The sequence below is a fragment of the Paraburkholderia phytofirmans PsJN genome (genome assembly GCF_000020125.1).
GTDB classification, from domain to species: domain Bacteria; phylum Pseudomonadota; class Gammaproteobacteria; order Burkholderiales; family Burkholderiaceae; genus Paraburkholderia; species Paraburkholderia phytofirmans.
The window spans coordinates 1,320,635-2,229,269 of record NC_010676.1 but is presented as its reverse complement, the minus strand read 5'-3'; the positions used below and the strand labels follow the sequence as shown (position 1 = coordinate 2,229,269).

The following is a 908,635-nucleotide window of genomic DNA, read 5'->3' as shown; positions in this document are numbered from 1 at the left end:
TGGCGAATCGATATTAAGCGTTAAGGTTTTCTGTAAATAAAAGCAGATATAAAAACCTCAACATCGCCACAATCGCCTGATGACTAAAACGAACGGATACGCCGTCCATCGAAGCGTGGTCATGGGGTTGCGTCATGATTCCACAAAACGCCAATAAAATCCAAGTGGTTTATCGCATTGGCGGGTTGCAAAAAACGACACATTTTTCCACTTATCCGCAAATGGAAAAAGCCGCCGTCACGCAAAAGACGAATAAATAAAAATTCCGCTATAGTCGCCATTTTCCAGACGCCAGTCGGGCATTAGAAGAGCATCAATAAGCCCGCCACCAGGAGTACATAAAATGAACGCCCGCGAACCCGCTTTCGTCTCCGCTTCCCGTAGCGCGCGCCTGCGCCAGATGCTCGTCAGCAACGAACTCGAATTCATGATGGAGGCCCATAACGGCCTGTCCGCCCGCATCGTCCGCGAAGCCGGCTTCAAGGCCATCTGGGGTTCGGGCCTTGCAATCTCCGCGCAATACGGCGTGCGCGACAACAATGAAGCAAGCTGGACGCAAGTGGTCGACACGCTCGAATTCATGGCCGACGCCAGCGATCTGCCGATCCTGCTTGACGGCGATACCGGCTACGGCAACTTCAACAATGTGCGCCGCCTCGTGCGCAAACTCGAACAGCGCGGCATTGCCGGCGTGTGTATCGAAGACAAGCAGTTCCCCAAGACCAACAGCTTCATCAACGGCGAAGCGCAACCGCTCGCCGATATGGACGAGTTCTGCGGCAAGATCAAGGCCGGCAAAGACTCGCAGTCCGACGAGAACTTTTCGATCGTCGCGCGGGTTGAAGCGTTGATCGCCGGCTGGGGCATGGACGAAGCGCTGCGTCGCGCGGAAGCGTATCGCCAGGCGGGCGCGGACGCGATCCTGATTCACAGCAAGCTGTCGCGTCCCGACGAAATTCTCGAGTTCGCGCGCGAATGGGCCGGCCGCGGCCCGCTCGTGATCGTGCCGACCAAGTACTACAGCACGCCGACCGAAGTGTTCCGCGAGGCCGGCATCAGCACGGTGATCTGGGCGAACCATCTGATCCGCGCGGCGACTTCGGCGATGCAAGCCGTCGCCAAGGAAATCCACACGAGCGAAACGCTCGTCAATGTGGAAGACAGCATTGCCGCCGTCAACGAAATTTTCCGCCTGCAAGACGCCGACGAATACTCGGAAGCGGAAGACCGTTATCTGTCGAGCGGTCGTGCAGCCGGTGCCGCGGTCGTGCTCGCGGCAAGTCGCGGCAAGGGCCTCGAAGCCGTCACAGAAGACCGTCCGAAAGTGATGCTGCCGATCGCCGGCAAGCCGCTGCTGCGCTGGCTCGTCGATGCGTTCAAGAAGCAGGGCGTGAACGACATTACCGTGGTCGGCGGCTATCGCGCGGATGCGATCGACACGGCCGGCATCAAGCTCGTCGTCAACGAACAGCATGCGCAAACCGGTGAACTCGCGTCGCTCGCCTGCGCGATCGACAAGCTGGCCGGCGACACGGTGGTGTCGTATGGCGACCTGCTGTTCCGCAGCTACATCCTGCGCGATCTGGTGGAGAGCGAAGCGGCGTTCAGCGTGGTGGTCGATTCGTCGTTGACCGACGCGGAAAACGCCAGCGTGCGTGACTTCGCCTGGTGTTCGGCCGCCGACGACCGTGGTTTGTTCGGCAATAAGGTCCTGCTGCGTCATGTGTCGAGCGGGCAGGATGCATCCTCGGCAATCGCGTCGCAAACACCGCATGGCCGCTGGGTCGGTTTGCTGAACGTGCGCGGTGAAGGCCGTGGACGTTTGCAGGCTGTGATGAAGCAGTTGCAGGCGCGCGCGGATTTCGCGTCGCTCGATATGCCCGCGTTGCTGAATGCGCTGATCGAAGCAGGCGAATCGATCGAAGTGCAGTACGTGCACGGCCACTGGCGCGGCGTGAACGACCTGGAAGACTTCCGTCGCGCGGGTGACTTCGCGCATGCCCAAGCGCCGTTCGCGGCCGCTGTGGGTGCGGCGGAGAAAGGGACGGCAAACGGCGCGACGAACGCAGCCAGCGGAGCCGCGCAATGATAGAGGCAGCACAGTTCGTCGAGGCGGCGCGCGAGCGCGGCTTCGACTGGTATGCGGGCGTGCCGTGCTCGTATTTGACGCCGTTCATCAACTACGTGTTGCAGGACGAATCGCTGCATTACGTGTCGGCGGCCAATGAAGGCGACGCCGTTGCGTTGATCGCGGGCGTCACACTCGGCGCGCAAAACGGCCGGCGCGGCATCACCATGATGCAGAACTCCGGGCTCGGCAACGCCGTCAGCCCGTTAACCTCGCTCACGTGGACCTTCCGTTTGCCGCAATTGCTGATCGTCACGTGGCGCGGCCAGCCCGGCGTCGCCGACGAACCGCAGCACGCGCTGATGGGCCCGGTCACGCCCGCGATGCTCGACACCATGGAAATTCCGTGGGAAACCTTCCCGACCGAAGCCGACGCCATTGGCCCGGCGCTCGATCGCGCCATCGCGCATATGGATGAAACCGGCCGCCCGTATGCGCTCGTGATGCAGAAGGGCAGCGTGGCGCCTTACGAGCTGAAGGACAGCGGCGCCAACGAACGCCGCGCGCCCGTCGCGCCGCAATCGCAATTCACGAATGTGGCGGCGAGCGAATTGGCTTCGCGTCACGATGCGCTGAACAAGGTGATCGCGCACACGCCGCTCGAATCGACGGTGGTGCTCGCGTCGACCGGCTTTTGCGGGCGCGAACTCTACGCGATCGACGATCGTCCGAACCAGTTGTACATGGTCGGCTCGATGGGTTGCGTGACGCCGTTCGCGCTGGGTCTTGCGTTGTCGCGTCCCGACCTGCATGTGGTCGCGCTCGACGGCGACGGCGCCGCGCTGATGCGCATGGGCGCGTTCGCCACCCTCGGCGCGTACGGTCCGTCGAATCTCACGCACGTGCTGCTCGATAACGGCGCGCACGATTCGACCGGCGGTCAGGCGACGGTGTCGTCGCAGGTTTCGTTTGCGGGCGTGGCCGCGGCGTGCGGTTATGCGTCGGCGCTCGAAAGCGACGACGTGAACGCGATCGACGCCCTGTTCGAAGCGGCGCCGCTCGACGGCCCGCGCTTCCTGCGTCTGGCCATTCGGCGCGGCACGCCCGACGGGCTGCCGCGCCCCACCATCACGCCGCCCGATGTGAAGACGCGTTTGATGCGCCACATCGGCGCCGCTTAAACTCAAGGAACGCTCATGCTGCTGCTCAATCCCGGTCCGGTGACGCTCACCGAGCGCGTTCGCAACAGCCTGTTGCAGACGGATCTGTGCCACCGCGAAAGCGAGTTTTTCGATCTGCAGGAAGAGGCGCGCACGCGCCTCGTCGATCTGTACGGCCTCGACGCCGGCGAATGGCAGGCCGTGTTGATGACCGGCTCCGGCACGGCGGCTGTCGAAAGCATGACCGCCGCGCTGGTGCCGCAGAACGGCAAGCTGCTCGTGGTGGAAAACGGCGTGTACGGCGAGCGTATTTCGCAGATCGCCGCGCAGTACGGCATTGCGCATGAATCGCTGAAGCACGACTGGATGCAGGCGCCCGATCTCGCGAAGATCGCCGAACGCCTCGACGCGGACAAAGCGTTCACGCACGTCGCCGTGATTCATCACGAAACCACCACCGGCCGTCTAAATGATCTGGCGGCGCTCGGCGCATTGTGCCGCGCGCGCGGACTGCGTCTGCTGGTGGACGGCGTGAGCAGCTTCGGCGCGGAAACGATCGATTTCGCCGATACTTCGCTCGACGCGGTGGCCGCCACGGCGAACAAATGTCTGCATGGCGTGCCGGGCGCGTCGTTCGTGCTGGTGCGCCGCGCGGCGCTCGCGCAGGCGGCGAGCCGCACGTATTACCTGGATCTCGGCCGTCTCGCGAAGTTGCAGGACCAGCGCAACACGCCGTTTACGCCGTCGGTGCATGCGTATTACGCACTCGTCGAAGCACTGCGAGAACTCGCCGACGAAGGCGGCTGGCGCGCGCGTCACGCACGCTACGCGGCGCTCGCCGAACAGGCGCGGGCGGGCCTTGCCGAGCGCGGCATCGGCAGCGTGTTGGCGCCGGAAGAGTCGTCGGTGGTGTTGCGCGCGTACCGCTTGCCGCAAGGCATTGCGTATCCGCAACTGCACGACGCGCTGAAAGCGCGCGGCTTCGTCATCTATGCAGGGCAAGGCGGTTTGTCGGCCGAACTTTTCCGCATTTCGACGATGGGCAACATTCACGCCGCCGACATCGACCGTCTGTTGCAAGGCTTTACCGAACTGATGCGCTGATCCGCGCTTCCGGTGGCTGGCCGCGCAAAGCGGTCACACTGGGTCTTTATCCGGCGGCCCATCGGGGCGCTGCGGTTCCTCGGTGTGATGGCCGGGCGACGGCGGCACTAGCGGATCGGCTTCCGGGTCGCGATTCGGATCGGCGTTGGGGTCGGGAATCGGACTGGTATGCATGTCGTAGCTCATGGCAGCACCTTTGAGTGGAGAAGAGGCCGGTACGGCGACGGGGTCGAACTCACGCCGGCCGTTCTCTCCAAGCGTAGGCCTTTCCGGCACACCGCGTCTCCTACTTTTTCACGCGACGACCCACGCTGAGCTGCCAGTAACGCTCGGTCGCGAAGACGTCGTCGTAATTGCCCGCGCCGAATGCGCGCAACTGGCTCTCATAAGCATAGACCGCCTCGCGCTTGAGTTGCGCGCGGCGCTGCGCGTCGATGGTGTGGCCGGCGCTCGGACTCGCCGGCGTCGCGACGATGCCGCGCTGCGCGAGATCGGCGAGCCGCGCCTGCACCACGCCGGGCGTGCGCCGGTGAATTGCCTCCTCGTAGCCGAACCAGGTGAGATGCGATAGCCGCGGCAGGATTTCACAACAGGCTTCGAATACTCGCACGTGATCGTCGTGATGCAGGCCGAGCGGCATGAGCAACGTGTTGGCGGTGGTGCGGTAGATGGTTTCTTCAAGCGCCGCCGCCATTTTGCTGATCGAAGGCGAGTCCAGGTATTGACTGTCGCGAAACGGCATGCGCAGCGGAATCGCGTCGAGCAGTTCGAGTGCGCGGCTGTCTTCGAGCGTGCGTTCGTGCATGGCCTGATGGGCGTCCGTGAAGCCCGACTTTTTATCCCATTCGGTATGCATCGAGTGCTCGGGCGGCGCGGCGAATACCGTGCAGACCGCAGCGTCAGGATGGGCGGCGAGCAATGCGCCGCAACTGAAGACGGCGTCGTCGAAATGGGGCGAGACAATGAAAAGGCGTGGGCTGGTTTCGCTCATGGGGCGTGTGTTGGTTCGCGACGCGCGAGCCGTGGACGAAGCAGGTGGAGGCTAGAGCGTCACGCCGATGCTTGGAAAAATGCGGCGTCACATCAGCTTAGGCGGAATCGTCGCGGCTTGCGCGGCGGGTTTTTGGGGCGCAAGCCGCGTGCCTGAGGGGCTCGGCGGGTAGTGGGTCCCGTAGAGGCTCACCGTGGTGCAACGAAGGCTTCCTGAATTGGCTCACCTTTGCCGAGGCTGAAGGCACATGGTTGTCTCGGTCCCACGGTTGTGGGGCGCAAAAATGGCACCGAGTCTCACCTGCGTCGGGGCGCTCGAGCCGGCCTTAAAGCGCTTGTAATTCGGAGCGGGTCTGCTCAGGCTAAGCGCTCACGTATAAGCGATAAAACCTCATAGCCGCTCACATGTGAGCGGCTATCGGTATTTCTCGGTTAGTGAGCGTCGAGCCCTTCGGGGTAAAAAAGCTACGCCCCTTCCGCCGCCAACCCTGCCGCGTGCCTGAACGCTGCCACCATGCCCGCGACGATATCCTCGCGCAACCGTCCATCGGCCATTTTCAGCGCATACGATGGATGCCACGTCGGCACGATCAGCCGGCCGCCGTGATCGATGGTCTGCCCCAGATACTCCGACAGATTGACGTGCGCGCCCGTCAACGCCTTCAGCGCCGTTGCGCCGAGCGTGACGACCACGCGCGGCGCGACCTGCGCGAGCTCGTGGTCCAGCCAGTACTGGCAAGCCTCGACCTCGCGCCGCGCGGGTGTGCGATGGACGCGCCGCTGTTCCAGCGTTTCCCACTTGTAATGCTTGACGGCATAGGTCAGATAGAGCGCCGAGCGTTCGAGGCCGGCGCGCACGAGCACCGTGTCGAGCAGTTGACCGGCGGGGCCCGTGAAGGGCACACCGTGCTGGTTCTCATGCTCGCCGGGTTGTTCGCCGACCACCATGAGCGCGGCCCGAGCCGGACCGGCGCCCGCGACGGCCTGCTTCGCGTTGCGCCACAACGCGCAGCGTCGGCAGGTGGGCAGCGGGCCGGTGGGCTCGCGCAAGGGTGGCGTCACCGCCGAATATTCGAGCGGCGGTGTCTCAGGAATGGTGACAGTGCCACTCTGCGCGCCGAGACGGCTCCGTTCGCGCGCGAGTCGCGCGGGGAGCGGCGGACCAGCGGGGGGTGTTTTCCAGTAACGCAGCGGCATGGGCGTCGGCGCGCCATTGAATACGCTGGCGTAGTAGGCGAGCCAGAGGGCCTCGGTGGGTTCACTGGTCGTGGCTTCGCCAGCCATGGCGGCGCGGGGCAATGTCGGAGTGGTCGGCTCGCTCCGCTGGCTCGGCGGTAATGTCGGCGTGGTTGGGCCGTTCCGCTGGCTCGGCGGCAATGTCGGAGCAGTCGGCCCGTTCGGCTGGCTCTTCGGCAATGTCGGAGTAGTCGGGCCTTTCCGCTGGCCCGGCGGCAATGCTGGCGTGGCTGGCCCGTTCAACTGACCGGCCGGCAAAACGTGCGTGACGTGCCCGTTTTCTTCCGTCGCCGGCCGGCTGATTTGCAGCAGCATGCCGTTCCAGAACGCCGCGCCTTGCGGCGTCGCCAGCATCCACGTGGAATCGCCCATGCGCTCGGCAAAACGCTCGGCGGCCTGCGCCAGCAGATCATGATGCGGCTCGTACCAGCCGACGAATTCCGGCGCTCCCATGGACGGATCGCGTCGCCTGAACAGGGTGAGCGCCACCAGATCACTGATTTCATGCTCGACCGACTGAATGCGCTGATCGAGCAACGCGCCGTCCACGTCTTGCAGATCGAGGACGTGGCGTTCGCCGTGTGTCCAACGCCACAGGATGCGATAGAGCAGCGGCCAACGGTCCGGCGCGTAATAGCAGGCCGCCGTTTTCAGCCAGGCGAGCAGCTCACGAGGAATCGCGGGCGTGGGAGTTGCCTGAGCGGTGGCGGAACCTTGTTGAGCGCTTGCGTTGCCGCTATCCGAGCCGGCCGAATCGCACGGATCGCATTCAACCCACTCGATCCGCTCCGGCTCGACGCCTTGCCGCAGAAGTTCCCGCGCCGCATGGCGCCAGGCGGCAAAAGACGGTTCGATAGCAATGCGTTTCATGCGGACGCGCCGCGGCTCTGCGTAGCTGAACGCATCAAACCGTGCGGACTGAGATGCTGTATGGATATACAGTATGCGCCTGAATGCCAGCTCAGATCAAGCGTGTCACTGCAGGAAACGGAATCCGCGACCGTAGCGCGCTTCTATCGAGACTGAGTTACGGCCAATGGCGCTTCATGATCGAACCAAGCCCGATAGCGGCCATTGGCCGATCGACTTTCTGCAAACCAAACCTTCCAACATTCGCCAAAGCGGCGCCCACAGCCTTACGCCCGATAAAGCAAGCAGCAGCCGTCGCCGATTGATGATGTAATTGGCGCCCTCACTCTCTTTTCATTCACCGGGGACACCTGCATTGGCTAACAAAGAACAAACCCTTGAACGCTGGATTGCAGAAGAACGGGACGTGCTTGTCAAAATCAATGCTGGGCCGGGACCTGGTCTGGCGAGTCCGGAGCAGATCGCGGGCAAGTCGGGACTGGAAATATTGCAAGCGATTGTCGCGGGCGAATTGCCCTACGCCGCGATCGCAAAGACGCTCGACTTCACCCTCATGGAAGTCGCTGCGGGACGCGCGGTGTTCCAGGGCACGCCACTCGCCCAGCATCTGAATCCGTTGGGCACGATTCACGGCGGCTGGATGGCGACGCTGCTCGACTCTGCGCTTGGCTGCTCCGTGCACACGATGATGCCGCCTGGGCGCGGCTATACGACCGCCGAACTGAGCGTGAACTACGTGAAAGCGGTGACACCGCGCCTGCAGCGTGTCCGCGCCGAGGGCAAAGTCATCCACTGCGGCCGTCAACTGGCGACCGCGGAAGCGCGTCTGGTCGGCCCCGACGGCACGCTTTACGCCCATGCCACGACAACCTGCCTTGTGTTCGAGCTACCACCTAACCGATAGGCCGAGATTTCACGCGGCCCGCTACCCGCCGGATAGTCGGCCGCATAGCTCACTTCATCACCACGCTGTACTTCGACCTTCGCGCAATCGACCGGCCTACAGCTTGCGCAAATCCTCAGGCGTATCGACGTCGCGCAAAATCCCCGGATCGTCGACGTCGAGCCGCGTCACCTGCTGCGACATGAACAAGGATTTAGCGCCCGTATCGCCGTCGAGCGCCAGCAGCGCGTCGCGGTGCTCGATGCCGAAGCCCACCGGATGCCCGCGCTGTCCCTGGTAAAACGGCGCGACCAGCGAAGCGCCACCGTCCAGTGCGCGCGCCACGCCTTCGATCGTGGTCGTGGCGATGCGCGGCATGTCGGCGAGCGCGACGATCCAGCCCTCGGCCTCCGCGCTGGCCTCGACGCCGGCGGCGAGGCTCGCACCCATGCCGCGTTCGGCGTCCGCCGCGAACACCACGTCGCAGCCGGCGTCGTTAAGCAGTCGCGCGAGCGCGTCCGAACCCGGCCGCACCACGGCGACAACCCGCGTCACGACCCGCAGCAGCCGATGCGCGGCTTCATGCGCCACCGGCGTGCCGTCGGGCATCCGTGCCAGCAGTTTATTGTGCAGGCCGTCCGGATCGAAGCGCGACCCGAACCCGGCGGCAAGCAACACGCCAGTGGCAAGCGAGGCGTAGGCCATGGGCGGGCACCGGTAGAAGGGATGAGGTCGATTGTGCGATGCAACGCGGCCACAGGCAAGCGCCAATATTAATGCACCGCGCTTGCCGCCTCGATTCGCGCGGCGGCCCGCAAAAGCGCCTCCATCAAACCTGCATCGCGCCCATTACTTTATCGAGCGTGACGGGCAAATCGCGCACGCGCACGCCGGTGGCGTGATAGACAGCGTTGGCGATCGCCGCCGGCACGCCGGTAATGCCGATTTCGCCGATACCTCGCACCCCGAGCGAGTTGATATACGGATCCGGCCGGTCGATAAAGGTAATGTCGAGCGAGCCGATATCGGCATTCACCGGCACGTGATACTCGGCGAGATTCGCGTTGGTGAAGCGGCCATAGCGCGTATCGAGCGAGGTCTCTTCCTGTAGTGCCGCCCCGATGCCCCACACGATGCCGCCCATCAACTGGCTGCGCGCCGTCTTCTGGTTGAGCACGCGCCCCACGTCGTACACGCCGACCACGCGCGCCACGCGAATCGTGCCGAGATCGGCATCGACATGCACCTCCGCGAACACCGCGCCGAACGAGTGAAACGAGTACTTCTGCTTTTCGTCGCCGGGCTTGACGGTTGCACTCGCCTCGATCGGCTTGCCGCCCGAGCGCGCGATGATCGCCGCCGCCGGATCGCGCTTGCCCGGTTCCGAGCGGCTCATCACCCAGCCGTTTTCCACGGTGATGTCGTCGAGCGCGATGCCGTGCACGGGCGATGCCTGATCGGCGAGTGCCAGCGCGATCAACTGGCTGCGCGCCTGGCTCGCCGCGTCGCGCACGGCCGGCGAGACGCTCGCCGCCGATTGCGATCCGCCCGACACGGGCGCTCTGGGCAGCGATGAATCGCCGAGCGCGAAGTGAATGTTTTCGGGCGCGAAGCCGAGCGCGTCGGCGGCCACCTGGGTCATGACGGTGTAAGTGCCGGTGCCGATATCCTGCGTGCCGGACGCGACCATCGCGGTGCCGTCCGGCAAGATTCGCGCAATCGCGCTGGCTTCGCTGCGATTGGCCGGATAGGTCGCGGTCGCCATGCCCATGCCGATCAGCGTGCCGCCCTCACGCATCGAACGAGGCGCGGGCGTGCGCCGCGACCAGCCGAATTTCTCGGCGCCGATCTGATAACACTCGCGCAGGGACTTGCCCGACCACGGCTTGTTTTCCTGTGGATCGGCCTCGGCGTAATTCCTGATGCGCAGCGCGAGCGGGTCCATCTTCAAGGCCGCGGCAAGTTCGTCCATGGCCGATTCGAGCGCGAACGAGCCGGTCGTTTCGCCCGGCGCGCGCATGAAGGTGGGCGTGCCGAGGTTGAGCGGCACGATGCGGTGCGTGGTCACCTGGTTCGGCACCGCGTACAGCATGCGCGTGACCATGCAGCACGTCTCCGTCCAATCTTCGATCACCGAGCTGTTCGAGACGCTGTCGTGGCGCATCGCGGTCAGCGTACCGTCGTGGCGGGCGGCAAGCACGAAGTGCTGTTCGGTGCGCGGCCGCGCGCCGACCGGCCCGAACATCTGCGGCCGTTCGAGGACGAGCCGCACGGGGCGGCCGGTTTGCTTCGCCGCCATCGCGCACAACGACACATGCGACCACGACGAGCCCTTGCAACCGAAACCGCCGCCCACGAACGGCGAAATCACCCGCACGTCCGACGGTGACATGCCGAACGTCTTCGCGATAGCCTGTGCCGCGCTGCTGACGCCTTGCGTCGAATCGTAGAGCGTGAGTTGCGGACCGTCCCAGCGCGCCATCGTCGCGTGCGGCTCCATCGGATTGTGATGTTCGATCGGCGTGGTGTACGTCGCGTCCACGTGCACCGCGCCGCTGTGCAAGCCGTCGTCGAAGCTGCCGCGTTGCGTGTCGGTCTGCCGGCCTTGCGGTCTGTCAGGCGCATGCGCGTTCGGCTTGGCTCGCGTGAAGTCCACGGTCGCGGCGCCGCTCTGATACGTGATGCGCAATTGACGCGCGGCGTCGGTGGCGTGTTCGAGCGTGTCGGCCACCACCACGGCGACCGGTTCGTTGCTGTAGTGAATCCGGTTATCTTGCAGCAGCGACAGGCGGCGTCCGGCCGGCGGCGCCAACGCGGGCTTGCCGCCGTTCGGCAGACGCGGCGCGTTCTGATACGTCATCACGAGCAGCACGCCAGGCAGCGACTGCGAGCGGCTCGCATCGATCGAGGCGATGGTGCCGCTCGCAATCGTGCTGGTGACGAGCACCGCATGCGCGAGACGCGCTTCGGGAAATTCGGCGGCGTAGCGGGCTTCGCCGGTGACTTTGAGCAGACCGTCGGTGCGGTCCACGGGTTGACCGATCAGATTCATGCGACACCTCCCGCGCGGCCAGCGGCCTGGTTGACGGCGCGCACGATCGCGCGTTGCGCGAGCTGCACCTTGAAACGATTGTCGTGTTGCGGCCGCGCTTCGCGTAATGCCGCCGCGGCGGCATTGTTCAGTGTCGCTTGCGTGAGCGGCTGACCGTTGAGCATCTGTTCCGCGACGCTCGCGCGCCACGGTTTATGCGCGACGCCGCCCAACGCGATGCGCGCGGTCTTCACGCGGCCGCCGTCCATCTGCAAGGCGGCGGCAACCGAGACCAGCGCGAATGCGTAACTGGCGCGGTCACGCACTTTCAGATAATGGGAGTTCGCGCTGAAGAGCGGCGGCGGCAGATCGACGGCGGTGATCAGTTCGCCGGGTTGCAGAGTGGTATCGACATCGGGCCGGTCGCCGGGAAGCCGGTGAAAGTCGGCGAACGCAATGGTCCGCTCGCCGGCGGGGCCGCTTACGCGCACCACGGCATCGAGTGCGGCAAGCGCCACGCTCATATCCGACGGATTCACGGCGATGCATTGCGGACTCGCGCCGAGAATCGCATGCGTGCGATTGTGGCCGTCAAGCGCAGCGCAACCGCTGCCCGGCATGCGCTTGTTGCACTGCGTAAAGGCGGTGTCGTAGAAATAGCCGCAACGCGTGCGTTGCAGCAGATTGCCGCCGACCGTCGCCATATTGCGCAGTTGCGACGACGCGCCCGCCAGAAATGCTTGCGAGAGCAACGGGTATTGCTCGCGCACCAGTGCGTGGTTGGCCGCATCGCTATTGCGCACCAGTGCGCCGAGCCGGATGCCGCCATCAGGCAACGTCGTGACCATATCGAGTCCGCTGATGTGCGTGATATCGATCAGCCGCATCGGCCGCGCTACGCCGCCCTTCATCAGATCGAGCAGATTGGTGCCGCCGCCGATGAACACCGCCCCCGGCTGCTGCGCCGCTCGCACTGCGCCGGCGACATCGCCGGCGCGTTCATAAGAAATCGCATCCATGCGTTCGCTCCGTCAGGCGTTGGGGTTGTCGTTGCCGCTGACTGGTCCGCCGCCTTCGTGCACCGCGCGTACAGCGGCCACGATATTCGCGTAGGCGCCGCAGCGGCAAATGTTGCCGCTCATGCGCTCGCGGATTTCTTCGTCGGAAAGTTGGGCGGGGCGAATGCGGACATCGGCCGTGACGGTGCTGGCGGTGCCGTTGCGGAATTCGTTCAGAAGGGCAGTCGCGGAGCACAACTGCCCGGGCGTACAGTAACCGCATTGAAAGGCATCGTGTTCGATGAAGGCGCGCTGTATCGGACTCAATACGCCGTTGGCGGCAAGCCCTTCGACCGTCGTGATGTTCTCGCCTTCATGCATCACGGCGAGCGTCAGGCATGAGTTGATGCGGCGGCCGTCGGCGAGCACCGTGCATGCGCCGCATTGACCGCGATCGCAGCCTTTCTTCGTGCCCATCAGGCCCGCGTATTCCCTTAATGCATCGAGCAAGGTCACGCGCGGTTCGAGTTGCAGCGTGTATGCGCGGCCATTCACGGTCAGCGTGACCGGACGCGGCGGCACGGCTTGCTGAACCTGAGCCGGCGGCGCGGTTGGGGTTTGGGTTTGCGCGCGCAGATGCGGTGCCGCCCCGACCGTGGCGGCAGCGGCAGCAGATTGAAGAAAGCGGCGGCGTGAAGGTTTGGTTGGGATGGCGGCTGGGACGTCGCCCGGATCCTGACTTTCGTTATGCGAGGACATGACGTTCTATTGACTCCATTGAAAGGTCAATGCAGGCTAGCGATGCGTCGGTATCCGAAGCGTCGCGATCCATTGGACAGCACGCAGCAATTTGGGTGCCGTTGCATTCACAACGGTATTAGCAAATATCGGAGACGAAAAACGTGAAGTCCACTCTCAGAGTCGAGCCCGCGCAACAACCAGTGCCGGTGGTGCGAACCCTGGCGATCATGTTGGCCATGTCAGTCGTACTGGCTGCCTGCCACGGCGGCAATGACGATAATTCGCCGCCGCAAGCGAACACGCTACCGGGTTTCATTACCGCCTCCTCGGTAAAAATGCAGGCCTACGACGACAATACCGACGACTTGCTTACCGCGGGCCTCGGCAAAACCGGCCTCGGGTCGGCCACGGCGCCGGCCATTGCCAACGCCGCGCAACCTACCGCCGCCGAACTGCGCCGACTCGCCATCTGGTCGAACTATCGCGCGCTCGTCGACATGACGGCGAACGGCGGCTATGGACGCTTCTGGGGGCCGAACGTCGATCTGAACGGCAACGACACGCTCGGCGAAGGCAAGATCGCCGGCAAGGAATATCTGGCTTACGCCGACGACGGCAGCGGCACGCAGAACGTCACCATGCTGGTGCAGATACCGGCCAGCTTCAATCCGGATCAGCCGTGCATTGTCACGGCGACGTCATCCGGTTCGCGCGGCGTGTACGGCGCGATTTCGGCGGCCGGCGAGTGGGGGCTCAAGCGCGGTTGCGCGGTGGCGTACACCGACAAAGGCAGTGGCAACGGCGCGCATGAACTGTCGACCAATCGGGTCACGCTGATCGACGGCACCTTGCAGGATGCCGCCGCCGCGGGCAAGGCCAGCCTCTTCACGGCCAACCTGGCCAACACCGATCTCGCGACTTACAACAGCCAGTTTCCGAATCGCTACGCGTTCAAGCATGCACACTCGCAGCAGAATCCCGAGAAGGATTGGGGCAACGATACGTTGGAGGCGATCCAGTTCGCGTATTGGGCGCTCAACGATTCGTATGGCGCGCTCAACGGTTCGACCCGCACGGTGCGTTACGCGGGCGGCAGCATCACCACGATCGCGGCATCGGTGAGTAATGGCGGCGGCGCGTCGCTCGCGGCGGCGGAACAGGACACGTCCGGTTGGATCACCGCGGTCGTCGTCGGCGAGCCGCAGATCAATTTGCGTTTGCCCGCGCAGGTGTCGGTGGCTCAGGGCGGCGTGCCCGTCGGTGCATTCGGCAAGCCGCTCGCCGACTACATGACGCTCGCCAACCAGCTGCAACCGTGCGCGGCGCTCGCGCCCGCCGCGGCCGGCGCGCCATATCTGACGGCACTGCCACTCGCCACGACCACGGCGATTCGCACCGCACGGTGCGCGTCGCTGGCAAGCGCTGGCGTGATCGCGGGCGGGAACGTGACGACCCAGGCGATCAACGCGCTCGCGCTGCTGCATCAGAACGGCTACCAGACCGACTCCGATCTGCTGCAAGCGCCGATGTGGGACTCGCAAGCGGTGCCGGCCGTTGCCGTGACTTACGCGAACGCGTATGCGAAGGCGAGCGTTACCGCCAACCTTTGCGACTTCAGCTTCGGCACGACGAGCGCAACCGGAACAGCGGGCGTCACACCGGCCGTGTCGCCGATGCTCACGGTGTTCGGCAATGGCAACGGGGTGCCGCCGACCAACGGCATCAACCTCGTCTTCAACTCGGGCGGCGGAGCGGCGGACCACCGGCTGGCGACCCCCGACGGCAGTTACGCGGGCGCCTCCTGCCTGCGTACGCTGTGGACGAACGGCGCGCTGACCAACAGCGTCGAGGCCATTCGCGTGAACGCGAATCTGCATGGCAAGCCGGCGATTATCGTGCAGGGCCGCGCCGATGCGCTGGTACCGATCAACCATGCATCGCGGCCGTATCTCGGCCTGAATCAGCTGAGTGAAGGTGGCGCGAGCAAGCTGTCGTTCTACGAAGTGACGAACGCCCAGCATTTCGATGCGTTCCTCGGCGTGGCGGGCTTCGATACGCGCTTCGTGCCGCTGCATTACTACAATATCCAGGCGCTCAATCTGATGTGGAGTCATCTGAAGAGCGGTACGCCGCTGCCGCCGTCGCAGGTGATTCACACGGTGCCGCGTGGCGGCACGGCCGGCGCCGCGCCCGCGCTGACCACCGCCAATCTGCCCGCGATCGCGGCAAGTCCGGGCATCAACGCGATCACCGTGACCAACGGCGCCGTGAACGTGCCGAACTAAGTCGCGCGGACTGCACGCGCCGCGCTTACAACGGCGGCCTTCACGCACATCACGCACGCCAGCCGGCGTGCGTGATGGCCACCGTGCAGTGAGCGCAGTCGTCCGGGTATAAGCGATGCTACCGCTGTTGTGTTGAAGTGAAGCGCGTTCAAAGGAGAGCGAATGCAGTTCGACTACCGGCATTTTCATATCGATTGCCGCGCCCGCCATGACGATGACGGCCTCTACTACGCGAGAGCGAAGATCACTCGCGTGCCGCGCAAAAACGAGCACGTGCAGTCGCACGATTCCGGCGACATCGACGCCTTTTCCGACCAGGCCGATGCGATTGCATGCGCGAAGTCCTGGGCGATGGAGTGGTGCGACGCGGCGGCGCAATAGCACGCACTGCAGGAGAACATGCCGTGGCCAGGCTTCGAATCGCGACCTTCAACATCAACGGAATCCGCTCGCGCCTGCCGGCGCTGCTGCAATGGCTCGAACGCGAAGCGCCCGACATCGTCTGTTTGCAGGAACTCAAGGCGGTGGACAGCGCGTTTCCGGTCGAGCAACTGCGCGACGCGGGCTATGGCGCGATCTGGCAAGGGCAGAGTGCATGGAACGGCGTGGCGATCCTGTCGAAGGGCGAAGCACCGCTGGAGAGCCGCCGTGGCCTGCCCGGTTTCGAGGACGACACGCACAGCCGCTACATCGAAGCAGCGGTCGGCGGCGTGCTGGTGGCGTGCCTTTATCTGCCTAACGGCAATCCGCAACCGGGCCCCAAGTTCGACTACAAACTGGCGTGGTTCGACCATTTCATCGAGCACGCGGCGAAGCTATACAAGAGCGCTCATCCGGTCGTGCTGGCCGGCGACTTCAACGTGGTGCCGACCGACGAAGACATCTACAACCCGCGCTCGTGGCTAAAGGATGCGCTGTTGCAACCGGAGAGCCGCGAGCGCTACCAGCGGCTGCTCGCGCAAGGCTGGACCGACGCGCTGCGAACGCATTTCGGCGACGAACGCGTCTACACCTTCTGGGACTATTTCCGCCGGCATTGGGAGACGAACTCAGGCTTGCGCATCGACCATCTGCTGCTGAGCGCCGACCTCGCGCCGCGCTTGCGCGATGCGGGCGTCGACCGCTGGGTGCGGGGCGAGCCGCATGCGAGCGATCATGCGCCGACGTGGGTCGAGTTGGAGATGGGCGCGACGCGCCGCAAGAAAAGCGGCGCATGAGGGGATGGATAAGCGGATGGATAAGCGATAGCGCGCAAACGGGGGTGCATAAACGCTGGCGCAAAAACGGTGGCGCAAAAACGCGAAACGGGCGATCGCCTGAAGCAGATCGCCCGGTGCTCAACCGCGTCGAAAATTAACGGCGATAGTCGCGTCCCGCCGCGCCGTGCGCCCACAGCGCGCCAGCCACGAAACCGGCGAGCGCGACCACCGCGATCGCGGTGAACGGGCTTTCCGCCGTGGTCTCACGCACGAGACTCGTCGTGCTCGCGGCCAGTTGCTGCGCTTTGCCGCTGAGCTCTTTTGCCTTGCCGGCGATTTGCGTGCCGGTGTCGCCCAGCACGTCGCCGACGGCGCCCTGAACCTTGCCCGCGACTTCCTTGACCGCGCCTTCCGCCGTGTTAGCTGCCGAATTGGTGTCCATACGTTTTTGCTCCCATTGTCAAATTTACGTGTGAGCCATTGCGATCGCAACGCTGCCACACCAAGGTATCGCGCACGCCGCGCTGAAAAGCGCGACTTACGTCCACCAGACTGCGCGCAAGAAGCGCGCCCGAGGGACCGGGAAAAACAGGGACGCCAGGCCGGCGTTGCTTCAGTGCCGCCGCCGGGAATTGATCCCCACGAATAGGGCCATCAACATAAGGAAGCCGCCGAACAGCAGCGCGGAATTCACCATGGCGTGCGTGAAGCCGAGCCTTTCGACATTGATGAACGGATAGGGATAGAAATCCGACAAACGCCCGCGCCAGAACGTCACGCCAAGGTAGGTCAGCGGATACACCAGCCACCACAGACAATGCCGCAGCTTGAGATGAAAGCGCGGCACAAACAGCACCCAGTAGAGCGCGGAGAGCATGGGCAAGACACTGTGGAGCGATTCGTTGAGCAGCATCCGGAACGCCGTGGGCGTCCAGTAACCTCGCAACAGCAGGTTATAGGCGATCCCCACGAACGCCATGTACACCACCACGGCGGTCACGACGGTAGGCTGCCGGAAAAAGCGCGCGGGCGTCGATCTGTGTCTGCGCAAGGCCACGCAGGTGAAACAGATCGCGCAGGCGAGCGCCGTGAGATTGGTGAGGTAACTGCTCATGCGGGCGAGGCCGTCGAGCACGCTGAGCCCGCGGGCGAGCGTGCGATCGATCGTCACCTCGGCTTGCGCGACGATCGAAATCCACGCAATGACCGCGATGATCGCGGCGAGTGTCACCGACGATACACTGGGCGTATGCAGCGGAAGTTCGGGCTCCCGTTGCTCGGAAAGGGCAGGGCGCATGGGTTCGATTTTATACACGCAGGTGCCTTGCAATGTGCGTTATCGAGCGCACCCGCCAAATCTATCGAACACGCGGCCGAAAAATGCTACGGCGTGCTATGCGAACCGGTCACCGGCTGCAAGCGCCCGATCACGGTGGGAATGGCCGAACTTGCCGGCGTGGCTTCGTCGATCGCAGTGCGTCCGCCATCGTGAAAGAAGGCGAGTTCCGCGGCCTTGTTCAATACGAGAATGCTGATGCGCCGATTGGTCGGCTCGTCGGCGACTTGGCTGTTCAGCGGCAATACGTCGGCCAGTCCACGCACCTGTAGCAGTTTTTCGCCATGCATGCCGCCCGCGACCAGCGAGCGGCGCGCGGCGTTCGCGCGTTCCGACGACAGTTCCCAGTTCGAATAACCTTCCGGGCCCGCGGTGTACGGCACGGCATCCGTATGGCCGGCAATCGAAACGCGGTTGTCGACATCGTTCAGGGCCGCGCCGATCTGCGTGAGGATCGTCACCGCATACGGCTGAAGCTTCGAACTGCCGGAAGGGAACATCGGCCGGTTTTGCGAATCGACGATCTCGATACGCAGCCCTTCGTTCGTGATCGAGATGCGGATCTGATCCTTGAACGCCTTCAATATGGGGCTTTGCTCGATCAAGGCGGTGAGCTTCGCCTTCAGTTGTTCGAGACGCGTGGCATCGGACGGCGCCACCGACGGTGTGGTCACGGCGGGCGGTGTCGGTTCGCTCTGGCTTTTCTTGCCGACCGCGGGCCGCGTATCGGAGATGTCGCGTCCGCCGCCTTGCACCACGCTCGGACGCGCGGCGGTCGTGCCTTCGTTGCCGCCGAGCAGGCTCGACAGCGGCGTGTTGAAATAATCTTCGATACCCTGCTTGTCGAACTTCGACGTGGAGCCGAGCAGCCACATCAGCAGGAAGAACGCCATCATCGCGGTGACGAAATCGGCGTAGGCGATCTTCCATGCGCCGCCGTGATGGGCGCCGTGGTCGCCGCCTTTTCTCGACCGGCGCACGATCACCGGCGCGGGTGCCTGCTCCTCCCGCGAGGCGCGCGATCTTCTTTCGCTCATCATGGCGCTCCGCGTCAGGCCGACTTCGGCATCTTGGTGGCGCGCACAGCGTCGTCGAGTTCCTGGAAGCTCGGACGGTCGGCGGTGAACAGTACCTTGCGGCCGAACTCGACAGCGATCGGCGGCGCATAGCCGGAGAGCGACGCGAGCAGCACCGCTTTCACGCACTGGTACGGCTTGGCCTCGGCGCGGCCCTTCGCATTGAGCAGGTCGGCGACCGGGCCGATGAAGCCATACGCGAGCAGAATGCCGAGGAACGTGCCCACCAGCGCGCCGGCGATCATCTCGCCGAGCACGGCGGGCGGTGCGCCGACCGAACCCATGGTATGCACGACGCCCATGACCGCGGCGACAATACCGAAGGCTGGCAGGCCGTCGGCCATTTTCTGAATCGCATTGGCCGCGACCGACGCTTCCGCGTGATGCGTGGCCAGCTCCTCATCCATCAGGTCCTGCACTTCGAGTACGTTCACATTGCCGCCGGACATCATGCGCAAATAGTCGACGATGAAGTCGAGCAGATGATGATCCTCCAGCACGTGCGAATACTTCTGGAAGATCACGCTTTCTTCCGGCGCGCCGACGTCGGCTTCGAGCGACATCATGCCTTCCTTGCGCGCCTTCTGAAGCAGTTCATAAAGCAGCGCGATCAGCTCCAGGTATTTTTCCTTGGTGTAGCCGCCGCCTTTAAAGCATGACGGAATCGCCTTGATGGTTTTCTTCAGCGTGGAAGTCGGATTACTCACGACGAATGCGCCGATTGCCGCACCAAAAATACAGAGTAGTTCGAACGGCTGAAGGAGCGCCGGCAGATGCCCACCCACGCCGACAAAACTACCGATCACGGAACCGATCACCAGAAGCCACCCGATTGCAACAAACATGCTCTCTCCGATTATCTTGCGCGGCGCACGGTCGATCAGAACAGGCCCTGTTTCAAGGGCTTTTCTGGTGCGTCACAAAATTCTTTGCATGTATGGGTAAACGGCTGAAATCGCTGTTGCTGAAGTGCCAGCCCGGATGAAACGCCAAAAAATTCACTAATCGGTTAGTTTTTGAATTGGTGCCGGTAAATTTGCCCGCGTTTCACGATTCGTTGCAATTGCAACTTGTATTCACGGAGCGCGTAAAAACCTGAGCCAATACGCCGCTGACGCAAAACCGATGCGTAACCTTTTTACCGATTCGGTCTGCTAGCATGACGGACAGACTGGACCGGCGGCATCCCGTGTGACGCCTTGCCGCGTCACGAATCTCCGTCGATCATGAACACTGGCAGCGCTAGCGACTCAACCGGAGAAGAATCCCGCATGCGGACTCTGATATCTGCTGCCCGACGCCGTCTGGTGCCCAAGGCGGCAGCCTGCGTTACGGGACTCGGCCTGCTGTTCATTTCCACCCTCGGTCACGCTCAGGAATTTTCGCTATTCGGCGGCGCCTCGCGCGCGAGCAGTATTAACACCTATACGTGGGCCTTCAACTATCAGGAAGGCCTCGGGCAATATTTCGCCGCGAGCTTCACGTGGCTCAACGAAGGGCACATTCCCGATCATCATCGCGACGGCCAGATGGTCCAGTTGTGGGCGCGCATTCCCGTCGGCAGCCCGCAGTTCGTCGTGCAAGCAGGCGTCGGCCCATATCGCTACTTCGATACGACCACCTCGGAGCAAGGCGGCAGTTATTCCGACACCCACGGCTGGGGCGTGGTGTACAGCGTGCGCGGGGCGTACTACGCATCGAACCGGTGGATCACGCAGCTTCAGTTGAATCGCGTGCACGTTCAGCGCGGGCCGGATGCGACCAGCGTGATGTTCGGCGTCGGCTACCAGCTCGACTTGCCCGGTTCGCCGGGCCCGCGCGATTGGGCGAGCGGCAGTGCCCATAAGGTCACCAATAACGAAGTGGCGGTGTATCTGGGCAAGACCATCGTTAACTCGACCAGTTCGCCGAGTGCGCTCGGCGGCGCAGTCGAGTACCGGCGAGGCCTTGCAAAGTATCTCGACGTGACGATCGGCTATCTTCACGAAGGCAGCAGCAAGGTGGCGCGCCGCGACGGTTTCACGAGCCAGTTGTGGGCTACCCGCGCGTTCCTAAACGACAAGGTCGCGCTGGCGCTCGGCGTGGGTGCCTACTATGCGATCAACGAGAACGAAAACAGTGCGACGCCGGGGCCGGGCGCCGGCAAGTTCTCCGGCCTCGTCACGATTGCGGGCTCCTATCGGCTGACCGGGCACTGGAACGCGCGGCTCGCATGGAACCGCGTCGTGACCCGTTATGATCGTGACTCGGATGTGATTTTCGGCGGCGTGGGCTATCGGTGGTGAGGGCTCATGCGTCGGTTGCCGGATGTCGTAGTGCCAGAACAAGCAGTTTCTCGAACCGCTATTCAAGATCTGGAAAACGGAGAAGAGCATGAAAGCCAGCACCATCGCCGAACGGGAGGCCCGCGGCCGTGCCGCTCGCGAGCATTCGAAACGTTCGAGCCACAAGGCGGTAGGCGAACTGCATCGCAACCCGATCGAGTTGCTCAAGCAGAGCAGCGAGGATCGGGTGCACAACCTCGTGCCGCTGCGCTATGGGCGCATGGCCGTCTCGCCGTTCACGTTTTTTCGCGGCACCGCCATCCTGCAGGCGCACGATCTCAGCCAGGTGCGTGACTCCGGCCTGACCATGCCGATCTGCGGCGACGGCCATCTGATGAATTTCGGTGGTTTCGCCACGCCCGAGCGGCAACTCGTCTTCGATCTGAACGATTTCGACGAGGTGTCGGTCGGGCCGTTCGAGTGGGATCTGAAGCGTTTGACCGCGAGCCTCGTCGTCGCCGCGCGCCATATGCGCCTGAGCCGGGGCGCGGCGGAAAATCTCGTGATGACGGCGGTCACCGAATACCGCGATCGCATGTCGCAGTATGCGCAATGCGGCGCGCTCGAACTCTGGTACGACCGCATCACCTTCGACCGCATGGCGGAAACCGCGCTGACGCCCGAAGGCCGCCGCGCCGTGCGGCGCGGCATGGAAAAGGCCGCGAGCCGGACGCACGAAAACCTGCTCGAGAAAATGGCGGAGCGCCACGGCGAACACTGGACGATTCGCGACGCGCCGCCGGCGCTATTCCATGTGCTCGGTGCCAACACGCTGTTCACCAAGGAAGAGACCGAAGCGTTCAGAACCGGCAGCTCGCGCAAGATGCTCGAGCGCATGTGGGGCGAGTATCTGAAGACGATGTCGCATGACCGGCGGGAACTGCTCAGTCATTTCACCGTGCAGGATACCGTTTTCAAGGTGGTGGGTGTGGGCAGCGTCGGCACGCGCTGCATGGTGGTGCTGATGGTCGATCACATGGGTAAGCCGCTGTTCCTGCAAATGAAGGAAGCGCGGCCTTCGGTGATCGCGCGGTTCTACAAGTCGCAGGGCAACAAGCACGAGGGGGAACGGGTCGTGCAGGGACAGCGCATGCTGCAGGCCGCGAGCGATATCTTCCTCGGCTGGGCGACGGGGCCGCTCGGGCGGCATTTCTATTTCCGTCAGCTGCGCGACATGAAGCTCTCGGCGAACATCGAGTTGTTCGACGTCGATCTGCTGGAAGGCTATGCGCGGCTATGCGGCTGGATCATGGCGCGCGCGCATGCCAAGGCGAGCGGGCAGGCCATCGAAGTCAGCGCGTATATCGGCCGTGGCGACCAGTTCGCGGAAGCGCTCACCGGTTATGCGGCGGCCTACGCGGATCAGGTGGAGCGCGATTACGACGTGTTCCTGAAGGCGTGCCGCAGTGGCGAACTCGAAGCGCGCACCGACGAAGACATGGCGGCGGATTTCCGCATGTAGTAGTGGTGCTCGCATTCTTTGCTCCGCGATGAACTGCGCGCGAACCGCGTGGCCTGTGTACGTACGCGGCTATGCGCGTCAGTTGTCCACGCGCGCTTCGCGCAGCGTCACGAAACGCAGATGCCGTTGCCGCGCCGCGTCGATCACGCGCGGCAGCACCGCGAGGATCAAGGGCGTGCCTTCGGCCGTAAGGGCGGCGTTGCCGTCGTGCAGCAGCAGAATGTCGCGTGGCGCGAGGCCGTCCAGCAGTCGCCGCGCGACCACCTGAGGATCGCGCTCACGCGTGTCGTAACCGCGCCTAGTCCATGCCGCGAGCCGCAGATCGAGCTTGCGCAAGACTGGTTCGAGAAAGATATTGCGCAGCCCGGCCGGCGCGCGGAAGAACATTGGCCGTTCGCCGCTCAGGGCTTCGAGCGTGCATTGCGCCGCGTCGATTTCGCGCGTGAGGGCGCCCGGCAACGTCACGGAAAACGTGTGGACGTGAACCTGCGAATGGTTTTCGAGCGCATGCCCGCGCGCGACGATGTCGCGAGCGAGTTCCGGATAACGCTGCGCCATCGCGCCGATGCAGAAGAACGTGGCGCGCACGCCGAAGGTGTCGAGCAGGTCCAGCACTTGCGGCGTGACGGCCGGATCGGGACCGTCGTCGATGGTCAGCGCGATCGCGTCGGCATTGCGCGCGTGGGCCGGCAGGCGGGTCCAGTTCGGACCGAGCAGCGAAGTGCGCGGCAACAGGCCGGCCACGGTGAAAATGGCGTGATTCACAAAAATCGCGGCAACCCACCAGGGCCATGCGGCGGGCGCGATCAGCCATCCTGCCAGCACGATGACATGCCATGCAGCGGTGGCGGTGAGCATCGCGGGATAGCCGGTTTGCGGCCAGCGGCGTGACGGCGCGCCGTGGACGCCATGCGGCGGCGTGGAAAGTTGTTTCATAAAGCGTGCTTCCTGTCTTCCTTCCTCCTTCCTGGGAAGGGCTTGAATCGCGCGCGCGGCGCGCAACGGCAAACGATACCATTGATGCGCGCCGCGACGCTTGCGCGGGCAGGAATGGCAAATAATGAAAGCGCGCCGAAAGACGTTGCGGTCGCGACGGCGTGCTTCGCGTGCAGACTCTTTGCACCGTGCATCAACTGAACTATGAGGGGACGTGACGTGACGGATACGGGAATCAAGAAGGTGGCGCTGGTAACGGGCGCGGGTAGCGGGATCGGCCGCGCGTGTGCGCTCAAGCTGCTGGAACACGGTTATAGCGTCGTGCTGGCCGGCCGTCGTCAGGCGCCGCTCGACGACGTCGTTCGAGAAGCGCAGCAACTCGGCGGCGACGCGCTCGCGGTGGCGTGCGACGTCACGAACGCCGATAGCGTCAGCGCGTTGTTCGAGACGATCCGCGCGCGCCGCGGCCGGCTCGACGTGCTGTTCAACAACGCGGGCCGCAACGGTTCGCCCGTCGATATCGACGAACTCGATATCGACGAATGGCGCTCGGTGGTCGACACCAATCTCACTGGCGTCTTTCTATGCACGCGCGCGGCCTTCGGTCTGATGAAAACGCAGAATCCGCGCGGCGGGCGCATCATCAATAACGGTTCCATCTCGGCGCATGCGCCGCGGCCGAACAGCATTGCCTATACCGCCACCAAGCACGCTATCACCGGACTCACGAAAGCCGTGTCGCTGGATGGTCGCAAATACGACATCGTGTGCGGGCAGATCGACATCGGCAATGCCGCGACGGAAATGGCCGAACGCATGGCGCGCGGCGTACCGCAGGCGAACGGCGAGATCGCGGTCGAGCCGCTGATGGACGTTCAGCACGTGGCGGACGCCGTGCTGCACATGGCCGAACTGCCGCTGTCGGTGAACGTGCAGTTCATGACGATCATGGCGAGCAAGATGCCGTTCGTCGGCCGGGGCTGACGGTCTCGCGCGAACAGCAGGCGGCGCGGGATCAACTTATACTGTTCGCTTCCCGCCTTGATGGAACGCGATTCGCCGTGCCCCGAGCCACACCGAAGGACGACCCGCAGCCGGTGCCGCCCGTGCAGCCCGATCTCGACGACTGTTGTCATAGCGGCTGCAGTCCGTGTGTATTCGATCTCTACGACGAAGCGCTCGAACGCTATCGAGCCGCGCTGACCGAGTGGCAAGTACGGCAGGCGCAGCATAAGGCGGCAGCGCAGACGGCAACGCGGCAGACCAAGCCGCGTTCGCACCGCTGAACGCGTTCCCGATGTTGCCTCGCGACCGCCGCAGCCTTTCACCATGCCCGTCATGACCGACCTTCAGCCCGCGCCTCTCGAACCCCTGACCGACTCACACACGCTGGACGACCTGCATCGCTTCGTGCAGCGTTATCCGCGGCTGTTCGTGCTGACCGGCGCGGGCATCAGCACCGACTCCGGCATTCCCGGCTATCGCGACGACAACGGCGAATGGAAGCGCTCGCCGCCCATCACGGTGCAGGAGTTTCTCGGCACGCTCGCCATGCGCCAGCGCTACTGGGCGCGCAGCATGGTCGGCTGGCCGGTGGTGGCGCACGCGCAGCCCAACGCCGCGCATACCGCGCTGGCGCGGCTCGAAGCGGCCGGCCACGTGCCGACGCTGGTGACGCAGAACGTGGATGGCCTGCATCAGCGCGCGGGCAGCCGAGAGGTGATCGAACTGCATGGCGGCATAGACGGTGTGACGTGTCTGGATTGCGGCATGCAGCACTCGCGCGCGTCGATCCAGCAGACGCTTGAAGCGGACAATCCCGCGCTTGTCGACGTGACCGCCGAAACCGCCGCCGATGGCGACGCGCATCTCGAGTGGCACGATCTCGGCGGCTTCCGCATCCCGTCGTGCTCGAACTGCGGCGGCTTGTTGAAACCCGCGGTGGTGTTCTTCGGCGAAAGCGTGCCGAAGGAGCGTGTGGAGGCGGCCTCGCACGCGCTCGACGTGGCTGACGCCGTGCTGGTGGTCGGCTCGTCGCTGATGGTTTATTCCGGCTATCGTTTTTGCGTGTGGGCGCAGAAGCAGGGCAAGCCGGTCGTCGCGATCAATCTCGGGCGCACGCGCGCCGATCCGCTGTTGTCGCTGAAAGTCACGGCGCCTTGCGCGGAGACGCTGACCGCGCTGGCCGGCCGGCTGGCGCTGGATTGAACGGCCACACCGAAAAAAGGAACGCCCGATGTTGACGACGATCGCCCAGCTCGAAGCCCTCTACGGTCAACCGCATGAGCGCGCCGTGCGCAAAGAGATTGCCTATATCAACGAGGACTACCGTGCGTTCATCGAAGTCGCGCCCATTCGCCGTGCTCGCCACGTCCGGCCCGGAAGGCCTCGACTGTTCGCCGCGCGGCGACGCGCCGGGCTTCGTGCGCATCGTCGACGATCGCACACTCGCGCTGCCGGACCGGCTCGGCAACAATCGGCTCGACAGTTTGCGCAATATCATCGTCGAGCCGAGGCTGGCGCTGCTATTCATCATTCCCGGCGTGGGCGAAAGTTTGCGCGTGAACGGCCGCGGCCGTATTACCGACGACCCGCAATGGCTGGACAGTTTCGCCGTCGAAGGTAAACTGCCGCGCACCGTGCTGCTGATCGACGTGGATAGCGTCTACTTTCACTGGTCGAAAGCGTTGGTGCGCTCGAAACTGTGGGACCCGGCGCATCACGTCGAACGTTCGCGGCTGCCGAGCGCGGGCGAGATTCATCGGCGTATCAATGGCGCGCAGTTCGACGCGGCGACCTATGATCGCGAACTCGCCGAACGCGTGCGCACGACCCTGTACTGAAACCGAAGCAGAACCAAAGCCGACCATGACCGATTCCCAACTGGCGCTGCGGCAACGTTCGCCATCCGCCGAACGCAACCGCGAACCGATCCTCGCGGTGTTGCGCGCGGCGCTGCCGGCAAACGGCCGCGTGCTCGAAATCGCGAGCGGCACCGGCCAGCACGCGATCTGGTTCGCCCGCGCGATGCCCGGACTCGACTGGCAACCGAGCGACGCCGATGCCGGCGCGCGCGATTCGATTGCCGCGTGGGTCGCGCACGAAGGTCTCACGAACGTGCGCACGCCGCTCGCGCTCGACGTGCATCAGCCGGACTGGGGCGTTGACACGCTCGACGCCGTGGTGTGCATCAACATGATCCACATCTCGCCGTGGAGCGCGGCGCAGGCGCTGTTCGCGGGCGCGGGGCGCCGTCTCGTCGACGGCGGTGTCCTGTACCTGTACGGCCCATACAAACGCGGCGGAGCGCATACTTCTCCGAGCAACGATGCCTTCGATCAGCAGTTGCGCGGCCGCGATCCGGAATGGGGTGTGCGCGACATGGAGGAGGTGGTGGCGTTGGGCGCGTCGGTCGGACTGGTATGCGAGGAGCCCATCGCGATGCCCGCCAACAATTTCAGTCTGGTGTTCAGGAAACGCGCGGACGCGACGCGAGTCTGACGCCCGCTAAATGCGGTTAACCGCCGGTTAACGGCCGGTTCGCCGCGATGTAAAACGCCGCCCGTTGCCCGCTAACGAGCGGCAAGCTGGCATTTCTTTTATTCTTTCACCCTCGACGTTGCGCCGACGTTCTTTCCGGCGCGGCGCTACGACATTTTTTGGACTCTGGAGAATTCACATGGGCAAACAGGCAATCGGCGTGGTGGGGCTGGCGGTCATGGGCCGCAATCTGGCGCTCAACATCGAGAGCCGCGGCCACGCGGTGTCGGTGTACAACCGTAGCCGCGAGAAAACCGACGAACTCATCGCCGAATATCCGGACAAGAAGCTGGTGCCGGCTTTCACGCTGGAAGAATTCGTGGAGTCGCTGGAAAAGCCGCGCCGCATTCTGCTGATGGTGAAAGCAGGCGAAGGCACCGACGCCACCATCAACCAGTTGAAACCACTGCTGGACAAGGGCGACATTCTGATCGACGGCGGCAACACGCATTTCACCGACACCATCCGCCGCAATCAGGATCTCGCGAAGTCCGGACTGCACTTTATCGGCACGGGCGTGTCGGGCGGTGAGGAAGGCGCGCTGAAAGGTCCGTCGATCATGCCGGGCGGCCAGCGCGACGCGTACGACCTCGTGGCCCCGATCCTCACTGAAATCGCCGCGAAGGCGCCGGACGGCGAGCCGTGCGTCGCCTACATGGGACCGGACGGCGCGGGCCACTTCGTGAAGATGGTGCACAACGGCATCGAGTACGGCGACATGCAGTTGATCGCGGAAAGCTACGCGGTGCTCAAGCAGGTGGTCGGGTTGTCGAACGAAGAACTCGGCAAGGTCTATACCGAGTGGAATCAGGGCGAGCTGGACAGCTACCTGATCGAAATCACCTCGAAGATTTTCGGCAAGAAAGATGACGAGACCGGCAAGGATCTGGTCGACGTGATTCTCGATCGCGCCGCGCAAAAGGGCACCGGCAAGTGGACCAGCCAGAACGCGCTCGACCTCGGCGCGCCGCTGCCGCTGATCACCGAGGCTGTGTTCGCGCGCGTGCTGTCGTCGCTGAAAACCCAGCGCGTGGCCGCGAGCAAAGTGCTGGAAGGCCCGGCGGCCAAGCCGCTCGGCGTCGAGCGCGACGCCTTCATCGAATCGGTGCGCCGTGCGCTCTATTTCAGCAAGGTGATCTCGTACGCGCAGGGCTTCGCGCAACTGCGCGCGGCGTCGGAAGAGTACAAGTGGGATCTGGATTACGGCACGATCGCGAAGATTTTCCGCGCCGGCTGTATCATCCGCGCCCGCTTCCTGCAAAAGATTACGGACGCTTATACGAAGGACAAGGCGATCGCCAATCTGCTGCTCGATCCGTATTTCCGCGACATCGCCAAGAATTATCAGGCGGCGTTGCGCGAAGTCGTGGTGGCCGCGGTCAATGCGGGCGTGCCGGTGCCGGCTTTCGCATCGGCGATCGCGTACTTCGACGCGTATCGTTCGGAGCGTCTGCCGGCAAACCTGGTGCAGGCGCAGCGCGATTTCTTCGGCGCGCATACGTTCGAGCGCATCGACAAGCCGGGCAGCTTCCACGCGAACTGGAGCTGAGCGTTTGAATCGCGGCCCGGCGCGCCCTTGTAGCGAGGCGCGCCGGGCCGCAAAAGCGCTTCAAATTCACGACGGTCAATTATTGCTGAAAGCCGGCAGCCAGATACGGCTTCGAGACAACCCGTCTGCTACTGTTGCGAAATTCGAAATAGAGTTTCGTCGTTTTAGGGGTTTCCCCTAGGTGTCGACCCTCCTAAACTTCTACTTAAGCGCTACGGAACAACTACTCCGCAGCGAATTACAAAACAAGTTCTGGAGGTTTACATCATGAAGGCTCTTATCTCTGCAGTCGTAGTCGCCGCCGCTCTGGCCGCTCCTGTCGCTTCGTTTGCTCAATCGAATCAGCCGGTTACGCGCGCTCAAGTTCGCGCTGAACTGGTTCAACTGGAAAAGGCCGGCTACAACCCGATCGGCGATCAGGTCAACTACCCGGCTAACATCCAGGCCGCGCAAGCACGCGTCGATGCGCAAAACGGCACCGCTCAAGCTGTGAACAGCGGTTACGGCGCACCGATCGCCGGCAGCTCGCAAGCTGGCCGTCCGGTGACCGGCAACGACCGCAACTCGGTCTACTTCGGCAACTAATTTGCGCCGAAGCTGAGGGAAACGCCGCCTGACTGTGGGACGGCAAGCAAATCGAAACGCCGTCCGGGTTGCCGGGCGGCGTTTGTCGTTTACGGCGCGGTTGGCGAATCGGTATCCGAGCTGGTGCCGGCGCGTGCTCGTCAACGCGCAGTTTTGACTGGACGAACCGGCATTGGCGACGCGAAACCGGCGGGCCGAGTGGTGAGTAAGAACGTGGCGCACCGAAGGCGCTGCGGGGCGGCCGCCGAAAAAGGCGCGGAGGATATTGCCCGGATCCAATCCGCCAGTGCAGCCCTAATGCAACGAGCGATGCCGGCGGCCTATTTCATCGAACAGTGCGCGGCTGGGTTCGAGGGCAAGCAGCCAGGATTCATCGTAGCCGCTCAGATTGTCGAGTGCCTCGCGCAGCCGCTCGATCGCCAGCGCGGGAATCTCGACGCTCGCCTCCACGCCGCTCGACAATCCTGCAATGCTGGCCAGTTGGATGAGGGCGTCCGCGGCTTCGGCCACGTCGGCGGCGAATACGAGATGCGTGTTCAGCAACTCGACCAGACCGGGCGATGCCGCGACATCGTCGACGTTGAGTTGTACGGCCAGAAATGTGGCTTTGTTCATTCTCAACTCCCTCGCAGAATTCAGACGTTTTACTTTCGGCGCGTCGGGGCGGCAAGAACGAGTATAGGCGAGTGCCTCGTGTATTCAATGCTCACACAAATTGCCGCGCGTTCCGCCGGCGGCAAGCATGCCGTCCCAGCGCACCTATAATGGGGCCAGCCGGAAACCGGTTCGCGCGAGTTCTGGCCACCCGCCGCGCCCGACGGATCGTCCGCCATGCCGGCGCCGTCTTTCTCAACTGCCTCGTGACGATGAAGATCATTCGCAGCAAGAATTTCACCGCGACGCGCGCCTGGGGCGCGCTCGATATCGCCAACATGGGCGGCATCACGACGCGCCTGCATTGGACCGATCAGCCTTATAAGTGGCATGTCAACGACGGCGAGGAAGTGTTCGCCGTGCTCGATGGCCGCGTCGAGATGCGTTATCGCGAAGGCGGCGTCGAGCAGTCGGCCATTCTGGAGACGGGTGATGTGTTCTACGCTTCGGTCGGCACCGAGCATGTGGCTCATCCGATCGGCGCGGCGCGCATTCTGGTGGTCGAGGCGGAAGGGAGCGTCTGAATTCTGGCGGACGGCTGGTGCCATGCCGGCGCGGTTCCCACCACGCACGACGGCATAATGGATAACCGCTGCCACGCCCTCGAGACGAGCGGCACGGCAAATGCTACCGCATCGGTTGAATCCGATTGATCGAACAAAGTGTCGAGGAAAATCAAATGACAAGACCATGGCAATTGACGGGGACCCGGTTGCTGGCAGTGGCCGCGCTCAGCGTGATATTCGGCGGTTGTACGAGCATGCCGTGGGAGAGCACGCCGTTTTACAGCAGCACACCTTCCCGACCGACCACGCTCAGCACGGTGCCGGTTCCCGCCGGTTTTTACCGGGTCAATCCGGGCGATACGATCGGCGGGATTGCATCGGCATATGGCCGCAAGCCGCAGGAGATCGCCGCGTGGAACGGACTTGCGGCCAACGCCGCCGTCACGCCGGGACAAGTGCTGCGAGTCTCTCCGCCGATGGCCTCGGGCAGCGTCGTGACGCCGCCGGTCGCCGTCGGGCCGAACGGTTCCGCCACGCCCGGGGTGCCCGGCGTGCCCGGCGCGCCCACGGCAGCGGCCGGACCGCAGCAGGGCGTATTGCAATGGCCGCTGCGTGGGCCGGTGCTGAAAGCCTTCGCGCCGGGTAGATCGAACGGCATCGTGATCGGCGGCCGGGCGGGCGATCCGGTCAAGGCGGCCGCCACCGGCCGCGTGGTGTACGCCGGTACGGGTATCGAGGCGTACGGCCCGCTCATCATCATCAAGCACGACGACTCGCTGATCACCGCCTACGGGCAGAACAGCACGCTGCTCGTCAAGGAAGGCGACGCGGTCGCGCAGGGGCAAACCATCGGCGAAGTCGGAGTGGATAGCCGCGGGGTAGCGTCGATCCAGTTCGAGGTCCGCCAGAACGGTCAGCCGGTCGATCCGCTCGCGTGGCTGCCCAAGTCGGGTGGGTGAGCTTCTTTTGATCGCGATTTCAGCGCCCCGTTAATTGAATATACTGTGTGGCTAAAATGCCGGCGCCGTTGCCGCCCGTCGATACCGGCGGTGCGGTGCGTCGACCGGCTGGCATAGGCTGTCATTCACAGACGCACAGGGACACACAATGATCGATTTGCGCAGCGATACCGTAACCCGTCCGACTCCGGCGATGCTCGCGGCCATGTCGGCCGCCCAAGTCGGCGACGACGTCTGGGGCGACGACCCCACCGTGTTGCGTCTGCAGGCCACCTTGGCCGAACGCACCGGCAAGGAAGCAGGCCTGTTCTTCCCGAGCGGCACGCAAAGCAATCTGGCGGCGTTGATGGCCCATTGCGCGCGCGGCGACGAATACATCGTCGGCCAGTTGGCGCACACGTATAAATATGAAGGCGGTGGCGCGGCGGTGCTAGGCAGCATCCAGCCGCAGCCGCTCGAAAATGCCGCGGACGGCTCGATCCCGCTGGAGAAGATCGCCGCGGCGATCAAGCCCATCGACAACCATTTCGCGCGCACGCGGCTGCTGGCGCTGGAAAACACCATCGGCGGCAAGGTGCTGCCGGCGGGGTATGTCGCCGAGGCGGTGCAGCTTGCGCGTCAGCACGGCCTGTCGGCTCACCTCGACGGCGCACGGGTTTATAACGCTGCAGTGGCATCCGGCAAGCCGGTTGCGGCATTGTGCGAGCCGTTCGATTCGGTCTCGGTCTGTTTTTCGAAGGGACTGGGCGCGCCGGTCGGTTCGGTGCTGGTCGGCAGCCGGGCGCTCATCGACGTGGCGCACCGCTGGCGCAAGGTGCTGGGCGGCGGCATGCGCCAGGCCGGCGTGCTGGCGGCGGCTTGCCTGTATGCGCTGGATCACAACGTCGAGCGCCTCGCCGACGACCACGCGCACGCCGCGCATCTGGCGGCGGGTCTGGAAGCTATCGATCAGGTCAAGGTGCAGTCGGTCGCTACCAACATGGTGTTCGCGCAGTTTCCGCAGCAACATTGCGCGCCGCTCGAAGCATGGCTCAAGGAGCGCGGCATTCTCACGCAGATGCTGTACGCGTCGCGATTCGTGACGCATAAGGACGTGTCGCGTGGGGATATCGACACGTTTATCGCAACAGTGAAGGGGTATTTCGCGGCGCGGTAAAGCGGAACGCCGAACGCACAACGCCAAGCGGCTGCGACCAACGCCGCAAAGCAAGGCACCAGCAAAAATCGGCAACCTGGCAGCAAACCAAAGCGGACGCACTGTCACCCCAGCGCGCCCGCTTTTTTCATTTCACCGATGCCTTCGCATGCACGCCTGACCGATGCGACGGCGCCAGCAACCTGAGCCCGCTCGCGAGGCTCGCCGCGCCCGCAAAGAAGGCGCCGGTGCTCAGCGCCAGCGTCGGCCCATGCCGGCCCGCAATCCCGAAACTCAGTGCGACCAGCGCCGCGCCGGTGGTTTGCCCAAGCAGTCGCGCAGTCGCGACGATGCCGCTTGCGCCACCGCTGCGCTCCGGCGGCGCGCTTGCCATCAACGCCTTCAGATTCGGCGACTGGAAAAACCCGAAGCCCGCGCCGCAAACCGCCATGCGAATGCCGATGTCGACCACGTGCGGATGCACCGGCAGGAGCGCCAGCGAAGCCATTCCCGCCGACATCACCGCGAGACCGATCGCGCCAAGCAGTCCGGGCGGATAGCGGTCGGACAAGCTGCCCGCCAGCGGCGCGGCCAGCGCGACCACCACGGGCCACGGCGTCATCAGAAAGCCGGTCTCGACCTGGCTGCGATGCAGTACATCCTCGAAGTAGAACGGCAGCGAGACGAACGCCAGCCCTTGCGCGGCGAACGAGCACACGACCGTGACCGCCGACAACGCGAACACCGGCCGCTTGAACAGATCGACGGGCAGCATCGGCGCAGGATGGCCCGCTTCGCGCCGAATCAACAGGAAACCGAAGACCAGCGCAATCGCCGCCGCGCTCAGTACCAGTTGTGTCGACGCGCGCTGGGCCGCCTCGCCGAGTGCGAAGATCAACGCGGCGAAGGTGATGACGTTCAGGAGCGCCGCGACCGGATCGAAGTTGTGCTTGCCGCGTTCGGTGTACGGCAACGCCGGCCAGGCGAAGCCCAAGGCCAGCAGACCGAGCGGCACATTGACCGCGAACAGCCACGGCCACGCGGCCACCGACAGAATCAGCGACGCCACCGTCGGTCCGACCGCGAACGACACACCGACTATCAGCGCGTTGGTGCCGAGGCCGCGTCCGAGCCGGTGCGGCGGATACAGATAGCGGATCAGCGCGGTATTCACGCTCATGATCGCGCTCGCGCCGAGGCCTTGCAGCACGCGCGCGGCGGCCAGCAGCGGCAGCGTCGAGGCCAGCGAGCACGCCAGCGACGCCAGCGTGAAGAGCGCAATCCCGCCGATATAGATCCGCCGATGCCCAACGATATCGCCGAGCGCGGCGAGCGGCAGTAGCGTCGCGACCATCGCGAGCTGATACGCATTGATGATCCACACCGATGCCGCCGGCGCCGCATGCAGGTCGGCGGCGATGGCGGGCAGCGCGGTATTGGCGATGGCGGTGTCGAGCGTGGCGAGCGCGACGGCGAGCATGATCGCGGCCATCGCGCGGCGGTTGGCGGCGGACATTGGGACGTCCGCGGGAAAAGGGTGGGCGGCGGGGTGGGCGGCGCTGGGTTTGTCGGACAAGGCGGTGGCTCGTCGGGTTGAGCATGCCCGCGCGCAGCCGGGCGAGTCGAGGCACGCGGCGCGCGAGTGGCAGAAGTTGCGGGACGTGAGACGCGCATGGCCTGAATCCAGCGTTCGAAGCATTTCGGGCGGCTGCGCGGCGAATGTAGCGATTGTTACAGAGACGCGGAAAACGTGCTGGGACCCGGGCGGGGAAGGGCGCCAACTAAGCTGTCTATAATGCAACTAACGGTCAAGCCCGCCCGCGCTCCGCGAACTGACCCGCGCTCGTGTTGTCACACGCCATTCCGGCATAACCGCTTGGCAGACGAGGCCCTCTGATTTGACCACGCATCAAGCCACCCGCTCATTCATCCGCGCGTCACGCGGCGAAAAAATAATGGCGTTGCCTTCCATCCAGCGGGCATTGGGTATTTCGCAATCGTTTGCCTGTTTTGCGCAGCCGATGCACGCGCGCAGTGCCGCGCACACATGGCTTGCACCTCGCGTGGGCGAAAACGTGCGAAAAAACGCCGCCCCTGCTGATGTCGGCGGGCATGGCATGTGCGTAACCAGGCGTTCGCGCCCGCCGATGTCCGGTGGCCTTAAAATGTCCTACTCTGTTTCTTAACCCGCCTGACCGGCTCGCGCCTCCCGCCCGTCATCTGTGCGGTCCGCGTATGTCGCGTCTTTTTTCCCGGAGGCTTCGATGACAGCCGTCGATCTGGAATTCGACCAGCTCAACAGTACCGTCGACGCGCTACGGCGCTCAATTTCCAATCGCATGATGTACGGTGTCGGCAAGGACGCCGTCACCGCGCATCCGCATGACTGGCTGCACGCCGCGGCGCTCGCCGTGCGCGACCGGCTGGTCGCGCGCTGGATGAAGACCACGCGCCTGCAATACGAACAGGACGTGAAACGCGTCTACTACCTGTCGATGGAGTTCCTGATCGGCCGGACCTTTACGAACGCCTTGCTCGCGCTGGGCATCCACGATCAGATGAAGGAAGCGCTGGCGAGCCTGGGCGTGGATATGGATGCGCTGACCGATATCGAGCCGGACGCCGCGCTCGGCAACGGCGGCCTCGGCCGGCTCGCGGCCTGCTTTCTCGATTCGATGGCGACGCTCGGCATTCCGGGCTTCGGCTACGGCATCCGCTATGAATACGGCATGTTCCGTCAGCAGATCGTCAATGGCGAGCAGGTCGAAGCGCCGGACTACTGGCTGCGCGCGGGCAATCCATGGGAGTTTCCGCGGCCCGAAGTCACTTACATGGTTCACTTCGGCGGCCGCACGGTGCAGCGCGGCGAACATGTGGAATGGATCGACACTCAGCACGTGAACGCCACCGCGTACGACACCGTCATTCCGGGTTACGCGACCGACGCGACCAACACGCTGCGCCTATGGTCGGCGCGTGCCGCCGAGGAGCTCGACCTCGGCGCGTTCAATCGTGGTGACTACCGCAATGCGGTCGACACCAAGAACATGTCGGAGAACGTCTCACGTCTGCTGTATCCGGACGACTCGACGCCGGCCGGCCGCGAACTGCGCTTGCGCCAGGAGTACTTTTTCGTCTCGGCGACCATGCAGGATCTGATTCGCCGCTATCAGCGCACGCACAGCACGTTCGGGCGCTTCTCCGAAAAAGTGGCGGTGCATCTGAACGATACGCACCCCGTGCTGGCGATTCCCGAACTGATGCGTTTGCTGGTGGACGTCCACCATCTGCAGTGGGACAAGGCGTGGAAGCATGTGACGCAGATCTTCTCGTACACGAACCACACGCTGATGCCCGAGGCGCTCGAAACGTGGGACGTCGAGTTGCTTGCGCGGCTGTTGCCGCGCCATCTCGAGATCATCTTCGAGATCAATGCGCAGTTTCTCAAGCACGTGAGCGAGCAATCAGGGCACGACGCCGAGATGATCCGCCGCATTTCGCTCGTCGACGAATACGGGCAGCGGCGCGTGCGGATGGCGTATCTGGCGATCGTTGCGAGCCACAAGGTGAACGGCGTGTCGAAGCTGCACTCGCAGTTGATGACACGCGATATCTTCGCGGACTTCGCGCGCGTCTTTCCGGACCGCTTCACCAATGTCACCAATGGCATTACCCCGCGCCGCTGGCTCGCGCAGGCAAGCCCGTCGCTGTCCTCGCTGATCGATCAGCAGATTGGCAAACATTGGCGCAGCAATCTGTTCGAACTGGAACAGCTGCGCAACCTGCGCACGGACAGCGGCTTTATCGAGGCCTTCCGTGAAGCAAAGCGGCAGAACAAACTGCGGCTCGTGCACCGTCTCGCGCATCACACCAAACTGCATTTCGATCCGGACGCGCTGTTCGATCTGCAGGTCAAGCGCATTCACGAATACAAGCGGCAACTGCTCAACGTGCTGCATGTGATCGTGCGCTACAACCAGATTCGCGCAAATCCCGAACGCGACTGGGTGCCGCGCGTGGTGATGTTCGCCGGCAAGGCCGCGTCCGCGTATCGGATGGCGAAGACCATCATCAAACTGATCGGCGACGTGAGCGAGAAGGTCAATCACGATCCGCTGGTGGGCGACCGTCTGAAAGTGGTGTTCGTGCCGAACTACGGCGTGAGCGTGGCGGAGTTGATCATTCCGGCCGCGGATCTGTCGGAGCAGATTTCGATGGCCGGCACGGAAGCATCGGGCACCGGCAACATGAAACTCGCGCTCAACGGCGCGTTGACGATCGGCACGATGGACGGCGCGAATATCGAAATCTGCGACGCGGTGGGCCGCGAGAACATCTTCATCTTCGGCCATACCGCCGACGAAGTGGACAACCTGCGCGCCACCGGCTACCGGCCGCGGCAAATCTACGAAGAGAATGCGGAACTGCGCACGGCGCTCGACCAGATTCGCACGGGCTTCTTCTCGCCGGACGATCCGCTGCGCTTCTCGGATATTTTCCACACGCTGGTCGACTGGGGCGATCACTACATGGTGCTCGCCGATTTCGCCGCGTTCGCCAAGGCGCAAGACGAAGTGGACGCGCGCTTCGTCGACAAGCGTGCATGGACGGAAAGCGCGATCGAGAATGTGGCGGGCATGGGGCAGTTTTCGTCGGATCGCACGATCGGCGAATATGCACGCAACATCTGGCATGTGAATCCGCTGAATATCGAATAGCGGAACGGTTGCTCCGTTTCAGCTTCACGTAGAAGTAGACGTGCAAAGGCCGTGCGATGGCTGGTGAATCGCACGGCCTTTTCATTGACTGATGCCGCAACGGTTATTGCGCGAACTTCTCGACCTCGTTCGCGGCGCGCAGGCCAAGCTGGCCGTGCGGGAAGTCGAACAGCACGTCGATATTCTGCATGCCCATCAGGCCGATCACGATGCGGTCTGCGCCCGGCTTCGCCTTGACGATCGTCACTTGCGCGCCTTCATAGCGATGCACCCATTTGCCGGTGCCGAGCGCCGCGTTGTAGTTGCCTTGATTGAGCACCTTGCCGACTTCGTCGTCGCCGGTCCAGTTCGGCGCCTTGTCCATTTCAATGCGAATCATGTCGGTGCTGGCCGTGGCGAACACCAGCGGCGCGCAAAAAGTCATCTTGTCGCCGACGTTGACGCAACCTCTCGGCCACTGAGCCGTGCCGTCTTGCAAGACGGTCATCGGCGCCATCGTGTAGTCCTTCGTAAGCGCGCTCGACGGACTCAGCACGAAGTAAGGTTTCGCAAAGTTCGCGTGCACCAGATAGCGCTGGCCGATATTGCCGGGCAACGCACGCAGCGGTTGCGTGCAGCAGGTGTCGTCCGGTTGCGCCGCGCCGATGCCGAGCAGACCCGAGAAGGCCCAGCCGAATTCGCCGGTGTAGCCGTCCATGCCTACGCAGCGCCGGGCGTTGGGTTGGCAGTTCACCAATTCGACGGCTTGCGCGTCGACCTGCGCCGGCTTTGTGCCCGCGAGACTCATCGGCAGTTTGACGGCCGGGCCGGCGACTTGTGCACCATTTGCCAACGGTAGCGAACTCACCGGACCGGCGTTCGGATAATTCGTAGCCGGCAGCACCGACTTCAGCACGCGCACGCCCTGCGTGCCCGTGTCCAATGCGACATACACCGCCTTGCCGTCAAGCTGGATCGGCAGGCCGAGGCGCGCATGACCCGCGTCGACGTGCTCCAGTTGCAACGGAATCAGCAGGCCGTCCTGGCCGCCGTTGATCAGTGAGGCAGCCGGCGCGGGCGGCGTGGGCGTGGGAAAGGTCACGGCGCAGCCGCTGAGCGCGGCGAGCGCACCGGTCACGACAAGCGTGGCCGCGCTGGAACGACGCCGGCTGATGCGCAAATGCCGGCGTGCGGCATCGAGGAACGACAGGAACATAGATCACACGCTTTGCAAAGGGCGCGTCCCTGACGAAGGCGAGGCATTGCAAGCGGCGAGGCGGACAGCGCGAGCGGCAATCGCGCTGGATTGGCCGCCGCGTAATCGATAAAACCGGGTCGCTTGCGAACCTGCGGGAGGGAACACGCGATAACTGGAGCGGCGACTCTACATGGCCGCTCGAGTGCATCTGCAAAGATGTGTAAAGACACGGGCGCGGCCGGCAACCGGCTCGTGCAAGTGTCGATCTGCATCAATAGTCGCGCGGACGCCGGATCACAGTAGATTGCGCGCGGCCGAGCGTGGCGCGATCGAGTTTGACGGTCAGCAGGCCGATCACGTCTTCGAGCGTGCGCGAGGTGACTTCGACGCGGAATGTCACGCGCTCGCGTTGCTGGTCGATGGTGACGACATAAAGACGCAGGTCGTCGCCGAGCGCGGCATGCAACGCGCGCCGTCCGTTGGCCGACGACGTGCCGGGCACGGTGACGTCGATAATGACGAGCGGCACGACGACATGCGTGCGGCGCGGCAGCCGCGGCGCTTGTGGCGTGCGCTGGGTGCGCGAGGTGCGCGAAGTGCGAGTGAGGGGAAGATCGGGCGTAGCGGCGGACGTGTGCATAGGGTTGCGCCGACCCGGTGGGCAGCGCGCGTTGTTGACACCCATTCACTCTAGCGACGCGCGTCTCAAGGACGCGCAAAAGCTGCCGCGCGGCGAATCAAAATGGTGTTAACGCGCCCCGTGCGTGTGGCGTGCTATCGCGGCAACTAGCACCTGAAAGTTGCGAACCGCGTTGTCAAACCTTCGGCGCCGCGGCTGTGGCCTTCGCCTCATTCACGGCGACGGCCACGCGTTCGACGAACTCGCGATCGACGCTCATCAGCGCTTCGCGATCGCCGTTCGCCGTCTGCACCATCAGACGATGCGTGATGTCCTGGGTCAGCCAGGTGAGCCAGCCGACCACGGCCAGCATCGTGCCGCACACGATGCCTACCGGCGAGCGCCATATCGCGCCGACAATAACGCCGGCGATGCCGAGCAGCGAAAGCGTGACCGGCAAGACCTTGTTTTTCGGCACGGTGACGACACGCACGTCCACGATCTCGCGCAGCGGAAAGACCTGGCCGGCGGACGAGAGTGCGTTGCGCGTGACCGACACGCCGCGATCATTGAAGGGTGTTTCCATCGAGTCGAATGCAAGCGGTGGCAAAGGGCGCAGCGTACCAGACTTCGAATGCCTGAAGTGACGGGACCTTTCGCCGGCTGACAGGCTGCGCGCGATCACCATCCATGCCGTGCGGACGAACAGCGCGCGGAGCTTGCTCGAGAAATCACGGCACAATGCGAAGAAGCTCCTGATGAACATGAGTTCGCCAGGCACCTGGACCCGCCGGATGTTCGGCCGTGAAGCACGATGCGCGAGCCCTCGCCACACTCAGCCGGGATATCGTCGGCGGGATCGGCCCGCCGCCGGTCTCAATCAAACGCCCTGTCGTTCGGCGTTGCGTACAACTTCTCCAGTGCCTCGCTCATGGGGAAATCGAAGTTGATGCCTTTGGGCGGCACCGGCTTCAGGAACCACTTGTCGTACAGGGTTTTGATCTCACTGCCTTTCATGACCCGAACCATTGCATCGTCAACCAGCCTCTTGAACTCCGGGTCATCCTTGCGAAGCATGAAGCCATACGCTTCGGACGACTGAGGCGCTCCCACAATGACCCAGTCGGCGGGCTTGGCCGTCAGCGAGCGCGCGCCCGCAAGCAGCACGTCGTCCATCATGTACGCGACCGCTCGGCCGGTTTCGAGCGTGACACGGCCTTCGCCGTAATCCTTAGCGCTGATGATCTGCATGTTCATCTTTTTCTCCTCGTTCATTTTCCTGAGGAGACGCTCCGACGTGGTTCCCTGGTTGGTCACCACGGTCTTGCCGGCCAAGTCAGTGAAGTCCTTGATGCCTGAGTCCTTGCGCGTCAGAAGACGCGTCGTGGCAACGAAGAACGTGTCGGAAAACGCGACCTGATTTTGCCGGGAGGTCAGATTCGTCGTCACCCCGCATTCCAGGTCGACGGTGCCGTTCTGAACCAGCGGGATGCGGTTCTGCGAAGTAACCGGTATGAAGCGGACGTGCAGATCGGGGTGGCCGGTTTTCGCCTTCACCGCATCGATGATCCTGTTGCAAATGTCCTGGGAAAATCCGATCACCTGGTTATTCGTATCAACGTACGAAAACGGTACAGACGTTTCGCGATGACCGATCGAAATCGAATTGCCGCTGCGGATTTTTGCCAGGGTCGACTGTGTCTCCTGGGCCGAAGCGCTGGTCGAAACAACGGCAAAAGTCGCGAGGGCCATCAGCAGCCTGTGTTTCATAGCAATTACCCCATCGTGGTGAGAACCAGTCTCTGCGCACCTGCGCGGCTGGCCTGATACATATGTTGCCAGAAAAATATTAAATGCAACATATGTTAACCACCGATGTGTAAAACGTTCAGCGCCTTTGTGGGCGCAAGCCGCCGGTACGCGTATCGGCGGGGGGAACGTTAAATGCTACCCACTCGACAGAGTTGCCTGGCGGCATCCATACAGCCGCACGACCTGCATATCGAACCAAGGAGACAGTACAATGACCACTCGGCCCACCAATCCTCCGGACCTTGCACGCCGGAAAATTCTCGCTGCGCTGGCAAGTTCCGTTGCATTGTCGGCATGTGGTGGAGGTGGGGGCGGGGGCGGAAGCGGCGGGTCAGGCGGGTCGACGAATCCTGTGATCGGTGCGATCCCACCTGATCGCGCAAACCTTCCGCGTCCCCCATTGCCCGACCCGTCGACTTCCGGCATCGACCATATCGTGCTCGTCACGATGGAAAACCGTTCCTTCGACCATTTGCTGGGGTGGGTGCCGAATGCCGAAAGCGCACAGGCAGGCCGCACGTTCACCGATGCATTCGGCACGGCGCGCGGGTCATTCGCGCTCACCGCCAATGCGGCCTATGGCTTTCAGGGCTGCGCCTATGCGGACCCGAATCACGCGTACGAGGCCGGGCGCGTTCACCTGGCAAACGGCGCGATGAACGGCTTTCTGCTGACGCCTGGCACCAGCCTCACGCCCGGCGACTTGCTGCCGATCGGCTATTTCCAGGCCGCGGATCTGCAGTTCTACCAGGGGGCGGTCGCGCAGTACACCGTGTGCGACTATTACATGAGCGGCATTCTCGCCGACACGTACCCGAACCGGGTCTACCTGCATAGCGGTGAGACGGACCGTCTCAGCGACACGCTCGACATATCGTCGCTGCCGACCATCTGGGACCGCCTGGATGCAAAGAACATCTCGTCGACGTACTACTTCCACGACGTGCCGTTCACGGCGCTCTACGGAACCCGCTATGTCGGGCGTTCCAAGCTGTTTGCCGATTTTCTCACCGATGCCGCCGCGGGCACGCTCCCGTCGTTCTGCATGGTCGATCCGAGTTTCGGCGGCGAAGCACAGGGGACCTCGAACGACGACCATCCGCATGCGGACGTGCGCAACGGCCAGGTGCTGCTGGGACAGATCTACGACGCGCTGCGCACGGGTCCGAACTGGAGCAAGACGCTCGTGATCATTGTCTACGACGAGTGGGGCGGTTTCATGGAACATGTCGCGCCGCCGGTGAGAACCGTGTCCGCCGCTGAAAGCGCGTTGGGCAACGACGGGCGGCTCGGGTTTCGCGTACCGTGCGTGCTGCTCGGACCGCGGGTGCGTGCGAACAGCGTGTCGCGTTATCCGTTCGATCCCAGTTCGATCCACCAGTTGCTCGCGTGGCGCTTCGGGCTCGACCCGCTCGGCGCGCGAGGCAGCGACCCGGCAACGGTCAACCTCGCGTATGCGTTGGATCTGGCGGACGCGCCACGCACCGATGCGCCGGCCATCGCGGTCACACAAGGTGTCTTCGGCGCGGAGTGCTCGGCGTCGGCGGCCACTGGCGCTTCGGGCGCAACAGGCATCGGACAGCTCGACAAGAGTCAGGTCACAGCGCAAAGCGCCGTTCCCAATACGGCAGTCAGCGCGGTGGGCGGCCGCTTTGCGGAGCTGAGAACGCAGGCCGACGCGCTCGGCTTCCCGCGTCCGCAGTAAGCAGGCGTCGAAGGCGAGCCGCTGCGCTGTCTTAGCCCGCCTTCGGCACGCCCGCGTCCCGATGATGGTCGGCGGCGAGAAACATATACATGGCGGGCACCACGAACAACGTGAAGAGCGTGCCGATCGACAGCCCCGTGAAGATCACGAGGCCCATCGCGTTGCGGCCCGCGGCGCCCGCGCCCGAGGCGACCACGAGCGGCAGGACGCCGAGCGCCATCGCCGCCGTCGTCATCAGAATCGGGCGCAGCCGCACGCCCGCCGCTTCTTCCAGCGCTTCGCGCTTCGACCGGCCGGCGTGTTGCAGTTCGTTGGCGAACTGGACGATCAGGATGCCGTGCTTGCTGACGAGCCCCATCAGCGTGACGAGCCCGACCTGCGTGTAGATGTTCAGCGTCGTCAAACCGATGTTGATGAAGATCAGCGCGCCGAACAGCGCCATGGGTACCGAAACCAGAATCACGATCGGGTCGCGGAAACTCTCGAATTGCGCCGCAAGCGCAAGGAACACGATGATCGTCGCGAACAGCAGTGTGATGACGAACCCGCCGGACTCCTGCACGAATTGCCGCGATTGCCCCGAGTAATCCGCCGAATAGCCTGCGGGCGCGGCCTGCGCGGTCGCCTTACGCAGAAAATCGAGCACCTCGCCCTGTGACACGCCAGGCACGATCACGCCGGAGATCGTCGCCGAGTTCAGTTGCTGGAAATGGTTGATCGATTCCGGCACGACGTTGTGTTCGAGATGCGCGATCGTCGATGCCGGAATGACGCTGCCGTCCGGCGTGCGCAAATAATAATCGAGCACCTGCGAAGGATTCAGACGGTCGGTCTGCAACACCTGCGGAATCACCTTGTAAGAGCGCCCGGCGATCGAGAAGTAGTTGACATAGCCGCCGCCGAGCGCGGACCCGAGCGCCTGCCCGACGTCGCTCTGCGAGAGCCCGAGCGAAGCGACCTTGTCGCGGTCGACAACGAGCGTGGCTTCCGGCTTGTCGAGCTTGAGATCGCTGTCGACGAAGAAAAACATCCCGCTCGCGCGGGCTTGTTGCAGAACTGCCTGCGAGACCTCGTTGAGGTTCTCGAACGGCTCGGTCGTGCTGATCACGAACTGCACCGGCAAGCCCTGCGAGCCCGGCAGCGGTGGAAACTGAAACGCCGCGACGCGCGCGCCGGCAATCTGATTCCATTTCTGCTGCAATTCCTGCTGCAACGCGCCCGCGCCTTTGCTGCGCTGATCCCATGTCTTGAACAGCACGCCGCCGATCCCCTGGTTCAGTGTCGGTGCGCCGGTGAGTTGGAACATCTGCGAATATTCGGGCAGCGCCTTGGAGATATTGAAGACCTGGTCCGCGTAGGTCTGCATCTGCTGAATGGTCGCGTTCGGCGGCCCCTGGATTTGCGACAGCACGATTCCCTGATCTTCTTCGGGCGCGAGTTCCGATTTCGACGTCATGAACAGATAGATCGTGCCGGCGAGCAGCAGCGCGCCCATCACGATGAACACGGGCCAGGTGTCGAGCGTGGCGTGCAGCAGACGACCATAGCCGCGATGAACGCGTTCGAACTGGCGGTCGACGAAACGCGCGAAGCGCCCCGACTCCTGTTCCGCGCGGAAAAAGCGCGAGCACATCATCGGCGACAGCGTGAGCGCGATCACGCCGGATACGGTCACCGCGCCGGCCAGCGAGAAGGCGAACTCGGTGAAGAGGGCGCCCGTCAGGCCGCCCTGAAAACCGATCGGCGCATACACGGCGATCAGCACGACGGTCATCGCGAGAATCGGTCCGCCGAGCTCGCGCGCGGCGATCAGCGCGGCATCGAATGGCGCCTTGCCTTCCTCCTTCATGTGGCGATCCACGTTCTCCACGACGATGATCGCGTCGTCCACCACGAGCCCGATTGCAAGCACGAGCGCGAGCAGCGTCAGCAGATTGATCGAATAGCCGAGCAACTGCATGACGAAGAACGTGCCGATCAGCGACAACGGCATGGCGATCAGCGGCACGACGACCGCGCGGAAGCTGCCGAGGAACAGGAAAATCACCGCGGTGACGATCAGCAGAGCTTCGACCAGCGTCTTGATGACTTCGACGATCGCCGTGTTGACGAAATCGGTTGCGTCGTACACGATCTCGCCCGTCATGCCGGTCGGAAACTGCTTCTGCAGGCCGGGAAAGATGGCCTTCACACGCTTGGCGACATCGAGAATATTGGCGTCCGGCGCGACCTTGATACCGATGAACACCGAACGCTTGCCGCTGAACGCGACGTTGAAGTCGTAGCTGTCGGCGCCGAGTACGACGTTGGCGACGTCTTCGAGGCGCACGATCGCGCCGTTCTTCTGCTTGATGACAAGTTGCTTGAAGTCGTCGACGGTATGAAGGTCCGTGCCCGCGTTCAGGTCGACACTGACCATTTGGCCTTTGGTCGTGCCGAGCGTCGCGAGATAGTTGTTGTTGCCGAGCGCTGTGAATACGTCCGCCGCCGTCACGCCGTGCGCGGCGAGCCGTGTCGCATCGAGCCACGCGCGCAGCGCGAACTGCCGCCCGCCGAGAATTTCGGCGATCTGCACGCCTTCGATCGAATCGAGCTTGGGCTTGACCACACGCAACAGGTAATCCGTGACGTTGTTGCTCGGCAGCACGTCGCTATAAAAGCCCATGTACATCGCGTCGGTGGTCTGCCCGGTCTGTACCGTCAGCACCGGCTGCTGCGCTTGCGGCGGCAACTGGTTGCGCACCGAGCCAATCTGCGTATTGATCTCGGTCAGCGCGCGGTTCGCGTCGTAGTTCAGGCGCAGCGTGGCGATAATGGTCGACACGCCGGTGCTGCTCGTCGACGACATGTAGTCGATGCCTTGCGCCTGGGCAATTGCCGCCTCCAGCGGCTGCGTGATGAAGCCCGCAATGGTGTCGGCATTCGCGCCGTAATAGGCCGTGGTGATCGTCACGACGGCGTTTTCGGTCTGCGGATACTGGCTAACTTTCAGGGCGGCCAGCGAGCGCAATCCGAGCACGAGGATCAGCAGACTGACCACCGAGGCCAGCACGGGCCGCCGGATAAAGAGATCGGTGAAGGTCATCGCGCGGTCTCTCTATTGTTCCTGAGGCGTCGGGTTCGGATCGTCCGCCGGCTGCACGCTGTTATTGATGACGAGCGGCGTGCCGTTTTTCAGCTTGAGTTGCCCGCTCGTCACGACTTGCGCGCCGTCGTCGACCCCTTTGAGGATCGCGACCTGATCGCCGCGCGTCGGGCCGGGTGTGACGAACACCTGCTGCGCGACGGGCAGCGCCTTACCCTGCGCATTGGGTTGCGTGCCCGGCTTGACGATGAATACGGTCGCGCCATAGGGGTTGTACGTGATGGCGGTTTGCGGCAGCGTCAGGTAGCGCTGGCCCGCGCCCGCGTCGATCTTCACGTTCGCGTACATGCCCGGCAGCAGCTTGCGCTCCCGGTTGTCCACGCTCGCTTCGATCTGCACGTTGCGCGTGGTGCTGTCGACCTTCGGGCTGACCGACTGGATCTTGCCCACGAACGTTTGGCCGCTGTATGCGTTGGTATCGACCACGATGGTCTGGCCGATCGCGAGCTGGCCGAGTTGCTGCTGCGGCAGGTAGAAATCGGCGTAGATCGGATCGATGGCCTGGAGCGTGACGATCGCGTCGCCCGGATTGATGTATTGCCCGGGATTGATCGTGGTAATGCCCAGGCGCCCGGCGAACGGCGCGCGAATCGTCTTCTTGTCGACGAGCGCGGCCTGTTGCGCGACTTGCGCCTTCTTGACCTTCAGGTCGGCGGCGTCGGCGTCGAGCTGCGCCTTGGCGATCGCCTTGATGTCGTACTGCGCTTTGTCGCGCGTGTAGACGGTCTGCGCGAGCTCGGCGGATGCCTCTAGCGACCGGAGCAGCGCCACGTCGCTATCGGCGTTGAGTCGGATGAGAACCTGCCCGGCTCTCGCTTCCTGTCCCGAGCTGAAGGCGACTTCGCGTACGAGGCCCGCGACTTCGGTGGTGACATCCACGCCGCGCACGGCGCGCAGGCTGCCGACCGCCGCAAGCTGCGGTTGCCATTGCTGATAACGGGCGACGACCGCCGAGACCGTGGCGGGCGGCGCTGCGTTACCCGACATGAATTTCGCGATCATGTGCGCGCGGAACACGTTGAAGCCGACGAGCGCGGCCAGCAGCAGGCCCACGCAGATCAGCATGATCACCATCCGTTTTGTCATCGGTTTTCGTTCGGTCATCGTGATGTCCTTGCACGGCATTGGGCGAAGCGTGTTGCAACGAGCGGTGCGGCGAGCGTCCTGCCGGGCTGTGTCAATGCGCGGCTGCGGCTGCGGATGCTGCGGCGGCGGCCGGCACGGCGGCGTTCCACCAGCCGCCGCCGAGCGCCTGGAAGAGCGCTGCGGTGTCGGCGTAGCGGGCGGCTTGCGCCTGCGCGAGGCTCACTACCGTTTGCTGGTACTGGCGTTGCGCATCGAGAAGCGACAGGTAGCTCACCCCGCCGACGCGATATTGCCCACGCGTCAGTTCCAGCGAGTCGTTCGCGGCGTGCCACGCCTGCGTCTGCGCTTGCAGGCCGGTCGCGTCGTGATCGAGCGCGCGCAGCGAATCCGCGACGTTCTGGAACGCCAGCAGCACCGTTTCGCGGTATTGCGCGTCGGCCTGCTCGTACGCCGCCTCCGCCGCGCGCTTCTGCGCGCTCAACTGTCCGCCGTGGAAGACCGGTTGCAGCAGGCCCGCGCCGAGGCTCCAGATCGTGCTGCCCGCCTTGAACACCTGCGCCGGCGTGAGCGCCTCGGCGCCGTAGCTGGCCGACAGCGTAATCTGCGGATACATCGCGGCGGTGGCCACGCCGATTTGCGCGCTGGCCTGATGCAGCACGGCATCGGCGGCGAGAATGTCGGGCCGCTGTTGCACTAGCGCGGATGGCAGGCTGACAGGCAGCGCCTCGGGTAACGAAAACATCTCGAGCCTGAATTCGGGCAAGGCGGTATCGCTGGGCAGTTTGCCGGCCAGCACGGCGAGCTGGTGGCGCACCTGGTCGAGTTGCTGTTGCAGAGGCGGCAGCGTTGCGCGGGTCTGCGCCAATAGGGTCTGCTGTGCGAGCACCGCCGTGCGGCCCACGCCGCCTAGTTCGAACTGCTTGCCAAGTACGGTGAATTGCTCGTCTTCTTGTGCGGCGATCTGTTCGGTCGCCTCGATCTGCGCGCGCAACGACGCCTCCTTCACGGCAGCGGTCACGATGTTCGCCGACATCGCGAGATAGGCGGCCTGCAACTGGAAGCGCTGGTAATCGACTTGCGCGTGCAACGCTTCGAGTTCGCGCCGTGTGCCGCCGAACACGTCGAGTTTGTACGACACGTTCACCGACGCGTTATAGAGATTGAATTCCTCCACGACTCCGGGCTCGCCGAACGTGATGCCGTTAAATTTCTGGCGCGTGGCGCCGAGTTGCGCATCGACGCTGGGCAGAAGGGTGCCGCCGGCTTGCGCCGAGAAGTTTTCGCGCGCCTGCCGCAATGCCGCTTGCGCCGCGGCAATGTTCGGACTGTTGACGAGCGCCTGACGGATCAGCGTATCGAGCGGTTCGCAATGAAAGAGCACCCACCAGGCGGCGGGAATGTCCTGTCCCGGCACGAAGCGTTGCGGCAAGCCGGCCGCCCCTGGCGAAGAGGCCGTTTGCTCGGGCAGTGGCGAGGCGGTGTAGGTGTCGGTAGCCGGCGCGGGGGGAGTGCGGTAGTCAGGACCGACCATGCAGCCGGCCACCGCGGCGCAGCCGCATAGCACGACGCACAGGCGCCGCTGCCGGAGAATACGCTGGTTGACGTCGATCATCGATCCACCTTATATCGCCCGCGTTTTGATTAAACGAGCGAGCGGACTCGGATATTCGGGCAACGTGAACTTTCGGTGTTTCCTTTCCTGCCTGACGCCGGAATTGACCATCTGGGACGAGCGCTACGCGTAGCCTAGCATGGTCGATTGCTGCGTTCGCACACGAGATCACGTAGGCGGTGCGCTCGACGATCTTTCAAACGGTCGCCGTGAGCGTGCCCGTGCCTTGCCGCACGCAACGTCCATTCACACGCGTCGAACCTGATCAGGCGTTTCGGTCATATCTTACGGCGACCTGATCATAGAACGCCGCGCTTCCCAATCGTACATTTGAACCACCGGAATGCCAGGTCAGCCGCCTGGTTTTGGGCTGGTAGTGACGGTGACATCACGCAGACCAGACATGCGCATCCAGACCGCGCTCGCCACTCTGCAATGAGATTTTCCGAAGCTGAACAATCCACGTTTTGTCGAGGAGTTGGAACATGAATGCCAATGCACAGACCCAAGAATCCCATATCGTCAACGGCCTCAATGTCGACGACCTGTTCTCCCTGATCGAAGGCGTCAAGGGTGATGCATCGAAAGCCACCACCAGTTGGCGCGTGGCGACGACCTGGCAAGGCCAGGCCCATAGTCACTCCGAGATCAAGGGATTCGCGATCGGAGGACGGGACGTGTCGCGCAGATTCACGATCGATATCGACGAGCCTCGCGAACTCGGCGGCTCGAACCAGTTCGCCAATCCTCAGGAGCATCTGATCGCGGCGCTGAACGCCTGCATGACGGTGGGATACGTGGCGCAGTGCGCTGTGCGCGGAATTACGCTCGAGTCTCTCGAGATCGAAACGGAAGGCGACATCGACCTGCGAGGATTTCTTGGGCTCGATCCAAACGTGGCCAACGGCTACGAGAGCCTGCGTTACACCGTTCGTATCAAGGGCAGTGGCACCAGGGAACAGTTCGCTGAAATCCACAGCGCTGTAATGGCCACTTCTCCCAATTTCTACAATCTGGCGAAAGCCGTTCCTTTGAAATCGACTCTTCTGGTCGGGTGAACTGGGCGATGCAGGGCGGCGCGAAGGTGACGACGACGCCGTTTGATAGATCAGTCATGCGAACTTAATTCGAACCGTGTCGTCTCCATGCGCGCTGAGCGCAAGGCAACGACACGGGAAATCAGGCTAGGCGCGGTAATCGGATTTCGGGTCGTCGATCAAACGGAGCGCGGCTTGCCACGCCAGTTCCGCGATTTCCGCCGAATCCTCGCGATCGAACTGACTCGCGGTCAATTCGCAGACTTCGCGCGGCGGGATGCGCAACGCACTCCCGCCGGCCAGCGCCTGAATCTGCGCCTGGCACGCACGTTCGAGGAAGTAAATCTCTTCGAATGCTTCGGCGGCCGTGGCGCCCGCCGCGAGCAAACCATGATTGCGCAGGATCATCGCCTTGCAGGTGCCGAGATCGCGAACCAGGCGTTCGCGCTCGCCGAGTTCCAGCGCGATGCCTTCGTAATCGTGATAGCCGAGCTTGCCGTAGAACTTCAACGCATGCTGACTGATCGGCAGCAGGCCTTGTTCCTGCGCGGATACAGCGGTTCCGGCGGCCGTGTGCGTGTGAATCACGAAATGCAGATCGTCCCGCGCGGCATGAATGGCCGAGTGGATCGTGAATCCCGCGGCGTTCACGCGAAACAGTGCGGGCTCGGTGCGCGCGCGCTCGTCGACGACCTTGCCCTGATGATCGATCTTCACCAGATCCGAAGCGCGCATCTCGTGGAACAGGACGCCATAGCGATTGATCAGGAACGCGGCCGGCTCACCCGGCGCGCTCGGCAGACGCGCGGTGATGTGCGTGTCGATCATGTCCGTCATGCGGAAATGCGCGGCGAGCCGGTACAGCGCGGCCAGTTCTTCGCGCACGTGCTGCTCGCTAGCGGACCGTGCGCTGCGTGCGGCACGCGCTTCGAGCGCGGCGTCGGATATTTGCATCGTTTGCATTTGAAGGGCTCCGGGGTTCGCACGCTGTCGTGTGCGTGGTGTTCGCGGGCGGCGAGGCGAGCAAGCGTCGCGGCTTCGGTAAACGATACGCCGTTATCGTTCGGCGAATGATCCGTTATGTAAAAGCATTCGCCCAAAAAGAAAAAACGCCCCGCAGGGCGTTTTTTCGGAACCTCGATCCAGCAGGGAACTCGCATTCCCCACTGCGCGAGTCTCGCTTTAGAACTTGTGACGGATACCGACGCGGAACGCCAGCTGGTTGTCCGAACCCGTGCCCGACGTGCTGAAGTAGCTCGTGCTCGAACCGATCTGCGCCTGCACGTCGCCCGTTGCCGCGTTGTGGCCCGAAGCGATCTGGTAGATACCCAGTGCATACACGTCCGTGCGCTTGCTCAGCGCGTAATCGACGCTCAGGTCCGCCTGGTTCCAGTGACCGCGATTCGCGTTGCTCAGGTGCATGTACGTATAGCCCGCGCCCGCCGTCAGCGCCGGCGTGAACGCGTACTTCGCGCCCGCTTCATAGGCGGCGAACGTCGTCGTGCCGCCCGTAATCGGCTCGAAACGCGTGTTCGTGTACAACGCCCACAGCGTGGCTGCCGCGATCGTGTAACGGCCGCCGACACCGAACGTGCGCAGATCGCGCACGGTGCCCGTCGTCACGTTGGCCATGGCCGTCGAGAACGCCGGGGTCGATTGCGCCGGGAAGCGGATGTCCGTGTAAGCCGCGCCGACGCCGAACGGGCCGTTTGCGTAGTTCACGCCGAAGCTATAAGCGCGCGACGAACCCGCGGTCGTACCGACCGTCGGCGAGCCGGCGAATGCGCCAGCCTGGTTCGAGAAGCCATACATCGCGCCGAAGGTCAGGCCCGCGAAATTCGCGCTGCTGAACTTGACTGCGTTGTTGATACGGCTCGACGTCAACTGGTCGACGTCGTTGATGTGGTAAGCGTAGTTACCCGCGACGGTCTGGCCGCCGGTCGAGTAGTTGCCGCCCAGGTAGTCCGTCGAAAACGAGTACTGGCGACCGAACGTCAGCGAGCCGATGCCGTCCTTCGACAGACCGACATAAGCCTGGCGGCCGAACAGTGCGCCGCCTTGGCCGAGCGTGCCGTTGCCGCTGTTAAAGCCGCTTTCCAGAACGAACAGTGCCTTCAGGCCGCCACCCAGATCTTCCGTGCCGCGCAGGCCCCAACGGCTGCCTTGGGCCACGCCGTCGTCGTACTTGAAGAGGTTGTCGTGACCCGTTGCGGTCTTCGAGTTGTTCACGTAGCTGATACCGGCGTCGATCACACCATACAGCGTGACGCTGCTTTGCGCGTGGGCGGCGGTGGCGAAGACGGCGAGAGTAGCGGCGGCAAATACTTTATTGTTCAAGACTTTCTCCGATTAAAAATTAAGCGATCGCACGCCGGACTCTTTGGCAAGGTCGTGCGATGGCCCGCAATTTAAGGGAACGCTGAGTAAGGTATGTGACAGCATTGGTTATTTTTGAAATCTGTCGCGGCCACGCGACACTCACATGGCGCCGCCGGCGCAAATCGCGCAGGGCACGTGCGTATAAGCTTTTTCCTGAGCGTGGATATGAGTGAGTGGAAAACCGGTGGTTATCGGGCGCCGCGGCGGAGCTCGATGCGAATCCCGGTGCGCGTGCAGGGTATCCGCGTTGGATGACGAGGCGAATAGCGGCGCATAAAAGCAAATCGCCCGCTGCGATAGCGGGCGATTTGTGTTTCGGTTCAAGCGTTTACGGGCGCACCGCGCAAACGCTTTAACTGGTCCTGGTGGCCTTCAGTTGCTCAACAGCGACCCGCTGCGGAACGCCTTCGCGCCGGCGATGCGCGCGAACTCCAGCCCGGCCGTCGCGAAGCGCGTCAGATGCCGTGCGTACAGCACGCCGGCCACGCTGCTTTTCAGCGTGACGACTTGCTCCGTCAACGGGTCGACGATATCGGCGATCTCATGACCGACATCGACCCAGGTGCCCACTTCGCAGCGATACACCAGCACGCCGCTCATCGGCGCGACGATCGGCTCGGCGCCCGCGAGCGGCGTGGCGGCGAATTCAAGCGGCGGCAGCGGCGCGGCCGTGCCGTCGATCACGCCACGCGAGGTCAGATATTCGATGATCGCCTGCGCATCGTGCTCGGCGTACTCGTACGACACTTCGCGCTGGCCGCGCAGTTCGATCGTGACCGAGATCGAGCCGTTCGGAATCGGGAAACGGTCGCCGTAGCGGCCACGCAGATCCGACCAGCAGAAGCTGTGAATTTCGTCGAACGGGTTGCCCACCGAATTGAGCGCGAGCAGCGACGCTTTGGCGTCCAGATAGCAGGCGAGCGGCTCGACTTCCGGCCACAGATCGGGGTTGGTGTAGAGGTGCATCGCGGCTTCCCAGTCGCAGTGCAGGTCGAGCACGACGTCGGCGTCGTACGAGAGCTTTTGCAGTGCGAGGCGCTGCGATTCGAGCTCGGTTGCCGGCTGCTGCGCTTCGAGCGCTTCGCGCATGGCGGTGCGGATGGCGGTGCGGTTGGCGTCGAGATCGTCGCTCAGGCGCGACTCGATCACCGGCTGCACCAGCGCCGACAGATCATGGAAATTGCGGTTGAAATTCTGCGCGGTGTTGGTTTCGAAGCGTCCGGTCAGATGGCCGAGAAAGTGCTGATTCAGGCCGATCGGATTGGCTACCGGCACGATCACGACTTCGCCGCGAATCTTGCCGGCCGCCTCCAGCGCGGCCAATTTGCGGCGCAGCGCCCACGACACCAGCATGCCGGGCAACTCGTCGGCATGCAGCGACGACTGGATATAGATCTTCTGCCCGCCGCCGGGACCGTAGTGGAAACTCGTGAGGTTGCGGGCGGTGCCGAGCGTCGGAGCAATCAGCGGATGGGTTTGGGTTTGCATGGTTTTCAATCCGCGGCCGGGTGGGGCGCGCCGCGCTATCTCGTTGATAACAGTGGGGAAACTTGCTTGACGGCCGGTCACTCTTGGGCCGTTGGGCGGCGCCTCTTGGGCGCCTCGATCGCACGATCTTAGCCGATATGACGCAGTGTGTGGTTTTATGCGGCGCTGCAAATGAAACGGGCTCCGCCTGTGGCGGAGCCCGTCTCTGCAAACCGGCAGGGCGCGCCGTCAGACGCGCCTGGCTGGCTGAGTTGCCAATTAGCCGCCGTACACGTCGAAGTCGAAGTACTTCTTCTCGAGCTTCTTGTACGTGCCGTCCTTGATGATGTCGGCGATTGCCTTGTCGACCTTCGCCTTCAGATCCGTGTCTTCCTTGCGCATGCCGATGCCTGCGCCGTTGCCGAGGATCTTCGGATCGTCGAGGTTCTTGCCGACGAAGTCGAAGCCGGCGCCGCGCGGCGTCTTCAGGAAGCCGATTTCAGCTTGCACCGCGTCTTGCAGCGCTGCGTCCAGACGGCCCGACAGCAAGTCGGCATAGACCTGATCCTGGTTCTGATACGGCACGACCTTCGTGCCCTTCGGTTCCCAGTAGGTCTTCGCGTAGGTTTCCTGGATCGTGCCTTGTTCCACGCCAACCGTCTTGCCCTTGAGCGAGTCGGCCGTCGGCAGAATGCCCGAACCCTTCTTCGCCACGAGACGCGTCGGCGTGTTGAACAGCTTGTTCGAGAAGGCGATCTGCTCGGCGCGTTGCGGCGTCATGGACATCGACGACAGCACGCCGTCGAACTTCTTCGCCTTCAGAGCCGGGATCATGCCGTCGAAGTCGTTTTCCACCCACACGCACTTGGCCTTCATGCGCGCGCAGATTTCATTGCCGAGGTCGATGTCGAAGCCAACGAGCTTGCCGTCCGAGCCCTTCGACTCGAACGGGGGATAGCTGGCGTCAACGCCGAAACGGACGGTCGACCAATCTTTAGCGTGTGCGCCAATCGAGACGGTTGCAAGCAGAGCAACCGTCAAAGCCGCTAGCAGTTTTTTCACTGTTTAACTCCTCGGTGTAGTTCAAATTCGCCCGCATGCGATTGTGCCGCTGCGGGTCACCCGGCGCGACTCACGACCGGGCTTGGGTTGAAGCTGCCAGCCGGGGCGGCCAGCAGCGCGCGCCAAGCTTATCAGTTCAAAAAGATTGGGTAGCTAGTGAAACACCGGATGGCGCGAGAGGATAGCTTCTAATGCCTGATTGTGGTGGGAATTCAAAAGCGGCTGTACGGCGTATTTCCTGGGATAGGCTGCTCGTCCCGCATCTGTAATCGAGCGGTAATGAAGTTGGCTAATTGTGTCTGCATTGCCGCACTTGCCCGAATCACGCGCGATTCAAGCCACCCGAGCGTGGGCGGATGGCAGGCGGGCCACTTACTCTATTTACTCCGTTGACTCTTTGCCTCTCGATTCCGCGCGCCCGCCGTCGACCTCGCCGCACCATAGCGCGCCTTTGTCCATCATCCGCGCGTCTTGCGCTGACATGCCCGCGCAGGTGCCGCGCATGTCGGGTGTCTCGCGTTCGACGCGCATGAGCGCGGCGCGCTTCATTTCGCCCTGCAGCCAACTGCCGAAGCACGCAATCGATCCGGCCGCGACGGCCACCCATATCCACTCTGTTTTGCTCAAGCGCATTGTCTATTTCTTGTCCGGCTCTTCGTTTGCCCGAAGACAGGCCGCGTTGCATCCGGCGACGCTGCCCTCGACCGCCGGCGGCGGCTTGGGCAAGAGATCGTTTATCGGCATCGGCGCGAGTGTTCTTTAGAAACGGCGCCGCCCGTTGCGGATGACGTTTATTCAGGGCGGGTTGTCGCGCGGCATTACAGCACGCGATTGTCGAATTCGCGCGTTTCGATCGATCAATGGCGAGTTAAAGTTTCCGCATAACGTGCCGTTAAATGCAGATGAGCAGGTTTGCTGTATTGCAGGCGACTGGTAATTTTTTCGACTCTGGCTAAGCCAAAAACCAAAAATGGTTTTCTTAGCGCTATCATCAATGCTCCTCGCGCTCCACCACATGCAGCATCGAGCGCATCTGTCTGAAGAAAGTCACCGGGCAACCTGTCCGCGGATCGGGTCCGCGTGTTTGCGCTCGTCAGAAAGGCCTTCTGCTAAACGGTGTTGGTTATGCACATGATGTTGACGGCAGATGCAAAGCGCTTTTGTAAACGATTCTTCCATTCGCGAATCGCTGCCGCCGTGGCGCGCCCACGTTTGTCGTTGTGCGGCGTTTGTCCGGGATTTTTAACGTTTCTGATCGGCACGCTTATCTGCCTGGGCCTTTTCCCGGCGTCGCCGGTTAATGCCGAAGAGAAGATTCTGCGCGTGCTGGCCTGGCCCGGCTACGCGGATGCCGATGTCGTCAAGAATTTCGAGGCGCGCTACAAAGCCAAAGTGGAAGTGACGCTGGTCGATTCTGACGAGGCGCTGTGGACTCAGATGCACGCCAAAGACACGCCGCCTTTCGACGTGCTCGCCGCCAATACCGCGGAAATCCAGCGCTATACGCAGGCGAATCTGCTGGCGCCGCTCGATCTCGCCAGCGTGCCGAATACCAAACGGCAATTACCGCGCTTTCAGGCGCTCGCCTCGATCGGCGGCCTCACGTCGGGCGGCAAGGCGTACGCCATTCCGTTTACGTATTCGTCGATGGGTCTGATCTACGACCGCAAGCAGGTCGCGGTGGCGCCGCGCTCCATGCGCGAATTGTGGAATCCGCGCTACCGCGGCAAGGTGCTCGACTTCAATAGCGCGCAGCACAATTTCTCGTTCACGGCGCTGGCGCTCGGCTATCCACATCCTTTTCAACTCGATGCCGCGCAAATGCGCGCGATCTCTCACAAGCTCGTCGATCTGCGCCGCAATCTGTTGACCTATTACACGTTGCCCGAAGAAGCGACCGCGTTTTTCATCCAGCATAAAGTCGCGCTGATGTTCGGCAACTACGGCACCCAGCAGGTCGAATTGCTGCGCCGCGCGGGCGCCGATGTCGGCTACGTGATTCCCGACGAAGGTGCGCTCGCGTGGCTGGATTGCTGGTCGATGACGCGCGCGGCGGCCGATCCGCCGCTGGCGCTCGCGTGGATCAACTACATGCTCGAACCGGACGTCAGCGCGTTGCTGACGCAACGCCAGGGACTCGCCAATACGTTGACGGCGCCCGCGGAAAACAGCGATAACGGGCGCATCGTGTGGATCGGCCCGGTGGAAGATATTCAGCGGCGCGAGGACCTGTGGGCCAGAATCGTGTCCGGGGACCGGTCGGAGCGCTTTTGATGATACGGCCAGGGCTGACCTTCAAACTATCCGTGCTACTTGCGTGCATCGGCGTGCTGGCGTCCGGCGCGACCGGCTATTACGCGTATCGCGCCAACCGCACGATGCTCGTGAACGAAGCCGAGCGCAGTCTGCTCATGTCGACGGAACTGCTCGGCCAGCGCTTTTCCACCTCGATCGACGATGTCGGCGCCGACGCGCTCGTGCTCGCGAGCATGCCGTCCACGGCGGAGGTCGCGCAGACCGACGACGGCGCCGGCCCGAACGCGGCACGCGAACGGCTGGCGCAGGTGTATTCCAGTTTCATGGTGCATCACCCGGAGTACCTGCAAGTGCGGCTGATTTCGCGTCAGCACTATGGACTCGAACTGGTTCGCTTCGACCGCGACGCCGACGGCCTCGTGCGCGTCGAAGGGGACAAGCTGCAGGAGAAAGGCCAGTTCGCGTACGTGTTCGACACGTTGACGTTTTCGCCCGGCCGCATCTACACCTCCCCGATCACGGTCAACCACGAATACGGCTCGCATGCCGCGCAAGGCAAGCCGACCTTGCGGCTCGGCACGCCGGTGTCGAACGGCAACGGCGCGGTGGTGGGCGTGATCGTGATCGACATCGATCTGGCGGGTTTGTTCAGGCGCGTGCAAAGCGATTTGCCGAGCGACTATGAGGTCTATCTGGCCAACGAGTGGGGCGATTTCCTCGTCAATCCGGATGCGTCGAAAACCTTCGGCTTCGATCGCGGCAGGCGCGTGCTGATGCAGGACAGTTTCTCCGTCACCAAGCCGCTTTTCGAACAGACGCAAAGCGAGGTGCTGGTCAACGGCCTGGCGCGGCCGCACCAGGCCGCCGGCCAGGTACTCGCTTTCGTGCGCCGGCCGTTCGGCGATCTGGAAGGCAACCGCTTCATCGTGCTCGGTCTCGCCAAACCGCTCGACGACGTGTTGTCCGGCGCGAATCTGCTGGGCGACCGAATCGTGCGCATGGTGCTGATTTTCAGCGTGCTGGCGCTGTTCCTCGCGGTTCTGTTCGCGCGCGCGCTGACCAAGCCGCTGCATAGTCTCGCGTATGCGGCGACGCATCTGTTCGCCGAGCACGCCATGGAGACGCTGCCGCTCAAACGCACCGACGAAATCGGCGTGCTGGCGCGCTGCTTCGACCGGCTGCGCCGTGAAATCAAAGCGCAGATGGACGCGCTGCACGCCAAACAACGCGAGCTCGTGCATCTCGCCACGCACGACGTGCTGACCGGACTGCCGAACCGCGTACTGTTCATGGAGAAGCTCGAAAATTCGATCGACGAAGCGACGCGGCGCGAGGAAGGCCTGGCCGTACTGTTCGTCGACCTGGATCGCTTCAAGCAGATCAACGATCAGTTCGGCCATGCCGTCGGCGACAAGGTGCTGGTCGCGGTGGCGCGCCGCCTGAAACAGGTGCTCTGTTCCGCCGATGTGGTGGCGCGTCTGGGCGGCGACGAATTCATCGTGTTGATCGAGGGGCCGCGCTCCGCGGAGGCAGCGCCCGCGATTGCCTCGCGCATCATGGCGGCGTTGAACGAGGAACTCCAGGTGGACGGACAAGGCATGACGGTGGGCGCGAGCATCGGCATCAGCCAGTTCCCGGACGACAGCGGCACCGCCGAGGAACTGCTGCTCAACGCGGATGCCGCAATGTATGCGGCCAAATCCGGCGGACGCTGCGCCTATATGCGATACCACGATGTGCTCGACATGCGCCGCCGCGAACAGTTCGAGCAGGCGCATGCAGCGGCGGGCATCGGCGCGACAGAAGGACACGAGGCCGAGCCGACGGCGTGATCCGGCCGCGCGCCGCGCGCACAGCTTGCCTGGACCGGCGGCGATTCTGACCGATATCGCGGTGGCCTGCTGCATCGCTTCTCGAAGGCAACGGACTTTGCTCGCAGCTTTCCGTGTTCTTTCTAGCTGCTTTCCATCTCGTTCGCCCGCTTCTATCTTGCCGCCAAAACCGCGAGGCAAGTTTGCCTCGATCCCCGCTTCGCCGAGCGTCGAAGCAATCGTTTGCGCCGATCTTGAGGCAAGTCTTTTTGATTTTCAGCGAAGCGTTTTCGCCGTATCAACTTTGCCGCGAGCCTGCCGAAAACTCCGATATAGCAACGAATTTGACGGGAGACTTCCGTGAAGCGACAGGTAGGGTTATTGGCTGCCGTTTTCGCGTTCGCCGGATGCGCGCAGATGCCTCCGCCGACTGCGGCTCAGCCGGTCAAGGCGCCGAACGAGGTGATCAGCTTCGACATTCCGCCCGATGCGCTCGGTGCGCGCGATCCGCAACTCGCCGCCGTGCTTGCCAAGGCGGGCGCGCTGGCGGCGGCGCAGCCGCAGTCCACGGTCGTGCTCGTGACCGCGCTGGGGCAGGACTTCGCGTATCTGAATCAGGCGGTGTGGAAGGGTGTGCCCGCACAGCGCACTGCGCGCGTGAACTTCGAGAATCGCACGGCCGGGTTGGGTCAGCCGTATAGCGTGTCCATCCGGACGGTCCAGTGAAGGAGGGCAGCGTGACGGTTCGCATCGTTTTTCTGACGCTGGCCGTGCTTGTGAGCGCGCCGGCCCTCGCCGGTCAGCCGGGCGCGGACTTGCAATCCGCCGGCGCAATCCCGGCCGCGTTTCCCGCCGCGGCGGACAAGGTGTATCCGCCGTTGCCGTCGCTCGCGATGCTCCCGCCGCAAGGCGCGGGCGACGACGACTTGCCGCTCAAACCGGTTACGCATCGCAAGAAGCAACATGTGGCGGCGCAAGTGCAAGAGCGCAGAAGCCCGCCGGCGCCGGTCGTGCGCATCGTCGTATCCGACGCCTCGCATGCCTATCTCGACTCCGTGCAACGCCAGATCGAACAGGCGTTGGCGAAGTAATCCGGCGGCGCTGCGGCGCTCGCCTCTTTATCGCTGACAAGCGGAAGGATGCAGCATGTCCTTGAAGATCTTCCTGAGCGCGCTCGCCTGCCTGTCGGTGTGCGGCGTCGCGCAAGCGGCCGACGACTGCTTCAACGAAGCCGCGGCTTATCAAGGCGTCAACCCGTGGGTGCTGCGAGCGCTGGCGTGGTACGAATCGAAGGGCGACGCGAGCGCGATACGGCAAACGTCAACGGTTCGATCGACGTGGGCCAGTTGCAGATCAACTCGATTCACTTCGGCGATCTCGCGCGCGAAGGCGTGCCGCATCGCGCGCTGATCGATCCGTGCGTGAACGTGTACGTGGCAGCGTGGCTGCTGAAGCAGAAGATGGTCAAGCACGGCAATACATGGCGCGCGATCGGCGCTTACCACTCGGAAACGCCGAAGCAGCGCGATGCCTATGCGCGTGGAATTCAGAAGGTGCTGGTGGCGTGGGGGCAGTTGCCGTCCACGCCCTGAGGCTGTTCGCGAGGCGTGAGGTACACGTCGGGCACACGCCGATCACGCGCCCCGCGCACAGAGAAAGACCCTTGAAACAAGGTCTTTTCTGCGCACTTCAAACTTCAAACGATCCGTGCCCCGCCGCGATATGTCGCGCGCGGCACCGGCAACTTGTCGAGCATCGTCACGCGCACGAAGTCCGCGCGCAAGCCGCTCTCGATCGCGCCGCGGTCGTGCAAACCAGCAGTGCGCGCCGGTTCGGCGGAGACCGTCGACATTGCGCGCGGCAAGGTCCAGCCGGCTTTGTCGACCAGTTCGAACACGGCGGTCATCAGGCTAGACGGCACGTAATCCGACGACAGGATATCGAGCAAGCCGGCCTGCGCCAGTTCGAGCGCCGACACGTTGCCCGAATGCGACCCGCCGCGCACGATGTTCGGCGCGCCCATGATGGTCGAAATGCCGTGCTCGCGCGCGGCCTCGGCGGCGATGCGGGTGGTCGGGAATTCGGCGAGCACAATGCCTTCCTGCTTGGCCTGTTCGACGTGTTCGATCAGCGTGTCGTCGTGGCTCGCCACCGGAATGCCGAGCCGGTTGCAACGCGCGACGATCTCGCGGCGGTGCGCATCGGCGTAACGCGCCTGTTCCACCGACAGTTCGGCCAGCGCGGTCTCGACATGTTCGTCGCTCAGCTTGCCGTTGCGTTCCTGGAAACGACGCCATTGCTCGCGGTCGTGCCACTGGCGCTGACCCGGCGTGTGATCCATCACCGAGGCGAGCCGCAGCAGCGGATGGCCGCACAATGAATCGAACACTTCCACCACGTCGGCGGTGGCGATTTCGCAGCGCAGATGCAGGAAGTGCTCGGCGCGCAGCAGCTTGCGCTCGGAAAACCGTGTGAGCGATGCAGCACATTGCGTCTGCAGATCGCGGCCCCGCAATCCCACGTTCGTGCGCGAGCCGATGGCGAGCGCGTCGAACACGGTGGTGATGCCGGCCGCGGCCACTTGCGCGTCGTGGATCACGAAGGCGGCGTCGGTATTCCATTGCACGCCCGGACGCGGCGCGAGATGCTTCTCCAGATTGTCCGTGTGCAGTTCGATCAGGCCGGGCAACAGATAGTCGCCGTCCCAATCTTCGGCCTCTCGCGCGCTGGTTATGCCGCGCTCGACGTCGCGAATCACGCCGTCTTCGACGCGTAGCACGCCGGTGAATACTTCGTCTCGCGTCACGATGCGAGCGTTCCTGATCAACATCGACTTGCTCCGTAGTCAGTCAGACTTGAGTGTGGCTGTATGGGTGTTTGTGCATCGACGCCGTACGCGTCAGTGTAGTGCGGTTTCGCGCGGCGCTCGCGCCGCTTCGTATGATTCGTTCAGTGACGCAGCGGCGGCTGCAGTTCCAGGCGGCGCGTGGCCACCTTGCCGCGCGTATCTTCATCATGAAAGATGCCGACGATCGCCGCGCCGCGCTCGCGTGCCTCCACGATCAGATCGGCGACCACGTCGCGGTTTTCCGCATCGAGCGAGGCCGTCGGTTCGTCGAGCAGCAGCAGCGGATGCTCCGCGATCAGACCGCGCGCAATATTCACGCGCTGCTGTTCGCCGCCGGAGAACGTGGCGGGCGCGAGCGACCAGAGCCGCTCGGGCACGTTCAACCTCGCCAGCAACGCGGCGGCGCGCGAGCGCGCTTCGCCTTCCGGCACGCCGCGCGAGAGCAGCGGTTCGGCGACGAGCGTGTGTGTCGGCACGCGCGGAATCACGCGCAAGAACTGGCTTACGTAACCGACAACGCCGCGGCGCAGACGCAACACATCATGAGGTTCGGCGCCGGTGATCGACACAGGCTGGCCGTGGTTCGCCGCATCGCGAATGGCAATCGAGCCGCTGCTCGCCAGGTAGTTACCGTATAGACAGCGCAGCAGCGTGCTCTTGCCCGCGCCCGACGGCCCGACCAGCACCAGGCACTCGCCGCGCTCGACTTCGAGCGAGACGCCCGCGAGCGCTTCGATCTGCACGCCGCCCTGGCCATGCAACGTGAACGTCTTGCCGATGCCGACCGCGCGCAGCATCAGCGCGGCGTTGTCGTTGAACGCGCGCTCGCCGGCGCGCGCTTCACTGCTTGTTTCAATGGATCGCATTGTGAGCCTCAAACCGGCAGAACCGAGGAAACCAGCGTTTGCGTGTACGGGTGCTGCGGATCGTCGAGCACCTGATCGGTCAGTCCCGCCTCGACGACTTCGCCGCCCTGCATCACCATCAACCGATGCGCGAGCAAACGCGCCACGCCGATATCGTGCGTGACGATCAGCACCGACAGATGCAGCGTGGAAGTCAGCGTCCGCAGCAGATCGAGTAGACGCGCCTGCACCGAGACGTCGAGGCCGGCGGTGGGTTCGTCCATGAAGACGAGCCGTGGACTGGTGACGAGATTGCGCGCGATCTGCAAGCGCTGCTGCATGCCGCCTGAAAACGCCGCCGGAAATTCGTCGATGCGCGAGGAATCGAGTTCGACGCGCTCCATCCACTGCGTGGCCGCGTAGCGGATATCGCCATAGTGTCGCGCGCCGACGGCCATCAACGGCTCGCCGATGTTTGCGCCGGCCGAGACGCCGCTGCGCAGTCCATCGCGCGGATTCTGCTGGACGAAACCCCACTCAGTGCGCATCAGCAAACGGCGGCGCGGTTCGGATAACGCGAGCAGATCGAGCTGGTCGCCATGTGTGGCCGTGTAGTGAAGCGAGCCGCTATCGGCGGCGGTTTTCAGTGCGAGCGTATCGAGCAGCGTGGTCTTGCCCGAGCCGGATTCGCCGACGATGCACAACACCTCGCCAGGATACAAATCAAAGCTGACGTTTCTGCAGCCGTTGCGGCCGCCGTATTGTTTAGTGAGCGAGCGGGCGCTCAGAAGCGGCGTCATGCGGGCTCTCCCTTGCGTGCTTCGCGCGACGGCAGGTCGAGATCGACGTCGCCGCGGCGTTCGTGACAGTAGTCGCTATCGGAGCAAACGAACATGCGTTTGCCGGCGTCGTCGACGATCATTTCGTCGAGAAAGCTTTCCGTCGATCCGCACAGCGCGCAGGCGTGTTGCCACTTCTGCACCTCGAAGGGATGATCGTCGAAGTCGAGGCTGCGCACCGGCGTGTACGGCGGAATTGCATGAATGCGCCGTTCGCGGCCGGCGCCGAACAATTGCAGCGCGGGGTTCATATGCATCTTCGGATTGTCGAACTTCGGAATCGGCGAGGGCGAGGCAAGGTAGCGATGGTTGACGATCACCGGGTAGTCGTACGTGGTCGCGATGCTGCCGTGATGCACGATATCCTCGTAGAGCTTTACGCTGATCAGGCCGTAATCGGCGAGCGCATGCAGCTTCTTGCATTCGGCGACACGCGGTTCGAGGCGAAACAGCGGCTCGGGCATCGGCACCTGATAGACGAGGATTTGCTTCTCGGTGAGCGGCGCTTCGGGAATGCGGTGACGCGTCTGGATGATCGTCGCGTCGACGGTGCGGCGCGTGGTCGGCACGCCGGTCGTGCGCGCGAAGAAGCGGCGGATGTTGACCGCGTTGGTGGTTTCGTCGGAGCCCTGATCGATCACCTTCAGCGTGTCCTGTTTGCCGATGATCGCCGCGGTGACCTGAATGCCGCCGGTGCCCCAGCCGAACGGCAGCGGCATTTCACGCGAGGCGAACGGCACCTGATAACCCGGCACGGCCACGGCCTTGAGCAAGGCGCGGCGCAGCATGCGTTTGGTCTGTTCGTCGAGGTACGCGAAGTTGTAGCCGTCGGCGGCGCTGTCGTATGACGCCGTGGGCGCGGTTGCGAAAGATGTTTCGGGCGCGTTCATGCTGCCTGCTCCTGCTGACCGCTGGGTTGATCCGTGCCTTCTTCCTGGCTCTGCATGGAATAATGCTTCGCGCGCAAACGGCGCACGAGTTCCAGCTCCGATTGAAAGTCGACATAATGCGGCAGCTTCAGATGCTGCACGAAACCGGACGCCTCGACGTTATCGCTATGCGAGAGCATGAATTCGATATCCTGCGTCGGCGAGGCAAGCGTTTCGCCGAGTTCTTCGGCGCGCAGCGCGCGGTCGACGAGCGCCATCGCCATGGCCTTACGCTCTGAGTGGCCGAACGCGAGACCGTAGCCTTGTGTGAACGTGGGCGGCACCTCGCCGCTGCCGGCAAACTGGTTGATCATCTGGCATTCGGTGATGTCGATGTCGCCGATTTCGACCGTTTCGCCGAGTTCGTCGAGTTCCATTTCCACGGCGATCGTGCCGAAGCGGATCTCGCCCGCGAACGGATGCGAATTCGCGTAGCCGCGCTGTGTCGCGTAACCCATCGCAAGCAGAAAGCCTTCGTCGCCGCGCGCGAGATTTTGCAGGCGCGTGGCGCGGCTCGCCGGAAAGGCGAGCGGCTCGCGCGTGAGGTCGCCGGGTTCCGCTGCATTCGGCGTGGGGCGTTCCTGTTCGATCAACCCTTCCTTGTCGAGCAGGCTCACGACGCGCGGCATCGTTTCTGTTTCCACTGCGGCGGCTTGACTCGAAGGCGGCGGCGCTACGCTAGCAGCCGCATCGCCTTCGGCCAGCAACGCAAAATCCAGCAGACGCTGCGTGTAATCGTAAGTTGCGCCCAGCAACTGCCCGCCGGGCACGTCTTTGAAGGTCGCCGAAATGCGACGCTCTGTTTGCATCGCTTCGGTATCGATCGGCTGCGTGTAGCCGAAGCGCGGCAACGTGGTGCGATACGCGCGCAGCAGAAAGATCGCTTCGACCAGATCGCCGGCAGCCTGCTTGATGGCCAGCGCGGCGAGTTCTTCATCGTAGACCGAGCCTTCGGTCATCACGCGCGCCACCGCGAGGCGCAGTTGTTCGCGAATCTGCGCGACGCTGAGTTCGGCCAGCCGCGTGTCGCCGCGGCGTGCCTTGTCGAGCAGACGCCACGACGCTTCGATCGCGCGTTCTCCACCCTTGACGGCAACGTACATCAGTTCACCTTCGCTTGAGTTGTGCGCGGCAGGCCGATCAGGCGCGCGCCGCAGACGAGATAGCAATCGACGCCGCAAGGAAACAGCGGCGCGAGCGCGGCGCGTTCGCGCCAGAAATGTTCGGGCAAGCCGACCGGCGCAATCGTGGCCGTGTGCTGGATGCCGGGGCCGCTCAGCACGACCGGGGCGCCACCCGTCAGCGCCTCGACACGGATCAGCAACGTGACCGATTGCTCGGGCGATTCCGCCGCGCCGAGTGCGAAGCTTTCCAGCGGCGGCATCGCGCCCGCGTCGTGGATATAGGCAAACGCGGCTTGTCCCGGTTCGTCGACGAGCGGTGCGCCGGTATGAAAGCGCAGTGCCGAGGCGAAGGCCATATCGGGTTGTGCGAGCCACACGGGCGTCGCGTAGTCGCAGAGCGCGAGCAGCGCGGCGAAAGCGGCGAGTTCTGCGCTCGTGTCACGCACATCGGGCAGCACGTTCTCGACCATGCCGACCGTGCTCGGACGTGACAGCACATCGAGCAGGGTGCGAAACACCGCCTGGGTGTCATGCACTGGGTCTGCAAAACCCGGCGCTAAAGTGGACAACGCGGTAGACAGCGCAATCTGTGAGTTTTCCATCAGTCGCCCCGGACCATCGTGAAGAATTCGACGCGCGTGGCCGCGGCGTCCTGTTGCCGCTTGGCGCGTTTCGCGGCCAGTTGCGCGGCGAACGGCTCGATCAATTGCTGATGCAAGACGGCGTGATGCTCCGGCATTTGCAGGAGCGCGTCTGCTAGCGCGGCCAGTTCGGCGCGGCGGCGGTCGCGGCCGAGATGGCATGCCACGCCGACAGCGGCGGCCGCGTCGCCTGGCGCGCGCAGACGCAAGGTGGCGCGCGTGACCGTGGCTTCGCCGAGATTGAACGGATCCCCGCTGCCGCCGATGCGCCCGCGCACCATCGCGAGCCCGATCTCGGGCGGACGCAGCCAGTCATACTTGGGAGTGGGGATGTCGTGCAGCGCGCGTTCGAGCGCGGCTTCAAGCTCAGCGCGTGGCGTGCGGGCCAGCACGGCCATCCATGCGCGCCGGACAGCCGATGACGGAGCGGAGGAAGGCGAGGCGGAAGTGGCACTCATCGAATTTCCCGGTTGATCCAACGAGTAGACATTTGACCATCTATTCATCTAAACGTCTAGACGTTTAGGAGTATGCTTGTCGAGCCGTATAGCGCATATCGGCCGTTTCATATTTTCATCACGGCTTGCGCACTACAATGCACGTCATAGCGAATATTTGAACCCAAGGGAATGACAGCACCATGACATCGAACGACAACGCGACGCCGGGCACGATGCTCGAACGCGGCGCGGGCGTTGCCGTGTGGCGGCAGATCGAGCAGATCCTGGCGGCGGAAATCGCCGCCAGCGGTTTCGGCGAAGAAGGGCGCCTGCCGAGCGAGGGCGAGCTGGCCAAACGCTTCGACGTGAACCGGCATACCGTGCGCCGTGCCATGCTGGGTCTCGCGGCGTTGGGCCTCGTCAGCGTCGAGCAGGGGCGCGGCACCTTCGTGCAACCCGGCGCCATCGACTATACGATTGGCCGCCGCACGCGGTTTACGGAAAACTTGCGCCAGCAGCATCACGCGGCGGCGGGCACGATGTTGTCGGCCGCGCGCGTGAAGGCCGAGCCGAGCGTCGCGAAGGCGTTGAGTCTGCGGGCCGGCGCATCGGTGTATCGGATCGAATCGCTCCACGAGTCCGACGGCGTGCCGCTCACGTTCGCGCGCAACTGGTATCCGGCGGCGCGTTTCGTGGACCTGCCGGAAGTGCTGGAGCGCACCGGCGGCATCACCAAGGCCATGGCGGAATTCGGTGTCAACGACTATCTGCGCAAGTGGAGCCGTATCGGCAGCGTGCTGCCCGAGCCGGAGGTGGCGCGGCGTTTGAATATCAATCGTCAGCAACCGGTGCTGTGGGTCGAAAACGTCGATGTCGATCTGCAAGGCACGCCGGTCAAATACGGCTTCACGCACTTCGCCGCAGACCGCGTGCAACTGCTGGTGGAGCACGACCTATGAGCGGCGGGCAATGGAACGCCGAGGCTCGTTTTGCCGTGTATTACGCCCCGTCGCGTGAATCGGCGTGGTGGCAGGCCGGTTCGGCATGGCTCGCGCGCGACGCGGAAAGCGGCGAGCGCTGCGAGGCGCCGCAACCTTCGGAACTCAAACGTCCACTTGTCGAGTTGACCGAAGCACCGCGCCGATACGGCTGGCACGGCACACTGGTCGCGCCGTTTCGACTCGCCGATGGCGTGACGCAGGCACACGTATTGCAAACCACGCGTGAATGGGCGCAAACGCAAAGCGCATTTGCGTTGCCGGTGGAAGCCGCGACGCTCGGCGATTTCGTTGCACTGAGACCGGCCGACCCGGAGGGCGAAAGCAGCATTCGTCGTGTGGCGGCCAGCGCGTTGCAAACGCTCGATGCCTTGCGCGCGCGCCAGTCCGCCGCCGAGTTGGCGCGTCGTTTGGCAGCTCCGCTCAGCGAACGGCAGCGCGCGTTGCTGATGGAATGGGATTACCCATACGTGTTCGACGAATTCCGTTTTCACATGACGCTCTCCAGTTCGCTCGCCGATACGCAGGAACGCGCCGCGCTGGTCGCATGGTGGCAGGCGCGTACGCCCGCGCTCGGGCCGCTGCTTGTCGACCACGCTGCGCTCTTCGTCGAGCCGGCGCCCGGCGAGCCGTTCGTGTTGTGGCAGCGTATGCCGTTCCGGAACGACGAGGTGAAATAACGATGACAGGTCGTTTGATTTATGTAATGGGGCCGTCCGGCGCGGGCAAGGACTCGTTGCTGGAATTCGCGCGCAAGCATTTGATGGGCGAGCCGATTCTGTTCGCGCATCGCTATATCACGCGGCCGAGCGGCAATGGCGAGGCGCATGTGGCATTGAGCGTCGAAGAGTTCGCGGCGCGTTCCGTGCTCGGCCTGTTCGCGCTCGAGTGGTCGAGTCACTCGCTGCGCTATGGCATTGGTATCGAACTCGACGCGTGGCTTGCGCGCGGCTGCACGGTGGTCGTCAACGGCTCACGGCAGCATCTGCAGCACGTGCTGGCGCGTTATCCGCACACGGAAGTCGTGCACGTGGACGCCGCGCCGCATATTCTCGAAGCGCGGCTCGGTGCGCGGGCTCGTGAGTCGGCGGAACAGGTGGCGGCGCGGCTCGCGCGCCGCGCGCCGTTCTCGTTGCCGGATGGCGTGCGCTGCACCACGATCGACAATTCCGGCGCGCTCGACGAAGCGGGACATGAGTTGATCGCGTTTTTAAAAGCGGAAGCCGACGTTCAGTAAGCCGTACTATCCGGCCGTCGCCATACTCTCCCGTGTCGCATCCTGCAGGCACGACGCGAACTGCAGCACGGCCGGCGTCGGCAGCAGGCCGCGCCGCGAAATGATGCTGAGATCGTAGCTCGGCAGCACCTCTTCGATCTGCGCGATGCGAATGCCGAGCGGCGCGACCATCTGCGCAAGCGGCCGCGTGAAGCAGCCGATCACATCGGTTTGCGACACGAGGCCGAGCGTCACCGCGAACGACGACGGCGCACGTACCAAACGCTTCGGCACCGGCAAGCCGTGCGCGGCGAACATTGCCATCATCACGCTGTGCGGGAAGTGATCGGCGCCCACGGTCACGATCCACTCCGCGTCGAGCAGTTCATGCAGGCGCGTCACGTTGGCAAGCGGATGCCCGGCGCGCATGGCGACGACGAACTGCGTCGAGTAGAGCGGCGCCTGCACCAGATCGCTGTCGAGCGCCTGCACGTGATGGATCGCCGCGATATCCAGCGCGCCGTTGCGCAAACGCGCGACGGCGTCCGGAATCGTCACTTCTTCCAGATGCAGATTGACCAGCGGCATCGCGCGGCGAAACTTGGAGACCGCGTGCGGCAACGCCGTGAGCGCGATCGACGGCATGGTGCCCACGCTCACCTTGCCGGCGAGTTCTCCCTTTACCTGTTCGACGGCTTCGACAGTGCGCCGCATGTCGCCCAGCAACTGCTCTGCGCGCGGCAGCAGCGCGAGCCCGCATGCCGTCAATTCGATGCCACGCACGCTGCGCACCATCAATTCTGCATTCAACGCGCTTTCGAGTTCGCGGATCGTGTGCGTCACGGCTGGCTGCGTCACCCCGAGCTCGCGCGCGGCGGCGCGCAGGCTGCGGTGATGGGCGGCGGCGACGAACGCTTGCAACTGCTGCGGTTTCATTGGGGTAATCCCGTATATAACGCTTGTTAATCGGGGTGAAAAAAACAGCATCTTATTCGAACAAAACGGCGTGGCTATAGTGCTCGCCTGTTTGCCGCGTTTTCACGCGGCCTGAATCCATGGAGCCATAGAGATGAGCGAAGCCGCGCGTTTTACCGAAGTGTCCGATCTGGCGCCCGCCGCCGAGAGCCTGCGCGAAATTCGCCATCACATTCACCACCACCCGGAACTCGCCTACGAGGAACACCAGACGAGCGCGCTGGTCGCGCAGAAGCTCGAAGAATGGGGCTGGCAGGTCACGCGCGGCGTCGGCAAGACGGGCGTGGTGGGCACGTTGAAGGTGGGCGACGGCAAGCGCAGTATCGGCATTCGCGCCGACATGGACGCGCTGCCGATCATCGAGCAAACCGGCCTGCCGTACGCGAGCGGCACGCACGGCAAGATGCACGCATGCGGCCACGACGGCCACACCACGATGCTGCTCGGCGCCGCGCAACGTCTCGCGGCCACGCGCAATTTTTCGGGCACGGTGCATCTGTATTTTCAGCCGGCCGAGGAGAGCGGCATCGACAGCGGGGCGCTGAAGATGATCAACGACGGCCTGTTCGAGCGCTTTCCGTGCGACGCCGTGTTCGGCGTGCACAACCATCCGGGCGAAGAACCGGGCGTGCTGTTGTTCCGCAAAGGGCCGTTCATGTCGGCGGGCGACAAGGCGATCGTCACGATCGAAGGCGTCGGCGGCCACGCGGCGCGTCCGCATCTGACCGTCGATCCGGTCGTGGTGGCGGCGAGCATCGTGATGGCGTTGCAAACCATCGTCGCGCGTAACGTCGATCCGTCGCAACCGGCGGTGGTGACCGTCGGATCCATGCATGCGGGCACCGCGAACAACGTCATTTCGAGCAGCGCGAAACTGGAGTTGAGCGTGCGTTCATTCAGCCCCGAAGTGCGCGCGCTGCTGAAAAAACGCATTACCGAACTCGCCGAAAGTCAGGCCGCGAGCTATGGCGGCAAGGCGGTGGTGGAATACATCGAGGGCTATCCGGTGGTGGTCAATTCGGATGCCGAAACGGATTTCGCGGTGGAGGTGGCGCGCGAACTGGTCGGCGACGACAAGGTGGTCGCGCAGACCGACATCCTGATGGGCAGCGAAGACTTCGCCTTCATGCTGCAAAAACGGCCGGGCACGTTCCTGCGCATCGGCAACGGCGCGGGCGAGGACGGCTGCATGGTGCACAACCCGCACTACGACTTCAACGACCGCAATCTGCCGGTCGGCGCGGCGTTCTGGACGCGGCTGGTGGAGCGCTATCTGGGGCAGTGATCGGTTCGGCAATGAAAGCCGCAGTCAGCCGGCGCCCACAAGCATAACGACGAGGAAGACCACGCGATGAGCACCACGACCCATCCGAGCCACGCCGTCGACGCGAACCAGCCCGCCAGCCGCGGCGCGATTGCCGCCGCGGTGATCGGCAACTGGCTCGAGTTCTTCGACTTCACCGTGTACGGCTTTTTTGCCGTGATCATCGGCAAGCTGTATTTCCCGTCGGCGGATCCGACTACTTCGTTGCTGCTGTCGGTGGCGACCTTCGCGGCGGGCTTCATCACGCGGCCGCTTGGCAGCGTGATGCTCGGCGTGTACGCGGACCGCAAGGGCCGCAAAGCCGCGCTCAATCTGACCATCATGCTGATGGCGGTGAGCACCGGCCTGATCGCGATTGCGCCGACTTATGCGCAGATCGGTCTCGCCGCGCCTTTGCTAATCGTCTTCGCGCGGCTCGTGCAAGGCTTCTCGCAAGGCGGAGAGTTCGGCGCGGCCACGTCCACGCTGCTCGAACAGGGCGGCGGCACGCGGCGCGGTTTTCGCGCGAGCTGGCAACTCGCCACGCAAGGCGGCGCGGCGCTGATGGGCTCGGGTATCGCGGCGGCGCTGTCCGGCGCGTTGCCGAAAGACTCGCTGGAAAGCTGGGGCTGGCGCATTCCGTTTTTGCTCGGCGTGCTGATCGCGCCGGTCGGCATGTACCTGCGCCGCCGTCTGGCCGACGACGCGGCCAGCGCGCACAGCCACGCGATCGAGCGCGGCGTGCTGCATGAACTCTTCACGCAGCACGTGCGCACGCTCGTCCTGATCACGCTGACGGTGATGGGCGGCACGGTCTCGACCTACATCCTGACCTTCTATATGCCGACCTACGCAATCCATACGCTCGGCCTGCCGATGTCGCTGTCGATGCTGGTGGGTGTCGCCGCGGGCTTCGTGATGCTGATCACGTGCCCGCTGTTCGGCATGCTGTCGGATCGCATCGGCAGCCGCAAGCGGCCGATCCTGTTCGGACGCGGCGTGCTGGTGCTGCTGCTGTTCCCGGCCTTCATGCTGATCAATCGCTTTCCGCAGTTGCCCGTCATCATGTCGCTGACCGCGCTGATGCTGCTGTTTTATTCGATGGGTTCGGCGTCGGAATTCGCCTTGATGTGCGAGTCGTTTCCGCGGCGCGTGCGCGCCACCGGCATTTCGATCGCGTATGCGTTGAGCGTGTGCGTGTTCGGCGGGACGGCGCAACTCGTCGCCACGTGGCTGATCAAGCTGACCGGCAGCAAGCTGGCGCCGGCCGGTTATGTGGCGGCGTGCGTCGTGGTGTCGTTGATCGCGGTCTCGATGCTGAAGGAAACCGCGGACAAGCCGATCGATTGATGGCTTGCCGGAGCGGGGCGCTGTCGCGACACGGCGCCCGCAGTCACTGCGCTTACCCGCGCCGTGCCACCATCTCCGATACGGTTTGCGCGGCGTGCTGCAGCGGCTCCAGAAACGCCTTCACCATCTGCTTGCCCGAATTGCGCTGTGCGTTGCCGCTGATATTCATCGCGGCGATCACGCGTCCCTGGCGATTGCGGATCGGCGCGGACAGCGAAATCAAACCGCCTTCCAGTTCCTGATCGACGATCGCCCAGCCCTGGCGGCGCACCTGCGCGATCAGCTTCTTCAACTCTTCCTTGTCGGTGACCGTGCGCGGCGTGTGTGCGTAGAGCTGCGTCGAACCCAGCGTCGCGTCGAGCGCTTCGTCGTCGAGCGACGCCAGCAGCACGCGGCCCATCGACGTGCAATAGGCCGGCAAGCGGCTGCCGATCGACAGGTTGATCGTCATGATCTTATGGGTCGGCACGCGCAGCACGTAGACGATCTCGGTGCGATCGAGCACGGCTGCCGAGACGCTCTCGTGAACCTGCGCGGAGAGTTGTTCCATCACCGGCTCGGCAAGGTTCCAGAACGGCATGGAAGTCAGATACGCGAAGCCGAGATCGAGGATCTTCGGCGTGAGGCGGAACAGGCGTCCTTCGGCCTCCACATAGCCGAGCGTGTGCAGGGTCAGCAAAATGCGGCGTGCTCCGGCGCGCGTGAGGCCGGTGGCGGCGGCGACGTCGGTCAGCGTCTGTTCCGGGCGCGTGGCGTCGAACGCACGGATCACCGCGAGGCCGCGCGCGAACGACTGCACATAGGAGTCGCCCGGTTTGTCCGGGGCCGGTTCGGCGCTGACGGGAACGGCGGAAGACGGCGGCAGGGCTTTGCTCATGGACCTTGACGATGCGTTCGAGGAACTGCGGACCCGCGCCGCGCTTGAATCCCTGCGCGACGCGCTAAAGGCGTGACGATAGCTTAAGCCTTCTGAATCGCCAACTTTGCCGCCTGACGTACAAAAATCCCAGGGTTTGCATGGATGCAGTCGGCATCTAAAATTTGTATGATGACCCGATGACATGATCAATCGAGGCATCGATGTTCGATAAGATTCCTGCGCGAGCGCTGAGCGACACGGTCGCGCAGCAGCTTCTCAAGCAGATCGACAAAGGCACGTTCGAGCGCGGCGGCAAGCTGCCGACCGAGGCCGTGCTGGCGCAGCAGTTCGGCGTGAGCCGCACGGTGATCCGCGAGGCGATCTCGCGGCTGAAGAACGAAGGCGTGGTCGAACCGCGTCAGGGCAGCGGCGTGTTCGTCGCGGCGCACGGCACGGTGCGGCCGCTGCGGATCGACTATGCGGAAGCGGTCGAACCCGGCTCGGTGGTGCAGATTCTCGCGCTGCGACGCGCCATCGAGGCGGAAGTCGCGTCGGAAGCCGCGATGCGCCGCAGCGACGCCGACATGGTGTCGATCGACGCGGCGCTCGCGAAGATCGACGAGGCGGTGGCCGAAGGCGAGGACGGCGTGGCTGAAGACGTCGCGTTCCATCGCGCGATCGCGGCGGCCACCGGCAATCCGTATTTCCTCAAAACGCTCACGTTCCTGAATCAGTACCTCGAAGCCGGCACGGTCGTCACGCGCCGCAACGAAGCGTTGCGCGAGGACTTTTCGCGTCAGGTGCGCGAAGAGCATGCGGCGATCGCCGCCGCGATTCGCGCTGGCGATCCGATGGCGGCGCGCAACGCGGCGCGAACGCATATGTACAACGCGGCACGGCGTCTCGCGGAAGCGGGGATCTGCTGAGCTTCACCGCTGAGCTTGAACGGCCAGGTTACGCGCGAGCGTCCAACGAATTCATAGAGGTCAAGCATGTCCAGAAATGTCGGTGTCATCGGTCTTGGTGCAATGGGCCTGGGTGTCGCGCGCTCGCTGCTGCGCGCGGGTCTGAAGGTCCATGCATGCGATCTGCGCAGCGAGGTATTGAATGCGTTCGTCGCGGAAGGCGGCGTGGGTTGCGCGACGCCCGCCGAACTCGGCGCGCAATGCGAGGTGGTCGTTACGCTGGTCGTGAATGCCGCGCAAACCGAAGCCGTGCTGTTCGGCGAGCAGGGCGCGGTCGCGGCGATGAAACCGGGCCGCGTGGTGATCGCCAGCGCGACCGTGGCGCCGGACTTCGCCATCCAACTCGGCAAGCGGATCGAGGCGGCCGGTTTGCAGATGCTCGACGCACCCGTCTCAGGCGGCGCAGCACGCGCGGCCTCCGGTGAGATGACCATGATGACGTCCGGTCCGGCGGCGGCCTACGCTGCGTGCGAGGACGTGCTGGCCGCGATGGCGGGCAAGGTGTATCGCCTCGGCTCGGAACACGGCGCAGGCTCGAAGGTGAAGATCATCAATCAGTTGCTGGCGGGCGTGCATATCGCCGTGGCCGCCGAAGCCATGGCGCTCGGCTTGCGCGAAGGCGTCGATCCGGATGCGCTGTACGAAGTCATCACGCACAGCGCGGGCAATTCGTGGATGTTCGAGAACCGCGTGCCGCACATTCTGAACGGCGACTACACACCGCTTTCGGCCGTCGATATTTTCGTCAAGGACCTCGGCCTCGTGCTCGATACCGCGCGCCGCTCGAAATTCCCGCTACCGTTGTCGGCGGCGGCGCATCAGATGTTCATGATGGCGTCCACGGCCGGTCACGGCGGTGAGGACGATTCCGCGGTGATCAAGATTTTCCCCGGCATCGACGTGCCGGCGGCGAAGTGAGGAGGTCGGCGTCATGACAGCTACAACGAAACGCGCGCTGCTCGGCTGCATCGCTGACGACTTCACCGGCGCCACCGATCTCGCCAACATGCTGGTGCGCGGCGGCATGCGTACGGTGCAAACCATCGGCGTGCCCGCATCGAATGAAACGGTGGAGGCCGACGCGCTGGTGGTTGCGCTGAAATCGCGCACCATTCCCGCCGCCGACGCGGTCGCGCAATCGCTCGCCGCGCTCGACTGGTTGCGCGCGCAAGGCTGCCGGCAGTTCTTTTTCAAATACTGCTCGACCTTCGATTCGACCGACGCGGGCAATATCGGCCCGGTCACGGATGCGCTACTCGACGCATTGTCCGCCGAAGGCAAAGCCGGCGCGTTCACGATCGCCTGTCCCGCATTTCCTGAGAACGGCCGCACGATCTTTCGCGGGCATCTGTTCGTCGGCGACACGTTGCTCAATGCGTCGGGCATGGAGAACCATCCGCTCACGCCGATGCGCGACGCGAACCTCGTGAGCGTGCTGCAGCGGCAGACCGAATCGAAAGTCGGGCTCGTGCGTTATGACGCCGTGGCGCAGGGCGTGTCCGCTGTGCGCGACGCGTTCGATACGTTGCGCAACGAAGGCGTGCGCATGGCGATCGCCGATGCGGTGTCCGATGCCGACCTCTACGTGCTCGGCGAAGCGTGCGCCGATCTCACGTTGATCACAGGCGGCTCAGGTATCGCGCTGGGTTTGCCGGCCAACTTCCGCCGCGCGGGTTTGCTCAAGGAGCAGGCCGATGCCGCGCAATTGCCTCAGGTGAAGGGATTGTCGGCGGTGCTGGCCGGCAGCGCATCCAAAGCGACCAACGAACAGGTCGCGCAATGGCGCTCTGCACGGCCCGCTTTCCGCGTCGATCCGCTTGCGGCTGCGCGTGGCGAGAACGTCGTCGAGCAGGCGCTGGCTTTTGCCCAACCGTACCTCGACAAAGCCGAGCCCATGTTGATCTATGCCACGGCCACGCCCGACGAAGTCAAGGCGGTACAACGCCAACTCGGCGTGAACGAAGCAGGGCATCTGGTTGAAAACACGTTGGCGTCGATCGCGCGAGGTCTGCACGAACGCGGCGTGCGCAAGTTCGTGGTGGCGGGTGGCGAGACCTCGGGCGCCGTGGTGCAGGCGCTCGACGTGCACACGCTGCGCATCGGCGCGCAGATCGATCCCGGCGTGCCGGCCACCGCCACGACCGGCGCCGAACCGCTCGCGCTCGCATTGAAATCCGGCAACTTCGGCACGGCCGACTTCTTCGAAAAAGCGCTGCGGCATCTGAACGGAGCCGCGCAATGACCGGCGCGCCCGCCCTCCATACCACGGACGAAGCGCGCGTTCGCGAGGAAATCTGCATAACCGGCGCGAGTCTCTATCGACGCGGCTACACGGTCGGCACCGCCGGCAACATCAGCGCGCGGCTCGACGACGGTTGGCTGATCACCCCGACCGATGCGTGCCTCGGCCGGCTCGATCCCGCCGATATCGCCAAGGTCGATCTCGACGGCAACGCGGTGTCAGGCGGCCGGCCGTCGAAAACGCTGGCCTTGCATCGCGGCATCTACGCGCGCAACGGCGCGGCGCGTGGCATCGTCCACACGCATTCGACGCATCTGGTCGCGCTGACGCTCGCGGGCGTCTGGCGGGAGACCGACGTGCTGCCGCCGATCACGCCGTACTACGTGATGAAAGTGGGCCACGTCCCCCTGATTCGTTATAAGCGGCCCGGCGATCCGCAAGTCGCCGACCAGATCGCCGCGCTCGCCGACAGCGTTCGCGCGGTGCTGCTCGAACGTCTTGGTCCGGTCGTCTGGGAGCGTTCCGTGGCGCAAGCCGCCTATGCGCTCGAAGAACTCGAAGAGACCGCGCGTTTATGGCTGATGACGAACCCGCGGCCCGCACCGCTCGACGAAGCTGCACTCGAAGAACTGCGCACCGTATTCGGCGCGCGCTGGTAGCAAACCGACATAAAAACCGACATAACAAAGCCCGGCCGCGCTCGATGCGATGCGCTGCGCCGCGCCATCCATTCAAGGAGACAATGCATGAGTTCGTATCAGCCCGCATCCAGCCGCCCAACCGCGGCGACCGCCATAGGACAACCCGGCGCAGAGGAAGTCGAGCGCACCTATAAAAAAGTATTCTGGCGCATCGTGCCGTTTCTGATGCTCTGCTATGTGGTCGCCTATCTGGACCGCGTGAATGTCGGCTTTGCCAAACTGCAAATGTCGCAAGACCTGGCATTCAGCGAAACGGTGTTCGGGCTCGGCGCGGGCGTGTTCTTCATCGGCTATTTTCTGTTCGAGTTGCCGAGCAATATTCTGATGCACAAGCTCGGCGCCCGTATCTGGATCGCGCGGATCATGATTACCTGGGGCCTGCTCTCGGCCGTGTTCGTCTTCGTGAAGACGCCGATGCAGTTCTACATCTTGCGCTTTCTTCTCGGCCTCGCCGAAGCCGGTTTCTATCCCGGCGTGATTCTATACCTGACCTACTGGTTCCCGTCGCATCGGCGCGCGAAGATCATTGCGGTGTTCATGTCGGCGATTCCTGTGTCGGGCATCTTCGGCAATCCGCTGTCCGGCTGGATCATGCAGACGTTCCACAACAGCTCGGGTTTTGCGGGCTGGCAATGGATGTTTCTGATCGAAGCGATCCCCGCCATCGCGATCGGCATCGCCACGATCCTGTATCTCGACAACGGCATCTCCGCCGCGAAGTGGCTGAACGAACGCGAAAAGCGCCTGCTCACGGATGAAATCGCCGCCGCGCAACCGCAGGAGAAAACCCAGAAGCATTCGCTCGGCGCGGTGTTCCGCGATCCGCGCACGTGGTGGATGTCGCTGATCTATTTCGCGTTCGTTACCGGGCAATACGGCCTGACGTTCTGGATGCCGACGCTCGTCAAATCGACCGGCGTGACGGGCGCATTCAATATCGGCCTGCTGAGCGCGATTCCGTTTCTGTGCGCGATCGTCGTGATGAACCTGATGGGGCACAGTGCCGACAAGCGCCGTGAGCGCCGCTGGCATCTGATCGTGCCGGCGTTGTTCGGCGCGATTGGCTTCACGGTGGCGGCTTCGTTCGCGGACAACACGGTGGTGTCGATCGCGTTTCTCTCGCTCGCCGCCGCCGGCGTGCTGACCTGCGCGCCGCTGTTCTGGTCGCTGCCCACCGCGTTCATGTCGGGCGCGACCGCCGCGGCCGGTATCGCGATCATCAATTCGATCGGCAATCTCGCGGGTTTCGCGAGCCCGTACATGATCGGCTATCTGAAGGATCTCACGCATAGCACGCAAACCGGCATGTATGTGCTGGCCGGCATGCTCGTGATCGGCGCGGTCGCCACGTGGCTCACGCCGGCCAGACTGGTCAACCGGTAAACCGACACTCACGCGCGGCATGCATCGCTGCCGCGCGCCGCATCACACCGTTTTCAAGGAGTCGCTGCCATGCCTCGCTTCGCCGCCAATCTCTCGATGATGTACAACGAGCACGCTTTCCTCGACCGTTTCGCCGCCGCAGCGCAAGACGGCTTCGAGGCGGTCGAGTTTCTGTTCCCCTACGATTTCCCCGCCGACGAGATCAAGGCGCGCCTCGACGCAAGCGGTCTGACGCAAGCGCTTTTCAATGCGCCGCCCGGCGACTGGGCCGGTGGTGAACGCGGGATTGCCTCGCTGCCGGGCCGCGAAGACGAATTCCGCCGCGGCATCGATACCGCGCTCGACTATGCTCGCGTGCTCGGCAATCGCAAGCTGCATGTGATGGCCGGCCTGATCGGCGCGGATCAGCCGCGCGCGAAACATCGCGAGGTCTATCTGAGCAATCTCGCGCATGCCGCGAAGGCGGCGCAGGCCGAGGGCATCACGGTCGTGATCGAGCCGATCAATACGCGCGACATGCCGGGCTTCTTTCTGACCCGTCAGGACGAAGCACAAGCGATCTGCGCGGAAGTCGGCGCAGAAAATCTCAAGGTGCAGTTCGACTGCTACCACTGCCAGATCGTCGAAGGCGACCTCGCGGTGAAACTCAAACGCGATATGGCCGGCATCGGGCACATTCAGATCGCCGGCGTGCCGGAGCGCCATGAACCCGACACGGGCGAACTGAACTACCCGTACCTGCTCGAATTGATCGACTCGCTCGGCTACGACGGCTATATCGGCTGCGAATACCGGCCGCGCGCGGGCACGTCGGCTGGTCTCGGCTGGCTCAAACCGTATCTGAACGCGACCCGCTAACAAGGACGAACACATCATGAAAGTACTGATTACCGGCGGTGCGGGTTTTCTCGGCCAGCGTCTCGCGCGTGAACTGCTCGCGCGGGGTTCGCTGAAGGACTCGCAAGGCACGCCGCAGCCGGTCACCGAACTGGTGCTGCTCGACGTCGTGCAAGCCAATGATTTCGGCGATCGACGCGTGCGCACCGAAGTCGGCGACATCGCCGAGCGCAGCGTGCTCGAACGCGTGATCGACGACCAGACTTCGGCGATCTTCCATCTGGCCGCGATCGTGAGCGGGCAGGCCGAAGCGGATTTCGATCTCGGCATGCGCATCAATCTGGATGCATCGCGGCTGCTGCTGGAAACGTGCCGGCAGCGCGGGCATCGGCCGCGCGTGCTGTTCACGAGTTCGGTCGCGGTGTATGGCGGCGAGTTGCCCGAGGTCGTGCAGGACGACACCGCGCTGAATCCGCAGTCTTCGTATGGCGCGCAGAAGGCGATCGCGGAGTTGCTGCTCAACGATTACGCGCGGCGCGGTTTCGTCGACGGCCGCGTGCTCCGGCTGCCTACCATCAGTGTGCGGCCGGGCAAGCCGAACGCGGCGGCGTCGTCGTTCGCGAGCGGCATCATTCGCGAACCGCTGAACGGCGAAGCGGCGGTGTGCCCGGTCGCGGGCGCGACGCGACTGTGGCTGTTGTCGCCGCGCAAGGCGATCGAGAGCCTGATAGCCGGGCTGGAACTCGACTCCGCCGCGCTCGGTAACCAGCGCGTGCTGAATTTGCCGGGCATATCGGTCAGCGTCGACGAGATGGTCGCCGCGCTGCGCGAAGTGGCGGGCGACGCGGCCGCCGCGCGGATCGTGTTCGAGCCGGATGCGCGCGTCGAGAAGATCGTGGGCAGCTGGCCGGGACGGTGGGATACGTCGCGTGCCGAAGGGCTGGGGTTGAGCGGCGAACGGAATTTTGCCGACGTAATCCGCAGCTATATCGAAGACGAGCATATCCAGCTCCGCTAGAAACACGCTTCATACAGTCCCCAGCCCCGTGCCGGCGCCATGACAACAGGGCCGCCGGCACGGGCGCATCATTCGTCTGATCCTTTGCAAAAACGCTCGCGGCCTGCACGTATTCCCTGGTGCGGGCCTGGCCGTGCTTGACATGGTTTCAGCCACGCCCCTATCATCGTGCCTAGTTGTTCGATATATGACCGTATGTTCGTATCAAGAACAAATCGCGACATTCTCGAGCCCACCGTTCATCATCCTGCGCTAAGCTGAATTGACGCGGCGGCCGCCCGTTAGCCGCTTTCCGTCGCGCTTGCCGGTGCGTCCGGTTTGCGCCCGCCGAAGTTACGGCCCGGGCGCAGCGCATGCAGCACATCAACTGGAGACATCACATGACCGAAGCATTCCTGTGCGACGCGATTCGCACCCCCATCGGCCGCTATGCGGGTTCGCTCTCGTCGGTACGCGCCGACGATCTGGGCGCCGTCCCGCTCAAGGCGCTGATGGAGCGCAATAAGGACGTCGACTGGAACGCCATCGACGACGTGATCTACGGCTGTGCGAACCAGGCCGGCGAAGACAACCGCAATGTCGCGCGCATGTCGCTGTTGCTCGCCGGCTTGCCGCAGGGCGTGCCGGGCACGACGGTGAACCGCCTGTGCGGTTCGGGTATGGACGCGGTCGGCATCGCGGCGCGCGCGATCAAATCGGGCGAGGCCGCGCTGATGGTGGCAGGCGGCGTGGAAAGCATGAGCCGCGCGCCGTTCGTGATGGGCAAGGCGCCCACCGCGTTTTCGCGCCAGGCCGAGATTTATGACACGACCATCGGCTGGCGTTTCGTCAATCCGCTGATGAAGAAACTGTACGGCGTCGATTCCATGCCGGAAACGGGCGAGAACGTCGCCACGGATTACAACATCAGCCGCGCGGATCAGGACGCTTTCGCGGTGCGCAGCCAGCAGAAAGCGGCGCGCGCGCAACGCGACGGCACGCTCGCGCAGGAAATCGTCGGCGTGACGATCGCACAGAAGAAGGGCGATCCGATCACGGTGCTGCAAGACGAGCATCCGCGTGAGACCAGCCTCGAAACGCTCGCCAAGCTCAAAGGCGTGGTGCGTCCGGACGGCACGGTTACGGCAGGCAACGCGTCGGGCGTGAACGACGGCGCGGCGGCCCTGCTGCTCGCAAATGAAGAGACTGCCAGGCGCTTCGGCCTGACGCCGCGCGCCCGCGTGCTGGGTATCGCCACGGCCGGCGTCGCGCCGCGCGTGATGGGCATTGGCCCGGCACCCGCCACGCAAAAACTGCTGGCGCGCCTGAACATGACCATCGATCAATTCGACGTGATCGAACTGAACGAGGCGTTCGCTTCGCAAGGCATCGCGGTGCTGCGCGCACTCGGCGTGGCCGACGACGACGCCCGCGTCAATCCGAACGGCGGCGCGATCGCATTGGGCCATCCGCTCGGCATGAGCGGCGCGCGTCTCGTGACCACCGCGATGTATCAACTGCATCGCACGCAAGGCCGTTTTGCGCTGTGCACGATGTGTATCGGCGTCGGTCAGGGCATTGCGATCGCGATCGAGCGGGTGTGATATTTGGGCGGCTTAGTCCGCGCCACGGTTGAAGTTGCTGGATAAAACAGCCTCGTCGCTCACGTGACGAGGCTGTTTCTTTTTGTGCCTAACGCGCATTGAGCGTATATCGAATCTGCATCTGATACGATTTGAAATCGCCTTCGATTACGGTGGAATACCCAAAAAATATTGATTGCCGATTCGATCGACATACAGTATGCGCTTAATGCTGTGCGCATTTTGAAACTAGCCGGTCATTCTGAATCGCGATGAAATTGTCACGTCGTGACCATGCGGCAGGATGCCGCTGTGACGCCGCACCGCGGCACATTACGCAATTGCGCGTACTTATCTGAAAATCACACTTTAATCAATTTCAGGCTGTTGTAAGGCATGTAAAATCATTTGCGCCGTCGCTTTTTAAATCTATCATCCTGAAGGCAGACAGGCATTCATAGATTTATAAATCGGCATCCCGCAGTTTCAGAGCGTCGTCACGCTGGATCAAACAATTTCTCAAGGAGCATGCATATGCAGGCAAAGACAATTGCAGCAGCGTTGATGTTCGCGGCGTTCGCCGCAGCACAACCGGCCTCGGCGCAAGATGCCATGGCCAGTGCCGCGCAAGGCATCGTCAGCGCGGTGGAGCCGGTGCATGTGAGGGCGCAGATCGTCGGTATCGATCCGGGCACGCGTACGCTTACGCTCAAGGGGCCAGGCGGCAACGTGGTGGTCGTGCTCGTGAGCCAGCAGGTGGAGGGTTTCGACAACCTGAAAGTGGGTGATCAGGTGGACGTGCTCTACAAGAACGCGCTGCTCGTGAAGGCCGAGAAAGTCACCGGCAAGGACAAGGGCATACGCGCGCGTGTCGACACGCAGGTGTATGCCCCGGCCTCGGGTGGATTCGAATCGGCGCGCCAGATCGAGGTGCTCGCCACCGTGCAGAAGATCGATCGCAAGAAGCGGCTGGTCACGCTGCGCGGCGCGTATCAGACGCAAACGCTTCAAGCGGGTCCGGACGTCGATCTCAAGGACGTCAAGGTCGGCGATACGATCCATGCGGTATTCGTTTCGGCGGCGGCCGTGCAGGTGACGCCGAAGTGAAGGTCACGAGCGGGCTCGCGTGATTGCATGTTGATTGCAGGTTCATTGCCAGCCGGCATGCGAAGCAAACACCCCTCATTGCAGGGGTGTTTGTTTTTTTCCGCCGCGTGCGATGTCTCGCTAAACCGCGCCGCGCTAACACGTGGGCCGGTTAACGCGGCCCGGGCGGTCCCAAACTCAACCACGCGAGCCGTCCCAGCCAGCGCTTGAGCAGGCCGCCTCGCGCCGTTAGCGCGTAGCTCAACGACACGCGCGCGACGCATTCACCATCGGTACTCAGCCACACGCGCTCGCCGCGTTGCAACTGGAATGTGTGGCCCGGATCGAGCCAATGATCGTAAGGTGAACTGACGCGTGTGAGCCAGAGGCGCGCGCCCTGCACGGCGAGCGTGCTATCGGCTTCGACACGCCAGGTCAGCGTCGCGCCTGGCATCACTGAAAAATGCAGCACCAGCTTCGGCAGACGCTCGTCCTGCCGATACGCCACCAGACTCAAGTCATCATCCATGCACTGCGGGCTTGCCTGATCCATCTCGTTCTCCGTCATCAAGCCGGCTGACGGAGGCGCCCACAAAACAAAAGGCCCCTTCCGTTACCGGCGGGGCCTTGGGGATGTGTTACGCAGATTCAGACTGCTAACGCGCACGCACTCCCAATGGCCAGCCGATGATGGCTCGCTTCGGGTGTGTAATCGCATTTGCGATGGAGATGTGCGTCAACATGAGATTGAGTGTGCCGTTTTGCGGCAGGTCTTGTCAATCGAAAAGATCGCGATCCATCCGAACTGGTACGCGAGATCGAATACGAAAACGCGTAGTGCTACTGGCGACCGGCGCTACTTTTGCATATGGGCAGCGCATCACATTGACAAGCAGCGCTTCACCGTCGATGCGGCGCGACGATGCCCAACGACGCAATGCGCCGATACAAAGTGGCGCGCGACATACCGAGCGCTTGCGCCGCTGCGTTGGGTCGCCATTGGTGGCGTGTGAGCGCGTCGATAATGCGTGCACGCTCTTCGCGCGGGTCCTGCCGCGGGGCCTGCAGCGCATCCCGCTGCCGGCCGTCATGCGGATCGATCCGCAATAACGCTGGTTTATGCACGGCCTCGGGTGCGAGCAACGCCGCCATATCCGGCGCGACATGGCGCAATTCCACGCGCGCGCTGTCGCAGATCGCACACGCGTAACGCAGCACGTTGCGCAACTGGCGAATGTTGCCCGGCCATGCGAATCCTGCGAGACGTTCGGCGAGTTGCGGGTCCAGCGTGAGCACGTGGCCGGCCATTTGCGCTTCTTCGTCGAAGACCGCTTCGATCACGTCGCGGATATCCGCGCGCTCGCGCAGCGGCGGTATTGGCAAGGACGCGCCGCTTAGCCGGTAATAGAGGTCTTCGCGGAACGTGCCGGCCGCGACCATCTGCGTGAGATCGCGGTGTGTGGCGCAAATCACGTCGATATCCACGCGCACGGGTGCATCGGCGCCGAGCGGCGTGACTTCGCCTTCGGCCAGCACGCGCAGCAGCCGCGTTTGCAGATCGAGCGGCATGTCGCCGATCTCATCGAGAAACAGCGTACCTGTATGCGCCTGCGCAATCTTGCCGCGCGCGCCGCGGCTGCGTGCACCGGTGAAGGCGCCGGGCGCGTAGCCGAACAATTCGCTTTCGATCAGCGATTCGGGAATCGCGCCGCAATTCACCGCGATAAACGGCCTCGCGCGCCGCGCGCCCGAATCGTGCACCGCGTGCGCGAACACCTCCTTGCCGACGCCGGTCTCGCCGAGAATCAGAATCGGCAGACGCTTGCCCATCACGCGCAACGCGACGGCCGCGTTGTGCGCGATCCGCGGCTCCGCGCTGTGCAGAAAACGGCCGAGTGCGCCGAGGTGCAGATCGTTTTGCGACGCGCTTTGCGACGACCGTGCGGCGCCTTCGTTCAGCGTGGACGCCGCGCGCGAGATGCGCCTGAGCGGCGCACGAATCCGCGCATACAGCGTCGTGCCGGTTGCGCGCAGGCGCAAGCCGACAATCGCATCCGTGCGCGCGATGTCGTGCAGATGCGAGCCCGATGTGTCGAATACATCGTCGATGTGGCGCGGACCGTTGAGCGCCGGAATGCACTCGCGCGCCTTGCGATTGGCCGCGACGAGATTGCCGCATTCGTCGAAGGCGATCAGCACTTCGGGCTGCGCCTCGACAAAGTTGCGGCTCGAATGACCGAACAGAACCCAATGCTGGCTAGTTTGATTGAGGAAGTACCCGTCTTCGATCAGACCGGCGCTTTGCCGCACCAGTTGAAACACGAGCCGCTGACTGTCGCGGTTATCCGGCGACTGCACGGCGGATGCATCGAGTACGCCGATCATCTCTCCCGTCGGCGCGAAGATCGGCGCCGCGCTGCAGGTGAGCGTGGTGAACGCCGCGCGGAAATGATCGGTCTTGTGCACGATGATCGGCGCAAGATCGGTCAGCACGTTCGCCACGCCGCAGGTGCCTTCCTCGCGCTCGGACCAGCACGAACCGATATACAGGCCCGCATGCTTGAAATCGCTGCGGCGATCGCGGTCGATGCGGTAGTCGATGGTGACGCCGTGCGCGTCGGTGAGCATCACGCAATAGTCGGCAACGCGAATCATGTCGTGCAGACGTGACAGACATTGCCCGGACGCACGCAGAAAGGCTTCTTCCTTGCCCTGCACTTCGCGCAATTCGGCCGAGCTCAGCACGCGCGGTCCGATCACGGCGCCGGGGTCGAGCCGGTACTGTTCGAACGAACGCTGCCACGACGAGACGAGCCGCGGAGAATCGGCGGGCGCGGGCAGGCGTCCTTCGATGGCGCCACGCACGCGGTCGATGTGCTGGGTCTGCGAGACGTAAGGCATGGTCGGCTCCAGGCGAGCGACACACAGTGAGATCAGGGCTTCTTGTATCACATCCCGCTTGATGAATCACACTGCAATGCAGCACGCGAGACGCGTGAGACGTTTGTCTCAGTCTCAGGGTGAGACGGGGCGCCTTTGCGGTGCGGAGCGAGGCGCATCAACGGTTTGCGCAGTCTCTTCGATACGATCGTCCGGGCTGCGAACGTCGCGCACGCGAGGTATGAGACGCCTCGAACGCTGCGTCAAGCGACGGCGGCTCGCCGCCACATCTTCCGTTTCGACACGTAAAGCCCTTTAAATAAGGCACTTTCGTGCGGCGGCGCGATTTTTCAGAAAATTGGCACATCCTTTGCAGTGTCCTGCGCATGACAAAGCGCTGCCGTTCGACGACGGCGCAGAAAGGAGACAAGCACAGTGCCATCGCCCATCACCGTCGGCGTGATCGCGAACCCGGCGTCGGGTCGCGATATTCGTCGCCTTACTTCCTACGCGTCGGTGTTTCCGACTTCTGAAAAAGCCAACATGGTGGTGCGTCTGCTGGCCGGGCTCGGCGTGCTCGGCGTGACCCGCGTGCTGTGTTTGCGCGACCGGACCGGCGTGGCGGCGCTGCTGCTGCGCGCGCTCGACACGCACGACGCCGTCGCCGCGCAGCAGCGCTGGCCCCAGGTCGAGTTCATCGAACAGCCGATCACCGACAGCGTCGCCGATACCCACGCCGGAGTCGCCGCGATGCTGAAAGCGGGTGTCGAACTGATCGCCGTACTGGGCGGCGACGGCACGCATCGGGCAGTGGCCGCGCATTGCGCACGCGTGCCGCTGCTGACCTTATCCACCGGCACCAACAACGCCTTTCCGGATTTGCGCGAAGCCACTGTGGCCGGTCTTGCCGGCGCGCTCGTCGCCACGGGCGCGGTGCCGCCGGATGTCGCGCTGATGCGCAACAAGCGGCTCGTGGTGCGCTGCACGGCCGGGCCCAATCGCGGCCGCGAGGAGATCGCGCTGGTCGATGTCTGCGTGAGCCGTCAGCGCTTCGTCGGCGCGCGGGCCGTGTCCGATCCGGCCGATATCGAAGAACTCTTTCTCACGTTTGCTGCGCCGGACGGCATCGGCCTCTCGTCGATCGGCGGAGCGTGGGCGCCCGTGGAGCGCACCGCGTCGCACGGCTTGCATCTGCGCTTTGCCGCGCCCGGTGAATCCGGCGTGCCGCTGGTGGCGCCGATTGCGCCGGGCCGCGTCGAGCGCGTGCTGATGCGCACGTGCGAGCGCTTCGAAGTCGGCGTGTGGCGGCCGCTGGAAACCGAGCACGGCACGCTCGCTTTCGACGGCGAGCGCGAAATCGAACTGGAGCGCGGCGACCGTTATGAGATCGCGCTGGATTGGGAAGGGCCGTTGACCGTCGACGTCGAACGCACGCTGCGTTTCGCGGCATCGCGCCAACTGGTGCGGGAAGTGGCGAACGTGGTTGCGCATCAAAAGTAGGTTGTGAGCAGGCAGTGCATTCATTCAAAGGAGACACACCATGTCGGTTTCAACTGAGTTGAGCAAGGAAGATCTACTGAAGGCGTATCGCATGATGCGCACGATCCGCGAGTTCGAGGAGCGTCTGCACGTGGAATTCGCGACCGGCGAGATTCCCGGCTTCGTGCATCTGTACGCGGGCGAAGAGGCGTCGGCGGTCGGCACGATGCTGCATCTGAACGACGCCGACTATGTGGCGACCACGCACCGCGGTCACGGCCATTGCATCGCCAAGGGCGTGGACGTGCGCGGCATGATGGCCGAGATCTACGGACGCAAGACCGGCGTGTGCCATGGCAAAGGCGGCTCGATGCATATCGCCGACCTGTCGAAAGGCATGTTGGGCGCGAACGGCATCGTCGGCGCGGGCGGTCCGTTGATTTGCGGCGCGGCGCTGGCGGCGAAGTACAAGAAATCGGGCGGCGTGGGCGTGTGCTTTTTCGGCGACGGCGCGTCGAATCAGGGCGTGATTTTCGAATCGTTGAACTTGGCTTCGGTATGGCGGCTGCCGGCTATTTTTGTGGCGGAGAACAACGGCTACGCGGAAGCGACGTCGTCGACGTGGTCGGTGGCGACCGACAACATCGCGGATCGCGCGAGCGGCTTCGGCATGCCGGGCGTGATCGTGGACGGTTTCGATTTCTTCGCGGTGCATGAAGCGCTCGGCGAAGCGATCGAACGCGCGCGCCAGGGCGGTGGGCCGACGCTCGTCGAAGTGAAATTCTCGCGTTATTTCGGCCATTTCGAAGGCGATGCGCAAACCTATCGCGCGCCCGGCGAAGTGCAGAAACTGCGCGACGAGAAGGATTGCCTGAAGCGTTTCGAAGAGCGCGTGGTGCGCGCCGAAATGCTGAGCGTGGATCAGTTGCGTGGTGTGGATGCCGAGGTCAAGAGTCTGATCGACAGTGCGGTGACGGAGGCCAAGGCTGCGCCGCTGCCGACTGCTGAAGACTTATTGAGCGACGTCTACGTGTCTTATCCGTAACGCGCGGCATTGCACATCTAAACGATTCTGGAGACAGACATGGCACGCAAGATCACATTCTCTCAGGCGATCAACGAAGCACTGAGTCAGGAAATGGCCCGCGACGAAACCGTCATCGTGATGGGCGAAGATAACGCGGGCGGCGCCGGGTCGCCCGGTGAACAGGACGCGTGGGGCGGCGTTCTCGGCGTCACGAAGGGACTATTCCATAAGTATCCGGGGCGCGTGCTCGACACGCCGCTCTCGGAAGGCGGCTATATCGGCGCGGCAGTCGGCGCGGCGGCCTGCGGCATGCGGCCGGTCGCGGAGTTGATGTTCATCGACTTCATGGGCGTGTGTTTCGACCAGATATTCAACCAGGCCGCCAAATTCCGCTACATGTTCGGTGGCAAGGCGGTCACGCCCGTCGTGATCCGCGCGATGCAAGGCGCCGGCCTGCGCGCGGCGGCCCAGCATTCGCAGATGCTGACCTCGTTGTTCACGCACATTCCCGGATTGAAAGTGGTTTGTCCGTCGACACCGTATGACGCGAAGGGTCTGCTGATCCAGGCGATCCGCGACAACGACCCAGTGATTTTCTGCGAGCACAAGCTGCTATATAGCCGCGAAGGCGACGTGCCCGAAGAGTCGTATGCGATTCCGTTCGGCGAAGCGAACGTGGTGCGCGACGGCGACGACGCCACCATCATCACCTACGGACGCATGGTGCACTACGCCACCGAAGCCGCAGAAAAACTCGCCAAGGACGGCATCCAGGTAGAAGTGATCGACTTGCGGACAACCTCGCCGCTCGACGAGGAAACGATCCTGGAGAGCGCGAACCGGACCGGACGCGTGGTCGTGGTCGACGAAGCGAATCCGCGCTGCTCGATTGCCACCGACATTTCCGCGCTGATCGCGCAGCGCGCGTTCCACTCGCTCAAGGCGCCGATCGAAATGGTCACCGCCCCGCATACGCCCGCGCCGTTTGCTGGCGTGCTCGAAGACATGTATATCCCGTCGGCCGCGCAAATCGCCGAGGCCGTGCTGAAAGTGAGGGCTTGAACGATGCCGATCCATATGATCACGATGCCCAAATGGGGCTTGTCGATGGAGCAGGGACAAGTCAATGGGTGGCTTAAGGCCATCGGCGACAAGGTAGTGAAGGGCGACGAGATTCTGGACGTGGAAACGGACAAGATCTCGTCAGGCGTCGAATGTGCGTTCGAGGGCATCTTGCGCCGGCAGATCGCGCAGGAGGGCGACACGCTGCCGATCGGCGCGTTGCTGGCCGTAGTCGCCGACGCGGAAACGCCGGACGCGCAGATCGACGCCGAGGTCGAAGCATTTCAGCGCGACTTCGTGCCGGCCACGTCGGCGGATGGCGACAGTGGGCCGCAACCGGAGAAAGCGCAGATCGGCGGGCGCACGGTGCGTTATCTGAAACTCGGCGAAGGCGGCACGCCCGCACTGCTGATTCACGGCTTCGGCGGCGATCTGAACAACTGGCTGTTCAATCACGCCGACCTCGCCGCGCATCGGGCCGTGTGGGCGCTGGATCTGCCGGGTCACGGCGAATCCGGCAAGGCGCTCGAGACGGGCAGCGCCGACGAACTCGCGGACAGCGTGATCGCCTTCATGGACGATCGCGGCATCGACAAGGTGCAGTTGATCGGGCACTCCATGGGCGCGCTGATCGCGATGACCGTCGCCGCGAAAGCGCCGGGGCGCGTGGCGTCGCTCGCGTTGATTTCGAGTGCGGGTCTGGGCAAGGAGATCAACGGCGACTACATCCACGGTTTTACTGAAGGCAGCAATCGCAATGCGCTCAAGCCGCAGTTGGCGAAACTCTTCGCCGACCCGGGTCTCGTGACGCGTCAACTGGTGGAGGACATCGTCAAGTACAAGCGGCTCGAAGGCGTGCCCGAGGCGCTGCGCAAGATATCGGCGTCGGCCTTCGACGGCAACGCGCAACGGGCGAGCTATCGGGACCGGCTGGCGGAACTCGCGCCGCGCGCGCTGGTGATCTGGGGCGCCGGCGATCAGATCATCCCGGCCGCGCATGCGCAGGGTCTGCCGGGCGACATCCGCGTTCATGTGCTCGAAGGCAAGGGGCATATGGTGCAGATGGAGGCTGCGTCCGAAGTGAATCGTCTGCTCGACGATTTTCTGGGGCGCTGACATGGACGCCGCATTGCATGGCGACAGCGTCACCGCGCTCGGTCAGCACGGCAAGCGCAGCGCTGACAAACTCGCGCGGATTCCGGTGAAGATCGTGCCGGCCACGGACGGCGAGGTCTTGCCGAAGCCGCCGTGGCTGCGCGCGAAGCCGATGATGAGCGAGACGGTCGTCGGCATTGCGGCGATCCTGCGCGAGCACCGTTTGCATTCGGTCTGCGAGGAGGCAATGTGTCCGAACATCGGCGAATGTTTTGCGCGGCGCACCGCGACGTTCATGATCATGGGCGGCATCTGTACCCGGCGCTGTGCATTTTGCGACGTCGCGCACGGCCGCCCTGCGCCGCTCGACGAAGCGGAGCCCGAGCGGCTCGCCGATGCCGTGGCGGCGCTTGGCCTGCGCTATGTCGTGGTGACGTCGGTGGATCGCGATGATCTGCGCGACGGCGGCGCGGCGCATTTTGCCCGCTGCGTCGCGTTGCTGCGCGAGCGCGTGCCGGGCATTCGGGTCGAAGTGCTGACACCGGATTTTCGTGGACGTGTCGAGCGGGCGTTGCAGGCGTTTTCGGGTGCGTGGCCGGATGTGTTCAATCACAACCTCGAGACGGTGCCTGCCTTGTATCGTGCCGCGCGTGCGGGCTCGGATTATCAGGGCTCGCTGCAACTACTCGCGCGTGTCAAGGAAGCGAACGCGACGGTGCTGACCAAGTCAGGATTGATGGCCGGATTGGGGGAATCCGACGAAGCGCTGCTCGACACGATGCGTGATCTGCGCGCACATCACGTAGACATCCTGACGATCGGGCAGTATCTCGCGCCGTCGCGTTTTCACATGCCGGTGCGGCGGTATGTGACGCCGCGGCAGTTCGACGCCTGGCGCGCGGCGGGATTGGCGATGGGGTTTCGCGAAGTCGTGGCGGGGCCGCTGGTGCGCTCGTCGTATCAGGCCGACCAGATTGCCGATATCGCCTTGGCGCGCGTGGCGCAATGATATGAAGAACGGCCGGCGCCCTTGCTTGTCGTTGCGCGCGACAGGCGAGGAGCGGTAATCGCGCCGGCTACAAAAGCACGCGCGACCCGCGATTTCGCCTGCAACACTTTATGTCGGAATATGTCACGCCGCCTGAAAATGGCCCGCAAACCCTTGTCGCGCGGGCCTTCTTCGTGGTGAAACAGGGTGACATATCTTCCGTGTCGATTATGTCGGCGTGTCCTTCTATAGTCCGTTTCGTCGCCACGCAGCAGTGACACAGTGGCCCGAATCCCAGAAGGACATATCGTGAAAAATCATTCGTTCATCGTCCCGGCCACCGCCGCTGCATCTTTCCCTGTTTCCGTGACGACCGCGTCAGCCGCTCGCGGCGCGTTGCGCAAGCTCGTGCTCTCCGCCACGGTCGCCGTGCTCGCGCTCGGTAGCGCATCGGCATTCGCCTGGTCGCAACACGGCACGGCCTACACCTCGCGAGGCACCTATAACGGCGCGCGGTACGGCTCGTGCGGCGGCAACAGCTGCTCGCATGCGGGCGGTGTCGCCGGCCCCTACGGCGGTCTGGCGACCAACACCGGCACCGTGACGCGCAATGCGCCGGGTCAGTTCTCGAATTCGGGCACCGCGACGGGACGTTACGGCAACTCCGTCCAGCATGCAGGCGACACCAATTGCGCCGGCGGCACGTGCTCGCATACCGGCACGCTCACAGGACCCGACGGCAAGACGGCGACCACGTCGGGCGATGTCACAAAAAACGGCGCGGGCCAGTATTCGTCGTCGGGGTCGGTAACGGGCTCGAACGGCAACACGGTCAACCACTCGGCGTCGACGAATTGCGCCGGCTCGACCTGCTCGCGTTCGGGCACCGTGACCGGTTCGGATGGCGGCACCGTCAATCATTCCGGCTCCGCCACGCGTGTCGCGCCAGGCGTCGTGACGACCTCGACGAGCGTGACGGGTACGCACGGCAACACGGTGACGTCGAGCGGGACGGTGGTGGCGACCACGGGCGTCGTCGCCACGGGCGGCACGACGGTGGTCGTCGCGCCGAAGCCGGTTGTGGTCGCGCCGCCGGTTGTGTATGTGCCGCCGCCTCCGGTCGTGGTGACGCCGGCGCCGGTGGTAGTCGCGCCGCCGCCGGTTGTGGTGACGCCTGCACCGGTCGTGGTTGCGCCGAAACCCGTGGTCGTCACGCCGCCGGTTGCTTATGTACGGCCGCCGGTCGTGTACGCACCGCCGCCCCCGCCGCATGCCGTGTATGTCGCTCCGCGCGTCGTCTACGTCGCGCCGGCTCCGCGTCCGGTCGTGTGGGTGCCGGGCCACTGGATCGGGCGTGTCTGGGTGCCGGCGCACTGGTCCTGATAGGTGCTGCCATGCGAGTCAAATCCCGGCTTGCAGTCGAGGCGTGCCGAGCGTCGTTCAATGATTCATCGACGCGGCGAATCTATAAAGCAGGCGCGTTGGCAGCGGTTGTCGTTGCCGCGGGAGTGGCGATTGCGATCAGCCGCGTCGTCGTGCCAACCGATACACGTGAAGCGAGTGAATCGTCGCAGGAATGCTCTGCTCGCTACGCCGCGTTGCTCGATCTTGCGGAATTGGCGAGACGCGATGGCAAATCCTCGGAGGTGGTCGTGCGCGGGTTGAGCGACAGAGGCGGCGCGATGAGCGGATGTTTGTCGACGGGCGGCGTGAGGGCGCGGTAGCGTTGTGGCTGGCAATCGCGGCGCTCACGCCGCGCACAGCACGCACGCTGCCAAAAAAATTTGCTAGACGTACCAAATAATCACTGTGGCACTGGCTAATCAGCCCGGTCGATTTTCCGGGCGAATCAGATTGCGTTCCAGATATACCGCGCCGGAAATCGGATTAAAGACGTAAGCCGGAATCGGTGCAAAACCCAGCGATGCGTAAAGATCGAGCGCCGCCAGCATGGTCGGCAGCGAGTCGAGACGAATGCGGTGATATCCCGCTTCTCTCGCGATATCGCAAATGCGCGTTGCCAATTGCCTGCCTGCCCGCAGACCGCGTCCCGACGGACGGACATAAAGCCGCTTCATCTCGCACGTGGTGTCGTCGAGAGGCCGCATGGCGACGCAGCCAATCAGTTCTTCCCCGTTGTACGCGAGAAGCACCCGGCCGCGCGGCGCGGCGAATTTGCCGGGCAAGCCGGCAAGTTCGGATTCGAAGTTCTGGAAGCAAAGATCGACGTCCAGACTCCCGGCATATTCGCGGAAGATGGCCCTGACCGTTTCCAGTTGCCGCGGGAAATCGGCGGTGGTGATCTGGATCATGGGTGTTCGTTGACCGATCGGTCCTATTGCGGTTGCGCCAGCTCTAACGGGAAGCGTATTTCGAACCTGGTGCCCACGCCTTCGCGCGAAACGAAATCGATGTGCCCGTTCAACACGCGGCACAATTCCTTGACGATGGCGAGACCGAGGCCCGTGCCGGGAATATCCTCGCCGGCGGCGCGCTCGAATTCGTCGAACACGCGGTCCGCATCCGATGGTGCGATGCCCACGCCGGTATCCGCGACGCACATCGACCAATGCTCCGCGCCGGCCATCGCGAAGTTCAGTTCGATTTGCCCCGACTTCGTGTACTTGGTCGCATTGGAGAGCAGGTTGACCGCTATCTGTTTGAGCTTGAGACGATTGGACGTGACGGCGGTCAACGCAGGATCGAACACCGCGCGCAACGTGAGTCCTTTTGCTTCGATCGACGGACGCGACGAGGTGACGAGTTCCTCGAACAGCTCGCGCGGGTCGACCTGTTCGAGTGTGAGCGGGGCGCCGTCGCCGAGCACCACGGAATACTCGACCATCTGCTCGACGAGTTGTTTCATGTCGGTGGCCTGGCGGTTTGCCAGTGTCAGCGCCGTATCGGCTTTTGCCGGCACGCGCGCGATCAATTGCAACGCGATGGAAAAGGCGTTCAGAAAGTTGCGCAGATCGTGGACCACGCTGCGTGTGATCTGCATGCGCGACTCGTACAGGTCGCCCACCAGCCGCTGCTTCAGCACCAGTTCGTGATTGGCGCGCTCGAGCCGGCCGGTGTACTCGTCGATCTTGCGGTCTCGTTCACTCACCACCTGCTTGATCGACGTGAGCGTAACCATGCTGAACGTTTCGGCGATCAGATGCCGTGCCCGGCTCTCATGGCGGCGCGTGAACGTGCTGTCGAGAGCGGCGAATTCCTCGAGCGCCCCGGCGAGTACCTGATGAAAGAGATCGAGTTCGCGCACGAGTTCCTCGATGCGATAGCCTTGGCGCCAGCGCACCTCGCCATGCTTTTTCGCATTGCGCTCGATGGTTGTCTCGACCCGTTCGAGATCTTCGACATCGAGCGCCACGCACAGTCCGTCGAGAATTTCCGGCAAATGATCCGCGAGTTGCTGGTAAGTGAGTTTGTCCGCTTCGACGAGATCGGTGTCGCCGAATACGGCATTCATCCATTGCTCGGTCAGTCGAGTCCGCTCCGCGCGGACGAAGTCGGCAAAATTGCGCAGCGGGCTAACACGTGTTTCGGTCATGATGGCGCAGTGGGATGAAGTTTCTACAACAATACAAGTGGCTCGCAGCACTCGGGCGCGCCGGACCCGACTCGCATCGCGGTCTGACAGGCAGGTACTCCGGGCTGACGTCACTTGAAGGCCGGTCCGGCAAGCGTTTCCGCCTTCATGTGCTCCGGAAGGTCGTGGCAGCCGATTATTCGCGATCATTATCGCCGGAACCGCGGAGAGTGGAACATCTTTTGCGTAGCTGTCGAAAGGGTAGACAATACCGTCTACCGCGGACGTTCGGCGGCCCTGATGCACTCAATCTTGCTAGTGGACGACGAGCCGGAAATCCTTGCGGCGTGGCGCCTGATACTCGAAAACGAAGGTTATGAAGTCGGTTGCGCGAGCAACGGCGTGGAAGCGGTCGCGCGAGCCGTGGCCCGTGCACCCGCCTTGATCATCACCGACTGGATGATGCCGCTCATGGACGGCGCCGAGTTGTGCCGTCGGCTGAAAGCGATACCGGCGCTCGCTAACGTGCCGATTCTCGTCCATACCTCCGTTCCGCCAAACGAGGCGGCGGGCAAGAATTGGGATGTCTGCCTGAGGAAGCCTGTGGGCGCGACACTTTTTCTAACGACGGTCGCGCAGTTGTGCACGCAACGGCGTTAGCTGATGACTCGCAGAGCAACGGGCAATTTATACCGAGCCGCGCGTGTGGTTTGGCTCGGCAAACGGACAAATCGCCCTGCGCGTTTCACGTCCCCGCATCAATCGGAATCGATCGCCTTCAAAAAATCGACGAACGCGCGCAGCGGCGCCGGCAAATGACGACGCCCCGGATAGTACAGAAATGGACCCGAAAAACGCTGCCACCACGGCTCCAGAATCGGCTCCAACGCGCCGCTGTCGAGGTGCGGGCGCAGCAGGTCTTCGAACAGGTGAATGACGCCCACGCCCGCGACGGCCGCGCTCACCGCGAGATCGATCGCTGCGCCCGGTCGCACCAGCAGCGGCCCCGATGGATTCAACTGCAAGACTTCGCCGTCGCGCTCGAAATACCAGATCGGCGTGGCGCCGCCGGCGAATTGACCGCGCAGGCACGCGTGCGAAAGCAGCTCGCTGGGATGATCGGGACGTCCGTGCGTGTCGAGATAGCCCGGCGCCGCCGCCGTGGCGAAGCGTTGCACGCGCGGCCCGATCGGAATGGCGATCATGTCCTGCTCGAGCCGGTCGTCGTAGCGAATGCCGGCGTCGCAACCGATCGACAGCACGTCGACGAACCCGTCTTCGACCACGACTTCGACGCGGATGTCGGGATACGTCTTCAGGAACGCGGCGATGATGCCCGGCAAAACGATGCGCGCGGCGCTCGACGGCACGTTGAGTTTGAGCGTGCCAGCCGGCTTGTCGCGGAACACGTTCAGCACGTCCAGCGCCGCTTCCATTTCGCTGAAGAGCGGCGTCAGCTTCTCGATGAGCCGCAAGCCGGCCTCGGTCGGCGCCACGCTGCGCGTGGTGCGGTTGAGCAGGCGCAGCCCGAGCCTGGCTTCGAGGCGGCGCACGGCAATACTCAGACTCGACGCCGACACGCCGCCGATGCGCGCCGCGTCGCGAAAGCCGCCCGCGCGGGTGACTGAGACAAAGGCAGCGAGATCATTCAGTTCCATGCGATTGTGCAGAATGTTGAACAACCCGTACACGTTAGACGGCTTTATTCAACAGCGCAACCCGGTCCATACTTGCATTCAACCACTCACCAAGGAGCGCGTCATGTCGAATCTCAGCACTACGGATACCTTTCCGCTCGCCGGCCACCCCGTGCGCCGCATGGGTTACGGCGCCATGCAACTGGCCGGCCCCGGCGTATTCGGTCCGCCGAAGGATCGCGGCGCGGCGCTCGCGGTGCTGCGCGAAGCGGTGGCGTCGGGCGTCAATCACATCGATACGAGCGATTTTTACGGGCCGCACATTACCAACCAGTTGATCCGCGAAGCGCTGCATCCTTATCCCGGCGACCTCGTGATCGTCACCAAGGTGGGCGCGGTGCGCGGCAGCGACGGCGCGTGGCTGCCGGCGTTCGAACCGGCCGATATCGAGCGCGGCGTGCACGACAATCTGCGCAATCTCGGTCTCGACGCGCTCGAAGTCGTGAACATGCGGGCCATGGGCGATATTCACGCGCCTGCCGAAGGGTCGATCGAAAAGCAGGTCACGGCGCTGGCCGAACTGCAACAACGCGGACTCGTGCGCCATATCGGCTTGAGCAACGTGACGGCGACGCAGATCGAGGAGGCGCGGCGCATCGCGGAGATCGTCTGCGTGCAGAACCACTACAACCTGGTTCATCGGCACGACGATGCATTGATCGGCCAACTTGCGGAGGCGGGCATCGCGTACGTGCCGTTTTTCCCGCTAGGCGGGTTCACGCCGATTCAGTCGTCGGCGCTGTCGGAGATTGCACAAACACTCGGCGCGACGCCGATGCAAGTGGCGCTCGCCTGGCTGTTGCAGCGGTCACCTAACATTCTGCTGATCCCCGGCACGTCGAGCGTCGGGCATCTGCGTGAAAACCTGCAGGCGTCGCAATTGAAATTGTCCGCCCAGGTGTGCGCGGAACTGGATGCGATCGGCGGCGCCGCACAGTTCTAGTTGCCGATCACATAAGCAATCCTGTGCATGCGGCGTCATGCTCGGCCTGTTATCCCTGGCGCGACAGAACAGATGTTCCACCACGATCAATCGGGACATCATTTCCGCCAGGGCGCTGGATCGAAGGCTTGTTTCGCGGCTTCCAGGAACACGCGCTGACGGATCGTCAGCCCCTGCCGCGTGGGCGTGAGGGCGATGACCGGCGCGGGTTCGAGGCGCCACGCCGGCAGCACGCGCTTGAGCTTTCCCTCCGCGACCAGCCGGGCGCAGTCCCATTCGGATCGCGCGACGACGCCCAGACCGTCCAGCGCCCAATCCCTCACAACGGTGCCGTCGTTCGAAGACAGTGCGCTGCTCAACCGAACCGCGACGGCTTTGCTCGTCCGTTTGCCCGCTGCATCGTGTTGAGTGAAACGCAGACGTGTCACGTCTTCGTCGTTCTCTCGCAAGGTCAGGTAGGCGTGCTGGGTCAGCTCGGACGGGTGCTTGAGCTTCGACAGGCCGCGCGCCAAGGCGGGGCTCGCACACAGGAAGCGGTCGTTCGGCGCCAAAAAATGTCCTACCCAGGACGAACGTTTGATGTGGCCGATGGAAATGACGACGTCCGCACCCGACGCGGCGGCGAGGGGACTTTCAACCAGGATGAGCGAAATCGCGAGGTTGGGATGTGAGCGATGCAGATCGCGAACGAGCGGCGCGACATATTCGCGACCGAACCCAAACGGCGCCACGACGCGCAGATGGCCGCTCACGCCAGCCGCCTCTCCGGAAATGCGCGAAGGAATCGACTCGATCCTCTCGAGAATGTCGATGGCCTCCTGAGTAAGCCGCTGCCCCTCGTCAGTGAGGGAAATCCCCCTGGCCGCGCGCGTGGCAAGACGCACCCCCATGCGCTCCTCGATACGCTGAAGCCGCACCGTGACCGCGGGCGGCGTAAGATCCAGCAGCCTTGCGGCCGCGGCAAGCGATTGCGACGCGCCGAGCGCGCGGAGCAGTTGCATGTCTTCTAATCGGAGCATTAAGCGCCTGTTAATGAGGAGTTCATTGGATATTAAACACGGGAAATATTATTTTTCCTATAGTGGCTCACGTAATGAGGCTTTGTGAAACCCGCAAACGCCACCGCAAACGCCACCGCAAACGCCACCGCAAACGCCACCGCTATCCGGCTTTGTCCCGGCAGCGGCAGGCAGACTTCCCACCCCTATGAGCGCTTCCCATGGATAAACGTGAACGTAGTGAGCAGTGCCCGAGGACGATCAACCCCGAGGGACTGGCGCCGCCTGGCGGCCACTACAGCCACGTCTCGATAGCGAACGGGATGGTTTTCGTCTCCGGGCAGTTGCCGATCGATCCGACAGGACGAAAACTCACCGACCAGCCGTTCGAAGCGCAGGCCGAGCAGGTGTTGGCCAATCTGGCTACGGCGCTGGCCGGCGCGGGCAGCGACGTCACGAAACTGGTCCAGGTTCGTGTGTATATCGTCGATATCGAATATTGGGCGACGTTCAACGAGATCTATGCGCGTTGGACTGGAGCGGCGAAACCCGCTCGCGCGGTGGTCCCGGTTCCCGCGCTGCATTTCGGTCTGAAGATCGAAGTCGAAGCGGTGGCTTGCGTCTAGTCGCTCAGATCGAATTGGTGCGCCAGCGTTGGAGAGTGCAATGCGGTTTAGTTCTTACTGGCTGGATACGTCCGAGCCATTTGTCGGCAATGCGCCTGATCTGCATGGCGAACGCTGCGACGTAATCGTGGTGGGCGCCGGGATCACCGGCTCTGCGGCTGCATTGGCGCTCGCCAGGAAGGGCGCGCGCGTCGTTGTCTGCGAGGCGGGCACCGTGGGGCAGGCGGCGTCGGGCCGCAACGGCGGCATGTGCAACAACGGCTTCGCGCAGGATTACGCTTCGCTCTCGCAGCGGATCGGCGTGGAATTGGCCAACCGGCTCTATCTCGCGTTCGACGCAGGGGTCGACACGGTCGAGCGGCTGGTCAGGGAAGAGTCGATCGATTGCGATTTCGTTCGTAGAGGCAAGCTCAAGCTCGCGGCGAAGCCGGAGCATTTCGACAAGCTCGCGCGAAGTCAGGCGTTGCTTGCCGCGGGCGTGGACCCCGATACGCGTCTCGTGACAAAGGCGGAGCTACGCGACGAGATCGGCTCGGACCGCTATCACGGCGGGTTGATCTTCGAGAAGAGCGCCGGTATGCATGTGGGCCGCTATGTCCGTGGTCTCGCGACGGCTGCGCAGGCGCGTGGCGCGCAGATTCTGGAGCATGCGCCGGTTCTGGATTTACGAAGAGAATCCGGCGGCGCCTATGTGGCGCGAACGCCGCGCGGAGAGATCCGCGCACCGCAAGTGCTGTTGGCGAGCGGCATCTCGCAACTGGGACCGTTCGGCTGGGTCCGGCGCAGAATCGTGCCGGTGGGAGCTTTCATCATCGTCACCGAGCCTTTGCCGACGCAACGGCTCGATCGGCTGCTGCCGACGCGCCGAATGGCCACCGACACGAAAAACTTCGTCAACTTCTTTCGCGTCACGCCCGACAACCGGATATTGTTCGGCGGTCGCGCGCGCTTCGCGACGTCGAACCCCCGCTCGGACGAAAAAAGCGGAATGATCTTGCGACAGCAGATGATCGCCGTGTTTCCCGAATTGGCCGACGTGCGCATCGACTATTGCTGGGGCGGCATGGTCGACATGACCGCCAATCGTCTGCCGCGCGCGGGTGAGCGAGACGGCATGTACTACTCGATGGGCTATAGCGGACACGGCACGCACATGGCCACGCTGATGGGTACGCTGATGGCGGAGATCATGGACGGACGCGCCGATCTCAATCCGTGGAAGGACTTCGACTGGCCCGCTATTCCGGGGCACTTCGGCAAGCCGTGGTTTTTGCCTTTCGTGGGGGCATGGTACCGACTCAAGGACACACTGCAATGACTTCACTCCTGACGTGATAACGCTGCAGACTCGATGCTATTCGTTTGGTAAAGCGGCTCGGATTGAAAACCTACGGAATCCGAATCGTTGTTGAGAGCGCATCATTTGCGCTGCCGTGCTCACCCTTCAGGTGGCACGGCGTTTGTTGCACTAACCGCGCCTCCCGCCCGTTTAAAAGTCAGCGACCTTGCCCCATGCCGAGTCGGCGAATCGGGCAGGCCGATACGGGATAGGGTCGACGATCGGCGCCGCACCGGTGGCCAGATCCGCGATCAGATGTCCAGCGCCGGGCCCGATCCCGAACCCGTGACCGGAAAAGCCCGCGGCCAGGATCAATCCCGGTACGCCCGGCACTTCCCCGATACCCGGCACGCCGTCGGGTGTGCTGTCGACGAAACCTGCCCACGCGTGTGTGATTTTCGCTTTGCCAAGTTCGGGCAGCAGTTCGATGGCGCGGCGATGCGTTTCCCTCACGGTAGGCATATCGGGTTTCGGATCCAGGATGCGTACCCGCTCCATGGGCGTGGGCGCGTCGAGTTGCCACCGCTTGAGCGTTTCATGACCGCCGCGCACGCCTTCCAGTCCGCCCGGCAGAAGGTTACGCCAACGCTTGGCGAACATGGGCACGAATTGCGGGGCGAATCGCAGGAACTGCGGCGTCACGTCCACGCGCGCGCGTCCGCTGATTGCCAGTGCGTAGCGTCCGTCGGTTCGGCGGGTGATCGATACGCCGGAAGTGAACAACGCATCCGGCAAGGGAGTCTCGACAGGTGAAACGCTAAGGATGGATTGGCGGATCGATGCTTGGGGAAAGCGGATGCCGAGCTGGCGGCAGAATGCGGACGCCCACGCGCCGCCGGCAAGCACGACTGTGCGGGTTTTGATGACTCCGGCTTCCGTGACGACGCCGCAGACTCGGCCGCCCTCCAGTTCGATGCCGCGCGCCGCGCACTGCTGCGTAACGCTGCCTCCCAGCTTCATGAGTGCGGTTGCCACGGCGGGCGCGGCTTTCGCGGGGTCCGCCGTGCCGTCGCTGGGCGAGAAGACGCCGCCTTTCCAGGCCCTCCCTGTCGCCTTCCCGCGCTCGGCGGCTTGCTTGCTATCGAGCAGGTAGGTCGTCACCCCCGCCGTCTTCGCAAAGTCGCCCCAACTTGCCCAACGGGCCAGCTCCGCGTCGTCATTGCTCAGATACAACAGCCCGCAGCGATGAAACCCCGTGTCCTCACCGGATTCGACGGCAAATCGTTCCCACAGATCGAGGCTCTTGCTTGCGATCGGCAATTCACGCTCGTCGCGGTTTTGCTGTCGGCACCAGCCCCAGTTGCGGCTCGACTGCTCGGCGCCAATCCTGCCCTTCTCGACCAGTGCGACTGAAACGCCGCGCTGGGCCATGTAATAGGCAGCAAAGACACCGATGATGCCGCCTCCGATCACGACCACGTCGGCGGCGGCAGGCAGCGTGGGTGAAGTTTGAATGTGAGTCAGCGGAGGGGACATGATCAATTTCGTTCGACTGGAGCCTGGACGGTTTGCGTAACGTAGAACTTCGCCACGCGTTCGCTGCTTTCCCATCCGATCGACGCACCCTGCGGCACGAAGAGCGCGTCGCCGGCGCCGAGCGACAGCACGCTGCCGTCAGGCTCGGCGAATCGCACGCCGCCGGCCAGGAGGTGCATGAACTCGTTGACGCGATGCGGGCGGATGATCCGATGGTAAGGCGTCGAATCCCACGTACCCGCTTTGTACTGCGCATCGTCGTCGGTGAATACGTTGTCGCTGCGACATTCGGGAGCCGGGCCCAGTAGTACCTCTGCTGGAAGCGTTGCGGATGGCTTGAAGTCGGCTTCCGCGCGCAACGGGACCAAGCCTGTTTTGGTCGGCATGTTGGAAGCCGCGCAGCAGAATACGAAAAGCGCGCGCGATTCCGCCCTGAAGCGAAGCGCAGTACCCTTGCCGATCACCGCGCCCTCTTGCGGGCCCAGCACCAGCGGCGCCATGCCGGCCGCTTCGAGCGTGAGCGAGCCTTCCATGACGACGATGGTTTCGATGTGGGGAAAACTCGCCACGTCGAGCTCGCCGATGAAGCTGACACGACCCGCGGCCATCGAGTCCGGTCCTTCCCAGGCGATCTCGCGATGGCGTACGAAGGGATCGTTCTGACCGAAACCTGCCCTGCGGAAGGAGGTCGAAACAGGCGCACCTTCGATGCGGTGCAATAAGAATGCTGTGGTCACTTCTGCTCCTATGAATTGCGCGGATGATGATTCGTGCATGCAATTATGCGGCGCGATCTTCTCCGGATGATTAACCCTCCAACAAGCGGACGTTAAAGACCGGTTAATGCAAATACGCTTGTCGGGGGGCTGGTGGACTGCCGGGACTTATGCGCGGGCAACGTGCTCGCGTCAGACCGTTCGCTAGCGATCACAGTGCGGCAAGCACCGTATCCAACTCCGTCAACAGGCGGTCGGCATCGTTAGCGCCAAAGACCAGCGGCGGGCGTATCTTCAGCACACTCGCGTCCGGCCCGGTCGCGGAAATCAGCACGCGCCGCTGGCGCAAGCCGTTGACGATCTTGAGCGCCGTCGCGATGTCCGTGTCCTTCTTCGCGCGGTCACGCACGATCTCGACGCCGAAATACAGGCCCGTGCCGCGCACGTCGCCGATGCATTCGTATTTCCTTGCCAATGCGTTCAAGCCCTCGGCCAGGATCGCGCCGACCCGCTGCGCGTTGTCGAGCACGTGCTCGTCGCGCAACACGTCGAGCGTGGCCTGCGCGGCCGCGATCGCGACCGAATTGCCGCCGAAGGTGTTGAAGTAGCGCATGTCCTGCCCGAAGCCCGCGACGACCTCGGGACGCACGACCAGGCCCGCCACCGGATAGCCGTTGCCCATCGGTTTGCCGAGCGTGACGATGTCGGGCACGACGCCATGGCGCTCATGCCCCCACATATGCGTGCCGCTGCGCCCGAAGCCGGACTGCACCTCGTCCGCGATGAACAGCCCGCCGGCGCGGCGCACCACCTCGGCTACCGGTGCGAGTACATCGGTCGGGTGGGCGAATACGCCATCCGACGAGAAGAACGAATCGGCGATGAACGCCGCCAGACCGCCGCCATGACGGCGGATGTCCTCGATCTGCAACGCAACCTGTGCGGCCATGCGCTGACCGATCTCCGACGGCGTCATTCTGTACGAGTCGGGAGCCGGCACCGTGCGCACATAGGGGCCCAGCAAAGCCCTGCGGCCCAGCGAGGGCGAAAAGCTCGAGGTGAGATGCGAGTTGCCGTGATAGGCCTCACTGGTCACGATCACGCCGGTCTTGCCGGCGTACTGCATCGCGATGCGCGTGGCCAGGTCGTTGGCCTCGGAGCCGGTGCAGGTGAACATCATCTGGCCCGCGCGGATCGACGTGTTGAACGTCGAGAGCAGGTCCTCGGCGTAGTCGAGGATCGGCTCCTGCATGTAACGGGTATGCGTGCAGAGCGTCGAGAGCTGGCGGGTGACGGCATCGACGATGCGCGGATTGGCATGTCCGACGCAGACGACGTTGTTGTAGGCATCGAGATAGTCGTTGCCCTGGTCGTCGTACAGATAGACCTTCTCGCCGCGCACGATCTTGACGGGCTCGGCGTAGAACAATCGATACGACGGACTGAGCAGCCGTAAGCGGCGCGCAATGTGCCGTTGCGTGCCGGCGTCGAGGTGATCGAGCGACGCCGGATCGAAGCCGTTCGGCATGTCGCCGCGCAGTGCGTCGTGGGATTTGCTGCTACCGGCGGCCTCGATTTGTGCAGCCGGCTGCGACGTGGTGGTATTCATAGGGCGGTCAGGATCGGTGAGGTGAGCGGTGCGATGGAAGAACTAGAGCAAGGCGTTGGAAACAGTCTCAGGGTCGCGCTGCATGAACCAGCGCAAATGCTCCCATCCCGGCCGTGTGAAACGCAGGATGTAGCCTTCGTTTTCCGGGAACAGCATGGCGCGCCATGAAGTCAGCAACGCTCGCGCCGCGACGCGCGCCATGGCCAGGTGCGGAATCAGCAGCACTTCGTCGCGGCTGAGTTCGGCATGTGCGAGATAGCCGCGCAGCAGGTCGCGCGCGTCGGCGAACAGGTCGTGCGGGCCGTCGGCATCGAAGTCGAGCGGAAACTGGTTCATTACCGCCGTGGCGACGTCGATCGCTACCGCCGTGTGCACGGTGTCGCCGAAGTCGATGATTCCGCTGACGAAGTCCCGGCCGCTCGGATTGGCGACGATATTCGAGCGGTTGAAGTCGTTGTGTACGACCTGAGCGGGACAGTGCCGCAGGGCCGGCTCGATCGCGGCGAAGCGTGCGAACGCCTCCGCGATAAAGGCGCGATGCGAGGGATCGGCGATATGTGTTTGCAGCCCCGTTAGACTCGCCAGATGCTTGACGTCCCACGCGAGTACGCGGTGCTCGTGCGGATGGCGGAAACTGGCCATGGCCGCCTGCAGTCGCGCCAGCATCTCACCGATCGCGTAATGATCGACCGCGCGCCCGCGCAGCGCGTCCAGCGGCATGCCTTCGAGGTAGCTATAGAGCCTCGCCGTACGATACGGCTGCGCGGGCGACGTCACGGGTACGACGAATTGCCCGTCGATACCCGGCAGCACGCGCGGCACCGGCAAGTCCGGCGCGACGGCGGCAACATGGCGCATCGCGGCGACCTGCAAGTCGAGTTCTTCGGGCGTCTCGCCGGGGTTCGAGATTTTCAGTACGTAGCGCGCGCCGTCGCTTGCGTCGATGCGGAACGTGTCGTCCTTCTCGGTTGCAAACCGTGTAGCCGCGCCGTCGATGCCGTAAACACGGCGGGTGATCGCGAGCGCATCGAATGTATTCAGGCGTGAAAAGCCGACCGACAGGCTGCTCCCCAACAGGGTATCGAGCGCAACGGCGGACGTTGTGCATAAGCTTGCAGAAGTGCTGGGCGTGAACATGGGCAATACGGCGCGAGAAGAGTGGACTGCAGTAGGGCAGGACGTTTCCGACGCGCTGTCGAGCTGGGGACAGACGTCGGATCGGTCGCGCGATGCGAATCCCCTGCCGCCGTCGAACACGGCGGCGGTCAAGGAGGCGCACATCGCTTACAGGCCAAGCTGCTCGGCCAATTCGACGATGCTCCGGACCGCCGTATAACCGTATTCCGGCGCTTCCGGTTCATGGCCGCGCAGCACGTGCGCCTTGTGCACGATGCCGAGATCGTGCGCGGTCATCAGGTCATAGCGCGGGCTCGACGAGACGTGCAGGATTTCGTGAGGCTGCACGTCGAGCTTCTTGAACATGTATTCGAAGCCTTGCATGCGCGGCTTGTAGGCCTGGGCATCTTCGGCCGTGATGACGGCGTGAAACGGAGCCCCGAGCTTTTCGATGTTGCTCGCGATCTGCGCGTTGTCCGCGTTGGTCAGGCCAACCAGCTTGTATTTCTTCGCGAGGCGCGAGAGACCTTCCGGGACGTCCGGATGCGGGCCCCATGTCGGCACTGCCAGGTAGAACTTTTCGGCCTCGCTTTCGGCGAACGGCACGCCCGTGCGTTCGCAGGTGCGGCGCACGGCGTTCAGGACGACCTGGCGGTAGGGTTTCCAGGCGCCGAGCACTTCGTCGCGGCGATAGGCGGCGAACAGCTTGACGAAGTTTTCCAGCGCGTCGCCGTGGAGGCGGTTCCCGTAGATTTCGCGCGCCATGTCGGCCATGCGAAAGTTGACGAGGGTGCCGTAGCAGTCGAACGTGATGAATTTCGGCTCGAAGTCGATCATGTCTTCAGTCTCGATGAGTGACGAATCCCAAGGGACTCTTGAATGAAGGGCTTGCCGCACACCGGTTCGGGCAAGCACCGATGGAAATGTCGGTAGATGAAATTTAAACGGGAATGACTTCGCTACTACACCGAATTGAAGACGGAAAAAAACAGGTTTTTACCCGTTGTGGAGGGGGTTCACGGCAGTTCCTGCGGCGAGGCGGGACGCGATGCAAAATCGGGAACAAATAGCAGGATCGTCTTATCGTCGGGCGTACATGTCGGGCTACTATTGCGATCGTGGACTACGCCGAGGCGCTCGTATGGAGGCGCCTGACGGAAAGGAGGCAGGGCGGGGATGAAAACGGATTGCACGCTCGACCGGCTGGACTTGCGCATTCTCGCCGAACTGCAAATGCGCGGCCGCATGACCAACGTGGAACTGTCCGACGCTGTTGGACTGTCGCCCAGCCCGTGCCTCACGCGCGTCAAACGGCTCGAGACGGCCGGCTTCATCGCGGGTTACGGCGCGTTGTTGAAGATCGAGAAGCTCGGCGATGTCCAGATCGTGTTCGCCAAGATCACACTCGCGGATCACCGCCGCGAAGACTTCGTGCGTTTTATCGACGCCATTCGCGACATCGACGAGATCATGGAGTGCCATCACGCAACGGGCGGCTACGACTATCTGCTCAAGTTCGTGACGCGCGACATCGCCCACTACCACAGCGTGATTGAGGGGCTGGTCGAGCGCGACATCGGGATCCAGACGTACTTCAGCTACGTGATTGTGGAATCGCCTATCGTCAGGAAGCGCTGGCGTCTCGACGCGCTCTTTACCGCGAAGTGAGGCTCGCAATCTTTATTTTCTGAGCGACCAGTTCCGTGCAGAACGCTAGAACCTTTTCAAGCACGGGCGACTGGGTCCGTCCGGCCAGCGTGACGAAGGCATAAGGGTGCGCAACGATCATGCGGCGGTCGTGCGCGAGGGAATTCGACACAAGTTCTAATTGACTGTTGTGCGTGACGCCTGAAAGCACCGGGTTGCCGTCTGGTAGAAACCGGGATGTTTGCCATTGGCTGGATGATGAGAGCCGGATGAATCGAGAGGTTCACGTCCGATTCCGCGAGGGGCCGCGGGTGCAATTCCTGCGGTCTACTCACCCGTAGCTGACGACAGCGGAAGGCTGGGTCTACCTCGCGGCCATCATTGACGGCGCGCGCGTAGCAGATCTTTCATACAGAAAGGCGCGCCTCCTGCCGCCACGCCAAGCTAATGAGATCGTATGTTTCGCTGAAATTTGGTTGTAAGTCGCCATTGCTAGAGTCGTCGACAGAATTTTGCCGCCGTATGCCGGACAGTTTTCTTCGGACTTCTGGAAAGGGAAGCGCGACAAACCATGAATAAAGCTCGTACGTTCTGGCTCATTCTGACGCTGCTTTTTACGGCGCCCGCCTGGGCGTTTCAATCGCGGGTCGTCGTCATTCCGAGCGCGGCCATGCATAAGTCGCTCGAAGCGACCGTCGTGCTGCCCGATCAATATGCGCGCGGCAAGGCGGCTGACCGCTTTCCGGTCGTCTATCTGCTGCACGGCTCGGGCGGCGACTACACCGACTGGACCACGAATTCGCAGATCGGCAAGTTAGCCGACCGCTATCACGTGATACTCGTGATGCCCGACGGCGGCCACGAAAGCTGGTACATCGACAGTCCGGTCGATCCGCACAGCCGTTACGAAACGTATGTCGGCACCGAGGTGGTGAGTTACGTGGACGCGCATTTCCGCACGATCGCGACACGTCAGGGGCGCGCGATTACCGGCTTGAGCATGGGCGGTTTCGGCGCCTTGCATATCGCGCTGGACCGGCCGGATGAGTTCGGCGCTGCCGGCAGCATCAGCGGCGCGGTGGATCCGCGTGGCTGCGAGGATGAGCCCGGCATCGACCAGGTATTCGGCGATCCGATGCGGCACGCCGACTTCTGGAACAACGAGGCGATCGTCGAGAATGCGCGCAGTTTCGGCAATGCGCATATCGCGCTCACGATCGACTGCGGGGTGAACGACTCGCTGGTGCAATCGAACCGTACTCTGCACGAGCGGCTCGTCGAACTCGGCGTGCCGCACGACTACGCGGAGCGGCCCGGCGGTCACACCTGGCAGTACTGGGCCAACGCGGTGCAGTACCAGGTGCTGTTTTTCGCCGGGGCGTTCAAGCGCAACGGGGCCGCGGCGCCAACCGCCGCGGCTTGATGAGGCTGTGCTCTGTGCAGTGGGGCGGTTTCAAAAGCCGCCCGATGATCCATCAATCGATGCCGTGAAACACCGCATCGTCCGGACCGAGATAGGCGGGCGGGCGCCATGCCGCATCGCGCATGGAATGCTGGACCAGTTTCTCGACACCCAGCAGCACCGCGAAAATCGCCATCCGCACCGGAATGCCGTTGTCGGTTTGCCGGAAGATCGCCAGCCGTGAGTCGTGATTCAGGTCCACGCTCAGATCGTTCGCGCCTGGCCGGCTGTCGCGCGGCAGCGGGTGCATGATCAGCGTGTCGGCGCCGCATACGCTATCCACCAGTGCCTGGTTGATCTGGAAATCGGGCGTGTAGCCTTCGAACGATTCGTCGGTGAAGCGCTCTTTCTGGATGCGCGTGGCATACACCACGTCGGCGCCGCGCAGCCCAGTGGTCAGGTCGGTGGTCTGCTCGATCACGTGATCGTTACGCGAGATCTGCTCGATGATATAGCTCGGCATTTCGAGCATGGGCGGCGAGATCAGCGTGAACTTGATGCCGCGGTGCAGCGCCAGCAGCTTGACAAGCGAGTGCACGGTGCGCCCGTATTTGAGGTCGCCGACCAGCGCGATATGTGCGCCGTCGACGATCTTGCCCAGGCGCGAGAACTCGCGCTGAATCGTGTACAGGTCGAGCAGCGCCTGGCTCGGGTGCTCGCCGGGGCCGTCGCCGCCGTTGATCACCGGCACGTTGGTGGCGCGCGCGAATTCGGCCACCGAGCCTTGCTCCGGATGGCGGATCACCAGCGCGTCCACGTAGCCGCTCATGACGCGGCTGGTGTCGTAGATCGACTCGCCCTTGGCCATCGACGAAAACGTGAAGCCGGTGGTGTCGCAAACAGAGCCGCCCAACCGGCAGAACGCCGCGCCGAAGCTCACGCGGGTGCGCGTGCTGGCCTCGAAGAACAGGTTGCCGAGCACCGCGCCTTCCAGCACGCGGGAGATTTTGCGGCGCCGGGCGATCGGCTGCATGATGTCGGCCACGCGAAACAGCGCTTCCACCGAGTCGCGCGAGAATTGATCCACCGAGAGCAACTGCGGCTTCCCCTCGAACAGCATCTGGCTGGCGAGCGACTGTGAGTCTACGCTTTGCGTATATTTTTCGCCCGGCTCGCCATGCACCACGATTTCCGACACGAAGCGCTCGACAATCTCCGGCATGGCCCGCGATTCCTGCGAGTCGTCCGGCAGCAGCCATGTGTCGAGCGCCCGGCGTGACACGCCGATGCGGCTCGCGAACGTGTCGCGCGTCATGTTCAGGCGACGCATCGCATCGCGTAGGAAGGCTTGTTGCGGGACGCTCATGGGGCACCTGGCGGAAGAGGGGATGGCGGGCTGATGTACGCGGTGCGTATATTAGTTTTCCTGCGGCAGAAGTCAAGCAATTTCGCGATGGACTTTGCCAAGCCGCGCCGGCCGCGGTTACACTGCGTCTCATGCATTCCGGCCCTACGCTCAGACTCCGCCCGTCGACCTCCGCACGTCTCGCTCACGCGAGCGTGGTTGCCGCACGCGCGCGGGGTTCGAACGCCGGCGCCAAAGCCAAAAAACAGCCGCTCATCTGACCGGAGCTCGCTGTTCCGTCAGATGTGCGACGGAACAGCCGGTCAACGCCCGCCTGGGCAATTTCCTGTCTTTCCTCCCTCGCACCGCCTGACGGAATCGATACGGTCGTCATCGAGGTAAAGACATGTCTATTTTTTCGGGTATCTGGGTTCCGCTCATCACGCCGTTCGCCGACGGCGCCGTCGATCACGCCGCCCTGCGCGCGCTGGTGCGCCGCTATACCGGCGCAGGCATCGCCGGGCTGGTGGCGCTCGGCACGACCGGCGAACCCGCCGCGCTCGACGCCGCCGAACAGGACGCCGTGCTGGCGACGATTCTCGACGAAGCGCAGTCCGCCGCCCATCTCGCGCGGGATGGGCAAGCGCTGCCGGTGGTGGCCGGCGTGTCGGGCAATCACACGGCGAGCATGCGCGTGCGCATCGGGCAACTAAACGCGCTGCCGCTTGCCGGCGTGCTGATGGCCGCGCCGTATTACATCCGGCCTTCGCAGGCGGGCATCGTCGCGCACTTCATGGCGCTGGCCGATGCCAGCGAGAAGCCGGTCGTGCTGTACGACATTCCGTATCGAACGGGAGTGCGGCTTGAACTCGACACGCTGCTCGCGCTCGCGACGCATCCGCGGATTCAGGCGGTGAAGGATTGCGCCGGTTCGCTCGACACCACGCTCGCGCTGATCCGCGACGCTCGCTTGCAGGTGCTTGCCGGCGAGGACATCAATATTTTCAACACTTTGTGCCTGGGCGGCAGTGGGGCGATCGCGGCGTCCGCGCATGTGCGGCCCGAGCGCTTTGTCGAGATGTATCGCGCGCTCGCGGCAGGGCGGCTCGCCGACGGTCGGCGCATTTTCCACGCGCTCGCGCCGTTGATCGAGGCGCTGTTCGTCGAACCGAATCCCGCTCCGGTCAAGGCCTTACTGGCCGCGCAGGGCCTGATACGCGACGAGTTGCGCATGCCGATGACGCGCGCCAGCGGTGCGCTGATCGAGCGGCTCGAAGGGCTGGCCGAACGCGAACGGAGCGAGCCGCAGGAGACCGAAGTAATGGTCTGAGCGGGCGCTCATGGCGAAACGGGGGCGTACGGTGGCCGGCATTCGCGCCGTGCGTGGCACATCGTCCTATCGTCCCGTATTTGAGATGATGCTTCGTGATGCCAGGGGATAATCGGCGCCCTCTGTCCTTATCGCGACCGGCGCGTATCCGGTCGATGGCGTATGCAGTTAGCCCCTTTTGCTGATCTTCTGTCGTGTTTGCAAGCGCCCGGTCCGTGTCGCACGGCCGGCGAGTTGCCGGCTTCTTGCGTGCGTCGCGCTGCGCGCGGGCGGCCGCGCGACGCTGGCTTGGCAATCGAGTGGAGCCGGGTGCAATCGCCTGGCACGTGTCGCACGACCAGCGCGCCTTGCGCGTTGCCGGCTTCTTGCATGCGTCGTGCCGCGCGCGGCCGGGTGCTCGCTGCGAACCCGGCACGCGCGAGGAGCCGCTGATGGCTTCCGCGTTTCGCGCCGGCAGTCAGCTGGCCAGCGGCTCGGTCAGTTTCGTCACGCGCCGTACCGCATTGACGCTCGCCTTGGGCGCGGCCGGCGGCACGGCCGTGCTGGCGCTCGCCGTGGGCGCCGCGATCGGTGCGCACTGGTCCGCGCGCCACGGGTCCGGCGATCAAGCGGCGGTCCGCGTCGAGCACGACTATGCAATCGACCAACTCGGCAAGCTGAACGCGTCGATGGCGCAGATCGAACCGCGCATCGCGCGACTCACGGCGCAGGTTGGCGACTTGCGCGATTTCGAGGCGCGCCTGAACACGCCGCGGCCCGCGCCGCGCGCATCGGCGGCGCGCGCCGCATGGGGTGCGGCGTCTGCAGCTTCCGAACCGGACACCTCCGCCACTGACGGCGAAGGCGAAGACGAAGGCGAGGGCGGCCCAGCTTTGCCGCCGCGCCGCTGTAGCGACCTCGCGCCCTTGCTGGGCCGCCATGCCGATGCCGAACGCACCGGCCAGCAACTCGATTGCCTGGCCGCGACCCTCTCGGCGCTCGAACGGCAGACCGCCGAGCACGCCGTCGCGTACGCCGCCTTTCCGGGCCGCATGCCGGCCGACGGCGCGCGCTTCGGGTCGCCGTTCGGCAATCGGACCGATCCGTTCACACATCGGTTGAGCTTTCATCCGGGGCTCGATCTGGTCGCTAAAACCGGCACGGCGATTCTGGCGGCCGCGGGCGGGCGCGTGGTCTACGCTGGCGAGAAATCGGGCTATGGCAACGCGGTTGAAATCGATCACGGCAACGGGCTCATGACTCGCTACGGCCATGCGTCGCGGATCGTCGTGCATGTCGGTGATCTGGTGCTGCCGCGGCAGTACATCGCCGATGTCGGCTCGACCGGCCGTTCCACTGGCCCGCATCTGCATTTCGAAGTTCTCGTCGACGGCGCGCCGGTCAACCCGGCGGCCTACCTCGCGCTCTTTGCGCCGACGGCTCATGGCTGAGCGGCGCTTTCCACGCGACGCGGCCAGTCTGACTCACCGCGCCTACACGCTTCGGCCCGCGCGCTCGCTGGTGTTTCGCGTGACAGTGTGGGCCGTGGTGTGCGTCCTGTGCGCCTGTGCGGGCGCGGCGGCGCTCACGGCCTGGCACGCGAGGCGCGCCGGTATGCCGCCGGCGCGGTGCAGTCCAGCGCCCGTCGACGAAGCAACGAAGCAGAGCGAGTTGACCCGCGCGCGGCTCGCGCTGGCGCAAGAGACGGCGGCGCGCGCCGCGGTGCAGAAAGCGGCGGACAGCGCCGCGGCCGAGGTGGCGCGGCTCAACGCGGAATTGCAGTTTCTGCGAGGTCAGAGCAAAGGCCGGACGTCGGCATCCGCTGCGGCGTTGCGCCGGTAACCGGGCGAAATAGGCTAACCGCAAACCGCAAACCGCAAACCGCAAACCGCAAACGGCAAACGGCAAACGGCAAACGGCAAAGCAATCAAAGCAACCCAACCGCACCAACCGCTCCCCGCCTCATCGCCACGCCCAGCATCACGCGACGAACCTTTTCATTTCCAGGAAAACCAGAATGTTCAACAAGAAGAAAACCGCGGGCATCCAGCAGACCAAGCTCGCCACCCTGATCGCGCACGACGTGCGAATCACCGGCGACCTGCAGTTCAGCGACGGCCTGCGCATGGACGGCCACGTGACGGGCAACGTCAGCGGCGAGCCGGGCGGCCAGACGCTTCTGGTCCTGAGCGACCGTGGCTCGATCGAAGGCAGCGTGCACGGCTACGACGTCGTGATCAACGGCCGGATCGTCGGCGACGTGATTGCGGATCACTTCGTCGAGTTGCAAAGCAATGCGCACGTGACCGGCAACATCTACTACCAGCAGTTGCGGATGGATTGCGGCGCCTCGGTGGACGGCAAGCTCACCAAGCGCGACGCGGCGCAGGCGGCGACGCCGCTTCTGGTGTCGGTGGCCGACAGCGCCTTCGACGAGCGCAAGGCCGGTTAGGCGCCGCCGCGCCCCGCCGGCGAATCAGACCGTTCCCGGCAGCGACTGGCGCGGTGTCGGCGTGTCGTGGCCAAGCGGGTCACCGGGCACGGGGCGCCCATCGCGTTGCGCGCGCAATTCGCGGTTCGCGGCGAGACGTTCCAGAGCACCGCGTTCGAGCGTGGCGAGCATGTCCCGCTCGACGATCTGCAGTTTGAAAGCCAGCACGATCAGGCCGCTCGCCAGCAGCAGGTCGCCCGCGAAAACCACGGCGTACAGCGCCGACGTGGTCCGCGGATTGCCGAGCAGCAGCGACAGATTGGCGCGGTCGAGCAGCACGAGCACGAGCGGCACGATAGTGTTGAGCGTAACGATCGTGCCGCCGATCATCGCGATCAGACGCGCGGGCCCCAAGTGCGGACGGCGCCGGCGGCATACTTCATACAGCGTGGCGGCGCGGACCGGCAGAAAAAACAGCGCGAGCAGGACCGCGCGCAACACGGTCGGCACTTTGAAGATCAGCGCGCCGGCATAGAGCGTGCAGAACACGGCGGTGACGGCCAGACCGGCGCGCCACGGTGCCGTCGCGCCGAACAGTTCGCGTGTGCCGGCCCAGATCAGCGTGCGGCTTTGCAGCGCGAGCGTCGCGGTGGCGATCAGCAGCGCGTCGTGACGCCAGGTGAGATGCAGGGTGAAGCAGGCCGACGACGCGGCGAGCAGATAGAAACCGACCGCCCAGAAGCGGAACGCGCTCACGCGCGTGAACATGCGCGAGAGCGCGGTCGTGAGCAAGGCGCAGCACAGAAACGTGATCAACCACAACGAAGTAAACGTCGCTACATCGAATTTCATGAACTCTCCAGCACCTGACCTGCCTGTTATTGTTCGCTCGTAAAACGGGATTCAGTGCCGGCGCCGGTGGCGGCGCGGCCAGCCGCATGACCGTGGCGCGGGGCGCGTTTCAGACGATCGTCGGCTTTACGCGGCCACCATTCTCTCGCGCAGCAGGTTGGCGAAGTCGTCGGCGCCGAGCGGCTTGCCGAGCAGGAAACCCTGCATCTCGTCGCACCGCATCGTCTTGAGCATGCCGAGTTGCGATTCGGTTTCGACGCCCTCGGCCACCACATCCATTTCCAGCGAATGCGCAAGGGCGATGATCGCGGACACGATCGCGCTGCCTTCCGGGCCGTGCGCGTCGAGGCCGTTGGTGAAGAAGCGGTCGATCTTCAGTTGTTTGACGCGAAAACGCTGCAGATAGGCGAGGCTCGAATAGCCGGTGCCGAAGTCGTCGATCGCGATCTCGAAGCCGCTTGCCTGGAATTCGCGGATCATTTCGATGGTCTTGGGCGCGTCCTGCATGGCCACGGTTTCGGTGATCTCGAACATGATCTGCTCGCAGGCCACGCCTTCGGCCTCGACGATCGCGAGCATGCTCGCGACGAGGTTCGGCTGCAGCAACTGGCGCGGCGACAGATTGATCGCCACTTTCATCGCCGGCAGCCCCTGCGAGACCCATCGGCGAATCTGCCGGCAGGTTTCGCGCACGACCCAGTAGCCGATCTGCACGATCTGCCCCGAGCGCTCGGCGATCGGAATGAACTCGAGCGGCGTCAGCGCGCCGAGTTGCGGGTGATGCAAACGGATCAGCGCTTCGGCGCCCGCCAGCGAGTTGCCGTTGCCGTGAAACTTGGGCTGGAAGTGCAGCGAGAAATGGCCGGCGGCGAGCGCGTCGTGCAACGCGTTCTGGATCTGCAGCGTGCGCGTGGCGGCCTCGTTCATGCTGCGCTCGAAGAAGCGATAAGTGCTGCGGCCCGCGCGTTTGGCCTCGTACATGGCCGCGTCGGCGTGCTTGAGCAGCGTCTCGACGGAGTCGCCGTCGTGCGGATAGAGGGCGATGCCGATGCTCGGCATGACCTGCAGCGGCTGCGAGTCGGTCCACACGCCGAGGCGCATGCGCTCGAGCACGCCTTCCGCGAGCGCGCTGGCGTCTTCGCGCGAACCGAGGTTTTCGGCCAGCACCACGAATTCGTCGCCGCCCAGCCGCGCGACGGTGTCGGTCTCGCGTACACATTGCAGCAGGCGCTGCGCGAACGCCGTCAGAACCTGATCGCCGACCGAGTGACCGAGCGAATCGTTGATGGTCTTGAAGCCGTCGAGGTCCATGAAGAGGATCGCGAACAGCGTGCGCTGCCGCCGCGCGCTGAGGATCGCGCGCTCGATGCGGTCGGTCAGCGTGCTGCGGTTCGGCAGGCCGGTCAGTGTGTCGAGCGTGGCGAGCCGCACGATCTGGCCGTTCAGCCTGGACACCGCGCCGATCAGCAAGGCGTTGCGCGCGTCGAAGCGCGACAGCATCAGCGTGACCGTCAGAATGGCAAAGGTGAGCAGGATCACGGAGGTCGCGAGCCACGTGGCGTTCACGCCTTTGGCCGCGCCGCAGATGGCGCCCGGCACAAAGTCGGCGGCGGCCATGGCCGTGTAATGCATGCCGCTGATCGCCACGCCCATCACGAGCGCCGCCCCCAGACGCTTACGCACGACGTGGCGCGCGCCGTCGTTGCTGAGCGCGCGGGCCATCCACAACGCGGCGGTCGATGCGCCGATGGCGATCGCGAGCGAGGCCGCGAACCACCCCGGCTGATAGCGGATGCCTGGCGCCATCTGCAAGGCCGCCATGCCGGTGTAGTGCATGCCGGCAATGCCGAAGCCCATCAGCACGCCACCCGCCAGCAGGCGGCCCGGCGTGAGCCGCTGCAGAGTCGTGACGTACAGGGCCAGATAGGAGGCGCCGATCGCGAGCCCGAGCGACGCGGCGGTCGTCGCAAAGTCGTAGCCGAGCGGAATCGGCAGCGAAAAGGCGAGCATCGCGATGAAGTGCATCGACCAGATGCCGACGCCGAGCGCGGCGGCGCCGCCCAGCCGCCAGGCGTGTCGCAGCCGCGCCGACGCCAGCAGGAAAATGCGGCCGGTCAGGTCGAGCGCCGTGTACGACGCCAACGTCGCGACGACGAGTGAGATGGTGACCAGCCAAAAATTGTATGAGCTCTGCATGTATAGTCCAACCGCAAAAGGGAAGCGGCTGAACTTGTTATCGACAGTTCGAGGTTTTTATTTAATTGATTCTCAATATGTTGCCGATTGGCTTCGGCCGGCTCGCCGGCGCGCCGGCGACCAGACGGCCGGCGCTGTCACATTTCACACCTACAATTTGTTCTGGCCTACTCGGGAGACGATGTGATGGCGCAAAACGAATATGTGCTTTTCAAGGGCAAGTTGAAACTTGGTGTCCCGTTCCTCGACGGTTACAAGGGCGATCCGCACTATGTGATCGTCAGCGAGGATTCGAGCGGCAAAGAGTTCCGCATCGTCACGAACGTCAAATCGGACAGCTCCCTGACCGGCGCAGCGGGATATCTGGTGCTCTACGCATGGAATCAGTATTTCGATCACCCCTTGATCGCCGACCTTCAGAAGTTGTCAGCCGGAGTAAGCACCTCGGGCTTCCCGAAGCTGGACTACGTCCACGACCCGAGGCTCGTCGATCTGAGCACCATGCGTCCAATCCCGCTGGACACGAAGACGGAACACAACGACATCAACGCTCTGCTCAACGAGATGCTCAAGCTGGATATGTCCGCGGCGCCCGTCGAATTCGTCTATCCGACGCCAGGCTATAGCGACAATCGCCGGGGATGGAAGCCGACCACCAATGTGACGATTTATGGATTCGGCTTTCTCTTCGAACCGCAGAAGGACGGTCTGCACGAGACGCACATGAATCAGGGGAATCCGAAACCGCAGCCAGGCAGCAAGATGAAAGACCATTCCTCCGAAAACGGCACGTTTCAGGACGGCGCGGTCATCGTGGAGGTTGATGGCAAGTTTCAGGCGCTGTTCGTCGCGTTTCAGACGCAACTCGTCCCGACCGATAACCGTGGCCGCCCTATACCGGGCACTTCGCATCCGATACTCGGCTAGGTTCGCTTTTGCCGGCCCCTGGCCGTTGTGTGGCGGCACGACCCGCCGCGCAGGCGGGGGTCGTCAAAAAACCGCGCAAAAGGTATCTAGAAACGGGTGCGCAAACCGACGGTGGCGACAACCTGATTGGAAGTCCCAGAGGCGCCGCCCGCAGTGTTAATAAACGCCACATAGTTGTGGCCGATCACGTGCTGATACATGCCTTCGACATAAACGTCCGTGCGTTTCGACAGCAAATATACGGCTTGCAGGTTAACCTGGTTCCATTTCGGATCCGAGCCGTATGCGGTGTTGCTGCCATTGCCCACGTGGCCGTCGGTATAGGTGTCGGCAATGCCGAGATTGATAGCAGGCGTAAGCGCGTACTTGGCGTTCAATTCATAGTTATCGAAGCGCATCGTGCCGCTGTTGCCGACGTTCGTCTGGCCGAACGACGTGGTCCCTTGAAACTGGCTGTGAGTGTAGACAAAGCCGACTGCAGCCGGGCCGAATTTGTAGTTGAGCGCAGCGCCCACGGTACGCTGAACGTCCGCACCCAGGTTAAATCCGCCACTGCCATTCGCAGCCGATTCGCCGATATCGACCGCCCCCGAACTGCTCGAAGTGGTGTTCGTCGAGCCGTTGATCTGCAAATAACCGGCAGCGGCCGTCAAAGGCCCGAAGGCATAACTGACGCCGGCACTGTAGGCACGATTCACAGCAAAGCTGGTGTTGTTCGAAAAGGCATACATGCCACCGAATGTCAGACCCGCATAGTTGACGCTCGTGTATTTGACCGCGTTATTGATCCGTACCGAGTGGTTCAGGTTGTCGTTGTCGAACGGATGCGCGAAACCGGTGTCGCCGAAAGTCCCGGCAGTGGCGGACAAAGGCGCAACGAAATCGACCAGCGAGTCGTATTGCCGCCCGAGAGTCACGGCGCCGAATTGCGTGGCGCTGAGGCCCACATACGCCTGCCGTCCGAACATCCGGCCGTCTTGCCCCAATTTGCCGTTTTGAACGTTAAAACCGTTCTCCAGCACGAAAATTGCCTTCAGCCCGCCGCCGAGGTCTTCCGCGCCGCGCATGCCGAAGCGGCTCCCGTTGATGTTGCCGCTCGTGGCCTGTACGAGCGCTCCGTGCGAGCCGCTCTTCGATACATTGTTGGTGTACATCAGACCTGCGTCGATCAGGCCGTAAAGCGTCACCGAGCTCTGCGCATGAACGCTGCCCGATGTCGCAAGTACTCCAGAAATAGCACAGATAGTGGCAATTCTTTTCACGAGCGCCTCCGGTGAACGACAACGTAATCGGTCCTTCATCGCAGTGTATTAATTTGCGCTCGAAAGCAATATTCGTTTCCAGCATGGTACGGCGTCCTGCATATTTTTCGCGCTTGTCATATCGCAGTCAAAATCGCCGTGCGATAAGGCCTGTCGGATGATTCCGGCTTGTGCGCGGCCGATAAAAACGCTGTGCGGCGTTGCTTGAATGAGACGGAGACGCGGTGCTGTTAATCCGCTAGCCGTGGCATCGCCGCCGGAGCGGCCGGTTGGGGAGATCGGAAACGTGCCAGCCCTCGAGTTCGACATGCGGACACTCGGTATGACTGCTGCGCACGAGCACGCTGTGATGAGCTTTAAAGCGGATGGCGCCGTGGCGCGATGTTACCGGAATATGTCATTCGCGCCACTGGCTGACTGTGCATGAGACCGGGACAATGCATTGCAATGATCCACGCACAAGGAGATACATATGTCCCCTGTCTCATCCGTACCGCCCGCCGACAGCGCCTCGGCGCTCGCCCACTTCAGCGCGTCGCTGTCGTTCGAAACCGATTGTGCCGACGTCCACGCGGCGCTCACGAGCGACGACCCGCGTTCAGTCGATTTCATCCTGCTCGACGTGCGCGGTCCGCAGCATTTCTCGCGCGGCCATGTGCCAGGCGCAGTGAATCTCATGCACGGCAAGATCGTGGCGTCGAAGCTCGCCGCCTATTCGCCCGATACGCTTTTCGTCACCTATTGCGCGGGCCCTCATTGCAACGGAGCGACACGCGCCGCAATCAGGCTCGCCCAGCTCGGCCGACCCGTCAAGGTAATGATCGGCGGCATTACGGGTTGGCTCGACGAGGGGTTCCAGCTGGCTATGGTCGATGAGACGTTGCCTCGGCGCGATCCGCTCGCTCTCGATTGACTTCGTTTTCGTCGTCTTTGCCTTCGGTCGTGCAGGCACATCAGGCGGCTTGATCGTGGCATTGCGCGCCACGCCGGATGAGTGTGGCGGGATCATCGATCTCCGGTAACATCACGCCATGCACAATCATCTCGTCGTCGCGCTGGCTTACGACCGGCTCTGCACCTTCGAATTCGGCTGCGTGACCGAACTGTTCGCGCTCGAGCGCCCTGAACTTGGCGTGGACTGGTATCGCTTTGCGGTCTGCGCAAGCGAGCCGGGGCCGATCCGGGCGGCGGGCGGCATCACGCTTGCCGCGCCTTATACGCTCAAGCTGCTGGAGCGCGCCGACACGATCGTCATTCCCGGCTGGCGCGATGCCGACGAAATGCCGCCCGAACCGCTCCTGAAGAAAATCCGCGCCGCCTACGCGCGCGGCGCGCGTCTCTGTTCGATCTGCTCCGGCGTGTTCGTGCTCGCGGCGGCGGGCGTGCTCGACGGCAAGGCCGTGACGACCCACTGGCGCTATGCCGACAAATTGCAGCAGCGCTACCCGCAATTGCACGTGCAACCGGACGCGCTGTATGTCGACGAAGGGCAGATCATCACCTCGGCGGGTTCGGCGGCGGGGCTCGACATGCTGCTGCATCTGGTGCGGCGCGACCACGGCAGCGCGGTGGCGAACCGGGTCGCGCAGCGGCTCGTGGTGCCGCCGCATCGCGAGGGCGGCCACGCGCAGTTTGTGCAGCGTCCCATGCCGCAGGACGACAGCGGGCGTCTGTCCAGCCTGATGGACTGGGTGCGCAGCCATCCCGCTTTGCCGCATACGTTGCGCTCGCTCGCCGAGCGGGCGGCGATGAGCCCGCGCACCCTGCAGCGGCAGTTTCACGATGCCACCGGCATGGCGCCTTATGAATGGCTCGTACGCGAACGCGTGGCCATTGCGCGCGATCTGCTCGAAGCGCCCGCGCCGCTGCCGATGGCGCGCGTCGCGGAACTGGCGGGCTTCGGTTCCGAGGAATCGTTGCGGCGGCACTTCCGGCGCATTGCGTTGACGAGTCCGGGTGCGTACCGCAAGAGGTTCGGCGCGCGCGAATCGGCCTAGCGTCACGACGCGCACGACGCGCAAGCACTGTCGAAGGTCGATACCATGAGCGGGCGTCGACATGTCGCGCTGTGGTCTACTGTCGAACAGTGGGGCGCCGCGCCGCGCGGCCTGCGCCCTCGGTCGCGGCAATGCGCAACTTGCCCGCATTCAAAGGAAACTCATGCTCGATATCGTCAGCACGATCGCCAGCTTTAACGCCGGTCGCGATCCCGAACGGCTCGCGATGAAATACAAAGCCATGCGCACGTCGCCGTTCGTGTTTTTGCGCGGCACGTGTCACCTGTTTTACGAGCGCCTGCCGCGCGACAAGGTGTTCGACGACGCGCCGCCGGTGTGGATCTGCGGCGACATGCATCTGGAAAATTTCGGCAGCTACAAGGGCGACAACCGGCTCATCTACTTCGACAACAACGACTTCGACGAAGCCTGCCTCGCGCCGAATCTCTACGAACTGGTGCGTCTGTTGACGAGCGTGCTGGTCGGCGCGAGCGATCTCAAGCTGAGCCGCGCGCAGGCGCTGGGGCTGTGCCACACCGCGCTGGAAAAATATGGCGCGGCGCTGGCGCATGGCAAGGCGCGCTGGATCGAAGCGGAAACTGCAACCGGCATGGTGCGCGATCTGTTCGTCGCGCTTGCAAGCCGCACGCGGGCGGCGCATCTGGACCGGCGCACGGTGCTCAAAGGCAAGACCCGCATGCTGAAAGTGGACGGCAAAAAAGCGCTGGCGGTCAGCGACGCGCAGCGTGCCGCCGTCACGCAGTTCATGCAGAAGTTTGCCGCGGGCGAGCCCAATCCTGATTTCTTCCGCATTCTCGACGTGGCGCGGCGCATTGCCGGCACGGGGAGCCTCGGCGTGGATCGTTACGTGATTCTCGTCGAAGGCAAAGGCTCGCCTGACGGCAACTATCTGATCGATCTGAAAGAGGCGCTGCCTTCTTCCGTGACACCGCACGTGAGCACGCCACAACCGGCGTGGCAGACAGAAGCGCAACGCGTCGTCGAAATTCAGCGGCGCAATCAGGCGGTCTCGCAGGCGTTCCTGCATGCGGTCGAATTCAATCAGCGTTCGTATGTGCTGCGCAGCCTGCAACCTTCGGAAGATCGCGTGGCCTTGAGCGACTGGGACGGCAAGCTGCCGCGTCTCGAAGCGGTGGTCAGCAGCATGGCCGAGTTGAGTGCGTGGGCGCATCTGCGCAGCGGCGGGCGGCAGAAGTCGTCGATCGCCGACGATCTGATCGCGTTCGGCAATCGCCAGGACTGGCAAGTGCCGTTGTTGGGAATCGCGACGCAGTGCGAGGCGCAGGTGGCGGCGGACTGGAAAACCTACTGCGACGCCTACGACAACGGTGCGTTCAACCTGAGCGCGAAGCCGTGAGATCGCATCGCGCCTGCGGCGCGTGAGATTGCGCCCGCCACGCTTGCAACACCACGCTTGCAACACATTCGCACCGCCTCTCGCCAAGGCTGTCGCAATGCCCGGTGCATCGCCGCGCCGGGCGTGCCAGGCATCGCTCCAGACAAACCCTGATTGCTGTGTCGAATCCGCCGCTGCTATCGTTCGCAGGTCTTGTGGAAGCGCTTCCACCCAGCTCTCAGGCGTGAGCGTTCTGGCTTCCGCCGTACCCGGTTCAACGACCTCAGCGAGGAATCCGTGGCAAACGACGCATCCGCTGTATCCGACGCTCTGTCTCCCCGTTCCCCATCACTCGCCGATCCTTTCACGCCGCCCGCAGACTCGTCGCTGTGGCGCAAGAGCTTTCTGCTCGGCGCGGCTACCGCTTCTTATCAGATCGAAGGCGCGGTGAACGAAGACGGCCGCCTGCCGTCCATCTGGGACACGTTCTCGGCGAAGCCCGGCAAGGTGCTGGCCGGCGACACCGGCGCGGTGGCCTGCGATCACTATCATCGCTGGCAAGCCGACGTCGATCTGCTGGCCGGCCTCGGCCTCGAAGCCTACCGGCTCTCGATCGCCTGGCCACGCGTGATGGACGCGGCCGGCGCGCCGAACCGCAAAGGGCTCGACTTCTACAAGCGCCTGCTGGCGCGGCTGAAAGAGAAGGGCATCACGACCTTCGTCACGCTGTATCACTGGGACTTGCCGCAGCATCTTGAAGATTGCGGCGGCTGGCTCAATCGCGATACCGCCTACCGTTTCGCCGATTACGCCGACCTGATGAGCCGCGAACTGGCCGGCAGCGTTGACGCATGGATGACGCTCAACGAGCCGTGGTGTTCGGCGTATCTCGGCTACGGTAACGGCCACCACGCGCCGGGACTCGCCGACGCCCGTTACGCCACGCAGGCCATGCATCATCTGCTGCTGGCGCATGGTCTTGCGGTGCCGGTGTTGCGCGCCAACGATCCGGCGTCGCAAGTCGGCATCGTCGCCAATATCGGACGCGGCACGGCCAACAGCGAGAGCGCCGCCGATCAACGCGCGGCGCATCTGTTCGAGGTGCAGCACAACGCTTGGATTCTCGATCCGCTCCTCAAGGGCAGCTACCCGCAGGATCTGTTTGAGTTGTGGCCGGGCACGGAGCCGCTGGTGCTCGACGGCGACATGCAAACCATTGCCGCGCCGCTGGACTTCCTCGGCATCAACTATTATTTCCGCACGAATGTCGCGAGCGACGGCGCGCATGGTTTCAGGGACGTGCCGCTAGAAGGTGTCGAGCGCACGCAGATGGGTTGGGAGGTGTATCCGGACGGCCTGCGCGATCTGCTGACCGGTTTCAAGGCCACGTATGCGAACCTGCCGCCAATCTACATCACCGAAAACGGCATGGCCTCGGACGACAAGGTGATCGACGGCCAGGTGGAGGACAGCCAGCGCATCTCGTTCCTCAAACGCCATCTCTCCGCGGTCGATCAGGCGATCAAGGCAGGCGTTGAGATTCGCGGCTATTTTCTCTGGTCGCTGATGGACAACTTCGAGTGGGCCTTCGGATACGAACGGCGCTTTGGTATCGTGCATGTCGATTACGCGACCCAGAAACGCACGATCAAGCGCAGCGCGAATCTGGTGTCGAAATTCCTGAAGGAGCGCAAGGCACGCACTGAATAGCAGGTGAAAGCTGGTTTGTATGTCGACTTGAAACACGGGCGCCTGGGCTTGGCGCAAGTTGGTTGCATGATCGAGAGGAGACGGAATGAACAGCAAAAAACTGGTCTTGCGAGGCGTGGTTGCGGCGCTGGCGTTGTATGGCGTCGTCGCGCAGGCGGAGCCGTTGAAGGCCAACGTGATTCACTGGTGGACCTCGGGCGGCGAGTCGGCCGCGATTCGCCAGTTTGCCGATGCGTATAACAAGGCCGGCGGGCAGTGGGTCGACAACGCGGTGGCGGGAGCCGATCAGGCGCGCTCCACGGCGATCAACCGGATCGTGGGCGGAGATCCACCCACGGCTGCGCAGTTCAATACGTCCAAGCAGTTTCACGACCTGATCGATCAGGGCCTGCTCAACAATGTCGACGACGTCGCCGCGAAAGAGAACTGGAACGGCGTGTTCCCGCAGTCGATTATCGACAGCATCAAGGTGAAGGGACATTACTACGCCGCGCCTGTCGATATCCATATGCCGGCGTGGTTCTTCTACTCGAAGCCGGTGTTCCAGAAAGCGGGCATCGCTGGCGAGCCGAAGAGCTATGACGAGTTCATCGCCGATCTCGGCAAGCTGAAAACCGCGGGCGTGATTCCGCTCGCGCTCGGCGGCCAGCCCTGGCAGGAGAAAATCACCTTCGACGCGGTGCTGGCGGACGTGGGAGGCCCCGATCTCTACATGAAGGTGTATCGCGATCGCGACATGAACGCCGTGAAGTCGGACGCGTTCAAGAAAGTGCTGGCCTCGTTCAAACGCCTGCACGATTTCGTCGACCCCGGTTCGCCCGGCCGCAACTGGAACGACGCCACGGCGCTCGTGATTTCCGGCAAGGCGGGCGTGCAGATCATGGGCGACTGGGCCAAGGGTGAATTCTCGGCGGCCAATCAGAGCGCGGGCAAGGACTTCGGCTGCTTCCCGGGTTTCGGTCCGCATTCGCCGTATCTGGTCGCGGGCGACGTATTCGTGTTCCCGAAAACGGACAATCCCACCACGATCAAGGCGCAGAATCTGCTTGCCACGGTGATGACCTCGCCGGCCGCGCAAGTGGCATTCAGCGCGAAGAAAGGCTCGATTCCGATTCGTCCCGACGTGGACGGCAGCAGTCTCGACATCTGCGCGAAGGAGGGCATTGCGATCATGAAGGACAAGTCGCGTCAGCTGCCGAATCCGGAAATGCTGCTCTCGCCTGACACGCAGGGCGCCTTGATCGACGTCGTCACTAACTTCTGGAACAAGAACCAGTCGGTCGACGACGCGCAGAAAGCGTTCGCCAGTGCGTTGAAGAGCTAGGTGCGCGGCATGCACGCGCTCAAGTTGCCGGCCGGAGGGTCGTCCAAGGCCCATCGGATGCGGCTGAAAAAGCCGCTCAAAAAGCGCTTTCCGATTGCGGCGTGGCTCGCGCTGCTGCCAATGGTCATGACCGTCGTCTTCGCCTATCTCGGCACGATGGTCTGGACCGCGCGCGTGTCGCTCAGCAATTCGCGCACATTTCCGTCCGGCGACTTCGCGGGTTTCACGCAATACGCGCGGCTCTTCAATAACGACCGCTGGCTGCTGTCGTTGCAGAACATCGTGATCTACGGCGCGTGCTTTATCGTGGCGTGCATGGTGATCGGTTTGCTGCTGGCGATTTTCATCGATCAGCGCGTGGTCGCCGAAGGCGCGTTGCGCACGGTGTTTCTCTATCCGTATGCAATGTCGTTCGTGGCGACGGGGCTCGTGTGGCAGTGGATCCTGAACCCGGAACTGGGCGCGCAGGCCGTGCTGCACAAGCTCGGATTCGCACACGCGCGTTTCGACTGGATCGTCGATCAGGACTGGGTGATTTACACCATCGTGATCGCGACCGTGTGGCAGGCCTCGGGTCTGGTGATGGCGTTGTTGCTGGCGGGCCTGCGCGGCATCGACGACGAGTTGTGGAAAGCCGCGCGCATCGACGGCATTCCGCGTTGGCGGGTCTACGTCAGCATCGTCGTGCCGATGCTGGGGCCATCCATCTCCACTGCTTTCGTGCTGCTGTTCGTGATGGTCGTGAAGCTCTACGACGCGGTGGTCGCGATGACGCAAGGCGGCCCCGGCACGGCGAGCGAAGTGCCGGCGAAGTTCATCATGGACTATCTGTTCGGCCGCGCCAATATCGGGCTCGCTTCGGCGGCGTCGATCGTGTTGCTGGCCACCGTGCTGGCGATTCTCGCGCCGTTCTTCTATGCCCGCAGCCGTGCGGCCCTGCGTAAGGAGGTGTGATGAACACGCTCAGCCCGCCGCTCAAAGGCGGCACGCCGCCGAGCCGCGCGCGGCCGCGTCGCCGCCGTACGGCGTTCACTCCGGCGCGCCTCGGCGTCTACGCGTTCCTGCTCACGGCCGCGCTGTTCTTCCTGCTGCCGCTCTACGTGATGCTCGTCACCTCGGTTAAGCCGATGAACGAGATCCGCCTCGGCAATCTGCTGGCATTTCCCACGCATTTCACGCTCAGCGCGTGGAGCGCCGCGTGGCAGTCCGCCTGCACGGGGCTCGATTGCAACGGCATTCAGGTCGGTTTCTGGAACTCGGTGCGTATTGTCGTGCCGAGCACGATTCTGTCGATCGCGATCGGCGCGGTGAACGGCTACGCCTTGTCGTTCTGGCGGCCGCGCGGCGCCGGCCTGCTGTTCGGCGTGCTGCTGATGGGCGCGTTCATTCCCGTGCAGGTGATGGTCTATCCGCTCGTGCGCGTGCTGGCGAGCGTGCATCTGTTCAGCTCGCTGCCGGGCATCGTGGTGATTCACACCATCTTCGGCATGCCGGTGATGACACTGCTGTTCCGCAACTACTACGTGTCGATTCCGCAGGAGCTGTTCAAGGCGGCGCGCATCGACGGCGGCGGCTTCTGGCGCATCTTCGTGCAACTGATGCTGCCCATGTCCACGCCGATCATCGTGGTGGCGGTCATCATGCAGGTCACGGGCATCTGGAACGACTTCATTCTCGGCCTCGTGTTCGCCGGCACCAAAAATCTGCCGATGACGGTGCAGTTGAACAACATCATCAATACGACGACCGGCGAGCGCCTCTATAACGTCAATATGGCGGCGACCATTCTGACCTCCATGGTGCCGCTCGCGGTGTACTTCGTTTCGGGCCGCTGGTTCGTGCGCGGCATTGCATCCGGCGCTGTCAAGGGATAGGGCGATGACAAACGTGGCTAATATGGCGAACGCGGCGGATATGGCGGGTGGGGTGGGCGTGGCGGATGTGGCGAGCAGTCCCGATGCGGCGGACGCCGCGGGCCTCACGAATCCGGCCAACGTCGCCGTGCGCAATCTGACGATTCAACTCGGCGCGAATACGGTGATCGAGAATCTCGATCTCGACGTGCAAGCCGGCGAATTCGTCGTGCTGCTCGGGCCGTCCGGCTGCGGCAAATCGACCTTGCTGCACAGCATTGCCGGCTTGATCGACGTGACCGACGGCAGCATCGAGATTGCCGGCGAAGACATGACCTGGGCCGATCCGAAAGACCGGCGCATCGCGCTGGTGTTCCAGTCGTACGCGCTGTATCCGACCATGAGCGTGGAGCGCAATCTGTCGTTTGCCTTGCGCATCAACGGTACGCCGAAAGCGGAAATCGCGCGGCGCGTGGCGCGTGCCTCCGAGATGCTGCAACTCGGGCCGCTGCTCAAGCGCAAACCGGCGCAGCTCTCGGGCGGACAACGGCAGCGGGTGGCGATCGGCCGGGCAATCGTGCGCGAGGCCGACGTGTTCCTGTTCGACGAACCGCTCTCGAATCTCGACGCCAAATTGCGCACCGAACTGCGCCGCGAACTCAAGCAACTGCACCAGCGCCTGGGCGCGACGATGATCTACGTCACGCACGATCAGGTCGAGGCCATGACGCTTGCTACCCGCATGGCGGTGATGCGCGGCGGCGTGATCCAGCAGTTCGGCACGCCCGCCGAAGTCTACGCGCGCCCCGACAACCTGTTCGTCGCGACGTTCCTCGGCACGCCCGCGATGAATCTGATCAAGGGCAGACTCGAAACACGCGACGGCGCGCTCCACTTCTGTACGGAGCATTGGCGGCTCGACGTGTCGAGGTACCCGTTCAGGACCACGCCGGCGAACGGCTTGCCGTGCGTGCTCGGCGTGCGGGCCGAAGACGTGCGGCTGGCCGAAGGAGCGAGCGAACACGCAAAAGTTTCGCTAGTGGAGCCGATGGGCAACCACCGGGTCATCTGGCTCGACTATCATGGAGTGCAGGTCGCATCGATCGACCAGACGAAGACACCGTTGGCGATAGGGGACGCCGCGGCGTTTTCGTTCGACAGTACCCATGTCTCTCTGTTCGACGAAGCGGGCGGCGCGCGTTTATAGCGCCGGCACGCGGCGTCACTGACAATACAACATGCTTGACGGAGATCCGCGTGGCAACACTCAAAGATGTCGCGGCACTGGCCGGCGTGGGCATGTCGACCGCGTCGCGCGCCATTTCCGGTAAAGGACCCATCTCAGCCGATGCCGCCGCCCGCGTGAAGGCGGCCATCGAACAGTTGAACTTTCGTCCGTCTTCCATCGGCCGGGCCATGGCCACGCAGTCGCTCGGCATGGTCGGCATTTTCGTGCCGACGTTTTTCGGCTCCTACTACGGCACGATTCTCAAGCAGACCGACGAAGAACTGCGCGCGGTGCGCCGTCACGTGGTGGTGGCGACCGGCTGCGGAGAAGTCTCGCCGCGCGAGCAGGCGATCGAGGCGGTGCGCTTTCTGATCGGCCGCGATTGCGACGGCGTAGTGGTGATCAGCCACGATCTGCACGACGAAGACCTGATCATGCTTCACAAGATGCACCCGAAAATGGTGTTTCTGAACCGCGCGTTCGATCAGTTGCCGGAAGCGTCGTTTTGCGCCGACCACCATCGTGGCGGCGAACTGGCGGCGCGCACGCTGCTCGATCACGGGCATCGCGAGATCGCGGTGATTTCGGGGCCTTTCACTTCTTCGGACAACCAGATGCGCCTGGACGGCTTCTTCGCCGAATTGGCGCGCGAGGGCATTGCGCGCGACGACGTCACGCTGATCGAGTCGGACTTCTCACCGGAAGGCGGCTATGTGGCCGCGCAAAAACTGCTCGGCGCGAAGCGCCGTTTCACTGGGCTGTTCTGCGCGAACGATACGATGGCGGTGAGTGCGCTGGCCTGTTTTCACCAGGCGGGCATCTCGGTGCCCGGCGAAGTCTCGGTGATCGGTTACGACGACGATTATTCGGCCCCGTATGCCGCGCCCGGACTCACCTCGGTCCATATTCCGACTGCGGAATTGACGCAGAATGCCGTGCGCTGGCTGATCAATCAGTGCTACCGGACCACATGGGAGATTTTCCGCGAGTTTCCGGTGAGCGTGACGATGCGTGAGTCGGTGGGACCGGCGCCGGGTGCGATAAAGGCGGGGCGGTTGAGCAGCACGTCGTAGCTGGTTTTTGTGCGCGAAGGCGGCGCGGCGCTAGCGGCCCCTGCCGCTTGCGCGCGAACGTTTAGGTGCCGCTGCGCAGCGACTGCTCATAGCGCAGGCGCGCTTCTTCGTCGAGACGCGTATCTTCGAGTTCCTGAAGCACGGCTTCGAGATCGATCGGCGTGGTATCCAAGGCGACGCGGCCGGTCAACGCGGCGTCGACATGCAATGCGCCCGCTTCGTACAGCGACCAGATTTCCTTGCCGTAACTGGTCTCCAGTAACGTTGGCGCGAAGCGGCCGAAATACGTGGCGAGGTTGTTGACGTCGCGCTCGAGCATGGCGGGCGCTTCGAGATTGCCGGCGGCATCCACGGCCTGCGGCAGGTCGATGATGACCGGGCCGTCCGCGGCAAGCAGGATGTTGTATTCGGACAGGTCGCCGTGAATCATGCCGGCGCACAGCATGCGCACCACCTCGTTCACCAGCCGCGCATGCAGTTCGAGCGCGCGTTCTTCCGTCATCTCGACATCGTTCAGACGCGGCGCGACATTGCCGTCGGCGTCGGTCACCAACTCCATCAGCAATACGCCGTCGGTGCAGATGAAAGGCTGCGGCACGCGTACGCCCGCGTTCGCGAGCTGGAAGAGCGCGTCGACTTCGGCGTTCTGCCAGGCCTGTTCCTGCACTTCACGGCCATAGCGGCTGCCTTTTTCCATCGCGCGTTGCTGGCGGCTGTTCTTGACCTTGCGGCCTTCGCGGTACGAAGCGGCCTGGCGGAAGCTGCGCTGCTTGGCGTCCTTGTAGACCTTCGCGCAGCGCGTGGCGTCGCCGCTGCGCACCACGTAGACGGTGGCTTCCTTGCCGCTCATCAATTGGCTGATGACTTCGTCGATCAAGCCTTCTTCGACCAGCGGGAGCAGACGTTTCGGAGTTTTCATGCGACCGCCGAAGAGCGGTGGGCGGCGCGGCGGCGATAAGCGGCCGGCTGAGAGGGCAGGTGATGCGAGATTCGGGTCATGCGGGATTATACGGGAGAGCGCCGTGAGCATAAAAACAGCCGTGATCGGGGTCCTGAACTCGAACGCTGCTTGCCCGATGATTTCAACGCGCTCTCGAATCGCTAGAACCGTCCTTCTAAATGCCGGGCGGCGAAAAAGGGAGCCGATGTGTCGGTCGGAATGGAGGCTGAACTCGCAACCGTTTGCGCAATGCGTTGGCCGTTGAACATATCGCTCGCCACGATTAACGCCGCATTTTCTGCTTATTTCTCGACGCAACCGCCGGTGGACTCACGCGAGATTGTTGTAGCTGCCACTACAGTCCTTTGCTGTTTTCCCTCATTCAATTCGCATGCCGATCGCGTAAACTTGCCGGTAACAAGATGTTACGGGGTGCGAGATGTTGGCCGTGTTCTTCATTGCCTGCCCGATCTGCATTGCCGCGTTGTTTGGTTTCGCGCGGCACGTGGATCCGGTGACCGGACAGTTCAAGCGTTGAGTCAGTCAGCCGGGCGTGGTCCGCGGCGCCAACCGAGCGTGCGTGCTGCGCTGTTCGCTTTTCTTGAGCCGATCTCGCTACAGGTCTTGCCTTTAAGTGCCGAGTCGCGGCACGATGCGCGATAAACCTGGATTAGGGCAGCATCGCCTATGCGAGATTTTCTGGCGGCTATCACGGCACGTGTCAGCGTGCTGAAGGGCGTCCTTCCTCTGAACCGCGCCGCGGCGGCGCGCGATGCGCTGGCCGGTGTGCAGCTTGCGTCGATGGATATTCCGCAAGTGCTCGGCTACGCGCGTATTGCCGGCATGCCGGCTGTGACTGGCCTGTACACGGTCTTTCTTCCGCTGATCGCCTTTGCGTTTTTCGGTGCCTCGCGGCATCTGGTCGTGGCCGCCGACTCCGCGACCGCCACCATCTTCGCAAGCCGGCTTGCCACCATGGCGCCGGCCTCAAGCGCTGAATATGCCGCGCTCGCCGCGATAGTCGCCTTGCAGACCGCTGCCTTGCTGTTCATCGCGCGGATTTTCAAGCTGGGCTTTCTCGCCGATTTTCTGTCGCGTACCGTGCTGGTCGGATTTCTCGCCGGCGTCGGCGTGCAGGTCGGCATTGCGATGCTCGGCGACATGTTCGGCTTGCCCGGACACGCCGCGCGCAGCGTCGATCAGCTCGTGCTGGTGGTGCGCGAAGCCGCGCAGATCAATCGGCCGACGCTCGCCATTTCGCTGCTGGTGGTCGTCGCCATTCTGACGTGCAAACGCTTTCTGCCACGCGTGCCGGTGCCGTTGATCGCGGTCGTGGCGGGCATTGCCGCGAGCGATCTCTGTCGCTTCCCGGCCCACGGCATCGCCGTGCTCGGCCCGGTCGCGGGTGGGTTGCCGCCACTGCGCGTGCCGTCGGTGACATGGCAGCAGATGCTCGATCTGCTGCCCGTGGCGGCGTCCTGCTTTGTGATGATCGTCGCGCAGAGCGCCGCCGCGAGCCGCGTGTTCGCCGAGCGTCATCACGAGCCCGTTGATACCAACGCCGACTTGCTGGGCATCGCCGCGGCCAATGCGGCGGCGGCGTTTTCAGGCGCCTTCGTGGTGAACGGCAGCCCGACGCAAACCGCCATGGCCGATCTCGCCGGCACGCGCAGCCAGTTCGCGCAGTTGGTCTTCGCGGCGGTGGTGGTGGCGGTGCTGCTGTTTTTCAGCCGCTTTTTGCAGTATCTGCCGCACTGCATTCTGGCCAGCATCGTGTTTACGATCGCCATCGGCCTGATCAATCTGAAGACCTTGTTTGCGATCCGCCGCGAGAGTCCCGGCGAATTCTCACTGGCCGTGTTCACCGCGGCGGCCGTGGTGCTGATCGGCGTCGAGCACGGCATTCTGGTGGCGGTGGCGCTCTCGCTGCTGCGTCACGTGCGCCACAGCTACCGTCCGCATACGATGATTCTCGCTCCCGGCGACGATGGCGTCTGGGTGCCGGTGCCCGCCGTGCCCGGCATTCAGACCGCGCCGGGTATGATCGTCTACCGCTTCGGCGCCGATCTGTTTTACGCGAACGACCACTTTTTCGTCGACGATACGCGGCGCCTGATCGACCTCGCCCCGAGCAAGGTGCGCTGTTTCGTGATCGACGCAAGCGCGATCACCGACATCGACTATTCGGCCTCACGCTCGATCGGCGAGTTGTGCCAGACGTTGAAGAGCGAAGGCATCGAGGTCCTGTTCGCGCGCGTGAACCGCTATTTGCGTTCGGACATGGACCGGCACGGCATCACGCCGATCGTCGGGGAAGGTTGCATCTTCAACACGTTGCACGAAGCGCTGCGCACGGCCGGTGTGGAGAAGCCGGACCGGCATGTGAAAGAGGCTACGTAAGCGTGGGTTGGCGCACGGGCAGCGCGATGCGCGGCTTCTGGGTGGCGCTTATTCGTCAGCGAAGAAATAGCCGATGAAGAAACACACGCCCGCGATAACAGCGCCCAACACCGCCACCGTATAAGCGAGCGCCGTGCCGTGCCAGAGCCCGTCGAACCACTGATGCAACTGCGCCATCAGCACGGCAGCATTGCCGCCGATACGCTGCAATTCGATCTGATAGCGCGGATCGGCCACGCTGTACATGGAGACGGCGCTGTCGGGCGGCGGCGTGGTCGCATAGATGATCACGGCCAGAATCACGCCGGTCACGAACGCCGTGACGCCCGCGAGGTAGAGCCGCTTCTGCCATGGCGAGTGCCGCGCTGCCGGATTCACTTCGTTGCCGCCGTTCATCGTATTCGTCTGTCCGCTTCGATTGTCACGGCGACAGTATCGCAGAGCGGCGGGCGTCTCCCGGCGCGCTCAGTTCTTCGAAGTCAGCAGCTTGATGCCGGCAATGCCGAACATGATCGCGAGCGACCCGTCCAGCCAGCGCCGGATCGACGCGTAGATGCGCCGTGCGGAAGCGGTCGAAAACAGCACCGCATAGCTGCTGAACACCGATACGCCGATGCACATGCAGCCGAGCACCACCGGCGCGGTATGCGAGGTGCCACCGGCCGGCGACATGGCCAGCGAGACGATCGACAGCCACACCAGAATCGCTTTCGGATTGGTGAGATGCAGCAGCAGGCCGCGCAAATAGAGACGCTTGAGTGGTTCGTTATCACGCGCCGTGCCCGTGGGCAATGCCTTGGGTCGGAACGCGGAGCGCGCGGACTTGAAGCCGAGCCACAACAGATACAAGCCGCCGGCAATCTTGATCGCCACCAGACATTCCGAGTAAGTGGCGAGTACCGCCGACAAACCCAGCGACGCCAGCAGCGCCCAGAAGAACGAACCCGACACCACGCCGAGCGCGAAGGTCAACGCGGAACGGCGGCCCGAGCTCATCGCCAGTGACATGATCGCGAGATTGCTCGGCCCGGGGCTCGCCGTACCGACGAAGTAGGCGCTGTAGGCGATCAGGACATCGGCGGTGAGGAAGGTGCTGGCGATCATGGACTGGGCCTTGGTGGCGGGCAGGGCGTGCAACTCGGAGCGCACGCGGGTAAGGGGCGCGAGACATTGCGCGAACGCAGATTTTGCACGTGGGCCGGAGAATCCCACAGATACAGTTCGTTGCCCCAACAACAGCACAATCGCTTACACGCGGCGGCTTAGGCTCACGCACCGGCTGCCATGCCGATGCAATCCGCGAGCGCGCCCGCCACCGCCTGGCGGCTATGCCGCGGACGCTGCACGAGCCCGATCTCCCGCAGAAACGTCGCTTCACCAAGTTCAAGCGCGACGATGCCGGCGGGCCATTTGCCGAGCCCGGCGCTATTCGGAAGCAGCGCCACGCCGATGCCACGCGCGACCAATTGCACGATGCCCTGCAGTTCGTCCAACTCGATCACGTCGCGCACATTGACCCGCGAGCGCCGCAGAAACCGGTCGACCAGCCTGCCGCCGAACGAGGTGCGGTCGTAGCGGATAAACGGCTCGCTGCGCAGCAGTTCGCGCCAGGACCGCGCCGCGCCCTTGCCGCGCACGAGCGCCTTGGGTACGAGCAGCACGAACGGCTCGGTGACGAGCGTGCGCCATTCGAGTTCGGACGGCAGCGCGAAGGGCGGTTTGATGATGACGGCCAGATCCAGTTCGCCGGAATCCACTTGCCCCAGCAGGCCCAGCGACACGCCGGGCACGACGCGAATGCGCCAGCCGGGACGGTCGTCGCGAAAGCGCGCGAGTGCGTCGGCGAGAAACGACACTTGCGCGGATGCAATCGCGCCCACCCGCAGCATGCCGCTTTCCGCCGCGACCGCGCCACGTTCGGAGAGCCGCGCGTAGAGCGTCATCATTTCCTCGGCGAGCGCGAGCGTTTCGCGGCCGGCGTCGTTGAGCGTGGCGGAACGGCCGGTGCGGTCGAATAGCGCAAAGCCCAGTTCTTCTTCGAGCCGTTGCATCTGCGCGCTCACCGCGGATTGCGTCAGGCCGATGCGCGCACCGGCGCCCGAAAACGTGCCGTACTGGCTCACAGCGATGAAAGTCTTGAGTTCGCTCAACATGTTCGATTGATCGAATTTGGTGATAGTGAGGTCAAATATATATCGTTTTTCACCATTTTTAGTCATGGTTAAACTTTGCCTCACGCGTGCGGCCTTTTAAGCGCCGGCACGTTCAACCCAATTTCGATCAGCGAGTTTCCCCATCATGAGCGTTGCCGATACCGTCTTGCCGCCGTTCCATCTGGCGTTCCCCGTTCACAGCCTTGCCGCCGCGCGCGAGTTTTACGGCGAACTGCTGGGCTGCCCGGAAGGGCGCAGCTCGGACGCGTGGGTCGATTTCAATTTCTACGGCCATCAGATCGTCGCGCACCTCGCGCCGGAGGAAATCGGCCACCGTCACACCAGCAAGGTCGACGGCGACGCCGTGCCGGTCCGCCACTTCGGCGCGGTGCTCTCCATGGCGCAATGGCAGGCCGCAGCGGACAAGCTGCAGGCGGCCGGCATCGACTTCATCATCGAGCCGCACGTGCGTTTCAAGGGCGAAGTGGGCGAACAGGCGACCATGTTCTTTCTCGACCCATCAGGCAACGCGCTGGAATTCAAGGCGTTTGCGGATATGTCGGCATTGTTTGCGAAGTAACGCCAGTAGCGGCACGGTAGAGAGTCGATGATCGAATAAGCTTTGAATGCGCGTGAAGTATTTGCTTCGCGCAAAACAATCCATGCGATGTTTCGCGACGCGCTCGCGTGACATCGCGTGGAAGCAGCACCTCAATTTCGGCTATCTTCTCTCATCAAACGTTTGCTTCCCGGCAAACTCTCTCGCGGTTCGAACGTCGTTTTTCCTTGCAATAACCTTCCTGACAATTCCGCCATTTTGGCGCCATGCAGGTGTTGGTGCTAGCGATCTAGCATAAGCGCTGATTCACCCATCCCTTACCTGCATTCATTCGGGCGCGTTTCATGTGGATCGTCAACGTTGCGCTTAAACGGCCATACACGTTCATCGTGATGGCCATTCTGATCGTGCTGGCGACGCCATTCGTGCTGTTCACCACGCCGGTCGACGTGCTGCCGGAAATCAATATTCCGGTGGTCAGCATCATCTGGACCTACACGGGCTTGTCGGCCGAAGACATGGCCAACCGCATCACCTCGGTCAACGAGCGCAGTCTGACCACCACGGTCAACGACATCGAGCACATCGAATCGCAATCGCTCGCGGGCATCACGATCCTGAAGGTATTCCTGCAGCCGAATGCGAACATCCAGACCGCGATCGCGCAGACGGTGGCCGTCGAACAGGCGCAGCTCAAGCAGATGCCGCCGGGCGCCACGCCGCCGCTGGTGATCAGCTATTCGGCGTCCAGTATTCCGGTGATCCAACTCGGCCTGTCGAGCCCGAAGCTCTCCGAGCAGGCGCTCAACGATACGGCGCTGAACTTCCTGCGCCCGCAACTCGTGACGATTCCCGGCGCGGCCGTGCCGTATCCGTATGGCGGCAAGTCGCGGCTGATCTCAGTCGACCTGAACACGCGCGCGTTGCTGGCCAAAGGCCTCACGCCCTCCGATGTCGTCAGCGCGTTCAACGCGCAAAACCTGATCTTGCCGACCGGCACGGCAAAGATCGGCGCGAAGGAATACACGATCGACATGAACGGCTCGCCCACCACGCTGGAAGGGCTCAACGATATTCCGGTGCGCACGCTCAACGGCGCGACCACGTATCTGCGTGAAGTCGCGCACGTGCGCGACGGCTTCTCGCCGCAGACCAATATCGTGCGGCAGGACGGCCATCGCGGCGTGCTGATGTCGGTGCTCAAGAACGGCAGCGCGTCGACGCTCTCCATCGTCAATACGCTGAAGGGGCTGATGCCGAACGCGCAGGCCGCACTGCCGCCAGATCTGAAAATCACCGCGTTGTTCGATCAGTCGGTGTTCGTGAAAGCGGCAGTGCAGGGCGTGGTGCGAGAGGCGCTGGTGGCCGCCGCGCTGACCGCCGCGATGATCTTGCTGTTCCTCGGCAACTGGCGCAGCACCTGCATCATCGCGATTTCGATTCCGCTGTCGATCCTGTCCTCGCTGATCGCGCTGCACGCGCTCGGACAGACCATCAACATCATGACGCTCGGTGGTCTCGCGCTGGCGGTCGGGATTCTGGTGGACGACGCAACGGTGACGATCGAGAACATCGAACGGCATCTGCATATGGGCACGAATCTGCACGATGCGATTCTCGACGGCGCGGGTGAAATCGCGATTCCCGCGCTGGTGTCGACGCTCTGTATCTGTATCGTGTTCGTGCCGATGTTTTTCCTGACCGGCGTGGCGCGTTACCTGTTCGTGCCGCTCGCCGAAGCCGTGGTGTTCGCGATGCTGGCTTCGTACATCCTGTCGCGTACGTTGGTGCCCACCCTCGCGATGCTGCTGATGGGTCACGCGCACAAGCCGAAGCCGGGCGCGAAGCCGAATCTGTTCATGCGCCTCTATCATCGCTTCGATCGTGGTTTCGAGCGCATGCGTGCCGGCTACATCATGATTCTGAGCAGCTTGCTGGTGCGTCGCGGCAGATTCGGCAGCGTGTTCCTCGGCTTTTGCGTCGTTTCGATGGGCCTGATTTTCGTGCTCGGCGAAGACTTCTTCCCGAGCGTGGACGCCGGCGACATCCGCCTGCATATGCGTGCGCCGACCGGTACCCGCATCGAGGAAACCGCGCGTCTTGCGGACCAGGTCGAAAACGTGATTCGCGAGGTCGTGCCGCACAAAGAACTCGGCACGATTCTCGACAACCTCGGTTTGCCGTATAGCGGCATCAATCTTTCGTACAGCAACGCGGGCACGATCGGCACGCTCGACGGCGAGATCCAGGTGGCGCTCAACGAAGACCACAAGCCGACGCAAATCTACATGGACAAACTGCGCGCGCTTCTGCCACAGCGCTTTCCGGGCGTCGAGTTTTTCTTTCAGCCGGCCGACATCGTCACGCAGATTCTCAACTTTGGCCTGCCTGCCGCCGTGGACGTGCAGATTTCCGGCGCGAATCAGGAAGGCAACTTCGACGTTGCGCGCAAGCTGCTGAAACAGGTGCGCATGATTCCCGGCACGGTGGACACGCACATCCAGCAGAAACTGGACGAGCCGGCGATCAATCTTCAAATGGACCGCACGCGGCTTCAGCAACTCAATCTGAGCGCGAGCAACGTGGCGCAAAACGTGCTCATTTCGTTGTCGGGCAGTTCGCAAACCTCGCCGGGTTTCTGGTTCAACAACCGCAACGGCGTGGAATACAGCGTGGCGGTGCAAACGCCGCAGTATCAGGTGTCGTCGATCGATGAACTGTTGCGCACGCCGGTCTCCGGCGCGGCCAACGGCCCGACGCAATTGCTCGGCAACCTGGTGCGGGTTTCACCGAAGAGCCAGTTCGCGGAAGTAACGCACTACAACATCAGGCCGGTGATCGATCTGTATGTGAGCGTCGAGAAGCGCGATCTGGGCAGTGTGGCGAATCAGGTCGACAAGCTGGTGGACAACGTGCGTGCGTCGTTGCCGCGCGGCAGCCAGATTACCGTGCGCGGCCAGGTGCAGACCATGCGCAGTTCGTTCTTCGGTCTGGGGCTCGGCGTGGCGATGGCGATCGTGCTGGTGTACCTGTTGATCGTGGTGAATTTTCAGTCGTGGGTCGATCCGCTGATCATCGTCAGCGCGTTGCCCGCGGCGCTGGCGGGGATTGTGTGGATGCTGTTCCTGACCGGCACGCACCTGAGCGTGCCCGCCTTGACCGGCGCGATCATGACGATGGGCGTGGCCACCGCCAACAGTATTCTGATGGTGTCGTTCGCACGTCAGCGTCTGTCCGCCGGCGCGCCGCCGCTGACCGCTGCGCTCGAAGCCGGTGCGAGCCGGATCAGGCCGGTGCTGATGACGGCCTTCGCGATGATCATCGGCATGATTCCGATGGCGCTTGGTCTCGGCGAAGGCGCCGAGCAAAATGCGCCGCTCGGCCGCGCGGTGATAGGCGGCCTGCTGTTCGCCACCGTGTCCACATTGTTTTTCGTGCCGCTGGTGTTCGCGGCGATTCACTCCCGCCTCGCGCGCCGCCACCGCGGCGATGGTGACGATGGTGACGATGGTGACGATGGCGGCGCGAATCACACGGATTCTCGCGGTGACGGCCCCGCGCCCGAGCACGGCGGCGCGGGCAAGCCCGCGTAAAGATTAATGACGGCTGACCGAGATGGCTCACTGAGATGACCGAAAAAACCCATGCATCGCTAGCGATTCCCGCGCGAGAGACGGAAGGCGGCCACGCCTTGCCGCCGCGCCATCAGGAATGGAAACGCGCCAAAATCGCCATGTGGATCGTGCTGGCGCTGTTAGCCGTCGGGGCCTTGCGCACCGTGATCGCCAACATCATGCAGAACCGTTCGGTGGCGCAGACCACGAAGCAGAACGCCACGCAGTATGTGAACGTGGTGAGTCCGACTCAAACCGAAGGCGGCGGCAACACCTTGCTGCCGGGTACGCTGCGCGGCTTCGTCGAATCGCCGATCTACGCGCGCTCCACCGGTTATCTGCTGCACTGGTACGCCGATATCGGCACGCGCGTGAAGCAGGGCCAGCTGCTCGCCGATCTCGACACGCCGGAGATCGACCAGGAACTCGCGCAGGCTTTGGCGCAGCGCCAGCAAACCAGTTCGAGCCTCGGCCTCGCGAAAAGCTCGCTGGACCGTTGGCAGCAACTGCGTCAGCGCGATGCGGTTTCGCAGCAGGAACTCGACGAACGGCAAAGCACCTACTCGCAGGACGTGGCCAACCTCGCCGCCGCCGATGCCAACGTCAAGCGCCTGCAGCAGCTCGAATCGTTCAAGCGCATCGTCGCGCCGTTCGCGGGCGTGGTCACGCAACGCAACGTGGATGTCGGCGACCTGATCGATGCGGGCAGCGGCACCAGCCGCGCGCTGTTCGCCCTCGCGCAGTCGGACCCGTTGCGCGTCTATGTGCAATTGCCGCAGGCGTACGCGCAAAACGTGTCGGTGGGACAGAAGGTGGTGGTGACGCAGGCCGAACTGCCGGGCCAGCAATTCCACGGCACGATCACGCACATTTCCGGCGCGATCGACGTGCCGACCCGTTCGCTTCAGGTCGAAGTGACACTGCCGAATCCTGACGACAAACTGCGACCAGGGGCGTACGTCCAGGTCGCGGTGCCGGCCGCGGCACACGCGCAATTGACGGTGCCGGGCAACGCACTGCTGTTTCGCGCCGAAGGCCCGCGCGTCGCGGTGGTCGATGCGCGGGGCAACGTGCAGTTGCACAAGATCGTGATCGCGCAGGACCTCGGCCAGTCGCTTGAAATCGAAAGCGGCATCGAGCCGAACGACAAGATCATCATCAACCCGAGCGATTCGATCGCAGACGGCGATCACGTGCAGATCCAGCAGCCGCAGGCCAACGGCAAGGGGGCGCCGTGAAGCGCGTGGCCGCATGCCGTGCGTTGACGACGCTCGCAAGCGCGGCGCTGCTCGCCGCGTGCACGGTCGGGCCGAATTACGAAAGGCCGCAGGCCGAGGTGCCGCCCACCTGGCAAACCGATTCGTACTGGCGCGTGGCCGTGCCGTCGCATGCGCCGATTTCGCCGGACTGGTGGAACGCTTTCAGCGATCCGACGCTCGCCACGCTGGAAACGCAGGCGCTCGCGCAGAATCAGACGCTGGTAGCGGCCAGCGCGCACTACGAGCAGGCGCGGGCGACGCTCGCAAACGACCGCGCGCAGCAGATTCCCGAAGTCGATCTCGCGGCGCAGGGATCGCGCTTCCGGATTTCGCAGAACCGTCCGCGGACGAACTACGGCACGCCTACGACGTCGACGGTGCAAAACAATGTGCAACTCGGCCCCACCATCAGCTACGACACCGATCTATTCGGCCGGATACGTCGCGAGGTGGAGGGCGCGGCGGCTTCCGCGCAGCAATCGGCGGACGATCTTGCCAACGCGCGGCTTGTGCTCACCACCGATCTCGCCAGCGACTATTTCTCGCTGCGTGAACTCGACGCCGAGATCGACGTGCTGAATCAGTCGGTCAAACTGCAGCAGAAAGCGCTCGACTACGTCACCACGGAACACGATCTCGGCTCGGTGTCCGGCCTCGATGTGCTGCAGCAGAAGTCGCTGCTCGACTCGACGCGCGTGCAGGCGCAACTGCTGCTGAATCAGCGCGCGCAGTTCGAACATGCGATCGCCGCTTTGGTCGGTGTGCCCGCGCCGCAGTTTTCGATCGAGCCCAAGGTGCTTGCGGTGCAGGTTCCGGCGATTGCGCTCGGCGTGCCCAGCGACGTGTTGCAACGGCGGCCGGATGTCGCTTCGGCGGAGCGCGCGATGGCCGCGGCGAATGCGCAGATCGGCGTCGCCAAGGCGGCGTTTTTTCCAAGTCTCACGCTGGCGCCGAGCATCGGCTGGGAAAGCACGCAGTTCGCCAGTCTGCTGAGCGCGCCGACGCTGATGTGGACGCTCGGCGCGGCAGTCGGTCAGGTGTTGTTCGACGGCGGCCGCCGCGCGGCCAACGTGAAGTTTGCAAGCGAAGGCTACAAGGCCACCGAGGCGAACTATCGCCAGACCGTGCTCACCGCGTTTCAGCAGGTGCAGGACGGGATCACCGGACTCTCCGTGCTGGACGGCGCGGCGAAGCAGTCGAGCGAGGCCGTCACGGATGCGCGGCATCTGCTGGCGCTCGCCAACGACCGCTACTCGGGCGGCCTCGTCGCTTACCTCGACGTGATCACCGCGCAGCAGTCGCTGCTCACCAGCGAGCGCCAGGACGTGCAGATTCACGGCCAGCAGATGACGCTGTCGGTCTCGCTCGTGAAGGCGCTCGGCGGCGGCTGGGACGTCGGTGCGGACATGTCGAACACGCCTGCGGGCGCGCAGCCCAACGATACGAAGGAGGCGATGGCTCCCGCGCGGTGAGCTGGCAGATCATGAAGCAGCAGGGGGCAGCAGGAGCACGCGGCGGTGCGCAAGACGATTGCAAGGCCTTTCGTATAATGCACACACAAGGGGACGCGCATGAAATTGCTGATTGTTGAAGACGAGCACAAGGTGGTGGACTACCTGCGCTCCGGTTTGACAGAGCAGGGGTGGGTCGTCGACGTCGCGCTCGACGGCGAGGAGGGCATGCATCTGGCCACCGAATTCGATTACGACGTGATCGTCCTCGACGTGATGCTACCCAAGCGCGACGGCTTCAGCGTGCTCAAGGCGCTGCGCATGCGTAAGTCCACGCCGGTCATCATGCTCACCGCGCGCGACCACGTGAACGATCGCGTCCGCGGCCTGCGCGAAGGCGCGGACGACTACCTAACCAAACCCTTTTCGTTTCTCGAACTGGTCGAGCGCTTGCATGCGTTGGCGCGCCGCACGCGCTCGCAGGAGTCGACGCTGATTTCCGTCGGCGATCTGTTCGTCGATCTGATCGGGCGGCGCGCGACCCGCGACGGCGTGCGCCTCGATCTCACCGCCAAAGAATTCCAGCTGCTCAGCGTGTTGGCGCGCCGGCAAGGCGACATTCTGTCGAAGACCGCGATCACCGAACTCGTCTGGGACGTCAACTTCGACAGCCATACCAACGTGGTCGAGACCGCGATCAAACGACTGCGCGCCAAGCTCGACGGCCCGTTCCCCTCGAAACTGCTGCATACCGTGCGCGGCATGGGGTATGTGCTCGAAGTGCGCGAAGAGGCGGAGCAGTCATGAATCGCTCGATTGCCCGGCGCCTCGCATTGATGTTCGCGCTCGTCGCGCTGTTCGTGTTCACGCTGGTCGGCACGGGGCTCTTTCTGGTGCTGCGCACGCAGCTCGAACACCATCTGCGCGAGTCGCTGGACGATCGCACGCAGATCGCCCGCATCATCGTGTATCACGCCGTGACGCCGGAGAAGTGGCGCATGGCGCGCGAAAAGCTCACCGACATGACACCGCACGACGGCAGCACGGTGTATGCGGTGTCGAGCGCCGATCCGTATTTCCATTACGGCACACCGGTCGGCGGCTCGGTGGTCACGAACTGGGCGGGCGGTTATTCGCGCGTGATGCCGTCCGGCGGCGGCCAGGACATGCTGACCTCCACGGCGACGCTCCCGGCTTACGGCGCGCGTCCGGCGGTGCAATTGCAAGTGGCCGTGAGCTATTCGCCCAATGTGCGCACCATGCGCGTGTTCGGCCTGGCGCTGGCCGCGTTGTCGGCGCTCGGCAGTCTTGCGGTGCTGTTGCTCAGCTATTCGGTCACGCGGCTCGGCCTCGCGCCGCTCACGCGCCTCACGCGCGACGCTTCCGCCGTGAGTCCGAATAACCGCTCGCAGCGTCTGAATACGGCCTCGCTGCCGCTCGAGCTGAACGATCTGGCCAACTCCTTCAATGGTGCATTGGAGCGCCTCGACGGCGCGTATGGCCGCCTCGAATCGTTCAATGCGGACGTCGCCCACGAACTGCGCACGCCGGTGACTATTCTCATCGGCCAGACAGAGGTGGCGTTGACACGCAATCGCTCGGTCGACGATCTGCGCCATACGTTGCAATCGAATCTCGAAGAATACGAGCGCATGCGGGCGATCATCAACGACATGCTGTTCCTCGCGCGCGCCGATCAGGGCGAACGCGCGACGGGCCTCGTCGACGTTTCGCTGGCAGCGGAAGTCGCGCATACGCTGGAGTTTCTAGAGATACCGCTCGAAGAAGCGCGGGTGCGTGCGCAATTGCGCGGCGACGCCATGGCGCGCGTGAACCGTTCGCTGTTCGGCCGCGCCTGCACGAATCTGCTGATGAACGCTATCCAGCATTGCGAGCCCGACGCCGAGATCAGCGTGACGATCGTGAGCGACGAGGATCAGGTACGCGTCGCGGTGGCCAATCCGGGTGAGCCGATCTCGCCGGATGTGCTCGAACATCTGTTCGACCGGTTCTATCGCGCGGAAGTCTCGCGCACGAATAGCCGCGAAAACCACGGCCTGGGTCTTGCGATCGTGAAGGCGATCGCGGAGATGCATCGCGGCAGCGTGTCGGCGCAAAGCGCGCACGGCATCAACACCTTTGTGTTTTCGGTCGCGGCGCTTTCGCCGATGGAAGCCGGCGTGCCGGCGGCGCGCTCGAACCCGAGTGCGGCTGCTGACGGAAGCGGTTATTCGTCGCTGGCGAAGAGCAAGTCGGCCTGAACCGGCAGACGCCGCAGCAGCCGGCACGTGCACTAAAAGTCCAGCGTGAACTGAGCCGGCGCGTCGCTCTCAGTCGCTCCCGGACGTTGAAGGCCACCCGCCTTGACGCCCAGCAGCCTGATGGATTTAACCAGGTCGACCCGTTTCAGACATTGGGTGGCCGCATGACGCAACGCCTTGGCGTCCGCAACGGGCTCCGGGAGCGTGACGTCACGCGTTACCGTCTGAAAGTCGTTGAAGCGGAGCTTGATCCCGATCCTGCGCGCGAGATAGCCTTTACGCTGCAAATCCAGCGCCACCTGTTCGCACAAACGGGTGAAGGCGGTACCGAGTTCCTGCCTGTGTCGCACGGCGTGCAGGTCTTGCTCGAAGGTGGTCTCCCGGCTCATCGAAACGGGCTCGCTGTGAGTCACCACGGGCCTGTCATCGAGCCCATGGGAAACTCTGTGAAGCCATGCCCCGTAGCTGCGTCCGAACTGTTCAATCAGCCACTGCTCGCTGCATGCGGCAATTTCACCGATGGTCGTTATGCCAAGGGACGTCAGTTTGGCGTTGGCCTTCGGCCCAATACCGTTGATTTTTTTGGCCGCCATCGGCCAGATCCTGGCTTGTAAATCTTCAAGCCGCAAAATCGTGATTCCGTCTGGCTTTTGTATGTCCGAACACAGTTTTGCCAGCAGCTTATTGGGTGCGATGCCAACCGAACAGGTGAGATTGGTGGCCTCGAAGACGGCCGATTTCAGCTTCCGTGCGATTTGCTCCGATTCGTCATTCAGGAGCGACAGGTCGGCGTAGACCTCGTCGATTCCCACGTCCTCGATTGTCGGACTGACGGAGCGGATTGCGTCTTTGAACAGGCGCGAGTACGTTCGATAGAGATCGAAGTTCACCGGAAGCAGAATGGCATCCGGCGCCAGCCGGGCCGCCTGCATCGTGGGCATGCCGGAATGAACGCCAAAGGCCCGTGCTTCGTAGGTTGCGGTCGTCAGGACGCCTCTGCCCGCATAGTCGCGTAACCGCGCGAATTCACGCGTACCGTCCGCGTTGACTCGGGGCGCGTCCGAACGCCGGCCGGCAACCACCATAGCTTGGCCCCGCAGTTCTGGATACTGCGAAAGTTCACAGGACGCAAAGAATGCGTCCATGTCGATGTGGGCTATGCGCCTGTCATCTGGCATGCCTTGATACTCAAAAATAGCGCTTATCGAAGCCCGGAGTGATGAACGTCGATATAGCGAGAAGTCGCGTTCTACCGCGCAAATAGCTAGACTGTACATTCATACAGTGTTTTTGTCAGGTCGTGGACCCTCGGAAACGGGTTTGCGCTGCGATCCGAATGCAAAATGCTTTTTACCTCGGCCACAGGTTGCTTTCGTTAGAATCTGTTTTCGATCCTTATACTCGTCTAAAACCGGAGACAAACGTGCCAGGCTTACTTCCCGATGTCGACCGCGAGGGACTCCTCGAATATTCAGTCGTTTACACCGACCGATCCATCAATCATATGTCGCAGCTCTTCCAGGGCGTCATGCGCGATATTTCAGGTTCTCTGAAGAAGGTCTACAACGCGAAGTCGGCCGTGGTCGTCCCGGGCAGCGGGACTTTCGGCATGGAAGCCGTGGCCCGGCAGTTCGCGACGAACAGGAAGTGTCTGGTCATCCGCAATGGCTGGTTCAGCTTTCGCTGGTCGCAGATTTTCGACATGGGCGGCATTCCGTCTGAATCGATCGTGCTGAAGGCGCGCCCGGTCGAACAAGGGAGACAGGCTGCGTATGCGCCGCCGCCGATCGAAGAGGTGGTGGCCGCGATCAGGGAAAACAAGCCGGATCTGGTGTTTGCGCCGCATGTCGAAACCGCATCCGGGATCATGCTGCCGGACGCTTATCTACGCGCGGTGGCCGACGCGGTGCATGCCGTCGGCGGCATGTTCGTACTGGATTGCATTGCCTCCGGCACGGTCTGGGTCGACATGCAGGCGAGCGGCGTCGACGTGCTGATCAGCGCGCCGCAAAAGGGATGGAGCGCGTCACCGTGCTGCGGGCTGGTCATGCTGAGCCCGCTTGCCCGCGAACGAATCGACGCGACCACGAGCACCAGCTTCGCCTGCGATCTTCGCAAATGGCTGCAGATCATGGAAGCGTACGAGAACGGCGGGTTCGCGTACCACGCAACGATGCCCACGGACGGTCTCGCTACATTGCGTGACGTCATGAAGGAGACCGAGGCATACGGTTTCGATAAAGTGAGAGCGGAGCAACTTGAACTCGGCAAGCGCGTTCGCTCACTTCTTGCGGACAAGGGTTTCAGAAGCGTGGCGGCTCAAGGTTTCGAGGCTCCGGGCGTCGTCGTCAGCTACACGGACGATGACGGGATTCGATCCGGCAAGAAGTTCGCCGATGCCGGGTTGCAGGTCGCGGCTGGCGTTCCGCTTCAATGCGACGAGCCTGAGGATTTCAAGACCTTCCGGATTGGCTTATTTGGCCTCGACAAACTGCATGACGTTGAGGGCGCGGTGGCGAGGCTCGCGAAGGCGGTGGGCAGTATTGTTTAGTCCATCTGGATAGTTTCAGGGGTAGGGGCTCGCGTCCCTCCCCGAGGCTCGAGCCAGTGCTTGCGTGTCGATATATTCGCGGATATTCGTCAGTTTGCCATTTCGAACGGTAATGGCGAATACCCAGTCGTCCTTGAACGTCCTGTTCGTGGCTTTGATTTTCCCATTAGCGACGCCGACGACCAGAACCCGATCTCCCTGCGCCACGAATTCGGGGGGCTCTGGGTATGTCATTTCCACCTCGTCGGAGGCTTTCTGCAGCACTTTCGCCAATCCCGCGTGCCCGCGGTGCGTGCCGGCCAGCGGCCAGTCTTCGCCCGGAATGATCCACTCAATATCTTCGGCAACCAGCGCCAGCACGCCTTGCTTGTCGCCGCTGCCTATCGCTGCAAAGAAATCCTTTACGATCTGAATATTCTCTTCGATGCTCATTGAAGCTCTCCATTTTCCTTTTATCGGATCGTGTCCGTTCTGGTCGGCTACCTTGTGGACTTGCCGGCGAGGACGTGGCGCCAGATGAGCGGAGCGCGACTTGCCGCCGGCGCCGCGCTCGCTTCAATCAAACTGTGGTTGGCTCTTCGTTTACGAAGCAGAATCGCGTCGAAACTTGCGACCACGACTCATCAGTCGAACTTGACCAGGTCCTTAAAGATCAGTTGACCCCAGCTATTTCCCCGCGCCTGCACAAGCAGTCCGCCTTCCGAAAGGCCGCCGAGTTTGGTCGGCGCGAAACCGAGATTTTCCGCAAGCGCACCAATTTCTTCTGCGGCGCCCTCATCGTCACTCGCGAGGAACACGACTCTCCTGCCACCATGTACGGCCGGATCCTGTCCGAGGACGGCGGCGCCCAAATGATTGAAGCCCTTGACCAGCCGGCCACCACTGAACGCCTGCGCGACGACCCTTGAAGAAGGTTGTCCCCCCAGTTCCTCAGGGGGCACGCCGTAGGCATTGGTCACGTCGACGATAGTCTTCCCTTGCCAGGTGGGCAGCGCCTTCGCGACATCCTGATGCGACTTGAAACCGACAGCCAGAAAGACGATGTCCGCCTTGACCGCTTCCGCCAGGTTTTTGGGAATGATCTCAGGTCCGATCGCGGCCGCAGCGGAGGCGAAGCTTTCGGGGTCGCGAGTGGTCGCAACGGACACTTCGATGCCTTTTCGGGCAAACGCCCTGGCAAGCGCCTGGCCGATCTTGCCGAAGCCAATAATTGCGTAGCTCATACATTTTCCTTTGCTGTGCGACGCCCGACGGGCTCCGACTATCGAATGGAGTGACCGGCGGGCGTAGCGTGTCAGAGTTGCGCCAGGCCGCCGTCGACGGCAACCTCGCTGGCGGTCATGAAGCTGCTGTCCGGCGACGCGAGAAAGGCGGCCGCTGCTGCGATCTCTGCCGGATCGGCCATGCGCTGGAGCGGAGTCATCGAGGCGAAGACCTTCTGGCCTTCTTCGCCTAGCGCTTCCTTAGCGAGTTCGGTCGCCGTCGCCCCGGGTGACAGCACGTTGACCCGGATGCCGGTGCCCTTCAATTCCTCCGCCCAGGTCCGTGCGAGGTTGCGCACTGCCGCCTTGCTCGCGCTGTAGGCGCTCATTGCCGGGGCGCCCGTGGTGCCGGCGCTCGATCCGGTCAGGATGATCGAACCACCCTTGCCCATCAGCGGCAGCGCCTGCTGTACGGTGAAGATCGCCCCCTTTACGTTGGTGTCGAAAGTTTCGTCGATGTGCTCGGCGGTGATCTTGCCCAGCGCAAGCAGGCCTCCCGTCCCGGCGTTGGCGAAAACGATGTCGAGGGTTCCGCGCTCGGCCTTCACCGCCGAGTAAAGTCGGTCGAGGTCGGCGGGATCGGAGACCGAGCCCTTCACCGCGCGGGCATTGGGCCCGAGCTCGGCTACTGCGGCGTCGAGTGCTTCCTGCCGCCGGCCGAAGATGAAGACGAAGGCGCCTTCCTCGATAAAACGCTTTGCTGCTGCCCGGCCGATGCCGGTAGCGCCACCGGTGATCACGGCGGTCTTTCCATTCAGTCTGTTCATGTCATGCGTCCTTCGAAACAAAAGCGAGAAATACGATTCTGGACCTCTTGATCCATGAAGCCAATTGACTGAATATCTATAGTTACCATCTACTTTTTAGATACCTATGCTCGATAACGTCACCATCAATCAACTTCGGGCCTTCGTTGCTGTGTGTGACGAGGGAAGCTTTTCCGGGGCGGCACGGGAGCTAAGGCGTGCACAGTCGGCGATCAGTCACGCGATCAACGCGCTCGAGAGCGCCTTCGATGTGTTGCTGTTCGAACGCAACGCCCGCAAAGCCACGCTTACCGCAGCGGGCCGCAGTCTCCTGCCTGATGCTCGCGGGGTGATCTCGCGCACCGAGGAAATGAAGATGCGCGCGGTTACGATTGCCGAAGCCGGGGTGCCACAGGTCTCGATTGCAGTGGATACCTATTTTCCGCGCGCGCACCTGATTGAATGTCTGCGCAGGCTGCAAGCGGACTCTCCGACCGTTGCGATCAATCTGCGCATGACGACCATGCAAGGCGGCGAGCGCCTGGTTCTCGAAGGAACGTGCGCATTGGCGGTGACGATCACCGACGTGCCGGAGCTGAGCCCAGCTACCATAGAAAGGCAGCATTTATGTGAAGCGCAAATGGTGACCGTCTGTGCGCCATCGCATCCGCTGGCTGCAATCGCGGGGCCGATCCCGCGGGAGGAATTTGGCCGGCACATCCAGCTCGTCGTAACCGACAATCAGCCCGATGCGGAAAAGACCCAACTTGGGGTCGCCGGTGAACGGCAGTGGCTGGTGAACGACCTCGGCGCGAAGCACGATTTGCTCAAGGGCGGCTTATGCTGGGGGCACATGCCGCACCATGTGGTTGCGCAAGATCTCGCGAATGGAACCCTTGTCGAACTCCAACGGCGCGCATGGCACATGCCGGCCCTCACGTTCATGATCTCGCAGCGGCGCGGCTACGCGTTTTCCGAATGCGAGACGCGGCTGGTTGCGCTTCTTGGCAATCGTCAACGTTTTTCGAAGGGGGCCGGCAAGCGCTCGGTCTCACGCGCAGGCAAAACTGCGTGAAGGGCTGCTACGCGTGCCGCCTTCGTGATCTGCGACGCGTTCGATGACGTAGTGCAGCTATGCAAAACATTGACGCAGGTTCTTCTCGCCGTTAGCGAGTCCCCGCTACACAACGTAAAGCCAGGCAAGCAATGTGAAGACTGAAAAGAGCGTGGTCATCGAGATCACGGCACCCACCACGTTCTTTTCCACGTCGTATTCGACCGCCAGCACGTACGCACTCTTGGCCGTGGGCACGGCAGCACACACGACGGCGGCAACGGTTGCAGTCCGGTCGAGGCCGGCCGCGAGGCAAAGCCCATAGACCACGAGCGGCATGATGGCCAGCTTGAGCGATGTGAGCAACGCATAGAGGCCAAGCCGCTCGCGCAGTTCGGCGATTGTCAGATCGAGTCCAATGGCGAACAGCGCGCATGGCGTCAACGCTTCGCCGAGAATGGTGAGAAACGACACGAGCGGTCCGTACAGCTCCAAACCGAGGATCGACCAAAGCAGCCCGAAAATCGTCGCGACGATGACGGGATTGGTGGCGATCTGCCGCAGCAGCGTAGCCGTCCGTATGTTGCGCGATGTATCGTAGCGCCCGATTTCGAGCAGCAGAACCAGTATCGGAAACATGACGGCGCCGACAAATACGGTCGCAATCGCCGCCGCGAGCACGCCCGCCTGGCCAAAAAGCGTCTTCAATATAGGCAGCGCGACGAACCCGGTGTTCGTCATCGACACCGCGGCCGCCAGTATTCCGCTCTTCCCGATGCCTGCGCCCCACGCGATTCGCGCGAACAGCATGACCGCCACGAAGCAGATCATGGCGCCGCCGCCGAACGCGGCAAGGAAACGCCAGTCAAGGAGCGAGTGAAGCGACTCGTCGGCGATCGTCAGGAAGACCAGGGAAGGCATTGCCACGTAGTAGGCAAAGCGCATCAGCGGTGCGGCCAGCGCGCGCGGCATGTAGCCGGAAGCGCCGGCAACCCACCCCGTCAGAATGATGGCGAAAATCGGAAGTATGGTGCCGGCGAGATGCATCGTGACCTCCCGTAGCGATGGGACTCGGGCGCTTGACGCTCGTCCCTGACTGGCCGTCATTATCGGAGAAAACGCGGCGCAACGCGCGCATCGATCGACACACTTCGGCGCGGCACGAGCGCGCGCCGCCTCCGCAGTTTTTCTATTGCGCCGTCTGCTGGCGCTGGTATTCGTTCTTTTTCATCTGCAGATACTCTTGCCGGCTCACCTCATGCAATTGGCGCGGGTACTGCTCTGTCGCATCGAACCATGTCGCGAAGCGTTGATCGACGCGTTTGTCGGCAGGCAGGGAAAGCGAACCCAGGTACGCGTCGATGGCGAGGTAATAACGCATCGTATTGCGCTCGACGAGACCGCGCACACCGCCCACGTAATCGCCATTTGACGCCTGCGTAAAGCCCACTTTTGCGCTGCCGACGGTCGCGAGATAGGTCTTCATTGCGATGCGTCCCGCCATGCCGAATCCGTACGAATACGTGAGATGCAGGAACGTGCGTCCTTTGCCGATGTCGACGGCTTCCAGCACGATGCGGTAATCCTTCGTGCTGAGCGGTCCTTCCGCGGCGCTTAGGTCGACCTGGAAGTAGTCGGGGCTCGTTGCAACCGAACGGTAGTCGAGCTGCACACGCGACGTGTCACCGAGTTCCTGTTCCGTCTTCTTGCCGACGTTCATGCTGATGGTCGCGCCATTGCTGCCAGAACTGGCATGACAGTACTTCGTATTCAGATGCAGGATCAGCACATCGCACCAGGTCGCGGGGCCTCGCTGCGGATCGTTGAATGCGCTGTTGACGGTCGCGAACGGATAATCGACAACGGCGTAGATATCGCCCTTCAACGCGCTCTGCGTTTCCTGCGAGTCGAGATGGATCGGGCGATGAAACACATTCGACTTCAGCTGTGGCGCTAGCGTGTCGTACTCGCCTTTGAGCGCGGCGGCATTGTCGTCGGCCCATGTGAGCCCGCCGGGCCAGAGACCCGACAGCGTGAGCGCTACGAGTGCGAGCCGTTTGATGATTCGCGTGATCCGTTGGGTGTTCATAAAAACACGCTCCTGCTGGTTGGATAAATTTCGCGCTCCGGGCAGCGTAGCCGCTCGTTGTCGGAGTGCGGCCTCTCCTAGGAATGTTACAACCGAAGCGGAATCGACAGTCGCTTCGGTCCGTGATCTGCCGGGCAAGCTAGGGCCATCTACTGCATTATCCAATCGGCGCGACCAGGGCGATCAGAACTTCCTGCTGGTCGAGCGTCATCCGTCGCCGTGGCCGTCGCGTGACTGGGTCATCACGGCTGGCGAGGGCGAGCAACTGTGCCTATTCAGGGACTGGCATCCGGCGGTGACGCAGATGATCACAGCGGTGCCGATCAGCAAGCGCTGGGGACTTTTCCATCGCCCTCCGCTCGGCCGATGGAGCAAGGGCCGCGTGACCCTGATCGGCGACGCCGCGCATGCGCTCGTGCCACACCACGGTCAAGGCGCCAACCAGTCGATCGAGGATGCCGTCGTGCTGGCCGAGCAACTCGTCAGGGCTGGTCCAGGCAATTGGCGTGAGGCGCAGGAAGCCTGCGAGCGCTTGCGCCTGAGCCGCACGCGCAAGGTGCAGTACGCGTCGATTGCCACTGCGGACGTGCTGCATCTGCCCGACGGGCCGGCCGCGCACGCGCGCAACACGCGCCTCGGCGCACGCGGCAGTGTGCTGAATCATCTGGACTGGATTCACGGTTTCGACGCCCTTACAGAAGAGCCGAACGAACGTCAGGGTGGTACCTGGCTTTAAAGCCACGATGCTTGCTTGCTAGCTGAGGCGGCGCGAAGACTTTCTGCGCGGCGCGCGTAAGCGCAGGGTAAAAACGTGAACGCCGAAAAGCCCACAACCGTGCCGTGAAGGTTGCGGGCTAACCAATTGCAGTTTGCAAACAGGCACTCAGAACCGGTAACTCAGCCCGATCTGCAACACCGGATAGAGCTTGTAGCGCTCCACCTTGTCGCTGATCTTGCGTTCCTGCTCGTCGATGTTCGACTGCGGGGTGAACATCGAATAGATCGCCGGCACGTTGTAGCTGGCGCGCGGACGCCCGTACGCCACGCCGAGATCGAACGTCATGCCGAAGCCCTTCGAGACCGGCTTGTGACCGTAACCGATGCCCAGGTAAGGCATCACGCGCGGCAGCGTGACCGTCGCCGAAGGCGCGGCGCCGACGGCAGGCACGAAGTCGTCGCCGATCTTGTAGTTGCCTTGCGCGTTCGGCACGGCATGCGCGCTCAGTTCGTCGTCGTTGACGAGCGCGCCGGCTGTCACGCGAAAGCCGCTGGAGCTGAACGGGAACAGATCGAGATACAGGCCGCCTTGCAGGAGTTTCAGATGGCCGTCGTACTGGTTGTCGTTGGCGTGGACCGAATGCGACAGGCCGAAACCCTCGATTTCCGCGTGCACGCCCGCCCATGAATTCAGCGGCAGCGCCGCTCCGACACCGGCGCCGAGCGTACCGCCATGCACATACACCTCCTGCGCCTGTGCTGCACCTGCCATCACCGTCGCTGCCATCGCGACCACAGCCGCATTTTTTACCCGTTTCACCGCACCGTCTCCCGACAAGGATTATTTCCGTGTGGCGACTGTACGGTTTAACCATGCAGTTCAAATGAACGAATAGCGGGCAGTTATGGCAGTTCCTCGCGCTCAAGTTTTATGGTTGGAAGAAAACGGAATTTATGACCTGTAATTCCTGCCGAACTGGCGATTCAATCGCAAGTGGTGCGCAGAATAGCCCTGTTTTAAAGGGCTATTCGGTGAATCGAACAGAATGCCGCGCTTAGATAATGACGCTCGCAGAAGACCCGTCCGCCACGCACACGGCATTCGAGAAATGGGTCATTCATCTGATAAAAGGAGCGCGTCGCGCTTCATTTTGCGTGTGTCGTGATGTGTGCGCGACCGGCTTTATGGATCTGGAGCAGTCATGGTTTTGTCTCAGGCGTCGCGATCGTTCGGCATCGCGGTCGTTGCAGCCGCAACGGCTTTATTGAGCGCGTGCGGTGGTTCGGGCGGCAGTAGCGCCAGTACCGGCAGCAACGTGCTGAAGTTGTCTTCGGCGGTGCAAAGCGAGCATGTCGCGCGCTATGCCGGCGCGTTCGGCATGTTGTCGGGGCCGGGCGTCGCGGTGATCTATACCTCGGTGGTGCAGTCCCTGGTGACGGGTGTCACGGCCGGCACGCCCAATAGCACGACCGCTTGCCCGGTCGGCGGTTCGATCAGCGTGGCGACACAGAGTGCGGGCGCGAGCGGCCTGCAAAGCGGCGAGACCGCGGCCGTCAGCTTCAATCAGTGCGTCGGCCAGGTGAAGGCGCCCGGCGTATCCGACAGCGCCTCGATTACCGGCACGGTGAGCGTGCAGATTCTGAGCTCGCAGGGCGTGGTCGGCAAGGCGTCGAACGACTGGTCTTATACCGCCGTTGAAACGGCCAACGCGTTGACGCTCGTTTCCGCGAACAGTACGACGGTGGTGAACGGCACGGTCAGCTTCACCATGAGCTACGACGCGAAGACGGGCGTCACCACCACCACCGCGAGCGCGCCGACCGTGACGCTCAGCCGCGCGCAGCCGGCGGGTTCGGGCAACATCAGCGGCACCATCACGATCACGTCGCTGAATTACTCGCGCGTGCACGGCACGAATCCGGTCACGGACACGCTCACCACCAGCGGCAGCATTAGCGTGAACGTGGCCGACGCGGTGATCGCCTTCAACGTCGCGACGCCGGCGCCGGTCACGATCAGCGGCGGCAATGTGCAGGCCGGGGTGATCCAGCTGTCGACGAGCGATACCGTCGAGACCATCACGCCGAAAGACGCGTCGACGGTCGGCATCACGGTGACATCGAATGGGCTGACGGGGACTTACACGGAAAGCGTGGACACGTTCCGCTCGCTGGTGAGCGGCTGAGCGAAGAAGCGCACTGACGTGGAAAGCGGGGGGCGGGTTGCGGCAACGTGACGGTCGAAAGACCGGTTGCCGCAACCTTGAGACGCATGCGCGAAAAACATGCGCGAAAAGCGCTTACTGCTTGATGCCTTCGGCCTGAATGTGCAGCGTGGTCTGCATCTTGAAGCCGTAGGTCTTGCCGAAGTCGACGCCGAAGTCGTCGCGATTGAACGTCGCGGTCGATTCCGTGCCGCACACTTCACGCTTGAGCATCGGGTTCACGAAGCACTTGAACGATTCGATCTTCAGATTGACCGGCTTGGTGATGCCGTGCATTGTCAGCGTGCCGATCACTTCCACCGGCTTGTCGCCGTCGAAGCGGATCTGCGTGCCCTTGTAGGTCGCGGTGGGGTACTTGGCGGCGTCGAAGAACTTGTCCGTGACCAGTTCTGCGTCGAGCTTGTCGTTGCCGATATCCACCGAGCTCATGTCGATCGTCACGTCGACCGTGCCGGTCTTCGCCGCGCGATCCAGCACCACGGTGCCGCTGCTCTTCTTGAACTTGCCGCGCCAGATCGACAGGCCGCCGAAGTGGTCGGTTTCAAAGCTCGGGTAGGTGTGGGTCGGGTCGAGCTGATAGGTATCGGCTGCCATGGCGTTGAACGACAATGCGGCGGCCAGCGCGCCTGCGGCGAGCAAAAGTTGTTTCTTCAAGGTGTTCTCCAGGTTTCAGATAGTGCTGCGACGCTTCGTGTAGAGTTATTTCTTCGAAGCGACGAGGTGAAATTTGATGACGACTTCGTCGGCGACCACCGACGTGTCTTTCCATTCGCCGGTGCCGACGTCGAATTGCGAGCGCTTGATCGGCAACGTGCCGTCGAAGGTCTGCGTGGCGCCCTGGCTGGCGATGGTGACGGGCACCACGACGGTTTGCGACTTGCCCTTGATGGTGAGCTTGCCGGTGATCTTGTACTGGTTGCCGCCCGCCGGCGCGATCGCGCTGGAGACGAAGGTCGCGGCGGGGAAGGTGGCGCTGTCGAACCACTCCTTGCCTTGAGCCTGCTTGTTGTAGTCTTCGGCGCCGAGATCGTAGCTGCCGGTGTCGATCGACACATTGGCGCTGCCGGCGGTCGGCTTGGCCGGATCGAAATTGAGTTGCGCCGAGAACTTCCTGAACTTGCCGTCGACGGGCACGTTCATCTGTTTCGTGGTGGCGATCACGCTGCTTTTGCTCGTGTCGATATCGGCATGCGCGAGACTTGCGCCGAACAGCGAGAAGGCCGCGATGCCGGCGAGCGTCATGCGTTGAACGGAGTGGTAAAGGTTTGTTTTCATGGTGGTACGCATCCTATCGAACCCGCGTGCGTTGATTGCGCACCGCTGGGAATTAGATTGCCAACAAGCCGTAGCCAATCGCCGGCTATTACTTGAGGAATGGAATCATCCGGGCCAGCAATCCGTCGCGGTCGACGAATTGATGCTTGAGCGCCGCCGCCACGTGCATCGCCACCAGCGCGAGCAGCGTGTAATTGAGCAGGATGTGGACGGTGCGCAGGCTCGCCTTGAGCGCCTGATCCGGGCCGATGATGGTCGGCAGCGGCACGATGCCGAGATACACGACCTGAATGCCGGCGGCGGAACTATAGAAGTAGCCGGACAGCGGAATTGCCAGCATCAGCACGTACAGCACGCCGTGCACCAGGTGGGCGGCGGCCTTCTGCCACGCGGGCGTGGCGCTGTCGAGCGCCGGCGCGCGGTGGGTGGCGCGCCACAGCACGCGGGCCACGGCGAGTGCGAACACGGTCACGCCGATCCACTTGTGCCAGGAGAAATACTTCAGCTTGGTGGGCGTGAAGCCGGGAATATCGGTCATGATCCAGCCGATATAGAAGCCGCAGATAATCAACGCCGCGATCAGCCAATGCAAGGCAATGGCGGCGCCGTGATAGCGGTCTGAACGGACAGGGCTGGAATTCATACTTTGACGTTTTAGGGTTATCGGGTATCGGGGTATGGCAGGTGAAGGCGAATGGTAGGGATGCCAATGAAAACTGAATAGCCGGGGAGAAGGGAACAGATTGTTGTAGCCGTGACGCTAATGTCGCTGGAATAAAACGGTGCGGCGGCTGTAATGGGCCGGTTGGTCGTCCGCTGTGTTAATTTGCCGGCTGAACCGCGAGGAGAGTTGAGACCGATGAACAGGCTTGAGAACAACAATATCGCGCTGGGCGCGGATTTTCTGCGGCACGAGATGACACCCGCGGCATCTGCCGCGGCCGGGGTGGAAGGTTACATGGAGCACGATGCGGCTGTCTACCGCACGCTGCTCGAATCGACCAAGGCGATTCCATGGAAGATCGACTGGGCGACCATGGAGTTCGCCTATATCGGCCCGCAGATCGAAGCCTTGCTGGGCTGGGCGCCGTCGAGCTGGAAGACCGTGCAGGACTGGGCCGCGCGCATGCATCCCGAGGACCGCGAGAAGGTGGTCGAATTCTGTGTCGCGCAATCGCAGGCGGGCACCGATCACGAAGCGGACTACCGCGCGTTGACGAGCCGGGGTGAATACGTGTGGCTGCGCGACGTGGTGCATGTGGTGCGCGACGCGCGCGGCGACGTGGAGTCGCTGGTCGGCTTCATGTTCGATATCAGCGAGCGCAAGAAGACCGAGGAGAAGCTGGCCGCGTTGCAACGGGAACTCGAGGCGCTGTCGTTCAAGGACAGCCTGACGGGTGTCGGTAATCGCCGCGCGTTCGACGCCAGCCTGGAGCGCGAATGGAGTGCGGCTTTGCGTCACGCGGCGCCGCTTTCGCTGGTGATGGTCGATATCGACTTCTTCAAGTCGTACAACGACTACTACGGCCACGTGCAGGGCGACGAGTGCCTGAGGCGGGTGGCGGGCGTGCTGAGCAGCGCGGTGCGGCCGGGCGACTTTGTCGGCCGCTTCGGCGGGGAAGAGTTCGTGCTGCTCCTGCCGAACACCGGCGCCGACGCCGCTCGCCAGGTGGCCGAGCGTTGCCGCAACCGCATTGCGGCTGAAGAGATCGCGCATGAGCGCTCGCCGTTCCGGCAGACGGTGACCGCCAGCTTCGGCGTCGGCACCACGATTCCGGCCGGCGCAGCCGATCCGGTGGCTTTCGTCAATCTGGTCGATACGCAGCTGTACCACGCGAAGGACAACGGCCGCGATTGCATTGCGGCGGTGAACCGCGTGGGATGAAGCGCGCGCACCAGCACGGCCACAGGCGCGCAACTTGCTTTTTCGGCGCCTGCGGCCGCCGCCTCATCGGCACGCTCGCCCGGCCAGACCGGACATCGCGCTCGCGCGTCATCAACCATTCAGAGTTCGCCAAGTGAATTCCGTTTTCCTCTCCTGGGGTATCGCCGCCGCCGCCACGGCCGGCGTCATCACCCGGCCGTTCAAATGGCCCGAAGCCGTGTGGGCAGTGGCCGGTGCGCTGCTGCTGGTCTTGCTCGGGCTGTTGCCGGTTCATCTGGCGCTCGAGGCGATCGGTAAGGGCACCGACGTCTATCTGTTCCTCTTCGGCATGATGCTGCTGTCGGAAGTGGGGCGCCGTGAAGGTCTGTTCGACTGGGTTGCCGTGCTCGCGGTCAATCACGCGCAAGGTTCGCCGCGCAAACTCTTCCTGCTGGTCTACCTGGTCGGCGTGGTGATCACCGCGTTTCTTTCGAACGACGCCACCGCCGTCGTCCTCACGCCGGCCGTGTTCGCCGCCGCAAAGAAGGCGAAGACGCATCCGCTGCCCTTGCTGTTCGTCTGCGCGTTCATCGCCAATGCGGCGAGCTTCGTGCTGCCGATCTCGAATCCCGCCAACATCGTGCTGTACGGCAATCACACGCCCGCGCTCGGCGCCTGGCTGACGCGCTTCACGCTGCCGTCGCTGCTGTCGATCGTCGCGACCTACGTGATGCTGCGCTGGACCCAGCGCGACGCGCTCGCCGGTACCTGCGAGGCGAATCTCGATCCGGTCGAACTGTCGGCGAGCGGCCGCGTGGCGCTCGCGGGCATCGCGGTGACGGCCGCCGTGCTGCTGACAGTCTCCGCGTTCGACGTTCCGCTCGGCATGCCGACCGCGATACTCGGGGCGCTGACCGCGCTGATCGTGCTCATTCTGGAGCGCAAATCGCCGCTGCCGATGATCCGCGAAATCTCGTGGAGCGTGCTGCCGCTGGTCGCCGCGCTGTTCGTGCTCGTCGAAATGCTCGATCACACCGGTGTGATCACGGCGGCGGCGCAACTCACGCGGCGCGCCGCGCAGCAGCACGAACTGGCCACGGCGGGCTGGGCGGGCGCTGTCATCGCGTTCGGCAGCAACCTGATGAACAACCTGCCGGCGGGTCTGATCGCCAGTTCGACGGTGATGCAGGCGCACAGTCCGGAGCGTGTGATCGACGCGCTGCTGATCGGCGTCGACCTCGGCCCGAACCTGTCCATCACCGGTTCGCTGGCGACGATCCTCTGGCTCAACGCGATTCGCCGCGAAGGCGAAGACGTGAGCTTCATGAAGTTTCTGAAAGTGGGCGCGCTGGTGATGGTGCCGGCGCTCGTGCTCGCGCTCGGCGCGCGGATTCTGACGGGTTGAGGGAGCGAATCTCGCTGCGAGGGCGGCGGCGGGTCTGGGCCGCCGCGTTATCACTGCTTTAACTCCGCGTTACCACCGCGTGCCGGTGGGACGCAACCGCGGCTCGGCTAACGACGCATCGTCCGCTTCCGTCAGCGAGCGCAGCGTCGCCTCCAGCCGTGCGATGCGCGCGCGCTGTATCGGCATCAACGTCGGTCTGGGTAAATTTCGCAGGCGACTGTGCCAGTACGACAGCGGAATGCGATCGTTGGTGGAGATCATCCCGAACACCCGTTCGAGGTGGGCGATCTCCTTGTCGAGTTCCTGATAGTTCATCTGATGTTTCCACAAAGGCTGGTGGCCTGACCGAAATCCACCCGGCAGGCCGCTCGCGATTCCTGATTCCTCTGGTTGGACGGACATGTCCAACGAACGGACGTGCGCCAGGCCATCAACAGCATTGAGCATGCGATGTTCCACATCCGCTGGGACGGAATCGCGCTGCGTTCGGCCTTTCTCTATAACCGCGATACCCACCGCTTTATTCCAGGGGCTCATTCAGAGTTTGCAGCGCGATTCGCGCTCCACATCGCGCCACCGTAGTGGTCAGGACAGGGGGAATCCACCAGGCGTTGCTGGCGGCCGCATGTCCTATGCTGGTTCCACGGCCTGGGCCGTACCTGGCACATTCGCCGGCGACACGCCGGGCGCGCCTAACGCGGCATCATCATGACGGGCTGGGCGTAGGTCACCGCGGGGGCGGGTACGACCGCGTAGTTGGTCGGCGCGGGGACGACGACGGTGGTGTACAAGGGAACGGGCTTCGGCGCCGTCACGGTGGCCGCGACCGGAACCGCCACCGGCAGCGGCACCGGCGGAGGCGCCACCACGTACACGGGGTTGACCGGCACGGAGTAGTAGACCGGGCGCGGCGGCGGGGCGTAGACCACGGCAGCGGGCAGATAGACGACTACGCGGGCGGACGCCGTCGACGAACAGGCGAGGCCGATGGCGGTGACAGTTGAGGCGCAGACAAGACGGATGGTCAATTGGTACTCCTGATGCGTTGAGCAGTGCGAGACGTCTTCAGCTGAAGACGCGGGCCGGCTGATACGGGTCACGTGGTAACTCAGCCGTTGCGGCGAGGCGCTGTTGGCGCCGGCAGACGAAAGATACGCAAAGCGCCGTCAAAACGGCATTGCAAACTCATTTCATTCCATGTCACGCGGCGGCGGGGCTTGGGCATGACTGCGGGTGCAGGGCGTGCCTGCTGCATTGCGGCATCGCGCTGTGGCGGTATTCGTGGTCGCTCACGGCGACGCCTCAAAAGCCATGACATAAATCGACATGATTCTGAAGTTGCCTTGCGACGGCGCTTCCCCAAGAATTCGGCCTGTCATCGAAACGGATCGCGGCAAACGGCAGGCGACGCTCGGTGGCTCAATCGAAGGAGTCAGTCATGAAGAAGTTGATCGCTATCGTGTTGCTGTGCTGCGCATCCACTGTGACGTTCGCACAGGCCGCGCCGCAAGGCGGCAACCCGCAGCGCATGGAGCGCATGGCGCAGCAGCTGCAATCGCGCTTTGCGAATGCCAATACCACGCACGACGGCAAGCTCACCAAAGACCAGGCCGCCGCCGGCATGCCGATGGTCGCCAAGCACTTCGACGAAATCGATACGCAGAAAGCGGGCTACATCACCCTGCCGCAGATCGAGGCATTCATGCAGGAACGCGGGGCAGCGCACTGAGCCGCGCGGGCATCGGTGGGACCATGGGGCCGTGGCGCGGCGCGGTGTGCCGCCTGCGCGCGAGCCGTCCTGCCGAATCCTCAGCCGTCCTCCGAAACCAATAAAAACGCGCGATGAAACCTGCCACGTCCCGCCATCTGCGTATCGCCGGCGCGTCGATCGTCGTATCGATCAGCGCGGCGCTCAGCGGTTGCGTGAGCGTCGGCCCGGATTTCAAACAGCCAGAAGCGACGCTTGAAAACCAGTGGCTCGAAAGTCTGCCCCGCGCGGCGCAGGCGACGCCTGCCGCGCAAGCGGCCTGGTGGACCGCATTCAACGATCCCGTGCTCACCGCGCTGGAGCAGCGCGCGTATGAGCGCAACCTGTCGCTGCAAGTGGCCGGCCTGCATATCTTCAAGGCGCGCGCGCAGCTCGCCACCAGCGCCGAGAATCTGCTGCCGCAGTCGGGCAGCGTGTCGGTGGGCGCCGACCATATCAACACGAGCGGCGTCGGGCCGATTCCGCCGGCGCATTTGTGGGCCGAGCATTTGCGCGCGAACGTGGGCTGGGAGATCGACTTCTGGGGCAAATACCGCCGGCAGATCGAATCGGACCGCGCGCAATTGCGCGTCTCGGAAGCCGCCTATGACAACTCGCTGGTGTCGCTGTTCGGCGACGTCGCCAATGCCTACATCGATCTGCGTGCGCTCGAACAACGCATCGTCGTCGCGCAGCAGAATCTGAAGTCGGTCCAGCAGAGCCTCACGCTGACCCAGGCGCGCTACAAACACGGTGCGTCGAGCCAGCTCGATGTCGAACAGGCCGCCACGCTGGTGGCGGAAACCGAGGCGCAGATTCCGCCTCTCATCAAGGCGCGCGCGCAGGATCGCGACACGCTCGCCGTGCTGCTCGCCGATCCGCCCGACGCCGTCGACGCGCAGCTCAAAGGCAGCAGTGCGATTCCCGTGCCGCCCACGCAGATCGATGTCGGCATTCCCGCCGATCTGCTGCGGCGCCGGCCCGACGTGCGCCAGGCCGCGCTCAACGCGGCGGCGCAATCGGCGCTGATCGGCGCGGCCAAGGCGAAGCTGTATCCGTCCTTGTCGTTGACGGGCCTGTTTGGGCTGTCGTCGGGTGAACAGCATGGCATTGGCTTGACGCAATGGGGCAGCAAGACCATTGGCCTGTTTTCCGCGGGCATCACGCTGCCGATCCTCGATCGCGGCCAACTGAAAAACGCCGTGCGGATTCAGGATGCGACCTTTCAGGAGGCCGTGCTCGATTATCAGAACACGGTGCTGCAGGCGCAAAAAGATGTGGAAGACGCGATTGCCGGGCTGCGCACCTCGCTCGACGCGCTGGCTGCGTCGGCGCGCGCGTCGGATGCCTCGCAGCGCGCGCTGCGGCTCGCCAACGCGCAGTATCGCTCGGGCTCGGTTACTTACGACACGGTACTCGACGCGTCGCGCTCCGCCTTGCGTGACGGCGATTCGCTCGCGCAGAACCAGGGGCTCGCCGCGCTCGCTGCGGTAGCGTTGTATCGCGCGCTCGGCGGTGGCTGGGAAGTGGCGCAAGGGCAGCAGGTGGTGAGCGAACAGATTGCCGAACAGATGGCGCGGCGCACGGATTGGGGACGCCTGTTGAACCCGCCCGCGAACTCCGCATTGGCGCGCGCGAGCGGAGGCGAGCCCGAGAATGGGAAATAACAGAATGGCGGAAAAGAGTCTGATAAGCAGACGTGTCGCGGCGGGGATGTGCATCGTGCTTGGCATGGCGCTGGCCGCTTGCCGCGACGGCAACGCGCCTGCCGCCCAGAATGCGCCCTTGCCGCAAGTGAGCGTGATGCGTCCGCAGCCGCGCGAGGTGCGTGAGCAACTCGACCTGAGCGGCACGGTCGCGCCTTCGGCCACCGTCACGCTGGTGGCGCGCGTGCAGGGCGTGCTGAAGGAAATCGGTTTCAGTGACGGCGCCAACGTCAAGCAGGGGCAGTTGCTGTTTCGCATCGAGCCGGACACGTACCGCGCGCAGCTCACTTACGACCAGGCCGAACTCGTCAACGCCGAACAGGAATTGACACGCCAGAAGCAGCTCACGGCCGATAACGCGACCTCGGAGTCATCGTTGCAGAAAGCGCAGACCACGCGCGACCAGGCGCTCGCCAAACGCGACATGTCGCGCATCAATCTCGGCTATACGGAGATACGTGCGCCGTTCTCCGGACGCATCGGCGCGCGGTCGTTCGACGTCGGCAATCTGGTGGGCGCGTCCGATTCCACCAAGCTCGCCACACTGGACCGCATCCAGCCGGTGTACGTGAATTTCACGCTGAACGAACGCGACGCGAACCGCATCGGCCTGTTCACCAAGCCGCCGCGCACGGTGCGGGTGAACGTGCTCGGCGCGCCGGCCGGCAAGGGCGAGGACGCCGCGCTGGAATTCGTCGATACACGGGTCGACTCCAGCAGCGGCGCGATCAGACTGCGCGCGGACATCGCCAACAAGGATGCGCATCTGATTCCGGGCATGTCGGTCGAGGTGCATATTCCCGCCGGCGCGCCGCAAAACGTCTTGCTGGTGCCCGACACCGCGTTGCTGCGCGAGCAGGCCGGCGCTTTCGTGCTGGTCGTGAACAGCGCGAGTGTGATCGAGAAACGCGCGGTGGTGACGGGCGGACTGTTCGGCTCGCTGCGTGCAATCACCTCCGGCCTGAACGCCGGCGATCAGGTCGTGACGGGCGGCGCGCTGGCGGTGGCACCGGGCACCAAGGTGCAGGTGGCGGCCGCCGGGATGCAGGGCCAGTCATGATCCGCTTCTTCGTCGAGCGGCCGGTTTTCGCCAATGTGATCGCACTGATCGTGATGCTGCTCGGCGCCGTTGCGCTGATCAATCTGCCGATCGCGCAATATCCGCCCATTACGCCGCCCACCGTGCAAGTGGTGGCGCGCTTTCCCGGCGCCAGCGCCGCGACGCTGATCGACCGCGTGGCGCTGCCGATCGAAACCCAGGTCAACGGCGTGGAAAACGCGCTGTACATGCAGTCGACCAGCACCAACGACGGCACCTACACGCTCACGGTCACGTTCGCCGTCGGCACGGATGTCGACAAGGCGCAGGTGCTGGTGCAGAACCGCGTCTCGGCGGCGACCGCGCAATTGCCGCAGGCAGTGCAGCAGCAGGGCGTGACCGTGCGCAAGCGTTCGACCGCGATTCTGCAGCTCTACACGCTGCAATCGCCGGATCCAAAATACGATTCGCTGTTTCTGAGCAACTACGCGGTGATCTATCTGCGCGACACGCTCGCGCGTTTGCCGGGCGTGGGCGACGTGACCGTATTCGGCACGGGGCAATACAGCATGCGCGTCTGGCTTGATCCGCAGAAGCTGAGCGAGCGCAATCTGACCGCCGCCGACGTGATGAACGCGATCCAGAGCCAAAGCAAGGACGTGAGCGCGGGCCAGCTCGGTTCCGAGCCGAACTCGGGCGGCCAGGCTTTCCAGCTCACGGTGACGATGCGCGGCGCGCTTTCCGACCCGCACGAATTCGACGACATCATCGTCAAGGCCGATCCGGATAACGGCGGCCATTTCGTGCGGATTCGTGATGTAGGGCGTACCGAACTCGGCTCGTCGAGTTACGGGCAGTTCTTCAATCTCGACGGCAAGCCGGCGGCGGGCATCGCCATTTATCAGTTGCCCGAAGCGAATGCACTGGAAGTGGGCAACGCGGTGAAGGCAACCATGGCGCGTCTGGCGAAAGACATGCCGAAAGGCGTCAGTTATCAGTTGCCGTTCGACACGACCACCTTCGTGCGGCAATCGGTGATCGACGTGTACAAGACGCTGTTCGAAGCCGCCTTGCTCGTGCTCGCGGTGATCCTGCTGTTTTTGCAGAACTGGCGCGCGATGCTGGTGCCGGCCACGACGATTCCGGTGACTATCATCGGCACGTTCGGCGCAATCTATATGCTTGGCTTCTCGATCAACCTGTTGACCTTGTTCGCGATCGTGCTGGCCATCGGTATCGTGGTGGATGATGCGATCGTGGTGGTGGAAGGCATCACGCAACATATCGAGCAGGGCAAGACGCCGAAGCAGGCCGCCATCGACGCGATGCATGAACTGCTCGGGCCCATCATCGGCATTACGCTGGTGCTGATTTCGGTGTTTTTACCGTCGGCGTTTCTCGGCGGCGTGACCGGACAGATGTACCGTCAATTTGCGCTGGTGGTCGTGGCCACCACGGTGATCAGCGCGATCAATGCGGTGACGCTCAAGCCGGTGCAAAGCGTGCGCTGGCTGCGGCATGCGCGGCCCGGCAAGCCGAATATCGTGTATCGCGTGTTCGACAAGGGTTATGTTCGAGTCGAAAAGGGCTACGTGCGCGTGGTGTCGTGGTTCGTCGCGCGCTGCGGGCTTGCGCTGGTGATCGCGCTGGTACTCGGCGCGGGCTCCGCGTTTCTGCTCACGCGCATTCCAACCAGCTTCATTCCGCTCGAAGATCAGGGCTACGTACTGATCGCCGCACAACTCGCCGACGCCGCTTCGCTCGGACGCACGCGCGAGGCGAGCACGCAGATCGAGAAACGCATTGGTGCGATTCCTGGCGTGAGTCACGTGGTGTCGATCGGCGGCATCTCGCCGTTGGACAACAACGCCTCGCTGCCGAATTCCGCGCTGATCTACGTCACGCTCGACGACTGGAGCAAACGCGGCAAAGGGCAAGACCTGCGCTCGTTATATTTGCGAATGAACAGCGAACTGGCGAAGCTGCCCGATATCCGCTCCGTGGTGATCGTGCCGCCGCCGATCCAGGGACTCGGCAACAGCGGCGGCGTGCAGATGCAGGTCATGCTGACCGACGGCTCGCAAAACTATCAGCGCCTGCAGGACGCCACCGATGCCTTGATCGCCGGCGTATCGAAACGCCCCGAATTGCAGCGCGTATTCAGCCCGTTCCGCGCGTCCGTGCCGACTGTCGAACTCACGCTCGATCGCGCCAAGGCGGAGTCGCTGCAAGTGCCGGTCGGCAATGTGTTCGATCTGCTGCAGGACTATGTCGGGTCGAGCTACGTGAATCAGTTCACGACCTTCAATCATACGTTCCCGGTGTTCGTGCAGGCGGACGGCGCATTCCGCCGCGAAACCGACGACATTCGCCGCTTGCAGATCCGCAGCAACAGCGGCCACATGGTCGAGCTAGGCACCTTCACCGACGCGCATACGAGCGTCGGCCCGGCGGTGGCGACGCTGTATAACCTCGCGCCGGCCGCGGCTATCAACGGCAATCCGGCGGCGGGCTACAGCACGGGCGACGCGATCAAGGCGTTCGAGCAGGAAGCCGCGCGCATTCTGCCCACGGGCATCGGCTATGAATGGACCGCGATGTCGTATCAGGAGAAACTGGTCGGCAATTCGGCGTACTGGGTGTTCGCCGTGGGCGTATTGCTGGTGTTCTGCGTGCTGGCCGCGCAATACGAAAGCTGGCTGCTGCCGGTCGCCGTGGTGCTGGCGGTGCCGCTCGCCTTGCTCGGCACGGCGGGCACGCTCGCCGCGCTCGGCGCCGCCAACAACCTGTACACGCAGATCGGTCTCGTGCTGCTGATCGCGCTGTCGGCGAAGAACGCGATCCTGATCGTCGAATTCGCGCGGCATCTGCGCGCGCAGGGTGTCGGCATAACCGAGGCGGCGATCGAAGCCGCGCGCCTGCGGTTCCGGCCGATCATGATGACCTCGTTCGCGTTCATTCTCGGCGTGGTGCCGCTCGTGATCGCCACCGGCGCGAGCGCCAGCGCGCGACGCTCGCTCGGGATTGCGGTATTTTCGGGGATGCTCGCTTCCACCTGCATCGCCGTGCTGTTCATTCCGTCGTTCTACGTGCTGTTGCAGCGCCTGGGCGAACGGCACGCGGCACGGAAAACGCCGCCCGACGCCTAGCCTGAATCGAGGAGCATTCGCATGGATCGCCCCGCCAAAATCATCGTGCTCGACGACGAAGTCGAATTGCGCAACATGCTGCAGCGCTTTCTGCGCGGGCACGGCTTCGACGTGCGCGTCGCCGAGGATGGCAAGCGCCTCGACCGCTATCTGGAGCGCGAGCCCTTCGATCTGCTGGTGCTCGATCTGATGATCGGCGAAGAAGACGGCCTCGCCATTTGCGCCCGCCTGCGCGAGCAGGGCCAGACCTTGCCGATCCTGATGCTGACCGCGAAGGGCGACCCGCTCGACAGAGTGGTCGGCCTCGAAACCGGCGCCGACGACTACCTCGCCAAACCGTTTCTGCCGCGTGAACTGGTGGCGCGCATCAACGCGCTGCTGCGCCGCCAGAAGCTCGCCTCGGGCGATGTCACCGTCACCTCGCAAAGCGTGAGCTTCGGCGATTTCTCGCTCGATATCGTCAAGCAGCAGCTGTCGCGCGCGGGCGAGTTGCTGGAGATTCACTCCGCGCAGATGCTGCTGCTGATCGCGCTGGCGTCGTCGCCGAACCGGCCGGTGAGCCGCGACAATCTGCTGGCGCGCGCGCGGGGCCGCGATCACGATGCGCTCGATCGCAGCATCGACGTGCAGGTGCTGCGGCTGCGGCAGATCGTCGAGGACGATCCGTCCAAGCCGCGCTTCATCAAGACTGTGTGGGGCGTGGGCTACATGCTGGTCGCGGACGTGGACTCATGACGCGCCCGCTATTGCACCGGTTGCTGCCGAGAACGCTGCTCGCGCGCAATATCGCGCTGCTGATCGCGCTCGTGATGTTGAGCCAGGTGTGCGCGCTCGGTGTGTTGCTGCACTATGTGCAGCGGCCGCGCGTCGAGCGCGCGGCTGCCGTGTTCGCCACGTATGTGACGACGCTCGACAATCTGCTCGCGGCCACGCCGCCCGCGGCGCGCCAAGGCTTGACCGCGCGCCTCGACGCCCGCGCCCAGGCGCCGGACGAAGCCGCTGCCGCGCCGCCGCCGAATCTCATGCGCGCGTACCGCACCTATCAGCGCAACGTGTTTCTCGAGAGCTTGCGCGCGCATTTGCCCGCCGACATGCCGGCGCGCTGGCAAACGCTGGGCGGCCAACGCCTGTGGATCCGTATGCACGCGCCGGCCGATGCGCCGCAAACGCCGTACTGGATCGCGCTGCCGATTCCCGAAGACGCGCAGGGCAACGGACTCGACGCCGCCATCCTGCTGTCGCTCGGACTGGGCGCGCTGGCGGCGTTGACCGGCTACCTGATTCAGCGCCACCTCAACCGGCCGCTTCAGGAGTTGACGCGCGCGGCGCGCCGCGTGAGCGCCGGCGAAACGCCCGCGCCATTGCCGACCGACGGCCCCACGGAAATCGCCGCGGTGAGCGGCGCCTTCAATCAGATGACGCAGGCGTTGCAGCAAGCCGAGGCGACGCGCGCGCTGATGCTCGCGGGCATCTCGCACGACATCCGCACGCCGTTGACCAAGCTGCGTCTCTCGATGGCGATGGCGATGCCCAACGACAGCGACAGCAGCTTCGTGGTCGCCGCCGAATCGTATCTGGACCAGATCGAAACGATCTTGCAGCAGTTCATGGACTACGCCGGCAGCGGTGAGCGCGAGCAGCCGGAGCCCGGCGATCTGAATGCGTTGATCGAACGGCTGGCGGGGGATTTCGCGGGGCTGGGGCACGAGTTCGAGCTGTCGCTCGCAACGTTGCCCGCCGTGCCGTACCGGCCGATCAGCATGATGCGGCTGCTGATGAACCTGATGCAGAACGCGATCGTCTACGGCGGAAGCGGACTGGCGGTGCGAAGCTGGGCTACGCGCGAGGCAGTGTACGTTGCGGTCGGCGATCGCGGCAAAGGTCTTTCAGCTCAGGAGCTGGAACAACTGAAGGCGCCGTTCCAGCGCGGCCGCAATGCGCGTACGCACAGCGGCGGCACCGGGTTGGGGCTGGCGATCGTCGAGCGGATCGCGCGCTTGCATGGCGGCAGTCTGGAGTTTCATACGCGCGAAGGCGGTGGGCTCGAGGTGTGGGTGGTGCTGCCGCTTGGCGCCTCGACACGCTAGACGTGGCGGCGTTCACACGGCGTGCTGTCGAGGCGGGCGCCGTTCACTTCCGGTCGAACCATGCATCCAGCCCGACGCGGAACGCCACGCCCGCGATCACCGGCACGGTCAGCATGAGGATGATGCCGAAGTTCGGAATCTGGTCGCCGTACGTAATCGGACCGTAAAGCACGATGGTCGCGACGATCGCGAAGACCACGACGCCTGCGGCCACCATCAGAAGATTGCGCGCGGCGATCGGCATGACCTTGCGCGGGCCCTTGTGCGGTGCGGCGCTGGCAGCGGGGACTTTGTCGGGTTGGACGGGCATGATGGTTCTCGTGACGAAAAGACAGGCTGCGTGAGGAGCAACCGGGAACCGGACTCCACGAAAGGCGTGCCATCGGCATCATACCAGGGCGCGTGCGTGGCGCGCATTTCATGCCATGCCGGCACGAGGGCGGCGATCGCGCTGAACTGGTAATCCCGTTGATGCGGGGACGCGCCTAACATCAATATAAGCCGGATTACCGGCGGCAGGATAAAGAGCGCGCTGCGGATGATCACGATAGACATCTGCGGCGGCGCCGCACAAACGGGTGATCGCCGGGACGATCGCGACGATCGCGATGTGGTATCGACATGGCCGAACATGCGTCAGAACCTTCGTTCCGGCATAGGTTCAATGGTGATCGTCCGGGAGCGGGCGCTACCCGTGACGGCCACCAGCGGCCAACCCATAAAAGGCGTAGAAGTCTTCAATAGGCGCTTCCACCGCGAGCGCCTGAAGTGGAAAGCAACTCGCCAGATCGCGAACATGCTTCACGTTCGACAACCGCCGGACGAAATCCTCAGCAGCATCAATTCTGACTAGCCCGTTGCGATCCAGAAATTGCCCCCACAAAGGCATGTTGCGAAATCGCGCTTCAGCGACCACGGCGCTCGCGACGTAAGCTTGCGGAAAGCACCGTCGATAAGCCCGCAGGTTATAAAGCCATGAAGTCCCGGCGACGCGTGTCGCTTCCTGCTGGTTATGTGCTACGTGGTCGAAAAGCGCGCGGAGTTCGGCGAGCCGTTCGGGCAAACGGTCGATGCTCAAAGGAGAGATCGCGGCCGGTTCGATATTCCGAAAGTGAACGCGCACGCATGCCGGACCTTGCCTCGCATACGAGAAGCAACCAGACGTCTTGACTATCTGCGCTCGGGGAGCTTCGGTTTTCTGTTCGAGGTAGAAGCGATATGTCCAGTCGGATATGTCGGCCGTTTGGCTCAAGCCATCCGCGTAACGCCGCCACGTTGGATCATCTCGATCAAAGGCCCGACCTAGTCCGAAGCGGACGTAGATATTCGTATAGTCGAGCAACACCTCGTCGATCGGCCTGTCGGTCAGCGCGACTACGACCCGCGCAAAGCGGATTTGCAAAGCAAAGAATTCCTTGCTGTATCGCATCCGGGCATCCTTCATATACACAAAGTGTGTCAGCGCGAGGAGGCGGCATCACCGGCCAAAGCCCACGCCGCTCTCGTCTGTGGCCGCATCAGCAAGTAGAACGCGACTGCGTGCGTCAGCATCAGCAGCGGCACGTAGATGATCGGGATTGCGTAGGTGGCGCCGAACTGCCCAGCCATGGCGGGAAGGTCGAGGCGGGTCGCATGATAATAGTCGACGACGATGTCGGCCGCGCCCACGACATTGAAGGCGAACACAAAGAAATAGAAGATCGGACGCATCCTGAAGGTGAGCAACGCCAGCATGGCCAGCACGCCGGTTGCGAAGTCGGCATAAGCGGCGAACTGGGAGAAGCCGGCCGGCAGATTGGGGCCGACCACGCCCGGAAGGATGAACACAAGCCCGAAGAACCGGAAGCTGTGCAGCGTAGCAATGGCGCGCAGCGCGCCGGCGCGGTCCATCGACTTGAGCCGGGGCAGGACGTACACGACGAGGCAAGGCAACCATGCGACATAGCCGAGAACGAGCTGTGTCTGGAAAAGGATTTCGGGTGACATTGCTGAACTCCTAACAGGTGTTGATCGGCGCGGTATCGAACACTGCGGTCGAGAGGCCGAGCCGGCCCTGCGGAAGATTTCGTCCCGGATGGGCCGGAAGGTTGCACGAGAGTGGGGGGCCATCGCCACGCCGGGAGTCGGCATGCCAGCGCTCCTGATCCGCAAGCAGAGTCTAAGTCCGCTTTCGGCGAGCGACTATCCGCGATAATATTCACGGGTCATGAAGCAGAACTTCACAGTCCGGCAAGGCGCGCTCGACGGTGTCGAGGCGTTTCTTAGCGTGGCCGAGCACCGCAGCTTTCGTCGGGCTGCCGCGCAGCTTGGCGTGACGCCTTCGGCCATCAGCCAGACAATACGCATGCTCGAGGCACGCGTGGGCGCTGCGCTTTTTGTGCGCACCACACGCAGCGTCGGCCTGACGGAAGCAGGCGAACGCTTCCTTTCACGGGCGAAGCCCGCCTTCGAAGAACTCATCGGTGCAAGCGAACTCGCGCGTGAACTCGGACAGAAACCGGCGGGGCTGTTGCGCCTCTCGGTGCCGAGCGCGGCAGTGCCGATCGTGTTGGAGCCGTTGATCGCATCATTTTGCCGGGCTTATCCCGAGGTGGAGGTCGAGGTGGTCGCCAGCGCGGAGTTGGTCGATCTGGCGGCCGAGGGATTCGACGCCGGCGTCCGCATGGGCCAGTTCATCGAAGCGGACATGGTCGCGGTGCGACTGACTCCGCCGTTTCCTTTCATGGTCGTTGGCAACCCTGATTATTTTCGCCGATGCGGCCGGCCGGAGCGCATCGACGATCTGCGAAGCCATCATTGCCTGCGCATGCGTCGCTCGAACGGGGCCATCGCGCCGTGGCCTTTTGTCGACGGCCACAAGGCAGTCGAGGCAATCGTCTCCGGGCCGCTTATCGCGCAAGACTATCCCACACTCCTCGGAGCAGCGATTCGAGGAGTGGGGCTGGCGCACGTGCCGGGGCCAATTGCCGCGGCGCCGATTGCCGATGGCCGAGTGGAAACGGTATTGATGCCGTTCGCCGTCACGACGCCGGGCGTCTTTCTATACCACTCGGGCAGACATCAGGCGTTGCCCAAACTGCGCGCGTTCATCGAGCACGTTAAATTCAATCACTGAGCCTTGTCGCCGCGCGGTGTTATTAGGCGACCATCAGGGTATGCAACCAGCCGGGGTATCGAAAGCGCACAATGAGTAGTGCCGGTTCGCCGCCATTTCGAGCGACGCTCGCACTAACTCATCTTGCGATTGAAGCGTTTGCGCTTATTCGCGGCTGGTTGTCATCTCTCTAGCAACTACTGTAGAGAACTACTGCTGGCCGGCGGCCGGCGAAACGACGCTCGGAGTCGCCAGCGTGTTGTTGGTCTTGGGAGCGCTGGTGCCGGCCGAAGTGCTGTTCCCGCTCGGCAGGCCCGAGTTCGGCGCCGGCCGGCCGGACATGCCGCTATCCGAGTTGGTGCCGCTTGGCGTGCCGTAGCCGCCGTTTGCGCCGTTCATTTGGTTCATCTGGTTTGCCGGGCTAGCGGTGCTGCCCGACGAACCGGCGCCGCTCGAACCTCCGGCCGCCTGTGCGAAAGCGCCGCCTGACAGAGCGAGTGCGGCGACGGCCGCGATTAAGCTTCTGGTTGCCTTGTTCATGATCTGTCTCTCCTTGTAGAACTGGAATAAAGACGCAGACGATTGCCGCCTGCTTGATCACGAATGGAGCACTTACCGTGCCGCGTACTTTGATTTGCAGCTAGCGGATTTTTTTGGGCATCCACCAAGGTCATTACTCCGCTCGGCCGTGCGACTGCAACGGCGGCTAGGCGTGGCATACACCGGATGCCCGCAATCCATGCACGGTTGAAATTACGAAAAGCGCGATAACTCACGCCTATGGCGAGGTGGCTGCGTTAAAGCAAAGGCAATGGAAAAAATCCTAATGGACCTATTTTTTAAACCGCCATCAAAACGGCTCAAGGCGCGTCCTTAATTCCCTCCAGAACGCTCATCAAAGTTCTCGCATTCCGCTGCCCCTGATCCTCGAAGCAATTGTTGAAAATGACATGCGTGCGTCCGGCCCGTCGCGCGATCGCGCGGATCGGGACGGCCAGATCCGTCAGTTCCGCCTCGCTATAGTCATAGTCAAAGCGATCCGCGGCACTCGCCGCGCCAGTCGCGCCCCACGTCTGTGTGTTGCGTCCATGCAGACGCACCATCGCCAGGGCGGGATTCGTCACTTCCCAGACCGTATGCACGCGATTGCTCACGTCCGGCGGTGCGTCGACGATCACATGCACAATGCCGCGCTCGCGCAAAAATTCGAGCGACCATGCCGCATGCTCGTCATCGAACCACGATTGATTGCGAAACTCGGCCGCCATCATGTAGCCCGCCATCCGCGCCCGGCACTCTTCGACCAGCGCGAGGCCGTCCGGCGCGCGCGTGATCCACGGCGCGAACTGAAACAGCACGGCGCCGAGCCGCCGGCTCGCGCGCAGCGGTTCGAGCGCTTCCCGATAGCGCTGCCACAGTTCGTCGCGGATATCGCCCGGCATGTCGCGGTAGTACACGTTCTTCTTGCGCGCGCTGATGATGCCGTCAGGCAGCGCCATCGCAATGTCTCGCGGCAACGCGTCGGGCGATGTCTGATGCCCGGTGAAAAGACGGAACGCCTTGAAGTTGAACGTGAAGCCTTCGGGCGTGCGCTCGAACCACAATTGCGCGTTGCTCGCCGAAGGCATCGCGTAGTAGGCCGAATCTACTTCGACCAGCGGGAACTGCGAGGCATAAAAACGCAGACGTGCCTCGGCGCTGCTGCTGCCGCGCGGATAAAACCGCTTGCAGGCAATCAGCGTCTTGTCGGTCCAGCCTGCGGTGCCGCAGCGAATGTCCATCGGCGGAGTGGGTTGAATGGGCGGCGTGCGTCGCTTAGGATGCTTCTTCGGTGTGATCGATCCAGCCCGCGAGTTCGCGCCGCAGTTCCGCGATATCGAGCGGTTTGCCGAGCAGCCGCGCGCCTGGAATCGCGTCGCCGATCTGCGCACTCTTGCCGTAGCCCGACACCAGCAACACGCGAATGCCCGGCTGCTGCCGCAACATGGCGCGCGCGAGGCAGTCGCCGGACATGCCGGGCAATGTGAGATCGGTGAAGAGGATGTCGAAGTGTTGCGCGGGTACGAGCGGCAGCGCTTCTTCCGCGCTTCCAACCGCAGTGCAATCGAGTCCCAGCGCGTTCAGCAGGTCGTTGAATGCTTCGCGTGAGTTCATGTCGTCTTCGACCAGCAGCACACGAGCCGGCGTGCCGGGCGAGCGCGCCCTCGCCAAAGAAGACTTTGTTTGCGGAATGGCCTCGACCTCGGGCGGCCGGCTTTCCTGACTGGATTCCCCGACGCGGTCGTAAGCGGCGGGCGGCACGCAGGCGGCGATCTGTCCTTCGGCCACGGACGCGGGCAGCGCCATGCCGGCCGCCGCGGCCGCACCGGCGCGCAACACGCCGCGCACCTTGCGGGCGAGATCGTCGCGCCGGTAGGGTTTCGAGAGCAACGTAATACCGGCGTCGAGTTTGCCGTGGTGGACGATTTCATCGCGCGCATAGCCGGAAGTGAAGAGCGTCGGCACCGCGGGCGAGCGAGTCGCGGCTCGCTGCGCGAGTTCCACGCTTTTGATCTTGCCGGGCATCACCACATCCGTGAACAGCAGATCGATCGGCACGTCGCTTTCGATGAATTCGATCGCCGCGTCGCCGCTCGACGCGGTCAGCACCTTGTAGCCGAGTTGCGCGAGCATTTCGACGGCGGTCAGGCGCACGTCGGCATCGTCTTCGACGACCAGAATCGTTTCGCCGCCGCCGCTGGGCGCCTCGGTGTCGTCGACCGCTTCCGAGGTTTCGGCTTCGCAGCAGCGCGGGAAAAACAGCGAGACCGTAGTGCCGCGTCCCACTTCGCTCTCGATCAACGTATGGCCACCGCTTTGCCTGAGAAAGCCGAACACCATGCTCAGGCCGAGGCCGGTGCCGTGGCCGTCGGGCTTGGTCGTGAAAAACGGTTCGAACACGCGTTGCAGGATCTCGGGCGGCATGCCGGCGCCGCTGTCGGCGACGGAAAACACCACGTATTCACCCGGCGACAGTTCGGGTTTGTCCTGGCAGAACGTGGTGTCCAGCACGCGGTTGGCCGCTCGCACGGTGAGCGTGCCGTCTCCTTGCATGGCGTCGCGCGCGTTGATCGCGAGATTGAGCAGCGCGTTTTCCAGTTGATTGCGATCGGCCTGCACGTTCCACAGATCGTCGTTCAGGACCGTGTCGATGCGCACGGTTTCGCCGAGTGCGCGATGCAGCATCTCGCTCATGCCGCTCAGCAGGCGGCGCGGATTCAGCACAGTGGGAGAGAGCGGCTGGCGCCGCGCGAAGGCGAGCAGATGCGCGGCCAGTTTCGCGCCGCGCTTGACCGCGTCCGTTGCGGCGGACAGGCGGCGTAGGGTGGCCGGGTGGCCGCCGGCATCGGCGGCGAGCATTTGCAGGTTGCCGTTGATCACCTGCAGCACGTTGTTGAAGTCGTGCGCGACGCCGCCCGTGAGGCTGCCGATCGCTTCCATCTTCTGCGCCTGGCGCAATTGTTCCTCGGCCAAAGCGCGCGCCGCGAGCGCGTCGGCGACGCGCTGTTCGAGCGTCTCGGTCAACTGGCGCAGCGACTGTTCGGCGATCTTGCGTTCGTGAATATCGATCAGCACGCCGGGAAAACGCGTCGGTTCGCCATGCTCGTCGAACTCGCACTGGCCGTTTGCCTGCACCCAGATGTAGTCGCCGTCGGGCCGCCGGATTCGAAACTCGGCGCGAAACGGCTGCCGTGTGCGGATCGCCTCGGCGGTCAGTTGGTCGTTGAGCGCCTGGTCGTCCGGATGAATCATGTGGACGGCGGCGTGGCGCTCGACTCCTTTCGCGGCTTCTTCCTGCCGAAAGGAAAAAGTGCGCGCGAAACGTTCGTCGCCGCTGACCTTGCCCGTGCGCACGTCCAGCACCCAGGTGCCGAGCACCGTGCCGGTATTGAGCGCGAGCTGCAGCCGTTCGTTGGTCTCGTGCAGTTCGGCTTCGGCGCGCTGCCGCCAGCGTTCGGTGAGCACGCGCGTGGTGGTTTCGACGACTACCGCCAGCACACCGGCCGGCGCGCCGCTGTCGTCGGCGACGGGGCTGTAGTAGAGATCCATCCACACGTCTTCGGGTTTGCCGTCGCGCAGCAGCACCAACTCCTTGTCGCGATACGACAGCGTGCCGCCCGCGAGACACGTGGCCATGACATGCCGGTTAAAATCGGCGACTTCCGGCCAGCCGTGTTCGACCGGGCAGCCGAGCAGATAGGGATGCCTGCCGCCTGCGAAGACCGCGTAGGCGTCGTTGTAGATCATGTAGCCGGGCTTGCCCCACAGCAGCACCAGAGGCACGGGCGAGGCGAGCAGCAACTGGACGGTCGCGGTCAGACTGCGCGGCCAGTTTTCGATGGCGCCGAGGCCGGTGGCGGCCCAGTCGAATGCGCTGATGCGCTGCGCCATCTCCCCGCGCCAGCCGGAGCAGCCGTGGTCGTGTGCCGGAAAAGGCATGCTGCGCTCCACAGAGGTCACGTCGATGAAAGTGTCCCCACTCTGCCGGCGCGCGTGACGCGTTTGCACTCGCAGCAGGAGGCGGGATGAAGCTTCTGCCGTGCGCCGCATGCCGACGGATGGCTGACATGCGGTTGCGCTAATTGTAGGCCACAACGGCGGCCCGGCGGCTTGTCTCGCATGCGTGGTGGGATTTAGGCGAACCTTTGTCTGCGAACGATTCGCAAGATTGTCCAGTTGATGCGAGCGACACTTCGGCGCGCGCAATGAGGTGCACAGGTGGGCGTTTTATGCGAAAAAGGCTAGTGCGCGTGCAGATGCTTTGTTCCGCTTACAGATTGCATTCAGACGCAGGCGCGAATCCTGCTGCCCGCATGCGTTCGCGCGCGCCGACAGGCGCACCGTGGAGCTGACCACCACGCGCAATTCGAACGTAGATCAAAGCGGACCCTGCGAATGACAAAGAAAAACATCACACGAAACAAGCTGTCTAACAAGCTACCCAAACCGGATGCGCGCCAGGCGCTGTTGACCACACGCCGCAATGCCAAAATGGCGCGCTCGGCGCACGCCTATGTTCGCGGCAACACCAGCAAGTTCTATGAATGGCTCGACGGCATCGAAGGCCATGCCTTGCCGGAGGGACCCGCCATCTGGATTTGCGGCGATTGCCATACGGGCAATCTCGGACCCGTCGCCGATGCGCAGGGACGCGTCGAAATCCAGATTCGCGATCTCGATCAGACCGTGATCGGCAATCCGGCGCACGACCTGATTCGCCTTGGTCTGTCATTGGCGACCGCCGCGCGCGGTTCGGACCTGCCGGGCGTGACGACGGTACGCATGATGGAAGCGATCGCGGACGGTTACGAGCGCGCCTTCGACGAAGCCGCGGGGATCGCCGACATCCACGCGGAAAAGCCCGAAGCGGTGCGCGTGGTCATGCGGGAAGCCGTGCGCCGTTCATGGCGTCATCTGGCGGAGGAGCGCATCGAGGATCTCGAGCCGACCATTCCGCTCGGCCCGCGTTTCTGGCCGCTCGCCAAAAGCGAGCGGCGCGAGATCGAGACTTTGTTCGAGAAAGGCTCATTGGCGCGGCTCGCCACCGTCCTGCGCGGCACCGGCGACGAGGCCGACGTGGAAGTCCTCGACGCCGCCTACTGGGTGAAAGGCTGCAGTTCGCTCGGCAGGTTGCGCTATGCGGTGCTGCTCGACATCGACGGTGCGGCGGTGGAGGGCGACGACCTGTGCCTGATCGATATCAAGGAAGCGGCGCAAGCGGCCGCGCCGCGCTATCCCGGCGTGCGCATGCCGCGCGATAACGCGGAGCGCGTGGTGGAGGGCGCGCGGCATCTGTCGCCCTCGCTCGGCGAGCGGATGCGTGCGGCGCGTCTGGCGGAGCGTGCCGTCGTGATTCGTGAACTGCTGCCGCAAGACATGAAACTGACCATCGAGCAGTTCACCCGCGACGAAGCGATGAAGGTAGCGCGCTTTCTGGCGATGGTGGTCGGCAAGGCGCACGCGCGGCAAATGGATAGCGCTGAGCGCAAGGCGTGGCTCACCGAGCTACGCAGAAATCGTTCGAAGACGCTCGATGCACCGGGCTGGCTGTGGACGGGTATCGTTGAATTGGTGAGCAGTCATGCCGCCGGGTATCTGGAGCATTGCCGGCGGTATGCGACCGGACGCGACGATTGACGCGTCGTGCTCGCGGCGGCGGCAGTCCAAACCGGACCGCGCCGCCGTGAGACACATAAAGGTCAATTCGACAACGACAGATAAGGCGAAACAAGCGGCGTGGGCGGGAACGGCTGCGAGCCGGTCTGCTTGCTGAAGCTATACCGCACATAAACCGCCGCGAGATACTCGCGATATTCATAAGCATTGCCTAGCGAAGCGGTCGCCCCGAAGGCCAGTTGCGGCGCGAGTTGATATTCGCCCACTGCGCTGAGCGAATACGACACGCCGGTCTTGCTTTGGCCTGGATACTGCGCGCCGCTCTGCACGCTCGTACCGACATTCGCCGCGTTCTGCTCAGCCGCACCTTGCCGGCCTGAACCATCGTTGAGCGGGAAGTAGTTCGACGCATCCTGACGATAATGCTGCACGCCGATCGAACCCTTCACGTCGTACGTGAACGCGCCGTTGCGCCCGGACCACTCCACCGGCAAGTTCAGGATCACGTACTGTTGGGGGCTGAAATAGCCGCCCTGCCCATAGGTGAAGTACGACTGGTTCTTGTCGTAACGCATCAGCGTCGTATTCACGCCGATCGTGAGTGTCTGATCAGCGTCTTTCAGCAGACGCGTATAGATGCCGCCGCCGCCTTTGACGGCAGTATTGCTCAGTACGTTGTTGCCGTCGTAATACTGGAACGCCGCGTTCACATACAGGCCGCTCGTGCCGTCGTCCCATGCGAGGCTGCCGAGGCCGCCGGTTGAAGTGACGCCGCCCCATTCGAGACCGGAACCGGAATCCCGCGCGCCGGCATAGGACAACAGGCTGTCGCTCACCGCGCGGCGCGCGACGGCCAGCGAATACGAGACCTTGTCGGTGACGCCGCCGTTGTATTGCGCGCCGCCCACGATGTTGGTCTCGCGGAACCCGAGCGGCGTCACGCCGATGTCGCCGCTGAGGCTGCGGCCTTCGTAGCCGACCGACAAGCCCACGCCGCTCGCCGTCTGGCTGCCGACATTGGCTGCCGAGACCGATGTGCCGTTCGATAGGCCGGCACCGAAACGCGCGAGCGTCGAGACATTGTTGGCGGGAGTGCCGGCGTCTAGCGTGACAGGCGTCGCCGTGACGACAACGTGTCCATTGCCCGCCCTGATGCGCCCCTGGATCGGCGCTTCGATATCGGTGAGGTTGGACAGGCCGTCCTCGCCGGTGCGGTTACGGAACACGATGCCGCCCGAGATGCTGCTCGACTGCTCGCGATTGACCTGCGCCAGTTCTTCCGCGACGCCGAGCGTTTGCGCGTTCGCCACGTTCGGCTGCGCGTAGGTGTTGCCGTTGCCGTTCGCGCCGGGTTGCGCCGGGTAGTACGGTTGGGCGTAGCCGGTGGGCGGCTGCGGAATGTACGGCTGCTGCTGCGCGTAGTAGCCCTGATTCGCGTAAGCCTGCTGCTGCGGCGGTTGCGGTTGATATGGCTGTTGCGCGTAGCCCTGCTGTTGTTGCGGATACGCCTGTTGACCGTAGTAAGGCTGCTGTGGATAGCCTTGCTGTTGCCCATACGGCTGCTGCGCATAAGCGGCCGCGTTGCCGCCATGTTTCGACGCACTTTGCTTCTTGCCGGCCGCGCGCTTCGTGCTCGGCGCGCCATACGGTTGCGCTTGCATCGAACCGGCACTGGCCTGCGCCTGGCGCGCAGCCGGCGACATCGGCCAGGGCGTCGCCGCATAGCCATCCTGCGCGCCGTATGGCTGCTGCTGCGGGTATTGCTGCTGCGAGTAAGGCGCCTGCTGCTGATAAGCCGGGTTGTATTGCGGAGCCTGCTGCATCGGCGGCATCTGCGCTTGCTGCTGCATCGGCGGCTGCCCTTGCCCCGGATAAGGCTGCAACGGCGCGCCCGACTGGCTCGACCCGTAGGTCTCCTGGCCGTAGCCACCGGCCTCGGCGCCTGGACGCGGCGCGTTATACGGCAGGGCGGCAGGCCCACGGTTCGGCGCATAAGGCTGCGCGGGCGCTGTATAAGGCGCGACGTAAGGCGCGGGCTGCGTAGGCGGCGGATAGTTCGGCACGGTCTGTGTCGGCAAGGAAGACTGCGAATACGGAAGCGCTGAACGCGCGGCGTTATAACTGCCGCCGGCGAGTGCGGCGTTGTCGGCGTCGGTCGGTGTGACCGTGGCGGTTTTGCCTTCAAAGGGATTGGTGCCCGGCAGCGGCGTCGCGCCGATCCGGCGCATCGCCACTTCCCATCCGCGCGGCACGTTGCTCGCCGGACTGCGCGGCGCATTGGCCATCAGCGGCGTGTTGGCGGCGACCAGCGAGCGCTGCAGATAAGTCGAGGCGAGCGACAGCTTGCCTTCCGCGCGATACATGCGGCCGACGGTGGCGAGCACGCCAGGATCGGCAGGCGCCGCGGTCAAGGCCTGTTTCGCGAGTGTTTCGGCGTAGCTGAACTGCTTCGCGCCGGCCGCGGCGGAGATGGTCGCTTGCAGCAGGTTCAGATCGTCGGGCTTGCGTTGCAGCGCGACGCGATAGCTGGCGAGCGCGTTGCGATCGTCGCCGGCAGTCGAATAGAGGCGGCCGAGCGCGGCTTGCAGATCGGGATTGTCGGGCATGGCTGCGAGCCACGGCGCGATCACGTCGTAGGCGCTGGCGAGGTCGCCGCGCTGGCGCACCGCATCGCACTGCTTGATGACGATGCCGAGATTCAGATTGCCGAAGTCGGTGCGTTGCTGCGGCGTCAACTGCATCGACGCGAGCCGGCGCATCACCATGCCGAGTTCGGCTTCCTGCTGCGTGGCCGACAGAATGCCCGCGTATTGCAGCAGCAGATCGGTGTTGCCGGGCGCCGCGTTCATGGCGGCGCGCACGAGTCCGAGCGCGCGGTTCGGGTCGCCGGCCTGGCTGTAAGCGGCGGCGATCACGCCGATCAGTTCGGGACTATTGCCCGCGACCGGCTCGGCGGCTTGCAACGTGGCGAGCGCCTGTTGCGTCTGCCCGTTGCGCGCCATCCGCGTGGCGAGGTCGGCTTGCTGATGCACCCACAAGCGGTGTTGCAAGGTCGTCATCGCGTCGGTGCGCTGCGCGACCGGAATGCGTTCGAGTTGCGCGAGACCCGCCGACCAGTCCTGCGTTTCCGCCGACAACAACGCGCTCGCGTACAGCGCGTCGGTCATGTCGGGATGCGCGGCGAGCAGACCGTCCATCATGCTGCGCGCGTTGGCGACCGCGCCTTGGCGCACGTAAATGCGCGCGAGGTCGAGACGCAGCCACGGGTCGTCGGGCGTGTTCAGCAGTGCGTCTTCGAAGAGACTGCGCGCGCTGCCGAGATCGCCGCGCGCTTCGGCGGCACGCGCTTGCGCGGCCTGCGCTTCGCCACGCAGACGGTTGATGCCGCCGGCCTTCGATTGCTGTTCGGTGTTGAGCTGATTGGCGAACTGCAGCGCCTCGTCGCCGCGGCCTTGCGCGGCGAGTGCGCCGACCAGGCCGCGCACCGCGTCGGGATTGTCGGCCTGACGGCGCAGCGCCATCCGGTACGCCTGTTCCGCGCCGCTCGGGTCGCCGTTCGCGAGCAGCATTTCGCCGAGCAGCACCTGCGCGGTGACGTCGGACGGATTCAGCGCGATCGCGCGTTCGAACAGCGACTTCGCCTTGGCGAATTCGCCGTTGCTGCGCGCGCCGATCGCGTCGCTCGTGTAGGTCCAATAGCTCGCGCTGTCGAGCGCGGTTTTCCAGCGCGCGGGATTGCCGTTGCGCGACGCGCGTTCCAGATAGTTGCGCGCTTCCGCGAAGTGCTCCTGCTTCAACGCGGCGATGCCCATGCCGCCGAGCGCGTCGGTGTCGTTCGGGCTGGTGGCCAGCACCGAGGAAAACTTCGCGCGCGCCGTGGCCACGTCGTTGCGGTCGAGCGCGCTGAAACCCTCGGCGATGGTGCGGCCGCGTGCGTCGGTCGCGGCATTTTCCTGCGAGCGTGCGCGCGCCGCGCTGTCCTGCTGCACCATCGAATCGAAGCGCGCCTTGACCGCGGCGTCATCGGTCGCGGTTTGCAGATAGGCCTGATAGAGCGGGGCGTCGGAGGGCCGCGCGTCGAGCCACAACAGCGCCTGACGCCAGCTCTTTTTCGCCGACGCGCCGACCGTGCTGTCGCCCGCCAGTTTCTGCAGACGCGCAATGCCGTCGCGGCGCGTCACGTCGCGATAGGTCAGATGCTGCGCATAGGCGAGGGCGTAACGCGGATCGTCGGGATTGTCGCGCGCGAGCTGTTCGAGACCGCGCCGCGCCTGATCCCAGCCTTGCGGCGTGGCCGAGAGCGCCTGGTAGTACTCGAGCTGCAATTCGGGCGTGGCCGGTTTGCCAGTCAGCGCGCGCTGGTATTCCTGCACCGCGCTCGCGCTTTGACCGCTTTGCGCAAGCCGCCGCGCGTCGTTCACGGTCTGGTCGCGCAGGCTCGATTCGCCGAGACGGCGGCCGAGCTCATCCAGATTCGGATAGTTCGGCGCGGCTGCCTTCAGACGGGCCAGATATTGCTGCGCGCCGGCGCCGTCCTTGCGGTCGGCGAGCACCATGCCCATGCCGAACAGCGCATCGGGCTGCTTGGGATCGATGCGCAGCACCTTCTGCCATGCCTGCTCGGCGAGGTCGCCGCGCTGATGCGATTGCCAGTACTTGCCCTGATCGATCAGCACGTTCAAGGGATCTTTCGACGCCTGCGCCAGCGCATCCGGCGAAACCGTCGCCACGCAGCAGACGGCCGTGAGGCTCAGCGCGAGGCGCAAGGACAACGCGAGGGCGCTCAGTCGCATTCCTTTCTCCAGCTCGGCACGAGACGTCCGGCTTCGTCGAAACGATAGCGGCCGTCGATGAAACCCGTGCCGAACAACCCCAGCACACGATCGTAATAAACCGGTTCGCGACCCGGCACGTTGGTGTCGAGCGCCGCGAGATGCGTGCGCGCGAGGCCGAGGCCGCGCTCGTCGCCGAGCGCCTTGAAGTATGGCGCGAGTGCAGCCCAGTAACTGAGCGGTCCTTCGCCGCTGGCCGTGCCGCTGGTCGATGAAACCTTCTCCGGCGGGAAGCCGGTTTGCGCGACGCGGGCGCGCATGCCGCCGAGCGCCGCGAGCCAGGGTTTGGCGAGCGGATCGGCGGGCGAGGCGAGGCCCGCCCACAGATAGACGCGGATCGCGTCGTAGCTGCCGGTGTCGCCGTTTTTCGGATCGACCACGAACTGGCCGTTTTGCCAGGCGGCCCAGTCGGGCGCGAAGCCTTGCGGCGCGGTGGTCTTGATAAGCTTGTAGGCGCTGTCGGCGAGCTTGCCCCACGGGCCGTTCGGCATGTCGTGCGCTAGCGAGCGCAGCACCGGCAGCGGCAGATAGCTCGGATTCAGGCGCGTCACGCCGCCGCTTTTGAAGCCTTGCGGTCCAGGCAACAGCATCGGCCCGACGCCCGGCAAGGTGGTCATTTCCTGACGCGCGATCTGCGCGGCCAGCGCCTCGCCCAACTGCGTGTAAGCCGCCTCATGCCACAGGCGGCCCGCTTGCAGCAGATCGTAAGCGATCCACAAGTCGGAGTCCGAAGCGGAATTCGGATCGAGCACGCCATACGAGCCGTCGGCTTTTCTGCCCCATTGCCACGACGGCAACCGCATGTTCTGCGCGTCGAACTGATTGCCCGCGAGATTGGTGCGGGTCCAGCCGAGCAGCCGGTCGAAAGTCGCGCGGTCGTTCGCGACCAGCGCGAAGAAGAGCGCGTACGACTGACCTTCGGAAGTGGTTTGCTGCGCCGGCGTGGAGTAGTCGATCACGCGGCCGTCGGCCTGCACGAAGCGTTCGACGAACGCGCGATAGCCGCTCCAGTCGCCACAGGCGCCCGGCGCGGCGGTGGTCTGGGCCACCTTGACGAGATTGGCGAAACTCACGGACGCCGCTAGCCCAAGCGCCAGCGCCACGCCGATTTTCTTGTTGATTCGAACCCGCATATCAGTCCTATTAGTCCCTCAGGCGGCGCGCGGCGATCGAGCGCAGCGTCCGGTAGAACAGGCCCGCGATGATCAGCGCGGCGAGCACGCCGCCCAGCATCAACAGCAGCGGATGCGACGACAGCGCCCAGCGCAGATATTCCTGCGGCGACAGATGGCCGACGTAATACGCCTCGCCGTTCGAGGTGATGGTGACGGTGCGGCCGTGGATCACGGCCATCGCGCCTTGAATCTGCGGCAGCACGTCCGAGTCGAGCAGCGCCGCGGACAGGTCGGCGTCCGACTGGCCGGCCGCGCTCACCAGCGCGACGGCGCTGCGGTTCTTTTGCAGCGGCGATTCGAAACCGGTCAGCAACGCGTCGCCGTTCGAACTCACGAGCGTCAGATCGGCACGCGCCGGCGTGCGCTCCACGCCGCGTTCGCCGTGCCACCAGTCTTCGAGCTTGAAGACGATGTCGGTGAGCTGGAAGGTGCGCGAGTCGCCGTCGCTGGAGAACGGCATCGACTTGGCCCAGCGCTGCAACAACGGCTGCTTGCCCGGCGCGCCGAAAATCAGCAGGTCCTTGTTGGCGAACTTGTCGGCGTCGTCGGCGGTGCCGACTGTGACGCCCGTCACCGGATAGCCGGTCGAGGTCCCCATGCGGCCCATGGTCAGCAGAAACAGGCTGTAGTCGCTCGAATCGGCGTCGTTCGGCAGGATCGCGGCGGTTTCGGAGAGGTCCGCCATGCGCGTGAACGGAAAGCCGCTATTGGCGAACGCGGCCAGATCCGGCAGCGCCATGTAGTGCGGGAACGACGAGAGGTCGATGGTCGAGTTCGGATCGATCGCGCCGACCACGTTGTCGAGCAGCCGCCCATGACATTCGCCGGTATTCGGAATGTCGTAGTAGAAGTGCAGGCGCACCTGGGCGCGCGGCGTGAGCAGCAGCGGCGGAATGTGCAGGGTGCGGCGCGCTTCGGCGGTCTTGTCGGGCAGCACGGTGGCGAAGTAATGGCTCAGCTCGAACACGGAAGCGGATTCGGCGGGAATCGGCAGCGCCTGCACGAAGCCGTTGTTCACGCTCACGTTCAGCGACGAGCGGTCGCGCAGCGGGCGCACCGTGTAGCGGTAGCGCAGATCGATCGGCGCACCCTTGGTGTGCCACATGAACAGGTCGGGCGGCACGCGCAGATTCACGCGCACGGCGTCGGCGTCGTAACCGGACACGGTCAGATCGCGCGGATCGGTGAGTTCACCGAAGCGCACCGGACGATTGGTGGGCAGCCAGTTCGGCGCGTCGTACGGCGCGCGCAGCGCGAGTTCGTTCAGTTGCGTGATGGTCGCGCTCTGGCCCGTCAAGGTGTTCTGGCCGATGCCGAGCGACTTCGCGGCGGTTTTCAGTTCGGCTTCGGTGCGTCCGAGCACGAGCAGCAGCTTGCCGCGCGCCGGCGCTTCGCGATCGACCACTGCGATGGTCGGGCCGGAGATCGCCGGAATGTTGACGCCGGCCGGGCGTTGATCGGAAGTCGCGAACACGACGGCATTGCCCGACAGCGGTGCGTTGTCCAGTTGCGCCGGAAACACCGCGCCGCGATAACCGGCGAGCGCGCCGAACCACGACGCCACGATGCCGCCCGCTTCAAGCGTGGCGTTGCCCGGCTTCTGCGGGAACACGAACGGCAGCTCGAGACGGCGCACATCGCGGCGGTCGAAGAACGGCTGCGGCAGCGCGGCCAGATCCGGCTTGCTGACGAGCGACGCGTAAGTCAGATCGAGTGAACTCGCATTGCTGACCGTGGCCCACAGCGACGAGTTGGCCGGGTCTTCGCAACTCGTCGTGTAATGGCCGATCAGCTGCACGTTCAAATGGTTGAACTCGGTGATGAAGCGCGGATCGATCGTGACGTCGCGCGCTACCAGCATGCCGGCCTGTTCATGCGGCACGGGCAGGGTGGCGGCGACTTCGCCGTTCACCAGCACTTTGAGCTGCGAGATATTCGGCAGCAGCGCGGGCGAGTAGCTATACACCAGATGCAAGACCGCGCCCGTCACCACTTCGTCGCCGCGCACGGAGAACGCCACGCCGTTCTGGCCGTCCGTGCCACGCAATTGCAGCGGGTCGAGCGCGCCGAGATCGGCGAAGGTCAGCGTCTGACGGCGGCCGCCCGGCACCAGCGTGCCCGGCTCGGCGGTGGTCGGCGTCTTCACGCCCAACGCTTTCACCGACGACGCGGCGAGCGCCGGCGTCGGCGTCGCCAATTGAGGTTGCGCCAGCGCGTTCGGATCGTAGGGCACGGCCGGACCCGGCGCGCTCGCAGTGCCGGCGCCCGTCGCGGTCGTCACATTCAGCACATTCGGCGCAAGCGGCTTGCTCTGAACGGAGCCCGCGGCGTTCTGCGCGGCGTCCGTCCCGTTTGCAGCGACGCTCGCCGCCACGACTTCAGCCGCCGTGGCGAGCGGCGCGGCCAGCGCCGTCTGCAATGCCAGCCAGCACGCGAGGCCGCGCATCAACCTTTGCGAGCCGGGACGTGCCACGCGATGCAGGTTTAATCCGGTCCCACTGCGCTCGTGATTCGAGCGTTCGATGTTGCCCTTCGCCATCCGGTTGCGCATAGATCAGTCTTTCGTTTTTAGCTTCTTGACGTCCATTGGACGGCTTTTCATCGAACTGCGAAGGTCGGCATAAAGATGCTCGAACAGCCCCGCGATACCGCGCGCGCCTACCGTCAGCACATGCGACAGGCCGCGCAAGGGGGTGTCCTGCTGCCGTCCTTCCGCCCAGCCGGTCCAGGCGTCGGCGCGTGCAAAGGTGGTTTTGACGAACTCGTATTCTTGCTCGCGCGTCATTGCCGAGAAGCGCAGACCCACGCGGCCCGGCGCGGTGAAGCCGACGGTCGCGGGGAACGCGTATTCCTCGTCGCCGCGAAAGAGGGAGACGGTCACGCGCTCGTGCATCGGCACCTGAATCGCGGCGGGCAGCGCCACGCCGACGCCGCCTTCCGAGTAGTCGATGGTTTCGCAGGCGAGTGTGCGGCCGGTCGAGAACTTCAGCATGACGGGCATCTGCATCGCCACGCGGTGCACCGCGCGAATCTGCCGGCGCTCGCTCGCGGCGGCCACGCTCGCGCCGAGAATCAGCATGTTGTAGGTAGTCCAGCCGAGGTTGAGGATGGTGGTCTGCACAACGCTGCGCACATGCCAGTTCAAGTAAATATGCACGACGCCCACGCAAAAGCCGATCAGGTTCAGCAACAGCAGAAACAGATACGGCCGCGAGATCGCCCAGTCGAAATAGTTCTTCTCGATCTGGCCGCCCTTGGCCGTCACGTTGAACTTGCCGAGCTTCGGGTTGATCAGCGCAAGCAGGGTCGGCGCGGTGATGTACGAGGCCAGCACCGACTCATAGACTTCCGCCCAGAACGAATGGCGGAACGAGCGCTGCATGCGCGAGTTGGTGATGCTCGCGTGCATCATGTGCGGCAGCGCGTAGATCGCGATCGTGCTGGCGGCGGCTTCGATCACGTGCGCGCCGAAGAACAGATACGACAGCGGCGCGGTGAGAAACACCAGACGCGGGATGCCGTAGAAAAAGTGCATCATCGCGTTCAGATAGCACAGGCGCTGGCCGATTTTGAGGCCCTTGCCGGTGAGCGGATTGTCGATGCGGAAAATCTGCGTCATGCCGCGCGCCCAGCGAATCCGCTGGCCGATGTGGCCGGAGAGAGATTCCGTGGCGAGCCCCGCGGCTTGCGGAATCGCCAGATAGGCGGTGGTGTAGCCGAGACGGTGCAGCTTCAAGGCAGTGTGCGCGTCTTCGGTCACGGTCTCGACCGCGATGCCGCCGATCTCCTCGACCATGGTCCGGCGCAACAGCGCGCACGATCCGCAGAAGAAGGTGGCGTTCCACAGATCGTTGCCGTCCTGCACGAGGCCGTAGAACAGTTCGCCTTCGTTCGGCACTTTGCGGAAAGTGCCGAGGTTGCGTTCGAACGGGTCGGCGGAAAAGAAGTGGTGCGGCGTTTGCAGCATGGACAGCAGCTTGTCGCGCAGGAACCAGCCGAGGCCGATCTGCAGGAACGAGCGGGTCGGAATGTGATCGCAGTCGAAGATCGCCAGGTATTCGCCGCTGGTGATCTTCAATGCCTCGTTGATGTTGCCGGCTTTCGCGTGGCGGTTGTGCGTGCGGATCGTCCAGTTGACGCCGACCTCTTCGCAGAACGCCTTGAACTCGGGGCGACGGCCGTCGTCGAGTACGTGGATCGAAATCTTCTCGGCCGGATAGTCGAGCGCGAGCGCGGCGTAGATGGTCGGCTTCACCACCGAGAGCGGCTCGTTGTAGGTCGGAATGAACACGTCGACGGTCGGCCATTGGTCGCGCGAGGCCGGCAGCGGCATCGGCGTGCGCTTGAGCGGCCAGGCAGTCTGGAAGTAGCCGAGCAGCAGCACGATGGTCGAATAGACTTCGGCGGAGACCAGCAGCAGACCCCAGCCGGCGTCGAGCGGATGCTCCCAGTAGGTGGTCGCGGTCAGCCGCCAGTACATATAGCGGCCCGACGTGACCACCGACAGCATGATCATCACCATCGTCGCGTAACGGCCTTGCAGGCGGCGGAACATCAGCGCGGTGACGAAGCAACAGGTCGCGAACGTCAACTGTTCATAGAAGGCAAGCGGCACGGTGAACACGAAGTACAGCATCACCAGCGCGAACAGCGTGACAAGTCCGGTGACGATGCGGCTGTTCCAGAAGCGCGCGTCGATGAAACGTTCGATCCGCGACGGCTCGGCGGGCTCGAGGCCCGGCGATGGAGACGTACTCATGCGACGTTCCTCGGCGAGACGGCGATCGCGTCGAGCGCCGCCAGCAGCCATGCGCCGCACGATCTGAAATCCGCGGCGGCCTGGCTGAGTGGATCGTAGTGAATCAGCGTGGTGTCGCACGCGAGCGCCTCGCTCACGCCTTCGTCCAGATGAATCACGCCCGGGAACAGCTTCGTGCCGAGCATCTGGCGCAGCACCTTGAGCACGTCTTTGGTCAGCTGGCGCGACTGGTCGATCTGGTTGATCACGTAGCCTTCGCCGCCGAACTCGGCGCGCGGCGCCGCGTAGGCTGCGATCAGCCGCTCCATCTGCGGAATCGCGGCGTACGAGGCTGCATCGGCGAGCACCACGTTCAGTGTGAAGGTGGCGGCAGTCAGGGCGGTTCGCACATAGGTGGACGAACCTGGCGGCGTGTCGATGATCACGATGTCGGAGGCGTCGAGTCGCAGGTTCTGCAACGACTGCGCGAGCCAGCGCGGATCCTGGTCGATGTGCGCTTCGAAGCGGCGGCGGTCGTCTTCGAGCAACGCGCCGTAGGGCAGCACGGTCACGCCGTCGACGCCGTCGAACATCACGGATTGCCACGGGTCGCCCGTCAGCGTGGCGCGCGACAGACCGTCGATGCTGTCGAGCGGCACGCCGAAGTGCAGACGCAGGGCGTTTTGCGGGTCGAGGTCGAGCGCGATCACACGCCGGCCGCCGGCGGCCAGCACGGAAGCGAGATTGGCGGCGAGGGTGGTCTTGCCGACCCCGCCTTTGGCGGACACCACCGCAATGACTTTCATGAGCGACGAGGGCCGTTGATCAGCCACGAGTTGGAAGGGGCGGGCGTGGCGGCGGCCGGTGCCGCGGCTTGAGCGCGGCTGCCGCGCAAACGGTCGAAGACCGATTGCAATGGCGCGGATGTGTCGCTGGCTTTGGCCGGTTGCGGCGGCGCGGATGCGAATGCGGGTTCCGGCGCGAAGAGCTTGCCGAGGATCGAAGCGGGTTGCGACGGCGCGGTCGAATTCGCGTAAGCGCGCGCCGGCGCCGGCGACTGCGCCCAGCTGGGTGCGGCGGCGGACGCGACCGTTTGCATCACCGGCGGCCGCAACGGAATCGCCGGCGGCACGGATGCCGGTTGCGCGGCATGAGGCACGGGGGCGAGCGGCGCGGTCTGCGCCGCAATCGCAGCGGAAACGAACGGGGTCGCGGCCGGCGCGCTTTGAACGGGAGCCGGAGCCGCAGGTCGCGCGGCTTGTGCAGATACCGGCGCGACAGCTTCCACTCGAACAGCACCAACTGCCGCCGGCGGCGTCACATCGTTTTTCGTTTCGAGTTCGCCGAAACGCGACGCGCCTTTCGGCACGTTCACCGGCGCTGCCACGGCAACCGGCGGAATGTCGCGCCGATGCGAACGCGTGAACAGCGGCGCCTTTGCACGCGTGACAGAGGCGGCGTCTTTTGGCGTGGTGTCCTGACGATCGACGGCCACCGGCGCCTCGACCGCCTGCGCCTGAGGCCTGGGCTCACGATGCTGCCCGATGGCGGGAATCGTCGGCTGGGTCAGATCGAGCGTCACTAATAGCGGCCAACGGGTGCGCGCCGAACGCGCTTCGTTTTCGCGGCCGATTTCCTGGTACGCGTTGGCGTCACCGCCAAAGTGATCGAAAAGTTTTTCGATGTCGCTCGATGAGCTCATAGTGCCGCCGTCTTGTTCATGACTTGCCTTGTGCCGATCCTAACTTGTGTTCGCGGCGCTGAAACGCTGGTCCTGCCTGTCGCTTTACTGTTGCTTCACTGCTGCTTCACGCGCACCGGTCTTGCGCGTTCCTCTACTGCGGGTTGCTGCCTTGCCTCTTCACAACGCGTCCGACGCACGGCGTTCAAGCCGGATGACGGCCCAGACGAAATTCGATCGCGGTGTCCTCGCTGTACCCACTCGTTTGCGCGACCGACAAACCCTGCGCGCCCAACGCGCTCAACCAGGTCTGATACACGCCTTCGAGAAACGCCGGCGTCCACGCGAGCGCCGCGCCGCCGAACGCCTGCAATGGTGCGCAGTAGTGAACGATGCGTAGTGACTCGGGTTCGTCCGCCAACTCGACGTAGCCCCAATCCATTTCATGCCAGTACACATTCAAGGTCCGTGCGAGTTCGGCGGTCGAGTCGCAGGCGGGCAAAGGATGCGCCGCCGCAAAGCGGCAGCCGACGCGGTGCATCAGTTGACGCAGTTCGTCGCGACCGATCTGCGCTTCGAACTCGGTGGCCAATGCGGTGAGCATGCCGCGCCACTGCGGCGAGATTTGGCGTTCCAGCAGGTAATCGAGAATTGGGACCATGTTTTCCGGGAAATGGCCGTCGCTTCAGCCGCTTAAAAAAATTAGATGCCACGACCGGGTGTAGAGAAAAAGTCTTGCGGGAAATCGCGTATTGCACGCCGCCTAGGTTAGTTTTACCGGGCTGTCTAGTCTGTCCACCACACTTCGAAGCAGTCTACTTAAGACATTAACTTTTAGCCACTTCCTATGGTCTGTTTATACGCGCAGCTGATTGCACCCGATGCATTTTTGGTTGAGTAATTTTTGCTGCTTGAATCGCGTGTTCGCGCAGGCGTCATGGATGGCCGGTAAGAATTTGTCCTTCATGACTCCATTAACGGCTGATTTCGCCAAGTGATTTAGCGTTCTCGTTTCGTGATAAACACAACGTTTCGCGATTGCCGGGGCGGCCGTGATCTTCCCCTTACGGCCAATCCTTGCCGAATCTTTCGCAGCCCTTGCACGCCCAATTGTTGTCCGAGCCGCTAAGCTTGCGAATTTGCATCAAGATGCGCACGGAAAAGAACGGGCGTACGCGGCGAATGCCGACGATGCCGTTTGATTCAATCACTGCAATGCTCAATCCACTCAGTATTCTTCTGGTCACCGTGTTGTCGAGCGCCATGGCGATGGCCGTGCTTGGCTCGTTGTGGCGCGCGGCGATTCCAGGCGTCGGTTACTGGATCTCGGCCAACGCGATCGCGATCGTCGCGTTGCTGGCTTTTGCTTTGCAAGGCCATGGGTCGCGCTGGCTGACCTTCGTGGCGTCCAACGTGTTGCTGGCCGCTTCGCTGCTTATGGTGGTCGAAGGCTGTTTGCGCTTTCTGGGCCGACGCGTGCGGCCGTGGCCGGCGTACATCGGCCTTGTCGTCGTGCTGTTCGGCATCTCGTACTGGACCTTCGCCGCGCCGGATTTCAACGCGCGCGTCGCGCTGGTGTCGGCGTTTCACGCGGCACTTTATGCCGCGCTCGCCGCGCTCCTGCTGCGCGGCCGTCCCGCGAACCGGCCGCGCTATAGCTACTATTTCCTCGCGGTGGCAGCGCTGCTGCTATGCGCCGGGCATACGTCGCGCGGGCTTATGTACGGCTTCGGTCTGCTGACGCAAAGCAGCCTGATGCAAGTGTCGCCGTCCAACATCATTTTTCTCGCGCTCGGCATTCTTGCGCCGCCCTGTCTTTCGATCGGCGTGGTGATGCTCGCGCACGACCGCCTCGCCGAACGGCTCGAACGGCTGGCCAATGTCGACGACCTGACCGGCGCGCTGTCGCGCCGCGCGTTTCTGGCGATCGGCGACGCGCTGCTGAAAGCCTCGCTGCGCACCCGCTCGCCGGTGGCGCTGGCGATCATCGACATCGACTCGTTCAAGGCCGTCAACGACAACTACGGCCACGCCGCGGGCGACCAGGTGCTCAGCCACTTCGCGACCTTCGTCGCCCGCAACCTGCGGGTCGGCGATGTATTCGGCCGGCTGGGCGGCGAAGAATTCGGCGTGCTGTGCCCGGCCACCACCACCGCCGAAGCGGTGAGCCTGCTCGACCGTCTGCGGGGCCGGCTGGCCGGGGCCGCGGCGGACGAGTTGCCGCGTGGGCTGCGGTACACCTTCAGCGTCGGCGTGGACCAGTTGCGGCGCGACGAATCGCTCGCCCAGTTGATGGCGCGCGCGGACGGCGCGCTGTATGCGGCCAAGGCGTCGGGCCGTAATCGCGTAATGGCGGCATAGAGCGAAGGGCCGCGGAGGGCCGCGAGGGGCCGCGGAAGAGAAAACTTCGCTCGATTTGTACGGAAGGCATAAATATTTGTCAGATCTTTGCCGATATCCATTGGCAGAGTGACCGGAACCAGGCTGATATCTATCAATATGCTTTCCACCGCAACGCAGCAACCGTTCGACGCCGGTTTGCGCGATCGCTTCCACCGGCGCTCGCTCGAGCATCAGCGTCCGCTGTCCACCGTGACCATGGCGTTCACCGTGGTCGCGTTCCTGTGCTTCGTCGGGGCGCGCAATCTGGTCGACGGCCCGGCCGCGCCGCTCGGCTACCGGCTCACGTGCGCGCTGCTGCTCGCGTTGCTGGTGCTGGCGATTCCTCGCGTCAGGTCGACGTGGAGCTTCGGCCTGATCGGCGTCGCTTACTCGCAGGTGCTGGTGGCGGGCCTCGCGATGAACATCGTGGGCGTCACGCAACCGTTGCTGTGGACGCTGCCCGCGATGGTCGTAATACCGATCTGCGCCGCGCCGCTCTGGCTCACGCCGACGCACTTCGTCACCGGCAGCGTGCTTTTCTATGCGACGGCGTTCGCGCTGCTGTTCGGCCAGCCGCTGACGCACGACGTCGAGACGGTGGTGTGGATGTGGATCGTGGCGATCGGCGTGCCGACTTCCGTCGTGTTTCACTTCGGTTTCTACCGGTTTCGCCGCAACCACTTTCTGCTGGAGAGCCAGCTCGCGCAACTTGCCGCGACCGACCCGCTGACCGGCCTGCAAAACCGCCGTGCGTTCGTCAAACAGGCCGAGCGCCGCCTCGACACAGTCACGCCGGATACGCGGACGAGCGCGATCTTTCTCGACATCGACAACTTTAAATCCCTGAACGACCGCTTCGGCCATGCGATCGGCGACCACGCGCTCTATCAGGTCGCCCAGGTGCTGATGGAAGAGATCTCCGCGGACGACAGCGTGAGCCGGATCGGCGGCGAAGAATTCGCGCTGCTGCTAGGCGACGGTCTCACCGGCGCGCTTCATGTGGCCGAGCGGCTGCGCCATGCGATTGCCGCGATCGAGCGGCCGGACGGCCGCCTGACCGCGAGCTTCGGCGTGGCCGAGCACCGCAGCGGCGAAAGCATCATGGTGCTGCTCGATCGCGCCGACGAAGCCTTGCTGCGCGCCAAGCATTCCGGCAGAAACCGGGTGCGCGCCGAGCGTGCGCTGCCGCGCGAGGCGCTGCAACTGCTGGCCGACGACGGATCCGACGAGAACGGGGCGCCCGTGCGGCGGCACCGTTGGGAGGAGTACTACCTCACCTCGTATTTCCAGCCGCTCTACAGTTTGTCGCATCAGAAGCAGGTGGGTTTCGAGGCCTTGCTGCGCGGCGAGCAGGACGACGGCACTTTGGTGCCTCCCGCGGTGCTGTTCGCGCCCAGGCCTTCGAGCGACGAAGGCGGGCTCGATCGCGCGAGTCACGTCGTGCATCTGGCCAACGCACGCAAGTCGCTGCCGGACGACGCGTGGCTCTTCCTCAACATTCTGCCGGCCACGTTCATTGCCGAAGGCTACGCGGACCAGTTGGCGAAAATCGTGCGGTCCGTCGGACTCGAACCCGAACGCGTGATTCTGGAGATTCTCGAATCGCACGGCGGCAGCGTCGACGACATGTCGCGGGCGGCGGCGCTCTATCGCGAGCACGGCTTCCTGATCGCCGTCGACGATTTCGGCGCCGGCCAGTCGAATCTCGACCGGCTGCTCAGGATTCGCCCGGATCTGGTCAAGCTCGACGGCGAACTGATTCGCGCGACAGGTCACGGCACGGAGCAGCCGATTCTGCCGAAGCTCGTTTCGCTGCTGCACCTGGCGGGGATGCTGGTGGTCGTCGAAGGCGTGGAAACCGCGGAAGAACTGATTCTCGCGGTGGAATCGAATGTGGATTTCGCACAGGGCTTTCTGCTGGGGAGGCCGGCCAAAGAGATCGCGCCGCCGGAGTCGGTACACCGGCGCATCGACGAGGCTTTCGATGTAATCGCGCAAGGGCGGGCGCATCAGCACGCATTGTTCGAAACCGAAGTAGAGCCTTACCGGGTCGCCTTGCGGCTCGCTGCCGATGCGTTGCTGGCCGGTGTGGCCATGGAAGAAGCGTTCGCCCGGCTCGCGAGGTTCGAGCGCTGCATCAGCTGTTTCATTCTCGACGACGCGGGCAGGCAGATCGGTCAGGAGGTGCAGGGACCGGCCTGGACCACTGACGGAGCTTCGCTGCAACCCGTGGCGAATCCGCGCGATGCGCGCTGGGATCATCGGCCGTATTTCCGCAACGCGGTGTTGCTGCCGGGCGTGGCGGTGTCGAGTAATCCTTATCTTTCGCTGGCGAGCGGCAGGCCGTGTATCGCTGTGACGCTGGCGTTGCAATTTGCCGCCGAGCGATCCGTGATCGGCGTGGAACTGGACTGGTCGGCGTTGGGCCTGCCCTGGCCCGCCGCGGAGTAGATTTTTTTCTTCCCTCAGAGCGGGCCCCACTGTTCGCGCCGAACAGGCCGCGTCAGTATCCGCCTTTGGGCGATGCCGCCATCGTCGCAGTCTTTTTATACGACGCCGCCAGGTCCGCCGCCGCGCGGCTCAGCAAACCCGTGTCCGTGCCGACTGCCACAAAAGTCGCGCCCGCTTCGAGGTAGTCGGCGGCAATCGCCGGGTCGGGCGCGAGCACGCCGGCCGCTTTACCCGCGCGCAGCACGGTCTGGATGCCGTTGCGAATCGCTTCGCGCACGCTGGCGTCGCCGGGTTTGCCGAGCAAACCCATCGACGCGCTGAGGTCCGATGGACCGAAAAACACACCGTCGACGCCGTCCACTGCCGCGATCGCAGACAGATTCTCCATGCCCTGCACGCTTTCCACCTGCACCAGCACGCACAACTCGTCGGCGGCCGTGTTCAGGTAATCCGGTATCCGGTTCCAGCGCGATGCGCGCGCCAAGGCACTGCCCACGCCGCGAATGCCTTGCGGCGGATAGCGCGTGGCCGCGACCGCGTCGGCGGCCTGTTCGGCGGTGTCGATCATCGGCAGCAACAGAGTCTGCGCGCCGATGTCGAGTAATTGCTTGATCAGCGCGCTGTCGCTGCGCACCGGACGCACCACCGGATGCGACGCATACGCGGCCACCGCCTGCAATTGCGCGAGCGTGCTGCGCACGTCGTTGGGAGCGTGCTCGTTATCGATCAGCAGCCAGTCGAAGCCGGCGGTGGCCAGCAACTCGGTCACGTAGGCGTCGGCGAGTGCGGCCCACAGGCCGAATTGCGGTTTGCCTTCGGCAAGCGCGCGCTTGAAGTTGTTAAGCGGCAGGGACATGTCGTGTCGACTCGTATAAGCTCAGATGAAATTCAAACCGATGCCGCCCAGCGGACCGTAGTCGACATGGAACGTGTCGCCCGCGCGCGCGACGATCGGGCTGGTGAACGAGCCGCTCAGGATTACGTCGTTTGCGTTGAGCGATTCATCGTATGCAGCTATCTTGTTGGCAAGCCAGGCCACACCGGTGGCCGGATGATTCAGCACGGCGGCCGCCAGGCCGCTTTCTTCGACCGCGCCGTTCTTGTAGAGCAACGCGCCGACCCAGCGCAGGTCGACATCCAGCGGACGCACCGGACGACCGCCCAGCACGATGCCCGCGTTCGCCGCGAAGTCGGAAATCGTGTCATAGACCTTGCGCGGGGCTTTGGTTTCGCGGTCGAACTGTTCGATGCGCGCGTCGATGATTTCCACCGCCGGCGTCACGTAAGCGGTTGCGTCCAGCACATCGAACAGTGTGACGCCGGGACCCTTCAGTGGCTTGCTCAACACGAAGGCCAGTTCGACTTCCACACGCGGCGCGATGAAGCGGTCCGCGCGAATGTCCTGGCCGTTTTCGATAAACATGCTGTCTAGCAGCGGCGCGTAGTCGGGCTCGTCGATCTGCGACGAGCGCTGCATCGCGCGCGAGGTGAGGCCGATTTTGCGGCCCTTGATCACGTGGCCCTCGGCGAGTTTGAGCTTGACCCACTCGCGTTGAATCGCATAGCCGTCCTGCACGGTCATCTGCGGATACGCGGCGGAGAAGTGGCGCAGTTGCGTGCGTGTTTTCTCGGCGTGGTCGAGTTGTGCCGCGAGGTCGCGGATCGTCTGTTCGTCTAGCATGATGAGTTCTCTCAGTGCCGCTATTCAGCCTTCAGGCGTGCGTGCAGGTTGTTGTGTTTCCACGTACCGGCTTCGCTGAATTCATTGATCTCCAGCGATAAAGCCAGTCCGTGCCGTTCGAATTCAGCGGCAAAGTGTTGCTTGATCAGCGCGAATAGCGCCTCGCCGGTGGCTTTTTTTGCGGCCTCGGAGCGGCCCGCGCCGATCTTCAGGTTCGCATGCAAGAAAGCGGCGTCGGCGCGGCCGTCGGCGATGCAGTACTGTTCGCAGCGCAACGCGCGCACGCGGATTCCGCCCAACGGATAGATGCGCTGTTCGTCCTCGCGTTGCGCTTCGAGGCACTGCGCGAGCGCCTGGCACAGTTGGCCGATGCTTTCTGCGCCGGCGAGATTGGCGCTGTATTCGAGTGTCAGATGCGGCACGGTGGACTCCTTGCCTGGTGTTCAGGCGGGTAGCGGCGTAACGGGGAAGATCGCGTTGATCTGGCCGGTGCCCGAACTGCCGAAATACGGCGTGACGACTTCCGCCTTGCCGTCGTATCGGTCCCAGCCAAGCGCGCCGAGCAGCATCGCGGTGTCGTGCATGCCGCCTTCGCCCCAGCATTTTTCGTTGTAGAGCGGCAGCATCTCGCAGAAGGTTTTCCAGTCGCCGGCTTCCCACAATTCGACCACCTTGCGGTCCATCTGTTCGAGAAACGGACTCCACACCTTGTGCATGAACTGCTCGGCCGTGCCGTTGTTGGCGAAGTGGTGGCTGAGCGATCCGCTCGCCAGAATCGCCACGGTGCCGTCATAACGCTCTTCGATGGCCTTGCGCACCGCGAGGCCGAAGCGCGCACTGGTGTCGAGGTCGTGCCACATGCACCAGCCCGCTACCGAGACGGTCTTGAAATGCTGATCGCCATTCATATAACGCATCGGCACCAGCGTGCCGTATTCGAGTTCGAGAGTGGTCTCGCTGTGCGCGCGGCTTTTCACGCCCATTTCGTTGGCGACTTCCGCGATCAGATTGCCGAGTTCCACATTGCCCGGATACGCGTACGGCATGTTCTTGATGAAATGCGGCAGCTCGTTGCTCGTGTAGACGCCTTCGAATTTCGGCGCGCAATTGATGTGGTATTCGCTGTTCACGAGCCAATGCACGTCGAACACGACGATCGTATCCACGCCGAGTTCGCGGCAACGCCGGCCGATTTCATGATGGCCGTCGATAGCCGGCTGACGGCAGCCTTTATGCGGACCGTCGAGTTCGGACAGATATAACGACGGGACGTGAGTCACTTTTGCTGCCAGCGCGAGTTTGCCCATCGCGGTCTCCTATTCGTTGTGACTGGCTCCGCGCCAGGCACTCATGTCCTGACGCACGAAGCGTATTAGTGGCTCAAGCGCCCCAGCGCGGAATGTGATGCGAGCCCAGCGACACGCAAACATTCTTCGGTTCGAGAAACACTTCATAGCTCCACGTGCCGCCTTCGCGGCCCACGCCCGATGCCTTGGTGCCGCCGAACGGCTGGCGCAAGTCGCGCACGTTCTGGCTGTTGACGAAGCACATGCCGGCTTCGACGGCGGCGGCGACACGTAACGCACGACCCGTGTTCTCGGTCCAGATATAGCTCGACAGTCCGTAAGAGATGTCGTTGGCGAGTTTGATCGCGTCGGCTTCGTCGTCGAAGGGAATCAGGCAGGCGACCGGGCCGAAGATCTCTTCCTGCGCGATGCGCATGCGGTTGTCCACATCGACGAATACAGTTGGTTGAACGAAGTTGCCTTTGCGCATGGCGTCGGGCAACTCCGGCATGTCGAGGCCGCCGCACGCGAGCGTCGCTCCTTCTTTCGGGCCGAGTTCGATATAGCTGCGCACCTTCGCCAGATGGCCCTGACTGATCATGGGGCCGACAATGGTGCTGTCGGCCAGCGGATCGCCCACTGTCAAACGCTTTGCGCGCTCAATGAAACGTTCGGCAAAGCGTGCGTAAATAGAGCGCTGCACGAGAATGCGCGAGCCCGCCGTGCAGCGTTCGCCGTTGTTCGAGAAGATCATGAATACGGCGGCGTCGAGTGCGCGTTCGAAATCGGCGTCGTCGAAAATCACGAAGGGCGACTTGCCGCCGAGTTCCATCGAAAACTTCTTCAATCCCGCGGTTTGCACGATGCGGTTGCCGGTTGCGGTCGAGCCCGTGAACGATACGGCATGCACGTCCGGATGCGCGACCAGCGGCTCGCCGGTGTCCTTGCCGAAACCGTGCACCACGTTCAGCACGCCGGCCGGGATGCCGGCTTCGAGCGCGAGGTTGCCGAGCATCGAGGCGGTGAGCGGCGAGAGCTCGCTCATCTTCAGGACAGCGGTATTGCCGAACGCGAGACAGGGCGCGACTTTCCAGGTGGCCGTCATGAACGGCACGTTCCATGGCGAGATCAGCGCGCACACGCCGACCGGATGGAACAGCGTGTAGTTCAGATGCGTATCGGTCGGATACGTATGGCCGTCGACGCGCGTGCACATCTCGGCGAAGTAGCTGAAGTTGTCGGCGGCGCGCGGCACGAGTTGCTTGCGCGTTTGCGAGATCGTCTGGCCGGTGTCTTTCGTTTCGGTCTCGGAGATATCGGGCACGTTCTTCGCGATCAGTTCGCCGAGCTTGCGCACCAGCTTCGCGCGTTCCGCGGCGGGCTTGGCGGCCCACGCGGGAAAGGCGTCTTTGGCGGCGCGCACGGCGGCGTCGACTTCTTCCGCACCGCCGCGCGCGACTTCGGCGAGGACTTCTTGCGTGGCCGGATTGACTGTTTCGAAGTAGTCTTTCGCCGCGCTCGCTTTGCCGTTGATCAGATGTTCGATTCGCATTGCTGTGTCCTTTTTTGCTGTCGATCAGGCGCGGTTGAAGTCCGCGTCACACGCAATCGTATTGACGAGACGGCCCAGGCCGTCGATTTCGCAGACCACTTCGTCGCCCGCATTGACGTTGACGATGCCTTCCGGCGTGCCGGTCAGGATCACGTCGCCGGGCGCGAGGGTCATGAAGCTGCTCAGGTATTCGATCAGCGCCGGGATGCCGGTGACGAGATCGCGCGTGTTGCCGTGTTGCTGACGCGTGCCGTTCACGAACGTGCGTAATTCGAGTTGCGTCACGTCTTCGACGTCGGCGGCGTCGACGAACCAGGGGCCGAGCACTGTGCCGCCGTCGCGATTCTTCACGCGCAGGTTGGGGCGGTAATAGTTTTCCAGGTAGTCGCGGATCGCGTAGTCGTTGGCGATCATGTAGCCCGCCACATGCTGCATGGCGTTGTCGCGTTTCACGTTCTTCGCGGTTTGCCCGATCACCACCGCCAGTTCGCACTCGTAGTGCATGAAGGTGACGTCGGCGGGGCGGCGCGTCACGCCGCGATGACCGATCACCGTGCCCGGTCCCTTGAGAAACACGAGCGGCTCTTCCTGCTTGTTGAACTGCAATTCCTTCGCATGCTCGGCGTAGTTCAGGCCGAGCGCGAAGATCGTGCCGACTTCGATTGGCGCCAGCCACACGACTTCGTCCTCGCGACGCACGCGGCCATCGGCGAGACGCACGCCATTGGCGTCGGGATAGGCTTCGTGAATCGCGCCTGCATATGCAACGCGGCCGCGCATCATGGCTGTTCCCCTTCGTGTTCTTCGGGGCCGACGAACGACACCGTGAGCGGCGGCATGGCGCCGATCGAGAGCGTGGCTGTGTCGCCGATATGCGCGACAGGCGAACCATGCGGCACGCCGAGCGTGATGACGTCGCCCGCGCTGAGCGTCATGAAATCGGTGACGTCCGCGACCAATTGCGCGACGTTGCGTACCGACGACGCGGTGCTCGCCGTGAACGCGTCTCGTGACCCGAGCTGAACCCGGATCGCCAGGTTGTCCGGCGTCGCAACATGATGCGACGCAACCACGACCGGCCCGACGACGCAGAAACCATCGCGCGCCCGGAATCGCACCGACGGCCGGTAGACGCTCGCATGCGGCACGCTGAGATCGGCGACCAGCGTGTAACCGGCGATATAGTCGAACGCCTGTGCCACGCCGACCCTTGTTGCAGTGCGGCCGACCACGATGCCAAGCGACGCGCCGACTTCCACGCCCAACGCATCGTCCGGCACGCCGACCCGCGCGCGATGCCCGGCGAGCGTATTGCGCGGCTTCAGATAGAGCACCGGCGCTTGTGGCGGCGCTTTATACGGGGCCGCGTGCACCGCATCGCCCAGCGCCGCAAGCGCGGCGCGGTCGTTCAGCAAGGTTCCATAGACAGCGCCGCGAACCGGCGCGCGGCAGGCCATGCCGCGTGCTAGCAGCGCGGCCGCGGCGCGCGCGTCCACGTCGCGCGGCAGCGCTTCGCCCTCGGGATGCAGCAGATGATCGGCAAGTGCAAACATAAATTAGCTGTCTCTCGGCAAAAACACTAACATGTTAGTAGTATTGCGCTTGATATCATCCATGGTCAATAGCCTGTCGGCTGATCGCGGGTTTTCCCTTAAGTTTCGACGGCTGCTTTTACCTCATCTTCCAACATGTCCGCTTCCGCCTCGACCCGAGTTTTGCATCGCAACCTGCCCATGCTGTTGCTGCGCGCCAGAGAAAAAATGATGGAGCGGTTTCGTCCGCTGATTACCGCGCATGGATTGACCGAACAGCAGTGGCGCGTGATTCGCGCGCTCAATGAGCACGGCCCGATGGAACCGCGCCATATCTCCGATATCTGCACGATTTCGAGCCCGAGCATGGCCGGCGTGCTCGCGCGCATGGAGAGCATGGAACTGGTGACCAAAGAGCGTTTCGCCGAAGACCAGCGGCGTGTGCTGGTGTCGCTCACGGACACGAGCGCGGAATTAGTGCGCGTGATTTCAAAGGATCTCGAAGCGCATTACCGCGAGCTGGAGCGCAAGGTGGGACCGGAGATCGTCGAGCGCGTGTATCGCGCGGTGGACGATCTCCTGGCGGGTCTGGAGGAAGAGGAGGAGTGAGGTAGGGGCTTAGCAGCTTAGCGGCGCGGGTCGGGGCCGCGCAACAGAAACGTGTTGCGCTGGCGCCCCCGCTTCACCAGCCGTGAAAGCGCCGCCACTCCACGCTGTTGCCGTCCGGCGCCACCGCGTAATACTCGGGAAACTGCGCGCCGGTAGCGCACGCGTGATTGGGCAGAATGCGCAGTTTCATGCCGATCGGAAAGCGCTGTGTGACATCGTCGTGGGCGTCCGCGTTGTCCGCGGTCGGCGAGAGAATGCCGTGCTCCTGGTTGGCGCCGCTGACTACGTAGCCGCGCAGCGCCGTGCCGTTCAGCAGGCACGGCTGGCCATAGGCGAAATCGTGCGACTGCTTCGACGTGCCGCGATCGCGGCTCATCGCCATCCAGCCCGCGTCGAGAATCGCCCAGCCCTTGTCCGCCTGATGGCCGATCACGGTGGCGAGCACGCTGAGCGCGATGTCGTCGAGCGCGCACACGCCGACGTTGTGCATGACGAGGTCGAACAGCACGTACACGCCGGCGCGCACTTCCGTGACGCCCTCTAACTGCGTGGCAGCGAGGGCAGTCGGCGTCGAGCCGACGCTGACCGCCGGGCAGGCAATGCCGGCTTCGCGCAGCCGCTGTGCGGCCCGCACGCAGCCGGCGCGTTCCTGCTCGGCAAGCGCGGCGAGTGCTTCGGGCGTATCGAGCTCGTAGCTCGAACCGGCATGGGTCATCACACCGCCCACCTCGACACCGTTGTCGTGCAGAATCCGGCCGACTTCGAGCAGTGTGTCCTGTTCCGGTGTGATGCCTGAACGGTGCCCGTCCGTATCCACTTCGATCCACACCTCGAAGGTTTCTCCGTGCTGATCGCCGAATGCGGCGATGGCCGAGGCGGCGGTCGGATTGTCGACCACCAGCTTCAGATTGCAGCCCTGGCGGCGCAGCGCGAGCGCTCGTGGCAGCTTCGACGGGACCATGCTGACGGCGTAAAGAATATCGTCGACACCGGCGGCGAAGAACGCCTCGGCTTCTTTCAATGTGGACACCGTGATGCCACGCGCGCCGGCGGCGATCTGCGCGCGGACCACGTCGATGCATTTGGTGGTCTTCACGTGCGGACGAAACGCAACGCCGAGCGTGTTCATACGCCCTTGCATTCGCGCGATGTTCCTTTGCATTCGTGCGATGTCGATCAACGCGGCTGGAGTTTCAATCTGGTCGAGTTTCATGCTTTCACCGGGAAATGGGGTTATGCGTGGTCATGCTGGTTTGCGCCGAAGCGAGCGACCCACGGGACAAGTTTGTCGAGCGTCGGCGACTCGAGTTCGGGTGCCTGCGCGCCGTCTACGAGCGGCAGGCCGACGCGGTTGTGCCAATACGTCCGCAAGCCGACGGCGGCGGTGCCGAACATGTCGTAGCTGGAGCCGGCCACGAACGCCGCTTCGTGAGCTTGCACGCCGAGTTTTTCGAGCGCGAGGCGGTAGGGCAGCGGGTCCGGCTTGTACACGCCGGCCTCTTCGGCGGTGACGATCGTGTCCCAGCGTACCGGCAGCAGATGAGCCGCCTGTTCGCCGAGACGCGTGGAGCAGTTGGTGACGACCGCCAGCTTGCAATGCGGGGCGAGCGTTTGCAGCGCGTCGAGGGCGCCGCTCCACGGCGTAAGCGTCAGCCAGTCCGCTTCGAGCGCGAGCGCGGCTGATTCGGGCAGGCCGACTTGTGCGGCCGCTTCGCGCACCAGTTGTTCATACGCAATGTACGAGCCGCAGCCGTAGGTCAGCCGCAGATAGGCGGCGCGCCATGCCCGGCCCGCCTGTTCGGAACCGGCCGCGCGATTCCATGAGGTCCACGAGTCGAGCAGGGCGGTCAGAAGATCGAACAGGACCGCTTTGGGATAGGCGGCAGGCACGGGGGCAAGAGTCATGATTGGATTGAGCGGCCACGGACGGTAAGCTGATTATAAAGTTGCATCAGCGGCGCGGCGTTCAGATAGGCTAACTCATAGATTCAGACAGATTGAATAGTTCGTTTTGAGACTGCGCACAAGCGGGTTTTGAACGATCATCGCCGCCAGGGCGGCTGCGGCCTGAACCTGCTTTGCAGATACTGCATGAAATGACGCGTACGCGCCGGCAGGCCCGCGCGCTGGTGCGTTAGCGCCATGACGTCGGCATCCGGCGCTTTCCATCCGGGCAGCAGACGGACGAGCTTGCCCTTCGCGATGTCTTCGGCCACGTCCCATTCGGAGCGCAGGATCACGCCGCGTCCTTCGCATGCCCACTGGCGGATCACGTCGCCGTCGTTGCAGCTTAAATGAGCGGATACGCGCACGCTCCGGCGCGTGCGGCCCTTGCTGAACTGCCACAGCGAAACATCTTCGTTGTTCTCACGCAGTACGATGCAGGGCAGTTTGCTCAACTCTTCCGGAGAATCCGGCGTACCGATTCGCCTGATCAGCGCGGGCGCCGCGCAGACGAAGCGTGAATTCGGTGCAATCGTGTAGCCGATCAGATTCGACACCGGCAACTCGCCGATATGCACGACGATATCGAAGCGATCCATGGTCTCGGTCAGCGGTTTGTCGGAGAGCGTAAGGGCGACGTCGATATCGGGGTTGCGCTGCTGGAAGTCCGCAATCACGGGTGCGAGATGCCGCCGCCCGAAGCCCAGCGGCGCATTAATTTTCAGCGTGCCGACGAGTCCGCCGCGGCGCATCTGCAGGTCTTCGAACAGCGTGTCGAACTGCTGGACGAGGTCGGCGCCCCGTTCGCACAGCAGCGTGCCTTCTTCCGTGAATTGCAGGCGGCGTGCCGTGCGGTTCACCAGTTGCGCGCTCAGCTTCTTTTCCAGTTGCTGAAGGCGCTGCGTAACCGCCGAGGGCGACAAGCCCAGCTTGCGCGCCGCGGCGACGAGGCTGCCGCTTTCGCGCAGCGTCAGCAGGAAACGGATATCGGCCGAATCGTTCATATGAGCGGCGTTTGAGTTCGGAAGTCTGGCAGCTTAAAGTGTTTGGACTCGCGGTTCCAGTTCAGTCTGGCACACGCGCCGGCGAATGCGGTGCGGCTTGCAAGGTAAAGTGATGCCTGCCTTCATGCAGTCGGCGGCGCGAGCCGCTAAAGTATGTGTTTGCGCCGATTACCTGTTGCTTTCATTTGAAGAGAAGTCTACATGCCGTTGTCCACTGGTCCGTCGAATGGTCCGTCGAATGGTTCATCAAGCGATGCCGCGCGGAACAGCGCCCTGAAACAGGCGGTGTTTCTGCATACAGGCTGGCGTAGTGCGGGAACGTGGGTCTGGTCGCGACTGCGCGAACTCGATAGCGTGACCGCCTTTTATGAACCGCTCAGCAACGTGCTCGCGGATCTGAGCCTTGCCGATGTGTCCGCGTCGCGCCCCACGCTGACATCGGGCCACCCGCCGCTCGACGCGCCGTATTTCGACGAATATCGCCCGTTTTTGCGCGAAGGCGCTCGCGGTGTGGATGGGTACCGCCGGGCTTTCAGTCTCGATCGCTTTGCCGGCATACCGGACGCGGAATTTCCCGCGCTGCAGGCCTATTTGGGCAATCTGTGCGAGCGCACCAGCGAACAAGGGAGCGTGCCGGTCTTCAAGTTTTGCCGTTCGTCCGGCCGGCTGCCGTGGCTGAAACAGGCTTTCCCGCAGGCCATGCATGTGGGCGTGCTGCGCAATCCCGCGTCGCAGTTCGCTTCGGGGTGGCTGCTCAGCCGGCAATGGAGCAATCCATTTTTCGTGGCCGCGCCGTTTCGGGTGCTGGGGCTGAATCAGGCGGACCCGCTAGTCAGGCAGGCTATCGAGATCTGCGGCGTGAGCTTGCCGCCCGCCGCTCCCACTTCGGACGACGCTTATGCAATGGCTTGCGAGCAGTATGCGCGCACGGCGGAGGGCAATAACGCGTATCGGGCGTTCGTCGCGCTGTGGATTCTGTGTGCGTTGCGCATGGCGGGGGGCGTCGATCTGCTGATCGACATGGACCGGCTTGGAACATCGCGCGACTATGCGGCGAGTTTGCGCGCCGGGTTCGAAACGCAGAGCGGTTTGTCGCCCGACTTCGGCAGCGCACGCGATCTGGTGGAGGAGACGCGGCGTGGTGCGGCGCGCATGAGCGGCATCGACGGAAGGGCGATGCGTGCCGTGCATTCGGCCGCGCTCAAATTCCTCAAGGCACAAGGTAGCGTGGATGCCGCCTTTGTCGAAGTGATTCGCGAGAAGATGGTGCTGGCCAATGAACTGACCGACGCATGGCGCTGATGGCGCATTCGCCGCGCGACGGTAAATGGCTCCGAACGCGGCGACGCATACTCGCCGTCATTCAAGCGGCCGCCGCCGACACAGCCGCCCGCAGCCCTAGCAAATAACTGTCCACGCCAAAGCCGCAAATCTGCCCTTTGACGATTTCCGCGAACACGGACACATGCCGGAATGCCTCGCGCGCGTGGATGTTCGACATATGGATTTCGACCACCGGCACTGTCAGGATCGCCAGCGCATCGCGAATACCGTAGCTGTAGTGCGTCCATGCGCCGGCGTTGATCATGACGCCGTCTGCGTTGTCGGTGAAAGCCTGGTGGATGCGTTCGCACATGGCGGCTTCGCTGTTGGTCTGAAAGCTCTCGACCTGCACACCCAGTTCCTTGCCCAATGCCTGCAGACTGCTGTCGATTTCGGCCAGCGTCACGGTGCCGTATTGCGCCGGATCGCGCTTGCCGAACATATTGTGGTTGATGCCGTGAAGCATCACGAACGTTTTCATGGGGTGTCCCTGGAGCAATGAGTTAAGTAAGGGCGATGCGATATCAGTGCGCCGCCGCGGCCGCGGACGTCGTGTCGACCACGGCACAGGTATTGGCCGCTTCGACGATCGCCTCGGTAATGCGCAGATTCTGCAAACCGTCGCGGGCGCTCACGAGCGGTTCGACTTCTTTGCGGATCACGCGCACGAAATGTTCGAGCTGGAGCTTGAGCGGATCGTCGCGCGTCATCTCGGCGACGCCGACCTGAAACGGCTTCCACCACGAACGATCCTCGGCCTTGCCATAGGTTTTCAGGCGCATGCTGGGCACGGCAAGCGAGCCGAAGGTGCCCGCAATGACGTAACAGTCTTCGTCCGGATACGTCGGATAAGCCTTGTTTTCCTGCGAGGTCTGTTCCCAGCTGCGCGCACTCGCGGCCGTGTCCGACAGCATGAAGCTGCCGAGCGCGCCGTTCGCGAAACGCAGGTTGATCGCCACCGTGTCTTCGACCGGAAAACCGCGTGTGGCGCGCGACGAAAACGCCTGCACGGCCACGATGTCGCCGCACAGCATGCGCAGGTTGTGCACCTCGTGAATCATATTCAGCAGGATCGGACCGCCGCCCGGCTCGCGCCGCCAAGGGGCGTCGGCGTAATACTCATCCGGTTTGAAGAAGACCGCGCTGCCCATCACGGCGACCAGTTTGCCGAGCCGGCCTTCGTCGATCAGTTGCTTCGCACGGGCCATGATCGGACTATGCGCGCGATGATGCCCGATCAGCAACGGCACGCCGCGGCGTTCGACCTGGCCGACCAGCATTTCGGCCTCATCGACCGTGGACGCGATCGGCTTTTCGAGCAGCGTGGGCACGCCGGCCGCGAGACAGGTCAGCGCTTGCTCCACATGCAACTGGTTCGGCGTGGCCAGGATTACGCCGTCCGGGCGATCGCGTTCGAGCAATTCATCGAGCGCCCGGTAAAGCGGCACGCCGGCCTGAGCAGCGAGCGCCTGTGCCGCTGGCGACGGGTCGACGATCGCCGACAGCATGCACATACCGCTCTGCTGCGCGACAGCCATATGAGCGCGGCCGATATAGCCCGCGCCGGCCACGGCGATGCGGATCCCGGTCATGGATCGATTCCTTTGCAGTTCGATAAAAATGGCTTACGCAAGGGCTTTTTTGGTTTCGGCCATGGTCTCGGCCCGCATCCGGTCGTAGCTGAGCTTATCGATCGGCACCGCATTCGGTTCGCCCAGATCGCTCAGCCTGACGCGGTAGTTCTCGCGGGCGGTCCATGCGGTCACCGCGGCAACGATGGTGATGGCGAACGTGATCGTGCCGATGATGAGCGGCACATTGGTCGATCCGGGCGGCGCGACATAGGCGAACAGCGCGGGCAGCAGGGCGGTGATCGTCGTGCCGATGTTCTGGCCGATGGCCATGGCGGAGACGCGTGAGCGGGTCGGGAACAGCTCCGGATAGAAGCTCGGGAAGATCGCGTTGTAGCCTTGATAGATGATGCCCCACATGAGGATCGACATCACGATGGCGAGCGGCACGTTGCGGATGCTGATCGCGTACAGATAGCCGAACGACAGCAGACCCGCGCCGAGCGCGCCTACGACGATGGGCAGGCGGCGGCCGACCCGGTCGGAAAGGTTGCCGACATAGGGAATCACCAGCACGGCGACGATGTTGCCGATCACCGGAATCCACAAATAGACGCTCTTGGAAAAACCGATGCCGTACGACGCCTGCACCGCATAGGCCGCGCCGAAAATGGTGGCGACGACCGGGATCACGTTCATCAACGAGCAGAGAATCACGCGCACCATATCGGGCCAGTTGTAGCGGAAAGCTTCGACAATCGGCGACTTGGGCACGCTGCCGCTGGCGTCTTCCTTGGCGAATGCAGGTGTTTCATGGACTTCGCGGCGAATGTAGTAGCCGGCGATCAGCACCACGGCGCTCAACAGGAACGGGATGCGCCAGCCCCACGAATTGAACGAGCTCTCTTCCATGAAGTAGGCGAGCGGCAGGAACACGGCGGCCGCGAGAATCTGGCCCGCCTGCACGCCTTGCAGGGTAAAGCTGGCGTAGTAACCGCGCCGCCCGAATGGTGCGTGTTCGAGAATCATCGAACTGGCGCCCGAGATTTCACCGGCCACGGCGAAGCCTTGAATCAGACGCAACACCACCAGCAGGGCGGGCGCGAGCAGCCCGGCGCTGTGATAGGTAGGCAGAAAGGCGACTGCCATCGTCGAGAAGCCCATCAGGAACATGCAGACGAGCAAAACGTTCTTGCGGCCGTGAGTGTCCCCCCAGTGGCCCAGCACCACCGCGCCGATCGGCCGCGCGACGTAACCGACACCGTAAGTGGCGAGCGAAGCCACGATGGCGATCTTCGGATTGCCCGAGGGAAAGAACAATTGCGGAAAGATCAGGGCCGCCGCCTGGGCATAGATAAAGAAGTCGTAGTACTCGAGTGCCGAGCCGATCCAGCCGCTGGCGGTTGCTTTGCGAGCCTGCGAGCGGCGTTCGTGGCCGCCTGCCGATGTATTCGTTTCCATGGTGTCTCCAGAACAGAAATGTTTTTTGATCAGCTTCTACGGCTGATTCATTGGCGTACTGAAAGCAAAACTATGCAAGCCAGGATTTACCTGGCCCCGGCCGCGCGGCCTGTTTTCTCTGACGCCAGGGATGTTGCTGTGCAGCGAAGCGATCTTTCGATAAATGCAGGGTTAACGAGTACCTGGTTGTACCGAGTATTTCATCCGGCCCGCATGGCTTGCCCGATCGGCTCGTTAAGGCTAGGGTAATGTGCTTCTGCACGGACACAATGCGGCCGAATGGAAAATCAGAATGCGCTCACAGCCAGCAATGAGTCTTTCCTGCGCGATCTGCAGTTGTTCTGCAACATCGCGCGCCGGGGCAGCTTCGTGGCGGCATCGACGGAAATGGGTTTGTCGCCCTCGCATGTCAGCAAACGCATCGCCATGCTGGAAGTCAGTCTCGGCGTGAAGCTCTTTCAGCGCACCACGCGGCGGGTCAGGGTGACGAGCGACGGCGAAGCCGCTTTGCAGTGGGCGCAAAAAATACTCGACGACGTGCAGGGCATGGCCGATGCGTTCGCCGATCGCCGCACCGAATTGCGCGGCTTGCTGCGCATCAGCACCAGCCTGAGGCTCGGACGCAAGCACGTGTCGCCGATTCTGGCCTTGCTGCGCCAGCGTCATCCGAATCTCGAGATCTGGCTGGAATTGCTGGACCGGCGCGCCGATCTGGTCGGCGAGAACTTCGATATCGACGTTCGCGTGGGCGAGGTGCATGAGCCGCACCTGATCGCGCACAAGATGGTGGAGAGCGCGCGGATACTCTGCGCGTCGCCGGAGTATCTGGAGCGGCGCGGCCTGCCGCGCGAACTGGCGGAGCTGGCCCAGCACGACTGCCTGCTGTTTCGCGGACGCGACGACCGCTTCGGCGTCTGGCGCCTGAGCGGTCCGGACGGCGAAAAAAGCGTGAAGGTGACGGGCACCGTCGCGTCCAACCTCAGCGATATCGTCGTGCAGTGGGCGAGAGACGGCTACGGCGTGGTGATGGTTTCGATCTGGGACGTAGCCGAGAGCCTGCGCGCCGGCGAACTGGTGCGCGTGCTGCCTGAATACATGCAGTCCGCCGACGTGTGGGCGGTGACTGCGGAGCGTCTCTCGTCGTCGGCGAAGATCCAGGTGTGCATTGAATTTCTTCGGGAACAGTTGACGAGCGGCCCGTATGCGCTGGTGACGCGTGGCGTGGGCGGCTTTTGACCGAGCCGCGCAGCGACGTGCGCTAACGCCTGAACGGGGTTCGCGTCCCAATACAGTTGCCACGCAGAAAACAATACAGTGAGGCGCGGTTTTAATTGGCTGTATCGGGAATATGACCGGCGCGGTCGATACAGTTGGCGGGTCTCGATGGAGCCTGCCGACGAGCGGATCGCCGCTCTGGCGCCGGGCGACGCAGCCTGATTTTTGCCTATGGCCCGGTGCCGATGCGCCGCGGTTTATCCCGAACACGAGGTGAGTACATGAATGCAGCGAACGAACAAGCGAAGCTGTCGGTGCAGCAGTTGGGCCACTACATCGGCGGCGCGCCGGCCGCGCCGACCAGCGGCCGCTTCAAGGACGTGTTCAATCCAGCCACCGGCAAGGTGACCGGCTCGGTCGCGCTGGCGTCGGTCGAGGAAGTGGATGCGGCGGTGCAGGCCGCCCGTGCCGCCTTTCCCGCCTGGAGCGAAACGGCACCGCTCAAGCGTGCCCGCATTCTGTTCAGGTTCAAAGAGTTGCTGAACCAGCATCACGACGAACTGGCGATGCTGATTACGCGCGAACACGGCAAGGTGTTCACGGACGCGCAAGGCGAAGTGGTGCGCGGCATCGAAGTGGTCGAGTTCGCGTGCGGCATTCCGAACCTGCTGAAGACCGATTTCACCGACCAGATCGGCGGCGGTATCGACAACTGGAATCTGCGGCAGGCGCTGGGCGTCGTCGCGGGCATCACGCCGTTCAACTTCCCGGTCATGGTGCCGATGTGGATGTTTCCGGTCGCGCTCGCCTGCGGCAACACGTTCGTGCTGAAGCCGTCGGAACGTGACCCGTCGGCGTCGCTGCGTCTCGCCGAATTGCTGAAGGAAGCCGGTCTGCCGGACGGCGTGTTCAACGTGGTCAACGGCGACAAGGTGGCCGTCGATGCGCTGATCGATCATCCGGATGTCGCGGCGCTGTCGTTCGTTGGCTCGACGCCCATCGCGGAATACATTCACACCGAAGCGTCGAAGCGCGGCAAGCGCGTGCAGGCGCTCGGCGGCGCGAAGAATCATCTGGTGGTGATGCCGGATGCCGATCTGGATCAAGCCGTCGACGCACTGATCGGCGCGGCCTATGGTTCGGCGGGCGAGCGTTGCATGGCGATTTCGGTTGCGGTGGCGGTCGGCAACGTGGCCGACAAGCTGATCGAAAAGCTGGTGCCGCGCGTCAAATCGCTCGTCATCAAGAATGGCGAACATCTCGACGCCGAAATGGGTCCGTTGGTTACCGCTGAACATAAGGCCAAGGTGACGGGTTATATCGCGTCGGGCGAGGCGGAAGGCGCGAAGCTGATCGTCGATGGCCGCGCTCATCCGGTGACGAACGAGGAAGGCTTCTTTGTCGGCGGCACGCTGTTCGACCATGTCGGCACGGAAATGAAGATCTACAAGGAAGAGATTTTCGGCCCGGTGCTGGCAGTGGTGCGGGTGCCCGATTTCGCGAGCGCCGTGGATCTGATCAACGCGCACGAGTTCGGCAACGGCGTGTCGCTCTTCACCTCGGACGGCGGTGTGGCGCGCGCGTTCGGCCGGCAGATTCAGGTGGGCATGGTCGGCATCAACGTGCCGATTCCGGTGCCGATGGCGTGGCATTCGTTCGGCGGCTGGAAGCGTTCGCTGTTCGGCGATCATCACGCTTACGGCGAAGAGGGCGTGCGCTTCTATACGCGCTACAAGAGCATCATGCAGCGCTGGCCGGATAGCATTGCCAAGGGTGCCGAATTTACGATGCCGGTGGCGAAGTAATTCGTCCGGTGAATCGTTGTAATGAAAAAGCCGCGCCTGACAATTCAGGCGCGGCTTTTTCATATCTGCACGCTGCAGCGGCCACCTTAAACGCCCGCAGACGAATCTTCTTCCGCTTCGCTCAACACGGCGTTTTGCACTGCGGCGGCTGGGCTGACATAAGCAGGCGCCTGCCGCGGATCGTCGACGCTGTAGCGCAGACGCCCCGCTTCGATATACACGCGCAATTGGCGGTACTTCACGAAATAAAGCAAGCCGACGAGCGCCGCCGCGAATCCCGAAGCCGCGCCGACCCCGAGCGCCCAGCGTGGGCCGAAACGGTCCGCGACCCAGCCGACGACCGGCGCGCCGAGCGGCGTGCCGCCCATCAAAATAGCCAGCAGAATCGCGATCACCCGGCCGCGCATGGCAGGCTCGGTAGTGACTTGCACGAGACTGTTGGTGGAGGTCGAGAAGGTCTGCGTCGAGACGCCGATCGCGATGAGCATCAGGCCGAACAACAGGGTGCTCGGCATCAGCGAAGCCAGCGTACAGCCCACCCCGAACATGGCCGCTGCGCCGAGCAGCAGCACCATGCGCGGTTTCGCACGGCGCGCGGCGAGCAGCGCGCCGGTCACGGAGCCGATCGCCATGGTCGAACTCAGCACGCCGTATTCGCTGGCGCCCGCATGAAACTCCGTGACCGACATCGTCGAAATGAAGATCGGGAAGTTCAGGCCGAACGTGCCGATCAGGAACAGCATCAACAACGCGGTCACCAGATCGGGGCGCTTCCAGACATATTTGAAGCCTTCCACGAAACTGCCGCGCGAGCGCGCCGCAGCCGGCCTCAGATGCAGTTCGTTCAGCCGCAGCATGCGCAGCGACCCGAGCACGGCGACGAAAGACAGCGCATTGATCAGAAACACCCAACCGGTGCCGACCGATGCGATCAGCAAACCGGCGACCGCGGGCCCGACCATGCGCGCCATGTTGAACGAAGTGGAATTCAGGCCGACGGCGTTCGACAGATCTTCTTCGCCGACCAGATCGGACACGAAGGTCTGGCGCACCGGCGAGTCGAACGCGGTGACGCAGCCGAGCAGCCCCGCGAACACATAGACGTGCCACAACTGCACGAGCCCGGTCACGGTGAGAATGCCGAGGCCCAGTGCGCAGGTGCCCATGGCCGCCTGGGTGGCGAACAGCAGCTTGCGGCGGTCGAAGTGATCGGCCGCATAACCGGTGAGCGGCAACAGCAGCAATTGCGGGCCGAACTGCAGCGACATGACGATCCCCACGGCGGTCGCATTGTGACGCGTGAGTTCCGTGAGGACGAGCCAGTCCTGCGCCGTGCGCTGCATCCACGTGCCGATGTTGGAGACGATCGCGCCGCCCGCCCAGACCCGGTAATTGAAATTGCGCAGCGAACGGAAAGTGCCTGTCACCGGACTGTTTCCATGTACGCGGTTAGCCCGGCGCCCGGGCTTCGTAGTGCGGTCGAACCAGGCATCATGCGCGCGAACGCTCGAGCAACTCGAGGAGCTCCTGTGTCGTGCCGGTCTCGCCGAGACGCGGGAAGATGCGTGTGATGCTGTTGGTGTGAGCATCCGCATGGAGGTCGGTCATGGCGTCGACGACGAGCGTGACATTGAAGCCGAGTTCGTTGGCGAAGCGCGCGGTGGATTCCACGCCAATGCTGGTCGCCACGCCCACCAGCACCACTTGCGTGACGCCTTGCTCGCGCAGATAGGCTTCGAGATCCGTGTTCGTGAATGCGCCCCAGGTGCGCTTGGTGACCCGATGATCCGACGGCTGCGCGTTGATTTCGGGCACGAGGTCCGCGAAGCCGGCGGGGAAGTCGCCGGAAGGGCGTGCCTGTTCCGCGCGGCCCGGCGCGCCGCCGGTCACATTGACGAGCACCACGGGCAGGCCGTGGCGGCGAAACGCGTCGGCGACGAGCGCCGAGCGCTTGACCACTTCGCCGGTGGGATGCGCGGTGGGGAGCGCGACAATGCCCTGCTGCAAATCGATGACGATCAATGCGGTTTTTGCGTCGAGCGTGGTGAATGCCATGAGGTGCTCCGTGAGAGTTACGAGTCGATGAGGCGTTTGAACAAGTCGACGCCGGTCGCGAGTTGCCGTTGCTCGGCCGCCGAGAAGCGCGTCTGGATGGTGCGGAACAACCAGTCTTCGCGCGCCGCGCGGCTTGCCTTGATTTTCTTTCGAAAGGCGGGGGTGAGCGAGAGGACCGTTTGCCGTCCGTCGTTCGGATCGGGCGCGCCGCTGACAAGCCCGGCTGCTTTCAGAACCGAAAGCGTCTCGCCCATGGATTGCGGACGCATGCCGTGAGCTCGCGCGAGCGCGGTGACCGTTGCCGGACCTTCACGCTCCAGCAAGCCGAGGACCTGCACCTGTGAAGGGGTGAAGTCGCCCAGATGCGATTCTTCACGCAAGCGGCGGCGCAGTTTGCCGACCAGCACGCGCAGGTTTTCCGCCATGGCGTGCAGGGCTTCGGTGTCGGGCGGGAGATCGCTCTTGTTCATGCCATGACAGATGTGAAGGTTACCTGCTAAGGTTACCTTCATATCTGGCTGAGGTCAAGGTGAGGGGCGTCCTGCCACGCTAGGTGGAAAACAAACGCCGCCCGGCAGCGCAACGGCGGAGGTTGTTCACATCCTCCTTGCTTTTTCGATTTGTTTAACTATAATGTTAAATATTAATCACAACGTTTACAAATGGAGGCAGTCATGAGCGAGCCGCTTCATCGTCCTTCGTTGGGATCCGCGGTGTACTACAAGGACCCGTTTGCCGCGCTCGACTGGCTTGAGCGTGCATTCGGCTTCGAGCGCCAGTTGGTCGTCACGGACAACGACGGCCAGTTGGGCCACTCGGAAATGCGTTTCGGCGACAGCTACGTGATGATCTGCCGCGAATGGTCGGAAAACGCGGCCAGCCCGGCGTCGATCGGCGGCAAGAACACGCAGTCGGTGCACGTGCAATTGCGTGACGGCATCGACGAACATTGCGCCCGCGCGCGTGCCGCGGGCGCGGTGGTGACGCGCGAACCGGAAGATCAGTTTTACGGCGACCGCGTCTACGCCGTCCGCGATCCGGAAGGGCACGTGTGGAGTTTCGGCCAGACGGTGCGCACCGTGTCGCGCGAGGAAGCCGAGCGCGTCAGCGGCCTGAAGATCGAAGGACGGGTGTAACGCATGGCCCTGCCTGCCAGCGCCTCGCTCGACCGCACATTGGCCGCGCTAGCCGATCCGAACCGCCGTCAGGTGGTCGATCTGCTCAGCCGTCAGCCAATGCGCGCCGGCGAACTCGCGCAAGCCACAGGTCTCTCGCCTCAAGCAATGAGCCGGCACTTGCGTGTGCTGCGCTCGAGCCAGCTGATCGAGGAATCGCATGACGGCGTCGACGCGCGCGTTCGGCTTTACGTGTTGCGCTCGACGCCGATGAGCGAATTGAAAGCGTGGCTTGAACAGACCGAGGCCATGTGGGCCGGGCAATTGCTGTCGTTCAAAGCGCATCTGGAGGCCGAAAGATGAGTTCGCGCGTGCAGGTGTCGTTGCGCGTGGCCGCCTCGCCGCAACGCGCGTTTGACGTTTTTACGCGCGAGATCGGCGCATGGTGGCGGCCCAATCAGCTGTTTCAGTTCACGCCGCAAAGCGCCGGCGTGTTGTCGTTCGAGCCAGCTGAGCAAGCGGGCGGGCAGGGGCGCCTGATCGAGACGCAGGCGGACGGCAGCGTCTTCGAGATCGGTCGCGTCACGGCGTGGGAGCCGGGCGAGCGTCTTGCCTTCGGCTGGCGCCAGGCCAGTTTTAGCGACGTGCAGCACACGCATGTCGAAGTGCGGTTCGAAGCGGTGGGCGAAGAAACGCGCGTGACCGTCGAGCATCGTGGCTGGGATACCGTGCCGCAGGAGCATGTAGCGCGTCACCATTTCCCCGATCGCGTGTTTCTCCTGCGGCACGGCGAATGGTGGCAGGCGTTGCTGGCTTCGCTGCGAGCCGCGGTGCAGAGGTCCGGATCGAGCGGCTGAGGAGCGCTAAGACGTCCAGACGAGGGAGGCTTCAGCGCGTGGCGATTGCGGCCGCAACGCCAGCCATCATCGTTGCGCTCGCGCGGTTGGCGATTTTCACGGCGCGCCGCGTGGTGAGCAGCTTGCGCGCACGCGAGCGTCATGCCGATTTCCGCGAACTTCAGCGCGCGCGCAAACGCCGGTTGACGAAGCGCCACACGGCGCTCATGAGCAGCGAGCCGACGCCGAGCGCGACGCCTAACAGCACGATCGAACTCATGTGATCGCGCACCAGCGGCACGTTGCCGAACAGATAGCCGGCCGCCACCAGCGACACGATCCATAACGCCGCGCCCGCGGTGACGAACGACACAAAACGCGCGAACGTCATGCGCGAAACGCCGGCGACGAACGGCGCGAAGGTGCGCACCACGGCGATGAACGGCGACAGCAGAAAGGTCAGCCCGCCGCGCGCTTCGTAAAACGCGTGCGCCTTGCGCAGCGCGTTCTTGTCGAGCCAGCGATAGTCGGCGGTATAGACTTTCTCGCCGATCGCCCGTCCGATCGCGTAGTCGACGATACTGCCCGCCACCGTTGCGGCGAACAGCACCGGAATCACGAGCCAGACATTCAGCGCGCCGGTGGCCGCGAGACCGCCGCAAATGAAAATCAGCGGATCGCCGGGCAGGAAGAACAGCGGCAAAAAACCGATCTCGACGAACACGACGAGAAACAGCATCGCGTAGACGGCGGTGCCGTATTGCACGATCAGGCCGCTCAGGTGCTGGTCGAAGTGCAGGGCGACCTGCAGTACATGCATCAGATCCATCTTGGGTCGAAGGGGAATTCGGATTTTCAGGAGTTTAGTCCCACGGCGGCGCGCTGACTTGTGTATTTCTCGGAGGCGGTGTCAATATCGGGGCGTGTCGTCGAGAATAACCCTATGCACGAACCTGCCAGAATGCCCATGCAACACGCTACCGGTATGACCTTCCGCTTTGCCGAACAACACGATGCCCACGCGATCCGCGCGATCGAATTCGAGGCGGGACAGCGGTTCCTCAGCGTCGATATGGCGGGTATCGCGGATGCGCCGCCGATGGATCTGGAAGTCGTCGAACGCAAGATCGCGGCGCGGGAGATCATCGTGGCCGTGGCTGCCGATGCGACGTGCGCCGGTTTCGTGATGTTCGAGCCGCAACCCACGCGCATCTATGTGCAGGAGCTCGACGTGCTCACCTCGCACGCGGGCCAGCGTATCGGGGCAGCGCTGATCGAGCAGGTCGCGCACATTGCGCGCGCTCAACGGCTTACGCAACTGATTCTGTCGACGTTTCGCGAGGTGCCGTGGAACGCACCGTATTATCGCCGGCTCGGGTTTCGCGATATCGAAGAGGCCGAACTCGACGCGGCGTTGATCGCGCGGCGCGACGCGCACATCGCGCGCGGACTCGACGAATCGAAGCGCGTGTTCATGCGGCGTGATCTTGCATGACGTGTGGTGTGTGATGCATGGGCTCGGGTGTCGAGCCATAAAAAAAACGCGGCGGGTAGGACTGGAACATATCGTTCGAGTCATACCCGCCGCGCGTTTTTCGGCGCACTGCCATGCAACTGGCTGCTTTCAATCAGCAGCTTAACCTCCGCCATCGCTTCGCATAGCTTCGCCTTTTCCCGCCTGTTGCAAGTCTTACTCCACGGCTTCCAGCGTCGGATAGTCGACGTAGCCGGTTTCACCGCGTGCGTAGTACGTCGCCGGGTTCGGCTTGTTGAACGGCGCATTCGTGGCGAAGCGGCGCACCAGATCCGGATTCGCGATAAACAGCTGACCCCACGCCACCGCATCCGCTTCGCCCGCGTCGAGCACCTGCTGCGCGGTTTCCTTGGTGAACTTTTCGTTCGCGATGTACGGGCCGCCGAAGGCTTTCTTCAGTTGCGGGCCGAGACGGTCGTCGCCGAGCGCTTCACGTGCGGCAATGAACGCGATCTTGCGCTTGCCGAGTTCGCGGGCCACATAGCCAAACGTGCCGGCCGGATCGGAATCGCCCATGGCGTGCGCATCGCGGCGCGGTGCGAGGTGCACGCCGACACGGTTCGCGCCCCACACGCCGATACACGCGTCGGTGATTTCAAGCAGCAGACGCGCGCGGTTTTCGATCGGGCCGCCGTAGGCGTCGGTGCGCTGGTTGGTGCTGTCCTGCAGGAACTGGTCGAGCAGATAGCCGTTCGCGCCGTGCACTTCGACGCCGTCGAAGCCGGCTGCCTTGGCGTTTTCGGCGCCTTTGCGGAAGGCTTCGACCACGCCGGCGATTTCATCGAGCTCCAGCGCGCGCGGCGTCACATACGGACGCTCCGGACGCACCAGGCTCACGTTGCCGCGTGCGGCGATCGCGCTCGGCGCGACCGGCAGTTCGCCGTTCAGGAACAGCGGGTCCGAAATACGGCCCACGTGCCACAGTTGCAGAAAGATCTTGCCGCCCGCCGCGTGCACGGCGCTCGTGACGAGTTTCCAGCCTTCGACCTGCTCCTGTGACCAGATGCCCGGCGTCTCGGCATAACCCACGCCTTGCGGCGTGACCGAAGTCGCTTCGCTGATGATCAGACCGGCGCTCGCGCGTTCAGCGTAGTACTTCGCCATCAGCGCATTCGGTACGCGGATTTCTTCGGCGCGCTGGCGCGTGAGCGGCGCCATGATGATGCGGTTCGACAGCGTGATGTCACCAATTTGCAGCGGATCGAAAAGAGTCGGCATATGAGTTCACCTTTGGCCGAGGGCGCGCGGCCCGAGCCTGAAAAAAACTGCTTGATGAAAGAAGCGCGGCAATGCGAATCACGGCGCTAGAGCTTCGTGTTGATGTGCTCCAGGAATGCCTGAATAGCGGCTTCGTTGCGTTTGAAGAACACCCATTGACCCACCCGCTTCGACGTGACCAGCCCCGCGCGCTGCAAAGCCGCCAGGTGGGCCGACACGGTGGACTGCGACAAGCCGCACTGTCCCTCGATCTTGCCGGCGCACACGCCGTAGTCGAGCGGCAGTTGCTGGTCGCCGAAATGCGCGTACGGCTCGCGCAGCCTGCCGAGAATCTCCCGGCGGACCGGATTGGCAAGCGCTTTGTGAATCGCGTCGATATCGAGCGTCATTGGGTAGTTTCAGGGTCGACAACAACAACGGGAAGGCCAGGGCGCGGGTCAGCGCCTTTGTGACTGCATCGCTACAACACGAATCATATATCGTAATTTAACGATATGTTCGAAGTCACTACTGGCAATGGGGGTGATAGGTGTGGCGTGCAAAGAAGCCGGCACCTCTGCCGAGCAATTCCCGAGCGTCGATGGGTCGCGGTGGACGACCAGCCAGCGCTATATGACGCGAGCGGTTAAGACCGAGGCGAAGTCCTGTACTTCAATCCGCAGACCCGGTTGTTAGCGGAGCGCGACGCCGGTGTCGAATTGTTGATGGAAGAACTCACTGCGATGTGTAGGGCTTTCACAAGCCGATGTCGACATATCGATCAACGGACCTTCAACGTGGCCATCCACTCGGCAAACTGCTGCCGTCGAACATTTTCTCGATGGAACTGTTTGTGTGCGCGTGCCAACTGTCGGGTACTCGGCCGACGGCTGGCAGGTGCCGTTCACGTCGGCCGTGCAGTCGTGTGAAATGCAGGAGAACTCGAGCTGCTCATACGATGCTGCCGGTTCTCGCTCGCTATTTCATCGTTTGCTCACACGTTTCCCGGAGCGACGTATGCAGTTTTCACGATCGTATAGAACTCGCGCGCATAGGTGCCCTGTTCACGGGGACCCAAGCTCGAACCTTTGCGCCCACCGAACGGAACGTGGTAATCGACACCCGCGGTCGCCGTATTGATCATTACCATACCGGCCTGTACATGACGCTTGAAATGGCTCGCATGAGCCAGCGACATGGTACAGATGCCGGCAGAGAGGCCGAATGGCGAGTCGTTGGCTACGGCAAGCGCTTCCTCGTAATTCGCGACCTTGATGACGGAAGCGACAGGACCGAACACTTCTTCCCTGTTGATCGTCATCGCCGGGGTGGTGTTGGTCACGAGAGCGGGTGCCAGGAAAAAACCTTCGGTTGCCGACGTGACACGTTCACCGCCAAACACCGAACCGCCTTCGTTGCGTGCGAGTTCGATATAACGCTCATCCTGTTCCAATTGTTTGGCATCGACAACGGGGCCGATCTGCGTCGACGCGTCGAGCGCGTTTCCGATCTTCAGGCTACGCATGCGCGCCAGCATGGCCTCGACAAAGCGGTCGTGGATGCCGCTCGTCACGATCAGGCGGCTGGACGCGGTACAACGCTGGCCGGTGGAGTAGAACGCACCGTTGATGCATGCTTCGACGGCGACGTCGAGATCCGCGTCATCGAGCACGACCATCGGGTTCTTGCCGCCCATCTCGAGCTGGAACTTCTTTCCGGTCGCGACGCATTTCGCGGCGATCGCCTGGCCGGTCCCAACCGAACCGGTGAAGCTGACTGCATCCACGTCGGCTGACATGACGAGTATTTCGCCAACGATCGAACCCATGCCCATGACCAGATTGATGACCCCCGCCGGGGCGCCGGCTTCGGCGATGATCTTGACGAGTTCCCATACGCTGCCGGGCACAAGTTCCGCCGGCTTGATGACCACGCAGTTTCCATAGGCGAGCGCGGGCGCGATCTTCCAGGCGGGAATAGCGATCGGGAAGTTCCACGGCGTAATCAGACCGATGACGCCCACCGGTTCGCGCGTGACCTCGACTGTCAGTCCCGGGCGAACGGACGGCAAAATCTCGCCGCCGACCCGCAATGCCTCGCCCGCGAAAAATTTGAAAATCTGTCCGGCGCGTCCCACTTCGCCGACTGCTTCGGCGAGCGTTTTCCCTTCCTCGCGTGCCAGCAGCTTACCGAGTTCGTTTTTGCGCGCAAGGATAGTGCTGCCGGCCTGGTCGAGCAGGTCAAAGCGCTGTTGTGGGGTACTGAGCGACCACGTGCGAAAAGCTGAGCGTGCAGACGCGATTGCTTTCTGTGTCTGATCTGCGCTGGCCCGCGCGAAATGGCCGATCACGTCGCTCGTGTCCGAAGGGTTCACATTAGGAGCGAAGTCGTTGCCATCGACCCATTCGCCGCCAACGAAGTTCTTGAATTGCGTCATCGTAAATCCGTCAGTGAGTAAATGTCTGCCTGATCAACCGAGGTTCAGAAGCGAGCGCTCGGCGAGATTGGCGTACAGCGCACGCACGCCGAATGTCCACGGAGCGATCTCGGTCGACAGTCGCACGGTGTTGACGAGCGCGCCAAGCGGAGGGGCGCTGATCGTCACGCGGTCGCCGAGGTGATGCGTAAAGCCACCACCCGGCGCATCGCGATCCTTGATCGGAGAGAACATCGTGCCGAGGAACAACATGAAGCCATCGGGATATTGATGGTGCTTGCCCCAGGTCTGACTCACCAGGTCAATAGGGTCACGGCTGATCTCTTGCATATGGCTGACGCCTTCGAGCACGAAGCCGTCGTCGGTACCTTCCACGCGCAACGAAACACTTGTTGCTCGGATCGTGTCCAGCGTGAACCGTCCGTCGAACAGGCGGATAAACGGACCGATCGCGCACGAGCCGTTGTTGTCCTTGCACTTGCCCAGCAGCAGCGCGGAACGGCCTTCGATGTCGCGCAGATTGACGTCGTTACCGAGTGTGGCACCCACCACCTCGCCTTTGCTGTTGACTGCGAGGACGATCTCCGGCTCAGGGTTATTCCACTTTGAAGCAGGCAGCAAGCCGATATCGGCACCGAGTCCGACCGAAGACATAGGCTGCGCCTTTGAAAATACCTCTGCATCGGGGCCGATTCCGACTTCCATGTACTGCGACCATGCACCGCGTCGCTGCAGTTCTTCCTTGAGCTTGACGGCAGCTTCTGAGCCGGGCTTGATCTTCGACAGATCGGTGCCGATCAGACGCGTGATCGCAGCGCGTACTTCCTCAGCCTTCGCAGGGTCGCCGCCTGCCTGCTCTTCAATGACGCGTTCGAGAAGGCTCACCGCAAACGTCACGCCACAGGCTTTGATGGCTTGCAGATCGCAGGGAGCCAGCAGGTAGGGCTGATCCTCTTTCCGTTGCGCAGCGACGGTGGTTTCGATCAGATCGTCGACATAACCCAGAGATTCGCCGGCAGCCTGCCTGACGAGTTCGACCAGATCCTGGCGATCGAAAAGATCGGACACAGTTGGTGCGAGGCGAGAGATATCGAATACTTCGCCGCCACGAACAGCGACGACACACGGTCCCGCGCCGCTGTTCGTTTGACGCCACACGCGGCCAACGAGCAGGGCACCGTCGAGATCGTCAGGCAGATAGCTGGAATATGAGGTCATGAACGAATCCAATGTGCATTGAAAGTGTTGGCGATCGTAGCCGCAATAAGTGGCCGCAATAAGGATAAAACTTTGGTGATGCTAGAAGCGGTGGACGATACCCACGCCTGCTGCAAACATGCTACGCGACGACGACGGAGCCGACTGGAAGCCATCGCCGATGGATGCCGTTGCATCGATCTGCCGGTTCGTCGCGCCTGCCGTCGTAAACGTCGGCGTGCCGAGCGTCCGGCCGTTCGCGCGCTGGAATGCTTCCAGTGCGTAGAAGCCGGTGCGCTTGGACAGCGCGTAGTACTGGGACAGACTGAACTGGTGGTACGACGCTGCGTCGTCGACACCGTTCGCCTTGCTCGCCCACGTATAGCTATAGCCGGCAGCGAAGTCCCATGCCGTCACGGGCTTCCAGTGCAGCACGGTGCCGGCGGTGTTGAAAACCTGCTCGTCGGTGAACTTCGACAGCACGCCCGGGATGTACTGAACGTTGGTGTACGTCGCCGAGAGATCCCAGGCGCTATTGAATACGTAGCCGAGGCCGACCGCGAAGCGATTCTGCGCCTGCGCACCCTGATAGCCGTTCGTCACTGCCGACACGCCCGACTGGCCAGCCGTGTTCATTGTCGAATCCGCACCGTAGACGCCGCCGCCGACGGTTGAGTTGTTGATGCGCGAGAACGCAACCGTACCGCCGATCGGGCCCTGCTGATACTGGATTGCCGCCGACCACGTTGAGCCGCGATAGACGCTGTCCGGCACGCCTGCGAGCGAGTACGAGCCGCTCACCGTCACGCCGTAGAGCTTCGGCGACGTATAGACGATCGAGTTGTTTGCGCGGTAGATCGTGTCCAAAGCGTCCACATCGCCCGGGTGCGCGCCGAAGTAGCCCGTGAGCCAGTTGGTCGGACTGTACGGTGCCATCAGTGTGTAGTAAGACGTGTACTGGCGACCCAATGTCAGCGTACCGAAGGTCTCGTTCGTCAGACCGATCCAGGCTTGACGGCCGAACATCGCGTTGGCGTACTGCTGCGCGCCGTTGTTGAGGTTGAAGCCCGACTCCAACTGGAAGATGGCCTTGGTGCCGCCACCCAAATCTTCTGCGCCCTTCAGGCCGAAGCGGCTACCCGCCCAGATGCCCGATGCCATCTTGACGTTCGAACGACCACCGTTCGTCGAACCGAGCGAGGTCTGGCTGCTTTGATAAACGATCGAATCATCGACGATGCCGTACAGCGTGACGCTGCTTTGTGCGAACGCCGGCGCTGCGGCCGCGAATGCCGTTGTCGCGACGACGGCGGCCTTGGTCACGTCAAAAGTCCTCATTGTGTCTCCTATTGTGGATAAAGCGAGTTACGTCTGCGAGTTAGGTCTTTTTAACGAGGTCGGCACCGATGCCTCAAGTGCGCTGCTACTAGTCGCCGGTTACGTCTCGATTTCTCGATTACATGGAAGCCGGTTTCGCCAGCCTGCACGTCTCTGGATATATGTGAACTTGCGAATTAACTCGGGCGCGAGATAAATCAGTAGACCGACATACCTGAGTTGGCGTGAATGCGCGCGTGACCCAAGCTGCGCCGACCGAAGGCGATCCGTCGGCGCACGACGACGCGAGGAACTCGTGCACATTCGAGCCGGCGTCCGGCGCCTGCTTAAGACCGCACGTTGTGGACAAACCCGGATTCCGCGGCATTCGTGCTCGTCGCGACCATCGATTCACTGCGCAGGCGTTCGTATTCGGCCGTGGGTACGGGAATAGCGTTGCGGTCGCCGAGCTCGTCAAGACGGATACGGTATGTTTCCCGAGTGGTGAACGCGGCGAACGCGGCGATCAGACAAATGCCGAATGTGAGAAAACCGATCTTCAATGGGATGTGGGTGGACCCAGGGGGCGCGACTGCGACGAAAAGTGCCGGGATCAAGGCCGATAAGGTCGTCCCGACATTCTGTCCGATGGCCATTCCCGTCACGCGTACTCGCGGTCGGAAGAGTTCTGGGAACAGGCTTGGGAACACACCGTTGAAGCCTTGGTAGGCGATGCCCCACATGAGCGTGGAAAAAATCAGTGAGAGCCAGAGGCTGTGAATGCTGATCGCGTAGAGGAAGCCGAAGGAAAGCAGGCCGGCGCTCAAGACACCGACAAGTACTGGCGGCCTGCGGCCAATCCTGTCTGAGAGACTGCCGACGAAGGGAATCAGGATGACCGAACAGACGTTACCGAGGACCGGAATCCAGAGATAGACGCCGGCAGGAAAGCCGATACCGTACGCCGGCTGCACTGCGTACGCAGTGCCGAACACCGTAGCGAGAAACACGACGACGGCGGTGAGCGCCATGCAGACGACGCGCAAAACATCGCCCCAATTCTGCCGAAGGACTTCGGCGACCGGTGAGGCGGGAACCTGACCCTGAGCTCGCTCCTTGGCAAAGGTGGGGGTCTCGTGAACCTGACGGCGGATGATGTAACCGACAATGATAACGACAACACTGAACAGGAACGGAATCCGCCATCCCCAGGAAGCGAACTGATCCTTCGGCATGAAATGCGCGAGGGGCAGGAAGACCCCGAACGCCAGAAGCTGCCCGGCCTGAGACCCCTGAATGGTGAAGCTTGCAAAGTAGCCGCGCCGACCAAACGGTGCATGTTCAAGAATCATGGAACTGGCACCGGAGAGCTCTCCGGCAACAGCGAACCCTTGAACGAGCCGGAGAATGACGAGCAGCACCGGAGCCCAGATGCCGACCTGCCGATACGTGGGTAAAAGTCCCACGCACATCGTCGAAATGCCCATCAGGAACATGCAGAAAATCAACACTGTCTTCCGACCGTGCCGATCGCCGACGTGGCCGAGCACCATAGCGCCTAGCGGACGGGCGACATAGCCGACACCGAAAGTCGCCAGTGAAGCGATGATCGCGACCGTCGGATTACCAGAGGGGAAGAAAAGTTGCGGAAAGACCAATGACGCTGCGGTCGCGTAAATGAGGAAGTCGTAGTACTCGAGTGCTGATCCAATCCAGCCGCTGGCCGCCGCTGTTTTCGATTGGCGCAGGCGATTCGGCTCGGCCGGGGTGCTTCGATTCATAACTTGTCTCCGTCTTCGATTGACTTTTCTGTACGTATTCTCTATTGTTGTAACAACGTTCCATTAAGAACAATGTTATCAACACTATGAGAGTTGTCAAGGGCGCAGTTGACCGTTCACTGCAAGTCATCGAGTTGTTCGCACGTGAAGCACGTGGGATAGGCATGTCCAACGTCGGCGCTGAACGCGAACTGGAGAACGGCCCAACCCATCGAGTGCTTGCGCTGCTGTGCGAGCAGGGCTGGGCGGAACAGGGCAAAGACACGTCGCAATATCGTCTGACCTTGGAGCTTTCCGAGCTCGGTCAGCGGTACTTGCGTGGGCTCGGCTTGCCGGGGCTGGCGCAGCCGATCCTAGACGCGGTGGCAGCGCAGTGCCGGGAGCGGGTTCATTCTGTCAGGCACTGTCGAAACAGCACTGACAAAGGTAGGGCGGCATGAACGCGCCAGCTGCAACACAGGCCGCCAAGGCTATCGCCAGTCCGCGCGCAGAGGCAGCACGCATTCTTGTGACAGCGCGCCAAAAAAGCGAGCTCGTCGAGCGGCTACCTGTCGAACTGTTGCCTGCGGATGTGGACGACGGTTTTGCCATCCAGCAAGAGGTCAGCTACCAGCTGGGTCAGAGGATCGGCGCATGGAAATGCGCGCTTCCTCAGCCGGGCAAAGTCATTGCCGCGCCGATCTATGACGCTGATATCCGTCGAGGTGACGTTTGTCGCACGACGGGGCCTTCGCGTGCCTTTATGAGGGCAGAGCCCGAACTGGCCTGTCTGCTGAACCGCGACCTGCCCCCACGACGCGAAGCCTATAGCGAAGCCGAAGTGCTCGACGCTCTTGGGCACACGCACCTCGCGCTTGAATTGCTAGGCAGTCGGTATTCGCACCCCGAAACGCTGACGTTCCCTGAATTATTGGCAGACGGCCTGTTCAATGCGGGCCTTGTCATTGGACCCCGCGTTAATTCGATCGAAGGCGCGACGCTGGCCGATCTCCCCGTCGAATTGGACATCAGTCTGGCCAGTGTCGGGGCAGAAGCAGTCACGTTCGCTGGCCGCCATCCTGATCGCAGCTTGCTGGCGCCGATCGTGTGGCTCAGCAATTTCCTTCGTGTCCGCGGCCTCGGACTGCTTGCGGGCCAGGCTGTTATCACCGGCTCTTACGCCGGTGTGCTGCAATTGCCAATCGGCTGTGAACTGCGTGTTGGCTTCGGCAACCTCGGCACATTTCCGATTACTTTTTTGTCCTGATAGGAGCATTTATATGCGTCTCGTCCGTTTCGGCCTGCCTGGCCAGGAGCACCCCGGTATCATCGATTCGAGCGGCGCGATCCGCGATCTGAGCGGCATCGTGAGCGACATCGATGGAACGACTGTCTCGCCGGTCGCCCTTGCAAAGCTGGGCGAACTCGATTTAGATCGTCTACCCCTCGTTGAGGCGGGCACGCGTCTCGGCGCCTGCGTCGGCAACGTCCGTAATCTAGTGTGCATTGGTCTGAACTACTCCGATCATGCTGCTGAAACCGACACGCCGATACCACGCGAACCTGTGGTGTTCAACAAGCATACGGGCTCGATTAGCGGTCCGAACGACCCGGTCATCTTGCCCGCAGATGCGCAAAAGCTGGATTGGGAGGTCGAACTCGGCGTGGTGATCGGTAAACCCGCCTGGCAGATCGACGAAGCAGACGCGCTAGAACATGTGGCGGGCTACTGCCTTGCGAATGATGTTTCCGAACGCGCGTATCAGCTCGAACGCGAAGGCCAGTGGACCAAGGGTAAAAGCGGATTCTCGTTCGCTCCGCTTGGACCGTGGCTTGTCACGCGTGATGAAATTCCCGACCCGCAGGTTCTGGACCTGTGGCTCGACGTCAACGGCACGCGTCGTCAGACCGGCAACACACGGACCATGATCTTCAATATTGCGCATATCGTGGCGTATCTCAGCCGCTTCATGCCTTTGATGGCGGGCGACGTGATTATTACGGGCACGCCTCCTGGCGTAGGCCTCGGTCAGAAACCGCCAGTTTTCCTTAAAGCAGGCGACACGATGACGCTCGGGGGCAGCGGACTCGGCGAGCAGTCACAAAAGGTTGTGCAGTACGTAGATACACTCGGCGCGGCCTGGGGCCGTGGCGAGTATCCCTCGGCATAAGACTATTCGATTTGTTAAAGGGAGGAGATATGAGCCTTGCTGGAACTGGCGTCGTTGCAATCTGGCATGACCTGCTGCCGGAAGCGAAGGATGAATTCTACGAGTGGCACAACCGTGAGCACATGCCCGAACGCGCCGGGATCCCCGGGTTCAGGCGCGGTCGGCGTTTCATAGCACTGGATGCGGGTCCTGAGTACTTCAATCTTTACGAGGCCGACACGGTCGAGGTTCTTGGCGCGCAAGACTACCTTTCTCGACTCAATACGCCGACGCCGTGGACCCGGCAGGTGGTCGCCTCGTTTCGCAGCGTCGCGCGCTCGATCTGTCACGTCGCCTATTCGGACGGTGTAGGGCAGGGTAGCTATCTCATGACTGTGCGCTTCGACGTGCCCTCGGATGCAAGGGCAGACGTCGTGAAGGGTTTGCGTCAGGGCGTGCTGCCTTCCCTCGTGGATCTGCGGGGTATCACGGGCGTGCATCTGTGCCTTGCCGACGAAGCGATCAGCAAGGTGGAAACGGCGGAGAAGAAGGCGCGTTCAGAAGGCACGCAGGTACCTACATGGATCGTGTTAGTCGAAGGGTGCCGGGCAGACTATGTCCGTTCAGCGGTGGACCGTTTAGTTTCGGGACTCGCGTCATTGCCCCAACCCGGCGCAACGACACCGGACACGACGCTCTATCAACTTGAGTACACGCGCTGCAAAACGCCCTGGAGCGCTGGCTAAGCGGTCAAGCGTCGTCGATCACCGCTTCACTGCCCGTCGCGCGAATGCCACGTGGCCAAGCGCGACCGGCCTCCACCCTGAGAAACGTAGGAGTAGTGCCATGTCGTTGAATATCGCCGACACGTCCGCCCCATCCACCCCGTCGACGTCGGCTCGTGTCATACGGCTCAATCCTGCCGACGATGTTGTCATCGCGCTCGAACAGCTTATGTCCGGCACGGTGATCGACAAAGAAGCGGTGACGGTGTCAGGACTGATTCCGCCCGGTCACAAAGTGGCGACACGTGACATCCGACAGGGTGAGGCGGTGCACCGCTACGGCCAGGTAATCGGCTTTGCAAGCCAGCCAATTCGCGCCGGGCAGCATGTACACACCCACAACCTCGCGATGGGCGACTTTGCGCGCGACTACGCGTTCGGGCAGGCAGCGCGTCCGACTCTACCCTCGAACCGGCCCGCAACGTTCCAGGGCATCGTCCGCGCAGACGGCCGTGTGGCCACGCGCAACTACATCGGAATTCTCACCTCGGTGAATTGCTCAGCCACGGTTGCGCGGGCCATTGCTGATCATTTTCGCCGCGATATCCATCCCGAAGAACTGGCTGAGTTTCCGAACGTCGATGGCGTGATTGCACTTACACATGGTTCCGGCTGCGCCATCGACTCCGAGGGCGATGGTCTCGCAATCCTGCAGCGCACAATTGGCGGCTATGCATGCCATCCGAACTTTGCGAGCGTGCTGGTCGTCGGTCTGGGATGTGAAACAAATCAGATCCCGCGATTACTTGAGACGCAGGGACTTCGGGAGCACGACCGCTTGCGAACGTTCACGATCCAGGACAGCGGCGGTACTACATCGACGATTGCAAAGGGTATCGAACTGGTTCGGCGCATGTTGCCCGAAGCAAACGACGTGCGGCGGGAGGCGGTCAGCGCAAGTCATCTCACGGTCGGTCTTCAATGCGGAGGCTCGGACGGGTATTCGGGTATTACGGCGAATCCGGTGCTAGGCGCAGCCGTTGACTTGCTCGTGCGGCACGGCGGCACTGCCATTCTCTCTGAGACGCCCGAAATCTATGGCGCGGAGCACTTGCTAACGCGCCGCGCCGCAACGCCTGAGGTGGGCCGAAAGCTGCTTGATCGCATCAGGTGGTGGGAAGCCTACGCGAATCGACATGGGGCGCAAATGAACAACAATCCGTCGGCGGGCAACAAGGCAGGTGGCTTGACGACCGTCCTTGAAAAATCGCTGGGAGGCATTGCGAAAGCCGGCTCGACCAATCTGACCGAGGTGTACGAATATGCTCAGCCGGTCACGGCGCGCGGCCTCGTTTTTATGGACACGCCGGGCTACGACCCGGTGTCGGCTACGGGCCAGGTGGCCGGCGGTGCCAACCTGATCTGCTTCACGACGGGACGTGGTTCCGCTTACGGCTGCGCGCCCACGCCATCCGTCAAGCTTGCGACGAACACGGCACTTTGGCAACGACAGTCCGACGATATGGATCTGAACTGCGGAGAAGTGTTGGAAGGGAGAACGACGATCGAGCAACTGGGCGGAGTGCTTTTCGAATTGCTGCTAGAGGTGGCTTCAGGGAATCGTACTCGCAGTGAGCAGCATGGTTACGGACAGAACGAATTCGTACCTTGGCAAATTAGCGCAATCATGTAAGCGCACAGAGTGGCCAGCGCAAAAAAGGCGTTATAAAAGTGCAAGGAACTGGGCTGGCTGACGTAATGACCGTCCCGGTACGCCGGGTCGTTTCGGACCATCTCGATGAGCATCCGGCGCAGCATCAAGTTGCGGCTGGACATCTCCGTCGGTTGCGACGCCATTGGCACGAGCGCATCCATGAAGTCCGGATACCGCACACTTCAGATCCATGTGTGCATACCACCCATCGAGTTACCGATCAGCAGGTGCAGGTGCCAAATTCGAAGGTGCTCGGTCAGTAGCCTGTGCTGCGCGAGCACCGGGTCGCCGTAGTTGTAAGCCGGAAGTCGCGCGCGATCCAGTCCTCTTCCTTCGGCGATGGGTAGTTGCCCGCATTGCAATAACTTGTTTGCAGCATGAGTTTGCGATCCGGGCAATCCGTCACTTGGGAATCGGCTCGAGAGTTTGAAGCGCACCCCCTTGCCTGGCCGATGCGTAGGCCGCATCCATGACCTGCATCATCAACTCTGCATCGCGCAATGACGCGATTGGCCTTGCGCCAGTACGGCACTCGGCGAGTACCCGCTTGACGAACAAGGGGTAGTAGATGTCAGTTTCAAGCTGGAGGCGGCGGCTTCGCGTGCCTGCGGAAAGATTGTTTCTATCGCGTATCTCGATCCGGTCCGGGCCGGATTTCGCGTACATACGATCGGATGCCACAGTGAACGAGAATTCGCGCTGCTCGTCGGCGGTACTGGGAAAGCTGTATCCCGTTTCCACCAGGCCGATCACGCCGTCTTCGGTCTGCATGGTCAGCAGGGAATAGTCCTCAACCGCGCCCCGATGCGTTCTTGAGTTCATCGTCGCGGAGACTCGGGCGATCTCCTTGCCCGTGAGCAATCTGAACAAGTCGATGAAATGAGTAGCGACGTTGATCGTCGATCCGCCTCCGGAATACTCGGGGTCGAGCGCCCAGCCGGCGCCTGCTGCTGCGTACCGACTCGGTGGTCCCACGATGAAACGGAAGGACATGTAATTGAAATCCGACGGTATGCGCCCCTCGGCATCTTCGAGTGAGCTCAGTAATTCGCTCATTCGAAAGATCAACGGTACTGCGCAATAAAGATTGGCTTCCTCGGTCAGTGCACGAAGCCGGGTGACCTGCGACATGTTGATACCGCACGGTTTCTCCAGCGCGAACGGAATCTTTTTTGCGATCACGGCCTCCGCGAGCGCCGGCATTTCGGAATGCCGCCCGAACACAAATGCGAAATCGACTTCCTCGCGCTCCAGCAGTTCATAGGCCGACGAATACAACTTGCTGCCGAAGCGTGCGGCAATAGCCTCTCCCTTGACATGCTCTGCATCCGACACGGCGACCACTTCAATCCCCGGCGCCTCCAGCGCATCAAGATAGAGCGGGACATGCCAATGGCTGACCTCCAGCAAGGCGACTCTCATACGCATTCTCCTTTAAAAATTTTCAATCACTTCATGCTTCGAAATCGAATGGGTGACGACTGCCGGCTTCGGGCGCTTGCCTTTTATGTCTTGACTCTGCCGTCAGGCATTCCTGCTCAGCGCTTATCGCGGGCCGTCGTCGGGTGTTGATCGTCCATCGGGGCGGTAATCGAAGCCCAGAAACCTGAGGGCATAGACGGCCTGCCCCCGATGCATCGGGCCGCCGTCCTGGGTGCGGCAACCGCGCGCTTGCGCGGCTCGGCGAAGCGGCGTCGGCTCGGCCGCATTGATGATGTCGACGACAATGGCGCCGTGCGCCAGCCGCTCCGGATCGACCGGCATGGCATCGTTTGCTTTCATGCCGAGCGGCGTGGCATTGATCACGATCTCGAATCCTTGCGGGTCGGGTGGCCCCGAACGAGCGTCGCATCCTGTTTCGGCAGCGACGGATGCCGCAAGGCCGCCAGCCCGGGCCTCATCGACATCAGATATGGTTAGGTTGCTAGCGCCAGCAGCCGCGACGGCAAATGCGATGGCGCTACCGGCGCCTCCGGCGCCAACGAGAAGCACGGACTTATTCGCCGGATGGTTGCCTTCCCACTGCATCCCAAGAACGCAGCCAACGCCGTCGAATATCGCGCCAATCCAGCGTCCATCCGGTTCGCAGCGAATGACGTTGAGCGCCCCGACCTGACGGGCAGTCGGATCAAGTTCGTCGACAAGCGCGAGCATCCGTTGTTTATGAGGCATGGTGACCAGCATGCCGGACAGATTGCCCATCGCTCGCGCACCGCTGACGAAGGCCGGCAGATTTGCGGCGTTGACCCAGAACGGAACGCAAACTGCGTCCACGCGCTGTTCAGTAAAAAGCTGGTTCAACAGCTGCGGCGACTTGGCGGCCGTCAGTGGATCGCCCACCAACCCATAAAGTCGCGTTGTTCCTGTGATATGTGGATCCATTGCTGCGTGGCCTTCGATGTTGACTGTTGGGCGCAGTCTTATCTGACTGCTCGGAAATTGGACTTACTGAGGGCGGGATGGATCATGCGTTTTCAGATCAGGCTACTTCGATTACGAATTGGTGTAATGGCCGTCACTTCCATGGCGCTGGCGGCACGTCAAGATCCCAGGTCCCGTAGTGGGCGGGCTCGTTGATCTCGATGACCTCCAGGTCGTCGGAGCGTCCCATGACGTTGTGCGGCACGCCGGCGGGCTGGGACAGGCCTTCTCCGGCCTTGAGCGTCACGTCGCCTTCTACGCCGGCGAAACGGAACGTCACAGATCCGCGGAGCACATACAGGTAGTGCCCGGTCATATCGTGCCAGTGCCAGCCAGTAGGATCGGTGAACGGCTTCAGCGCGCGAATGTGCTTGGCGCCAATGCGACCGTTCGTTACCGCGGCGAGTCCGAGGTCGCGGTACTCAGAATCGGCACGCAGGCCTTCCTGGTTCCAGGGCGCCTCGGCCGCGCTGATGCGCGCAAATGCGCTCAGAGATTGCGCGAGCTCGCGTGGGCCGTCGTAACGGGGAGTGTCTTCGTTGTGCATGTGCATACCCTCTGTATAGCGTCAATGTGTTCGCGCCGGCGCGTCGCGTCGCTTCGGCTTGGCTCCTGCTGTTGCGCCAACACGGTGGTCGCAACGATTACAGCCGTCGTAAAAGCCTACGAGCGAAGCTGTTTTGCGAGATCCTGCGCATCGGCAGTTCTGGTCCTTCCGGCCATCGCTTCGCCGCGCAAGCGCTCGTACTCCGCTTTAGGGACGGGCACCGCACCACGGTCGCCGAGATCGTTAAGGCGGATCCGGTATGTCTCTCGCGTAGTGAATGCAGCGAACGCGGCGATAAGACAGATGCCGAACGTTAGAAAGCCGATCTTCAGCGGAATGTTGGCGGTGCCGGGGGGCGCGACGGCTACAAAGAGTGTGGGCGTCAGTGCCGCAAGCGTCGTCCCAACGTTTTGTCCGATGGCCATTCCCGTCACGCGCACCCGCGTGCGGAATAGTTCGGGGAAAAGGCTCGGAAACACCCCGTTGAAGCCTTGGTAGGCAATGCCCCACATCAGCACCGAGAGAATTATAGTGAGCCAGAGATTGTGGATGCTGATGGCGTACAGGTAGCCGAAAGAGAGCAGCCCGGCGCTGAGCACGCCGGCAAGAACTGGCGGCCTGCGGCCGATTTTGTCGGAGAGATTGCCGACGATGGGAATCAGTATGACCGAGCAGATGTTTCCGAGAACCGGAATCCAGAGAAAGACGCCAACAGGAAAGCCGATACCGTAGGCCGGCTGGACTGCATACGCCGCGCCAAACACCGTAGCAAGAAGCGCGATGACCGCAACGAGCGCCATGCAGACGACGCGCAAGACATCGTCCCAACTTTGTCGCAGGACCTCGACAACCGGTGAGGAAGGCACCTCGCCATGAGCCTGCTCCTCGCGAAACGCGGGAGTTTCCTCAACCTGGCGGCGAATGATGTACCCCATGATGATGACGACAAAGCTGAGGAGAAACGGAATGCGCCATCCCCAGGAAGCAAATTGATCTTTCGGTAAGAAATGCGCCAATGGCAAGAAGACCGCTGCCGCCAGGAGCTGCCCGGCTTGCACCCCTTGCAGGGTAAAGCTCGCGAAGTAACCACGTCGGCCGAACGGTGCATGCTCGAGGATCATGGAGCTGGCGCCGGAGACCTCTCCCGCGACCGCGAATCCCTGAATGAGCCGGAGGATGACGAGCAGCAACGGAGCCCAGATGCCGACCTGATGATACGTTGGCAGGAGTCCCACGCCCATCGTAGACATGCCCATTAAAAACATGCAAAAGATCAGCACCGTCTTCCGGCCGTGCCGGTCGCCGACATGACCGAGCACCATCGCGCCGATGGGTCTGGCAACATAGCCGACACCGAAAGTCGCCAGGGATGCGATGATGGCCACCGTAGGATTCTGAGAAGGAAAGAAGAGCTGCGGGAAAAGCAACGACGCCGCGGTCGCATAAATGAAGAAGTCGTAGTATTCAAGTGCAGAGCCAATCCAGCCGCTGGCCGCGGCTATCTTCGACTGGCGTTGACGATGGGCCTCAATCTGGGTGCTTCCACTCATGACTTGTCTCCGGCTTGGATTGACTTTTCGGTGCCCGTTCTTTATTGTTGTAACACCGTTCCATTAAGAACCATATTACCTACATTATGAGAGTTGTCAAGGGAGCAGTTGATCGTTCGCTTCAAGCGATCGAGTTGCTGGCGCGCGAAGCGCGCTGGATGCGAATGTCCGACATCGCCGCTCAACTCGAACTGGAAAAAGGTCCAGCCCATCGCGTGCTTGCACAGTTGTGCGAGCAGGGGTGGGCTGAACAGGACGAACAGACATCCCAATACCGCTTGACCTTGAAGCTTTCTTTGCTCGGTCAGCGGTACCTGCATGGGCTTGGTCTGCCGGGCCTGGTGCAGCCGATTCTCGACGAGGTCGCCGCCCAGTGCCACGAGCTAGTCCGGCTGACTGTGGTCAATGAAGGGACACTTGCGTGGCTCGCTGCGTCGCAGGGCGCGGCGCCTGGTCTCATGTATTCGCCGTCCATGCATGGTCCCATCGCATTGCATGCCACATCGGTCGGAAAGGCGTGGCTGGCGGCAATGTCAAACGACGAAGCAATTGGGCACGCACTGCGCGGCGGGCTTGGCAAGCCCAACGGCGCAGGGACATCGAAAGCGATCGCTAGTGTCGATCAATTGATACCGGAGCTCGAACTGACGAGGCGGCGCGGCTATGGTCTCGTCGTCGAGGAGGCGGAGCCAGGCGTCGTCGCTATGGCCGTGACCGTGCGTTCGCTGATTGGCGGGGCGGTAGTGGGGACAATCAGCATTGCTGGACCGGTCTTACGGATCCCGCCGGAGCGTTACGACGCCTTCTACACGCTTTTGCAGGAAGCATCCGCGCAGTTGGGAGCGGTCTGGCCGCGCGAAAGCGTCGATAGGCATGTCAATGACGCGGCCTGAGCATGTCAGAAGCCGCCGGCTTTTCTGAAAGCGGCGGGCACGATGACCCCCAGCAGTTTCGAGCGCGGGATGCATGTCACCTAAAGCATCGAGCCTCGGCTTGGTTGTATTCGTACCTTTGAGGCAGCGGCTCGCGTTTCACATAACAGGCCAGGTCGGCTCTGCCTTCAGGGAAGACTGCACCGAGCTGACGCTGAAGCTGCATTCGCCGCTGCGGCATGTCAGATCCGCGTAGATCGGCGCGGATTTGACCTTACCCACCGCCGTCAGCGCGCATTTCCATACACCGGCGCCGCGCTCAAGGACATCGCCCGCGTTTCGCTGAATTGCGAAGCCCTCGTCAATCGTTGAAGGCCGCAGTTTGACGGGAGGGCGCTCACCCTGCGTGCCTTGACGACCCGCCGCGACGAGAATGCTTGCTGCCTTTTCATGCCCCAAGGCCGTTCGCTGAGAAGATTCAATTGGATTGGCATTTCAGGCCGCCTCGTCGACGCGCTCATCGGCGCTCTATCGCGGTCAGATGGCTCCCAACTTCGCGGATGCCTGGCGCAGTGGCGCGCGAAAGGCGTTGCACGAGCCTCACGATTCATTGGCCGGCGTGCCAGGTTGAGATCGGCGCCCGTGTCATCCCGGCTGAACCGGACCGGCCAGCGTGGCGCCGCAACGCGATTCATCGGTGCACAGGGCACCCAGTGTCGCGACCGCTTTATCGAGTCGGGCCGACCACGGGTATCCATAGTTCAGACGCACACAGTGTCGAAAGCCGCCGTTCGCAGAGAAGATAGGTCCGGGCGCGATACTAATGCCACTGCTGAGCGCAGCCTGGAAGAGTTGTATCGAGTCTACGTGATCCGGTAGCGCGACCCACGTGAAATAGCCGCCGTCAGACTTTGTCGCCGTCGTGTTGGCCGGGAAATACCGGCTAATCGCGTCGAGCATTTGCGATTGTTGAAGGGCCAACTCGCGACGTAGTTTGTGCAGGAATCGTTCATAGCCGCCGTGCTCCAGATAGTCGGCGATCGCGCGCTGCGCCGGCATGCTGGCCGACAACGTGGTCATCCACTTCGCGCGTTCAAGCCGACCCGCGAACGTTCCGGCCGCAGCCCAGCCGATGCGATATCCGGGTGCAAGACACTTCGCGAACGATCCACAATGGATGACAAGACCTTTCCGGTCAAAGAATTTGGCCGGACGCACGGGGTCCGGGCCGAAATGCAACTCGTTATAGACGTCATCTTCGATGAGCGGCACGTCGTATCTGGCGAGCAGATCAACTAGCGCCTGCTTCCTGGAGTTGTCCAGCGTCACGCCGATCGGATTGTGGAACGAGGTCATGAACCAGCATGCGCGAACCGGATGTTGCTGCAGCGCTTGAGCGAGCGCATTCAGATCATGCCCTTCCATCGGGTCAACCGGAACCTCCACTACGTTCAGCCTCAGCCGCTCGATAGCCTGCAGCGTTGCATAAAACGTCGGCTTTTCGATCACGATCACATCGCCTGGCGCGGCGAGCAACTGGGCGCTTAGCGTCAAGGCTTCAAGTGCACCGCTTGTAATGATTATCTCGTCGACGGACACCGTCATCCCCGCCATCAGGTAACGCAACGAAATCTGCTGGCGCAATCCTTCATAGCCCGGCGGCAGGCCGTCAACCATGCTGGCCAGGTGCGTAGAGCGATTGACCGTCGCGCATGACTTTCCAACGCGCGCCATCGGAAACAGCGCAGGACTCAAAAACGCTGACCCAAGTGGGACGGTCTCGGTCTGCCTGATCGTCTTGAGGACCTCGAAAACAAGGTCGCTGACATTGACGGTCTTCGGGTCGATCGCCAGCGGGGTCCTGGGGCTCGCTGGCGGTAATTCTATGGCGCCCGGAGACACGAAATAGCCTGAACGCGGGCGCGCCGTGATCAAGCCCCGATTTTCCAGCAGGTAGTAGGCGTGAAATACCGTCGTGGGGCTTACGCCCCACGCCTTGCACGCCGCGCGAACCGAAGGAATACGCGCGCCGGACGGCAGATCACCGCGCCTGATGAGCTCGCTGAGCTGGTCGGCTAACCGCTCGTACCGTTTCAACGCGTACTCCTCGCAGGACAACCCATTGCAGTCGTCGGGACAGCGCCGCCAGCATGCCTACCCCACCTCTAAAAGATAGCCACTTTTCAAACTGATACGGCGTTTCTTTTGCCATCTGCTTCTATTGCGGAGGCGCACACGCTGGCAAAGTGCGGCGCAGACCAGTTCCACTTCTGTCGATGTTTCGTCAACGTATAGCGGTCCGACCGATAACGCTCTTCAAGCTGAATTCCTTTAGCGATAGATCAATGGCATTCGCGTTTCCGGTATCAACAATCAGTCGCAGTGCCTTCAGCGCGCTTCGTCGTGCCTCAGAAAGAGGGTTGGCAGTCGTTCTGGTCATCTGCACATGCACCTCGCTTGCTCTTGCCGGTCCGGCCGATACGAGTTCTGGTCCAATCCTTACGATTGAGCGCAACGTCTGGCAACAATTGACGGACTGGCTTGCCGGTCCACCAGCGCCCCCGATTCGCTTCGGCTCAGCCTGCGCGCCCATTGCGCAGTTGCCCGTTGCTCCCGCCGCCCTCGCCGGACCGGATGCGGGCCCGATGCCTGTATTGACGGATAGCTGCGATTTGCTAAAGGACGAGCGTGATGTTGCCTCGGGAACCGAGGCTGCAAGCGTCAGTCCGAAGCCGAACGTTGTGACGCTTCTCAGGGAAGTGCCGTGGCAAATCGGCGACCAGGCGGCGGCAGAACGAAACGGCTTTCCAGCTTCTGACACAGTGGCCGGTCTCACGTCACGGGCCGACGGGGCAGAGCAATCGCCAGAACAACCAGCGATGTCGGTCCTCGACTGCTCGGTGGGTAGGAGTTGTGAAACGCAGCCGATCTCGCCGCGGATAGGCGACGACAAGCTCGCCCCGGCGCGGGCCCCGGCGACCACTGCTACGCAGCGCACCTCGGCATGGGACCTACTGGGCTTTGTATTGTGGCCGATGCTTGGGGCGATTCTGGTCGTTGTTGTCGGCTGGGCGCTCAAGAGATGGTTTCGCTACGACAAGTCGCTCCTGCGAGCTGCGCGTGCAGGGCTGCGTCGCAGCGAATTCCATCTTGAGTACCAACCCGTCGTTGGCGTGAGGCGGGCCAGATGCGTCGGCGTCGAAGCGTTGTTGCGATGGGACAACCAGAAGTACGGCGCACTGGGCCCGGCTCACTACATGGAGTTCATTGAGAACAGTAGTTTGATCGGTCCGATGACGCGATTCGTCATGTCGCGTGCGGCACAGGAGTTGCGCGAAATCGGTGCTCCGAAATCGCTCTATCTGGGCGTTACCGCGCCCGCTTCTTACCTGGTAAGTTCGGCGTTCATCGCGCACCTTAACGAAGTTGGCTCCGTCGGTCTTCCACCGCTAATCCTGAAGATCGAGGCGGGCAGCGCGAGGAAGTTCAAAAAACGTCTCGTCCCGATGATGGCGCAAGCGCGTGATCGAGGAGTGCGATTTGCCCTGTCGGCCGTGCGTCCCACTGACGCCGCAATTGAACTGCCGGAAGAGATGACCTTTGAGATGGTGAAGATCGACCGGAACGTGCTCGGAATGGATCCCGATGAGCGATCCAGACAGATCGGTGCGTTGACGCACATGGGCCATGAGATGGGCGCAGTGGTCGTGGTCGAAGGCATTGAGAACTCGGCGCATCACAACGTCGCGCGGGCGAGCCGTGCCGAGTTTGGTCAAGGGTTCTTCTATAGCCGCGCGCTCGGCGCCAGCCGACTGAAGGTATTTCTCGAGGCCGCCAACGCCCCTTCCTCAAAGCCGGGGGGAACCGCAAACCTGCTCGGCTGGCGGGTTCGAAATTTCTGAATGAAGCGTTCCACTCGCGACCGGCGCAGGGCGGGACAGCTCCATTTAATTAGCATGGCATATCAATGAAGCGCTATATGCAACTGGCGGCGGAGTTCGAAAGCCTTATTTTGAACGGTACGCTTGAACCCGGCGCGCGGCTCCCGTCGGTGCGTCAGGCGAGCAGTTCGTACCGCGTGAGCTCTTCAACCGTTTTCCATGCTTACTACACCCTCGAACGACGTGCCCTGATCGTCGCAAGACCTCGCTCCGGTTATTTCGTCGCAAGTCGGCCAGCGCCAACGAAATCGCTGGCGATTGTTTCAAAGCGCAGTATTGACGAGGCTGACGGCGACAGCCTGACGATCCGCTTCATGAAGGCTCAACGTCGATGTGCGTATCCGGGGCTTGGCTCGTCGGAGCCAAGTGCTCTGCTGTTCCCGTTTGGCCGGATTTCGCGCTCTTTGACTGCGGCCACCCGGAGGATGGCGAGTTCCCGGAACACGTTGTCGGCGGGAAAGGCGGAGACAGAGCTGCGTCGCCAGATCGCCCTGCGCTACATTGTCACGGGAGTGACGGTCCCTATCGACGAGGTTGTCGTGACGTGTGGGGCGCTCGATGCACTGACTCTCTGCCTGCAGGTTCTGACGCGGCCTGGCGACACCATCGCAATAGAACGGCCCGCTTTCCATGCTGTGCAAGATGCGGTTAAGCGACTGCATCTGAAGGTCGTGGAAATTCCTGTCGATCCACACCATGGGCTCGATCTCGGTGTATTGGCGGAGGCGTTGCGGCAGCATCCGGTACGGGCTTGCTGGTTTATGACGACGCTGCACCAGCCGACAGGCGCGACGCTCTCTGATGAACGGAAGGAGGCGCTCGTCAGGTTGCTGGCAAAACATGGCGTGCCGCTAATCGAGGACGACGTATTTCGCGAACTGCATTTTGGTTTAACGCCGGCCTATCCGGCAAAGCGCTTCGATTCCAACGGTCTCGTGCTGCACTGCGGTTCGTTTTCGAAGAGCCTTACGCCGGGTCTGCGCCTCGGTTGGGTAGCGGCCGGGCGGTACGCCGCGAGAATTGAGCAGGCACGTTGGCTGACGATGGGTCCGGCGTCTGTGCCGGTGCAATGTGCCATTGCTGACTACCTCGAGCATGGGGACTACGACCAACTTCTACGTAAACTGCGCCGCGAACTCGCGTCCCTTCAGACCCGGATGGTGGCTGCGATCGTCAGGTACTTTCCCAAAGGAACACTGGTGGTCCGTCCGCCGGGCGGATTCTTTCTATGGGTGCAGCTTCCAGAGGGAGTAGAGGCAGTGCGATTGTTCGAAATGGCGGAAGCGCACGAGATCGCGATAGCACCCGGTGCAATCTTTTCATGCGGTCGTGAATTTCGCCGTCATATCCGGCTTAACTATGGCCGCCCGTGGACCGCGGACGTGGAAAAGGAGATGCGCACGTTGGGCACGCTGGCGAGGCGAGCAATGGCGGAGCATCGTACTGCCCGGCATACGGTGCGCAAGGCAGCGGAATAACCGGCAGATGAGGGGCAGTGATCTGCACGGACTGACTGGCCACGCGATGTACGCGTTCGGCAATAGTGGCACGGGGAACGGCAGCAAGCAGTATTCCGTGCAGGCGTCCTATCGGAGCGGGCCTTTTGCCGCCGGGGCCGTCTATCAATACGCGAACTTCAACTCAACGGCAGGCGACCTGAACTCCTTACTCGCGGGTTTCCACAGCCAGAGCGCGAGCCAGCTTGCGGCTTCTTATGAATTTTCGTTTGCGAAGCTTTACGGCGAATACACCTATACGAACAACGACGTACTCAACAGGGGATTCCACGTCAACATGTTCGAGGGCGGCCTAAGCATACCGATCGGAACAAGCAGAATTCTCGCGTCTTACGCGTATTCACGCGATTCCGGCGGACTCAATCAGAGCCGCCAGACTGCAACGCTGGGATACGACTACCCGCTGTCCAAGCGCACGGATCTCTACGCCGTGTACCTGTACGACCATTTCGCCGGCCTGTCGTCCGGCGAGAACGCGGGAATAGGAATTCGCACGCGATTCTAGGTGCGAAATGTAAAGCACAGCGACATCTAACGGACGAGGCGGCCGACGCTTGATTAAGCGCCTGGCCCAAGATGACGAGCGCGCGCCGAGGGCGCGCGCAGCGCCGCCGGAAGCACTCGCCTACCTGGAATAGCAGACAAAGACGAGGTCATATGAATCGAACAAATCGGGATTGATCCCGGCTGCCTTGCTCGCCTGCATCATCGCCCGGTCAAGCGAGCCGTTATCGAGCGACTCCACGAGAAATAGTCCTGCGAATTCACCTTCTGAACTTTGCCGCATCGATTTTTCCTGCGTGACAATGGCTGTCGCCTCGCTTTTCACGACCATGATCTGCGCGTTCACAACCCAATCGCCTTTCGCAAGCGCATCGACGATTGCCTGCCCTTGTTGGGCCCTCAGGCATTCCGGCAATGCGTCCTCAAATCGTGCAATGGCGAGATGACCGCCGTGTCCGGCCGAGTTCGCCCCCTGAGCGAGAATAGTGCCGCCGCCTCGGCGAAAATGCTGCAGCGTCGGCATTATCCGGCGCGTCCACGCGGTTGGATTATTCAACCGTTCCAGATAGCCGGAGCTCGCCATCACGTCCGCGTCGTCCAGTTCATACAGCATCATGTACTCCGAGGGTCGGCTGTTGCGTCGCCTGAAGACCCGCCCTGATCGAAAGCCGGGCACGCCTACCCGTTCAAAAATGTGCTCCCGGGTGAGCCAGTGCATGTAGTCAGTTTCCGGCTCGGCCGCGATCGTGCTCCAGATCGCGAGAAGGCCAGTGTTTGTGTTGTCCATTTATGTTTGCTCCATCTGCTTTCGAGTGCTAAAAGGCAGTTGCTCTTTACAGTGCAAAGCGAACGCGAAGCGCGAGATCAATATGTTGCTTGCCTGGAGACACGTCGATGCTCACCGGTGATTTCGGCCGCCGAGTCGAGGCGGTTCATGTCGATGCCCGCAGTCTCCGGTCCGATGGCAATCATGCAGAACGAAAGGATATTGAGTGCTCCAACCAATGCGACGAGCGGCCACGGGGACCCGTTGCCAAGGTGTATCAGCCACGCGGCGACCACCGGAATCGGCCCACCGGCGAACAGGCTTGCACCGGTAAAAGCGAGGGCCGAACCGGAATAGCGAACATTGGTTGGAAACGCCTCAGCGAATGCGACCGGCTGAATCCCTGTCTGGACTTGCGTGAACGCCATGAAAAGCCCCATGGCTATCGCCATCGGTACGAAGCTTCGAGTAGCCAGCACCTGAAAATAGAAAAGCATGATCACGAAGGTCGCGGCGGACGCGAACAGCAAGGCGCGCTTACGGCCAATCCGGTCACTCAGCAAACCACCAAAGATCGAACCTGCGATGGCGCACGCATTGGCGATCATCAGCAACGTGAAGCCGGTCTGCTTAGGCACGCCAAGCGTATTCGTCAGATAGCTCAAGGTAAACACGACCGCCAGGTAGAAAAGCGCAGTCGGTCCGCAGAAGAACAGCATCATGCGGATGATCGTCTTGTAGTGAAGGCGGAACGCATCCCTTAGAGGACTTCCGACCTTGGCAACAGCGGACTGCTGCATCTTGACGAAAGCCGGAGTCTCCGCAACGCGCAGCCGGATGTAAATGCCGACGAACACCAGCACGAAGCTCAGTACAAACGGAATTCGCCAGCCATAGCTGATGAAGGCCCCCGCGCTCATCGTCGAAGAAAGCAGCAGAAGCACCGCGTTGGCAACTATCTGGCTCAGCGGAGCGCACATGCCGATCAGACCGGAGTATTTGCCTCGCCGGTCTGCCGGAGCATGCTCTAGCGCCATCAGTTGGCCACCGGTAGATTCGCCGCCAAGTGCGAAACCCTGAACAATGCGAAGAATGACCAGCAGCAGAGGCGCATAAACGCCAATCTGTGCGTACGTGGGCAGCAAACCCATCAGTACCGACGTGAGACCCATCACCGACACCGTGCCGAGCATGAGATTGCGACGTCCAATCTTGTCGCCAAAGTATCCGCAGATGATCGCACCGAGTGGGCGCGCGGCCAGTCCGACACTGAAAGTTGCCAACGAGGCAAGCATGGCAGAACTCGAATCCATCGCCGGGAAGAACAACTTTGGCAATACCGTGGCTGCGACTGATCCGTAGAGCGTAAAGTCAAACCATTCAAGCGCGGTGCCAAACGTGGCGGCGCTCACGGCCCTATTCGCCATGGAATGTGAGGTGGGTTGCTCTGAAACATGGTTCATGCGTGTCTCCTGCTGTCTTTAAAAGAGTCCGTGCGGCTCTTGCGTCAATCGATAATTTTGATTTCTACTACTAAATATCAGGTCTGAAGCATGGGCGAATTTCAATTCGCCATGTCACTACATCAAGTCACCAACGGATAACGTCCGGCAATGGACGCCCTGGCCTAATGCTCAGCGCTTGCCGTGCGGCTGGCGCCTTGCAGCGCCTGCTTAAGCATGGGCGACACTCCGCTTGCATCGGACAATTCTGTTGCGGTCGCGATGAGCGCCGGAGCTAGCTCTTGCATTCTCTCTTCGGTCAACCGTGACATCGGTCCCGCGATGATCAGAATTGCGCGCACTTCGCCATTGCTCAGATGCACAGGCGCAGCCATAGAACTCATCGCCGGTAGAAACATGTCTTGAGTCGTTGCGTAGCCATTTTTGCGCGCAAGCTCGATCATTGGCAGTAGAGCTTTGAACGTGGTCGGCGCAAGCGGACCAAAGTCTGACGGCATGCCAAAGCCCTGATTAGACACAAGCCGAATCGCGTCTTCATCGCTTTTGCCAGCGAGCCAGATCATTCCTGCCGCACTGCATGAAAGAGTCACCGCACGACCCATCTCCGGGTCGTAGCGGATACCTTGTCGCGCGCCTTGCGCCTTGGCAACGTAAATCAACTGCTCGCCATCGACGATCGCAAGCCGAACCAACTCGCCTGAGGTAGCCGCAAGTCGTTCCAGGATGGGTTGGGCGACGTCAACGACCCCGCCTGCGCTGAGAAATCGCAGTCCCAGCGAAGGAAGTTTCATGGTCAGCGAAAATTCGCCGCGCCGTTCGTCCTTGCGCACGTAACCTTGCTCAACCAGATCGGCAAGAAGACGATGCGTAGCGCTCACCGGCAAATCGAGCTTGGCGGAGAGTTCTGAAAGCGTTTTGCCTTCTGGCGTACTGGCGAGCTCTTCCAGTACACGGAGGATGCGTTCAGCTACAGCGCTCATGATGATTACCCGAGTTGAGTCTTTTGACGTCCGAGCCATGATAGTGGAAAGTCTTTCCAAAAATCAAATGTTTTTCAAAATTGCTCAGGAGGGGCTTTGATTCTTCAGAGGGATGATGGATAAGACGGCACCGTCGAGCGTCGAATTGTTCGTAGCTGACGACGACGCCACGGTCGAAATGGCAACAAGGGATTTGAAGTTCTGCATCGCCAGTGCTATCGGCGTACTCGGCAATGGACAATGCCGCGCACGCACCATCGACTGACCCGAACCGCGCAAGACCAGCATGCGCGGCGCCTTACATAAATAGTCCTGCGTTTTCTGAATCGCGACACCCGCGCTTTTGCCGTGCTCTCAACAATAGCCGCCTCGCGGACGGACGCTGACACCCTGCGCTATTCGTTGCCGGCCAGTGCGGAACATGGTTTCGCTTTCCAGTAAAACGTTTGCGTTGACCGGCAGCGTATTAAGAGTAGGGCGCCGCCGGTTGTCCATTACGAAGCGGACGACCTGAGGCGATAGCAACGTACGTGATTTGCGTTGCGCGAAGCTCCCCGTTGGAGAAAGTCTCACTGCGGCGGATCGGCAGAAATCATAAAGGAATTATCTTTTGACCTGCTGCAATCGGCCGTTATTACGGCAATAGACATCAACCGCGAACGATGCGGTGGCATTTTTTACTGATGCATATACAACCAATCGGGAACACGCATCAATTGGAAAGTGCTCATTGTATGATGACGCACTTGTTGCAACCGCTTAAACCCATACAGGAGCGAAGATTGAGCGATCAGACAAATTTGGCGGCTATTCTCGGGAAAGACGAGACGAGCATTCTTAAGGTCTGGGTCAATGAGCAATTGACCGGCAGCGCCAGGCAGGGCGTGATTACGGAAGGCGAATTAAAGGAGACGTCGCGAGTATTTCTCTCGCTGTTTGCTCGCGCCGTTAAAAGCGACTACGACGAAGCAATGAGCAGCGAAGTGTGGGAGCCCATCAAGGCGCACCTCGCTGCTTTGTCGCGCGAGCGTGTCATTCAGGGTTTCTCGCCCGCGGAAACCGCTACCTTCGTGTTCTCGCTCAAGAAGCCGTTGTTCGACGCGCTGCGTAAAGAACTCGGTAAGGACGCGGCGGGTCTTGCCAATGAAGTGTGGAAGCTGACAGTCGTGCTCGACAAACTGGGGTTGCTGACTGTCGAGTCGTATCAGCAAACGCGCCAGGAAATCATCGAGCGTCAACAGCAGGAACTTCTCGATCTCACCACGCCCGTGGTAAGGCTTTGGGATTCGATCGTGGCGCTGCCATTGATCGGCACACTCGACAGCGAGCGCACGCAGGTCGTGATGGAAAGCCTGCTCGATTCGATCGTGGAGAACGAAGCCGCCATTGCCATTATCGACATTACCGGTGTGCCTACCGTCGACACGCTCGTCGCGCAGCATCTGTTGAAGACCGTTGCTGCTGCGCGTCTGATGGGTGCCGAATGCATTATCAGCGGTATTCGTCCGCAGATTGCACAGACCATCGTTCACCTCGGTGTCGATCTTGGCGACGTGGTCACAAAAGCCACTTTGGCAGAGGCACTCAAGGTCGCGTTGCGGCGCGTCGGCATGACAGTGGCCGCGATCACGGCGAAGCAGGATAACTGATATGGAGCAGATTCCAGTTCTCAAGCTCGGTGAATTCCTTCTGGTGTCGATTCAGGTCGAGCTTCATGACGAATTGGTGCTCAGTCTGCAGGACGATCTGACATCGCGCATTGAGCGCACGCGTGCGAAAGGCGTCCTGATCGACATTTCGGCACTGGAAATCGTAGATTCTTTCATTGGCCGTACGCTCGGCCATATCGCCGCGATGGCCCGTATCATGGACGCCGCCACGGTTCTGGTAGGCATGCGGCCTGCTGTGGCAATTACGCTGGTCGAATTGGGCATGTCGCTTCAAGGTATCCGAACTGCGCTCGATGTCGATAAGGGCATGGCGTTACTCCGCGCATCGCAGGCGACGCAGGAGAGCCGCCATCGTTAAGTTAAGCGAAGTCGTCCTGGATATTCGCTCAGGCGAACAGGTCAATATCGCTCGCAAGGCGGTCCAGGAATGGGCTACGCGATTGGCATTTAGCACGCTCGAGCGAACCAAGTTCGTTACTGCTGCGAGTGAATTAGCTCGCAATACACTGGTTCACGGCAAGGGCGGCACGTTGACTATCGAAGAGGTGAGTCAGAACGGCCGCACCGGTCTCAAGCTCGTTTTTGAAGACACGGGTCCCGGCATTCCCGACATTAGCCGCGCATTGGAAGACGGCTTCAGTACGGCTAAAAGTATGGGTCTCGGATTGGGCGGAGCGCGCCGGTTGGTCAGCGAGTTTGAAATTACCTCTACTGCGGGGCAGGGAACCAGAGTGAGCATTACCCAATGGAAGCGACGCTGAGTCTGACGGATAAAAGTGGTGTCGCGGATATCCGCCGGCGTGCCATTCACATGGCGCATGTGCTCGGTCTGTCCGACAAGCGTCAGGCAGACGTCGCGTTGATTCTCACGGAAGCCGCGACCAATATACTGAAGTATGCCGGCCATGGTGAAATCACGCTCAGGAGCTACGAAGAAGGCAATACACAAGCTCTGGAAATCATTGCACTCGACCGCGGGCCTGGCATTGCCAATGTCGCCACCGCAATGACCGACGGCTTTTCCACCGGCGGCAGTCTTGGAGCCGGCCTCGGCACGATCGAGCGGCACTCTACGCTTTTCGATATCTATTCCGTCGCAGGGGCTGGCACGGCGTTGCTCGCGCGCATTGCCAACGCTGCGGAGAATCGGCCCGACCGTTATCAGATAGGCTTCAAATCCACGCCGAAGGCGGGACAGGAAGTTTGCGGCGACGCCTGGGGTGTACGCCGCGTGGGCGGCAGCCTGTGGATGACATTGCTGGACGGATTGGGTCACGGGCCTATGGCGTTCGAGGCGTCCAATCGTGCGGTTAGCGTGTTTCTCGAAGCGGATCCGGGCGATCTTCCCGCCGACGTTTTGCGGCGCGCCCATCAGGGCATCAAGGCCACGCGCGGTGCGGTGATGGCCGTTGCGATGTTCGATGCGGGCAGGCGCGAGATGAGCTTCGCCGGCGTCGGTAATATCGTCGGGATCGTGGCTCGCGAAGACCGCGCGCAGCATCTGCTTTCAACCGACGGAACCGTCGGCTACAACATGCGCACGGTCCGTCCGAGCGAAGGGCCGTGGACAGCCGGCAATGTGTTCATTGCCACGACCGACGGCCTTTCCACGCGCTGGAGCCTGAGCCGTCATCCCGGTCTGATATCGCGGCACCCCAGTCTCATCGCCAGTGTCTTGCACCGTGATTTCGCTCGGGACGCCGATGACGCTACGATCATCGTCTTAAAGGCAATCTGACATGCGCCATCGCATTCTGTCCACGCCTATTAGTTCGAACCTGAGCCTGGTGGCCATTCGTGACCGCTCGCGTCAGGTCGGCGAGTTGTTCGGGCTTGATAATGTTCAGCGAACGCGCTTTATTACCGCTATTTCGGAGATCGCGCGCAATGCTATCCGTTTTGCAGGCGGCGGGACGCTGACCTTTCTCGTCGGCGACGCTACCGACGCCGAAGGCCTGCAATGCGTGGTCGCGCAGATTAGCGACAACGGTCCCGGCATCGTCAACCTCGACGAACTGCTCAGGGAGTCGCGCGAACGCGAAGCGGGCGTCGGGCTCGGTATTCCAGGTAGCCGGCGCATGACGGATTGCTTTTTCATTCACACGGAGCCGGGCAAGGGCACGACGGTGACGCTGGAAATGTTTCTTCCGCGCGCCACTGTGCGGATGTCCGGCCGCGAGGTGAGCGCGCGCGCGGAGCAACTGACGCGGCGCAAGCCGCAGACGCCGGTGGATGAACTCGAACAGCAGAATCGGGAAATGATGCAGACGCTCGAAGAGCTTCGCCGGAAGAGTGTTGAACTCGAAGACGCCGATGCGCGAAAAAACGAGTTCCTTGCCATGCTCGCGCACGAGTTGCGCAATCCGCTCGCGGCCATCTCGCTCTCGCTGCAGTTGGCGCAGCAGAGCGGCAAAGAAGCGCATGAGAAAACGTACGCGGTGATCGGACGGCAGACCGCGCAATTGTCGCGAATGGTCAACGATCTGCTGGACGTGTCGCGGATTACGCGCGGCAAGGTGGAATTGCAAACCGAGGTTGTGTCGATCTCCGCGCTGATCGATGGTGGAATCGAAATGTCATTGCCGGAACTGAACCGGCGGGGCCACAAAGTCGCGGTTGAGCGTGCGTTGGAACCCATCTTCGTCAGAGTGGACGCGGCGCGGCTCAAGCAGGTCTTCAACAATATCATTCACAACGCCGCACGCTACACGCTGCAACCCGACACGATCAAGATACTCGTGATGCGGGAAGGCAACGAAGTACAGATTGCCATTACCGATCGGGGCGTCGGCATCGATTCGAACTTGCTGCCGCGCGTGTTCGATCTGTTTGCCCAGGCGCCGACTTCGATTGGCCGGCAGGACGCCGGCCTGGGTATTGGGCTAACCGTGGTGGAGCGGCTCGTGCGCGATCATGGCGGCTCTGTCGCCGCGTTCAGCGAAGGTGCGGGAGCGGGGACCCGGATCGTGGTGACGCTGCCCATAGTCGATGAGCAGGCGCCGGAGGGCGATACGTCGTCGCAGCACGTGGTGCTGACCGCCGAGCACAAGGTGCTCGTCGTGGACGACAACAAGGATTCGGCCGACGCACTGGCAGCGCTGCTCGAACTGCAGGGTTTCGAATGCGCGGTCGCCTACGACGGCGCCAGCGCACTCACGTTGACGGATACGTTCGTCCCCACGGTCGGCGTGATCGATCTGGGGCTGCCGGACATGTCGGGGTTCGACGTTGCGGTTGCGTTGCGCAAGAAGCACGGCGACGCAGCGTTGACGCTCGTCGCGCTGAGCGGTTATTCGAGCGACGACTATCGTAGCGACGCCGTCGAAGCCGGCTTCAACGATTACTTCGCCAAGCCGCTTGTCATGGACGACTTTCTGAATTTCCTGACGACGGTCGGCCCCTGAGAACAGTTCGCGGTGGTTTCGCTTCGTGCAGTTCTTCTTTGCGACGGTAGGTTCGGCACTTGGTCGACAGATGCGGCTCTGGACAGATGACTCGATATCCATCGGCAGCGAGGATATTGGCCACCGCGTCGAAGTCGCGAACGGACGGCCCACGCGATGGCAACACGACAATCGTCGGGCGACGCCCCTGGTCGAGATATTCAATCTGTGTGGCGCCCCGGCGAACGGTTTTGTCGGCGACGTGCGTCGCTGTCGCAGCATACGCAGTCGGCGTGGCAAATGCTGAAAAGATGAGTGTGAAAAGCTTTGCGACGTACCAGTAAAAGATCTCCAGATCTATAGTTGGTAAATTAATTCCGGCCAGGTCCTGACGTGATTGGATCGAGCCCGCTCTGGATCAGGGCTTGCGCGCTTTCGGGCGACGAGAGAAACGCCAGAAAGGCTTTAGCGGAGATTTCTGCCGGTGAGTCGTCGCGATTGCTGCGGAGATCAGGCTGTTCTTCTGCGGATTTGCAGGCAGAGGCCCGACATAGTCTACCCCAGGGACGGCACGCAACTCGCTGATTTGCCGCAGTCCAACCTCGACATCGCCACGGGCGACTGCTTCACCGACCAGCTCCTTTCCTTTGCTGAGGACGGTTTTGCCACTTACCCGATCCGCAACGCCGAGCTTTTGAAGCAATAATGCTGTACCCGAGGTCCCGAATCGAAAAGCAAAAGGCGCAAGGACAACGCCGACTTCAGGACCCTGCAATTTATTGGAGACTGTTCGATGCCGGACCGAAAGGCACCTAAAAAGCAATCACGCGGAACAGTGTCGAACCGGTCACTCGAACGTGGTCTTGAGATACTCAGCGCGTTCGGCCCGGGTGCCGCCTTGCTCGGCAACGGGGACCTCGTCGAACGCACAGGTCTGGCCAAAGCGACGGTGAGTCGCCTCACCCGCACGCTCGCTGAGGCTGGTTATCTCGAACATGACGTGGGCCGTAAGGCATATCGGCTTGGTGTTCCCGTGTTGAGCGTCGCGCAAGCGATGCGTAGCGGCTCGACAATCCTTCTTGCCGCCGGCCCGTTGATGCGCGCTGCTGCCCAGGAGCGTCGCATCAACGTAGGGCTCGCTGCCGCGGACCGTGAAGACATGGTCTATCTGGAATCTATCCGTTACAACCAACGCGCGTCGTTGCGAACGATCGTGTCTGGACAACGTATTCCGATGGACCTGACTGCACTCGGGCGCGCCCATCTGTCGACGCTTTCGAAAGAAGAGTTCGTCAGGATGATGGCCAGGTTTGAGAAGCGGGAGCGTGGTCAATGGGCACGCGTCCACGCCGAAATCCGGGACGCAGTGGACAGCGTCCACGCCAATGGATACTGCGGAGCAAGCTGGCAGCCAGAGGTGGTGGCTATCGCGGCACCTTTGGCAATCCCCGGTCATCGCACGGTCGTCGTCAATTTCAGCGTGCGTTCCGTGGAGCCCATGCAGACCATTGTCACTGAGCTCTCCAAGCCTCTGCTTGAATTGCGCGATCAGATCCTGGCCGAAGTCGCCAGGATAGAAAGCTGACTGCCGGGCACGTCTACCGTTCATTAATGGCGCGAGCGGGAATGCAGAGCACGACCGCCAGGCCACCCAGCACGGAAACGATCGCTACAGCGTAAAGACCTATGGCGTTGCTTCCAAAGTGTGTGGATGCGAAGCCGATTGCCGTCGGCGCCGAAATGCCGCCGAACTGGCCGAGACTACTGATAAGACCGATACCGCTGGCCGCGACCGTGCTGGACAGATACGCTGGCGGGATGGTCCAGAACAGCGACAGCATGCCCAGATAGCCCGCAGTCGCGACGCATAACAACACCATTAGCAAAACCAGGTTGTTCGCGGCGTACGGGAGAAAAACCACGCCCAGTGCTGCGAGGAGTGCGCTCACCATGAAGTGCCATCTACGCTCAAGCATGCGATCCGAGCTTCTGCCGAAAAGGTACATCGCGATGGCGCCGGTAATGTACGGAATGGCGGACAACAAGCCGATGTGCCAGAAGTTTGTAACGCCGCTCTTCTGGATCACACTCGGGGCCCAGATATGCACGACGATGCTGGCCCACGGCACGCTGAAGTAGGCGAAGGTCAACGCCCAGAATTTCGGCTCTCTGAGCGCTACCCAGATGGATGCCTGTGCCCGTTCCGTTTTGGCGAGTGCCTCGCGCTTCAGTTCGCCAATCAAAAACTCTTTCTCGGCTGAACTCAGCCATGTGGCGTCTTCAGGTCTATCGGTCAGGTAGACATACGCAAAGAGCCCGGCGACAGCAGACGGCAGGCCTTCGATGATGAACATCCACTGCCATCCCTTCAGATCGCCCACACCGGACAGGCTATGCAGGATCAGTCCGGACAACGGGCCGCTGATAATCCCGGACACGCAGATTGCCGTCATGAAAATCGACGTGATGCGCGCGCGGCGAGCCGACGGAAACCAATAGGTGAAGTAGAGAATGACACCCGGGAAGAAGCCCGCTTCAGCGGCACCCAAAAGAACTCTTGCGATATAAAACTGCGTAGGAGTCTGTACGAATGCCGTGCCCGTCGACACCAGGCCCCACAACACCATGATGCGCAGCAAGGTGCGCCGTACGCCGACCCGCTGAAGCCACAGATTGCTCGGCACCTCGAAGAGCATATAGCCGGCGTAGAACAGTCCGACACCTAGCCCGAAAGCAGCCTCCGACATGCCGATGTCGCGCGAAAACTGCAGGTGTGCAAAGCCGATGTTGGCCCGGTCAAGGTACGCGAACACGTAGCAGACAAACAGGAACGGCAGCAGCCGCCACGTGACTTTGCGGTAGATCGCACGTGCCTGCGCATGTGGCTCGATCGTTATTGGCTCAATCAATGTGGTCCGGCTTGCTTGCATGATGTCTCCGTCTTTATATCGTATTGCGACGCCTCTCGATTGTGCGGCGCCGCGTTTGCCTGTGAGCTAATTATCGGTGCGATGCGCGCTGTGCCAAGAGGCTCGTTTCACAGAGTGAAACAGTGTGGTTCGACGAAATCGTTTCGGTAGGCAACGCGGTTTCACTAGATGGAACCGAAGGGGTGTCTTTCGAGCCGACGAGGGCTACTCTTCCTGGCATCGGTCAGCGGACGGGCAAGCCTGCAGATGCCGCCGCTCACATAAACGTTCCTGAAAGGTAGAGTCATGGGCACCTCGAATATTGAAGTGACAATCACGTCGCGCATCGCGACGATCACGCTGAATCGTCCCGAGAAGCGCAATGCAATCTCCGACGATATGCGCACGGAACTCATTGAAGCGTTGAACCGGGTGTCGACCGACCCGGAGGTTCGAGCCGTCGTACTGACCGGTAGCGGAAAAGGCTTCTGCGCGGGTGGCGACGTGGGTGGCATGGCGAAGCGAATGGAGGCACCTGCTGGTGAGGTGGCCTTTAACGGCTGGTCGCGTCAGCAACGCGTGCATCACACCGTGAACCTGCTGTTCTCCATGCCGAAGCCAACGATTGCCGCTGTGAACGGCGCGGCCGCGGGTCTCGGTGCCGATATGGCGCTCAGTTGCGACTTTGTCGTAGCGTCGGAGGAGGCCAGCTTTGCGTGGAGTTATATCAAGCGCGGCTTGATTCCCGACGGCGGCGGCATGTATTTCCTTCCGCGCCGTGTGGGTCTTTCGCGGGCCAAGGAACTGATCTTTAGCGGCCGCAAGGTTGAGGCACCGGAAGCACTCGCGCTCGGGATTGCGGATCGCGTCAGCCGGTCCGACGCGCTCCTCGCCGACGCGCAGGCGTGGGCGGAAGAACTCGCTCAAGGCTCGCCGACCGCGCTCGCGCTTGGCAAGTCGATCCTGAATCAGAGTTATGAGCTGTCGGCCCATCAAGTCTTTGCACAGGGCAGCCAAGCGCAGGCGGTCTGCTATACGAGCCACGAGCATCGGGAATCCGTCCTCGCCTTTTTGAACAAGAGCCGGTGAATGTCATGAGGGGAGCGGTCAAGATGAATGCAATTTCACGCCTTATCAGCCCACGCAGCGTGGCCATCATCGGCGCATCGGCCGATGCCGCTAAGACGTCTGGTCGCCCCGTGGCCTATTTGAAGAAGCACGGGTTTCAGGGGCGGATTTATCCCGTCAATCCGCGAAGCGAGACGATCGACGGGCTGCGTTGTTATCCGGACGTTGCGTCGCTGCCGGAAGCGCCGGACGTGGGCATTGTGTTGCTCGGCGCGGAGCGCGCCCACGCGGCGGTCAGGGAACTGGCGCGCCTTGGTACCCGCGCGGCTATCGTTCTGGCCAGCGGCTACGCGGAGACAGGCGAAGAGGGCGCACGGCGGCAGGCGGAATTGATTGAAGCCGCCGGTTCGATGCGTCTGCTCGGTCCCAATACCATCGGACTGGTGAACCTGACCGAGGGCATCATGCTGTCGGCAAGCGGCGCGCTCGAGACTTCTTCATTCACCGCCGGCGGCATTGGCGTTGTTTCCCAGAGCGGCGGCATTCTCGGCTCGCTTCTCTCGAGAGCCGCCTCTCGTGGTATTGGCCTGTCCAAGCTGGTGTCGACAAGCAACGAAGCTGACCTCGATGTGGCCGATTTCGTCGACTATCTAGTCGATGACGACGCGACGTCGGTGATCGCGCTGTACATGGAAGGTCTGCGCCATCCTGAGCGTTTCCGACTGGCCGCAATGCGCGCGGCGGCGGCAGGCAAGCCGATCGTCGTATTCAAGATCGGCCGCTCGGAATCGGGAGCGCGGTCCGCCGTTTCTCACACGGGTGCGCTCGCGGGGGCTGACCGGATGTATGACGCCCTGTTCCAGCAACTCGGCGTGAATCGCGCGGAGAAGTTTTCGGATCTGCTGGACATTCCCGCCGCGCTAGCTGTACGCCGACCACTATCGGGCAAGCGGGTCGCTATCCTCACCTCTACAGGGGGCGCCGGCACATTGGTCACCGACAGCCTCGGCATGGGCGGCTTCGATACACCCGCGCCCGACCAGGCGACCGCAACTGCGTTGCGTGCGCTGCAGACCGGGGACCACGCCGTGCTCGATCGCAATCCCATCGACGTCACGCTGGCCGGACTTCAGCCGGACCTTCTGCGCGGAGCCATCCGGACTTTGCTGGCGAGTGCGGGCTACGACGCGGTGGTCGTGATCGTCGGGTCGTCCGGTCTGGCGATGCCGGATCTGATGGCCGGCGCAATTCGCGATGCACTGCCTGGCAGCGACAAGCCCCTTGTTGCATTCGTCAGTCCACACGCGCCGGAAGTGACCGCGTTGCTCAATCGTCAGGGCGTGCCCGCTTTCGTCGATCCGGAGAGTGTCACGGCGGCACTGGGCGCCATGTGGCGGCACACCCGGAATCGGCGCGATGTCCCGCAGCAGGTTAACTCGGCGGCTCTCGAACAGGTCGCACTGGATGACCTTCCGGTTGGCTCCCTCAATGAAGCGCAGGCCAAGACTCTGTTCAGCCGGTTCGGCATCACGCCGGTGCGAGAACGGATCGTGAGCGATGCAAGCGAGGCGAAGGCAGCCGCCCAAGAGTTTGGCGGCAAGGTCGTGCTCAAGCTTCTGTCCAACGAAATCACCCACAAGAGTGAGGTGGGTGGTGTCGCGGTCGGCTTGAGCGTCGAAACGATCGAAGCGCGACTCGAACGGATGCGCGATGACGTCCACACGGCGACCGGTACTGTACCGAACGCGTTCCTCGTTCAGGAGATGGTGACTGGCGGCGTCGAATTGATCTTCGGCCTGCACCGCGATTCGCTTGGGACGGCGATGCTGCTCGGCATGGGCGGTGTCACAGCTGAACTGTTCAAGGATACGACGATGCGGTTGCTCCCTGACGGCACCGCGCTGACGCAGGACGATGCGCTGCAGATGCTGCATGAACTGAAAACGTGGCCACTGCTGGACGGATATCGAGGCCGCGTGCGTGCGGACGTCGACGCGCTCGCGGAGGCGATCGTCGCGTTTTCAGGCATGGCCGCGCAACTCGGAGACCGCATCGTCGAGGCGGAAATCAATCCGGTTTTCGTGCTCCCTGTAGGGCAGGGTGTGAAGGCCGCCGATGGAGTAGCCGTGTTGGCTGAGCGGAATAGTCGGGAGGGCTGATCAAAAGAACACAACCCGAGTCGACACTGGACTCGCGCCTCCTAAGCGGAGACGAGAGTCAGCTCAGCATTCCAGTCAATCCATCTATTGTTGCGTACAGTTACATTGGCACGGCAAGCGCCTCGTGCGCGAACGTCGTGCCGTTGACGAAGACCGTGAAGCCCGGCGTCATGGAACGACTTGCCGTCAGATGCGTGCGTAGATCGAACTGCCGATCGTCAGCGAAGTTGCGGTGGGCGACGCGAAACGGATCTCATAGAGGTCGCGTCCAAAATTGCCCGGTACCTTGATCGACATGCCGCCGAGCGTGTCACTCACCGGTACAAACAGTTGATAGCGAAGATCTTCGTTGCCGTACAGCACGTAGCCCGGGAGTTCGGCGAGTGTCGCGAAGAACGCCGGCGGATTGCCAAGAACGACAATCGGCACGGCGCTCGGCGAATCGTTGGTCAACGTCCATTGTGTGCCGACGCGTTGCTGCCACGCGCTGTCGAGCGCCGCCAGCGGGGCGAGTTGCTGACCGACCGGCAGCGTCAGATACGCGTAGCCCGCTCCCGGCACGACCCGCTTCATCAGATAGCGATAGTTGAACGCGTTTCCTTCGGTGTCCTTGCCTGACACGACTGCAAAGCGATACGACGCCGTATCGGTATCGCTCCACCACCAGCCGTCGCTGCGGTACTGGTATCCGCCGATCGTCGTCCACCCTCGCGTAGCGGCGTCCCACTGGTTGATCTGCAGGCTGCCATCCGCATTGGCGAGCACCTGATACGGCAAATCCGAACTGCCGTAGATGCCCGCGCCGCTCGCAATGCCCGGCCCCGATGCGACCGGCGGCGCCGAGGTGCCAAGCTTCGCCGGCAGCGACGAAATCGTGCCGTCTTCCTTCAACGCCGACAGCACCAGCGTCTCGGCAATCGCCCGGGCGTTGTAGCCCGCATTGCCGGTCACCAGCAGCGCGAACTGCGAGTTGGGCACGACGAAAAATTCGGTTGAGTAGAAAGCGGTGCCGCCGTCCTTTTCCCAGCCGAGCACGCCCGCGGCGTTGAGCGCCGGCTGTACCACCGTGTCCCAGCCGAGACCCCAGCGCCATTCCGGCGACGGGTTGATGGTCAGGCTTTTGGTCTGATCCATGCCCATCTGCGCAATGCCCGCCGCGGACACGATGCGCTGTCCCTGGAACACACCACCGCCGTAGATCATTTGCGCGAGATTCATCATGTCGCCGGGCGTCGAACTCAGTCCGCCAGTCGCGTATGCATTGACGAATTCCTGATGCTGCGTGCCGTTCACGTACGGCAGTGAAAACGATCCGCCGGACGGCACGCTCGTCAGATAGCTGGACTGGGTCATCTTCAGCGGTGCAAGAATAGCCGACTGGACGAAGTCCGCGAAGCTCTGGCGCGTCATGGCGAGCACGATCTGCTCGACCATCGTGAAGCCGTCGTTGCAATAGACCGCCAGCTCACCTGGCAAATGCTTCAGGTGCGAGTTGGCGAGTTCGGCTTGCGTGTCGGCGGCGTATCCGGCGACCGGCTCGAACGTGAAGAGATTGCGCCCATTCGTGCCGGGCAGACCGGATGCATGCGATAGCAGATGACGCGTGGTGATCTGCGCGTATTCCGGCGACAGCATCGTGAAGGTCGGTAGATATTTGACGATCGGCGTGTCGAGCGTGATCAGACCGCGATCGACGAGGATCGTCGCCGCCAGTGCTGGGAACAATTTACTGACCGAGCCGATGTTAAAGCGCGTCTGCGGCGTTGCCTTGATTTGCCCCGGCACCGACGCCAGCCCGAACGCCTGCTGCCAGACCACAGTGTCGCCCTTGACCATCGCGATCGAGATCGCCGCGACGGGATTCGACGGATCGCTGACGGCCTGCTGGATCATCTGTTGACCGAGGGCAATGGTCTGCTGATAGGGCGTCGACTGGATGTCGCCGTTGCCGCAGCCGGGCAATACCGCCGCGAGCATCCCGGCGCCGGTGTAGCCGAGAAACTGCCGCCGGCCTACGCTGAAAGAAATCTCGTGATTGCGATCGCACTTGGCCACAGTATTCCCTTTGCTCCGGTTATTAGGACCTGCAAAAAAGCGCTTTTCTTCAGCTACGGCGCCGCCAACATGGCAATGGCGGCCTTCGCAATTTCGACGCAGCGGGGCAGCGTCTTTTGAACGGGCCTCCGTGCCCCAAATCATAGGCGTGCGGGCGAACTTGAGTAGCAACGTGTCGAGATGCTACGAAGCTTTGGCTTAACAGCGCGCCCCTAAGGTACCAAATTCTGCTCGGCGCAGCACGTGATATTGTCTGGCGCAATCGCCGCCATACGATCTCTTTTGGATCGATTCGCGGTAGTTGGAAGCGGTCGATGCGCCGTTCGTCACGCTCGATGACGCGTCGCGTGATTGCTCACGCGAAGTGCTTCCTCATACGCACGGCGGTAGATGCGCAGCGCCCATTTCGCGGTGCTCTCGCCTGGCTTCCGAGCCGAAGCGGGGGCGCCATGCGTCAGATACTGGCCTGATTGACGCGCTTCATCAGGTCCTCGGCGTTCTCCTTGCGTTCGCTATACCGGTCTACGAGGTACGGACCGATGTCGCGCGTCAGCAGCGTGAACTTCACCAGCTCCTCCATTACGTCGACCACGCGGTCGAAATACGCTGAAGGCTTCATGCGACCGGCTTCGTCGAACTCCATGAAGGCCTTGGCCACCGACGACTGGTTGGGGATGGTCAGCATGCGCATCCATCGTCCAAGCACGCGCATCTGGTTAACGGCGTTAAACGACTGTGAGCCGCCGCTGACCTGCATCACGGCGAGTGTCTTGCCTTGGGTCGGCCGCACCGCGCCAAGCGAAAGCGGAATCCAGTCGATCTGCGCCTTCATGATGCCGGTCATCGCGCCGTGCCGCTCGGGCGAGCACCAGACCATGCCCTCCGACCACAACACCATCTCGCGCAGTTCGGCCACCTTGAGATGGCTGTCCGGCGCGTCGTCCGGCAACGGCAGGCCGCTCGGATTGAACGTGCGCACTTCGGCGCCCATCGCCGTGAGCAGGCGTGCGGCTTCCTCGCTCAGCAGGCGGCTGAACGAGCGCTCGCGCAGCGAACCATAGAGCAGCAGAAAGCGCGGTGGATGCGGCGAGGCTTTCGCAGGCTGAAGGCGATTGATATCGGGCACGCGAAACAGCGTCGCGTCAACTTGGGGGAGGTCAGTGATGAGATCAGACACGTTTGCCTTCTGTAATCGTTTACGGATTGCTCAGGCGCACTCGTACCAGTCCGTCGAGCGGTTGACGATGCGCACCACGAGCAGCATGATTGGCACCTCTATGAGCACACCCACGACAGTCGCGTGCGCCGCACCTGAGTTGAAACCGAACAGACCGATCGCGATTGCGCGACCCAGACGCTCAGGTATCGCTCAAAGGAGCCGATGGTCGGATTTGCGGCTGACCGCCCTGAGGCGGCCACATTGGGGGTGTTCATGAGCGACTCGATGGAAAGGGCTTAGCTCCGACCGATGCCGTCCAGCGCCTGCTGCAGTTGGGCGTTGTCCAGTCTTTCGAGCGGGAGCGCGAGCAGTTGCAGCAAGCGGTAGCCGATCGCTTCGCGCGTGAGTTCGAATGCTTGCCGCTTGCCTTCATCGCCGCCCGGCGCGTTCGACGGATCGGCGTAGCCCCAATGGACCTTGACAGGGCTGCCCGGCCAGAACGGGCAATGTTCCGCCGCGGCGCTGTCGCAGACCGTGATGACAATGCGCATCTCGGGGGCACCGTCCTGCGCGAATTCATCCCAGCTTTTGCTGCGATAACCCTCCATATCAATACCGGCGTTCGTCAGCGCTTCGAGCGCGAACGGATTGATGCGTCCGCTCGGTGCGCTGCCCGCGCTGTATGCGCGGACGTCCTTGCCGAGCTTCTTTGCCCAGTGGTTCAGCATGCCTTCGCAAAGCACACTGCGCGCGGAATTGTGCGTGCAGAGGATGAGTACGTTTGTGGTCATGGTGTTGTCTGTGCGCAGCGTGATCAGCAGCAGGCCGGACCGGCAGGTTTAACAGGGATGCAAACGGGTTCGCCGTTCGGGGCACAGCAGGACGTTGTCCCTGCCGACGACGATGTTTGCCCGCTCGCTCCATATACTGAAGCGCCGTCCAGCGTATGGAAGTGCTCCCAGGCAATCCCCTGCGGATCGAGAACCCAGTGCTTGTCGCTGCGCGCATAGCAGCAGGTGGTTTCGCCCTGATCGAGCAGGACCATGTCCGCAGCCTCCGCCCGCGTTGCGAGTTCGGCAAGCTCGGCCGGGTCGTCCACCTGGAAGCCGAGATGGTCCACACCCGCTTTCGTGCCGCGCGTCGAAATCGCAAAGTTCACGCGAGGATCGTCCAGCATCCATTTCGCGTAGTCCATCTCGACGCGCGCCGGTTCCGCATCGAACAGCTTTGAATAGAACGCGATACTGGCTGTCAGGTCGTCAACGTGGACATGGATGTGAAACCGCTTCATGGTGGTTCTCCGTCAGCATTCGCTTGAGGCCGCGCCAGGTTCAAGGCAAGGCTGCCCCTGACAGCAGTTTTCGGTCAGGAAACCCAGGACCGCGTTCATCTGGTCGTAGGCGGCCCGATAGATCAGGCTGCGCCCGTCGCGTTCCTGTGTGACGAGCCCCGCGTGCATTAGCTCCTTCAGGTGAAATGAGAGCGTCGCATTGGGAACGTCGAGGTGTTCCGCGATGGCGCCCGGCGTCAAGCCGGCCGGACCAGCGACCACCAGCATGCGGAACACGCGCAGGCGTAGCGCGTGGGCGAGCGCCGCAAGAGCACGGATAATGTCTTTGTCTTCCATATTTCCAATATATTGGAAATATGGATTGAAAGCAAGCCACTGCCGCAGTCCACCGGGGGCATACGCTCTCCGACTTCCATGGGCGGCCGAACCGCCGCATTAGCTAGAAACAACGTGTGGTAATGCCGACGCAGTGAAGTCAATGGTGGCTATTGTTTTTGACTTGCTCTCAACGGTGTCCTGCACCTGCTGATGAGACCGTGACCGGCGATTCAGCCGAGATCGACGTTCAAGGCGAAGTCCCATGTGCCGGCGCCGTTTTGGGCCAGGCCGATCATCATCAAGCCGAGCGCCTCTAACGTCTGGGCCATCTGCAAGCCGCCGACATCAAGCGGACGCAGCCCGAGACTTTCGAGGAAGGTCGAGACGCGGGCCTTCGCGTCCGCATCGTCGGCTGCGATGAACGCGTCGAGGCGTCCACCCTTGGCGAGTACGTGACCGAAGATCGTATTGAAGGCCTTCACCACATGCGCGCCGGCGGGGACGCCCCTAGCGGTCTCCTGCGCGCCGGAACTGCCGGGAGGGGTCAAGAGGCCCGAAAGGTCGGGGGCAACCGGGTTGGTGATGTCGATGATCACCTTGCCGTCGAGCGCTTTCCCGAAGTCGGCCACCACCGACGCCGCGCTGGCGTACGGCACGGCGAGGATAACGATGTCGCCCGCCGGCGCGGCGCCGTACTTCCCTGTGATCGCTCCGGGCGCCAGTTGGTCGGCCAGTGCCTGCGCTTTTACGTTATCGCGGCTGATCACCTCGACAGTCTGTCCAGCCTTGGCGACACGGCCGGCGATCGCAGTGGCCATCCCTCCTGATCCGATAATGCTGATAGTGCTCATGTGCAGTTTCCTCGTGAGTTGGAGTATTGGCGTCTGCCGGGCTCGTTCCGGCCCGGCTCCCCGTTGTTAGCCCAGTTCAGCCGGCGGGGAAATAATGACCGTTATCCATGTCCTCGAGCAGGCCTGGCTGAGCAGGCTCCCAGCCGAGAGATTTTCGCGTGATGGCGTTGGACGCCGGGAAGTCGCCCGTGACTACAGCCGAGAGGAATCCGAAGTAGCCCGGCACCATCAGTTCGTCCGCGGGAATGCTCACAGCGGGTACGCCAAGGCGAGCGGCGATGGCCTCAGCAATCTCGCGGAACCGGATACCCTCGTCGGCAACTGCGTGCCAGGTCTTGCCGGCAGGGCCTTTCTCCAACGCCAGTCGGAACAAAGAGGCAAGATCGCGGATGTGCACGGCGGGCCACCGGTTCTCGCCGTCTCCAGGGTAGCCGATGACGCCCTTCTCCTTGGCAAGCCCGATCAGGATCTGGAGGAAGCCGACGCGATCGGCTGTGCTGTGTGCGATGAGGGGAATCCGCACGACCGAAGACCGCACGCCTTGCTCGGCAAGGCCGACGACAGCGGTCTCCACGACATTGCGAGCTCGCAGGGTGCCTGCGTCGAGGGGCCTGCCAGGAAGGGCGGGGTCATCCTCGGTGGCGGGTCGGCCCAGGCTGACCGGTGCGACAAGAGGGGCCCCCCGACCCACATTCGTGGGTGCGCCGATGCTGCCTGCAACGACCAGCGGTTTCCCGGTTCCCGCCAGCGCCTCGCCGAAAGCGAGCACGATCGAGAGCTCCGAATCGCCCAAGGCGGCGATCCCACCAGCCTGGAGCAGGTCAGCGCGATATCCGACGTGAATGACGCCGTCGGACTCGGCCGCTGCCGCCTTGAGCCCAGCCAGGTCGCTAAGATCACCGCGACGCGCCTTGGCGCCGAGAGCGGACACCGTAGCCGCCGACTCGTCCGTTCGGGCCAACGCGGTAACCTCGTGGCCGGCCGCGACGAGGTCGGGGATGATGTGCGAACCGGCGTGGCCGGTCCCGCCAGTGACAAATACGTGCATGTAGCTGCTCCTTGTGAGTGATGTGAGAAGTGGTGATACCCGTGCGTTCAGCCATGAGTGATCGGTGCTCGCAATCTCTAAAGGCCATGCTAACCATGTTACTTGCAAAAAACAAGTAAACACGAAAATATACTTGCGGTATGCAAGCGATGTTAGGATCTAGCTATGAAGACGACATCTAAAGAAGACGTTCGGTCCCATTGCGCAGTGAACTACGGCGTGGAGATCTTCGGCGACCGGTGGTCGCTTCTGATCATTCGCGACATCGTTTTTGTCGGCAAAAAGACGTATGGCGAGTTCCTGAAATCGGAAGAGGGCATCGCGACCAATGTCCTTGCTTCCCGCCTTGCCTTTCTTGAGGAGCAGGGAATTCTCTCGAAGGCCCCCAATCCCGGCGACAAGCGCAAGGACTTCTACACTCTGACCGAGAAGGGCCTGGACCTCATTCCCATCGTGCTTAACATAGTCCTTTGGAGTGCAAAGTACGATTCGAAGTCCTACGTGCGGCGCAGCAAGGAGTTTTTTGCCCGATTGAGTCGAAGCCCAATGCAGGTGAGTGAAGAGGTGAAGGCGCTGGTTCGCAACGGCGAATGCATCTTTCCTGAGAGTTAGTCTGAGAACGCTGCGGACTCTCCACGCTTCACCAATCGGAAAACCGGTATCGACTTCAACCTCCCACTCAGCCCAGTCTCGTGAAGCCCCCCAGGTTTTTGACCGCAGTTGACAAGTAAAAATTTGGCGTTTTAGACTCAAGTCACTCCTTCGAGGCCCGACAAAGATGTCCGCCCGAGGACCCGGCACAGAAGCCCCCTGACGAACTCGCCGTTCGTCAGGGGGCTTTTTTTGTCCACATTTTTTTCCCTTGTTCTAGCGCTCTGTCTGGCGCCCATCTCTGGAGAACCCGCATGTCGCTGAAGCTGTCGGGCTGGATGCGTCTCGCCCTTACCGCAGGACTCGCACTGACTTCGCTCGCTTCGAGCGCCGCTGATCCCGTGAAGATCGGCTTGCTCGAAGACGCCTCGGGGAATTTCGCGCTGGCCACGATTCCCAAGATTCATGCCACGGAACTCGCCGTCGACGAGATCAACGCGAAGGGCGGCATTCTCGGCCGCCCGGTGCAACTGATCGCCTACGACACACAGTCGGACAACACCAAGTTTCAGGAATTGGCCCGGCGGCTCGTGCAGACCGACAAGCCCGATGTGATTTTCGGCGCGTTCTCCAGCGCATCGCGCGAAGCGATCCGCCCGATCATGGACCGCGCGCATCAGCTCTACTGGTACGACAATCAGTATGAGGGCGGTGTCTGCGACACGAACACCTTTGTTACCGGCGCGGTGCCCGAGCAGCAATTCTCGACGCTCATTCCGTGGATGATGCAGAAGTACGGCAAGAAGGTGTACACCATCGCGGCCGACTACAACTTTGGGCAGATTTCGGCGGAGTGGGTACGCAACATCGTCAAGGAAAACGGCGGCACGATGGTCGGCGAGGAGTTCATTCCGCTGTCGGTGTCGCAGTTCGGCCAGACCATCCAGAACATCCAGAAGGCGAAGCCCGACTTTGTCGTGACGCTGCTGGTCGGCGCAAATCAGTCTTCGTACTACGAGCAGCAGGCGTCGGCGCATCTGAATCTGCCGATGGCGAGTTCGGTGAACGTCGGTCAGGCCTATGAGCACAAGCGCTTCAAACCGCCTGCGCTGAAGGACATGTACGTGACGGCGAATTACGTCGAAGAGGTCGATACGCCTGCGAGCAACGACTTCAAGAAGCGCTTCCACGCGAAGTTCCCGAATGAGCCCTACATCAATCAGGAAGCCGCGAACGCGTACGACGCGATCTATCTGTACAAGGCTGCTGTCGAAAAGGCGAAGTCGACGAATCAGGATCAGGTGCGCAAAGCACTCGAAAGCGGCGACATCTGCACGACCGGCGAGCAGGGCAAGGTCTGTATCGATCCGAAGAGCCATCACGCGAGTCACACCATCTTTCTGGTGCACGTGAAGGAGGACCACTCGGTCGAGATTCCGAAGGTGTGGGACGACGTACAGCCGTACTGGCTCGGCAAGGTTGGCTGCGATCTGCCGAACAAGCCGGATCATCGTCAATACACGCCGTCGAACCTGCCCAAGAAGTCCTGATCCGAAGTCGGCGCGCGAGACATGCAGCAGGCTCGCGCGTCGCCCTCCTGAACGTGGAGCACGTATGGCCACTTTGTCGGCTCTCTATTCGCTGATCTATCAGTTCGGCGACAACTTCGCTTACCTGGTGCTCGCGGCGCTCGGTCTCGCGGTGATCTTCGGCATGATGGGTGTCATCAATCTCGCGCATGGCGAGTTCATCATGTGCGGCGCGTACGTGACCATCATCACGGCCAAGCACGGTGCGCCGCTGCCGCTCGCGATGCTGGCCGGCGCACTCGCGGCGGCGCTCGCGGGCGTCATCGTCGAACGGCTGGTGATTCGTCATCTCTACGACCGTCTGTTCGATTCCGTCGTCGCAACGTGGGCAATCAGCCTCATCGTGCAGCAGACCATGCTTCTTGTCGCCGGTCCGTCGATCGAAGGGATCGGCACGCCGTTCGGCTCGTTTTCGCTCGGCGAGTATTCGTTCTCGACGTATCGCGCCGTGCTGCCCGGTATCGCGCTCGCAATCCTGTTCGGCCTCTACCTGCTGTTCTTCAAGACCAATTACGGCGTCTGCGCGCGCGCCACGATCCAGAACGCGAACATCGCGCAGTGCCTCGGTTTGCGCACGGACCGGCTCTACACGCTGACCTTCGCGCTGGGCGCGGGACTCGCGGGTCTCACCGGCGCACTCTACGCGCCGACCATGACGGCGGTCCCGACGATGGGCAGCAACTTCATCGTGCAGGCCTTCGTGTCGGTAGTGGTCGGCGGTGCCAACGTGATCGCGGGCACGACACCGGCGGCCGGCGTGCTCGCGATCATCCAGACCGCGCTGACGGCGTCTTATGGGCAGCTGTTCGGACAGATCGGTCTGCTGGTGACCGTCATCGTCGTGATCCGGTTAATGCCGCAAGGTCTCGGCAATCTCTTCACCCGCTTGCGCTAGGAGGCAGAAGTGACGCAAATGAAACAGCCTTCGACCAGTGCCGTAACGCGCGCGTTGCATACGGTGCCGTGGCTCGTGGCGCTTTGTCTGCCGCTGGTAGTCGATGCGAACACCAGCGGCAATCTCGCCTACTGTCTGCTGTGGGCGTTCAGTGCGCTCGGGCTCGCTGCGATGTGGGGCTACGGCGGCATCCTGTCGTTCGGGCAGACCGCATTCTTCGGATTGTCGGGCTACACTTACGGCATCTTCACGCTCAACTATGGCGACACGTGGTTCGAGTCGTGGCTCGGGCTCGGCGCGGGCATCGTGGTGAGCATCGTCGCCGCGGGGCTGATCGGCTACATGGTTTTCTATGGTCGCATTAAAGGCGTGTTCATCGGCATCGTCACATTGTCGGTGACGCTCGTGCTCGAAACCTTCATGTCGCAGACGGCAGGGCCGCAATGGGCGATCGGCGAGGCGCGGCTGAATGGTTACAACGGTATGGGCGGCATGCCGCAATTGACCATTCCGTGGCCGGGCGGGCCGCTCACGCTGGAGAACGTGAGCTTCTACTACCTCGTGCTGCTTCTGTTGATCGCGGTCTACGCGATCATGCGCAAGCTGCTGGACGGCACCTTCGGTTTGACCCTCATCGCTATTCGGGAGAATCCGCAGCGTGCGGAGATGCTCGGCGTCGACATCCGCCGTCATCAATTAATGGTGTTCGTACTCGGTTGCACGCTGGGCGGACTGTCGGGTGCGCTGTACACAATCTGGGGCTCTTACATCACGCCGTCGACAATGGGCCTTACCGCTGCCGCGATGCCAGTGATCTGGGTCGCGACGTCGGGAAGAAAGAGCATTGGCGGAACGATCATCGGCACTGCCTTTCTCGTGTGGCTCTCGCAGAATCTCGCGGTGTACGGCAGCCAGTACGCGCTAATCCTGCTCGGTGCGATTCTGCTGATCGTCGTACTGGCCGCGCCCGAAGGTCTGCTGCCGTTCGTCGCGCGGCATCTGCGGCGTCTGTCGAGCCGCACGAGCGGCGCTTCACGCCACGCCGGCGGATGTCTCAAGCGAGAGGAGGGCAAGTCATGACCACGCTGCTCGAAACGCGCGGGCTCAAGAAGCATTTTGGCGGCGCGCAAGTGATCAACGGAATCGACTTCAGTATCGAGGCGAAGGAGATTCGCTGCGTGATCGGGCCGAACGGCGCGGGCAAAAGCACGTTCTTCAAGCTCATCACGGGCGAGCATCGTCCTTCTGAAGGCAGCGTGCTGTTTCTCGGCAAGGACATGAGCCATGTGCTTCCGCACGAGCGCATCCGTATGGGCATGAGTATCAAGTTCCAGATTCCCGGCGTGTTTCCCGATCTGAGCGTGCGTCAGCATTTGCAACTGTCGCTGCATCGCGCGAAGGACGACCGGCCCGAGAGTCTCGACGAACTGCTGCAACGCTTCATGCTGGAGAACGAAGCGCACGTGCTCGCGCGCAACCTGTCGCACGGCAAGAAGCAATGGCTTGAAATCGCGATGGCCGTGTCGTTGCGCCCGAAGCTGCTGTTTCTCGATGAACCGGTGGCGGGCATGTCGGTGGAGGAGACGCATGCGACTGGCGAACTCATCAAGCGATTGTCGGCAGACGGCCTCACGATGATGGTGGTCGAGCACGACATGACCTTTGTCAAGCAGATCGCCTCGCGCGTCACGGTACTGCACGGCGGGAGCCTGCTCGCCGACGGGCCGCTCGATGAGATCCTCGCGCGCGACGATGTCGCGGAAGTGTATCTGGGGAAGAAGAAATGAACGCGTTGCTGGAGGTGTCGAACGTTGAAGCGGGATATGGCGGCGGACGCGTGCTCAACGGCGTGTCGTTCGGCGTCGGACGCGGCGAGGTGCTGGCGTTCATCGGGCGCAACGGGGTAGGCAAGACGACGCTGATGCGCGCGCTGATCGGTCTTGTCAGACTCGATGCCGGCGAAATCAGACTCGCAGGCAATGCGATCGGCCAGGACAAGCCGTATGCACGGGCGCAGAGCGGCATGGGCTATGTGCCGCAGGGGCGCGAGATCTTCGGCGCGCTGACCGTTGCCGAGAATCTGCAGGTTGGCGCGCAGGCGAATCGGGCGCGCGCCGCGGACATGAAAGAGAAAGTCGTCGGCTATTTTCCGATTCTGAAGAAACGCTATACGCAGAAGGCCGGCACCATGAGCGGGGGCGAACAGCAGCAGTTGGCGATTGCCCGCGCACTGATCAGCGCACCGAAGGTGCTGCTGCTCGACGAGCCTTCCGAAGGCATTCAACCCTCTATCGTCGATCTGATCGGCGACACGCTGCAGCATATCGCGCACGACACGGGTATCGGCGTGGTGCTGGTCGAGCAGGATATGGGCATGGTCGAGCGCATCGCGAGTCGCTGCTGTGTGATGGACAAGGGCCGTATCGTCGAGACATTGAGCCCTGAGCAACTCGGCGACGAACAATTGATTCGCCAGTATCTGGCACTGTGACGGAGAGCGGAACATGAAATGGCTTGAAGAATCGATCATGATGAAGCGCGGTGTCGGCGCCGATCGCGAGCCGGTGGAGCATCATCTCACCGAGGAGATGCAAAAGACCTATCACTACACGATCGGCCCTTATTCGCAGCCTGTTCTGCACGTCAAGCCTGGGGACCGCGTGGTGGTGGAAACCCGCGACGCCTTCGAAGGCAAGATCAAGGAAGAGACCGACAAGCCGTCGCAGGTGCTGCAGGTGCCTTTTCTCAATCCGCAGAATGGGCCGATCATGATCGAAGGCGCGGAAAAGGGCGACGTGGTCGCGGTATATATCGAGAAGATGGCGCCGCGCGGCGACGATCCGCACGGCTTCTGCTGCATGATTCCGAACTTCGGCGGGCTGACCGGAACGGACTACACCGCGCTGCTCAACGAGCCGTTGCCGGAAATCGTACGCAAGATAAAGATCGACGAAGAGAACGTGTACTGGAGCAAACGCAACACGCTGCCGTACAAACCGCATATCGGCACGCTGAGTCTTTCTCCCGAAATCGATTCGATCAATTCGCTCACGCCCGACAATCACGGTGGCAATATGGACGTGCCTGACATGGGGCCGGGCAGCATCACGTATCTGCCGGTGCGCTCTCCTGGCGGGCGGCTTTTCATCGGCGATGCGCACGCCTGTCAGGGCGACGGCGAGGTGTGCGGCACGGCGGTGGAGTATCAGAGCACGACAACGGTGCGCGTCGATCTCATCAAGAAGTGGCAGATCGGCTGGCCGCGTCTGGAGAACGAGGACGCGCTGATGAGCATCGGCAGCGCACGGCCGCTGGAGGACGCGACGCGCATTGCCTATCGCGAACTCGTGTTGTGGATGGCGGCGGACTATGGCTTTGACAAGTGGGATGCGTACATGATGCTGAGTCAGGTCGGCAAGGTACGGCTCGGTAATTTTGTCGACCCAAAATACACGGTGGGCGCGATGGTCGCCAAGCACTACCTGAAGTAAGCGCATCAGCGGGAAGAATCGAAGTAAGACGACAAAAGTGCGGAGCCTATGCTCCGCGCGCATACGAGAGCACGTCAAGAAATGGCATTATCCGATCCCATCCGTGTGGGCCTGCTTAGCTCGACGACCGGTTCGACCGCGTTGCTCGAACAGTCTCAATGGCGCGGCGCATGCCTCGCCGTCGAGGAGATCAACGCGCGCGGCGGCATAGGCGGACGCGAACTCGTCGCGCTTCACTACGATCCCGGCTCCGATCCGGCCGCGTTTCGCGAGCTTGCGGAGCGGCTTATCGTGAAGGACGGCGTCAATACCATTTTCGGCGGCTATACGTCGACCAGCCGCAAGGCGATGCTGCCGGTCGTCGAGAAGCACAACCGGCTGCTGATCTACGCGCAGATGTACGAGGGCTTCGAGTATTCGGACAACATCATCTACAGCGGCGCGTCGCCGAACCAGAACGGTGTGCAACTCGCGGACTTCATGACGGAGACGTTCGGTGCACGCGTGTACTTCGTCGGTTCCAGCTATGTCTATCCGTACGAATGCAACCGGACGATGCAGGAGCTGCTGCTTCAACATCCCGAAGGCGCGATCCTCGGCGAGCGCTATCTGTCGCTCGACGCCACGCGCGACCAGTTCGACCAGGTCGTCGCGGATATCGGGCGCAAGTCGCCGGACTGGATCTTTTGCACGGTCATCGGAGAGACGGTGCCTTATCTCTATGAGGCCTATGCGCGCGCGGGCCTCGATCCGGCCAGCATGCCGATCGGCAGCCTCAACACGTCCGAGACGGAGATTCAGGCGATGCAACGCGGCATCGCGACAGGGCATTTCACGGCTGCGCCTTATTTTCAGAGCGTCGATACGCCGGAGAATCATCGCGCCGTGCGACATCATCAGGTGCGCTTCGGCGCGCACACGCCAACCGACATGAACTGGGAAGCCGCCTATTATCAGATGCATATGTTCGCGGAAGCGTTCGCGCGTGCCGGCTCGGACGAACTCGGCACCATCATGCCGCATCTCCTCGGCTCGGAATTCACCGCGCCGCAAGGCCGGGTGCGCATCGATCCGGTCAATCATCACATGGCCCTCTATCCGCGCATTGGCCGCGTCAATGCCGACGGCCAGTTCACTATTCTGCGCGAATCGAAGTTCGCCGTCGGGCCAGATCCCTATATGACGCGTCAGACGCTCGGGGACTGGGTCACGAAATTGAGCACGCGGGACTACTGACGTGAGCGCGCGCCCGGACAGAGGCCAACGGAGCCTCACCAGTTCGATCCTCGAGCGCAATGCGCGCGTGGTCGTTTTTCATCCCGACGATGACGACGGGGTGACGCTCACGAACCACCTTCGGCGCATGGGCTTTCAGGTCGAACGATGCTGGCCGCCCGTGGACACGCTGACGGAGCGCGTCGACCTGGTATTCCGTGCATTGCGGCCTGACGAGCGCGCGCCCAAGGGCGAATGGTCGGGACCGGACGCGCCGCCCGTCATCTGCGTGGTGGCCTACGAGAATCCGACCTTCATCGATCAGGCGATCAAGCTCGGCGCGGACGGCATCGTAACGACACCGGTGCGCGCATCGGGCTTGCTGTCGACGGTGGTGATGGCGCTGTATCACGCAAAGCGTTCGCGCCAGCACGCGCAGCGTATCGCCAAGTTGGAACAGAAGCTGCTCGACAGCCGGCATTTGCAGGAAGCGAAAAAAATTCTGATGACCATGCATAGCGTGAGCGAACGCGAGGCCTACGACATGCTGCGCGCGCAGGCGATGGAAAAGCGCGTGACTATCGACGACCTCTGTCACTCCGTCATTCAGGCAAGCGAAGTGCTGCAGATTTCTCGCGGCATGACCTCAGGCGAGGGGCACGATAAAGAGTGAGCGCGCAGTCGCTCTATCGGGTAACGGACATGCAAACACCTGCACAGGAGCTTCGAACATGGATCTGCAACTGAAGGGTTTGAAGGCGGTCGTGACCGGCGGCACCAAGGGCATTGGGCTCGCCATTGCGCGGACGCTCGCAGCGGAAGGTGCCGAGGTCGCCATTTGCGCACGCGATCCGGCTGCCGTCGAGGCGACCGTTAGCGCGCTCACCGAACTGAGCGGCGCGCGCGCATCGGGCGCGGCAGTGGATGTATCGGATGGCGCCGCGCTCAAAGCTTGGGTCGAGCGTATCGGCTCGGAGTGGGGCGGCCTCGACATAGTCGTGGCGAATGTAAGCGCGCTCGCGATCGGCAACGACATTGAATCGTGGCGCAAGGAATTCGAAACCGATCTGCTCGGCACCGTCCATCTCGTCGATGCGGCGATGCCGTATCTCGAAGCGAGCCGGGCCGCGTCGATCGTCGCGATATCGAGCGTGTCGGGACGCGAGATCGATTTCGCGGCGGGTCCTTATGGCGTGTTCAAGGCCGCGATCGTTCACTACATACAGGGGCTCGCAAATCAGCTTGCGTCGAAGGGCATTCGCGCGAACACGGTGTCGCCCGGGAATGTGTATTTCGAGGGCGGCGTGTGGGACTGGATCGAGCATAACGATGCGGCGCTATTCGAACGCGCGCTCGCATTGAATCCGACTGGGCGCATGGGACGCCCGCAGGAAATCGCTAACGCGGTGGCGTTCATCGCGAGTCCGGCGGCGAGTTTTGTGAGCGGAACAAACTTCGTCGTCGATGGAGCACTCACACGCGGCGTGCAGCTCTGACATACGGTCAAATCAACAGGAGCATGGAATGGAACGAGGCAGTGCGATGGATATCGATCTGGACGCCCTGACGGTTGAGGCCGTGCAGGCTGGTTTCAAGGCCGGCACATTCACGGCCGAGCAGCTGGCGCGCGCCTGTTTCGATAGGATCGAGCGCGACAACGGGAAGTACAACGCAGTGATTTTCCTGAACCCGGCGGCCGTCGACGACGCGCGCCGGATCGACGAACGGCGCGCTGCCGGCGAACCGCTGGGTCCGCTTGCCGGCGTGCCGGTCGTCATCAAGGATCCTATGGACATGGTCGGCTTTCCGACCACCGCGGGATGGGCGAAGTTGTACAGCAAGAAAGGCGGCGTCGACCTGATGCCCGAGCGTGATGCGCCGGTCGTCGCGCGGATGCGCCGCGCGGGTGCGATTCTGCTCGGCAAGACGAACGTGCCGATCCTGAGCCACACCGGCTCGCATGCGAACGATAGCTGGGCGGGCCCCACGATCAATGTCGTGATGCCCGATCGGGTGCCGGGCGGCAGCAGTGCGGGCACGGCATCGGCGGTGGCGTCGTGCATGGCCGTACTCGGCCTCGCGGAAGAGACCGGCGGATCGATTCAGAACCCCGCGTCGGCGCAGAACCTGGTCGGAATCAAACCGACTATCGGGCTGGTGCCGAATGCGGGCGTGGTGCCGCTGTCGGGTAATCGCGACGTGGTGGGGCCCATTGCACGAAACGTGAGGGATGCCGCGCTGTGCCTCGACGTGCTCGCGGGCTATTCGAGCGAAGATCCGAAGACACTCGCGAGCGTCGGCCGGCAACCGGAAGGAGGGTATACCGCGGCGCTGGACCCGAACGCGCTGCGCGGCAAGCGCATCGGGCTATATGGCCCGGGCTGGCGCAATCAGCCTTTGTCCGATGAAGCTGCCGTGCTGTATGAGCGGGTCAAGGGCGAACTGGCCGGTCTGGGTGCGATTCTCGTCGACGACCCGTTCGCGGGCTCCGGGTTCGCCGAACTGAGGAAGCCGACTCCGCCGCTGGCGCATTTCGATGCGCGCGGTCTCGAGTCGATTCCGTACGATCTGGAGAAGTATCTCCAGCGGCTCGGCAAGCATGCGCCGTTGAAGACCTTCGCGGAATTCGCCGCGGCGACGAAGGATGACGATGCTTTTGGAGCGCAAGGGATACTGCGATATCTGCATAGTCTCGCGGATTTCACGGCCGCAATGGCCGATCCGTCGGTGCCGCCCGAGATGCCTGAATTCGTCGACGTGAAGGCGCGTTATCTGCGGATCTTCAATGCGGTGATGGATGCGCAACGGCTCGATGGACTGGTGTTCCCGCAGATGCGCGGTGAGCTTCCCGCACTTCATGGCCAGGATGTCATTCAGGAGACGACGGTGGGCGAAATCAATATTGCAGGCTTGCCGGGGATTGCGGTGCCTGCGGGGTTTTATGCGTCGGGTGCGCCGTTTGGGTTGATTTTTGTGGGGCGGCAATGGGATGAGGGGAGATTGTTAGGGTTTGCGTATGCTTACGAGGTGGGGGCGGGGAGATGATGCCAGGCAACGTCGTCTCCGACAACGGCGCCTTCCAGGAGCAACTCCGCCATCTCGCTCGAAGAGTAGCCAATCTCCGCGAGAACGGCGACAGTTAGCGCTTCAACGGGTATCCGCTCGCAAAATCAACGATCTATGACTGGGCACGCCTCTGCCCAGCAAAGCTTTTCAGTTCACAAACACCGTCCATCCTCCTACGATACGCAATGTTGGCGATTCAGACATAGTGGGACCGCGGCATCGGTCCCTCGAGGGGGAGCAAAGGCATGGAAGATTTTCAGGTGCTCGATCACATCACGGACGGGGTGATGTCGCTCGACCGGGAGTGGAAGTTTCGAAACATCAACCGCACCGCTGCGCGACTGCTGAAGCGCCGGCCGGCGGATCTGCTGGGCCAGGAGATCTGGGCCGAATACCCGGACCTCATTGGGTCGAGCTACGAGACGGCCTATCGGCAGGCGGCCGAGACCGGTCTGCCCAGCAGTGCAACCGCCTTCTACGCGCCGCTCGATACATGGTTCGAAGTGCGGGCGTTTCCATGCGAGGACGGCCTCATCGTGCTGGTTCGCGACGTGACCGAAGCGCGTGCGATCTCCGAACTTTTGTCCCGCCAGGCCACGCACGATGAATTGACCGGACTCATCAACCGGCGCGAACTGCTGCTGCGCCTGAACCGTCTCATCGACGAAGGCGCGGCCGATTCTGTCGATCTGCTCTTCATCGACCTCGACCGCTTCAAGGACATCAACGATTCGTTCGGTCACGCGGCGGGGGATGAAGTGCTGCGCGTCGTCGGCGAGCGTCTTTCGGACTTGCTCACCGAACGCATCCATGCATCGCGTATTGGCGGCGACGAATTCGTGATTTTCCTCGTCGACGCGCCCGAGGGCGAGGCTGTGCGAGTCGCGCGCGAGGTCATAGTGCGCATGCGCGAACCTGTCCAGACGCCTTCAGTGCGCGCGCCGGTGGGCGCGAGCATCGGCGTGGCGCGCTACCCCGTGTCGGCGTCGGACGCAGGCGAGTTGCTACGCAACGCTGACACTGCGATGTATCACGCGAAGCGCGCAGGCGGCTCGCAGGTGTGGTCGTTCGGTAAGGAGGATGCGCAGCGCCTCGCTCATCGCCTGCGGCTGCGCGCGGATCTGGAAAGCGCGAGCGCCTCGCATCAGTTCGAACTGCACTACCAGCCACAACTGGATCTGGGCACGGGCCGTGTCTACGGCGCCGAAGCGCTTTTGCGCTGGAACCATCCCAAGCTGGGCCTGCTCACGCCGGGCGACTTCCTCGACGTGCTGCTTGAATCGCCCGCCTATGAGGCGACGGGTGAATGGCTAATTCGTCGCGCGTTCCGCCAGGCGGCGCAATGGCAGGCACCGGACCACGCGCCGTTCAAGATCGCCGTCAATCTCTCGGCCACGACGATCCAGAATTGCGATCTCGCCGCACTGGTTTCGGAGGCGGCCGAGGCGTCGGGCGTGAGCGCTTCCGTACTCGAGATCGAAGTGACGGAGACCGTGGTCATGAGCGACTTCGTCGCGGCGTCGCGCTCCCTTTCAGCCGTGCGAAGGCTAGGCGTAACCGTCTCGCTCGACGACTTCGGCACCGGCTACTCGAGCCTCGCGTACCTCACACAACTGCCCGTCGATCGCATCAAGATCGACAAGTCGTTCGTGCAGCGACTCACCGTTGAGGAGACCTGTCATCAGGCTCGAGCGATGGTCGAAGCGATGGTGACGCTCGCGCACGCGCTGGGCATGGGAACGGTGGCGGAAGGCGTTGAGACCGAAACGCAACTCGCTCTCGTCAGGGAACTCGGGTGCGATGCCGCGCAGGGTTACTTCATCGGCCAGCCGATGCCGGCGGCGCGCATGGAGCCGTATCTGGACGCACGGTTTGGCCCGGCGCGGACTGCTGCGCTTACGTCGTCGCGGGGCGCACGAAGCGGGCCGCGCTAGCGGCAACGCGCGGTTGCCGGCTCGTATCGCTTCCGGCTACGGCCCCGCCGAGCCGGCGCCTGCATCCGCGCGTCTTCATGCGTGAGAAAGCCAGTAATCCGCTTTCTAACGGCGATGCGCCGCAACCCAAGCAGCCCAATTTGGTCCTCGCAAAGGTGTTTTGCGCAGCAGGAGGGCGGCACTTCTGCGGTTATTGGTATTCCATAATCGTATAGATGAATCGCTATTTTTCATTATAAAGGCATGTCGAACGTCGCTAGTATGCAGACTTCCCACTGTGCGCCATGCGTGCATTCGCCAGGCGTATGGCGTCCGGACTCCGCCTTGCCGGGCTGGCTGATGCGCAAGGGCTGGACCGACCATTTATCGATGCGCTGTCTACGTCGAAGGCGAGACGAGCATGCGAAGAGGAGGCTAGAACGTGAAAATGACTTTTCGTTGGTACGGCGACACGGACCCCGTGCCGCTCGCCTATATCCGCCAGATTCCGGGCATGGTCGGGGTCGTCTCGGCGATCTATGACGTGCCTGTGGGCGAAGTGTGGCCGATCGACAGGATCCGGTCGCTGAAGGAGAAGATAGAGGCTCACGGCCTGACGCTGGAAGTGATCGAAAGCGTGCCGGTGCACGAGGACATCAAGCTCGGCAAACCGACGCGCGACACGCTCATCGTCAATTACGGCCAGACGCTGCGTAACCTCGGCGCTTGCGGCGTGAAGGTGGTCTGCTACAACTTCATGCCCGTTTTCGACTGGACCCGCACCTCGCTGGAAATGCCCCTGCCCGATGGATCGACGACGCTCGCGTTCGACACGCAAGCGATCCGCGAGCTCGACGTCAGCGAGGGTATCCAGTTGCCCGGCTGGGACGCGAGCTATCGGCCCGAGCAGTTGAAAGCCCTGCTGCGCGACTACGAAGCGCTTGACGAAGCCGGACTCTGGGCCAATCTCGACTACTTCCTGCGCGCGATCATTCCGGTGGCCAAAGAAGCCGGCATCAAGATGGCGATCCACCCCGACGATCCGCCACGGCCGATTTTCGGGTTGCCGCGCATCGTGAAGAATCGTGCGGACCTGCAGCGCGTGCTGGATATCGTCGACGATCCCGCCAACGGCCTGACGCTGTGTTCGGGGTCCTTGGGCGCGGACCTGCAGAACGATATTCCGGCATTGGTGCGGGAGTTCGGTGCACGTGGCCGGATTCATTTTGCCCACCTGCGTAACGTGCAAACCAATGCCGCGGGCGACTTTCATGAAACTTCGCATCGCTCAGCCGATGGCTCACTCGACATGGCGGAAATCGTCAAAGCCTATTTCGAAACCGGCTTTGAAGGCTATGCAAGGCCGGACCATGGGCGAATGATCTGGGGCGAAACAGGCCGCGCCGGCTATGGGCTGTTCGACCGCGCGCTGGGTGCGGTCTACCTGAACGGCATCTGGGAAGGTCTCGCCAAACATCCGGCCGATCATGCGGCTGAGTAATGCCGCCCTGGCTTCGCTCGCGGCGCGCGCTGCCGGCAAAGTCGTCGTTCCCGCCTACGATCGCGCGAGCCTTGCACCTGGCATCGTCCATCTGGGCCTTGGGGCGTTTCATCGTGCGCACCAGGCCCTCTACACCGAGCACGCATTGCGCGCTGGCGATCACCGCTGGGGTATCGTCGGCGTGTCGTTGCGGCGTGCGGACACGTCGGAGGCGCTCACCGCGCAAGATCATCTGTATGCCGTGGATGTGCGCGACGGCACCGCGGATTCGTTACAGGTCATCGGTGCGCTGATCGCTTCGCTCGTCGCGCCGCAATCGCCCGCCGCCGTGCTCGATGCGATGACCGATCCGCGCTGCCATATCGTCAGCCTGACGATCACCGAGAAAGGCTATTGCCGCAATCCGGCCAGCGGCGCATTGCAGTTCGATCATCCCGACATCGCCCATGATTTGCGCGCGGCCGCCGCGCCCCGAAGCGCAATCGGCTTCGTCGTGCGCGCGCTCGCGCTGCGCCGCGCGGCCGGTTTGGGCCCGTTTACCGTGCTGTCATGCGACAACCTGCCGTCCAACGGCGATACGATGCGCGCGTTGACGCTGGCGTTCGCGCGCGAAACGGATCCTGCGCTGGCCGACTGGATCGAGCTAGAGGCCGCGTTTCCCAACACGATGGTGGATCGGATCGTGCCACTCACCACCGACGCCGATCGCCTGCGCGTCGCGAAGCAGCTCGGTGCCGACGATGCGTGGCCGGTGATAACCGAGCCGTTTTCGCAATGGGTGATCGAGGACCGCTTCGCGGGGCCGCGGCCGGCGTGGGAGCGCGCAGGCGCGACGCTCGTGGGTGACGCGCGTCCCTATGAGCAGGCCAAATTGCGCATGTTGAACGGCGCGCATTCGGCGCTCGCGTACCTCGGGTCGCTGATCGGTTATGACACCGTCGATCAGGCGATCGGCGCGCCGGCGGTGCTGAACTTTGTCGAAAGCATGTTGCGCGACGAGGTAGAGCCGACGCTGTCGCGTCCCGCTTTGGCCACCTATCGCGCTGAACTGTTCGCGCGTTTTCGCAACACTGCGTTAGATCACCGCTTGCAGCAGATCGCCACCGACGGCTCGCAGAAACTGCCGCAGCGCTGGCTCGAAAGCGTGCGTGCCAACTTGAAAAGCGGCGCGCCGACCGAACGTCTTGCCTTCGCGCTGGCCGGCTGGATCGCGTACCTCGGCGGTCACGATGAGACGGGGCGCACTTACGCGATCGCGGATCCTCTTGCCGACAGACTGACCGAAGCGGTCCGCGCGACCTTGCACGCGGATGCCGCCGATGCGGTACGAACACTGTTCGAAATCGAGCCGATTTTCGGACGCGATCTGTGCGCGCACCCGCGCTTCGTCGCGCAAGTTGCACGCCATCTGGCGGCGATTCGTGCACAAGGCGTCGTCAAAGCGATGGACGCATTTGCCGTTTGAGGTCATGCACGTGGCTGCAGCGATGGACACGTTCTGCCTAGTAGTATTCCTGAATAATTGGAGGAAGACATGAGCGACCTGCTCGTCAAACCGTCGAAGCATGCTAAAGACGGCCAGATCATCCATATCACGCCGGCGAGCGCCGGCTGGAAATACGTCGGCTTCGATGTTTTCGACCTGGTGCCCGGCGCGACAGTGACTCGGGATACGGGCGATCGCGAAGTCGTGGTCGTGCTCGTCAAGGGGCACGCAACAGTCGGTTGCGAGGGACTTGCGAGCCGCGAGATCGGCACACGGATGTCGCCGTTCGATGGCGCGCCGTGGTCCGTGTACGTGCCGCCGCATACGCGCTACACGATCGTGGCGACGGACGACGTCGAACTCGGAGTTTGCTCCGCGCCCGCGAAGGGCGGTCTGCCGCCGCGCTTCATTGCACCTGACGAGGTCAAGCAGGAAACCCGCGGCGCTGGTGCCAACCTGCGTCACGTACGGCACATCCTGCCGGAAACCGAGCCGGCCGAGAGCTTGCTGGTGGTGGAGTCGGTGACACCCGCGGGCAACTGGTCGAGCTATCCGCCGCACCGGCACGATACGGACGATGGCGAGCAGCAGACCTATCTCGAGGAAACCTATTACCATCGCGTCTCGCCGCCGCAGGGCTTCGCGATTCAGCGCGTCTATACCGACGACCGCAGTCTCGACGAAACGCTTGCGGCGTACGACAAACACGTCGTGCTGGTGCCGCGCGGCTATCACCCGGTTGCCGCCGCGCACGGCTATGACCTCTACTACCTGAATGTGATGGCCGGTCCGCGTCGCACCTGGCACGTACACAACGAGCCGGCGCATGAATGGTTACTGCAGTCCGGCGCAAGCGTCGCGGCGGACGGCGCGCGCTGAGCCCCGTCGCGGTAAGTCAGTCGCTTTCGGCGTCGGGGCCCTGGGTATCGAATCCGGCGGCCTCGCGCAGCGCTTGCAGCATCGCCCGCGCACCCGGCGAGAGCCTGTCGCCGCGCCGTGTCACGATGCCCGCTGGTCCGAGCTTCAGATCGAGTTCGAACGGTAGCGGTTCGAGCGCGCCGGCAATGCAATACGGCCGCACCGGCTCGCGCGCCAGCGGCGCAATCATATCGCTCATCTGCAGAAGGCTCGTGATGACAGGCAGCGACGAGCTCTCGACCACATCCGTCGGCAACGCGAGATGCCGTTCGAGAAAAAGTTGCGTGAACTGATTGCGCATCACGTTGCCTTTCGGCGGCAAGATCCACGTTTGCGGCGCCAGTTCGTCCCAGCTCAGAGTCTTGCGCTTGACGAGCGGGTGGCCAGCGCGAGCGAACAGCGCGTGCTGCGCTTCCGCTAGTGGGGCGTAATGCAGTGCCGCCAGATCGTCCGGATTGCGGATTCGTGCGACGATCATATCCAGCTTGCCCTCCTGCAGACGCTGCACCAGCACCTCGCTGAACTCCATCTCGATGTTGACGCGAATCTGCGGGAAGCGCTTCTTGAGCAGCGCCACGGCTTGCGGCACGAGATTGGTGGCCGCTGTGACCTCGGTGCCGATCATTGCCTGCCCGGTCAGGCCGGCTTTGAGCGCGGACACTTCGTCGTACGCATGCCGCAACTCCGCCAGCACGCTGCGCGCATGGCGGATCAGCACCTCGCCGTACCAGGTGGGCTCGACACCACGCGGATGCCGTTCGAACAATGGCACACCCATCGTCTCTTCCAGTTCCCGCAGCAACTTGGTCGCCCCGGGCTGCGTCATGTGCGCGGCGTCCGCCGCGCGCAACACCGAGCGATGGGTGTCGAGCTGAACGATAAGGGCCAATTGGCGCGTCTTCAGACGCGTGGGGTCGAAGTGGCCCGTCGCGATGTTCCCCGCGCCGGTGTCGGGATGAATTGCCGAGGTCACGATGTCGTCTCCGTGTATTCCATATCGATATAGGTTTTGCGTTATTTTTCATTATAAAAGCATATCGATCGATTCTACTATGCAGCACACGCCCTGCATTCCAAGGCGGGCGGTTTCCCATCATGGGCATCGAGAACGGCTGCATCCAGCATGCGCGTAGGCAGCCGCACAGGAGACGAAGAAGCAATGAACATCCGTACCGCAGATATCCCGCCGGAAGGCATCACTACCGACGAGTTCCTCGGCCGCGTCGCCAAGGTCCGCAGCGCACTCGACAAGGCGGGCCTGGTCGGCCTGCTCGCCTTCAGCGATTGCTGGCGTGGCGCGAACATCGGCTACTTCACCGAGTTCCGTCCGCTCGACGGCGTATCGGACATTGCCAACGCGATTCTGCTGCTGCCGGTAGACGGCGACCCCGTGCTGTTCGTGTCGGATCAATGCTTCGACTACGCGACGAGCGTGACCGCCTTCGAGGTGCGTAGCCTGCGAGAAGTCACGCAACAGGTGCAGGCGTTTTCGGCGCGGCACCGCAGCGGCACGGTCGGCCTTGCCGGCGCCGCCTATATCCCCGCGGACCTGCTGCAGCGCCTGAACGCCGGCCTCGGCGAACTGAAGCTCGAACCGACGATGGTGCTGGCCGAAATCAAGGCGATCAAGAGTGACGCCGAGGTCGCGCTGATGCGCAAAGCCGCCGCCCTGACCGATTCGGCAATGGCCGCGATTCGCGACGCGCTCGCCGACGGCCGTCCTTACACCGAGCGTGAGCTCGCTCTGATCGCTGACCGCGCGATGCTCGCGGGAGGAGCGGAGCGGACCGGGTTCGATTCGATGGTGCAATCCGGTCCGCGCTCGGCGTATAACCTGGCGCGTCCCACCGACCGGATCCTGCAACCGGGCGACCTCATCATGACCGACATCGGTGCGCGTTATCGTGGGTACGTTGCCGATGGCGGACGCGGTTTCACCTACGGTCCGGCGAATTCCGAGAAGATGGCGATCGTCGCGGCAGCGGCGCGCGCGGTCGAAGCGGGGTTGGCCGCCGCGCGTCCCGGCATGGCGGCCATGGAACTGAACGCGGTGATCCAGCAGGCGCTGGTGAAATCGAACTACGAGCAATACTCGAGCGAAGCGCGCGGCCATGGCACCGGTCACGGCACCGGCATGGACCCGGAAGAAGAAGCGCCGTGGATCGGGCCGGGCAACAAGACCGTGCTGCAGGAAAACATGGTCTTCACCTTGAAGGCGACGATCACGGTGCCGAACGTCGGCGGTTTGCGCACGGAACGTATCGTGCGGTTGACCTCGGGAGGCGTCGAAACGCTCGACCAGTTCCCGATGGAACTGCACTGGTGAATGGAGCGAATTCAACGTAACGTGCCGTCGAATTCGCGCCGCCGACACGCAGCAGTTCAAGACATAAATTCCCAGAGAAGGGAGGAGACATGAATACATCGCCTGTTTCATCCGGCAACGCGCCGGTTATCAGCCGGTCGGCCGTCAACCGTGTGCTGGCCGCTTCGGTGGTCGGGACCGCCATCGAGTGGTACGACTTTTTTCTCTACGCCACCGCTTCGGCGCTGGTCTTCGCCAAGCTGTTCTTCCCCTCGTTCGATCCGGTGGTCGGCACCATCGCGGCGTTCGGCAGCTTTGCGGTCGGCTATGTCGCACGGCCTTTCGGCGCCGTGTTTTTCGGGCACTTTGGCGATCGTATCGGACGTAAGGCGACGCTCGTCGCGACGCTGACGATCATGGGCGTCAGCACCTTCGTGATCGGCCTGCTGCCGACTTATGCCTCGATCGGCGTCTGGGCGCCGATCCTGCTGGTGGCGATGCGCTTCATGCAAGGGCTCGGCGTCGGTGGCGAATGGGGCGGCGCGGTGCTGATGGTGGTCGAAACGGCGCCGGCCAGGAAGCGAGGCTTTTTCGGCGCGTTCCCGCAACTGGGCGTGCCGCTCGGGCTGATGCTCTCGACGGCGGTGTTCAAAGCCGTGTCGAGTATGCCGTCGGACGCGTTCTATTCCTGGGGATGGCGCCTGCCGTTCCTGTTGAGCGTCGCGCTGATCGCGATCGGCCTGTTCATCCGCCTGCGTGTCATGGAGTCGCCGGTATTCGAACAGATCAAGGCAAGCAAGCAGGTCGTGAAGGCGCCGCTGGTTGAATTGCTGCGCCGGCATCCGAAAGACCTCGTGCTGACGATCGGCACGCGCTTCGCGGTCGACATTACCTTCAACGTGATCAACGTGTTCGTGCTGGTCTACGGAACGACGCGGCTCGGCTTGTCGCGTGGGCTGCTGCTGAACGCGATCATCGTGGGCTGCGCGTTTGCGCTGATCACGCTGCCGCTGTTCGGCAAACTGTCGGACGTGATCGGACGCCGGACCGTGTTCATGCTCGGCGCGGTGTTCGTCGCGATCTATGGATTCGCGTTCTTTCCGTTGCTCGAGACACGCAATCCGACCTTGATTTTCGTGGCGTACGTCTGCGGTATCGCGTTGAGCCAGGCGTCGGTGTACGGCGTGCAATCGACGTGGTTCGCGGAACTGTTCGGTACGCGGGTGCGCTATACGGGGGCGTCGCTGCCGTATCAGATCGCCGGCATCATCACGTCGGGGCCGACGCCATTGATCGCCACCTATCTGTTCGCGACCTACGGCCAGACGCTGCCCATTTCGATCTATATCGCGGCGACGGGGTTGCTGAGCCTGGTGTGCGCGTTTTTCCTCGCCGAGACGTTCAGGCGGGACCTGTCCGCGGAGCCGGAAGATGAGGCGGCCGCAGCGCCGGGCGCGCGTGCGTCCGCGCATTCGCCGCATCCTCTGACGCGCTGAGCGCATGTTGATCTGGCTGCCATGCCGTGCATGACCTGGCTGTTTGCAGCGCGTGAGCGGCGGCCGTCGAGCCGCTCACGCCGGTTTAAATGGACGCGTCGTTTGCCAAGTCAGCCGTGGAACAGAGACTGGGGCGCCGGTTAGGGGCGGCGGCTCGGCCGGTCCAGCGGGGTGCGCACAGTCTGCGCCTGCGGCGCAGCGCTGAAGAGCATGTTATGCGTGGTTCGCAAGCGGGGAATCAGGCCATCGGTTGACACTGCATGAGTAATTCGCTATTGTCTGACAACCTGATCAAAACGAGATGCTGTTGATGCTTGAGCTTGAACGTCCCGATTCGCTTGTGCAGCGTGTGGTGAGCGCACTTCGCGCGGAAATCGATGCTGGTCATTTTCCTGCCGAGTCGCGCCTGCCAACGGAGCAGCAACTGTCGGAACGGCTCAACGTGAGCCGCTCAGTCGTGCGCGAGGCAATCGCGCAACTGAAGTCGGACGGCGTACTGGTTGCCCGGCGCGGCGCAGGGTCGTTCATTTCGCAGACGCCGTCGGGTACGGTTTTCCGGCTGCCGGGCGGTGGCAACCATAAGCTGGATCTCGCGCAGCTGTTCGAAATGCGTCTGTGGATCGAAACCCAGGCGGCGATGACCGCGGCGCGCCGACGTACCCCGGAAGATCTGAAGCGTATGAGCGATGCGATCCGCGAGATGGAAAAGAAACGCCTTGATTTCGACGCGGCTTCCGCGGCCGATGTCGCGTTTCACCGGGCTATCGCCGCAGCCACCAAGAACGACTATTTCGTCTCGTTCCACGATTTTTTGCGCGGCCAACTGGTTGCGGTGCGTCGCGCGCAGTGGGCCAACACGGCGAGCCACGCGGGCGACTTCGCCCGCCAGGAGCACGGCGAGCTCTACGAGGCTATCGAGCGCGGCGATCATCGCGGCGCCGCCGAATCGGCTGAGCGGCATCTGCGCGCCGCGGCCAAACGCCAGAAGATCGAGCTACCCCCAAACGATTGACGTAGCGGGCAGGTGGCACGGACCGTCGCGGTTTCGCGCTCACACCCGTGAAGCGACCTCTCTTTTTTGGCCAGTTAGTCTGACAACCTGATAAGCGGACGAGAAAGCATTTAGCCAGTTGAATCCGCAAGAAGAAGTGAAGAAGAAAACCATGACTTACGATTTTTGCATCATCGGTGGCGGCATTGTCGGTCTCGCCACGGCGATGGAGTTATTGCAACGGGAACCGACGGCTTCACTGCTGCTGCTCGAAAAAGAGACCACGCTCGCCAAGCATCAAACCGGGCACAACAGCGGCGTGATCCACGCGGGTATCTACTACCAGCCGGGCAGTCTGAAGGCAGAGTTGTGCAAGCGCGGCGCCGAGGCCACCAAGCAGTTTTGCACGGAGCATGCGATTCCGTTCGACGTGTGCGGCAAGCTGCTGGTCGCGTCAAATCCGCTCGAACTGTCGCGCATGGAAGCGCTGTATGCGCGCTCGCAACAGAACGGTTTGCGCGTCGAGCGGCTCGACGCCGCCGAGTTGCAGCGCCGCGAGCCGAATATTGTCGGTCTGGGCGGCCTGTTCCTCGATGCGACCGGGATCGTCGATTACCGTCAGGTATGCGAAGCGATGGCGCGCGTCATCGAGAAAGCAGGCGGAGAAATTCGCCTCGGCACGCAGGTCACGTCGATTGCCGAGGTCGGCGATTACGTCACCGTCGGCGCTTCGGACGAACAGCAATGGCGGGCAAAGAAGCTGGTGGTCTGCGGCGGCCTGCAATCGGACCGCCTAGCCAGGCTGGCGGGCGTGAAAATCGATCACCAGATCGTGCCGTTTCGCGGCGAGTACTACCGCTTGCCGGCCTCGAAGAACGACGTGGTGCGCCATCTGATCTACCCGATTCCCGACCCGGATCTGCCGTTTCTCGGCGTGCATCTGACGCGGATGATCGACGGTAGCGTGACAGTCGGACCGAATGCGGTGCTCGGGTTCGGCCGCGAAAACTATCCGAAGTTTTCCGTGAATCTGCGCGACGTCGCCGAATACGCCGCTTTCCCCGGTTTCTGGAAAACCATCTGGCGCAACCTGGGCTCCGGCATGGGCGAGATGAAGAACTCGCTGTTCAAGCGCGGTTATCTCGAGCAGTGCCGCAAATACTGCCCGTCGCTGACCGTCGACGATCTGCTGCCTTATGAAGCCGGCATTCGCGCGCAAGCCGTGATGCGCGACGGCACGCTGGTGCACGACTTTCTGTTCGCCGACACGCCACGGATGGTGCACGTGTGCAACGCGCCTTCGCCGGCCGCGACCTCCGCCATGCCGATCGGCTCGATGATCGCCGATCGCATTCTGAAGGCCGCATAACCGACTGGCATTCATCGGCACGCTCCTTGAGCAACACCGTTTCCGCCGACGAGCACGGTCATCGTCTCGTTGGATTTTCTGTTGTGTCCGCCGTGCATCGGCATAGCGCAACGCTTCTCTGCATTGAAAAAAGTGACTGGAGACCTCGCAGTGCATAAGTCCCTCGCAACCTCCTCGAAACCTCTCGCCGCACACGTGGCATTCGCATTCGCCGCGCTTGCCGCTGCGGGAGCGCCGGCAGCAGTTCACGCGCAAAGCAGCGTGACGCTATACGGCATCATCGACGAGGGCATCAACTACACGAGCAACGTACAAACGGGCCCGGGCCAGGGCCACAGCCAGTACAACCTGTCGAGCGGCATTCTGAGCGGCAGCCGTTGGGGCCTGCGTGGCAATGAAGATCTGGGCGGCGGCATCAAGGCGATCTTCGTGCTCGAAAGTGGTTTCGACGTGAACAGCGGCAAGATGGGTCAAGGTTCGCTGCTGTTCGGCCGCCAGGCGTATGTAGGGGTCTCGAGCCCGTACGGCACGGTCACGCTCGGCCGTCAGTACGATCCGGTGGTCGACTACATCCATCCGCTGATGCCGAGCGCGATGTTCTCGGGCAGCATCGGCGCGCATCCGGGCGACCTCGATAACCTCAACAACACCAATCGCGTGAACAACGCGGTCAAGTACCGCACGGCCAGCTATGGAGGCTTGACCGCGGAAGGCATGTATAGCTTCGGTGGCGTGCCGGGCAGCATGGCCGGCAACCAGATCTACTCGCTCGGCGCCGGTTACGCTCGCGGGCCGCTCACGGTCGGCGTCGGCTACCTGAATGCGCGCAATCCGAATGCCTCTTTCTTCGGTACGGCAGTCGGCGCGACGGCGGCCACCAACAACTTCGGCAGCTCGCCGGTGATCAACGGCTATGCCTCGGCGCACAGCGAAGAGATCATCAGCGCCGGCGCCACCTACGTGATCGGCGCGGCGACTCTCGGCGGGATCTATTCGAACACGAAATTCAAGCATCTGAGCGGCGCGGTGTCACCGCTCAATCCGGCCGGCGTAGGCGGCACTGCGAGCTTCAACAGCGCTGAAGTCAACTTGCAGTATCAGTTGACGCCGGCGCTCTCGTTCGGCGCAGCCTACAACTACACCGACGGCGGCGATGCGAATCACGCGAAATATCAACAGGGCTCGCTGAGTGCCGACTACATCGTCTCCAAGCGCACCGATTTCTATCTGATCGGCGTTTTGCAGCACGCGTCGGGCACCGATTCGACCGGGCGCGCAGCGCGTGCCTCGCTCAATGGTCTGACGCCTGCGTCGGGTAACCAGCAGGCGACGGTCCGTTTCGCGATCCGCCACAAGTTCTGATGCCCGGCCGACCACCACTTCACCGAAACCAGGAGTAAATCTGTGACCTCAGCGACCGCAGCAACTGTCCCGAGCCCGCTCACTGAAGAGAACCGCGCCCGCTTGCGCAACGTCAGCACAGCCACCCTGACCACTGCACTTTTCAAGCGGGGCCTTCACAACGTTTGCGTGCAGGGCGTGCAGCCGGTCAACCCGGCGGCCGCGCGCATGGTTGGCGAAGCCTATACGCTGCGCTATATTCCGGCCCGCGAGGACCTCGATCACATCGGCGTGTTCTCGGACCGCGGCCATCCGCAACGCCGCGGCGTAGAAGAGATTCCACCAGGTCACGTGATGGTGGTCGACTCGCGCAAGGACGCGCGCGCTGCCTCGGCAGGCGGCATTCTGATCACGCGGATGATGATGCGCGGCGTGGCCGGCGTCGTCACCGACGGCGGCTTTCGCGATACACCAGATCTGCGCAAGCTCGACTTTCCATGCTATCAGGCGCGGCCGTCGGCGCCGACCAACCTGATTCATCACCATGCGGTCGATCTGAACGTGCCGGTCGCGTGTGGCGACGTGGCGGTGTATCCGGGCGACATCATCGTCGGCGATGCGGAAGCAGTGGTGGTGATTCCGGCGCATCTGGCCAACGAGATCGCTGAAGAGGCCGCGGCGATGACGGTATTCGAAGACTGGGTCGACGCCCAGGTGCGTGATGGCCGCTCGACCTTCGGACTGTACCCGCCGGACGAGTCGACGCGCGCCGACTTCGAACTATGGAAAAAGAGCCCCTCTGCAAACGGGGCTGGACTATAAGCAGCAAAACGGTTACCTGCGCCGCGCAATGATGCAATCGCGCGAGCGCGGGTGGCCGCCCCAACAAATGATTCCGTGCGGCGAGGCCGCACGGAACCACCCGCATCAGAATTTACGACGGACCGCGCAAAAGGCGGTCCGGCATGGAGACGACAGTGACCGACCGAAGCATTGAAGACCCACTTTTTACGCGCATTGCGTGGCGGCTCGTGCCGCTGCTGATTGCGATTTTCCTGGTCGCGTATATTGACCGCGCCAATATCGGCTTCGCCAAGCTGCAGATGCTCAGCAGCCTGAAGATGAGCGAGGCGTCGTACGGCTTTGCATCGTCGCTGTTCTTCATCGGCTATCTGGTGTGCGAGGTGCCCAGCAATCTGCTCATGCATCGCTTTGGCGCGCGCCGCTGGATCTCGCGGATCATGTTCACGTGGGGCGTCGCGACGCTGCTGCTCGCGTGGACGCCTTCGGCATTGGCCTTCCAGATCCTGCGCTTCCTGCTCGGCGCCGCGGAAGCCGGCCTTTATCCAGGGATCATCCTCTATCTCGGCATGTGGTTTCCTGAACGGCAGCGCACCGGCATCATCGGTTTGCTGACGCTCGGCAGCAGCATGGGCAACATGCTCGGCTCGCTGATCGGCGGCTTCTCGCTGGAACTGCACGGCGTAGCCGGCCTCGCCGGCTGGCAGTGGGTCTTCCTGACCACCGGCGCGCCTGCCGTGCTGCTTACCTTCGTTACGCTGTACTGCCTGCCGGATGGCCCGTCGTCCGCCAGCTTTCTGACGGCCCGCGAGAAAGATGTCGTCGAAAACCGGCTGCGCGCGGATCCACCCGCCGCCCGCCTTGCCGGCGGCAGTGGCTGGTCGTTGGCTGCGCTTGTCACGGTGGCGCTCTTTAGCACTGGGTACGGCACCATCTCCATCGCGATCTACGGCATCGCCTACTGGCTGCCGACCCTGGTCAAAGGCTTCGGCGTGACGAGCAGCGTCAACGGCATGCTCAACATGATTCCCTGGTTCATCACATCGCTGATGCTGCTGTGGTTGCCGCGCCGTCTGAAAACGCCGCGCCGCGTGCTGATCGCCGCATTCTGCGCAGCGTTGCTCGGCATTTTGTGCTTCGTCGCCAGCGTGGGGCCGTTCAGCAACGCGGTGCGCTTCGCAGCGCTCTCGCTCGGGGCACCGTGTCTGTATCTGATGATCCCATGCTTCTGGGCATTGCCGCCGCGCTTGCTGCCGGCCTCGTTCATGAAGGGCGCGGGCGGCGCTGCGGCGCTCGCGGTGATCGCGGCGGGCTCCAGCGTCGGCGGTTTCCTTGCACAAAACATCATGCCTTGGGTCGGCAAGGTAACGGGCAGCACGTCCGCGCCGATGCTCGTGCCCGCCGTCAGCCTGCTGTTGCTCGGCACCGGCGCACTGGTCGTCTGGTTGCGGCTTGATCTCGCGGGTCGTGGTGGACCGGAGTCCATGTCCACCGCGCAATAAGTTTTAACGCTTAGCTTAACGCGACGCGTCGGCCATTTTTCTCAATTCAATTTTTTCGTTTAGCAGGTCAGTCATGGCAGACACTATGCCCCGCGTCGGGGCCGCAATTGCACGGCAGCAAATCGAGGTCATTCTTGAAGCTTGGGGCATGTCGCCCGGGCAGGTCGCGGCTTCGGCCGACATCCTGATCGATTCCGATCTGAAGGGCATCGACTCGCACGGCATCTCGATGCTGATGTTCTACGACCAGTTGTATCGCGCCGGTCAGATCGACATGAAGGCGAGCGCGCGCATTGTACGCGAGACCGCGACCACCGCGCTGATCGACGGCAATGCGGCGATGGGACACCCCACGTCGCGCATGGCGATGGAACTGGCCATCGAGAAAGCGCTGGCGTGCGATATGGGCGCTGTCTCCGTGTTCAACTCGCAACATTTCGGCGCGGCCGGCTACTACGCGGAAATGGCGGCCGAACGCGGACTGATCGCGCTGGTGTCGTGCTCGACCCGGCTGGCGACGGTGGTGCCCACTTTCGGTGCTGAACCGATGCTCGGCACCAACCCGTTCGCCTTCGCCACACCGGCGGGCAGGCACCCGCCCGTGATTCTCGACATGTCGACCAGCGTGGTCGCGTCGAATAAGGTCAAGGTGTACGCGTTGCAGGGCAAGCCGTTGCCGCCGGGCTGGGCGCTCGACGCGAACGGCAACCCGCTGACCGATTCGGCCGAAGCCTATCGGCTGCTGTTCGAGCGCCTCGGCGGCGGCCTCGCGCCGTTGGGCGGTGACGGCAAGACTCTCGGCGGTCACAAGGGCTACGGCCTCGGTTTGTTCGCGCAGATTCTCGGCAGCACGCTGGGCGGCGGTTCGTTCTCGCCCGTGCGTAACCGCACGCAAAAGAGCGATGAGCCGGACAACATCGGCCATTTCTTCCTTGCGATGAATCCCGCGGCGTTCCGTCCCATCGAGGAATACCACGCAGACCTCGACGCGGTCATCGATGCGCTTCGCGAAAGCCAGCCCGCCGACCCGGCGCAGCCCGTATTGATCCCAGGTGATCCTGAGCGTCTTACGCGTGCCGCGCGCAGCGCGGAGGGCATTCCGATGCCCGATTCGTTGCGCGAGAAGATCCGCGAAGTTGCAAAGGCCGCGGGCGCGCCTTTCCTGCTGGCTGTTTGAGTTTGAGCCCAAAGCGCCGGCCGAGCCTTGCGACCCGGACCATAGCGGCGCCCGCAGCGCAAAGCTCTGCGAGCGCTGCTCACCACGACAATTACAACGAGCACAATACCAAGTGACAGCAACCATTTTCGGCCACAACTACATTGGCGGCCAGCGCAGCGCGTGTGGCGATATCTCGCTGCACAGCCTCTCGGCATCGACCAGCGAAGTGTATCCGGTGGCTTTTTCCCAGGCGACCGATGCTGAAGTCGACGCGGCCGTGGAGGCCGCGGCGGCAGCATTTCCACTCTATCGGGCGCTGCCCTCAAGCGTACGCGCCGATTTCCTCGAGGCAATTGCAGCGGAGATCGATGCTCTCGGTGACGATTTCATCGCCGACGTGATGCGCGAAACCGCGTTGCCGAATGCGCGTATCGCCGGCGAGCGGGCGCGCACCAGCAACCAGATGCGACTCTTCGCGAAGGTCTTGCGCCGGGGTGATTTCTACGGTGCGCGCATCGATCGGGCGTTGCCTGAGCGGCAACCATTGCCGCGTCCGGATCTGCGGCAATACCGGATCGGCGTCGGCCCGGTCGCGGTGTTCGGCGCGAGCAATTTTCCGTTGGCGTTCTCCGTTGCCGGCGGCGATACTGCGTCCGCGCTGGCAGCCGGCTGCCCGGTTGTGGTCAAGGCGCACTCCGGCCATCTGGTGACGTCGGAGCGCATGGCGGATGCGATCGAGCGCGCGATTCGACGCACAGGCATGCCGGCAGGGACCTTCAACATGATCTATGGCGAGCGCGTCGGTGCGCGCCTCGTGCAGGCGCCTGGCATTCAGGCGGTTGGCTTCACCGGTTCACTGAGCGGCGGCCGGGCGCTATGCGATCTTGCGGCAGCGCGTGAACAACCGATTCCGGTGTTCGCGGAGATGTCGAGCGTGAATCCGGTCTTCGTGCTGGAGGGCGCCTTGCAGGAGCGCGGCGCGGCGCTGGCCAACGAGCTCGCGGCCTCGGTCGCAACGGGTTGCGGCCAGCTGTGCACCAGCCCCGGCCTCGTGCTCGGCGTGCGTTCGCCGCGCTTCGGCGCATTCATCGACAGCCTCGGCAAGGCGATCGAGCGGCAGCCGCCGCAGACCATGTTGAATACGGGCATCTTCGCCAACTTCCGGGCAGGCCTCGAACGAGCGTCGAATCACGCAGGCATCGCCTTAAGCGCAGCCGCGCAAGGTGAAACCGAGCAAGCCGCCGCACAGCTGTTCGTCGCCGATGCCGCGTTGCTGTTCGATCCGGGCCGGCCGCTCGAAGAAGAAATCTTCGGACCGGCCACGGTCGTGGTCGAACTCGATAGCGCGGAACACCTGTTGCGTTTCGCGTCCGCGATGCGCGGCCAGTTGACGGCCACGCTGCTCGCGTCGCACGGCGATCTGCGGTCGCACCGCAAGCTGATCGAACGGCTCGAGGAAAAGGCCGGCCGTCTGCTTGTGAACGGGTATCCGACCGGCGTCGAAGTGTCGGACGCGATTGTCCATGGTGGCCCGTGGCCCGCCACCTCCGATGCGCGGGGCACCTCGGTCGGCACGCTCGCGATCGACCGCTTCCTGCGGCCCGTGTGCTACCAGAACTATCCGGACGAGCTGCTACCCGACGCGCTGAAGAATGCCAATCCGCTCAATTTGATGAGGCTCGTCGATGGAGAGATGACCCAGCGTTCTCTTGATTGTGCACCTGGTCGCTAAGGACGTTCGTGTGATGTCAAAACTGTCGATACGCGCGCGTCTAGGCGCCGCGATACTTTTCCTATGTGTGCTGCTGACGGCGATCGGCGCGCTTGGCGTAACGGGTATGGCGCGCAGCAACGACGCCAACCGCGAGACCTACACGAACCGGCTCGCGAGCACGCGTCTGATCGGCGACGCGGAACTCGCGATCAGCCGCGAGCGCACGACCGTCGACCGGATCGCTTTCGATCCGGCCGCCCCTACGGTCGAGAAAGACATTGCCACTTATCGCATGCTCAAAGGGCAGGGTATGGATGCGTGGGCGCAGTATCTGGCCTTGCCTGCCACGTCGGATGAAAACCGTCTTTCCGCCTCGGTCAGCGCCAGGCGAAGCCAGGTACAAAACCAGCTGGATGCTTTTGCGGATTCGGTCAAAGGCATGGACAACGCGGCGGTCAAAGTCGCGTTGAAGAAAATCGCGCTGGCCAATACCGACTATGTCACGGTGAGCGCGGATCTCAAGCAGTTTCAACGCGATCAGGCAAAAGCACAATACGATGCCTCGGAAGCGGGTTTCGAACGCTTTCGTGCAATGACAATCGCTTCCATCGTATTTGGGCTGCTCGCCGGGGTCTTCACCTTCGTGTCGCTGCGCCGTGCGATCGGCCGTCCGCTCGCTGAGGCGCTGGAACACTTCCACCGGATCGCAACAGGCGATCTGTCGCAGCGGATCGAATCGCGTTCGCACGATGAGATGGGCATGCTGCTGCACGGTCTTTCGCAAATGCGCGACGGCCTCGTTAGCACCGTCACAACGGTACGTCACGCAAGCGAGGCCATCGCCACAGCGGCCCAGCAGATCACCTCAGGTAATCTCCATCTGTCCGCACGTACGGAACAGCAGGCTGCGTCGTTACAGGAAACTGCTGCCAGCATGGAAGAGCTGACCGGCACGGTGAGGCACAACGCCGAGAATGCACGTCAGGCGCAGGCTCTCGCTGCCAATGCGGCCAACATGGCCGATCATGGCAACTCCGTGGTGGGCGACGTGGTGACGACGATGAAAGAAATCGATCAAAGCTCGAGCCGTATCGGCGACATCATCGCGATTATCGATGCCATCGCGTTTCAGACCAATATTCTGGCGCTCAATGCAGCGGTCGAAGCTGCGCGCGCCGGAGAACAGGGACGCGGTTTCGCGGTAGTGGCGGCCGAGGTGCGCATGCTGGCGCAGCGCTCGTCGGCTGCCGCGAAAGAGATCAAGGAACTGATCGAGACGTCGAGCGGAAAAGTGCAGGTGGGCGGCACGTTGGTCAACGAGGCGGGCGGCCGCATGCAGGCGATCCTCACCGGCGTGCGACGCGTGGCGGACATTATGGACGAGATATCGGCCGCTTCGTCAGAGCAAAGCACGGGTATCGAGCAAGTCACTCGGGCCGTCGCGGAAATGGACTCGGTCACGCAGCACAACGCCGCGTTGGTCGAAGAGGCTGCAGCAGCGGCCCAATCGCTCGAGCAACAGGCGCGAATGTTGAAAGAGACGGTGGCCGTGTTCAGGATTTAGGCCCCGGGCCGGCTGACTTCCTGACGCTCTGCGCATAAGAGAATGCCTGCCATCGAGTCCGAAACAGAAGGTCGCGAGTGACCGATGTGCTCCCCCGCGGACTGAGCGCCGGGCAGGCTTCGCCAAGAGTCGGAAGGACCGCCTTTGCTGCCTCTCTCAACGTGGTTGCACACGTGCGGCTAGTCGATTCGCTCGCGCTCGCCTGGGTGCGGCGTCTCACGCTCGATAGGCGGCAACCCGGCAATTTTTTCCGCCAGCATTCTTTCGTAGACGCCAAAATGCAGATCGACTTCCTCCTGCGTAACCACCGTCACGAAGATGCGCACCTGCCCGGGCAGCAACCCGAGCACGACAGCGATCGCCGCTTCGAGTTGCGGCACGCACAGCCGGTCGTCCGCGAAGGTCGTGCCGACCGAAAGTTCGTAAGCTTTTTCTTCACGCACCGCCACGTCCACGAGGCGGGCGCGGGCACTCATATTGTTTTCGATGGCAAGGCGCATGACGTCTATCGCCGTGCGCATGCGCTCGGTCGGAAAACCTCTCGACGAACGCAGACGCACGCGATGCCTGCCGAGCGTCAACCAGTCTGAATCGAAGTCCATGACTACCCTCCAGCGGAACAGTTCTGCGCGGAGAGTAGGGTCCGGGATCGTATTTTCAAGAGGCAAAAAAATTCTTCACGGCACCCTTGAAATCCGCGCGGCAACGTCTATTTTTCATTTCGCTCAGGCAGCCGCGCGAACCGAGCGTCGCGCGCTGCGTGTTTCGATTTGTTTGCCCGCAGTGGGGCAGACGGACTGGAGCGCGTAGGCCCGTCCGTCTCCTCCGCCGCATTTTTCCGAGGAAACGACCATGAGTGATCTCTACTTCACGACCGACCTGTTCAGCCAGTTCGATCGTCTGCATCAGCAGATGGCGGCGCTGTTCGGCGGCAACCCTTCAAGTATCCGGACCGATCGCCTGTCGGCCTTCCCGCAGGTCAACGTCGGCACGACCGATGACACCATCGAGATCGTCGCCTTCGCGCCGGGTATCGACCCGAAGCAACTGGAAGTATCCATCGACAAGGGGCTGCTTACCATTGCCGGCGAGCGGCCCTCGGCGGCGCGCGCGGACGGCGAGGCAACGCGTCTATATGCGCGGGAACGGTTCAGCGGGCAGTTCCGCCGGGTGATCGAGCTTCCCCAGCATGCCGATCCCGACCGCGTGGAGGCGCGCTATCTCAACGGCTGTCTGAGCATCAGTGTCGGCAAGCGCGAGTCCTCGAAACCTCGTGCGATTACCGTTCAGTAACAGAGACCCACGTACAGGAGCTGATCATGAGCGATACCACCCAACTTACGCGCCCTGATGCGAGAACGGCAAGCACCGCAGAGGCAAGCCGCGCGGAAAAACGTTTGACGTTGAATCCGGCCGTCGATGTCATCGAGGACGTACATGGCGTGACGTTATGGGCCGATTTGCCTGGCGTGGAGCGGGATAAACTAGAGATCAGGGTCAGGACGGCAATCTGCGTATCGAGGCGTCCGCTAATGTGCCGACCCCGGAAGCGCTACGGCTACAGCACGCGGAAGTTAGAGTGCCGGATTTTGCACGTTCATTTACTCTTGGGCCGGAGTTCGATACGTCGAAGATCGAAGCGAATCTCAAAGACGGTGTATTGAAGCTGATCATTCCACGCCGTGAAGAGGCCCGGCCGCGACGCATTGAGGTTGCCGTAGGTTAGGCGCCCGGCAGGCCGGAAATTCGCAGCGCGTGGAGACCGGTTCTGATTGTCGGCTTCGATATGGGGAGAATCAATGCTGCGAACAGAACGGTTCCGTCTGGGTGCAAGCAAGTCCCTCGAAGATATCGAAGCAAGCCTGCTTGCCGCCAAGCCCGAGTGATCGGTTGCAAAGAAACGCCGCGAGTCTTGTGAACTCGCGGCGTTTTCTTTGACCATCGTCAGTGCGATCTATACGACGATAGTTGATAGTCGATCGTCCATCAGTAGTCCCACTGAACCGGCACGAAACGGAAGCTTTCGCCGTTCTTTGCAATGTGACCAATAGACGGGAACGCGACATGCGCTGCGGCCAGTAGAGCGCCGGTTTCGGCGGCTTCGTTGAGCAGCGCGATACGCACATCCGCAGCGATCTCAGGCTCGTGTTCGAAGCCGTTTTGCCAGCGGGGATTGTCGAAGTTGACTTCGAAAATCGCGTCGCCTACGAACGTCAGCTTCTCGCCCTTTGACGCGACGTCCACGACGCAGTGTCCCGGCGTGTGTCCACCCGTCACGCGGGCCGATACGCCCGCTGCGACTTCCACGGTCTGATCGAATCGCACGATGTTTTCGCCATAGAGTTCCACGAATTTTGCGGCAGCCTTGCGAAGTGCGGGAGGAACTGTTTCCGGCATCACAGTCTTGCTGAAGTCGGGATTTTTCCAGAACTCCACTTCCGCAGCCGACACGTGAATGCGCACGTCCGGACGCAGCCTGGCCTTGACGCCGTCAACGTTCAGCCCGCCGACGTGATCCATGTGCATATGCGTAATGACGATGTCGGTGATCGCAGCCAGATCGATACCAGCCGATTCCAGTCGCATCACCGACCGGCCGGCGCGCGCGAAGTACTCGAAACCGTCACCCACGCCCGAGTCGATAAGAATCAGGCGTTCGCCGCTGCGCACAAGCGCGACATTCAGCGCCCAGTCGAACATGTCGCGTTGCAGGAAACGCCCATCGAACCATGCGTTGCGGTCCGCTTCGCTCACATTAGTGGACATGGTAGAGGTCGGCAGCGGCAGAACGCCATCGCTGATCAATACGACATCGACGTCCCCCACGCGTACGGCGTAGCGGGAAGGCACGAGTTCGCCAGAACCTTCTTTGCCAAGATTGGCGGTGACAGGCTGCACGTTACGGGTTGTTTCGCTCATGGCAATAGTCCTCTTAATCGGTGGGGTAAGCAGCACTGGGCGGTGCGGTTCACGAACGCGAGCGCGAATTTCGCGTGCTTCGTGTCGCTTGCGTTTCGACTCGGCTGTGAGAGTGATTCTAGCCAGCGGGGGTGAACGCCAGTAGCGCCGTGAGTGTGCTTAGCGTGTTGTTCGAACGACAACAATCGACGAGTGTGAGGAGAGGGTGCCGTGAATGTCAGCAAGGCCTCGACAGCATTGAGCGATGTGCGCCAACGCCGCTCGGAGTCCTTCGCGCGGACACCGACGCAATTCATGATTTGAATGCAGACGTTTGCCGATCTGGAGTGGACGTTGGCGTCAGATTGCAAATCTGACGCGTATCCTTTGTATGCGGTGTGTTGAGATATCTCAGGCCGCCCTGGGTCAATCTACGACCATCGCAATGACAGTTAGCTTCCGCCCGAAGCAGGGTTCGTCGCCGACGCTGGCGTGGCAACGCTGGGCTTCTTGTGCATCGGCTTCTTGTGCATTGCTGTTCCCGATGTCCCCATGCTGTTTGTTCCGGACGCACCCGAAACCGTATCCGTTGAACCGTTTGCGTTGGGCTTACTCATGCCGGTTCCGCCTTGGCCCCCGGCAGCGCCTCCGCCCGCGCCCTGTGCATAGGCACCTCCGGAGAGAGCTACAAAGAGAGCCGAAATAAGAATGCCTTTTATAACTTTCATGAGAGTCCCCTCAAAGATATTGCGATTGCTAGGTCGGAACGTGCGTCCGCGTCTGAATCAGCGCAATTCCCATGCCTTCGCATCGCCGTGCCTGAATGTCGTGCCTCCGAATTCATGCGCAACACTGCTTGGTAAGTGGGCGCGCACGGCATTAGCAGGGCGCTCAATGTTGGTAAACAGATGGCTTGTTTGTAGACCCGTCGAGTTATCGCAGCTTCAGACGATCAATTTTGACGTCACGGGTTGCCAGCGCGAGGCCGCCCGGTCGGTTGGAATGTGTCGAGCCGTTTTTAACCGGTCGCGCGCCAGTAATAGCAAGCCTACCGTCAACTCGAGATCGTCCAGGTCGACAGGCTTCCGCCGGAATTGGGCCCAAACGGGCTGTATCTGGACAGGTAAGAGTTCTGCGGAAAGCAGGACCACGGGGATCTGGGCAAGCGCCGGATAGGATTTGAGGCGTTGACATAGCTCGACACCATTCATCCGGGGCATATTCCAGTCAGTAACGATCAGATCAGGTATCTGTCGCGCCGCCGTCAGCAAGGCGGCCTGTCCATTTCCCGTCAGCAATACGCGGTATCCGCGCCACTCAAGCGCGAACTGGAACAATTCCAGAAGCCCGGGTTCGTCGTCGACGACAAGAATAGTTGGCATGGCGCGCTAAGTGGTTGCTTGACATTACCGCGCAACGACCGTGCCGCGAACAGATTCTTGCGAGTGGGGCTCAGCACAGGAATGGGTTTGAATGAATTGCCGTGTTGATCCGCCGTTGGTCGACGGCGACCCGTTTGCGGCAGCGCGATGCTCGGCGACATGAATCGTCCGCAGATACGGCATTTTCTGTGCCGCCGGGCTCTCGCGGCAGAGAGTGGCCGTCGGGAACAGTCGTTGCGCGCAAAGGTTCTCAGCCTGGGCCGCTACGCGAGAATCGGATCATCCCGTCGACGCGACATCAAAAAACTGGGCATCGAGCGAGGGCAGCGTGGCACGTCGATGCTGCCCTCGCGTTAAATCAATCAGGGAGGCAATCATGAGAGCAACAAGTAAAGCGGCAGTCTGTTCGGCAATTCTTTTCGCTGTCTGCGGCACCGCGGTCGCACAGGGCGCAGGCGGGGCTGGAGCCGGTGGCGGCGGTGGTGGAGGCGGCGGCACTGCCGGCCAAGGTGGCACCGGCATGAGCACGCCTAACGCCGGCGGTACGACCGGCACGAGTTCCTCGTCGAAAGGCACGACGAAAAAATCGCCCACCCGCATGCCGCAGAACGACCCGCACGCCAAGGGCGCATCGGACACGGCCGCGTCAGGCGCGCAGTGAGTTGTCAGGGACGCAGCCCGGTGGGCCACGCAAAGCGGCCTTAAATCCGCTTGATCAGGACTGGCCTGCCGGGCGTTCGGCCGATGTGGACATTTCTCCGGGGCGGCGCAGCATCTTGTCGACTTCGCCTGCGTGCATTTCTTCCACATGAATCATCTGCCGGGCAAACTCCTCGAGCGCAACGGAGCGGTCCTCGACCCGCGCAAGCAGTTCGCGATAAAGCGCCAACGCGAGGTTCTCCGCTTGCAGCGATTCGCGCAGGATCGACGCGATATCGAAGGTGTGCGAGTCGAGGAGGGGACCGATCGCAAGCGACGGATAGGCGCCGAGTGTGGTGATCCACTCTCCGACCTGCTGTGCGTGCAACAGCGATTCGTCGGCCTGCTCACGCAGCCACGACTGGATTGGAATGCGTCCGAATCCGAAAACAAGAAACGAGTAGTGGGTATATCGGACGACGCCGGCCAACTCGGATTCGAGAATCCGGTTCAGCACCGCAACGACGTCTTCCTTGTCTATCTCTGCCATCGGAATCTCCTTTTATGGCATCGCAGCAGACACGTTCCGCGATTCGCCGCCTTTTCCGCTTCAGATCGTCCGACGGATACTGATTAAATGTAGTCGCCGCAGGCGATCTTGCAAAGCGTTAGTTCGAAACGCACGCGTTTGCGTCGTCCGGCGGCGAGGGGACGTACGTTCCATGCAGAACCTGGCGAACGCGGAGTGCGGAACCCTGAACGTGGAGCGGGTCACATCAGGTCGGCACCTGTCCCGGCGCACCGTCAAGAATACGGCGCTTGTCGACGATGTCAGGAATCTTGCGGTCGCCCGAGCGCGATTTGCCTCTAGCCGATGAACGGTTGCACGACAATGCCTTGCTCAAGTCAGGTGATAAAGGCGAATCGGAGCGACCGCTTCCGGCAGCGGTCGCCCACACAGTTCGAGAATGGAGCGTTCGATATTGCGCGACATGGCATCGAGGGCAAGCGCGTTGGGCGCTGTGGTAAAGGGTTCCGCCACTTCACTAGCGATCGCTTCGAGCGCGAGCAGCGTGTAGGAAATGAAAACACACAGCAGAGGCGTAAAGAATTCGGTCGAATCGACCAGTCCGAACGGCAACATGACGCAGTAGGCATAGACTGTTCGGTGCAGCAGAACACTATAGGAAAAGGGGATTGGCGTGGAGGCGATGCGCTCGCATCCTCCAACGGCTGCACCTAGTTCGTTGATCTGTGCATCCAGCATCCAGAGCTTTGTCTCACCTACTTGTGGGTGTCGTTCCGTTTGCGCGAGTTCCCGGCGAATGTCGTTGAGAAGTGCCGTGGGTTTGTACTGTTTCGCGCGTAACAACTCGGCCTGATCTCGTCCGAGTAAGCGCACGAGATCCGGCATCGGATCCGTGTTCCGTAGTTGATGTTTAAGGGCATAGATGAAGGCAATCGTCGTTTGGGCGAGTTGAAACTTGTTCGCTTGCTCCGGAACGTAGCAGAGTACCTGTGACGTCAGCGCTCGCGTAGAGATGAGCAGGCTGCCCCATAAATGACGTGCCTCGTTGAAACGCCCATAGCTCGCGTTGTTGCGGAATGCCAGAAAGATAGCGAGGGCAAGGCCGAACAATGTGAAGGGGGCGGTATTGAGCGGAATTTTTTCCCCAAAAATTCTCCCCTGTGTAAAGACCGCCAGGGTGCTGACGGCCGCCATGAAGAGAAGCTGCGGGATGATCGATTGAAGAACAGAACCGTTCCACACAAACAGCAGGCGGAACCAGTTTTCACTTGGCCTTACGATCATGATGTGCTCTTGTTATGGACAGAATGACGCTATCCGTATAGCAGACGAGCGCCTGTTCGCGCGATACGAGTCAATGGTAGCCGGGGTCTCCTTCACGTACCTTCCCACGGAATACACGATATTGCATGGCGTTATAGACGAGAATGACCGGCAGCACGATGACGGTGCCGACGAGTGCAAACAGCTGGCTCGAATGACTCGACGAAGCATCCCAGATCGTCAATGAGGGTGGAATGATATACGGCCAGATACTGATGACGAGACCGGTGTAACCGAGAAAACAGATACCTAGTGTGAGAAGGAATGGCATTGCTTCGTGTTGTAGTCGCACCGAGCGGAGAATGCCCCAGACGCAGAGAACGACAAGTATCGGCACGGGTAGAAACCATCCGAGTTGCCCGCTGCCAAACCAGCGCTTCTCCACCGCGGGCAGTCCGATCACGGTCCACAGGCTGACGATTCCAATTGTCGCCAGCAGAGCGATCACGAGTGGCCGCATCAGCTCTCGCATCTTGCGCTGCAATTCGCCGTCCGTCTTGAGGATAAGCCAGCCACACCCTAGCGTCGCATAGGTCATCAGTACGCCGATGCCGCAGAACAGACTGAACGGCGAGAGCCAGTCGAACGGTTCGCCGACAAAGCGGGAGTCGGCAATCTTGATGCCCTGTAGCAGCGAGCCTAACGTAATGCCTTGACAGAGAGCCGCGAGTGCCGAGCCGCCGATAAATGCGAGATCCCATGCGTGCTGCGTCCGCTTCGCCTTCGCCCGCAGTTCGAACGCCGCGCCGCGAAAAATCAGACCCACCACCATCAGGATCAGCGGCATGTAGTTGGCCGGCAGGAGCGTCGAATAGACAACGGGAAAGGCGCCGTAGAGGCCGGCGCCGCCAAGGACCAGAAACGTTTCGTTGCCGTCCCAAACGGGGGCGACGGTATTGAGCATGACGTGACGATCACCCTTTTCTTCAAAGAATGGAAACAGCAGGCCGATACCCAGATCGAAGCCGTCGAGCATCACATAGATAAAGACGCCAAGTCCGATAATGAACGCCCAGACAACGGGAAGATCGATTTGCATGTCCTCATTCTCCTTCCAGCACGTCCAGGGCACGATTGTGCAATTCGGGGTACTTCAGCGACTCGCGTGTCTCCAACCCCGCGGAAGGACCTGCCTTCATCATCTTCAGCATGTAATAGACGCCCGTGCCAAACACAAGGAAGTAGACGATGACCAACATCAACAAAGTAACGCCCGCTTGCTGGCTACCAATCGGCGACACGGAGTCCACCGTGCGCACCACGCCATAAACTGTCCAGGGCTGTCGGCCGACCTCCGTCGTGATCCATCCGGCTAACAGGGCCACGATGCCGGACGGCCCCATGCACAACACAAACCATTGATACCAGTCAGCTTCGTAGAGTCTGCCGTTCCGTCTCAGCAGGAGGCCGACGACCGCGGTCAATAGCATTAGCATGCCGAGACCGGCCATGATGCGGAACGTCCAGAACACGATTGGTGAATACGGGCGATCCTCCGGCGGAAACTCTTTCATTCCGCGAATCTCTCCGTCCCAACTATGTGTCAAGATCAGACTGCCGAGGTGAGGCACCTGGATCGCGTATCGAGTGACCTCCGCGTCCATATCGGGCAATCCGAACAGGTTCAGTGCGGTGCCGCCATGCTCGGTTTCCCACAAACCTTCGATGGCTGCGATCTTCACTGGCTGATACTCGCGCGTGTTCAGGCCGTGTGCGTCACCGACGAATATCTGTATTGGTGTGAGCACCAGCAGCATCCACAACGCCATTGAAAAGCTACGCTTAACCGGCACGTCGCGCCGTCCATGGAGCAGGTGCCACGCACCGCAAGCGGCAACGATGAAGGCTGCGACGATGAACGCAGCAATGGTCATGTGCGCAAGCCGGAAGGGAAACGATGGATTGAAAATCACCTTGAACCAATCTACAGGGACAATGCGGCCATTTTCCATGGCGAATCCCTGCGGCGTTTGCATGAAGCTGTTCGAAGCCAGAATCCAGAACGTCGAAATCAGCGTCCCCACTGCGACCATGAACGTAGCAAAGAAATGTGCACGAGGACTTACGCGATGCCAGCCGAACAGCATGATCCCGAGAAAACCGGCCTCCAGAAAGAAAGCAGTGAGAACTTCATAAGTCAGTAGCGGTCCGGTGATGTTGCCAGCAACCAGGGAGAATCCGCTCCAGTTCGTGCCGAATTCATAGGCCATCACGACCCCGGAGACGACGCCCATTCCGAAGCCGACGGCGAAAATCCGCGACCAGAACAGGTACATGTCCTTGTAGGCTTTGTCGCCCGTCAGCAAGAAGCGCCATTCCAGCACGGCGAGGAAGCTGGCCATGCCTATACTGATCGCCGGGAAGACGATATGAAATGAAACTGTGAACGCAAACTGCAACCTGGCGAGATGAAACGCGTCGAAGATTTCCATGATCGGTCAAAAGCTCCAGCTGATGACAGCAAGCGTATAAAGACAAACGACATGCGGCGGTGCTACGACGCGCGGTTAATTCGAAACTCCCCGACAAGGTATTTCCTGGAGACAGCAAAACCAGAAGGGTGGGCTGGCGAGACACCTCATTGCTCGCGCGGTCTTTGTCTTTCGCTGCGCGAAGTCGCGCTCGTCATCGGGCGGCCCGATTGCCGATAGACCGGCGCAGCGCACCGGCATACCGGATAAGCGGGACTGTATCAACTTAGTTCGTCGCCACGCGTTCTACCCGCACCGGCACCGATTTGTAAGAAGGCGTACCGCTCTCTTTGTCGATATAGTCGAGTGGAACCAGAACATTGGCTTCTGGGTAGTACGCGGCGACCGAACCTTTCGCGATGTTGTAGATGATCGCGGTGATGTTCTTCAGCTTGAGCGGTCTGCCGGAAGTGAGCGTTTCGATGTCCACCAGGTCGCCATGTTCGATGCCTTGTTCGGCCATGTCGTCCTGGTTCATAAAAAGGACGTCGCGTCTGCCGAATACGCCCCGATAACGGTCGTCCATCGCATAGATGGTTGTGTTGTACTGGTCGTGGCTGCGGATCGTTATCAGGCGCAGCACGTTTTCAGCACCCAGGACGTCGGCATCCTCTTTCACGCCGCTGTATACCGAGAACATCGCCTTTCCGGTCGGTGTGTGCTACTGGCGCTCGGCGGCAGGCAGCGGCAGCCGGAATCCACCCGGAACCCTGATGCGTGCGTTGAAGTCCTCGAAGCCAGGCACGGTCTGTTCAATCAGATCCCGGATCTTGTCGTAGTCGGAGATGAGCTCCATCCACGGCAATTTGGTATTGGGTAGCGTGGCACGCGCGATACCGGCGACGATTGCGGGCTCCGAGCGTAAGTGCTCCGATGCGGGCGCCAGCTTTCCCGACGACGCGTGGACCATCGACATCGAGTCCTCGACGGTGATCGATTGCCGCCCTCCAGTCTGGACATCGAGCTCTGTGCGCCCAAGACACGGGAACAGATAGGTTTCCTTCGAGACCAGCAGGTGCGTACGATTGAGCTTGGTGCCGATATGCACGGCCAGATCGAGTTTGGCCATCGCCGGGAAGGACTGTTCGGGGTCCGGCAACGCAACGGCAAAATTTCCACCAAGGCAAAGGAGCGCCTTCGCCTTGCCGTCGATCATGGCCTGCATGGCCTGAACCGCATCGTGTCCGTGCTCGGAAGGCGGGGTGAAGCCGCATGCTGTTTCTATCAGTTTGAGGAACGCCTGTGAAGGCTTCTCGGTAATGCCGACGGTGCGGTTCCCCTGGACATTGGAGTGTCCGCGCAGCGGGCAGATGCCCGCGCCGGGTTTCCCGAAGTTGCCACGCAGAAGTAACAGGTCGGCAATCAGACGGACAGTCGCTGTTCCCTTGTTATGCTGCGTGACGCCCATGCCGTAGGTCACGATTGTCGCATTGGATTTTGCATAGGCGATGGCCACGTGCTCAAGGTCCGCGCGGGTGAGGCCGCTTGCCTTTTCGATATCGTCCCACGAAGTCGCCTCAAGATCTGCGGCGAAGGCATCGAACCCTTCTGTATGGGTCGCGATAAATTCCTGATCAAGGACGTTTCCCTGCTCGGCTTCCATCTGGAGCAACGCTTTCATGATGCCTTTTAACGCCGCTGCGTCGCCGCCGGCGTCGACCTGGAAATAGGTCGACGCAATCCGCGTCGATCCAAAGGTCGCCATCTCCAACATGCTCTGCGGGTCGGCAAAACGCTCCAGCGCGCGCTCCCGCAACGGATTGAACACGATGATCGGGACATTTCTCCGCGCGGCTTCATGAAGTGTGCCCATCATGCGCGGATGATTCGTGCCGGGATTGTGGCCGATCGAAATGATGAGTTCCGCCGAATCGAAATCGTCCAGCGATACCGTACCCTTGCCGATTCCGATCGACTGCGGCAATCCCACGCTGGTCGGCTCGTGGCACATGTTCGAGCAATCGGGGAAATTGTTCGTGCCGTATTCGCGCGCGAACAGCTGGTAAAGGTATGCAGCTTCGTTCGAAGCGCGGCCTGACGTATAAAACTCGACTTGATCCGGTGATAGCGCACGCAAGATCTCACCGATGCGCGCGAACGCATCTTCCCATTCGACGGCGCGATACGTATCAGTCGCGCGGTCGTAGACGAGCGGATGCGTGAGCCGTCCCTTGTCCTCGAGTTCGTAGTCGGTCATTTTCAGAAGCGAGCTGACGGTATTACTTGCGAAAAATTCCGGTGGCACTCGTTTAGTGGTCGCTTCCCAGGTGACGGCTTTTGCACCGTTCTCGCAGAACTGAAACGTGGAGCGGTGTTCCTTGTCGGGCCAGGCGCAGCCCGGGCAGTCGAATCCGGTAGGCTGATTCGTTCGGAGCAGCGTGATCGGTGCCTCTATGCTCTCCATTTGATCGTGAATCGCCTGAGCGGTCGCCTTGAGTGCGCCCCAGCCGCCGGCGGGACCTTCGTACGGCCTGATGCCTGGCACGTCGCGTAGCTTGGCCACATGAACCTCCAATGAACGAGCGTAGTCCTGCTAGGGACGGGATAGCCTGGGTAGCTTTAGGATTGCGCCGCTTTGCGGCTTACGACATGGCTGCTTCTGCGATTCAGTTTAGTTAATCCAAACACATGCGCAAGATGAAAAATAACCTCGCATCCGGGTTAATAACAGTGTCGATAGGTTTGCTCGTATATAGCGACGGTTGAATAAATTCATTGCATTTCTTATAAAGAATGCCGCTGTGTTAACCGTGACGCCTTTTTCAAGGTAGTCCACACGCGCTGAAAATCGCAGGCATCGAGGCGCATGGACGAGGGTGACCACGCGGCCGGTCTTTGATTTGATTCTATTGGCAAGTCGAACCATTGTTAACGTCTGTCGGCCCGATAACATCTATTGGAACAACCGGGCGCAGGGATGGGCGTTGCCGACAAACCCTGAGGAATGTCGTCGCCGCAACTTGCCGACGCCACACCTCGATGGCGAGGGCGTGTCTTGCGGCCTGCGAGTACCTGAGCAAAATGGGGCGGCAAGATTATTTCCGCATCATCGCCGCTATTAATAGGCGAATTGGTAATACGAGGAGTGCGGTGGCTCCGACCCCCAGGCACCAGAGGATCAACATCCACTTCAGGTCGCTTAGGAAACCTGTACGCCGACTCGATGGTTCTCGCTTCATGGCTGCTTTTCCCGGTTCTGATGCCGCTTACGCGACCGCGACCATCGACGCTCATTCGATTCCGACAATTACGCTGGAGGCCTTGAAGATGGCAGTCGCAGGCTTTCCGACGGCGAGACCAAGGCGATCCACACTGTCGTTGGTTATGATTGAAACGATTTTCGCGCCTTCCGGCACGCTGATCTCAACCTCCGCATTCACGGCGCCTTTGACGACTGCCGAAACCGTTCCTGCAATGCAATTCCTCGCAGATATCTTGTGGCTGTCGAAGTCGACCAGCACGAGCACTGACGACGCCTTGACGAGAGCGAATGCCGTCGAGTTCCGCTCGAGTCCTAACGAGGCGGCGCCACCTTGCGTAATGATGGCCACGATATCCAGGCCGTCGTCTGTACGGAGGATGACTTCATCATTGACGGCTCCGGATTTCACGTCGGCGATATGGCCTGCGAAATGATTACGTGCGCTGGTACGCATACTTGTCTCCGGATCGGGTTTGAAAGTGAAATCGCGGATGCCATTCGAGCGGACTTCATTGCGTATAGCATAGGCGGAAATTGAGAAGCTCAGACCGGCGCTAATCACAAAATTTTGCCTCGGTCCGCCCTATCAAAAGAGCGCGCGGTGGCTCGTCTGCTCGGTTGGCTTGGTGTTTGCGCTTCGCACCTGCGCAGAACGTAGTGGGACGGATTGCAAAATCAGCATCAGGGCGTTTTTTTCGTGCTAGTCTTTTTGGACAGCTAGCAACGGAGGCGACGATGGCCGATACCATAGAGGGCATCTGGGTCGTACATTTGGACGGACACGAAGCGGTGAAATTCGGCATCAAGGTTGACAGCGTCCATCACTTTTGCGTTGTGAGCAAAAAAGTACTGCACGAGCTATCTCCGTCGGGCGGCCATAAATCCGATCTGGTACAGGAATTCGAGCAGCATCGTGAGCTGATATACGAGAAGGCCGCAGCTGCGATTCGAGGCGGCTTGAGGGGCGAGCCATTGCAGCTGAACGCTGAGGTCTTCGCGTCCTGACGCAACTTGCGCTACCGGCGCGACCCACGTTGCGCGATATCGCGGCATGGCTGTACAGCGGCTGTTGGCGTGTCGCTGGCGCGATGCATTTGTCCCATCTCCTTGCGCGGCCACACTTAACCGTCAATCTGGCCGATTGTTATGGAGACCTTCGCGTCGCGTCCGTAAGGCATCCGCGGTCGAGCAGCTTGTTCTGATCCGCACCGTTGGCAAAAAAATACCCGCCGGGAGGAGGGGCCAGGCGGGCCGGAGATCGAACGAGGGTTGTGGCTGGCCGAGGTAGCCGAGACACATCTCCGATGTTGGACAAAAGTAGACTGAAGGTCAATCCTTGCCTCCCGATTCGTAATATCGGACTGTTCGTAATCACGGTCAGTTGTTCTCTGTATCACCGGGACGCACATCGATGGGGTAGAAGACGATAGTAAATATTGGAAAACCGATGTGCATCTCAGTGCTTGAATACCCTATCGAATGCCGTCCGCGTGACTATAATCAACTAACCCATTTTCACGTCGGGATCCGGTTCCCAAGTCAGCTGTCTTAACAATTTATCTTTGTCGACACTCCTAGTTTCCAGACCCACCATAGCACTGCGCTGAACCATTCGCTAAATCGTACGGTCACGTCGGCGCTGACCTCAGTCGACGTGATTTTTTTTGTTATAGAGGCTGGCCACTTTGGGCCTGACGATCAGAAGGTGCTCGACCTGATTCCACGCGGCCGAGGCTGCCCTGGACAGCAAACTGACAAAATCCATTTCCGATGAACTCCTGCCGGGCAGCGTCGCGTTGATCCTCGAAGTAAAAGAGCTGCCGCTATTCGAGGTCGAGAACGTCGTACGTGGCTACGGTGGCAAGCTGTTTCACCAGTCGCTTCCCTGGTGACGCGCGTATCTCGTTGGTGACGAATCCGATTTTGTTGTGCAGGATGACATTCGGCTCTCTGACGATGGGCACGGCAATTGACGCTTGCGGTATTCGACCGGTGATCCTCTCCTCATTTCGCTTGGACGGAAAAATGCTGCGTCACAAAAGATCGCGATCTGATAACAGAGCTTCCTCCGCGCTCAACGGCACCCCACAAACGGACGAACCCCCGACTCCTTTAACACATGTATCTCTCGACGAGGCGCTCGAAGAGACATTCCCGGCAAGTGATCCAATTGCGGTGGGTGGGGTGAGCTGGATTGAAGCTACCGACGATTCCGATCTTAGACACGACTGAAGATTACGAGCCATACATTTGGTGCGCATACTTGACAGACGTGCACCAATGGCCTTTGATGAAAGGTCAGCCAGTGTTGCGCTGATCGAACAGGCATGGAGCCGACCCGTGACTTTCACTCGCCATACAATCATGTGGGAAGCCGCCGTCGACGCGATTGAGCGTGCAGAGCGGTTGCACAGGCAATTCTTCCGGCTGGCGGGTCAGCGCGCTCGGGTACCCATCTGGGAACCGCCCATTGAGGTGTTCGAACAGGATGGACGGCTTGTGATCGTGGTGGCGCTGCCGGGCGTGCCTCCCGACGTGGTAGGTCTACATCTCGATGGCGGTACGCTGATCGTCGAGGCCGAAAGAAAATTGCCCCGCGCCTTCGCTGCGGGCAAGGTCCATTGCCTGGAAATTCCCTATGGCCGTTTCGAGCGGCGCATCCAGCTTCCAACCGGTCGCTATCGACTGGCGCAGCGCGACGCTGAACACGGATGCCTGGTGCTGAGCTTCGAAAGGCTGGATTGAGTCCGGCAAGCGCCGGCAAATCGAGGAACGAGGATGAGCGCGGACAGCGAAAACGAGACTTCCGAGTCCAGCCCGGCGGGCGAGGCAACGGCTTCGACATCCGCATTGCCCGATGAGCCCCTGATTCTGCTGCCGGTGCGCAATGCCGTGCTGTTTCCAGGTATGGTGCTGCCGTTTACCGCGGGACGTGGCCAGGTCAAGGAGGACGTGCAGGCCGCCGTCAAACGCCAGCAGCCGCTGGGCGTTGTGTTGCAACGCGATCCGCGGGTACAGGATCCGACATTCGATGACCTGAACACGATTGGCACCGTGGCGAACGTGGTGCGTTACGTCACTAGTCCAGAAGACGGTGCGCATCACCTAATCTGTCAGGGTGTCGAGCGCTTTCGCCTGATCGCGCCAGTGGAAGGTCTCGGCTTTCGGGCAGCGCGAGTCGAGTTCCTGCCCGAGACTACCGCGAGAAATCCCGCCGTCGACGCACGGGCGCTTGTTTTAAGGCAGCGCGCGGGGGAAATGATCGGACTACTGCCCAACGCGGGTGGCGAACTCGTAAGGGCGTTGGATGCCATCGAACTGCCTGGCCTGCTCGCCGACACCATCGCCGGTTTGCTCGACATCCCGCCGGAGCGCAAGCAGGAGATTCTGGAAACGCTCGACGTCTGCAAGCGGCTCGACAAAGTATTGGATGCCGTTGCGGGACGCATCGAAGTGCTTCGTCTGTCGCAGGAAATCGGCGAGCAGACGCGTGGCCGGATCGACCAGCGTCAACGAGAAATGATGCTGCGCGAGCAACTCAGGACCATCCAGAACGAACTCGGCGAGAACATCGAAAGCCGCGAGGAAGTCCGCAAGCTGACGGAGGCAATCGAAGCCGCTCATATGCCACCGGAAGTCGAGTCTCATGCGCGCAAAGAACTCGGCCGGCTGGAGCGGATGCCTGAGGCGTCGTCGGAGTACTCCATAAGCGTGAGCTACCTTGAATGGCTGACCGAACTCCCATGGCCGCTTCCCGCAGAAGCGCCGATCGATATCGCTCGTGCGCGTCAGATACTCGATGAAGCGCATTTCGGCCTGGATAAGGTGAAGCGCCGCATCCTCGAATATCTCGGTGTCAGAAAGCTCAATCCACACGGCAAGGCGCCCATTCTTTGCTTTCTCGGACCGCCGGGAGTCGGCAAGACATCACTGGGCCAGAGCATCGCACGCGCGCTGGAGCGGCCGTTCGTGCGCGTCAGCCTGGGTGGCGTGCATGACGAAGCCGAAATACGTGGCCATCGGCGTACGTATATCGGCGCGATGCCGGGCAACATCATCCAGGCCATCCGCAAAGCGGGGGCGCGCAACTGCGTGATGCTGCTCGACGAACTCGACAAGCTCGGGCAGGGCGTGCACGGCGATCCGGCTGCGGCGATGCTCGAAGTTCTGGACCCGGAGCAGAACGCGTCTTTCCGCGACAATTACCTGGGCGTGCCGTTCGACCTGTCTGCAATCGTGTTCGTGGCCACTGCCAACCAGATCGAAGGTATTGCGGGTCCCTTGCGCGATCGCATGGAGATTCTGGATCTGCCCGGTTACACCGAGGCCGAAAAATTCCAGATCGCGCAGCGCTTTCTCGTTCCGCGTCAACTGGAGGCGTGCGGGCTGACTGCTGCACAGTGCGAACTGCCCGATGAGACGCTGAGGGCCATCATCCGCGACTACACGCGCGAAGCCGGCGTGCGAAGCCTGGAGCGGCAGATCGGCGCAGTGTTTCGCTATGTCGCGTTGCGTGTGGCCGAAGACCCGTCCACACATGAACGGATCGAGCCTGATCGCCTGTCGTCGATTCTGGGCCACCGCCGCTTCGAAAGTGAGGTGGCGATGCGTACGAGCTTGCCGGGCGTAGTCACTGGACTCGCGTGGACGCCGGTTGGCGGCGATCTGCTTTTCATCGAAGCAAGCAGCACGCCGGGCGGCGGCAGGCTCGTGCTGACGGGTCAGTTAGGCGACGTGATGAAGGAAAGTGTCCAGGCCGCGTTGACGCTGGTGAAGTCGCGCTGCGAGTCGCTGCATATCGACTGTTCGAATTTCGACAAGCGCGACATTCACGTTCATGTGCCGGCGGGCGCGGTCCCCAAGGACGGCCCCAGCGCCGGCGTCGCCATGTTCATTGCGATTGCGTCGCTTTTAATGGGGCGAGCGGTGCGCAGCGACTGCGCCGTGACCGGCGAAATCAGCCTGCGGGGCATTGTCTTGCCGGTAGGCGGCATCAAGGAAAAAGTGCTTGCGGCACTGCGTGGCGGCATCAAAACAGTCTTGCTGCCCGCGCGCAATGCCCCCGACCTGGAGGACATTCCTGTCGACGCACGCAACCAGATGCGATTCGTGCTGTTGGAGACCGTGGACGACGCGGTGCGCGAAATTATCGAGGACGAATCGGTGACGTCCAGTCGAAACGTCGATATATGAGTCCGCAAGAAAGGGTGGTGCTCAGGCGGGACCGTTTTGCGTGGCAGTTTTACTCGATCGGATTAGCGGTGTCACCCGCGAGTAGCAATTGAGGAAGTTGCGAGAATGACCATTTATCCGCCGCGTGATCGAGTATCCACACCATGTCGAACCGATCTTCCGGCCACGACGAAGGAACGGTTGGAGCATCAGGTACGAGTCCGATTAACGACGGGATTACTTTGTGCTCCCAGGCAATCAGCACGATGCCGGATTGAGCCAACACGTCGTTCATCAGCGCTGGCCCGTCGTCCTTCAAATGCGAGGTGACGTAGTTCACTCGAGATGCTGCCTGTAGCTGCAGCAGGGCGACCAGCGGGGTGACGGTCTGCATGGCCCGTTTGCTTTTGCTGGACGGACCGGTTCCCGGCGCGTACACGGTGGCCGGCTTCAGTCGTGTGGCGTGCGTCTCCTCGATCGGACAAAAGAATCGTGCCAACGCCCCGGCTCGCTGCCAGCCGCGAACGCTGAGACTTTCAGGGTCGGCCTTTCCGTCCGTTTCAATGCCGATCCCTTCGTTGGGGCCCGGTTTCTCAGCGTGCCGGATAAACATGATTCGATGGGGTGACATGTTGCCTCCGCGATGGGGTTGAAGAACCGTCAATGCCGGGTGTCTGTCCTTCGCACTGAATTTGTTACCTGATCGGATTGTAAGTTCATGGCTTCCCAAATTTTCAAATAGTTTCGAGAAGAGAACAATGAGTGCGCATTATCTCGATTCCGATACTAAGAATCGGAGCGACAGAGCTTCGGGATCGGGATCTTCATTGATAATGGGAAAAGAATGCACAGGCCGTCTCATGTCCACTGAGGTTACGATAGAGTTTCCTGATCGGCGGTCGCGAAGGGGCTCCTTGGCGCAGTATTCGCGAGTGAGGCACTGCCGCCGACCATTCCGTCGTGGATAGCTTGCAAAAGATTTGGAACGTGCAATTACCGTCGGTTCATTCTCACCCTGCAACAGGAGAAATCTTGAGTCCCATATCTTCGATCTCCGCCGCTCAACGCGCACTCGACACGGAACCGCAGTCTATCGACGCTCCATTGTCGGCGGCAGCCGCGTTCCTGGTCCTCATTGTGAAAGACGACGACGCCTCGATCGCAGCCGCGCGCTCCGTGGTGGCAAGCACTGATGACCTCGTCAAGGATGTCAGGATCCGAACTGACGGCGGTGTGTTCACCTGCAACGTCGGTATTTCGCATCGCGCCTGGGGACCGCTTACGGGGAAACCTGCACCCAGTGAGCTCGCGCCGTTCAAGGAGGTGCGAGGTGCCACGCATACCGCGGTGTCCACAGCGGGCGACTTGCTGTACCACATCCGTGCAGAGTCGATGGGTGTGATCATCGAGTTCGAGAGGCTTCTGCTCGAGGCCTTTGGGAACTCCGTCACCGCAATCGACGACGTTGCCGGGTTCCGTTACTTCGATGGACGTGATCTGCTCGAGTTCGTTGACGGCACGGCGAATCCCGATGGCCTGGACCTGCCTGCCGCGACCATCGTTGGCGATGAGGATCCGGAATATGCGGGCGGCAGCTATGTCGTGATCCAGAAGTATCTGCACGACATGGCAGCCTGGCGCTCGCAAAGTGTGGAGACGCAGGAGGCGATTATCGGCCGCACGAAGTTCAGCAACAGCGAGTTGCCGGACGCGACGCAGGGCCAGAAATCCCACAAGACGCTTTGCACAATCGAGGACGCGGACGGGGAGCACGACATTCTGCGCGACAACATGCCATTCGCTGTTCCCGGTCGCGGCGAATACGGCACCTACTTTATCGGCTATTCTCGCCACCTGTGGGTGATCGACAAGATGCTGGAACGTATGTTCATAGGTGATCCGCCGCCGCTTCATGACCGAATTCTTGACTTCTCCAAGGCCGTCACGGGTGTCACGTTCTTTGCTCCGGCCCGCAAGTTTCTGAGCAACCTGGCTGACTGAGGGGTTTCTCTCGCGCCACTAGAGTGTTTCCTTCATCCTGGGCCTACGAGATACTGGTCATCCGTGACCGGTTCCATCCACTCGACGTTCTTACCGTCCAGTGCTTCCTGAATCGCGATGTGGGTCATGGAGGTTGTGGGCGACGCGCCGTGCCAATGTTTATGGCCGGGAGGACACCAGATGACATCGCCTGCGCAAATTTTGACGATGGCCTCACCTTCGCATTGGGTCCAGCCGCAACCCGCAGTCACCAGCAGAGTCTGACCGAGCGGATGCGTGTGCCAGTTCGAGCGTGCACCTGGCTCGAAGGTCACGCTCGCGCACGATACGCGAGCGGGCGGAGGTGGGGCATTGAGTGGGTCGATACGCACGGTGCCAGTAAACCATTCGGCTGGACCTTTCATCGACGGCTGCGAACCGGGTTTCTTCAAATGCATGGGTTCCTCATTCGGTTAATCGGTAGTGGGAAAGAGCTCCTTGAGCTTCGTTACCGCTGACATCGCACTCGGCCATCCGGCGTAGAAGGCCAGATGCGTAGTCATCTCGACGAGTTCGTCGTGAGTCACTCCATTCTGGATTGCAAGCGGCATGTGGAAGTTCATCTGCTCGACCTTGCATAGAGCGATGAGGGTCGCGCAAGTAATAAGGCTTCTGTCGCGCTTCGATAATTGCGGACGCTCCCAGATATCGCCAAAGAGAACTTCATCGCTGATTTCAGCGAGTTTCGGCGCGATGGCGCCAAATGCCTGCCGCGCCACAGTAGGTTTGCTTGTCATGTATTATCTTCCCGGACATTGAGAGGGCTTGCGATACCGGAGATTCTCGCTTTCAGCGCGCGCCATGACTAGCCAGTAGAATCGGCAAAGACTCATGAACGAGGCACATAAATGCTGCGCGAGAACGCAACCGACCTTTTGGCTTTCGTCGCTGTAGCGCGTGAAGGCAGTTTTACACGCGCTGCGGCCAGATTAGGCATGTCGCAAAGTGCGTTGAGCCACGCCATGCGTGCGCTGGAAGAGCGCATGGGTGTCAAACTGCTCAACCGCACCACCCGTAGCGTGGCGGCGACAGAAGCAGGCGAGCGGTTATTGAGGTCGATTGCTCCTCGCTTCGAGGAGATCGAAAACGAACTCGTCGCCGCAGTCGAATCCCGGGACCGGCCCGTCGGCACAATTCGCATAACTGCCACTGACTACGCAATAGATACCGTTATCTGGCCACGCCTGTCGAAAATGCTGCCCGCGTATCCGGACATCAAAGTGGAACTCGTCGTTGACTATGGCCTCGCGGATATCGTCGCGGACCGCTTCGATATCGGCGTACGGTGGGGAGACCAGGTGGCGAAAGACATGATTGCTGTTCGCATCGGCCCCGACGCACGCCTCGCCATCGTGGGCTCTCCGGAATATCTGGAAAAGCATCCCGCTCCAAAGCATCCCAAGGACCTCGTAAATCACAACTGCATCCGGTTGCGCCTGCCGACACTTGGTGGAATTTACGCGTGGGAACTAACGAAGGGCTCACGCAAAATTCAGGTGCGCGTCGATGGACAGTTCACGTTCAACGGCGCATATCAGATGCTGAACGCGGCAATCGATGGCGTTGGACTGGCGTTTATTCCCGAAGACCTGGCCCAGCCACACGTGGCTGCTGGGCGCTTGCGCTGGGCATTGCCAGATTGGTATCCCACGTTCCCGGGCCTGCATATTTTCTATCCCAGCAGACGCGAATATTCGAAGGCGCTTTCGATCGTCGTAGAGGCGCTCAGGTCATCGCCAGGCCTGATGTAGACGAAGTAACGAGGCTAATGAGGATCAACAACCCGTTCCGTATGAAGACTTCGCAGATACACGTTTAGCTTGCGAATTCGCGTTCAGCTGGAGCGAATAGGTGAGCTTTATGGCGCGTCCCATTGCGGACAACTACCATGAATTTTACCCCCGACCTGCCTGCTATTTGCCTGCAAAACTGAGGGAAGCAGGCGGATTTCGTTGGAAGTATTCGGGCCCGACGTTCGCCACCGGATGTACAACTGTCGCGAATGCATAGCTCATCAACCACTCGCCATAACCCGTGACCAGAAACCCTCCAGAGCGCTCGATGTATTGCTGGCGTGACCTCTCATAGACAGCACGAAGCGCAAACCACGGCACATGCGGCAAGTCGTGATGAACCAGATGATAGTTATTGTTCAGAAACAGCAATCGCCAGAACCACGCCGCTTCGTTGATAACGCTGCGATGCTCATGCGCTTGCGCCTCACGATGTTCCTGAAACGAACGGATCGAACTCAACGACAGCGCACCATAACCCGCGCCGACAATAAAAACCCACGCCGGGATCCCGCACGCAAGTTGCATCCAGACCGCTAGCCCCGCAACGGCGGCTAAATGCGCAAGCCACAGCGGAACATCTTGCCAATCGCCGCTTTTGATCTTACGCAGCGCATCCACGCTTGTCGCGGCGATGGAGAACGCCGGCCCAACCAGCAGGCGCCCGATAAACGTATTACGGAAGGTCAACAGCGCGCGAATCGCCCAACCCGTGCGCCGCCATACGAGCGCGCTGACGAAGTAGCTCTCTGGGTCCCGCTCGGAATGCGTCAGATGCGGATCGTCGTGATGCTGAAGATGTGAATCGCGATAGATGCCATACGGAAACCACACGGCGAGCGGCGCGAAACCGAACACGGCGTTGACGAACGGCGAACGCGTAGGGTGACCGTGCAGCAGCTCGTGTTGCAACGACATGTACCACGTGCCGAGCACGGCGAGCAGCAGCGTGGTGAACGGCAGTCCGAGCACGCGCGCATGCGTCGCCACGCCGAACCATCCCCCATAGATCGTTACGATCAACACCCAGGTCGGCCATTGCGTGCGCCATGTCCAGCTTGTCGCCATGCGGGCGAGGGCGTTGCGCTGCGTGTCGTCGAGATAAATCGCCATGAACAGGATCGGTCGGAATGCAGATTCAGACCGATCCTACGGACCCTCGCGCGTTGCCAGAACCAATTTGTTCAGCAATGCATCTGCGAAAACGTGGAAAGGCGGCCGGCGCTCTAGCGCCGGCGCGTTTTAAGGCCTTGCTGGTCAGGCGCTCAGGGCGCGTTCGCCACGCGGCAGGCGTGATCCTGAAGACCTTCGGCCGAGCCGCTGCCGTTGTCCACGTCGATCCCGCTGTTGACTATCAGCCAGCCGTCCTTGTCAGCGGACGGCCCCGCGCCCGTCACGAGAATGGTTTGCATGGCCATCGCCGCCGCGCCCTGGTTGTCTCGCGCGACGATGCGAAACGGGTTGTCGGCGCCCGCGAGCGAGCTCACGCGCATGATGCGGTAGCGATTGCCGTCGAGGGTCTCCCAGCGCCATTCATCCGGTGAATCTTTGGCGTGACGCGCAAGCGCTTCGCTGATATCCGCGCGCATGCAATCGATATGAATATGCAACTGGTTCTGCGAGCGGCGATATTGCGAATTGATTTCCAGGCTCAGTTGATTGTCGGGCAGCGAGCGCTTGACCGTTTTCTCGACGTACGTGCGCGAGTCCCAGGCGTCCACCCAGTAATCCTGCGCATGCGGCGCAAGCACGAGCGGGCTTTCGATACCGGTGATGCGGTCGGTCGGAATCAACAGGTGCTGCGAGCGTCCGACGATATCCTTCAGGATAGCGTAGCGTTTGTTCAGGTCGACAAACGTGCATTGACCTGGCGTGCCAGTTGCCTGCTGAGACGGCACGCAACGCAGATCGACGATTTTCCACAGCGCGTTCGAGTCGACCGCGGCAAGGCGGGCGCATGCGCTGGCGGCCAAAGCGAGGGCCAAAGCCGCGGCGATTCGCGCGCCGTGGCGCAAAAGAGCCCGCTGCGGGAGAGCGGGCATTAGAGTTTTCATCGGCGTTGTAGTTGAGTTTTTTAGAGGTTGTGTGAAGGCGATTGCGCTATCAAAGCACCGGCGCCGGCAACGCGCCAAGCAATTGTTCGAACGCAATGCCGATCGCAAGAAGACGCCGGTCCTCGCCGAGCGGGCCGTCCAGTTCGAGTCCGACCGGCAAGCCGCTCGCTGTCATGCCCGCAGGCAGCGAGAGCCCCGGAATGCCCGAGGTGCTGGCCGGATCGGTATTGTGCAGGAACGCGTCCATGGTGTCGATTGCCGCCGAACCGTCGACCGACACGACCGACGAGCCGTTCACCTCGTCGATCGGCACGGCGGCGAGGCGCGTGGTCGGAAACAGCAGCGCGTCGAGCCGCTCGTCGGCGAAGGTCGCGGCCATGTACTGCTGCAAACGCGGCCGCCAATGATTCAGCGCGGCCTCGTAGCGGTCGCCGAGCACATCGCTTAGCACGCCATCGTAAATCGCGCGCACGTCCGGGCTGGCAATGCGGGCCGCCATTTCGACGACGGTCTTGACGGGCGCGTCGTTGGCGACGAGCCACGCGAGCACGTCGTCGCGCGCCTCGTGGATCGCGATCGGGCCGCCCACCATACCGTTCAGATCGTCCAGTTCGCTCATCGCCACCGGCACGAACACCACGCCCGCCGCTTCGAGCTGCCGCAACGCGGCTCGCGCGACGTCCTCCACCTGCCGCTCGAGTCCTTCCCAGAGCGGCGCGGGCAAGCCGATGCGCAAGCCGTTCAACGCGACGACCGGCAATGCGCCGGCGCCGGTGATTACGCCGTCGAGCAGCGCAATATCGGCGACGGTGCGCGCCATCGGCCCAACCGTGTCGCGCGTATGGCTGATCGGCACGACGGCGTCCGGGTCGTGATAGCGCCGTTCGGCGCCGCCGTTGCCGACCGATGGACGAAACCCCACCGTACCCGTCAACGCGGCCGGAATGCGGGTCGAGCCGCCGGTGTCGGTGCCCAGACCGGCGGGTACGATGCGCGCGGCAATCGCCGCCGCGGTGCCGCCCGACGAACCGCCTGGAATCAGCGAGGGGTCGTAGGGATTGCGCACCGGGCCCGCATGCGTGGCGAGGTTCGTACTCGTGATGCCGAACGCCAGTTCATGCATATTCGCCTTGCCGAGCACGATCGCGCCGGCGTCGATCAGGCGCTGCACCGAGGGGGCATTGGTCTTCGGTATGAAGCCCGCCAGCGCCGGCGTGCCCGCCGAGGTCTGCATGCCCGCCGTGTTTATGTTGTCCTTAACGACGATAGGCAAACCCGCGAGCGGCAAGCGGGCCTTTTCGGCGGCGGGCAAGGCGTCGATGCGCCGCGCGGCGGCGAGCGCGCCGTCGAGCTCGAGCGTGGTGAGCGCATTGAGGCTCGAAAGCGCCGCCGCGCGCGCGAGCAAGGTGGCCACGTAGTCGGCGGCGTTCAGGCGGCCGGACTGGATCGCGGCGACGGCTTCGGTAGCGCTCAGCGCGAGTTGTTCATCGACGGTCCATGTCATGGCCGGCGTCTCCTTGTCCTGATGGGGTGTCCCGGCGCGAGGATTTCATGAAGCGCAGGGCGAAGCGCGCCAGCGTGGGCACGAGCTTCGGCCGCAGCAGTCTCGCATCGTAACCGCTCATGCGGCGGTCGTTCTCCGCGAGGCAGAGCGCGAACAGGTCGGGCGCGTTCATGGCCTCGCCAATCACACCGCTGCTCGCGGGCAGAAAATTCGAATCGTGCGCCATGCCCTTTGTGTCGATGCCGCGCGCGATCGCGAGGCGCTGCCAGACCAGCACCACCCAGATCGCGGCCACGCGCAGCGAATGCCACGGTCTGCGCCACAGCGGCATGGTGCGCCGATACCACGCGACCCAGTTGATGAAAAACAGAATGTGGCGCGCTTCTTCCTGAATCACGGGCTCGAAAGTCTCGACCAGCGCCTCGGGAAAAAAGCCCGACTGCTGCGCCGAGCGGAATAGCCCGAACGCAAAAAAACTGTCGATGCACTCGCTATAGCCCGTGCGCATCCATTCCCATTCGGCGTCGCGCGGCGGCAAATAGTCGGGCTCGGGCGCGATCTCGATGCCGTAGGCTGCGATCAGCCTGGAGAGCACGTGTTTGTGACGCGCTTCTTCGTCGCCGTCCATGGTGATGGCTTCACGCAGCAAGGGGTCGCGCAATTGCGCTGCATAGGTATGGACGGCAATCGACGCACGGCCTTCGGTTTGCACCGCGATGTCCCAGATGGGCAGCGAACAGAGCCGCCCGAGTGCATCGGGCGGCAAGGGCGGCCAATCGAGCACGGCCGGCTTATAGGGGTTGTGGGTTTCGAGCAGCATGCTGCAAAACATCTGCTTGTGCGCCTCGGAACCGATCTTCACGCGAGCGGGGTCGTGGAATGTCCAGTGGCGCAGGGCACGGTCTTCGGCAACATCTGTCAGTGTATCGGACATGGCAGGCGTACAGAGGAGGGCGAACTCGATGTGTCGCCCATTCTGGCACAACCGTTCAAAATCCGATGCCGAGCGGTGCAAGCCGGCTGGCGCCGCTCGCAACTCACAGGATGCGAATGACGCGAGCGGTGACTTTACTGGTGGTTATCGATCCACATGCGTCCCCAACGAAATGCGTAGGCCAGCGCGTGCTCCTCGTCGAAGAAATAATCGAGCGCATCGAATGAATAATGCTGGTCGTGATTCGCGGAAGTTTTCTCGATGGTCAAATTGGCGGCGAAAAGGCCATTGGGGAGTTGTTGAGCGGCCGGTGCAACTTCGTAGCCCTTGTAGCGAATATGTGCGTTCATGATTTTTGGCAGTCGTTATGCCCCGCTTGCGTCGAAAAGGCCGGCACCTCGGACGCAACCCGTAGCGTCACGCGGCCGGTAAATCAGCGGACAAGGTCAAGCCTAGGCCGCGCTGCGCAGCGGGTGAACCAATCTTTAGTCGTAAGCAAATCAGAAGGGATGTGTGCAGGAGCCCCGATCGGATCATATTCGCTGTGTTCAAACACACTATCCGGGGTTGCGGAATACGGGTCTGTTATGTGCCGCACGGTTCGCGCGAACGACCGCGCCGTGGGCCGCCCAGGCGGGTCCACGGCGTCGTGAAACGACCGGCGAAGAGGGGATTAAACCGCGTGCAGCAGGCGCGCGGGTTGTGCTTCCTTGTGCGCGTTGCCGAGCGGTGCGGCGTCCGGCACGCGGTGCGCGTTGAACGCCAGCGCGAATTGCGCGGCCTGCTGGCCGACGGTGGCGAGTTGCTCGACAACCTTCGCGTCCGAACAGGTGTCGACGGTGTCGAAGCGCGTTTCCAGCGTGTTGATGCCGGCGCCGAACGGCGTGGGCCAGCCGCGCAACGCGTGGACGATCGAACGCAACGACGTCAACACCGAACCCGCGGCCTGCCAGCCATACGCCGTGACGATACAGCCGACCGCGCGGCCGTCCAGATACGGGCGCTCGTCGGCGCGCAGTTCTTCGAGCGTGTCGAGCGCGTTCTTGACGAGACCGGATACGCCGCCGTGATAGCCGGGCGTGGCGATGATCAGCGCGTCCGCATGGCGCACCGCCTCGATCAGTTCAAGCTGCTCGTCCGTGCGGTGCGACTGTTCCGGCGCGTAGTGGGGCAGGCTGTGCAGAAACGTGCCGCCGAACAGACGGGTATTCGCTCCAGCGTCCTGCGCGCCGCGCAACGCGAAGCCGAGCGCGCGCTCGGTCGACGAAGCGGCGCGTGTCGTGCCGCCAATGCCGATAACGAGCGGCCGGCGATGATGATCGAAACTGGTCAACGAAATGCTCCTTCGGTAGCGGCTCACGGTGCGCCGGCACGGGGCTGCGCGCGGCGGACCGGGGCGAACCGGACTTTGAAGCGTTATCTTAATCAGCGCCGGGCGCCGCACGAAGCGACTTTTTGTTCTAACGATATAACCGCGCGGCGTTTGCCGGAGCGGCGGCGCGGCCGCCTTCGGTGTCGCGCGGCCTATGCCGCGTGCGCTGCAATGCACTGGAAGCCGCGCCGGATAAGCATATGGCGAACCATTGTTTGGGGGCGCGATGACACACGGCTATGATCGAATCGTCTCCTCCATGACACCTCCTTGACATGGGACTCGGCCCCGCCACGCAAATGGCGGGGCCTTTTTTTATCCGCTCGCCGTGAGTCTTGCGGCCTGGCCACTTCACGATAAAGCCGTTTTCCGCATGTTACGATCGTCCGCAAAGCCAATCACGGCGAGGTCGAACAGGTAATGGCAACTCTTTATGACACCCTCGGCGTGCCCACGCACGCCACCGACGAAGAAATCAAGCGGGCCTATCGCAAGGCCGCGATGAAGTGGCATCCCGACCGCAACAGCGGCGCCGAAGACGTCGCGCGCGCCACCTTCCAGGAAATCAAGGACGCGTACGCGATCCTCTCCGACGCCGCGCAGCGCAAAGTGTACGACGCGGTCTACGCCGAGCAGATGCGCAGTTGGGAAGCGCAGCACGCGCGCCAGCAGAAGGCGCAAGCCGAGCGCGAAGCGACGGTGCGCGCTGCCGACGAAGCCGCGTACGCCGAGATGGTCTCGCTCGCCATGCGTTTCGCGGACGAAGGCCACAACCGCGACGTGCTGTTCGGTGTGTTGCTCGGGCGTCGATGCGAGGCGGGGCGAGCCGCGCAGATCGCTGACAGCGTGTCGGCGTTGCAGGCCGCGCGGCGCGAAACGGCCAAGGCCGAGGCCGAACCAGTTGCGGCGGCTGCGCCTGAGAGTGTCGATGCTTCGGTCGGGACTAGAGCGGCTTCAGCGAAAGATGATGCCGCCGCGCAGAGCTCGCCAGGGCAGCGCGCGAATCAGGACAAGCGCGAAGAACCCGTCGGCGACACGCATCCAGCCGGTGCATTGAGCGGCCTCTGGTTCCAGTTTCTCAACGGCTTGCGGCTCTGACGCATCACGCCGGTTGTCCGGCGATCCGTGCAAGTTCGGCGGTGAGTTCGGCGACGAGTTCGTCGATATAGGCATCTTTCAGGCCGCAGTCCGCGAGCGCGCGTTGCAGCTTGAACACGTACTCCGCGTTCGTACCGAACAGACCGCTCGCCACGGCCATCAATGGTGCGATCAGCGGCGCTCGCGCGTCGCCTTCGTATTGCGGATTCCCGTGATCCGCCACGAAGGCGATCGCGGATAATTCGGTGCCGTCCTCCAGCGTGACCGGCGCCCACGTCGGACGATACGCACCCGTCACCATCTCGCGAATCCAGAGAATGCGCAGTTCCTCTTCGAGCGTCTCGCCGCACAGGCGCAACGCGACGCCTTGCGTGCAGCCGCCTTGCTCGAGCGAGAGCATGCGGCCCGGCTGCTGCGGCGTGCCGCGTCCGGCGATCATGCGGATGCAGAAGCTGCGATGCCAGCCGTGCAGGGTCGCGATGCGGCGGCTGTCGAAGTCCGAGATCGGATTCCACATCAGCGAGCCGTAGGCGAAGACCCAGACCTCGCCATTGTCCGGACGCTGCTGCATGGTGTGTGCGAGCGACGCGTCGATCTGCGCCTGCGTCCACAGCATGTCTTTGGGCAGCGATTCAAAACTTTCGAGGTAGGCGCCCGAGCTTATGGCGTTTCTGTTCAGCATCCCTTCATTCCGTGGTGGGGTGGCGCTTCGCGCTCGCCGTCGACACGGCGTGCGCATACAAAGTCAGTACCAGTATGCAGGCCGGAACGGTCCGAATAAATCCGTTTGGGGGAAATAGTGCATCGCCGGCAGCAGCACAATCGGCTGGCGCACAACGCGCCATGTCCTTGTTGCGAGCCGCGCTGCGAAACCACCGAACCCGCAGCCGTGTGACGAATGACACTCTGGCCGGTAGACCATAGAGGTAGACCGAATTGATATAGAGAGCGAGCTTTAGCGTTCCATTTTGCACTTCTAGAATCAATGACAACATCCGCAGCATGGGTTGCCGGGGTCGCCCGAACGCCGCCTAGAAGAGCGACGCCTGCTCATTGCCATGCGGTCCTGCTTCGTTTGACTTCCACGCAGTCAATCCAGAGAGGCACGACGGCCATGTTCACTTTCATCGTAGTAGTTGCGGTGGCGGCGTTTGTTCCCTACGTCGCGGCACCCGGCATTGCCAATGGCGTCAAGGCGATCAGCACACCGCCCGCAGCCATGAGGTTCGACGCTGCGCCCGCGGCGGCATCGGACGGAAGCGACGCGGCCAACCGCATCGTGTCCGGCCGAAGCGGGAGCGACGCCTCAGTGTGACGTGCCCGATCCCGGCTCGGACTCGATCGAAGGCTAAATGAAAGCTCGACGCTTGCGCTGGTACACTTCGGCGCATGCGCGATGCGCGGTGCCCGCGAGTGAGCAAGCCCTGGTGCAAATTCTCGTGGCGCAACAAATTTGAACATCGTAGTGTCACGAGGGCGCAAGACTGAGCCGGCAGAATTGCACACAGAAACAAACAAAAAAACACGGGTACGGGGTAAGCGTGACCAGAAAATACAAGGTGCTGTTTCTCTGCCGCGAGAATTCAGCACGCAGCATCATTGCCGAAGCTTTGTTGCGGGAACTGGCGGGCCACCGGTTCGACGCGTTCAGCGCGGGACCGGAACCGGCCGCGCGGGTTCATCCGTGCGCGGTCGCGCAATTGCGGCCAGGCATCTCGGACCTCGGCATTCTCAGTCCGAAAAGCTGGCTGGAATTCACCGGTGAATGGGCGCCGCGTATGGACCTCGTCGTCGCGCTGGACGAATCCGTCGACACCCGCCACGCACCCGTATTTCCAGGCGAGCCCGCCTCATGCACCTGGACCTTCGCCGATCCGCTCGCACACGACATTGCCGAGTCCGAACGCGCGCGCGTGTTCGAGAAAGTGTTCTGGCAAATCGTGCGGCAGATGAGCGCGTTTATCGAACTGCCGCAATATGCAACGCCGGCTGGCGCTGTGGCAACGGCCGTGATTCCCGCATTGAGTGCATCTTCGCAGCGCGTCACGACATGTGACGCGTGAACGCATTGTGCGAGCGGTCGCCATGCAAGGCGCCATAGTGCCTGGTGCTGCTCCGTCCGGATATAAGGCGGCCACGCGCGGCCGGATGCGAATGGTCACAGCGGAACACAGCGGGGACAAAGCGGGACAAACGCATGCGACTACGCATCACATGAGTGCATGGCACAGGTGCATACGTGCTCGCGGACGCGCCGAACGGCGGTTTCCCACGGAGGAAGTGCGGGGTGATCTCTCTACGCTAGCGGCGGAATAATACGGTGGTCTATCGATTGTTCGAACGCGCGAGCGGACTGCCGGCGAACGGGTCGTTTTGCCAGTCCACGCGTTTCTTCGGTTGCGGGGCAGGCGCCGGTGCGGCCGACAATTCAAAGTGGTCGATGGATTGCCCCGCGCTGATTGCCTGTTTGAGCCATTGAGGCATTTCGCCCTGGCCGTCCCAGCTATCTCCAGTTGCGCTACGGTAGCGTCCGGCCTTTTGCGCGGCCGGTTCGGATGCCAGCACTGCCGCAAGGTCTTCGGGTTTGATGCCAAACTCTTCCATGCGATGGCGGAGATACGCAATCATGCTATCTCGCTTCCTTTCGTCCATAAGATATTCGTCCTTCTAAAACGTCCGGTGTTCTGTCAATTACAGACTGCAAGGGAAATCCGCGAAAGCATCGATCCATATAAATGGGGACGGCCCGCGGTGTGGTTATCGATTGAAGAAATCTCTAAAGGCAGCGTTAGAAAACGTCGCTCCATATATCGCGGCGCAGCAATTAGCCGACACGGCCGCCGATCAATTTCATGGGTGTCATCATGGGTGTCAATCAGTGAATATTCAAACGCTTCGCCGCGCGGCGAGGAAGGCTGCGGGTATCTCGCGCCAAGCCTCATGCCCTTAAGGGAAAAAACGGTATTGACGATGCACTGATTGCGGCAGGCCGGTTTCATCTCCACGCTCCGTCTCTCGCCGGTACTTCGCGCGCGGGGCCGATTATTGACGTTATGTCAGCATCATAACGCACTGTGCGGCCAAAGCACGTACCGGTTTGGGTGATTTTGTACAAATCTCTTCTTACCCACTACTTCGGCTGCGGCAGCCGGAGCGGGTGTTCAGCGATTGAATTCCTGGGTGGCCGAGCTATAAAAGAAAACAGCGGAGCCAAAATCCGTGTTTCCAGCCTGCGGCGACTGATTCCGGTCAGCCGCGAGAACGCGTCCGACATCGGTAGCAGGTCTGGCAAATCATTACTCGTTTAGTTCGATGACTTGCCGCGGCAGTTCGCATCGACATCGACTCGTCCGTCAGCCCGTTCGGCAACCTCGCTTTTTTTTGCGGATCAATTCTTTGGAGGACGAGAACTGCTGCGCCGGATTCAAGGAGTCTGGACATGAAACTACGATTATGGATGGCGCTGGCCAGCGCCGTGTTCCTGCTGGCGCCGAAAACGGCGGGCGCGCTGGGCCTCGAAGATCAGCAGGGCGTCGGCATGTCGGGCCGGGCGCTGATGCAACAGAATGCGAACGAATCGGCGCAAGCGACGACCGATATGTCGTTCAGTGAGTCGGGACAGGGCATGCCCGGCGCCCAGCCGGTGCAGAACGTGTCCTATGGCGGCGTAGCCGCGGGGCAATCGGAGGCGGGAGGTCCGCGGAGTCAGCCCTGCACGTCTTCCGCGCCGCAATGCAGAATCTATTTTGGCCGATGACCGGTCTGTCTCTGGGAATGCGGTGCGCATGTGCAAGCACCGCTTCCCGTCAACTGCCGTTATGCGAATGCCATCGTGTCCAGCGGACGATCGACGCGCTCGCTGAAGCGGCCCACCATTGTGTTAAAACTTTGTCCTTCCACTGCGGGGCCTTCAGTGAATCCGCGCAATTCGTCCAGCAATGCGCGCCACGACGCATGCCAGCGCGTTTCCTTGATGCAGGCTCCCAACGAGTCCGCGATGCGCAACACGCCGTTGTCCGGATAGAAGGTGACGGTGAGCGGCATGCCGTCGATCACGCAAGTGGCGGTGCAAGGGCGGGTAGTAAGCACGGGCGATGTCCTTTTATTGTGAGTGGTGAGCGCAAGTTAAAAACGCTGACGTGCGCTCCAGCAAACGCTGTGCCCAACCGACGTTCGCGCTTTGCAGGGCCTACCGCGTCGTTCCCACGCTGGGAACCGAGCACGAATCCGCACCAATAACCCCACATTCGACAGCAATTTTCCGGAGTCGTCAGCGAGCGATTTAATACGATGTTATGGTGTGGCCTATTCGGGTTTTCACTCGCTGATTCTCCAGGCTGCAATCGCGTCACTTCCGGCAAGCAGGCCCATATGGCCTGCTTTTTCAATCGTGCCGGCCGGTCTGCGAATGGATTAGCGCGGTGTGGCCGCTCCAATCCCACCCGTTGTTAATAGACTCGCAAACAATACTATGTTGATTGAAGACAATCTGCCCGCGAGCACGGCCTCGCTGGACGATGGCGCCTCGTCGTCCCTGCGTTCATGGCTGGCTGTCATGGCTGTCGCCATCGGCGCTTTCGCTTTCGTGACGACGGAGTTCCTGCCGGTCGGACTGCTGCCGCGCGTCGCCGCGGATCTGGGCGTGTTGCCCGGCACCGCCGGCCTGATGGTCACCGTGCCCGGCGTCATCGCGGCCATTTCCGCACCGGGGCTGATGCTGGTGGCGGGGCGCATGGATCGCCGGCGAGTGTTTCTCTTGCTCACGGCTTTGCTGCTGGCGTCGAATCTGATCTCTGCTTTCGCGCCGAATTTTCTCTGCATGTTGCTCGGGCGTGCATTGCTCGGCGCCGCGCTGGGTGGATTCTGGACGCTGGCCACGGCGGCTTCGGGGCGTCTCGTGAAACCGAAGGATTCGGCGCGGGCCATGGCGACGATTCTCACCGGCGTGACGTGCGCCACGGTGATCGGCGTGCCGCTCGGCACGTTCATCGCGAGCTTCGCATCATGGCGCGTGTCGTTCATGGCGACCGGCGTGCTGGTCGCGGTCGCGCTGGTCGCACAGTTCTTCTTCGTGCCGTCCTTGCCGTCCACCGCCGCGCTGCGTCTGCGCGATCTGGTGGCGCTGCTGCGCCGGCCGCATCCACGCCGCAGCATGCTGATGGTGGCGCTCGTTTTCGGCGCGCATTTTTCCTCGTACACGTACATCACGCCTTTCCTGCTGCACAACGCGAATCTCGACATGTCGACCATCACGTGGCTGTTGCTGGGGTTCGGCATCATCGGCTTCTTCTCGAACTTCGCCGTTTCGTCGACGGTCACGCGCAATCTGAAAGTGTCGGTCGGCGCAATGGTGTCGCTGTTGATGTTCGCACTGGTCTTGCTGCCGCTACTGCAGCATTCGACAATCGGCGTCGTGGCGCTGGTGCTTGCATGGGGCATTTCCTTCGGCGCGTTGCCGCTGTGTTTCAGCATCTGGATTCAGCGCGCCACGCCGGATTCGCCCGAGGCCGGCTCGGCATTGTTCGTGAGCATCATTCAGGTGGCGATTGCGCTGGGGTCGCTGGTGGGCGGCGTGGTGGTCGACCATGTGGGAATTTCCGCCGACTTTCTGCTGGGTAGCGGCCTCGCGTTGCTGGGGCTCGCCGCGCTCGCGAGCTTCGGCCGCGGCGAGCAGAAGGTCGCCGCCGAAGCGGTGGCTTGCCCCGCGTGCACGGAGTAATTGCCGGGCATCGGTTCGGCCGTTCAGACCATGCTTGCGGAACTTCAACCGGAATGCAAAAGAGTGATGAATCGACAACGCAATCCAGCTATCAAACGTCGCTTGCGGTGCGCGCTGTTCGCAATGGTCACGCTCAGTTCCGCGACTGCATTTGCTGCCAGCTTCGACTGCGGCCGGGCGCGATTGGCGGATGAAAAGGCCATATGCGCGTCACGGCAGCTGAGCGAGATGGACGTCGAAATGGCCGTGCGCTACCAGATGCTAACCGGCCTGGTCGCGATGGGCGCGAGAGGCGATATGCAGGACGAGCAGCAGGTGTGGCTGAAATCCAGAAAAGCATGCGGCGGTAATCGGTCATGTCTGCTCAACGCATACCGGCGACGCATCGGCACGCTCAAGGACGAATACGCCAATCTCGCGAGCCGCGGGCCGTTCTGAGTGCGCTGCTTGTCTTCCCGAAGCGGATGCGGCATGAAGAACCGCGAAGGCAAGCCGAATTCAATCCGTCTGTGAGGAGCGGAAGCGCCGGCCGCGTCGCTTCCGCACGCGACCGAACGTATCGCTCACGTCGCAGCCTCAACGCGTTACCATGAAAATCTTCCGCTGCTTCCCCTCCGATTCAGGCCCCGATGCGCTCAACTTTCACCAAATGGCTTTTTATCGTCTACCTCTTCGGTAGCGGCACGCTGTATTCGATCATCATCCTGCTCCTGTTCCCGTTTGTCGGACGTGCGGGGCGATACTGGCTCGCGAGGCAATGGTGTCGCGCACTGGTTTTCGTCATGCGTTGGATACCCGGCGTTTCATGTTCGATAGACGGGCTCGACAACCTTCCGGACGGTCCGGCGATTATCCTGTCACGTCATGAGTCGACGTGGGAAACCCTCGCGTTTCTCGCACTTTTTCCGCGTCGCGTGAGTTTCGTGTTCAAGGAGGAACTGCTGCGCATTCCGTTTTTCGGCTGGGTGTTGCGTGGCCTCGATATGGTCAGCCTGAACCGCGGCTCCGCTCGACAGGCTCACCAGGCTGTGACGAAGGAAAGCGCGGAGCGGCTGGCCAAGGGCGATGTCGTCGTCATTTTCCCGGAGGGCACCCGGGTCGCGCACGACGCGCCGTTGCGCATGACGTCCGGCGGCGTGCGGCTGGCGTGCGCGACCGGCGTGCCGGCCGTGCCCGTGGTCCTGAACGCGGGCAAGGTCTGGCCGACCAAAGGCTGGCCGGACGGCCGCGGACATATTCGCGTGGTGGTCGGGCCGCCGCTGTCTCCGCAAGACATGACGCAGCAGGAATTGAGTCACGCGGTCCACGAGTGGATGAAAAACGAACTGCTGCGGCTTTGATGATTGCCGAGCGCGCATGTCCACATGCGACGCAGCGTACCGTTTGCCGACGCCACAGCCTGGCGTACCGCTCGATTGAACTGGAACCAAATTGAGCATATGGTGATTGCTCCCTAGTCCAATCGGAGTTCGGTATGCGACGTCTTGCAATGACTGCGGCCGCATTGATGGCCGCTGGTTTCACCCTGTCCGCGAGTGCCCAGGTCGTAGTCACCATCGGTCATTCGGCGCCGCTCACCGGTCCGCAGGCGCCGAACGGCAAGGACAACGAGAACGGCGCACGGCTCGCCATCGACGAGCTGAACAAGTCGGGCGTCACCGTCGCGGGTCAGAAGGTCACCTTCAAACTGGACTCGGAAGACGACCAGGCGGACCCGAAAATCGGGGTGCAAGTCGCGCAGAAACTGGTCGACAGCGGCGTGGTCGCCGTGGTCGGACCGTATAACTCGGGCGTGGCGATTCCGGCATCGCGCGTCTACAACACCGGCAATGTCCCGATGCTGCCGGTCGCATCGAACCCCGCGCTAACGAGGCAGGGCTTCAAGAACATCTTCCGGATCGGCGCGAGCGACGAGCAACTCGGCGGCACGATGGGCCAGTTCGCCGCGAAGACCTTGAAGGCCAAAACGGCCGCCGTTATCGACGACCGCACGGCGTATGGTCAGGGTGTCGCCGAGCAGTTCGTGAAGGTCGCCAAGGCGAACGGCATCCAGATTGTCGAGCAGGAGTTCACCAACTCGTCGGCGACGGATTTCCTCAGCATTCTGACGACCATCAAGGCCAAGAATCCCGACGTGATTTTCTTCGGCGGCTATGCGGCGCAGGGCGCGCCGATGGCCAAACAGATGCGTCAGCGCGGACTCAGGGCGAAGCTGCTCGGCGGCGACGGCATCTGCTCGGCCGACATGGGCAAGGTGGCGGGCGAGGCGGCCTCGATCGTCTATTGCGCGCAGGGCGGCATTGCGCTGGAGAAGACAGCAGCCGGCCGCGAGTTCCTGCAAAAGTACAAGGCGGCCTACAACATCGATACGCAGGTCTACGCCGTGAGTTACTACGACGGCGTCAAGTTGCTGGCCGACGCCATGGTGAAAGCGGGCACGACAACGGACAAGGCCAAGCTGACCGCGCAGCTCGCCAAGGAAAACTATAAGGGCGTCGCCGGCACCTATTCGTTCGACGAGTACGGCGACCTGAAGGGCGCGCCGACCACCGTGTACGTCATCAAGAACGGTTTGCCGACGCCCTACGGCCAGTAACGGCAGTTGGCCCATCCACTTCACGAAGCAGACATGAAAATTTCACGCACCATCCAGACCGTTGAAGTTCACACCGGCGGCGAGGCATTCCGCATTGTCACCAGCGGCTTGCCGCGTCTGCCCGGCGACACGATCGTCAAACGACGCGCATGGCTGAAGGAAAACGCCGACGATATCCGCCGTGCGCTGATGTTCGAACCGCGTGGACATGCCGATATGTACGGCGGGTATCTGACGGAACCGGTCAGCCCCAATGCCGACTTCGGCATCATCTTCCTTCACAACGAGGGGTATAGCGACCATTGCGGCCACGGTGTTATCGCGCTCTCGACGGCGGCGGTCGAACTGGGTTGGGTTCAGCGTGAGATACCCGAAACGCGCATCGGTATCGACGCGCCGTGCGGGTTCATCGAAGCATTCGTGGAGTGGGATGGCGAGCACGCCGGCAACGTTCGCTTCGTCAATGTGCCGTCGTTTATCTGGAAGCGGGACGTGACCGTCGAGACACCGTCGTTCGGTTCGGTGACGGGCGATATAGCGTTCGGCGGCGCGTTCTATTTTTACACCGACGGCGAGCCGCATGGTCTCGCGGTGCGGGAGTCGTCGGTGGAAGAACTCATCCGCTTCGGCGCCGAGGTGAAGCAGGCGGCCAATCAGGCGTTTCCTGTCGAGCATCCCTACATTCCCGAGATCAACCACATCTACGGCACCATCATCGCGAATGCGCCGCGGCACGCTGGGTCGACGCAAGCCAACTGCTGTGTGTTCGCCGACCGCGAGGTGGACCGTTCGCCGACCGGCTCCGGAACGGGCGGCCGCGTCGCGCAGCTCTATTTGCGTGGAAAACTGGGCAAGGACGACACCTTGGTGAACGAGTCCATTATCGGCACCGTGTTCAAAGGGCGTGTCCTGAGCGAAACGACCGTGGGCGATTTCAAGGCCGTCGTTCCGGAAGTCGAAGGCAATGCTTTTGTCTGCGGCTTCGCGACCTGGATCATCGACGAGCGGGATCCGCTCGCCTACGGATTCCTCGTTCGGTAGGTCGGACGACAACCGCCGCCTAGAACCGCTCGACCCATGGGCGGAGTTCGACTTCCCACGTCCATGCGCTGCGGTGTTGACGATGAATGTGGAGGTACTCCCTGGCAATCGCGTCGGGGTCCAGCCATTTGTCGTCGGCGTCGCCGTCTTCCGAGCCTCGCGCGCTGCTGGCAATACCGCCGTCGATCACGAAATGCGCAACGTGAATATTCTTCGGCGCCAACTCGCGCGCCATGCATTGGGCCATGCCCCGTAACGCGAATTTGCCCATGGCGAACGGGGTTGAGCCGGGCAGCCCTTTGACGCTGGCCGTTGCCCCTGTCAGCAGGACAGTGCCATGGCCGCGCGCCAACATGCGCACTGCCGCGGCCTGGGCGACGAGAAAGCCGCCGATGGCGGTGATTTTGAAGGCGTCTTCGAGCTTCTGCGGTTCGATGGCTTCGAGCGGCGCGCGATAGCGGCCGCTCGCGTTGTAGACCACGAGATCGGGAGCGCCGAATGCTTTCTCCACGCGCTCGAAGAGGGCGGTAACCTGGTCCGGTTGACTGGCGTCGCAAGCTACGGGCAGGGCGCCCGTCTCGTTGACGAGTTCCGTGAGCTTGCTGGTGTCGCGGGCGGCGAGCGCGACCTGCATGCCCTCCGCCGCGAACAGGCGCGCGAGCGAGGCGCTCAAGCCCTTGCCCGCGCCGACAATCAATGCAGTCTCGGTTCGACTCATGGTTCCTCCGGAATCAACAGGGAAGCATCGCGGCGTGGGTGTGCCGCGTCATGCCTTGCTGATTGTAGGCGTTCACCGTGAAATGCACTGACGTCGACGGATGGCCGGACCGACTGCGGCTCAATGAGCCGTTTCGATGACGCTCCAGATCCGTTCGCCGGCGTCGCCCGTGAATTGTCTTGCGAGCACGGCCCGGCATTTGTCGCAGCGATAATGCTCCAGCACGAGCGTGCCATTGCACTCCGCGACACCGATTAGCGTGAGGTTTTCCTGCCGTTGCACATCGACCGGCAGGCGGTCGATATCGGAGCATCCATCGCAGACTTCCATGGCGCCTCCTGACGTTCGCATCCATCGTTCAAAAGAGCCCGCGTGGGACGGGCGAAGACTGATGCACCCGCAGCAGAGAAAGTGGGCCAAGCCAGTATCGGACGCGATGGAGCGATTGTGCAAGTGCAAAAAAATAAAACTTAACGGGGTTGGATAGGATGCCTCTGAGGGGTTGGAGCACGAATGCGCTGCACCAACATGGCTTTGCAGGTGAGGCATTCGCGTCTATCTCGATCGAGCACGTGCGACAGGGGCGAGGCGAAACGAGCGCGTTGCCAGGAGCTGATGACATCGGTGCCAGTCTTCTTCTGGCTTGCCCATTCGATCCACTTTTGTTATCGCCCCCTCCAATACTCGAATTGTTGGCGAATCGCACCGCTCGTATATTGGCTGAACCGTCAGCGCAGGCCCACCCGCGGCACTGACACACAACCAGCCGGCATACAACAACACGATGGCGCGCCGTTCAGGCCTGCCACAGGAGCACAGCGATGAATCGAATCGATCTGGAGGGGCGCGTCGTCGCCATTACCGGCGGCGCGCGTGGCATCGGCTACGCGGTGGCGCAACGGGCGCTGAACTCGGGCTCGTCGGTCGCGCTATGGGACGTGGACGCCGAACGCCTCGCGCGCAGCCAGCGTGAGCTCAGCGAACTGGGCAAAGTCACCGCGGTCTGCGTCGAACTCACGCAGGAAGCCGCCGTCGCGCAGGCCGTGGCGCAAACAGTCGCTGATCACGGCGCGATCGACGTGCTGATCAACTGCGCCGGCATCACCGGCGGCAACGGCACCACGTGGGAACTGGAACCCGACGTCTGGCGCCGCGTGATCGACGTCAACCTGATCGGCCCGTATCTCACTTGCCGCGCGGTCGTGCCGCAAATGCTCAAGCAGGGCTATGGCAGGATCGTCAATATCGCGTCGGTGGCCGGCAAGGAAGGCAACCCGAACGCCTCGCACTACAGCGCCTCCAAGGCAGGCCTTATCGGCCTGACCAAATCGCTCGGCAAAGAACTGGCAACGAAGAACATTCTCGTCAATGCCGTCACGCCCGCCGCGGCCAAAACCGAAATCTTCGACTCGATGTCGCAACAGCACATCGACTACATGCTCTCGAAGATTCCGATGAACCGCTTTCTGATGCCCGAAGAAGCGGCGTCGCTGATTCTGTGGCTCTCGTCGGAGGACTGCGCGTTCAGCACCGGCTCGGTATTCGATCTGTCCGGCGGCCGCGCAACATACTGAGGCGCTGTGGTATGAAGCGCGCCTGAGTTCGGCAGCGGTCCACAAGATAAGAAAAACGCGGAGCCGCCGAGCGGGCGCGCTCTGCGAAGGAGACGACATGGAAGCGCATGCGCCCGTTTCACTCGAGGCCATCAACAGCAAGGTCATGCGACGGCTGCTGCCGTTTCTGCTGCTGATGTACGTGCTGGCGTTTCTCGATCGCGCCAATATCGGTTTCGCGCAGAAGGCCTTGCAGCACGATACCGGTCTGTCGAATGCGGCGTTTGCGTTCGGTGCGGGCGTGTTCTTCATCGGCTATGCATTGTTCGAAGTCCCGAGCAATCTGCTGCTGCATCGGGTCGGCGCGCGTGTATGGATGTGCCGGATCATGGTGACATGGGGGCTCGTGTCGGCAGCGATGTGCCTCGCTCATACGCCCACGGCTTTCTATACGCTGCGGTTTCTGCTCGGCGTCGCCGAGGCGGGTTTCTTTCCCGGCGTGATCTATTACCTCACGCACTGGTTTCCGCAATCGGCCCGAGCGCGCGCGGTGGGCGTGTTTTATTTCGGCGCGCCGCTGGCGTTTATTTTCGGCAGCCCATTGTCAGGCTCGCTGCTCGAATTGCACGGTGCACTCGGCCTGACCGGCTGGCAATGGCTCTTTCTGGTGGAGGGCGCGCTGGCTTCGGCGGTGGGCGTGTGGGCCTTCTGGTATCTAGACAATCGTCCCGAAGACGCGCGTTGGCTCGAACCGCAAGAGCGCGCCAGCTTGCGCGCGGCTCTCGACGAAGACGCGCTGCTCGCGTCCGCGCACGGTCCGCATCGCATTCTCGCAGCGCTGGTGGACCGTCGCGTGTTGCTGCTGTCGGCAATCTATCTGCTGATCCAGATGAGCGTGTACGGCGTGATCTTTTATCTGCCCCAACAGGTGGCGGCATTCCTGGGCACGACGGTCGGCTTGCGCGTGGGACTCGTCGCCGCGTTGCCGTGGCTGTGCGCGTTGGCCGTGACCTGGTATGTGCCGCGCCGTGCGGATCGCACGGGTGAGCATCGGCGTTGGGCGGTGGTGTTGCTGATCGTCGCCGGACTTGGCATTGGCGTGTCGGGACTTGTGCATAGCCCGCTGTTCGGCTTGCTGGCGCTGTGTTGCGCGGCAAGCGGTTTCATTGCCGCGCAGCCGCTCTTCTGGACCTTCCCCACGCGTTATCTCACAGGCGCCGCCGCGGCGGGCGGCATTGCATTGATCAATTCGCTCGGCGGACTCGGCGGCTTCATTGCGCCGAGCCTGCGCACCGCGGCGGAACACGCGTTTGCGTCGACCTCGGCGGGACTGGTCGTGCTGGGCGTGTCGAGTCTGCTCGCCGCGCTGCTGATAGGCACGCTCTTGCGCCGCGATCCGGCCCAGTCGCGCACAACTTTCGAAACCTTACTGCATCGCGCCCGCTAGGCGCTCGCTCGACGCACTCATAACGGAGCCCCATTCATGGCCATGCCTACCATCCGGCACGTGCGTGCCTTCATCGTCCGCGGAGGCGGTGCGGATTATCACGACCAACCCGGCGGACACTGGATCGACGATCACATCTCAACACCGATGGCGCGTTATCCGGAGTATCGCCAGAGCCGCCAGTCGTTCGGTATCAATGTGCTGGGTACGCTGGTGGTGGAGATCGAAGCGAGCGACGGCACCGTCGGTTTTGCGGTAACGACGGGCGGCGAGATCGGCGCGTTCATCGTCGAGAAACATCTCGCGCGGTTTCTCGAAGGCCAACTCGTGACCGACATCGAGAAGATGTGGGATCAGATGTATTTCTCGACTTTGTACTACGGTCGCAAAGGCGTGGTGCTGAATACGATCTCGGGCGTCGATCTCGCGTTGTGGGATCTGCTCGCGAAAGTGCGCAAGGAGCCGGTGTACCAGCTATTGGGAGGTCCGGTGCGCGACGAACTCGTGTTCTATGCGACCGGTGCGCGGCCCGATCTGGCGAAGGAGATGGGTTTCATCGGCGGCAAGCTGCCGTTGCAGCATGGTCCGGCCGAAGGCGAAGCAGGCCTCAAGCAGAATCTGGAGAAACTCGCGGACATGCGCAGCCGCGTCGGCGACGACTTCTGGCTGATGTACGACTGCTGGATGAGCCTCGACGTGCCGTACGCAACGCGGCTTGCGCAAGCCGCGCACGAATACGGCCTGAAATGGATCGAAGAATGCCTGCCGCCCGACGACTACTGGGGTTACGCCGAACTGCGCCGCAACGTGCCACGCGGCATGATGGTGTCGACCGGTGAACACGAAGCGACGCGCTGGGGCTTTCGCATGCTGCTCGAAATGCAATGCTGCGATCTGATTCAACCGGATGTCGGCTGGTGCGGCGGCATTACCGAATTGATCAAGATCTCCGCGCTCGCCGATGCGCACAATGTGATGGTGGTGCCGCACGGTTCATCGGTGTATAGCTATCACTTCGTGGTCACCCGGCACAACTCGCCGTTCGCCGAGTTTCTGATGATGGCGCCCAAGGCCGACGAAGTCGTGCCGATGTTCACACCGCTGCTGCTCGACGAACCAGTACCGGTGAATGGACGCATGAAGGTGCCGGACACGCCGGGTTTCGGCGTGAGGCTGAATCCGGAATGCGCGTTGGTGCGGCCTTATCCACGGTGATTGCGCGCAATTCGTCGCAAGGTAGAGACATAAAAGGAGAATGACGTGCTGCTCAAGGACAAGGTCGTGATCGTCACCGGCGGCTCGCGTGGCATTGGCCGCGCGATAGCGGTTGCGTGCGCCGCCGAAGGCGCGGACGTGGCGATCAACTACTGGGGCGATAACGACGTATCGTATGGACGCCGCTCCGCGGTCGCGGAAGTGGTCGCCGAAATCGAGGCGCTCGGGCGGCGCGTGATTGCGATCGAGGGCAACGTCGCCGCGCGCGAAACCGGTCAGCAGTTGGTGCGCCATACGGTCGAAGCTTTTGGCAAAGTCGACGTGCTCGCCAGCAACGCCGGTATTTGTCCGTTCCACGCGTTTCTCGACATGCCGCCGGAAGTGCTGGAGTCGACGGTGGCGGTCAATCTGAACGGCGCGTTCTACGTCACGCAAGCCGCCGCGCAACAGATGAAATTGCAGGGCACAGGCGGCGCGATCGTGGCGACGAGTTCGATCAGCGCGCTAGTGGGCGGTGGCATGCAAACGCATTACACGCCGACCAAGGCCGGCGTGCATTCGCTGATGCAATCCTGCGCGGTGGCGTTGGGACCGTATGGCATTCGCTGCAACTCGGTGATGCCGGGCACCATCGCCACCGACCTGAATGCGCAAGACCTCGCCGACGAAGCGAAAAAAGCCTACTTCGAAAAGCGTATTCCGCTCGGCAGACTGGGCCGCCCGGAAGATGTCGCCGATTGCGTGACGTTCCTCGCTTCCGACCGCGCGCGCTATGTGACGGGCGCGGCGTTGCTGGTGGACGGTGGTCTCTTCGTCAACTTGCAGTAACGCGCCGATGCGGATGTCAATTCAGCGAAGCCGAAGCCGAAGACACGATCACGGAGTCGGCGGCGGCCGCGGTGGTGTCGTCGCGCTTGAGCTTGCGCGAGAAACCGCGCAACAGGTCGATGAAACGCAACGCCGGTTCGGCGAGCGGTTCTTCCTTGCGCGTGAGAATACCGAAACCGGAGAGAGACTTGCCGATTTCGAGCGGCAATGCGACCAGCAGTTTGCCACGCAAATGATCGCGTACCACCGACTCGGGCAGCATCGCCACCGCATCGTAATTCTCGAGCAATTGCAGCGTGGCGAAGATCGACGCGCATTCGGTCAGATTCACCGGCGTGGCGAGTCCCGCACGCGCGAGTTCCTCTTCGAACAGCACGCGCGCCGGACTGGTGACGGGTTGGGCCACCCACGGCCAGTCGATCAGTTCACGCAAGCCAAGGCGCGCGCGCTGCGCGAGCGGATGCACCGAGCGCACCACCAGCAACAAGGTCTCGCGCGCGAGCGGCTCGAAACTAAAATCGTTGTGTTGCAGCGGACTTGTCAGTCGCCCGAGCGCCAGGTCGACTTCGCGGCGATGCAGCAATTGCACGACCTGGTCGCTGGTTTCGCCGAGAATGCGCACGTTCAGCAGCGGGCTCTCGGTCTTCAGCGCGGCGACCGCCATGGCCAGCAGATCGGGCGCGGCGCCCATAATCGCGCCGACCGTCAATTGCCCGTGACCGCCGCGGCGTTTCACGTCGAGGTCTTCGGCGAAACGGGTCAGCTCGGCGAGCGCACGCCTTGCGTAAGCCAGCGTGACCACGCCGAGCGGCGTGGGCGTCATGCCGCGCGCGTTGCGCTCGAACAGCAGGAAGCCGAACGCTTCTTCGATATCGCCGAGCATGCGGCTCGCGCTCGGCTGGGCCACGTTGACGGCCTCGGCGGCCTGATGGAGATTGCGCGCGTCGTCGAGCGCGACGAGCAGCGCGAGGTGCTTGAACTTGAGCCGATTGACGAGTGCGACGGTGGCTGAATGTTGGCTCATGGGTCGGGTGCGATTCGGTTTGTGGATCGCCCAATCCCAACTTCGGATTGAGATGCTATCGACGCAGGAATTATAGTCGTATCAGACGCTTCCACGTTTCGCTGGAAAAGCGCCCGGATACGACGGGAGACAGGCCGCAATGGAGACAATCGCTTTCCGGATGGTGCTCAACCCCGGCATGCGCGAGGAATACGAACGACGTCATGCGCAAATCTGGCCTGAGCTGGTTGACGCGTTGCACAACGCCGGCGTGCGCGACTACCGGATTTTCTTCGATCCCGATTCGAATCATCTGTTCGCCATCCTCACGCGCAACAGCCATCACACCATGGACGAATTGCCGCAACTCGATGTAATGCGCAAATGGTGGGACTACATGGCCGACATCATGCACACGGGCCCAGATCACACGCCTGTACAGCAGCCGCTCGAACCGGTCTTCCATTTGAACTCGCTGAGTTGAATTGAGCTGATCCGATCCGACTGGACCTCAAACCTCGAAACGATTTTCACCCGACGGAGGATGTCGCATGCAGGTGGTCGATTCGCATATTCACTTGTGGGATCTGAAAACGCATCGCTATCCGTGGCTGGAAAACCCGGGCGTGTCGTTCGTTGGCGACGCGCGCGATCTGAAACACGACTACCTGCTCGACGATCTGTTGGGCGAAGCGGGCGATATCGACGTGCTGAAACTCGTGCACGTGGAAGCGAATCACGATCCCGCCGCTCCGGTCGAAGAAACGCGCTGGCTGCAGGCGATTGCTGATCGCAAGGAATCGTGCGGTATGCCGAACGCGATCGTCGCCGCGGTGGATCTGTCCGCGCCGAATGCGCCGGCCGTGCTCGAAGCGCATGCGTCGTTCGCCAACACGCGTGGAGTACGGCAGATTCTGAACGTGCACGAGAACAAGCTGTTTGATTATGTCGGCCGTCATCTCATGCGCGAGCGGCAGTGGCGCGAGCATTTTGCGTTGTTGCGCCGTTACGGCATGTCGTTCGATCTGCAACTGTATCCGTCACAGATGGAAGAGGCGGCAGCGCTTGCGCGCGCGCATGGCGACACGCAGTTCGTGATCAATCACGCGGGCATGTTCGTCGACCGCGGCAGCGTGGCCGGCTATCGCGCGTGGCGCGAAGGCATGCGTTTGCTCGCGGACTGCCCGAATATCGCCGTAAAAATCAGCGGACTCGCGATGTTCGATCATCGGTGGACTGTGGAAAGCCTGCGCCCTTACGTGCTCGAAACGATCGATACGTTCGGCGTCGAGCGAGCGATGTTCGCCTCGAACTTTCCGGTCGACCGGCTGTTCGGTTCTTACGCGGATTTGTGGCATGCGTATGCGTCGATCGTTGAGGTCGCGAGCGTCGCCGAAAAAGAAGCATTGTTTTGCCGCAACGCGGAACGTTGCTACCGCATCTAGAAAGAAGGAGACACGCAGTGCAGCAACCCACATCCGCTGTGCCGAGGCTCGAATTACGGCATGCGAGTAAATCATTCGGACGGGTTCGCGCGCTATCCGACGGCGATCTCGCGCTCTGGCCCGGCGAAGTGCATGCCTTGCTAGGCGAAAACGGCGCCGGCAAATCGACGGTCGTGAAGATTCTGGCGGGCGTGCATCAGCCGGACACCGGCGAACTGGTGGTGGACGGCGAGGCGCGCCGCTTCGCGACGCCCGCCGAGGCACGCGACGCCGGGCTCGCGGTCATCTATCAGGAACCGACGCTGTTCTTCGATCTGTCGATCGCGGAGAACATCTTCATGGGACGGCAGCCTGTGGACCGCATCGGCCGGATTCAGTACGACGCGATGCGCCGCGAGGTGGACGGCTTGCTGGCGTCGCTCGGTGTCGATCTGCGGGCCGATCAACTGGTGCGCGGTTTGTCGATTGCCGATCAGCAGGTGATCGAAATTGCCAAGGCATTGTCGCTAAACGCGAACGTGCTGATCATGGACGAACCGACCGCAGCGCTATCGCTGCCGGAAGTGGAGCGGCTCTTCACCATCGTGCGCAAACTGCGCGAGCGTGATGTGGCGATCCTGTTCATCACGCACCGGCTTGACGAAGTATTCGCGCTGACACAACGCGTCACGATCATGCGCGACGGCGCGAAAGTATTCGATGGTTTGACCACTGATCTCAACACGGAAGCGATCGTTGCCAAAATGGTCGGCCGGGATCTGGAGACGTTCTATCCCAAGGCCGAACGGCCGCCTGGCGAAGTGCGTCTGTCGGTGCGCGGCCTCACGCGCGTCGGTGTCTTCAAGGACATTTCCTTCGACGTCCGCGCGGGCGAGATCGTCGCGCTAGCCGGACTGGTCGGCGCGGGGCGTAGTGAAGTCGCGCGAGCGATCTTCGGCATCGATCCGCTCGACTCGGGCGAAATCTGGATCGCCGGCAAACGTCTCACCGCGGGGCGGCCCGCTGCCGCCGTGCGCGCCGGGCTCGCACTGGTGCCGGAGGATCGTAGGCAGCAGGGGCTCGCACTGGAATTGAGCATTGCGCGCAATGCGTCGATGACGGTGCTCGGCCGGCTCGTCAAACACGGGCTCATCTCCGCGCGCAGCGAGACGCAACTCGCCAATCAATGGGGCACGCGCTTGCGTCTGAAGGCGGGAGATCCCAACGCGCCGGTCGGCACGTTGTCGGGCGGGAATCAGCAGAAGGTCGTGCTCGGCAAATGGCTGGCCACCGGACCGAAAGTATTGATCATCGACGAACCTACGCGCGGTATCGATGTCGGCGCGAAGGCCGAGGTGTATAGCGCGCTCGCCGAACTGGTGCGCGACGGCATGGCGGTGCTGATGATTTCGAGCGAATTGCCGGAAGTGCTCGGCATGGCCGACCGCGTGCTGGTGATGCACGAGGGGCGTATCAGCGCGGATATAGCGCGCGCCGACGCCGACGAAGAACGCATCATGGGCGCCGCGCTCGGCCAACCCATGCCACCGCTGGGGCACGCCGCATGATGCGCCACTCTTCCACTCATGCCGCGCCGGTGCAGGCGCCGGTCCCGAAGCGCGCGGCGAGTTCGCCGGGCGGTTTCGCGGCGAGCATCGCGAAGAGCCGCGAGACGACGCTCTTCGTTGTGCTGGTTCTGCTGATCGTGGGCACCGGGCTCGCCAAGCCGCAGTTCCTGAACCTGCAGAATCTGCGCGACGTGCTGCTGAATGTGTCGATTATCAGCTTGCTGACGGCCGGCATGACGGTGGTGATCCTGATGCGCCACATCGATCTCTCCGTCGGCTCGACGGTCGGCATCAGCGCGTATGCGGTCGGCAGTCTGTATGTCGCGTTTCCGCATATGCCGGTGATCGTCGCGTTGGCGGCGGGGCTCGCTATCGGTCTTGTGGCGGGCACCATCAACGCGCTGCTTGTGGGCGTAGGGCGCGTTCCATCACTCGTTGCCACGCTGTCCACGCTGTACATTTTTCGCGGCGCGGACTACGCGTGGGTGCATGGCGGACAGATCAACGCGACCAGTTTGCCCGATGCGTTTTCGCGTCTTGCCACCGGCACTTTGCTCGGCATCCCGACACTTGCGCTGATCGCGGTCGTCGTGCTGATCGGTCTCGCCGTCTATCTCAAGCAGTTTCGCGGCGGCCGCGAACACTACGCGATCGGCTCGAATCCGGAGGCGGCGCGTCTGGCCGGCGTGAACGTCGAACGTCGCGTGATGGCGGGTTTCCTGTTGTCCGGTGCGATTGCCGGTTTTGCCGGCGCGTTGTGGCTGGCCCGCTTCGGCACCGTGGATGCGAGCACCGCGAAGGGCATCGAGTTGCAGGTCGTAGCTGCCGCCGTGGTGGGCAGCGTGGCGATCACCGGTGGTGTCGGCACGATACTCGGCGCCACGCTCGGCGCACTCGTGCTCGGCGTGATCAGCATCGCGCTGGTGGTGCTGCACGTGTCGCCGTTCTGGGAACAGGCTATCGAAGGCGCGCTGATCGTCGCCGCGATTACCGCGGATACCTTGCTGGCCCGCTCCGTCGCCAAACGCATGATGAGGAAACGCGATCATGGCTAAACCCGATTCCGCGCTGCTCACGCGCAAACGCGAAACGCCGCTGCAATGGGAAGTGCTGCTGGTGATCGTGCTGATTCTCTCGCTGGCGCTTGGACGCTTGCTGTCGCCGGTGTTTCTGACCGGCGCGAATCTGAGCAACGTATTGGCCGATCTGACCGAAATCGCGTTGATGGCGCTGCCGATGACGCTGATCATCGTCGCCGCGGAAATCGATCTGTCGGTGGCGTCGGTGCTCGGCGCATCCAGTGCGCTGATGGGCGTGCTGTGGCATATGGGCTTGCCGATGCCGCTCGTGATCGTGCTGGTGCTGGTTGCCGGCGCGTTGGCCGGCTTGCTGAACGGCCTCGTGATCGTCAAGCTCAATCTGCCTTCGCTCGCGGTCACGATCGGTACGTTGGCGCTGTTTCGCGGACTCGCCTATGTATTGCTCGGCGACCAGGCCGTCGCGGATTTTCCGCCTGCTTATACGGCGTTCGGCATGGACACGCTGGGCGGGAGTTTTATTCCATTGCCGTTTGTCATCGTGATAGTCGGTGCGATTGTGTTCACCGTGCTGCTGCAATCCACGGCGTTCGGCCGCAGTCTCTACGCGATCGGCGCGAATCCGACCGCCGCGGCATTCTCCGGTATCGAAGTAGCGAAGATCCGCTTGCGTCTCTTCGTGCTGTCCGGCGCGATGAGCGCGCTGGCGGGCGTCGTCTATACGCTGCGCTTCACCAGCGCGCGTGGCGACAACGGCGAAGGTTTCGAATTGTCGGTGATCGCGGCGGTGCTGTTCGGCGGCGTGAGCATTTTCGGCGGACGCGGTTCGATGATCGGCGTGCTGCTGTCGCTGCTGATTATCGGCGTGCTGAAAAATGCGCTCACGCTCGACGACGTGTCCAGCGAAACGCTCACCATCGTCACGGGCGTGCTGTTGCTGGCGTCGGTGCTGATACCGAATCTGGTGGCGCGCTGGCGCGCGGCGCGCGACCGGCGTTTCATCGCGAAGTCCGCTTCTTCTCTCTAGTGTTTTTACAAGGCCCGCGTCTCTCGAACAGAAAGTCCAACAACCGATAACCCGGACAACACCACGTCCAACAACAAGGCAGGAGACACTCTATGTTCAAACCTCTACGTCACACCGGCACCGCGGCGCTGTGCGTCGCGTTGCTCGCGATCAGTTGCGCCGCATCCGCCGCGGACCTGAAAAGCGGGCTGAAAATTGCATTCGTGCCCAAGCAGATCAACAATCCCTACGAAGTGATCGCCGACGACGGCGGCATGACCGCGATCAAGGAGTTCAAGGGTGTGGGCAAAGCGGTGGGACCGTCGGACGCGGGCGCATCGTCGCAGGTTCAATACATCAACACGCTGATCACGCAGCGGCAGGACGCGATCGTGATCGCCGCCAACGACGCCAATGCAGTCGTGCCGTATCTCAAGAAGGCGATGTCGCAAGGCATCAAGGTGGTGACGTTCGACTCGGACACGGCGCCCGAGGGCCGTCAACTGTTCGTCAACCAGGCGAACGCGGAAGGCATCGGCCGTGGTCAGGTGCAACTGGTGTCCAAACTGATGGGCGGCGAGGGCGAGTTCGCGGTGCTGTCGGCCACGCCCAACGCAACCAATCAGAACACCTGGATCAAGTGGATGCAGGAGGAACTGAAAAAGCCCGAGTATTCGAAGATCAAACTCGTGAAGATCGCCTACGGTAACGACGACGATCAGAAGTCGTTCACGGAAACGCAGGGCCTGTTGCAGGCGTACCCGAATCTGAAGGCGATCGTCGCGCCGACCACGGTGGGTATTGCGGCTGCCGCGCGTTATATCTCGACTTCGTCGAGCAAAGGCAAGGTGGCGGTGACCGGTCTCGGCACACCGAACCAGATGCGCGCGTTCGTGAAGAACGGCACCGTGAAGGCGTTCCAGTTGTGGGATCCGGGTCAACTCGGTTACCTGGCCGCGTATGCCGCGGCGGCGTTGGCGTCGGGCACGATCAGCGGCAAGGAAGGCGAGTCGTTCGACGCCGGCAAGCTCGGCAAACGCACCATCGGGCCGCAAGGCGAAATCATTCTCGGACCGCCGACCACGTTCGACTCCAGCAATATCGACAACTTCAATTTCTGAGCGGCGATGCTCGCCGCGCGGAGGTCGCGCGGCTGACGTGATCGCCAGGGCATGAAGCACGAGACGCGCGGCCGATGCATGGCGCACGCGCCTCGTGCTTTTTATTTGCAATGCGCCCTGAACGGCGTCATGCCTGCTGCACACACACTCACGTTTTTCGCGTGAAGCGTGATGGTCTTTGCGGTGCTTTTGTATTTGCAGACGAGATAGGGGTCGATCTGGTCGATGTCCCAGCGAGCCACGCGGCCAGCGCGTACGGGTACAAGACTCGTCATCTGGTCCGGCGGACCATCGTACAAAGCCGCGTTGTTCAGGACATGCCGCACGCCGGAATCGAGCACGCTAATCGGACAAGCGACCGGCGCCGCCACCGCGGCGCCGCTTGCCAATGCGTAGAAGAGCGCACAAAGCGTTTTACTCGACCACATGGAATTGATCTCCGTCGTTTGCTTTCGCTCTTGCCAAGCGAACGGTCGCTGCGTGTGCGGTGAACAGATCAAACGTAGCATCACGTTAGCCGTATCTGATTGAGGAAAATTCCGCTTTGCAGAAGGCAGATGTCCGAAAGTGGCGTCAGGCGTGTTGCATCATTAACGTAGCCGACAGCTTGCCGACCATACACGGCGCGCGCGGGACATTAGCGCGGTTCAAATTCCGGCGACCAAAAAACCTCAGAACCGCTGCTGAACACCCACGGTGACACCCACCTGCGTATCCGACGCGCCTGCCAGGTCACGCGACACGCTGACCAGCTTTCCGTGCCCGGTCATCGCATAGGCGCCCGACAGATACAGCACGGTGTGTTTCGACAGGGCATACTGCCCGCGCACCGAGAACAGCGTCGGATCGCCGCCGTCGCTATTCTTGACGTCCTGATAGTAGACCGCGCCGGACAGCGTCACGACGGGTGTCACCTCGTATTGAGCACCGATCCAGTACGTGCTGCTGCGCTGCGTTTGCTGTTGGGTGCGGAACGTGCGCTGATAGGTGCGATAGCCCGCCATCGCCTTCACAGCGCCGAAGTCATAGCTCACCCCCGCATGAATGCCCTGGATGTAATCGGTGATGTCGGCGGGTATGACGCTGTCGCTCGCGCCATTTTGCCGGTCGAATGTCGCGACCGCGGCGAACGGACCCCGCTCGTAGCCGAGACCGACGTTGTACTTCGAGCTTGTCTTCATGTTTCCGGGCACATTGCCGAAGCCGTACAGCGCGCCGAACTTCAAGCCGGAGTACGTGCCGTCGTAACGCACGGCGTTGGCCGAACGCACGAAGATCAGATCGCGCCGGCCGGCTGCTGCTGTCGAGGAGACGCCCCACGAGTAGTTCGGCGCATAACCCATCGGATCGAACGGCAGCATGTAGTCGAAGGTGGTCGTGAAATTGCGGCCGAGCGTGAGTTGCCCGTAGCGGCTTTTCAGACCGATAAAGGCGCGGCGGGCGAAGATCGAGTCGGGTCCGTCGTCGAACTGTCCGTTGGCGATGTTGATGCCGCTTTCCAGTTGAAACACCGCCTTCATGCCGCCACCGAGATCTTCGACGCCCCGCAAACCCCAGCGCGAGGTGTTCCTGCCGCCGGACACCAGACGGACAGCGCTGCCTTCGCCGCCCGCGCCGCTCGCATGGTTCACGTACTCGACCCCCGCATCCATAATGCCGTACATGGTCACGCTCGATTGCGCCTGCACGCCGGCTGCAAGTCCGGAAAGTCCGGCGCAGGTGAAGCTCAAAGTCGCCTTCTTCATGTTCGATTTCATGACCCGTCTCCCATAATTGGTCTTTTTTGCCTGTAAGGGCGCTGTCGCTGTCAACTCGCCTGAGCGAAGGCCCAGCAATCGTTGGCGGGGAATTCGATCCAGTGCCGGCCGGCTGCGCGCGGCACGTGCCCGAAGGCGCGCAGCCGCAACTCGCCGCAATGGAACAGGTATTCCCAGCGATCGCCCAGGTACATCGACGTGACGAGTTCGGCTTCGAGCCGGTTCGCGCCGGGACCGTCGGCGACCTGCACGCGTTCGAGACGAATCACGGCATGCGCGTGTTGACCGGCCGTGAGCGCTTCGCGCGCTTGCGCCTGGAGTTGCCAGCCGTCGCCAGCCAGCGTCACGCGTTCGCCGTCGACGGCGGCCACGCGCGCGTCGATGCGGTTGTTGCTGCCCATGAATTCGGCGGTATAAAGCGAGCGCGGCGCGCCATACAGATCGGCAGGCGTGCCTTCCTGTTCGATGCGGCCGTTGCGCAGCAACAGGATGCGGTCGGACATCGCCATCGCTTCGGTCTGGTCGTGCGTCACGCACAACGCCGAGAGGCCCAATGACACGATCAGCTCGCGCAGCCACGCGCGTGCCTCTTCGCGCAGCTTGGCGTCGAGATTGGAGAGCGGTTCGTCGAGCAGAATGACCGGCGGGTTGTAGACGAGCGCCCGCGCAATCGCAACACGCTGCTGCTGGCCGCCGGAGAGCTGATACGGATAACGCGCGGCAAGGTGGCCGAGGCCGAGCTGATCGAGCGCGGCTTGCACGCGCTTTTTCTGCTCGACGGTTGAGACGCGCCGCAGCTTCAATCCATAGCCGACGTTCTCGGCCACCGTGCGATGCGGCCACAGCGCATACGACTGGAACACGAGTCCGAGCGAGCGCTGCTCGACCGGCAGATCGACACGCGTGGCGCCGTCGAAAAACGCCTTGCCGTCCAGTTCGATGCGCCCCGCCGACGGTTGTTCGAGACCGGCCACCGCGCGCAGCAGCGTGGTCTTGCCGCTGCCCGACGCGCCCAGCAGGCACACCACTTCGCCCGGATTCAGTTCGAACGACACGCCTTTGAGTATCGGGTTGTCGCCGTAGCTGAGAAAGAGGTTGTCGACCTTGAGCTTATCCATGCAATTTCACTCCGAAGCGCAGCGCGACGCCGAGTCCGGCGCCGACCATCGCGATGTTGATGACAGAAAGCGCCGCGACCTGATCGACCGCGCCGGTCGCCCACAGCGACACCAGCAGCGCGCCGATCACTTCGGTGCCGGGCGAGAGCAGATAGACGCCGGTCGAGTACTCGCGCTCGAAGATCATGAAGATCAGCAGCCACGCCGCGAGCAAGCCGAAGCGCACGAGCGGCAGCGTCACGTCGAGACTCACGCGTGCGCGTGTGCCGCCGACGCTGCGTCCCGCTTCTTCGAGTTCGGGGCCGACCTGCAGCAGCGCGCTCTGAATCAGACGCATGCCGTACGCGAGCCACACGACCGTGTACGCGATCCAGATGCTCCACATGGAGTTCTTCAGTTCCTTCAGTCCCGGCACGAAGAGAAAGATCCACAGGAACGCGAGACCGGCGAGCAACCCCGGCACCGCGCGCGGCAGCAGCACGAGGTAATCGAGCAGACGCGTGGCCCAGTCGTTGCGGCGATGACCGGCAAACGCAACGAGCGAATAGAAGCCCACCGCCAGCGCCCCACCGATCACGCCGATGCCGAGCGTGTTCAGAATCGCGCGCACCAGGTTGTCCTGCTCGAACAGTTCGGTGAAGTTGGCTAGCGTGAGCACTTCGGCGAGAGGCGCGCCTTGCCCCCAGTGGGTGACGAACGCGCGCAACGTGATGCCGGAGATCGGCACGAAGACCGTCAGCAGCAGCCACAGCGCGACGATCGCGAGCGCAACCCAGCGCCACGCGCCGAGCGGCAGCACGGTCTGACGTCCCGCCTTGCCCTTCACCGTGACGAAGCGGTTCGCGCTCTTCAGGAGCCGCCGTTGCAGCAGCACGAGCGGGAAGGTGATCGCGACGATGCACATCGCGACCGCGGCCATCAGGTGATACGAAGGCACGCCGAGCTTGTTGGTGAGCTTGTAGAGATACGTGGCCAGCACGAGGTGCCCTTCCGGATCGCCGAGCACGAGCGGCAGGCCGAACACTTCGAAGCCGAGGAAGAACACCAGCACCCCGGCGAACAGCAGCGCGGGCAGCGTCATCGGCAGGCTGACGTCGAGCGCCACGCGAAACGGCCGCGCGCCGGCGACACGCGCCGCTTCCTCGACGTCGGAGCTGAGATTGCGCAGCGCCGCCGACGAATACAGGTACACGTGCGGCACATGCGTGAGGCCGACGATCACCGTGATGGCGAACACCGAGTAGACGGTCCACGGCACTTGCGCGGTGCCGAACAGCTCCATCCACCAGACCGAATAGAAGCCGACCGGACCGGCCGCGACGACGTAGCCGAAGGCGAGCACCATCGGCGAGACGAACACCGGCGTGAGCAGCAGCGGTTCGAGCCAGCGGCGGCCGGGCAGGTCGGTGCGCACCATCAGGAACGCGAGAATGCCGCCGAGCGGAATCGAGATGAAGAGCATTCCGGCGGCAATGACAAACGAGTTTTTCAGTGCGGACCCGAAGTCCGGGTCGCTGAAAATGAATTCGAAACCGGTGAGGCCGAAGCTGCGCTTCGCGTCGAAGAACGGCGCGTTCAGCACGCTCTGCAACAGGATGAAGCCGAGCGGCAGCGCCACCGCCACCGTTAAAACCGCGATGACGAGCCAGCGCAGCAGCCCCATGAACGGCTGAAGTGCGCCGCGCGGGATCGCTTCGCTGGAGCGGCCGTTTGCCGCGCGCGATAGCGCGGCGCGGTGTCCGGTTGCGCTAGTGGAAGGCATGAGGGTCCCCCTGCGGCACGCTGGCCGCATATCGACAGGTCTGGAAAGAATGGCTACCGCGCGTGTCGGTGCGGCCGCCTGGGTGTCAAACGCGAACGGCTAGCGCCTGATCGACTTTTGCCACTGTTTGAGGAATTCGAGGCGCTTGGACTGATCGAGATAGACCAGCAGGTCCGCGCCGATAGGGACTGGTTTAAGCGAGTTGCCGAGTTGCTTCGTGAGGGCCGTCATCGACGTTTCGCCTTCCACGTCGGCGCGAATCGAGAACAGGTTCGCCTGATTCACCAGCAACGTCTGGCCGCGTCGCGAGAGCAGGTAGTCGACCCACAGCTTCGCGGCGTTCGGGCTTCGCGCTTTCTTCGAAATCGTCACGAGCCGGCTCGCCACCAGCGTGTAATCCTTCGGGTAGACATAGCCGATCGACGGATCTTTCTTCGCCTTGATCAGCGCATACGAGCCGAGAATGTTGTAGCCGATCAGGTTCTCGCCCGAGGAGATGCGCTCCATCATCGCGCCCGTGCTCGATTGCAGCTTCGGGCCGGTGGCGCCCATGGCCTTGATCAGATCCCACGTGACCTGCGGATTGACGCGTGCGTCCTGGGTCAGATAGTTGAAGCCGACGCCGGACTTTTCGATGTCGTAGGTGGTGACGCGGCCTTTGAACCTGTCGGGTTTGGTTTGCAGCAGTTTGATCAGATCGGCGCGCGTTTGCGGCACCTCGTTAGCCGGCATGAGGCGTTTGTTGTAGACGATCGCGAGCGGCTCGTAGGTGGTGCCGTACGCCTGCTTCTGGTACTGCGCCCACTGCGGCAGCTGCTTCGCTTCGGGGGATTCGTATGGGGTCATCAGGCCGTCGTGGACGAGCTTGATCTGCAGGTCCATGGCCGAGCTCCACAGCACATCGGCGCTCATGCTGCCGGCCGCGTTTTCGCTGATGTAGCGGTTGTACAGCTCGGTGGTGTTCATGTCGTTGTATTCGACTTCGACGCCGTAGAGGCTTTCGAAATCTTTGATGAGTGGACGTACCAGGGCGGTGTCCGTGACCGAATAGACGATCAGCTTGCCTTCCTTTTTCGCGCCGTCGATCGTAGCCTGGTAGTCGCCGGGGTAGCCGGATGGAATGGCCGCCCACGCCGAATTTGCTGCGAATGCGACAGCGACAGCCAGGGCCTTGAAGATAGTTTGCACGTCGTCCTCCAGATAAGTTGGTGTTGGTTTTGTGTAGGCGAATGAAGACAGTCCGATCGCGTCCGCTCGCTCATCGGCGCGTTGGCCGGCGAGACACTCGCCAATGACTGCATGTACGAACGCGGATCCTTCGGCCGCGGGTTGCGCACTCAGGGCTATGCGCTGGCGATTTTCGGCATCGGGTTGTCCCGGCTTAATCTGGCTTGACGGGACTGGAAGTGCTGGGCCGTTTTCAGGTGCGTCGCAATGCAGTGCAATGCAATGCGATTTGCCGATACTCAACGCGCACGTCTTCGGTAGAGCGCGTGTGCGGTCTCGGTCCCGGTGCCTGCCACTGTTTTCGCCAAGCCATTCTCGCTCACGGAACCCGATGCGCGCGCGCGTGCGCTGCTACGCCGCAGCCACGGCGATATCGGGTTTCGCAAAAGATAGGGTGACTAACGATCGCCAGAGAGGGGACATTTAAGGCGGCTGAATCGCGCTTTGCAGCAGGCGGGGCGTAGCGTGCGGGGGTGGTTCTTGCTGTCGCGACTCGGTGCGGACTGAGGCAATACACACAAGCATGCGGCGGCGCCGCTTCATAAGGTCACGCGCGGCATGGCGCTCGACTGATTGCGGGTGGCACGCTTGTTTAGTATCGATCCCGCCTTTGAGCAGGACGTGCGTGTGGCAGTGACAGGCTCGATTGATCTACTAGCGGAACGGGGCGGCGATCCGATCGATAACGCCATGCGGCGTTAATCAATCATTCAACCACTCAGCCACTCAGCGGCGAATCGAAAAGCGCTGTGCGTAATCTGTGGGTGACGTACCATCGCCCCACGGCTCGCCGTCGATCAAAACCCGAGAAACGCCTTGTTCCGTTACAGCCACGTTCACAGCGATGGCCGCCTCGCGATACAACTGCGTCTGATTGATCCGCGCGGCAACGTCCGCATAATCCGCACGCGCATCGATCATGCCCCAGCGTTCGAACTGCGTGAGAAACCACGCGCCTTCGAACGCATGCGGGTAGTTCACCGTGCCGTTGTCGAAGAAGCGCATGGGCAGACCGCCCGGCGCGGAAGCGGCAATCTGGTTGCCCAGACGCGCCGCAATCAACGATTCATCGATGCCGACATACTCGGGCCGCGCAAGCCAGCGTGCGATTTCCTCGCGATGTCCCGCGCCGTCGAGCCAGCGGCACGCTTCGAGCATGGTCTGCACGAGGGCGCGCGCGGCATTCGGATTCTCGCTGACAAAATCCCGCCGGCATGCCAGCACTTTGTCGGGATGATCTGGCCACACGTCGCTCGTATAAGCGATCGTTCTGCCGACGCCGAGCGCTTCGGCCTGCGCGTTCCAGGGCTCGCCGACACACAGGCCGTCGAGTCTGTCTTCGGCGAGTGCCGCGACCATTTGCGGCGGCGGAATCGCCACGCTCTCGATCTCGCGCAACGGATCCACGCCTTGCGACGCGAGCCAGTAGTACAGCCACATCGCGTGCGTGCCGGTCGGGAAGGTTTGCGCGAAAACCGGTTTGCGGCCGAGCGTCGCGAGCGCCTTGGGTAGCGTGCCGTGTTCGGCGAGCGCGTCCGCGAGACGGTTCGACAGTGTGATGGCCTGGCCGTTGCGGTTGAGCACCATCAGCACGGCCATCTCCGTTTGCGGTCCGCCAAGGCCGAGTTGCACACCGTAGACGAGTCCGTAGAGTGTATGAGCCGCATCCAGATCGCCCGACAACAGCTTGTCGCGCACGGCGGCCCACGACGGCTGACGCGACAACTCCAGCGTGAGGCCGTGCGCATGGCCGAATTCGAGCAGCTTGGCGGCGACGAGCGGCGCGGCGTCCGAAAGCGCCACGAAACCGAGCCGTAGGTGAGTCTTCTCGAGTTGCCCCGATGCGGACGTGGCGGCGAGTGAAGTAGGAGAGTTCATGGACGGCGCTTCATTTGAGCGAGTCAGCCGCTGCGACGATAGCGCGCGCGACCTCGGCGAGTTTGACGCCCTGGTTCATCGCGCGTTTGCGCAGGTTGGCGTAGGCGGCGTGTTCGGTGATTTTCTGCTGATCCATCAGGATGCGTTTGGCCCGGTCGATCAGCTTGCGCTCGGCGAGTTCGTTCTCGACTTGCGCGAGACGTTCGCGCAACTGCGATTCCTGCGCGAAACGCGCGAGCGCGACTTCGAGGATCGGCGCGAGACGCTCGGTCGCGAGGCCTTCGACGAGATACGCCGTGACGCCGGCGCCGACGGCGTCGCGAATCAATTGCTGGTTGGCGTCGTGGCTGAACATCAGCACCGGACGCGGCGCGGTGGCGTTCATCACGGCAAGCTGTTCGAGCGTGTCGCGCGAAGGCGATTCCGTATCGATGATGATGACGTCCGGCCGCTCGCTCTGCACCACGCGATGCAGCGCTTGCGGCGTGGCGGTGCTCGCCAGCATCTCGTAGCCGAGGCGGGCAAGGGCGTCGCGGAGGTCGCCGATGGGCTTGTCGGTGTCGGTTACGAGGAGAACGCGCAGCATGGAGTGGGGTTTTATCGACGGCTGGCTAACCTTAAAGCAACGGTTATGCCAGTCCACGCATGCGACGGCGAAGCGTAAGCAATCACGGACTTAGCGGCTGCACGGACAGCCGCGGCTGCACCTGCGCGGGGCACGCCGGGCCGGTGCACCGAAGCGGCGCATGACGGCGCCGCTCACCTCATCGGCGCCATTCGCCGTAACTGCGGGGCGAGAACAGAAAACCGACCGCGATCATCGCGACGACGCAGCCGGCCAGCATGATCCACGCGACGCTGAAGCTCCCGCTCCAACCCCGCACGACGCCGGCCACGACCGGCGCAATAGCCGCGACGATGAAGCCGACGCCTTGGGTGAACGCGACCAGCTTACCGGCCATACGATGATCGGCCGAATGATCCATGGCGGTCACGAGCGTCACCGAGAAAGTCCCGCCCAGTCCTGCGCCTGCCAAGCCGACCCACAGCAGGGCAGCGGTGTCGGGCCAGACGATCAAGCCGAGCAGACCGGCCAGTTGCGCGGTGAGGCCGAGCGCGAGCCACGGCCGGCGATCGCGGAACGACGCCGCGGCGAGCGGCAGCAACAGCGCCGCGGCGGCCTGGAAAACCGTCATGCCTGCGAGCAGCGAACCGCTGGCCGCGACGCTCATGCCGCGCTGCTGATAGAACGCCGGCAGCCACGCGACAAGACTCGTATAACCGCCGTTGACGACGCCGAAGTAGAGGCCGAGTGTCCATGCACGCCGCGTGCGCCACAGCGAAACGGTGTCTGCATTCGTGGACGCAGCGTGATCGGCGGCGCTATTCGAAGATGGCCGGCGGTTCAACGCCCACCAGCAGAGCAGCGCGATGCAAGCCGGAATCGCCCACACCGCGAGCCCCGCTTGCCATGACTGCGCCGCGCGACTCACCCACGGACTCAAACTCGCGCCCAGGCCGCCGCCGCCCATCATGGACGCGGAGAACACGCCCATCGCGAGCGGCACGCGCGCATGAAAGCGCTGTTTCATCACGACGGGCAGCAGCGCCTGGATTGCCGCGACGCCCACGCCCGCGAGCAACGCCGTGGCGAGCAGTGCCGCGCCGCTCGACGCCGTCCAACGTGCCGCGCAGGCCAGCGCGATGGCCAGCAAGCCAAGCGCGACACCGCGTGTTTCGCCGATCGTGCGAGTCAGCGCACCCGCGCCGAACGCTCCGACTCCCATCGCGACGACCGGCAGGCTGGTCAGCAACGACGCGCCGTAGAAGCTGAGGCCGGTTGCGGTGCGGATCGTCGTCATCAAAGGGCTGATCGAGGTGAGCAGCGGGCGCAGATTGATGCCGATCACGACGATCGCCGCCAGCCAGACGATGTCCTGCCAGCCTAGCGCCGCAGTGGCGTGGCGAGCGGGAGTGCGGGCCGGGTTGGCGCTGGAGGGCGAATTCACAATGGTCCTGGTGAGAGCGATAGCAGCTTGAAAAACCATGCGAGGCGCGGTTTTTGGTCAACCATAATAACAAAAATGGTTAACCATTTTTGTGATGTCCGGTATAACGGCAAGCGCTTTGCGAGCGCGAGCTTCACGGCGGCGGATCGAGCCTTGCAGCTAAATATGGATTTGTTCCTGCAGCGCAAGACTGTTTGTCGGACGAGGGTGTTCGAAATCCGAATCAATGCGCCTACATTGGGGTCTATCGGAGCGGTCGGCGCGATCGGCATTGCGGCCGGACAACCCATGTTCGAAGACACGAGGATACGCGGCGCTAATAGCGCCCGCATCCCGCCATAGGAGCAGACATGAGCGAAGGAAATCAGGCCGCTGTGCGCGAGCTGAGTCATTTTATCGACGGCCGACGCGCCGCTGGCGCAAGCGGGCGGTTCGGCGATGTATTCGATCCGGCGCAAGGCCGGGTGGCGGCTCGTGTGCCGGTCGCGAACGCAACCGAAGTCGACGCGGCCGTCGCCGCCGCGAAGGCCGCGTTCCCGGCCTGGAGCGAAACCGCGCCGCTCAAGCGCGCCCGTTTGATGTTCAGGTTCAAGGAACTGCTCGAAGCGCATTCGGATGAACTCGCCGAACTCATTACGCGCGATCACGGCAAGCTGCTCTCGGACGCGAAAGGCGAGGTGGTGCGCGGCATCGAGATCGTCGAATTCGCGTGTGGTATTCCGAACCTGCTCAAGACCGATTTCACCGATCAGATCAGCGGCGGCATCGACAACTGGAATCTGCGTCAGCCGCTTGGCGTGGCAGCCGGCGTCACGCCCTTCAATTTCCCGATGGTGGTGCCGTGCTGGATGTTCGTGATGGCAGCGGCATGCGGCAACACGTTCGTGCTCAAGCCCTCGGAGCGCACGCCGTCGGCATCGATCCGGCTGGCCGAGCTGTTCATCGAGGCGGGCTTTCCCAAAGGCGTCTTCAATGTCGTGCATGGCGGCAAGGCCGTCGTCGATGCGTTAATCGAGCATCCCGACGTGGCCGCGATATCCGTTGTCGGCTCGACGCCGGTCGCGGAATACATCTACAGCGAAAGCGCAAAGCGCGGCAAGCGCGTGCAGGCGTTGGGCAGCGCGAAAAACCATCTGGTCGTCATGCCCGACGCCGATCTCGATCAGGCAGTCGATGCGCTGATCGCGTCGTCGTATGGCTCGGCCGGCGAGCGCTGCATGGCGACCTCGGTCGCGGTGGCGGTGGGGCGTATCGGCGACGAACTGATCGAGCGTCTCGCGCCGCGCGTGCGCTCGCTCAGAATCGGCGGCGGCATGGAGCCGGATCTGGACATGGGGCCGCTCATCAGTGCCGCGCATCGCGCCAAGGTGTTGGGCTATATCGATGCGGGCGTCGCGGCGGGCGCGAGACTTGTTGTCGACGGTCGCGGCCATAGCGTGCCCGGCCACGAAGCGGGCTTTTTTCTCGGCGGTTCGCTGTTCGACGACGTGAAGCCTGATATGAGCATCTATCGGGAAGAGATTTTCGGGCCGGTCCTGTCGGTTGTCCGCGTGCCGGATCTCGCGAGCGCGATTGCGCTCGTCAATGCGCACGAACTCGGGAACTGCGTATCGCTCTTTACATCCGACGGCGGCGCGGCGCGCGCATTTTCCCGGCAGATTCAGATCGGCATGGTAGGCATCAACGTACCGAGCCCGGTGCCGCCGGCGTGGCATTCGTTCGGAGGCTGGAAGCGCTCGTTGTTCGGCGATCATCACGCGTACGGCGAGGAAGCCGTGCGTTTTTATACGCACTACAAGAGTGTCATGCAGCGCTGGCCCGACAGCATCGCCAAAGGTGCGGAATTCGCGATGCCTGTCGCGCACTGAAGCCGGTTCGGGCGGCGCGACGCCTCTTACTACCGCATTGGCAACCCACGCGGGCGACGGGCTACGTCGCCCGCGACGAGCGGCGCCCGCAGAGGGAGGTTGCCGAGCTTCAATCCTGCCAATCGTCATGCCGTAAAAATTTTCAGCGTAAAATGCCGCTGCCGCCGCGATATGCCGGCGTAAAGCTCTCAAGTCAGCGATGCATGTCGATCTTCTTACCCTCTATCTCCTTATCGTCGGAACGCTCCTCGCCAGTTGCGCGATGACCCTCTGGGAGCATCGGACTCATCCCCGCCGCAGCAGGGAATTAAGGATACTGGCAGCCGGCTACGCCACCCTCGCCGTCGGCTGTGCCGCCGCTTTGTTTCGTCGTGACCTGCCCGGCGCGATGGGCTCGGGCTTGAGCAACTTCGTGATTGTCGGCGGCTATCTGTTGATCCTGCGCGGCGTTGCGATCCTGAATGGCCGGAAATACGATGCGGGTTCGATCGCCATGCTCGTTCTGGTCGCGCTGACATGGGCCGTGTGCGGCGCGCGCTGGCAGAACGTCTTATGGAACTACGTGAGTGCGATTCCAATCGCCGTGGCTTCCTGCCTGACGTCGCGCGAGCTGCTGCGAAGCGACGGAATGAAATCGCTGAAGTCGCGGCACATCGCCGTGATGGTGTCGGGCGGCCATGGGCTCTTCTATGCCGCCAGGGCATTCGTCTTGCCCTGGTTGGGGACGCTGTATGGGCAAGGTCTGCTGTCCGTCGCCAGCAAAATCACGATGTACGAAGGCGTGCTGTATTCGGTGATTCTGCCGATGACCCTGCTGACGCTGATTCGCGAAGAAACGCATGGCCGGCTGCTGCAGGAATCGCAAACGGATTATCTGACCGGTCTTGGCAATCGCAGATGGTTTTTCGAAGAGGGCGCACGCGTCATGCGCGAAGCCGGTGTATCGCGGCCCGTTTCACTGCTTGCCTTCGATCTCGATCACTTCAAGCGGATCAATGATCGATACGGTCACGAGACGGGTGACGCGGTTCTCAAGTCGTTCGCGGCAATTACGCGCAGCTTGACGGGGCCCGAAGCGATGCTTGCGCGCATCGGCGGAGAAGAATTCGCTGCCTTGCTGCCTGGCCATGACAGCCTGCGTGCCGAAGAAGTGGGCGATGCCATTGTTCGACGTTTCGCGGGAACTGTCTTGCACAGGATTAACGACGTCGACATACGAGCGACGGTCAGCGTAGGCCTCGCGCAGCAGTCCGCAAGCGAAGCGCCCACGCTCGCCGACCTGCTGGCTTCCGCCGACCAGGCGTTATACCGCGCGAAGTCGCTTGGCGGTAATCGGCTTGAACTGGCGCGGACCGGCGTGCGCGGCACGGCCACCTGCTGACGGCATTGCCTGAATTCGTCGTGCTTCCCGACTTAAGCGTCTTTGAGTATGCCAATCATGAAAAGTAGTTCGAAGGGCGGCCTTGTCTATTCCACCGATGGCGGGCGAATGTGTCCCGAATGCAGCCGGGCGCTCGCGCAATGTGTCTGCAAGACGGTCGCCAAGACACGCGCGGCAGGTGATGGTGTGGTGCGAGTGTCCCGGGAGACCAAGGGCCGAGGCGGGAAAAGCGTGACGCTCGTGAAGGGGCTCGCGCTCGATCCTCTTGCCTTGGCCTCGCTAGGCAAGCAGTTGCGCACGGCCTGCGGTTCTGGCGGGACGGTCAAGGATGGCGTGATCGAAGTGCAGGGCGATCATTGCGAGCGAGTGATCGAGGCGCTAAAGAAGGCGGGCCATGATGCGAAGCGGGCTGGGGGTTGAACCCAGCGCTTGAACGACCTCAGCCGCTTGCTGATCGATTTCCGAATTAAATGCTCGCGCCCGCAGCCACAGCGACAGCGACAGGCTAGAACCCAACGCGGTTCGCAGACCTGAAAGCGGCTTTCTTCAATGCCGTCACATCGTATTCTCCCAACCCGCTCCCGCTCATAGACCTGTTCCAAACAGAATCAACACGGCTCGTGAGATCGGCGAGGCCGGGTCGCGCCGCCAAAATTTTGGCGTAAGCTGAGCGCTTGGCCGGAGGGTGACGTCGAAGGCAAATCTGCGAACCGGGCTCGGTCAACTCGCGTTCGTCTCTTGCATAAGGAGGAAAGCGATGCGGACGATGAAGGCAGTGCAGGTGGCAAAGGCTGGCGGACCCCTGGAACTCGTCGAACGGGACGTGCCGGAACCGGGCGCCGGACAGGTGCTCATCAAGATCCAGGCGTGCGGTATTTGTCACAGCGACGTGTTGACAAAAGAAGGGCAGTGGCCGGGCCTCGAATATCCGCGGGTGCCGGGGCACGAGATTGCAGGCGTCATCGATACGGTCGGCGCGGGCGTTGAAGGATGGGCGGCGGGGCAGCGCGTCGGCGTCGGCTGGCACGGCGGGCATTGCGGCCGGTGCGAGCATTGCCGTCGAGGCGACTTCGTTCTATGTCAGCGCGCACTCGTGCCGGGCATCAGCTACGACGGCGGCTATGCCGAATTCATGGTGGCCCCGGTCGAAGCGCTGGCGCGCATTCCAGACGATCTTTCCGACGTCGATGCCGCACCGCTTCTGTGCGCGGGCATCACGACCTTCAACGCGCTGCGCAACAGCGGCGCACGCGCCGGGGATGTAGTCGCCGTGCTGGGCATCGGCGGACTCGGTCACCTCGGCGTGCAGTTCGCGCGAAAGATGGGCTTCGTCACGGTCGCCATTGCGCGCGGGCAGGACAAGGCAAGTCTCGCGAAAGAGCTGGGCGCTCATCACTACATCGACAGCACGACGGCGAATGTCGCGCAAGCGCTGCAGGCGTTGGGCGGCGCTCGCGTCATTCTTGCAACCGTCACCAGCGGCAAGGCAATGAGTGCCGTGGTGGGCGGTCTGGGGTTGAACGGCAAGCTGATCATGGTCGGACTCTCCGAAGAGCCCGTCGAGGTGCCGATTGCGCAGTTCATCATGGGGCGCAACTCGGTGCAGGGCTGGCCGTCGGGCACATCGGCGGATTCTCAGGACACGCTCGCCTTCAGCGCGCTATCAGGCATCAAGCCGATGATCGAAGAATTCCCGCTGACCAAAGCCGCCGAGGCCTACGACCGGATGATGAGCGGCGCTGCGCGATTCAGGGTTGTGCTGAACACGGGCCAATAAACGCGCGACTGACGGCCGGAGCCGATGCCGCTAGAATGCCTGCCGATATTGCTCCGTTCCCGACTACTGAATTCATGGCTCCACGTCCCCGCCGTTCGTCGCCCGCCGACACCGAAGCGCCCACGCAAGCCGCACGCGACGACGATGCGGTCAGCGTCGAAGAGCGCATTTATGCGTCCATTACCGCGGCGTTGTTGCAAGGGCGGCTGCGGCCGGGCGCGCAACTCGTCGAACGCGATCTCGCGGCCGCGTTCGGCTGCACGCGCGGCGCGCTGCGCAAGGTGCTCGCGCGGCTGGGCTTCGAGGGCAAGCTCGTGCTGGAGGCGAATCGCGGGGCGTTCGTGCCGTCGCCGTCGGAAGAGGACATTCGCCAGGTGTATCGGGCGCGGCAGATCGTCGAGGCGGGCATCGTCGCGGCGCTGTGCGGGGCTTTGAGCGCGACGCATAAGCGGCGCCTGCGCGCGCATGTGCGCAGCGAGGCGAAGGCAACGAGCGCGGGCGCCGTGGAAGAGTCCGTGCGTCTTGCCGGCCAGTTTCATGTGCTGCTGACGGAGCTGGCGGGCGGCACGGAATTGCTCGGCCTGGTCGGCCAGCTAGTCGCCAAAACCGAGCTGTATAAGGCGCTGTTCGACCCGTCAAAGGGCTCGACCTGCTCCGCGGACGAACACACGCAAATCATCGACGCACTCGACGCGGGCGACCTCGAGGTTGCGCTGTCGGCCATGCGCGAACATCTGGCGGAACTGGAGGAGCGGGTAGTCGAGCGGGTGCGCAAAAGCGCCGCCGGAGAAGATCTCGGGGCGGTGTTCGGGCGTTAAGCGTGCCTATTTAGGACGCAAAGGCGGAGGAAGCAAAGACGGAGGAAGCAAAGGCGGAGGACGCAAAGGCGGAGGACGCAAGGACGGGTGAAACCCCCGCTGGCAACAGAGAGCGCCAGTGCTGGAGAAATTCAGGCAAAACCAGGCTGCGACAAAGCGATGCCGCAGCGCGCCGCTCAGGCTCGAATCAATGGATCAGCGAGTCAAGCCGGAGAAGGCGCGCGAATGGCTTCGCGTACAACTCAATCGCAATGGATCACGCCAAGACCGTGCGGGGCGCGGTCAGCGTGCCGCGGGCCTTAACGGCGACGGAATTGCGTGTTGCGAGCACCGCCGCCACCGGTGGCGCGCTCGTCTTTGTGACGGAAATTGATCCGGCCTTTGGTCAGGTCGTAGACCGACAGTTCCAGCGTCACGCGGTCGCCCGCGAGAATACGGATGTGGTTCTTGCGCATGCGTCCGGACGCGTAAGCGCCAACCACGACGCCGTTGTCGAGCGTCACGCGGTAACGGCTGTCCGGAAGTACTTCGTCGACGATACCGTCAAGTTCAAGCAGTTCTTCTTTCGCCATGCATAACTCCTGGTCGATGGGATAAGGGGTGTTGGTCGCCCACGCCGGGCAGCACAACATCAGATTGGGGCAAAAGCGGGCTTTTCGAGCCCGCCGTACTGCGGTATCAGCCTATGTGCCGATAATACCGCTCAAAGATCGGCGACGGACTGGCCGTCTACACGGCCGTCGATCAATTGTTCGGCGTGGGCCATGCACGCAATGCGCGCCTTGCCCGTGCCGTCGAACGGAAACAGGTACTGCAGGCGGAACACACGGCCGTCGGCGGACGGATTGGCGCCCACGCGGCAGATGCGCACCGACGCGTCATAGCCGGCGTCCGGATTGCGGCTCGTCTGACCGTCCGTCGGGCGGCGCGGATAGACGAGCGGGTGAATTTCATAACCCTTGTACGTCTTGACAACTGAATTCATGAAGCACGTGTCCTGTATTACGTGGCCGACGTGTCACGCGTGTTACGCGCGGCACGACAGGCCGGGCAGCGCAGCGCCCTGGGGCGCGCCGCCATTGAAAAAGGTTGGCACAGGCCCACTGGCAAGGGCTTGAGCGCGGCCGCGCAAAATCGCGGATTCGATGGAGAAGAAACACGCTGATGTCGCGCGGACACCGGGCGCGTAAATGCTGAACACTCAGCTGCACAACTCGCGACGGCGAATGCATGCGACGCATTGCCGGAGTGACGGGATCGCCGACAGGTGGCGGTCGAACAGTCGGGGGTGGTGCGCAGACGCCGGTTCGAGACTATCCGGAGTTGCCTGATGTTGCCTGGTAATGCAAATGCGGCAAATGCGGGGCACAGCTATTCCAATATGATGCACTAAATGGGGCTAATTGGATAGCAAAAAGTTCCACGCAAGGGCAAACCGCCCGGCAGGCGGGGCTTTGAGGGCGACACAGCGGTCGCGGCCGGCATGCCGGGGTATGAACGGCACGCCGGGTGACGGGTTGCGCCGTCGCGGCGCGGGCGCTGGACGATCAACGGACTCGTGCTTCAGCGGGAAGTTTCGGCGACCCGCTTTTGCAACTCGCGCGACGCCGCCAGCGGAATGCGGGCGTCGTCCCAGCCGGCCAGCCATTCGACTTCCTTCGAGGTGAAGATCTGTCCGTGATTGCGCAGCGCGTATTGCAGCGAATCGATGATGTGATTGCGGATGATTTCCGGCGTGCCTTCGTCATCGAGCACGGCGCGAAACGCTTCAAGCGTGGCCATCTGTTGCTCCGTGAAATAGATGGTCTTTTATCGCACGAAAAAAATTCGCTCGCCAGACGGACAAAATTCGCCGCGCCACGAAGCGCATCAGCGTTCGTTTTTTGCGGGCGTGCCCGGCGTCACGGTCGCCGTGCTCGGGCCGGGTGGCTACAATGGCGAGTTGCCGCATCCTTCGAACACTGCGACTGCCCCATGCGCAACCCAAACGTGCCTCCCGTGAAAGACCTGCTGCTCGAGCGCTACGCTCCCATCGCCGACGGCATCGCGGCGCTTTTCTACCCGTGTGCCGAAGTGGTGATTCACGATCTGCGCGATCAGACCATCGCCTATCTCGTGAACAACCTGTCGAAGCTCGAAGTCGGCGGGCCGTCGGTGCTGGACGAAGTCCATTACGCGGCGCGCGGCCGGACCATCGGCCCGTACGAAAAGCTCAACTGGGACGGCCGGCGCATGCGTTGCGTGAGCAACATCCTGTTCGACGACGACGGCAAGCCGGCCGGCATGCTGTGCATCAATTTCAATATCGCGGTGTTCGAAGACGTGCGTTCCACGCTCGATCTGTTCATCAAAGGCGGCAATCTGACGGATGCGCCGGCGGAGGAGCTGTTCCGCGACGACTGGCAGGACCGCATCAACACGTATCTGCACACGTGGCTGCGCGAGCGGCAGATCGGCATCAATGCGCTCACGCGTGAGCACAAGCGGGAAATCGTCGAGGCGTTGCACGCACAAGGCGCGTTTCGCGGCCGCAGTTCCGCGAACTACGTGGCCGCCGTGCTGACGATGGGGCGCGCCACGGTCTACAAGATTCTCAAGCAGATGAAAGAGAGCGGCTGACGGTTCGGCCGTTGCCGTGCTTTTTGTCGAGATAAGTCGATTCAGGGAGAAAAGGATGGTGCGTTACCGGCACTACAAAGGCGGGATTTACGAACTGGTTTGCGAGGCCACGCTCGAGTCCGATCCGAAGGTCACGATGATCGTCTACAAAGCGGCCAATGGTACGATCTGGACGCGTCCGGCTTCGGTATTTTTCGAAATGGTCGATGTGGACGGCGCCAAGGTGCCGCGCTTCGCACCGATCGACTAGTCGCTATCAACAACAGGAAATCTGCATGCGTCTACTGCTTGCCATCATTCTGCCGTGGTTCCAGTTTTTCACGATCGGCCGCCCGTTCGCGGGCATCATCTGCCTGATTCTGCAAATCACGCTGATCGGCTGGATTCCGGCCGCCATCTGGTCGGTGTATGCGCTGAGCCAGTACAACACCGACAAGAAAATCGCCAGGGCGATGGGTAGTGGGCGGTAAGGCTTGCGTGCGCGGCGCGGATGCGCCGCGTTTTACTTGAGCGGCGGTAACTCCACCGCATCTGGTGCTTCGATCACCACATCCGATTCCGCGATCGCTACACACGGCAGAATATAGCCTTCCTGTTTTTCTTCCCGGCTGAGCCCGGGCCATTCGATCGTGTAGCGCACGCGTCCCGCCGTCATTTTGCACAAGCACGTGCGGCATGTCCCATTGCGGCACGAGCGCGGCAAACGCAGATTCGCAAAGCCGGCGGCTTCGAGAATCGTCAGCGAATCGGGCGCTTCGAAGCTGTAGCCGAGCGGCTCGACGCGAACAAGAGGTGGGCGGGTGGAGTCGGACATCGTGTGAGTCTGTGACGGTTTGCGCGACACTTTACACGTTGCCGCTTCAGTTGCCTCTCCCGTCGCGTTTTCAATGAGTCGAGCCGCCGCGCCGCAAATACCGGTACACGGTATTGCGCGCCAGGCCCAACTCACGCGCCGCCGCCGAGACATTGCCGTCGAGCCGTTCGAGCGTTTGCGCGATCAGCGTGGCCTGCCATGCCTCCATCTTGCTGGTTGCCGGCTGCCCTTGCGTTTGCGCCGCGGCGCGGACCTCGTCGCAGGATCCGGAGTCCGCACGCATTGCCGGCGACTGCACGCACGGCTCGGCCGCGGTGTCGATGCAATCCTGCAAGAAGTCCTCGGGCAGATCATCGAGTTCGATCTGCTCCGCGCCTTCGGCCATGATGCTCGCGGTGCGCAACACGTTGGCCAGTTGCCGCAGATTGCCCGGCCAGCGGCATTGCGCGAAGCGTTCGAGCACGTCGGCGGACACGCGACGCGGCAAGCGTTCGCCGGCGGGCTGCAACTCCAGCATGCGCGTGACGAGCGCGCGAAGATCGGTGCGCTCGCGCAGCGCCGGCAAGGTCAGGACGAGTCCATTGATGCGGTAATACAGATCTTCGCGGAACGTGCCGGCCTCGATCATTGCGCGCAGGTTGCGGTGCGTTGCACAGACGATGCGCAGATCCACCGGAATCGCCCGTGTCCCGCCGAGCGGGACCACGTTGCGCTCCTGCAGCACGCGCATGAGGCGCACTTGCTGGGCGAGCGGCATGTCGCCGATTTCGTCGAGGAACAGCGTGCCGCCGTCGGCCTGCACGATCTTGCCGACGCTGCCGCGTTTCTTCGCGCCGGTGAACGCGCCGTCTTCATAGCCGAACAACTCCGCTTCGATCAGCGTCTCGGGCAACGACGCGCAATTCAGTGCGATAAAGGGCGCGTCCCGGCGCGGCGAATCGTGATGGATGGCGCGCGCGAGCCATTCCTTGCCGGTGCCCGTCTTGCCGAGCACCAGAATCGGAATATCGCGGCCGCGCAGTTTGGCGACGCGCCGCAGAATCGCGGCGACTTGCGCGTCGCCGGTATCGAGCGTTTCGAGCGTGGCTGGCGGCGCGGGATCGGCGACGCGCGGCGCATGACGCGCGTCGCTGGACAACGGCGCACGGGAAGTGCCGGCGAGACTCTCCGACGGCGCGACATAACGCGGCAGCGCATATTCGCCGCGCGCGACCACGCGCACGCCGCTTGGCAGCGTCAACTGAATGTTCTCGCCGGGTGCGCGCGCAATCTGTTGCAACAGCCTCGAGATGGGCACGCCGAACAACGCATCGAACGGCTGCCGTTGCAGTTCGGCGAGCGCTTGCCCGAATTGAAACAGCGCACTGCGATTGGCCGACAGAAACGTGCCGTCCGGCGCGAACGCCGCGAGCCCTTCGAACAGCGTGCCGATGAATTCCCCGCGCGCGTGAAAGTGCACGCGGATCGCATCGGCGAATTGATTGGAGAACAGATGATTTTCGATCATCTGCGCCGACATTCTCACGAGCGCGAGCGTGTGCTTGTGAAAGCCGCGGGTGTCGCCGCTTACGTCGAGCGCGCCGATGGTGCGCCCGAACGGATCGGCAATCGGCGCGCATGAACAGGTGAGAATCCGGTTGGCGTGCAGGAAGTGCTCTCCCGCGTGCACGACGGTCGGCTGGCCATCGACGAGCGCGGTGCCGATCGCATTGGTGCCGCGATCCGCCTCGGCCCACGACACGCCCGGACACAGTGCAACGCGATTGGCCTTTTCGACGAAGTCGCTGTCGCCGAGACTATGCAGGATCACGCCGTGATTGTCGGTGAGCAGCACCATGCTTTGCGTATCGACGATCTGCGCATGCAGCGTCTCCATGACCGGCAGCGCATGCGTAAACAGCGATTGATTGCGCTCGACGAGTTCACGCAGCGCAGGCCGGGGCAGCGGATGAAAGTCCGGCGCTTCCGAGGCGCGCAAGCCGATTTCGAGCGAGCGGGCGTGAGCTTGCGCGATGACATCGGGCCGACCGACAGCGGGCGGCGTGACGGAACGTTGGGTCAAGGCATGTCTCCGGTGAAACGGACACGGCGGGTACGTTGCCCTCCGCTCGATGCCGCAGCGCAACATGCACGCGCGGCCGAACACCGATATTACAGGACGAATCGTGCTGTGCACGGCAGGGAAAAAACGGAGACGGCGGTGCGTCATGCCTCAAAAAAACGCGCGCGGCACCAAATTCAGGCAAACGGAAAGGAAAACTTGCGCCGCGCCCGAACTCGTCTAAAGTGAATCAAATCACCTCCGCGGGCCGCGAACTATTCCGCTGCCGCAGTCGGGTGACAAGCCCGCGTCGCCCGCATTGGACAAGGAGGTTGGAGCCAGCGACGCGATCAGACGCAACCGGCGTGCGCACTACCAGGCTACACCATGCGCAGCACCTACCTTCCAGGTGAACTCCCATGCAGATCCTTTTCCCGAATGAAACTCCTGAATACTCAGGTCGCGAGCTCACCTTGGCGTTCCCGGCGATGGTCGATGGGCAGAGGGTGGAATGCATGATTACGGCGGAGGCACTGGAAGACCACTACGGCGCCGCATCGCCGCGTTTGGAGGACATGGTCGGCGCGTTCGACACGCATCGCGCCCGGATCGAAGCCGCTACGCGCCGCCTGATCTCGGAAACGAGGGCGCAATGTCTCGTGCTGAGAAGCGGCTATGTGCGCTTCTACGAGGCCAACTGGCGTAATTGACCGAGGGCGTTTCCGCCCTTCTGCCGGTCGACGCCGCGAGCAGCAAAGCCGCGCAGGAAGCAGAAGCCTGGGAAACCCGCGCGCGGCATCGAAACCAATCAAACCGTTCGCGGCAAGGCGTGCCGCCGGCATCTGGACGCGAAGCGCGCGCAAATACGAGCGCGATTGTGAGTGCGATGACGAGCGCCGCGGCGCTCAGATCATCCGCCGCAGCGTCCGATCCTTGAGCACCACGTGATGCGCGATCGCCGCCAGCGCGTGCAAGCCGATCACCCAATAAAACGCATTGCCGAGCCACTCATGCGCCGTCTTGAGCAACGGACGCGCAACAGGATCCGCACCGACCAGCGTGTAGTCGATGTTGAGCCACGCCAGCGTGACCGGGTGTCCGCCGGTGTTGATCATCAGGATGCCGAGCAGCGGCTGGACGAAGATAAAAACGTACAAGGCGAGATGCGCGGCCCGCGCCAGAAACGCGAGCAGCCGGTTGCCGTCCACTTCGGCGGGCGCGCCGGCCCATAGTCGCCACAGCAGACGCAGAGAAGCCAGCGCGAGCACCAGCGAGCCGCACCAGAAATGCACGCTGCTCCAGAATACGCGGCTGTCGCTACCTTTTGGCCCGCGAATCTCGATCGCCAGATAAGCCAGCGCGATCAGCAGAAACATCGCCCAGTGAAAGAAAATGGCGGGCGCCGTATAGCGGTCCGAGGTGCGGCTGTAAGACATGTAGGGGACTCCCGTGTCCAGGTCGATCGTTTTTTGAATCATCGGATGATAAACGCTGCCCGACCCGAATGGGCACCGTCAATAAACCGCCGTTGATCCAGACCGGAGTTCTGCGCCACGGGCGCCCGTGCGCCTATTCGCTGCCGAGGTAAAAATAGCGGAACAGGAAAATCGCCGCGATGATCCACACCACCAGCTTCACCTTGCGCGCCTGGCCGGTCAACAGCTTCAGGCCCGCATACGAGATGAAGCCGAACGCGACGCCGTTGGCGATCGAATAGGTGAAGGGCATCAGCAGCGCGGTGAGCGCGGCCGGCACGACTTCGGTGGCGTCGTCCCACGGCAGGTCGAGCATTTCGCGCAGCATCAGGCACGACACGTACAGCAGCGCCGGCGCCGTCGCGTAGCCGGGCACCACGCCCGCCAGCGGCGCGAAAAACAGCGCCGCGAGAAACAGCACGGCCACGGTGATGGCCGTCACGCCCGTGCGCCCGCCGGCTTGCACGCCCGACGCGCTTTCAATATAAGCGGTGGTCGACGAGGTACCCAGCATCGAGCCGGCCAGAATGGCGGTGCTGTCGGCGAGCAGCGCGCGGTTCAGCCGATGCATCTTGCCTTCCACCAGCAACCCCGCGCGATTGGCCACGCCCATCAGCGTGCCGGTGGCATCGAACAGTTCGACGAGGAAGAACACGAGGATCACGTTCAGCACGCCGCCCGACAGCGCGCCGCGAATGTCGAGCTGGAACAGCGTCGGCGAGATGGACGGCGGCGCCGAGACGATGCCGTGAAACTGGTTGCCGCCGAAGAAAAAGCTCAGCACCGTCACGCCGACGATACCGATCAGGATCGCGCCGCGCACCCGCAGATGATCCAGCGTGACGATCGCGAAGAAGCCGATCACCGCGAGAATCACATGCGGGTTGTGCAGATCGCCGAGCGTCACGAGCGTCGCGGGATTACCCACCACTACGCCCGCCGACTTCAGCGAAATGATCGCGAGAAAGAGGCCGATGCCGCCGGTGATGGCAATGCGTATCGAATGCGGAATGCCGTTGACGATCACTTCACGCACGCGGAACAGCGTGACGATCAGGAACAGGCAGCCGGAAATGAACACCGCGCCGAGTGCGGCCTGCCAGGTGAAGCCCATGCCTTTGACGACCGTGTACGCGAAGTACGCGTTCAGCCCCATGCCCGGCGCGAGCGCGATCGGATAGTTCGCGTAGAGACCCATGATCAGCGAGGCGAGCGCGGCCACGATGCAGGTCGCGACGAACACCGCGTCTTTCGGCATGCCGGCGTCGCCGAGAATCGCCGGGTTGACGAAGATGATGTAAGCCATCGTCAGGAAGGTGGTCAGTCCGGCGAGCACTTCGGTGCGCAGGTTGGTGCCGGCGGCTTCGAAGCCGAAGTAGCGTTTTATGGAGTCCATGAGGCGGGTCTCTCGTCGTTCAGAAAGCGTTTGTTGTGATTGGAGCGGTGAAGGCGCCGCGTCGCCGGGCTAGGGCGCGGGGCCACGGCCGGATTGTAGTCAGGATTGGCGGCGGCGTGCCGCATTGTGTGGCCCGGCGGCCGTGTAAAGGCTCATTCGGTGGGCGGTTCGTCGGCAGATTGTGGCGCCGATGCATCAGGCTGCGGCCGTTGGCGCGAGAGCCAGCGGTCCAGTTCCCCCGCGAAGCTTTTGCTGTCGCGCTGGCTGAACGCCGAAGGCCCGCCGGTATCGACGCCGCTGCCGCGCAGCTGGTCGAGCATCGAGCGCATGCGCAGCCGTTCTTCGATCGTGCCGGGCGTGTACCAGTTGCCGCGTGGATCGAGCGCCTGCGCGTTTTTGGCCAGCACGGCGGCGGCGAGCGGGATGTCGGCGGTGATCACGAGATCGCCCGCGGCGACCCGTTCGGCGATCAGGTCGTCGGCGGCGTCGAAGCCGGCCGGCACCTGGATCGCGCGGATCAGCGGCGACGGCGGCACGCGCAGAAACGAATTGGCGACCAGCGTCAGCGTCGTGTTGGTGCGGCGCGCGGCACGGTACAGCATGTCCTTGATCACGACGGGGCAGGCGTCGGCGTCAACCCAGATTGACATGGTTCGGATTCCGGCAGCGGGTTGTCGAAGGGGCGAGATGATACCTTGCCAGCGCGCAGGGCGGCGCGGCAAGGGAATTTACGATGTTGCGGGAAAGCGGGAAAGCGGGAAAGCGGGAAAGCGGGAAAGCGGGAAAGCGGGAAAGCGGGAAAGCGGGAAAGCGGGAAAGCGGGAAAGCGGGAAAGCGGGAAAGCGGGAAAGCGGGAAAGCGGGAAAGGCATGCGGGCCCGACCACGCCCGCGACCGTTGCAGTCGCAGGCAGCCCCGCATGCCGCGCGGTGGCTCGCGTTACTGCGTCATCGTCCCACCCGATTCCTGCGCATGCCGTGCCGCGACGATGCGGCCCGCGCGTTGCGCATTCTGCGGATAGTCGATCCAGTCGAGCGGATCGTAGCCGGCGGCACGCCATTCGGCCAGATCGGCTTTCACCTGGGCGCGCGTTTTCGGCGCCGACGGATCGTAAGGCCGCGCCGACTGCGCAAACGCGGTGCTCATACTCACGGCGGCCAACAGCGCGCCGAGTCCAGCCAAAGAAACGATTTTCATGACGAGCTCCTATGGAGCGGTTAAAAACGACCCCGGCATTTTAGTTTTGGTATGCATTTCGAGTAAGGCGATTGAAGGCAATGCACCATTTCGCCCAGTGAACCAAACCGGGCTGAATGATCCTGCGGCTCACGGCGCCGACGGCTTGCTGAAACGGTCCAATACAGCGCTCAGCAGGTCGATCGGCAGCGGGAAGACGATCGTCGAGTTCTTGTCCGCGGCAATCGTCGTGAGGGTTTGCAGGTAGCGCAATTGCATGGCCTGGGGCTGGCGCGACAGCGTCTGCGCCGCTTCCAGCAGGTGCTGCGAGGCCTGCAATTCTCCTTCCGCGTGAATCACCTTGGCGCGCCGCTCGCGCTCGGCCTCGGCCTGGCGGGCAATCGCGCGAATCATCGTTTCGTTGATATCCACGTGCTTGATTTCCACGATCGACACCTTGATGCCCCACGCGTCCGTTTGGGCATCGAGCACTTTCTGGATATCGGCATTGAGCTGCTCGCGATCGGCCAGCAGTTCGTCGAGTTCGTGCTTGCCGAGCACCGCGCGCAAGGTCGTCTGCGATAACTGGCTGGTTGCCTCGAAGTAGCGCGCCACCTGGATCACGGCTTTCTCCGGATCGACCACACGGAAATACACCACTGCGTTGACCTTCACCGAGACGTTGTCGCGCGTGATCACGTCTTGCGGAGGCACGTCGAACACGACGGTGCGCAGATCCATGCGCACGGCCTGCTGCACGATAGGAATGATCAGCACGAGGCCCGGGCCCTTGACCTTCCAGAAACGCCCGAGCATGAACACGACGCCGCGTTCGTACTCCCGAAAAATCCGTATCGATGAGGCGACCAGCGCGGCCACCAGCAGAATCAGGATGCTGGTGAAGCCGAATGTGAAACCGATCATGAGCCTTCTCCTTGTTGTCGTGCTTCCGTGGGCACCACGGTCAACGTCAGGCCGCGCCGCGCGGTGACGCGCACCGCATGGCCCGCCGCGACCGGGGCCGTGCTGGACACCCGCCAGCGTTCCCCATGCACTTGTGCCCAACCGGCCAGCGCGCCGTCCGCGGTGAGGTCCGCCGGCGACAGACCGCCGTCGAGCACCACGCCGACACTGCCGATCATTGCTTCCGAACCCGTCACCACCGGACGGCGCCGCGCGCTCAGCGCGAGCCGCGACACGCCCAGCACGAACACCACGCTGAACACGGTCACGGCGGCGATCATCGGCAGAGGGATGCCGTAGCCGGGCACGTCGGTATCGATCAGCATCAGCGCGCCGATCACGAACGCGACCACGCCGCCGAAGCCGAGCGAGCCGAAGGTCGGCAGAAACGCCTCGCCGATCAGGAAAGCGATACCGAGAAAAATCAGGCCGAGGCCGACGTAGTTGATGGGCATCATCTGCATGGCGAACAGGCCGAGCAGCAGGCTGATCGCGCCGACCACGCCGGGCAGCACGAAGCCCGGATTGGCGAATTCGAAGAACAGGCCATACATGCCGATCATCAGAAGGATCAGCGCAACGTTGGGATCGGTGATCACGGCGAGGAAGTGGCTGCGCCAGTCGGCTTCCAGCGTGACGATCCGGGCGTTGGCTGTGTCGAGCTTGACGTTGCCCGCACTCGTGACGAGCGTGCGGCCGTCGACCTGGCGCAGCAGGTCGGGCACATCGCGCGCGTTCAGGTCGACGACGTGCTGCGCGAGCGCATCCGCCGCCGACAGGCTCACGGCTTCGCGTACCGCGCGCTCGGCCCAGTCGGCGTTACGTCCGCGCATCTGCGCAAGGCCGCGGATGTAGGCGGCGGCGTCGTGGACCTGCTTGCGCATCTCGGTCGATTGGGTGTCCAGCGGCAGGGCGCTGGCGGGGCCGGTGGGCGCGGATGCAGCGGGTTTGCTCGGGTTGCCGGCGCCGGTATCGCCAGCGTCGTTACCCGCACCGCCAGCGTGACCACCGCCGCCCGTACCACCGCCACCAACGCCCGGCAACCCCGGCGTCCCACCACCCCCCGGCGGTTCAGCGCCGCCGATGCCCATCTGGATGGGTGTCGCCGCGCCGAGATTGGTGCCCGGCGCCATCGCCGCAATGTGGCTCGCGTAGACGATATACGTGCCGGCGCTCGCCGCGCGTGCGCCGCTCGGGGCGATGAAGGTGGCGACCGGCACCGGCGAGCCGAGAATCGCCTTGATGATCTGCCGCATCGACGTGTCGAGCCCGCCTGGCGTATCCAGTTGCAGCACGGCGAGTTGCGCGCGATCTTCAGCGGCACGCTGCAGGCTGCGCACGATGAAGTCGGCGCTCGCCGGACTGATCGCTCCGTTCACTGGAATGACGACGACGCTGTTCGGGGCGACCGCGGCGCGCAGCGCCACATTCGATTCGCACGACGCGAATCCAAACGCCAAAAGCATGCCGAGCACGGTCATGCCGCGCATCAACCGGCCCGCCATGTCGCCGCGGATAGGCGACATGCGTGAGCCGGACTGCCGGAACGGGAGACGTGGATACGTGCTCATCGCTGACGGCTGCCGCGCCATGCCGACATGTATCGGCCTGCGCGGGCCGATACCCCAAAAGAAGGCTGGCCTGCTCCTTACAGCTTAGTCCGATTCCGCCTTGCGCGTGAAATCCGCGCGGGCCGGCCGGTAGTCGGTCGGCCGCATGCCGGTCCACTTGCGAAACGCGCGATGAAACGCGCTCGGTTCGGCAAATCCGACTGAGGTCGCGATGTCGGCGATGGTGCGGTCGGTGTCCTGCAACTCACCGATCGCGATGTCGCGCCGCAGGTCGTCCTTGATCGACTGGTACGTATAGCCTTCCTGTTTCAAACGCCGCCGCATGGTGGCCTCGGCGACGTGCAGGCGTTCGGCCATCTGATCGGCGGCGGGCCAGCCGGACATCGGCATGGCGCGCAGCATCTTGCGCACGCGCGCCGCGAGCGAGCCCGGATTGCGATACTTGACGATGAAGCTGCCGGGCGCGTCGCGCAGGAAGGGCTTGACGGACTTGGTCGTCTGGATCACGGGCAACTCCAGAAACGCCGGCGCGAGATCGACGTACGACTCGGCCTGCTCGAAGCTCATGTGATCGCAGAACATCAGCCGGTACTCGTGCGCGGCGGACGGCTCGGCGCAGCGAAAGCGCGCCTCGAGCAGCGGAATGCGCCGCCCGACCAGCCAGCACAACAGCCCGTACACCACGATGAAGTAGGTCGCATAGGCGAACATCGCCGGCGGCGGCGCGCCGGCGCTTTCCACGAAGCGCAGGCGCACGCGCTGCGCATCGGTTTCGATCTGCACGCCGAGATCGTCTAGCACCAGCCGCATGAAACCGACCGCGCGCGCCAGCGCCTGACCGCCGTTGCGCGCGGTGAGCGCCGTCTGCGTCATGGCGATGAAGCTGCCGCTTTTCATGCGATGCGAATCCTGGCCGAAGAACTCGTCGTCCAGCGCGCGGGCAATCGCGGCCCACAGCGCGCCATATTGCGCCGACGACACGCGGCTTTTCGGCGACGCCAGCATCGGCGCGGCGATGCCCGCGGCTTCGGCAAGCGGCAGCGCGTCGAGGCCGCGTGAGCGCGCCAGCGCGAGCGCTTCCTCGACCATGCTGACGGAAATCGTCCCTTTATCGTTTTTCATACGTATCCGTTTCGACGGAGAAGCTGGCAAAAGCGCTCAACATTTTCCTTGTGGCGATTCGACAAGTGCCTGAAATCGTGTGCTTATGTGGATTCATATCGTACCAGTATGGCAAATGCGCTCAGTCAGATTGATCGGGCTGAGCATCGAACCTGCCGGTCGGCTTGCCTACACTGGGCCTCAATCGATCGCGCTCCGCGTGGCCTTACAGACCCGAACGTGAGGCGGAGAACCAGCCGCGATCAAACGCACAGCACAGGACCGAGCGCCATGGACAGCTTCTACACCGACGAACAACGGATGATCCGCGACGCGGCTCGCGACTTCGCCACCGAACAGCTCGCGCCGCATGCTGGCCAATGGGATCGCGAGGCGCAACTGCCCGCCGAGGTCGTCAGGCAGATGGGCGAACTCGGTTTTCTCGGCATGATCGTGCCGGCGGAATGGGGCGGTTCCTACACGGACTACGTGGCCTATGCGCTCGCCCTCGAAGAGATCGCCGCCGGCTGCGCCGCCTGCGCCACGCTGATGAGCGTGCATAACTCGGTCGGCTGCGGGCCGATCCTCAACTTCGGCACGGAAGCACAGAAAGACCGCTATCTGCAGGACCTTGCAACCGGCCGCCGTATCGGCGCGTTCTGTCTGACCGAGCCGCAGGCCGGTTCCGAGGCGAACAATCTGCGCACCCGCGCCGTGCTGCGCGATGGCAAGTGGATACTCAACGGCAGCAAGCAGTTCGTGACTAACGGTTCGCGCGCCGACCTCGCGATTGTCTTCGCCGTGACCGATCCCGACCGTGGCAAGCGCGGCCTGACGGCCTTCATCGTGCCGACCGATACGCCCGGCTTCAACGTCGGCAAGCCGGAGCATAAGCTCGGCATTCGCGCTTCGGACACCTGTCCGATTTCCCTCGACGACTGCGCCGTGCCGGAAGCCAATCTGCTCGGCGAACCGGGCGAGGGCTTGCGGATCGCGCTGTCGAATCTCGAAGGCGGGCGCATCGGCATTGCCGCGCAGGCAGTGGGCATTGCGCGCGCTGCGTTCGATGCCGCGCGTCTCTATGCAAACGAACGCATCCAGTTCGGCAAAGCGTTGAAGGAGCATCAGACCATCGCCAACATGCTCGCCGACATGGCCACGCGTTTGAACGCCGCGCGGCTCCTCGTGCATCACGCGGCGCGGCTGCGCACGGCGGGCAAGCCGTGCTTGTCGGAGGCTTCGCAGGCCAAGCTGTTCGCGTCGGAACTGGCCGAGGAGATCTGCTCGAACGCGATTCAGATTCATGGCGGCTATGGTTATCTGGAGGACTACGCGGTGGAGCGCCACTATCGCGATGCGCGCATCACGCAGATTTACGAAGGGACCAGCGAGGTGCAACGCATGCTGATCGCGCGGCATGTGTAAATGCAAACGAAGCGGCATTTGAGTGCAAAATAGCCTGGCCGCCGGATAGAAAGCAGTGCAGCAGCGGGACAAAAAAGCGAAGCGGATACACCGCGCCAACTGGAGACGACAATGACTGCAGCGAAGGCCTTTTTCGACGCGCGTGACCTGTTATTGCGCCATCGAACCGACTATGACCGCGCCTACCGCGAATTCGCGTGGCCGCCGCTAGGCGAGTTCAACTGGGCGCTCGACTACTTCGACGTGATCGCGCGCGATAACGACAACCCGGCGCTGTGGATCGTCGACGATCCGGCCACCGACGGCCTGCGCCTGTCGTACGCGCAGATGTCGGAGCGCTCGGCGCGCATGGCGAATTTCCTGCGCGGCGTGGGCGTGGGCCGCGGCGACCGCCTGCTGCTGATGCTGCCGAACCGCGTCGAACTGTGGGACGTGATGCTCGCAGCCATGAAGCTCGGCGCGATTGTATTGCCCGCCACCACCCAGCTCTCCGCCGATGACGTGCGCGATCGCGTGCAGATCGGCGGTGCGAATTTCGCGGTGGTCGATAGCGCGGAGCTGGCCAAATTCGATGCGCTCGAAGCGCCGCTCACGCGCCTCTCGGTGGGCGCGCCGCGCGACGGCTGGATCGACCTGGCCGCGGCCTATGACGCATCGCCGCAATTCACGCCCGAAGGCATTACGCTGGCCACCGACCCGATGTTGCTGTACTTCACCTCAGGCACCACCTCGAAGCCCAAGCTGGTCGAACACACGCATCAAAGCTATCCGGTCGGCCATCTGTCGACCATGTACTGGATCGGCCTGCAACCGAACGACATCCATTGGAATATCAGCTCGCCAGGCTGGGCCAAGCACGCGTGGAGCTGCTTCTTCGCGCCGTGGAATGCGCAGGCCTGCGTGTTCGTTTTCAACTTTGCGCGCTTCGTGCCGAAAGACACGCTGAACGCGCTGGTGCGTTTCAACATCACGACGCTGTGCGCGCCGCCGACGGTCTGGCGCATGCTGGTGCAGGAGCATCTGAGCGACTATCCGGTCAAGCTGCGTGAAATCGTCGGCGCCGGCGAGCCGTTGAATCCCGAGGTCATCGAGCGCGTGAAGCACGCGTGGGGTATTACGATCCGCGACGGCTACGGCCAGACCGAGACCACCTGCCAGATCGGCAACTCGCCGGGCCAGCCGGTCGTCGCGGGTTCGATGGGACGTCCGCTGCCGGGCTACACGATCGAACTGATCGACGCCGATGACCAGCCCGTCACCGAAGGCGAAATCTCGCTGCCACTTGCGCAACGGCCGCTCGGCCTGATGACCGGCTACGCGAACAACGCCAAGGCCACCGCGCAAGCCATGCGCAACGGCTTCTACCGCACGTCCGACGTGGCGCTGCGCCGTGACGACGGCTACTACGTCTATGTCGGCCGCGCCGACGACGTCTTCAAATCGTCCGATTACCGCCTCAGTCCGTTCGAGCTAGAAAGCGTGCTGATCGAACACGAGGCGATCGGCGAGGCTGCCGTGGTACCGAGCGCCGACGCGCTGCGTCTGTCGGTGCCTAAGGCGTTCGTCACCGTGCGCCAGGGTTACGAAGCCGGCCCCGAACTCGCGCGTGCCGTATTCGCGTTCTCGCGCGAAAAACTCGCGCCGTACAAGCGGATTCGACGCCTGCAATTCAGCGAATTACCCAAGACCATCTCCGGCAAGATTCGCCGCGTCGAATTGCGACGCCGCGAAATGGAGCGCGAGGCCGAACCCGCGCGCCTGCCCGACGAGTATTGGGAAGAAGATTTCCCGGATCTGCGCTGATTCTCTGCGTCGATCCCTTTTGCTTCCAGTCACTGTCCGGCCGCCTCGCGGCCACCGCAGAGGAGTTCCAGAATGAGCGCAAATGCAGCCGTTGCCACCGTCAAGTTGCTGATCAACGGCGAGTTCGTCGAGTCGAAGACCACCGAATGGCGCGACATCGTCAATCCCGCCACGCAAGAGGTGCTGGCGCGCGTGCCGTTCGCCACCGCCGACGAAGTGAACGAAGCCATCCGTTCCGCCCACGCCGCGTTCAAGACCTGGAAAGACACGCCGATCGGCGCGCGCATGCGCATCATGCTGAAGTACCAGGCGCTGATTCGCGAGCATTCGCCGCGTATCGCCAGGACCTTGAGCGCGGAGCAGGGCAAGACGATTCCCGATGCCGAAGGCGACATCTTTCGCGGCCTCGAAGTGGTCGAGCATGCATGCTCGATCGGCACGTTGCAGCAGGGCGAATTCGCGGAGAACGTGGCGGGCGGCGTGGATACCTACACGCTGCGCCAACCGATCGGCGTATGCGCCGGCATCACTCCGTTCAACTTCCCGGCGATGATCCCGCTGTGGATGTTCCCGATGGCGATCGTCTGCGGCAATACCTTCGTGCTGAAGCCTTCCGAGCAGGACCCGCTTTCGACCATGCAACTGGTCGAACTCGCGCTCGAAGCCGGCGTGCCGAAGGGTGTGCTGAATGTTGTGCACGGTGGCAAGGAGGTGGTCGACGCGCTCTGCACGCACGAACTCGTCAAGGCCGTTTCGTTCGTCGGCTCGACGGCGGTCGGTACGCACGTGTACCGCCTCGGCAGCGAACACGGCAAGCGCGTGCAATCGATGATGGGCGCGAAGAACCACGCGGTGGTGCTGCCCGATGCGAACCGCGAGCAGACCTTGAATGCGCTTGCCGGCGCTGGTTTTGGTGCGGCGGGTCAGCGCTGCATGGCGACCTCGGTGGTCGTGCTGGTGGGCGCCGCGCAGCAATGGTTGCCGGATCTGGTCGCCAAGGCCAGGACGTTGAAAGTCAACGCGGGCAACGAACCGAACACGGACATCGGCCCGGTGGTTTCGCGCGCGGCGAAGCAGCGCATTCTCGGCTTGATCGAAGCGGGCGTGAAAGAAGGCGCGACACTCGCGCTCGATGGCCGCGACATCAAAGTGCCGGGCTACGAGCAAGGCAACTTCATCGGCCCGACGGTTTTTTCCGATGTCACCACCGAGATGGAAATCTATCGCCAGGAGATTTTCGGCCCGGTGCTGGTGGTGCTGAACGCGGCCACGCTCGATGACGCCATCGCGCTGGTCAACCGCAATCCGTTCGGCAACGGCGTGGGCCTGTTCACGCAGAGCGGCGCGGCGGCGCGCAAGTTCCAGAGCGAGATCGATATCGGCCAGGTCGGCATCAACATTCCGATTCCGGTGCCGGTGCCGTCCTTCAGCTTTACCGGCTCGCGCGGCTCGAAACTCGGCGACCTCGGCCCCTATGGCAAACAGGTCGTGCAGTTCTACACGCAGACCAAGACCGTCACCGCGCGCTGGTTCGACGACGACACCGTCAACGACGGCGTGAACACGACCATCAGCCTGCGCTGAACGTTGGCGTCCACGGGAGACATCATGAAAATAGGCTTTATCGGACTCGGCAACATGGGCGCGCCAATGGCGCACAACCTGCTCAAGGCGGGTCATGCGGTCAACGTATTCGACCTCAACGCACAGGCCGTGCAGGCGCTCGTGGATGCGGGCGCGAAAGCGGCCGCATCGCCGAAAGCCGCGGTAACCGACGCGGAATGCGTGATCACCATGTTGCCCGCCGCCGCGCATGTGCGCAGCGTGCTGAGCGCGGACGACGGCGTTTTCGCCGGCATCGCGAAGGGCGTGACGATCATCGATTCGAGCACGATCGACCCCGCGAGCGTGAAGGCGTTCGCCGAACTCGCGCAGCAGCACGGCAACACCTTCGTCGATGCGCCGGTTTCAGGCGGCACCGGCGGCGCGGCGGCCGGCACGCTGACCTTCATGGTTGGCGGCAGCGCGAGCGCGTATGAGCAGGTCAAGCCGGTGCTTGCGGCGATGGGCAAGAACATCGTGCATTGCGGCGACACCGGCACGGGCCAGGTCGCGAAGATCTGCAACAACCTCGTGCTCGGCATCACGATGGCGGGCGTCGCCGAAGCCATGTCGCTCGGCGAGGCGCTCGGCATCGACGCGAAAGTGCTGGGCGGCATCATCAATACATCGACGGGGCGCTGCTGGAGTTCGGACACCTACAATCCGATGCCCGGCGTGATCGAGACCGCGCCGTCCACGCGCGGTTACACGGGCGGCTTCGGCACGGATCTCATGCTCAAGGATCTCGGTCTCGCCACCGACGCCGCGAAGACCGCGCGTCAGCCGGTTTATCTCGGCGCATTGGCGCAACAGCTTTATCAAACGATGAGCGCGAAAGGCGCGGGACGTCTCGACTTTTCCGCGGTCATCAAGCTGTATCGTCAGGACGGCCAGGACGGCAAGGACGGAGGCGCGGCATGATCGAACTCGACTACGCGGACGACGGCGCCGTCGCGCAACTCACGCTCAAGCGGCCGCCGGCCAACGCGTTTACGCCCGAAGGCTTGCTGCAATTGCAGCAGACCGTCGAACGCCTGAACGGCGAGGCGCGCGTGCGCGCCATCGTGATTACCGGTGATGGTCCCAAGTTCTTCAGCGCGGGCGCCGACCTGAACACCTTCGCCGACGGCAATCGCGAAGTCGCGCGCACGGCGGCGGCGCGCTTCGGCGCGGCGTTCGAAACCCTGCAGAACGCGCGGCCCGTGGTGATCGCGGCGATCAACGGTTATGCGATGGGCGGCGGCCTAGAATGCGCGTTGGCCTGCGATATCCGCATCGCCGAACAGCATGCGTTGCTGGCGCTGCCCGAGACCGCGGTCGGCTTGCTGCCGTGCGGTTGCGGCACGCAGACGCTGCCGTGGCTGGTCGGGGAAGGCTGGGCCAAACGGATGATTCTGACCGGCGAGCGCGTCGATGCGGCGACGGCGTTGCGCATCGGTCTGGTCGAAGAAGTGGTGGAAAAGGGCGCAGCGCGCGATGCGGCGTTGGTCATGGCTGCGCGCGTCGCAACCTTGAGTCCGCAGGCGGTCGGTTTCAGCAAGACGCTGATTCATCAGGGCCGCAGCGGCGTGCCGCGCGCGGCGGCGCTGGCGCTGGAGCGCGAGCGCTTTGTCGATCTGTTCGACGGCGCCGATCAGCGCGAAGGCGTCAATGCGTTCCTCGAAAAGCGCCCGCCGCGCTGGCAGGTGACGCAGTCCGCGCAGACCGACGCCTCGCAACCGGAGATGCGTCAATGAGCGCCTTGCAAAGCGTCGCGCACGATACGAGCCTCGAAGCGGAACGCGAGATCCTGTTTCGCGTGGTGAATCGCGTGGCGATCATCACGCTGAACCGGCCGGCCGCGCTCAATGCGCTTTCGCACGCGATGGTGCGCGAACTCGCCGTGCTGGTCGAACATTGCCGCACCGACGACGGCATCGTCGCGCTCGTGCTGAAAGGCGCGGGCGCCAAGGGTTTCTGCGCCGGCGGCGACGTGCGCGAAGTGCAGCGGCTCGCGAAGAACAACGACAGCCGCTGGCTCGCGTTCTTCGTCGACGAATATCGGCTCGACTATGCGCTTCACACGTTTCCGAAGCCGGTGGTCGCTTTGCTCGACGGCATTGCGATGGGCGGCGGCATGGGGCTCGGCCAGGGAGCGCGGCTGCGCATCGTGACCGAGCGCAGCAAGATCGCCATGCCGGAGACGCGCATCGGCTTTCTGCCGGACGTCGGCGCGACGCGTTTTCTCAGCGTGATGCCGGCGGAGCTCGAGTTGTATGTCGGGCTGACCGGCGCGACCTTGTCCGGCGCCGACGCATTGCGGCTGCAACTGGCGGATCTGTGCGTGCCGGCCGAATGGCTCGCCAGTTTCGAAGAGCGTTTGCAGCGCATGCCGCTCGAAGGCGATCTGATGGCGGCCTTGCGCGGCGTGTTCGAGCCGCCGTGCAATATCATTCCGCACGCGCCGCTGGCGGCGTTCACTCAACTGATCTTGCGGCATTTCGATCGGCGTTCGAGCATCGACCGGATGGTCGCGACGGTGCGGCACGATTTGTTGCGCGAGCCGCCGCGCGAGGTGAAGCAGTGGTTGCAGTCCACCTACGACGCGCTGACCGGTCATTCGCCCACCATGCTGTACGTCACGCGTGAGGCGCTGTTGCGCGGCCGGCAGATGACCCTGGCGGAATGCTTCCGCATGGAACTCGGCATCGTCAAGCGCGTGATCGAGGAGGGTGACTTCTGCGAAGGCGTGCGGGCCCAGTTGATCGACAAGGATCGCAAAGCCCGCTGGGCGCCCGCCACGCTCGCCGAGGTGCGGCCGGAGCGCGTCAGACATTTTCTCGCTTCGCCGTGGAAGAGCGACGCACATCCGCTGGCTGCGTTGGGCGCGGAGCAGGGCTGACGTGACATTGAGTTAAGCGGGGCGGCCGCTGCGCCCGCTCCCCCATGCAAGCCGCAGAACCGGGCGCCATGCCGCCCGACGACAACCACGTTCTGCGCTCGCAGACGAACCGGCACGCGTTGTCGCAGATCATTTCGCTGGTTGCCAGCGATCTTTTCTACCCCATGCCCGGCGCTGCGCCGCAAAGCCTCAAGGTTGGAAGCGTTGAAGCCTCCAGACTTCCGTGCTCGAAGCCCCAATCCCCCGTCTCCAAACCGGCCTGTACACCGCCTTCGCACGGTTTTCTAACAAGCGGACGGCGCTCGGGAACGAATCATGCTGCTGAGTTCCGGCTGACCTGACGCGGCTAGCGTCGACGCACGTAAAAGAAGCCGCAAGCCACGACTCGCTGTAGCACGCGGTCACGTGCATTCGCCGCTGTCGGGCGGGGTTGCGCCGGGACAACGCGAGTTCCGCGGCGAGCGCCGGCTGGAATTGCCGCCACGCTCGCTTGAATTCGACGGCCGGCGTCTTTCGTGCAATTCAACCATTTCAAGGAAACCGTCATGGACAGGAATCGTGTCGAAGGTGCAGCGAAACAGGTCAAGGGTTCCGTGAGAGAAACGCTCGGCAAGGTCACCGGCAACCGGACGACGCAGGCCAAGGGCGCGGCGGAGAAGTTGACGGGCAAGGTGCAGTCGAAAGTAGGGCAGTTCGCCGACGCCGTACGCGCTCGCGTGAAGCGGTAACAGTATCGACGGTAAGCAGGATCGAGCGCCGGCTCCCGCCGGCGACGGCTTGTTGACCCGGTTCAAAGGAGAAGATCGATGAATTCAAATCAGTTCGAAGGTACGGTGAAGGACGCAGCGGGCAAGGTGCAGGACGCCGTCGGCGGCCTGACCGGAGATGCGGAATTGCAAGCCGAAGGCAAGGTCCGCCAGTTAGCCGGCAAGGCGCAGGCGAAATACGGCGACAGCGTCGACCAGGTCGCGGAAACGACGCGCAACAATCCGATCGGCGCGCTGCTGGTCGCGGTCGGCGTTGGCTTTCTGCTCGGCAAGCTGATCTGATTACATCGCGCGCCGCGCCTTGCGTTTGTTGAGTGCGCGGGCGCAGGCGCGTCATTTCTATCCTTGGTTTTACGCTGCTCTGATTGCACAGCGCGCCCTGACTCGTCAGGGCGCGCTGTGTCTGCGATGCCTGCCCGATGTTCCCGGCGCGTTCGAGGCGCCGGATCTCATCGTCTATTCGAGGAAGGTTCATGCTGGGATTCGACGTTCGCACAGCCAGACAGGTCTGGACCGCGCTTCTGATCGCGCTGCTGTTTTTCTGCATCTATATGGCGTCGTCCACCTTGCTGGTGGTGGTGTTCGCGGTCTTCTTCAGTTATCTGATCTATCCGATGGTCGATCTCGTCGAGCGCATCCGGCCGCGCCGTATGCCGCGCGTGGCGTCGATCGCGCTTGTGTTCGTCGTGGTCGTCGCGGTGATCGCGGTGGTTGGATCGATCTTCGGCGTGCAGCTGCAGGACGAGGCCACGCACCTGCTCGCGCAACTGCCTCAGTTGATGAAGTCCGATGTGCCCAACCGCATTCCGTTGCCGCATTTTCTGGAACCGCTGCGCGAGCGGATCGTCGATTTCGTGCGTGGCCAGATCGAGACGGGTTCCGACAAAGCCGTGCCGATGGCGCGCAGCGTCGGCCTCGGCGTGATGCACGCAGCCAGCAATCTGATCTACCTCGTGCTGATTCCGATTCTGAGCTTCCTGCTGATCAAGGAAGGTCCGCAGATGCGCGAGGACTTTCTCGATCTGCTGAACGACCGGCATCGCACGTTGTGGGCCGAGATCGTGACCGATCTGAACGTGCTGTTGTCGAAGTACGTGCGGGCTTTGCTGTTTCTGTCGCTGGCAACGCTGATCTGTTACGGCATGGCCTTCTCGCTGCTCGGCGTGCCTTACGCGTTTCTGCTGGCGGTGAGCGCGGGTCTGCTGGAGTTCGTGCCGTTCGCCGGGCCGCTCGGCGCTGTCGCGATCACGCTGGTGGTCGCCGTGTTCAGCGGCTATCCGCATCTGCTATGGCTGGTGATTTTTATCGCGCTCTACCGGCTGTTTCAGGACTACGTGCTCAATCCGTATCTGATGAGCGAAGGCGTGGAGGTCAGTCCGTTTCTCGTCATCGTCGGCTTGCTCGCCGGCGATCAGTTAGGCGGCGTGGCGGGAATCTTCCTGGCTGTGCCGGTCATTGCCATGCTGAAAATCATCATTGGACGGGCCCGCGTGTTCTATGCGGCTTCACACGATGAAGGCGAAGCCGCGCGCCGCGCGCTGACCGGCAAAACCGATTGATCCATGAATGCGCGCGGCGCCTTGCAAGACAGCGCCGCGCGAGATGTGCGATCAACTTTCGCCGATCGCTTCACCGTGCAATGGCTTCGCATAGGCCGAGCCGACAAGATCACCGCTCGCGTGGACGGAATTTCTTTCGCAAATGGCGTCTGGGTGGACGACAGCCCACACACGTCCAGCATGTCTGCCGTCTTATCACACTGGTCACAGCGTACGCCGGATTTGACAATTTCAGGCCATTAGCTACCCTGGAAATGTCTACCTGGCGGCTCATTCCCCCGTGATTGATTGACGCGACTAACTGACCATTATGCATACCATCCAGATTCTGCTTCAAACGACCATCCCGCCTACCGGCGACAACTGGTCGATCGCGCGATTCAGCCGCCTGGCAGAATTGCTGCGGACACATCGAGATTCTGACGGGCGCGTGACGTTCAACGTCGTTGCTCGGGACCGCGAGCAACTGGGGCAGCCAGACTCGATTCTTTCTCGTCTTGATGAAACCGAGTTTGACGAGTTGTGGTTGTTTGCCGTTGACGAAGGGGACGGTTTGACCCCTGAGGACTGCGGAGGAATCACGCGATTCCGACAGGAAGGTCGCGGCCTGTTCGTCACGAGGGATCACATGGATCTGGGCAGTTCGTTGTGCAGCCTGGGCGGGGTGGGCAAGGCGCACCACTTCCACACGCGCAATGTAGACCCTGACCAATCCAGGCGCGTGATCGACGACCCGTTCTCAACCAACATCTCCTGGCCCAATTTTCACTCGGGTGCAAACGGAGACTTTCAGGAAGTCGCGATTGTCGCACCACCCCATCCAGTATTGGCGGACCGAAACTCTCCCACCGGCGCAATCCGGTTCTTGCCGGCACACCCGCACGAGGGCGCCGTCGACGCTCCTGACGATGAACCGGCTCGCGTGATCGCACGAGGTAAAAGCAAAGTAACGGGAAAGAGTTTCAATCTTGCAGTGGCTTTCGAACCCTCGAACCGAGGAGGTCCCGCAGTCGCCGAAAGCACCTTTCACCATTTTGCCGACTACAACTGGGACACGAGACTTGGCTGTCCGAGCTTTGTGAATGAACCTCCTGGCAACGGGATGCAGACCGAGCAGCAAGCCCTGCGGGATACCCACCGCTACTCGGTCAACGTCGCGCTGTGGCTAGCTGGAGCGATGTGAAGCATTTTGCTCACAATGGGACCGGGTCGTTTTGCGACTTCGAAAGTTCGGGCAGCGAGCCGCAGCGCGTCCTCGCTAATCAGGGTTTACCCTAAATATTGGAACAATCCATTCCAGACATCGGGCTTAATCTTAAGCGTCCGCTTACCTATAGTGTTAGTCATGGTTACGGACAAGGTGTTCGTAGCAGGACAAAACAAAGTCTGGAGGTAGTTACCATGAAGTCCCTTATTCAAACTGTTGTCGTTGCCGCAGCTCTTGCTGCCTCGGGTGCCGTGTTCGCCCAATCGAGCCAGCCGGTGACCCGTGCGCAAGTGCGCGCTGAATTGATTCAACTCGAAAAGGCTGGCTATGACCCGGCAGCCCGTAATGATGCGACCTATCCGGCTGAAATCCAGGCTGCTGAAGCCAAAGTTGCTGCGCAGAACGGCGCCGCAAGTGGTTACGGCGGTGTGGTGACTGGTTCGTCGGAAGCAGGCCGCCCGGCAGTGTCGAAGTCGGACTGGAATGCGATGTACAACCATCCCTAATGCGTTGATGCCCGAAAGCCAACAAGACGCAGAACGCATGCAGTCGTTGAGCACTGCCATCTAAGCGCGCAGCACTTCTTTCGCGCCCGTATGTAAGAATTGGCTCGCTATCCCGGCAATGCCCGGCGGCGGGCCAGTTCCGTTTTGAACCTCCCGAGGTGCGGCCGCCGACCGGTAGTCGCATCGTGGCATGTCATTGCCACAACAACGCATAAGAGATCGACCGCGTTCCGCTTGGTGTTCGCCTATTCGATACGAGGCAGTCGAATCGAAAGTTTCTTGTGCAACGCACCGTGCACTGATTTAGGCGATTCATGCATTCACTCATCCAAGCCGAAGCGTGATCGACCAATGCCATCAAGAATGATGCGTTTATTGCGGTAAAAAAACTTGCATTCCCTCCGGAAAAAGCTACCTTGATTTAACAAAAATCTTCTGGCTCGGCACCGGAGAGACACATGCCGGCAACACGTATGATGATTGCGCGCCGTGCGGGCGTTAGCGTCGCCACGGTCGATCGTGTGTTGCGCGACGATCAGGCCGTGCGTCCGGAAACTGCAGATCGTGTCCATCTTGCGCTGGCGGCACTGCGCGACGAACGGGCAAGTCGCGGTCGCCCAGCCAAGATAAGCACGTATCGTGTGGCCTTCGTTTTACCTCAGGTGAACTCGCGTTTCCTCGACCACGTCGAGCGCAATATCGCTCTGTCCGCGAGCTTCTTTCGCGAGCACCGCATCATTCCATCGTTCTACCGCTGTGATTTCACGATTCATCGAGACACCATTGCTTTCGCTGAGCAGGTGATCGACTACGACGCACTCGTGCTTGTGCCGCTCGACTACCCAGCGGTCGAACGCCTTATTGAAGATATGAGCGATGCGGGCGTGCCCGTTGTCACGGTGTTCTCCGATCTGCCCGCAAGTCGCCGCGCTGCATATGTCGGCGTCGATAACCGGATTGCCGGACGCACCGCAGGACTTTTGATGGGTCGCTTTCTCGGCGCGCGACTCGGCACGGTGGCGATTTTATCGGCCTCGTCGCGCCTGCACGATCAACTGGAACGACGCACCGGCTTGTCCCAGGTGCTGGAAGAGGACTTTCGCAATCTGCGCTGGATTGCCGAACCAGACTTTGCCGAAGATGACGATGGCGCAGGTCTTGCCGTGCAGGGCCTCCTTGCACGTTACCAGGATCTGGTCGGGGTTTATGTGACCGGCGGCGGCATCTCAGGCATCGCAACGGCATTGCAGGAATCGGGCGACAAGGGACGCATCGTACTGATCGGGCATGAATGTACCGCGGAGACTCGCACGCAACTGTCCGAGCGCGCGATCGACGTAATCCTCGACCAGGATGTGCGCGGCATCGTTCATTGGGCAGGCCTCGCCGCCATCAATTTTCTTAACGACGTACGTGGCGCGCTCGCCATCCCAACGCCGGAAACCCGGATTTATCTTCGTGAGAATGCGCATGCCTGAAGCTCGCGACACACGGATTTGCGTTTGAATCCGCTGGAGCCGATACACAGCACCCGGCGCATGGGCGCTGTTCCACAGCAGGTTGGAGACCCGAAAAAGACAAGGAGAAGACAAATGTTACGTCTTACGTCAGCAAGGGTAATGGCGGCGGCCACAGTATCGTTGGGACTCGGCATGGCAACAGGTGCGCAAGCCCAGGAAAAGCAGTTGACCTTATGTTGGGCGGCATGGGACCCGGCCAATGCACTCGTCGAACTGTCCAAAGATTTCACGACCAAAACCGGCATCAAGATGAAGTTCGAGTTCGTGCCATGGACGAGTTACGCCGATCGCTTTATCAACGAACTTAATTCGCACGGCAAACTATGTGACCTGATCATTGGGGACAGCCAGTGGATAGGCGGCGCTGCGGTCAACGGGCACTACGTCAAGCTCAACGATTTCTTCGCAAAGAACAAGATATCGATGAACGACTTCGTGCCGGCGACCGTCGTCGGTTATGCGGAGTGGCCAAAGAATACGCCGAACTACTGGGCGTTGCCGGCAATGGCCGACGCAGTCGGCTGGACCTATCGCAAGGATTGGTTCGCGCGCCCTGAGTTACGCGCCGAGTTCAAGCAGAAATATAAACGTGAACTCGAACCGCCAACCACGCTGGACGAACTCAAGCAAACCGCGGAGTTCTTTCAGGGCCGCAAGATCGATGGCAAGACCGTATACGGTGTCTATATCTTTACCGAACGCGGGTCTGAAGGCATCACAATGGGAGTGACCAATGCGCTTTACAACTTCGGCTTCGAATATGAAGACCCGAAGAAACCCTATCACCTGGATGGCTTCGTCAACTCGCCGGGCGCGGTCAAAGGGCTGGAGTATTACAAGGCGCTCTACAAGTGCTGCACAGCGCCCGGCATGACCAACGCGTACATGCAGGAGGGGCTGGATGCCTTCAAGTCTGGCCAGGTGGCGATGCAGATGAACTGGTTTGCATTCTTCCCAGGACTCTATAAAGACCCGAACGTCGGCGGCGACAAAATCGGCTTTTTCGTGAATCCGCGTGAGATCAAACAGTTTACGCAGCTCGGCGGACAGGGCATCTCGGTCGTGTCGTACTCGGACCACAAGGAAGACGCACTTGAATACATCAAGTGGTTTGCGCAACCCGACGTGCAGAAGAAATGGTGGCAGTTAGGCGGCTATTCGGCGGCCAAGTCGGTGGTGGATGCGCCCGACTTTCCGAAGAGTGCACCTTTTGCGCCGGCATTCCTGAAGTCGATGTCGATCGTGAAAGACTTCTGGACTGAACCGGCCTATGCGGAACTGCTGCTCGACATGCAAAAGCGCGTGCATGACTATGTGGTGGCCGACAAGGGCACGGCCAAGGAAGCGCTCGATCTGCTGGTCAAAGACTGGAACAAGGTCTTCAAGGCCGAAGGGAAGAATTAGCGTGCATCCAGGACTGGACCGGCGCTCCCTGCAAGGATGCCGCCGGTCCGCTTAAAGGAGCGAGGGCATGTTGGCAAACAAGCCTTTTTCATCGGCGGGGCTGGAGTCGCGGGCGTCGGCTCGTGCACGCACGCGTCTGGCCGGGTTATCGGACAGAACCATTGCGTGGCTGTTCATCCTTCCAACAGTCCTGCTGCTGCTCGCGATCAACATCTTTCCGTTGATCTGGGCGCTACGTCTGTCGTTCACGAACTTCAAGTCGAATATGCCGAGTGTGCCGGCGCGCTTTGTCGGCATCGACAATTACGTCGACATTCTCACCGACGAAGACATCTGGTACGCGATGCAGGTGACGGCGCGTTTCGTGTTCTGGTCGGTCGGGCTAGAGGTTCTACTGGGTTTCGGCCTCGCGTTGCTGATCAACCGGCAGTTTCGCGGTCATAGTTTCTGGACCACGCTGATCCTGCTGCCGATGATGCTGTCACCGGCAGTCGTGGGCAACTTCTGGACCTTTCTGCTGCAACCGCAAACGGGCCTCTTCAACGATATCGTCGGCTTCTTCACCGGCATTGCGCCCGGCTCATTTCAGATGATCGGCGACGTGTCGCTCGCGCCGTGGACCATCGTGATGGTCGATACGTGGATGTGGACCCCCTATGTGATGCTCATCTGCCTCGCGGGCCTGCGGTCGATTCCCGACTACATCTACGAAGCGGCCGAAGTGGATCGCGCCACACCATGGCGGCAGTTCTGGTCGATCACATTGCCGATGACCTTGCCGTTCCTGATGCTCGCCGTGCTGTTTCGCGGCATCGAGAACTTCAAGATGTTCGACATGGTTAACCTGCTGACTTCCGGTGGTCCGGGTTCGGTCACCGAAACCGTGTCGATCACCTTGAAGCGTGCCGCGTTCGAGAAATGGCAGACGGGCTATTCATCGGCTTTGGCGATCATTCTGTTCGTGACGGTGTTCGGTGCGGCGAACATCTACGTCAAGGCGCTCAACCGGGTGAAACAGCGATGAGACCTACGGCTACCCAACACTCGGTGGTGGCGTCGTCGCCGCGCGGCAAGCGCTTCGCGGCGGCGGTTGTCATCACTTACGCGCTGCTCGCAACCTTGCCGATGGTGTGGATCTTCCTGACGAGTTTCAAGACGCAGGAGGACGCGATTGCCTATCCGCCTGTCGTGCTGTTTCAGCCGTCGATGGAAGGCTATGTGAACCTGTTCACGATTCGTTCGCGGCAGACGCCCGAGTTCATCGCCAGTCTGCCGCCCGCGCGGACCTGGTATGAGCGTGATGTGCGCAAGCGCAACATGGTCATCGCTGGGCCCTCGAAGGTCCTGCCGCGCTTCGCGAATTCGCTCGTGATCGGTTTCGGTTCGACCTTTCTCGCAGTGTTTCTCGGTACGTTGGCGGCTTATGCGTTCTCGCGTTTCAAGGTGCCGCTCGCCGACGACCTGCTTTTCTTCATCCTGTCGACGCGCATGATGCCGCCGATCGCGGTCGCCATCCCGATCTACCTGATGTATCGGGCACTGGGCCTGAGCGACAGCTGTGTCGGCATGATCGTGCTGTATACGGCGGTGAACGTATCGCTGGCGGTATGGCTGCTGAAGGGGTTCATGGACGAGATCCCGCGCGAATACGAGGAGGCGGCGCTCGTCGATGGCTATACGCGCCTGCAGGCCTTCGTCAAGGTGGTGCTGCCGCAGGCGATCACCGGCATTGCCGCGACCGCGATTTTCTGCCTGATCTTCGCGTGGAACGAGTACGCGTTCGCGTCGCTGCTGACAAGCGGCGATGCGCAGACCATGCCGCCGTTCATTCCGTTCATCATCGGCGAAGGCGGGCAGGATTGGCCGGCCGTCGCGGCGGCGACGACGCTTTTCGTGCTGCCTATCCTTATCTTCACTGTGGTGCTGCGCAAACATTTGTTGCGCGGCATCACCTTCGGAGCGGTGCGCAAATGAAACGAGACTTCGTTTTACCGCAAAAACATTATCTGCGCCGTGGCTACAGCGAAGCGGCGTCGACGGCGCTGATTGGTCTCGGCGTGGCGATGCTGGTGCAGCCGTTTTCGCTGACGTTGTTCACGTGGTCGTTTCCGGTCATTCTGGTAGGCGCGCTCGCGTTCGTCGTGACCAGCCATTTCCCGGACTGACACCATGTCCACAATCGTTCTTGCCAACCTTCACAAGCGCTTCGACGACTTCGTCGCGGTGCGCGACACCAGTCTGACGATCGGCGCCGGACGCTTTGTCGTGTTGCTCGGCCCATCGGGTTGCGGCAAGACCACCACGCTGCGGATGATTGCCGGCCTCGAGTTGCCGACCTCCGGCCAGATTTTCATAGACGGTGAGGACGTGACGGCATTGCGCGCGCGTCAGCGCGATATCGCGTTCGTCTTCCAGATGTTCGCGCTATATCCCCACATGACGGTGCGCAATAACATCGCTTTCCCGCTGAAGAACGAGCATGTGTCGCGCAAGGAGATCGCGGCACGAGTGGCTGCGGCCGCGCACATGCTGCGTATCGAGAACATTCTCGATCGCAAGACCGGCGGGCTGTCTGGCGGCGACCGGCAGCGCGTAGCGTTGGGCCGCGCGATCGTGCGGCAGCCGAAGGCGTTTCTGATGGACGAACCACTCGGCACGCTCGATGCGGATTTCCGCGAGCTGATGTGTCTCGAGTTGCGCAAGCTGCATAACGCGCTTGCCGCCACGACCGTCTATGTTACGCACGATCAGAGCGAAGCGATGGCGATGGCCGACGACATCGTCGTGATGAACAAGGGTGAGTTGCTGCAGGCCGGTCCGCCGCAGGAGATCTATCACTTTCCGGCGACGGTGTTCGTCGGCAACTTCATCGGCAGTCCGCCGATGAATTTCCTGCCAGTCGATGGCGGCGTGGACGCGGGGCAAGAAGAAGTCCACCTGCACGGCGCGCAGATCTCTGTGCCGCGCTGCGAAGCCGCTGCGGAGCGCGTTCTGTTGGGCATTCGTCCCGAGCATGTGACGATCAATCAGCACGGCCCGCTGCGCGGCAAGGTCATTGCCGATGAATATCTTGGTTCGCATCAGGTGCTGGTGGTCGAGACCGCGCTGGGCGTGGTGAGGGTGCGGGTGGGAAAAGACGAGGGTTTGCCTGCCGGATCGCCGGTCGGTTTGTCGTTTCGCAAGGAACGCACGTTGTTGTACGACGCGCAGAGCGGCCGGCTGCTGCCGGGCGCCGCTCGCACCGTTCCTGCACAGGGAGAAGCTAATGGCTGAAATCCAGTTGCGCAATGTGTCGAAACGGTTTGGCGATATCGTCGCGGTCGACGATCTTTCTATCGACGTGATGGACGGCGAGTTCGTGGTGCTGCTCGGGCCGAGCGGTGCGGGCAAGACCACGACGCTGCGTCTGATCGCCGGGCTGGAGCGGCCGGACGCGGGCGACGTGCTGATCGACGGTGGCATTGCGACCGGCGTGCATCCGTCCGATCGCGACGTCGCGTTTATCTTCCAGCAATATTCGCTGTATCCGCATCTGACCGTGTTCGGCAACCTGGCGTTTCCGTTGCGCTCGCCAAGAAGGCGCAGCAGCGAGGCGGAGGTGCGTGCCCGCGTTCACGCGGTCGCGGAGATGCTGCACATGGAATCGAAGCTCGACAACATGGCGACGCATCTGTCCGGCGGCGAAATGCAGCGCGTGGCGATAGGGCGCGCGCTCGTGCGGCAACCCAAGGTGTTTCTGATGGACGAGCCGCTGTCGTCGCTCGATGCGAAGCTGCGTGAAGAGTTGCGCATCGAACTCAAGCGCCTGCATCGTGCGATCGGCGCGACGATCATCTACGTCACGCACGATCAGGTCGAAGCCACCACGCTCGCGGATCGCATCGGCATTCTTGACCAGGGGCGTCTCGTGCAACTCGGCACGCCGCGCGAGGTGTATGGCAATCCGGTGTCGCTGAGCGCTGCGCAGCGGCTCGGCTCGCCGCCGATCAACCTGCTGCCACCCACGCTGCTCAATTTGGCTCACATACCGGCGGGAACGACAACTGTCGCTATCCGTCCTGAGGATATCGTGCTGCATGACCCTGATGTGGGCGATGCGCGTGGCGTACAGGACGCACTGAATCTGACGGTGCTCGAATATTCGCCGCTACGCCATCTGCTGATTCTCGATCGCGCGGGAACCGCAGTCGTGGTAACGACCGTGGCGGAGCGCAATTTCTCGCCGGGACAATCGGTCGGTGTGTCGCTGCCGGCGCGCAGCCTTTTATATTTCCGTGCCGACGGCAGGAGAATCCCGACATGAACGGCAAAACGGTCATGGCGTGCATCGACGCTGCCTATGCAGCGTTGAAGGAGCATACCGACGAGATCGCGTCGCTCGACCAGCAGATCGGCGACGGCGATCACATTTTCAATCTGCTGCGCGGCATGGAAGCCCTGCTTGCAGTGCGCGCGGAGATCGAGGCCGAAGCGTTTGGCCCCGCGCTCGACATTGCGGCTTCCAAGGTGCTGTCGACGGTGGGCGGATCGTCCGGGCCTTTATTCTTCTCGTTGCTGAACGGCATGGCAAAAGCGTCCGCGATCAATGCAATGGATGTGGCCGGCTTCGCCCACATCTTCGCGGCGGGCGTCGAGGCCGTCGGGCAACGCGGCAAGACCGGCGTCGGCAGCAAGACTATGATGGACGTGTTGATTCCGGTCGCGAAGCGCTTCGAGGAACTTGCCGCAGAAAGCGCCGCGGCGCGCGTGGTGCTCGACACGCTGCCGCAAATCGCCGAGGAAAACATGCTTGCGACCCGCGACATGTTGGCGACCAAGGGAAGGGCGTCGTTTCTCGGCGAGCGTTCGCGCGGACATATCGATCCCGGCGCGCGCTCCAGCCAGATCATGATTGCTTCGGTATGCGCGCGGCTCGCGCAATACAACGGATAAAGGAGCGGGAGACCGTGAAAAAATTTATCAATCATGTGGACGACTTTCTCGCCGAGAGTCTCGCGGGATTCGCCGCAGCGCATGCCGACCTGGTTGTACTTAATAGCGAACCGGTGTTCGTGCGGCGTAAGAATCTGAAGCCTGGCAAGGTCGCGTTGATATCGGGCGGCGGCTCGGGGCACGAACCGCTCCATTCAGGGTTTGTCGGCCATGGCATGCTCGACGCCGCCTGCCCGGGCCAGATCTTCACGTCACCGACGCCCGACCAGATGATGGCCGCCGCCAAGGCCGTCGATACCGGTGCGGGCGTGCTCTTCATCGTGAAGAACTACTCGGGCGATCTGATGAACTTCGAAATGGCGTCGGAGATGTCCGAGGTGCCGAATGCCATGGTCCTCATCAACGATGACGTCGCGGTAGAGAATTCCAGCTATACGACTGGACGGCGCGGGGTTGCGGGCGCGGTGATCGTCGAGAAGCTGGTGGGCGCTCTGGCTGAAAGCGGGGCGACCCTCGATGAATGCAAGATGTTTGGCGACCGGATCAACAAGCACACGGCTTCGATGGGGGTCGCATTCTCCAGTTGCACGGTGCCGGCAGCTGGCACGCTGACGTTCAAGATCGGCGACGATGAGATCGAAGTCGGCGTGGGCATTCATGGCGAGCCGGGCAGGCGGCGCGCGAAGTTCGCGTCGGCCGATACGATTGCGGGGGAGTTGCTAACGGCTATCGTCGACGATCTCAAACCTCCTGCTGGGGCTAGCTTGCTGGTGCTTGTGAACGGCCTCGGCGGCACGCCGCTTGGTGAGCTTTATCTTCTCTTCAATTCAACGCGCGCCTGGCTTCAAAAGCGGGATCTGAAAATCGTGCGTGTGCAGGTGGGTGCGCTGACCACTTCACTCGAGATGGCAGGTGCTTCGATCACACTCTGCATCCTCGACGAAGAGATGACGAGGCATTGGGACAGCTCGGTGCACACGCCGGCGCTAAGGTGGGGTGTCTAGCAGCAGGGGATGATGTGCCGATGCGAAAGTAAGCGTTTGCGGGTCGACAACGCATCGTCGGGAGAGGGCCTTGTTGAAGCGGCGTCACTGTCCGCCAAGTCCGGCTGTGCGAGAGTTTCATGAGGGCCGAGAGGCGGCGGCCCGATTCCTGGTGAGCGAAAGTCTCGCATTGATCGCAGAGCCGACACTCGCGGTGATGGTCCGACCGGCCGCACCGGGTCGCGTGCTACCGACCGCAGCTTGGCCACGAACCGCGAGATGTGCAAACCGCATCTGACAGCGCCCGCCCATTAACAGCCGTTTCAATCGTCGAGCGTTTCGTGCACCGCCTCGGCGCCCTGTTTCCAGTAGCTGGCCGCGCGAATACGCGATTTAGCGACGCCGCGTTCCGTGCACAGGTGATAGCGCACCGCGCGCATGGTCGCAGATTCGCCGGCTGCCCATACGTAGCCTTCGCCGTCTTCCGGCAGGTAGGTGTCGCGCACCGCCTGTAGCAAGGCTTCGCCGCGCACGCCCGCTTCGCTGCGATAGCGCCATATGAGGTGCAACTCGGCTTGCGTCGTGAATTCGATTCGCGCCGACGGATCGGCCACTTCGATCACTGCCGCGACGCGCGTGCCGGCCGGCAACTCTTCGAGGCGCCGGGCGATGGCGGGCAAAGCGGTATCGTCGCCGATCAGCAGATGCCAGTCGAAACCCTTAGGTATCACGAGCGAACCGCGCGGGCCGCCGATGCCGAGATACTGACCCACTTTGGCTTGCGCCGCCCACGTCGCCGCGGGGCCCGCTTCGTGCATCGCAAACTCGATGTCGAGTTCGCGCGCCTCGCGATCGAAGCGGCGCGGCGTGAAATCGCGCGCGACCGGACGCGGCTGGCCGGCGGGGAACACCGGACCGTCGGGGCCCGCTTCCGGCAGCACCGGTTTGTCCGCGCCGGGTTCGGGGAAGAACACCTTGAGGTGGTCGTCGAACGACGCGGAAACAAAGTCGTGCAGATCTTCGCCCGTGAACGTGACGCGGATCAGATGCGGGGTCAGCGCGCGCACCTGCTTGACTTGCAGCAGACGGAATTTCAGCGGATGGCGTACGCGGTGGACGGCGAGGTCGGTTTGGCTATTGGGTTGGTTCGCGACTTGATGGTCTTTAGTCAGCATGAGGGTGCTTCTCCTGTTCGTTCGATGAGCGAGCGTTCACGCGCGCAAGCGGGTTGTCGGCGCGCATGAGCGCGCCGACAACGGGCGGTGGGCGGTGCGAGCTCAGGCGTCCGGGCCGGCGTTGTCGCCGTTCTTGCTGCTGTCCGGCTCGATTTCGCTTTCGATTTCTTTAGCCGCGCGCAGCAGAATTTCAGCGATGCGGCGCTGTTGCGCCGCCGGCGCGTTGTCACGGCGCAGCAACGCATGCTTCAGCGCGCGGCGCGCTTCGCTCAGCTCGGGCAGCCAGCCGCCTTCGCTGATGTCGGCCGGCTCTTCGCCGGCAAACGCGCGGCGCACCGAATCCATCTTGCGGGCGATATGGCTCAGCTTGGCCAGCATCAATTCGGCGCGGTCGCGGTTGGCGGCCAGATATTCGCGACCGGTTTCCGACAGCTCGTAGCGCTTGCGGTTGCCTTCGAGTTGCACAGTCACGTAGCCGAGTTCTTCCAGATACGTGAGCGCCGGGTAGACCATGCCTGGGCTCGGGCTGTAGAAACCGTTCGAGCGCGTTTCGAGCGCCTTGATCAGCTCGTAGCCGTGGCTGGGCTGCGAGCCGATCATCGAGAGGAGCAGCAGTTGCAGGTCGTCGGAGCTGAATTTGCGGCCGCGCGGAAAACCGTCGCCGTCGCCGCCGAAGCCGCCCGGGCCGCCGCCGAAGCGCCCGCCACGGCCGCCGCCGCGATGCTCGTGATGCCGGCCGATGGCGTGCCACAACGCGTGCAGCGTGAAGCGGTCGTAACCGTGACGGGCTGGGCCGCCGCGGGGGGCGGCACGGAATTCGTCGTGCTCATCACGGCCGCGTTCCCCGCGGCAGTCGTGGTGGTGGGCGAAGGCATGCCAGAAGGCATGGAGCGTGCCGCGTTCGTAGCCGAGGGGGAAACTGTCGTCCGCCGTGTGCGGACGGGAAAAACGGTGGTGATGACGCATCTGGGTACTCCGTTTGTATCTTAAGATGTGTCGTAAGATATATATCTAAAGATAGTTTGTCAAATTCCTTTTTTGCGATGTATCGGGGCACAACAACGTCTGCGGGAACGCAGAGAGCGTCGTTCAGAGACAGCAAAGTCTGCCGGAAGGCGGAAATTTCGTGTGCAGCGCACAATTTTTCGCGCTATTTGGTATCAAAAAACGAACTTGATAGCCTCAGGAGCAGCGGTGCCGTTCAAGGGGAATATTTCTTGAGTGCAAGCGGGCGACTCAATGGTGGAAGTTCAGCAGTTTTCCGTCTCGTGCTGCTGTCCTCACGGCACCCCCAAGGTCGTGTCCAACTCTCGGGGGGCATTTCATTCCTGGGGCGGTTCAGGACGAGTTGCAAAACGGCGTTTCAGACTTCAATCAGATTTAGCTAATAAGCAATCGAGGAAACGTTTCGTCTCGGGATAGTCCGATAAATCTCTATCATTCGAAATGCAAACGTAAAGTTGTCGCTCTGCCCACTCGTCCAGCAGTTTGAGCGCTTTTAGATTATAAAGATTTAGATAGGGAGAGGCGTTTGGTTCCGGAATCACGCCAATTCCTATCCCTTCTTGAATGAGACGGCATCTGGCTTCGTAATTCCCAACTTCAATTTTGACATCGAGCGGACGTGACAAGCTTCGTCCAGCAAACGATGAGAATGCGTCATAGGTGTGCCGTGGAAAGTATCCCACGAAGGGGTACGAATTGGCATGTTCCAGGAAAAGCTCATCAAAACGCGCGAGTGGGTGATCTCGGCGTGTGACAAGGACAATACGGTCCCGCTTGAACGGATAAGATGTTACTCCTGGCGCCGGCGACAATGCGTGATAAATGCCGACGTCTGCTTCATTTTCCGCGACCAACCGCGGAATGTCGTAGCTGTAGCGCTCTTGCAGATCAATGCGAGCGGTAGGAGACTCCGAAAGATATCTCCGCGTTATTGGAGGTATATACGCAATGATTGATGATGGATTTGCGGCTAGCCTGACTTTGGGATTTCCCGCCTTTCCAAATTCAGCGACAACGTCTTGTGCTATTTCTACACGGCGCAAGATTGCTTTTGCATGATGATATAACGACAGACCCGCAGGCGTACCCTGAACGCCACGCGCATGACGGATCAAAAGATCGACTCCGAGCCGGCTCTCGAGGTCAGCGATTCGCTTGCTGGCTCCTGAAGTTACAAGGGCATTCTCTTCTGCCGCCTTGGTCAAGCTCTTTGACTCAATAGCCGAAACAAAGATACGAAGGCTCTGTAGATCAAGATTCATCATATTCGGGCGCGAGACTGTTGATCGGAAGTCGGTTATCGGAGTAGTAGCGCTTTTTTATCGCCATTGAATGGTTTAGCTGCTGAACCAGCACTATAACAATCCGGGACATGGTTCTTGAGACAACGCCCAAGTGAGTCGCTTACAACTCCCTTGGGAGTAGGTTGAAGTGGCGGACGCCGGCTAATGTGGATGATTCGTGTTCGAGCGATGCCATGTTTGGATCGTTCGCTTGCCATAGTCGCCCCTTCGGACTAGCGTGTGGCGGTCGCAACGGGGGAGTCTGGATCCCGAACATCCGACTACAACTTCGCGCACAAGGGCAGGTCTCTCACTTGCCGCAGAGTTCCCGATACATTTCTACTCTCTGTCCAACGGCAAAATGGAACTCAGACAATTACGCTATTTTCTTAGCGTCGTGAAGCATGGAAGCATGGGCAAGGCAGCGCTGGAACTCGGCGTGGTCACATCGGCACTGAGTCAGCAGATCAGCCGGCTCGAAGGCGAACTGTCCACGCGTCTGCTGCAACGCACGTCCGCTGGCGTCGTGCCGACCGACGCGGGCCTCGCGTTCTGGCGTCAGGCGCAACTCGCCCTCCGTCACATCGACGATGCCGCGCTCGCCGCGCGCTCCGCTCGTCTGTCCGGTCACGTGAGCGTCGGTATGGCGCCGAGCACGGCGAGCGTGCTGGGCGTCGCGTTCATGAAGGCCATGCGCACGCGTTATCCCGAAGTGCGGCTGCACATGGTCGAAAGCCTCTCCGGCTATCTCGCCTCCATGCTGAGCGCGCGGCAGATCGATCTCGCCGTGCTGTTCCGCGAGGAGCCCGCGCAGAGCTTGAGCCTCATGCCGCTACTCGACGAACGCCTGTTCCTGATCGGCGCGGGTGAGCTCGACGGCATGCCCGTGGGCGCATCCGTGCGGCTGAAGAATCTCGGCCGGCTGCCGCTCATTCTGCCCAGTGGCGCGCATGGGTTGCGCTCGCTGCTGGCATCGGCGTTCAAACGTGCCGAACACGAGCCGAATATCGTCGCCGAAGTGGATGGCCTCGCGCTGCTGATGGACTTCGTGCGCAGCGGCTTGGGCGCGACCATTCAGCCGGGCGCGGCGCTCGCCCGGCCTGAGAACCTGGTCCTGACGAGCGTGCCCGTGGCGGAGAAGTACGCCACGCGGCCCAACCTGATCGCCAGCATCTCCGACGACGAACTCTCACCCGCAGGCCTCGCCGCCCGCGTCGTGCTCGCCGATGTCGTCCGTCAACTCGTGCAAGAAGGCCGCTGGCCCGGCGCGCGGCTGCGCGAGCCGGGGTCTTCACAAAAACTGAAGACCTCTTGACGGCGCGCTGGTAGCGAAGCGGGCACGAGACCCTTACGATGCGTCGGAAAGGAGACAAGTCTGATGGTCGATGTGCTCGTAATTGGAGGAGGCAATGCCGCGTTATGCGCCGCATTGATGGCGCGTGAAACCGGCGCGTCGGTCCTGCTGCTCGAATCGGCGCCCCGCGAATGGCGCGGCGGCAACTCGCAACACACGCGCAATTTGCGCTGCATGCATGACGCACCGCAAGACGTGCTCGTCGATGCCTACCCGGAAGAGGAGTTCTGGCAGGATTTGCTCAAGGTGACGGGCGGCATCACGAACGAGCATCTTGCGCGGTTGACCATTCGCGCGTCGTCATCGTGCCGTCCGTGGATGCAGAAGCACGGCGTGCGCTTCCAGCCGCCGCTGTCCGGCGCGCTGCACGTGGCGCGCACCAATGCATTTTTCATGGGCGGCGGCAAGGCGCTGGTCAACGCGTATTACCGCAGCGCGGAAGCGCTCGGCGTGGAAATCCGCTACGACACGCCCGTGGATTCGCTCGAGCTCGACGGCGGTCGCTTCATCGCGGCGCGCAGCGGCAAGCAGCGCTTCGAGGCGCGCGCCTGCGTGCTGGCGGCGGGCGGGTTCGAGTCGAATCGCGAATGGCTGCGCGAAGCGTGGGGGCAAAACGAGCGCGGCGAATGGCCCGCCGACAACTTCCTGATTCGCGGCACGCGCTTCAACAAGGGCGTGCTCATCAAGCATATGAGCGATGCCGGCGCGGACATGATCGGCGATCCGTCGCAGTCGCACTGCGTCGCCATCGATGCGCGCGCACCGTTGTATGACGGCGGCATCTGCACGCGCATCGACTGTGTATCGCTGGGCGTCGTGGTGAATCGCGATGCCGAGCGTTTCTACGATGAAGGCGAGGACTTCTGGCCCAAGCGCTATGCCATCTGGGGGCGGCTCGTCGCGCATCAGCCGGGGCAGACCGGGTATTCGATCATCGACTCGAAAGCCATCGGCCGGTTCATGCCGCCGGTGTTTCCGGGCGAGAAGGCCGACACGCTGCCGGAACTTGCGGGCAAGCTCGGGCTGCCGGAAGCGCGTTTCATGGAAACGCTCACGCGTTATAACGATGCCTGCCGCGTCGGCACCTTCGACCATACCGCGCTCGACGACTGCCATACCGAAGACCTGACGCCGCCGAAGACGCACTGGGCGCGCCGTATCGATACGCCGCCGTTCTATGGCTACGCGTTGCGGCCTGGCATCACGTTCACGTATCTCGGCCTGAAGACCAATGATCGCGCGCAGGTTCACTTCGGCGGCGAAGCCAGCGACAACCTGTTTGTGGCCGGCGAGATGATGGCGGGCAACGTGCTCGGCAAGGGCTATACGGCGGGTGTCGGCATGTCGATCGGCACGGCCTTCGGGCGCATTGCCGGGACCCAGGCGGCGCGCGTCGCACTCAACACAACGGAGGCAGCCAGTGCAGCAGTCTGACGTGCTCGCGCCCGACCGCACGCGTACTGCGTCGCCGGGCGAGGCGAACCACACCCCCCACGGCAGGACGGCGCGCGTGATTTCCATCGTGCCGATGAGCAGGAGCGAAACCGAAGTCGCGCGGCAGATGCAGATCTGCAACGCGTGCCGCTATTGCGAAGGCTTCTGCGCCGTCTTTCCGGCCATGACGCGGCGCCTCGAATTCGGCAAGGCGGACGTCAACTATCTGGCAAATCTCTGCCACAACTGCGGCGCGTGTTATCACGCGTGCCAGTATGCGCCGCCGCACGAGTTCGGCGTGAACGTGCCGAAGGCCATGGCTGAAGTGCGCCTGGAAACGTACACCGAATACGCGTTTCCGGCGTCGTTCGGCGCGCTGTACAAGCGCAACGGGCTAACGTTGTCGGTGGCATTGTCGGCGGGGCTCGCGCTGTTCCTGCTGTTGGGCACGGCGTTGCACGGCCGCTTGTCGGGCGATGTCGCGCCGGCGAACTTCTACGCCATCTTCCCGCACAACCTGCTGGCCGCGATGTTCGGCATCGTGTTCCTGTTCGCCATTCTTGCGCTCGGTGTGGGCGTCACGCGTTTCTGGCGCGACGTGGCGGCGGGAACGACGAGCGCGAGCGCGCCTGCGGTCGCAGAAGCGGTGAAAAATGCGCTGACGCTGAAGTATCTCGATGGCGGCCACGGCGATGGCTGCAACGAAAATAACGACGCCTTCACGCTCGCTCGACGCCGGTTTCATCACTTGACGTTTTATGGCTTCGTGCTGTGCTTCGCCGCCACTGCCGTCGCGACGGTCTATCACTATGCGTTCAAGCTGGAAGCGCCGTATCCGTTGTTCAGCGTGCCGGTGCTGTTGGGCACGGCGGGGGGCATCGGATTGATCGTGGGTCCAGCGGGACTGTTGTGGCTGAACCTGAACCGCGTGCCTGAACGGGGCGATGCCCGTCAGCGTCCGATGGACCGCGGTTTCATTGCACTGCTTTTGCTGACGAGCGCGTCCGGTCTTGCGCTGCTCGCATTCCGCACGACGTCGGCCATGCCGTCGCTGCTCGCGGTGCATCTGGGCATTGTGATGGCATTGTTCGCAACACTGCCCTACGGCAAGTTCGCACACGGCGTATTCCGTTCGGCGGCGCTGCTCAAATCGTCTATAGAGAGACGGCAGCACAACACACTGAGCGTCGGTTCGGACTAGCATCGACAGGGCGCCGCGGGCGTCCTTCCGCATAGATACATAGACAAGAAGCAGGAGACGCAATGAACCCCACAGAACCGATCGCCGCGACGTCAAGCGTTTCGCGCTCGACGCGCGCGGCCGCCGTGCTGCGCGTGACCAGCGGCAACTTCCTCGAACAGTTCGATTTCTTTCTGTTCGGCTTTTACGCAACCTTTATTTCGAAAATCTTCTTTCCTTCGACCAGCGAATTCGCCTCGTTGATGCTCACCTTCGCCGTGTTCGGCGCGGGCTTTCTCATGCGTCCTCTCGGCGCGATCTTTCTCGGCGCGTATATCGACAAAGTGGGGCGGCGCATGGGGCTGATCGTCACGCTGTCGATCATGGCGAGCGGCACCGTTCTGATCGCGTGCGTGCCGGGCTATGCGAGCATCGGCCTGCTTGCGCCTGCGCTCGTATTGCTCGGCCGGCTGCTGCAGGGCTTCTCGGCGGGCGCGGAACTGGGCGGCGTGTCGGTCTATCTCGCGGAGATGGCGACGCCCGGCAACAGGGGCTTTTACACGAGCTGGCAGTCGGCGAGCCAGCAGGTTGCCATCGTCATGGCAGCGGCCATTGGCTATGGCCTGAACGAGTGGCTTTCCGCGCAGCAGATCGGGGCGTGGGGCTGGCGCGTGCCGTTCCTCATTGGCTGCGCGATCGTGCCGTTCCTGTTCATGCTGCGCCGTTCGCTGCAAGAAACGGCCGCGTTCGAGGCGCGGCAGCATCATCCGCAGGCGCGTGAAATCTTTTCGATGCTGCTTGCCAACTGGCGCATCGTCATCGGTGGCATGTTGCTGACGGCGATGACCACTACGACGTTCTATCTCATTACCGTCTATACGCCGACCTTCGGCAGGTCAGTGCTGAAGCTGTCCACGGCGGATAGCCTCATGGTGACGCTGCTCGTGGCCGTATCGAACTTCGTCTGGCTGCCCATTGGCGGCGCGGTGTCCGACCGCATTGGCCGCAAGCCGCTGTTGCTCGCCGTTTCGGTGCTGGCGATCTTCACCGCGTATCCGGCGCTGTCGTGGCTCGCCGATGCACCGAGCTTCGCACGCATGTTGATCGTGCTGCTATGGTTCTCGTTCTTCTTCGGCATGTACAACGGCGCAATGGTCGCCGCGCTGACCGAAGTGATGCCGGCCGAAGTGCGGGTCGCGGGTTTCTCGCTGGCATTCAGTCTGGCGACGGCAGTCTTCGGCGGATTTACGCCGGCAGTGTCCACGTATCTTATTCAGGTAACGCATGACAAGGCCGCGCCCGGTTACTGGCTGAGCTTCGCTGCGCTCTGCGGCTTGTGCGCGACGCTCGGGCTATACCGCCGCCGCGCGAGCAGCAGCGCGTCGGCGGCGTCGTCCGCCTGATAGCGATTGCATCGTCGCGTTTTCAGGAAGCCCGGCTTCGCGCCGGGCTTTCGCGCTTTCAGTCGCGATAAGATGGATCGATGCGATCCAGCTTGCGCAGCAACGCAGGCCATTCCATCAAGCCGTACGGGCGGCGCGTCTGTGGTTGATAGTTCATGTATGTTTCTTCGAGCACGTCGCGCGGAACCGGATTCAGTTCGGTATTGCACGCCATGGCTGCGAGTTGCGTCCTGCAAGATAACTCCAGCCGATGCATGGCGTTGAACGCTTCGGGAATGGTCTTGCCGACGGTAAGCAGGCCGTGATTGCGCAGAATGAGCGCATTGTTCTCGCCAAGATCGCGCAACAGCGACTCACGCTCGGAGACATCCAGCACCACGCCGCAGTAATCGTGATAGCCGATCTTGTAGAAGCGCATGGAAGTCTGCGTGAGCGGCAGCAGCCCGCACTTAAGCGCCGACACGGCCATGCCCGGCCAGCTATGCGTATGGATCACACATTCGAGTTCGGGCTTCGCCTCGTGAATCGCGCCGTGAATCACGTATCCCGCGCGGTTGATGCCGTAGTCCGCGCCAACGAACGCCGGCTTGCTGAGAATGTTTCCGTCGATATCGATCTTGATCAGGCTCGATGCTGTGACTTCCTCGTACAGCATGCCGTAAGCATTGATCAGATACGAGCCTTCTTCGCCCGGCACGCACGCCGAGATATGGTTGGCGGCCATGTCGGACATGCCGTATAGCGCTATCAGCCGGTAGCATGCAGCGAGGTCGACGCGCATTTTCCATTCGGCTTCCGAGCATTGCTCGAACATCGATGGAATGGAGAATTCGGGAAGCTTGGTCATTCGAAATTCCTCATCAAAAGGTGATCGGAAAGAGCAGGGCGCGCGCCGCTTACGACTCCATTTTCATGTCGCTGCTGCGCAGGCTCAAAGTGGCGATCAGCGTGCAGCCGATGCATGCCGACGCATACAGATAGAAACCGCTTTCATGGCCGATGCTCTTGAACCAGAGCCCGGCATAACTGGCCGTGCCGCCGAATACAGCCGTCGCGATGGCATACGGTACGCCCACGCCCAGCGCTCGCAGCCGAGCGGGAAACAGTTGGGCCTTCATAACGGAGCACACGGACGTGTAGCCGGAGACGATCATCAGTGCAAGCGCGAGCAGCAGGAATGCAGTTGTTGCGCTATGTGTGTGCGCGAGCGCCGTCAGCAGCGGCCAGGTGCCGAACGTGCCGCCAATACCGAACCACAACAACAGCGGGCGTCGCCCGATACGATCCGACAGCGCGCCGAAGAACGGCTGCACAACCATGAACAGCGTTAGCGTAGACAGCGAAAGCCACGCGCTCGTCTGTGCGCTCAACCCGACTGTATTCACGAGGTAGTTGTGCATATAGACCGTGTAGGTGAAGAACGCGAGCGTGCCGCCCGTGGTCAGCCCGAACACGAGCAGAACGGGCCGCCAGTGCTCGCGCAACGCCGACAGCGACACGCCGCGCTTGTCCTTCTCATCGAGCGCGCGGAAGTCCGGGGTTTCATCGATATTGCGACGCACCCACCACGCCACTAGCGCGAGTGCCGCGCCGGTGATGAACGGCACGCGCCAGCCCCAGTCGATCAGTTCCGCACGCGGAATCAGCGCCTGCAACACGACCTGCACGAGCGTGGCGAGCAACTGGCCGAGAATCAGCGTGACGTAGTGGAAGCTGCTGTAGAAGCCGCGATGACCGGGCCGTGCGATTTCGCTGAGATACACCGAACTCGCGCCGTACTCGCCGCCGAGCGAAAAGCCCTGTACGAGCCGCGCGAGCAACAACACGAGCGGCGCGGCCATGCCGATCTGCGGGTAGGTGGGACACAGGCCGATGGCGAGTGAGCCCGCGCACATGAGGATGACGGACAGCGTGAGGGCGGAGCGGCGTCCGCGCCGATCGGCATAGAGGCCGATTAGCCAGCTTCCGACCGGCCGCAGCAGAAAGCCGATGGCGAAGATCGCCGCCGTCGAAAGTAACTGAATGGTGCGGTTCTCACGCGGAAAGAACGAAGCCGCGAAGAAAATGGAAAAAGTCGTATAAACGTGAAAGTCGTACCACTCGATCAGATTGCCGATGGAGCCGCCCGCAATCGAGCGCAGCGCGCTGCGGCGACGTAATGGACGCGTGGCAGCGTCGAGTTCGGCGGGTGTCGTTTCGTGCATGGTGTCTCCTTTTATTCTGAATTGAATATGCCTCAGTCTCGATTGCGCGCCGACAGCGACGCACCCTGGCGCAGCAGGCGCGCCGGGAATGTCACCAGCAACACGACCGCGCCGCATGCGATCACCGTGCCCAGCAGCGCGAGTCCCATGCCCAAGCCCTCCACGCTGCGGCTCATCCAGCCAGCGCGGCAGTGCTCAATGCGCCGCTGAGCGAGCCGATCACGTTGAGGTGCGCGATGCCCGCCGCTGCGAAGCCTTTCGGCAGATAGATCGCGCGTTTCCGCGTCTCGTCTGCCAAGGAGTTCGCTGTGCCCGGCGACACGGGTGTAGCGAAGCTGAAGCTCATCTCTAGTCCCTGTGGTCAGCCGGGCTCGCGGGCCGCCTTGTATTGGGGAGCGGCGTGCGGTCGCCGCTTCAGCGCGCAAGGTTGAGCAGCGGTTCGCCTCGCTGCCAGCGCGCGAGGTTGTCGAGCCAGATGCGGCCGACCGCTGCGTACTGACTGTCCGACTGTCCCGCCATATGCGGCGTGAGAATGACGTTCGGCATATCCCATAGGGGCGATGCCGCGCTCAGTGGTTCCTGCTCGAACACGTCGAGATAAGCGCCCGCCAGCGCACCGCTACGCAGCGCGGTGATCAGATCCGCTTCGACCACGACTTCCCCGCGCGCGACATTCACAAGATGCGCCTGCTTCGGCAGACGTGCCAGACGGCTTGCATCGACGAGCTTCGTCGTCTGCGGCGTGAGCGGGCAGGCAAGCACAAGCCAGTCGGCGCGCGGCAACACGTCGTCTAGCATCGAGTAATCAATGAAGCCTTCGCCCTGTGCCTCGCGGCGTACGACGATCACGCTCATTTCCAGCGCATCGAGCAGGCGGGCGAGCCGTTGACCGATGGCGCCGTAGCCTACGATCACGGCGGTCTGACCGGCCAGGTCGCGCGGAGCGGCATCGAGCAGCAAGGGACGCCATGCGCGTTCGCGCTGCGCTTCATGCAGCAACGGCAGGCGGCGCGCAAGCGCCAGCAGACCGGCAAGCGCAGCATGCGCAACCGTGCGCGCGTTCGCGCCGGAGGACGACGTCACCTGCACGCCGCGTTGCCGCAGTTCGACGAAGATCGGACGATCGACGCCCGCGGAATGCGCATGCACCCAGCGGAGATTCGGCGCGACGCGCAGTGTGTCGTAGAAGTGGCGGGTTTCCGGCATCAGGTCGTGCTTGGTCGAGCGGCCCGTCACGTCGCGGCTCACGAACGCGATTTGCGCCTCGGCGCCTGACGCATCGCCGGGCGACAGCAGGCGGAAAGGCGTCGCGCCGAGCGTGCGCGCGATCTCGCTGTCGAAGTGGCGCGCGGCCACATCTGAGAGAAGAATGTTCAGGGCCCGCATTGTCTCCATCACCGTCATGTCGTTGAGTTAAGTGGCGCGCCGGGCTATCTGGAATGGGAAAGGCCGGTGCGCCACGACATCATTTTGATCCAAACCAAGGCACGTGTTGAGCCGTTTGGTGTAGGCACCGTTTCCAAAATCGGAAAGCTCGGGCATCTGCGTGAACTAACCTGTGTCAGCCAGTAAGCGTGCCGGTTCCGTACTGGCCACGGTGTGCGACATTCGCATCGCTGCGAACAATGCACGTTTTGGCACGCCTGAGATCAATGTCGGCCGCTGCGGTGGTGCGGCTCATCACGGCCGCCTTATTCCGCAGGGCGCGCTGCGTCGAATGTATTTCACGGGCGAACCGATCGGAGCGCAGGAAGCGTTCCGGCTGGGACTGATCGATGAAGTCGTCGAGCCCGAAAACTTGATGCCCACGGCGCTGAAACTCGCAGCGAAGATCGCCGCCAAAAGCCCGCATGGATTACGTTACGCAAAGCAGGCGCTGAACGACATCGAATCAATGCCGCTCGAGGCCGCGTACGAGCACGAGCAGGGGTACAGCACGAAACTCATGTACACCGAGGATGCGCGTGAAGCGACGCGGGCATCAGTAGAGAAGCGCCCGCCGGTCTTCAAGGGCCGATAACCTACTGGCAATGAGGCACTTACGAACACCTCGGATTCGGGTATCGCAGAAGTCGTAATTTGCGAGCGTCCCGAGCCCTCGGTCGCCGTCATTCGCATCGATTGCCCCGAGCGTCGCAACGCGCTCTGTCTTGAAGTAAAACGACAACTTGATGAGGCGTTTGTCGCAGCGGAGGCTGACCCAGATGCGCGTGTGATCGTGCTAACCGGAGGCGAGTCGTTCTTCGTCGGTGGCACCGACATTGGCGAAACGCTGCACATGACTTCGGGCGAACACACGGCGAACGATACGGGCCGCGTCTTCCGCACGATCAACTTATGTCGCAAGCCTGTGTGCGATTCAGAGACATCGTTTCACTTTCTTGAATACCGTTTTGTTGGCGCGCTTGAATTCGTGGCTCCGGCATGAGACGCGAGTTCAAGCGCGCCGGTGATGTTTGGCAAGGGTCTTGTCGACTCGCCATTCGCGATGCCGGATTCTCTTTCTCGTCGGGTGAAAACTGGCCGCCGAACATCCCCCGCGATTGCGAGAACTTGCTGAACTTCTCTCGGTACTCGGCGTCGGCTGCGATTCGCGTGAACAATTCCACCCATAAACGCCCGTTGTCCGATGCCGGATCGGCGCCCGCTTCGCGCATCGGGTCAAGGGGGCTCGCCGCAAGCCGGGCTCGACGTGACACCTTGACGGGATGTTCGTGACGCTGCGCGGTGAGCCCTGGCTGCTATGGCGTGCAGTCGATGAGCACGGCATTGACCTCGACATCCTGCTTCAGAATCGCCGCGACAAGACTGCGGCCAAACGCTTCTTCCAACGGGTGTTAGCGGGCTGCACTGCAGTGCCGAAGAAAATCGTCACCAACCAGTTGCGGAGCTATCCGGCCGCGAAAGCTGAGATCCAGTCCCAGCTTCGTGTGGAACGGCGTCGCGATGGGACCCGGACTGACGGCGTTGACGCGGATGCCTCGCGGCGCGTCGTTTGAGCTTGTACTCAACGGAGACTCCTTGCAGCGTGTCAGGTCGTTGTAGGTTGCGATGTGGGAGTCGCGGTGGTCGCGCTGCAAAATCGAGCCGGAGCCGCTCAGGTTCGAGTGCCTCTTCGCAAAAGAAAACAGGGGCATGCGCGCTCACGCTACCATGCGCATGCTGCTCCACGAACCCAGATCGGCAGGCGACAGCGACGGGGAGAACAGGAAACCCTGTAACTCGTCGCAACCGATGTTGCGCAGGATCTGCGCCTGATGCTCGCTCTCAACCCCCTCCGCGACCACTCGTAACCCGAGTTCGTGCCCGAGTTCGATGATCGCGCGAATGATCGCGAGATCGGCCGGCGCGTCGAGCATGTCTTTCACGAACGCCCGGTCGATCTTGAGGCGATCCAGCGGAAACCGGTTCAGATAGCTGAGGCTCGAGTAACCGACGCCGAAATCGTCGAGCGATAGCTTGATGCCAAGCTTGCGGATGCCGGCCACCGTCGATTCATAATGCTCCGCGCTATCCATCAGCACCGTCTCGGTGATCTCGAGTTCGAGCCGTTCGGGGGCGACGCGATTGCGCTCGAGACTGGTTGCGAGCATGCCGATCAGGTTCGGGTCGCGCAACTGGATCGCGGACACGTTGATCGACACGCGTAGCGGGGCGAGGCCTTCGTCGTTCCACTCCGCAATCTGGCGGCACGCTTGTTCTATCACCCACGCGCCCATCGAGATGATCAGCCGGCTTTCTTCCGCGATCGGAATAAATTCCGCGGGCGACACCTTGCCGAGCCGCGGGTTGTGCCAGCGCAGCAGCCCTTCCACGGCGACCAGTTCGCCGGTGCGGGCGTCGATGCACGGCTGATACTCCAGCCGGAACTCGTCCATCGCAATCGCGTTGCGCAAAGACGCCTCAAGCTGCGCCCGGTGAAGCGCGCGTTCGGCCATGTCAGGGGTGAAGAACTTGACGAGGTTGCGGCCAGCGCCTTTGGCCTGATACATGGCGGCATCGGCATTCTGCATCAGCGTCTCGATGTCCTCGCCATCGTCGGGGAACAGCGCGACGCCGACACTGCACGACACCGGCAGCGCCATGCCATCGAGTTCATGCGGTTGACGCATCAGCGGCAGCAGACGGTCCTCGATGGTGCGGCCGACCTCGGCCGCGCCGCTGACGCCGTTGAGGATGATCGTGAACTCGTCGCCGCTGAGGCGGCTCACGGTATCGTCGGCGCGCACGGCCCGAACGAGACGCCTCGACACCGAGCGCAACAGGCTGTCGCCAATGTGATGACCCAGCGAATCGTTGACGTGCTTGAAACGGTCCAGATCGATGAACAGCACGGCGACGCGGTGATCCGCGACGCGGGCGTGATCGAGTACCGCACGCAGGCGCTTCATGAACAGCGCGCGGTTCGGTAATTCGGTCAGGAGGTCATGTTCGGCGAGGAACTGAATGCGAGCTTCGCTCTTCTTTCGATCGGTGATGTCGATCAACGTGCAGATGTAGTGCGAAAGGCTCGCGCGCCGGTCGCGCACGGCGCTAATCATCAGCCACGCCGGGTAATCGCTCCCCGCGCGCCGCCGCACGTTTGCTTCGCCATGCCACGCGCTCTGACGATCCACCGAATCGATCACGGCCGCGAGCAGGTCGCCCTGCACGTGCGCGCCGCTAAGGAAGGCGGGCTCCTTACCTGCGACATCGTCGGCGCGATAGCCGGTGGCCCGATAGAACGACGCGTTCGCGGTCACGAGGCGTCGCTGTGCGTCGAGAATCAGAATGGCTTCCGACGATGCCTCGAACACCTTGCCCCACAATTCGAGGCGCTGCTCCATCGACTTGATCTGGTTGATCGGTGTGAATGCGGTCAATACCGCATCACGTCCCTGAAAGGCGAGTCTTCGCGCCGACAGCATCGCCCAGCTGGGTTCGTTGCTGGCTTTCCAGCGCACCTCGAATTCGTCGACGGCATCGCGGTCCGACAGTTGCTGGAAAAAGCGCGCCCGGACCTCGGAGTCGAGCCCGTAGCCCCACGGGTCGACCGTGCAGCCGTTGAGCCACGCAAGTGCCGGGCGGTTCGCATGCAACACCTCATGGCCCGGGATCGCCGTGACCACCATCGGCACGGGCGTCGCCTCCACCAGCGCGTATTGGGCGGCGGACGCGCGAGCCGTTGCCGCGAGCTCCTTCTGTATGTCGCGTTCGCGGCCGAGCTGCGCGAGCATGTCGTTAAAGCCGCGCACGAGTCGGCCAATCTCATCCTGACTGTGCCAGTCTGCACGCAATGAGTGGTCGCCGGTCCGGCGCACGGTATCCATCACGCGCGCGAGCTCGCGCAGCGGTCGGGAGATTTGCTGGGCGACCGCATATACCATGCTCAGGATCGCGCACAGCAAGAACAGGGCAGTGCCAAGGTGCAGCCACATGCGTTCAAAAAGGCCGCGCACGCGCTCATGCAGCAGCCGTTCGAGCTGACTGCTGGTGATGCTCCATGCGTCGCTGACGCTTATCACCACGCGCTGTTGGGCGGCATCGAGCGTCGCGAGTTCGGGCACGTCGCCACCGGCGTCGACCGCTGCGCCGGCCACGCGCCGATATGAATCGATGGCGGCGAGCAGTCGTTCTATAGACGGACCGATCGTGCGGGTCAGCGTGCCGTTCGCGGCCGAGGCCTCCGCGTAGTCCGAACGCAGACCCTGTAAAACCGCATCGAGTTGCCCTTCGAGTACCAGGTAGCGGGTGCGCATCTCGTCGCGGCCCATCGGCACAGTGCGCGATTTCGCACCGGCGTCGTGGAGATGACGGCCTATCCGGTCGACGTCGCTGAGCAGTTCCGGATAGCGCAGAATCGACAGAGACATTGCATAGTAGCTGTCGAGGTCGGGGTCCAGAATCAGGTTCGACTGGTTACCGACCCGTGTCACCAGTGCACGGGTCGCTTCGAGTCCACCGTCGAGCGTCGCGGCATCCGCATGCGGCGACGCGCTGGCGAGGAGCGCGTCGCGTACCCGTTGATTGAGTGCCGCACTTTGCATGTGCTCCCCGAACCTGCGCTCTGCGTCGGCGAGCTTGCCGGCGGTCTGCTGCAATTGCGCCGCGCTTTGCTGGCGCCCGGCCCCGGCGAGTGCGAAACCGGTCAGCGCGTCTTGCGCGGCCGCGATATACGCGTTGCCGACCAACTCCTTGTCGGAGAAGTCGATCGCGATGTACTTTTCGTGGATCAGAATGCCGCTAATGAACACCACCGCGCTCAGGTCGAGCAGATAGATCAGCAGCAGCTTGCGGCCTACGCGCAGACGTCCGAGCAGGTGGACGAGCAGATTGCGTTTCATGGCCGCGGTTGCCGGGTTGGAAAGCTGTCGCGCGGGGTGCGGTAGGCGAGGCGTGTCACTGCGTTTCTCCGGTGCAGAAGCGTCGGACCCGAGCGGGTCCGACGGCGGGAGAGAAGGTCCCTGATCACGCTATCGACTGGTCAAAAAACTTCTTTAGCTTTTACTTAAAATGCCCTGCGGCGGTGCCGGAAATGCGACACACCGGTGCGCAAATGATCGCTGCATGTGCACGCGCGCCGGGATCCTGTCGAGCAGAAGGGATCGAGTCGCCGGGACAGGTGTGGTGCCGGCATTGCTCACTTGCCGAGACTGACGCGGCACGAAAGCAGGTTAGCGTTTGACTATCGATGCCTTCGGATGCGCGTAAAAACTTCCTTGAAATAGTGGCCTTGGCGGCCGACGGTTGCGAGCAAGCGATGAGCGACTGGCCCGGCACCGAACGGGCTTGCGATGACCGGCAAACGTCGGCGCTGGACCTACACGCGTGGCACTGCCCACGCTCAGCTTCCACGTGGATCAGCAGTTGTGATCCCGGCGTTCCGGCCAGATTGGCGCGAACATTTGCCTATCTGGTGGGCATCCTGGGACCTGCTGGCAACCGTATTACGTCGATGCGGCCCGGCAAGTCACCCGCAACCTCGTCTTCGTTGTACGTGAAATAGACAAGCGAGTGACGTTCAGCGTCCAGTACCCGGATTATATGGAGCGAGTCGAAGGCTGGATCTGACTCGGCCGTGAATACCTGCGCCTGCTTGGGAACAGTTTCGGCAATGCGGATGTTGCCGGTCTGATGGCAGGAAGCAGTTTGGTCTGCCCCATGGGTAACGCGTCCGCTTCCCAGTGCGCCGTCGGACTGCGACTCCGATACGTAGCAGGTCACGCCGCTTACGAGAGGATCTTCGTAAGCGGAAATGGCGATGTAAGAACCATATCGCTGGGTATGCGTTTCGATCGTCGCCAGATCCCTGGCTACGACAACGGAGGACACAAATATCAGAAGTGCACCCGGGATGCCCCACCGCCCTGGAATCAGCTTGATCACCATCCACCTCCGGGTATCCGACAGTCAGATCTTCGGCCGAGCAGCACCGCAATAAGGATCGCTGACTTCAGGCTATTTCACCCGGAAGTCCGCTGCTTGATGTACGTCAACGCCTGCGAGTTCGCCTGGCGTCATTCTGAAAGTGGATACGTTGCCCGCGCTGGGCATCTGGCGGCAGCGGTTTGACCGCGCCTGGTCGAGGCGCCAAAAAACCACAGCTTCGGTCGCCTGCTTTGCCGAAAGTTCACATATCGAGAATTGCCATGTTCAGGAACGCCCGTCTTTCCCAGCTTCTTTCCCTGTTTCTACTTTTCCTTGTCTGCATCTGTGCAAACAGTCCTGCGCTCGCACAATCGGTACCGCAACCTGCTTCGAAAAACGGCGTCTCCTACATAACCGGCGGTGTGGGCGAAGACGAAGTTCAGGCATTTCGCGCCGCAGCGTCGAGCTACAACCTTCGCATGACGTTCGCGTCGAAGACAGGCAACTATCTGTCCGACATCGACGTAACGATCACGTCGGGCGCCGGGCGACCCGTCCTGTCCGTTCGTACAGAGGGCCCGTTCCTGTTTGTCCGGCTACCGGCAGGGCGCTACCAGATTGGAGCGCAAACGCGTCACGTCACGGAAACCAGAAAGATCCAGGTGCCCGCACATGGTGGCGCCGATTTACGTTTCTACTGGGAAGATCCGGATCGTCACGGAGTCCTGCGCATCTGTAGAAGCTGTCCGAATGCGGCTCGTCCATAAGCGTTCCTAAGCGTCCCATTCCGTTACTCAATCTGCTTACTGATCGGCGCCACAATGCAGACGAGTTCCGTTCAATCCGTTCCGGACATAAGCTCTGGCCACATCGGATCGGCACCGCCGCTCGCGCACGCCGAGAGGAAGCGTGGACTGTCGAGCCGGCAGGTGGAGGAGTCGCGCGCCCGCTTCGGTCGAAACATCGTGGACTCAAAGGTTCGCCGCACCTGGTGGCAAACGCTGGGAGAGGGGCTCCGTGAGCCCATGTTTCTTCTACTCCTCGGCGCAACCGGCATCTATTTTCTGCTTGGAGATGTGTCGGAGGCGCTCGCGCTTCTCGCGTTTGTCGCCGCAATTGTCTTTCTGACGGTCTTTCAAAGCCATCGTACGGCGCGGGTGCTCGACTCTCTTCGCGAGCTGTCCGCGCCCCGTGCGCAAGTACTGCGGGACGGGCAGCGGCAACTCGTTGCCGCCGCCGAACTGGTGCCGGGCGACCTGGTTTTCGTCCGGGAAGGCGCGCGTGTGCCGGCCGACGGTTCAGTGACGGAGGCTCACGAACTGAGCGTAGACGAGTCGCTACTGACAGGCGAGTCCGTTTCGGTGAGCAAGTCCGTGGCACGAGCCGATGCACGTGCAGAGGAGGATCCTGGCGGACAGCTTATTTTCGGGTCGATGGTGGTGCAGGGTCAGGGGCAGATGATCGTGACGGCGACGGGGGCGAATACGAAGCTTGGTCGCATTGGCAAGTCGTTGACCGGCATTACGGAAGCCCGCTCGCCGCTGCAACTGGAAACGAGAACCTTCGTCAATCGCTTTACGTTGGCCGCGATCATACTGTGTCTGCTGCTCGTCGTGGCCTATCGCTTGCGCTCCGGGGAATGGCTTCCGGGCGTGCTCGCGGGAATCACGCTGGCCATGGGGATTCTTCCCGAAGAGATTCCGGTGATACTGACCGTTTTCATGGCACTTGGGGCTCGCCGAATCGCCAGTGAAGGCGTGCTGACACGCCGTATGAGCGCCATCGAAACGCTCGGCCAGACCTCGGTGCTGTGCGTCGACAAGACGGGCACATTGACGCAAAACCGCATGTCCGTGCGCGTGCTGTCTGCGCAAGGAAAACGGCAGGTCATCGATCCGACGACGCAACGGATCGACGAGGCGTATCACGAACTCATCGAGTATCTGGTGCTCGCCAGCGAAATCGAACCGATCGATCCAATGGAGCGGGCATTTCACGAAACAGGCCGGGTTGAACTCGCCGGCACCGGACGGCTCCACGACGACTGGTCCCTGGTTCATGAATACGCGCTGACACCGGAATTGCCGGCCATGTCCCACGCATGGCACGCGCCTGAACTCGATCATCACGCCGTGGCCTGCAAGGGCGCGCCAGAAGCGGTCTGTGCCTTGTGTCGTCTGGACGAACGGGATACGCAGACTGTTCTTGATGAGGCGGCGCAAATGGCGTCGGGTGGACTGCGGGTGCTTGGGGTGGCCAAGGCACGGCACTCACATTCCGGCTGGCCGGAAAAGCAGCACGACTTCGAGTTCTCTTTCGTAGGGCTGGCCGGGTTGCTGGATCCGGTCCGGCCAGAGGCCGCGGGCGCTATCGCCGCATGCCAGGCCGCCGGCATCCGTGTGGTGATGATTACCGGCGATTATCCGTCGACGGCGCGGGCTATTGCGACTGAAGTCGGTATCGACGGCACGCGGATCGTGACTGGCCAGGAAGTGGCTGCGATGAATGACGCGCGGCTTCGCGAGGCCATAACGAACGTGGACGTGTTTGCACGTGTCAAGCCAGAGCAAAAATTGCGGCTCGTCAATGCGTTCAGGGAAAGTGATCAGGTGGTGGCGATGACGGGCGACGGTGTAAACGACGCGCCCGCGCTTAAGGCGGCGCACATCGGCATTGCGATGGGACTGCGCGGCGCCGAAGTCGCGCGCGAGGTGGCATCGCTGGTCTTGCTGCGTGACGACTTCGCGCCGATCGTGTCGGCGATCCGACTAGGAAGACATATTTACGTCAATCTCCTGCAGGCAATCAGCTATACGGTCGCTGTTCATATTCCGATGATCGCCGCAGCCATGATTCCGGTTTTCGTCGGCTGGCCTCCGTTGCTCGCGCCCGTTCATATCGTCTTTCTCGAGCTGATTATCAACCCCGTCTGCTCGATCGTGTTCGAGAACGAGCCGGAACGCGAGAACCTGATGCATATGCCACCGCGCCGTGCCGGCGCGCGTCTTCTGTCGAACAGCACATTGGGAAAAGCGGCAATGGCGGGCGCGTTAGCCGCCATGCTGATGCTCGGTCTGTATGCAGCCTTGCTGAGCCTCAGCTACGACCTTACTTTCTCACGCACAGTGTCGTTCATGGCGCTCGTGGCGTGTAATGTGGCTTTGATCTTCGTGATCCGCTTACTTCCTCAGCCGCGGGCCTATGCACGCGCACGACAGCGGAATCGCTACCTCTGGGTTGTACTAGGTGTCGTTGGCACGGGGCTTCTGCTTCTCATGACCGTACCCGCCCTGGCGCGGCTGTTCGGACTGGTCGCGTTGCTAAGCGCCTGAAGCCGCAGATAGAAGGAAAACCGGAGATGTTTCTGTGATCATGATGGCGCTACTCTTCGCAGCCATTTTGCTGCTCAACGTCATTCCGGCCTTCGCCCCTCCCACGTGGATGGCGATGTCGTGGATAGGATTCAACCAGCCAGATCAGAACCCCTTGCTGCTTGCCGTAATTGCCGCCTGTGCGGCCACGATGGGGCGTCTGATTCTTGCGCGATGTTCCACATGGCTCGTACGCGGTCATCTAATGCGTGAGGCCGACCGGCAAAACATTGATGTCGTGAAGGTCTGGCTGGAAAAGAGGAAAGCGGTGACTGCCGGTGCGCTGCTGCTGTATGCATTCAGTCCATTTCCATCGAACTATCTGTTCATCGCATACGGGCTTACGAGGCTAAGACTGTGGTTAATCGGCGTGCCTTTCTTCTTCGGACGCCTCGCGAGCTACGCGGTCTGGACACATTTCGCACAGGTCGCACACTCGTATCTGGACCCGGAACTGGATCTCGATGGAGGATACCTGGGAGCCTACTTCGTTCTCACCCAGTTGGCACTCCTGTCCCTCGTCTTCGTCGTGGTGCGGATCGACTGGAGCGTTGCACTTAGCGAGCACAGGCTCCGCTTCAGGCGCCCCAAGCGGGGCAAAAATGCCCATACTTGACTAGCGCCGCTGAACTGTCGCTTGCATCACCCAGGCGGGCGCATGGAGTCCCAGGGGCAGATCAGCTTGTATCCCCGGTAAATCGAACAGCACGATCGACGACGTAGACGGCTCTGCTGCGCACGAACTAAAGGCGTCTCGGCTCAATAACTCGATTGCATATGTGCATCGGTTGGGCGCGTTGAAGGACGCTTTCACGCGCTAGAGGATTATTGATGTACCTCAATGTCGCGGTATCTGTCTGATCTACTCTGAGATGGAAGGACAGTTTCGCCGCTTATGCCCTCAACTATTTGGCAGTAGGCGGACCGCAGCGGATGAGCGCGGAGATAGTCAGATATGGCAATCGCCGCTGATTATGCGAGACCGGCAATGTACGCCAGGCGGAGCACTATTCCCGCAGGCAAGTCGCAGGAGGAGTATCGCGATGAATATCGACTCACTCGAACGGGCGCTTGCATCCGGCGCAGAGCCCTTGAAGTTGCAGAAACTCATCGCACTCGGTATCGCGATCGCACTTCGCGAGGACACATGTATCGCCCATCATGTGGCGGATGCCATAAGTGCAGGCGCAACGAGCAGCGAACTTTTCGACGCGGTGAACGTTGCGGTAGCCATAGGTGGCGGCCCAACGGCTTCTTACGGTCGCCGCCTGCGTCAGGCTACTAGGCAAATTGAAGCCGGTGAATATCTACTGGAACCGGCTGTTCCCGTCGCTGTACGTTCATGACTTGTTGAAGTCGCGTCGTTGTTGCTGACTGAGGGATATGGAGAGACCTGAGTTGCCGAGCAGCTGCCCAATGAACGCAAGAGGTGATGGTCGGCGATGATCTCGCAAGAACACGCGAAATGATGAGGCGGGACACTTTGGTCGGCCCCATCTTGTCTGTGCACGCCTGAACGGGCAATCCAATGGTTACTCCCCTGTAGAGTCGCCGCTCTGGTTGCCGTCCTGGGACCCTGTTGTCACTGGTGTTGTCGAGGTGAGACGGACAATTGACGAGTTTGAACATGCGTACGGCGTAAGCAACTGGAGAGTGGTTGAAGACGGCTACGAAATCATAAGCGAAGTACATGGAGACGTATGAGACAGAATGCTCCACATTGGGCAACTACGTTGCGATTGGTTGCGCAGTTGCGAACCAACGCATTGCATGTGATCTACTCCCGCATTAATCGGCGCGTGGTCTGCCTGACGCTGGGCAACGAGCCGCGCTTCAATTGTTTGATTGCTTTCTCGTCGGGTATCTACAGCAGAGGAGATTGAAATGTCTGCATGGGGGCGGCGAGGCGCCGTTGAGGTGATTCTGAGAGAGCATGAGCAGTTGGCGACTGTGAACCGGGGAATGCAGGAGTTCGTCAGCACGCTGGAAATAGGGAGTGGTACACAGGACCTCGTCATACTCCGAGCCATGCTTTATTACATCCGCGAATATCCGCAGCAGGTTCATCATCCGAAAGAGGATCGGTTCCTTTTTGTCCGGTTGCGGGAACGTACGCATGAACTCGATGAGGTCATCGACAAACTCGAAGGCCAACATGTTCAGGGTGATATACAGGTACGGAAACTGGAACACGCGCTGACTCGTTACGAGTTGGGCGGAGGCACTACGTGCGCGTCGCTCAAGTGTCTGGTGGATGAGTACGCAAATTTCTCGTCTGATCACAGGCGAATGGAGGAAGATCTGATCTTGCCCGCTGCCCGGCGATTTCTCACGAAAGATGACTGGGACGAACTCGACGCTGCGTTCGGTGCGAACCGCGACCCGTTTGACGGAGTCAAGCTTGAAGAAGATTTGGATAAGCTGTTCAATATGATTGTCACGACTGTGCCACGGTAGCGATTCACCCCCCGCGGTTCTTGTGGTGCCAATCCAAAGCGGGCCGGACTTCTGGCAGTCAATAGCGCAAATACTTTTCCCGCAACGGTGCGAAGGCGTTATTCTCAGCCGTCGCGATACGCTCGATCTGATCGAGGCTTGCCCCATCGCGCAGTGCCTGCCACACTGCGCCCGAACCGATTGCATCGCGTGTGGCGTCTACATCGAAGCGCCCGGGGTAAAGCGCGTGCAGTGCTACGGCCAGACCGAGACCCAGACGTCCGACGCCCGCTGCCGAAGCGTTCGCGTCACGCACGATCCGCACACCGTGGCATAAGCGGCCGCGCCACGTCGACTCGGTTGGCACGAAGTCGACGGCTTCGAAACGTGCCCCCAGGTGGAGCGCATTCAGTGCGGTCGCAAGCTCCGCTGCGTTGATCCATGGCGCGCCGACCACTTCGAACGGCATGGGCGTGCCGCGGCCTACGCTGACATTGGCGGCTTCGATCATCGCGACTTCCGGATATCGGTCAACTTGCGCGAGTGTCCGCAGATTGGGCGACAGTGGCACCCAACCTAATCCCGTATCTGCAAAACGCATCGAGCGCTGATAATTGATCATGAGGACGACGCGCAGATCGGCGCCGACTTGGTGCTCGCGATTGAAGAGCGCCGCCAGCTCGCCGACCGTTAGTCCTGGCTGAAGCGGGAGCGCAAAGTAACCGGTGAAGGATTCATGGCCTTCGTCGAGCACCGGACCGCCGAAACGGTCTGCGCCCAGAGGATTCGGACGATCGAGCACGAACAGCGGAATGCCTCGAGCGGCCGCGGCTTCGAGCGCGTAGCCGAGTGTGGTTTCGTAGGTGAAAAAGCGCACGCCCGCATCCTGAATGTCGAAGACAAGCGCGTCGATGCCTTCAAGTGAAGCTGCGGGGAAAGAGCGCATGCTGCCGTAGAGACTGTGCACAACCAGGCCGGTCGCCGGATCGAGTGAATCGCCGATGGGTTCGTCAACGTCGGAGTTCAGGCCGTGCTCCGGCGAGAAAAGGGCCGCGAGTGTCACCCCTGGTGCGCGAGCGAGCACGTCGATTGTGCGCCTGCCTGTCGCGTCGAAGCCCGTACGGTTAGTCACAAGACCGATGCGTAGGCCGGTCAGGGGTGCGAACTGCCGGTCCTCGAGCACGTCGAGGCCACTTTTCACAGGCCCCGTGGCAGTCGGCAACTGACTTGCGGCGGCTATGGCGGGTGCGGCGGCGGGTAACACTGCACGAATGTCGGCCGGTGTGAGTGGGGGCGCCTGACTGGCCATCACGGCGATGATCTGCGCGCGCAGTGGCCCCGCGTCGCCTTTGTCGTCTGGGTGAACGCGGTTCGTGAGAATCACGGCGAAACGGCGCGTGATGAAATCCACCCAGATTCCGGTGCCGGTGTAGCCGGTATGTTCAATCGCGCCCACAGGTGGTAGCCGGTCGCGGTCCGACACTAGCGGACTCGTCAGCGCCCAGCCAAGACCGCGCCAGGGCGTGGCCGATAACGGTGACGCGGCAACCGCCAATGTGGCGATAGTCGACGCAGAGAGAATGCGTACCGGCGGCGTTGCCGTACTGAGGCCGCCATTGAGCAGCATCTGGGCGAAACGGGCGAGATCCCCGGCCGTTGAAAAGAGCCCCGCGTTGCCGGCGACGCCCTGCATCCACGTGGCCAGCGGATCATGCACTTTACCGCGGCGGCCCGCCGTGGTGGCGGCGCTGCGCGCCGCGTGTTCCGGGTCGGGACGGAAGCCGGTGTCCCGCATGCCGAGTGGAACGAAGATGTGCTCGGCGCAATATATATCAAGCGGCTGATGCGTTATTCGTTCGACAAGCTCGCCGAGCACAGCGAAGTTCAGATCGCTGTAAATCACACGCTCACCAGGCGCTGCGTATAGCCGCTGCTGCGCGATCTCGTTCAGCACGCCCACACGTCCATCGCTGGCAGGCCGCGATTTCAGATCCGCCTGCAGGCCGGAAGTATGCGCGAGCAACTGCCGCACCGTCACCGCCTGCTTGCCGCGCGCGGCGAACTCCGGCCAGTAGCGCATGACGGGCGCATCGAGTTGTATGCGCCCCGCGTCGACCAGCTGCATGATTGCCGTCGTGGTCGCGATTACTTTGGTCAATGAGGCAAGATCGAACACCGTGTCGACGGTCATCGCCTCCTGATGCGGCTCGATCATGCGCCGGCCGAAAGCCTGGCGATATTGAACTTCGTTTGCGTCACCCGTTATTACCACTGCGCCAGGCAGACGGCCTGCTTCGATCTGCCCCGTGACGATGCGCGCAAATTCAGCGCGTGTTCGAGCGTCTGGCGGTGCGGCCCGCGTGTCGGCCACCGGATGCAGCAGTGCGATTGCCACCACCACATGCACGATGGCCCGCAGTGGCCGGCCTCTCATTGCGGAAGATCTGCAGGGTCGTAGCGATTGCGCGGGTTCCATAGCATCCATCCGTCGCTGCCGACGGCATCAGCGGCAGCGGTCTGCGCGCGGATTTGCGCGGCGTCGAATTCCCGGTGGTCGAACGCATAGTCGCGGAATGCCTGCAACCATGGGCGAAACCGCACGCCTGGCAAGTGCGTGCGCCGCACTGCCTCGGCAAGCGAGCGGCGCACAATCTGGCCGGGATCCGTTACTGGATTGGTACAGCCCGGCAGTCCCCACGTGAAGCCGGAGGGATATAGCATCGGCGAGATGTAGTCGAGCGGTGCGCCGAGCAGCTCGATCTGTTGCCCGATCGCGGTGTCGTCCAGGTTCCAGCAGACGTAGCCGAAGATATCCGCCGCGACAAAGACGTTGTAGGGCGCGAGGCGCGCTCGTGCCGCCTGCAAAAAACCTACGATCGCCGCTGTGCGATTGACTCGCGTGTTGGCTTGAGAGAAGTGAAGGCCGCTTGCATCGGGAAAGCGGACATAGTCGAACTGGATTTCGTCGAAGCCCATTTTTGCGGCTTCCTCAGCGACGTCGAGATTGTGCTGCCACACCTCGCGCGAAAAAGGATCGAGCCACTGCAAATGCTCGCGGTCGCGCCACGGTTGACCGCCCGCATCGCGCACGGTCCAGGCCGGATGAGCATCGGCAAGCGGGTCGTCCTTGAACACGACGATCCGTGCAATCAGGTAAAGATGCCGGCGATGAAACTCGGCGAGAAGTGCCGGGAAGTCCCGCACCAATGGCTCGCGGCGAGGTAGCCGCGCCGAAGCGCCGGCCGCGTCGCGGGCGGCGCTGTGATAAGGCGTGAGACCACGGTCGCCCTTGACGTCGATCACCAGTGCGTTGATCGGCGTGGTTTGCGTAAGCGCGAGCGCCTCCTCGCGCAACGTCGGGCTTGCGACGCCATATACCGACAGGTACACGGCTTTGGGGCGAAACGGCGTGAGCTTGAGCGTCAACGGCGTCTCGCCGGTCACATCGGCTTGCGTGCGCAGATAGCCGGGCGCCCGGGCGCCGACGCTGGAGACGGACGAGTCGAACTCGAACTGCCCGTCGACATCGGCTTGCTGTACGCCGGCAGTCGTTGTAACGAGCGCGTGCGCTACGGGTTTGGCGGTGGCCGCGTCGATCACGATGCCCGTTGCGGCGCCGGCCGTCACGCCCGTCGACAGAATGGTCAGCGCGACAGCGACATGGCGCAGGAAGGGAAGTGTGCGCATTATCGGTCGCCACCGCTATCCGAGCTCAATCCGGGCTGTGGCGACGGCTCGCCGAGCAGATGCGCGAGACCTGTGACACCGTAAGAATCGACCATCAGGAAGCGCGGCAACGCGAGCATGCGCGAGTGCCGATAAACGCTGCCCGGTTCCAGTGAAAAAGCGGCTATATAGCCCTCTCCGGCAGCCAGAGCCATCAGTTCGTCGTCGCAAATGCCGAATGGCCAGGCCAGCAGGTCGACCCGGCCGCCGACCTCCGCTTCGATGCGCTGCCGCGACAGGTCGAGCTGTGACCGCACGAAATGCTGGAAGTCGGCGGCCGAGCGATGGCGCCGTTCGATATTGAAATTGGGATGCCAGTATGTGTGCGACTGGACGTCGAATAGACCGGTCTGCTTAAGCTTGCGCACCTGATCCCACGTGAGCGCATACGAAGCGTTCGAAATCGCAGAAGGGTAGATGAAGAGCGTGATTGGCAGATGCTCCTGCTGCGCAATCGGCAGAAGCTCGTTGAAGACGGACTGGTGGCCGTCGTCGACAGTCAGGACAATCGGCCGCGGCGGCAGTTTTGTGGAAGGATCGGTCAACCAGCTCACGACTTGCCGCAGCGGTACCACCTGATAACCGCGCTCACGCAGAAATCGCAACTGTGCATTGAACGTCGAGACGCGCACGGTCATGGAATCGTTCACGGAGGAGGCGAAGCGGTGGTAGACGAGTATGGGAACCCGTTGAGGCGGCGTCTGCGCGTGCACACCAAATGTGAATGCCAGCCAGGATAGGCCGGCCAACAGTATGCCGATGCATCGACTGCGCAAGCAGGTGCGGCGGCCGGTGAAAGTGAGCAGCATGAAACTCCCTTGTGATGGCTGGTGCGCTTTGCTGTCCTCTGAATCAAATTCACATGCTCGACCCAGCATAGAGGCGAACACCGATCGCCAATTGATCCCCGTCAAGCGCATGGGATACGGATCGCCTGGATTGCGCAACCGCAGGCAGACTTTCAGGAAGTCGGATGAAATTTGATTGCGCGCAGGCTTGAGTTGCATCAACTCTTTCTGGGCATTGAGCGCCATGCTATGAATGCGCTGCGCGTCCCCGCACGGTGTCTAGACGCCGCAGCGATTGCCGCGTCATGTCTCGCCGCGCAGTGCGGGTGCAGGCATTGACCGGGCGAATGCAACTTTCAGATGGAGGTCGATCATGAACAGTCCACACGCCGGCGGCGACGCGAGATGCGCTATCGGACGAGTCTTCCTCGCCGTCGACAATTCACCGGAATCGGCGCGTGCGGCGGCCTATGTGCGCCACATGACGCTGCCCGGCGCCCGGATCCGGATTGCAAGCGTGGCGGAAAACCCTCGCGTGATGCTACCGCTTACGTCGGCGACGGATGCCGAGTTGCAGCTTGCGCGCGACGAACTTGCCCGCGATGCCGGCGAAGCCGTGGCACGCGCGAGAGCGCTGTTCGCGGACGCCGGGATCGAGGTGGAGTCGGGCGTGATCGAGATCTCGAGGCAAGGCGGCTACACCGCCAATGCGTTGATCGATGCCGCGGCCGAATGGAAGGCTGACCTGCTCGTAGTGGGAGCGCGTCAGCATCACGGCATGCTGCGCTGGATCGAAGGAACCGTCTCGGAATTTGTCACGACTGCGGCGCCGTGTTCGATCCTCGTTGTGCCTGCCAGCTACGAGGCTGAGATCCAGCTATCGCCGCGCCGGATGCTGTTCGCGCTGGACGGAAGCGCCGCCTCACTAGATGCTTTGCACTTCGGACTGCAACTGGCAACGCCGGAGTGCCACCTCCGCGCGATCTACGTAATAGACCGTGGCGCCCGCCTGACTGATCTCGCGCCGATGCGTGACATCGTGGAAGCCTTTGTGGAAGAAGGGAACGTGGTCCTGGCTGCGGCAGCACGGGTGTTTGCCGACTTGCCCAATGCCTCGGAGACCGCGTTCGTCGAAACAGCAAAATCGCGCGACGACGTATCCCACGCGATCGTCCGTGATGCCCGGCAATGGGGCGCCGACCTCATCGTGGTCGGCACCCACGGGCGACGCGGCGTCGCACGCTGGCTCCTCGGCAGCGTGGCGGCCCGCACCGCGCGCATCGTTCACACGCCGCTGCTGATGGCGCGGCCGGTACCCGAGGCTTGAACTGGCGACTATCCGTCGACGGCGCGAGCCATCGAGGTCGAGGTCGGGACCGAGGCGACGCACGCAAATGACCTGCGTATAGAATCCATCCGGTTGGTATTGCAACGCCATTGCGCCAATAAATAAGAGGAAGGAAGCATGTCAATCGATGTTGCGAGTTTCACGCCGGGTTGGTCGCTGGCCGGCGGCATGATGATCGGCGCCGCGGCTGCGGTGCTTGTCCTGTTCAATGGACGTATCGCCGGCATCAGCGGCATTCTCGGCGGCCTGCTGGGCACGCCACGGAACGACGCGGGATGGCGGCTTGCCTTTCTTGCGGGGCTTGTCGGCGCCCCCGTGCTGGCAGGCTTGCTGGGACAATCGATTGTGCCGGATATTCAGGCTGGATGGACCGAAACACTCATTGCAGGAGCGCTGGTCGGTATCGGGACCCGCTACGGGAACGGTTGTACGAGCGGCCACGGCGTCTGTGGAATTTCGCGTGGGTCGATCCGTTCTCTCTGTGCCACGGCGACATTCATGGCAAGCGGTTTTCTGACCGTGTTCGTCACGCGACATCTGCTGGGGGGCTGAAGTGCGTCTGCTCACAGCGTTAGTTTCGGGACTGTTGTTTGGCATCGGCTTGATGGTTTCCGGCATGGCCAATCCCGCGAAAGTACTGGGATTTCTCGATATAGCCGGACATTGGGATCCGTCACTTGCATTCGTGATGGTTGGTGCAATAGGCGTCGCTTCGATCGCGTTCCTGTTTGCAAAACGCCGCAAGAAGTCGCTGCTGGGCTCACCCATGGTGATTCCGCCCGCCAGCGGCGTCACGTGGCGACTGGTGCTGGGAAGCGCGGTGTTCGGCGTGGGTTGGGGCCTCGCTGGGTTCTGTCCCGGGCCCGCCCTGGTTGCACTCGGCGCCGGCTTCCTCAAGGCGTGGGGATTCGTGGCGGCGATGCTTGCGGGCATGGCGGTGTTCGAGTTACTCGAGTACGCCAGGCTGCGCCTCAAGCAAGCGTGATAGTGCCGTTGGGTGGCTGTGGTTTGGTGTCGCTTTGGCGCCTGCGCACTGTGACGCAAATCGGTGGATCATGCTTAACACTCTCGACGAGAGTCGACGTTTGACGACTCCCCGTGATCGCCATCGATCTGCGCGCTGGCAAGCGCTGTTATCGTCGGAAGCCGGAAAATAGGTGGATTCTCTAGAGACCTCGGGCGATATGCGGTCAATTACTCACCCGGCCCTTCAACGCAATGCTGTGCGGTGTAAGTCCGAACGGCATCGGTCACGGTCTCGAAGAAATGTCGTTCGTCAAATATTTCGGAAAGGCCATAAGCTCGCAGCCGGTCCTTCACCGGGCCTTTCATCTCCGCGAAATACATCGCGATGCCAGTCGCTTCCAACTCGTGATCAAGCCTGGAGAGCATGTCGGCAGCGGTAACGTCAATATCGGTGATCGGCTCCGAGGCAACCACCAACCATTCAGGTCGCGGTGCCGCTTGCGCGATTGCCCGTCGCACGTGCTGGCTGAAAATCTCCGCATTGGCGAAAAAGAGGGGTGCGTCCCAGCGAATCAGAAGGAGGCCGGCGAGCTGTTTCGCGTCAGGGTGCCGCGCAACATCGTGATAACCAGGCCTCCCTTCGATCTTGCCCAAAACGGCGTCGTAAGGGTGCCACGCGCGCCAGACGAATGACAGCAGCGACAGACCGATTGCAATGAAGATGCCCTGTACGACACCGACTGTTAGAACGCCTGCGAAGCAAACCATGGACAGCGCAAACTCGCTGCGGCGCATTCGATAAAGACGTGTCACGTTTGCAAGATCGAAGAGCGAGAGTGCAGCGGAAACAATAACCGCAGCGAGAGCAGCGTTCGGCACGTGCTTGAGCAACGCGGGAGCCGCGATCAACAGAAAGGCGATACAAAGCGCGGACACAACACAGGTCAACTGCGTCTTTGCGCCGGCTGCCTCGGCGACGGGCGTTCGTGACGCACTACTGCAGACTGGGACACCCTGCAACAGACCTGCCGCGATATTGGCGATGCCAAGCGCCACGAGCTCCTGGTCCCGATCGACCTTGTAGGCGCCTCGCAGTGCGAACGCGCGCGACAGCACGCTCATATCGGCGAACGAAACGAGAGCGATAGCGATCGCGGCGCCACTCAACTCCCGTACGTCATGCAACGACACAGCGGGAAGGCGAACCGCCGCCAAACCTTCAGGTAGCCGGCCCACGACAGCGATACCGGCATGGAGGTCCAGTTCCAGCAGCCAGACCGCCACGGTCGCCGCAGCCACGGCAATCAGGGTGCCGGGCAGCGCAGCCGCATACCGTTTGAGCAACACGATCGCCCCCAGGCACGAAACGCCGATGACGCACGCAACCGGGCTTGTCTGCCCGGCGACTACACCCTGGAATACGCTTGTCGCCTCGTCGAGGAACGTGCCGCCAGGAACCGCGAAACCGAGCAACCGCGGAAACTGGCCCGCAAACAACGTGAGAGCGATCCCATTGAGATAGCCGTACTGAATGGGTTTTGACAGAAGATCGCTGACAAAGCTCAGCCTGAGCAGTCCGATCAAGGCACAGCAGATTCCGGACAGAATCGCAAGCATGCCGGCAAGTGCCAGCGCCGAGTCTGGCCGGCCGCCGGCTAGAGGAACGATGGCAGCGGCGATCAGTGCAGTCAGTGCGGAGTCAGGGCCGAGAACGAGGATCCGGCTGGGACCGAAAATCGCGTAGGCGAGCAGAGCGGCGATGCTTGCATATAGGCCGCCGACGCCGGGTAGCCCGGCAGCCTGCGCAAAGCTCAGGCCGGTGGGTACGAGTACGGCGGTCAACACGACGCCCGCGAACAAGTCCTTGACGAACCAGCCGCGTTGATAAGTTCGCAATGTAGCGAGAGCCGGTATCCAGCGCCATACGCCCGGTGAAAGCGAACCGGGGTCACGCGGCGAGAGGGGAAGGCGATTCATATTCGGCACTGTAGTCGGGCATCAGGGCTGGCGTTCGATTGCAAAAGCGCTGCCGGCATGACGTGCAAGGTCCGAAGTCGCGTATCTCACGACAAGACGTCAGCTAGCGGTCGCCTGCTTGCGTGTATCGCGTGCGGGCCACGTCCAACACGCAGCAGAAGCTGTGGTGTCGCGTCCGTTTTCAGCAGCGCCTTGAGTCGCTCGCGCAACGGCTGCACTTCTATCGGCTGGTTTAAATAGGAAGCGGTAAATCCCGCCGATGCCGCGACCAGCAACACGCGCTCGAGCGCCTGCCCCGCTACCACCCACGCCTCGCGGTCGTCGCGCATCGTGGCGATGGCCACCATCAACGGCGAACCTTGCACGAGGTGGTGCGGCATCGCCGGTTGTCCCGCCCCTACGTCGAACACGCGGACAGCCGATGTACCGATCGGCGCCGCGAAATCTAGCAGCAGACCGACAGCGGTACCGTAGGTGGGCATGCCGTCATCGAGTCGCTTCGGATGGATCCAACTGGCGAGTTCGCGCCGAAAACGTGGGTCCGAAAACTGTATCTGGTCGGCATCGGCAATCAGTTGCGCCAATGCCTCGCGCTCGGCCTCGTGTTCCACGCAGCAGGCAATTGCGCCTTCTTCCTCGCACGCGTTGATGAACCGCTCCTGCAATTCGGCGGGCACGGGTTCGTCGGCGAACGGCGCGCGCGTTGTGACGCGCTTTGTCATGGCGTCGAAGAGGTCGTGCAGTTGCGCGTCGTCATGCACGTCGCGCGAGACCCGCACCAACGCCACGACGTCAGGGTCCGCCTCAGACGGAAACAGCGTAATAGCACTGGCCAGTCCGATACGAGACAGCGCGACCCGAAGATTGACCAATGCTGCGCCGCAGCTAATCAGAAGCTCGCGATCGAATGGGTCGACCACGGCGAGCGCGCGCGTACGGTCGGCGCAGACCTGCACCGTGTCGCCGTCGACGATGAATCGCCACGGCTGTGTGTTGTGGCTCGATGGGGCGAGGATCGCGTAGCGCAACGCGAAGTGCAACTGCGCTTGCAGCGGCGTGGTCGCATCGAAGTGCGGTTCGCCGATCTCCCATGCTTCGTTTGGTGCGGAATAGTTCATCTTGACGCCTCCTATCCGGCTGTTGTCGCGAAGACGCGGTCCGTGTCGCCATCGTGTCACGGACCGCCTGTGCGCGCTTGAAGCAGGTCAATTTTTCAGAGGGAGCGATTGATCTGCGAGGCTCCAACACACGTCGCGCTGGGAGAATCATCAGCTCTCTGCTGGCCGCGCAGCGTAGGCACACGCGGCAACAGCGGTCGGGACGTGATTGTCGAGCGCAGACCTCTCCGCCAGTTCGACAGTTTGCTGATAGACCGGCACCGTGCAAGGCCACCCGAGCGTGTCGGCGATCCGACGGCGCAATGCGTCGGCGGCGGCAGGCTCGCCATGCGTAATGTACGTTTGGGTGGGCGCCGGCGACATCGCTGAGAGCCAGTTCAGCGTCTCGCTGTAGTCCGCATGCGCCGACAGGGATGAAATCGTTTCGACATGCGCGCGAATCCGCACGTACTCTCCGTGAATCTTTATCGTCGGCTCGTGCGCGGCAATGGCGGCGCCGCGCGTGCCGGCCGCCTGATAGCCGACGAGCGCAATCGTATTTCGCGGATCGGGCGCATAGAGGCGCAAATGATGCAGCACGCGCCCGCCGGTAGCCATCCCGCTGCCCGCGATGATAACCATCGGACCATGATGCGACGCGATCGCCTTCGATTGATCGACCGTGCGCACCATGATTGCGGCCTTGTCGATCATGGCTGCCTGCGAAACCGTCAGGCGGTGCTCGTTCAAGTGGTGTCTGTACACCTCGGTGACACCGGTGGCCATCGGGCTATCCAGGTACACCGGCACGTTCGCCATGCGCCCGGTCTGCTTCAGGTGCGCGATGTAATAAAGAATTTCCTGAGCGCGCCCCACCGCAAAGCATGGCATGACCACGACACCGCCTCGCGCGAACGTTCGCGCGAATAGTTCAGCCAGTTCCTCCTCGGGATCGGTCGCGGCGTGCAGGCGGTCCCCGTAGGTCGACTCGACGACCAGATAGTCGGCATGCGCGAGCTTCATGGGAGCGCGCATGATCGGATTGCCCGGCCGGCCTAGATCGCCTGAAAAGGCGAGCACCGTATGGCGCCAGCAGAGTACGACGCTGGCAGCGCCCAGAATATGGCCAGCCGGCAGAAAGCGGAAACACAACTCGTCGTTCAGCGGCGTGGGAACATCGAATTCGCGCTGCACGATGAGCCGCAGCGCGCGCTGTGCGTCGTCTAGCGTGTAGAGCGGCAGCGCCGGCTTGTGTTTCGAGAAGCCGTGACGGTTCGCGAAGTCGGCTTCCTCTTCCTGCAAGTGCGCGCTGTCGCGCAGCATGATGTCGCACAGAGCGGCGGTGCCGGGCGTGCAGTAGACGGGACCGCGATAGCCGTCGCGCGCGAGCACGGGCAGGTAGCCGGTGTGATCGATGTGCGCGTGGGTGAGGATGACTGCGTCGAGCGTATCGACCGGGACGGGCAAGGGGCTCCAGTTGCGCAGGCGCAGGTTTTTCGTGCCCTGAAAAAGACCGCAGTCGATCAGAATCCGCATGCCGCTGGCTTCGACCAGATACTTCGAGCCGGTGACGGTTTCGGCCCCGCCCAGAAAAGTCAGTTTCATCACGCCCTCGCAGGAAATCCGCTTATCGCGGGGATGAATGTGATTGCACTGCATTGGCGCGGCGCAGCCTTGATATGGATCATCGAATGCTGGCGGCCGGCGCGGCTTTCGCTTCACTATCGCATGCGATCGCGCGCCAGAAGCTGCATAACTCAGGATGAACCGCGTCGTGCCAGCGCGGACCCGTGAACAGGTCGTAATGGTCGCATTGATCGATGGTCACGCGCCGATGCCCCGGCGCGCCCGGTGCATGACATAGCGCGTGCGCGCAATGCGTCTGGCCCGCGCCCGTAATGTCGTCGCGGTCGCCCTCGATCGTGCAGAGCGGCACTTGATCGAGGACGCGGGGATCCACGCACCGCCCATCGATTACCCACATTCCTCGCGCAAGCAGGTGCTCGTGGAAGACTACGCTGAGCATATCCAGAAAGTAACGTTCGCCCATGTCAAGCACGGCGGCATACTCGTTCAGCGAACGAAGCGCCGTTTGCGCGTCGTGCAGATTGCCCCCGAGCCAATTCGTCCAGTAGCGCGCCTCCAGATCGAGTTGACGCGCGGGGTGCGCAGCCAGGATGGCAACCTGCTGCATGAAACCCGGATAGACACGGCGTCCCGCCCCGGCGTATGGCGGCGGCACTTCGTCGATTACACGATCGTGAAACCAGCGTAACGGCTGCGCGCTTGCAAAGCGATCCACGGAAGTCGGATGCAGGCGGGTGTCGATCGGTCCGCCAAGCAGCGAGACACTGGCGAACGGCGGTGTCCCGTTGCTTGCCAGCAGACTGCAGGCGGCGAGGGCGGGGACACAGGCCTGGCAGACGGCGACGACATGCGCCGGCGCTCCGCCTGCCCGCACCGTGCAAATGAAGCGTTCGAGCGCGTGGACGTAGTCCGTCAATGGAAGCGGGCCGGCTTCGAGCGGCACGTCGTGCGCGTCGGCCCAGTCGGTGATGTAGACGACGTTGCAGCGTTCGAGCAATGTTTCGACCGTTTCCCGCAGCATCACTGCGTGATGGCCCGCGAGCGGAGCGCAGAGAATAATGGGGCGCGTCCCGGGCGGGTCGGCAACACAGCTGCTACGTGTGAATTTGCGCAGCGTGCCGACCGGCATTTCGTCGGCAATGCTTTCTTCCACGGGAAGATATTTGCCGTTGCTGTGCACCGCTTTTATCGCGAACGGCGGAGCGGTTTCAAAGGCGCATGTGGACCGGATCAGCCAATCGCGCGCGGCACGGGGTGCGCCGGCTGTCCCCCACTGAGCGCCATCCAATCCGCTGACGGTGAGCGCGGCATCGATGAACGCTTTGGCGAGGCGACGCTGTATATCGAGTAGGTCATACCACATGGGCGCCTCTTCAGAGCAGGCATGCTGCCGATGATGCAGTGCCGGTTGTCGGGCAATCGACACCGCGCGTGCGGCGAGCGGCGCGCAGAAAGCCGGGTCGCCGTTTTCCGGTCGCTGCCGGTTCTGGCTCCCTGGGCTCGCAAGCAGGGACAGCGCAAACAACAGTCACGTTGCCTGTCCCGTCGCTTCAGTCTGCGAGCGAAGTCAGTGTCGTTGCCAGCGCGCCCACGGTCTGAGCGAGAATCGGCAGTTCGTCCTCATTCAGTTTCAGTGCGTCGCTCAGCGCGCGATGATTGATCCACCCTCTTACAACGCACCCGAGTCCGGCTGACGCACAGTACAGCGACACGTTCTGTGCCATCGCGCCCGCCGCGACGGCGGAAAATATGTCGCGCTGCTGAGGCGGCATCGCCAGCAGGCGCGACATGTTCACGACATAGACAAGATCGAGCGGCGCCGCGCCGACAAAGTCCTGATACCCAGTCAGATTTCGCGCGTCGCTCTCGTGTTTGAGCACTAGTCGGTGGTTTGGGACGTCATACCGATAGACACCGTTCGGCAGCACTGCATAAATATCGACCTCATTGAAGGCGTGAGCCGATGGGGCCGTCCGGCCGCCTTTCGCGGGACGGTTGACGCCGTCGGCGGCCCACAGCAGCGCGCCGAGTGTCGCGGGCATCAAAGGTGCGTCGGTAAATTCGCGGGTGCTGGCGCGCAGCGCGAGCGCTTTCATTAATGGCACACCGGCGGCCATGTCAGGCTTGGGTAGCTCGATGACGGCGGGCGTTTCGCCCTTTGTGTGAGCAGGAGCGCGTCCGGGCGCCGGTTCATAGGACAGCAATTGCATAGTGGTCATGGTCGACTCCATTCAGGATCAGCGACGATGCATGCGCGGATGAATCGACGCATACTTTTCACCATAGCCGTGCCGAACTGGCAAACGCTTGACGCGCGTCAAGCGAGTGGTCATGCCACCTGCGAATCGTGCGGCTTGTATGCTCGACGGGCTCTCGTTGATACAAATCAACTCGAATCGCCGTCGTATGCGTAGCCTCACTTTGGATATCGGAGACGTTCGACCGTCTGGCCTGCCGAACATGCGAAGGGCCTGACATGCAGACGTGACGGAATCGACCGGTTGACGCGACGGCGCCTCGACTGCGCGACCACGTGTCCGCGCGCGCCCCGGTTTGGCGTTGCAACCGGTCTGTCGAGCGCGCGGCTGCTGCCGTTACAGACACCATCCACACGATGATCTCGACAAGGGCGAACCATAACGTGAGCGAAGACCACTCGGCCGATTTGCCCAACGCGCTGCATGCTTCTAAGCGGCACAGGCGTCCCACGGCCGTCCTGTCCGGCGGCGATCACCAATCCGTGGCGCGGGCCGGCAGGAATGCTGCTGTGCCCACGCTTTGGCGCAACGAACTGGACCTGGCCGCGCACGCGGCGGTCGCGGCGCTAACCGGCGGTTTGTCGCCGGCTTCCACGATGCTTGCGGGCCTCGACTGGGCTCTGCACATTGCGGTCTCGGCGGGTAAGGGGTTCGACCTCGCGAGACAGTATGCATCGGCGTGTTGTGAGTGGGCGAAAGGCATGCAACTGGCGGGCAGCGTTGATTCGCGTGCCGACCGGGCGCAACAGGATCCCCGGTTCTCCGACGCTTCATGGAAGCGCTGGCCGTACTGGCTATACCGTGATGGCTTCCTGCAGGCACAGCAATGGTGGGAAGCGGCGACTACGGCGATACCGGGCGTCGAGCGGCATCATGAGGAACTGGTGCGCTTCTTTGCGCGTCAGTGGCTGGATGCCTGCTCGCCCAGTAACTGCATCGCAACCAACCCGGCGGTGCAGACGGCGGCGTCGCGAAGCGGTGGACTGAACTTCGCAGTGGGCATGCAGCATTGGCTCGAGGACCTGCGCGAGTTCGCCGGCGTGCCGGAAGACGACCGCGCGTCCCGTTCACACGCGTGGCTGCCTGGACGAGAGGTGGCCATCACCGCCGGCAAGGTGGTGTGGCGCAACGCTTTGTGCGAGTTGATTCAGTACGCCCCCGCAACGACCACGGTGGCCCGCGAACCGCTGTTGATCGTGCCGTCGTGGATCATGAAGTACTACATTCTCGATCTCCAACCGCACAATTCCCTGATCCGCTATCTCGTGGACGCAGGCTACACGGTGTACGCGATCTCCTGGCGAAATCCACCTGAAGCGTTCCGTGACGTCGGACTGGGCGACTATCTGCAAGACGGTCTGTTTGCCGCGCTTGCTCAGGTCCGTCTACGGCACGCACAGCCGGTACACGCGGTCGGCTATTGCCTTGGCGGCACGCTTCTCGCGATGGCCGCCGCGGCCCTGTTTCGCGACGAAAGGGGGAATGAGCTGAAAACGGTGACGCTCCTTGCGGCGCAAACGGACTTCACCGAACCGGGCGAATTGGGCCTGTTTATCGACGCGAGCGAGCTCGCCGAGCTCGACGCCCTGATGTGGCGCCAAGGTTATCTGGATGGCAGACAGATGTCCTCCGCTTTCCAGCTGCTGAATGCGCGCGATTTGATCTGGTCGAGGATGATGAGCGAATATCTGCTTGGACGGCGCTCGAAACCCAACGACCTGATGGCGTGGAACGCCGACACCACGCGCCTGCCTTATCGCATGCACAGCGAGTATCTGACCAGTCTGTTCCTCAACAACGATCTGGCCGAGGGGCGTTACTGCGTTGATGGCCGGCCTGTCGCATTGTCCGACATTGAAGCGCCGATGTTTGTCGTCGGAACGGAGCGGGACCACGTTTCGCCCTGGCGCTCGGTCTACGAACTGCATCTGCTGACGCACAACCCGCTGACTTTCCTGTTGACGGCGGGTGGGCATAACGCGGGCATCGTGTCCGAGCCCGGCCATGGGGGCCGCTACTACCGTTGCGCAACGCGTCCGGGCGGGGCGCCGTACCGTAGCAGGGACGACTTTCTTGCGCAGACAACACCGGTCGACGGGTCGTGGTGGTTATGCTGGAACCGGTGGTTGCGCGAACGATCGAGCGGGGACGTGGCCCCCCGCGCGATCGACGACGGCCTTTGCGATGCGCCCGGGATTTACGTCTTCGAAAAATAGCCGGGCTACTTATGAATAAGGCAGGCTGGGTCGCCGCAGTGCGTGCACTGCGGCGTGAGAACTACGCTGCGAGTCTTTACTCCGTTCATGCGCGGCGTAGTTCTTCATCGACGGTCAATGCCACCTCGATCCGCGGGCTCGCAGCGCCGACCGGCAGCACGACGCGTCCATGCGTCTCGTTGATGATCTCCGCCGCGGAAAGATAGAACGCCAGCAGTGCGGTAACGAGGCCCAGATAGCCGCCGGCATGATGCAGCCACGCCAGTCCGGTCCATTCGCTTGCTGCCAGCACAAAGAAGGTCAGCCACAGCGAGAGGAAGACGAGCTGGAGCGCGCGGGCGGCACGCCATGTCGCAACCCACATGTACAGGGTGAACATGCCCCACAGGAACAGATACCAGCCGATGAACGCTGCAGGCACATTGCCGTGAAGGAACAGGACAAACAACGCCAGCGACCACCAGAACGCTCCGTAACTGAGAAAGGCAGTCGCGCCAAACGCGTTGCCGCGCGGAATTTCCATCAGTCCGGCGATCATCTGCGCGGTGCCGCCGTAGGCAAACGCAACGGCTAGCACCATGCCCATCGATTCGCCGTTGAACCAGCCGGCGTTGATCATGCTGAGCAACCACGTCGTTAGTGCAAAACCTGCGAGGCCCAGCGAAGCGGGGTTAGGGGCTTTAATGTTCATGATGACATCCTCCATTCAATACTGAGAATCTGAAATCGAATGCGCGCGCGTGCCCATGGCGACGCCGCGCACAATTCGTGTCGTGCTGAGTTTCTGCTATGCCTACAGGCCGTGAGCGAATTGCGAAATGACGGTCGGATTCTCCACCGACGAAGTGTCCTGCGTAATCGCTTCACCTTTCGCCACCGAACGCAACAGACGGCGCACGACCTTGCCGGAACGCGTCTTCGGCATGGCATCGCCGAAGCGGATGTCTTTCGGCTTTGCGATCGGACCGATTTCCTTGCCGACCCACGCGCGCAGTTCATCGGCTACGCGCTTCGCGTCCGGGCCGCTCGGCCGCGCCGTTTTGAGTACCACGAACGCCACGATCGCTTCGCCGCAGGTTTCGTCGGGCCGGCCAACCACGGCAGCTTCAGCGACCGACGGATGCGCCGACAGCGCCGACTCGATTTCCATCGTGCCGAGGCGGTGCCCGGACACATTGAGCACGTCGTCGATCCGCCCGGTGATGGTGAAGTAGCCCGTGTCGCGATCACGTATCGCGCCGTCTCCGGCGAGGTACAGCTTGCCGCCGAGGTCGTCGGGGTAGTAGCCGTGGCGGAACCGCTCGGGATTGCCCCAGATGGTCCGGATCATGGACGGCCAGGGCTTGCGGATCACGAGCACGCCGCCGTGTCCGTTGGGCACCTCGTGGCCCGTCTCGTCGACGATCGCCGCGTCGATTCCGGGCATCGGTAAGGTGCACGATCCTGGCACCAGCGGCGTCACACCCGGTAGCGGCGAGATCATGTGGCCGCCGGTCTCGGTTTGCCAGAAGGTATCCAGTACGGGGCAGCGTCCACCGCCCACGTGCTGTGCATACCATGTCCATGCGCTCGGATTGATCGGCTCGCCCACAGTGCCGAGAATGCGCAGGCTGCTCAGATCGAAGCTGCGTGGATGCACCGCTTCATTCGCGTCGGCGGCCTTGATGAGGGAGCGGATCGCGGTCGGCGCGGTGTAGAAGATGCTGACCTTGTGACGCTCGATCATCTGCCAGAAGCGTCCGGCGTCGGGGTACGTTGGTACGCCCTCAAAGATCACCTGGGTTGCGCCCACTGCCGTCGGCCCGTAGCAGATGTAAGTGTGTCCCGTGATCCAGCCGATGTCGGCCGTGCACCAGAACACGTCGTCAGGCTTGATGTCGAAGGTCCATTTCATTGTCACGGCGGCCCACAGCAGGTAACCGCCGGTGCTGTGCTGGACGCCCTTTGGCGCGCCCGTCGAACCCGATGTGTACAGCACGAATAGCGGATGTTCCGCACCGACCCATTCCGGCTCGCAAGTATCGGACTGGGCGTGTTCGAGTTCGTGCAGCCAGGCGTCGCGCTGCGTGATCCATGGAATCCTGCCGCCGGTGCGCCGATAGACCACGACAGTCTTTACCGCCACCGTGCCACCCATCGCAAGCGCTTCGTCGACGATGGCCTTCAGCGGCAGCGTCTTGCCGCCGCGCACCTGTTCGTCGGCCGTCATCACGGCTACCGCGCCGACATTGACGAGCCGCTCATGCAGCGACTTCGCGGAAAACCCGCCGAACACCACCGAATGCGGCGCGCCGATGCGCGCGCAGGCCAGCATGGCGGCAATGCCTTCGATCGACATCGGCATGTAGATCACGACGCGATCGCCTCTGGTCACGCCGCGCGCGCGCAGTGCGTTGGCCAGTCGGCACACGCGGTGATAGAGCGCCTGGTAGGTAATGCGCGTGACCGTACCGTCATCCGCTTCGAACACGATCGCTGTCTTGTCGGCCAGTCCTTTCGCCAAGTTGCGATCGAGGCAATTGTACGAAGCGTTGAGTTCGCCGTCTTCGAACCATTTATAGAAGGGCGCATTGCTGTCGTCCAGTATTTTGGTGAACGGCCGGCGCCACTGGAGGTGCTCTCTCGCCAGGCGGGCCCAGAAGGCCTGATGATCGGTTTCGGCTTCGGCCACGAGGGCGCGGTAAGCATCCATGCCGCTGATGGCCGTGTGTTCGATAGCCGGGATCTGCCGCGGCGCAGGCTGAAGTGAAGCAGAGTCGATAGTAGACATGCAATGTCTCCTCACATGAAGGTCAAGGACGTGCCGACGCCAATGCGTGAGCGTCTGATCGTCGGGGAAAGGCTCTTGGTGGCCGTGGCGCGCCTGCGCGCCGCAGATCGAGGCGCGGGAAGGGCGATGAAACAGCGTGGGTATAACCGCACTATGATCGCGCTGCTAATCGCGCTGTTGATGCATATCAAACGCTGAATGCGCGCGAGTGTGCCGCCGCATTTGCCGGACGCATTGGCAGGTAATTGCGGTCGAGCACAATTTGGTATGCGAAGCAGGCAGCCATTGATGCAAATCAATCGCAATACCGGCATCCGGTCGATGATGAAGTCACCACGACGGCTTGCGAACAGCACGCCGATCAAGCGTCGCGTGGGGACCCCATACGGAGGCAAGATGACCCGTGCAGAACCCAGAATTATCGTGGCCGCGGTGGCCGTTTTCACGGCTTTGGCCGGCCTGGGCGCATCGATTCGCGGCTTGCTGTCTGACAGCCCAGGCCTGGTTCGCTACGGCGCCGCCGCACTGGTTTTAGGTGTCGGCTGCTTCGTCGCATTGCTGAACATCACGACGCGAGACGACGCTTAGTGCGCTGTGCGGCAGCGCACGACCACCACGCTTATGCGTTCCCAGCAACTCGATCCGGCGCGCCATGAAAGGCATCCTCCAACTCGCATTCAAGCTGCTCGTCAACGACAGCGCCAAATTCACGGCACTGCTCGTCGGCATTACATTCGCGGTTTTTTTGATGGTCGAAATGACTTCGCTGTTTGCCGGCATCCTGAACAAATCGTCGTCGACGGTGATCAATGTCGGGGCGAAGATGTGGGTGATGGACCCGGCAGTGCAGACCATCGCGAGCAGCATCGGCATGCCGGATTACGTACTCGATGCGGTACGCAGCACCGACGGCGTCAAATACGCGGTGCCGCTGTACTCAGGCACCGCGCTGGTCAAACTGCGCGACGGCACCTATCAGGCAGTCACGGTGATCGGACTCGACGACGCCAGCCTGTTCGGCTGGCCGGTCATGAAGCAGGGCAAGATCGAAGACATTTACGCGGAGAATGGCTTTGTCGCTATCGACGACGCCGAATTCGTCAAGCTGAAGAACCCGACACTCGGCACCGATTTCGAACTGAACGACCATCGCGGCGTGATAGTCGGCATCGCGACGGTGGCGAGCAGCGGTCTCTTTGGCACACCCACGCTCTACACCACTTACAAACGCGCCGTTACCTATATCCCCACGACCCGCTACACGACCTCGTACATCCTGGTTGAACCAAAATCCGCTGCGGATATCGCGCACATCAAACAGGTGGTGCAATCGCTCGGCTACGTCGCGTTCACGAAAAAGGAATTCATGGCGCGCATTTCGCATTTCTATAAATACGAAACCGGCCTTGGCACCAACATCATGCTGATGACGGTCATCAGTTTCATTGTCGGGTTGTCCATCTCGGGGCAAACGTTCTATACGTTCATCCTCGAAAACCTCGAAAAGTTCGGTGCGCTGAAGGCGATTGGCGCGAAACGCCATGAGCTGATCGCGATGATCCTGTTTCAGGCCACCTTTACGGCGCTGACCGGCTATGGCCTCGGCATCGGCCTGTGCGCGGCGCTGATCAGTCTCGCCAGGATACGCATTCCCGATTACGCGGCAATCATCACCTTCGGCAATCTGGCGCTTGCGTTCGCCATGGTGGTGGTGATTGCCGCGATGTCGAGCTACCTGGGCATTCGACGCGTATTGAGCATCGAACCCTTCGATATTTTTCGGGGCTGACATGCCGAAATTTGCCATCGACGCGCGTGCGGTGACGAAATGGTTCGGCGAGGGCGAAGCACGAACCTGTGCTTTGCGCGAGGTCTCGGTGCAGGCCAGGTTCGGCGAGATGCTGCTGATCGTCGGTCCATCGGGCAGTGGCAAGACGACCTTGCTGAGTGTCATTTCGGGCATCCTGAGACCGGACAGCGGCGATGTCGTGGTCGATGGAGTCGATCTGTGGAAACAGCCGAACGACGCGATCGCGGAATTCCGGCTCAACCGCATTGGCTTCGTGTTTCAGGACTACCACCTGTTCGCGCGCTTGACGACCGCCGAAAATGTTGCGATACCGCTGATCCTCAAACGGCAGCCGTGGAATGCCGCCATTGACGAGGCGCTCAAGTACCTGAAGATAGTCGGCCTCGAAAGCCGCGCTCAATTGCCGCCGGTGAAACTGTCCGGCGGCGAGCAGCAGCGCGTGGCGATCGCCCGGGCAATCGTCAGCCAGCCCGACATCCTGATCTTCGATGAACCCACGGCCTCGCTCGACGGCGATACGGGCCGCAGCATCATCGAGTTCGTCAAGCATCAGGTGCTCAATGACAATCGCTGCATCCTGATCGTCACGCACGACAGCCGTATTTTCGATTACGCCGACCGCATTCTGCGCATGGAAGACGGCCAACTCAAAGGGATCGACCCGGGAGGCGCCAAATGAAGCGCAAGCTGATCTTTGTTCTTGCGTTCCTGGGCTTCGTGGCAGGTCTGGTAGCCGCCTACGTGTACGGTGTGCAGCAAGCTCCGCAGCCGCCTGTGTTCACACCCGCGTCCAACCCCTATGCACACGGGCTGTACGCCGAGGGCATTGTCGAAAGCGATCAGCCTGCGGGCGTCAACATCAACATTTATCCGAACGTGACCGGCGCCGTGACGGGCATCGCCGCCCGCGAGGGACAAGCGGTGAAGGCCGGCGAGGTGCTGCTTACCATCGACGATTCGGTGCAACGCGCTACCGCGGCACAGCTTGCCGCCCAGGCGGAAGCCGCTGCGGCGATGCTCGACGAGCTCGAATCGCAGCCGCGCAAGGAGACGCTCGATGTGGCGAGTGCCCAGGTGGGTGCGGCGGCGGCCGGTCTCAGGATGGCGCAGGACCAGTTCGACAAACAGCAGCGCGCCTTCGCCATCGACCCGAAGGCGGTCAGCAAGGACACGCTGGACAACGCGGCGAACGCGCTGAAAATGGCGCGAGCCAATCTCGACGTGGTGACGCGACAGTACCGGCTCACTCAGGCAGGCGCATGGATTTACGACATTCGCAGCCAGCAGAAGCAGGTCGACGCGCTGCGCAAGGCGGCCGCTTCCGCCGACGCGCTGGTCGCCCAGTACACGCTTCGCGCCCCCAGCGACGGTGTGGTGCTGTCGGTCAATGCGGCTGCTGGATCGTATGTGTCTCCGCAAGGCGTCTATCAGCCCTACACGCAGGGGCAAGCGCCCGTGCTCGTGATCGGCGCGCCAAACGGTCAACTGGCCGTGCGCTGCTACGTCGACGAGATCCTGATCGACCGTCTGCCGGACCCGCATGCGTTGAAAGCGCGCATGTCCGTGCGCGGCACCCGGATCGAAGCGCCGCTGGAGTTTGTCCGGATTCAGCCTTACGTGAGTCCGAAAGTCGAACTGTCCGATCAGCGAGCGGAGCGTGTCGACGTGCGCGTGCTGCCGGTCATTTTTCGTGTCGCGCTGCCCAAAGGCGCGCACCTTTACCCAGGACAATTAGTCGATGTCTACATTGCCGCCGGATAGCGCACCCCGCGCGCGCAGGGCCGACACCGTGCGCCGTCGCGTCGCTCGCGCCTGGGCTCTGTTGCTGGCGCTACTGCTCAACGCCTGCAGCGTGGGCCCGGATTTCTCCCGGCCGCCGTCGCCGGGAGTCGATCGGTTCGTGCAAGGTGACGCGCTTCGCACACCGCTGCAGGCAGCAGGCAGCGTGCAAACTTTTTCCGCGCAAACGAACGTGCCGTCCGACTGGTGGACGCGTTTTGGCTCGTTGGCGATCGACAGCGCGGTGGATGAAGCCCTAACCGGCAACGCGACAATCGAAGGCGCGCAGGCCGCGCTACGCCAGAGTGAGGATGAGATGCGCGCCGGCGCCGGCGTGTTCTACCCGCAGGTCGATGCGGGCTTTGCTGGGTCGCGGCAGAAATATTCGCCCTCGCGGATCGGCGCTAACGAGCCGTCGACCCTTTTCAACCTCTTTACGCTGTCGGCGAGCGTGAGCTATGCGCTCGATATATGGGGCGGCCAGCGCCGCATGGTTGAAGCGTTGCAGGCGCGTGTCGATGCTCAGCGTTACACGGTGCTGGCCACCTATCTCACGCTGACCGTCAACGTGGTCAATGCGATGATCGCGCGCGCGGCCTATCGCGATGAAATTGCAGCGACCCGTGAGATGACCGCTCTGGTGCATGAACAGATCCGCATTACGCAAGCGCAGGTCGAGGCGGGTGCAAGCGCGTATGCCGCTGTGCTGACGCTGGAAAACGAACTGGCCACGCTCGAAGCGTCGCTGCCCGCGCTCGAACAGAAGCGCGCGCAAGCGGAAGACCTGCTCGCGTCGCTCTCGGGCATGCTGCCGGTCGAGTGGCACGCGCCGGATCTGTCGTTGGAGGATATTACGTTGCCGCATACCTTGCCCGAGACCGTGCCGGCTTCTCTCGTGCGGCGACGTCCCGACATCCTGCAGGCGGAGGCGGCACTCCATGTCGCGAGCGCCAATATCGGCGTCGCCACCGCCAATTTGCTGCCCGGTGTGACGCTTTCCGCTTCGGGCGGTTACGACAACACGTCGATGAGCGCTTTGCTTCACCGCTCCGGTCAGATATGGACGATCGCGGCCGACGTGAGCGCGCCCGTCTTCCATGGCGGCACACTCTGGTTTCAGCGCCGTGCGGCGCTCAATGCCTACGCACAGACGCGCGCCTCATACCGGCAAGTGGTGCTCAGTGCTTTTGCACAGGTGGCGGACACGCTGCGGGCGCTCGAAAACGATGCCCAGGCGCTCGACGCGCAAACGCGCGCACGGGACGCTGCCGCCGAAGCACTCCGGCTCGTCGAGGCGGACTATGCGGCCGGTACGGTCGGCTATGTGCAGACATTGATTGCGGACGGACTGTTTCATCAGGCGCGCATCGCATGGCTGCAGGGGGTGGCGCAACGGTTGCAGGATACCGTGGCGCTGTATGCGGCGTTGGGCGGGGGATGGGAAAGCAACCAATGAGATCCCGCGGTTCGTCGCGCTCGTCAAGCGAGTCAAGCCAGGAGAGAACGCGGCGGAAATTAGCGTCGATCTGCCACTGGCTGGTCGCCCGCAGTTCGCCTTCATTCGCAGGCCATTGTGCTCGCCCGGTCTCGCCTTCGAACGGACCGCCTGTCGTGTTGAAATCGAGCCTTTCCAGCGCGCAGCAGCGCGTCAAATCGTGCGGGCCGCATCACTGACTCAGGACCCATTGGATCAGTATGTGGGGATCAGGAGGAGTGCAAGCAGATTCGCTGCGAGATATCGTGGGACATGGCATTCACGGCGCACACTTCACAAGCGGTTCAAAGGCAGCTCACGATCAAGGAAGCCGTTGTCATTGACTCAGGTCCGACCGGTGTTCTTCGGTGCGACTTGGGTGCTTGCAGGGTGCATCAGCCATTGTCGTCGGCGTCGCCCGACAAGTCGAAATGGCCCACGGTTTGTGCGAGCACCGGAACGCTATCGCGTGGCAGGTGCATCTCGCCGCCGAGTGCGCTGCGGTTGAGCCAGCCGCGTGCCGCGACCGCAAGTCCGGCGGCCGCACAGAAGAGATAGACGTTCTGGACGATGGCGCCGGCACTCGCAGATGCAAAAGGTTCGCGCTGCGAGGGCGCGACGTCGTGCATGCGCGAAAGATCGGCGACATATACCAGATCGAGCGGCGCATCACCCACAAAGTCCTGATAGCCCGTTAGCCCGCGCAGATCGCTCGCGATGGCCAACTCCAGGCAATGGCGGCGTGGATCGTAGCGATAAACGCCGCGCGCGAGCATCGCGTAGACGTCGATTTCATGCAGGGCCAGTACCGACGGCGCGGTTCGCCCGCCGTCCGGGTCACGATTGATGCCGTTGGCAGCCCATAGCACGTTGCTAAGGAGCTTGTCGTCCAGCAATCGGGCTGCGAAGCGGCGTGTGGTGCGGCGTTTTGCGAATGCCTCCATGATCGGCATACCGCCGGTCCGATCGGGAGCAGGTAGTTCGATGCGTGCCGACGCTACGCCTGTGACCGGACGCGCGCACGCCTGATCGCGCAATGCAGTGCCGAGTCTGAATAGATGTTTCATGAGTGCCTCACACAAGCGGGAACGGCAGACCACATGTAATCATCGTGCACCGTTGCGGCGCTCGGCGCTTGACTCAAATCAACCGGTCTTCGGGAGGGAGGTCGCGTGGGGAACGCTGTCCAGCCCCATCACCCGATTGATCTGCATCAAGCAGGATTGCCGCCGCAAAGTCGGCGAAAGGGCGAGCGCGCCTATCCTGATGGTGTCGGCGTGCCATGCGTGGGTGCACTTTCCCATTTGCTTCGCTCGCTCGAAAGGGTTATTCGAGCCACGTTTTCGTCTCTACAGGCACTGGTCATGAAAATCCATTTCCCGCATGAACGCCCGGCATACCGCGCGCGCGATCTCGTCCTCATCTTTCCGGCAGAAGTAGATGGCACGCGCATACAGTGCGCCATTACCGCGGAGGCGCTGGAAGATCACTTCGGCGCACGGTCGTGGCGCGAAGACGATCTGGTCACGGCATTCGATGCACACCGCCATCCAATCCAGCAAGCCGCGCGAAATCTGCTGAACGAAGTGGGGCCGAAGCCGCTCATGATGCACAGCGGCTACTTCCGTTTCTGCGAGTGAAGCGGCGCAGACCGCGCCGCTCCTGAGGGCCGGCACGCTACGACACTACCTCTTCAAGCGGCCGCCGCGGCGAATGCGGCACCTGGGCGCCACGGCCGATGCGGATCAGCAACTGCGGCACGGCGTCCAGTTTCAGCGCGGCACACAGGCGCTCGCGCAGCGAAGCGATTTCGATTGGTTGATTCAGGTACGACGCAGTCATGCCTTCGGCGGCCGCGGTCAGCAGCACGCGTTCGAGCGCCTGGCCTGCTGAGAGCCACGCGGACGCGTCATCGGTGCCGGTCGCGATGCACATCAGCAGGGGCGAGCCTATGGCGAGCGTATGATGCGTTGCGGCCAGGCCGCCGCCCTGATCGAACGTGCGAACTACCGAACTGACCAGCGGCGCGGCGAAGTCGAGCAGCGCGCGCACCCCTGGCGACAACGCGGGCATGCCGTCCTGATGACGCCGCGGATGAATCCAGCTTGCGAGTTCCCGACGAAAGCGCGCATCTTTGAACTGCGCCTGGTCGGCTTCGCCGATCAGATCGGCGAGCTGTTCCCGGCCCGCGATGTTCTCAACGCAAACCGTGTCGCAGCCCTCGATCGCGCCGGCTTCCTCAAGCCGCTGCCGGAAGCCGGGCGGGGAGGGCTCGTCGGCGAAAGTCTCGCGTGTCGTCACGCGCAGGGGAATCGCCTCGAACAGCGAGGCGAGCTCGGTATCGCAGCGGCCGTCGCGTATGACGCGCAGATGTGCGAGCACGTCGACGTCGACGGTCGACGGCAGCAGCGTGATGGCATAGGCAAGCCCAAAGCGGCTCAGCGCCACGCGCAGATTGAAGAGCGCCGCGCCGCAACTGATGAGCAGCTCGCGGTCGAAGGGATCGACCACCGGCAGCGCCCGTGTGCGGTCGGCGCAAAGCGTCACGCTATCGCCGTCGACGATGAAATGCCACGGCTGTGTGTTGTGGTTCGACGGGGCCAACACCGCATAACGCAGCGCAAAGCGCAGTTTTTCGTTGATGCCGGCTGTCGGGTCGAGTTGCCGTTCGTCGACGGACCAGGCGGTCGGTTGGGAAAGAGTGGCCATTCGGTGTCTCCTGGCGCGGTGTCAGTTATGTCGCGTCAGACCATCCTGTCAGACCGCGCCGTGAAGGGCTTGACTCAGATCAATTGGCGGTATTCGCGAGATGGTGTTCCTCAGCTAGACAGCGGAGGAACGGAGGCGAGCAACCCGGAAACGGCAGCGCGCGCGGCGCCGTCAGATTTCGTCGTCTTCGCCGAGCAGCTTGTGGCGCAGCGCGTAACGCACCAGCGCGGCCTCATGCGGCATCTGCATTTTTTCGAGGATGCGTGTCTTGTAAGTGCTGACCGTTTTGCTGCTGACACACAACTCGGTGGCGATTTCCGTGAGGGTCTGGCCTGCGACGATGCGGCGAAACACGTCGAATTCACGGTCTGAGAGGCGCTGATGGGGCAGCGCGTCGCCGGGCTCGTTCAGGCTCTGCGCGAAACGCTCGGCCATGGCGAGGCTCACGTAGACGCCTCCGGAAGCGACCTTGGAGACTGCCGACACAAGTTCCGCGCTGGCGCTTTCCTTGGTGAGGTACCCTGAGGCGCCTGCCTTGAACGCACGCACCGCGTACTGCTGCTCCGCGTGCATGGTGAGCACGAGAATGCGCAGCGCTGGCATTTCGTCTTTGATCTGCCTGATCAGTTCAACGCCGTTGCGCCCTGGCATGGACAGATCCAGCACGAGCACTTCGGCCGGCCTGGAGCGGACCAGCGCGATCGTGCTGGAGCCGTCGCTGGCTTCGCCGGCCACTTCGAAGCCGCTCGTGCTTTGCAGGATATGGCGCAGGCCGTCGCGCACCAACGCGTGGTCGTCGGCTATCAGCACTCGGGTCATTCTTGCGTCTCCTCTTCCTGAACGGCCGTGTCCGGCAAGGTCACGGTCAGCTCAAAGCCATTGTTATTTGAAGTATGAATCTCCACGTCGCCGCCCAGCAGGTGACGGCGGCCTCCGCATGGCGGGTGACGTCGGTCAACGCCTTCTGCAAGATACGAAACAGAGTGATTGCTCGAGCCGGCGAAAAATGCGTGTCGCCCAATTCGATGTCGCGCTTCACGTCCCACTGGATGCGAGCGCCAAGGTGTTGTTCAGGTAATTGCATTCAGCCCTGGCGACCGGCAACGTAACTTGCGGTGTTGTTTATTCTCCGCGTTTCGTAAGAATCATGCCAGCGACAATGGCCGACGGCGAGGAGCGCGGTGCTGGACGAACGAGGCTGAAGCCACGCGCCCGTCGCTTGATCCGCATCAAGCGTATTTCGGCTTTGAACCGCAAACTGAACTTCCATGTGCCTCTCGCCCAAACTCAAGCGCTTCGGGTGAAGTTCCCAGGAGAATGTCATGTACGAGCGGATTCTTGTAGCAATCGACGCTAGTCAGGCGGCGCAACGTGCGCTTGAGGAGGCGCTTAAAATCGCACGAGCCGCGCATTCGACGGTCATTGCGGTGTTCGTCGCGGAACATGCCGCATCCATGGTCGACGTCGGCACCGGGCTGATCGACGAGGAGGTTTTTCCTATGGGTTCGACCGGAGCCGCCATGGCCACGCTGGAGGATGCTCGCGCATTGTTCGAACAACGCGGAGTGCGTGGCGTGACGCGCATTGTCGATTCGTACGGCGAGGACATAGCGGGTGTGCTTGGCCGCATCGCCGGCGAATGCGAAGCCGATCTTGTCGTGATGGGCACCCACGGACGGCGGGGGATCGGACGGCTGCTGCTGGGCAGTGTGGCGGAAGCCGTGTTGCGGCGCACCGAGGTGCCTGTCCTGCTGGTTCGTCGCGAACGGGATCTGGATGAAATTCCGTCGGACCTTTGACGGCTCTAACTGCTCTGACGGGAAAGGTCAGCGTGCGGACCGCGGACACGAAAAGAAGCGCCCAGAATACGGGGCGCCTTTGAAGTTACGAAGTTACGAAGTTACGCGAGGAGCCATTGCCGCGCAACGCCTCAAAACTGTCACATCGCTAATCCGGTCAAACCCGTCTCCACCTAATGCGAGATCAGCACCGGCACGGTCATCGACTCCAGCACGGTCCGCGTGACGCCGCCCAGCAACCTTTCCTGAACGCGCGCATGGCCATACGCGCCCATCACCAGCAGGTCGACATGAAGGTCGGTGAGCATGTTCAGCAGGAGCGCGCCTGTCGAGACCCCGTCCGTCGTGGCGGAATCGGCAAATCCCGCCTGAATGCCGTGCCGCGCGAGCCACGCGGCGACACTGATGCCGGCCGGCTCGCCGCCGCTTGATGGATGCCGCCGGACGGTCATCACCGTGACGAATTTCGCGCGTTTGATCACGGGCAGCGCATCGGCCATGGATCGCGCGCTCTCGCGGCTGCCGTCCCATGCGATCAGCACGCTTTCCGCAAACGAGCGGACTTCCCCCGCGTAGGGCAACACGATCGCCGGGCGGCCCGAACTCATGACCACGTCCTCCACGAAGTGGCGGGCGATATACGACGAAGGGTCGTGCGGATCGTACTGGCCGAGAATCAGAAGATCGGCGTGGCGAGCATGCAAGACTGTTGTATCGACGGTGGCACCGGCCGGCGCGCGCCACTCGACGCTGGCGCCGGCAAGTTCGCCGGCTGCGAGAAAGCGCGCTCGCGCGTCGTTCAGGTTTGAGCTGAGCTGCGCCTCCCGTGCTTCGGCCCAGCCGCTCTCGCCGTGTAGGAAGAGCGGCTGAGTGAGTTCCCGGCACACCACGTACAAGCCGATTAAATGCGCTTCATGGCGCCGGGCCAAGTCGAGCGCGAATTGGGTGCGGGCAGCGCTATGGGTGCTGTCGTCCAGATGCACCAGCAGGGTTTTGCAGGTCATGACGGTTCCTTGGTGGCTTCGGACGCCGATGGGATGCCGCTTGCCGCGGGCTGGGCGCAGTGTGCGGAGATCATCAGCACGGGACACTGTGCGATGCGCAGAAAACTTTCAGCGACGCTGCCGAGCACCATTCGCCGGAAGCCTCGCCGCCCGTGCGTGCCCATCACCACCACGTCGGCCTTGAGGTCGGCGGCGGCGCGCTGGATGCAATGCGCGACGTCGTCGGCGACCGGATCGGCCTCGAGAATGCGCGGCGCGCCCGCGACGCCGGCGCGCCGCATGCACGCGGCGGCGTCTTCGGTCACGTGCTTGCCTTCCTCGAGAAGCGCGTCGCGCACATACGACGGGTCGTAGGAGGGCACGTCATACGCCATGATCGGGACGTCCACGACAAACAGCGGCTGCACGTACGCGCCGGCTTCGCGCGCGAGTTGCAAGGCTGTGTCGAGGGCGCGCTGTGAGGTTTCACTGCCGTCGACTGCGACCAGTATCTGTTGGTACATAACGACTCTCCTGAAAAGGGGCGGCGACGGCAGCGCTACGAGGCGCATGGCGTCGTCAATGCGACATCAGCACCGGCACGGTCATGGACTGGAGCACAGTGCGGGTTGCACCGCCCATGACCAGCTCCTGCCAACGAGCATGGCCGTAGGCGCCCATCGCGAGCAGGTCCGCACCGAGTTCCGCCGCTTCCGACAAGAGCGCGTCGCCGACCGACGCGGCCGGACCGGCTTCGACGTCTTTGACTTCGACACGGACGCCGTGCCGCGCGATCACGGTCGCGATGTCGGCGCCAGGAATACGCGGACCGGCTTCGCCGCGAACGCCGTTCACCGTCAGGACCGTCGTGAGCCGGGCGGTGCGCATGAACGGCAGCGCATCGTGCACGGCGCGGGTGGCTTCGCGGCTGCCGTCCCAGCAGACCACCACGTGAGTACCGGGTGAAGTGACACTGGTGGCATTCGGCACCAGCAACACTGGGCGGCCAGCCGACATGATGAGGTTTTCGGGGAAACGGTAGCCGACGTACGACTCCGGATCGTCTGGGTCGTCCTGACTGGCGATGATCAGGTCCGCGCAGCGTCCTTGCTGCGCCACCGCGAGATTGGCTGGCTGGTCGACCGCAAGCCAGTCGCCCGTTACCGCTGCACGGCTCAATTCCGCATGAAAAAGACGCTCGATTGCACTGCGCCGTTCGGCGCGCAACTGTTCATGCGTTGCGTAATAGCTGGCGGTTCCTGCCATCACATAGAGCGAACGCGGATCGGGACTGAAGGTAGCGTATACACCCCTGAGATGGGCGCCGAAGTGTCTCGCGAGGGTCAGCGCGATTTCGAGCCGCCGATGAGCGAGCCGACTCGTATCCAGATGAACGACGATGGTCTTGTAGCTCATTGCATAGCTCCCGAAGGCGAAGAGTGGGGTACGACGGTGTGATCAGAGTTTATGAGCCGGTGGCTCTGCGCTGTTGATTCAGATCAACAGTGCGACGACGGGCGAGGCGCCGTTGGAAACTGAAAGCACGCGTGGGTGCGTGCTCGCCAGATGCGACGCTTACGGGCGTCCCGAGCCCGCCAACGTTCGTTCTGCGACCAGTTTGGCGAGTGCCGCGGATGCGAGGCGGACGCGCACGCTGTCGGCGCGGCTCGTCAGAATGATGGGCACGCGCGCGCCAAGTACCAGGCCGGCCGCATCGGCGCCGGCGAAGTACATGAGCTGTTTGGCGAGTATGTTGCCGGCTTCCAGATCGGGCACCAGCAGGATGTCGGCCTGACCGGCGACGGGCGAATCGATCTGCTTGGTTTTCGCCGCGGCGAGGCTGATCGCATTGTCGAATGCGAGCGGGCCGTCCACGAGCGCGCCGGTGATCTGGCCGCGCGCAGCCATGACCGTCAACGCGGCGGCGTCGAGCGTAGCCGGCATGCGCGAGTTGACCGTTTCGATTGCGCCGAGCGCCGCGACCCGCGCCAGTTCGGCGCCTAGCACATGCAACAGGTCGATCGCGTTCTGGCAGATGTCGCGCTTATGGTCGAGCGATGGCGCAATGTTGACGACGGCGTCGGTGACCACCAGCGGCTTGGAATAGGCCGGCACGTCCATGGCGTAGACATGGCTGATGCGCCGCGCTGTGCGCAAACCGGAATTCCGCGCGACGACGGCGCCGAGCAGCTCGTCCGTGTGCAGACTGCCTTTCATCAACGCGGCAACCTGGCCGGCCGCGCCCATTTCCACGGCGCGCGCGGCCGCCGCATGACTGTGCTCGACCGCTTCGATTGGCACACCCGCGAGATCCACGTTGGCCGCCTCGGCCGCAGCGCGGATTCTGGCATCGGGGCCGATCAGGACCGGCTCGAGCAAGCCTTCGTCGCGCGCCTCGATCGCGGCCACGATAGCTTCCGCCGAGCAGGGGTGGACGATCGCCGTACGCAATGCGGGGCGCGTGCGTGCCTGCCGTATGAAGGCCTCGTAACGGTCGTGCCGCCGCAGGGTGACTTCGGTGCTTGGGGCGCACGGCCACACCACCGTCGTCGATGGTGCGACGACGGTGGCCGTGCCGAGCAACACCGTGTCGCCCGCCTGATTCGTGCAGCACGCGTCGAGCACAACGACGCGACCGTCAGTGCGCTTTTCCGTGACCGTGACCGTCGCGGTGATGATGTCGCCCGGCATCACGGAATGACGAAACTGCCAGGTCTGACCAAGGTAGATCGTGCCGGGGCCAGGCAGCCGCTTGCCGAGCAGCGCGGAAATCAGGGCGGCCGTCCACATGCCGTGCACGACCCGATGGCCGGACGGTCCGCCGTTCGTAGTCACGGAATCTTCATGGGCGGGATCGATATCGCCTGCTACGGCCGCGAACAGGTCGATATCGTTTTGCACGACCACGCGTGCGAGCGACGCCGACTCGCCGATTCCGATTTCGTTGAAAGTCCGGTTGCGCAAAAGGTTGTCGTTCACGGTGGCCCCTTGAACCTGGAAAGGTATGCGCCGATGGTGTCCACAAGGACTTCTTTTGTTCGAAACCCGGATGGTATTTCGTCAGATGATGCGAGTGCCCGCGGTGCCGTTCGCCATTGCCGCGATGTGTTCGAGCGAGCCGATGACCGCCGGTTTTCCGGTGTGTGCAACGAAATCGCAGGCGGCCTCGACCTTCGGCGCCATCGAACCGGCCGCGAACGACATGGACCGCAGCTCGGCGACCGGCACATCGTGCAGCACGCGTTCGCGCGGCGTGCGCCAGTCGGCATAAACCGCATCGACATCCGTGGCGATCAGCAGCAGATCGGCGGCGAGTTCGGCGGCAAGCAGCGCGCTGCATCGATCTTTATCGATCACGGCTTCCACCCCAACGCGGGTTTGTCCATCGGGCGCGACCTTGACTGGAATTCCTCCGCCGCCGGCCGCGACCACGACCACGTCGTGATCGAGTAGCCACTCAATGGGCCGCAACGCTACGATGCGCCTTGGCCGTGGCGATGCGACAACGCGCCGGAAGCCGGCTCCGTCCTCGGCAATGGTCCAGCCGTTTCGCCTCGCGAGGTCCTGGGCCTGCGCTTTGGTGTAAACCGGACCGATTGGCTTGGTGGGATGCTCGAAAGCCGGATCGTCGGCGTCAACCTCGACGCGCGTGAGGAGCGTTGCCACTTGCCGCTGCACGGGCAAAACGTTGGCCAATTCCTGTTCGAGCAGATATCCGATCATGCCTTCCGATTCCGCGTCGAGCACGTCGAGCGGCGACGCGGCACCAGCCGGCCCCGAAGCGGCCGCCTGCAATGCCAGCAACCCAACCTGAGGTCCATTGCCATGCGCGACAACCAACTGGTTACCGTCGGCCAGCTGGCCGATCTGCGACGCCGCGCGGCGAATATTGGCGATCTGGTTGGCCATCGTCATCGGCTCGCCGCGCCGCAACAGTGCATTGCCACCCAGCGCGATCAGAATGCGCATGGCCGCCCCTTATGCGAGCGTCGCCACGAGTACCGCCTTGATCGTATGCATGCGATTTTCCGCCTGTGAGAACACGATCGACGCATTCGATTCGAAGACCTCGTCGCTGACTTCCAGTTCGGACAAACCGAAACGCTCGTGTAGTTGCCGCCCGATGTCCGTTTCCAGGTTGTGATAGGCGGGCAGGCAATGCATGAAGCGGGTGCGTGACTTGCCGGTTGCCTTCATTAGCGCCGCATTGACCTGATACGGTAGCAAAAGATCGATGCGAGGCCCCCACGCCTCCATCGGCTCGCCCATCGACACCCAGACGTCGGTATAGACAAAGTCGGCGCCGCCCACGCCCGCAACCGGATCCTCGACGATCGTCACGCTGGCGCCGGTGCGTTCCGCGAGGTGCCGCATCTGCTGCACGAGTTCATCGTGCGGCCACAACTCGCGCGGCGCCGCGATTCGCACGTCCATGCCCATCTGCACGCCGCCGATCAGCAGGGAATTGCCCATATTGAAGCGTGCGTCGCCAAGGTAGCAGAACGACAGCTCGTGCAGCGGCTTCTCGCCGAACTCCCGCATCGTCAGCAGGTCGGCGAGCACCTGAGTCGGATGGAACTCATCGGTCAATCCGTTCCATACCGGCACGTGCGAATAAGCGGCGAGGTCTTCCACGACACTCTGGTGAAAGCCGCGATACTCAATACCGTCATAAAGCCGGCCGAGCACGCGCGCCGTATCCTTGAGCGACTCCTTGCGGCCGAGTTGCGAACTCGCGGAGTCGATGTAGGTGACGTGGCCGCCCTGGTCGTGCACGGCCACCTCGAACGCGCAACGCGTGCGTGTCGAGGTCTTTTCGAAGATGAGCGCGACGTTCTTGCCATTGAGTCGCGGGACCTCGTTGCCGGCATACTTCGCGCGCTTCAGTTCGGCGGCGAGGTCGAGAAGAAAGCCGATGTCGCGAGGGCTGAAATCCTGCATGTTCAAAAGGCTACGGTTGTGCAGATTGAATGCCATGAAGCGGTTCCTTGATCGTGTTGGCGGGAGAACGACGTCAGACGGGATCGCGTTCGATCGGGCAGGTCATGCAATGTCCGCCGCCGCGTCCGCGGCCCAGTTCGCCGCTCGGAATCGTGATGACTTCCACGCCGGCTTTGCGCAACAAGGTGTTTGTATAGACGTTGCGGTTGTACGCAACGACGACGCCCGGCGCGAGCGCCACCACGTTGTTGCCGTCGTCCCACTGTTCGCGCTCCGCTTCCCAGGTATCGCCGCCGGTGGCGACCGTGCGCAGCTGTTTCACGCCGAGTGCCCGTGCGACGACTTCGAGAAACGGCGCGCTTTCCGGCCGGACGTCCAGCTTGCCCGGCGTCTGTGACGGGCGCAGGGAGGTGCAGCGGATGCCGTCGACCACCTCGGGAAAGATCGTGACCAGATCGCGGTCGCAGAATGTGAGCACCGTGTCGAGATGCATCGCGCCGCGCGATCGCGGCAACTGTGCAGCGATCACCTGCTTGACCGATTCATGCGCGAAGAGGGTGCGTGCAAGCTGTGCGACGCCTTGCGGCGAGGTGCGCTCACCCATGCCGACCAGCACAACGTCGCGCGACAAGGGCATCACGTCCCCGCCTTCGAGCGTGGCGCCGCCGTGTTCGCTCTCCGGATCGCCCCACCAGATGCGCGCTCCACCGGTAAAGCGCGGATGGAAGCGATAGATAGCCGCGCTAAGCAAGGTTTCCTCGCGGCGGGCGGGCCAGTACATCGAGCCGAGCGCAACGCCGTCGTTGATCCAGCAACTGTTATCACGGGTGAACAGCGTATTGGGCAGCGGCCGCAGCAGAAATCCAGAGGGTTCCGTACATTGTGCGACCAGGCCGGCAGGCTCGAAAGGAAGTTCCGCGCGCACGATTCCGCCGAGCAACCGGGTGGCGAGTTCGCCGGCGTTCATTTCACGCAGCCAGGGCAAAAGTTGCGCCGAGAGTTCAAGGTCGACCGCGCCGGCGGACAGCTTGTGTGCAAGCACCCAGTCGCGCGCTTCCCGTCCTCGCAGGATATCGGCGAGCAGGTCGTGCATTTCCAGCACCTCGATACCGCGCTCCTGCATCGCGCTGACGAAGGCGTAGTGGTCGTTCTTCGCTTGCGAGACCCACAATACGTCATCGAATAGCAGTTCGCGGCAATTGGCCGGCGTGAGGCGCGCCTGAGCCAGGCCAGGCCTGCAGACCATCACCGTGCGCAGCGTGCCGATCTCAGAGTAGACGCCGAATGCCATAGAGTTTCTCCAAATGATCGCTGGCTTACAGGCCCAGCGCGCCGCTCGACAGCAGCCACGCCGCAAGCGCCGCAAGAGCGATCAGGGCGGCCAGGATGGCGACTTCAAAGGGCTTGAAAAGACTGGCGCCGCGCTCGCGTTTCGCCCAGCCGAACAGAAGCACGCCCGGCGCGTAGAGCAGGGCCGAAAGCAACAGATACTTCGGGCCGGCTGCATAGAGCAGCCAACAGCAATAGACGGTCGCCATTGCGCCGATCAGCGTGTCGCGGCTGCGTGTTGTGTCCGTTATCGTGTAGCCGTCGCCGCGCATCGCGATCCGGGTTGCGTACACTGCGGAGAACAGATAGGGGATCAGGATCATCGAAGTCGCGAGCGAGATCAGCGCCTGATAGGTCGCGTTGGACACCAGTGTGATGATCAGGAAGAGCTGGACGAGGCCATTGGTCAGCCAGAGCGCGTTGGCCGGCACGCCGTGGCTGTTTTGCCGGGCGAGAAACGTTGGCATCACACCGCCGCTCGCCGGCGTGAAAAGCGTTTCCGCCGCCAGCAGCGTCCAGGCCAGCAACGCGCCACCCACCGACACCAGCAAGCCGATGCTGATCAATACGGCGCCCCACGTGCCGACGGCTTTGTCGAGCACGCCGGCCATCGACGGATTCTTCATCGCGGCCAGTTCGCTTTGCGGGACGATGCCGAGCGACAGCAAAGAAACCGCCATCAGCAGCAGCAAGACGACGGTAAACCCGAGCAGCGTTGCGCGCCCGATATCCTGACGGCGTTGCGCCCGTGCCGAAAACACGTTGGCGCCCTCGATGCCGATGAACACCCAGACCGTGATCAACATCGTGCTTTTGACCTGCGTGAATACGTTGCCGAGTTTTGAGCTGCCCCAGAAGTCCTGGGCAAAAACATGGCTTCTGAACGCTGCGAGCGCTAACAGGATGAACACCAGCAGAGGAATCACCTTGGCGACGGTGGTGATCGCGTTCAGAACCGCCGCGCTACGCACACCGCGCAGGATGACCGCATGCATGATCCAAAGCACAATCGATGCGCCCAGCACCGCAGCGCGCGTGTTGCCGTCTCCGAATACAGGAAAGAAATAGCCGAGCGTGCCGAACACGATGACCAGATAGCCGACGTTGCCAATCCATGCGCTGACCCAGTAGCCCCAGGCTGAATTGAAACCGACGAAATCGCCGGCGCTGGCGCGCGCATATGCGTAGATGCCATTATCGAGCTCCGGTTTTCGCGTCGATAAGGTCTGATAGACGAAGGCCAGCGTGAGCATGCCCACGCCGGTGATCAGCCAGCCGATCAGCACGGCGGCCGCGCCCGCGCCCGACGCCATGTTCTGCGGCAAGGAAAACACGCCGCTGCCGATCATCGACCCGATCACCAGCGCCGTCAGCAGGCCGAGCCGCAAAGGTTTCGCCGTCTGCGCCGCGGTTTGAGCGGCCGGTCTCGGAACCGACGCTCCCGTCAATGAATCTGCCAGATTTTTCATGATCCGACCTCGGTGAATTTCAAGATACGTTGATTAGCTCACTTTGGAGGGGGTGGCGGATTGATCTGGATCATCCGTTTCAAGGCGACGTCGCCTTGAGTCGCTTGAGTCGTTTCACGCGGGTGCAATCTGGTCGATGGCTTCGCACAGTGCTTCGGCGAAGCGTTGGAATGCATGGAGCGAGCCTGCGACGCTTTGGTATTTCTCGCGCCCAATTTGTCCATCGAGGGTAATCAGTAACCCGGACTCGCGCGCAAGCGCGAGGATGGCATCGAATTCACAGACGGAGTTGCCTTTGTTGCGCGGTTGCTGGGCCGCCGTGGCACGGTGGGAAAAGATTGGGTTCGACATGGCTGGTCTCCTGATCGGGCAGCTTCGGCATACGCATCTGGCGCACTGCGAGGTCGACTGGTGCCTCCTGTCCTGAAATTCAGTATTGGTCGCTGGCCGGTCGATACAAATCAGGTGTCGCTGAGCTTGGAGTAGGACGTCCGGTGTCTTTGTCAGAATTGGCCTACACGACGCTAAACCGTGACGATGGCCGGGTTCGCAGCTTGATATGGATCATAAGAACTTGCTCATCCGCACCTATGCTCGTGGCATGCACTGCGAATTCCGCATGTGATTGCACGGCGGCGTGCGGTAGGGAGGCTGAAATGTCGGAAGCAAAAGTTCTCGTCGTCTATTTCTCGCGCACCGGGACCACGCGCCTGCTTGCATCGGCGATCGCCACGATGCTGGGCGCCGATATCGAGGAGATCTGCGACTGCAGCAATCGCGAAGGGCCCGGCGGCTACCTGCGCTCACTGCTCGATGCGATCCGCAAACGTCAGGTGGAGATCGTTCCGGCCGGCCTGGACGTCTCGGCGTATGACCTCGTCGTGGTCGGTTCACCCGTGTGGGCCGGCTCGGTATCGGCACCGGTGCGTTCATATCTGATCGAGAACCGCGCGAAGTTTTCCCAGATCGCGTTCTTCTGCAGCTTCGGCGGACGCGGGGCGGACAAGGCACTCCACGAGATGTGCGAACTCGTCGGCAAGCCTGCCGTTGCTGAATGCAAAGTCACGGCTGTCGAAGCGCGTCACGGCGCGCATGCCGCGCTTGCTGCGTTCGTGGATGGCATCAAGCGGCACCTTGCCAGGTCCAGGGACCTCGAATGGATGTGCTGATCCATCAAGCGAGTGCGCCGACATGAACAGAAAGCTTCTGCTGGCAATTGCCGTCGCGGGGCTCGGCGCGTGCAGTACCGCGTCGCGCATTGCCACGCTCCGGGATACTGAGATCCAGCTAGAGGAGGCGCGTGCGGAGGCTTCAGTGAACTGTTCTGCTCGCGCCGACTGCGACCGCCTGTGGAGCCTGACGAAGCAATATGTCTCACAACGCTCCGTGACGCCGATTCGACGCGCCGATGACGCGGCAATCGAAACCGCCGAGCCGCATGTGTTCGGTGCGGTCTACATTTGGGCAACCAGGACCACCGACAGCACCGGCACCTCCACCATCAGACTTAAAGGCATGTGCCGCGGCATGTATCGCGCCGACGGTAATCCCGGTTGGCTGTACATGAACTGCGCCCAGCAGATTCGTGCGGTCGAAGCAGATTTTCGCGCATACGTCGGCGCTGCGTCGTAATTCCAATGCTTTGCGCTGCTGCTCGTCCTTGAAGTGGCCGCGCAGTCAACGCACGCGCCGGAAGGCTTCGACTAGGCCGCCCGGCATCCAACCTCGGATACGGTGGCGAAATGAGCGACGGTTTTCGCGTGGCAGGTTTGGGCGGTGTCGTCCTCCATGACGGCGCGCGCGCGGTGCGCGCATGGCGCTGGCTGCAATGGGTGCTACTGGGATTCAGCTTGTTGGCGATTCCCGCGTTCTACTTCGAACTGGCCGCCCATTCGACTGCATTGCACCAGATCGGGCGAGCGCTCTACGCAGGCATGGCGGCCGGCTTCGCGGTTTCGCTGGCGTGGATCGCGCGCCTGTGCCATGAGCCCAGACGGTTTCTGATGCGCAATCGCTACGACGTGCTGGTTGCAGTCGGCGCCGCGGTGAGCGTCATGTCGGGTCTATCGGCCTGGTCGCCGCTCGAATGGGCGATGCGCATGATATTCGTCGGACTCGTGGCGGCACGCATCGTCGTGTCGCTGCGGGGATTTTTTTCGCCCAACCGGCTGCTGTTGCTGCTTGCGACCGCTGCCGTTCTGCTCGCATCGGCGGGTGCCGGCTTTTACTGGCTGGAGCCGGGCGTGCACACCTATGGCGAGGGTGTCTGGCTGGCCTTTGAAAGCAGCGCGACGGTGGGATACGGCGACATGGCGCCTACCACGCCGGCTTCGCGTGTCTTCGCCGCGTTCGTGGTGTTGCTCGGTTATGGCCTGCTGTCGCTGTTATTCGCGAGCATCGCCGCGATTTTCGTCGAGCAGGAAGAGCGTGTGCTGCGTAGAGAAATGCATCGCGATATCAAAACATTGCAGGCCGAAATTGCCGCGCTGCGCACAGAAGTGCGCCGCATGGGCAGCGCCGCGCATACCGATGATAGCGCCGTCGGCCGTCATCGCCCACCGGGTGAGCACGAATGAAGCAGATGGCGGCCAGTCGGATAACCCCTGCGGCCAGCGCAACCGTGGCCGGCACGACCACCCACGACGGCGCACGCCATGATCCGGGAAGCAGCAAGGTCAACATCAAGAGTACGAAATTCGCGCCGCTTTGCGCGGCGCTCGTCCAGACCGGAGAAACAACGGCAAAGAGATTGCGGCGGTCGCGATCAGCGCGCCGTCGACTCCCGCCGGATAGCCACTGCGGGTCGCGCCGGGCACGCCACGACGAGACATGGTCCGTCGATAAAAGTCGGGACCTGCTCGATGTCTTGACGCAAGTCAAGCGGCGCCGACCGTGCCGGCCGATGATCCTGTTAACTCGCCGGTCATGTTCTGTTAGCTCAGCCACGTGATCGCGGCGGGCGACTTCGCTTCGGAGTCGGCACGAAAACGCTGGACACCTGGGAGAAGGCACATGGGAGTCGGCATGCAAATCGTCTACCTCGGCTTTGCCGGGACGTCGCAAATCGAGGCCGAAGCAGCTTCGCAACTGGTGCGCCTCGAGCGTTTCAGCAAGTCCATCGCAAGCTGTCATCTGGCGATCGAATCCATCCGTAGCGCGCCGGATGATCGTGGCCTCCACCGTTATCCAGACGAACCGCGCGGTCCGATGTTCGACGCCCGGCTCGATCTGGTTCTTCACAGCGGCGAGTTCATTCCGATCAGACATTGCCTCGACGCCAATGCGGAACTTGCGATCCACGCAGCGTTCGATTCCGCCGAGGCGCAGCTGTTGCGCGACTCAACGCGCACGGCGTCCTGATCGCGGCAGCGAACCCTGCGACGTCATCGCATCTTTAATGTCCTGCAAGGAGATAGTCATGTACGAAAACGTTCTGGTTGCCGTGGATGGCAGCGAAGTATCGAAACGTGCGCTCAGTGAGGCGATTCGGATGGCCAAACTGGCGCGTGCGAAGCTGACCGCGGTGTATGCGATCGACCAGTCGGCGGCCTTTACCTATGCAGGCGCCTGCGATCCCCATCTGCTCACCGATGCGGCGCGCCAGGTCGGACGCAGCCTGCTGGACGACGCGGTTGCGCAAATGAAAGCGCTCGACGTGCCCGGAGATTCCGAAATCATCGAAACCCAAGGCATAGCCGAAGACATCGCGAATTGCATCGCGCGTTGCGTCGAGCGCCGCGGCGTGGATCTGGTCGTGATGGGCACGCATGGCCGGCGCGGCGTGCGCCGCATGGTGCTCGGCAGCGTCGCCGAGCGTTTCGTGCGGCTTTCTCCTTGCCCCGTGCTGCTGGTACGGGAAAGCGTGGCCAACGCCTGAGCATCATCGAGGTAGCGCGAGTTCGGGACATCGGCACACTGGCGGATGCTTGACACATGTCAACCGTACTTCTACGCGCGCGCTTACATTGAAAAAAAACGTCGACTCGTGTCGCGAGCGGAAAAACTTCGGAGCCGTCAGCGCGCAGATCCACCTCAACGATTGAGGTCCTTCATGGCAACGGAATCTAACGCTTCACTCGATGTGAATCGAACGAACCTTCGACTCGCACTCCGAATGCGGGGCTGCATCTCGAACTCGTCGGCGAGCCTGCGAGTTCGAGATGCAGCGCGTCAACTGCGATCCTGCCGTACCGACCGTTACACGCGAGCCACGGGTGCAGGCATGGTGCGCTGTAAGCAGGGTGATCAGCGGTGAGCTGGACGGACGCACGGCGTTCGGTCAGAGCACGAATTCAGCAATGCCAATCGCGACGGCGTATCGCCGCGCGCAACAGGGAGGACAGTATGTCGGCTAAGCGCGTTGCCTTTATCACCGGTGGCATGGGCGGACTGGGGGCTGCCGTCAGCCGGCGTCTTCACGACGCCGGCATGGTAGTCGCCATGTCGCATTCGGAGCGTAACGATCACGTCGCCACATGGCTCATGCATGAACGCGACGCCGGCCGGCGCTTTCATGCATACGAAGCCGACGTGACCAGTTTCGATTCGTGCGCACATTGCGCGGCACGTGTGCTCGACGAATTCGGCTCGGTCGACGTACTTGTCAACAATGCCGGCATCGCACGCGATTCGACCTTTGCCAAAATGAGCAAGGACGACTGGGATGCGGTTCTGCGCACCGATCTCGACTCGATGTTCAACATGACCAAGCCGTTGCTGGGCAGCATGGTTGCCCAACGCTTCGGACGTATCGTCAATATCGCCTCGGTGAACGGTGCGCGCGGCGCCTTCGGGCAGACCAATTATGCGGCGGCGAAAGCGGGGATTCATGGCTTCACGATGTCGCTCGCACTGGAAGTTGCGAAACATGGCGTTACGGTGAACACCGTCTCGCCCGGTTATCTCGCGACCGCGATGACCGCGGCCGTGCCGAAAGAGGTGATGGAGACGAAGATCCTGCCGCAGATTCCAGTAGGTCGCCTTGGGCAACCCGACGAAGTTGCCGCGCTGGTGGCGTTTCTCTGTTCGGACGACGCGGCTTTCGTCACCGGCGCGAACTTCGCCATCAACGGCGGCATGCATATGGGCTGAAGCTGAAAAAGAGACGTTTTGGCTTCAGTTGCAGGGCGCGGGCCCGTACGAGGAACACCAACGCGGCCCACATAAACAATGCGGACGTGAGTGACGTCGGCATCGCTCGCCGTCGCTCCGCACGGCGCTGCCCACGCGCTTCCCACGCCACGGCACGTTGGCAAGATGCAGATCGCCACGGCATTCCCGCACGAAACCGCGCGCGCGGCGCGCTTCGTAATGATCTCCAGACCGCTCGCCGGTTTTATCGCACCAATGACGCAGTGCCTGCGGCAGCATAGGCCTCGCCGGATGCACGGCCGTTGACGGAGGTCATCTATTCGAGCGCGCGACGGCCAATGAATCTCACTTGACACATGTCAATCGTTGCGAAGGGAGGCGGCCTAAAGTTGCTCGTACAGCAGGCTTGTTTCGATCAACGGAGGCAGCATATGAAAGCGCTCGTGTACCACGGTCCCGGAAAGAAATCGCTTGATGAAAGGCCTATTCCCAAACTCACCGCGCCGACCGATGCAATCGTCAAAATGACGCGCACGACGATTTGCGGCACCGATCTGCACATTCTCAAAGGCGACGTGCCGACCTGCGAGCCGGGACGTATTCTCGGCCACGAAGGCGTCGGGGTCGTACAGCAAGTCGGCGCAGCGGTGTCGTCGTTCAAGCCCGGAGACAGGGTGCTGATTTCATGCATTTCCTCGTGCGGCAAGTGCGACTACTGCCGGCGCGGCATGTATTCGCATTGCAGCACCGGCGGCTGGATTCTCGGCAACAAGATCGATGGCACCCAGGCCGAATACGTGCGCATTCCGCACGCCGAGACGAGCCTGTACCCGATACCCGCCGGCGTCGACGAGGAAGCGCTCGTGATGCTCTCCGATATCCTGCCGACCGGCTTCGAGTGCGGCGTGCTGAACGGCAAAGTGCAACCGGGCAGCACGGTGGCGATCGTCGGTGCCGGGCCGATCGGTCTGGCCGCGCTGCTGACCGCGCAGTTCTATTCGCCGGCGCAGATCATCATGATCGATCTCGATCCGAACCGTCTGGAAGTCGCGAGCCGCTTCGGCGCCACGGCGTGCATCGACAGCGGTCACGCCGAGCCGCTCGCGGCCGTGATGGAACTGACTGGCCAGACGGGCGTAGATTGCGCGATCGAGGCGGTCGGCGTGCCCGCCACATTCGAACTGTGTGAAGCGCTTGTCGCGCCAGGCGGCGTGATCGCGAATGTCGGCGTACATGGCGTCAAAGCCGATCTTCACCTCGAGCAGCTGTGGGATCGCAACATCGCGATTACGACGCGTCTGGTCGACACGGTCAGCACGCCGATGCTTCTGAAGACTGTGCGCGCGGGCCGTATCGATCCTGCGCGGCTCATTACGCATCGGTTCCAGTTCGAGGACGTGATCGGCGCATACGACACCTTCAGCCGTGCCGCGGACACCCACGCACTGAAAGTGATCATTGAGATGTCCTAGCCGGCGCAGTGCGCGATGCAGGCGCCAGCGCTGTTCCATTCAACCTGGTTCCCTATCCATCATTTCGATGGATGCTTCAAGGAGTGGCACGATGAGCAACATTACCCGTTTTGATCCGTTTGCAGCCGACCCCATGTCGGACCTCTTTCACGGTCTATTCCGCCCGTTGCGCGGCGGCGCGGGCGGCGAGATGCAGCTTGCCGACATCAAGGTCGATGTCACGGAGGGCGATACCCAATATACCGTGAAGGCCGAACTGCCCGGCGTCGAGAAAGACGACATCGACATGAAAAAATGGACGGCAATCTCGTATCGATCAGCGCCAAGGTCGAGCGCAAACATGAGCTGAAAGAGGGCGAGCGCGTCATTCGCCGCGAGCGCTATTCGGGCGCGGTCAGCCGTTCGTTCACACTTGAGAGCGAAATCGACGAAGCCGCCGCGGCAGCGCAGTACAAGGACGGCGTGCTCTCGTTGACGCTTCCCAAGAAGGCGGCCTCCGAACGCAAACGCCTGCCGATCAACTGATTGGCGCGGGGCGGCGCGGGGCGCGCGGCTGCACGTCCCGGAGCGGTTGCGATCCGTACGTGCTTTCAAGGAGCAAGCAATGAAGTCAGACATGGAATTGAAACACGAGGTCGAGGAGGAACTGGCCTGGGACCCGGCAGTGAGCGTCACAGACATCGGCGTGGAGGTTCATGACCGTATCGTCACGCTGTCCGGTCATCCGGCCAGCTATGCGGAAAAAATCGCGGCGGAGAAAGCGGCGCAACGTGTCGCGGGCGTGAAGGCCGTCGTTGTGGAACTGAAGGTGCGCCTCGGGCATGCGGATGTTCGCAGCGACGAAGACATCGCCAACGCGGTTCGTTCCGTTCTCCATTGGACCGTCGGCTTAAGCGAAGAGTCCGTCAAGGTGCAGGTTGAAAAAGGCTGGGTCACATTAAGCGGCGAAGTCGACAATGCCTATCAGAGTCATGTCGCCGCCCGCACTGTTTCGCAAATGCGCGGCGTGACGGGCGTATCGAACACGATCCGCATCAGTGGAAGCGTGGCCGCACAGGACATTGGCGAGCAGATCAGCCAGGCGCTTCAGCGTCACGCGGACCGTGAGGCGAAACATATAGCGATCAAGGTGGATCAAGGCACGGTAACGTTGACGGGCAAGGTTGATTCGGCCGCCGAGCGTTCGGCTGCGCGCGGGGCCGCGTGGGCAGCGCCGGGCGTGCATGCCGTAATCGACAATCTGACGGTGGGCTGACGCGCCAAAGCGTAGGGCGCAGGCGCGCGCCCTACTTGTCACCTTTAGCTGATGGAAGACGAGGGGCGGCTCATGGCGCTTTCCGGAAATATTTGCGACGGCAATTGGTCGGTATCGGCCGTGACGCATCAGACAGCGGGCGGTTTCGACTGCTCTATCCAGCTTAGTCATAGCACACCTGAAGGCGTCTTCACTCATGAGTTCAGGCACAGCCGTGTTTTTCCTAACGAGCGTGAGGCCGTACTCGCCGGTCTGCGCGAGGGGATGGTGTGGGTGCAACTCAAGATGTCGAACACGCTGTCATTTGAGGCGGCGAGCCACGCTCAATGTGATGTTCAGAAGGATCAGTAGTCTTGGCATGCGTGCATGCGTGCGTCAGACCTGCAGTGAGTCTGTCTTCGCGCACTGCACCGAAGCGCCGTCGTTTATCGGCATGGCGGACGGCGAGATGGAGGCAAAGCGTGTAATACCCTTTGAAGGCACACGTTTGGACCGGAAGCACGTTCGAGCAAGCTTAGCGGTGTGTCCGCCGTGGCATTTGACGCGGATCAACTGGGACTGAGTGTCGCCGAGTCAGGCGCTGCCGGTCGCCGGTCGGTTACCGACCAAGTTGATTAGTGTCTCTCGCGAGCTGCCTTCTCGCCGACATTTGATCGATGTCATTTCGCCGGTGCGACACGACGGTATCGTGCGGATTCATGCATGGCCGCGAGGAGGCCAAGGATGTCGACTCAGCCACCATCGATCGTACCGGACAGCTCGTCGGCCGCCAGTGACGGCAGCGTCGTCGCCGTCCGGGGCGCGGTGGTCGACGTCCGTTTTGCGGACAGTCCACTACCTTCTATCGACGACGCGCTGCTCATTCTGTCAGACGATCTCTCGCCGGTATTAGCCGAGGTGCAAGCGCATCTTAGCGAAACTACGGTGCGCGCACTGGCGTTGCAGGCGACTGCGGGATTGCGGCGCGGTGCGCGCGTGCGAACTTGTGGCGGCCCGATTGCGACGCCGGTCGGCGAGGCGGTGCTCGGCAGACTGCTCGACGTGACAGGCTCGCCCCGCGACGACGGCGCGGCGCTTTCAGCGCAACTCGAGCGCCGTCCAATTCATCGTGCGGCGCCGCCGCTCGCCGCGCAGACCGGCGCGACGTCCCTGTTTTCCACCGGCATCAAGGTCATTGACCTGCTTGCGCCGCTTGCCCAGGGGGGCAAGGCGGCAATGTTCGGCGGCGCGGGCGTCGGCAAAACGGTGCTGGTGATGGAACTGATTCACGCGATGGTCGAGCGCTATAAGGGCATCTCAGTGTTTGCCGGCGTGGGTGAGCGTTCGCGCGAAGGGCACGAAATGCTGCTCGATATGCGTACATCCGGCGTGCTGGCACGCACTGTTCTCGTGTATGGCCAGATGAACGAACCGCCGGGCGCGCGCTGGCGCGTGCCGTTTACCGCGTTGACGATTGCGGAGTATTTCCGCGACGAACGCCGTCAGAATGTCCTGTTGCTGATGGATAACGTGTTTCGTTTCGTGCAGGCCGGCGCCGAAGTGTCGGGCCTGCTGGGACGCATGCCGTCGAGGGTAGGGTACCAGCCGACGCTGGCAAGCGAGGTCGCTAGCTTGCAGGAACGCATTGTGTCGGTCGGCGACGTCTCGGTCACGGCGATCGAGGCGGTGTACGTACCCGCCGACGACTTCACCGATCCCGCCGTCACCGCGATTGCCGCGCATATCGACAGCATGGTCGTATTGTCTCGCGCCATGGCGGCTGAAGGGATGTACCCCGCGATCGATCCGATCGCGTCGTCGTCGATTCTGCTTGACCCTCTCGTGGTCGGAGAGGAACACGTGGCTGTCGCCACCGAGGTACGCCGGATCATCGAACACTACCGCGAGTTGCAGGACGTCATCTCATTGCTGGGTGTCGAGGAACTCGGCGCGGAAGACCGCGCCCTCGTGGGGCGAGCCAGGCGTCTGCAACGTTTTCTGACCCAGCCGTTTGCGGTTACCCAAGCGTTCACCGGGGAAGCCGGCCGCTCCGTGACGGTGGGCGAGACGATTGCCGGCTGCAAGGCGATCCTCGCGGGCGAGTGCGACAACTGGCGGGAAAGCTCGCTTTACATGATCGGCTCGCTCGACGAAGCACGCCGTAAGGAGCAAACCGCTGTCGCGCAGGACGCGGTGACCCGTGGCATGGAGACAGTGCGATGACCGGCGCGCGTCTCACCTTAACCCTCGCCACGCCGTCGCGCGCATGGTTCGACGCAGTCGAAATCATTTCCCTGCGCGCGGAGGACGAGAGCGGCTCGTTCGGTATCCATGTCGGCCATGCTGATTTCGTGACATTGCTGACGCCATCGGTGGTTCGCTGGATCTGCGCCGACGGCGTGACCCGCTATTGCGCGGTGGACGGCGGCGTGCTGCTGGTGTCGCGCGGCACGCAGGTGTCGATTGCCTGCCGCGAAGCGATTCCCGGCGATTCGCTGGAGAGCCTGGAGGAGGCCGTTCGCCGACACCACGCCGTTGAGGACGATGCGGCACGGCGCGCCCGGGTTGACCAGTTGCGCCTGCATGCCCGGGCCGTGCGTCAGATGTTGCGCTATCTGTGTCCACGTTCGGGCGCGGACGGCGCCGACGACGCCGCCACGGGAGTCATGCCGCAATGAACTCGCAGCTTCCCGACAGGCGCAAATCGGGCGACGACCGCATGGCCGGTGCAGCCCGCCACGCCGCCGCGCGTGACGCGCATGGGCGCGCTGATCCCGAGCCGTCTCTGGGCAGCCGGCTTGGCCAGATCGGCATCCTCGGCTGGGCAATCGTTCTGCCGACGTTGCTGGGACTCGCGATCGGCCATTGGCTGGATCGCGCTTTTGGCACGCGCGTGTTCTTCTCGGCGCCGCTCCTGATGATCGGCGCCGCAGTCGGCTTCTGGTCGGCGTGGAAGTGGATGCATCGTCAACAACGAGGGCACCATGATTAGTCCATCGCCGTCATTCGCGGCGCAGTTTGCCATGGGACTCAGCGTCGGCATGCTGGCCGGCGCCTGGCAGTTCCTCTCGCTGCGCTGGAACTGGCCGCTTTTTGCACAGGGCAGGGCGGCAGCGGCGCTCGTGCTCCAGCTTGCCCGCTTCGCCCTGACTGGTGCGCTTCTTCTGATGCTCGCACACGCCGGCGCGCTTGCCCTGCTGGCCGGCATGGCCGGCATCCTGCTCATGCGAACGATCGCGATTCGCTGCCAGCGAGGCAGACCGTGACCGCTTCACCGCTAGCTACCGCGCCGCTTCTGCACCTCGGCCCACTTGCGATCACCGAGCCCGTGCTGGCAACCTGGGCCATCATGGCCGTTGTCACGGCGGTGTCGGCCTTTCTCTGCCGCAATCTGTCGCTGACGGCCGGCAAGGTGCAGACCGCGCTCGAACTGCTGGTCGAGACGATCGATCAGCAAATCCGCGACACCATGCAAACCGCTCCGACCACGTATCGCGCATTGATCGGCACGCTATTCCTCTTCGTGCTGATTGCCAACTGGTGCGCGCTGCTGCCGGGCGTGACGCCACCCACCGCGCACCTCGAAACGGATGCCGCACTCGCGCTGATCGTGCTAGGCGCCACGGTGTTCCACGGTATTCGTACGCGCGGCATGGCGGGTTATTTCGCGGCCTTCGCCGAGCCGAGCTGGGTGATGATTCCCCTGAACCTCGTCGAGCAGATCACGCGGACGTTCTCTCTCGTGGTGCGGCTGTTTGGCAACGTGATGAGCGGCGTGTTCGTGGTCGGCATCATCCTGTCACTAGCCGGGCTGCTCGTTCCCATTCCGCTAATGGCTTTGGACCTGCTGACGGGCGCCGTGCAAGCCTACATTTTTGCCGTGCTGGCGATGGTTTTCATAGGCGCGGCAATCAACGATACCCCTCACCACGCTAGCGTAAAAAAAGGCGAAGCCTTATGAATAACCTCATCGAAATCGTGAGCATTGCAGCCGCGGCGCTTGCCGTTTCGTTCGGCGCGATCGGCCCGGCGTTGGCGGAAGGCCGCGCGGTCGCCGCCGCGATGGACGCGATCGCGCGGCAGCCCGATTCGGCGGGCACCGTATCGCGTACCCTGTTCGTGGGCTTGGCCATGATCGAGACGATGGCGATCTATTGTCTTGTGATTGCCTTGTTGCTGCTCTTTGCCAACCCGTTCGTCAAATAGGTGGCGCTCATGCGAATCGACTGGTCGACGCTCGCCTTGCAGACAATCAATGCACTGGTCCTGATCTGGCTGCTGGCGCGTTTCCTGTTCCGGCCGGTCTCGCAAATCATTGCCGAGCGGCAGAAGGCGGCGCAGGCACTCATCGGCGAAGCTGATGCGGCGAAGCAGGCGGCGCTTCTCGAACGCGACACAGCGGCTCGCGAAACGCTGCAGATCATCGCCGCGCGTGACGACACCATGAAAAAGATCGCGGCGGAAGCGGCTCAGGAGAAGTCCGCGCTGCTCGCCGCGGCGCAGGCGGAAGCCGCGAGGTTGCGCGCCGCCGCGGGCGCCGAAGCCGAAGCCGAACGTGTCGAACAGGACAAGCTCGCGGCGCGCCGGGCGACCCGGCTTGCTGTCGATATCGCAGCAAAGTTACTTGCCAGGCTGCCCGAGAGCCTGTCCGTAACAGGCTTTATCGATGGTCTCGCCGCCGGCATTGCGCAACTGCCTGAAGCTGTTCGCATGCAACTCGGCGCGAACTGCGCGACCCTCGTGCTCGCCGCGCCGCGCCTGCTGCGCCCGGAGGAACAGGCTCGCTGCCAGGAAGTGGTCACGAACTGTTTGCAGCGGGTTGTGCCGCTTCAGTTCGAGGTCGATCCTCAAGTGATTGCCGGACTCGAATTGCGGGCGCCCCACGCCGTCGTGCGTAACAGCTTTGGCGGCGATCTTGCGCGGATTACGGCAGTGCTGCTGGATGGCGACCATGTTCCCGCCTGAGACGGCCGACGATCCATGGCTCGCGCAGCAGCGTCTCACGCTGGCGCGCACTTCGATTACTGCGCAGGCCGAAACGCTCGGGCGCGTCGAACGTGTCGGTGACGGCATCGCGTTCGTCTCGGGACTGCCGGACGCAGCGCTCAATGAACTGCTGCGCTTCGAAAGCGGAGCGACAGGCTTTGCCCATACGCTGGACGCCGATGAGGTCAGTGTCGTCCTGCTCGACAACGACGGCGCGATTGAAGCGGGCGCGCGCGTGACGCGTACCGGCACCGTGCTTGAAGTGCCAGTCGGCGAAGGCTTGCTGGGCCGCGTGATCGACCCGCTCGGGCGGCCACTCGACCGTGACGAGCCGATCGTGGCGGCGATGCGCATGCCCGCCGAACGGCCTGCGCCGTCGATTGTCGAGCGCGATCTGGTCAGCGAACCGGTCGAAACCGGCGTGCTGCTCGTCGACGCGCTGTTCGCCATTGGCCGCGGCCAGCGCGAGTTGATTATCGGCGATCGCGCCACCGGCAAGACCTCCCTGGCGATCGACGCGATTGTCAACCAGAAGCAGTCGGACATGATTTGCGTCTATGTGGCGATCGGCCAGCGCACGACTGCCGTGCAACGGGTGATCGAAGCCGTCCGTCAGTACGGTGCGCCGGAGCGCTGCATTTTTGTGGTGGCTACCGCCGCGTCGGCGCCGGGGTTGCAGTGGATTGCTCCGTTTGCGGGCATCACGGTTGCCGAGTATTTTCGTGATCGCGGACAGCATGCTCTAGTCGTCATCGACGACCTCACCAAACATGCCGCGACTCATCGCGAACTGGCGCTGCTCACGCGCGAACCGCCGGGGCGCGAGGCGTATCCCGGCGATATCTTTTATGTTCATGCGCGCCTGCTCGAACGCGCGGCCAGGCTCTCGACGAAACTGGGAGGCGGCTCGCTCACCGCGCTGCCGATTGCGGAAACCGACGCGGGTAACCTGTCCGCCTACATCCCAACCAACCTGATTTCGATTACGGACGGCCAGATTGTGATGGACGCCGCGCTGTTTGCCGCGAATCAGCGGCCGGCCGTCGATATTGGTTTGAGCGTGAGCCGGGTTGGCGGCAAGGCGCAACATCCGGCTTTGCGGGAGGTATCGGGCCGCCTGCGCCTCGATTACGCACAGTTCCTCGAACTGGAAATGTTCAGCCGCTTCGGCGGTCTGACGGACGCGCACGTTGCCGGGAAAATCGCCCGTGGTCAACGCATCAGGGCGCTGATCGCACAACCGCGCTTTAGCGCATTACGCACCGTCGACGAAATTGCTTTGCTTGCCGCGCTGGCGGCGGCCGTTTTCGATGCGGTGCCAGCCGGGATCGCCGCACAGGTGCGCACGGAACTGGTTGCGCGAGCGCAGGGTCAGCACGTGCGATCCGAGCTTCCGCAAGCATGCGCGCGAATATCGGCCAAGTCGTCTGACACGGACACTCCGGCCGAGTTGATCGCCACGGTCCGCGAACTCGTTCAGCAATTGACACTTCGCGCCGCTAACGTTGCGTCCGATCTGGATCTCGCGCGATGAGCGGCAAACTTGCGGAAATCGAGTCGCGCAGCACCACGGCGCAGCAACTCGACGCTGTCATCGGTGCCATGCGCGGCATCGCGGCCGCCCGCTCACGCGAGGCTCAGGGGCGACTGCCTGGCATTCGCTCCTCGGCGTCGACCGTCGGCGCCGCGATCGGTGGCGTGCTTGCCCATGGCGCCGGGACATCGGCGGATACGCCCGAGCGCGGCACCCAGATCGTTATCGCGTTGTGCGCGGAGCAAGGATTCGTGGGCGCGTTCAACGAGCAGATTCTCGACCACGCGCTAGTCCGTCACGCGTCGGCGGATTGCGAGTTCCTGGTGGTGGGAACACGTGGTGAGATCGCGGCGCACGACCGTCGCGTTGCGCTCGTGTGGAGTTCGCCGGCGGCTTCCCATGCCGACGATGTGCCCACACTCGCCAGCCGCCTCACCGACGCGCTTTACCAGCGCCTCGACCAGCGGCCCATCACCGGCGTTTGCGTCATTCATGCCGTGCCCGGGATCGCGTCACATAACGAAGTCGTCGAACACCGTCTTATTCCGTTCGATTTTTCGCGTTTCCAGGTCGTGCGGCGCAATCAGCCGCCTCTACTGACGCTGCCCGTCGGGCGCCTGCTTTCGGGGCTAATCGAAGCGTATGTGTATGTGGAATTGTGCGAGGCGTTGATGCTCTCGTTCGCTGCGGAAAACGAAGCGCGTGTGCGAGCTATGCTGGCCGCACGCGGCCATGTGAAGGAGACGCTTGAAGAACTGACGCAACGTTACCGCCGGGTCCGTCAGGATGAAATCACGGCCGATATCGTCGAACTGGCGGCGGGCGTGGTGCAACGGTCGACGTGAGGCGCGGCGGTTGCCGCCGGCGCTGAAAACTCTCTGCGGCTCGTAAGCCGCCCTGTTGTTTTGATGCAAGTCAACGACCTCACGTGGGTCACGCCGATCATCGAACCACTGCCTCGACCGATCCGGCTACCACGCTTGCTCGAGAGAGCAGTCATTTCAACAGACGAGGCGCATTGCGCCAGGTGCGGAATCATGTATCACACGATCCTGTTGGCCATAGACGGAAGCGAAGCCTCGCTTCGGGCGCTGGACCACGCTCTCGACATTGCAACACTCGCGCACGCGCGCCTGCACGCTGTCTATATCGTTCATCCCTGGCGTGTGTCGGAGTACGCCGGCTACTATGATCCGGGGGACCTCTGCAAGGTACTCCGCGAAGATGCCAAGGTCGCATTGGAAGCTGCCCGCACGGCGATGGCCAGACGTGGTGTGAGGGGTACGACGGAAATCGTCGAGACGCAGAGTGCCTCGGACGATATCGCGAGCTGTCTGCAACGCTGCGCCCAGCTCCACGAAGCTGCGCTTGTCGTGATGGGTACGCACGGCAGGCACGGTGTGGCCAGAGCCGTGCTCGGCAGCGTCGCCGAGCAGTTTCTGCGGATGTCTAGGTGCCCCGTGTTGCTGGTTCGAAGCAGCGCGAACCTTGGTGACCGGAGCGCTTCTGCGTCTGTATCGAGCACGCCCGGATAAGGGGCGCATCACTTGCGACCGCCGATTGCCAACAACGCTCTTTTCCGATTGCGTACCACGGGGCGAAAGCACGGCGAAGCTGGTTGATGACGAAGTCTGCCGCGGGCTCGCCGCAGCGCACGCGCGAAAGCAGGTTGAAAAAAATGCAGATCGCGAATCTTGTGCTCGAGCTCAATTCAGAGCGCGACGTCGCCATTGAGCGGACTACATAGCGGAAAGCTTCGGGACAGCTATCTCATCTGTTGTCAGTTCCATCGCGGCTGCCTATCGGCATTCTCGGTTTAATACCGACATCAATCACTTACCGGCCGAAAACAAGGTGTGGCGGGCTGTTTGCACTTTGCAGAAATCATTCCCTGCTAAACCAGACGGAAGCGAGTGAGTCTGCAGGTCCGGACATCACGAATCTGCCGACGAAGCGTTTGGTTTATCGCAGCCAAAACGACTCGCCATGTCAGCTAAATCCGACATCGTTGCCGAACATCGGACGGCAAGTCCAGCCGAGGCTGATTGTTGCGACTCGCACCGGTAACAATACTAGAAGCATGTCAACGAACGAAGCGTTCGGTCTCGCGATGATCTGCCCATTTAGGCGGGCTGGACATCGGTAAACACATCCCTGTTTGCAGGAGCGAGCCATGAGCCAACCCGATCATGTGCAAGATGCAACCGCCGCGTCCGAACCTGACCTGTCATGCGGAGCGCACCTCGCCACGCGGCGCCAGGGCTACGTGCATCACGGCATCTATATCGGAGACGGAAAGGTCATTCATTACGCCGGCTTTTCACGTCGCTTCAGCCGCGGCCCAGTTGAAATTGTCTCGATCGATGAGTTTGTGGCGGGCTTCGGTTTCGAGGTTATATTTCATCCCTTTGCGAAATTCAGGGGCGCGGAAGTCGTGCACCGTGCAGCATCACGCCTTGGCGAACACAACTACCGGCTTCTTACCAATAACTGCGAGCATTTCTGTGTGTGGTGTCTGTTCGGCCGGGGGAGAAGCGAGCAGGTACAGGCATGCATCCGTAACCCGGCGCACGGGATGGTTGTGATCGTCACGCTCGTCGCCTGCGCTTTGAGCAGTCAATCGCATTTTGTGTCGCCCCTTCCTCTTAACTGAAACCCGTTTGTCATGACAGAACGCTTCTGCTTGACGCGTGCCGTGCCGCTTGAGGCTTGCTCACGCGACGGTTGCTGAAAAGAAGAACCCTCATAGCCGCAGGCCGTTTGTCCGGATAGCCGCTTCTCGATGCCGCGCGGGCATCGGCAAGGCGTTGCGCAGAGCCTTGCGAGAACATCGCCATTGACCTAGCATTTTTATTAGATCACCGCTTACCTGGTCCCAGGTCTGAGTCGGCCACTCGTCCTGCCATCCGATCGTCGGCACAGGGCCAGCCTAAATCCGAAAAGACCACCATGCAGCAGGACAGCCCCGACTGGAGCACCTCGCGGAACCTGAGCGATATCGATATCGAGCATCGTTACCGGCTGCTTATTGAGGCGGTGCAGGATTACGCGATCTTCATGCTCGACGCAGCAGGCAATGTCGCGAGCTGGAATCTCGGGGCGCAGCGAATCAAAGGTTATTCTCCAGACGAAATTGTCGGTCGCCATTTTTCCCGGTTCTATACCGACGAGGACATCGCGGCTGGCAAGCCAGCGCAATTGCTCGCCACAGCCGCATGGCAGGGGCGCGTCGAAGACGAAGGCTGGCGCGTGCGCAAGGACGAAAGCCGGCTATGGGCGAACGTGGTGATTACGGCGGTTCATGATGAACAGGGCGACTTGCTGGGATTCGCGAAGATCACCCGCGATATGACAGAGCGGCGCCGGCTGGAGGACCTCGAGCACGCAAGTGCCGCGTCGGCACTCGTGCAGCAGGCACGTGAGAACGAGCAGAGGCGCATCGCGCGCGAATTGCATGACGACCTGGGGCAGCAGATCACTGCGCTCAAGATGACACTAGCGCTTCACGAAACGGAACTGGCGCGGCATTTTTCTGAAGCGGGTCGCGCGCGACTGGGTTCAGTCCGCGAGATGGCCGACCAACTTGACGCGATGGCCACATCAATGCGGCGCATTGCAGCTGATCTTCGCCCTCCCATGCTTGACGACCTGGGACTTGAAGCTGCGCTCGAATGGATGACCGAAGGCTTTGAGCAGCGTTACGGCGTGCCCGTTCGATGCGAGATTAGCCCCGACGTGCTATGCCTGAACGATTTGGCCGCCATTTCGCTGTATCGCGTGATTCAGGAGGCGCTGACGAATGTCGCGCGCCACGCTCGGGCGAACGAGGTATTCGTTACGTTGTCAGCCGATGACCGGCACTATCACCTGCAGATTCACGACGACGGTGTGGGGCTGCCAAAAGCCCCTGCGCCACGAGCCGATTGCTTCGGTCTGCTCGGCATGCGCGAGCGGATCAGTCAGCTGGGCGGTGTTCTTTCTGTCGACAGTATTCCTGGCCGCGGCGTCACCATTACGGCACGGGTGCCGTTGGCGCGCGTTCTGGTGGAAAGCCAGCCGTGAGTCCTTTTCCGCGTTGGGTTGCGTGTGATTCGCAGAGTCGTCCTGGCAGCTTTAGCCAATAATCGCGACGGGAAAAACTCTCGATCGGCACTTCTGTATCGAAGGTCACAGTCCGCTCCATGTCTTCACGAGAGAGTGGGTCCCGGTGCCGCGCCCGGCAGATCTCGAAGTGTGTCTTATGACCTGGCCGAGCACTCGGCCGTGCGGTATGGGGGCATTGTTCGGCGCAGGGAAGGCGTTCTGGCGATGCTCTACTGTGACGGCCTCACTCAAGCCGCCGCTCGCGCGACGGCGCACGCATCCAGTGCAGGAGCAGGACTGCGGCGCCAAGCATTCCGCCCACATGCGCGAAATGGGCGATACCGCTTTGCGCGCCTGCAACGCCGAGTACGAGTTCCAGGACGCCATAGCACGTGGCGAAGAGCCACGCGGGCATCGGCACTGGCGGGAAGAGAAGGATTACGCGGCGGCGCGGGAATAGCAGCGCGTAACCGACCAGCAGGCCGAATACGCCTGCCGAAGCTCCAATGGCCGGCGCACGCACCGTCACATCGGCCAATCCGACCGCCAACTGCAGCAGAGCGCCGCTGAGCACGCTTGTGAAGTACAGCAAAACAAGATGCGCACGGCCGATCGTGCTTTCCACGTCGCGTCCGAACATATACAAGCCGAACATGTTAACGGCCAGATGCATGAAATTTGCGTGTAGAAAGCTATACGTCAATAGTTGCCATATGTGAAAGGCTGGGACGCCGCTGCTGCTGGTTGCCGGCCAGAGCGCAAATAATCCGATCAGCCGGTCAGGATCGAGCTGCTCGATCAGAAACGCCGCAGTGTTCAGAACCACCAGCATAGCGATCATGAAGAAGTCTCCGCGAGATGTTGCTTTTGATCGGGTTCAGATTTCCCACTCTGAGCAGTACGCGCAACGAGCGAGGGCTCACCGCAACGGGTAAGAATCGCGCTTCGGGCGGCGTCGCGAAGCCTCGCCATTGCGCCGAGGTCTAGCCCGTCAGGTGCGATGGGCGACAACATGGCGACCGAGATGGGTCCCCGGCGGGGGATCCAACTGCCATCGGGCAACACCGCGCGCATGCCGGCGAGCGCCACCGGTACGACGGCTCGTCCGCTGCTGCAAGCCACCCGGAACGCGCCGAGGCGGAACGGCAGCAGACCCGCACCTCGCCCGAAAGTGCCTTCTGGAAAGAACAGCATGGGAGTGTCTCCATCCGCCTGCCCTATGAGCCGCTGCTCGTCCTCGATACTGCCGCGGTATTCGCGCCGCTCGACGAAACAGGTGCCGATCGCGCGTAGAAGACGGCCGGATATCCAGTGTCGGTCGAGGCCACGTTTGGCGACGAAACGGACGGGCTGCGGCAATACCGCAAGCAGGATCAGGCCGTCCAGGTAACTGCTATGGTTGGCCACCATGACAACGTTACGCATTGTCATTGCGCGGGGATCGATTTCCACATCGGCATGCAGCCGCGCGAGTTTCAGGAACACGCGGGCGAGCTTTGCGGTGCCGTGCCAGTTGCGCGACGTATTCCCCGAGAAGATCGCGGCGCATGCGAGCGGCGCCAGCATGCCCAGAATCGCCCAGCAATAGAGGCCATACATCGTGTGCGAGATCCGGCGTGCAATCCGTCGCGAGAACGGCACGATAGCGCTGGCCACGACGCGAGTGAGTTGCCACCACGCGGGCCGAGCTTGTGAAGGTATGGCGCCGCCTTCGAACTGCGCGAGCGAGGCGGCATGCCGAAGCTTGCCGCTGGGTGTTTTGAGAATGCTGCCGGTCGCGACGAGCCGGGGCCAATGCCGCGGTTGCGCAGATCCGAAGCGGCCGCAGCGGCGCGGCGATGGAGATCGCCATATGACAACTCGGCGGGCGTCACGCCATCTTCGACAAAGACGATGTGGGTGCGCTGCGGATGCCGGTCCACGTGCCACAGCAATACCTCAATCAATGTCGTCGCATCGGTCGGTGTGTCGCTGCTGAGCGAGGCAGGCCCGCAGACAGGCTGTGTTTCAGGCGCGGTCGCGCCGCTGGCCGCCGATATTATCTCGCGTTCAATGGCATGCACGAGATCGGCGGGCGTGAGAACCGTTGCAAAGTCTTCGAGCGGCACGCGCACATGCAAAGCCTGTTCGATCCGGCCGAACAGGTCCGCCCGCGCGAGGCTGTCGAAACCCAGATCCCGCTCGAATTGCGAGTCGAATTTCACGGCGTTTGGGTCGGTCGCGTCCCTGTGGGTTTCGGCGTATACCACGGCAACAACCCCGAGAACCTTCGCGGCAAACGATGCATCGGCGAATGCTTCATTGGTTTCCATCATGATCTGGGCCCAGACGGTATGCCGACTATTCGACATTAGACGGCGGCTGCCGGATTGATTTGCGTCAATCGGCAAGCTGGGGTCACAGCAGACGCGCCCGCATGTGCATGCAACGCCGCTCCAGATGATCCATGTCAAATGAGAGGATGCGGCGCCGTCCTAATCTCGAACCACACGCGAGGGATAACCGATTCGCCGGGCGTTGACGGTGAATACGAATGCGGTCCCACGAATGAGGAACCTAAACCTTAGCCGAGGCTTACCATGCGCGCATCCGATGTCATGACCCGCTCAGTCATATCAGTCCATCCCGACTCGACGGTAAGAGAGGTCGCCAAAATATTTGTCGACAACGGAATAAGCGGCGCACCAGTGCTCGATGCTGACGGCCATCTGATCGGCATGATCAGCGAGGGCGATCTGCTTCGCCGCAACGAAATCGGCACCGACGAACGCTCGCGAACCTCGTGGCTCGATCATCTCTGGTCTGCAAGCCATGAAGCGCGGGATTACATCAAGACCCATGCGACGAAAGTGCGTGACGTGATGTCTACCGAGGTCGTGACCGTTCAGCCCGGCACGCCGCTCGGCGAAGTAGCCAGCATTCTTGAGACACGGCGCATCAAACGCGTGCCCGTGACCGAAGCGGGGCGGCTCGTGGGCATTGTGAGCCGTGCCAACCTCGTGCAGGCCCTCGCCAGCGTGCCAGAGCAGCCAACGTCGGACGTGACGCTTCCGGATGCCGAGATTCGCGCGATGTTGCTGGGCGAGCTTGCTGGTCGTAAATGGAGCTTCGCGGGACGCAATATTGTCGTCGTCGACGGCGTCGTGCATCTGTGGGGCGTGTTCCATTCGTTGGAAGCAGTCGAAGCGGTTCGTGTGGCGGCGCAAACCATACCCGGCGTCAAGCGCGTGGACGATCACACCGAGCCGTATCCTGTGATGCCGGGCATCTAGCAGAGTTGCGCCCTGCGCCGGCCGGCGCAAACCTTGGAGGCATGATGGCTCAGATCATTCCCGAGCAATGGCTCGGCATGGAACGCAGTGGATTCGACCAGATGTTCGACATCACAAGTCGGTGCTGCGACGCTTTTGAGAAGCTGACTGCGTTGAATCTTCAGGCAATCCGCTTTGGTCTTGCCAAGACCCAGGAGGGCCTCGCGCGCACATGCGTCGCGGACAATCTCCCCGAAATGTTGTGCTTGCCGACCTTGCTCGCACCAGCGGGATTCGCCCAGGCGCTGTCGTACAGCCGGCAGTTCTTCGAGATCATGTCTGGTCTCCAGCGACATTCTGTGCCGCCGCAACCGGCCAGCGCGGCTCGCCAACGCCCTGCGGCGGACGATTTGCTCGGCACCCTCGCCACCCGGTCGCTCGTGCCGTCCGACGTGCCGGCCGACACCACGACGACGAAAATGGCGGCCGCTGAGCCTGACAGGGAGTGGGCACGTGCGCAGGGGCTCCAGCCGATGCACACGGAGTAGCGATGTTTTGGCCGGCATTCAGGCCGCCGGAGCACCTCGGTGAGAAATTCCTAGGTCCGTAAGCCGCCGCCCATCACGTCATAGCCGTAGCGGGTCTTTTGCTCAATGTCCGGCGGCCGCTTCATCTGTCGTTTTGCACGTCGTGCCGTTCATTCGGCACGGCTGTTCCGTCCAGAACATCGAGCCGAGCCAATAGCGCTGATGCCCGGGCGGCCAGCGGACGCGGCATATCAGAACGGGTTGCCACCGACTTGACGCGCATGCGCCAGTACGTTGGCTCGAACACAACCTGCGACGAGGGACGGGGTTCACGTTCGAGTAGCCGCTCGAGCATTCCGATCATGGAAACGAGATGATCGAGATCACGTTCATGAAAGTGAATCTGCATAGTTTTGGTTCGGTCTGATGGCAACTGGGGATGTCGTTTGAAATCGAGCATGGCGCTACAGCGTCACTGCTCTGCCTCTTTCAGCATATGGGTGTGCCCAGACAGACGGTTGATCTGCGTCAGGCGCATGCGATTGCGAGCGTATAAGGAGCGCTAAAGAGGTCGCGTTAAAGCATTTTGACGAGTATGAGCACCGCCGTGGCAGCGTCGGCGCCACGGTTGACCTCAATCAATCGCCTTGCGAAGGGTCGCGTTAGGCTGAGTGGGCGGCGTATTTCAGCGGAGGCAGTTCGGAGCTTGTCTAACAGTCAGCTGCGCTGAACCAGTTGGCAAGAGCACATCCAATCGCGCCGGATCTTGATTTCGGAGGGCAATTTCCATGAAGCCGGATAGCCAGTTAAAGCAGGAAGTCGAGGACGAACTGATGAGCAGTCCGGCCGTCGACGCCAATGGGATAGGTGTTGCCGTTGTCGACGGCATTGTCACCCTTACCGGCCACGTGCCGGACTATGCGACGAAAGTCGCGGCGGAGAAGTGCGCGAGTCGAATCGGCGGCGTCGTCGCGGTGGTGATCGGCCTCGACGTGAAACTGCGCAAGTCGGAGCAACGCACGGACGAGGATATCGCCCTAAGCGTGCGCGCGGTTCTCGACTGGATTGCGGGCCTCGAGGAGGATTCGATCAGGATCAAGGTGGAGAAGGGCTGGGTGACGCTGAGCGGCGAGGTCCGGGACGGCTATCGCAGCCGCATTGCGGAGAAAAATATCGTCCACATGCGTGGCGTGACGGGCGTGACGAACAGCATCAAGATCCGCGGTTCGGCTTCGCCGCTCGACATCGAGTCCAACATTCGCAAAGCAATCCAGCGCCATAGCGATCGTGAGTTGAAGCATGTGGGAGTAGAAGTCGATGAGGGCCGAGTGATTCTGTCGGGCCGTCTCAGTTCGACCATCGAGCGCTCGATCGTGACGGGGGCCGCGCGTTCGACGCCTGGCGTGAAAGTGGTGGTAGACCGCCTCGTGGTTGGTTGATGTCGAGCAGACTTCGTTGCGCGGCGGGCTGGCGTGGGGTTGAATGTCCCGTGCGTCGGATCGTCTGTGTGTCGTCACTGAAAACCGGGTAGCCCGATTTGCCCGGCACTTTGCGGCACCCGGCGCACGCGGTCGACGTTGAAGCCCATGCCTTCAAGCCGGTCGAGCATATCCGAATAGGCGGCTTCGTCGATCGTCGGGTTGCGTGCGAGCACCCAGACCATGTTGCCGTCGGCCATGCAACGGATCGTGTAGCGATAGCCGGCATCTACATACGCAGTAACGACCACCACTTCAAACGGCCAGATCAATCCTACCCGCCATGTGGTGCCGCCTGTTCCCGGCATGACCTTCGCCACGAATTGACTTCCTGTGGCGGGTTGATCGAAGCTGTGGCGCCGGCCAAGGTATTTGTCGTCGATTTTCCCGTCGGCACGCAACGTCCACTCGTCGTAACTGCCGACGTAGTCGTGCTCGCTGAGAAACGGTGTTTCCGCGATCACATACCACTTTCCCATGTACCGTTCGAGGTCGATGGGCGGACCAGCCACGCATGCCGAGCGGGATACCCTGACCGAAGGATCGTGCGCGCACCCGGTCAGCCATATCGCCAACGCGGCGATGAACGCGGTTGATTTTTGCATGGTAGTTTCCTGCTTTGGATTTTGGTGGTTCGAAAAGAGCAGAGCAGAGCACAGCACGCGCATCAGGTTGCGCTGTGTTTCACGCCACGCTTACCACATGCCGTCTCCTGCTTAAGCCTGCTTTACGCCGATCGAGCCGGCCCGCGCCCCACGTTACACCGCGTCACGAAACTCAGACATGCGCGGTGAGCCCGAATCACGGCAGCGCGGTTGAACGCGACTAGACGCGCAAGCCGCCACGCAACGCCTGGAAATCGATGTGCGGAAGAGTCCGCAATCGTGGACGATCCGGTACACTGAAAGCAGGTTTCTCCTGTTCCGCGCACAACAGGGCGGCGACATTGTGCGGAAACGTGTGCAGCGCTGCATTGTAGATTTGAGCCGCTTCATCGTAGCGGTTTCGGGCAGAACTGATACGAGTAGCCCAGACGGCGAGCTTTCCCTGAAGTGTCCGGACGGTTGCATCAGAAGCCAGGCGCCGCTCGGATTCGACCTCGATCACAAGCGCGGATATGGCGTCGGTGAACTGCCGCTGCGCGACGTCGAACCGGTCGAATGCAATCGGGTCATTTGCGAGAGCGAGCGTGGCGGGCACGGCGATGACCTGGGCGCGAGCTTTGGCAATCGCGGCTAGCGCGGGCGTGCCGATCTTGAGTTTGTCCTGTGCAATCGCAGTCAGTTGCGAGACGATTCCAAGCCGCTGGGAATAAAGATCCAGCACCACCGTCAGCGATGCCCTGACGTTCGCATCGCTGGGCGGTGCGACATAGGTTATGCAGCCGCCCATTACCCATAGCACGAAAGCAGCGGCGATGAGGTACAACGTCTTTCTGAACGGTTTGCCTGCTACGTGCGGTGTTGCGGACGGCGTCGCCATCATCGCGATTCCCTCCAGTGCCAGACATCGGGAGCAGCCTTGACCGCGCAGGCCGAACTTGTTCGCTCGTTTTGCGGCCAGGGCTTGCAAACACGATAGGCGTTGCGGCGCGGCAGCGTTTGATCACGATCAATCCACGGCATTCATGGGTGTCATGACCCAAAAGATCGGATGCGACAACTTGTATGACGCCGGGGCGGCGCTCGTCACACCAGCGGTTTTACAAGCAATCGATAGCGCGAGTCGTGTTCAGATCGAGACTGCCCGTGCGGATCGCCGCGCCGCTCGACTGTGAGTGTCTGGTGCCTCAGCCGTCTGTCTGATGGGATCACCTTTCCGCTCTCCGACTTTCCGATGCCGCTCTCGCCATTGTTCAAAACGGTCGGAACGGTCAGCGCTGCACACGCCTAAGGCTCTTTATTGAGTATCTCTCTGGCCGCGCACATCAGGCCTTTTTTTTCCCATTCGCGCCACTTGATATAGCACGTCTGCGGCGGGGGATAATGGCCCGGAAGGTGATGCCACTTCGCACCCGTTTCCGCCACCCATAGAACGGCTTCGACAATCAGGCGGGGATCTCGCCGTGGTCGGCCAGCACCCTTCCGGTTCGCGGACACAAACAGGTGTTCGATCCTGGCCCAGTTTTCGTCCGAGAGCGGCAATTGAGGCATCTTGTGTATGAGAACAGTTGTCAAGCCGAATCCGGATAGCAGCCGGCAATGGCCAGAAGGGCCACTAGCGCGACGCCGATGACCGCACCTATCCAGATGAGTGCATTGTGAAGCGTAGACTCCTTCATGTGGCTCAGCTGATGATAGGGTTGCAGGTGCGCATCGTGATGCCCCGGGCCGGCAGAACCGCAGTGCTTTTTGGGGTGGACCATCTGGAACTCGAGCTTTCGAAACTGAAAAGAATCGAGCCTTGACTTAACCGGCTTCGCGAGCGAATCACTCGAAGCAGCATCTGTCAGCTGTCGGAGCTTTTGCTCTCGACCATCTCAGATGCAATGACTGTACGCGAAAGGGCGCCGAGGTCGGGAAACGTCACCTGCATGATTCGGGTAAGCTGCGCAGCGCATTGGCGCGCCTCGGAAGGCGCGTTCAATTCGAGAACTTCAAGGAGTTTGACCAGTACCGGCAAGAAGGCGTCCGACACGGGAGTTTCCCGGCCATGCTCTCGCAGGTACGCGCAGTAACCGAATAGATGGCGAATGAAATCGACCTGGTGCGCTTCGAATTGAGCGTCGTCCATTGGCGCGGATGCAACAGTCAGCGTTCTGTCGGCAGTCAATGTATGGGGCAGCCGCACGTACGATGTGTTATCGCTCAAGCGAGGTCCGATGATTTGAATGCAATAGTGGAAAGCGTGCGAACCACCCGGAGGCCCTATGCTATAAAGGTCATCCGGCCTGGGCCCGTGTTGCTTTCAGATCAGTATTTCATACCGCAATACGGTCGTCAAATCTATTTGACATATCTCTTTTCGCATAATTTTGAATGACATTCGACTGGCACGCGCTGTATGACGACGTGAAGCGGTTCGGCGACTTCGGGAGCGATGCCCAACTGGCCGAGTACCTCGGTTTGACGCGCGCCCAGATATCGGCGTGGCGCACTGGCAAAAGCGATCTGGGAACGCTGCCCAAACTGAAGATTCTGGACGCTCTGGGGCATGACTCGCTCCGGCCGGCGATTCTGAGTTTGCTGCCCGAACAGAACAGAGCGGAACTCGAACGTCTGCACATCAGTCTGGCTGAGCGAGTGTCCCGCGGCATGCGAGCGAGGGTTGGCGCCCATAACGAGGCTGAAAGCAATCGGCCGGTGCAGGGAGGGAACCGGTTGCTGACCGGCGCGAGTGGTGAAGAGTGGGCACGCATCGAGGCGCATCTGACGCCGGTTTCCATGCTGGCGGGAAAGGTGTTGTATGAGCCGGGCGATCCCCTCACGCTTCTGTATCTCCCCACTACAGCGGTGATTTGCACGACGCGTGCAACCAACGGCGGCGGTCACGCGGAGACCGCGATGATCGGCCGGGAGGGTTTGCTTGGCGTACCGGTGCTCGTAGGCGCGGATACCGCGGCATGCCATGCGGTGGTGCAAAGCGGCGGTGTGGCCTATCGGATGAGCGCTGAGTTTGCGGTGGAAGAACTGGCACGAGGCGGTTACATCCGGTCCGTCTTCTTTCGTTATGCGCAGGTGATGATCGCGCAAATGGCGCAGACAGCCTTGTGCAACCGGCATCATTCGGTTAGCCAGCGTTTTTGCCGCTGGTTGCTCATGACCCTCGACCGTGTTGATATGAGCGAATTCGAGGTCACGCAGGCGTTGATCGCGCGGATGATTGGCGTGCGCACCGCGAAGCTCGCGGAGGTTGCGAGGCAGGTCGAAAGTACGGGCGCGATCCGTTACGGTAAAGGGCGAATTCAGGTAGTCGACCGCGCCGCGCTGGAGCGCGAGGTCTGCGGGTGTTACGCCGTGATCCGGAACGAGTCCGAACATCTGTTCCGATTCTGACGAGCACTCACGGCGGACCGTCCGCGCTTTGGCCGAACGCATTCGCGTCGCCGATTTCGCTTAATTCGAGCCGCTTTTTCAAGCCGATTGCGTCCGCATAGGCGAGTGTAGCGGTCGGTCTAACCTGCTCGCAGCGCAGGACGTCGGCGCGCACGGCACGGTCGGAAGCAACTGTGACAACTTCCACGTAGCCAACGTAAGCGCGCCGGTTCTCCTTCTGGACACCTGCAGAAACTACGCGATAGACGATGCTCGACGTTCCTATGTCGATTTTTTGCTTTGCATGATCGACCGGCTGGGGTTTTAGGCAAGCAAACAGCACGCATATTTGCCCATCGCGAAGCCCCTGCGCGCGCGGGGCCCAAAGCTCCCGCAGAGAGTCGAGGGCCCGCGCCGTGCGCCGGCTCTGAAAAACGCTGATCAGAACAATGGCCACGACACATGCGAGCACAGTCAGCGCTTCCAAAATGTCGCCGACCAGACTATAGATGCTTGCCGCGAGCAACGGAACGACGTTGCACTCACGCAGTACTTCTCCAGGTGTCTGCGGCCATGTGCGCCTTGGTATCGAGTCGACAACGTCCCGGCAAGAGCAGGCGCGCCGCGCTCCCACATTCACGCTCGTCGAGCGGACGGCGATTACGCGTTGCGCCGATGACTTCGCTGCGGCGTAGAACCGTTGCGTGCCGACTCTCGTGGTGACCAAAGCCGATTGCATGTCGTTACCGTTTGGCTTGGCGGGCTAGTGTGCCGTTCAACGAAGGCTTATGACAGGGGGGCGACTGCAAATCCGTCTCGCTACAGGCTCATCCGAATCTTGCGGGGAAAGGCGCAATTCATTTGCGCTCCGAATTGCGCTGAACATGGCAAACCTCATATAACGCGATGGGCGACGAGCAGGAATACAAAGCGCTTCCCTGACGATCTGAGAATGATGCGACGTGCGCTTGTGAGTGTTGACTTGGATCAAGGCAGGCTATGGAATATCCGGTTTCAGAGCGGCTGAGCAGTGGACGTGCGCTGCGTATGTGTGGCCGGGTGGTCGAGCAAGCCAATCGGTAGTGCGATTCCAGGCCGGGGAGAAACTGATCCCTCACTGAATCGGTTTCTCCCTTAGCTTCCCCGACTGCCTGTCAGGCGCAGTCCAGGCTAATACAGCGACGACGAGCGTTATCATTTCAGCGTTCTATCTGTTCGTCGTTTTACCGAGTGGGCAAGACTTTCCGGTGCTGGTCATGTGAGGACGACACCGATCCGTCGATCGAAAGCCTGCGCGACATGCGCATCGCGCTCGATACACTCGACCTGCGCAGACTCTCGGGCAAGTTTCCCGGCGAGTTGCCAGTCGTCTTAAACCGGGTGCTCGACGACATTCGGTCGCACTATGAACGGTGTGTCGAATCGGGTCACCGTCAAAGCGTACCGCTGGCACTTGCAATCGACGTTGATGCCGCCATCGCGCGGATCATGGCCAACTTCGCGGCCGATCCGGATGTACCCGGCTACAAGCTGCGCAAAGGTGCGCTGCATGCACTCATTGGACTCCGGCTGTCGCTGTTTCCGGGTGCGGCGCCTGGCAACGCCTCCTGATCGGCGAGCGTTCTATGGGTGACTATTTGTTCCGCGGGAAGCAGCCTACTGCCCGGCAGAATCTCGTATGACCGAAGAGGGCGATCAGAGCCGACCACGTCGGGCAGAGGTCGGCGCATCTGAGCCGCACATCATGGCTTGCGCACGGATGGTTGAACGTCAGCTACGCACTCGTCAGCGGACCGTCGGAGCGCCACACGCCTGGTACAAGACAAACGAAGTGGTCGAACCTTTGGTGTACCGGCTGTCACGCCAGTGGCATCGTGGGGTAGCGAAGTTGCAGGAGATACCGCTGAAAGCATCGAGTGGGAAACTCGCCTCATCAGGAAAGGGCGCACAAGCTGACGCTATTGCGCCGGCCCGTGCACTCGACGCGGGTCCTCGTCGGAGGATACGAACCCATGTTTAGAAGATCGTGCGAAGTCCGATTGCCACGCCTACCTGATTGGTCCGGCCAATGGTGTTGGTCGGAACGCCCTGGCCGTTGACCCCGCCGGGGTAGTCGGCGGAGAAGGCGCCTGTGCCGCGCGCGAAGTCTGTGATCCCGTAGACTTCGGTGCGTTTCGTGAACGAGTATTCGGCGAGAACGGTGGCCGACTGGTTCACCCCTCTGCCGAGCGTGCCGTCGAGCAGTTCAGCATTGCGGGTCTGCCCGTAGTAGTAGGCGAACGTAAAGAGCAGTGCAGACATGGCGTGCCAGTTCGCACCGACGTAATAGGTGTCGTCGATTCGGTTGGGGCTGCCGCCTTTTAGTGTCGGCGCGCCAGATTGCTGCATGTAGCTGTCGGTCAAACCAGTACGGTCCTGCCCCCGCAGCCAGCCGGCCAGGAGGCGGATGTCGTGGGTGACCTGAAACGCGCCGCTGATGTGCAGGAAGTTGGTCTTGGCGCCGTTGATTGGGCTGCCGACACTGGTGCCAACCGAAGAGCCCGTTGCGGATGTCGGAACGGAAACCTGCTGGAAGCCGGCGTTGAGCATGGCAGGGCCGTATGTGTACGTCAGTTCCACGGCATAGGTGGCGCCGAGGCCGACCGCGCCCGCCTGGTTGCCAAAGCCGTAAAGGGCATCGACATCGAGGCCATAGAAGCTGCCCTTGTACTTGACCGAGTTGTTGATTTCCAGGTAAGGGCCGATGCCGTTATACATCCAGCTGTTTTGCCAGTAGTTGCCAACGGTCAGCGGGTCGAAGATATCGCCCAAGGTGTCGTAGGCCGGCGCATATTGCCTGCCAAAGGTCAGCGAGCCCCACGTTTTGTTCGACAGGCCCACGAAAGCTTGCCGGCTGAACAGTGTGCCAGGGACATGTAGTTGCCCATTAAAGGCTTCGAAGCCGTTTTCAAGGCGGAAGATTGCGGACCAGCCATCCCCCAGATCCTCGCTGCCCCTCAAGCCCCAGCGGCTGTGGGTTTCGGGGCCGGACGTCATGGCGACCTGGTCTTTGCCACCGGGGCCGGCATTCGTCTGATAGCGGATGGCTTCATCGACGATGCCGTACAGCGTGACCGAGCTTTGGGCGAATGCCGAGGACGCCGCGGCAGCGAAAAGCGCGCCGGCGGCGGTGAAAATAAGTATTTTGTTCATTAGTAATCCCCAGTAATTGGTGAGTGGCTGGGAGGATTTCTCGACGCTCGAAAACGGAACCGTGAAGGGGAGCGTAGCCCGTCATTTCGTGGAGGCAAAGATACCAGTGACGGAGTGTTGTTTATTTGCAGTGTAGGGAGGTGTGTGCAAATCGTCTGATGTTACGCGCAGGACAATTCGCTTGCTCCCCGGCGATAATGTCTTGCGCGGCGTCTTGCCCGTTATGGGCATCGCGGTCATGTAAATTTCGGTTGCTGAATTTTTATATGACGGCCTTCGCGCGACAAAACCCTTCAGGGAATGTAACGTTGCTCCCTGAGTTCGGTCAGCATTTCGATATACATTTCCTCTGAGTCGATGCAATCATGGAAGCCATGTTTGCGCGCCTTTATCGTGCTGGTGATGTTGTCGAAGGTCGTTTTGAAAATCATGTCGCCAAACTTCCACGACACGATTTGCTCGTACGGGTAGTCTCGAAGGTTGTGCTTCTCGACCAGCCTGTTCCACCATTCAGCCTTGTCGGCCATCATCTTCTGTAACAACATGGGGAACGGTTCGCCGACCGGCACATCGAAAAACTCCGCCAGACGCGGCCAGACGCGGGACCATCTGAAGTAATCGCCATTCGTAATGTTGTAGATCTCGCCTCGGCATGCGGCGGTCTCGCCTGCCCAATCGACGGCGCTCGCGAGAATTCGGGTATCGGTGATCTGGTAGAGCGCGTCGTAAGCGGCGCGCGGGCCGGGAAAAGACATGGGAACGCCTAGGGCCTTCGCTATCGTTCCATAGACAGCAATCACCATCAGCAGATTCATGGGATTGCCTACGGCAACCCCTGCAACACCCTCGGGACGAAGTGCAGTCCAGGACCATGACTTGCCGACTGAACTTTCCCGAAGGAAATCCTCCTGGTCGTAATAGAAGTTCGGTGGCATATGGCGCGGGTCGCTTGATGTCGGCGTCGGTTCTCATCGCAGATCTCCCCGGTTTGCGCGCCATACTCAGGAAACGCGTCGCCGCCAGGCATTGTTGGACCGTCGACGCTGAATGCGAGCACACGATCTCATCGCAATACCTGCGTTTAACCAGAAACATAGCCTGTGCAGCGCCTGTGCCGGTCCACTACGCATTCGATACACTTGCCTATACGATGATCGATCTGCGCCACTACTACTGAGCGTCAGTGCACAGCATTCAGTTCATTCATGGCGCGAGGCGCCACGAACAGGCACGTCATTACCCTATGTGTTCTGACTGTATTAGTGAGGTGAACAACCTTCACTCGCTGTAACTGAAACAGTCATTTTTATGGAGTACCTATGAAAGCTGTTGTCTATAACGAGTCGGTTCCGCTCGATTCGCCGGATGCCCTGACCGACACCACGTTACCCGAGTCTGAGCCAACCGGGTATGACCTGTCGGTGGAAGTGCATTCGGTCTCCGTGAACCCGGTCGATACCAAGATCCGCGGCGGCGTGCTGCCGCCCCCAGTGGTTCCAAAGGTGCTGGGCTGGGATGCGTCCGGCGTGGTGCGCGCCGTGGGCGACAAAGTAACCCTGTTCAAACCCGGCGATCGCGTCATGTACGCCGGTTCGCTGTTGCGGGCAGGCACCAACAGCGAGCTGCACCTGGTCGACGAGCGCATCGTTGGTCCGATGCCGACGAGCCTCAGCTTCGAGGAAGCGGCCGCGCTGCCGCTGACCTCGGTCACGGCGTGGGAGTTGCTGTTCGACCGTTTGCAAGTGCGCGAAGGCAAAGACCCAATCGGAATGCTGCTGGTCATCGGCGGCGCCGGCGGCGTCGGCTCGATACTGATCCAGCTGGCGCGCCAGCTGACCGGCCTGACCGTGGTCGCCACCGCATCGCGGCCGGAAACACAGGAGTGGGTGCGCGAGCTTGGTGCGCACCATGTGATCGACCACACGAAGCCGATGCCGGCGCAGCTGCGCGGCCTTGGCATTGATGAGGTCGGTTACGTGGCGAGCCTGACCCACACTGACAAGCACCTGGTTGAAATCGCCGAGATGCTGGCGCCGCAGGGCAGGCTGGGGCTGATCGACGACCCCGAGTCGCTCGACGTGCCGATCCTCAAGCCCAAGAGCATCTCGCTGCACTGGGAATTGATGTACACCCGCTCGATGTACCAGACCCCGGACATGATCGAGCAGCACCATATTCTGGTCCGGGTCGCCAGGCTGGTCGACGCGGGCGTACTGCGCACGACGCTGGCGGACCATTTCGGCACCATCAACGCGGCCAATCTGCGCCGCGCCCATGCCTTGCTCGAGAGCGGCAAGGCACGCGGCAAGATCGTGCTGTCCGGCTTTTGAGACTTTGAGGCTCTTTCTGTGCTGAAGAAGCGGCTCGGGGCGGCGCAAGGGCGGGTGAGCGCCGCGCGCTCACCCGGCCAACACACTCAAAAAATCGACTGCCCCGTATAAGTTGTCAACCACTCCAGCGCCAGCACGCCCGCCGCCGAGTTGCCATTGCTATCCAGCGCCGGCGACCACACGCATGCCGCCATCTCGCCCGGCAGCACGGCGACGATCCCGCCGCCCACGCCGCTTTTCGCCGGCAAGCCGACCCGGTAGACGAAATCGCCCGCCGCGTCGTAAGTGCCGCAGGTCAGCATCAGCGCGGAAAGGCGCTTGGCCGAACTCGTGTCGAGAATCCGTTCGCCGGTGACCGGCGCCACGCCATGATTGGTCAGGAACAGCGCCGCCTTCGCCAGCTCGACGCAACTCATCGAGATCGCGCATTGACGGCAATAAGCATCGACCACCACTTCTGGCGGCATCTCCATGTTGCCGAAGCTCGCCATGAAGTGCGCCATCGCGCGGTTGCGGTGGGCGTGCTGCAGCTCCGACTGAGCGATGCGCGAATCGTAGTCGATGCTCGTTTCGCCCGTCAGCCGTCGCATGAATTCGACCAGCGCCGTCTCGGCCTGCACGAAGCGGCGGCACAGCACATCGGTCACGACCAGCGCGCCGGCGTTGATGAACGGATTGCGCGGCTTGCCGCGCTCGCTTTCGAGCTGGACGAGCGAATTGAACGCGGTGCCCGAGGGCTCCCGGCCGACCCGTTCCCACAGTGCGTCGCCGAGCAACTGGAACGCGAGCGTGCAGGCGAACAGCTTGGAAATGCTCTGAATGGAAAAGCGCGTGTCGGCCTCGCCGGTGCGGAAAATTTCACCCGACGCCGTGACGATCGCCATGCCGAAACTGTCGGCGGGCACCGTGGCGAGTTCCGGAATGTAATCGGCCACCTTGCCGGTGCCCAGAAAAGGCTGCAGATCGCCGCGGATCTGTTCGAGGATGGATGCGTAGTTCATTGGGCTCGGACCGTTGGAGCCGCAATTCTACTGGCAAGCCGGAGCGAATTGCTCGTGCGGCACAGCGCCGTGCGCCGCAATCCGGCACAAGCGACGTTCGGCGAGCGCCTCCACCGGCTATGCTAATCTTGCTGCCTTTCCGGCAACAACCGGGCAAAACGGACTCCACGATGGAGACTTTTGATCCAGACGGCGTCGAGCAACCGGTCTTCGTGATCCGCGAGCACCACGAGACGCTGGACGAACCGTTGGGCGCCTATCGTCGCGCGCGGCTGATCCACGTGAGCGCCGGGGTGCTGATCGTGCGCACCGAAACCGAGCGCTGGGTGGTGCCGCCGGGTCACGCGGTCTGGATGCCCGCGGGTCTGCTGCACCGTTTGTCCGCCGCCAGTCCCGTCGAATTTCATTCGCTCCATGTCGCGCCTGACGCCGCGCCGCTTGCGCCGCACAGCGGCGCCGTCGTGCCCGACCCGCTGGTGGGGGCGTTGCTGATCGCCGCGGCCGATCTGCCGCACGACCAACCGTTCGACGAACCGGCCGCGCGTCTCGTGCAAGTGTTGCTGGACCGGCTGCCGGGTCTGCGCACCGTGCCGCTAGGGTTGAACTGGCCGCGCGATCCACGCGCCCAGCGGATCGCCGACGCGCTGAGCGCCAATCCGGCCGACGCTGCGGTACTCGAAGAGCTGGCCGCGGCGGCCGGCGTGACGGCCCGAACGGCGGCGCGGCTGTTCGTCAAGGAAACGGGGCAAACCTTCGGGCAGTGGCGCCAGCAACTTCGCCTGCTGGTCGCATTGGAACACCTCGGCGGCGGTGCGAGCGTCACGCAGGTGGCGCTCGAAGTGGGCTACAGCGACGTGTCGTCGTTCATTGCGGTGTTCCGGGATGCGTTCGGCGACACGCCCGCGCGTTATTTCCGCTAACGCATCACCGTCGCCCGCCCGCGGTAGCAGACTGTCCGAGGCCGCCTCGAGGACACCGCCGCGCTCAGTGCGCGCCGGCCGCGTCCGGGCCGCCGCCGCCCTTGGCCGGCCGCGTGATCCAGATCAGCGGAATGATCAGAATGAAGATGACCGCCGAGATGAAGAAGATATCGTTCAGGCCCATCATGGCCGCCTGCGTGTTGACGGTGAAATCGAACAACGCATGGGCCGATTGCGGATTCATATGCAGCAGCGACTGGGTCGAATCGATCTGCTGATTGAACGTCGGGTTATTGATGGAGGCCTGCTCGGTGAGCCGCGCGTGATGCAGCACGGTGCGGTTGTTCCATTCGTTGCCGGCGACCGAGGTGCCCACCGCGCCGCAAAATACGCGGGCGAAATTGGACAGACCCGCCGCCGCGGGAATCTTGCCTGGCGGCTGGCCGGACAGGATGATCGCGGTCAGCGGCACGAAGAACAGCGCCATCGGAATGCCTTGCAGCAGCGTCGGCAGGACCAGATGCCACGTGTCGATCTCGATCACATACTTCGAGCGCATGTAAAACACGATCGCGAAGCCGATAAACGCCATCGTGGCGATCACGCGCGCGTCCGAGCGCGGCAGCACGCGGCCCATTACCGGCGCGAGGATCACCGCGAATATGCCGAGCGGGGCGGTGACGAGACCGGCGTCGACGGAACGGTAATTCAGATACTCCTGCATCCATTGCGGCAGCAGCACGAGATTGCCGAAGAACACGCCATACGCGACCGAAATCGCAATCGTGCCGCCGAGAAAATTGCGCTGCTGAAACAGCCGCAAATCGACGATCGGATTGTCCTCGGTCAATTCCCACACGAGGAAGAACGCGAAGCTGATGAGCGCGGTGATGCCGAGAATCACGATCACCGGCGACGAAAACCAGTCGAGATCCTTGCCCTTGTCCAGCATGATCTGCAGCGAGGCGACCCACGTGATCAGCAGACCGAGTCCGACCATGTCGATGGGCGGTTTGCGGGTCGGCGACTCGCGGGTGCGATAGATCATCCACGTGACGCCGGCCGCGAAAATGCCGACCGGAATGTTGATGTAGAAGATCCATGACCAGCTGTAACTATCCGTGATCCAGCCGCCTAGCGCCGGGCCCGCGATCGGGCCGACGGTCGCGGTCATCGCCCATAAGGAAAGCGCGGTCGAGGATTTCTCCTTCGGATACGAGCCGAGCAGAATGGCTTGCGACAGCGGAATCAGCGGGCCGGCCACGGCGCCCTGGAAAACCCGTGCGAGCAGCAGGATCGGCAGCGTCGGCGCAATGCCGCACAACCAAGACGCCAGCACGAACATCAGGATCGCGCCGACGAACAGCTTCACCTGGCCGATGCGTTGCGTGAGCCAGCCGGTGAGCGGGATCGACACGGCGTTGGCCGCGGCGAACACGGTGATGACCCACGTGCCTTCATCCACCGAGACGCCGAGGTTGCCCGAAATGGTTGGAATCGCAACGTTCGCGATCGACGTGTCCAGCACATTCATGAAGGTGGCGAGCGCGACGGCAATCGTGGCGAGCACCAGCTGGCCGCCCTTCAGCGGCGGCGGTGGTGCGGGCGGCGCCGCGGCGGGCGCTGAAGGGGGCTGGCTCAAGCGGTTCTCCGGATCGGTGTGCCGCGGACTGGCTGCGTTGAGGTTGTATTTCATGCCGGTGCGATGCGCCGGGCCGCAGGTCCGCTGAATGCTCGCAAAAGCATACCTGCATTCACGTTTGGACGTCATCGGCGCGCGCAAAGGCGGGGGCGAAAACAAATCCGGCAGCGTATGCTCGCGGCTGAGGCTGCACGCAGCGCACGGCGCTATCCATAACGACACCGTGCATCCGCGCGTGCGGGACGACCATCCACGAATCAAGAGAGAAAGGAACGAATATGGCCTGGGAGCAATTCGAACACGGCTGGCGGCGCGCGCCGGTGAGCGCGCCTGCCAAAGGGCTGGTGGTGCTGATGCACGGCGTCGGCAGCAATGCGCGCGATCTGATGCCGCTGGCGGACATCTGGAGCGAGAGCCTGCCCGACGTGGCCTTCACCTCGCTTGACGGCACCGACGCCTTCGACGGCGGCTTCGGCGGGCGCCAGTGGTTCAGCCTGCGTGACGTCAACGAAGGCAATCGCGAGGCCCGCGTCGCCGCGGCCTATCCGGCGATGCGGCGCATGCTCGAAACCGAACTCGCGCACTGGCAGGTGTCGTTCGGGCGCCTCGCGCTGGTCGGATTCTCGCAAGGCTCGATCATGGCGATGCACCACGTGGCGGCCAGCGCGGAAGGCGCGGCCGGTGTGGTCGCGTATTCGGGGCGGCTCGCCTCGGTGATCGTCGCGCAAAACGGCACCGCGCTCACGCTGATCCACGGCGAGGACGACGAGGTGATCCCGGTGCAGGAACTCGAATCCGCCGCCGACGCTTTCAGCAGCGCCGGCTATACCGTCGACGCCTATGCGCTGCCCGGCATCGGCCACACGATCAACGCCGACGGCGTCGCGCTCGGCCAGGAGGCGCTGGAACACGCGCTGGGCGCTTTGTCGCGCGGCTGACACGCTCAGATCGAAAAGCGGCGCTAAAGATTCTGATCTGCTTGCCGTTAACTGCTCATAAGCATGAAAATCACCCCCGCCGCGCGGACCGCGGAACGCCCGACAGGGCGGCCCAAGCGGCTCGGGTGACCGGGGGCGCATTTTCCAGACTGCCCGGTACGGGCGGATACGACACATCAGCGACACATCAGAGCCTTTCCATGGCCAGACCGACGCCGCATTACCCGCTTTTCGATCGCTTGTTCCGTCAATCCGTGACGGTGGACCTCGGCACGGCCAACACCCTGATCTATACCGACGACGGCGGCATCGTGCTGAATCAGCCGTCCGTCGTGTGCTTCCAGAAAGACACGGCTGACCGGCCAAAGCGCGTCGCCGCGGTCGGCACCCAGGCGCGCCAGATGCTGGGCCGCGCGCCGACCAACCTCGAAGCGGTGCGGCCGATGCGCTACGGCGTGATCGCCGACTTCTCCGCCGCCGAACACATGATCAAGCAATTCGTCGAGATGGCGCGCCCGCGGCCGCTGTTCAGCCGCCGCGCCGCGTTCACCTTGTGCGTGCCGGCCGGCGCGACCCAGGTCGAGCGCCGCGCGATCAAGGAAGCGGCCGTGGCGGCCGGCGCGTGGAAGGTGAGCCTGATCGGCGAATCGCTGGCGTCGGCGGTCGGCGCCGGTTTGCCGGTGTCGGAGGCGACCGGTTCGATGGTGGTCGATATCGGCGGCGGCACGACGGAAGTCGGCGTGATCGCGCTCGGCGGCATGGCGTATAGCGGCTCGATCCGCGTGGGCGGCGATAGCTTCGACATGGCGATCGTGAGCTACGTGCGCAATCTGTACGGCGTGCTGCTCGGCGAACAGACCGCTGAACACGTCAAGAAAAACATCGGCTCGGCCATGCGCGACGTGCCGCGCGAGCATATGAACGCGACCGGCCGCAGCGTCGACGACGGCCTGCCGCGCACGGTTCAACTGAGCAACCACGATATCGCCGATGCGATCGAAGGTCCGCTGCGTCAGATGATCGGCGCGGTCAAGCGCGGGCTCGAGGAGGCGCCGGCCGAACTGGTGACCGACATCGCCAGCAACGGCATCGTGCTGACGGGCGGCGGTGCGCTGCTCGGCAACCTGAGCCGCCGCCTGACGGACGAAATCGGCCTCGACGTGCGCGTCGCCGATGAACCGCTGACCTGCGCGGTGCGCGGCGCGGGCACGGCGGCCACCGCCGGTCTGCTGGATGAATTCGCTTACGAATGAGTTTGCGCGCGGGGCTTGCCGCGCTGATGCGGCGCTGATGCCATCGCCATGCTCGCGCCCGGCCGCTAACGCACGCTCTGAAGCAGCCTGCTACGCCGCTCCACCGGCTATGTGACAATACGCTTCACGTCCCAGATTCAGGGACGTGTGCGCGTTTCCTTTCCCTCATTCCATGTCGAGCCGACAGCGCCGCGCTCAGGCGCTGCCGGGCTACCCGCAACTACTCGTGAATCAATCTGTGCGCGCTGCGTCTTCTTCGGCATCTTTCATCGAACTGCGAAACGGTTTGCGCATGCCTTACGTGCAAGCCGGCGAAGGTGAGCTGCTGCTGTTCGTGCACGGTTCGTTGTGCGACTACCGCTACTGGCAACCGCAACTCGCGGGCCTATCGAAGCACTATCGTTGTGTCGCGGTGAGTCTTACGCACTACTGGCCGGCGGCCGATACCGATACCGAGCCCGGCCTGCCGTTCAGCTGGAGCGAGCACGCGAACGAAGTGGCGGAATTCATCGAGCGGTTCGGCGTGGGGCCGGCGCACGTGGTGGGACATTCGCGCGGCGGTTGCGTGGCGTTTCATTCCGCGCGGCGTCATCCTGAACACGTGCGGACGTTGACGCTCGCCGACCCGGGCGGTCCGTTGCAGATTGCCGGACGCTCGCCCGCGAGTTTGCCGGAGCCGGTCAATGCGTTGCGCGCGAAAGCGGCGCAACTCATCGAAAGCGGGGACGTGGAGGCGGGCCTGCAACTGTTCGTCGACTCGGTGAGCCGGCCCGGATTCTGGGCAATGAGCACGCCCGGTTTTCGCAGAATGGCAACCGACAACGCGCACACGCTCGCGCGTCAATTCCGCGATCCGTTGCCCGCCTATGTTCCCGAGCAAGCCGCCGAGGTGCGCTGCCCGGTTCTGCTGATCGACGGAGAAAAAAGTCCCGAGATGTTTCACCGTACCGTGGCCGCGCTGCAAAACTGGCTGCCGGATGCGCGCCGCGAAACGGTGCGCGGCGCTTCGCACGGGATGAACCTTGCGCATCCGTCGGCGTTCAATCGCTACGTCGACGAATTCATTCGGTCAGTGAGCGGGCAACAAGCGCAATGAGCGCAATGAGCGCGTAATAAACGTGCAATCAATGCACGACAGCACCGCGCCGGGTGGCTCGCGCTCGCGACGATGCTCCGCAAGCTGGCTCGATCCCGGCAACCCTTCAAACGCTCGAGCTTATGCCTTGCGATGCGCGTCTTTATCGAGCGCGCGTTCCGCCGCCTCGCCGACGAGGCCGTGATAGTACAGATGCACGCCGATCGCGAGCGAGTCGTTGCGAATTTCGTGGAACGCTTTCCACGCCTTCACGGGGTCTTTGAACAGCAGATAGTGCGCTTCCTGCGCGATCAGATCCGCGACTTCATGCAGGCCGTGGCCGTGCAGCACATCCACGAGCGCATCGAGGCTGCGATGCGTGCGCGCGTCGGTACGCGGGTACAGCATATGCAACACCGCCACGTCTTGCGTCTTCAGCGCTGCCGAGAGCGCGACGACAATGTCCTGGTGATTCAGCGCGGTGACGATGTTCTCGTCGGTGTGGACGTGATCCGGAAATAGCGTTTCGAGCGAGGCGTTCATGTGGTCGTTCCTGTTCTTCTGGCTGATTAAAAAAGCCCGCCGCAGGACGGCGGGCCAAATACAGCGATGTGTTCGCAGGGGAAGCAAAACACGAATGCAGTATCGCAGATGCCCCCTTGCCTTCGCAGCCCGCCTGTCGCAACACATTGTTGCGGTAAGCGCTCAGCTTTCATTTTGCTGGCAGTGCGTGCAGGGCGGCGCGCAGCCGCTATCGCCGCGACGCCGGGCCTTGTAGGAGGAAATGCCGGTAACCAATGTTGCGCCAGCCGAGATGCATTGTTGCGGTCAATCGTCGCAATAGGAGGACCACGGGACCTTAAAATGCCGAGCGGAGCCTGAGCATGCCAAAGCGCTTACGACGATCGAGCATGCCGGCACGTGTGCGATGTGAAAGTAAAAGGAACGTGTAGATGAACTCGAAGACACACGCAACGCTGAGCTTTTCCGACAGCGACCAGACGATTGATTTGCCGATTTATCAGGGCACGCTCGGACCGGATGTGATCGACATCCGCAAGCTATACGGCCAGACCGGCAAGTTCACGTACGACCCGGGCTTCATGTCGACGGCGGCATGCAACTCCGAAATTACCTATATCGACGGCGACAAAGGCGAGCTGCTGTACCGCGGTTATCCGATCGACAATCTGGCGCAGAACGCCGACTTCCTCGAAACCTGCTACCTGCTGCTGAAGGGCGAATTGCCGAACGCGCAGCAGAAGGAAGAGTTCGTCAAGACCGTCACGCAGCACACGATGGTGCACGACCAGATGCACTTCTTCTTCCGCGGTTTCCGCCGCGACGCGCACCCAATGGCGATTCTGGTCGCCGCGGTCGGCGCGCTGTCGGCGTTCTATCACGACTCGCTAGACATCGGCAATCCGCTGCACCGCGATATCTCCGCCATCCGCATGATCGCGAAGCTGCCCACGCTGGTGGCGATGGCGTACAAATACACCGTGGGTCAGCCGTTCGTTTATCCGAAGAACGACCTGTCGTACAGCGCGAATTTCATGCGCATGATGTTCTCGAGCCCGGCGCAAGAGTACAAGGTCAACGACGTGCTGGTGCGCGCGCTTGACCGCATCCTGATCCTGCATGCGGACCACGAGCAGAATGCATCGACCTCGACCGTGCGTCTCGCCGGTTCGTCGGGCGCGAATCCGTTCGCGTGTATCGCGGCCGGTATCGCATGTTTGTGGGGCCCGGCGCACGGCGGCGCGAACGAAGCCGCGCTGAACATGCTGGAAGAAATCGGCTCGGTGGACAACATCCCCGAATTCATCGCGAAGGTGAAGGATAAGGATTCCGGCGTGAAGCTGATGGGCTTCGGTCACCGCGTCTACAAGAATTACGATCCGCGCGCAAAGCTGATGCGCGAGACTTGCCACGAAGTGCTGGAAGAGTTGGGCCTGCACGACGACCCGCTGTTCAAGCTCGCCATGGCGCTCGAAAAGATCGCGCTAGAAGACGAATACTTCGTGTCGCGCAAGCTCTATCCGAACGTCGACTTCTATTCGGGTATCGTGCAGCGCGCGCTCGGCATTCCGACGGCCATGTTCACGTGTATCTTCGCGATGGCACGTACGGTCGGCTGGATTGCGCAGTGGAACGAAATGATCGCCGATCCGGAACAGAAGATCGGCCGTCCGCGTCAGCTGTTCGTCGGCGAATCGCAACGCGAAGCCACGCCGCTGGCCAAACGCTAAAGCGTCGGGGAGTCACCCGCCCGACGCCCGCGCGGCGCTCTCACGAGGAGCGCCGCGCCCTTCCTCTGCACGTCCTGTGCCACTGAAAAAAAACCGAAACTCCCCTGTGATAAGTTCGTCTGATGCGGACAGACCCTCTACAATCGGAAGCGACTCAGGTAGCAACCGGATGTAGACCGAACGCAACAGCGAACCCATAGGAGTGACCCTGATGCAGCAGCCAGAAGCCCTCGGCGGCCTTTCGGGCGGAATCGATCACCGCGAACCCGAGCCGGACGGCGCATTCATCCCGACAGAAAACCTCAATGTGGCGAGCGCCACTCAGCATGTGCTGAAGTCGGGCGACACCTTCATTGTCAACGATCCGCTTGGCGATATTACCGGCCACGACGACGGCCTGTTCGTCAACGACACCCGGGTTCTCTCGCAACTGCGCCTCACTTTCGGCGGACGCGCGCCGTCGCTGTTATCAGGCAGCGTCAGCAGCGACAATACGTCGTTCACCGCGCATCTGACCAATCGTCCGTTGCCGCCGCTCGGCGGTGACAGCACGCCCGAGGGCGTGATCCACGTCGAGCGCGTGCGGGTGCTGTCGGGCACCGTGCTCAACGAAGCCATCGAACTCACCAACTACGGCACGAGCGACGCCGTGGTGCCGTTGTCCATCTCGTTCGCCAGCGACTTTCGCGACATGTTCGAAGTGCGCGGCCTGAAGCGCGAAAAGCAGGGCCGCGTCGAACCGGCGCGCGTCGAGAATCGGGAAGTGCTGCTCGGCTACGTGGGCCTCGACGACGTGGCGCGCAATGTGCGGATCGCTTTCTCGCCCGAACCGGACAAACTGTTCGCCGACCGCGCCGATTACACCGTCAAGCTGCCGGCTCAGGCGTGTGTGTCGATCTATCTGTCGGTGTCGGTGCAGGTCGTGGCGCAGACCGACAAGCCGATTGCCGGCGTCTCGCAGCCCACGCATGCATTGAGCGAAGCGCACCTGTCGCAGATCGACGCCGAGCGTCCGCGTGTCGGCCGCGCGGCTGTGCGCGCCGCGCTCGTCGACGCCCACCTCGTGATGCGCGAGCGCCGCCGCGTCACCGCGCGCGTGCGTTCGAGCAATCCGCTGTTCAATGCGTGGATCGACCGCTCGCTCGCCGACCTTGGCCTCCTGACCACGGACCTCGTGACCGGTCCGTATCCGTATGCCGGCATTCCGTGGTTCTCCACGCCGTTCGGCCGCGATGCGGTCATCACGTCGCTTCAGACGCTTTGGCTGCAGCCGCAATTGGCCGCGGGCGTATTGCGCTTTCTCGCCGAACATCAGGCGCGCGAGAACTCGCCGTTTCGCGATGCCGCGCCCGGCAAGATCATGCACGAGATGCGCAAGGGCGAGATGGCCGCCACCGGCGAAGTGCCGTTCGCGCTGTACTACGGCGGCGTCGACACCACGCCGTTGTTCATCGTGCTGGCTGGCGCCTATGCGGCACGCACATCCGACCTGGCATTGATCGACGAATTGTGGCCGGCGCTGGAGCGCGCGGCGCAGTGGGTCGCGGGCGTGTGCGACAAGAACCGTTACGGCCTGCTGGACTATCAGCGCGAATCGGACGGCGGTCTCGCGAATCAAGGCTGGAAGGACAGCCACGACTCTGTCTTCCACGCCGACGGCCGCTTCCCCGACGGCCCGATTGCGCTCGTCGAAGTGCAGGCCTACGCGAGCGCCGCCTTCGACACCATGGCGCACTTCGCGAAGCTGCGCGGCCTGCATGACGCGGCGGAGCAATACAGCGAGCGGGCGAAGAAAATCCGCCAGTGCGTCGAAGAAAAGTACTGGATGGAGGAGGCCGGTTTCTACGGCATCGCGCTCGACGGACACGGCGACCTGTGCCGCGTGATGGCCTCGAACGCGGGACACTTGCTGGCCTTCGGTCTGCCTTCGCGCGAGCGTGGCGAATCGGTGGTGCGCGCGCTCGACTCCACGCTGTTCCACACCGGCTGGGGTGTGCGCACGCTGGCCGCGAGCCAGTCGCGTTTCAACCCGATGGCGTACCACAACGGCTCAGTCTGGCCGCACGACAACGCGCTCTGCGCGCGCGGCCTGTCGCGCTACGGCGGCAAGGCAGCGGCGGTGCGTCTGTTGCAGGCGCTGTTTCAGGCGGCGGTCAACTTCGACATGCGCTTGCCTGAACTCTTCTGCGGCTTTCCACGGCGGCGCGGCGAGCCGCCCACCGCGTATCCGGTCGCCTGTCTGCCGCAGGCATGGGCAGCGGGCTCGCCATTCATGATGCTCGAAGCGTGTCTGGGCATCACGATCGACGCCGAGCGGCGCGAAGTGCTGATCGAGCAGCCGATGCTGCCCGAAGGCATCGACTGGCTCGAAGTGGGCGACCTGCGGGTGGGCGATGCCTCGGTGTCGATCACGTTCCGCCGCATCGGCGATAAGGTCGTGGCCTCGGCGGAGCAGGGCGACGTGCGGGTGATCGCGCTTCTTTGAACACGCGCTGAAAGCACGCCTGGCCTGGGTTGGCTCGCAAATCGTAGCTGTTCAGGTGGCGCAGGCGAGATGATCGATATAAAGAGGTCGTAGTAGGTTCATGGCGCGCGGCTCGCAAACCAGTCTGGCCTGCGACTCGCGTGCTTCGAAATCACAGTTGCAAACAAAATTTAGCCTGCAATCACGATACCGCTCCTCTCCATCGAAGCACCGTTGTCGCGCAATGACCCACTCGAGTTGATTCATGAGCCGCGTGAGGCAAAATGTCCACATCGAAAATGTGGAGAGTGATCCGTGGGCGTCAACTTCGATTTGAACGACTTGCAGGCGTTTCGCGCGGTGGTGGAGCTGGGGAGCTTCCGCAAGGCCGCCGAGGCGGTCAGCATCTCGCAGCCGGCCTTAAGCCGCCGCATCGAAAAACTCGAGGAGGCGCTCGGTGTGCGTCTTTTCGAGCGCACCACGCGCAGTGTCACGCTCACCACCGTGGGCCGTGTGTTCGCCCCGAGCGCGGAACAACTGCTCAACGATCTGGACGTCGCACTGCTCGGCATCCGCGATGTTTCTTCCAGCCGAATGGGCCATGTGACGATCGCCTGCGTGCCTTCGGTCGCCTACTATTTTTTGCCGAACGTCATCGCGAGCTATCATCGCCGCTTTCCGCGCATCCGGGTCAAGCTGCTGGATTCGAGCGCGAATGAGGTGCTTGGTGCCGTCATCAGCGGTGAGGCCGACTTCGGCGTGAGTTTCATGGGCAGCCAGGAGTCCGAGGTCGAGTTCAAGGTGCTGCTGCAGGAGCGCTTCGTTGCCGCTTGCCGTCGTGACCACCCGCTCGCCCTCAAGAAACGCGTGACATGGAACGAGCTTTACGAGCACCAGTACGTGTCTCTTGACAAGACTTCCGGCAACCGCCTTCTGCTCGACCAGGCGCTTTCGGCGGTAGCGCCGCGTGCACCGAGCGTCTGCGAGACGCGCCACGTCACCACCATGCTCGGTCTGATCGAAGCGGGGCTGGGCGTCGCCGCGGTGCCGTCGATGGCCATGCCCGGACGCGAACACCCCATCCTCACAAGCGTGCCGCTCGTCGAACCGGTGGTGAAGCGGCGAGTGGGCATCGTGACACGCCGCGGACGTCCGCTTACACCGGCCGCGCTGGAGTTTCACAAAGCCGTTGTCGAGATGAGGCGCGGCGGCGTCGCAAAGAGCGACGCGTCGGACAATGACGCGCCAGCGAAAAAGCAGCCAGGCGGGAAGACCGCATCGTGAGGGTGGCGAAACCGCTTCGTTCACTCTATGTGCAGGTCCTGCTGGGCGTGGTGCTCGGCATCGCGCTCGGTCATTTCCTGCCTGAAGTCGGTGCGCGTCTCAGACCTTTCAGCGACGCGTTCGTCGGTCTGGTGAAGATGATGATTGCGCCGATCGTTTTCTGCACTATCGTCTCGGGGATCACGTCGCTCGCGAGCGGGAAGGCGATCGCGCGCACGATCTTTCAGGCGCTGGGGCTCTTCTATTTGCTGACCGCCGTGGCGCTCGCACTTGGCCTCGTCACCGCTTTCGTGCTCCAGCCCGGCGCGGGTATGCACATCGACGCGCAGCATCTCGACACAAGTATCCTCGCGCAATATGGCAAGCACGCGCAGCCTCGCGGCCTGGTCGCATTCGCGCTGAATGTCATCCCTGAGACGATGCTTGGCGCCCTCGACAAGGGCGAGGTGTTGCCGGTGTTGCTTCTCTCGCTGCTCTTCGGTTTTTCGCTCAATGCCTATCCGAAGGCGGGCAGGCCGGTGCTCGCTCTCATCGACGGCATCGCGCAGACCCTCTTTCGCATCCTCGCGATGATCATGCGACTGGCGCCGCTCGGCGCATTCGGCGCGATGGCGTTCACGGTGGGCCGCTTCGGCATCCGTTCGGTCGGCTCACTCGGCATGCTGATGGTGTCCTTCTACGTGGCGTGCCTGCTGTTCGTTGCACTGGTGCTCGCCCCGCTTGCGCGGCTCCACGGGTTCGCGCTTTGGCGGCTGCTGCGCTATCTGCGCGAGGAGTTGCTGATCGTTCTCGCGACGTCGTCGACGGAGCCGGTGCTGCCGCGCCTGATCGCGAAGCTGGAGGCGCTCGGCTGCGACAAGGGGGTGGTGGGACTTGTGCTGCCCGCCGGCTATTCGTTCAATCTCGACGGCACCGCGATCTATTTGACACTCGCCTCGGTGTTCATAGCGCAGGCGTGCGACGTGCCGCTTACCGCGCCGCAAATCGCGATAATGCTCGCGGTTATGCTGCTTACCTCAAAAGGGGCGGCCGGCGTGTCGGGTAGCGGACTCGTGGCGCTGGTCGCGACGCTGACAGTGATTCCCGATTTGCCCGTAGCGGGAGTGGCGCTACTGGTCGGCATCGACCGTTTCATGTCCGAGGCGCGCGCCCTGACGAGCGTGATCAGCAACGCCTGCGCAGTGATCTTCGTTTCGATGTGGGAAGGGGCTTGCGATCGTACGCGTCTCGCGCAGATGCTCGGGGCGATGGCGCCGGGCGGCGCGGACCGCTCCGCGAGGAATACGCCGGGCACCTGAGAGGAAGGCCGCCTGAAGCGAGCCTTCGTTCAGGTCCGCGTCAATGAGAGGAAACGGTGTCGAGCCCGGTCGATTTCACGTCTGTCTGTACGCCGGGCGAAGCGAGATAGTCGAGGAGGGCTTTCGCTTCCTTCGGATGCTGTGCACCGACAGGAATGCCGGCGGCGAAACGCGTGACCGATTGCAGTGACTCGGGAATCTTCCCGACGAAGGTCGCACCCTTGACGGGCAGCAACTCGCTCACCTGCTGGAAGCCGATTTCGTAATCGCCGTTCGCCACCACCGAGGCGACTGGAATGCGCGGGATCATCTTCGCCTTCGACTTGACCTGATCTTCGATGCCGAGCTTCTTGAACAACTCCCGCTCGATATAGACACCGCTTGCGCTGTCCGAGTAGGCGATCGACTTCGCATGCAGCAGGGTCTGCCGGAGCCCGTCCGGGGAGCTGATATCAGGCTTCGTCGCGCCTTCGCGCACGACCATGCCGATGCGCGAATCCGCCAGATCGACCCGCGATCCAGGAATGACCTTGCCTTGCTTGATCAGATCGTCGAGTGCGTATCCAACCATGATGACGGCATCCGCGGGTTCGCCGCGTTCAAGCCGGTTGGGGATCGCTTCAGGCGATTTGCCCATTGACGGACCCAGCGCGGTGTCCAGCGTGTTGCCCGTCTCGGACGCGAACCTGGGACCGAGCACCTTGTACGCCGCCGTAAAACCGCCCGAGCTCATGACGTGCAGGTCGGCGGCCTGCACGTTTGCCGCCGCGGCCGAGGTTGCAACGAGCGTTGCCGCGCAAAATTTCAGAAACAGTTTTTTCATGATGGTAGCCGTGTCGGATTGCGTGTGTCTGCAAACATGCAGAACCAGAGACGAATTAGTGCGCGGGAGTTAGCGTCGCTGCACGGCGGCGATACAGGGCGAATGTCGCAAGAAGGGCGCACGCCGCGGCGAAGCTCATCCAGTAGCCGGGTGCAGCCTTGTCGCCGGTCATGTGAATGAGTGCTGTGGAGATCGCCGGCGTGAAACCGCCGAATACTGCCGTCGCGAGGCTATAGGCGAGCGAGAAGCCCGCGACGCGTACCTGCGCCGGCATCACTTCCGTCAGCGCGACGACCATCGCGCCGTTATAGATGCCGTACATGAACGAGAGCCAAAGGAGTGCGAGCAGCATGTTGACGAAGCTCGGCGCGTGAGCGAGAAACGACAATGCCGGGTATGCGGTCAGGATGGCGAGCAGCGTCATGGCGACGAGCAGCGGCCGGCGACCGATCCTGTCGGAGAGGGCTCCGCCGATCGGCAGCCACACGAAGTTCGATACGGCGACACATAGGGTCACGAGCAAACTGTCGGCGGTGCTCAGGTGCAGGACCGTCTTGCCGAAAGTCGGTGCGTAGACCGTGATGAGATAGAAGCTCGCGGTGGTCATCGCCACCAGCATCATGCCTGCAATCACGACGGTCCAGTTCTCGACCAGCGTGCGCAAGACCTCCTTCATGTTCGGGCGATGCTGACGGGCCTTGAATTCCTCGGTTTCCTGCAGATTGCGACGCAGCATGAAGATGAACGGCACGATCATGCAGCCGACGAAGAACGGTACGCGCCATCCCCACGCCGCGATGGTGGCGGCGTCCAGCGACTGGTTGAGCGCGAAGCCGAGGGCCGCGGCCACGACGATCGCCACCTGCTGGCTCGCGGACTGCCAGCTCGTGAAGAGGCCTTTGCGGCCGGGCGTGGCCATCTCGGCCAGGTACACCGAGACGCCGCCCAGCTCCGCACCCGCGGAAAAGCCCTGCAAGAGCCGCCCGATCAGCACCAGCGCGGGCGCCGCAAGGCCAATGGTCGCGTAGCCCGGTACGAACGCGATCAGGATGGTGCCGGTCGCCATGATCGAGAGCGTCACGATCAGACCCTTGCGGCGGCCCACGTCGTCGATGTAAGCGCCGAGTACGATTGCGCCCAGCGGGCGCATCAGAAAACCGGCGCCGAAGACCGCGAAGGTCATCATCAGCGAGGCAAATTCGCTCGCGGCCGGAAAGAAGACGTTGGCGATCTGGGTCGCATAGAAGCCGAACAGAAAAAAGTCGAACTGCTCCAGAAAGTTTCCGGCCGTTACGCGGAAAACCGCCGCAGCCTTTGAACGTGCCGGCGTAAGGGTAGAGGGCGAGGGGTGCATCGATGTGTCTCCTGAAATGCCGGACGTTGCGGTGGTCCGCTTCTGGTCCTTTCAGGAATATTGGCCCTTGGACGGTAAAACGATAAGTGCAATCTTCTGAACGATTGATGTTCTCCGGTTATCAATCGGCACGAGTCTGGAAGTATTGCCGTGCCAACGTAATCCAGTATTGAACGCCCGCTGGAATGATCTCGTCGTTGAAGTCGTACTTCGGGTTGTGCAAACCCGGTGCGGCCGTGCCGGCATGGGCATTCCCGATCAGCACATACGTGCCGGGCCGCTCTTCCAGCATGAAGCCGAAGTCTTCCGATGTCATGTTGGCCGGCACGTCGGCGTGCGTACGTTCATCGCCGAAAGTCTCGCGAATCACGGCTTCGCATAGTTGGGTCTCGGCCCGCGTGTTGATGGTCGCCGGATAGTACTGGAAGAACGTGACTTCGACCTGAGCGCCGTGAGCGGCCGCCAGCCCTTCGCACATCAACTGGATGTCGCGCTGCAATTTCTGCTGAAGTTCCGATGAAAGCGTGCGTATCGTTCCGCGCAGCTCGGCGCTATCCGGAATGACGTTGTCGGTGTCGCCCGCGTGGATCATGCAGACGGAGATCACGGCGGGATCGACAGGGTCCTTGTGTCGCGCTGCGATGGTCTGGCAGTGCAGCACCATCGAACAGGCGAGCGGGATAGGATCGAGGCCAAGATGTGGCTGTGCCGCGTGAGCGCCCTTGCCTGTGACGGTAATCTTGAAGCGCGAACCGGCCGCCATGATCGGGCCGACCCGCAAGCCAAAATGCCCGCCTGGCAATCCAGGCCAGTTGTGCATGCCGAACACCGCCTCGGTGGGATAGTGCTCAAAGAGACCCTCGTCGATCATCTTTCGCGCGCCCGCGCCGCCTTCTTCTCCCGGCTGAAACACGAAATGAACGCTGCCCGGTAATTGCGGCATGCCTTTCAGAATGCGCGCGGCGCCGAGCAGCATCACCGTGTGGCCGTCGTGCCCGCACGCGTGCATGATCCCGTGCGTGCACGACGCGTGCGTGAAATCGTTGGCCTCGTGGATGGGCAACGCATCCATGTCCGCACGCAGCACGATGCCCCAATCCGGATTCGCGCCCGGCAAGCTAGCCACGACGCCCGTTCCGCCCAGTCCGCGCGATACCGTATAACCGAGTTCCTCGAGCTCACGCGCGACGACGTCGGCCGTCCTGTGTTCTTCGAAGCGCAACTCGGGATGAGCATGAAGGTCGCGGCGCAACTTTGCCCAATGCGGCTGATGCGCGGTTAGCGATGTCTCGGGAATGTCGGCGGTTTCCAATCTCAGCACCTTTTCGAAAGCTGACAGCTTCAGGTTGTCGACGTCACTGCGTGACGTCTTGCGATCGCTTAATTGTAGTACCCGAGGATCGATTTCACTTCCATGTACTCTTCCATTCCTTCGATCCCGTACTCGCGGCCGTTGCCGGATTGCTTGTAGCCGCCAAACGGGGCCTGCGGGTCCCACGCCGGGTAGTTCAGATGCACCTGGCCTGACTCGATGCGTGCGGCGACCTGGCGCATCAGCGTTTTATCCGTGCCCTGGACATGCGCGCCAAGCCCGTACACGGTGTCGTTCGCGATGGTGATGGCTTCTTCCACCGTGTCATATGCGAGGATCGCGAGGACGGGCCCGAAGATTTCCTGCTGGGCAATGGGCATGTCCGTGCGTACATCCGAGAAGATTGTCGGGCGCGCGTAGAAGCCTTGATTCAAACCGGCGGGTCTGCCTGGACCGCCCACGATCAGCTTCGTGCCGTCGTCCACGCCCGCTTCGATCATCTGCTGCACCCGGCTGAACTGCGCGCGATTCGCAAGCGGACCGTGGGTCGTCGCCTCGGCGAACGGATCGCCGACGATCATCTGCTTCGTCGCCGCCACGGCGAGTTCATCCACCTGGGCCATCACACTGCGCGGGACGATCAGCCGCGTCGGCGCGCTGCATGACTGCCCCATGTTGCGAAACGCGGCCGCTACGCCGAGCGTGACCGCACGCGGCAGATCGGCATCAGGCAACACGATGTTGGGTGACTTGCCGCCGAGTTCCTGGGCAACGCGCTTGACCGTCGGCGCGGCCGCCTGGGCGACCAGCACGCCCGCTCGCGTCGAACCGGTGATGGACACCATATCGACCTGCGGATGGGACGACAGCGCCGTCCCCACTTCGGGGCCCGTGCCGCTCACGAGGTTGAACACGCCCGCAGGAACACCCGCATCGGCGATGACCTCGGCAAACAGCAGGGCGCTCAACGGCGACAACTCGCTGGGCTTAAGGACGACGGTGCAGCCGGCAGCCAATGCCGGCCCGACTTTCGCGGTGATCTGATAGATCGGCCAGTTCCACGGCGTGATGAGCGCGCACACGCCGATCGGTTCGCGGGCGATGGCGGTGGTGCCGCGCTGGGCGACGAACGGGTACGTGGCGAGGTTGTCGCGTGCGACGCGGATATGTTCGGCCGCGAGCGGCACGTGGGCACTGCGCGCGTAGCTGATTGGCGCGCCCATTTCCATCGACAGGGCAAGCGCGAACAGTTCGGCGCGTTCGAGGACGAGGGCGTGAACGCGGTCGAGTAGCGCGGCGCGTTCTTTGGGCGACGTCATCGACCAACTCACGAATGCTTTGCGCGCGGCCTGCACCGCGCGCTCGACGTCGCTGGCGTTCCCCAACGGGATCTCGCAGAGCGTCTCTTCGGTGGAAGGGCAGACCACGGCGGCGCGTTCCGTGCCCGCAGGCGCGATCCATTCGCCGTCGATGAAGAAACGGTCCAGATGGCCAGCCTGCGTCAAATGAAGAACGGGTGATTTCATTGCAGCTTATCCTTGCGTCGATACCGTGCGCTCGCGCCAGGCGAAAGCGCGCAAATAGAAGTCGAAATCGTCAGAAGTCGGCGACCTTGCCCCACACCGATTTGTCGAACCGCTCGGGACGATAAGGCTCAGGGTCGACGATCGGCGTCACGCCCGTGACCATATCCGCCACGAGATGACCGCATCCCGGCCCGATGCCGAAGCCGTGGCCGCTCAGGCCCGCAGCCAGCACGAAGCCGGGCAGCGACTGCGTTTCGCCGATTGCGGGGATGCCGTCAGGCGTCATGTCGATATAGCCGGCCCATGAGGCGGCCACGCGTCCTTCGCCGATCACCGGACACAGATCGATGGCACGCCTGCGAATCTCGGTGAGGGTGGCTTCATCGACGCTCGGGTCCAGCACGCGCATCTTTTCCATCGGCGTAGGCTGATCGAGCCGCCAGCGGGTCATGCCTTCATGGCCCGAGCGCACGCCTTCCAGACCGCCCGGGCTGAGACTGCGCCAGCGATTCGCGAACATCGGCAGGAAGTCTTTTGCGTAGCGGGCTTTTTGCAACGTCGGGTCAAACTTGGCCAGTCCGCTGATGGCGAGCGAATACGCTTCGTCGCCGCGCCGTGTAATGGTGATGCCCTTCGTGTGCAGCGCGTCCGGCAACGTACCGCGCGGCAGCGAGACCGACATGACCGACGAGCGAATGGTCGCCTGGGGCAGGCGGATGTCGAGCTGCCGGCAAAACGTCGAGGCCCATGCTCCGCCCGACAGGACCGCGGTCTTAGTACGGATCACGCCCTGCTCGGTCACCACACCGCTGACCCTGCCGCCCTCGGTTTCGATTCCACGTGCCGCGCAGTTCTGATGAACCGTGCCGCCCAGCTTGATGATGCTGCGTGCCACGGCCGGAGCGGCGTTGGCCGGGTCGGCCGTGCCGTCGGTCGGCGCGAACACGCCGCCTTTCCAGTTGCGCCCGGTTGCGGCAGCCCGCTCGTTGGCCTGTTTGCTGCCGAGCACTTCGGTCTTGACGCCAGCAGTGCGGGCGAATTCGCACCAGCGCGTCCATCCGCTGAGTTCGTCGTCGTCATTGCTCAGATACAGCAGGCCGCTGCGGCGAAAACCGGCGGATTCGCCGGATTCGTCTTCGAACTGCTGCCACAGTCGCAGGCTTTCGGTCGCAATCGGCAATTCGCGCGCATCGCGGTTCTGTTGCCGGCACCAGCCCCAGTTCCGGCTGGACTGCTCGCCACCTACCACGCCTTTTTCGATAAGCGCGACTTTGAGGCCGCGCTTCGCGAGAAACCACGCTGTGAATACGCCGACAATGCCCGCGCCTATCACGACGACGTCGGCGCTATCGGGCAGCGTCGGGGTGGAATCAATGCGGGTCAACGGTACGCGCATCTGTGAAAGCTCCTTCGTGAGTCGCGTGTCGGGTGATCGTCTGTCGGCAAGTGTGCTTGTCGCAACGCCTAGAACATCGCCTGGCTAACGAGCCCGTACAACCGGTAGACCGGATCGGGGGCGCCTTGATGCGCGGCGGCGGGTGCGTTGCGAACCATCTTCACCGAGGTATCGACGCACTTCATTCCTTGTGCAACCAGCCAGTCGGCCAGACTCGAGCCCGAGGGCACGTCGATTCGAATGAATTGACCTTCGCGGCTGTTCAGCCAGTAGCCGATCAAGGCTTTCGCACGAAGATCGTCGGGTGAGCGCATCGCGACCATCGGACCGATCACGAGTCCTCTGCCGAAGCGTCGAAGATTCGAGAAGCCAATGATCTCGCCGTCACGTTCGAGTACCACGTTCTCGCCCATTTCCAGCAACGCGGACAGCATTGTTTTTCGTTCAAGGCCCGAAGCGCGCGTCGCGAGTTCGATGAGCGTGGGGAAATCGGCGGTAGTCGCGGCACGCAGCCGTTCACCGTCGGGCAGCGTGACAGGCAGAGTTTCGCCGACGTTGCCCTGAAACTGTTGGAGCGTATCGCACACGTTGAAGCCGAGCTTTTCATAGAGCGGACGGCCTGCCGGCGTGGCGTGCAGGAACGTAATGCGCGGTCCCAGTTCTTCGAGCAACGACTCCATCAGCTTGCGGCCAATGCCGCGTCCCTGATGTTCCGGCGACACGATCACGAGACCGAGCGAGCCGCGCTCCGTGCCGTACTTCCAGCACAACGCCGTGCCGATCACCACGCCGTTTTCTTCGGCGGCAAATCCCGTTCCCTGCTCAGCGGCGAACTGCCAGTCCTCTGGACGGTGCGGCCAACCACATACCATCGACAGAGTATGAGCCGTCGGAATATCCGCCGCAGTGAAGTTTCGATAGTGAAGCGCTTGCGATGAAGGCGTAGCGTTCACGGCACCAGTATTGTTCATTGGATTTCCTTGCCACTCATGGACTTCAGATCTCGGACTTCAGCGAGCCAAGATCAATCACAAACCGGTATTTAACGTCGCTTCTGAGCATCCGGTCGAAGGCTTCGTTGACCTGTTGAATATCGATCATTTCTATTTCGCAAGTGATGCCATGCTTGCCGCAAAAATCGAGCATCTCCTGGGTTTCTGCAATCCCGCCGATGAACGAGCCCGCCACAGTTTTGCGTTTGGACACCATCGGCGAAGAGTTCAGCGCCGGTTCGACGGGACCGAAATATCCCACCAGCACCAGCGTGCCGCCGGAATCGAGCGTGGCGACATAAGGGTTGAGGTCGTGTTGATACGGAATCGTGTCGATGATCAGATCAAAGCGGCTCTTTGCCGCCGCCATCTGTTCGACATCGCTCGACAGCACGACATCACGGGCGCCCAGTGCGCGGGCATCCGTTTCTTTGCCCGCCGATCGCGTAATCAGGGTCACGTCCGCGCCCATTGCGCTGGCCAGTTTAATGGCCATATGACCGAGCCCGCCGAGTCCGATGACGGCAACCCGCGAGCCCTCACCGACATTCCAGTGACGCAACGGCGAATACGTGGTGATGCCGGCACACAGCAACGGTGCCGCGCCCTTGAGATCCAGGTTATCCGGCATTCTGAGGACGAACTTTTCCGACACGATGATCTGGTCGGAATAGCCGCCTTGCGTACGGGACTGATCGTGCCGGTCGGTATTGTTGTAGGTCGAGGTCGCGCCGCTTTCGCAATATTGTTCAAAGCCATTCCGGCACGTCTTGCAATGCTGGCAGGAATCGACCATGCAACCCACGCCGACGTAGTCTCCTACCGTGAAACGCGTTGCTTCGGCGCCGAGCTCCTTGACCCTTCCGACGATCTCATGGCCCGGCACGATAGGGTATCTGGCGTTGCCCCAATTGTTGCGCGTGGTATGCAGATCCGAATGACAAACACCGCAATACAGCACCTCGATCACGACATCATCGTTTCGGAGGCTGCGGCGCTGGAAGTCGAACAGACTCAACGGCGTCGTCGCTGATGTGGCAGCGTATCCTCGTGCAGCCCGTACCATCTATGTGTCCTCGATAAATCCGTCTTGAGCCTGGTGGTGTCGAGAAGCTTGCGGTCGGCTCGAAGAGCCCACGAATCAGCAAGATTTCACGGGCGCTACACGGCCCGATTGAGTCTTATGTTACGTGAGCGAGGTCACACTACGACGTTCGAAAAAAATTTCAAAAGAGTACGAAAACTGCGTTTGGCGTGCCTCGCGCAGCATTTTATGTGGCGCGCTCGTCGGCGGCGACTCGCTGGAGCGGCGAATTACCCGCCGTGGCAGCCCGCTTCGTTGCTTGCTCAACCAGGCACGACAGCGTTTCTGCCGCCGCGTTTAGCCGCATACAGCGCGGAATCGGCCTTATTTGTCAGCTCAGCAAGCGATCGAGGGTACGCACGTCGGCCAGTGGCGCAGCCGATGCTCACCGTAAACCGTGCCAGCGATTCGGAAAGATGGATTGGCCCGGATTCGACCTCATGGCGTATCGCTTCGGCCACTTGCATCGCGCCAGTTTCATCGGTGTCGGGCAACACAACGACGAATTCTTCGCCGCCGTACCGCGCGGTAAGGTCGCCACGGCGGCACGCATGCCGTCTGATACACGCGGCAAGATGTTTCAATGCGAGGTCGCCTTGTGCGTGGCCGTAACTATCGTTGTATTGCTTGAAATGGTCGGCATCGATGAAAAGCACCGACAGGCAGCTCTCGTTGCGGCGAAGCCTCTCCCACTCGTTTTCCAGAAACTCATCAAGGGCACGGCGGTTTCTGACACCGGTCAACGGGTCTGTCTGGGTAAGCTCGGTCAGCAGGACCTGTGTCTTCACATGCTCCCGGAGCGCAAACGCAAGCAGCCATACCACTACGCAAAACGCAATGCCGATGGTTGCGGTGGAGACGCCGACCATCCAGGCCATGCGTCTGGAGCCGGCCAATATATCGGTTTCCGCGGGTGCGACGACGGCGATGAGGGGCGTGCCGGGAATACGCTGAAAGGTATATAGACGAACGGTTCCGTCGATAGACGATCGCGCGGCATAGAAACCGGAATCGTGGTTCACCATACGCGAGAAAAAAGTCGCCGATTTGATCGTCTGAGCCGTGCTGAGAGGGGGATTTCTTGCTATTACCGTACCGTCGGTACGGACGATCGCACTTACGCCGTGAGGGCCCACATCGAGCTTTGAGAGAAGCTGACGGAAATAGGCAAGGTCGATCGCGACCATGACGACACCGCCGAATGAGCCGTCGGGCTGATTGACACGTCTGGACAACGCGATGGCTTCGACTCCGCTTCTCGACCGTGCACGGTAAGGCGATGACAGATAAAGCCCCGCGTTTGGCGACTCGCGGTGAACCACGAAATAGTCCCGGTCACTAAAATTCCAGTGATGGGAATTCGCGCAGCATCCATCGATTAACGAGCCGCTACTGTCTGTAACGCCCGCACCCGTCAAGTACCTGGCCGAGGTACTGCTAAAGAAAATCTTATGCCGATCTGCGGAGTCCATGCTTTGCACGGCAGGATTCTGCCAGGCGGCAATCAATGTCAGAAGGGCATTGTCGGACGTTTCAAAGGTCCGCTCGATGTTGCTGACGAGGACTGAGGTCACGTTTCCAGACGTGTCGTGTGCATGGTCGAGTGCCTGGTTCCTCGCGGCCTGAAGCGTGGCGAGGCTGATTGCTGTCACCGCGAGCGCCATTAAAGTGCCCAGAACGCCGACGATCAAGGAATGTCGTCCTGCCCATACAGCCAGCTTTCCGTTGGAAATGGAAACAGACACGGTAAGATTCTTATGAATGTGCCCGGTTCAACGGTCGCGACATCAGGGCCTTTCATCGAAGGCGTCGGGGATAGTCTGGCGATTGCGGTGAGCCGTTCGAAGCTGGAAAAAATTGCCACTAGCCGCGATAACGGCATCGCCGGAAATAAATGTAGGTTTTTTGCCCGACCGATTGCGGGCCGGTTGAACGCCTCGACCGTTTACTTCGTGTCGATCTCCGCGACGGCCGCGCGCAAAGCGAGCAGATAGCTCTGCATTCCGAATCCAGAAATCTGTCCTTTGACGATTTCCGCGAAAACCGAATGATGCCACGTGATCAATCGAGGGGAACGGTAAGCTGATCGATGAGGGACCGCGTTCTGGGCCGGATGCCACGCCACCATGCGAATGCTTCCGCCGCCTGTTCCACCAGCATGCCGACACCATCCGCGATGCCCAGCACGCCCGCATTGCGCGCGAGGCGCAGGAAGGGAGTCAGCCCCTTGCCGTAGGCCAGTTCGTAGGCCGCTCCTTTCGGGTTGAACACATTCGGGGGAACCGGCGGTAACTCACCGGTGAGGCTGGCCGACGTGGCGTTCACCACCAGGTCGAAGCCGCTCATCGCCGCAAGGTCTTCGTAACCGCAGGCGATAAGTGAGGCGCGTGCTCCGATTTGCGCCACCAGCGCCTCGGCTTTGGCCACGTCGCGGTTTGCAATGACCAGTTCAACGGGCCGCGCCGCGAGGAAGGGAAGCAACGCCCCGCGCATCGCACCGCCGGCGCCAAGGACCAGGACGCGTTTGCCGGCCATCGGCAGGTCCAGATTGACTTCGATATCGCGCACCAGTCCCACGCCGTCGAAGTTTTCCGCCGCGATCCGGCCGTCTTCAAACTTCAGCGCGTTCGCTGCTCCGGCCAGTTGCGCTCGCTCACTGCGCTCATCGGCCATCGCGAACGCCTTTAGCTTGAAGGGCGCCGTGACGTTCATCCCTTTGCCGCCCGCGGCCCTGAAAGCGTTGACGGTCTCGGCAAACGCCTCGTGCGGGCTTAATGGCCCTTCGATGGCGGTATAGGACATGTCCTGCTGCGTCTCTTGTGCAAAGAGACCGTGAATCAACGGGGATTTCGTGTGGCCGATCGGGTTGCCGATCACCGAGTACTGGTCAGTCATCATGGCCTCGCGTTTGAAAACAGCACGCCGTCGGTTTGCATGGCGTAGATTTCGGCAGCGCCGAAGCCCAGTGAACGCGCGACTTCCGCGTTGTGCTGGCCAAGGTCGGGCGCGACCTCGCGGATCGTCGTATCGCAATCGGAGAAACGGAACGGCAGATTCGGCAGACGCAGCGTGCCGTAGCGCGGATGCTGCTGCTCGACCACCATGCCCCGCGCGACGATCTGCGGATCGGCGAGCACTTCGTCGATGCGCTGTACCTTCGCGCAAGGCACGTCGATGCCATCGAGCAGTGCCAGCACCTGGGCCACCGGCCGGCTGGCAACCCAGGGCTGGACCACGGACAGAATCTCCAACCGGTTGGCATTGCGCCCCGCGCCGTCATGGAAGCGCGTGTCGGCTCCGAAGCCGGACGGTCCGCCATGGGCCTCGACGAGGCCGGCAAAGCGTTTCCACGCGTCGTCCACCTGCGCCGCGATTACGAGGTCGCCATCGGCGGCACGGAACACACCGTAGAGCGTCGAAGTGGGCATGTCGTGACCAGTCTGTTCCGGAACGACGCCTTGCAGCGTGTAGCACTGCACTGCGTACTCGTGCATCGACACCAGCGTGTCGTAGAGCGCCATGTCGATGTGCTGCCCCCGGCCGCTCTTCACGCGACCGAGCAGCGCGGCGTTGATGGCCGCCACGGCGTGGATGCCCGTGTACATGTCGCCGAGCGAAATGCGCATCAGCGGCGGCGGCTCGCCGGGAGTGCCGATCATCTGCATGATGCCGCTCTTCGCTTCTGCAATCAGGCCGAAGCCGGCGCGATGCGCATCCGGTCCCGTATGGCCATAGGCGGAGATCGAGCAGTACACCAGTTGCGGATTTCGCGCGGACAGCTCCGTATAGCCCAGCCCGAGCTTGTCCAGAGCGCCTGGCCGGTAGTTCTCGACGAACACATCCGCCGAATCGCACAGGCGCTGCATGAAGTCCTTGCCGCGCGGGTCCTTCATGTTGACGCTGACGCCCCGCTTGCCCATGTTGAGTTGCAGGAAGTAGCCGCTTTGTTCGTCATCGAGCACGGTGGCATGCTGGCGCCCCGCGTCGCCGTTGCCGGGGCGCTCCACCTTGATGACTTCGGCGCCGAGCGCCGCGAGACACCGTCCCACGTACGGACCTGCCAGAAAGTGGCTGTAGTCGACGACGCGAATACCTTCTAAAGGACGGGCTTGCATCAGAACGCTCCCGGTCGGCGCGGCACCATCAGGCGATGCTCACCATGCTGGACGACCTGGCCGTCCTGATTGATCAACTCGGACGGCAACGCAACGATGCCCCAGCCGGGTCGACTCTTGCTCGCCCGCATCGCGCCCACGCGGAATTTCACGTGCAGCACGTCATTGACCTTGATGGGCAGATTGAAGTCCCAGGTCCAGCCGAGCGACATGCCCGGAAGGAAACGGTAGTCGCTTTGAGTCTTGAGCCCATCGGCGATAGACAGTCCAAACAGGCCGTGTGCCACGATCGAACCGAAGTGGCTCGCGTTCGCGTATTCTTCGTCCACATGCACCGGCGTGTGATCGCCAGTGAGTTCGGCATAGGCCAGAATGCGTTCTTTGGTCACCGTGTAGGACGGGCTCACGCACTCGTCGCCTTCGGTGGCGTCGTCCCAGTATTTATCGACGATCGTCATGTCACACCTCCGCGCGTGGGTCGATCTCAAGTGCCCGCGCGACGCACGAGGCCGGCTTCGCCTGGATCAGTTCGACGGCGAGGCCGTCCGGCAGGCGCAACCAGTTGCGCCCCTGTGGCATTTCGCTGACGCCGTATCGTTGTGCAGCGGCCAGCGCGGCCTCCATGTCTTCACACATCACGCCCAGGTGGCCGAGCCGGCCCTCAGGCGCGTCATGATCCGGGTTATGGATGAATTGCAGACCGCCAAGCGTCCAGTACTGCCGGGGTTCCTCGCGCGTGCCGTCGACTTCGCGCATCGTCATGCCGAGCACGTCTTCGAAAAAGCGGATGTGCCAGTGAATGTCCTTCACCCAGATGGCGACATGTTCCAGATACGCCTTGCTGCCGTTCATGCGGTTGTCTCCTTGGTCCCATGCAACGTGTTGCTGTGTTGTCGGTCGGTCATGGCACGCTCGATGCCCTTGATGCAGGCCACCAGCGTCGTGTTGACCGGGGTCGGCACGCTGTGCCGTTTTCCCCAGCGCACGACCGCGCCGTTGATAAAGTCGATTTCGGTGATGGAGCCTTTTTCGAGGCTTTGCAGCATCGAGGTCTTGAAGGCAGGGGACAGTCCTTCGCCGGCGAGGGTCCACGCTCGTTCGGGATCCGTGGTGGAAAGCGTCACACCAGCGGCCCGGGCGACGGCCATCGCTTCGGCGACTGCTGCGAGTGCGGTCGCCTTCAGAAGTGGTTCGTCATAGAGCTGGCCGTAGGTCAGACCCGTGGTGCCCGTCAGCGCGCCGGTTGCCACATTGACCAGGAGCTTGTCCCACATCGTGCCGACGATGTTGTCGCTGACCGTGGTGGCCAGTCCGGCGGCAGTGAAGGTATCGGCAATCGCGATAGCGCGGGACGTGACCTGACCGTCGAGTTCGCCAATGTAAGTGGCCTTGCCGGCGACGCCCGACTCGATGTGCCCCGGGCTGCGCATCACTCCGCCTACGTATGTTTTGCCGGCCAGCACCCGCTCCCGGCCCACGATGTCGGCGAGAACATCTTCGTGCCCAAGGCCGTTCTGCAACGAAAGGACCCGCGTTTCGGGTCCGATCAGCTCCATGGCGCCGCGCATCGCGGCTTCGGTGTGGAACGACTTGACCAGCACGACGACCAGATCCACGGCGCCGGCCTCCGCGGCCCGCGTGGTGGCCCGGACGCTGACCTGGCGGGAACCATTGGGATCGTCCACCCGCAGACCATCGCGTCGCATGGCCGCCACGTGGGCCACCGACCGGTTCAGCAGCCAGACCTCGTTGCCGCCTTCGGTGAGCGCCGCGCCAATCGCACAGCCCAGTGCGCCTGCGCCCAGAATCGCAATCTTCACTGCCGTCTCCTTAATGTGGAGACCACGATACGATTCGGCGTTCATATCGGCAATGCAATGGATACAATGGTGTCATTGCGTCAGACAATACAGCCATGGAATCGACTGAACTCCCCGATCTGAAGCTATTGCAGCTGTTCGATCTGCTCTACGACGTGCGCAGCGTCACCCGCGTGGCCGAGCAGCTTGGACAGAGTCAGCCGACCGTCAGCATCTGGTTAGGTCGATTGCGGGAGCATCTGCAGGACCCGTTATTCATCCGCACGCCGGGCGGCATGGCGCCCACGCCGCAAGCCGATGCGCTCATTGGTCCATGCCGGGAAATCCTCGAATCGCTGCGGCGCTTCGTGGCGTGGGAAATCGCCTTCGATCCGGCCACCGCAAAACGGCGGTTCCGTATCTGCATGACCGACGCCAGTCACATCACGTTGCTTCCGCGGATGCTGGCGCATGTCCGCGCGCAGGCACCGGGCGTTCGTCTTGAAGCCGCCAGAATCGACGGCAACACGGAGCGCGCGCTGGAATCGGGTGAAGCCGACCTCGCGATCGGTCACGTGCCCTGGCTGGGCGGTGGGATTTATCAGCAGCAGCTATACACACAGGATTGGGTGTGCCTGACGAATCGCCATCACCCGCGGCTGCGCGCGAGGTTGAGGCTGAAGCAATACAGCGCGGAGGGGCATGTCGCGATTACGGCGGGGACGGGCGCGCAGTTGCTGGAACAGGGGCTGGCGCGCGCCCACGTCGAACGCGATGTCGTGCTGGAGCTACCGGGTTTTCTCGGGCTCGGAGCAATTATCAGGAGCACCGACCTGATCGCCACGTTGCCGCGACACATCGGCGAGACGCTGGCGAAGGTCAATGATCTGGCGGTCCATCCATGCCCGGTTCCCGTGGACGGTTTTGCCGTTCGGCAACATTGGCACGCGAGGTATCACCACGAAGCGGGCAATCGGTGGCTGCGTGCCGTGATGGTGCAATTGTTTGGAGCCTCGGGCTGATCAGGCGCATACCTCGAAGGGTCTCGATCGATCCATTGCCGATGCGCCCGCGTGCGAACGGAGATTGGGAATCGGCGGCGGATTGGCCAGGTACGTTCTGCGAATGTCCACGATACCGGTTTCCCGGTGGAACGAGCCCTGCAACCGTCTTATACAGAGCACCTTGCATTCGCTCCCAGCGCCTCTATACGTCGATTTGCCGACGCAAACTGTCGCCGCTGAGCGGCATGTCGCGCAATCTCTTTCCCGTTGCATCGAACAACGCGTTGGCGAGCGCGCCCGCGGTTGGACCCATGGATGCTTCGGCGGCGCCCAGGAAGGGGGCGCCCGGCCGATCGATCAGATGAACCTTGATGCTGCGCGGTGCCGCTGAGTACCGCAGGATCGGATAACTGCTCCAGTCGAAGCTCCGTATTGCCGAGGTATCGAACTTCAGTTCTTCGTAGAGCGTCCAGCTTGCCGACTGGACGATCCCGCCTTCGATCTGGTTGCGAATGCCATCCGGATTGACGATCGTGCCCGAGTCGACCGCGACCTCGGCATGTTCCAGAATCACCTGGCCGGTTTCGGGCACGACGGAGACCTCGACGGCAATCGCCACGTAGGCCATCAGGTTCTTGTATTTGCCGAACGCGAATCCCACGCCATGATTGCGCTTGCGCGGCGGCCGTGGCCAGCCGAACTTGCGGGCGGCAAGCTGGACGACGTCGCGAGCGCGCGGATCGTGTAGATGCTTGAGCCGGAAGGCGACCGGATCGGCGCCGGCGGCCGCGGCCAGTTCATCCATGATGGCCTCGATGGAGAACACATTCATGTGCGCGCCGAGTGAACGCATTGCCGACGAGTGCAAAGGCATGGCCGGCGAAAAATTGTTCATCACGTGCATGTTTGGAAACGAATAGAGCGGGATCGCGTTGCGATCGCCGCCGCCTTCCGGTTGCACCATGGGCACCGAGGGCGCTGGCACGAAAGGCTTTTCCAGCATCTGGGCGGGAATGAGCCGCCCGGCATTCACGATACGTTCGTTATGCGAGCTGCTCCATAGCGCGTAGTCCCAATCGACGATCGTGCCGCTCGCATCGAGCGAAGCCCGCACCTCCGTGACCATCGCGGGCGTGAAGTGGTCCCACGTGTGTTCCTGCTCGCGCATCCACTGCACACGCACCGGTGCGCCGTCCATTTCGCGCGCGATCAGCGCGGCATGCGCGGCGACGTCGTCCGCACCGTTGTGGCCGTAACAGCCTGACCCTTCCACGTGAATGCAACGGATCTTGTCCTTGGGCATCGACAGCATTTCCGCCAGCCCGTCGCGCAGGGGATAGACGCCTTGTGAATGCGTCCACACCGTCATCTCGCCGTCTTTGAACAGCGCGACCGAGCACGACGGGCCGATCGAGCCGTGCATCATGTAGCGCTTGGTGTACCGCGCGCTCAGTGTTTTGACCGGCGTGCCGGCCGGGTTATGCGTGTTCGCGATCTCGATGTGTTCGGTGGAAATCTGTTTCAGATCGCGGTGCACCGTGGCGGGGTCGGGCAACGCGCGGCCGGCGCTCCATCGGCTGCCGGCGGCAAGCGCCCGCTGTGCCTGCACCGCTTGCCATTCACCCTTGGCGACCACCGCGAGCAGGCTGCCGTTGCGGACCACTTTGAGCACGCCCGGCATTTTCAGAATTTCGGGCGTATTGGTTTCAAGCAGCTTCGCGTCATAGACGGGCGGCATTACGACACGGGCGTGCACCATGCCCGGCATGATCATGTCCTGCACATAGCTCGGGCCACCGGTGACCTTGGCAGGAATATCCACTCTCGGCAGCGAAGTGCCGATCATGTCGAATTTTGCCGGGTCTTTCAACGGCGAATCCGGCGTTGCCATGCGATGCAGATCGACGAGTCCGACGGCTTCTCCATAGGTCATGGCGCGGCCGTCAGGCGTCCTGATGACGGCATTGTGTACGGTCATTGCGCTGCCGCTCACGCCGAAATGTTTGGCGGCTGCATCGACCAGCAGTCCGCGCACCTGCGCGGCGGCGTTGAGCAATGCGCTGCCGCTGTCGGCGATCGTATGGCTGCCGGCCGTCAGTCCTTCGTCTGGCGAAGCGCCGGTATCGGCCGTCAGAAACGTGATCAGCGAGGGCGCCATGTCCAGTTCTTCGGACGCAATTTGCAGCAGTGCGGTGCGCACGCCGGTGCCCAGTTCGACCTTGCCGGTATAGACCGTCACTTTGCCCGTCGCGTTGATCTTGATCCAAGCGTCGAGGTAGGGGTTGGTTTTCAGGCTGCCGGCGAGCGCCTGCGTCGCTTTGCCGATGTGGACCGCCGCGCCCTCGTCGGCGATCACTTCCTGAGCCATGGCCTTGATGCCGGGGATGAGGCTGAAGCTCACCACGAGTGCGCCGGACATCATGAAACGGCGGCGCCCTGCGTCGATTTTGTCGTCCGCGAAACTCATTGCGTACCTCCGGCGCTGGCGATCTCCATGGGTTCTTTGGAGAGCGTATCGCCGGCCGGCAGATGCGCGACCTCGCGAATCGCGGCGAGGATGCGCAGATGCGTGCCGCAACGGCAGAGGTTGGGCTCCATATGCTCGCGCAACTCCTGCTCGGTCGGCCGGGGGTTGCGCTCGAGCAAGGCCTGCGCGCGCATGATCATGCCGGCGATGCAATAGCCGCACTGCGCGGCCTGATGATCGATAAACGACTTCTGTAGCGCGCCGGGATGGCCGGCGGTGCCGAGGCCTTCGATCGTGCGCACCGCGCGGTTGCCGATCGACGCGACGGGAATCAGGCACGAGAACACGGCTTTGTCGTCGACGATCACGGTACACGCTCCGCATTGCCCCATCCCACAGCCGAACTTCGCGCCGTGAAGCTGCAGGTCGTTACGCAACGCATAGAGTAGCGGCGTCGACGGATCGATATCGAGGGCGTGCTGTACGCCATTGACGGTAAGGTTGATCATCGCGCGTCGTTCTCCTTTCTGACTTTGGCCACCATCTGGTCGACGTCCTTCCACGGTTCCTTCTGCGAATAGGTCGCGCGAATGTAGGACGCCAGATCGGCGATCTGCTGGTCGTCATAAACCTGGCTAAAGGCGGGCATGTAGTTGAGCGTGTCTTCGCCATGCCAGTCGATGCCGCCGAGGATCATCTGGATCGCGTTGCGCGGCGTGTCGGCGTTGACGGCCGTACTGAATCCGAGCGTGGGGCGTTCGCCAATCGATTGCATCGGCGCTTGCGGCCCATGGCATTGCGCGCACGACGCCGCAAACAGAACTGCGCCGCTTTGCGCCTCGCGCGAAAGTGCGGTGCCGGACGCTGTGTTCACGGCAGCGGCCTGAGGCTTCTGGATCGACAGGATGTACGCGGCGATGGCCTGCACGTCTTCTTCCGGCACGGTGCCGAGGTCGCGCGTGACGGGCAGCATCGGGCCGGCTGCGGCGCCGTGTTCGCTGGCGCGGCCGGTGCGCAGGTAGGTGACGAGATGCGCCTGTGTCCAGGGCTTGGGTGCGCCGCCCAGCGCGTTGAGCGCGGGTGCGGTCCAGCCGTCCACGATACCGCCGTCGAATGCATGACCTGATTTTTCGCCACCAATCACGTTGAGGGGCGAGTGGCACGATGCGCAATGACCGAGTCCGTCCACCAGCAGACGGCCGCGGTTCCATTGGGCGTCTTTCGACGCGTCGGCCGCCTGCGGGCCCGGATGCAGGAACAGCACGTTCCAGAATGCGAGCAAGGGCCGGAAGTTAAGCGGGAAAATCAGCCTGTTTGCGGGCGCCGTATCTTTAACCGGCTCACGCGTCATCAGATACGCGTAGGCAGCCGAAATATCGCCGTCCGACATGCGGGTGAAGTGAATATAGGGGAACGCGGGATAGAGCAGATGGCCGTCACGGGCCACTCCGTAGCGCACTGCGCGCGTGAAGGCTTCGAGCGACCAGTTGCCGATCCCCGTCTCCACATCGGGCGTGATGTTGGTGGAGTAGATGGTGCCGAAAGGCGTTGCGAGTGGCAGACCGCCCGCGAACGGCCGGCCGCCTTTCGCGGTATGGCAGACGATGCAGTCGCCCAGGGCCACGACGCGCGCGCCCGCGAGGCGGGTCTGCGCGTCGAAAGAGGCCGCGGGCGGCGCGTCGATCGGCGCGATGGCGGGTTTCCACATTAGCGCCACGGCGGCGATCAGCATGGCCACCACGACCACACCGCCTCCCCACAGCAATCTGGGCTTAAGAGTCATTCACGCACCTTCTTCGGATGTCTCGGGCAAAAAAATTCACACGCATAGGTCGCGTGCGCTCCGGCGCCGGCGTTACGGCTGCGTCGCGTCAGGGCGCGCGTGCTGGCCCGCTGCGGCGAGGAACGGATGTCGATATAGCCTGCGTTGTCGCCGCCCGCGCAGCGGCGCGCGCGACCTCGTCGTCGGCGCCATGACGGCGCGATTCGGCAAGCTCAGACCGTTGAGGTCGTAACTGTTCAGCAGAGGCGAAAGGGAGGACATGTTCGGTTCCTTGTGCAGGTCATCGAGCGATGCTCAGGCCGGGGACTTGTTGGCTAGCGTATCGGTCACGGCGGATTTATTCCTGAAGCCGCGCTGAAAATTTATTAAGCCGGTCGGCAGGGCCGCCCGGCGTGTTCCTTCGACGTCCAGATCAGGCAATACGCGCGGCGTGCGGGCGGCCGATCGCCAGATAGTGAATCAAAGCGGCGATCGGGAAAGCCGTGGCGACGCCTGCAACGAGCGGCCAGCCGCCATGCTGATAAAGCGGACTCGCGAGCGCTGAACCGAAGCGCCGCCCACGAATATGCTCGTCATATACAGCGCGTTCAGACGGTTTCTGCTCGCCGCGTGCAACGCGTAAATTTCGCGTTGACCCAGCACCATGTTCATCTGCACGGCGAAGTCGAGCACGATGCCGGTTGCGACGAGTCCGAATACACCCCAGGCCGGATGGATCAGGGCAGGCGTATAGGCCAGCGCGCCCACCACGAGTGCGATCAGCGTGGCGCGTACCGTGTGTCCTGCATCGGCCAGGCGGCCCGCCACCGGTGCGGAGGTCGCGCCGATCGCGCCGACCAGCGCGAAGATCCCGATCTCCGTTTGGGACAACCCGAACTGTCTTGTCAGTTCGATAGGAATAGCCGTCCAGAAGAGGCTGAACGAGGCAAACATCAATCCCTGATATCGCGAGCGATGGCGCAGCACCGGCATTGTCCGCAACAGATGGCCCAGCGAGCCGATTAATTCGAAGTAGGTCGCCTTATGCTCCGGCTGGCGGCGCGGGATGGTCAGCGCGAGGACACTGGTCACGATGGCCATCAATACGGCGGCTCCGCCAAAGACTGCGCGCCAGCCGAAATGGCCGGCCACGATGCTGGAGATCGGGCGTGACAGCAGAATGCCGAGCAGCAGGCCGCTCATGATGGTGCCCACCACCTTGCCGCGCGACTCGTCCGGCGCGAGATGCGCGGCGAGCGGAATGAGGATCTGCACGGCAACGGAGCTGAAGCCGACCATCAGCGAGATTGCGAGGAACCAGCCCGGCTGATGAGCGAATGCCGCGGCAGCCAGACTCACGATCGAGACGAGCGCGGTGGTGATCATCAGCTTGCGATTTTCAAGCAGATCGCCAAGCGGCACGAGAAAGAACAGCCCGAATGCGTAGCCGATCTGCGTGAGCGACACGATCAGGCTGGCCGTGCCCGAGGACATGTGGATGTCCGGCGCAATCAGCTCGGTGATCGGCTGCGCGTAGTAAAGGTTGGCGACGATCGCGCCGCAGCAGAATGCGAAAAGCGCGATCAGAGCGCTGGTTAGTTTGACGGGACCGGTGCCGCCGGTCGTAACGGATGCCTGAGTCGACATGAAAGCTCCTTTAGCTTGAAAACGGAAGTTAGCGTGCCAGGCCGTGCGAGGCGTGCTTACCGGGCGATCTTCATCAGCCGGTTGCCGAGCGAAATACCCAGATCGGTCATATGCCGGCCGCGTTGCAACTGCTGGCTTTACCAATGCTTGAGCGCTGGATCGATGGTCGAGCCGCTTCGTTGTGCCGACAGCAGCGCCAGCGCCAGCGAGTGAGCGTTCGCAGCGGCCTTCGCCGTGCTGCCGGCAGTGTGCGGACGCGGCACCGAAGCGGCGTCGCCGAGCAGAACCGCGCGGCCGAACACCATCTTCGGCGAGCGCAGATCGACGATCGGCTGCATGAATGGATCGTCGGTGGCGTCCACCAGCGCGCGAAACGTCGGCCCCATCATGAGCTTCGCGTCGTCTCGCAAGCGGGCGATGTCGAGGGGCTTGGTCGAGCCAGGCGGCAATGAAAAAGGCCGCACCGCGCCGTGACGGTCGATCAGTAACTGGTCGAGCTGCTCGCGGCTGTATTTGCGGTACCACACCCAGTTCCAGCGCCGCTCGCCGACCACGGTCGAATCTTCTTCACCCGGAATCAGGTAGGAGAGCGCCGAATGGCCGTCGCCTTGCTGGAACGCGAAGCGGTCGCGAAGAACGTCGGCGGCATGCAAGGGCAGATCAGCTTCCTCGATCAGTCCGCGCCACGCCACATAGCCTGCATAGGCGGGCACTACCTCGGGCAGCAAGCGGCTTCTGAGCGTTGAGCGGATGCCGTCCGCGCCGATCAGCAGGTCCGCCTCTTCAGCGCGGCCGCTGTGGAACAGCGCGACGATCCGATCGCCTTCGGCACGAAAGTCAAGGAACGTCTCGCCGGAATGCAGATGCTGCGCGGGTAGGGCGTTCTTCAGGGCGCGGTACAGCAGGCTCCATGAGGTCTGCATCTGCGGCATGTAGAGTTGCTCGACGATTTCGTCGCGCTGGTCCAGATAGATGCGTTCGCCCGACGGCACACCGGGTGGATCGGGCAACATGATGCCGGCAAAGTGCAGCGCCTCCAGTACGTCGGGCTGGAGCACCACGCCGCCGCCACGGCTTTCGAGCTGGTTCGGCGAAGTCTCGAACACGTCGACCTCCCAGCCGGCCGCGCGCAGGGTGGCGGCGCTCAGCAGTCCGCCCAGCGAACCGCCGATCACGACGGCGCGAAGCTTGTTGGGGAATGTCATGCTGCGCTCCCTTGCAAGGCGACCCGCAACGCTTGTGCGAAGACGAGCGGCGGCTGCGCGCCGCTGATCATCTCGCCTTCGATCACGGTGGTGGGCACGGCCCGCACGCCCAGCCTGTCGGCCCGATCGCGAGCCTCTTTCACAGCGGTCTCGCCCGCCTCCGATAGCAGAAAGGAGCGGGCTGCCTGCTCGTCCAGGGCGTGCGTTCCCGCGAGCGCCACGAGTGTGTCCAGTGAACCGATGTCGCGGCCTTCCGAGAAATAGGCTGCATAGATCGCCTGGTATAGCGCCGCCGTCTTGCGCGGATCGTTGTGCTCCTGGGCAAACTGCATCAGGCGATGCGCAAGACGCGTGTTCGGCGTGCGTAGCACACGGTCGTAGTTGAACTGCACGCCGGCCGCGAGGCCGGCGGCGGCGACCTGCGCGTCCATCGCCTGCGAGCGGGCCCAGCTGCCGAACTTGCGAGTGCGATAACTGCGTCGATCCATGCCTTCGGCCGGCATGAACGGGTTCAACTCGAACGGCACATAACGAATCGAAACGGCTTCAGCGACACCCGATTCCGCCAGCGCGCCAGCAAGATTGCGCTGGCCGATCCAGCACCACGGGCAGATGAAGTCATACGCGATTTCAACTTGAATGTTCTGCATGTTGCACCTTTCTCCAGGTAACGCAGGTAGCTTAAACGTTGCGTTGTGTTTGCAGAATGAGGATAAAATGCAATCTCGCGTTGCGTTGAACGCAACCAATTCCTCGCCTGAGCCGAACATGGACAAACTCCTTGCTCTGAATACATTGCTGGAAGTCGCCGACGCCGGAGGCTTCTCAAAGGCCGCTCAGCGTCTCGGTGTCGCTACCTCCTCGGTGACGCGTCTCATGGATTCGCTCGAAGCATCCCTGGGCACTGCTCTACTGACCCGCACGCCGCGCAAGGTCAGCCTGACCGACGCGGGGATTGCTTACGTCGAACAGGTCGGCAAGGTGCTCGACGATCTGGCCGAGGCGGACGAGAGCGTCTTCGACAGTGGCGCTTCGCCGGTCGGATCGCTCCGGATTTCGGTGCCTTCCACTTACAGCCGGTTGCGGCTCGCGCCGCATCTTGCGGCATTCCTCGCTGCCAATCCGCGGCTGTTCCTCGACGTGGTGGTGGCGGATCATTTCGCCGACCTCGCGCTCGACCGGATCGATATCGCGATCCGGATCGGCCGGCCGGATCGCGATGCCAACCTGATCGTGCGGAAACTGGCGGACAACCCGCGTTACGTCGTGGCAAGCCACGCTTACCTCGAACGCTGCGGCACACCTCAGAACCCGCAAGCGCTCGATTCCCACGAGTGCCTTCGTGTCGCCTACGGCGGCGGCTACCGTTCGCGCCAGGTCTGGACCTTCCGGCGCGACGGCGCGGAGGAGCGCGTCGAAGTGCGCGGTCACCTGCTATCGAACAGTCTCGACATGCTTTACGAAGCGGTCCTCGCCGGGCAGGGCATTGCCTTGCTGCCGGAATGGCTCGTCAGCGCGGAGATTCGCTCGGGACGCCTGATGCATCTCTTTGAGAACTTCGTCGCAAGCCCTCATCCCGGTGATGCAATCGTCTACGCGGCGTATCTGCCCAATCGGCGCCATTCCAGCAAGGTGCGTGCGCTTGTGCAGTTCCTCGAAGCGCGGCTCAACATCGCGCTCGAAGGCTAGACGGCGTGTTCATGACGACTCCGTTTAAAGAGGTCAGATTGAAGCTGGAAGTACTGTTTGCAGATGGATGAAGTGTAGGAATGCGTCGAACGTAAAGTCCTGCAGAAAATGTGAAAATTTCTAAGCAAAAATAAAGACCACGCGGAAAGGCAATACGAGGCCATTTCGCGAAGCACTGTTCCAATGAGCGCGCGAGCCAGATGTGTTGCCGGCCTCTCATTACATTAAGTACTATGGCCAGATACAGATCGACGTGAGGCCAGCCTTGCGGCGCTCGACCGGATCTTCGGTGCATACTGAGCGATAACAGGACGGCATTGTTCGAACGGGACGGCCCTCGTATCGGCAAATCAAGCTCAAACCTCGAAACATTTATCGCGCTATTGCGCTTCACCTTTGAAACCACCCCGGGAGACCACCCCGGGAAACCGCGATTGGAGATGCGATGCAATTCGACAAGCGACAGGAAAGGCTCAGGCATAGTGGCGCAACTATGCGTCCTGGTCCGCCGAGCTTATTGGCAAAGGTATTAGCCGCGGTCATAGGCGCCGCGCTACTCGTTGTGGGGTTCGCCGTTTCGCTCGTGCTGTTCGCGGTGGTGCTTGGAGCAGGCATTGTGATCGGCGGTTTTGTCTGGTGGAAAACGCGAGATCTGCGCAAACAACTACACCAGCAAGCCATGCGCGCACGGCAAACACACGAGCAACAGGTGCACGAACGCGCGGGCCAACGCATGGATATCGACGGCGTGGTCGAAGACGTTGAGTTCCACGACGAAACTCGACAGAAATAAGCGCGACGCCGTGACTGCGCATGCGCTGCTTTATCGGCCGCGAGGAGGGAGTGTCCGACCCAGGTCGGAGGCAAGCCTCGTCCCGTTCTAATCCACGTAGTTGGCAAATTGTTGGGATAAGTAGCCGTTTTGTTAGTTCAATTTTGCCTTCTCGAAGCGGTGAGCGATCCGACGGGTGCTGCCGCGCATGTGTTGCATTCCGCCAAGGTCGGCAGCGGTCGTTCAACGCGTCCAGGCGATCGTCGACGACGCCTCAACTTTTTCACTGTTGTCCCTGTAAGAATTTCGGCGTGGGTCCGACTAAGCACGACGCACCCGAACCTCAAAGGACAAACAGCGTGGACGATATCAACTTTGCCTGTACGACATGTGGCCAGTGCTGCCATGATTTGCGCCTGCCGCTGACAATCGCCGAAGCGATCGATTGGCTAAAACGTGGAGGACAGGTTGAACTTCTCTGCGAAGCTATTCCATGGCCGGTCGAGCCGGAGCCCGACAATGCGCAGGCTGCGTACAAACGGGTGCGTTCGTCACCCGTCATGAGCGGAACGTTACCGGTGCGCGTCTCGATCATTCTGACTGCGGCGTTCGCCGGAGCGTGTCCCAATCTGCGCGCCGACATGCTGTGCGGTATTTACGATGAACGCCCGCTGGTGTGCAGAATCTACCCGGCGGAAATCAATCCGTTCGTACCATTGGTGCCGCAAAACAAGGCCTGTCCGCCGCAAGCATGGCAAACCATACCGCTACAACGGCAAGGCGTCCTTGTCGATGCGACGACCGATCAACTCATCCGGCAGTCGCGTCTCGCCGCTCAGTCAGAAGCGCCGTTACGGATGCGGATTTGCCGTGAGCTCGGACTGGATCATGCCGCGCTCGCGAACGAGGGCTTCGTCATTCATACACCGGACCGCGAAGCGCTGCTAGCTGCCCTCGCGCAGTGTTGCGTGTCACCGCTTCCGGATGACGAATCGACTCAATGGACGTTTGTGTCCAATCGTTCCATGACGATGGAGACGCTTGCGTCTGTCGGAGCGCTTGCTGATCCCGACGAACCCACCGCAGATAAAGCCTTCAGATATCACGGTTTTTTTCCATCGTCATGGGGCAATGGTCAGGCCTCATAGGACAAACCCACGACCCTCAAACGATAAGGCGCATCGTCGAGCTTCATTCGCCCAGGCCACAGCATAAATATACATGCGCCGGATACGATTGTGGTCGCACTCTGCAGCGCGGAACACTTGCTGCGTTTCGCGTCCGCGATGCGCGGCGTCGGTGGCCGCGAAAGAAATCAAGGAACTGATCGAGACGTCGAGCGGAAAAGTACAGGCGGGCGGTGCGCTCATCACGTGACGAGATCGGCGACTTATTTCAATTGCCGGTCTGGCCGCCTTCACCTGGCGATCCCCCTTGCTGTCGTTGCGCATGCGCCACGCGATCACGCTCCGCTTGCGCGGCGCTCGTCGCGTCGACCGGGTCATCGCGCTGCCGCATCAGCCAGTAGACGCTCCCCAAGGCGATCAGCGCGAATGCAAGCGCCGCGATCTTGGCGGGCGCACTGGCCGGATCGAGAATGATGAATTTGCGGGCGATAGCCAGCAGCGCAACCAGAAGCACCGTTTTGACCTGCACGATGTGATTGCGCCGTGCCATCACGCGCGTAATCGAATGTTTGAATTCCATCGCGATCAGCAGCGTCATGACCATACCGAAGACGGTCTGGTACACCTCGTGATCCAGCGGGTTCAGCGCGTCCGAAACCAGCAATGCAATCACCGCGTGAATCAGCTGCCAGAGCGACACGAGGATAATGATGGAAATCACGACGCTCAGCACATGTGCGACAAGCTGCTCGAATCGTTCATAAAAGCTGAGCATGTCCCACTGCAGACGCAACGCGTCGAGATCCTTGCGTAGCCAGCTTTTCTTACTTTCCATGATTTGACTCCCGGACGGCCGTCGCCGCGCCGCGAACGCACCAGGCGCGCACGGATCGCACATGCGCCGTGAACAATTCATTCGAAGGTCGATTAACGCACATGCTACGGTCCTTCGCGTTTGCGCGGCTTCTTTGCGGATAGCTGCGCACAGCGGACAGACATATTCAGGTATTGATAACGGAGGTCGCACTATCTCGCGCTTCCGATACCGGTTCCTGTCATGTAGTCGAAGAGATACCACGTTTGAAACAGCAGGTTCATGCACTGTACCCCAACGAGCGCAATAGCGAATACGCGTTTTTGGCGGCGCGACAGGGATGCCTCACCATCCGCCGCGCCGAGGATACGCCGACCGGCCGTCAACCGCACATACGACCCATGCAGGTCTTAGGAGGCCTCGCTTGACGCACGGTTCGATGCAGCCTCGCGCATGGCTCTTGCCGCTGGTGTGCTGCTGGTCTTGGATACGATACGCGCTGGCCTGGAGAGGATCTGGCCCCTGTGGCGTTTGCGCGCTTCTCCGAAGAGCCATTTCGCACCGCGCCCTCCGTTGATGCAGTCCGCGGAAGGGAGCGATTATCCCTACATCCCCCGGATTAGTGACTAGACTTAAAGCGTCGCCGTCGTGCTCGCGCACGAGGAACGTATGCGCTATTCAATCACAGGCGCGTGCCGCTCAATGACCTGAGCGCAGATTGCGAAGAGGATGCCCGGAAAGTGATCGAAGACATGCGCACCGAATTCGTGCTTCCTGATTGACGCCTTGATGCGAAACCAAAGCAGAACGAATACGGCGATGGAGCCATCAGCAGAAAGCGGATGAAGCCCGGCAGGATCGCGAAAGACGCCGATCCAGGATGAGCCTATGGTGCACGAATACGGCCAACCGCCGTTATCCTGGCGCGGTGGTCTGCTTGTGAAGGGCGAGAAGCGAAAGTCACTCCTGAATGTCCTCAAAGGCGGATAGCATGTTCATGGTCAGGATCTATGGACGCATGCGCAGTGCAAATGGCTACGCGATACGCGACTTCCTGCATCGCTGCGACATACCGTTCGAATGGATCGAACTGGGCAGCGATAAGGAAGCGGAGGAACTGGCGCATGTGCAGCACCTTTCCGATTCGCGCTTGCCGGTCTGCGTCTTCCATGACGGAACGCGGCTGGAATGTCCCACCATCCGGCAAATCACGGAGAAGCTCGGCTGGTTTGCAAATCCGTCGCGCGAGGCCTACGATCTGGCGATTTACGGCGCAGGGCCGGCGGGATTGAGCGCCGCGGTGTACGGTGCATCGGAGGGACTGCATACCGTACTGGTGGAGCGCTGGGCAGTGGGCGGTCAGGCAGGCAGCAGTTCGAAGATCGAGAACTATCTGGGCTTTCCACAGGGCGTGAGCGGCGCGGAGCTCGCTGAACGGGCGCGCGACCAGGCCGTCAAGTTCGGCGCCGAAATCCTGCTGGCGCGCGCTGGCGTGCACGCGGAGTTCCCTCCGGGCCAAGGCATCGTGTCTCTGGAAGACGGCACGCGTATCACAGCGCGCACGTCGATCTGCGCGACCGGCGTCGCATATCGCACGCTAGGCCTGGCAGGTGAAGAGCGCTTTCTAGGTGCAGGCCTTTATTACGGCGCTGGCGCCAGTGAGGCCACGCTGATCCATGGCGAAGACGTATATGTGGTGGGCGGCGGCAATTCGGCGGGACAGGCCGCCATGCATTTTTCACAGTCCGCCAACCGCGTCTATATGCTCGTGCGTGATGCATCGCTTAGGAACACGTTGTCCCAATACCTGGTGGATCGCATCACATCGGCGTCGAACATTGAAGTGCGTACGTGCACCGAAGTTACCGCGCTCGCAGGTCATGACGTATTGCAGGAGATCACGCTGACCGATGCGCGAACCGCTCGGGACCGCACAGTAAAAACGAGTTGGCTATTCGTCTGCATTGGCGGCGTGCCGCAGACGGAGTGGGCGCAGGAGGTCGGCATCGTTCGCGATAAAGGCGGCTATCTCGTAACCGGTCCTGATCTGCAGGAATATCAGGCGAACCTGAATTGGCCTCTCGAACGCGCGCCGCTGCATCTGGAAACGTGCATGCCCGGCGTATTCGCAGCGGGCGACGTGCGTCACGCGTCGATCAAGCGCGTGGCGTCGGCAGTCGGCGAGGGGGCAATGGCTGTGGCGCTGGTGCATCGCTATCTGAGTAGCGCCTGAGCACGAGCGCAATCTTGATCCCCGCACGTCAGCGCATACCTGTCCGAGGAGCACGATCATGACCCCTGGTTGCACGCACCTGGGCGAAGCCCGCATTCTCCGCACGTCCATCAACTATTGCGAGGACTGCGTGAAGCTTGGCCAGCCGTGGGTACATTTAAGGCTTTGTCTTTCTTGCGGACACGTCGGCTGCTGCGATTCGTCGCCCAACCGGCATGCAAGCAAGCATTTTCACGCGACCGGTCATCCGCTGGTACGTTCAATCGAACCCGGCGAAACGTGGATCTGGTGCTATCGCGATGAGATCGTAGTGGGTGAACTTGAATCGTGAGGGCGACGCCTCCGCACGGGCGGGCGGCGTCGCGTTCTCAGTCGTGCCAGCGTTACGCGTGTGCGGGTGCCTGCTGTGACGCCTCGCTGGGCGCTTCAGTGGGCGATGCTCCCTTTTGCACAAGCACAGAGCGTGAACCTGAGTCGTAGGTCATCGTGACCTTGTCGCCATCGCGCACGTCGCCTCGCAACAGCGCGTCGGCGAGTTGCGATTCCACTTCAAGACGGATCTTGCGCTTGAGCATCCGCGCACCGAACTCGGGGTCATAGCCGATCTGTGCAAGATGATCGCGCAACCCGTCGTCGAACGAAAGATCGATGCCTTGGGCCAACGCCGTACGCCGTACGCGCGCAAGTTGCAGGTCTACGATACGGCGAATCTGCTCCTTGCCGAGTGCATGGAACACGACGACTTCATCGACCCGATTCAGGAACTCGGGCCTGAAATGATGCCGCAGCAATTCCATCAACCGGTCGCGCAGTTCGGGGTAGTCGAGTTGCTTCGCGTCGGCCTTCATGTTTTCCTGAATCAGCTGTGAGCCGATATTGCTGGTGGCGATGATGATCGTGTTGGTGAAATCGATCAGACGTCCCTTGCCGTCGGTGAGCCGCCCTTCGTCGAACAGTTGCAGCAAGAGGTTGTGCACCTCCGAGTTCGCCTTTTCGATTTCGTCGAGCAACACGACGCAATATGGCCTGCGCCGCACGCGCTCGGTGAGTTGCCCGCCTTCCTCGTAGCCGACATATCCGGGCGGCGCGCCGACCAGCCGCGCCACCGTATGACGCTCGGAATACTCGCTCATGTCGATGCGCACCAGCGCGTTCTCGTCGCCGAACACCGAAGCGGCTAGCGCCTTCGCGAGTTCGGTTTTACCCACACCCGTAGGCCCAAGAAAGAGGAAGCTTGCAGTCGGCTTGCCGGCCTCTGTCAAACCGGCGCGCGAAAGCCGCACCGCTTTGGCGACGGCGGAGACGGCTTCATCCTGGCCGACTACGCGTTCCTTCAGATGGTCTTCCAGTCGCAACAGCTTTTCACGGTCCTCGGCCGTGAGTTCAGATAACGGTACGCCCGTGAGAGACGAAACGATCTGCGCGATGTCTTCGGCCGTCACTTCCTGCGAACTGGTGCCGCGCTCCTTCTTCCATGTTTCAGTGGCCTCATGCAGGCGCTTTTGTTCCGCGACTAGCCGTCCTTCCAGTTCCTTGGCTTTATCGAATTCCTTCGCAGCGCTGGCCGCGTGCTGTTCCTGCTTGATGCGGCGGATGCTCGCTTCGACATCGTGCAATGGCTGCGGGCGCGAGTTCGACGAAATGCGCACGCGGGCTGCGGCCTGATCGAGCAGATCGATCGCCTTGTCTGGCAGAAAGCGTGCAGCAATGTAACGGTCCGAAAGCTTTGCCGCGGCAGCGATCGCCTCTTCGGTGATTTTCACCTTGTGATGTGCTTCGAGCCGGTCGCGCAGGCCACGCAGAATCTCGACCGTTTCCTCGACGCTAGGCTCGGGCACCATGACGGGCTGAAAGCGCCGCTCCAATGCCGAGTCCTTTTCAATGTACTTCTGGTATTCGTTCAACGTGGTCGCACCTACGAGGTGCAACTCACCGCGAGCGAGCGCCGGCTTGAAGACATTGCCGATGTCGAGGCCACCTTCGCCGCCGCCCTGGCCGGCGCCGACAATCGTATGCAGTTCGTCGATAAATACAACCAGACGGTCCTGGTTCTCGATGATCTCATCCAGTACCTGCTTGACGCGCTCCTCGAACTCGCCACGATACTTCGCGCCAGCCACGACGCTGTTGATATTCAGTTCGACCACGCGCTTGCCGCGCAGCACTTCCGGCACCTGGTCCTGAGCAATGCGTTGCGCCAGACCTTCGACGATAGCGGTCTTACCCACACCGGGTTCGCCGATCAGTACCGGATTGTTCTTGCGCCGCCGCGCGAGCACTTCAATGGTGGTTTCGATCTCCTTGTCACGGCCGATCACGGGATCCAGCTTGCCTTGACGCGCGAGTGCGCTGAGATCGCGCGCGTACTTGTCGAGCGTGGGCGTGGTGGAGCGGTCTTCCATCTTGCCGTCTTCGGCACCCTTGCCGACCACCTTGACCGATTTTTGCCGCATCGATTGTGGCGACAGTCCGAGCTTGCGCAGCAATTCGCCTGCAAAGCCGTCTTCTTCCTCGACAAGCCCAATCAGAATATGCTCTGGTCCGACATAGTTGTGACCCAGTTCCAGCGACGACCTCAACGCATTTTCCAACGCACTCTTGGCGCGTGGCGACACGCCGATCTGCTCATTGTCGCTCGGCTCCTTGCGGGTGCCGCGCGGCGCGGTCTGGTCGACGGTCTTCTTGATCTCTTCGGGATCAAGCTTGAATTCGCGAAGGATTTCCTGCACCACATTGTTATCGGCGAGCGCCAGCAACAGGTGTTCCGTATCGACTTCGTTCTTGCCAAATTCGACCGCTGCCTGCGCCGCGGCTTGCAGGCGGTCCAGCCCGCTTTGGCTCAGGTACGTCTGCAGATCCACCGCTTCACGCGCCCGGCGATGCCGGCGCGTCCGGCCGCCTGGGTGCGCGCCCGCTGAATCGCCCATTTGTCCGCTACCGGCGCCTGTAGCCTGATCCGCTCCGCCGGATTGTCCGGGCGCGCGTCCGATGCGTGACCGGTTACCGCGGCCGCCTTCAATCGGTGGCCACATGTCGTCGAACAGACTGTCGAAAAGTCCGCCGTGAAAGAGGGACTCGAGCGGCGACAGGCGGCGCTGATTGCGGGCCATAAACTCCATGTAGTGCTCGTTGCACAACATCAGCTGACGGCGCTGACCGTTTTCGGTGATCGTGATCTGCGAGGTCGCGGGTTTTCCACAAACACTGCACTCGGCCATGATGATCTCCTTTTCGTCCGTGAGGGTATGGCTTCCCGGGCGGGTATGGGTGGTGGAAAAAATCTGTTCAGCTGTTTGTTCGCCGGTGCGCAGCGCGCCGCTTCAGATAGTGCGTGGCCTATTCGCCAATCTGCTGCTCGACGCCGGCATGAGTCGAGTGATCGAGACCGCGAAAGCTGACGAGTCGTTTCACGATAGGCCTGACGCCGGAGTACCGATGGGGTTATTTGATCTCGATGCGCCGCTTCGCCGCCGGTTCTCTGACCGCTTTGGGGACGCGCAGCGTCAGCACGCCGTTCTCGAATCTTGCGTCTGCCCGGTCGAGATCGACGCCCGCGGGCAGCGGGACCGCACGCTGAAAATGTCCGAACGACCGCTCGACCCGATAGCATCCCTGTTCTTCGCTCGTCGATTCGAAACGCTTTTCGCCGCTGATAATCAGCATGTCTTCAATCACTTCGAGTTCGACGTCGTCGCGGGTCATGCCCGGCAATTCGGCGACGATACGCAGTGCGTCGCCTTCGTCGGTGACGTCGATTCGAGGTTGAAACTCGCTTGCACTGAAGTCGCCGAACCAGCTTCCGAGCGGCCCACGGCCGCCGAACGGATCACGGATCAATTCGGCAAACAGATGAATCGGATCGGGTAGCGGCCAGGGGGCCTGCGCAAGTGCTACCGGCGCAGCAGCGGTTGCCATCGGTGCCCCGTTATCCATTGGCATGCCGCCGGTCTGCTGCCCATTTTGCTGCGCGCTTTGCTGGCTGGTGCGCGGCGCATCGGCGCGGCCCGCTGCGTTTTTTTGCGCAGGGTGCGAGCGTAAAAACCGGAACGGATTCCATTTGTCGAGATCGAGCGGCACGTGATTCTCCTTACGTAAAGTGCGCCAGCGCCGGACCTGAGGCTGGACCAGCGGAGATTACTGGCAGTCCATTCGGCCTCGAATGCGAGGGGCGCGGCCGGCGCGCATCGTCCGCGGGCGCGCCGCGAGTGCGGACGCGGGGCTGGCTGCGGCCTTGACCTGGTGACCGATAAAAGTACCCGTGAGCCGTATGTTTACGGATGTAATGGCGCGTGTGGCTCGGCGGTCAGACCATCCTGGTGCCAGGCACGCGCAGTGATGCCGAGCACGACCAGCAGCGCGCCGGTGAACAACGCATACACGCCGATCAGCCAGACGAGCGCTAGTGCACCCGCGCCCGGAAAGAGCAGCACGAAGATGCCGAACAGCACGGATAGCACTCCGGTGAGCACCAGCATCCACGCATTGCGCAGACGCCTGTGCAGCCGCGTTGCTGCGATCAGATCGAATACGCCGGTAATCATCGCGTTTGCGCCAATGACGGCGACCAGCACGAGCGTAGTAATGCCCGGCACTAGCGCGGCTATCACACCGGCGGCGATGCTGCAGATGCCGAGCAGCAAGGGCACCCACCAGCCGCGGTGCGTCACGCGGTAGCGGATGGCCGCGACAATCGCAACAATGCCGCCGACGATCGCGTAGACGCTAAAGAGGGTGATGAGCAATAGCAGAGTGAGACCGGGCCAGAATAGCGCCAGAGTGCCGAACAGCAGCGCGACCGTGCCACGCAGGATGAGCATCCACCAAGCGCGTCCAAGCAGTTCATCCATGTGGGACTCCAGGCTGTACCGTCAGGTGATGAACTTCAGTCTAGGCTCAGCGCATCTGCGATTCTTTCGAGTTTCTGCCGTGCGTTTCGCGATCCTGCGTTCATTCAGGATGCCTGCTGAACGACATCCGGATTGGCATCCGGGATGCACCAAAATAAGCCGATTCATCGTAATTATTTTTATAGCGGCTTGCCGTGAGGGGTTCTAACATGAACTTATGCCAGGCACTGTCTGGCATTAGCGTGATCATTGCTGGCCTGGTCTCCCACCGCAACACCCGAACGAAGGGTATCTCATGAAACCAAATCTGCTTGTATGGTTGCTCGCGTCGTCGCTCGTGCTTCCGCTAGAGGCGCACGCCCAGGTGGCCGGCGCCCAGCCGCTAGGTGTCAGCGTGGAAGAGTCGGCCGCGATCGTGGCGGGCTGGAGCGTGAGGAAGTCGGTGATGGATAAACCGGTCTTCAACGAGAAGGGCGAGCGCGTCGGCGTCATTCATGACATTATCGTGGCACCGGACCGGTCGGTATCGTTTGCGATCATCGCCGCGAACCAGTTTCTAGGGGTGTCGCATCACGACGTGGCCATTCCGATCGAGCAGCTCGATTTCAACAACGGCAAACTGGTGCTCGCCGGTGCGACGAAAGATGCGATCAAGGCGCTGCCCGCGTTTCAATATGCAAAGGTGCCCACGACGCCTAAGCCGAGGTCCGACTACGACGAGCATCGGTGACATATTTGTTACATCGTGCGTGATCGACGCATGTGACGCGCGGTGGCAATACCCGGAATGTTCCATGCGCCGATGCCACATACAATGCGCGAGCGCGGCGGTGACCGGGATCGTAGCCGCCGTGGTCAAGCCACTGATTCTTCCGGTCGAGCGGTTTTGCAGGATCACCCTGGCGCCGATAAAACCGACGCCCGTAATGACGCCTTGAATCGCACGGCGGCGTCGGTGCTGCCTCCAGTAAAACCGTGTAGTTCGAACGACATGCCGGCCATCGTGACAAGACGCAAGATCGCTTCGAGCAATCGCACGTGTGAAGTCATCGGCGCCCCCGCCAAGGTTTCCTGGCAATGTCGCGCTCGGCGAGCAGCCGCTGCTCAATACAGTCTAGCTTCGCGGGGGCAACCTGATTGAGCGTCAAACGGCGCTCAGGAGTCTGCCCACGCCAGGTCTGATCCGATGGTCACAGATCGCGGACGCGCGTGCGGCGCGCATGACATGCCGCTTCGCGAAGCTGATCCGCGTCGAACGCTGCGCAATACCTTGGCGTAAGTATTGGCTTGCAAAATGCCTTCAGGAGCGTTGGATTGCATCGCTTTCTTTTTTCCCATATTACGAAATCGCCTCAGACAGCCTTGAATTCGACGTAAGCTTAGCTATGTGACCAGGCGAAACGGAGACTGCTGCTCATCATGAAGCAAGCAACTAGATCGACCCCGGATCACGGGTTACGCTGCCAACCGATGAACGTCGTTTTCACCGATGACGCGCCGAATTTAACGCAGGGATTCCGGCTCGTTATACCGACGGGCAGCACTGTTGTGCAGGCTGCGGGCTGCGACGACATCGGAACGAGTCAATCCATCCTGATAAGTGCGCCATTTGTCGCAATTATTCCTTGTGCGACGCCGTTGGCCACGAGCGCCGACCACGATCCAAAGGGATGGGTTATCGCACTCAAACCGAGCGTACTTGGGCAAGTCTCGCAAGAATCGTTTGGCATCGTTCCGAAATGGTCGAAGTTTTGGGATCCGTTCCTGCGCGAGGCCGCAGATACATTGGGTGCTTTGAATAGCGCGGATCTTATCGACACCGCCTGCGCCGACGCTTTTGCCGATGTCATTTCGATGCACATCGCTCTGCGCTACGGGCACTGTGCAGGCGCGGAGGAGCCGGACATGCCGATTACGCGTCAAAAGCTGGCTCGTATTCAAGCCTTCGTTCATGAGAACATAGCCGAAACCATTTTGGTCGAGCAACTCGCAGTTCTGGTGCACATGAGTGCTTCAAAGTTTGCACGCGTCTTCAAGATTGCGACCGGTAACCCGCCCCATCTATATGTGACACTCGAACGAGTGAAATTCGCCAGGGCGATGTTATGCGAGGAGGCCATTCCGTTGGTTGACGTTGGCGCGCGTGCGGGGTTTCAGACTCAGCAGCATTTCACCGACGTGTTTCATCGATACACCGGTGTGACGCCTCGCGCATTCCGACTTGCTCATCGGGCCGTCGGCAGATGATTCATTGGCGAAGTTGCGAGAGCAATCTGAAAGCCGCGCAACAGAAGCGCAGAGATCCGACACGTCTTGCAAGAATGAGGAAGAAGCGCAACCGGCAAGAATCTAATCTTGATGTAATCGTCATCGCGTCAATGGCCCCGAATATCTCAGGGTAGGCGCCGGGCGGGACATGCAAGATTGGCTGGCACCGCAGTTGCTTTGCGGCGCGGCTGACCAGCAAGCGCGCGGCGCCGAGGATGAATTCAACCTTGCCGCCGAAGAAGCTCGGCTTCTCCCAGAGAAAAGGAGCAGATCCATGAGCGATCTAGTCGTTGTAAGTTTCAAAGGCGAAGACACGGCCGACCAGGTGCTGACCAAGCTCCAGCAGATGCAAAAGGAACACCTGATCGACCTTGAGGATGCCTGCATCGTCGTCCGCAGCGCGAAGGGAAAAATACACCTCAAGCAATCGGTCGATCTCGTCAAGTTCGGCGCGCTCAGCGGCGCGGCCTGGGGTGGTTTGTTTGGTGCACTGGTTGGGGTAATGTTGCTCAATCCGCTCGCCGGGTTGGCAACAGGCATGGCCATCGGTGCGGGCACGGGCGCGCTGTCGGGCGCGCTCTCAGACTATGGAATCGATGACGATTTCATGTGTTCGACGGGTCAGAACATTGAGCCGGGTTCATCGGCGCTCTTCATCCTCGTGCGTCGCGTGAATTTCGACAAGGTCTTGCCGGAGCTGAAGCCTTTCGGCGGTAAGGTATTAAAGACATCTCTCACGAACGATCAGGAGGAACGCCTGAAGAAGGCGCTAGAGGACCTGAACAGCAGTGGCACGACAGCATGAGCATCCCGGCAATTCAGGCGTTGTTCCGTGTGGACTTCGATCACATCGACACGCAGTTCGACACTGGAGCGTGCTCACGCTTAACTTGCGAAGACCGATACGACCGTATCCGGAGGCCGGAAAATCGCCGCCCGGCAGATCAATGACATCGATTTGAATGTCGTCGAGGCCGCGATTTTCGATCTGCGTAATGAAGGTGACGATCTCACCTTCCAATGACGGTGATTGCCTGCACGTAACGCCGCTGCACTAGCGAAATTCCGCTGATTCCCTTATGGAGCGCAACATGACAAAGGAAAGTCGCATCGACATCCCGAAGTCGAAAGTCGAGGCGCAGGAAGCGCCGACGACCTTGGACGAACAACTCGACGAAGCGCTTGGAGAGACCTTTCCTGCGAGCGACCCAATCGCCGTCCACCCCGAGCCAGAACAACCGTCAAAGAAGCAAACTTAGTCGTCGTGGGTACTGGAAAGCAACAGAACGAGCTTCTCGACGCGCCGCTTCAGCACAGCGAAAGCGCGGCACGCCGCTGACATGCCTTCTCGGAGAGACGCGATGAGCATTGCACTAATTGGCGCCACCGGCCGCACCGGCCGGCTGGTGGCGGAAAAGTTGCACCGTGCGGGCACTCCGTTTCGTGCGTTGCTGCGCGACGAGGCTCGGCGAGCCCATTTCGAAGGCCTCGGCGCGAGTCCCGTGATCGTCGACCTGACGCAGAACTTCGGCGCGGCGCTCGCGGGGGTTCAGACAGTTATCTTTGCCGCTGGATCCGCTGAAACCGAGGGCGCCGAGCAGGAGCGTCAGATCGATCGGGACGCGATCATCAAGGCGGTCGATTATGCGAAGCAAAATGGCGCGGATCGCTTCATCGTCGTCAGCACCTTGCTGGCATACGCCCCTGAGCGCGCGCCAGATGAGCTTCGGCATTACGCGCAGATGAAGCGCGCATCGGACGATTATCTGATCGGCAGTGGGCTCGATTATCTCGTGCTGCGTCCCGGCACACTGACCATGGAGCCGGGTGCCGGGACAATTGAAATCGTGGCCGACGCGCAGTCCGCTCGTGCCCCCATTGCGCGTGAGGATGTTGCCGAAGTCGTGCTCGAAGCGCTCAGGGTGGGCCTTGTCAACAAGATCGTCGGGTTTGCCGGTGGCAGTCAACCGATAGCCGACGCATTGGCCTCGCTCCATTGACCTTGCGCGTTGGGTGACGCAGGGCACCCGTTTCGTCGAGCACTCAAACGCGCGCAACGGTTCAAACATTCCGCCAATACGAACTAGACTTGAAGAGTCGGCGCGTCCGCGCTCGAGAACGAAGCCATGCGGCCCGTTGCAATGGAGAACGCCCATGCCGAAGACTGTTTCCTCTGCCGAGCAGATTCGTGATGAAACGCAAAGTCGCGTGGCAAAAATAAGCGCGGACATGCCGGAAGGACTGCGCGTGCGCATACCGCTGCCCGAACGGCACCCGCCCGATGCCGCCGGCAGGAACTGGAATATGGTGCCGCTCAATAAGGAGGGCACCGACTTTGCCCACGAGATCCGGCGCATTGTCGAAGACATGCGCACCGAGTTCGTTCTGCCGGATTGAGGCTGCAACGCTTGCGCCCGCGTCCCGGTCGCGAATCTCTCGAAAGGGCACAGTAGCTAAGGGCATGGCAGGACCAGATCCGGCCCCGATGGAGCGATGGACCGCGTGGCGACAGGATCGTGACATATCTCGGCAGAAACCGGAAAGAAGCACGCGCGGATCATGGCTAGACTGACTGAGGGCGGAAACATGTCGATGTGATCTGACGCCGACGTCTCGAAGTGTCCATGACAGTACTTTTCGGGCCGAGCCAGAAACGCAAGGAGCAGATTTATGCCGAATACCGAAATCGCGCCCGCCGAAGCTGGGCAGCACGACGAAAGAATCGCGCTGAGCAAGCTCTTCGAACCAGTCAAGGTGGGACCGTACAACCTGCGCCATCGTGCTGTGATGGCGCCGCTGACGCGCTCGCGCGCCAGCCAGCCAGGCAACATACCGTCTCAGCTCAACGCGTGCTATTACGCCCAGCGTGCATCGGCCGCGCTCATCATCAGCGAGGCGACGCAGGTGTCGATGCAAGGACAGGGCTATGCGTGGACGCCTGGGATTCATAGTCGCGAACAGGTGGAAGGCTGGCGGCTCGTGGTGAACGCCGTGCACGAGGCGGGCGGATTGATGTTCATGCAGCTCTGGCACGTCGGACGCATATCGCACCCCTCGTTGCAGCCCGATGAAATGCTGCCGGTAGCGCCGTCTGCGGTCGAGCCAAAAGCGGAGGCGTTCATCGAGAACGAGCGCGGCGAAGGTGTCGTCGCGCCCTGCATTACGCCCCGCGCGCTGCAGGTCGAAGAGATGCCATATCTCGTGCGACAGTACTTCAGGGGTGCGCGCAACGCAAAGGCGGCTGGCATGGACGGTGTCGAAGTGCACGCAGCGAACGGCTATCTGCTCGACCAGTTCCTGCTGTCCGGCACAAACCGCCGCACGGACTCATACGGCGGGTCGCGTGAGCGCCGGGCCAAGCTCCTGCTGGAGGTGATCGAGACGGTTTGCGACGTGTGGGGACCGGAAAAGGTCGGCGTGCGGCTCTCGCCTCTGGGCACCTTCAACGACATGCATGACGACGATCCCGAGGCGACCTTTTCTTACGTCCTCGAGAAGCTCAATCAATACGGGTTGGCGTATTTGCACATCGTCAATCCCGCGCTGGCGGCGACCAGTGAGGATGTCGCTTTCACGGAGCGCGCCAAACGCATGAGCGAGATGGTGCGGCGAACTTATCGTGGAGTGCTGATGGTCGCGGGCGGGTTCGACGGTGGCAGTGCGGAACGATGGCTCGAGGAGGGCAACGCGGACCTGATCGCATTCGGACGCTTGTTCATCGCCAATCCGGACCTGCCGGAACGCTTACGATTGCACGCTCCGCTCAATTCACCGGATCCGTCCACGTTTTATGGAGGCGGCGAGCGCGGATATACCGATTATCCATCGCTCGCGCAGGAGCGCGGAGAGGCCCCACGGTCCGTCATCGATGGACGTTGGAGATAGGCTATCGTTGGCCGGCGGGCTCGCTGGCGTCACGCGACGACTTGCGATGGCGGCCCAGCCGGCGACCAATCACGCTGAGAGGCGCACCATGGCTGGCACTACCTGGGTTGTCGTTGCCGACGGCAGCCGTGCACGAATCTTCGAAACACCGGGACTTAAACTGGACTTGCGGGAAATCGAAGACCTCGTCAATGTCGTTCCAAGTGGAGGTAGGCTGAGCGAGAAGGATCGCGAGAAATTCGCAAGGACCGTCGCCGACTACATCGAACAGGGACGGCTTCATCAGCGGTATCAGCGATTGCGTTTTGCCGCCGAGCCGAAATTCCTCGGGATGCTGCACGCGCATCTAAGCGAGGAGACGCGTCGGTTGACTTTCGAAGAGATCAGCGAAGATCTCTCGGCCTTAGATGCGCGCGAAATTGAGGCGCACCTGCGAAAGCATTAACGGCGACCTGAAACTAGCTGCATTGTTAACGCGCTGACGCTGCTCTTAATGCCGATACCGACGCTGGTGTCTCGCGCGGACGACCGACTCGATATCCGATTCGTTTGCGATTTTGGGCTACAACCAACATTGGTGGGGTCACGCCTCGCGTTGCCGTCTTTGCCGCCATCTGTGGCCATGCCCGACTTACGGCTGTTTGCGTAGGTCAAATATCTGGCGCATCGAAACCCACTTCTCGCCCGCTGGCGTCCACGGCGTGGGCGCCTGGAATTTCCACATCAAATCCTCCCAATCACGAATCACCGGGTTCGATTCGGCGGCTCGGGCCATCTTGTCGCCGTCAAACGTGACGTCGTCCGTCTCCATGACCATCGTCAGGCGGGTTCCAAGTCGGAAAATCTCCATACCCACCACGCCATGCTCGCGCAGATGCTGCAGCACTTCAGGCCAGACGTCGCGGTGATATTTTTCGTAACTCTCGATAAGCGCCTGGTCGTCCTTCAGATCCAGTGCGAAGCAGTACCGCATAGCGACTCCTTATGTGATGGGAAGCGGGCCGTGCACAGGCGCAATTTTCACTGAAGATCGCACGTCCCGTTAGCTGCAAACACGGACAACTTCGGTGGAAGCATGTCGTCCAACCGCTCGCGCGTTCCTTCCAGCCGCCTTTGCAGTTCGATGATCGCGGGCAATTGAAAGTCGTGCACGTCGGGAACGGCGCTGCCTCGACGTCGACAGACCTGAACCGCCACGTCCAGCGCGCGCGAGCGTGTGTCGATCAGCAGCGCAAGCGCCTCGCCAAGCAGGCGTCTCTGCTGCGCTGACAGGCGGAACTCTTTCACGCCATCCTGCGGCGTCGATTCGGGTGCGTTTGTGTCCATGGGAAACGGTTCCTGATCCCCTCGGGAGTCTGAGATTCCTGCGCCGCGTCGGAGTTTCAATCGATTGCAGCAAGCCGCGCTTGTTACATGATCGCGCCGCGCAGCCAGGGCACGAACTCACGATCGCCCATGCCGTTCTGTTCGCTGTGGGTCTTCGTACCCGACGCAATGTCCAGCATGAGTTGAAATACCTGCGCGCCGGCCTGTTCGACGGTGAGCGAACCATCTACGATCTGACCGCAATTGAAATCCATATCAGCGCGCATCCGCTCGAACAAGCCCGTGGTTGTCGCGAGCTTGATGGTCGGCACCGGCTTTGAACCGAACACCGAACCACGCCCGGTCGTAAAGCAGACCAGATTGGCACCGCCCGCAATCTGACCGGTTGCGGACACAGGGTCGTAGCCCGGCGTGTCCATGAAGACCAAACCTGATTCCGACGCCCGCTCGGCATATTCGTAGACCGCGTTGAGCGCGGTACTTCCGCCTTTCGAAACCGCGCCCAGCGATTTTTCAAGAATGGTCGTGATGCCGCCCGCCTTGTTGCCGGGCGAGGGATTGTTGTTCATGTCGCCGCCTGCTTCGGCGGCATACCGCTCCCACCAGCGCAGCTTGTCGAGCAGTCGCCCCGCGACGTCGGACGATACCGCCCGTGCGGTCAGCAGATGTTCCGCGCCGTAGATCTCTGGCGTTTCGGAGAGGATCGCCGTGCCGCCATGGCGCACGAGGAGATCGACGGCTGCGCCGAGAGCGGGGTTCGCTGTGATTCCCGAATAGCCGTCCGAGCCGCCGCATTGCAGCCCCACTTTCAAACGCGCGGCAGGGACCTCGATGCGCCGTATGCGGCTGGCCGCCGACAGCATCTCCCGGACGATGGCGATACCGCGCGCCACTGTCTCGCGTACGCCGCCTTCATCCTGTATGACAAGTGTTTCGACAAGGGCAGGGCTGCCGGCTTCGAGGGACCTCGTGAGACCGCTCACCTGGTTCACCTCGCAACCAAGGCCCACCAGCAGCACGCCCGCGAAGTTCGGGTTGCAGGCGTAGCCGGTCAGCGTGCGCCGAAGCAAGGCCATGCCGTCACCCGTGGCGGACATTCCGCACCCGCTCTGATGGGTAATCGCGACGACGCCATCCACCGTGCTGAACGGGTCCATTGCGTCGCCCTTGAAGGCGTCCGCGATCGCGTGACACACGCTCGCGGAACAGTTGACGCTGGCGATCACCCCGATGTAGTTGCGTGTTCCAACCTGACCATCCGCACGCACGAACCCCTGAAACGCTCCCGGCCGGTCCACGGGTGCGAGACTGCGAACCGCATCGCTGTGCGTGGGGCGATGCGGATGATGCTCCGGCATGCCGACGTTGTGGACGTGCACGTGCTCGCCCGGCTCGACGTCGGCCAGCGCGATACCGATTGTCTGCCGATATTTGGTCACGGCGCTGCCGCGCGCGATGCGCCGGATAGCCAGCTTGTGGCCGGCCGCAATAGAACCTCTGACGACGACCCGTTGCCCGCCCGCTTCAACCGGCGTGCCCGCCTCGAGCGCCCGCAATGCCACCGCTACGTTGTCCTCGTTGTGAAGGATGACGATTGTCTGATCTGTCATGATGCGTCCGCCCTTTGCGTTGAGGACGTCAGTCCATGCCGTGCGAGCGTTTCGCGCAGACGCGTCTGACCGGATCCGACTGACAGCGAGTCGGCGAGCTCTATCAGCGGCAGGATTCGCCGCCGGACCTTTTCGACATGGTGGTTGGCAATGTCCGCGATGCGGTGATCGAGGTACGGATTGAGAAACCGTTCGCGCACGCTCGCGACGTACTGCACGGCGCGAGCGCGCAAACCCATCGCACTGAAGACGGGCAACACTTCGTTGTCCCACACAGCCTCGATGCCGTCGCGTAGCGGCCCATCGTTCATCGCATCGAAGACGGTCTCGGTCGCGCTTCGGCGCTGCGCGAGCCATTGGTCAGCGAGCCACGTATGCCCGAGGTTCAGAAAGAACAGCTTGAGTTGCTCGTAGCTGCTCAGGTCGTCAGTGACTACGATGTGTTCATGCGTACACGGCAGTTCCATGCCCGCGCGCCGCTCGATCGCCCACAGCGCATAGGGTTCGGCCACCGCGCCTACCGGTTCGATCGGTTCCGATACGATGCGGTCGACCAGCGAGTTGACCCAGATGCATCGCTGCGACAGATAGGCGACAAACGGCGTGGGCAGCACCCATTGTCGAGCCAGGCCGGTCACCAGATCGCGCAGCGTGTCGCCGTTGCTGGCGACGAGTTCGCACGGAAAGATCGAGATGCCCGAGTCAGGCCGTTCACGCCACCGTGCATGAAGGAGCGTGAGCAACTTCGCGGGATAGCTGTGCGGCGCCTGACCCTCCCGCGCGAGCAGGGCGGGCGAATCACGCTCGTCGAGGCGATAGCCCATGTCGCCCGTGTTCGACACGATCACGCGCACGTCATGAATCGCCGCATGCCGTATCGTCGCCCAATCGCGATTGGCAATCCAGGCAGCGCGGATGGCGCGGCAATCGACGACCGTGTCCACGATCGCGCCGCCCTCCCTGCCGCGGATTTTCACCGGATAACTGGCTGCCTGGGCCAGTGCGGCGATGCGCGCCTGGCTGGACGGGTTGTCGGTAGTCTGCACCACGCAGATGCCGCCGATTGCGTCGCCCCGCTCAAGCGCCTGCGAAACGAACAGCGCGACATGGGCCTGGAGGAACCGGCTGGTGCCAAACTGAAGAATAGGTTCACTCATCTCGAACGATTCCACCACGGGGTTCGGTTAGCACTCGACCAGCGCCTTGACGACGGTTTGTCCGGGCTCCATCAGTTTCGGGAACTCGGTGGGTACGTCCGAGAGGCTCATGCGGTGCGTGTTGAGCGCTTTGTCGGGGATGTGGCCCGCGCGCATGGCGTCGAGGACCGTTTCGAAGTCTTCCGCGGTCGCGTTGCGGCTGCCGAGCAGGGTCGCCTCGCGCTTGTGGAACTCCGGATCGGAGAATGCGATCTCGCCCGGGACGATCGAAATCAGCACATATTTCCCGCCGTGGGCGATGAACTCAAAACCGCGGTTCATCGCCTTGACGTTGCCCGTCGCGTCGAACACCACGTCGAAGAACTCGCCATCGGTGAGCGCAGACAATTCATCGACGTCATTCGGGCCGATCTGAACTGTCGACACGGCAATGTGCTCGCGGCAGAACGCAAGACGATCGGCTCGCGTGTCCAGGCAGGCGACGCGCGCGCCGCGCAGGTTCGCGAACAGCATGGCCGCCATGCCGATTGGGCCGGCACCGACAACGAGAACCCGCTGGCCGGCCGCCACATCGGCACGCCGCACCGCGTGCGCGCCGATGGCGAGGAACTCGAGCATTGCCGCCTGATCCAGGGTCACGCCGTCGGCCTTATGGACGAACTGTGCGGGCACCGACAGATATTCCGTCAACGCGCCGTCGCGATGCACGCCGAGCACCTTGATGTTGACGCAGCAGTTGGTTTTACCCTGTCTGCAGGCGATGCATTTTCCGCACGACAGATAGGGCATCACATAGACGGCGTCGCCGGGCACGACGTGCGCGCCGGGATCAGCCTCGGCAACGATCGCTGACAGCTCGTGCCCCATGACTCTCGGGTATTGCAGGTAGGGCTGATTCCCCGAATAGATGTGCATGTCCGTGCCGCAGATACCGACGCGGCGAACTCGCAGCAGCACTTCACCTTCAGCGCGGCGAGGCGGTTCGCGTTCTTCGTGGCGCAGTACGCCGGGCGATTCGCAAATGACGCTAAGCATTTTGGCATCCTCTCTATTGGGCTTGTCGATCGTCGGACGGATGATCGATTCTGTAAAAATGGCATGCATTGCCGCCAAAAACGCTGGCGTGCGCGTCGGGACCGAGGAAGCGGTCACAGCATTGTTCGCACCAGGCGAGCCAGTCGCCGTAGTCACCAAAATGGCCGGCAAGTCTGGACACGGGCCAGTCGCTGCCCCACATCAGCCGCGATGCGCCGAACCACTCACATACGGCGCGCACGTACGGCTCGACAAGTGTGAGGTCGGGATGGGGACCGGCTTCCGTCCAGAGTCCGGAAAGCTTGCAATGGACGTTGGGAAGTTCGGCAAGCCGGCTCATCGCGACGTGCCACGGTTCAGACCGGCCGGACGCGATCGGCGGCTTTGCCGCGTGGTCGATCACGATGCGCAGGCGAGGGTACCGGCGTGCGAACGCCAGCAACGCGTGCAGATGGCGAGGCGTGACGAGCGCATCGAAACTGAGATCGTGTTCGAACATCGCCTCAACCGCAGGTTCGAGCATCGGGTCGTCGATCCAGCCGTCATCGTCGAGATCCTGCAGCATGGGTCGAACGCCGCGAAATTTTGGCTGCCGGGCCAGCATGGCAAGACTTGCCGGCGCCCCGGCGGATTTCAGGTCCACCCATCCGACGACTGCCGCCACGACGCTCGATGCGCACGCGATATCGAGCAGATAGCGCGTGTCTTCCGGCGTCGGCAGTGACTGGACCAGCACTGTGCGCTGAACGTTGGATCGCGCGAGGATAGGCTCGAGGTCCTGCGCACCGAAGTCCCGGTAGATGGCATCCAGCGTGTGCGGCGGCCAGTAACCTTCACGGTCGGCAATCTGCCAGAAGTGCTGGTGAGCGTCGATTCGGAGCGTCACGCGCAGACCTCCGGGACCGGGGCCGATTCTGCGATCAGCCCCTCGCGCTGCAAGGCTTGCCACAACTCGGGCGGAAGCGGCGTTTCGAGCCATGCGATGTTCTGCTGCAACTGCGCAATACTGCTCGCGCCGATTACGCAGGACACCACGGCCGGATGCGCCAGTGGGAACTGGAGAGCCGCGGCGGCGAGCGGAACTTCGAACCGGGTGCAGACGGCGGCGAGACGCGCGACCCTGTCTGCTACTTCGACCGGCGCATCGGCGTAGTTGAACTTGCCGTTGCCCACGAGTACGCCGGAGTTGAACACGCCGCCGGCGACGATCCGAGTGTCGTTGCGCGCACATCGATCGAGTAATGGCGCGAGCGCTTCCTGTTCGAGCAACGTGTAGCGGCCCGCCAGCAGGATGAGGTCGAGATCGGCTTCCTGCATCGCGTCGACGGCGACCTGCCATTCGTTGATGCCGAGCCCGATCGCGGAAACGGCGTGGCAGTCGCGCAGTTCTGCGAGCGCCCGGAATCCGCCGCCCCGGGTCAGTTGTTCCCAGTAGCGTGAATGCTGATCGCCATGCGTCGCAGCGCCGATATCGTGGACATAGAGGACGTCGATTGTCTGCATGCCAAGACGCTGCTGACTATCTTCGTACGAGCGCATGATGCCGTCGAACGTATAGTCGAAACGAGGCCGGAAGGGCAGGGGGTGTGCCCATCCGTCGTCGCCGGGCTGGACGGTGGCATCGGGCCGCATGAGCCGCCCGACCTTGGTGCTCAGTACGTAGCGCTCCCGTTCGCGCATCTGCAGCGAATGTCCGACTCGTCGCTCGGAAAGCGTATAGCCGTAGAACGGCGCCGTGTCGAAATAGCGGATGCCGGCGTCCCACGCCCAGTCGACTAGCGCGTTGGCCTCCGCGGCGGACATAGGCTTGTAGAGTCCGCCGAGTTGTGAGCAGCCGAGGCCCAGCGTGGTCATCGCCAATCCGCTTCGTGGCAGCGCGTGCGTTGCAATGGCTTTCATCGAGGATATGTCTGAATGGAGGAGGTGCCGGCGGACGGCCGCAAAAGACGCCACGCCGGCGCGTTTCATTAGTAGAGAACGTTCTTTGCTTCGGATGAGTCGAGGTTCTGTTTTTCGACCATCATGACGCCCGTGTCCACCTGCTTCGAGACGGGTTTGCGTTCGATCACATTGACGAGGGTCTGGATGCCCTTGTAGCCCATCTGGTACGAACTCTGAACCGCGATTGCCTGAATCGTGCCGTCGCGAACGAACCCTTGCAGGTCCTGGTTGCCATCGAAACCGATTGCTATGACCTTGCCGCTTTTTCCGGACTGGGCCAGCGCGCGCCCCATCCCCACGGCGGTCGGCTCGTTCGCGCCGAAAATGCCCTTGAGGTCGGGATTGGCCGACAGGACGTCGGTCGTCTGATTCAGCGCGGTTGCCATCTGCGATTGCGAATAGAACGGCCCGACCACCTGCAGCTTGGAATGCGCTGTGATGTACTTGCGGAATCCGCCGACGCGGCCGATTTCCGAACCTGCGCCCGGCACGTACGACATGATCGCGACCTTGCCGGTCTGTCCGACACGATCGATCATGGCCTGCGCACAGAGTTCGCCGGCCTTCGTGTTGTCGGTCGACAGGAACGACTGGTAATACTGCTTGCCCGCGTCGGACACGGTCGAGTCGATCAGCACCACGGGAATATGGGCTTCCCACGCTTTCTTCATGGCCGGAACGAGCGCGTCGGGATCGGACGGCGCCAGCACGATGCCGGCGACATGCCGGTTCACCGCGTTCTCGACCATGTTGACTTCATCCGCGATGGCGGACTCTGCCGCGGGGCCCTGGAAGGTCATCGTGTAACCCTTCGCATCCGCCATGGCGGCCGTGGCGCCTTTCTGGACGTTCTGCCAGTAGTTGGAGTTCGCCGTTTTCACGATCACGGCAATTTCGCCGCCGGCCGCCTGCGCGTACGCGCTGAACATTGCACACATCGCCGCGGCCGCAGCCAGCACGGATAACTTTTTCATGTCTCGCTCCTTGATTGTGGTTGGGACTTCGTCTTCTGATTACAACTTCCGGTTTCGGAGTTGATCGATCCATACGGTGCCGAGAATGACGACACCAATGATGATCTGCTGGATAAAGCTCGATACGCCGTTCATGTTCAGACCGTTGCGCAGCACGCCGATCACGAATGCGCCGATGGCGGTGCCGGAGATCGTGCCGACGCCTCCCATCAGGGACGTGCCGCCGATTACCGCGCTTGCGATGGCGTCGAGCTCGTACATCACGCCTTCGTTCGGCTGCGCGGTGACGAGGCGCGACATCAGCACGCAGCCGGTGGCGCCGGCGAGCAGCCCGGAGAGCACGTAGGTAAAGAGCTTGACGCCCTGCACGTTGACGCCGGAGAGTCGCGCCGCTTCCGCGTTCGAGCCGACCGCGTAAATGTGACGGCCCAGCGACGTTCGCGAAAGCAGGATGGAGACAGCCGCGAACAGAACCACCATGATCACGACCGGGTACGGAATGCCTGGAAAGACGGTGTCCGGAAAACCGTCTGCGCCGATGTGGGAGATCCTGAAGAGGGCGCCGTTGCCCAGTTCGCCGAACGCGTCGCCCAGCCCCGAGACCGGTCTTGCGCCGGTGATCTGCAGGGCGAGACCGCGCGCGACCAGCATCATCCCGAGGGTCGCGATGAACGGCGGCAGCCCCATACGCGTGACGCAGATACCGTTGACCCATCCGCACGCGGCGCCGACGAGCATGCCGCCGAGCATCGCGACGGGGATGGGTACGCCTGCCTTGACCAGCAGGGCGGCCGCGACGCCCGCGAGCGCCAGCACTGAGCCGACCGACAGATCGATGCCGCCGGTGATGATGACGCACGTTGCGGCCACACCGAGATACGCGATGGACGTGACCTGGAGCGCGACTGTCATCAGGTTGCCGACCGAGAAAAACGCCGCGCTGGTTAGCGAAAACGCGACGATCAGCACCACAAGGCTGCCCAGTGCCGCGAATTTCTGGATCAGGTCGCGGCGTCGCTGCTGTACCTGCCTGTCGAGGGCCTGGTTAGGGCCCGATGTGATTTCAAGCATGACTTCTCCCTGATGCATGGTGCAAGATCTCCTCCTGACTGGTCTGTCTGGTCTCAAGGACCGCGGTGATACGCCCTTCATGAAACACGGCGATACGATCAGTCATGCCAAGCAGTTCGGGCAGCTCCGAACTGATCAGGACGACACCGACGCCGTCCGCCGCGAGTCTGTCCATCAGGCCGTAAATCGCGTATTTCGCGCCGACGTCGATACCGCGGGTGGGCTCGTCGAAAAACAGAATGCGCGAGCCGCGGTACAGCCATTTGCTGATGACGATCTTCTGTTGATTGCCACCGGACAGATTTCTCGCGATCTGCTTGACCGTCGGTGTACGGATGCCGAGTTCGCGAACGTAGCGCTCGGCGATGGCCGTTTCTTCGGAGAAACGCAGAAAGCCGCGCGACGAAATGGCCCGGACGTTGGCCAGCGTGATGTTTGCGGAAACCGGCATCGAGAGGGCGAGGCCGTCTTTCTTGCGGTCTTCGGACAGGTATGCGATCCCGTGTCGAATGGCCTCGCGCGGTGAACCGATCGTGACAGGCTCGTCGCCGAGCGTGATCGAACCGGAATCGGGCCGCTCGGCGCCGAAGATCGCGCGGGCGGTTTCGGTCCGCCCCGCGCCCATCAGACCCGCGAAGCCTAGAATCTCGCCCTTGCGCAGTTCGAACGAAAGCGGGCCGAAAACGCCTGTCCTTTGCAGGTCGCGCACGCGCAGCAGGATCTGATTAGAGGGAGTGGACTGGCGTGGCGGATAGGCATCGTCGAGCGGGCGACCGACCATTCGGGCCACGATTTCGTTGACCGTGGTCGAGGCGAAATCGCTCGTTGCAATGTGACGGCCGTCGCGCAGCACCGTAACGCGGTCCACGATCTCAGCCATCTCATCGAGCCGATGCGAGATGTAAAGAATCGCCACCCCGCCAGCGCGCAGTTCCCTGATGATGCGGAACAGTTGGACCGTTTCCGATTCGGTCAGCGAGGAGGTGGGTTCGTCCATGATGAGCACGCGCGCATCTAGCGACAGTGCCTTCGCAATCTCCACCATCTGCTGTTGCGCAAGCGAAAGCGCGCCGACGAGCGTGCTCGGCGACACGTTCAGCCCGATGCGTTGCAGACACCGCTGCGCATTGCTATTCAGCGTGCGGTAATCCACGAACGGGCCGCGTTTGGGTTCGCGCGCAAGGTAGATGTTTTCCGCGACCGAGAGGTGCGGGACGAGGTTCAGTTCCTGGTGAATGATCGCAATGCCTGCCGCCTGCGCGTCGGAGGTGGAAGAGAACTGCACGGGCGCACCGCGGTAGCGGACCACGCCTTCATCCGCGCGATACTGGCCGCTAATGATTTTCATCAATGTCGACTTGCCCGCGCCGTTTTCGCCGCACACGGCATGGACTTCGCCGGCGCACAGATCGAGGTCGATGCCATCGAGGGCGACGACCCCTGGAAAGCGCTTGCTCACACCTTTCAGTTGCAAGATCTCGCGGGATACAGGCGGCTCAGGCTCAGCCGCGGGACCGGGCCCGCGCTGCGTGGCATTCGTCAATCTCGTCTCCATTTCGTCAGGATTCGCGGCAGATCGCCAAACCGCGAGCGGTTCAACTGGCCAGTCCAATTTGACGAAATTAAAGCGCAGAACAGTCCGAATGGTCAAGCCAATATCATATTTTCACACTGGCCAGTCCAATAAGGAAAACCCTTGCATAGGCCCAATGCGAGGACAGTATTGGCTTCTGCGGCTATGCTAGACTCTGACTGGTCCGTTTTTGCGGGCCAGTGACAGGAAAAAATCCCGGAAAATGAAGCAGACAGAATCAAAGCGGCTTTACCAATCTGTTGCCACGCAGATTCTTGCGCTCATCCGTGAGGGCGAACTTGCGCCCGGCGCGCGTCTGCCACCCGAGCGTGAGCTCGCCACCCGGCTAGGCGTATCGCGCCCTTCGTTGCGTGAGGCATTAATCGCACTGGAGATCGGCGGGCAGGTTGAAATACGTATCGGGTCCGGGGTCTACGTCCGAAATCCAGGCGAGGGCGGCGAAAGCGTGATTCCCGCCCTTGGAGAAAGCCCGTCGGAATTGATGCAGGCCAGGGCGGCAATCGAAGGGACGGTCATCGTTCTGGCCGCTGGAAAGTTTTCGGCAGCCGCGCTCGACAAATTGCGCCGCACGGTGGACCGGATGAAACGACTGGCAGTGGAAGGAAAGTCACCCATCGATGCCGACCGCCAATTCCACATGCTGATCGCAGAGACGGCGGGCAATTCGGTACTTACCCGGTTCGTCGCTGAAATGTTCGACAGCCGGCACGACCCGATCGCCGCGGCGATTCGTGGCCACGCGGAAAGCACTGAGACGTGGTCGGCGGCGGTGGGGGAGCATGAAGAAATTCTTAAGGCGCTACAGGCCGCCGACCCACTTGCAGCGCAGGCTGCCATGCGGACGCATCTCAAGGCATCCGAGGAGCGGTGGATAGTGGGTGCGTTGCAGCAGAGGCGTGTTTAGCGTTCGGGTCGGGTCGGGTCAGTCTGTCCTGTTCTGTAAAGGCTGGCTGGGGCAGGATCGATCGCGATAAGACAGCTATTGTTTGCCAGCTATCACCTGCCGGAACTGCTGTTGGATGCGAGGTGCCGGGTGGTAACATTTGTTGTCATCCTTATCGACCGCTTGCCCGGTACCTCCGCATGCCAGACAGTTTCGACCAGCTCGCCGCCCTGATCCGGGCGCGCTTTTCCGAACTGAGTCCGCAGTTCCAGATGGGAGCGGGTTTCCTGCTCGATCATCCCGACGAGGTCGCGGTCTCGTCCATGCGCAAAGTGGCGGAACGGGCGCAGGTGCAACCGGCCTCGCTGGTGCGTCTGTCGCAGCAACTCGGTTTCCCCGGGTGGAACGAATTGCGTAACCTGTTCGTCGCGCGCGTGCGCACGCGCCCCGAGCCGCTCACGAGCCGCGCCCGCTCGCTCGTCAAATCGAAAGACGCGCTGGCGAACGACCTGCTGGTCGCGCAGCAGCACAACCTCGAGGTCACCGCCGCGCATAACGGCCGTGTGATTGTTGAAGCCGCGCGTTTGTTGCGGCGCGCGCCGCATGTTCATGTGGCCGGCTTCCGGTCCTGTTACGCGGTGGCGTTCGGTCTCGTGTACGGTTACCGGCTGTTCCGTTCCTCGGTGTCCTTGCTCAACGGCGAGGCCGGCACGCTGGAAATGCAACTGCGCACCATCGAGCGTGACAGCGCGACCATCGTGATCAGTTTCGCGCCGTATTCGGTGGAGGCCGCGCGCGTGGCCGAAGCCGCGCTGGAAAAAGGCAGCAAGCTGATTGCCATCACCGACAGCGCCGTCTCGCCGATCGCCTTGAACGCCGACAAGGTGCTGATCTTTTCGCACGAGAGCCCGTCGTTCTTTCCGTCGCTGGTGGCGGCTACGGCGCTGGCCGAGTCGCTGGTCGCGCATCTGCTCGCGCTGGAAGGCGCGGATGCAGTCGAACAACTCGCCATCGCGGAGCAGTCGCTGCACGCGAAGGGCGCATACGTGCCTTGAACATTCGTCTCTGATTGGGCTGAGGTCTTTCGTGAAAGCGGGACATCTCCATCTGGATCGGCGTTACATCGTTTGACAACAAATGTTGTTTTAACGTATAAATACGTACCGATTGTTGAGTGGGTGTGACGGCGACGTCGAAGCAGGTGTGCCGATGAAAGTTTACCGGCAAGGGCAGCGCGCATTCGACATCTTCATCGCCTGCACGGCATCTGAACGAACCGGCGCTTAGGTGCTTAGGCGCTTGCCGCAGCCACAGGAAACCGAAACACCATGTCCACCGTTTTTCATCGTTTGCCTAAACAGTCGCTGCCGGTCGCCGTCGCGGGCGACGGCATCGAGATCATCGATTCCACCGGCAAGCGCTATATCGACGCGTCGGGCGGCGCGGCCGTCTCGTGTCTCGGTCACAGCAACCAGCGCGTGATCGACGCGATCAAACGGCAAGCGCAGCAGTTGCCGTATGCGCACACGTCGTTCTTCACCACCGCGCCTGCCGAAGAACTCGCGGACCGGCTGGTCGCAAGCGCGCCGCAGGGGCTCGAACATGTCTATTTCGTGTCGGGTGGTTCGGAGGCGATCGAGGCGGCGCTGAAACTCGCGCGCCAGTATTTCGTGGAGAAGGGCGAGCCGCAGCGCCGCCATTTCATCGCGCGTCGGCAGAGTTATCACGGCAACACGCTCGGCGCGCTGGCGATCGGCGGCAATGCATGGCGCCGCGAGCCGTTCCTGCCGATTCTGATCGAAGCGCATCACGTGAGCCCGTGTTACGCGTATCGCGAGCAGCGCGCCGACGAAACCGAAGAGGCCTTCGCGCAGCGTCTCGCCGATGAACTCGAGCAGAAGATTCTCGAACTCGGCGCGGACACGGTCGCGGCCTTCGTCGCGGAAACAGTGGTCGGCGCGACGGCCGGCGCAGTACCGCCGGTGCGCGAGTACTTCCGCAAGATTCGCGCGGTATGCGATCGCTACGGCGTGCTGCTGATTCTCGACGAGATCATGTCGGGCATGGGCCGCACCGGCCACCTGTACGCCTGCGAGGAAGACGGTGTGGCGCCGGACATCCTGACCATCGCCAAAGGGCTCGGCGCGGGCTATCAGCCGATCGGCGCGACGCTCGTGAGCGACCGGATCTATCAGGCGATCGTCGGCGGCTCGGGGTTCTTTCAGCACGGCCATACCTACATCGGCCACGCCACCGCTTGCGCCGCGGCGCTCGAAGTGCAGCGCGTGATCGAGGAAGACAAGCTGCTGCCCAACGTGCTCGCGCGCGGCGAACAATTGCGTGGCCAACTGCGCGAGCATTACGCGCAGCATCCGCATATTGGCGACGTGCGCGGCCGGGGGCTGTTCGTCGGCGTGGAACTGGTCAGGGACCGGGCCGGCAAGACGCCTTTCGACGCCCGGCTCAAGCTGCACGCGGTGATCCGGCGCGAGGCGTTCGCGCGTGGTTTGATGGTGTATCCGATGGGCGGCACCGTCGACGGCCAGATCGGCGATCATGTGCTGCTGGCGCCGCCGTTCATCTGCACCGAGCGCGACATCGACGAGATCGTCAGCCGGTTCACGGATGCGGTCGGCGGCGCGCTCGCCGCCATTTGAACATTCCGACACCACCACTCAAGAGAACGATCATGACCGAGCGTTTGCCTCACTTCAACCCGTCCGCGGCCACGCCCGAACAGAAAGCGGTGCTCGACGAAATTCTGTCCGGCCCGCGCGGCAATCTGAACGGGCCGTTTCTCGGCTGGATTCATAGTCCCGAACTGGCGCAGCAGGCGCAACGTCTGGGCGCGTTCTGCCGTTACCGGACGGGTTTGCCGCTGCGCCTGTCGGAGCTGGCGATTCTGGTGACCGCGGCGCGCTGGCAGGCGCAGGCGGAGTGGTACATCCACTATCCGATCGCGTTGCAAGCCGGCGTGTCCGAAGCGGATGCCCAGACGATTCGTGAGGGAAAGCGCCCGGATTTCGCGGACGCCGACGACGCGCTGATCCACGACTTCGCGAGCGAGTTGTACGACACCAAACGCGTTTCGGACGCGATCTATGCGAAGGCGGTCGAACGCTTCGGACATCAGGTGGTCATCAACCTGGTGGGTCTGCTCGGCTATTACGCGTTGGTCGCCATGACACTGAACGTATTCGGCATGCGCGCGCTAGGGCAGGAGAGCTTGCCGTTCGCTGAATAGGCGGGCAGCATGGCGGCGCTCGTCATGTAATTGCGCACGCGCTGCGAGACGCAACTTAGGCGTGGCCGGCGTCGGCTTCAATCGCCGCCTCTTTTGCAAAAGTCGCCCAACTTTTCCGCCGTACAGTACGCACAATACAAAAGCGCCCCGGTTTGCGAACTTCGCAACCGGGGCGCTTTTTTACTGCGACTACACCTTCACCTTCGATTCACTGCCTGCGGCGGCAAGAGCCACACCGCGAACCACGTGGTTTACCAGCTTACTGACCGCGATACGTCGAGAACAGACCTTGCTGCACCGAATCCCGCGCGCCGGCATCCGACGAAACCGCCTTGACGCCGCCGACGTCCTGCGAACCCTGCGCCACGGCGGCCACGGTCGTCGCGCTTCGCGGCGCGGTCTTCGGATAGTCGGTGTCGTTCTGGTTCAGGAGGCCCGCTTTTTGCGCGGCAACCAGTTCAGCGCGCACTTGAGCGCGGGTCACCGGACCATTCGCCTGCTGCGCGAACGAAACAGCCGGGACGATCAGCGCCGAAGCGATAACGACTGCGGAAATAAGCGATTTCATGATGATCTCCAGTATTCGAGTGTTGGTGAGATCGGTTGAGTGCTGTGTGCCGATGCGTTGAAGCGAGTCTATTTCTTACGAGGTCGGTGAAAAAGCCGCATTCCGAGTAAAGATTATTACCGTTACTGAAATAGTTTCCGAGGCCGCTTCTGTTCGGCCAATTGCCGGCATCGTCACGACGCTGGCACACGGAAGCGCCTATGATGAAGTTCGGTCCACGCCCGCGCCGGCGACGCCGCGCGACACTCGCGACCGATGCCGAAACCGCAAACCACCCGGGCGGGACCGTTGCGGCAGGCATCAGATTCGGTCGTGCAGCGCGCGAAGCAGGCACAAACAGGAGAGAGCGATGAAGCGCAAGGCATCAGCAGTCTGGCAAGGCGGCCTGCAAGACGGCAAGGGCTCGATTTCCACCGACAGCGGCGTCCTCAAGGAGACCCAATACTCGTTTTCGACACGCTTCGCGGACGGCATCGGCACGAATCCGGAAGAGCTGATTGCGGCTGCGCATGCGGGGTGTTTCTCGATGGCGCTGTCGGCGGAACTGGGCAAGGCCGGCATCACGCCCGAACGCATCGGCACGACGGCCACCGTCACGCTCGACAAGGACGGCGGCGGTTTCGCGATCACCGCGGTGCATCTCGACGTGGCCGTGAAAATCCCCGGCGGCGACAAAGCCGCTTTCGATAAAGCCACCGCCGACGCCAAGGCCGGTTGCCCGGTGTCGAAAGTGTTGAACGCCACGATTACGATGGACGCGAAGCTCGAAACCTGAGTTCGGGATTTTCCTTGGTGATTGACAAGCGATAACGCCGGCGCACGGGTCAAACCGGGCGCCGGTTTTTGTTTGCTGACCTTGAAGCGGGTCGCCTCTGCGGTCACGCCTTGGCCTTCCCGCACCGCGATGAAGCAAAGCCTTGGCGCGAAGACGAGCCGACTTCGTCCGGCTCGATCAGATAAAGCGGCTCACACCGTTTTCCCCTCGGCCTGCTGAACGGTACGCATCGCGGCGGGCGTTCCCTTGATCCGGTTCTTCACGAGCTTGTCGAGATCGAAAGTGGAAGTCTTGCCGACGCTCGGCAGCCAATCGCGCACCCATGCGTCGGCGGCGGCATGCCCCGCCTCGCGCAAGGCGCGGAAAAATTCGATGGAGGGCGTGTTCTTCGAGGCAGCGCCGATTTCGTCCATAAAGCGGTCGGCGCGAATCACGTGAAAGCGCTTGGGCGAGTACGGCTTTCCATGGTGCTCGAGGCCGGGGTTTTCGGCGGCGAGTTCGTTGATGAGTTGTATCTGACGCACTTCCGCGACCCACGACGCGCCGAAGCTGATTTCGTTGATCCGGTTGTTGATCTCGCTGGGGCGCTCAGGCGGCCCATGCTTCGTGTAGAGCGGATCGATGAGAACGCTCAGAATATCGTCGGCCCACTCAACGAGTGGAGCGAGCGCCGGATTGGCCAAGTAACCGCCGTCCCAATAGAATTCGCCGTCGATTTTCACCGCCTCGAAGAGCGTGGGAAAGCAGGCCGAGGCCATCAGCGCCTTCGCCGAAATTTCGCCCGGACCGAAGATGCGTAGCGCGGTCAGGTTGACGTTGGTCGCCGCCACGTAGAGTTGCGGCACGGCGTCTTTCGGATCATTGACGACCCCGAAATCCGGTATCACCGCCTCCATGATCGAGCCGAGCGAATTGGTCAGCCACGGCATTGCATACGGTGAACTCAACGGTTCCAGCATGCTTTGGGCGAGCACGACCGGATTGAGATCCACATTCCAGCGCTCGGGCGACTTCAGCAGATTCGTGGGGAAGTTGTAGAACGGCTGCCATTTCGACGCGGCGCCGACCAGCGTCCAGAGTTGTTCGAGCGCCCGTTTGGCATCGGTGGGACTTCTGCTCAGGCCGTACGTGCAGGCCGCGGCGTTGAGCGCGCCGCCGCTCGCGCCGCTGATCGCAAGAATCGACAGCGTTCCGCGCTCGACTTCGTCGAGCAGGCGGTCGAGCACACCCCACGTGAACGCCGCGTGCGCGCCGCCGCCCTGGAGGGCGAGACCGATCGTGGGAATGTCTTTTGTCGTCGCCATTCTGACCTCCGTTGTACGGTCGCGCGGCAGCCGTCGAACTCATAGGGGAAAACGAAAGTGCTGACGCGGTTTTAACCGTTGTACTGCACCGTACGAATTCCGCCATGGAGCTTTCTGGACATGCCTTTGCGCCGCATCCTACGGAAACTCGTCTTGCTTTCTTGAACGGTTGGTCATAATATCCGCTTCATGAAGCAATCAGGCGATCCGAAACACTCCACGAAGAAATCCGGCGAGGTCTGCTCGCGGGGCCGGCCGCGCGAGTTCGACACAAACACGGTATTGGCGAGCGCAAGCCAGGTATTCTGGAACCACGGCTACCACGCCACCTCGATCGACGACCTGTGCAAGGCCACCGGCCTGCTGCGCGGCAGCTTGTACGGCGTGTTCGGCGACAAGCACGGCATCATGCTGGCCGCGCTGGATCACTACGCGGAAGGGTCGGTCGCGCGGCTCGCCGAGCGGCTGAATGCGCCCGTGCCGCCGGAAGAGTCGCTGCGCAACGCTTTGCTGCATTACGCACGGGTCGCGTGCGCGCTGACCGGCCAGCGTAGCTGTTTCATCACCAACACCACGCTTGAAATGCAACCCGGCGACGAAGAACTGCGCACCCGCGTCGCCGCGATTCAGCGCCGCATGGCAACGCTGCTGGCGGCGTCGGTGATACGCGGCCAGGCGAGCGGCGCCTTCAACTCCACGCTCGACGAAAAAGCCGTCGGCGATTTTCTGCTCTGCGTCATGCAAGGCCTGCGCGTGTTGGGGCGGGTCGCCCACAAAGAAGACGCGCTCACTGGAATCGTGGACGTCGCCATGCGAGCGCTCCTCTAATTTTTTTGCCGAATTTTTGAACGATCAGTCATGAAAAGCGAAGCGATCAAGTCCGCTCCGGCGGCAAGCGTTGGAGCTCAAGGCGCCGCCGCCTCAGCGGTGATCTGTCCTGGCTCTGCGGCCGCGAATCTGGCGACGGGCGTCGCAATGGGCGTCGCAAAGGGCCATGCCAAGGGCGCGGCACCATCGGCCGACAACGCTCGCCCGCGCTTCGAACGGCAAGGGCTTGCGCTGGCGGTGCTGTTCGTCGGCGCCTTCCTTGCGCCGCTCGACTACTTCATCGTCAATCTCGCGCTGCCCTCGATCCACACCGGCCTGAACGCCACCGACGCACAATTGCAACTCGTGGTCTCCGCCTATGCGTCGGCGTACGCGGTTCTGCTGATCACGGGTGGGCGGCTCGGCGATCTGTTCGGCCGCCGCCGCATGTTCATGACGGGCATGGCGGCGTTCGTGGTCGCCTCGGCGCTGTGCGGCTTCGCGACCAGTGGGCACATGCTGGTGATCTCGCGGATCGTGCAGGGCATCGCGGCCGCCGTCATGGCGCCGCAAGTGCTCGCCACGATTCGCGCCGTGGTGCCGCTGCATCAGCAGACCAAGGTGATGAGCCTGTATGGTTTCGTGTTCGGCTTGTCGTCGATCGTTGGGCAGTTGGGCGGCGGCGCGCTGATCACGTATCACCCGTTCGGACTCGACTGGCGCATCATCTTTCTGATCAACATTCCGATCGGCATCGCGGCGTTTGTCGGCACGTGGAAGTTCGTGCCGGAAAATCAGCCGGCCACGCGAACCGGCATCGACGTGAAGGGCGTGGCGCTGCTGTCCGCCGTGCTGCTGCTGGTCATCTACCCGATGACGCACGGCCGCGAGGCCGGCTGGCCGGCGTGGACCTTCGTGATGTTCGCGCTTGCCGTGCCGGCGTTCGCGCTCTTCGTGACGACCGAGCAACGCGTGGAGCGCGGCGGCGGCCATCCGCTCGTGGACCTGCAATTGTTCCGCAACCGGGCCTTCGCGCTGGGTCTCGTGCTCGCGTTCCTGTTTTACTGCAATAGCGCGTTTTTCCTGACCTACGGGATCTTCCTGCAAACCGGTCTGCACTGGACACCGCTCGCCTCGGGCATGGCGATCATGCCGTTCGCGATCGGTTTCGTCGTCGGGCCGCTGACCTCGCCGGCGGTGGTCAAGCGCATCGGCGGCCATGTGCTCACGCTCGGTTTTTCGATGATGACGGTCGGCTTCACGGTCACGGGTTGGTCCGCCACGCAGTCGGCCACGCCGGATCTGCTGTTCTATTGCGGACTGGTGTGCGCCGGCGTCGGTCACGGCCTGCTGCTGCCGTCGATCATGCGCATCGTGTTGCTCGAGGTCGTGCCGGAGAAAGCCGGGCTTGCTTCCGGCGTGGTGTCGTCGACGCTGCAGATCGGCTCGGCGTTCGGCACGGCCGCCATCAGCGGTGCGTTCTTCGGCGCAATCGGCGCTCGCGCGACGTCGGGCGACTACGCGCACGCGTTCCAGATCAGCCTCGCGATCAACGCAGCCCTGATGTTCGTATGCATTGGCTTGAGTGTGCTGCTCGTGCGGCACCAGCAACTCCAGGCTGTCGCCCGCGCTCAATAGTTTTCCGACGTTCCGCAAGTCACGGATTCAGGTGCTGCAGGACCGGCGTTGCAGACCGATATCGTCCGGTCCTTGAAATGGATCTTGGCCATGGCCTTGTCGGCATGCGCCGGAGTTACCATCGGGTCGTCAATCGCGTATCCCGTTTTCCTGGCTTTCGCCGCTACGTCGTCTAACAGAACCTGATGCATAGCTGTGCGCATCCAGGAGGGGCGGTTATGGACCCGGCGCCGGATTTTTGACGCCGCCGTGTCCATTCAAGTTGCTGCGAGCACTGATGGATGAAGAGCGTGCTCTCAACTTTCCCGCTGCTAAGCGCTGTTTCGAACGCGCACGCACTTCGCCATCGGCGTCACATAGTGCTGGCTTCGGCCGTGGTTTACCGCTGGAAGTCTCAGGCAACTCACATGTAGTTCTGACCCATGCGCTGCGACAGTGCCGCGTCACGCTTCTCATTGTCCAATACGCGCTGCCACGTTCGCGGGGGAGCCTCGTAATTCGACGAGATCCCATTTTGCAACATGAAATATGTTTCGTGACCCGTCACCGGGTCGATTTGCGCGCGCCATACTGGCGTCCCACCCAGCGTGCGCACCTCCAGCGTGTCCGGGCCGCTCGCCACCGCATAGAACCCGTCCTTAAACAGCCATGCGGCGTTGTGCGCTGCAAGCCAGTTGCGTGCAACGGCGGCGTCGCCCGGCGCAATGTGATCCGGATAGGAGACAAACTTGTAACCCTCATGCGACTTGACTCCTGGCACGCTGGTGACGAAATGCGACGTGCCGTCCGGCAAGGCGCTATCCGGGTCGTCGTAGAACCGGCGGAGCTGGTCGGGACTGCCGGCTGTCGAGTTCCTGAATGCGACCAGGGGGAGCGGGGGCTGCACCGTATTGCCGGATGAGTCCCGGAACGTCCACCTCTGCCTGTCTATCAATCCGGACTGCCCGTGGGACGCTGCGACGTAGGGCGTATAGGCCATGGCTCCTTCCGTGAGCAGTTTGCCGTCCTCGGCGTGAATCAGGGCACCGTTCGGAGCATGGAAGAACACCCCGTTCAGGCTGCCAGCGCCAGGATCAGAGCCGATATAGGCATTCCCGTCGCCGTCGATGCGCAGCACCTTGCTGTCATCGTTTGCTAAATGGATTCGACCATCGTCGCCCATGCGGAAGCGGTCACCTCCGCGGTTGGCCGACGATCGGTCAATGGAGGGATAGCCGGCGGTGAAGTTCAGCCGCGACCGATTGTCGGAGCCGCCGTTGCCCCATTCCGGACCAATGGTGACAGGGCCCCGATATTCGAGATGATGCGTCTGATCATCCACTCGTTGCGACACATCGGCGTTCGCATGCTGGTAGAACCTCGCCTGCACCAGTGCGGGATCCTCGTTCGGTCGGTAGAGTGTTTTACCGTTCTGCTGAAACGGAGTGACGAACGGACGATGATCGGCGTCCGCCCACGCCGGGTCGTCCGGCGAGAAATGCGCCAGTTGCGGTCGTGCACCGGCAGTGCGGGTCCCGTCGTACACGTCCCAGCGATAGTCCGGGTTAGCAATATACGGCCCGAGCTTACCGTTCTCGTATTTTTGCCAGCCGCGGACCTGGGTGTAGTCGATACGGCCCATCGCGGCCACTTCGCCATCGCCCGGGGCCCGCGCATGCTTTCTGCCAAGGCTGCCCGGCACATCGACCATGTTTGGCGACGGAGCGACGTAATAGATGTACCCCTTCTTCTCAGGTGTTGCATCGATACGCTCTTGCGCCGTACCCCGACCGGTGAATGTGCCGACGTAGCCGCCGCCATCGGTCGCCGCCCGATTGCCTGTCACGATGGAATCGTGAAGGTCGAGGTTGGTATTGCCAAGCGCGGTGTCTTCGACCGAAAAGCCCTGTTGCTTCTTGAGCTGGTCCGGGCTTGTCTGCGACGGGCGAAAGAGCGCGAACGGATGATCCGGGCCGTGAGCATCGGTGGATCGTTTGAATTCGGTATGCGAACCGCCGTCCCAGCCTGACGGGCCAGGCTGATCAAAAGCAGGGGGCGGGGGCAACTGGCCGGGATCCGTTGGCGCGAGCACAGGGGTTCGCTCGGCGCCAAAAGCGCGAAGCGCAGTGTTTTGCATCATCGCCCGATGGGCATCCGGCGCGACACCCGTGTAGGGGCGCCAGGTGAGCGGATCTGCGTAGTAGGTCGTGGACGCCCCGGTAACGCCACCAAACTGCCGGTATCCATGCTCGTAGAGCCTCTTGATGCCGGCGGCCAAAGCATCAAAGCCGCGATAGGTGAACACCCCGTAATTTGGGTCGTAAAGCTGATACTCATCGGTCCGGTAATCTGCCGACCGGTTAGCGCGCTGGATGAGGATCGCATGGTCGTCTCCGTGAGGAAATCTCAACGTCATGTCCACGAACGTGTCCTGAGCTGTGCCCAACCCATCTCGAGACGGTAGCGGGGTCGAAAAGTGACGTTGCAAATCGCTAACAACAGCCCCGGCGCTCGTCATTCTCACACCACCTGGACGCATTTCGTAGCCCGGCACATCACTAGGGGGAGCTTCTTCGTTCGCCATCTGCAGACGGCCAATTTCGTCAAGCAGCGAACGTCGCGTGGAAGGGTGGAGAAGCTGCTGATAAACAGAGTCGGTCGCTCCCCTTAGGTCGTGCGATCGAGCGGCCATCACTTCATGCATGGTCAACCAGACGAGGCCCGCGCAGTGGTCAGTCAACACATCGGGTTGTCCGGCCGCTGAACTTAGCATCCTCTCACTTACACCGTTCTCTCCTGCCGCGGAATCCATGTAAGCGTGATAAGTCTGCTCGTACGGACCGGAAGTAGGTGGCGTCTGTCGTTTGTCTCGCCCGGTTGCGGGCGTACCGCTCGCAACCATGTGTCCTGTTGCCGTGTCGGCCGTGGCATCTATGCCCGGCCGCTGTGTCGTCGCGGCGCTAAGGCTCAACCGGGAATAGGTGCTTGCAAAGCTGGATTTAGGTCCAGGCTGGTCGGTGGGCGCACGTGCATTCAGCGTTGCGGACGTCATGCCCTGAATTCGTGCCGGGTCATCCCACTCGTCCTGTCTGGTTTGCGCGCTCCCCTGGGATATCCGGAATGACGGGCCATGCGCTCGCTGGTCCATTCGCTGGCCACTTGGCGTCAAGCTCGGCGGCTGCTGGCCGCTCAGCCGTCTTGACGCCCTGGCGTCTTGCTCCGCTGCTGCTTGTTGCTGAGTACCCGAGGAATCGCCTTGCCTCGCGCTCGAGTCCGCATCGTCGAAATTCTTGGGGCCGTTACCTATCGCCGACGTTGTCATGGTTGCACCTCGCTGATTTTTTCACAAGATCGCGCCGCCCCTGCACGGGTCGAGCAGCTGTGACCATGAAGCCACGAGCGACGAAACGACGGGTAGTACCGGGGAACGCACACGAAACGGATAAATTGTGCTTTAGAAACTCCGGTCGACTGGCTGGAGCGCGACGTCGAGTCAAAGCTCGATCGCACTAGCACCTGAGCGTTGGGCAAAGCTGGGTGGGAACCGGCTAATGACGTTTGCTGACCTGCGCTCTATTGGCATGCGCGCGGTCATATGGATCTCGACCGTGGTTGCCACGAACGCGATTCGGCCGCATTGTTGCGCCGCTTGGCGCGGCCGGTTTGAAAAAACCGCGGCGGCAATCGTTTTCAACAAAGGTTGCTAGAGTTATTAGGCATTTTTTTAAACGAGACCGATTTTAAGCATGCCGCATTTACCGGTGAGTTCGTTATTCACAGGTAATTCTGCTACGGCGGATCGGAATTAACCCTGAATAGCTGTCTGCCGGCACATTAGATATGACGAAACCAACTTCGCATTTTCGACTGGACTGGTCGGCATGCTGCAGTAAGTCTTACGATCGTGCAGTGCGGCATGAAGAGGCGGCCAGGTGGCGCATTGCAGGGTTTTCCCGATTTTACCCAGCCACAGTCGGCAGAGGCAGCCATTCCACTGCGGATGAAAACGGTATCAATAAAAAGCGCTTGCAGGCATTAATTTCGATTGTTAATCTTGCCTAACCTTTTAGAGTTTTCCTTCAGCAGGGCTAAAGTCGAAAAAACTGGCGCAATGACTTAAATACCGTTCAACGGTTCCGTAGGGGGATGAATATGCTGACCGCTACCATTGACGCATTCCAGACACCGCTTCCCATCCAGTTCAATACCGGCGACGTCGTCACGTTGAAGGAAGGCGGTTCGCGCATGACGGTAACCTACGCAGGCCCCGTGGCGCTCAATCCCGGTGACTGGCTGATTTGCGAATGGTTCGATGAACACGGCGAACTGCGCCGTGAGATGTTTTCACCCGCGAGCGTGCGCGTCGAGCCGCGCTCCATTCCTGCCGGTTCCGTCTTGTGGAACCGCATGAGCCGCGCGGCCTGAACGCCCCGCGGCATGGTCGGCCGGCGCCTTCGCCGATCAACCCGTTTTCCGCCTCGCCACACCACGCCTGATTTACCTGTCTGAGCGATCCCGCGCGCTCGCGCGTCGTTGCACGCGCACCAGCAGCGCGGAAGAAAACGCTCGCATCCTCACGAGCTTGCGCGTCTGCTCGACCTCGCCCGCGATGTTCTTCGGCGGGTTCGGTTGCAAGGACCAGTAGAGCGCGAGCAGCCAGCCGAACACGGTCCAGCCGAGACAGGCGTTAAAGAGCGCGAGCGTCAGCACGTCATGACGTTTGCGCCGGTCCGCCACGACGGCCGGCAAGAAATAGAGCGCCAGCGCCAGCACCGCGGCGATGGTCTGCACGACGACGTTGCCTCTCATGAAGCGGCTCCTTCCCGATAGGCGACCTATGCTGCGATTGTCGCGCGATTGTTTTGTTTACGTAAGCTCGCCGCGAAAGCGTTGCGCCGCGCGTGAGATGGCCGCCGCCGGTAGTTCGCCCCGATCGTTCAGCGAGTCCGATGCACTGCAAGGGGTTCAGCCAATCCCGCATCGGGACTATCATGATCGTTTCGACAGAACAGATCCCCACGGACCGCCATCATGATCTCCGACGATACCCAGCAGGCTCAACGCATCAACCCCGAGACGCTACGCGAATTCGTGGACCGCAAGTGGAACGACGAGATCGTGCCCGCGTTGACGGACTACATCGCCGTGCCGGCCAAGAGCCCGGCGTTCGATCCCGAGTGGGTCAAGCACGGCTATCTGGAGCGCGTGATCACCGACGCGGCGCAATGGGCCGAACAGCAGCCGGTGCGCGGCCTGAAACTCGAAATCATTCGTTTGCCGGGCCGTACGCCCGTGATCTTCTTCGAGTCGCCGGCGACGCGTTCGGGCAGCGAGGAAACCATCGTGCTGTACGGGCACCTCGACAAGCAGCCTGAGTTCGACGGCTGGCGCAACGACCTCGGACCGTGGACACCGAAGCTCGAGAACGACAAGCTCTACGGCCGCGGCGGCGCCGACGACGGTTATGCGATCTACGCAAGCATCACCGCGCTTGCCGCGCTGGACGCGCAAGGTGTCGAGCGTCCGCGTTGCGTCGGTCTGATCGAAACCTGCGAGGAGTCGGGCAGCTACGATCTGCTGCCTTATGTCGATGCGCTGCGCGAGCGGCTCGGCAAGGTGGGTCTGGTGGTGTGCCTGGATTCAGGCGCGGGCAACTACGATCAGCTGTGGCTCACCACGTCGTTGCGCGGCCTGGTCGCCGGCGATCTGGAAGTGCAGGTGCTCGACGAAGGCATTCACTCGGGCGGTTATGGCGGCATCGCGCCGTCGAGCTTCCGCATCATGCGGCAACTGTTCGACCGTCTTGAAGATTCCGCCAACGGCACGCTGCTGCCGAAGGGTTTCCATATCGACATCCCCGCGGACCGTCTGCGTGAGGCGGAAGCCACCGCCAGGATTCTCGGCGACGACGTCTGGAAGAAGCTGCCGTGGGCGTGCGGCCAGGACGGCCGCCAGGTGCTGCCCACCACCACCGATCCGAAGGAGGCCTTGCTCAATTCGACGTGGCGTCCGTCGCTCTCGGTGACCGGCGCGGCGGGCTTGCCCGCACTCGCTGACGCCGGCAACGTGCTGCGTCCGCGCACCGCGTTCAAGCTGTCGCTGCGTCTACCGCCGATGATCGAAGCAGAGAAGGCCGTCGCGGAACTGAAGGCGCTGCTCGAAGTCGATCCGCCGTACAACGCCAAGGTCACCTTCAAGCCGGACGCGGGCGCGGCGAGCGGCTGGAGCGCGCCCGATCTCGCCCCGTGGCTCGCCACCGCGCTCAACGACGCGTCGCGTCAGCACTACGGCGCCGACGTCGCGTATATGGGGCAGGGCGGCACCATCCCGCTGATGAACGTATTGAAGGCAGGCTTCCCGAAATCGCAGTTCATGGTGTGCGGCGTACTCGGACCGAAGTCGAATGCGCACGGGCCGAACGAGTTCCTGCACGTGCCGTACGGCAAGAAGCTCACGGCCGCGGTTGCCGAGGTGATCGCCGCCGCGCCCTGAGCGTGTCCTCCCACTATCGCCTGCCCTGAATCCGTCACATCCACCGACCTTGTGAATGACCGATAACTCGACCGCTCAACCCGTCACGCCCCGGATTCCGGCCGATCAACTGCACGCCTATGTGAGGGCGATCTGGGAACAGGCGGGCAGCACGCCGCGCGAAGCGGAACTGGTCGCCGATCATCTGGTGGCGGCGAATCTGACGGGGCATGACTCGCATGGCGTGGGGATGATTCCGCGCTATGTGGCGTCGCTCGCCGACGGCGAACTTCAACTGAACCTGCACGCCGATGTGGTGAAAGACGCGGGCGCCGTGCTGACCGTCGAAGGCGGCAGAGGCTTCGGGCAGGTGGTGGCGTTCGAAGCCATGGAGCAGGGCATCGAGCGCGCCAAACGCCTCGGCATCTGCGCGGTCGGATTGCGCGGCGCGCATCACATCGGGCGCATCGGGCATTGGGCGGAACAGTGCGCGCGGGCGGGTCTCGTGTCGTTCCACTTCGTCAACGTGGCGGGCGATCCACTCGTCGCGCCGTTCGGCGGTGCGGACCGGCGCATCGGCACGAATCCGTTTTGCGCGGCTTATCCGCGGCCCGGCAAGCCGCCGCTCGTGCTCGATTTCGCGACCAGCACGGTGGCCTATGGCAAAACGCGCGTTGCCTACAACCAGGGCAAGCAGGTGCAACCGGGCGCACTGATCGATCATGAGGGCCGCGCCACGCTCGAACCCAAAGTCATGCACGAAGCGCCATTCGGTTCGCTGACGCCGTTCGGCGGACATAAGGGCTTCGGACTCGCAGCCATGTGCGAGATCTTCGGCGGCGCGCTGTCGGGCGGCTTCACCACGCACTCCACCACGCTCGGCACGACCAACGCGATCATCAACTGCATGTTGTCGGTGATCATCGATCCGGCCGCGTTCGACGCGCCCGATGCGCAAGCCGAAGCCGATGCGTTCATTGACTGGGTGAAGGCCTCGCCGCTCGCAGCAGGCGCCGACCGTATCTATGAGCCTGGCGAACCCGAGCGCGTGACGCGCGCGCAGCGCGAGGCCGAGGGCATTCCCGTGGATGCGGCCACATGGGCACAGATTCTCGCCGCGGCGCTCGCCGTCGGCATGAGCGCGGAAGAAGCCGGCCGCTGGTCCGCGCGATTGCAATAGACCACTTTGATGTAAAGGCGCGGGCGCGATTAGCCGCCCGCGTTTCGCGTTCGATCATGCATAACGGATAGACCGTCTGTTAGCCCACCCATCAAAGAAAAAATCAATTCGGCGCTCATTATTTTCGATTGCATTTTCTAATCGAAGACTATTCCTTTATTTTTGCCGGTTCGGCAAAAAATTCTAACTTCGGCCTTGCGCAAATTGATCGCCGTTGCGCGCCTGTTTGTGGGTCAATTTCGCCCATCTTCGGTGCGCAAGCGTTTGCGCCGATGCGACATGCCGCCGACCGTTCTCTATCCCGCAGAAGGCCTGCTGGCGGGCTTTTGAACGCGGCTTGCATTCATCTGTTGGTTACCCCGCTCCCATCCGATTCCGGTCTGCTTTAGGCTCGCATAGCAATACCAGTGTTTAACCTTAAAAGGACCGTTCAAAATGAATCTGCATAACCATCACGCCTGCCGTCCGTTCCTCGAAGCCGGCAACCTTTCGCAAATTTCGGCTTACTACGAAGAAGGCCGCAACGTCATGTGGATGATGTTGCGGGCGCAGCCGCGTCCCTGTTTCAATCTCGATCTGGTGCATGACATCCTGGAACTCGCGCAGGCAGCACGAGAGTCGGGATTGCCGATCGATTTCTGGGTCACCGGTTCGTTGATTCCGACCATGTACAACGTCGGCGGCGATCTGGACTTCTTCGCGGACGCGATTCGCGCCGGCAAGCGGCAGGCGCTGATGTCCTATGCGCGGGCCTGTGTGGATTGCGTGCACGCGGCGTCACGGGGATTCGACACGGGGGCGATCTCGATCGCGATGGTGGAGGGCACGGCACTCGGTGGGGGCTTCGAGGCCGCGCTCGCGCATCACTTTCTGCTCGCGCAGAGCGACGCACGCATGGGCTTCCCGGAGATCGCGTTCAATCTGTTCCCGGGCATGGGCGGTTATTCACTGGTGGCGCGCAAGGCCGGCATGCGGCTCGCGGAGGAGCTGATCGGGGTCGGCGAATCGCATACGGCCGAATGGCACTACGGCAAGGGTCTGGTCGACCAACTGTTCGAACCCGGCGAAGCCTATATGGCGACCCGCACTTTCATCGACACGCTCAAGCCGAAAATGAACGGTATTCGGGCGATGCTGCGGGCGCGCCAGCGCGTGCTGCAACTCTCGCGCGCCGAGTTGATGGAAATCACCGAGGATTGGGTCGACGCGGCCTTCACGATCGAGGAGAAGGATCTCGCCTTCATGGAGCGGCTGGTGATGCTGCAGAACCGTCGTACCTCGAACCTGCGTCAGACGGCCAGTGCGGCCAATTTCGCCTGAACTGACCGGAGGTCGGCCGCTGCTTTGACCACCAGTTTGACCACGAGATTGACCATAGTAAGCCGCAAGGGGGGCGGCGCCAGAAGCTCAGGCAATCAGCCTGAGCTTCTGTCTATCCTGCAGCCAGCGTTCAAATTCAGCCGCCGGCATGGCCTGACCGTACAGGAAGCCCTGCACGTAATCCACTCCCAGGCCCTTCATGAACACTTCTTCCGACTCGGTCTCGATCCCTTCGGCGACCACCTTGAAATTCAATTCCTGCGCGACGGCCACCATGGAGCGCACCAGTGCCTGCGCTTTGGTGTCGGCGTTGATCGAGCGCACGAAGCTGCGGTCGAGCTTGATGACGTCGAGCGGAATCCGGCCGAGCTGCGAGAGCGACGAATACCCCGTGCCGAAATCGTCCAGATGAACCTGCGCGCCGAGCTGGCGGAACTGCCTGATCAGATCGATCGCCGCCGTTTCGTCTTCGATCAGGCAACTCTCGGTCAGTTCGAGATCGATCAGGCAGGGGTCGAGCCTGGCGTTCTGCAGCGCCTCGCTGAAATGGCGGACGACCGCCGTATCGACCAGTTGCCGCGCCGACACGTTGATCGCGATGCGCAGGTTGTAGCCGTCCGCCTTCCATTTGGCGGCCTGTTTCGCGGCCGTTTCCATGACCCAGCGGCCCAGCACGCCGATCAGCCCGGACTCTTCCGCGTAACGGATGAACTCGCTCGGCATGATCTGCCCGCGCTCCGGCGAATTCCAGCGCACCAGCGCTTCGACGCCTTGCACCACGCCGGTGGCGAGCGACAGTTTCGGCTGGTAGTGCAGCGTCAGCTGGCCTTCTTCGAGCCCGCGCCGCAAGTTGGTGTCGAGCCACATGTACTCGGCGACGCGACGGTTCATTTCCGGCGAGAACACGCGGTGCGTGCGCTTGCCTTCGTCTTTGGCGACGTACATGGCCGTGTCGGCCGAACGGATCAGCGATTCGAGACTGTCGCCGTGTTCCGGATACCGCGCGATGCCGATCGAGCAGCCGGTGTAGACCTCCACGAGCCCGAGGGCGAACGGCGTGCGCATGCGTTCGAGAATGCGCTGCGCGGTGGTTTCGAGTTCGTGCGCCGTGCCCTTGGCGGCGAGCACGATGAATTCGTCGCCACCGAGCCGCGCGAGCGTATCGCCTTCATTCAGACACTCGCTGATCGCCGACGAGACATCGCGGATCAGGCGGTCGCCGAAGACATGGCCGTAGTGGTCGTTGACCTTCTTGAAGTTGTCGAGGTCGAGGAACAGCACGCCGACGGCTTCGCCCGGCGCGGCGTCTTCGATGGCGGCGCGGATCTTGTCCTGGATCGCGTTGCGATTCGCGAGGCCGGTGAGCGAGTCGGTGTTCGCCAGTTGGGTGAGGCGTTCCTGCGCGAGCCGTTCCTCGGTGATGTCGGTGCCGGAGCAGATCAGGAATTGTTCGTCGATGCCGCTGCCGCTCTGCACGAACTTATTGCGGAACAAAAAGAGCCGCTCGCCATGCACTGTCTTGACGCGCCGCTCGACTTCGTACGACACGCCGCGATTGAAGAAGCCCGCAATGTTCTGGCTGGAGGCTGCGCCGTCTTCGGTGGACATGAACAACGCCCAGACGTTGCGGCCGACGATGTTCTCTTCCTTGACGCCCGTGAGTTCCTCGGCAAGACGGTTGAAGCGCTGTATTCGACCATGCCGGTCGACGATCACGACGACCGAATTCACTTCGGACACCACTTGTTCGGCAAACGAGAGGCCGTGGACCAGATCGCGGGCGACGGATTCGGTGTCGTCGTAGGCCGATGCGGTGCCGGCCCAGCTGTTGCTGCTGAGCTTCTTACCGACCAGATGCAAACGCAACGGTTCGCCGAACAGCCGCACGTCGAGCACGAGGTGCGAGGTCACGCCAGTGAGGCAGCGGATTTGCGAAGCCTGCTGAGGATTCAGCGGAATGGCGACATTAGCCGGCACGTCGCCAGTGACGGGCGTGAGTTCGAGCGCGTTGCTGTCGTTCGACAGACGCCAGCATGGACTGCTTGTGCCGAACTGGGCAAATAGCACCTGCTCGTGTTGGTCGTCGTTCATGAGGTCCCCGGGCGGTGTGTGCCGGTGGCCGCCTTGCAGGCGGAGTCGGCAAACAGTCTTCATCATACTTAAGACTGTCCCCATTGTAGCGAAGCGATTGGAATTAAGGCTTATAAAGATTAACGGTTAGTAAGCCTTGCGCCTTTAGCCTTTTCCATAGCCTTTTTTACCTGCTCTTTTTTCAGCATCCGCCGGTAATTTACGGCGATCGGCGCGCATTCCTGAAGCTAAAATCGCCGCGCCAGCCACGCGCGAGCCCGCTCCCTTTCTGCGGGAACCGTTTCCAGTAACGCGTCGAACCAGAAAGTCCCCGCGACGAGCGTGGCCGCCACGACGCCGTCGCGATACAGAATCCGGTTTCCCGCTACTGCGGGTACACGTTCGCCGACCAGCAAAGTACCCGCCAGATTCAACGGATCAGTTCCGGCGACGCAGACAAAAGCACCGTCGTTCGCATGCCGCCGAACTTCTCGCAGCACGGGAATCGCTTCGGGCAGCGCAAATTGTTCGCCGGCGAGGCCATTCACAAAGCGTCCGCCGCGAATCACGCCACGCGCTTCGAGCCGCTGAAAAACGCGCAGCAGGTCGCGCCACGGCGGCAGCCACTCGGCTTCGCGTTCGAGCAGACGCCAGAACACCACACCATAACGGCGCAACAGCGTCATTGCGACGTGTTCGAGTACTTCGGGCGGCAATTGCCGGCGGCGCTCCGGCACAGGCTCTGCCGCAGCACCAGTGGAGGGGCGGTTGACCAGCGCCCAGCGTCCGGCGTCGTCCATACCGCCGATCAGCGCGCTCGAACGCGCGCGCCGGTTGCTGGAAAACGCGTTGCGTTTGGCGACCGGCTTCAGCAAGGCGCGCAAGCCCGCGAAGCTGTCCGAGTTCACGAGACCCGCGGCCACCAGCTCGCCCAGCGCGCTCTCCAACTCCATACGCAATACGCGAACTTCGGCGAGCAATTCGTCGAAGAACATCGCGCCGTGTTGCACGAGCGTGTCATACACGCTTTGCGCGCGCGCCGACAACTCCGGTTGTTTCGACGGATCGAGCAACGCGCTCCATAGGCGCACTTGCGCGCGCGGCAGCAGCACGATCGGCGTACTGCGGATCGGCCCGGCGGCGCCGCGCGCGCGTTCCGTCAGGCGCGTCCAGACTATCTTGCCGGCCCGGCATAGTTCGTCGAGCGAAGTATTCGTGTAGGCCTTCACGCGTGCGGGCAGGATGTCTTCCTCCCAGGCGGCCGCCGCGGCCTGGAAGCCTTCGAGCTGTTCGAGGACCGCGGCCAGCGCCTCGCGCCCCTCGCTGCGCGTGTCCGGCGTCAGATGCTGCCACTCGAACAGAAAGCGCATGAAGTCGTGCCGTTCCACCGGTTCGATCTCGCGCCGCAAGCGTTTCACGGTGTAACGGTGTATCCGTGCGAGCAGGTGCCGTTCGCACCATTCTTCTTCGGCGGCTTGCGGCGTGAAGCGGTCGCGCATCACGTAGCCTTCGGCTTCGAGGCGCGTCAGGCTCTGTTCGACCGATGCGGCCGGCAGCTTCAGCGCTTCGGCAATCGCGTCGACAGGCAGCGGGCCGAAGCCGGTCAGACGCGCACGGAGCACGTCGATGAGTGCGTCGTCGGCGTTCCAGCTTTCTGTGTAGCCTTTCGGCGCGGCGAGCGCCGGCGCGAATTCAGCGGGCGGATAGAGCGCCTGAAAACAGGTGACGCGTTCGACCGGCAGCCACAGGGCGCAATCGTGGGCGAGCTGCAAGCGGGTGGCGCGCCCGGATTCAGCCAACGACGCAAGCCAGGCCGGCCAGCCTTCGTTGCGGCGCGCTTCGCTCTCGGTGATGCACGCAAGTCCGGTCAACGCTTCGTGCATTTCATCGGCGTTGCGCGCTTGCGGCCACGCCTCGTCGCGCACGCTTTCGATCGCCTCCGCGTCGAGCGCACCGAGATCGTCGGCACTCGACGGGTCGGTCCAGCGGCGGTTCAGCACGGCTTGCGTGCGGCGCTCCTCGATCGGCGCGTCGTCCAGATAGGCGTACGGTTTCGCGTTGAGGATTTCGGCGGCGAGCGGCGAGGGCGCCGGCAAATCGCGCGCGACCAGTTGCACGTCGCCCTGTTCGATACGGCGCAGCAGCGCGAGCCAGCGTTCGCTGTCCATCGCTTCGTGCAAACAGTCGTCGACGGTTTGGTCCACTAACGGATGGTGCGGCAGTTCCCGTTCGCCGACCACGTTCTCAAGACACGCGGCCTGTTCGGGAAACACGTTCGCCAGCAGATCCTCGCTGCGCATGCGCTGCAATTGCGGCGCGGTTTTGCGCCCGCCGGTGTAGCGCGGCAGGCCGAGCGCGGTGGTCGCGTTCCAGCGCCAGCGCACGCCGAACAGCGGCGCATCGAGCAGCGCCTGAATCAGCAGATGCTCGGCGCTGTTCGAATGCAGATAACGCCATACTTCGTCGAGCACGAAGGAATGGCTGCTGGTCAGCGACAGCACGATCGCGTCCTCGGTGGCGGCGGCTTGCAGCTCGAAGTTGAAAGTGCGGCAAAACCGTTTGCGCAGCGCGAGGCCCCACGCGCGGTTGACGCGGCTGCCGAACGGCGCGTGGATCACGAGCTGCGTGCCGCCGGATTCGTCGAAGAAACGCTCCATGACCAGTGTATTTTGCGTCGGCAGCACGCTGAGCGCGGCGCGCGCGCGGGCGAGGTAGTCGACGATCTGGCGCGCGGCGGCTTCGTCGAGATGCAGGTTGTCGACCAGCCAGTCGATCGCTTGGTCAATGCGGGCGGGTAGCGTTTCTGCTGCGGTGTCGGTTTCCTTCGCCGCCTTGTTATCGTCGAGAAGACGCCCGATCTGTTCGCGCAAACGCGCGACGCCGAACGACAACTCGTCGCTGCGCCCCGGCGCTTCGCCGAGCCAGAACGGAATGTTCGGCGGCTGTCCCTGCGCGTCCTCGACCCGCACGCGCCCGCTTTCGATCCGCAGTATCCGGTACGACGCATTGCCGAGTTGAAACACGTCGCCGGCCAGACTTTCGACGGCGAAATCCTCGTTGACGGTGCCGATGTTGATCGCTTGCGGTTCGAGCACCACGGCGTAGTCGGCGTTCTCGGGAATTGTGCCGCCCGACGTGACCGCGACCAGCTTGCCGCCGCGCCGGCCGCGCAGCGTGCCGCTCACCACGTCGCGATGAACGTAAGCGGCACGCGGACCGTTGCGGCTCGTGTAGCCTTCGGCGAGCATGTGCAGCACGGCGTCGTACTGCTCACGCGTCAGGTCCGCGTAGGGGGCGGCGCGCCGCATGAGTTCGAACAACGCGTCTTCGTTCCACTCGGCGCTCGATACTTCCGCGACGATCTGCTGGGCCAGCACATCGAGCGGCGCGCGCGGAATGCGCAGCGCGTCGAGTTCGCCGCGCCGCACGCAATCGAGCAGCGCGGCGCATTCGATCAGATCGTCGCGCGAATTCGGAAACAGCCTGCCTTTCGGCATGCCGCCGACATGGTGTCCCGAGCGTCCGACGCGTTGCAGGAACGGCGCGATCGCGCGGGGCGAACCCATCTGGCAAACCAGATCGACGTCGCCGATATCGATGCCGAGTTCCAGCGAAGCCGTGGCGATCAGCACGCGCAGTTCGCCGCGTTTCAGGCGCTGTTCGGCATCGAAACGATGTTCTTTCGCGAGGCTGCCGTGATGCGCGGCGACCGCGTCTTTGCCCAGCCGTTCGGTGAGATGACGCGCGGCACGCTCGGCCATGCGGCGTGTGTTGACGAAAATCAGCGTGGTGCGATGCATCGCCACCAGTTCGGCGAGACGATCGTAGACGCGCTCCCACGCTTCGTTGGGCATGACCGCTTCGAGCGGCACGGGCGGAATCTCGAGCGCCAGATCGCGTTCGCGAATATGACCCACGTCGACGATCGCGCAATCGGCGGGAATGCCGCTGTCGATGCTGCCGCCGCCCACCAGAAAGCGCGCGACCGCGCTCACCGGTTTTTGCGTCGCCGACAGACCGATACGCGGCAAGCGCCGCTGGCACAGCGCATCGAGCCGTTCCAGGCTGAGCGCCAGATGGCTGCCGCGCTTGCCGCCGGCGAGCGCGTGAATTTCATCGACGATCACCGTGCGCACGGTCGAGAGCATGCGGCGGCCGGAGTCCGAACCGAGCAGCACGTAAAGCGATTCCGGCGTGGTGACCAGAATATGCGGCGCGCGCTTTTTCAGCGCGTTGCGTTCCCGCTGGGTGGTGTCGCCGGTTCGCACGGCGGTGCGGATATCCAGCGGCGGCAAGCCTCGCGCGTCGAGTTCCGCGGCGATGCCTTGCAGCGGTATTTGCAGATTGAGGCGGATGTCGTTGGAGAGCGCCTTCAGCGGCGACACGTAGACCACCAGCGTTTCGTCCGGCAATGCGCCGCCGTTGGTGAGGCCTTGCTGGACCAGATCGTCGAGCGCGGACAGGAAGGCGGTGAGCGTCTTGCCCGAACCGGTCGGCGCGGCCACCAGCGTCGAGCGGCCGCGACGAATCTGCGGCCACGCGGCGGCCTGGGCGTCGGTCGGCGCGGGGAAGGTTTTGAGGAACCAGCTCGCGACCGCGGGATGGAAATCGGCGAGCGCGCCGGCCGTCGAGAGCCCGATAGCGGGCGTCGCGACGGATGTGGCGGCGGGTGCCGCGCCCAAGGCAGCGGTGGTGGAGGAAGCCGAAGTCATGCTTGCATAGTTGGGGGCGGGACGTGCCATATCCAGAGGCGGCGAAAGCATCCGGTTGCAAGGTTCAGGAATCAGTCTGGCAGGTTTACTCCGGCTTTGCCGATAGCTACATGTCGGCATTTATGTCGCAATCGACAGCCGCGTTGCGGGAATTTTTGCCAGGTGACGCGCGTCTGCGTCTCGCGCTGCCCGATTCCGCCGATTGCAGTACTCTCTACGCCTCACCCATCCACGAACCACGTTGGAGTCTCGACGATGCGATACAACCAGTTGGGCCGTACCGGGATATTTGTTTCAGAGCTATGTTTGGGCACGATGACCTTCGGCGGCGGCGGGGGCATCTGGAAGCAGATCGGCGATCTGCAGCAGGCTGACGCGGAGCGGCTGGTCGGCCGGGCGCTCGATGCGGGCATCAATTTCATCGACACAGCCGACGTCTACTCGGAGGGCCTGTCCGAACAGATCACGGGCCAGGCGCTGAAAAACCTCAAGGTGCCGCGCGACAAAGTCGTGGTGGCCACCAAGGTCTTCGGCCAGACGGGCGAGTTTCCCAATGCGCGCGGCGCCTCGCGCTATCACATCATCGACGGTGTGAAGGCGAGTTTGAAGCGTCTGCAACTCGATCACGTCGACCTGTATCAGATTCACGGCTTCGATCCCGCTACGCCTATCGAGGAAACCATGCGCGCGCTCGACACGCTGGTGCAGCACGGCCACGTGCGCTACGTGGGCGTGTCGAACTGGGCCGCGTGGCAGATCGTCAAGGCGCTCGGCATTTCCGAGCGCCTCGGGCTCGCGCGCTTCGAAACACTGCAGGCGTATTACACGCTGGCGGGCCGCGACCTCGAACGGGAACTCGCGCCGATGCTGCGCAGCGAAGGCCTCGGCCTGATGGTGTGGAGTCCGCTCGCGGGCGGCTTGCTGAGCGGCAAATATGGACGTGAGCAGCAAGGCGAGGCGGGCAGCCGCCGCACGACGTTCGATTTTCCGCCCGTCGATCGCGAGCGTGCTTATGACTGCATCGACGTGATGCGCGGCATCGCCGAGGCGAAGCAGGTGTCGGTCGCGCAGATCGCGCTCGCGTGGCTGCTGCATCAGCGGGTGGTGACCACGGTGATCGTCGGCGCGAAGAAGGTCGAGCAACTCGACGACAATATCGCCGCGACCGCCGTCTCGCTCACCGCGGACGAGCTTGCGAAGCTCGATCAGGTCAGCACGCTGCCCGCGGAATATCCGGGCTGGATGCTGGAGCGGCAAGGCGAGCCGCGCCGCAAGCAGCTTGAAGAGGCGCGGCATCCGGCGGCGTAGCGGCAGCGGCTGGCGAAAGCGGACGCAGCCGATCGGCTACACCGCTTCAGCTAATCCACGCATCTCGCGATGCCGCGGCTTATTCCGCGGCCGCCTGCTCCGCATATGCCGCGGCGGCATCGATCGTACGGGCCGAGTACACCATCGCGGCCCCGGCATTGACGGCCACCGCCACGCCCAGCGCTTCGGCGATTTCCTCGCGCGTCGCGCCGTGCTTGAGCGCTTCGGCGGTGTGCACGGTAATACAGCCGTCACATCGCAGGCTGACCGCCACCCCGAGCGCGATCAGTTCGCGCGTCTTGGCGCCGAGCAGGTCCTTCTTCTGACCGGCGCTCGAGAGCGCCTGATAGCCCCTGACGGTATCCGGCGACAGCTTGGCGATCTCGCCGATACGGCCGAACAGTTCTTGACGGTAATCGATCCAGTTCAACATGGCAGTGCTCCTTGGTCTGATGCGCGTCGGCGGGTGCCGGCGTCGTGAGACAAGTATTGCGCCGCGCCGCGATATCCTGAATACTCGATTCGCTCAACTTTTAGCGCGTTCGTCTCATGGATACGCTCAGCCGACTGCTCGATCTCGCCCGGCCTCAGGCCAGCCTCGACCTGCGTTGCCTGCTCTCGGGCGCGTTCGATATCGACCATGGCCCGCTGGAAGCGGGTATTGCGCCGTTTCATCTGGTGCTGGACGGCGCATGCGTCGTCGAAACCGCCGACGGCACGCAGCGTGAGTTGCGCACCGGAGACTTCATGCTGTTTCCGCGCGGCGCGGCGCATCGTGTGCGCGATGTGCAGCGCTCGGCCGTCACGGCACCCTTGACGCAAAGCCATGACGGCATGCTGCCGTTGCGACGCAACGACGGCAGCGACAGCCACGATAGCCTCGATAGCGCGCGCATCGCCGCCGACCTTGATCTTCTGTGCGGCCGCTTCGTCTATTCGCCGGGTTCGTCGGCCTTGCTGCTGAACGCGCTGCCCGATCCGTTCCATGTCTCGCTGAGCGGCATGGAAACGCTGGACTCGCTGCAAACGGTGATCGCGCTTATGCGCAGCGAGGCCGAACGGCGCCAGGCGGGCGCGCTCGCCATCGTCACGGCCTTGAGCCACGCGCTGCTCGCGATCGCGCTTAGGGTGCACGGCGAGCAGAACGCGGCGGCTTCAGGCGTGCTCGCATTGCTTGCCGACGCGCGCCTCGGCGCTTCCGTGCAGGCCATGCTGAGCGCGCCCGAACGGGCGTGGACCATTGCCGAACTCGGCGACCTCGCCGCCATGTCGCGCGCCACTTACGCACGCCATTTCAACGAGCGCGCGAGCATGACGGTGATGGACTTTCTCACGCAGATCCGCATGACCATCGCGTGCGATCTGCTGCGCCGCACGCAGCGCAGCGCAGCCGAGATCGGCGAGGCGGTCGGTTATCAATCGGAAGCCGCCTTCGGCAAGGCGTTTCAGCAAAGTGTCGGCGTGCCGCCGGGACGCTATCGGCGTCGTCCGCAAGAGAACGATGGGGCGGAAACTGGCTAAAGCTTGCCTGGTTTGCCGAACCAGCGATGCTCGATCCACGACATCAGGAAGGCCACCAGCAACGCGCAGATCGTGCCGAGCGTCACTTCGCCGAGGCGCATGAGGGCTTTGTCCCACGCGGGTCCCATGCCCGGCACCAGCAGCATGATCGTCGCCGTGATGCCGCCCAGACGCGCTGCGCTGCCGACGTTCAGGACCCAGCACAGGGCGATCGCCACACCCACCGTGGCCGCATAGGCCGCGAAATAGCCGGCGCCGAACGTGGCGCCCAGCAGCCCGCACAAGCCGCCGACCATCGCGCCGATGAATTGATCGCGCGACAGGTTGCGGGTGTCGACATAGCTGTGCTGGCTGACCGCGATTGCCGTGATGGCAGCCCAGAAGCTCTGCTCGGTATGCAGCAGGCGGCTGATGGCGACCGCGAGGCTTGCGCCGGCGACCGCCTGCACGGCCATGAAGCTGCCTTCGATCAGGCGCTCGCCGAGCGGCAACGACTTGAGAAAGGCAAACAGCGAGTTGGCGGCGCTCGTCCGTGCCGCGCGGCGGGAATCGTCGGGTGGGGTCATCGAATGGGAGCAGCGTTGTTGCAGCGTGGAGGTCCCGTATTCTAGCGACTCCAATTAACGGTCGAGCTAACCTTCACCACTGCGTAACCGGCGATACCAGCTCATCAACGGTGTCGCCGAAACGCCGTGAATCACCACCGACGCCGCGATCACCGCCAGCGTGAGCGGCACGAGCGGAGCGACGTCCGCGGTAGCGCGATTTTCGAGCGCGTACGCCAGGTAGTAAAACGAACCGATGCCGCGTATGCCGAACCAGCTCATCAAACGGCGCTGCGTCGCCGTCGCACTCGACCCGAGCAGCGACAGCTCCACCGATACCGGCCTCACGAGCACGAACAGCGCCGCGCTCAGCGCGACGGTCTGCCACGTGAAGAGCGGCGCATGTATCGTGGCGAGCACGTTGCCGACCATTGCCATGACGGCAACCTCGGCGATGCGTTCGAGCTCGATCGTGAAGCCGAGCACCGACTCCGTCATATACGCGTGCGCTTTGCTTGGATTGGCCGCGGTCGCGTCGACGTCTTCGGAATCGACGGTGCCGATGGTTTCGCGAGGCGACTGGCCGCCGCTCGCGCGGTGTTCGACACGGCGCATCGCGACGCCGGCTGCGAACACCGCCAGAAATCCATACGTATGCGCGAGCTGCGCGGCGCCGAACGACAGCACGATCAAACCAAGCGCGAAGAAACCCTCGAGTCCGAGTGCCTGCGCGTGCCGGGTGCGCAGCCATGTCACCGCGTGAGTCGTGGCCCAGCCGAGCGCCCCGCCGATCGCGATTGCGCCCGCCACGCCCCACACGATGCCGCCCACGAGCGCCAGGTTGAACAGATCGCGCGCTTCGGCGGCGGGTGCCGCGCATAGCGCGAGGCCCAGCATAGCGAAGGGCAGCGCGATGCCGTCGTTCAGTCCGCCTTCGCCGGAAAGCGCGAAGCGCAGCAGGTCGTGGTCGCCGGGGTTGTGCACTTGTACGTCGTGGGCCAATACCGGATCGGTCGGCGCGAGGATCGCGGCCAGCAGCAAGGCCGGCCCCCAACCGAGATGCAGGACATACACGCCGAACAGCATCAAGAGCGGAATGGTCGCGAGCATCGCAAGAAAGCCGAGACGCAGCGGCACGGTCCAGAGTTTTTCGAGCATGCCGAGCCGAAGCCGCAGGCCGATGGCGAACAGCGAGACGAGCAGCGCGACTTCGGTGACGATACGCAGCAGATGCGCGTCGGCGATCATATCGAGGCGCAACAGGCCGACACCGGGCGGCCCGAGAAAGTAGCCGAACGCGAGATAGAACATGGCGGCGCTAACAGGCAGCCGCTGCAGTGTCGTTGCCGCGAGGCCCATAAAGACGAGCACGGCGCCGACGATGAGAAACCACAAAGTTTCGTGCATGAACATCCGGCGAGGGCCTGCCTGCGCGTGCCGCATGCTTGGCCGGTTGAAGAAAGGTGCGCCCGGACGCGTCAGTTACCGACGCGTCACTTCAAGGCGCGCGTCCGAATGCTTCGCGCAGCTTGCGCTTGGCCTGCTGCAAGGTGTCACGGCGCGCCTTCGGCAGGTTCCTGCCGGCACGATTGATATAGAAGTTCAGCATCGACATGGCCGACTGAAACGGCGTGCCTTTGCGGCGGCGGCTTTTCGTGGACGACCGTTTGAGCGATTGCGCGATCGACTCCGCGCTGCCGGTCTTGAACACATCGTGCTCGATATCCATCGCGTCACTGGTTTCCATTACGTGATGCGACCACTTCTGCGGGCTTTTGGCGCGATGCGCCGCGTGCGCCTGGGCATGCCGCTGGCGCGGCGGCCGGCCCGACTTGCCGCGCGAGACCGGGTGTTTGGACTTGCTGGTGGATTTTTTTCGGGTGGCCATGCTGCCGCCTCCTTATCGGATCGTGCACGCGCTGATCGTGCTCATTGCGGTCATTGTGCGCTCAAAGTGAAACGCGCCGGCTGCCGCGATGGCGGCGTGCCGGCGCATCGATGCCTGCACGCGTGGCGGCTCATGGCCACGCGCGCCCGCAGTGACCACGCGTTACAACTTCAGGCCGCCAGCCTCCGGCGCGTCCGACGACGCGGGCGGAATGTCGCCCACGCCGTAGTCGTCGCGACGCACCGTCGAGTCGCGGCCCCAATAGGGTTCGCTGCCGTAGTACTGGTGCACGGACGTGGCCCAAGTCTGGTCCGCCATGGACGGCCAATGGTCTTTGTCGAAGCCCGGTGCGTTCTTCACGCGCTCCGCGGTCATGTTCAACACGAAGCATTTGCGGCCGGTATCGAGCGTCAATGCGTGCCATGGAATGGCGAGCAGCTTGTCGCCGATGCCGAGAAAGCCGCCGCTCGAGAGCACGGCATACGCAACGCGGCCCGAGCCGACATCGAGCATGATGTCCTTGATCTTGCCGATATCTTCGCCGTCGCTGCTGAGCACCTTGTTGCCGTCGAGCGTGGCGGCGGCCATCACGTCCGGGCCGGGGCCTTCCGCGGTCGCGCTGCCTTTGCCGACGATCCGGGCGCCTTGATCCTGTCGCATGCCGGCTTGCGTTTGTGTCTGGTTCACCATGATGAGGCTCCTCTACAGGTTGGGTGTGTGAAGCGTTGAGCAACCGGCGTTCCTTCATGCGTTGGAGGGAATGCGCGCGGATACCGCGGAGGGTGATCCAGGTATGGCGGGAGTGTGCGTCTGGCGCGAAGCGCGTGCGCAGAGTCGTGCTGACTTGCGTAAAGCGTGCTGACGCGATTGAAAATATTTCGCCTGGGCAGGGGTGGGCAACTGAGGACGGCATGCCCTTGCCATGAGGCATAGCCCTTGCGGGATGTTCGACCAGCAGCGCGATCAATCACCTACGTGCGCTGTCCAACCTATCCTGGGAGACTTCGATGAAACATACAAAAGCATTGCTGGTGTCGGCACTCGTTGCCATGTCGGGCGTAGCGTACGCACAAGCGGGCGGCGGCAACGGTAATGGCGGCAACAGCGGCTCCGGCGGCTCGGGTAACGCTCACGGCGCGGCCACCGCGGCACCCACCACGGATGGACAACCCACGTCGGGAGCGATGAGTTCCAGCGGCTCCAAATCGCATCACATGTCCAAGTCGAAAATGAAAAAGCCGAAGACCGATTCGACCAATATGCCGGGCGCGGATGCGAGCAGCGATACGAAAGGTCAGTGAACGCGCGTTGAAGCGGCGGCGCTAACGCGAAAAGTCAAGAGGCGCGAAGCGCCGCGAGCCGCAATCTCTCCAATTTCTGATTTCCAGGTTTCAAGGTGCGGTCTGTTTCACTGCACGTGATGCACCCGCCGCGCGCGTGCCCGCAACCCGCGGCGCGGCCGCGCGCCGTGCGGCTTGCGCACCGGACTTCGCATCAACCTTTGCGGCTGCGGCCTTGCGCACCACGCGCGACTTCTTCAGCAAACTCGTGATCGAACCGTCGATGCTTTCCGTCACGGCCGATTCGCGCGCCTTGCGGCCTTTCGCGCCGGCCTGCCGCGCGAGCTTCGTCGCGCGTTTCTCCGCTTGCGCGAGCAGCGTGGCCAAGGCGACTTCATCCACTCTCAGCCCGCGGCGCGATTGCCCTGGCGCCAGACGCTGCAATTCGTCCGCTTCGAACGAGCTGATCACGGCGGGATGGATGTAGCAACGCCTGCACACGGCCGGCGTATTGCGCAGTAACGCCGCCACGTCCTTCACGGTCGCGACGATATGACGGCGCGCTTCCGCCGCACTGCTGCACATCAGGCGACGCAGCGCGGCCAGCGCATAGACGCTGCCGGCCCACGTGCGATAGTCCTTGGCCGTGAAATCCGCGCCGCTCGCGCGACGCAGATAGTCGTTGATATCGGCAGAGCCGACGGTGCGGCGCGTACCGTCTTCGTCGAGATACTGGAACAGGTCGTGGCCCGGCAATTCGGCGCAACGTCGCACGATGCGTTTGATGCGCGGATTGTTCACCGTCACGTCGTGCTCGATGCCGCTCTTGCCGCGAAACTTGAAGCGCAACTGGCCGGCTTCGATTTTCACGTGCTTCTTGCGCAGCGTCGTCAAACCGTACGACTGGTTATCGCGCGCGTATTCCACGCTGCCGATCCGGATCAGCGTTGTGTCGAGCAACTGCACGATCGCGGCGACGACTTTGTCGCACGGCATGCCCGGCAGATTTAGATCGCGCGCGACACGGGCGCGGATCTTGGGCAATGCACGGCCGAACTCGGCCATGCGCTCGTATTTGTCCGCGTCGCGCGTTTCGCGCCAGCGCGGGTGATAGCGGTATTGCTTGCGGCCGCGCGCATCGCGGCCCGTCGCCTGGATATGGCCGCGCGCATCCGGACAGATCCACACGCTTTCATACGCCGGCGGAATGGCAAGCGCGTTGATGCGTTTGATTTCGTCTTCATCGACGATGCGTTTGCCCGCCACGTCGAAATACGCGAAGCCGTCTTTTTCACGCTGACGCGTGATACCGGGTTTCGTGTCGTCGGCATGGCGCAAACCCGGCGGCATGACGGCGGGCGTCGGCTGTTTCGCGCTGTCGTCGTCCGTGCGTTCAGGGCGGCGTTGAATCGGGGTGGAGGTGGCAGCCATCGTCGAAGGTAGAAATTTCAAGCAGAAGGCGCGTGGCGCCGGTGACCGTGCCTGCAAGCAAAGGCAATGCCCAGCGCCGGCGTCGGCACGGCGACCGTGGTCGTTTCGGTTGCTTCGGCTCCTTCGGATTGCTTCGCGGCCGAGCGGAACGGTCCTTGCGAACTCTCGCTATGGGTAACGAACGAAACGAATCAACCAAGGAGAGCGCCATGAGCAGCACCCTGAATCCCGATGAAGAGCCGCAACAGGTCGTCAAACAAACCGCCGGCACCACCGGCGCGCTCGGTCCGAGCGATTCGTCCGACAGCGGCAGCGATGTCGCCGGCGCGAAGCGTCATGAGTTCGACGTGGATACCGAACTGGACAACCACGCGCTCGAAACCGGCGACACCGAGCTCGGCAGCGACACGGATCGTGCCGGCACGGGCGAGCGCGCCGCGGCCGACGGCGATTCCACCCTCGTACCGGACGCCGATATTGAGCCCGACCGTGTAATCGATCCGCTGGCTAACGACGATGACGGTCTAGACGACGACCCGCAAGGTCTTTGAACCGGCCCGGGCGGTAGCCGCTTAACGGGGCGTAAAGCGGGCACTTGGGCACGTACTTTGCTGACATCGCATTAACGGAAGGGCCGGCCACGCGGCATAGCTGGCCCAGCAATGAAACGAAGGAGATTAGGCATGGCAAGCACGCTGAATGGTTACAAGGTGGCGGTACTCGCAGTGGACGGATTCGAGCAGGCCGAACTGATCGAGCCGCAACGCGCGCTCGTCGAGGCAGGCGCGACGGTGCATGTCATTTCAGCGAAGCCCGGCAAGATTCAGGGTTTCAAGCACGTGGACAAGGGCGATGCCGTCGAGGTGGATACGACGTTCGACAAGTCCAGCGCGGACGACTACGACGCGGTGGTGTTGCCAGGCGGTGTGGTCAACGGCGACGCGATCCGTCTGCTGCCGCAGGCGCAAGCCTTCGTCAAGGCAGCCGACAACGCGAAGAAGCCGATCGCGGTGATCTGCCATGGCGGTTGGTTGCCGGTGTCGGCCGGAATCATCAAGGGCCGCACGATGACGAGTTGGCCGAGCCTGCAGGACGATATTCGGAATGCGGGCGGCACGTGGGTCGATCAAGAGGTAGTCGAGGACGGCAATCTGATCAGCAGCCGCAAACCCGACGATCTCCCCGCCTTTAACAAAACGCTGATTGCGCAATTGTCGAAGCGCAGGGCGGCATGAGTGCGGTGACGAACCGCTCGCGCAGATTGAATGAAGGCTGCGCTCCGTCTTATCGGTTCCGCTTCGGCGTATCCGTCGACCTGGGAGAAAATGCATGAAATTCCGGTATTCCCTACAAGCGATGACTGTTGCGCTGAGTTTGAGCGCGGCGCCCTTCGGCGTGGTCTACGCGCAAGCGAGCGATGCCCCGGCAAGCGATGCGCCGGTCAGCGGCACGAAGCTTTCGCCTGCGGATCAGCAGTTCGTGCAGGACGCCTCTCAGTCCGACGCCACCGAAATCGCGGCGAGCAAGGTCGCGCTCAAGAATTCCAGCGATCCGCACGTGAAGAAATTCGCGCAGCAGATGATCACGGATCACACGAAACTCTCGCGCAGCATGGCGGCGCTCGTCTCGAAGAAGGGCTTCACTTCGACGCCGTCGGCGGATTCGGCGCTGGTCGGTAAACTCCAGACGCTCAAGGGCAAGGAATTCGATCAGGCGTACGTCGAGCAGGTTGGAGTGGAAGCGCACCAGCGCGCGGTCGATCTGTTCCAGCAGGAAAGCACGAGCGGTACGGACGCGCAACTCAAAGCCGCGGCCCAGCATGCGCTGCCCACCATCAAACATCATCTCGCGATGGCGCAGCAACTCGCCGGCGCAATGAAGGGTTCGCCATGAACGCGATCCTGCCGCGGCCGGCCTATGAGGATTCCCTTATGCAGATCACTTTTTCCGACGACAAGCCGGTCTTCGACGGAGCGAATCTGACCGTGCGCTTCATGGCGCGGGTGGACGGCGAACCGGTCGTGTGCACGATTACCGCTGAGGCGCTCGAGGATCATTTCGGCGCCGATTCTGCTCTGGAAGCCGCGCTGATGTCGGCCTTCGACAAAGGCCGTCAGCGTATCCGTTCAGTTTGCGCCGAAGCACTCGACCAGAACGACGGGGAAGGCGTAGTGTTGCATAGCGGACTGTTCAGAGTGGAAGGCATGGAACCGGATCGCGGCACCACGGCGTAGGGCCGGCGCGTGCCGTCGCTCGCGCGCTGTACAGCGCGGCGAATTGCGACGGCATGGTCCGCAAACGCTATCCAACGATGCAAGGAGGCCTTATGTCACTCATCGTCGCAGCACGCTTTACGACTTTCCCCGCCGCTGAAGACGCGGCGGCCAAGCTCTTCAACGCAGGTTTCGTCGAGGAAGACGTCACGCTGTTTTTCGTCAATCCACGCGGTCAGCACGCGCGCTATCCGATCGGCGGCGACACCGGCACCGATGCTGGCGCGAAGGATGCGCCCAAAGGCGCCGGCTTGGGCGTCACGATCGGTGCGGTAGCGGGCGCCGTGGTGGGCGTCGGGATCTTCGCGGCTTTTTCCGCGCCGATCATCGTGTCGTTGATTGCCGCGGGCGTCGGCGCATATGTCGGCTCTTTGGTCGGAGCTATGTCGCGTACGCGCGACGCCGGCCACGCAGGGCATCGTTCTGCATTCCATGAAGAGACGCGCGATTCCGGTGTGCTGGTCGCCGTGCACGTCTCGCCGGACAATCAGTTCGATGCCGCGCGCGTGCTGCGCGAAGCCGGCGGCACGGCGATCGAGCGGGCGAGTGGACGCTGGCAGCAAGGGCGCTGGGCCGACTTCGATCCGTTGAAAAAGCCGGTCCCGCTTGGCGAGTTCAGTGAGAAGAGCGCTTGAGCGCTGAACGTTTTCGTTTCAGTAGTTTTCGTTGCGGTAATTAGCAGAACGGCCCGACATCGATCGGGCCGTTCTTTTTTAGCTGTCTGTCGATACTCAAGCAGTAGTCAAACGTCGGCTCAAACCCAGATTTGCGGCGCGCTACGCTGCGGCTGCGGTGCGCGATCCACCTGACGTTTTTCACGCGTCGGTTCGCAAGCTGCCGGCACCAATCCTTGATGCGTCACGCCACACGGAGGCGACACGGCCTGCGCATTCGAAGCCGGCGTTTCCTGCGCCAGCACGTGTTCGCGAATTTGCATCACGGCGGCTGAGCTGATGATCGCGACGGCGGCCAGAAATTCTGCGCTCCTGATCTTCATGATGATTCTCCCTGTTGCTGTTGCCTGCCCATTGTTTTCAATCCGTTGGCACGTCTTGCAGTGTGCTGGTTGCTGCGTTGCACGCGTGCCGGGCGGAGCATATAGAGCAACCGCTGTGCCATCGAATGGAGGACCGCCGCGCGGGGCTTTGCCGGCAATCGCGGCGCATTGCGGCGGGCAACATTTACGCGCGTTGGCAAAGATTGGATGTGCGTGTCGACGCAACGCGCAAACATCCATAGCGATGTGCGTCGGGCACGCCCCGTGCGAATACATCCATGAACTCTGTCGCTGGAAGACGAGTGCCTCTCGATAGGCAACTCATCTCCATCGGCGGATTCCATGACTAACGAAACCCTTGGAGGTATTGAATGGCTACGAACGTTGTTTCCGTGCTGAACGATCTGGTCGAAACGTCGAAGGACGGCGAGAAGGGCTTTCGCAAGGCAGCCGAAGATGCGCACGACGCACAGTTGAAAACGCTATTCCTGTCGCGTGCCGAGGACTGCTCGCGTGGCGCGCGCGAGTTGCAGGATGCGGTTCAGGCCTTGGGCGGCAAGCCCGAAACGGGCGGCAGCATGAGCGGCGCGCTGCATCGCGGGTGGGTCGACGTGAAGTCGGCCGTGACGGATCGCAGCGACCACGACATTCTGGCCGAGTGTGAGAAGGGCGAGGACGTCGCGAAGAAGCGCTATCACGAAGCGCTCGAAAAGGAATTGCCGGCGGATGTGCGGGCGATCGTCGAGCGGCAGTATCAAGGTGTGCTGCAGAATCATGACCGCGTGCGTGATCTGCGCGATCAGTATGCGGCGGCGAAGCGTTAAAAGCAGGTGAGTGACCGGCGCCCTGCGGGGCGCCGTTTGTTTGTTGCTCGTATCCGGTTGCAGGGACTCCATCGCAAGGGCTCCATTCGATAGCGAGCCGCACGTAAAAAAGCCATCCGCAATGCGGATGGCTTTTTTACGTTCTGCAGCAGTAGCATCGGAAAGCACCAACCGAGGTCGGCGCTCCCCGGACAGACCCGCCGCTTTTATTCGGCCGCGATCTTCAGATGGTTCTTCACGCTCGACACGCCCTTCACGGCTTCCACGACTTCGCCAGCTGCTGCCTTGTCGTCGGCCGAAGGCACCGTGCCCGTGAGCCACACCACGCCCTTGCGGGTCTTCACGTGAATATGCGTCGACTTGACGTTCTTCGCGGCCAGCAAATCCGCCTTGGCCTTGGTGGTGATGGTGCCGTCGTCGACGTGCTGGCCGATGGTTTCCGACGCCGCCGACGGAGCGCTGCTTTGCGCCATGGCGTTCGTTGCGTTCAGTGCGAAAGCGACACAAGCGATGCTACCTGCGGTCTTCAGAAGTTGGATGGTCTTCATGGTTTCTCCTTCGGGTGTTGATCAAAATTGCGGTCTTGTTGCCTGCGGTCGATCGCGGTCGAAACCGCTGATGACACGCGTGGGATCGTTGCCGCTACGGTTCCGTCAGGGCCCGTTATCGACACCGGCCGACGGCCGATGCATGCGTTTCACCTGAGTATGATTTCAGCGTCTCGCATGCATGGACCGGCGTCCGTCCACATAGTGCAAGCACGCAAGCGGTGTGCCCGGCATGGCGTCAAAAGCCTGGCGTCGCAGGAAAAGCCGTTACAACACAGGTATTTAGGCTGAGGAATAAGACGCCGCGATGCGTCGATGCGGGGCGCGACGGCTCGCTGCGGCACGGACCGGAATTTGCCGGGTACTTGTAAAAAAGGCGCCGGGCGGCCTGCGCAATTGGCGGGCCTGAAAACACAAAGCGTAGAAAAAACAGGGGTTTGCGCGAGCTGGTACGACAGTTGCTCTAAACGGGCTACTTACCAATTTTCGGCTATCAACGGGACCTCACTACAATGCCTTCTATTGAACTACGCACAAGGCAGTCTCTCGCACTCACGCCGCGTCTTCAGCAATCAGTGCGTCTGTTGCAGTTGTCGTCTCTGGAGTTCCAGCAGGAGCTGCGCACCGCGCTCGACACCAATCCGTTCCTCGAGTACGACTCGTCGGAGACGGAAGACGTGGCGCTGGCCACCGCGACCTCCGGCGAAGACGGCGGCGCGCTGCCCGCCACCGACACGGTCGCGAGCGCTGAACCCGATTCGCTGCCGGTTGAATCCGGCAACAACGACACACTGGAAAGCGCGGGCCACGACGACATGCCCGGCGATTTCTCCGGCGACTACAGCAGCCGCAGTTCGACCCGCCAGAACGGCGACTCGGACAGCAGCGATCCCGCCGAATGGGCACGCTCGCAGCCGACCCTGCGCGAGCAATTGCACGATTCACTGCGCCTTTACCGACTCGACGACCGCGACCGCGCGGTGGCCCGCTTTATCATCGAAGCACTCGACGACGACGGCTATCTGCGTCAGGAACTCTCCGATCTCGCGGACAGCGTCGATCTCGAACCCGAACTGACGGAAGAAGAATTGCTGGTGGCGCTGCGCCTCGTCCAATCGCTCGATCGTCCGGGTCTGGGTGCGCGCTCGTTGTCCGAATGCCTCTTGCTGCAGGTGAATGCCTTGCCCGCCGACACGCCTGGGCGCGATGTCGCGCGGCAAGTCGTCGAACATCATCTGGAACGGCTCGCGCGTCGCGAGCAAGCCGAACTGCAGAAACAGATCGGCTGCAGCGCCGAAGAATTGCGCGTGGCCTGCGCGCTGGTGCGCAAGCTCGACCCGAAGCCGGGCAACAGCTACGGCCGCACCGAAGACAACTACGTGGTGCCGGACGTGATCGTGCGTCAGGTCCGCAACAAGTGGGTCGTGACGATCAATCCGGCGGTGCAGCCGCGCGCTCGCATCCATCGCATGTATGCGGAACTGTTCGCGCAGTCGGCGGGCGCAAGCCGCTCGCCGCTTGCGCAGCAACTGCAGGAAGCGCGCTGGCTGATCCGTAACGCGCAGCAACGCTTCGATACGATTCAGCGCGTGGCCGAATGCATCGTCGCGCATCAGAAGGCCTTCTTCCAGTACGGCGAAATCGCGCTCAAGCCGATGGTGCTGCGCGATGTCGCCGACGAACTCGGCCTGCACGAATCCACCATCTCGCGCGCCACCGGCAACAAATATATGGCCACGCCGCGCGGTATTTTCGAGTTCAAGCATTTCTTCCCTCGCGAACTGGGCACGGAAAGCGGCGGTACCTGTTCAGCCGCAGCCGTGCGCGCGCTGCTCAAGGAAATGATCGCCGCGGAAAACACCCACGATCCGCTTTCGGACGTGACGCTCGCCAAGATGCTCGCCGATCAGGGCGTGCTGGTGGCGCGCCGCACCGTGGCGAAATACCGGCATCTGATGAAGGTGCCGCCGGCGGAGCTGCGCCGCCAGATTTAAGCGCGCCGCGCCCCGCGAACAAGGGGCAACGCCCGAGCGCCATGCGAGACTGTCCGTTCGCGTGGCGCTTTTTCGTATCTGGACGTTTCGCGCGCGCCCCTTTACATTGGCGGGTCCAAGGGAACGGGGCGCAGTCAATGAAGTACTCGAATCTGGTCGAACGCCTGCAAGGCCGGCGCACCTCCGCGTGGGAAATCCATCGTGTCGCGCAGCAGGCGGAGGCGAGAGGTGAAGACGTCATCGTGTTAAGCGTGGGCGACCCTGACTTTGCCACGCCCGCGCCGATCGTCGAACGTGCAATCGAGGCCTTGCGTGGCGGCGATACGCACTACAGTGCCGTGTCCGGCCGCGAGCCGGTGCGCGCGGCAATCGCCGCGGAACACACGCGCATGACCGGCTGCGCCGCGAGCGCCGCCAACGTGATCCTGACTGCGGGGGCGCAGAACGGCGTGTTCGCCGCGTCGCTGTGCCTGCTGGAAGCGGGCGATGAAGTGATCGTGCCCGAGCCCATGTATCTGACCTACGAGGCCTGCGTGCGCGCGGCCGGCGCCACGCTCGTGACGGTGCCAGTCGATGCGGCGCGGGCGTTTCACGTCGACTGCGACGCGCTTGAAGCCGCCGTTACTTCGCGCACCAAAGCCATCTTCTTTGCTACGCCTTGCAATCCGACCGGCGTGGTCATGCAACGCGCCGATCTCGAACGTATCGCGCGGCTCGCGTGCCGGCACGACCTATGGGTGCTCTCCGACGAGGTCTATGCCGAGCTGACATTCGAACGCGAGCACGTGAGCATCGCGGCGCTGCCCGGTATGGCGGAGCGCACCGTGACGCTCGGCAGTCTGTCGAAATCGCATGCAATGGCCGGTTGGCGCGTGGGCTGGGCGATCGGGCCCACGGAACTGATCGAGCACATGGGGCGGCTCGCGCTTGCCATGCTGTACGGCTTGCCCGGCTTCATCCAGCAGGCCGCATTGACGGCTGTGCAGCACAAGGCGCGGATCGCCGCCGAGATGCGCGAGATCTACCGGCGCCGGCGCGACGTGGTGTTCGAGCGTTTGCATCGTGTGCCTGGATTGCGATGCCTGTTGCCCGAGGCGGGCATGTTCATGATGGTCGACGTGAGCGGCACGGGCCTCGATACGGTCGACTTCACCTGGCAGCTGTTTCGCGCGCGTGGTGTGTCGCTGCTCGACGCGAGCGCTTTCGGCGAGACCGCGAACGGTTTCGTGCGGCTGGGTTTTGTCGTCGACGAAGCGCGTCTGATCGATGCGTGCGAACGTATCGCTGCATTCGTCGGCGGGTTGTTGGGTCGTTGAGTCTTTCGCCGACGTTTCGTTTGCATTTCGATTGGCGTAACGCGGCGATGCGTCGTGGGAGGAATGCGTATTCTCGCCAGTTTTCGATTGACGCCGCCAATGCTTGCGTCAAAAATCGAGCGCCGAGTTCGTCTTCAGCTTTGACCTTCAGGACATCGGCGTCTATCGACTCTCGGTCGGAAAACTCATGGGCCTTCGCTACACCTTCTGGTTGCGCCAATCACTGATGGCAGGGTCCATGGCGACCGCGCTGGTCGCGATGGCGCTCGTGCTCGTCACGTTCAGCACCATGTGCGCGGCGGCTGAACCGGACGATTCGCCGGAAGCCGCCGCGAGCGCCGATATAGAGGCATCGGCGCCGGACGCGCCCCGCTTCGTGAGCGGCCAGCCCAATCAGCGCGCGGAGCCGAACGGCCAACCGCTGCAGGATTCGCATGCGGCCCCGACACGCGCGCCTCGGCAGCCACGCGCAGTCGCGTCGGCGCAGAACGAAGCGTCGGGCAGCACGGCGCAGCGCAACGCGAAAGCGGAGCCGGCGGCGATTCCCGTACCGCCGGAAACCGCGTCGGTCACGCAGCATTCCATCCGGCTCGATGGCCGCAAGATCGACTACACGGCCACCGCGGGCAACCTGCTGTTGCGCGACAAGACAGGCCAGGCCAACGCGAGCGTTTTTTACGTGGCCTACACCGTCCCGAGTAAAACTCCGCGGACGCGGCCGGTTACGTTCCTGTTTAACGGCGGCCCAGGCGCCGGCACTGTCTTTCTGATGATCGGCTCATTCGGGCCGAAGCGGGTGCGTACCGCGAGTCCCGATATCACGCCGCCCGCACCGTATACGCTCGCCGACAATCCCGACAGCCTGCTCGATAGCACCGACCTCGTTTTTATCGACGCCGTCGGCGCGGGCTTGTCGCGTGTCGTCGGTCATGGAACGGGCAAAGACTTTTGGGGCGTCGACAAGGACGTCGACGCGTTCTCGCAATTCATCGACCGCTATCTGACGGTGAACCAGCGCTGGAATTCGCCGAAGTACCTGCTCGGCGAATCGTATGGGACCGCGCGCGCCGCGATGCTCGCGTATCAGTTGGGGCAGAACAATATCGCGCTCAACGGCGTGATCCTGATGTCGTCGGTGCTCGATTCGGCCGCGTTTTCGGCTGGCTCGGATTTCAAGAGCGAAAGCTATCTGCCGAGCTTCGCGGCGATCGCCTGGTATCACGACAAGATCGTGCCGAAGCCTGCCAGTCTGCCAGCCTTTCTCGACGAAGCGCGCGCGTTCGCACGCGGCCCGTATGCGCAAGCCCTCGCGCAAGGCGACGCGCTGCCCGAGGCCGAGCGCGACGTAATCGCCGCGCGCGTCGCGCAATTCACCGGCCTCGATGTCGCCTATGTGAAGCGCAGCCGTTTGCGTCTTTATCCGTCGCGTTATCGGAGTGAATTGCTGCGCGATCAGGCGCGTAGCGTTGGCCGCTACGATGCGCGCTTTGAAGGCATCGACTTCGATAGCGTCGCCGATCGCCCCGACTACGATGCATCGGTGAGCAGCGTGTCGAGTGCATTCGGCGCCGCGCTGCATCAGCATTTCGCCGAGGACCTGCACTTCACGCCGGCCGACCGCTACCGCGTCTTTAACGACGAAGCGTTGACGCAATGGGACTGGAAGCATCGCGAATGGTGGGGCGAGCGTTTGCCCGTACCTTATGCGGCGGGCGATCTGGCTGAAGCGATGCGGCAGAATCCGCAATTGCGGGTGATGTCGGTGAACGGCTATTTCGATCTGGCCACGCCGTTCTACGCGACTGAATATGCGCTCGCGCACCTGGGTGTGGACGGGCCGCTGCGCGCCAACGTGCGCATCGCCTACTATCCGACCGGTCACATGATCTATCTCGACGACGCGGCCTTGCACACGCTCAGGCGCGATCTCGCGAGTTTCTATGCGGCGGGTGCGCGCTAGCCGCTTCCAAACGACTCGCAGCGCGGCCGGGGCTTGCCCGGCTACCGGATTCGGCGTGTTCGGTTGAACGGTATAATTCGCTGCATCCTTCAAGCGCGACTGCAACGTTGCAACGCATCGTGTTTGGACACGCTCCCACGGCCTGAAAACCGCTCGATCAACCGGCTTCACATACCGCTGCCCATGCCATTTCTCCCGATCCAGTCCTTCACGCGCAAACGGCTCTCCGACGTGGTGTCCGACCAGATCAAGCAACTGATCTCGGACGGCACGCTGATGCCCGGCGACCGCTTGCCGGCCGAACGCGATCTGGCGACGCAGCTCGGCGTGTCGCGGCCGTCGTTGCGGGAAGCGTTGATTCGGCTCGAAGCGGACGGCTACATCGAGACATCGGGGCGGGGCGGTTTTACGGTGGTCGACGTCACGGCGCCGATCATCTCCAAGCCGCTCGCCGAGCTGTTGTTGCAGAATCCGCGCACCAGTGCCGATATTCTTGAATTGCGCCAGGGGCTCGAATCGATTTCCACGGTGTATGCCGCGGAGCGCGCCACGGCCGCCGACCTGAAGAATATCAGCGTGGCGTTCGAGGCTTTGAAGGCCGGCTCGCAGTCGCAAGATCGCGTGAATCTGGCGGAACTGGACGCCGCGTTTCACCTCGCGATCGCCGACTCCACGCACAATATCGCGCTCGCGCATGTGATGCACGGCATCCATACGCTGATTCGCGAGGGCATGCGCCAATATCATCGGCTGATCGATTACGACGACGCGATGGAAAAGCAGCTGATGAGCCAGCATCAGGCCATCTACGACGCCGTCATGGCGCGTGACGCGCAAAAGGCGCGCAAGGCCGCCGAGCGTCATCTGACCTTCGTGCGGGAGATGTACAGGGAAGATGCGGCGAAGCCTTCGTCGAGCGCGGTGTCGTGATTGCGCGGGCGCCCGCGGCTCACCCCGGCATCGGTTGTCTTCAGTTTTCGCGCTCAATCATCCTTTTCCCGCGCGGCGGTCCATCAACGTGCGAAGTGACGCGCCTGGGCCCTCCCTCCCGCCTGATGCATGACCGGACACTCCCGGCAAGACCACGCGCTTAGCTCACGCCGCTTGCGGTCAGTGCCAAAAGAAATCTGCACCGCCGTGACGACCGCTCAAGCGGTCCCCGCGGCGTCTTTATGTGTCGTATAAGGTACATTAATGGAGAAAATCAGTTTAATGTTCACTATAAGATACATTATTTTGACCCAATAACGTATCTCTTGGAATACAATATCGACGTTGATTGCAATTAACGTATCGCAGGTGGCACATGGACCTCTTCGAACTTGGCGAAACATTTCGCCTCGCCCGGATTGCCGCAAACAAGACTCAGCAGCAGGTTGCCGAGCAAAGCGGCATTACTCGCGCGCGGATTAGCCGGTTTGAGACCGGACTGCTTCCCGAACTCGGCACAGTCAAACTGCTGAGTCTCTTCGAGGCGGTGGGGCTCGACCTTTTGGCTCGTCCGATAGGCCATCGGCGAACGCTCGACGACGTTCTGACCGAGCAGAGAACGCCCGCGGTTTCCGTCGACGAAACCCGGCGGCGTGTTCGGCCCTCCCGCTCCGAGGCCAGCGTCAGGACTGCCGGAAAGCGCGAATAGCTCATGGCCGTACTCGACATCTACTGCAACACCACCTTGGTCGGGACGCTGACGGAAGAGGCGCACAGTGGCGTCTTCACCTATCTGCCTGGTACGCCCACGGGCGACGTCGTCTCGCTTCTCATGCCGGTCCGAAACGCGTCGTACACCTGGCCCGGGGGCATCATGCCTTCGTTTCAGATGAATCTGCCGGAAGGCTTCAAGAAGGACCTCATTCGCCAACATCTCGGCCCTCACGCGGACGTGAGCGATATGGGGCTTCTCGCGTTGACAGGATCGAACACCATCGGGCGGGTAAGAGCCATCCCGCACGGGGCGCCGCTCGCTACTGCGAGGTCCAGGTTCGATATGGCGACGCTCCTCGCGAGCCCGAACTCCAGAGATAACCTGCTCAAACACCTTGAAGCAGGCATCAGCGAAGGTGTTTCGGGGGTCATGCCCAAAACACTCGCTTCCGGTGAGGAGAAGGCGACCGTCTGGACGGAGGAGTACATCCTGAAGACTGGCCCGGTCGACCTGCCGGGGCTCAGCATTAACGAATACCTCTGCCTCGAGGTCGCAAGAAACACGGACCTGAATGTTCCGGAAACACACCTTTCAGAGGACGGCCGCGTGCTCGCGATCCGGCGTTTCGATCTGCAAGCGGATGGCGCGCGCGTTGGGGTCGAAGATTTCTGCGCGTTGAAGGGCTTTGATCCTGTACGCAAATACCAGGGCACCGTCGAAGACCTTGCGAAACTCTGTAATCAGTATCTCGGGGTGGATCACCGCAAAGACAGCAAGCGCAAGCTGTTCCTGCTGTTGCTGCTGAACTATTCGCTGCGTAACGCCGACGCGCACATGAAGAACTACGCGCTGACGTACACGAAAGAGCGGGACGCTCGCCTTTCGCCGGTGTACGACATCGTGACTGTCACCGCTTACCCTCGCTATCAGGATGACGCACCGGCGTTGTCGCTGAAGGGCAAAAAACTGTGGTGTTGCGGTAAGGCGCTGTTCGAATACGGCGGTGCGCGATTGAGTCTCTCGCCAACGGATATGAACGCAGCACTTGAACAGGTGGTGAGCGCGGTGCAGAAAGTGCTTCCGCTGGTCAGCGCGTACACGGACCGTTATCCCGAGTTCAGGAATGTCGGCAAGCGAATGCTGGAGGCGTGGGCGCGAGGTCTCGAGGACATCAAGCCGGATGCGAAGCCTGGAAAGGGCGTGCCCGCGCCTTTGCGGGAACAGGCGGGATTGTCCGAAACGCATTCGGACGTGAGGCGAAAAACCGATAACCCCTATATCGACCCGAACGGACCGTTCGGTCATAAGTCTCGATAGCTTGGCGTAGCGCATCGGATTCCCGCGGCGCAAGCTGTCATCCCTCGCCAGCGCGCCATTGACACGCTTTCGCGACTTCCTTATATTCTTGGTCAGACCAACCTTACCAGTCTGGCTGAAGCGGCCGAAATTCTGTCAAATGGCCGTCGCCCACACCGCACCACGCTCGTTCCCCAACGCGATTCCGCAGTAGAGTAGGTGGATCGCCGGATGCCGCTGTTTCTTTTCAAAGAGCTTATGAAAGTCGCCCTGTTCATCCCGTGTTTCATCGACGCTTTCTATCCCGAAGTAGGGATCGCCACGCTCGAATTGCTCGAACGCTTCGGCATACAGGTCGACTATCCGCAGGAGCAAACCTGCTGCGGCCAGCCGATGGCCAACAGCGGCGCGCATGCCGAAGCAGCCGGCACCGAGCGTGTGTTCGCGCGCAACTTCGCGGGCTATGACTACATCGTCGGGCCGTCGGCGAGCTGCATCCATCACGTGCGCGAGCATCTGACCGCGCTCGAACAAACCGACGAAGTGAAGAAGGTCCGCGCGAACGCGTATGAACTCGTCGAGTTTCTGCACGACGTGGTCGGTGCGCGTGAATTTCCGTGGGCCGAGTTTCCGCATCGCGTGGGCTTGCATAACAGTTGCAGCGCGTTGCGGCATCTGAAGGAAGCGTCGATTTCGGAAGTGGCGGGCGCGCCGTTTTCGAAGCCGCGTACCTTGCTCGAAGGCGTGAAGGGCATCGAGTTCGTCAAGCCGGCGCGGCCCGACGAATGCTGCGGTTTCGGCGGCACGTTCTCCGTCACCGAAGAGCCGGTGTCGGTACGCATGGGGCAGGACAAGGTGCGCGACCATCTGAACGCGGGCGCCGAATACATCGTCTCGGGCGACATGTCGTGTCTCATGCATCAGCAAGGCTGCGCGGAACGCATGAAAGCCGACGCGCGCTTCATCCATATCGCGCAGGTCCTCAACGGAGCACGCGCATGAGCAACCGGATCGATCACGCGAAAGCCGCGGGCGCTTTCATCGGCAAGACTGAGCACGTGGCGTTTCATGACAAACGTCTGTGGGATTTGCGTGAGAAGCGCGACGCACAGGCGCATGGCATTGCCGAATGGGAGACGATGCGGGAACTGGCGTCGGGTATCAAGGAACACACGCTGTCGAACCTCTCGCAGTATCTCGAGCAGTTCGCGGCGGCGGCCGAGGCTAACGGCGTGACGGTTCACTGGGCCGCCACTGCCGAAGAGCACAACGCGCTCGTGCACCAGATCATGTCCGAGCGCGGCATGACCACGCTCGTCAAAAGCAAGTCGATGCTCACCGACGAATGCAAGATGCGCGAGTATCTCGAACCGCGCGGCATCACGGTGATGGAAACAGATCTGGGCGAACGCATCCAGCAACTCGATCATCAGGACCCGAGCCATATGGTGGTGCCGGCGGTCCACAAACTGCGCGCCGATGTCGCCGAACTGTTCGGCCGCACCATCGGCACCGATCCGAAGAACAGCGACATCCACTATCTCGCGGAAAGCCAGCGGATGAACACGCGGCCGTACTTCGTGCGCGAGAAGACTGCCGGCATGACCGGCTGCAATTTCGCGGTGGCCGAGACCGGCACGGTCGTAGTGTGTACGAACGAAGGCAATGCGGATCTGTCGGCGAATGTGCCGCCGTTGCATATCGCGTCGATCGGGATCGAGAAGCTCATTCCGAAAGTGTCGGACCTCGGCGTGTTCATCCGCATGTTGTCGCGCAGCGCGCTCGGCTCGCCGATCACGCAATACACCTCGCATTTCCGCGCGCCGCGTCCGGGCACGGAGATGCATTTCATCCTTGTCGATCACGGCCGTTCGGAGCGGCTCGCGATGGAGGACTTCTGGTATTCGCTCAAATGCATACGCTGCGGCGCGTGCATGAATACGTGTCCCGTGTACCGGCGCAGCGGCGGGCTGTCGTACGGCGGCACGTACTCGGGGCCGATCGGCGCGATCATCAATCCGACTTTCGATCTGAAGCGCTATAGCGCGCTGCCGTTCGCGTCGACGCTCAATGGCAGTTGCACCAACGTTTGTCCGGTGAAAATCAATATTCACGAGCAGATCTACAAGTGGCGCACGGTGATCGCAGAGCGTCATGAAGTGCCGTTCGTGAAGCAGGAAGTGCTGAAGATGGCGGGCCGTTTGCTGGCGAGCCCGACCTTGTATCGCGCGACGGTGTCGTCGATGGGCAGCGCCTTGCGTCGGCTGCCGAATTTCGTGCTGTATAACCCGCTCAATATCTGGGGCAAGCAACGCGAGTTGCCGGAGGCGCCGAAGCTGACCTTTCACGCCTGGTACAAAAAGAATCGTGGAGACGGCAATGGCAACGCGTGAGGCTTTTCTGGACAAGGTTCGCCAGGCACAGCCGCCGTCGCGGCCGCGGCCCGAGGTGCCACTCTTCGACGCGCCGGGCGGCGATCTGCGCGTGCGCTTCACGGCGGCTTTGCAAGCGATGGGCGGCACCTGCGTCCAAGCCGTGTCCGCGACCGACGTGAGCGGGTTGATTCGCGAGCGCTTCGGCGCTGAGGCGTCAGTGGCCTCGGCGACCACTGAGGTGCCGGGCACACGCGCGCTTACCGCCGACACGGAGCCTGCTTCGTTGCAGGATATAGACGTCGGCGTGGTGCGGGCGCGCTTCGGCGTCGCCGAAACCGGCTCGGTGTGGTTCAGCGAACGCGAGTACGTGGTCAACGCGCTGGGCTATATCGTGCAGCATCTGATCGTGCTGCTCGATCCGGCGCAATTGATCGACGGCTTGCAGGACGTGTACAGGCGTGACGATTTCCGCGACGCGCGTTACGCGGCGCTCGTCACCGGACCGTCGGCGACGGCGGATATCGAGGGCGTGCTGATTCGCGGCGCGCAAGGCGTGCGTTCGTTGACGGTGGTGTGGCTGGCGGCGCAATGAAAATGCAGTAGCGGCGCCATGATCGAATGGCACAATGCGGCATCCTGTTCGATAAGCCTGCCACTCTGCTGACATGGAACTCCGGCATCTCCGATACTTCGTCGCCGTTGCGGAGCACGCGAGCGTGCGCGGCGCCTCCGAGCAGCTTCACGTAACCCAGCCGGCCATTTCGCGGCAAATCCAGGACCTCGAAGAAAGCTTGGGCGTCGCGCTATTCGAGCGCACGCCGCGCGGCCTCAAGCTGACGCTCGCGGGCGACGCCTATTTGCGCGAGGCGCGCGGCATTCTGCAGCAGGTCGAGTCGGCCGCGCGTGTGGCGCAGCGGATCGCGGCGGGCGTGTCGGGGCATGTGCGCATGGGGTTCGTCGAAAACGCGGTGTGGGGCGGCCTCGTTCCGAATGCGCTGCAAGCATTTCAGCAGACGGCGCCGCAGGTCGGCATCGAACTCACGCCGATGAACACGCCCGAGCAACTGGCCGCGATCGAAGCGGGCCAACTCGACGGCGGCTTCATCTATCGCTTCGGCGCGCTGCCTGAGCAGTTCGTCAGCTTGCCTTTGCTCGAAAACGGCGTCGTGCTGGCGGCGCCGGCCGCATGGTCGTTCGGGCGGCGCAAGACGGTGCGCGCCGCGCAACTCGCCGGCAAGCCCTTCATCACGTTTCCCCGCCATGTCTATCCCGCTTATTACGACCGCCTGATCGGCGCGTGCGAGCGCGCCGGTTTGACGCTCGATGTCGTGCAGGAAGTGTCGACGGAAGCCGCGATTCTCTCGCTCGTTTCGGCGGGCGTGGGCGCGGCGATCGTCAACTCGGCCAATCGCGAGCGGCCGCCGGCGCTGGTGCAATTCCTCGCACTGTCCGATGTGTCGATCGCGCTGCCGTTGCATTTTGCGTATCGCGAGCAGCACCGCAATCCCGCGCTCGCGCAGTTCATCGCCTTGCTCCAGGCGCAGAAGTGAACGGCTGCAATGCCTTGCCGCGATGCCTTTAAGGCATCGGCTTCCCTAAAAATCGGCATTGGCGCTGGTTTTTTGCCTCGACGATATTGAATGTACGACCTTGGCGCGTCATCCGACGACAGCGCCGAGGCCCGCTTTCTTATCGGGAGACAACCATGCCGTCCACACAATCGCTGATTTCCACCGACATCGACTACGAACGCCCCGGCCTGCAAAACGGCACGTTGCGCGTGCCGTATTCGCACGACCGCTCCGCGTACGGACACATTCCGATTCCGATCACCGTGCTCAAGGGTGGTGACGGTCCCACGGTGCTGCTCACCGGCGGCAATCACGGCGACGAATACGAAGGCCCCGTCGCGCTGATGAAACTGATCCGGCGATTGCCGTCGATGTCGATCAAAGGCCGATTGATCGTCGTGCCGGCGCTGAATTTCCCGGCTTTTATCAACGGCTCGCGCACCTCGCCGATCGACAGGGGCAATCTGAACCGCGTTTTCCCCGGCGCGCGTAACGGCCACATCACCGAGATGATCGCGCACTATGCGGACACCGAACTATTTCCACGCGCCGACGTGGTGATCGATCTGCACGCGGGCGGCGCGTCGTTCAATCATCTGCCAACTGTGCTCGCGGCGCCGCCCGCCGACATCTCGCGCAGCGCCGAATACCGGCGCCTCGTGCAGGCGTTTGCCGCGCCGCAAACCATGCTGATGGACCTGCTCGGCGAGGACCGCACGTATGGCGCGGCTGTCGAGCGGCACGGCAAGCTATTCCTGTGCGGCGAATTCGGCGGCTATGCGGCCTGCGATCCGGACGGCGTCGCGATCGTCGAGGACGGTCTGCGGCGTGTGCTGCACACGCTGGGTGTCACGCCCGACGATCGGCCGCCGGCGCCGCGGCACGACACGCGCTGGTTGAAAGTGGAGGGTGCGCGCCACTACGTGTTCGCCTCGCGGGCGGGCGTGGCCGAACCGGTGTTCGGGCTCGGCGATCAGGTCAAAAAAGATCAACTGGCCGCGCGGGTATTCGATCCGTATGCGCCGTGGAGCGAACCCCAGGAAATCCGTTTTGCGGGCGACGGCGTGGTGGTGTGCATGCGTTCATTTGCACGCGTCGAGCCGGGGGACTGCATCGCCGTGCTGGCCGCGGATGCGCAATGGCAATGACCCCGTCCATCGAACCGAAGCCAGCCGGAGATTCGCCATGAATGCAGTCACCACCGTGTCCGATACCGACGACGCCGATGCGCGCCGTGGGCACAGTTACGCCGTCGTCCTGTTCTTTGTCTGCTTTGCGTTTTCGTATCTCGACCGGCAGATCGTGAGCATTCTCGTGCAACCGATCAAGGAAACGCTGGCGCTCACCGATACGCAAATCGGCTTGCTGCAAGGGTTTTCGTTCACGCTGTGCTACGCGACGGCGGGCGTGTTCATCGCGCGGCTAATCGACCGCTCTAATCGCGTGAGGTTGATCGCCGTGTGCGTGGCAATCTGGGCTGTGTCAACGGCGCTGTGCGGGTTCGCGCACAACTTCGGCGAACTGCTCGCGGCGCGCGCGGGCACCGCGATCGCCGAGGCTGGCTTGAGCCCGGCGGCGCTGTCGATCTTCAGTGACCTGTATCCGCCGCGCAAAGTCACGCGGGCCAGCAGCGTGTTCATGCTGGGACCGTATATCGGCGGTGGCGTCGCGTTGTTCGGCGGCGGCATGCTGCTCGGGTCGATCGAGCACGGCGTGGGTGCTGCGTGGATCGCGGGCGCCGGCTTGAGCGGATGGCAGGCGGTGTTCGTCGCGGTAGGTTTGCCAGGGCTGGCGCTTGCTGCGATCGTCGCGTTGACGGTGCGGGAGCCGCAACGGCGGGGCATGTCTTCCCCGGTTGAAGCGAGTGCCGTCGAGCAGGCTGCGCGTGGTGTCGCTTCGACTGACCATGTGTCATCGACGGCTTTCGCAGCCGAGTCCGCGCAGGACAGTACGCCGCCGCTGAAAGATGTGCTGCGCGAACTGTTCGTGAAGAACCGCTTCTGTCTCCCGTACTTCGCCGCTTACGTCGCGCTGATCACGCTGTTCTACTCGCACGCAGCGTGGTTTCCGACGTTGCTGATCCGTCATTTTCATCTGACGCCGCGCGTAGTCGGACAGATGGCGGCGCCGGCCTATATGTTCGGCGGCATACTCGGTGTGCTGAGCGCGGGCTGGCTGGCCGGGCGCGTCAGCGATGCTGCCGCCGTGCGCAAGGTGCTGGCGCTGTCCGCGTCGGCGGCTGTATTGCTGGTGCCGGCCGCGATTGCGATGCCGCTTGTCGGCGACGTTCATATCGCCGTGGTGCTGTATGGCGCCTGCGCGTTTGCGGCGAGCGTCGCGATGGCGTTGGCGCCGGTGCCGATCCAGATCGCGATTCCGAATCGCATGCGCGGACGTTCGATTGCTTTGCTGGTGTTCCTCACCAACGCGATCAGCGGCGGAGTCGGACCGTTCGCGGTCGGCTTCATCAACGAGCGGCTCGGCGGGCAGAGCGGTGGTTTGGGTGTGGCGCTGGCTTGCGTCGGCGGCGTGGCAGCCGCGCTCAGCGCGCTGCTTTACGGCGTGGCGGCTCGCCAGACGCCTGGGTTGGCTCGCGCATAACGCAACTCGCGTACCGATGTCCGTAAAGCATCGCCACGCGCAGAAAACGGCATTGGCCGGCAAGCCATGGATTTGCGATAGTGAAGCTATTCATCGCGGCAGCGTGACATAACCCACCCATTCGCTGCCGCGGCACTTTTTCACGGAGTCACATCATGCCGACCGAGGTTGTTACGCACCGGGTAGGCGACGCGCGCATCACCCGCGTCAGCGAAACCCGTTTTCCGTTGGCGCCCGCCGTGCTTTATCCCGAGTGGGCGCCGTCCGCCGCCGATGAATTGAGCCGCTGTTTGTCGACGGCAAGTCTCGATCTCGAACGCAACGAGGTGATGCTGAGCGTGCACACCTGGGTCGTGCAAATGGACGGCCTGACCGTGCTGATCGACACGGGCATCGGCAATTTCAAAGAGAGGCCGTTCAGCAAGCTGTTCCATCAACTCGACAACCCATACCTCGAACGCCTCGCCGAAGCGGGTATCCTGCCCACGCAGGTGGACGAGGTGCTGCTCACGCATCTGCACGCGGACCATGTCGGCTGGAACACGCAGTGGCTCGACGGCCGCTGGCAGCCGACGTTCCCGAACGCGCAATACGTGTTTTCGCAAGCGGAGCAGGATTTCTTCGCGACCCCAGCGGGCGACAGCCGCCGGATGGTCTTCGAAGACAGCATCGTGCCGGTGATTGAATCCGGCCAGGTCGCGACGATTCCCGCCGAAGGCGGCACGTGGCGCGAAGGTATCGTGTTTCATCCCACGCCGGGGCATAGCGCCGGTCATATGTCGATTTCGATCCGCTCGCGCGGCGAGGAGGCGCTCTTTACCGGCGATGTGATGCATAACCCCATTCAGGTCTACCGGCCGGAATGGAGCTCGACCTTCTGCCTGGAGGCAGCGACGGCGCGCGAGTCGCGGCAGTGGGCGCTGAACTACGCGGCCGATCGCGACGCGATACTCTTCACCGCGCATTTCCCGCAGACATCGGCGGGGCGTGTGACGCGGGCCGCCGACGGCTTCGAATGGGCGTACCTCGACGCCGCGCGATGACGTTGCCTTCGGGCAATCCGGCGGGGCTCGCCACGGACTTTGCTATCATCACTGTATAAACATACAGGTTTCATGAAAGTGCCGTGGCAACAACTGCTTCTCCCTACGCTCTCTACTATCTGCTGAACTTCGAACGCGCCCTGGCGTGGCTCGCGCAGCGTTACGACGATCTGTTCGACGCACGCGAGCAAGAGTTTCTGCGCGAGTTCGCCGCGTTGCCTCGGTCATCGCGCGCGTTGCTGGTTCGCATGCTGATGCGCAAAGGCACGCTATTCCGCGCAAGCCGCCTGTCTTACGACGAGATCGGCTGCCCGGTGCAGGCGGCGGCGCCGATCGCGGCCCTCGGCTGGGTCGACGCCCAACCGAGGCTCACGCTGGACGAATTGTTCGCGCTCACCACGCGTGCCGGGTTGATGGAGATATTCGCGGATGCCATCGCGATGATTCCGGGTGCGCGGAGCCTGCGCAAGCCGGATCTGCTGGAAACCTTGCGCCCGTTTTATGCAGGTGAAAGCGACGAGCAAGACGCGACGGCGCGTCCGCTTTCGGCATGGCATAGTCGAACGGACGACCGCGTTTTTCATGTGACGATCGCGCCGCTTTGCGAACGCTTGCGGTTGATGTTCTTCGGCAATTTGCAGCAGGAATGGTCGGAGTTTGTGCTCGCCGATCTCGGTGTATTCCAGTACGAGAAAGTGGCGTTCGCGCCTTCATCGCGCGCGTTTCAGCAGCGCGCGGACGTCGACGTTTATCTGGCGTTGCACGCATGCCGTGAAGCGCTCGAATGCTTACCCGGTGACGAGACGGAAGCCGTCGCAGTCGAAGAGATCGTCGCCGCTGTCGCCGCCATCGAAACTGGCAACCCCTGGCTCGAAACCCGGCGCGCGAAACTGTTGTTCCGCATCGGCTGCCTGTGCGAGCGCCGGCAGAACTGGGCGGCCGCGCTCGCCGTTTATGAGCGTTGCGCGTGGCCCGGCGCGCGTCATCGGCGCATGCGGGTGCTGGAACGCAGCGAGCGTTTCGACGATGCTTTCGCGCTCGCATCGCAAGCCGCCGCCGCGCCGGAGAGCGAAGAAGAGGCGCAACGCGTTGCGCGCATGCTGCCGCGTTTGCAGCGCAAGCGCGGCGAACCGGTCGCTCGTGCACGCGCCGCTCGGCCGGTCGAGCGCAGCATGCTCGTGTTGCCGCGACCCGCGGCGCCGACGCCGGTCGAATACGTGGCCCGCGATCATTTGACGTGCGAGGCCGCGCCGGTGCATTACGTCGAGAACGCGCTGATCAACTCGTTGTTCGGGCTGTTGTGTTGGGAGCCGGTTTTCGCGGCGTTGCCCGGCGCGTTTTTTCATCCGTTCCAGCGCGGTCCCGCCGATCTGCACGCGCCGGACTTTCATGCGCGCCGCGCTGAGCAGTTCGCCGCGTGTCTCGAACAACTCGATAGCGGTGTCTATCGCGAGACGATTGTGCGGCATCTGCATGGCAAGGCGGGGCTGCAATCGCCGTTCGTGTTCTGGGGGCTGCTTACGCCGGAGTTGGTTGCGTTGGCGCTCGACTGTCTGCCGGCCGCGCATCTGAAGCTGTGGTTCGAACGCTTGCTGCGCGATGTGCGCGGCAATCGGTCCGGCTTGCCGGACCTGATCCGCTTCTGGCCGGCCGAACGCCGCTATGAGTTGATCGAAGTGAAGGGCCCGGGCGACCGTTTGCAGGACAACCAGATTCGCTGGCTCGCGTATTGCGCGCAGCACGGCATGCCGGTGCGCGTGCTCGATGTGCGCTGGGCCGATGAAGCGGTAGTCGCGGAAGGTGGCGCGGCGGAAGATGCCGCCGAAGTCGCCGTCGAAGCTGTCTCTGAGGCCACCTTGGAAACCGCCATCAACGCCACTATCGACCTTGCTGCCGAGGCCGCGACAAAAGCCACTATCGAGGTCGCCACCAAACCCGCCACAAAACCCGCCACAAAAACCACCATCACCCCCACTTCCGAGGCCCGCGCATGACCTACGTGGTCGCCGTGCGGGCGATGTGCGAGTTCACCGCGAGGCGTGGCGATCTGGATCTGCGCTTCACGCCCGCGCCGACCTCGCTCGAAGGCATGGCGGGCCACGTGACCGTGGCCGGCCGGCGCGCGAGCGGCTACGAAACCGAGATCACGCTGACCGGCACGCACCGCAATCTGACCGTGCGCGGGCGCGCCGACGGCTACGATCCCGTCGCGAACCGCGTGGAAGAGGTCAAGACGCATCGCGGCGATCTCGAACGCATGCCAGCCAATCACCGCACGCTGCACTGGGCGCAGGCGCTCGTCTACGGTCATCTGCTGTGCCGGATGCGGGAGCTAACGGAGTTGACCGTAGCGCTGGTGTACTTCGATATCGGCACGCAGAAAGAGGTACTGCTGACGCAAACGCACACCGCGCGCGAGCTGGAAATTTTCTTCGTCGGACAATGCGAGTGCTTTCTCGATTGGGCGGTGCAGGAAGAAGCGCATCGGGCCGCGCGTAACGCGGCGCTCGGCGCGCTGCAGTTTCCGCACGGGCAGTTTCGCAGTGGGCAGCGCGAGCTGGCGGTGTCGGTGTATCGCGCGGCGCGCGACGGCAAGCCTTTGATGGCGCAAGCGCCGACCGGCATCGGCAAGACGCTCGCGACGATTTTCCCCTTGCTCAAGGCGTGCGCTGCGGACCAGATCGAGCGGATATTCTTTCTGACCGCCAAGACGCCGGGCCGCGCGCTGGCATTGGACGCGATCGAAACACTCCATCAAGGCGCCACGCGTCTGCCGTTGAGAACCCTTGAACTGGTCGCGCGCGACAAAGCCTGCGAGCATCCCGACAAAGCCTGCAACGGCGAATCCTGTCCGCTCGCGCGCGGCTTCTACGACCGGCTCGACGCGGCCCGCGGCGCGGCGCTGGCCGGTCCGCGGCTCGACCGCGCGGCGGTGCGCGAAGCGGCGCTCGCCAACGAGGTCTGTCCGTACTATCTGGCGCAGGAACTGGCGCGCTGGGCCGACGTGGTGGTCGGCGACTACAACTACTACTACGACAGCAGCGCAATGCTGTACGCGCTTACGCAGATCAACCAGTGGCGCGTCGGCGTGCTGGTGGACGAGGCGCACAATCTGCTCGACCGCGCGCGGCGCATGTACAGCGCGTCGCTCGATCAGGCCACGTTCCGGCTCGCGCGCAAGACGGCGCCGGCCGCCTTGCGCAAGCCGCTGGAGCGGCTGCACCGCGAGTGGAACGCCGTCAAGCGCGCGCAGACCGCGCCCTATCAGGTGTATGCCGAGGTCCCCGGCAAACTGCTCTCGGCCGCGCAGAATCTGATCGGCGCCGTCACCGATCAACTGGCGGAAGCACCGCTTTCCATCGACGAAGCGTCGCTGCGTTTTTTCTTCGACGCGATGCATTTCGTCGCGCTGGCCGAGCAGTTCGGCGAGCATTCAATCTTCGATATCACGCTCGCCACAGACCGTTACGCGCCGCGCGACAAAACGAATGCCACGCTGTGCGTGCGCAACGTGATTCCCGCGCCGTTTCTCGCGCCTCGCTACGCGGCCGCGCGCACCACGGTGATGTTCTCCGGCACGCTCAACCCGCATCATTTCTATCGCGACACGCTTGGCCTCCCAGAACAGACCCAATGGCTCGACGTGGAAGGGCCTTTTCGCGCCGAGCAGTTGCAGGTGCGCGTGGCCGGCAACGTATCGACGCGTTGGCGCGACCGCGAGCGTTCCCTCATGCCGATCGTCGATCTGATCGCGAAGCAATACGCGGCGCAGCCGGGCAACTATCTGGGCTTTCTGAGCAGCTTCGAGTATCTGCAGCGCGTGGTCGCGCTGATGCGCGAGCGGCATCCGGATTTGCCGGTCTGGGCGCAGGAACCCGGCATGGACGAAACGGCGCGCGACGCTTTTCTCGCGCGTTTTCGCACCATGAGCCAGGGTGTGGGCTTCGCGGTGCTCGGCGGCGCATTTTCGGAAGGCGTCGATCTGGTCGGCCAGCAATTGATCGGCGCGTTCATCGCCACGCTCGGTCTGCCGCAGATGAACGAGATCAACGAACAGATGCGTCGCACGATGGAGACGAGGTTCGGCAACGGCTACGACTACATGTATCTGTACCCAGGCTTGCAGAAAGTGGTGCAGGCGGCCGGACGCGTGATTCGCACGGAGCAGGACCAGGGCGTGGTGCACCTGATCGACGACCGCTATCGGCGGCCGGAAGTGCGGCGCTTGCTGCCACGCTGGTGGGACGTGCAATAGCGCGGCGGCACGGGGCTTGGTCAGCGCGCCTCGTTACCTCTCAGGTAATCGACCTGCCCACCGCCGCGCTGATACCCGGCGCGTCACTGAATGTCTACGAAGGCGCCGGCCACGGCTTTTACTTCACTCATGCGGAGAGGTTGAACCAGGATTTGCTGGCGTTCCTGGGCCGCCAGCCGGCTTAGGATCGACGGGCAACTGGTCTTCCACCGGCGCGTCGGCTTTGCCGCCGGCATCGGCGGCGTCGGTGGACGGCGCTGAGGCGGGCGATTCGTTCTGCGTTGTGCTTGATGAGCCCGGTCCGTCTTTGTGCGCGTCGTCCGCTTCGATCCTGGCCGGCGCGCTTTCCGGATCCCACGTCAACAGATTGCGCTGCGGGTTCGCGATCTCGATGCCGCGCTCCTGGAACTGGAACAGGATGCGCCGGTTGAATTCGCGCTGCACGCCCCAGCGCGCGCTGTCGCGGCACTGAATTTGCCCGGCCAGCGTGATGGCGGAGCCGTCAAGCGCATCGACGCCCCAGAAGCTGAAGTCCGACAGAATGCCGTCCTTGAACTTGTCGTCCTCGCGCAAGGCGGCGCCGATTTCTTTCAAGGTGTCGATGGCGAGATCGACATCCTGCCCGAACACGATGTTGACCTTCACCGCCGCATTGCCGATGCCACGATTCGTGTTGTTCACCGTCGACACCGAACTGAACGGCACGGTGTAGAGCGAGCCGTCGCCGCCGCGCAGCCGCACGGTGCGGATCGACAGGTATTCGACGGTGCCGGACACGCCCGCGAGCGTGACCCAGTCGCCGACCTGCATCGCGTTTTCCATCAACAGAAAAATGCCGGTGATGAAATCCTGCACCAGCTTTTGCGAGCCGAAACCGAGCGCCACGCCGAAGATACTCGCGCCCGCGAGCAGCGGCCCGATGTTCACGCCGAGTTCGCTCAAACCAGTCAGCACCACCACCAGCGCGATCGCGCAGAAGAGCGCGCTGCGCAGCATCGGCAACAGGGTGCGCAAGCGTGCGGCGCGTACGAGGTCGCCACTGGCGGTCCAGCGGTCGAGCCGCTGTTCGACGGAGACATTGACGCCTTCCCACACGAGCAGCGCGATCACGGCGGCCACGCCGATCGTGATGATCGCCGATGCGAGCCGGTGCCCGATCGTGCCCGTACGGAACAGGTCGACCACATGCACGCCCCACACCTGCAACAACGCGAGCGCGGTCACGACGCCGATCACCCACGCCACCACACGGCGCAGCAGCGGGTAATAGCGGTACGCATGCAGATGCACGAGCGACTTCGTCGCGTCGTCCTGCACATTGAAGAGCCGGGCCAGCGCCCCGAACACCACGATCGACACGACCCGCGCGCCCACGAGCACCGCCAGCGAAATGCCGCCGAGGTGCAGCAGCGCGTGATAGCCGTTCTGCACGTCGAGCGCCCAGACGAACCACAGCGCCATCACGACGAACACCGCGGCCCACGCCCAGACCTCGGCGAAGACATTGCCGACGATCTCCAGCGATTTGCGCTCGGCGACGCGCTTGCGGATCAGTTCGCCGACCGGGTTCGCGCATTGCAGCAGCAGAATCGAAATCAGGACGTGGCCGGCGAGCGCAACCACTTTCATCAAGGCGAGATGCGCCGCGTCGTTCAGGCCGAGCGACTGCGCGATCTCCGCGATCGCGGAACCTGCGCCCACCACGCTGACGATCCGCACCACCCAGCGCTGCATGAAGGCGGCCCACGCATCGCTCATGCGCAGCAGGCGCAAACGCGGCGCGGCCGGCTGCAGGAAGAAACCGCTGACAATCACGATCACCCGGCACAGCACGTAGATATCGACCAGCGAATCGAGCGCGCGATCTTGCGGCGTGCCGTCGTCGGTGAAGATCGACATGAGCGCGCTCGCCGCGCCGACGAACACTACCAGCGGCAGCAGCCGCAGCACCATCGTCAGGAGCGCGCGCGGCAGGCGGCGCAGGAGCGTCCAGTGGTGTTTGGCGTTCTGTTTGCCTTTGGCTTCGTTGACCTTGCCTTTAGCCTTCGTGGCGGCCGAGGTACCTGCCGGCGCGGCCTCGGCTTGTGCCTGCGCCGCGCTGACCGGCGAAGCCGGAGAAGCGGGCAAGGGCGGCGCGGCGTTCGGCGCGTCGGCGGGTTGGGGCGCGACGTCGACGGGCAGGTCGGCGCGCGCGGCGTCGTCTTCCTCTTCCAGTTCGCGGCGCGCGGCCAGCGCCCGGTATGCGCGGCGCAGCAGGCGGCGCGCGAGCCATTCGAGCACGAGCGCGGGAATCAGCGCGGCCAGCAGCGACCAGGCGACGTGGCCGAGCACGGCGCGCGCTTGCGGGTTGGTCGACTGCCAGTTCCACCAGGCGCGGACCGAGGCGACGTCGAGCAATGCGGCGATCGAACTGCGCAACGACGTACCGAGGTGGACGGCCCAGTGCGCGCCCTGACGGGCCAGTTGCGAGGCGAGGCCGTTCGACTTGAACGCCGCCGGCACGAGCGCGGCGGCGCCGCTTGCCGCGGTGGGCGCCGAGGCGGCCGCGGGCGCGGAAGCGGGCGGCGCGCTCAGCGCGCCGGCGGCGGCGATGGCCTGCAGCGTGTCGGCGACTTGCGCGCGGCGCTTGGGATCATTGAGGACGGCGAGTGCCTGGCGGGCCTGCTCGGGCGTCAGCGTGACGCCGACGCCGGAAGCCGACGATGCGGGCGCGGCCGGCGCGGTGGCGGCGAAAACCGGCGCGGCGATGAAAGCGAGGAGGAAGACAAGCCAGATTGGGAATAGTTTGCGCATAGGGTGTAAAGCGGGGGACAGATGCGGGAGGCTGTGCCGACACATGCGGACCGGTTCGGCGGCGTGACCATGAACCGACTCGGGTTGTGTCGCACAAGTTCCTTGGGCGTCCTTGGCACGAGGTATCGGAGAGCCGGCAAGCCCCGTGCGGCGGCATCTTGGCGGAAGCAAAAAACCTGCCCGTCGGAAAAGAACCGCATTGTCCCATGCCGGCCGCGACGCGCCGGAATTCCGGTTCATCTCGCCTTCGCGAGTGCTCGCGCGACTGCAAACGTCTCTGCAACCGCAACCGCTCCCACACGCCTTCCCCCCGCGCAACCGCCCCTGCTGCCGTTACGCTCACCACTCGCCATCACTCCGTCGCCGCCGCCCGGCGCACCGGCGGCACACCCAAAGTGCCTTCCACGACTTCGGTGAAAGTGCGCTCCTCGCGCAGAATGAAGCGCTTCGTTTGGGCCAGCATGAAATTGTCGCGAGCCTCGGTATCGGCGCGCAGTCTCGCCCGATATGCTTCATAGGCTGCGAGACTGTCGAACGCGATCAAACCCCACGCGATGTCGTTAGTCCCCTCGTGCGGCAGGAAATAGCCGATCAGATGGCCGCCGCAGCGCGGAATAATGCGGCCCCAGTTGCGGGCGTATTCGTCGAAGGCATCGCGCTGGAACGGATCGATCTGGTAGCGGATGAAGCAGGTAATCGCCATGTGCAAGCTCCCGGTTTAATCGAAGGTCGTGGTGTGAAGCACCGTGACTGCAGTATGTAGCGCGCCGGGCAGCGATGTTTCAGCGCGGTCTGAACTATGGATGGCGACCGTGCGCGAGGCGTAATTCAGGCGCCGCGCATCTACACCGGCGGTTGCGAGCGGATCGTCAAAAACGCCAGCGCTGCACCAGCCAGCGCGCATAACGCCGACACCAGCGCCACCGCGCGCAATGCCGCGCCGAGGGCGTCGGCTTGTGCCCGCGTCATCTCGGGCTGCGCTCGCGCCGTATCCACGTTTGTTGGAGCCGCGTCGGATTCGGTGTGCGCCGCGGTCAGATCCGCCGCGCCCGTTTTCGCTTTCGACGCACTGGTCCCGGTGGCCGGCGACGCCGAGCCCGTATCCATGCCGATCTGCGCCAGGCTCGCCGCGTCGCGTGCTGCCTGCGGCACATGCAGCGCATCGAGCCGCGCATGGAGTGCCGCGTCGTGCGACCACACGAACACGATGCCCAGCACCGCGATCGCCAGCAGGCTCGCCACCCGCGCCACCGCGTTATTGATGCCCGAAGCGACACCCGTGCGGGCGGCGGACACCGAGGTCATCACGGTCGTCGTGAGCGGCGCAACGGTGACGGTCATGCCGAGCCCGAGCACGGTCAGCGCGGGCAGAAAGCCGCGCCAGTAGTCGCCGCGGACCCACGGCAGCGCGAGCATCGCGAAGCCGGCCGCGGCGACGACCGGGCCCGCCGTCAGCAAGGCGCGCGCGCCGTAGCGGCTCGTCAGGCCGCCGGTGAAGCGCGACAGCAGGCCGATGGTCACCGGCACCGGCAGCAACGCCGCGCCCGCCTGGGTCGCGCTGTAACCGTAAGCGCGGATGAGCGTGAACGGCAGGAAGAACAGCGCACCGCCCAAGCCGAAGTAGAGCAGTAGCGTGACGAGATTGGCGCCGACAAAGTCGCGTGAACGGAACACGTCGAGCGGCATCATCGGATTGCGGGTTCTCGCTTCGAGCGCGACAAAAGCGATCAGCACCAGCAGACCGCCGAGGATCGACGCCAGCACCCAGCGGTTGCCGAAGCCGCGCGCCGAGGCAAGGGTCAGGCCGTAGGTCAGGGCGGCAAGACCGGCGGTGGCCGTGGCGGCGCCCGGCCAGTCGAGGCGGGCCGCCGCGTGTCCAGTGGTCCCGCCGGCAAGCGTGGACGAATTTCCCTCATCGTCCTGCCGGCTATCCGGCACGGCCATGACCGCCAGCGCCACCGTCGCACACGCAATCGGCACGTTCAGGAAGAAGATGGCTGGCCACGAAAACGCATCGACGAGCCAGCCGCCCGCGACCGGCCCGAGCGCCGAGGTGATCGCGCCGACGCCGGCCCAGGTGCCGATCGCCTGGCCGCGCTCCTTGTCGTCGAACACCGCGCCGATGATCGACAGGCTGCTCGGCACCAGCAGCGCCGCGCCCACGCCTTGCACGGCGCGCGCCGCAATCAGGGCGGCGGCCCCCGGCGCGAGGCCGCAGCCGATCGAGGCCAGCGTGAACAGCCCGATTCCCGCGATGAACACCGTGCGCCGGCCGAGCTTGTCGCCGAGCGAGCCGCCCACCAGCACGAGCGCGCCGAGAAACAGCAGATAGGCGTCCACGACCCACTGGATCGCCGCCACGCTCGCGCCCAGTTCGCTCTGGATAGACGGCAAGGCGACATTGACCACGGAGCCGTCGATGAAGGCCATGCTCGAACCGAGGATGGTCGCGGCCAGCGCGAGTTTTTTACGCCGGCACGGGTGGACGGAACTGAGAGGCTGCGCGCGGATGACGAGCGCATCGCACGGGCTGGCCTGAGCGGGCAGAACGGACGAGGAACGGCGCTCGAGCGCCGGTGCGTGCGGGTCGGCCAAGTCCGCTCCCGGAGGATGGATGAACGGCCTTTAGCATAGCAATGCCGGGGCGTCGGCGAAAGGCGCGAGGGATGCGGGCGGCGCTGCTGACGCATCGAGTCACGTCATTGCACGCCATGGCGTGCGCGGAGTGGCGGTATGCGCGGCCCGCGATGCTCCAACCGCCGAGGTCCAAGCCGGAGCCAGCAGAATCAGCCGAAGCAGTGCGCGACGCCGAACTTATCCGCTCACACCAGCGAAGGCGCCCGCCGCTCCGCCTCGCCATCGGCATCCGCACCGCCGGCGGTGTTGGAAGCGCGCCCGGCCGCCGGCTCCTGATGCAGCCGGTTGGCGTGCATCAGCCGATACAACGTGGCCCGCGAAATGCCGAGTTCGGCCGCCGCTTCGGACAACTTGTAGCCGTGCCGCTGCAAAGCGTGTTCGATCGCATCTTTCTCGGCTTTGCTGCGGATTTCCGCCAGCGTCACGGCCGGCCCGTTGTCGGCTTCCGGCAGCCCAAGATCGCTGGCCGTGATAAAGCGGCCCTCGCTCATGACCACGGCGCGGCGCACACAATTGATCAGCTCGCGCACGTTGCCCGGCCACGGATAGTTCGACATGGCGACGATCGCGTCGCTCGACAGGCCGCGCAGTTTGCGCGCGCCGTCCTGTTTGTACATGCTCAGCGCATAGTTGGCGAGCAGCTTGATGTCGCCGCCGCGCTCGCGCAACGGCGGCTCGACCAGACGCAGCACGCATAGGCGGTGATACAGGTCGGAGCGGAAGCGCCCGTCTTCTACCGCCTTGTCCAGATCGACGTGGGTCGCCGAAATCACCCGCGCATCGACGTTGATCGGGCCGTTACCGCCCAGCCGTTCAATCGTGCCTTCCTGCAGGAAGCGCAACAGGACCGCCTGGCATTCATGCGGCATATCGCCGATTTCATCGAGAAAGAGCGTGCCCTCGTGCGCGCTCTCGATCCGGCCGATCTTGCGCTGGAGCGCGCCGGTAAACGCGCCGCGTTCATGGCCGAACAGTTCGGCTTGCAGCAGGCTCGGCGGAATGGCCGCGCAATTGATCGCGACGAAGGGGCGCCCGGCGCGCGGCGAGCGTTCGTGAATCGCCTTGGCGGTCAGTTCCTTACCCGTGCCGGATTCGCCCGCGACGAATACCGGCGCGTCGGTCACGCCGCATTTGTCGATGCGCCGGTACAACTGCTGCATCGCCTCGCATTGCCCGACCATGCCGTGCCGGCCGGCCGAAGGCTCCGGCGCGACTTCCACATGCCGCAGGCTCGACAGGCCATGCGCATGGCCAAGCGCGAATACGAGCCGCTCGTTGAGCCACGGCCGGGTCACGAAGTCGAAGCAGTAGTCGAGGATAAAGCGGCTAACCAGTTCGTTTTCCGCCTGCCCTGGCGCGATCTGGGCGACCCAGTTGGTTTCGACGCGCCGCATGCAGGACGCCAGCGCGGAAAGATGTTGGGACGTGCAGTCGCCAGGCAGTTCGACCAGGCCGACCTTGATATTGCCGCGTTCGAGCATACGCTCGGCGACGGCCGTGCTTTTGGCATGCACCGCTTGCCAGCCAGACGCCGCCAGAAAAGCGGCGAGTTTCTGATCCGGCGAATTCGACACATACAGAACGGTGCGTTCCGTGTCGACAGGCGTGCAAGTCGTATTCATGTTACCCCCGGTTTGATGCAGCTCTCAGGACTGTTCTGCGACGGACGCGACAGACCGGCAACATGCCGGCTTCCGACCAACGGAGCCAGCCGGTCCGCTTGCGCGGGCCCGGACATGGATTGATCCACCGCTTTGGGGTTCTGCTCCTCCCAGCCCGGCGGTCACGATTCACGGTAGCGGCAATCTCGGGGGGCATGGAGCAGGCGGCGCAAACCGCGAGGTGCAACATATCGGACGAATGGCGGAAACAGTGTTCACCGTTGTAACCGTCACGCGATCTTTTCCCCGAATCACTCAAGCCGTTTCTAACCTCGTTGGCCTGATACAGGCGCTCTTGTTGGCGCATGGGCTTAACGATAAGCGAAACCGCTTTCGAGCGCCATACAAACAAGTCTGGATTCAGAAACGTTTTTTACGTTACGCCTATGTCCTTGCGAGTCAAAAATCGTCGGTCAAGTCCTGCTATGCGTGGCATCCCACATAGCGCCTCAATTCGTTTTACGGCAAATGTCAAACGGAACTGTAGGTCGGGATTTGCCTTGTCTCACGCGTGCGACACATTGGGCATACGTACAAACGCCACCAGGTAGGGTTCCGAAGTGTCGGCATATTTGGCCGGGATACGACGCAACGCCCGGCCACGCATGGAGCGTGCGGACTGCCCGGTGTGCCGGCGGCAGCGAATACCTTGCTGCGGCGCATCGCCGGGCGCGCGAACACGTGTCGAATTCGAATCAACGCGTGCTGCGAAGGCGGCCCCAACCCTGTGCGCCGTGGCGACCATCACGGCGCCATAAGGGTTTGAGGGTGCATGGCATAGCCGTTGCAATATGCTCTGCACAGCGAAAGCTGGTGCCGCCCGGTCCTGAGTTCAGGGAAGCCAGAAAAAGAAGAGACCGGTGGCAAGAGACTTCGTAGGCGCGGCCGGGGAAGCCAATGTGTTCTACGAGGGTGCGGCGGGGCCAATGACAAAACAGATGTCATAAAAAGAACGGCGCAATGATCGGTACAACGTACCGCTCATTGCGACCGGACGATGTAAAGGTTGACCTCGCCACTTTTTCCGTCTGGTCCGGCGGATGTGAAGGGGATGGCAAAAAACAACACGTACCGCGCTGGCGGAGTTGGCGAGCGAACGGTACGCATAACAACAAGAAAACAGCAAAAGAACAGCGACGGGGCAGCGCACGGTCGAGGGTCAACCGGGCGCGAAGAAGCGGGGAGAAATGGCCGGAGCCTCCACAGAGAGGCGGGGTTACGAGGTGGACCGGGCGCCGTGTCCGCGAAGTTGCGGACACGGCTCACCTGGACAGCGCAGTAGAAGAAGCACATCTTTACGGGGGTTGTGATGACCAGACAGATCGCCAAACCGGCCGGCATAGCATGGTCGGATCATCAAACCACGACTTATTCGGTGGGCGTCTCCTATCAACGGCATATCGCCGCGCCGCGTGCCTTGTTCGCCGCGCCGCCGGTCGATCTGACGGCGCTGGTGATCGCCGAGGCGATCAAGCGCCGGGCGCAAGCGGAAATCCAGCGCGAGGCGCTGCGCGACTCGGTGTATGAAATGCCCGTGTCGCGGGAACGAAACTACGAACGCGGTGCGGACGTTGACCCGTCCGATGCCGACGAATAAAAAGAACATCGACCGCTATCGAGGTGGCCTCGCCAACCGAACGGCGTCAGACCGGCGGAGAGCCGACATGATCGACATCTTCCTGATTTCATCCAGCATGGAGCGTGCGCCGCAAATCGTCGCTCGCCTCGAGGCAAGTGGTGTGGCCTACCGGTTGCGGACCGCTCACGGCACGGCCCGGCAAGTGCGGGCGCACGACCGTGCGATTCGAAGCGCCGATATGCTCATCGTCGACGACGCCGATCTGGGCACGCGCGATCTGGACGGCGTCGAGGAAGCGCTGGCCTGCACGCCGGCCCTGCATTGCGTGCTGATGACAGCGGCGCCGTCCACTGCTTTGCTGGGCGTGGCGATGCGCGTCGGCGTGCGGCATGTGCTGTCGTGGCCTGTCGACGCCGACGAGATCACCACCATACTCATTCAGGCCGACGCGCGGAAAAACGCCACCAGCCGCCGCGCCGGCCGCGTGGTTTCGCTTGCTTCGAGCAAGGGCGGCAGCGGCACCACGCTGATCGCCGTGAATCTCGCGTATTCGCTCGCCGCGCTGAGCAACCGGCGTGTGCTGCTGATCGACCTGAGCCAGCAATTCGGCGACGCCAGTCTGCTCATGGCGGACAAACCGCCGCCCACCACGCTTGCCGATCTCTGCTCCCAGGCGGAGCGTCTCGACGCCGCGCTACTCGAATCATGCGTGATGCACGTCCACGCAAATCTCGATGTGCTGGCGGGCGCGGGCGATCCGCTCAAGGCCGCCGAACTGCTGCCCGCGCAGTTGGAGCGCATTCTCGCGCTCGCGCGCGAGCGCTATGACGCGGTGCTGATCGACGTCGGGCAGAGCCTGAATCCGATGACGATCCACGCGCTCGATCGCAGCGACGCGATCTGCATGGTGGTGCGTCAGAACCTGCTCTACCTGCACGGCGGGCGCCGCATGCTGGATATTTTCAGGGAACTGGGCTATCCGGCCAGCAAGGTGCGGGTGGTGGTGAATCACTACGACAAGAACGCCCAGATCAACCTGTCGAAGCTCGAACAGACGCTTGGCGCGAAGGTGGCGCATCAGCTTCCGCGCGACGACAAACAGGCCAACGACGCGCTCAGCCGCGGTGTGCCGCTGGTGACGTCGGCGAGAGACAGCACGCTTGCACAAGGCATCAGTCTGCTGGCTGACATGCTGTGGCCGTGCAGCGCCGAGCGCCGCAAAGGCGTGCTCGGCCGGCTGTTCGCCTCGCGGCCGAACGTGCCGCCGCAGCTCAAGCCGGGGCATTGAAACCTTCCTGTCAAGCGGAATAGACTCGCTGGAAGCGAATCCGCACGTCATGGCCTGATCTGGACAGCGGACCCGTGCCGCTGCTACGCTGCGGCACTGGGAGGCCGGCGGCTCGTGGCGTAGCCGGCTCGAATAATAATTCGCATATCGAAACGAGTCTGCAATGACATGGACCACTCCGCCGCCGGAGCGTCATGGCGAGCATTGTCCTGCGAAAAAGAAGAGCGGTGAAACGGAGAGTGTGGCGGATCGCGTCGACGCGCTGCCGCGCGCGATCACGGCGAGCGGCATGCGCGCGGCTTCGGTGGAAGTGCTCGCGCGTTGCGCCGCCGCGCTTATGTTCAGTCTCTTCGCCTATGCGGCGATCAAGCGCTGGCAGCAAGAGCCGAATCGCATCACCTTGTTGCTGCTGGTGGTGGGCGCGTTCGTCACGCTAGGCTTGTCGCTGTTTGCGCGCGTGCCGATGCAGCGCGACTGGACGCCGTTCGCTTTCATTTGCGCGGTAGGCGGCACGTTCTATTTTCTGGCTGTGCGGCTCGCACCCGGCGTTCATCTGGTTCCCGAAATGGCCGGCGCGGCGCTGCAGGTGTTCGGCATTTTCTGGGAGTTGTTCGCCAAGGCCTCGTTGCGCAGGTCGTTCGGTATCTTGCCCGCCAATCGCGGCGTGGTGTCTCGCGGCGCGTACCGCTTCGTGCGTCATCCCATGTATCTGGGCTACTTCGTGATGGACATCGGTTTTTTGCTGGTGAACTTCGGGATTCAGAACATGATCGTGTATGGATGCCAGTTCGCCTTGCAGGTGGGCCGCATCTTGCGCGAAGAAAAGCTGTTGTCCGACGACGAGAGCTATCGCGCCTATCGAAGCAAGGTGCGGTTTCGCGTGATTCCCGGCGTGTTTTGACGGTGTATCGTGTTGTCGTGGCCGCCTGGATGCGCGGTCCGTCTGCTTACTTTCCAGCGCGCCCTTGAGCGCGGCATCGCCCATGCAAAACGAGTCCAGCGGTCCCGACGATATCGCGTCGATCCTGTCCAATCCGATCCTCAACACGGATTCGTACAAGGCGTCGCACTACCTGCAATATCCGCCCGAAGCGTCGGCGATGTTTTCATACATCGAATCGCGCGGCGGGCGCTACGACCGCACGCTGTTCTTCGGCCTGCAGATGCTGATCAAGGAATATCTGTGCCGACCGATCACGCCGGCCATGATCGAGCAGGCCAAGGCATTTTTCACGGCGCACGGCGAGCCGTTCAACGAAGCGGGCTGGCGCTACATCGTCGAACATCACGGCGGCTATCTGCCGGTGCGCATCCGTGCGGTGCCGGAAGGCTCGGTCGTGCCGACACACAACGTGCTCGTCACGGTGGAATGCGACGACCCGCAGGTGTTCTGGCTGGCGTCGTATCTGGAGACCATGCTGCTGCGCGTGTGGTATCCGATTACGGTCGCGACACAAAGCTGGCATCTGCGCGAGACGATACGCGGCTATCTGCTGAAGAGCAGCGACGACCTCGCGCAATTGCCGTTCAAGCTGCACGACTTCGGCGCGCGCGGCGTGTCGAGCGCGGAGTCGGCGGCGATCGGCGGCGCGGCGCATCTCGTCAGCTTCATGGGCTCGGATACCGTGCTCGGTGTGGTCGCGGCGAACCACTACTACAACGAAACCATGGCGGCGTTTTCCGTGCCGGCGGCGGAGCACAGCACGATCACCTCGTGGGGCCGCGAGCGCGAAACCGACGCGTTTCGCAACATGATCGCGCGCTTCGGCAAGCCGGGCGCAATCGTGTCGGTGGTATCCGACTCCTATGATCTGTTCGCCGCGCTGAACGCCTGGGGCACGGAGTTAAAGCAGGCGGTGCTCGACTCCGGCGGCACGCTGGTCATCCGGCCCGACTCTGGCGATCCGCAAACCATCGTGCTGCAAACGCTGCGGGCATTGGAGGCGTCGTTCGGATCGGTGGTGAACGGCAAAGGGCGGCGTGTGCTCAACAACGTGCGCGTGATCCAGGGCGACGGCGTCAATCCCGATTCGATCGAAGCAACTCTCGCCACCATGGACCAGGCCGGTTTCGCTACGGACAACATCGTGTTCGGCATGGGCGGTGCGCTGTTGCAGCAGATCAATCGCGACACGCAGCGCTTCGCGATGAAGTGCTCGGCAATCCGGTTAGGCGACGAGTGGCACGACGTGCTCAAGGACCCTGTCACGGACGCCGGAAAGCGCTCCATGAAAGGGCGGCTGACGCTGCTGAAGAATCACCACACGGGCGAGTATCGAACGACCACGCTGCCCGTTGCCGTCGAAGGCGATTGGGAAGAAGCGTTGGTGACAGTGTTCGATTCCGGCAAGCTGCTGGTCGATATGTCGCTTGCTGAAATCAGAAGCCGCGCTCACGCGCACGAAGGCTAATGCGCCGCGTTGCTCGCTGGCCAGACCGCAACGCCTTAAGCGCGGCTATCGATCCGCCTGCCGCGCATTCGGAGCAGGGCGGTCAGAGCGGCGGCTGCATTCCTGGGACGGGAGCCGTTTCCAGGCCCTTCGCGCCACCTTCAGTCCGCTGTCATTTGCGTCTCACGAAGTCGAGAAACGCCTTGACGGCCGGGGCCCGCTCGTACTTGCGGAAGGCAATCGCGATCTCCGACGCGATGGATGGCCCGGCGATGTCGCGGTACACCACACCCGGCAACGCGATGCAGTCGGCGAGCGTATGCGGCACGACGGCGACGTAGCCGCCCAGCGACACGCAGGCGAGCACCGAGGCGAGCGTGCCGGGGCGCGGTCCGAGGCGTGCGGAGAAGCGTCCGCGGCGCGCGACTTCGAAGGTGCCCGCTTCCTGCTCCGGCAGCACGAAGCACTGGTCGCGCAGTTGCGCCGGTTTGACGCTCGCCGAGTCTGCCAGCGCGGAGTCGGCCGGCAGCGCTAGGACGAACTGGTCGCGATGCACGGTCGTGGCCTGAATGCCGTCGGCGAGCAGCATCGGCGGGCGCACGTAGGCGGCGTCGAGCAGGCCGTCGCGGAGCATCGCGGCAATGTTGTCCATCGGCACCTCGCGGATCGAGATATCGACGCCCGGATGCGTGCCACGAAATCCGCCGACGTCGCGCTGCAATACGCCCGCATACGCCGCCGACGCCACATACCCGACTTCGACGCGTCCAAGTTCGCCACGCTCGGCCAGCACCGCGCGCTCCTCGCCGCGCGCGAGGTGATCGAGCGCGACCAGTGCCTCGGCGAGATAGGCGCTGCCCGCCGCGCTCAGCGCGACCGAGCGCTTGGTGCGATGAAACAGCCGCACGCCGAGCAGCCGTTCCGCCTCCTGGATCAGCTTGGTCAGCGACGGCGCGGCAATCCCGAGTTCGTCGGCGGCGCGCGAGAAATGAAGCTGTTTCGCAACGCAAACGAAGGCGTGGATGTGGCGGAGTTCGAGTTGCCGCATGGTTTTTTGTATTTCCATTCAAGCTAATTATTCTGTGATTTTATGCCAATGACAGGCAATACAGGGTTCGCTACGATGAGATGACTCCGACTCACGGCCAATTTGCCTTCCTATGCCGCCTCCTTCCCCACATCAGCGCCCAACAACCGTCAATCCCGCATTCGTGCTGGCCACCGCCTCGGCCACTTGCGCGCTGATCGTGCTGGACACCAATGTCGTGGCGGTCTCGCTGCCGTCGATCGCGCGCTCGTTCCACGCGAGTTTCGCCGACGTCGAATGGGTCGTCAGCGCGTACATGGTCGCGTTCGCGTCGTGCCTGCTGCCCGCGGGCGGTCTCGCCGACCGCGTCGGTCGCAAGAAAATGCTGCTGCTCGGGCTCGCGGTGTTCTTTCTGGCGTCGCTCGGTTGCGGCGCGGCGCCCACGGCGGCGGCGCTGAACATCGCGCGGGCGGTCAAGGGCGTCGGCGCCGCGATGCTGCTCACCGCCGCGCTCGCCGTGATCGCCAATACGTTCCACGAAGGCCCCGCCCGGGTGCGCGCGTGGGCTGTGTGGGGCACCTGCATGGGCCTCGCCACCACGGTGGCGCCGCTGGTCGGCGGCGTCATCACGCAATGGTTCGGTTGGCGCTGGATCTTTCTGCTGAATCTGCCGGTGTGCGCGGTGCTCGCGTGGTGCGCGTCGCGCGCGATCGTCGAGTCGCGCAATCCGAAACCCGGTCCGCTCGATCTCGCCGGCAGCGTGCTGTTCGGCAGCGCGCTCGCGCTCGGCATCTGGGCGTTGATCGAAGTACCGGCCGACGGCCTTGCGGGCTGGCCGACCGTCGCGCGGCTCCTTGCCTGCGTGCTGTTGTTCGCCGCCTTCGTTCAGGTGCAACGAGTACGCGCACATGCAATGGTCGATCTCGCGCTGTTCCGGCAACCACGCTTTGTCGCCGCCGTGCTTGCCATGTTCGGCTACGCCGCCTGCGCGCAAGTAATGATGACGTTCCTGCCGCTGTATCTGCAGAACGCGTTCGGTCTGTCGGCGGTGGCGGCGGGCGTCGGCATGTTGCCGTTCGCGCTGTCGATGGTGGTCGGGCCGTATATCGGCGCCGCGCTCGGCAGGCGTGTGTCGAGCATGGCGGTGCTGTCGGCGGGCCTGGTGCTGATCGCCCTCGGCAATCTGCTGACGGCATGGGTTGCGGGCGACGAACGCTATGCGCTGGTCGCGCTCGGCATGATCGTGACGGGACTCGGCGCCGGCATTCTGAACGGCGACACGCAGAAGGCGATCATGGCCTGCGTGCCGCCGGATCGCACCGGCATGGCCTCCGGCATCAGCACGACGACGCGCTTCACCGCCATTGTCACCTCGGTCGGGGTGCTCGGTGCGGTGCTGGCGGCGCGCACGCACGAGGCATTTCTCGCGGCGACGCCAGTGACGCCCGAGGTGAAAACCGCGTTCGATTCAGGCTTCATGTCTCGCGTGCTGGCCGGCGATACGGCGCAGGCCACCGCTGGTTTGCCGGCCGCCGTACGCGCCACGCTGATGTCGGCCGCGCACGCGAGCTTTGCAAGTGGTTTTGCCGCCGCTCTGGGTCTGGCCGCTGTCATTGCGGTGTCGATTGCGGTGGGCGTGTGGTTGCTGGCCGGCAAAAGCGAGGCCGCGCGGATGCGTGGCGCGGCGTCGAACGGCTAGGCACGCTGCGTCACCCGTTGGGCCCGGTTTTCCGATATCGTGTGCGGCGTGCCCGGCGTCGATTGATCGCCGGGCGCTTTTCCGGATCGACTTCAAACACGGCCAACACACCCCATCAAAACAATGAGCCACCCCAACGCCAACGCTAACACCGAACTGATCCAACGCTTCTACACGGCGTTCCAGCAACGCGACGCCGAAACCATGGTGGCCTGTTATGCGGACGACGTCGTATTCAGCGACCCCGCGTTCGGCGAGTTGCGCGGCGAGGAAGCGCGCGATATGTGGCGCATGCTGGTGGCGCGGGCTCAAGACTTCTCGCTGACCTTCGAGGGCGTCGAAGCGGACGACCGTAGCGGCAGCGCCCGCTGGGTTGCAAGTTATCTCTTCAGCCAGACCGGCCGCGCGGTGGTCAATCGCATCGACGCCCGCTTTGTGTTCCGCGACGGCCGCATCGTCGAACATCGCGACAGCTTCGATTTGTGGAACTGGACGCGCCAGGCGTTGGGTCTCAAAGGGACGTTGCTCGGCTGGTCGCCGCTCGTGCAGCGCGCGATTAGAACGCAGGCGAGAAAAGGCCTCGAACTCTACCGGCGCCGTCAGCAGCGCACTTGAGCAGCGTGCCGTGCAGTCGGGCCTAAGACCGCCTAATTGCTATCATTCAGCCACGTGATGCTGAATTTCTTCAAGCGGACGAATGAGGAATGCTATGCCAGTAGTGGATGCCGCATGGGAAGAGTGGCTGAGCAGCAACGTGGCGCGCGGCTGTAGTCCCGATTCGATGGTCGACGCCATGGTGCAAGCCGGTTTTGCCACCGACGCCGCGCGCGCAGCCGTGCACAGCACTTTCGGGCAAGACCCGGCTAAAGCGGCAAATCCGGCCTTTGCCGCGGCGGCCGCGACCGAAGCGGCGCTCGCCAAAGCCGCGCCGCAAATCTACCAATACGACGATCCGCCCGTCGCGCGCGGCAACGTGATCCGCGCGCACGATCGCGACGTGCGTGTGCTGGTGCGTTGCGAGCGTCCCCAGGTGATCGTGTTCGGCGACGTGTTGTCTCCGGACGAATGCGCCGAGATGATCGAGCGTTCGCGTCATCGGCTGAAGCGCTCCACCACGGTCAATCCGGAGACCGGCAAGGAAGACGTGATCCGCAATCGCACCAGCGAAGGCATCTGGTATCAGCGCGGCGAAGATGCCTTCATCGAACGGATGGATCGGCGCATTTCGAGCCTGATGAACTGGCCGGTCGAAAACGGCGAAGGGCTGCAGATTCTGCACTACGGCACGACCGGCGAATACCGCCCGCATTTCGACTATTTCCCGCCTGATCAACCCGGCAGCGCGGTGCACACCGCGCAGGGCGGCCAGCGCGTCGCTACGTTGGTGATCTACCTGAACGATGTGCCGGACGGCGGCGAAACCATCTTCCCCGAAGCGGGCATATCGGTCGCGGCGAGACAGGGTGGGGCGGTGTATTTCCGTTATATGAACGGCCAGCGCCAACTCGATCCACTGACCTTGCACGGCGGTGCGCCGGTACTCGGCGGCGACAAATGGATCATGACGAAGTGGATGCGCGAACGCGCTTACGGCTGACGACAACCGATTGCAGACGCTATTCAGCCGGCTGGCCGGCGGTGGCGGTGGCAGTGGCAGCCGCAGTCGCGTTGCCCGGCGAGCCGGCGAATAGCTGCTTCAACGCGCCGCGCCCGCTCATGTAACCCATCCGCATGATCATCAAGCCGATCGCCGCTCCGGCGATGTGATCCAGCATCGGCATGCCGGCCAGACTGCCGGCGAGTCCCAAGGTCGCCACCAGCGCCGACACCGCGTCGACGCGTGCATGCCACGCGCTGGCCAGCAGAATCGCCGAGCCGGTGCGGGCGCCTTCGGCGCGCATAAAGCGAAACAGGGCTTCTTTGGCGAGCATCACGAAACCGCTCACCGCCAGCGCACCGATATGCATCGCGGTGCCGCCGCTCAGCGTGGAGGTTTGCGCGACGCTGGTCCAGAGCATTTCGGCGGCGGTGATCATCAATACGGCGGCGATGAACAGCGTAGCCAGCGCCTGTTCGATGCCAGTATCGGTGCTGGTTTCGGCAGCGCGTGGGTGTCTTGTGGCGAGGTACAGCACGATTAGCACGACGCCGTCGGCGGCGAGGTCGCTCAAGCTGTGGACGCCGTCGGCAAAGAGCCCATCCGAATGCGCCATCAAACCGATCGCGATCTGCATTGCCGATAGGAACGCGTTGAGCAGCGCGCTTGCGGTGGCGGCCTTAAACAAGGCGGCCGCCGTCGACGGAATCGCTGCGAGGCGCGCGCGCGGAATGCTGTGGCATGGGCTGGGGACGGTTTTTGCTGTTGTGCGGTTTCTGTTCCCGCAGCAAATTAACCGTCCAACGTGGCACGCCGATGACAGCGCCGCGAGGGTTCGCGGCGCCGGCGCGCCGTGCTCTGCCCGTTGCGATTCGCTATAGGTTCTTTCGTCTGTGAGCGTCACATGCGTGACGCGAGTTTGCGTTTGCCCTCAGTCGCTATTGTTGTTCTTCGCGTGCGCCGCGCTCAGGCCGTTTTATAGACGTCAGGGTTGTGCACCTGCATGAAAAGCTGCGGATTCGTGAGCCGTTCGAAACCATGCGATGCATATACGTGATGCGCATCGGTTGTCGCCAGCATGATTCTTCGCAGGCCCTGCAGCGAAGGGCTGGCGAAAACGTGTTTCATCAAAGCGGACGCGTATCCCTTACCGCGATACGCCGGCAGCACGAACACGTCGCATAGGTAAGCAAAGGTTGCCTCGTCCGTGATCAGGCGCGCGAACGCGATCTGTCTGCCTTCGATATAGCCGCCGAAACACAGCGAGCCCGCGACGGCCCGCTCGAACGTCTCGCGCGGCATGCCCTTCGCCCACGGCGTTTCTTGCGACAGGAACGTGTAGACCATCTCGATGTCGAGGTCGGCCTTGTCGTGCGAAATCGTCAGTTCTTGCTGTTGCACCGCGTATCTCCGCCCGTTTTATCACAGTGCTTCGTCGTCAACCCTTGGCCGGATCCTCGCTGCCGCGCGAACCGCCGCCGATGCTCTGGCCGGCATCGCGCGCGAGACCCATGTAGCCGATCACGGATGCCAGCGTCACTATGCCCGCGAACAGAAACGCGAGACGGAAATCGTCGAGCGTGAACACGCGGCCCGTGACCTCGCCGTTGAAGAACGCCGCCGCGCGCAGCGACACCGCGCCGAACGCGATGCCGAGGCCGATCGTCATCTGCGCGGCCGCGCTCCATAGCGTGCTGGCCGCGCTCATCTGCGGTTGCGCGACGTCGGCGTAAGCGAGCGTGGCGAGCGTCGAAAATTGCATCGAACGCGCCACGCCGTAGATGAACACGACGAACAGCACCAGCGCGAGCGGCACGTTCGGGCTGAGCAATCCGCACGCGATAATGAACACGCCGGCCACCGTCACGTCGACGATCGACACCATGCGAAAACCGTAACGCTGCAGGATGCGAGTGGTCAGCGCCTTCATGCCGAGGTTGCCGAGCGCGCTCGCGAGCAGCAACAGCCCCGACTTGAACGCCGACAAGCCGAAGCCCACCTGAAACAGCAGCGGCATCAGATAAGGCACCGCGCCGATGCCGATGCGCGTGAACGAGCCCGTCACCACGGTCACGGAAAAAGTGGGGATTTTCAGCGTCGAGACGTCGATGAGCGGGTGCTGATGACGCTTCGCATGCTGGAACGCCACCACGCCTACCAGCAAACCGCCGAGGACGATCGCCCCGGCGATCCACGGATTCTCGCCGGGCTGGCTTGCCAACTCCGCGCCGTAGAGAATCGCCGTCAACGCTACGCCGCTCAGCAGCAGGCCGATTACGTCGAGCGGCTTGCGTTCGGCGCCGCGCAGGTTCGGCACCAGCGCGAGCGCAACAGCCATGGCCGCGAGGCCGAACGGCACGTTGAGCAGAAAGATCCAGCGCCACGACGCGTAAGTCGTAATGAAGCCGCCGATAGGCGGCCCGACCACCGGCGCGGCAATCGCCGGCCACGTGATGGTCGAGATCGCCTGCATCATGCGGCTTTTTTCGGTGCTGCGGACCACGATCAGCCGGCCCACCGGCACCATCATCGCGCCGCCTATGCCTTGCAGCAGACGGGCTGCGGTGAACTCGGCGACGTTCTGCGACAGGCCGCACAGCACGGAAGCCACGGTGAACACGCCGATCGCGCTGAAGAACACCGTGCGCGAGCCGCAGCGGTCGGCGACCCAGCCGCTCGCCGGGATGAAGATCGCCAGCGCCAGCATGTAGGCCGTCATGCCGAGACTGAGGCTGTTGGGACCGACGCCGAACGAGTGCGCCATCTGCGGCAACGCGGTGGCGATCACCGTGGTGTCGAGGTATTCCATGAAGAAGGTGGCCGCGACGATATACGGCAGCCAGCCGACGTGCGCGTTGCGTGTCTCGCTGCCGCTCATTGGGCGGCTCCGGTCGCGCTGCTTGCGGTGTCGTGCGAGCGCCTGTCAGTGCCGCTGCAGTGGCGGCGCTTCGCGCGCGATGGTTGGGCCTTCATGTTCTTGCGACTACCTTTTGAAAACGTGTTTACGGCATCCGGAGGAGGCGGACGCGCGGCGGGATCGTGGCCGCGGGCGGCGCGTCGGCAAAGCTATCGAGGATGGTTTTGCCGAAGAGGGCCAAACGATGGCTGGCCCTGAATCCTAACGCAATATGGGGCGCCATATTGGTGACGATGGCAGGTGGGGTAGGTGGTGCTTCTGTGGCGCGGAAGGTTGGCGGGGCGGTGAGGCAGCGAGTTCGCGAGTTTGCAGTCCGCGAAGCCGCGCCTCCGTAGAGCCGCAATCCGCGAGCCTGCGAACCATGAACCGCGAACCGCGAACCGCAACCGCAACCGCAACCGCAACCGCAACCGCAACCGCAGACCCGCGAGCCACAATCCCCCGGGCCGCTAACCCGCCCGCCCTAAACACACCTTCCGCTCCACCGCTCACTCCTTCGCGGCGTACTCCCGATCCAGCTTGTCATACAGCGGCTTATTGACCAGCCGTTGGCGTTCGCTGAACGGCGCGACCAGCGTGGCGTCTTCGTCGAGACGGCCATTGGTCTTGAGCGTGCCGAGCGCGCGCTGCATCCCGAGTACCGCGCCTTGCAGCGCCGCGTTTGCATACAGCACGATGCCGTACCCAAGCTTGGCGAGCGCCTCGCGCGATTGCACCGGCGTCTTGCCGCCGATCACGATATTGATCAGCTGCGGCTTGTCGAACAGACCCGGCAAACGTTCGATGTCGGCAAGCGATTCGGTCGCTTCGATGAACAGAATGTCCGCGCCGGCTTCGATGAAGCGATGGCCGCGCTCGATCGCGTCTTCGATGCCGTGAACCGCGGCCGCGTCGGTGCGCGCCATGATCTGCAGATTGCCGTCTTCGCGGGCATCGACGGCCGCGCGGATCTTGCCGACCATCTCGCTCGCGCTCACCACTTCCTTGCCGGAGAAGTGGCCGCATTTCTTCGGCATGATCTGGTCTTCGAACTGGATCACGTCGGCGCCGCTGCGCTCGAGCACGCGCACCGTCTGGCGCACGTTCAGCGCATTGCCGAAGCCGGTGTCGGCGTCGACGATCAGCGGCAGCGCGACCGCGTCGCGAATCCGCGCCGTATGTTCGGCGACTTCGGCAAGGCCGATGAAGCCGAGGTCGGGCAAACCTAGCGACATATTGGTGACGCCCGCGCCCGTAATGTAGATCGCCTCGAAGCCGGCGTCCTCGATCACGCGGGCGCTCATCGCATTGAAGGCGCCGGGCACGAGCAGGCCCTGGCGTTCGTTGACTTTGGCGCGGAAGGCTGCGCGGCGGGTGGCGGATGTGCTCATGACGGTCTGTCTCCTTTCAGGAAAGTCGGATAAATGGCGCGAGCGGGAATTTGCAGGAAGCGTGCCATTCGCCAGGCTCGGCGGTTTGTCTCGAACAATCAGCAAGTTAGTGACGGCAAGGCGGCGCGGCGTTCCATGGCACAATGAGAATTTCGTTCCATGAAACGTTTCGTGGAACGTTTCAACGTAGACGGGAGCGCCGCGGTGTCCACTTTCACGTCGTCCCATACGAATCCCGATCCGGGCCGCCCAGGCATTGCTTTGGTGAGTATCAGCCGGTTGCAGTCGCTTTGCGAGACTGTCGCACCGCGCTATGCCGGGCGCGCCAAAATCTTCTCCGTCCGGGAGGGCTACGGCGCCGCCGTCACCGCCTTGCAGGCTTACGTGGACGCGGGATCGGTCGACGTCGTGCTGGCCGCTGGTTCGAACGGCGCCTACCTGCGCGACAACCTGAACGTGCCGGTCGTCATGGTCAAGGTGAACGGCTTCGACGTGCTCAGCGCAATCACCCGCGCCACGACCACGTGGCCCAACGCGCAGATCGGCCTCGTGCTGCACGAAACGATCTCGCACGAACTGGCCGACCTGAGCGCGTGGCTGAAAGTCAGCCTGAAACAGCGCGCCTACCGTTCGGTCGACGAGGTGCGGCTCGCAGTCGACAGCCTCGCCGCGGAAGGCTGCAGCGTCATCATCGGCCCCGGCATGGCGTGCGATTTCGCCCAGCAGGCGGGCCTCGCGAGCGTTTTCCTGTACTCGCTCGGCGCGGTCGAAGAAGCGTTCGAGCGCTCGGTCGAACTGGCTCGCGTGAGCCGCCAGAAGGAATCGAAGCGCGTGCGCCTGAACACGATCGTGGCGCACCTGCGCGACGGCGTCGCCGCTTTCGACGACGCCGGCCAGGTCGAAGCCGTCAATCCCGCCATGCTCGACCTGCTCGGCCTGGATCGCGAGCAGGACGTGCCCGCGCAAGTTGAACGCGCTGTCGGGCCTTTGCTGCGCGAGACGATCGAGCACAACCTGCCGATCGAGGAGCGTATCGAGCAGATCGGCGGGCGCGCGCTGATCGTCAATTGCGTGCCGATCGTGGAGCAGGGCGTGCGCTCCGGCTCGGTCATCACGTTGCAGGACGCGCTGGTCGCGCAGCGGATCGACCGCTCGCTGCGCACCAGCCAGCGGCCGAAGCATCTGGTCGCGCGGCATCAACTGGACGATCTGATCGGCAACTCGGCGGCGCTCGAGCGCGTGCGGCGGCTGGCGCGCGCGGGCGCCGCGCACGACGCCACCGTGCTCCTGAGCGGCGAAAGCGGAACCGGCAAGGAACTGGTCGCGCAGGGCATCCACAATGCGAGCCGGCGGCGCGGCAATCCGTTCGTCGCGTTCAATTGCGCGGCGTTGCCCGAGGGACTGATCGAAAGCGAACTGTTCGGCCACGAGGAAGGCGCGTTCACGGGCGCGCGGCGCGGCGGCAAGCCGGGGCTGTTCGAAATCGCCCACACGGGGACGATTTTTCTTGATGAAATCGGCGAGATGCCGGCGGCGCTGCAAAGCCGTCTGCTGCGCGTGCTGCAGGAGCGCGAGGTAATGAAGCTCGGCTCGGGACGCGCCACGCCGGTCGACGTGCGGGTGATCGCCGCCACGCACCGCGATCTGCACGCGCTGGTCGAGCAGGGCGCGTTTCGCGCGGATCTGTATTTTCGTCTGAATCTGCTTCAGCTAAAATTGCCGCCGCTACGCGATCGGCGTGACGATGTGCCGCAACTGGCGCGTTACCTGTTGAGCCGCAGTGCGCTCCAATATGGCTTGACGGAGGGCGCGTCCGAGCGAGTGCTGGCGTTTCTCGCGCCGCTGTTCGAGCACTACGCGTGGCCCGGCAATGTACGGGAACTGGAAAATCTGCTGACGCGTGCCGCGATCTATTGCGGCGATGCAGCGGGTGACGCCGGTCAGGATTGGCAGGCGATGTTCCCGGAATTCGGGCGCATGAAGGCGGCCGCCGCGACGTTAAGCGACTTCGGCGTGAGCGGGACAAAAAACGGCGCAAACGGTGTGAATGCCGCCGCGGAGCCCGCCCCAAGCCGCATCAGCCCAACGCGCGGGGACGTGCTCCACGCTCTCGAACAGGCCGGCGGCAACCGCGCTGCGGCGAGCCGGGCGCTGGGCATTGGCCGCACTACCCTCTGGCGTCTTCTGAAGGACTGAGGCACGGCGCGATAGTCTTCCGCAGTGCGATAAATAGTGTCAGACTATCGTCATGATTAAAATACACTGCTTTACCTATTAAGCGTCGTCTGACATACTGACTCCACTTTCCAACCACTCCGAAAGAGGACTCAGCAAAATGCCGATCATCAACAGTCAAGTCAAACCGTTCAAGGCGCAGGCTTATCACAATGGCGATTTTCAGACCGTCACGGAAGAAAGCCTGAAGGGCAAGTGGTCGGTGTTCGTTTTCTACCCGGCTGACTTCACCTTCGTGTGCCCGACCGAACTGGGCGACCTGGCAGACCGTTACGACGAATTCCAGAAGCTCGGCGTCGAAATCTACAGCGTGTCGACCGATACGCACTTCACGCACAAGGCATGGCACGACACGTCGGATACGATCCAGAAGATCAAGTACCCGATGATCGCCGACCCGACGCTGGCCATCTCGCGCAACTTCGACGTGCTGATCGAAGAAGAAGGCCTGGCACTGCGCGGCACGTTCGTGATCAACCCGGAAGGCGAAATCAAGCTGGCCGAAATTCACGACAACGGCATTGGCCGTGACGCCGGCGAACTGCTGCGCAAGGTGCAAGCTGCGCAATACATCGCGGCTCACCCGGGTGAAGTGTGCCCTGCCAAGTGGACGCCGGGTGCAGAAACGCTGACCCCGTCGCTCGACCTGATCGGCAAGATCTAAGGTCTCACGACCTTTCGCAGTTGGCGCCTCACGGCGCATCACCGTGCGGATCGCTTTTTACAGTGATTCGCACGTGCCCGGGCCGCACCCGTCCTATCCGGATGCGTGCGGCGCCGGGAACCCAACACCCATCGTCACGGAATCGAATAGCCATGCTTGATGCCAATCTCAAGACTCAATTGAAAACGTACCTCGAAAAGGTTAGCAGGCCTATCGAGATCGTCGCGTCGCTCGACGACAGCGCAAAATCGCAAGAGCTGCTGGCATTGCTGAACGATATCGCGACGTTGTCGGAGCGCGTCAACGTGATCGAGCGTCGTGGCGACGCCGAGCGTAAGCCGTCGTTTTCGATCGGCGAGCCGGGCAAGGACACGGGCATCCGTTTCGCCGGCATTCCGATGGGTCATGAATTCACGTCGCTCGTGCTTGCGTTGTTGCAGGTGGGCGGTCATCCGGTCAAGCTCGAAGATGCCGTGATCGAACAGATCCGCAACCTCGACGGCGACTATCAATTCGAAACGTATTTTTCGCTGTCATGCCAGAACTGCCCGGAAGTCGTCCAGGCACTGAACGTGATGGCGCTGATCAACCCGCGCATCCGCCACGTCGCGATCGACGGCGCGCTGTTCCAGAACGAAGTCGAAGCGCGCCAGATCATGGCGGTACCGACCATGTTCATGAACGGCGAAGTGTTCGGCCAGGGTCGCAGCGGCGTGAAGGAAATCCTCGCGAAGCTCGATACCAACGCCGGTGCGCGCGCCGCGAAGGAACTGGAAAAGAAGCCAGTGTTCGATACGCTGATCGTCGGCGGCGGCCCTGCGGGCGCGGCTGCGGCGATCTACTCGGCGCGCAAGGGTATCGCGACGGGCGTGGTGGCGGAGCGCTTCGGCGGTCAGGTGCTGGACACGCTGGCCATAGAAAACTTCGTCTCCGTGACGGAAACCGAAGGACCGAAGTTCGCCACGGCGCTCGAGCAGCACGTGAAGACTTATGAAGTCGACATCATGGACGTGCAGCGTGCTGAGGCGCTGATCCCGGGCCGCATCAACGAAGTGCGTCTGGCAAACGGCGCGGTGCTCAAGGCCAAAACGATCATTCTGGCGACGGGCGCACGCTGGCGCGAAATCAACGTGCCGGGCGAGCGCGAGTACCGTAATCATGGCGTCGCGTACTGCCCGCACTGCGACGGTCCGTTGTTCAAGGGCAAGCGCGTCGCGGTGATCGGTGGCGGCAATTCCGGTGTCGAAGCGGCGATCGATCTGGCGGGTATCGTGCGCGAAGTGACGCTGTTCGAGTTCGGCGCCACGCTGCGCGCTGACGAAGTGCTGCAACGCAAGCTGCGCAGCCTCGCGAATGTGACCGTCGTCACGCAAGCCCAAACCACGGAAATCACCGGCGACGGCAAGAAGGTCAACGGTCTGGTCTACAAGGATCTGCGTTCGGGCGAAGTGAAGCAGATCGAACTGGAAGGCGTGTTCGTGCAGATCGGTCTCGTGCCGAACACGGAATGGCTCAAGGGCACGGTCGAGTTGTCGAAGCACGGCGAGATCGTCGTGGATGCGCGCGGCGCGACGTCGGTGCCGGGCGTGTTCGCCGCCGGCGACGTGACCACGGTACCGTTCAAGCAGATCGTGATCGCCGTGGGCGAAGGCGCGAAGGCATCGCTTTCCGCGTTCGATCACCTGATCCGTAATAGTGAAGAAGTGGAAGTGGTTGGTGAAGCTGAGGTTGCAGTAGCGGTTTGATGCAGTTGAGTAAGTAGTGGAAGTAGACGGCGGCCTTTGGGCCGCCGTTTTTATTTGGCCTTCGCGCCGCTTCAAAACAGCCGTTTCATTCACCCGCTCGACCCACACCCCGCCTGTCGCGCCCGTGCTCGCTCCGTTTGGAGACCTCCACCTGGCCATATTCCTTGGCTATCCTGCCAATCAAGCCATATAAATCCGGGAGTCGGAAAAGAAAAGTCCGCCGGCCCATGCGCACGCAGTACGGCCGTGCGCAAGCTCCGCGCGGGCCACACAAAAAAGGAGAGAGACAATGGCAACATCGCAAGCGGCCCCCGCGCGCTGGGTCGACGGCAAGCGCTATCTATGGCTGCTCGGCGCACTAACAATCACCCTGCCGCTGCACGCCGCAAACTTTGCCCTGCAAACCGGCTGGCACATTTTCTGGTGGTTCGGCCCGATCTTCGTGTTCGGCATCATTCCGGTACTCGACCACCTGATCGGCGACGACCCCGGCAATCCGCCAGAGCACATCGTCTCCACGCTCGAAAAAGAGCGCTATTACCGCCGCGTCGTGTATCTCGCCACGTTTATCGAATATGTGTCGTTCTTTGGCGCACTATGGATCGTGGGCACGCATGCAATGACGTGGTACGACTACGTGGGCTTTGCGCTCTCGCTCGGCGCGGCGACCGGCGTGTCGATCAACACGGCGCACGAACTCGGTCACAAGACGGACCGCTTCGAGCGCTGGCTCGCCAAAATCACGCTGGCGCCGGTCGCTTACGGCCACTTCTTCGTCGAACACAATCGCGGGCATCACGTGCGGGTAGCGACGCCGCACGATCCGGCCAGCGCGCGCTACGGCGAATCGTTCTGGGCCTTTTTGCCGCGCACGGTACTCGGCAGCATCGCGTCCGCATGGCGGCTCGAAAAGCAGCGCCTGACGCGCCTCGGCAAGTCGCCGTGGACGTGGCGCAACGAGGTTCTGCATGCGTGGGCCATGACCGTGGCGTTATGGGGCGCCATGATCGCGCTGTACGGCAAGACCGTGGTTCCGTTCCTGCTGATCCAGGCGGTGTACGGTGCGTCGCTACTGGAAGTGGTCAACTATCTGGAGCACTACGGTCTCGGCCGCAAACAACTCGCGAGCGGCCGTTACGAGCGTTGCCAGCCGCAGCATTCGTGGAACAGCAATCGCATCGTGACCAATCTCTTTCTGTATCAGCTGCAGCGTCACGCCGATCATCACGCGAATCCGACGCGTTCGTATCAGGCGCTGCGTCACTTTGACGGCGCGCCGCAACTGCCGTCGGGTTATGCCACGATGATCATGCTCGCGTACGTGCCGCCGCTCTGGTTTCGCGTGATGAATCCGCGCGTCGTCGCACACTATCGTGGCGACATGGCGCAGTCGAATATTCGACCTGCCATTCGCGAGCGCGTCCTCGCGAAGTTCGCGGGTTAGTGCGAACGGTTCGACGCGAAAAAAAGCCGCCCGGCATCGAACCGGGCGGCTTTTCTCGTGACACACCGCACAATGCAGCAACCTCAACGCCGATCAATCGAATACTTCCCGGCGCCCGTCACACACAACAGCAACAGTCCGCCGATGATGCTGATGTTCTTGTAGAAGTGAATCATATTGTCGTACTGCACCGCGCCGGTCATGTTCCAGTAATGATGGCCAATAAACGCGGTGCCGAGCGTATAAACCGCGAGCAGCAACGCAAGCGGCCGCGTGAAGAAACCGACCAGCAGCGCGATGCCAACAACGAACTCCATTACCACGGCGATCACCGCCGACAACTCGGGCACCGGCGCGCCGCTCGACGTCATATAAGCCACGGTGCCGGAGAAGCCCGTGAGCTTGGACCAGCCGAACATGACGAACAGCACCATCAACAGAACACGGGCGACGAGGATGACCGCGTCCTTCTGATTTTCAAACAGCGTATAGCGCATGATTTTTCTCGACAGGGTAAGAAGAGGGTGGCTCGCCGGCCTGTTTCCGGCGAGCCGTACTTAGCTCAATCGGCCGTTCAAGCCCACAACTCCGACATCTCGATGTTGCGCAAGTCGAAAACGAGGACTTCCGCATCGTGGCCTTGCGTGAAGGTTAGCGCTTCTTCGCCGCGCACACGCGCACCATCGCCTTCCTTGAACTCGACGCCGTTCACAGTCACGCTGCCGCGCGCCACGTGGACATACGCGTAGCGATCGCTCGCCAGTTCGAGCCGCGCCGTTTCATCGCCGTCGAAGAGACCGGCATAGACCCGCGCGTCCTGCTGCACCGTCAACGAATCTTCAGCACCGTCCGGCGAGATCACGAGGCGCAACACACCGCGCTTCTGATCCGCACCGAAGTGACGCTGCTGATAACGCGGCGTCGTACCCTTCTGTCCCGGCGCGATCCAGATTTGCAGAAAGTGCACCGGGTCGCTCTTCGAATGGTTGTATTCGCTGTGCGCGACGCCGGTTCCCGCGCTCATCAACTGGATGTCGCCAGGCACGATCACCGAGCCGGTGCCCATCGTGTCCTTGTGCTCCAGCGCGCCTTCCAGCACGTACGAAAAGATTTCCATGTCGCGGTGCGGGTGCTTGCCGAAGCCCTGTGCCGGCGCAACGCGGTCGTCGTTGATCACGAGCAGGTCGGAGAAGCCGTTCTGCTTCGGATCGTGATAGTTAGCGAAGGAAAACGTATGACGCGAGCTGAGCCAGCCGTGCTCCGCGCGGCCGCGTTGATTGGCGTGTCTGATTTCAAGCATCTTTTTTCTCCTTGGGTTGTGCGATCCGGCCAGATGTTTGTCCGCGATCCATGAATGAGAGTGTAGGTCAATCCACGCCGGTATAATCGACGCAAAATCGGAAACACTGTCACTGAGGAGTGGACAATACAATGCAACTCGATGACATGCGGATTTTCGTCGCCACCGTCGACGCGCATAACTTCACGGCCGCCGCCAACCGTCTGTCGCTGTCGAAGCAGTTCGTGAGCCGCCGGGTGATGGCGCTGGAGGAAACGCTCGGCGTGCAGTTGCTGATCCGCAATACGCGCAAGCTCGCGGTGACCGATCTCGGCCAGGAGTTTTACGAGCGCGCCAAACGTATCCTCGGTGAAGTGGAAGACGCCGAGCAGGCCATGTCGCTGCGGCGCGCCGGGCCGCGCGGACTGCTGCGCGTGAGCGCGCCGATGTCGTTCGGCATGGCGCATCTGTCGCCGCTGGTGGCGATGTTTTTGCGTGAGCACGGCGACGTGCGCTTCGAGATGGAATTGAGCGATCGCACGGTGGATGTGGTCGGCGAAGGCTTCGACATGGCGATCCGGATCGGCAGCTTGCCGGATTCCACGCTGATCGGGCAGAAGCTCGTGGATATCCGGATGGTGGCCTGCTGCAGTCCCGGTTATGTGCGGCGGCGTGGCGCGCCCAAGGTGCCCGGCGATCTGGAGCGCCATTCGTGCCTGTTATACGGGCACGGCGGCGCGGTGAGCTGGGAGTTTGTCGTCGATGGCGTGACGAAAGGCGTCGAGGTCCACGGGCCGTTGCGCGCCAACAATGGCGAACTGGTGCGCGATGCGGCCGTCGCGGGCCTGGGGATTGTTCGGCTTCCTGACTTTATCGTCGCCGACGCGCTCAAAAGCGGCCAGCTCGTGCCAGTGCTCGAAGCATTCCTGCCCAGCGCGACGAGCGTCTACGCGGTGTATCCGCAGCACAGGCAAAGCTCCCTCACGATCCGGGCGTTCGTGGAATTCCTGAGGGAGCATTTGAGCAAGCGGCTGGTTTAGCCGTTGCGGAAAATGAAGCTGTAGCCGTTCAGCGCGGGCACGCCGCCGAGGTGCGCATACAGCACACGCGAACCTTCGGGAAACTCGCCGTTGCGCACCATCTCGATCATGCCGTGCATCGATTTGCCCTCGTAGACAGGATCGGTCAACACGCCTTCCAGGCGCGCGCACAAGCGGATCGCTTCGAGCGTGCCGTCATTCGGCAAACCGTATTCCGGGCCACCGAAGCGCTCGTCGAGCACCACGTCCTTGCTGGTGATATCGCGTCCCAGGCCGACCTGTTCCGCAGTCTGCTTCGCGATGCGGGTGATCTGCTCGCGCGTCTGCGCGGGCTTGGCCGACGCGTCGATACCGATCACACGCTCGGCGCGGCCGTCATCGGCGAAACCCACCACCATGCCGGCCTGCGTGCTGCCGGTCACGGAACACACGACGATGTAGTCGAACTTGAAGCCCAATTCCGCTTCCTGCTGGCGAACTTCCTCCGCGAAACCGACAAAACCGAGTCCGCCGAGCGGATGGTCGGAACAGCCAGCCGGAATCGCATACGGCTTGCCGCCGGCCGCCCGCACGCTTTCCAGCGCATCTTCCCAGCTCTTGCGAAAGCCGATGTCGAAACCATCGGCCACGAGGCGCACGTCGGCGCCGAGAATGCGCGACATCTGAATGTTGCCGACCCGGTCGTAGACCGCATCCGAGTAGTTCACCCAGTTCTCCTGCACCAGTACGCACTTCATGCCCAGATGCGCCGCCACGGCCGCTACCTGGCGTGTCTGGTTCGACTGGATTCCGCCGATCGACACGAGCGTGTCGCAACCCTGCGCGAGCGCTTCGGGGATCAGATATTCGAGCTTGCGCGTCTTGTTGCCGCCGAACGCAAAGCCGCTGTTGCAGTCTTCGCGCTTCGCATACAGATGCACTTTGCCGCCGAGGTGGTCGCTCAGGCGCTTGAGCGGCTGGATCGGCGTCGGCCCAAAGGTCAGCGGGTAACGAGGGAATCGTTGCAGGTTCATGGCAGCTCCGTGGTCGGGGTAAGTGGGACGCGAACGGCATACCGTCGCGTTGATCAAATGGTAGGGAAAACAGCTGGAAATGAGCTTGCGAAAAAATTGGATCGGGCATACTTTTAGAAATCTAAAACCATGGTCCGCTTAATAAAGTAGCCAAATAGGAACCTATGAACGCAACAAAAATTCGTAGCACTCCGACAGCGGCAGCAACCGCTACGGTCCCGCCCGATCCGCTGCAGGCGCTCGACCGCATCGACCGCGCGATCCTGCGGCAGTTGCAAACCGATGCGTCGATTTCGAACGTCGCGCTGGCGGCGAAAGTCAAGCTGAGCGCACCGGCGTGTTTGCGGCGGGTGGAGCGGCTCAAGGAGTCCGGGCTGATCCGCGGCGTCGTCGCGTTGATCGACCCGAAGGCGGCGGGGGCGGGGATGCTGGTGATCATCGGCGTGGTGCTGGACCGCTCCACGCCGGAGTCGTTCGCCGAGTTCGAGAAAGCGGCGCAGAAGGTGGCCGGCTGCATGGAATGCCACGTGGTGACCGGCGAATTCGACTACTTCATGACGATTCGCACGCGCGACAGCGACAGCTTCAACCGCCTGCACGCGGAGCAGTTGCTCTATCTGCCGGGCGTCCGGCAAATCCGCTCGTTCATGGTGCTCAAGGAAATCCTCTCGACCACGAAATTTCCACTGTAGTTGCCAGTGCGGCTGCCACCATGGCACGAAAAGACGCGCATGCTGTCATTTATCCCGCTCTCGTGCGACCAAGCATCGGGACCACTCGCGGGCGGCGCGCTCGGCGCCGGGAACGGGTGAACGGTACGGACTTTCCGGAGCGATCATCATGGCTTGCAACAGACGGATATTCTTCAGGTTAATCGGTGCGCTGTCGCTGGCCGGCGGCGCCTCGGTGTGGCGCACGGCGCGCGCGGCGCAACCAGCGCAAGCGCCAGGCGGCAGCGCGGCTGCCGCCTACGAGGTCACGCACAGTGACGCCGAGTGGCGCAAATTATTGAGCGACGCGCAATACCGCGTGCTGCGCGAGGCGGGCACGGAGCGCCCGTTCACCAGTCCGTTGAACGACGAGCACCGCGCCGGCACGTTTGCCTGCGCGGGGTGCAAACTGCCGCTCTTCTCGTCGAAGACCAAGTTCGATAGCGGCACGGGCTGGCCGAGTTTCTGGCAACCGCTCGATCACGCGGTCGTCACGCATACCGACAAGTCGTTCGGCATGACGCGCGACGAAGTGCTATGCCGGCGCTGCGGCGGCCATCTCGGCCACGTGTTCGACGACGGCCCCAAGCCAACCGGCCTGCGCTACTGCATGAACGGTCTGGCGATGACATTTACGCCCACAGCGGGCGCGTGAGTTCAGCAAAGCAGGTGACCAATATGACGAAGTTCGAGAAACGCATTGATGGCAAGCCGGCGCGTTCGCGCCTGGCGGCGATTTCACTGTCGGTCGGATTCGGCGCGCTTGCGCTGCTGCTGGCGCAGCGTATGGCGTTTTCATCGGAGGCCGCCGTCGTGATCGCGCCGCCGGGGCTCGACGAACCGGTGTCCGCCACGGCCACGCACGAAGAGACCGCAGTCTTCGCCGGAGGCTGCTTCTGGGGCGTGCAGGGCGTGTTCCAGCACGTACGCGGCGTCACGAAAGCCGTTTCCGGGTACTCGGGCGGCCAGCGCGATACCGCGCAGTACGAAACGGTCAGCGGCGGCGAGACGGGGCACGCGGAGTCGGTGCAGGTGACGTTCGATCCGACCCAGGTCACTTACGGCCAGTTGCTGCAGGTGTATTTCTCCGTGATTCAGGACCCGACACAACTGAACCGGCAGGGACCGGATAGCGGTACGCAATACCGCTCGGCGGTGTTTCCGCTAAACGATACGCAGCGGCGCGTCGCGCAAAGCTACATCGCGCAGCTCGACAAGGCACGCGCCTTCCCGGCGCCGATCGTTACGAAGGCCGAGCCGTTTAAAGGCTTCTATCCCGCCGAGTCGTATCACCAGAACTATCTGACGCTGCATCCCAACTCGGCGTATATCGCGATCAACGACATGCCGAAGGTCGCCAACCTGAAGCGTCTGTTCCCGAATCTGTATCGCGACAAGCCGGTGCTGGTCGAAGCATCGCAGTAGGCCACGAGTGTGTCCGGCGCCGTTTCGTACGGTGCCGGCCGTGCCTTGTCCCTCGCATCCGCATCTGCGTCCCGCGCATTCCCTTCTTTGTCTTCAGCCCACCCGAGCCCGTTCTCCAGCGACTAGGCCCGCATTTTGCACTAGTGCGTCCATCGGCAAATCTTTCGCACCGCTCTGTTCAGACAAATGGCTCTATTTACAGGCTTCTGACCAGATGCGGATCGTGTAATTCGCCGAGCCATGTGTGTCATTCGCTGAAAAAATTACATGCCGCAAGTAGTAACGCGGCGGTCGCCCGGGTGCTTTTATCCCTTGTGGATCCCGGGGCGAGAACATAACCCCTTCGCGATAGGCGAGATCGGAGGCTTCTGGTGTTTAACAGCCGTAGAAAGCGGGGCGGCAAGTCCCGCAATAAACAAACAGGCATCGCGGCAACTTCCCTCGTGGCGGTGGCGATCGGCGGCGTCGGTGTCATACCGGGTTCGGCCTCGGCGCAGACGCCCTCGCCACTGGGCGAATGGCAATACTCGGTCGGCATTCCACTGCAGAAGATGTGGCAGCCCAATATTCCGGACTGGCAGGTGCGAGTTGGCGCGGCGACGTCGTTCCAGCCGCGCTATGAGGGTTCCGACCGGTATCACCTGATGGCGGGACCCAGTATCGACGTGCGTTACAAGGATCTGTTCTTCTTCTCTAGCGGCGAGGGTCTCGGCGTCAACTTCGCGCAAGGCGAGAACTGGCGCGCAAGTCTTGCCGCCGTCTACGATCTGGGACGTCGCGGTCACGACGACCCGCAAGAGTTGGACGGCCTCGGCAATATCAACCTCGCGCCGGGCGTCAAGCTGTCCGGCGAGTATGTGATCTCGAAGGATTTCCCGCTCGTGCTGCGAGCGGACGTCAGGCGCTATTTCGGCGGCTCGAACGGCTGGATCGGCGATCTCGGCGCCTATATGCCGATGCCGGGCAGCACCAAGAAGTTCTTCTGGTTCGCCGGGCCGAACGTGACGCTGGCGGATTCCACTTATATGAATAGCTGGTTCGGCGTGAATCAGACGCAGGCGGCGAATTCGAAATACTCGCAATACCACGCGAGCGCCGGCTTCAAGTCGGTGGGTTTCGGCATCAGCGCCGTGTGGCTGTTCGACAAGCACTGGTTTGCCACAGCGGACGGCGCCTTCCAGCAACTGGTGGGGAGCGCAGGCAATAGTCCGGTCACCCACCGCAAAGCCAACGGCGTTGCCGATATTTCGATCAACTACCGCTTCTGATCGCGCGCATTGGCGCTTCAATGGACGGACGGCGGCGCGTGATCCGCAGCGTGCCCGCCGCACCGCGCGTTCGGCATCGCTTCTTATGTACCAGCGAGCGTGATTAGGGACGAGCCAACGCGGGTATATCGATTGCTGCCTTGTTTCGGTGCGTCAGACCGGATTTCCCCACCGGCACGCCCCCGAACGCAAGGAGCAGATTCTCATGGCAGGTAAAACGACTACGCAGAAGCCCGCAGCGAAGAACGCGCAGGCGAGTAACCCGCAAGCCCCGCAAGCCGATCCGAAGTCGAAGGATCTCGAACAGTTTCGAGTCAGTCCGGAAGGCCAGGCGCTGAGAACCAATCAGGGCGTCAAGATCTCCGACAATCAGAACAGCCTGCGCGCCGGTCCACGCGGCCCCTCGCTGCTCGAAGATTTCATCATGCGTGAGAAGATCACGCACTTCGACCACGAACGCATTCCGGAGCGCATCGTGCATGCGCGCGGTTCGGCGGCGCACGGCGTGTTTCAGGTGTACGAGTCGATGAAGGAATACACCAAGGCCGCGTTCCTGCAGGACCCCGCTGTGCAGACGCCGGTTTATGTGCGCTTTTCCACGGTGCAGGGTCCGCGCGGTTCCGCCGACACGGTGCGCGACGTGCGCGGCTTCGCCGTGAAGTTCTACACGCAGGAAGGCAATTACGATCTGGTCGGCAACAACATGCCGGTGTTTTTTATTCAGGACGCCATCAAGTTTCCCGACTTCGTCCACGCGGTCAAACCGGAAGCCCCGAACGAAATGCCGACCGGCGGCTCCGCGCACGACACTTTCTGGGACTTCGTCTCGCTGGTGCCCGAGTCCGCGCATATGGTGCTGTGGACCATGTCGGACCGCGCGATTCCGCGCAGCCTGCGCACCATGGAAGGTTTCGGCATTCACACGTTCCGTTTCGTGAATGCGCAAGGCAAGGGACGCTTCGTCAAATTCCACTGGCGCCCGGTGCTGGGCTCGTACTCGCTGCTGTGGGACGAAGCGCAGAAACTGGCCGGCAAGGATCCGGACTTTCATCGACGCGATCTGTGGGAGTCGATCGAATCAGGCAACTTCCCCGAGTTCGAACTCGGCGTGCAGATCATTGAAGAAGCCGACGAACATAAATTCGATTTCGACCTGCTCGATCCGACCAAGCTGATTCCGGAAGAACTCGTGCCGGTGAAGATCATCGGCAAGATGACGCTCAATCGCAACCCGGACAACTTCTTTGCCGAGACCGAACAGGTGGCGTTCCATCCGGGGCATATCGTGCCGGGCATCGATTTCTCGAACGATCCGCTGTTGCAAGGCCGTTTGTTCTCGTACACGGATACACAGATCAGCCGGCTGGGCGGCCCGAACTTCCACGAAATTCCGATCAACCGGCCGGTGTGCCCGTTCAGTAACAACCAGCGCGATGCGATGCACCGCCAGACGATCAATGTCGGCCAGGCCTCGTATGAGCCGAATTCGCTGAGCGGCGGCTGGCCGAAGGAAACCGATCCGGCGCCGTCCGACGGCGGCTTCGAAAGTTATCAGGAGCGTGTGGAAGGCACCAAGATACGTGTGCGCAGCGAATCGTTCGCCGATCATTTCTCGCAGGCCGCGTTGTTCTATAACAGCATGTCGCAGCCTGAGAAAGACCACATCGCCGCGGCCTATCAGTTCGAACTCGGCAAGGTGACGAAGCCCGAGATTCGCGCGCGCGTGGTGAACGAGATTCTCGCCAACTTCGACGCGGGACTCGCGGCGCAGGTAGCCGAAGGGCTTGGATTGCCGGCGCCGAAGAAAGGCACCGCGAAGCTGACCGGCCCCAAGGAATCGCGCGCGCTGAGCTTGCTAAACCGCGTGCAGCCGGGCATCAAGACGCGCAAGATCGCGCTGCTCGCCGCGCCGGGTTCGGATGGCGCCGCCATCAAGAAGCTTCAGCAGGCGCTGCAAGGCGAGGGCGCGGTGCCCATGCTGATCGCGCCGACGCTCGCCGCGATCGACGGCATGGCGCCGGACGCCACGATTGCCGGCTTGCCGTCGATCATGTTCGACGCGGTGATCGTGGTGGGCGGCGACAAGGGCGCGAAGATGCTGGCGCAATCCGGCGACGCGCGGCATTTCGTGCTCGAGGCGTTCAAACATCTGAAGGCGATCGCGGCGATCGGCGCGGGACGTGACGTGCTCACTGCCGCGCACTTGCCCGACCACGCCGACGGTGTTGCCACCGGCGATGACAAGCAGGCCGCCGATGTGCTGAAGGCCTTCATCAAGGCGGCCGGGCAGCATCGCGTGTGGTCGCGGGCGAAGCAGGCTGAGACCGTGCCGGCTTGAGCGTGCGGTGAGTCGTTAAGAGACCTGGCTGGTTCGTACTGGCCGGGTCTTTTTTTGTTGCGGCGTGGAGAGTGTTGGGGATTCGCGCGCGTGCCGTGCAGACGATGCGTATTCTTCGGCGCGGCGGCGGAAGCGGCAGTTGTCGACACGCCCGTCGGGCCTTCGGCAATATCGCCAGGACGCGACGTTTGCACTGTTTGCGGATACAGCACGCGAGAGAATGGGCAGCGAGTCGAGAGCTCCAACTCGACGGATCACTCATAGCCGGCTGAACGGCGGTTGCGAGCGATTCAGTAAATACGGTTGTCGTCCAGACTATGGCCGCACCGATCGATCAGCGTTGCGAAGTTCTCAGTTCGCCCACAACCAACGCATGCTATCCGCTCTGTTCAAAGCCGAGCATGATGAACCGCGAGTCCCAGTAGCGGATCTCATCGAAGCGGTCGCCCGACACGATATACGCCTACGGCAGCGGCAACAGCCCCGTCCAGCAAGCCTGAACCGCCACGCGCACGTCTCAAAAACAAACCCATCCTGTATGATTACGCGCGTCGCTTCGCGAGACAAAGCATCACGCGAAATACCCGAAAAATATTCCGAATCGACTCGATTCGCCACGCCGAAGACAGAAAAAATGACCGCATCTCAGGCCGTCGACCAGAATCGTTTTCGCAGCATCATTCGCCGCAATATTGCCTTGCCCCTGGGTGTCGGCCTGGTCACGATAGCCGTCTTCGTCGGACTGATTGCTTATCTGGTCTCGACCATGAACTGGGCCGAGCATTCCGAGCGCGTGATCGGTCAGGCCAATGAAATGCTGCGTCTCGCGGTCGATCGCGAATCGTCGATGCGCGGCTTCCTGATCACGGGCGACGAGAGCTTCCTCGCGCCTTTTGAAAATGGCGGCCCGCGCTTCAAGACGCAGATCGAAGCGCTGCAGCAGATGGTCGCCGACAACCCGCCGCAAGTCGAAAAGCTCAAGCAGATTCAGGCGATCCAGCAACGCTGGAGCCGTTTTGCCGAGGAGATGATCGACGCGCGCCGTCGCAATCAGAACTTCGAGGCCGCCGTGGCGAGCGGGCGCGGCAAGATCGAATTCGACGAAACGCGCCGTGAATTCGGCGATTTTCTCGACGTCGAGCTGCGCCTGCGCCAGGAGCGCAGCGAAGCTACGCGCCGCGTCACCACGATACTCGTGAGCGTGTTCCTGCTCTTCAGCCTGGGCGTGAGCGGTTTGCTCGCATGGATGGGCCGCCGCGAATTGATGAGCCTGTCGACCACCTATGATGGCGCGTTGCGCCAGCAGGCCGAACAGACCGAGATGCTGCAGGAGCAAGTGTGGTTGCGCTCCGGGCAGCGCCTGCTTGCTGAAAAAGTGGTCGGGCAGACTAACTCGCCGCTGGTGGGCCGCGCGATGCTCGACTTTCTCGCGCAATATCTGGACGCCGTCGTGGCCGCGCTCTACGTGCGCGATAAGCAGCACGGCACGCTGCGCCGGATCGCGACTTACGGTTTTAGCCGCGAAAGCGAGCAGGCCGCCGCGCGCAGTTTCGCCGAAGGCGAGACGCTGATCGGCCAGGCGGCTGCGGCGCGCCGCACGCTGGTCTTGCGCGACGTGCCGGCGGACTACGTGCAGGTCGTGTCCGCGACCGGCAAGAGCGCGCCGAAAAACCTGCTTGTTATGCCGATCGAAAACGACGGCCAGGTCAACGGCGTCGTCGAACTGGGCTTCATTCGCGAACTGGGCGTGCGCGATCAGGAGTTCATGGAACTGATCGCGAAGAGCATGGGCGACTTTGTCGAAGCCGCGCTGTATCGCGAGCGGTTGCAGGACGCGTTGGCCGAAACGCAGCAGTTGAACGAAGAACTGCAGGTGCAGCAGGAAGAATTGCGCGTCTCCAACGAAGGGCTCGAAGAGCGCGGCCGCGCGCTAATGGAATCGCAAACGCGTCTTGAAGCGCAGCAAGCCGAGCTCGAACAGACCAACGTGCAACTCGAAGAATACGCGCAGCGTCTCGAGCGGCAGAAGTCCGACCTGCTGCGCGCGCAGGACGACCTCGCGGCCAACGCGGCGCGCCTCGAACAGTCGAGCCGCTACAAGTCCGAGTTCCTCGCCAACATGTCGCACGAACTGCGCACGCCGCTGAACAGTTCGCTGATTCTCGCCAAGCTGTTGCAGCAGAACCGTACCGGCAATCTGACGGAAGAGCAGGTGCGCTACGCGGAAACGATTCACGCGTCGAACAGCGACTTGCTGGTGTTGATCAACGATATTCTCGATCTGTCGAAGGTCGAAGCCGGGCAGGTGACGGTCGAACTCGAAACGGTGTCGATCGACGCGACCTTGCAGGCGCTCGAGGAAACCTTCAAGCCATTGGCCGGCGCCAGGCATTTGAGCCTTGCGTTCGACCGCTTGCCCGGCACACCGGATACCTTCATCACCGACGGCCAGCGTGTCACGCAGATTCTGCGCAACCTGCTTTCGAACGCGGTGAAATTCACGGAACGCGGTGAGGTGGCGCTGTCTGTCGCGCCAGCTGAAGGCGGCATGCTGCGCTTCGACGTGCGCGATTCCGGCATCGGCATCGCGGCCGACAAGCTGGACATGATCTTCGAAGCGTTCCAGCAAGCCGACGGTTCCACCAGCCGTCAATACGGCGGCAGCGGGTTGGGCCTGTCGATTTCGCGGGAGTTTTCGCGCCTGCTCGGCGGCCGGATCACCGTCGCGAGCGAAGTCGGCAAGGGCAGTGTGTTCACGCTCTGGTTGCCGCTCGATGCCGAAGCGGCGCTGAATGCGAGCCAGGACGCGCACCACGCAACGGCGCCGATGTTCGCCCCGGCTCAGGCACCGGCTGGCGCGCAGGCCGTGGCCGAACCGACGACGGAACCGCTGCTGGCGCACCCACTTTCGCGCGGCAGCCAGCCCACCGTGATCACGCCGGCCAACGGCCTGATTAGCGGCTCAACCAGCGGCCTAACCAACGGCAACTCGCCCGAAACCACCCGCAGTCCGATTGCCGACGACCGCGACAACCGTACCCGCGCCGGCCGTCTGATCATCGCCGTGGAAGACGATGCGGCCTTCGCCGAAATCCTGCGCGACCTGACCCACGAACTCGACTTCGACTTCGTTCACGCGAGCAGCGCCGCCAGCGGGCTCGCGCTGGTGCGCGACATGCGCCCGGCGGCGGTCCTGCTCGACGTCGGCCTGCCGGACCGTTCCGGCCTGACCGTGCTGGAGTGGCTGAAGAACGATCCGCTCACGCGTCATATTCCGATCCACATCGTCTCCGCTACCGATCACGCCGACAAGGCGCTGCACCTCGGCGCCATCGGCTATACGCTCAAGCCGACCGCGCGCAGCACGATGGAAGCCGCGATCCGCCGCCTCGAAGCGCGCCTGCAGCAGCGCCTCAAACGCGTGCTGGTGATCGAGGACGACGCGCCGATGCGCGAGAGCATCCGCGCATTGCTGCAAAGCGAAAACACCGAGATCGTTGCAGTCGCAACCTTGACTGAAGCGTTGGAGTATCTTGGGAAATTCAGCTTCGACTGCGTCGTGACCGATCTCGCGCTGCCCGACGGCACCGGCTACGATCTGCTCGAACGGCTCGCGGCGAATACCGCGCATGCCGCGTTGCCGGTGATCGTGTACACGGGCCGCATGCTGTCCGACGAGGAAGAGCACCGCCTGCGCCGCTATTCGAAATCGATCATCATCAAGGGCGCGAAGTCGCCCGAGCGCCTGCTCGACGAAGTGACGCTGTTCCTGCACAGCGTGGAGTCGTCGCTCGCGCCCGAGCAGCAGCGCATGCTGCGCACGGTGCGTCAGCGCGACAATGCCTTCGAGGGCCGCACGATCCTGCTGGCCGAAGACGACGTCCGCAATATTTTCGCGCTCTCGCACGTGCTGGAGCCGCTCGGTGCGAAACTGCAGATTGCGCGCAACGGCCGCGAAGCGCTCGAAGCGCTGGAAAACGGCCCCGAAGTGCATCTGATCCTGATGGACATCATGATGCCGGAGATGGACGGATTGACCGCGATGGGCGAGATTCGCCGCGATCCGCGTTTTGCTCATCTGCCGATCATCGCGCTGACGGCGAAGGCCATGGCGAACGACCGCACGCGCTGCCTCGAAGCCGGCGCGGACGACTACGTCTCGAAGCCGATCGACGTGGACAAGCTGGTCGCGCTGTGCCGCGTCTGGCTGAGGCAACGGTAGAAGGAGCATGGGAACACGATGAGCCAGTCGGAATTCGACGCACCGCAACGCATCAGCGACTTCGACATCGAGTTGAAGCTGCTGCTGGAGGCGGTTTACCTCAAGTATCAGCACGACTTCCGTCATTACGCGATGTCGTCGCTGCGGCGCCGCCTGACGCAGGCGCTCGAGGAATTCGGGCTGAAGACGCTGTCGCAGCTGCAGGACCGCATCATGCGCAACGGCGACGAGTTCTCGCGGCTGTTCCAGTACCTCACGGTGCAGGTCAGCGAGATGTTTCGCGACCCCGCGTATTTCCTCGCGCTGCGCGAACACGTGCTGCCGCGTCTGCGCACTTATCCGTCGATCAAGGTGTGGGTGGCGGGGTGCAGCACGGGCGAGGAACTCTGGTCGCTGAAAATCCTCTTCGACGAAGAAGGTCTCACAGAACGCACGCTGTTCTACGCGACGGATATCAACCCGGACGCGCTCGCGCGCGCCGAGGCCGGCATCTACGCGCTGGAGCGCATTCAAGGCTTCACGCAAAACTATCTGGCGGCCGGCGGCAAGCGTTCGCTGTCCGACTACTATCATGCAGCTTATGGCGGCGCGCGCTTTGCGGGCTCGCTGAAAGAGCGCGTGGTGTTCGCCGACCACAGCCTGTCCACTGACGAAGTCTTTCTCGAAGCGCATCTGGTGTCGTGCCGCAATGTGCTGATCTATTTCGACCGCGGCTTGCAGGATCGCGCGTTGGGTCTGTTCGAGAACGCGCTCGTGCGGCGCGGATTCCTGGGTTTGGGCAGCAAGGAAAGTCTGCGGTTTTCCAAACACTACGAAGCGTTCGACGAATTCCGTCCGACCGAACGCATTTATCAGAAACGCTAGGCCGGTCGTCATGTCACGCTCAACTGTCCAGCCCAATGTCGACGCCGAAGCGGCGCGCGGCTACGAACTCGTCGTGATCGGCGGTTCGGCGGGCGGCATCGAAGTGCTCAACGTGCTGCTCGGAGCACTGCCCGCGGGTTTTGCGCCAGCCGTGATGATCGTCACGCACCTGCCGCCCGATTCGCCGAGCTATCTGGTGCCTGCATTCGCGCATCGTTGCGCGCTGCCGGTGCTCGAACCCGATGCGGGCGAGCGCATCATGCCGGGCCGCGTGCATATTGCGCCGCCGGGCTATCACATGCTGGTGGAAGTGGACCGCACCGTTGCGCTGTCGACCGACGCCGCCGTGCGCTTTTCGCGTCCTTCGATCGACGTGCTGTTCGAATCGGCGGCCGCCGTGTATGGCGGACGGTTGCTGGCGCTCCTGCTATCCGGTGCCAACGACGACGGCGCGCAAGGCCTCAAGCGCGTGCGCGCCTTGGGCGGCACGGCCTGGGTGCAGGCGCCGGACACCGCTGTTTCCCCGGAAATGCCGCGCGCCGCGATTGAACGCGGCGCGGCGGACTTTATCTACACTCCCGAAACCATGGCCCGGCGGCTTGCTGCATTGCCGGCCTCTTTCTGACGCGATGCCATGACGAACTCACCCGTGAACATTCTGATCGTCGACGACATCGTTCACAACATCACGGCGCTCGAAGCCTTGCTGGCGCGGCCGGATCTCGCCGTGCTGGTGGCCGACTCGGGCACGGCGGCGCTCGACTTGCTGCTCAAGCACGAAGTCGCGCTGGCGATTCTCGATGTCAACATGCCCGGCATGAACGGCTTCGAACTGGCCGCGCTGATGCGCGGCAGCCCGCGCACCTCGCACGTGCCGATCATCTTTCTGACGGCGACCGCGCAGGATGCGTCGCGCACGTTCCGCGGCTATGAGGCCGGCGCGGTCGACTTTCTCTACAAACCGTTCGATCCGCGGATTCTGCAATCCAAGGTCGATGTGTTCGTGCAACTCGAACAGCAGAAGCGTCAGCTCGCGGCGCAGCTCGTCACCACGCGGCAGATGCTCGAAGCCAACGAAATGCTGATGGCCGTGCTCAGTCACGACCTGCGCACGCCGCTCGGCGCGGTGCTGGCGTCGGCGGAGTATCTGATGCGCACGGCTGCCGACGAACAGTCGGCCACCGTCGCCGCGCGCGTGAAGAACAGTTCGCTGCGTATGGCGCGCATGGTCGACCAGTTGCTCAATCTCGCGCGGTTGCAGGGCGGGCGCCTGCCGCTGCAGCCGCGCTCGATCGAACTGGCGACGCTGTGCCGCTCGGTGATCGACGAATTCGCTTCGCGCGAGAACGGCAAGCAGATCGTGTTCGCAAGCCGCGGCAATACGTCGGGCGCGTGGGACACCGATCTCGTCTGGCAAGCCGTGTCGAATCTGGTGAGCAACGCGCTGCATCATGGCGCGCCGGGCGGCGATATCGGCGTCGAGGTGGATGGCGAGGCGGTCGAGTCCGTGCGTTTGAAAGTCGCCAATCGCGGCACGATTCCGGCCGAGGTGTTCCCGCATCTGTTTAAAGCGTTCGGCCCGAACAACAGCGGCGGTCGCTCGCGCGAAGGGCTGGGGCTGGGCTTGCATATCGTGCAGGAAATTGCGCGCATGCACGGCGGCAACGTCAGCGTGAATTCCGACGAAGCCGTAGGCACGGTCTTCACGATCGAGTTGCCCAGAATGGTGACGTTGCAGCGCGGGTCGTTTACGGGGAAGTAAGCTGCGAGAGTCTCGCGCAGCGTTGGACGGCTCTCCGTCACTAGCGCGCGAGCCGTGCCACGAGAAACTGCCTCATCGGATCGATCACGCGTGCTTGGCACGGTAGGCGTTTTTCGCAGACCACCGGAAACAGCCTCCCGTTCCGCTGTGCTACGCTTGCCGGACCAACACACAGCACGGCGACCGACTTCCATCATGCGTTCCTGGCGCATTTCTCCACCGCATCGCAGCGAACAGATCAGCACTTCGCGCGCGACTGAACTCGTCATGTCGATTTCGCATGCGGATGCCGACGCGCTCGCAGCCAGCATTCTAAAAACTGTCGGCGATACGCTGCCGGTCTCGCAGTGCACCATCTTTGCCTACGAATTCGACGCGAGGCCGCGCACGGTTTCCGCCGCCGATCATCGCGGCGGCCGCTTTCTGCGCGACGTCGCCGATCGCTACGCCACGCACTTCTATGCGCTCGACGGCAATCGCGCGATCATCGGCCGGCCGCACGACAAACCGGCGCGCGACGCGCTGGTGCTGCACCAGCAACAAAGCGAGGAGATAGAAAACGAAGCCTATCGCGCGGCCTGTTATGCGCAGCCGAACGTGTCCGACCGGCTATCGCTGCTCGTGCAGCCCATGGAATGCGTCTGGCTGTCGATCAATCTGTATCGCGACCGTGCGTATGGCGTGTTTCAGCCGGGCGAACTTGAACGCATCGAAAGCCTCGCGCACTTGTTCGCACACGCAGCGAAGGGCCATTACGCGCTGAATGGACAGCATCAGCAAGGTTCGGCCGCCGCGATGCTGGCGCGGGTCAGGCGTGCTTGCCCGGCACTCACGTCGCGCGAACTCGATGCGTTGCGCGGCACGCTCGAAGGCGCCAGTGCCGCTGAAATCGCGGTGCAAATGGGGGTCAAGCCTGCCAGTGTGATTACCTATCAGAAGCGCGCATACGCGCGGCTCGGGATTTCGAGCCAGAGGCAGTTGTTTGCGTTGTGCATGACGCCCGAACTGGCTTGATTCTGAAACGCAGCGCGGCCGGCGTGCACGTTTCACGTTAAGCCGGAGCGGCCTTCACTCTGTTTTGTCTCTTGAGCGCAGCCATCCCGCACCGTAGCCACCGATCACGTGCGCTTGCCCCGTGCCTCCGCCTGCGTCTCGCGATCCCAGCGCTTTAACCACGGCATGATGAAATCTGCGAAACCGTCGGCGGGCGGCGACAGCGCGCGCTCGGTCGAGCGATACACGCACACCTCGCGGATCGTTTCGGGATCGACAATGCGCTTCATCACCAGCCCGAAGGTGCGCGCCAACGGCGCGACGTAGGCGGGCGCGAGCGTGATGGCCAGCCCTTGTGAGGCGAGGCCGAACGCCGTGGTGACGTTGTCCACCACGTCTACGGGAATGATGCGGGCTTCCGCCGGCAGATTGGCCAGCATCTGCCCGACCGCGCGTTCGTGGTCGCGGCCGGTGGCGACGATCGGCACGTCGCGCAAGTGCTGCCACTGCACGCGGCGGCGCGCGTTCAACGGATGGGTCGGCGCGCACCACATTACCCACGGGCTCGCGAACGCCGGGTCGCAACGCACGCGCGTGCCGCTTGGCCGGTCAGGGCCGATCGCGAGATCCACGTCGCCGCTTTCCACGCGCTCTACCAACTGCTCGACCACGGTATCGCAAATGCGCACGACCACCTTCGGCTTGTCGCGCGCATATTCGGCGATGGCCGCGGGCAGCGCGGTCGCCGCCAGCACTAGCGGCGCGCCGATCCGCACGATGCCGGCGGCGCGGTTGCGGATATCGTCGGCGGATTGCGCGGCGGCACGCACGTGCCGCAACACCGATTCCGCCGACGCCAGAAAATCCTGCCCCGCGCTCGACAGATTCACTCGCCGCGTGGTCCGGTCGAAGAGGCGGAAGCCGAGTTCCGTTTCAAGGTCGGCGAGCAACTGGCTGACCGCCGACGAAGTCAGCCCGAGCCGGTCCGCCGCCGCGCCGATGCTATGCAGATCGACGATGGCGAGAAACGCTTCGAACTGACGGATGGTGACGCGTGTGAGTGGCATTGCGCGATTCTAAAGAAAAACTAACGAATCGTGAAAAATCGATTGATTGTGTAGCGTGCCGCATGCGCACAGACTTGTCCCAATCGACGCACCCGGCCAAACCCGCTTAGACTTCCGTCTCGCCAGTCTGAGTCAAGCCGGTTCACGCGGGCCGTTATCCGCCACACGCGCACCAAGCGCGCGCGATACCGAGCGCCACCCCGAGGCCGCGCAGCGGCCACATTCAAGGAATTACCATGTTCGACCACATTCCCGCTTATCCAGGCGACCCAATTCTGAGCCTGAACGAAGACTTCCAACTCGACCCGCGCTCGAACAAGGTCAATCTGAGTATCGGCATCTATTTCGACGACGCCGGCAAGCTGCCCGTCATGGACGCCGTGCGCCGCGCCGAAACCGCGCTGCTCGATTCGATCGGCCCGCGCTCGTATCTGCCGATGGCTGGCCTGCCGCTCTATCGCGACGCGGCGCAAGCGCTCGTATTCGGCGCGGACAGCGAGGCGCGCAAGGCGGGGCGCATCGCGACGCTGCAAACCATTGGCGGATCGGGCGCACTCAAGGTGGGCGCGGATTTCCTGAAGCGTTATTTCCCCGGCTCGCAGATATGGATCAGCGACCCGAGCTGGGAAAACCATCGCGTCGTGTTCGAAGGCGCGGGGCTGACGGTCAACACATATCCGTATTACGACGAACACACCGGCGGCTTGCGTTTTGCCGACATGATCGAAACGATCGACAGCTTGCCCGAACAGAGCGTCGTGCTGCTGCACGCGTGCTGCCATAACCCGACCGGCGTGGACCTGAGCCCGGCGCAATGGGCCGAACTGGTGCCGGTTTTGCAGCGCCGCAAGCTGATCGCGTTCGTCGATATGGCTTATCAGGGCTTCGGCGCCGGTCTTGAAGAGGACGCCGCTTGCGTGCGTCTGCTGGCCGACGCGGGCATTCCGTTGATCGCCGCGAATTCGTTCTCGAAGAATTTCTCGCTGTACGGCGAGCGCGTCGGTGCGTTGAGCGTGGTCTGCAAGAGCGCGGAAGAGGCCGGCCGCGTACTCGGTCAATTGATGTCGACGGTGCGCGCGAACTACAGCAATCCGCCGACGCACGGCGCGCGGCTCGTCGCCAACGTACTCGCGGATGCGTCGTTGCGCGCTTCGTGGGAAGCGGAACTCGCCACCATGCGCGAGCGGATTCTCGCCATGCGCGGCACGATTCACGCCGGACTCGCGGGCCGTGTGGATGAAGTGATGCGCGCACGCTACGTCGCGCAGCGCGGCATGTTCACCTATACGGGCTTGAGCGAAAGCCAGGTGGAGCGTCTGCGCAGCGAATACGCGGTGTATGTGCTGCGCTCCGGGCGCATGTGCGTGGCCGGTCTGAACGAGCGCAACGCGGAGTATGTGGCTGCGTCGATCGCCGCCGTGGTGTCGGGCGCGTGAGCGCGGTTTTTCAAGCAACAGAGCGATAACAACGGTCCACAAGGGAGACCCAAATGACCACTCTCGATATACCAGCGCCGAGCGCGCCGAAGGCCCACGCGATGCATCCTGACGAATGGCATGCGCGTGTGCAGCTTGCAGCGTGCTACCGGATCTTCGACATGCTCGGTTGGACCGAGATGATCTACAACCACATTACGCTGCGGGTTCCTGCCAGCGTGAGCGGCGGCGAGCGGCAGTTCCTGATCAATCCGTTCGGGCTGCACTACAGCGAAGTGACCGCGAGCAATCTCGTGAAGATCGATGCACAGGGACGCGTGCTCGATCACTCGCCGTATCCGGTGAATCCGGCCGGCTTCGTCGTGCATGCGGCGATTCATGAAGGCTTGCCCGACGCGCACTGCGTGATGCACACGCACACCACGGCGGGCGTCGCCGTGGCCTGTCTGGAGGACGGTCTGCAGCAGACCAACTTCTACAGCGCGCAATTGCACGACCGCATTGCCTATCACGACTTCGAAGGCATCACCGTGCACGCGGAAGAAGGTCCGCGCCTGCTCGAACATATCGGCAACCGGCAGGCGGTGATCTTGCGCAACCATGGGCTGCTTGCGTGGGGCCACACCTTGCCGCAAACTTTCGCGGTCCTGTGGACGCTCAACCGCGCCTGCGAAATCCAGATGGCGACGTTTGCGATGGGCCGCGCGCGGCCGGTGCCGGAAGACGTCGCGATTCGCTGCTCGCGCGACGCGCTGCAGTTCGATCCGCGTCACGGTGCGGGCCAGGATGTGTTCGACGCGCTGGTGCGGCGAGTGGACCGCATCGACGCCAGTTACAAGGATTGAAACAATGAAAGCAGCAATCTACGGTGCGGGTGCGATCGGCGGCTGGATGGGCGTGAAGCTCGCGCAGGCCGGCCATGACGTGAGCGTGGTGGCGCGCGGCGAGACGCTGAACGCGCTGCGCGAGCACGGCCTGCGTTTGATCGAAGGTGGCGCGACGCATGCCGTGAAAGTGAACGCGAGCGAGAATCCCGCGGATCTCGGCGTGCAGGATCTCGTCGTGGTCGCCGTCAAGGGTCCGGCAATGGCGTCGGTGGCCGCGCGGATCGCGCCGCTGCTAGGCGCGCAAACCATCGTCCTGACCGCGATGAACGGTGTGCCCTGGTGGTTCTGCGACGGACTCGGCGCGGACTTCGCCGGCAAGCGCCTCAAGTCGATCGATCCGGACGGCGCGATTGCCACCGCGATTCCGAGCGCGCAAACGGTGGGATGCGTGGTGCACGCCAGTTGCCTCGTCGAAGCACCGGGGGTCATCCGGCATCATCAGGGCAATGGGCTGATTATCGGCGAGGCGTCGGGACGGGCAAGCGAGCGCGGCGCGGCGCTCGCGGCCAAGCTCGCGGCGGCCGGCTTCAATGCCTCGGCGTCGGCGCAGATTCAGCGCGACGTCTGGTACAAGCTGTGGGGCAATATGACGATGAATCCGATCAGCGCCATCACCGGCGCAACCACCGACCGAATTCTCAGCGACGAGTTGGTGCGCAACTTCGTCACGAGCATCATGCTGGAAGCGAAGGAAATCGGTGCCCGCTTCGGCATTCCGATCGATCAGGACCCGGAGGACCGCCACGAAGTCACGCTGAAACTCGGCGCGATGAAAACCTCGATGCTGCAGGACGTGCAGGCGGGTAAAGCGGTCGAACTCGACGCGCTGGTGGCCGCGGTGCGCGAACTGGGCCAACTGACAGGCGTCGCTACGCCGTATACGGATGCGTTGCTCGGTCTCGCGCGTCTGCATGCGAGGACGCTGGGTTTGTATCCGAAGCAGTAACAGTCGTCTCAAAGGAGAACCGCCGCGCCTCGCATGGCGCGGCGGTTTTTTTACGCCTTATGCAGTCACCACAGTCGCCGCCGGCAACCGTGCCGCTTCGATCAGCGACAACGCGCGGCGCGGGTTGTCGAGTTCGGTCAGGCACAGCATCGCGAGGCGGGCCAGATATAGCGGCGCCTGAGCTTCGCCTTCGTTCGTGAGGGTCTTGCAGAGCGTCGTGTAGACGAGGTCGAGATCGCTATCGGTCATGATGGTTGTCTCCTTTTTATTAGATGTATTAGATCGTCAGCGCCGCGCGGATGGCGCGCTGCGTGGCCTCCGCGCTGCCGTCGCGCCAGCGGGCCAGTACATGGCCATCGGGACGAATCAGATAGACCGTGCCGGGCGTCGCGTCGAGCATGTCGTGAAGACGGCCGGTGTGATCGACCACGTTTGAGCTGGTGACGCTATGCGTGTCGTTCCTGACCAGCTTGACGGTTTTGAACGGGATATGTTGTCCGGCCAGCGTGTCTTGCAACTGCTGCCACGCTGCGTCTTGCGCGGAATCGTCGTTCGCGTTCGCACCGAAGCGCAATGCAGTGAAGCATGGCCCGAGCAGATCCGTCAGATGGATATCGTGAAAGACGCCTGCGTCCCTGCGTTTGAGTCGGCATTCCGGAAGCACAGTACCGGGCGCTGGGCCTTGCGCGAAAGCATCGCTCGCGTCGCCAGCGGCCTGGTTGAGCGGCGACTGCACATAGGCAATCGCATGCGTCTGCCGCGGATTGATCAACGGACGCACCGCCGCATGATGCTCCGCGAGACCGAGCACCGCCTGGCGCATCAGATCGAAGGCGAACGAGGGCGGCGCCATGAACTCCGTGCTCTTCATGCCGTAACTCAGGTTCTCGCGTGCCGCGAACACCCGCTCGTCGCTGTAGCTATCGAGCAGACGCGGCGACGCAGCTCCGTTCACCACGCAGCCCAGTTTCCAGCCGAGGTTGTCCGCGTCGTCGATACCGGAGTTGGCGCCGCGCACGCCGAAGATCGGCACGAGATGCGCGGCGTCGCCCGCGAACAGCACCGGGCCGTGCCGGTAGCGTTCGAGCGTCAATGCGTTGGCCTTGTAGACGGTGATCCAGATCGGCGACCATGCGCCGGTTTCGCCCATCGAATCGAGCACGCTCTGCACGCGTGGCATGACGTTCTCGGGCTGCACGGCGGCTTCCGGGTCTTCGTCGTCGCGAAGCTGGTAGTCGATGCGCCAGACGTTGTCGGGCTGCTTGTGCACCAGCACCGTCGAGCCGGGATTGGACGGCGGATCGAAATAGGCAAGGCGCTCGGTGGCGCGCGCGCTGTCCAGTTCGATATCCACGATCACGTAGCGGCCTTCGTAAGTGGTGCCGGTGAGCTTGAGACCGAGCGCCTCGCGAATCGTGCTGCGGCCGCCGTCGCAGGCGACGACCCAGTCGGCGTTCATCTGCCAGGCCGTGTCGCCGGTGCGCAGGGCGAGCGTCGCGCCGGCCGTGCCTTCCCGGTTCCCGCGATCGCCTTCAGCCGCGTGCTGTTCGATGCCGGTCACGCGCGTCTGCCAGCGGATCTCGATCAGATCGGCATGCCGTTCCACTTCGTCGAGCAGCAACTGTTCGATCTGATATTGCGCGATGTTGATCATGGGCGGCAGCGATTGCTCGTCGTCCTGATGCATGGCGAAGCGGAACACTTCGGCATCGCGGTAGAAGCTGCGGCCGCCCGTCCACGGCAAGCCTTTTTGCAGGAAGCCTTGCACGACGCCGAGTCGCTTGAAGATTTCCAGGCTGCGCCGCGAGATGCAGATCGCGCGGCTGCCGGTGCACACGCTGTCGTCGGCTTCGATCAGCACCGAGCGCACGTCCTGGCGAGCCAGCGCGAGCGCCAGCGTCATGCCGACCGGCCCGCCGCCAACAATCGCCACCGGCCGCCTGACAGGATCGCGTCCGTCGACGAGCGGTGGCGCCACGCCTTCATAGTGACGCGGTGAAAACGGATAGGGTTTGAAGGGGCGGCTCATGCGTGTCTCCTGGAGCTTCGATGCCGGGGATCGCCCGCCTGGGCTGGTCAGCTCTTCGAGGCGGTGCGTTTCGATAACGAAGTATGAAGGAGGGTGCGCGCGCGGCTGTCCTCATTTTGGGTACAGCCGTGCCGCCAGGTGGCTGTACCCACTGCGAAGCGCCTAGTCCGCTCCGCCCACATGCGAAGCGTGGCGCGCGTGCGGCAAGCTCGACGCGGCGAGGCATTCCTCGATCATTGCGCGGAAGGTGGGCGCCGCGTGCGAAGCGCCGGTCGCGCCCATTTCCGGGCCGCCTTCCGGCGCGCCGCCGACGCCGACCACCAGCGTCGCCCGCGGCCGCCATTCGCGCGTGCGCCGCAGCATGTTGCGCAGATACGGCGGCGACTCTGGCGCATCGAGCGAGACGATGCAGATGATCGGTGCGTCCTTGAAGCTCGGTTCGTCGGCGCGTGCGCTGCGATAGCCCGAGTGCGTCGCCATCATTGGCGCGAGGCCCTGGCGGCTGAGCAGTTGCACGGCGATTGCAGTGGTGACTTCGTCGAACGAACCGCGCCCGGGTACGCACAGCACGGAGGTTTTTTCCGCTTCACGGCGCAGCTGCGGGTGCGCAGCAATGTGGCTGTCGTGCCGCTCGGACAGATCGGCCGAGGCCGAAGCGAGCAGCGCGCTCGCGGTATCGGCGGGCTCGCTGCGCGCCATGCGGTCCGGCAAGCCGTCCGCGATTTCCAGGTTTTCGACGATGTCCACCAGCGCGTCGTTGATGCGCTGCAACTGGTCCGGCATCAGCACGCCGCGCATGGCATCGTTGCGGGCGAGCTTGAGGCCTTCGAGCGCGACCTTGTCGTAGTAGTCGATCAGCGACATCTCGCGCAACAGGCGCTCCGCCTGCACGATGGCCTCATGCGGATCGTCCGCGAGCAGCCGCTGATAGAAGTTCTGCGCGGGCGTGAGCGCGGGCTGATCGCCCAGCAGCACCGTGAGAAAGTTCAGCCGGTCGGCGTAGCGGCCCAGCGTGACCACGCACAACGTGAGCGGCGTCGACAGCACGAGGCCGATCGGCCCCCACAGCCAGCTCCAGAAAATCGCCGCCACCACTACCGCGAGCGGCGACAGGCCGGAGCGGTGGCCATACAGCAGCGGCTCGGCGATCTGCCCGGCCACCACGTCGACGACGATGAACAGGATCAGCGTATAAACCGCCATGGTCCATTGCGGCTGGATCGCGGCCGCGAGGAACACGGCGAGAATCGCGGCGATCCAGATGCCGATGTACGGCACGAAGCGCAGCAACGCGGCGATCACGCCGAACAGCAGCGCACCCGGCACGCCGATGATCGCGAGCCCGATGGCGATCACGCCACCCGCACTCAGGTTTACACCGAGTTGCGCGACGAAGTAGCGAGACAGCCGCACGGCAGCGTCATTGATCGCAGTGGTGGTGCGATGCAGATCGCGCGAGCCGAACAGGCTGATCAAACGGTCGCGCAAATCCTCGCGTTGCAGCAGGATAAAGATCGTCACGACCAGCACGATGAAGGTCGTTTCGATCGGCGCGATGGCCGGCGACAACGCGCGCTGCGCGAGCTGCATCGGCGTGGGCGCGGGTTCGTGCACTTCGACCGGCTGCGGCACGGCGGGCGCATTGCGCGCGGCGCGTCCGGTCGGACGGGGCGGGTTCGGCTTGGGCGGAGACACGCGTTGCAACGCGACGGCGGCGCGGCTCATCAGCGAATCGGCGCGGCCGACGGTTTTTTCCTGCACCGTCTCGATCTTCTGCTCGATCGCCTCCTGATACTGCGGCAGGTCGGCAGCGAGTTGCACGAGTTGCGCGGTGATCAGCGCACCGACGGCGAGCAAGCTGGCCAACGCGAACAACACCGCGATGAAGATGGACGGCAACTGCCCCATATGGAAACGCCGCAACATCTGTACGAGCGGAGCGAGCAGGAAACTGAGCAAGACCGACAGCGTGATCGGGATCAACACCGCGCGGCCGAAGTACAGGCCGCACACCACCACCACGCCGGTAATCACCGACGCAAGGCCGTGCAGACTCGGCGTGCCCGGCGGGTAAACGCGGTTCGGCCGCCCAGACGGCGGTAACGAGATTTTCATGAGCAGACTTTCCGATTGAGACGCGCTGTCGTTTTTATAAGGGCCGCTCGCAGACAGGGTGAAGGTGTCCGGGCACAGCGCATGAGCAATTCATATGCCCGGATTGTAGGCGCTTTGACACAGGGCGGCCTATTGCTCATCCCATGTGCAGGCGCAGCAAGCCCAACAATTGCGAGCTCGCGTACAGCAACAGGCCGATAAAACCGCCCACAATCGTCCCGTTGATGCGGATGTATTGCAGATCCTTACCAATGTTCAGTTCGATCTGCCGTGACATCTCATGCGAGTCCCAGTTCTTCACGGTATCGCTGATATGGCGCGTCAGGAAGCGCGCGAAGTCCGGCGCCATGGTGCGCGCGGCTTCTTCGAGGTGATCGTTGAGCGATTGGCGCAACGCAGGATCGTGCGCGAGTTCGCGGCCGACCCATTGGCCCATCGCCACCACGCGTGCGTGCAGGGCCGAGTCGCTGCTTTGCAGATCGCGCTTGAGCCACGCGCGCAATTCGCTCCACATGTCTTTCACATACGAACTGAGCGCGTCGCCTTCCACCAGATAGCGTTTGAGTTCCTCGCCTTTTTGCAGGAACGCGGGATCGGTTTTGAGTTTGACGATCAGCTTGTGCGCGGCGTCGTCGAACTTCTGACGCAGTTGATGCGTGGGATTTTCGCTGATCTGTTCGAGTATGCGATTCACCGCGTTGGCGATGGTTTCGGCGCCTTTGTCCCCCAGCCAGGTAGAAAATGTCGACGGCAAAATCTTCTCCATCTTCGGGTACTCGGCCTTCACCCATTCGACGATCCGCTCAGCAATGAACTCGCGCGCGTGCGGTTCGCGCAGCAGCGCGACGACCTGTTCGATGCCGGCGTCGAGCAGTTCCTGATGGCGGCCGTCCTTGGTGAGCGTGTCGAGAATCGAGCCCATCGATTGCGACAGATCCACCTTGGCCAGCACGTCGCGCAGCGCGTCCTTGATGAAGACCTGAATGCGTACGTCGTCGGTCAGTTCGAGAATGCCGCTGGTGAGCTTGACGACGTAGTCGCCCAAACGCGCTGTATTCTCCGGCTGCGTCAGCCACGCGGTGATGCTGCGCGCCGGGTCGTGCTTCTGGATCAGACCGACCAGCGACGGCACATCCAGGAACTTGTCCTGCACGAACACCGCGAGGTTGTCGGCGATCTTATGCTTGTTCCTCGGAATGATCGCGGTGTGCGCGGAGACGACCGGGATCGGCACGCGGCGAAACAGGGCGGCTACCGCGAACCAGTCGGCGAGCGCGCCCACCATCGCGGCCTCGGCGACCGCCTTGATGCCGTCCACCCAGATGCCGCGCGGCATGAACGCGGTCACGAGAAAAACGCAGGCGGCGGCGATCAACAGCAGGAGCGGGGTGCGCTTGGCCTTCTTCAGTTCGATTGCTTTGTTCATCGGCGGCAGGGCAACGGGTCCGGGTCGATTGAAATCCTGCGGCGCGCTCGGCGAGCACAGCCGGAAAACGCGAGTGTAGCGCCGCTCGCCGGCGTGTGGGCCAGGCCCGTGCTCGCCGTCGAGGACTAGCTTTGCCGCGCGGGCACGGTAACATCTGCGGTTAGACCGCGCTGCCTTGCCCGGCGAGCCAGCTTGCAATTGAACGGAATGAAACAGAAGGGAGGCACAGTGATCAGGTTTCTGCACACCGCGGACTGGCAGATCGGCACGCAATTCGGCCAGTTCGAGCCGGACGAGGCGGCGCATCTTGCCGAGGCGCGCTTCGAGACCGTACGCCGGATCGCCGGAGAAGCCGCCGCGCGCAATGTCGATGCGGTGCTCGTGGCCGGGGACGTCTTCGATCTGCAAACCGTCTCCGACACGGTGATCCGCCGTTTGTTCGGCGCGCTGCAAGCGTTCGCGGGGCCGTGGATCATGTTGCCGGGCAATCACGATGCCGCGCTCGTCGAGAGCGTGTGGACGCGCGCGCAGCGCCTGAACTGCATCGCGCCGAATGTGCGCGTGGTGCTCGAACCCGGTGTCGTGCTGCTGGACGACTGCCGGTGCGCGCTGCTGTGCGCGCCGCTCACGCAACGCATCACGTATGACGACACCACCGGTTTCTTCGACAGTGCGGAGACGCCGCCTGGCTATCACCGCGTCGGGCTCGCACACGGCAGCGTGAGCGGAATTTTGCAGGAAGGCATCGACTCGTCGAATCCTATCGCGCCGACGCGTGCCGGGAGCGCGCGTCTGGATTATCTGGCGCTCGGCGACTGGCATGGGCATCTGCGTGTCGATGAGCGCGTCTGGTACGCGGGCACGCACGAACAGGACCGCTTCCGCGCCAACGATCCGGGCTTCATGCTCGATGTCACGTTGAGCGAGCCGGGCGCCTCGCCGGTGGTCGAGCCGGTGCGGGTCGGTCAATATCAATGGCATCGGTGGGAGGAAACCATCGCCGTGCCGACCGATGTGGATTCGCTCAAGGCGCGCCTCGCCACGCTAGGCAGCCACGATGTGTTGCGCGTGACGGTCGGCGGCACGGCAGCGCTCGCCGACGCCGAAGCGCTTCACGTCGCGGTGGAAGAAGCCCGCGCGCGCGTGCGAGCCTTGCGCGTCGACCTGAGCGGCCTGCAAGTGCTGCCCACCGACGACGATCTCGCCGAACTCGGCGCGCAAAGCGGCTACCTCGCGAAAGTGGTGGCGCGTCTGCGTGGCTTGCAGGAAGACCCGCAGTCCGACCCGCAAGAGATCAAGCGCGCGGCCGAGGCATTGCTGCTTCTGGCGCGTTTTCAACGTGAATTGCCGCGCGAAGCGAGGTCCGCATGAAGCTGCAAAGCATTGCGATTCAGGAGTTCAAGCAGTTCACCGGCAAGCTCGTCATCGACGATCTGCAGCCCGGTCTTAATCTTTTCGTCGGTCCGAACGAGGCCGGTAAGAGCACGATTGCCGAAGCCGTACGCGCCGTGTTTCTGGAGCGCTACAAGGCCTCGCATCTGAAAGACCTGTTGCCGTGGGGCAAGGCGAGCGGGCAGCCGTCGGTCGAAGTGAGCTTCGAACTGGACGGCATGGCGTGCCGCTTGTCGAAGCAGTTCGTCACGCGGCAGCGCTGTGAGCTGAGGATCGGCCAGAGCGCGTTTGGTGAAGATGAAGCCGAAGACAAGCTCGCAGCCTTGCTCGGCTTTTCACGTCCCGCGCGTGGGCCGTTGAAGGCGGAGAACGCGGGCGTACCTGGTTTGTTGTGGGTGCAGCAAGGCGGCACGCAGGAGATGCGCGATTCCACCGGCCACGCGGCGCAGTATCTGCGCGATGCGCTGTCGCAGCTCTCGGGCGGCCGCGAATCGGCGGGTGAGGATGCGTTGATCGCCGCCGTGCAGCGCGAACTTCGGCAACTGCTGACCGCGCGCACGCAGAAGTCGACCGGACCGCTCGCCGAGGCCGAACAGACCCTCACGCGCCTGATCGAGGAGCGCGCCGATCTTGAACAGCAGCGTCAACAGTTCGAGGCGAACATTGCCAGTCTCGCCACGCAGCAGCAAACCTTCGACGATACGCAGCGCAAACGCCCGTGGGAAATTCACGAGCAGAAAGCCGTGCAGGCGCAATTGCGCGCCGACGCCGTCGTGCAACTCGAAGGCAGCCTCAAAGGACTTGAGCAGTCGCTGAAAGCGAGCGAAGCCGAACTGGCTTTGCCGCTGCAGCAGGAGCAGAACGCGCTCGACCTGGAAGCGGCCGTCGCGCGCGAGCGCCTGCAACTCGACGCGCTGCGTGCGAGCGTCGCGGCGGTCCAGGCCGAACACGCGGATGCCGCGGCCAGCGTGACGCAATTCGAGCAGGCTTTCGCCGATGCCAACCGCGCACTCGAACTGGCCAATGCGGCCGTGACGGCAGCCGATCTGCGCAGCCAGATCGGACTATTTCGCGCGGAAAGCGAGCGGCTCGAAGCGTCGATTGCCGCCGCCAGCAAGGCTAACGAAGCCGTGCTCGAAGCCGCGCGCGAAGCGGCCACGCTCGAAATCGACGAGGCTAAGCTCAAGCGGCTCGCCGCGCTCGGCAGTGAGCTGAGTGTGTTGCGTGCTCGCACTGAAGCAGCGATGACCCGCATCGAATATCGCCTGAACGGCGCGATTACCGTCGACGAAAAACCGGTGAGCGGCGAAGGCGTCCTGCGTGTGGACGAGGAGAAACGGATCGGCCTCGGCGCGCTCGGTGAATTGCGGGTGATTCCGGGTGTCTCGGATCTGCCGGCGCGTTTGTCCGAACTCGCGTCGCTCGAAGCCCAGCATGCGCAATTGTTGCAGGCGCTCGGCGTCGCGTCGCTCGGCGAGGGCGAAGCGCGGCACGAGCGTTGGAAGGCGGCGCTCGCGCAGCAGAAAAGCCAGGCAAAGATTCTCGACGTGCACGCACCGCAGGGCATCGACGCGCTGCGCGCAGCGTCGGCGACGGCTGCGGCGCGCATGCAGGCCGCCAACGAGCGGCTCGCGGGTTTGCCCGACGTTTCCGCTGCGCCGCCGCTCGACGAAGCGCGCCGCAACGCGGAGATCGCGCGCGACGCGTTGGAAGCCGCACGAAAAGTGCTAACGCAGGCGGCCGACAAAAAATCGACCGGCATGGCGAACGCGGAATCGCTCGCTGATCAATTGCAGCGCAAGCAGGCGCAACTGGACGACGAAGCGTTCCGTCGCAACCGCGCGCAGTGGCAGGCGAAGATCGTCGAACAACGCGTGCAGGTCGAGGCCTTGCGCAAGCAGCGCGAAGGGCGCGAGCGCGAACTGGAAGCAGCACGTCTCGACGACCCGGAGGCTGAGGCGAAGCGCTATCGCGCGTCGGCGGAACTCGCGCGCGGCGAGCAGAACGAGCGGCAGGTGAAGATCGCGGCGTTGCGTGGTCAACTGGAGACGGCCGGCGCCTCGGGTCTCGGCGAGCGTCTGGCGGCGGTGCAGGCCAAGGTCGAACAGGCCACGCGGCGCAAGGACGAACTCAGCTTGCGCGCGAGCGCGTTGAGTTTGCTCGACGAGGTGCTGGTCGACGAACGCGACGCCGCGGTCGCGCAACTGCGCGCGCCATTGACCGAGCGCCTCGGGCATTATCTGAAGCGGATTTTCCCGCAATCCACGATCGCGCTCGGTGACGATCTGAGTCCCGCGACGTTGGACCGCTTTGGCCGCGCGGACACGCTCGAGGCGCTGAGCTTCGGCACACGCGAACAACTCGGCATTCTGACGCGGCTCGCTTACGCGGATCTGTTGAAGGCATCAGGCCGGCCGACCTTGCTCATGCTCGACGACGCGGCGGTGCATACCGACGCCGCGAGGCGCGATGCGATCAAGCGCGCGCTGATCGACGCGGCCACGCGCCATCAGATTCTGGTGTTCACGTGCCACCCGGAGTTGTGGGACGACCTGGGCGTCAGGCAGCGGGCGATCGAGGATTTGAAGGTGGCGGCCTAAGCAGAGGGCCAGGCAAGCCCGGCGCCAGGGGCGAACGAGTCAGGCCGCATGAATCTCCGCATGCGGCCGATGAAAGAACGCAATTCCTCACGAATTTGCAGAAAGTTCGCAACTCCGCGGGTCGGCATTCCCCCGACACTGCTGATTCGAGTCTTCGCTGCGGTCTGATCCTTTCGCCGACAGTATTTCAATCTGCGTGTGCCGAATGTTTCTGCATGTCCGCGTGACGACCATTTGAACAGTCGCACATGTCACGGGGATGCTTAATGGCACAGGATACGTTCATCAAGATTAACGGCTGCGACGGCGAATCGCAGGATGCCTCGCATCTGAACGAAATCGACGTAATCGGTTGGCGTTGGAAGATTTCACAGGACTCGACCATGATGGCGGGCTCCGGCGGCGGCGCGGGCAAGGCTAGCGTTTCCGATCTGGAATTCACGCACAAGCTGGACCGAGCCAGTCCGAACCTGGCCAAATATTGCTTCACCGGCAAGCATGTGGACCAGGTGAAGCTGACTGTGCGAAAGGCCGGGGGCATGCCGTTCGAATACCTGAAGATCACGATGTACGACGTGATCATTACCCAGGTGGAACCGATCGGCGGCGGCGACGAGTGCCATGAAGATGTTCACCTGTCTTTCTCGACGATGAAGCATGAGTACTTCGTGCAAAACGCGCTGGGAGGGAGCGGCGGTGCGGTGACTGCCACTCTGTATATCAAGAACAACACGACGAATTGACCGGGCGGGGGACAGAGGATATGCCGGTTAAATGTACTTTTGTTCTCAATGGGCAGAGGGACTCGGTTTTCTCGTGCGAAGGGACCGCGTCCGTTGCCGCCTTCTCGGGAATGGATCATGGCAGAGATAACCCAGACGACACCGCGGTGGAAAACGTTGGACCGATTCCGAAAGGGACCTACTACCTTGTCGATCGCCAGTCAGGTGGCTTGATGGGCTTTCTGTACGAATGGTGCTACGCGACCGGCTCCGTCTCTACCGACCGTCGAAAGTGGTTCACGCTCTGGAATCCGGCAACGGGAGACACGACCAATATCAATGGCATCAAGCGCGGTCACTTCCGACTGCATCCAATGGGCTACTTGGGGTTGAGTCATGGATGTATCACCGTCGAGAACTCTCAGGAATTCGATCGACTTCAGAAATTCATTCGTTCGAGGGGCCCGACTGTGCCGGTGCCGGGCATAGCTTTACGCGCTTACGGAACGGTTGACGTGAAATGAAAAAACGATTCGCAATCCGTCTTTCGATTTACACTGTTTTGACGTTGATATCGGTGATCGCTGGTTGGTACATAACGCATCTCCTGGACATACTTCCGGTCGAAATGCCCAGCAGTGTGGAAGCATTTATCCTATTCTGGCTACGCTGCACAAACACGGAATATCTGGATAATCCTGATGATATGGAAGTGCTTGCGTGGCTGCTTTACTGGCTAATTTCTACGTTATTGATTGCTTTAGCTCTGGCGAAATTCAAAGGGTGGCTGTCGCGCTATCTCATTGCAAGAAAGAGTGGCGAGAAGACTCCCAAGATGCCTTTTTCCGTGACTCTCATTGCATCTTTACTTGCGCTTCTCGCCATTAGCGATCTTGGATGGTACCTGTCGAGTCCGTACACGACATACCCGTTGCATATACCGCCATCTGTCAGTGCAATAGTCAGACTCTGGTTGTCAGTCACGGGCGAGGGCAGTAAGGCAGATAACGAGGGCGATGTATTGTGGTATGTCATGAACCTTTATTGGTCAGTGGCTATGCTGCTGATCGGCGCACCTGTGCTTGTATGCTGCCTCGCGATGCGCCGGTTCATCCACAGGAAAACATCATAACCACCGCCTGTCCAGTCACTCATACCACCGCGGCGTATAAACCCACTCCCCACCTCCGGCCGCATCACCAAACCGCCGCGTCATGGACGATCCCACGATCACCATCGTGCGCATATCCACATCGGACGACCGCAGTTCACCTAGCGTAAGCGTGCGCAGCGTGCCGCCAGGCCGGCCGATATCGCGGCCCAGCACCACCTGAGTCTGCGCCGCGCGATATTCCCGCACGATATCCAGCGCCTTATCCAACTGCCACGGCCGTGCACGCGAAATCGGGTTATAGAACGCCATCACCAGATCCGCTTCGGCGGCATGCCGCAAACGCTTTTCGATGATCGCCCAGGGCTTCAGATTGTCGGAAAGCGACAGCATGCAGAAGTCGTGGCCCAACGGCGCACCCGCCTGCGCCGCCGTCGCCATCGCCGCCGACACACCCGGCACGATCGTCAGTTCGACCGCAGCCCAGTCCGCGTTATCCGACGCTTCCAACGCCTCGAGCACCGCCGCCGCCATCGCGAACACCCCCGGATCGCCCGACGACACCATCGCCACGGAATGTCCCTCGCTCGCCAGTTCGAACGCATGCCGCGCGCGTTGCATTTCCTCGCGATTGTCGGTGCCGTGCACGCGCTGGTCGGCGCGCAATGGGCCGGCCATTTTCACGTAGGTGTCGTAGCCGAGAATATCGGTGGCTTTGTCGAGCGCCGCGCGTGCGGCCGGCACCATCAGATCGGCGCTGCCAGGGCCGAGGCCGATCACAGTCAGTCGGCCACGCGCGCGGCCGATCGTGTCGGGATCGATGGCGAGTGGCGCCAACGCGAGCGCGACGCCTGCGGACGCGTCGTTGTGCAGCGTCTCGTAGGGGATGCGCAGCGCGGCGTGCAGCAGATTGGCCGGCGGCTCGCCATCTTCCGGTCCTGCTAATGCAAAACGCAGCGGCACCTTCAGGTTCGCCGCGGCCTCGGCGAGCGCCGGGTCGGCCATGCGTTCGGACGAGGCCAGCAATGCCGCGAGCGACAGCGGCGCGAGCCCGTGCGCATCCAAGGCGTCGCGTACGCGCGCCACGATTTCGCCATCCACGGCCGTCACTGCGGCAACCACGCTGCGTGGATGAATCACCAGTTCATCGTCGCGCCCATCCCATGCCCGCGGCGTGACGCGGATCGCGAGCCGTGCCGAGTCGGAGCGGGGCAGCTGCGCGTCATCGAGCCACGGCGCTTCGCCTTCGATGCGCGTGCTCTCGCCGGCCAGCAGGTCCGACACGAAGCGCTTGCCCTGACCGATATCGGCGAGCGTGTAGCCCTCGGGCGGATTCAGCACGCAGGTGCCGAAACGCAATTCGCCGCTCGTCGTGATGGCCGGCGGCACGGCCAGCAGTGCGGCAATCTCGCGCGCCATCAGGTTGACGCCGGCAAGGCCGCCGAGCAGCGGCACGACCGCGCTGCCGTCCTCGGCGACAGCCAGCATCGGCGGCTCGACGCCCTTGTTCGACAACGACGGAGCCAGACAGCGAATCACGATGCCCGCCGCACACAACGCGACGATCGGCGTTCCGCGTGCATACAGTTCCCGCAGATGCGCGCCGAGTTCGCTGTACGACACGTCCGCCTCGACGCGTCCCCGTAACGCATGCACCTGGCTGCCCGCGTACAGCGCCTGAACGCGCCGCGCCGTCGCCAAGGCGCCCGCGCCGAGAATCACGATCGCGGGTGCGCTCATCCTTGCCATTTTTCCCCCGGCACCACCAGCAGCGAAAAATACGGCGACGCCATCGGATCGACTTCGGCGAGCGGCACGATGCGCTGGTTGCCCATCGTCGCGCGTTCGACGTAGAGCGCGCGGTCCGCGAGACCGAGTTCGCCGAGCACGCGCCGCACCTTGTCGAAGTTGCGGCCGAGTTTCATCACGACGGCGGCGTCGGCATCGGCCAGACGCCGGCGCAATTCGTCTTCGGGCAACACGCCCGAGAGCACCGAGAGGCTCTGATTGCGATACACCAGCGGCGCGCCGAGTACGGCCGCGCCGCCGAGCATCGAGCACACGCCCGGCACCACTTCGCTTTCGTAGCGCGCCGCGAGCCGGTCGTGCAGATACATGTACGAGCCGTAGAAGAACGGATCGCCTTCGCAGATCACGGCGACGTCGCGGCCCGCATCGAGATGCGCGGCGACCACTTGCGCGGCGGTGTCGTAGAAGTCGGCGATGATCGCTTCATACGAAAGCGGCGGTTCGAGCGCCTCTGTGGTCACGGGATACACGAGCGGCAGATGCTGCTGGGTATCGTGCAAATGCGCTTCGATGATGCTGAACGCGTTGCCCTTCTTGCCCTTGGCGACAAAGTACGCGACCACCGGCGACGCCTTTAGCAAACGCAGCGCCTTCAGCGTGATGAGTTCCGGGTCGCCGGGGCCGACGCCGAGTCCGAACAAACGTCCTTGCGCCGTCATTTATTCGACCTCCGTGGCCAGCGCGTTCACGGCGGCCGCCGCCATCGCGCTGCCGCCGCGCCGGCCGCGCACCACTACGTAAGGCACGCCGCGGCTATCGTCCGCAAGCATGGCTTTCGATTCGGCCGCGCCGACAAAACCCACGGGAAAGCCGAGAATCAACGCAGGCTTTGGAGCACCGGAGTCAAGCATATCGAGGAGATGAAAAAGGGCGGTCGGCGCATTGCCGATCACGACGACGCTGCCCGCCAGATGCGGCCGCCACAATTCGAGCGCCGCCGCCGAGCGGGTATTGCCGAGTTCGCGGGCGAGCGACGGCACGTCCGGATGCGTAAGCGTGCAGATGACCTCGTTGTTGGCCGGCAGCCGCGCGCGCGTGATGCCTTGCGCGACCATGCCGGCATCGCACAGGATCGGCGCGCCTTGCGCGAGCGCCGCGCGGCCCGCCGTGCCCGCGCCCGCGGAAAATTGCAGATCGTCGATCACATCGACCATGCCGCACGCGTGGATCACGCGCACCGCGAGCTTTTCGAGGTCGGCGGGAATGCGCGACAGGTCGGCCTCCGCGCGGATCGTTGCGAAGGATTGGCGATAGATCTCCTGACCGTCGCGAATGTAATCAAGCATCGGTGTCACTCCGGACCAGGCGTTCGAGCATATCGGCGGCCTGGTCGATCGTCAGTTGGCGCGCGACGCACTGGCCGAAGCCCGGCCGGCCGTCGCGTCGATAAAAGTCATAGAGGCCGGGCGCCGCGGCGAGCAGCGTGTACGGCGCGCAATGCGCGGCGGCGCACGAGCGCGCGCAGCCGCTCAGATGCACGTCGACGCCGGCAGGCAGGCGAGCCGCGAGGCGCAACGCGTCGGTCTTGGTGTCGGCGAGGCCTCTCGCGCAGCCGCTCGATCCGGCGCATGCGACCAGGTGCGTGATCGCTTGTGCGGGTTCGCAGGCGAGACCGAGGGCGTTCAGGCCGGACAACACGACCGGGACGGCGTGCGTGGCGATGTCGGGTAGCAGCACGCTTTGCCAGGGGGTCAGGTGAAGCGTGGCGTTGCCGTGCTGTTGAGACAGCGTGGCGAGGGCATGCAGCGTGTCGGCGTCGAGGCGTCCCAGCGGCGGTTGCCCGCCGACGTGCCAGGTTCCGGGCACGCGTTGGGCGTGGGCGCCGAGACGGAGATTGGCGTCGGCTGGTATGACGCGATGCCAGTTGGCGAGCTTCGCGTTTTGGGTCAGCGGGAAGTCGAGGTATCGCTGAGCGTGATGCAGTATCGCTTCGGCGGAATGCGCGGTTAGCAGGTGGCGCATGCGGGTGGCGTCTGCGGCAGCGAGGTCGAGGAATGTGAGGAGCAGCGCGCGTACTAGTGCCGGCACTTGTGACGGCAGGATCGCGGCTAGTGCGCCTGTGTCGTTCACGCGCGGTTTCTCAGACGCCGTGCTTTGGCTTTGCGTAAATGCGCCGGCATGGGCGCTCATAGGCGGACAACCCGCCAACCCGAACACGAACCGCACGCCGTCCGCCTCTTGCGATGCCGCCAGCCACACATCGTGCGGATGATCCACTCGCGCAAGCCGCTCGCCGCCGTCCAGCAGCAGCGCGAATTTCGGCGAAAGCGCCGCGAATCGCGTTTCGCTTTGCAGCATCGTGAGTAGTTCGGCGCACAGCGGGCGCGTGTCGAATAGCGCGGATGGATCGCGCCCGGCTGCGGGGCTGATCATGACGTTGCGGACGTCGTCGGCTGCGGCGGGGGCCACTATTGCATCTACAGCGCTGGCAACCCCGGCATTCACAGCGTTCTCCGCAGCCGTTGTGTTCCCGTGGCTTGCCACGCCATTGACCGGCATCGGCCCAAGACCCGCATCGATCAACGCCGCAATCAACGCCGCCTCTTCACCACGCTTAACGCCACGCACCTGCACATTCGCGCGATTGGTCAACTCGATTACCCCGGCCGCGTGCCGCGTGCTAGCGTCAGCGATCGCCCGCGCCTGCGCCGCGCTCAATTCGCCGCCGGGCAGTTTGATCCGGCAAATCCCGCCGTCGCGCGCGGCGACGATGCGCAGCAGCCCCGGACACGCCGAAGGCCGCGGCGTGGCAGCCGCGTCGGATAAAACGGAGGAAGGCGAAGCTTGCTTCAAGACGGACACCGGGTTGAGCGTCGCGCGACGGCCCGAGCATGCCGTGAGGCGGGCATGGCTGCGGCATCGGTACACCCCGCCCGATGTTGGCTGGCACGAACAGTCTTGCCGGCAGGTCTCCTGGCTGGCAGGTCATGGTCCGCCGCGGCCTTCCCGGTTGAACCAGTGGCGTGGAGCGCAGGCGGACTCGCTGCATACAGTTGCGGGGGCAGCCACAGCGACACTGTGTTCCCTCTTCGGCCCCGAAGGGCACCGGCGGCTGTATTATGCCTTTTTTCGAACAGCACAACGAGGCTGGACGCTTTGACCGGCGTGGCACAGCGCATTATTTGAAGGCACAGAATGAGGATGGATGCATGCCCGCGTGGCTGACGGTGGTGGGCATAGGCGACGACGGCTTTGCCGGTCTGGGGAGGCCCGCGCGGCGCGCTTTGCTGGAAGCGTCGGTGGTGTACGGCGGCGAACGTCATCTGGCGATGCTGCCCGCGCGTCTCGCCGCGCGCCGTGCCGCCTGGCCGCGTCCGTTCGATCTCGCGCCCTTGCTGGCCGAGCGCGGCGCCGCCGTGTGCGTGCTGGCGAGCGGCGACCCGATGCTGTTCGGCGTCGGCGCTACGCTCGCGCGGCAATTGCCGGCGGGCGAACTGCGGGTGCTGCCCGCGCCGTCGTCGCTGTCGCTGGCGGCCGCACGGCTCGGCTGGCCGTTGCAGGATGTCGCGACGGTGTCGCTGGTGGGCCGGCCGTTGCCCGCGCTGAACGCGCATCTGCACGACGGCGCGCGCGTGTTCGTACTGAGCGCGGACGGGCGCACGCCCGCAGCGCTTGCCGAGCTGCTGAACGCGCGCGGTTTCGGGGCGACCCGCATGAGTGTGCTGGAGCACCTGGGCGGCGAACTCGAGCGGCGCATCGACGGCCGCGCCGATCAGTGGTCCGTGGGCGATGTAGCCGCGCTCAACCTGATCGCGCTCGATTGCCGCGCGACCGAAGGCGCGCCGCGTCTGCCGCTGACTTGCGGTTTGCCCGACGATGCGTTTCGTCACGACGGCCAGTTGACCAAGCGCGACGTGCGCGCGATCACGCTCGCGCGCCTTGCGCCAACGCCCGGCGAATTGCTGTGGGATGTGGGCGCGGGCAGCGGCTCGATCGGCATCGAATGGATGCGCGCGCATGCCAGTTGTCGCGCGATTGCGATTGAAGGGCATGCGGAGCGGCAACGCTTTATTGAACACAATCGCGATGCGTTGGGCGTGCCGGGGCTGCAACTCGTGGCGGGGCGCGCGCCTGAAGCGCTGCAGGGGTTGCCGGTGCCGGATGCTGTGTTCATCGGCGGCGGGGTGACTGTGCCGGGCGTGCTGGAGGCCTGCTGGGCTGGTCTGCGCGAGGGCGGGCGGCTGGTTGCCAATGCTGTGACGTTGCAAGGCGAGGCGGTGTTGGCGGCATGGCGCGAGCGGCATGGCGGGACGTTGACACGGATCGCGTTGGCGGACGCGCAACCGCTTGGCGGTTTCGATACGTGGCGGCAAGCGTTGCCGATCACGCTGCTGGAGGTGACGAAGCAGGCCGGTGGCGGAGAGCGAGCGTGAACGGGACCCATGCCATGATTGACATTGCGAGCGCTGCGAGTTCCTGATGCGCGAAGAAACCCCTGAACATCCCGCGCCGCTGCGTAGCGGCTACACGACCGGCAGTTGCGCCACCGCGACGTCGCTGGCGGCGGCGCGTCTGTTGCTCGCGGGTGTCGTCAGTGAAGTGGCGGAGATCCTGTTGCCGAAAGGCCAGCATGTGCCGATGCCGCTGGTGTTCTGCCGCCTGATCGGGAATGGCGATGAAGGCGCGGAAGCCGGCACGGTCAAGGACGCCGGCGACGACCCCGACGTCACGCACGGCGCGGTCGTCTTCGCCCGCGTGCGGCTTGTTGCCGAACCGGGCGTGATATTTCGCGCGGGGCCGGGCGTCGGCACGGTCACGCGCGCGGGGCTGACGCTGCCGGTCGGCGAACCTGCGATCAACCCGGTGCCGCGCAGAATGATGACCGAGCATCTGGCCGAACTCGCGGCGGAGCACGCGTACGGCGGCGGCTTCGAAGTGACGATCGGCGTGGAAGGCGGTGAAGCGCTCGCGCTGAAAACCATGAACCCACGTCTCGGCATTCTCGGCGGCCTGTCGATCCTCGGCACCACCGGCATCGTGCGGCCGTTTTCGTGCTCGGCGTATATCGCGTCGATACATCAGGGCATCGACGTCGCGCGCGCGAACGGCTACACGCATCTCGCCGCCTGCACCGGTAACGCAAGCGAGGACGCCATGCGCGCGCACTACGGCCTGCCGGATATTGCGCTGATCGAAATGGGCGACTTCGTCGGCGCGGTGCTCAAGCATATGAAACGCGCGCCGGTCGAGCGCCTGAGCGTGTGCGGCGGTTTCGGCAAGCTCAGCAAGCTGGCGGCCGGTCATCTCGACCTGCATAGCCGCAATTCGAGCATCGACCTCGAACGGCTCGCGCAATGGGCCGCCGAACAGGGCGCCGACGACGCGCTTCAAGCGTCGATCCGCGCGGCCAACACGAGTCAGCAGGCGGTCGCGTTGGCTCACGCGCAGCAGGTGCCGCTCGGCGATATCGTCTGCCGGCATGCACTGGCAGTGGCGCGCGAGATCGTACCGCCGCAGGTCAACGTCGAAATGTTCGCGATCGACCGGCGGGGCTTGCTGATCGGAGCCGCGCAATGAAAATGAAGCGGATTCTGCTGCTTGGCGGCACCGGCGACGCGCTGCGGATCGCGAGGCAACTCGGCCCTGAGCACGTGTATAGTCTCGCCGGCCTCGGCAAGGTGCCGGACGATCTGGCGTGTACGGTGCGCGTCGGCGGCTTCGGCGGCAGTGAAGGTATGGCGCGCTACATCGTCGATGAAGGTATCGATCTCGTGATCGACGCGACGCACCCTTATGCCGCGCAAATCAGCGCGAACGCGGCGCAGGCGAGCCGCGCCGCACGCGTGCCGTATTGGGCACTGCATCGCCCGGCGTGGCAGCCGCAAGCCGGCGACGATTGGCGTATGGTCGGCGACTGGGACGAACTCACCGATGCGCTGGCGCCGTTCAGAAAGCCGCTCTTCACACTAGGCCGCGAACCGCTTGCGCATCTCTACGAGATCCCACCGCATCAGTTCTGGGTCGTACGTTGTCTTGAAGCGCACGAAGATACGGCACGTGCGCGGATACTCGCGGCGCGCGGTCCATTCACGCTCGAAGGTGAGCGTGCGCTATTCGCGCTGCAAGCCTTCGACGTGCTAGTCAGCAAAAATAGCGGCGGCCAGGCGACTGAAGCGAAGCTCGAAGTCGCGCGTGAACGCGGTTTGCCGGTCGTGATGCTGCGCCGTCCTGAGTTGCCGGCTGCAGAGAGGGAATTCGAGAACGTGGCCGACCTGCTCGACGCGCTGCAAGTCGCCGATTGAGCCTGCGCCCGAACGAATCACGCATGCATGCCATGCCGCCTCAACGAATCATGGAGTAGTGAATGACGGTGTTTTTTATCGGCGCGGGTCCGGGCGACCCCGAACTGATCACGGTGAAAGGGCAGCGCCTCGTGCGCAGTTGTCCGGTGATCCTGTACGCGGGTTCGCTCGTGCCGGCTGCCGTGCTCGAAGGTCACGCGGCGCAGCAGGTCGTCAATACCGCCGAACTCGATCTCGATCAGATCATCGCGTTGCTTGCGGCCGCGCACGACCAAGGTCTGGACGTGGCGCGCGTGCATTCCGGCGATCCATCGTTGTACGGCGCGATCGGTGAGCAGATCCGCAGACTGCGCGAACTGAAGATTCCCTATGAGATCGTGCCGGGCGTCACCGCCACGGCGGCGTGCGCGGCGGCGCTGGGTTGCGAACTCACATTGCCGGATATTTCGCAGACGCTGATTCTCACGCGATTCGCGAGCAAAACCAGCATGCCCGAAGGCGAACAGCTCGCCGACCTCGCCCGGCATCGCGCGACGATGGCGATTCACCTTGGTGTGCGGCACCTTGCGCGCATCGTCGATGAATTACGGCCGCATTATGGCGGTGCGTGTCCGATCGCGGTGATCTATCGCGCGAGTTGGCCCGACGAGGAGAAGATCACCGGCACGCTCGACGATATTGTCAGTAAGGTTGAATCGACATCCATCGAGCGGACCGCGTTGATTCTGGTCGGACAGGTGCTGGCCGCGGAAGGCTTCGCGGACTCGACGCTGTATGCGAAAGACTGAACGGCCTGTATGAAAAAGCTCATCCGCGCACCCAGACACAGTGCGCGGATGAGCGATCCGCAACAGATCAATCCCAGATCAACATCAGGCCAACGGCCGCTCCTCTCACGCCGTCACTTCATCCGGCTGCTTCGCCGCCAGCTTCGCACGCAATGCCTTGGCGGCCCGAACCATGTTGGTCAGCGCCGCTTCGGTTTCCGGCCAGCCGCGCGTCTTCAGCCCGCAATCCGGATTGACCCACAAGCGCTCAGCGGGAATCACTTCGCACGCGCGTTCCAGCAGACGTTGCATGGCTTGCGCATCCGGCACGCGCGGAGAGTGGATATCGTAAACGCCCGGGCCGATTTCGTTCGGATACGCGAAAGCACCGAAGCCGTCGAGCAGTTCCATCGCCGAGCGCGAGGTCTCGATGGTGATCACGTCGGCATCCATCGCGGCGATCGACGGCAGAATGTCGTTGAACTCCGAATAGCACATATGCGTATGAATCTGCGTTTGATCCGCGACGCCCGCTGCTGAAATGCGGAACACGCGCGTGGCCCATTCCAGATACGCGGCCCAATCGCCGCGACGCAACGGCAACCCTTCGCGGAAAGCCGGTTCGTCGATCTGGATGATACGGATGCCGGCCTTTTCCAGATCCACCACCTCGTCACGGATCGCGAGTGCGAGTTGCAGCGCGGTCGTCGAGCGCGGCTGGTCGTCACGCACGAACGACCATTGCAGCATCGTCACCGGACCGGTCAGCATGCCTTTCATCAGGCGCTGCGTGAGCGATTGCGCGTAGCGTGTGGTTTCGACCGTCATCGGTTCGGGACGATACACGTCGCCGTAAATGATCGGCGGTTTCACGCAGCGCGAGCCGTAGCTTTGCACCCAGCCGTTTTCCGTGAATGCATAGCCCCACAATTGTTCGCCGAAATATTCGACCATGTCGTTGCGTTCGGCTTCGCCGTGCACCAGTACGTCGAGGCCCAGCTCTTCCTGTTTGCGTACGGCGATCTCGATCTCGGCGCGCATGCGCTGCAGGTAGTCGAGCGCGCGCAGTTCGCCGCGCTTGTAGGCGGCGCGCGCCTGTCGAATCGCGGGCGTTTGCGGGAACGAGCCGATCGTGGTGGTCGGCAGCAGCGGCAGGCCGAGCGCTTCGCGTTGCAGGCGATTGCGTTCGGCGAACGGGCTTTGTCGGTCGGCCATCGCACTGCTCACCGCGGCCACGCGTTTTTGCACGAGCGCGTTGACCACTGTGCTGGAATGGCGGCGCGCGTCGAGCGCGCGGTCGGCGGCGGCGAGTGTTGCCTCGGCTGCCGCAGGGTCGCGCAAGGCGAGGGCGAGGGTCGCGACTTCGCCGAGTTTTTCGGTGGCGAAGGCGAGCCAGGATTTCAGATCGGCGTCGAGTTTTTGCTCCGCATCGAGCGAGACCGGCACGTGCAGCAACGAGCACGACGACGAAACCCACAAGCGTTCGCCGAATTCCGCATGAAGGGCCTGCAGCGATTCGAAAATCTCGCCAAGATCCGCGCGCCAGATATTGCGTCCATCGATCACGCCGGCCGACAACACCGCGTGCTTAGGCAAGGCAGCGCGCCAAGCGTCGAGTTGCTGCGGCGCGCGCACGAGGTCGAGATGCACACCGGCAACCGGCAGTACAGCCACGCGCGGCGCGTGTTCTGCAGCACTTTCGAAGTACGTGGCCAGCAGCACTTTCACGCCCGACGTGCCGAGCACGTCATACGCGGCGGAAAACGCGTCGAGCCATTCAACGGGCAGATCGACGCACAAGGCCGGCTCGTCCAGTTGCACCCATTCGATGCCGCGCTGCTTGAGCTTCTCCAGCAAACGGCTGTAACGGATCACGAGCTTCGGCAGCAACGATAAACGGTCGAAGCCGGCGACATGGCTCTTCGATAGCCACAGGTAAGTGATCGGCCCGATCAGCACCGGTTTGACCGGCAGATTCAGCGCGAGCGCTTCATCGATCTCGTCGAACAGCCACTCGACGCCGCCGTCGAACGTCGTCTGCGGTCCAAGTTCCGGGACGAGGTAGTGGTAGTTCGTGTCGAACCACTTGGTCATTTCCATGGCCGGTTGCGCGGCGTTGCCGCGCGCGAGCTCGTAGTACCGGGCGAGCGACAAAGTCTTCGCATCAAAGCCGAAACGCTGCGGCAAAGCGCCGAGCAGCGCGCTCAGATTGAGCATCTGGTCGTAGTAGGCAAAATCGCCGACGGTGACGAAGTCCAGTTTGGCATCCTGCTGCAATTGCCAATGACGGGCGCGCAGTTCGCGCGCGACGCCGAGCAAATACTGTTCGTCGGATTCGCCGCGCCAGAACGACTCCTGCGCGAATTTCAGTTCGCGCTGCGCGCCGATGCGAGGAAAGCCGGGAATATGCGTGCGGGCCATGTGAAGTCCTGTTGTTCGTTGTGTGAATTGGCGCCCAGTGTGAAAGTCACGCTATGATTCATCAAGCGACATGTTTTCACCAATGTATGAGCCAGATTCATATCAAGCTTTTTTCGTTCGATGCGGAGCCATTCCATGCTTGAGCTTCGCCACCTGCGTTCGCTGATTGCCATTGCCGAGTCGGGCAAACTGGTGGCGGCTGCCGAGCGCGTGCATCTGAGCCAGTCCGCGCTCTCGCATCAGATTCGCGATATCGAGGCGCACTATGAGGTGTCGCTGTTCGAGCGCACCAGGCAGGGGTTGCGGTTCACTGCCGCCGGCGAGCGGCTGCTTGCGCTCGGCCGCGAAACGATCGCGGCGGTGAGCGCGGCGGAGCGCGATCTTGTTCGCCTGAAAGGCGACACGCGCGGCGAGTTGCGCATCGTGCTCGAGTGCCATACCTGCTTCGACTGGCTGATGCCGGTCATGGACGAATTCCGCCGGCGCTGGCCGGAAGTCGAAGTGGACCTTGTCGCGGGCTTCCATGCGGATCCGGTGCGTTTGCTGAGCGACGGCAAGGCCGACGTGGTGATCGGCTCGAAACCGGCCACGCGACGCAGCCTGCATATCGCGCCGCTGTTCCGCTTCGAGATTCTGGTGGTGATGGCCAATGAACACCGCTTGCGCAACAAGCGTCGAGTGACGTCTGAAGATCTGCGCGACGAGACGTTGATTACCTATCCGGTGCCCGAGGCGCGCATCGATCTGATCCGGCAGGTGCTGGAGCCGGCCGGCATCAAACTCGAACGGCGCACGGCGGAACTGACCATCGCCATCATGCAACTGGTGGCAAGCCGCCGCGGGATTGCGGCGCTGCCGAACTGGGGCGTGAAAAACTACGTCGATCACGATTATGTGCTGGCCAAGCGCGTCGGCACCCAGGGACTGTGGAGCGAGTTGTACGCGGTGGCCGGGAAAGGCCTGGCAAGCCGGCCTTATTTCGACGATTTCGTCAGGATCGTTCGCGATACCTGCGCGGCGCAACTCGACGGCATCGAGTTGCTGACGGAAGAAGGCCGTACATCGTGACGAATGCGCGGCTCGTTCAACGACGCTTCACGAACCTGATTTCAACTGCGCCCACAAGCGGCCTTCCAGGCGCTTGATCTGCGCGGGCAAAGGCTTGAGCAGAAACAATGTCTTCAGCACGGGCTCAGGCGGATACACGGTCGGGTCGTTGAGAATTTCGGGCCGCACGAATTTGCGCGCGGCGGCATCCGCGTTCGGATAGAACACGGTGTTGGTGATGTCCGCGTGCACTTCGGGGCGCTCGATATAGTTGATCCAGTTGAGCGCCGCTTCCGGATGCGGCGCATCTTTCGGGATCGCCATCATGTCGAACCACACCGGCGCGCCGCCTTCCGGAATGAAGTACTTGACCTCGTAGCTCTTGCCGGCTTCTCGCGCGCGATGGCTCGCCATCGAGACATCGCCCGACCAGCTCAGCGCGAAGCAGATATCGTCGCCCGCGAGATCGTTGATGTAGCTCGTCGCGTTGAATTGCGTGATATACGGGCGGATCTTTTTTAGCGCGTCGTACGCGGCCTGATAGTCGGCGGGATTCTCGCTGTTCGGATCGCGGCCGAGATAGTGCAGCGTGACCGCGAACACATCGGACGGCGCATCGAGCACGGAGACGCCGCAACTCTTCAGCTTGCTCAGGTACTCGGGCTTGAACAGGATGTCCCAGTTATCGAGCGGCGCTTCGTTGCCGAGAATCTTCTTCACGCGGGTCACGTTGTAGCCGAGCCCCGTCGTGCCCCACGCCCACGGCACCGCGTACTGATTGCCGGGGTCCGCGTCGGCAACCAGCTTCAGCAGATTGCGGTCGAGGTTCGCGAGATTCGGCAGCTTCGATTTGTCGAGCTTCTGATAGATGCCGGCTTCGATCTGTTTGGCGAGAAAGTTCGAGGTCGGCACTACCACGTCGTAGCCGGTCGAGCCGGTCAGCAGTTTCGCCTGCAAGGTTTCGTCGCCGTCGTACACGTCGTAGCGCACGTGAATGCCGGACTCTTTTTCGAAGTTCGGCACGGTGTCTTTCGCGATGTAGTCAGCCCAGTTGTACAGGTTGAGCTGTTTTTCGTCGGCGAGCGAGGCGGCACTGAATGCGCCGAGCAGCAAGGCGGCCAGAAGCGGTTTTATCGTGTTGCGAGGCATGGTGGGTCATCTCGTCGGAAAGGGTTCAACGGGTCGCGGGCTTATCGATTCGTGAGGCGTTGCAGCTTCTGATTGCGCATCAGGCACAGCATGTCCGACGCGAGATGCGCGGCGGCGAGCGCGGTTACGTCGCTGTGGTCGTAGGGCGGCGACACTTCCACCACGTCCGCGCCCACCAGGTTCACGGCGCCGAGCGCGCGCACGATCTCCAACGCTTGCGCCGAACTCAAACCGCCCGCCACCGGCGTGCCCGTGCCGGGCGCGAACGCCGGGTCGAGACAGTCGATGTCGAAGGTCAGGTAAGCAGGCGCGTTGCCGACAATGGACAGCACTTCGTCGATGGCGGCTTGCGTGCCGTTGCGATGGACCCACGGCGCATCGAGAATGCGCACGCCCATGAAGTCGTCGTTCCATGTGCGAATGCCGATCTGCACCGAGCGCGCGGGATCGACCAGCCTTTCACGGATCGCCTTGTAGAACATCGTGCCGTGGTTCAGCGAGTCGGGGTTATCGTCCGGCCAGGTGTCGCAATGCGCGTCGAAATGGATCAGGCTCAGCGGCTTGCCATATTTCTCGACGTGCGCGACCAGCAGCGGATACGTAATGTAGTGGTCGCCGCCGAACGTCAGCATGCGCGCGCCGCTGGCGAGAATGCCGCGGGCGTGCGCGATGATCGCGTCGCGAATGCCCAATGGGTTGTGCGCGTCGAACCAGCAGTCGCCGTAGTCGACGACGTTCAGATGATCGAAAGGATCGACGCCCCACGGAAACGCGCCGAGTTCCGCCAGTTGTACCGAGGCGGCGCGCACGCCCGCCGGGCCGAAGCGCGTGCCGGGGCGGAAGGTCGTGGCGAGATCGAGCGGAATGCCGGAGACGGCGACGTCCACGCCGGTGAGATCGCGCGAGTAGGGGCGGCGCATGAAAGACAGCACGCCCGCGTAGGTCGGCGCGGCTGGCTGGCCGCCGTCCTGGGCAGGGCTTTTGAGGTAAGCGTTCGGCGGGGTCAGATTCGAGGTCATACGGAGCGATCCAGTCGGATTGATGAGGCGCTCGTCGCACAAATATTTCTCATGTCTAGCGGAATGGCCGCGTAGCGGTGAGTTATGCGTGACGGGCAACTGGCGCTATGATTGCGGGGAAAAATTCTCGCGAAAAGCGAAGAATCTTGCTGGAAGTATCGATATTTCTAATATCTCGCCCCAACCAGACGATGCGCAGACTTCCGCCCTTGCAAGCCTTGCTCGCCTTCGACGCCGCCGCGCGTCTCGGCAGCTTCACGCGCGCCGCGCAGGAACTGGCGCTGACGCAGTCGGCGATCAGCCATCAGATCCAGCAACTCGAGGAATGGACCGGGCAGCCGCTGTTTCGCCGTATCGGCCGTGGCGTGGCGCTGACGGCCGCCGGCACGCTGTACGCGCAAACGGTGACGACGGCGCTCGCCACGCTCGCCGACGGGCGCGATCGGATCGAGCCGTACGGCAATCCGGATTCGGTGATTCTCGTGTGCGCGCCGCAGTTCGCGTCGGGCTGGCTGATGCCGCGCATGCGCGCGTTCGCCGAGGCGTTGCCCACGCTGGAGCTTTGGCTCGTGACCGGCGAGGAAGTCAACGAGATCGACCGCGTGGATGTCGACCTGGTCGTGTCGCCGAAGGCCATCCGAACGCCGGAAGTGGTGTGCGAGCCCTTGCTGGAAGAAGCGGCCGTGGCGATCTGCGGACCGCTGACGGCGCGCCGCCTGCGCGATGCGCCGTTTCCCGATGTCTTGACGCAAGCGCCGTTGCTGGTTCACGAGGCGCATCCCGAATGGGCGCCGTGGCTGCCCGAATTGAAGCGCGGCGGCTTGCGTACGCGCCGGGCGCTCACGGTCAGCGATCCACGTTTTCTCGTAGCCGCTGCGGAGCAGGAAGCGGGCATCGCGATGGTGTCGCGACTCGACGTCGGCGACGCGTTGACAAACGGCCGCGTCGAAGTCCTGCCGCAAGTGCCGGGCTTCGCGCTCGCGCCGCTCTGGTTGATGCGCTCGGCGCAACCGGCGCGCTCGGCCGCGGTGGACGCGGTGCATGCGTGGATGATCGCGCTGTGCCGTGAGGTGCAAGGGGCGTAATGAGCGCAGTAAGTGCAATGAGCATGCTTGCGATAGCCGGCGTGAGCGGCAACGAGAACGCTGCATAGCCGCGTGAGCGGCAAACACCATACCGCATCACCCGCACACACCGTCTGAAAATTCGGCAAGCTCTGCACCGTCTTGCGACCGCGACGCCGCTATCCTAGCGCCATGATGAAGCCCAGCACCGAACGTGATTACCGCCGACGGATCGCCCGCGTGGTCGAGGCAATTCTGCTCGAACCCGGCGCTCACCACACGCTGGAGAGCCTCGCCGCGGTCGCGCATCTGTCGCCGTTTCATTTCCACCGGGTCTACCGGGCGCTGACGGGCGAGAGCGTCGTCGAGACGGTGCAACGTCTGCGGCTTGCGCAAGCGGCGCAACGGCTGACCGATGCGGCCGCGTCGGTCACCACGGTCGCGCACGATGCCGGCTACAACAGCCCGCAAGCCTTCGCGCGTGCGTTTCGCGGCTTCACCGGCGTCTCGCCGAGCGAGTTCAAGGCACGGCAGAAACGTCTGGCCGCGCCATGCGTGGGCCGGGCGGCGGACGCGCAACTCGCCGCGTCGAAGAACAATGCGCCAGCTCCGGCGTTGCCTGCCGTCGAACTCACGGAGATCGCGCCGTTCGATGTGCTCAGTCTTCGGCACGACGGACCCGTCGCAACCATCGGCCAGACCTTTCGCTCGCTCATGACGATGCTGCGCTGCGACGAAAACGCCGTGATGGATCAGCGCGTGGGTATCTGCGTGCGCGATCCCGCGGTGAAGGACAGCTTCAGCTATCGCGCGGCGATTGTCGCGGGGCCGCGTGACGTGCCAGCCGAAGCGAGCGATGTCGTTGAACCGTTGCGGCTCGAAGGCGGCTTGTATGCGGTGCATCGGCTGATCGGGCCGTATGCGCTGATCTCGCCAACCTTTCGCGCGCTTTACGGCGGTTGGCTGCCGCAAAGCGGTTATCTGCGCGACCGGCGTCCCGCGCTGGAGCTGTATCGTTTGCCGCTGGTTGCCGGTCTGCAGCAGACGTGCGTGACCGACCTGATGATTCCTATCCGCAAGGACTGACCATGTTCCGTGTGAGTTGTGCCGTCATCGCCGGATTGGCGTGTGCGGCGGCGTTGTGCTGCGCGGGCGCCGCGTCGGCGGATCAGGCCGGCTTGCATGTGGGCGAGACGATGCGTGTATTTCATCCCGCCGTGGCCCGCAATTGGCGTGGCGCGAAAACCGAGGCGCTGGTGACGCGCATCTGGTATCCGGTCGATGCCTCCGTGCCACAGACGCCGCACGAGATCGGCGCGCCCGGTCAGCCGATCTTTCACGGTCACGCCGCCGCCGACGATGCGCCGCTGTCTACCGCGCGCGCAAGCTATCCACTGCTCGTGCTCTCGCACGGCACGGGCGGCACCGCGGACAGTCTCGACTGGCTGGCTGCCGCAATCGCCGCGCAAGGCTATATCGTGGCCGGCGCCAATCATCCGGGCAACACTGCGGCGGAGCCGATGACGCGCGACGGCTTCATGCTCTGGTGGGAGCGCGCCACCGACGCGAGCGAAGTGCTCGACGGCGTGCTCGCCGATCCGCTGCTCGGCCCGCATGTGGACCGCGAGCGGATCGGCGCGGTGGGTTTTTCGCTGGGCGGTTATACGGTGTTGGAACTGGCCGGCGCGCGGACCAATCTGCAGGCGTTCGAGCGTTTCTGCACATCGCCCGAGGCCGACGCGATCTGCCATCCACCGGAAGCAGCGCGGATCCATGACGCATCGGGCGCGGCGCTCTCGACGCTCGACGATCTTTCGCCGCAGGCGAAGGCGTCACGCGCACGGTCCGGCGCGTCGTATCGCGATCCGCGTGTGAAAGCCGTGTTCGCGATTGCGCCCGCACTCGGCGAAGCTTTCGATAGCAACTCGTTCGCCGACGTGACGATTCCCGTCTCGCTGCTCGCGGGCGAAGCCGATGTCACCGCGCCGGTGGCCACCAACATTCACCGCATCGCGGGCTTGCTACCCAATGCGCACGTGGAGATGGTGCCCGGCGCGTCGCACTACACCTTTCTGGACACCTGTCTCCCCGAGGTGGTCGCGCATCTCGCGGGCATTTGCCAGGATGGACCGGGCGTCAATCGCGATGCGATGCATGCGCTGGCAACTGACCGGGCGATCCGCTTTTTCGCGGCGACCTTGCCGGCGCGCTGACGCTGATAGCAATGCGTCGGCGTTATCGAACCGAGCGTGGCAGCGCGCGGTACGCCGCCGCGCATTTCAATCCTCCAGCGGCGCCAACGCTTCGATCGGCATCTTCCTGTCGCCGCCGATCTTGACGGCCGGCACGAACATCAGCAGCACCACCACGAAGATCGCGATGACGAAGAGCGAAATGAACGTGAGGTGCAGCGATTGATGCAGCACGGTGCGGATCATGTCGCTGTCACCGAGGCTGGCGGTCTGATTCTGCAGCAGCGCCTTCAACTGATCCGACGTGACCACGGCCACGCCCTTCGAATGGCTGAGGCCGAAATTGAGCACCGCGCCGAACAGCGTCGCGCCCAACGTGCTGCCGAGATTGCGCGAAAACAGATTCGACGCGGTGGCGCTGCCGCGTTCGTCCATGCGAACGATCTCCTGAATCAGGATCAGGCAACTGACGCTCGACGTGCCCATGCCGAAGCCCATGATCAGCGAGCCGAACGCCGCGACGAGCGGCGAGCCGCCGGGCGACAGAAACAGCAGCAGCACCGCGCCGAGCGGAATGGCCGCGCTGCCGCCAATCAGAATGCGCCGCAAGCCGAGACGATGAAACGACTTTGCCGCGAGCGTCGCGCCGGTCGGCCAGCCCACCATCATCATCGTCAGGGCGAGGCCGGCGATCACCGGCGAGCGATGCAGCACGCCCTGCACGTACATCGGCAAAAACGTGGTCGAGCCCATCAGGATCATGCCGGACAGCAACGTCGCGCCGTTCGAGGCAGCAATCGGCCGGCGGCTCCAGAGCGCGAAGGAGATCATCGGTTCGGCCGCGCGGCGCTCCTGCCACACGAACAGCAGCACGCACAGCGCGAACGCGCCGCCCGCCATCGACGCTTGCGCGATCTGGTCGTCGCCGGCGTAGGTGAGCGCCATCATGAGCGAGGCGATCGCCGCCATGAACAGCGCCGCACCGCCGAAATCGATGGAAGGGCGCGCATGCCGTTCCGATTCGCGCAGGAACGCGATGAAGCCCGCCGCGGAGGCGAGGCCGATCGGCACGTTCATCCAGAAGATCCACGCCCACGACATGTTGTGAATGATGAAGCCGCCGACCATCGGACCCACCACCGCGGAAATCGCCCACACGCTCGCGAGGTAGCCTTGCACCTTGCCGCGTTCGCGCGCGGGATAAAGATCGGCGACGATGGTCAGCGTAACCGGCTGGATCGCGCCCGCGCCGACGCCCTGAATCAGGCGGAACGCGATCATGGCCGGCATCGACCACGCGAAGCCGGCCAGTACCGAGCCGAGCAGAAAGATTGCGATGCCGGCCAGCATGACCGGCTTGCGGCCGTACAGGTCGGCGAGTTTGCCGAACACCACGGTCATCGCGGTCTGCGTGAGCAGGAACGACGAGAAGACCCAGCTATACAGATGCAGATCGCCGAGTTGCGCGACGATCTGAGGCATGGCGGTGGAAACGATGGTGGCTTCGATGGCGACCATCGCCATGGACGCCATCACGGCGGCAATGACGAGAGGACGCGACGATTGCGGGTTGCGGGACATGGGCCAGAAGTTAGTATTAGGATATAAGGCACGTCGGGCAGCGCGGCCAAGGGTGGCCATGCCGTGACGCATCAGCACGACCGTACGAGGACGGCCGATGTCGAGTATGCACCCTGCTGAGAATACGCGCTGACAACGGCCCGCCTTGCGGACCAAGCCGCCGTGGCACAGCGTTTGCGCGCTTGAAGCTTTCTTTCGACAAATGGAGGGTCATCATGAGGATCGAATTCACCGGACGCCGTGAAGTGGTTGCAGCGGCACGCGTCGCCTTCGAAGCCAATGTCGACGGGGCCGACGTCTGGTGCAGCGTGTCGCTGGATGCGTTGAACGAGCATTTCGGCAACGACGGCCCATCGGCCCATAACCTTGTCAACACGTTCGAGGCAAATCGCGCGCAGATTGAAAAGGCTACGCGCAAAGTCCTCGAAAAAAACGGCGGGCAGTCCGTGGAACTCGAGACCGGCGACTTCAACAGAAGCTAAGCGGCCCGTTTCCATTGAGGATGAGTCCGGCGCACACGCCGGGCTCGCAAGCGCCTCAACGCCTGACGCCTGTTGTTCACATACAACCCGTTCATTGCGCGCAGACCTCGGGCTACGCGCCTTCAGCTTTCAAAACACCTCGTCGAAGCGCAGCGCATCGCGATTGCTGCGTTTAGATGACGGATTCTTCCAGATTTCATAAAGGACTGCTCCAGGGCACGGGCATTCGTTTTCGATGCCCGCGTTTCTATACTCGCGTCGCTGTTCAACCTGACATTCCAGCTACGCAGGAGCATTGACGTGAAAAAGATTTCCGCCGCGGTTGCGGCGTTCGCAGGACTTGCCGCCGCCACGGCGCATGCGCAAAGTTCAGTCACGCTGTACGGCCTCATCGACGCCGGGGTGATGTACACCAACAACGTAAAGAAGGGCGGCTCGCAGGGCGCGCTGGTTCAGGCCACTAGCGGCAACATCAACGGCAGCCGCTTCGGCTTGCGCGGCGCGGAAGATCTCGGCGGCGGATTGCAGGCGATCTTCGTGCTGGAGAACGGCTATAACTTGCAGAACGGCAAGCTCGGCCAGAACGGCCGGCTGTTCGGCCGTCAGGCGTTTGTCGGCTTGAGCAGCAAGCAGTACGGCACGTTCACGCTGGGCCGCCAGTACGATTCGCTGGTCGATTTCGTCGCGCCGCTCTCGGGCACGGCGGGCACGTTCGGCGATACCGGCTTCGCGCATCCGTTCGACAACGACAATCTGAATCACTCGGTGCGCATGAGCAACGCCGTGAAGTACGCGAGCGCGAACTATGCCGGTCTGAAGTTCGGCGGAATGTACGCCTTCTCGAACAACACGGGCTTCGCGGTCAATCGTGCCTATAGCGCGGGCGTGAGCTATGCCAACGGTCCGTTCAAGGCGGCTGCCGGCTATTTGCAGATCAACGGTTCGAACTCGAGCGCCAACACGGCCGGCGCGGTCGATCTCGGCGAATCCGCGGCCAACGGCACGGGCGGCTTCCAGCTCGGCGCCGATGTGCAGCGCACGGCCGGCGCCGCGTTGAGCTATGGTTTCGGTCCCGTAACGGCGGGCTTCGTCTATACGCATAGCCAGTTCCAGAACACCGCGTCGTTCGGCGCCACGCATGGCTCGATGCGCTTCGATAACTATGAAGTGAACGGCAAGTACGCCATGACGCCCGCGCTGAGCCTCGGCGCGGCCTACACCTTTACGGACGCGCATGTGGGCGGCACCTCGAGCTTCGGGGCGGATCCGAAATGGAATCAGATGAATCTGCAGGCCGTCTATTCGCTGTCGTTGCGCACCGACGTGTATGCCGAAGCGATGTATCAGCACGTGAGCGGCAAGGGCTACACGGCGTTTATCAACACGGCGGGCGGCGCGTCGTCCACGGGTAATCAGGTGGTCGGCACGGTGGGGATCCGCACGCGCTTTTGAGCGTGATTTCTCCAGATTCAGGAACAATCCCTTCGGCGGGCGGCCGTTATTTTCTGGGGTATCGGCGCCTATATTGATTTCACGGGCGGCGCGCAGAGTGATTCGAAGCGCCGCCGACCATCAATAACCGGAGGTTGTTTTTATCATGAAGTCCCTGATCAAGGCTGTCGTTATCGTCGCTTCGCTGGCTGCTTCGGCCACTGTGTTCGCCCAATCGAATTCCCACGTCACGCGCGAGCAGGTGCGCGCGGAACTGGTTCAACTGCAAGCGTCCGGCTACCACGTCGGCGACGGCGATCAGGCGCATTACCCGGACGCGATTCAGGCGGCGGAAGCGCGCGTCGCCGCGCGCAACGGCGAGACTAACGGCTATGGCGGCAGCGTGGCGGGTTCGTCACAAAGCGGCCGCCCGGCTGTGCCCGCCGCCGACTGGAATGCAATGTATAGCCGTTGATCCGACGCGCCCCGCGCAGTGTGGGACGGGCCGCGTTGGAAGGGACTCTTCCAGCATGGCGTATATATCCGCATCGGCGGTATCGGTAAAGTAGTCAGGCACGCACGGTTTCCGGTGTGCGAGCGAGAGAGTTGGCCCCGGCTGGTAACAGCCGGGGCTTTTTTTATTTCGCTGCGCACGCGCCCGCATGGTTGTCCGGTTCGCGGCTGCGGTTGAGACTGCGGTTGAGGCTGCGGTATAGTCGCGCCAATAGATCGCATGTATGCTCCCGGCTTTCATATTATCGTGAGCACTGCAGGCTCAGGCTTCGATTTATCTGGAGAACAACCGTGCAGGAAATCATCGAAGGTCTCATCCGCTTTCAACAGGAAGTCTTTCCGCAGCAGAGCGCATTGTTCAAGCGCCTGTCGATGGCGCAAAGTCCCAGCACGCTTTTCGTGACGTGCTCGGACAGCCGTGTCGTGCCCGAGTTGCTGACGCAGACCGAGCCCGGTTCGCTGTTCGTGATCCGCAACGCGGGCAATATCGTGCCGTCGTATGGCCCGGAGCCGGGCGGCGTGTCGGCGACCGTCGAGTACGCGGTGGCCGTGTTGGGCGTGCGCGATATCGTGATTTGCGGCCACTCGAATTGCGGTGCAATGACGGCAATCTCGACCTGCAAGAATCTCGATCATCTGCCGGCGGTGGCGGGCTGGCTGCGTCACGCGGATGCGGCCAAGGCCATCAACGCATCACGCACTTACCATTCGGACGCCGAGTGTCTCTCCGCGCTGGTCAAGGACAACGTGATTGCGCAACTCGCGAACATCCGCACGCATCCTTCGGTGGCAGTCGGGCTCGCGAACAAAACGCTGCGGCTGCACGGCTGGATCTTCGATATCGAAACCGGCACGATGCTCGCGCTCGACGGACCTAGCGGAAAATTCTTGCCGCTGGTGGACAACCCGGACATCTACGCCGTCTAACTTGATGTTTGAACGTGAGAGGCGCACGATGAGACGTCGCGTGCGCGACCAACTTTCACGGCTCATGCCGGCTCGAACGGCACCGCTGGGGCGTTGCTCATGACATAGGAGGCGAGCCATGTGCGGCCGTCATCTGTCTTCCCCCATGCGGCGCAATCTGCTGCTGGCCGGTGCGTCGTCGATCACGCTGGCGGGGTTGTCGCAGCGCGTTGCGGTGGCGGCCGAACCTGCGTCCGCCAATGGGCCGAATTCGATTCCACCTTCCGAAGCGCTTGATCGCCTGATGCAGGGCAACGCCCGCTACGCCGCGAATAACCCTTCAAACAAGGACTATTCCGCGGGCCGCGCGGCGCGTGTTTCGGCGCAGTATCCGATTGCGGCGATCGTTGGCTGTGCGGATTCGCGGGTCGCGCCGGAGCTTGCCTTCGATCAGGGGCCGGGCGATCTGTTCGTGGTGCGCGTGGCCGGCAATTTCGTCAACGACGATATTCTCGCGAGCCTCGAATACGGCGTCGAATTCCTCGGCGTGCCGCTCATCATGGTGCTCGGGCATACGCAGTGTGGCGCGGTGACGGCTACGGTCAAGGCGCTCAAGGATGGCGCTCGTTTGCCCGGCCATCTGCCCGAACTGGTCCGCGCGATCAAGCCGGCCATGCAGATGGCGAAAGTGGCGAAAGTGGCGAAGGGAGATCCAGGCGAGGATCTCGTCGCGCAAACCACCATCGAAAACGTCAGGTTGAATGCCAACCGGCTGATCGTATCCAGACCGCTTATCGGGCCGTATGTGAAGAGCGGCAAGGTGAAGATTGTCGGCGGTATCTACGATCTCGCGACGGGGAAGGTCACGTTGCTCTGATGCGACTCTTGCCCGGATGTCACGCCGGCTGATTCCGTGCATGGCTGAAATGAGCGGTTCAAAGCGGTGAAGCCAGAACCGCTGCTCGCGCTCGTCAACCGCTGAAGCAGCGAAACGCGAGGCTGATGCGCGGCTGTGTGACACCCGCAAGCTTGGGAATACCGTGCTCATGCGTGAATTGCGACGCATAGCTCATGACGAGACAACTGCCGGGCTCCAGTTCGACATGCACGATGCGTCCTGCGCCGACGCCGACTTTCGGCCGGATCGTCATGCGGCGACTCGCGCCGAGCGAAACGATCGCTATCGGCTGGGCGGGCACCAGCTTCTCTGTTTTGTCGCTGTGCGGCGCGACGCTGTCGCTGCCGTCGCGATAGAGATTAAGACCGACGCGATTGAACGGCGCACCCACTAGCGCGCGTACGGCTTCGAATGCCTCGCCCAAAGGCGCGGGCAGATCGCCGGCATCGCGGGCGAAGGTGGCGAGCAGACGCGGCACGGCGACTTCGCGGTCGTACATCATGCGCTGCTGACTAAGCCAGCCGACATTGCGCAGCGCAGTCTCGAACCACGCCTGCGCCGTGGCAGCCGGGATCGACTCGGGCAGATAGCGGATTCCGCCTTCCTCGTCATGGAGAAGGGCGATGGGCTCTGGCGCGAATAGGGCTTGCTGGGACACCATGATTCCAACGTGGGTTGGGCGCCGCGCGGTCACGCAACGAAGGGCGGCTCGGGCAAATCATTATACTGTGTTTTTATACAGTGTTCATGACCTGCCGCGACCGCCGGACCGCCCTCCGTGCGGACTCAATCGCCCGGGCTGTACAGGTCGAGCAACTTGAGCGTCACGCCGTTGGTCCAGCCGAAGCCGTCCTGCAGCGGATATTCGCCACCGCCGCCGCCGCCCGTTCCCGAGCCTTCCACCACGTATTTCTCGACCAGCTTCTGATCGGACGCATAGACGCCTTTGACGTCGCTGAGAAAGCGCGTGCCGATCTGTTGCGCGAGCGCGTCCTGACCATAACGCTTCAAGCCCTGAATGGCCGCCCAGTGCAGCGGCGCCCAGCCGTTCGGCGCGTCCCACTGCTGCGTGGTGTTGTAGGTCGTCGTGACGAGGCCGCCCGGTTGCAGCAAGGTGGACTGCACCTGTTTCGCCGTCTTGAGCGCGCGATCCGGCCACGCGGCGCCGACGAACAGCGGGAACACCATCGCCGCCGTCTTGTTGTCGCGCGGCCTGGCGAGCTGCCAGTCATAGTCGCCGTAATAGCCGTTGGGATTCCACAGATAGCGGTTGATGCCGAGCGCACGCTTCGCGGCGCGTTGCGCGAATTCGCCGACGCAGCGGAAATCGCGCGTCTCGCCGCAACCCTTGGCGATGGTGATCTCGAGATGGAACATCAGGCTGTTCAGGTCGACCGGAATAATCGACGTGGTGCGCACCGTCGCGAGCGTCATGTTGTCGCCGAACCAGCGCGAGCTGAAATCCCAGCCGCTTTCGGCGGTGGCGCGCAACTCGCGGTAGACGTCGTTCGGATTGCGGCCGCTCGCCTGTTGCGCGGTCTGAATGTCCTCCAGGTACGATTCGTCGCGCGGCGTGTCGAGCTCATCCCAGTAGCGGTTGAGCACCGTGCGATCCGGCATCACGACGACATTGCGCGTGGCCGAGCCGGGTCGCGTGGTGGACTCGCCCTGCATCCAGTACGCGTATTCCTTGCGTAACGCCGGCAGGTACTTCTGATAGACGCCGTGGCCTTCCATCTTTGCCGCGAGTTCCACCATGTGCGAGAAAAACGGCGGCTGCGAACGGTCCAGATAGTAGGTGCGATTGCCGTTTGGAATGTGGCCGAAGGTATCGATCTCGTAGGCGAAGTTGTCGAGCATGTCGTCGACCAGATTTTCGTTGCCCGATTCCTGCAGACCCAGCATCGTGAAATAGGTGTCCCAGTAGTAGCCTTCGCGGAACCGGCCGCCGGGCACCACATAGGGTTTCGGCAATGGAATCAGCGAGCTGTTCGGCGGCGCGCTGGTGGTGGTGCGGGTCAGCGCGGGCCATAGCCAGTTGATGTGTTCACGCAGCGTCTGATTGGCGGGTGGCGTGATGACCGGCTCGCTCGGTGGCGTGAAGTATTTGTTGACGAACTTCGCCAGCGAAAAGCCGGGGTTGTGCTTCTGCTGCTCGTACAGTTGCACGATCGCGGCGGGATCGGCATTCGGCGTTGCGTCGACGAAGGTCTTCTGGTCCGGATAAATCTGCGCGGTTTGCACGGCGACGAAGAGATCGCCGTAGAGTTTGTCGGGCGCGGGCGGAAGTGGCCCGCCGACCTGGGTGTCGGCATGGCAGACGCCGGCGAGATTGATCAGGAAGACGAAGCTTGAAGCGGCCGCTATGCGATGCAGCCTGGTGGATTCGACGCTACGGAAAGCGGTGCGGGATGCGATGCCGGCGCGGCCGAAGTTGCGCGGTTGCGATGACTCAATCATGTCTCCTCCAGAGGAATGGACAACAGGATCGGTCTGCCTCGCGCCCAATGTTTCTTCTAGGGATAACCAGGGCGTGGCTAGCATCGCACAAATCACGGGGCGTTACAAACGCCGATGCGGAAGGCATACGCGAGGTACGCATGCCGCTGCGCTGCACAAGACGGGCTGGTATATGTGCACTTACTGCCGGTCCGCTGATGCGCTTCCCAGAAGATAATGCGCGCGTCCTTACGGTGCGGGCCGACGAAGTAGGTAATGTGGCTCGCGAGATCACGCCAGGCGAGCCGCAATTAGTCGTAGGGACGGCGCAGTTCGAATCAATTGTCACGGTGCTTGTCGATCCCTTCGCGGCGGCGCAGGCATAATCCGATTTCCACCCATGCGAGCCGCGCAGCCGGCCCGCGAAACCGGGGCGACGCGTCGTTTCGCGCGCTCCCAGGAAAGTCCATGCCGCCCATCACCGCTGTCCGCACGAGCGCCGTGCCCCTGCGCAGCGTTGCGCTGATCCTCGTGTCGATGTTCTGTTTCGCGCTGGTCGATGCGCTCGCCAAATCCGTAACGCTCGCTTATCCGGCCAACGAAGTGACGTTCTTTCGCATGCTGTTCGGCCTGCTGCCGGCTGTCGCGGTATGCCTGCGCGGCAAGCCGCTCGTCGAGCGGATCAGGCACATGGACGTGCGCGGGCAGACCCTTCGCGCACTGACGTTGCTTGGCGCCTCAGGTCTCTTCTTCGCGGGTCTGCCGTACATGCCGCTTAGCGAAGCAGTGGCGATCGTCTACTCGGAGACCTTGCTGGTGATCGTACTCGCGCCGCTGCTGCTGAAGGAGGCGTTGAAGCCGCGCGATGCGCTGGCTGCAGCGGTCGGCTTTGTCGGCGTGCTGTTCGTGGTGCGTCCGGACGGCTCGCATTCGAGTTGGCTCGGTCCTGTCCTACTGATGTCGAGCGCCTTCTTCGGCGCGCTGTCGATCATTCAGATCAAGCGCATTCGCGCCTCGGACGATTCGGGCACGACGGTGCTGTATTTCACGGTGATCGGCACGATTGTCACTAGCGTTTCGCTGTTTTTCGCGTGGCGCGCGCCTACGCTCCAGGCGCTCGCGGTGATGGCCTTGCTCGGCGGCTTCGCCACGGCCGGGCAATTGCTGATGACCATGGCATTTCGCCAGGCCGACGCCGGCGCGCTCGCGCCGTATAACTACACGAGCATCGTGTGGGCGGCGCTGTTCGGTTATGTGGCGTGGGGCGAAACGATCGGCGCCATGTCGCTGCTCGGCATTGCATTGATTGTGACCAGTTCGGTTGCCGTTGCGATGCGTGGAAAGCAGCAAGAAGGGCCGCTCGTATAGATACCTGTGGTGAATTGGCGAGCACGCTCCGGTCTTGCCGGATTGCCTGGTAGTTCCAACCATCGTCGGGAATAAATACACGTTGAACTGGCTTTTTCGGCCAACGTGGTATGCACAATCCGACGATTCGACGCCCCAAGAATATAAATAGAAAATGAGCGCATCCAGCTCGCGTGCGCCTCCGTACGTGACTTGATCGGCACGAGCGCGCGGTCATCGCTGCGGCGTCGAACAGCCTCATTCGCCGCTAACCTCTGATGAATCCGCGCACGTTTGTGAAGCCGCGCACGCGCATGTAACTCGACTGAAGGGGGAGACGTCATGTATAGCGAACCCAGGAAGATCGTTCTCACAAGTCTCGTCGTCGGCGCTGTTGCAATCGCTGCGTATGTGTCGCAAGCCGGCAAGCCCTGGCAGTCGACGGACGAATTCGGTTCCGCGCGAGGCGATACGCCGGCTTACCGCACGCGCGGCGACACCATTAGCGGCGCGGTCATATCCGGTCCGGTCACTGCTCGCAACGATTCGAGCGGTGCTTCGGCCAGCAGCCTGCAGGCGGCGCGCAATAGTCTGCAACGCAACGATCTTGCTGCCGCGCAGGCGCAACTGGACGCGGTCCCTTCCGCTCAACAGGACGACGATCAGGTGCGCGCGTTGCAAAAGGAAGTCCAGGCGCGCGCGGATAACGAGCAGCGTGCAGTGAACACGGCGCGAGTCGACAAGGCGCAGCAACCGGCTGCGAAGCCGGTGCGGATGTCTTCGTCGGCGAAACATGGCCGGTCGCGTGAAAGCCGCGCTGTGGGCCGCGAGCAGGCAAATCGCGAGACGAATCGCGTGACGAGTTATGCGAAGAGTCAGACGGCGTTGGACAACCTGGTAGCGCGCGTCGACAGCAATAGCGCGCCGAGCGCGAGAACGCCGATTAGCGGTGGACCGGCTATGGCGAGGCAGCCTTCATCTATTCAGACCGGGATGAAAGCGATGCAGAGCGCGAGCAGCGCGCCGGGCGTCGTGACGCCTCCACTGGTCGAGCAAGTGCCGCAAAAACCGCCGACGGTTCCAATCGCACCGACGGAGCCCCAAGCCGACCTGACCACGCAAGCCACGCTACCGTCACCGCCGTTGGTGCAGTCCATGCCCTCCGGCGGCACGGTGACGAGATCGGACGACGGCCCGAAAACGCGCTCGCAGGTGCGCGCGGAAATCGTCCGCGCCCGGGAAAACGGCAGCCTTCCCGCATTCGGCAATCCCGACCCCGCGGGGCCGGGCGGGGCACCGAGTCTCACCAGCGCGCCGCGTCCGTAACGCCGCGCAAACCGACCGACGCCTGGCGGAAGCTCAGGCCACGGGTTTAACTCAGCGAAGCCGCGAGCCGCGCGAAGGTGGGCTCGTCGGTGCGATCGAAAGCGAGCGGCGTGACCGATACGCGCCCCGACGCCACCACGGCCGTTTCGCTATCGGGATCGTTCGCGCGCGCGCCGCGTTGAAAGCGCAACCAGTGATACGCCATGCCGCGCGGATCGACTTGCGGCAACACGTCGATATCTTCGACGAGTCCAACGCCCTGGCGAGTCGGCGTGAGCGGACCGGCAAGCGCCGCGTCGACGTCGGGAAAGTTGATGTTCAGGCAGGTGGGCGCCGCCTGCTCGATGGCAAGCAACTGACGGATCACGCCGGGCGCGAGTGCGCGCGCGGTGTCCCAGCGCACGTTGTCGCGATTGCTGAAGGTCTGGCTCAGCGCAAACGACGGCAAGCCGAGCAGCAGCCCCGTCATGGCAGCGCCGACCGTGCCCGAAAACATCGTTTCCACACCGAGATTGCCGCCGCGATTGATGCCGGAAAGAATCAGCGTGGGCGGCGTGTCGCGCATCAGATGGCGCACGCCCATCACGACGCAATCGCCGGGCGTGCCGGCCACGCCGAAACGCCGCTCGCCCTGGCGGCTTACACGCAACGGCGAATGCAGGCTGATCGAATGCGACGTGCCGCTCTGATCGTGCTCGGGCGCGACGACCCAGACTTCGTGCGCGAGCTCGGCGGCCACTGCTTCGAGTACGGCGAGGCCGGGCGCGTCGATACCGTCGTCGTTCGTCAACAGGACTCGCGGCACTTTGGATTCATAGGCGGGCATCGCGGCTAACTCCTTTGGGTGGGTAGGGGAAGGTATGCATCATTATCCAGCCATCGTTCAGCCCGTCAGCCAGCGCGCCGCGAGCGGCATCAACACCGGTACGACGAACGCGGTGAACACGCCGTTCAGGCCCATGCCGAGGCCGGCGAACGCGCCCATTTCCTCGCTCACCTGAAAAGCGCGCGCTGTGCCGATGCCATGTGACGCAATGCCCAGCGCGAAACCGCGCACCTCGGGTTCGGCGATGCGCAGCGCGTTGAGAATCGTACGCGCGAACACGGCGCCGAATACGCCGGTCGAAATGACGAGCACGGCGGTCAAGGACGGAATGCCGCCGATCTCGGAAGCGACCGCCATCGCGATCGGCGTGGTCGCGGATTTGGGTGCGAGCGACGCAAGCGTTTGATGCGACGCGCCGAACAGCGCCGCCACGCCGACCGCCGAAACGATGGCCGTCAACGATCCCGCCACCAGCCCGCCGATCAGCGGCAACGCGGAGCGGCGCAGCTTCGGCCACTGCCGGTAAAGCGGCAGTGCGAGCGCCACGGTCGCGGGGCCCAGCAGAAAGTGAACGAATTGCGCGCCTTCAAAGTACGTCGCATACGGTGTGCCGGTGATCTCGAGCAGCAGGACCAGCAGCGCCACCGCGATCAGCACGGGATTGGCAAGCGGATTGAAGCGCGCCTTCGCATAGATCGTCTGGGCAATGAGGTAGGCGATCAGCGTAATCGTCAACCCGAGCAAGGGACTCGCGGCGAGATACACCCAGATCGCGCCGAGCTTCGGAATGGCGGTCATGATGCGGACTCTGTCGCGGAGGGCTCACGGCGCTGGCGGCGCATCAACGCGCGCGTGACGAGCGCTGCCACCGCAATCGCGAGCGTCGTGCTGACCGCAATGGAGACGATCACCGCGACGGCGTCGCCGCGAATCCGGCTTGCCGACACCATGATGCCGACGCCCGCTGGAACGAATAGCAAGGACAGGTGGCGGAGCAATTCGAGCGCGGTCGGCTCGATAGCATCGGTGGTTTGTGGGCGCAGCATGAGGAAGCCGAACAACAGCAGCATGCCGATCACCGGACCCGGCACAGGCAAATGGAACACGTACGACACACCTTCGCCCAGGCACTGAAAAATGAGCAGGACGGCGAGCGCTTGAAGCATGGCAGTCTCCGGAACGCGAAACGGAAAATGCGCCATTGTGTACCATGAGGATTGCCTTGTGCAGCCTCGCTGCCTGAGCAAGGCGCGGCCTTTGCTGTTTGAGGTAGATGCGCACGTCAACCAACACACCGTCCCAGGCGAGTTGCCATGCAGATACAAGCATTTCAGATTGCAATCGACGATCGCGAGATCGAGGATCTTCGCCGGCGTATTCGCGCGACCCGATGGGCGCCGGCGACGCCGTCACCGGCCTGGCAACAGGGCGCCGATGCCACATGGCTGCGCGAACTCGCTGAGTACTGGGCCGAGCGTTTCGACTGGCGCGCGGCCGAGCGCGGCTTGAATCGGCAGCCACAATTTCTCGCCGATGTGCAAGGGCAGCGCGTGCATTTCGTCCATCGGCGCGGTGCGGGGCCCGCACCGTATCCGCTTGTGATCACCCATGGCTGGCCCGGCTCGTTCTTCGAATTTCATGCGCTGCTCGACCGCTTATGCGACCCGGCCGCGTCCGGCGGCGATCCTGCCGATGCCTTCGATGTCGTCGTGCCGTCGCTGCCCGGCTTCGCGTTTTCGCAGGCGCCCGTGCAACCCGGCACATCCGCGTGGCAAGTGGCCGATTTGTGGGCCTCGCTGATGCGAGGCCTCGGCTATGAGCGCTTCGGCGCGCAAGGCGGCGATCTCGGCGCGGGCGTGTCGATCGCGCTCGCCGCGCGGCATCCGCAAGCCGTCGACGGCATTCATCTCAACTTCCTGCCAAGCTCGTATGAGCCGGCCATCGGCGCGGCGCAAAAGCCGCTTACGCCAGCCGAAGAAAATTTCTTGCGCGAGAAAAACGAGTGGGCCGCGAAGGAGGGCGGCTACGCGCACATGCACAGCACCAAGCCGCAAACGCTCGCTGCGTCGCTTAACGATTCGCCGGTGGGACTCGCTGCATGGATCGGTGAGAAGTTTCGCGCATGGAGCGATTGCGAAGGCGACGTGGAGCGTGTGTTTTCGAAAGACGATCTGCTCACCAACATCTCGCTCTACTGGTACACGCAGTGCATCGGCCCGGCGATCCAGATGTACTGGGAAAACGGCTTGCAGCCGATGCGTTTCGCGGAAGGTCAACGCGTCACGCCGCCTGTCGGTTTCGCGCATTTTCCGAAGGAGATCAATCACCCGCCGCGCAGTTGGCTCGAAAGAACGTTCGACGTCGTGCAGTGGGCCGACATGCCGGGCGGCGGACATTTCGCTGCAATGGAAAAACCCGATCTGCTCGCCGGGGAAATTCGCCAGTTCTTCCGGCCGCTGCGGCAGCAGCGGCGCTAGTCAAAAACGCGGCCGCGATGCTGCAGCAGACCGCGTTAGAACCGACGCCCCATGCGGACATCTGTACGAATACCCCGATTTGGCTAGACAACAAATCGTATAAACGGCGGCTGCTCTTGAACCGTTAAATTTGGTCAGACTGTGCCGCCGTCCTTACGCCAGCACGTATGATTTGAAGGTCGCACGGATTCACCGGAACACGGCAGTGACGAAGCGTCTCTTCGCAATACGGTTCAGGGCAGGTGCTGAGGGACAAACAAGAAACGACGATGCAGAAAACCAAGGCCATTACGCGACGCGTCATCTACTTCACGCGCGATCCCGCGCCAGGATTGCTGGCGAGCTTTCGGGAGCGCGAGTGGGACGTCGAGGTCGTCGGCTCGGTGCGTGAAGTCCGGCAATTCGCGCAAGGCGGCTCGCTGGCGGGCGGTCTCGTCGATCTGTCCAGCGTGTTCGAGCCAGGCGAGGCCGCCGCGCTGGAAACCTGTCTCGCCATGCCGAACATCGGCTGGGTGGCGATGGCGGCCGCCACGCACCTCGACGACGCGATCCCGCGCCGCCTGGTGCGCGACTACTGCTTCGACTACGTGACGCTCCCCGCTGCGAATGAGCGGATCGTCGACACCGTAGGCCACGCCTGCGGCATGATTTCACTCGGCGAGCCCGCCTGTCTCGACACGTCCACCGCCGAAGGCCAGATGATCGGTACGTGCGATGCCATGTACGCGCTGTTCCGCGCGGTCCGCAAAGTTGCGACGACCAATGCGCCCGTTTTCATTTCCGGCGAATCCGGCACCGGCAAGGAACTGACCGCGGCAGCGATTCACGCGCGTTCGCCTCGCCGCGACGCGCCGTTCGTCGCCATCAATTGCGGCGCGATTCCCGCGCAACTGCTGCAATCCGAATTGTTCGGCTACGAGCGCGGTGCATTCACCGGTGCGAATCAGCGCCGGGTCGGTCGCGTCGAAGCGGCGAATGGCGGCACGCTGTTTCTCGACGAAATCGGCGATCTGCCGTTCGAGAGTCAGGCGAGCCTGCTGCGCTTTCTGCAGGAGAGCACCATCAGCCGGCTGGGTGGCGACGGTTCGATCGATGTGGACGTGCGCATCATCTCCGCGACTCACGTCGATATGGAAGCCGCGATCGAAGACGGCCGCTTTCGCGCGGACCTGTACCACCGCCTGTGCGTGCTGAGGATCGACGAACCGCCGCTGCGCGCGCGCGGCAAGGACATCGAACTGCTCGCGCTCTACACGTTGGAGCGCTACCGCACGGACGCGAGCCGCCGCCTCTACGGCTTCGCGCCGGACGCGATCGCCGCGATGCATCGATACGACTGGCCGGGCAATGTGCGGGAGTTGATCAACCGCGTTCGGCGCGCGATCGTGATGTCGGAGACTCGCACCATCACCGCCGAGGACCTCGAACTGTCGAGCTATGTCACGGCCGTGCCCATCACACTCGCGCGGGCGCGCGAAACCGCCGAACGCCAGGCAATCGAACTCGCACTTCTACGCCATCGCGGCCGCCCCGGCGACGCCGCGCGCGAACTCAGCATCTCGCGCACCACGCTTTACCGTCTGCTCACTTCACATGGCATGCGATACGGAGACGAACCGGACGCGGCGGAATAGCGCGTTCGTCTGTCGCAAAGTTGCGAACGCGCGGGCATGCAAATGAAGTGTCTGTCAATCGCAAGCGCATCGACAGCTTGCAACGGGTAAGTTATTCGCGACACTCCGAAACGAATCCGCAATTATTGCGCGATGCCCATTGGTTCGCATTAGCTTGCGATAGCGTCACGTCAATCTCTCTGCGTTTTGGCGGAAAGGCAATGCAAGGACGTGAAACGATAGACCAACCCTGATGCCTGCGCCCCGGTTCATCCAACTCCATCGCCGCAGATCAGCGTGCCCGGCTCGACTGTGACGCCGCGACGGCACGATTCGCGATTTTCATACGTCGCGCAGCTTGCAGGTGCTACCGCGCCTCAGGCAAGAACATGTGGATCAACCTCCGACAATCACGGCATCGCTCAAAAGGCGGTCCGTCGCTCACGCGTGCTGAGGAGCAACGTGAATCTTTTTCCGTGCACTCTCGTTTATGTCGATGTCGATGCGAAGCCGGGTCCCAACTCGACGAATCGCGATCCGCTCTCGTATGTGAGTCAGGCGATCTGCCTGAATAACAGCTTGCGGCGCGTGGGCCTGCCGACCTTGACGATCATGACCAACGCGCCGGAGCAGGTCGCGCGCCGGCTCGCGGGTATGCCGGCGGAGAATCGCCCGGCGGTGACGTTGCTTACCGCGACGATCGAGTTGCCGAAGAACACGCCGTTCTACGCCGCGCATTTCAAACTCGACCTGATGGACCAGGTGGCGGAGAGCTTGCCCGCCGACACGATGATGTTGCTGCTCGACGCCGACATGGTGGCGCTGCTGCCGCTCGATCCCGATCTGATCGAACGATGCGCGCAAGCCGGTCTCGGTGTCTTCGATATTTCGGATCAGGTATTTCCGGCGTACGGCAGCGAGCGCGTGGTCGCGGATCTGGAAATCGTCGCGGAACGGCGCCTGATGAATCCGCGCTGGTACGGCGGCGAATTTCTGATCGCGACACCCGCCGCGTTGCGCCGGCTGGTGCCGCGCGCGCGCGCCAGTTACGCACGCTATCTCAGCGAAAGCGAGCGTCTGAGGCATCACGGCGACGAAGCGTTCATCTCAGCCGCGCTCAATGCGCTCAGTGACGAAGGACAAGTGCTGATCGAAGTCGGAGCGTATCAGGCTGTGGGACGCCATTGGGCCGGCAACAACTATCGGGATTTGCGCTGGTTCCGCTGCTGTTCGTTCGTGCATTTGCCCGGCGGCAAGGCACTGCTCGAAAAAGAAGCGCGTTTCGACGACTTCGCGCCGGACCGCTTCTGGCGCACCATGCGCGCGGCGCATTTGCGCGGCCGCGTGCGTCACGCGCTCAAGCGGATCGTAAGGATGCTGAACGTGGAGCGGCTCGCGGCGCGCATGCGCTGCACGGCGTGAAGAGGCCGCCGTGCCAGTCACTTTCGCACGGCGGCGAGCGCTCGCAGCGCCCGTTCGCCGGTCACATTTTCACGTCGATGCGTCCATATACGCCGTTCGCTTCGTCATTCGGCCCGGCTGCGAAAAACAGCGTGTTGACCGGCTGATTGCTGAGCCCATTGCCGAAAGCGATCCCCCACAGGCCGTGCTGCACGAACGACGTGTTGTCGGGCAAGTTGATGGCGCCGAGAGACCGGCCGCTCGCCGGATCGAAGGCGTTGATCGTGCCGTCACCGAAATTGCCGATCAGCACGTCGCCACTGAAGCGTCCAAAATTGGCCGGCGCTTGCGCGATGCCCCACGGCGCATTCAGCACGCCCCCCGAGGCGAAACGCTGCAACAGGTTGCCCGCCGCGTCATAGACATCCACGAAGCCGAGGCCGGGGCCGTCGACGTTGTCGTGCGCCGCCGCGTCCTGCTTCGCGTACGTCACGAAGAGTTTTGTGCCGATCGCCTGAATGCCGAACGGCGCAAAGCCCGCCGGGAGCGACGCGTCCTGGAACTTGCCGGGCGTCGAGACCTTCACGAAGCTCTTGTCGAAGACGTCGATTCTGTTGTTGTGAAAGTCGGCGGCGTAGAGGAAGTTGGCGCCGCCGTTGCTGGCCAGCGCGAGGCCCTTGTAGACCGCGGCGGCGCTGCCGCTGTCGAACACGACGAACGCGTTGGTGGGCCCGACCGCCGGCGCCCACGCGGTGATCGTGCCGCCTTCGCCGGCAAAGATAAAGGCGCCCACGCCGGATTTGGCGCCCTGAGTCACGACGAAATCCGTCGTGCCGTTGAACACGATGCCGGTCGGATTCGCCGGTCCGTTGATTCCGTTCGGAATGCTGACGACAAGCGATTGCGGCGTGCCGTTGCCGTCATAAAGCGTTGCCAGCGAGGTAGCGTTATCGGCCACCCAGACGAAACCTTTTGGATTGAACGCAACGCCCCATGCGTTCTTCAGATTAGGGTCCGTGTGCGCCGCAGCGACGGCGCCGTCCGATACGAGTGCCGTCGACGTAAACGATTGGTTGTTGACCGAATCGGAACCGCCGCACGACGCGACAAGACTCACCAATGCCGCGCCGCCCACGACGACGCCCAATGCCTTAAGCACAGATTTCATGGCCGCACCTCTCTGTCATGACCGATGGTCATTGCGCCTATTGAACGCACGGCGTCGCGCCTTTATTCCTTGGCAAAGAAGTTTTTTTGATCGACGCGAAGCGGCCAGTCGGGCGGCGCGTCATATTGTGCCGAACAGTGCGCGCGGACGATCCTTGAGCGTGCCGGTCAGGAGCCGCAGCGCGCTTACGAGCTGATCGCGGCTGGTCGCGCAGGCGAGGTTGATTCGCACGCCATGCTCGATCTCCGACCGGTCGACGGCGAACGCCGACGACGGCATCACCACGACGCCGCGCGCTTTCGCGTTGGCCGCGAAGTCGTCGGCGCGCCACGGCGGCGGCAGCTTCAGCCACACGAACATGCATGCCGGATCGGTCTGCAGCAACTCCTGCGGCAGCAGTTCGCGCGCGAGGTCCTGACGCGCGCGAATCTCGGCGAGCTGCGCGTCCATGATGTGGCGCGCGGTGCCGTCCTCGATCCAGATCGAGGCGATCAGCATCGACATCGGCGCGGGCATCCATGCGGTTGTGCGCACGGCTTCCGCGCAAAGCGCGGCGCTGTCCGGCGGGCTCAGCAGATAACCGAGCCGCAAGCCAGGGGCAAGGATCTTCGACGTAGCCGCGAGGTGAAAAGTGAGTTCCGGGCACAGGCTCGCGATCGTCGGCAGGCGTTGCGAGACAAGCGGTCCATATACATCGTCCTCGATGATCGCCACGCCGTGCCGGCGGGCAATATCGACGAGCGCCATGCGCCGTTCGAGACTCATGGTCGTGACGGTCGGATTCTGCAGATTCGGCACGGTGAAAATCGCTTTCACCGGCATGCGCCGGCAGGCGCGCTCCACTTCGTCGGTCAGCAGCCCTTCGCGATCGCTAGGAATACCGACGATCTCGAACTGGAACACCGGCGCGAGCGCTTTGAGGCCGTAGTAGGTGAGTTGATCGGCGAGGATCACGCCGTCGGTGCCGATCAGGCTGTTCAACACCGCATACAGACCATGCTGCGCGCCGCTCGTGACGACCACGTGATCGGCCGACGGGGCAAAGCCAGGCGCGGCCATCCAGCGCGCGCCGGCCGCGCGCGCCCACGCGGGCCCTTGCGGCGGCTGGTACTCCTGCAACTGCGGGTAGCGCGGATCGCGCGGCAAATCGGCCAGCGTGCGAGCGAGGCAGTTCAGGAACTCGCCCGTGGCCGGACGGTTGACGGTCAGATCGATTACCGCGTTGCTGGTGGCCCGGGCCTGCGCGGGCTCGACGCTCGGCATCGCGCCCCCGGTCACGAGCGAGCCGCGCCGTTTGCTGCCGATCACCAGTCCGCGCAGCTGCAATTCTTTGTACGCACGCGACACCGTGGACACGTTGATGCCCAGTTCGGTGGCCAGTTGCCGCTGCGGCGGCAGGCGGCTGCCAGGCGGATAGATGCCGCTGCGGATCTCGTTTTCGATCGAACTGGACACCTCGATATAGGTGGAGCGTTTCGCCTGCTCCGGCGCGCCAGGGGCGGAGCGGGCGGCGTCTTTGTCAGAAGCCATAAGATCAGGTGTCTCCATACAAAACCGGCTTTGTCCGCGATTGTGCGGAGTTTTGCCGATTCTATACCAGACCTGCCCGACTGCAAGCGCTTCAAGCGCCTGCTCGCCCGGCCCCGGCGCGCTGGCAAGGAGCACACCCGCGACGATCCAGGGAAAGTGCCAGGGCCACACAATGTGCGTTTTAATTGCACACAAAAAAATATTGTGTGATTCTAGATGCCATGGTTTGTCTGGTGGCGTGAATCGGGAGACGTCGCCGGGCGGTGTTCAGCAATCTGTCCGCAGGAGTTGTCCGATGAGATTTCCCCAGTCCTCCGCGCGCGCCAGCAGGCGGAAATCCGGTGCCGGCTCGTTCACTGGACACGCGCGCATGGGCCTCGGCGAAGGGCGCAAGTGATGCCGGAGATTGCCATCATCGGAGCGGGATTCATCGGCCTCGCGAGCGCTGTGGCACTGATGCGCGACGGCCATCGGGTCACGCTATTCGATCCGGCCGGCGTGGGGCAGGGCGCGTCGTTCGGCAATGCCGGCACCTTCGCGCACTATGCGTGCATCCCGGTCAACAACCCGTCCGTGTTCCGCGATTTGCCGCGCTTCCTGCTGTCGAATCAAAGCCCGTTCAGATTGCGTTGGGGGTATCTGCCGCATCTCACGCCGTGGCTCGTGCGCTTCATGATGAGTTCGCTGCCGCAGCGCTATGAAACGAGCGCCGGTGCGCTCGCCGCGCTGCTCGATTGCGCGCAGGACGGCTACGCGCCGCTACTCGCCAATGCGGAGTTGGCGCGTTTTGTCCGGCCGCGAGAGTGTCTCTATCTGTACTCGAACGCGGCTTCGTTCGATGCCGCGCGTCCCGCGCTCGATCTGCGGCACAAGCTGGGCGTCGCGTTCGAGGTGCTCGACGGCGCCGCCATTCGCGCACTTGAACCGGCGCTGGCGCCGATCTTCGAGCGCGGCGTGCTGTTCAGCAACAGCTGGCATTTTTCCGATCCGCAAGGCTTTCTGCAGACGCTGTATGAACAGCTCGCCGCGCAGGGTCTGAAGCTCGAACGCTCGACCGTTGACGCGGTGCAACCCGGCACGGACAGCGCGAGCCTGACGGTCGGCGGCATGACGCGGCGTTTCGATCATGTGGTGGTGGCGACCGGCGCGCGTTCGGCGCAGTTCGCCAGCCAGTGCGGCGACTCGGTTCCGCTGGATACGGAACGCGGCTATCACGTGCGCTTTCCCGGCGCGCAGCAGTTAGTCTCGCGGCCGGTCGGCTGGGCCGAGCGCGGTTTCTACATGACGCCGATGAGCGACGGCCTGCGCGTGGCGGGCACGGTCGAACTCGCCGGTTTCGGCGACACGCGCAACCGTTCGCTGCTCGACCTGCTGACGTTTTCGTCGAAGCGGGCGTTACCCGCACTCGATACACCGGATAGCGACTGGCTCGGCTTTCGGCCCACCTTGCCCGACGGCGTGCCGGTGCTGGCGCGCTCACGCGCGAGCGCACGCGTGATCTACGCATTCGGTCATCAGCATCTGGGCTTGACGCTGGCCGGCGTGAGCGGGCGCATCGTCGCCGATCTGATCGCACAGCGTGCGCCGCCGCTCGATCTCGCGCCCTATGCGGCCACGCGCTTTTGATTGCAGTTGAGAGTTGGTTAGCAGATTTTTTAAAGGTTTTACCACAAGCATCGCAGAGCGGTTTCGACGCGTCGCGCATCGGATCGGCCAATCTGCACACACACGCGCGACGTCACATCTCGCAAGGAGCGCATCATGAATCGCCGCTATTGGCTATTGAGTGCCACTGTCTGTGCACTCGCCACGTATATGCCGTTTTCGTGGGCCGCCGACCCCCAGATCGTCAAGATCGGTTTCGTCGGACCGTTGACGGGGCCCGTTGCGCGGGTCGGCAAGGACTTGCAGTACGGCGCGCAGTTGGCGCTCGATGAAGAGAACGCGAAGAACCCAATGATCGGCGGCAAGCCGGTCAAGTTCGTGCTCGACGTGCAGGACGATCAGGCCGACCCGCGCGTGGCGATTCAGGTCGCGCAGAAGCTGGTCGACGACGGCGTGGTCGGCGTGATTGGCCATTACAACTCGGGCTGCAGCATTCCGGCCTCGACGGTCTATCACCAGGCGAACGTGGCGATGATCACGCCCGGTTCGACCAATCCGCAATTGACCAAGCAAGGCTTCAAGAACGTGTTTCGCACGATGGGTCACGACGGTATCGGCGGTGTCGTGGCGGGGCATTTCGTAGTGGAGCAGATGAAGGCGAAGCGCATTGCCATCATCGACGACCGCACGGCTTTCGGGCAAGGGTTGGCCGATGCCTTCGAAAAGGGCGTCAAGGAAGCGAACGGCAATATCGTCGATCGCGAATTCACCAACGACAAGGCGATCGATTTTCGCGCCATTCTGACCACGCTCAAGAGCAAGAACGTCGACCTGATTTTCTTCGGCGGGCTGGATGAGCAGGGTGCGATGCTGGTCAAGCAGATGCGCTCGCTGGGCATGAGCACGCAATTGTTCGGCGCCGGCGCGCTGAAGAGCAATGCATTCCTGCAGATCGCCGGCACGGCGGGCAACGGAACGCAAGATCTCGAACCGGGCCCGGCGCTCGACAAACTGCCGGCCGCGCAGGCATTCGGCAAGCGCTACAAGGCGCGCTTCAATCAGGATGTCGAACTGTACGCGCCGTTTTCCTATGACGCGGCGCTCGCCATGCTGAAGGCGATTCACACCGCCGACTCGCTCGATCGCGCAAAGATCGTCGACAGCCTCGCCAAGGTCACGGTCACGGGCGTCACCGGCAATATCACCTTCGATCCTTACGGCGATCTGATCAAGCCGCCGTACACGCTGTTCCAGGTGGAGCAGGGTCAGTGGAAAAGCGTCAAGACGGTAGGAGGCAGCGGCGCGTGAGGGCGTTTTTGAAAAAGCGGAGCGTATCAAGCTGCTGCTTTTCCGAGGTCTGTGAGAGAACCGTGACGCCGGCCGATGTCGACGCCGTTGCCGTTACCGGCAGTCATGGTTTTGTCGAGGCAGAATAGAAACAGGCAACCGTTCGGCGTCATCGCGTCGCGCGGTTGCTTCATTTCTGAAAGCTTTCGACGCGAGGCCGACAGCATGACCGCATCCATCACGCTGGTTCTGTTCGACATGGAAGGTGTTTTGTCCCACTACGACCGCGCCGCGCGAGTCGATCATCTGGCGGCAACCGCCGGTTGCACAGCGGACACGGTGCGTCACGCGATCTGGGGTTCGGGGCTCGAAGCGCGCGCCGACGCCGGGGAAATCAGCGATGACGAGTATCTGCGCGAGTTAGGCATGCTGCTGAACCACCCCATCAGCCGCGACGAATGGCTGGCCGCCCGTCACGCGTCGATTACGCCGAACCAGGACGCGCTCGCGCTTGCCGCCCAGGTCGCCGAGCGGCACCGCATTGCGGTGCTGACCAATAATTGCCGCCTGTTGATCGATCACATCGCTTATCTGAATCCGCCTGTCGCGCGGCTGTTCGGGCCGCACGTTTACTCGTCGGCGGCTTTTGGCGCCGCTAAGCCGGCGGCGCAAACCTATCTGCGTTGTCTGGAGCAGATCGGCGTGCCCGCGGCCCAAACGCTTTTCGTCGACGACACGGCCGCCAACGTGAACGGCGCGATCGATGCAGGACTGCAAGGACACATGTTCGTCAGCGTCGGCTCATTGTCGGAAGACTTGCAGCGTCGCGGTTTGATATAGCAACTGTGGTTGTCTTCGCATGTACTAATCGCAGAAGTCCGGATTCTGCTGCACCAGTTCGTGCACCCACTCGCTGAACACTCGCACGGACATGCTCAAACGACGGTGCGGATAAAGAATCGAGAGGGGCAACGGCGCGCAATGGCAGTCGCGCAAAATCTCACGCAACGCGCCGGATTCGATTGCCTTCGCCGCCATGAAGCGCGGCGTCTGGATCAGGCCGAGGCCTTCCACCGCGGACGCGACATAAACCTGACCTTCATTGACCGCGAGTTTGCCCTCGATCGGTCTCTTGATGAGTACGCCGTCCGATTCGAACTCCATCGGATAGACGCGCCCTGTTCGCGCGGAAAAATAATTCACCGCGTGGTGCCGGTCGAGATCGTCGGGCGTGGCGGGTTCGCCCATCTGCTCGAGATATGCCGGCGCGGCGCAGATCGTCATGCGCACGCTGCCGAGCGAGCGCGCCACCAGGTTCGAATCGTCGAGCACGCCAATGCGGATCACGCAATCCACGCCTTCCTGCACGAGATCCACGTTGCGGTCAGCCAGTCCCAGCTTCACCGTGATGTCGGGATAGCGCGCGTTGAAATCGCGCATCACGGGAATCAGCACGTGAGCCGCGAACGTGGCGGACGTGTCCACGCGGACCGTGCCGCGCGGACTTTGACGTTTGCTCGATAGCGCTGACTCGGCGTCGGAGACCTCGGCGAGAATGCGTGCGCAGTATTCGTAGTAAAGCGCGCCGTCGTCGGTCACCTGCACGCGGCGCGTCGTGCGGTTGAGCAGGCGCACGCCGAGATGACTTTCCAGATTCTGCACGACGGTGGACACGGAAGCGCGCGGCATCTCCAGTGAGTCCGCCGCCTTCGAGAAACTAGACGCGTCCACGACGCGCTTGAACACTGCCATGCCTTGAAGAAGATCCATACGGTGCTGTCCTCTCGACGCTGAGCGAATCCGTGATCGCGAATCGTTGGAATGATAGCCGTGACGCGTTCAGGGCGGACAGTGTGAACGGGCCTACGGGTTCCCGGAGTCGACCGCAAAAAACCTTGACTCCCGGAGTCCCGGGCCTATAGTTCACCATATGGCAAAGTCTCCAGTCAGTCAACTCGATCGCACGTTTTCAGCCCTCGTGGACCCTACGCGGCGGGCCATCCTCGCGCGCCTCGAACGCGAGCCGGGCTTGTCCGTCACGGAGATCGCGCGGCCGTTGCCGCTCAAACTGCCCGCCGTCATGAAGCATCTCGACGTGCTGAGCGAAGCGGGTCTGGTGGCGCGCACCAAGAATGGCCGGACCGTTTCGGTGCAACTGGTCGCCGGTCCAATGGAAGAGGCGATGGCGTGGCTGCGGCGCTACGAACGCTTCTGGTCCGCGAGTCTCGACCGGCTCGCCGATTTTGTGGAGAGGGACGACGAATGAACGAAAAGCCCAGCCTGACCATCGTTCGGCGCATCAAAGCGCCGCCTGCAAGAGTCTACGCAGCATGGACGCGGCCGGAACTGATGGCGCGCTGGTGGGGACCGGACGCCGGGCCGGTGCTGAGCGCTGAAGCCGATCCGCGCGTGGGCGGCCGCTTTCGCGTGGTGTTTCAGACCTTGGACGGCGAAACGCACGACTGCCGCGGCGAATACCAGGAAGTCGAAGCGGACCGCAAGCTCGTCTTCACATGGGAGTGGGTCACGCTGCCCGAGCGCCGGTCGCTGGTGACGATCCGGTTTCGTCCGATAGAAGAGGGCACCGAACTGCATTTCACTCACGCGCAGTTCTTCGACGAGGCGGCGCGCGATGGTCATCAAACTGGCTGGACCGGTGCATTCGAAAAGCTGGATGCACTGGTTGCCGAGCTGGAAAACGAAGCCAGATGAAGCACATCCCACCGAAGTCAACGCATACTGAGGTCGACCATGAAGCTCTACTATGCTGAAACGCTGTCTCCCAGGAAAACCTGCGCGCTGGCCCAATACTTAGGGTTGCCAATCGACTATGCCTTTGTCGATCTGCGCAGAGGCGAGCATACCCGGCCGGACTATCTGGCGATCAATCCGAACGGCAAGGTGCCGTGTCTCGTCGACGGCGAGAAGGTCATCTGGGAGGCCGACGCGATCATGTGCCATCTCGCGCAGCGCGCGGAATCCCCGCTCTGGCCACGAGGAGCGCAGCAGCAGATCGACGTCGTGCGCTGGTTCAGTTGGAATAGCCAGCATCTGCTCCGGCATGCAGGAGCGCTGTACTTCGAGTATCTGATCAAGCCGTGGGCCGGACTTGGCGAGCCCGATGCTTCCAAGGTCGCCGAGGCGCAAGGGTTCTTCCGCAAGCATGCCGCCGTGCTCGACCAGCATCTGAAGGGACGCAAGTGGTTGCTTGGCGATGACCTGTCGCTCGCGGATTTCTCGGTTGGCATCTCGCTGCCGTACGCGAAAAACGCGGCGATGCCGCTTGAAGAGTTTCCAGAAGTGGTGCGCTGGCACGATCAGCTGAACGCGATCGACGCATGGCGCGATCCGTTTCCCGCGCGGCAGGAGCGCGCCGCGGCGAACGCCTGAGGAGGAGTCATGTGCTGCGCGATAGTTGCACTCACGATGACCTTGCTGGCCTGTTGGCGCAGCGTGTCGAGTTCGCTCGCCGGCCGCGTCGGGCGGCTGCGCCGGATTGCGATTGCGGTTATCGCGATCGGTGCGGCGGCGGGGTCCGCCATGGCGGCGGACCAGTTTGCGCTGGCGGGTGGTGGACAACAGTCGTCGTTGATCGCGCGGCTGGGTAGTATGCCGATTTGCGGGCACTTTATCCGCTAGTGCGCGTTGCCTCTTGCGTAGCTTTAACATGCTGTGCCGATTTGCCGTATCGTACGAAGTCACTGTACTGCGCGCGAATCGAGGGCACGTCATGGCACTTTCGTCGAAAAACGCTGTGGGGATTTCGGGCAGGCGCCGTTTTCTGCGCTCGGCGGGACACACTGTGGTCGGCTTGTCGGCGTCGCTCGCATTGCCTCGGATGGCGGCGGCTCAAACGCCAACGCCAACGCCCAAATCGCAAGCCGCATCCGCCACCACGCCGCTCCCACGCATGTCGCAACGCGTAATTCCCGCCACGGGCGAACGCTTGCCCGTGGTCGGCTGCGGCACCTGGCGCACCTTCGATGTCGGCGCCGATCCCGCCGGCCGCGCGCAACTCGCCGACGTGCTGCGTATTCTGTTCGAAGCCGGTGGTTCGGTGATCGATTCATCGCCGATGTACGGCTCGTCGGAAGCCGTGGCCGGTGCGTTGCTTACGCAACTGGATGCGCACGACAAAGCCTTCGTCGCCACCAAGGTCTGGACCGAAGGACGCGAAGCCGGCATCGCGCAGATGGAAGAATCGCTGCGCCGCTTTCAGCAGCCGCGCATCGATCTGATGCAGGTTCACAACCTGCTCGACTGGCGCACGCAACTCGCCACGCTGCGCGACTGGAAAGCGCGCGGCCGGATTCGCTATATCGGCATCACGCACTACACGTCGAGTGCGTTCGACGAAGTCGCCGCTGTCATGCGCAGCGAGAAGCCCGACTTCGTGCAGATCAACTACGCCGCGGACGACCGCGCCGCCGAAACGCGCATCTTGCCGCTCGCGGCGGACTTGGGCATCGGCGTCGTGATCAATCAGCCTTTCGGCGGCGGCGGCTTGCTGGCACGCGTCGGCAAAACGCCGCTGCCTGAGTGGGCGGCGGAAATCGGCTGCACGAGCTGGGCGCAGATTCTTCTGAAGTTCGTGCTCGCTCAGCCCGCGGTGACGGTCGTGATTCCCGGCACGGGGCGTCCGCAATACATGGCGGACAATGTTCGGGCCGGTTCGGGCCCATTGCCCGACGAGGCGATATGCGCACGAATCGTGGCGACGGTGAATGGCTAACCGATCGTTTGCGTATTATTCGCAATAATTCCTTGGTGAACTCTCCAGCTAGTTCAAATTAAAACCTCATTCGACGTTATTCGCTCGCGCCATTTCGCATAGCACAATAGCGCGCCAGGAAAAATAAAGTTTCCCGTAGTCATACGCGATCTCGCGATTCCTAGAGGATTAACTCGGCTTCATTGCCGATGCCATTCGATTTGCATGCAAATCGAATGAGCGAAAGAAAGTTTGTGAAAGGAAGTTGACACGGGAACGTTTGCCAAACTAGGCTACGCACTGTCGTCCAAAAACTGATTCGGTCTAATCCACCTGCCCGGAGACACAGGCGAGCCGCCACTTTGCCGATCAGCGAGACGATCGAATAACAGCCGGGGAAAATCCCCCGGCTGTCGATATGAAAGCATTGTAATAAATGTGTGTCGCATTTCTAAAATCAGCCACAAGTGCTGAGGCGCCAACACGTCCTTATATTCTCGCTAGCAATTCGGTGCTAGTGCGGGAGACCTTTTTCGCTGAAAAAAAAGAAAACCAGCTTAAACACTCAATGCACTTTATTTTGCCGATATTGGGAGTCGAGGATTAATCATGCGTATAAATTTCCGATTGCAGATGCAGTGCCTCGCACTAGCCGGAATTGCGATTCTGGCGGGATGCGGCGGCAGCGACGGCTCGTCTTCCTTGACGAGCAAATCCGCGCAGGCGCCCGCAGTTGCGTCAGGCGCCTCCGAAGTGGCGCTGGCTCCGCCCGCCGCGCCGGTCGTGGCGGACACCTCGATCAACAAGACGGTGCCGCCGGTCGAGTTGCCCGACACGGTCACGCCGATCAACTACAAGCTGTGGTTCCGGCCGAACCCCGCGCTGTCTTCATTCGACGGCCGCGCCGACGTGCAGATCAAGGTGCAGAAGGCCGTCAACGCGATCACGATTGCCGGGCACCGGGTCAAGTTCACCAACGGCACGATTACGCTTCAGCCCGGTAACATCGCGCTGATCGCCACGCCGCAGGACGACGGCGACTTCTATCAACTGCGCCCCGTGAGCGGGCAGATCGCCGCCGGCAACTACTCGCTGCATATGGAGTGGAGCGGCATCATCAACTTCAAGACCTATGACGATCCGGTCGCCAAGACCGGCGGCAGTTGCGGCGACGATCCGTATCCGGGTTGCTCCGCGGCCGAAGGCGTGTTCCGCGTCGACCTGAAGTCGACCGACGGCACGACGAGCGGCGCGATCCTCACGCAGGGCGAATCGAACCTCGCGCGCCAATGGTTCCCCGGCTGGGACGAGCCGGCTTTCCGGCCCACCTACGAGGTGAGCGCGGAGGTGCCACAGAACTGGAACGTGGTCTCGAACGCGGCGGAGAAACCGGCGGTGAACGTGGATAGCGGCTACAAGCTGGTGTCGTTCGAGAAGACGCCGCCCATGCCGTCGTATCTGCTGTTCTTCGGCGGCGGGCAGTTCGACATTCTCGAAGACGACTTCACGAGCCCGTTGCCCGACGGCAAGGGACTGCATCTGCGGATTTTCACGCCGCCCGGCATGCGTGACTGGGCCAAACCGGCCATGCAGCAGACCAAGCAGGCGCTCGATTACTACTATCGCTACACCGGCATTCCGCTGCCGCTCACCAAGTTCGACACGATCGCGGCCAACGACGCGTTCAAGGAGCAGAAGGACCTGAACTTCGGCGGCATGGAGAACTGGGGCGCCATTCTCGAATTCGCCGACGACATTCTGCCGGCGCCGGGCACGACCATGTCCGATTACGGCGTGACGGTGCTCACGCACGAAGCGGCGCACCAATGGTTCGGCGATCTCGTCACGCTCGACTGGTGGGACGATGTCTGGCTGAACGAGTCGTTCGCGACGTTCTTCGAGAACAAGACCAAGGTGCGCTTCTTCCCGGACCGTTTCAGCTGGGTCGACGACGTGAAGAACAAGTACGCGGTGATCAACGCTGACCTGAAGTCCACGGCGTTCCCGGTGCAGCCGAATTTCAACGGCTGGGCGTCGAACGACTTCGTGCTGAGCGCGAGCGCCTTCACGTACGACAAAGGCGGTCACGTGCTGAAGATGCTGGAGAACTATCTGGGTGAAGAAACGATGCGCAAGGGCCTTCAGTCGTATCTCGCCGACTATTCGCTCGGCAACGTTACGCCCAGGCGTTTGTGGGACGAACTGTCGAAGGCTAGCGGCCAGCCGATGGTGGCGATCGGCGACAGCTTCGTGCGGCAAACAGGCGTGCCGCTGATTTCGCTCGACACGCAGTGCGATCTGACGACTAACCAGACGGTGGTCACGCTGAAACAGTCGCCGTTCCCGAATCAGAATCAGTATCCGGGCACACAGTGGACCATCCCGTTGACACTCGCATACGGCGACGGCCTCACTTCGCGCAAGACGTTGGCGATGAAGGACACGCAAACCCAGGTGCGTCTGAACGGCTGTTCCGCGGTGCTTGCCGATCCGAGCGGTCTCGACTACTACGTGACCAACTACAGCAACAGCGCGTGGAGCCAGTTGCTCGCGCAAGGTAACGCGCTGAAGGATCCGGTTCTGCTGACCAGTCTGCAACTCGAAGCGAAGCTGCTGGTGAATAACGGTCTCGCGGATCCGTCGCGCGTCACGAGTATCGGCTCGCTGAGCCCGGCGGCCACACCGCTCGCACGCCAGTTGCTGATGACGGCGCCGACCACGCAATCGCAGCGTCCGACGATCCGCTATCAGGGCAAGTTCAAACTGAAGCCGCAGGCGCAGCAAGGCCAATAAGCGGGCGTATTGGGTAGTTCGGCGGCCCGCATCGTATTGCAGCGATGCGGGCCGCTTTCTTCGTGCCGCTACGGACTACGGATGCCGCGACAGGTCACGCCGTGGCGCTGGGCCGCGAGGACACTGTGTCATACCAACGCCTGAGCGATTTCAGATCAGCCGGCACTTGCAAGTCGATTGCTTTCGCGGCGAAGTCGATTGTCACCAGTGCGGTAATGTCGGCAACCGAGAAGCGTTCGCCCGCCACGAACGCGGACTGTTTCAAGCGATTGTCGAGGTCCTCCATAAAATGGACAGCCCGTTGCCGGCTGCGTTCGGCGAGCGCGGCAATCTGCTCGTAGTCGTGCGGGCCGGCAATCGCGCGGCCCTTCAAACCGGGCGCGGTGTTGCGGATCGCTTCCATCACCGAGGCAAACCCCTCCTGTTCCGCGCGCCGCTCCCACATCGTGATCAGCGCTTTGTCTTTCGGCGTGATGCCGAAAAGCGGTGTGCCGGGATAGACGTCCTCAATATAGCGCTGGATGGCGGGCACCTCGCCGATCGACGTGCCGTCTTCAAGCACCAGCGTCGGCACGACACGACGGGGATTGATTGCGCGATACGCGTCACCGTGCTGTTCGCGTTTGCCGAGGTCGACCGCCGCGAGCTTCACCGTGACGCCTTTTTCGGCGAGAAAGATGCGCACTCGCCGCGAGTTCGGCGACGCGGTGGAATGGTAAAGCGTCAATGTTTCGGTAGTCATGTTTAGAGTCCTTTGAATGATGCTTCGCGGCGCGCGCGTGGCCGCGCGCCGCTGCAATCGGGCGACAATCAGCCCGCCGTCTTACCGCCGTCGACGGTCAAGATCTGCCCCGTGATGAACGACGCCGCCTCCGACGCCAGGAACACGACGGCGCGCGCCACATCGACCGGCTGGCCGACCCGGCCGAGCGGCACCTTGGCGGCGAGCGCGGCCTTGTTCTCCGGCGTGCCGGTGAAGCGGTCGAGCATGCCGGTATCGGTCGGCCCCGGCGCGACCGCGTTGACCCGCACGCCGGTGGACGCCACTTCGAGCGCCGCCGACTTCGTCATGCCTTCCACCGCATGCTTGCTGCCGGCGTACACGGAAGCGAAGGCCGCGCCTTCGTGGCCGTACGTCGACGAAACGTTCACTACGCTGCCGCTCTTTTGCGCCGACATCACGCGCAGTTCGTGCTTCATGCTGAGCAGCGTGCCGAGCACGTTGGTGTCGAACGTGGCGCTGTAGCTCTCGACGGTTTGACTCGTGATCGCGCCGGGCTGGCCTTCGGTGCCGGCGTTGTTCACGGCGGCGTCGATGCGGCCGAAGCGCGCGACTGTCTGGTCGACGAGGTTCGCGACTTCGTCGTCGCGGCGCACGTCGGCCTGGATGAAGTGGGCGTCCGCGCCGAGTTCGCGCAGTTCTTTTTCGAGGGCCTTGCCTTCGACTTCGCGACGGCCGGAGACGACGAGACGGGCGCCGCTGTCGGCAAAGGCGAAGGCAGTGGCGCGGCCGATGCCGGTGAGTGCGCCGGTGATCAGAACGACGGGCTGGCTCATTTCAAACTCCTGATGGGTATGTATTTGCGGTATGGGGGCGAAGCAGGCCGCTGGCTGGTTGAGCGGGTTTGATCTGCTTGAATCGATGCCTTGACTGCAATTTAGTGACTTCCCGGCCGGAGTAAAAAGACTTTATAAGCTGGCGGGCATGCCTCTCAGGCATGCGTATCAGATGCAGCGCAAGTGCTCGACGCGAGCGCGGCGTTCGCTCGCCGCGACGTAAGCCTCTATCAGTCCGTCGACGCAGCAACACGATTCATCCGCCGGCTAATCGAAGCTGGAATAAAACCGGCACCGGCGCAGTCATGCCTGACGAACGACTCGCGAGGGCCGCCGGATGATCCACGGCTCGACTGCGACTCTTAATCGTGAGGTCAACATGTCATCACATGATTCATTCAACGCGTCGCGGCGCGGCGCACTCAAGTGTCTTGCGTTCGGTGGTCTCGGCACGGTGTTCGTTCTGGCGGGCGGCATTCTCACGCCCGTGGAGCTGGCCCTCGCGGCCGACCCGAACTCGTCCGCTGCAAAAGGCGGCGTGCCGCTTTTCCTGCAGATCAGCGACTCGCATATCGGTTTTAACAAGGAAGCCAATCCCGACGTGGCGGGCACGCTGAAACAGACCATCGAGTACGTCAACGCGATGCCGGTCAAGCCCGCGTTGACCATTCATACCGGCGATATCACGCATCTTTCCAAGCCATCGGAGTTCGATCTGGCCGCCCAGTTGATGTCCGGTCTGAATATCACGGAGTTGCACACCGTGCCCGGCGAACACGACGTGACGGACGGCCCCGGAACCGAATATTTCAGCCGCTTCGGCAAGGCTTCGGACAACAAGGGCTATTACAGCTTCGACCATCAGGGCGTGCATTTCGTCGGCCTCGTCAACGTGATGCATTTCAAGCCGAACGGCCTGGGCGGCCTCGGCGACGACCAGCTCGAGTGGCTTGAAAACGATCTGAAAGGGCGTTCGTCCAGCACGCCGATCGTCGTATTCGCGCACATGCCGATGTGGACGATCTACGAGCCGTGGGGCTGGGGCACGGGCGATGCCGGCCAGGCGATGAGCTATCTGAAACGCTTCGGCTCGGTGACCGTGCTGAACGGCCACATTCATCAGATCGTGTCGAAAGTGGAGGGCAACATCACTTTCCACACGGCGCGCTCGACGGCTTATCCGCAGCCGACCGCCGGCAACGGCCCGGGTCCTGGACCGTTGACGGTGGCGAGCGACCAGCTTCCGAAAATGCTCGGAGTGACCAGCATCAAGATTGCCCGGCATCCACTCAAGGCCACGCTCGACGACACCACGCTGGTTTAAACGTCAGTTCTTTTCTATCGCTGGAGATCAGTTATGCAAATCAAAAACATTCGCCGCGTTTTGCTCGCCGTGGCCGCAAGTTCGGCATTGTTCGCGGCATCGTCGGGGTTGTCCGTGGCGCGCGCGCAGACGCCGAACACCGTCACCATCAAGAATTTCATGTTCATGCCGATGGAGATGACGGTCAAAGCCGGTTCGACCGTGACCTGGAAAAATCTCGACGGCGAACCGCACACGGTGGTGAACGACTCGGGCATGTTCCGCTCCGCCGCGCTCGATCAGAACGACACGTACCAGTTCAAGTTCGACAAGCCAGGCGTGTACAAGGTGTTCTGCGGCATTCATCCGAATATGAAGGAGACCATCACGGTGCAGTGAGTGTGAGCGTCGCGGGAGACCCCTCTACAAACTGCGGCCAGGGCGCTCGCGCATTGCATGCAAACCGGTTGCATGCCTTGCCTGAAGCGCCTTGAGCGCACGCAGCAGCGATTCGATGTCGAGCGATTTGCGATAGTCCACGTCGACGTGAACCAGGGCGGCGCCGCCGTCGCGATCTAGCACGAACGTGGCCGGAATGGGAACCAGCCAGCGGCTTGCCTCGCTGGCCGCCGGCCGCGTGTAACCCAGCCGTTCATAGGTGGCGCGCAGACGCAGCGGCAGTTCGAACGCAACGCCATAAGCGCGTGCGACCTGCAGGTCCACGTCGAGCAATTCACGCAGATGGCCAGAGGCGCGCTGCACCGCACTCCCGCACGGCGGCGCGATGGCGACGGCGCTCGCGCCGAGCGCGAGCACGTCCTCGTAGCCCGCCGCAAAATCGGCCAGACTCGACTCGGCGAACGTACACCAGCCGCCTCTGAAAAAATGCAGCACGACCGGTCCGGCGCTCAGCAGTTCGTCGAGGCTCACGCGCCGGCCGGCGCGATCGGACAACGTGAAAAGCGGCGCGCGCGAGCCCGCCCGCAAGGCGTTCGACGCCACTGCGGCCGCCGCGCCGAGTGCCAGCTCGGCGTCGATCTCCGATTGCCGCGACTGCCGTGCTGGCCGCATTGCGGCGCTGTCATCGGTTTGTACGTCTGCCATGTTTCCCTCCGTGTCCCGGCGACCCATTTATTCATTCCACTGTCCGTGCGAAAGGTGCAAAATCGGCTGCACTTATTCCACGGGAGACATGTGATGGACCGCCTGGCGGCAATCGAAATTTTCATACGCGTGGTCGACACCGGCTCGTTTTCGGCCGCCGCGCGCCATTTCGATGTCGGTCAGCCGGCAGTGTCGAAAGCGATCGCGCAACTCGAGGAGTGGCTCGGCGTCAAGCTCCTGCTTCGCACCACGCGCACCCTCACGCCGACCGAAGCCGGCACCAGCTTCTACCAGCGCGCCAAACGCGCGGTGGAGGAAACCGACGAAGCCGTGATGGCCGCGCGCGGCTCGGCGGCCGGCCTCTCGGGCAAACTGCGGGTCTCGGCGGCGGTGTGTTTCGCGCGGCTGCATATCGTGCCGCGTCTGCCGGCGTTTCTCGACGACCATCCGCACCTCGAACTCGAACTCGTGCTCGACGACCGGAATATCGACCTCGTCGAGGAGGGCATCGACGTCGCCTTGCGCATGGGCGAGCTCACCGATTCCAACATGACCGCGCGCCGCATTGCCGAGGCGCGCCGCCGCGTGATCGCCACACCGGCTTACTTCAACCGTCACGGCATTCCCGCGGCGCCGGCCGATCTGCTCGCGCACAAGTGCCTCATCTACACGCGCGACGGCGGCGGCGAAGACTGGAAGTTCCGCAAGGAAACCGCGGAAGTCTCGGTGCGCATGCAAGGGCGCCTCAGGATCACCGCGACCGAAGGCCTGCGCGCGGCCGTCTTCGCCGACATGGGCGTTGCCGTGGCGTCCGAATGGGCCTTTACGCCGGAGCTGAAGTCGGGCGCGGTGGTGTCGGTCATGGACGACTGGATGCTGCCCACCATCAGTCTGTCGGCCGTCTATCCGACCGGACGCCTCGCGAGCACCAAGGCAAGACAGTTCACCGCCTTCGTGGAAAACTGCCTCGCCGACGAAGCGACTCCTGCTTCACGCGCGGCGAACCAGGCGCTCGAATCCGCGAGGCCAGTCTAGAGCGTCACGACGATCTTGCCGAACTGGCCGTTCTCTTCCAGATAGCGGTGCGCCTCCACCATGTCGTCGAATCTGAAGGTGCGGTCGATCACCGGCTTGAGCGCGCCGCTCGCGAAACCTTTGAGCACATAGTCCACTGCGGCCTTCTGCCGTATTGGATCGCCGCTCGTCAGCCAGATGTTGTGGGCCTTCACGGTCAGCACCTTGGCGATCATGTCGAGCAGCGGCAAGGTCGTGGGTTGCTCGCTCAGCGCACCGTAGATGTAGGCGATGCCCTGAAACGACAGCGCTGCGAGCAGCTTCGCGAAGCTGGGGCCGCCAACCGGATCGAATGCCACGCGCGCGCCTTTGCCGTCCGTGATGCGCCTGACTTCCGCCACCAGATCGGTTTCGCCGGTGGCGACCACGTGCGCGGCGCCGGCTTCCAGCAGCCGCTCGCGTTTCGCCGAAGTGCGCGTGAGCGCAATCGACGTTGCGCCGGCGTAGTTGGCGATCTGAATTGCCGCGAGGCCGACGCTGCTCGACGCGGCGGGCACGATGACGAAGTCGCCTTGGCCCACCTTCGCGTCTTCGATGAGCGCGCCGTAGGCCGTCACGAACATCATCCAGATGGATGCCGCCTCGGCGGACGAGAGCGACTCGGGATGCTTCACGACGGCGCTGTCCGGCACGACGATAAATTCGCCGTACGTGAAGTACTGGTTCATCGAGAACGACGGCATCACGTTGACCTTGTCGCCGGGCGCGATACCCTTCACGTCCGCGCCGACCGCATCGACGACGCCCGCGGCTTCATAGCCGAGTCCAGCGGGAAACCGGACGGGTTCGATATAGGCGTCGTTGCGCCACATCGATTCGGCGCGATTCAGGCCGATGGCCTCGACCTTGATGCGAACTTCGTGCGGACCGGGCGCGGCCAGCGGCGTTTCGATGAATTCGAGCACTTCAGGACCACCGGCTTTCGCAAACATTATGGTGCGTGGCATTAACAGTCTCCGGGTTGGGTGCCCCCGCCACAAACGAGCCAGGGAGGCCAGCGAGGCGAGGGCGAAGGCGGGTGCGCTCAGGCAGTTTCAGCAGTTTGTTCAGCGGCTTCTACAGTAGGCGAATAAACCGGAAAATCCGAGTAGTGCTTTTCGTCGCCGCCCCAGAATGCCGCGCGGACATAGGGCGTGAGCGGCAGCTTGTGCTGGAGCCGGTACGGCAGGTCCGGATTCGACGAGAAGTGGCGGCCAAAGGCGACCAGGTCCGCGTCGCCGGACGCGACGATGGCTTCCGCGCTGTCGCCGTCGAATCCGCCCGCGGCGATGATCGGGCCGGAGAAGTGCGGACGCAGATACTTCACGGCAACCGGCGCGTGGCCTTCGTGCAACGTATCGTCGCCTTTCACGCGCGGTTCGATCACATGCAGGTAGGCAATGCCATAGCCATCCAGCACGCGGGCGACGTGGCTGAAGGTGGCTTCCGGATCGCTGTCGGAGATGCCGCCCCATTCGCCAGACGGCGAGATACGTACGCCGACCCGGTCCGCACCCCAGACGGAAATCAGCGCCTCGACGGTTTCGCGCAGAAAACGCACGCGGTTTTCGATCGGGCCGCCGTACGCGTCGGTGCGATGGTTGGTGCCGTCCTGAATGAACTGGTCGACGAGGTAGCCGTTCGCGCCGTGCAACTCCACGCCGTCGAAGCCCGCATCGAGCGCCCGCTGCGCGGCCACCCGAAACTCTTCAACGATGCCCGGAATTTCCTCGATGCCGAGCGCCCGATGCGGCGAGGCCGGTACGAAGCCGTCTTTAGTCAGCGCCACGCCTTCGAACGGGACGACCGAGGGCGCGAGCGGCGCAACACCGCCGGTCATCTCGACGTGGCTTTGACGGCCGCCGTGAATCAGCTGCATGAAGACGCGACCGCCTTTGGCATGGACCGCATTGGCGATCGCTTTCCAGCCTTCCATCTGGCCGTCGTGATAGAAGCTCGCGGCGCCCAGATACGAACGCGCGGGAATCGAGATGCTGACGCCTTCGACGATTTCGAGGCCGCCTTGCGAGGCGCGCTGGCCGTAGAAGTCGGCCATCATCGGGCTGGGAATGTCGCCCGGCTGAATGGTGCGCAGGCGGGTCATCGGTGCGAGCACGACGCGATGCGCGAGGGTGTAAGCGCCGACCTTCTTCGTGGTGAACAGGTGAGCCATGATCTTTCCTTTACCGGGTAGTGAGTTCGGAGACGTTCAGCGAGTTGCCGATTCGTTGATGGAGAATTTATCCATTCCGAAATGCCCCGGGAAGGCGCGCGACGGCATATGAATCATTCCGGAGCGGGATCAATGGCGGCGCGCGGCGTCCGTTTAAAGACGAGCGTTTTTGCGAATCAGACTTGGCGGTGAAAACAGAACGAGCCGCCAGGAGCGTGCTCCCCAAAAAGAATTCGTCGCGGCCGCGAAGCCAGCGTCAGGAACAGCGCTTGCGTTTCAAACGGTGCCCTCGAAGCGTCGACGTCCCTACTGCGCTCGGGCGTGGTTGTCGTGTGCTTCGAAGCCACCATCGGCTCACTGCCGCGCACGCCTGTTCGGCTTAACCAGACAGCCAGCTAGCCCTTCCCGGACATCGCGCGTCACTACCTGCGGCGTGGAACGTTTTACCTGTTTCTTCCGTGCAAAACTGCCTCGCAAAGACAGTGTTTAAAGCGCAGCATTGCGATGTTGACGTTCTCGTGCGATGGGCAGGTCAGATTCTTCGAACGGCTCATGACCTGCGACGACCTGTGAAAATCGTGTGAACAAAGTCGGCCTAGCGGCCAGACGTGAGGATTCCGGAGTTATTGCGATGTACAACGATGCGGACTCGCCAAAATCGGTGCTCGATGGCCAGGATGCCGGCGGCCAGGCGAGCAGTCTGTCAATTTCCGCCACGCCGCCGAGGTTCGGACGCCTCGCCATGTGCGTGGCCGCGGCCAGCGCGCTCGTCATCGGCGTGATGGGTACGGTGGCGTATAGCGTCTGGTTCAACCACGACCAGCAGGCATACGCCGAAGCCATGGCCGGCGCACGCCGGGCGCTCGGCAACGGCGCGTCGGCGAACGCGGCTGTGATCGCAAAAACCGCGAGCATGACGGCGGCGCCGGCGGCGGCTGTAGCGGCAACACCGCCGCAACCGTTGCATGCAACGGTGACGAGCGGCGCGACGGCGGCGGCATCGCCAGCCGTCGCGGATCAGGAAGCGGGCGGGCAGTTCGCGTCCTGGTCGGGCCAGGTCAAGGCACCGGCGGCGCAGCCTGTGGTCGTTGCGAATGCGGCATCCGGCACGTCCGCATCCACGCCACCGCCGCCCGCGTCCGCTCGCCGGCCAGCAAACGCAAACGCCGCACCGACGCAGCAACTGGCCGCGTCGCGTCCGGGCAAAGATGGCCGCGCGACGCCTCAGGAGCGCCGCGCCGTGCCCGAGAGCGCGCGCCACAAGAACAATCTGTTCGCCCGCATGGGGCTCTTCTTCCGTCGAGTTAGTTACCGGCAGCATGGCAACACAAATCGGCAAGACATCTACTCCCATCCGTGAGCGGCGCCGTGCCGGGCGCGGCGGTCCAACCGGCGCTTTGGTGAGCCCCTTCAGACGGGCTCCCGCGCTGCTCGCCGGCGCGTCTTTGCTTTGTCTGCTGGTCGGTCTTCTTTATCTCGCGTCGCAGATCAGGACCATCTTCTCCGATCAGCTGAAGCAGGAATACGCCGGACTCGTGCTCGAAGCGGCGGAGCGCGCAGAAAGCGCTCGCGCAATGGTCGGCGTGTGGCAGCAACAGGCCGGCGACGGTCAGGCGCAGACGCAGGCTTATCGCCATGCACGCATGGAACTCGCCGATCGCCTGAAGTCGCTCGCGGCATTGGTGAATGCCAGTCCGTTGGCGGCGCCACGGATGCCGGCGTCGGCGTTGACGCCCGATGCCAGTCTGAACGGCATTGATGCGCTGCTTGCCACGATCCCGCCGTACTGGCGCGCCCAGCGCGATGCCGATGGCGCCGACGTGCGCCTGCGCATTGCCCATGTTGCGAATGTATTGATCGCGCTGGCCGCGCTGCTGTTCTGCATGTTGCTCACGGCGCTCGGCATGTACGCAAAACGCAATCGTCAATTGGCGGGCGAATCATATGAGTTCGAGTACGCGGCGCTGCACGATTCCCTGACCGGCTTGCCGAACCGGCGCAACCTGTTCGCCATGCTCGACGAGGTGGCGGCGAATTTGCACGCCGCCCCGATGTCTCGCAAGATCGCCGTGCTGTATGTGGATCTGGACGGCTTCAAGCAGGTCAACGACACGCTCGGTCACCGCGTCGGCGATGAGTTCCTGATTGCGGTGTCGCGTGCTTTTCGCGAGTCGGTGCGCAAAGTGGATGTCGTCGCGCGCATCGGCGGCGACGAATTCGCGGTGCTGATTCGAGAGTATTCGACGCCGGATGAATTGGCCGAGATTGCCCAGCGGCTGATTGCGTGCGTGGTCGAGACCGACACGGAGATGGGCATTGGCGTGGTGCGCGCGAGTATCGGTATTGCCAGCTATCCCGATCTCGTCAGCGATTATCAGCGCCTCGTCGCCGCGGCCGACGACGCGATGTATCACGTCAAGCGTGGCGGCAAGAACGGCTACGCGTTCGCGGCTCAGGCTGATTGAGCGGCGCGCTCAGGAGGTTTGGGTCTCGGGTGTTGCTTGCGCTTGCGTTTCCGTTTCCCTTTCCCTTTCCGATTCCAGTAGCGCTTCCCGGCCTGGCCTTTCATTGATGACCGCGAGGCGTACGTCGTCGCTCATGGTCTTCCACGCGCGGATTTCGTCGCGCGTACGCAGACAGCCGAGGCAGAAGCCGGTTTTGCCGTCGAGTTTGCAAATGTCGATACAGGGTGACTGGATTGTCATGATCGGACCAGCGGTTCCGTGGGCTTGACCTCGACGGTAATCGGCGAGAGTCGGTTAGAAAAATGCTGCAGCATTGTAGGGGAGAAGCGCGCTTCGCGGGCCAAAGGGTGCGCACCGTCGCGCACGCGAAGTCTTGTTTCGTGCTACAAAATCGAGGCTTGCGCGTACGCGCCGGTTCATCCACAGCGGAAAGATCCATGTTCAGATATTCGTTGATGCGCGCCGTTGGGCGCTTGAGCCAGCCTGAGTGGATCGTTGCCGTGATGGCCGCGGCGCTCGCCGCCTGTGCGCCGGTGCCGCCGGCCAGCAGTCAGGCCGTCGTTCCGCCTGCCGTTATTCGGCCCGCTGTTCAGCCCGCTTTTCAGCCAGATACCGAAGCCTCCGGACGCCCGGCCGACGGCCCGCTGGCAGTGCCGCCGAACCTCGTCGCGCTGACGCAGCCGGCCGGCGAGAAACGCCTGACGAGCGCCACCTCCAACCAGTCGTACTGGCCGCTCTCGCAGTATTTCGAAACCCAGCGCAACCAGGCCTATTGCTCCGTCGCGACCTCGGTCATGGCGCTCAACGCATTGGGCATCCGCCGGCCGCAGTCGACCCTGTACCCGGACTTTCCGTTCTTCTCGCAGGAAGATTTCTTCCACGGCATCGATCCGCAGGTGGCCAACGCCGCCAAGGTCTCGCAGGAGGGCATGACGCTTGATCAGCTCAGCTCGGCCTTGAAGGCCTTTCCCGTCGAGGTGCGAAAATATCATGCGGCGGACCTGTCGCTCGGTCAGTTCCGCGATCTGGTGCGGGCGACCACGAGCCACAGCGATCGCTTCGTGCTGTTGAATTTCAGGCGGGTGGAAATCGGCGAGACGGGCGGCGGGCACTGGTCGCCGCTCGCCGCCTACGATTCGGCGAGCGACAGCGCGTTGCTGCTCGACGTGGCGCGCTATAAATATCCGGCCGTATGGGTGCCGGTCGCGCAGTTGTATGCAGCCGCGTTGGCGGTGGATAGCGTGAGTGGAATTTCACGCGGTATCGTGATTATCGGCAAGCGGCCGGGTTGATCGCCACTTGCCGAGGCGGCTGCGACATTCAATCGTGCGGCACGAGTGGCGGCTCACGCGAGTGCGCCCACAGCAAACCGGCGCCCGCGCGATCGCGCTCAGGTGCGCGTCACGCTTCTTCGTTGCGCCATTCCGTCAGCCCTTCGCGCGCATTCAATTCGGTGAACGAAGGCCGCGCGCGTAGCTGCCGGATGTAGCGGGCAAGATTCGGCCAGCCGAGCGCGGGCCGCGGCATATTGCGGGTCCAGCGCATCAACATGACGGCCATGAAGTCCGCGGTGCTGAGCTTGTCGCCGATCAGATAGTCGTGGCTTTCGCCGAGATGTGCATCGAGCTTGTCCCACGCCGCGTCGAGACGACGGCAGGCCAGCGCGCGAACCGCTTCGGCGCCGGCGGGGTCGCCGTCGGAGCCCGCGTAGAACCAGTCGCGCATGGCGGGCAGAATCGTGTTGGCGAGATAGACCATCATTTCGAGCCACGCGGCGCGATCGACGGAACCCGGCTCGGGGGCGAGCGCGGCCTCGGGATGCCGCTCGGCCAGCAGGATCAGCAACGCCACCGACTCGTGGCGCGGCGTGCCGTCGACCATCAGCGTGGGCACGCGCCCCGCGGGGTTGAGCCGCAGATACGCCGGGTCGTGTTGCCGGCCGGCGTCGATGTCAATCAGTTGCGATTCGAACGAGACGCCGAGCTCGATCAGCATCCAGTGCACGGCCATGCTTGCCGCGCCGGGCGAATAGTAAAGCACGTATGAGGTGGAATCGCGGGGCATAGTGGCTTGAGGTCCGGTTTCGATCCGGCGGACAGTCTACCGCCGTTCCCGGCGCGTGCCTATGCGCAATCGGCGAGGGAACGCGCAGTCATCGGCTCGGCAACGCGGGCTTGGTCACCGACCAGAACTCATTGGTTGCAGGCTGCCGCGCCTCATCATCCCCACGCTGCATTCTGCAAAACGATCCGGTAGCCGTCCGGATCTTCGAACGTTTTGCCTTGGCGGTCCCAGTAGGGATTCTCCGCTGCGCACGCCGGCACGCCGAGCGCTTCGAGCCGTTCGACGGCCGCGCGCCATGCGTCGCGTTCCGGGAGATAGAGCACGAGCAGGTGCTCGGTGGTCGGCGCGCGTTCGACGGTCACGCCGTGCTGATGGGTGAACTCGATGTGCCATGCACAGTCTCGCCGCCCGACGATCACACCATCGAAGCCTTCATGATTCTCGAAGCTCGCGAGGACTTCGAAGCCCAATCCCCGCTTATAGAAATCAGTGACCTTATGCAGATCGTTGGTAGGGCGAGCGACTCGGAGAACGGGCGGCTGCATCGGCAACTCCACGAAATACGGATGTGCCGCAAAGCATAACGTGCCGCGCGCGCCGCAGCGCGCCCGAGTGCGTCAAAACGGTTCAGGCGCTACGCGCCATCTCGCCGATGCCCGTGTTGAACTCTTCCCTTTTTGAACTCGCGGCGATCGCCGTACGCGCCCGAAGCGGGGTCTTGCGAACTCGCGGATCGCGCAGCGCCGGACGTGCATCGACCAGATCCGCGTACAACGCGAGATAGTTCGCGGTGGACGCGTCCCAGCCGAAGTCGCGGCTCATCGCATTACGCTGCAGCACGTGCCACGACGACGGTTGCACGAACGCGGCCAGCGCGCGGCCGAGCGCATGCATCACGTCGTCCGGGCTTTCGCCGTCGAACAGGAAACCTGTTGCCTTCTGTTCGCCACGAGGGTCGTGCGGAACGTAGTCGACGATGGTATCGGCCAGGCCGCCGACGCGCGAGGCCACCGGAATCGTGCCGTAGCGCATTGCGTAGAGCTGCGTGAGGCCGCACGGTTCAAAGCGGCTGCCGTGCAGCAGAATGTCAGCGCCCGCGTGCAGCATGTGCGCGCGCCGCTCGTCATAGCCGATTTGCACGCCGACGCGCCCCGGCCACGCGGCCGCGACGTCCTGCAAGGCCTGTTCGAGCCCGGGCTCGCCCTGGCCGAGAATTGCGAACTGCAACCGCGGATGCCGTTCGAGCAGTGCCGGCAGCGTATGCACGACGACATCGGCGAGCTTCTGTTCCGTCAGGCGGCTGCCGATGGCGACCAGCGGCGCGAACGGATCGCGCGTCAGACCGAAGGCCTGTTGCAGTTCACGCTTGCAGGCCTGCTTGCCGGCGGTGTCGTCGACGGAGTAGGGGCGCGCGATATGTTTGTCGGTGGCCGGGTTCCACACGCTCGTATCGATACCGTTGACGATGCCCGACAACTTGGCGGCCTGGGCCTGCAGCACGCCTTCCATGCCGTGTCCGAAGTGCGGCGTCAGGATCTCGCGTGCGTAGCGCCGGCTGACCGTCGTGACGCGATCCGAATGGACGATGCCCGCTTTCATCATGCTCAGCGAGCCGTAGAACTCGATGCTGCGCTCGTCGGAAAGCGCCGGCGCCAGCAGTTCCGGCGGCACGCCGATCCAGCCGCCCATGGCGAGCGGATGATTGCCCTGGAACGCCAGGTTGTGAATCGTGAAGACGCTTTTCGCGGCGACGCCCGCGAGCCGCAGGTACAGCGGCGTGAGTCCTGCATGCCAATCGTGCGCGTGCACGATGTCGGGGCGCTTCACGTTGCGCACGCCGCGCGCGACTCGCGCGGCCGCTGCCGCGAGCGAGGCGAAGCGCGTGAGGTTGTCCAGGTAGTCGCGGCCTTGAGGATCGCGATACAGGCCTTCGCGCGCGAACAGGTGGTCCATTTGCAGAAGCAGCACCGGCACGCCGGTATCGGGCATCTGGCCGCGCAGCAGCCGCGCGTCGCCGCCGGGCAGGCCGGTCATGCGCGCGACCGGCTCGACGTCGACCGCGCGTTCCAGCGCGGCCGGATAAGCGGGCATCAGGATCGAGACATCGACGCCGGCATCGCGCAGCGCGGCGGCATAGGCGCTGACCATGTCGCCGAGGCCGCCGGATTTGGCGAGCGGCAGGGCTTCGGAAGCGACGAGAAGAACGTTAAGCGGCAAAGTGGCCCCCAAGGACGGGTTTTTTGCACTTGCACAGTGCGGTGGGATTCGCGGACGCGTCAGTTCAGCAAGGGATGTGCCTGACGTCAGCGGTTATGCAAGGGGGCGAGAGGAGGGTTTGTGTTGCAGTGCGGATGGGCGATTCTTTGGCTTGAAAGGCCTATTTATCTGGCTTGACGCTCAGCAGTCTGCGGCGCCGTTTTTTCATTTGTGTGTAGGTTTGACATCGATTCGACAAGCCGGGGCAGCGTCTGAAAAAATAAAGGGCTGTCGCCGAAACGACAGCCCTTCGTCACTACGCAAACAGGCAAGCCCGAATCAATGCACCGGTGCGTGCGTCTGCTCGACCGGCCGCGGCTGCGTCATCGCGCTCACTAGCGCGAACACGATGATATTCACCGCCAACGCGAGGAAGCCGATATTGATGTCCTTCAGCGCATCGGGCAGGAACGGCATCAACTGACCGATGCTCAGGTGCATCGTGGTCGTGACGGCCACCACCGCGACGCCGGCCAGAATCCCGCAAAACGCGCCTTGCTTCGTCGCGCGGTTATGCGGACGCAGGCTGCAGATCACCGCCGGAAAGAGCTGGGTCACGAAGCTGTAGCCCATCAGCAGCAACGCGACGATGGTTTCGCCGCCTTGCAGCGTGAAGCCGACCGCGACCAGCGCCACTACCGGCACGAGGAAGCGCGCGAGCTTCGCCACCGTGGCGTCCGACGCGTTTCGGTTCACCATGCCGCGATACACGTCGTTGGCGAGCAGCGTTGATGCGGACGTGAGGATCATCGAGCCCGGCACGAGCGCGGTCAGAATCCCGGCCGCGCCGATCACGCCGACGAACCACGGGTCGAAGGTCTGCAGCGACAGACGGAACAGCGAGAGGTCGATGTCGCCGCCCTTCAGACCCGGCACCTTCAGCGTCGCCGCGAAGCCGACGAAGAACACGAACAGCAGAATCAGCTGATAGAGCGGCAGCACCATCGCGTTGCGGCGGAAAATGCGTTCGTCCTTAGCCGTGAAAATCGAACCGAAGGTATGCGGCCACATGAAGAAGCCCAGCGCGGTCAGCAGCACCGTCGACTGGAACCACGTCACGCTCGAACCCTTGGCCGGGAAGGTCAGGAAGCCAGGGCGCGCGGCATCGATCGCGCGGAACATGTCGCCGAAGCCGCCGTAGTAGTGCAGCGGCAGATAGATGCCGAGGAACAGCACGATCGCGAGAATCAGCATGTCCTTCACCACCGAATTCCACGCCGAGCCGCGCACGCCGGAGACGATCACATAGGCCGTCACCACACAGGCGCCGATCCACACGGCCGCCGTCGACGAAATCGCGCCGTACGAGGCCGTTGCGACGATGATGCCGAGCCCCTTCAGTTGCAGCACGAGGTAGGGAATCAACGCGGCCACGCCCACTAGCGCGACGAGCGTGCCGAGCGCCGGGCTGTCGTATTTGCGCGTGAAGAAGTGCGGCTGCGAGACGAGCCGGTGATTTTTCGCGTAACGCCAGATCGGCGGCAGCATCCAGTACGAGAGGATATACGCGAGCGTGCCGTACGCCAGAATGTAATAGACGGGCGCGCCCTTGCCATAAGCAAAGCCGCTACCGCCGAGGAAGGTGAAGGTCGTATAGATTTCACCAGCCATCAGCAGGAACACGAAGGCGGTGCCGAAGCTGCGGCCGCCCACGGTCCATTGCTCCAGACTCATGTCGTGGCCGCGCTTGGCGCGCACGCCAAGGTAAAGCGCAAACAGCGTGATTGCCGCAATGATGACGAGTGCGCTCATGAGCTGACCTCCTCGCCATCGGCGGCGAGTTGACGGTTGGACGAATCCAGACGGTAGACGATCGCCATGATGATCGAACTGAGCACCACCCACATGACGATCCAGGCCAGCACGAACGGCATGCCGAGCATCAGCGGCTCGACACGATTCACAAACGGGACACCGAGCAAAATGCCGATGAACGGCAGCGCGGCAAGTACACGAAGCAACATGGGGGCAACTCCTCGAACTGGTAAGTACGTCTCGTTGAAAGTGCAGCTTCGCTGGGGACTGTATGCCGGATGCTTTGGTCCCGTAAAGTGGGTCAAAAAAGTGTAGGCTTTCTGAAAGTTGCGGACGCATCTTTATGCGGCCGGTTGCTGCGCTGCAAGGCGGCGGGGATGGCGTGGCGGGGTGCCGCACGCCTGCCGGCGGCTGGCTTTTTTACGGCTTTGACTGGCGCGGCGCGATATCATCTCGCCACGCAACGCGAGCAACTTCTGGACAACATCCGCAGCGCCGGAGAGAGTCCGGGTTCATCAACATGGCGCGGCGTGCCGGGTGTGCAGTGGAGCCGCCCGAGCCGCCGCTCGACACGGAACGCATATGGTCGAAAGTCTGATCTCGGACATTCTGTTTGGCTTTACGGGGTTGATCAGCATCATCAACCCGATCGGCATTGCTTTCGTCTTCCTGGACCGGACTGCTTCGTTGACCACGGAGGAGCGCACCGCGCTCGCCCGCAAGATCGCCATCAATGTGATGTGCGTGCTGCTGGTGGCGTTCTTCATCGGCACGCCGATCCTGCATTTCTTCGGCATCTCCATGCAGGCGCTGCGCATCGGCGGCGGGCTGGCCGTCGCGGTGGGCGGCTGGCAGATGCTCAATGCGCCCGACACGCAGCCGGCCGAAAAACCCGCGGTCAAGCGGGTGGACGCGGATAATGCGATGTCGAAGGCATTTTTCCCGTTCACCATTCCGCTGACCACCGGGCCGGGCTCGATCGCCACGGCTGTCGCGCTGACCGCGAACCGCACGCATAAGCTCTCCGAGTTCGTGATTTCGAGCATCGCTTCGGTGGTGATCTCGGTGACGGTGGCGGTCACCGTCTATCTGGTGTATAGCCGCGCGGTGGTGTTCGCCAAATACCTCGGCGTGGAAGGCACCAAGGTCGCCATGCGTGTATCTTCCTTTTTGCTGCTGTGCATCGGCGTGCAGATCATGTTGACCGGTTTCTCCGAATTCCTCATTCCGATCGCGACGATGCAGCCGGTAGTCAAGTAGACGCGTACCCGGCGGCACGCCGCGCCGGAGAGTTCATGCGTACCGGACAGCCATTGTCTTGCGTGGAACCGAACAGGAGAGAAGCTTATGTGCCGCTGGCTCGCTTATACGGGCAACCCGATTCAACTTGAAACGGTGTTGTTCAATGCAAAGCATTCTTTGATCGACCAGAGCCTGCATTCGCGGCTAGGCCAGACCACGACCAACGGCGATGGCTTCGGCATCGGCTGGTATGGCCATCCGACCGATATTCCGTTTCGCTACCGTTGCATCCATCCCGCGTGGAGCGACCGCAATCTGCGCGAGGCCGCGCGGGCGATTCGCGCGCCGCTGTTCGTCGCGCACATTCGCGCGGCGACGGATACGCCTTCGCAGGAAACCAACTGTCATCCGTTTCGTTATGGCCGCTGGCTCTTCGCGCATAACGGGCTGATCCGCAACTATCCGTCCGTGCGCCGCGATCTGATGCTGGCGATCGACTCGGATCTGTTTCCGTCCATCGAAGGCTCGACCGACTCCGAGGTGATGTTTTTCCTCGCGCTGAGCTTCGGCCTCGAACTGGCGCCGGTCACCGCGCTCGAGCGGATGGTGGCGTTCGTCGAAGAGACCGCTCACAAGCACGGCGTGGATGAACCGCTGAACATGACCGTGTGCGCCACCGACGGCGAGCAGATCGTCGCGGTGCGCTATTCGAGCGAAGGGCAGTCGCGCTCGCTTTTTCACAGCAGTTCGTTCCAGCAGTTGCACGCGTTGTATCCAGACGATCCGCGTATCGCGGCGGCCGGCGAGAATGCGTTTCTGGTGCTGTCCGAGCCGCTCGCGGACCTGCCCGGCTGGTGGCAGGAGATTCCCGAAAGCACGGCGGTGGTGGCACGCGGGGGTGAAATCGAACAGTATCCGTTCAAGCCGCACGCGGCGTGACTTGCGTGAACCGGGTGAGCGCCGGGGTCAACGCGTGAGCAGCATCGCGCTCAACACGGAGAACACGGTGGATGGCAATTCGGCAAGGCGGCTGACCACCACGTTGTGCGGATAGAAGTCTTCAACCGCGTCGGTCAGCACGCCGATTCCCACCAGCTCGATGCCGCGCTTGCCGATGGCCGCGACGCGCTCGCGCAGATCGCTGCGCAATACCTGCGGGTCGCCGTCGCCGGTGGAGGGATAACCGTCGGAGAACATCATTAGAATGCGCCGTTCGGCCTGATGGTCGGCGAGGCGCGTCGCGGCCCAGGCAAGCGCCTCGCCGTCCGGATTCTCATGACCGCAGTCGATCGCGGCGATCCCGCTCAGGTCCGTCGCGCCAAAGCGCTTATAAACCTTCAGGTCGAGCCGTTCGACGAAGCGGTTGTAGCGCCGCAGATCCGCGCCGCCGGCGAGTTGCCGCTCGTAGAGCTGCTTCATGGGCGCGGATTCGACCGAGCAATAACCGAGCACTTCGCAATCGAACGACAACTGCGTGAGCGCATCGCACAAGGCGGCCGCGCACTGGCGCGCGAGTTCGATCTTGCGGCCCGCCATCGAGCCGCTGCGGTCGATCAGCAGCGTCACGGCGACATCGCGTCCTTTAGCGGCCCGCTGCGTGCGAAACGGCGTGCGGTAACCGGGCGAGGTTGCGAGCTTCGCCAGCGCGGTGCGATCGATCTCGCCGCGCTCCTGCTCGCGGCGCCAGCGTGTGCGTTCGTCGGCGCTCAGCGCGCGTTCGAGCTTTTCCTTGAGCGGCGCCGTGTCCGCGCGAGCCTGCGCGCGCAGCTCGCGCCATGCGGCGCTGTCGCCCTGGCCCGTGAGATCGCGGATGTCGTCGAATTCAGTGGCGAGCGGGATCGACAGTGTGGCTTTGAACGCATGCGTATTCGCGCTGCCGGCTTTACTTTCTGAGGAACGCGTGGACGGCTGCTGCGCGTCCGCCGGCGATTGACCCATGCCGACCGCGTCGTCCGCCTGCGCGCCACCGCTTCGATCGGACGGCGGGGAGTTTGCGCTGTCCTGATCGGGCAGCACCGTGTCTTCATCGTCGATTGGCGCGGACGATGAAGCCGCCGTTTCCGTATCGATGTCCTCGACCGGGTCCGCGGTGAACATCATGCTGTTCACCTCACCCGCCGACAGCGCGCGCACGCGCGCCACCAGCGCCTGCGCCGCCGCAATGCTCTGCGTGGTGGAGCGGCTCGCGCGCGCCTCGTGCAGCAGATCCTGCGCGGCGTGCAATGCGGCGAGCAACGAATGGCTCGCTTCGAGCCGGGTGGGCGGTTCGTCCCACAACGCGCGCTCGACCAGCCAGACCAGCCGGTCGCGCCAGTGCAGCTTCGGCCAGCACTGCTGCACGCGCTCGGCCGCATGCTGGCGCAGCTTGCCAATGAACCAGCGCGCGCCCGGATATTCGTCGAGCAACTGCGCACACACGCGGCGGTCGTCGATCACCTGCGCGAGTTTCGCGGCGACGCCCGCCGGCAGCGCGTCGAGTTGCGCGAGCGACGCATGCTTGGCGCGCGCGACCAGCAGATCCAGATAGCCGATCAGAACGTCGCGCTCGACCTCGCCATTCAACTCGTAGTCGGGAATCACAATACGGCCCGGCTCCACGCGCGGACCGTCCGGACTGAACACGACCGTCACGCCGTATTGCCCGGTTAGTACACGGGCGACCTTGCCGAGCGTGGATTCGAATGCGAAGCCGCGGGTGTCGCGGGTTGCATGCATCGCGCTCACGCTTGCGGGGCCGGCGCGATGTGATGACGGACGATGCCGCGAATCAACGCGGCGTCTTCCGGGCTCACCTTCGCGTAGATGGCCGGTCCGGCGGCGCGTTCGGGATCGCCCGTGCGCAGCATCAGTTCGGCCCAGTCGAGCAGCCGCCGGGTAGAGAATGCACTCGAGAGATCCTCGCGCGCGAACGCGGCGCGGCAGTCGGCGGCAATCGCGGCGAGCGTGGTGGCGAGCGCGCGCGTCATATGCGGGGCGAGGGTGGCGATCAGCACGTCGGCTTCTTCGGCGGGCGTCAGATAGTCGAGCAGATACACGCGCCAGCGATCCAGAAACGCCTCGTTCATCAGATTGGCGCCCTGATACAGATGCCGGAACTGGCTCATCGCGCCGACCGCATTCGCCGTGGCGAACAGGCGGAAAGCCGGATGCGGCGCGACGATCTCGTTGCCTTTTTCCTTCAGCACGAGACGGCCGTGCGGTTCGAGCACGGCGGTGAGGGCGGCGAGAATCGACGGTTCGGCAAAGTCGATTTCGTCGACGATCAGCCAGAGCCCCTCGCGCATGGCCGTGGGCAGCACGCCGTCGACCCACAGCGTCTCGCCGCCCTTGACGGTCCAGAAGCCGACGAAGTCGCCGACGGTGGTCTGCCCGTTCATGTTGGAGCGCAGCACGCCGTGGCGCGAACGCGCCGCGACCTGTTCGATCAGGCTGGTCTTGCCGGCGCCGGTGTGACCGATCAGCATCACGCGCCGGTTCTCGACGATGTCTTCGACAATGTCGTTGAAGCGCTCGGAGAAGAGATAGGCCGGATTGATGCGCGGCACGAGCGGATTGCCGACGCCACACGGCACCTCCACATGACCGATGCGCACGGTCTCGCCGGTGCCTTCCGGCTGCCGATGTTTCGCCGCCGAAGCCTGCGCCGCCGCGCGCTGCAACTCCGGCATGAAGGCGACGCGGCCGGCTGGGGACTGATCGCTCGCGGCGTTGGCCGTATCCATCGCGAAGCCTTCGCGGCGCCATTTCTTCAGCTTGGCGCGCAGATTTTCCGCGTCGACCACGAGATCGATATCGACCGCGCCAAGGCCGCCGCCATTGTCGACGCCATGTTCGAGCCGATAGTTTTCCGGCCGGTCGGCCACGCTGACGCGCCACCATTCCGCGCCGTTCTCCGTTGCGCGTTGGTAAAGGCCAAGGTTTTCGTCTTCGGTCAGTTCGGGCGCGTTCATGGCAGATGTTGAATAGTCAATAACGAATCATGCATTGCAATTTGGCTGAGGCCGAATGACCGACTATCTTATCTTGAGTGCCTTTCGGTGTTCCCGTTTCATTGGCAAGCGGGCTTTGTCGAGCGCATGCCAGGCAAATATTTATTGCGTCAATCGAATAGGCCATGAAGCGCCTGTCGCCTATAGTTGGTCGGACCTGGCGCTGCGGTTTCCCCAACATCTTTCTGGCCGATCGTGTTTGAAAGCAACCGGAGTCTGCTTTGGCCCGCATCGCGACGCAAAAAAATTGACGGCAAAACAATGAGACTACCTACAAAATTAATGGCGGCCCTCGCCGTGGCAAGTCCGCTGGCCTATGGTCAAACCAGCGTGAGCTTATATGGCCGTCTCGACGCGGGCCTCGAATACCTGAATCACATCAATAATGGCGCGGGCGGCAGTTCGAGCCGCTGGAGCGCGGAAGGCGGCGACTGGGGCACCAGCATGCTCGGCCTCAAAGGCAACGAAGATCTGGGCGGCGGCCTCAATGCGATCTTCAACCTCGAAACCGGCTTGCAGGTCATGAACGGTACGACGAGCGGCGGGCGGCTCTGGTCGCGGCGCGCGTTCGCCGGTTTGAAGAGTGAGCAGTGGGGCACGTTGCAGGCCGGCCGCAATCTGTTTATCGACAGCGACGGCGTATGGGAATTCGATCCGTTCGTGCAGCAGGCGTTTTCGTCGGCCTCGCTCGTGCGTGGGCGCAACTGGCAGCAAACCAGCAACAACGTCGAGTATCACAGCCCGGTGTTTTGGGGATTCGACGTGCAGGCGCAATATGCGTTCGGCAATCAGGCGGGCGCTTTCAACAGCGGTGCGGCCGGCGAGTTCGGCCGCTCGGACGGCATCATGCTGACCTATCACTCGCCGCTCTTCGACGTGCGCGGCATCTACGACGAACTGCGCGACAGCAACGGCCGCTTCAGCAACATCTTCCAGGCATCGCGCGAATATTTCGCCGGCGTGAACGTGCATTTCGACTCGGTGAAGATACAGGGCGCCTACACGCATTACTCGGCGCCTGACTCCCCGGTCGGCGTCGCCGACTCGGCCGATCACTACTGGCTCGGCGCCACCTATAACTTCCTGCCGCGCTGGGCCATGACGGCGGGCGGCTTCTACGTGAAGGTCGGCGACGGCTCGGGCGATGCCGCGCACGACCCCTCCGGCCACGCGATGATGTACGTGCTCGGCACCACCTACAACCTGTCGAAGCGCACCTTCCTGTACGGCACGGTGGGCTATGTGCGCAATGGCAGCAACTCGAATTTCTCGCTGGAAGCATCGCCGCGCGATGCGACCAGCAAAACGAGTCCGCTGGTGGGCGAATCGCAGACCGGCGCGTATGTCGGGATGCTGCATCAGTTCTGACGCGGTCGGCTAGACGCGGTCGGCTAGACACGGTCGGTTAGACGCGGTCGGCTAGACGCGGGTAGCGAGAGGTGGCTCGGCGTGCCACAAGGGGCGCCCCGGTTCACGCCGGTGCGCTCTTCGTGCATTCTTAAACTGCCAGATCCTCGCTCACCGACTTGCGCAAGCGCACCGGAATCGACTTCGACGCCGGCACCTGACTCGATTCCGCGTGATGCGAGAGGGGAATCAGGCGATTGCATTCCGGGTAGTAGCCCATGATGCAGCCGGGCGGAATGTCGAACGCGTGGACATGCATGCCGTCGACTTCGCGCGTCACGCCGTCGTTCGAGACGGTGGAGATGCACACCGCATCGCCCTCCGCGAAGCCGCGCTGCGTCATGTCGTCCTGATGCATGAGCAGCACGTTGCGGCTGCCGTACACGCCGCGGAAGCGGTCGTCGAGACCGTAGACGGTGGTGTTGAACTGGCTGTCGCCGCGGGCCGTCATCAGGCGCAGCACGTCGGGGCCTCGCGACGGCATGTCGGCGTCTTCGTCGAGCGTCTCGGGCACGATGAAATTCGCCTTGCCGCTTTCCGTCTTCCATTTGCGCTCGCAAGCCGCGAGGGGCCGGTGAAACCCGCCGGGTTCCCTGAAGCGCCGGTTGAAGTCCTTGAACTGATCCGGATAGGTGCGTTCGATCGCGTCGCGCACCAACGAGTAGTCGTCGACCCAGGCATCCCAGTCGATCTTCGGATTACGCGGCAGCAGCGCCTTTGCAAGACCGGCGACAATGGCGGGTTCCGACAGCAGCATGTCGCCGGCCGGCTCGGCGAGCCCGTGCGAGCCGTGCACGCAGGCCGTGCTGTCCTCCACACTGACCCATTGCTCGCCGCTCGCCTGACGGTCGATCTCGATGCGCCCAAGGCAGGGCAGCAGATACGCGACCTCGCCATGCAGCAGATGGCTGCGATTGAGTTTGGTGGCGATCTGCACCGTGAGCCGCAGACGCTGCCACGCGGGGTCCATCACGTGGTGATCGGGAATCGCCACCTGAAAATTGCCGCCCAGGCCGATGAACGCTTTGACTTTGCCGTCGAGCACGCCGCGGCAGGCTTCGACCGTGGTCATGCCTTTATTGCGCGGCGGCTCGAAGCCGTAGAGTTCCTTCAGCTTGTCGAGCGGCGCGAGTTCAGGCTTTTCCGTGATGCCGACCGTGCGCTGCCCCTGCACGTTCGAATGGCCGCGAATCGGGCAGATGCCCGCGCCCGGCCGGCCGATATTGCCGCGTAGAAGCAGCAGGTTCGAGAGCATCTGCACGTTGTGCACGCCGCTGCGATGCTGGGTGATGCCCATCCCGTAGAGAACCATCGCGGCATTCGCTTTTGCGTAGACACGTGCCGCGTTTTCGAGCGCGGCGCGGCTGAGGTCCGAGTGGCGCTCGATCTCTTGCCATGACGTGGCGCGCATCGCCTCGGCGAATTCGTCGAAGCCGTGCGTATGCTGCGCGATGAAGGCGGCGTCGAGCACGCGTGGCTCGCCGTTACGCTGCGCGTCGTCGTCCCACTCGATCAGCAGCTTGCAGAGCCCGGCAATCGCCGCCGCGTCGCCGCCGATCTTGACCTGATGATATTGCGTGCTGATCCGCGTGTCGGCCGGGGTGAGCATGTCGAGCGGCGACTGCGGATTCGCGAAGGTGACGAGCCCGCGTTCCTTGAGCGGATTAAAGGTGATGATCTCCACGCCGCGTTTGCGTGCATCCTGCAACTGATGCAGCATGCGCGGCGCGTTGGTGCCGGTGTTGTGGCCGAAGAACAGCATGCAGTCGGTGTGCTCGAAATCTTCGAGTTGCACGGTTCCGACCGGCACGCCGATCGTCTTGGGCAGGCCGACCGAAGTGCTTTCGTGACACATGTTCGAACTGTCCGGCAGATTGTTGGTGCCGTACAGGCGCGCCAGCAAGGCATACATGTACGACGTTTCCAGCGACGCGCGGCCCGACGCGTAGAACACCGCTTCGTTCGGATCTAGTGCTTGCAGTTCGCTCGCGATTTCGGTGAACGCATGTTGCCAGGTGGTCGGCACGTAGCGGTCGGTGGCGGAATCCCAGCGCATCGGCGTGGTCAGCCGGCCGCGCGATTCGAGTTCCAGGCCGCTCCATGCGCGCAATTCGCTCAGCGTATGGTTGGCGAAGAAGTCCGCGTCGACGCGTTTGCTGGTGATTTCCCACGCGGTCGCCTTCGCGCCGTTCTCACAGAATTCGAAAAGATGCGGGTCCGCGGGTTTGGCCCACGAGCAACTCACGCACGCGAAGCCGTCGGGCTTGTTCTGCTTGGCCAGAATGCGGCTGCCGTTCAGCGTCACGTGTTCCTGCACGAGGATCGACGCGACCGCTTTCACCGAGCCCCAGCCCCCGGCGGCGTTGCGATATGGCTTGATGGGTTCGCTGTCAGGCGTGCCGGATGTCTCTTTCGCTCCACTTCCGGGCGCGCTGTCGACGGTGTGATCGGTGCTCATGTTGACTCCTGGCGGGTTGCCGGTGCTTGCGCACCGCTTTAACCGAGACGTCCGCAATTACCGGACCACTGGATTAATTTGTGCTTACAACCATCCCGCCGAGCCTTCGCTGTGTTCGACCGTGTTGGGCATGCGCGTTGGACAAGCGTGTTGGACAGGATCACGCGGCGCTGACCGGCGGCGGCCTGGCAGGCGGATCGCCTTCGGGCGCACGATCCGGATCATTCGGCGGGACATCGTCAGGCGGTGGCGATGGATCGGGATCGCTCGTCGGGTGCGGCGCGTCGGGGTCGATTTCCGGCGGCATCGGGGTGTGCGGATGCAGACCCGGCATGCAACGCGTGTTCGTCATTGTCATCGTCTCCGTGGTGTGCTGCGTGTGCGTCACCATCAAACCGCAACCGGCATGCCACTGGCGCGAGCCGCCCGCAACGCGGGCGCGCCGTGTGGAACAGCTATTGCTCGACCATCGCAAGCGCGTACGCCACAGCGGTGGTAGGCGCCGCGATATCACACGGAACATGACGCACTGAAGTGCAGGGATAAGGGAAAGACAAATGGCGCGACATAAGGCCGACGTTGCCGACGACAACTTCGAGATTTACGCCAGCTATCACGGAACAGGCGACGGCCGTTACGTAGGTGGACTGAAGGTCGTCAGAAAAGCAGATCGAAAAATTCTGTTTCCATTCGATGGCGCGCCCGAAATCGGGCCCTACGCGACCGCCGACGAAGCGCGCCGCGCCGCAATCGACTATGGCCGGGAGATCGTGGCCGCGGATCGTGCGAGCCCTGAGAAGTGAGAGTATGTGCCGACTGGCGGCGTAAGCGCGCCGCCGGAGAGACCGATTGACTTATGGCATGCCGCCGAGCGACGGAGAAATCGTGCTGCCGCGGGCGGGGTCGTCGGGTTGTGCGTCAGGCAGGGTCGGTTGCGCCGAGAGTGGCGGATGGGTGCGGTAGCAACTGTCGATCGAAGAATCGGCGAGGCAGCGCTGGAATGCATCCGCGTCGTTCTTTTGCGCGAATGTGTACAAAGTGCGTTCGACTTGCACTTCGGTATCGGACACGCGAATCGTCGTCATCGTCATGAGGATCTCCTTTTTACAAATGTCGGTCCAGAGCTTCAGCGCATTTTCCGCAACGGCCGTGCCCAGCCGGCCGTTCACGTGAAATGAACGAGTTGACGGAGAGGGACCGGATGTTGCTGCATCGAACCTGTATTCGAGTTCACGAGGAGAGCCACATGCAGAACATCAAATCGCAGGACGAGCTGGACGCGTTGGTCACGGACGAGGTCAAACAGCGCAACAAGCCGAGCGGCGCGCACTATATCGAACCCAGCCCGCTTGGCATCGAGCCTGTCGAGCAGACCGGCGTCGATAAAGCGACCAATCCGCCGCGCTCGAACGAGCGCCCGGCACAAACCGCCGAAGTGCCCCTCGGCACCGACACGCATGCGGAGCCGCCCGGAGGCGGCGGACGTGAATCGCAGCACAAGGAATGAAGCGGCGTACGCTGGCTTGAAACTAGAAGCCAGGAACTGGAGGGAGAGATTCATGCAACACGAAAACGAACCGCTGAATCCCGGCGACGAAGCATCGCCCGATGCACCCGGCGTCGGCGAAGACACGTGCGCCACGTGTCGCGGCACCGGCACGGTGGACGGCAAACAATGCGCGATGTGCGGCGGCACGGGCAAGGTGCTGCAAGGCATCGGCGGCGGCTGACCCATATCCGGCTTGCGCGGCCCTCGACCGTCGCGGCGATGCCATGCGAGCCGGCGTAACCAGCGATCAATACCTCATATGTTTGCAAAATTCGTCCATCGTCACGGCAGCGCGTACAAACACGCCAGAAAAGAAGCGGATGCCAGGGCGGGCGCGCTTCATGCGGCCCTGAAAAGAACGCCCGAGCCGACGAGCAGAGTGTCTTCGACGCCGGCTTCAACGGAGCACTGCGATCTTCAGGACGCCAAGGAGCAAACCATGTTCAACGATTCAAAGCATGGATTCGACGCCGCGAAAACCGAGTACGAAGCCTTCATGCTCAAGCCGCACGACTGGGTGCCGAATAATCGCCACCTGCCTGTCGTGATCTACCGGCGCGCGCTCTTGCCGGAGAGCGGCGACCTCGCGGCCGCCTTCGAACTCCTTTTCGAAGGCAATGCATGGCCGCCGCAGTGGCGCGACGGCATTTTCGACTATCACCATTTCCACGCCACAGCGCATGAAATACTTGGCGTGACGGATGGCTCCGCGCAGGTGATCATCGGCGGTCCAGGCGGCAGAGTGGTGACGCTATCCGCCGGCGATGCGATCCTGCTGCCGGCCGGCACTGGCCACTGCCTGCAATCGTTCGCGCGGCATTTCCAGGTCGTCGCCGGCTATCCGGAGGGCCAGCAGTGGGACATCCGCCGCGAGGCGCTGACGCCGGACGAACTCGCGGCCATGGAGGCACTGCCTTTTCCGCCGCTGGATCCGATCGACGGCAAGCAAGGTCCGCTGGTCGAGCATTGGCTGCGCGCGGCTTGATGCAGGCGCGCGCCGTTTTCTTTTGCGTGTCCGCGCCGATCCGGACGGATTCCAAATCGCAAGCCCGCTGAAAGATCCGTTTCCCGCTGCAAGCCCGCCCCCATGCCGCGTGTAACGCTCCGTGCAGATTTGCGCGCATCGGCGCATCATCGTTGAGCCTCGCAGCGGTTCCTCATGCGTTCTTCCACGTAACACGGTTCGCCGGTGCGCCGACACGGTGCGTTCCGGCTTTCTCTTCAACCGCCGAACAAGGAGTGTCCCATGCAAAACGATCCCGCCCTCGATCAGCTGTGTATCAACACGATCCGCACGCTGTCGATGGACGCTGTGCAAAAGGCCAATTCCGGTCACCCCGGCACGCCGATGGCACTGGCACCTGTGGCCTATCATCTGTGGCAAAACCATCTTGTGTACGATCCCGACGAGCCGTTGTGGCCGAACCGCGACCGTTTCGTGCTCTCGGCGGGGCATGCGTCGATGCTGCTGTATTCGCTGCTGCATCTGGCCAATGTGAAAGCCGTGGACGACGCGGGCAGGCCCACCGGCGCGCCCGCCGTCTCGCTGAACGACATCGAGCATTTCCGTCAGATCGACAGCAATACGCCGGGGCACCCCGAGTACCGCATGACTACCGGCGTCGAGACCACCACCGGCCCGCTCGGCCAGGGACTCGGCAACAGCGTCGGCATGGCGATGGCGGGGCGCTGGTGCGAGAGCCACTTCAACAAGCCGGATGCGCAGCTCTTCGACCATCGCGTCTACGCGCTATGCGGCGACGGCGACATGATGGAAGGCATCTCGCATGAAGCGGCCTCGCTCGCCGGGCATCTGAAACTGTCCAATCTGATCTGGATCTACGACAGCAACCGCGTGACGATCGAAGGCCACACGGACCTCGCGTACAGCGACGACGTGGAAACCCGGTTCCGCGGCTACAACTGGCATACGCTGCGCGTGAACGACGCCAACGACGCCGCCGCGCTCGAAGCCGCTATCGTCGAGGCGAAAAGCATTACCGACAGGCCGACGCTGATCGTCGCGCATAGCATTATCGGCTGGGGCTCGCCGCACAAGCAGGACACGTCGTCGGCGCACGGCGAAGCGCTCGGCGTCGATGAAGTGGCGCTCACCAAGAAGGCGTACGGCTGGCCCGAGGACAAATTCTTCTATGTGCCCGACGGCGTGCACGAGCGCTTCGCGGCGGGCATCGGCGCGCGCGGCAAGGCGGCGCGCGAGGCGTGGCAGGCGCAGTACGACGCCTACAACAAGAAGTACCCGGAACTCGCGCGTGAATTCGCGCAGATGGAAGCACACGAATTGCCGGCGGGCTGGGACAGCGACATCCCCACGTTCGATGCCGACCCGAAGGGCGTCGCGTCACGCGATTCGTCGGGCAAGGTGCTCAACGCGATTGCCGCGCGCGTGCCGTGGATGATCGGCGGCGCCGCCGATCTCTCGCCGTCCACCAAAACCAACCTGAAATTCGAGGGCGCGGGCAGCTTCGAGCACGATAGCTACGGCGGCTGCAATCTGCACTTCGGCATTCGCGAACACGCGATGGGCGCGGCGGTGAACGGCCTCGCGCTGTCGAATCTGCGTCCCTTCGGCTCCACGTTCCTGATTTTCAGCGACTACATGAAGCCGCCGATCCGCCTCTCGGCCATCATGGAAGTGCCGTCCATCTTCGTGTTCACGCACGATTCGATCGGCGTGGGCGAAGACGGTCCGACCCATCAGCCGATCGAGCAACTGGCTTCGCTACGCGGCGTGCCGGGGCTCACCGTGCTGCGCCCGGGCGATGCCAACGAAGTCGCCGAGGCCTGGCGTGCGGCGCTGTCGGATCCGCGGCGGCCGTCGTGCATCGTGGTGTCGCGCCAGGCGTTGCCCACCTTGGACCGCAGCCGCTATGCCGCCGCCAGCGGCACGCGGAAGGGCGCTTATGTGCTCGCCGATGCAGCCGACGGACAGAAGCCGCAAGTGATCCTGATGGCGACAGGCAGCGAACTCTCGGTGTGCGTCGACGTGTACGAGAAGCTCAAGGGCGAGGGCATCGCGGCGCGAGTGGTGTCGATGCCGTCGTGGGACATCTTCGAGCGCCAGGACGAGGCGTATCAGGAATCGGTGTTGCCGTCGGACGTGCACGCGCGTGTCGCCGTCGAGCAGGCTGCCTCGCTTGGCTGGGACCGCTATGTGGGCCGCCTCGGCGCGCAGGTGGTAATGCATACGTTCGGCGCGTCCGCGCCGCTCGCCGATCTGAAGAAGAAGTTCGGCTTCACGCCTGAGCATGTGTATGAGGCGGCGAAGCAGCAGATCGAGCGGGTGAAGTCGAAGCGCAGCCCAGAATAAAAGGTGCGAAAAGGTGCTTAATGAAAAACCGGCGGCTCGATGAGAGCCGCCGGTTTTTTTACGCCACCCGGCAAATCCGCGAACCCGCACATCCGCTGGCCGCTGCCATCGCGCGATCAATTCGCCGGGATCGTCACCACCGGCGCCTTGCTGCTTGTGTCGGCCTCGGCCAGCGCCATCAGATTCTGCACGACCGTAAAGGCATATTTCGAGTCGAAGTCGTTGCGATCGACCCAATACGTCGACGGTCCATAGGCGATCATCACGTAAGCATTATCAGGCGGAGTCTTGCCCGAATGCACGATGATGGTCGGCCGCGTCTCGCCGCCGATCAGGCCGACGGTCGGCTTGGTCGAGCCATCGCTGATACGCTCGACCGGCACCTGCACCTGAGCGCCGAGATCGGAAAGGATACCGAGCACCGAGCGTGTCACCATCGGAATCCTGTCGCCCTTTTGCGATGCCGAAGACGGCCCGTAGACGATCTCATACGTCCTTGTGTTCGACGACAGATGCAGCAGTTTGCGCACGCGCGCAAGATCGGCCGCCGTGGCCGGCGACTCGCCGCTGGTGGTCGCGCCCATCACCAGATACACGCTCATCGCGCCGCTTTTGCCGTCCGCCTGACGCGACTCGACGTTAAGTTCGCCGGCCAGTTGCAGACGCCGTAGCGCTTGCAGCAATTCGAAGAACCCGGGCGCGCCCGCGCTGTTTTCGCCGCCGAGGGCGTTGCCGTTCTGCAAGCCGCCCACTGATTGCGCGGTGATGCGCAACAACAGATCGATCGGAATGCCGCCTTCGGCAAGCGGCAAGACCAGCGACGGCGCAAGCGGGCGAATGTAGGCCGAAGCAAAGGCTTCGCCCGTGGTCGGCGTGAAGGTGAAGGTGGGGTGATTCGAATAGGACGCGCCGCCGGTGGCGAGCGCGTAGTTCGGCTGACTGCCGGAGCCGACGTTGGCCGTGGCGCCCGCGGTGGCATCGAACGTATAGGCGGCGATGATGCTGCTGACCGTCAGGAACGCGGGCGCGTCGCCGTAACGCAACCCGACCACGGCCGCCAGAATCTCGCGTTTCTTCGCATCGCCGAGGGCGCGCGCATAGTCGACCTGGTCGGCTTTGAGGCGGGATGGTCCGATATGCACGCAAGCGGAAGTGAGGCAGGCCGCGCACAATGCCGCGGCAACAGAAGCGGTTCTGATCATGGAACGGGAAGAGCGGTGCGTTATCCGCTGAAGAATGGGCCCGCAACGGCGGTAGCAGGCCCTATTCCCGAACTGCGCCGCGTGGCCGCTTTTTATCGTTTCGTCCTATAAATAGCGGCCTTTGCTCGATGACGGCGATCCGCAGAGGCGCGCAGGATTTGCGATTGATTTGCAAGATTTGCAGAAAACGCGCCCCTGGTCGTCAGGCTTACGCGGAACCGTCCAGCGCATTTGCGGGCGTGTCCGCTGAAACGTCGCGCATTCCGTCGAGCGTGTTGCGATAGGCGCGCGATTGCATTTCGGCTAGGCGGCTCAGCGTGCGCGACAGATCGTGCGCGCCTTCCAAACCGCTGAGTGCCGCCTCGATCGGTTCATCGGACGCGATGAACAGCGCACGCTTGCGGTCGTAGAAGATATCGACCAGCCAGATCAGCCGTTGCAGTGTGTGGGACGTGCTCAGCCACTCCGTGCGCAGATTGTCGAGGATCAGACCATGCCACTGCTCGGCCAGATCCAGATAGTCGAGATGCGAGCGGCTCGCCACGCACAGATTCTCGAAGTCCGCCCACAGCAAGGCCGCACCCGCCGCGCGTGCGGCAAGCGGGCGGCCGGCCGCGTTCACCGTGACCGGATCCAGCGTTTCGCTGCCTTCATAGCGCACGAAAATCCGCAGCAAGGTTTCCCGGGTGGCGGCATCGAGCGGCGCGAAGAAATGCGGCACTTGCGCTTCTTCGCCGCCGAAACGGTAGTCGCGCGCGCCGTCGAAATGAATCACGGTGAAGCAGCGCTCGATCTGTTCGATGGTCGGCAGAAAACGCTCGTGAAACTCCGGGTCTGACAGCAGGCCTTCCGGCGCGTAGTTCGAGGTGAGCACGATACGTGTGCCGAGACCGATCGCGGTATCGAGAAAGCGGCCCATCAGGAATGCGTCGGCGATATCGTGCACATGGAATTCGTCGAAGCACAGCAGTTCGATACCGTCGAGCCATTGCCGCGACACCGAGCCGAGCCGGTCGTCGCCGCGCGGCTCGCTCACGAGCCGCCGGTTCATCTCACGCAGAAATTCGTGGAAATGCAGACGCCGCTTGCGGCAGGTTGCCAGCTCGAACACCGTATCGACCACCAGACTCTTGCCGCGCCCGGGCAGCCCATAGCAATACACGCCCTGATGCTGCGGTGTCGGATCGGAACTCGCGCGCTGTCCGCTCGCGTCGAGCAATGTGACGAGCGCGGCGATCGCTTCGCGCTGGCTCGCGTCGGGCACGATGCCGCGCGAAGCCAGGGTGCGCGTGACCTGAGCGTCGTCAAGCATGGGCAGGCGTGCCGGTGCGTGGCGAAATGGTTTCGCAAGTGAGGAGGGCGGCGGTGTCGATAAACATAAAGGAAGGGCGGTGGGCGAAAATCGCGTCAGTTTAACAAGGCGCGTTCATCGCTCATACCCGCTGCCGGCTCAACACCCGCTGCAACTCGCCTGGATCGACCGGCTTCGTGAAGTGATGGTCGAAGCCCGCGGCGAGAGCCGTCTGCTTGTCCTGTTGCTGGCCCCAGCCGGTGACGGCGATCAGCACAATGCCCGCGTCCGGATAATCCTGGCGAATCCGCCGCGCCACTTCATAGCCGTTCAGTTGCGGCAAGCCGATGTCGAGTATCACCGCCTGCGGCTCGAATGCGCCAATCAGTTCGAGACCGGCAAGACCGTCGCCGGCCGTGCGCACCTCATGGCCTTCGAGTCCGAGCACCATCGCGAGGCTTTCGGCGGCGTCCGCATTGTCGTCGACGATCACGACTCGCAGGCCGCCCGCGTGCGGCACCTCGACCGGCGCGCTATCGGACGGCTGCATTGCGGCTTTCGTCACCGGCAGCCGGATCACGAATTCGCTGCCTTTGCCGGGACCGTCACTGAAGGCCGCAACCGTGCCGCCATGCAGTTCCGCGAGGCCGCGCACCAGCGCGAGGCCGATGCCGAGTCCGCCTTGCGAGCGGTCCAACGCCGGCGCGAGTTGCGAGAACATTTCGAACACGCTGTTCAGATGCTCGGCCGGAATGCCGATGCCGGAATCGCGCACGACGATCACCGCCTCGTCGCCGTCGCGTTCCGCCGCGAGTGAAATGGTGCCGCCGGGCGGCGTGTACTTGGCGGCGTTGTTCAGCAGATTCAGGATCATTTGCGACAGGCGCGTGGGATCGGCGACCAGATAGAGCGGCTCGCGGGGCAGCGTCACGCTCAGATGGTGCGACGAGGCCTGCACGGTCGGCCGCGCGGCTTCCATGGCCGACTGCATCGCACGCGCCAGTTCAAGACGTTGTTTGCGCAACTCCAGCTTGCCCTGCGTGATACGCGAGACTTCCAGCAGGTCGTCGACCAGATGCGTCATGTGCTGGAGTTGCCGGTCGAACACGTCGCGCGACCAGCTTAACTGCGGATCGGCGAATTCCTTCAGGCGCAGAATCTCGAGCACGTTGCGCATCGGCGCGAGCGGATTGCGCAGTTCGTGTGCGAGCGTGGCGAGGAATTCGTCCTTGCGGCGATCGGCCTTCGAGAGTTCGAGATTCAGCCGCGTGAGTTGCTGTTCGGCATGCCGGCGGCCGGTAATGTCGCGATTGATGCTGACCGCGCCGTAGATATCGCCGCGCGCGTTGGCGAGCGGCTTGATCACGGTCTCGCACACGCCGCGCGAACCGTCGCGCCGCACGAATGGCAATTCGCCGCGCCAGGTGCCTTCGGCGGCGAGGGCGGCAAGTGCTTCGCGGCGAATGTTCAGTGTCTCTTCCGGCGGGAGGAAGAGCGCGACCGGCTTGCCGAGAATCTCGCGCATGCGATAACCCAGCATGCGTTCGCCGCCCACGTTGAAGTCGGTGATATTGCCGCGCAGATCGGTGATCACAATCGCGTCGCTCAGGTGCTCGAAGATTGCCGCCTGACGCAGCAGGACCGTCTGCGCTTCCTTGCGTTCGGTGATGTCGATGCCGAGGCCGTAGATCGTCAGCGGCTCGCCGTGGCGGTCGTAAGTGGCGCGCCCGCGGCCTTCCATCCAGCACCAGTCGCCGCTCGCGTGCAGAAAGCGGAACTCGGCGACATAGTCGTCGCCGCTTTCCACCGCGTGGTCCACTGCCTCGTTCAGCGCGATCAGATCGCCTGGATGAATCAGTTCGAAAAAGCCGCCGGGCGTGTCGGCAAAACGGCCTTCGGCGTAGCCTGCGAGCGCTTCGAGTTCGCGGCTCCACCAGAACTTGCCCGATTTCGGCTCGTGCGACCACGCGCCCATGCGCGCGCCGCGCATGGCGAGACTCAGCACGTCGCGGCTTTCCTGCAGTTCGCGCTGCGCGCGCTGATGCGCGGCCACGGACGCCTCGGCATTGCGCCGCGCGAGCAGCAGCTCCTGCTCGTACTTATGACGGTCGGCGACGATCAGCACCGCTACTTCGAGGTAAGTCACGTCGCCATGACAGTGGCGCACCGCGTTGAGCAGCATCGGCACCATGTGGCCGTCGCGATGCGCCATGTTCAGCTTGACCTCGGCCACTGAACCCTGCATTTGCAGAAGCGGCGCCCAGTGCGTTTGATAGAACACCTTGCCGCCGGCGCTCAGCAGATCCTGGATATGCCTCGCCCCGGTAAGTTCCGCGCTCTCATAGCCGAGCCAGCCGCAGAAGGTCGCGTTCACGCGCAGGATGCGGCCGTCGGCATCGGTGACGAGCAGGCCGCAAGCGGCGTGCTCGAACAACGCATCGGCTGAGGGCAGCGGGCGGTCCGTGTTGTGCATCGTGCTACAGGCTCATCTGCCCGAGAAAGGCGTTCATCGCGTCCGCGCTCGCGCTCGGTGAACTCAGATGCGGACAATGGCCGATGTTCTCGATGATATGCAGCGTGCTGCCAGGGATCATGCGGTGCAGGTATTCGCCGACCACGCGCGGCGCGATGATGTCGTCGCTACATTGCAGAATCAGCGTGGGCGTGGTGGTGCGCGAGAGTATCGCGCGATGGTCGGAGAGAAACGTGACACGCGCGAATTGCCGCGCGATCTCGGGATCGGTGCGGCAGAAACTGTTGGTCAGTTCGACGCCAAGCTCCGGTTGCTCCGGCGCGCCCATGATGGCCGGCGCCATGGTGCTCGACCAGCCGAGGTAGTTGCTTTCGAGCGTGCGCAGCAGATCTTCGATGTCTTCGCGCGAAAAGCCGCCGACGTAGTCGCCGTCGTTCACGTAACACGGCGACGGCCCCACCATGATCAGCGCGGAGAAAAGCTGTGGCGCCTTGAGGCTCGCGATCAGCCCGATCATCGCGCTGACCGAGTGACCGACGAACACTACCGGGCCCTCGGCAACTTCACGGATGATCTCGATCAGGTCGCTGGCGTAGCCGTACAGCGAGTCGTATTTGTCGATGTCGTAGGCGCTCAGATCCGACGAGCCGCTGCCGACGTGATCGAACAGCACGGTGCGGTATTCGTCATGAAACGACGGTGCAAGCAAGCGCCACATGCTTTGATCGCAACCGAAGCCGTGCGCCAGCACCATGGTGCGTTTGCCGTTGCCGGAAATCTGTAGGTTGTTGCGCTGGGTGATGCTCATCGTGGGTCCTGAAGCCTGCCGGGTCGAAGCGGCGGTTATGCCAGGCGTGCGCCTCGGCCGGTATTCAACGGAATGTTACAGCAGTCTTGCCGCGAGACCTCGTTGCCGGCCAATAACGCGCATCGCGGCGAGCGCTCAAGTGGTCTTTATGTCAGGCTGCGGCGCCTGAAGCGGCTCGAGCCCGAAGCGTTCGTATTGCGAAATCACTTGCGCCCCGAGCAGCAGCAAGGTCGCAAGCCATTCCAGGCTGAACAGGATGACGATGGCCATGGTCAGCGACCCATACACCACGCTGACCTGCGAGAGCGTAGCGAAGTACCAGACCAGCACATGCCGCGTGATCTCCCACAACACGGCGGCGACCACGCCGCCGAACAGCGCATGTTTGAGCGAAGGACGACCGACCGGCATCACCAGATAGATCGAGGTCAGCACGAAGACCTCGCCCGCGAGGCCGAGCAAATACAACACGACACGCGAGAGTCCCTGCAACGAAACATGCAGGCCGAACAGATCGATGCCTTCGGCGCCGATCGCTTCGAGTCCGCTCGAGACGAAGGTGACGATCAGGATGCCGACGCCGAGACACAGAATGTAGCAATACGGCAGCATCGCCGAGAGCAGGAAGTGCCGCCGCCGAACCACCACGCGGTGGACGAAAATCAGCGACATCGCGTTCTCGAGCACGGTGAAAGCGAGCGAACTGAAGAAGATCATCGTCAGCAGCAGGACCCAGCCGATCACCGCGCGATGCGAGAGAAAATTGGCCAGCTCGTGCACCAGCGCATTCGACTGGCCCGGCACCAGCCATTGCAACAGATGCGCAAGCGCGGCGAGCAACACATGCTGTGGCACAAAGCGCGACAGGGCAATCACGATCAGGATCATGAGCGGTACGATCGACAACAGCGCGTAATACGCTACCGCGCCCGCAAGCAGCAGCCCCTGGTTGGCGCGAAATGCCTTCAAGGTTTGCAGCGCGAATGCACCGGGATGCTTCGCCACATATAACGCGTGGTCATCGATGATGGTTTGCATGGGACCTCTCAGCGCGCGTGGCTGGCCTGCCGGACTGCTGGCCTTGCCGATGCGCTTGCCTTGTTGCTCGTGCATACTCAAGCAAGAATACAGCCACGCTCACCTTGCCGTTTGTCTTCGGTATTCCGAGTGACTGGCAGGTGCCAGGAATGCAGTTTGCTTGGCGGCTGTATCGAGGTGGCACGCGGTTGCATCCGCCTGCTGCACCACGCCCGCTTTTCATCGGAACCAGCATTGACTATAGCCTCTGACGCATCAGATCTCGCGGACCTCGTGGTGGCGCGGCCGGAGGGATTGTATTGTCCGACTGGCGACTTCTATATCGATCCGTGGCGTCCCGTCGAACGCGCGGTGATCACGCATGCCCATTCCGACCACGCGCGCTTTGGGCACCGGCACTACCTCGCTTCGCAAGCAGGGGCCAATGTGCTGCTGTCGCGTTTGCCCGGCATATCATTGCAAACCCTGGCGTATGGCGAGCGCCTCGATCTCAACGGCACCACCGTGTCGCTGCATCCCGCAGGGCATGTGCTCGGCTCCGCGCAAGTGCGGATCGAGCATCGCGGTCGCGTGTGGGTCGCCTCGGGCGACTACAAGCTCGACCCCGACCCGACCTGCGATGCCTTCGAGCCGGTTCGCTGCGACACCTTCATTACCGAGTCGACCTTCGGCCTGCCGATCTACCGGTGGGACGCGCCGCAAACCATCTTCGACGGCGTCGATTCGTGGTGGCGTCATAACGCAGCCGAAGGACGCGCTTCCGTACTGTTTTGCTATTCGTTCGGCAAGGCGCAGCGCGTGCTCGCGAGTGTCGATGCGGGCATTGGGCCGATTTTCTGTCACGGCGCCGTGGAGCCGCTCAATCGCGCGTATCGCGACGCCGGCGTGCAGTTGCCGCCGGTGCGGCCCGTGAGCGAGATACCGGTCAAGGACAAGGCGGCGTTCCGCCAGGCATTGATCGTGGCGCCGCCGTCCGCTCAAGGCAGCGCATGGCTCAAGCGCTTTGGCGACTATAGCGATGCGTTCGCGTCAGGCTGGATGCGTCTGCGCGGCGCGCGTCGCAGACGCGGTGTCGACCGTGGCTTCGTACTGTCGGATCACGCCGATTGGCCCAGCCTGCAAACGGCCATTCAGGCGACGGGCGCCGAACGCGTGATCGTCACGCACGGTTCGGTGGAACCGATGGTGCGATGGTTGCGCGAGCAAGGCCTCGAGGCGGGCGCATTTGAAACGCAATACGGCGACGATACAGTCGAAGCCGATGCCGCGGGCGCGGATGAAACCGCCGCGACTGGCAGTGTGCCGCACGAGTTCGCGCAGGCCGCCGAGCGCGATGCCTCCACTGATGACACAGCCGCGGCCAACCCGTCGAGCCGCGTATGAAACGCTTCGCCGCCCTCTACACTGCGCTCGACGCAACCACGTCCACGCACGACAAACTCGAAGCGCTTACCAGCTACTTCGCCGTGGCCGAACCGGAAGACGCCGCGTGGGCGTCGTATTTTCTCGCCGGCGGCAAACCGCGCCAATCGGTGCCGACGCGTCTGCTGACCGAGATCGCCCGCGAGCGTGCCGGCTTGCCCGCATGGTTATTCGAAGAGTCTTATCACGCAGTGGGCGATCTGGCCGAAACCATCGCCCATATCCTGCCGCCCGCGCAACGCAGTTCGGAATTGGGTCTCACGCAATGGATCGAGCAACGCGTGCTCACTCTGCGTGGCGTGTCGCCGGAAGAGTTGCGCACGCGTTTGCTCAGCTACTGGGACGAACTCGATTGGGGCGGCCGTTTCCTGCTGACCAAACTGATCGGCGGCGGGTTTCGGGTGGGCGTTGCGCGGCAACTGGTGGTGAGGGCGCTCGCGGAAGTCGCGGGTGTCGATCATAAGCGGATCGCGCAGCGCATGGTCGGTTGGACCGACTCGCAGCAGAAGCCCGATGCCGCGCGCTATCTGCGTTTGATCGCACCGGAGGCAACAGGCGATGAGACGCAGGCCGGAGATCATCCACACGAGAGCGACCTCGGCCTGCCGTATCCGTTCTTTCTCGCGCATCCATTGCAAGCCGATCCGGCGACGCTCGGCGATCCGTCGCAATGGCAGATCGAATGGAAGTGGGATGGGATTCGCGCGCAACTCGTCAAACGTGGCGGGCGTGTCTGGCTATGGTCACGCGGCGAGGATCTGATCACGGATCGCTTCCCAGAAGTAGCGGCGTTGGGTGAGGCCTTGCCGGATGGTTTCGTGGTCGACGGAGAAATTCTCGCGTGGGAACGCGGCGACATGGCGCCATTGCCGTTCGCGCGCTTGCAACCGCGCATTGCCCGCAAAACGCTGACTAAAAAAATCCTCGCCGATTCGCCGGCTACGCTGCTTGCCTACGATTTGCTCGAAGCGCGCGGCCAGGACCTGCGCATGACGCCGCTCGTCGAGCGGCGCGCACGACTGGAGGCGCTGGCTGTTTCAATCGAAGGCACGCTCGCGCAAGATCTGCTGCGCGTGTCGCCACTGGTTGATGCAGTGGACTGGCAGGCGCTTGCTGCGTTACGTGACGAGAGCCGCGCGCGTGGCGTGGAAGGGCTCATGGTCAAGCAACGCGAATCGATGTACGGCGTGGGCCGCACCAAAGCCTCCGGCACGTGGTGGAAATGGAAGATCGATCCGTATGCAATCGATGCGGTGTTGCTCTACGCACAACGCGGCCACGGCCGCCGTGCAAGTCTCTACACCGATTTCACTTTCGCGGTATGGGACGAGGCGAACGGCGTACGCACGTTGGTGCCGTTCGCGAAAGCTTATTCCGGTCTAACCGACGAAGAAATGCGCCAGGTGGACGCGATCGTGCGCAAGACCACGATCGAAAAATTTGGCCCCGTGCGCAGCGTCACGCCCACGCTGGTCTTCGAAATTGGCTTCGAAGGCATTCAGGCGAGTCCCCGTCATAAGTCCGGCGTAGCGGTGCGTTTTCCGCGCATGCTGCGCTGGCGGACCGATAAACATATCGACGACGCCGATACGTTGGCGATGCTAAAGGGCTTCATCGACGATCGTGCGGGATAACCCGCTGAGTACAAATCCCTAAAAAGGTGCAGGGTTTTTAGTCAGCGGCATTTTATTGCCTGAGCTAAGGTGATGAGGTAGGGCGTACGTCGCGAAGGCGACGCAACTGGAAAACCATCGTCTGGCAAACGATGAGTTTTGTTCGCGTGTCAGGAGCGAATCTTGCACGCAGGTTCCGAAGTGCCCGCGAGTGGCACGCGCAAATGCCAAGGAGAAGAGGGTGACGTTCGACGACCGGATGGACGATAACGAAGACGTCGTAGTGTGGCGGCCTATTCAGTACGCGATGGCATCGCACCGGCGCGTCCTCGTGGTGGACGATTACCAGGAAGCGGCAGAGGCATTGCAGATGTTGCTGGTGGCCGACGGCTTCGAGTGCCGGGCGCTGGAGGACCCTTTTGCCGTTTGCGAAATGGCGCGTGAGTGGCAGCCGTTCGCGGTCGTTCTGGACATCAAGATGCCGGGGCTGGATGGCCTTGAACTGGCCCGGCGCCTGCGCGCCCATCCTTCGACTTCGCATATGTTGCTGGTCGCGTGTACAGCGTTTGCCTCACGTGACGACCGCGCACGTGCGAAAGCCGCTGGTTTCGACGCGCATTGCGCGAAGCCGCTGACGCCTGAGCGTCTGTTGCGGGTGCTTGAATCGGCGGCGGCGCTGCACGCGGCCGGTCCGTCGTAAAGGCTGCGCGCGGTTTGAAAGAAATTCCCCATTCAGCAATAGTGGAATTCGCCGCGAATCGAGCGCTGAGCGGCACGCCAATTATTTAGGTTAATTGAATATATTGTTCGTGCCGAACGGATTTGCCGATCACATTGCAGATGCCAAAGAAAGAACCCGCTGCAAGGCTAGTCCCTTGCAGCGGGTCAGTGCAATCAAAGGCCTTGATCAGTCCGGAGCGTACTTGAATTCAGGCAACGCCTCGAGCGACTTTTTGGTGGCTTCGGGCAGCACCACACGGCGGTTATTGATCTGCAGATCGTTGAACGGCACGGCGACCAGATGCTTGCCCATGCCGAGGAATCCCCCTACCGACAGAATTGCATACGTGCTGCGGTCGCCGCTCGGTGAGACGATCAGATCGTCCAACGTGCCGATCGTATCCTTGGATTTGTTGTAGACATCGGCGCCACTCAACTTCGACGCGCGGTAGCCACTTGCGAGTTGCACCACGTCCGTCCGTTTCTCCGTAATCGCCTGAGGCGCGCCCTGAGCGTAAGCATGGCCATACGAGGCCAGTGTGGCGAGAAGCAGGGCGGTGGCGGCCAGCGGTTTGATCTGTAGTCGTTGCATGATGATTTTCTCCCTGATGACATGTGCGGCGCATCTTCTGCCGCGCTGCGCTTCACTGAGTCGGCCTTCACCATGCCGGCTGCAAGAGTTGTGCCGCGACACACGAACACTTGCACGACTGCTCTCAGGTCCGGAATTTGCTAATTAGCGAGCTTGCTGTTCGACGTTCCGATGGTGCATTCCATGCGGCCGGAATTTCCTGGATCGACTGATCCACCCCTAGACTAAAACACGCGCGCCAGCGCCTCTTGCTTCCACAGGAACCACTATGTCATTCCAGGCCAACTACTCGTCGCGCATCGCGGAGGGCACCCCTTTTCCGCTCGGCGCGACATGGAACGGGAGCGGTGTCAACTTCGCGCTGTTCTCGGCGCACGCCACCAAGGTCGAATTGTGTCTGTTCGATGAAACAGGCGAAAACGAAATTGAACGCATCGAACTGCCGGAATATACCGACGAGGTGTGGCATGTGTTCGTGCCAAACCTCAAACCGGGCGCGGTGTACGGCTATCGCGTGCATGGCCCTTATGAACCCGAGAAGGGCCATCGCTTCAATCCGAACAAGCTGCTGCTCGACCCCTATGCGAAGGCGCATATCGGCGAGCTCAAATGGGCGCCGGAAATCTTCGGCTATACGCTGGATTCCGAAGAGGGCGACCTGTCTTTCGACGAGCGCGACAGCGCGCCCTTCGTGCCGAAGTGCAAGGTGGTCGACGCCAATTTTTCGTGGAGTCATCCCGAGCGCAACGCGCTGCCGTGGGAGCGCGTGATTTTTTATGAAGCCCACGTGCGCGGATTTACCAAACGGCATCCGGAAGTACCGGAAAATCTGCGCGGCACGTTCGCCGGACTTGGGCAACAGGTCGTGCTCGACTACATCAGGAACCTCGGCGTGACGTCGGTCGAACTCATGCCGATTCAAACTTTCGTGAACGACAGCTATCTGCTCGATAAAGGCCTCACTAATTACTGGGGTTACAACACCATCGGTTTCTTCGCGGCCGATCCGCGTTTCTTCGCCTCGTCGATCGATTCGGTGGGCGAGTTCAAGGAGATGGTGGACCGCTTTCACAACAACAATCTCGAAGTCATTCTCGACGTGGTCTACAACCACACCGCGGAAGGCAATGAGCGTGGCCCGACGATCTCGTTCAAGGGCATCGACAACGCGTCGTACTATCGCCTGATGCCCGACGAGCCGCGCTACTACATCAACGATACCGGCACCGGCAACACGCTGAACCTCTCGCATCCGCGCGTGCTGCAGATGGTGACCGACAGCCTGCGCTACTGGGTGACGGAAATGAAGGTGGACGGTTTCCGTTTCGATCTCGCGACGATTCTCGGCCGCGAACTGCACGGCTTCGACGAGGGCGGCGGTTTCCTCGACAGTTGCCGGCAGGACCCGGTGCTCTCGAGCGTGCGGCTGATTGCCGAGCCGTGGGACTGCGGCCCGGGCGGCTATCAGGTCGGCGGCTTTCCGCCCGGCTGGGCCGAGTGGAACGACCGCTTTCGCGACACGGTGCGCGAATACTGGAAGGGCGACGAAGGCAAGGTCGCCGATCTCGCTACGCGCCTCACCGGCTCGGGCGACAAGTTCAATCATCGTGGCCGGCGCCCGTGGGCCAGCGTGAACTTCATCGCCGCGCACGATGGCTTCACGCTCAACGATCTGGTTTCATACAACGACAAACACAACGAAGCCAACGGCGAGGACAACAAGGACGGCCACTCGGACAACAAGTCCTGGAACATGGGCGTGGAAGGTCCGACCGACGATCCGGAGATTCGTCAACAGCGCGAGCGCCAGAAACGCAATCTTCTGGCCACGTTGCTGCTCTCGCAAGGCACGCCGATGATTCTCGCGGGCGACGAATTCGGCCGCACGCAACAGGGCAACAACAACGCCTATTGCCAGGACAACGAGATCAGTTGGGTGGATTGGGAAGCCATCGACGACGACGGCCGCGCGCTTACCGAGTTCGTCAAGAATCTGACCACGCTGCGTCATCGTCTGCCGGTATTGCGGCGTGGCCGCTTTATCATCGGTGAATACAACGAGGCGTTGGACGTGACCGACGCGCGCTGGCTCTCGCCGGACGGCACGGATCTCTCGCAGGAGCAGTGGGACGATCCGTCGATGCGCTGCTTCGGCCTCGTGATCGACGGCCGCGCGCAGGCGAGCGGCATTCGCCGGCCGGCCTCGGACGCGACCTTGCTGCTGGTGTTGAATGCGCATCACGATGTCGTCAACTTCACGCTGCCGGACGTTCCCGAGGGCGACCGGTGGACCTGCCTGGTCGACACCAACATGCCGGTGCGTTCCGAATTGCCGCAGTTCAGTGCCGGCGACGCGTATCAGGTGACGGGGCGCTCGCTCCTTCTGTTCGCCCTAGACGCACCGAACCGCGCGACGCAGCGTGTCTTCGACCGCCTCGAAGAGCAGCTCACCACTGACGAAAGCGAACCCTCCGCCGGAGCGTGACGGACCCGGGCGTGAAACGCAGTCGAACTGGCGCGCCGGGTATAGCGCTTGCTCGATTGTTAGCAACTGCGCGCGAGCCGCTATTTTTGCGGCGGCTGCGCGCAGTACAGTAGCCGACATCGGCCCACGCCAGGTTCAACCGAGGTGATCAAATGGAACAGGAACAAACCTCTCAAGAGGAACAAATCCGCATGCGCGCTTATTACCTGTGGGAGCAAGCTGAAGATCCCAAGGGTACGCCCGACGAGTACTGGGATCAGGCACGCGCCGAGATAGAGAAGGAAGCGCCGCCGGTGGAAAGTGGGCCGGATTCCGGCGAGCCTGTGAAGTAAGCGCGCTATCGCAACGCGACAGAAGGTTGAACGCGAAGGTTGACCACATGCGCGATGCACTACAGCGCGTCGGCGTGCGCAATTCGCCTCGCACGTCCCGTCTGACAGGAACGGGTACCGAACACAACCGGACAGGTTTGCGCAAATGAAGGACATCCCCGAACCGCGCGGCGTGAGACCGGCCACGCACATTCGAGCGCCCGCCACGGCCTTCAGCCTGGACAGCCTGATCTCGCTCGCGGTGGGCGTGACGGTGGTCGCTTGCCTGTACTTCGCGAGCGCCGTACTGATCCCGATCACGCTCGCCATCCTGCTCAGCTTTCTTGTCGCGCCGCTCGCCAATGCGTTGATGCGTTTGCGGCTTGGGCATGTGGCGTCGGTGTTCGCCGCCGTGGTGATCTCGGTATCGGTGATCGGGATGCTCGGCGCGGTGATTGCCACGCAACTGACCGATCTTGCGGCCGGCATGCCACGTTATCAGGCCACCATCGAGCAGAAGATGGAGACGGCGCACAGTTTGACCATCGGCAAACTGAACCGCTTTGCGAGTGCGGCAGGCCAAGCGCTGCAGCGCGCGACGGTCGAGCCGCCGCAACCGGCGCCTCAGCGTGGCCCGGCCTCTCGCGACAGTGCGCGTTCGACAGCCAGCGAGCCCGCTGCCGTGCCCGTCGAAGTGCGCGAGCCGGTGCCGACGCCATTCGAACTTGCGAGACGCGTATTGTCGCCGGCGATCAGTCCGCTTGAAACGGCGTTTATCGTTTTCGTCGTGATGGTGGTGATCCTGTTGCAACGCGACGATCTACGCGACCGCGCCATCCGTCTGTTCGGCTCGCGCGACCTGCACCGCACGACCACGGTGATGGACGAAGCCGCGCGGCGTTTGAGCCGTTACTTCGTTTCGCAACTCGGGCTGAATGCGGGCGTCGGCGTGATCATCGGCACGGGCCTGTTCATGATCGGTGTGCCGAGTCCGATTCTGTGGGGCATTCTCGCGGCGCTGCTGCGGCTCGTGCCTTACGTCGGCATATGGATCTCGGCCACGCTGGCCACCGCGCTCGCCGCCGCGGTGAGTCCGGGCTGGACAATGGCGATCTGGTCGCTGGCGCTGTTCGTCAGCGTGGAAGTACTAGTCGGGCAGATCGTCGAGCCGCTGCTGTATGGACGCAGCACGGGGCTCTCGCCGTTTTCGGTCGTGGTGGCCGCGATTTTCTGGAGCTGGATCTGGGGGCCGATAGGCTTGATTCTGTCCACGCCGTTGACGCTTTGTTTGCTCGTACTCGGCCGGCATGTGCGGCGCCTGGAGTTTCTCGACGTGCTGCTGGGCGACCAGCCCGCGCTGACGCCCGTGGAAAACTTTTATCAGCGTGCGTTGGCGGGCGACCCGGACGAAGCGATCGAGCAAGCAGAACTGCTGCTGCGCGAGCGCTCCTTGTCCTCGTACTACGACGAGGTCGCGATCAAGGGCCTGCAGCTCGCGGCCAACGACGTAATGCGCGGGAGCGTCACGGCGACGCAGCTTGCGCGCATCGAGGCGACGACGAACGACCTCGTGGACGGCCTCGACGGTTATGACGACCGCGAGCCGGTCACCTCTGCCGCGAACGAAAACTGGAGTGCGGCAGGGCCGTTGTCGCCTGCAGCTTCCGACGAATCCAATGTTGCACGAACTGAAGCAGCGAATCCGCCGTCCGTTACGTCAGGCCATTCGGAAGAAACTCATGCAACGAACCAGTCGCCGGTCGCTGCGAGCAGCCGCGTGCTGTGCATTCCCGGACGCGGCCCGCTCGACGCATTAGCGACCACTATCCTGTTGCAGTTGCTAGCCAAGCACGGATTTGCGTCACGTGCGTTGCCGCATGAGGCCGCATCGCGCGCGTCGATCGATCAACTCGACGCGGACGATGTCGGCATCGTCTGCATTCTCTACTTGCAGATCGACGGTGTCCCGTCGCATTTGCGCTATCTGGTCAGGCGCATTCGCGCACGATTGCCGAACGTGTCGATCGTGGTTGGATTGTGGGCGGCGCAGGATACGGAGAAGTGGAGCGCAGATCTGCGAAGCGCTGTCGGGGCGGAGTGTTATGCGAGCACGCTGCAGGAAATTCTCGCGGCTTGCCGGCGTGTCGATTCGGCGAGAAGCGGAACCGAGAAAGTACTGCCCATCGTGGTCAACGGTTAGGTCGCCACGATTTCACTGAAAGGTGTTCTCTTTGCCCGGCGATGCTCACAGCGCGTCTGAACGGCACGATACATCATTGAAAAAACCGCCTACCGGCAAAGCGGCAGGGCGGTTCATCTCCGCTTGACGCGGCTCAGCGCGGCCTAGTGTGCAGCCGGCTTCTTTGCGGCCGACTGGTCTTTCGAAGCGGCATCCTTGTCGGGGACGATCTTCGTGGTGCCGCCGGTGGAAGGCGGATCGCTGGCGGGGAAGCTGTCTTCGACCTGCTTGTCGATCTGCTTTTCGCTCTTGTTCGAGTGCGGGTGCTTTTCCTTGTGTTCTGTCATGGCGTTTCTCCTTCAGGTTACCGGTTGTTCATTTCGTGACGCACGAAGCGCCGCCGACGATTGCCAACGCATCCGCGCGCGACACACCGCTTCTCATGGCATCGATCAGACGCGCGGTCTGCGCTTCGCGTTCGCAGGCAAGTACGGCGACCACCTTGTCGTCCTTCAGGTACAGCGAGAGGAATTGCTGGCGATCGAGGTCGCCGTCGGTCACGATCTCGTCCCACTCGCTCGCATGGCCGAGATATTCGAAGTTCTTGCCGAAATGATAGGTCCAGAAATACGGCACGCCGGCATAGCGATGCCGCGCACCGCACATGTTTTGCGCGGCAATGCGCGCATGCTGCTGGGCAACGCGCCAATGTTCGATACGCACCGGTTCCTGATCTTCATGCAGCGGAAACACGGCGATATCGCCCGCCGCGTAGAGACCGCACGCGGCCTGCATGCCCGCGTTGACGAGCACGCCGCCGTCTTTTTGCAGCGGCAGGCCTTCGACAAAACCAGTGGCCGGCGTCACACCCGTGCCCAATAGCACGATGTCGGCGGCGACATGCTCGCCGTTTTCGAGCATCACCTGATGCACGCTGCCTTCTTCGCCTTCGAGCGAAGCGACCTTCGCTTCCAGATGGAATACCACGCCGTTGCGCTCGTGAAGCGCGCGGAACATCGCGCCCGCGCGCTCGCCGAACTGCCGCGCGAACGGCACTTTCTCCGGCGAAATGACGGTGACTGGCGTGCCGCGTTTGCGCAGCGCTGCAGCCGTTTCGAGTCCGATGAAGCTGCTGCCCAGAATGACGACCTGAGTCTGGCCGGCATCGTCGCCGATGGCGTCGACGAGCGCGGCGGCATCGTCGAGACTGCGCAGCACGTGCACGCCGCCGAGTTCCACACCAGGAATATGGGGAAGCTTCGGCACACTGCCGGTCGCAAGCAAGGCCGTGTCGTACGTCAGTGCGGCGCCGTTTTCGAAATGAATCATGCGGGCGGGCACATCGAGCCGCGCAACCTTCTGCACGATGCGCTCGACGTCGTGCCGCTCGAGCCAGTCCGGCGCAAGAAGCGGAGGGACGTCGACGGGCGACATTTCACCGGATGGGACGAATTTGCTCAGCGCGGTGCGGTCGTAAGGTGCATGCGGTTCATAGCCGACAAGCGTGATGCGGCCGCTAAAGTCAGATTCGCGGAGGGCCGCACAAGCGGCGGCGCCTGCCGCGCCCGCGCCGATCACCACGTAATGCGGTTCTTTGGCGTTGGCGTTGCGCGCTGGTTGTGGAATCTTTTCCGGCGTGACCATCACGTCGTCGCCGGTCACCACCACCGGATAGCGATCGAGCCCGACCAGCGCGGGCGGTTCGAGCACGTTGCCGGTGGCGGCGTCGAAGGTCCCCTTGTGCCACGGACAGATGATCCGGCCGTGGCAGAGCGCGCCTTCTTCGAGTGGCGCACCCGCGTGCGGGCAATCGGCGGAGTAGGCGTGCACGGTATCGCCGTCGCGCACCAGCAGAATCTTTTCGTCGTTCACCACGACACGTTGAGCGCGGTCGGTTCGCAATTGCGAGAGCTTGGCGACGCATCGGGCAGTCGTAGGCATGGCCGGTTCCTCGCGGACGGTGGAGTGAAAAAGCGCAGCGCAAATCAGCGCAAGCAGCGCAACCCGCATGAGCACGCCGCAATGCAGCACGCTTTCCGGTTGTAGAACTCCTGTCGTTCAGCAAGTCATGTGCCCACCTGCGCGCTCCCCGCAATCCCGGTATCCGTGGCCGGCGCACTATGGAGAACCGCTGAAGTGCGGTAAATTCAGGGAAAAAGAAACAGCGCACGAACATGCGGCGAGTACGCCGTGCCATGGCGTCCCTGGGCGTGCCTGACCTGTGTTGACCTTTATGGAGATCGTGACCGTGCAACGTGCGGAACGTGCAGCAGTCGATTTCCCCATGCCGTCGCGCAATTTCGCGGCGACGCGGCGCATGCTGCTGATCGTCCTCGCTGTGTCGATTGCCTTTCCTCTGATCTGTCTTGCGGCCTACGGCTACTTCGACTACCAGCGCCGGATTGCCGATTCGAACGACATGATCGACCGGCTCGCGCGCGTCGCCGAGGAACAGGCCGTCAAGGTGATGGATCTGAACCAGCAGATGTCCTCGCGCATCGTCGAACTGCTCGGCAATGACGACGACGCGCAGATCCGCGCGCGCGAAGCGATGCTGCACGACCGTCTGCACGGAATCGGTGGCGACTTTCCGCAGGTTTCGTCGATCTATCTGCTTGGCGCGAAAGGCGATCTGCTGGTGTCGAGCCGCACGTATCCCGCGCCGGCCCTGTCGATCGCGCAGCGCGAGGACTTCATCAGCGCGAAAGCGATGCGCCCGCAGCCGTATTTTTCTCTGCCGATGTTCGGCCCGCTCTCGCAAACCAACGTGTTTACCACCGCGACGGGCCGCTCGGACGACAACGGCCAGTTCCTCGGCGTGGTCTCGGTGGCGCTGCGCAACGAGTACTTCTCGCGCTTCTATCGTGAGCTGACCAACGGCGATGCGTCGCTCGCGCTGGGCCTGTATCGCCAGGACGGCAGCCTGCTGGTGCGCTATCCGCCGTGGCCGGCGGGCGCGCAGCCCAGCCCGCGAAGCAAATTCACCCAGGCGTTGCGCGACAGACAACTGTTTGGCCACGTCCGTCTGGATTCCACGGTGGACGGCGTGGAGCGGCTGCTGGCGTTTCGCCGCGTCGGCGACTATCCGCTCTATGTGATGAGCGCTTACGCCACTTCGTCCATCGGTAAAGCATGGCGGCAGCACTTCGTCATGATCGCTGCACTGACGGCGCTGCCCTGCATCGCCATCTGGCTGCTGGTGTTCTACTCGCTGCGTCAACTGGCAGGCGAGCGCCGCGCGTGGGAACGCTGGCAGGGCGAAGTGGCGATGCGTCTGTCCGCCGAAGCTTCGAGCCGGCAACTGCAGCGCATGGGCGCGCTCGGCAATCTCGTCGCCAACGTCGCGCACGATTTCAACAATCTGCTGATGGTCGTTTCCGCCAACACGGAGCTCGCGCGGCTCAAGCGCTTCAACAACGTCGAGAAAGAAGTGCTCGCGGTAGAGCGCGCCACCGCCAGCGCCGAATCGCTCACGCGGCGCCTTCTGAGCGTGGCGCGCAAGCAGCCGCTCAAACAGCAGCCGCTCGATCTCGCCACGTGGCTGCCCGCCGCCGCGCCTCTGATCGACGCCGCGCTCGGCGACAACGTGGAGCTCGCCTTGAACATGGTCGAGAACGTCTGGCAGGTGCTGGCCGATCCGACCGATCTGGAATTCGCCATCATGAATCTGGCCGTCAACGCGCGCGATGCGATGCCGCGCGGCGGCCGCTTCGTGATTCGTTGCCAGAACAACCGGCTGGTCGGCAGCGACACCTTGCTGCCCGACGGCGAATACGTGCTGATCGCCTGTACCGACGACGGCGAGGGCATGCCCGAAGCCGTCGCGCGGCGCGCCTTCGAGCCGCTGTTCACGACCAAGCTGCGTGGTTCGGGCACCGGCCTCGGCCTTGCACAGGTGCTGTCCATGTGCGAACAGGCGGGCGGCACGGCGAGGATCGACAGCGTGCCGGGCAGCGGCACGACGGTGAGGATGTATCTGCCGCGCTATCGCGACCGCCGCAAGACAACGGTCGTGCAAGCCGAGACAGTGCCGGCGCCGGTGCCGCCGCCGAGCGGGGTCGTACTGCTGGTCGAAGACAACGAAGAAGTCGCGGCAGGCGTGGCGGCGGTGCTGGAGACTTTCGGCTGCGAGGTGCGCCACGAGCTGACCGCCGACCAGGCGCTCGACGTCCTCACGGGTGGCGCGCGCTTCGAACTCGTGCTGTCCGACATCCAGATGCCGGGCAAACTCAATGGCATCGACCTCGCGGAGAAGGTGCGCAGCGCGTGGCCGTCGCAGAAGATCGCCTTGATGACCGGCTACGCGGACGAACTCGAACGCGCGCGACGCCTTGGCGTGGCGATACTCGCCAAGCCCTTCAATATCGACGAACTGCACGCGCTCGTGGCGTGTGAACCGTAAGGCTCGCCATTCACGGGTATAGCCCTTGCTGAAATTGACCGCATGCACGGTTGTCGAGCGCCCGTCGTGAAAGCCTCCGATGAATCCGTGCCCCTCACTTTGCGCAGGAGCACGGACATGACACTCGGCGATACGATCAAAGGCATGGTCGGCATGGATCCAACGGGACATGCCGATCCTGACATGAAAGCGGTGCTCGAGGCGCTCAAGAGTCTCGACCCGAAGCCCATCGAAGATTGCACGGTGGAGGAGGCGAGGCAGCAGCCCACGCCTGCCGACGCCGTCAAAAAACTCATGCAGGACCCGGCATTCAGCGCGCGGCCCGCGCTGGAGCTTGAAGCGGTGCGTGACCAGGACATCTTGATTCCGGGCGCGGCCGGCAGTATTTCGGCGCGCGTCTACACGCCGCAAGGCGAAGGGCCGTTCCCGCTGATTCTGTATTTCCACGGCGGCGGCTGGGTGATCGCCGATCTCGATACCTACGACGCCACACCACGCTCGATGGCCGCGCAAAGCCGCGCCATCGTGGTGTCCGCGCATTACCGCCAGGCGCCCGAACACCGCTTGCCCGCCGCGCACGACGACGCGTTCGCCGCATGGGGCTGGCTGATCGGCAATGCGATGAACCTTGGCGGCAATCCGGACAAGATCGCGATCATGGGCGAGAGCGCCGGCGCCAATCTGGCGATCAACGTAGCGATCCGCGCGCGCAATACCGGCATCCGCATGCCGATGCACCAGGCGCTCATCTATCCGGTGGCGAGCAACAACATCGTGTCGATCTCTTATGAAGAGAACCGCAACGCCAAACCCTTGAACAAGTCGATGATGCTGTGGTTCATGCATAACGTGATCAACAGCGAGAGCGATCTCACCAGTCCGTTGATCGACGTGGTGAGCGCGGATCTGTCACGCTTGCCGCCGGCCGTGATCGTGACGGCGGGTATCGATCCGCTGCGCTCGGACGGCGAGAAGCTCGCGCAGAAACTGCACGGCGCGGGCGTGCCCATCGAGCATCGCAACTATCGGGGCGCGACGCACGAGTTCTTCGGCATGGCGGCGGTGGTGCAGGCGGCGCGCGACGCGCAGGCCTTCGTGTCGCTCGCGCAGCGTCAGGCGTTCGGCGGGGCGCCGCTGTGACGCGGTGAGCCGCGCGTCATTCGCCGATCAGATGCAGCACGATGTCACGCTGCTGCGTGTGTCGGCGATGCTCGAACAGATATAGGCCTTGCCACGTGCCGAGCACCATCTGCCCGTGTTCGACCGGCACCGACAGTTGCACTTGCGTGAGCGCGGTGCGCAAATGGGCCGGCATGTCATCCGTGCCTTCGGCGTCGTGTTCGTAACGCTCGGCGTCTTCGGGCGCGAGGGTCGCGAAGTACCGCTCCAGATCGCGTTGCACGGAAGGGTCGGCGTTCTCCTGAATCAGCAATGAGGCGGACGTATGGCGGCAGAACAGCGTCAGCAGGCCTGTTTCGATGCCTTGCGCGGCGACGAAGCGGCGCGCTTCGTCGGTGAATTCGACGAGGCCACGGTTGCGGGCCTTGACGCTCAGATGGTGGATGGCTTGTCGCATGATAGTGATCGGGTGGGGCGGTGCATTAGATGCAGCATGCGCCGCGAGACCTTAGAGCGACGTCAGAACGTCAGCGACTGCCGCCGCATTGGCCGGGCGGACCACGCGCGCGACTTCCGCGCCGTCGCGCATCAGGATCAGCGTGGGCCAGAGTTTGACCTTGAACGAGCGGCCGAGCGGCCGGCCCGGGCCGTCTTCGATCTTCAGATGCCTGAGGCCGTCGTGCGCTTCGAGAGCCTGGGCAATCGACGCCTGCGCGCCCTGGCAGTAGCCGCACCAGTCCGTGCCGAATTCGACGAGGGTGGCACCCGGCAGGGCGTCGAGTTGGGCTCGCGAGGGGGCTTTGGAAGAATAGGCGGTCTGGGTTGCCATGCGTGCTCCGGAGAGGATTAACCTGTGCAGGCAGGGGATCGCGCCGTGGCGGCGTCCCCTGCGGATGGATTCGCCAAGAGTAGCAGCTATGCGCGGGATCGTCAGTGAGCGTGGCCTCGCCTGAGTGCGCGGGCAGCGCGGCTCGAAGCTCGGTGGTGTGAATTTCACGCAAACTCATATTCCTGCCGGCGTGGCGTGTTAAACATTCGTCCGGGTGTCACCGACGTGCGGCGAATCATCGAGGGCGGAAAGGGAAGAAATGGGCGAAAAGATTTATCTGCGGTATCCCGGCAAGGACGAAACCGTCGCGGTGGCCACCGGCTTCAGTTGGGGCGCGTGTCTGTTAGGTTTCGTGTGGGCGTTGTCGAAGAAGATGTGGTTTGCTGCTTTCGTCATGCTGGCGATCAATCTGCTGCTTTTCTGCTCGGGTTTATGGGGCGAAACTGCCGACCTGATCGGACTCGTGCTGTCGGTGCTGTTCGGTATCGCTTGCGGGATGTATGGCAATCAGTGGCACCGCTGGACATTGGAGAAACGCGGTTACGTCGTGCTGTAACGCGCGGTTGAGCGTGCCGCGCGGGAGTGGATATTGCTTGCCATACGCGGCGCGTGCTGTTTGCACCGAGACGAAACGGACCGAAACATAGAGACCGAAGCGCGCGCCGTCAAACCTATTCCCAACCGCGTCATGGAGGCACCCCATGCCCAATGCAGTCGCTCCACGCCGTTCCGCCGGGTTGTCCGGCCCGCTGCTGCGCAACCTGGCCGGCGCGGCGCTGGCCGTGTCGCTCGGCAGTGCGCCGCTTGCATATGGCGCGGACCCGAGCGCAGCGCCAAACGCCGGCATGACCGGCTCACCCGGCGCGTCGAGCACCGCCGGGGCGGCAGCGTCCCCACCGGCAGCACCGGCGGCATCGGCGGCGTCCGCACCCGACGACACCTTCCTGCTCACCATCTTCCTGCGCCACGACGAGTCCAAGCCGCTGCCGAAGATCAACGACCAGTTGCGCGCACAAGGTTTCTTCAAGACCTTTCCGCCGCCCGGCATCGAAGTGGTGTCGTGGTACGTGATGATGGGCATCGGCCAAGTGGTCACGCTGCGCGTGCCCGCGAGCCGTCTGCGCGAAGTCAACCGGGCGATCGAAACAACCGCATGGGGCGGCTATCGCACTGAGTTTTATCCGACCTATGACTACAAGGCGCAAGCGCAGCAAATGCGCGCAATGGACGGCAAATAGCGTGCTCACGTGGTCAGCCGTGCGGCAACCGGACGGCCTGCAATTTTGGGACGCGATGGCGCGGGTTTACGCGCCCGCAAGCTAAGCCGATAATGCCCCGGTCGTTCCGGCCACGAAGTGTGCGGCGTGCATCGCGCGTCGCAGGCTCGCTTTCCCTGACCCACCGCCCCTCGTGTTAAAGACCTCGCGTTTTTTCGATCTACTGCGCATCCCCGGCTTCAAGCCGCTCGCCGCCGCGACGCTCATGCTCGGCGTGGCGATGTCGTTCACCGCTCCCTATCTTTCCCTGTTCGGCGTCGAGCGCGCCGGCATGACGCCGTTCAGGCTGGGCGTGTTCATGACGCTGATCGCGGCGAGCGGGGTGCTCGCCAGCACCTTCGCGGGCCGCTGGAGCGACGCGAGCGGACGGCACCGGCCCTTGCTGCTGGCCGCGCTGATCGCCGCGGCGCTCGGCTATCTGTGTTTGTGCGTGGTGCGTGATTACCGGCTGCTGCTGGTGGTCGGCATCGTCTTTATCGGCGCGGGCGGCTCGGCCATTTCAATGGTGTTCTCGTTCAGTCGCGCGGCCTTGCCGGTCGCGGATCCGGCGGAGCGCGTATTCGCCAGCGCGACCTTGCGGACCATTCTGTCGGCGGCGTGGGTGTTCGGGCCGTCGGTGGGCGCGCTGGTGCTCGCCGCCAGCAGCTTTTACGGCCTTTTCCTGTTCGCCGCGGCCAGTTTCGGCGCGTGCGCGACGATCGTCTGGCGCATGCGCGAGCCGCAAGGCCATCTGGGCGATCACACGGTGGAAGACACCGCGTCGGAGCCGTCGGCCTCGATCACCGTGCCGCCGCTCACCACGCCAGGCGAAGAGGCGCACGAAAATCTGCCGGGCGTCGCCTCGGCCAACGACATCGGCCGCGCGGTCGCCGCGCTCACGCTGCTCGGCCTCGCCGCGAACGCGACCATGATCGTGCTGCCGCTCTATATCGTGCACGGGCTGAACGGCACGCATCTGGACGTATCGATCATGCTCGGCCTCGGCGCCTTGATGGAAATTCCGATGATGCTCGCGCTCGGCGCGAAGTCGTCGGCGCTGCACAAGCCTAACTGGCTAGCCGCTTGCGCCGCGGTGCACGCGGTGTATTTCGTCGGCATGTCGCTGGCGGGGAGCGTCCACGTGCTGATCCCGATGCAGATGCTCAACGCCTTCGTGGTCGCCGTGACCTCGTGTCTTGGCATGACCTATGTGCAGGACCTGATGCCGCACGCGCCGGGCCGTGCCACGGCGCTGTTCTTCAACGCGGCGCGCGTTGGCTCGATTCTCTCGGGCGTGTTGTCGGGCTTGTTGGTGCAGGCGTTCAGCTATCGCGGCACGTTTCTGTTCTGCGGCTTGCTGGCGCTGTGCGCGCTGGTGCTGTTCGCCGTGCCGGGCGATCGCTATCCGTTGATGTGGAAAGCCGTGAAGCGTTTTGCGCGTTCGCAATATGGCAAGCTGCAGGCCAGACAGCGGGAGCGGCAGCGTTAGACGCGGCGACTGAAACCGCTGCGACGGCTCCAGCGGCGAAACGAACTGTAAGAAGGTAGTCAGCCGAATCGAAGCCTGTGCGCGCGCCGCACCTCGCAATCCAGCGCAACTGCAACCGCGAGGAACTTTACGCCGCGCAAAACCTCTGCAAAAGGGCGTATCGTCTTTCGATGCATACGGCGCTGCCCGCTTCGCTGCAAGAGCGCTTCTGGGCTGCTACCGTGTGTCCGGCGCACGCGAAAAAACACCACTACAGTGAGCGTAGCGATGCGCGAAACCTGGCGCCGCAACTGAAGCGCTCAGCGAAAACGCAGCAGAGCCGCAGTAGAACGAAGCAAATCGTCGAAGCACATCCAGCAGCGCAACGAGGCACTTTCCGGAGCGAGATATGCAGCTAGGCATGATTGGATTGGGACGCATGGGCGCCGACATGGTGCGGCGCCTGACGAAGGGCGGTCAGCAGTGTATCGCCTACGACGTGCAGCCGGCGGCGGTCGAGAAGCTGAAACAGGACGGCGTGCCGGGCGCGGCGTCGCTGGAAGACCTCGTGGCGCAACTCGACAAGCCGCGCGCCGTGTGGCTGATGGTGCCGGCCGCCGTGGTCGACATGACGCTCGAGAAGCTCGTGCCCTTGCTGGAGCCGGGCGACATCGTGATCGACGGCGGCAACTCCTATTACCACGACGACATTCGCCGCGGCACCGAACTGGCCGAGCGCAAGCTTCACTATGTGGACGTCGGCACGAGCGGCGGCGTGGCGGGCCGCGAGCGCGGCTACTGCCTGATGATCGGCGGCGAGCCGGAGGTCGTGAAGCGGCTCGAACCGATTTTCGCGACGCTCGCGCCGGGTGCCGGCTCGGAGCCGGCCACGCCGGGCCGTGTCGCCGGATCGAGCACCGCGGACCAGGGCTTCCTGCATTGCGGGCCGCAGGGTGCGGGGCACTTCGTCAAGATGGTTCACAACGGTATCGAGTACGGCATGATGGCCGCGTATGCCGAGGGCTTGAACATTCTGCATCACGCCGACGCCGGCAAACATGCGCGCGAGGCCGACGCCGAAACCTCGCCGCTGCGCCGCCCCGAGTTGTACCAGTACGATCTGAATCTCGCCGACGTCACCGAGGTCTGGCGGCGTGGCAGCGTGATCAGTTCCTGGCTGCTCGATCTGATCGCCGGGTCGCTCGTGAGCGACGTCGACCTGAAGAACTACGCAGGGCGCGTATCCGATTCAGGCGAGGGGCGCTGGACCGTGGCGGCCGCCATCGACGAAGGCGTGCCTACGCCGGTGCTGAGCGCGGCGCTGTTTGCGCGGTTCAGTTCGCGCGGCGAGGCGGATTTCGCGAACCGGGTGCTCTCGGCCATGCGGAACGATTTCGGTGGCCACGCCGAGAAAGCGGCCACGCCGTCCGACAAGCCGAAAAGCTGATTCCAGGGAGCCGCGATGCCAGCCACCACCTCTACGCCGCACGACGTCGTATTTCTATTCGACTGCGACAACACCTTGCTGGACAACGACCATGTGCTCGCGGATCTGCGCGCGCATATGATGCGTGAGTTCGGCGCGGAGAACAGCGCGCGGTACTGGGAAATCTTCGAGAACCTGCGCACCGAGCTCGGCTATGCCGACTATCTGGGCGCGCTGCAGCGGTATCGCTCCGAGCGTCCACGGGACACGCGCTTGCTGTTGATGTCGTCGTTCCTGATCGAATATCCGTTTGCGAACCGCCTGTATCCGGGTGCGCTGGATGCGCTTGATCATGTGGGCAAGCGCGGCCCCACGGTGATCCTCTCCGACGGCGACGTGGTGTTCCAGCCGCGCAAGATCGCCCGCTCGGGGCTATGGGACCAGGTCGAAGGGCGCGTGCTGATCTACATCCACAAAGAGCTGATGCTCGACCAGGTGATGGAGTGTTATCCCGCGCGCCACTATGTGATGGTCGACGACAAGCTGCGCATTCTCACGGCCATGAAAAAGGCGTGGGGCGCAAAACTGACGACGGTGTTTCCCCGCCAGGGGCATTACGCGTTCGATCCGAAAGAGATCGCCAGCAATCCACCGGCGGACGTGACGGTGGAGCGGATCGGCGAATTGGCGGAGATCGACGTGGACGCTTTGTTGGCGGAGAAAGGCTAGCGGTTCGCGGCGGTTTGCGGCGTATTGGGCATCTCAATGTGCGTGCCGTGCATACGGAGATGAGGGAGCGCCGCGTGCCAGGCACGGTGCGCTTTATGAACCGAGTTCCTTCAGGCGCGCTTGCGCATCGCCGGCGCCCATGCGGCCGGCCGCATCCATTGCCGTCACGCCGTTGGCGTCGCGAGCCTTCGGGTCCGCGCCACGCGCGATCAGCAACTCCATGATCGCCGTGCGATTGAACATCGCCGCAATCATCAACGCGGTGCGTCCGTCCGGCGACGCGCCTTCCACATCCGCGCCATGCGCGAGCAAGGTTTCGATCACCTTGTCGAAGCCCTTGAAGGCCGCGCCCGCAATCGGCGTCTGTCCGTTGTCGTTACGCAGATTCGGATCGGCGCCGTGTTCGAGCAGCGTGCGCACGGCGTCTGCGTGACCGTGGTAGCTGGCGAGCATGACGAGGCTGTCGCCTTTGTCGTTGCGCAGATTCGGCGGCACGCCTTTTTCGATCACTGCCGCAAGCATGGCGGCATCGCCGCGCCGCGCAAGGTCGAAAACCTGATGCGCCAGTTCGAGCAATTCCGGATCGAGCGGCTGGCCGGAGGACGGGGAAGTATCAGCGTGGTCCGTCAATGGAAACTCCTTGCAATGAAGCCGGGCGCCCCAGGTCTCGGGAAGGCACGAGACCCTGTGTGAAGGCGCCGGGAAGACTGCTCAGGATACACATGTTGCGCCGGCGACGCCCACGCGGCGGCAATCAGGCGTGGCCGAACAGCTTGACCAGCAAGCCGAACACGCCGATCAGGATGGCGACACCCGCGAACAGGAACACGCAGGTCAGAACGAGGATCAACGGCGCTTTGAGGCGGCTGGGTGTCGGCATGATTGAGCGTTCGGGTAGGAGGTGAGCAAGGCGGGATGCGCCCGATGCGGTTCGCGCTCGCGCATGCGGCATCAGGAGCATAAAGGGGAGCTAAATGGAGAGCATAAAGGCATTCACTTAATAGGCGCTTAAAGTCTAGCGCATGCGGCGTGAGGCCGACGCTTGCAGCTGTCGCGAAGTCGCGAAGTCGCAGTTGGATCAAGGTTTGGGCGATTGCGTCGAACCATGCGGCGCGCTTCCTGTCACACTGAAGCTCACCGGATAAGGGCACTCACGCCCGCCGCCAACACGGGACGCTACCCGTACGCTTTTCTTGTGTCGTTCGCGTGACAGGATGACCGGCGTTGCCGATTCTTTCACGCCGGCCGCCTCACGAATCACGAACCACCATTGCCGCATTCGCCAACCTGCCTGACAGTCCTTTTCAAGGAGTGACACCATGGCTGAAGCAACCGCCCATCCCACGCCGCCGCAAACTTTAGACGCCGACACGTTGCGCAACATGGATCGCTACTGGCGGGCCTGCAACTACCTCTCGGCCGGCATGATCTATCTGCGCGACAATCCGCTGCTGCGCGAACCGCTGAAGCCCGAACACATCAAGAACCGCCTGCTCGGCCACTGGGGTTCGGACCCGGGGCAGAGCTTCCTGCTCGTGCATCTGAACCGGCTGATCAAGAAGCTTGATCTAAATGTGATCTACGTAGCCGGTCCCGGTCATGGCGCACCAGCCACGCTGGCCAATTGTTATCTCGAAGGCCACTACTCGGAAATCTATCCCGACCGCAGTCAGGACGTCGCCGGCATGGAGCGCTTCTTCCGGCAGTTCTCGTTTCCGGGCGGCATCGGTTCGCACTGCACGCCGGAGACGCCGGGCTCGATTCACGAAGGCGGCGAGCTCGGCTATAGCCTCTCGCACGGCTACGGCGCCGCGTTCGACAATCCCGATCTGATCGTCGCGGTGATGATCGGCGACGGCGAAGCGGAGACCGGTCCGCTCGCCACCTCGTGGCACTCGAACAAGTTCCTCAATCCGATCCGCGACGGCGCGGTGTTGCCGGTGCTGCACCTGAACGGCTACAAGATCGCCAATCCGACCATTCTCGCGCGCATTCCCCGCGAAGAACTCGAAGCCTTGCTAACCGGCTACGGCCACAAACCGTATTTCGTTGAAGGCGAGGATCCCGCCGTCATGCACCAGCAGATGGCCGCGACTTTGGAGCAATGCATCGGCGAAATCCGCGCGATCCAGCAGCATGCGCGCGAGAGCAACGACGCGTCCCGGCCGCGCTGGCCGATGATCGTGCTGCGCTCACCCAAAGGCTGGACCGGTCCGAAGGAAGTCGACGGACACAAGGTGGAAGGCTCGTGGCGCGCGCACCAGGTGCCGGTGCTCGATCCGGCGACCAATAGCAAGAGCCTGAAACTGGTCGAGAACTGGCTGCGCAGTTACGAGCCCGAAACACTGTTCGACGAAGCAGGGCGCCTCGTGAAAGAACTGCGCGAACTCGCGCCCGAAGGCGCGCGCCGCATCAGCGCCAATCCGCATGCGAACGGCGGTGTGCTCTGCAAGACGCTCGCCATGCCGCCGTTTCGCGATTACGCGGTGGCGGTGAAAAAGCCAGCCGGCTCGTACACGTCGCCGACCGAGGTGCTCGGCAAGTTCCTGCGCGACGTGATGCGCAACAACATGACGAACTTCCGCGTGTTCGGCCCCGATGAGACTTCGAGCAACAAGCTGACCGCGATCTATGAGGCGTCGGAAAAAACCTGGCTCGCGCAAACCGTGCCGAGCGACGCGGACGGCGGCGAACTCGCGGTAGACGGCCGCGTGATGGAAATGCTCAGCGAACACACGCTCGAAGGCTGGTTCGAAGGCTACGTGCTGACCGGCCGCCACGGTCTGTTCGCCACGTACGAAGCCTTCGTCCACGTGATCGACTCCATGTTCAACCAGCACGCCAAGTGGCTGGAGAAAGCCAAACGCGATCTCGGCTGGCGCCAGCCGGTGCCGTCGATCAACCTGCTGATCACGTCGCTCGTCTGGCGTCAGGATCACAACGGCTTCACGCACCAGGATCCCGGCTTTCTGGATGTCGTCACGAATAAAAGCCCGGACGTGGTACGTATTTATCTGCCGCCGGACGCGAACTGCCTGCTGAGCGTCGCCGATCATTGCCTGCGTTCGCGCGATTACGTCAACGTGATCGTCGCCGACAAGCAGCCGCATCTGCAGTATCTCGACATGGACGCGGCCGTCACGCATTGCACCAAGGGCATCGGTATCTGGGACTGGGCGTCGACGGACCAAGGCGTCGAGCCGGACGTGGTCATGGCTTGCGCGGGCGATATCCCGACCATGGAGGCGCTCGCCGCCGTGCAGATCCTGAAGGAGCAGTTCGCCGACCTGAAGATCCGCTTCGTCAATGTTGTCGACCTGTTTCGCCTGATGCCCGAGCATGCGCATCCGCACGGCCTGTCCAGCCGCGATTTCGATTCGTTGTTTACCACTGACAAGCCGGTGATTTTCAACTTCCACTCGTATGCGTCGCTGGTGCACAAGCTGACCTATAACCGCACGAACCACGACAACCTGCATGTGCACGGCTATCACGAGAAGGGCAACATCAACACGCCGCTGGAGTTGGCGATCATCAATCAGGTCGACCGTTTTTCGCTGGCGATCGACGTGATCGACCGCGTGCCGAGGCTGCGCGGCGTTGGCGACCACGCCAAGGAATGGCTGCGTGGCCAGATCATCGAGCATCTGGCTTATGCGCACGCCGAGGGCATCGATAAGGAAGAAATCCGCAACTGGACGTGGAAAGGCTGAGCGAGGCATGACCATGCACACTGAAAACAGCGCTGACGATCAAACGATTCTGGTGCTGAACAGCGGTTCCTCGTCGCTGAAGTTCGGACTGTTCAGGCGCGCGGGCAATGACGAATCCCTGCTGCTGGAAGGCAGTGCCGAAGGCATTGGGCGCGACGACGGCAGTTTGCGCATCAAGGCGCCCGACGGCCGCGTGCTGGTGCAGCAGGAGCGCGTGCTCGAATCGCAGATCGACGCGTTGCAAAAGCTCGCGCAGGTGCTCAAAGAACAGCACCATGCGCGGCCTGCGGCGGTGGGGCATCGGGTGGTGCACGGCGGACCGCGTTTGCGCACGCATCAGCGCATTACCGCCGACGTGCGCCGTCAATTGCACGAGGCCGTGCACTTCGCGCCGCTGCATATTCCGCCGGCGCTTGCGTTGATCGACGAGGCCGAAAAGATTTTCGACGACGCGCCGCATTTCGCCTGTTTCGACACGGCGTTCCACGCGACGCTGCCACTGCGCGCCGCACACCTTGCGTTGCCGCGCCGTTACGCGGAGGCCGGCGTGATGCGCTACGGCTTTCACGGGCTCTCGTACGAATCGCTGGTGACGCGACTCGGCGCCGACTTGCCGGCGCGTGCGGTGTTCGCCCACCTCGGCAACGGTTCGAGCGTGTGCGCATTGCGCGACGGCAGATCGATCGATACGTCGATGGGCTTGACGCCCACCGGCGGCGTGCCGATGGGCACGCGCAGCGGCGATCTCGATCCGGGCGTGCTGCTGTATCTGATGCGCGTGGAAAAGCTCGATGCCGGCGCATTGGAGACGCTGCTGAATCGCCAGAGCGGTCTCGCCGGTTACGCGGACGGCGAAAGCGATATGCAGGCGCTGGAAAAACGCGCCGCGGCGGGCGATACGAATGCGTCGCTCGCGCTCGATGCGTTCGCGACCGCCGTGCGCAAGACGATCGGCGGTTACGCGGCGTTGCTGGGCGGAATCGATTTGCTGGTGTTTACCGGCGGCATCGGCGAACACAGCCAGGAGATTCGCAAGCGCGTGTGTGACGGGCTTGCTTTCATGGGGCTGACGCAAAGCGATCCGGCCGGCAAGGTAAGAGCGATTCACACCGAAGAAGAAAAGCAGATCGCGCGGCATTGCCGCACGTTATTGCAGCAGGCAACGCAGGCCTGACCTTCATTCCGGCTTGACGACGGTGTGATCCGATACGCCGGTCACACCGAACAGGCGTGTCACGTCTTCGAGCGCCGCGGCGCGTTGCTGATCGCGTTGCAGCTCGCCACGCAGTGTGATGCGGCCGTGCGAGACGTGGACTTTCACAGCGTGTTCGGGTACTGCGGCGTCCCAGGCGAGACGCCGAGTCGCCTCCGCGGCGATCTGCGCGTCGCTCAAACGCGCGCTGTCTGCGTTGTGTTTTTCTGCTCGGGCGTGAGGCATGGGTTCTCCGCTGCGCTGATACGTATGGGGAGAACACTAGCAGAACTACGGGATTTTGTAGCCGGCAACGGCAGCCGAGTCGAAGCACGGCAAATGCCTGGATCGGCTATATTCAACGCCACTGCCCAAATCCGCTCACTGAGGAGAATGCCGTGCCCGCCTTCACAACGCTGCTCGCCTTCGGCCTGGTCTCGCTCGGCATGGTGCTCACGCCGGGTCCGAACATGATCTATCTGGTCTCGCGATCGCTGTGCCAAGGGCGGCGCGCGGGTCTCATATCGCTCGGCGGCGTCGCGCTCGGCTTCGTGTTCTACATGTTTTGCGCCGCGTTCGGCATCACCGCGCTGCTGTTGACGGTGCCGTACGCGTACGACGCGTTGCGCTTCGGCGGCGCGCTTTATCTGCTTTACCTGGCGTGGCAGGCGGTCAAGCCGGGTGGCCGTTCGCCGTTCCAGGTTCGCGATCTGCCGCACGACAGCCGCCGCAAGCTCTTCACCATGGGCCTCGTCACCAACCTCGCGAATCCGAAGATCGCGGTGATGTACCTGTCGCTGCTGCCGCAGTTCATTTCGCCGGGGCACGGCAGTGTGCTCTCGCAATCTATCGCGCTTGGCTGCGTGCAGATCGTCGTCAGCGTGACCGTCAATGCGCTGATCGCGAGTATGGCGGGTTCGATCGCCGTGTTTCTCGGCGGCCGGCCGGTGTGGCTGCAAGTGCAGCGCTGGCTGATGGGCACCGTGCTCGCCGGACTCGCGGTGCGCATCGCGCTCGATTCGCGTCGCTGAGCTGCAAGCCCATGTCCGACTTTCCTATCGACAACCCGTTCCTCGAGTCGCTTGGCGTTCGTCTCACGCAATGGCGCGATGGCTACGCCGAACTGCTCATGCCGATCGACGCGAGCAAGCTCAATCGCCAGGGCGTGCTGCAAGGCGGCGCGATCGCGACGCTGCTCGATGCGGCGGCCGGCTATGCGGGAATCTTCGCGGCAAGCGGCGCGCCGGCGCGGCATGCTTTCACGCTCTCGCTGACCACCAACTATCTCGACAAGGGACTCGGCGAGTCCGTCACCGCGAAGGGTTTTCTGGAGCGCGCGGGCCGCTCGATTTTCTTCTCACGTGGCGAGGCCTGGGTGGACGGCAAGCTGCTGATCGCCAGCGCGCAGGGCACGTTCAAGTATTCACGGACAACCTGAGGCGCAAACGCTCATAGCGCCTTGTACATGATGGTGGTCGCATCGAACTCATGGGTGTGCGTGCCGCGAGCGTATCCAGGGATCACGCCGGCTGTGCGATAGCCGAGGTCCGTGTAAAGCGGCTCGGCGTGGTCGCCGGTGCGGGTGTCGAGCGTGAGCAGGCTGCGCTGCAATACCGAAGCGTGGCGTTCGAGTTCCGTCATCAGCGCCCGCGCGATGCCTTGGCGGCGAAAGCCCGGATGGACCAGCAGCTTGCGCACTTCGGCGCGATGCCGCTGATTCGGCATTGTGTCGTAATCGAGTTGCACGGTGCCGGCGATCGTCCCGCCTCGACGCGCGACCAGCAGCACCACACCGCCGGCACGCAGCGAAGGCAATACTTTGCCGCGCCAGAACGCTTCACTCTCGTCGACGTCACACGGCATCACAAAGCCGACGCTCGCGCCGTCATGCACGCAGGCGCGCAGCAGCGCGCCGAGTTCGGGAAGATGACGCACGAGATCGTCGGCGGTGAAGGTGGTGATGTTAGTGAGGGTGCTCACGCTCATGTCCTTGCTCATGCTCTTGCTCACACGATAAAGAGAAGATAGCGGGCGCCGCTATGCGCGGGCGTCACGAATGCGCTGGGACCGAACAGTTGATAGCGCAGGCAGTCGCCCGGTTGCAGGCCGTGGCTCTGGCCGTCGACGGTGATTTGCAGTTCTCCGTCGAGCAGGATCAGATGATGTTCGAGCCCAGGCCGCGGCGACGCGTCGTAGGCGATCTGCACGCCCGCGTCGAGTTCGCATTCGAGCGCCTCGCCGCTCAGCGCCTGCGCGGGCGGCGACACGGAGCGCCGCCGGAAGCCGACGCTGGCGTCGGTCCAGAGCGGCTGGGCGGCGCGCGGCACGAGCGGCGCGAAATCTTCCTCGACCATGTGCATCAGGCGCGACATCGGCAGTCCGTAAGCCACGCAGAGCTTGCCGAGCACGTTCGCCGTCGGGCTCACGGCGGCGTTTTCGAGGCGTGACAAGGTTGCGCGGCTCACGCCGCTGAGTTTGGCGAGCTCGTCGAGCGACCAGTTGCGCTCGGCGCGCAACGCGCGCAGCCGCTGGGCGATGCGGCGGTCGATGGCGTTGTCATCGGTGAGTGTGGTTTCCATATTCGGGAAATTATCTCGAATATGGAAACTCGTCAACCAGGAAAAAACGTGGATGTTTCGACGGAAGCTGCGCCGCTGGCTCACTCGTGCCGGGTCATGCGCAGCATGGACGTGTCGTAGCCGAGCGCGCGAACCCGCTCGATCAGCGCGTCCTTCACGCTCGCGGCGGGGATGGCCTCGCGCGTGAGAATCCATAGATAACGGCCGCTGGGCTCGCCGACGATCGACCAGCTATAGTCGTCCGCGTGATCGAGCACCCAGTAGTTGCCGAAAAAGAACGGTCCGAAGAACGACACCTTCAGCCTGGCATTCTGCGAGCCGGCGACCATTTTCGCGCGGCCTTTCGACACGTCGAGCGCTCCGTTCACGCCGCCTTTATGGCAACTGTTGGTGACGTCGATCAGGCCGTCGTCGCGCGTGGCGTACTCGGCGGTGACCGCTTCGCAATCGCGTTCGAAGCCGTTTTCATAGCGCGCCAGTTCGTACCATCGGCCGACATAGCGGCTCAGGTCGACCGGCTTGGCGGGCTCGGGCACATGCGCATTGCCGCTCTTGCCGGCTGGACTGAGCGCGCAGGCGCCGAGCAGGCACACCGCGCCAAGCGCAAGTGAAAGGGTGCTGACGCGCAGCACCGATTGTCGGCGTAATGCCATCGATTGACTCCATGAATGAAGGGCTTCCCGTTTTAGCACGCGACATGCCAGATAGCGCCGCGCGCGCCGCGATGCAGCCGAGATTCGCACACTCGCGCGGCTCGGGCCGTTTATCATAGTGCCCACAAACCAGAAACGCCGCCCGGCTTTGCAACGGTAAGGCACCTCATCCACGAGACCCGGCGGCATTTGCCGCGACATCACTTATGAATTCCACTCCCGACGCTTCTTCCCGTCCTTCGATCCGTGCGTTGACCCTGCTTGAAGGACGCGTGCTCGGCGTGCTCGTCGAAAAGCAGCACACGGTGCCGGACAGCTATCCGCTTTCGCTGAACGCGCTGACCTTGGGCTGCAACCAGAAGACCGGCCGCGCGCCGGTCATGAACGCCACGGAAGCCGAGGTGCTGACCGCCGTCGACGGCCTGAAGCGGCTGAGCCTCGTGATGGAAGGCAGCAGCAGCCGCGTGCCGCGCTTCGAGCACAACATGAATCGCGTGCTCGGGCTGCCGAGCCAGTCGGCGGCGTTGCTGACCATCTTGCTGCTGCGTGGTCCGCAAACCGCGGCTGAATTGCGCCTGAACAGCGCGCGTCTGCATGGCTTCGCGGATATCTCGTCGGTCGAGGCGTTTCTCGACGAACTCGCGGCCAACGACCCGCCACGGGTCGTGAAACTTGCCCGCGTGCCGGGCGAGCGCGAGAACCGCTGGATGCATCTGCTGTGCGGTGAAGTGAGCGTGAGCGAATTGGCGCAGCCGGGCGATGAAGACGACTCGGTGCCGTTGTCCGCGTTCGAGGCAGTCAAGGCCGAACAGAAGCGTCTCGCCGACGAAGTGAGCCGGCTGCAGACCTTGGTACGCCGCATGGCGGCGGAGCTGGGTATCGATGCCGGCGATCTCACGGCAGGCGAATAGCGTTCGCATGGCCTGTCGCGCATGATCTCAGCGCGGCAGGCGGGAAAGCGGCAAGCCTAGAACTTGTAGTTCACGGAAGCGAGCGTATTGAGTTCGAAGCGCTTTTCGGTAATCGGGCTGTTCGCTGCATCATGCTGAAGACGCCCGAAGGTCGCGGCGACCGAACCGTTCCAGTGGCGCGAAAAATCGTACGTCACCATCGCGTTCATATGAATGTCCCGCACGCCCGCGCTCGTTCGGTAGGTGGGCAGTCCCGACGCGGCGCTTTGCTGGTCCGACACGCCGAAGAAGGTCCGCGTATAGGTGCCGTTCGCCCACGTGAAACCCGGACCGACTGAAAACAGCCAGCCGCCCGCCGGCGCCGACGCCAGTACGTCGGTGCTGACAGTCGTCCCTTGATGATGTCCGGCGATGTCCTGATACAACTCGACCGAGCCCGTGAATGCCCACCATGTGTAGTCGGCGAACAGCTTCAGCTTGGGGCCGCCGTCCACGTCGCCGAGACCGTGCAGGCGCGGATCGTCCGACTCCTTGCGCGACTGGAAATCGAAACTCAGCGCGGCGCCCACGTGATACGCGGGACCACGCAGCACATTCACGCCGAGCACGTCCGGGCCTTGTGAGAAGAACCGGTCGTCGTAAGAGATATCGAGCGCCGGGAAGGGGATGTAGCTCAGCTGCCGCGAGCCCGGATATTTCGGCGTTATCACGACGCCGGGGCCGACGCCGATCTTCCATTTGCTGTCGGCGGACGTGCTTGTGACAGTGCTCGTGCCGGTATCAGCACCTGCATTCGCGTTTAAAGCGGTGTCGTCGGCGTGGGCGGCGGGTGCCGCCGAAAGACCCAGCGCTGCGGCGAGCAGCAACGATGCCGGCGTCGGTCTCACAGGTTTGCGCGCCGTCATGCGCGTTCCTTGCCGAGCGCCGCAAGTTGCCTGAGACGGCGCGCCAGCGCCTTTGAGACGACGGGTTGTTTGCCGCCTTCGTCGCCGCTGTGAGCGGCTTCGCTTTCGCGCAAAAACAGCGCGGTTTCGCGCGCGACGATCTCGCGCTCGTTGTCCGACGTGATCATGTGATACGAATCATCCAGCCAGATCGTGCGCAAGAAGGCCGCGCCGATATGTCCGGCGACGAAGCGGGCATTACGCGGGCTCGAGGTTTCATCGTCGATTGCATGGACGATCAGGCAATCGGTCTTGATGTCGCGCACAAGCGCGCGCACATTCGACGCGAGGCGGCTCGCTTCGTGCAGCGCAGGCAGCGAGATCGTCGACGGCCCGACTTCGCTGAAATCGCTGCGTTGCATGGCGCGGGCGATCTTTGCCCGGAGCGCTTCGTTGCGCAGGCCGAACGGCGCGGCTTCGCGATAGCGCCAGCGTTTGCGTAGCGGCGTGTAGTACGCCCAGTCGAGCAGGAAGCGATACCACGGCATCGCCCAGCCGTCGTACGAGAGCGTGAGCGAAAGCAGCACGAGCGACTGCGCCTGCGGCCGGCGCTGCGCCAGCGCGAGCGCCAACGCCGCGCCAATCGACAGGCCGCAGATCGACACGCGCGTGAAGCGCGCGGCCAGCGCGTCGTACTCGCGCACGGCGGCCTCGATCCACGTTTCCATCGCGGCTTCGTCGGAACCGGCGCTATAGCCGGGCAACAACGGCGCGCAGGTGGTGAAGCCTTCGGCGTTCAGAAAGCGCGCGAGGAAGCGCAATTCGAGCGGCGAACTCGAGAGGCCGTGCAACATCAGCACGGCATGGTCGTCGCCGGGGAAGAACAGGGCGCTCGGCTGGCTGGTCGGCCGGGTGGTCGGCTGGCTCATGGTTCAGGTTCCGATCCGCAGCACGAGGAAGTCGCCGGCGTGCGTCGTGAAACGCTCGCACACGCATTCGGTGAGCTTCGCGGCGCCGTCGCCGCTTTTCATGCGTACGCGATGGCTGCCCGGCCACAGTGCCTTGCTAAGCCGCGCAATGTCGTCGGGATCAGCGTCGGCAAAGCGCGGGCCCGGAGCGATTTCATTGGGCAAACGCGGTAGCGCGCTTTGCGGCTTGAGGTCGTCCACCGGCTGCAAGGCGTTGCGCTCGAGCGCCTGAATGAAAATAAAGGTCTTGTGATGATGCGACAGATGCCGCAGCAGTCGATGCGTTTCGTCGACGGCGCGCCGCGCCAGCATGCGTTCGTTATCATGACGCAGCAGCATTTCATAGCGCGACTGCGCGACCGACGCAATGAGCTCCGCGCGAAATTGCGAGCGCCGCAAACGCTCGATCAGAACGATCACCAGCAGCGTGACGAGCGGATAGGAAATCACCAGCGCCAGGTCCGCGCGATCGAATACGGTAATGTCCGCGTAAGGCGGCACGAATAGATAGTCGGCAATGCACAGGCCGAGCAGCATGACCGTCAATGCCGGCGCCAGCCCGAAAAAATATTCGACCAGCGATGCCGCAATACAAAAGGCGGAGCCCGGCAGAAATGGGCCGATGAAGGGGTGGAGCAACAGACGCACACCGCTGGCAATCGCCAATGCGGCCGCGGCGGCAAGCCAGGCGCGCGTTCCCCGTGGTGCCCAGCGTCGGGCGTTCTGAACTTCCATGATATTTATTTATGGGGAGCGACGGCGCTTCCCGATTGAGTGTGACACGCGCATTCGAGCGTAGGCCGGACAATACCATAAGCGCGCTGACTTAAAATCGGGCAAGTGTAAAATTTGAATGTTCAGGCGCAAAGGGTGTATTTCGATTGGCTGACAAAATAGACGCTTGGTGAAGCGGGCTATTTTCAACGTGACGAATGATGGGGTATCCGACCTTAAGTGACGCTTAAGCGTAATTGCGCGGTGCTTGCGAGGGCTTTGGGCCGTGCCCTGAAAATCGTGCGAGGCGCTTTCGCGTCCACAGCGCATGAACAAAGACGCAAGCCGGCGCGTTCGGCATTCGTAATGTACTTGTATTCGATCTGTGCTAATTCCGGTTAAGGCTATTTACACAAGACACAAAACATTTACGACGATCCGGTGACGTATTAGTCGCCGCGCTTGCGCTGCGCATCCGCGGACAGCGTTCGCTGCGTGCGGTAGAAAACGCGCGGCGGCACGTTGGGGGAATCTTCGGCGAGCCGGTCGAGTTCGTCGCGGATGGCGGTGAGGTAGTGGCCGTCGCGCGCATCGGCATCGCCCGCGTAAATCGCTTCGAGGCGGCGGCGCACCGCGCCATAGCGTGCGCCGGCCGCGCGATGTTTCTCGGCGCGCTCGGCGTAGCGCAGGAATGTTTGCAACGCGGCCGAGACCGCGGCCGTTACGCTCACGAGGCCGACTAAAATCCTGAGTCCCGGCGAAACCGCCGACAGATTCAGCGATGCAAACACCGCCGTGCCCACGAAAGCGGTGAGGGCGGTCACGAGCCAGCCGACCTTGCGGTCGCGCGCCGACAGCAGATCGGCCATGTCGTAATGGCTCATCTGGGATTCGCGTGCGCGCCGGATCCACTTCAACAGGAGTTGGTTTTCGTCGACCGGCGGCTCGTAGGCAGGCAAGTTCTTCATGTCGCTCGTCAGGGCTGTTCGGTTGCGCAAGCTTGGCGCGTGCGTCTGACGATACTTTGCCACATGAAGCGGGCGACCCGCGCGGCAACGGTCCTTATGCCGTTGCCGTGGCCGCTTCGGTTGCCAACACCTGTTCTCGCGCCACGCCGAAGCGCTCGCTGTGCGCGTTACCGTTAAGGTAAAAATCACCGATCGCGGCCTCGCGAATGATCGCGGGATTGTGCGACGCCAGCACGCGTGCATTGCGCCAGTAGCGGTCGAAACGGCGCGTCTCGCTGGTTGCCGATGCGCCGCCCACTTCAAACAGCAGTGTGGCCGCCTGCAACGTCTGCTCGATGACGATCTGTTGCGCCTGGAAGGTCTGAATGTCGAGGTTGATGTAAGTCTGTTCGTTGGTGCGGCCTTCCTGGCGCGCGACCGAGACGTCGTCGATGGCACGCGCGAGCGACGCGCTGATGCTCTGCGTCGAGTAAGCCAGGCTCGCGAGCCGCCCGACCACGCGATGCACGAGCGGGTTGTCGCGCGGACTCGATTCGCCCGGCACACCGAAGGTGCGCGTTTTAGTTTGCGTGAACGCGACCGCATCGCGCAACGCTGCGCGGCTGATGCCCGCGAGGTTTGCGACATGCAGTGCCTGGTAGTAAGCCGTCAGCAGACTATTGCGACGCGGCTCGGAGGCATGATAGCGGCGGTAAAGATTGTCGAGCGAGACCGGCACGTGCGTGAAGCGCGCCGTGCCGCTGCCCGTGAGCCGTTGTCCGAAACCATCCCAATCGTCGATGCGTTCGAGGCCTGGCGTATCGGCTTTGACGAGCACGCGCACATCGCTCTGGCCGTCGTGCGCGGTGACGTCTACCCAGTCGGCGTAGAGCGTGCCGGTGGTGTAGTACTTTTCGCCGTCGAGATGCCAGGCACCGCCGGTTTGCGTGAGACGCACGCTGTTGCTGGTGACGCCAGTGCGCTCCGACACCGCGCCACCGACTATCTCACCTCGCGCAATACGTGTGAGCCAACGGTCGCGCAACGCTTCGTCGTCTTGTTCCAGCAGCGATTCGATAAAGCCGCCGTGCACGCGCAGGATTTGCGGCAGATTCGAATCTGCTTCGCCGAGGCGCGTAACCAGCGCGAAGAACTGTGCCAGCGAGACGCCTTCGCCGCCGTATTGTCTGGGCACGCGCAGTTTGGTATAGCCGGCTTCGCGCAGCCACTCGACGGGCGCATAAGCGAGTTCGCGATGCTGCTCGCGCTCGACCGCGCCTTCAGCAATACGCGCGAAAACCGGCGCAAAGCGGCGAATCAGCGGGTTGTCGCCGAAGAGTTGCGCGGCGTCGGCAATGCTGTGATGCGGGTTTGTTGCTAGCTCAACTGCGGACATGGGTTCTCCGAAACAGGATGCGCGCGAGGCGCAATCAGAGAACGTTAAGGGACGCGGCAGGGTGCTAGCAACGAAGTATTTGGCCGATTCTTAGCAGCAGGAGTGAAATGGTTGTGGCACACGCCGCGATAAGCGGCGCGGCTTATTTCAGTGCCGCCACCGCGCGCCTGCGCGCCAGCAATCGCACGGCGAGCAGACACACGCCCATCACGGTCAGCGACAACACCGTCGTCATGGTGCCCAGCGCGTAGATCACGGGCGTGGTCACCGACGTGGTGAGACCCTGAAGCTCGAGCGGCAAGGTGTTCTGATCGCCGATCGCCTGCGAGGTGCGGGCAATTTCGTCCCATGAGAGCGTGAAGCCGAACATGGCGACACCCACCACCGAAGGGCCGATGATCGGCAGCACCACATGCCGGAAACTTTGCCAGGGCGTGGCGCCCAGATCGCGCGAGGCTTCTTCGTAAGCGGGATTGAAGCGGTTGAAGACCGCGAACATCACCAGCAAACCGAACGGCAGCGTCCACGTGAGATGCGCGCCGAGTGCGGAGGTGAACAAGCCCATCGACGTGGTGTAGCTGTCGGCGAAAGACTGATAGCCCCACGCGGTGGCGAAGTACTTCACGCCGTTATCCAGCAGACGGAATGTCAAACCGATGCCGAGCGACACGATAATGGACGGCATGATCAGACTGGCCACGGAGACGTAAAACACCGCTGTATCGCCGCGAAATTTTCTGCGAAACGCGAGACCCGCCGCGACGGAAAACAGCACCGTCAGTACCGTGACCGCCAACGCGAGCCGCACGGAACGCCCGAACGCACCCCAGATATCGACATCGCCCACACCGTCGCGCAGCATGGCGAACCAGTGCAGCGACACACCGCGCATCGGAAACGTGAGGCCGCCTTCGGGGCCCTGAAACGACAGAATGAAAATCGTGATCACAGGTCCGTAGAGAAACAGCACGAACAGGCCGAACAGCAGCGCGAGCCAATAGAAACTCGCCGGACGGTGTTCCCGATGTTTGAGACGAATGGCCTGCATCTTCACAACTCCTTGCGGATGTCGACGACCCGCGTCAAGCCCCACACGATCATCAACACAACGGCGAGCAGCATGATTGCGTTGGCCGCCGCCGCGGGAAATTGCAGGTAGCCGGTTTGCACCTGAATGATCTTGCCCACCGAGGCGATCTGCTGGCCGCCCATTACGCCGACGGTCAGAAAGTCGCCCATCACGATCGTGATGACGAAGATCGAACCGATCACGATGCCGGTTTTCGACAGCGGCAGAACCACGTCGCGCACCACTTGCCAGCCGCTTGCGCCGGCGTCGCGCGCGGCTTCCAGGAGGGAGCGGTCGATGCGCATCATCGCGTTGAAAATCGGCACGATCATGAAGAACGTGTAGAGGTGAACGAAGGCGAGCACCACCGAAAAGTTCGAATACAGCAGCCATTCCAGCGGCTGATCGATCAGATGCGCGCCGAGCAGCGCCTGATTGACGAGGCCGTTGCGTCCGAGCAGCGGCATCCACGAAATCATGCGGATCACGTTCGAGGTCCAGAACGGAATCGTGCAGACGAGGAACAGCACGGTCTGCATGCTCGTGGTGCGCACGTGGAACGCGAGGAAATAGGCGATCGAAAAGCCCAGCAGCAAGGTCACCGCCCACACGATCGCGCAGAACTTGAGCGTCGACCAGTATGTCTTGAAGGTGACACAAACATCCGTCAGCGACGAACAGCCGTTGAAGATCGCCGCATAGTTCTTCAGCGTGAACGCGGGAATGATCTGGTATTCGTTGAAGTCCCAGAAACTGACGATCAGCGTGATGACCAGCGGCACGATAAAAAACAGCAGGAACGTCAGCGAAAGTGGCGTTGCCTGCAACCACGCCGGCGCGCGGCGGTGTTTGACAGGCTCGTCCTGTGCGTGCGAGGGAAGCTCGATCGTTGCCATGGGCGTATTTCTAAAGAATGGACTATGCGTTCATTCGTACAGGTGGTGACAACCGGCGTGTCGCGTGCCGGCTGTCATCTCGAACCGCTGCGCCCGTCAGGCCGCGATGAACTCGTTCCACTTCTGGACCATATAGATGTTCTCGTCCATCACCGCGTTCCAGCAGGCAATCGCACCCATGCGCTGGTTGTACGAGCCGCCGTCGCGCACGGTGCCGGTCTTTTCGAGCAACTGGCCGTCCGGCGCCTTGATGTCCTGCGCTGCCGGCTTGCCTTCGATCCAGTAGTCCCATTCGTAGGGCTGCATGTGCGTTTTCGCGGTTTCCAGCACGCCCGAGTAATAGCCCTGACGCATCAGGTACGCACCCGCCCAGCCGTCCTGGAACCAGTTGACGAACTCATAGGCGGCGTCGAGCTTCTTGCCTTGCAGCGAACGCGGGAAACCGAAGCCCGACGCCCACGAACGGTAGCCTTCCTTGAGCGGCTGAAACTTGCAGGCGACACCCATGGTGCGCACCTTCGTGACCGCTGGCGACCACATCGACTGGATCACCACTTCGCCCGAGGCCATCAGGTTCACGCTCTCGTTGAAGTCCTTCCAGAACGCGCGAAACTGGCCGGCGCGTTTTGCTTCGATCAGGATCTTGATGGTCTGATCGATCTCGGCCTTGGTCATGTTGCCTTTGTCGCCGTATTTCATGTGGCCCATCGCCTCGATCGCCATGGCCGAGTCCATGATGCCGATCGCGGGAATGTTCAGTAGCGCCGCTTTGCCCTTGAACTGCGGATTGAGCAGTTCCGCCCAACTGTCAATGGGCCGCTTGATCAGGTCGGGCCGAATGCCGAGCGTGTCCGCGTTGTAGGTGGTGGGAATCAGCGTCATCCATTCGGTCGGCGTGGCGGAGAACTCCGTGGAGCGCGGGCCGGTGAGGAACATCACCTTCTTCGGCGCGGTGCCTTGATCGCCGATCTTCTTGCCGTTGACTTCGCCGCGCGTGAGCACCGGCGTGATCTTGTCGGCCAGCTTGATGCGCTTCGCGTCCATGCCGGCCAGCGTGCCGGCCGGAATCAACTTCTTGAGCGCGAAATATTCGGTGTCGACAATGTCGAACGAGTTCGGTTGCGTGATGATGCGTTTGGCGACGTCGTCGGTGGTCACCGGCACGTATTGAATCTCGATGCCGGTGTCTTCCTTGAATTTCTTCGCGATGTCGGCGCTCTGATTGACCGCCGTGCCGAGGTAGCGCAACGTGATTTTTTCCTGTGCCTGCACGTACGGAAAACCGGCAATGCCGGCCGCCGCCACCGCACCCTTGATGAACGTGCGGCGCGACAGGCCTTTTTCCTTCACATCGGTTGCAGCCGCTGCCGGGCTTTCGTTCGCTTCACTCATTGCTTTCTCCTCAGTTGACGTTCGATTGACGTTTGCTTATCGCTTGCTGGATGTTGCAGTCACGTCTGGACGACGCGGTTCGATATTCACTCGATACTCACGCCGCGAGCGGATGCGCGTCCCGCTCTTCCCACCAGACCACGACCCGCGCTTCGGGGCCGAGCCGCGCCGGATCGTAATCGCCATCGCTCACGAGCGAAACGAGTTCGGGCGAACCGTCGAGCGGGTCGAGCGTCACGCGCAGATGCGTGCCTTGATATTCAGCTTCGCGCACCGTGCAGGGCACGCCGCCGATGCGCGTCATGCCGTTGTCGCCGCTCGCGTTCTGCACCGGCGTAATGCCATGCGGCACGACGCGCAGATGATCGGCGCGCACGGTAAACGAGCGGCCATTGGTATTGAAGACGTTGTGACCGCCGAGGAATCGCGCGACGAACTCGGTGCGCGGACGGTTGAACACTTCGTGCGGCGTGCCGCTTTGCTCGATGCGTCCATGGCTCATCACCACGACGAGATCGGCGAGCGCCATCGCTTCTTCCTGGGAATGCGTGACGTGCACGAAAGTGATGCCGAGTTCTTTCTGCCAGCGCTTGAGTTCGGCGCGCATCTGCACGCGCAGGAACGGGTCGAGCGCGGAGAGCGGTTCGTCTAGCAATAAGCAACCCGGTTGATTCAGCAACGCGCGGGCAAGCGCGACCCGTTGCTGCTGGCCGCCGGATAGCTGCGCCGGTTTGCGCTCGGCATACGCCGACATGGCGACCAGTTCGAGCAGTTCGCCAGCGCGTTTGCGCCGTACGTCCTTGGCGATGCCGCGCATCTTCAGGCTGAACGCGACGTTGTCGAGCGCGCTCAGATGCGGGAACAGCGCATAGTTCTGGAACACCATGGCAGTGCCGCGAGCCGCGGGTTCGGCGCGCGTGACGTTGCGGCCGGCGATCAGAATGTCACCATCGGTGATCGATTCATGACCGGCGATCATGCGCAAGGTCGAGGTCTTGCCGCATCCCGATGGCCCGAGCAGGCAGCAGTACTGGCCACCGTCGATGCGCAGGTCGATCGCGTCGACTGCGAGCGAGTCGCCATATTGCTTCGACACGTGCACCAGTTCGATGTCGGCGGCTTTGGTTTCGAGCACCGTTGAAGCAGGCTGAATCATGAAGGGGTGTCCTCGTAAGCGACGAAAAAGCGGGGCGCAGAAAAAGCAACGCGGCGCTCAACGAGACCAGGCAAATGCAAGACATGTGCCATCGTTTGCATCGCGATAGCCGATTGATTGCCGACGCACCGGTGTGCTTAACGTCTACGAGTTGGCTCACATATTGCAAACGATCCGCAGCGTCGATCGTTAGCGATTCAAACGATTTTTTGCGCGATCGCGGTGCGTGCCGGGTCGGTCGCGGGGCATGAACTGGCCATTCCGGTTCATGCGCTCACGCGGCGCGGCGCTATTTCCCACCCACGGTTTCTTCAAATGAACGACATACGGAACATGCCCGCCGCCGAGAGTCGCGCGCATCAATTGCTGGCCACGCATGGCCGCTTCGCATACCGCCCGATCACCGACAGCGACGCGTACCGCTGGCCCGGCGGCAGCGGGCTCGCGGTCTATCTGGGTTTCAACATCGAACACTTTGCCTTTGGCGAAGGGCTGGGCGCCGCGCTCGGTCCGATCTCGCCGCAACCGGATGTGCTGAACCATAGCTGGCGCGAGTACGGCAATCGCGTCGGCGCGTGGCGCTGTATCGAGTTGTTCGATCAACTCGCGTTGCCCGTGGGCACGCTCATCAACACCGCGCTCTACGATCATTGCCCGGAGTTGATCGCGGCCTGCGTGGCGCGCGGTGACGAATTGATCGGCCACGGCCATACGAACGCGCACCGCCAGAGCGATCTCGATGAAGCCGGCGAACGGGAACTGCTTCTGCATTGCCGCGAACGGATCGCTGAAGTGTCCGGCATAGCGCCGCAAGGCTGGCTGTCGCCGTGGATTTCCGAGACCCATCTCACGCCCGATCTGCTCGCGGAAACCGGCTATCGCTACACGCTGAACTGGTGTCATGACGACCGTCCCGTGAGGATGGCCACACGCGGCGCGCCGCTCTGGTCGATTCCCTATCCGCAGGAACTCAACGATCTGCCGATGATGGTGGGCCGCCATATGGATGGCCGCGCGTTCGCCGATATGATCGTCGATCAGTTCGACGAGATGCTCGAACAGGCCAATCGCGGCGCGCAGCCGCAGTCGCTCGTGATGGGCATCGCGTTGCATCCGTATCTGGTGGGGCAGCCTTATCGTTTGCGGCATCTGCGCCGCGCACTCGAACATATCGCCTCGGCGCGCGCACGGGGCGACGTGTGGATCACCACGCCGGGGGCCATTGCGGATCATATGGACGCGCTGGAGCGCGACGGTGTCGTGCGTCCGGTCATCGCATGAACGCGAAAGCCGGCGCGGCCACCGCGAAAAAGCCCCTGAAAGACGATGCCGATCTCGACACGCGCATCTATCAATCGATCTTCGACGGCGTGTTGAATCACCGTCTGACGCCGGGCACGAAGCTGCCGGAGCCCGAGTTGTGCCAGTTGTTCGGCGTGGGCCGCGCGGTGGTGCGGCGCGTGCTGGAAAAGCTCGCGTATGACGGCATCGTCGTATTGCGGCCGAACAAAGGCGCGGTGATCGCCGAGCCCACGCCCGAGGAAACGCGTGAGATCTTCGAAGCGCGCCGCTCCGTCGAACGGATGCTGGTCGAACTGGCCGTGCAGCGGGCGAACGCCAAAGACATCAAGGCGTTGCGTCAACAGCTCGCGAGCGAGCATGAGGCGATGCATCGCTTCGACCAGCCTTCGTGGGCGACGCTCGCCAGCGGCTTTCATATGCGCATCGCTGCGCTGGCCGGCAATTCGATTCTGCAAAACTATCTGAAGGAACTGGTCTCGCGCTGCTCGCTGATTGTCGGCGTGTATGAGCCGCCAGGGCATGCGCCGTGCGAACACGCGGAGCACGCGGCGATCGTCGACTGCATCGAGGCGCGCGATGCGGCAGGCGCGATGGCGCATATGGAAGCGCATCTGCGCGACCTCGAAGAACGAATCGAAACCTCGCGCATGCGCGGGGAAAAGAGCCTCGGCCAGTTGCTCGGCATCACCGCATCCGTCACTCCCAACCGGGCGCCGACATGGAAATAGATTTCGAAGCGATCACCGAATACCAGCGCTACAAGCTGATGGCGAGCCTGATCGTGCCGCGTCCGATCGCGCTCGTCACCACGCTCGGCGCCGACGGCACGATCAACGCGGCGCCGTTTTCGATGTTCAACATGCTCGGCGAGGAGCCGCCGATCGTGATGATCAGCGTGAACCGCGTGGCCGACGGCACGCTCAAGGATACGGCGGTGAACATCGTGCGCACCGGCGAGTTCGTCGTGCATCTCGCCGACGAAGCCATTGCGGACAAAATGCACCGCTGCGGCGAACGATTGCCGCCGAACGTGAGCGAACTCGCCGAAGTCGGCCTGACGCCGGTGCCGAGTTCGCACGTCAAGCCGCCGCGAATCGCTGAAGCGCCCGTCGCGTTCGAGTGCACGACGTGGGAGACGCTGGAGACGACGAGCCGGCAGATTTTCATTGGACGCGTGCATCGGCTGCACGCTCGGGACGAGTTGATCGATACGCAAACGTGGCGTGTTCGGCTACAGCATTATTTTCCAGTGGGCCGCTTCGGCGCGAGCGACTATGTGACGACGCGGGACCGCTTCACCCTTGGGTGAGGTGCCGGCGTCCGTCACATAACCGCGCATCGCATCGCCTCACGTCACATCGCCTCACGTCACGTCGGATTACACCGCGAGCGCCCGGCCGTCGCTGCGCGGATCGTGCGCCCCCGTGGCCGAGCCGTCCGCCTCGATGCGAATCACGCCCGGATGCCCCGCCAACGGACTTTGCGCATCGATCGCGCTTACTTCATGTCCACGTGCGGCGAGCGCCGCGAACACGTCGGCGCCGGCGTCCGCTTCGAGTTTCAACGCGTCGCGCGTATCTGAGAACGTCTTGCCGAGCAGAAAACGCGGACGGGCGAGGGCGGTCAGCGGGTCCATGCCGTAGTCGATCAGCCGCGTGAGAATCGCCGCCAGCGTTTGCGGTTGGCCGTCCGCGCCTTGCGTGCCGAACAGCAATTGCGGGCGGCCGTTCTTCATATACATGCCGGGATTGAGCGTATGGAAAGGCCGCTTGCCCGGCTGCACGGCATTATGGTGCGCGGGGTTCGTGCTGAACGACGCGCCGCGGTTGTGCCACAGAATGCCGGTATCGCCCGCCACCACGCCGCTGCCCCAGTCGAAGTAGACCGTTTGCAGCACGCTCACGCTGCGGCCCTCGCGATCCGTCGCGCCGATGAACACCGTATCGCCCGGACGGAAAACATGCGGCCATGCGCGCGCTTTACGCGGATGGATCGAGCGGGCATGGGCGTCGAGCGTGGCGGGCGAGAGCATCTCGTCGACCGGCACGACGTTGAACTCCGGATCGCAGACGAAGCGGTCACGATCCACGAACGCGCATTTGACCGCTTCCACGAGCAGGTGATAGTAGTCGGCGCTGCCTTCTGGAATTGCGGAAAGATCGAAGCGTTCCAGCGTGCCCATGATCTGCAAGGTCGTTATGCCTTGCGTGGGCGGCCGCAAGCTCACCAGTTCGCCACCGCGATAGGCGACGCGCAGCGGCGCTTCGTTGCGCGCATGCGTGCGGGCCAGATCGCTCGCACTGAGCGGCGAACCGGCTTGCCGGAGGCCATGGGCGATGCGCTCAGCCAGCTCGCCTTCATAGAACTCACGCGCGCCGAAACGCGCAATACGGTCGAGGCTCTTTGCTAACGCTGGTTGAGTGAAGCGCGCGTCGATCGCGGGAATGTGGCCGTGCGGCGCGAAGGTCGCCGCGAAGCCGGGCAACGCCTGCAATTCATTGGCGCGCAGGGTTTGCCAGAAATGCTGCGACGGCGTGACAGGAAAACCGTCGGCGGCAAGTTCGAGTGCACGGTCGAACAGCGACGGCCACGACTGCATGCCGCCCCAAACGTTTTGGCTGATTTCGTATGCCTGGCTCCATGTATCGACGGTCGCGGCGGTGGTAATTGCAGAAGCCGGGCCGCGCAATGGAATTGCACCGTCGAACGCGGGCAGTTGCGCCGCGGCCTGGCCGATGCCCGATAGCGTGCGCAACGTCCCTTGCCGGTCGCCGATCACCCAGAAGGCGTCGCCGCCAAGGCCGGTGAAATGCGGGTAGGTCACGCACAGCGCGGCGCCGATCGCGATGGCCGCTTCGATGGCATTGCCGCCCGCGCGCAGGACATCGCGGCCGGCCTCGCTGGCTAGCGCATGGGGACTGGTGACCATGCCGCCGCGAGCGCCGGCGGGTTGTGGATTGTGCATCGATGCTCCGCTACTGAGGGTGCGCGAGAACGTGTCGCGAGTATAGATCGCGCGCGAGGCTCAGCAACGCGCGATCGCTGCCGCGCGCACCGATCAGCGAGAGCGCTAGCGGCCGGTCGAGTGCATCGTTGAACGGAAGCGTGATCTGCGGCAGGCCGCCGAACGCGGCGAGTGAGTTCATGGTGAGCGAGTCTTCGTAGAAGCGGCCGATTGCTTCGCCCGAGGCGTCTTTCCGCAATAACGAAACGGGCGTGGTGGGCATGACCAGTACCGTGTTTTCCTCTTCTTTGAACAACGAGTCCAACGCGCTGCGTAACTCCTGAAGAACGGTGCGCCATTGCGTTGCCCGCTGTCTGTCGAGTGTTTCCAACCGCGCAAAGCGCGGCGCGATGGATGGCCCGAAGCGCGGCTGCGTCGATCGAATCCATTCGCCCAGCGAGGCGTCGATTTCGAGGTCCTGCACGGCCTGATAACACGCGAGCCAGCGAGCGCCGCCACCGCTGAACACATTGCGCAAGCTTTGCGCGCCGAGCGATTCAGCCAGCGCGGTGAGTCGCGCCGCGTCGTCGGGTTCATTGCGCTCGCGAGCCGCGAACGCTTCGGCGACGCGGGTTAGGCGAACCGGCCTATTTAAAGAAGCGCCATCACCGCGCGACATCACCGGCAACAACACATCGCCCACTGCCTGCAATACAGCGATCGACCGCGCGAACCAGCCAACCGTGTCGAAGCACGGCGCGAACGGCAGCACGCCGTCGAGTGCGATCGCGCCATGACTCGGCCGCATGCCGAACAGGCCGCAGAACGCGGCGGGGACGCGCACCGAGCCGCCGGTATCGGTGCCCAACGCGAAGTCCACGTCGCCATTCGCTACCGCCGACGCCGATCCGCTCGACGATCCGCCCGGCAGTGCTTGCGGCCAGCGCGGATTGAGCGGCGTGCCGTAGTGATGATTCTCGCCTTCGAGGCTATAGGCGAGTTCGTCGGTGATCGTCTTGCCGTCGAGCGTCGCGCCGGCCGCCAACAGCGCGTCGACACATGGCGCGTGAACGCGAGCCGCCGCGTGAGTCGAAAGCCAGTCGGGATTGCCGCCGCCGGTCGGTTCGCCGGCGACGTCGATCAGATCCTTGACCGCAAAGCGCAGGCCGTCCAGCGGACCGCTCGCCGTCGCGGCGGCCTGCACGCGGGAGCCCGGAATGAACGCGCTCATGCGGCGTCCGACAAGGCATCGACGATTCGCGCGGAATCCGTGACGAAGCCAAAGCACTTCTTCACGTTCCAGACGGCCGCTTCCGTACAGAAGTCCGGCGACGACGTCGCGCAGCAGTCTTCCACCAGCACGCAACCGTAGCCGAGGAAGTTGGCGTCGGTGAGCGAATGCAGCACGCACTGATCGGTATTCACGCCCGCGAACAGCACGGTGCGAATGCCGAGGTTGCGCAGGATGCTGTCGAGCGGCGTGTCCCAGAAGCCGCTGATCCGGTACTTGTCCACGCAGATGTCCTGCGGCAGCGGCGCGAGTTCATCGACCACCGCCGCGGCCCACGAATCCTTTTCGAGCACGTGCGAACCGTTGCTCGCGAGCGGCTCGCCCAAGCCGGTTCCCGTTCCCGTCGGCTTATATAGATGCAACTGATTCGGCGGCATGTTGGCGAGGTCGGGCCGGTTGCCCCAATTGACCCAGATGACCGGCACGCCGCTTTTGCGCAGCACCGGCAGCAAGCGCTGCAATGGTGCAATCGGCGCGCGGTCGACCGCGAAATCGCCCCCAATCTGGGCAACCCAACCTCCGTTGGTGCAGAAGTCGTTCTGCATGTCGATCACGATAATGGCCGTGCTGCGCAGATCGATACGGACATTTTGCGGCTCGCACGGCAGTGTCGCGACGACGGGTTCAGGCGCGGGCAACGACATGTCGACGAGCGTTTCACTCGCGCTCCAGCGAGGCCGGCCGTCGCGGCCCAACTGACCGGAAACGCTTGTGCCGTATGCGTCGTGCTGTTTCATTGAGAACTCTCCATTGGTTTGGAATCGCTAGTGAAAGCGGGTCGCGTGGATGGCGCGACGCACTGCTTGTGTGTGCTTCGAATCGCTTCAGCGGGCAGGTTGAAAACAAGCAGCACGTGCCGCTAAATCGATCGCATGGCATCGAAGTTGCATTGGTTTCGTTCATGAATAACCTACTTACCCAAACCAAACGCAAAAGGAATGCCAGAATGTCGATCGCCACGCTCAAAACTCTCGCGACCTGCGTCGTCGCGCTCGCCGCATCCACCAGTGCGATCCATGCCGTCGCCGCCGATCCGCTGCGTGTCGGTGTGCTGATTCCGGGTTCGAAGTCGGACAAGGGCTGGATGGAATCCGGTTACGACGGCCTCGTCGCGGCGCAGAAGGAACTCGGCCCGAAGCTCAAGACGCAGATGATCGAGAACATCAACTACGCCGACATGGAGCAGGCGCTGACCAATCTCGCGTCGAAGAACCAGTTGGTGATCGGCGTCGGCGGGCAGACCCAGGCGTCGGTGCTGAAGATCGCGAAGCGTTTTCCCAATGTGAAGTTCGCGATCGTCGGCGGCAACAAGGGGCAGGACATGCCGCCGAACGTGGCGGGCTATGACGTCAAGCAGGCGGAGATCGCCTACGTCGCCGGCGCGGCCGCGGCGATGCTGTCGAAGAACGGCGCGGTGAGTTACGTGGGCGGCATGGAGATTCCGTCCATCGTCAACGCCGGCAAGGAGTTCGGCAACGGCGCGCGCTCCATCAATCCGAAGATCAAATACTTCGAGAGCTACACCGGTGACTTCGACAACGTGTCGAAGGCCAAGGAAGCGACGCTCGCGGCGATCTCGCAAGGCGCGGACGTCCACTATCACATTCTCAATCTCGGCTTGCGCGGCATGGAGCAGGCGGCCAGCGAGAAGCACACGCACGTGATCGGCAGCTATACGGACCGCTGCGGCACGGACCCGCTGTATATCGCGTATTCGATTACGGGCGTCGGCTATCAGGTGCAATACGCGATCGACCAGATGGCGGCCGGCACCTGGCAGCCGGGCTATAAGGCCTTCGGCCTGGCGATGGGACCGAAAGCGTCGGGCATGGTGGTGTGCTCGCCGACGCCGCAGATGTCGACGAAGATCAAGCAGATCGAACAGGACATCGAAAGCGGCAAGATCAAGGTCTCCGAAGGCTGACATGGACGCGACTTCCGCTTCTGCCACCGTCTACGCCGATGCGCGCGTGAGCGCCGGCACGCCGCGCGCGGCGGTGCTGCGCATGGACGGCATCGTCAAACGCTTCGGCGCGTTTCAGGCGTTGACCGATGTCTCGCTCGAACTCTTTGCCGGCGAAGTGCATTGCCTGCTCGGCGAAAACGGCGCGGGCAAGTCGACGCTGTGCAACGTGATGTTCGGCGTGCATCAGCCCGACGCGGGCGCGATGTGGCTCGACGGCGCGCCGTACCAGCCGCATAGTCCGCGCGACGCGCTCACGCACGGCATCGCGATGGTTCATCAGCACTTCAGCCTCGTCGAAGACGTGAGCGTGCTCGATAACCTGCTGCTCGGACAGGTGCGCGGCTGGCTCGATCGCAAACGCGAGGCGCAGCGCGTGCGTGCGCTGGTGGCGGAACTCGGGCTCGCGCTCGATCCGGATACGCGGGTCGCCGATCTCTCCGTGGGTGAAAAGCAGCGCGTCGAGATCGTCAAGTGTTTGATTCGCGAGCCGCGTCTGCTGGTGCTGGATGAACCAACGGCTGTGCTGCTGCCCGCTGAAATCGACGCGCTGCTCGACACGTGCGCACGCGTGGTCGCGCGCGGCTGCGCGGTCGTGCTGGTGACGCACAAGCTGGCCGAGATCCGCCGTATCGCGAGCCGCGCGACGGTGCTGCAAAGCGGCCGTGTGGTGGCTCGTTCGAGCAAGCCGTCCGCCGATGTCGACGCGCTCGTCCGCGCGATGATCCAGCGTCCGGACAGTACGGATCAAGGCGCCGCGGCGAATTCCAATGCGAGCGCCACGCCGCGTTCGGCAACCCGCAGCACGTCGCCCTACACCCGTCCGCTCGCCGACGAAGCCTTGCAGATCGACGGCCTTACGGTGCGCGACGCCGACGGCGTGACACGTCTCGAAGACTGCACGCTGGTGGTCAATCGCGGTGAGATCGTCGGCATTGCGGGCGTGGAGGGCAACGGGCAGAGCGAACTCGGCGCGGTGCTCGCGGGAATGCAGAAGGCGAGTGCGGGGCGCTTCTTCGTACAGGGCAAGGACTGCACTCAGGCTGCACCGCAAACCTTGACCCGGGCGGGTGTCGGCGTGGTGCCGGAAGATCGCCACGCGGTCGGTTGCGTGCCCGACATGAGCCTGACTGAGAACCTCTTTCTCAACCGGCTCGACGACTACGCGCGGGGCGGCTTCATGCGGCGTCGCGCGATGCGCCGCGATGCGCGCGCGCTGATGCAACGCTTCGACGTGCGCGCCGCGAGTCCCGATGTCGCATTTCGCGGCCTCTCCGGCGGCAATCAGCAGAAAGCGGTGCTGGCGCGCGAACTCACGCTCGACGGCCTCGCCGTGCTGGTGGCCGCGCAGCCTACGCGCGGGCTCGACGTCGGCGCGGTGGCCGCGGTGTACGACCATATCCGCGCGGCACGCGACGCAGGCGTCGGCGTGCTGCTGATCTCGTCCGAACTCGACGAACTGATGGCGGTGGCCGACCGCGTCCTCGTCATGTATCGCGGCCGCATCATGGGCACCTGCGTGCCGGAGGCGTCGCAATTCAATCTTCAACGCGAGCGCATTGGCGCATGGATGGCAGGGCAGACAGCATGACCACTTTATCGAGTCCATTTTCCCGCGCCGGCTGGCGTGGTTCGCGGCGGATGAGAACCGCCGCGGTGCTAAGCGGCGCGGCGCTCGTCGCGATTGTCGCGGCCATGGCGCTGATCGCCATCGTCCACGTGCCGCTCGGAGACGCCATGGCCGCGTTCGCCGACGGTGCGTGGGGCTCGCCGTACGCGATCGGCGCGTCGATCAATCGCAGCCTGGTGTTCGCGCTGGTCGGCAGCGGCTTCGTGCTGGCCAATCGCGCGCAGTTGACCAATGTGGGCGGCGAAGGACAGATCGCGATGGGCGGCATCGCCGCCACCGCGGTCAGTCTGTATGGCCACGTCGCACATCTGCCGCTCGGCCTGCCGTTCGTCGTGCCGATGCTGGGGGCGGCCCTGGCGGGCGCCGCGTGGGGCGCAATTCCCGGCTGGCTGAAAGCGCGCGCCGGCACCAACGAGGTGATCAGCACACTGCTGCTGACGTTCATCGCAGTGTGGTTTCTCTACTGGTGCGTGCAATCCGAAGCGCTGCTGCGCCAGCCGATGAGCAACGCGGCCACGCTGCCCGAATCGCTGGATATTCCCGATTCGACCAGGCTGCCGTTGCTCGCCAGTTCGAGTTCGACGGGATTGCACATCGGCTTGCCGATCACGGTCGTGCTGTGTATCGCGGTGGCGCTCGTGCTGGTGTATAGCCGCTTCGGCATGCATCTGCGCGCGGTCGGTTTGAACGCGCTGGCCGCGCGGCGTGCCGGCATGCCGATTACGTCCACCATCGTCGGCGCGTTGGCGCTGGCCGGCGCGCTCGGCGGTCTCGCCGGTGCGTTGATGCTGCAAGGCGATCAGTACTCGCTGAAAGCGGGCTTTTCATCGGGCTACGGTTTCGACGGCCTCGTGGTCGGTTTGCTCGCGCGCGGTTCGATCACCGGCGTCTGCGCGGCGGCGCTGCTGTTCGGCTTTCTGCGCTCGGGCGGCATCAATATGGAAATGGTCGCGTCGGTGCCGTCGGCGCTGGTGCTGGTGGTGCAGGGCATCGTGATCGTCGCGCTGGCGGGCGGCTCGTTGTGGCTCGAACCCAAAGGAGCACGCTGATGAACGCGGAATTCGTAGCGGTTTTCGTCGGCTCGTCGATCCGTTTTGCGGCGCCGCTGATGCTGGCATCGACCGGCGAGCTGATCAGCGAGCGGGCCGGAGTGCTCAACATGAGCGTTGAAGGCATGATGCTTTCGGGGGCGTTTCTCGGTGCGGCCGGTGCATGGGCGACGGGCAACGCAACGCTCGGTCTCGCGATCGGCATGCTCGGCGTGCTGCCGATCGCGTTGCTGCAGGCGTTCCTCAGCGTGACGCTGCGCGCCAATCAGATCGTGACCGGCATCGGCATCAATATTCTGGCGCTCGGCGCGACCACGCTCGCCTATCGCGAGTTGTTCGGCGAGCGTTCGAGCGCGGTGATTCCAGGGCTCGCGCGCTGGTCGCCACCGGGACTCGGCGCGCTGCCCGTGATCGGCGAGCCGGTGTTTCATCAGGTGTGGCTGGTTTATCTCGGCCTCGCGATTCTGCTCGCGACTTCGCTCGTCATGCGGCGTACCGCGCTCGGCGTCGCGCTTCACGCGGTCGGTGCGGCGCCCAGGTCGGTCGATCAATCGGGGCTCTCGGTGACGCGTCTGCGTTATGGCGCGGTGCTGTTTTCCGGCGTCATGTCCGGCGCGGCGGGGTGCTTCATTTCGATCGGCGACATTCACACGTTTACCGAAGGGATGACGAGCGGAGCCGGTTATCTGGCGATTGCCGCGATCATCTTCGGTAACTGGAAGATCGGTCGCACGGTGGGGGCGTGCCTGCTGTTCGGCGCCGCGAGCGCACTGCAGTTCCAGTTACCGTTGATCGGCGTGCAGGTGCCGACCGCGCTGCTGGTGATGCTGCCTTATCTGCTCGCGCTGATCGCGGTGGCCGGGCTGATCGGCCGGCAAACCGCGCCGCTCGCGCTCACCCAGCCGTTTCGCCGCTGAGGCCGCGCTTACAATGCCGGTAGTTAATGCGGGTAGTTACTGCCGGTAGTTCTGCATCGCCACGCATCCCCTTGACGCTACGCTCTCCATCCCTATGACACGTGCTTCAGCCCGATCGGTTTCCGCTGTATCCGCCGTTGCTTCGACAGAGCCCACGACGCAGCGTCAAAAGCTCGCGGCGGCAACCCGTCAGCGCATCTTCAAAATTGCGATCGCGGAGTTCTCCGACAAAGGCCTGAGCGGCGCGCGAGTGGAGACGATCGCGAGCCGCTCGAAGGTCAACATCCGGATGATCTATCACTACTTCGGCGGCAAGGAAGCGCTCTATCTGGAAGTGCTCGAGTTCGTGTTGGGGCGGCTGCGGGAAGCCGAGCTGAAACTCAAGCTGGATGTCGATCAGATCGATCCGGTCACGGCCATCGTGCAGCTTTACGATTTCATCGAAGGACACTTCGCGGCGCATCCCGAACTGTCGAAGCTGCTCTCGTTCGAGAACCTGAACCGCGCCCGCGTGATGAAACGGTCGAGCGCGATTCCGGAAATGTCGTCGCCGGTGCTGACGCTTTTGCGCACGGTGATCGCGCGTGGCGAGGACGACGGCTCGTTGCGCAAGGGCATGGACCCGTTGCATCTGTACGTGGCGCTGGTGAGTCTGTGCTCGTTCCACAAGTCGAATGCTTATACGTTGTCGCGCATTTTCAACACCGACATGCTCGCCGCGCAGTGGCAGGGAGATCACAAAGCTCAGGCGCATGAGATGGTGCGCGCGTTCGTGGTGGCCCCCGCATCGCAGCCCGGGTTGCAGCCCGCGTTGCCCAAGCGTGTGTCGGCGCGAATCCAGGGCGCGTGAGCCCCGAGTTGGTGAGCGCTGCACCACGGGCAGCGCTGGGCGGGGCGTTTCCGGCGGCGCTTCGCGCGCGTCGGCACGGGCGGAAGAGCCCCGCCCAGCAACGGTTTGAAGCGGTTTGCCGAGGTTGAATAAACACTTGGCATAGCTCCTGCTAATTTGAGTCCAAACTTGTATTCAAGATTGAACTCAAGGAAAAACAGGTGCCTATTTCTTCACCCATGACGGTCAAAGGTCTGCTCGCGGCATACGCGGCAGGCAGCCTCACGCCGACCGAAGCCGTGTTGTCGGCGCTGGCGCGAATCGAAGCCAGCAATCGCCCGGAAGCCTGGATTCTGCGTGTGCCGGCAGCCGACGTGCAGGCTCGCGCGAAGGCGCTCGAAGCGTTATACGACGCACAGGGGAGCGCGGTGTTCGAGCACATGCCGCTGTTCGGCGTGCCGTTCGCCGTCAAGGACAATATCGACGTTGCCGGCTTGCCGACTACGGCCGCTTGCGACTCTTTCGCCTACACGCCGGACACGTCGGCATTCGCCGTGCAGCGGCTCATCGACGCCGGCGCCATCCTGATCGGCAAGACCAATCTCGATCAGTTCGCCACCGGCCTTGTCGGCACGCGTTCACCGTATGGCGCCGTGCGGCACAGCGAGTCGCCGCTGCGCGTGTCGGGTGGTTCGAGTTCGGGCTCGGCAGTCGCGGTGGCGACGGGTTGCGTGGCGTTTTCGCTCGGCACCGACACCGCGGGCTCTGGCCGCGTGCCGGCCGGATTCAACGGGCTGGCCGGTCTGAAACCTTCGCTGGGACTGGTCAGCAAACGTGGCGTGGTGCCCGCGTGCCGAAGCCTCGATACGATCTCCGTGTTCGCGCACGACGTCGACGATGCGTGGCGCGTGCTCTGCGAAATCGCCTGCTTCGATTCGCTCGACGGTTACTCGCGCAAGGTGCCGAGCCTTGGCCTGCTGCGTTCGGTTCCGCGCATCGGTGTGCCGGAGCGACTGGAGTTTTATGGCGACGCCATCGCGAGCCGGGCGTTTGCAACCGCGCTAGACACGCTCACCACGCACCTGCATCTGCCGACGCAAGCAATCGACTTCGAGCCGCTCAAAGCGGTCTCGGCCTTGCTCTACGACGGCCCGTGGGTCGCGGAACGGCGCGCGGCGCTCGGCACGTTTTTCGAAACCCATCACCAGGCGATCGATGCGGTCGTGGCCAAGGTGATCGGCAAGGCCGAGCAGTTCAGCGCCGCCGATGCCTTTAACGGCCAGTACGCGCTGGCCGATCTGAAACGTCATGCCGAAGCGCTCTTCGAAACCATCGACATCCTGATCGTGCCCACCACGCCGACGCATCCGTTGATCGCCGACGTGCAGGCCAATCCTATCGAATTGAACAGCCAGCTCGGCTACTACACCAACTTCGTCAACCTGCTCGATCTATGCGCGCTGGCCGTGCCGTGTCAGCGGCGCAGCGACGGCTTGCCGGCCGGCGTGACGCTGATCGCGCCGAGCGGCGCGGACCGGCGCCTCGCCGAACTCGGCGCGCGGATTCAGGCGTTGTTCGCGAACGGCACCGAAACCGCGGAGGCCGTAACAACAGCCGCGCTCATCCAGCCGCTGCCGTTTCAGGAATCCACCGTCACCCTCGCGGTGGTCGGCGCGCATCTGCGCGGCCAGCCGTTGAACTGGCAACTCCAGCAAGCCGGCGCGCGTTTCGTGAAAGCGACGCACACCGCACCAGGCTACAAGCTCTACGCACTCGCCAACACCCAGCCGCCGAAGCCCGGCCTCGTGCGTTCAACGGAACAGCACGGCCAGCCAATCGCCATCGAACTCTGGGAAGTGCCGCTGCGCAGTTTCGGCCAATTCGTCGCCGACGTGCCCGCGCCGCTCGGCATCGGCACGTTGCAACTCGCCGAAGGCCACAGCGCGAAAGGCTTCATCTGCGAGCCGTCGGCGGTGAGCGAGGACAGCGGCGCGCGCGACATCACGTTGTTCGGCGGCTGGCTTGCGTACCTCGCGAGCCTCAAAGCCAACCCCAAGGCCAATCCGCAAGCCGATACCCAGACCAACGCTCTTTAACCTTCGATCAGGAATTGGACACCATGACCAGCCGCCGCCATTTCATCAAGAGCGCCAGCCTGTTGACGCTCGGCAATATTCTGCCCATCCAGTCGGTGTTCGCCGCGCCGAAGACCACCGTCGGCGTGATCTACGTCGGCGCGCGCGGCGACTACGGCTACAACCAGGCGCAAGCGCAAGCCGCCGCGGTGATCAAGAAGATGCCTGACGTGAAAGTGGTGGAGGAAGAGAACGTGCCCGAGACCATCGCCGTGCAGAAGACGATGGAAGCGATGATCGAACAGGACGGCGCCACGCTCATCTTCGCGACCTCGTTCGGCTACTTCGACCCGCACGTGCTGAAGATGGCGGCGAAGTATCCGAAGGTGCGATTCGCTCATTGCGGCGGTTTGTGGAAGCAGGGCAACCCGTCGAACATCACCAGCTACTTCGGCTATATCGACGAATGCCAGTACCTGAACGGCGTGGTCGCCGGCCATATGACGAAGAGCAAGAAGCTCGGCTTCGTCGCGGCCAAGCCGATTCCGCAGGTGCTGCGCAACATCAATTCGTTCACGCTCGGCGCGCAGTCGGTCGATCCGTCCATCACGACGCAGGTGATTTTCACGGGCGACTGGTCGATGCCGGTGAAGGAAGCCGAAGCCACCAATAGTCTCGTCGATCAGGGCTGCGATGTGCTGACCTGTCACGTCGACGGTCCGAAGGTGGTAGTCGAAACGGCGGAAAAGCGCGGCGCGATGAGCTGCGGCTACCACGCGAGCCAGGCCGCGCTCGCGCCCAAGGGTTATCTGACGGGCGCGGAATGGGATTGGGCCACGCCATACAAGCAACTGGTGACGGGCGCGCAAGCCGGCACGCCGCAACCCAACGTCTTGCGCGGCGGCCTGAAAGAAGGCTTCGTGAAGATGTCGCCGTACGGCGCGAAGGTCACGGCAGCCGCGAAGCAGAACGCCGACTCGATCAGAAGCAGCATGGTGGCCGGCAACTTCGTGATCTTCAAAGGCCCGATGAAGGACAACAAGGGCGGCACGGCGATCGCCTCGGGCGCGAGTCACAGTCAGACCGACTACACGCTGGAGAGCATGAACTATCTGGTCGCGGGCGTCGTCGGCCAGATCTGATTCCGGTGACGGCGATGTTCGCTTCAATCAAGGAGCCGTGATGCGCCCCAATGCCTCTGCCGCGAGAGTGATGCTCTCATTCCTGCCCGCGCTGCCGACCGTGCTGGCGGTGCTCGGCACCTTGCTGCTGTTCTCGCTGTTTCTGCTGGCGCAGGGACAGCCGGCGCCCGATGCGATCGCGCTGATTTTCCAGGGCGCGTTCGGTTCCTCGTTCGCGTGGCAAAGCACCTTGCTGCGTGCCGCGCCGTTGATGCTCACGGCCCTGTGTGTCGCGTTGCCCGCACAGGTCGGCTTGATCGTGATCGGCGGCGAGGGCGCACTCGCGCTCGGCGGCATGTGCGCCGCCATCGTCCCGCAGATGCTGCCGCATAACACGCCCTGGCTCATCGCCACACCGTTGATGGCGCTTGCCGGCATGCTCGCCGGCGGCGTCTGGATCGGCGCGGTCGGCGCGTTGCGGCAATGGCGCGGTGTCAACGAGACCATCAGCAGCCTGTTGATGTCGTATATCGCGATCGCGGTATTCAAGCATCTGGTGGAAGGGCCGTTGCGCGATCCGGCAAGCCTGAACAAACCGTCGACACTACCGGTGCCCGACGCGATGATGATCGGTTCGATTCCGGGACTCGATACGCATTGGGGCCTGTTCTGGGGCGTCGTTGCATGCATCGCGGCGTGGGTGTTCGTGAAGTTCAGCACCAAAGGATTCGCGATGCGCGTGGTGGGCGGCAGCAATCGCGCGGCGCGTCTGGTCGGCTTGCCGGTCAATATGCTCGCGCTCACGGCGTGCGTGCTGGGCGGCGCCGCGGCCGGCCTCGGCGGCATGTTCGAAGTGGCGGCGGTGCAGGGCAGCGCGAACGCGTCGCTGCTCGCGGGCTATGGTTACGCGGGCATTCTCGTCGCCTTTGCGGCGCGCCAGAACCCGCTCGCGATCATCGCGTGCGCGTTGATGATCGGCGGCATCGAGGCGAGCGGCAGTCTGCTGCAACGGCGCCTCGATCTGCCCGACGCCACCACGCTCGTCCTGCAAGGGCTGCTGTTCGCCAACCTGCTCGCGTGGGAAGCGCTCGGCGGCCGCATCGCCGCATGGCGCGTGAAGTTGCAGGCCATTGCGCAGACCGATCTTCCCGTGCAACTGGAGCGGACCCATGCCTGATATGCACTCACCCATCGTCATTCTGTTGCTGTCGCTGTTCGCGGGAGCGATCCGCGTCAGCACGCCTTATCTGTTCGTCAGTCTCGGCGAGTGTTTGACCGAGAAGGGCGGCCGCGTGAATCTCGGCCTGGAAGGCATTCTCGTGTCCGGCGCGATGAGCGGTTATGCGGGCGCATTTCTGAGCGGCTCGCCGTGGATCGGCGTGCTTGCCGCGGGTTCGGTCGGCTTGCTGCTCGGTTGCCTGCACGGGCTCGTGTGCTCGTTGCCGCGCGTGTCGGATATCGCATTCGGTATCGCGTTGATGCTGCTCGGCACCGGCCTCGCGTTCTATCTCGGCAAACCGTTTATCGAACCGCAAGCGCCGATGCTGCCGTTCATCGACCTCGGCGCGTGGAGTTCGTCGCCGCAGTTGCATAACGCGCTGCATCTGAACCTGCTGTTCGTGATCGGCGTGGCGCTCGCGTTCGTTCTGCAATGGGGCTTGCGCAATACGCGCTGGGGCATGGTGCTGCGGCTCGTCGGCGATCACGCGGAAACGGCGCGGGCGATGGGCTATCCGCTCACGCGTGTGCGGATAGCGGCGACCGCGGTGGGCGGCGTGTTTGCGGGCGTGGGCGGTGCGTATCTGTCGCTCGTGTATCCGGGGAGCTGGAACGAAGGGCTCTCCAGCGGTCAGGGGTTGATGGCCGTCGCGCTGGTGATCTTCGCGCGCTGGCAGCCGCTGCGCTGTCTATGGGCCGCGTTGCTGTTCGGCGCCGCGGGCGCGCTCGGCCCGGCGTTGCAGGCGATCGGCGTGACGAGCGGCTACTACCTCTATAACGCCGCGCCGTATGTGCTGACGCTCGTGATCATGATCATCAACTGCCGTCCGGATCGCACGCTGGCGGGCGCGCCTGGGGAGTTGAGCCTGACGCGCTGACACGCGCGCCCATTCGCGGACCTTGCTGACATTCACGAACCCAAACCAGGACACCTAGACCATGACCCGATTCATCGAAGCGAGACCCTACCCGTGGCCCTACGACGGCAACCTGCGCCCGGAGAACACCGCGCTCGTGATCATCGACATGCAGACGGATTTCTGCGGCCACGGCGGCTATGTCGACAAGATGGGCTACGACCTCTCGCTCACGCGCGCGCCGATCGAGCCGATCAAACGCGTGCTGAAGACGATGCGCGAGCAGGGCTTCACAATCATTCACACGCGCGAAGGCCATCGTCCCGATCTCTCCGATCTGCCCGCCAACAAGCGCTGGCGTAGCCGTCGCGCGGGCACCGACGGCGTGGGCATCGGCGACGACGGTCCGTGCGGCAAGATCCTCGTGCGCGGCGAACCGGGCTGGGACATCATCGACGAACTGAAGCCGGTCGCGGGCGAGATCGTGATCGACAAGCCCGGCAAGGGGTCGTTCTGCGCGACCGATCTCGAACTGATCCTGCGCACGCGCGGCATCGAGAATCTGATTCTGACCGGTATCACGACCGACGTCTGCGTGCACACGACCATGCGCGAAGCCAACGACCGCGGTTTCGAATGCACGGTGCTCGCCGACTGTTGCGGCGCGACCGACAAAGGCAATCACGACGCCGCCTTGCACATGATTACGATGCAAGGCGGCGTGTTCGGCACGGTGTCGGACTCCGGCGCTTTGCTGCTAACGCTAGGTGGATGATTATGTCGACCGTACGGCAAGCTCTTGGTGTTGAAGTCATGCATGCGAGCAAATCGTTCGGCGCGTTTCGCGCGCTGGACGACGTTTCGATCAAGGTCAAGGCCGGTACGATCCACGCGCTGCTCGGCGAGAACGGCGCGGGCAAAAGCACGCTCGTGAAGGGCCTGGTCGGCTACGGCGTGCTCGACGACGGACAGATCGCCGCCGACGGCCGCGAAGTGCTGATCCACTCGCCACGCGATGCACAGGCGCTCGGTATCGGCATGGTGTATCAGCATTTCACGCTGGCCTCAGGGTTGTCTGTCGAAGAAAACCTGCTGCTCGCGCGCGGGCAGATGCCGTGGAAAATCGACTGGAAAACGGAACGCGCCGCGCTGCTGGCGTTCATGCAGCGCATGCCGTTCCGCTTGCCGCTCGACGCGCCGGTTGCGGCACTTGCCGCGGGTGAAAAGCAGAAGCTCGAAATCCTCAAGCAACTCTACTTGCAGCAACGCTTCCTGATACTGGACGAACCGACTTCCGTGCTGACGCCGCAGGAAGCCGACGAAGTCCTCGGCCTGATGCGCGAGCTGACCACACGCGGCGAGCTCACCGTGCTGATGATCACGCACAAGTTCCGCGAAGTGATGGCCTACGCGGACGACGTCACCGTGTTGCGCAAGGGGCGCCAGGTCGGCACCAGCGCGGTGGCGAACACCAGCCGCGACGAACTCGCCGCATGGATGATGGGCACGGTGGCCACGAGCGATGCGCCTGTCATGGCCGCGGTGATAGAGGAGCGCGTGCAGCGCAAACCGCTTGCTGAGTCGGCCCAGGTGCGCCTTGCCCTACGCGATGTCTCCGTGGAAGACGATCGCGGCCACATGGCGGTGAAGCACGCGACGCTGTCCGTGCGCGCGGGCGAAATCCTCGGGCTTGCGGGCGTCTCCGGTAACGGTCAGAAGGAACTGGTGGAAGCACTGGTCGGCCAGCGCCGCGTTAAAACCGGCGACATGCAGGTGGCCGGCAAGCCATACCAGGCGACGCGCGAGCAGATGACGCAACGGCGGCTCTTCGCGATTCCCGAAGAGCCGCTGAAAAACGCCTGCGTCGGCGCCATGAGCGTGGCGCAGAATCTCGCGCTGCGCGACTTCGACCGTGAGCCGTTGCGGCGCGGCGGCTGGTGGCTCGATCGCCGCGCCATGCGCGCGCGTGCTACGCAGTTGATCGGCGAATTCAACGTGCGCCCGCCAGTGCCGGAGCGCGCAATCGGTACGCTCTCGGGCGGCAACGTGCAACGCGCGGTGCTGGCGCGCGAACTCGGACAGCCGGTGGATGTGCTGATCGTCGCCAATCCCGTTTTCGGTCTCGACTTCGCATCCGTGGCCGATATCCATGCGCGTCTGATGGCCGCGCGCGATGCGGGCGCGGCCGTGCTGCTGGTCAGCGAAGACCTCGACGAACTGCTCGAACTCGCTGACCGCATCATGGTGATCGCCGAGGGCGAGCTGGTGTACGAAACCCCGGCGGCACGCGCGGATCGCACCGTGCTCGGCCAGCATATGGCCGGCCACGGCGACACGCCAACGCAGCCCGCCGCGCCCGCCGAAAAACTCAGGGAAGCCCTTGGATGACATCGACTAACACGCTGACCATCGACGCCCAACCCGGCCCATTCAGCTTCGACTCCGCGAAAACGGCGCTGGTCGTGATCGACATGCAGCGCGATTTCATCGAGCCGGGCGGCTTCGGCGAATCGCTCGGCAACGACGTCTCGCTGCTCGCGGACATCGTGCCGACAGTAGCCGCGTTGCTCGCCTTCGCGCGCAAGCACCACTGGTTCGTCGTGCATACGCGTGAATCGCACGCTCCAGATCTGTCCGACTGTCCGCCGGCCAAACGTCTGCGCGGCGCGCCGAATGCGCGCATCGGCGACGCCGGGCCGATGGGCCGCATTCTGATTCGCGGCGAGCCCGGCAATGCGATCGTCGAACCGCTCGCGCCGCTTGCCGGCGAACTGGTGATCGACAAACCCGGCAAGGGTGCGTTCCATGCGACCCGCCTCGGCGAAGAACTCGCGATGCGCGGCGTCACGCATCTGGTGTTCGCCGGCGTGACCACCGAAGTGTGCGTGCAAACATCGATGCGCGAAGCCAACGACCGCGGCTACGACAGCCTGCTGATCGAGGACGCCACCGCGAGCTATTTCCCCGCGTTCAAACAGGCGACGCTCGAGATGGTGCGCTCGCAGGGCGGCATTGTCGGCTGGACCGCGCCGTTTGCTTCATTGATCAAAACCGACGAGACGACCCAGGCATGGAAATAAATCAGCCCGAAATCGTGGCACAGGTCCACGCGGCGTTCATCGAATACGAGAGCGCGCTGTTGGATAACGACGTCGCGGCCATGAACGCGCTGTTCTGGCACACGCCGGAAACGGTGCGCTACGGCATCGCTGAAATCCAGCACGGCGGCGAGGCGATCCGTGCGTGGCGCGAGCACTGCGAGCCGGTGCCGAAGTCGCGTAAACTGCATCGCACCGTGGTGACGACCTTCGGAACGGACTTCGCCACCGTCAGTACCGAGTTCACCAGCGACGCCACGCATCTGCTCGGCCGCCAGATGCAAACCTGGGCGAGATTCAGTCCCGACGAAGGCTGGAAGATCGTCGCCGCGCACGTGAGCCTGATCAATTCTCCGGCCGGCCCATGAAACGCCGATAATAAGAAAAAAGGGACCTTGGCATCATGAACGACGACCCGACGAATCTGCTGGAGACGCCAGCCGCATCCGGCATGCAGGAGACGCCTGCCGCGCCGGCCCCGGCCAATCCGCTTGCCGAGCAGGTGTACCAGCAGCTCAAGACCGACATCTTCAGCTTTCGCCTGTTTCCCGGCGACCGCTTTTCCGAAAACGGCATCGCGCAACACTACGGCGTGTCGCGCACGCCGATGCGCGACGGCCTGTTCCGTCTGCAACGCGAAGGCTACCTGGAAGTTGGCTTCCGGCGCGGCTGGAAAGTCTCGCCGATCAACTTCGATCAGCTCGATCAGCTCTACGATTTGCGTATCGTGCTGGAAGTTGCGGCGGTGGAGCGGGTGGGAGCGGGCGGTGACGCCGCGCATGCGGCCGTCGAGGAGTTGAAGGCGGTCTGGTGCGTGGCGCCCGAGTTGCGCGAGAGCGATCCCGTGAAAATGTTCGGCATGGACGAAAACTTTCACCGGCAACTCGTCGCCGCCACGGGCAATATGGAAATGCTGCGCGTGCATAACGAAGTGACCGAGCGCATCCGCATCGTGCGGCGGCTCGATTTTCTGAAACCGCACCGCACCAGCGCCACTTACGACGAGCATTCCACCATGCTCAATCTGATCGAACGCAACCGCCTGACCGAGGCGATCATTCTGCTGCGCGCGCATATCACGCAGAGCAAGCTGGAAGTGCGCAAGATCACACTGTCGATGCTCGCGGCAGCACGCGATAGCAAACTGCCGTTCGTGTCTTGAGCGGTAGGTTGTAGCTGCTCGATGCGCTCCAAGGCTCAATCGTAAGAGAACGCGCCGCCGAACTTCTCGATGCGTTCGAGCGCCATCCCCGAGCCGCGCACCACGCACGTCAGCGGCGCTTCGGCGACGAACACCGGCAAGCCGGTTTCCTCAGCGAGCAAGCGGTCGAGATCGCGCAGCAGCGCGCCGCCGCCCGCCAGCATGATGCCGCGCTCGGCGATATCCGCGCCCAGTTCCGGCGGCGTCTGTTCCAGCGCGATCTTCACGGCCGAGACGATCTGGTTGAGCGGATCGGTCAGCGCTTCGAGAATCTCGTTGCTCGACACCGTGAAACTGCGCGGAATCCCTTCGGACATATTGCGGCCCTTGACTTCCATCTCCTTAACCTCGGAGCCCGGAAACGCGGAGCCGATTTCCTTCTTGATCGCTTCGGCGGTTTGCTCGCCGATCAGCATGCCGTAGTTGCGGCGAATGTAGTTGACGATGGCGTCGTCGAACTTGTCGCCGCCCACGCGCACCGAGCCTTTATAGACGATGCCGCCGAGCGAGATCACGCCCACTTCGGTCGTGCCGCCGCCGATGTCGACGACCATCGAACCGGTCGGGTCCGACACCGGCAAGCCCGCGCCGGTCGCCGCGGCCATCGGCTCTTCGATCAGATAGACCTGCGAGGCGCCGGCACTGTGCGCGGCTTCTTTAATCGCGCGCCGCTCCACCTGGGTCGAACCGCACGGCACGCAGATGATGATGCGCGGCGACGGCGCGAACATGCGCGACTCGTGCGCCATCTGAATGAAGCGCTTGATCATCTGCTGGGTGATGTTGAAGTCGGCGATCACGCCGTCCTTCATCGGGCGGATCGCCTCGATATTGCCCGGCACCTTGCCGAGCATCTGTTTTGCTTCCTTGCCGACGGCCAGAATGATCTTCTTGCCGTTCGGACCGCCTTCCTGGCGAATCGACACCACTGACGGTTCGTCGAGCACGATGCCCTTGCCGCGCATGTAAATCAGGGTGTTCGACGTGCCGAGGTCGATTGCCAGGTCATTGGAAAAATAGCCGCGCAGAAAACCGAACATGCAAATTCCTGTCTCTCGGAAGTCGGGCGCAAAGCGCCGCTTGGAGTGCCGCCCGAAGGCGGCAGGCGACCAGTTGACGGTCGGGAGAGACGCAAGAATAACAGTTTCGGGTCTGCGGGCTTTTTAGCGGTTGCGATTGCGGCGCCTCGCGGGCCGCTTACTGCGCGGTGGCAAGCGTCGGATCGATATAAGCGCTCACGTTCTGCGACTGTTTGTACACGGCATTGCGCACGTTGAACTTGTCGGCGTTCACGCTCGAACCGTACACGGAGTCGAGTCCGTCACCTTTGGTAAAGGCCTTTTTCGCCGCCGCGGCGTCGAGCAGATGCGTGCCCTTCAACAAGGGCAGGTACTGCGCCGGCGTGAGACCGACCCGTGCGGACATGATCTTGACCGCGTCCGGCTGCGTCTTCGGATCGTTGATATAGGCTACGCAGCGATACCAGACCTTGATCACCTTGGCCCAATCGGCCTTGCGCGATTGCAGGCTGACGGGATTGACCGTGATTGCGTCGTAGATCAGGCCGGGGGCGTCGGCAGAGGTGAAAATGGGCCGCGAGCCCGGCACACGCTTGAGCGCTTCGCCCGCGTTCGGTTGCCACGCGCCGACGGCGGCGACGTCGCCGGATGAGGCGAGCACTTGCGGCAATTCGTTGGTCTTCGCATTGACGAGGGTGAGGTCCGATTCCTTCAGCGCATGTTTTTCGAGTGCGGTGTCGAGCAGCAGGTGATCGACGAGGCCCATTTCGACGCCGACCTTCTTGCCCTTCAGTCCTTCCACCGTGCGCACCGGCGGCTTGGCGACGATCATGTCGTTGCCGCTCGAATAGTCGGTGAGCAGGATCATCACGTTCTTCGCGCCGCTTGCGCCGGTCACGAGCGCATCGCCGTTGGTCGCGCCGACCGCGTCGAGTTTGCCGGCGGAAAATGCATCGAGCGACGCGGAGTAGTCGAACCATTGAAAATTGACGTCGACGCCGGCTTCCTTGAACCAGCCTTTTTCGATGGCGATCTGGAAAGCGACGAAGCCGGGCCAGTCGCTATAGCCGATGGCGAGCGGCGCGGCCGCAGCCTGCGCCGGGCTGGCGGCAGGACCCGCCGCAAGCCCGATAGCGAGCGCGGCGGCGGCTACAGCGAGGGCGCCACGCGTGCGCAGGGCCGAGGCGATGCGGGCAGGCGAGGCGAGGGAAGCGCGGGAAGTACGCGAAGTGCGAGACGTCAGGACGGATTCGAAGCGTTTCATCGTTTTCTCCAGGAGACCGGTCAATTGCGATTGTTGAGTTGGATCGCGCGGCGACTGCGCGATGAAACAACATGACCGGTTCCCGCGAGAGAACGAAGACAGAGCACGAACGAAAAAGCGCGGAAACTGCGGGAGACAAACACCGGCCACGGAGAGGCACGATAGACATTGCTATCGCCAATCTCCCGGGCTTTTGTCCCGCCGTGTAGTGCGGCAGGCGGTTCGTGCTTGCAGTGAAAAACTCGCAATCGAACCGCCGGCGCACCGGGCTGCTCTCGGACCAGACATTCTCGCGAACCGGAACCCTAGCATCCCTAAGATGCGACGCTGCCGCACCTCTCGGTCAGTTATCTAGCGAGAAATATGCCAGCGGGTCGCGCCGTCCAGACCGTTGCGGGCGCTCGAACACAAGTACACTGCGCGCGCGCCGTCAGTCCAGCGCCGCAAACCGTTGATGCACATAGGCAAGAAACTGCTCCAGGCGTTCCTCTATCGACGCCGCGAGGCTCACCTGCTTGATGCGGCGATCCTCGGCGGAACTCGTTTCCAGCAGCCAGCCGCTGTCGATCAACTCCTGCACGTACCGCACGGCGGTGCGCCGGCTCACGCCCGGCATGAATTCGTAGAGCGCGGTCTTGGCAAAGTAGTCGTCCCGATCCACCCACATGCGGCAGAACAGGTCGCTGTAGTTCAGGTCGTTCAGGCCGAGATCGCCGAAATGCGCCGACCACTGCCAGTCCATGTCGAGAATGGCGCGCGCAACGGCTTGCCCCTTGGTACGCGCAATTTTCTTCTTCATCGATTCACCACGAGGAGGAGGGCTGCACAGTTTAAGTGCTAATCGAGCCGGAAATCGGGCGCGCGAAAATAATGCGCGACTCTGTATGAATAGTTTATTGACCCGTGCTTTTCATGTGTACTATTGCATGCAAATTTGCATGCAAATGGAGCAGCGATGAAATTCGAATTGTTCAAGACGTTCTGGGGATTCGACGGCGGTCCTCGCGACGCCGCGCCGCTCGTGCGGGCGGCGGGCTTCGATGGTATCGAAGCGCCGGTGCCGGCCGGCGGCGCGGCGCGCGACGCATTTGCGCAGGCGATTGCCGACGAAGGCTTGGGTTTCATCGCGGAGATTACGACGGCCGGCAGCTATGTGCCGGAGCGCTCGGCGACGCCGGCCGATCATCTGCGGGACTTCGAGGAGAAGATCGTGTGGGGCAAGCCGCTCGAGCCGCGCTTCTTCAACGTGATGGCCGGTTGCGATGCGTGGCCGGCGCCAACCCAGGTGGACTTCTTTGCGCGCGCGGTCGAGATCGCGGCGAAGCATGACGTGACGTGCAGCTTTGAAACGCATCGCGGGCGCTCGTTCTTCAACCCTTGGATCACCCGCGACGTCGCGCGTGCCGTGCCGACGCTCAAGCTAACCTGCGACTTCAGCCATTGGGTCTCGGTATGCGAGCGGCTGCTTGACAGCGAGTGGGACACGATCCTCGAACTGGCGCCGCATGCGCATCATCTGCATGGGCGTGTCGGCTATCCGCAAGGTCCGCAGGTGCCGCACCCGGCGGCGCCCGAGTACGCCGACTGCCTTGCCTCGCATCAGCGGACCTGGGAAGCGCTATGGGGCGCGCAGATCGAGCAGGGCTACACCGTCACGACGATGACACCGGAGTTCGGCCCCGACGGCTATCTGCATACGCTGCCGTTTACGAACGCGCCGGTGGCCGATCTGTGGGAGATCAATACATGGATGGGGCGCGAGGAACGGCGTCATCTGGCTGAGTTCCTCGCCGACCGCGAAGGGCGCGGCGGGCAAAAAGAGCGAACGCAATCTCAAACCATCGCGCAGCTTGTCTAGGCACCTCTCATGAACCCAACCCATACGAGCTTTCAGCAACTACCCGTCGTCGACGTGAGCGGCCTGTTCAGCGATGACGACGCCCAGCGGCTCGCCACCGCACGCGAACTCGATCGCGCGGCACGCGAGGCCGGCTTCTTCTATGTCACCGGCCACCAGGTGTCACGCGCGCAACAAAGCGCGTTGATCGAGCAGGCCAAACGCTTCTTCGCAGCCGAACACGAATGGAAGATGCGCTACTACATCGGCAAGTCGACGGCGCATCGCGGCTACGTGCCCGAAGGCGAGGAAGTCTTCGCGGGCGGCAAGCGCGACAGGAAGGAAGCCTTCGACACCGGCCGCGAACTGCCCGCCGACGATCCCGACGTGCGTGCCGGCACGCCGATGCTCGGCCCGAATAGCTGGCCGGAACAGGCGGGTTTTCGCGAAGCGGTGGGCGGCTATTACAAAGCGGCGTTCGAACTCGGCCGCGCCCTGTTTCGAGGTTTCTCGCTCGCGCTCGGCTTGCCTGAACAGCACTTCGATCAGTATCTACGCAAGCCGCCGAGCCAGTTGCGTCTGATCCACTATCCGCTCGATCCGTCGGCGGAAGACCGGCCCGGCATCGGCGCGCATACCGACTACGAGTGCTTCACGATCCTGCTGCCGACCGCGCCAGGACTCGAAGTGATGAACGGCGAGGGCGAGTGGATCGATGCGCCGCCGGTCGAGAACGCATTCGTCGTGAACATCGGCGACATGCTGGAAGTGTGGACGGGCGGGACCTATGTCGCGACGTCGCATCGCGTGCGCAAGGTGAGGGAGGAGCGCTACTCGTTTCCGCTCTTCTTTGCCTGCGACTATCACACGGTCGTTGCGCCGCTGCCGCAATTCGCGACGCCCGAAGCGGTGGCGAAATACCCGCCCGTATCGGCGGGCGACCATCTGTTCGCGCAGACGGCGCAGAGCTTCACTTATCTGAAGGAACGTCTTCAACGAGGAGAACTACTGTTGCCCGATGGTTCGAAAGCGTTGGCAAGCTTCGGCCAACAGGCGCGCTATGCGAGTGCGGAGATGGACACTTGAGGCTGAACGAAAACGCACTGTGATCAAATAGAAAATAACTGGATGCGCAGCATCACGACAACAACGCCGCTCCAGTTACGAGCGGCGCTGTTGCTTTTGCAGCTCGATGAAACGCGCGGACATCAAGGTGTAAAGCGCGCGTCGAATGGCGGCAAGCGTCGGCATGGTCGTGTGAGGAAAGGAGTGGACGTGACGCATTGATACGCACACACCATGCCATCGGCCGGAGCCATGTTCCGCCGTTGCGCACGCCGGGGTTCGAGCCCAATCGTGGTGCCGGCGCATCTGTCTGGTGCGGACTCGCAAACGACGCTGGTGCGCGAGCGATCGGCCCACTTATGCCTACCGGCCACGCGCATCGCATCCAATCCCTTGCCACGTCACACTTGCCGCATGTTCACCACCACCCTGGCACACAACTCGCTTAGCTACGCAGCGAGAGGTGCGAAGTAATTTGCATCATCTTCAGGATCGCTAGGGTTCCGGTTGTGCGCAGATCAATGCGCACGATGTCTGGTCCGAGAGCAATCCGGTCTTGCCGTTCACCTTCTTTCAAGGCGCCGGCGAGGCTCCACGGAGGGATAAAAGCCCGGGAGGTCGCGATGTCGGTCAATCGCCCTCTCATGCTTATTCCCAACCGATACCTGGAGCCTCCATGTCGACGCAATCCTCTGTCGATCTCGCACCGATCCCGCACGTGGCGTGGGAAACGGTGATTCCCGCCGGCACGCACTGGTCCGGTGTGCTGCGCCGTGGCATGGCGTTGCGCGTCGTCGATAGCGAAGGCGGCGCGAATCTGGCCGCCGTGTTCTACCGGCACGACGCACCGCTCGAACGCTACAACATGGCCGATACGCTGAAGGCGCAGCACACCGCGCATCTGACGCGCGGCCACGTGCTCTATTCGGACATGGGCCGCGTGCTGGCCTCGATCACCGCCGACACGCTCGGCTGGCACGATCCGCTCGGCGGCGTCGGCGACGCGGAACTGTTCGCCGCGAAATACGGCGAGGCCCGCTATCAGCAACATCGCAATGCCATGATCCGCAACGGCCGCGACAGCCTGCTGCTCGAACTGGCGAAGCACGGGCTAGGCACACGTGACCTCGTCGCCAATATCAACTTCTTCAGCAAACTCACGATCGGCGAGGACGGCGCGCTCAGCTTCGTGGCGGGCCATTCGCCGGCCGGCGCCGCTTTCGATCTGCGCTTCGAAATGGACACGCTCGCCGTGTTCTCGACCGCACCGCATCCGCTCGACCCTTCATCCGAATACGAGCCTCGGCCCGTGAAGCTGATCGCGTACCGCGCGTATGCGGCCGACGCTTGCGTGCCGGCCGACGATCCGTGCCGCTCGGCGTGTCCGGAGAACGGCCGCGGCTTCGTCAACACCGACCGTCTGTTCGTTTAAGGAGACCCGCGATGCCTATCATCGAAAGCAAGCTCGAACTCCGTCATGCGGTCTACGACCTCACACTGCCCTCCGGCGAGCCGTGGCTGCATGAAGTCAAGCGCGGCCAGGTGTTCCGCATTCTCGACCTGGAAGGCAATCAGGCGGTCGACACGCTGTTCTACAACAGCGCCGATCCGCTCGAACGCTACAGCGCGCAGGATACGATCCGCGCGCAACGCAATCTCTATCTGTCCGCTGGCAGCGTGCTGATGTCGAACCTCGGCAAGCCGATGCTGAGCATCGTGGCCGACACGTGCGGGCGCCACGACACACTCGGCGGTGCTTGCGCAGCCGAGAGCAACACCGTGCGTTACGCGCTCGACAAGCGCCATATGCATAGCTGCCGCGACAGCTTCCTGCATGCGCTTACGCATTGCACGTGCGGTGTGGGCACACAACTCGGCAAGCGCGACATCGTCAGCAACATCAACTTCTTCATGAACGTGCCGGTCACGCCGCTCGGCAAACTGACCTTCGAGGACGGCATCTCCGCGCCGGGCAAATACGTCGAGATGCGCGCCGAGATGGATGTCACGGTGCTGATTTCGAATTGCCCGCAATTGAACAATCCGTGCAACGGCTACAACCCAACGCCCGTGCGACTGACGATATGGGATGCCCAATGAGATTCCGCAAAGTCCTGATCGCCAATCGCGGCGAGATTGCCTGCCGCGTGATTCGCACGCTCAAGCGGCTGGGCATCGCGTCGGTCGCGGTGTATTCCGAAGCCGACCGCCACGCCATGCATGTGATGCTCGCCGACGAAGCCGTGTGCATCGGCCCGGCGCTCGCGGCGCAGAGCTATCTGAACAGCGCGGCGATTCTCGATGCGGCGCGCGCGTGCGGTGCCGACGCCGTGCATCCCGGCTACGGTTTCCTGTCCGAAAACGCGGCCTTCGCGCAAGCTTGCGACGACGCGGGGATTCGCTTCATCGGCCCCACGCCGCAGCACATGCGCGAGTTCGGCCTGAAACACACGGCGCGCGAACTCGCGCAAGCCAACGACGTCGCCTTGCTGCCCGGCACCGGCTTGCTGCCCGACGTCAGCGCGGCGTTGCGCGAGGCGGAGTCGATCGGCTATCCGGTGATGCTGAAAAGCACCGCGGGCGGCGGCGGAATCGGCATGTCGCTGTGCCGCGACGCCGCGCAGCTTGAAGGCGTGTTTGCATCGGTCGCACGGCTCGGCGAAGCGAATTTTGCCAACGCGGGCGTGTACGTCGAGAAGTTCGTGGAAAACGCGCGCCATATCGAAGTGCAGGTTTTCGGCGACGGCAAAGGCGGCGTGATCTCGCTCGGCGAACGCGATTGCTCGGTGCAGCGGCGCAACCAGAAGGTGATCGAGGAGACGCCCGCACCTGGGCTTACGCACGCGGAACGCAGCGCGCTGCATGCGAGCGCCGTGCGTCTCGCTCAAGCCGTGAAGTACAAGTCCGCGGGCACTGTGGAGTTTGTTTTCGATGCCGACACGCGCCGTTTCTATTTCCTCGAAGTGAACACGCGATTGCAGGTCGAGCACTGCGTGACGGAAGAAATCACGGGTATCGATCTGGTCGAGTGGATGATTCGTGAAGCCGAGGGCGAGCTTGCGCCGCTCGATACGCTGGCAACGGTGCCGCAAGGCGCAAGCATTCAGGTGCGGTTGTACGCGGAAGACCCGCACAAACAGTTTCAACCGAGTGCGGGCGTGCTCACGCACGTCGCGTTCGCCGCCGACGCGCGGGTCGATACCTGGGTCGATTCCGGCACGGAAGTCAGCGCGTTCTACGACCCGTTGCTAGCCAAGCTGATCGTCAAAGGCGAAACGCGCGAAGCCGGGCTCGCCGCGCTGCGCGCCGCGCTGGAACAAACGCAGTTGTACGGCATCGAGACCAACCTCGACTATCTGCGCGCCATTGCCGGCTCGGCGACGTTCGCTCGCGGTGAGCAGACCACCGCGTTCCTCGGGCGTTTCATGTTCGCGCCGCATACGATCGACGTGCTCGACGGCGGCGTGCAGACCACCGTACAGCAGACGCCGGGACGCACCGGCTATTGGGACATCGGCGTGCCGCCGTCGGGCCCGATGGACGATCTGTCGTTCCGTCTCGCCAACGAACTGCTCGGCAATCCCGCCGACGCCGCCGGGCTCGAATGCGCGATGGTCGGCGCCACGCTGCGCTTCAATACCGCGACGCTTTTCGTTCTCGGCGGCGCGCCACTCGCCGCCACGCTCGATGGCGCGCCGGTGACGCTCTGGCAGGTCACGCGCGCGCCGGCGGGCGCCGTGCTCAAGCTCGGCGGCGTGACGGGCGCCGGCATGCGCGCATGTCTCGCGCTGAAGGGCGGCCTGCAGGTGCCGGACTATCTGGGCAGCAAGGCGACCTTCACGCTTGGCCAGTTCGGCGGCCACGCAGGGCGCGCGCTGCGCAAGGGCGACGTGCTGCATCTCGCCGACGAGGCGGGAAGTGGCGCAGCAGGCGCGCAACTGGATAAATCGCGCGTGCCGGTCCTGACGCATGACTGGACGCTCGGCGTGCTCGACGGCCCGCACGGCGCGCCCGACTTTTTCACGCCCGACGACATCGCGATGCTCTACGGCACGCGCTGGACCGTGCACTACAACTCTAGCCGCACGGGTGTGCGCCTGATCGGCCCAAAGCCGCAATGGGCGCGCACGGACGGCGGCGAGGCCGGGCTGCATCCGTCGAATATTCACGACAACGCCTATGCGGTCGGCGCGGTGGATTTTACCGGCGACATGCCTGTGATCCTTGGGCCCGATGGTCCGAGCCTCGGCGGTTTCGTGTGTCCGGTCACGGTAGTGGGCGAGGAGTTGTGGAAGCTCGGCCAACTGCGACCGGGCGATACGGTGCGCTTCGAACGGATGCCGGTCAAAGCGATGCTTGCCTCGCCCAAGCACGCTATGGAGGCCAGCGAAGCGGCGGCTCACGACTGCATCCTCTACCGCGACCCGACGGCGGGCGAGGGCACCGGCGTGGTCTATCGCCGCTCCGGCGATCAGAACGTGCTGATCGAATACGGTCCGCTCGTGCTCGACCTGAACCTGCGTTTTCGCGTGCATGCGTTGATGAACTGGCTCGACGCGCACCGCTTGCCGGGCATTATCGATCTGACGCCGGGCATTCGGTCGCTGCAGGTACATTTCGATCCCCGCGTGCTGTCGCACGACACGTTGCTCGCGCATCTGCAACAAGCCGAACGCGAACTGCCCGCGGTGGACGCGATGCGCGTGCCGAACCGCATCGTGCATCTGCCGCTTTCGTGGGACGACCCGTCGACGCGCATCGCAATCGAGCGCTACATGCAATCCGTGCGTCCCGACGCGCCGTGGTGCCCGAGCAATATCGAGTTTATTCGGCGCATCAACGGGCTGAATAGCATCGACGACGTGAAGCGCATCGTATTCGACGCGCGCTACCTCGTCATGGGCCTCGGCGACGTGTACCTCGGCGCGCCGGTCGCGACGCCGCTCGACCCGCGTCACCGGCTCGTCACGACCAAGTACAACCCGGCGCGCACGTGGACGCCGGAGAACGCGGTGGGCATCGGCGGTGCGTATCTGTGCGTGTACGGCATGGAAGGGCCGGGCGGTTATCAGTTCGTCGGCCGCACCGTGCAGATGTGGAACCGCTATCGCACGACGCGCGAGTTCGAAGCGGGCAAGCCCTGGCTGCTGCGCTTTTTCGATGAGATCCGTTTCTACGAAGTCAGCGAGGCCGAGCTGGCCGAACTGCGCACGGACTTTATCGCGGGCCGCGCGAGCCTGAAGATCGAGGAGTCGGTATTCGATCTGGGCGCGTACAACCGCTTCCTGAAGGATGAAGCCGATTCGATTGCCGCGTTCAAAAGCACTCAGCAAGCCGCGTTCGACGCGGAACGCGAGCGCTGGGACGCGGCCGGACATGCCGCGTACGTCGGCGAAACGGATGGCGATGCAGCCGCTGGCGGCAACCCGGCAAACGACACGCTCGCGACCGGCCAGCAAGGCATCGTCGCCGACGTGTCGGGCAGCGTGTGGAAGCTGCTCGTCAAGGAAGGCGAACGGGTCGGCGACGGCCAGGTGGTCGCGATCGTCGAGTCGATGAAGATGGAAATCTCCGTCACCGCGAGCGGCGACGGCGTGATCGAAACGATCGATTGCGCGGAAGGCGCGGCGGTCGTCGCGGGTCAACGATTGATGGTGATGCGCGCCGGCATTGCAGCCGACGCCACCGAGGAGGCAACGTGCAAATGAAATCCCACGACGATCTGTTCCAGTCCATGTCGATCGAAGCGCTGCGGGCGCGCTATCGCGCCGGCAGCCTCACGCCGGCGCAACTGGTGGAAGCCGTCGCCGCGCGCACTTCGGGCGACGATCCGCATCGCGCATGGATCCGCCCGTTGAGCCGCAACGAGATGATTCGTTACGTCGACGCGCTCGAAGGCCGCGACATCGACACGTTGCCGCTCTACGGCGTGCCGTTCGCCATCAAGGACAATATCGACCTGGCCGGCATTCCGACCACCGCCGCGTGCCCCGCATATGCGTACACGCCTGAGGCCAGTGCGCCGGTAGTCGCGCGCCTGATCGCGGCCGGTGCGATTCCGATCGGCAAGACGAACCTGGATCAGTTCGCGACCGGTTTGTCCGGTCAGCGCTCGCCGCACGGTGCCTGCCGCAACGCGCTAGATCCGCGCTATGCATCGGGCGGATCGAGTTCCGGTTCGGCGGTATCGGTCGCGCTCGGGTTGGCGGCGTTTTCGCTGGGCACCGACACGGCCGGATCGGGACGCGTGCCCGCGGCATTCCACGGCCTGCTCGGACTGAAGCCGACCAAGGGCGTGTTGAGTACGCTCGGCGTGGTGCCGGCGTGCAAATCGCTCGACTGCGTGTCGATCTTCGCGCGCTCGGCGGACGACGCGCAGTGCGTGTTCGACGCCGCGCGCGGCGTGGCGCCGAGCGATCCGTATGCGCGCGAATTCCAGCCGCCGACGGGCGCCGCGCAGCTTGGCGCGCAACCGTCGCTGCGCGGTGTGCGCTTTGGCGTGCCGCGCGCAAATCAGCTCGAATTTTTCGGCGACACCTCGTACGCGCATGCTTTCGATGCCGCGCTGACGCGCCTGCGCGCAGCCGGCGCCGAACTGGTCGAGATCGACTTCGAGCCGTTCCTCGCCACCGCGCGGCTGCTCTACGAAGGACCGTGGGTAGCGGAGCGGCTCGCGGCGATCCGCGAGTTCGCCGACACGCAGCCCGACGCGCTGCATCCGGTGATCCGCGAGATCATCGGCGGCGCGGCGCGCTGGAGCGCGGCCGATGCGTTCGCCGCGTTCGACCGCCTCGCGTTCCTGCGCATGCAGGCGGCGCACGTCTGGCAGCGGATCGACGCCATCGTCACGCCGACCTCGGCGACCACCGCCACCGTCGACGAACTGGAAGCGGACCCGATCCGCGTGAATTCGCGCTTTGGCTACTACACGAACTTCGTCAACCTGCTCGATCTGGCCGCGCTGGCGGTGCCGGCCGGCGTCTGCACGGTCGGCCGGCATGCGGGCTTGCCGTTCGGCGTGACCTTCGTCGCGCGCGCACACGAAGACAGGGTGCTGCTCGATCTGGCGCGCGCGTGGCTCGACGAAACGACCGCCGCGTCAAGGTCCGCATACGACGCAACCGCAGTCCGCCTCGGAGAATCACATGGCCGTCATTGACAGAACCGAATGGTTCGCGGTGCGCCGCGAACTCTCCTCGCGCGGCAAATGGTTCTTGGGGGCGGGCTCGTTCCTGTTGCCGCTCTTTGTCTGGTGTCTGGTCAGCTACGTGCCGTTCATCTGGCATCCGCAGGTGCTGATCGACAGCCCGGGCAGCGTCGATTATTTTCAACCGGGCATGCGTGTCGACAAAGACGTGTTCGCCGACGAACTCGCCCACGCGCGCGACGCCCATGCGGCCTTGCCGGCCGGCGAGCCGGTCAATCCGGTGTATCTGCCCGCGCCACATGAAGTGCTGCGCGCGTTCTACACCGCGTTCGCCACGCCGCCTGCATCGCGCGACGGCGTCTGGCTGCATCAGAGTCTGTGGCACAGCATTCAGGTGATCTTCTGGGGCTTCGTGCTGTCGTCGGTGATCGGCGTGCCGATCGGCATCGTGTGCGGCACGTACAGCGCGATCGCGCGCTTGCAGGAGCCGTTCTTCGAGTTCTTCCGTTACTTGCCGGCGCCCGCGTTCGGTGCGCTGATGGTGGCTATTCTCGGCATTTACGACGGCCCGAAGATCGCGATCATCGTGATCGGCACGTTGTTCCAGCAGGTGCTGATCGTGGCCAACACCACCCGCAAGCTCGAATACGGCCTGTTCGAAGCCGCCATGACGCTCGGCACGAAGAAGCTGAAGCTGCTCACGCATGTGGTGATTCCCGGCATCCTGCCGGACCTGTACCGCGATCAGCGCATTCTGCTCGGCTGGGCGTGGACGTATCTGATCGTGGCGGAACTGGTCGGCACCAGTTCCGGCATCACCTGGTACATCACCCAGCAGGCGCGCTACGAGCATTTCGACAACGTCTACGCCGCGATCATGATGATCGGCATCATCGGCCTCGGCACCGATCTCGTGCTGGCCTATCTCGGCCGCAGGCTGTTTCCTTGGGACCGCACGCTCAAGGCGTAGCGGACGGCTTCGTGACACGGCTTATCGCATGCACCGCACCGCTTTCAAAGGATTCCATCATGTTAAATCCGCAACCCGTTCCGTCGTACCTGATCCAGTCCGAAGCGGTACGCGAGCGTTTCGACCGTTTGAAATCGCGCGAGGTGATTCTGGAGGTGAAGGACCTCGGCAAGCGCTTCAAGGCAGCACAAGGCGAGTGCACGGCGCTCGACGGCATCAGCTTCAAGACGCACCGGCGCGAGTTCGTGTGCGTGATCGGACCGTCGGGCTGCGGCAAGTCCACGCTGATCCGCATTCTTGCTGGCCTCGAGGCGCAGACGAGCGGCAGCGTGCTGCTCGACGGCAAACCGGTGCAGGGGCCAGGCGCCGATCGCGGCATGGTGTTTCAGGGCTACACGCTGTTTCCGTGGCTGACGGTCAAGAAGAACGTCATGTTCGGTCTGAAGATGAACGGCCACAGCACCCTGCATGCGGAACGCGAGGCGCTGCAATGGCTCGATCTGGTCGGTCTGACGAAATTCGCCAATGCCTATCCGCATCAGTTGTCGGGCGGCATGAAACAGCGCGTGGCGATTGCCCGCGCGCTCGCGAACCGGCCGCGCATTCTGTTGATGGACGAACCCTTCGGCGCACTCGACGCGCAAACGCGTGCGAAGATGCAGACGCACCTGCTCGATATCTGGCGCAACATCGACGTGACTGTGCTGTTCATCACGCACGATCTGGACGAAGCGATCTTTCTCGCCGATCGTATTCTGGTGCTGAAGGCGAATCCCGGCGAGGTGCAGGAGTTGATCGAAGTGCCGGTGCCGCGGCCGCGCGATTACTCGCAGGTCACGTCGCCCGAGTTTCTGGCGACCAAGGCGCGGCTCGAAGCCTTGATCCATCCGCCCACGGAGACCCGCGACGACGAGGACGACGTCGTCAAACCGCACATGATCCGTATGACCGACGTGGCGGACAACGTGGAATAGGGCGAAGCGGTTGCGGCTCTGTCACGGGGCGCCTCGCGCCGCATCTGCCGTGCGCACAACAACATAACCGGATCGTAATCACCCGCCCGAGTGCTTGACGGTATGATTTCACCGTCAACGCCAAGCGGAGCAACCGATGCGCATCCTGGTGATCGAGGACGAGCTGAAAACAGCGGCCTACCTCAAGAAGGGCCTGGAAGAATCCGGCTATGCGGTCGATGTGGCCAACGACGGCCCGCAAGGGCTGATCCTCGCGCTGGAAGAAGAGTACGACGTGATCGTGCTCGACGTGATGCTGCCGGGCATCGACGGCTGGACCGTCGTCAAGACCTTGCGCGCGAAACGCACCACGCCCGTGCTGTTCCTGACCGCGCGCGACGACGTCGACGACCGCGTGCGCGGCCTCGAACTCGGCGCGGACGATTACCTCGTCAAACCCTTTGCCTTCGTCGAATTGCTGGCGCGCGTGCGCACGCTGGCGCGCCGCGGTCCGCCGCGCGAAAGCGAACTGATCAAGGTGGGCGATCTGGAAATGGACGTGAACCGCCGTCGCGTGAAGCGTGGCGGCACGCGTATCGACCTCACGCCACGCGAATTCTCGCTGCTGCAACTGCTCGCGCGCCGTCAGGGCGAAGTGCTGAGCCGTACGCAAATCGCGTCGTATGTGTGGGACATGAATTTCGACAGCGACACCAATGTGGTCGAAGTGGCGATCCGCCGCTTGCGCACCAAGATCGACGACGACTTTCCCGTCAAGCTGATTCACACCGTGCGCGGCGTGGGTTACGTGCTCGAACTGAAGGACACCGCTTGATGCGCGGCCGCTCTCTCGCCGCGGCGCTGGCACTGGCGTTCGGCGCCACCACGCTGACGGTTTTCGTGCTGGTCGGCAGTTTCCTGTATGTCGCGCTCGAAAAGCAGATCAAGGCGCAGGACAATCTCGACATCGTGCTCGCCGCGCGTCACGCACGGCGCCTCGCCGAGGAGCTGGACTCGGCGCAAAGCATTCGCGACCACAGCGAGCGCCTGACTAGCGTCGTGCTCGGCAACGAAGCGCTGTCGATGGAAGTGTTCGATCCCGATGGCAAGCGGGCGATCGAACACAATATCGCCGGCGCGCTCGCCGTGCCGGATACGGCGAGCGGCGCCGCGACCATTGCGGCGCTGCCGCCGCTCACGCGTGTTGCCGCGACCACGCGAATCACGGAAGCCGATATCGGCGACTGGACCAGCCGCAACGGCGCGCCGATCCGCGGCATTTTCACGGACGCGAGGCTGCGTAACGGCGACACGGCGAGCCTGCTGGTGGCGCGCAACATGAGCGACCGCTGGCTGCTGCTGGACCGCTACCGCGACAAGCTCACGCTCGCGGGCGTGGCCGGCGTGGTGCTGGCCATGCTGCTCGGTTACCTGCTGATTCGCGCCGCGCTGCGGCCGTTGCGCGATATCGCGGCGAGCGCGAGCCTCGTCACGGTGAATCGGCTCGACACGCGCATCGCGGTGGCGCGCGTGCCGAGCGAACTCGAAGCTTTGGTGGCCTCGCTGAACGCGATGCTCGAACGCGTCGAGCAGGGTTTCCAGCATCTGTCGCGTTTCACCGCCGACCTCGCGCACGACATGCGCACGCCGCTCAGCAACATGCGCGGCGCCGCCGAAGTCGCGCTCGCGCGGCCGCGTTCAGTCGACGAATACGAAGCGCTGCTCGCGTCGAATCTGGAAGAGTGCGACCGGCTCTCGCGCATGATCGAGAGCGTGCTGTTTCTGGCGCGCGCCGAACACCCGCAGTTCGTCAAGCAATTGCGCGAGTTCGACGCGGGGCAGGAGCTGACGCATATCGCCGAGTATTTCGAAGGTATTGCCGACGATGCGAATGTACGTTTGCGCGTGAGCGGCGCGGCTACGGTGACTGCCGATCTCGAGTTGTTTCGCCGCGCCGTGAGCAATCTGCTCGCCAACGCCATTCGCTATACGCCGCGGGGCGGCGAGATCGTGCTGGACGCCGGCGCGTCGGCCGACGCGGTGCGCGTGACCGTGGAGAACCCGGGGCAGCCGATTCCCGCCGAGCATCTCGAGCGTATTTTCGACCGCTTCTATCGGGTCGATCCGTCGCGCAGTTCGCTGCCGTCGGCGGGGCTGTCGCAAGGGTCCACGGGTTCGACCGGGCTCGGGCTTGCCATCGTGCGCGCGATCATGGAACTGCACGGCGGCTCGGTGCATGCGGAGAGCGATGCGCGCGGGACGCGCTTCGTGCTGAGGTTTCCGCGGGTGATGTGAGGGTGGGGAAGCGCTTATGACTTCAAGCGCTGCGTCTGTCGGCCGTCGCAGCTCGGGCAAGAGCGGATGTCCCGTCCCGTACCATCGCTGCGGCCGGCCGTCTTAAACAATGGGAACCGGTATTAACCGCCCATCATGCCACCCATAGCACCCGATGCGAGGCTCATCACGTCTTTGAGCAACTGCATCAGATCCTTGAGCAGATCTCCGCCGGAACCAGCGCCTCCTGATTGCCCGCCCGCGCCACTTTGGTCCGCGTTATCCGGCGATACGACTTGAGCCTGATTCTGGCCGGGGGACGTGGCAGCGGACGCATTGGCAGAATGATTGAACGCGCCGATGGTCGAGGATTGCGCGGCAGTTGTTTGAGTGACATCGTATGACATGTTTGCTTCCTTAAGATAAAACCCTTCCGCAAAAGGGTAAGATTTTTGATTTATCACGTGAGTGATTTTGATTCTGCAAGATGTGAATAATTTTTACATTGAATCCTCCCGATGGTTACATAAAAGTACTCGCGACGACCGTCAGTCATGCGCTACTGGCCTCCACGTCCTTTAGACGAACCGGGCACCAGAGCAAAATCCATGGGATGAGATGGATTACTGTGATTCATCAATTGCATAACGCATATCACGCGTATGTAGCCGGTAAAATTCCACACGGACTCGCACGCAAGATCCATTTCCATCGCCCATCGCGAAATCAACTTTCCGACGCTCAACGATTCGCGTCGCGCCAGCTCCTCGATAATCGACCAGTAAATTTCTTCCAACCGTAAGCACGTTGCCAGACCGTTGACCCGAATAGACCTCTGTCTTGGCTTCAGGAGGTCGGCGCTGAAATTGCAATACGCTTTGTTTGCCATATGACTATCAGAATCTCTTCCGCTTTATTTATGAGATGGAACATCATTTTTTTACAAATGCGCATACCCATATATTGGGGACCGTTAGTCCTGCGATCTTCTCCACATGGAACATAACAATTCCAATGCTCGCCGACTTGGAGGTGCGCCGGTGGTACATCCGTATGACCTCTGAAAAACAGAAATGGATAAATTCCTATTCATTCGCACTCAATAGGCAAAGAGAGGTATTCAGATGTTCTTGACGCGGCGTGTCATAAGCGCGAAAGGGGAAGGACGATACGCAAGGCGATATCCCGCAGTAATAGGGATACGTTCCGCATTCGCTGTAGGAATCATCCTGTATGCGTCGATGGGCAGCACTGCGGAACCGGTGTGGGGCACACAGGCGTTGCATTACTTTGCGCGTAACACACCGCTACCAGATGTGTTGAAAGCGGTGGTCAGCGCCGCGGGACTTCAGGTCGAAATCGCACGCGGTGTGAAAGGCCCCGTCAACGGGGCGTTCGATGATCCGCCGTCGCGCGTGTTCGCGAAGCTGGTCGAAGCCTATGGACTTGCCTGGTACTTCGACGGCAATGTCATCCATGTATCGCCCGCCTCCGATATCCGAAGCCGGACAATCCCCTTTGCTCCGATGACACGCGAGGAGGTAGCCGGTTTGCTGTCCAGCCTCGGTCTCGCCGACAGCCGTTTGCCGGTTCGGTACTCGGATACGACAGCCGTCGTATCCGGTCCGTCGGGATTTGTCGATGCGGTTTCCAGTGCCGTTGCAGAGGCACAGCGGCAGACGACCATCACGCCTTCCGTCGACGAGACGGTGATCCGGGTTTTCCCCCTTCAATATGCGCAGGCGCAGGACATCACGTACACGTCCGGCAACCAGCGTCAGGTCGTGCCCGGCGTGGCCTCACTGCTGCGCAAGCTCATGGCCGACGTTCCAGTTAGCGTGCCTGACCGGGAGAATGCGACAAGGTCACGCAACCAGGCACGCGCCGAGCGCGGCGGGCCGCCTCCGCTGCCGAGCCTGCGAGGCTTGGGCCTGGCCGGGTTGCAACAGGAGCCCGAGCTCGATCCGCTTTTGCCGGTCGCTGAAGTCATGCGCCCCGCAGCGGCGCCAATCCAGCGCAACATCGTTGCCGACGCGCGCACGAATTCGGTGGTGATCTATGACGTGCCGTCGATGATGCCGAGCTATGCGCGCACTATCGCGATGCTGGACAAGCAGCAGGATCTCGTCGAGATCACGGCGGTCGTCATCGATATAACAAGCGATGCCGCAAGCGACCTGGGCATACATTGGGGTGGTGCAACGAGAGGCGGGGCGGGTGGCTATGCCGTAATGAACTCTTCGCCTACGGTGTTGGCTTCGTCGCTCATCCCGGCGCTCGCCGGTCTGAACCTGGCAACCATGATAGGGAGTTCCGCCAACTACCTGTTCGCGAAGATTCACCTTCTCGAACAAAGCGGAAAGGCGCGGATTCTGTCCCGACCGCAAGTGTTGACGTTGAATAACTCGGAAGCAATTCTGTCCTCGCGCAATTCTCTGTACGTTCGAGTCGCGGGCAATCAGGACGTCGACCTTTACAACGTCGACACCGGGCTGACGTTGAAGGTCACACCTACAGTGGAATCCGGGTCGGATAGCGCGAGGAACATTTTGTTGAGCGTGCAAATCGACGATGGCGCATTCGATTCGTCGCTCTCCGTCGATGGCATTCCGAAGGTCAACAACCATTCCATTGTGACGCAGGCGGTGGTCGCGGACGGAGAGAGCCTGCTCCTTGGCGGCTACGAATATGAGCGCAGCCAGACAGCATCTTCGCAGGTGCACGTGCTCGGACATCTCCCTTATGTGGGCGCTTTGTTCCGGGATACACAGACGCAGGTCGAACGTCTTGAGCGGCTCATTCTGATTACACCTCGTGTCAAACCGATGGTGAAGCTCGTTACGGAACCTGACGGCGCCAATGGCGTGTCGACTTCCTCGCTTGAGCACCCAGCGCCCTCATTCCCGAGCAGCGCCGGCATAGCGCGGGCGGCGGTACGGCAGCGCCCGGAAGACATGTCGGTGTGGAACGGTGTGACGCCTCCGCTTCCTCCTGGCCTGCCACCAGGTCCGTCAGCACCCACGGGGCAGATTCGATGAGCACGGGCGGAATTATTATCGTTACCGGCGGCATTCACGCCGGCGCGAGTGTGCTGCTGTCCGACAGCCATGACCTGACAATCGGTAGCGGGGAGGGCGCCAGTCTCCTGCTCGCGGATGACGGCATCGCGCCGCATCACGCGACCATTCGATTGACAGGAAACAGACTGAAACTGACAGCACTACATGACGGTGTATCTGTGTTCGGCTATCCATTGGCATCGGGCAAGACAACCGTGTTGATGTGCGGTGCGTCTTTCATGGTGGGTGATGCCCAATTGCAGTTTAGCGGACGCGATCTGCTGACACCCGATGTCATGCGCAACGCCGAGCTTGCGTGGTTGATGACGCATGCGCCCCTTGCCTATATCTCGAAGCGCTGGACGCATACATCCCGTGGCGCGAAGCTGTTGCTGCTAACGCTCATGGCATCGGCCGGCCTGGGATCGCTATGGCGAATCTACGGTCCGCATGAACTTGAACGCACATTACCGCGCCTTGACGGCCCGTTTCGCTTTGTGACCGTGCGTGAAGATGTCAAAACGCATGCGTACGTCTATGAGGGTTACGTGATGAGTTCGTCCGAGCTCGCCTCATTGGCAGCGAATGCCCGGCGGGATACGCGCTCGCCTGTGATACGCGTGATCGTCGTTGAGCAAATGAAAGAACAGCTCGTCGATTTTTTGCAGAAGTACTACCGCGATGCGCAAGTCAGACCAGACGAACCGGGCTCGTTCACGGTCAGCCCGCCTGCCGAAGAGGCCTACGCCGTACCGGAATCGTGGGATTACAAGCGCGTCACTCGTCTCGCGCGCGAATCGATCAATGGTTTGCGCACACTCAGGTTCGAAGGGCACGTGGCGGACCAAGGGCCCGTTCGCGTGCCGCTCCAGGCCATTGGGATGAACCTCGCGCATTCGGCACATGGAGCATGGCTTGTCGACCAGCAGGGTGTGCGCTATTTCACTGGCGCCCGCTTGCCGCTCGGTCGAATCGCAAGCATCTCGAATTGCACAGTGAAGATTGTGCGCAATGACGACGGAGCTACGTACGAGTTCTTTGCCGAGGGCGCGGAGAACGCCAGGACATGCAAGTGAGAGCTTGCGGGCGCGCGGCTTACTACACCGGGCAATGCGCTTAATGACAGGTTTGTTCGCCGAGTATTTGCGCGCGGCTCGGCGTACTGGTGGTTGAATAAAACTCAACGCGCGCGTTATTTGATAAGGATGACAAATTATGCAAGTTGGAAACGCTGATCATACACCTGCAGTTGGGGGCGCGAGCCCGGCCGCCAGTGCGGGTAATGGTCAAACCACCCAGGACCTTCAGGATCAGAAGGCTCAAAACGCTTTTCAGGAGCAAATCACGAAGGAAAGCAACATGGAATCAAAACGCAACCAGACCCGAATGGGCGTGATCGGCAATCTGAAGTAACCGTTTGAAAGAGGCGCCGTTCCTGCGGCGCCTCGAGACAACCTATCGTTCAAAAGAGACAAATAGATGCAACTGCAACCTGTGGTGATGAATATGTACCCTCCGGAGCCGCCTGTCGACGCGCAACACGTCCAGTCGTCCGCGGTCCGCCTGGAAGATAACGATGCCGAAAAATCTCTCACGTTCATGCTGATTCAGCGCGCAGAGGAGACCTGCAAGGCTCAGGACACGCGAATCGTAGGTGACCTGGCGTCATATGGAAGAAACCGGGCTTCGACCGCCGGAATGCTCGATCTCCTTCATCTCCAGTACGACCTCGATGACATGCAAGCCAGCGCCATGATGGCGAAGAACATCGCCGACAAGGTCGGGCAGGCAATCAATTCGCTCACGCAGAGGAACTGATGCGACTCGCACTGATCATGCTGCCGTTTCTATTTCTCATTGGCTGCAAATCGTCGTTATTCGAAGGCCTGGAAGAGGACCAGGCGAACCAGATTATCGCCGTCCTTAGCCAGCATGGGATCGAAGGTGTGAAGGACCGCAGCGCCGACAAGAAATGGAACGTCTCAGTCGATGTCGATGATGTGGTGAGCGCAACCGAAATCACGCGCGAATATGCGTTGCCTCGCGACAATCATGCAAATCTCGGTGATCTCTTCAGCCGACAGGGGTTGATATCGAATCCCGACGAAGACCGGGTGCGCTATGTCTACGGTTTGACGCAAGAGCTATCGGAAACGCTCGAGAAGATCGACGGAGTGCTGGTGGCACGCGTGCATATCGTGCAACCAGAGCGCGACCCGCTGATGCGGCAGGTCGCGCCACCCTCGGCATCGGTGATGCTGCGCTACCGCAGCGACTACAACCTCGAATATATGAGGGACAAGATCCGCAACCTCGTTGCGGGCAGCGTCGAGGGTTTGACGCCCGACCGCGTGTCTCTGACGTTTATTCCCGTCACACCCGTTGCCGAGCCCGCCGACGCCAAAGGCGACGCCAGGACGCACTTCGCGATGCCCGCTGTCGAAACGCGTCACGACACCACACTGATGCTCATCGTCGTAGCGGTAATGGCGATCTTGCTGATCGTATCGGCGTGGGTGTGGAAAAGCGGCATTCGCTCGTTTGCACGGGCATTCTATCGCCGAAGAAAGCCCACCACGGCGACTGAAGCGCATCCAGACGAAAAGCCGGGCAACTCCGGCCAAGGAGACGCACCATGACTTTGGTCCCAGTCCTCGCTTTATCGAAGTGGGCGCACCATAGCTGGCTGGCGGACGGTGAACGCTCGCTCAGCGAGCGCGCGCAAGCGGTTGCGAACGCCCGTCTGCTCGCTCTCATTCCTGACCTGCTCAGCGGGCGCGCAACACCGTCCTTGCCCCGGTTCGCCGGATTGCCACGTCCGGCCTGCGCAAAGGTCATGCGTGTGACAGCAGCGCTTGCATACGCGCCATCCCTGCGCAAGGTAGTGAGCGCATCGGAGCATGAGATATTCGCCGCCCACATAGCACCGCACGTGCTGCGCGCGGTCCAACGCGATCCCCGTGGTGGCCGCGACGATGCGAATGTGGGTGCAATACTCAATGTACTCGATCGCGCGGATATGACCGCGGCCGGCATGCAGATTACGCTGCATGCGCTCGGCGATCCGACGCAGCGTGTGCTGCTCGAACTACGCCTGCCGCGCGCGGTCGCGCAACGCGCGGCGCGCCTGGGTGTCTGCGACATGAACTCAGAGGCAGCCATGAATCTGCTCGATGCCGCATACGTATTGACGGGAGGTAACGCATGTTGATCTGCCGGAAGGGCGGGTGGTATGTGGAGTCGGACGGTTACGTGTCGTCAGTGGAGTTGCGCGGGCTCGACGGTTTGCGCGAAGTCGAAGCTTCTCGCGCGCGCGAAGCGGAACAGGAGACCGCCCGTCTTGTCGAGCGCGTGCGCGCGTTGAAGCGGCGGGCGTGGCGCCGCGGGTACGACGCGGGACGCCGGATGGGCCTGCGCGAGCTTGTCGTGCCCTCGGCTGCAACCTCGTTCGCATCACGCTGCCTGGAGGAACGTCTTGCCGCGCTCGTGCTCGATGCCGTGGTCGAGATACTCGGTGAGCTTCCTCCTGACGTGGTGTTGCGCAACCGGCTGCGACGCTGCCTCGGTGCTTTACGCGCGCAGCAGGTGCTGTCTGTGCGCGTCTCGACAGACGATTGCGCAGAGACGCAGCGCATCGCGCGTTCGCTCGAACAGGAGCTGAATGTCCCCTTGTTCATCGTACTCGCCGATGCCGGCCTGCCGGCGCATTCGCTTGTGGTCGAGACGGTGCAGGGCGTGATCGACGGAAGCTTGACACCGCAGTTGCGCGTGCTGGAACGCGGTGTCAGAGACGCGATCAACCTGGTGCTGAACGAGTACCGATACATCGACGGCGAATCAGAAAAAAAGTTTGCCGTGATCGAAGATGGCTTGCGTGACGTGATTGATCTGCTTGCCGGATCCTGGGGCACGCAGCACCGCGGAGGAGCCCGATGAGTCCATTGCGAAATGTGGAACGCGTATCGCTCGCGCACGCACAACGACACAACGTTGCGGCGCTGCATTTTGGCACGCCCTATCAGGTCAGCGTCGGAAAGCGGGCGTTTTCGCTGCAGTTCGAAGTCTGCCGCGCAAGCTATCCGTTGCGGCTTAACGGACATGCGGCGGGAGAGCCTGTCACGCTCGATTGCGATGCGCAGGCGTTGTTCCCGGAGTTGACGCGGACGTCCCTCGCACAGGCGGAGGACAGGGCATGCACATTGATTTCACAGGTGCTCGACGAGTGGCTAAGCGCACTCGAAGGCGTGTTCGGGTTCACGGTCGAAATAACAGGCGTGTCGTTCGATGCAGTACCGCAACACGGCGCATACGGCCTCGTCCTCACGCACCTGCGAAGTCATCGCGCTGCGCACTTTGCGCTGGATAGCACGGTAATAGATGGATGGCTGGCGCGCCAGCCCGTTCACCTCGGCGATGCGACCGCCCTTGCAAGACGGCTGGTGGTCCCCGTCTCCGTGTGCATGGCGGGACCCGAACTTACGTTGCAGCGCCTGCGCAGAATCAGGCGCGGCGATGCACTGCTTCTTAACCGTTTTGACCAGTACTTGCGTTTGCCGATGCGCCTCGGCGCACGCCGCATTCTGCTTCAACCTTCAGGAGAATATATGGTGATAGCCCAACCGATGATCGACGATGCCAACCAGTCCGCGGAAATGACGAGCGAGCTGATTCCGGCCAGCGCACTCACGTTTTCATTCGATGCCGTGATCGGCACGCTTTCGCTGACGCTCGACGAGCTCATGCGCCTGCGAACCGGCTCGACGGTGTCATTGCAACAGCCAGTGGGCAGACATGCAATCAGGCTGCTCTGCCAGGGCATTCCGTTTGCGCGCGGCGAATTGATCGATATCGATGACGCATTGGGCGTACGCATTGTCGATCTGGCACACATGTCGGATACGCAAACGACATCATGAAAGATCAAGTCGTCAACTTTCAGATAATCGTCTTTTTCTTCGTGCTGGGTCTGCTGCCGCTGATCGTGACGATGACCACGTCGTTCACCAAGTTCAGCATTGTGCTCACACTGTTGCGTTCTGCCGTGGGCGTGCAACAGGCGCCCGGCAACATGGCGATCTCGGCGCTGGCGCTCGCGGCGACGCTGGTTGTAATGGCGCCGACAATGGAGAAGATCGGTGGCGATCTGTCGCTCGGTGAGCGTGTCGAGCGCGGTCAGTTCCCCGACGTGACGGAGGTATACCAGGCGGTGCGCGGCCCACTCGGCGAATTCATGATGGAGCATTCGCGCCCCTCCGAGCGCGCGTTCCTCGTGACGGCGGCAAAACGCATCGACCCGGCACGCGACGCACAGGAAACCGACTTCTCGCTGCTGATTCCCGCATTCATGATCAGCGAAATTTCCAGCGGGTTCGAGGCCGGGTTTCTCCTTTATATGGCGTTTCTCATCATCGACCTCGTGATCGCTAACGTGTTGACGGCGATGGGCATGGTGATGTTGTCGCCCACCACGGTATCAACCCCGTTGAAACTCTTCGTGCTTGTGTCCGTATCAGGCATTTCGAAGCTAATGCACGGCTTGATTGTCAGCTACGCAAAATGAGTTCATATCCCTCTCTTGGTTCGTTGTCGAGCGATGCCTTGCTGCTGGTTTTCTGGTTGTCGCTGCCGGCACTGGCCGTTGCCACGGCAATCGGCGTCGTTGTTGGACTCCTGCAATCGGTGACGCAAATTCAGGATCAGGCTTTACCGTACGGCGCGAAGATCATCGGTGTCGGACTCGTGATGATCGTCGCCATCCCGTGGGGCAACAGCGAGGTCTCGCGCTTTCTCGATCACGCGTTTTCGTACATCGCGGCGGGACGGGTGCAGTGATGACCGATTACATAGGATACGTCGAGGGCTTTGCCTTTTGCACCATCCGCCCAGTGGTTGCGCTATCGCTCGTTCCATTTGGCGGCAGCGAGTCGCTTGGCGTCACTCTGCGGTTGCCATTGATGCTGATGTTCGCGACACTGCCGCAGCAAATCGGGTGGCCGGCCGACCCGATCGTCGCCGCCTCGGTCGAAGTGCTAGTCGGGTTGCTACTCGGTCTGTTGCTGAGCGTCGCCTTTCATGCGGCAGGCGCCGCCGGCGCACTGATCGATCAGCAAGGCGGCTATTCGATCGGCTCCAGCTACGACCCGAACTTTCGCGACGAATCGGCGCTTTTCGAACGTCTGTTCATCTGGCTCGCGACATTGACGTTTTTTACTGGAAAGGGCCTGCAGGCCGTCTATGGCTTCTTTGCGGATGCATGGGTGCTGTGGCCGCCTGGCGCGCCGCGCCCCGATCACATGCGTGTGATGCGTGAACTGGCGGAGCAGCGACTGCCGCTTTCCATGGTGGAGGGCGCGCGAATTGCGATGCCGCTCATCGGCATGATGCTGCTCGTCGATATTTCGATGGGGTTGATGTCTCGTTACGCGAAGCGGCTTAACCCGTTCACGACCGCACGCACGGTCAAGGCGATCGTGCTTTCCTTGGTGATTGTCGCCTGCGTGCCGGTTCTCATCGAACGTCTCAATGCTCTCTTTCTGCAAGGCGCAATACTCCAATGAGCGACAAGACAGAAGCCCCCACACCCAACCGGCTGCGGCGTGCCCGCAAGGACGGCGACATTGCGAAGAGCACGCACGTGAGCGTCGCCGTCAGCGGGCTCTTCTGGTTGCTGTTTCTGCTGATGGACGCACCACACGTCTATCAGGTCTGCGTGCACGTGGTGGAAGTTGCCACGCAGATCGATCAGGGCCAACCGTTCGCCGTGCGTTACCTGCAGATCACCAGGGCGTTCGGCGCGGCGATGCCGATACTGCTGGCGACGCTCGGCGTCGGTGCACTTGCGGTAGTCGTGCCGGAGGTCGCACAAGCGGGCGGCGTATTCGCGGTCAAGCGTGCGTTGCCGGACTTCAAGCGTTTGAATCCGGTGACAGGATTGAAGAACCTGTTCGGTCTGAAAACGCTGATCGATACCGGCATCGTGCTAATGCAGTTCTGCATTCTGGTGTTCGTTCTTTGGCATGCGTTCGCGACATGGTGCGCACAACTGTTGCCGGCGTTCGCGCTCGCGTTCGGCGGACAGTTGAGTGTCACTGCCCAGTCGCTCGCGCAACTGCAAGGCCTGATGGCGGCGTCGCAACTGGCTCCTGCGGCCATCGATTTCTGGCTGCAACGGCTCCAGTGGCGCCGGCGGCTGCGCATGGACAAGAACGAAATCAAGCGCGAACACCGGGACGAGGATGGCGATCCACATGTCAAGGGTCGTCGCCGTGCCTTGCACAGGGAGCTGAGCCGATAACATGATGAAAAATATGAAGCTGGGCAATATCGATTTGCCGGGCCTGATCGCGCGTCATGCGGATCTTGCGGTCGGGGCCGGCATGCTTAGCGTGCTGGTCTTGCTGATTTTGCCGGTTCCGTCATTCGTACTCGATCTGTTTATTTGCGTAAGTTTCACCGCGAGCTTCGTCATGCTTGCAGCGACGATCTACGCCGCGAAACCGGTGGAGCTATCCAGTTTTCCGTCTCTCCTGCTCGTGACGACCTTGCTGCGGCTCGCCCTTGCGATTGCATCGACCAAGATGATTCTGCTGTACGCGCACGCGGGACAGATCATTGGCGCGTTTGGTGAAATCGTGGTGGGCGGTAACGTGGCGGTCGGCATGGTGGTCTTCATCGTGTTGTCGGCGATCCAGTTCATCGTTGTCGCAAAAGGGGCCGACCGGGTCGCGGAAGTGTCGGCGCGGTTTACGCTCGACGGCATTCCCGGCCGTCAGATGAGCATTGATGCTGATTTGCGCGGTGGTTTGATCGGCGCGTCCGAGGCGGGCCGGCTGCGCGGCGAGCTGGAGCGCGAAACCTATTTCTATGGCTCGCTCGACGGAGCGATGAAGTTCGTCAAGGGCGATGCGATAGCGGGACTTGTCGTCGCGCTCGTAAATATTGCCGGTGGTCTTGCCGTTGGCATTGCACAACGGGGCATGTCGTTAGCCGAGGCGCTGCACACCTACACGATCCTGACGGTCGGCGATGGACTGGTCTCGCAGATTCCTTCACTGATCGTTTCCATCTCGGCGGGCCTGCTGGTCACGCGTGTATCGTCAGGCGGCGTTGGCGGCAATCTTGGCGGAGACATCTTTAAACAGCTCTCGGCGCATCCCCCCGCAATGGTGATGGCGGGCACCGCGTGTCTCGCGCTCGCCTGTATTCCGGGGTTTCCTCATATCCAGTTCGTTCTCGCGGCGGTCGTACTCATCGGGCTGGCCGTCGCGCTGATGCGGCAGCGCGCAGCGGCGGACCGCGCGGCGCGACCGAAGATGCCGGCCATGACACGCGACGGCGGCAACTACGTGCAGCGCATTCTCGACGACGTGGAGCTCGGCACGAGTTCGCCGCTACGTGTACGGCTTGGCAGTGCAGCCTGCAACGCGCTGAACGCTGCCGAACTCAACGACCAGCTTGCGCAATTGCGCCGTGACCTGATCGTGAGGTTGGGCGTGCCATTTCCGGGGCTTGTGCTCCTGCGCGATCCGCGTCTTGACGTGGATCGCTACATTGTCGATATCGACGACGTGCCGTTCTCCGGCGGCACGCTGCTGGCGGGACATGTGCTGGTGAGCGGCGACACTGAACGGGTGACCATGGAAGGCCCGCCCGGCTATCATCCGCGCGCGGAGAAATCGGTGTGGGTGCGGGCCGACTCGGCCGCTGGAATCGACGACACGCAACTCATGAAATCGAGCGCCAATGGTCTGCTCTGCGATCACCTGATGGACGTCTGCGAAAAGTGCGCGCCGTCCTTCGTCGGTACGCAGGAAACGCGGTTCCTGCTCAATCTTGTCGGCGCCGAGTTTCGGGAACTCGTGACCGTGGCCCAAAAGGTGGTAACGACAGCGCAGATCGCTGCCGTGCTGCGCAGTCTGCTTGAACAGCGCGTATCGATCCGCAATATGCGAGCCATTCTCGAAGCAATCGTCCAGGTTCCCGACAGCGAGCGCTCGCACGACCGCATGGTGCGCGATGCACGCATCGCGCTTGCGCCCCAACTGGTGCGTTCATATGCGGATTTGAGCAGCTGGGAAGTCCATGCAGCGGTGCTTGAACCTTCCTGGGAAGCCGAACTCGAAGCGCAAATAGATCTCGGACCTGACGGCGAGCCGCGCTGTGTGCTCGACGCGGATCGCCTGGAAAGTTTGCAGCGAGGCTTTGCGGCACGAAACGATGTGGTGCGCCTCGTGGTGACGACGGCTGTATTGCGTCCTCATCTGGAGCGCGTTCTCCGCACACTGGGTATGCGGACCGACGTACTCGCGATGGAAGAAATCCCGCTCGACGAGTATCGCGTCCGCGTGATAGCGACGCTTGCGCCAGCCTGATCCGTGGCAAACATGAACGATGAGATAAAGACGTTGATGTCAGAGCATTCCCTGCTTTCAAGCCGTCCCGTGCCGAGCGCGCGGATCGTCGAAGCGCGGGGTGTCGTCGTGCGCGTGGTGGGTGCCTCGTTGCGCATCGGCGAAATGGTGCGGCTCATGCGGCCCGATCGCGCAGAACCACAGATCGGGGAAGTGGTGGGCTTTTCGCAGGAGGGGGCGCTGGTCGTGCCGCTCGACGGACTGGCGGGATTGTCGGACATTACACAGGTGGAGGGCTGCGGGCTCAGCTGGGGACGTCTCGATGCGCTCGATATGCTCGGACGGGTCGTCGATGGGCTGGGCCGGCCGCTCGATGGCCGCGTGGCCCCGAAAGCCGTCAGTGCTCAACACTCAATGAATATCTTGTCGCATATCAATCCGCTCGACCGCCCAGTCATCTCGACGCCATTCCCAACGGGTGTACGGGTAATCGATGGTCTCTTGTCCTGCGGAGTCGGTCAGCGAGTCGGCATCTTTGCGGCGGCGGGCGGAGGCAAGAGTACGCTGATGGGCATGATCGCCAATGGGGCGAGCGTGGATGCAATTGTTGTTGCACTGATTGGCGAACGGGGTCGTGAAGTGGGCGAGTTCATTCATGATCACCTTGGCGCGCGGCGCGCATCGTCGATTGTGATCGCATCGACGTCCGAGCGGCCTGCGGCGGAGCGCATCAAGGCGGCCGAACTGGCTTGCCGAGTCGCGAGCGATTTGCGCGCCGAGGGAAAGCACGTGTTGCTGCTGTTCGATTCCCTCACGCGCTACGCCCGGGCGTTGCGCGAGGTTGGTCTCGCGGTTGGCGAGCCGCCCGTGCGGCGAGGCTACCCGCCACGCGTGTTCGCCGAACTGCCGCGCCTGATCGAGACCGCGGGGCTTACACGTCAGGGCGCGGTCACCGCGTTCTTTACGGTGCTGGCCGAAGACGAGGAGATGTCCGATCCTGTCGCGGAGGAAGCTCGCTCGTTGCTCGACGGTCATATTCAGCTGTCGGGGCGCCTCGGTGGGGCGGGACATTACCCGGCTATCGACGTGTTGAAAAGCAAGAGCCGCGTCATGACACGCGTGACGAGCCGCGCGCATCGAGATGATGCCGGCCGCGTGCGCGGCTGGATGAGCCGATATCAGGAAGTGGAACTGTTGCTGCAGATTGGCGAATATCGTCGCGGCAACGATTCTGCGAGCGATCTTGCGATCGACCGGCATGAAATGATCGAGCGCTTTTTGCGGCAGCGTCACGACGAGTATTCGGACTGGGAGGCAACGATTGGATCGTTAAGCGCGCTTTGTCATGGGTCGCACGAATGAGCGCTGCGCGGCCGTTACGTTTATGGACCTTGCTCGTGAAGGTGCGGGGCTTGAGAGTCGAGCGAAAGCGCCGTGATTTGAATGAGGCTCGCCTTGAAGCTCAGCGTGCTGCCGCCGACACAGTCCGGCAGAGAAAAGCGATTCGGCAACACGAGGTGAGACGCACCGAAATTCTCGCTGCATGTCTGAGCGCAAATGTAGCCGGACCTCTGTGGCGCGCCGCGTTGCAACGGCATGACGCGCAAAGGTTTAGTCTCGAAGACGCGGTTCGGCGCGCGTTGCGCGCCGAACGCCTCGTGCAGTCGCAGGTCGCCGACGCTTCACGCGCATTCCAGCGAGAAACATTTGCAGAGGAAGACGCTCGCATGCGATTGCGTCGTCTTGAGGCCGCGCAACACTGGAGTGATGATCCGGAAGAGTGATGGTCGGGCGGAGATCGCGCGATCTGTCGGCCGGCTGCGCGCGCGGCGCATGCAACGTCAATTGAAAGAGAGCCGCCGTATGGTGCGGCGGCCCTCGCTACGCTTAGTGCTTCTTGAAGTCTGCCGCGGTCGGCGCGTGACCGGTCTGCGGATCGATCCAGCCCTTGCCATTCTGGTTGGCGACAAGCGAGTAGCCGTCCGGAGTCATTGCGTCGAGCTGTCGGCCGTTGCCTGCGTGCTGCACGGTGAGCGGATTACTGTCCTTCTCGCTCAGACCGTTGACCAGATAAGCGTCGTTGCCTTTTGTAATCGTGAGCTTGTCGGCGTAGCTGACATTGCCTTTCCCCTGAGTGCCGACGGTTATCTTCGTGCCATCGGACAGGTTCAGCGATAACGGGCCATTGAACATGTTCGACGTGCCGTTGCTGTCGATGTGCGGGTCACCCCAGACCTTGGTCGTTTCTCCCGACTTTTTATCCGTCAAAAGCATCGACGAGTCTTTCTTGTTGAGATCGAGCTTGTAGTTGCCAAGGTCGATCGTCGATTTGTTGTCGTTGACCTGCGTATTGCTCCAGTTGTCCTGCTGACCAGCGCAGCGGTCCGACCGATCGTTCCCGCGATGGGATGCTTTTCCGAAACTTTCCTGAACCTGTGTGCTGTTGAAACTGAACGATTGCTCGAAACCGCGGTTCGATACAGCCTGTTGAAAGCTGGACATCGATGTCGACGATGACATCCCGTTGCGCGTTTGCGAGGACTGCTGCGAAAAGCTCGATGAATTGAACTGGTAACTCTGCAGGCTGCTGGAAACGGGCCCGGACAGCGCCGGGCTCATCGGTTGAACCATGGCTTGTTGCTGGATGGTTCTGTTCGTCATGAAGGACGACTGCATATCGCTGAACGATGCGTGGGTACGGTTATCGAATGTTGCTTGCATGAATGGTTCCTCAAACGGTTGGTTCGTTGATCGGGAAGGGTTTATTCCCCCATCGTGGCCGAACACGTTCACAACTGAACGACCACGCAAGCAGTCTAAAGTCCGATCGTGCCTCATATGTACTGCCCAGGTAACACGTTGAAAATGAAGTTTGGTGTGTGGCAGGCGGAGCGGATGGATGCCGAATAGCGGACACCATCGAAACGGGCGTGGCAGGAGGTCACGATTTCAAACTTGGGTTGAGGCGTCGTATTCGCAAGGACCAGTTCGACTTCCGTTCTGTCGGTTCCAATATAGCGCTGCACCCGACGTGACGAGCGTGCACTGATAAAGGGCCGACGCGAACACACGTACTTGCTCTACGCGCCCATAGCTATCTATTACATGGAGACCCGCTGACCATGCTGCAATCGTAGGGCAGCAATCGTGATTGCCATCGCTCGCTGCGTTCATCTCTGTCAAACAGGAGTGCGGGAATATGAAGATCTCAAACGGTGATTCGTCGCATCATGTTAATCAGGATTCTTATGCGTCAGGTGAGGACGCCAGCGTGTCCCAAGAAGACACTGAAAGCTCGGTCGATAAATCCGGCGCCTCGTCCGCGCCTTCGCAGGATACGTCGCAAGCGGATAGAGCAAAGAAACTTCCGATCGCCCCCCAGCCACTCGATCAAAGGAGCGCCGCCGCTGCTTCAACGCCCAGTCGCTCAAGCGGTACGGACTCGGCGCGCACTGCGGGGTCCGGTCGTTCGAGCGGGACGACCTCTACCGCGGCGACGTTGTCGAGGGGCGCGACTGGAACCACCCCGTCGACTGGCGGCGCGGATATCACGCATTCGGACACGCTGCCTGGCGCCACCGCCGCAGAGTTCACGGACCTCCTTAAAGAATACGACACGGGTGACCACGCCGCTCACAAGAATTCGGACCGGAACATGGAGGTTGCAAAATACATGGAATTTGGTGTTGGACTGGAAATGACGGGTTATCCCCCTGACGTGGTCCGGTTCGAAAAAAGCCAGCTTGATGTCCGAGGCCTGTTGGTTGATTTGCCTTTGAGCCAGCGCGAATTCTACGGCAGCGCGTTAGCCACATTGAGCGCGGCCTACAAGCTCGAAACTGACCCAAAAAAGCGACTTGCGATCCTGGAGAAAGCTCTTGAACTGGACGGCGTCATCCGTAATGCATCCGCTCGTGCCGCGAACGATCCTGTGGACCGGGTGCTTAGCATTTTTCAACCTCCGATGGGCGAAGGCTATCTGAGCCTAAGCGGCCGGGAAGACGTCGACCGACTCGCACGGCTGCAAGAAGACTTCCTGGATGCACGCGACCCCGCCGAACGGAAAGCGATTTTTAAGCTGGCCGTCGAGATCAAGGCGCGCTTGCAGCAGCTAATCGGTATAGCAGTGAACGTGGACCAATACGGGCAACTCGAACAGTGGGAGGAAGCCAATAAGGAAGTCGACCGTATTCTGAAGGAAGCAGAAGCGCAGACCGATCCAGCAAAGCGCTACGAACTGATTGGTCGTCAGCTATTTCAAATCACTCCCGGGCAGGACCGTTTGAAAGATAAGGTCCTGCTGGCCTTTACGCAACGTATGTACACTTCGGCGGAACTGCGGAACAAGCTGAATGCCTGGCACATTCAGGTAACCAGCCCACTGAATGCTCACGGGGTGGGAGGCCCCAAGAGGTACACGGATATTCTTGGGAAGCTGCCTCCCGTGAGCGACGACTATGTACGGGATCTTAGCGACCTGTACACCGATGTCCTGAGCGACACCAGTCACAGGAACCATTCCATCACCCCCAAGGTACGGGCAGCAAGGTTAGCCACGCAAATACTGGAAGGCGTAATGCGAGTCATGCTCGAGATGACGCCCATAGGTTTTCTGGCTGATCAAATACCTTCGACCCTTCCCGACAACGTGCGCATGGGGCTCGAATTCGGCGGGATGATGCTCGACTTAATTACCGGCGCGGGTGTTGGCAAACAGGTGGGCCGCGGGGCTAAAGCGCTTGCAGCGGCAGCGAGAAAAACCGAGCTTGACAATCTGGCCGGGAAAGTGGTGCGCGCTGGAGGCAAAGGCCTCGTTGATGATGCCAGTGAGCGCATTGCCAGGGAGACGCTGGCAGATGAGCGGTTGAGTCCCGAAGCAAAGGCTACCGCGCAAGTGCTCGAGAGGAAGGCTCTCGTGGAGACGGGGCCTGCCGTCGATCCCGTCAGCGAACTCGCGCATGAAGCGGTTGGCATCAACTCCTATGGATCGCTTGCTACCTATGCCGACCCGCATGTCGTTCCCGGCAGTTTACGCCGGGGGGCTCAACCGGGAATTCTCGAGGATTCCAAGGGCGACCGGTATATCGAACTCGGAGGAAAGGCCTATCGCGTCCGCTTCGACAGGGATAACGACACCTGGCGCGTGTTCGATCCGGCAGCGTCGTGGAGACCACAATATCCCGTGCGGTTGAACGAAAAAACCAACACCTGGGAAGTGCATGGAGACGTCGGTCTGATGGGAGGAAAGCCGAAAATCAGCGATGGGGTAGTACAGGAAATCGTAAGGCTACTCAAGGAAGGTGACATGTCACAGCAGCAAATCGCAACCAGAATGGGGGTGTCGATGGCTTTCGTTAGAAACACCGCCAGCGACTACAGTATCAGGCAGTCTGCTCCTGGCTCGGTGCGCAACCAGCCCATCCCACCCGCGACCAGAGAAGCGGCCATCAGGCTGTTGAGAGAAGGGGACTTGTCACGCAGCGACATAGCAGCAAGATTGGGGATATCGCGTGCGTTCGTCTCCACGCTTGCGAAAAGCAACAATATTGCCGTCCTTGCGAACACGATTTCTCCAGAGATTCGATTGCAAGTAGAAAAACTCCTCGCCGAAGGGAGCCTGTCGACCACTGAAATAGGAAGAAAAGTCGGGATATCGGCGAATTCGGTACTGAACATCAGAAGCGGGATGAAGTCGCTCCCGGCCCACAGATGGCACCGAAAAATCACAGCCGCCGTCCGTGCGGACATTATCCGGCAACTCACGGAAGGGGCGAGCCAGAGAGAGGTTGCCCGGGCCAACGGCGTATCCAGGAATTCCGTTTGGCGAATCGCGCGGCAAGAACGATTGCCTGTGAAAGTTCTGCGGGCGCCCGCGACTCCTGAGCAGATCGACCAGGTATTCGCCCTGCGAGGTCAGGGAAAAACTATTCGAGTGGTCGCCTCCACTGTTGGTTTATCGGAGACCACGGTCAAAGATATTTGTGCCAATGTCAACGCTGATACCTACAAGAGGTCGTGGTGGGACACGACGCCAGAAAAGCGAACAGCAGTGCTTCGGCAACTGGATCAGGGTAAAGCTGCGAAAGAGATTGCCAAGGAACAGGGCCTTCCAGTCGAAACGGTCCGTGGAATCGCAAACCAGCAGCGAATGGCGAGAGATTCGCTGGCCAGCGAGCTGTTGCGGGAGGGACAGTCCTTCATTGAGGTTGGTGACAAGCTAGGCATCCCTCCAGAGTATGTCCTTCGCTTGCGCCACAAGGTTCCCCCGGGCACACACGATATCCACGACATCCAACTGAACTCCGCGGATGGGGCTGTGGCGGAGGATATGTTTAAGAAAGGCTATACCAGAGAAGACGTCGCCGAGAAATTAGGCATCTCTCTTTGGAAAGCCCATAGTCTCGCCAATGAATATCGCAGCAAAACCATGGACTCTGTCATGCCAAAGCAACTGGCGGATCTCGTGGCTGCGCTCGACGATCAGGACCGCACCTTCACGACGGGTGAACTGGCGAGAGCCACTGGTTTGCCGGAGACGACGGTGATGGTCGTCGAACGCGAATACGAGATGGGCTCCATTGTCTCGCACGCCGCGTCGCCGCAACCGGGGCCGTCCCATGGTACAGCGAGCGTTGGCGTTTCGTATGAATGGATACGGCCACTCACCGCGGAGCAGGAAGGGCAGGCGATCCGCGCGCTAGATGACGGGCAGCGGCTAAAGCAGGTCGCGGACGGCCTACACGTGGACGTGGCGGCGGTTGAGAGGTTGTATGAACAAGACCTTCCTCTGGTGGCACCTGCGGACGACCCGATCGACCCGCTTCCCGCTGCTGCGCCTGCTCCAACAACACCTTCCACGACAACGCCTCCACCAGCAACCGTAGTGCTAAGTGAAGCCGACAAGATCGAGATCCGAAAGCTTGCGAGGGACGACCAGCTAAGTCCCGAGTTCATCGCTAATTTGTTTGAGATACCACTGGACGAAGTCAAAAAGGTCCTGGCGTGACGCGGAGGCGCGCTGCTCGAATAGAAAGTGGCAGCGCACCTGCAAATGCCAAACGATACTCGCGCCATCTGGCCGGCACCGCGTTTCAGCAGTTCGCCGCGGTGCCCCCGCCAAGTTTCGCTGAAACTCCGCTTAAATAGCTCCCGCCGCTCCCTCGCCTTCCGCACCCCAAGTCCCACCCAACGCCTTCAGCAACAACACACTCGACTCCAATTGCCGCGCGGCGATCTGATCCGCGATACGCTGGTTCGTCAGCGCAATCGTCTGCGCGGTCACCACGTCGAGATAGCTGACCGCGCCTGCGTTGAAGCGATTCGTCGTGAGCCGCAACGACAGGTCCGCGGCCGTGGTGGCGCGCTGCTGGCTGGCGGCTTCGTCGGCGAGGGAGTGCAGGGCGGACAGGTTGTCCTCGACCTGCTGGAACGCCACCAGCACCGACTGTCGATAATCCGCGACGGCGCCGTCGTATTGCGCGGTGGCGCCGTGCAGGGTCGCTTTGCGCTTGCCGCCGTCGAACAGCGTGCCGGCCAGTTGCGGACCGAGCGACCAGAACAGACTCGGCGCGCTCAGCCATGGCGCGAAAAACGTGCTTTCGAGACCCGCGCTCGCGGACAACACGAGATCCGGAAAAAACGCTGCATGCGCCACGCCGATCTGCGCATTCGCGGAAGCCACGCGCCGTTCGGCGGCGGCGATATCGGGGCGCCGCTCCAGCAGTTGCGACGGCACACCAATCGGAATTGCCGGCGGCGTCACGGCCGTACCGTTCGGCGGAAGCGTAAAGGTCGATGCCGGTTCGCCGATCAGCGTCGCGATTGCGTGCTGCAGCTGCGCGCGCGTCACGTCGATGTCGGTGTCCTGGGTGCGCGTCGCTTCGAGTTGCGTCGTAGCCTGAGCGACGGCGGAGGCATCGATCGCACCGTTGCTCAGCTGCTGCTGCAACAGCTTCAACGCGGCGGCGTAGGCGTTCACGCTGTCGTCGAGCAGCTTCTTCTGCGTGTCGAGCGAGCGCAGCGAGAAGTAGTCGGCGGCGAGGTCCGCGCTCATCGACAGGCGCACGCCTTCGAGGTCGGCCTCGCTCGCCTGAGCGTCGGCCTGAGCGCCGGTCACGCTGTCGCGCACGCGCCCGAACAGATCCGGCTCCCAACTCGCCGACACGCCCGCCGAATAGTCCGGCACCGTCTTGCCCGCGAGCGATTTCCCTTCCACGTTCTGCGAGGTCCGGTAGCGGTCCTGCGCGACACCGGCGGTGATGGTCGGGAAGAAGCCGGCGCGCTGATAGTCCACCATCGAGCGTGCCTGCTGAACCTGCGCGACGGCCTTGCGCACGGTCTGGTTCGACACGTCGATGCGCGCCTCCAGTTCGTTCAGCACGGGATCGTTGAAGATCGTCCACCAGGGACCGCGCGGCGTCGAGTCGGCCGGCGCGGCTTGCGCCCAGCCTGGTGTGTCGCTCGCTTGCACGGCGCCCGTATGCACGGCGCCCGCGTACTGCGCCGGAATGTCGGCGCTTGGGCGTTGATACGCAGGCAGGGTCGAGCACGCGCTGAGCAGCGCGCCGATCAGCGTGGCCGCCAGCGCGCGGCGCGGCAAAGACCGGGGAAGAGGCAGGTTGATCATCGGCAAATCCTTTATCTGACGAAGCACTCAGCCGTGCATGGCCGGCATGATCTGAACCATCTGGCCGGTGGAGATCGAATCGCCGGGGTTGTCGATCACGCGGTCCGAGGCAGCGAGTCCGGTCGTGATTTCCACGTGCGTGCCGAAATCGCGGCCGATCTGTACGGTCTTGAGCAGCGCCCGGCCGTTGCTGTCGACCACGGCGACCGTCACGCCGTCCGGCCTGAACAGCAGCGCGCTGACCGGCAGATCGAGCGCCGGCGTGACCGATTGCAGTTGCAGATGCACCTGCGTGTAAGCGCCGGGCAACAGCGCGCCGTCCTTGTTGTCGACGTCGACCTCGACGCGCAAGGTGCGGCTCGACGGATCGATCGAACCGGTGCTGCGCGCCACCTTTGCCGCGATGCGGCGGCCCGGATACTGCTGGGCGGTCAGATACACGCCCGTGGCCGGCGTGACGTACGGCGCGTCGTTCTGCGGCACATCGACGAACACGCGCAGCACGCCGTTCTGCTGGATATGAAACAGCTCGCCCGACATGCCCGCGGCGCCAGGCGTGCCGCCGGCCGTCACCAACGCGCCGACGTCGACGTTGCGCGCGGTGATCACGCCGTCGAACGGCGCGGTGATCTTTTCGTACGAGACGAGTTCGGCGAGATGCGCGACATTGGCCTGCGCCGACGCCAGCATGGCGCGGCGCGCTTCCATGTCGCTGACCTTGGTGTCGGCGTCCTGCTGCGCGACGGATTGGGTCTTGAGCATGTCCTGCCAGCGCTGCGCGGTGGTCTTCGCGTAGTCGAAATTGGCTTGCGCGGTGGCTTCGTCGGCGCGGGCCTGGCGCAGCTGCGCGTCCAGATCCGGGGCTTCGATCGTCGCGAGCACCTGGCCGCTTTTCACCTGCGCGCCGATGTCGGTGTTCCAGTGTGCAAGGTAGCCGGTGGTGCGCGTATAGATGGAGGCTTCGGCGAACGGCGTGACGGAACCGGGCAGCAGCAGTTCGTTGACCGCCGGCGCAGCGTGCGGCGCGACCACCGACACGCTGAGCATGCTTTGCGCTTGTGTCTGCTCTGTCAGCGCGGCGCTCGCATGCAGGCGCGGCACGATGCCGACGATCAGCAGGACCGCTGCAAGTCCGCTCAGCGCGAACGGCCAGAGGCGGCGGCGCGGTTCGGCGTTCGTCTCGCGGTTCGACACGGCGTCTTCGGCCGGTTTGTCATGCGTGGATTCAGCGGACGCGGTGGCATGCTCGGGCGCGCCGCGTTCTGAATCTTGAGCGGGCGAAGCTGCCGACGCGGGGTCAGCGGCATGAGCGGCGCCTGGCGCGCGAGTTTCAGCAGCGTTGGCTGCCTGTTCGGCCTGCCCACCCAACTCCGGCGGAAGTGATGAATCGTTCATAAAAAGGTCTCGTCGAAATCAAAGAGTGCGGGCGGTGACTGAGGATTCGTGCTTTTCGCTGCGTGCCGCGCGGCGTTTGTCGAGCCACGCATGCACCATCCCGTAGACGACCGGAACGAACAGCAAGGTCGACACCGTGCCGAGCGCGAGGCCGCCGATCACGGCGCGGCCAAGCGGCGCGTTCTGTTCGCCGCCGTCGCCGAGGCCGAGCGCCATCGGCAGCATGCCGATCAGCATGGCGAGGGCGGTCATCAGCACCGGACGGAAGCGGCTGAAGCCGGCTTCGAGCGCGGCCTGCAACGGCGGCTTGCCGCCGTGGTGAAGTTCACGCGCGGTGTTGACGACCAGGATGCTGTTGGCCGTGGCGATGCCGATGCACAGAATGGTGCCGGTGAGTGCTGGCACGCTCAGACGAGTGCCCGTGCTGAACAGCATCCACGCAATGCCGGCGAGCGAACCCGGCAAGCCGCTGATCGTGATGAACGGGTCGAGCCACGACTGGAAGTTGACCACCATCAGCAGATAGACGAGGCCGATGGCGAACACGAGACCGCTCGCGAGGCCGCTGAACGAATCGTGCATGGCCTGCACCTGGCCGCGTACGACGATGGACGCGCCCGGCGGCAATTGCGGCCGGATCTGCTCGACCAGCCGGTTGACGTCCGCCGCCACGCCGCCGAGGTCCCGCCCTTGCGCCGATGCGAAGATATCGAGGACCGGCTGCACGTTGTAGTGCGAGACGACAGCTTGCTGCGTGCCGCGCGTCAGCGTGCTCAATGCGCCGAGCAGATTTTGCGGCGCGGGTCCGGTGCCGTTCGCCGGGAACGAGGCCATGCCCGCGGCCGCTGCCACCGTCGCCGCATCGCCGTTCGCCGCCACCGGAATATTGGCCAGCGCCTGCAGCGAGTTGACGTCGTACTGCGGCATCATCGCCACCAGCGGATAGCTCACGCCGTTGCGCGGATCGAGCCAGAAATTCGGCGTGGTCTGCGAACTGCCGGAGAGCGCGATCAGCAGATTCTGCGATACGTCGCGTTGCAACAGACCTGCCTGAATCGCCCGGGTGCGGTCGACGTTGACGTTGATCGCGGGCGAGTCGCCGGGCTGTTGAATGCGCGCATCGACGAGGCCGCGCACGCCGCGCAGTTGCGCGAGCAAGCGGTTCGCCACCGCGCGGTTGGCGTCGAGCTTGTTGCCGACGATCTGGATATCGATCGGCGCGGGCAGCCCGAAGTTGAGAATCTGGCTGACGATATCGGCCGGCAGGAAGGCGAACGTGACGCCGGGGAAGTCCTTGGTCAGTGTGTTGCGCAGCGTCGCCACGTATTGCGCGGTCGGCTTGTGTTTCGGCGCCAGCGTGATCATCACGTCGGCATCTTCGGGGCCGATCGGGTCCGACGAGTCGTAGGTCAGATTGATGCCGCTCACTGGCACGCCGATGTTGTCCAGCACCGCCGCGAGTTCCTGCTTCGGAATCACGTCGCGCACGCGGGCTTCGACCTGGTCGGTAATGCTCGCGGTGTCTTCGATGCGCGTGCCGGTCGGCGCGCGCAGATGCAGGCGGATCTCGCCGGTATCCACAGCCGGGAAGAAATCGCGGCCGGTGAACGGCACGAGCGCGAGCGAGCCGAGGCAAAGCACGAGGAAGATCGCGATGAAGCGCTTCGGGCTCGCTATCGCCGCGCCGAGCACACCGCGATAGCGTTCGCGCAGCCGTTCGAAGCGCTGCTCGAAGCCGGCCTGAAAACGGATCAGGCGCGCAATCGGACCGCTGCCGGTGGCGACCGCATTGCTGCGCGCGCGCATCAGATACATCGCAAGCGTCGGTACCAGCGTGCGCGAGAAGAAGTACGACGCGATCATCGCGAATACCACCGCTTCGGCGAGCGGCACGAACAGATAGCGCGCGACGCCGGAGAGCAGGAACATCGGCACGAACACGATACAGATCGACAGTGTCGAGACGAAGGTCGGCACGGCGATTTCGCCGGAGCCGTTCAGGATGGCGTCCTGCAAGGCTTCGCCGTTCTCCAGGTGATGCGTGATGTTTTCGATGGCGACGGTGGCATCGTCGACGAGAATTCCCACCGCGAGCGCAAGCCCGCCGAGCGTCATGATGTTGATGGTCTGGCCGAGCGCGGACAGTGCGATTAGCGAGGTCAGTACGGCGAGCGGAATCGACACCGCGATGATCAGCGTGGCGCGCCAGCTGCCGAGAAACAGCAGGATCATCACGGCGGTGAGGGCGGCGGCGATCAGCGCCTCGCGCGCCACGCCCACCACGGCCGATTTCACGAACACGGATTGGTCGGACAGAGCGGTGATATGCAGCGCGCTCGGCAGGCCGGCCGCGATATGCGGCAGCATCGCCTTGACCTGCTGGATGATGGTCAGCGTCGAGGTGCTGCCGGATTTTTCGATGGTCAGGAGCGCGGCGCGTTTGCCGTCGCTGCGCACGATGTTGGTCTGCGGCGCGTAGCCGTCGCGTACGTGAGCGACGTCGCGCACGTACACCACGCCGCCGGCCACGGTCTTGATCGGCAGATCGTTGAGCGCGGCCACCGTGTCGGTGCTGCCGTTCATCTGCACGTTGTATTCCTTCGTGCCGATCTTCGCCGTGCCGCCCGGCAGAATCAGGTTCTGCGCGTTGACGGCGTTGACCACGTCGAGCGGGGCGAGTCCCTTGGCCTGCAATGCGCGCGGGTCGATATCCACCATGATCTGCCGGACCTTGCCGCCGAACGGCAGCGGCACCGACGCGCCTTGCACTGTCGCCAGTTGCGTGCGGATCTGGCTGTTGCCGAGGTCGTAGAGTTGCTGTTCGGAGAGCGTGTCGCTCGAGAGTCCGAGTTGCAGGATCGGCACCGTGGAAGCGTTATACGTAATGATGTTCGGCGGCAATGTGCCGGGCGGCAGCACACGCAGGATCGACGCCGAATTGGACGCCGCCTCGGCAATCGCGCGATTGATGTCCGCACCCGGATGAAAAAATATCTTCACTACCGAGACGCCGTTCAGCGATTGCGACTCGATGTGCTCGATATCGTCCACATCCGAAGTCAGCGCACGCTCGTAGTTCGACGTGATCCGACTGGCCATGTCTTGAGCCGAGAAGCCGTTATAGCTCCAGACGATGCTGACCACCGGGATATCGATGTTCGGGAAGATATCGGTCGGCGTGCGCAGTATCGCGAGCGGGCCGACGATAAAGATCAGCACGGCGAGTACCACGAAGGTATAAGGGCGGCGCAGCGCCAGCCTGACGATCCACATGACGGGTTCCTGAAAAAAGGCCGATGGAGGCACGCGCCGCTGCAGTGCTGCGAGGCGCGTGACGCGGGCTTCGTGAGTCAGGAGTGTGGCGTGGGGGCGCTGACGGGCTGCCGTCGATTAGATTACCGTTCTGTTATGTGGAGGCTGATTCAACCGGCCGGCGCAGATAACAAAACGGTAATCTGAAGGTCAGTGCCCGGACAGGGGAAATGACAAGAATGGGAGGCGTGTTGCAACCCAGTCATTGCTTGCCCTACCCGGAGAGACATCATGAAATTGCTTAACGCTGTTGCCGTCACCGCGCTCAGCCTGGCATTCGGAGCGCATGCCTTTGCGCAAACCAGCACCCCAGGTCTGACGCGCGCCGATGTGATGGCGCAGTTGCAGCAGGCCCAGGCCGAAGGGCTGGTGCCGTCAAACGACGACGACTATCCGCTGACAGACGCCGAAGTCGCGCGAAACCGGGAGCTTTATGCGATCGAGCACCGCACGGATAACGCTGCTGCGGTTCGCACAGCGCAGGCGCCGGCAGCGAACGCGGAGTCAACCTCGAATTGAGGCGCGGCGGTCCGGCCATCCGGTTCATCGAGCAGACCGGCCGCCATCCGTCGATGGTCGCCGGGAGGCGTGAGCCGCCAATTCAGCATCGTATCGGCCAGGCTGCTCCCGGCGGGCGAACGCTTGCCGACGCTATGACCGGTCGCGGCTGCGTGCCCGCGTCGCGCCGGTAATGACGGCAACGCCGAGCAGAATAACCGCCACGATGGCGATCGTATGTTGCGCGACATGCATGGCCATCAATCCCCATGACACGCCGCCGATCAGAATGATCCAGCCAACCAGGTAAATAAGCAGGGTCATCTTTTCTCCTCGTTCGAATCGATGTAGTAGGTCTGTCGAGTAGCAGGATTCGCGCCTGACGCCGGCTCGTTGCGCCGGCGTCCGGAAGCGGAAGGAGAGAAGTGGGATGACGAAGCGCGGTTCGTGCGCCTCAACCGCAGGCCGGCGCGGCCTTCTTGCACGCATCCGCCAGTTGCGGCGGCGGGTCTTTTTTAAACACCGTCTTATAGGATTCGAGCACGTTCGACTGAACCACCGGCAATGATTGCACGCCGATCCACGCCGGCGGCGTCTGGCCGATCAGCGCCTTCATCATCGCCATGGCCTCCGCGACGCCCTGATCGTACGGACGCTGCGAACCGGTCGCCTTCAGCGGTCCGCCCTTGGCGATTTCGATTGCGGACTGCAGGCCCAGATCGACCGTCGTCATGGGAATCGTCACGCCCTGCGCGCGCATCGATGTGAGCGTGTCCAGCGCCGGTTGATCCCACACGGCGAAGAGACCCTTCACGTCCGGATTCCCAGTGAGAAAGTCGCCCGCGATCTGACCGACTTTAGACGGGTCCGTGAAGGCGACCTGCTTGATCTTGATATCCGGACGATTCTTCTTCAGCCAGTCGTTGACGGCCTTAGTGCGCTCCGTCGTGCTGAAGTAATCCACGCCGAAATTCACGAGCCCGACCGTCGCGCCTTGCGGCACGCACGAGGCGAGCACTTTCGCCGCGATCTGGCCGTTGCCTTCGCTGTCCGCCGAGATCATCGCCGAGTATTCCTGCGGATGCTTCAGGCCGGTCGGCACGTTGTCCATGAACACGAGCTTGATGCCGGCCGCGGACACTTTCTTGTAGGTGGCGGCCGTCGCCGTGCCGTCGACCGGAATGGAGATGATGCCGTTCGGGTGGCGCTGGATCGTGTTCTCGATATCGGCGATCTGCTTGTCGACCTGATACTCCGCCGATGCCGTGCCGATCACTTCCACGCCGTACTTCTTCAGCGTATCGGTGATGCCCGCCACCTGAAGTTGCGACCAGTCGAGATTCATGGTCTGCATCGAAATGCCGACCTTGAACTTGCCGGCCTTGATCTTGGCGATGTCGGCGTCGGTCAGTTTCACGGCATCCACCGAGGCGGCTTTTTCGCCGTTCGGTCCTTGCCCGACGATACCCTTTGGGCCGATCGAGCCTGCGGGAATGCCGGTCACGCATTGCGCGTAAGCACCCGAGGAAGCCAGACAGGCGACGGCGGCGACCGCCACGACACTGGCTAACGCTACTCTTGAACCACGACGTTGTTTCATGTTTCTCCTCCGTTGGTCTTCATGTCTGTGCTTCGCGTCTTCACGTCCGAACTGCCTTGTTTCCTGCCTACTTCCTCGTAAACGCAACCGCCGCGACGATGATCACGCCTTTGATCACCAGTTGCAGCGACGAACTCACGCCGAGCAGCACCAGCCCGTTATTGAGCGTGCCGATGATCAGACTGCCGAGCAGCGTCCCCAGCACGAAGCCGCGTCCGCCGAACAGACTGCAGCCGCCGAGCGTGACCGATGCGATCACATCCAGCTCCATGCCTTGCACGACGTCGGGCCGGGCCGCGTGCGAGCGCGCCGAAAGCACGAGCGCGGCGAGTCCGGCCAGCATGCCCGTGAGAATGAAGGCGAGGGTGGTGACGCGCCGCGTGTTGATGCCCGAATAGAGCGCGGCGGTCGGATTGCCGCCGGCCGCGTAGATCTGCCGGCCGAACACGCTGTAGTGCAAGAGCAGAATGCCGGCGATCACGGCGAGCAGCGTCCAGATGATCGGCACCGGCACGCCGAAAATATCGCCTTCGCCGAAGATCGAGATGAACGAGTCGTTATCGATGATCACGGGCTTGGTGGTCGTGACCATCAGCGCGAGTCCGCGGGCCGCGCTCAGTGTGCCGAGCGTAACGAGAAACGAAGGAATGTTCACGCGCGTGGTCACGATCCCATTGATCGCGCCGACAATCGCGCCGGTGCCGATGCCGGCAATTGCGCCGATCACCCAGTTGTTGCCCACATACGCCATGGCGAGCGCCGCGGACATGCCCGAGAGCGCCAGCGTCGACCCCACGGAAAGATCGATCTGCCGCGCGATGATCACGAAGGTCATGCCGATCGCGATGATCGAGACGAGCGCGGTTTGCCGGCCGATATTCAGGAAGTTGTCGATGGACAGGAACCACGGCGACGCGAAGCTGAACACCACCAGCAGAATCGCGAACGCGGCGTACAGCGCATAAGGCCGGTCGCCTTGCAGCAGGGCTTGCGCGATGCGCCGCATACGGCTTTTCTGCAGCGGCGATGCCTGCCGTTCGGCCGTTAGCGGCGAGACAGATTCATTCATGTTGCTAACGCCTCGAGGGAAGAACGGGAAAGTTGGATCAGGTGATGCAGCGCTTCGGCATTGGCGAGTTCCGCGCGCTCGACGGTGTTGACAATGCAGCCGTCCGCGACAATCGAAATGCGGTCGCACAGGCGCAGGAGTTCATCGAGGTCCGACGAGACGACGAGCACGCCGGTGCCGGCTTGCGCGGCGTCGTTCACCACGCCGTAGATTTCCTCGCGCGCGCCGACATCCACGCCGACCGTCGGTTCGTCGAGCATGAGCAGTTTGGGGCGCGGATGATTCCACTTCGCGAAGACCACTTTCTGCTGATTGCCACCGGATAAGAACTTGACCGCGGTCGATGAGTTGGGTGCTTTCACGGCCAGCTCTTTCATGGAGCGCTTCGCCTGCTGAACGGCGGCCTGACTACGCAGCCATCCCCAGCGGGAAAAATGCGGCAAGCGCGGCAGCGTCAGATTGCGTTCGATCGAATGATCGAGCACGAGCCCTTCCAAATGACGATCCTCCGGCACCAGCGCCACGCCGAGCTGGATCGCCTCGGCGGGTGTGATGCGTGAGCGCGTCCGACCGTCCAGTTCGATGCTGCCGGCGTCGACGGATCGCAGGCCAAAGACGGTTTGCAGAATCTCGGTGCGTCCGCTGCCGATCAATCCCGCGAGTCCGTGGACTTCGCCGCGCCGAACCACGAGGTCGATGTGATGCAGGCGGTCGTTGCTGACGTTCGATAACTTGAGTACGGGCGCGGCGTCGGTGTTGGACGCTTGTTCAGCTACCGGCAACGCGCTTGCAGTAGTGGTCACCACTGCGGCTCCATCGCCCACCGCCGTTTTCTGCCGCGCCTGCAACGCGGCATGAGCGGGACCAACGATCGCCGCCACCAGTTGCTTCATATCCGTTTGCGCCGTCTGGAATGTGCCGGCGTTCGCACCATCGCGGAACACGGTCACGCGCTGCGAAATCCTGAACACCTCGTTCAAGCGATGCGTCACATAGATCACGCCGACGCCGCGCGCCGTGACCGCGCGAATCGCGTCGAACAGAATCTGCTCTTCGCCGCCGGTCAATGCGGAAGTGGGTTCATCGAGGATCAGCACGCGCACTTCGCCCATCAGCGCCTTGCAAATCTCGGTCATCTGGCGGTAAGCGAAGGGCAGCGAGCCGACCGGTGCTTTCGGATCGAGTGGAATGCCGTGCGAGCGCAGGAACTCGCCGACCGTGGCCATGAGCTGACGGTTCTTCACGAAGCCCAGACGCGTGCGCGGCTCGCGTCCCAACATGAGATTGGCGCCGACCGAGAGCGATTCGACGAGACTCAAATCCTGGTAGACCACGGCGACACCCGCGTCGCGCGATTGAGCGGGGGAGTCGAACGCGACCTTCTGGCCGGCGATTTCGATGACGCCGTCGTCGTAAGCATGCACGCCGCTCAGGATCTTGATCAGCGTGGATTTGCCCGCGCCGTTTTCGCCGAGCAATGCGTGGACTTCGCCGGGCAACACTTCGAGGTTGACGCCGCGCAGCGCGTGCACGCCGCCAAATCGCTTGGTGACGCCCGCAACACGGATCAATGGAACCTGAGGCGATGACGCGGCCGCGACCGCAACCGGCTCACTCATCTGGCATGTCTCCTTCGTCCACGCGACGAAATTCTTTTCTTTGTATAACGCTATCCGGCCGAAAACCGTGTTGTGATCTTCGCATCATGAATATGGTGCGTCAATAACATTCACGGGCATTCACCGGGTTCAATCGCTTGATGATGTAACGATTGCTCGCAAAGCTTGTTATGATTCTATCAATCGTTGTAGCATAAGTGCGAACAAATTGTCGGCGGTTGTTGTGCGTCGCATCATATTTTCGGATGTCTTATGCCAGAAGCCCCATTGCAGTCTTCATCGGTCGTCGCGCTGCGCGGCACACCGATCGTTCATCCCGAGCGCAATCCCGGCATGCCGTTCGACGCCTCCTGGCTCGACGGCCTGCGCGTCAACCAGTCGGCGGTCGAGCGACGCACGGCCACGCTCGGCACGCGCCGCAGCGTCAAGAAAGATGCGCAGGCGGCCTGGCTGCTCAAAGCCGTCACCTGCATCGACCTCACCACGCTCAACGGCGACGACACCGAAGGCCGCGTGCGGCGGCTGTGCGCGAAGGCGCGGCAGCCGGTACGCGCCGATCTGCTCGAAGCGCTCGGGCTCGCGCCGCAAGGCATCACGACGGGCGCGGTATGCGTGTATCACCGCTTCGTCGCGGCGGCGGTCGATGCGCTGCACGGCAGCGGCATTCCGGTTGCCGCGGTTTCTACGGGTTTTCCTGCGGGCCTGATTCCGCATCCGCTGAAGCTGAAAGAGATCGAAGCCTCGGTCGCGGACGGCGCGCAGGAAATCGATATCGTCGTCACACGTGAATATGTGCTGACCGGCAACTGGCAGGCGCTCTACGACGAAGTGCGCGACTTCCGCGCGGCCTGCGGCCCGGCGCATCTGAAAACCATTCTTGCCACCGGCGACATTCGCACGCTCTCGAACGTGGCGCGCGCGTCGATGGTCTGCATGATGGCCGGCGCCGACTTCATCAAGACATCCACCGGCAAGGAAGGCGTGAACGCGACGCTCGACGTGTCGCTCGTGATGGTGCGCATGATCCGCGAATACCAGGAACGCACCGGCGTGCTGATCGGCTTCAAGCCGGCGGGCGGCGTGTCGACTGCGAAGTCCGTGCTGTCGTATCAGATCCTGATGAAAGAAGAACTCGGCCGTGCGTGGCTCGAACCGGAGCTGTTCCGGATCGGCGCGTCGAGCCTGCTGGCCGATATCGAACGCCAGCTCGAACATTACGTGAGCGGCCGTTACTCCGCTTTCAACCGTCACCCCGTAGCCTGAACAGAAGACCGATCCCATGAGCGTAGCCGAGTATTTTTCATCGATGGAGTACGGTCCCGCACCCGAGGACGATCAACCCGCGCGCGCCTGGCTGGCGCAGCATGAAGATGGCTTCGGGCATTTCATCGGCGGTGCGTGGCATGCGCCGGCGGCGGGTGAGCGTTTCGCTTCGAACGCGCCCGCGACGGGCGAGCAACTCGCACAGGTCGCTCAAGGCGATGCGGCCGATATCGACGCCGCCGTGGCTGCCGCGCGCGCCGCGCAACCGGGCTGGCTCGCGTTGGGCGGCGCCGGACGGGCGCGGCATCTGTATGCGCTTGCCCGCATGGTGCAGCGTCATAGCCGGCTGTTCGCGGTGCTCGAAGCGCTCGACAACGGCAAGCCGATTCGCGAAACACGCGATATCGACGTGCCGCTCGTCGCGCGTCACTTTCTGCATCACGCAGGGTGGGCGCAGTTGCAGGAGAGCGAGTTCGCGGATTACGCGCCGCTTGGCGTGGTCGGTCAGATCGTGCCGTGGAATTTCCCGCTGTTGATGCTCGCGTGGAAGATCGCGCCGGCGATTGCCACGGGTAACTGCGTCGTGTTGAAGCCCGCTGAATACACGCCGCTCACCGCGTTGCTGTTCGCCGAACTTGCGCATCGCGCGGGCTTGCCGGCCGGCGTGCTCAACGTCGTGACCGGCGACGGGCGCACCGGCGCGGCTTTGGTCGAACATCCGCAAGTCGACAAGATCGCCTTTACCGGCTCGACCGAAGTAGGCCGGCTGATCCGTTCGGCCACGGCTGGTTCTGGCAAGTCGCTGACGCTGGAACTCGGCGGCAAATCACCCTTCATCGTGTTCGACGACGCGGACCTGGATGGCGCAGTCGAAGGCGTGGTCGACGCAATCTGGTTCAACCAGGGGCAAGTCTGCTGCGCGGGCTCGCGGCTGCTCGTGCAGGAAGGCATCGAAGCGCGGTTCATCGCCAAGCTGAAACGGCGCATGGAGACGCTGCGCGTGGGCACGTCGCTCGACAAGAGCATCGACCTCGGCGCGATTGTCGATCCGGTGCAGCTCGAACGTATTCAATCACTGGTGGAAACCGGCCGGCGTGAAGGTTGCTCGGTGTGGCAGTCGCCTGATACGACGATCCCGTCCGGCGGCTGCTTTTTCCCGCCGACGCTCGTCACCGGCGTAGCACCGGCTTCCACGCTGGCGCAGGAAGAAATCTTCGGCCCGGTGCTGGTGACGATGAGCTTCCGCACGCCCGACGAAGCGATCGCGCTCGCCAACAACTCGCGTTATGGACTCGCCGCGAGCGTGTGGAGCGAAACCATCGGCCGCGCGCTCGATGTTGCGCCGCGCCTCGCGAGCGGCGTCGTCTGGATCAACGCGACGAATCTGTTCGACGCGGCGGTCGGCTTCGGCGGTTACCGCGAATCGGGCTATGGCCGCGAAGGCGGGCGTGAGGGCATCTACGAATATCTGAAACCCCGGGCGTGGCTCAAGCTTGCGGAGCGTCGGGCGGCGCAAGACGTCGTGCGCGACGCGGCCGCGCTCGATCCGTTGTCGAACGTCACCTCGATCGATCGCACCGCGAAACTGTTTATTGGCGGCAAGCAGGCGCGTCCTGACAGCGGCTATTCACTGCCGGTTCTTGCGCCGGACGGCACACCCGTCGGCGAAGTCGCCGCGGGCAATCGCAAGGACATCCGCAACGCGGTCGAAGCGGCACGCGCGGCGCAGAAATGGTCGCAGGCGAGCACGCATAACCGCGCGCAAGTGCTGTTCTATCTGGCGGAAAACCTTGCCGTGCGCGCGGATGAGTTCGTGCGCCAGCTCGTCGTGCGAAACGGTGCGACCGAAGCCGCGGCGCGTGCCGAAGTGGATGCCTCCGTGCAGCGTCTTTTCACGTACGCAGCATGGGCCGACAAGTTCGACGGCGCCGTCCATACGCCGCCGTTGCGGGGTGTCGCGCTGGCCATGCATGAGCCGCTCGGTGTGATCGGCATCGCCTGTCCGGATGAAGCGCCGCTGCTCGGTTTCGTTTCGCTGGCGGCGCCCGCGCTGGCGATGGGCAATCGCGTGGTGGTGCTGCCGAGCGAAGCGTCGCCGCTCACGGTCACCGACTTCTATCAGGTGGCCGAGACGTCCGATGTGCCCGGCGGCGTGCTGAACATCGTCACCGGTGAACGCGGCGCGTTGCTGCCCGCGCTCGTCAAACACGACGACGTCGACGCGGTCTGGTGCTTCGGCAGCGCGGCGGATTCGACGCTGGTCGAGCGCGAATCGGTCGGCAACCTGAAGCGAACGTTTGTCGATTACGGCCGCCAGTTCGACTGGTTCGACCGTGCCAGCGAAGGCCGGCCGTTCCTACGTCAGGCGGTGCAGGTGAAGAACATCTGGATACCGTACGGAGATTGACCGGCCTATCCGGCAGCCGTACCGAACGTCTTAAAGTAAAGACACGCACGCCAACCAGAAAATGGAGGAGACAACGTGCTGAAGAATCTGGATTTGCCGTTGCAGACAGCGGTGTTGTACGCATGTGAAGCATCGACTCAACGTCCCTTGAATCAGGCTGCCCCGCCAAAAGGGGAACACGCATGAACACGCCTGCGCAATTAAACGGAAAGGGACGCGTCGTCATTCTCGGCATCTATGTGACCGATCTGACGTTTCGCGCGGGACGCATGCCGCAGATCGGCGAGACCATCGCGGGCACGGCGTTCGCCATGGGGCCGGGCGGCAAGGGCTCGAATCAGGCGGTCGCGGCCGCGCGAGTCGGCGCGGACGTGGTGTTCTGCACCCGCATCGGCAACGACGCATTCGGCTCCATTGCACGCGCCACGTGGGCCGCTGAAGGCATCACGGCGCGCGCGTCGGTAATCGACGGCGTGTCGACGGGCGCTGCGCACATCTTCGTCGACGACAACACCGGCATGAACGCGATCATCGTTGCATCCGGCGCGGCCGGCACGATGGAAGCCGCCGACGTCGACGCGATCGAAGCGGACATCGCCGCCGCCCGCGTGTTCGTCACGCAACTCGAACAGCCGCTCGCAGCTGCGCGCCGCGGGCTGGAAGTGGCGCGCAAGCACGGCGTGATCACCGTGTTCAATCCGGCGCCCGCCATGCCGCTCGACGACGCCATCTTCCCCTTGTGCGACTACATCACCCCGAATGAAACCGAAGCGACTGCTTTGACCGGCGTGCCGATCGCTAACGCCGACGACGCCCGCCGCGCCGCCGACGTATTGCTCGCCAAAGGCGTCGGCACGGCGATCATCACGCTGGGCGAGGGCGGCGCGCTGCTGCACTCGGCGAATCAATCGCTACTCGTGCCCGCGTATCACTGCGGCCGCGTGGTGGAAACCGCCGGCGCCGGCGACGGCTTCACGGGCGGCTTCGCGGCAGCGCTCGCACGGGGCGACGATGCGATCACCGCGTTGCGTTTCGGTTGCGCGCTCGCCGGTATTTCCGTGACGCGTCCGGGCACGGCGCCTTCCATGCCGACGCTCGACGAAGTGAACCAAGTGCTGAACCAGCCGAGCCAGCCAAACCAGGCGGCCGGCGTATCCCAGCCATCCTGAACTGACCGTTTGCGAAGCCCGAAGGAGCGTGTCGTCACCATGAAGTCTGCGTTCACCGCTGGAAAACTGTTCGGCGACCGGCAACTGAATTTTCTGCTGATCGTCAACGTGCTCGTCGTGCTGGTCGCGACGTGGCTCTCGCGCGGCCAATTCGTCGACATCGACAATCTGCAGTCGATGGGCGGCCAGTTGCCCGAACTCGGCCTGCTCGCGCTCGGCATCATGCTCTCGATGGTGTCGGGCAACGGCGGCATCGATCTCTCGGGCGTCGGGCTTGCCAATTTGTCGGGCATGGTAGCCGCGCTGATCGTGCCGCGCTTCGTCAATGGAGACGACTCGCCCGCGCTTTATACGTCGCTCTTTTGCGTGATCGTAGTGACGATGGGTTTGCTCGGCGGACTGCTGAACGGCGTGGTGATTGCGCGCCTCAGACTCACGCCGATTCTCTGCACGCTCGGCACGCAGTTGCTGTTCACCGGCTTTGCGGTGGTGCTCAGCAACGGCGCGTCGGTGCATGTCGATTACGTGGACCCGTTGTCGAATATCGGCAACGGCACGGTGTTTCAGGTGCCGATCGCGTTCTGCATCTTTATCGCGGCGGTGATCGTGCTCGGCTGGCTGCTCAAACGCAGTCCGTTCGGCTTGCGTCTCTATCTGATGGGCACGAATCCGAAGGCGGCTTTTTATGCCGGCATTCCGCGCGCCCGCATGCTCATCACCACCTATGCGATGTGCGGCGTGCTCGCGTCGCTGGCCGGGCTGATCAGCGTGACGCATACGTCCAGCGCGAAGTGGGACTATGGCAATTCCTATCTGCTGATCGCGATCCTGATCGCTGTGATGGGCGGCGTGAATCCCGCCGGCGGTCATGGCCGCATCATCTGCGTGTTCTTCGCCGCGACGGTGCTGCAGTTTCTCTCCAGCCTGTTCAATCTGATGGGCGTGTCGCAGTTTTTCGGCGACTGCGCGTGGGGCTTTCTGTTGCTGCTGTCGCTGGCGTTTGCGGGCGGCGAACGGGTGCGCGCGATCTTCGGCTTCGGCGGCGGGGCAGGCGCTTCGAATGCGGCGAGTCCAGCTAGTTCAACGCCAAAAAGTTAGAGGCGTTGCATAGAGTTTCAGTACGCGGCGGACAGCGAGCCCAGGCTGTCCGTGACGGTGAAGTGGGCGACATCGAACGATAAAGGAGACATTGCATGAAATTGACTCGACTGGGTGCCGCGCTAGCGGCAGGTGCGCTGACGGTAGGCGTGATCGCTGCCGCGCAGGCTGCCACGAACGAAACGATCGTCACGGTCGTCAAGGTGACTGGCATCAACTGGTTCAACCGCATGGACGACGGCGTCAAGCAGTTCGCCAAGGACAACCCCAACATCAACGCGTATCAGACCGGCCCCGGCCGTGCGGACGCGGCGCAGCAACTGAAGATCATCGAAGACCTGATCGCCAAGAAGGTCACGGCCATCGCCGTGGTCCCCTACGATCCGCCGACGCTCGAACCCGCGCTGAAGAAGGCGATGGATCGCGGCATCAAGGTGGTCACGCATGAAGCCGACAACGCGAAGAACACGATGGTCGACATCGAGGCGTTCGACAACACCGCTTACGGCGCCGGTCTGAACGAGCGGCTCGCTTCGTGCATGCACGACGACGGCAAGTGGGCCGTGCTGGTCGGCTCGCTCGGCAGCCGCTCGCAGGTGCAATGGGCGGACGGCGGTATCGGCAACGCCAAGGCCAAGTATCCGAAGATGAACCTCGTCGAGCCGAAGCTCGAAACCAACAACGACGGCGAGCGCGCCTATGAAGTCGCGAAGGAAGTGCTGCGCAAGCATCCGGACCTGAAGGGCTTCCAGGGCTCGTCGTCGCTCGACGTGATCGGCATTGGCCGCGCGGTGGAAGAGGCCGGCATGCAGGGCAAGATCTGCGTCTACGGCACGGGTCTGCCGACAGAAGCCGGCAAGTTCCTCGAAAGCGGCGCGATCAACGGCATCGCGTTCTGGGATCCGAAGCTCGCGGGCATCGCGATGAACAAGGTCGCGCAGATGCTGGTGGACGGCAAGACGGTCGAAAACGGCGCGGACCTCGGCATTCCGGGCTACACGAAGGTGACGGTCGCCAAAGGTCCGGGCAAGGGCATCATCGTGCGCGGGCAGGGCTGGGTGAACGTCGACAAGTCGAACTATAAGCAGTATCCGTTCTGAACTTTGCCGCTTCCGGTTTTTGTTTCATGTGTCATGGCGTCCTCGAAAGGGGACGCCTCAACCTGTGACTCGCTAAAATGAATCAAGACGCAACCTCACCGCAGTCACCACGGCAGTCAGCGCAGCCTGAAGCGTCGCAGCCGTTTTTGCAGGTTGTCGGCGTGCACAAGCGCTTCACCGGCGTGCATGCGCTGCGCGGCGTGAGCCTGTCGTTCGAGCGCGGTCAGATCTATCACCTGCTCGGCGAAAACGGTTGCGGCAAGAGCACGCTCATCAAGATCATTTCCGGCGCGCAGCCGCCCGACGAAGGCGAGCTCGTGATCGAAGGCGTGCGGCATGCGCGGCTCTCCGCGCTCGAATCGCTCGCCGCTGGCATCGAGACTGTCTACCAGGATCTCTCGCTGCTGCCCAATATGAACGTGGCCGAAAATGTCGCGCTCACGTCGGAACTTGCCACGCATCAAGGCAAGCTGGCCCGTACCTTCGACCGGCGCGAACTGGCGCGCACGGCCGCACGCGCGCTCGAAGCGGTCGGCCTGCCCGGCAACGCGGAGTTTCAGGCCACGCTGATCGAACAATTGCCGCTCGCCACGCGGCAACTCGTGGCAATTGCTCGCGCGATCGCGAGCGAGGCGAAGTTCGTCATCATGGACGAACCCACCACGTCGCTCACGCAGAAGGAAGTCGACAATCTGATTGCGGTGTTAGCGAATCTGCGCGCGCAGGGCGTTACCGTGCTGTTCGTCAGCCACAAGCTCGACGAATGCTATGCGATCGGCGGCGAAGTGATCGTGCTGCGCGATGGGCAGAAAATGGCGCAAGGACCGATCGCGCAATTCACCAAGGCGCAGATCAGCGAGCTGATGACAGGGCGGCATCTTTCGAATGAGCGCTATCGCGAAGGCGCACACGAGCCGAACATCGTGCTTGAGGTGCGCGGTTATACGCGCGCCGGCCAGTTTAGCGACGTGTCGTTCGGGCTGCACGGCGGCGAGATACTCGGCATTACCGGTTTGCTCGACTCGGGACGCAACGAACTCGCGCGCGCGCTCGCGGGCGTGGCGCCCGCGCAATCCGGGCAAGTGAGGCTCGACGGCAAGTCGATTTCACTGCGCACGCCCTCGGACGCGAAGAATCACCGCATCGGCTATGTGCCGGAAGACCGCCTGAACGAAGGGCTTTTTCTCGACAAGCCGATTCGCGACAACGTGATCACCGCGATGATCTCCAGCTTGCGCGACCGCTTCGGCCAGATCGACCGCGTCCGCGCGCAGGCGCTTGCGGAGCAGACGGTGAAGGATCTGCAGATCGCCACGCCGGGTGTCGACAAGCCGGTGCAATCGCTGTCGGGCGGCAACCAGCAGCGCGTGCTGATCGGCCGCTGGCTAGCCATCGACCCGCGCGTGCTGATTTTGCATGGACCGACGGTCGGCGTCGACGTCGGCTCGAAGGACATCATTTACCGCATCATGCAGCGCCTCTCGCAACGCGGCATCGGCATCATTCTGATCAGCGACGACTTGCCCGAATTGCTACAGAACTGCGACCGTATCCTGATGATGAAGAAAGGGCGTGTGGCCAGCGAATACCAGGCCGACACGTTGAGCGAAGCCGATCTGTATCACGCGCTGCTTTCGGAAGCCGCATAAAGGACGTTCCCATTTATGAACTCGCGCATCGATTCGCGCCTGAACCAGACCATGACCACCCCGACCGTCGTCGAAGTCGCCCCCGAGGTCAAGCCGCCGAGCTTGCGGACCAAGCTCGCGCGCAATCCCGAATGGTTCACCTTGGCATTGATCGCGGTGACGTGCCTGATTGTCGGTGCGATCAATCCGCGTTTCTTTCAACTGGCGACGCTGTTCGACCTGTTGCATTCCGCGACCACCATGTCGCTGTTCGCGCTAGGCACGCTCGTCGTGCTGGCCTCCGGCGGGATCGACGTGTCCTTCACGGCCATTGCCGCGCTGACGATGTATGGCATCACCAAGGCCGTGTTCGCGTGGTGGCCGGATGCGCCGTTCGCGCTGATCCTGATCACGGGCGCGCTCGGCGGCGTCGTGCTTGGGATTGTGAACGGACTGCTGGTGCATCGGCTGAAGGCGCCTTCGCTGATCGTCACGATCGGCACGCAGTATCTGTATCGCGGACTGCTGCTGACGTTTATCGGCACGACGTTCTTCATGAACATTCCGCACAGCATGGATCGTTTCGGCCGCATTCCGCTGTTTTTCTATCACACCGCTGACGGCTTGCGCGCCGTGCTGCCGGTTTCTGTGGTGGCCTTGGTGGCGGCCGCGGTGGTGACGTGGTGGCTGCTGAATCGCACGATGATGGGACGCGGCGTCTATGCAATGGGCGGCAGTCTCGCGATTGCCGAGCGGCTCGGCTACAACCTGCGCGCGATCCATCTGTTCGTGTTCGGCTATACCGGCATGCTGGCCGGCATCGCGGGCATTCTGCACGTGTCGAACAACCGGCTCGCCAATCCGTTCGACCTGGTGGGCACGGAACTCGATGTGATCGCCGCTGTGATTCTGGGTGGTGCGCGCATTACGGGCGGCACGGGGACGGTGGCCGGCACGTTGCTCGGCGTGGTGCTGGTCACGCTGATCAATAGCGTGCTGATTCTGGTGGGCGTGCCGAGTACGTGGCAGAAGGTGATTATCGGCGCGTTCATTCTGATCGCCGGGACGCTGTTCGCCTTGCAGCGCAAGAACTGAAGATTGAAGCTGCGGCCTCCGCGTTGCTCGCTGGGGCCGCACAATGCAGAGGTGAACAAGCGCGCCTAACGGCGCTTGCGATGCTCCTGGCCTTTCTCGGTGATGATGGAGTCGAAGTCGTCCACTTGCGAGAAACGCACGGCTTTCACCATGCCGAACTTGCTCTGGTCCACCACCAGATGCCGCTCGACCGCGCTCGCCATGGCCGCCTGTTTGAGCGCGACCTCATGAAAATTCCAGCACGTCACGCCGCGCGCCGCGTCCACGCCGCCGGCTGAAATGAACGCCTTGTTGATGCCCATGCGGCGCAACATCTCCAGACTTTCCTCGCCCGCGAACGAATCTGATGAAGGCACATAAACGCCGCCCAGCAGAATCATTCGCACATTGGGTTTGCGCCGCAAAATCTCCGCGACGTTCAGCGAATAGCACACCACCGTGACATGCCGCTCGACCGGAATCAGCCTGGCCAGTGTGGTGAGCGTCGTGCCGCAGTCGATGAACAGCGTCTCGTTGTTGCCGATGAGTCCCGCCGCGATCGCCGACGCCTCGGCCTTGGCCTGCGCGAAGTGGTCTTTCTCTTCTTCGAGCGAGTAGCCGGCGTTATTGGGGACGTCGGTCGCGCTGACGATATAGCCGCCGAGATAAGTGAATCGCTCGGGACTGCCTGCGATGTCGCGCCGCACAGTCATTTCCGAAACGCCCAGCAGGCCGGCGGCGTCGCGCAGGCGCATGACGTTTTGCCGGCCCAGTGCATCGGCTAGGGCGCGGAGGCGGTCGGGTTTCAGCATGGAGCTCCTGTCGCGCAGTGTGTGGAGGGGCGTTATGTTTTGTTCGATTTGGTGAAAGAATTATAACAAGAGGCGGTGCGCACGGCGAGCGGGATATCGGTTGTTTGGGAGGATTGGGGGCATGCGTTTTCGTTATTTCGGCGCTGCCATACTCGGGATGTTGCCGAAGTCAATCGACGTCAATCGACGGATACAGCTCTCTTGTCTGACGCAAGCCGCACAACTACTGAATCTCATTGCGCCAATTTGTTAAATGAAGCGAGGCATTTATTGGTAAGCCGCCTGGATCACCACAGAGCACGATTGCATTCAGAATTGATGCATCAATTTTTAATCCGCATCGCATTACGGCATTCATTCATTTACATTCTGTAAGCATCGTTATAATCCGAACGCTTACGTCACGGTTTTTTGTGGCCGGAGAAAAACTGACAACGTCACATGCAAAACGGATCACGATAATGGCTGGCGGACAAAACATCAAAACCCTGTGTGAGAACCACTGGACACAGTGGAAAGCCGATTGCAGCGGCTTCCTGAAGGCCGTTGCGGCGGACCTCGATATAACGCTGACTGGTGATGCGAATCGCATTATCGACAAGATCGGCCGTGCACCGTGGACTCAACTCGGCTCGGATGCCGATAAGGCCGTCGCTTATGCCGGGCTCGGTTATCTGGTGGTTGCCGGATTGAAGGCGACACATCACGGCCATGTCGTGATTATCATGCTGGGCCAATCGAAACCTTATCCGCTCGCGTATTGGGGCCGATATGGCGGCGTCGGGCGGAAAAACACCGCCATTAACTTTTCCTGGACGCATGCGGATCTCGCGAACGTCCAGTATTACGCTATCAAACCATGAAGCAGAGTCTTATCACGCGAGCGGTCATGGCCGTTGCCGGCCTGTTGATTGCGGCGCCGGTTGCTAACGCGCAGCCGTGTCATTACAGCGAAGTGAATCCCGGCACGGGCAAGGTGAGCGTTGGCGACCTGTCCATCGATCTGGGTCAAAGCGACGGCACCGATAGTCCGACGGCCTGGCTCGGTCCGGTCACGTTGAGCCGTGCGGGTGGCGCATCGTGTTCGGTAGACCCGAACGTCAGCATCGTCGAGCGGCCGCTTTATACGAACGGCAAGCAGCTTCTCGTCTCCACGTATTCCGGCAGCGAGCAGGTGGTCTATGCGATCGATGTGTCGACCTGCAAGATCCAGTGGAAAAGCGATTCGTTTTCCGGCAAGGTCAAACTGAGAGGCAACCGTTTGCAACTGGATAAGCGCAAGGTGAGGCTGGGCTCGAACTGCACGCCTTGAGGTAGCTTGCGAGAGTGCGCTGCATCATCAACTCGTTCGAGACGCGTTTGAAGATCAGGCAGGCGCGACGCGCGACTCCTGCGTGTCCGTCGCGCGATATCGGCCCGGCGTCGTTCCCGTTGCTCCCAGGGAATTACCCGAGACGCGAAAGCCATGGTTTTCGTCTACCTTGTCCGATACGAATCGGGTTGCGCTGAATGCTAGGTGCACAAGGAGCTTCGATGACTGCTCTGGACCAGATTGACACCATCGTGATCGTCATGATGGAAAACCGTTCCTTCGATCACGCACTCGGCTATCTGAGCCTGAACGGCAGCCAGGTCAACGGCCTTTCCGCAGATCCGGCGTGGCAGGCGAACTTCATCAACGTATACAACGGCAAGCAATATCCCATCCATGCATTGGGTCCGGCCGGGCCTGCCATCTCGGATCCGCCTCACGACCGCACCCCAATCGCCACGCAGATCAACACGCCGTGCGCGCCGGGAGGATGCCCCGAACTCGGCGGATTCGTGCAGAGCTATGCAACCCGTAAACCGGCGGCGTCGAATCTGGCCGACGTGATGGGTTATTACGACGCTCGCACCGTGCCCACCTTCGACTTTCTCGCGAAACACTTCACTGTGTGCGACAACTGGTTTGCTCCATTGCCCTCGGGAACTCAGGCAAATCGCCTGATGGCGATGGCGGGGACCAGCCTCATCAGCGACAACGTGCAAGGGCTGAGCTTTCTGCCCGATCAGCCACTTGCGTACGATTGGCTTCGCGAGCGCGGCATACCCTGGTGCGTCTATCAGTCGGGGAGCTTCTTTCCGTTCTTCAGCCTGATGAAGGAATGGCTGCCGGAAATCCTGCTGTCCTTGACACTGCCGCTCAACGATGCAGGAGGAAACTTCCGGCGGTATTCGAGGTTTGTTCGTGACTGGCAAGGCAACAGCATTCTGCCGAAAGTGATTTTCATCGAACCGGAATATACCGACGGTCCTCATAACACCGCTAACGACGATCATTGTCCAACGGGGATGGCCGCAGGGCAGGCGTTCATTGCGGATATCTACCGGACCTTGATTTCGAATCCGACCAGGTGGCAAGAGACGCTGCTGATCGTGACGTACGACGAGCACGGCGGGTTCTTCGATCATGTGGCGCCTTTGGACATTGCGGCCGACATCGCGGGGTATTCTTTCAAGACCAGCGGTCTGCGCGTGCCGGCTTTTCTGGTGTCGCCGTATGTCACGCCGGGGGGCGTCTTCTCGGGAAAACTCGATCACACAGCGGTGCTGCAGATGCTTGGCGAGAAGTTCGACTCGCAGAAACAGTATTCCGTAGCTGTCAGCACTCGCAACGCGCAGCTCGATTCGCTGGCGAGCGCTTTGAATAGTCAGCCTGTGGGTCAACCTCCGCCTGCGTTGGCGGGTGCGCCGCTACAGACCGCGGCGGCTGCATTCAACAGCGCGGTGCAAGCGGGCGTGTCGGATACGACGCAGGCTTTTCATAATGTCGCGCTGCAGGTGGCAAGGGATCATCCGCAATTGCTGAGCTCGCCGCAGTGGACGGGACTGGCGGAGTATCTTTCTGTGTATGGGAAGCATTGAGGGTGGCGGTGTGGTTGTGTCGGCGCTTCTGTTATTTGACATAATATAAATTATCACCCCTGTTGGTATGTTTTAGGGTGTTGCATGCTGGACTGCTTTCTGACCCTAGATACCGCAACAGCTGTATGTATTTATGGTAGGTTTTGGCGTTGCGTTCTGTTGCGGGGTTTTAATGTTCGTTCAGATCAGCGCCGAGGCCGTGCCGCGTTCGCTACGAGGCGTCCTGCTGGCCGACAGCAATCACGTTCCTCGATACTGGGTCTCAGTCTGGCTGGTCGTCGCTGCGTCACAATGGGCGACGTCTACCCAGACGATGCGGCTAAGGTACATCGAGAACCTCTATGAACACGCTGATCGGTCGTTCCGGGCGAATGCGCTCGATGACGCGCTGTCCAGTCTCGACGACGCCCAGCTCGCAGACATTCTCGAATCGTGGTTTGTCAGCCTGCGCAACCAGTCTGCGGCGACCAGCAGCAACGAGGATCGGTGGCAGACCGGACTGACCTTCGTAACATCGGTGGTCACTTGGCTTTCGAAGTCCGCCGACGCGAAAATGCGGCAGATCGAAGCGCGGATCCATCGGCTGTCGACGCTTTACAGCCAGTTGCACATACGGCAAGGCGGCCGAAGCGAGACAGTCCGATCGCTGCCTGCCTGCGTGGTCGAAAGGCTCTATCAGATACTGGATCCAGAGTCGGACGCCAATCCGTTCCGGCGTCCCCAGACGCGCTGGCGGGTCTTCATTGCATTCGTGCTGATGCTCCATCAGGGGCTGCGCCGGGGCGAACTGTTGCTGCTGACGGCGGATGCCATCAAGAGCAGCCACGACCGCAAGGTCAATCGGACGCGGTACTGGCTGAACGTCCGGCAAAATGGGTATGAAGAAGCAGACGGCGATAGCCGCTACTCGAGACCGAGCATCAAGACGCTCCATTCGATCAGGCAGATACCGGTAAGCGATGCGACGGCGCGGCTCGTGCAGATCTATTGCGAAAATTACCGGGGCCGACCTTCCCATTCGTTCATGCTTAATGCCCAGACTGGCGGTCCTCTGTCCACAGAGTCATTAACCAAGATCTTTACGTTGATATCGAAGGCATTGCCAGCCGAGGTCCTGCAGGAACTGCACGATCGCACCGGGAAAAAGTCGGTGACCTGCCACGACCTCCGGCACACCTGCGCTGTGCTGCGACTTCACCAGTTACTGGAGCGAGGCGACGCGATGGACGAAGCACTACAGAAGATGCGCACGTTCTTCGGCTGGTCAAAAGAATCAGACATGCCCTCGCGCTATGCCAGGGCCGTCTTTGAAAACCGGCTCGCGAGTGTATGGAACGACGAATTCGATGATCGTGCGGCTGTATTGCGCGCGCTTCCACAGGGCCGTTGAACATGCAGGAAGCTCCATCGTCCGAGACTCACCTAGGAGTCGAGTCATCGGCGCTTGAAAGCATGGTGGCGTCGTTGCCAGAACTGCCGCCGATCGTGCGCTACTACTGAGCGTGAGCACGTAAATCGATGGGGCAATGAGCAACATAAATGATGTTCGAGGGACGAAGTAAAACGGGAGCGATGAAGCTCCCGTTGTCGTTTCAGAATGGCTCGTCAATGCTCTGGTGTGGCGGCTGTGTCGGACCGCGGTACCAGGGCTCGCGATAGCGGCGGATCTGGGTGGCGTAGGCGCGGCTGAACCACAGATAGAGGTCTTCGATGAAGAACTGCATCATGTAGGCTGCCTCGTCGGAGAGCTCGGGCAATGGCAAGCTCCGGGAGGCGTTGGGTTTGTGAGGTGATGCTTTACGGGACATGTCATCGGGCTCCGTTGGGTTGACGCGCTGGCGTGCGGCGCGAGGACTGTGTTGATGGTGCAAAGACCTCGAAGTACAGCTTCTCGTCGAGTTCGGACAGTTCCCGCTGCGCGGCGGTGGTGAGCAGTTCGTTGGCGAGCGTGGTGAGCACGCGGTAGTTGCCCAGCGCGTGTTCGCACAGCGTGTGGCGCAGCGGCGGTGTCATCAGCTGCGGGGCGCCGGCGCTGGCGAGCAGATGTTCGAGGCAGGCCAGCAGGTCGTCGGCCGAAGCCTTCTCGGTCCCCAGGCGGGAACGGATACGGCTGCCCAGTGGCAGCAGTTCGTCGCGCCGCAGCTTGTCGGTCAGGCGCGTGTCGCCGGCGAGCACCACGCACAGCAGGGGCTGCGAATCGAAGCGGGCGCTGGCCATGAGCCGCAGTTCGTTGAGCACGCCGGGACTCATTTCCTGCGCTTCGTCGATCAGCAGGATTGGGCGCCGGCGCGTGCTTTGCAGGTGCGACATCCACCGGTCGCGCAGCGACCTGAAGCCGCCCCAGCGGTTGTGCGGCCGGAGTTCCAGACCGAAGATGTCGCCCATCTCGCGATAGAAGTCGGCAAGGTTGCTCTGCGGATGATTGATCGAGACGACTGTCAGATCGGTCAGTCGCTCGAGCTTCTCGGCCAGCACGCGCATGACCACGCTCTTGCCGGTCCCCGGCTCGCCGTGGATCATCGCGAAGCCGCCTTCGCGCACGAGCGCGTTCTCGATGCGCCAGCAGAAGTTCTCGACGCGCGGCGGCACGTACAGCGCTTCGAGGGGAAGCTCCGGCGAGAACGGGTTCCACTTCAGGCCGTAGAGGGCTTGCAGACGCTGGCTCATGCCTCCTCCTGCCAGTTGGCGGGAATCCAGGCTGGCGGCAACCCGGTTGCGGCGTGGTCGGCCAGCATCTGGCGTAGCAGCGGCGCGATGCCGGGCGCACTGGCCGGTGGCGGCTCGACATTGACGGCATCGAGTCGCCTGCGCTGGCCATCAGCATTGGCGGCCTTGTCCAGCGGCCGCAGCGGGCACAGCACGGCGCCGCTGCCGGCGTCGACGAGATCGACGCCGCTCAGGTCCCAGCGCGCATAGCGCAGGTGCACGCGCTGCAGGTGCCGGTAGGCCGAGGGAATCTCGAAGCGCGTGCCGGCCAGACTCACGGTGCCATCCGAGCGCCGCTGGGCGCGCGTCACGTCGATACGGAATGCGGCGCGCAGCGCGTCACTCGACGGGCATTCGCGGCCCACATCGGGGCCGGCCAGATAGCGTTTGAGCGGCGTGCCACCGATCTCAGAATGATGCGCGTGGTGGTACTCGCGCTCGATCCACGCGTGGGTGGCCTGATTGAGCAGTTCGAGCGTGAGATTGGGCTCGCCTTCGAGCATGGCCATCACGCGCCCTTCGATGCGGGCCCAGAACGTTTCCTGCTTCGCGTTCTGGTACGGCGAATATGGCAAGGTCGTCTGGTGCAGCACGCCGAGCGCGAGCAAGCCGGCGGTCGTCTCCTCGGCAAGCATTGCTGCGCCGTTGTCGGTCATCAGTGCGCGAGGCCGGCCACGACGCTGGAGCGCCTGGGTGAGCCCATGGATCAGACTACGTGCGGTCTCATCGAGAAACCATTGCGCGTGACAGACGACGCGCGAACGGTCATCGAGCACGCACAGCAGCATCGGCGTGATCCACTGGCCATCATGCGTGAGCAGCTTGCGCGAGCCGTGATGGAAATCGAGATGCCAGAGCGCGTTGACGTGCTCGACCTCGAAGCTGCGGACCTCGAGCTTCTCGAGGCGATCGCGTGCGAGCATCGCGCCGGCGCTGGTATGACGCGGCTTGCGTTCACGGGACAGGCCCTGCGCACGCAGATAACGACGCACCGTCGTGTACGACGGCAGGTTCGCCGGGCCGAGCGTGACCTTGAGATTGTCGACGTGCAACTGGCAGGTCCAGCCGGGATGTTCCCGGTACTGCGCGCGAATCGCCTGTACCGCCTGAGGCGACAGGCTTGCGCCGGCGCCGCTGGGGCGCTTGCGGTCGCGCAGGCTCGCCACCGGATCGTGGGCCGCCTTGCGGGCCCGGTAGAACCACCGCTCAACGGTGGAGCGGCCGAACTGGACATCGTCGCCAGTGACGGGATGACGCCAGCGTTTGGCGGCCAGCGCGGTGATGAGTTCGCGCACCTGCCCGGGTTCAGGCGGTGCTGCCAGCAAGGGGCCCACAACCGCAAAGCGCAGGCGCGCCCAACGATCCCGCAGGGGTAAATCGTGAAGTTCAGTCATGCTCTCTCCAGGGATGCGGCGCACCGCGCCGCGATTCGGGGGAGAGGCGAGACTACCGGCGCAGTCCGAGGGGGGCGAGCGACAAGTTCTGCGGGCGGTTACCGTCCCTCACGCAGGGTGCTCACGGCGCTGCCGCTGGTGAGCGGTGAGAGCCAGCGCAGCAGGCATGGCAATGGCTCGGCAGGCTGCGTGGTAGCGAAGCGCTCGAGCAGGCTTGCCGGCACCTGTGCGGTCTCGACGGGCGGCACGAACGCCGCCCGTCCGAGCGCCCAGAACGGTGTGCCGACAAACCCGGTCATCCACCAGTGCCGCCATCGCGCGATCGTCGAGGGTGGCACGCCCAGCGCATCGAGCTGGCGCATTGCCGCGGCCGTACCGGCGCTCGCACGCGTGGCGCTGACGACAATCATGATTGCGGCGGTGTAGACGCGCCGGCCGAGAAAGCGCACCGAGAATGGCGTGGTACGACGGCGACAGTCGGCGCAGCAGAAGCTGTAGCGGAACTCGCAGTGGCAGCGGGCTTCGTATGAAATTCCGCGCGGCTTGCGCGGGTAGCGGGCGCTATGGAGTACGCCACCGCAGCGACAACGCTGCGCGCGGGTCTGTTCGGCGAAGTCCTGATCGATACGTAACAGCAGGTGATAGAAGTTGGGATCGCGGGCACTCACGTGGCACACTCTGGAAGTCTCGGTTCTTGGCAGACACGAGACTCTCCCTTGGGCGTCGTTTGTGCAAGATGCCTGAGGGAGACCCCCACCGCTACATCACGCAAGCTGCTCAAAACGCCCCGAATTCCCATCGATTTACGTGCTCACGCTCATACTACGACGACTTCGACGACAAGCCGCGCTCAGTGCCCGAAGTCCGCCAGGCCGATATCCTCGGGCTTCACATTAATGGTCGCCTGTTCCGGCTTGACCTTAGCCGGTACCCTTCTTCGTACGGCACCCTCCAGAAGCATCTGCTGGTCTTCCTGCTGGGTGAAGACCTGCATATCTCGACCTGCTTCAATGTTCTGAACGCAGCAATGCACCTTGATGTTCACGATGTCGAACACATCGTCGAAGCCGGGCCAACCCGCATATCAACGATATGGATGACGCTGCGCGGCCGTCAGTTAGTCGTTCACGCGTATCGTTTCGTCAAGGCTGTGCTGCGTTTACTATGCCGGCATCGCCTGTATGGCTGGTCTGAGTCATATCTGACCTATGTCAGCACTTCCCTGCCCGGCCCCGCAACAGACAAGTATGCCCGTGTGCGATTAGGCGATGTGTTTCTGTCCGTTGACGAGGAAGCCGCGATTGTGCGCTACCTGGACGAAACGTCGGACCTCATCAGGACAAGCGGCTGGTCAAGTCTTCCATACGAGGCACTTTGCGATGCAGCGATGGTGCTCTGTTCCTATCAGTTTGCCATGCGTCCGATTCAGGTCGCGATGCTGACGATGCGTGACGTACGGATATGGGATCCGGAACACAGTGGCGAGCCGACCGTGCATCTCACGTTTCTCATGGTCAAGCAACAGGGGAAGCTTCGAAAGAGACCGATGGTCCGTCGTGTGAAACAGGAATGGGGGATATTGTTCATCGCGCTGGTTGCATATGCAGACTCTCAGGGGCGCGATGGCAATGATCGTGTCTTCGGCGTCAGATCCAATCATGAAGCCGGCTCTCGCATTGCTCGCCGCGTGGCAAGCCTGATCGGCGACGATGCTTGCGCTATGGACCTTCGTCATACCGCAGCGCAGCGACTCGTTGACGCCGGTGCCAGTCATGAGGAGCTCGCTGAATTCATGGGTCATTCGCATGTGCAGACCGGGCTGGTTTACTACGCGACATCGGCCACCCACGCGGAGCGGGTGAACCGGGCGCTCGGTGCGTCGGACATATACCGGCGTGTGGCGAAGATTGCGCACGACCGGTTCATCTCCCCGGAAGAGCTCACCCAACTCAAAGGTGAGCAACAGATTGCCGGCGTGCCTCACGGCATTCCGATCGCCGGTATCGGCGGCTGCAAATCTGGTCAGCCCGCTTGCCCCTACAACCCGGTCACGTCGTGCTACGGATGCAGGAAGTTCATGCCCCTGCACGACAAGACGATGCATGAGCGCGTGCTGGCCGAGATGCGCGAAGTGGTGATCTTCTTCGACCAGAGTTCCCGCGGCGACACAAGGTCGCCGGCCTATCTGCAATTGCAGCGCACGATCGCTGAGATACAGGCAGTCATCGAGGAACTGGAAGGCGAGAATCGATGAATCCGCACTACTCCGCGTTCATCGATCTGGGCAAAACGCTGGCCCATGAGAAAGGCCTGTCATGGGACATGCCTCTCGACGAAACAGGCGCCGCTTGCGACGGTGTCGGCTGGAATCTTACTGTCATTGCCAGCGACGTACCGCCGCCGAACTATTACCTCCGAGACCTCGGGCCTGATGTGAAGGCTTTGGCGATCATCAATGCGGAACGTGCCGAGCTCGGCCTGACGCCACTGCCCAGGCAGCCGCTATCGCCAACATGGCAGGATCTGATCAAGGCGGCAGTTGCCGAACAGTTACTGTTCAAGCGGAACTCCACCGGACACGTACTGCAACACATCGCGCGGCCGCTACGAGTGGTCGCAACGTGCGTGGAAAAGGACCCTTGGGAACTGACCGTCGACGATCTGCGTCTGGCGATCCGTATCGGAAAGGCAATCCAGCCCACAGGAAAGCTGGGAGACCTGGTGGTCGGCATCATCAAGACAGTGCTCGATGCCCAGCATCTCTGCGATGCTGGGCAGCTGTACTCGTCCCTCTCGGTTCCGCGCATGAAAATGAAAAGCGCGATCAAGGCGAAACATACCTGGTCGCAGGACGAGTTGCGCGCCGACCTGGAGGCGCGCAAGCGGGAGGAACGGCTACCTGAGCGCAGGGCGTTCTGGGAACTGACCCGCATCGTGATGACCGAGAAACCACGCACGTTCATGGACGATCTGCGGTTCTCCGCCGTGCGGGCAATGATCGTGACTGGCATGCGTGCGGGTGAAGCTGCCCTGTTGCCAGTCGACTGGAAGCGCGAACGGACATATCTGGACTCAAAGGGGCGACCTGCCGGCGAAGCCGGTGGAATCTCAACGTCGCTGATGGTCCGTCACTTCGCGGAAAAGCAGCAGGACGACGAGTCGGACAGCCGCATCCTGCGTGAAAACACACAGCCTGTGCCCGACATGTTCCGGACCCTGCTTACCGAGACGCTTGACCATGTCGTGAAGCTCACAGATCCGCTACGCGCGACGCTGAAGCTGCAGTGCGAGACTGGCCGACTGCTCCCGTGGTACGGGGTCGATGATGTCGTGCCCTTCACCGAGGCGTATACGCACCTAATGGGCAACCCGTTCTGGTCGGAAATTGAACGAGAGCCGTTCATCGAACGCTATCGAGAGAGCTTCGATCCTTTGGTACTAACAGACCTGTATCTGCTTCAGCGGGAAAAACAGCAGTCCGGCCAGCTTACGCTTGACATGGCCGTGTATCAGTTCGGCAAGCGCCTACTGGACAAAATGCGTGACGGGCAAATTGCATTGCACTTCCGGCGCGCCAATGGAGAGGTCATCGGGGTCCGGGAACGCATGGGCTGGCATAACACTTACTTGCACGTTGGCGAACTTGAGAGTCATGTCCGCACGACAACACCAACGAAGGTATCGGACACCACGCCTTTGCGGCTGGCGGCCGGGGTCGTCCAGCCGTGGGAGTTCCTGTTCGTGCATCCGAAGCGTTCACTCGCCGAGGAGCGCAACGATGGCCTGTGCGACGTGACCCGCTACATGGGGATCAACCGACCCGATCCATCGTTTATCGGACAGGCACTCGGCGACGCGAAGCACCTGCCGTCGCTGTTCGAAAAATATGGACAGACCGACGAAGACCGGGCCTTGAAGATCGAGTCGCACATGCTGCGACATCTCCAAAACACTGAGTTGTTCCGGCTAGGCGTCGCCGACACCATCATCTCGAAGCGCTTCAATCGGCGCAGCGTCGCCCAAAGTTACGAGTACGACCATCGCAGCCTCGCAGAGGATCTGGACCAGATCGAGATCCCGAAGGACATCGAGATCATGCTGGGCGAAAAAGCCAGCACGGTTGCCAGGCTCATCAAGGGCGGCAAGGCCAATGGCCCGATCGTAGACGCGTTCCGGCGCATCCAGGCAACAGAGGGCGACACTGCCGCGTACGAGTACCTTCGTGCTGAAGCGGACGGTTTCCATGCCACACCGTATGGGCATTGCCTGAATTCATTTACGGTCGATCCCTGCCCCAAGCATCTCGAGTGCTTCGCGGACTGCCGCCATCTGTCGAGCACCGATCTGCCGGAGAACCGGCAGAACCTGATCCGGCTTGAGGGCAAGTTCAAGCTCGCCCTCGAGTCGATCAAGGCCAGACCATCGACCAGCATCGGCTGGAAAAACCAGCTTGACCATGCAGAGAAGCGGCTGGCCGGCGTACAGAAGCTTCTTGCAACGCCAGCGGGCGAACGCCCCTTCCCTGACGGCGTTGACCTGTCACTGCCCCGGCAACGCGGAGTACTTGATGATTGAACTGAACGAGATTGCCCCGCCAGGCGACGACGAGATGCGTGAGATTCTCGAAACGCTGCTGGCTGAAGACGAAGATATCACCGCACGCGCTGTTGCCCGGTTACACCCATCCATTAATGCGGCGTCGTCGATCACTCGTAGCGAATCCCGGAGCAAGCTGCTCGCTGAATATCAGCAGCGGCAAGCCGAATACCGGCGCTGGCGAGGCCGCGTTGCGAAACGCTCCGGCGCCGATACCGCGGCCTCGCTCGCCGACAAGGACATCAGGATTGCAGAACTCGAAGCCACTGTGCAACTACTGACCGCTTCCCACCTTGCGATGTTGCGCGCCGTCGGCGAACTCGGTGGCTTCAGCAAGTGGGCCAGGTTCTATGAACAGTATCGCGACGCCCGGGACAAACTTGCGGAGCTTGGCGCGATACCAGAAGCAACAGTATCTCCAATGCCGGCGGAGAGTTCGAAGCGTCGGGGGGAAACAAAGCGTCGATGACAGTCCAGTTGGCGTGACAAAGTTCGCTTGATCCCCTCAGCCACGAAATGGCTGCGGTTCTGCGGTGGAAGCCGCCTATCTCCTGAAAGGAGTATCGCATGTCCTATTGCCCCTTCTTCCAGACCCTGCACGATGAAACGCGCCCCGTGGGCAATCTCGGCAAGGGAACTCACTACTCTGTTCTGCGGGCACCGGTCTGGCACGACGAGTTTATGAGCCGGCTCGAACGTTGCGCGTTCCTCGACTTCGCTATCATCTGGGATGAGGATCATGACGATCGCGTGATCGACGCGATTATGGTGCTCTACATCAGTGGCCTGCTCGCGCCGGTACGCTATATCGGCGAGCGGAAAGGCACGCTCTCGGTGCTCCTGGCATCCGATGTTGTGCGCGATTGGGACCCTGAAACCCTGAAGCAGTATCGCGACGATATCAACGACATCTGCCAGTGCCTGGAAGACCCATGGTCGGCGAAAGTCGACAGCGCTGACGGCCGCGAACATTCCATCATCCACAGTTCGGCCGAGAACGTCGCTACGTATCTCAAGAACATCGACATGCTTTGGGAACTGGGTGTGAAACCGAAAAGCCGACCCTAAGTCGGAAGCACGGGACCAGCTGGAACGCAACACGGAGTCCGACAACATCACGTTGCCGGGCCACACCCTGTTGCGTGCTCGAATGAGCATCGACGCAACAAATGCCAGCGCTACGGCCACGCAACAGGGAACATCCGAAAAGTGAATATCCTGTGGATAACTCGGCCGCCTTACCCGTTGAAATATAACAAAATCTGAAAAACCAAACCAACGCAACACCACACCATAGATACCAAGAATCAACAAAGCTAGTGTGGGAGCTTTTTAGTAATGTCCGGTTCAGGCTAATTAGAAATGTCCGATTTGCGGCCCTGAGGCGCACGCTGTCGCGATGCGTTGACCCAGGGGGCAATCATGAATGGGCGTGGCCTGATCACGGCAACCATGCGCGAACTCGAACGAGTCAAGGTCATCGAGGCGGTCATTGAAGGCCGCTTGCGCTGCTTTCAGGCAGCCGAGCGGCTGGACCTCTGTGAGCGGCAGATCAGCCGGCTGTGCCGGCGTTATGAGGCCGATGGTCCAGCCGGGCTGGTGTCGGGCAAGCGTGGCCAGCCGAGCAATCGCGAGTTGCCCATCGATCTGCGTGCACGGGCCATGGCGCTGGTGCGTGAGCGCTACGCCGATTTCGGACCGACACTCGCGTGCGAGAAGCTGGCCGAATGTCATGGCCTGGTGCTGGCGAAGGAAACCGTGCGGCGCTGGATGCGCGATGCCGGGCTGTGGGTGCCGCGCCGGCAACGGCCACCGAAGATCCACCAGCCGCGTGCCCGGCGCGCGTGCCTGGGCGAACTGGTGCAGATCGACGGCAGCGACCACCGGTGGTTCGAGGACCGGGCGCCAGCCTGCACGCTGCTGGTGTATGTCGACGACGCCACCAGCCGGCTGATGGCGCTGCATTTCACGGCCACGGAGTCGACCTTCAGCTACTTTGAGGCCACGCGTGCGTACCTCGAACGCTACGGCAAACCGGTCGCGTTCTACAGCGACCGCGCCAGCGTCTTCCGGCCAACGTACAGCCGCACCGGCGCGCGGGGCGTCACGCAGTTTGGCCGCGCGATGTACCAGCTGAACATCGACACGTTCTGCGCGAACTCAAGCCCCGCCAAGGGCCGCGTGGAGCGCGCGCATCTGACACTGCAGGACCGCCTCGTGAAGGAACTGCGGCTGCGCGGCATCCAGACCATGGAAGCGGCCAATGCCTGGGCGCCCGCCTTCATGGCCGCCTACAACGCGCACTTCGCGAAGCCGCCGCGGAGCACGTTCGACGCGCACCGGCCGCTGCGTGACGGTGAGGATCTCGACGCGATCCTGACCTGGCGGGTGACGCGCAAGGTGTCGGAATCGCTGACGGTGCTGAATGACCTCATGATCTGGCTGCTGGAGGACACACCGGCTACGCGCCGGCTGATCGGCCACTACATCGACGTGTGGGAGTATCCGGACGGTCGCATCGAACTGCGTGCCGGCGGTGTCGCGCTGCCCTGTGTGCCGTACGAGCTCCCGGAAATCGACCAGGGGGCCGTGGTTGAGCACAAGCGGCTGGGGCCTGTGCTGCAGGTCGCGCAGGCGATGCAGGCACAGCGCGATAACCGCCGTGTCTCAGGCTCGCCGTCACGCACGAATCGCGGCGCGGCGGTACGCAAACCGGCAACCCTGCCCGGCACGAAGAAGGCGCGCGCGTTCACACAGGCCGAGCTGAATGAAACGATCCTGCAGCTCGCCACGCAACACGCCAAACAGCCAGAGCCAGCTTCAAAACCAGCCCGCCGGTCTGCAAGGGCTCACTGAACGGACTGATACGCCCTGCCAGTTCATAAGCAGTCCTTCAACGCTGCATGAGTTGAAACCCGTGAAAGACAGAACCCACACAACCCCTGAGATCAGACATTTCTAATTAGCCCAGACCCCGACATTTCAAAAAAGCCTCGACAGCTAGTATGTTTACAGGCGTTGCGTCTGGAATGGCAGACGGATGGTTATGACCGCAACGCCGACTGGATAAATGGTATCTTCCTCCGTTGCGAAAACTGGCAAAAAACAAAAATGCTCGAACAACGGCTCTGGTGCAATTCCGATGCGCCGATCTGTCACCCTCAACCTTTTGACGATCATGAGCCGATGAGCAAGCTGAAAGACATCGACGGGTTGTTCAATCAATGGACGTCATTTCGACCGCGAAGTGATCATCCTTTGCGTGGGGTGGTACCTGCGTTACAAGCTCAGCTTTCGAGATCTCTCGGTCTTGCTCAAAAATCTGTATCGCGGCGGAACGAACCCCGTGTCGACGGTTTTCGTTCCATTCGGCTCATGCCGGCTGATATACAAACCTGTTTGTGCAACATAAGAGAAACGCTTGTCCGCGACGTTGCTGCAGTCGCCGCAGATCGATTAGTTCAAGCGCTTCAACTCCCCATCGTCCGCATACCAGTCGACGGTTTTACCGCTCGTATTGATCGTCACCGCGCGTGGCTCGCTGAACTGATCGAATGATTCGATACCCGTCTCGCGTCCTACGCCGCTATTCTTGAAGCCTCCCCATGGCGAAGCGGGATCGAGCCGGTGGTGATCGTTGACCCACACCATGCCGAATTCGAGCCTGCCCGCCACCCGATGCGCGCGCGCGACATCTTGCGTCCACACGGAAGCGGCAAGGCCGAACTGCGTATCGTTGGCAATGCGCAGCGCGTGCGCTTCGTCGTCGAACGGCATCACGACAGTGACCGGACCGAACACTTCATCCTGACCGATCTCCGAATGCGGATCCACATCGAACAGCACGGTCGGCTCGATAAAGAATCCCTGCTTCAGACCGGCCGGCACGCCACCGCCCGTCAACAGCTTCGCACCTGACTTCTGCGCGCGCTCCAGCATGGCAAGAATGCGCTGGCGCGAGCGCTCGGAAATGACCGGGCCGAGCTGCGTCTTTACATCGGCAGGATCGCCCACACGAATGCCCGCCGCCTTGACGCGAAAACGTTCGAGAAACTCCGCGTAAATCGACCTTTGCACCAGAATCCGGGCGCCGCACACGCAGGTCTGCCCCGCGCCGATGAACGCCGCGAACGCCGCGCCGTTCACCGCGCGCTCCATGTCGAAGTCATCGAACAGGATCACCGCACCCTTGCCGCCTAGCTCGAGCGTGGTCAGCGCGAAGCTGCGCGCCGCCGCCTCGCCAATCGAACGGCCGACTTCCGTGCCACCCGTGAATACGACCTTACGGATCAGCGGATGCTGTGCGAGCGACGCGCCCGCCTCGCGCCCTTCGCCGTTCACCACATTGACGACGCCCTTCGGCACGCCGGCTTCGTTCAGCAGACGCACCAGCCGCACCGTTGTGAGCGGGGTCTGTTCGGATGCCTTGATCACCACGCTATTGCCCGTCGCGAGCGCCGGCGCGAGGCTCTTGGACAGAATCATCAGCGGATGATTGAACGACGTCATCAGCGCGACCACGCCGAGCGGCACGCGCTGCGTGTAGCACAGGTACGGCCCTTCGATCGGAATCACGTCGCTGCGCCGTGTCAGCGCGAGCGCCGCGAAATAGCGATAAAACTGCGGCAGCCGCGAAATCTGCGCGCGGGTCTCGGAGATTGGCCGACCGTTGTTCAAGGTCTCGAGCTTGTAGAACTGTTCGAGGTCCGCTTCGAACAGATCGGCAAAACGGTTCAGCACCCGCGCGCGCTGCTGGATCGGCATGTCGCGCCACGCACCGCCTTCGAACGCACGATGGCCAGCGTGCACTGCGCGGTCCACATCCTGTGCCGATGCGGCCGCGAGCGTGCCGATCACTTCGCCGCTCGCCGGATTGACAATGTCGAGCGTGCGGCCGGTCTCGGCCTGGGTCCATTCGCCGTCGATGAAAAGCTGCGCGTCGAGATGCTGCGGATTCAACGAGTCCATAGAGATCAGTTCCAGTGGGTTCACTTGAGGGACGATGCGTGCGCGTCGGCGTGCAGTGCATCGTGTGTGTGTAAGTCGGCGGGTTGCAGATCCTCGAGACGCTGGCCGGTCGGCTCCACGCCGAGCCACGCCACGACGACGATCTGGATCGCAAGCAAACCGATCATCAACGCCAGTACGCCGACAATGCCGTGCTGCGCATACAGAGCGACCACGATGAACGGCGTGACGATCGTCGCACCACGTCCCAACGTGTTGCAGATTCCCGAGGCGCGCAGCCGGACTTCGGTCGGGAAAAGCTCAGGGACATAGACTGCGAACAGGAGCGCCACCAGCACGTAGATCGGAATGGTCAGCAACAGGCCGATGAGGGGCAGCAGCAGCGGATTCGAAACGAACGGATAGATCGCGCCGAACACGATGGCCGCGAACGACGCGCCGATGATGGTCGGTTTGCGACCCCACGAGTCCGCCGTCAACGCGCCGATGGCGGAACCGATCGGCGCGCCGATCGACATGACGAGCGCGAAGCCGAACGACTTTGCGATGCTGAAGCCCTGATGCACGAAGAACGTCGGCAGCCAGGTGACAAAGCCGTACAGCAGAGTATTGATGACCACCAGCGTGACGCAGCCGACAATCATTCGTTGCAGCATCGTGCCGCTAAACAGCGAACCGAAGGACATCAATGCAGCGGCCGGTGCGGAGGTCTTTCCAGCAGCAAGAGGTGGCAGCGGTTGACCGCCGCGCGCGTCGGTGATTTCGCTTTCGATGCGTCGCAGGATCGCGTCCGCCTCGGCGTGACGGCCCACCGATTCGAGCCAGCGCGGCGACTCCGGCAACGACTTGCGTGCATACCAGACACCGAGCGCACCGAACCCGCCCAGAACGAACATCGCGCGCCAGCCGAATGCCGGAATCAGCAACAGGCCGATCAACCCAGCAACCGGCAAGCCGGACACCACGAACACGGCCATGAGCCCTTGCAGCTTGCCGCGTTTTTGCGGCGGGACGAATTCGGTCAGTGTCGAATAGCCGACCACGTTCTCCGCGCCGAGTCCGAGCCCCATCACGAAGCGGCACGCAATCAGCACGCTCATGTTCGGCGCGAGCGCCGCACCGAGCGATGCGAGGCCGAAGATCGCGAGATTCGCCTGATAGGTAAAGCGGCGGCCGAAGCGATCGCCGAGAAAGCCTGTGCCGAGCGAGCCGAGCATCATGCCGACAAAAGTCAGCGATACGAATAACGCGTTCTGCCCGAGTGTGGAAAAACCTGTTTTGAGCGTTGCACCGAGCACGGTCGACGCGACATAGATGTCGAAGCCGTCGAAAAACATACCAATGCCGATCAACCACATGATGCGCCGATGAAATCCCGACATCGGCAAACGATCGAGCCGTAGCCCTGCGTTGACGTTCATGTCTTGCTCCCATGCAAGATGGTTGCTGTCGGCGCGCCGCGCAAAGCGGCCGCCTTGGGGCGTGCCGTTCATTTCGCACGCGCCGTAGTTGGACTGCGATGCTCGCAGTCTGCCGATATGCTCGCGCTCAGCGCGCCTGCATCAAACGCAGGCTGGTGACAGTCAGCATGTCGGTCGCGCTGCGGAAGTTCTGCTCGATCGAACTTTCCTCGGCCGCCTGGAAGAACGCTTTGCACTGGCGCGCGCCCGCATCGTCGAGAGAGAGGATGCGATCGGTAAGCGCGTCGGCGTCCTCGCGCAGCGCCGCGGGCTCGCAGACCTGCGTGATCAGCCCGGCCTGCAACGCGGCGGCGGGCGTGATCGGGTCGCCGAACAGCACCATCGGAAACAGCGCCTTGGGTAACGCGTAACGGCCCACGTAGGCCATGATCGCGGCGGGCGGCAGGCCCTTGCGCATCTCGGGAAAGGCCAGCGTTGCGTGCGAAGAGACCAGCGTGAAGTCGCAGAGAATCGCGAGCCCGAAGCCGAAGCCGTGCGCGTCGCCCTGCACTTCAGCCAACGAAATCATCGTGGCGCCGCGCAAGAGGCGCTTCAGTTCGATCAGCCGCGCGACTTCCGCCCGGATCGAAACAGCGTCTCGCCCGGCACGCTCGCGGCCGGTGCAGAACGTGTCGCCACTGGCCCGAATGCGCAAAACGCGCGCGCTCGGCTCGGCGGCCTCGCTGCGCAGCGCGGCCGCCATGGCATCGAACATGGGACCGGAAATCTCGTTGCCCGCCTCCGGGCGATTCAGCGTAAAACTCAGCACGTCGCCCGCGCGCTCGATCAAAACCGGCTGCGGCAATGGACTGCGATCCATATCGTCTCCTCATGTATAATCTGTATACAGCGTATTCACAGGATCACGAGGTGTCAATGCCTACCAGCAAAAACGCGGTGAAACGCGAGCCGGCCGCCGCCGTATCGAAGCGCGCACAGGGTGCGCAAACCAGCGCGAGAGCGGCCGCGCATGCGGGCGCTCCCACGCTCGACAAGATCGGCAGCAAATACCATTCGCGTTTGCGCACAATCCACGCGTCCAGCGGCTCGCTGAGCGAAGGCGTAGTGGTGCCCGCATTGCGCGAGGCGATCGTCGAGGGCGTGCTCGCACCGGGCAGCCGTCTTTCAGAAGTGCAAGTCGCGAAGCAGTTGAACGTGAGCCGCACGCCTATGCGCGAAGCCTTCGCGCAACTCGAACGCGAAGGCCTGGTAACGGTGCTGCCGCGCGTGGGCGCGTTTGTGCGCGCGGTGACTGCGCGCGACGTGGAAGAGATTTACACCGTTCGCGCCGCGCTCGAATGCCTCGCGGTGCAACTCGCGTCCGAGCGCATCACTGCGCTCGGCACCGCACAGCTCGACGACGTGGTCGCGGCCATGCAGGCAAGCGTGAATGCGGACGATCCGGCGAGTTATGTCGACGCCTTGGACCGCTTCTACTCGATCGTCATGACCATCGCCGACAATCGCACGCTGCAGGACAGCCACGCGGGCCTGATCGGGCCAGTGCGGCGTGTGCGCCGTATCGCGATGGCGCGCGGTGGCCGCATGCAGGCGTCGTTCGGTCAGTCGGTCAAGATTCGCGATGCGATTGTGAACCGCGCGTCGAATGTGCAGGATTTGATGCGTGAGCAACTGGCGGGCGCATGCCGCGCAGCGCTGGACGTGTTGAACGAAACCGACGAATGATCGAGATACCCGTCATGCTGAATACCCAGAGTGCCCGCATTCTTTCCCGCTACCGGACATGGGCCGACAATGTCCTGTTCGACGCCGCCGAGGCACTGCCACCCGGTGAAGTCGGCAAGACACGGCAGACGTTGTTCAAAACGATCATTGGTACGTTGAACCATAACTATGTGGTCGATCTGATCTGGAAGGCGCATCTCGAACGCAAGGAGCACGGCTTCAAGGCGCGCAACGTAGTCATGCACGCGGAGCTCGGCGACCTGCGCCGCGCGCAGCAGGAACTGAACGCGTGGTTCGAACAGTGGGCCGATGCGCAGACGGACGCTTCGCTGGCGGAAGAACTGTCGTTCGCGTTCATATCGGGCGAGCGTTCCATCATGTCGCGCGGCGCGATGTTCATGCATCTGGTAAATCACGCTTCGTATCACCGCGGCTGGGCGAGCGAAATGTTCTTCGAAGTGCCTGCCAAGCCACCCGCCACCGACCTGCCGGTGTTTCTTGCAAGCCATCCGGAGCGCGGGTTCAAGGCCTGATGGACGGCTGGCTCGAGCAAGCCGGGTTCGACAATGCAGAGCTATGGGCATTGCCCCGTGTCAGAGCGTAAAAGCCCGTACTGCGGGAAATCCTCTACATCGAACCAATCGAATAGTTGCATACAATGTCGTCAAGCAAAGCCGACTCGAGGGTCTGCATGGCGTCAAAACTCACGACATTGCATACAATTAAGGATGAACCAGCGCGTTCGCCGGACGATGTCTACGCCGCGATCAAGGACGCGGTTACCAGCGGCCAATACGGCGCGGGTGAATATCTGCGCGAGGAACAGCTGGCCAAAAGTCTGGGGGTGAGCCGCACGCCGGTACGCGAAGCGTTACGGCGTCTCGATGCCGACGGATGGGTTGAAACGCGCCCGAACTACGGCGTGCGCGTGAAAGCGTGGACCTTGCAGGATGCACGCGAAATATTCGAGGCGCGTCTTCTGGTCGAGCCCTATCTCGCGGGACGCGCGGCGTTGTCCATCGGCGTCTCCGACATCGAGCGTCTGCAGACGCTGGCCGACGCAATGCTCGAAATCACACACCGCCCATCCACGCCTGAATCCAGCGAAGCCTGGTTCAGCGCGAACGCAGAATTCCACGCAATTATCACGGCTGCCGGGAACAACTCGCGGCTCGACCGCTCGCTCAGGTCGATGAAGGAAACGCCACTCATCAAGTGGACGTTCGGCACGTATAGCGACGACGACCGCGCACGCAGCGCACGTCAGCATTTCGAAATTGTTTGCGCGCTCAAGCAGCGCAACGCCGCGTGGACGGAAGCCGCCATGCGTTGCCATATCCTCGCCGCTGAAAACGCAGTGCTCGACCGCCCCAACCGGGGGCAACCCACCCCCTGATTCAACGTCCTTCGGGCAGCAACCGCATTACGAGCAGTCATTCGATAGTCGCGACGACGACCATACTGGAGACGACACATGCCGAGCACCGATAGCCCAACCGTAAGCCCTGTAAGCGCCGGTGCACGTCTCGACCGATTGCCGATCTCGCGCTTTCACAAGCGCGTACTGTGGCTGATCGGCGGGGGCATGTTCCTCGATTCGTTCGACATTTACCTTGCCGGCGGCGTGCTCGGCGCGCTCGCAAAGACCGGCTGGTCGACAATGAACCTGAACGCGGCATTCCTGTCGTCGACGTTCATCGGGATGTTGATTGGCGCTTTTACCGCCGGCGTGCTGGGTGACGCGAAAGGCCGCAAGTTTACGTATCAATTCAATCTCGCCATGTTCGGTCTGGCGTCGATCGCCGGCGCGTTTGCGGCGAACATGACGTGGCTGATTGTGTGCCGCTTTTTCATGGGCCTCGGCCTCGGTGCGGAGATCGTCATCGGCTACGGATCGATCGGCGAATTCATGCCGCCCGCCGTGCGCGGAAAATGGTCAGCGTATCTGTCGCTCATCACCAACTCGGCGCTGTTCTTCTCGACCTTCCTCGGCTATCTGGTCATTCCGTCGATCGGCTGGCGCGCCATGTTCGCGGTCGTCGGCGCCGGCGCGATGGTCGTGTGGGTCCTTCGCAAGAAGATGCCCGAGTCACCGCGCTGGCTCGAATCGAAAGGCCGTTACGCGGAAGCCGAAGCGATCCTGCGCGCGGCTGAGGAGGAATCGGCGCGCAATTCAACGTTGCCGCCCGTCGTCAGTGCGCCGCCCGCCGCTACCAGGAAAACCACCGTACTGGAGCTCTTCGGGCCCTCGCAGATTCGCCGCCTGTTCGTGTCGATCGTCGTGCAGGTTGCGATCAATATGGTGATCTACGGCTTCATCGTGTGGGTGCCGACGTTCCTGATGAAACAGGGCATCGGTATGGCGTCTTCACTGGGCTATACGGCGCTCATGTCGCTCGGCGGACCCGCAGGCGCACTGCTAGGCGTACTCCTCGCCGACAGGATCGGGCGCAAGAAGGGGCTCATCGCGGTGTCCGCTCTCGCGGCGGTGGTCGGCTGGCTGTACGGGCATTCGACCGGCATCCAAATGGCGACGCTGCTCGGCTTCCTGCTGTTCACGCTCACGTATCTGATGGTGGCACTGGGCATTGCGACCTACATCCCAGAGCTCTTTGCCACGGAGAACCGCATGCGGGCAAGCGGCATCGCCGGTTGCGCCGGGCGCATTACAGGCATCTTCGCGCCGCAACTCGTTGTCATGATGTACGCCACGGGCGGTGTGAAAGACGTGCTGACGATGATCATCGGCGCGCTGGTCGTGCTGGCGGTCGTCCTTGCAGTGTTCGGGATCGAAACGAATCGACGCTCACTCGAGGACATTGCGCCTGCGATCGACGCGAACGATGCACTACCGGCGTCCTCGCTTTCACATCAATCGCAACGTTGAAACTTCACTTCACTCGTTAAACAGGACACGTATGAGCGTCACACAGCAAAGCAAGCGTCAAGCGCTGAAAGCGCGGTTCGCGCGCAACGAGATCGTCACCGCGCCCGGCATCTTCGATATGATCTCCGCGAAGATCGCCGACTCGATGGGCTTTGAGTGCCTCTATATGACGGGCTTCGGCACCGTAGCGTCGTATCTCGGTCTGCCCGATGCAGGCCTCGCGACTTACACCGACATGGTCAACCGCGTCGCGGCATTCTGCGGCGGCACGAACACGCCGATGATCTGCGACGCAGACACGGGCTACGGCGGATTACTGAACGTCGCGCACACCGTCCGGGGTTATGAGCAAGCGGGAGCGGCAGGCATTCAACTCGAAGATCAGGAATTCCCGAAGAAATGCGGCCATACGCCGGGGCGGCGTGTCATCCCGGTCGACGATATGGTGCGCAAAATCAAGGTCGCCGCGGAAAGCCGCAGCGATCGCGATTTCCAGATCGTCGCACGCACCGATGCCCGCACATCCTTAGGCCTCGATGAAGCGCTGCGTCGTGGCGAGGCGTATGCGAAGGCTGGTGCGGATGTGCTGTTCATCGAATCGCCGGAAAGTATCGAGGAACTCGAAACGATCGGGCGAACCTTCAATGTTCCGTTGCTGGTGAACATCGTGGAAGGTGGACGCACGCCGCAACTTGCGCCCCGTGAGTTGGAAAAGCTCGGCTTCTCTCTCGCGATCTATCCTGCTTCGGGCTTCCTGGCCGTCGCAAAGGCGCTCAAAGAGATGTACGGACAAATTCTGGCGCACAGAAGCACGGTAGCCGCGGTTGACGCAATGTATCCGTTCTCCGAGATGTGCGAATTAATGGGTTTCCCCGAAGTGTGGGCGTTCGATCGCGCACATGCTGACTAGGACATCGATCTGCGCCTCGCGGTCACTATCATTTTTTGCTGCGCGTAGCGCGCGAGACTTGAGCGGCCGATGAATTGTCGGGCCGAATTTCATCGATGGAACCGCAAGAGTGGAAACCCGCAGCGGCGCCGGCACGCTCGTCGATGTCGATGTCTATGTCTATGTCTATGTCTATGTCGACGACTATCATCGAGGGCCGCGCTTGCGGACCGGTCGCGGTCGAAATGATGTCCGTTGAATAACCCGTCGATGTCTTTCAGCTTGCTAATCGCGGCTCGTGACCGTCAAAAGATTGAGGGTAACAGATCGGTGCATCGGAATTGCACCACAGCCAGCTCAGCCACTTGTCCTGAACTCACTCGAGCCGCACCGTCGCGCCCGGCTCATTCATCAACTCCCCGGCCACCTCTCTCAGGCACGCACTGAATAACTTCGCTGCAGGCGAGCTCGAATCGTCGCGCCAGTAAGCCACGATTTCACCCAGCGGCTCCAACGGCGGCAACGGGAGCACCCGCATGCTGCCGCGCATTGCGTGAGGCTTCGCTATGGACATCGGCAAGATCGAAACAAAATCGCCGCTGCGTATCAAGGCAATATTCAACGCCAACGCGCTCGATTCGACCGCGCCGCTGCCCACTGCAATATCGTTCGCGGCAAGCGTCTCGACCAATGTTGCGTACGCCGGGGACCCGTGCATCGGCGTGATCCAGCGAGCCGCGCCTAAATCATCCCACGTCACCTGGCGCCCGAGATCTCCCAACGGGTGATGCGCGCCGACCACGAATACAAACGGCTCGCGATGGACCACCTCCTGTCGCAACGTCTTCTGCGTGGTCGCAATCCGGTTGCGGCCAAGAGCGATGTCGAGGTCGCCATCATCCAGCATCTTGATCAACCGGTCGAGCGTGGCTTCCGCGAACGAAAGCGACGCCGACGGCGCGCGCCGCATGAACAGTTGCACCGAGTTAGTGACCAGCGGCTCGGGGATCGTCACCACGGCGCCGACCCGGACATGGCCGCCGGTGCCGGACGCAAGCGCGCTGACATCGCGGCGCGCGAGTTCAATATGGCGCAAGACTTCGCGCCCGCACCCCACGATCACCTGGCCGATCCCGGTCAACTCCAGCGCATTACCGACTCGATTCACGACCTGCACGCCGAGCGCCTCCTCGATTTCCCCGATCTGCTTCGAGATGGCAGGCTGGGTCACATGAAACGCCGCCGCGACGCGCGTGACCTGACCAAGCTCCGCAAGGCTTACGAGGATGCGCAGATGCGGCAGCTTGAGCCCGCTGCGAAAGAAACGTTCGATCGGATCGTTGTTTTGCATGACAAGGGTTTTCCCCGAAAATACGGCTCGACATAACTCTACGGTTATAACTGTCTCCGAAATCGTGATTTGCGGCAATACCTGCAACACGACTACCCTTTCGACACTGCCGCCAGAAGGCAACGGTCCCGTCGGTCTAAAACGAGGACCGCACACAAATGATGAGACCGCGTGCCGAGCACGCGCATTGGAGACAGACAGACCATGAGCGTCCCTTCTTTCGGACCCGAGCCGTGCCTTGCATCGGCCGATCCTCACAACGCCCTGCTCTACGCGAAACTGACGCGGCGGATCGTGCCGTTTCTGTTTTTCGCATTCGTGGTTGCGTACATCGACCGCGTGAACGTCAGCTTCGCCAAGCTGCAAATGTTGAGCGACCTTTCGCTGAGCGAAACGGTGTACGGCGCGGGAGCGGGCATTTTCTTCGTCGGCTATTTCTTCTTCGAGGTGCCGAGCAACCTGATCCTCAACCGCGTCGGCGCGCGCCGCTGGATTGCGCGGATCATGGTCACGTGGGCACTCGTGTCGGGCCTGACGATGTTCGTCAACGGTCCGACATCGTTCTACGTCATGCGCTTTCTGCTCGGCGTCGCCGAAGCGGGATTTTTTCCGGGCATTTTGCTGTATCTGTCCAACTGGTTTCCTTCGACACGGCGCTCGCAGATCATCGCGCTGTTCATGACCGCGATTCCGGTGTCCGGCGCGATCGGCGGTCCGTTGTCGGGCTGGCTGATGGCGCATTTCGCGGGCACCTATGGTCTTGCCGGATGGCGCTGGCTGTTTCTGGTCGAGGGAATCGGCTCGCTGGCGGTCGGCATTGCGGCGTTCTTCGTATTGCACGACCGGATCGATAACGTGCGCTGGCTGAACGCCGACGAAAAATCGCGCCTTGCCGCCGATCTCGCCCGCGACGCGATCACGCGCACCGAAACCTCAGCGCGCGGCGCTTTTGCCAGCAAGCGCGTGTGGCTGCTCGGGCTGCTGTACTTCTGCATCGCAATGGGCAACTATGGCCTCGCGTTCTGGGTGCCGACCATCATCAAGGCAAGCGGTGTTGCCAGCCTGGCCAACATCGGATGGCTGTCGGCGGTGCCCTCGCTGATCAGCGTGGTCGCGATGGTGCTGATCGCCCGCCACGCTGATCGCCACGACGAACGCCGCGTGCATGTCGCGGTCTGCTGCGCGATCGGCGCGCTCGGTTTGCTTGCTTCAGTGCTGTTTGCGTCGAACGTCGCGGTGTCGATCGCGGCGCTGGTCGTCGCGGCTATCGGCATCAATTCGATCGCGCCGGTGTTCTGGGGGATTCCGACCGCTCTGCTCGGCGGTGCTGGCGCGGCGGCAGGGATCGCCGTGATCAATTGCACCGGCAACCTGGCCGGCTTCGTGAGTCCGTTCATCGTCGGACGGCTGTCCGATCTGAGCGGCGGCAAGCTGTTGCCGGGAATGCTCGCTATCGCCGTGGCGTTGTTGATCGGCGCGGCGATCGTGCTGCGCATGCCACTCAAGCGCGTTTGCGCTGCTTCGGCGAGCGCGCCTAATTCCAGCATTCCACAGAGGACATGAATATGACGCAATCGAGCAGCCCCGTCTGCGTGGTGACGGGATCGGCTTCGGGCATCGGCGCGGCGACCGCGCTGCGCTTCGCGCAGGCGGGCTGGTCGGTGGCCATAGGCAACTTCGACGACAGCACGCGCCAAACAGCGCTGTCCGTCGAAGCGGCCTGCCGCGACGCCGGCGCGTCTACGCTGATTTTCGACGCGGATGTCGGCAACGATGCGCACTGCCGCCGCGCGATGGACACCGTGGCGAGCCGCTGGCAACGTGTCGACGCGCTGATCAATTGCGCGGGCACGACCCGCGTGATTGCGCACAACGCGTTCGACGAGATCGACGCTGTCGAGTTCGAGCGCGTGTACCGCGTGAACCTGATCGGGCTGTATCAGATGACCCGCGCAGCAGTGCCGTTGCTGCGCGAATCGGCCGGTCTATCGACGGTGAAACGCAGTACCAGCGTGGTCAACATTTCGTCGCTGGCGGGCCTGAACGGCACCGGGTCGTCGATCGCGTATGCGGCGTCGAAAGGCGCGGTGAATACGCTGACGCTCTCGCTTGCGCGCAGTCTCGCGCCGCATGTCCGCGTCAACGCGATCGCGCCCGGCATGGTCGACGACGGCCTGTTGCTGCGCGTGCTCGACCCGCAAGCCTATGACGGCGTGCTAGCCAGAATGACCGAACAGGCGCCGCTCAAACGGGTGTCGATGCCCGCCGAAATCGCGGACCTGGCCTGGTTTCTCGCGACGCAGGCGCCCGCCATGACCGGCCAGGTGATCGCCGCGGAAAACGGCTTGCTGCTGAACGGCGGTTGAGCGAAGTTGAGCAAAGTTGAGCGGCAACGGACGGCAGTTGGCGGTGCGCGCAGTTGAACGAACCATCGCCTGAGCACTGCACGAGTTTCAAGAGAAAACGGACTTTCCCACATGACCAATCTGCACAAACATCGCTCGCGCAGGGTGACCGACGGCGTCACCCGCGCGCCGCATCGCGCGTTCCTTCGCGCTACCGGCCTCGACGACGAATCCATGCAAAAGCCGTTCGTCGCGATCGTCGATACGTTCGGCGAGAACACCCCGTGTTCGATGTCGCTGAACCAGGTCTCCGACAACGTGCGCCTCGGCATTGCAGCGGGCGGTGGCGTGCCGATCCGCGGCTCGGCGATCTCGGTGTCGGACGGCACGTCGATGAATCACTCCGGCATGAGGATGAGCCTCGTGTCGCGCGAAGTGGTCGCGGACAGCGTCGAACTGTTCGTGCGTGCGCATAACTACGACGCACTGATCGGCGTCGCCGGTTGCGACAAGACCTTGCCCGGCATCCTGATGGGCATGGTGCGCGTCAACGTGCCCGGTGTGTTCCTGTTCGGCGGCGCAATGCTGCCCGGCGTCGCACCCGGTCAGTTGCCCGGCGGCGCCGGCACCGGCCTGCAACGCCAGTCGACGATTCTCACGACAATCGAAGCGGTCGGCACCACGCAGCGTGGCGACATGAGCCGCGCGCAACTTGACGCCATCGAAAAACAATGCACGCCGACTGCCGGATCGTGTCCCGGCCAGTTCACCGCGAATACCATGGCGATGGTCGCGGAAACGCTTGGCCTCGCGCCGCTGGGCTCCGCGATGGTGCCCGCCGTCTACAGCGAACGGATTGCGATTGCGCGCCGCGCCGGCGAGACAGTCATGCGTATCCTGACGCAAGGCGGGCCCTTGCCGCGCGATCTCGTTACGATGGAAAGCCTGGAGAACGCCTGCGCGGCAGTTGCCGCGACCGGCGGTTCGACCAATGCCGCGCTGCACATTCCGGCCATCGCGAACGAGGCCGGCATTCGCTTCGCGCTGGACGACGTGCAACGCGTGTTCGCGAAAATTCCGCTGATCGGCGATCTGCAACCAGGCGGCCGCTATCTCGCGCAGGATCTGCATCACGCGGGCGGCGTGCCGGCCGTGTTGAACGCGCTGCTGGCAGGCGGCTTCCTGCATGGCGATGTGCCCGCGTTCGGCGGCGGCACGCTCGCCGAAGCATTGAGCGCGTTCAGCGGACCGGACGGCATCGTCGTGCGTCCGTGCGACGAGCCGCTCGGCGAAAACGGCGGACTCGTGATCCTGCGTGGCAACCTCGCGCCGGACGGCGCATGTCTGAAAATCGCCGGGCTCAAATCGCTTTCGTTCACGGGCGCGGTGCGTGTATTCGAATGCGAAGAAGACTGCATGGCGGTTGTCGCGGCGCGCGACTACCGCGAAGGCGACGTGCTCGTGATCCGTAACGAAGGGCCGAAAGGCGGTCCCGGTATGCGCGAAATGCTGGGTGTGACAGCAGCGATCTACGGTCAGGGCATGGGCGAGAAAGTGGCGTTGTTGACCGACGGTCGGTTTTCGGGCGCGACACGTGGCATGTGCATCGGCTATGTCGGCCCGGAAGCGGCGGCGGGTGGCCCGATCGGCCTGTTGCGCAATGACGACCGCGTGCATATCGACGCGCGCGCAGGCATTCTGCGCGTCGACCTGTCCGACGACGAACTCGCCCGTCGCCGCGCCGACGCGCCAGCGCGCGCGTCGCGCCGGCTCGCGGGGGTGCTCGAAAAATACGAAGCGTTGGTGCGGCCCGCGCATCTCGGCGCGGTGACGCATTCGGGCAACGTTGAATGGCCATACGACGAACCCACGCCCGGCGACGACGGAGCCGCCGCATGACCAGCGCTCGCCTCGGTTTTTGTGGGCTCGGCAAGATGGGCTGGCCGATGGCGCAGCGTCTCGCAGATGCGGGTCACGCGCTGCGAGTGTGGAATCGTTCGAACGAAAAGGCTGCGGCATTGCAGGCGTCGGCGACGAATTGCGTGGCATGCGAGTCGCCGGCTCAGGTCGCGGCCGGCGCCGGCATCGTGATGCTATGTCTGGCGGACGCGGCGGCGGTCGAGGCGGTGGCGTTCGGCGTCGACGGACTCGCAAACCGCGCGCGCCGCGGCGCCACGCTGGTCGATCATTCGACGCTCGCGCCGTCGCAAACCCGAGCCTTCGCACGGCGCTGGCGCGAACAGACCGGCGGCGACTGGATCGACGCGCCGGTGTCGGGCGGCACGTCCGGCGCTGCGGCAGGCACGCTCGCGATCATGGCGGGCGGCGACGCCACGCTGATCGAGACGTTGACGCCGATCCTTCGTGGTTACGCCGCGCGCGTCACGCGCATGGGCGGCAGCGGCGCGGGACAGGCCACGAAGCTGGCGAATCAGACCATCGTGATGACGACCATCGCGGCGCTCGCCGAAGCGACCCGCCTCGCCCGCCATGCCGGCATCGACACGGCGCGGATTCCCGCCGCGCTCGCCGGCGGCTGGGCTGATTCGGTACTGCTGCAAACGTTGATGCCGCGCATGATCGTGCCACCTGCGCAGGCCTCCGGCACGATCCGCACGATGCTGAAAGACCTCGATGCCGTCGAGTCGCTGGCGCGCGAGAGCGATACGACGCTGCCGGTCGCAGCGTTAGTGCGGCGCTGGCTGACGCAGGCGGTCGAGCAAGGTCTCGGCGACGCCGATATTTCGCAGATCGCGACGGTCGGATTACAAACGGCCACGCCCGAATGACAGAGCGGGTTTCTGGTTTCTAGCGAACACCGGCCGTCGCTGCATGGCAGACGCGCCGGATCTATAGATAAGCCATGCATCTGGAGACACGATGCAGAACCTCGAAGCGGTCAACGTACGCAGTGCCTCGTTCAACCGCCTGACGGCGGGTCAGTGGCGGCTCATTATCCTCGCGAGTCTCGGCGGCGCGCTGGAGTTCTACGACTTCGTCGTCTATGGTGTGTTCGCGCAATTCATCGGCCGCGCGTTCTTTTCGATGCTCGATCCGATGATGGCCTTGCTGCTGTCGTTCGCGGTGTTCGCGATCGGCTATCTATCGCGGCCCGTCGGCGGCGCGGTGCTCAGCTGGTTCGGCGACCGCTTCGGGCGACGGCGCGTGTTCATTGTCTCGGTGATCATCGTGTCGCTGTCGACCATCGGCATGGGGCTCGTGCCGACCTACGCGAGCTGGGGCATCGCCGCAACCTTCACGATGATCCTGCTGCGGCTCGTGCAGGGATTCTGTCTTGGCGGCGAACTGCCCGGGTCGATTACCTACGTGGTCGAAACCGTCCCGCGGCGCGCGGGCTTCGTCTGCGGGATCGTGTTCTTCTGCGTCAACTCTGGCGTGTTGCTCGCGGCGGCCGTGAACCTGGGCGTACATGCCGTCCTGACGCCGGATGACGTCGCGGCTTACGGCTGGCGCTTCGCGTTCATCTTCGGTGGCGTGATCGGGCTGCTCGGTTTCTGGCTGCGCCGCAAGCTCGAAGAAACGCCGGAATTCGCGCATATGAAGCAGTTCGCCTCGAAGCACCCGTTTGCCGAACTGCTGCGCGAGCACTGGCGGCCCGTGGTGCTGGGCATTCTGACGACGTGCGCGACGGCCGGCTACAACGGCCTGCTGTTCGCGCACATGCCCGCGTATCTGGACAAGGTGCTGCACTACGATCCGCACCAGGTCGCGCTAGGTCAGAACGTGGCGCTGGCGACTGCGTCGATCGGCATTCTGATCGTCGGGCGGATCGGGGACAGCATGCCGCGCCGCCATCTGATGCGCGCAGGCGCTCTGCTGCTGATCATCCTGACGATGCCGTTCTATCACGCGGCAGTCAGTCACCAGATGGATCTGATCGTGCTGATGCTGCTTGGCGGATTGGGCGCGGCGCTGATCAACGGTACTTTTGCCTGCATCATCGCGGATATGTTCCCTACGCGCGTGCGCTTTAGCGGCGTCGCGCTCGCATTCAATCTCAGCTTCACCCTCTTCAGCGGCACCGCGCCGTTAATCGGCACATGGCTGATCAGTCGTACAGGCGATCTAGCCGCGCCGGGCTATTTCATGGTTGCGTGTGCGTTGCTAACGTTCGTGGCGACGTTCGGGCTGAAGGCACTGAGTGGGAAAATCGCGGCGCCGGACGCCCCGGCGACGGCTATGAACAGCCGATGATCTATAGAGCCACCGGGTTCACCGTCGCGCCGCACTCGGATCGAAGGCCTGACCAGTTATATCCGACGGGCGTTGCGCCGGCGTGTCCCGCGATGTCACAGGCGGCCACGCGAGCGGCGCGGTGCGTGCGAAGTTATACAGCGACGGAAGTTCGCGAAGCGACAAGGCGGTGGGCCACCCAGATCAGGACAGTATAGTAATGACGATCTCTGAAAATCCAAGCGTCGCCGTCGTTGGTCCGGGGGCAATCGGCACGACCGTGGCGGCAGCGCTCCATGAGGCCGGACGCACACCGACGGTTTGCGGACGCACGGCGCACGAGCGCCTCGAACTGCGCTTCGACGGCGGCCGTATCGTTGTACCGGGTCCGGCGCAGACCGATCCGGCGGAGATCAAAAATACCTTCGACCTTGTTCTCGTTGCAGTCAAGTCGACACAGGTGAAAGCGGCGGCCCCGTGGTTTTCTGCACTATGCAGTCACAAGACGGTCGTTTGCATGCTGCAAAACGGTGTCGACCAGAAAGCGCTCGTCGCGCCATATCTGTCCGGCAACCCGGTGCTGCCTTCGGTGGTATGGTTTCCCGCTCAACGCGATCCGGACGCCTCGGTGTGGCTGCGCGGCAAACCGCGCCTCACGCTGCCGGACACGCCGGGAATCGCCGTCGTGTTGGCGGCGCTGCGCGGCACACGAGTTTCGGTCGACATAGCGGCGGATTTCACGTCCGTGGCATGGCGGAAGCTTCTACAGAACGCTGTCGCGGGTTTAATGGTTCTGACAGGTCGCCGCGCGGGTATGTTTTCCCGAACCGATATCACCACGCTGTCTCTGGCCTATCTACGTGAATGTCTTGAGGTTGCCCGCGCGGAGGGTGCGACGTTGGGCGACGAGGTCCCGCAAGAGATCGTCGATGGATTTCGTGACTCCCCGCCCGACCTGGGTACGTCCATCCTCGCCGACCGCCTAGGTGGACGTCCTCTCGAATGGGAGAGCCGGAATGGGGTCGTGCAGCAGCGCGGTCGATTGCACGGCATTCCCACACCGATCAGCGATCTTGTCGTGCCACTTCTGGCGGCCGCGAGCGACGGACCGGGCTAGAGCTACTGCCGTTGGTTGTGATCGTTGTAATGTCGGCCGTACTTACGCAACAGGAGATACACGCGTTTTCCGCCTTTCCGCAGGACGCCGGATAGTGGTCAGAACATTTCTGTGTGGGTCCATGGACGAACCCATGATGGCAGCATCGTTTGGATACCAGACCCTCGTCATGGAACCCTGCGGCAGCGCCCGTCGTGTGCTACGACGGGCGGCTCATCGCAGCCTAGTTCATGCGACCGTTCGTCAAGTCGAACAAGAATGATGCGGCTGACGCAGCGGCGATCTGGGAAGCCACCCAGCCCCGGCACGCGTCAGCAACTAGTCCGGATTCGCATCAACGGCGACGGTCATTTGAAATGGCGTGAGATGGAGTGTCTTTAACAAGACACCGCTTGGCGCGAAAAGGCCGAGCACGTTTTGCGTAAGCCAAAAGCCAGTCATCGTCAGCAACACCTGAATGAGATTGCGGTGCGAGTCACCCGTTACGAGACGGCTCGCCGCCGTGCTCTTAGGCCTTCGACCTTCATGGGTGCACCCCTTCTATCCTGTCCTGAGTCGTGGTCTCGAAATCGCTGGCGTCGTGCCGCTCGCGAAGCTGGCCGGATAAATCGCCGCTCGTCCGGTTGACCATGCGGCCGCGTCTCACGGCTGGCCGTGCAAGAAGCATGTCGGCCCAGCGCTGAACGTTCGCGTAGTCCTGCACGGACAGGAATTCCGCCGCACCGTATTGCCAGCCTTTGACGAGACCGCCGTACCAGGGAAACACCGCCATGTCGGCGATGGTGTATTCATCGCCGGCAAGATACTCGTTGCCAGCAAGGCGCTGGTCGAGCACGTCGAGCTGGCGCTTTACTTCCATGGCGAAACGGTCGATCGCGTACTCGATCTTCATCGGCGCATAGGCGTAAAAGTGGCCGAAGCCGCCGCCCAGATACGGCGCGCTGCCCATCTGCCAGAACAGCCAGTTCAGCGTCTCGGTACGGGTCTCGACGTCTTTCGGAAGGAACGCCCCGAACTTCTCGGCCAGATACAGCAGGATCGAGCCCGATTCGAACACGCGGACCGGCTTCGGCCCGCTGCGGTCCAGCAGTGCCGGGATCTTCGAGTTCGGATTGATGTCCACGAAACCGCTGCCGAACTGCTCACCCTCGCCGATCCTAATCAACCATGCGTCATACTCGGCGCCGGCATAGCCGGCCGCGAGCAGTTCCTCCAGCAGGATCGTGACCTTCACGCCGTTGGGTGTGCCCAGCGAGTAAAGCTGCAGCGGGTGGCGCCCGACCGGCAACACTTTCTCATGCGTCGGCCCGGCGATTGGCCGGTTGATGTTCGCGAAGGCGCCGCCGCTGGGCTTGTTCCAGGTCCAGACCTTCGGGGGAATATAGTCGTGAGAATCTGCCATGCTGTTCTCCATCGCTGCTCAGTGTCGGCCTAGGCCACCGGGGAATAGTTGGACGGGAAAAGCGCACGTCGGGTCTCCTCGTCGTTGACCTTCTTGAACTCGTGGTCCTTGCCGACTGCTCTGGCGCGGGCCACCGCGGGACGTGCATCGACCGTTTCGAACAGACGCCTGAGATTCGGAAACGCCGCCAGCGGATCGTCTGCGCCTTTGAGCACGCGCGAGGCGCGATCGAGCCATCCCCAGGCCGAGATATCCGCGATCGTGTACGTTTCGCCGACGATATACGATCGCCCTTCCAGATGATCGTTCAGAACCTGATAATGGCGCTCTGCCTCGCGTCGATAACGGTTCACCGCATAGTCGAGTCCTTCGGGCGCGGCGAACTGGAAGTGCACGGCCTGGCCCGAAAACGGGCCGAGGCCCGAGGCGAGGAACAGGAGCCAGGAAAGCAGTTCTGGCCTGTCCTGCGGCGCGCCCTGCAAATTGCCGGTCTTCTCCGCCAGATAGAGCAGGATCGCGGTGGAGTCGAACACGCGCGCCTCCTTGCCGCCCGGCCCTTCGGTATCAACGATGGCGGGCACCTTGCCGTTGGGATTGATCACGCGGAATTGCGCTGTGTGCTGTTCGCCCTTGCTCGTATCGATGGGAACCACCTCATAGGGCAGACCCGTCTCCTCAAGAAACAGAGCTATCTTGGCTGGGTTTGGCGTCGGGTGGAAATAAAAACGGATCATGGCGGTATTCTCAGGCTTGCGGACGGGTGGATGAAGGGCGCGTGGATGCTCGGCCCGCGGCCGCTGGCCTGGAAGCGAGCAGCACGCCGAGAACGATGACGGCGATCGACATCCCTTCGGCCAGCGACGGTATTTCGCCGAGAACAGGGATGGCGAGAATCGAGGCAACAGCAGGGAGCAGCGCAATGACAGCGGTCGCAGCCGAAGAACCGAGCAGGGAGACGGCACGGTTATAGGTGATCAGCGCGACGCCGCTCATCAGCACGCCCTGATAGCAGACCTGCAGCGCGATCTCGCCTTGTGAGGCCAGGCTGAACCGGCTGAGACCCAGGAGCAGATAAGCCGGAAGATAGAGTGCCGCAGACCAGACGCAGATCAGTGCGGCGGACTGGACCGGTGTCAGCCCGCTACGGCGAAAAAGCAGCGTATAGATAGCCCACATGACGGCCGCTGCGGCCAGCGCGGCGATACCCCAGAGGTCCGGCGCGCCGCGGGCTGCCGCACCGGCACTCACCAGGCAGACAAGGCCGGTGACGATCGCCGCATACCCGAGCCAGCGTAAGCTTCCCTGCCGCTCGCGCAGGAAACACCAGGCAAACACGCCAGCAAAGACAGGCATCAACGTTGGCGCAACGGATGCGGCCTCAGCCGCAGAAGTCAGCTTCAACCCGAGCGCGACGAGCAGCACGAAAGGCACGCCCCAGAGCACGGCGAATAACAGACCTTCGCCCCAGGCTGCGATGGGCAGGCGCGAACCCCGGCGCACGACCGCCGGAGCGAGAAGCATGGCGCCAATGCCGAACCGGAGCGCCGCAATATCCCAGATGCGAAGCTCGCGTGTGACACCGAAACGTGTCACAACAAACCAGCCCGAAAAGATCATGACGGTAAGCGCCGCGCAGGCGAACCCCGCCAAACGTGCGCGTGAGGCACCTCGCTGCGTCGTCGGCTCGGCGTCAACGGCCATCGCGTCTGATACCTTGCCGTTGGCCATCGATCACACCGCCCGAAGCGACT

At 62.8% G+C, this 908,635-nt stretch carries 826 protein-coding genes, 19 pseudogenes, 3 riboswitches and 1 other annotated feature (1 of these 849 only partly in view); of the genes and pseudogenes, 471 read left to right on the top strand and 374 right to left on the bottom strand.

Annotated features, from left to right (window positions below):
• Window positions 1-134: 134 nt before the first annotated feature.
• From BPHYT_RS39500 to BPHYT_RS29740, 4 genes are all read left to right on the top strand, one after another.
• Entirely contained in the window at window positions 135-260 is a 126-nt protein-coding gene (locus BPHYT_RS39500; protein ID WP_274378468.1) for a hypothetical protein, read from the top strand.
• Window positions 261-343: 83 nt separating this feature from the next.
• Window positions 344-2,089 (top strand): phosphoenolpyruvate mutase, encoded by a 1,746-nt coding sequence (aepX, locus tag BPHYT_RS29750; RefSeq protein WP_012427840.1) that lies wholly within the window; start codon window positions 344-346, stop codon window positions 2,087-2,089.
• A complete protein-coding gene (gene aepY, locus BPHYT_RS29745; protein ID WP_012427839.1) occupies window positions 2,086-3,249 on the top strand; it encodes a phosphonopyruvate decarboxylase in 1,164 nt (387 codons plus the stop codon). The genes aepX and aepY overlap by 4 nt, the downstream gene beginning before the upstream one ends.
• A 15-nt stretch (window positions 3,250-3,264) precedes the next feature.
• The gene (locus BPHYT_RS29740; protein ID WP_012427838.1) at window positions 3,265-4,332 is read left to right on the top strand and encodes a 2-aminoethylphosphonate aminotransferase; all 1,068 of its coding nucleotides are present in this window, start codon (window positions 3,265-3,267) and stop codon (window positions 4,330-4,332) included.
• 33 nt (window positions 4,333-4,365) lie between these two features.
• On the opposite strand, the gene BPHYT_RS38835 is transcribed toward BPHYT_RS29740, so the two are convergent.
• The 3 genes from BPHYT_RS38835 to BPHYT_RS29730 all read right to left on the bottom strand — a co-directional run bounded on the left by BPHYT_RS38835 (window position 4,366) and on the right by BPHYT_RS29730 (window position 7,428).
• Window positions 4,366-4,518 (bottom strand): hypothetical protein, encoded by a 153-nt coding sequence (locus BPHYT_RS38835; protein ID WP_165614491.1) that lies wholly within the window; start codon window positions 4,516-4,518, stop codon window positions 4,366-4,368.
• Between the two features lie 100 nt (window positions 4,519-4,618).
• Entirely contained in the window at window positions 4,619-5,323 is a 705-nt protein-coding gene (locus BPHYT_RS29735; protein WP_012427836.1) for a PIG-L family deacetylase, read from the bottom strand.
• Between the two features lie 464 nt (window positions 5,324-5,787).
• A complete protein-coding gene (locus tag BPHYT_RS29730) occupies window positions 5,788-7,428 on the bottom strand; it encodes a UdgX family uracil-DNA binding protein (protein ID WP_012427835.1) in 1,641 nt (546 codons plus the stop codon).
• Window positions 7,429-7,783: 355 nt separating this feature from the next.
• Between BPHYT_RS29730 and BPHYT_RS29725 the strand changes: the two genes are divergently transcribed.
• Window positions 7,784-8,332 (top strand): PaaI family thioesterase, encoded by a 549-nt coding sequence (locus BPHYT_RS29725; protein WP_012427834.1) that lies wholly within the window; start codon window positions 7,784-7,786, stop codon window positions 8,330-8,332.
• A gap of 96 nt (window positions 8,333-8,428) precedes the next feature.
• Here BPHYT_RS29725 and BPHYT_RS29720 read toward each other — a convergent pair whose 3' ends face one another.
• The 4 genes from BPHYT_RS29720 to BPHYT_RS29705 form a co-directional block, all read right to left on the bottom strand.
• Complete coding sequence (locus tag BPHYT_RS29720) at window positions 8,429-9,016, bottom strand: nucleotidyltransferase family protein (protein ID WP_012427833.1); 588 nt, start codon at window positions 9,014-9,016, stop codon at window positions 8,429-8,431.
• Window positions 9,017-9,140: 124 nt separating this feature from the next.
• Window positions 9,141-11,363 carry a xanthine dehydrogenase family protein molybdopterin-binding subunit gene (locus BPHYT_RS29715; protein WP_012427832.1) on the bottom strand — a complete coding sequence of 741 codons (2,223 nt, stop codon included), beginning with the start codon at window positions 11,361-11,363 and terminating at the stop codon, window positions 9,141-9,143.
• Entirely contained in the window at window positions 11,360-12,361 is a 1,002-nt protein-coding gene (locus BPHYT_RS29710) for an FAD binding domain-containing protein (RefSeq protein ID WP_012427831.1), read from the bottom strand. The genes BPHYT_RS29715 and BPHYT_RS29710 overlap by 4 nt, the downstream gene beginning before the upstream one ends.
• Before the next feature lie 12 nt (window positions 12,362-12,373).
• Complete coding sequence (locus BPHYT_RS29705) at window positions 12,374-13,099, bottom strand: 2Fe-2S iron-sulfur cluster-binding protein (protein WP_012427830.1); 726 nt, start codon at window positions 13,097-13,099, stop codon at window positions 12,374-12,376.
• A gap of 209 nt (window positions 13,100-13,308) precedes the next feature.
• Between BPHYT_RS29705 and BPHYT_RS29700 the strand changes: the two genes are divergently transcribed.
• From BPHYT_RS29700 to BPHYT_RS29690, 3 genes are all read left to right on the top strand, one after another.
• A complete protein-coding gene (locus BPHYT_RS29700) occupies window positions 13,309-15,366 on the top strand; it encodes a D-(-)-3-hydroxybutyrate oligomer hydrolase (RefSeq protein ID WP_041759740.1) in 2,058 nt (685 codons plus the stop codon).
• Window positions 15,367-15,528: 162 nt separating this feature from the next.
• Window positions 15,529-15,747 (top strand): hypothetical protein, encoded by a 219-nt coding sequence (locus tag BPHYT_RS29695; RefSeq protein WP_012427828.1) that lies wholly within the window; start codon window positions 15,529-15,531, stop codon window positions 15,745-15,747.
• Between the two features lie 23 nt (window positions 15,748-15,770).
• Window positions 15,771-16,583 carry an exodeoxyribonuclease III gene (locus tag BPHYT_RS29690; RefSeq protein WP_012427827.1) on the top strand — a complete coding sequence of 271 codons (813 nt, stop codon included), beginning with the start codon at window positions 15,771-15,773 and terminating at the stop codon, window positions 16,581-16,583.
• A gap of 136 nt (window positions 16,584-16,719) precedes the next feature.
• Here BPHYT_RS29690 and BPHYT_RS29685 read toward each other — a convergent pair whose 3' ends face one another.
• The 4 genes from BPHYT_RS29685 to motA form a co-directional block, all read right to left on the bottom strand.
• Window positions 16,720-17,007: a CsbD family protein gene (locus BPHYT_RS29685; protein WP_012427826.1), complete on the bottom strand. Its 288-nt coding sequence runs from the start codon at window positions 17,005-17,007 to the stop codon at window positions 16,720-16,722.
• A gap of 171 nt (window positions 17,008-17,178) precedes the next feature.
• Window positions 17,179-17,862, bottom strand: coding sequence for a Pr6Pr family membrane protein (locus BPHYT_RS29680; RefSeq protein WP_012427825.1), 684 nt, complete (start codon window positions 17,860-17,862; stop codon window positions 17,179-17,181).
• 86 nt (window positions 17,863-17,948) lie between these two features.
• The gene (gene motB, locus BPHYT_RS29675) at window positions 17,949-18,938 is read right to left on the bottom strand and encodes a flagellar motor protein MotB (RefSeq protein ID WP_012427824.1); all 990 of its coding nucleotides are present in this window, start codon (window positions 18,936-18,938) and stop codon (window positions 17,949-17,951) included.
• A 14-nt stretch (window positions 18,939-18,952) separates the two neighbouring features.
• A complete protein-coding gene (gene motA, locus BPHYT_RS29670) occupies window positions 18,953-19,822 on the bottom strand; it encodes a flagellar motor stator protein MotA (protein WP_012427823.1) in 870 nt (289 codons plus the stop codon).
• 426 nt (window positions 19,823-20,248) lie between these two features.
• Here motA and BPHYT_RS29665 point away from each other — a divergent pair, with 426 nt between their 5' ends.
• Entirely contained in the window at window positions 20,249-21,262 is a 1,014-nt protein-coding gene (locus tag BPHYT_RS29665; RefSeq protein ID WP_012427822.1) for a hypothetical protein, read from the top strand.
• A gap of 88 nt (window positions 21,263-21,350) precedes the next feature.
• On the top strand, window positions 21,351-22,763 hold the full coding sequence (locus BPHYT_RS29660; RefSeq protein ID WP_012427821.1) for a DUF2252 domain-containing protein: 1,413 nt from the start codon (window positions 21,351-21,353) through the stop codon (window positions 22,761-22,763).
• 78 nt (window positions 22,764-22,841) lie between these two features.
• On the opposite strand, the gene BPHYT_RS29655 is transcribed toward BPHYT_RS29660, so the two are convergent.
• Window positions 22,842-23,699 (bottom strand): polysaccharide deacetylase family protein, encoded by an 858-nt coding sequence (locus BPHYT_RS29655; protein ID WP_012427820.1) that lies wholly within the window; start codon window positions 23,697-23,699, stop codon window positions 22,842-22,844.
• Between the two features lie 219 nt (window positions 23,700-23,918).
• Between BPHYT_RS29655 and BPHYT_RS29650 the strand changes: the two genes are divergently transcribed.
• The 7 genes and pseudogenes from BPHYT_RS29650 to BPHYT_RS29620 all read left to right on the top strand — a co-directional run bounded on the left by BPHYT_RS29650 (window position 23,919) and on the right by BPHYT_RS29620 (window position 29,373).
• Entirely contained in the window at window positions 23,919-24,683 is a 765-nt protein-coding gene (locus BPHYT_RS29650; protein ID WP_012427819.1) for an SDR family oxidoreductase, read from the top strand.
• Window positions 24,684-24,760: 77 nt separating this feature from the next.
• Window positions 24,761-24,985, top strand: coding sequence for an oxidoreductase-like domain-containing protein (locus BPHYT_RS29645; protein ID WP_012427818.1), 225 nt, complete (start codon window positions 24,761-24,763; stop codon window positions 24,983-24,985).
• A 52-nt stretch (window positions 24,986-25,037) separates the two neighbouring features.
• On the top strand, window positions 25,038-25,907 hold the full coding sequence (locus tag BPHYT_RS29640) for an NAD-dependent protein deacetylase (protein WP_041759737.1): 870 nt from the start codon (window positions 25,038-25,040) through the stop codon (window positions 25,905-25,907).
• A 28-nt stretch (window positions 25,908-25,935) separates the two neighbouring features.
• Window positions 25,936-26,542 (top strand): annotated as a pseudogene (locus tag BPHYT_RS29635) (pyridoxamine 5'-phosphate oxidase family protein).
• A 25-nt stretch (window positions 26,543-26,567) separates the two neighbouring features.
• Window positions 26,568-27,200: a DUF938 domain-containing protein gene (locus tag BPHYT_RS29630; protein ID WP_012427816.1), complete on the top strand. Its 633-nt coding sequence runs from the start codon at window positions 26,568-26,570 to the stop codon at window positions 27,198-27,200.
• Between the two features lie 178 nt (window positions 27,201-27,378).
• Window positions 27,379-28,788, top strand: a complete 1,410-nt coding sequence (gene gndA / locus BPHYT_RS29625; RefSeq protein ID WP_012427815.1) for an NADP-dependent phosphogluconate dehydrogenase — start codon at window positions 27,379-27,381, stop codon at window positions 28,786-28,788.
• 267 nt (window positions 28,789-29,055) lie between these two features.
• Entirely contained in the window at window positions 29,056-29,373 is a 318-nt protein-coding gene (locus BPHYT_RS29620) for a DUF4148 domain-containing protein (RefSeq protein WP_012427814.1), read from the top strand.
• Window positions 29,374-29,667: 294 nt separating this feature from the next.
• Here BPHYT_RS29620 and BPHYT_RS29615 read toward each other — a convergent pair whose 3' ends face one another.
• Complete coding sequence (locus BPHYT_RS29615) at window positions 29,668-29,988, bottom strand: hypothetical protein (RefSeq protein WP_012427813.1); 321 nt, start codon at window positions 29,986-29,988, stop codon at window positions 29,668-29,670.
• A 251-nt stretch (window positions 29,989-30,239) separates the two neighbouring features.
• Between BPHYT_RS29615 and BPHYT_RS29610 the strand changes: the two genes are divergently transcribed.
• From BPHYT_RS29610 to ltaE, 3 genes are all read left to right on the top strand, one after another.
• Complete coding sequence (locus BPHYT_RS29610; RefSeq protein ID WP_012427812.1) at window positions 30,240-30,551, top strand: cupin domain-containing protein; 312 nt, start codon at window positions 30,240-30,242, stop codon at window positions 30,549-30,551.
• A gap of 155 nt (window positions 30,552-30,706) precedes the next feature.
• Window positions 30,707-31,492: a peptidoglycan DD-metalloendopeptidase family protein gene (locus BPHYT_RS29605; RefSeq protein WP_012427811.1), complete on the top strand. Its 786-nt coding sequence runs from the start codon at window positions 30,707-30,709 to the stop codon at window positions 31,490-31,492.
• A gap of 148 nt (window positions 31,493-31,640) precedes the next feature.
• Entirely contained in the window at window positions 31,641-32,648 is a 1,008-nt protein-coding gene (gene ltaE, locus BPHYT_RS29600; protein ID WP_012427810.1) for a low-specificity L-threonine aldolase, read from the top strand.
• Between the two features lie 127 nt (window positions 32,649-32,775).
• Here ltaE and BPHYT_RS29595 read toward each other — a convergent pair whose 3' ends face one another.
• Window positions 32,776-34,143 (bottom strand): MFS transporter, encoded by a 1,368-nt coding sequence (locus BPHYT_RS29595; RefSeq protein ID WP_012427809.1) that lies wholly within the window; start codon window positions 34,141-34,143, stop codon window positions 32,776-32,778.
• Window positions 34,144-34,891: 748 nt separating this feature from the next.
• On the opposite strand from BPHYT_RS29595, the gene BPHYT_RS29590 reads away from it, so the two are divergent.
• Window positions 34,892-37,345, top strand: a complete 2,454-nt coding sequence (locus BPHYT_RS29590) for a glycogen/starch/alpha-glucan phosphorylase (protein ID WP_012427808.1) — start codon at window positions 34,892-34,894, stop codon at window positions 37,343-37,345.
• A gap of 103 nt (window positions 37,346-37,448) precedes the next feature.
• Here the strand turns inward: BPHYT_RS29590 and BPHYT_RS29585 are convergent, their stop codons facing one another.
• From BPHYT_RS29585 to BPHYT_RS29570, 4 genes are all read right to left on the bottom strand, one after another.
• Window positions 37,449-38,540, bottom strand: coding sequence for a hypothetical protein (locus tag BPHYT_RS29585; RefSeq protein WP_012427807.1), 1,092 nt, complete (start codon window positions 38,538-38,540; stop codon window positions 37,449-37,451).
• 253 nt (window positions 38,541-38,793) lie between these two features.
• Window positions 38,794-39,162 (bottom strand): hypothetical protein, encoded by a 369-nt coding sequence (locus tag BPHYT_RS29580; RefSeq protein ID WP_012427806.1) that lies wholly within the window; start codon window positions 39,160-39,162, stop codon window positions 38,794-38,796.
• A gap of 175 nt (window positions 39,163-39,337) precedes the next feature.
• Window positions 39,338-39,727 carry a DUF6232 family protein gene (locus BPHYT_RS29575; protein ID WP_041759735.1) on the bottom strand — a complete coding sequence of 130 codons (390 nt, stop codon included), beginning with the start codon at window positions 39,725-39,727 and terminating at the stop codon, window positions 39,338-39,340.
• 290 nt (window positions 39,728-40,017) lie between these two features.
• Window positions 40,018-40,893 carry a glutamate/aspartate ABC transporter substrate-binding protein gene (locus BPHYT_RS29570; RefSeq protein ID WP_012427804.1) on the bottom strand — a complete coding sequence of 292 codons (876 nt, stop codon included), beginning with the start codon at window positions 40,891-40,893 and terminating at the stop codon, window positions 40,018-40,020.
• A gap of 271 nt (window positions 40,894-41,164) precedes the next feature.
• Between BPHYT_RS29570 and BPHYT_RS29565 the strand changes: the two genes are divergently transcribed.
• On the top strand, window positions 41,165-42,658 hold the full coding sequence (locus tag BPHYT_RS29565; protein WP_012427803.1) for an alkaline phosphatase family protein: 1,494 nt from the start codon (window positions 41,165-41,167) through the stop codon (window positions 42,656-42,658).
• A 31-nt stretch (window positions 42,659-42,689) separates the two neighbouring features.
• On the opposite strand, the gene BPHYT_RS29560 is transcribed toward BPHYT_RS29565, so the two are convergent.
• The 3 genes from BPHYT_RS29560 to BPHYT_RS29550 all read right to left on the bottom strand — a co-directional run bounded on the left by BPHYT_RS29560 (window position 42,690) and on the right by BPHYT_RS29550 (window position 48,501).
• Entirely contained in the window at window positions 42,690-45,743 is a 3,054-nt protein-coding gene (locus BPHYT_RS29560; RefSeq protein ID WP_012427802.1) for an efflux RND transporter permease subunit, read from the bottom strand.
• 12 nt (window positions 45,744-45,755) lie between these two features.
• On the bottom strand, window positions 45,756-46,907 hold the full coding sequence (locus BPHYT_RS29555) for an efflux RND transporter periplasmic adaptor subunit (RefSeq protein WP_012427801.1): 1,152 nt from the start codon (window positions 46,905-46,907) through the stop codon (window positions 45,756-45,758).
• A 73-nt stretch (window positions 46,908-46,980) separates the two neighbouring features.
• The gene (locus BPHYT_RS29550; protein ID WP_012427800.1) at window positions 46,981-48,501 is read right to left on the bottom strand and encodes an efflux transporter outer membrane subunit; all 1,521 of its coding nucleotides are present in this window, start codon (window positions 48,499-48,501) and stop codon (window positions 46,981-46,983) included.
• Between the two features lie 485 nt (window positions 48,502-48,986).
• Between BPHYT_RS29550 and BPHYT_RS29545 the strand changes: the two genes are divergently transcribed.
• Window positions 48,987-49,559 (top strand): OsmC family protein, encoded by a 573-nt coding sequence (locus tag BPHYT_RS29545; protein ID WP_012427799.1) that lies wholly within the window; start codon window positions 48,987-48,989, stop codon window positions 49,557-49,559.
• A gap of 126 nt (window positions 49,560-49,685) precedes the next feature.
• Here BPHYT_RS29545 and BPHYT_RS29540 read toward each other — a convergent pair whose 3' ends face one another.
• The 4 genes from BPHYT_RS29540 to BPHYT_RS29525 form a co-directional block, all read right to left on the bottom strand.
• Complete coding sequence (locus BPHYT_RS29540) at window positions 49,686-50,492, bottom strand: class II aldolase/adducin family protein (RefSeq protein WP_148225204.1); 807 nt, start codon at window positions 50,490-50,492, stop codon at window positions 49,686-49,688.
• 228 nt (window positions 50,493-50,720) lie between these two features.
• Entirely contained in the window at window positions 50,721-51,875 is a 1,155-nt protein-coding gene (locus BPHYT_RS29535; RefSeq protein ID WP_012427797.1) for a porin, read from the bottom strand.
• A 414-nt stretch (window positions 51,876-52,289) separates the two neighbouring features.
• The gene (locus BPHYT_RS29530) at window positions 52,290-53,405 is read right to left on the bottom strand and encodes a succinylglutamate desuccinylase/aspartoacylase family protein (protein WP_012427796.1); all 1,116 of its coding nucleotides are present in this window, start codon (window positions 53,403-53,405) and stop codon (window positions 52,290-52,292) included.
• Between the two features lie 258 nt (window positions 53,406-53,663).
• A complete protein-coding gene (locus BPHYT_RS29525) occupies window positions 53,664-54,446 on the bottom strand; it encodes an ABC transporter substrate-binding protein (protein ID WP_012427795.1) in 783 nt (260 codons plus the stop codon).
• 529 nt (window positions 54,447-54,975) lie between these two features.
• Between BPHYT_RS29525 and BPHYT_RS38830 the strand changes: the two genes are divergently transcribed.
• The 6 genes and pseudogenes from BPHYT_RS38830 to BPHYT_RS29495 all read left to right on the top strand — a co-directional run bounded on the left by BPHYT_RS38830 (window position 54,976) and on the right by BPHYT_RS29495 (window position 60,105).
• Complete coding sequence (locus tag BPHYT_RS38830; protein WP_167315775.1) at window positions 54,976-55,209, top strand: hypothetical protein; 234 nt, start codon at window positions 54,976-54,978, stop codon at window positions 55,207-55,209.
• Between the two features lie 362 nt (window positions 55,210-55,571).
• Entirely contained in the window at window positions 55,572-56,720 is a 1,149-nt protein-coding gene (locus BPHYT_RS29515; RefSeq protein ID WP_012427793.1) for an extracellular solute-binding protein, read from the top strand.
• Window positions 56,720-58,534: a sensor domain-containing diguanylate cyclase gene (locus BPHYT_RS29510; RefSeq protein ID WP_012427792.1), complete on the top strand. Its 1,815-nt coding sequence runs from the start codon at window positions 56,720-56,722 to the stop codon at window positions 58,532-58,534. The genes BPHYT_RS29515 and BPHYT_RS29510 overlap by 1 nt, the downstream gene beginning before the upstream one ends.
• A gap of 396 nt (window positions 58,535-58,930) precedes the next feature.
• Window positions 58,931-59,239: a hypothetical protein gene (locus BPHYT_RS29505; protein WP_012427791.1), complete on the top strand. Its 309-nt coding sequence runs from the start codon at window positions 58,931-58,933 to the stop codon at window positions 59,237-59,239.
• Between the two features lie 11 nt (window positions 59,240-59,250).
• Window positions 59,251-59,604: a hypothetical protein gene (locus BPHYT_RS29500; RefSeq protein WP_012427790.1), complete on the top strand. Its 354-nt coding sequence runs from the start codon at window positions 59,251-59,253 to the stop codon at window positions 59,602-59,604.
• A gap of 55 nt (window positions 59,605-59,659) precedes the next feature.
• Window positions 59,660-60,105, top strand: a pseudogene (locus BPHYT_RS29495) (lytic transglycosylase domain-containing protein).
• A gap of 104 nt (window positions 60,106-60,209) precedes the next feature.
• Here BPHYT_RS29495 and BPHYT_RS29490 read toward each other — a convergent pair.
• The 7 genes from BPHYT_RS29490 to phnG all read right to left on the bottom strand — a co-directional run bounded on the left by BPHYT_RS29490 (window position 60,210) and on the right by phnG (window position 66,197).
• Window positions 60,210-61,343 (bottom strand): alpha-D-ribose 1-methylphosphonate 5-triphosphate diphosphatase, encoded by a 1,134-nt coding sequence (locus tag BPHYT_RS29490; RefSeq protein WP_012427789.1) that lies wholly within the window; start codon window positions 61,341-61,343, stop codon window positions 60,210-60,212.
• 119 nt (window positions 61,344-61,462) lie between these two features.
• Window positions 61,463-62,227: a phosphonate C-P lyase system protein PhnL gene (gene phnL / locus BPHYT_RS29485; RefSeq protein WP_012427788.1), complete on the bottom strand. Its 765-nt coding sequence runs from the start codon at window positions 62,225-62,227 to the stop codon at window positions 61,463-61,465.
• Window positions 62,228-62,235: 8 nt separating this feature from the next.
• On the bottom strand, window positions 62,236-63,006 hold the full coding sequence (gene phnK / locus BPHYT_RS29480; protein ID WP_012427787.1) for a phosphonate C-P lyase system protein PhnK: 771 nt from the start codon (window positions 63,004-63,006) through the stop codon (window positions 62,236-62,238).
• Window positions 63,003-63,935 (bottom strand): alpha-D-ribose 1-methylphosphonate 5-phosphate C-P-lyase PhnJ, encoded by a 933-nt coding sequence (locus BPHYT_RS29475; protein ID WP_012427786.1) that lies wholly within the window; start codon window positions 63,933-63,935, stop codon window positions 63,003-63,005. The genes phnK and BPHYT_RS29475 overlap by 4 nt, the downstream gene beginning before the upstream one ends.
• Window positions 63,932-65,077 carry a carbon-phosphorus lyase complex subunit PhnI gene (locus tag BPHYT_RS29470; RefSeq protein ID WP_012427785.1) on the bottom strand — a complete coding sequence of 382 codons (1,146 nt, stop codon included), beginning with the start codon at window positions 65,075-65,077 and terminating at the stop codon, window positions 63,932-63,934. The genes BPHYT_RS29475 and BPHYT_RS29470 overlap by 4 nt, the downstream gene beginning before the upstream one ends.
• Window positions 65,077-65,700, bottom strand: a complete 624-nt coding sequence (gene phnH, locus BPHYT_RS29465) for a phosphonate C-P lyase system protein PhnH (RefSeq protein ID WP_012427784.1) — start codon at window positions 65,698-65,700, stop codon at window positions 65,077-65,079. The genes BPHYT_RS29470 and phnH overlap by 1 nt, the downstream gene beginning before the upstream one ends.
• Window positions 65,700-66,197, bottom strand: a complete 498-nt coding sequence (phnG, locus tag BPHYT_RS29460) for a phosphonate C-P lyase system protein PhnG (protein WP_041759242.1) — start codon at window positions 66,195-66,197, stop codon at window positions 65,700-65,702. The genes phnH and phnG overlap by 1 nt, the downstream gene beginning before the upstream one ends.
• Window positions 66,198-66,379: 182 nt before the next feature.
• Here phnG and phnF point away from each other — a divergent pair, with 182 nt between their 5' ends.
• Genes phnF through phnN form a run of 3 tightly spaced genes read left to right on the top strand, consistent with a single transcriptional unit; the run spans window position 66,380 to window position 68,414 of the window.
• Window positions 66,380-67,138, top strand: coding sequence for a phosphonate metabolism transcriptional regulator PhnF (phnF, locus tag BPHYT_RS29455; RefSeq protein WP_012427782.1), 759 nt, complete (start codon window positions 66,380-66,382; stop codon window positions 67,136-67,138).
• Window positions 67,135-67,857, top strand: coding sequence for a DUF1045 domain-containing protein (locus BPHYT_RS29450; RefSeq protein WP_012427781.1), 723 nt, complete (start codon window positions 67,135-67,137; stop codon window positions 67,855-67,857). The genes phnF and BPHYT_RS29450 overlap by 4 nt, the downstream gene beginning before the upstream one ends.
• A 2-nt stretch (window positions 67,858-67,859) precedes the next feature.
• Window positions 67,860-68,414, top strand: coding sequence for a phosphonate metabolism protein/1,5-bisphosphokinase (PRPP-forming) PhnN (gene phnN / locus BPHYT_RS29445; protein WP_012427780.1), 555 nt, complete (start codon window positions 67,860-67,862; stop codon window positions 68,412-68,414).
• Between the two features lie 6 nt (window positions 68,415-68,420).
• Here the strand turns inward: phnN and BPHYT_RS29440 are convergent, their stop codons facing one another.
• Window positions 68,421-69,329 (bottom strand): LysR family transcriptional regulator, encoded by a 909-nt coding sequence (locus BPHYT_RS29440; protein ID WP_012427779.1) that lies wholly within the window; start codon window positions 69,327-69,329, stop codon window positions 68,421-68,423.
• 133 nt (window positions 69,330-69,462) lie between these two features.
• On the opposite strand from BPHYT_RS29440, the gene BPHYT_RS29435 reads away from it, so the two are divergent.
• Both BPHYT_RS29435 and BPHYT_RS29430 read left to right on the top strand, forming a co-directional pair.
• Window positions 69,463-70,653 (top strand): M20 aminoacylase family protein, encoded by a 1,191-nt coding sequence (locus BPHYT_RS29435; RefSeq protein ID WP_012427778.1) that lies wholly within the window; start codon window positions 69,463-69,465, stop codon window positions 70,651-70,653.
• Window positions 70,654-70,719: 66 nt separating this feature from the next.
• A complete protein-coding gene (locus tag BPHYT_RS29430; protein WP_012427777.1) occupies window positions 70,720-72,021 on the top strand; it encodes an MFS transporter in 1,302 nt (433 codons plus the stop codon).
• Between the two features lie 52 nt (window positions 72,022-72,073).
• Here the strand turns inward: BPHYT_RS29430 and BPHYT_RS29425 are convergent, their stop codons facing one another.
• Complete coding sequence (locus tag BPHYT_RS29425) at window positions 72,074-72,898, bottom strand: IclR family transcriptional regulator (RefSeq protein ID WP_012427776.1); 825 nt, start codon at window positions 72,896-72,898, stop codon at window positions 72,074-72,076.
• Between the two features lie 203 nt (window positions 72,899-73,101).
• Between BPHYT_RS29425 and BPHYT_RS29420 the strand changes: the two genes are divergently transcribed.
• The 9 genes from BPHYT_RS29420 (at window position 73,102) to BPHYT_RS29380 (ending at window position 82,695) form a co-directional block, all read left to right on the top strand.
• Window positions 73,102-73,806: a FadR/GntR family transcriptional regulator gene (locus tag BPHYT_RS29420; RefSeq protein ID WP_012427775.1), complete on the top strand. Its 705-nt coding sequence runs from the start codon at window positions 73,102-73,104 to the stop codon at window positions 73,804-73,806.
• Between the two features lie 66 nt (window positions 73,807-73,872).
• Window positions 73,873-74,763, top strand: coding sequence for an L-threonate dehydrogenase (gene ltnD / locus BPHYT_RS29415; protein ID WP_012427774.1), 891 nt, complete (start codon window positions 73,873-73,875; stop codon window positions 74,761-74,763).
• A 13-nt stretch (window positions 74,764-74,776) separates the two neighbouring features.
• Complete coding sequence (otnK, locus tag BPHYT_RS29410; protein WP_012427773.1) at window positions 74,777-76,087, top strand: 3-oxo-tetronate kinase; 1,311 nt, start codon at window positions 74,777-74,779, stop codon at window positions 76,085-76,087.
• Entirely contained in the window at window positions 76,084-76,746 is a 663-nt protein-coding gene (otnC, locus tag BPHYT_RS29405; protein ID WP_012427772.1) for a 3-oxo-tetronate 4-phosphate decarboxylase, read from the top strand. Before otnK ends, otnC begins: the two co-directional genes overlap by 4 nt.
• 87 nt (window positions 76,747-76,833) lie before the next feature.
• Entirely contained in the window at window positions 76,834-78,171 is a 1,338-nt protein-coding gene (locus tag BPHYT_RS29400) for an MFS transporter (RefSeq protein WP_012427771.1), read from the top strand.
• A 69-nt stretch (window positions 78,172-78,240) separates the two neighbouring features.
• The gene (otnI, locus tag BPHYT_RS29395) at window positions 78,241-79,029 is read left to right on the top strand and encodes a 2-oxo-tetronate isomerase (protein ID WP_012427770.1); all 789 of its coding nucleotides are present in this window, start codon (window positions 78,241-78,243) and stop codon (window positions 79,027-79,029) included.
• 16 nt (window positions 79,030-79,045) lie between these two features.
• Window positions 79,046-80,026, top strand: a complete 981-nt coding sequence (denD, locus tag BPHYT_RS29390) for a D-erythronate dehydrogenase (protein WP_012427769.1) — start codon at window positions 79,046-79,048, stop codon at window positions 80,024-80,026.
• Between the two features lie 380 nt (window positions 80,027-80,406).
• Window positions 80,407-81,609, top strand: coding sequence for a 3-oxoadipyl-CoA thiolase (pcaF, locus tag BPHYT_RS29385; RefSeq protein ID WP_012427768.1), 1,203 nt, complete (start codon window positions 80,407-80,409; stop codon window positions 81,607-81,609).
• Between the two features lie 513 nt (window positions 81,610-82,122).
• Window positions 82,123-82,695, top strand: a complete 573-nt coding sequence (locus BPHYT_RS29380; RefSeq protein ID WP_012427767.1) for a hypothetical protein — start codon at window positions 82,123-82,125, stop codon at window positions 82,693-82,695.
• Window positions 82,696-82,846: 151 nt separating this feature from the next.
• On the opposite strand, the gene BPHYT_RS29375 is transcribed toward BPHYT_RS29380, so the two are convergent.
• Window positions 82,847-83,227 (bottom strand): DUF2917 domain-containing protein, encoded by a 381-nt coding sequence (locus BPHYT_RS29375; protein WP_012427766.1) that lies wholly within the window; start codon window positions 83,225-83,227, stop codon window positions 82,847-82,849.
• 347 nt (window positions 83,228-83,574) lie between these two features.
• Complete coding sequence (locus BPHYT_RS29370) at window positions 83,575-85,575, bottom strand: sigma-54-dependent Fis family transcriptional regulator (RefSeq protein ID WP_012427765.1); 2,001 nt, start codon at window positions 85,573-85,575, stop codon at window positions 83,575-83,577.
• A 414-nt stretch (window positions 85,576-85,989) separates the two neighbouring features.
• Between BPHYT_RS29370 and BPHYT_RS29365 the strand changes: the two genes are divergently transcribed.
• The 6 genes from BPHYT_RS29365 (at window position 85,990) to BPHYT_RS29340 (ending at window position 92,588) form a co-directional block, all read left to right on the top strand.
• Window positions 85,990-87,054, top strand: coding sequence for an ATP-NAD kinase family protein (locus BPHYT_RS29365; protein ID WP_012427764.1), 1,065 nt, complete (start codon window positions 85,990-85,992; stop codon window positions 87,052-87,054).
• Window positions 87,055-87,094: 40 nt separating this feature from the next.
• A complete protein-coding gene (locus tag BPHYT_RS29360) occupies window positions 87,095-88,078 on the top strand; it encodes a thiamine pyrophosphate-dependent dehydrogenase E1 component subunit alpha (RefSeq protein ID WP_012427763.1) in 984 nt (327 codons plus the stop codon).
• Window positions 88,079-88,117: 39 nt separating this feature from the next.
• A complete protein-coding gene (locus tag BPHYT_RS29355; protein WP_012427762.1) occupies window positions 88,118-89,122 on the top strand; it encodes an alpha-ketoacid dehydrogenase subunit beta in 1,005 nt (334 codons plus the stop codon).
• A gap of 3 nt (window positions 89,123-89,125) precedes the next feature.
• Window positions 89,126-90,238 carry an acetoin dehydrogenase dihydrolipoyllysine-residue acetyltransferase subunit gene (locus tag BPHYT_RS29350; RefSeq protein ID WP_012427761.1) on the top strand — a complete coding sequence of 371 codons (1,113 nt, stop codon included), beginning with the start codon at window positions 89,126-89,128 and terminating at the stop codon, window positions 90,236-90,238.
• Between the two features lies 1 nt (window position 90,239).
• Window positions 90,240-91,226, top strand: a complete 987-nt coding sequence (lipA, locus tag BPHYT_RS29345; RefSeq protein ID WP_012427760.1) for a lipoyl synthase — start codon at window positions 90,240-90,242, stop codon at window positions 91,224-91,226.
• A gap of 288 nt (window positions 91,227-91,514) precedes the next feature.
• A complete protein-coding gene (locus BPHYT_RS29340; protein WP_012427759.1) occupies window positions 91,515-92,588 on the top strand; it encodes a hypothetical protein in 1,074 nt (357 codons plus the stop codon).
• 440 nt (window positions 92,589-93,028) lie between these two features.
• Here BPHYT_RS29340 and BPHYT_RS29330 read toward each other — a convergent pair whose 3' ends face one another.
• Entirely contained in the window at window positions 93,029-93,517 is a 489-nt protein-coding gene (locus BPHYT_RS29330) for a GNAT family N-acetyltransferase (protein ID WP_012427758.1), read from the bottom strand.
• A 23-nt stretch (window positions 93,518-93,540) separates the two neighbouring features.
• Window positions 93,541-94,758: a sensor histidine kinase gene (locus BPHYT_RS29325; RefSeq protein WP_012427757.1), complete on the bottom strand. Its 1,218-nt coding sequence runs from the start codon at window positions 94,756-94,758 to the stop codon at window positions 93,541-93,543.
• A 279-nt stretch (window positions 94,759-95,037) separates the two neighbouring features.
• Here BPHYT_RS29325 and BPHYT_RS29320 point away from each other — a divergent pair, with 279 nt between their 5' ends.
• Window positions 95,038-95,397, top strand: coding sequence for a response regulator (locus BPHYT_RS29320; RefSeq protein WP_041759238.1), 360 nt, complete (start codon window positions 95,038-95,040; stop codon window positions 95,395-95,397).
• A gap of 98 nt (window positions 95,398-95,495) precedes the next feature.
• Here BPHYT_RS29320 and BPHYT_RS29315 read toward each other — a convergent pair whose 3' ends face one another.
• Window positions 95,496-96,395 (bottom strand): LysR family transcriptional regulator, encoded by a 900-nt coding sequence (locus tag BPHYT_RS29315; RefSeq protein WP_041759237.1) that lies wholly within the window; start codon window positions 96,393-96,395, stop codon window positions 95,496-95,498.
• A gap of 103 nt (window positions 96,396-96,498) precedes the next feature.
• On the opposite strand from BPHYT_RS29315, the gene BPHYT_RS29310 reads away from it, so the two are divergent.
• Window positions 96,499-97,377 carry an aldo/keto reductase family oxidoreductase gene (locus BPHYT_RS29310; protein WP_012427754.1) on the top strand — a complete coding sequence of 293 codons (879 nt, stop codon included), beginning with the start codon at window positions 96,499-96,501 and terminating at the stop codon, window positions 97,375-97,377.
• A 98-nt stretch (window positions 97,378-97,475) separates the two neighbouring features.
• Here BPHYT_RS29310 and BPHYT_RS29305 read toward each other — a convergent pair whose 3' ends face one another.
• Window positions 97,476-98,396 carry a LysR substrate-binding domain-containing protein gene (locus BPHYT_RS29305; protein WP_012427753.1) on the bottom strand — a complete coding sequence of 307 codons (921 nt, stop codon included), beginning with the start codon at window positions 98,394-98,396 and terminating at the stop codon, window positions 97,476-97,478.
• A gap of 200 nt (window positions 98,397-98,596) precedes the next feature.
• On the opposite strand from BPHYT_RS29305, the gene BPHYT_RS29300 reads away from it, so the two are divergent.
• Together BPHYT_RS29300 and BPHYT_RS29295 are read left to right on the top strand one after the other, a co-directional pair.
• Complete coding sequence (locus BPHYT_RS29300; RefSeq protein ID WP_012427752.1) at window positions 98,597-99,001, top strand: RidA family protein; 405 nt, start codon at window positions 98,597-98,599, stop codon at window positions 98,999-99,001.
• A 40-nt stretch (window positions 99,002-99,041) separates the two neighbouring features.
• Window positions 99,042-100,319: an NAD(P)/FAD-dependent oxidoreductase gene (locus BPHYT_RS29295; protein ID WP_012427751.1), complete on the top strand. Its 1,278-nt coding sequence runs from the start codon at window positions 99,042-99,044 to the stop codon at window positions 100,317-100,319.
• A gap of 171 nt (window positions 100,320-100,490) precedes the next feature.
• On the opposite strand, the gene BPHYT_RS29290 is transcribed toward BPHYT_RS29295, so the two are convergent.
• The 5 genes from BPHYT_RS29290 to BPHYT_RS29270 form a co-directional block, all read right to left on the bottom strand.
• The gene (locus BPHYT_RS29290; RefSeq protein WP_012427750.1) at window positions 100,491-101,816 is read right to left on the bottom strand and encodes an NAD(P)/FAD-dependent oxidoreductase; all 1,326 of its coding nucleotides are present in this window, start codon (window positions 101,814-101,816) and stop codon (window positions 100,491-100,493) included.
• 2 nt (window positions 101,817-101,818) lie between these two features.
• Window positions 101,819-102,553 carry a cupin domain-containing protein gene (locus BPHYT_RS29285; RefSeq protein ID WP_012427749.1) on the bottom strand — a complete coding sequence of 245 codons (735 nt, stop codon included), beginning with the start codon at window positions 102,551-102,553 and terminating at the stop codon, window positions 101,819-101,821.
• A gap of 190 nt (window positions 102,554-102,743) precedes the next feature.
• Complete coding sequence (locus BPHYT_RS29280; RefSeq protein ID WP_049869479.1) at window positions 102,744-104,060, bottom strand: aspartate aminotransferase family protein; 1,317 nt, start codon at window positions 104,058-104,060, stop codon at window positions 102,744-102,746.
• Between the two features lie 123 nt (window positions 104,061-104,183).
• Window positions 104,184-105,215, bottom strand: coding sequence for a phosphotransferase (locus BPHYT_RS29275; RefSeq protein WP_202945185.1), 1,032 nt, complete (start codon window positions 105,213-105,215; stop codon window positions 104,184-104,186).
• Between the two features lie 210 nt (window positions 105,216-105,425).
• Window positions 105,426-106,094, bottom strand: coding sequence for a haloacid dehalogenase type II (locus tag BPHYT_RS29270; RefSeq protein ID WP_012427746.1), 669 nt, complete (start codon window positions 106,092-106,094; stop codon window positions 105,426-105,428).
• A 339-nt stretch (window positions 106,095-106,433) separates the two neighbouring features.
• On the opposite strand from BPHYT_RS29270, the gene BPHYT_RS29265 reads away from it, so the two are divergent.
• On the top strand, window positions 106,434-106,925 hold the full coding sequence (locus tag BPHYT_RS29265; protein WP_012427745.1) for an Lrp/AsnC family transcriptional regulator: 492 nt from the start codon (window positions 106,434-106,436) through the stop codon (window positions 106,923-106,925).
• Window positions 106,926-107,475: 550 nt separating this feature from the next.
• A complete protein-coding gene (locus tag BPHYT_RS29260) occupies window positions 107,476-108,327 on the top strand; it encodes an alpha/beta hydrolase (RefSeq protein ID WP_012427744.1) in 852 nt (283 codons plus the stop codon).
• Window positions 108,328-108,379: 52 nt separating this feature from the next.
• Here BPHYT_RS29260 and BPHYT_RS29255 read toward each other — a convergent pair whose 3' ends face one another.
• Window positions 108,380-109,672, bottom strand: a complete 1,293-nt coding sequence (locus BPHYT_RS29255) for an aspartate carbamoyltransferase (protein WP_012427743.1) — start codon at window positions 109,670-109,672, stop codon at window positions 108,380-108,382.
• Window positions 109,673-110,057: 385 nt separating this feature from the next.
• Between BPHYT_RS29255 and dapA the strand changes: the two genes are divergently transcribed.
• From dapA to BPHYT_RS29235, 4 genes are all read left to right on the top strand, one after another.
• Window positions 110,058-110,981 (top strand): 4-hydroxy-tetrahydrodipicolinate synthase, encoded by a 924-nt coding sequence (gene dapA, locus BPHYT_RS29250; RefSeq protein WP_012427742.1) that lies wholly within the window; start codon window positions 110,058-110,060, stop codon window positions 110,979-110,981.
• A 431-nt stretch (window positions 110,982-111,412) separates the two neighbouring features.
• A complete protein-coding gene (locus tag BPHYT_RS29245) occupies window positions 111,413-112,411 on the top strand; it encodes a M23 family metallopeptidase (protein WP_012427741.1) in 999 nt (332 codons plus the stop codon).
• Entirely contained in the window at window positions 112,404-112,802 is a 399-nt protein-coding gene (locus BPHYT_RS29240) for a hypothetical protein (protein WP_012427740.1), read from the top strand. The genes BPHYT_RS29245 and BPHYT_RS29240 overlap by 8 nt, the downstream gene beginning before the upstream one ends.
• A 175-nt stretch (window positions 112,803-112,977) precedes the next feature.
• Complete coding sequence (locus tag BPHYT_RS29235) at window positions 112,978-113,412, top strand: bactofilin family protein (RefSeq protein WP_012427739.1); 435 nt, start codon at window positions 112,978-112,980, stop codon at window positions 113,410-113,412.
• Window positions 113,413-113,436: 24 nt separating this feature from the next.
• Here the strand turns inward: BPHYT_RS29235 and BPHYT_RS29230 are convergent, their stop codons facing one another.
• Complete coding sequence (locus BPHYT_RS29230) at window positions 113,437-114,243, bottom strand: hypothetical protein (RefSeq protein ID WP_012427738.1); 807 nt, start codon at window positions 114,241-114,243, stop codon at window positions 113,437-113,439.
• Between the two features lie 126 nt (window positions 114,244-114,369).
• Window positions 114,370-116,439, bottom strand: a complete 2,070-nt coding sequence (locus tag BPHYT_RS29225) for a putative bifunctional diguanylate cyclase/phosphodiesterase (RefSeq protein ID WP_012427737.1) — start codon at window positions 116,437-116,439, stop codon at window positions 114,370-114,372.
• 186 nt (window positions 116,440-116,625) lie between these two features.
• On the opposite strand from BPHYT_RS29225, the gene BPHYT_RS29220 reads away from it, so the two are divergent.
• Window positions 116,626-117,366: a DUF2278 family protein gene (locus tag BPHYT_RS29220; RefSeq protein ID WP_012427736.1), complete on the top strand. Its 741-nt coding sequence runs from the start codon at window positions 116,626-116,628 to the stop codon at window positions 117,364-117,366.
• An 86-nt stretch (window positions 117,367-117,452) separates the two neighbouring features.
• On the opposite strand, the gene BPHYT_RS29215 is transcribed toward BPHYT_RS29220, so the two are convergent.
• Window positions 117,453-118,667: a porin gene (locus BPHYT_RS29215; protein ID WP_238535683.1), complete on the bottom strand. Its 1,215-nt coding sequence runs from the start codon at window positions 118,665-118,667 to the stop codon at window positions 117,453-117,455.
• A gap of 433 nt (window positions 118,668-119,100) precedes the next feature.
• Here BPHYT_RS29215 and BPHYT_RS29210 point away from each other — a divergent pair, with 433 nt between their 5' ends.
• From BPHYT_RS29210 to BPHYT_RS29170, 9 genes are all read left to right on the top strand, one after another.
• A complete protein-coding gene (locus BPHYT_RS29210) occupies window positions 119,101-119,541 on the top strand; it encodes a rhodanese-like domain-containing protein (protein WP_012427734.1) in 441 nt (146 codons plus the stop codon).
• Between the two features lie 118 nt (window positions 119,542-119,659).
• A complete protein-coding gene (gene ftrA, locus BPHYT_RS29205) occupies window positions 119,660-120,625 on the top strand; it encodes a transcriptional regulator FtrA (protein ID WP_012427733.1) in 966 nt (321 codons plus the stop codon).
• A gap of 163 nt (window positions 120,626-120,788) precedes the next feature.
• Entirely contained in the window at window positions 120,789-122,003 is a 1,215-nt protein-coding gene (locus BPHYT_RS29200; RefSeq protein WP_012427732.1) for a DUF2252 domain-containing protein, read from the top strand.
• A gap of 276 nt (window positions 122,004-122,279) precedes the next feature.
• A complete protein-coding gene (locus tag BPHYT_RS29195; RefSeq protein ID WP_012427731.1) occupies window positions 122,280-123,692 on the top strand; it encodes a GH1 family beta-glucosidase in 1,413 nt (470 codons plus the stop codon).
• A gap of 85 nt (window positions 123,693-123,777) precedes the next feature.
• Window positions 123,778-125,016: an ABC transporter substrate-binding protein gene (locus BPHYT_RS29190; protein ID WP_012427730.1), complete on the top strand. Its 1,239-nt coding sequence runs from the start codon at window positions 123,778-123,780 to the stop codon at window positions 125,014-125,016.
• 9 nt (window positions 125,017-125,025) lie between these two features.
• Window positions 125,026-125,970 carry a carbohydrate ABC transporter permease gene (locus BPHYT_RS29185; RefSeq protein WP_012427729.1) on the top strand — a complete coding sequence of 315 codons (945 nt, stop codon included), beginning with the start codon at window positions 125,026-125,028 and terminating at the stop codon, window positions 125,968-125,970.
• Window positions 125,970-126,890: a carbohydrate ABC transporter permease gene (locus tag BPHYT_RS29180; RefSeq protein WP_012427728.1), complete on the top strand. Its 921-nt coding sequence runs from the start codon at window positions 125,970-125,972 to the stop codon at window positions 126,888-126,890. The genes BPHYT_RS29185 and BPHYT_RS29180 overlap by 1 nt, the downstream gene beginning before the upstream one ends.
• A 4-nt stretch (window positions 126,891-126,894) precedes the next feature.
• The gene (locus tag BPHYT_RS29175; protein WP_012427727.1) at window positions 126,895-128,076 is read left to right on the top strand and encodes an ABC transporter ATP-binding protein; all 1,182 of its coding nucleotides are present in this window, start codon (window positions 126,895-126,897) and stop codon (window positions 128,074-128,076) included.
• Window positions 128,077-128,126: 50 nt separating this feature from the next.
• Window positions 128,127-129,170 (top strand): LacI family DNA-binding transcriptional regulator, encoded by a 1,044-nt coding sequence (locus tag BPHYT_RS29170; RefSeq protein ID WP_012427726.1) that lies wholly within the window; start codon window positions 128,127-128,129, stop codon window positions 129,168-129,170.
• Window positions 129,171-129,231: 61 nt separating this feature from the next.
• On the opposite strand, the gene BPHYT_RS29165 is transcribed toward BPHYT_RS29170, so the two are convergent.
• Window positions 129,232-130,089: a PA4780 family RIO1-like protein kinase gene (locus tag BPHYT_RS29165; protein WP_012427725.1), complete on the bottom strand. Its 858-nt coding sequence runs from the start codon at window positions 130,087-130,089 to the stop codon at window positions 129,232-129,234.
• A gap of 708 nt (window positions 130,090-130,797) precedes the next feature.
• On the opposite strand from BPHYT_RS29165, the gene BPHYT_RS29160 reads away from it, so the two are divergent.
• Window positions 130,798-132,510, top strand: a complete 1,713-nt coding sequence (locus BPHYT_RS29160; RefSeq protein WP_012427724.1) for a SulP family inorganic anion transporter — start codon at window positions 130,798-130,800, stop codon at window positions 132,508-132,510.
• Between the two features lie 48 nt (window positions 132,511-132,558).
• Here the strand turns inward: BPHYT_RS29160 and BPHYT_RS29155 are convergent, their stop codons facing one another.
• From BPHYT_RS29155 to BPHYT_RS29145, 3 genes are all read right to left on the bottom strand, one after another.
• Window positions 132,559-132,906 (bottom strand): hypothetical protein, encoded by a 348-nt coding sequence (locus BPHYT_RS29155; RefSeq protein ID WP_012427723.1) that lies wholly within the window; start codon window positions 132,904-132,906, stop codon window positions 132,559-132,561.
• Between the two features lie 69 nt (window positions 132,907-132,975).
• Complete coding sequence (locus tag BPHYT_RS29150) at window positions 132,976-133,614, bottom strand: LysE family translocator (protein WP_012427722.1); 639 nt, start codon at window positions 133,612-133,614, stop codon at window positions 132,976-132,978.
• Window positions 133,615-133,778: 164 nt separating this feature from the next.
• Window positions 133,779-134,663, bottom strand: coding sequence for a LysR family transcriptional regulator (locus BPHYT_RS29145; RefSeq protein WP_012427721.1), 885 nt, complete (start codon window positions 134,661-134,663; stop codon window positions 133,779-133,781).
• A 145-nt stretch (window positions 134,664-134,808) separates the two neighbouring features.
• Between BPHYT_RS29145 and BPHYT_RS29140 the strand changes: the two genes are divergently transcribed.
• From BPHYT_RS29140 to BPHYT_RS29115, 6 genes are all read left to right on the top strand, one after another.
• Window positions 134,809-135,243, top strand: coding sequence for a VOC family protein (locus BPHYT_RS29140; protein ID WP_012427720.1), 435 nt, complete (start codon window positions 134,809-134,811; stop codon window positions 135,241-135,243).
• 323 nt (window positions 135,244-135,566) lie between these two features.
• Window positions 135,567-138,815, top strand: coding sequence for an efflux RND transporter permease subunit (locus BPHYT_RS29135; protein ID WP_012427719.1), 3,249 nt, complete (start codon window positions 135,567-135,569; stop codon window positions 138,813-138,815).
• A gap of 35 nt (window positions 138,816-138,850) precedes the next feature.
• Window positions 138,851-140,074 carry an efflux RND transporter periplasmic adaptor subunit gene (locus BPHYT_RS29130; protein ID WP_012427718.1) on the top strand — a complete coding sequence of 408 codons (1,224 nt, stop codon included), beginning with the start codon at window positions 138,851-138,853 and terminating at the stop codon, window positions 140,072-140,074.
• A complete protein-coding gene (locus BPHYT_RS29125) occupies window positions 140,071-141,567 on the top strand; it encodes an efflux transporter outer membrane subunit (RefSeq protein ID WP_012427717.1) in 1,497 nt (498 codons plus the stop codon). The genes BPHYT_RS29130 and BPHYT_RS29125 overlap by 4 nt, the downstream gene beginning before the upstream one ends.
• A gap of 99 nt (window positions 141,568-141,666) precedes the next feature.
• Window positions 141,667-142,353 carry a heavy metal response regulator transcription factor gene (locus BPHYT_RS29120; RefSeq protein WP_007176723.1) on the top strand — a complete coding sequence of 229 codons (687 nt, stop codon included), beginning with the start codon at window positions 141,667-141,669 and terminating at the stop codon, window positions 142,351-142,353.
• Window positions 142,350-143,807, top strand: a complete 1,458-nt coding sequence (locus BPHYT_RS29115) for a heavy metal sensor histidine kinase (RefSeq protein WP_012427716.1) — start codon at window positions 142,350-142,352, stop codon at window positions 143,805-143,807. Before BPHYT_RS29120 ends, BPHYT_RS29115 begins: the two co-directional genes overlap by 4 nt.
• A 32-nt stretch (window positions 143,808-143,839) precedes the next feature.
• Here the strand turns inward: BPHYT_RS29115 and dinB are convergent, their stop codons facing one another.
• Entirely contained in the window at window positions 143,840-144,985 is a 1,146-nt protein-coding gene (gene dinB / locus BPHYT_RS29110) for a DNA polymerase IV (RefSeq protein WP_012427715.1), read from the bottom strand.
• A gap of 245 nt (window positions 144,986-145,230) precedes the next feature.
• Between dinB and BPHYT_RS29105 the strand changes: the two genes are divergently transcribed.
• Entirely contained in the window at window positions 145,231-146,358 is a 1,128-nt protein-coding gene (locus tag BPHYT_RS29105; protein ID WP_012427714.1) for an aminotransferase class V-fold PLP-dependent enzyme, read from the top strand.
• Between the two features lie 15 nt (window positions 146,359-146,373).
• On the opposite strand, the gene BPHYT_RS29100 is transcribed toward BPHYT_RS29105, so the two are convergent.
• From BPHYT_RS29100 to BPHYT_RS29090, 3 genes are all read right to left on the bottom strand, one after another.
• Window positions 146,374-146,790 (bottom strand): nuclear transport factor 2 family protein, encoded by a 417-nt coding sequence (locus BPHYT_RS29100; RefSeq protein ID WP_012427713.1) that lies wholly within the window; start codon window positions 146,788-146,790, stop codon window positions 146,374-146,376.
• 191 nt (window positions 146,791-146,981) lie between these two features.
• Window positions 146,982-147,581, bottom strand: a complete 600-nt coding sequence (locus BPHYT_RS29095; RefSeq protein ID WP_012427712.1) for an NADPH-dependent F420 reductase — start codon at window positions 147,579-147,581, stop codon at window positions 146,982-146,984.
• Window positions 147,582-147,652: 71 nt separating this feature from the next.
• Window positions 147,653-148,387, bottom strand: a complete 735-nt coding sequence (locus tag BPHYT_RS29090) for an SDR family NAD(P)-dependent oxidoreductase (RefSeq protein WP_012427711.1) — start codon at window positions 148,385-148,387, stop codon at window positions 147,653-147,655.
• Between the two features lie 106 nt (window positions 148,388-148,493).
• On the opposite strand from BPHYT_RS29090, the gene BPHYT_RS29085 reads away from it, so the two are divergent.
• Complete coding sequence (locus BPHYT_RS29085) at window positions 148,494-149,441, top strand: LysR family transcriptional regulator (RefSeq protein ID WP_012427710.1); 948 nt, start codon at window positions 148,494-148,496, stop codon at window positions 149,439-149,441.
• A 105-nt stretch (window positions 149,442-149,546) separates the two neighbouring features.
• Here the strand turns inward: BPHYT_RS29085 and BPHYT_RS29080 are convergent, their stop codons facing one another.
• Together BPHYT_RS29080 and BPHYT_RS29075 are read right to left on the bottom strand one after the other, a co-directional pair.
• Window positions 149,547-150,467, bottom strand: coding sequence for an AEC family transporter (locus BPHYT_RS29080; RefSeq protein ID WP_012427709.1), 921 nt, complete (start codon window positions 150,465-150,467; stop codon window positions 149,547-149,549).
• Window positions 150,468-150,609: 142 nt separating this feature from the next.
• A complete protein-coding gene (locus tag BPHYT_RS29075; protein ID WP_012427708.1) occupies window positions 150,610-151,509 on the bottom strand; it encodes a hypothetical protein in 900 nt (299 codons plus the stop codon).
• A 143-nt stretch (window positions 151,510-151,652) separates the two neighbouring features.
• Between BPHYT_RS29075 and BPHYT_RS39495 the strand changes: the two are divergent.
• Window positions 151,653-152,245, top strand: a pseudogene (locus BPHYT_RS39495) (FAD-dependent monooxygenase); the annotation flags it as partial.
• 147 nt (window positions 152,246-152,392) lie between these two features.
• Here the strand turns inward: BPHYT_RS39495 and BPHYT_RS29065 are convergent.
• Entirely contained in the window at window positions 152,393-153,013 is a 621-nt protein-coding gene (locus BPHYT_RS29065) for a hypothetical protein (protein WP_049869335.1), read from the bottom strand.
• A gap of 415 nt (window positions 153,014-153,428) precedes the next feature.
• On the opposite strand from BPHYT_RS29065, the gene BPHYT_RS29060 reads away from it, so the two are divergent.
• Window positions 153,429-154,412 carry a serine-rich family protein gene (locus tag BPHYT_RS29060; protein ID WP_012427706.1) on the top strand — a complete coding sequence of 328 codons (984 nt, stop codon included), beginning with the start codon at window positions 153,429-153,431 and terminating at the stop codon, window positions 154,410-154,412.
• Between the two features lie 114 nt (window positions 154,413-154,526).
• Here the strand turns inward: BPHYT_RS29060 and BPHYT_RS29055 are convergent, their stop codons facing one another.
• The 3 genes from BPHYT_RS29055 to BPHYT_RS29045 form a co-directional block, all read right to left on the bottom strand.
• Window positions 154,527-155,105 (bottom strand): YceI family protein, encoded by a 579-nt coding sequence (locus tag BPHYT_RS29055; RefSeq protein WP_012427705.1) that lies wholly within the window; start codon window positions 155,103-155,105, stop codon window positions 154,527-154,529.
• A 45-nt stretch (window positions 155,106-155,150) separates the two neighbouring features.
• Complete coding sequence (locus BPHYT_RS29050; RefSeq protein ID WP_012427704.1) at window positions 155,151-155,726, bottom strand: YceI family protein; 576 nt, start codon at window positions 155,724-155,726, stop codon at window positions 155,151-155,153.
• A gap of 88 nt (window positions 155,727-155,814) precedes the next feature.
• Window positions 155,815-156,369 carry a cytochrome b gene (locus BPHYT_RS29045; protein ID WP_012427703.1) on the bottom strand — a complete coding sequence of 185 codons (555 nt, stop codon included), beginning with the start codon at window positions 156,367-156,369 and terminating at the stop codon, window positions 155,815-155,817.
• A 216-nt stretch (window positions 156,370-156,585) separates the two neighbouring features.
• Here BPHYT_RS29045 and BPHYT_RS29040 point away from each other — a divergent pair, with 216 nt between their 5' ends.
• Both BPHYT_RS29040 and BPHYT_RS29035 read left to right on the top strand, forming a co-directional pair.
• The gene (locus BPHYT_RS29040; RefSeq protein ID WP_012427702.1) at window positions 156,586-157,611 is read left to right on the top strand and encodes a GGDEF domain-containing protein; all 1,026 of its coding nucleotides are present in this window, start codon (window positions 156,586-156,588) and stop codon (window positions 157,609-157,611) included.
• 133 nt (window positions 157,612-157,744) lie between these two features.
• Window positions 157,745-158,995 carry an arsenic transporter gene (locus BPHYT_RS29035; RefSeq protein WP_012427701.1) on the top strand — a complete coding sequence of 417 codons (1,251 nt, stop codon included), beginning with the start codon at window positions 157,745-157,747 and terminating at the stop codon, window positions 158,993-158,995.
• 69 nt (window positions 158,996-159,064) lie between these two features.
• Here the strand turns inward: BPHYT_RS29035 and BPHYT_RS39745 are convergent, their stop codons facing one another.
• Entirely contained in the window at window positions 159,065-159,310 is a 246-nt protein-coding gene (locus BPHYT_RS39745) for a hypothetical protein (protein WP_012427700.1), read from the bottom strand.
• Between the two features lie 377 nt (window positions 159,311-159,687).
• Window positions 159,688-160,023, bottom strand: a complete 336-nt coding sequence (locus BPHYT_RS29025) for a hypothetical protein (RefSeq protein ID WP_012427699.1) — start codon at window positions 160,021-160,023, stop codon at window positions 159,688-159,690.
• Between the two features lie 410 nt (window positions 160,024-160,433).
• On the opposite strand from BPHYT_RS29025, the gene BPHYT_RS29020 reads away from it, so the two are divergent.
• From BPHYT_RS29020 to BPHYT_RS28995, 6 genes are all read left to right on the top strand, one after another.
• A complete protein-coding gene (locus tag BPHYT_RS29020; protein WP_012427698.1) occupies window positions 160,434-160,724 on the top strand; it encodes an EF-hand domain-containing protein in 291 nt (96 codons plus the stop codon).
• 113 nt (window positions 160,725-160,837) lie between these two features.
• Window positions 160,838-162,409 carry an efflux transporter outer membrane subunit gene (locus BPHYT_RS29015; protein ID WP_012427697.1) on the top strand — a complete coding sequence of 524 codons (1,572 nt, stop codon included), beginning with the start codon at window positions 160,838-160,840 and terminating at the stop codon, window positions 162,407-162,409.
• Window positions 162,399-163,508, top strand: coding sequence for an efflux RND transporter periplasmic adaptor subunit (locus BPHYT_RS29010; protein ID WP_012427696.1), 1,110 nt, complete (start codon window positions 162,399-162,401; stop codon window positions 163,506-163,508). The genes BPHYT_RS29015 and BPHYT_RS29010 overlap by 11 nt, the downstream gene beginning before the upstream one ends.
• Window positions 163,505-166,636: an efflux RND transporter permease subunit gene (locus BPHYT_RS29005; RefSeq protein WP_012427695.1), complete on the top strand. Its 3,132-nt coding sequence runs from the start codon at window positions 163,505-163,507 to the stop codon at window positions 166,634-166,636. The genes BPHYT_RS29010 and BPHYT_RS29005 overlap by 4 nt, the downstream gene beginning before the upstream one ends.
• 21 nt (window positions 166,637-166,657) lie before the next feature.
• The gene (locus BPHYT_RS29000; protein ID WP_012427694.1) at window positions 166,658-167,371 is read left to right on the top strand and encodes a response regulator; all 714 of its coding nucleotides are present in this window, start codon (window positions 166,658-166,660) and stop codon (window positions 167,369-167,371) included.
• A complete protein-coding gene (locus BPHYT_RS28995) occupies window positions 167,368-168,723 on the top strand; it encodes an ATP-binding protein (protein ID WP_012427693.1) in 1,356 nt (451 codons plus the stop codon). Before BPHYT_RS29000 ends, BPHYT_RS28995 begins: the two co-directional genes overlap by 4 nt.
• A gap of 43 nt (window positions 168,724-168,766) precedes the next feature.
• On the opposite strand, the gene BPHYT_RS28990 is transcribed toward BPHYT_RS28995, so the two are convergent.
• From BPHYT_RS28990 to BPHYT_RS28980, 3 genes are all read right to left on the bottom strand, one after another.
• The gene (locus tag BPHYT_RS28990) at window positions 168,767-169,033 is read right to left on the bottom strand and encodes a hypothetical protein (RefSeq protein ID WP_012427692.1); all 267 of its coding nucleotides are present in this window, start codon (window positions 169,031-169,033) and stop codon (window positions 168,767-168,769) included.
• Between the two features lie 378 nt (window positions 169,034-169,411).
• Window positions 169,412-170,152 carry a hypothetical protein gene (locus BPHYT_RS28985; RefSeq protein WP_012427691.1) on the bottom strand — a complete coding sequence of 247 codons (741 nt, stop codon included), beginning with the start codon at window positions 170,150-170,152 and terminating at the stop codon, window positions 169,412-169,414.
• A 29-nt stretch (window positions 170,153-170,181) separates the two neighbouring features.
• A complete protein-coding gene (locus tag BPHYT_RS28980) occupies window positions 170,182-170,709 on the bottom strand; it encodes a hypothetical protein (RefSeq protein ID WP_012427690.1) in 528 nt (175 codons plus the stop codon).
• A 220-nt stretch (window positions 170,710-170,929) separates the two neighbouring features.
• Here BPHYT_RS28980 and BPHYT_RS28975 point away from each other — a divergent pair, with 220 nt between their 5' ends.
• Window positions 170,930-171,838, top strand: a complete 909-nt coding sequence (locus BPHYT_RS28975) for a LysR family transcriptional regulator (RefSeq protein WP_012427689.1) — start codon at window positions 170,930-170,932, stop codon at window positions 171,836-171,838.
• A gap of 189 nt (window positions 171,839-172,027) precedes the next feature.
• On the opposite strand, the gene BPHYT_RS28970 is transcribed toward BPHYT_RS28975, so the two are convergent.
• From BPHYT_RS28970 to BPHYT_RS28960, 3 genes are all read right to left on the bottom strand, one after another.
• Window positions 172,028-172,357, bottom strand: coding sequence for a hypothetical protein (locus BPHYT_RS28970; RefSeq protein ID WP_012427688.1), 330 nt, complete (start codon window positions 172,355-172,357; stop codon window positions 172,028-172,030).
• A gap of 320 nt (window positions 172,358-172,677) precedes the next feature.
• Window positions 172,678-173,598: a DUF72 domain-containing protein gene (locus BPHYT_RS28965; protein WP_012427687.1), complete on the bottom strand. Its 921-nt coding sequence runs from the start codon at window positions 173,596-173,598 to the stop codon at window positions 172,678-172,680.
• A 34-nt stretch (window positions 173,599-173,632) separates the two neighbouring features.
• On the bottom strand, window positions 173,633-176,296 hold the full coding sequence (locus BPHYT_RS28960; RefSeq protein WP_012427686.1) for a hybrid sensor histidine kinase/response regulator: 2,664 nt from the start codon (window positions 176,294-176,296) through the stop codon (window positions 173,633-173,635).
• A gap of 456 nt (window positions 176,297-176,752) precedes the next feature.
• Between BPHYT_RS28960 and BPHYT_RS28955 the strand changes: the two genes are divergently transcribed.
• Window positions 176,753-177,994, top strand: coding sequence for a DUF2252 domain-containing protein (locus tag BPHYT_RS28955; RefSeq protein ID WP_012427685.1), 1,242 nt, complete (start codon window positions 176,753-176,755; stop codon window positions 177,992-177,994).
• 62 nt (window positions 177,995-178,056) lie between these two features.
• Here the strand turns inward: BPHYT_RS28955 and BPHYT_RS28950 are convergent, their stop codons facing one another.
• The 8 genes from BPHYT_RS28950 to BPHYT_RS38825 all read right to left on the bottom strand — a co-directional run bounded on the left by BPHYT_RS28950 (window position 178,057) and on the right by BPHYT_RS38825 (window position 191,664).
• Window positions 178,057-182,766 carry a cellulose synthase subunit BcsC-related outer membrane protein gene (locus BPHYT_RS28950; protein ID WP_012427684.1) on the bottom strand — a complete coding sequence of 1,570 codons (4,710 nt, stop codon included), beginning with the start codon at window positions 182,764-182,766 and terminating at the stop codon, window positions 178,057-178,059.
• Window positions 182,757-183,938, bottom strand: coding sequence for a cellulose synthase complex periplasmic endoglucanase BcsZ (gene bcsZ, locus BPHYT_RS28945; protein WP_012427683.1), 1,182 nt, complete (start codon window positions 183,936-183,938; stop codon window positions 182,757-182,759). Before bcsZ ends, BPHYT_RS28950 begins: the two co-directional genes overlap by 10 nt.
• 10 nt (window positions 183,939-183,948) lie before the next feature.
• Window positions 183,949-186,531: a cellulose biosynthesis cyclic di-GMP-binding regulatory protein BcsB gene (gene bcsB, locus BPHYT_RS28940; protein ID WP_012427682.1), complete on the bottom strand. Its 2,583-nt coding sequence runs from the start codon at window positions 186,529-186,531 to the stop codon at window positions 183,949-183,951.
• A gap of 3 nt (window positions 186,532-186,534) precedes the next feature.
• Entirely contained in the window at window positions 186,535-188,739 is a 2,205-nt protein-coding gene (gene bcsA, locus BPHYT_RS28935) for a UDP-forming cellulose synthase catalytic subunit (RefSeq protein WP_012427681.1), read from the bottom strand.
• Window positions 188,736-189,524, bottom strand: a complete 789-nt coding sequence (gene bcsQ, locus BPHYT_RS28930) for a cellulose biosynthesis protein BcsQ (protein WP_012427680.1) — start codon at window positions 189,522-189,524, stop codon at window positions 188,736-188,738. The genes bcsA and bcsQ overlap by 4 nt, the downstream gene beginning before the upstream one ends.
• Window positions 189,521-190,420: a cellulose biosynthesis protein BcsP gene (bcsP, locus tag BPHYT_RS28925; RefSeq protein ID WP_012427679.1), complete on the bottom strand. Its 900-nt coding sequence runs from the start codon at window positions 190,418-190,420 to the stop codon at window positions 189,521-189,523. The genes bcsQ and bcsP overlap by 4 nt, the downstream gene beginning before the upstream one ends.
• Window positions 190,421-190,604: 184 nt before the next feature.
• Entirely contained in the window at window positions 190,605-191,060 is a 456-nt protein-coding gene (gene bcsD / locus BPHYT_RS28920) for a cellulose biosynthesis protein BcsD (protein ID WP_012427678.1), read from the bottom strand.
• Window positions 191,061-191,463: 403 nt separating this feature from the next.
• A complete protein-coding gene (locus BPHYT_RS38825; RefSeq protein WP_167315759.1) occupies window positions 191,464-191,664 on the bottom strand; it encodes a hypothetical protein in 201 nt (66 codons plus the stop codon).
• Between BPHYT_RS38825 and BPHYT_RS28915 the strand changes: the two genes are divergently transcribed.
• On the top strand, window positions 191,615-192,760 hold the full coding sequence (locus BPHYT_RS28915) for a sensor domain-containing diguanylate cyclase (RefSeq protein WP_012427677.1): 1,146 nt from the start codon (window positions 191,615-191,617) through the stop codon (window positions 192,758-192,760). The genes BPHYT_RS38825 and BPHYT_RS28915 overlap by 50 nt on opposite strands.
• Before the next feature lie 138 nt (window positions 192,761-192,898).
• Window positions 192,899-195,232, top strand: a complete 2,334-nt coding sequence (locus BPHYT_RS28910; RefSeq protein ID WP_012427676.1) for a bifunctional diguanylate cyclase/phosphodiesterase — start codon at window positions 192,899-192,901, stop codon at window positions 195,230-195,232.
• A gap of 52 nt (window positions 195,233-195,284) precedes the next feature.
• Here the strand turns inward: BPHYT_RS28910 and hpaI are convergent, their stop codons facing one another.
• The 7 genes from hpaI to BPHYT_RS28875 form a co-directional block, all read right to left on the bottom strand.
• The gene (gene hpaI / locus BPHYT_RS28905; RefSeq protein ID WP_012427675.1) at window positions 195,285-196,088 is read right to left on the bottom strand and encodes a 4-hydroxy-2-oxoheptanedioate aldolase; all 804 of its coding nucleotides are present in this window, start codon (window positions 196,086-196,088) and stop codon (window positions 195,285-195,287) included.
• Window positions 196,089-196,109: 21 nt separating this feature from the next.
• Window positions 196,110-196,913, bottom strand: coding sequence for a 2-oxo-hept-4-ene-1,7-dioate hydratase (gene hpaH, locus BPHYT_RS28900; RefSeq protein WP_012427674.1), 804 nt, complete (start codon window positions 196,911-196,913; stop codon window positions 196,110-196,112).
• A gap of 20 nt (window positions 196,914-196,933) precedes the next feature.
• The gene (locus BPHYT_RS28895) at window positions 196,934-197,335 is read right to left on the bottom strand and encodes a 5-carboxymethyl-2-hydroxymuconate Delta-isomerase (RefSeq protein ID WP_012427673.1); all 402 of its coding nucleotides are present in this window, start codon (window positions 197,333-197,335) and stop codon (window positions 196,934-196,936) included.
• A 21-nt stretch (window positions 197,336-197,356) separates the two neighbouring features.
• Window positions 197,357-198,220 carry a 3,4-dihydroxyphenylacetate 2,3-dioxygenase gene (hpaD, locus tag BPHYT_RS28890; protein WP_012427672.1) on the bottom strand — a complete coding sequence of 288 codons (864 nt, stop codon included), beginning with the start codon at window positions 198,218-198,220 and terminating at the stop codon, window positions 197,357-197,359.
• Window positions 198,221-198,293: 73 nt separating this feature from the next.
• A complete protein-coding gene (gene hpaE, locus BPHYT_RS28885) occupies window positions 198,294-199,751 on the bottom strand; it encodes a 5-carboxymethyl-2-hydroxymuconate semialdehyde dehydrogenase (RefSeq protein ID WP_012427671.1) in 1,458 nt (485 codons plus the stop codon).
• Window positions 199,752-199,775: 24 nt separating this feature from the next.
• On the bottom strand, window positions 199,776-200,534 hold the full coding sequence (locus BPHYT_RS28880; protein ID WP_012427670.1) for a fumarylacetoacetate hydrolase family protein: 759 nt from the start codon (window positions 200,532-200,534) through the stop codon (window positions 199,776-199,778).
• Window positions 200,531-201,304 (bottom strand): fumarylacetoacetate hydrolase family protein, encoded by a 774-nt coding sequence (locus BPHYT_RS28875; protein WP_012427669.1) that lies wholly within the window; start codon window positions 201,302-201,304, stop codon window positions 200,531-200,533. Before BPHYT_RS28875 ends, BPHYT_RS28880 begins: the two co-directional genes overlap by 4 nt.
• Window positions 201,305-201,484: 180 nt before the next feature.
• Between BPHYT_RS28875 and hpaR the strand changes: the two genes are divergently transcribed.
• Window positions 201,485-201,892 (top strand): homoprotocatechuate degradation operon regulator HpaR, encoded by a 408-nt coding sequence (hpaR, locus tag BPHYT_RS28870; RefSeq protein WP_041759232.1) that lies wholly within the window; start codon window positions 201,485-201,487, stop codon window positions 201,890-201,892.
• A 73-nt stretch (window positions 201,893-201,965) separates the two neighbouring features.
• Here hpaR and BPHYT_RS28865 read toward each other — a convergent pair whose 3' ends face one another.
• From BPHYT_RS28865 to BPHYT_RS28855, 3 genes are all read right to left on the bottom strand, one after another.
• The gene (locus tag BPHYT_RS28865; RefSeq protein WP_041759230.1) at window positions 201,966-203,105 is read right to left on the bottom strand and encodes a DSD1 family PLP-dependent enzyme; all 1,140 of its coding nucleotides are present in this window, start codon (window positions 203,103-203,105) and stop codon (window positions 201,966-201,968) included.
• Window positions 203,106-203,125: 20 nt separating this feature from the next.
• Window positions 203,126-203,797, bottom strand: coding sequence for an HAD family hydrolase (locus BPHYT_RS28860; protein WP_012427666.1), 672 nt, complete (start codon window positions 203,795-203,797; stop codon window positions 203,126-203,128).
• Window positions 203,798-203,934: 137 nt separating this feature from the next.
• Entirely contained in the window at window positions 203,935-204,840 is a 906-nt protein-coding gene (locus BPHYT_RS28855; protein ID WP_012427665.1) for a LysR family transcriptional regulator, read from the bottom strand.
• A 201-nt stretch (window positions 204,841-205,041) separates the two neighbouring features.
• Between BPHYT_RS28855 and BPHYT_RS28850 the strand changes: the two genes are divergently transcribed.
• Window positions 205,042-206,142 carry a hypothetical protein gene (locus BPHYT_RS28850; RefSeq protein WP_012427664.1) on the top strand — a complete coding sequence of 367 codons (1,101 nt, stop codon included), beginning with the start codon at window positions 205,042-205,044 and terminating at the stop codon, window positions 206,140-206,142.
• Between the two features lie 61 nt (window positions 206,143-206,203).
• Here BPHYT_RS28850 and aroQ read toward each other — a convergent pair whose 3' ends face one another.
• From aroQ to BPHYT_RS28835, 3 genes are read right to left on the bottom strand one after another with little or no spacing between them, the layout of a single operon-like run.
• Window positions 206,204-206,644 carry a type II 3-dehydroquinate dehydratase gene (gene aroQ, locus BPHYT_RS28845; RefSeq protein WP_012427663.1) on the bottom strand — a complete coding sequence of 147 codons (441 nt, stop codon included), beginning with the start codon at window positions 206,642-206,644 and terminating at the stop codon, window positions 206,204-206,206.
• A gap of 43 nt (window positions 206,645-206,687) precedes the next feature.
• Complete coding sequence (locus BPHYT_RS28840; RefSeq protein WP_012427662.1) at window positions 206,688-207,755, bottom strand: Gfo/Idh/MocA family protein; 1,068 nt, start codon at window positions 207,753-207,755, stop codon at window positions 206,688-206,690.
• Window positions 207,756-207,788: 33 nt separating this feature from the next.
• On the bottom strand, window positions 207,789-209,195 hold the full coding sequence (locus BPHYT_RS28835; protein ID WP_012427661.1) for an MFS transporter: 1,407 nt from the start codon (window positions 209,193-209,195) through the stop codon (window positions 207,789-207,791).
• Between the two features lie 279 nt (window positions 209,196-209,474).
• Here BPHYT_RS28835 and BPHYT_RS28830 point away from each other — a divergent pair, with 279 nt between their 5' ends.
• Both BPHYT_RS28830 and BPHYT_RS28825 read left to right on the top strand, forming a co-directional pair.
• Window positions 209,475-210,431, top strand: a complete 957-nt coding sequence (locus BPHYT_RS28830) for a LysR family transcriptional regulator (protein WP_012427660.1) — start codon at window positions 209,475-209,477, stop codon at window positions 210,429-210,431.
• A gap of 260 nt (window positions 210,432-210,691) precedes the next feature.
• Window positions 210,692-212,215, top strand: a complete 1,524-nt coding sequence (locus BPHYT_RS28825; protein WP_012427659.1) for a CoA-acylating methylmalonate-semialdehyde dehydrogenase — start codon at window positions 210,692-210,694, stop codon at window positions 212,213-212,215.
• Window positions 212,216-212,301: 86 nt separating this feature from the next.
• Here BPHYT_RS28825 and BPHYT_RS28820 read toward each other — a convergent pair whose 3' ends face one another.
• The 3 genes from BPHYT_RS28820 to BPHYT_RS28810 form a co-directional block, all read right to left on the bottom strand.
• Window positions 212,302-213,642 (bottom strand): MFS transporter, encoded by a 1,341-nt coding sequence (locus tag BPHYT_RS28820; protein ID WP_012427658.1) that lies wholly within the window; start codon window positions 213,640-213,642, stop codon window positions 212,302-212,304.
• Between the two features lie 64 nt (window positions 213,643-213,706).
• On the bottom strand, window positions 213,707-214,270 hold the full coding sequence (locus tag BPHYT_RS28815; RefSeq protein ID WP_012427657.1) for an isochorismatase family protein: 564 nt from the start codon (window positions 214,268-214,270) through the stop codon (window positions 213,707-213,709).
• Window positions 214,271-214,287: 17 nt separating this feature from the next.
• Window positions 214,288-214,740, bottom strand: coding sequence for a MarR family winged helix-turn-helix transcriptional regulator (locus tag BPHYT_RS28810; protein ID WP_012427656.1), 453 nt, complete (start codon window positions 214,738-214,740; stop codon window positions 214,288-214,290).
• Between the two features lie 204 nt (window positions 214,741-214,944).
• On the opposite strand from BPHYT_RS28810, the gene BPHYT_RS28805 reads away from it, so the two are divergent.
• From BPHYT_RS28805 to BPHYT_RS28795, 3 genes are read left to right on the top strand one after another with little or no spacing between them, the layout of a single operon-like run.
• Complete coding sequence (locus BPHYT_RS28805; RefSeq protein WP_012427655.1) at window positions 214,945-215,406, top strand: VOC family protein; 462 nt, start codon at window positions 214,945-214,947, stop codon at window positions 215,404-215,406.
• Window positions 215,407-215,409: 3 nt separating this feature from the next.
• Window positions 215,410-215,748, top strand: a complete 339-nt coding sequence (locus BPHYT_RS28800; protein ID WP_012427654.1) for an ArsR/SmtB family transcription factor — start codon at window positions 215,410-215,412, stop codon at window positions 215,746-215,748.
• A complete protein-coding gene (locus BPHYT_RS28795) occupies window positions 215,745-216,242 on the top strand; it encodes an SRPBCC family protein (RefSeq protein WP_012427653.1) in 498 nt (165 codons plus the stop codon). Before BPHYT_RS28800 ends, BPHYT_RS28795 begins: the two co-directional genes overlap by 4 nt.
• A 160-nt stretch (window positions 216,243-216,402) precedes the next feature.
• Here the strand turns inward: BPHYT_RS28795 and BPHYT_RS28790 are convergent, their stop codons facing one another.
• Window positions 216,403-217,050, bottom strand: a complete 648-nt coding sequence (locus tag BPHYT_RS28790; protein ID WP_012427652.1) for a VTT domain-containing protein — start codon at window positions 217,048-217,050, stop codon at window positions 216,403-216,405.
• A gap of 138 nt (window positions 217,051-217,188) precedes the next feature.
• Between BPHYT_RS28790 and BPHYT_RS28785 the strand changes: the two genes are divergently transcribed.
• Window positions 217,189-217,716, top strand: a complete 528-nt coding sequence (locus BPHYT_RS28785; protein ID WP_041759227.1) for a GNAT family N-acetyltransferase — start codon at window positions 217,189-217,191, stop codon at window positions 217,714-217,716.
• A 195-nt stretch (window positions 217,717-217,911) separates the two neighbouring features.
• Here BPHYT_RS28785 and BPHYT_RS28780 read toward each other — a convergent pair whose 3' ends face one another.
• From BPHYT_RS28780 to BPHYT_RS28755, 6 genes are all read right to left on the bottom strand, one after another.
• Window positions 217,912-218,973, bottom strand: a complete 1,062-nt coding sequence (locus tag BPHYT_RS28780) for an alkene reductase (RefSeq protein ID WP_012427650.1) — start codon at window positions 218,971-218,973, stop codon at window positions 217,912-217,914.
• A gap of 86 nt (window positions 218,974-219,059) precedes the next feature.
• Complete coding sequence (locus BPHYT_RS28775) at window positions 219,060-219,362, bottom strand: ArsR/SmtB family transcription factor (RefSeq protein WP_012427649.1); 303 nt, start codon at window positions 219,360-219,362, stop codon at window positions 219,060-219,062.
• A 584-nt stretch (window positions 219,363-219,946) separates the two neighbouring features.
• Window positions 219,947-221,389: an aldehyde dehydrogenase family protein gene (locus tag BPHYT_RS28770; RefSeq protein ID WP_012427648.1), complete on the bottom strand. Its 1,443-nt coding sequence runs from the start codon at window positions 221,387-221,389 to the stop codon at window positions 219,947-219,949.
• 33 nt (window positions 221,390-221,422) lie between these two features.
• Entirely contained in the window at window positions 221,423-222,607 is a 1,185-nt protein-coding gene (locus BPHYT_RS28765; protein WP_012427647.1) for a fumarylacetoacetate hydrolase family protein, read from the bottom strand.
• Between the two features lie 81 nt (window positions 222,608-222,688).
• Window positions 222,689-223,924: a porin gene (locus BPHYT_RS28760; RefSeq protein WP_012427646.1), complete on the bottom strand. Its 1,236-nt coding sequence runs from the start codon at window positions 223,922-223,924 to the stop codon at window positions 222,689-222,691.
• Between the two features lie 326 nt (window positions 223,925-224,250).
• Window positions 224,251-225,684 (bottom strand): MFS transporter, encoded by a 1,434-nt coding sequence (locus BPHYT_RS28755; protein ID WP_012427645.1) that lies wholly within the window; start codon window positions 225,682-225,684, stop codon window positions 224,251-224,253.
• Window positions 225,685-225,770: 86 nt separating this feature from the next.
• On the opposite strand from BPHYT_RS28755, the gene BPHYT_RS28750 reads away from it, so the two are divergent.
• The 5 genes from BPHYT_RS28750 (at window position 225,771) to BPHYT_RS28730 (ending at window position 230,231) form a co-directional block, all read left to right on the top strand.
• Complete coding sequence (locus BPHYT_RS28750) at window positions 225,771-226,124, top strand: helix-turn-helix domain-containing protein (RefSeq protein WP_012427644.1); 354 nt, start codon at window positions 225,771-225,773, stop codon at window positions 226,122-226,124.
• On the top strand, window positions 226,121-226,930 hold the full coding sequence (locus BPHYT_RS28745; RefSeq protein WP_012427643.1) for a 2-keto-4-pentenoate hydratase: 810 nt from the start codon (window positions 226,121-226,123) through the stop codon (window positions 226,928-226,930). Before BPHYT_RS28750 ends, BPHYT_RS28745 begins: the two co-directional genes overlap by 4 nt.
• Before the next feature lie 13 nt (window positions 226,931-226,943).
• On the top strand, window positions 226,944-227,834 hold the full coding sequence (locus tag BPHYT_RS28740; protein ID WP_012427642.1) for a fumarylacetoacetate hydrolase family protein: 891 nt from the start codon (window positions 226,944-226,946) through the stop codon (window positions 227,832-227,834).
• Between the two features lie 29 nt (window positions 227,835-227,863).
• Window positions 227,864-228,559, top strand: a complete 696-nt coding sequence (locus BPHYT_RS28735) for a hypothetical protein (protein ID WP_012427641.1) — start codon at window positions 227,864-227,866, stop codon at window positions 228,557-228,559.
• A 100-nt stretch (window positions 228,560-228,659) separates the two neighbouring features.
• A complete protein-coding gene (locus BPHYT_RS28730; RefSeq protein WP_012427640.1) occupies window positions 228,660-230,231 on the top strand; it encodes a UxaA family hydrolase in 1,572 nt (523 codons plus the stop codon).
• Window positions 230,232-230,654: 423 nt separating this feature from the next.
• Here BPHYT_RS28730 and BPHYT_RS28725 read toward each other — a convergent pair whose 3' ends face one another.
• From BPHYT_RS28725 to BPHYT_RS28710, 4 genes are all read right to left on the bottom strand, one after another.
• Window positions 230,655-231,674, bottom strand: coding sequence for a Gfo/Idh/MocA family protein (locus tag BPHYT_RS28725; RefSeq protein WP_012427639.1), 1,020 nt, complete (start codon window positions 231,672-231,674; stop codon window positions 230,655-230,657).
• Window positions 231,675-231,797: 123 nt separating this feature from the next.
• Window positions 231,798-232,634 carry a shikimate dehydrogenase family protein gene (locus tag BPHYT_RS28720; RefSeq protein WP_012427638.1) on the bottom strand — a complete coding sequence of 279 codons (837 nt, stop codon included), beginning with the start codon at window positions 232,632-232,634 and terminating at the stop codon, window positions 231,798-231,800.
• A gap of 133 nt (window positions 232,635-232,767) precedes the next feature.
• Window positions 232,768-233,220 (bottom strand): cupin domain-containing protein, encoded by a 453-nt coding sequence (locus tag BPHYT_RS28715; protein WP_012427637.1) that lies wholly within the window; start codon window positions 233,218-233,220, stop codon window positions 232,768-232,770.
• Window positions 233,221-233,336: 116 nt separating this feature from the next.
• Window positions 233,337-234,770, bottom strand: a complete 1,434-nt coding sequence (locus BPHYT_RS28710) for an MFS transporter (protein ID WP_012427636.1) — start codon at window positions 234,768-234,770, stop codon at window positions 233,337-233,339.
• A gap of 86 nt (window positions 234,771-234,856) precedes the next feature.
• On the opposite strand from BPHYT_RS28710, the gene BPHYT_RS28705 reads away from it, so the two are divergent.
• Window positions 234,857-235,663, top strand: a complete 807-nt coding sequence (locus tag BPHYT_RS28705) for an IclR family transcriptional regulator (protein ID WP_012427635.1) — start codon at window positions 234,857-234,859, stop codon at window positions 235,661-235,663.
• 138 nt (window positions 235,664-235,801) lie between these two features.
• Here BPHYT_RS28705 and BPHYT_RS28700 read toward each other — a convergent pair whose 3' ends face one another.
• Window positions 235,802-236,101 carry a hypothetical protein gene (locus BPHYT_RS28700; protein WP_049869330.1) on the bottom strand — a complete coding sequence of 100 codons (300 nt, stop codon included), beginning with the start codon at window positions 236,099-236,101 and terminating at the stop codon, window positions 235,802-235,804.
• A 186-nt stretch (window positions 236,102-236,287) separates the two neighbouring features.
• Complete coding sequence (locus BPHYT_RS28695) at window positions 236,288-237,739, bottom strand: aminotransferase-like domain-containing protein (protein WP_012427634.1); 1,452 nt, start codon at window positions 237,737-237,739, stop codon at window positions 236,288-236,290.
• A gap of 248 nt (window positions 237,740-237,987) precedes the next feature.
• On the opposite strand from BPHYT_RS28695, the gene BPHYT_RS28690 reads away from it, so the two are divergent.
• The 3 genes from BPHYT_RS28690 to BPHYT_RS28680 all read left to right on the top strand — a co-directional run bounded on the left by BPHYT_RS28690 (window position 237,988) and on the right by BPHYT_RS28680 (window position 241,605).
• The gene (locus tag BPHYT_RS28690) at window positions 237,988-239,544 is read left to right on the top strand and encodes an EAL domain-containing protein (protein WP_012427633.1); all 1,557 of its coding nucleotides are present in this window, start codon (window positions 237,988-237,990) and stop codon (window positions 239,542-239,544) included.
• A gap of 65 nt (window positions 239,545-239,609) precedes the next feature.
• Window positions 239,610-241,061: an aminotransferase-like domain-containing protein gene (locus BPHYT_RS28685; RefSeq protein WP_012427632.1), complete on the top strand. Its 1,452-nt coding sequence runs from the start codon at window positions 239,610-239,612 to the stop codon at window positions 241,059-241,061.
• Complete coding sequence (locus tag BPHYT_RS28680) at window positions 240,943-241,605, top strand: porin (RefSeq protein ID WP_148225159.1); 663 nt, start codon at window positions 240,943-240,945, stop codon at window positions 241,603-241,605. The genes BPHYT_RS28685 and BPHYT_RS28680 overlap by 119 nt, the downstream gene beginning before the upstream one ends.
• A gap of 120 nt (window positions 241,606-241,725) precedes the next feature.
• Here the strand turns inward: BPHYT_RS28680 and BPHYT_RS28675 are convergent, their stop codons facing one another.
• From BPHYT_RS28675 to BPHYT_RS38380, 4 genes are all read right to left on the bottom strand, one after another.
• Window positions 241,726-242,391, bottom strand: a complete 666-nt coding sequence (locus BPHYT_RS28675) for a hypothetical protein (RefSeq protein WP_012427631.1) — start codon at window positions 242,389-242,391, stop codon at window positions 241,726-241,728.
• 77 nt (window positions 242,392-242,468) lie between these two features.
• The gene (locus tag BPHYT_RS28670) at window positions 242,469-243,833 is read right to left on the bottom strand and encodes an MFS transporter (RefSeq protein WP_012427630.1); all 1,365 of its coding nucleotides are present in this window, start codon (window positions 243,831-243,833) and stop codon (window positions 242,469-242,471) included.
• 164 nt (window positions 243,834-243,997) lie between these two features.
• Window positions 243,998-244,813 (bottom strand): IclR family transcriptional regulator, encoded by an 816-nt coding sequence (locus BPHYT_RS28665; RefSeq protein ID WP_012427629.1) that lies wholly within the window; start codon window positions 244,811-244,813, stop codon window positions 243,998-244,000.
• Between the two features lie 84 nt (window positions 244,814-244,897).
• A complete protein-coding gene (locus tag BPHYT_RS38380) occupies window positions 244,898-245,101 on the bottom strand; it encodes a hypothetical protein (RefSeq protein ID WP_012427628.1) in 204 nt (67 codons plus the stop codon).
• A gap of 494 nt (window positions 245,102-245,595) precedes the next feature.
• On the opposite strand from BPHYT_RS38380, the gene BPHYT_RS28660 reads away from it, so the two are divergent.
• From BPHYT_RS28660 to BPHYT_RS28640, 5 genes are read left to right on the top strand one after another with little or no spacing between them, the layout of a single operon-like run.
• The gene (locus BPHYT_RS28660; protein WP_012427627.1) at window positions 245,596-246,462 is read left to right on the top strand and encodes an STAS domain-containing protein; all 867 of its coding nucleotides are present in this window, start codon (window positions 245,596-245,598) and stop codon (window positions 246,460-246,462) included.
• Between the two features lies 1 nt (window position 246,463).
• A complete protein-coding gene (locus BPHYT_RS28655) occupies window positions 246,464-246,841 on the top strand; it encodes an STAS domain-containing protein (RefSeq protein ID WP_012427626.1) in 378 nt (125 codons plus the stop codon).
• Window positions 246,834-247,244, top strand: coding sequence for an anti-sigma regulatory factor (locus BPHYT_RS28650; RefSeq protein ID WP_041759720.1), 411 nt, complete (start codon window positions 246,834-246,836; stop codon window positions 247,242-247,244). The genes BPHYT_RS28655 and BPHYT_RS28650 overlap by 8 nt, the downstream gene beginning before the upstream one ends.
• The gene (locus BPHYT_RS28645) at window positions 247,229-248,221 is read left to right on the top strand and encodes an ATP-binding SpoIIE family protein phosphatase (RefSeq protein ID WP_012427624.1); all 993 of its coding nucleotides are present in this window, start codon (window positions 247,229-247,231) and stop codon (window positions 248,219-248,221) included. Before BPHYT_RS28650 ends, BPHYT_RS28645 begins: the two co-directional genes overlap by 16 nt.
• Before the next feature lies 1 nt (window position 248,222).
• Window positions 248,223-249,887, top strand: coding sequence for an ATP-binding response regulator (locus BPHYT_RS28640; protein WP_012427623.1), 1,665 nt, complete (start codon window positions 248,223-248,225; stop codon window positions 249,885-249,887).
• Between the two features lie 397 nt (window positions 249,888-250,284).
• Here BPHYT_RS28640 and BPHYT_RS39740 read toward each other — a convergent pair whose 3' ends face one another.
• Window positions 250,285-250,569, bottom strand: a complete 285-nt coding sequence (locus tag BPHYT_RS39740; protein ID WP_407669202.1) for a substrate-binding domain-containing protein — start codon at window positions 250,567-250,569, stop codon at window positions 250,285-250,287.
• Window positions 250,570-250,659: 90 nt separating this feature from the next.
• On the opposite strand from BPHYT_RS39740, the gene BPHYT_RS28630 reads away from it, so the two are divergent.
• On the top strand, window positions 250,660-251,451 hold the full coding sequence (locus BPHYT_RS28630) for an IclR family transcriptional regulator (RefSeq protein ID WP_012427622.1): 792 nt from the start codon (window positions 250,660-250,662) through the stop codon (window positions 251,449-251,451).
• A 13-nt stretch (window positions 251,452-251,464) separates the two neighbouring features.
• Here the strand turns inward: BPHYT_RS28630 and BPHYT_RS28625 are convergent, their stop codons facing one another.
• Window positions 251,465-252,796: an MFS transporter gene (locus tag BPHYT_RS28625; RefSeq protein ID WP_012427621.1), complete on the bottom strand. Its 1,332-nt coding sequence runs from the start codon at window positions 252,794-252,796 to the stop codon at window positions 251,465-251,467.
• A gap of 285 nt (window positions 252,797-253,081) precedes the next feature.
• Between BPHYT_RS28625 and BPHYT_RS28620 the strand changes: the two genes are divergently transcribed.
• Complete coding sequence (locus tag BPHYT_RS28620; protein ID WP_012427620.1) at window positions 253,082-253,864, top strand: enoyl-CoA hydratase/isomerase family protein; 783 nt, start codon at window positions 253,082-253,084, stop codon at window positions 253,862-253,864.
• Window positions 253,865-253,887: 23 nt separating this feature from the next.
• Window positions 253,888-256,002, top strand: coding sequence for an acetate--CoA ligase family protein (locus BPHYT_RS28615; RefSeq protein ID WP_012427619.1), 2,115 nt, complete (start codon window positions 253,888-253,890; stop codon window positions 256,000-256,002).
• A gap of 186 nt (window positions 256,003-256,188) precedes the next feature.
• Here BPHYT_RS28615 and BPHYT_RS28610 read toward each other — a convergent pair whose 3' ends face one another.
• The 8 genes and pseudogenes from BPHYT_RS28610 to BPHYT_RS28580 all read right to left on the bottom strand — a co-directional run bounded on the left by BPHYT_RS28610 (window position 256,189) and on the right by BPHYT_RS28580 (window position 262,724).
• On the bottom strand, window positions 256,189-258,057 hold the full coding sequence (locus BPHYT_RS28610; protein WP_041759221.1) for a serine hydrolase domain-containing protein: 1,869 nt from the start codon (window positions 258,055-258,057) through the stop codon (window positions 256,189-256,191).
• 454 nt (window positions 258,058-258,511) lie between these two features.
• Window positions 258,512-259,234: an arsenical resistance protein ArsH gene (gene arsH, locus BPHYT_RS28605; RefSeq protein WP_012427617.1), complete on the bottom strand. Its 723-nt coding sequence runs from the start codon at window positions 259,232-259,234 to the stop codon at window positions 258,512-258,514.
• Between the two features lie 30 nt (window positions 259,235-259,264).
• Window positions 259,265-259,411: pseudogene (locus BPHYT_RS37985) on the bottom strand (arsenical-resistance protein); the annotation flags it as partial.
• Between the two features lie 101 nt (window positions 259,412-259,512).
• The gene (locus BPHYT_RS28600) at window positions 259,513-260,007 is read right to left on the bottom strand and encodes an arsenate reductase ArsC (RefSeq protein ID WP_012427616.1); all 495 of its coding nucleotides are present in this window, start codon (window positions 260,005-260,007) and stop codon (window positions 259,513-259,515) included.
• 23 nt (window positions 260,008-260,030) lie between these two features.
• The gene (locus BPHYT_RS28595; RefSeq protein ID WP_012427615.1) at window positions 260,031-260,507 is read right to left on the bottom strand and encodes an ArsI/CadI family heavy metal resistance metalloenzyme; all 477 of its coding nucleotides are present in this window, start codon (window positions 260,505-260,507) and stop codon (window positions 260,031-260,033) included.
• Window positions 260,508-260,519: 12 nt separating this feature from the next.
• Window positions 260,520-260,843 carry an ArsR/SmtB family transcription factor gene (locus BPHYT_RS28590; RefSeq protein WP_012427614.1) on the bottom strand — a complete coding sequence of 108 codons (324 nt, stop codon included), beginning with the start codon at window positions 260,841-260,843 and terminating at the stop codon, window positions 260,520-260,522.
• A 212-nt stretch (window positions 260,844-261,055) separates the two neighbouring features.
• A complete protein-coding gene (locus BPHYT_RS28585; RefSeq protein ID WP_274378478.1) occupies window positions 261,056-261,682 on the bottom strand; it encodes an NADPH-dependent F420 reductase in 627 nt (208 codons plus the stop codon).
• A 70-nt stretch (window positions 261,683-261,752) separates the two neighbouring features.
• Window positions 261,753-262,724: an SDR family oxidoreductase gene (locus BPHYT_RS28580; protein ID WP_012427612.1), complete on the bottom strand. Its 972-nt coding sequence runs from the start codon at window positions 262,722-262,724 to the stop codon at window positions 261,753-261,755.
• Window positions 262,725-262,889: 165 nt separating this feature from the next.
• Here BPHYT_RS28580 and BPHYT_RS28575 point away from each other — a divergent pair, with 165 nt between their 5' ends.
• From BPHYT_RS28575 to iolB, 15 genes are all read left to right on the top strand, one after another.
• The gene (locus BPHYT_RS28575) at window positions 262,890-263,336 is read left to right on the top strand and encodes a winged helix-turn-helix transcriptional regulator (protein ID WP_012427611.1); all 447 of its coding nucleotides are present in this window, start codon (window positions 262,890-262,892) and stop codon (window positions 263,334-263,336) included.
• A 293-nt stretch (window positions 263,337-263,629) separates the two neighbouring features.
• Window positions 263,630-264,865, top strand: coding sequence for an urea ABC transporter substrate-binding protein (locus BPHYT_RS28570; RefSeq protein ID WP_012427610.1), 1,236 nt, complete (start codon window positions 263,630-263,632; stop codon window positions 264,863-264,865).
• 64 nt (window positions 264,866-264,929) lie between these two features.
• The gene (locus BPHYT_RS28565) at window positions 264,930-265,799 is read left to right on the top strand and encodes an ABC transporter permease subunit (protein WP_012427609.1); all 870 of its coding nucleotides are present in this window, start codon (window positions 264,930-264,932) and stop codon (window positions 265,797-265,799) included.
• Window positions 265,800-265,817: 18 nt separating this feature from the next.
• Window positions 265,818-266,879: an ABC transporter permease subunit gene (locus BPHYT_RS28560; protein ID WP_085966740.1), complete on the top strand. Its 1,062-nt coding sequence runs from the start codon at window positions 265,818-265,820 to the stop codon at window positions 266,877-266,879.
• The gene (locus BPHYT_RS28555) at window positions 266,876-267,586 is read left to right on the top strand and encodes an ABC transporter ATP-binding protein (RefSeq protein ID WP_012427607.1); all 711 of its coding nucleotides are present in this window, start codon (window positions 266,876-266,878) and stop codon (window positions 267,584-267,586) included. The genes BPHYT_RS28560 and BPHYT_RS28555 overlap by 4 nt, the downstream gene beginning before the upstream one ends.
• Window positions 267,583-268,290: an ABC transporter ATP-binding protein gene (locus tag BPHYT_RS28550; protein ID WP_012427606.1), complete on the top strand. Its 708-nt coding sequence runs from the start codon at window positions 267,583-267,585 to the stop codon at window positions 268,288-268,290. The genes BPHYT_RS28555 and BPHYT_RS28550 overlap by 4 nt, the downstream gene beginning before the upstream one ends.
• Window positions 268,291-268,303: 13 nt before the next feature.
• Window positions 268,304-269,290, top strand: a complete 987-nt coding sequence (locus BPHYT_RS28545; protein WP_012427605.1) for an acetamidase/formamidase family protein — start codon at window positions 268,304-268,306, stop codon at window positions 269,288-269,290.
• Window positions 269,291-269,371: 81 nt separating this feature from the next.
• Entirely contained in the window at window positions 269,372-270,526 is a 1,155-nt protein-coding gene (locus tag BPHYT_RS28540; protein ID WP_012427604.1) for a transporter substrate-binding domain-containing protein, read from the top strand.
• A 1-nt stretch (window position 270,527) separates the two neighbouring features.
• The gene (locus tag BPHYT_RS28535; protein WP_012427603.1) at window positions 270,528-271,178 is read left to right on the top strand and encodes an ANTAR domain-containing response regulator; all 651 of its coding nucleotides are present in this window, start codon (window positions 270,528-270,530) and stop codon (window positions 271,176-271,178) included.
• Between the two features lie 58 nt (window positions 271,179-271,236).
• Window positions 271,237-272,001 (top strand): SDR family NAD(P)-dependent oxidoreductase, encoded by a 765-nt coding sequence (locus BPHYT_RS28530; protein ID WP_012427602.1) that lies wholly within the window; start codon window positions 271,237-271,239, stop codon window positions 271,999-272,001.
• Between the two features lie 28 nt (window positions 272,002-272,029).
• Window positions 272,030-273,550 (top strand): amidase, encoded by a 1,521-nt coding sequence (locus BPHYT_RS28525; RefSeq protein WP_012427601.1) that lies wholly within the window; start codon window positions 272,030-272,032, stop codon window positions 273,548-273,550.
• Between the two features lie 266 nt (window positions 273,551-273,816).
• Window positions 273,817-275,505 (top strand): sensor domain-containing protein, encoded by a 1,689-nt coding sequence (locus tag BPHYT_RS28520; RefSeq protein WP_012427600.1) that lies wholly within the window; start codon window positions 273,817-273,819, stop codon window positions 275,503-275,505.
• A gap of 421 nt (window positions 275,506-275,926) precedes the next feature.
• Window positions 275,927-276,985 carry a mannonate dehydratase gene (uxuA, locus tag BPHYT_RS28515; RefSeq protein WP_012427599.1) on the top strand — a complete coding sequence of 353 codons (1,059 nt, stop codon included), beginning with the start codon at window positions 275,927-275,929 and terminating at the stop codon, window positions 276,983-276,985.
• Window positions 276,972-278,450 carry a mannitol dehydrogenase family protein gene (locus BPHYT_RS28510; RefSeq protein WP_012427598.1) on the top strand — a complete coding sequence of 493 codons (1,479 nt, stop codon included), beginning with the start codon at window positions 276,972-276,974 and terminating at the stop codon, window positions 278,448-278,450. Before uxuA ends, BPHYT_RS28510 begins: the two co-directional genes overlap by 14 nt.
• Before the next feature lie 69 nt (window positions 278,451-278,519).
• The gene (gene iolB, locus BPHYT_RS28505) at window positions 278,520-279,350 is read left to right on the top strand and encodes a 5-deoxy-glucuronate isomerase (protein ID WP_012427597.1); all 831 of its coding nucleotides are present in this window, start codon (window positions 278,520-278,522) and stop codon (window positions 279,348-279,350) included.
• Window positions 279,351-279,366: 16 nt separating this feature from the next.
• On the opposite strand, the gene BPHYT_RS28500 is transcribed toward iolB, so the two are convergent.
• Window positions 279,367-280,362: a LysR substrate-binding domain-containing protein gene (locus tag BPHYT_RS28500; protein ID WP_012427596.1), complete on the bottom strand. Its 996-nt coding sequence runs from the start codon at window positions 280,360-280,362 to the stop codon at window positions 279,367-279,369.
• A gap of 186 nt (window positions 280,363-280,548) precedes the next feature.
• On the opposite strand from BPHYT_RS28500, the gene BPHYT_RS28495 reads away from it, so the two are divergent.
• From BPHYT_RS28495 to BPHYT_RS39490, 10 genes are all read left to right on the top strand, one after another.
• A complete protein-coding gene (locus BPHYT_RS28495; protein WP_012427595.1) occupies window positions 280,549-281,715 on the top strand; it encodes a M24 family metallopeptidase in 1,167 nt (388 codons plus the stop codon).
• An 89-nt stretch (window positions 281,716-281,804) separates the two neighbouring features.
• Window positions 281,805-283,190 carry an MFS transporter gene (locus tag BPHYT_RS28490; RefSeq protein WP_012427594.1) on the top strand — a complete coding sequence of 462 codons (1,386 nt, stop codon included), beginning with the start codon at window positions 281,805-281,807 and terminating at the stop codon, window positions 283,188-283,190.
• A gap of 310 nt (window positions 283,191-283,500) precedes the next feature.
• Entirely contained in the window at window positions 283,501-284,202 is a 702-nt protein-coding gene (locus tag BPHYT_RS28485; RefSeq protein WP_012427593.1) for a FadR/GntR family transcriptional regulator, read from the top strand.
• 151 nt (window positions 284,203-284,353) lie between these two features.
• Window positions 284,354-285,550 (top strand): L-2-hydroxyglutarate oxidase, encoded by a 1,197-nt coding sequence (lhgO, locus tag BPHYT_RS28480; protein ID WP_012427592.1) that lies wholly within the window; start codon window positions 284,354-284,356, stop codon window positions 285,548-285,550.
• A 150-nt stretch (window positions 285,551-285,700) separates the two neighbouring features.
• Entirely contained in the window at window positions 285,701-286,912 is a 1,212-nt protein-coding gene (locus BPHYT_RS28475; protein ID WP_012427591.1) for a porin, read from the top strand.
• A gap of 42 nt (window positions 286,913-286,954) precedes the next feature.
• Window positions 286,955-287,713, top strand: coding sequence for a ribonuclease activity regulator RraA (locus tag BPHYT_RS28470; RefSeq protein WP_012427590.1), 759 nt, complete (start codon window positions 286,955-286,957; stop codon window positions 287,711-287,713).
• Window positions 287,714-287,856: 143 nt separating this feature from the next.
• Window positions 287,857-289,194, top strand: coding sequence for an MFS transporter (locus tag BPHYT_RS28465; RefSeq protein WP_012427589.1), 1,338 nt, complete (start codon window positions 287,857-287,859; stop codon window positions 289,192-289,194).
• Window positions 289,195-289,267: 73 nt separating this feature from the next.
• Entirely contained in the window at window positions 289,268-290,371 is a 1,104-nt protein-coding gene (locus BPHYT_RS28460) for an Ldh family oxidoreductase (RefSeq protein WP_012427588.1), read from the top strand.
• A 112-nt stretch (window positions 290,372-290,483) separates the two neighbouring features.
• Window positions 290,484-292,085 carry an aldehyde dehydrogenase (NADP(+)) gene (locus BPHYT_RS28455; protein WP_012427587.1) on the top strand — a complete coding sequence of 534 codons (1,602 nt, stop codon included), beginning with the start codon at window positions 290,484-290,486 and terminating at the stop codon, window positions 292,083-292,085.
• Window positions 292,086-292,098: 13 nt separating this feature from the next.
• Window positions 292,099-293,631, top strand: a complete 1,533-nt coding sequence (locus BPHYT_RS39490) for a methyl-accepting chemotaxis protein (protein ID WP_012427586.1) — start codon at window positions 292,099-292,101, stop codon at window positions 293,629-293,631.
• Window positions 293,632-293,810: 179 nt separating this feature from the next.
• On the opposite strand, the gene BPHYT_RS28445 is transcribed toward BPHYT_RS39490, so the two are convergent.
• Window positions 293,811-294,233: a hypothetical protein gene (locus BPHYT_RS28445; RefSeq protein ID WP_012427585.1), complete on the bottom strand. Its 423-nt coding sequence runs from the start codon at window positions 294,231-294,233 to the stop codon at window positions 293,811-293,813.
• A gap of 250 nt (window positions 294,234-294,483) precedes the next feature.
• Between BPHYT_RS28445 and BPHYT_RS28440 the strand changes: the two genes are divergently transcribed.
• Both BPHYT_RS28440 and BPHYT_RS37560 read left to right on the top strand, forming a co-directional pair.
• Window positions 294,484-294,924, top strand: a complete 441-nt coding sequence (locus BPHYT_RS28440) for an Hsp20/alpha crystallin family protein (protein ID WP_012427584.1) — start codon at window positions 294,484-294,486, stop codon at window positions 294,922-294,924.
• Between the two features lie 26 nt (window positions 294,925-294,950).
• A pseudogene (locus BPHYT_RS37560) lies at window positions 294,951-295,357 on the top strand (Hsp20/alpha crystallin family protein).
• Window positions 295,358-295,617: 260 nt separating this feature from the next.
• Here the strand turns inward: BPHYT_RS37560 and BPHYT_RS28435 are convergent.
• Window positions 295,618-296,550: an MBL fold metallo-hydrolase gene (locus BPHYT_RS28435; protein WP_012427582.1), complete on the bottom strand. Its 933-nt coding sequence runs from the start codon at window positions 296,548-296,550 to the stop codon at window positions 295,618-295,620.
• A 923-nt stretch (window positions 296,551-297,473) separates the two neighbouring features.
• Window positions 297,474-297,911: a response regulator gene (locus BPHYT_RS28430; protein WP_012427580.1), complete on the bottom strand. Its 438-nt coding sequence runs from the start codon at window positions 297,909-297,911 to the stop codon at window positions 297,474-297,476.
• A gap of 520 nt (window positions 297,912-298,431) precedes the next feature.
• Between BPHYT_RS28430 and BPHYT_RS39245 the strand changes: the two genes are divergently transcribed.
• Complete coding sequence (locus BPHYT_RS39245; protein WP_238535678.1) at window positions 298,432-298,572, top strand: hypothetical protein; 141 nt, start codon at window positions 298,432-298,434, stop codon at window positions 298,570-298,572.
• Window positions 298,573-298,626: 54 nt separating this feature from the next.
• On the opposite strand, the gene BPHYT_RS28420 is transcribed toward BPHYT_RS39245, so the two are convergent.
• The 6 genes and pseudogenes from BPHYT_RS28420 to BPHYT_RS28395 all read right to left on the bottom strand — a co-directional run bounded on the left by BPHYT_RS28420 (window position 298,627) and on the right by BPHYT_RS28395 (window position 306,529).
• Entirely contained in the window at window positions 298,627-299,100 is a 474-nt protein-coding gene (locus tag BPHYT_RS28420) for a ferritin-like domain-containing protein (protein WP_012427578.1), read from the bottom strand.
• A 351-nt stretch (window positions 299,101-299,451) separates the two neighbouring features.
• Complete coding sequence (locus tag BPHYT_RS28415; protein ID WP_012427577.1) at window positions 299,452-300,363, bottom strand: bestrophin family protein; 912 nt, start codon at window positions 300,361-300,363, stop codon at window positions 299,452-299,454.
• 70 nt (window positions 300,364-300,433) lie between these two features.
• Window positions 300,434-301,441: a cytochrome d ubiquinol oxidase subunit II gene (gene cydB, locus BPHYT_RS28410; RefSeq protein ID WP_012427576.1), complete on the bottom strand. Its 1,008-nt coding sequence runs from the start codon at window positions 301,439-301,441 to the stop codon at window positions 300,434-300,436.
• Between the two features lie 4 nt (window positions 301,442-301,445).
• Window positions 301,446-302,834 carry a cytochrome ubiquinol oxidase subunit I gene (locus tag BPHYT_RS28405; protein WP_012427575.1) on the bottom strand — a complete coding sequence of 463 codons (1,389 nt, stop codon included), beginning with the start codon at window positions 302,832-302,834 and terminating at the stop codon, window positions 301,446-301,448.
• Between the two features lie 265 nt (window positions 302,835-303,099).
• Window positions 303,100-305,376, bottom strand: a pseudogene (locus BPHYT_RS28400) (FdhF/YdeP family oxidoreductase).
• Window positions 305,377-306,103: 727 nt separating this feature from the next.
• Window positions 306,104-306,529, bottom strand: coding sequence for a TOBE domain-containing protein (locus tag BPHYT_RS28395; RefSeq protein ID WP_041759712.1), 426 nt, complete (start codon window positions 306,527-306,529; stop codon window positions 306,104-306,106).
• Window positions 306,530-306,810: 281 nt separating this feature from the next.
• On the opposite strand from BPHYT_RS28395, the gene BPHYT_RS28390 reads away from it, so the two are divergent.
• The 4 genes and pseudogenes from BPHYT_RS28390 (at window position 306,811) to lon (ending at window position 311,268) form a co-directional block, all read left to right on the top strand.
• The gene (locus BPHYT_RS28390; protein WP_012427573.1) at window positions 306,811-307,080 is read left to right on the top strand and encodes a DUF1488 family protein; all 270 of its coding nucleotides are present in this window, start codon (window positions 306,811-306,813) and stop codon (window positions 307,078-307,080) included.
• Window positions 307,081-307,627: 547 nt separating this feature from the next.
• A pseudogene (locus tag BPHYT_RS37550) lies at window positions 307,628-307,804 on the top strand (GTPase Era); the annotation flags it as partial.
• A 611-nt stretch (window positions 307,805-308,415) separates the two neighbouring features.
• The gene (locus tag BPHYT_RS28385) at window positions 308,416-308,820 is read left to right on the top strand and encodes an Hsp20/alpha crystallin family protein (RefSeq protein WP_012427572.1); all 405 of its coding nucleotides are present in this window, start codon (window positions 308,416-308,418) and stop codon (window positions 308,818-308,820) included.
• Between the two features lie 33 nt (window positions 308,821-308,853).
• A complete protein-coding gene (lon, locus tag BPHYT_RS28380) occupies window positions 308,854-311,268 on the top strand; it encodes an endopeptidase La (protein WP_012427571.1) in 2,415 nt (804 codons plus the stop codon).
• Between the two features lie 49 nt (window positions 311,269-311,317).
• Here lon and BPHYT_RS28375 read toward each other — a convergent pair whose 3' ends face one another.
• Window positions 311,318-311,878 carry a phosphoglycerate mutase family protein gene (locus tag BPHYT_RS28375; RefSeq protein ID WP_012427570.1) on the bottom strand — a complete coding sequence of 187 codons (561 nt, stop codon included), beginning with the start codon at window positions 311,876-311,878 and terminating at the stop codon, window positions 311,318-311,320.
• Window positions 311,879-312,279: 401 nt separating this feature from the next.
• Between BPHYT_RS28375 and BPHYT_RS28370 the strand changes: the two genes are divergently transcribed.
• Window positions 312,280-313,248 (top strand): Dyp-type peroxidase, encoded by a 969-nt coding sequence (locus BPHYT_RS28370; protein WP_012427569.1) that lies wholly within the window; start codon window positions 312,280-312,282, stop codon window positions 313,246-313,248.
• Window positions 313,249-313,280: 32 nt separating this feature from the next.
• Here the strand turns inward: BPHYT_RS28370 and BPHYT_RS28365 are convergent, their stop codons facing one another.
• Together BPHYT_RS28365 and BPHYT_RS28360 are read right to left on the bottom strand one after the other, a co-directional pair.
• Window positions 313,281-313,685 (bottom strand): (R)-mandelonitrile lyase, encoded by a 405-nt coding sequence (locus BPHYT_RS28365; protein ID WP_012427568.1) that lies wholly within the window; start codon window positions 313,683-313,685, stop codon window positions 313,281-313,283.
• Between the two features lie 15 nt (window positions 313,686-313,700).
• The gene (locus BPHYT_RS28360; RefSeq protein WP_012427567.1) at window positions 313,701-314,024 is read right to left on the bottom strand and encodes a carboxymuconolactone decarboxylase family protein; all 324 of its coding nucleotides are present in this window, start codon (window positions 314,022-314,024) and stop codon (window positions 313,701-313,703) included.
• A 111-nt stretch (window positions 314,025-314,135) separates the two neighbouring features.
• On the opposite strand from BPHYT_RS28360, the gene BPHYT_RS28355 reads away from it, so the two are divergent.
• Window positions 314,136-315,038 carry a LysR family transcriptional regulator gene (locus BPHYT_RS28355; protein WP_012427566.1) on the top strand — a complete coding sequence of 301 codons (903 nt, stop codon included), beginning with the start codon at window positions 314,136-314,138 and terminating at the stop codon, window positions 315,036-315,038.
• 162 nt (window positions 315,039-315,200) lie between these two features.
• On the opposite strand, the gene BPHYT_RS28350 is transcribed toward BPHYT_RS28355, so the two are convergent.
• The 6 genes from BPHYT_RS28350 to BPHYT_RS28325 form a co-directional block, all read right to left on the bottom strand.
• Entirely contained in the window at window positions 315,201-316,193 is a 993-nt protein-coding gene (locus BPHYT_RS28350) for a fatty acid desaturase (RefSeq protein ID WP_012427565.1), read from the bottom strand.
• A 152-nt stretch (window positions 316,194-316,345) separates the two neighbouring features.
• Complete coding sequence (locus tag BPHYT_RS28345; protein WP_012427564.1) at window positions 316,346-317,134, bottom strand: CDP-diacylglycerol diphosphatase; 789 nt, start codon at window positions 317,132-317,134, stop codon at window positions 316,346-316,348.
• Between the two features lie 49 nt (window positions 317,135-317,183).
• Window positions 317,184-318,638, bottom strand: a complete 1,455-nt coding sequence (gene iaaH, locus BPHYT_RS28340) for an indoleacetamide hydrolase (protein ID WP_012427563.1) — start codon at window positions 318,636-318,638, stop codon at window positions 317,184-317,186.
• Window positions 318,619-319,572, bottom strand: a complete 954-nt coding sequence (locus tag BPHYT_RS28335; protein WP_012427562.1) for a hypothetical protein — start codon at window positions 319,570-319,572, stop codon at window positions 318,619-318,621. Before BPHYT_RS28335 ends, iaaH begins: the two co-directional genes overlap by 20 nt.
• Before the next feature lie 134 nt (window positions 319,573-319,706).
• Window positions 319,707-319,922: a transcriptional regulator gene (locus BPHYT_RS28330; RefSeq protein WP_012427561.1), complete on the bottom strand. Its 216-nt coding sequence runs from the start codon at window positions 319,920-319,922 to the stop codon at window positions 319,707-319,709.
• A gap of 323 nt (window positions 319,923-320,245) precedes the next feature.
• On the bottom strand, window positions 320,246-320,905 hold the full coding sequence (locus BPHYT_RS28325; protein WP_012427560.1) for an NADPH-dependent FMN reductase: 660 nt from the start codon (window positions 320,903-320,905) through the stop codon (window positions 320,246-320,248).
• Between the two features lie 459 nt (window positions 320,906-321,364).
• On the opposite strand from BPHYT_RS28325, the gene BPHYT_RS28320 reads away from it, so the two are divergent.
• Window positions 321,365-322,042 carry a J domain-containing protein gene (locus tag BPHYT_RS28320; RefSeq protein WP_012427559.1) on the top strand — a complete coding sequence of 226 codons (678 nt, stop codon included), beginning with the start codon at window positions 321,365-321,367 and terminating at the stop codon, window positions 322,040-322,042.
• A 4-nt stretch (window positions 322,043-322,046) separates the two neighbouring features.
• Here BPHYT_RS28320 and BPHYT_RS28315 read toward each other — a convergent pair whose 3' ends face one another.
• On the bottom strand, window positions 322,047-322,724 hold the full coding sequence (locus BPHYT_RS28315; protein ID WP_012427558.1) for a gamma-glutamylcyclotransferase: 678 nt from the start codon (window positions 322,722-322,724) through the stop codon (window positions 322,047-322,049).
• 432 nt (window positions 322,725-323,156) lie between these two features.
• On the opposite strand from BPHYT_RS28315, the gene BPHYT_RS28310 reads away from it, so the two are divergent.
• Window positions 323,157-323,357, top strand: a complete 201-nt coding sequence (locus BPHYT_RS28310) for a hypothetical protein (RefSeq protein WP_012427557.1) — start codon at window positions 323,157-323,159, stop codon at window positions 323,355-323,357.
• A 226-nt stretch (window positions 323,358-323,583) separates the two neighbouring features.
• Window positions 323,584-324,105, top strand: coding sequence for an arsenate reductase/protein-tyrosine-phosphatase family protein (locus tag BPHYT_RS28305; RefSeq protein ID WP_012427556.1), 522 nt, complete (start codon window positions 323,584-323,586; stop codon window positions 324,103-324,105).
• Window positions 324,106-324,367: 262 nt separating this feature from the next.
• On the opposite strand, the gene BPHYT_RS28300 is transcribed toward BPHYT_RS28305, so the two are convergent.
• A complete protein-coding gene (locus BPHYT_RS28300) occupies window positions 324,368-324,694 on the bottom strand; it encodes an H-NS histone family protein (protein ID WP_012427555.1) in 327 nt (108 codons plus the stop codon).
• 35 nt (window positions 324,695-324,729) lie between these two features.
• Window positions 324,730-325,041, bottom strand: coding sequence for a hypothetical protein (locus BPHYT_RS38370; protein WP_148225157.1), 312 nt, complete (start codon window positions 325,039-325,041; stop codon window positions 324,730-324,732).
• Between the two features lie 440 nt (window positions 325,042-325,481).
• Here BPHYT_RS38370 and BPHYT_RS28295 point away from each other — a divergent pair, with 440 nt between their 5' ends.
• The gene (locus BPHYT_RS28295; protein WP_012427554.1) at window positions 325,482-325,799 is read left to right on the top strand and encodes a hypothetical protein; all 318 of its coding nucleotides are present in this window, start codon (window positions 325,482-325,484) and stop codon (window positions 325,797-325,799) included.
• A 59-nt stretch (window positions 325,800-325,858) separates the two neighbouring features.
• Here BPHYT_RS28295 and BPHYT_RS28290 read toward each other — a convergent pair whose 3' ends face one another.
• Window positions 325,859-326,131 carry a hypothetical protein gene (locus BPHYT_RS28290; protein ID WP_012427553.1) on the bottom strand — a complete coding sequence of 91 codons (273 nt, stop codon included), beginning with the start codon at window positions 326,129-326,131 and terminating at the stop codon, window positions 325,859-325,861.
• Window positions 326,132-326,513: 382 nt separating this feature from the next.
• Here BPHYT_RS28290 and BPHYT_RS28285 point away from each other — a divergent pair, with 382 nt between their 5' ends.
• The 5 genes from BPHYT_RS28285 to lhpH all read left to right on the top strand — a co-directional run bounded on the left by BPHYT_RS28285 (window position 326,514) and on the right by lhpH (window position 331,398).
• The gene (locus tag BPHYT_RS28285; protein WP_012427552.1) at window positions 326,514-327,761 is read left to right on the top strand and encodes an MFS transporter; all 1,248 of its coding nucleotides are present in this window, start codon (window positions 326,514-326,516) and stop codon (window positions 327,759-327,761) included.
• Window positions 327,762-328,199: a lysozyme inhibitor LprI family protein gene (locus BPHYT_RS28280; RefSeq protein ID WP_238535676.1), complete on the top strand. Its 438-nt coding sequence runs from the start codon at window positions 327,762-327,764 to the stop codon at window positions 328,197-328,199.
• 191 nt (window positions 328,200-328,390) lie between these two features.
• A complete protein-coding gene (locus BPHYT_RS28275) occupies window positions 328,391-329,101 on the top strand; it encodes a lysophospholipid acyltransferase family protein (RefSeq protein ID WP_012427550.1) in 711 nt (236 codons plus the stop codon).
• Window positions 329,102-329,235: 134 nt separating this feature from the next.
• The gene (locus BPHYT_RS28270) at window positions 329,236-330,357 is read left to right on the top strand and encodes a branched-chain amino acid ABC transporter substrate-binding protein (RefSeq protein ID WP_012427549.1); all 1,122 of its coding nucleotides are present in this window, start codon (window positions 329,236-329,238) and stop codon (window positions 330,355-330,357) included.
• 33 nt (window positions 330,358-330,390) lie between these two features.
• Entirely contained in the window at window positions 330,391-331,398 is a 1,008-nt protein-coding gene (gene lhpH / locus BPHYT_RS28265; RefSeq protein ID WP_012427548.1) for a trans-3-hydroxy-L-proline dehydratase, read from the top strand.
• A gap of 19 nt (window positions 331,399-331,417) precedes the next feature.
• Here the strand turns inward: lhpH and BPHYT_RS28260 are convergent, their stop codons facing one another.
• A complete protein-coding gene (locus BPHYT_RS28260; protein WP_012427547.1) occupies window positions 331,418-332,116 on the bottom strand; it encodes an SDR family NAD(P)-dependent oxidoreductase in 699 nt (232 codons plus the stop codon).
• Window positions 332,117-332,236: 120 nt separating this feature from the next.
• Complete coding sequence (locus tag BPHYT_RS28255) at window positions 332,237-332,446, bottom strand: hypothetical protein (protein WP_012427546.1); 210 nt, start codon at window positions 332,444-332,446, stop codon at window positions 332,237-332,239.
• A 491-nt stretch (window positions 332,447-332,937) separates the two neighbouring features.
• On the opposite strand from BPHYT_RS28255, the gene BPHYT_RS28250 reads away from it, so the two are divergent.
• The 4 genes from BPHYT_RS28250 (at window position 332,938) to BPHYT_RS28235 (ending at window position 337,159) form a co-directional block, all read left to right on the top strand.
• Complete coding sequence (locus BPHYT_RS28250) at window positions 332,938-333,690, top strand: SDR family NAD(P)-dependent oxidoreductase (protein ID WP_012427545.1); 753 nt, start codon at window positions 332,938-332,940, stop codon at window positions 333,688-333,690.
• A 97-nt stretch (window positions 333,691-333,787) separates the two neighbouring features.
• Window positions 333,788-335,116, top strand: coding sequence for an MFS transporter (locus tag BPHYT_RS28245; protein ID WP_012427544.1), 1,329 nt, complete (start codon window positions 333,788-333,790; stop codon window positions 335,114-335,116).
• A 36-nt stretch (window positions 335,117-335,152) separates the two neighbouring features.
• Window positions 335,153-336,331, top strand: coding sequence for an L-rhamnonate dehydratase (gene rhmD / locus BPHYT_RS28240; protein ID WP_012427543.1), 1,179 nt, complete (start codon window positions 335,153-335,155; stop codon window positions 336,329-336,331).
• Window positions 336,332-336,376: 45 nt separating this feature from the next.
• Window positions 336,377-337,159, top strand: a complete 783-nt coding sequence (locus tag BPHYT_RS28235) for an SDR family NAD(P)-dependent oxidoreductase (RefSeq protein ID WP_012427542.1) — start codon at window positions 336,377-336,379, stop codon at window positions 337,157-337,159.
• Between the two features lie 16 nt (window positions 337,160-337,175).
• Here BPHYT_RS28235 and BPHYT_RS28230 read toward each other — a convergent pair whose 3' ends face one another.
• Window positions 337,176-338,183: a LysR family transcriptional regulator gene (locus BPHYT_RS28230; protein ID WP_012427541.1), complete on the bottom strand. Its 1,008-nt coding sequence runs from the start codon at window positions 338,181-338,183 to the stop codon at window positions 337,176-337,178.
• A gap of 139 nt (window positions 338,184-338,322) precedes the next feature.
• On the opposite strand from BPHYT_RS28230, the gene rhaM reads away from it, so the two are divergent.
• From rhaM to rhaS, 6 genes are all read left to right on the top strand, one after another.
• The gene (rhaM, locus tag BPHYT_RS28225; RefSeq protein WP_012427540.1) at window positions 338,323-338,646 is read left to right on the top strand and encodes an L-rhamnose mutarotase; all 324 of its coding nucleotides are present in this window, start codon (window positions 338,323-338,325) and stop codon (window positions 338,644-338,646) included.
• Window positions 338,647-338,713: 67 nt separating this feature from the next.
• On the top strand, window positions 338,714-339,607 hold the full coding sequence (locus BPHYT_RS28220) for an amidohydrolase family protein (RefSeq protein WP_012427539.1): 894 nt from the start codon (window positions 338,714-338,716) through the stop codon (window positions 339,605-339,607).
• A gap of 17 nt (window positions 339,608-339,624) precedes the next feature.
• Complete coding sequence (locus tag BPHYT_RS28215; RefSeq protein ID WP_012427538.1) at window positions 339,625-341,154, top strand: sugar ABC transporter ATP-binding protein; 1,530 nt, start codon at window positions 339,625-339,627, stop codon at window positions 341,152-341,154.
• Window positions 341,151-342,209: an ABC transporter permease gene (locus BPHYT_RS28210; RefSeq protein WP_012427537.1), complete on the top strand. Its 1,059-nt coding sequence runs from the start codon at window positions 341,151-341,153 to the stop codon at window positions 342,207-342,209. Before BPHYT_RS28215 ends, BPHYT_RS28210 begins: the two co-directional genes overlap by 4 nt.
• Entirely contained in the window at window positions 342,202-343,218 is a 1,017-nt protein-coding gene (locus BPHYT_RS28205) for an ABC transporter permease (RefSeq protein ID WP_012427536.1), read from the top strand. The genes BPHYT_RS28210 and BPHYT_RS28205 overlap by 8 nt, the downstream gene beginning before the upstream one ends.
• A gap of 92 nt (window positions 343,219-343,310) precedes the next feature.
• Window positions 343,311-344,318 (top strand): rhamnose ABC transporter substrate-binding protein, encoded by a 1,008-nt coding sequence (rhaS, locus tag BPHYT_RS28200; RefSeq protein ID WP_012427535.1) that lies wholly within the window; start codon window positions 343,311-343,313, stop codon window positions 344,316-344,318.
• A 101-nt stretch (window positions 344,319-344,419) separates the two neighbouring features.
• On the opposite strand, the gene BPHYT_RS28195 is transcribed toward rhaS, so the two are convergent.
• The 8 genes from BPHYT_RS28195 to BPHYT_RS28160 form a co-directional block, all read right to left on the bottom strand.
• Window positions 344,420-344,746 carry an STY0301 family protein gene (locus BPHYT_RS28195; protein ID WP_012427534.1) on the bottom strand — a complete coding sequence of 109 codons (327 nt, stop codon included), beginning with the start codon at window positions 344,744-344,746 and terminating at the stop codon, window positions 344,420-344,422.
• A 243-nt stretch (window positions 344,747-344,989) separates the two neighbouring features.
• Window positions 344,990-346,075 (bottom strand): porin, encoded by a 1,086-nt coding sequence (locus BPHYT_RS28190; protein WP_012427533.1) that lies wholly within the window; start codon window positions 346,073-346,075, stop codon window positions 344,990-344,992.
• A gap of 50 nt (window positions 346,076-346,125) precedes the next feature.
• A complete protein-coding gene (locus tag BPHYT_RS28185; RefSeq protein WP_012427532.1) occupies window positions 346,126-347,193 on the bottom strand; it encodes an ABC transporter ATP-binding protein in 1,068 nt (355 codons plus the stop codon).
• On the bottom strand, window positions 347,186-348,955 hold the full coding sequence (locus BPHYT_RS28180) for an ABC transporter permease (RefSeq protein WP_012427531.1): 1,770 nt from the start codon (window positions 348,953-348,955) through the stop codon (window positions 347,186-347,188). The genes BPHYT_RS28185 and BPHYT_RS28180 overlap by 8 nt, the downstream gene beginning before the upstream one ends.
• Window positions 348,956-349,054: 99 nt before the next feature.
• A complete protein-coding gene (locus tag BPHYT_RS28175) occupies window positions 349,055-350,143 on the bottom strand; it encodes an ABC transporter substrate-binding protein (RefSeq protein ID WP_012427530.1) in 1,089 nt (362 codons plus the stop codon).
• 765 nt (window positions 350,144-350,908) lie between these two features.
• The gene (locus tag BPHYT_RS28170) at window positions 350,909-352,060 is read right to left on the bottom strand and encodes a CmpA/NrtA family ABC transporter substrate-binding protein (RefSeq protein WP_012427529.1); all 1,152 of its coding nucleotides are present in this window, start codon (window positions 352,058-352,060) and stop codon (window positions 350,909-350,911) included.
• Window positions 352,061-352,070: 10 nt separating this feature from the next.
• A complete protein-coding gene (locus BPHYT_RS28165; protein WP_012427528.1) occupies window positions 352,071-352,646 on the bottom strand; it encodes an ANTAR domain-containing response regulator in 576 nt (191 codons plus the stop codon).
• A gap of 178 nt (window positions 352,647-352,824) precedes the next feature.
• On the bottom strand, window positions 352,825-354,069 hold the full coding sequence (locus BPHYT_RS28160) for a cyanate transporter (protein ID WP_012427527.1): 1,245 nt from the start codon (window positions 354,067-354,069) through the stop codon (window positions 352,825-352,827).
• A 350-nt stretch (window positions 354,070-354,419) separates the two neighbouring features.
• On the opposite strand from BPHYT_RS28160, the gene BPHYT_RS28150 reads away from it, so the two are divergent.
• From BPHYT_RS28150 to BPHYT_RS28130, 5 genes are all read left to right on the top strand, one after another.
• On the top strand, window positions 354,420-355,937 hold the full coding sequence (locus BPHYT_RS28150; protein ID WP_012427526.1) for a CoA-acylating methylmalonate-semialdehyde dehydrogenase: 1,518 nt from the start codon (window positions 354,420-354,422) through the stop codon (window positions 355,935-355,937).
• A 199-nt stretch (window positions 355,938-356,136) separates the two neighbouring features.
• A complete protein-coding gene (locus tag BPHYT_RS28145; protein ID WP_012427525.1) occupies window positions 356,137-357,318 on the top strand; it encodes a GGDEF domain-containing protein in 1,182 nt (393 codons plus the stop codon).
• A gap of 57 nt (window positions 357,319-357,375) precedes the next feature.
• Entirely contained in the window at window positions 357,376-357,738 is a 363-nt protein-coding gene (locus BPHYT_RS28140; protein WP_012427524.1) for a translation initiation factor Sui1, read from the top strand.
• A 337-nt stretch (window positions 357,739-358,075) separates the two neighbouring features.
• Entirely contained in the window at window positions 358,076-359,095 is a 1,020-nt protein-coding gene (locus BPHYT_RS28135; RefSeq protein ID WP_012427523.1) for an alcohol dehydrogenase, read from the top strand.
• A 74-nt stretch (window positions 359,096-359,169) separates the two neighbouring features.
• Window positions 359,170-359,913: a GntR family transcriptional regulator gene (locus BPHYT_RS28130; RefSeq protein WP_041759203.1), complete on the top strand. Its 744-nt coding sequence runs from the start codon at window positions 359,170-359,172 to the stop codon at window positions 359,911-359,913.
• Between the two features lie 299 nt (window positions 359,914-360,212).
• Here BPHYT_RS28130 and infA read toward each other — a convergent pair whose 3' ends face one another.
• The 3 genes from infA to BPHYT_RS28115 all read right to left on the bottom strand — a co-directional run bounded on the left by infA (window position 360,213) and on the right by BPHYT_RS28115 (window position 361,695).
• Window positions 360,213-360,485, bottom strand: a complete 273-nt coding sequence (gene infA, locus BPHYT_RS28125; protein WP_012427521.1) for a translation initiation factor IF-1 — start codon at window positions 360,483-360,485, stop codon at window positions 360,213-360,215.
• A gap of 131 nt (window positions 360,486-360,616) precedes the next feature.
• On the bottom strand, window positions 360,617-360,898 hold the full coding sequence (locus tag BPHYT_RS28120) for a hypothetical protein (protein ID WP_012427520.1): 282 nt from the start codon (window positions 360,896-360,898) through the stop codon (window positions 360,617-360,619).
• A gap of 578 nt (window positions 360,899-361,476) precedes the next feature.
• The gene (locus tag BPHYT_RS28115) at window positions 361,477-361,695 is read right to left on the bottom strand and encodes a hypothetical protein (protein WP_012427519.1); all 219 of its coding nucleotides are present in this window, start codon (window positions 361,693-361,695) and stop codon (window positions 361,477-361,479) included.
• A 192-nt stretch (window positions 361,696-361,887) separates the two neighbouring features.
• Here BPHYT_RS28115 and BPHYT_RS28105 point away from each other — a divergent pair, with 192 nt between their 5' ends.
• From BPHYT_RS28105 to BPHYT_RS28095, 3 genes are read left to right on the top strand one after another with little or no spacing between them, the layout of a single operon-like run.
• On the top strand, window positions 361,888-362,532 hold the full coding sequence (locus tag BPHYT_RS28105) for a helix-turn-helix transcriptional regulator (protein WP_012427518.1): 645 nt from the start codon (window positions 361,888-361,890) through the stop codon (window positions 362,530-362,532).
• Between the two features lie 55 nt (window positions 362,533-362,587).
• Window positions 362,588-362,782, top strand: coding sequence for a DUF1653 domain-containing protein (locus BPHYT_RS28100; RefSeq protein ID WP_012427517.1), 195 nt, complete (start codon window positions 362,588-362,590; stop codon window positions 362,780-362,782).
• A gap of 25 nt (window positions 362,783-362,807) precedes the next feature.
• Entirely contained in the window at window positions 362,808-363,002 is a 195-nt protein-coding gene (locus tag BPHYT_RS28095) for a YqaE/Pmp3 family membrane protein (protein WP_012427516.1), read from the top strand.
• 32 nt (window positions 363,003-363,034) lie between these two features.
• Here the strand turns inward: BPHYT_RS28095 and BPHYT_RS28090 are convergent, their stop codons facing one another.
• Together BPHYT_RS28090 and BPHYT_RS28085 are read right to left on the bottom strand one after the other, a co-directional pair.
• The gene (locus BPHYT_RS28090) at window positions 363,035-363,346 is read right to left on the bottom strand and encodes a 2Fe-2S iron-sulfur cluster-binding protein (RefSeq protein ID WP_012427515.1); all 312 of its coding nucleotides are present in this window, start codon (window positions 363,344-363,346) and stop codon (window positions 363,035-363,037) included.
• Window positions 363,347-363,416: 70 nt separating this feature from the next.
• Window positions 363,417-365,408 carry a sigma-54-dependent Fis family transcriptional regulator gene (locus BPHYT_RS28085; RefSeq protein WP_012427514.1) on the bottom strand — a complete coding sequence of 664 codons (1,992 nt, stop codon included), beginning with the start codon at window positions 365,406-365,408 and terminating at the stop codon, window positions 363,417-363,419.
• 398 nt (window positions 365,409-365,806) lie between these two features.
• Here BPHYT_RS28085 and BPHYT_RS28080 point away from each other — a divergent pair, with 398 nt between their 5' ends.
• Window positions 365,807-366,097 carry a DUF1488 family protein gene (locus BPHYT_RS28080; RefSeq protein WP_012427513.1) on the top strand — a complete coding sequence of 97 codons (291 nt, stop codon included), beginning with the start codon at window positions 365,807-365,809 and terminating at the stop codon, window positions 366,095-366,097.
• Between the two features lie 195 nt (window positions 366,098-366,292).
• Here BPHYT_RS28080 and BPHYT_RS28075 read toward each other — a convergent pair whose 3' ends face one another.
• The 7 genes from BPHYT_RS28075 to BPHYT_RS28045 all read right to left on the bottom strand — a co-directional run bounded on the left by BPHYT_RS28075 (window position 366,293) and on the right by BPHYT_RS28045 (window position 373,089).
• Window positions 366,293-366,823, bottom strand: coding sequence for a cytochrome b (locus BPHYT_RS28075; protein WP_041759704.1), 531 nt, complete (start codon window positions 366,821-366,823; stop codon window positions 366,293-366,295).
• A gap of 133 nt (window positions 366,824-366,956) precedes the next feature.
• Complete coding sequence (locus BPHYT_RS28070; RefSeq protein WP_012427511.1) at window positions 366,957-368,258, bottom strand: NCS2 family permease; 1,302 nt, start codon at window positions 368,256-368,258, stop codon at window positions 366,957-366,959.
• Between the two features lie 152 nt (window positions 368,259-368,410).
• Complete coding sequence (locus BPHYT_RS28065) at window positions 368,411-368,908, bottom strand: YaiI/YqxD family protein (protein WP_012427510.1); 498 nt, start codon at window positions 368,906-368,908, stop codon at window positions 368,411-368,413.
• A 288-nt stretch (window positions 368,909-369,196) separates the two neighbouring features.
• On the bottom strand, window positions 369,197-369,454 hold the full coding sequence (locus tag BPHYT_RS28060) for a DUF4148 domain-containing protein (protein WP_012427509.1): 258 nt from the start codon (window positions 369,452-369,454) through the stop codon (window positions 369,197-369,199).
• Between the two features lie 129 nt (window positions 369,455-369,583).
• Window positions 369,584-370,357: a slipin family protein gene (locus BPHYT_RS28055; RefSeq protein ID WP_012427508.1), complete on the bottom strand. Its 774-nt coding sequence runs from the start codon at window positions 370,355-370,357 to the stop codon at window positions 369,584-369,586.
• Window positions 370,354-371,967: an NfeD family protein gene (locus tag BPHYT_RS28050; protein ID WP_041759702.1), complete on the bottom strand. Its 1,614-nt coding sequence runs from the start codon at window positions 371,965-371,967 to the stop codon at window positions 370,354-370,356. Before BPHYT_RS28050 ends, BPHYT_RS28055 begins: the two co-directional genes overlap by 4 nt.
• Before the next feature lie 84 nt (window positions 371,968-372,051).
• Window positions 372,052-373,089, bottom strand: coding sequence for an AraC family transcriptional regulator (locus tag BPHYT_RS28045; RefSeq protein ID WP_012427506.1), 1,038 nt, complete (start codon window positions 373,087-373,089; stop codon window positions 372,052-372,054).
• A 270-nt stretch (window positions 373,090-373,359) separates the two neighbouring features.
• Here BPHYT_RS28045 and BPHYT_RS28040 point away from each other — a divergent pair, with 270 nt between their 5' ends.
• The 20 genes from BPHYT_RS28040 (at window position 373,360) to dhaK (ending at window position 393,678) form a co-directional block, all read left to right on the top strand.
• Window positions 373,360-374,493 carry an acyl-CoA dehydrogenase gene (locus tag BPHYT_RS28040; protein WP_012427505.1) on the top strand — a complete coding sequence of 378 codons (1,134 nt, stop codon included), beginning with the start codon at window positions 373,360-373,362 and terminating at the stop codon, window positions 374,491-374,493.
• A 111-nt stretch (window positions 374,494-374,604) separates the two neighbouring features.
• Complete coding sequence (locus BPHYT_RS28035; protein WP_012427504.1) at window positions 374,605-376,296, top strand: AMP-binding protein; 1,692 nt, start codon at window positions 374,605-374,607, stop codon at window positions 376,294-376,296.
• A 72-nt stretch (window positions 376,297-376,368) separates the two neighbouring features.
• On the top strand, window positions 376,369-377,880 hold the full coding sequence (locus BPHYT_RS28030; protein ID WP_012427503.1) for a CoA-acylating methylmalonate-semialdehyde dehydrogenase: 1,512 nt from the start codon (window positions 376,369-376,371) through the stop codon (window positions 377,878-377,880).
• A gap of 24 nt (window positions 377,881-377,904) precedes the next feature.
• Window positions 377,905-378,819 carry a 3-hydroxyisobutyrate dehydrogenase gene (gene mmsB / locus BPHYT_RS28025; RefSeq protein ID WP_012427502.1) on the top strand — a complete coding sequence of 305 codons (915 nt, stop codon included), beginning with the start codon at window positions 377,905-377,907 and terminating at the stop codon, window positions 378,817-378,819.
• The gene (locus BPHYT_RS28020; RefSeq protein WP_012427501.1) at window positions 378,816-379,634 is read left to right on the top strand and encodes an enoyl-CoA hydratase; all 819 of its coding nucleotides are present in this window, start codon (window positions 378,816-378,818) and stop codon (window positions 379,632-379,634) included. Before mmsB ends, BPHYT_RS28020 begins: the two co-directional genes overlap by 4 nt.
• A complete protein-coding gene (locus BPHYT_RS28015; RefSeq protein ID WP_012427500.1) occupies window positions 379,631-380,779 on the top strand; it encodes an enoyl-CoA hydratase/isomerase family protein in 1,149 nt (382 codons plus the stop codon). The genes BPHYT_RS28020 and BPHYT_RS28015 overlap by 4 nt, the downstream gene beginning before the upstream one ends.
• A 545-nt stretch (window positions 380,780-381,324) precedes the next feature.
• On the top strand, window positions 381,325-381,507 hold the full coding sequence (locus BPHYT_RS28010) for a CsbD family protein (protein WP_012427499.1): 183 nt from the start codon (window positions 381,325-381,327) through the stop codon (window positions 381,505-381,507).
• A gap of 78 nt (window positions 381,508-381,585) precedes the next feature.
• Complete coding sequence (locus tag BPHYT_RS28005) at window positions 381,586-381,828, top strand: CsbD family protein (RefSeq protein ID WP_012427498.1); 243 nt, start codon at window positions 381,586-381,588, stop codon at window positions 381,826-381,828.
• A gap of 191 nt (window positions 381,829-382,019) precedes the next feature.
• Window positions 382,020-383,105, top strand: coding sequence for an AI-2E family transporter (locus BPHYT_RS28000; RefSeq protein ID WP_012427497.1), 1,086 nt, complete (start codon window positions 382,020-382,022; stop codon window positions 383,103-383,105).
• A gap of 310 nt (window positions 383,106-383,415) precedes the next feature.
• The gene (locus tag BPHYT_RS27995; RefSeq protein WP_012427496.1) at window positions 383,416-384,288 is read left to right on the top strand and encodes a hypothetical protein; all 873 of its coding nucleotides are present in this window, start codon (window positions 383,416-383,418) and stop codon (window positions 384,286-384,288) included.
• 218 nt (window positions 384,289-384,506) lie between these two features.
• The gene (locus tag BPHYT_RS27990; protein WP_012427495.1) at window positions 384,507-384,818 is read left to right on the top strand and encodes a DUF4148 domain-containing protein; all 312 of its coding nucleotides are present in this window, start codon (window positions 384,507-384,509) and stop codon (window positions 384,816-384,818) included.
• A 473-nt stretch (window positions 384,819-385,291) separates the two neighbouring features.
• A complete protein-coding gene (locus BPHYT_RS27985) occupies window positions 385,292-386,296 on the top strand; it encodes a LacI family DNA-binding transcriptional regulator (protein ID WP_041759700.1) in 1,005 nt (334 codons plus the stop codon).
• A 114-nt stretch (window positions 386,297-386,410) separates the two neighbouring features.
• The gene (locus BPHYT_RS27980) at window positions 386,411-387,742 is read left to right on the top strand and encodes an ABC transporter substrate-binding protein (protein WP_012427493.1); all 1,332 of its coding nucleotides are present in this window, start codon (window positions 386,411-386,413) and stop codon (window positions 387,740-387,742) included.
• Window positions 387,743-387,809: 67 nt separating this feature from the next.
• Complete coding sequence (locus BPHYT_RS27975) at window positions 387,810-388,766, top strand: carbohydrate ABC transporter permease (RefSeq protein ID WP_012427492.1); 957 nt, start codon at window positions 387,810-387,812, stop codon at window positions 388,764-388,766.
• Window positions 388,763-389,716: a carbohydrate ABC transporter permease gene (locus BPHYT_RS27970; RefSeq protein ID WP_012427491.1), complete on the top strand. Its 954-nt coding sequence runs from the start codon at window positions 388,763-388,765 to the stop codon at window positions 389,714-389,716. The genes BPHYT_RS27975 and BPHYT_RS27970 overlap by 4 nt, the downstream gene beginning before the upstream one ends.
• Window positions 389,713-389,907, top strand: coding sequence for a hypothetical protein (locus BPHYT_RS27965; RefSeq protein ID WP_012427490.1), 195 nt, complete (start codon window positions 389,713-389,715; stop codon window positions 389,905-389,907). Before BPHYT_RS27970 ends, BPHYT_RS27965 begins: the two co-directional genes overlap by 4 nt.
• 4 nt (window positions 389,908-389,911) lie before the next feature.
• Window positions 389,912-391,015, top strand: coding sequence for an ABC transporter ATP-binding protein (locus BPHYT_RS27960; RefSeq protein WP_012427489.1), 1,104 nt, complete (start codon window positions 389,912-389,914; stop codon window positions 391,013-391,015).
• On the top strand, window positions 391,008-392,045 hold the full coding sequence (locus tag BPHYT_RS27955; RefSeq protein ID WP_012427488.1) for an ABC transporter ATP-binding protein: 1,038 nt from the start codon (window positions 391,008-391,010) through the stop codon (window positions 392,043-392,045). Before BPHYT_RS27960 ends, BPHYT_RS27955 begins: the two co-directional genes overlap by 8 nt.
• The gene (gene dhaL, locus BPHYT_RS27950) at window positions 392,042-392,674 is read left to right on the top strand and encodes a dihydroxyacetone kinase subunit DhaL (RefSeq protein ID WP_012427487.1); all 633 of its coding nucleotides are present in this window, start codon (window positions 392,042-392,044) and stop codon (window positions 392,672-392,674) included. Before BPHYT_RS27955 ends, dhaL begins: the two co-directional genes overlap by 4 nt.
• A 14-nt stretch (window positions 392,675-392,688) precedes the next feature.
• Entirely contained in the window at window positions 392,689-393,678 is a 990-nt protein-coding gene (gene dhaK / locus BPHYT_RS27945; protein ID WP_012427486.1) for a dihydroxyacetone kinase subunit DhaK, read from the top strand.
• Between the two features lie 302 nt (window positions 393,679-393,980).
• Here dhaK and BPHYT_RS27940 read toward each other — a convergent pair whose 3' ends face one another.
• From BPHYT_RS27940 to BPHYT_RS37545, 3 genes are all read right to left on the bottom strand, one after another.
• Window positions 393,981-394,832, bottom strand: coding sequence for a siderophore-interacting protein (locus BPHYT_RS27940; protein ID WP_012427485.1), 852 nt, complete (start codon window positions 394,830-394,832; stop codon window positions 393,981-393,983).
• A 102-nt stretch (window positions 394,833-394,934) separates the two neighbouring features.
• Entirely contained in the window at window positions 394,935-395,798 is an 864-nt protein-coding gene (locus BPHYT_RS27935; protein ID WP_012427484.1) for a PadR family transcriptional regulator, read from the bottom strand.
• 404 nt (window positions 395,799-396,202) lie between these two features.
• A complete protein-coding gene (locus tag BPHYT_RS37545; protein ID WP_012427483.1) occupies window positions 396,203-397,102 on the bottom strand; it encodes a LysR family transcriptional regulator in 900 nt (299 codons plus the stop codon).
• Between the two features lie 379 nt (window positions 397,103-397,481).
• On the opposite strand from BPHYT_RS37545, the gene BPHYT_RS27930 reads away from it, so the two are divergent.
• The 4 genes from BPHYT_RS27930 (at window position 397,482) to tcuC (BPHYT_RS27915) (ending at window position 402,491) form a co-directional block, all read left to right on the top strand.
• The gene (locus BPHYT_RS27930; protein WP_012427482.1) at window positions 397,482-398,435 is read left to right on the top strand and encodes a LysR family transcriptional regulator; all 954 of its coding nucleotides are present in this window, start codon (window positions 397,482-397,484) and stop codon (window positions 398,433-398,435) included.
• A gap of 63 nt (window positions 398,436-398,498) precedes the next feature.
• Window positions 398,499-399,908 carry an FAD-dependent tricarballylate dehydrogenase TcuA gene (gene tcuA, locus BPHYT_RS27925; RefSeq protein WP_012427481.1) on the top strand — a complete coding sequence of 470 codons (1,410 nt, stop codon included), beginning with the start codon at window positions 398,499-398,501 and terminating at the stop codon, window positions 399,906-399,908.
• A complete protein-coding gene (gene tcuB, locus BPHYT_RS27920) occupies window positions 399,895-401,109 on the top strand; it encodes a tricarballylate utilization 4Fe-4S protein TcuB (RefSeq protein WP_012427480.1) in 1,215 nt (404 codons plus the stop codon). The genes tcuA and tcuB overlap by 14 nt, the downstream gene beginning before the upstream one ends.
• Before the next feature lie 62 nt (window positions 401,110-401,171).
• A complete protein-coding gene (gene tcuC, locus BPHYT_RS27915; RefSeq protein WP_012427479.1) occupies window positions 401,172-402,491 on the top strand; it encodes an MFS transporter in 1,320 nt (439 codons plus the stop codon).
• Between the two features lie 58 nt (window positions 402,492-402,549).
• Here the strand turns inward: tcuC (BPHYT_RS27915) and BPHYT_RS27910 are convergent, their stop codons facing one another.
• The 5 genes from BPHYT_RS27910 to BPHYT_RS27900 all read right to left on the bottom strand — a co-directional run bounded on the left by BPHYT_RS27910 (window position 402,550) and on the right by BPHYT_RS27900 (window position 406,099).
• Window positions 402,550-403,338, bottom strand: coding sequence for a class II aldolase/adducin family protein (locus BPHYT_RS27910; RefSeq protein WP_012427478.1), 789 nt, complete (start codon window positions 403,336-403,338; stop codon window positions 402,550-402,552).
• A gap of 49 nt (window positions 403,339-403,387) precedes the next feature.
• A complete protein-coding gene (locus tag BPHYT_RS27905; protein ID WP_012427477.1) occupies window positions 403,388-404,695 on the bottom strand; it encodes an MFS transporter in 1,308 nt (435 codons plus the stop codon).
• 32 nt (window positions 404,696-404,727) lie between these two features.
• Window positions 404,728-404,871, bottom strand: a complete 144-nt coding sequence (locus BPHYT_RS38820) for a hypothetical protein (protein ID WP_012427476.1) — start codon at window positions 404,869-404,871, stop codon at window positions 404,728-404,730.
• Window positions 404,868-405,041 (bottom strand): hypothetical protein, encoded by a 174-nt coding sequence (locus BPHYT_RS38815; RefSeq protein WP_012427475.1) that lies wholly within the window; start codon window positions 405,039-405,041, stop codon window positions 404,868-404,870. Before BPHYT_RS38815 ends, BPHYT_RS38820 begins: the two co-directional genes overlap by 4 nt.
• Before the next feature lie 68 nt (window positions 405,042-405,109).
• On the bottom strand, window positions 405,110-406,099 hold the full coding sequence (locus BPHYT_RS27900) for a D-2-hydroxyacid dehydrogenase (protein WP_012427474.1): 990 nt from the start codon (window positions 406,097-406,099) through the stop codon (window positions 405,110-405,112).
• Between the two features lie 154 nt (window positions 406,100-406,253).
• Here BPHYT_RS27900 and BPHYT_RS27895 point away from each other — a divergent pair, with 154 nt between their 5' ends.
• Together BPHYT_RS27895 and BPHYT_RS37540 are read left to right on the top strand one after the other, a co-directional pair.
• Window positions 406,254-406,715 carry an enoyl-CoA hydratase-related protein gene (locus BPHYT_RS27895; protein ID WP_238535674.1) on the top strand — a complete coding sequence of 154 codons (462 nt, stop codon included), beginning with the start codon at window positions 406,254-406,256 and terminating at the stop codon, window positions 406,713-406,715.
• Window positions 406,716-406,757: 42 nt separating this feature from the next.
• On the top strand, window positions 406,758-407,123 hold the full coding sequence (locus tag BPHYT_RS37540) for an enoyl-CoA hydratase-related protein (protein ID WP_083772105.1): 366 nt from the start codon (window positions 406,758-406,760) through the stop codon (window positions 407,121-407,123).
• On the opposite strand, the pseudogene BPHYT_RS39240 reads toward BPHYT_RS37540, so the two are convergent.
• A pseudogene (locus tag BPHYT_RS39240) lies at window positions 407,069-407,198 on the bottom strand (IS481 family transposase); the annotation flags it as partial. The gene BPHYT_RS37540 and the pseudogene BPHYT_RS39240 sit on opposite strands and share 55 nt — an antisense overlap.
• Window positions 407,199-407,328: 130 nt before the next feature.
• Here BPHYT_RS39240 and BPHYT_RS27885 point away from each other — a divergent pair.
• Window positions 407,329-407,631, top strand: a pseudogene (locus BPHYT_RS27885) (DDE-type integrase/transposase/recombinase); the annotation flags it as partial.
• On the opposite strand, the pseudogene BPHYT_RS39235 reads toward BPHYT_RS27885, so the two are convergent.
• The 3 genes and pseudogenes from BPHYT_RS39235 to BPHYT_RS27875 all read right to left on the bottom strand — a co-directional run.
• A pseudogene (locus tag BPHYT_RS39235) lies at window positions 407,611-407,685 on the bottom strand (short-chain dehydrogenase); the annotation flags it as partial. The pseudogenes BPHYT_RS27885 and BPHYT_RS39235 sit on opposite strands and share 21 nt — an antisense overlap.
• A gap of 153 nt (window positions 407,686-407,838) precedes the next feature.
• A complete protein-coding gene (locus BPHYT_RS27880) occupies window positions 407,839-411,018 on the bottom strand; it encodes an EAL domain-containing protein (protein WP_012427473.1) in 3,180 nt (1,059 codons plus the stop codon).
• A gap of 565 nt (window positions 411,019-411,583) precedes the next feature.
• Complete coding sequence (locus BPHYT_RS27875; RefSeq protein ID WP_012427472.1) at window positions 411,584-412,063, bottom strand: CreA family protein; 480 nt, start codon at window positions 412,061-412,063, stop codon at window positions 411,584-411,586.
• A gap of 260 nt (window positions 412,064-412,323) precedes the next feature.
• Here BPHYT_RS27875 and BPHYT_RS27870 point away from each other — a divergent pair, with 260 nt between their 5' ends.
• The 5 genes from BPHYT_RS27870 to BPHYT_RS27850 all read left to right on the top strand — a co-directional run bounded on the left by BPHYT_RS27870 (window position 412,324) and on the right by BPHYT_RS27850 (window position 417,870).
• On the top strand, window positions 412,324-412,809 hold the full coding sequence (locus BPHYT_RS27870) for a hypothetical protein (protein ID WP_012427471.1): 486 nt from the start codon (window positions 412,324-412,326) through the stop codon (window positions 412,807-412,809).
• 54 nt (window positions 412,810-412,863) lie between these two features.
• Window positions 412,864-415,374: a cation-translocating P-type ATPase gene (locus BPHYT_RS27865; protein WP_012427470.1), complete on the top strand. Its 2,511-nt coding sequence runs from the start codon at window positions 412,864-412,866 to the stop codon at window positions 415,372-415,374.
• 34 nt (window positions 415,375-415,408) lie between these two features.
• On the top strand, window positions 415,409-416,029 hold the full coding sequence (locus BPHYT_RS27860) for a hypothetical protein (protein WP_012427469.1): 621 nt from the start codon (window positions 415,409-415,411) through the stop codon (window positions 416,027-416,029).
• Window positions 416,030-416,456: 427 nt separating this feature from the next.
• Complete coding sequence (locus BPHYT_RS38810; RefSeq protein ID WP_049869317.1) at window positions 416,457-416,759, top strand: carboxymuconolactone decarboxylase family protein; 303 nt, start codon at window positions 416,457-416,459, stop codon at window positions 416,757-416,759.
• A gap of 538 nt (window positions 416,760-417,297) precedes the next feature.
• A complete protein-coding gene (locus BPHYT_RS27850; protein ID WP_012427466.1) occupies window positions 417,298-417,870 on the top strand; it encodes a hemerythrin domain-containing protein in 573 nt (190 codons plus the stop codon).
• A 58-nt stretch (window positions 417,871-417,928) separates the two neighbouring features.
• Here BPHYT_RS27850 and BPHYT_RS27845 read toward each other — a convergent pair whose 3' ends face one another.
• Genes BPHYT_RS27845 through BPHYT_RS27835 form a run of 3 tightly spaced genes read right to left on the bottom strand, consistent with a single transcriptional unit; the run spans window position 417,929 to window position 422,609 of the window.
• On the bottom strand, window positions 417,929-420,283 hold the full coding sequence (locus BPHYT_RS27845) for a serine hydrolase (RefSeq protein ID WP_012427465.1): 2,355 nt from the start codon (window positions 420,281-420,283) through the stop codon (window positions 417,929-417,931).
• The gene (locus tag BPHYT_RS27840; protein ID WP_012427464.1) at window positions 420,280-421,536 is read right to left on the bottom strand and encodes a putative glycoside hydrolase; all 1,257 of its coding nucleotides are present in this window, start codon (window positions 421,534-421,536) and stop codon (window positions 420,280-420,282) included. The genes BPHYT_RS27845 and BPHYT_RS27840 overlap by 4 nt, the downstream gene beginning before the upstream one ends.
• On the bottom strand, window positions 421,536-422,609 hold the full coding sequence (locus BPHYT_RS27835) for a polysaccharide deacetylase family protein (RefSeq protein ID WP_012427463.1): 1,074 nt from the start codon (window positions 422,607-422,609) through the stop codon (window positions 421,536-421,538). Before BPHYT_RS27835 ends, BPHYT_RS27840 begins: the two co-directional genes overlap by 1 nt.
• A gap of 127 nt (window positions 422,610-422,736) precedes the next feature.
• Between BPHYT_RS27835 and BPHYT_RS27830 the strand changes: the two genes are divergently transcribed.
• From BPHYT_RS27830 to BPHYT_RS27820, 3 genes are all read left to right on the top strand, one after another.
• Window positions 422,737-423,690: a universal stress protein gene (locus BPHYT_RS27830; RefSeq protein ID WP_012427462.1), complete on the top strand. Its 954-nt coding sequence runs from the start codon at window positions 422,737-422,739 to the stop codon at window positions 423,688-423,690.
• A 138-nt stretch (window positions 423,691-423,828) separates the two neighbouring features.
• A complete protein-coding gene (locus BPHYT_RS27825) occupies window positions 423,829-424,263 on the top strand; it encodes a YeeE/YedE family protein (RefSeq protein WP_012427461.1) in 435 nt (144 codons plus the stop codon).
• A gap of 1 nt (window position 424,264) precedes the next feature.
• Complete coding sequence (locus tag BPHYT_RS27820) at window positions 424,265-424,696, top strand: YeeE/YedE family protein (RefSeq protein ID WP_012427460.1); 432 nt, start codon at window positions 424,265-424,267, stop codon at window positions 424,694-424,696.
• Window positions 424,697-424,905: 209 nt separating this feature from the next.
• On the opposite strand, the gene BPHYT_RS27815 is transcribed toward BPHYT_RS27820, so the two are convergent.
• From BPHYT_RS27815 to BPHYT_RS27795, 5 genes are all read right to left on the bottom strand, one after another.
• A complete protein-coding gene (locus tag BPHYT_RS27815; protein ID WP_012427459.1) occupies window positions 424,906-426,654 on the bottom strand; it encodes a SulP family inorganic anion transporter in 1,749 nt (582 codons plus the stop codon).
• Between the two features lie 86 nt (window positions 426,655-426,740).
• Window positions 426,741-427,772, bottom strand: a complete 1,032-nt coding sequence (locus tag BPHYT_RS27810; protein WP_012427458.1) for an Acg family FMN-binding oxidoreductase — start codon at window positions 427,770-427,772, stop codon at window positions 426,741-426,743.
• A gap of 150 nt (window positions 427,773-427,922) precedes the next feature.
• Window positions 427,923-429,356, bottom strand: a complete 1,434-nt coding sequence (locus BPHYT_RS27805) for an MBL fold metallo-hydrolase RNA specificity domain-containing protein (RefSeq protein ID WP_012427457.1) — start codon at window positions 429,354-429,356, stop codon at window positions 427,923-427,925.
• Between the two features lie 79 nt (window positions 429,357-429,435).
• Complete coding sequence (gene phaZ / locus BPHYT_RS27800) at window positions 429,436-430,701, bottom strand: polyhydroxyalkanoate depolymerase (protein ID WP_012427456.1); 1,266 nt, start codon at window positions 430,699-430,701, stop codon at window positions 429,436-429,438.
• A gap of 187 nt (window positions 430,702-430,888) precedes the next feature.
• The gene (locus BPHYT_RS27795) at window positions 430,889-431,557 is read right to left on the bottom strand and encodes a SagB/ThcOx family dehydrogenase (RefSeq protein WP_012427455.1); all 669 of its coding nucleotides are present in this window, start codon (window positions 431,555-431,557) and stop codon (window positions 430,889-430,891) included.
• A gap of 395 nt (window positions 431,558-431,952) precedes the next feature.
• On the opposite strand from BPHYT_RS27795, the gene BPHYT_RS27790 reads away from it, so the two are divergent.
• Window positions 431,953-433,812: a PHA/PHB synthase family protein gene (locus tag BPHYT_RS27790; protein ID WP_012427454.1), complete on the top strand. Its 1,860-nt coding sequence runs from the start codon at window positions 431,953-431,955 to the stop codon at window positions 433,810-433,812.
• 85 nt (window positions 433,813-433,897) lie between these two features.
• On the opposite strand, the gene BPHYT_RS27785 is transcribed toward BPHYT_RS27790, so the two are convergent.
• Together BPHYT_RS27785 and acs are read right to left on the bottom strand one after the other, a co-directional pair.
• Window positions 433,898-434,503, bottom strand: coding sequence for an acetate uptake transporter (locus BPHYT_RS27785; protein ID WP_012427453.1), 606 nt, complete (start codon window positions 434,501-434,503; stop codon window positions 433,898-433,900).
• A 102-nt stretch (window positions 434,504-434,605) separates the two neighbouring features.
• Window positions 434,606-436,582 (bottom strand): acetate--CoA ligase, encoded by a 1,977-nt coding sequence (acs, locus tag BPHYT_RS27780; RefSeq protein ID WP_012427452.1) that lies wholly within the window; start codon window positions 436,580-436,582, stop codon window positions 434,606-434,608.
• 15 nt (window positions 436,583-436,597) lie between these two features.
• Between acs and BPHYT_RS27775 the strand changes: the two genes are divergently transcribed.
• From BPHYT_RS27775 to BPHYT_RS27750, 6 genes are all read left to right on the top strand, one after another.
• Window positions 436,598-436,780 (top strand): hypothetical protein, encoded by a 183-nt coding sequence (locus tag BPHYT_RS27775; RefSeq protein ID WP_041759196.1) that lies wholly within the window; start codon window positions 436,598-436,600, stop codon window positions 436,778-436,780.
• Window positions 436,781-436,870: 90 nt separating this feature from the next.
• Entirely contained in the window at window positions 436,871-437,170 is a 300-nt protein-coding gene (locus BPHYT_RS39230; RefSeq protein WP_238535762.1) for a DUF2964 family protein, read from the top strand.
• A gap of 64 nt (window positions 437,171-437,234) precedes the next feature.
• Window positions 437,235-438,371, top strand: a complete 1,137-nt coding sequence (locus BPHYT_RS27765; RefSeq protein WP_012427450.1) for an ABC transporter permease — start codon at window positions 437,235-437,237, stop codon at window positions 438,369-438,371.
• Window position 438,372: 1 nt separating this feature from the next.
• Window positions 438,373-439,071, top strand: a complete 699-nt coding sequence (locus tag BPHYT_RS27760) for an ABC transporter ATP-binding protein (RefSeq protein WP_012427449.1) — start codon at window positions 438,373-438,375, stop codon at window positions 439,069-439,071.
• The gene (locus tag BPHYT_RS27755; RefSeq protein WP_012427448.1) at window positions 439,068-440,153 is read left to right on the top strand and encodes an HlyD family secretion protein; all 1,086 of its coding nucleotides are present in this window, start codon (window positions 439,068-439,070) and stop codon (window positions 440,151-440,153) included. Before BPHYT_RS27760 ends, BPHYT_RS27755 begins: the two co-directional genes overlap by 4 nt.
• Window positions 440,131-441,627 carry an efflux transporter outer membrane subunit gene (locus BPHYT_RS27750; RefSeq protein ID WP_012427447.1) on the top strand — a complete coding sequence of 499 codons (1,497 nt, stop codon included), beginning with the start codon at window positions 440,131-440,133 and terminating at the stop codon, window positions 441,625-441,627. The genes BPHYT_RS27755 and BPHYT_RS27750 overlap by 23 nt, the downstream gene beginning before the upstream one ends.
• A 413-nt stretch (window positions 441,628-442,040) precedes the next feature.
• On the opposite strand, the gene BPHYT_RS27745 is transcribed toward BPHYT_RS27750, so the two are convergent.
• Window positions 442,041-442,712: a nitroreductase family protein gene (locus BPHYT_RS27745; protein WP_012427446.1), complete on the bottom strand. Its 672-nt coding sequence runs from the start codon at window positions 442,710-442,712 to the stop codon at window positions 442,041-442,043.
• Between the two features lie 297 nt (window positions 442,713-443,009).
• On the opposite strand from BPHYT_RS27745, the gene BPHYT_RS27740 reads away from it, so the two are divergent.
• Window positions 443,010-443,285, top strand: a complete 276-nt coding sequence (locus tag BPHYT_RS27740) for a DUF1488 family protein (RefSeq protein ID WP_012427445.1) — start codon at window positions 443,010-443,012, stop codon at window positions 443,283-443,285.
• Window positions 443,286-443,322: 37 nt separating this feature from the next.
• Here the strand turns inward: BPHYT_RS27740 and BPHYT_RS27735 are convergent, their stop codons facing one another.
• From BPHYT_RS27735 to BPHYT_RS27725, 3 genes are all read right to left on the bottom strand, one after another.
• Window positions 443,323-444,354 carry an Acg family FMN-binding oxidoreductase gene (locus BPHYT_RS27735; protein ID WP_012427444.1) on the bottom strand — a complete coding sequence of 344 codons (1,032 nt, stop codon included), beginning with the start codon at window positions 444,352-444,354 and terminating at the stop codon, window positions 443,323-443,325.
• Window positions 444,355-444,525: 171 nt separating this feature from the next.
• Complete coding sequence (locus tag BPHYT_RS27730) at window positions 444,526-445,173, bottom strand: response regulator (RefSeq protein WP_012427443.1); 648 nt, start codon at window positions 445,171-445,173, stop codon at window positions 444,526-444,528.
• Between the two features lie 46 nt (window positions 445,174-445,219).
• Window positions 445,220-445,438, bottom strand: a complete 219-nt coding sequence (locus BPHYT_RS27725) for a hypothetical protein (RefSeq protein ID WP_012427442.1) — start codon at window positions 445,436-445,438, stop codon at window positions 445,220-445,222.
• Window positions 445,439-445,676: 238 nt separating this feature from the next.
• Here BPHYT_RS27725 and BPHYT_RS27715 point away from each other — a divergent pair, with 238 nt between their 5' ends.
• Complete coding sequence (locus BPHYT_RS27715; RefSeq protein WP_012427441.1) at window positions 445,677-446,153, top strand: universal stress protein; 477 nt, start codon at window positions 445,677-445,679, stop codon at window positions 446,151-446,153.
• A 173-nt stretch (window positions 446,154-446,326) separates the two neighbouring features.
• On the opposite strand, the gene BPHYT_RS27710 is transcribed toward BPHYT_RS27715, so the two are convergent.
• The 9 genes from BPHYT_RS27710 to BPHYT_RS27670 form a co-directional block, all read right to left on the bottom strand.
• Window positions 446,327-447,157 (bottom strand): universal stress protein, encoded by an 831-nt coding sequence (locus BPHYT_RS27710; protein ID WP_012427440.1) that lies wholly within the window; start codon window positions 447,155-447,157, stop codon window positions 446,327-446,329.
• Window positions 447,154-447,660, bottom strand: coding sequence for a universal stress protein (locus BPHYT_RS27705; RefSeq protein WP_012427439.1), 507 nt, complete (start codon window positions 447,658-447,660; stop codon window positions 447,154-447,156). The genes BPHYT_RS27710 and BPHYT_RS27705 overlap by 4 nt, the downstream gene beginning before the upstream one ends.
• A 55-nt stretch (window positions 447,661-447,715) precedes the next feature.
• A complete protein-coding gene (locus BPHYT_RS27700) occupies window positions 447,716-448,552 on the bottom strand; it encodes a universal stress protein (RefSeq protein WP_012427438.1) in 837 nt (278 codons plus the stop codon).
• Between the two features lie 159 nt (window positions 448,553-448,711).
• A complete protein-coding gene (locus BPHYT_RS27695; RefSeq protein ID WP_012427437.1) occupies window positions 448,712-450,115 on the bottom strand; it encodes a bifunctional enoyl-CoA hydratase/phosphate acetyltransferase in 1,404 nt (467 codons plus the stop codon).
• 81 nt (window positions 450,116-450,196) lie between these two features.
• Window positions 450,197-451,105 (bottom strand): carbamate kinase, encoded by a 909-nt coding sequence (gene arcC, locus BPHYT_RS27690; RefSeq protein WP_012427436.1) that lies wholly within the window; start codon window positions 451,103-451,105, stop codon window positions 450,197-450,199.
• Window positions 451,106-451,114: 9 nt separating this feature from the next.
• Entirely contained in the window at window positions 451,115-452,113 is a 999-nt protein-coding gene (gene argF, locus BPHYT_RS27685) for an ornithine carbamoyltransferase (RefSeq protein WP_012427435.1), read from the bottom strand.
• 37 nt (window positions 452,114-452,150) lie between these two features.
• Window positions 452,151-453,368, bottom strand: a complete 1,218-nt coding sequence (locus tag BPHYT_RS27680) for an arginine deiminase (protein WP_012427434.1) — start codon at window positions 453,366-453,368, stop codon at window positions 452,151-452,153.
• A 25-nt stretch (window positions 453,369-453,393) separates the two neighbouring features.
• On the bottom strand, window positions 453,394-454,875 hold the full coding sequence (gene arcD / locus BPHYT_RS27675; protein WP_012427433.1) for an arginine-ornithine antiporter: 1,482 nt from the start codon (window positions 454,873-454,875) through the stop codon (window positions 453,394-453,396).
• A 114-nt stretch (window positions 454,876-454,989) separates the two neighbouring features.
• Complete coding sequence (locus BPHYT_RS27670; RefSeq protein ID WP_012427432.1) at window positions 454,990-455,226, bottom strand: hypothetical protein; 237 nt, start codon at window positions 455,224-455,226, stop codon at window positions 454,990-454,992.
• Between the two features lie 305 nt (window positions 455,227-455,531).
• On the opposite strand from BPHYT_RS27670, the gene BPHYT_RS27665 reads away from it, so the two are divergent.
• The 22 genes and pseudogenes from BPHYT_RS27665 (at window position 455,532) to BPHYT_RS27560 (ending at window position 473,254) form a co-directional block, all read left to right on the top strand.
• Window positions 455,532-456,044, top strand: coding sequence for a flavodoxin family protein (locus BPHYT_RS27665; protein ID WP_012427431.1), 513 nt, complete (start codon window positions 455,532-455,534; stop codon window positions 456,042-456,044).
• A gap of 22 nt (window positions 456,045-456,066) precedes the next feature.
• Entirely contained in the window at window positions 456,067-456,507 is a 441-nt protein-coding gene (locus tag BPHYT_RS27660) for a hypothetical protein (RefSeq protein ID WP_012427430.1), read from the top strand.
• Between the two features lie 110 nt (window positions 456,508-456,617).
• Complete coding sequence (locus BPHYT_RS27655; protein WP_012427429.1) at window positions 456,618-457,451, top strand: potassium channel family protein; 834 nt, start codon at window positions 456,618-456,620, stop codon at window positions 457,449-457,451.
• 436 nt (window positions 457,452-457,887) lie between these two features.
• A complete protein-coding gene (locus BPHYT_RS27650) occupies window positions 457,888-458,235 on the top strand; it encodes a hypothetical protein (RefSeq protein ID WP_012427428.1) in 348 nt (115 codons plus the stop codon).
• Between the two features lie 58 nt (window positions 458,236-458,293).
• Window positions 458,294-458,752 carry a universal stress protein gene (locus BPHYT_RS27645; protein WP_012427427.1) on the top strand — a complete coding sequence of 153 codons (459 nt, stop codon included), beginning with the start codon at window positions 458,294-458,296 and terminating at the stop codon, window positions 458,750-458,752.
• A 467-nt stretch (window positions 458,753-459,219) separates the two neighbouring features.
• On the top strand, window positions 459,220-459,966 hold the full coding sequence (locus BPHYT_RS27640) for a beta-ketoacyl-ACP reductase (protein ID WP_012427426.1): 747 nt from the start codon (window positions 459,220-459,222) through the stop codon (window positions 459,964-459,966).
• A gap of 431 nt (window positions 459,967-460,397) precedes the next feature.
• Complete coding sequence (locus BPHYT_RS27635) at window positions 460,398-461,438, top strand: zinc-dependent alcohol dehydrogenase family protein (protein ID WP_012427425.1); 1,041 nt, start codon at window positions 460,398-460,400, stop codon at window positions 461,436-461,438.
• A 91-nt stretch (window positions 461,439-461,529) separates the two neighbouring features.
• Window positions 461,530-461,963 (top strand): annotated as a pseudogene (locus BPHYT_RS27630) (Hsp20/alpha crystallin family protein).
• 79 nt (window positions 461,964-462,042) lie between these two features.
• Window positions 462,043-462,693 carry a BON domain-containing protein gene (locus tag BPHYT_RS27625; protein WP_012427424.1) on the top strand — a complete coding sequence of 217 codons (651 nt, stop codon included), beginning with the start codon at window positions 462,043-462,045 and terminating at the stop codon, window positions 462,691-462,693.
• 72 nt (window positions 462,694-462,765) lie between these two features.
• Window positions 462,766-463,044, top strand: a complete 279-nt coding sequence (locus BPHYT_RS27620; protein ID WP_012427423.1) for a hypothetical protein — start codon at window positions 462,766-462,768, stop codon at window positions 463,042-463,044.
• 372 nt (window positions 463,045-463,416) lie between these two features.
• Window positions 463,417-464,895 (top strand): F0F1 ATP synthase subunit beta, encoded by a 1,479-nt coding sequence (gene atpD, locus BPHYT_RS27615; RefSeq protein WP_012427422.1) that lies wholly within the window; start codon window positions 463,417-463,419, stop codon window positions 464,893-464,895.
• The gene (locus tag BPHYT_RS27610) at window positions 464,892-465,350 is read left to right on the top strand and encodes a F0F1 ATP synthase subunit epsilon (RefSeq protein ID WP_012427421.1); all 459 of its coding nucleotides are present in this window, start codon (window positions 464,892-464,894) and stop codon (window positions 465,348-465,350) included. Before atpD ends, BPHYT_RS27610 begins: the two co-directional genes overlap by 4 nt.
• Entirely contained in the window at window positions 465,347-465,664 is a 318-nt protein-coding gene (locus BPHYT_RS27605) for an AtpZ/AtpI family protein (protein WP_012427420.1), read from the top strand. Before BPHYT_RS27610 ends, BPHYT_RS27605 begins: the two co-directional genes overlap by 4 nt.
• Window positions 465,665-465,695: 31 nt before the next feature.
• Window positions 465,696-465,938 carry an N-ATPase subunit AtpR gene (locus tag BPHYT_RS27600; protein ID WP_238535760.1) on the top strand — a complete coding sequence of 81 codons (243 nt, stop codon included), beginning with the start codon at window positions 465,696-465,698 and terminating at the stop codon, window positions 465,936-465,938.
• A complete protein-coding gene (locus tag BPHYT_RS27595; protein WP_012427418.1) occupies window positions 465,935-466,633 on the top strand; it encodes a F0F1 ATP synthase subunit A in 699 nt (232 codons plus the stop codon). The genes BPHYT_RS27600 and BPHYT_RS27595 overlap by 4 nt, the downstream gene beginning before the upstream one ends.
• On the top strand, window positions 466,630-466,878 hold the full coding sequence (locus BPHYT_RS27590; protein ID WP_012427417.1) for a F0F1 ATP synthase subunit C: 249 nt from the start codon (window positions 466,630-466,632) through the stop codon (window positions 466,876-466,878). The genes BPHYT_RS27595 and BPHYT_RS27590 overlap by 4 nt, the downstream gene beginning before the upstream one ends.
• 9 nt (window positions 466,879-466,887) lie before the next feature.
• A complete protein-coding gene (locus BPHYT_RS27585; protein WP_012427416.1) occupies window positions 466,888-467,637 on the top strand; it encodes an ATP synthase F0 subunit B in 750 nt (249 codons plus the stop codon).
• Window positions 467,615-469,192 (top strand): F0F1 ATP synthase subunit alpha, encoded by a 1,578-nt coding sequence (locus BPHYT_RS27580; protein WP_049869313.1) that lies wholly within the window; start codon window positions 467,615-467,617, stop codon window positions 469,190-469,192. Before BPHYT_RS27585 ends, BPHYT_RS27580 begins: the two co-directional genes overlap by 23 nt.
• A complete protein-coding gene (locus BPHYT_RS27575; protein ID WP_012427414.1) occupies window positions 469,189-470,037 on the top strand; it encodes a F0F1 ATP synthase subunit gamma in 849 nt (282 codons plus the stop codon). Before BPHYT_RS27580 ends, BPHYT_RS27575 begins: the two co-directional genes overlap by 4 nt.
• Window positions 470,038-470,229: 192 nt before the next feature.
• On the top strand, window positions 470,230-470,727 hold the full coding sequence (locus tag BPHYT_RS27570) for a universal stress protein (RefSeq protein WP_012427413.1): 498 nt from the start codon (window positions 470,230-470,232) through the stop codon (window positions 470,725-470,727).
• Window positions 470,728-471,365: 638 nt separating this feature from the next.
• Entirely contained in the window at window positions 471,366-471,845 is a 480-nt protein-coding gene (locus tag BPHYT_RS27565; protein ID WP_012427412.1) for a lecithin retinol acyltransferase family protein, read from the top strand.
• Window positions 471,846-472,141: 296 nt separating this feature from the next.
• The gene (locus tag BPHYT_RS27560; protein WP_012427411.1) at window positions 472,142-473,254 is read left to right on the top strand and encodes a PAS domain-containing sensor histidine kinase; all 1,113 of its coding nucleotides are present in this window, start codon (window positions 472,142-472,144) and stop codon (window positions 473,252-473,254) included.
• A 265-nt stretch (window positions 473,255-473,519) separates the two neighbouring features.
• Here BPHYT_RS27560 and BPHYT_RS27555 read toward each other — a convergent pair whose 3' ends face one another.
• Genes BPHYT_RS27555 through BPHYT_RS37530 form a run of 3 tightly spaced genes read right to left on the bottom strand, consistent with a single transcriptional unit; the run spans window position 473,520 to window position 475,590 of the window.
• Complete coding sequence (locus tag BPHYT_RS27555; protein ID WP_012427410.1) at window positions 473,520-474,116, bottom strand: rhomboid family intramembrane serine protease; 597 nt, start codon at window positions 474,114-474,116, stop codon at window positions 473,520-473,522.
• Complete coding sequence (locus BPHYT_RS27550; RefSeq protein WP_167315773.1) at window positions 474,113-474,760, bottom strand: lysophospholipid acyltransferase family protein; 648 nt, start codon at window positions 474,758-474,760, stop codon at window positions 474,113-474,115. The genes BPHYT_RS27555 and BPHYT_RS27550 overlap by 4 nt, the downstream gene beginning before the upstream one ends.
• On the bottom strand, window positions 474,751-475,590 hold the full coding sequence (locus BPHYT_RS37530; RefSeq protein ID WP_167315772.1) for an acyl carrier protein: 840 nt from the start codon (window positions 475,588-475,590) through the stop codon (window positions 474,751-474,753). Before BPHYT_RS37530 ends, BPHYT_RS27550 begins: the two co-directional genes overlap by 10 nt.
• Before the next feature lie 264 nt (window positions 475,591-475,854).
• Between BPHYT_RS37530 and BPHYT_RS27545 the strand changes: the two genes are divergently transcribed.
• On the top strand, window positions 475,855-476,547 hold the full coding sequence (locus BPHYT_RS27545; protein WP_012427409.1) for a CBS domain-containing protein: 693 nt from the start codon (window positions 475,855-475,857) through the stop codon (window positions 476,545-476,547).
• A gap of 41 nt (window positions 476,548-476,588) precedes the next feature.
• Entirely contained in the window at window positions 476,589-477,074 is a 486-nt protein-coding gene (gene phaP, locus BPHYT_RS27540) for a TIGR01841 family phasin (protein ID WP_238535759.1), read from the top strand.
• Window positions 477,075-477,195: 121 nt separating this feature from the next.
• On the opposite strand, the gene BPHYT_RS27535 is transcribed toward phaP, so the two are convergent.
• Window positions 477,196-477,513 carry a hypothetical protein gene (locus tag BPHYT_RS27535; RefSeq protein ID WP_148225156.1) on the bottom strand — a complete coding sequence of 106 codons (318 nt, stop codon included), beginning with the start codon at window positions 477,511-477,513 and terminating at the stop codon, window positions 477,196-477,198.
• A gap of 328 nt (window positions 477,514-477,841) precedes the next feature.
• On the opposite strand from BPHYT_RS27535, the gene BPHYT_RS27530 reads away from it, so the two are divergent.
• Window positions 477,842-478,492: a BON domain-containing protein gene (locus tag BPHYT_RS27530; protein WP_012427407.1), complete on the top strand. Its 651-nt coding sequence runs from the start codon at window positions 477,842-477,844 to the stop codon at window positions 478,490-478,492.
• A 74-nt stretch (window positions 478,493-478,566) separates the two neighbouring features.
• Here BPHYT_RS27530 and BPHYT_RS27525 read toward each other — a convergent pair whose 3' ends face one another.
• The 5 genes from BPHYT_RS27525 to BPHYT_RS27510 form a co-directional block, all read right to left on the bottom strand.
• Window positions 478,567-479,136 carry a lipocalin family protein gene (locus BPHYT_RS27525; RefSeq protein ID WP_012427406.1) on the bottom strand — a complete coding sequence of 190 codons (570 nt, stop codon included), beginning with the start codon at window positions 479,134-479,136 and terminating at the stop codon, window positions 478,567-478,569.
• Between the two features lie 220 nt (window positions 479,137-479,356).
• Window positions 479,357-480,103 carry a LemA family protein gene (locus BPHYT_RS27520; protein WP_238535758.1) on the bottom strand — a complete coding sequence of 249 codons (747 nt, stop codon included), beginning with the start codon at window positions 480,101-480,103 and terminating at the stop codon, window positions 479,357-479,359.
• Window positions 480,104-480,420: 317 nt separating this feature from the next.
• Entirely contained in the window at window positions 480,421-480,684 is a 264-nt protein-coding gene (locus tag BPHYT_RS39735; protein ID WP_012427404.1) for a transposase, read from the bottom strand.
• A 20-nt stretch (window positions 480,685-480,704) separates the two neighbouring features.
• Complete coding sequence (locus tag BPHYT_RS27515) at window positions 480,705-480,896, bottom strand: hypothetical protein (protein WP_012427403.1); 192 nt, start codon at window positions 480,894-480,896, stop codon at window positions 480,705-480,707.
• 83 nt (window positions 480,897-480,979) lie between these two features.
• A complete protein-coding gene (locus BPHYT_RS27510) occupies window positions 480,980-481,342 on the bottom strand; it encodes a hypothetical protein (RefSeq protein ID WP_012427402.1) in 363 nt (120 codons plus the stop codon).
• Window positions 481,343-481,542: 200 nt separating this feature from the next.
• Between BPHYT_RS27510 and BPHYT_RS27505 the strand changes: the two genes are divergently transcribed.
• Window positions 481,543-482,526, top strand: a complete 984-nt coding sequence (locus tag BPHYT_RS27505) for a Crp/Fnr family transcriptional regulator (protein WP_238535757.1) — start codon at window positions 481,543-481,545, stop codon at window positions 482,524-482,526.
• A 7-nt stretch (window positions 482,527-482,533) separates the two neighbouring features.
• On the opposite strand, the gene BPHYT_RS27500 is transcribed toward BPHYT_RS27505, so the two are convergent.
• Window positions 482,534-483,244 carry a hypothetical protein gene (locus tag BPHYT_RS27500; protein ID WP_012427400.1) on the bottom strand — a complete coding sequence of 237 codons (711 nt, stop codon included), beginning with the start codon at window positions 483,242-483,244 and terminating at the stop codon, window positions 482,534-482,536.
• Window positions 483,245-483,735: 491 nt separating this feature from the next.
• Here BPHYT_RS27500 and BPHYT_RS27495 point away from each other — a divergent pair, with 491 nt between their 5' ends.
• Window positions 483,736-484,116 (top strand): FUSC family protein, encoded by a 381-nt coding sequence (locus BPHYT_RS27495; RefSeq protein ID WP_041759189.1) that lies wholly within the window; start codon window positions 483,736-483,738, stop codon window positions 484,114-484,116.
• 188 nt (window positions 484,117-484,304) lie between these two features.
• Window positions 484,305-484,438 (top strand) — a sequence feature (23S ribosomal RNA rRNA prediction is too short).
• A gap of 83 nt (window positions 484,439-484,521) precedes the next feature.
• Here the strand turns inward: BPHYT_RS27495 and BPHYT_RS27490 are convergent.
• Complete coding sequence (locus BPHYT_RS27490; RefSeq protein ID WP_012427398.1) at window positions 484,522-485,697, bottom strand: porin; 1,176 nt, start codon at window positions 485,695-485,697, stop codon at window positions 484,522-484,524.
• Between the two features lie 293 nt (window positions 485,698-485,990).
• Window positions 485,991-486,632 carry a Rossmann-fold NAD(P)-binding domain-containing protein gene (locus tag BPHYT_RS27485; protein WP_012427397.1) on the bottom strand — a complete coding sequence of 214 codons (642 nt, stop codon included), beginning with the start codon at window positions 486,630-486,632 and terminating at the stop codon, window positions 485,991-485,993.
• 384 nt (window positions 486,633-487,016) lie between these two features.
• Here BPHYT_RS27485 and BPHYT_RS27480 point away from each other — a divergent pair, with 384 nt between their 5' ends.
• Window positions 487,017-488,027 (top strand): zinc-binding alcohol dehydrogenase family protein, encoded by a 1,011-nt coding sequence (locus tag BPHYT_RS27480; protein ID WP_012427396.1) that lies wholly within the window; start codon window positions 487,017-487,019, stop codon window positions 488,025-488,027.
• Between the two features lie 86 nt (window positions 488,028-488,113).
• Here the strand turns inward: BPHYT_RS27480 and BPHYT_RS27475 are convergent, their stop codons facing one another.
• A complete protein-coding gene (locus tag BPHYT_RS27475) occupies window positions 488,114-489,028 on the bottom strand; it encodes a glutaminase (protein WP_012427395.1) in 915 nt (304 codons plus the stop codon).
• A gap of 170 nt (window positions 489,029-489,198) precedes the next feature.
• Here BPHYT_RS27475 and BPHYT_RS27470 point away from each other — a divergent pair, with 170 nt between their 5' ends.
• Window positions 489,199-489,948 carry an AraC family transcriptional regulator gene (locus BPHYT_RS27470; protein WP_012427394.1) on the top strand — a complete coding sequence of 250 codons (750 nt, stop codon included), beginning with the start codon at window positions 489,199-489,201 and terminating at the stop codon, window positions 489,946-489,948.
• 64 nt (window positions 489,949-490,012) lie between these two features.
• Here the strand turns inward: BPHYT_RS27470 and BPHYT_RS27465 are convergent, their stop codons facing one another.
• Window positions 490,013-491,644 carry a DHA2 family efflux MFS transporter permease subunit gene (locus BPHYT_RS27465; protein WP_012427393.1) on the bottom strand — a complete coding sequence of 544 codons (1,632 nt, stop codon included), beginning with the start codon at window positions 491,642-491,644 and terminating at the stop codon, window positions 490,013-490,015.
• Between the two features lie 224 nt (window positions 491,645-491,868).
• Between BPHYT_RS27465 and BPHYT_RS27460 the strand changes: the two genes are divergently transcribed.
• The 3 genes from BPHYT_RS27460 (at window position 491,869) to BPHYT_RS27450 (ending at window position 494,877) form a co-directional block, all read left to right on the top strand.
• Window positions 491,869-492,528: an alpha/beta hydrolase gene (locus BPHYT_RS27460; protein WP_012427392.1), complete on the top strand. Its 660-nt coding sequence runs from the start codon at window positions 491,869-491,871 to the stop codon at window positions 492,526-492,528.
• 200 nt (window positions 492,529-492,728) lie between these two features.
• Window positions 492,729-493,781 (top strand): rod shape-determining protein, encoded by a 1,053-nt coding sequence (gene mreB / locus BPHYT_RS27455; RefSeq protein WP_012427391.1) that lies wholly within the window; start codon window positions 492,729-492,731, stop codon window positions 493,779-493,781.
• Between the two features lie 292 nt (window positions 493,782-494,073).
• Complete coding sequence (locus BPHYT_RS27450; RefSeq protein WP_041759675.1) at window positions 494,074-494,877, top strand: alpha/beta fold hydrolase; 804 nt, start codon at window positions 494,074-494,076, stop codon at window positions 494,875-494,877.
• A gap of 120 nt (window positions 494,878-494,997) precedes the next feature.
• On the opposite strand, the gene BPHYT_RS27445 is transcribed toward BPHYT_RS27450, so the two are convergent.
• On the bottom strand, window positions 494,998-495,399 hold the full coding sequence (locus BPHYT_RS27445) for a hypothetical protein (RefSeq protein ID WP_012427389.1): 402 nt from the start codon (window positions 495,397-495,399) through the stop codon (window positions 494,998-495,000).
• Window positions 495,400-495,809: 410 nt separating this feature from the next.
• Here BPHYT_RS27445 and gltA point away from each other — a divergent pair, with 410 nt between their 5' ends.
• From gltA to dctA, 4 genes are all read left to right on the top strand, one after another.
• The gene (gene gltA / locus BPHYT_RS27440; RefSeq protein WP_012427388.1) at window positions 495,810-497,108 is read left to right on the top strand and encodes a citrate synthase; all 1,299 of its coding nucleotides are present in this window, start codon (window positions 495,810-495,812) and stop codon (window positions 497,106-497,108) included.
• A 211-nt stretch (window positions 497,109-497,319) separates the two neighbouring features.
• The gene (locus BPHYT_RS27435) at window positions 497,320-499,593 is read left to right on the top strand and encodes an amylo-alpha-1,6-glucosidase (RefSeq protein WP_012427387.1); all 2,274 of its coding nucleotides are present in this window, start codon (window positions 497,320-497,322) and stop codon (window positions 499,591-499,593) included.
• A 294-nt stretch (window positions 499,594-499,887) separates the two neighbouring features.
• Window positions 499,888-500,856, top strand: coding sequence for a LysR family transcriptional regulator (locus BPHYT_RS27430; RefSeq protein ID WP_012427386.1), 969 nt, complete (start codon window positions 499,888-499,890; stop codon window positions 500,854-500,856).
• The gene (gene dctA / locus BPHYT_RS27425; protein ID WP_012427385.1) at window positions 500,853-502,154 is read left to right on the top strand and encodes a C4-dicarboxylate transporter DctA; all 1,302 of its coding nucleotides are present in this window, start codon (window positions 500,853-500,855) and stop codon (window positions 502,152-502,154) included. Before BPHYT_RS27430 ends, dctA begins: the two co-directional genes overlap by 4 nt.
• A 40-nt stretch (window positions 502,155-502,194) precedes the next feature.
• Here dctA and BPHYT_RS27420 read toward each other — a convergent pair whose 3' ends face one another.
• The 8 genes from BPHYT_RS27420 to BPHYT_RS27385 form a co-directional block, all read right to left on the bottom strand.
• Window positions 502,195-502,977, bottom strand: coding sequence for a substrate-binding domain-containing protein (locus BPHYT_RS27420; protein ID WP_012427384.1), 783 nt, complete (start codon window positions 502,975-502,977; stop codon window positions 502,195-502,197).
• A 55-nt stretch (window positions 502,978-503,032) separates the two neighbouring features.
• On the bottom strand, window positions 503,033-504,331 hold the full coding sequence (gene tcuC, locus BPHYT_RS27415; protein WP_012427383.1) for an MFS transporter: 1,299 nt from the start codon (window positions 504,329-504,331) through the stop codon (window positions 503,033-503,035).
• Between the two features lie 121 nt (window positions 504,332-504,452).
• Entirely contained in the window at window positions 504,453-505,643 is a 1,191-nt protein-coding gene (locus tag BPHYT_RS27410; protein ID WP_012427382.1) for a M20 aminoacylase family protein, read from the bottom strand.
• 68 nt (window positions 505,644-505,711) lie between these two features.
• Window positions 505,712-507,169 (bottom strand): aldehyde dehydrogenase family protein, encoded by a 1,458-nt coding sequence (locus BPHYT_RS27405; RefSeq protein ID WP_012427381.1) that lies wholly within the window; start codon window positions 507,167-507,169, stop codon window positions 505,712-505,714.
• Between the two features lie 70 nt (window positions 507,170-507,239).
• Window positions 507,240-508,565 carry an NAD(P)/FAD-dependent oxidoreductase gene (locus BPHYT_RS27400; RefSeq protein WP_012427380.1) on the bottom strand — a complete coding sequence of 442 codons (1,326 nt, stop codon included), beginning with the start codon at window positions 508,563-508,565 and terminating at the stop codon, window positions 507,240-507,242.
• A gap of 68 nt (window positions 508,566-508,633) precedes the next feature.
• Window positions 508,634-509,536 carry a GNAT family N-acetyltransferase gene (locus tag BPHYT_RS27395; RefSeq protein ID WP_012427379.1) on the bottom strand — a complete coding sequence of 301 codons (903 nt, stop codon included), beginning with the start codon at window positions 509,534-509,536 and terminating at the stop codon, window positions 508,634-508,636.
• A gap of 25 nt (window positions 509,537-509,561) precedes the next feature.
• Window positions 509,562-510,623: an NAD(P)-dependent alcohol dehydrogenase gene (locus BPHYT_RS27390; protein WP_012427378.1), complete on the bottom strand. Its 1,062-nt coding sequence runs from the start codon at window positions 510,621-510,623 to the stop codon at window positions 509,562-509,564.
• A gap of 281 nt (window positions 510,624-510,904) precedes the next feature.
• Window positions 510,905-512,386, bottom strand: coding sequence for a sensor domain-containing diguanylate cyclase (locus BPHYT_RS27385; protein WP_012427377.1), 1,482 nt, complete (start codon window positions 512,384-512,386; stop codon window positions 510,905-510,907).
• Between the two features lie 12 nt (window positions 512,387-512,398).
• Here BPHYT_RS27385 and BPHYT_RS38805 point away from each other — a divergent pair, with 12 nt between their 5' ends.
• Entirely contained in the window at window positions 512,399-512,635 is a 237-nt protein-coding gene (locus tag BPHYT_RS38805; RefSeq protein ID WP_167315758.1) for a hypothetical protein, read from the top strand.
• On the opposite strand, the pseudogene BPHYT_RS39225 reads toward BPHYT_RS38805, so the two are convergent.
• The 6 genes and pseudogenes from BPHYT_RS39225 to BPHYT_RS27355 all read right to left on the bottom strand — a co-directional run.
• Window positions 512,587-512,694, bottom strand: a pseudogene (locus BPHYT_RS39225) (type II 3-dehydroquinate dehydratase); the annotation flags it as partial. The gene BPHYT_RS38805 and the pseudogene BPHYT_RS39225 overlap by 49 nt on opposite strands.
• An 8-nt stretch (window positions 512,695-512,702) precedes the next feature.
• Complete coding sequence (gene aroE / locus BPHYT_RS27375) at window positions 512,703-513,536, bottom strand: shikimate dehydrogenase (RefSeq protein WP_012427376.1); 834 nt, start codon at window positions 513,534-513,536, stop codon at window positions 512,703-512,705.
• Window positions 513,536-514,756, bottom strand: a complete 1,221-nt coding sequence (locus BPHYT_RS27370) for a CaiB/BaiF CoA transferase family protein (RefSeq protein ID WP_012427375.1) — start codon at window positions 514,754-514,756, stop codon at window positions 513,536-513,538. The genes aroE and BPHYT_RS27370 overlap by 1 nt, the downstream gene beginning before the upstream one ends.
• A complete protein-coding gene (locus BPHYT_RS27365; RefSeq protein ID WP_012427374.1) occupies window positions 514,756-515,214 on the bottom strand; it encodes a MaoC family dehydratase in 459 nt (152 codons plus the stop codon). Before BPHYT_RS27365 ends, BPHYT_RS27370 begins: the two co-directional genes overlap by 1 nt.
• Before the next feature lies 1 nt (window position 515,215).
• A complete protein-coding gene (locus BPHYT_RS27360; RefSeq protein WP_012427373.1) occupies window positions 515,216-515,608 on the bottom strand; it encodes a VOC family protein in 393 nt (130 codons plus the stop codon).
• Window positions 515,605-516,576 (bottom strand): ketopantoate reductase family protein, encoded by a 972-nt coding sequence (locus tag BPHYT_RS27355; RefSeq protein WP_012427372.1) that lies wholly within the window; start codon window positions 516,574-516,576, stop codon window positions 515,605-515,607. The genes BPHYT_RS27360 and BPHYT_RS27355 overlap by 4 nt, the downstream gene beginning before the upstream one ends.
• A 95-nt stretch (window positions 516,577-516,671) precedes the next feature.
• Between BPHYT_RS27355 and BPHYT_RS27350 the strand changes: the two genes are divergently transcribed.
• Entirely contained in the window at window positions 516,672-517,577 is a 906-nt protein-coding gene (locus tag BPHYT_RS27350) for a LysR family transcriptional regulator (protein ID WP_012427371.1), read from the top strand.
• Between the two features lie 184 nt (window positions 517,578-517,761).
• On the opposite strand, the gene BPHYT_RS27345 is transcribed toward BPHYT_RS27350, so the two are convergent.
• The 7 genes and pseudogenes from BPHYT_RS27345 to BPHYT_RS27315 form a co-directional block, all read right to left on the bottom strand.
• Window positions 517,762-520,026: a xanthine dehydrogenase family protein molybdopterin-binding subunit gene (locus tag BPHYT_RS27345; protein WP_012427370.1), complete on the bottom strand. Its 2,265-nt coding sequence runs from the start codon at window positions 520,024-520,026 to the stop codon at window positions 517,762-517,764.
• Complete coding sequence (locus tag BPHYT_RS27340; RefSeq protein ID WP_012427369.1) at window positions 520,023-520,535, bottom strand: (2Fe-2S)-binding protein; 513 nt, start codon at window positions 520,533-520,535, stop codon at window positions 520,023-520,025. Before BPHYT_RS27340 ends, BPHYT_RS27345 begins: the two co-directional genes overlap by 4 nt.
• Window positions 520,532-521,809, bottom strand: a complete 1,278-nt coding sequence (locus BPHYT_RS27335; RefSeq protein ID WP_012427368.1) for a cytochrome c — start codon at window positions 521,807-521,809, stop codon at window positions 520,532-520,534. Before BPHYT_RS27335 ends, BPHYT_RS27340 begins: the two co-directional genes overlap by 4 nt.
• Before the next feature lie 72 nt (window positions 521,810-521,881).
• Window positions 521,882-522,070, bottom strand: a complete 189-nt coding sequence (locus BPHYT_RS27330) for a hypothetical protein (RefSeq protein WP_012427367.1) — start codon at window positions 522,068-522,070, stop codon at window positions 521,882-521,884.
• Between the two features lie 151 nt (window positions 522,071-522,221).
• Window positions 522,222-523,435: pseudogene (locus tag BPHYT_RS27325) on the bottom strand (MFS transporter).
• Window positions 523,436-523,491: 56 nt separating this feature from the next.
• Window positions 523,492-524,640 (bottom strand): annotated as a pseudogene (locus BPHYT_RS27320) (FAD binding domain-containing protein).
• Window positions 524,637-525,290 (bottom strand): DsbA family oxidoreductase, encoded by a 654-nt coding sequence (locus BPHYT_RS27315; RefSeq protein ID WP_012427364.1) that lies wholly within the window; start codon window positions 525,288-525,290, stop codon window positions 524,637-524,639. The pseudogene BPHYT_RS27320 and the gene BPHYT_RS27315 overlap by 4 nt, the downstream one beginning before the upstream one ends.
• A gap of 118 nt (window positions 525,291-525,408) precedes the next feature.
• On the opposite strand from BPHYT_RS27315, the gene BPHYT_RS27310 reads away from it, so the two are divergent.
• The 3 genes from BPHYT_RS27310 (at window position 525,409) to BPHYT_RS27300 (ending at window position 528,249) form a co-directional block, all read left to right on the top strand.
• Window positions 525,409-526,329 carry a LysR family transcriptional regulator gene (locus BPHYT_RS27310; protein ID WP_012427363.1) on the top strand — a complete coding sequence of 307 codons (921 nt, stop codon included), beginning with the start codon at window positions 525,409-525,411 and terminating at the stop codon, window positions 526,327-526,329.
• A 445-nt stretch (window positions 526,330-526,774) separates the two neighbouring features.
• The gene (locus BPHYT_RS27305) at window positions 526,775-527,122 is read left to right on the top strand and encodes a hypothetical protein (protein WP_012427362.1); all 348 of its coding nucleotides are present in this window, start codon (window positions 526,775-526,777) and stop codon (window positions 527,120-527,122) included.
• A gap of 338 nt (window positions 527,123-527,460) precedes the next feature.
• Complete coding sequence (locus BPHYT_RS27300) at window positions 527,461-528,249, top strand: YkgJ family cysteine cluster protein (RefSeq protein WP_012427361.1); 789 nt, start codon at window positions 527,461-527,463, stop codon at window positions 528,247-528,249.
• A gap of 247 nt (window positions 528,250-528,496) precedes the next feature.
• Here BPHYT_RS27300 and BPHYT_RS27295 read toward each other — a convergent pair whose 3' ends face one another.
• Window positions 528,497-529,063, bottom strand: coding sequence for a phosphate-starvation-inducible PsiE family protein (locus BPHYT_RS27295; protein WP_012427360.1), 567 nt, complete (start codon window positions 529,061-529,063; stop codon window positions 528,497-528,499).
• Between the two features lie 970 nt (window positions 529,064-530,033).
• Here BPHYT_RS27295 and BPHYT_RS27290 point away from each other — a divergent pair.
• Window positions 530,034-531,275 carry an NAD(P)/FAD-dependent oxidoreductase gene (locus BPHYT_RS27290; RefSeq protein ID WP_012427359.1) on the top strand — a complete coding sequence of 414 codons (1,242 nt, stop codon included), beginning with the start codon at window positions 530,034-530,036 and terminating at the stop codon, window positions 531,273-531,275.
• Window positions 531,276-531,333: 58 nt separating this feature from the next.
• The gene (locus BPHYT_RS37520) at window positions 531,334-531,606 is read left to right on the top strand and encodes a UBP-type zinc finger domain-containing protein (RefSeq protein ID WP_012427358.1); all 273 of its coding nucleotides are present in this window, start codon (window positions 531,334-531,336) and stop codon (window positions 531,604-531,606) included.
• A gap of 52 nt (window positions 531,607-531,658) precedes the next feature.
• Here the strand turns inward: BPHYT_RS37520 and BPHYT_RS27285 are convergent, their stop codons facing one another.
• The 3 genes from BPHYT_RS27285 to BPHYT_RS27275 form a co-directional block, all read right to left on the bottom strand.
• Window positions 531,659-534,493 (bottom strand): ATP-dependent Clp protease ATP-binding subunit, encoded by a 2,835-nt coding sequence (locus BPHYT_RS27285; RefSeq protein WP_012427357.1) that lies wholly within the window; start codon window positions 534,491-534,493, stop codon window positions 531,659-531,661.
• 223 nt (window positions 534,494-534,716) lie between these two features.
• Window positions 534,717-535,352, bottom strand: a complete 636-nt coding sequence (locus tag BPHYT_RS27280) for an Hsp20/alpha crystallin family protein (RefSeq protein WP_012427356.1) — start codon at window positions 535,350-535,352, stop codon at window positions 534,717-534,719.
• A gap of 194 nt (window positions 535,353-535,546) precedes the next feature.
• Window positions 535,547-536,122, bottom strand: coding sequence for an HdeD family acid-resistance protein (locus BPHYT_RS27275; RefSeq protein WP_012427355.1), 576 nt, complete (start codon window positions 536,120-536,122; stop codon window positions 535,547-535,549).
• Window positions 536,123-536,417: 295 nt separating this feature from the next.
• Between BPHYT_RS27275 and BPHYT_RS27270 the strand changes: the two genes are divergently transcribed.
• The gene (locus BPHYT_RS27270) at window positions 536,418-536,852 is read left to right on the top strand and encodes a PRC-barrel domain-containing protein (RefSeq protein ID WP_012427354.1); all 435 of its coding nucleotides are present in this window, start codon (window positions 536,418-536,420) and stop codon (window positions 536,850-536,852) included.
• 135 nt (window positions 536,853-536,987) lie between these two features.
• Here the strand turns inward: BPHYT_RS27270 and BPHYT_RS39575 are convergent.
• A pseudogene (locus BPHYT_RS39575) lies at window positions 536,988-537,200 on the bottom strand (hypothetical protein); the annotation flags it as partial.
• A gap of 341 nt (window positions 537,201-537,541) precedes the next feature.
• Between BPHYT_RS39575 and BPHYT_RS27265 the strand changes: the two are divergent.
• The 7 genes from BPHYT_RS27265 to BPHYT_RS27235 all read left to right on the top strand — a co-directional run bounded on the left by BPHYT_RS27265 (window position 537,542) and on the right by BPHYT_RS27235 (window position 542,720).
• Window positions 537,542-538,369: a helix-turn-helix domain-containing protein gene (locus BPHYT_RS27265; protein ID WP_012427353.1), complete on the top strand. Its 828-nt coding sequence runs from the start codon at window positions 537,542-537,544 to the stop codon at window positions 538,367-538,369.
• A gap of 169 nt (window positions 538,370-538,538) precedes the next feature.
• Window positions 538,539-539,195 carry a DUF1269 domain-containing protein gene (locus tag BPHYT_RS27260; RefSeq protein ID WP_238535756.1) on the top strand — a complete coding sequence of 219 codons (657 nt, stop codon included), beginning with the start codon at window positions 538,539-538,541 and terminating at the stop codon, window positions 539,193-539,195.
• A 286-nt stretch (window positions 539,196-539,481) separates the two neighbouring features.
• The gene (locus BPHYT_RS38800) at window positions 539,482-539,649 is read left to right on the top strand and encodes a hypothetical protein (RefSeq protein WP_012427351.1); all 168 of its coding nucleotides are present in this window, start codon (window positions 539,482-539,484) and stop codon (window positions 539,647-539,649) included.
• An 81-nt stretch (window positions 539,650-539,730) separates the two neighbouring features.
• On the top strand, window positions 539,731-540,390 hold the full coding sequence (locus tag BPHYT_RS27250) for an SDR family oxidoreductase (RefSeq protein WP_322786764.1): 660 nt from the start codon (window positions 539,731-539,733) through the stop codon (window positions 540,388-540,390).
• A 154-nt stretch (window positions 540,391-540,544) separates the two neighbouring features.
• Entirely contained in the window at window positions 540,545-540,787 is a 243-nt protein-coding gene (locus BPHYT_RS27245) for a hypothetical protein (RefSeq protein ID WP_012427349.1), read from the top strand.
• Window positions 540,788-541,060: 273 nt separating this feature from the next.
• Window positions 541,061-542,275, top strand: a complete 1,215-nt coding sequence (locus tag BPHYT_RS27240) for an alkene reductase (RefSeq protein WP_012427348.1) — start codon at window positions 541,061-541,063, stop codon at window positions 542,273-542,275.
• 88 nt (window positions 542,276-542,363) lie between these two features.
• Complete coding sequence (locus tag BPHYT_RS27235; protein ID WP_012427347.1) at window positions 542,364-542,720, top strand: host attachment protein; 357 nt, start codon at window positions 542,364-542,366, stop codon at window positions 542,718-542,720.
• A gap of 186 nt (window positions 542,721-542,906) precedes the next feature.
• On the opposite strand, the gene BPHYT_RS27230 is transcribed toward BPHYT_RS27235, so the two are convergent.
• The 10 genes from BPHYT_RS27230 to BPHYT_RS27185 all read right to left on the bottom strand — a co-directional run bounded on the left by BPHYT_RS27230 (window position 542,907) and on the right by BPHYT_RS27185 (window position 552,944).
• Entirely contained in the window at window positions 542,907-543,248 is a 342-nt protein-coding gene (locus tag BPHYT_RS27230; protein ID WP_012427346.1) for an L-rhamnose mutarotase, read from the bottom strand.
• 47 nt (window positions 543,249-543,295) lie between these two features.
• Window positions 543,296-543,562, bottom strand: a complete 267-nt coding sequence (locus BPHYT_RS27225) for a hypothetical protein (RefSeq protein ID WP_238535755.1) — start codon at window positions 543,560-543,562, stop codon at window positions 543,296-543,298.
• A 122-nt stretch (window positions 543,563-543,684) separates the two neighbouring features.
• Window positions 543,685-545,211 (bottom strand): UxaA family hydrolase, encoded by a 1,527-nt coding sequence (locus BPHYT_RS27220; RefSeq protein WP_012427344.1) that lies wholly within the window; start codon window positions 545,209-545,211, stop codon window positions 543,685-543,687.
• Window positions 545,208-546,368, bottom strand: a complete 1,161-nt coding sequence (locus BPHYT_RS27215) for a mannitol dehydrogenase family protein (protein WP_012427343.1) — start codon at window positions 546,366-546,368, stop codon at window positions 545,208-545,210. The genes BPHYT_RS27220 and BPHYT_RS27215 overlap by 4 nt, the downstream gene beginning before the upstream one ends.
• A gap of 27 nt (window positions 546,369-546,395) precedes the next feature.
• A complete protein-coding gene (locus tag BPHYT_RS27210; RefSeq protein ID WP_012427342.1) occupies window positions 546,396-547,403 on the bottom strand; it encodes a zinc-binding alcohol dehydrogenase family protein in 1,008 nt (335 codons plus the stop codon).
• Between the two features lie 13 nt (window positions 547,404-547,416).
• The gene (locus tag BPHYT_RS27205) at window positions 547,417-548,289 is read right to left on the bottom strand and encodes an L-fucono-1,5-lactonase (RefSeq protein WP_012427341.1); all 873 of its coding nucleotides are present in this window, start codon (window positions 548,287-548,289) and stop codon (window positions 547,417-547,419) included.
• Window positions 548,286-549,302 (bottom strand): aldo/keto reductase, encoded by a 1,017-nt coding sequence (locus BPHYT_RS27200; RefSeq protein ID WP_041759669.1) that lies wholly within the window; start codon window positions 549,300-549,302, stop codon window positions 548,286-548,288. Before BPHYT_RS27200 ends, BPHYT_RS27205 begins: the two co-directional genes overlap by 4 nt.
• 68 nt (window positions 549,303-549,370) lie before the next feature.
• Window positions 549,371-550,318, bottom strand: coding sequence for an ABC transporter substrate-binding protein (locus BPHYT_RS27195; protein WP_012427339.1), 948 nt, complete (start codon window positions 550,316-550,318; stop codon window positions 549,371-549,373).
• A gap of 39 nt (window positions 550,319-550,357) precedes the next feature.
• Window positions 550,358-551,389: an ABC transporter permease gene (locus tag BPHYT_RS27190; RefSeq protein ID WP_012427338.1), complete on the bottom strand. Its 1,032-nt coding sequence runs from the start codon at window positions 551,387-551,389 to the stop codon at window positions 550,358-550,360.
• Window positions 551,382-552,944 carry a sugar ABC transporter ATP-binding protein gene (locus tag BPHYT_RS27185; protein ID WP_012427337.1) on the bottom strand — a complete coding sequence of 521 codons (1,563 nt, stop codon included), beginning with the start codon at window positions 552,942-552,944 and terminating at the stop codon, window positions 551,382-551,384. Before BPHYT_RS27185 ends, BPHYT_RS27190 begins: the two co-directional genes overlap by 8 nt.
• 241 nt (window positions 552,945-553,185) lie before the next feature.
• On the opposite strand from BPHYT_RS27185, the gene BPHYT_RS27180 reads away from it, so the two are divergent.
• The 4 genes from BPHYT_RS27180 to BPHYT_RS27165 all read left to right on the top strand — a co-directional run bounded on the left by BPHYT_RS27180 (window position 553,186) and on the right by BPHYT_RS27165 (window position 557,110).
• Window positions 553,186-553,887, top strand: a complete 702-nt coding sequence (locus tag BPHYT_RS27180; protein ID WP_012427336.1) for a FadR/GntR family transcriptional regulator — start codon at window positions 553,186-553,188, stop codon at window positions 553,885-553,887.
• A gap of 179 nt (window positions 553,888-554,066) precedes the next feature.
• Window positions 554,067-554,921, top strand: coding sequence for a MurR/RpiR family transcriptional regulator (locus BPHYT_RS27175; RefSeq protein ID WP_012427335.1), 855 nt, complete (start codon window positions 554,067-554,069; stop codon window positions 554,919-554,921).
• 273 nt (window positions 554,922-555,194) lie between these two features.
• The gene (locus BPHYT_RS27170; protein ID WP_012427334.1) at window positions 555,195-556,523 is read left to right on the top strand and encodes an aspartate aminotransferase family protein; all 1,329 of its coding nucleotides are present in this window, start codon (window positions 555,195-555,197) and stop codon (window positions 556,521-556,523) included.
• Window positions 556,524-556,555: 32 nt separating this feature from the next.
• The gene (locus BPHYT_RS27165; protein ID WP_012427333.1) at window positions 556,556-557,110 is read left to right on the top strand and encodes a carboxymuconolactone decarboxylase family protein; all 555 of its coding nucleotides are present in this window, start codon (window positions 556,556-556,558) and stop codon (window positions 557,108-557,110) included.
• Window positions 557,111-557,369: 259 nt separating this feature from the next.
• Here BPHYT_RS27165 and BPHYT_RS27160 read toward each other — a convergent pair whose 3' ends face one another.
• Window positions 557,370-557,678 carry a DUF4148 domain-containing protein gene (locus BPHYT_RS27160; RefSeq protein ID WP_012427332.1) on the bottom strand — a complete coding sequence of 103 codons (309 nt, stop codon included), beginning with the start codon at window positions 557,676-557,678 and terminating at the stop codon, window positions 557,370-557,372.
• A 349-nt stretch (window positions 557,679-558,027) separates the two neighbouring features.
• On the opposite strand from BPHYT_RS27160, the gene BPHYT_RS27155 reads away from it, so the two are divergent.
• Entirely contained in the window at window positions 558,028-558,453 is a 426-nt protein-coding gene (locus tag BPHYT_RS27155; protein WP_012427331.1) for an OsmC family protein, read from the top strand.
• A 191-nt stretch (window positions 558,454-558,644) separates the two neighbouring features.
• On the opposite strand, the gene BPHYT_RS27150 is transcribed toward BPHYT_RS27155, so the two are convergent.
• Complete coding sequence (locus tag BPHYT_RS27150) at window positions 558,645-559,757, bottom strand: patatin-like phospholipase family protein (protein ID WP_012427330.1); 1,113 nt, start codon at window positions 559,755-559,757, stop codon at window positions 558,645-558,647.
• Between the two features lie 189 nt (window positions 559,758-559,946).
• Between BPHYT_RS27150 and BPHYT_RS27145 the strand changes: the two genes are divergently transcribed.
• Together BPHYT_RS27145 and BPHYT_RS27140 are read left to right on the top strand one after the other, a co-directional pair.
• Window positions 559,947-560,585, top strand: coding sequence for a TetR/AcrR family transcriptional regulator (locus BPHYT_RS27145; protein ID WP_012427329.1), 639 nt, complete (start codon window positions 559,947-559,949; stop codon window positions 560,583-560,585).
• A 30-nt stretch (window positions 560,586-560,615) separates the two neighbouring features.
• A complete protein-coding gene (locus BPHYT_RS27140) occupies window positions 560,616-562,202 on the top strand; it encodes an MFS transporter (RefSeq protein WP_012427328.1) in 1,587 nt (528 codons plus the stop codon).
• A gap of 403 nt (window positions 562,203-562,605) precedes the next feature.
• On the opposite strand, the gene BPHYT_RS27130 is transcribed toward BPHYT_RS27140, so the two are convergent.
• Window positions 562,606-564,597: an enterotoxin A family protein gene (locus tag BPHYT_RS27130; protein ID WP_238535769.1), complete on the bottom strand. Its 1,992-nt coding sequence runs from the start codon at window positions 564,595-564,597 to the stop codon at window positions 562,606-562,608.
• Window positions 564,598-566,333: 1,736 nt separating this feature from the next.
• On the opposite strand from BPHYT_RS27130, the gene BPHYT_RS27125 reads away from it, so the two are divergent.
• A complete protein-coding gene (locus BPHYT_RS27125) occupies window positions 566,334-566,606 on the top strand; it encodes a YodC family protein (RefSeq protein ID WP_012427325.1) in 273 nt (90 codons plus the stop codon).
• Between the two features lie 72 nt (window positions 566,607-566,678).
• Here BPHYT_RS27125 and BPHYT_RS27120 read toward each other — a convergent pair whose 3' ends face one another.
• Window positions 566,679-566,990 carry a superinfection immunity protein gene (locus BPHYT_RS27120; protein WP_012427324.1) on the bottom strand — a complete coding sequence of 104 codons (312 nt, stop codon included), beginning with the start codon at window positions 566,988-566,990 and terminating at the stop codon, window positions 566,679-566,681.
• 222 nt (window positions 566,991-567,212) lie between these two features.
• On the opposite strand from BPHYT_RS27120, the gene BPHYT_RS27115 reads away from it, so the two are divergent.
• From BPHYT_RS27115 to BPHYT_RS27105, 3 genes are all read left to right on the top strand, one after another.
• Window positions 567,213-568,673, top strand: a complete 1,461-nt coding sequence (locus BPHYT_RS27115; RefSeq protein WP_012427323.1) for a M20 family metallopeptidase — start codon at window positions 567,213-567,215, stop codon at window positions 568,671-568,673.
• A gap of 55 nt (window positions 568,674-568,728) precedes the next feature.
• Window positions 568,729-569,832 carry a malate/lactate/ureidoglycolate dehydrogenase gene (locus BPHYT_RS27110; protein WP_012427322.1) on the top strand — a complete coding sequence of 368 codons (1,104 nt, stop codon included), beginning with the start codon at window positions 568,729-568,731 and terminating at the stop codon, window positions 569,830-569,832.
• Between the two features lie 435 nt (window positions 569,833-570,267).
• The gene (locus BPHYT_RS27105) at window positions 570,268-571,152 is read left to right on the top strand and encodes a crotonase/enoyl-CoA hydratase family protein (protein ID WP_012427321.1); all 885 of its coding nucleotides are present in this window, start codon (window positions 570,268-570,270) and stop codon (window positions 571,150-571,152) included.
• An 87-nt stretch (window positions 571,153-571,239) separates the two neighbouring features.
• Here BPHYT_RS27105 and pdeR read toward each other — a convergent pair whose 3' ends face one another.
• Entirely contained in the window at window positions 571,240-573,243 is a 2,004-nt protein-coding gene (gene pdeR, locus BPHYT_RS27100) for a cyclic di-GMP phosphodiesterase (protein WP_041759177.1), read from the bottom strand.
• A gap of 227 nt (window positions 573,244-573,470) precedes the next feature.
• Entirely contained in the window at window positions 573,471-577,934 is a 4,464-nt protein-coding gene (locus BPHYT_RS27095; protein ID WP_238535754.1) for a DEAD/DEAH box helicase, read from the bottom strand.
• Between the two features lie 255 nt (window positions 577,935-578,189).
• Here BPHYT_RS27095 and BPHYT_RS27090 point away from each other — a divergent pair, with 255 nt between their 5' ends.
• Window positions 578,190-579,242, top strand: coding sequence for an aldo/keto reductase (locus BPHYT_RS27090; protein WP_012427318.1), 1,053 nt, complete (start codon window positions 578,190-578,192; stop codon window positions 579,240-579,242).
• A gap of 79 nt (window positions 579,243-579,321) precedes the next feature.
• Here BPHYT_RS27090 and BPHYT_RS27085 read toward each other — a convergent pair whose 3' ends face one another.
• Complete coding sequence (locus BPHYT_RS27085; RefSeq protein ID WP_012427317.1) at window positions 579,322-579,675, bottom strand: carboxymuconolactone decarboxylase family protein; 354 nt, start codon at window positions 579,673-579,675, stop codon at window positions 579,322-579,324.
• 116 nt (window positions 579,676-579,791) lie between these two features.
• On the opposite strand from BPHYT_RS27085, the gene BPHYT_RS27080 reads away from it, so the two are divergent.
• Complete coding sequence (locus BPHYT_RS27080; protein WP_012427316.1) at window positions 579,792-580,763, top strand: cupin domain-containing protein; 972 nt, start codon at window positions 579,792-579,794, stop codon at window positions 580,761-580,763.
• Here the strand turns inward: BPHYT_RS27080 and BPHYT_RS27075 are convergent.
• The 4 genes from BPHYT_RS27075 to BPHYT_RS27060 all read right to left on the bottom strand — a co-directional run bounded on the left by BPHYT_RS27075 (window position 580,760) and on the right by BPHYT_RS27060 (window position 583,886).
• Window positions 580,760-581,329 (bottom strand): FUSC family protein, encoded by a 570-nt coding sequence (locus tag BPHYT_RS27075; protein ID WP_012427315.1) that lies wholly within the window; start codon window positions 581,327-581,329, stop codon window positions 580,760-580,762. The genes BPHYT_RS27080 and BPHYT_RS27075 overlap by 4 nt on opposite strands.
• 66 nt (window positions 581,330-581,395) lie before the next feature.
• Window positions 581,396-582,715 carry a cation:proton antiporter gene (locus BPHYT_RS27070; protein WP_041759662.1) on the bottom strand — a complete coding sequence of 440 codons (1,320 nt, stop codon included), beginning with the start codon at window positions 582,713-582,715 and terminating at the stop codon, window positions 581,396-581,398.
• 91 nt (window positions 582,716-582,806) lie between these two features.
• On the bottom strand, window positions 582,807-583,196 hold the full coding sequence (locus BPHYT_RS27065) for a DUF3175 domain-containing protein (protein ID WP_012427313.1): 390 nt from the start codon (window positions 583,194-583,196) through the stop codon (window positions 582,807-582,809).
• Between the two features lie 162 nt (window positions 583,197-583,358).
• Window positions 583,359-583,886, bottom strand: coding sequence for a PRC-barrel domain-containing protein (locus BPHYT_RS27060; protein WP_012427312.1), 528 nt, complete (start codon window positions 583,884-583,886; stop codon window positions 583,359-583,361).
• 317 nt (window positions 583,887-584,203) lie between these two features.
• Here BPHYT_RS27060 and BPHYT_RS27055 point away from each other — a divergent pair, with 317 nt between their 5' ends.
• Window positions 584,204-584,497 carry a hypothetical protein gene (locus tag BPHYT_RS27055; RefSeq protein WP_012427311.1) on the top strand — a complete coding sequence of 98 codons (294 nt, stop codon included), beginning with the start codon at window positions 584,204-584,206 and terminating at the stop codon, window positions 584,495-584,497.
• A gap of 90 nt (window positions 584,498-584,587) precedes the next feature.
• Here BPHYT_RS27055 and BPHYT_RS27050 read toward each other — a convergent pair whose 3' ends face one another.
• Entirely contained in the window at window positions 584,588-585,907 is a 1,320-nt protein-coding gene (locus BPHYT_RS27050) for a DNA topoisomerase IB (RefSeq protein WP_012427310.1), read from the bottom strand.
• Between the two features lie 209 nt (window positions 585,908-586,116).
• Between BPHYT_RS27050 and BPHYT_RS27045 the strand changes: the two genes are divergently transcribed.
• The 5 genes from BPHYT_RS27045 to BPHYT_RS27025 all read left to right on the top strand — a co-directional run bounded on the left by BPHYT_RS27045 (window position 586,117) and on the right by BPHYT_RS27025 (window position 588,815).
• Window positions 586,117-586,458: a hypothetical protein gene (locus tag BPHYT_RS27045; protein ID WP_012427309.1), complete on the top strand. Its 342-nt coding sequence runs from the start codon at window positions 586,117-586,119 to the stop codon at window positions 586,456-586,458.
• Window positions 586,459-586,590: 132 nt separating this feature from the next.
• Window positions 586,591-587,142 carry a type 1 glutamine amidotransferase domain-containing protein gene (locus BPHYT_RS27040; protein ID WP_012427308.1) on the top strand — a complete coding sequence of 184 codons (552 nt, stop codon included), beginning with the start codon at window positions 586,591-586,593 and terminating at the stop codon, window positions 587,140-587,142.
• A gap of 94 nt (window positions 587,143-587,236) precedes the next feature.
• On the top strand, window positions 587,237-587,800 hold the full coding sequence (locus BPHYT_RS27035; RefSeq protein ID WP_012427307.1) for a DUF4142 domain-containing protein: 564 nt from the start codon (window positions 587,237-587,239) through the stop codon (window positions 587,798-587,800).
• Window positions 587,797-588,141, top strand: a complete 345-nt coding sequence (locus tag BPHYT_RS27030) for a DUF1488 family protein (RefSeq protein ID WP_012427306.1) — start codon at window positions 587,797-587,799, stop codon at window positions 588,139-588,141. The genes BPHYT_RS27035 and BPHYT_RS27030 overlap by 4 nt, the downstream gene beginning before the upstream one ends.
• Before the next feature lie 92 nt (window positions 588,142-588,233).
• A complete protein-coding gene (locus BPHYT_RS27025; RefSeq protein ID WP_012427305.1) occupies window positions 588,234-588,815 on the top strand; it encodes a membrane protein in 582 nt (193 codons plus the stop codon).
• Window positions 588,816-588,934: 119 nt separating this feature from the next.
• Here BPHYT_RS27025 and BPHYT_RS27020 read toward each other — a convergent pair whose 3' ends face one another.
• Window positions 588,935-589,177 carry a hypothetical protein gene (locus tag BPHYT_RS27020; protein ID WP_012427304.1) on the bottom strand — a complete coding sequence of 81 codons (243 nt, stop codon included), beginning with the start codon at window positions 589,175-589,177 and terminating at the stop codon, window positions 588,935-588,937.
• A gap of 371 nt (window positions 589,178-589,548) precedes the next feature.
• Between BPHYT_RS27020 and BPHYT_RS27015 the strand changes: the two genes are divergently transcribed.
• Window positions 589,549-590,001, top strand: a complete 453-nt coding sequence (locus tag BPHYT_RS27015) for a PA2169 family four-helix-bundle protein (protein WP_012427303.1) — start codon at window positions 589,549-589,551, stop codon at window positions 589,999-590,001.
• 206 nt (window positions 590,002-590,207) lie between these two features.
• On the opposite strand, the gene BPHYT_RS27010 is transcribed toward BPHYT_RS27015, so the two are convergent.
• Complete coding sequence (locus BPHYT_RS27010; protein ID WP_012427302.1) at window positions 590,208-590,549, bottom strand: BON domain-containing protein; 342 nt, start codon at window positions 590,547-590,549, stop codon at window positions 590,208-590,210.
• A 512-nt stretch (window positions 590,550-591,061) separates the two neighbouring features.
• Between BPHYT_RS27010 and BPHYT_RS27005 the strand changes: the two genes are divergently transcribed.
• The 15 genes from BPHYT_RS27005 to BPHYT_RS26935 all read left to right on the top strand — a co-directional run bounded on the left by BPHYT_RS27005 (window position 591,062) and on the right by BPHYT_RS26935 (window position 610,605).
• A complete protein-coding gene (locus BPHYT_RS27005; RefSeq protein ID WP_012427301.1) occupies window positions 591,062-592,543 on the top strand; it encodes an RNA polymerase factor sigma-54 in 1,482 nt (493 codons plus the stop codon).
• Between the two features lie 137 nt (window positions 592,544-592,680).
• The gene (locus tag BPHYT_RS27000) at window positions 592,681-593,859 is read left to right on the top strand and encodes a pyridoxal phosphate-dependent aminotransferase (RefSeq protein WP_012427300.1); all 1,179 of its coding nucleotides are present in this window, start codon (window positions 592,681-592,683) and stop codon (window positions 593,857-593,859) included.
• A 187-nt stretch (window positions 593,860-594,046) separates the two neighbouring features.
• Window positions 594,047-595,819: a S10 family serine carboxypeptidase-like protein gene (locus BPHYT_RS26995; RefSeq protein ID WP_012427299.1), complete on the top strand. Its 1,773-nt coding sequence runs from the start codon at window positions 594,047-594,049 to the stop codon at window positions 595,817-595,819.
• A 183-nt stretch (window positions 595,820-596,002) separates the two neighbouring features.
• Window positions 596,003-596,749, top strand: a complete 747-nt coding sequence (locus BPHYT_RS26990) for a FadR/GntR family transcriptional regulator (RefSeq protein WP_012427298.1) — start codon at window positions 596,003-596,005, stop codon at window positions 596,747-596,749.
• Between the two features lie 376 nt (window positions 596,750-597,125).
• Window positions 597,126-597,458, top strand: coding sequence for a helix-turn-helix domain-containing protein (locus tag BPHYT_RS26985; RefSeq protein WP_012427297.1), 333 nt, complete (start codon window positions 597,126-597,128; stop codon window positions 597,456-597,458).
• A gap of 3 nt (window positions 597,459-597,461) precedes the next feature.
• Entirely contained in the window at window positions 597,462-598,781 is a 1,320-nt protein-coding gene (locus tag BPHYT_RS26980; protein ID WP_012427296.1) for a type II toxin-antitoxin system HipA family toxin, read from the top strand.
• A 237-nt stretch (window positions 598,782-599,018) separates the two neighbouring features.
• Window positions 599,019-599,762 (top strand): (Fe-S)-binding protein, encoded by a 744-nt coding sequence (locus BPHYT_RS26975; RefSeq protein ID WP_041759658.1) that lies wholly within the window; start codon window positions 599,019-599,021, stop codon window positions 599,760-599,762.
• On the top strand, window positions 599,759-601,153 hold the full coding sequence (locus BPHYT_RS26970; RefSeq protein WP_012427294.1) for a lactate utilization protein B: 1,395 nt from the start codon (window positions 599,759-599,761) through the stop codon (window positions 601,151-601,153). The genes BPHYT_RS26975 and BPHYT_RS26970 overlap by 4 nt, the downstream gene beginning before the upstream one ends.
• Window positions 601,140-601,727 carry a LutC/YkgG family protein gene (locus tag BPHYT_RS26965; RefSeq protein ID WP_012427293.1) on the top strand — a complete coding sequence of 196 codons (588 nt, stop codon included), beginning with the start codon at window positions 601,140-601,142 and terminating at the stop codon, window positions 601,725-601,727. The genes BPHYT_RS26970 and BPHYT_RS26965 overlap by 14 nt, the downstream gene beginning before the upstream one ends.
• Window positions 601,728-601,800: 73 nt before the next feature.
• Window positions 601,801-602,685: a LysR family transcriptional regulator gene (locus BPHYT_RS26960; RefSeq protein ID WP_012427292.1), complete on the top strand. Its 885-nt coding sequence runs from the start codon at window positions 601,801-601,803 to the stop codon at window positions 602,683-602,685.
• Between the two features lie 155 nt (window positions 602,686-602,840).
• A complete protein-coding gene (locus BPHYT_RS26955; protein WP_012427291.1) occupies window positions 602,841-603,854 on the top strand; it encodes a succinylglutamate desuccinylase/aspartoacylase family protein in 1,014 nt (337 codons plus the stop codon).
• A gap of 37 nt (window positions 603,855-603,891) precedes the next feature.
• A complete protein-coding gene (locus BPHYT_RS26950; protein ID WP_012427290.1) occupies window positions 603,892-605,307 on the top strand; it encodes an MFS transporter in 1,416 nt (471 codons plus the stop codon).
• A gap of 155 nt (window positions 605,308-605,462) precedes the next feature.
• The gene (locus BPHYT_RS26945; protein ID WP_012427289.1) at window positions 605,463-606,350 is read left to right on the top strand and encodes an MBL fold metallo-hydrolase; all 888 of its coding nucleotides are present in this window, start codon (window positions 605,463-605,465) and stop codon (window positions 606,348-606,350) included.
• Between the two features lie 83 nt (window positions 606,351-606,433).
• Window positions 606,434-608,344, top strand: coding sequence for a VRR-NUC domain-containing protein (locus tag BPHYT_RS26940; protein ID WP_012427288.1), 1,911 nt, complete (start codon window positions 606,434-606,436; stop codon window positions 608,342-608,344).
• Entirely contained in the window at window positions 608,341-610,605 is a 2,265-nt protein-coding gene (locus BPHYT_RS26935) for an ATP-dependent DNA helicase (protein WP_012427287.1), read from the top strand. The genes BPHYT_RS26940 and BPHYT_RS26935 overlap by 4 nt, the downstream gene beginning before the upstream one ends.
• 123 nt (window positions 610,606-610,728) lie before the next feature.
• Here BPHYT_RS26935 and BPHYT_RS26930 read toward each other — a convergent pair whose 3' ends face one another.
• The 4 genes from BPHYT_RS26930 to BPHYT_RS26915 form a co-directional block, all read right to left on the bottom strand.
• A complete protein-coding gene (locus BPHYT_RS26930; RefSeq protein WP_012427286.1) occupies window positions 610,729-613,398 on the bottom strand; it encodes a mechanosensitive ion channel family protein in 2,670 nt (889 codons plus the stop codon).
• Between the two features lie 352 nt (window positions 613,399-613,750).
• Window positions 613,751-614,101 carry an NIPSNAP family protein gene (locus tag BPHYT_RS26925; protein ID WP_012427285.1) on the bottom strand — a complete coding sequence of 117 codons (351 nt, stop codon included), beginning with the start codon at window positions 614,099-614,101 and terminating at the stop codon, window positions 613,751-613,753.
• Between the two features lie 140 nt (window positions 614,102-614,241).
• Complete coding sequence (locus BPHYT_RS26920; RefSeq protein ID WP_012427284.1) at window positions 614,242-615,993, bottom strand: MFS transporter; 1,752 nt, start codon at window positions 615,991-615,993, stop codon at window positions 614,242-614,244.
• 227 nt (window positions 615,994-616,220) lie between these two features.
• Window positions 616,221-617,657, bottom strand: a complete 1,437-nt coding sequence (locus BPHYT_RS26915) for a sigma-54-dependent transcriptional regulator (RefSeq protein ID WP_012427283.1) — start codon at window positions 617,655-617,657, stop codon at window positions 616,221-616,223.
• A gap of 1,348 nt (window positions 617,658-619,005) precedes the next feature.
• Here BPHYT_RS26915 and BPHYT_RS26910 point away from each other — a divergent pair.
• The 4 genes from BPHYT_RS26910 to BPHYT_RS26895 all read left to right on the top strand — a co-directional run bounded on the left by BPHYT_RS26910 (window position 619,006) and on the right by BPHYT_RS26895 (window position 622,974).
• The gene (locus BPHYT_RS26910) at window positions 619,006-619,293 is read left to right on the top strand and encodes a hypothetical protein (protein WP_012427282.1); all 288 of its coding nucleotides are present in this window, start codon (window positions 619,006-619,008) and stop codon (window positions 619,291-619,293) included.
• A gap of 67 nt (window positions 619,294-619,360) precedes the next feature.
• Entirely contained in the window at window positions 619,361-620,563 is a 1,203-nt protein-coding gene (locus BPHYT_RS26905) for an AAA family ATPase (protein WP_012427281.1), read from the top strand.
• A 289-nt stretch (window positions 620,564-620,852) separates the two neighbouring features.
• Window positions 620,853-621,464, top strand: a complete 612-nt coding sequence (locus tag BPHYT_RS26900; protein ID WP_167315797.1) for a methyltransferase family protein — start codon at window positions 620,853-620,855, stop codon at window positions 621,462-621,464.
• A gap of 82 nt (window positions 621,465-621,546) precedes the next feature.
• Window positions 621,547-622,974, top strand: a complete 1,428-nt coding sequence (locus tag BPHYT_RS26895) for a nicotinate phosphoribosyltransferase (RefSeq protein WP_012427279.1) — start codon at window positions 621,547-621,549, stop codon at window positions 622,972-622,974.
• Window positions 622,975-623,125: 151 nt separating this feature from the next.
• Here the strand turns inward: BPHYT_RS26895 and BPHYT_RS26890 are convergent, their stop codons facing one another.
• A complete protein-coding gene (locus BPHYT_RS26890) occupies window positions 623,126-624,001 on the bottom strand; it encodes a LysR family transcriptional regulator (RefSeq protein WP_041759173.1) in 876 nt (291 codons plus the stop codon).
• A gap of 112 nt (window positions 624,002-624,113) precedes the next feature.
• Here BPHYT_RS26890 and BPHYT_RS26885 point away from each other — a divergent pair, with 112 nt between their 5' ends.
• From BPHYT_RS26885 to BPHYT_RS26875, 3 genes are all read left to right on the top strand, one after another.
• A complete protein-coding gene (locus BPHYT_RS26885; RefSeq protein ID WP_012427277.1) occupies window positions 624,114-625,679 on the top strand; it encodes an MFS transporter in 1,566 nt (521 codons plus the stop codon).
• A 123-nt stretch (window positions 625,680-625,802) separates the two neighbouring features.
• Window positions 625,803-626,294, top strand: a complete 492-nt coding sequence (locus tag BPHYT_RS26880; protein ID WP_012427276.1) for a nuclear transport factor 2 family protein — start codon at window positions 625,803-625,805, stop codon at window positions 626,292-626,294.
• Window positions 626,295-626,388: 94 nt separating this feature from the next.
• Window positions 626,389-627,276, top strand: a complete 888-nt coding sequence (locus BPHYT_RS26875) for a 2OG-Fe(II) oxygenase (RefSeq protein WP_012427275.1) — start codon at window positions 626,389-626,391, stop codon at window positions 627,274-627,276.
• Between the two features lie 19 nt (window positions 627,277-627,295).
• Here BPHYT_RS26875 and BPHYT_RS26870 read toward each other — a convergent pair whose 3' ends face one another.
• The 4 genes from BPHYT_RS26870 to BPHYT_RS26855 all read right to left on the bottom strand — a co-directional run bounded on the left by BPHYT_RS26870 (window position 627,296) and on the right by BPHYT_RS26855 (window position 631,563).
• A complete protein-coding gene (locus BPHYT_RS26870) occupies window positions 627,296-627,964 on the bottom strand; it encodes a cation diffusion facilitator family transporter (RefSeq protein ID WP_012427274.1) in 669 nt (222 codons plus the stop codon).
• A gap of 278 nt (window positions 627,965-628,242) precedes the next feature.
• Entirely contained in the window at window positions 628,243-628,677 is a 435-nt protein-coding gene (locus tag BPHYT_RS26865; protein ID WP_012427273.1) for a GNAT family N-acetyltransferase, read from the bottom strand.
• Between the two features lie 37 nt (window positions 628,678-628,714).
• Complete coding sequence (locus BPHYT_RS26860) at window positions 628,715-630,154, bottom strand: MFS transporter (RefSeq protein ID WP_012427272.1); 1,440 nt, start codon at window positions 630,152-630,154, stop codon at window positions 628,715-628,717.
• A gap of 527 nt (window positions 630,155-630,681) precedes the next feature.
• Window positions 630,682-631,563: an isocitrate lyase/PEP mutase family protein gene (locus BPHYT_RS26855; RefSeq protein WP_012427271.1), complete on the bottom strand. Its 882-nt coding sequence runs from the start codon at window positions 631,561-631,563 to the stop codon at window positions 630,682-630,684.
• Between the two features lie 159 nt (window positions 631,564-631,722).
• On the opposite strand from BPHYT_RS26855, the gene prpR reads away from it, so the two are divergent.
• The 4 genes from prpR to BPHYT_RS26835 all read left to right on the top strand — a co-directional run bounded on the left by prpR (window position 631,723) and on the right by BPHYT_RS26835 (window position 637,651).
• Window positions 631,723-633,759 carry a propionate catabolism operon regulatory protein PrpR gene (prpR, locus tag BPHYT_RS26850; RefSeq protein WP_012427270.1) on the top strand — a complete coding sequence of 679 codons (2,037 nt, stop codon included), beginning with the start codon at window positions 631,723-631,725 and terminating at the stop codon, window positions 633,757-633,759.
• A gap of 139 nt (window positions 633,760-633,898) precedes the next feature.
• The gene (gene ahpC / locus BPHYT_RS26845) at window positions 633,899-634,462 is read left to right on the top strand and encodes an alkyl hydroperoxide reductase subunit C (protein ID WP_012427269.1); all 564 of its coding nucleotides are present in this window, start codon (window positions 633,899-633,901) and stop codon (window positions 634,460-634,462) included.
• 152 nt (window positions 634,463-634,614) lie between these two features.
• A complete protein-coding gene (ahpF, locus tag BPHYT_RS26840) occupies window positions 634,615-636,207 on the top strand; it encodes an alkyl hydroperoxide reductase subunit F (protein ID WP_012427268.1) in 1,593 nt (530 codons plus the stop codon).
• 289 nt (window positions 636,208-636,496) lie between these two features.
• Window positions 636,497-637,651: an alkane 1-monooxygenase gene (locus tag BPHYT_RS26835; RefSeq protein ID WP_012427267.1), complete on the top strand. Its 1,155-nt coding sequence runs from the start codon at window positions 636,497-636,499 to the stop codon at window positions 637,649-637,651.
• Window positions 637,652-637,734: 83 nt separating this feature from the next.
• On the opposite strand, the gene BPHYT_RS26830 is transcribed toward BPHYT_RS26835, so the two are convergent.
• Complete coding sequence (locus BPHYT_RS26830; RefSeq protein WP_012427266.1) at window positions 637,735-638,148, bottom strand: DoxX family protein; 414 nt, start codon at window positions 638,146-638,148, stop codon at window positions 637,735-637,737.
• Window positions 638,149-638,225: 77 nt separating this feature from the next.
• Window positions 638,226-638,951 carry a pirin family protein gene (locus BPHYT_RS26825; RefSeq protein WP_012427265.1) on the bottom strand — a complete coding sequence of 242 codons (726 nt, stop codon included), beginning with the start codon at window positions 638,949-638,951 and terminating at the stop codon, window positions 638,226-638,228.
• 131 nt (window positions 638,952-639,082) lie between these two features.
• Between BPHYT_RS26825 and BPHYT_RS26820 the strand changes: the two genes are divergently transcribed.
• Entirely contained in the window at window positions 639,083-639,970 is an 888-nt protein-coding gene (locus tag BPHYT_RS26820; RefSeq protein ID WP_012427264.1) for a LysR family transcriptional regulator, read from the top strand.
• Here BPHYT_RS26820 and BPHYT_RS26815 read toward each other — a convergent pair.
• Window positions 639,967-640,983, bottom strand: coding sequence for a 1-aminocyclopropane-1-carboxylate deaminase (locus BPHYT_RS26815; protein WP_012427263.1), 1,017 nt, complete (start codon window positions 640,981-640,983; stop codon window positions 639,967-639,969). The two genes, BPHYT_RS26820 and BPHYT_RS26815, sit on opposite strands and share 4 nt — an antisense overlap.
• Window positions 640,984-641,147: 164 nt before the next feature.
• On the opposite strand from BPHYT_RS26815, the gene BPHYT_RS26810 reads away from it, so the two are divergent.
• The 5 genes from BPHYT_RS26810 to katE all read left to right on the top strand — a co-directional run bounded on the left by BPHYT_RS26810 (window position 641,148) and on the right by katE (window position 646,724).
• Window positions 641,148-641,675 (top strand): Lrp/AsnC family transcriptional regulator, encoded by a 528-nt coding sequence (locus BPHYT_RS26810; RefSeq protein WP_012427262.1) that lies wholly within the window; start codon window positions 641,148-641,150, stop codon window positions 641,673-641,675.
• Window positions 641,676-641,823: 148 nt separating this feature from the next.
• The gene (gene msrB, locus BPHYT_RS26805) at window positions 641,824-642,348 is read left to right on the top strand and encodes a peptide-methionine (R)-S-oxide reductase MsrB (RefSeq protein WP_012427261.1); all 525 of its coding nucleotides are present in this window, start codon (window positions 641,824-641,826) and stop codon (window positions 642,346-642,348) included.
• A 23-nt stretch (window positions 642,349-642,371) separates the two neighbouring features.
• Window positions 642,372-643,118, top strand: a complete 747-nt coding sequence (gene msrA, locus BPHYT_RS26800) for a peptide-methionine (S)-S-oxide reductase MsrA (RefSeq protein WP_012427260.1) — start codon at window positions 642,372-642,374, stop codon at window positions 643,116-643,118.
• Between the two features lie 371 nt (window positions 643,119-643,489).
• On the top strand, window positions 643,490-644,386 hold the full coding sequence (locus BPHYT_RS26795; RefSeq protein ID WP_012427259.1) for a MipA/OmpV family protein: 897 nt from the start codon (window positions 643,490-643,492) through the stop codon (window positions 644,384-644,386).
• A gap of 205 nt (window positions 644,387-644,591) precedes the next feature.
• Complete coding sequence (katE, locus tag BPHYT_RS26790; protein ID WP_012427258.1) at window positions 644,592-646,724, top strand: catalase HPII; 2,133 nt, start codon at window positions 644,592-644,594, stop codon at window positions 646,722-646,724.
• Between the two features lie 270 nt (window positions 646,725-646,994).
• On the opposite strand, the pseudogene BPHYT_RS37905 reads toward katE, so the two are convergent.
• A pseudogene (locus BPHYT_RS37905) lies at window positions 646,995-647,214 on the bottom strand (trehalase family glycosidase); the annotation flags it as partial.
• 144 nt (window positions 647,215-647,358) lie between these two features.
• Here BPHYT_RS37905 and BPHYT_RS26785 point away from each other — a divergent pair.
• The 5 genes from BPHYT_RS26785 (at window position 647,359) to BPHYT_RS26765 (ending at window position 654,586) form a co-directional block, all read left to right on the top strand.
• Window positions 647,359-650,946: a response regulator gene (locus BPHYT_RS26785; protein WP_012427257.1), complete on the top strand. Its 3,588-nt coding sequence runs from the start codon at window positions 647,359-647,361 to the stop codon at window positions 650,944-650,946.
• Window positions 650,947-650,964: 18 nt separating this feature from the next.
• On the top strand, window positions 650,965-651,810 hold the full coding sequence (locus BPHYT_RS26780) for a CheR family methyltransferase (protein WP_012427256.1): 846 nt from the start codon (window positions 650,965-650,967) through the stop codon (window positions 651,808-651,810).
• Between the two features lie 10 nt (window positions 651,811-651,820).
• The gene (locus tag BPHYT_RS26775) at window positions 651,821-652,435 is read left to right on the top strand and encodes a chemotaxis protein CheB (RefSeq protein WP_012427255.1); all 615 of its coding nucleotides are present in this window, start codon (window positions 651,821-651,823) and stop codon (window positions 652,433-652,435) included.
• Between the two features lie 9 nt (window positions 652,436-652,444).
• Window positions 652,445-653,572: a hybrid sensor histidine kinase/response regulator gene (locus BPHYT_RS26770; protein ID WP_012427254.1), complete on the top strand. Its 1,128-nt coding sequence runs from the start codon at window positions 652,445-652,447 to the stop codon at window positions 653,570-653,572.
• Window positions 653,573-653,767: 195 nt separating this feature from the next.
• A complete protein-coding gene (locus BPHYT_RS26765; RefSeq protein ID WP_012427253.1) occupies window positions 653,768-654,586 on the top strand; it encodes a helix-turn-helix transcriptional regulator in 819 nt (272 codons plus the stop codon).
• A gap of 104 nt (window positions 654,587-654,690) precedes the next feature.
• On the opposite strand, the gene BPHYT_RS26760 is transcribed toward BPHYT_RS26765, so the two are convergent.
• The gene (locus BPHYT_RS26760; RefSeq protein ID WP_012427252.1) at window positions 654,691-655,632 is read right to left on the bottom strand and encodes a LysR family transcriptional regulator; all 942 of its coding nucleotides are present in this window, start codon (window positions 655,630-655,632) and stop codon (window positions 654,691-654,693) included.
• Window positions 655,633-655,868: 236 nt separating this feature from the next.
• Here BPHYT_RS26760 and BPHYT_RS26755 point away from each other — a divergent pair, with 236 nt between their 5' ends.
• From BPHYT_RS26755 to BPHYT_RS26745, 3 genes are read left to right on the top strand one after another with little or no spacing between them, the layout of a single operon-like run.
• Complete coding sequence (locus BPHYT_RS26755; protein ID WP_012427251.1) at window positions 655,869-657,068, top strand: amino acid aminotransferase; 1,200 nt, start codon at window positions 655,869-655,871, stop codon at window positions 657,066-657,068.
• Between the two features lie 53 nt (window positions 657,069-657,121).
• Entirely contained in the window at window positions 657,122-657,913 is a 792-nt protein-coding gene (locus BPHYT_RS26750; protein ID WP_012427250.1) for a class II aldolase/adducin family protein, read from the top strand.
• A 4-nt stretch (window positions 657,914-657,917) separates the two neighbouring features.
• Window positions 657,918-658,901 (top strand): 2-dehydropantoate 2-reductase, encoded by a 984-nt coding sequence (locus BPHYT_RS26745; protein ID WP_012427249.1) that lies wholly within the window; start codon window positions 657,918-657,920, stop codon window positions 658,899-658,901.
• A gap of 57 nt (window positions 658,902-658,958) precedes the next feature.
• On the opposite strand, the gene BPHYT_RS26740 is transcribed toward BPHYT_RS26745, so the two are convergent.
• The 4 genes from BPHYT_RS26740 to BPHYT_RS26725 form a co-directional block, all read right to left on the bottom strand.
• Entirely contained in the window at window positions 658,959-659,150 is a 192-nt protein-coding gene (locus BPHYT_RS26740) for a hypothetical protein (RefSeq protein ID WP_012427248.1), read from the bottom strand.
• Window positions 659,151-659,178: 28 nt separating this feature from the next.
• On the bottom strand, window positions 659,179-660,930 hold the full coding sequence (locus tag BPHYT_RS26735; protein ID WP_012427247.1) for an FAD-dependent oxidoreductase: 1,752 nt from the start codon (window positions 660,928-660,930) through the stop codon (window positions 659,179-659,181).
• Window positions 660,931-661,092: 162 nt separating this feature from the next.
• Window positions 661,093-663,045 carry an AI-2E family transporter gene (locus BPHYT_RS26730; RefSeq protein WP_012427246.1) on the bottom strand — a complete coding sequence of 651 codons (1,953 nt, stop codon included), beginning with the start codon at window positions 663,043-663,045 and terminating at the stop codon, window positions 661,093-661,095.
• Window positions 663,046-663,181: 136 nt separating this feature from the next.
• The gene (locus BPHYT_RS26725; protein ID WP_012427245.1) at window positions 663,182-664,471 is read right to left on the bottom strand and encodes a DUF445 domain-containing protein; all 1,290 of its coding nucleotides are present in this window, start codon (window positions 664,469-664,471) and stop codon (window positions 663,182-663,184) included.
• A gap of 228 nt (window positions 664,472-664,699) precedes the next feature.
• Here BPHYT_RS26725 and BPHYT_RS26720 point away from each other — a divergent pair, with 228 nt between their 5' ends.
• From BPHYT_RS26720 to BPHYT_RS26700, 5 genes are all read left to right on the top strand, one after another.
• Entirely contained in the window at window positions 664,700-665,842 is a 1,143-nt protein-coding gene (locus BPHYT_RS26720; RefSeq protein WP_012427244.1) for a metallophosphoesterase family protein, read from the top strand.
• Window positions 665,839-668,463, top strand: coding sequence for an AAA family ATPase (locus BPHYT_RS26715; protein WP_012427243.1), 2,625 nt, complete (start codon window positions 665,839-665,841; stop codon window positions 668,461-668,463). Before BPHYT_RS26720 ends, BPHYT_RS26715 begins: the two co-directional genes overlap by 4 nt.
• A gap of 266 nt (window positions 668,464-668,729) precedes the next feature.
• A complete protein-coding gene (locus tag BPHYT_RS26710) occupies window positions 668,730-669,206 on the top strand; it encodes an Hcp family type VI secretion system effector (RefSeq protein ID WP_012427242.1) in 477 nt (158 codons plus the stop codon).
• 20 nt (window positions 669,207-669,226) lie between these two features.
• Window positions 669,227-669,709 carry a DUF2778 domain-containing protein gene (locus BPHYT_RS26705; RefSeq protein ID WP_012427241.1) on the top strand — a complete coding sequence of 161 codons (483 nt, stop codon included), beginning with the start codon at window positions 669,227-669,229 and terminating at the stop codon, window positions 669,707-669,709.
• Window positions 669,706-670,317 carry a hypothetical protein gene (locus BPHYT_RS26700; RefSeq protein WP_012427240.1) on the top strand — a complete coding sequence of 204 codons (612 nt, stop codon included), beginning with the start codon at window positions 669,706-669,708 and terminating at the stop codon, window positions 670,315-670,317. Before BPHYT_RS26705 ends, BPHYT_RS26700 begins: the two co-directional genes overlap by 4 nt.
• A 15-nt stretch (window positions 670,318-670,332) precedes the next feature.
• On the opposite strand, the gene cobJ is transcribed toward BPHYT_RS26700, so the two are convergent.
• The 4 genes from cobJ to cobG are packed head-to-tail and all read right to left on the bottom strand — an operon-like array spanning window position 670,333 to window position 674,907.
• Window positions 670,333-672,036, bottom strand: coding sequence for a precorrin-3B C(17)-methyltransferase (gene cobJ, locus BPHYT_RS26695; RefSeq protein ID WP_012427239.1), 1,704 nt, complete (start codon window positions 672,034-672,036; stop codon window positions 670,333-670,335).
• A complete protein-coding gene (locus tag BPHYT_RS26690; protein ID WP_012427238.1) occupies window positions 672,033-672,764 on the bottom strand; it encodes a precorrin-2 C(20)-methyltransferase in 732 nt (243 codons plus the stop codon). The genes cobJ and BPHYT_RS26690 overlap by 4 nt, the downstream gene beginning before the upstream one ends.
• Window positions 672,765-673,391 (bottom strand): precorrin-8X methylmutase, encoded by a 627-nt coding sequence (locus tag BPHYT_RS26685; RefSeq protein WP_012427237.1) that lies wholly within the window; start codon window positions 673,389-673,391, stop codon window positions 672,765-672,767.
• Complete coding sequence (cobG, locus tag BPHYT_RS26680; protein WP_012427236.1) at window positions 673,384-674,907, bottom strand: precorrin-3B synthase; 1,524 nt, start codon at window positions 674,905-674,907, stop codon at window positions 673,384-673,386. Before cobG ends, BPHYT_RS26685 begins: the two co-directional genes overlap by 8 nt.
• A gap of 84 nt (window positions 674,908-674,991) precedes the next feature.
• Window positions 674,992-675,170: riboswitch (cobalamin riboswitch) on the bottom strand.
• Between the two features lie 84 nt (window positions 675,171-675,254).
• Between cobG and BPHYT_RS26675 the strand changes: the two genes are divergently transcribed.
• From BPHYT_RS26675 to cobM, 4 genes are all read left to right on the top strand, one after another.
• A complete protein-coding gene (locus tag BPHYT_RS26675) occupies window positions 675,255-676,478 on the top strand; it encodes a bifunctional cobalt-precorrin-7 (C(5))-methyltransferase/cobalt-precorrin-6B (C(15))-methyltransferase (RefSeq protein WP_012427235.1) in 1,224 nt (407 codons plus the stop codon).
• 46 nt (window positions 676,479-676,524) lie between these two features.
• The gene (locus BPHYT_RS26670; RefSeq protein WP_012427234.1) at window positions 676,525-677,622 is read left to right on the top strand and encodes a cobalt-precorrin-5B (C(1))-methyltransferase; all 1,098 of its coding nucleotides are present in this window, start codon (window positions 676,525-676,527) and stop codon (window positions 677,620-677,622) included.
• 2 nt (window positions 677,623-677,624) lie between these two features.
• A complete protein-coding gene (locus tag BPHYT_RS26665; RefSeq protein ID WP_041759649.1) occupies window positions 677,625-678,347 on the top strand; it encodes a cobalt-precorrin-6A reductase in 723 nt (240 codons plus the stop codon).
• Window positions 678,348-678,409: 62 nt separating this feature from the next.
• Entirely contained in the window at window positions 678,410-679,135 is a 726-nt protein-coding gene (cobM, locus tag BPHYT_RS26660) for a precorrin-4 C(11)-methyltransferase (protein ID WP_012427232.1), read from the top strand.
• A gap of 105 nt (window positions 679,136-679,240) precedes the next feature.
• On the opposite strand, the gene metE is transcribed toward cobM, so the two are convergent.
• Window positions 679,241-681,535: a 5-methyltetrahydropteroyltriglutamate--homocysteine S-methyltransferase gene (metE, locus tag BPHYT_RS26655; protein WP_012427231.1), complete on the bottom strand. Its 2,295-nt coding sequence runs from the start codon at window positions 681,533-681,535 to the stop codon at window positions 679,241-679,243.
• Window positions 681,536-681,670: 135 nt separating this feature from the next.
• On the opposite strand from metE, the gene BPHYT_RS26650 reads away from it, so the two are divergent.
• On the top strand, window positions 681,671-682,603 hold the full coding sequence (locus BPHYT_RS26650; RefSeq protein WP_012427230.1) for a LysR family transcriptional regulator: 933 nt from the start codon (window positions 681,671-681,673) through the stop codon (window positions 682,601-682,603).
• A 27-nt stretch (window positions 682,604-682,630) separates the two neighbouring features.
• Here BPHYT_RS26650 and BPHYT_RS26645 read toward each other — a convergent pair whose 3' ends face one another.
• The gene (locus tag BPHYT_RS26645; protein WP_012427229.1) at window positions 682,631-683,731 is read right to left on the bottom strand and encodes a polyamine ABC transporter substrate-binding protein; all 1,101 of its coding nucleotides are present in this window, start codon (window positions 683,729-683,731) and stop codon (window positions 682,631-682,633) included.
• A gap of 41 nt (window positions 683,732-683,772) precedes the next feature.
• Window positions 683,773-684,750, bottom strand: coding sequence for an agmatinase (gene speB, locus BPHYT_RS26640; protein ID WP_012427228.1), 978 nt, complete (start codon window positions 684,748-684,750; stop codon window positions 683,773-683,775).
• A 191-nt stretch (window positions 684,751-684,941) separates the two neighbouring features.
• Between speB and BPHYT_RS26635 the strand changes: the two genes are divergently transcribed.
• From BPHYT_RS26635 to BPHYT_RS26625, 3 genes are all read left to right on the top strand, one after another.
• The gene (locus BPHYT_RS26635) at window positions 684,942-685,835 is read left to right on the top strand and encodes a LysR substrate-binding domain-containing protein (RefSeq protein WP_012427227.1); all 894 of its coding nucleotides are present in this window, start codon (window positions 684,942-684,944) and stop codon (window positions 685,833-685,835) included.
• A gap of 171 nt (window positions 685,836-686,006) precedes the next feature.
• Complete coding sequence (locus BPHYT_RS26630) at window positions 686,007-686,900, top strand: AraC family transcriptional regulator (protein WP_012427226.1); 894 nt, start codon at window positions 686,007-686,009, stop codon at window positions 686,898-686,900.
• A 2-nt stretch (window positions 686,901-686,902) separates the two neighbouring features.
• Window positions 686,903-688,027 carry an alpha/beta hydrolase family protein gene (locus BPHYT_RS26625; RefSeq protein WP_012427225.1) on the top strand — a complete coding sequence of 375 codons (1,125 nt, stop codon included), beginning with the start codon at window positions 686,903-686,905 and terminating at the stop codon, window positions 688,025-688,027.
• Window positions 688,028-688,093: 66 nt separating this feature from the next.
• Here the strand turns inward: BPHYT_RS26625 and BPHYT_RS26620 are convergent, their stop codons facing one another.
• Window positions 688,094-689,587: an MDR family MFS transporter gene (locus BPHYT_RS26620; protein ID WP_012427224.1), complete on the bottom strand. Its 1,494-nt coding sequence runs from the start codon at window positions 689,585-689,587 to the stop codon at window positions 688,094-688,096.
• 215 nt (window positions 689,588-689,802) lie between these two features.
• On the opposite strand from BPHYT_RS26620, the gene BPHYT_RS26615 reads away from it, so the two are divergent.
• From BPHYT_RS26615 to BPHYT_RS26595, 5 genes are all read left to right on the top strand, one after another.
• Window positions 689,803-690,069, top strand: a complete 267-nt coding sequence (locus tag BPHYT_RS26615; protein ID WP_012427223.1) for a DUF1488 family protein — start codon at window positions 689,803-689,805, stop codon at window positions 690,067-690,069.
• A gap of 300 nt (window positions 690,070-690,369) precedes the next feature.
• Entirely contained in the window at window positions 690,370-691,521 is a 1,152-nt protein-coding gene (locus tag BPHYT_RS26610) for a porin (RefSeq protein WP_012427222.1), read from the top strand.
• Window positions 691,522-691,666: 145 nt separating this feature from the next.
• Window positions 691,667-691,975, top strand: coding sequence for a DUF4148 domain-containing protein (locus tag BPHYT_RS26605; protein WP_012427221.1), 309 nt, complete (start codon window positions 691,667-691,669; stop codon window positions 691,973-691,975).
• 329 nt (window positions 691,976-692,304) lie between these two features.
• Window positions 692,305-692,940: a carbonic anhydrase gene (locus BPHYT_RS26600; RefSeq protein WP_012427220.1), complete on the top strand. Its 636-nt coding sequence runs from the start codon at window positions 692,305-692,307 to the stop codon at window positions 692,938-692,940.
• Window positions 692,941-693,058: 118 nt separating this feature from the next.
• Entirely contained in the window at window positions 693,059-693,796 is a 738-nt protein-coding gene (locus BPHYT_RS26595; RefSeq protein ID WP_012427219.1) for a carbonic anhydrase, read from the top strand.
• A gap of 94 nt (window positions 693,797-693,890) precedes the next feature.
• Here the strand turns inward: BPHYT_RS26595 and BPHYT_RS26590 are convergent, their stop codons facing one another.
• Both BPHYT_RS26590 and treA read right to left on the bottom strand, forming a co-directional pair.
• Window positions 693,891-694,478 carry an alpha-ketoglutarate-dependent dioxygenase AlkB gene (locus BPHYT_RS26590; RefSeq protein WP_012427218.1) on the bottom strand — a complete coding sequence of 196 codons (588 nt, stop codon included), beginning with the start codon at window positions 694,476-694,478 and terminating at the stop codon, window positions 693,891-693,893.
• A gap of 125 nt (window positions 694,479-694,603) precedes the next feature.
• Window positions 694,604-696,277 carry an alpha,alpha-trehalase TreA gene (gene treA, locus BPHYT_RS26585; RefSeq protein WP_012427217.1) on the bottom strand — a complete coding sequence of 558 codons (1,674 nt, stop codon included), beginning with the start codon at window positions 696,275-696,277 and terminating at the stop codon, window positions 694,604-694,606.
• Window positions 696,278-696,724: 447 nt separating this feature from the next.
• Here treA and BPHYT_RS26580 point away from each other — a divergent pair, with 447 nt between their 5' ends.
• Window positions 696,725-697,624 carry a DMT family transporter gene (locus BPHYT_RS26580; protein ID WP_012427215.1) on the top strand — a complete coding sequence of 300 codons (900 nt, stop codon included), beginning with the start codon at window positions 696,725-696,727 and terminating at the stop codon, window positions 697,622-697,624.
• A 321-nt stretch (window positions 697,625-697,945) separates the two neighbouring features.
• Window positions 697,946-698,929, top strand: a complete 984-nt coding sequence (locus tag BPHYT_RS38360; RefSeq protein WP_012427214.1) for a DUF4148 domain-containing protein — start codon at window positions 697,946-697,948, stop codon at window positions 698,927-698,929.
• A 46-nt stretch (window positions 698,930-698,975) separates the two neighbouring features.
• Here the strand turns inward: BPHYT_RS38360 and surE are convergent, their stop codons facing one another.
• From surE to BPHYT_RS26560, 3 genes are read right to left on the bottom strand one after another with little or no spacing between them, the layout of a single operon-like run.
• A complete protein-coding gene (gene surE / locus BPHYT_RS26570) occupies window positions 698,976-699,755 on the bottom strand; it encodes a 5'/3'-nucleotidase SurE (protein ID WP_012427213.1) in 780 nt (259 codons plus the stop codon).
• Between the two features lie 57 nt (window positions 699,756-699,812).
• Complete coding sequence (locus BPHYT_RS26565; protein ID WP_012427212.1) at window positions 699,813-700,553, bottom strand: LrgB family protein; 741 nt, start codon at window positions 700,551-700,553, stop codon at window positions 699,813-699,815.
• Window positions 700,550-700,921, bottom strand: a complete 372-nt coding sequence (locus tag BPHYT_RS26560; RefSeq protein WP_012427211.1) for a CidA/LrgA family protein — start codon at window positions 700,919-700,921, stop codon at window positions 700,550-700,552. The genes BPHYT_RS26565 and BPHYT_RS26560 overlap by 4 nt, the downstream gene beginning before the upstream one ends.
• A 147-nt stretch (window positions 700,922-701,068) precedes the next feature.
• Here BPHYT_RS26560 and BPHYT_RS26555 point away from each other — a divergent pair, with 147 nt between their 5' ends.
• The 3 genes from BPHYT_RS26555 to BPHYT_RS26545 all read left to right on the top strand — a co-directional run bounded on the left by BPHYT_RS26555 (window position 701,069) and on the right by BPHYT_RS26545 (window position 705,267).
• The gene (locus BPHYT_RS26555; RefSeq protein ID WP_012427210.1) at window positions 701,069-702,232 is read left to right on the top strand and encodes an epoxide hydrolase family protein; all 1,164 of its coding nucleotides are present in this window, start codon (window positions 701,069-701,071) and stop codon (window positions 702,230-702,232) included.
• Window positions 702,233-702,501: 269 nt separating this feature from the next.
• Window positions 702,502-703,866: a sigma-54 dependent transcriptional regulator gene (locus tag BPHYT_RS26550; RefSeq protein ID WP_012427209.1), complete on the top strand. Its 1,365-nt coding sequence runs from the start codon at window positions 702,502-702,504 to the stop codon at window positions 703,864-703,866.
• 441 nt (window positions 703,867-704,307) lie between these two features.
• On the top strand, window positions 704,308-705,267 hold the full coding sequence (locus tag BPHYT_RS26545; protein WP_012427208.1) for a hypothetical protein: 960 nt from the start codon (window positions 704,308-704,310) through the stop codon (window positions 705,265-705,267).
• 61 nt (window positions 705,268-705,328) lie between these two features.
• On the opposite strand, the gene BPHYT_RS26540 is transcribed toward BPHYT_RS26545, so the two are convergent.
• Together BPHYT_RS26540 and BPHYT_RS26535 are read right to left on the bottom strand one after the other, a co-directional pair.
• Window positions 705,329-706,414: a TIGR03118 family protein gene (locus BPHYT_RS26540; protein WP_012427207.1), complete on the bottom strand. Its 1,086-nt coding sequence runs from the start codon at window positions 706,412-706,414 to the stop codon at window positions 705,329-705,331.
• A gap of 120 nt (window positions 706,415-706,534) precedes the next feature.
• A complete protein-coding gene (locus BPHYT_RS26535; protein ID WP_012427206.1) occupies window positions 706,535-707,944 on the bottom strand; it encodes an aminotransferase-like domain-containing protein in 1,410 nt (469 codons plus the stop codon).
• A 396-nt stretch (window positions 707,945-708,340) separates the two neighbouring features.
• Here BPHYT_RS26535 and BPHYT_RS26530 point away from each other — a divergent pair, with 396 nt between their 5' ends.
• Together BPHYT_RS26530 and BPHYT_RS26525 are read left to right on the top strand one after the other, a co-directional pair.
• On the top strand, window positions 708,341-709,570 hold the full coding sequence (locus BPHYT_RS26530) for an NAD(P)/FAD-dependent oxidoreductase (protein WP_012427205.1): 1,230 nt from the start codon (window positions 708,341-708,343) through the stop codon (window positions 709,568-709,570).
• Between the two features lie 135 nt (window positions 709,571-709,705).
• The gene (locus BPHYT_RS26525; RefSeq protein ID WP_012427204.1) at window positions 709,706-710,857 is read left to right on the top strand and encodes a branched-chain amino acid ABC transporter substrate-binding protein; all 1,152 of its coding nucleotides are present in this window, start codon (window positions 709,706-709,708) and stop codon (window positions 710,855-710,857) included.
• A gap of 26 nt (window positions 710,858-710,883) precedes the next feature.
• On the opposite strand, the gene BPHYT_RS26520 is transcribed toward BPHYT_RS26525, so the two are convergent.
• A complete protein-coding gene (locus tag BPHYT_RS26520; RefSeq protein WP_041759166.1) occupies window positions 710,884-711,063 on the bottom strand; it encodes a hypothetical protein in 180 nt (59 codons plus the stop codon).
• Between BPHYT_RS26520 and BPHYT_RS26515 the strand changes: the two genes are divergently transcribed.
• Complete coding sequence (locus tag BPHYT_RS26515) at window positions 711,062-711,676, top strand: HAD family hydrolase (protein WP_012427203.1); 615 nt, start codon at window positions 711,062-711,064, stop codon at window positions 711,674-711,676. The two genes, BPHYT_RS26520 and BPHYT_RS26515, sit on opposite strands and share 2 nt — an antisense overlap.
• 24 nt (window positions 711,677-711,700) lie before the next feature.
• Here BPHYT_RS26515 and BPHYT_RS26510 read toward each other — a convergent pair whose 3' ends face one another.
• Entirely contained in the window at window positions 711,701-712,606 is a 906-nt protein-coding gene (locus tag BPHYT_RS26510) for a LysR family transcriptional regulator (RefSeq protein WP_012427202.1), read from the bottom strand.
• A 160-nt stretch (window positions 712,607-712,766) separates the two neighbouring features.
• Here BPHYT_RS26510 and BPHYT_RS26505 point away from each other — a divergent pair, with 160 nt between their 5' ends.
• From BPHYT_RS26505 to BPHYT_RS26480, 6 genes are all read left to right on the top strand, one after another.
• Window positions 712,767-713,102, top strand: a complete 336-nt coding sequence (locus tag BPHYT_RS26505; RefSeq protein ID WP_012427201.1) for an ArsR/SmtB family transcription factor — start codon at window positions 712,767-712,769, stop codon at window positions 713,100-713,102.
• Entirely contained in the window at window positions 713,099-713,548 is a 450-nt protein-coding gene (locus tag BPHYT_RS26500) for an SRPBCC family protein (RefSeq protein ID WP_012427200.1), read from the top strand. Before BPHYT_RS26505 ends, BPHYT_RS26500 begins: the two co-directional genes overlap by 4 nt.
• Before the next feature lie 39 nt (window positions 713,549-713,587).
• On the top strand, window positions 713,588-714,226 hold the full coding sequence (locus BPHYT_RS26495; RefSeq protein WP_012427199.1) for a glutathione S-transferase family protein: 639 nt from the start codon (window positions 713,588-713,590) through the stop codon (window positions 714,224-714,226).
• A 9-nt stretch (window positions 714,227-714,235) separates the two neighbouring features.
• Window positions 714,236-714,475 carry a hypothetical protein gene (locus BPHYT_RS26490; protein WP_012427198.1) on the top strand — a complete coding sequence of 80 codons (240 nt, stop codon included), beginning with the start codon at window positions 714,236-714,238 and terminating at the stop codon, window positions 714,473-714,475.
• A gap of 91 nt (window positions 714,476-714,566) precedes the next feature.
• Window positions 714,567-715,568 (top strand): aldo/keto reductase, encoded by a 1,002-nt coding sequence (locus BPHYT_RS26485; RefSeq protein ID WP_012427197.1) that lies wholly within the window; start codon window positions 714,567-714,569, stop codon window positions 715,566-715,568.
• 588 nt (window positions 715,569-716,156) lie between these two features.
• Entirely contained in the window at window positions 716,157-718,340 is a 2,184-nt protein-coding gene (locus BPHYT_RS26480) for a M1 family metallopeptidase (protein ID WP_012427196.1), read from the top strand.
• Between the two features lie 94 nt (window positions 718,341-718,434).
• On the opposite strand, the gene BPHYT_RS26475 is transcribed toward BPHYT_RS26480, so the two are convergent.
• Window positions 718,435-719,082 carry a glutathione S-transferase family protein gene (locus BPHYT_RS26475; protein ID WP_012427195.1) on the bottom strand — a complete coding sequence of 216 codons (648 nt, stop codon included), beginning with the start codon at window positions 719,080-719,082 and terminating at the stop codon, window positions 718,435-718,437.
• Between the two features lie 68 nt (window positions 719,083-719,150).
• Window positions 719,151-719,897: an SDR family NAD(P)-dependent oxidoreductase gene (locus tag BPHYT_RS26470; protein WP_012427194.1), complete on the bottom strand. Its 747-nt coding sequence runs from the start codon at window positions 719,895-719,897 to the stop codon at window positions 719,151-719,153.
• 379 nt (window positions 719,898-720,276) lie between these two features.
• Here BPHYT_RS26470 and BPHYT_RS26465 point away from each other — a divergent pair, with 379 nt between their 5' ends.
• Window positions 720,277-721,221, top strand: a complete 945-nt coding sequence (locus tag BPHYT_RS26465) for a metallophosphoesterase family protein (RefSeq protein ID WP_012427193.1) — start codon at window positions 720,277-720,279, stop codon at window positions 721,219-721,221.
• Window positions 721,222-721,254: 33 nt separating this feature from the next.
• Window positions 721,255-721,599 carry a cupredoxin domain-containing protein gene (locus BPHYT_RS26460; protein WP_012427192.1) on the top strand — a complete coding sequence of 115 codons (345 nt, stop codon included), beginning with the start codon at window positions 721,255-721,257 and terminating at the stop codon, window positions 721,597-721,599.
• Between the two features lie 24 nt (window positions 721,600-721,623).
• Here the strand turns inward: BPHYT_RS26460 and BPHYT_RS36750 are convergent, their stop codons facing one another.
• Window positions 721,624-722,304 carry a redoxin domain-containing protein gene (locus BPHYT_RS36750; RefSeq protein ID WP_012427191.1) on the bottom strand — a complete coding sequence of 227 codons (681 nt, stop codon included), beginning with the start codon at window positions 722,302-722,304 and terminating at the stop codon, window positions 721,624-721,626.
• 93 nt (window positions 722,305-722,397) lie between these two features.
• On the opposite strand from BPHYT_RS36750, the gene BPHYT_RS26450 reads away from it, so the two are divergent.
• The gene (locus tag BPHYT_RS26450; protein WP_012427190.1) at window positions 722,398-723,339 is read left to right on the top strand and encodes a LysR family transcriptional regulator; all 942 of its coding nucleotides are present in this window, start codon (window positions 722,398-722,400) and stop codon (window positions 723,337-723,339) included.
• On the opposite strand, the gene BPHYT_RS26445 is transcribed toward BPHYT_RS26450, so the two are convergent.
• Together BPHYT_RS26445 and BPHYT_RS26440 are read right to left on the bottom strand one after the other, a co-directional pair.
• The gene (locus tag BPHYT_RS26445) at window positions 723,336-724,325 is read right to left on the bottom strand and encodes a zinc-dependent alcohol dehydrogenase family protein (protein ID WP_012427189.1); all 990 of its coding nucleotides are present in this window, start codon (window positions 724,323-724,325) and stop codon (window positions 723,336-723,338) included. The genes BPHYT_RS26450 and BPHYT_RS26445 overlap by 4 nt on opposite strands.
• Window positions 724,326-724,402: 77 nt before the next feature.
• Complete coding sequence (locus BPHYT_RS26440) at window positions 724,403-725,530, bottom strand: alkene reductase (protein WP_012427188.1); 1,128 nt, start codon at window positions 725,528-725,530, stop codon at window positions 724,403-724,405.
• A gap of 631 nt (window positions 725,531-726,161) precedes the next feature.
• Between BPHYT_RS26440 and BPHYT_RS26435 the strand changes: the two genes are divergently transcribed.
• Both BPHYT_RS26435 and BPHYT_RS26430 read left to right on the top strand, forming a co-directional pair.
• The gene (locus tag BPHYT_RS26435; RefSeq protein WP_012427187.1) at window positions 726,162-726,890 is read left to right on the top strand and encodes a hypothetical protein; all 729 of its coding nucleotides are present in this window, start codon (window positions 726,162-726,164) and stop codon (window positions 726,888-726,890) included.
• A gap of 40 nt (window positions 726,891-726,930) precedes the next feature.
• The gene (locus tag BPHYT_RS26430; RefSeq protein WP_012427186.1) at window positions 726,931-727,995 is read left to right on the top strand and encodes a GGDEF domain-containing protein; all 1,065 of its coding nucleotides are present in this window, start codon (window positions 726,931-726,933) and stop codon (window positions 727,993-727,995) included.
• Window positions 727,996-728,004: 9 nt separating this feature from the next.
• Here the strand turns inward: BPHYT_RS26430 and BPHYT_RS26425 are convergent, their stop codons facing one another.
• Window positions 728,005-728,235 carry a DUF1289 domain-containing protein gene (locus BPHYT_RS26425; protein ID WP_012427185.1) on the bottom strand — a complete coding sequence of 77 codons (231 nt, stop codon included), beginning with the start codon at window positions 728,233-728,235 and terminating at the stop codon, window positions 728,005-728,007.
• A gap of 263 nt (window positions 728,236-728,498) precedes the next feature.
• Here BPHYT_RS26425 and BPHYT_RS26420 point away from each other — a divergent pair, with 263 nt between their 5' ends.
• On the top strand, window positions 728,499-729,287 hold the full coding sequence (locus BPHYT_RS26420) for a phytochelatin synthase family protein (RefSeq protein ID WP_238535752.1): 789 nt from the start codon (window positions 728,499-728,501) through the stop codon (window positions 729,285-729,287).
• Between the two features lie 109 nt (window positions 729,288-729,396).
• On the opposite strand, the gene BPHYT_RS26415 is transcribed toward BPHYT_RS26420, so the two are convergent.
• From BPHYT_RS26415 to BPHYT_RS26395, 5 genes are all read right to left on the bottom strand, one after another.
• Complete coding sequence (locus BPHYT_RS26415) at window positions 729,397-730,059, bottom strand: glutathione S-transferase family protein (RefSeq protein ID WP_012427183.1); 663 nt, start codon at window positions 730,057-730,059, stop codon at window positions 729,397-729,399.
• 155 nt (window positions 730,060-730,214) lie between these two features.
• The gene (locus BPHYT_RS26410) at window positions 730,215-730,604 is read right to left on the bottom strand and encodes a VOC family protein (RefSeq protein WP_012427182.1); all 390 of its coding nucleotides are present in this window, start codon (window positions 730,602-730,604) and stop codon (window positions 730,215-730,217) included.
• Between the two features lie 82 nt (window positions 730,605-730,686).
• Complete coding sequence (gene glgA, locus BPHYT_RS26405) at window positions 730,687-732,276, bottom strand: glycogen synthase GlgA (protein WP_041759639.1); 1,590 nt, start codon at window positions 732,274-732,276, stop codon at window positions 730,687-730,689.
• A 318-nt stretch (window positions 732,277-732,594) separates the two neighbouring features.
• Window positions 732,595-734,067 (bottom strand): sodium:solute symporter family protein, encoded by a 1,473-nt coding sequence (locus BPHYT_RS26400; RefSeq protein ID WP_012427180.1) that lies wholly within the window; start codon window positions 734,065-734,067, stop codon window positions 732,595-732,597.
• On the bottom strand, window positions 734,064-734,279 hold the full coding sequence (locus tag BPHYT_RS26395; RefSeq protein WP_012427179.1) for a DUF3311 domain-containing protein: 216 nt from the start codon (window positions 734,277-734,279) through the stop codon (window positions 734,064-734,066). Before BPHYT_RS26395 ends, BPHYT_RS26400 begins: the two co-directional genes overlap by 4 nt.
• A 373-nt stretch (window positions 734,280-734,652) precedes the next feature.
• On the opposite strand from BPHYT_RS26395, the gene BPHYT_RS26390 reads away from it, so the two are divergent.
• Window positions 734,653-735,330, top strand: a complete 678-nt coding sequence (locus BPHYT_RS26390; RefSeq protein WP_012427178.1) for a MarC family protein — start codon at window positions 734,653-734,655, stop codon at window positions 735,328-735,330.
• Between the two features lie 87 nt (window positions 735,331-735,417).
• Window positions 735,418-736,251 carry a class II glutamine amidotransferase gene (locus BPHYT_RS26385; RefSeq protein WP_012427177.1) on the top strand — a complete coding sequence of 278 codons (834 nt, stop codon included), beginning with the start codon at window positions 735,418-735,420 and terminating at the stop codon, window positions 736,249-736,251.
• A 27-nt stretch (window positions 736,252-736,278) separates the two neighbouring features.
• Here BPHYT_RS26385 and BPHYT_RS26380 read toward each other — a convergent pair whose 3' ends face one another.
• Window positions 736,279-738,027, bottom strand: a complete 1,749-nt coding sequence (locus tag BPHYT_RS26380) for a cobaltochelatase CobT-related protein (protein WP_012427176.1) — start codon at window positions 738,025-738,027, stop codon at window positions 736,279-736,281.
• A 5-nt stretch (window positions 738,028-738,032) separates the two neighbouring features.
• A complete protein-coding gene (locus tag BPHYT_RS26375) occupies window positions 738,033-739,262 on the bottom strand; it encodes an AAA family ATPase (RefSeq protein ID WP_012427175.1) in 1,230 nt (409 codons plus the stop codon).
• A gap of 321 nt (window positions 739,263-739,583) precedes the next feature.
• Between BPHYT_RS26375 and BPHYT_RS26370 the strand changes: the two genes are divergently transcribed.
• Window positions 739,584-740,669, top strand: coding sequence for a porin (locus BPHYT_RS26370; RefSeq protein ID WP_012427174.1), 1,086 nt, complete (start codon window positions 739,584-739,586; stop codon window positions 740,667-740,669).
• 130 nt (window positions 740,670-740,799) lie between these two features.
• Here BPHYT_RS26370 and BPHYT_RS26365 read toward each other — a convergent pair whose 3' ends face one another.
• Both BPHYT_RS26365 and BPHYT_RS26360 read right to left on the bottom strand, forming a co-directional pair.
• Window positions 740,800-743,166 (bottom strand): FdhF/YdeP family oxidoreductase, encoded by a 2,367-nt coding sequence (locus BPHYT_RS26365; RefSeq protein ID WP_012427173.1) that lies wholly within the window; start codon window positions 743,164-743,166, stop codon window positions 740,800-740,802.
• 160 nt (window positions 743,167-743,326) lie between these two features.
• Window positions 743,327-743,518 carry a hypothetical protein gene (locus BPHYT_RS26360; protein ID WP_238535751.1) on the bottom strand — a complete coding sequence of 64 codons (192 nt, stop codon included), beginning with the start codon at window positions 743,516-743,518 and terminating at the stop codon, window positions 743,327-743,329.
• A gap of 205 nt (window positions 743,519-743,723) precedes the next feature.
• Between BPHYT_RS26360 and BPHYT_RS26355 the strand changes: the two genes are divergently transcribed.
• Entirely contained in the window at window positions 743,724-743,969 is a 246-nt protein-coding gene (locus tag BPHYT_RS26355) for a DUF6723 family protein (protein WP_012427171.1), read from the top strand.
• Window positions 743,970-744,020: 51 nt separating this feature from the next.
• Here the strand turns inward: BPHYT_RS26355 and BPHYT_RS26350 are convergent, their stop codons facing one another.
• Window positions 744,021-744,257, bottom strand: coding sequence for a hypothetical protein (locus BPHYT_RS26350; RefSeq protein ID WP_012427170.1), 237 nt, complete (start codon window positions 744,255-744,257; stop codon window positions 744,021-744,023).
• 155 nt (window positions 744,258-744,412) lie between these two features.
• On the opposite strand from BPHYT_RS26350, the gene BPHYT_RS26345 reads away from it, so the two are divergent.
• The 4 genes from BPHYT_RS26345 to tkt all read left to right on the top strand — a co-directional run bounded on the left by BPHYT_RS26345 (window position 744,413) and on the right by tkt (window position 748,046).
• Window positions 744,413-744,673 (top strand): hypothetical protein, encoded by a 261-nt coding sequence (locus BPHYT_RS26345; RefSeq protein ID WP_012427169.1) that lies wholly within the window; start codon window positions 744,413-744,415, stop codon window positions 744,671-744,673.
• Window positions 744,674-744,725: 52 nt separating this feature from the next.
• Entirely contained in the window at window positions 744,726-744,896 is a 171-nt protein-coding gene (locus BPHYT_RS38795) for a hypothetical protein (protein ID WP_012427168.1), read from the top strand.
• Between the two features lie 258 nt (window positions 744,897-745,154).
• Window positions 745,155-745,700 carry a cupin domain-containing protein gene (locus BPHYT_RS26340; RefSeq protein WP_012427167.1) on the top strand — a complete coding sequence of 182 codons (546 nt, stop codon included), beginning with the start codon at window positions 745,155-745,157 and terminating at the stop codon, window positions 745,698-745,700.
• 261 nt (window positions 745,701-745,961) lie between these two features.
• Window positions 745,962-748,046 (top strand): transketolase, encoded by a 2,085-nt coding sequence (gene tkt / locus BPHYT_RS26335; RefSeq protein WP_012427166.1) that lies wholly within the window; start codon window positions 745,962-745,964, stop codon window positions 748,044-748,046.
• A 116-nt stretch (window positions 748,047-748,162) separates the two neighbouring features.
• On the opposite strand, the gene BPHYT_RS26330 is transcribed toward tkt, so the two are convergent.
• From BPHYT_RS26330 to BPHYT_RS26310, 5 genes are all read right to left on the bottom strand, one after another.
• Window positions 748,163-749,248, bottom strand: coding sequence for a hypothetical protein (locus BPHYT_RS26330; RefSeq protein ID WP_012427165.1), 1,086 nt, complete (start codon window positions 749,246-749,248; stop codon window positions 748,163-748,165).
• Window positions 749,249-749,456: 208 nt separating this feature from the next.
• The gene (zapE, locus tag BPHYT_RS26325) at window positions 749,457-750,560 is read right to left on the bottom strand and encodes a cell division protein ZapE (RefSeq protein WP_012427164.1); all 1,104 of its coding nucleotides are present in this window, start codon (window positions 750,558-750,560) and stop codon (window positions 749,457-749,459) included.
• 121 nt (window positions 750,561-750,681) lie between these two features.
• A complete protein-coding gene (locus BPHYT_RS26320; protein WP_012427163.1) occupies window positions 750,682-753,012 on the bottom strand; it encodes a hybrid sensor histidine kinase/response regulator in 2,331 nt (776 codons plus the stop codon).
• Between the two features lie 4 nt (window positions 753,013-753,016).
• Window positions 753,017-753,820 carry an alpha/beta fold hydrolase gene (locus tag BPHYT_RS26315; protein WP_012427162.1) on the bottom strand — a complete coding sequence of 268 codons (804 nt, stop codon included), beginning with the start codon at window positions 753,818-753,820 and terminating at the stop codon, window positions 753,017-753,019.
• Window positions 753,821-753,955: 135 nt separating this feature from the next.
• Window positions 753,956-754,858, bottom strand: coding sequence for a YihY/virulence factor BrkB family protein (locus BPHYT_RS26310; RefSeq protein WP_012427161.1), 903 nt, complete (start codon window positions 754,856-754,858; stop codon window positions 753,956-753,958).
• Between the two features lie 234 nt (window positions 754,859-755,092).
• Between BPHYT_RS26310 and BPHYT_RS26305 the strand changes: the two genes are divergently transcribed.
• From BPHYT_RS26305 to BPHYT_RS26295, 3 genes are all read left to right on the top strand, one after another.
• A complete protein-coding gene (locus tag BPHYT_RS26305) occupies window positions 755,093-756,241 on the top strand; it encodes a ligase-associated DNA damage response exonuclease (RefSeq protein WP_012427160.1) in 1,149 nt (382 codons plus the stop codon).
• Window positions 756,238-757,914 carry an ATP-dependent DNA ligase gene (locus BPHYT_RS26300; protein ID WP_012427159.1) on the top strand — a complete coding sequence of 559 codons (1,677 nt, stop codon included), beginning with the start codon at window positions 756,238-756,240 and terminating at the stop codon, window positions 757,912-757,914. Before BPHYT_RS26305 ends, BPHYT_RS26300 begins: the two co-directional genes overlap by 4 nt.
• 220 nt (window positions 757,915-758,134) lie before the next feature.
• The gene (locus BPHYT_RS26295) at window positions 758,135-758,593 is read left to right on the top strand and encodes a response regulator (RefSeq protein ID WP_012427158.1); all 459 of its coding nucleotides are present in this window, start codon (window positions 758,135-758,137) and stop codon (window positions 758,591-758,593) included.
• Between the two features lie 207 nt (window positions 758,594-758,800).
• Here the strand turns inward: BPHYT_RS26295 and BPHYT_RS26290 are convergent, their stop codons facing one another.
• Complete coding sequence (locus BPHYT_RS26290; protein WP_012427157.1) at window positions 758,801-759,205, bottom strand: PRC-barrel domain-containing protein; 405 nt, start codon at window positions 759,203-759,205, stop codon at window positions 758,801-758,803.
• A 268-nt stretch (window positions 759,206-759,473) separates the two neighbouring features.
• Between BPHYT_RS26290 and glgX the strand changes: the two genes are divergently transcribed.
• From glgX to BPHYT_RS26275, 3 genes are all read left to right on the top strand, one after another.
• On the top strand, window positions 759,474-761,690 hold the full coding sequence (gene glgX, locus BPHYT_RS26285; protein ID WP_012427156.1) for a glycogen debranching protein GlgX: 2,217 nt from the start codon (window positions 759,474-759,476) through the stop codon (window positions 761,688-761,690).
• Window positions 761,691-761,842: 152 nt separating this feature from the next.
• Window positions 761,843-762,022, top strand: coding sequence for a DUF2934 domain-containing protein (locus BPHYT_RS26280; protein WP_012427155.1), 180 nt, complete (start codon window positions 761,843-761,845; stop codon window positions 762,020-762,022).
• 145 nt (window positions 762,023-762,167) lie between these two features.
• Window positions 762,168-764,201: an AI-2E family transporter gene (locus BPHYT_RS26275; protein ID WP_012427154.1), complete on the top strand. Its 2,034-nt coding sequence runs from the start codon at window positions 762,168-762,170 to the stop codon at window positions 764,199-764,201.
• A 143-nt stretch (window positions 764,202-764,344) separates the two neighbouring features.
• Here BPHYT_RS26275 and BPHYT_RS26270 read toward each other — a convergent pair whose 3' ends face one another.
• Window positions 764,345-764,527 carry a hypothetical protein gene (locus BPHYT_RS26270; protein ID WP_012427153.1) on the bottom strand — a complete coding sequence of 61 codons (183 nt, stop codon included), beginning with the start codon at window positions 764,525-764,527 and terminating at the stop codon, window positions 764,345-764,347.
• A gap of 28 nt (window positions 764,528-764,555) precedes the next feature.
• On the bottom strand, window positions 764,556-766,121 hold the full coding sequence (locus BPHYT_RS26265; protein ID WP_012427152.1) for an FAD-dependent oxidoreductase: 1,566 nt from the start codon (window positions 766,119-766,121) through the stop codon (window positions 764,556-764,558).
• Between the two features lie 307 nt (window positions 766,122-766,428).
• On the opposite strand from BPHYT_RS26265, the gene BPHYT_RS26260 reads away from it, so the two are divergent.
• Together BPHYT_RS26260 and BPHYT_RS26255 are read left to right on the top strand one after the other, a co-directional pair.
• A complete protein-coding gene (locus tag BPHYT_RS26260; RefSeq protein WP_012427151.1) occupies window positions 766,429-768,582 on the top strand; it encodes a hybrid sensor histidine kinase/response regulator in 2,154 nt (717 codons plus the stop codon).
• A 117-nt stretch (window positions 768,583-768,699) separates the two neighbouring features.
• Window positions 768,700-769,722, top strand: coding sequence for an alpha/beta hydrolase (locus BPHYT_RS26255; protein ID WP_012427150.1), 1,023 nt, complete (start codon window positions 768,700-768,702; stop codon window positions 769,720-769,722).
• A gap of 16 nt (window positions 769,723-769,738) precedes the next feature.
• Here the strand turns inward: BPHYT_RS26255 and BPHYT_RS26250 are convergent, their stop codons facing one another.
• Together BPHYT_RS26250 and BPHYT_RS26245 are read right to left on the bottom strand one after the other, a co-directional pair.
• Entirely contained in the window at window positions 769,739-770,158 is a 420-nt protein-coding gene (locus tag BPHYT_RS26250; protein WP_012427149.1) for a secondary thiamine-phosphate synthase enzyme YjbQ, read from the bottom strand.
• A 51-nt stretch (window positions 770,159-770,209) separates the two neighbouring features.
• Entirely contained in the window at window positions 770,210-770,530 is a 321-nt protein-coding gene (locus tag BPHYT_RS26245; protein ID WP_012427148.1) for a thioredoxin family protein, read from the bottom strand.
• 259 nt (window positions 770,531-770,789) lie between these two features.
• Here BPHYT_RS26245 and BPHYT_RS26240 point away from each other — a divergent pair, with 259 nt between their 5' ends.
• The 5 genes and pseudogenes from BPHYT_RS26240 (at window position 770,790) to BPHYT_RS26215 (ending at window position 775,409) form a co-directional block, all read left to right on the top strand.
• Entirely contained in the window at window positions 770,790-771,086 is a 297-nt protein-coding gene (locus tag BPHYT_RS26240) for a DUF2628 domain-containing protein (protein WP_012427147.1), read from the top strand.
• A 145-nt stretch (window positions 771,087-771,231) separates the two neighbouring features.
• The gene (locus tag BPHYT_RS26235) at window positions 771,232-771,768 is read left to right on the top strand and encodes a hypothetical protein (protein WP_012427146.1); all 537 of its coding nucleotides are present in this window, start codon (window positions 771,232-771,234) and stop codon (window positions 771,766-771,768) included.
• Between the two features lie 172 nt (window positions 771,769-771,940).
• Window positions 771,941-773,275, top strand: coding sequence for a sugar efflux transporter (locus tag BPHYT_RS26230; RefSeq protein ID WP_012427145.1), 1,335 nt, complete (start codon window positions 771,941-771,943; stop codon window positions 773,273-773,275).
• Window positions 773,276-773,660: 385 nt separating this feature from the next.
• Window positions 773,661-774,701 (top strand): annotated as a pseudogene (gene gnd / locus BPHYT_RS26220) (phosphogluconate dehydrogenase (NAD(+)-dependent, decarboxylating)); the annotation flags it as partial.
• 15 nt (window positions 774,702-774,716) lie between these two features.
• Complete coding sequence (locus tag BPHYT_RS26215; RefSeq protein WP_012427143.1) at window positions 774,717-775,409, top strand: HAD family hydrolase; 693 nt, start codon at window positions 774,717-774,719, stop codon at window positions 775,407-775,409.
• A 93-nt stretch (window positions 775,410-775,502) separates the two neighbouring features.
• On the opposite strand, the gene BPHYT_RS26210 is transcribed toward BPHYT_RS26215, so the two are convergent.
• Window positions 775,503-776,039 (bottom strand): ankyrin repeat domain-containing protein, encoded by a 537-nt coding sequence (locus BPHYT_RS26210; protein WP_012427142.1) that lies wholly within the window; start codon window positions 776,037-776,039, stop codon window positions 775,503-775,505.
• A gap of 124 nt (window positions 776,040-776,163) precedes the next feature.
• Complete coding sequence (locus BPHYT_RS39485) at window positions 776,164-776,289, bottom strand: hypothetical protein (RefSeq protein ID WP_012427141.1); 126 nt, start codon at window positions 776,287-776,289, stop codon at window positions 776,164-776,166.
• A gap of 439 nt (window positions 776,290-776,728) precedes the next feature.
• On the opposite strand from BPHYT_RS39485, the gene BPHYT_RS26205 reads away from it, so the two are divergent.
• Both BPHYT_RS26205 and BPHYT_RS26200 read left to right on the top strand, forming a co-directional pair.
• A complete protein-coding gene (locus BPHYT_RS26205) occupies window positions 776,729-779,122 on the top strand; it encodes a phosphoketolase family protein (RefSeq protein WP_012427140.1) in 2,394 nt (797 codons plus the stop codon).
• Between the two features lie 13 nt (window positions 779,123-779,135).
• Complete coding sequence (locus BPHYT_RS26200; protein WP_012427139.1) at window positions 779,136-780,296, top strand: acetate/propionate family kinase; 1,161 nt, start codon at window positions 779,136-779,138, stop codon at window positions 780,294-780,296.
• 3 nt (window positions 780,297-780,299) lie between these two features.
• Here BPHYT_RS26200 and BPHYT_RS26195 read toward each other — a convergent pair whose 3' ends face one another.
• Entirely contained in the window at window positions 780,300-780,560 is a 261-nt protein-coding gene (locus tag BPHYT_RS26195) for a BON domain-containing protein (protein WP_012427138.1), read from the bottom strand.
• A 152-nt stretch (window positions 780,561-780,712) separates the two neighbouring features.
• Between BPHYT_RS26195 and BPHYT_RS26190 the strand changes: the two genes are divergently transcribed.
• Window positions 780,713-781,345 (top strand): LysE family translocator, encoded by a 633-nt coding sequence (locus BPHYT_RS26190; RefSeq protein ID WP_012427137.1) that lies wholly within the window; start codon window positions 780,713-780,715, stop codon window positions 781,343-781,345.
• 11 nt (window positions 781,346-781,356) lie between these two features.
• The gene (locus BPHYT_RS26185; protein ID WP_012427136.1) at window positions 781,357-781,752 is read left to right on the top strand and encodes a PaaI family thioesterase; all 396 of its coding nucleotides are present in this window, start codon (window positions 781,357-781,359) and stop codon (window positions 781,750-781,752) included.
• 11 nt (window positions 781,753-781,763) lie between these two features.
• Here the strand turns inward: BPHYT_RS26185 and BPHYT_RS26180 are convergent, their stop codons facing one another.
• The 3 genes from BPHYT_RS26180 to BPHYT_RS26170 all read right to left on the bottom strand — a co-directional run bounded on the left by BPHYT_RS26180 (window position 781,764) and on the right by BPHYT_RS26170 (window position 783,546).
• Complete coding sequence (locus BPHYT_RS26180; protein WP_041759633.1) at window positions 781,764-782,300, bottom strand: GNAT family N-acetyltransferase; 537 nt, start codon at window positions 782,298-782,300, stop codon at window positions 781,764-781,766.
• A gap of 20 nt (window positions 782,301-782,320) precedes the next feature.
• Window positions 782,321-782,893, bottom strand: coding sequence for a helix-turn-helix domain-containing protein (locus BPHYT_RS26175; protein ID WP_012427134.1), 573 nt, complete (start codon window positions 782,891-782,893; stop codon window positions 782,321-782,323).
• A gap of 80 nt (window positions 782,894-782,973) precedes the next feature.
• On the bottom strand, window positions 782,974-783,546 hold the full coding sequence (locus tag BPHYT_RS26170) for a lipocalin family protein (RefSeq protein ID WP_012427133.1): 573 nt from the start codon (window positions 783,544-783,546) through the stop codon (window positions 782,974-782,976).
• Window positions 783,547-783,752: 206 nt separating this feature from the next.
• Between BPHYT_RS26170 and BPHYT_RS26165 the strand changes: the two genes are divergently transcribed.
• Window positions 783,753-784,457, top strand: a complete 705-nt coding sequence (locus BPHYT_RS26165; protein ID WP_012427132.1) for a YceH family protein — start codon at window positions 783,753-783,755, stop codon at window positions 784,455-784,457.
• A gap of 56 nt (window positions 784,458-784,513) precedes the next feature.
• On the opposite strand, the gene BPHYT_RS26160 is transcribed toward BPHYT_RS26165, so the two are convergent.
• The 9 genes from BPHYT_RS26160 to BPHYT_RS26120 form a co-directional block, all read right to left on the bottom strand.
• Window positions 784,514-785,362: a MipA/OmpV family protein gene (locus BPHYT_RS26160; RefSeq protein ID WP_012427131.1), complete on the bottom strand. Its 849-nt coding sequence runs from the start codon at window positions 785,360-785,362 to the stop codon at window positions 784,514-784,516.
• Entirely contained in the window at window positions 785,359-786,270 is a 912-nt protein-coding gene (locus BPHYT_RS26155) for an alpha/beta hydrolase (RefSeq protein ID WP_012427130.1), read from the bottom strand. The genes BPHYT_RS26160 and BPHYT_RS26155 overlap by 4 nt, the downstream gene beginning before the upstream one ends.
• Window positions 786,271-786,273: 3 nt before the next feature.
• Window positions 786,274-787,044 (bottom strand): DUF4118 domain-containing protein, encoded by a 771-nt coding sequence (locus tag BPHYT_RS26150; RefSeq protein WP_012427129.1) that lies wholly within the window; start codon window positions 787,042-787,044, stop codon window positions 786,274-786,276.
• Between the two features lie 428 nt (window positions 787,045-787,472).
• Window positions 787,473-787,991: an SLATT domain-containing protein gene (locus BPHYT_RS26145; protein ID WP_012427128.1), complete on the bottom strand. Its 519-nt coding sequence runs from the start codon at window positions 787,989-787,991 to the stop codon at window positions 787,473-787,475.
• Between the two features lie 94 nt (window positions 787,992-788,085).
• Entirely contained in the window at window positions 788,086-789,366 is a 1,281-nt protein-coding gene (locus tag BPHYT_RS26140; protein WP_012427127.1) for an acyl-CoA dehydrogenase family protein, read from the bottom strand.
• 142 nt (window positions 789,367-789,508) lie between these two features.
• Window positions 789,509-790,414, bottom strand: a complete 906-nt coding sequence (locus BPHYT_RS26135) for an ABC transporter permease (protein ID WP_012427126.1) — start codon at window positions 790,412-790,414, stop codon at window positions 789,509-789,511.
• A gap of 2 nt (window positions 790,415-790,416) precedes the next feature.
• On the bottom strand, window positions 790,417-791,331 hold the full coding sequence (locus BPHYT_RS26130; RefSeq protein ID WP_012427125.1) for an ABC transporter permease: 915 nt from the start codon (window positions 791,329-791,331) through the stop codon (window positions 790,417-790,419).
• Between the two features lie 96 nt (window positions 791,332-791,427).
• The gene (locus tag BPHYT_RS26125) at window positions 791,428-792,723 is read right to left on the bottom strand and encodes an ABC transporter substrate-binding protein (RefSeq protein ID WP_012427124.1); all 1,296 of its coding nucleotides are present in this window, start codon (window positions 792,721-792,723) and stop codon (window positions 791,428-791,430) included.
• A 97-nt stretch (window positions 792,724-792,820) separates the two neighbouring features.
• Complete coding sequence (locus tag BPHYT_RS26120; protein WP_012427123.1) at window positions 792,821-793,879, bottom strand: ABC transporter ATP-binding protein; 1,059 nt, start codon at window positions 793,877-793,879, stop codon at window positions 792,821-792,823.
• Between the two features lie 315 nt (window positions 793,880-794,194).
• Here BPHYT_RS26120 and BPHYT_RS26115 point away from each other — a divergent pair, with 315 nt between their 5' ends.
• From BPHYT_RS26115 to BPHYT_RS26105, 3 genes are read left to right on the top strand one after another with little or no spacing between them, the layout of a single operon-like run.
• A complete protein-coding gene (locus tag BPHYT_RS26115) occupies window positions 794,195-795,160 on the top strand; it encodes a polysaccharide deacetylase family protein (protein ID WP_012427122.1) in 966 nt (321 codons plus the stop codon).
• Complete coding sequence (locus tag BPHYT_RS26110) at window positions 795,157-795,909, top strand: GntR family transcriptional regulator (RefSeq protein ID WP_012427121.1); 753 nt, start codon at window positions 795,157-795,159, stop codon at window positions 795,907-795,909. Before BPHYT_RS26115 ends, BPHYT_RS26110 begins: the two co-directional genes overlap by 4 nt.
• A complete protein-coding gene (locus tag BPHYT_RS26105; protein WP_012427120.1) occupies window positions 795,900-796,490 on the top strand; it encodes a flavin reductase family protein in 591 nt (196 codons plus the stop codon). The genes BPHYT_RS26110 and BPHYT_RS26105 overlap by 10 nt, the downstream gene beginning before the upstream one ends.
• A 69-nt stretch (window positions 796,491-796,559) precedes the next feature.
• Here BPHYT_RS26105 and BPHYT_RS26100 read toward each other — a convergent pair whose 3' ends face one another.
• From BPHYT_RS26100 to BPHYT_RS26090, 3 genes are read right to left on the bottom strand one after another with little or no spacing between them, the layout of a single operon-like run.
• The gene (locus BPHYT_RS26100) at window positions 796,560-798,146 is read right to left on the bottom strand and encodes a gamma-glutamyltransferase family protein (RefSeq protein ID WP_012427119.1); all 1,587 of its coding nucleotides are present in this window, start codon (window positions 798,144-798,146) and stop codon (window positions 796,560-796,562) included.
• Window positions 798,147-798,156: 10 nt separating this feature from the next.
• Window positions 798,157-799,356 (bottom strand): amidase, encoded by a 1,200-nt coding sequence (locus BPHYT_RS26095; RefSeq protein WP_012427118.1) that lies wholly within the window; start codon window positions 799,354-799,356, stop codon window positions 798,157-798,159.
• Window positions 799,353-800,153, bottom strand: coding sequence for a cysteine hydrolase (locus BPHYT_RS26090; protein ID WP_012427117.1), 801 nt, complete (start codon window positions 800,151-800,153; stop codon window positions 799,353-799,355). The genes BPHYT_RS26095 and BPHYT_RS26090 overlap by 4 nt, the downstream gene beginning before the upstream one ends.
• Window positions 800,154-800,362: 209 nt before the next feature.
• On the opposite strand from BPHYT_RS26090, the gene BPHYT_RS26085 reads away from it, so the two are divergent.
• The 14 genes from BPHYT_RS26085 to BPHYT_RS26020 all read left to right on the top strand — a co-directional run bounded on the left by BPHYT_RS26085 (window position 800,363) and on the right by BPHYT_RS26020 (window position 815,335).
• Window positions 800,363-801,340 (top strand): BMP family protein, encoded by a 978-nt coding sequence (locus BPHYT_RS26085; protein ID WP_012427116.1) that lies wholly within the window; start codon window positions 800,363-800,365, stop codon window positions 801,338-801,340.
• Between the two features lies 1 nt (window position 801,341).
• On the top strand, window positions 801,342-802,970 hold the full coding sequence (locus BPHYT_RS26080) for an ABC transporter ATP-binding protein (RefSeq protein WP_012427115.1): 1,629 nt from the start codon (window positions 801,342-801,344) through the stop codon (window positions 802,968-802,970).
• Window positions 802,967-804,058: an ABC transporter permease gene (locus BPHYT_RS26075; RefSeq protein ID WP_012427114.1), complete on the top strand. Its 1,092-nt coding sequence runs from the start codon at window positions 802,967-802,969 to the stop codon at window positions 804,056-804,058. The genes BPHYT_RS26080 and BPHYT_RS26075 overlap by 4 nt, the downstream gene beginning before the upstream one ends.
• Window positions 804,058-804,975 (top strand): ABC transporter permease, encoded by a 918-nt coding sequence (locus tag BPHYT_RS26070; protein WP_012427113.1) that lies wholly within the window; start codon window positions 804,058-804,060, stop codon window positions 804,973-804,975. The genes BPHYT_RS26075 and BPHYT_RS26070 overlap by 1 nt, the downstream gene beginning before the upstream one ends.
• A gap of 94 nt (window positions 804,976-805,069) precedes the next feature.
• Complete coding sequence (locus BPHYT_RS26065; protein ID WP_012427112.1) at window positions 805,070-805,825, top strand: TetR/AcrR family transcriptional regulator; 756 nt, start codon at window positions 805,070-805,072, stop codon at window positions 805,823-805,825.
• Window positions 805,826-806,043: 218 nt separating this feature from the next.
• A complete protein-coding gene (atzF, locus tag BPHYT_RS26060; protein ID WP_012427111.1) occupies window positions 806,044-807,900 on the top strand; it encodes an allophanate hydrolase in 1,857 nt (618 codons plus the stop codon).
• 23 nt (window positions 807,901-807,923) lie between these two features.
• A complete protein-coding gene (locus tag BPHYT_RS26055; protein ID WP_012427110.1) occupies window positions 807,924-809,021 on the top strand; it encodes a BMP family ABC transporter substrate-binding protein in 1,098 nt (365 codons plus the stop codon).
• A gap of 40 nt (window positions 809,022-809,061) precedes the next feature.
• Entirely contained in the window at window positions 809,062-810,177 is a 1,116-nt protein-coding gene (locus BPHYT_RS26050; RefSeq protein ID WP_012427109.1) for an ABC transporter permease, read from the top strand.
• Window positions 810,170-811,096 (top strand): ABC transporter permease, encoded by a 927-nt coding sequence (locus BPHYT_RS26045; protein ID WP_012427108.1) that lies wholly within the window; start codon window positions 810,170-810,172, stop codon window positions 811,094-811,096. The genes BPHYT_RS26050 and BPHYT_RS26045 overlap by 8 nt, the downstream gene beginning before the upstream one ends.
• Window positions 811,097-811,157: 61 nt before the next feature.
• Entirely contained in the window at window positions 811,158-811,850 is a 693-nt protein-coding gene (biuH, locus tag BPHYT_RS26040; RefSeq protein WP_012427107.1) for a biuret amidohydrolase, read from the top strand.
• Between the two features lie 2 nt (window positions 811,851-811,852).
• Window positions 811,853-813,463 (top strand): ABC transporter ATP-binding protein, encoded by a 1,611-nt coding sequence (locus BPHYT_RS26035; RefSeq protein WP_012427106.1) that lies wholly within the window; start codon window positions 811,853-811,855, stop codon window positions 813,461-813,463.
• Window positions 813,460-814,155: a cysteine hydrolase family protein gene (locus tag BPHYT_RS26030; RefSeq protein ID WP_012427105.1), complete on the top strand. Its 696-nt coding sequence runs from the start codon at window positions 813,460-813,462 to the stop codon at window positions 814,153-814,155. The genes BPHYT_RS26035 and BPHYT_RS26030 overlap by 4 nt, the downstream gene beginning before the upstream one ends.
• Window positions 814,146-814,541, top strand: coding sequence for an oxalurate catabolism protein HpxZ (hpxZ, locus tag BPHYT_RS26025; protein WP_012427104.1), 396 nt, complete (start codon window positions 814,146-814,148; stop codon window positions 814,539-814,541). Before BPHYT_RS26030 ends, hpxZ begins: the two co-directional genes overlap by 10 nt.
• A 35-nt stretch (window positions 814,542-814,576) precedes the next feature.
• Window positions 814,577-815,335 carry a GntR family transcriptional regulator gene (locus tag BPHYT_RS26020; protein ID WP_012427103.1) on the top strand — a complete coding sequence of 253 codons (759 nt, stop codon included), beginning with the start codon at window positions 814,577-814,579 and terminating at the stop codon, window positions 815,333-815,335.
• Window positions 815,336-815,370: 35 nt separating this feature from the next.
• Here BPHYT_RS26020 and BPHYT_RS26015 read toward each other — a convergent pair whose 3' ends face one another.
• The 3 genes from BPHYT_RS26015 to BPHYT_RS26005 form a co-directional block, all read right to left on the bottom strand.
• A complete protein-coding gene (locus BPHYT_RS26015; RefSeq protein ID WP_012427102.1) occupies window positions 815,371-816,414 on the bottom strand; it encodes a rod shape-determining protein in 1,044 nt (347 codons plus the stop codon).
• 157 nt (window positions 816,415-816,571) lie between these two features.
• On the bottom strand, window positions 816,572-817,657 hold the full coding sequence (locus BPHYT_RS26010; protein WP_012427101.1) for an ABC transporter substrate-binding protein: 1,086 nt from the start codon (window positions 817,655-817,657) through the stop codon (window positions 816,572-816,574).
• 180 nt (window positions 817,658-817,837) lie between these two features.
• Window positions 817,838-817,977: riboswitch (guanidine-I (ykkC/yxkD leader) on the bottom strand.
• Between the two features lie 110 nt (window positions 817,978-818,087).
• Window positions 818,088-818,456, bottom strand: a complete 369-nt coding sequence (locus BPHYT_RS26005; RefSeq protein ID WP_012427100.1) for a helix-turn-helix domain-containing protein — start codon at window positions 818,454-818,456, stop codon at window positions 818,088-818,090.
• 156 nt (window positions 818,457-818,612) lie between these two features.
• Between BPHYT_RS26005 and BPHYT_RS26000 the strand changes: the two genes are divergently transcribed.
• The 10 genes from BPHYT_RS26000 to BPHYT_RS25950 all read left to right on the top strand — a co-directional run bounded on the left by BPHYT_RS26000 (window position 818,613) and on the right by BPHYT_RS25950 (window position 831,924).
• Window positions 818,613-819,515, top strand: coding sequence for a sugar phosphate isomerase/epimerase family protein (locus BPHYT_RS26000; protein WP_012427099.1), 903 nt, complete (start codon window positions 818,613-818,615; stop codon window positions 819,513-819,515).
• Window positions 819,516-819,524: 9 nt separating this feature from the next.
• Window positions 819,525-820,580 carry an isopenicillin N synthase family dioxygenase gene (locus BPHYT_RS25995; RefSeq protein WP_012427098.1) on the top strand — a complete coding sequence of 352 codons (1,056 nt, stop codon included), beginning with the start codon at window positions 819,525-819,527 and terminating at the stop codon, window positions 820,578-820,580.
• A 463-nt stretch (window positions 820,581-821,043) separates the two neighbouring features.
• Window positions 821,044-821,178, top strand: a riboswitch (guanidine-I (ykkC/yxkD leader).
• A gap of 57 nt (window positions 821,179-821,235) precedes the next feature.
• Window positions 821,236-821,991, top strand: a complete 756-nt coding sequence (locus tag BPHYT_RS25985) for an urea amidolyase associated protein UAAP1 (protein ID WP_012427097.1) — start codon at window positions 821,236-821,238, stop codon at window positions 821,989-821,991.
• An 11-nt stretch (window positions 821,992-822,002) separates the two neighbouring features.
• The gene (locus BPHYT_RS25980; protein ID WP_012427096.1) at window positions 822,003-822,659 is read left to right on the top strand and encodes an urea amidolyase associated protein UAAP2; all 657 of its coding nucleotides are present in this window, start codon (window positions 822,003-822,005) and stop codon (window positions 822,657-822,659) included.
• Window positions 822,656-826,267: an urea carboxylase gene (gene uca, locus BPHYT_RS25975; protein WP_012427095.1), complete on the top strand. Its 3,612-nt coding sequence runs from the start codon at window positions 822,656-822,658 to the stop codon at window positions 826,265-826,267. Before BPHYT_RS25980 ends, uca begins: the two co-directional genes overlap by 4 nt.
• Window positions 826,264-827,718 (top strand): allophanate hydrolase, encoded by a 1,455-nt coding sequence (gene atzF, locus BPHYT_RS25970; RefSeq protein WP_012427094.1) that lies wholly within the window; start codon window positions 826,264-826,266, stop codon window positions 827,716-827,718. Before uca ends, atzF (BPHYT_RS25970) begins: the two co-directional genes overlap by 4 nt.
• The gene (locus BPHYT_RS25965; RefSeq protein WP_012427093.1) at window positions 827,705-828,676 is read left to right on the top strand and encodes an ABC transporter permease; all 972 of its coding nucleotides are present in this window, start codon (window positions 827,705-827,707) and stop codon (window positions 828,674-828,676) included. The genes atzF (BPHYT_RS25970) and BPHYT_RS25965 overlap by 14 nt, the downstream gene beginning before the upstream one ends.
• Window positions 828,677-828,735: 59 nt before the next feature.
• Window positions 828,736-829,650 carry an ABC transporter ATP-binding protein gene (locus BPHYT_RS25960; RefSeq protein WP_012427092.1) on the top strand — a complete coding sequence of 305 codons (915 nt, stop codon included), beginning with the start codon at window positions 828,736-828,738 and terminating at the stop codon, window positions 829,648-829,650.
• Window positions 829,651-829,786: 136 nt separating this feature from the next.
• A complete protein-coding gene (locus BPHYT_RS25955) occupies window positions 829,787-830,464 on the top strand; it encodes a heavy metal response regulator transcription factor (RefSeq protein WP_012427091.1) in 678 nt (225 codons plus the stop codon).
• On the top strand, window positions 830,464-831,924 hold the full coding sequence (locus BPHYT_RS25950; protein WP_012427090.1) for a heavy metal sensor histidine kinase: 1,461 nt from the start codon (window positions 830,464-830,466) through the stop codon (window positions 831,922-831,924). Before BPHYT_RS25955 ends, BPHYT_RS25950 begins: the two co-directional genes overlap by 1 nt.
• 122 nt (window positions 831,925-832,046) lie before the next feature.
• Here BPHYT_RS25950 and BPHYT_RS25945 read toward each other — a convergent pair whose 3' ends face one another.
• Both BPHYT_RS25945 and BPHYT_RS25940 read right to left on the bottom strand, forming a co-directional pair.
• A complete protein-coding gene (locus tag BPHYT_RS25945) occupies window positions 832,047-832,310 on the bottom strand; it encodes a hypothetical protein (RefSeq protein WP_012427089.1) in 264 nt (87 codons plus the stop codon).
• Between the two features lie 152 nt (window positions 832,311-832,462).
• A complete protein-coding gene (locus BPHYT_RS25940) occupies window positions 832,463-832,792 on the bottom strand; it encodes a ribbon-helix-helix domain-containing protein (protein WP_012427088.1) in 330 nt (109 codons plus the stop codon).
• A gap of 352 nt (window positions 832,793-833,144) precedes the next feature.
• Between BPHYT_RS25940 and sctC the strand changes: the two genes are divergently transcribed.
• The 14 genes from sctC (at window position 833,145) to BPHYT_RS25870 (ending at window position 845,674) form a co-directional block, all read left to right on the top strand.
• A complete protein-coding gene (sctC, locus tag BPHYT_RS25935; RefSeq protein ID WP_238535750.1) occupies window positions 833,145-834,941 on the top strand; it encodes a type III secretion system outer membrane ring subunit SctC in 1,797 nt (598 codons plus the stop codon).
• Window positions 834,938-836,038 carry an FHA domain-containing protein gene (locus BPHYT_RS25930; RefSeq protein ID WP_012427086.1) on the top strand — a complete coding sequence of 367 codons (1,101 nt, stop codon included), beginning with the start codon at window positions 834,938-834,940 and terminating at the stop codon, window positions 836,036-836,038. The genes sctC and BPHYT_RS25930 overlap by 4 nt, the downstream gene beginning before the upstream one ends.
• 139 nt (window positions 836,039-836,177) lie before the next feature.
• A complete protein-coding gene (locus tag BPHYT_RS25925; RefSeq protein ID WP_012427085.1) occupies window positions 836,178-836,375 on the top strand; it encodes a hypothetical protein in 198 nt (65 codons plus the stop codon).
• Between the two features lie 66 nt (window positions 836,376-836,441).
• On the top strand, window positions 836,442-836,780 hold the full coding sequence (locus BPHYT_RS25920; RefSeq protein ID WP_012427084.1) for a hypothetical protein: 339 nt from the start codon (window positions 836,442-836,444) through the stop codon (window positions 836,778-836,780).
• Window positions 836,780-837,601 carry a type III secretion system inner membrane ring lipoprotein SctJ gene (sctJ, locus tag BPHYT_RS25915; protein ID WP_012427083.1) on the top strand — a complete coding sequence of 274 codons (822 nt, stop codon included), beginning with the start codon at window positions 836,780-836,782 and terminating at the stop codon, window positions 837,599-837,601. Before BPHYT_RS25920 ends, sctJ begins: the two co-directional genes overlap by 1 nt.
• A complete protein-coding gene (locus BPHYT_RS38355) occupies window positions 837,598-838,173 on the top strand; it encodes a hypothetical protein (protein WP_012427082.1) in 576 nt (191 codons plus the stop codon). The genes sctJ and BPHYT_RS38355 overlap by 4 nt, the downstream gene beginning before the upstream one ends.
• Window positions 838,167-838,898 carry a flagellar biosynthesis/type III secretory pathway protein-like protein gene (locus BPHYT_RS25905; RefSeq protein WP_012427081.1) on the top strand — a complete coding sequence of 244 codons (732 nt, stop codon included), beginning with the start codon at window positions 838,167-838,169 and terminating at the stop codon, window positions 838,896-838,898. Before BPHYT_RS38355 ends, BPHYT_RS25905 begins: the two co-directional genes overlap by 7 nt.
• Entirely contained in the window at window positions 838,895-839,878 is a 984-nt protein-coding gene (locus BPHYT_RS25900) for a FliM/FliN family flagellar motor switch protein (RefSeq protein WP_012427080.1), read from the top strand. The genes BPHYT_RS25905 and BPHYT_RS25900 overlap by 4 nt, the downstream gene beginning before the upstream one ends.
• Complete coding sequence (locus BPHYT_RS25895) at window positions 839,875-840,522, top strand: EscR/YscR/HrcR family type III secretion system export apparatus protein (RefSeq protein ID WP_012427079.1); 648 nt, start codon at window positions 839,875-839,877, stop codon at window positions 840,520-840,522. Before BPHYT_RS25900 ends, BPHYT_RS25895 begins: the two co-directional genes overlap by 4 nt.
• A complete protein-coding gene (gene sctS, locus BPHYT_RS25890; RefSeq protein ID WP_012427078.1) occupies window positions 840,519-840,794 on the top strand; it encodes a type III secretion system export apparatus subunit SctS in 276 nt (91 codons plus the stop codon). The genes BPHYT_RS25895 and sctS overlap by 4 nt, the downstream gene beginning before the upstream one ends.
• Window positions 840,794-841,519 (top strand): EscT/YscT/HrcT family type III secretion system export apparatus protein, encoded by a 726-nt coding sequence (locus tag BPHYT_RS25885; RefSeq protein WP_012427077.1) that lies wholly within the window; start codon window positions 840,794-840,796, stop codon window positions 841,517-841,519. Before sctS ends, BPHYT_RS25885 begins: the two co-directional genes overlap by 1 nt.
• Window positions 841,516-842,256 (top strand): EscU/YscU/HrcU family type III secretion system export apparatus switch protein, encoded by a 741-nt coding sequence (locus tag BPHYT_RS25880; protein WP_012427076.1) that lies wholly within the window; start codon window positions 841,516-841,518, stop codon window positions 842,254-842,256. The genes BPHYT_RS25885 and BPHYT_RS25880 overlap by 4 nt, the downstream gene beginning before the upstream one ends.
• A gap of 1 nt (window position 842,257) precedes the next feature.
• Entirely contained in the window at window positions 842,258-844,333 is a 2,076-nt protein-coding gene (locus BPHYT_RS25875) for a flagellar biosynthesis protein FlhA (RefSeq protein WP_012427075.1), read from the top strand.
• A 12-nt stretch (window positions 844,334-844,345) separates the two neighbouring features.
• Window positions 844,346-845,674, top strand: coding sequence for a FliI/YscN family ATPase (locus BPHYT_RS25870; RefSeq protein ID WP_012427074.1), 1,329 nt, complete (start codon window positions 844,346-844,348; stop codon window positions 845,672-845,674).
• Window positions 845,675-846,199: 525 nt separating this feature from the next.
• On the opposite strand, the gene BPHYT_RS25860 is transcribed toward BPHYT_RS25870, so the two are convergent.
• Complete coding sequence (locus BPHYT_RS25860; RefSeq protein WP_012427073.1) at window positions 846,200-847,033, bottom strand: DUF1521 domain-containing protein; 834 nt, start codon at window positions 847,031-847,033, stop codon at window positions 846,200-846,202.
• Between the two features lie 478 nt (window positions 847,034-847,511).
• Between BPHYT_RS25860 and BPHYT_RS25855 the strand changes: the two genes are divergently transcribed.
• A complete protein-coding gene (locus tag BPHYT_RS25855; protein WP_012427072.1) occupies window positions 847,512-851,318 on the top strand; it encodes a helix-turn-helix domain-containing protein in 3,807 nt (1,268 codons plus the stop codon).
• A 132-nt stretch (window positions 851,319-851,450) separates the two neighbouring features.
• Here BPHYT_RS25855 and BPHYT_RS25850 read toward each other — a convergent pair whose 3' ends face one another.
• Genes BPHYT_RS25850 through BPHYT_RS25840 form a run of 3 tightly spaced genes read right to left on the bottom strand, consistent with a single transcriptional unit; the run spans window position 851,451 to window position 857,606 of the window.
• Window positions 851,451-852,938, bottom strand: coding sequence for an efflux transporter outer membrane subunit (locus BPHYT_RS25850; protein ID WP_012427071.1), 1,488 nt, complete (start codon window positions 852,936-852,938; stop codon window positions 851,451-851,453).
• A gap of 27 nt (window positions 852,939-852,965) precedes the next feature.
• A complete protein-coding gene (locus tag BPHYT_RS25845) occupies window positions 852,966-854,333 on the bottom strand; it encodes an efflux RND transporter periplasmic adaptor subunit (protein ID WP_012427070.1) in 1,368 nt (455 codons plus the stop codon).
• 18 nt (window positions 854,334-854,351) lie between these two features.
• Complete coding sequence (locus BPHYT_RS25840; protein ID WP_012427069.1) at window positions 854,352-857,606, bottom strand: efflux RND transporter permease subunit; 3,255 nt, start codon at window positions 857,604-857,606, stop codon at window positions 854,352-854,354.
• 270 nt (window positions 857,607-857,876) lie between these two features.
• On the opposite strand from BPHYT_RS25840, the gene BPHYT_RS25835 reads away from it, so the two are divergent.
• A complete protein-coding gene (locus BPHYT_RS25835) occupies window positions 857,877-858,164 on the top strand; it encodes a DUF4148 domain-containing protein (protein WP_012427068.1) in 288 nt (95 codons plus the stop codon).
• Between the two features lie 132 nt (window positions 858,165-858,296).
• Here the strand turns inward: BPHYT_RS25835 and BPHYT_RS38790 are convergent, their stop codons facing one another.
• The 4 genes from BPHYT_RS38790 to BPHYT_RS25820 form a co-directional block, all read right to left on the bottom strand.
• Window positions 858,297-858,467 (bottom strand): hypothetical protein, encoded by a 171-nt coding sequence (locus BPHYT_RS38790; RefSeq protein ID WP_012427067.1) that lies wholly within the window; start codon window positions 858,465-858,467, stop codon window positions 858,297-858,299.
• A gap of 130 nt (window positions 858,468-858,597) precedes the next feature.
• Window positions 858,598-859,743 carry a substrate-binding domain-containing protein gene (locus BPHYT_RS25830; RefSeq protein ID WP_012427066.1) on the bottom strand — a complete coding sequence of 382 codons (1,146 nt, stop codon included), beginning with the start codon at window positions 859,741-859,743 and terminating at the stop codon, window positions 858,598-858,600.
• Between the two features lie 67 nt (window positions 859,744-859,810).
• The gene (locus BPHYT_RS25825; protein WP_012427065.1) at window positions 859,811-860,812 is read right to left on the bottom strand and encodes an ABC transporter permease; all 1,002 of its coding nucleotides are present in this window, start codon (window positions 860,810-860,812) and stop codon (window positions 859,811-859,813) included.
• Window positions 860,809-862,431, bottom strand: coding sequence for a sugar ABC transporter ATP-binding protein (locus BPHYT_RS25820; protein ID WP_012427064.1), 1,623 nt, complete (start codon window positions 862,429-862,431; stop codon window positions 860,809-860,811). The genes BPHYT_RS25825 and BPHYT_RS25820 overlap by 4 nt, the downstream gene beginning before the upstream one ends.
• 252 nt (window positions 862,432-862,683) lie before the next feature.
• Here BPHYT_RS25820 and deoC point away from each other — a divergent pair, with 252 nt between their 5' ends.
• From deoC to BPHYT_RS25785, 7 genes are all read left to right on the top strand, one after another.
• Window positions 862,684-863,694: a deoxyribose-phosphate aldolase gene (gene deoC / locus BPHYT_RS25815; protein ID WP_012427063.1), complete on the top strand. Its 1,011-nt coding sequence runs from the start codon at window positions 862,684-862,686 to the stop codon at window positions 863,692-863,694.
• A gap of 16 nt (window positions 863,695-863,710) precedes the next feature.
• Window positions 863,711-866,101 carry an aldehyde dehydrogenase family protein gene (locus BPHYT_RS25810; protein WP_041759141.1) on the top strand — a complete coding sequence of 797 codons (2,391 nt, stop codon included), beginning with the start codon at window positions 863,711-863,713 and terminating at the stop codon, window positions 866,099-866,101.
• Between the two features lie 182 nt (window positions 866,102-866,283).
• Window positions 866,284-867,270, top strand: coding sequence for a ribokinase (gene rbsK / locus BPHYT_RS25805; RefSeq protein WP_012427061.1), 987 nt, complete (start codon window positions 866,284-866,286; stop codon window positions 867,268-867,270).
• Between the two features lie 39 nt (window positions 867,271-867,309).
• Window positions 867,310-868,368, top strand: coding sequence for an ABC transporter permease (locus BPHYT_RS25800; RefSeq protein WP_012427060.1), 1,059 nt, complete (start codon window positions 867,310-867,312; stop codon window positions 868,366-868,368).
• Window positions 868,369-868,463: 95 nt separating this feature from the next.
• Window positions 868,464-869,468 (top strand): autoinducer 2 ABC transporter substrate-binding protein, encoded by a 1,005-nt coding sequence (locus BPHYT_RS25795; RefSeq protein ID WP_012427059.1) that lies wholly within the window; start codon window positions 868,464-868,466, stop codon window positions 869,466-869,468.
• 77 nt (window positions 869,469-869,545) lie between these two features.
• Window positions 869,546-871,117 carry a sugar ABC transporter ATP-binding protein gene (locus BPHYT_RS25790; RefSeq protein ID WP_012427058.1) on the top strand — a complete coding sequence of 524 codons (1,572 nt, stop codon included), beginning with the start codon at window positions 869,546-869,548 and terminating at the stop codon, window positions 871,115-871,117.
• 15 nt (window positions 871,118-871,132) lie between these two features.
• On the top strand, window positions 871,133-872,191 hold the full coding sequence (locus tag BPHYT_RS25785) for an ABC transporter permease (protein WP_012427057.1): 1,059 nt from the start codon (window positions 871,133-871,135) through the stop codon (window positions 872,189-872,191).
• Window positions 872,192-872,256: 65 nt separating this feature from the next.
• Here the strand turns inward: BPHYT_RS25785 and BPHYT_RS25780 are convergent, their stop codons facing one another.
• The gene (locus tag BPHYT_RS25780; protein ID WP_012427056.1) at window positions 872,257-872,982 is read right to left on the bottom strand and encodes a DeoR/GlpR family DNA-binding transcription regulator; all 726 of its coding nucleotides are present in this window, start codon (window positions 872,980-872,982) and stop codon (window positions 872,257-872,259) included.
• Window positions 872,983-873,443: 461 nt separating this feature from the next.
• Here BPHYT_RS25780 and BPHYT_RS25775 point away from each other — a divergent pair, with 461 nt between their 5' ends.
• The 4 genes from BPHYT_RS25775 to BPHYT_RS25760 all read left to right on the top strand — a co-directional run bounded on the left by BPHYT_RS25775 (window position 873,444) and on the right by BPHYT_RS25760 (window position 877,279).
• A complete protein-coding gene (locus tag BPHYT_RS25775) occupies window positions 873,444-873,845 on the top strand; it encodes a hypothetical protein (RefSeq protein WP_012427054.1) in 402 nt (133 codons plus the stop codon).
• The gene (locus BPHYT_RS25770) at window positions 873,842-874,294 is read left to right on the top strand and encodes a hypothetical protein (protein WP_012427053.1); all 453 of its coding nucleotides are present in this window, start codon (window positions 873,842-873,844) and stop codon (window positions 874,292-874,294) included. Before BPHYT_RS25775 ends, BPHYT_RS25770 begins: the two co-directional genes overlap by 4 nt.
• Window positions 874,295-874,515: 221 nt before the next feature.
• Window positions 874,516-875,889, top strand: a complete 1,374-nt coding sequence (locus BPHYT_RS25765; RefSeq protein ID WP_012427052.1) for an alkaline phosphatase family protein — start codon at window positions 874,516-874,518, stop codon at window positions 875,887-875,889.
• 172 nt (window positions 875,890-876,061) lie between these two features.
• The gene (locus tag BPHYT_RS25760) at window positions 876,062-877,279 is read left to right on the top strand and encodes a tyrosine-type recombinase/integrase (RefSeq protein ID WP_012427051.1); all 1,218 of its coding nucleotides are present in this window, start codon (window positions 876,062-876,064) and stop codon (window positions 877,277-877,279) included.
• Window positions 877,280-877,481: 202 nt separating this feature from the next.
• Here the strand turns inward: BPHYT_RS25760 and BPHYT_RS25755 are convergent, their stop codons facing one another.
• From BPHYT_RS25755 to BPHYT_RS25740, 4 genes are all read right to left on the bottom strand, one after another.
• Window positions 877,482-877,697, bottom strand: coding sequence for a hypothetical protein (locus BPHYT_RS25755; protein WP_012250658.1), 216 nt, complete (start codon window positions 877,695-877,697; stop codon window positions 877,482-877,484).
• A gap of 1 nt (window position 877,698) precedes the next feature.
• Window positions 877,699-878,556, bottom strand: coding sequence for an ExeA family protein (locus tag BPHYT_RS25750; protein ID WP_012427050.1), 858 nt, complete (start codon window positions 878,554-878,556; stop codon window positions 877,699-877,701).
• On the bottom strand, window positions 878,553-879,989 hold the full coding sequence (locus tag BPHYT_RS25745; protein WP_012250652.1) for a helix-turn-helix domain-containing protein: 1,437 nt from the start codon (window positions 879,987-879,989) through the stop codon (window positions 878,553-878,555). The genes BPHYT_RS25750 and BPHYT_RS25745 overlap by 4 nt, the downstream gene beginning before the upstream one ends.
• 98 nt (window positions 879,990-880,087) lie before the next feature.
• The gene (locus tag BPHYT_RS25740) at window positions 880,088-880,657 is read right to left on the bottom strand and encodes a hypothetical protein (protein WP_007176046.1); all 570 of its coding nucleotides are present in this window, start codon (window positions 880,655-880,657) and stop codon (window positions 880,088-880,090) included.
• Window positions 880,658-880,842: 185 nt separating this feature from the next.
• On the opposite strand from BPHYT_RS25740, the gene BPHYT_RS25735 reads away from it, so the two are divergent.
• The 5 genes from BPHYT_RS25735 (at window position 880,843) to BPHYT_RS25715 (ending at window position 887,441) form a co-directional block, all read left to right on the top strand.
• Entirely contained in the window at window positions 880,843-882,243 is a 1,401-nt protein-coding gene (locus tag BPHYT_RS25735; RefSeq protein ID WP_238535749.1) for a tyrosine-type recombinase/integrase, read from the top strand.
• Window positions 882,240-884,564 (top strand): hypothetical protein, encoded by a 2,325-nt coding sequence (locus BPHYT_RS25730; protein WP_012427048.1) that lies wholly within the window; start codon window positions 882,240-882,242, stop codon window positions 884,562-884,564. The genes BPHYT_RS25735 and BPHYT_RS25730 overlap by 4 nt, the downstream gene beginning before the upstream one ends.
• Window positions 884,557-885,054: a hypothetical protein gene (locus tag BPHYT_RS25725; RefSeq protein ID WP_012427047.1), complete on the top strand. Its 498-nt coding sequence runs from the start codon at window positions 884,557-884,559 to the stop codon at window positions 885,052-885,054. The genes BPHYT_RS25730 and BPHYT_RS25725 overlap by 8 nt, the downstream gene beginning before the upstream one ends.
• Window positions 885,055-885,152: 98 nt before the next feature.
• The gene (locus BPHYT_RS25720) at window positions 885,153-885,653 is read left to right on the top strand and encodes a hypothetical protein (RefSeq protein ID WP_012427046.1); all 501 of its coding nucleotides are present in this window, start codon (window positions 885,153-885,155) and stop codon (window positions 885,651-885,653) included.
• Between the two features lie 354 nt (window positions 885,654-886,007).
• The gene (locus tag BPHYT_RS25715; protein WP_012427045.1) at window positions 886,008-887,441 is read left to right on the top strand and encodes an ISNCY family transposase; all 1,434 of its coding nucleotides are present in this window, start codon (window positions 886,008-886,010) and stop codon (window positions 887,439-887,441) included.
• A 153-nt stretch (window positions 887,442-887,594) separates the two neighbouring features.
• Here BPHYT_RS25715 and BPHYT_RS39730 read toward each other — a convergent pair whose 3' ends face one another.
• On the bottom strand, window positions 887,595-887,810 hold the full coding sequence (locus BPHYT_RS39730) for a hypothetical protein (RefSeq protein ID WP_041759137.1): 216 nt from the start codon (window positions 887,808-887,810) through the stop codon (window positions 887,595-887,597).
• Between BPHYT_RS39730 and BPHYT_RS39725 the strand changes: the two are divergent.
• Window positions 887,809-887,889, top strand: a pseudogene (locus BPHYT_RS39725) (IS6 family transposase); the annotation flags it as partial. The gene BPHYT_RS39730 and the pseudogene BPHYT_RS39725 sit on opposite strands and share 2 nt — an antisense overlap.
• A gap of 152 nt (window positions 887,890-888,041) precedes the next feature.
• On the opposite strand, the gene BPHYT_RS25705 reads toward BPHYT_RS39725, so the two are convergent.
• The 3 genes from BPHYT_RS25705 to BPHYT_RS25695 form a co-directional block, all read right to left on the bottom strand.
• Complete coding sequence (locus BPHYT_RS25705) at window positions 888,042-889,553, bottom strand: aldehyde dehydrogenase (protein WP_012427044.1); 1,512 nt, start codon at window positions 889,551-889,553, stop codon at window positions 888,042-888,044.
• Between the two features lie 20 nt (window positions 889,554-889,573).
• Complete coding sequence (locus BPHYT_RS25700) at window positions 889,574-890,974, bottom strand: MFS transporter (RefSeq protein ID WP_012427043.1); 1,401 nt, start codon at window positions 890,972-890,974, stop codon at window positions 889,574-889,576.
• A 127-nt stretch (window positions 890,975-891,101) separates the two neighbouring features.
• Window positions 891,102-891,833, bottom strand: a complete 732-nt coding sequence (locus BPHYT_RS25695) for an enoyl-CoA hydratase/isomerase family protein (protein WP_012427042.1) — start codon at window positions 891,831-891,833, stop codon at window positions 891,102-891,104.
• Window positions 891,834-891,889: 56 nt separating this feature from the next.
• On the opposite strand from BPHYT_RS25695, the gene BPHYT_RS25690 reads away from it, so the two are divergent.
• From BPHYT_RS25690 to BPHYT_RS39480, 6 genes are all read left to right on the top strand, one after another.
• Window positions 891,890-892,699: a GntR family transcriptional regulator gene (locus tag BPHYT_RS25690; RefSeq protein WP_012427041.1), complete on the top strand. Its 810-nt coding sequence runs from the start codon at window positions 891,890-891,892 to the stop codon at window positions 892,697-892,699.
• Window positions 892,696-893,232 (top strand): DinB family protein, encoded by a 537-nt coding sequence (locus BPHYT_RS25685; protein WP_012427040.1) that lies wholly within the window; start codon window positions 892,696-892,698, stop codon window positions 893,230-893,232. Before BPHYT_RS25690 ends, BPHYT_RS25685 begins: the two co-directional genes overlap by 4 nt.
• 158 nt (window positions 893,233-893,390) lie before the next feature.
• Window positions 893,391-894,095 (top strand): GntR family transcriptional regulator, encoded by a 705-nt coding sequence (locus tag BPHYT_RS25680; protein WP_012427039.1) that lies wholly within the window; start codon window positions 893,391-893,393, stop codon window positions 894,093-894,095.
• A gap of 78 nt (window positions 894,096-894,173) precedes the next feature.
• A complete protein-coding gene (locus BPHYT_RS25675) occupies window positions 894,174-895,586 on the top strand; it encodes an MFS transporter (RefSeq protein WP_012427038.1) in 1,413 nt (470 codons plus the stop codon).
• 31 nt (window positions 895,587-895,617) lie between these two features.
• Window positions 895,618-896,496: an isocitrate lyase/PEP mutase family protein gene (locus tag BPHYT_RS25670; RefSeq protein WP_012427037.1), complete on the top strand. Its 879-nt coding sequence runs from the start codon at window positions 895,618-895,620 to the stop codon at window positions 896,494-896,496.
• A 109-nt stretch (window positions 896,497-896,605) separates the two neighbouring features.
• Window positions 896,606-896,734, top strand: a complete 129-nt coding sequence (locus BPHYT_RS39480; protein WP_274378475.1) for a hypothetical protein — start codon at window positions 896,606-896,608, stop codon at window positions 896,732-896,734.
• A 117-nt stretch (window positions 896,735-896,851) separates the two neighbouring features.
• On the opposite strand, the gene BPHYT_RS25665 is transcribed toward BPHYT_RS39480, so the two are convergent.
• Entirely contained in the window at window positions 896,852-897,826 is a 975-nt protein-coding gene (locus BPHYT_RS25665) for a LysR family transcriptional regulator (protein ID WP_012427036.1), read from the bottom strand.
• 204 nt (window positions 897,827-898,030) lie between these two features.
• Here BPHYT_RS25665 and BPHYT_RS25660 point away from each other — a divergent pair, with 204 nt between their 5' ends.
• The 7 genes and pseudogenes from BPHYT_RS25660 to BPHYT_RS39720 all read left to right on the top strand — a co-directional run.
• On the top strand, window positions 898,031-899,389 hold the full coding sequence (locus BPHYT_RS25660) for an MFS transporter (RefSeq protein ID WP_012427035.1): 1,359 nt from the start codon (window positions 898,031-898,033) through the stop codon (window positions 899,387-899,389).
• Window positions 899,390-899,391: 2 nt separating this feature from the next.
• Window positions 899,392-900,192, top strand: a complete 801-nt coding sequence (locus tag BPHYT_RS25655; RefSeq protein WP_012427034.1) for an SDR family NAD(P)-dependent oxidoreductase — start codon at window positions 899,392-899,394, stop codon at window positions 900,190-900,192.
• 111 nt (window positions 900,193-900,303) lie between these two features.
• Entirely contained in the window at window positions 900,304-902,070 is a 1,767-nt protein-coding gene (gene ilvD / locus BPHYT_RS25650; RefSeq protein WP_012427033.1) for a dihydroxy-acid dehydratase, read from the top strand.
• A complete protein-coding gene (locus tag BPHYT_RS25645) occupies window positions 902,067-902,960 on the top strand; it encodes an NAD(P)-dependent oxidoreductase (RefSeq protein ID WP_012427032.1) in 894 nt (297 codons plus the stop codon). The genes ilvD and BPHYT_RS25645 overlap by 4 nt, the downstream gene beginning before the upstream one ends.
• Before the next feature lie 91 nt (window positions 902,961-903,051).
• On the top strand, window positions 903,052-904,386 hold the full coding sequence (locus BPHYT_RS25640; RefSeq protein WP_012427031.1) for an MFS transporter: 1,335 nt from the start codon (window positions 903,052-903,054) through the stop codon (window positions 904,384-904,386).
• 199 nt (window positions 904,387-904,585) lie between these two features.
• A complete protein-coding gene (locus BPHYT_RS25635) occupies window positions 904,586-905,482 on the top strand; it encodes an oxidoreductase (protein ID WP_012427030.1) in 897 nt (298 codons plus the stop codon).
• A 163-nt stretch (window positions 905,483-905,645) separates the two neighbouring features.
• Window positions 905,646-905,781 (top strand): annotated as a pseudogene (locus BPHYT_RS39720) (IS110 family transposase); the annotation flags it as partial.
• A gap of 224 nt (window positions 905,782-906,005) precedes the next feature.
• On the opposite strand, the gene yghU reads toward BPHYT_RS39720, so the two are convergent.
• The 4 genes in view from yghU to BPHYT_RS25615 are tightly spaced (at most 29 nt apart) and all read right to left on the bottom strand, a layout consistent with a single transcriptional unit that may run on beyond the window.
• Window positions 906,006-906,884 carry a glutathione-dependent disulfide-bond oxidoreductase gene (gene yghU, locus BPHYT_RS25630; RefSeq protein ID WP_012427029.1) on the bottom strand — a complete coding sequence of 293 codons (879 nt, stop codon included), beginning with the start codon at window positions 906,882-906,884 and terminating at the stop codon, window positions 906,006-906,008.
• Between the two features lie 29 nt (window positions 906,885-906,913).
• A complete protein-coding gene (locus BPHYT_RS25625) occupies window positions 906,914-907,618 on the bottom strand; it encodes a glutathione S-transferase family protein (protein ID WP_012427028.1) in 705 nt (234 codons plus the stop codon).
• A gap of 10 nt (window positions 907,619-907,628) precedes the next feature.
• The gene (locus BPHYT_RS25620; protein ID WP_012427027.1) at window positions 907,629-908,612 is read right to left on the bottom strand and encodes a DMT family transporter; all 984 of its coding nucleotides are present in this window, start codon (window positions 908,610-908,612) and stop codon (window positions 907,629-907,631) included.
• A 3-nt stretch (window positions 908,613-908,615) separates the two neighbouring features.
• Window positions 908,616-908,635, bottom strand: partial view of a peroxiredoxin-like family protein gene (locus tag BPHYT_RS25615; protein ID WP_012427026.1) — the end only. The gene runs 634 nt beyond the window's last position; the window shows 20 of its 654 coding nt (coding positions 635-654); its start codon lies off the right edge, out of view; the stop codon is at window positions 908,616-908,618.

Bases quoted from the DNA above. Each gene is read 5' to 3' on its own strand.
- BPHYT_RS26375 (WP_012427175.1), bottom strand. From the start codon at position 739,262: ATGAACGCGCCCGAACTGACCGAAGACGAAAACCTTGGCCTTTACCAA.
- BPHYT_RS27040 (WP_012427308.1), top strand. From the start codon at position 586,591: ATGGCAAGCACGCTGAATGGTTACAAGGTGGCGGTACTCGCAGTGGAC.
- BPHYT_RS27445 (WP_012427389.1), bottom strand. From the start codon at position 495,399: ATGAACGCCTCGCTCGAAACGCTATTTCCGGATCACGTCCACACCGAC.
- BPHYT_RS27790 (WP_012427454.1), top strand. From the start codon at position 431,953: ATGATCTCGACAAGGGCGAACCATAACGTGAGCGAAGACCACTCGGCC.
- BPHYT_RS27545 (WP_012427409.1), top strand. From the start codon at position 475,855: ATGCGCGCATCCGATGTCATGACCCGCTCAGTCATATCAGTCCATCCC.
- BPHYT_RS28250 (WP_012427545.1), top strand. From the start codon at position 332,938: ATGAATCGAATCGATCTGGAGGGGCGCGTCGTCGCCATTACCGGCGGC.
- BPHYT_RS26100 (WP_012427119.1), bottom strand. From the start codon at position 798,146: ATGCACAATCCACAACCCGCCGGCGCTCGCGGCGGCATGGTCACCAGT.
- BPHYT_RS29540 (WP_148225204.1), bottom strand. From the start codon at position 50,492: ATGCAAATATCCGACGCCGCGCTCGAAGCGCGTGCCGCACGCAGCGCA.
- BPHYT_RS25770 (WP_012427053.1), top strand. From the start codon at position 873,842: ATGAAGCAGAGTCTTATCACGCGAGCGGTCATGGCCGTTGCCGGCCTG.
- BPHYT_RS28445 (WP_012427585.1), bottom strand. From the start codon at position 294,233: ATGGACTTCGATTCAGACTGGTTGACGCTCGGCAGGCATCGCGTGCGT.
- BPHYT_RS27175 (WP_012427335.1), top strand. From the start codon at position 554,067: ATGCCAGACAGTTTCGACCAGCTCGCCGCCCTGATCCGGGCGCGCTTT.
- BPHYT_RS28860 (WP_012427666.1), bottom strand. From the start codon at position 203,797: ATGACTCTTGCCCCCGTGCCTGCCGCCTATCCCAAAGCGGTCCTGTTC.
- arcD (WP_012427433.1), bottom strand. From the start codon at position 454,875: ATGAAAAATCTGGCAGATTCATTGACGGGAGCGTCGGTTCCGAGACCG.
- BPHYT_RS28850 (WP_012427664.1), top strand. From the start codon at position 205,042: ATGCCGTTGTCCACTGGTCCGTCGAATGGTCCGTCGAATGGTTCATCA.
- BPHYT_RS28575 (WP_012427611.1), top strand. From the start codon at position 262,890: ATGAAGACGACATCTAAAGAAGACGTTCGGTCCCATTGCGCAGTGAAC.
- BPHYT_RS28785 (WP_041759227.1), top strand. From the start codon at position 217,189: ATGCAACACGCTACCGGTATGACCTTCCGCTTTGCCGAACAACACGAT.
- cydB (WP_012427576.1), bottom strand. From the start codon at position 301,441: ATGCAAATCGATCTTCCCGTTGTCTGGGCGTTCATTATCGGACTTGGC.
- dinB (WP_012427715.1), bottom strand. From the start codon at position 144,985: ATGCCAGATGACAGGCGCATAGCCCACATCGACATGGACGCATTCTTT.
- phnH (WP_012427784.1), bottom strand. From the start codon at position 65,700: ATGGAAAACTCACAGATTGCGCTGTCTACCGCGTTGTCCACTTTAGCG.
- BPHYT_RS26145 (WP_012427128.1), bottom strand. From the start codon at position 787,991: ATGAAGAACTTGCCTGCCTACGAGCCGCCGGTCGACGAAAACCAACTC.
- BPHYT_RS26015 (WP_012427102.1), bottom strand. From the start codon at position 816,414: ATGTTCGGTTTTCTGCGCGGCTATTTTTCCAATGACCTGGCAATCGAC.
- BPHYT_RS26935 (WP_012427287.1), top strand. From the start codon at position 608,341: ATGACCTACGTGGTCGCCGTGCGGGCGATGTGCGAGTTCACCGCGAGG.
- BPHYT_RS27035 (WP_012427307.1), top strand. From the start codon at position 587,237: ATGAAATTCCGGTATTCCCTACAAGCGATGACTGTTGCGCTGAGTTTG.
- BPHYT_RS27130 (WP_238535769.1), bottom strand. From the start codon at position 564,597: ATGACGTTGAGATTTCCTCACGGAGACGACCATGCGATCCTCATCCAG.
- BPHYT_RS28395 (WP_041759712.1), bottom strand. From the start codon at position 306,529: ATGCGTACCAGCGCACGTAATCATTTCGCAGGCCATATCGCCGACGTG.
- aepY (WP_012427839.1), top strand. From the start codon at position 2,086: ATGATAGAGGCAGCACAGTTCGTCGAGGCGGCGCGCGAGCGCGGCTTC.
- BPHYT_RS28485 (WP_012427593.1), top strand. From the start codon at position 283,501: ATGCTTGAGCTTGAACGTCCCGATTCGCTTGTGCAGCGTGTGGTGAGC.
- BPHYT_RS25690 (WP_012427041.1), top strand. From the start codon at position 891,890: ATGCCTACCAGCAAAAACGCGGTGAAACGCGAGCCGGCCGCCGCCGTA.
- BPHYT_RS25655 (WP_012427034.1), top strand. From the start codon at position 899,392: ATGACGCAATCGAGCAGCCCCGTCTGCGTGGTGACGGGATCGGCTTCG.
- BPHYT_RS28600 (WP_012427616.1), bottom strand. From the start codon at position 260,007: ATGACCACAAACGTACTCATCCTCTGCACGCACAATTCCGCGCGCAGT.
- BPHYT_RS25670 (WP_012427037.1), top strand. From the start codon at position 895,618: ATGAGCGTCACACAGCAAAGCAAGCGTCAAGCGCTGAAAGCGCGGTTC.
- BPHYT_RS29320 (WP_041759238.1), top strand. From the start codon at position 95,038: ATGCACTCAATCTTGCTAGTGGACGACGAGCCGGAAATCCTTGCGGCG.
- BPHYT_RS26885 (WP_012427277.1), top strand. From the start codon at position 624,114: ATGCCGCCTCCTTCCCCACATCAGCGCCCAACAACCGTCAATCCCGCA.
- BPHYT_RS26150 (WP_012427129.1), bottom strand. From the start codon at position 787,044: ATGGAAGTTCAGAACGCCCGACGCTGGGCACCACGGGGAACGCGCGCC.
- argF (WP_012427435.1), bottom strand. From the start codon at position 452,113: ATGGCATTCAATCTGCACAACCGTAGCCTTTTGAACATGCAGGATTTC.
- ahpC (WP_012427269.1), top strand. From the start codon at position 633,899: ATGCCGATCATCAACAGTCAAGTCAAACCGTTCAAGGCGCAGGCTTAT.
- BPHYT_RS27555 (WP_012427410.1), bottom strand. From the start codon at position 474,116: ATGATCGCTATGCTGGTGGTTCTGAACACTGCGGCGTTTCTGATCGAG.
- BPHYT_RS29325 (WP_012427757.1), bottom strand. From the start codon at position 94,758: ATGACCGAAACACGTGTTAGCCCGCTGCGCAATTTTGCCGACTTCGTC.
- BPHYT_RS27880 (WP_012427473.1), bottom strand. From the start codon at position 411,018: ATGAAACGCAATCTGCTCGTCCACCTGCTCGGACGTCTGCGCGTAGGC.
- BPHYT_RS25775 (WP_012427054.1), top strand. From the start codon at position 873,444: ATGGCTGGCGGACAAAACATCAAAACCCTGTGTGAGAACCACTGGACA.
- hpaI (WP_012427675.1), bottom strand. From the start codon at position 196,088: ATGTCCCTGCCGCTTAACAACTTCAAGCGCGCGCTTGCCGAAGGCAAA.
- BPHYT_RS28955 (WP_012427685.1), top strand. From the start codon at position 176,753: ATGACAAAGAAAAACATCACACGAAACAAGCTGTCTAACAAGCTACCC.
- BPHYT_RS26310 (WP_012427161.1), bottom strand. From the start codon at position 754,858: ATGCAAACCATCATCGATGACCACGCGTTATATGTGGCGAAGCATCCC.
- BPHYT_RS27535 (WP_148225156.1), bottom strand. From the start codon at position 477,513: ATGCTCGATTTCAAACGACATCCCCAGTTGCCATCAGACCGAACCAAA.
- BPHYT_RS29085 (WP_012427710.1), top strand. From the start codon at position 148,494: ATGCTCGATAACGTCACCATCAATCAACTTCGGGCCTTCGTTGCTGTG.
- BPHYT_RS27030 (WP_012427306.1), top strand. From the start codon at position 587,797: ATGAACGCGATCCTGCCGCGGCCGGCCTATGAGGATTCCCTTATGCAG.
- hpaR (WP_041759232.1), top strand. From the start codon at position 201,485: ATGCTGTTGCTGCGCGCCAGAGAAAAAATGATGGAGCGGTTTCGTCCG.
- BPHYT_RS27245 (WP_012427349.1), top strand. From the start codon at position 540,545: ATGCCGAAGACTGTTTCCTCTGCCGAGCAGATTCGTGATGAAACGCAA.
- BPHYT_RS26550 (WP_012427209.1), top strand. From the start codon at position 702,502: ATGCAGAAAACCAAGGCCATTACGCGACGCGTCATCTACTTCACGCGC.
- BPHYT_RS28245 (WP_012427544.1), top strand. From the start codon at position 333,788: ATGGAAGCGCATGCGCCCGTTTCACTCGAGGCCATCAACAGCAAGGTC.
- BPHYT_RS26120 (WP_012427123.1), bottom strand. From the start codon at position 793,879: ATGATTCAGCCTGCTTCAACGGTGCTCGAAACCAAAGCCGCCGACATC.
- BPHYT_RS27110 (WP_012427322.1), top strand. From the start codon at position 568,729: ATGACCGATAACTCGACCGCTCAACCCGTCACGCCCCGGATTCCGGCC.
- BPHYT_RS27680 (WP_012427434.1), bottom strand. From the start codon at position 453,368: ATGGCATTCGGCGTCTACTCTGAGATCGGCACGCTGCGCACGGTGATG.
- BPHYT_RS26915 (WP_012427283.1), bottom strand. From the start codon at position 617,657: ATGAATACGACTTGCACGCCTGTCGACACGGAACGCACCGTTCTGTAT.
- BPHYT_RS28970 (WP_012427688.1), bottom strand. From the start codon at position 172,357: ATGAACAAGGCAACCAGAAGCTTAATCGCGGCCGTCGCCGCACTCGCT.
- BPHYT_RS26630 (WP_012427226.1), top strand. From the start codon at position 686,007: ATGATGAAGCCCAGCACCGAACGTGATTACCGCCGACGGATCGCCCGC.
- BPHYT_RS28080 (WP_012427513.1), top strand. From the start codon at position 365,807: ATGCAGATCCTTTTCCCGAATGAAACTCCTGAATACTCAGGTCGCGAG.
- BPHYT_RS27530 (WP_012427407.1), top strand. From the start codon at position 477,842: ATGAAGCCGGATAGCCAGTTAAAGCAGGAAGTCGAGGACGAACTGATG.
- BPHYT_RS29000 (WP_012427694.1), top strand. From the start codon at position 166,658: ATGGATCGCCCCGCCAAAATCATCGTGCTCGACGACGAAGTCGAATTG.
- BPHYT_RS27115 (WP_012427323.1), top strand. From the start codon at position 567,213: ATGATCTCCGACGATACCCAGCAGGCTCAACGCATCAACCCCGAGACG.
- BPHYT_RS27350 (WP_012427371.1), top strand. From the start codon at position 516,672: ATGGAATCGACTGAACTCCCCGATCTGAAGCTATTGCAGCTGTTCGAT.
- BPHYT_RS28550 (WP_012427606.1), top strand. From the start codon at position 267,583: ATGAACGCGTTGCTGGAGGTGTCGAACGTTGAAGCGGGATATGGCGGC.
- BPHYT_RS27275 (WP_012427355.1), bottom strand. From the start codon at position 536,122: ATGGATGAACTGCTTGGACGCGCTTGGTGGATGCTCATCCTGCGTGGC.
- BPHYT_RS27760 (WP_012427449.1), top strand. From the start codon at position 438,373: ATGCCGAAATTTGCCATCGACGCGCGTGCGGTGACGAAATGGTTCGGC.
- BPHYT_RS26485 (WP_012427197.1), top strand. From the start codon at position 714,567: ATGGCACTTTCGTCGAAAAACGCTGTGGGGATTTCGGGCAGGCGCCGT.
- BPHYT_RS25825 (WP_012427065.1), bottom strand. From the start codon at position 860,812: ATGAATGAATCTGTCTCGCCGCTAACGGCCGAACGGCAGGCATCGCCG.
- BPHYT_RS27965 (WP_012427490.1), top strand. From the start codon at position 389,713: ATGAAACGAGACTTCGTTTTACCGCAAAAACATTATCTGCGCCGTGGC.
- BPHYT_RS27465 (WP_012427393.1), bottom strand. From the start codon at position 491,644: ATGAAATACAACCTCAACGCAGCCAGTCCGCGGCACACCGATCCGGAG.
- BPHYT_RS27650 (WP_012427428.1), top strand. From the start codon at position 457,888: ATGGGAGTCGGCATGCAAATCGTCTACCTCGGCTTTGCCGGGACGTCG.
- dhaL (WP_012427487.1), top strand. From the start codon at position 392,042: ATGAACGGCAAAACGGTCATGGCGTGCATCGACGCTGCCTATGCAGCG.
- BPHYT_RS27910 (WP_012427478.1), bottom strand. From the start codon at position 403,338: ATGACCAAGCTTCCCGAATTCTCCATTCCATCGATGTTCGAGCAATGC.
- BPHYT_RS26900 (WP_167315797.1), top strand. From the start codon at position 620,853: ATGCGCGCGGCTTCGGTGGAAGTGCTCGCGCGTTGCGCCGCCGCGCTT.
- BPHYT_RS29255 (WP_012427743.1), bottom strand. From the start codon at position 109,672: ATGAGCGTCCCGCAACAAGCCTTCCTACGCGATGCGATGCGTCGCCTG.
- BPHYT_RS26090 (WP_012427117.1), bottom strand. From the start codon at position 800,153: ATGAAACAGCACGACGCATACGGCACAAGCGTTTCCGGTCAGTTGGGC.
- BPHYT_RS27775 (WP_041759196.1), top strand. From the start codon at position 436,598: ATGAAGGTCAAGGACGTGCCGACGCCAATGCGTGAGCGTCTGATCGTC.
- BPHYT_RS29235 (WP_012427739.1), top strand. From the start codon at position 112,978: ATGTTCAACAAGAAGAAAACCGCGGGCATCCAGCAGACCAAGCTCGCC.
- BPHYT_RS26525 (WP_012427204.1), top strand. From the start codon at position 709,706: ATGAATCGCCGCTATTGGCTATTGAGTGCCACTGTCTGTGCACTCGCC.
- BPHYT_RS28415 (WP_012427577.1), bottom strand. From the start codon at position 300,363: ATGATCGTAAGGCCAAGTGAAAACTGGTTCCGCCTGCTGTTTGTGTGG.
- BPHYT_RS38825 (WP_167315759.1), bottom strand. From the start codon at position 191,664: ATGGCGCTCGACAACACGGTGACCAGAAGAATACTGAGTGGATTGAGC.
- BPHYT_RS29215 (WP_238535683.1), bottom strand. From the start codon at position 118,667: ATGAAGGACCGATTACGTTGTCGTTCACCGGAGGCGCTCGTGAAAAGA.
- BPHYT_RS27900 (WP_012427474.1), bottom strand. From the start codon at position 406,099: ATGACGGTGATGGAGACAATGCGGGCCCTGAACATTCTTCTCTCAGAT.
- BPHYT_RS26955 (WP_012427291.1), top strand. From the start codon at position 602,841: ATGCCGTCCACACAATCGCTGATTTCCACCGACATCGACTACGAACGC.
- BPHYT_RS28065 (WP_012427510.1), bottom strand. From the start codon at position 368,908: ATGTCAATCTGGGTTGACGCCGACGCCTGCCCCGTCGTGATCAAGGAC.
- BPHYT_RS25965 (WP_012427093.1), top strand. From the start codon at position 827,705: ATGGCCGTCATTGACAGAACCGAATGGTTCGCGGTGCGCCGCGAACTC.
- BPHYT_RS25960 (WP_012427092.1), top strand. From the start codon at position 828,736: ATGTTAAATCCGCAACCCGTTCCGTCGTACCTGATCCAGTCCGAAGCG.
- BPHYT_RS26750 (WP_012427250.1), top strand. From the start codon at position 657,122: ATGACCACTCTCGATATACCAGCGCCGAGCGCGCCGAAGGCCCACGCG.
- atzF (WP_012427094.1), top strand. From the start codon at position 826,264: ATGAAATCCCACGACGATCTGTTCCAGTCCATGTCGATCGAAGCGCTG.
- BPHYT_RS29400 (WP_012427771.1), top strand. From the start codon at position 76,834: ATGAGTTCGTATCAGCCCGCATCCAGCCGCCCAACCGCGGCGACCGCC.
- BPHYT_RS29220 (WP_012427736.1), top strand. From the start codon at position 116,626: ATGGCGCAAAACGAATATGTGCTTTTCAAGGGCAAGTTGAAACTTGGT.
- BPHYT_RS26745 (WP_012427249.1), top strand. From the start codon at position 657,918: ATGAAAGCAGCAATCTACGGTGCGGGTGCGATCGGCGGCTGGATGGGC.
- BPHYT_RS28075 (WP_041759704.1), bottom strand. From the start codon at position 366,823: ATGTCTTACAGCCGCACCTCGGACCGCTATACGGCGCCCGCCATTTTC.
- BPHYT_RS26200 (WP_012427139.1), top strand. From the start codon at position 779,136: ATGCACACTGAAAACAGCGCTGACGATCAAACGATTCTGGTGCTGAAC.
- BPHYT_RS29440 (WP_012427779.1), bottom strand. From the start codon at position 69,329: ATGAAACCGCAGCAGTTGCAAGCGTTCGTCGCCGCCGCCCATCACCGC.
- BPHYT_RS25755 (WP_012250658.1), bottom strand. From the start codon at position 877,697: ATGTCCCGTAAAGCATCACCTCACAAACCCAACGCCTCCCGGAGCTTG.
- BPHYT_RS26580 (WP_012427215.1), top strand. From the start codon at position 696,725: ATGCCGCCCATCACCGCTGTCCGCACGAGCGCCGTGCCCCTGCGCAGC.
- BPHYT_RS29005 (WP_012427695.1), top strand. From the start codon at position 163,505: ATGATCCGCTTCTTCGTCGAGCGGCCGGTTTTCGCCAATGTGATCGCA.
- BPHYT_RS27125 (WP_012427325.1), top strand. From the start codon at position 566,334: ATGCTGACCGCTACCATTGACGCATTCCAGACACCGCTTCCCATCCAG.
- BPHYT_RS25905 (WP_012427081.1), top strand. From the start codon at position 838,167: ATGTTGATCTGCCGGAAGGGCGGGTGGTATGTGGAGTCGGACGGTTAC.
- BPHYT_RS26595 (WP_012427219.1), top strand. From the start codon at position 693,059: ATGTGCGGCCGTCATCTGTCTTCCCCCATGCGGCGCAATCTGCTGCTG.
- BPHYT_RS28865 (WP_041759230.1), bottom strand. From the start codon at position 203,105: ATGAAACTCGACCAGATTGAAACTCCAGCCGCGTTGATCGACATCGCA.
- BPHYT_RS29710 (WP_012427831.1), bottom strand. From the start codon at position 12,361: ATGGATGCGATTTCTTATGAACGCGCCGGCGATGTCGCCGGCGCAGTG.
- BPHYT_RS29560 (WP_012427802.1), bottom strand. From the start codon at position 45,743: ATGACCTTCACCGATCTCTTTATCCGGCGGCCCGTGCTGGCCTCGGTG.
- BPHYT_RS27990 (WP_012427495.1), top strand. From the start codon at position 384,507: ATGAAGTCCCTTATTCAAACTGTTGTCGTTGCCGCAGCTCTTGCTGCC.
- BPHYT_RS27955 (WP_012427488.1), top strand. From the start codon at position 391,008: ATGGCTGAAATCCAGTTGCGCAATGTGTCGAAACGGTTTGGCGATATC.
- sctJ (WP_012427083.1), top strand. From the start codon at position 836,780: ATGCGACTCGCACTGATCATGCTGCCGTTTCTATTTCTCATTGGCTGC.
- BPHYT_RS29530 (WP_012427796.1), bottom strand. From the start codon at position 53,405: ATGCAAACCCAAACCCATCCGCTGATTGCTCCGACGCTCGGCACCGCC.
- BPHYT_RS26540 (WP_012427207.1), bottom strand. From the start codon at position 706,414: ATGAAATCTGTGCTTAAGGCATTGGGCGTCGTCGTGGGCGGCGCGGCA.
- BPHYT_RS28180 (WP_012427531.1), bottom strand. From the start codon at position 348,955: ATGCCTTCCACTAGCGCAACCGGACACCGCGCCGCGCTATCGCGCGCG.
- BPHYT_RS27435 (WP_012427387.1), top strand. From the start codon at position 497,320: ATGCAGCAGCCAGAAGCCCTCGGCGGCCTTTCGGGCGGAATCGATCAC.
- BPHYT_RS28965 (WP_012427687.1), bottom strand. From the start codon at position 173,598: ATGGACATTCGCTGCGGCACCGCAGGCTGGACCGACAAGACGCTGATT.
- BPHYT_RS25780 (WP_012427056.1), bottom strand. From the start codon at position 872,982: ATGCTGAAACCCGACCGCCTCCGCGCCCTAGCCGATGCACTGGGCCGG.
- BPHYT_RS26925 (WP_012427285.1), bottom strand. From the start codon at position 614,101: ATGGCGATTACCTGCTTCATCCGCTACCAGATCGATCCGTTCCAGCGC.
- BPHYT_RS26530 (WP_012427205.1), top strand. From the start codon at position 708,341: ATGCCGGAGATTGCCATCATCGGAGCGGGATTCATCGGCCTCGCGAGC.
- BPHYT_RS27490 (WP_012427398.1), bottom strand. From the start codon at position 485,697: ATGAACAAAATACTTATTTTCACCGCCGCCGGCGCGCTTTTCGCTGCC.
- BPHYT_RS25700 (WP_012427043.1), bottom strand. From the start codon at position 890,974: ATGAACGTCAACGCAGGGCTACGGCTCGATCGTTTGCCGATGTCGGGA.
- BPHYT_RS28755 (WP_012427645.1), bottom strand. From the start codon at position 225,684: ATGAATCGAAGCACCCCGGCCGAGCCGAATCGCCTGCGCCAATCGAAA.
- BPHYT_RS37530 (WP_167315772.1), bottom strand. From the start codon at position 475,590: ATGATGGAAACCAATGAAGCATTCGCCGATGCATCGTTTGCCGCGAAG.
- BPHYT_RS28165 (WP_012427528.1), bottom strand. From the start codon at position 352,646: ATGCTGCGCGTTCTCCTCGTAACCGACACCGACAAGCCCATCGGCGAC.
- BPHYT_RS28465 (WP_012427589.1), top strand. From the start codon at position 287,857: ATGGAGACGACAGTGACCGACCGAAGCATTGAAGACCCACTTTTTACG.
- BPHYT_RS29330 (WP_012427758.1), bottom strand. From the start codon at position 93,517: ATGATCCAGATCACCACCGCCGATTTCCCGCGGCAACTGGAAACGGTC.
- BPHYT_RS25895 (WP_012427079.1), top strand. From the start codon at position 839,875: ATGAAAGATCAAGTCGTCAACTTTCAGATAATCGTCTTTTTCTTCGTG.
- BPHYT_RS28800 (WP_012427654.1), top strand. From the start codon at position 215,410: ATGGCCCTGCCTGCCAGCGCCTCGCTCGACCGCACATTGGCCGCGCTA.
- BPHYT_RS25760 (WP_012427051.1), top strand. From the start codon at position 876,062: ATGTTCGTTCAGATCAGCGCCGAGGCCGTGCCGCGTTCGCTACGAGGC.
- BPHYT_RS26970 (WP_012427294.1), top strand. From the start codon at position 599,759: ATGAGCAACCGGATCGATCACGCGAAAGCCGCGGGCGCTTTCATCGGC.
- BPHYT_RS26960 (WP_012427292.1), top strand. From the start codon at position 601,801: ATGGAACTCCGGCATCTCCGATACTTCGTCGCCGTTGCGGAGCACGCG.
- phnN (WP_012427780.1), top strand. From the start codon at position 67,860: ATGACAGGTCGTTTGATTTATGTAATGGGGCCGTCCGGCGCGGGCAAG.
- lipA (WP_012427760.1), top strand. From the start codon at position 90,240: ATGGACGCCGCATTGCATGGCGACAGCGTCACCGCGCTCGGTCAGCAC.
- BPHYT_RS26435 (WP_012427187.1), top strand. From the start codon at position 726,162: ATGTACAACGATGCGGACTCGCCAAAATCGGTGCTCGATGGCCAGGAT.
- BPHYT_RS26945 (WP_012427289.1), top strand. From the start codon at position 605,463: ATGCCGACCGAGGTTGTTACGCACCGGGTAGGCGACGCGCGCATCACC.
- BPHYT_RS27715 (WP_012427441.1), top strand. From the start codon at position 445,677: ATGTACGAGCGGATTCTTGTAGCAATCGACGCTAGTCAGGCGGCGCAA.
- BPHYT_RS29595 (WP_012427809.1), bottom strand. From the start codon at position 34,143: ATGTCCGCCGCCAACCGCCGCGCGATGGCCGCGATCATGCTCGCCGTC.
- BPHYT_RS27010 (WP_012427302.1), bottom strand. From the start codon at position 590,549: ATGAAGACCATCCAACTTCTGAAGACCGCAGGTAGCATCGCTTGTGTC.
- motB (WP_012427824.1), bottom strand. From the start codon at position 18,938: ATGAGCGAAAGAAGATCGCGCGCCTCGCGGGAGGAGCAGGCACCCGCG.
- BPHYT_RS29555 (WP_012427801.1), bottom strand. From the start codon at position 46,907: ATGACCGAACGAAAACCGATGACAAAACGGATGGTGATCATGCTGATC.
- BPHYT_RS26240 (WP_012427147.1), top strand. From the start codon at position 770,790: ATGGGCGAAAAGATTTATCTGCGGTATCCCGGCAAGGACGAAACCGTC.
- BPHYT_RS26810 (WP_012427262.1), top strand. From the start codon at position 641,148: ATGAACGCAACAAAAATTCGTAGCACTCCGACAGCGGCAGCAACCGCT.
- BPHYT_RS27850 (WP_012427466.1), top strand. From the start codon at position 417,298: ATGTCTGCATGGGGGCGGCGAGGCGCCGTTGAGGTGATTCTGAGAGAG.
- BPHYT_RS29155 (WP_012427723.1), bottom strand. From the start codon at position 132,906: ATGAACGGCGGCAACGAAGTGAATCCGGCAGCGCGGCACTCGCCATGG.
- BPHYT_RS27805 (WP_012427457.1), bottom strand. From the start codon at position 429,356: ATGAAACTGACTTTTCTGGGCGGGGCCGAAACCGTCACCGGCTCGAAG.
- BPHYT_RS28815 (WP_012427657.1), bottom strand. From the start codon at position 214,270: ATGGCATTCACCACGCTCGACGCAAAAACCGCATTGATCGTCATCGAT.
- BPHYT_RS28135 (WP_012427523.1), top strand. From the start codon at position 358,076: ATGCGGACGATGAAGGCAGTGCAGGTGGCAAAGGCTGGCGGACCCCTG.
- ftrA (WP_012427733.1), top strand. From the start codon at position 119,660: ATGCACAATCATCTCGTCGTCGCGCTGGCTTACGACCGGCTCTGCACC.
- BPHYT_RS28255 (WP_012427546.1), bottom strand. From the start codon at position 332,446: ATGGAAGTCTGCGATGGATGCTCCGATATCGACCGCCTGCCGGTCGAT.
- BPHYT_RS27270 (WP_012427354.1), top strand. From the start codon at position 536,418: ATGAAACCAAATCTGCTTGTATGGTTGCTCGCGTCGTCGCTCGTGCTT.
- BPHYT_RS27750 (WP_012427447.1), top strand. From the start codon at position 440,131: ATGTCTACATTGCCGCCGGATAGCGCACCCCGCGCGCGCAGGGCCGAC.
- BPHYT_RS29685 (WP_012427826.1), bottom strand. From the start codon at position 17,007: ATGGACACCAATTCGGCAGCTAACACGGCGGAAGGCGCGGTCAAGGAA.
- otnC (WP_012427772.1), top strand. From the start codon at position 76,084: ATGACCGGCGCGCCCGCCCTCCATACCACGGACGAAGCGCGCGTTCGC.
- BPHYT_RS27055 (WP_012427311.1), top strand. From the start codon at position 584,204: ATGAAACATACAAAAGCATTGCTGGTGTCGGCACTCGTTGCCATGTCG.
- BPHYT_RS26605 (WP_012427221.1), top strand. From the start codon at position 691,667: ATGAAGTCCCTGATCAAGGCTGTCGTTATCGTCGCTTCGCTGGCTGCT.
- bcsB (WP_012427682.1), bottom strand. From the start codon at position 186,531: ATGCGCAACCGGATGGCGAAGGGCAACATCGAACGCTCGAATCACGAG.
- BPHYT_RS28680 (WP_148225159.1), top strand. From the start codon at position 240,943: ATGGCCGCCCGTGGACCGCGGACGTGGAAAAGGAGATGCGCACGTTGG.
- BPHYT_RS27835 (WP_012427463.1), bottom strand. From the start codon at position 422,609: ATGGCGCTCAATGCCCAGAAAGAGTTGATGCAACTCAAGCCTGCGCGC.
- BPHYT_RS26765 (WP_012427253.1), top strand. From the start codon at position 653,768: ATGCGTTCCTGGCGCATTTCTCCACCGCATCGCAGCGAACAGATCAGC.
- BPHYT_RS28220 (WP_012427539.1), top strand. From the start codon at position 338,714: ATGCAGGTGGTCGATTCGCATATTCACTTGTGGGATCTGAAAACGCAT.
- BPHYT_RS27480 (WP_012427396.1), top strand. From the start codon at position 487,017: ATGAAAGCTGTTGTCTATAACGAGTCGGTTCCGCTCGATTCGCCGGAT.
- BPHYT_RS27180 (WP_012427336.1), top strand. From the start codon at position 553,186: ATGAAGCAGACAGAATCAAAGCGGCTTTACCAATCTGTTGCCACGCAG.
- BPHYT_RS27875 (WP_012427472.1), bottom strand. From the start codon at position 412,063: ATGGTGATCAAGCTGATTCCAGGGCGGTGGGGCATCCCGGGTGCACTT.
- BPHYT_RS27195 (WP_012427339.1), bottom strand. From the start codon at position 550,318: ATGAAAAAGTTATCCGTGCTGGCTGCGGCCGCGGCGATGTGTGCAATG.
- BPHYT_RS27240 (WP_012427348.1), top strand. From the start codon at position 541,061: ATGCCGAATACCGAAATCGCGCCCGCCGAAGCTGGGCAGCACGACGAA.
- BPHYT_RS26170 (WP_012427133.1), bottom strand. From the start codon at position 783,546: ATGGCATTACGCCGACAATCGGTGCTGCGCGTCAGCACCCTTTCACTT.
- BPHYT_RS27145 (WP_012427329.1), top strand. From the start codon at position 559,947: ATGAAGCAATCAGGCGATCCGAAACACTCCACGAAGAAATCCGGCGAG.
- BPHYT_RS26625 (WP_012427225.1), top strand. From the start codon at position 686,903: ATGTTCCGTGTGAGTTGTGCCGTCATCGCCGGATTGGCGTGTGCGGCG.
- BPHYT_RS27065 (WP_012427313.1), bottom strand. From the start codon at position 583,196: ATGGCCACCCGAAAAAAATCCACCAGCAAGTCCAAACACCCGGTCTCG.
- BPHYT_RS25940 (WP_012427088.1), bottom strand. From the start codon at position 832,792: ATGGCAAACAAAGCGTATTGCAATTTCAGCGCCGACCTCCTGAAGCCA.
- BPHYT_RS27670 (WP_012427432.1), bottom strand. From the start codon at position 455,226: ATGTCGAACCCAATCTTTTCCCACCGTGCCACGGCGGCCCAGCAACCG.
- bcsD (WP_012427678.1), bottom strand. From the start codon at position 191,060: ATGGTCCCAATTCTCGATTACCTGCTGGAACGCCAAATCTCGCCGCAG.
- BPHYT_RS25985 (WP_012427097.1), top strand. From the start codon at position 821,236: ATGTCGACGCAATCCTCTGTCGATCTCGCACCGATCCCGCACGTGGCG.
- BPHYT_RS26255 (WP_012427150.1), top strand. From the start codon at position 768,700: ATGACACTCGGCGATACGATCAAAGGCATGGTCGGCATGGATCCAACG.
- BPHYT_RS28705 (WP_012427635.1), top strand. From the start codon at position 234,857: ATGAGAGTTGTCAAGGGAGCAGTTGATCGTTCGCTTCAAGCGATCGAG.
- BPHYT_RS27825 (WP_012427461.1), top strand. From the start codon at position 423,829: ATGTCAATCGATGTTGCGAGTTTCACGCCGGGTTGGTCGCTGGCCGGC.
- pdeR (WP_041759177.1), bottom strand. From the start codon at position 573,243: ATGAACGACGACCAACACGAGCAGGTGCTATTTGCCCAGTTCGGCACA.
- BPHYT_RS25765 (WP_012427052.1), top strand. From the start codon at position 874,516: ATGACTGCTCTGGACCAGATTGACACCATCGTGATCGTCATGATGGAA.
- BPHYT_RS28270 (WP_012427549.1), top strand. From the start codon at position 329,236: ATGCGACGTCTTGCAATGACTGCGGCCGCATTGATGGCCGCTGGTTTC.
- BPHYT_RS27000 (WP_012427300.1), top strand. From the start codon at position 592,681: ATGAAGTACTCGAATCTGGTCGAACGCCTGCAAGGCCGGCGCACCTCC.
- msrB (WP_012427261.1), top strand. From the start codon at position 641,824: ATGGCTTGCAACAGACGGATATTCTTCAGGTTAATCGGTGCGCTGTCG.
- BPHYT_RS28070 (WP_012427511.1), bottom strand. From the start codon at position 368,258: ATGGACTCCATAAAACGCTACTTCGGCTTCGAAGCCGCCGGCACCAAC.
- bcsP (WP_012427679.1), bottom strand. From the start codon at position 190,420: ATGAGCTCATCGAGCGACATCGAAAAACTTTTCGATCACTTTGGCGGT.
- BPHYT_RS27020 (WP_012427304.1), bottom strand. From the start codon at position 589,177: ATGAAGATCAGGAGCGCAGAATTTCTGGCCGCCGTCGCGATCATCAGC.
- ahpF (WP_012427268.1), top strand. From the start codon at position 634,615: ATGCTTGATGCCAATCTCAAGACTCAATTGAAAACGTACCTCGAAAAG.
- BPHYT_RS26505 (WP_012427201.1), top strand. From the start codon at position 712,767: ATGGCAAAGTCTCCAGTCAGTCAACTCGATCGCACGTTTTCAGCCCTC.
- BPHYT_RS28780 (WP_012427650.1), bottom strand. From the start codon at position 218,973: ATGCCGACTCTTTTCGATCCGCTGCAAATTGGTGACATCACGCTGTCG.
- BPHYT_RS27005 (WP_012427301.1), top strand. From the start codon at position 591,062: ATGCCTTCTATTGAACTACGCACAAGGCAGTCTCTCGCACTCACGCCG.
- infA (WP_012427521.1), bottom strand. From the start codon at position 360,485: ATGGCGAAAGAAGAACTGCTTGAACTTGACGGTATCGTCGACGAAGTA.
- BPHYT_RS27960 (WP_012427489.1), top strand. From the start codon at position 389,912: ATGTCCACAATCGTTCTTGCCAACCTTCACAAGCGCTTCGACGACTTC.
- rhaM (WP_012427540.1), top strand. From the start codon at position 338,323: ATGGAGACAATCGCTTTCCGGATGGTGCTCAACCCCGGCATGCGCGAG.
- BPHYT_RS26160 (WP_012427131.1), bottom strand. From the start codon at position 785,362: ATGACGGCGCGCAAACCTGTGAGACCGACGCCGGCATCGTTGCTGCTC.
- BPHYT_RS25845 (WP_012427070.1), bottom strand. From the start codon at position 854,333: ATGAACGATTCATCACTTCCGCCGGAGTTGGGTGGGCAGGCCGAACAG.
- BPHYT_RS29150 (WP_012427722.1), bottom strand. From the start codon at position 133,614: ATGATCGCCAGCACCTTCCTCACCGCCGATGTCCTGATCGCCTACAGC.
- BPHYT_RS26560 (WP_012427211.1), bottom strand. From the start codon at position 700,921: ATGCTTCAAGCGCTCGCCGTCCTGCTCATTTTTCAGTGCCTGGGCGAA.
- ltaE (WP_012427810.1), top strand. From the start codon at position 31,641: ATGATCGATTTGCGCAGCGATACCGTAACCCGTCCGACTCCGGCGATG.
- BPHYT_RS28295 (WP_012427554.1), top strand. From the start codon at position 325,482: ATGAAACTACGATTATGGATGGCGCTGGCCAGCGCCGTGTTCCTGCTG.
- BPHYT_RS38370 (WP_148225157.1), bottom strand. From the start codon at position 325,041: ATGAAACCGGCCTGCCGCAATCAGTGCATCGTCAATACCGTTTTTTCC.
- BPHYT_RS26050 (WP_012427109.1), top strand. From the start codon at position 809,062: ATGCGCCCCAATGCCTCTGCCGCGAGAGTGATGCTCTCATTCCTGCCC.
- BPHYT_RS27470 (WP_012427394.1), top strand. From the start codon at position 489,199: ATGGAGACTTTTGATCCAGACGGCGTCGAGCAACCGGTCTTCGTGATC.
- BPHYT_RS26500 (WP_012427200.1), top strand. From the start codon at position 713,099: ATGAACGAAAAGCCCAGCCTGACCATCGTTCGGCGCATCAAAGCGCCG.
- BPHYT_RS29550 (WP_012427800.1), bottom strand. From the start codon at position 48,501: ATGATCGACGTCAACCAGCGTATTCTCCGGCAGCGGCGCCTGTGCGTC.
- BPHYT_RS28775 (WP_012427649.1), bottom strand. From the start codon at position 219,362: ATGACGCTCGATATCGACGCGATTCACAAAGCGCTTGCCAATCCGGTC.
- BPHYT_RS37545 (WP_012427483.1), bottom strand. From the start codon at position 397,102: ATGATGAATCTTGATCTACAGAGCCTTCGTATCTTTGTTTCGGCTATT.
- BPHYT_RS28045 (WP_012427506.1), bottom strand. From the start codon at position 373,089: ATGAAAAACGATAAAGGGACGATTTCCGTCAGCATGGTCGAGGAAGCG.
- BPHYT_RS28190 (WP_012427533.1), bottom strand. From the start codon at position 346,075: ATGAAATCGAACATGAAGAAGGCGACTTTGAGCTTCACCTGCGCCGGA.
- BPHYT_RS26370 (WP_012427174.1), top strand. From the start codon at position 739,584: ATGGCGGCCCTCGCCGTGGCAAGTCCGCTGGCCTATGGTCAAACCAGC.
- BPHYT_RS26345 (WP_012427169.1), top strand. From the start codon at position 744,413: ATGCAGAACATCAAATCGCAGGACGAGCTGGACGCGTTGGTCACGGAC.
- BPHYT_RS26475 (WP_012427195.1), bottom strand. From the start codon at position 719,082: ATGACTACCGAAACATTGACGCTTTACCATTCCACCGCGTCGCCGAAC.
- BPHYT_RS28990 (WP_012427692.1), bottom strand. From the start codon at position 169,033: ATGCCCGTCCAACCCGACAAAGTCCCCGCTGCCAGCGCCGCACCGCAC.
- BPHYT_RS29570 (WP_012427804.1), bottom strand. From the start codon at position 40,893: ATGGCCCTCGCGACTTTTGCCGTTGTTTCGACCAGCGCTTCGGCCCAG.
- BPHYT_RS26465 (WP_012427193.1), top strand. From the start codon at position 720,277: ATGTCATCACATGATTCATTCAACGCGTCGCGGCGCGGCGCACTCAAG.
- BPHYT_RS25645 (WP_012427032.1), top strand. From the start codon at position 902,067: ATGACCAGCGCTCGCCTCGGTTTTTGTGGGCTCGGCAAGATGGGCTGG.
- BPHYT_RS29715 (WP_012427832.1), bottom strand. From the start codon at position 11,363: ATGAATCTGATCGGTCAACCCGTGGACCGCACCGACGGTCTGCTCAAA.
- BPHYT_RS26095 (WP_012427118.1), bottom strand. From the start codon at position 799,356: ATGAGCGCGTTCATTCCGGGCTCCCGCGTGCAGGCCGCCGCGACGGCG.
- cobJ (WP_012427239.1), bottom strand. From the start codon at position 672,036: ATGAGCGCACCCGCGATCGTGATTCTCGGCGCGGGCGCCTTGGCGACG.
- surE (WP_012427213.1), bottom strand. From the start codon at position 699,755: ATGCCCGCCTATGAATCCAAAGTGCCGCGAGTCCTGTTGACGAACGAC.
- BPHYT_RS28560 (WP_085966740.1), top strand. From the start codon at position 265,818: ATGAAACAGCCTTCGACCAGTGCCGTAACGCGCGCGTTGCATACGGTG.
- bcsQ (WP_012427680.1), bottom strand. From the start codon at position 189,524: ATGAAAGTCATTGCGGTGGTGTCCGCCAAAGGCGGGGTCGGCAAGACC.
- BPHYT_RS28825 (WP_012427659.1), top strand. From the start codon at position 210,692: ATGAATGCAGCGAACGAACAAGCGAAGCTGTCGGTGCAGCAGTTGGGC.
- BPHYT_RS27620 (WP_012427423.1), top strand. From the start codon at position 462,766: ATGGCGCTTTCCGGAAATATTTGCGACGGCAATTGGTCGGTATCGGCC.
- BPHYT_RS25795 (WP_012427059.1), top strand. From the start codon at position 868,464: ATGAAATTGACTCGACTGGGTGCCGCGCTAGCGGCAGGTGCGCTGACG.
- BPHYT_RS28300 (WP_012427555.1), bottom strand. From the start codon at position 324,694: ATGGACGAAAGGAAGCGAGATAGCATGATTGCGTATCTCCGCCATCGC.
- BPHYT_RS29720 (WP_012427833.1), bottom strand. From the start codon at position 9,016: ATGGCCTACGCCTCGCTTGCCACTGGCGTGTTGCTTGCCGCCGGGTTC.
- BPHYT_RS26360 (WP_238535751.1), bottom strand. From the start codon at position 743,518: ATGACGAACACGCGTTGCATGCCGGGTCTGCATCCGCACACCCCGATG.
- BPHYT_RS29090 (WP_012427711.1), bottom strand. From the start codon at position 148,387: ATGAACAGACTGAATGGAAAGACCGCCGTGATCACCGGTGGCGCTACC.
- BPHYT_RS26565 (WP_012427212.1), bottom strand. From the start codon at position 700,553: ATGACCGCCATTCCGAAGCTCGGCGCGATCTGGGTGTATCTCGCCGCG.
- BPHYT_RS26950 (WP_012427290.1), top strand. From the start codon at position 603,892: ATGAATGCAGTCACCACCGTGTCCGATACCGACGACGCCGATGCGCGC.
- BPHYT_RS27200 (WP_041759669.1), bottom strand. From the start codon at position 549,302: ATGAAAGCCATTGCAACGCACGCGCTGCCACGAAGCGGATTGGCGATG.
- BPHYT_RS27345 (WP_012427370.1), bottom strand. From the start codon at position 520,026: ATGAGTTTCGCGGACGACAAAATCGACGCAGGGCGCCGCCGTTTCATG.
- BPHYT_RS29200 (WP_012427732.1), top strand. From the start codon at position 120,789: ATGCTCGATATCGTCAGCACGATCGCCAGCTTTAACGCCGGTCGCGAT.
- BPHYT_RS26180 (WP_041759633.1), bottom strand. From the start codon at position 782,300: ATGAGCGTGAGCACCCTCACTAACATCACCACCTTCACCGCCGACGAT.
- BPHYT_RS26365 (WP_012427173.1), bottom strand. From the start codon at position 743,166: ATGAGCACCGATCACACCGTCGACAGCGCGCCCGGAAGTGGAGCGAAA.
- BPHYT_RS27210 (WP_012427342.1), bottom strand. From the start codon at position 547,403: ATGCTTAGCGTCATTTGCGAATCGCCCGGCGTACTGCGCCACGAAGAA.
- BPHYT_RS29040 (WP_012427702.1), top strand. From the start codon at position 156,586: ATGAACAGGCTTGAGAACAACAATATCGCGCTGGGCGCGGATTTTCTG.
- BPHYT_RS27930 (WP_012427482.1), top strand. From the start codon at position 397,482: ATGGAACTCAGACAATTACGCTATTTTCTTAGCGTCGTGAAGCATGGA.
- BPHYT_RS25750 (WP_012427050.1), bottom strand. From the start codon at position 878,556: ATGAGCCAGCGTCTGCAAGCCCTCTACGGCCTGAAGTGGAACCCGTTC.
- BPHYT_RS27755 (WP_012427448.1), top strand. From the start codon at position 439,068: ATGAAGCGCAAGCTGATCTTTGTTCTTGCGTTCCTGGGCTTCGTGGCA.
- BPHYT_RS28630 (WP_012427622.1), top strand. From the start codon at position 250,660: ATGCCGGACCGAAAGGCACCTAAAAAGCAATCACGCGGAACAGTGTCG.
- BPHYT_RS28735 (WP_012427641.1), top strand. From the start codon at position 227,864: ATGAGCCTTGCTGGAACTGGCGTCGTTGCAATCTGGCATGACCTGCTG.
- BPHYT_RS27015 (WP_012427303.1), top strand. From the start codon at position 589,549: ATGGCTACGAACGTTGTTTCCGTGCTGAACGATCTGGTCGAAACGTCG.
- BPHYT_RS28040 (WP_012427505.1), top strand. From the start codon at position 373,360: ATGGACAGCTTCTACACCGACGAACAACGGATGATCCGCGACGCGGCT.
- BPHYT_RS27220 (WP_012427344.1), bottom strand. From the start codon at position 545,211: ATGACAGATCAGACAATCGTCATCCTTCACAACGAGGACAACGTAGCG.
- BPHYT_RS28685 (WP_012427632.1), top strand. From the start codon at position 239,610: ATGAAGCGCTATATGCAACTGGCGGCGGAGTTCGAAAGCCTTATTTTG.
- BPHYT_RS28090 (WP_012427515.1), bottom strand. From the start codon at position 363,346: ATGTCCGACTCCACCCGCCCACCTCTTGTTCGCGTCGAGCCGCTCGGC.
- BPHYT_RS25830 (WP_012427066.1), bottom strand. From the start codon at position 859,743: ATGAAACAACGTCGTGGTTCAAGAGTAGCGTTAGCCAGTGTCGTGGCG.
- BPHYT_RS26290 (WP_012427157.1), bottom strand. From the start codon at position 759,205: ATGCAACGACTACAGATCAAACCGCTGGCCGCCACCGCCCTGCTTCTC.
- BPHYT_RS29355 (WP_012427762.1), top strand. From the start codon at position 88,118: ATGGCACGCAAGATCACATTCTCTCAGGCGATCAACGAAGCACTGAGT.
- BPHYT_RS27865 (WP_012427470.1), top strand. From the start codon at position 412,864: ATGCAGACGAGTTCCGTTCAATCCGTTCCGGACATAAGCTCTGGCCAC.
- bcsZ (WP_012427683.1), bottom strand. From the start codon at position 183,938: ATGCGGGTTCGAATCAACAAGAAAATCGGCGTGGCGCTGGCGCTTGGG.
- lhpH (WP_012427548.1), top strand. From the start codon at position 330,391: ATGAAAATTTCACGCACCATCCAGACCGTTGAAGTTCACACCGGCGGC.
- BPHYT_RS26510 (WP_012427202.1), bottom strand. From the start codon at position 712,606: ATGGATCTTCTTCAAGGCATGGCAGTGTTCAAGCGCGTCGTGGACGCG.
- BPHYT_RS26270 (WP_012427153.1), bottom strand. From the start codon at position 764,527: ATGACAGAACACAAGGAAAAGCACCCGCACTCGAACAAGAGCGAAAAG.
- BPHYT_RS26330 (WP_012427165.1), bottom strand. From the start codon at position 749,248: ATGATCAGAACCGCTTCTGTTGCCGCGGCATTGTGCGCGGCCTGCCTC.
- BPHYT_RS26515 (WP_012427203.1), top strand. From the start codon at position 711,062: ATGACCGCATCCATCACGCTGGTTCTGTTCGACATGGAAGGTGTTTTG.
- BPHYT_RS29080 (WP_012427709.1), bottom strand. From the start codon at position 150,467: ATGCATCTCGCCGGCACCATACTTCCGATTTTCGCCATCATTCTGACG.
- BPHYT_RS29100 (WP_012427713.1), bottom strand. From the start codon at position 146,790: ATGAGCATCGAAGAGAATATTCAGATCGTAAAGGATTTCTTTGCAGCG.
- BPHYT_RS27500 (WP_012427400.1), bottom strand. From the start codon at position 483,244: ATGCAATCGGCTTTGGTCACCACGAGAGTCGGCACGCAACGGTTCTAC.
- BPHYT_RS29290 (WP_012427750.1), bottom strand. From the start codon at position 101,816: ATGTCCCCTCCGCTGACTCACATTCAAACTTCACCCACGCTGCCTGCC.
- BPHYT_RS27580 (WP_049869313.1), top strand. From the start codon at position 467,615: ATGGCGACCATGTTCCCGCCTGAGACGGCCGACGATCCATGGCTCGCG.
- rhaS (WP_012427535.1), top strand. From the start codon at position 343,311: ATGTTCAAACCTCTACGTCACACCGGCACCGCGGCGCTGTGCGTCGCG.
- BPHYT_RS28050 (WP_041759702.1), bottom strand. From the start codon at position 371,967: ATGAGCACGTATCCACGTCTCCCGTTCCGGCAGTCCGGCTCACGCATG.
- BPHYT_RS28390 (WP_012427573.1), top strand. From the start codon at position 306,811: ATGGCCGATACCATAGAGGGCATCTGGGTCGTACATTTGGACGGACAC.
- BPHYT_RS29510 (WP_012427792.1), top strand. From the start codon at position 56,720: ATGATACGGCCAGGGCTGACCTTCAAACTATCCGTGCTACTTGCGTGC.
- BPHYT_RS28360 (WP_012427567.1), bottom strand. From the start codon at position 314,024: ATGACAAGCAAACCTACTGTGGCGCGGCAGGCATTTGGCGCCATCGCG.
- atpD (WP_012427422.1), top strand. From the start codon at position 463,417: ATGTCGACTCAGCCACCATCGATCGTACCGGACAGCTCGTCGGCCGCC.
- BPHYT_RS28725 (WP_012427639.1), bottom strand. From the start codon at position 231,674: ATGAGAGTCGCCTTGCTGGAGGTCAGCCATTGGCATGTCCCGCTCTAT.
- BPHYT_RS28655 (WP_012427626.1), top strand. From the start codon at position 246,464: ATGGAGCAGATTCCAGTTCTCAAGCTCGGTGAATTCCTTCTGGTGTCG.
- BPHYT_RS28960 (WP_012427686.1), bottom strand. From the start codon at position 176,296: ATGCCTTTTCCGGCACACGACCACGGCTGCTCCGGCTGGCGCGGGGAG.
- BPHYT_RS27635 (WP_012427425.1), top strand. From the start codon at position 460,398: ATGAAAGCGCTCGTGTACCACGGTCCCGGAAAGAAATCGCTTGATGAA.
- BPHYT_RS26205 (WP_012427140.1), top strand. From the start codon at position 776,729: ATGGCTGAAGCAACCGCCCATCCCACGCCGCCGCAAACTTTAGACGCC.
- BPHYT_RS25860 (WP_012427073.1), bottom strand. From the start codon at position 847,033: ATGCAAGCAACATTCGATAACCGTACCCACGCATCGTTCAGCGATATG.
- BPHYT_RS27295 (WP_012427360.1), bottom strand. From the start codon at position 529,063: ATGGAAAGTAAGAAAAGCTGGCTACGCAAGGATCTCGACGCGTTGCGT.
- BPHYT_RS25875 (WP_012427075.1), top strand. From the start codon at position 842,258: ATGATGAAAAATATGAAGCTGGGCAATATCGATTTGCCGGGCCTGATC.
- uca (WP_012427095.1), top strand. From the start codon at position 822,656: ATGAGATTCCGCAAAGTCCTGATCGCCAATCGCGGCGAGATTGCCTGC.
- BPHYT_RS27525 (WP_012427406.1), bottom strand. From the start codon at position 479,136: ATGCAAAAATCAACCGCGTTCATCGCCGCGTTGGCGATATGGCTGACC.
- BPHYT_RS26780 (WP_012427256.1), top strand. From the start codon at position 650,965: ATGAGCCAGTCGGAATTCGACGCACCGCAACGCATCAGCGACTTCGAC.
- BPHYT_RS26080 (WP_012427115.1), top strand. From the start codon at position 801,342: ATGGACGCGACTTCCGCTTCTGCCACCGTCTACGCCGATGCGCGCGTG.
- BPHYT_RS29280 (WP_049869479.1), bottom strand. From the start codon at position 104,060: ATGCCGAACGGCTTCGATCCGGCGTCGCTCGATCACCTCGACGCCGGC.
- BPHYT_RS29435 (WP_012427778.1), top strand. From the start codon at position 69,463: ATGAGCGAAGCCGCGCGTTTTACCGAAGTGTCCGATCTGGCGCCCGCC.
- BPHYT_RS29605 (WP_012427811.1), top strand. From the start codon at position 30,707: ATGACAAGACCATGGCAATTGACGGGGACCCGGTTGCTGGCAGTGGCC.
- BPHYT_RS27260 (WP_238535756.1), top strand. From the start codon at position 538,539: ATGCAAGATTGGCTGGCACCGCAGTTGCTTTGCGGCGCGGCTGACCAG.
- BPHYT_RS28420 (WP_012427578.1), bottom strand. From the start codon at position 299,100: ATGGCAGAGATAGACAAGGAAGACGTCGTTGCGGTGCTGAACCGGATT.
- BPHYT_RS29020 (WP_012427698.1), top strand. From the start codon at position 160,434: ATGAAGAAGTTGATCGCTATCGTGTTGCTGTGCTGCGCATCCACTGTG.
- BPHYT_RS28330 (WP_012427561.1), bottom strand. From the start codon at position 319,922: ATGAACGCACATATTCGCTACAAGGGCTACGAAGTTGCACCGGCCGCT.
- BPHYT_RS26300 (WP_012427159.1), top strand. From the start codon at position 756,238: ATGAAACGCTTCGCCGCCCTCTACACTGCGCTCGACGCAACCACGTCC.
- BPHYT_RS27160 (WP_012427332.1), bottom strand. From the start codon at position 557,678: ATGAAATCGCTTATTTCCGCAGTCGTTATCGCTTCGGCGCTGATCGTC.
- BPHYT_RS28375 (WP_012427570.1), bottom strand. From the start codon at position 311,878: ATGTCACCCCATCGAATCATGTTTATCCGGCACGCTGAGAAACCGGGC.
- BPHYT_RS26775 (WP_012427255.1), top strand. From the start codon at position 651,821: ATGTCACGCTCAACTGTCCAGCCCAATGTCGACGCCGAAGCGGCGCGC.
- BPHYT_RS28335 (WP_012427562.1), bottom strand. From the start codon at position 319,572: ATGTCCGATACACTGACAGATGTTGCCGAAGACCGTGCCCTGCGCCAC.
- BPHYT_RS27485 (WP_012427397.1), bottom strand. From the start codon at position 486,632: ATGCCACCGAACTTCTATTACGACCAGGAGGATTTCCTTCGGGAAAGT.
- BPHYT_RS26155 (WP_012427130.1), bottom strand. From the start codon at position 786,270: ATGAGCCAGCCGACCACCCGGCCGACCAGCCAGCCGAGCGCCCTGTTC.
- phnG (WP_041759242.1), bottom strand. From the start codon at position 66,197: ATGAGTGCCACTTCCGCCTCGCCTTCCTCCGCTCCGTCATCGGCTGTC.
- BPHYT_RS27120 (WP_012427324.1), bottom strand. From the start codon at position 566,990: ATGAGAGGCAACGTCGTCGTGCAGACCATCGCCGCGGTGCTGGCGCTG.
- BPHYT_RS28140 (WP_012427524.1), top strand. From the start codon at position 357,376: ATGAAAAGTAGTTCGAAGGGCGGCCTTGTCTATTCCACCGATGGCGGG.
- BPHYT_RS29120 (WP_007176723.1), top strand. From the start codon at position 141,667: ATGAAATTGCTGATTGTTGAAGACGAGCACAAGGTGGTGGACTACCTG.
- BPHYT_RS27450 (WP_041759675.1), top strand. From the start codon at position 494,074: ATGCCTTACGTGCAAGCCGGCGAAGGTGAGCTGCTGCTGTTCGTGCAC.
- BPHYT_RS28795 (WP_012427653.1), top strand. From the start codon at position 215,745: ATGAGTTCGCGCGTGCAGGTGTCGTTGCGCGTGGCCGCCTCGCCGCAA.
- BPHYT_RS29095 (WP_012427712.1), bottom strand. From the start codon at position 147,581: ATGAGCTACGCAATTATTGGCTTCGGCAAGATCGGCCAGGCGCTTGCC.
- BPHYT_RS27315 (WP_012427364.1), bottom strand. From the start codon at position 525,290: ATGCAGAACATTCAAGTTGAAATCGCGTATGACTTCATCTGCCCGTGG.
- BPHYT_RS28120 (WP_012427520.1), bottom strand. From the start codon at position 360,898: ATGAATTCAGTTGTCAAGACGTACAAGGGTTATGAAATTCACCCGCTC.
- BPHYT_RS28545 (WP_012427605.1), top strand. From the start codon at position 268,304: ATGAAATGGCTTGAAGAATCGATCATGATGAAGCGCGGTGTCGGCGCC.
- BPHYT_RS27560 (WP_012427411.1), top strand. From the start codon at position 472,142: ATGCAGCAGGACAGCCCCGACTGGAGCACCTCGCGGAACCTGAGCGAT.
- BPHYT_RS27095 (WP_238535754.1), bottom strand. From the start codon at position 577,934: ATGACTTCGGCTTCCTCCACCACCGCTGCCTTGGGCGCGGCACCCGCC.
- BPHYT_RS26590 (WP_012427218.1), bottom strand. From the start codon at position 694,478: ATGGTGTCCCAGCAAGCCCTATTCGCGCCAGAGCCCATCGCCCTTCTC.
- BPHYT_RS25950 (WP_012427090.1), top strand. From the start codon at position 830,464: ATGCGCGGCCGCTCTCTCGCCGCGGCGCTGGCACTGGCGTTCGGCGCC.
- BPHYT_RS27045 (WP_012427309.1), top strand. From the start codon at position 586,117: ATGAGCAGCACCCTGAATCCCGATGAAGAGCCGCAACAGGTCGTCAAA.
- BPHYT_RS26520 (WP_041759166.1), bottom strand. From the start codon at position 711,063: ATGCTGTCGGCCTCGCGTCGAAAGCTTTCAGAAATGAAGCAACCGCGC.
- cobM (WP_012427232.1), top strand. From the start codon at position 678,410: ATGACGGTGTTTTTTATCGGCGCGGGTCCGGGCGACCCCGAACTGATC.
- BPHYT_RS29450 (WP_012427781.1), top strand. From the start codon at position 67,135: ATGAGCGGCGGGCAATGGAACGCCGAGGCTCGTTTTGCCGTGTATTAC.
- BPHYT_RS27420 (WP_012427384.1), bottom strand. From the start codon at position 502,977: ATGAAAAAACTGTTTCTGAAATTTTGCGCGGCAACGCTCGTTGCAACC.
- lhgO (WP_012427592.1), top strand. From the start codon at position 284,354: ATGACTTACGATTTTTGCATCATCGGTGGCGGCATTGTCGGTCTCGCC.
- BPHYT_RS29585 (WP_012427807.1), bottom strand. From the start codon at position 38,540: ATGTTCCTGTCGTTCCTCGATGCCGCACGCCGGCATTTGCGCATCAGC.
- BPHYT_RS29515 (WP_012427793.1), top strand. From the start codon at position 55,572: ATGCACATGATGTTGACGGCAGATGCAAAGCGCTTTTGTAAACGATTC.
- BPHYT_RS38355 (WP_012427082.1), top strand. From the start codon at position 837,598: ATGACTTTGGTCCCAGTCCTCGCTTTATCGAAGTGGGCGCACCATAGC.
- BPHYT_RS25820 (WP_012427064.1), bottom strand. From the start codon at position 862,431: ATGAGTGAGCCGGTTGCGGTCGCGGCCGCGTCATCGCCTCAGGTTCCA.
- BPHYT_RS26995 (WP_012427299.1), top strand. From the start codon at position 594,047: ATGGGCCTTCGCTACACCTTCTGGTTGCGCCAATCACTGATGGCAGGG.
- BPHYT_RS29240 (WP_012427740.1), top strand. From the start codon at position 112,404: ATGGCTGAGCGGCGCTTTCCACGCGACGCGGCCAGTCTGACTCACCGC.
- BPHYT_RS29315 (WP_041759237.1), bottom strand. From the start codon at position 96,395: ATGGAACTGAATGATCTCGCTGCCTTTGTCTCAGTCACCCGCGCGGGC.
- BPHYT_RS26380 (WP_012427176.1), bottom strand. From the start codon at position 738,027: ATGCATGCAACCCGCGACACCCGCGGCTTCGCATTCGAATCCACGCTC.
- BPHYT_RS27810 (WP_012427458.1), bottom strand. From the start codon at position 427,772: ATGAACTATTCCGCACCAAACGAAGCATGGGAGATCGGCGAACCGCAC.
- BPHYT_RS26495 (WP_012427199.1), top strand. From the start codon at position 713,588: ATGAAGCTCTACTATGCTGAAACGCTGTCTCCCAGGAAAACCTGCGCG.
- BPHYT_RS29630 (WP_012427816.1), top strand. From the start codon at position 26,568: ATGACCGATTCCCAACTGGCGCTGCGGCAACGTTCGCCATCCGCCGAA.
- BPHYT_RS26490 (WP_012427198.1), top strand. From the start codon at position 714,236: ATGTGCTGCGCGATAGTTGCACTCACGATGACCTTGCTGGCCTGTTGG.
- BPHYT_RS26470 (WP_012427194.1), bottom strand. From the start codon at position 719,897: ATGAGCCAGCCCGTCGTTCTGATCACCGGCGCACTCACCGGCATCGGC.
- BPHYT_RS39745 (WP_012427700.1), bottom strand. From the start codon at position 159,310: ATGAACTATCAGGAACTCGACAAGGAGATCGCCCACCTCGAACGGGTG.
- BPHYT_RS28405 (WP_012427575.1), bottom strand. From the start codon at position 302,834: ATGGAAATCTTCGACGCGTTTCATCTCGCCAGGTTGCAGTTTGCGTTC.
- BPHYT_RS29180 (WP_012427728.1), top strand. From the start codon at position 125,970: ATGAACACGCTCAGCCCGCCGCTCAAAGGCGGCACGCCGCCGAGCCGC.
- BPHYT_RS25680 (WP_012427039.1), top strand. From the start codon at position 893,391: ATGGCGTCAAAACTCACGACATTGCATACAATTAAGGATGAACCAGCG.
- BPHYT_RS28130 (WP_041759203.1), top strand. From the start codon at position 359,170: ATGGCTCCACGTCCCCGCCGTTCGTCGCCCGCCGACACCGAAGCGCCC.
- BPHYT_RS26460 (WP_012427192.1), top strand. From the start codon at position 721,255: ATGCAAATCAAAAACATTCGCCGCGTTTTGCTCGCCGTGGCCGCAAGT.
- BPHYT_RS26030 (WP_012427105.1), top strand. From the start codon at position 813,460: ATGACATCGACTAACACGCTGACCATCGACGCCCAACCCGGCCCATTC.
- msrA (WP_012427260.1), top strand. From the start codon at position 642,372: ATGACGAAGTTCGAGAAACGCATTGATGGCAAGCCGGCGCGTTCGCGC.
- BPHYT_RS26905 (WP_012427281.1), top strand. From the start codon at position 619,361: ATGATCGACATCTTCCTGATTTCATCCAGCATGGAGCGTGCGCCGCAA.
- BPHYT_RS28640 (WP_012427623.1), top strand. From the start codon at position 248,223: ATGCGCCATCGCATTCTGTCCACGCCTATTAGTTCGAACCTGAGCCTG.
- BPHYT_RS27475 (WP_012427395.1), bottom strand. From the start codon at position 489,028: ATGAACTACGCATCCATCCTCGAACAGATCCGCGGCGATCTGCAGCCT.
- BPHYT_RS26645 (WP_012427229.1), bottom strand. From the start codon at position 683,731: ATGCCTCGCAACACGATAAAACCGCTTCTGGCCGCCTTGCTGCTCGGC.
- BPHYT_RS28150 (WP_012427526.1), top strand. From the start codon at position 354,420: ATGAGCGAAGGAAATCAGGCCGCTGTGCGCGAGCTGAGTCATTTTATC.
- BPHYT_RS27700 (WP_012427438.1), bottom strand. From the start codon at position 448,552: ATGAGCTACAAGACCATCGTCGTTCATCTGGATACGAGTCGGCTCGCT.
- BPHYT_RS25785 (WP_012427057.1), top strand. From the start codon at position 871,133: ATGAACTCGCGCATCGATTCGCGCCTGAACCAGACCATGACCACCCCG.
- BPHYT_RS28950 (WP_012427684.1), bottom strand. From the start codon at position 182,766: ATGCGACTGAGCGCCCTCGCGTTGTCCTTGCGCCTCGCGCTGAGCCTC.
- BPHYT_RS28765 (WP_012427647.1), bottom strand. From the start codon at position 222,607: ATGACCTCATATTCCAGCTATCTGCCTGACGATCTCGACGGTGCCCTG.
- BPHYT_RS26715 (WP_012427243.1), top strand. From the start codon at position 665,839: ATGAAGCTGCAAAGCATTGCGATTCAGGAGTTCAAGCAGTTCACCGGC.
- BPHYT_RS28495 (WP_012427595.1), top strand. From the start codon at position 280,549: ATGAACATCCGTACCGCAGATATCCCGCCGGAAGGCATCACTACCGAC.
- BPHYT_RS29115 (WP_012427716.1), top strand. From the start codon at position 142,350: ATGAATCGCTCGATTGCCCGGCGCCTCGCATTGATGTTCGCGCTCGTC.
- BPHYT_RS28595 (WP_012427615.1), bottom strand. From the start codon at position 260,507: ATGAAGCGGTTTCACATCCATGTCCACGTTGACGACCTGACAGCCAGT.
- hpaE (WP_012427671.1), bottom strand. From the start codon at position 199,751: ATGCGAATCGAACATCTGATCAACGGCAAAGCGAGCGCGGCGAAAGAC.
- BPHYT_RS26980 (WP_012427296.1), top strand. From the start codon at position 597,462: ATGGCCGTACTCGACATCTACTGCAACACCACCTTGGTCGGGACGCTG.
- BPHYT_RS25675 (WP_012427038.1), top strand. From the start codon at position 894,174: ATGCCGAGCACCGATAGCCCAACCGTAAGCCCTGTAAGCGCCGGTGCA.
- BPHYT_RS28675 (WP_012427631.1), bottom strand. From the start codon at position 242,391: ATGGACAACACAAACACTGGCCTTCTCGCGATCTGGAGCACGATCGCG.
- BPHYT_RS25920 (WP_012427084.1), top strand. From the start codon at position 836,442: ATGCAACTGCAACCTGTGGTGATGAATATGTACCCTCCGGAGCCGCCT.
- BPHYT_RS28980 (WP_012427690.1), bottom strand. From the start codon at position 170,709: ATGTCACCCGAAATCCTTTTCCAGACACAGCTCGTTCTCGGCTATGTC.
- BPHYT_RS29590 (WP_012427808.1), top strand. From the start codon at position 34,892: ATGACAGCCGTCGATCTGGAATTCGACCAGCTCAACAGTACCGTCGAC.
- pcaF (WP_012427768.1), top strand. From the start codon at position 80,407: ATGACCGAAGCATTCCTGTGCGACGCGATTCGCACCCCCATCGGCCGC.
- BPHYT_RS26195 (WP_012427138.1), bottom strand. From the start codon at position 780,560: ATGCCTCACGCCCGAGCAGAAAAACACAACGCAGACAGCGCGCGTTTG.
- BPHYT_RS28275 (WP_012427550.1), top strand. From the start codon at position 328,391: ATGCGCTCAACTTTCACCAAATGGCTTTTTATCGTCTACCTCTTCGGT.
- BPHYT_RS29295 (WP_012427751.1), top strand. From the start codon at position 99,042: ATGCGGTTTAGTTCTTACTGGCTGGATACGTCCGAGCCATTTGTCGGC.
- BPHYT_RS28055 (WP_012427508.1), bottom strand. From the start codon at position 370,357: ATGATCGGTTTCACATTCGGCTTCACCAGCATCCTGATTCTGCTGGTG.
- BPHYT_RS36750 (WP_012427191.1), bottom strand. From the start codon at position 722,304: ATGGCAGACGTACAAACCGATGACAGCGCCGCAATGCGGCCAGCACGG.
- BPHYT_RS26055 (WP_012427110.1), top strand. From the start codon at position 807,924: ATGACCAGCCGCCGCCATTTCATCAAGAGCGCCAGCCTGTTGACGCTC.
- BPHYT_RS28105 (WP_012427518.1), top strand. From the start codon at position 361,888: ATGCGCAACCCAAACGTGCCTCCCGTGAAAGACCTGCTGCTCGAGCGC.
- BPHYT_RS25880 (WP_012427076.1), top strand. From the start codon at position 841,516: ATGAGCGACAAGACAGAAGCCCCCACACCCAACCGGCTGCGGCGTGCC.
- BPHYT_RS29145 (WP_012427721.1), bottom strand. From the start codon at position 134,663: ATGTTGAGCGAACTCAAGACTTTCATCGCTGTGAGCCAGTACGGCACG.
- BPHYT_RS27725 (WP_012427442.1), bottom strand. From the start codon at position 445,438: ATGCAATTACCTGAACAACACCTTGGCGCTCGCATCCAGTGGGACGTG.
- BPHYT_RS26635 (WP_012427227.1), top strand. From the start codon at position 684,942: ATGCGCAGACTTCCGCCCTTGCAAGCCTTGCTCGCCTTCGACGCCGCC.
- BPHYT_RS28170 (WP_012427529.1), bottom strand. From the start codon at position 352,060: ATGAACTCTCCTACTTCACTCGCCGCCACGTCCGCATCGGGGCAACTC.
- deoC (WP_012427063.1), top strand. From the start codon at position 862,684: ATGCCAGAAGCCCCATTGCAGTCTTCATCGGTCGTCGCGCTGCGCGGC.
- BPHYT_RS39245 (WP_238535678.1), top strand. From the start codon at position 298,432: ATGAGCACGCCTAACGCCGGCGGTACGACCGGCACGAGTTCCTCGTCG.
- BPHYT_RS28580 (WP_012427612.1), bottom strand. From the start codon at position 262,724: ATGCACGTATTTGTCACTGGCGGGACCGGCCACGCCGGTTCGCACATC.
- BPHYT_RS26835 (WP_012427267.1), top strand. From the start codon at position 636,497: ATGGCAACATCGCAAGCGGCCCCCGCGCGCTGGGTCGACGGCAAGCGC.
- BPHYT_RS26890 (WP_041759173.1), bottom strand. From the start codon at position 624,001: ATGCGGCAACTCGAACTCCGCCACATCCACGCCTTCGTTTGCGTTGCG.
- BPHYT_RS26005 (WP_012427100.1), bottom strand. From the start codon at position 818,456: ATGAAGAAGAAAATTGCGCGTACCAAGGGGCAAGCCGTTGCGCGCGCC.
- BPHYT_RS38800 (WP_012427351.1), top strand. From the start codon at position 539,482: ATGACAAAGGAAAGTCGCATCGACATCCCGAAGTCGAAAGTCGAGGCG.
- BPHYT_RS26535 (WP_012427206.1), bottom strand. From the start codon at position 707,944: ATGGCTTCTGACAAAGACGCCGCCCGCTCCGCCCCTGGCGCGCCGGAG.
- BPHYT_RS27745 (WP_012427446.1), bottom strand. From the start codon at position 442,712: ATGAAACATCTATTCAGACTCGGCACTGCATTGCGCGATCAGGCGTGC.
- BPHYT_RS25635 (WP_012427030.1), top strand. From the start codon at position 904,586: ATGACGATCTCTGAAAATCCAAGCGTCGCCGTCGTTGGTCCGGGGGCA.
- BPHYT_RS28100 (WP_012427517.1), top strand. From the start codon at position 362,588: ATGGTGCGTTACCGGCACTACAAAGGCGGGATTTACGAACTGGTTTGC.
- phnL (WP_012427788.1), bottom strand. From the start codon at position 62,227: ATGCGATCCATTGAAACAAGCAGTGAAGCGCGCGCCGGCGAGCGCGCG.
- BPHYT_RS27305 (WP_012427362.1), top strand. From the start codon at position 526,775: ATGCAATTCGACAAGCGACAGGAAAGGCTCAGGCATAGTGGCGCAACT.
- BPHYT_RS29305 (WP_012427753.1), bottom strand. From the start codon at position 98,396: ATGCTCCGATTAGAAGACATGCAACTGCTCCGCGCGCTCGGCGCGTCG.
- mreB (WP_012427391.1), top strand. From the start codon at position 492,729: ATGGCCAGACCGACGCCGCATTACCCGCTTTTCGATCGCTTGTTCCGT.
- BPHYT_RS28555 (WP_012427607.1), top strand. From the start codon at position 266,876: ATGACCACGCTGCTCGAAACGCGCGGGCTCAAGAAGCATTTTGGCGGC.
- BPHYT_RS27140 (WP_012427328.1), top strand. From the start codon at position 560,616: ATGAAAAGCGAAGCGATCAAGTCCGCTCCGGCGGCAAGCGTTGGAGCT.
- BPHYT_RS28525 (WP_012427601.1), top strand. From the start codon at position 272,030: ATGGAACGAGGCAGTGCGATGGATATCGATCTGGACGCCCTGACGGTT.
- BPHYT_RS27995 (WP_012427496.1), top strand. From the start codon at position 383,416: ATGCATACCATCCAGATTCTGCTTCAAACGACCATCCCGCCTACCGGC.
- BPHYT_RS27625 (WP_012427424.1), top strand. From the start codon at position 462,043: ATGAAGTCAGACATGGAATTGAAACACGAGGTCGAGGAGGAACTGGCC.
- speB (WP_012427228.1), bottom strand. From the start codon at position 684,750: ATGACCTCGAATCTGACCCCGCCGAACGCTTACCTCAAAAGCCCTGCC.
- BPHYT_RS27795 (WP_012427455.1), bottom strand. From the start codon at position 431,557: ATGACCACTATGCAATTGCTGTCCTATGAACCGGCGCCCGGACGCGCT.
- BPHYT_RS28625 (WP_012427621.1), bottom strand. From the start codon at position 252,796: ATGCAAGCAAGCCGGACCACATTGATTGAGCCAATAACGATCGAGCCA.
- BPHYT_RS27610 (WP_012427421.1), top strand. From the start codon at position 464,892: ATGACCGGCGCGCGTCTCACCTTAACCCTCGCCACGCCGTCGCGCGCA.
- BPHYT_RS27235 (WP_012427347.1), top strand. From the start codon at position 542,364: ATGGCTGGCACTACCTGGGTTGTCGTTGCCGACGGCAGCCGTGCACGA.
- tcuC (WP_012427479.1), top strand. From the start codon at position 401,172: ATGAACCCCACAGAACCGATCGCCGCGACGTCAAGCGTTTCGCGCTCG.
- BPHYT_RS26165 (WP_012427132.1), top strand. From the start codon at position 783,753: ATGAATTCCACTCCCGACGCTTCTTCCCGTCCTTCGATCCGTGCGTTG.
- BPHYT_RS29430 (WP_012427777.1), top strand. From the start codon at position 70,720: ATGAGCACCACGACCCATCCGAGCCACGCCGTCGACGCGAACCAGCCC.
- aroE (WP_012427376.1), bottom strand. From the start codon at position 513,536: ATGACTGACCAGTACTCGGTGATCGGCAACCCGATCGGCCACACGAAA.
- BPHYT_RS28035 (WP_012427504.1), top strand. From the start codon at position 374,605: ATGACTGCAGCGAAGGCCTTTTTCGACGCGCGTGACCTGTTATTGCGC.
- BPHYT_RS25885 (WP_012427077.1), top strand. From the start codon at position 840,794: ATGACCGATTACATAGGATACGTCGAGGGCTTTGCCTTTTGCACCATC.
- iaaH (WP_012427563.1), bottom strand. From the start codon at position 318,638: ATGACATGGACCGTCGATGAACAACTCGCGCTGAGCGCTACCGAAGCC.
- BPHYT_RS27575 (WP_012427414.1), top strand. From the start codon at position 469,189: ATGAGCGGCAAACTTGCGGAAATCGAGTCGCGCAGCACCACGGCGCAG.
- BPHYT_RS26860 (WP_012427272.1), bottom strand. From the start codon at position 630,154: ATGAGCGGCAGCGAGACACGCAACGCGCACGTCGGCTGGCTGCCGTAT.
- BPHYT_RS25925 (WP_012427085.1), top strand. From the start codon at position 836,178: ATGCAAGTTGGAAACGCTGATCATACACCTGCAGTTGGGGGCGCGAGC.
- BPHYT_RS27090 (WP_012427318.1), top strand. From the start codon at position 578,190: ATGCGATACAACCAGTTGGGCCGTACCGGGATATTTGTTTCAGAGCTA.
- BPHYT_RS26235 (WP_012427146.1), top strand. From the start codon at position 771,232: ATGCCCAATGCAGTCGCTCCACGCCGTTCCGCCGGGTTGTCCGGCCCG.
- BPHYT_RS25855 (WP_012427072.1), top strand. From the start codon at position 847,512: ATGAAGATCTCAAACGGTGATTCGTCGCATCATGTTAATCAGGATTCT.
- BPHYT_RS28520 (WP_012427600.1), top strand. From the start codon at position 273,817: ATGGAAGATTTTCAGGTGCTCGATCACATCACGGACGGGGTGATGTCG.
- BPHYT_RS25835 (WP_012427068.1), top strand. From the start codon at position 857,877: ATGAAATTGCTTAACGCTGTTGCCGTCACCGCGCTCAGCCTGGCATTC.
- BPHYT_RS29490 (WP_012427789.1), bottom strand. From the start codon at position 61,343: ATGTTGATCAGGAACGCTCGCATCGTGACGCGAGACGAAGTATTCACC.
- BPHYT_RS27660 (WP_012427430.1), top strand. From the start codon at position 456,067: ATGAACAGAAAGCTTCTGCTGGCAATTGCCGTCGCGGGGCTCGGCGCG.
- tcuA (WP_012427481.1), top strand. From the start codon at position 398,499: ATGGTCGATGTGCTCGTAATTGGAGGAGGCAATGCCGCGTTATGCGCC.
- arcC (WP_012427436.1), bottom strand. From the start codon at position 451,105: ATGCGCATTCTGATCGCGCTGGGTGGCAATGCACTGTTGCGGCGCGGC.
- BPHYT_RS29210 (WP_012427734.1), top strand. From the start codon at position 119,101: ATGTCCCCTGTCTCATCCGTACCGCCCGCCGACAGCGCCTCGGCGCTC.
- BPHYT_RS27515 (WP_012427403.1), bottom strand. From the start codon at position 480,896: ATGGTCCACCCCAAAAAGCACTGCGGTTCTGCCGGCCCGGGGCATCAC.
- BPHYT_RS27735 (WP_012427444.1), bottom strand. From the start codon at position 444,354: ATGGCCACTCTTTCCCAACCGACCGCCTGGTCCGTCGACGAACGGCAA.
- BPHYT_RS26245 (WP_012427148.1), bottom strand. From the start codon at position 770,530: ATGGCAACCCAGACCGCCTATTCTTCCAAAGCCCCCTCGCGAGCCCAA.
- BPHYT_RS27370 (WP_012427375.1), bottom strand. From the start codon at position 514,756: ATGCAAGCCCGTCCTTTAGAAGGTATTCGCGTCGTCGACTACAGCCAC.
- BPHYT_RS27265 (WP_012427353.1), top strand. From the start codon at position 537,542: ATGAAGCAAGCAACTAGATCGACCCCGGATCACGGGTTACGCTGCCAA.
- otnK (WP_012427773.1), top strand. From the start codon at position 74,777: ATGACAGCTACAACGAAACGCGCGCTGCTCGGCTGCATCGCTGACGAC.
- BPHYT_RS28565 (WP_012427609.1), top strand. From the start codon at position 264,930: ATGGCCACTTTGTCGGCTCTCTATTCGCTGATCTATCAGTTCGGCGAC.
- BPHYT_RS26045 (WP_012427108.1), top strand. From the start codon at position 810,170: ATGCCTGATATGCACTCACCCATCGTCATTCTGTTGCTGTCGCTGTTC.
- lon (WP_012427571.1), top strand. From the start codon at position 308,854: ATGAGCGCGGACAGCGAAAACGAGACTTCCGAGTCCAGCCCGGCGGGC.
- BPHYT_RS27150 (WP_012427330.1), bottom strand. From the start codon at position 559,757: ATGGCGACGACAAAAGACATTCCCACGATCGGTCTCGCCCTCCAGGGC.
- BPHYT_RS25870 (WP_012427074.1), top strand. From the start codon at position 844,346: ATGAACGATGAGATAAAGACGTTGATGTCAGAGCATTCCCTGCTTTCA.
- BPHYT_RS26035 (WP_012427106.1), top strand. From the start codon at position 811,853: ATGTCGACCGTACGGCAAGCTCTTGGTGTTGAAGTCATGCATGCGAGC.
- BPHYT_RS28730 (WP_012427640.1), top strand. From the start codon at position 228,660: ATGTCGTTGAATATCGCCGACACGTCCGCCCCATCCACCCCGTCGACG.
- BPHYT_RS28740 (WP_012427642.1), top strand. From the start codon at position 226,944: ATGCGTCTCGTCCGTTTCGGCCTGCCTGGCCAGGAGCACCCCGGTATC.
- BPHYT_RS28880 (WP_012427670.1), bottom strand. From the start codon at position 200,534: ATGATGCGCGGCCGCGTTGCATATGCAGGCGCGATTCACGAAGCCTAT.
- BPHYT_RS29265 (WP_012427745.1), top strand. From the start codon at position 106,434: ATGAAAACGGATTGCACGCTCGACCGGCTGGACTTGCGCATTCTCGCC.
- BPHYT_RS25745 (WP_012250652.1), bottom strand. From the start codon at position 879,989: ATGACTGAACTTCACGATTTACCCCTGCGGGATCGTTGGGCGCGCCTG.
- BPHYT_RS39490 (WP_012427586.1), top strand. From the start codon at position 292,099: ATGTCAAAACTGTCGATACGCGCGCGTCTAGGCGCCGCGATACTTTTC.
- phaP (WP_238535759.1), top strand. From the start codon at position 476,589: ATGATGGCTCAGATCATTCCCGAGCAATGGCTCGGCATGGAACGCAGT.
- BPHYT_RS27165 (WP_012427333.1), top strand. From the start codon at position 556,556: ATGACCGAGCGTTTGCCTCACTTCAACCCGTCCGCGGCCACGCCCGAA.
- BPHYT_RS27655 (WP_012427429.1), top strand. From the start codon at position 456,618: ATGAGCGACGGTTTTCGCGTGGCAGGTTTGGGCGGTGTCGTCCTCCAT.
- BPHYT_RS29545 (WP_012427799.1), top strand. From the start codon at position 48,987: ATGAATGCCAATGCACAGACCCAAGAATCCCATATCGTCAACGGCCTC.
- BPHYT_RS27870 (WP_012427471.1), top strand. From the start codon at position 412,324: ATGTTCAGGAACGCCCGTCTTTCCCAGCTTCTTTCCCTGTTTCTACTT.
- BPHYT_RS26385 (WP_012427177.1), top strand. From the start codon at position 735,418: ATGTGCCGCTGGCTCGCTTATACGGGCAACCCGATTCAACTTGAAACG.
- BPHYT_RS26675 (WP_012427235.1), top strand. From the start codon at position 675,255: ATGCCCGCGTGGCTGACGGTGGTGGGCATAGGCGACGACGGCTTTGCC.
- BPHYT_RS25730 (WP_012427048.1), top strand. From the start codon at position 882,240: ATGAATCCGCACTACTCCGCGTTCATCGATCTGGGCAAAACGCTGGCC.
- phnK (WP_012427787.1), bottom strand. From the start codon at position 63,006: ATGACGCCGCTTCTGAGCGCCCGCTCGCTCACTAAACAATACGGCGGC.
- BPHYT_RS26820 (WP_012427264.1), top strand. From the start codon at position 639,083: ATGCAACTCGATGACATGCGGATTTTCGTCGCCACCGTCGACGCGCAT.
- BPHYT_RS27050 (WP_012427310.1), bottom strand. From the start codon at position 585,907: ATGGCTGCCACCTCCACCCCGATTCAACGCCGCCCTGAACGCACGGAC.
- BPHYT_RS39230 (WP_238535762.1), top strand. From the start codon at position 436,871: ATGCAAATCAATCGCAATACCGGCATCCGGTCGATGATGAAGTCACCA.
- BPHYT_RS38815 (WP_012427475.1), bottom strand. From the start codon at position 405,041: ATGAGCTTCAGCTTCGCTACACCCGTGTCGCCGGGCACAGCGAACTCC.
- BPHYT_RS29360 (WP_012427763.1), top strand. From the start codon at position 87,095: ATGTCGGTTTCAACTGAGTTGAGCAAGGAAGATCTACTGAAGGCGTAT.
- BPHYT_RS26930 (WP_012427286.1), bottom strand. From the start codon at position 613,398: ATGCGCAAACTATTCCCAATCTGGCTTGTCTTCCTCCTCGCTTTCATC.
- BPHYT_RS26010 (WP_012427101.1), bottom strand. From the start codon at position 817,657: ATGAAACGCTTCGAATCCGTCCTGACGTCTCGCACTTCGCGTACTTCC.
- BPHYT_RS27935 (WP_012427484.1), bottom strand. From the start codon at position 395,798: ATGCGTCATCACCACCGTTTTTCCCGTCCGCACACGGCGGACGACAGT.
- BPHYT_RS28750 (WP_012427644.1), top strand. From the start codon at position 225,771: ATGAGAGTTGTCAAGGGCGCAGTTGACCGTTCACTGCAAGTCATCGAG.
- BPHYT_RS27740 (WP_012427445.1), top strand. From the start codon at position 443,010: ATGAAAATCCATTTCCCGCATGAACGCCCGGCATACCGCGCGCGCGAT.
- BPHYT_RS28665 (WP_012427629.1), bottom strand. From the start codon at position 244,813: ATGAGCGCTGTAGCTGAACGCATCCTCCGTGTACTGGAAGAGCTCGCC.
- BPHYT_RS29010 (WP_012427696.1), top strand. From the start codon at position 162,399: ATGGGAAATAACAGAATGGCGGAAAAGAGTCTGATAAGCAGACGTGTC.
- BPHYT_RS26415 (WP_012427183.1), bottom strand. From the start codon at position 730,059: ATGCCCCGCGATTCCACCTCATACGTGCTTTACTATTCGCCCGGCGCG.
- BPHYT_RS27215 (WP_012427343.1), bottom strand. From the start codon at position 546,368: ATGAGTGAACCTATTCTTCAGTTTGGCACCAGCCGGTTCCTCCAGGCC.
- BPHYT_RS27905 (WP_012427477.1), bottom strand. From the start codon at position 404,695: ATGCACGAAACGACACCCGCCGAACTCGACGCTGCCACGCGTCCATTA.
- tkt (WP_012427166.1), top strand. From the start codon at position 745,962: ATGCAAAACGATCCCGCCCTCGATCAGCTGTGTATCAACACGATCCGC.
- BPHYT_RS27640 (WP_012427426.1), top strand. From the start codon at position 459,220: ATGTCGGCTAAGCGCGTTGCCTTTATCACCGGTGGCATGGGCGGACTG.
- BPHYT_RS26315 (WP_012427162.1), bottom strand. From the start codon at position 753,820: ATGAGCATCACCCAGCGCAACAACCTACAGATTTCCGGCAACGGCAAA.
- BPHYT_RS29190 (WP_012427730.1), top strand. From the start codon at position 123,778: ATGAACAGCAAAAAACTGGTCTTGCGAGGCGTGGTTGCGGCGCTGGCG.
- BPHYT_RS28645 (WP_012427624.1), top strand. From the start codon at position 247,229: ATGGAAGCGACGCTGAGTCTGACGGATAAAAGTGGTGTCGCGGATATC.
- BPHYT_RS27405 (WP_012427381.1), bottom strand. From the start codon at position 507,169: ATGAAATCACCCGTTCTTCATTTGACGCAGGCTGGCCATCTGGACCGT.
- BPHYT_RS26320 (WP_012427163.1), bottom strand. From the start codon at position 753,012: ATGCACAACACGGACCGCCCGCTGCCCTCAGCCGATGCGTTGTTCGAG.
- BPHYT_RS25620 (WP_012427027.1), bottom strand. From the start codon at position 908,612: ATGGCCAACGGCAAGGTATCAGACGCGATGGCCGTTGACGCCGAGCCG.
- BPHYT_RS28365 (WP_012427568.1), bottom strand. From the start codon at position 313,685: ATGCATTTGAAGAAACCCGGTTCGCAGCCGTCGATGAAAGGTCCAGCC.
- aepX (WP_012427840.1), top strand. From the start codon at position 344: ATGAACGCCCGCGAACCCGCTTTCGTCTCCGCTTCCCGTAGCGCGCGC.
- BPHYT_RS26710 (WP_012427242.1), top strand. From the start codon at position 668,730: ATGGCACAGGATACGTTCATCAAGATTAACGGCTGCGACGGCGAATCG.
- BPHYT_RS29475 (WP_012427786.1), bottom strand. From the start codon at position 63,935: ATGAACGCGCCCGAAACATCTTTCGCAACCGCGCCCACGGCGTCATAC.
- BPHYT_RS27395 (WP_012427379.1), bottom strand. From the start codon at position 509,536: ATGAACAATACTGGTGCCGTGAACGCTACGCCTTCATCGCAAGCGCTT.
- BPHYT_RS27070 (WP_041759662.1), bottom strand. From the start codon at position 582,715: ATGCACGAAACTTTGTGGTTTCTCATCGTCGGCGCCGTGCTCGTCTTT.
- BPHYT_RS26825 (WP_012427265.1), bottom strand. From the start codon at position 638,951: ATGCTTGAAATCAGACACGCCAATCAACGCGGCCGCGCGGAGCACGGC.
- BPHYT_RS29060 (WP_012427706.1), top strand. From the start codon at position 153,429: ATGGTTTTGTCTCAGGCGTCGCGATCGTTCGGCATCGCGGTCGTTGCA.
- BPHYT_RS26125 (WP_012427124.1), bottom strand. From the start codon at position 792,723: ATGAGTGAAGCGAACGAAAGCCCGGCAGCGGCTGCAACCGATGTGAAG.
- BPHYT_RS26395 (WP_012427179.1), bottom strand. From the start codon at position 734,279: ATGTTGCTTCGTGTACTTGCCGCGCTGCCGTTCATCGGCATTTTGCTC.
- BPHYT_RS26105 (WP_012427120.1), top strand. From the start codon at position 795,900: ATGGAAATAGATTTCGAAGCGATCACCGAATACCAGCGCTACAAGCTG.
- BPHYT_RS29165 (WP_012427725.1), bottom strand. From the start codon at position 130,089: ATGAAAACTCCGAAACGTCTGCTCCCGCTGGTCGAAGAAGGCTTGATC.
- BPHYT_RS26085 (WP_012427116.1), top strand. From the start codon at position 800,363: ATGTCGATCGCCACGCTCAAAACTCTCGCGACCTGCGTCGTCGCGCTC.
- BPHYT_RS29425 (WP_012427776.1), bottom strand. From the start codon at position 72,898: ATGAGCAAAGCCCTGCCGCCGTCTTCCGCCGTTCCCGTCAGCGCCGAA.
- BPHYT_RS27250 (WP_322786764.1), top strand. From the start codon at position 539,731: ATGCCTTCTCGGAGAGACGCGATGAGCATTGCACTAATTGGCGCCACC.
- BPHYT_RS26755 (WP_012427251.1), top strand. From the start codon at position 655,869: ATGTTCGACCACATTCCCGCTTATCCAGGCGACCCAATTCTGAGCCTG.
- BPHYT_RS26735 (WP_012427247.1), bottom strand. From the start codon at position 660,930: ATGAGCCGCCCCTTCAAACCCTATCCGTTTTCACCGCGTCACTATGAA.
- BPHYT_RS37520 (WP_012427358.1), top strand. From the start codon at position 531,334: ATGACCCCTGGTTGCACGCACCTGGGCGAAGCCCGCATTCTCCGCACG.
- BPHYT_RS28145 (WP_012427525.1), top strand. From the start codon at position 356,137: ATGCATGTCGATCTTCTTACCCTCTATCTCCTTATCGTCGGAACGCTC.
- BPHYT_RS29160 (WP_012427724.1), top strand. From the start codon at position 130,798: ATGCGAGATTTTCTGGCGGCTATCACGGCACGTGTCAGCGTGCTGAAG.
- BPHYT_RS27590 (WP_012427417.1), top strand. From the start codon at position 466,630: ATGAATAACCTCATCGAAATCGTGAGCATTGCAGCCGCGGCGCTTGCC.
- BPHYT_RS28540 (WP_012427604.1), top strand. From the start codon at position 269,372: ATGGCATTATCCGATCCCATCCGTGTGGGCCTGCTTAGCTCGACGACC.
- BPHYT_RS28770 (WP_012427648.1), bottom strand. From the start codon at position 221,389: ATGACGCAATTCAAGAACTTCGTTGGCGGCGAATGGGTCGATGGCAAC.
- BPHYT_RS27310 (WP_012427363.1), top strand. From the start codon at position 525,409: ATGGACAAACTCCTTGCTCTGAATACATTGCTGGAAGTCGCCGACGCC.
- BPHYT_RS29015 (WP_012427697.1), top strand. From the start codon at position 160,838: ATGAAACCTGCCACGTCCCGCCATCTGCGTATCGCCGGCGCGTCGATC.
- BPHYT_RS26355 (WP_012427171.1), top strand. From the start codon at position 743,724: ATGGCGCGACATAAGGCCGACGTTGCCGACGACAACTTCGAGATTTAC.
- BPHYT_RS28915 (WP_012427677.1), top strand. From the start codon at position 191,615: ATGCTCAATCCACTCAGTATTCTTCTGGTCACCGTGTTGTCGAGCGCC.
- BPHYT_RS26965 (WP_012427293.1), top strand. From the start codon at position 601,140: ATGGCAACGCGTGAGGCTTTTCTGGACAAGGTTCGCCAGGCACAGCCG.
- BPHYT_RS27285 (WP_012427357.1), bottom strand. From the start codon at position 534,493: ATGGCCGAGTGCAGTGTTTGTGGAAAACCCGCGACCTCGCAGATCACG.
- BPHYT_RS27340 (WP_012427369.1), bottom strand. From the start codon at position 520,535: ATGATCAACCTTACCGTCAATGGCGTACAGCACGCCCTCGATATCGAT.
- BPHYT_RS28020 (WP_012427501.1), top strand. From the start codon at position 378,816: ATGATCGAACTCGACTACGCGGACGACGGCGCCGTCGCGCAACTCACG.
- BPHYT_RS28345 (WP_012427564.1), bottom strand. From the start codon at position 317,134: ATGAAAACTCTAATGCCCGCTCTCCCGCAGCGGGCTCTTTTGCGCCAC.
- BPHYT_RS26740 (WP_012427248.1), bottom strand. From the start codon at position 659,150: ATGACCGATAGCGATCTCGACCTCGTCTACACGACGCTCTGCAAGACC.
- BPHYT_RS26425 (WP_012427185.1), bottom strand. From the start codon at position 728,235: ATGACAATCCAGTCACCCTGTATCGACATTTGCAAACTCGACGGCAAA.
- BPHYT_RS26725 (WP_012427245.1), bottom strand. From the start codon at position 664,471: ATGAACAAAGCAATCGAACTGAAGAAGGCCAAGCGCACCCCGCTCCTG.
- BPHYT_RS26400 (WP_012427180.1), bottom strand. From the start codon at position 734,067: ATGAGCGCACTCGTCATCATTGCGGCAATCACGCTGTTTGCGCTTTAC.
- BPHYT_RS29615 (WP_012427813.1), bottom strand. From the start codon at position 29,988: ATGAACAAAGCCACATTTCTGGCCGTACAACTCAACGTCGACGATGTC.
- BPHYT_RS26700 (WP_012427240.1), top strand. From the start codon at position 669,706: ATGAAAAAACGATTCGCAATCCGTCTTTCGATTTACACTGTTTTGACG.
- BPHYT_RS28830 (WP_012427660.1), top strand. From the start codon at position 209,475: ATGGAAAATCAGAATGCGCTCACAGCCAGCAATGAGTCTTTCCTGCGC.
- BPHYT_RS26215 (WP_012427143.1), top strand. From the start codon at position 774,717: ATGCCAGCCACCACCTCTACGCCGCACGACGTCGTATTTCTATTCGAC.
- BPHYT_RS26115 (WP_012427122.1), top strand. From the start codon at position 794,195: ATGAACGACATACGGAACATGCCCGCCGCCGAGAGTCGCGCGCATCAA.
- BPHYT_RS29655 (WP_012427820.1), bottom strand. From the start codon at position 23,699: ATGAAACAACTTTCCACGCCGCCGCATGGCGTCCACGGCGCGCCGTCA.
- ilvD (WP_012427033.1), top strand. From the start codon at position 900,304: ATGACCAATCTGCACAAACATCGCTCGCGCAGGGTGACCGACGGCGTC.
- BPHYT_RS27785 (WP_012427453.1), bottom strand. From the start codon at position 434,503: ATGAACATTAAAGCCCCTAACCCCGCTTCGCTGGGCCTCGCAGGTTTT.
- BPHYT_RS26410 (WP_012427182.1), bottom strand. From the start codon at position 730,604: ATGCAGCCGCCCGTTCTCCGAGTCGCTCGCCCTACCAACGATCTGCAT.
- BPHYT_RS28015 (WP_012427500.1), top strand. From the start codon at position 379,631: ATGAGCGCCTTGCAAAGCGTCGCGCACGATACGAGCCTCGAAGCGGAA.
- BPHYT_RS27170 (WP_012427334.1), top strand. From the start codon at position 555,195: ATGTCCACCGTTTTTCATCGTTTGCCTAAACAGTCGCTGCCGGTCGCC.
- gltA (WP_012427388.1), top strand. From the start codon at position 495,810: ATGAACTCGAAGACACACGCAACGCTGAGCTTTTCCGACAGCGACCAG.
- BPHYT_RS26670 (WP_012427234.1), top strand. From the start codon at position 676,525: ATGCGCGAAGAAACCCCTGAACATCCCGCGCCGCTGCGTAGCGGCTAC.
- BPHYT_RS27585 (WP_012427416.1), top strand. From the start codon at position 466,888: ATGCGAATCGACTGGTCGACGCTCGCCTTGCAGACAATCAATGCACTG.
- BPHYT_RS28810 (WP_012427656.1), bottom strand. From the start codon at position 214,740: ATGAACAAGAGCGATCTCCCGCCCGACACCGAAGCCCTGCACGCCATG.
- BPHYT_RS38380 (WP_012427628.1), bottom strand. From the start codon at position 245,101: ATGCTGGTCTTGCGCGGTTCGGGTCAGTCGATGGTGCGTGCGCGGCAT.
- atzF (WP_012427111.1), top strand. From the start codon at position 806,044: ATGACGGTCAAAGGTCTGCTCGCGGCATACGCGGCAGGCAGCCTCACG.
- BPHYT_RS29245 (WP_012427741.1), top strand. From the start codon at position 111,413: ATGGCTTCCGCGTTTCGCGCCGGCAGTCAGCTGGCCAGCGGCTCGGTC.
- hpxZ (WP_012427104.1), top strand. From the start codon at position 814,146: ATGGAAATAAATCAGCCCGAAATCGTGGCACAGGTCCACGCGGCGTTC.
- BPHYT_RS25800 (WP_012427060.1), top strand. From the start codon at position 867,310: ATGAAGTCTGCGTTCACCGCTGGAAAACTGTTCGGCGACCGGCAACTG.
- rhmD (WP_012427543.1), top strand. From the start codon at position 335,153: ATGGCCATGCCTACCATCCGGCACGTGCGTGCCTTCATCGTCCGCGGA.
- BPHYT_RS27815 (WP_012427459.1), bottom strand. From the start codon at position 426,654: ATGAATCGCCTTCCCCTCTCGCCGCGTGACCCCGGTTCGCTTTCACCG.
- sctC (WP_238535750.1), top strand. From the start codon at position 833,145: ATGGGCAGCACTGCGGAACCGGTGTGGGGCACACAGGCGTTGCATTAC.
- BPHYT_RS25995 (WP_012427098.1), top strand. From the start codon at position 819,525: ATGAACCCAACCCATACGAGCTTTCAGCAACTACCCGTCGTCGACGTG.
- BPHYT_RS28590 (WP_012427614.1), bottom strand. From the start codon at position 260,843: ATGGAAGACAAAGACATTATCCGTGCTCTTGCGGCGCTCGCCCACGCG.
- BPHYT_RS27060 (WP_012427312.1), bottom strand. From the start codon at position 583,886: ATGGTGAACCAGACACAAACGCAAGCCGGCATGCGACAGGATCAAGGC.
- BPHYT_RS27230 (WP_012427346.1), bottom strand. From the start codon at position 543,248: ATGCGGTACTGCTTCGCACTGGATCTGAAGGACGACCAGGCGCTTATC.
- BPHYT_RS28185 (WP_012427532.1), bottom strand. From the start codon at position 347,193: ATGGATAAGCTCAAGGTCGACAACCTCTTTCTCAGCTACGGCGACAAC.
- BPHYT_RS25900 (WP_012427080.1), top strand. From the start codon at position 838,895: ATGAGTCCATTGCGAAATGTGGAACGCGTATCGCTCGCGCACGCACAA.
- BPHYT_RS28260 (WP_012427547.1), bottom strand. From the start codon at position 332,116: ATGAGTCGAACCGAGACTGCATTGATTGTCGGCGCGGGCAAGGGCTTG.
- BPHYT_RS26275 (WP_012427154.1), top strand. From the start codon at position 762,168: ATGAAGGACATCCCCGAACCGCGCGGCGTGAGACCGGCCACGCACATT.
- bcsA (WP_012427681.1), bottom strand. From the start codon at position 188,739: ATGAGTACGTCTCCATCGCCGGGCCTCGAGCCCGCCGAGCCGTCGCGG.
- BPHYT_RS26130 (WP_012427125.1), bottom strand. From the start codon at position 791,331: ATGGCAACGATCGAGCTTCCCTCGCACGCACAGGACGAGCCTGTCAAA.
- BPHYT_RS25930 (WP_012427086.1), top strand. From the start codon at position 834,938: ATGAGCACGGGCGGAATTATTATCGTTACCGGCGGCATTCACGCCGGC.
- BPHYT_RS26555 (WP_012427210.1), top strand. From the start codon at position 701,069: ATGCAGATACAAGCATTTCAGATTGCAATCGACGATCGCGAGATCGAG.
- BPHYT_RS28570 (WP_012427610.1), top strand. From the start codon at position 263,630: ATGTCGCTGAAGCTGTCGGGCTGGATGCGTCTCGCCCTTACCGCAGGA.
- BPHYT_RS29730 (WP_012427835.1), bottom strand. From the start codon at position 7,428: ATGAAACGCATTGCTATCGAACCGTCTTTTGCCGCCTGGCGCCATGCG.
- BPHYT_RS26690 (WP_012427238.1), bottom strand. From the start codon at position 672,764: ATGACGGCGCAAGGACGTTTGTTCGGACTCGGCGTCGGCCCCGGCGAC.
- BPHYT_RS29470 (WP_012427785.1), bottom strand. From the start codon at position 65,077: ATGTACGTTGCCGTCAAGGGTGGAGAACGCGCGATCGAAGCGTCGTGG.
- BPHYT_RS25945 (WP_012427089.1), bottom strand. From the start codon at position 832,310: ATGTCATACGATGTCACTCAAACAACTGCCGCGCAATCCTCGACCATC.
- BPHYT_RS25695 (WP_012427042.1), bottom strand. From the start codon at position 891,833: ATGGATCGCAGTCCATTGCCGCAGCCGGTTTTGATCGAGCGCGCGGGC.
- BPHYT_RS29420 (WP_012427775.1), top strand. From the start codon at position 73,102: ATGTTCGATAAGATTCCTGCGCGAGCGCTGAGCGACACGGTCGCGCAG.
- BPHYT_RS26070 (WP_012427113.1), top strand. From the start codon at position 804,058: ATGAACGCGGAATTCGTAGCGGTTTTCGTCGGCTCGTCGATCCGTTTT.
- BPHYT_RS26880 (WP_012427276.1), top strand. From the start codon at position 625,803: ATGAGCCACCCCAACGCCAACGCTAACACCGAACTGATCCAACGCTTC.
- BPHYT_RS28000 (WP_012427497.1), top strand. From the start codon at position 382,020: ATGCTGGGATTCGACGTTCGCACAGCCAGACAGGTCTGGACCGCGCTT.
- BPHYT_RS27360 (WP_012427373.1), bottom strand. From the start codon at position 515,608: ATGAACGGCAGCAAGGCGTATCTGGAACATGTCGCCATCTGGGTGAAG.
- BPHYT_RS29350 (WP_012427761.1), top strand. From the start codon at position 89,126: ATGCCGATCCATATGATCACGATGCCCAAATGGGGCTTGTCGATGGAG.
- treA (WP_012427217.1), bottom strand. From the start codon at position 696,277: ATGATTGAGTCATCGCAACCGCGCAACTTCGGCCGCGCCGGCATCGCA.
- BPHYT_RS29045 (WP_012427703.1), bottom strand. From the start codon at position 156,369: ATGAATTCCAGCCCTGTCCGTTCAGACCGCTATCACGGCGCCGCCATT.
- BPHYT_RS29640 (WP_041759737.1), top strand. From the start codon at position 25,038: ATGACCGACCTTCAGCCCGCGCCTCTCGAACCCCTGACCGACTCACAC.
- BPHYT_RS26730 (WP_012427246.1), bottom strand. From the start codon at position 663,045: ATGAAAATCTCGTTACCGCCGTCTGGGCGGCCGAACCGCGTTTACCCG.
- BPHYT_RS27190 (WP_012427338.1), bottom strand. From the start codon at position 551,389: ATGCTTGAAATCACATCGGGCCCTAACCAGGCCCTCGACAGGCAGGTA.
- gndA (WP_012427815.1), top strand. From the start codon at position 27,379: ATGGGCAAACAGGCAATCGGCGTGGTGGGGCTGGCGGTCATGGGCCGC.
- BPHYT_RS27975 (WP_012427492.1), top strand. From the start codon at position 387,810: ATGTTGGCAAACAAGCCTTTTTCATCGGCGGGGCTGGAGTCGCGGGCG.
- BPHYT_RS28855 (WP_012427665.1), bottom strand. From the start codon at position 204,840: ATGAACGATTCGGCCGATATCCGTTTCCTGCTGACGCTGCGCGAAAGC.
- BPHYT_RS25665 (WP_012427036.1), bottom strand. From the start codon at position 897,826: ATGCAAAACAACGATCCGATCGAACGTTTCTTTCGCAGCGGGCTCAAG.
- BPHYT_RS29705 (WP_012427830.1), bottom strand. From the start codon at position 13,099: ATGTCCTCGCATAACGAAAGTCAGGATCCGGGCGACGTCCCAGCCGCC.
- BPHYT_RS28005 (WP_012427498.1), top strand. From the start codon at position 381,586: ATGAATTCAAATCAGTTCGAAGGTACGGTGAAGGACGCAGCGGGCAAG.
- BPHYT_RS29735 (WP_012427836.1), bottom strand. From the start codon at position 5,323: ATGAGCGAAACCAGCCCACGCCTTTTCATTGTCTCGCCCCATTTCGAC.
- motA (WP_012427823.1), bottom strand. From the start codon at position 19,822: ATGTTTGTTGCAATCGGGTGGCTTCTGGTGATCGGTTCCGTGATCGGT.
- BPHYT_RS29680 (WP_012427825.1), bottom strand. From the start codon at position 17,862: ATGCGCCCTGCCCTTTCCGAGCAACGGGAGCCCGAACTTCCGCTGCAT.
- BPHYT_RS27565 (WP_012427412.1), top strand. From the start codon at position 471,366: ATGAGCCAACCCGATCATGTGCAAGATGCAACCGCCGCGTCCGAACCT.
- BPHYT_RS26990 (WP_012427298.1), top strand. From the start codon at position 596,003: ATGCCATTTCTCCCGATCCAGTCCTTCACGCGCAAACGGCTCTCCGAC.
- BPHYT_RS26185 (WP_012427136.1), top strand. From the start codon at position 781,357: ATGTCCGACTTTCCTATCGACAACCCGTTCCTCGAGTCGCTTGGCGTT.
- BPHYT_RS25850 (WP_012427071.1), bottom strand. From the start codon at position 852,938: ATGATCAACCTGCCTCTTCCCCGGTCTTTGCCGCGCCGCGCGCTGGCG.
- BPHYT_RS26265 (WP_012427152.1), bottom strand. From the start codon at position 766,121: ATGCCTACGACTGCCCGATGCGTCGCCAAGCTCTCGCAATTGCGAACC.
- BPHYT_RS26390 (WP_012427178.1), top strand. From the start codon at position 734,653: ATGGTCGAAAGTCTGATCTCGGACATTCTGTTTGGCTTTACGGGGTTG.
- BPHYT_RS28195 (WP_012427534.1), bottom strand. From the start codon at position 344,746: ATGTGGTCGAGTAAAACGCTTTGTGCGCTCTTCTACGCATTGGCAAGC.
- BPHYT_RS25715 (WP_012427045.1), top strand. From the start codon at position 886,008: ATGAATGGGCGTGGCCTGATCACGGCAACCATGCGCGAACTCGAACGA.
- BPHYT_RS28210 (WP_012427537.1), top strand. From the start codon at position 341,151: ATGATGCGCCACTCTTCCACTCATGCCGCGCCGGTGCAGGCGCCGGTC.
- BPHYT_RS26760 (WP_012427252.1), bottom strand. From the start codon at position 655,632: ATGCCACTCACACGCGTCACCATCCGTCAGTTCGAAGCGTTTCTCGCC.
- BPHYT_RS26685 (WP_012427237.1), bottom strand. From the start codon at position 673,391: ATGCTTGATTACATTCGCGACGGTCAGGAGATCTATCGCCAATCCTTC.
- BPHYT_RS28350 (WP_012427565.1), bottom strand. From the start codon at position 316,193: ATGGCGATTTATCTCGACGACACGCAGCGCAACGCCCTCGCCCGCATG.
- BPHYT_RS26280 (WP_012427155.1), top strand. From the start codon at position 761,843: ATGGAACAGGAACAAACCTCTCAAGAGGAACAAATCCGCATGCGCGCT.
- BPHYT_RS27365 (WP_012427374.1), bottom strand. From the start codon at position 515,214: ATGACGATCGTCGATAAATACTGGGACGACGCCACCGAAGGCGACGAG.
- BPHYT_RS26770 (WP_012427254.1), top strand. From the start codon at position 652,445: ATGACGAACTCACCCGTGAACATTCTGATCGTCGACGACATCGTTCAC.
- BPHYT_RS39735 (WP_012427404.1), bottom strand. From the start codon at position 480,684: ATGCCTCAATTGCCGCTCTCGGACGAAAACTGGGCCAGGATCGAACAC.
- BPHYT_RS29065 (WP_049869335.1), bottom strand. From the start codon at position 153,013: ATGGCAGCGACGGTGATGGCAGGTGCAGCACAGGCGCAGGAGGTGTAT.
- BPHYT_RS38360 (WP_012427214.1), top strand. From the start codon at position 697,946: ATGTATAGCGAACCCAGGAAGATCGTTCTCACAAGTCTCGTCGTCGGC.
- BPHYT_RS26110 (WP_012427121.1), top strand. From the start codon at position 795,157: ATGAACGCGAAAGCCGGCGCGGCCACCGCGAAAAAGCCCCTGAAAGAC.
- BPHYT_RS29505 (WP_012427791.1), top strand. From the start codon at position 58,931: ATGCCTCCGCCGACTGCGGCTCAGCCGGTCAAGGCGCCGAACGAGGTG.
- BPHYT_RS26075 (WP_012427114.1), top strand. From the start codon at position 802,967: ATGACCACTTTATCGAGTCCATTTTCCCGCGCCGGCTGGCGTGGTTCG.
- BPHYT_RS27390 (WP_012427378.1), bottom strand. From the start codon at position 510,623: ATGGTACGGGCTGCACGAGGATACGCTGCCACATCAGCGACGACGCCG.
- BPHYT_RS28715 (WP_012427637.1), bottom strand. From the start codon at position 233,220: ATGCACAACGAAGACACTCCCCGTTACGACGGCCCACGCGAGCTCGCG.
- BPHYT_RS29665 (WP_012427822.1), top strand. From the start codon at position 20,249: ATGCGGACTCTGATATCTGCTGCCCGACGCCGTCTGGTGCCCAAGGCG.
- BPHYT_RS26340 (WP_012427167.1), top strand. From the start codon at position 745,155: ATGTTCAACGATTCAAAGCATGGATTCGACGCCGCGAAAACCGAGTAC.
- BPHYT_RS28510 (WP_012427598.1), top strand. From the start codon at position 276,972: ATGCGGCTGAGTAATGCCGCCCTGGCTTCGCTCGCGGCGCGCGCTGCC.
- BPHYT_RS26445 (WP_012427189.1), bottom strand. From the start codon at position 724,325: ATGCCACGCACCATAATGTTTGCGAAAGCCGGTGGTCCTGAAGTGCTC.
- BPHYT_RS26665 (WP_041759649.1), top strand. From the start codon at position 677,625: ATGAAGCGGATTCTGCTGCTTGGCGGCACCGGCGACGCGCTGCGGATC.
- BPHYT_RS29575 (WP_041759735.1), bottom strand. From the start codon at position 39,727: ATGGAAACACCCTTCAATGATCGCGGCGTGTCGGTCACGCGCAACGCA.
- BPHYT_RS28840 (WP_012427662.1), bottom strand. From the start codon at position 207,755: ATGACCGGGATCCGCATCGCCGTGGCCGGCGCGGGCTATATCGGCCGC.
- BPHYT_RS29175 (WP_012427727.1), top strand. From the start codon at position 126,895: ATGACAAACGTGGCTAATATGGCGAACGCGGCGGATATGGCGGGTGGG.
- BPHYT_RS39485 (WP_012427141.1), bottom strand. From the start codon at position 776,289: ATGCCGACACCCAGCCGCCTCAAAGCGCCGTTGATCCTCGTTCTGACC.
- BPHYT_RS28670 (WP_012427630.1), bottom strand. From the start codon at position 243,833: ATGAACCATGTTTCAGAGCAACCCACCTCACATTCCATGGCGAATAGG.
- BPHYT_RS26065 (WP_012427112.1), top strand. From the start codon at position 805,070: ATGACACGTGCTTCAGCCCGATCGGTTTCCGCTGTATCCGCCGTTGCT.
- BPHYT_RS28975 (WP_012427689.1), top strand. From the start codon at position 170,930: ATGAAGCAGAACTTCACAGTCCGGCAAGGCGCGCTCGACGGTGTCGAG.
- BPHYT_RS28355 (WP_012427566.1), top strand. From the start codon at position 314,136: ATGCTGCGCGAGAACGCAACCGACCTTTTGGCTTTCGTCGCTGTAGCG.
- BPHYT_RS28805 (WP_012427655.1), top strand. From the start codon at position 214,945: ATGAGCGAGCCGCTTCATCGTCCTTCGTTGGGATCCGCGGTGTACTAC.
- BPHYT_RS28995 (WP_012427693.1), top strand. From the start codon at position 167,368: ATGACGCGCCCGCTATTGCACCGGTTGCTGCCGAGAACGCTGCTCGCG.
- BPHYT_RS26785 (WP_012427257.1), top strand. From the start codon at position 647,359: ATGACCGCATCTCAGGCCGTCGACCAGAATCGTTTTCGCAGCATCATT.
- BPHYT_RS26450 (WP_012427190.1), top strand. From the start codon at position 722,398: ATGGACCGCCTGGCGGCAATCGAAATTTTCATACGCGTGGTCGACACC.
- yghU (WP_012427029.1), bottom strand. From the start codon at position 906,884: ATGGCAGATTCTCACGACTATATTCCCCCGAAGGTCTGGACCTGGAAC.
- BPHYT_RS26855 (WP_012427271.1), bottom strand. From the start codon at position 631,563: ATGAGCACATCCGCCACCCGCCGCGCAGCCTTCCGCGCCAAAGTCAAC.
- BPHYT_RS29300 (WP_012427752.1), top strand. From the start codon at position 98,597: ATGGATAAACGTGAACGTAGTGAGCAGTGCCCGAGGACGATCAACCCC.
- BPHYT_RS27185 (WP_012427337.1), bottom strand. From the start codon at position 552,944: ATGGAGACGAGATTGACGAATGCCACGCAGCGCGGGCCCGGTCCCGCG.
- BPHYT_RS29660 (WP_012427821.1), top strand. From the start codon at position 21,351: ATGAAAGCCAGCACCATCGCCGAACGGGAGGCCCGCGGCCGTGCCGCT.
- BPHYT_RS28010 (WP_012427499.1), top strand. From the start codon at position 381,325: ATGGACAGGAATCGTGTCGAAGGTGCAGCGAAACAGGTCAAGGGTTCC.
- BPHYT_RS26975 (WP_041759658.1), top strand. From the start codon at position 599,019: ATGAAAGTCGCCCTGTTCATCCCGTGTTTCATCGACGCTTTCTATCCC.
- BPHYT_RS28115 (WP_012427519.1), bottom strand. From the start codon at position 361,695: ATGGCCACGCTTGAAGCGTTTCGCGCCGTGCTCGATGACGAAGGCACG.
- BPHYT_RS26615 (WP_012427223.1), top strand. From the start codon at position 689,803: ATGAGGATCGAATTCACCGGACGCCGTGAAGTGGTTGCAGCGGCACGC.
- aroQ (WP_012427663.1), bottom strand. From the start codon at position 206,644: ATGAAAACGTTCGTGATGCTTCACGGCATCAACCACAATATGTTCGGC.
- BPHYT_RS27085 (WP_012427317.1), bottom strand. From the start codon at position 579,675: ATGTTGAACTGGATCGATTACCGTCAAGAACTGTTCGGCCGTATCGGC.
- BPHYT_RS25685 (WP_012427040.1), top strand. From the start codon at position 892,696: ATGATCGAGATACCCGTCATGCTGAATACCCAGAGTGCCCGCATTCTT.
- BPHYT_RS25660 (WP_012427035.1), top strand. From the start codon at position 898,031: ATGAGCGTCCCTTCTTTCGGACCCGAGCCGTGCCTTGCATCGGCCGAT.
- BPHYT_RS27105 (WP_012427321.1), top strand. From the start codon at position 570,268: ATGAATCTGCATAACCATCACGCCTGCCGTCCGTTCCTCGAAGCCGGC.
- BPHYT_RS27665 (WP_012427431.1), top strand. From the start codon at position 455,532: ATGTCGGAAGCAAAAGTTCTCGTCGTCTATTTCTCGCGCACCGGGACC.
- BPHYT_RS29310 (WP_012427754.1), top strand. From the start codon at position 96,499: ATGTCGAATCTCAGCACTACGGATACCTTTCCGCTCGCCGGCCACCCC.
- BPHYT_RS29620 (WP_012427814.1), top strand. From the start codon at position 29,056: ATGAAGGCTCTTATCTCTGCAGTCGTAGTCGCCGCCGCTCTGGCCGCT.
- BPHYT_RS29740 (WP_012427838.1), top strand. From the start codon at position 3,265: ATGCTGCTGCTCAATCCCGGTCCGGTGACGCTCACCGAGCGCGTTCGC.
- BPHYT_RS28760 (WP_012427646.1), bottom strand. From the start codon at position 223,924: ATGAGGACTTTTGACGTGACCAAGGCCGCCGTCGTCGCGACAACGGCA.
- BPHYT_RS28620 (WP_012427620.1), top strand. From the start codon at position 253,082: ATGGGCACCTCGAATATTGAAGTGACAATCACGTCGCGCATCGCGACG.
- BPHYT_RS26480 (WP_012427196.1), top strand. From the start codon at position 716,157: ATGCGTATAAATTTCCGATTGCAGATGCAGTGCCTCGCACTAGCCGGA.
- BPHYT_RS28435 (WP_012427582.1), bottom strand. From the start codon at position 296,550: ATGAGCGAAACAACCCGTAACGTGCAGCCTGTCACCGCCAATCTTGGC.
- BPHYT_RS28875 (WP_012427669.1), bottom strand. From the start codon at position 201,304: ATGTTTGCACTTGCCGATCATCTGCTGCATCCCGAGGGCGAAGCGCTG.
- otnI (WP_012427770.1), top strand. From the start codon at position 78,241: ATGCCTCGCTTCGCCGCCAATCTCTCGATGATGTACAACGAGCACGCT.
- BPHYT_RS29135 (WP_012427719.1), top strand. From the start codon at position 135,567: ATGTGGATCGTCAACGTTGCGCTTAAACGGCCATACACGTTCATCGTG.
- BPHYT_RS38795 (WP_012427168.1), top strand. From the start codon at position 744,726: ATGCAACACGAAAACGAACCGCTGAATCCCGGCGACGAAGCATCGCCC.
- biuH (WP_012427107.1), top strand. From the start codon at position 811,158: ATGACCCGATTCATCGAAGCGAGACCCTACCCGTGGCCCTACGACGGC.
- BPHYT_RS29565 (WP_012427803.1), top strand. From the start codon at position 41,165: ATGACCACTCGGCCCACCAATCCTCCGGACCTTGCACGCCGGAAAATT.
- BPHYT_RS27730 (WP_012427443.1), bottom strand. From the start codon at position 445,173: ATGACCCGAGTGCTGATAGCCGACGACCACGCGTTGGTGCGCGACGGC.
- BPHYT_RS26175 (WP_012427134.1), bottom strand. From the start codon at position 782,893: ATGGAAACCACACTCACCGATGACAACGCCATCGACCGCCGCATCGCC.
- rbsK (WP_012427061.1), top strand. From the start codon at position 866,284: ATGAACACGCCTGCGCAATTAAACGGAAAGGGACGCGTCGTCATTCTC.
- BPHYT_RS26020 (WP_012427103.1), top strand. From the start codon at position 814,577: ATGAACGACGACCCGACGAATCTGCTGGAGACGCCAGCCGCATCCGGC.
- BPHYT_RS29050 (WP_012427704.1), bottom strand. From the start codon at position 155,726: ATGAAAACAAACCTTTACCACTCCGTTCAACGCATGACGCTCGCCGGC.
- BPHYT_RS38805 (WP_167315758.1), top strand. From the start codon at position 512,399: ATGAATGTGCCCGGTTCAACGGTCGCGACATCAGGGCCTTTCATCGAA.
- BPHYT_RS25980 (WP_012427096.1), top strand. From the start codon at position 822,003: ATGCCTATCATCGAAAGCAAGCTCGAACTCCGTCATGCGGTCTACGAC.
- iolB (WP_012427597.1), top strand. From the start codon at position 278,520: ATGAGCGACCTGCTCGTCAAACCGTCGAAGCATGCTAAAGACGGCCAG.
- BPHYT_RS27080 (WP_012427316.1), top strand. From the start codon at position 579,792: ATGGATACGCTCAGCCGACTGCTCGATCTCGCCCGGCCTCAGGCCAGC.
- BPHYT_RS27705 (WP_012427439.1), bottom strand. From the start codon at position 447,660: ATGTACCAACAGATACTGGTCGCAGTCGACGGCAGTGAAACCTCACAG.
- BPHYT_RS26910 (WP_012427282.1), top strand. From the start codon at position 619,006: ATGACCAGACAGATCGCCAAACCGGCCGGCATAGCATGGTCGGATCAT.
- BPHYT_RS28430 (WP_012427580.1), bottom strand. From the start codon at position 297,911: ATGCCAACTATTCTTGTCGTCGACGACGAACCCGGGCTTCTGGAATTG.
- BPHYT_RS27600 (WP_238535760.1), top strand. From the start codon at position 465,696: ATGGGACTCAGCGTCGGCATGCTGGCCGGCGCCTGGCAGTTCCTCTCG.
- dapA (WP_012427742.1), top strand. From the start codon at position 110,058: ATGTCTATTTTTTCGGGTATCTGGGTTCCGCTCATCACGCCGTTCGCC.
- BPHYT_RS25840 (WP_012427069.1), bottom strand. From the start codon at position 857,606: ATGTGGATCGTCAGGCTGGCGCTGCGCCGCCCTTATACCTTCGTGGTA.
- BPHYT_RS29140 (WP_012427720.1), top strand. From the start codon at position 134,809: ATGAGCGTTGCCGATACCGTCTTGCCGCCGTTCCATCTGGCGTTCCCC.
- BPHYT_RS26420 (WP_238535752.1), top strand. From the start codon at position 728,499: ATGGCCGCGGCGCTCGCCGCCTGTGCGCCGGTGCCGCCGGCCAGCAGT.
- BPHYT_RS28615 (WP_012427619.1), top strand. From the start codon at position 253,888: ATGAATGCAATTTCACGCCTTATCAGCCCACGCAGCGTGGCCATCATC.
- BPHYT_RS28745 (WP_012427643.1), top strand. From the start codon at position 226,121: ATGAACGCGCCAGCTGCAACACAGGCCGCCAAGGCTATCGCCAGTCCG.
- BPHYT_RS28490 (WP_012427594.1), top strand. From the start codon at position 281,805: ATGAATACATCGCCTGTTTCATCCGGCAACGCGCCGGTTATCAGCCGG.
- katE (WP_012427258.1), top strand. From the start codon at position 644,592: ATGGCAGGTAAAACGACTACGCAGAAGCCCGCAGCGAAGAACGCGCAG.
- BPHYT_RS29185 (WP_012427729.1), top strand. From the start codon at position 125,026: ATGCACGCGCTCAAGTTGCCGGCCGGAGGGTCGTCCAAGGCCCATCGG.
- glgX (WP_012427156.1), top strand. From the start codon at position 759,474: ATGTCATTCCAGGCCAACTACTCGTCGCGCATCGCGGAGGGCACCCCT.
- BPHYT_RS26000 (WP_012427099.1), top strand. From the start codon at position 818,613: ATGAAATTCGAATTGTTCAAGACGTTCTGGGGATTCGACGGCGGTCCT.
- BPHYT_RS28060 (WP_012427509.1), bottom strand. From the start codon at position 369,454: ATGAAAATCGTTTCTTTGGCTGGACTCGGCGCGCTGTTGGCCGCCGTG.
- BPHYT_RS28310 (WP_012427557.1), top strand. From the start codon at position 323,157: ATGTTCACTTTCATCGTAGTAGTTGCGGTGGCGGCGTTTGTTCCCTAC.
- metE (WP_012427231.1), bottom strand. From the start codon at position 681,535: ATGGCCCGCACGCATATTCCCGGCTTTCCTCGCATCGGCGCGCAGCGC.
- BPHYT_RS28205 (WP_012427536.1), top strand. From the start codon at position 342,202: ATGGCTAAACCCGATTCCGCGCTGCTCACGCGCAAACGCGAAACGCCG.
- BPHYT_RS27765 (WP_012427450.1), top strand. From the start codon at position 437,235: ATGAAAGGCATCCTCCAACTCGCATTCAAGCTGCTCGTCAACGACAGC.
- BPHYT_RS28315 (WP_012427558.1), bottom strand. From the start codon at position 322,724: ATGCTGAACAGAAACGCCATAAGCTCGGGCGCCTACCTCGAAAGTTTT.
- sctS (WP_012427078.1), top strand. From the start codon at position 840,519: ATGAGTTCATATCCCTCTCTTGGTTCGTTGTCGAGCGATGCCTTGCTG.
- BPHYT_RS29270 (WP_012427746.1), bottom strand. From the start codon at position 106,094: ATGATCGACTTCGAGCCGAAATTCATCACGTTCGACTGCTACGGCACC.
- prpR (WP_012427270.1), top strand. From the start codon at position 631,723: ATGAAACGTTTCGTGGAACGTTTCAACGTAGACGGGAGCGCCGCGGTG.
- BPHYT_RS28030 (WP_012427503.1), top strand. From the start codon at position 376,369: ATGAGCGCAAATGCAGCCGTTGCCACCGTCAAGTTGCTGATCAACGGC.
- BPHYT_RS26985 (WP_012427297.1), top strand. From the start codon at position 597,126: ATGGACCTCTTCGAACTTGGCGAAACATTTCGCCTCGCCCGGATTGCC.
- BPHYT_RS29130 (WP_012427718.1), top strand. From the start codon at position 138,851: ATGACCGAAAAAACCCATGCATCGCTAGCGATTCCCGCGCGAGAGACG.
- BPHYT_RS27645 (WP_012427427.1), top strand. From the start codon at position 458,294: ATGTACGAAAACGTTCTGGTTGCCGTGGATGGCAGCGAAGTATCGAAA.
- BPHYT_RS26830 (WP_012427266.1), bottom strand. From the start codon at position 638,148: ATGCGCTATACGCTGTTTGAAAATCAGAAGGACGCGGTCATCCTCGTC.
- BPHYT_RS26440 (WP_012427188.1), bottom strand. From the start codon at position 725,530: ATGGCTCACCTGTTCACCACGAAGAAGGTCGGCGCTTACACCCTCGCG.
- BPHYT_RS27400 (WP_012427380.1), bottom strand. From the start codon at position 508,565: ATGCGCGTACCGTTGACCCGCATTGATTCCACCCCGACGCTGCCCGAT.
- BPHYT_RS25640 (WP_012427031.1), top strand. From the start codon at position 903,052: ATGCAGAACCTCGAAGCGGTCAACGTACGCAGTGCCTCGTTCAACCGC.
- BPHYT_RS28530 (WP_012427602.1), top strand. From the start codon at position 271,237: ATGGATCTGCAACTGAAGGGTTTGAAGGCGGTCGTGACCGGCGGCACC.
- BPHYT_RS29700 (WP_041759740.1), top strand. From the start codon at position 13,309: ATGTTGGCCATGTCAGTCGTACTGGCTGCCTGCCACGGCGGCAATGAC.
- mmsB (WP_012427502.1), top strand. From the start codon at position 377,905: ATGAAAATAGGCTTTATCGGACTCGGCAACATGGGCGCGCCAATGGCG.
- BPHYT_RS38820 (WP_012427476.1), bottom strand. From the start codon at position 404,871: ATGAGCCGCAGCGTGGAGGGCTTGGGCATGGGACTCGCGCTGCTGGGC.
- BPHYT_RS29225 (WP_012427737.1), bottom strand. From the start codon at position 116,439: ATGCAGAGCTCATACAATTTTTGGCTGGTCACCATCTCACTCGTCGTC.
- phaZ (WP_012427456.1), bottom strand. From the start codon at position 430,701: ATGTGGTATGACCTACTCGATATACAGCGTCGCCTCGCCAAAGCGTTC.
- BPHYT_RS25790 (WP_012427058.1), top strand. From the start codon at position 869,546: ATGAATCAAGACGCAACCTCACCGCAGTCACCACGGCAGTCAGCGCAG.
- BPHYT_RS26250 (WP_012427149.1), bottom strand. From the start codon at position 770,158: ATGCGACAAGCCATCCACCATCTGAGCGTCAAGGCCCGCAACCGTGGC.
- BPHYT_RS29695 (WP_012427828.1), top strand. From the start codon at position 15,529: ATGCAGTTCGACTACCGGCATTTTCATATCGATTGCCGCGCCCGCCAT.
- ltnD (WP_012427774.1), top strand. From the start codon at position 73,873: ATGTCCAGAAATGTCGGTGTCATCGGTCTTGGTGCAATGGGCCTGGGT.
- BPHYT_RS25810 (WP_041759141.1), top strand. From the start codon at position 863,711: ATGAGCGTAGCCGAGTATTTTTCATCGATGGAGTACGGTCCCGCACCC.
- BPHYT_RS26875 (WP_012427275.1), top strand. From the start codon at position 626,389: ATGCCAGTAGTGGATGCCGCATGGGAAGAGTGGCTGAGCAGCAACGTG.
- BPHYT_RS28790 (WP_012427652.1), bottom strand. From the start codon at position 217,050: ATGGATCTGATGCATGTACTGCAGGTCGCCCTGCACTTCGACCAGCAC.
- BPHYT_RS28690 (WP_012427633.1), top strand. From the start codon at position 237,988: ATGGCATTCGCGTTTCCGGTATCAACAATCAGTCGCAGTGCCTTCAGC.
- BPHYT_RS26140 (WP_012427127.1), bottom strand. From the start codon at position 789,366: ATGTCCGCAGTTGAGCTAGCAACAAACCCGCATCACAGCATTGCCGAC.
- BPHYT_RS29610 (WP_012427812.1), top strand. From the start codon at position 30,240: ATGAAGATCATTCGCAGCAAGAATTTCACCGCGACGCGCGCCTGGGGC.
- BPHYT_RS39500 (WP_274378468.1), top strand. From the start codon at position 135: ATGATTCCACAAAACGCCAATAAAATCCAAGTGGTTTATCGCATTGGC.
- BPHYT_RS27025 (WP_012427305.1), top strand. From the start codon at position 588,234: ATGTCACTCATCGTCGCAGCACGCTTTACGACTTTCCCCGCCGCTGAA.
- BPHYT_RS38835 (WP_165614491.1), bottom strand. From the start codon at position 4,518: ATGAGCTACGACATGCATACCAGTCCGATTCCCGACCCCAACGCCGAT.
- BPHYT_RS28720 (WP_012427638.1), bottom strand. From the start codon at position 232,634: ATGGATCCACATATCACAGGAACAACGCGACTTTATGGGTTGGTGGGC.
- BPHYT_RS27710 (WP_012427440.1), bottom strand. From the start codon at position 447,157: ATGACCTGCAAAACCCTGCTGGTGCATCTGGACGACAGCACCCATAGC.
- BPHYT_RS26895 (WP_012427279.1), top strand. From the start codon at position 621,547: ATGCAAAACGAGTCCAGCGGTCCCGACGATATCGCGTCGATCCTGTCC.
- BPHYT_RS25705 (WP_012427044.1), bottom strand. From the start codon at position 889,553: ATGGACTCGTTGAATCCGCAGCATCTCGACGCGCAGCTTTTCATCGAC.
- BPHYT_RS27980 (WP_012427493.1), top strand. From the start codon at position 386,411: ATGTTACGTCTTACGTCAGCAAGGGTAATGGCGGCGGCCACAGTATCG.
- tcuC (WP_012427383.1), bottom strand. From the start codon at position 504,331: ATGCACCCCTCGCCCTCTACCCTTACGCCGGCACGTTCAAAGGCTGCG.
- BPHYT_RS26705 (WP_012427241.1), top strand. From the start codon at position 669,227: ATGCCGGTTAAATGTACTTTTGTTCTCAATGGGCAGAGGGACTCGGTT.
- BPHYT_RS26135 (WP_012427126.1), bottom strand. From the start codon at position 790,414: ATGCAGGCCATTCGTCTCAAACATCGGGAACACCGTCCGGCGAGTTTC.
- BPHYT_RS38790 (WP_012427067.1), bottom strand. From the start codon at position 858,467: ATGACCCTGCTTATTTACCTGGTTGGCTGGATCATTCTGATCGGCGGC.
- BPHYT_RS26815 (WP_012427263.1), bottom strand. From the start codon at position 640,983: ATGAACCTGCAACGATTCCCTCGTTACCCGCTGACCTTTGGGCCGACG.
- BPHYT_RS25625 (WP_012427028.1), bottom strand. From the start codon at position 907,618: ATGATCCGTTTTTATTTCCACCCGACGCCAAACCCAGCCAAGATAGCT.
- BPHYT_RS27840 (WP_012427464.1), bottom strand. From the start codon at position 421,536: ATGCGCACACTTCCCTTCCTGCGCCATGTCGCTGTCGCGCTGACCATT.
- BPHYT_RS28835 (WP_012427661.1), bottom strand. From the start codon at position 209,195: ATGGAAACGAATACATCGGCAGGCGGCCACGAACGCCGCTCGCAGGCT.
- BPHYT_RS38810 (WP_049869317.1), top strand. From the start codon at position 416,457: ATGAATATCGACTCACTCGAACGGGCGCTTGCATCCGGCGCAGAGCCC.
- BPHYT_RS28095 (WP_012427516.1), top strand. From the start codon at position 362,808: ATGCGTCTACTGCTTGCCATCATTCTGCCGTGGTTCCAGTTTTTCACG.
- BPHYT_RS29075 (WP_012427708.1), bottom strand. From the start codon at position 151,509: ATGAACACCCAACGGATCACGCGAATCATCAAACGGCTCGCACTCGTA.
- BPHYT_RS29580 (WP_012427806.1), bottom strand. From the start codon at position 39,162: ATGCACACGTCCGCCGCTACGCCCGATCTTCCCCTCACTCGCACTTCG.
- BPHYT_RS28985 (WP_012427691.1), bottom strand. From the start codon at position 170,152: ATGCGATACAGCAAGGAATTCTTTGCTTTGCAAATCCGCTTTGCGCGG.
- BPHYT_RS25955 (WP_012427091.1), top strand. From the start codon at position 829,787: ATGCGCATCCTGGTGATCGAGGACGAGCTGAAAACAGCGGCCTACCTC.
- BPHYT_RS29260 (WP_012427744.1), top strand. From the start codon at position 107,476: ATGAATAAAGCTCGTACGTTCTGGCTCATTCTGACGCTGCTTTTTACG.
- zapE (WP_012427164.1), bottom strand. From the start codon at position 750,560: ATGCTTGACGACGCTCAGGTCACGCGCACCCTGGCTTCGCGCGGCATC.
- BPHYT_RS29380 (WP_012427767.1), top strand. From the start codon at position 82,123: ATGCAGGCAAAGACAATTGCAGCAGCGTTGATGTTCGCGGCGTTCGCC.
- BPHYT_RS27335 (WP_012427368.1), bottom strand. From the start codon at position 521,809: ATGACTCTTAAGCCCAGATTGCTGTGGGGAGGCGGTGTGGTCGTGGTG.
- BPHYT_RS28230 (WP_012427541.1), bottom strand. From the start codon at position 338,183: ATGAGCCAACATTCAGCCACCGTCGCACTCGTCAATCGGCTCAAGTTC.
- BPHYT_RS29370 (WP_012427765.1), bottom strand. From the start codon at position 85,575: ATGCCTTACGTCTCGCAGACCCAGCACATCGACCGCGTGCGTGGCGCC.
- BPHYT_RS27330 (WP_012427367.1), bottom strand. From the start codon at position 522,070: ATGTCCTCCCTTTCGCCTCTGCTGAACAGTTACGACCTCAACGGTCTG.
- BPHYT_RS26350 (WP_012427170.1), bottom strand. From the start codon at position 744,257: ATGACGATGACGACGATTCGCGTGTCCGATACCGAAGTGCAAGTCGAA.
- BPHYT_RS27460 (WP_012427392.1), top strand. From the start codon at position 491,869: ATGGCCTGGGAGCAATTCGAACACGGCTGGCGGCGCGCGCCGGTGAGC.
- BPHYT_RS28710 (WP_012427636.1), bottom strand. From the start codon at position 234,770: ATGAGTGGAAGCACCCAGATTGAGGCCCATCGTCAACGCCAGTCGAAG.
- BPHYT_RS26620 (WP_012427224.1), bottom strand. From the start codon at position 689,587: ATGTCCCGCAACCCGCAATCGTCGCGTCCTCTCGTCATTGCCGCCGTG.
- BPHYT_RS29230 (WP_012427738.1), bottom strand. From the start codon at position 114,243: ATGAAATTCGATGTAGCGACGTTTACTTCGTTGTGGTTGATCACGTTT.
- BPHYT_RS27970 (WP_012427491.1), top strand. From the start codon at position 388,763: ATGAGACCTACGGCTACCCAACACTCGGTGGTGGCGTCGTCGCCGCGC.
- BPHYT_RS27155 (WP_012427331.1), top strand. From the start codon at position 558,028: ATGAAGCGCAAGGCATCAGCAGTCTGGCAAGGCGGCCTGCAAGACGGC.
- hpaH (WP_012427674.1), bottom strand. From the start codon at position 196,913: ATGCTAGACGAACAGACGATCCGCGACCTCGCGGCACAACTCGACCAC.
- hpaD (WP_012427672.1), bottom strand. From the start codon at position 198,220: ATGGGCAAACTCGCGCTGGCAGCAAAAGTGACTCACGTCCCGTCGTTA.
- denD (WP_012427769.1), top strand. From the start codon at position 79,046: ATGAAAGTACTGATTACCGGCGGTGCGGGTTTTCTCGGCCAGCGTCTC.
- BPHYT_RS26650 (WP_012427230.1), top strand. From the start codon at position 681,671: ATGCTTGAGCTTCGCCACCTGCGTTCGCTGATTGCCATTGCCGAGTCG.
- BPHYT_RS27075 (WP_012427315.1), bottom strand. From the start codon at position 581,329: ATGACCCCACCCGACGATTCCCGCCGCGCGGCACGGACGAGCGCCGCC.
- BPHYT_RS27985 (WP_041759700.1), top strand. From the start codon at position 385,292: ATGATGATTGCGCGCCGTGCGGGCGTTAGCGTCGCCACGGTCGATCGT.
- BPHYT_RS38830 (WP_167315775.1), top strand. From the start codon at position 54,976: ATGAGCGCGGCGCGCTTCATTTCGCCCTGCAGCCAACTGCCGAAGCAC.
- BPHYT_RS27940 (WP_012427485.1), bottom strand. From the start codon at position 394,832: ATGCTGACTAAAGACCATCAAGTCGCGAACCAACCCAATAGCCAAACC.
- BPHYT_RS27290 (WP_012427359.1), top strand. From the start codon at position 530,034: ATGTTCATGGTCAGGATCTATGGACGCATGCGCAGTGCAAATGGCTAC.
- BPHYT_RS25720 (WP_012427046.1), top strand. From the start codon at position 885,153: ATGTCCTATTGCCCCTTCTTCCAGACCCTGCACGATGAAACGCGCCCC.
- BPHYT_RS27845 (WP_012427465.1), bottom strand. From the start codon at position 420,283: ATGAGAGGCCGGCCACTGCGGGCCATCGTGCATGTGGTGGTGGCAATC.
- BPHYT_RS29375 (WP_012427766.1), bottom strand. From the start codon at position 83,227: ATGGATCAGGCAAGCCCGCAGTGCATGGATGATGACTTGAGTCTGGTG.
- BPHYT_RS28910 (WP_012427676.1), top strand. From the start codon at position 192,899: ATGCTTTCCACCGCAACGCAGCAACCGTTCGACGCCGGTTTGCGCGAT.
- phnF (WP_012427782.1), top strand. From the start codon at position 66,380: ATGACATCGAACGACAACGCGACGCCGGGCACGATGCTCGAACGCGGC.
- BPHYT_RS27830 (WP_012427462.1), top strand. From the start codon at position 422,737: ATGAACAGTCCACACGCCGGCGGCGACGCGAGATGCGCTATCGGACGA.
- BPHYT_RS25725 (WP_012427047.1), top strand. From the start codon at position 884,557: ATGATTGAACTGAACGAGATTGCCCCGCCAGGCGACGACGAGATGCGT.
- BPHYT_RS28440 (WP_012427584.1), top strand. From the start codon at position 294,484: ATGAGTGATCTCTACTTCACGACCGACCTGTTCAGCCAGTTCGATCGT.
- BPHYT_RS27570 (WP_012427413.1), top strand. From the start codon at position 470,230: ATGTATCACACGATCCTGTTGGCCATAGACGGAAGCGAAGCCTCGCTT.
- BPHYT_RS27605 (WP_012427420.1), top strand. From the start codon at position 465,347: ATGAACTCGCAGCTTCCCGACAGGCGCAAATCGGGCGACGACCGCATG.
- BPHYT_RS28460 (WP_012427588.1), top strand. From the start codon at position 289,268: ATGGCAGACACTATGCCCCGCGTCGGGGCCGCAATTGCACGGCAGCAA.
- BPHYT_RS28320 (WP_012427559.1), top strand. From the start codon at position 321,365: ATGGCAACTCTTTATGACACCCTCGGCGTGCCCACGCACGCCACCGAC.
- acs (WP_012427452.1), bottom strand. From the start codon at position 436,582: ATGTCTACTATCGACTCTGCTTCACTTCAGCCTGCGCCGCGGCAGATC.
- BPHYT_RS28285 (WP_012427552.1), top strand. From the start codon at position 326,514: ATGTTGATTGAAGACAATCTGCCCGCGAGCACGGCCTCGCTGGACGAT.